A 922,746-nucleotide genomic window follows, 5' to 3' on the forward strand; every position below is an offset into this window, starting at 1 on the left:
CAGCGTCTGATCGGGGAGATCATCGAGATGCACGGTGATGAGGCGTCCATTCAGGTATATGAGGAGACATCCGGACTTGGACCGGGAGAACCGGTAGAGTCCACAGGAGCTCCAATGGCGGTTGAGCTTGGACCAGGTCTGATCGCAAGCATCTATGACGGAATCCAGAGACCGCTTGACGATATTATGAAGATTTCAGGAAACAACCTGCAAAGAGGAGTTGAGGTTGCAGCCCTGAAAAGAGATAAGAAATGGGAATTTGTTCCGGTTGCAAAGGTCGGAGATGAAGTGGAAGCAGGCGATGTGCTGGGAACTGTTCAGGAGACAGCCATCGTACAGCAGAAGATCATGGTTCCCTACGGTGTGGAAGGAACAGTAAAAGAAATCAAGTCCGGAGAATTTACGGTAGAAGAGACCATTGCAGTAGTGGAGACAAAGGACGGAGACAAAGAGCTGACCATGATGCAGAAATGGCCGGTAAGGCGCGGACGTCCGTATGTAAAGAAACTGCCGCTGGATGTACCTCTTGTAACCGGACAGCGTGTAGTCGATACCTTCTTCCCGATTGCAAAAGGCGGTGTTGCTGCAGTACCGGGACCATTCGGAAGCGGTAAGACAGTTATTCAGCACCAGCTGGCAAAATGGGCAGAAGCGGACATTGTGGTATATATCGGATGCGGCGAGCGTGGAAATGAGATGACGGACGTTCTGAATGAATTTCCGGAACTGAAGGATCCAAAGACAGGACGCTCCCTAATGGAAAGAACGGTTCTGATCGCAAATACATCGGATATGCCTTTCGCAGCCCGTGAAGCGTCTATTTACACAGGAATTACCATTGCAGAATATTTCCGCGATATGGGATATTCCGTTGCGTTGATGGCAGACTCCACTTCACGGTGGGCGGAGGCGCTCCGTGAAATGTCGGGACGTCTGGAAGAAATGCCCGGTGAGGAAGGTTACCCGGCATACTTAGGTTCCCGTCTTGCAGAATTTTACGAAAGAGCAGGTCATGTGATCTCTCTTGGAAAAGAAGGAAGAGAAGGATCTCTGTCCGTTATCGGAGCCGTATCTCCTCCGGGCGGTGACACTTCAGAGCCGGTATCACAGGCAACCCTGCGTATCGTTAAAGTATTCTGGGGCCTGGATTCCAACCTGGCATACAAGAGACATTTCCCGGCTATCAACTGGCTGACCAGCTATTCTCTGTATCTGGATAATGTCAGTGACTGGTTCAATAATACAGTGGCACCTGACTGGATGGAAGACCGCCAGAAGATGATGAGCCTTCTGCAGGAAGAAGCAGAGCTGGAAGAGATCGTACAGATGGTAGGTATGGATGCACTTTCACCGGTGGACCGCCTGAAGATGGAAGCGGCAAGATCCATCCGTGAGGACTTCCTGCATCAGAACTCTTTCCACGAAGTAGACACCTACACACCGCTTCGGAAACAGTATCTGATGATGAAGCTGGTGCTGGCATTCTATGAGCAGTCTATGGAGGCTCTGAATAAAGGGGCGTCAATGAATGCTCTTTTGGGAATGGCTGTCAGAGAAAAAATCGGACGTTACAAATATACAACCACAGAAAATGTGGAGACAGAGTACGAAAAAATATTAGAGGAATTAAAAGAAGAGATCGCAGGTGCGTTCGGAAAGGAGGACTTCTAAACTATGCCAAAAGAATATAGAACCATACAGGAAGTTGCCGGACCACTTATGATGGTAAAAGGTGTAGAGGGAGTCACATATGACGAACTCGGAGAAATTGAACTTGCAAATGGAGAAAAACGCCGCTGCAAGGTGCTTGAGGTTGACGGAAGCAATGTAGTTGTACAGCTCTATGAAAATGCTGCAGGAATTAACCTTAGCAACAGCAAGGTGCGGTTCCTTGGACGAAGCATGGAGCTTGGCGTGTCAGGCGATATGCTGGGACGTGTATTCGACGGTCTGGGACGTCCGATTGACGACGGCCCGGAAATCCTGCCGGATGAAAGAAGAGATATCAATGGTCTGCCTATGAACCCGGCGGCCCGCGTATACCCGGAAGAGTTTATCCAGACAGGCGTATCTGCCATTGACGGACTGAACACTCTTGTCCGCGGACAGAAACTTCCGATCTTCTCCTGTTCCGGTCTGCCTCATTCACAGTTGGCAGCCCAGATCGCGAGACAGGCAAAGGTGCGGGGAACAGACGAGAATTTCGCCGTTGTATTCGCTGCTATGGGTATTACATTTGAGGAGTCTAACTTCTTCGTAGAATCCTTCAAGGAGACAGGAGCCATCGACAGAACTGTTCTGTTTGTCAATCTGGCAAATGACCCTGCAGTTGAGCGTATTTCCACACCGCGTATGGCGCTGACTGCGGCAGAATACCTTGCGTTTGAAAAGGATATGCATGTCCTTGTTATTCTGACCGATATCACAAACTATGCGGATGCTCTCCGTGAGATCTCCGCAGCGAAAAAAGAAGTTCCCGGACGCCGCGGCTACCCCGGATATATGTACACAGACCTTGCACAGATGTATGAGCGTGCAGGACGTCAGAGAGGAAAAAGCGGAAGTATCACGATGATCCCGATCCTGACCATGCCGGAAGATGACAAGACCCATCCGATCCCGGACCTTACCGGATATATCACAGAGGGTCAGGTAATCTTAAGCCGTGATCTGTATCGGAAAGGCGTTCAGCCGCCCATCGATGTACTGCCGTCCCTGTCCCGTCTGAAAGATAAAGGTATCGGCGAGGGTAAGACAAGAGCAGATCATTCTAATACAATGAACCAGCTCTTTGCCGCATATTCCCGCGGAAAAGACGCGAAAGAGCTCATGACGATCCTTGGTGAAGCAGCTCTGACAGAGATCGATTTGATCTATGCAAAATTTGCAGACGAATTTGAAAAAGAATACGTATCCCAGGGATACAACACAGACAGATCTATAGAAGAGACACTGGATATTGGCTGGAAACTGCTGTCCATACTTCCAAGATCCGAATTGAAACGAATCGACGATAAGTATCTGGATATGTACTATGGTAAACAATAAGCCATGCGCAGATGTGCAGAATCAGTTGTGCAGATTTATCTGCTGACAACTGATTCTGTGCAGATGCATAGGGCGTACGCCCTCCAGCGAGAAGGAGCGGAGCGGAATCGAGCTGGGGCATGGCGGGAAAGGAAGAACGCATAGGGCGCACGCCCTCCAGCGAGAAGGAGCAAAGCGGAATCGAGCTGGGGCATGGCGGGGGGACGGCATGCACGTCCTCATGAGAAAATTAAAGGAGGCAGCAAAATGGCATCTACACAGATCACTCCAACCCGTATGGAGCTGACCAGAACGAAGAAAAAACTTGCCACAGCCAGAAGAGGCCACAAGCTTCTGAAGGATAAGCGTGACGAGTTGATGCGGCAGTTTCTGGATCTGGCAAGGGAAAATATGGAGCTTCGTCAGAAGGTGGAAGCCGGAATCCTCTCTGCAAATAAAAATTTTGTCATAGCAAGGGCCGGAATGGATGCGGCCACATTAAATACAGCTTTAATGGCGCCAAAACAGGAAGTGAACCTGGAGGTCGGCAAGAAAAATGTCATGAGCGTTAACATTCCGGTGTTTGAGTCAAAGACAAGGACAGCGGATGCCAATGACATTTACTCATATGGTTTCGCATTTACATCCAGCGATCTGGACGGAGCGGTGAAATCATTGGCAGATATTTTGCCGGATATGCTGAAGCTTGCGGAGACGGAAAAAGCATGCCAGCTTATGGCGGCTGAGATTGAAAAGACAAGACGCCGTGTAAATGCTTTGGAGCATGTGATTATTCCGGAAGCACAGGAAACAATCAAATACATCACGATGAAGCTGGATGAGAACGAGAGAAGTTCCCAGATCCGTCTGATGAAGGTAAAAGATATGATGCTCGAAGATGCACATCATTACAGTGAACGGGCATAAATGATCCGATCCCCCGAAACCGGAGTGTGTTCTGGTTTTTGGGGGATTTTCTGTTTGGCAGAAAACGCCATTCCCCGCTAAATAAAATGTTCTGTGGGATGCGCCCTATGTAACAAACAGCCGATTTTGGAATATACTATTTCCAGATAACTCTTTTTCAGGAGGGCGTAAGACGAATGGAAAGGAAATTACCGTATTACATGGCATATCCCATGCCGCTTTTATATGACGATGAGAGACTGGAAAGAAGAGATTTTGAATACATGAAGAGTATGTATCCGGAAACTGCAAAAAGAGCGCTGCCCTTCGTGGAGGAAGAGTGCGACCGCATGGAATATGAAGGCAGCATGTTATATGATGAATACCCGGATAAACTGCAGCTTAGACTGATGTGCAGCCGTATTTATAATAAGATGGAAGACCGGGAAGAAAACCCGGGAGAATGGCTTGGAGAACTTCTGGAAGTTATGCTGTACCAGGAGATTTATAAAAGACGCTGTGACCACAGAAAATACAGAAGAAAGTATTATTGATATTCTGTCAGGCTTCCTTCTGTTTTTCTTGCCGACTATATGACCGGATAGTTCAAAATGTGTGGTAAGCAGTTTTAAAAATATGTAAATGGACAAATAAATAGAAAATGTGATACAATAGCAAAAATAGTTTCGGTTTGGGAGAAGATTTTGCCTGCAGGTGGTCAAGGCAAAGTGGGGAGAACAAAAGATAGGGAGAAGGAGTATGAATAATATTATTTTTATCGGAATGCCGGCCTCCGGAAAGAGTACCATAGGGGTTGTTGCAGCAAAGCGGCTGGGATACGGATTTATTGATCCGGATATCCTGATACAGGAACAGGAAAAACGTTTGCTGCATGAGATTATTAGAGAAGAGGGGCTGGATAGATTCCGGGAAATTGAGGACGAGGTGAATGCCCGGATAGAGGCAGAGCACACTGTGATCTCTCCGGGCGGAAGTATTGTATACTGCAGGAATGCTATGGAGCATTTTAAAAAGATCGGAAAAATCGTATATCTTCAGGCATCGTATGAAACGATAAGAGACAGGATCGGTGATCCTCACAAACGGGGCGTTACACTTCGGGAAGGACAGTCGCTTCGGGAACTTTATGAGGAGAGGAAAGTTCTGTTCGAAAGATATGCAGATATCACAATCAGCGAAGATGGGTTGACATTGGAGCAGACAATTGGTAAAGTTTTAGAGGCATTAGAAAATTAACATTTTTTGACTTGGTAAAATGTTACAGAATTTTTACACAAGTATAAAAAATGTTTTACAACCGGCTGATATATGATATAATGTCATCGGACATTATATCTGCGCATATCGGTTTTGGCGGAACCGCCAAAAGCCGAGCGCTAAAAATCTGCCGAGGATATTATACCCGCAAAGATTTGGGACGGCAGGATATCAATGCCATGAATTTCGAAGAAAATTTACGATATAATAATGATTATAAACGGGCAAAAAAAGCTTCAAGATCTGTCGAAAGAAGACAGAGAATGAGAGTGTGATCGAGGTGCAGTATGGAACAATATATTATTAAAGGCGGCAATCCGCTTGTCGGTGAAGTGGAGATAGGCGGAGCAAAAAATGCAGCCCTTGCTATTCTTGCGGCTGCAATTATGAGTGATGAAACAGTTATGATTGACAATCTTCCGGATGTCAATGACATTAATGTACTGCTGGATGCTATTTCCGGGATCGGAGCGTCTGTGCACCGTGTGGACCGCCACACCGTAAAGATTAACGGGCGGGGCGTATCCAGTTTTGATATTGAATATGACTATATTAAGAAGATAAGAGCATCTTATTATCTGCTGGGAGCTCTTCTTGGGAAATATAAAAGAGCAGAGGTGGCGCTTCCGGGAGGATGCAACATTGGAAGCCGTCCCATTGACCAGCATTTGAAAGGATTCCGCGCGCTTGGTGCGGATGTGGACATTGAACACGGCAAGATTATCGCCGAGGCAACAAGGCTGGTAGGAAAACACATTTATTTTGATGTTGTCAGTGTGGGCGCTACCATTAATGTTATGATGGCGGCAGCCATGGCAGAGGGGCTTACCATTCTTGAAAATGTTGCGAAAGAACCGCATGTTGTAGATGTTGCCAACTTCCTCAACAGTATGGGAGCAAATATCAGGGGAGCAGGAACGGATGTGATCAAGATCCGCGGAGTTTCTCATCTGCATCGTACAGAGTATTCTGTTATTCCGGATCAGATCGAGGCTGGAACTTTCATGTTTGCAGCGGCAGCTACCAAAGGAGATGTAACGGTTCTGAATGTGATTCCGAAACATCTGGAGGCAACAATTGCAAAGCTTGTGGAAATCGGATGTGAGGTAGAGGAATTTGACGATGCGGTGCGCGTCGTGTCCAAGGGAAGCTTGAGCTGCACACATGTAAAAACCCTTCCTTATCCGGGATTTCCTACAGATATGCAGCCGCAGATCGGCGTGACACTTGCTCTTTGTAAAGGGACAAGTATCATCACGGAAAGTATTTTCGAGAACAGATTTAAATATTTGGATGAGCTGGCACGTATGGGAGCCAATGTAAAGGTAGAAGGAAATTCCGCTACCATTGAAGGTGTGGAAAGATTTTCAGCTGCACGGGTGAGCGCGCCGGATCTTCGGGCAGGAGCGGCGCTGTGTATCGCGGGGCTGGCTGCTGACGGTATTACGATCGTGGATGATATCGTTTATATCCAGAGAGGCTATGAGCGTTTCGACGAGAAGCTAAGAAGCCTGGGGGCTGTGATCGAAAAAGTTTCCACAGAAAAAGAAATCCGTAAGTTTATGCTGAAGGTGGGCTAGATTTTCGGAAATATCTATTGACTTATGCAAAGAAAGCATATAAAGTATTATTTGTATCATTTGCGATACAGAGGAACAATTCAATAACAGAAACGTGTATTTCTCTTATTCAGAGCAGTGGAGGTACAAAGGACCTGTGAAGCTGCGGCAACCCCGATAGAACGGAAGGTGCCAACCTGAGCGAGTGATCGAACAATAAGAGGATTGGTTTGGTTTATAACAGTCCGCTTATTTTTAATAAGCGGACTTTTTACTGCCAGCTGGACAAGAGAAAGGAAAAGGAGCAGATATGGAAAAAAGATTATTTACATCCGAATCAGTAACAGAAGGACATCCGGATAAGATGTGCGACCAGATATCAGATGCGATCCTGGACGCGCTGATGGAGCAGGACCCCATGAGCCGTGTGGCATGTGAGACTTGTACGACAACAGGTCTTGTGCTGGTTATGGGTGAGATTACAACAAACGCGTACGTAGATATCCAGAAAATTGTAAGAGATACTGTCCGGGAGATCGGTTATACAAGAGGCAAGTATGGATTTGACGCTGATACATGCGGCGTGATCACAGCGATTGACGAACAGTCCTCGGATATTGCCATGGGTGTTGATAAAGCGCTGGAGGCAAAGGAAAATAAAATGTCAGAGGAAGAGCTGGATGCTATCGGAGCCGGAGATCAGGGAATGATGTTCGGCTATGCCACAGATGAGACGGAAGAGATGCTGCCGTATCCGGCAGCGCTGGCACACAAGCTTGCGAGAAGACTTGCGGAAGTAAGAAAGGACGGAACTCTTTCATATTTGAGACCGGACGGAAAGACACAGGTAACTGTAGAGTATGATGAAGAGGGAGTTCCCTGCAGACTGGACGCAGTTGTTCTCTCCACACAGCATGATCCGGATGTGACACAGGAACAGATCCATGAGGATATCCGCAAATATGTGTTTGACGCCATTATCCCGGAAGGAATGACGGATGAAAATACGAAATATTTTATTAACCCTACCGGACGTTTTGTGATAGGAGGACCCCACGGTGACAGCGGACTGACAGGAAGGAAGATCATTGTAGATTCTTATGGCGGAATGGCCCGTCACGGAGGCGGAGCGTTTTCCGGAAAGGACTGCACGAAAGTGGATCGTTCTGCCGCGTATGCAGCGCGGTATGTTGCAAAAAATATCGTTGCAGCAGGACTGGCTAAGAAATGTGAGATTCAGCTTTCCTATGCCATAGGAGTTGCACACCCGACTTCAGTTATGGTAGATACCTTTGGAACCGGAAAAGTAAGCGATGAAAAGCTTGTGGAGATCATCAGAGATAACTTTGACCTTCGCCCGGCGGGCATTATTAAAATGCTGGATCTTAGAAGGCCTATCTACAAACAGACTGCAGCATACGGCCATTTTGGGCGCACAGACCTGGATCTTCCCTGGGAAAAGACAGATCGGGCAGAAGATCTGAAAAAGTATTTATAAAAAGTTTATAAAAATTTATGAGCGCTTTTTAAGGAAAGCGCTCTTTTTGTGCTAAAATAAAAACGGAGGTCTGTGCGTATGAAATTTAAAACTCGTTTGATCATTGCTTTTCTGGCAGTGATCATGGTGCCGGTACTTTTAACCAGCCTTTTTATTATGCTGATCGGTCAGTACCAGTTAAGTGCAATTGAAAAAACATATGGAATCTCCGGGACGACTTTTGATGCTCTGTCGAATCCTCTTCAGGTGATGGGCAGACTGACAGAAAATTCTTACCACGAGCTGCAGGCGACAGTCAGAGAAGACCCTTCTAAGCTGATCGATGCAACATATCTCAATGATTTTAATTCGGCGCTGAACAAAAAGAAATCCTATCTGATCGTCAGAGGAGAGGGAACGATTCTTTACATTGGTATTGATACAGAAGAGGCAGACAGTGTAATAGATCAGCTGCCCGGTTATGGGGAATCGGAGACTACATCTGAGAACGGGATCTACCTGGGAGGAGCAGCGCAGGCTCTTGTAAGGCAGGTGGATTTTCAGTTTGATGACGGGGCAACAGCCAGTGCGTTTATTGTTACCGATGTAGGAAATGCAATTCCGGAGCTGGAGGATTTTGCTGTTGATGTTCTGGCAGCGGTTGCGCTTATTTTGATCTTTACGGCGTTTATTCTTGTATTCTGGATTTATCATACAGTCATGGGGCCTTTGAGGAAGGTGCAGAAGGCAGCACAGAGTATCAAAGAAGGCAACCTTGACTTTGAGATGAAATGGAAGACGGATGACGAATTGGGACGGCTGTGCCAGGATTTTGAGGAAATGAGAAAGAGACTGAAAGCCAATGCGGAAGAAAAGCTTTCTTTTGACAATGAAAACAAAGAGTTGATCAGCAACATTTCCCATGATCTGAAGACGCCTGTGACAGCCATCAAAGGCTATGCGGAAGGAATTATAGACGGAGTGGCAGACACGCCGGAGAAGATGGATAAATATGTCCGGACGATCTACAATAAAGCCAGTGAGATGGATACTCTGATCAACGAACTGACTTTATATTCCAAGATCGATACAAACCGGATTCCCTATAATTTCAAGATTATTTCCGTCAACGATTATTTCAACGACTGCTCCGAGGAGCTTTCCCTTGAGCTGGAGTCCAGAAATGTGGAGTTTGGCTATTTTAACTATGTGGAAGAAGATGTGAAAGTGATTGCCGATGCGGAGCAGATTAAGAGGGTGATCAACAATATTATCAACAATTCACTGAAGTACATGGATAAGCAGAAGGGAAAAATCAATCTGCGAGTGAAAGACGTAGGAGATTTTGTGCAAATTGAGCTGGAAGACAATGGAAGAGGGATCGCGACAAAAGATCTCACCAATATATTTGAACGGTTTTACAGAACAGATGCTTCCCGAAATTCTTCCAAAGGAGGAAGCGGGATTGGTCTGTCCATTGTAAAGAAAATTATAGAAGAACACGGAGGCAAGATCTGGGCAACCAGTCGGGAAGGAACAGGAACAACAATGTATTTTGTGCTCCGTAAATATCAGGAGGTACCGATCAATGAGTAAAATTTTGATAGTAGAGGATGAAGAGGCGATTGCTGACCTGGAAAAAGATTATCTGGAACTTTCCGGATTTACAGTGGAGGTGGCAAACGATGGGGAGAGCGGACTGGAGATGGCTCTTGGAAATGATTACAATCTGCTGATCCTGGATCTGATGCTGCCTGGTGTAGACGGATTTGAGATATGCCGTCAGGTGCGGGATAAGAAAAACACACCGATCATTATGGTTTCCGCTAAAAAGGATGATATTGATAAGATCCGGGGACTGGGACTCGGAGCTGACGATTATATGACGAAACCTTTCAGCCCCAGTGAACTTGTGGCAAGGGTAAAGGCACATCTTGCCCGGTATGAGCGGTTGATCGGAAGTGCGGCTGAGGCCAATAAGATCATCGAGATCCGTGGGCTTAAGATTGACACGACAGCCCGCAGAGTGTGGGTCAACGGAGTGGAGAAGAACTTTACCACCAAGGAATTTGATTTGCTGACTTTTCTTGCAAGTCATCCCAATCATGTGTATACTAAGGATGAATTATTCAGCGAAATATGGGACATGGAATCCATTGGAGATATTGCCACTGTCACAGTGCATATCAAAAAGATCCGTGAAAAGATAGAGGTGGATACGGCTAATCCTCAGTATATTGAGACAATATGGGGAGTGGGCTACCGCTTCAGAATGTAGAAAAAACATGTCCTTTGCACAAAATGTGGAGGCTGTAGCATGAAAAAGAATATCAGATGGAACACAATGAAGATACTGGCAGCAGGCTTTCTGGGAGTGATCCTTGCAGGGGGAGTACTGTTATGGCTTCCTGCCTGCAATACCCGCCCGATTGCTTTTATGGACGCATTGTTTACATCGACATCGGCTGTCTGCGTAACTGGTCTTGTAACAGTGACCCCGGAAGCGCAGTTCACCCTGCTTGGACAGGTGATACTCCTGATCCTGATCCAGGTGGGAGGACTGGGGGTGATCGCATGTGTGACAGCCTTTTTTCTTATTTTACGGAAAAAGATTACGGTAAAAGAAAGGATTGTTATCCAGGAGACCTATAACATGGATTCGCCGGGCGGCATGGTGAAATTTATCTTAAGAATCCTGAAAGGAACCTTTATTGTAGAGGGAGTGGGGGCGCTGCTGTATGCTTTCCAGTTTATTCCGGAATATGGAGTAATAAAAGGAATCTGGTACTCTGTATTTCATGCGGTCTCTGCGTTCTGTAACGCCGGGATCGATATCCTGGGAAGCAGCAGTTTTATAAAATACGTAAATAACCCTCTCATAAATGTGACGACGATGCTGCTGATCATCCTGGGAGGCCTGGGATTCATTGTCTGGTATGATCTGCTGGCCGGCATCCGAAGAGCGTGGAAAAAGGAAAATCCGGGAAGATGGTGGTTTACAAGGCTTTCCCTTCATTCTAAGGTAGTGCTGACAGTAACAGCCGGAATGATATGCGCCGGAGCTTTGAATTTCTTCCTGGCAGAGTACAGCAATCCGGATACTTTGGGAAATCTTCCGATTGGAAGTAAGGTCATGGCATCCTTTTTCCAGTCTGTTACTACAAGAACAGCGGGGTTTGCAACCATTCCGCAGGCAGCTCTGACAACGGAATCCCAGATGGTGAGCTGTGTGCTGATGTTTATCGGCGGATCTCCCGGCGGAACAGCCGGAGGTATCAAAACAACAACCATCGGTCTCATTGTGATCTGCTGTATGGCTGTAGTGAAAGGAAGAGACGACGCAGAGTGTTTTGGCAGAAAAGTGGCAGAACGGAACATTCGTATGGGATCGGCTGTCATTACACTGGCAGTGATCGCGCTGTTTACCGGGACAGCTATTGTGGCAGGAATTGAGAAGGATGTATCCTTTATCCGGGTTCTCTATGAGACCTGCTCGGCAATCGGAACCGTGGGACTGACCGCTGACCTGACGCCGGATCTTGCAAGGGGCAGTCAGGCGGTTATTATGGTATTGATGTATATTGGCCGGATCGGACCGATGACACTGGCGCTTTTGTTTGGCGGACGGGCAAAACAAAAAGGACTGGAGCGAGAACTGCCCACACAGAGAGTTATGGTAGGTTAGGAAACAGCAGGAGAGAAGAAAAAAGATAGAACAGGCGAGGAGATCAGTATGAAGAAACAGTATGCAGTCTTAGGGCTTGGAAATTTTGGAGTGAGCGTGGCGCTTTCTTTGCAGCAGCTGGGCTGTGAGGTAATCGCTGTAGATGAGGATATGGAAAAGGTGCAGGAGATTTCCGATCATGTCTCCTATGCCATGCGGGCAGATATCGGTGAACCATCTTTGATGAAATCACTGGGTGCCAGAAATCTGGATGGCCTTATTGTGGCGATCTCAGAGAATATGGAAGCCAATATCATGGCGACACTTCTGGCAAAAGAGGAGGGAGTTCCCTATGTGCTGGCAAAGGCGCAGCACGAACATCATGCCGCTATCCTAAGGAAGATCGGCGCGGATGCGGTGGTGCATCCGGAGTGGGAAATGGGTTCCCGGGTAGCCAAAAATCTCGTGTCTGCAGATTTTGCGGATTGGATCACTCTGTCGGCGGATTACAGCATGGTAGAAGTGGAAGTGCCCCGCAAATGGGTCGGCAGGACACTGGAGGAATTGGATATACGAAAAAAGTACGGCATCAATGTAGTGGGCATCATGCGGGGAGAAGAGGTAGAGGTGAATCCGGATCCTTTCCGGCCCCTGCAGGATGACGGGATATTGATCCTGATCGGAAGAAATCAGGATCTGCAACGATTCAGGAAAGAGTGAGAAAAGTATGATTACAAGTACAGCCAATCCCAGAATAAAAAGACTTGCGGGACTTCAGAAAAAACGGAGGATGAGAGAGGAAGAGCAGGTGTTTCTGACAGAAGGACTTAGGATGTTTCGGGAAGCGCCGCCGGAAATGTTAAGAGAACTGTATGTCTCGGAAAGCTTTGCAAAGAAAGAAAAAGAACTGATCTGCCGGAAGGAGCAGGAGGCCCGCATTCAGGCAGAAATTCTTGCGGATCATGTATTTTCCCACGTTTCAGATACAAAGACGCCCCAGGGCGTCCTGTGTGTGATGGCACGAAGAAAGGAGCCGTCTGCAGAGGAGATGTTTGATCTGCAGACAGGCGGGAAGCCGCCTCTTCTTATGGTGCTGGATAATCTGCAGGATCCGGGAAATCTGGGTACTATCCTTCGAACCGGCGAGGGAGCCGGCGTGACCGGAGTTGTTATGAGCAGCGATTGTGTGGATCTTTATAATCCCAAGACTGTCCGATCTACAATGGGATCCGTATACCGGGTTCCCTGCAGGCGTGAGGATGACATGGAAAGATTTCTTCACAAGATGAAAGAAGCCGGGATCCGGATTTATGCGGCCCATCTGAAAGGGACGGCAGATTATGACGAGGAAGATTATACAGGCGGCAGTGCCTTCCTGATCGGGAATGAAGGAAATGGACTTAAGGAAGAAACGGCCCGGATGGCAGACACCTATATCCGCATCCCCATGGAAGGGGAAGTGGAATCGCTGAATGCAGCCATTGCCGCTACAATCCTGATGTTTGAGGCGGGGAGACAGCGAAGAAGGAAATGAGGAGAAAAAAATGGATCCTGGCAGTTCTGGCAGCGGCGGTAATGGCAGCAGCGGTGGCTAAGGCCTGGTTTGTTGAGCCGATTGCAAGGATAGAGCCTTTAAAAGAAGTGACAGATTTAAGTGAAGAGTGGATAGTAAAAAGTGGAAGTCTCCCGAGTGAGGGGGAAATGGAGTATCACTACCGGATTCCGAAGGATGATCCAAAGGATCTGGTCTTTGCCGTAGAAAACTGCGGGGAGCCTTTTCGTGTATATCTGGATGGAGAACCTATTTTCCAATATAATGACAAATACAGGGAAAAAGGGCTGATGCTCCAATGGATCCCTCTTTCTGCCGATGCAGGTGGAAAGGAACTGACACTTTGTATAGGAGAAGAGGTCGGAGAGGGGCTGCTTGCCGGTAAATATGCCTCATGGATCGGTCCGCAGGATGCTGTGTTTTTGAAAGTAGTGGAAGAAAATCTGTATATGGCTTTTCTCGGATGCTTTACTATTATTCTGGGAATTGCCGTGACGGTTATGAGTTTTGCTTTTACAGGCAGGAGTCCTGTCACAGTGAAAAAAAGTTTCCGGTATCTGGGGATTTTTATTTTTCTGACAGGTGTCTGGGAGATCACAGATTCAAGTATTCTGCAGATCGTCACGGGAAAAACAGCAGTAATCACTCTGTTTTCCTTTTTCTCTTTTATGATGATGCCCTGCTTTTTTGTCTGCTTTATGAAAACGATGATGACAGAAGGCAAAAAAGCCCTGTCAATATTGGAGTTTTTATATCTGACCAATGCCGTATTTACAAGCGGTTCCTATTTATTTCGTATTTTCAACCTGTATGAAACGCTGTCGATCCAGCATATTCTGATCGTCGTTTCTGTGATCACTGTGCTGTTTTATGGTATTCGAGAGGTGCGGCAGAAGGAAAACAGGAAAATCAGGAAGACGATCATAGGACTTGGATTTCTGGCTTTGTCCGGAATGATTTCTCTGGGTGTTTTTTATACGGGATTTTTCCGGTTATATCCGGTTTTTTACAGTACGGGACTTTTTATTTTTATCGGCTGCCTTGCCAGTACGGCAGTAGACGAACTCTATTACCATTTGGAAGCCAGTGCCAGTACCAAGGTATACCGGAGCCTTGCTTATACGGATGTGATGACGAGGATGAACAACCGATCAGCCTTTATTGAAGAGCAGGAAAGACGGGAGGTAAAGACAGGAGAAGGCTGTATTGTAATGGATATCAATAACCTGAAGCAGATCAATGATCAGTATGGACATCTGGAGGGAGACAGCCTGATCCGGGATGCGGCGGAATGTATTCGTCAAGTGTTTGAAGGAATTGGAATATGCTATCGCATGGGCGGAGATGAATTTGTCGTTATACTGGAAAATACGACGGAAGAAGATTTGAAAAAAAATATTCAGAACCTGGAGCGGCAGCTGGAATACAAAAACAGAGACAGAAAATTTCCGATTGTAATTGCCAGCGGTTATGAGATTGCAGGAGAGGAAGGGAGTTTGATGCGGGATCTTCTGGACGGCGCCGATGCAGGAATGTACCGTAAAAAACAGGCTATGAAGGAAAAACACCAAAAGATATAATATTGAAGAAACGCGGAAACAGTGGTATTATGGAAAGAAATCAGGCGGTCCGGATACAGCCGTGTGCCGACAAGACCAAAAGAAGAGAGGAACGAGTGATATGAATTTAAAAGGACGTAGTTTTTTGAAGTTAAGAGACTTTACTGCAGAGGAGATTTTATACCTGGTAGATCTTGCAGAGGAGCTGAAAGAAAAACGAAAAAAAGGAATCAAAGGACACAGCCTGCAGGGAAAGAATATTGCCCTGATCTTTGAAAAACCTTCTACAAGAACGAGATGTGCTTTTACTATCGGGGCGCAGGACGAGGGTGCAACTGCGACATATCTGGCAGGGTCCGAACTGCAGCTCGGCGAAAAGGAGAGTATTGAAGATACGGCGCGTGTTCTGGGACGTATGTTTGACGGAATTGAATACAGAGGATTTGACCACGAATTTGTAGAAGCTCTTGCACAGTACAGCGGCGTTCCGGTATGGAACGGTCTGACAGATCAGTGGCATCCCACACAGTGTCTGGCAACTCTGCTTACACTGAAGGAAAATTTCGGACATATTAAAGGACTGAAAATTGTTTATCTGGGAGACGGACGCAACAACGTGGCAAACAGCCTTCTGATGGGATGCAGTAAGGTTGGAGTGAATATTGCTATTGCAGCTCCAAAACGTCTGTGGCCGGATGCAGATCTTGTAGAGGAATGCAGAGGTTATGCAAAAGAGGCAGGTTCTGTAGTGGAAGTATCGGATGAACTGGATGTGGTAGAAGGAGCGGATATGCTCTATACGGACGTATGGTTCTCCATGGGCGAGGAGAAGAAAGAACAGGAGAGAACAAAGCTTGCCCTTCCGTATCAGGTAAATGCAGAGCTGATGAAGCGCACCGGCAAGGATACCACACTGTTCTCACACTGTCTGCCTGCAAATAAAGGAAAAGAAGTAACAGAGGACGTATTTGAAAGCGAGAAATCAGTTGTGTTTGACGAGGCGGAGAATCGTCTGCACACTATCAAGGCCATAATGGTTGCAACGCTTGGAGAATAATCACGAAATGAAAACAGAAATTTTATCCATGCTTCGGGCAGCAGATGGATATGTATCAGGGCAGCAGATCTGTGACAGGTTTCATGTGTCCAGAACTGCTGTCTGGAAAGTAATAGAACAGCTAAAAGAAGAAGGGTATGAAATAGAGGCAGTCCGCAGGAGAGGTTATCACCTGACCGGAAGTCCCGATGTGATGTCAAAAGCTGAAATTGAGAGCCGGATCGAGACAAAATGGGCAGGGCGGAATGTCTTTTATTATGAAGAAACAGATTCTACCAATACACGGGCAAAGGCCCTGGGAGAAGAAGGGGCGCCCCACGGCACTTTAGCGGCGGCGGATGCACAGAGTGCAGGGAAAGGGCGGCGCGGCAGAGGATGGGAGTCGGCGCCCGGAAAGGATATCTATATGAGTATCCTTTTAAAACCGCAGATCTCACCTGTGCAGGCGCCTATGCTGACATTGGTCATGGCTCTTAGCGCCGTAGAGGCGGTGAAGGAAGAGACCGGACTTGATGCCGGAATCAAATGGCCCAATGATCTTGTGATAAATAAGAAAAAAATATGCGGCATTTTGACGGAAATGAGTCTGGAAGAAGAACAGATCAGTTATGTGGTGATCGGAGTGGGGATTAATGTGAACCATGATGAGTTTCCGGAAGAATTGGCAGGGAGGGCTACTTCCCTGAAACTGGAATCCGGCAAAGAGTGGACCCGGGCTAAGCTTGTTGCACAGGTGATGGAAAAATTTGAAAAGAATTATGAGATCTTTCTGAAGGATGGGAGTCTTGCAGGGCTTAAAGAGCGCTACAACGGGCTTCTTTTAAATAAGGAAAGAGAAGTGCGCGTGCTCGATCCAAAGGGAGAGTATACGGCATTTGCTTTGGGGATCAATGAAAAAGGAGAGCTTCTTGTGGAGCGGGAGGACGGCAGACGCGAGGCTGTGTTTTCCGGGGAAGTCTCTGTACGAGGAATATATGGATATGTATAAGGATAAAATTGTGCTCTGCGGGGCAAATTCATATGAGGAAAAATATTATCTCAATCCGGACTTTGAACAGCTTCCGGATCATGTAAAGGATGAGCTGAAGATCATGTGTGTGCTCTATGTACATGATGTGGGAGGAATCCTGACACTGGCTTATGAGGAAGATGGAACGCTGTGTTTCGAGGTGTCTTCTGTAGAAGGAGACGCCATGTTTGATGAGATCGGAAGCCAGCTTAAGATCAAGCAGCTGCAAAGGGAAAAAGAAGAACTTCTGGAGGCTCTTCAGCTGTACTATCAGGTATTTTTCCTGGGACAGGAAGAACAGAAAAAGGGGGACTGACGAATGCTGCTTGTAATGGATGTAGGCAACACAAATATTACAATGGGGCTGTATCGGGAGAGCGAGCTTCTGGCAAAATTCCGAATGACAACAAAACAGCCGAGAACTTCAGATGAATATGGAATAGCGATCCGGGAAATGATCCGGAACCAGGGAGAAAATCCGGAAGAAGTAGACGACATTATCATTGCGTCTGTCGTGCCGGACATTATGCATTCTCTGGGCAGCTGCATTATTAAATATTTTAACCGGAAGCCGATCATCGTCTCTGCAGGGATCAAGACCGGAATCCGGGTGGCAACAGAAAATCCGCGCCAGACAGGACCGGATAAGATCGTGGATGCAGTGGCAGCCTATTATCTGTATGGAGGGCCGGTTATTGTCATTGATTTTGGTACAGCGACTACTTATGATCTGGTAGAGCCGGACGGTACATTTGCAGTGGGAGTCATTGCGCCGGGGATCCGCACATCAGCAAGAGCGCTGTGGGGAGATGCAGCCATGCTTCCGGAGATTGAAATACGGAAACCGGATACTATTCTGGCCAGAGAGACAGTGTCCAGTATGCAGGCCGGACTGGTGTACGGCTATATCGGTCAGACAGAATATATTATTGACCGGATGAAAAAGGAATCCGGATATCTGGATGCGAAAGTAGTGGCAACAGGAGGACTTGGAAACATCCTTGCGGCAGCAACGGAAAGTATTGATATCTATGATCCGATCCTGACTCTGGAAGGTCTGCGCCTTATATATGAAAGGAATCGTTTCCGGGGAAAGAAGAAGGAGCAGGAAACGGAAAGGACATCTGACAGATGAAAATAGGAAATCTTACAATCGAGCACCCGTATGTGCTGGCACCGATGGCAGGCGTAACAGACCTGCCATTCCGTTTGCTCTGCAAAGAGCAGGGTGCCGGCCTTTTATGTATGGAAATGGTAAGCGCAAAAGCGCTTCAGTATGAAAATCGTAATACCAGGGAACTTCTGAAGATCCATCCCGAAGAGTATCCGGTATCCCTCCAGTTGTTTGGCTCGGATCCTGATGTCATCAGCGAGCAGGCCAAAAAGATAGAAGAACTTCCTTTTCAGATTTTAGACATCAATATGGGGTGTCCGGTTCCTAAAGTAGTGAAAAATGGAGAAGGGTCTGCTTTGATGAAGCAGCCGGATCTGGTCTATGAGATCGTATCCAAAACGGTCAAAGCAATTCAGAAACCTGTGACGGTAAAAATCCGTAAAGGCTTTGACGATTCCAGTATAAATGCTGTGGAAATCGCAAAGATTATTGAGGAAGCCGGCGGGGCGGCAGTGGCGGTTCACGGAAGGACGAGAGAGCAGTATTATTCCGGGGAAGCGGACTGGGATATTATCCGGCAGGTCAAAGAAGCGGTTGGCATCCCTGTTATCGGTAATGGAGATGTGACTTCTGTAAAAAAAGCAATGGACATGATGAAACAGACCGGGTGCGACGGGGTGATGATTGCCCGGGGAGCACAGGGGAATCCATGGATCTTCCGGGAATTGAAGCACTACGATGAGACAGGAGACATTCTGCCCAGACCTTCCAATACAGAGATCAGGGATATGATGCTCCGGCATGCGGCGCTTCAGATCAAATATAAAGGAGAGTATCAGGGAATCCGTCAGATGCGCAGTCATGTGGCCTGGTATACCAAAGGGATGACGGGTTCTGCCAGGCTTCGGGAGGCCATCAATCAGGTGGAAAGTTATGAAGAATTAAAGGCACTTCTGGAGGCGAAAATCTATTGACATTATAAAGTCTGTTATGTATAATATTGAAATTGCGAAAGTAGATTTATATAAGGGAAAGGCCCTGACAGATATACAGAAATAAAGCAAGAAAGAGGAGAGGATAGTCATGGAAGAAAAGAAGAGAATTCTTACCTACACCGGTCTGAAGAAGCTGGAAGAAGAGCTGGAAAATCTGAAAGTCGTAAAGCGTAAAGAAGTTGCTGATAAAATTAAAGAAGCAAGAGAACAGGGAGACCTTTCAGAAAATGCAGAGTACGATGCAGCAAAAGATGAACAGCGCGACATCGAAGCACGGATCGAAGAGTTGGAGAAGATCCTGAAGAATGCGGAAGTCGTTGTGGAGGATGAAGTCAATCTTGATAAGATCAGCATTGGATGCATCGTTACCGTGTATGACGAAGAATTTGAAGAAGAGATAGAATTTAAGATTGTCGGATCTACAGAGGCCAACAGCCTGCAGGGAAAAATTTCCAATGAGTCACCGGTAGGAAGAGCCCTTCTTGGACATGAAGTCGGAGACAGCGTAAAAGTAGAGACGCAGGCAGGAGAACTGGAGTACAAAGTTTTGAAGATCGACCGTTCCCTCTAAAACAGGGCGGTATCTGATAATAAGGATAAAAGAGAAGAGGAGTGAAGATCAGTGTCTAATCAGCAGAAGAATGCCCAGGAACCAGATTTAAACCAGCTTAGAAAGGTACGCCGCGAGAAGCTGGCGGAGCTTCAGGCAAACGGAAAAGACCCCTATCAGGTTATGCGTTATGATGTGACATGCCATACATCTGATATTAAGGATCATTATGAGGAGATGGAAGGAAAGCACGTGACGGTTGCAGGCCGTGTGATGCAGAAACGTGTGATGGGAAAGGCATCCTTCTGTAATGTTCTTGATCAGAGCGGAAATATCCAGTGCTATGTTGCAAGAGATGGCATAGGAGAAGAAGAATACAAAGATTTCAAGAAGCTGGATATCGGTGATATTGTAGGTGTGGAAGGAGAAGTCTTTAAGACAAAGACAGGAGAGATTTCCATTCATGCCTCTGCAGTAAAGCTTCTGTCTAAGAGCCTGCAGATCCTTCCGGAGAAATTCCACGGACTGACAAACACAGATATGCGTTATCGTCAGAGATATGTGGATCTCATTATGAATCCGGAAGTGCGGGATACATTTATCAAACGTTCTCATATTATCAGTTCCATCCGGAGATACCTGGACGGACAGGGATTCCTTGAGGTAGAGACCCCTATGCTTGTAAGCAATGCCGGAGGAGCTGCAGCAAGACCCTTTGAGACACATTTTAATGCTCTGGGAGAGGACTTTAAACTCCGCATTTCTCTGGAGCTGTATCTGAAACGTCTGATCGTCGGCGGGCTGGAAAGAGTGTATGAGATCGGGCGTGTATTCAGAAATGAAGGTCTGGATACAAGGCACAACCCGGAATTTACTCTGATGGAGCTGTATCAGGCATATACAGATTACAACGGAATGATGGATCTGACAGAGAATCTTTACCGTCATGTAGCGCAGGAAGTTCTGGGAACTACTAAAATCGTATACAACGGCGTAGAAATGGATCTTGGAAAGCCGTTTGAGCGTATCACTATGGTAGATGCAGTGAAGAAATATGCCGGTGTGGACTGGAACGAGGTAGAGACAACTGAGGATGCCAAGAAACTTGCGGACGAGCATCACGTAGAATACGAGGCGCATCACAAGAAGGGCGATATCTTAAGCCTCTTCTTTGAAGAGTTTGCAGAGGAACACCTGATCCAGCCTACTTTTGTTACAGATCATCCGATTGAGATTTCTCCGCTTACAAAGAAAAAACCGGAAAATCCGGAATATGTAGAGCGGTTTGAGTTCTTTATGAACGGCTGGGAAATGGCGAACGCTTACTCCGAGCTGAACGATCCTATTGATCAGAAAGAACGGTTCAAAGCACAGGAAGAGCTGCTTGCTATGGGCGATGAGGAGGCAAACACGACAGATGAAGACTTCCTCAATGCTCTGGAGATCGGTATGCCGCCGACAGGAGGAATCGGCTTTGGTATTGACAGAATGTGTATGCTTCTGACAGATTCTGCGGCAATCCGTGACGTGCTTTTGTTCCCCACAATGAAGTCACAGGGAGCGGCAAAGAATGCTGCGAACAATGAAAGTCAGGCGGCGCCGGCAGCTGCAAAGGCAGAAAAACCGGCAGCGAAGATCGACTTTTCCAACGTGAAGATCGAGCCCCTCTTTGAAGAGATGGTAGATTTTGAGACATTTGCAAAATCCGATTACCGTGCTGTGAAGATCCTGGCATGTGAGGCTGTGCCCAAGAGCAAAAAGCTTTTGAAATTTACTCTGGATGACGGCGTTCGCAAGGACCGCGTGATCTTAAGCGGTATTCACGAGTATTACGAGCCGGAAGAACTGGTTGGAAAGACAGCGATTGCTATCGTAAACCTGCCGCCGAGAAAGATGATGGGAATTGACTCTGAGGGTATGCTGATCTCAGCAGTACATGAGGAGGACGGCCATGAAGGACTGAATCTTCTGATGGTGGATGACAGGATCCCGGCAGGAGCGAAGCTCTACTAGAAAATATTTGAATAAATATCGGATCAAATGGAATCCCTCTTTTTGCCTTTGGCTGAAAGAGGGATTTTCTGAAAAAGAAATGAAATAAGGAGAGATAAGTATGAAACGTTACATGAACATGGCTTTGTTGTATGCTGTTTTGGCAATGGTTGGAGGAGTGTTTTATCGGGAGTTTACCAAGATAAACGGATTTACTGTTAAAACGACGCTTGCAGTGGTACATACCCATTATTTCCTTCTCGGTGTGGTATTCTTCCTTTTGCTAGTGATTGTGCCATTTTAGACTGCTATGGAAAGTTGCTTTTAGATACCTGTAAAAATGGATTTGATGAAGCAACAAAGCAGAAAATACACGGCTATCTGCAAGAGTCGGAATCAGAGGCAGAGAAGAAGAATCTGAAAATAAGGCTGGAACATTATCAGAAATTTTATGAGAATGGAACGTATGAACAGAGCTGGAAATCCGGAACAGAAGCTAATTATGATATGGTAGATGGACAGGTAAATAACCAGAGCAGAAAGACGGCGGAGAATATTCCTGAGAAACTAAAGAAAATCAGTCTAAAAGACTGCGACAGAAACAGATAGCAATTGCCGTAAGATCAGGGAAACCTATGCCGAAATATTTGGATTGGCAGATAGAGAGAAATGGAAAATAAAAGTGTTTTTTCTGAAATGGATAATAAAGCTTGGGATAATATATCCTAGGCTTTCTTTTTATGCTGAAAAAGCGTAATGTATGAAATTAATAGTAGAATCAATTTTGGATTGATATTCTGGTGATAATGGGCTGAAAAGCATAGCAGCTATTTATATGCTGATTTTGTATGAAAAGCTAGATAAAAGTGAGCATCTATAGTCAATCACAGAAAGAGGGAGTATAATCGAGATATGAAAATAAGATTGCTTATGGGACAGTAAAAGACTGAAGATACGGGAACTTTAGGATGAATGCCGTTTAAATAACAGATATTATATTTGTGTGCTCTTTTTTGGTACGGTTTGTTTGAAAAGAATAGTAAACGGAGGATTGTGTTATGTGTAAAAAGGAAAATGAAAATGTTACTGTGGGAGTTTGCGATGAATTAGCTGTTGAAAAATCAAGTAGTGCTGATTCATATATTACTGAGTACATTCAAATTGATGAATTGCTTTCTGATAATGTTGAAATGTCTGCTTCGTATAGTATAGGCATTATTATTGTGTTTGGGAAAAAGAAAGCGTTTATATCAGATATTTATTTTGATAAAAAATATTTCTCCAATCTTGAAATAAATTCTAAAAAAAATATTATGTTTTCGACAAAATACGCAACAATAATCCCCGAAGATATAAAAATACAAACATTTGAAAATGTATATCTAGTACGGTTTGTATTGGGAGGTAAAGAAATAAATGAAAAAACAGGATTTGAACAGCTTACAATCAATCATCAGTATCCTATAGAGATACTTCGTACTTATTCCAAAAAGCAATGTGTAATGATGAAAGTATCAGAGAAAAATGTTTGTATAAAAACACTTAAGGAAGTTCCAAAGGATAAGTTGACTGATGAATTAAGGGAAGCAGTTGAGGAAGAATTGATTCGTGAGATACAAACAGATGCTATTTTTTTCCCTTCATCATTTCCTAAATTGTTGAAAAAAGTTGGAATAGAAAACTATAGAAGATATGCTGATAGTATAGAAGAATTTGTGAATTTATATTTGACTCCGAAGTTTTGCTTTCGCAAAAACATTGTAATTGGAGGAGTAAGGTATCCTAGCATTATTTTACTAGATAACGGGCGGGATACGGATGAAGTTTTATTGGAACTGGTTTCTTCTAAGAAGATTAGCAATATCACATTGGATTCAGAAATTAAAGAAAAAATACAGAGGGAATTGTTAGATTTTTTGGATGAAAATGGTGTAATATATGCTGCAAATTTTCCTAAAGTGTTACAGAAGATGGGAGTTGCCGATTACAAGAAATATGCAAGTACAGTCGCAGGATTTGTAAAGAATTTCCTAGCTCCTAAATTTCGTTTTGAAAAAAATTATATTATCAATGGGAAAAAACACACAGGTGTAATTTTGATAAACAATGAATCCGGAAATACTGATTCAAATTTTAAAACAATATTGGAGAATATACGCAAAAAAATAGAGGTGACTTTAGCAAAAAACATGTTTATTCAAGCATCCTTGTTCCCGGATATTACAAAAACATGTGGTATGATTAATTTTAGAGATTACGCAGGAAGTGTGGAACTATTTATAAATACCTATTTGCCAGAGTATGAACTTAAAAAAAATGTTATTATCAGTGGTACGAAATATCCTGGATTAATAATTCGCCGTGGAGGTGAAATAGTAATAGATTATGAAAATGAGAATGGGGAAGTTAATAAGGAAAACGATAGCTCTACTGTAAATTACTACTTATTAGATCAATTATATGACGAGGGAAAGTATTATGAATATCTTTCGTCTGAAAGTATGGAAAAAATTAATTTTTGTGAATTGCCAATAGACTACATGGAGAAAACATTGTTTTGTGCTACACAATTATTATATCCAGATAAAAAAAATACTATTGTGCTTACCCCTTTTCATAAGGAACTCTTTAAGATAACCACATCACCTGAATTTGCGAAGAAATGGAAAGGTGATTCAGGATTTTCAAGTGAAATGATAGAACAATGTGTTGATACTATGCTATTTTCCATCGAACTTCCTGTTGGAAATGCTATTGTTGTAGAAATGCTCAATAACATTGGATATTCTAGAACTCGTAATGATAATTATGCAGGATTAACTAAACGATTTTCTTTATGCTATAATAATCTGACACCGCAGTTGTTTTTTATTAGGAGTTGTATTCATAAGGGTCAACCTGCTGTTGAAAAGGCTATTAGTGAATACATACAAATGGGAAAAGAGGCGTTGCAGTTAACCCATATTCCATTGGAAAACAAGAAAAACCTCTTGTGTTCTTTTACTAATTTTTTAGTAGCTGTAGATAAATATATTTTTAAACTTGTTAATTTACCGGGACTTATGAAAACCAACATTATGTCGGTATATATCGATGCTGGAGAATTGAAAGAACTTTTGAAAGTCACTGTTCTTTTGGAAGAAGATGAAGAGTCGGTGAATAACAAATTAATTAAATTATATTTCAGTTATGAAACATGTTGCGAAGAAGAAATTATTGAGTTGCTTGATAAAAAGGTAAGTTTACAACTCTTTCAGAAGATTATCTCCCTAATTTGGGAAAAGTTTGCAAATGAGAAAGAATTGCCTATTCAAATGCTTAATATTCTCTGCTGGGTATGTTTGAATGATAACGCTACGTCAATAGATGAAATATTACGTTTTCATATTATTAATAATAAATTCACCAAATTGCATAAGCAAAAACAATTACTAAATTCGTTAGAGATTATTTATTCATTGACACAAGAAGATATATCAATGTATGTACTGTTATCCTATATTACGACTATTGTTGCTCCAAATATGGATGAAGCTAGAATTTCTGAGGATAATTTCATAGCTATATCTAAGTGGAAGGAATACTCAAAAACAGTGGTTGATAAGATTTTCAGTGAATATGATAAGATTACTATTGAAAGAGAAAAAGACTTTGTTCAGTTGTTTAAAATTTTTAAATTAGATATTACGAATCAATTGAAGTTACAGAAACATTATGCTGAATGGTATTTGAACAAATTGACGCTAACAGAATATAATGTAAACGAGATTAGGAAACTTCTTGATAATCTGTTTATGAAAAGAGCATATGAAGCATTCTCTGATGTTTATTTATTAGTTGAGAATATGTTCATCAATGAAGAAAGTTCAGAAATTATAATTCATGAATATATTTTATCATTAGTTGAACTTCAACGATATGTGGAGGCGATAACATATATCCAACAGAGTAATCGTATTACAAAAAATTTAAAAGAACAGTTATTGATTAATGTTATTATTGAAAACTTTAGAAATAATGGGATAAGTGCAAAAGCATTTGTTATTTTTGGGGATTCGTTTTCTATAGATTATGCAATTGAGTTATTGTTGGATAATATTCTGACAAATCGTTATTACATCATTACTGGTTTAATAGCATTATATTGTAATCAGCAAGAATATATGAAGGTGTTATATCTATATCACATTTTTCAGTCAAAAACTGAAAATGGATTTACTCGTTTGTATGCTCAGATTCGTAAGAAAATTAAGGATATAAATGGAAAATTAAGTAATCACTATGATGTTATAGAGTTGGCATTTTCAACATTATATTATGATGAATTAATGGATTTCCTCAAATGGACACAATTAATCAAAATTCCTAATTTCAAAGGATATAGGCCTACACATGCTTTTGCATTTTTTTATAATAAAATTGTAGAAAATCCAACGGATGAAAAAACATGGACTTTGTTTTTAAGTCATTTATCAAAGCGTGTAGATATCAACGCATGGGCAATTGTGGTCTGTGAAACAGTTTTATCAAAAAAAATTGGGTATAGTGGAAACTTAAATTCAAAATTTGCAATAAGAAATATTATTAATTTAACAAATCCACAAGAGTTGCCGTTTAACTTTTTGCCATATGTTTATGTATATTTACGTAGTACTAATGATCTGGAGATAGCTAGGGACGTTGGTTTGTTGCTGAAAAAGAAAGGTGCAACAGAACATTTAATTCAAGAGAATATTTGGAATCAAAGATATGCAAAAGTTATGGCAGAATTTAAAGGATTTTGCATTGAGCAATATAATAAGACAGGAGATGTATCTTATTATATTATGATAGAAGCATTGGGGAGAGATTTAGAAATATCTGATTTGAAAAGCTTGGTTCGTATTTCCGGAGATAAAGCATATGTATATAGACAAATATGTCATAATTATTTGATCTCAAAAAATACTGCTCAAACGATGGAATTATTAAATAGTTCAGAATGGAATGATATGACTTCTAGGGATTCTGCCGTATTAAGTATTCTAAAAAAGGTATATACAGATAACGATGAGTTAATGTCATTAGAGCCTTTGCTTTGGGATGAAAGAAGTGTGGACAGATTTAAATATGATTGTGCGAAAATATTAAGTACATATCCGGAAAAAGATCAATTGTTTGCATTCGACAGTTCTTGTACTAATTTAAAATATAAGTTATTGGTGTACTCGTATATATTCAGCGTCTTATATGATGAAGATATTTATGATCGGTATGAAATGGAATATAAAGAGATATGTCAAGATGCACAATTATATAAAACCTATTTGAGATTTTTGACAAGTTCGTTCTATGCCCAACTTGATTGGAATGTAGGATACTATTTCTTTTATAAAAAGTGGAGATATCTAAAATTATTCTTAGCCGGTGTTCTATATTCTAAGGAAAATTTTGACGATGGATTAATTGTATCTATCATGGAAAGAAAAGGGCATTACAATGATGTGTATAATGAAGCTTACATACCATTTGTTAAAAATGTTAAAGATTTTATGGCATTTACCGATATTGAAGTCCAGGATAAAGAATACTTTCTATTCGCCTTAATGGAGGGGAAGCTGGGTACATTTTTGAAAGAGAAAATTGGTATTCTAAAACAGTTCTCTGAAGATGAAAAAGAGGTGACTCGAAAGTTAATTGAACAAATTGATTATAGAGAAGCCAATCGGTCCTTATATTTTTTGGTAAAGGAAGATATTGAAAGACACAATTATTCAAGTGCAATTAGTGTAGCCAAAGCGGTTTCACAGTACGCTTATGATACAATTACGGCATTAATGGAAGATCTTAGTCTATCAGAAATAAGTCCATTGTTTGATGATATCGCATCGCAAGAAAAACCGAGCGAGGTTGTAAAAATGGTATTAGAACTTGATACGCAAGTATTTAATAGACATGCAGCTGTTTTAATTCCTCTTATGTGTTCGCGACAATTTACATCACAAATATATGGAAATATACGACGTACAATTATACAACATAGTAAAACAGCTCCGCTTGTTCAATTGGGAAAATTAACAGAATATTTATCACGCTTTAACCATCAAGAAGCAATGGCAATTTTTAATTATATGTCCGCATTAAGAGCATGTATAGAGGAGGATCGAAACAATGCTAATGAGATCGCAACAAGTTGCGATATAAAGCAAGGAATTCCTATAGTATGGAAACAAGAAGCAGATAATATTATTAGTTATGCATTAGGTAATGTACAAAAATTCAGGCCGGATCGAACCGTCCTTGATAGTAGTCAGGGAGCTTCAGCTGAAAAAAGAGATTTTTCTTTTATCAAGAAGTTGAAGGAAATGTTTGAGGTTGAGGACAAAATTCTTTCCTCAGAGAATGCACAGATGCTTGCTGAAAAATACACGAATACATCTCTAACTTTAGAAGAAAGGCTTCAAGCAGCGGTAGAATTATTATGTAACTATCCCCAAATTAACGGGGAAAGAAATGATGGTACTAAGTTGCCTGCAAAAAATAGTTTGGTTCTGATGATTGGTTTGGATGCTATTTCTCCTGAAATAAGTCTTACGATTGAAGATCAACTGGAAATACTCAGTAATCTTTATAGTAACCGGACTTTATTTTCCGAGCGGGGTGATTCTGCCAATTTAGTAAAATTAAATGAATGTTATGCTCAGTGTTTGAAGCGAAACATTTCTTTACAAGGATGGATTAATTATGCATCTGTAATTAGTGAATTTTTAAAGGATAATCATACAGGAACTGATTTTGAAGAATTAAGAAATAGAATTTTACGACCAGCGGAAGCTTTACTTGACAGGAAAGTATCTTATGAAGAACGTTATGCAGGGTTTCGTAAATTAAAGACGATGTCACAAGACTTCGAAGAGTCTGTTTATACTCGAAATGTGTTCGATTCAATTCAAACTGAGTGCAATAAGATAGAGGAAGGCGTCCAATTAAAGATAGATATTGTTAATTATAAGGATAAAATAACAGACGGTTATGTGTATTTTCTAATTGAAAATGTTGGAAAATGTACAGTAGATTTTCAGACAAAAGCTATTGAGGTGATATTAAAACAAGATAATCATCTTGGAAAGAAAATAGAAATTAATAATATATGTAATTTGCAGAGCGGATTTATTACGGGTGGAAAGGAACAATTAATTTTAAATGGATCGGAAAAATCGTTAAACGTAAACATATCGATTATCAAAAAGGATAAAAGAGATAATTGGGATATTATCTGCTCAGCTGATAAGCCGCTGACAATTACAAACCCAGATAAGCGAATAGTTGTCAAAACACAGAATCGATATGAAGTAAAAAAGGCAGTAACTGATTCGGAAATGCTTTTTGGGAGGCAGGATCGGCAGGAAGTTTTAAGTGATACTATTCCAACTGGTATTACGGTAATATATGGTCCATCTAGAATAGGAAAGACTTCTCTTATGAACTGGATTATGAATGATCTGGTTAAATCAAGAGGAAATGTTATGAGCATTATCTATGGTGGAGAAGGAGTCAGGGATGAAGAAAAGTATTATGAAAATAATTTTATTTCCCCATATTATCCAGTTCCTTATGATGATAATGAAAAAATCTCGGAATATTTGCTGGTTAGCACTATAATTAAGAGTTTTACAGGAATAAGAAGATTAAGAAAGCCTGAGAAAAAAATGATTTCAGAGGAGGTTCTTCATAGAATTGTTCAAGTGTTGTCTGATGATAGTTTATCTATAATTGACCGGTATGATGAAATGAATGAGTTACTTGTTGCTCAGGAGATCGAATTATGGATTTTACTTGATGAATTCCAACAAGTAGTAGAAAGATGGAAAAAAGTGGATTTATCTTGTGAATTTGTCAAGATATGTAAGATGCTTTCGTATGATAGCCAGAATATGAACATAAAATTGATTGTTTGTGGATCCGACGATTTACTTCGACATATGATTCTTGAAGATAAATCTGTCTGGAGACAGGCATTTCCTTCGGATGCTCGAGTTGCGGTGGAACCGCTTCAAGAAAAGCCATTTATGAATATGATAAAGAACAGTAAAAACATTAGAGGAACAAACTTAATTTATTCAGATTCAGCACTGCAAGCATTATATGCTTATACGGGTGGAGTTGCACTGTATGGGAAAGAAATCTGTAATGTTATTATAGAGGACATTATAGCAAATCCAGACAAATATGCGAAACGAAAGGTTATATATGCTTCTGATGTAGCAGAGGCAACTCAGCGACTTATTGAACAACAAGAATCAAAATTAGCGGAACGATCAAGAATTCGCGAGATTTATGAGGCAGTGACAAAAAATTTAAGACGGGATTCAGACATGCAGTATCTTTGGTACATAGCGCAGTGGTTACATACGAATACTCATCAAGATGGTTTCTCGGTAGATGAGTTTTCAAAGAAGGGAATTCTTCGAGATGAAAAAGAGATGCATGATTCTCTAGAAATTGCAGTTGCAAGAGGTATTTTGAGGGAAAAAGATTCTAAAAAAGATGGTCATATACGTTATGTTTTTAGGACTATTTTCTATTATTTTGCATTTCTTGGAAGCGCAGATGATAATTTTGATGAAAAGAAAATTTACCAAGAGGAGCAAGTAAGTCAACAATCCGAATTTGACAATAAAGAAGGATTATCCGTTGACCAAAAATTATTGGTTTATTTTTCTAAACAAAATGCTTTGAGGCAAGCTCAATTGTTGGGTGGTCTGTTGCCGATAATTCATGATGACGCCAAAGCAAATATACGAAAAATTGTTGGTGATTGGTTCGGTGGTGATAAGTACCATAATGAGGTGCATATTAATGTTCAAAATATTACTAATACTTTGAGACAAATTGTATTGAATAATCCAGTTCCTTTACAGAATGGGAAATTGCTTCCTTCTTTGGAGGAGTATATTCCAGAATGTATTTCGGAAGAAAACCAAAAGAGAATAAATGATTTACGCGCTGAAATTGATGAGTTATCAGATGACCCCGATGCACAATCGGAGATTCGAGAAAAAGAGCAAGAATTGGAAGAACTTATGCTTCCGGCGGAAAAAGAATATACAAATGATTGTAGTAAGGCTGTTCTTGATGTTGCTTTAGAAGAAGACATTTCAGATATTCAGGATAATTACAGTATTATCAATTTGACAAAAGAAATGGTATTATCGATAAAAGAATGTCTTCCGGAAAAATTTCATTTACAATATGAGTTTACAATATTGTTACATAAATTATTATATAAGTATAAAGAAGATAATGGAAAAGAGATTGATTTTTGTCCTGTAGCATTAATGTATTGTAAACTAATAGAAGGGTTGTTAAAAGAGTATCATGCCCGGATTTATTCTCTTCGATTATCAGATAAGGCAAAAAATCCGATTACTATTGGAGATAAGAGATACTTTTGGAACGAATTTTTAGATGATAATGGAGAATTTGACTCGGAAAAATTTAGAAGGCTTAATTCGACAATGGGTAATTTTACATTTCATATTGGATATTTTAATGACAAATCTGATCTTAGCAAAGGGATTGGAAGAAAAAAACCTAATATTAGACTTTTATCTACCCCTGTAGGCAATCAGAACCCAGAAGAAGAACTTAAAAAACAGTGGGAAGAACATACGGATGCAATAATGTATATTTATTTTTATCGAAATAATCTTGCCCATAATCTCGACCCTATAACAAGTAAAGAAATGGATGAGATCACAAAAATATTGTTTAATCAAGGAGAATTCGAACGTATTATCAACTTAGGTCGTTGATTCATAAATGTATACTGGTGATATACAATATTAGCTGGATATTAGCTGGTATATGTGTCGAATCTTGAAAAATTGTGAGTGATATGTTACCATTTAGGTACAACTAAACAGGGTTCTATCATACAATCTTACGGATGCTTTTATTTTTTATCTCGTGATTCAATGGATATGCGGGAACTACAAAAGTCAAGGAGAAAGAAAGTATGATGAAAACTACAAAAAAACAGAAGGTAGAAGTAACCCGTAAAATAGTTGGAGAGCGCCTCGGAAAACTGCGATGTGTTAACAATCTCACCCAAGAAAGGCTTGCAGAGATCATGGATGTAAGTCGTTTGACGATTTACAAGTGGGAAAGCGGTAAAAACTGGCCCACACCACCACATTTTGCCAAGCTTGCCGAGCTATATGAGTGCTCGATGGATTATCTGGTCCTCGGAATCGAAGATCGTGGACGCGATAACGAAGAGGACCAGATAGGTCTTTCACTGTTAAACAGAATATCGAATATTATTAAAGGGTATGTGCTTTATGCACATACCCTTTTTGTATACTCATGGTTAATGTCCATATTATAAAGGCTATAGTAAAATTTGAACATAAACAAAAGCGAGGAGGAATTATCATGAAGAACAAGATTACTATAAAAAAAAGCAACAATTATATTCATTTCTATTTACATTGCGATACGGGACAAGCATATCTATTCAGCGAAAAATATCATAAAGGGGTGTATGACTACTTTCGTAACGGTCGCTCAGAAACTGAATTGCGAAAATATCACAGTTATAATAGCAATCCCAGACGCGATCACACAATTGCCAAGTGCTTGATGAAATCATATAGGCGTTCTGCATTGGAAGAACTTGGAGCGGCGTAAAAGGGGGGGAAGCATTATGAGTAAGAAAAATGTAAATTTTGTAACAGATATTGTTGGAAAGAATGAAAAGATTTTTCCTAAGGAACTTAAACCTCACGGTCTTGCTACACCTAAATTTTTTGTTGGTTGTTTTGGTTTTTTTGATGCAAATATTTGGCGAGATGTATGTATAGATGATGAAACGGGAGGTGTTAGATCAAAATACACTGCACGGCAGATGGCGAACTATAAGAGTTATTGCAAACGAATGGTTGGAGTATTAGGAAATTATCTAGCACCTGCGAGGATCAAAGCAGAACAGCTCATTAAAGAAGATATGAGACTCTGTGATGAGATAAAAAAATGTATATGCAGTGATGATGCTACAGCGAGAGAGCGCGAAGCTACTGGGAAGAAATTAAATACACTATATCAGAACCACACGGAAATTCTTAGTAAGTTGATTGAACTTGAAAAATCAATAAAAACGTGTGAATACACTCTAAAGAAGGAACTTGAAGCCGTAGCAGAGGAGTTTAAGACACGTTTTGCCACTTATAGTCATGGTATGCGTCTTAAGGCTGTATCTGTGGAGCAGTTTCCAGAAATGTCTTATTCTAATGTATTAGATGATTATAAACAGACATATGGAAATGACGATGTAATGTTAACAAATTACATAAAGGAGGGTAAGAAGTATGTTTAAGAAGAAAAGAAGTTCTACAAAATTGTTGCAGGAGGAATTTGTTGACACACAGCTTCCCGTTTTATCAAATTCCATTGGTTATATAGCTCATGGCTATAAATATAATGATCCAGAGTATACAGAAAATCTTTGTAAAAAAACAATGAAGACTTTTGAACCTTTGGTGAAGTCTATGGATAAACACAACTCTGGGACAGAGGCATATGGCTACATTGATGCTGAGATTTTGAATCCCATCAAAGCTGATTTTGAGAATGACTGTGCTTGGGCCGATTATCAGAGTACTCGTATTCAGAATGTAACAAATACTCGTCTTGGTAAAGTAGAACGTGTTATTGAGAAGCTTAAAACAAGATTGGAGAAGATAGAAGAAGAGCTCGAACCTCTGAAGGAATATAAGGCACATAACGAAATACAGGTGTTCGGTAAACATAAACATATTTCTATGGGCTTTCTTATTAACATTTTTGCAATTGTCTCGGACGTCCTCGTTACATTTCCTTATCTTCAAAGTATTGTGACGATGGGAGGATTGTTTCTTTTCGTAAGTGTTCTTGCAATGGCGATTACGTCAAATTGTAGTATGTCAGCTCTTGGAAATATTTGGTCAACGACTGATGAATCCTTTATGAGCAAAAGAACCCGTATTATTTTGTCAGTTTCGTATCTGTTGGCATTTGGTTTGAGTGTTGTTGCTGGCCCAATGATTAAATTTGGCTCTATGGATCAACAGTTTGGCACAATTTCTGCGTCGGGCCAGTTTATTGCGAGAGAAGGCGGTTACACGATGGCGGAGTACGGTATCACCTTGATTACTTCGTTTCTGACTGCATTTACTGGCTTGTTATGCTTCCATTTTAACCATAACCGCAATAGAGACAAAGTGTTGGAAAAAAGGAAGTTAGAGAAAGAGAAATCTATCCTCGAACTTGACTTAGAGAATGCCCTAACGGAGAGAGAGGCGATTTTAGGTGAACATCAAGCAGCTATGAGACTTGATCAAGAAAAACGTAAGGCGGCTATAAACCAAATATCTATACTTCCAGAAAAGTTAAAGGCACAGTTCACACGTACTTGGGCCGAGACTATCGGAACAGCTGAAACAGTCGAAAAGGCAGCAAAAACAGTAGAAAATATGCTGGAAGAAAGTGAATCTTCTGGTGCCCATCGAGAAGATAAGAGAGATAACATTAACAAAATTCACAAAATGGCGGTTTAGGAGGAGATAAGATGAAGAAGATTGCAAAAAGAATCACAGTATTGGGAATCGTGATGATGCTTACTTTGGCATGTGTAGGATGTGGCAAAGATCCAGAAGTGATCGAAGCATCAAATGTGAGTGTTATCGTTGGGAACTGTAATAATAATCCTGTTATGGATTGCAGTATTGATGAATTGGCATATCTTATGAAAGCAGCAGGTAGTCCCTATACTATTATTGGCGCTGATGGAAAGCCATCTCTTATTTATGAGGGAGTAGTGCCATCATTTGAGGATAAGGGATACACACAGGCTATGCTTACGAGAATTCAAAATTCGATGCAAGCTGACCTAGAGAGTAAGATTAAGGAAGCTACTCCATCTGCACCTGAAACGGACATGGCTGCAGCATTGACTTTAGGGATAAGAGCTATCAGAGCAAGAGAAACCGATGATTTGTCGAATACACTTGTGATCTGCCATACGGGAATTAGCACGATAGGCGAAATTAATATGATTGATTGCCCAATTTCGACAATGGATATTGAGCAAAGTGTTGCAACTCTTGTAGATAAATTAAATTTAGACATGTCAGGGATTCGAGTAGTATTTTACTATCTTTCTGACGTCCGGGGAGACCAGACAGAACTATCTTCAGAGGAAGCGGAAAAGTTAAAGACTTTCTATGATGAGCTATTTAAAGGATTGGGAGCTGAATCTGTTACATTTAAGAAGCGACTTGCATTGGATGAAACCTATAATTTTCCAGATCAGCCAGTATCATGCATGCCGACAGAGGGAGTGACCTCTCAACTTGTAAAAGTTGTTTCAGCAGAAAATGTGTCTGATGAAGATGAGGTGGATTCTATTTTCAATGAAGGTGAAGGAATTACCTTTAACGAGAAACAGATTGCATTCCAACCAGGTACAGCAGAATTTCTGGATAAAAATGCAGCAAAAGAAGCACTTTCATATGTGATTGAGTTTATGTCCAAGAATAAGGAGTTTGAATTGCTTATTTGTGGAGGATGTGCCGGCGATGAGGGCATAGATGTGGAAAGTAACTATGTGGGACCTCTGAGTGAAGAAAGAGGAGAGGCAGTTAAGTCCATTATTTGTGATGAATTGGGAAGTGACGGTGCGAACATAACCGTAAAAGGGCTTGGATCTTCGGGACCTTTTCACCAGGCAGGCAGGGGACTTGGCGAGGATGGTTCTGTTAACAGAACTGTAACTTTCCTTTCAAGTGATAGTGATCAGGGCAAGCAAATTCTTGCAGAATATTAGGAGGTATTAGTATGAGAAAAGGAACTAGTTTATTAAAAATAGTGCTTTTTCTGGGTCTGGTTTTAGCAATTATTCAGAAGATTACTGGCTCATCGGCATTTACATCAAGTGTGCTTGAAATATTTCAAGCAATAATTGTCACAGCAATGCCAGCAGTAATTATGATTGCCGGTATTTATATACTAATACGATGTTTGTTTCGATAGTAAGAGGAATAGTTATGACAAGAGAAGAATATGAAGCTTTGAGAGAGAGAACTCTTGCAGAACATAATTTGAATACAGTGGGCGTTTCAAAAATGTCAGAAGCAGAAATTTTGGAACAGTTCCAGGCTTTGTCGGATAAAATTGCTGTTCAAAATCATATGATTCCTGCAGAAGTTCTTTCTCAACAGCTTGAGGCAAACGAATATGGCTACCAACAGGGTAACACAATAGTTTTAAATTCCGATTTAATTAAACCGGATACGCTTAAAGAACCCAACAATTTACGAGAGATGAATGATACAGTATTTCATGAAAATTCCCATTTAAGAGATTTTCAAGCTTCATTTTTGAGTGAAGTAAGACAAGGTATGACACCGGAAGAGTTAGCAAGTTTGGAAGAACGGCTTTCGGAAGTAGAAACAGATTCTTGGGAGTCCTATTATAATCATCCTGGAGAAATTGCGGCACGAGAGGCAGGTCGCATAGGAACCGAGAAAATGGCTCATGACCAACAGCTGATAGCTGATGTAGATTCGGCAGTGAACGGTGGTCGTAATCAGATTCTTGCAACTTTTGATTTTGCGGTAGCGAATGGTAAAGTTATATATGAAGATACATTTGAAATGTCCAATGTTTTGGAAGCACAGACAATGGATACTTCCAGTATGCAGACATTAGAAGAAAATGATGCGATGATAGGAGTGGATGAAAATTCAGTGGATATAGATACAATGAGTGCAATGGATGATTACAGCTTTTCTTCGGATGAAGATGATGCATAGGAGGAATAAAAATGTATTTTGAGAGGGATGTTGAAAAAAAGATAATTCCATCTTGGTCCGTTGGCGGCGGTATTCCAGCTTATATACTGCCTGGATATAAACCTATAGGAATTCCGATTCAAAAAACAAACTATTTTATTACCGGAGGAATTGGTACAGGAAAAACAGAATTTGTCAAAAAGATAGTTAGATATCGCTTAGAAGAAGAACCGGATCTTCGGTTAGTGATTCTTCAGATAAAACCACATGATTTTGATGAAGTTATAGGGAATAGGGGACTGTTTATTTGTCAGAATTCTAATGGATATCCTAAAGAGCGAGTGTTCAGATGGAATGCTATGAAGGAATTTCGTTCTGCAGGGGAAGAAAATTACTTCCAGAGTATACAGGAATTTACTTCAATTGCTGCTTCGGAGTTCCACAAAAGTGCAGGAGCAAATCTTTACTTTGTGGATACAGCTGAAGAAACAGTAGATCGATATTTTTGGGCATTACTTCATTCAACAAGTGAAAACATTACTAATGATAGAACTTTTGGTTTCCTTGAGAATGAAGAACCAGAAAAGATTTTGAGGATAATTGCAAATTATCCACCTAACCATAATTTTCTTAAGATAAACTTCGATTATGATTCCCAAAACCAGAATGCGTATAAGTTGACTAAACGTGCTCATGACATTTTTATTTTTATTTCAAAGATTGCGAGAGGGGTAAGAGGATTTTTCACAGAACCAGGGGAAGATTCCATTTGGGATTTCCTTCATAGTAGCGGGAAAAATGATGTTACTCGGATTTGCATTTGTCACGAAGAAGGAAGTAAGTCCTCCTATATAATGGAGCAGTTCTTTTTGAAAAAAATAACAAATTTGATGCTTGGAAGTGAGACATCTATAAGTGGGGATTTACTGATGGTGTTGGACGAAGTAGACAAGACTCGTGCCAGAGAGTTCCCGTTGGCAAAACTTGCGACATTAGGACGGGATGTGAATGGAAAAAGAACCCAATTATTGCTGTCTACTCAAAGTTTTGAATGTCTGTTTACCGTAGCAGAAGAAGAAAACGAACACGATATTCGATCTTTATTAGCTGGTTTTCCGGTAATAGCCAGTTTTAATCCGGGTATGGATGCTACAACACGGGATCTCTTAAAGGCTGCCTACGGAAATCATCTTGTTCAGAAAATAATAACACCGATATCGAGGTATGATCGTCCGATAGTGGAAATGACAGAAGAACCTTGGGTAAAAGATCAGGATTTTGCTAGCTTATCAGTTGGTCAAATGTATATAAAAATACAATCGGAGCACCCCTACCGAGTTCAGATTAGAGAATAGGAGGGTCACGGGAATGAATTATTTATCTTATATTGAACATGCAATAAGACAAACAAAAAGACCAATACAGTTTCTTGTCTCAGGAGAAACACAGGCTCAAGAGGTGTTATTGAAACAGATTATTCGTAAGGCATACTCAGAAAATCATACATTGCTGGTTATAGATGATACAAAAGATTCTATTGGTGTAGTAGAAAAGTTAACGTCTGAAGGATACAGTGTGATAAATGGGCTTTCTGGTATGTTTATTTTCAATCCGTTTAACATTACTACTTTTACGAATACTTCGAAACTGCGGGAGTTACTGGGAACTTTTCAAATGACGGAAAAGGGACAACAGAAAGTGGTGGCTTATCTTAGTTTCATTCAACATATGCAGTTATTGAAGGGAGAGTCTACAAATCTTACATTATCTGTTCTTGCTAAAGAATATAGCACTTATGAATCTGTTGTAAGAAAACTAGACGACATGGTAAGGGGAGGAATAATCAATAACGATGAGATGTATTTTCTTTTAAGTAAATACAGTGAACTTTCTTCCATAGGGGCAGATCTGGAAGATATATTTCCGTTACTTCAACCATTTGTTGAGGAAATTTCCATGAAACCGATCGAGAAGGAACTTCAAAAGTCCGCTGTTGTCTTGCAGACAGGAAAATTAGGCCGAGATCAGAATTTAAAACAGATGGTAATACAACTTTTGAAGTTTGGGATAGATGAGGATAGTAAGTTTAATACCGTGATTTATATTGATAGTGGAAATGGTAGAAGAGAAGAACTACATTATCTTTGCACGGAGTTTTGTTCAAGTGTAACTTTAAATATTTTATCAAAAGACATATTTACCGCACCAAGTTCGATGTTGCCAGAAATATTAAACCGTTCGGAAATAAAGATATATGGCAGGCACAATATGTCCAGTGCAGGCCTATTGGAAAATGAGTTGGGAGAAGTTTATGTTCAAAAAAGTACATATAACGAAACATTAGATCGAAGAATTGCAAGTAACAAACCGTGGGATGTACTTTTGGGTCGAAATAAAACGCAAGGATATCAGACTCTTGCCCCTGTAAAGGAGGCGCTGTATTCTAAAGAACTACTATCAACATTAAAGTCGAATCAGATTATTTTGGACATGTATGGAAGAAAGATAATGACTACATTGTAAATCGTATGAGGGGAGTGAGTGATCATGAGGAAAATATTTGGCTTAGCTAGAGCGTGTGCCTTATTGACAATTAATTTATTTGTATTTTCTTCTGTATTCAAAGCAGAATGGGCGATAGGAATTACAGCAATTATTGCGATTATTGCGTATTTGGGAGAATATGCAAGCCTTGCAAAAGATCGAGCCATACCAGTTCGAGATTTGGATATTTATTATAAATCCAAACTTGAGAGCGCATATCAGTTACTTTGTGAACAGGGAAATAGTGCAGGAATAGATCTGGAATATCTTCGGTTGTATATGGTACCTGATGAACGAATAAATGCATATTCTTATGGCCGAAGCCATATTGGAGTGACAAGAGGATTGCTTGCTCTAGATGAAGCCAGTATTTCTGGTGTCCTCGCACATGAAAGTGGGCATTGCATTATTGGAGATGCTTTTATCAAGCGGATTCTTTTTTGCGATATAACTATTATTATCCTTGGTTTGAGCATAATGGGATTTCTGAGCACAGGTTTTCTTTGGATTGTTTTTGCTTTACTGTGTTTTTTCGGTATAGGTGGTGGATTTTTATCTTTCTTTATTACTGGATTTTTGAGTAGGATGATTCGATGGGTTTTTACAGGATTTCAGCATATATTTTTGTTTATATATCAGATAACAGTCGGAATGATCAGTCGAAACATGGAGTATAGTGCGGATCATTTTGCAGCAAAAATGAATTTTGGGAATGAACTTGCATTCTTTTTAAGCAGGTTTTCATTGGAAGATGGTGCACCAAAAACACTTCGTGACATTATGTATGCTAGCCATCCGACATCTAACAAGAGGATAAAAAAAATTGAAGAATATTGTTATACAACATTGTCACGGGAGGTGGATTAGCATGAATGAAAAGAAAAGAGTATTATTTATGATTTTAAATCGATTAGGAATAACGTATCAATATAAACATATAGGCATATACGATGTCTATTTTTGTCGATATGCTGGAGTTGAATTTAGTATTTCCGGAAACGGCAATAGGGTAAATATGAATAAGTACATAGGAGCTTATCCTATAGATTTACAGAATGGTATTCTTTGCTTAGGAGAACACGCTAAGAAAAAAGGGTATGATGTTGTATTTGTAGATGATAATGGAGAAAAACATATTGGACTAAATATGATTTGCTCTTCTTATACAGATAAACAACAACTTTTTTTTAATATTTGTTATTTCCTTCAGATTATTTCTGTTGGTAAGTTCCTTCAGACAAAATCGATGGTGGCATAGGAGGGCGAATATGAAAGAGTTTAATTTAGTTTTAACCCCGGGAGTTGAAGATAACGACAAAATTGTATTAGAGTTTATTAATGAAAAATATGGGGAAATATCATGGTCTTTTTACTCCTTACCATATGTACCCCCCTATCAAGAAAATTGGGAAGGAATTATAAACTATGAAAAAGTCTGTCGATATCACCCATTTTCAGATGAATCTCAGGAAAAAACGGTTGTCATAGATTTGAAAGAGTGGATTTTGGAAGATCGAATCCACGAAGATTTTCTTAATATTTTTTTTATGTATCTTCATGATCAACATTCATATTTTAACCTAAGATATGTTTTTACGGTTGGAGCATATGGGGAGGGGGACGTAAGAGAATTAATCATTCTACTTTCTAAGTATTTTGAAAAAGGTTGTATAACGGTTAATCGAGTTTTTCAAAATACAGAAGAACTAGAACATTACATAAGTACGAAACATAAACGTATTTCCAAAGAGCTGATAGCGAAGATGGCAGGTATGATTATTGAAGCTAAAGAAAAAGTTGGCGGCATATCACAGTTAGATTCACTGCTTGCAGGATTAGAAAATTCCATTTCTAGAACAAGTACATGGATTGATGAACAACTATTAATTCAGAGCGCAAAAGAGGTAAGGACAACGGGATTTTATATGCTTTATGACGAAGAAATGGAAAAAATATTGAGAGGGTATGAAAAAAGTAGTAAAGAACATAAAGATTCTATTGGAAAGGGGAGAATCGTTTGATTATGAGTAAAAACAGAAACTATGATTATGAATCTATTTGGAGACAATATGCAAATCAAGAGGAAAATCAGCGTTTTTTATCTAATCGACCAGAAGATCTTTTAAAGATATGTGATGTGTATGATTTCAAAGCTAAGGAACATCCGCATATAGCAGCAGGAATACCAGTTCATTACGATCTAATTCAGCATAAACTTTACTGCCTTCGATACGGACCACATGTACGTATCAGTGGTGAATCTGGAAACAAAAAATCACGCTGTGTTGTTCGACCGAAAATATTAAGTTGTGTATTAAATGATAGATGTTCCTTTGTAGTAAACGATCCTAAGGGAGAACTCTATGCTGATCCTGCAATCATTCATTTGTTACAAACAAATGGATATGAAGTCCATTGTATCAATCTACGTAACTTTAGCGGTGATGGATTAAATGTTTTGGCTCCTGTAATTACATTTTTGAAAGCGGGAGAAAAAACTAAGGCAAATATTTATCTTGAAAAATTTCTCGGAAATCTTTTAAAAAATAACCCAGCAAAAGATCCTTTTTGGCCAAAAGAAGGACAACGCCTTAATCGTTTGATTATAGATATCTTAAAAATGTTACTTATAAATACAACCGGTGAGGAAGAAAAGTTTAACTTAGCATCTGTCAAATCTTTTATTCGTATGGATTTTGCTTACATAAAGCAGATTGCGGAGATGTTATTGGAGATTATGCCAAAGAATGTACCTTATAACCCAGTACGAGAGCTGTTGAATATTCTTGGTGCTGCAGAAAATACGGTGCGCTCTGTTATTATTTCCGCTAGTGCCTTGATTGAGGAATTTGCAGTATGTGAGGCTTTGTTGAAACAGATATCAATTTCGACTTTTGAACCAAGAGATATGTATAAAAAACCGATGGCGCTTTTTTTTATCATTCCCGATGAGACAACAGGAATGGACTGCGTGGCATCATATTTGATGGATGTAGTGTATCAAGAATTAATCGATGAATATACGAATCGATATAGAGACAAGCCTGAGGGGGCACCGAAAGACGTTCACTTTATCATAGATGAGTGTTCTAATACTTTTGTCCCCAATTTGGGAAGTAAGGTTAGCATCAGTAGATCACGTCAAATTTACTTTAGTATAGTGTATCAAAGTGATGATGGTATGGTGGCAACATATGAAAAGGATTGGTTAAATATTAAATACAATATGAAAGCTCATATTTTTCTGGGAAACAGCAGTGTAGATGTGTTAAAGCAGATTTCTGAAGAAGCCGGTAATATTGCTTTATCAAAAGAGCAGAAAACCGTTCCAGCAGTTTCAATTGATGATCTTAGACATATGAAAAAGACAAGAACATACAAAGATGCATTAGTTATAGTTGGAGATTATTTATATGCAGCAAAATTACCAGATTATGAAGTCTATCCGATGCTTGCTGAAACGAACGAATTTGAACCGTGGCATGATAATTTAGAAGATTTTGATTTTAGTGTTTTCACGCCGGAAAACTTATTTTCACAGCTTATATCAGGAGAAATTTCATTTGAAGAGGCAGAGATACAAGAAGTGAAAAAAAATTCAAAGTCAGATAAAAAGGAGAAGAATACTAAGAAGACAACAAATGAAGAAGAAATCACTGAAGATGATGTAGAGGAAAAACTTTCAGAATTATATGATGAATTGTTCGGAGGTACAGAAGATGATTCCTAATATGAAACGCATTACAAAATCTGGAATTGAAGAGATGGATCTTTTTACATATGACTTTCAAGAAAATAGAACAATATACTTGTTCGATGAAATCAACTCAACAACTGCAAAAGAGATTATCTGTCAGCTCAGATACCTAGATGTTGTTGGAAATTGGAAGGATATAACACTTATAATCAATTCTCCGGGTGGTTCTGTGAAAGATGGTCTTGCGATACTCGACTGCATGAATTCTTTAAAATCAGATATCAAAGTTGTTGCGACAGGGGTGGCAGCATCTATGGGAGCGTTCTTATTAGCTTGCGGGACAAAAGGGAAAAGATATGCTACTTCAAATACAGAAATAATGATCCATCAACCGTTAGGAGAAACCCGAGGTCAGGCAATAGAGATAGAACTTGCTGCTAAGCATATCTTACGAACAAAGGAACGGTTGTATACAATTTTGGCAAACCAAACCGGAAAAACCAAGGATGTAATAGAAAAAGATTCAGATAGAGATTATTGGATGACTGCACAAGAAGCCTTGGAGTATGGATTGATAGATGACATTAAATAAGCTGTGAACTCCCAGTATATGTTTCTTTGACAAATTTTAGGTTATGGTGAAGATAGATGTAAGTTAATATATTGGAGGTAGCAAAGATGAGCAGGATAATTGTGGTTTCGGGATTTTCGGGAAGTGGAAAAGGTTCTATAATTGAAAAGTTGTTGGAAAATAATGTTGATATCTGGTTGAGCGTATCGGATACAGATCGGGAAAGGAGAAATGCTACAGATAGATATACTTTTATTACTTCAGACGAGTTTCAGTCAAATCTGAAAAAAGGAAGTTATATTGAATATAATCGTTATGGAAATCATTTTTATGGAAGTCCTAGAAAACCTATTTTAGAGAAAATAAAATCCGGCTATACAGTACTTCTTGAAATCGATATATGGGGGAAACGCCAAATTGAGCAAGATTTGGATTTGAAACGACTGGAAGTGGAAATTATTTCAGTATTTGTTGCTATCGATGCAAATACTTTAAAATCCAGACTTCTTGGTAGAGGTGATTGTGAAAATGAAATTCAGAAAAGAATGCAGATTGCAAGAGAGGAAGCAAGATGTATAGGAGAATATGATTATGTGCTTATTAATTATGAACTATCAGATACAGTGAGGCGTCTTGAGAGCATGATATGTGGCAAATCAATCAGTAGTGATGATTTTGATTCAGACCTATTCAGAGAAGAGATAGTAGCATTGCTCGGAAACGATGGAAAAGAGTGACCAGCATAACTGATAATGTTGAAAGAAGGCATAATTCATGATGAATAGAAATACATACGGATGTTGTGAATATATCGGAGAAACTTTGTTTTACACGTTTATGGGGTTTGTTTGCTACGGAAACATTCTTTTTCGGTGTATCAATGGTATGAGTTATGCTCAGTCTAGAATTATACTGATTACTCTAATTATTACTTTGGAGCTGTTTGGTGTTCTGATTAATTTAGGGAGAGGCAGAAACGTAAGAAGTTTATTTGCTAATATAGCATTTCCCTTTGGAATATATGCAACTATAACTTACATATCCCTGAATAAATTGCTTTTTTCTGTAGTTCTTATTAGTTCTAGTATGCTTTCTATTATATGTGCTGGTATTACTCTATGCAGAAAAATAAAGAATAAAAAGAAAGTAAAATATATCATAGTGAATAGAATCCGAAATACCATATCTTGTACACAGTTTTTCTTCGCATTAGGATTGACTTGTGCAATGATTTTTATAGGAACTAAGGTGCTGTTTGGTTTCAGTATGATTCAATCAACTGTTGTAGCAACGTCATCTAAAGAATTAGAGGAGCAAACAATAGAGAACAACATTGATTCCATACTTCTTTTACAGGAAAAATTGTGGAAGAAATTATCGGCCCAAGAGAGATTGGCTGTGTTACAAACAGTGTCAAACATCGAGCGTCAATTTTTAGGGATACCACATGAATTAAATGTTGGAGTGGAAAATTTAGGCGAGTATACTTTAGGACATTATGTTGAGGGTACACATGAGATTATTATTAATCTAGATCATTTAATGAATGATGATGCATCAAAAGTATTAGAATCTGTTTGTCATGAAGCATTTCATGCATATGAACATTGTCTCGTTTCAGTATTAGAAAATTCACCCGAGGATGCTAAAAATCTGAGATTATTGAAAGATGCTAAAAGTTATGCTGAAGAATTCAGTGATTATAAAGAAGGTGCTAGTGATTATTATGACTATTATTATCAAAAGTGTGAAATTGACGCAAGAGAATACGCCGAGGAAGCTGTGGCAGATTATTATCAGCGTATAGAAGAGTATTTGACCGAGAAGGCAGATGGTTAAAAATTTTGAGATAATATGACTCTTATATAGAAATTCCAGACTGTTCATATTTTTATATAAGAAGATGGAGAAATGTGAGATGAATTTAAAAAGGTATATTATAAAGAATAAAGCTGCATCTACATGGGAAAAGATGTATTCAAAGAAAAAATATGTATAATACTTGTTGCCTTTGTTTTGGGATTGGCATAGATTATGGATGCTGGTAATGTTCAACAGAACAGGTTTCAATGTTTGAGACAAGGATATGAGGACATGGAAAATAAACAGTATTCAGATGCAATAGAAAAATTTGGAAAATATCTTAAAGTTGATTCGAATTTATATTGGTATCTGTTAGAGCTTTTCAATGATGATACTTATAGTCGTCAGGAAGTTATGGCAGCTAAAGAGATTTGTCTGCAGCATATGCAAGATTAAAAGAATAGTAAATAAGAGCAGGCGACAGGATTTCGATGTGCTACCCGTCAAGTAGACAATGAAAAAAATATAAAATTTTTGTGTTGCCCGGCTCGTGCCGGGCAATATTTATGCGGCTAATAACCGTTCATGAAATTCAAACGGTGTTAATACATCAAGGCACCTTTGCGGGCGGTCATTTATGTAATAGTTTATATATGACGTTATCGCTTGTACAAGCTCTTTTCTGGTATGATACTTCTTCCCATAATACATTTCGCGTTTTAGTATCCCCCAGAATCCCTCCATAGGTCCATTATCCGTACAGTGCGCTACCCGGGACATGCTCTGTGTCATCCCCGCATCTACTAGCTTTTGGTGAAATACACGGGAGGTATATTGGAATTCCCGGTCACTATGAAAGATCGGATGAGCTCCCGGATTGTTCTTTACTGCCAGATCGAAAGTATCAAATACGAGTTGATTGTTATTGTGATCACTTAACACATATGCAACGGGACGATGATCGCATAAGTCCAGAATCACACTCAGGTAAAGCTTATGGATGTGGTCAAATGAAGTGCCATATTTAAACGCTGTTACATCTGTTACCCATTTCTTGTTCAGGCTATCTGCATGAAAGTCTCTGTTTAAAACATTCTCTGCTATAAAAGCTGGCTTTTTCGATGGCCGGGTGCAACCGTCATAACGATATTTCAAGTTTGATCTTATCTGCTGTTTTCTGCATATGCGCAGGATCCTCTTATCATTTACTTTTATGCCGTTATCGTGACGGAGTTTGTCATTCAATCTCCGATATCCCATGTCTGGATGTTCTTGATGGATTGCTTCCAGTTGGCCGGAAATCTGTTTGTTCAGCCGGTCATTTGCTGTTTCTATACGGTTCAGCCATTTGTAGTAAGCCGCTCTTGTAATGTTGCCAAGCTGACATAGGGACCGGATCGGGTAATGGTGTTCTTCATGCTCCTCTTTGATCACCTGATAAATGTGTTTGTTCCTTTGCCGGCTCAGCCCCGCCTCCTTTCGATTTCTGCAAGTTTTTTTAGGAAATCCGCCTCCATTTGTGCGTGTTCTTTTTCTGCGCGTAAGATCCGGTTTTCTGCCCGCAGCTTTTCGAGTTCTGACATTTCTGCTTCTGGTTTTCGTTTTCCGCGTCTGTCACGAGGAGCCTCCACTCCCTGGTTCTCGTATTTTATTGTATAATTACGTGCCTGTTGGTAAGAAATCCCAAACTGTTCTGCTGTCTTGGCATAATTATGATCATGGGCGATGCAGTATTGTACGATTTCAACCCGTTCATCGAAGGCGGTTTTTCTTCCTTTGGTCATGATAGCAATTCCTCCCGTTCCAGAAGCTTTCAGCTTCTCATGTCCATTATACTTCAAAACCCACTGTCTGATTGTAATTTCGGAAGGAATGTTATAGGTGACTGCCAGTTTCCTGTAAGATCCTTCTCCGTTTAGATACGCTTCAACAACACATTTTTTAAAGGAGGCTGAATAAGATTGATTGTGTCCTGTTCTGATGAAAGCGGATTCTCCGGATGCTTTGTACTTGTTAATCCATCTTCTAAAAACGCTTTCATCCACTCCAAGTTCATTGGCATGTGATAGATAGGATCCGTTTCCTGAAATATAATCTTTTACGGCCTGCAGCTTCACTTCTGGTAATATTCCTCTAGGCATAATAAAACTCCCCTCCAGATAAACAGTTCTATTATTTCAACTGTCTACCTAAAGGGGAGCATATCATTTCTGTCGCCCTGCTCTTATTAAAAAGTATTCTCCGGTACTTCCGAAGGATCCTTTGTCTCTGGATTTTCCTAAATCCAACACAAAATCAGTAATCAATATCGGTGTAATGACCAGTTGGCCCACCCGGGTATCCTTATGTAGTGTTTGTGGTGTGGAGCTTACATTGCTGATGATGGCATGGATTTCGCCTCTGTAACCTGAATCAATAGGTGGAAGTTCACATACAAGACCTTTTGCAGCCATGCTGCTTCGTGGAAATACATATCCGGCGAAACCATCAGGAATTACCAGTCCAAACCCCAGAGGAATTCTGGCAATTTCTCCCGGTTCTAAGGTACAGTCATAGGGCATGAATACATCCGCGCCGGCATCATTTTCATGTGGTCAGAATGGATGGTGATCAGCTTTAAGACCAAAATCAATAAGTTTAATCTTCATGCATGTGCCTCCTTTCCAAAAGAATTGGATAATCTTCTTTTAAGATATCAGCTGGGATCCATAATTTAGGGATAGACCGCTTACAGGACATTTTTCCTTCTTTACATTCGCCTCTTTGACAAAACGGACCGGTGAGATCTGGAGCAAATAACGCAGGGCTGAGATTGTACAGCTTTTGCCAGATATTTAGCATAACGATTCTAGTCTCGTCTGTATTTCTCCGGCAGGTACGTTGCCCAATCATATGTTTCCATTGGTAAGGAGTGGCACTGATAACTAAAACATTTCTTAGTCCTTGTGGAGTAGCATATGCGGCAGCATCATGGCTGATTCCTGTGTTACAGAGCTGTTCATAACAACTTAGATCAGACTGACAGCTTTTCATATATAAATCTTGGATTTCTTTTCCGGCAGTCAGAATTTCATATGGAACTGCGAACATTGCCTTTCCGGAATAATTACTGTACTGTAAAGAAGCACTCATACATTTTACTTCATTTTGGTGTCTGGTTATCTGTGTAAGAAAACGTCTGCTGGCACCTACTACAGCAACCGTGATCACAGTAAATTTCTGTACTGTAGGATGCGGAAGGTTCGCAATGTTTTTCAGCGTTTCATTACTGAATGATTTCTGATAGAGATTCAACAGGTCTTTCATGTCACGAATGGTATGTCCATGCTGCGTTAGTGTTGCAGTAAAGACCATATTCTGTTCTGCTTTCCGGACGGCAATGCAGTTCAGGATTTCTGTTTCAATGTGATCCATAAGCCTGTTCCTCCTTTACCAATGCTTTCAGCAGTATCAGGTAGTTGATACAGTCTGTGATTTTCTCGTCCCACTGTTCCTGATCAAAACGGAGCAGACTGGAATAGCACATATCATAGAGAGAGACGATGTGCTTCGACATCATTCCTGCGAGTGCTGCCTTTCTTGAACAGTTTTGGAGAGATGCGGCAATTTTAAACGCGCATCACCGATCTGTGCGGTCACCGGTATATTCCTTCTTTTTATGTGCCAGAATATCAGCACAATGTCTTATCTGTTGTTCAAATACAACGTTAAATTCATTTTGTGTCATAAGTCCTCCTTTATCTCTTATCGTTCTTGATGGTATGTTCTTTGTGCTTTTGGAATCTGCATCCGAAGAATCGCATCTACGTTTTTATCTGCAGTTTCCAGCTCTTTTTGTTTTTCCTTTAAAGACTGAATGGAGATTTTTTGAGACTGGATCTTGTCCAGTAATTTTTTTCTGAGATTTCATAACATTCATGGAATGCATTTTTCCATCCGGATAAAAAGATTTCAGCCAGTCTCTTGCATCTTCATATGCCTGAATGTCTGCGGAATGCTCTTTACGGAATTTCCATTTATTCTTGCTTTTTAAAATTGGGAATACAGTTTCTTGTTTGTAAAGTATTGACCGGTATAGCGGATCTGAAGGTTTACGGTTTCTAATTCTGCTGTATATTGTCTGAGCAGATTTTCCATTTCTCCAAGTTTGTTGGTTATTTTGGAAAGATGTTTTTTCAGATCATGCTGCGTGTTATATCCATGCTCCTGAATATAGATGATAGTATTTGCCATCTGTTGCAGATTGGTAATCTTTACACGATGGGCATAAGCTGGACTTTGCATTGCTTTTACATTTGTCTGGAGATCTACAACCAGCCGTAGAGGAGATTGGATATGGAAAATCAGGAAAGGATCCCTATGCAAAAAGATCTGTTCCAGTCGTTCTTTTCCATAACGGGTTCCAAGAGAACGCTCCGTAATCCTTTTATCACGATCTGGATGGAGATAACTGTATCGACCCCTTTGTTCAACCACAGAAATATGATACTGCTCCAAAAGTCTGGCTTGGAATTCTTCAAAGTTATTAGAGTGTGCAGCACAGTCCTCAATGGCAGTCCGTAATTCTTGTTTTTGCGTCTGGAAAACGGATGACAATGGTTCCAGTCCATCTGTGAGAATTTTCTTATTTATCTTTTCCAGTTTTTTCTGTCCGGACTGTTGAGCCATATATTCTTTCAGCGTGATCTTTTTCTCTGCAGGTGAGAGCAGATCAATCTGATGCAGACCTTCCTGAAGACACATATCCATAACTCCTTTTTTGAAATACTCCAAAAACTTGTCGGTGGAACGGTGTTCATATCCGGCTTCATGGTCATGAGGCTGCGTCATATAAGATTCCCGTTCAGCAGAATATTTCCGGACACTGTTTATTACGATGTGTGTATGAATGTTTCCGGATTGATTGTGTCCATCTATGTGAGTAACTATAAGAGCCTGATAGCCAGGAAATATTTTTTTGGCAAGTTCCAAACATAAGAATTGTGCTTTTTCTCCGGTCAGTCTACATTCTGTCACATCGGCAGGATCAAAACTGATAATGTAGTGATGGCTTTTGATTTCAGAACTTTTTTGGTTTTTATAGAATTTTGAATTTGTCATTTCACATTCTTTATCAAAAGACATGGGATCACAGTTGATGCCACTCATATAAAAGTGTTCTCTAAGAATACTTCTGCCCAACTCATCCCAGATTTTTTCTCCTGTTTTTTCATCGTGCTGAAAGAGCAGATACTCAATTGCATCTGAGTAATTCGCATTTCGGCTTTTAATATGTTTCAGGATTGCCATTTGTTTCACCTGCCATTTTTAACACTTTTTTTCTTAGGAGAAAAAGATCGGAAATACATTGATGAATTTCTTCTTCGACAGCACGAGAGCGGTCTCCGCCACTGTTAAAATACCGGGCAATCTGATTCAGATTAGAACCAATCTTGCCATATTCGCTGACTAGCTTGCGAAGTATTTTTATATCTGCAACAATTTCTATACGATTACAAATTTCTTTTTCTATTAATAGTTTGCGAAGATACTCTGACCGAGAGACACCCAAAATGGAAGCGTTCTGATCTAAGAGTTCTATTTCAATATCTGATAATCGTACAGCCACAAAATGTGGATGAAGTAGTTCTAATTGCTTTTTACTTGTTTTCATATTCCTCCTTTCGCATTGATTTTCCATCACATAGTGATGTCACTAATGAGTATCGGCTGTCCCTTCCGATATTTGAATTAGTGATGCGTACACCATTTGGTGGAAGCCGGTTGACGTAGAATACGTCTGATATCGAGGGTATGGGGAAAACGAAATCCCCATCAAGATAAAACTCAGAAGGTAAACAGATGCCTGAAAAGGCTATACTGTTTAACATGAGTGGATCTTGCTCTTGAAGATTCAAACCCTCTCACTTATAGAATTCGTAGGGTTATGAAATACAAGATAAGATAGGAAAAATAAAAAATTATTGTGCAGCGCTTTTCAGAATTTTATAATATTGATATGGATTATTATTACAGGTAAATAAGTGTAACAGGAGAGATGCAGAATTGGAACGAGATGAATTGTTTTGCTGGGTAAAAGAAGTCTATGGAACGAAGCCAGATTATCCGTGGAAGGATTGGAATGCAGTATTGCGTCATTCAGAGAATCAAAAATGGTATGCTGTCATTCTGGAAGTGAATACAAAAAAATTGAGGTTGCCTGATGAAAGAATGACAGATGTTGTGAATGTGAAATGTGATCCGGCGTTAATCGGTTCATTGAGAAATAGGACAGGATATTTTCCAGCTTATCATATGAATAAAGAAAATTGGATTAGTATCCTTCTAGATGGATCGGTGCCGAGGGATGAGATTCAGAAACTCATAACATTAAGTTATGAGCTTACATCAACTGGAAAAAATAGTAAATTATCAAAAAGAACAAGTGACTAGAAGTGTGTTATTTTACATGGATGGTACGTTTGTGACATTCTAGATTATATTATACAATTCTCCGGGGGATGCAATATTTAGGGCATTGGAGAGAGAAAGGATCTGAGGAGGTTATGACAGAGTTATTGTCGACTATGTTGGAGAACTTAATATATGATATTACTACTTCCGCCATAAAGAAGCGGCTAGACAGGTATCGCTTGAAACGTTTTATCAAGATGCTTAGAAAAGATATTAGTGCGTTTTGCGAGAAAAATGAGAGCATATATATTGATTCGAGTGCTTTTGATTACTTCATTCGTAATACAGATTTTTTGAACAAGGTGATCGAGCGGTCGATTGCAACCAAACTTGAAAAGGGAAATAAAGAATTCCTTAGAGATGAGATTAAAAAAGCGAGAGAAATAGCAGTCGCAGAAGGTGTTACGTTTGCAAACAGTGAAGAGCGTGTGATAAAAGACTTATATCACTTAATAATGGATAGGGTAGGTACTTATTATCGTAATAGTCTGTCTGTTGAACAGCGACATATGGTGTCTATATGCATGAATCAATTTGCGGAATTAGAAGAAGCAGTAAATGCTAATCATAAAGAAGATTGCAAAGAGCATAGAGAAATTCTTAATGCAATAAAAGAGGGGGGAAAACTTAGCAATACAAAAGCGGCATTGATAGCCGATTTGTTATCGAAGGAGCTGTACGAAGGACGGATTCAGGAATTTGATGATCTTGCAATTGCGGTAAAAGATAAATCTGATGATTTGTCGGTTTTCTACGACTGTTTGTCACAAATCCTACGTTCAGAGAGATGTGCAGACGCGGTCAAAAGAATAGCTGATATTTCTGATGTGAGAATTAGGGATAACGCAGTTAGAACAGTGCTTCCTTTACTTCTGTTTAGAGACGAAGCTATAGATGGACTGATGGAAGCCATAACTGTGGAATCACTGCGGAATATTGTAGATAGTTTGATAAGTGGCAATAATGAAAGAATCTTTTCAGAAGAGATTACTCTTGATGGCGGTCTTGAAATTCACAATTTTACGCTCAATAAAAAGTTGGTCTATGAGGAAGAAAGACTAATAAAGTTGATTGTCATTTTATCTTTATATGAGAAGCGGATAAGAAATATTCATTTTGCCATGGAAGAGGTAGGAAAAGGAAAGGGAACTTGGTTCACGGATATCTTAACAGCGGATAAGAGGATAGAGGATTTAATAATCGATAATGCAGATGATAATTCGCAAGAATTAACCACTGTAATAACTCAAATACTGCAGTATAAGGAGATCTATGACGGATTATGCAAAAAAATCCGAAGCTTTTACTATTCTGTGTTAATAAAAGCATATTTGTTAATGGATAAAATTGACGTAGCAGAAAAGTATGTTCCCAAGGATTTGATGCAGGAACGTCCCCTTTCTGATTATGTTTATGCCATAAAAATCGAGAAAAGGGAAGTAGGGTTAAATGAGATTTACGATTATTCGGTACGAAATGAAGCATATTGGTTGCTAAACAATTATTTTGTATCAAGTAAAAATGAGAAGGAAATAATAGACTTTTGTAGGGAACATGAGGAAATCTTTGAAAAAGATTGGTCGCTGTTTTTCGTGTATCAAGGTGCGTTGAAGGTTTTGGGGCTGAATGATGAACGTGAATTTCAATTAAAAAAACATAGCGATGAATTAAGTAATGTATATGAATATTGGAATGAACTGTTGAATTTGTCAGATTTAGAGGAAAATCAGAAGGCGTTTGTTGAAGCATGTCGTGATGGTAAAATGACAAGCTTATTTAGCCATTCAGCTTATCTTATAATTGAGCGTTTACTCAATTTTCATGAATATGATCTTGCTGAATTGTATGTGAAAAAACATGAAAAAATAGGTGAAAAAGGTTTTAAAATAAAAAAATATAAAGCGATTATTCTTCAAGGTAAAAAGAATGATGTAGAAGCTTTGAAGTGGTATAGAGCAGCGTTTGAAGATAATAGCACCGATGAATTTGTTATAGATTCATTGATAACATTATCACTGGTGAACAAGCGAAAAGTCAGTAAAGAGGTATTAAATGCAGCAATAAAGGTAGATACATCACGACTACATATGCTTGCGGCTGCCTGCTATTTGAATGAGGGCGATATATCAAGAGCGAAGAGTGAAAATATACGTGCTATTTTAATGTCCAGAGAAAGCTACAATCCTGCGTTTGGACAATATATAGAAATTTCGACATCCATACACAGTAATGAAGCAATAACAATAACAGGAATCGAGGCCGATACTGCGGCATGCTGTAAAAAAAATAATGGTAGTCAACGCTGGTTATGTGTATATAAGGATTGTATTCTCCCAACTTCTCCATATGTTTGGAATAATGATTATCATGTGCATATTGATGATGCTGCTAGGCTAGGCTTTTTAAGAAAGCATACCGGTAATCAAATTACTATAGATAATGATTTATATGTAATTACAGACATAGTGCCGTTAGATTGTTACTTATTTAGAACATGTATAGCGAAAATGACTCAGAATGGATTTGCTAAGGAACTATCTATTCCGGTACAGAATGGAAAAATGGATTCTTCTGCTTTTACAGAAATGATTTCTCAAATCACTCCTGATGAAAGACAGTCAGTTGATTGGCTTGAACAGTATAATAACATTCAAGAGGTTCCGTTACCACTGTATACGTATAAAAGATTTACACATCTTACATATTTTCAGTTTGTAGATGTGATTCTTTCATCTCATGACTATTTTGTTAGGCAGATGGTTCATGCATCTAAACCAGCAGAGAAATATGTAATTTCTTTTTCGGCGTTAGTTGCTTTGTATAAAGCGGGATATCCGGCAGATAAAATAGGTGAATCCGGCGGAACCATTATGGAATCCACATTGGTACAAGCTGATTCAGATGTTGCAGAGGTCATTAAAGAATATAATAGAGATACTGTAGCTTTTTTAGGGGTTATGGACGAGAAGCTTTTTATTAATCAAGTAGACGAGGGCGGTAAAGATTATTGGCTAAAAGAAGCCGGAGGTTTTAAAAAGTATTGTGAGGCTATACCTACCGTCAAGAGTGATCAGGATCTGTCCGGAGAGTTTTTTGGGAAATTTGATAGCAAGGAATTATTCGGGATTTGTGATTATGATGCTATAGCATTTGTTCAACATAATGAAGAGTATTCTTTGGTAATAATTGAAGCAATATTAGCATCTTTATCACAAAATGAGTTAGTCAATCTAAATGTTATTTCAGTTTCAGATTGGTTGGTTAGACAGAAAGTGGATGATACGAGATTAATTGGGTACTTGCAATCTTTACTGGATGAAGGTTGCTTAATGTCTGTTACAAAAGATGTGATCGATTACATGTCATTAGAAGCATCAAAGAAAGATAGTGTTTCTAAACAGAGAATGTATTTGATGTGGGATGATTTATTAAGTAGAGTTGATAACTTTCCAGATAAACAAAAGGAGGTATTTATTCAAGCTGTGTCGGAGATTGTTGCTTCATTTGAGGATGAGGTAAGAAATATTGATAAAGGTATTCTTCATGTATTGACTACAAATATACTTTTATTTCGAAAACAGAAAATTGAAATGTTTATTGATGCAGCAGGGCGCTTATCCTTTTCGGTTGTAAACATAGAGTCGGAGGAACAAATGGTGGAAGTTGAGGACAAGTAATAGCCAGTTATCGTAGTTGTTTTTTTCCTCTCCAATGTTATTTTATGGGGCCACATACAACAAAAAGTAGATAATTTTACATAAAAGCTGAAAAATAAAGAACGGACGTTGTAAAGAAAGCCTTTTTCTTTTGGATATATAAAGGATATTACTTCCTTTTAATCTGAAGAAAGGGGCTTTTTAATTATGGGTTTTGCAAGGAAAGATGTGGAAGCTACAAAACGCTTTGAAAAGAAGTTTGTAAGATACCAAGAAGGAGCAGAAAAATATAGTTTGGGTTTGACAAAATTCCAGGCACTGGCAAAAGAAGCCAAGGCGGTCTATAAGATTGATAAGGTTGTCTTGGTGAATTGTGAGATCTTTGAAAAGTATCTTGAAACATTTAGAGAATACTGATTTAGCAGTATGAAAGAGACTCTGATATGATTATATGCCTGTTGACATTTTGTCATACGAAAAGTATAATGTGTAGTATAGGAGGTATGAAAGTTGCTATGACTAAGATGGGAAGACCAAAATCCGATAATGTAAAAAAGAAAGTTATAAGCATTCGTGTGTCTGATCAATTATATTCACAGCTGCTTGCATACGCCGAAAAACATAATTTGACGACTACAGATGTGGTTTTACGTGGAGTGGAGACTTATATCTCCAAGAAGGAATAATCAGTGAGTCCTTCTTTCATATTGGAAGGAGGAATACAGCATGGCAAAGACAAGGAAAGACCTGCGTGGAAGGGTATTGAGAAAAGGAGAGGTGCAAAGATCGTCAGATAAGCGGTATATGTACACTTATACGGATCCGCTTGGAAGACGAAAATTCATATATGCAAATGATTTAGCGGAACTTCGGGAAAAAGAAGAAAAACTTCTGAAAGATCAATTGGATGGATTAGATTTATATGTTGCTGGAAAAGCCAGTCTGAATGATACGTTTGACCGATATATATCAACGAAACATAATCTGAGGGAATCAACCAAAAGCTCGTACACCTATACATACGATCATTATGTACGTGGAACATTTGGTCAGAAACGGATTGCGGAAATAAAGTATTCAGATGTTCTTCAATTTTATTATTATCTTCTTAATCAGAAGAATATTTCGTTAGGAACGCTGGATACGGTACACTGTCTGTTACATCCTACATTTCAGCTGGCGGTAAGAGATGAAATAATCCGTAAGAATCCGACAGATGGTGTGATGAAAGAGATTAGCCGTGAATCTGGAAAAAACAGAGGTGCACGTCATGCTCTGACGGTTGACCAGCAGAGGAAATTCATGGAGTATATTGCGAATCATCCGATTTATTTTCACTGGTGGCCGATGTTCACAGTTTTGTTAGGAACCGGATGCAGAATAGGAGAAGCATTAGGACTTCGCTGGCAGGATCTGGATTTTGACAATAGAGTGATAAGTATCAACCACAGCATTGTCTACTATCCGATGAATGGAAGCAATAAAAGTGTTTTGAGAGTAGCATTACCGAAAACAGATGCAGGTATCAGGACAATTCCGATGCTTGATATCGTAAAGGATGCCTTTGAAATGCTTTATGAAGAACAGCAGGAAACTGGTTTTAATGAAACAGAGATAGACGGAATGTCCGGTTTTATCTTTTGTAACCGGTTTGGTTCAGTGCCGAATCCGCAGACTGTGAATCACACAATCAAGCGCATTGCAAATAATTATAATGCAGAAGAAGTTGTGCAGGCCAAAAAAGAGAACCGAGATCCAGTGATTCTTCCAAATTTTTCGTGTCATCATTTGCGACATACATTTTGTACCAGACTTTGTGAAAATGAAACAAATTTAAAAGTCATCCAGTCCATTATGGGGCATAAGAATATTGAAACCACACTGGACATTTATGCGGAAGCAACAGAGAAAAAGAAACAGGAATCATTTGAGAATTTGGCTGCCAAATTAGATATCTTTTAAGAAGGGCGCACAAATTCGAGAGTGACAACAAAATTCAAAAATGACAGCAAAATGACAACAAAATGAATTGAATAATGAATGATAACGAAGGATTGTGAGTAATATCCATATTCAGTTGCAAGTCGGAATAAGTGATCACGAAGAGATCATAAAATATTTCCCGACAATGAAGTCACAGGGCGCAGCAAAGCACGCTGCAAATAATGAAAGCCAGGCAGCACCGGCAGCGAAGATCGACTTCTCCAACGTGAAGATCGAGCCCCTCTTTGAAGAGATGGTAGATTTTGAGACATTTGCAAAATCCGATTACCGTGCTGTGAAGATCCTGGCATGTGAGGCTGTGCCCAAGAGCAAAAAGCTTTTGAAATTTACTCTGGATGACGGCGTTCGCAAGGACCGCGTGATCTTAAGCGGTATTCACGAGTATTACGAGCCGGAAGAACTGGTTGGAAAGACAGCGATTGCTATCGTAAACCTGCCGCCGAGAAAGATGATGGGAATTGACTCTGAGGGGATGCTGATCTCAGCTGTACATGAGGAGGACGGCCATGAAGGACTGAATCTTCTGATGGTGGATGACAGGATCCCGGCAGGAGCGAAGCTCTACTAGAAAATATTTGAATAAATATCGGATCAAATTGAATCCCTCTTTTTGCCTTTGGCTGAAAGAGGGATTTTCTGAAAAAGAAATGAAATAAGGAGAGATAAGTATGAAACGTTACATGAACATGGCTTTGTTGTATGCTGTTTTGGCAATGGTTGGAGGAGTGTTTTATCGGGAGTTTACCAAGATAAACGGATTTACTGCTAAAACGACACTTGCAGTGGTACATACCCATTATTTCCTTCTCGGCATGGTATTCTTCCTTTTGCTGGTTCTTCTGGAAAAGAGTTTTTCCTTTACCGGACCAAAGACCGGACGAGTATTGGCTGTCTATCATATCGGGTTGAATCTGACTGTTGTTATGTTTGTTGTGCGAGGGATAGTTCAGGTACTGGGGACTGCGCTTTCCGCAGGTATGGACGCGGCAATTTCCGGTATTGCAGGAATCGGACACATCCTGCTGGGGATCAGTATGGTACTTCTGTTGATGCAGATCAGGCGGAGTGTTGCCGGGAAGGATGAACTTAAATTAGGGGAAATCCATAACTTCAGAGAATGGGCGCGCGTCTGTGTCTGAATGGTATAATGATAAAAAATTTTTCAAAATAGCAAAATATAATGGGAAAAATGATAAAAAATTTATCGAAATGTTGAAAAAATCGATATTATCATATATGATAATTAATAGAACTGACAACGCAGGCATCTTAACTGTGCTCCGGTCAGGATGCCTCATTTGTAACCTGCATCAGGAAAAAGGAAAGGAAATTCTATGCATAAAAAAGAAGAACTGCTAAAGAGATGTACAGAAATATTAAGCAAGGAATTGCCTGTATTGAGAAAAATAAACAATTTAACGCAAAAGGATCTGGGAGATATTATCGGGGTGAGCCGGCAGACGGTTACCAATATCGAGAGTGGAAAAAGTGAGATGAAATGGACCACCTTTCTGGCGATTATGTTTGTTTTCTCATTAGATCACAGTTCAGTCGAATATTTAAGGAGATTAGATATTCCTTATGCGGAAATAAAGCAATGGCTGGCTGAAAAGAGGGGAGAAAAATAGTTTATGGACTTTTCGATTGTCGTTCCAACATGGAACAGGTCAAAATTAGTGGATGCCTTATTGGAATCGCTGTATGAAGAACGAAAAAATTATGATCTGGGAGAGACAGAAGTACTCATAGTAGACAGCAGTAAAGGAGAAGAAAAGGCGGCCATTATGGCATCGTGTGAAAAATATGATGCACAGTATATAGAAGGGGATGACAGTGTCCGAAAGAAAAGAAACAAAGGAATTGACCTGGCCGGGTATGAGTACATATTGTTTATCGATTCCGATGTTACGGTAGGGCCGGGGCTTTTGAAAAGCCACGCGGCTACACTGAAGGAAGGTGAATCGAATCCGAAGATTACAGGTTCTTTCGGACTGACGGAGTTTGTCGGAAAAAAGAAATTCTGGTGGCATGTAATAGAACATACCTCCTTTCTGGATTCTTTCGGTTTTGCAAAGTTTATGCCGTTTGTGTCATGGACGATCGGAAATAATGTTGCTTTCCGCAGGGATGAATTAATTAAGATAGGAAAATTTGAAGAGAATTTTCCATTCAAGCTTGGCGGAGACGATCTTGATATGACTTACCGTTATACAAAAGCCGGTAATCTGATCAAAACAACGCCCGGGGCGGTCACTTATCATTCAAGGGAAACATGGAATACACGCAAAGCGGTAAATGACAGAGCAAAACGCTGGGGGACGATGGAATATCATATTTTGAAACGATATCCGGAACTGGTTCACAGGAGGCTGCCGATGACAGGCGATGTGGCAGCGCTTGTGACAGGCGTACTGGGAATCATGGCGCTTATCAAAGGATCCTGTGTGCCGATCCTGTTTCTGCTGGCGTGGTATCTGCTTTTATATTTTATGATGTATAGACATTATGTGTCCTGCAATGGGAAGGCAAATATTTTTTTCTGGACAATTGCCATGTTCCAGCAGGGGAAATACAGATTTTGGAGAATGGTAAATTCCATCAGGCATCTGGATTTTTCTCTTGCTTTCAAAGGGCAGTATTTTGGAATATATCATATAAAATCAGATTATCAGAACAGCGTAAAGAAAATATGGCTTTATTATGACTCGATTTTTATTCTTATCATTGCCATGATCTTTTACCGTTTTATTGTGTAGTAGTGAAAGGATATAGAAGAAGATGGATCGTATAAGTTTCAGTATTGTTGTGGCGACAAAAAGCAGAGTCCGGTTACTGACGGAGCTGATAGAGAGTATAGATGTCGCAAGGAAAAACTATTCCGGAGACTGTGAAGTACTGATCGTTGACGACAGCATTCCGGAAGAAAGCGAAGCAGTTCAGGCCGTATGCAGGGAGCATGACTGTAAATACATTTTTTATGAGAACAGTGTTTCTGCAAAAAGAAATTACGGAGTTTTGCAGGCTAAGAATGATGTTGTACTGTTTCTGGATTCGGACTGTATTTGTACAGAACATATCATAGAAAGATATGCGGAAAAATATACAGATGAAAAAATTGCTGCAGTTGCAGGCCCATTAGAGTTCGTAGGGGAAGACACCTGGTTTTGGAAGGCGATTGAAGCAACACCTTTTTTAACCTGTTTCTATCTGCCCAGGTTTCTTCCGAAAGTGGAATGGGGTGTGACTGCAAATTTTTCTGTCCGCAGACAGGTTTTCCTGGAAGTAGAGGGATTTGATGAGACATTTAAAAGACCGGCAGGAGAAGACGTGGATCTGGGTATGAAGATCTGTGAAAAAGGATATGAGATCAACGCGGCGGCGGAAGCGCTTGTCTATCACAGCAAAAAGACCTGGATTCCGGTGAAAGCCATGTTCCGCCGGCTTAACTTCTACGGGACAGCAGACTGTGATCTGATCCATAAGCACCCGGACAGAGGGGACGTGGTCCTGCCGAAAAGAAGTATGCTGTATATCATATATGCTCTCTTCCTTGTGCTGGCAGCCATTGCCTCCGGGAAATGGTGGGTATTGGCAGGAATCCCGCTGGTTTTCCTCGTGGAAAATATCGTGATGTCTCATCTGGTGAACCGCCTTTCCAGGGAGAAGAAGGCGACTTTATGCCAGCAGTTTGTAGCGCAGATGTTAATTCATGACAGCGATTTTGCCTATTTAAAAAGATGTGCGGTAACCGGACAGTTTTCGGATATCCGGAAACAGATGATCTACTATATGGGACAGTACAACGGTATGCTGGAAATAGGCTCTTACAATACATGGCTGCAGCTGCTGCTGTTGATGGGCATCGCAGCCCTCATAGTCTTCTTATTATAGAAAATTTGTGCGGAAAAAGCAGGGGGGAAATTTCTATGTATGAAAAAGAAATGAAAAAGTTGATGAAACTGTACCAGGACGGCATTTTCTCGCAGCCGTTTTACGCAGACAAGATTGCCGGGGCGCAGGATTTTGAAAGTTATGAAAATTTTTCAAAAATTCCGTTTATGTACAAGGATGATCTGAGAAACACAAAGCCATTCGATAGAACGTCGGCAACGACAAAAGACGTCTACGGCATTTTCTCAAGCAGCGGCACAACAGGCAGCAAAACTTTTTATGTATATAGTAAGAAGGATAAAAAAGTTTACAATGAATTTGTGAAAGCATTCTACAGTGAGCTCGGGGTAAATGAAAGGGACCTCGGAGGAGTATTTGCTCCGGTTGATACGGGAGTTATGGCTCACTCAATGATGTGGCAGTTTACGACCATGGGAAGCGGATATGTGAATTGTCCGGAGCCCTCTCCGGATAATATGATCGATTTTGTAGAAGCTCTGCCGATTACAATTATTGCAACAAGGCCAAGTGTGGTGTGTTCGATCGCAGACAATCCGCAGTACGTGAAAAGCGCCGGGGAATCCAATGTGAGAATGCTGCTTCTGGGCGGCGGGTTTCTGACGGAAGGGCGCAGGAAGTTTATTGAAAAAATGTGGGGAGCCAGCTGTTACAGTATGTTTGGCATGAGCGAAGTATTTGGGCCCATGGCCGGGGAATGCCGCTATCAGGACGGGCTGCACTATCTGGACAAATATCTGCTGATCGAAGTTCTGGATCCGGTTACCCATATGCCTGTAGAGCCGGGAGAGTATGGAGTTGCAGTGTATACGACCCTGTGGGATAAGGGCTTCCCGATCCTTCGGTATTGGACAGATGATTACATTGCAGTGGATACATCTCCGTGCCGCTGCGGCAGAGATCTTCCAAGATTCCGCTATAAAGGAAGGCTGGCGGACTGTCTGGAGATCAAGGGGCAGTATGTTTTCCCACGTATGCTGGAAGAATGTCTGTTCAAGTATGGTTTTGAAGGAGAATACCGTGCCCTGCAGGAAAAAGGAAACCGGATCAAAGTGGTACTTGAGAAGAGGGATGGTTACAGCGTTTCGCCGGGGATGAAGAAAGAAATAGATGAATTGTTCATGAATGAGGTGGCAATAGAGTTTGTCCCGAAAGAAAAGCTTGCGTATGATGGGCATGCGATAAGGTTTATAAAAGAAAATGGTTAAGATATGAGGAGAAAAGTATGAGGATCTCAGTTGTAATTCCTGTTTATAATGAGGAAAAATGTATCGGACGGTGTTTGAAGGCATTGGCAGATGGAACAGAAAAGCCTTACGAAATTATTGTCTCAGATGGGATGTCCACGGACCGTACAGAGCAGATTGCAAAAAAATACGGTGCAATTGTAGTTGAAAATAAAAAAAGACATGCTGCCGGCGGGAGAAATGCAGGGATAAAAAGAGCGAAAGGAGATATTATTGCCTTTATTGATGCGGACTGCATTCCCGATAAAGACTGGTTAAAAGAGATACGAAAAGCATTTGAAGAGGATGACATTGACGGACTGGGCACTTACATCAGACCCGCTAAGTCGGATAATAAATACGAGGAATTTTGGGGACGTCTATCCCTTCAGATTTTGATGTCATATGGAGACGAGCCTTATTATGTGCAGGATAAAACATTGAATACAGCGTTTATTACAGCAAGCTGTGCATACAGACGTTCTCTCCTGTGCCGGATAAAAGGATTCAACAACTTTTTTGCCAACAATGCAGAAGATATAGATATATGCTGGAGAGCATTGGAGCAAGGGGCAAAACTGAAATATGTGCCTTCGGCAAAGATTACGGCACACTCTCCGAGAACTCTGAAAGGAATCTGTAAGAAGAGCTTCAGAAACGGTATTTCAAGTTCCAAACTTCAAAAAGTATATTCAAATAATAGAGTCAGTATAGACAAAACTTTATATAAAGCCCTGGTTTCTAATATAAAGGGAATTTTTAAAGGTGAAACATACAGCTGGCTTTTTGTCGTTGAAATCATATGCCATTTGGCAGGGAAATATTACGGAAGCGTGAAGTGTGGTGTGATCAACATATGAGGCGGAAAAAAGTATTGTTTATCTCGGCGGGTATTTTTCCGATACCGGCGAACAAAGGCGGAGCCGTTGAAGAATTGATCGATACATTTACGGAAAATAATGCGAAAGAAGACAGATATGAGATTTCTGTTGCGAGCTGTGTGTTTAAGGGAAGGGAAATAAAAGCAAAAACGAAGGGCGTGAAATATTATTACTTCAGGACGCCGTTTTATCTTTCCCTTGCAGATAAGATGTATTATCTCTATGTTGACAGAATAGAGAAGGACTGGAGAAGTATGTTTCGGCAGTACTGTTTCCGGAACAGACATTATATAAAGAAGATTACGGAAACGCTGGATTTAAAAGCATATGATGCGGTGATCGTGGAAAACAACATGTCCCTGCTTGAAAAACTGTCTGAAGTAATGGGGGAAGAGTTTGAGCGCAAATGTATGTATCACATGCACAGCAATCTGGTGGATAATGAGGAGATGATCCCTTATCTTGCCCGCTGCAGGAAGATACTGGCAGTCAGTGATTATGTGAAAGACCATCTGTACCAGACTGTTCCCCAATTGCGGAATACGGAAATTGTAAAGGTCACAAATGGTATAAGAGGGTGGACGTACTCGACAGAAGAACGGCAGAGCCTTCGGGAACAAATGCGTGACAGATACCATGTTGGTGAGGAAGAGACGATATATCTGTTTGCGGGGCGTGTAAGTCCGGAAAAGGGAGTGCTGGAAATGACCAGGGCATTTCGCGCTGTATTGCCGCGCCTTCGGCATAAATCCCGCCTGTTTATTGTCGGATCAGCCAGTTCGGGATCGGATAAAGAGTCTTATTATTACAGGGCGGTCAAAAAGGAGGCGGCACAGTCTCCGGAGAGTATCATCCTGACAGGATATATTAACCATGAGGATGTTGCAAAGTATCATGTGATGGCAGACGCACAGATCGTACCGTCTATTATGGATGATCCGGCTCCGCTTACTGTACTGGAAGGAATGTCAATGGGAAATTTCCTTTTGTTGTCAAAAGCAGGAGGGATTCCGGAATATTCTGCAAATTACAGCAACAAAATATTTTTTGAGCGGGGAGATTCCTTTGAAAAAAATATCCGGGACGCGTTTCTTTCTTATGACCAGGATAAGGCTCCCCATCGTTATGAAAACAGCGCGAACCATTTTGGAGAGGAACGGTATTACCGTGAACTTGCGGAGGCAGTAGATGTTTCGTAAAAAATTCAGATATATTGCGCCACGTTTCGGGCGATTTCGATATTATAACCGAATAAGGATCTTTGGCTTTGACAGAGAACGAAGGATAAGGCGTACTTTTGGAGAAAAGGCAAACATCATATTAAATTCCGATTCCAGGATCGTTCTGCCCTTTACTGATATAGATATTACGACATTTTGTAATCTGAGGTGCAGGCGCTGTGCAAAATGCATTCCGTATTTCCGTCAGAGAAGGCATTTTACTGCAGAAGAAATCCGTGAAAATCTGGAAGCACTGACAACATATATAGATCGGATTTATGTGGCAAATATCATTGGCGGTGAGCCTTTTCTCAACCCGGAACTGAAAGAGATTGTTCGGATATGTGCAGAAAACCCCAAAATAGAAACGCTGGAACTGACGACCAACGCCACCATTGTTCCGGATGACGGGGTGATCCGCGCTATAAAAGACAGCGGTGTGACTGTTCATATTTCCAATTATCCCAATCTCGATCAAAGGTATATGGAGAATAAAAGACGGCTGATCGAAAAACTGAAGGAATATGGTGTGCCTTATGAATATCAGTTCCATGAAATCTGGCTGGATTTTGGAGAGATTGAAAAACACAATTACTCCGGTAAGGAATTGGCAGGGATGTTCCTTCGCTGTCCGATGAACAGCTGCACTGTATTTCATGGCAGAACACTGTACCGGTGCGGAAAGGCAAGTTATCTTGCGCAGCATGGCATGGAGAGAGGGGCTGACGATATCATTTCTCTGGAAGAAATTCATAGTAAAAAGGAAATGGCGGCGAAAATAAAAAAATTCTTTTCAGTGAAATATCTTCCGGCCTGCAGGTACTGCCATTTACATCCGAAGGCAATTGCAGCTGCTGAACAATTGGAGGGGGATTCGTTCCTATGATGTACGATTATATCATTGTGGGCGCAGGTCCGGCAGGCTGTGTCTGCGCGGGGGAATTAAAAAGGAAAAATTATTCCGTGTGCGTGTTGGAAAAACAGCCTGAGCATTATAGAAAAGTATGCGGAGACGGTATCAGTTACGTCTGTGTCCAGGCCCTTAGAAGCATAGATTTTCCGATAGAATCTCTTATGGATGCCGGCGCTGTGAAAATTCAGAGATATATTCATTATGTAAATGGAAAGATGTATGAGGACAGGATCGGAGATTACGGGAAAGAAGCATATGGCCTGGCAAGAGATAAGACAGACGCTGCTTTCAGGCAATATTTTATCAAAGACAGAGACATACCTCTTTATTATAACAGGAACGCCGGGGAAATAAGAAGTGTGGATCAGGGATATGAAGTATGCGGCATCAAAGCAAAAAGGCTCGTACTTGCAGCAGGAGCTTTGGCAAAAATAAATCTTGACGGCAAAGCGCTGCTTCGCCCTGATGCAGGAAGCCCTGTTGGAATATCTGCCATACTTCAGGCAGATGCTGCCGGGAGTCCTTTTTTCCTGTTTGATTACAGGGCAGAATATGAGGGGACATACGGTTGGATCTTCCGTGTGGGTGAAAGAGAATATAATGTCGGATTATGGCTGAAAAGAGAGAAAAATCTGCTTGCAGCAAGATTTCAGCAATTTCTGGAAACGCGGGTGGAGGAATACTTAGGGCGCGATTATCAGTGGAGGAGAAAGCCGCGGGGCGCCATTATGGGAATCGGAAACAGAAGAGTACATACAGATGATTCCATTGTTTATCTTGGAGATGCATCAAATACTTCCAATCCGGAAGACGGAGAGGGAATTTCACTGGCAGTAAAAGATGCCCTGGATTTCACCGGCGGGCTGAAATAGCAGGCGTCCATTGGGGGAAGGGCGGCGAAAAAAGGATGATAGAGATAAAAAAAGCAGTATTGAAAGTACGGCGTCAAAAGACAGGAGAGCTGGAACTGGCACAGGAGAAACCTGTCCGGGAAGGAGAAAGGGAAGGATGGCTGTTTGAAGACGGGAAAGAAGTCACAGGAGGGTTTGTTCTTGGGAAAATCCCGGATGGACAGACCGGATGGCTTACCTTTACGATTTCCAATACAGCAGTGGAGGAAAATGCCAACCTCAGGATGGAGACACCGGTGATTCTGGATCTGTATATTTCGGAAAAACCGGAGAAGATCACGGTCATGTATTTATTCAGCGACTGGTGGACCAGACCTGCGTTTCTTAACAGTTTTGCTGAAATTCCGCCGGGAACTCAGGTGGCTTTCCTGAAATATGCAGATCATTACGCCTGCCTGATCCCGGGCGTGGGGGAAAGTTATAAAACTACCCTGGCGCCGGGAGGAGAGATGTTGATTTCTCTGGAAATGACCGCCTTCATGGGAGGGATGAGCCAGGTAGATGAGCCGGTATTGCTTTACGTGGAAGACAGAAATATTTACCGGGCAGTGGAAAAGGCGTTTGCCTGTCTGGCCGCTTCTAAAGGGATCAAAAAAAGGGAGGACAGAAGGTTCCCTGAAATATTCCGCTATTTGGGATGGTGTACCTGGAATGCATTTTACCAGGAAGCGGACGAAGAGAAAATAAGAGAAAAGGCCCGGGAATTTAAGGAAAAACGAGTGCCGGTGCGCTGGATCCTGCTGGATGACGGCTGGCTTTCCGCAAAGGGGAGCAGATTGTATGATTTTGAACCTGATAAAAAGAAATTCCCGGAAGGATTTCTGAAAATGAAGGCAGAAATCTGCAGGCCGAAGGAGATTTCCTGGCTTGGCGTATGGCATGCGCTGGGCGGATACTGGGGCGGCATTCTTCCCGGAAGTATCCTGGAGAGGGAAGAAAGGGAGCATTTGTGCCGCACGGCAAACGGCAGGTATCTTCCGAAGCCGCAGGCAGACGCCGCTTTTGCATTCTACAGAAGCTGGTATAAAATCTTGAGAAAAGAAGGGGTTGATTTTCTCAAGGTGGACGGGCAGAGCGCGGTAAAGAATTATTTTGAGAATACAGCTCCTGTGTGCCGTGCGGCAAGGGAGATTCAGGAAGGCCTGGAGGGAGCTGCCGCCTGTTTTGACGGGGCGGTTATCAATTGCATGGGTATGTCTATGGAACAGATATTGGCGAGGCCATCTTCTGCTGTATCCCGAAGCAGTGATGACTTTTTCCCGGACCGGGAAAGCGGATTCCCGGAACATCTTTTACAAAACGCTTACAATACACTGTATCAGGATATGTTGTATTACTGTGATTGGGATATGTTCTGGACGGACCATAAAGACAGTGTGAAACACAGCCTTTTGCGGGGAATCAGCGGCGGGCCGGTTTATATCAGTGATAAAATCGGCAGAACGATCCCTGAAGTATTAAAACCGCTCATCTATCTGGACGGGGAAATCCTCATGATGGACAGGGGAGCCAGGCCGGCGGCAGACTGTATTTTCACAGATCCCCGAGAATCAAAAGTGCTGAAGCTGACCAATGTGGCCGCTTATGGGGAAGGGAAAAAGGGAGGCGGAGTTGCCGTATTTAACTTTTCGAGCCAGAGGCGGTGTGTCGTTTTTTCTCCGTCTGATGTATGGGATATTTCCCATTACGATCAATACTGGGTCTATGATTATTTTAACCAGACCGCCCGTATATGCGGAAAGGATGAGCGCATAGAAGAGGAGATCGGGGGAGACGGATTTGCCTGGTATGAGATACTTGGCGCCGAAAGTCCGGGGACCTTCCTGGGATTAAAAGAAAAATATGCAGGATTTACGGCGGTGGAGGACGTATACAGGTCAAAAGACAGAATGACGGCTCTCATGAAAGAGCAGGGAAAGACAGGCATTCTCTCGGTCAAAGAGCCGGAGGCTGTGTACTGCAATGGGACAGATGTTTCGGAATGTGTTGAAAAAAAGGGATTTTTCTATACGGTAAATTTGGAAGAAAAAAGCAGGAAAGCCATGATAGAAGTTGTCTGGAGGGATCAGATATGATGACATCTGCAGAGGGAAATCTGGAACAGGATATGTTAAGATACAGACCTTTCATAGAGGAATGTTTTGGAGGAAAAAGGTATACGCTGGAAGAAGTGCCGGGAGGCCGCTCTTTTGATATAAAAGCAAAAGCCCATTGTGATGGGAAAGATTATATGGTCAAAGTGATCGAAGGACGCCTGGATGGGGAGGAGAGGAACAAAAACAGAATAGCCTGGTATCAGGCGCTGTGGCGGATCCGCCATGAAAATCCCTGCGTTCTTGGACCGCTCTTTTACGGCATGGCGGCCGGCCGTGTTGTTACGATAACAGAATGGATAGAAGGAGAGCAGTTGAATGAGGCGTTCGATAAAAGACCGGACAGCATGGTCCTCTTTGGAAAGAAAGCAGGCCGGCTGCTGTATGAGCTCCACCATCAGGAGTTTGTAAGGAGGGCGGCGAAAAGCGGGGGCGTCAGTATCGCCGAAAAGACCGCGAGGGCAGTATCAGAGCTGGAGCAGGAAATAGGACGATGCGGAATTGATTTCAGGGGAATGGATCGGGCAATGGATTATTTGAAAAGCAACAGAGCGATTCTGTCAGAAGAAAGAGCAGGGATTGTACATAATGATATCCGGCCGGAAAACTTCATATCTGCAGGCGGGAAATTATATATTTATGATTTCGACTCAGGGACGATCCAGGATTGTTTTGCAGATTTTACATATCTTTCTGCAATTTCTCAGGAAAAGTACAGGCCATTTTCCTATGCGGCCATCATGTCATATTTTGATCTTGATATACCGGAGGAATTCTGGAAGGTGAATTTATATTTCAGTATTATAAAATTGCTGGATTATGCAATTTATAAGTACCATAAAAGCGGAAAAAGGATCGTAAACCAGGCAGATAATTTTGTGCAGTTATTTCATAACTATGAAAACCCTGTCCCGGACTGGTGGGGACAGATAGATGAACAGTATCGGGATAAATTATAAGAAAATGGAAAAGGAAAGAGAAATGGACGAATTAATACTTGTAAATGCAGAGGATGAGGAAATCGGATATGGAGAAAAGGCCTATGTGCATGAGAAGGGTCTGCTGCATCGGGCGTTTTCTGTTTTTATCGTAAATGACGGAAAGATGCTGATCCAAAAGAGAAACCGGAATAAGTATCATTCCGGAGGACTATGGACGAATGCATGCTGTTCCCATCCGAGAAAAGGGGAGTCTCTTAAAGAGGCGGTCCACAGGAGGCTGGAAGAAGAGCTGGGAATAGACTGCGATGTGGAAGAATTGTTTGACTTTATGTATCGGACCGTATTTGCCGAAAATCTGTATGAGTATGAATTTGACCATGTATTTCTGGCGGACTACTCTGGAAGCATTGAATTAAACCGGGAAGAAGCCTCGGAAATAAAATGGATCGATCTGCAGGAATTAAAAGAAGATATTGTCCGTCGACCGGAAAAGTACACAAGCTGGTTTTTGATTGCGGTAAATAAAGTCATAAAAGTTGCGGAGGAAAAGAAGGAATGGAAGCAGTAATAAAATATCTCCGGGTCGATGAGTGGATGAGTTCCAAAGTGACGATGATGCTTGGAATACAGGCGTATTTTATCTGCCTTGACCAGACGGACGCTCTTGCCGCCTGCAAAGAGCTGCTCGTCTATTTTCTGTTCCTTTCCATGTTCCTGGCAGTCAGCTATGTGGCAAATGATTTCTCGGATCTGGAGATTGACAAAATGGCCGGGAAGAAAAAGGTAATAGGGAATTTGCCGCGGTGGGCTGTCTGGCTGTCCTTTCTTCTCATGGCTTTAGCAGGCGATGTACCCATCCTTCTTTATGCGGACAATAAGATTTTCGCCGTAGCTGCAGTTTTTCTTACTACATTTCTGGGGGTGGCCTACTCCGTTCCGGGCATCCGCTTTAAGGAAAGAGGTATCTGGGGGCTTATCGAGTGTTCTTTTGCCCAGCATTGTATGCCGCTTGTTGTTTTGCTTCTGTTTCTTAACTGGAACAGGCTCAATATATTTTTGTGGATCGTCTGGTTCTGTCTTTCATTTTTTGACGGTTTAAGATATATTCTGATCCATCAGTTTATCGACAGGGAAAATGACAGAGCGACAGGTACTCATACGTTTGTCTCCGATCGGCAGATGAATATAAGAAAATGGATTTTATATTTATGTATGGCGGAAGGAGTGTGCTGTATCTTTTTGCTGGTTCCTTTATTTGCCAGGTACAGTGTTATTATCATTTCCGGGCTGGCCTTTAATTTTATATTAGAGTTCTGCATTTACGAAGTGCTCAATGTTTATGCCAAAAAAGACTGGCTGGTGTCCTATGATTCTGTTCCGCTGGAAGCGCTTCTCAATATCATCATGCCGGTTATGTTTGGACTGTGTATGGCGAAGAGAAATGTGTGGGCAGGGCTTTTTTGTATATTTATCCTGGTCTGCTGCTTCAAATCGCTGAAAATAAAACTGGGAATTGCAAATGTGTTCCTGAAGTCGAAATTCTCATAATGGAGAAAAGGGGGGATTCTTTTATGAAAGCAACCGTGTATTGTCTGGAAGATCATAAGATGGAAATCAGGGAAGCTGTAAGCGTATCTTTCCCGGATGCAGAGGTGAAATTTGCCGCATATGAAGATCTGACAGAGGGAGGAGAACTTTTAGCTGTTGATCACGAACTGGTACATCTGCTGAAAAAGGATGAAACAGCAGGTTACCCGTCTGTATATGTATATTTCAAAAAACGCCTGTTTGCTGTATCCCGGGCGGATCTGCTGGAAGAAGAAAGAGAGACATATGTAAAGAAAGAGGACTGGGACAGTGCAAAGGACATCAACGAAGTGTTGTGCGATATTGATTTCCTCTGCAAAAACACAGTAAATCGATCTTATCCGGATTTTTTCCAAATTGAATCAACGGACTATTGCAACAGCAAATGTATCATGTGCGAACATTATTTTACTCATAATAAACAAGCGGAGATCCTCAGTATGGAAACGCTGGAGCATATGAGAGATGCGATACAGCTAAGCAGACGTATTAATCTCAACGGGATGGGAGAGCCGTTCATCAGTAAACTGGTAAAACAGCAGATCGATCTGTATGTCGGATACGGGAATAAGATAGTTGCCAACACAAACCTGTCTGTGCTGGATGACGAACTGATAGAGCGGATAGGGAAAGATTTTGAGTGGCTTGCGATCTCTATTGACGGCGCAAGCAAAGAAACCTACGAATCCATTCGGATCGGCATGTCCTATGAAACACTGATCAGCAATCTGTACAAATTAAAAGAGAGAGTGCCCCATGTGAAGAAGATCATATCCATGGTCATGATGCGCCAGAACGTCTGCGAAATGCCGCAGATGGTGGAACTGGCTCATAAGGCGGGGGCGGACCAGGTGGTCTTTTTGAACCTGAATCCTAACCTGATCATCGGAAATGCCGGGGATGTCATGCTCCATTACCCTAAAGTGACCGAATATTATTCCGTGAAAGCACTGGAGAAGGGAGAAGAACTGGGAATCCATGTCGTAGTGGCAAATGCCGGGGGATTAAACCGTGCAATTACATTTGATGAAATTCAGGACGAACTTACTCAAATGAGAAGGATACCTATGTGGAAAACGAAAGAAGAAGAGCAGAAAATGCTGGAGACAGCCGAAATTGTGAATCGTTACATTGAGACACATGATCAGGAGCAAAATACAACGGTACCGACAGAGGTGAGATGTTCCGGAGTCTGCGACTGGCTGCTGAAAAACTGCTATACAAATCTGCACGGCGATATCTCCATGTGCTGCAGAAATTTAATATACCGCGCCGGAAACGTATCGAAGGAAGGGGAGTTCCTCTCTGTATGGAACGCTCCTTTGATGCAGAAAAGCAGAGAGATCTTCTATTCGGGCTATGTTCCGGAGGCGTGCCTGAAATGCGGCATGATCGAAGGAGGAGAGCTGAAATATCTGACAGTAGATATCAGCCCGGATTTTTATCAGGATACCAGGCTGAAAAAAAAGCAGAAACAGGAACTGAAAACACTGCTGGGAGAATAAAAATATGTTTGAGAAGGAAAAGCAGGAAAACAGGGATCAAATCCTGGAATTTGAAGAAGGAAAACAAATACCGGACAGGGACTGGGACGGGTCCGTTTCCTTTTATCCCAGATATCTTCAGATTGAACATACGACCCGCTGCAACGCAAAGTGCATTATGTGCAACCATCTGTATACCGGAAACAGAGGGGCGAAAGATATTGACCTGGATGTGCTCTATGCCCTGGAAGATATCCTGAAATACGCGGAAACCGTGATGCTGAACGGAGATGGAGAGCCTTTTCTCTATAGGGATATCGACAAGTCTCTTGCCCTTTTTGGAAAATATGAAGTAAAGGTTGGCATGAACACGAATTTTACAGTAGTTCCGGAGCAGCTGTGGAATGATATGGGACATGCATTTTCCTTTCTTAACATATCATGCGACGGGGCCGAAAAGGACTTGTATGAATCCATAAGAAAAGGGCTGTGTTTTGAGGATTTTAAGGCTAATCTTGAAAAGCTGAACAAGGTTGCCCCCCATTTGAAAAAGAATATGGACTGTGTGCTGATGCGCCAGAATATAGGAGATATGGAAAATCTGGTCCGTTTTGCGGCGGATTATGGATTTTCATCTGTTCGTTTTCACTCGCTGGGAATAAACCCCATCATAGGCAATGAAAAAGATGCGCCGGATCTCTATCCCCATTATCTGATGGAGCAGGCCCAAAAAGCGGCAAATGCAGCCAGGGAGCGGGGGATCAGGATACAGCTGCCCCGGGTTCAGTCTCCGGAAGGAGGAGACGCGGCGCAGGATTTGGAAAAAATACACGGCGAGGAAAAAGAGGCAGAAAAAAGGATCCGAAAAGCAGAAGCTTATCATGAGGTATTGTCCCGGCAGTATCTGGGCAGCTCCGTAAGGGAGGAAGATTTTACGCGGGAATTATTTGATTACGGCGATCTGTGCAGATGGGCAGTGGAACGGTGCTATATTGATCTTAACGGGAATCTGACGACATGCTGCTATGATGTGAGCCACCGCTATGGCAGTCTGAAAGAACAAACTTTTGAGGAAATATGGAACGGACCTTTTTATAAAAAGCTCCGCCTTAAGATGAGAGAAGGGAAGCTGCCGAAATGGTGCGGGGAGTGCCAGTGGCTGAAAAACCCGGAATTTTAAGGAAAGAAACGATATCAGGGACAAAGAAGGTAGAGGAAAATGACAATTTATGATTCGGTAAATGATATAAAAGAAATGCTATTCGGGGAAAAGGGAACCGGCTTTGATGAAGTGCGCTCTGCCATCCGAAAAGAAATAGAAGCGGAAAAGGTCAGTATGCCCCCACAGTATATGATGATGAAAATAACAAATTACTGCAATTCGGATTGCGTTTACTGCAATCATGCAAAAAGCAGGATCCAAAATGAAGTGAAGCAGGAAATTTCCCTGGAACGCCTGCAGTCCATCATTGGAGAGGCCATACAGATGGGCGTAAAGGCAATCAGCATAAGCGGTGGAGAACCGCTGGTGCGAAAAGATGTGGAGACGATTGTCAGACAGATCGCCGACAGCAATGTGGTTCCTGTCCTTCTGACAAACGGCTGCCTTTTAAAGGAGAGAGCCGAAAGCCTCTACGAAAGCGGACTGCGATATTTCATCATCTCCCTGGACTCCTTAGATGCAGAAGACTACCTTGCACAGCGGGGAGTAGATATCGGCCCTGTACTGGAGGGGATTGAAACAGTAAGAGGACTCATGCAGAAGGATGAAACTGTCAAGTTACATATTACACCGGTGATCACGGCCAAAAATATAGGGCAGATGCCGGAAATGGTCCGGTACTATTCAAAAAAAGGCGTTTCCCTGCAATTCAGCCCCTACCACAGATTTGTTTTTAATATGAGGGATGAACTGGCGGAATTTGACGCCAGGGAGGTTGACACCGTTATGGATCAACTGTTACAGATGAAGAAAGAGGGATATCTGATCGCCAATTCCATTACTTTTCTGCGGCACTTTAAAGCTTTTATGTGCGAGAATAAAATACTGCCTGACGGATACCGGTGTCTGGCAGGATATTCCACAGTCTATGTAGATACCTATGAAAATGTGCTTCCCTGCTGGAGCGGCGGATTCGGGCCGGTCGATAATCTTCAAAATCATACGTTGTCAGATATCTGGTACGGTGAGAAATACATGGAGCTGCGCAAAAAGATGGAAAAGTGTCAGTGCGCCGGCTGCTGGCTTCTGTGCACCGGGGAGCTTACAGTTCTTATTAATGGGGAAGAGTAGTTTTATAAGATTAAGAGGAAACAGGCAATATGCAGATAAAGAGAGAGGATCTTACGAAAGAATACAGTAATATATTTTTTCACTTTGATTTCAGCCAAAGGATGGAACTGGAATACGATCATAAAAGCTATGAACTGACTGATCACACACAGCTGCCGGAATTGATCGAACATTCTAAAGCAAAAGGAGATTATCAGATCAGTAAGATCGCAAATAATATTCTGGCTGTATATGAAACGGAACATCAGATGGAGACATACAGCCATACTCCGGTGATGATTCATATGGAACTTTCCAGCTTCTGCGACTGTGAATGTATGATGTGCAAACATTGCTATGAGAAAAACAGCGATGCACAATACCTGTCCCGCGATAAATTCCATGAACTTAAGCAGTATTTTGCAGCCTGCAGGATCGTTATGATCAACGGATATGGGGAACCCTTTATTCATCCGCAGATTTCAGAGATCATTTCCATTTTTGAAACATATCAGGTAAAGATTTTCACTACGACAAATCTGCAGCATCTTCCAATGGACAGCCTGCCTAAGATCAATAAAGTTTTTGCGAGAATGAACGTTTCCTGTGACGGGGCCTGTGCAGAAACGTACGAATCCATAAGAAGAGGAGCTTCTTTTGCCAAATTTATCAAAAATTTGACTATACTGCGTGAAAACTGTCCGGATGTGCAGCTTTTTATGTCAGTCGTGGCTATGAGACAAAATATTGAGGAAGCAGTCAGTCTCGTGCGCATGGCAAAAGAATTAGGATTTGAAGAAATAAGATTTGGGAGATTGGGGTCTAATCTTTTTCTGGGAAATGAAAAAGACGAGCTGATTTATTATCCTAATTTTGCCGGCAGGGAACTGGAGAGGGCGAAGCAGGAAGGGGAAAGGATCGGGATACGCGTAGTAACGCCTGTTATCATGCAGAACAATGTCATTGACTGTAAGAAGGCGGAGCGGGAAAGGGAACAGATCCATGAGGAGCCGTTTTATAAAGGCGATAAATATTATGAAGGATTGGCAGAAAAATATAAAGAATTAAAAGAGTCCCATTTGTTTGAACCTCATCTGTACTCTACGGAAGGAGCAATTTCCTGTGAAGGGCTCTGTCACTGGATCGGATTCGGGCTGTACGTAAACTCATCCGGCAAAGTGAGGCCATGCTCTGAAATTCCCTATAACAGAGGACAGGAAAAAAGAGAAGAAAGGATTGATCATAATTATGAGGAACTGAAAACATTTCGGAAGAAATTTATTTCAGGAGAAGTGCCTAGGGTATGTATGGACTGCGCGTTCATTATGAGCGATGAGATCGGCTGCCTGAAGGTAAATCTTCGGGAGTATAAAAATTATTTTCTGGAAAAGGCGGGGGCGGGAAGAGAAGAATGAACTTTTTATTAGAAACAGGCAGTACCGGTTCTGTGAGATTTCTGTATACAGAAGGGGAAGAGATTACAGACCGTGACGGGAAGCAGGTGTATGTATATGGAAATAAAGAGATGTTTACCGCTGTTGAAAATCCGGAAGGGCCGGGTTCCTGCCGGGTCATTCGGAGCACAATGGGAGGAAATAAGACTGTCTTTTATCTGAAACATAACGGCAGGTATTATATTTTCACTTCACTGAAACTGCTGTCTGCCATTTCTTATCAATGCCGTTTCCAGGATGATCCGGAACTGATCAGTGAATTTATATACAACGGATTTATCCGGACAAAGGACACGCTGGTACGTGATGTTTATAAGCTGCTTCCGGAAGAATACCTGGAAATAGAAGCAGGAGAGCTTAACATACATCGACTGGAAAGGACAAAAGCGAACAGGCAGAAGGTCAGCCTGGATCAGATGTATGAAAGAGAAAGAGCAATCATCAATTCCTATATCGATCTGGCGTTGTCAAAAAAGGGGCAGGTCAATCTGGCAATCTCGGGAGGATTTGATTCCAATCTCATCCTGCATTTTCTGAAGGAAAGAGGGATACCATCATGTGGATTTTCCGTCGGTGCGGCCCGGGGATTGGACGAGACAGGTGTGGCGGCAAACTTGTGTGCTCATGCCGGGAATGTCAGCCTTCGGAAAGGAAGCGTGGGGCCTAAGATACGGGAGCACCTGGAAGAAATTGTTGAGACGCTGGAGGGGAATCTTTATGAACGGGGGATTTTCCTTCAATATGCGCTGGCAAAGCTTCTGAAAGAGGAGCATGTCCGATATATTTTGCTGGGCGAAGGAGCGGATCAGGTATTTAACCGGAATTTTTATGACCGTAAGGCGCCCCCATATCTGACAAATTACAATGATAATCCATATGAACTGGGGGCCATGGTCGTACTGAAAAAGAGTGTGCTGATGCTGGAGGCATTTGGGATTACAGGGCTATATCCATTTATCAGCAGAAAAATGCAGGATCTTGGGGCTGAAATAATGGAGGAAAACGGCGTTTCCAAAATAAGACAGAAGGAAATGTGCCGAAAATACTTTGATGACGAAACAAACAGCCTTGTAGGAAAGAACCCCGGCAGCACTTCCCTGTGCGCATTGTTCCGGGATTCTGAAGACGAGGAGGCGTTTATTGCCAAAGTAAAGGAAACAAACGAGTTTTATGATCCTTCCTTCCGGATCTCTTATAAATACGGGCCGGGGGAGTCAGAGCTGGATTATTATTTATGCCTGGAGTACCTTAGGATATTTAAGAAAATATTTTGCAGCGGATAAAAGAGGTGTGCAATATGAAGAGAGTAGAGTGTGAAATACTTGCACCGGCGGGAAGGGCGGCAGATATAGCTCCTTTACTGAAAAACGGTGCGGATGCTGTTTATGTCGGGCTTGCCGGGTACAGTGCAAGACCGGAATCTTCAGACTTTTCAGCGGAAGAGATATGGGAAGCGCTGCCGTCAGTTCATGAAGAGGGAAAAAAACTGTTTGCGGCGATAAATGCCAATGTTCCCGGAGAGAAAATAGAAGAGCTATGCGGGCTGATAGAAGAGCTGGATGAAAAGGGGATTGACGCTCTGATCCTGTCAGATTACGGGCTGATGAACCGCGTTTCCAAAGTAGTCAGACATGCTCAGCTTCATGCAAGCACACTCACGGGGGTCTATAATCACGAAGACGTCCGCATGCTGCAGGAAATGGGAGTAAGCCGCATTATTTTGTCTTCCGACTTATTTGTAGACGAGATTGTGGATCTGACGGACAAAGTTCCGGATATGGATTATGAGATCGTGGCCGATGGCGGGATCTGTTTCAATTCCAACCGCCAGTGCCTGCTTCCTCATTTCGGGCAAAAGGAAGGATACAGTGTGTACTGTCAGAAAGAATATGAACTTTTGAAAGACGGGACATTCCTTGGGCCTGCAAAACGGATCGGAAATCCCCCGGGGAAAATACACCGTACGATGGGTATTTACCTTGGAATGGGCATACGCTCCTTTAAAGTGGAAGGAAGAACAAACCATCTGGACTACATTCTGCAGAGAGTGAAGGATATGGCGGAAAGCAAGAAGTTTTATCTGGAGCATTTGTCTGAAATCCCGGGGATGATGCATTATATAAGACGAAGCAACTGGTATGAGGTGTGAAAATGAGGGAATATTTTGCAGGCCGAGAGACCTATGATCTTGGGAGAATAGAAGAACTGATTGAAAAAAGCGAAGTAAAGGGGATCATTTTAGGAGATCTGTTTTGTCAGAAACGTATGTTTCAAAATGGAATTGCGGATCTGATCCTTTTGATGGACCGTGTTCTTGCCTCTAAGAAGGAGGCGGTTTACCAGGCGCCGTTGTATGTTACCGGGAGAAACTTAGAAGAAGTAACAGCCATCCTACGCCTGATGGACGGATATAAAAAGGAATCCTGCGTGATCGTCCAGGACTTCGGGACTGCCAGGATGGCTGCCGGAGCGTATAAGAATATACGGCTGGTCTGGGGACAGATGGGGAGAGTGCGGGAGCGGAGGTACTCAGATGAGTTTCTTCAGTTCCTGAAGGAAAGAGGATTTACCGGCATGGAGACAGGGGATCAGGAACTTGCGGGCAGGCTGTATTCATTTGGGCTTGTACCGTTTTTTGACAACGCACTCCTTCAATACCAGACGCTGGGAAGGATCTGTTATCTGGAATACGAGACAGGACGGTGCGAGCCGGAGCTGTGCCGCCAAGGATGTTACAGCTTAAGGGCCGGGGGAGAAGAATATGAGATGACGATAGACGGATATATGCTTGGGAAAAAGTACCGGATGATACCGGAAAACATACTGGAAACTGTTCATAAGAAATATGGGGCTGAATTGATTTTCAGGAAAAAATAAAAAGGAAACCGGAGAGAAAAAAGATGAAGAGAATATTAGTAACAGGCGGAGCCGGATTTATAGGCTCTCATTTGTGCCGGAGGCTGCTGGACGCCGGAAATAAAGTAATCTGTATTGACAATATGTTTACGGGAACGTATGACAATATAGGAGAGTTGTATTCCAATCCTGATTTTGAGTTTGTGAATGCAGATATTATCCACCCGATGCATCTTGATATTGATGAAATCTATAATCTGGCCTGTCCTGCAAGTCCGGTTCAATATCAGTACGATCCGATCATGACGACCAAGATCAGTTTTCTGGGAGCGCTTAATGTACTTGAAATGGCCAGAAAAATGAATGCGAAAGTCCTGCAGGCAAGTACAAGCGAAATTTATGGAGATCCTCTGATTCATCCGCAGAAGGAAGGCTACAGAGGCAATGTAAATACCACCGGGCCAAGGGCGTGTTATGACGAGGGAAAGAGGGTGGCGGAAACTCTGTTTTCCGATTATCGGAGATTATATGGAACGGACACGAAGATCATAAGGATATTTAACACATACGGACCGCATATGCTGGAAAACGACGGGCGGGTCGTCTCCAACTTTATCATGCAGGCCATACACAACAAGGATATCACCATATATGGAAGCGGAACTCAGACGAGAAGTTTCTGCTATGTGGACGACCTGGTGACCGGCATGATCGCGGTCATGGAGAAAAAGAATTTTCCGGGGCCGGTCAATCTGGGGAATCCCCATGAGATGACCATCCTGGAGCTGGCAGATATGATCATAAGAAAGACCGGTTCCAGCTCCAGGATCGTGCATCAGCCGCTTCCGGAGGATGACCCTGTGAAAAGACGGCCGGATATTTCCTATGCGAAAAGAGAACTGGGCTGGGAACCGACTGTTGATATCGAGCAGGGGATCGAGAGGACGATCGCCTATTTTAAAAAGAAATATTAAAGGGAAAATTATCGGTATAGTGTAAAGAACTACGATTGCTTTTCAAATTTGCGGAGAAACTGCTGTAAGCGCTGTGTCTTTGGGGCGGAAAAAATTTCTTCGGAGGTTCCCTCTTCGGCGATTTCCCCTTCGTCCAGAAATACCACATGATCGGCAATGTGTCTGGCAAATGCCATTTCATGGGTGGCGATGATCATAGTGGTATTTTCCTTTGCCAGTTTATATAAAAGGTTCAATACTTCCCCTACCAGTTCCGGATCCAGTGAAGAAGTAGGCTCGTCGATCAGCATTACTTTTGGGTTTACTGCCATAGCCCGTCCGATTCCGATCCGCTGCTGCTGTCCGCCCGACAGCTGGGACGGATAAGAATCGGCCTTTTCTGTCAGACCGATTGCTTCCAGGATTTCCCGTGCTTGACCTTCTGCTTCTTTTTTAGGGATCTTTTGTACTGCCGTTAGAGGTTCCATGATATTTTCCAGTGCGGTCTTATTTTTGAACAGGCTGTAATTCTGGAAGACCATGGCCGTCCTGGCGCGAAGTTCATATTCTTCGTTTTTCTTATGGTTTTTGGCGTCTACTGAAAACTGGTCAATTGTTATGATGCCGGAATCAGGCTTTTCCAGATAATTGATACAGCGAAGCAGGGTAGACTTTCCGGTACCCGACGGCCCGATCAGGACTAATACTTTTCTTTCTTCCAGACGGATAGAGATATCTTTTAAAACATGCAGCGATCCAAAACTTTTATTTAAATTGTCAATACGAATCATAGTTTTGCCTCTTTCATTTCATATTAATAAATTCTGTTCAGACGTTTTTCCATTCTGCTCTGGAGCAGATTCAACGCGGAAATAATGATCCAGTAGATGACGACTGTTGCCAGATATCCTTCCAGGAAGCGGTAGGTTCTGGAGGTTTCCATGCTGACCGCTGCCATCATATCTTTGAAGCCGATCATAAATCCGATAGATGTTGATTTGAAAAGGTTGATAAAATTATTGGAAAGTCCCGGCACGGCGATTCTTGCAGCCTGCGGAATAATAATTTTGGTAACAACTTTTAGCGGACGCATCCCGATGGAAAGTCCTGCTTCATACTGATCTTTTGTGACGGAATTTAAAGCGGCCCGGATGTCTTCGGACATAAAGGCACAATAATTAGCACTTAGACAAATAACAACAGCTGTAAATGCGCTCATGTTCCGTATCGTCTCGCTGACCTGGGCAAACCCATAATAAAAAAGAAACAACTGTGCGATAAATGGTGTCCCTCTGAAGAAAGAAACATAGACTGTACTCAAAGAGAACAGTCCTCTGATCCGGTACTGGCGAATGACTGCCAGTATGATACCCAGTAGCAGGGAAAGGATCAGGGAGAGAAACGCGACGATGACTGTCGCCGGGAGCAGCTTTAGTATTTTGGGAATAATTTCAATAAAATAGTCGATTCTAAATGTATCCATTTTTTTCTCCAAGGTTTCAAAAGAAGGGGCTTATCACATGAGAACTAAATTCCTCATGTGACGGCCCCTTTTGGTTAGTTAGTTGTAATCTTATTCTTCCATAGGATCAAATCCAAACCACTTCACTGACGTATCATGAAGGAATCCTTCTTCTTTCAGATCGCTGATCACAGCGTTTACTTCATCACACAGGGCTTTGCCTTCCTCTGTTTTCTGGAACGGATATCCGGCATTTTCTGTATATACTGCCTCACCTACGCCCTTGATTTCAAGTCCGGATTCCTGTTTTACAGATTCAATATGAAGAGCTGACATCAAAGTGGCGTCAATCCTTCCAAGCGCTACGTCTGTCGGTACTGCTGTGCTGTCGTCGTAATTTACATACTTGATCTGTCCATCCGGATCCAGTTCATCAAAATAGTCATAGGCAATATCATCGCTGAGAAGTCCAAGGGTCCTTCCGTATAAGTCTTCCACACTGTTGATATCATTGGTGCTCTCTGCTACAACAATCTTATATGGCACATAGAAATAGGTATCTGTAAAATAGTATTTTTCCTTTCTTTCATCTGTGATACCGATCTGGTCAGCCACAGTATCTACGCGTCCGCTGTCAAGCAGTTCAATGACGCCCGGGAACCCGGCGGTTTCCCACTCGATCTCATAATTCAGACGGTCCGCAATTTCATTCCATACATCAATTTCAAATCCCTGAAGCTCGCCGTCCTCATTTGTTTCTGAAAAAAATGCATGCTCCCCTGTGGTGGAAATGCGGATTGTTTTCTTTTCTTCCTTGCTTTCTTCGGAGCCTTCTGATGAGCTGTCTGAGCCGCATCCAGTCAACATTGCGCCGGTGATTGCCGCCACCAGCAGAGCGGAAACAAATCTTTTCTTTTTCATTTTTTCCCTCCTGTAAAAAGTAAAACCATTTATTCATCATTCCATATTGTCGCACAGAAAAAAACAATTTACCAATCACTTATTTCGATATATGTAGAACACATATCGGGATTTTCAATATGTTGTCATATACTTTACATGAATCTGCAAATATTTTTATAAAAAGTTCTTTTCCGATTTCAGGGCTGTGATATAATTACGAAGGAAATAGTTAAATTTACATGGGAAAGACAGAAATGGGAAAGGAACATATGGCAGATTATGTTGATGTAAACGGAAGGAAAATAAGGATCAGGACTCCGGAAGTCTCGGAAATTGATGAAAACGGCTATTTTCGCCGGCAGTCAAACGCATTTACCGGACATTTGGGAAGCAAAGAGCATCCGGTGGAAAAAGGAAGATATATTCTTTTTTGGTCAACCGGATGTGCCTGGTCTAATCGGGCTGTGATTGTGATCGACCTTCTGGGACTGTCGGAAGCTGTGAAAACAGAAGCGGTAGACTGGACGGACCGTCCGGAAGATCTTGGATGGGAATTTGTCCATTCTCCGGGTCATATTAATCCGGAAACGGGAGCACAGTTTTTAAGCGAACTTTATTACAATACGGATGGGGACTACAAGGGAAGGACAACCGTGCCGGCTTTGGTGGATTATCGGACAAAGACAGTTGTGAATAATGATTTCCAGATGCTGACTGTTTTGCTGGAGACGGAATTTTCTCCTCTGCATCATCCGGAGGCGCCGGATTTGTATCCGGTTCGGCAGAAGGATAAGATCGACAGGCTTAACAGCTGGCTGTATCAAAATGTCAATGATGCGATATACCGTGCATGTTTTGCCAGATCCGTGGAGGCTTATTATGAAGGATACCATACATTTTTTGACAGTTTATCTGTGCTGAACACATGTCTGGAAAAACAGCGGTTCCTGCTTGGCGATTATATTACGGACAGTGATATTCGCCTGTTTACAACGCTGGCCAGACTGGATATCAATTATTCACGGCATCTTGGGCCCTGCCCCGGCCTTTCGGACTATCCGAATTTGTGGGACTATGCAAGAGATCTGTATCAGGTTCCGGCTTTTCGCAGACACACACATTTTCAGGAATTTGCAGCCAGGCAGGATTCAGACAGAAGAGGGCAGAATTTTCGCTTTCATCCCTATTATGATATGGTAGTGCCCGGTACAGATTTTCCAGAACTATGGTCAGTGCCTGCCGCAAGGGAGAAACTTAGTTCGGATCCTCCCCATAGATTTATGATAAAGTAAAAGGAGAGCGCGGAATGTCTGTTTATATAAAAACAACAAAAGAAGATATCGATTATGAGGCGGTTGCCGCCCTCTTAAATTCCTTCGGAATGAGCGGGCGGAATGCGGATGAACAGGAGAAAATTTTCAAAAGCAGCTATGCGGTGTCATTTCTATATGACGGTGACAAACTGATCGGCTGTGCCCGCGCGCTGTCAGACGGCGTCTGTGAAGCAGCTCTTTACAATATTGCCCTTGCCAGAGAGTATCACGGCCGGAAATTAGGCCGCATGTTGATAGAATCTATCTTAGAGCAGGTCAGGGGATGCAACATTATCTTATATACCCATCCCAGGACAGTGGCTATGTATGAAAAATTCGGATTCCGTCGGCAGAAAACAGGGATGGCCATCTATCAGGGGAATGCGGATGATCTGAAACGTATGGAAAAGACTGGATTTCTTTTGCCGGAAGGGTATCGTTTTTCGGATAATGAATTAGGAAGGCCAGTAGGAGGAAATGATGAAAAAACTGAAATTTAGAGAAACTGTTTTTGTAGCCAGCATGTTATTTGGCATGTTTTTTGGAGCAGGAAATCTGATCTTCCCCGTATCTATGGGGCAGATGGCGGGGAGACATGTGTGGCAGGCGGCAGCAGGCTTCCTTATTACGGGAGTGGGGCTGCCGCTTCTCGGCGTGGCGGCGCTTGGGATCAGCCGCAAAAGCGGACTTTTGGGACTTGGAACCCAGGTGGGCAGGAAATATGGGATTTTGTTTACCTGTGCCCTTTACCTGACGATCGGTCCTTTTTTTGCCATACCAAGATGCGCTACGGTATCTTATACAGTAGGAATAGAGGGACTGATCTCCGGAGAGGGAGGCAAGCTGTTTTTAGCCGTGTTTTCCCTTGCCTTTTTTGCAGTGGTATTGTTTTTCTCTCTGCGGCCGGGCGAGATCATGACATGGATCGGAAAAGTGATGAATCCTTTGTTCCTCGCTTTTCTTGCTGTCCTTGTCATAAGGGCGCTCAGCAGCCCTCTGGGAAAAGTAGGTGAGATAGAACCTACAGGCGCTTATGCGGAAGGGGCGTTTTTTACAGGTCTTCTGGAAGGATATAATACAATGGATGCCCTGGCAGGGCTGGCTTTTGGTATCGTGGTGGTTGATGTGATCAGAAGGCTTGGCGTAAAGGAACCGGAAGAAGTGGCGGGAAGTACTGTCCGCGCCGGATTGTTCAGCGCTATTTTGATGGCAGTCATCTATCTGCTGGTGGCTGTGATGGGCGCCCAGAGTGCAGGCGGCCTGGAAGTGAGCAGTAACGGGGGAGAAGCATTGTCGCAGATTGCAGAATATTATTTCGGAAGAGCCGGAGCGTTGATTCTGGCTGTCATCGTGACAATGGCCTGCCTGAAAACGGCAATAGGACTCATCACAAGCTGCGGAGAAGCATTTGTGCAGATTTTTCCGAAGGGACCTTCCTATCATAAGTGGGCAGTTATGTTCTGCATTCTTTCGTTTTTGATCGCAAATCTGGGATTGGATGCGATCATTGCATATTCCCAGCCGGTGCTTATGTTTCTTTACCCTCTTGCAGTTGTGCTGATTATTTTGACGCTGTTTGGAAAATATTTCGCAAATGACAGGACGGTATTCCAGTGGGGCATTGGTTTTACGGCAGTATCAGCGCTGGCGGACGGACTTCGAGCATTGCCGGAAGGCACCAGAGCTTTACTGCACATAGATGTAGTGACAGATCTGGCAGGGAGAATACTGCCCCTGTCTGACAAGGGATTCGGCTGGCTGTGTCCGGCTGTTGCAGGAATTGTGATCGGAGTGATCAGATACCGCATGAAAAGGAAGAGGGAGACAGAATAAATGAACGATATCTGTATGAGATTTGAATTTAGAGAGATCCGGCAGGACGAAGCAGAGTATGCCGCGCAGATAGAAGAGATCTGCTTTCCGCCTAACGAGGCGTGTTCCAGGAAAATGATGCTTGAGAGGGTTAAGACGGCGCCGGAATTGTTTCTGGTAGCAGTAGAGAAGCACACAGGGGAAATCGCCGGATTTTTAAATGGCCTCTCTACGGATGAGGAGAAATTCCGGGACGAATTTTTTACGGACGCCGGTCTTTATGATCCGAAAGGGAAAAATGTGCTGCTGCTGGGGCTTGATGTCCTTCCAGGGTACCGGAGGCAAGGACTTGCAAGAGAGATTGTGAGCCAGTATATCTGCCGGGAGAAGGCCAGAGGAAGAGAGAAGCTTTTGCTCACCTGCCTTGAGGCTAAGGTGGAAATGTATAAAAAATTCGGGTTTCATGATGAAGGGATTTCTGATTCCTCCTGGGGAGGAGAACAGTGGCATGAAATGACCTGTTCTCTGCAGTAAGGGCAGTATCCCAAGGCACAGGAGAGTGGTTGAATGGCGGAAGTGTATTGACTCTTGAATGGTATGGATTTATAATACCATTAAGAAACGGTATGATAGACAAAAGGAAGAAGGAGAAGAGGCTATGAAATTGACATTGGAAGGGTTAAAAGACCGTCAGTCGTGGGAGAAGGCAGGAATTACCTTGCCGTCCTATGACGCTGCAGCAGTTGCCGAGGCGACCAGACGAGATCCGGTATGGGTACATATGGGAATCGGAAATATTTTCCGTATTTTTATCGGAGGAATTGCAGACCAACTGCTTGAGGAAGGCCTGATGGACCGGGGGATCACATGCGTTGAAACATTTGACTATGATGTGGTGGATAAGATTTACGATCTGTTTGACAATCTGGCTTTGAGTGTGACGCTTCACGGCGATGGAACAACAGACCGCAAAGTGCTGGGTTCTCTCACAGAAGCCATCAAAGCACAGTCTTCTGATGAGAAACAATGGGAGAGAATGAAAGAAATTTTCCAAAATCCCGGACTTCAGCTTGTGTCTTTTACCATTACGGAAAAAGGATATGCGCTGAGAAATGCAGAGGGAGCTTATTTTAGTTTTGTAGAATCGGACATTGAGAACGGACCGGACAAGGCGGTGAGCGCTATGGCAGTTGTAACAGCGATGCTTCTGGAACGATATAAAAGTGGAAAAGCACCTCTGGCCCTTGTTTCCATGGATAACTGCTCCAAGAATGGATCCCGGCTTCGCGGCTCTGTTCTGGAAATGGCGGAAGAATGGAAAAAGAGAGGATTTGTAGAGGAAGATTTTATTGCATATGTCAGTGATGAAACAAAAGTCTCCTTCCCGTGGACGATGATCGATAAGATTACGCCGCGCCCCAGCGAAAAAATTGCAGAGGAGCTGGAGGAGGCCGGTGTGGAAAACATGCAGCCGGTCATCACATCGAAAAAGACCTATATTGCTCCGTTCATTAATGCAGAAGGACCGCAGTACCTTGTTGTGGAGGACAGCTTTCCTAACGGACGTCCGGCGCTGGAGAAGGCCGGAGTATATGTGACAGACCGCGATACAGTGAATAAATCGGAACGAATGAAAGTAACAGTGTGTCTGAATCCGATCCATACGGCGCTTGGACCATACGGATGCATGCTGGGATATGAACTCTTTGCCGATGAAATGAAAGATCCGGATATGCTGGAGCTGGCAAGACAGGTGGGCTATGTAGAGGGGATGGCAGTTGTTCCTGATCCTGTGATCCTGTCTCCGAAAGCTTTCCTTGATGAATTGATGGAAGAAAGATTCCCCAATCCGTATCTGGGAGATACCACGCAGAGACTGGCGGTAGATGTTTCACAGGGGATCGGTATCCGTTTCGGTGAAACGATCAAATCTTATATGGAGAAGTACGGGGATGCGAAAATGCTGAAAGCCATTCCGGTAGCCATTGCCGGATGGGTGAGATATCTGCTGGCTCTGGACGACGAAGGCAAATCGATCGAGCTGGCTCCGGATCCGATGGTACCGGAACTTAGAGAGCAGATGTCCACCATCGTATATGGTGAGCCGGAAAGCCTGAAAGATCAGCTGAAAGGAATCTTATCCAATGAAGTGATCTTCGGCGTGAATCTGTATGAGGCGGGAATCGGCGAGAAGATCGAGCAGATCATCCGGGAGGAGATCGCCGGACCGGGATCCATCAGAAAAACGGTGCAGAAATATTTGGCGTAACTTAAACCGGGCACGGGGGTTTTTGAAAAACCCCCGTTTTCTTTTGACAGCTTCCCGGTTATCAGGTATAGTGAAATTATATACAATTCAGGGGTAAATTGAAAAATAAGTGAGGAAAGGTGAAATGAAAAAGAAAAAAATATTCCGGGCACTGCCACTAATGATGGCAGGGATATTGTGTGCGTCAACCGCGTTACCGGTCTCAGCGGATGAAGGAGAGGACGCCGTCAGACTTTTTAGGGAGGACAATGATTTCGGACGGGCGCCTCTAAGTGAAGAGCAGGAAAGGATGTTTCAATATCCGGAGCTTCCGGCAGTGAGTACGAATGCGCTCTTTCCGGAGAAATTTGATCTTCGGGAAGAGGGGGATGTTACGCCGGTCAGGGATCAGGGAATCTGGAATACCTGCTGGACATTCGGCATCCTGTCGGCAGCGGAGGGAAATCTTCTCCGGGAATATGATATAGAAACGGATCTGTCCGAGCATCATCTGGCATGGTTCACCTGGCAGCCGGAAACTTCCGGTTCCCAGGCGGGTGAGGGCATCAGCGTGACAGGTCATCCTCTGATGTACGGAGGGCATATGTATTATTCGACAGCAACGCTGTCTGCATGGAAAGGAGCGGCGCTGGAGGAAGATATCCCCTATACGGACAGTGATGGAGAAGCCTATAATCCTGATGGGGATTGGTCTGTGGATGAGAGCAGGCGGTATGATTCGTCTTATCAGTTGAGAAATATAAATTTCCTTCCGAATCCGACGGTGATAACAGACACCGGGGAATATCTCTACCGCCCGCAGGCGACAGAGATCATAAAAAGCGCTTTGATGGAGACCGGAGTATTGGATGCAGGATACTATATGGACGGAAGCCGTCCTGAATATGCAACGGAAGATTATTTTAATTATGATACGGGAGCGCAATACGCAGATCAGCATAAAGAAGCAAATCATGAGGTCAGCATTGTAGGATGGGATGATACGTATCCGGCTGAGAATTTCAAGATCCGGCCGGAAGGCGACGGCGCCTGGATCGTAAAAAATTCCTGGGGAACCGGGTGGGGAAGCGGAGTTGGCGGCAATTGGGGCGGAGAGGGCTATTTTTATATGTCCTATTATGACAGAAGCCTCTGTGATGTCAATCAGGTCAGTGTTGTGCCGGAAGAGCAGGGGAATGATCATAATTATCAGTATGATTACCTGGGGACTGCCAGTTGGTGGAATTTTTATAACGACGACGGTTCCCTGCGCCGGGAGGCAAATATATTTGAGGTGCAGGGCAATGAACAGATAAGCGCTGTTTCAGCGGCAACAAATGAGGCGAATATGACGGTGACAGTGGATATCTATAAGCTGGGACCGGAGGCGGACAGTCCGGAAGACGGACAGAAGGCTGCCAGCCAGGAAGTGTTTTTCCCGTATACAGGCTATCATGTGATCGAACTGGAAGAACCGGTAATGTTAAGGGCCGGAGAGAAATTTGCAGTTGTTCTGACAAAAACAGGTACAGATGGACTTACGTGGACAAGTGTGGAAGCTGGATATGAATATAGTGTAGCAGGCATGACGTACACGTCAAAGATAAATGAAGGTGAAAGTTATATTTTCTTAAATGGGAAATGGGAGGATATGATCACGGCCAAAGAGTCCATGGAAAAAGAAATGGAGGAATCTTTTGGGCGGCAAGTAGAGGTGGGAAATGTTCTGATCAAGGCATTTACGGATGAAATCCCGGCAGCGGAACTGACTTCCTTAAAGATAGAAGGATTTGATGCCAACGGACAGCCGGCAGGCGAAGGATTGGAAGTGGGTCCGTCGGAAACACAGATTACCATTCCGGCGGACATGGAGTATGTTTCTTTTGAGGCGGCTGTGCAGCCGGATGGCGGAACAGCGGAAATAAAAGTGGGCGACAGAGTGATACAGCCCGGAGAAAAAATTTCCCGGATGGAACTGAAAGGGGCAGAAATAACAGTTACCACTGCAGTTCCGGGAGGGATCGGAAACACTTATACTTTTACAGTTGACGTATCCGATACAGCTCCGTCCGGAGGAAACGGGGAAGATGGAAAGGACGATGGACAGGCTTCCGGCAGCCCCAATGGAGAGAATACGCCGGTTCAAAATACAAACACAGTGCAGCATGTAAAGACTGCGCCAAAGACAGGAGACAGTCAGGGAATGATGACTGCGGTATATGCAGCAGCGCTGCTCAGCAGCGCCTTTGCTGCAGCGGCAGCAATACGCAGAAAAAGGAGATAGCAATGAAACGGTTATTGATTTTGGGAGCCGGCGGTTTCGGCCATATGATACAGGAAACAGCTCTTATGCTGGGGTATGAAGAGGCGGTATTTTTAGACGACGCCGTAAGAGATAAGGATGTTGTGGGGAAATGCTGCGATTACGAGAGCTTTCTGGGGAAATACGACATGGCGGTAGCGGCTCTTGGAGATAACAATATGCGTCTTTACTGGACAGAAAAGCTGATGGAGGCCGGATATGAAGTTCCGGCTGTGATCCATCCGTCTGCCGTAGTAAGCCCCAGCGCCGTGATCGGAAAAGGAAGCTTTATTATGCAGAGAGCCGTTGTGAATACCCATACCGTGATCGAGCACGGCGTGCTGGTAAACAGCGGAGCTGTGATCGATCATGATTCCTATGTGGGATGCGGGGCGCACATCGGCCTTGGCAGCGTGGTAAAGGCAAACTGTACGATCGGTTCCAGAGAGAAGGTGGAAGCCGGGGAAGTGATCTTTTCTACAAGAAGAAAGATTGACGGCGTAGATGACCGGAATCTGGAGGATGCAGTCTATGCCTTTGGTTTCGGAAACAGATGCAGCTACGTAAAACCGTTTGGCGCCGGGCATATCAATGAGACATATGCAGTATATATGCCGGGGGAAGATGGAGATGAGCTTTCCTATGTCCTTCAAAGGATCAACAGCAATGTATTCAAGGATCCTCAGGGCGTGATGGAAAATATTTTCGGCGTGACAGAATATTTGAGAAATGTGATACGCCAGGAGGGAGGAGATCCGGACCGGGAAACTTTATCCTACATTAAGACAAAAAGCGGATGCAATTATTTTGAGGACAGTACAGGACAGCCATGGCGGTGCTATAACTTCATCCCGGATTCCGAATGCTATCAGCTGGTGGAGGAACCGGAGCAGTTCTATCAGTCCGGCAGCAGCTTCGGACATTTTCTGAAACAGCTTGGAAATTACCCTGCCGACCGGTTGAATGAGACGATCCCGGATTTCCACAATACAGTGAAACGGTTCCGGGCTTTTGAGACAGCTCTTCAAAGAGATCTGAAAGACAGAGCGGCTTCCTGCCGGCCGGAGATCCGGTTTATTTTGGAAAGGGAGAAGGACTGTGAGGTTCTGGTAAAGAAACAGGAAGAAGGCGTTCTTCCGCTTCGTGTGACCCACAATGACACAAAGCTTAACAATATTTTGTTTGACAGCAAGACAGGAAGGGGATTGTGTATTATCGATCTTGATACCATCATGCCGGGACTTGCGGCAAATGATTTCGGGGATTCCATCCGCTTTGGGGCAGCCACGGCAGAAGAAGATGAGAAGAACCTGGATCTGGTACATTTTGACCTGGAGCTTTACGAACTGTATGTCAAAGGGTATCTGAAAGAGACAAGAGATGTTCTTACAGAGGAGGAGATCAGAAGCCTTCCCTGGGGGGCAAGATTGATGACATTGGAATGCGGCATCCGTTTTCTGACTGATTACCTGCAGGGAGATACTTATTTTAAAACCGATTACCCGGAACATAATCTGGTGAGGGCAAGAACACAGTTCCGGCTGGTAGATGAAATGGAACAGCACTTTGACGAGATGGAAAAGATCATACAAAAATATGCAGCAGGAGAGTAAGAATGAATCATATAGAAAGAAGAAATGCACAGCTTCCTTATATTTCCGATGATTCAGTCATGGAGGAACAGAAAGTATGCAGAAGAATCCTTCAGAAACTGAATTTTGCAGATCGGTCAGATTTTGATACGCTGGCAGAGATTGTAAAAGAGCTGCTGGGAAAATCCGAGAATGCGTTTATTAATCCGCCCTTTTACTGTGATTATGGGAAAAACATAGAAGTAGGGAAAAATTTCTTTGCCAATTACAACTGTACCATCATTGATGTGGCAAAGGTGAAGATTGGAGATAACTGTCAGTTCGCACCTAATGTTTCCATATATACTGCAGGACATCCACTGCATCCCGTGGCGAGAAATTCCTTATATGAATATGGAATTGAGGTGACTGTGGGAGATAATGTGTGGATCGGCGGAAATACTGTGATCATGCCGGGAGTGCATATTGGGAGCAATACCGTGATCGGTGCGGGAAGCGTGGTGACGAAAGATATTCCCGACTGGGTCGTGGCGGCAGGAAATCCCTGCAGAGTCATACGGGAGATTACAGAAGAAGATTTTGAATATTATTACAAGGACAGAAAGTTTGATGAGGCGGCTATGGAAGAAATCCGCCGCTATCGGGAGGAGACAGAAGCCTGCCGTCACTATGAGAAATAGTGGCGGCTTATTTTTTTTACGGTGGTATTTCTGATTTTTTGCTTGACATCTGAAAATTGCGGGCGTATAATTCAACACATAAAAGCTTCAACGCGGTAAAGTTTAAAACTTTGGTGCAAGAAAGCGAAAGGGAGGTAAGAGACTATGAAAAGGAAAAAGGCAGCAGCAATACTTATGGTTATGGCAATGACAGCATCTCTGGCAGCCTGCGGAAGCGATTCTTCTTCTGGCAGTACATCATCGGACAGCCAAAGTGCGGATTCAGGGAGCGATGAAACATATACGATCGGTATCTGTCAGCAGATGGAGCATGACGCTCTGGATCAGGCAACCTTAGGATTCCAGGATGCATGTAAGGAAAAATTCGGAGAAGACAAGGTGGAATTTGATGTGCAGAATGCCCAGGGTGAGCAGGCTATGTGCAGTACCATTGTAAATGGTTTTGTCTCTTCTGATGTGGATCTGATTCTTGCAAATGCAACATTGCCGCTTCAGACGGCGGCGCAGGCAACCAGTGACATTCCGATCCTGGGAACTTCTGTTACTGACTATGCAACAGCATTGGGAATTGAAGATTGGACGGGAGCGACAGGAGTTAATATTTCCGGTACCTGTGACCTGGCTCCGATCAGTGAACAGGAAGACATGCTGACAGAGCTTTTCCCGGATGCAAAGACAGTGGGAATTTTATACTGTTCCGCTGAATCTAATTCCAAATATCAGGCAGAGCTTTTTGAGAAGGAGCTGGAGGCAGACGGGATAGAATACAAAGAATATACAGCGGCGGACTCTAATGAGATCCAGTCTGTGACACAGAGTGCGGCAGAGGAATGTGATGTTATTTATGTGCCGACAGATAATACAATGGCGGCAAATACTCAGATTATCAATAATATCTGCCTGCCCGCAAAAGTTCCGGTCATTGCCGGAGAACAGGGAATCTGTTCCGGATGCGGTGTGGCAACCCTGTCCATCAGCTACTATGATATCGGATACAGAGCCGGTGAAATGGCATATGAGATTCTTGCAGAGGGTGCAGATATTACTGCAATGGAAATTGAATCTGCTCCGGAAGTAACAAAGATGTACAATGCGCAGATCTGTGAAGAACTGGGCGTTGCCGTTCCGGATGACTATGAGGCCATCGAGACAGAATAGGATGGCGGAGCAGTCAGAAATGGCAGAATAAAAATGACGGACGAAAAGAGAGGTAAAAGACAATGATACTGGATTATTTTCTTTCCCTGGATCCCATGGCGTTTTTTCGGGCGATGCCAGGGACAGCAGCACAGGGGATCATATGGGGAATTATGGCGCTTGGCGTATATATTACCTTCCGCATTCTGGATTTTCCGGATCTTACGGTAGATGGTTCTCTGGCTACAGGCGCCGCTGTAGCGGTCATGCTCATACAGGGAGGAATGCATCCGGCTGCAGCATTGCTCTTTTCTGTCCTGGCGGGAATGGCAGCCGGGCTTGCAACAGGAGTTTTGCACACGGTTCTTGGGATTCCCGGCATCCTCGCCAGCATTTTGACCCAGGTATCCCTGTATTCGGTGAATCTTGGCATTATGGGAAAATCCAACCAGGGGATCGGCCTGACACAGCAGAATCTTGTAGCCTCTTCCCGGTATGTGACAGGAGAGGACAGTTGGATTTTCTTTGTAAAACTTATTGTAGGCTGCCTTGTACTGGTGGCAGTGATCTATTGGCTCTTTGGCACGGAAATGGGCGCTTCCATCCGGGCTACGGGATGTAATCCACAGATGGCGAGGGCGCAGGGGATCAATACGAATTTTATGAAGGTGCTGGCTTTGATGATCTCCAACGGGCTGGTAGGACTCTGCGGCGGTATACTGGCTCAATATCAGGGGGCGGCAGATGTCAACATGGGTCGTGGAGCGATTGTCATAGGCCTTGCAGCTGTTATTATCAGTGAGGTTATTTTCGGAAAACTGTGTGCGGGCAAAAAGATTGCCTTTGCCTATACGCTGACAGCGGTTTTTGTAGGTGCGATCCTGTATTACGTGGCATATGCACTTGTATTGTGGCTGAAGATGCCTTCGGATTATATGAAGCTTTTCTCCGCTTTGGTGGTGGCCGCATTCCTGGCAGTACCATATCTGAAAGAAAAACGCTCAGTGAAGAGGAGGGCTTAAAACTATGGGATACATGCTGGAGATCAAAGAAATTTATAAGACATTTAATAAAGGGACAATAAATGAAAAAGCGGCGCTCACAGGAACAAGCCTGAATCTGAATCCCGGAGATTTTGTGACGATCATCGGAGGAAATGGAGCCGGCAAGTCTACTATGCTCAATGCGATAGCGGGTGTGTGGAATGTGGACTCCGGAAATATTATTGTAGACGGTACGGACATTACACGGCTTCCGGAGCATAAAAGAGCGGTGTATCTTGGAAGAGTATTTCAGGATCCGATGACGGGGACTGCCGCTACGATGTCCATTGAAGAAAATATGGCTATTGCGGCTCGCCGGGGAGCAAGAAGGGGGCTGCGATGGGGAATCTCAAGAAAAGAAAGGGAAAACTATAAAGAGCAGCTGAAAGAACTGGATCTTGGACTGGAAGAGAGACTTAGCACCAAAGTGGGACTTCTCTCGGGCGGCCAGAGGCAGGCGGTAACTCTCTTAATGGCAGCTATGAAAAAGCCGAAGCTGCTTCTTCTTGATGAACATACCGCAGCGCTGGATCCGAAGACAGCAGCCAAGGTGCTGGACATTTCCGATAAAATAATAGAGGAACATCAGTTGACAGCGCTTATGGTGACCCATAACATGAAGGACGCCATTGCGCATGGCAACCGTCTGATCATGATGCATGAGGGACGGATTATATATGATGTGTCCGGAGAGGAGAAAAGGAATCTTCACGTATCGGATCTTCTGGCAAAATTTGAGGAAGTGAGCGGCGATGAGTTTGCCAATGACAGGATGATGCTGTCTTAAGGAAACTCTTTCACATTTTTATAAAAATTTGTTATACTGTACCTACAGTGTTACTATTCACAGCAGAAGGAGTACATTATGACAAATCTGTCCGGTAAAAAGCGTCAGCAGATGCTGGAATTTTTAGAAAAAATCAAAGAGGGACTTTCGGATGAGACTTCACTGTCTACAGTTCGCGATATTGAAGAAGAACTGACGACAAGGAAGTACGGACTGGTCTGGGAAAAGCATGAGGAGCGGATCGACCAGGAAATGCAGACGAAAGTTCCTGTTTTTACTGAGATTAAAGAGCGAAGGATCAGTATGGCCGGGCGGGAGGACGGATACCATTACCTTTTGGAGGGAGATAATCTGCACAGCCTAAGGCTCCTTGGAGAAACATGCAGGAAAAAAGTGGACTGCATTTATATTGATCCGCCCTACAATACAGGAAACAAAGATTTTATTTATGATGACGCTATTGTGGATGAAAAGGACGGCTTCCGGCACAGTAAGTGGCTTTCTTTTATGTCAGAAAGACTGGAAGCGGCAAAAGAGCTGCTCGCCGACAATGGTGTAATCTTTATCAGCATCGATGACAACGAAGTATATGCTCTGAAACTGCTCTGCGACGAGATCATGGGAGAGCAGAATTTTGTTACAAATATTATATGGCAGAAAAAAACAGGTGCGTCTGATGCAAGGGGGATTGCCACCATTACAGAATATATCCTGGTCTATGTAAAGGATATCCGGAGGGCAGACCAGATTTTCGATAAAAATTACCAGGCCTATGACAGGAAGCGTTACCGTTTTACAGATGAATACGAGGAGGAGAGAGGGCCTTTTTACTATGACTCACTGGATCGGGGAAGCGTAAGATACAGCGACGCTTTGAATTATGCCATCGAAGCTCCCGACGGCACACCTGTTTATCCCAACGGGCGTACAGAGTTCGCGCGGGATGGATGGACGTGGAAATGGAGCAGGGAGAAAGTGAAATGGGCCAGGGAAAACGGATTTCTGGAAATTATGCCTTCTTCAAGAAAGGAAAATGGCTGGGCAGTCCGCTATAAAATTTATCTCAACGTGGATAATGAAGGAAATCCCGTGGAGAAATGCGCGCCCTACAAAAATGTGATCCAGACTGTGCTCAACGCAAATGCCGCAGCGGATATCAAGCGTATTTTTCAGGGGGAAACGGTATTTAAATATTCCAAACCGGTAGAACTGATAAAAATACTTTTGCGGTATCTGAAAAAGAAGGACGCCCTTGTACTGGATTTCTTTGCAGGAAGCGGAACTACAGGACAGGCAGTTCTGGAACAGAACCGCCAGGATGGCGGAAAGCGCCATTTCATTTTGTGTACGAACAATGAAAATCACATCTGTGAAGAGATTACTTATATAAGATTAAAGAGAGTGATAGAAGGATACAGGATGAAGGATGGCGGGAAGGTAGAAGGCATTCCCGCCAATCTGAAATATTTCCGTACAGATTTTGAAGAAAAATGATAAATGAGGAGAAGGATCAGTCTCCCGGGCTGCAGTCAATAAAAGACTCTATCAGAGAATGTAAAGAGGGAAGGTTTTCCTCTTTTGCAGAGACAGGCAGGGGAGAGAAAAAGCGGGAGCAGGTAAGATAGTCGCCATGTACCCCGCGATGTCCTTCTGCCTGAAGACGGCGAAGGCGTTCTGCCTCCGTCTCATTTATACCCCGGATATCCCAGAAAGACACCTGTCCTGCTTCTGTGACAGGGTTCCCCTCATGCTGGAGAAGCCAGAAACAGGCTTTCAGACTGTGGGCAAAGGCAAGCTGATTCCGGTAATTGTTTTCATCGTCAATATAGGGACGCCACTTGGGGATGGGCGGATTGGAAGAACGTTTGATCTCGATCAGAGAACAGTTTGTTCCGCTTTTGTCAAAGAGGATTCCATCACAGTCCTGCTTGCGGATATGGGCGGATAAAAAGCAGCGGCTCCAGTAATGAAAATAATCGTGAATGCTTTTATTTTTTTCCTTTCCGGTGCCCTGATCCTGGAAATTTACATCCAGAATAGAATAAATCTCGTTCTTCAGCTCTTTGCCCGTCAAAAATTTTGTTTTGGATTCTTTCAAATTCCAAACATAAAAACGAACATCTTCCAAAGGATATGCTTCCTGTGTCTTTTCCCACTGATCATCCCTGTATTCAGGAAGCGTCGGATATGCAATAAAAATACAGGGAAGATCCGCGCGGTATGAAAGCAGCCGGAAGATCCTGAAAAAGGCGGCAAAAGGAGAGTTCCCGTCAAAATCCGCATAACTTTGATTCAGAGTGTCGGTGATCATTCCTTTTGTAAGATTCGGATTAGGAGAGAGGGGATCATAATCCACTCCCACATTCAAAGAAAGAAAGCCGGGAATGATCTGTGAATCCCGGGTTGTTCCCCACATAAGGATGTCCCCGCTTCCGGAGCCGGGGATATAATAAGGAGAGTATTTCTGTGTAAGATATTGGTTTAACTGATCCATGATCTGTCAGCCTCTCTTTCCAAATTTGTATGTATATCCAGTTAGATAGATGTATTATAACAGAAAAAACAGCAGAAAAATATCCCCACCGGAATATAATTAGGATTCCGGCGGGGATATTTTCAGATTTTATCATCTCTTCGGATATATCCCGGAGATGCAGGATCAGCGATGATCTCCTTTACATGGGTAATCTGTGCGTGTTTGTCCGCAACAATATTTTCTATATGAGCTCCTTCGCCCACTAAAACATCAGGAAGGATAACGCTGTTCTTGACAACGGCGCCTTTCTTGATGACGCATCCGCGTCCGATAATGGAATTTTCGATCGTTCCTTCAATCAGGCATCCGTTGGATACAACGGAGTTCTTTACGTCTGCACCTTCAAAATACTGAGTCGGGCAGGAATCATTTGTGCGGGTGTAGATCGGCCACTGGTCATCAAACAGGCTGAGTGCTGTCTTGAAATCGATCAGAGAGATATTTGCATCATAATAGCTCTTGAAATCGGTAATGGCTGCAAAATATCCGCGGTGGGAAACGCCGCGCACATCCAGTTCTTCACAGGAAGCGTTGACAATGTCTGCCAGACTGTACATGGAAGAGGTCTTATGCGCTTTGTTTATCAGCTCAATGAACAATTCCTTTTTCATAATATAAGTATCCATGAAAATGTGGCGGTTTTTGGCAGTTCCGCGGTTCATTTCCAGAGAAAGGACACCTTTCTGCTTGTTCAGGTTCACAGTGTTGCAGTTCAGGAATTTTTCCTTGGCGTCATCAGTAGAATGATAGAGCAGCGTGATGTCAGCGCCGGAATCAATGTGAGTCTGAAGCAGTGTACTGAAATCCTGGGCGTAGATCATATAACTGGGTGCAATGACAACGTAGGGGCAGTGTACCTGCTCAATGCATTCCATATTTTCCTGGAATGCTGCAATGTCGTTGTTGTAAATGTCATGATCCAAACCGGTCTCCGAAAACAAAATGTGGAGTCTTCCGCGCTTGGAATTAATATTATAGTGACGACCTGTGCCAAGATGCTCGGTCAGAGAGCGGGGCTTGCGGCGAATGTATACCTGAATCTGGTCAATACCGCTGTTGCTCATGTTTGAGATCGGAAAATCAATGACACGGTATCTTCCGAGAAAGGAAAAAGCGCCGACGGGGCGATAAGGCTGCAGACCTTCTACCCAGATATGGTTTCCGGAAAAGTTTACAATACCAAATGCTTTATTCATACTATTCAACCCCCTTTACACGTTTGGCTACAAGCTCGATGTGTTCGCTGTCAGCGCTTCCCACAACGGCTTCCCTGCCGATCTTTACATTGTCAGCAACCAGTGCGCGCTGTACAACCGCGCCCTCTGCCACCTCTACTCCGGGCATCAGAACGCTGTCGATGATCTTTGCGCCGGCGCCTACTCGTGCTCCGGTGAACAATACAGAATTCTGCACCATTCCTTCAATGATGCATCCCTGGTTAATGAAGGCCTCTTTGATCTCGGCATCCGGTCCGATATACTGAGGAAGCGTTGTGGCGTCTTCTGTATAGATCTTCCAGGTGGGATCGTTAAGATCCAGCTCGTTGTTCTTGTCCAGCAGATCCATATTTGCTTCCCAGAGAGAATCAATCGTTCCAACATCTTTCCAGTAGCCTTTAAACTTATAGGCGTACAGGTTTTTCCCTTCTTTTAACAGAGTAGGGATGATGTCCTTGCCGAAATCGTGACTGGAATCAGGATTTTTCATGTCGGAGATAAGCATTTTGCGAAGCAGTTTCCAGTCAAAAATATAGATTCCCATAGATGCAAGGTTGCTCTTAGGCTCTGCCGGTTTTTCCTGAAATTCAACGATACGTCCGTTTTCATCGGTATTCATGATTCCGAAACGGCTCGCTTCTTTCATCGGAACTTCAATGACGGCGATCGTAGCATCGGCACCACATTCCTTGTGGTACTGAAGCATTTTTGCATAATTCATTTTGTAAATGTGATCTCCGGAAAGAATCAGAAGATAGTCCGGAGAGAAGGTATCTACAAAATCAATATTCTGCGAGATCGCATCGGCAGTACCCCGGTACACATCCAGATTTGCGTCCGCCTTTTCACGGGGCGGAAGAACATAGACGCCGCTGTTTTTTGCATCCAGTCCCCAGCGTCTTCCGGCAGCTACATAGCTGTTGAGCAGAATGGATTCATACTGTGTAAGAACTCCTACAACATCGATTCCACTGTTGGCACAATTACTGATTGGAAAATCAATGATTTTGTATTTACCACCATACGAAACGGCAGGCTTTGCAACTTTGTTGGTTAGCTCGTGCAGTCTTGTACCACGGCCGCCGGCTAAGATCATGGCTAACATATTATCTTGTTTCATATATGCGCCCTCCTCCTTTGTGTGATACTTCTATTATATATTCCAGAGCGGTTACTTTCCATAATTTTGTGCGAAAAAATCTGAGAAATTTCTAAAATAATCTCAAAAATATTAAGAAATAGAAGAATATAAAAATAATGCTTGACATATTTTTAACAAAAATAGTATAATAAAATTATATCTTTTGTATAAAATGTACAAAGAGGTTGCAAAGGAGGGAATTTTATGAGTGCAGCAACGATATTACTTATTATTATGTGGGTATTCGCAGCGGTATTTTTTGTAGTGCTGGTGAAGGATGTGGTAGCCCACAAGGATGAACTTGACAAGAGCAAAATGGGGTACAATGTGATTGTCAGTATGATCGCTAACTTTTTCGATACGCTTGGAATTGGAAGTTATGCGATTGCTACATCAGCATGGAAGTTCAACAAGGCTGTTGATGATGACCTGATTCCAGGTACGTTAAATGTAGCATTCGGTATTCCTATCTGTGTGGAAGCCACTATCTTTATCCAGAGGATTGATATGGATCCGTTGACTCTGGTTCTTATGATTGCAGCATCTATTGTCGGCTCAGTGATCGGAGCCAGAATTATTTCCCGGCTTGACATTATGAAAATTCGTGTTGTGATGGGTGTCGCACTTATTTTGGTGGCAGCTATTACTCTTTGCAAGATCAACGAAGTAGGACCTTTCGGTATCCTTGGAACAGCAAGAGGACTGACAGGCGGACTGCTGGCAGTGGGTGTCATTGCTAATTTCATTCTTGGTATTCTTATGACAGCAGGGATCGGACTCTATGCACCATGTATGGCTATCGTTCTTCTGCTCGGTATGAGCGCTGATGTGGCATTTCCTGTTATGATGGGATCCTGCGCATACCTTTGTCCGGCATGTGGTATTACGTTCATCAAGGAAGGCAAATACAACCGTGCGTCCACGATACCTATGATCATAAGCGGCGCGATCGGCGTATTGATCGCCGGATTTATCGTTACATCGCTTCCGCTGACAGTACTGACATATCTGGTCTGCGTTGTCATGGTAATCTGTGCAGTAATGTTCTTCCACGATGCGAAGAAGAGAGGTTAAGATACCGCTTCGGTTCTGTCCGGAGCCGGCAGGATATCACAGAAAATGTAAGAGATAAATATGAGAGTTTCGCCTGCGGAGTTCCGCAGGCGGAACTCTTTTCTTTGGACAAAAAATTTCACTCCCTATCGAATAAAACGCTCTGAGGGATGCGCACTCGCGCGAAATAGAAATTTGCATACAGGCGGTTGAAAAAATAAAAAAACTGCAGAAATGATTTTGGGGAAATGAAAAAGGAAGTTGCAATTTACAGAAAATTAGTATATTCTATTTAGGACTAAGACAAAAGATTGTCTTAAAATTAACAAAGAAATGGAGAAGAGTATGGAGAAGAGATACAAAAAAGCGGTCAGTTTGGAGGCCTTCATTTTCCTGGTGATCTTTCTGCTGATATTTGGCGGCATTGCCATGAAAATGGGCGGGGCAAACATGATGCAGACATTGATGGCTACCGCATACGAGCTTTTGATAGACACAGTATTTAATATCATGGCGATTGCGGTTATTGCAGGAGCTTTGTCTGGAGTATTGTCTGAATTTGGAGTTATTGCCCTTTTGAATAAAGCGATCACTCCGCTGATGAAGCCTTTGTACAACCTGCCGGGAGCGGCTTCTGTTGGAGTCATGACAACATATCTGTCCGATAATCCGGCGATTCTGGGTCTTGCAGAAGACAGAAACTTCCGGCGTTATTTTAAAAAGTTCCAGCTGCCGGCGTTGACGAATCTTGGGACAGCCTTTGGTATGGGGCTGATCGTCACAACATTTATGCTTGGAATCAATGCGCCGGGAGAAAATCTCGGACTGGCTGTTTTGATCGGAAATCTTGGGGCGATTATAGGAAGTATCGTCAGCGTAAGGATCATGATGATCTTTACCAAGAAAGAATTTGGAGTTACAGAATATTGTATTCCGGCTAAAGAAGGAGAATCTCTTGACGATTTCCTGAACCAGCGCGAAGTGCGGGGCGGAAGTGTAGGAGGACGACTTCTGGAGTCTCTGCTGGACGGAGGTAAAAATGGCGTTAATGTGGGTATGGCTATCATTCCGGGAGTGCTTGTAATCTGTACCATCGTAATGATGCTGACAAACGGTCCTTCTGCAGACGGAACATACACCGGAGCCGCATATGAAGGAGTAGCGCTGCTTCCATGGATCGGTGAGAAGATTGACTTCATTTTGAAACCTTTGTTTGGTTTTACTTCTGCTTCTGCAGTGGCAGTTCCGATCACGGCTCTTGGAGCTGCCGGAGCGGCAATTGGCCTTGTGCCGGAGATGGTAAGCACAGGCATTGCCCACGCAAACGATATTGCTGTATTTACGGCAATGTGTATGTGCTGGAGCGGATATTTAAGCACACATGTCGGCATGATGTCTGCCCTGAACTGTCCGCATATGACAGGAAAAGCTATCATCAGCCATACGATCGGCGGTCTGTGCGCCGGAGTTGCAGCAAACTTTATTTTTCAGCTTGTCGGCATGATCATGTAACTGTGTGACGAATGCAAAAATTTTACAGAGTAAAACAGCGGGCTGCTGTGCCAGTGATGGCGCGGCAGCCCGCTGTTTCTTATTCAACAGAACTCTTTGTTTTTCAACAGGAAACTTTGTCCCAAATTTCTTACGGCAGATTTTACAGAAACCATGTTGACAATTTTGTGAAAAGTTCATATACTACTATATTGTTAGCTACCAAATTGTTAGCTACAGAACAATTATGAAGGAAAGGAACGGAAGGAAAATGGGAGAAGATGCGGGAAAGTGGATCAGCCGTGTTTCCCATCAGCTGAAAAGACAGATGTCCTATGAAGAGGACGCGGAGGAAGAAAGAGAACTGACTAATATGCAGAAACATATTCTGCATTTTATTCTGTTAGAAGGTCTGAACAGGGATCTTTTTCAGAGGGATCTGGAAAAGGAATTTAAAGTAAGAAGATCCACGGCAACAGGAGCGCTGCAGCTTCTGGAAAAGAAGGGATATCTATACCGTGAACCAGTGAAGGAAGACGCCAGGCTGAAACGAATTGTGCCGACAGAAAAGGCCCTTCAGCTGCGATCAAAGCTTCTTAAGAATATCAGAAGGAGGGAAGCACAGATCAGAGAGGGGATTCCGGCCGATGATATGGAAGTTTTTATCCGGGTTCTGAAGCAGATATCCGAAAACCTTTCTTCGGGGGAAAGGGCGAAAGAAAACGATATGATATATAGAAAGGAAGAGTCAGATGAATAGGAAATTACTGAAATCTGTGCGGGAATATAAGAAACAGTCATTTATCACTCCGGTTCTGGTGGCGCTGGAAGTTCTGATGGAAGTTCTGATTCCGCTTTTAATGGCTAACATCATCGACATTGGAATTATGGAAGGAAACATGCCATACATTATCAAAATGGGGATTCTTCTTGTTGTGATGGCAATGCTGGCTTTGCTGTTCGGAGCGTTGGCAGGGAAAATGGGGGCAATTGCATCCGCGGGATATGCAAAAAACTTGCGTCACGATATTTTTTATAAAATCCAGGAGTTTTCCTTCGGAAATATTGATCATTTTTCAACCTCAAGTCTCGTGACCAGACTGACGACAGATATTACAAATGTGCAGATGGCATATATGTTTACAATCCGTCTTTTGGCCAGAGCACCGATCATGGTTGTTTTGTCGTGGATCATGACTGCGACCATTAATCTGAAGATTGCATTTTGTCTACTTGTTACAATACCGGTTCTTGGAGGAGTTTTGATTTCTATCGCAAAAAAAGCGCATCCTCATTTTATTCAGGTGTTTGATGAGTATGATGTGCTGAATAATACCGTGCAGGAAAATGTAAACGCTGCAAGGGTCGTGAAAGCTTATGTAAGAGAAGAACACGAAAATGAGAAGTTCCATAAAATTTCCCTCAAGGTATTTGACCTGTTTACAAAGGCGGAGAAGATTGTCGCATGGAACTCTCCGGTTATGCAGTTTGTTATGTATACGGTTGTTCTGCTGCTTGTTTTAATTGGAGGAGAAAATATTGTAACCGGAAATATGCAGACAGGAGAGCTGACGAGTATCATGGTATATGCCATGCAGATCCTGATGTCGCTTATGATGGTATCCTTTGTATTTGTTATGATCATGATTGCGGAGGCATCTTCGGATCGTATCAAAGAGGTATTGGAAGAAGTTCCGGAAATGCGGGATAAAGAAGATGCTCTGACAACTGTGGAAAATGGAGATATCGACTTCGAACATGTGAATTTCAGTTATGCCGGTGAAGATGGAAATTTATCTTTGAAGGATGTTAACCTGCATATTAAGAGCGGGCAGATCGTCGGCATCATCGGCGGTACCGGAAGCGCGAAGTCTACTCTGGTGCAGCTGATTCCCAGACTTTATGATGTGACGAGTGGTTGTGTGAAAGTGGGCGGACAGGATGTGCGACGATATAATCTGGAGAAACTCCGTGATCAGGTATCCATGGTGCTCCAGAAAAATGTGCTTTTTACAGGAAGTATTTATGAAAATATCAGGTGGGGCGATGAAAATGCCAGTGATGAAGAAGTACAGAGAGTTTGCAGGCTGGCACAGGCAGATGGCTTTATCAATGAATTTCCGGCTAAATACAATACAATGATCGTGGAGGGCGGAAATAACGTTTCCGGAGGACAGAAGCAGAGACTTTGTATTGCAAGAGCTCTTTTGAAAAAACCGAAGATCCTAATCCTGGATGACTCTACCAGTGCGGTTGATACAAGGACAGACGCATTGATCCGCCAGGCATTCCGGGAGGAAATTCCGGATACTACCAAAATTATTATTGCACAGAGAATCTCTTCTGTGGAAGATGCGGATGTGATCATTGTTATGGATAATGGAGAGATCAATGGTATCGGAACATCAGAAGAATTGCTGAAGAACAATGCGATTTACAGAGAAGTATACGAATCACAGGTGAAAGGAGGAGAGGAAAATGAGTAATAGAGGCGGAAAACCGACGGTGACCAAAAATACATTAAAAACAGCAAAAAGACTTCTCGGCTATGTGACGAGTACGTATAAAGTACAGTTTGTACTGGTGCTGATCTGTATTTTGATCAGCTCTATTGCCAGCATTTCCGTATCCCTGTCACTGAAATTTTTGCTGGATGATTACATTATCCCGTTGATAGGAAATCAAAATCCTGATTTTACGGAGCTGTATACAGCTCTTGGCGTACTGGCGACGATTTTTGCCTTTGGCGTACTGGCTTCCTTCCTGTATACAAGGCTGATGGTTGTCATAGGGCAGGGCGTGCTGAAACGAGTGAGAGACGAGATGTTTGAGCATATGCAGACATTGCCGATCCGATATTTTGATCAGAATACAAACGGATCTATCATGAGTCTTTATACAAATGATACGGATACTCTGCGCCAGATGATCAATCAGTCGATTCCACAGGTTCTGATGTCGGCGCTTATGATCGTTGTTACATTTATTGCTATGCTGGTATTGAGTCCGATTCTGACAATTCTGGCGGTTATTATTATTGTACTGATGATTGCCGTTTCCAATAAGATCGGAGGAAACAGCGGAAAGTATTTTATCCGGCAGCAGCTGGATCTTGCCAACATTACCGGATTTGTGGAAGAACGCATGAATGGACAGCGTGTAGTAAAAGTGTTTAATCATGAGAAAAAATCAGAAGAAGAATTTGATGTTTTAAATGAGAAGTTGTTTGAGAGCGCATCCAATGCACATACCTTTGCCAGTATCATGGGGCCGATCATCGGAAATATCGGAAATCTTCAGTTTGTGCTGACAGCGGTGCTGGGAGGTTTCCTTTCCATTATGGGAATCGGAAATATTACACTGGGCGTGATGGCTTCCTATCTGCAGTTCACAAAGAGTTTTACACAGCCTTTCATGCAGGTGGCACAGCAGTTCAACTCTATTATCATGGCGCTGGCAGGAGCAGAGCGTATCTTTAATATGATGGATGAGGAGCCGGAGGTTGATGAAGGATATGTAACTTTAGTCAATGCAAGAAAGAACGAAGACGGCACCATTGAAGAGTGCGAAGAGCGTACCGGAATGTGGGCGTGGAAACATCCCCATCAGGCAGATGGAACCGTTACTTATACGGAATTGAAGGGTGATGTACGGTTCTTTGATATGTCCTTTGGATATGAGCCGGATCATATGGTTCTTCATGATCTGACCCTTTATGCGAAACCGGGACAGAAGCTTGCGTTCGTAGGTTCAACCGGCGCAGGAAAAACAACGATCACTAACCTGATCAACCGTTTTTACGATGTACAGGATGGAAAGATCCGGTACGACGGCATTAATATTAATAAGATCAAAAAAGCCGACCTGCGTCATTCCCTTGGAATCGTACTCCAGGATACCCATCTGTTTACCGGAACAATTATGGAGAATATCCGTTACGGAAAGCTGGATGCTACAGACGAAGAAGTATACAACGCTGCAAAACTGGCCCATGCAGATCAGTTTATCAAAATGCTTCCTCAAGGATATGATACCATGCTTACCAGCGATGGCGAAGAACTGTCACAGGGACAAAGACAGCTTCTGGCAATTGCCCGGGCGGCAATTGCAGATCCTCCGGTATTGATCCTGGATGAAGCGACCTCCAGTATCGATACACGTACCGAGAGCATTGTGCAGAAAGGTATGGATAACCTGATGAAGGGAAGAACTGTATTCGTTATCGCCCACAGACTGTCCACCATCCGCAACAGCAACGCGATCATGGTACTGGAACATGGCCGTATCATCGAAAGAGGGGACCATGAGGAACTGATCGCACAGAAAGGGACCTATTACCAGTTGTACACCGGTAAGCTGGAGTTGTCGTAAACAGTTTAGCCCGGGGTGTTTTGCAGTTTTACACAGGGTATATGTCAATTTGGGACGTAACACTTTTTAAGTTTGTTACGTCCCAAATTGCAGAAAGGACTCCATATGAACAATATTATTTTCCTGGGAGACAGTATCACGGATGCGTTCCACAATATGGATGGAGCAAATTCGTTGGGGAGAGGCTATGTCAGGCGGATTGCGGACAGGCTGTATGATGATGGATACAAAGGGGAAATCCGTAATGCAGGACACGACGGCTTCACAACAGCCAGAGTGCTGCGGATGCTGGAGTATGACTGCCTCCGGCATCAGCCGGATCTGGTTTCCGTATTGGTTGGATGCAATGATGCAGGCATATGCATGAATACAGGAAAAACTCTGAAAGAGCAGGGATTTCAGCAAAATTATGAAGAATTGCTTCGGAGGCTGACATACGAAACAAAAGCTTCTGTAGTCTGTATGGGACCTTTTATCTTTCCGTTTCCGGAAGAGTATGCCAATTGGATTCCTACAATCAGGGAAGCAGAAAACATTGAGCGAAGAGCCGCGGAGAAATATGGGGCTGTCTTCCTGCCTCTTCATGACAGACTAAATGAGGTGGCCAGGGAAATAGGATATTATGCCGTTACGACAGATGGCATCCATCTGACAGAACGTGGTGCACATATTGTAGCTGACGAATGGATACACTGCATCGACTTCTTGCCCTGTCAGCCGCATGGCTAAGAGAATGAACTTTCTGCCATGCAGCTCGGATTCACAGCTTGCGCTGTTTTTTCGCCGCATACGCGGCTAAATCCTCGCTTATGGCTAAACGCCATATGTCTGCCAGGGCATAAAATTCGCTGCAAGTAAACTTGCATCGACTTCTTGCCCTGTCAGCCGCATGGCTAAATAGTTGCGTTAAAATGAGGATAAGGCTTGACTTCCGGCGCTGCACTATGGTATAGTAGTCTGGCGATGGAAGTAGGTCTTTTTTTTATGCCTAAAATTCGGGCAGCTGTCGCGGGCTGCCGGTAACACGTCAACATTATGAAATGAAGCGAGGTGGAAGTTGTGCGTACAAGAATTACATTAGAATGTACAGAATGCAAGCAGCGGAACTACAACATGACAAAGGATAAGAAAACACATCCGGAGCGCATGGAAACAAAGAAGTACTGCAGATTCTGCAAATCACACACAGTGCACAAAGAAACAAAATAGTCGCTGGCAGAAGGAGTGGTCGTCATGAGTGGAGAGAAAACTCAGAAAAAAGGCTGGTTTAAGGGTCTTAAAGCAGAATTTAAGAAAATTATCTGGCCGGATAAGTTAACACTTGCAAAGCAGACAGTAGCGGTTGTTTCGGTCACTGTTGTTCTGGGAGTCATCATAGCAGTTGTTGACTTTCTTGCCCAGAATGGCGTAGATATGCTGGTTGGATAATCGTAGACTGTAAGCGAGAAAGGTGATTTTATGTCAGAGGCAAAATGGTATGTTGTTCATACTTATTCCGGGTATGAAAACAAAGTAAAGGCCAACATTGATAAAACGATCGAAAACAGACACCTGGAAGATCAGATCCTTGAAGTGCGCGTACCGATGGAAGATGTCGTGGAGATGAAAAACGGGGTGCAGAAAGCTACCCAGAAAAAGATGTTTCCAGGGTATGTCCTGATTCATATGGTTATGAATGATGACACATGGTATGTAGTGCGGAATACAAGAGGAGTAACCGGATTTGTCGGTCCCGGATCCAAGCCGGTTCCATTGACGGATGCAGAAATGGCCCCTCTTGGAATCAAGAGAGAAAACATTGTTGTGGATTATGAAATCGGTGACAATGTTCAGGTGATCGCGGGAGCCTGGGCGGATACAGTGGGTGTGGTTCAGGCCATTAATATGGCAAAAGGAAGCCTCACCATCAATGTTGAGCTGTTTGGCCGCGAAACGCCAGTAGAGATAAGTTTCGCTGAAGTGAAAAAAATGTAGTCAATAGTGGGAGGGGATTTCAAATTCCCGCCAATACCACAAGGAGGTAATGAAAATGGCAAAAAAAGTAGAAGGTTATATTAAATTACAGATTCCTGCTGGAAAGGCAACACCGGCTCCTCCGGTTGGACCTGCACTTGGACAGCATGGTGTAAACATCGTTGAATTTACAAAGCAGTTTAATGCTAGAACAGCTGATCAGGGAGATCTGATCATTCCTGTAGTTATCACAGTTTACAACGACAGAAGCTTCAGCTTCGTGACAAAGACACCTCCGGCAGCAGTTTTGATTAAGAAAGCATGCAAGATCAAATCTGGTTCAGGCGTGCCGAACAAGAAAAAGGTTGCTACAATTACAAAAGCACAGCTGCAGGAAATTGCAGAGACAAAGATGCCAGACCTTAACGCTGCAAGCGTTGAAGCAGCAATGAGCATGATTGCCGGTACCTGCAGAAGTATGGGTGTAACAGTAGAAGAATAAGCACTTTCTTTATAAAGTTAATTGTAATAAGAGTGGGAGGGTTATCCCGACATTACCACAAGGAGGTATTTTTTAATGAAAAGAGGAAAAAAATATACAGAAGCTGCAAAAGTAATCGAAAGAGGAACACTTTACGATAAGGATGAGGCAGTTTCTTTAGTGAAAAAGACAGCAGTAGCTAAATTTGACGAAACAATCGAAGCTCATATCAGAACAGGATGTGACGGACGTCATGCTGATCAGCAGATCCGTGGTGCAGTTGTACTTCCTCACGGAACTGGAAAGAAAGTCCGCATTCTTGTGTTTGCAAAAGATGCAAAAGCTGAAGAAGCAAAAGCAGCAGGAGCAGATTTTGTAGGCGGAGATGAGCTGATTCCAAAGATCCAGAATGAGAACTGGTTTGAATTTGACGTAGTAGTTGCTACACCGGATATGATGGGTATCGTTGGACGTCTCGGACGTGTACTTGGACCAAAAGGTCTTATGCCGAACCCGAAAGCCGGAACAGTTACTATGGATGTTACAAAGGCAATCCAGGATATCAAAGCTGGTAAGATTGAATACAGACTTGATAAGACAAATATTATCCATGTGCCGATCGGTAAAGCATCCTTTACTGAGGAGCAGCTTGCAGACAACTTCCAGACGCTTATTGATGCAGTAAACAAAGCCAGACCGGCAGCTGTAAAAGGTCAGTTCCTTAAGAGCGTGACACTTACATCTACAATGGGACCTGGTGTGAAAGTTAATCCGGCTAAACTGGTTTAATTTGAAATGCATATATGAAAAAACGCCCTTCGGCTTTTGCCGAAGGGCGTTTTTTGTGAAAGTTTCAAAAATGCCCGGGGTGTTACGCAGTTTTACCCAGGGTATACTGCAATTTGACACGTAACACTTTTAAACTTTGTTACGTGTCATATATTTATATGCCAAGCAGAGCCAACTTGTCGAGCACACCTGCTGGCACATATTGCGGATAATAGACTGTTAAGGCATAATAGACATTGCGGCTACTATTTTGGGGAGATCATAAGTGGAGTCTCCCGGAGGAAATGTAAGGAAAAAGTTTTAAAGGAGTCGAGAGCAGTGCAGAAGATTTTAGCGTTCTGTAAAGAGGGGAAAGATCCGGAAGGTATAGAACATAAGGTGGAAGAATATCTCAAAGAACTTCAGGAAAATGAAAAATGGTTTATCATCCTTCCGTGCAGGAAAAATGAGATTGTACTGGAAGAAGGAGAAATCAGCTTTATAGAGCGGGATAAGCGTGTGACGCGGATCCATACAGAGCAGGGCGATGTTATTACAACTATGAAGGTTTCGGAAGTCTATACACATCTCGATCATACGAGATTTGTTCTCTGTCATAACAGTTTCATTGTAAATATGGAAAAAATAAGAATTTTCAACAGATCAGAGATTACATTAAGAAGCGGTGAAGTCATTCCGATCAGCCGCTCCCACTGGAAAAATACGAAAGAAACTTTTGACAACTGGGCAGGAAGATACATGAAGAGATTCCGCCAGGCAAAGAAGCCGTCAGAGGAGGAGCAGACAGGGAGCGAAGAGGAATAAGCTATAGAGAGGAAATATAGGGGCGGAGTATAAATGGCCGCCCCTAATCTGGCATCTCCTTTAATATCTGGATCTGCTTTTGAATGATCTGCCTGGTTTCTTCGCGGCTGTAGGCGATGGAAGAGTTTTCCAGGCTGGAGAAATAATCAAAGAAGGCCTGACCGATATAGCTTTCTGATATATAGAAGCCAAGGAATTTATTTTGGCTGTCCAGAAAGCATAGGAAAATAGAATAGTCGGAAAACGCCTCATAATATGCCCGGTCAGTAAGAAGCGGACTTGGTTTCAGCATGGTATATTCTCCTGTTTCCAGGCTTGTCTCCAGGAAGTATTCCAGCATTTTTTGACGTACCAAAGGCGAAAATTCTACCGGGATACAGGCGTATGGCCCGGCGAAACGCCCTGTCTGGCAGAAACGCTCAAGGCCGCTTAGCGTGAAATAGTTGTGAAAAGTATAGGGCGCCGGAAACCGGTTTTTAAAGCTGTCTTTCAGCATTTTCGGATCGATGAAATCCGTGTTTTCCGGAGAGGATGCCCACACATCCGGATCGTAGAGCATGGAAAACACACAGGGCTGTGACTCCAGCACACGGGAAGAGGTCTGTTTGGCCATAGTGATCTCTCCGTAGAAATTTAAAATTTCTTCCGGCTCGCGGCGCATAAAAAGGAAAGGCGCAGCGGACTGAAATTGTTTTTCTGCTTCCCGGAGATATTGTTCTACGACATCCGCCTTGTCCAGTAAAATGGATGATTTTAAATCAGCTGTCAGCAGAAGGACACTGCTTTCTGTTACCAAATAATAGGGATATAGAAGCGCACTTGTATCAATGTGCGCTTCTTTGCTGTAATAAAAAAACGGCTGGTAAGGATAGCGGGTCAGAGCAAAAGCCAAAGTACATTGTAAAAGTTCCAGGTTGGAATTAACATTTTCGGATTTTTCCGGATTCTGACAAAGGCAGAATAAATGTTTCAGATCAAATTTCCGGCCGAGTTTTTCCGAAAGATGAAGAATGATCCGAAAAAAAGAAATACAGTCAGGCGGAAAATTCGTCAGCAAAACAGGCGCGTTTTCAGAACGAAGTAAAGAGTGTTCCAAAAAGTGCTGAAGTTTTTCCTCGATGGCAAAGGAAAGTTGTATCTGATGTTTCGCTGAAATAACCGGAGAGTAAGAGAGGGCGGAAAAATCCGGCGCGGCCAGATTCTCCAGAATATTTTGTATATACTTCCGGTTATAATAAGCTGGTTTCCCGATACGCTCTAATTCGTAGAGTTCTATGAGTTCCTGCCTTTGCTGCGGATTGATGCGCAGATAGAGACAGAATTGAGAAATAAATTCCGGCCCGGGAAGGCGCTTCCCCGTCACCATTCGCTGCAGTGAAGTACGATCCAGACCGGATATTTTGGAAAGCTGATAAATATTTGTTCCGGTATCTTCTATATATTGGCGACATTTTTCGCTGAAATCTGACATAATAAATCCCCCTTCAAATAAAATACACTTATTATGTGATATTTTCTTAAATGATACAGAAAAACAGAAAAATTTACAAGACAGGCTGCACAAATAGCCCGTCTTGTGCAAAAAGAGGAAAAAAAGGCTGCACAGAAGAGAGCGCTGAAGTGAAAAGTTTATTTCCACTTTGAAAGACGGGAAAAGAAAAGTGGCAATTACTCTTACAAAAATGAGTGATTGCTGCTTTTTCTGTTTTATTAAGTAGAAATAAGTGTTACACTAAATGAAGCAAACAACAGGCTGCTTGAAAAAGACAGGATTTTTAGACATGACAAAAAAGCGGACTTTAGTCGGTATTTTTAAGGGTGTAGGACTAAATTCCACTTGTCGGGGATGGTATTTCCTTTCTTTGACAGCCGCCTGTTGTTTTTGATCAGGTAGTTTTCCTTACTTGTTTCTCTGCTTGAGCAGGTATGGTTTTAAAATGATCTGATCCTTTTCGATTGGATGGATGCCGAAAGCCAGCAGCTTTTCGTACAGATCCTGATACATAAATTCCGTCAGTTCCAACGGACTTTTATTGCCAAGCAGCTCGCAAGGGGAGGAGTTTACGTGGCTGAGGACCAGATTCAGCCTGGACTGGCCGGTCAGCCCGAGTTCCCTCAGATCCGTTCCTTTTGGAAGGATGTAACGGAGTTCTATATGTTTATTCTCCAACGTGCCTTTTTGTCCTGACTGCATGGGATCGCAGTAAAACACCCTTGTCCGTCTTGTGCCATCGTGAGATGCCTCCATGGCTTCGGCGGCAGAAAACTCCGTCCCACGATCAGTTAGTAAAACATGGACATATTTGCGGAACAATTCTGTGCCAAGAATGGATTCCAGTATGTCAATACCTTCCTTCATGGAAGCGGAGGTTTTTTCGTTGCGATATAAAGCGAGAAGGATGCCGGCTCTCACAAATTTAAATGTCTGAAGGAAAGGACCGTTTGTCTCATCGTTATAGACCGTATCCATTTGGACAACAAAGACCTCGGGATGATCGGAGAGATAGGATTGATAATCTTTGTAGGTTCTGCCTTGGAGATACTTTCTGTCGGTGCGTTTCTTATAAGTTTTTGCCTTTTTCTTCGGCAGTTTACGTGATACCTGCCTCCGCAGATCCATGACAGTGATTCCCGCAATCTCGTGGAAAACACCGTTTTCGATATAGTTGTAAAGCGTTTTTTCTGAAATGCCGAGTTCCGGATGGTTTGTAACGATCTGATAGGGAGACTGGCCCTGCTTCAGGAGCGGAGCGATAATAGCAGCCATCTGTTTTGCTTCCTGTACTGTAAGATTGACACCTTCCCGGGAGTCGATCAGAGTAGTGCGGTAATCCATATGGGCATCTTCCGGAGAGTACTGGTATTTATCAAAACGGCAGCGTGACCAGTTGGAACAGCCGTTGCAGGCACCAGGGGAGCGGTCGCGCCTTGAGCAGCGGAAAGGACTGTACTCCGGACAGTCAGGTGTACACTGACGGCCATAGACACATTTTTTATAGTGAGTGCACTCCAGGGGCATCTTACACTTATGGGTAAGAGTCCTGTGAAGTTTGATCTCTTTGCCAACAGTAGACTTATCCTTGCCGATGGTCTGGGCGATGGCCGTTTTCGCGGAGCCGTTCGTAATGCCGGCGAGAATGATACGCCGTTCCTCTAAAGTTAAATGAGAAAAAGAGTTTTGAGTTTTCATAATAGACACCAACCTTTCCGGCGACTGCCTAGCATGAAAAGTGTAAGACTAAATGCTGCATATGGGGAAGTGGAAATGAGTGAAAGACTAAAATCTACTTTTACCTATTCAAAGTGGAAATAAACTTTTCACTTCAGGCACAGAAGAGAGCACATATTGCCTGTCACAGCGAAGCGGGAGTATATTTAGAATATGGGGATTTTTCGGTATTATGGAAGGAGTATGTTCGGGAAGAATCCCGAAAGGAGATAAAGAGCAGCGGTTATGCTGCAAAAGGAGGAGATGGAAAGTATGAGAAAGAGGATCAAAAGAGGAGGTGCGCTTCTTCTGGCTCTGGCTCTTGCTTTTACGCCTGTGACGCTTCAGGCAGAAGAGGGCGCTGCAGAGCAGACAGAAACAGAAGCGCCGTCTGTAAAGCAGGAGCAGCCCTCTGTAAATCCGGAGACAGACACAGAAGATACAAAGGAATCTGTGTCGGAAAATACAAAGGAATCAGTGCTGGAAAAGACAGGGGATGGACAGTATGACATTACGAAGCCTGTAATTGAAAAAGTTGAATTTCCACAGAACGGTCAGACCCTGGCATCAGACAGTACTCTGGAGATTTTTGTGTATGCACAGGATATGGAGAGCGGGATCAACCGTGTGGAAGCCAGAGCTTATTTTAATGACGGAGAGGAAACTTACTCATCTTATCCGATGAACGATACCTATGACGCAGAGAGAGGATGCTATGTGCTGACCTGTTCTTTGAAGAGCATCCGTGCAGTAAGTGGTCATATCGACAGTATCAGGGTGGTAGACAACAGTGAAAATTATGCAGACTGGACCGTATCGGACAGTACGGGTTATCTTTATACGTTTGATATTACCCCGAGGGAAGATCCGGTCATCCAGGCAAAGAATGTTCAGTTTACTCCAAATCAGCAGACGCTGAAGGAGGGGGACAAGGTTACCTGCACGTTTGAGGCGGATATACCGGACAGCATTACAGATGCACGTTCCATCACAGTTGAGATTAAAAATGAGACGGAAAGATATTATTGGTCTGCATATGCAGATTTGAACGATACCGGAGAATATTCTGTCAGCTTTGATATTACTTCTTATATGGCAAATGGAAAATGGATGTTGTCAGAGATAGAGCTTTCCACTGACAGCGGAAATATTCCTCTCGTAACAGAAGGGCAGGAGAACCTTTGGTTTGAAGTAACTGGCAACGATGTTGTGGATGAAGATACAGAAGCGCCGAAGATCACATCCATTGAAATAGATAAGAATGGTGAGATCCTTGAGGCGGGTGACTCTGCAGCAATCCGTATCAAGGCGGAGGATAATGTGGAGCTTGACACTTCTAACGCCGGCATAAGTATGTACGCAGCGGCTGACATTGCAGAGGGAAGCAGATACATTGAGCTGACGTGGAACGAAGAAGCACAGGTATTTGAAGGCGTATTTGAAGTGACAGAGGATACCTATCCATGCGAATGGTATATCGGTGAAGTGGACATTTCCGATATGTCCGGCAACAGAGCGTCTGTAAATGAAATCGGTCCGAATTCTGGCGCTACTTATCCCTGGTATGTTCAGGTAATGAACGGGTCTACCTTTGTGAATCCGACCTATACGGTCAATATCAGCTTTATGACATTAGACGCTGATGGAAAATGGCAGGAGGCGGGACGAGTTACCAAAGAAAATGTGGAGAGACGTACTACGTTGGCGGAGGCCGGGATCACCCTGCCGGAGTACTCAAGCCAATATGATGGCATCCAGCAGATCGGATGGCAGATGTCCACGGGCGGAGAAATAACTGCCGATACGCAGGTTATGGGAAATATGGGCTATATGTATGTCTATGCCAAATATGACAAGCTCCCGGTTTACATTTCTTACCGTTATGTAGGCGCGGATGGAGATGAGAAATATAAAGAAACAAAAGAACCCGTATTTATGCCTGGTGATGCTACCTATGGTGATGTAGAAACTTATCTGCAGAATGTTTCGGCGCCGGAAGAAAGTTTTGGGGATCTTGTATTCCAGAAGTGGGAGCTTGCTTCTTATCAGGATGCAGACGATCCGCTGATAACTTCGAATTTTGTATCTGTCAGCGCTTCATATGATAAGAATCTGGGTATTGTTTCCTTCGGCTACCTGGACAGCAAAGGAGAATGGAAACACGCCACAAAGATTTACCCTGTAGAAAAGGGATCGACCTACGGGGATGTGATAGAACAGGCAGAAACATTCCGCCCGGATGATCTCTCTGACGAGATAGAGCTGACTGGCTGGACTGCAGGCGAATATGAGGAATCTATGAAAGATGAAGCGCTGGACAATTACAGCTACATCAATCTGGAAGGAGAATATGGCGACAAGTATGTTGTGACAGGATGCAGGTTCTATTACACGAAAGACGGGTACCAGGCAGAGGATTCGGATATCTATATTGTAGATAAAGGCGCGAAATATTCAGAGGTTTATGAAATGCTTGAAAATCTGGATATGCCGGAGATGTATCCGGGACTCGACCTTGAACGCTGGGGGAAAGATTATGATGACAGCACAGAGATAAAGAACAGTGGAGAGGTAATTAGTATTTATGCGGTATACAAGCAGGCGATGATCCGTATGCTTATTGATCCGAAGTTTGAGAAACTGGACGGAGCAGGAGCAGGACCGGAAGAAGAGGTCGAGTTCATCAAATGTTTCGTTGTGGACAGAGGGGATGAGATCACTCTGCCATCCAGTTTTGAGGGATATGAAAATGTTACCTGGCTCAACTATCCGGAAGGCGGAAAAGTAACAGGAGATTACGACAGAACAGTATATGGTTACGTGGCAGGAGGAAGCTCACAGCCGGAGGACCCGGACGAGCCGTCCGTACCGGAAGATCCGGAACAGCCGACAGATCCGTCTGTACCTGGAGAAGAGGAGGGAACAAAACTTCCTGACAGCGCAGTATCGGATATTATTGAAGTGATCGAAAGCGCAGAACCTGGAGAAGATGTCAGTGTAGATATGGGCAGTGCAACAGTCATTTCCAAAGAGGTTCTTGAGGCTGCCAAGGGCAAAGATGTTGATCTTAAGCTTAATATGGGCAGCTATACATGGACGGTCAACGGACAGGATATCAAGGCTTCTGATCTGAAGGATATCAACCTGAAGGTAGATGTAAACACAAATGCGGTTCCAAGCAGTGTTGTGAAGAAACTGGCAGGAGATAATCCGACAATGCAGCTGTCTTTGGCGCATGAAGGAGAATTTGGATTCCTGGCTACTTTGACTTTAAATGTAGGAAGCCAGTATGCCGGAGAATATGGAAATCTGTTCTATTATGACAGCGATGGAAAAATGGTATATATTGACGCCGGTCTGGTGACACCGGAAGGGAACCTGTCGCTGACTTTCAGTCACGCTTCGGATTATGTTGTTGTCTTCAACGAAAAACAGATGTCTCAAAGTGATGTGCCGAATGATCTGCAGCCATTATCAGGCGGTGGAGCAGGCAATGCAGCGCAGGCGGGCAACGCGGCCAGAACAGGCGACACGGCTCCTATAGGAATGCTTATCGTTTTAATGTTGGCAGCTTTGGCATCAGTATCTGTGGTTGTGCTGAAGAGAAGAACCTCGGAGAAATAAAAAGATAAAATAAGGTGTTTACATGGAGATAGGGATAAAACCCCTATCTCCTTTTTTGCTCAGTGGGAAATGGAAAATTTTCCGTAAAAAAATATAAATGTGCAAAAGCGGAAAACTTTCCAAAAAGGCATTGAAACTATAATGCAAATGTGCTAACCTGAGTCCAACAAAAGTGACATACATTAAATAAAATAAGCGCTTAATTTAGTGAATGTTTACAAAAAAGGAAGTGGAGGACTAGGCAAGGTGGTTAAGACAAAGGAAGAGCTGATCAAGGGTTTATATGATTTGTTAGAAGAAACACAGATCAATCTTGAAGAAGAAGATCTGTATGAAGCATCTGCTGACAGATATAAGAAGTATGCAAAAGCCAAGAAGGTTTTGAACGTACCGGCTCCGGCAGCAATTGTTTATCCTTATACAGCAGAGGAAGTACAGAAACTTCTGGTTTACTGTAATGAAAATCAGATCAATGTCATTCCAAGAAGCGGCAAGACTGCGACAGAGGGAGGACTTGAAAACTGGAAAGAACTTACAATCGTAATTGATGCAAAAAATTTAAACAAAATTATCAAGATTGATACATATAACATGCAGGCAACTGTTCAGGCTGGTGTACAGCTTCAGGTACTGGAAGATGAACTTAGGAAACTGGGCTACACGACAGGACATTCTCCGCAGTCCAAACCGGTAGCAGAATACGGCGGACTGGTTGCTACAAGAAGTATCGGACAGTTTTCTACACTGTACGGCGGCATTGAAGACATGGTAGTCGGATTGGAATGTGTATTTCCAAACGGACATATTTCCAGAATTAAAAATGTTCCGAGAAGGTCAGGCGGGCCTGACATCAGACACATTCCGATCGGAAACGAAGGAACGCTGTGCTACATAACAGAAGTTACAGTGAAAATCTTCAAATATTATCCGGACAACAATAAGTTCTACGGATACCTGATCGATGATGTGGACACCGGAATTAAAATTCTCCGGGAAGTTGTAACAGAAGGTTTCCGTCCGTCCGTTGCAAGAACTTATTCCGAAGAAGATGCAAGACAGCATTTCTATCATTTTTATAAAGGAAAATGTGTTTTGATCTTCATGGCAGAAGGACCGAAAGGATTAGTAAAAGCAACATGCGACGCCATTGAGGAAGCTGTTGAGAAATTCAAAGACGGCGTATGTGAGCAGGTGGACAGCCAGCTGATCCAGGATTGGTTTGAACATCTCAACTGGTCACAGCAGGATTTGGATGATGAGCGCCAGGGAATGATCGACAATGACCGCCATGACGGATATACAACAGAAATTTCAGCGGATTGGGAGCACATTACACAGATTTACTACAATGTAATAAACAGAATCCGCAACGAATATGAAATGGCAGACGATCTGACAATGTTGGGAGGACATTCTTCTCACAGTTATATTAATGGAACTAACATGTACTTTGTGTACAACTACAATATCAACTGTGCTCCGGAAGACGAGCTTCGTGTTTACCATCATCCGATACAGAGGATTATTGTAGAAGAAACTTTGAAACTGGGCGGTTCTATGTGTCACCATCACGGAATCGGAAAATACCGTAATGAATGGACGAAAGAAGAGCATGGCTCCGCTTATTATATGCTTGAAACTCTGAAAAAGGCCTTTGATCCTAACGGAATCATGAACTTTGGAACGATTTTCCCGGAGGAAGAAGGCAAAAAGTATCAGCAGTAGTAAGGAGGGAAAAAAGTGAATAAAGAAACTATAAAACGATATATACAGCTTGCGCTTGTAGTTTCATCAGCCGGCGTAATATATCCGATCGCTTATCTGAAAAACAATTACCAGGAAACACTGCTTAGTGTATATAATATCAGTCTTCAGGAGCTGAATACTATTTTCCTTGCTCTGGGAATCATATCGGTCATAACGTATTTCCCAAGCGGAATACTTTGTGATAAATTTTCCTGCAAAAAACTTCTGGTAATCTCATTGATCGGAACGGCTGCAGCCGGCTTCTGGTTTGCAACCGTTCCGGAGTTTACCGGTATCGTCCTTATTTATATGCTATGGGGAATATTCTCGATTCTGACCTTCTGGTCAGCGCATATGAAGCTGATCAAGCTTCTGGCAAGGCCGGAAGAGCAGGGAAGGTTCTTCGGAATCCTGGATGGCGGACGAGGACTGATCGAAGCAGTTCTTGGTGTAATCGCAGTAGCAATCTTTGCAGCGCTGATGGGATCTGATCCTGGTCCAAAAGAGCAGCGCGAGGCAATGGTAGCTCTGGTTTACCTGTACACGGCTGCTATTGTAGTTGTTACGATCCTTATCATCATCTTCATGGATGACGACAAGAACCCGAACAGTATGTTCCGCCAAGGTTCTGAAGTAAAACAAGAGAAATTCAAAGTCAGCGAAGTGAAAGAGCTGCTGAAAAATAAAACAGTTTTTGTACTGTCAGGCATTATCTTTACAGCCTATGCGCTGACATGGACATTGTACTATTTCAGCGGATTCCTTGAAACAAACATTGGAATCGACGCTGTAACCGTCGGAGTTGTTATGACAGTTGTTCTGTGGCTGCGACCGGTGGGCGGATTTGTCGGCGGATTCCTGGGAGATAAATTAGGAAGGCCAAAGACAATCCTTACCGTACTCCTGTGTTCCTCCATTCTGTTGGTTGTTGTATCCGTTCTGCCGGCAACATCCGGACAGACACTGTTTATTGCGCTGATCCTGGTTCTGTCCTTCTTCATCTATGCAGTAAGAGGAACCTACTGGTCACTTATGGATGACTGTAAGGTAAATCCGGCTATCATCGGAACGGCAATGGGATTCACCGCTTTGCTTGGATATCTGCCGGATATCGTAGTACCGCTCTTCAATACCGCATGCTTTAATACATTTGGTCCTACAGGCGGATACTATGCTTTCTTTGTTGGAAGTGCAATTCTTGGAGTGATCGGAGTTATCCTTATTGCGATCTTTATCATGATGATCAAGAAGAGAGATAGAGGAGAAGCAAAATAGAGCATATGAGCAAAAAAATTGCCTGTCTGGTTAAGGTGATTCCGGATGTGGATCATTTTGCATACGATTATGAAAAAAACATTCTTGTCAGAGAGAATCAAAGATCGGTTCTGAATCCAGACGATGCATGTGCAGCGGCGGCGGCCCTGGAGCTGAAGAAAAAGACAGACGCTCAGGTGACAGCAGTTACCATGGGGCCGGAGTCAAGCCGCAAATATATGGAAGACTTGCTCCGAAGAGGAGCAGACAGAGCGGTTCTGATCACGGATCCGGCATACAGGGGAAGCGACACTTATGTGACGGCGAAGATCCTTGCCGGATATCTGGAAAAAGAAGGATTTGACCTGATCTTCTGCGGAACCCGCACGCTGGATGGAGATACCTCTCATATCCCGTCCCAGGTAGCAGAGTTTTTAAATATGAATGTGATGAATCATGTGGTGAAAGTGGCGGAAAGCCAGCAGAGTGAGGAAGAAGTGACAGTAAAAGTAAAAGCTGAGACAGAGTCTTTGCTGTTTGTCATTGATCTTCCGGCTGTGATCGCCCTTTCCTCTGACAGCAAATACAAGCTTCCCTTCGTAAAATATGAGGACAGGAAAAAAGACGTATCCGACAGGCTGACGATCATTACAAATGACGATCTTCATATGGCCCCGGAAGAGACAGGGCTGGAGGGATCGAAAACAAAGGTTGTCCGTACATATCCAAAACACTGCGAATATAAAGAAAAAAAGGTCGTTCAAAATGACGAGCAGGGGATTGAATATGTTTACGAGTATTTAAAAGAAAAAGGATTTTTATAGTATGACAAGAGGATTGGTTTATCTTGACCGTAAAGATATCAGGCGTTCTGCACAGCTTTTGGAGGTTGTGCGAAGTCTGTACCCGGAGGCTTTTGTAGACGCGGTGATTTTCGGAGAAGGAAACTGGGAAATAGAAGGTTTCTTCGACGAGGTACATCATTTCCTGGTGGAAGAGGATTTGCTGTATGATGTGCGCAGGATTGCGAAACACATACAGGATCTTCAGGAGGAAAAACAGTATGACTGTATTGTGATCCCGGCAACCCGTGAGGGACGGATGATGGCGCCGGCGCTGGCAATGAAGCTGCAGACAGGTCTTGTGGCGGATGTGGTGGAAGTGTCCAGAGAAAACGAAGAAATCTGTATGATGCGCCCGGCCTTTGACGGAAAGCTGATGGCCTGCATTACGAATCAGTCGAAGGGACCTGTCATGATGACGGTCAGACCCGGAGCCTTTCGCATGGCGGAGAAGCACATTCCTGAAAGGAAGGAATCTGCAAAAGTTATCATACACCGCTGTGAAAAGGAGGCTGCTCCTGGAATCCGCCTGCTGGAGAAGCAGGAGGCAGGGGAGAGCAAAGATATCCGGGAAGCGAGGGTGCTTGTATCTGGAGGAGGCGGAGTGGGAGAGCGTTTTCCGCAGCTTGAAAAGCTGGCAGATCTCCTTCACGGAATGGTTTCCTCCAGCAGAAGGCTTGTGGATGCAGGGATTACGCCCAGAAGTATACAGGTAGGTCAGTCCGGTAAGATTGTAAGCCCCAGATTATATGTTGCGCTCGGGATTTACGGATCTTTGCAGCATATGGAAGGACTTAGCAAAGTCGGGGATATTATAGCGGTCAATACGAATAAAAATGCGCCGATCTGCAGCCTTGCCTCTGTTGTGGTAGAAGGCGATGCGATCGAATTTGTGGATAAATTATCGAAAAAAATTATAAAAGAAAAGGAGAAATAAATTATGAAACAGATTACAGATTTCAACATGAACTATTTTTCACTGAAAGGGAAAAATGCAATCGTAACAGGAGGAAATACCGGACTTGGACAGGCGTTTTCACTGGCCCTTGCAAAAGCCGGAGCAAACATTTTCATGCCAAGCGTTATGCCGGATGATCCGGAGTTTAATAAGCTGATCGAAGCAGAAGGCGGAAAAGCTTATTACATGGAAGCAGATCTGACAAAAGACGGTATGGCAAAGGTTGTTACAGACACTGCTCTGGAAAAAATGGGATCCATTGATATCCTCGTAAACTGTGCGGGAATCTGCCCTTGTGAAGAGTGGGAAAATTTCGGAAGAGATCTGTGGGATAAAGGAACAGCAATCAACCTGACAGCAGCTTTTGAAATGACTACAGAATGCGGAAAGGTTATGAAAGAACAAAGAAGCGGAAAGATCATCAACATCTGCTCCTTGTTCTCTTTCCTGGGATGCCAGCTGTCTCCGGTATATGTTGCTACAAAACACGGTATTGCAGGTCTTACAAAGGCTTACTGTGATGAACTTGGACAGTACAATATCCAGGTAAACGGAATCGCTCCGGGATACTTTAAGACAAAAGCTGCAGAATATTCTGCAAACGATCCGGTAAGAAGCCAGAGAATCGTAGATCATACACCTGCAAACAGATGGGGAGAAGTTCATGACCTGATGGGAACGGTTGTATTCCTTGCAAGCGAAGCGTCCCAGTTTGTAAACGGACATATTCTGGCTGTAGACGGAGGCTATCTCGTTCGTTAATTTAGATTAAATTTCAGGAGAAAGACATGGAAAAGAAATATATTGTAGGCATCGATGTAGGTTCCCAGAGTGCGAAGGTGCTGATCTATGATCTCAAAGGCCACATTGCTGCAAAAGGGAAGAAAAAACTGGCGCCGATGCATCTGGCAGAGCCGGGAATCGTAGAGCATCCGGGAGATGACCTGTGGGAATCTTTGAGTGAGGCCTGCCGCCTGGCGCTGGAAGACTTCAAGGAAGATTACAGCACAATTATCGGCGTTGGTATCGGAGGTATCCGCTGCTGCAGAGTACTTCTCAAAAAAGACGGTACTTTGGCGCAGCCGGTGATCAGCTGGATGGATGCAAGAACAGCAGTGCCATATGAACACACAAATCCGGAGGTCGCTTATGTGACTTCCACCACAGGATATCTGTCCTGCCGTCTGACGGGAGAATTTAAAGACTGTATCGGAAATGCTTTCGGCGAGTGGCCGGTGGACATGGAGACATGGAACTGGAGCGAAGATGAGGAAGTGATCCGCAAATATCAGATCCCGAGGGAAATGTTATTCGAGGCAGTAGGGCCGGGAGAAATCCTCGGACATGTGACAAAGGCGGCCTCTGAAAAAACAGGATTGCCGGAAGGGCTTCCGGTAGTCAGCGTGACCAATGACAAGGCAGTAGAGGGCCTGGGAGCCGGACTGGTGAACGATCAGACGGCAGTGATTTCCCTTGGAACATACATTACTCTTATGATCCAGGGTAAGGAACTTCCAAAGGATCCAAAGGCGCTTTGGGCAATCATCTCATCTGTGCCGGGAAAATATCTGTACGAAAGCTACGGTATCCGCCGTGGAATGTGGACAGTAAGCTGGTTCCGCGATCTCTTTGGAGACGGGCTCATGCAGGAAGCGGCAAAACAGGGATTGTCCCCGGAAGAGCTGCTGAATAAGAAAGCAGAGAAGGTTCCGGCAGGATCGGACGGACTGATGACGGTTCTTGACTGGCTGGCAAATCCGTGGGAGCCGTACAAAAAGGGAATCATGATCGGCTTTGGCGCTCACATGGATGAAGCATATATGTACCGGTCTATTCTGGAAGGTATTGCTTATACAATGAAGAACAACTGCGATGCTATGTGTGAAGAGCTGGGCAAGCCTCTGAAAGAGATCGTGATCTCGGGAGGCGGTTCCAACAGCGACCTGTTTATGCAGATTTTTGCGGATATTTTCAATGTGCCTGCAAAGAGAAATGTAGTAAACGAATCAGCAAGTCTGGGCGCTGTTATCAACACTGCAGTTGCGCTGGGAGAATATGAAAGCTACGAAAAAGCTGTAGAAGAGATGGTAGAGATAAAAGATGTATTTATGCCGATCGAAAAGAATGCACAGCTGTATCAGAAGCTGAACCAGCGGGCATATAAGAACATGGCAAATTATACAGATGGCGTACTGAAAGAAATTTACAACGTCTATAATGAAGATGTGTAAAAGGTCTACCACCTGATGCCTTTGGGGAAGTTACGCCCGTTCTTTGACATAGCGGGCGATAACTTCCTCGATAAATATAAAGAAAATGATTCTGGATTTTTCATAGGCAATCGGAGAGAGCGTCTGGAACGTATCGGTGAGAAAGATGATCTGTCCGTAATCCGGGATGATGGAGGTGTTGTATTCTTCCACCAGCAGAAGAAGCTGGGCTCCCTTTTCTTTTGCCACTCTCTTATAATTGCGGAAGGAATCATAAGTGCCGGTGGCGGAGAAGATTACCACGATCGTGTCGGAATCTATAACGGAAGCCGCAGCAAGTTCATCCTCGCTTACGATGATGGTCTGGCTGCTGAAGAGCTGCAGTTTAAACTGGAAATACTGGGCGCAGTACTTGGAAGGACCGTAGCCTACCAGGACAATCTTTTTATACTGACGTATTTCGCTGATGAACCGATCGATGAGAGACTGGTCAAAAGTGTCCAGGAAGTGACGGATACGAGCAAATTCATCAGAAAAAGTTTTGGTGACTGGCTGGCGTTTGCAAATATAGTCCCGGTACTGTTTGTAGTTCTGGAAGCCAAGTTTTTTGACGAATTTTGATATCTTGGACGGAGAACAATGGCAGATTTCGGAAGCTTCCACGATCGTCAGTTTTTCATTTTTCTGGCATTCTTCTGTGAGGATTTTATGAATCTCTGTGTCCAGAGCGTTTAGTTGTCCGCTCATATCAATTTCTAACATGTTAAAGTCTCCTCCTGTTTTGGCCCGATAGTTTCGGGACTATCCGTATATTTGAAATAGTGAGATGTTCTTTAGTAAATATTTTATATGATTAAAAAAGAGATGTAAAGAAACAAAATTTTTAGATAACCATAAAATGACTGACGAAATATACAAAAATAATCGTGAAAAATCTGCGTTTTTCACAAAAATGACAAAAGGGGATTGACGAAAACAAGTGCATTTGCTATGGTTAAAGCAAGTTAAAACTGAATAGAGCGAAGAATCGTTAGAAGATAAAATGCAGAAAGACGATCAGATATATTGTTGTAACAGCAACAGATTATATTTGATGCGTCTTTTTTTATTTGCCGGAAACGTTCACTCTATTCTGACGGCGCAAAAGAGAAAACTACAAAAACAAAAGGAAAGGAAGATGAGGTTTTATGCATCAAATTAACGATTTTCACATGGGATTATTTTCTCTGGAGGGGAAAAATGCAGTAGTAACAGGAGGAAACTCCGGACTTGGACAGGCGTTTTCACTTGCTCTTGCAAAAGGCGGAGCAAATGTGTTGGCAGCCAGTATCGTAGATGATGACGGGGAGACAAAAGAGCTGATCGAAGGATGCGGCAAAGAATATCGGTTTGTAAAAGCAGATATTACGGCAGATGGAGAATGTAAAAGAGTAGTAGACGAATGTGTGAACACATGGGGAAGTATTGATATCCTTGTGAACTGTGCAGGACTTAGCATTAATATCGAAGATGTTACACAGTACACCAGAGAGCCCTGGGACAAGATGGTAGCTGTTAACCTGACAGCGGCATTTGAGATGACACACGAGGCGTTAAAATACATGATCCCGCAGAACAGCGGAAAGATCATCAACATCGGATCTCTTTATACATTCCTTGGCGGACAGTGGTCCCCGGCTTATGCGGCAACAAAGCATGGTATTGCAGGACTTGCCAAAGCAATGTGCGACGAACTTGCACAGTTTAATATCCAGGTAAATACCATTGCTCCCGGATATTTTGCAACAAAACTGACAGAGAAGACAAGAAGTGATCCGAAGAGAAACGCAGAGATCCTTGCCCATATTCCGGCAAACAGATGGGGCGATCTGTATGACCTTATGGGAGCATGCGTATTCCTTGCAAGCAATGCTTCCGACTACGTAAACGGACATATTCTTACAGTAGACGGCGGATTTTTGATGAGATAACGAAGAACGGAAACTAAGTGACGGATAAAATCAGGAATGGAGAATAAGAATGGGACAGACAGCGAAGAAAAGAAATAAATGGGTGACTTTTATAATTGTTTGTATGACAACAGGTGTTATCACCGAGCTTCCATATTTGAGGTGGCAGCTATATGAACCGTTAAGAGAAGCGCTGGGACAGACGAATACGGAATTTGGCCTGTCAATGAGCTTGTTTGGAGTTCTGGCAGCAATTCTGTACATACCGGGCGGATGGCTTGCAGACAGAATTTCACACCGGAAGCTGTTTACGGCTTCGGCGATCGGATGCGGAATCCTGGGACTGTGGCTTTCTACGATGCCTTCTTTTACAGCAACCATGATCATTCATGCACTGTGGGCAGTGACAAACATCGGAATGTTCTGGCCGGCAATGACAAAAGCGATTTCTCTTCTGGAAGAAAGTGAAGGCCAGGGAAAGATATTCGGACTCTTTGAAGGAGTCAGAGGAGTATTCGTTCTGGTTATGTGGCTGGGATTGATGCAGGTGTTTGAAAAGCTGGGCGGTATCCAGGCGGTTATCCTGGCTTTGTCTATCCTGTCCATTATCACAGGAGTGATCAGTTTCTTCTTCATGGCAGATAATACAGGAGAGGCAACGACGAGCAGCCAGTCTGTTATGAAAGATATGGCGACCGCATTAAAAACCCCGTCCGTATGGGTTGTGGCAATCGTTATCTTTACGATTTACGCTACATATTCCGCTTCTTCCTATATGCAGCCCTATTGTGAGACAGTTCTTGGAATGTCCGCGGTGGCAGCAGGCTATGTAGGAATCTTGAGAAAAGATGCGATCCGTCTTCTGGGCGCTCCTATCAGTGGATTTATTTCAGAGAAAATGGGCGGAAGATGTGCTCTTCTGATCGGAATCTTTGATATCCTGTTCATCATTTCTCTGGCAATCCTTCTGGTGCTTCCTGTAGGCGCACAGTATACAGTTGTTACAGTTGTTATCCTGGTAGCGACATCCTTTGCTATTTACGGTATGCGCGGTATGTATTATGCTATTATTGATGAGATCGGAACACCGAAGAAAATATACGGAGCAGTAGCTGGTTTTGCGATGTTTATCGGCTTCCTTCCGGACGCTTTTAACTCCACACTGTGCGGATACTGGCTGGATGCGTATCCGGGTGCACAGGGATATCGGAATATCTTCATTTATATGCTGGTGCTGATCATTGTAAATGTTATACTGATAGGAATACTTCTGCGCTACATCAGTAAAAACAAAGAGCAGATCAGGAAAAATCAGCAGGAACTGAAAGGAGAAGTTGCAGAATGAAATATGTGATCGGGATTGACGGAGGAACCCAGAGTACCAAGGTTGGGATTTACGACCTGAAGGGAAATCTGGTATGCGAAGAAAAAGTTTCACTTCGCCCGCTGTATGTGCCGGATGCAGATACAGCAGAGCACCCGGACGATGATCTGTGGGATTCCCTGATTACTGCAAGCAGAAGACTGATGCAGAAATTCGAGGGAGGAAAGGAAAATATTATAGGAATTGGCCTGGGAAGTATCCGGTGCTGCAGAACGTATCTGAAAAAAGACGGAACTCTTGCCTATCCGGTGATCAACTGGATGGATAAGCGTCTGGCGAAACCTTATCAGAAGGATATTCCTGAAATGGCATATCTTTCTACGACCACAGGTTATCTGACAGTCAGGATGACGGGTGAGTTTAAGGATACGGCGGCAAATTATGAAGGAGTGTATGGGCCGTTTGACAAAAAGAAATGGGATTGGAGCGACAATCCGGCAGATTATGAGCCTTACAATATTACCCGCGAAAATCTGTTTGACCTTGTTATGCCGGGAGATATTCTTGGTTATGTGACAAAAGAGGCCAGTGAAGCTACATTGCTTCCGGAAGGCTGCCCGGTGATCGCTACTGCCAATGACAAGGCGGCGGAAGGTCTGGGAGCCGGAATCCGGGACGACGGTTCCTGCCTGGTATCACTTGGAACTTACATCGGAGGTATGGTACGCGGGAAAGAGTATACAGACACTTCCGTAGATTACTGGTCCAACCTGTCGGCGATCCCTCACGAATATTTATATGAAACAAGTGTCGGCATCCGCAGAGGTATGTGGAGCGTATCATGGTTCAAGGAACTTCTGGGAGAACCTATGGAAGAGAAAGCGGCGTCTCTCGGAGTCAGTGTGGAAGAGCTTTTGGAGGAAGAGGCAAAGCAGGTTACTCCCGGAAGCGAAGGCCTGATCACAGTGGGAGAATTTCTGGCGCCAAACAATATGCCATACCGCAAAGCAATGTTTATCGGTTTTGACGGACGCCACAAAAGAGCGCATATGTACCGGTCCATCCTGGAAGCGATCGCAATGACAATGAAGATAAATGTGGACGCTATGTGCAATGAGCTTCAAATGAAGCCGAGCCAGGTGATCGTATCAGGAGGAGGATCCAACAGTCCTTTGTTCATGCAGATTTTTGCCGATGTATTTGGAATCAGAAGTGTCAGAAATGTCATAAACAATGCAGCGGGCCTGGGAGCAGCCATCAATGCGGCTGTAGGTGTGGGAGAATATCCGGATTATGAGACTGCAATAGATAACATGGTTCGGATCCGTGACGGATTTGAGCCAAATCTGGAGCACACGAAAGTTTATGACGATATTATCAACAATATATATAGAAACATTAAAGACTATTCAGATCCTATCAATCAGAAAATTTATGATATGTTCGGCTAGTTATTGAGGCCAGAATATATAAGAAAGATCATATCAGCAGGAGGAAAATCATGAGTTTATCAAGAGAAAAAATTGTGGAAGAGTTAGTGAAAATTTGCGGGGAGGAAGCTGTCGTTACTGACATTGAAGTACTGCAGGAAAGTTCTTATGACAGATTCCGGAAATATGAAGGGTACAATAAGGTGTTTACCAACCCTCTTCCGGCAGCAGTGGTTTTTGTAAAAGATAAATACCAGGTGTCAGAAGTTCTGCGCTTTGCCAATGCATATGGAATTAATGTAGTGCCAAGAACAGGACATTCTGCGACAGAAGGCGGCCTGGAGACGATCGTAGAAAACTCCATTGTACTGGACGGCTCCCAGATGAAGAAAATCATCAACGTAGATACATATAATATGCAGGCAACCTGTGAATGCGGTGTTGTGCTGGAAGATCTTGAAAATCATGTAAGAGAACTGGGATATACAACAGGACATTCTCCGCAGTCAAAACCTCTGGCACAGATGGGCGGACTTGTAGCAACAAGAAGTATCGGACAGTTTTCCACACTTTACGGCGGTATTGAGGATATGCTTGCAGGAGTGGAAGCGGTATTTCCGGACGGTACAATTACAAATATCAAGGCAGTTCCGAGAAGATCAGCAGGTCCGGATATCCGTCACGTAGTACTGGGAAATGAAGGAACACTTTGCTTTATTACAGAAGTAACAGTGAAGCTGTTCCGCTATTATCCGGAATACAACGTATGCCAGGGATATACATTAGATGATATGATCACAGGACTTCGGATCATGCATGATGTTATGGCGGCAGGATACAAACCGGCAGTGGCAAGACTCTATGATGAAGAAGACGGAAAAGAGCATTTCTCCCATTTCGCACCTGGAAAATGTGTGCTTCTGTTTGTGACAGAGGGTCCGGAAAAGGTGTCCAAGGCAAATGCAGAGGGAATCAGAGAAATCATTTCCCAGCATCCGGAATGCGAAGAGGTTGATCACAAACTGATCGAAACATGGTTTGCAAATCTGAACTGGGATGCAGCCAGAATTGAAGAAGAAAGAAAAGAAGTGCTGGAAACAAAGAATGTATGCTGTACAACAGAGATTTCCGCAAGCTGGAGCGCGGTAGAAGATATTTACCGCATCTGCAAGGAAAGAGTAGTGAATGAAATTCCGGATATCACTGTATTCGGTGCACATGCATCACACTGCTATTCTAACGGAATCAACCTCTATTTCGTATACTGGTACAATGTAGTTGACTGTGCTCCGGAAGATGAGATCAACAAATATCACCTTCCGATCAAGAAGATCATCTGCGAGGAAACGATCAAGGCCGGAGGATCCATGTGCCATCACCATGGTGTAGGCAAACATCGTGTACACTGGATCGATAAAGAACACGGATCAGCGCTGTATATCGTAAAACGTCTGAAAGCAGCGTTCGACCCCAATGGAATCATGAATATCGGAACCATTCTGCCATATAAGAAATAATGAAGATACTGGTAACATTTAAGGTGATTCCGGACCTTGACCAGATGTCGGCGGGCGATTACTGTGCGGATGAAAGGATGATGGTGGACACTTCCTTTGTCCGTACAATACTCAACTGCTTTGATGAAAGCGGATTGGAATTTGGATTAAGACTTTCTGATGAGGCAGAAAGTCTTAATCTGGTTGTAGAAACGACTGCCCTTACTGTTGCAGAAAAGCAGGCAGAACTTTATCTGAAAACACTGGCAGCCCTGAAATACAGCCACACAGTCTGCGTAAACGCCGAGGGAAGGGATATTAGATTTGAGCCGGAATCAGTTGCGGAGTCTGTTTACAGATACTGCAAAGAACATCCGCAGGACTATATTATTATGGGAAATCAGGCGGCGCCTGGAAATAATGGTCTGACTCCGAAAATCCTGGCGGAAAAGCTGGGAGTTTTGCTGTTGGAAAATGTGATCGATCTTCATGTGAAAGAAGATGGGGAGCTGGAGGTCACTACAGAGGAAGAAGACGGAGTCTATGTACAGGAGATATCTGCGCCGGCAATTCTTTCTATTGGCAACGCGGTGATCAGTAAGCTTAGAGTTCCTACTTTGAAAGCCAGGATGGCGTCCAAAGAAAAAGAAAGTGAATTTTTGAAAATGCCGGAGCAATCAGAGCGAAGGAAAAAGACTCTTGTATCGTTAAAGTACGTGAACCGGGAACGTGCAGGAGAAATTCTGGAGGGTGATGAAGGACTTCGCATATTTGCTGAAAAATATGAAAAAAATAAGAGGGAATAAATGGTTATGAAAAAATGGCTGATTATTTTGTGCGGGGCCAAATGGCAGCGTTTGGAGAAGCAGGAAGCGCAAAGCCTCCGGATTGCTAAGCTGTGCAAAGACCAGGGCATAGAGACAGAAATAGTAGTATATCGTTATCAGGCCCAAGGGGCGGAAGTTATAGACTATATGGTCGGTCAGGTCCTTTCCCGGCATCAGGTGGAGCAATATGACGGGTTTGTTTTTACAAGCCACTTTTATGCAGGAAGAGCAGCCGGGAAGCTGGCAGCTGTTTTGGGGTGTGATTGTGTGACTGACGCCAGGCGGCTGGAATTTTCCGGATATTATCCGGTGTTTTACAAAATGGCTTATAACTGCAATGTAGAGGCGGGATTTTGTCTGAAAGGGCAATTTGCAGTGAGTCTGGATGTCTGGAGGGAAGAGGACACGGAAGATAGAGAAGGCGGCGACGGTATTTCCCGAAAAGAAATGGAGATTGAAGCAGCGGCCTCTCCTTATTTGAAGAATCGCCGGAGAATACAGGAGAAAGGAATGCAGGAAGAATCTGCAGTCCTGATTGCGGTGGGAAAAGGAGTGGGATCCAAAGAGATGGTAGAGCAGTTCCGGAATTATGCGAAAAGCCGGAAGTTTCTTTTTGGAGTCAGCAGACCGGTGGCAATGAACGGATGGGCGAAGATTGACGAGATCATCGGCGTGTCCGGACATATTTACCAGCCGAAAGTCTGTATTGCGGTGGGGGTATCAGGATCGGCGGCTTTTTATGCAGGAATTGAAGGAAGCGGCTGGATTGTATCCATAAATTCAGATCCCAAGGCGCCGATCATTAAAATGTCGGATGCATCCTTTACGGATGATTATAAAAATATCTGGCCTCGGATGGAACAGATTTTGTAGAGCAAAAAATTAAAATCAACATTACGTTTTGAAAAAAACATTGTGCAGAGCCTTGCGAGTGGATTGACAGGAGGCTCTGCACAATTTAACATGTATATATAATATAGGAAGCTGTTTTGGATGAGGCCGGCCTTTTGAAAAGGCTACAAGGAGGAAGGCGATCTCATGAAGGACTTAATGGAAGTAATGGAAGAAAACCCTGTAATACTCGGGCTGAGCAAAGACGAGGACATACCGATCGTTCTGGAAAACGAGGCCAAAGTTGTATTTGTTCTATACGGAGACCTTGTCAGGATCGGGGACATTGTCCATACGTTAAAAGAAGGCGGGAAACTGGTTTTTGTAAATATCGATATGGTGGACGGATTCGCAGGACGGACGTCGGTAGTGAAGTTTATCAAGAAAAATACAGAGGCGGATGGAATTATCAGTTCTAAAGCATCTCTCGTCCGGGCGGCAAAGGAAGAAGGGCTGTATACAGTACATCGATTTTTTATCCTGGATGCTCTGGCTTACCGCAATATCGGGAAACAGTTGGAAATCAGCCGGCCGGATATGATCAATAATGAGGTGTGATAGCGATAGCGGCAAAAAGCTAATAAAATCAATGGTTTTGCGGACAGCGGATAGACAGGGAATGTGTTAAAAACTGAATACGCACACAAACGGCGTTACCTTAACCCCTTTGGGGGAGAAAGTAACGCCGTTTTTTTATGCCCGCAGGAAAGGAGGTGCAGCCGGAATGTATTTCACAAAGGGCAAGCAGCGGGCGTTTGAATTGCTCATGCAGCAGAAGCCGGGATTTGACCGCTATCAATCCGGTTGTGCCGGAGATGATGAAGATTGCGGCACTTGCCGTTTCTACCGCCCCGGGTGGAAATATGAGTTTTGCGTTTTCAAAGAGTGTCCCTATTGCCCCGGCAAAAGGACGCGGAAAACGCACGCCAGCATGGACAAATAGACGGGCAAAAGCCCTTGTGCCATGCGGCTTTGCAGACGCGAAAACGGCAAAGGGCATATTGCAATACCAAAACAGCCGAAAACGGCTTTCTAATTGTCCACGCATACCAAGAGAGGAAGTGAGGAAATATGGCAGTTTTCAGAGTGGAGCGAAATACGGGATATACCGTTATGAGCAACCACCACTTGCGAAACAAGGAATTGTCCTTAAAGGCAAAGGGCTTGTTGTCGCAAATGCTTTCGCTGCCCGAAGATTGGGATTATACCCTTGCGGGCTTATCCCATATCAACCGGGAGAAGATCGACGCAATCCGCGAAGCGGTAAAGGAACTCGAAAAAGCCGGATATATCGTGCGCAGCCGGGAGCGCGACGAAAAGGGACGCTTGCGGGGCGCAGATTACGTCATATACGAGCAGCCGCAGCCGCGAGAGCCGGAAGCAGCTACCAGCGGCGGACAGCCGCCTATATTGGATTTACCTACATTGGAAAATCCAACATTGGATAATCCAACGTTGGAAAAACCTACGCAGGAAAAACCTACGTTGGAAAATCCAACGCAATTAAATAAAGATATATTAAGTAAAGAACAATCAATTACTGATTTATCAAGTACCGATTCCATTCCTTTCCATTCCCTAAACCCCTTGCCCTTTGCGCATGGCGAAGCGGCTACGCCGCCGGAAAGGAAAAGAACGGAAGCGAAAAGCAATAGCGCAGTAGAGATTTACAGGGAGATTATCAAGGACAATATCGAATACGACCATCTCATTCAAAACTGCAAAATTGACAAAGACCGTTTGGACGAGATTGTTGACCTTATGCTGGAAACCGTCTGCACAGCCCGAAAGACAATCCGTATTGCCGGGGACGACTACCCCGCCGAATTGGTGAAATCCAAGTTTTTGAAGCTGAACAGCAGCCATATTGAGTTTGTTTTGGATTGCATGAGGGAGAACACAACCAAAGTGCGCAACATCAAGCAGTATCTAAAAGCGGTGCTGTTCAACGCGCCGAGTACCATTGACAGCTACTATACCGCCCTTGTCAATCACGACTTATACGGCGGCGAATGAGCATAGCCGCACTTTACCGGGAAAGGAGTTGATACCTTGCAGGAGGAAGTAACCCAAAAAACGATTGCCCTATACGTCAAAGTGGGAAAAGGCGCGGCGCGGCTTACCGAACAGGCGTTACAGAAAGCAATCCAAAAGTTTTTGGAGCAGAAAAGCAAACCCGCGCATGGGAAACAGACCATGCGGCAGCTTATGAAGCAGAACGCGGGTGTTTCCAACATCGAGATCACCGACAGCAATATTAAAGCCTTTGAGAGTACGGCGAAGAAATACAACATAGATTTTTCGCTAAAAAAGGTTAAGGGCGAGCAGACCCGTTACCTTGTGTTTTTCAAAGGCCGGGACGCGGACGTTATGACCGCAGCGTTTCAAGAGTTTTCCGCAAAGAAGCTGAACCGGGAGAAAAAGCCCTCTATCCGCAAAGCCCTTGCCGCTGCAAAGGACAAGGCGAAGCAGCTTAACGCCGCCCGCGACAAGGTAAAGAAAATGGACAGGGGGCGCGAGATATGAAGCAGATCAACTACAAAAAGCTGATACTTCCGAATATCCCCTATGTGTTCTTTGTCTATCTCTTTGATAAAGTCGGACAGGCGGTGCGGCTTGCCCCCGGCGCGGATATTTCTGCAAAGATACTGAATATCACACAAGGATTTTCCGCAGCCTTTGAAAACGCCTTGCCGAGCGTTTACCCGTTGGATTTGCTTGTCGGCATTGTCGGTGCGGTGATTATCCGCTTGATAGTCTATGTCAAAGGGAAAAACGCGAAGAAATACCGCAAGGGCGCGGAGTACGGCTCTGCCCGATGGAGTGCATAATCTTAAGTGTAAAGGAACTCTACATGGACGCACAGGAGGATATGCACATGAATGATTACAACAAAATCACAGCCCTTTACTCCCGTCTTTCCGTAGGGGACGAGGACAGGGACGGCGGCGAGAGCAACAGCATACAGAACCAGAAAATCTTTTTGGAGAACTACGCCAGAGGGCAGCGGCTGACGAATATCCGGCACTACATCGACGACGATGAAAGCGGCAGATTTTTTGACCGTTCTGCCTACTCCCGCATGATGGAGGACGTTGAAAACGGGAAAATCGGCGTTTGCATTATGAAAGACCTTACCCGCTGGGGGCGCGACTATCTCCAAGTCGGCAACGCTATGGAGATATTCAGACGGAACAACGTGCGTTTTATCGCGGTCAACAACGGCATTGACAGCGAGAAGCCCGACACATTGGAGTTTGCGCCCTTTATCAACATCATGTCGGAGTGGTACGCAAAGGACATCAGCAAGAAAGTGAAAACGGGCATTAAGACCAAAGGCATGAGCGGAAAGCCGATTGCCACCGAAGCCCCCTACGGCTATGTCAAAGACCCGGACAACAAGGATTTTTGGATAATCGACGAGGAAGCCGCCGAGGTTGTGCGCCTTATTTTCCGTTTGTTTATCGGCGGGAAGAACCGCAACCAAATCGCCGTATATCTGAAAAACGAGCAAATCCCTACCCCCACTTTCTACATGAAAGACCGGGGACGGGGAACGTGTAAAAACAAGGCGCTCAATGAGGATAACCGCTACAAGTGGAACAAAGCCACCTTGACCCATATCCTTACGCGGCAGGAGTATTGCGGCGATGTAGTCAACTTCAAGACTACAAAGCATTTCCGGGACAAGCGGAACCACTATGTAGACCGGAGCCAATGGCAGATAACCGAAAATGTGCATGAGCCGATTATTGACCGCGCCGACTTTGAAACCGCACAGCGGATTTTGGAAAACGCGCCCGTCAGACGCCCCAACGGGGACGGGGAAATCCACCCTTTGTCGGGCTTGCTTTTCTGTAAGGATTGCGGCGCAAAAATGCACATCCGCATAGATTACAGAAACGGCGGCAAGCGGCACGTTGCCTATTGCAGCGAGTACCACAAGGGGAAAGCCAAAAACCCCAAGTGCCATTCCCCACACATCATTGACGCTGACTTGCTTATGCAGACCGTCGCGGAAGTGCTGAAGAAAATCGAGGACTACTCTATCAGCAACCGGGCGGAGTTTGAAGCCTTAGTGAAAAAGAGCCTTGCCATGCAGCAGACCGACCAGACCAAGAAACAGCAGAAACGTATCCCGCAAATCACGACACGCCTTGAACAGATTGACAAGGTGCTGAATAAGCTCTATGAGGACAACGCCCTCGGCACTATCCCGCAAGACCGCTATGAGCAAATGTCGCAGAAGTATTCGGAAGAATACTACACACTGAAAACGGAGCTTGCGGGACTCCAAGAGCAGCTATCCGCTTATGAGAACGCGGGAGGGCGGGCGCAGAAGTTTTTGAAGCTGACGGAACGCCATGCCGCCTTTACCGACCTCACCCCCGCCATTCTCAACGAGTTTATCAGCAGGATTGAAGTGCATGAGCGCGACCAGAAAAGGGCGAGATACGCAATCCAGCACATCAGCATATATTTCAACTATATCGGCAGGTTTGAGAACGAAGTAACGCAGCTTGCAGAGCCGACCGAGCAGGAAATCCGGCAAATGCGGGAGGAAATCGAAGAAGCCAAAAAGAAAAAGAGCCGCGCCTACCACCGGCAGTATTCAAGGGAGTACCGGGCGCGAAACCTTGAAAAGCAGCGGGAGTATGACCGTATCAAGGCGCGGGAATACCGGGCAAAGAAAAAGGCACAGGAAGCCGCCGCAGCACCCGCACAGTAAAACCGAATACTGACAACCAAGAGGGATTTTCCGGGCTACGGGAAATCCCTCTTTTGCACCCAGAGAAAGGAGCCGCCTATGGCAGAACAGAACGGGACACCTCAATCCCCCGACAGTGTTATCACGACACAGAGGGACGGACAGACCATCGTTGCGGAGTTGTTTTTCAACCACAGCGGCACAGAAACATTCCGCGACAAGCTGCTCAAAGTGATACTTGCCGACAGCTTGCAGGACGGTCAAGAGCCGGAAAAAACGAAAATCACGCGATAGGAACCGCCCGGACGAAGAATGGTTCGCCGGGGCGGTTTCTATTTGAAAATCCCCATTTTCCCCAAGTCAAGAGCCGGGAAAATTCCCTCAAAAATGCCCCTCTCTCCAAACGAGGGCGCAGAAAGGAGAGTTTATGCGAACAGGGCTTCCCAAGCAAAAAAAGGTCACAGACATCTGGTTTGATGAGAAAGACCCGTTGATCCATATCCGTACCCACAACACCGACTTGAAGAAGCGGCTTGCCGCCTATGCCGAGCAGCACCCCGATGTGTGCCGCCAGACCGACGCAGACCCGGAAACGGGCTGCATGGAGTTTGACATTGAGAAAGGCCGCTTCTCTTTCCGTCTGACCGCCCCATACAGCGAGGAACGGCGGGAAGCGGCGCGGCGGTATGCCAGAGAGAGCAACGTCGCCGACAGGCTGAAATAGAGTTGAAATGTTCATAGTTTTGTGCTATACTTTTTCTAAAAGCAGAGTAATACTGCGGAATTGATTGGAGGACAACACAATGGTTACATTTATGAGATTAAGATAAAACCGCGAGTTATGTTGCGGTTATCCGTATTGCATAACTCGCTTATTGAAGCAGAGATGTAATTACGGAGGAAAAACAAATGAATAATAATTTATCACGCTTTGCAGACAGCAAGGTTTATTTTCAATGCCCAATTTGCACAAAATCAATGGATATACAAGGCAATAGCCTAATTTGTAGACATGGACATTGCTTTGATATTTCAAGATATGGGTATGTAAATTTGTTGTTAAAATCATCGCCCAAAACCAACTACAGCAAGCGGTCTTTTGACAACCGGCACCAAATTTTGGAGTATGGCATGTATGATGTTGTGTTGGAGAAAATCATACAGTTTATTTCTGATACGCCATCTATAAGAAACATTTTAGATGTTGGTTGCGGCGAGGGTTTCTATGCAAGGCAGATACAGCAAAGAACAGAACGAAACATCTTTGCCTTTGACTTGTCAAGGGAGGCAATACAGATTGCATCAAAAAAAGACAAGCGCAAAGCAGTGAAGTGGTTTGTTACTGACTTATCAAAAATCCCTTTGAAAGACGGAAGTATGGATTGTATTTTAGACATATTTTCGCCTGCACACTACAAAGAATTTCAGCGATTGCTATCTCCTAACGGATATGTTGTGAAAGTAATTCCTACGAAAAATCATTTGAGGGAAATCAGGACTAAAGTGCAAGCACACTTGAAAAATCCAGATTATTCAAATGAGTCTGTCGTTGAATATTTTGAGAAATATCTTAAAACCATTTCAAGAGAAACGGTTTCAGCCACCGTACAGTTGTCATCAGAACAAAGAATGTCGTTTATTGAAATGACGCCGCTTCTCTTTTGCGTTGAAAAAGATTGCGTTGATTGGCGTACTCTCACACATTTGACAATCGAAGCTGATGTTTTAATAGGAATGTATTAAAGGGCGTATTGATATTTAATATTCCCATTTATTGAGCAGAACGGAGTAAACCAAACACCCTAATCAAAAGGACAGCCGAGGAAATCGACTGTCCTTTTTCTGTGCCGACAGGTAGAAAGGAGTGACCACCCATGACGAAACCGAGAGAAAAAAACGCGAGGAATTGCAAGCCGAGATTGAGGACGGGAAGAAGAAAATCCGGCAGCTTGAAAATCGGGAAAAGGTGTTGCGGCAAAAGTTATCCCAAGAGGAACGCAGGACGCGCAGCCATCGGCTGATCGTCCGGGGTGCGGTCTTTGAGAGCATTGTGCCAGAAGCAAAGACCATGACCGACGAAGAAGCCGCCGCCTTTCTCCGGCTTGCCCTGACGAGCGAGGAAGCGCGGGGCTATCTGAAAAAACGCACCGAGGGCGGGAAAAGCGAATAATCCCTTTGGTACAAAGGGCGCACTTATACACCCTTACGGGTGCGTGCGCTCTGCCGAGGGCTTGTCGGCACAGAGAGAAAGCCGCTTGCTTCCCTCTCTGACCGACATTGGCGGCTTTGCCGCAACAAGGGGCTGCACCCCTTGCGCCGCTTACGCGGCTATCCCTGCACACCCACAAAAACAGTATACCCGCCTTTGGCGTCTGTACCATTTTTGCGGGTTTTCATTTTATCCGGGAGGTGATACCCATAGCCATCTATCATTGTAATATCAGCATTGTCAGCCGGGGCAAGGGCAAATCAGCCGTTGCCGCAGCCGCCTACCGAAGCGGCGAAAAGCTGACAAATGAGTGGGACGGAATGACACACGACTACACCCGCAAAGGCGGTGTTGTCCATACGGAAATTATGCTGCCACCCCACGCCCCGCCCTCTTTCTCTGACCGTTCAACCTTGTGGAACAGCGTGGAGCTTTACGAGAAAGCCGGGAACGCCCAGCTTGCCAGAGAGATTGACGCGGCGCTCCCCATAGAGTTATCCAGAGAGGAACAGATCCGGCTTGTCCGGGAATACTGTTCCTCTCAATTTGTTTCCAGAGGAATGTGCGTTGATTATGCCATTCACGACACCGGCAAGGGCAATCCCCATTGTCACATCATGCTTACCATGCGCCCCCTTGACGAGCGCGGCGCATGGGCGGCAAAGTCCCAAAAGGAATATGACCTTGATGAAAACGGCGAGCGTATCCGCTTGCCAAGCGGCAGATACAAGACGCACAAAGTTGACCTGACCGGCTGGAACGACAAGGGCAACGCCCTCTTGTGGCGTAAGGCATGGGCGGATATTTCAAACGCCTACCTTGAACGAGCCGGAAGCCCGGAGCGTATCGACCACCGCAGCAACGCCGAGCGCGGCATTGGCGAGATACCCACCGTCCACATGGGCGTGGCGGCTTGCCAGATGGAGAAGAAAGGTATTGCCACCGAGAAAGGCGAACTGAACCGGAATATCCAAAAGGCAAACCGCCTTATACGGGAAATCCGAGCGCAGATTGGAAAGCTCAAAGAATGGATTGCCGACCTGTTCAAAGCGTGGGAAACCGCCCCGGAACAGCCGCAACAATCCCCCGGCCTTGCAAATCTGCTGATGAAGTATTTGAGCGTTCAGAGAGAAAAGAGCCGGAAGTATTCGCAAAGTTGGCAAAGGCAGCACGCCGCCGATGAACTGAAAACCGTTGCAAAGGCAGTAGGCTATCTTTCCGAGCATGGCATTTCCACCCTTGCGGAGCTGGACGCTACCCTTTCCTCTGTCAGCGACCAAGCCGACGCTATCCGGGCGGGCATGAAAACCGCCGAGAAGCGCATGAAAGAATTACAAAAGCTGATTGAATACGGGAAGAACTACACCGAGTACAAGCCCATTCACGACGAGCTGAAAAAGCTGAAAAATGGCTGGACGAGCAAGCGCGACAAGTACGAGGAAGCCCACCGCGCCGAGCTTACGCTATGGAACGCAGCGAGCCGCTATCTCCATGCAAATCTGCCGAAAGGGACAAAGAGCTTGCCTATCGCTGAATGATATTGTCAAGATTAGTTGACACATTTATTTCAAGGATATTACTGACTATGCTACCAGTTCCAAATCCTCATAATACTGTCTGCGTTTTATCATGGGAGGAAGCCCGCCATTGGCAGAGCAGATCCTCCGGTTATTCCAGTAGCTGAGGAAGTATCTCCAAATGAGCGCCTTTAATTCCTCTACCATCATCTGCCTTGTGTCATAGCGGTCATAAAGGAGCTCTGTCTTCATTCTGGCCCACATACTCTCACAGCGTGCATTATCATGGCAGCGTCCTCCTGCACTGTTCATGCTTTGGTGGATGTGGTGCTCCCGGATGGTCTGGCGGTAAGACTCACTGGTATACTGTGTCCCACGGTCACTGTGGATGATCGCTCCTTCCAATGCGGGATATGCAGTCAGGGCATTTTCCAGTGTTTGGATACACAGATCTGCTTTCATGTTTGTCCCCATTGACAGACCGAGGACGCTAAGATCAAAGCAGTCGAAAATCGCAGATACATACAGTTTCCCATTGCGCGCCGGGATCTCCGTGATATCTGTAATACATTTTTCTAATGGGGCATCTGAATGGAAATCCCGCTTCAACAGATCATCCGATTTCATGGCTTCCCGGTCTGCCTTTGTAAGTCCATTCGGCTTTCTCTTTGGCCGATGGCTCAGGCCGATCTGATCCATAACCCGGTATACGGTCCGTTCACTGGGTATATGTACGCCCTCCGGCTGCTTCAGCAACAGCGCCTGATACATCCGGATCCGTCCATAAGTATCGTTACATTCATCCTCACTGATGATTTCTTTCATGGCATCCGCCAGATCCTGGTACTTCCATGGACGGTCTTTGTTTGCGAGATATTTATAGAAGCCCTGCCGGCTGATACCAAGCATCCGGCAATAAAATGAAATTTTTCCGGTAATCCTGCCGTCCTCTGTTTTCAAAGCGAGAAAGATCATTCTCTGGTTTTTGCTGACTTCCGACGGCTGGCGGCGAAAAAAGCGCTGGCTTCCTCCAGAAATTCATTTTCTTCCTTCAGGCGGCGGATTTCTTTATCCTGCTCCTTCACCCGCTTACGCAGCATGGTAATTTCTTCTGACAGGCTCATTGCACTGGCAGGGGTATGGGAACCTTCCCCAACATCCAGCTTACCAGCTCTTACAGCTTTCAGCCATGTATGGATGGTTCCTTCAGGGATTCCTAATTCTTTAGCAGCCTTAGCGCCGCCGATTTCTTTGGCAAGTTTCACTGCCTGTACTTTGTATTCATGGTCATATTTACGTGCCACTTTGAATACCTCCTTATTCTCTTGGTTTTATTATGAAATCCTTGAGAATAAGCTGTCAACTTTTTTTATACCACACCAGAATGGGAAAAAGAGTACGCCACCCTCAGCGGGCAGAGAACAGCGGAATATACCAAGCTGAAAGAAACCCGCGCCGAGGTTGCCGAGCTGCACAATATCCGCAAGTGCGTTGATATTGCGCTGAAAGCCGACCAGCCGGAGCAGACCCGCACCAAGCAGCACGACTTAGAACGATGAAAGGAGTTGAGATTTTTGTACTACACCCAAGAACAGATAAACCGGGCGAACCAAGCCGACCTTGTTTCTTTCCTGCAATCACAGGGCGAGCAGCTTACCCGCGCCGGGAATGAATACCGCTGGAAACGGCACGACAGCTTGACCGTCCGGGGCAACAAGTGGTATCGCCACAGCCAGAGCAAGGGCGGCGGCCCCATTGATTTTGTCATGGAGTTTTTCGGCAAGAGCTTCACCGAAGCCGTGGAACTTCTCACAGGAGAAAAGGGAGCCGCACCGCCGCCGGACAGACCTTGCCCCACGTCCCTTTCCGACTTTCGGCTACCACCCCCAAACAGCGACAACCGAACAGCGAGGAACTACCTTACAGCAGCCCGCCGCATTGATGAAGATGTGACGGGCTTTTTCTTTGCCCGCGGCGATATTTATGAGGACGCAGCCCACCACAACGCCGTATTTGTGGGGCGGGACGAGGACGAAATACCGCGCTACGCCCACAGCAAGGGAACGGCGGGAAACTTCCGGCTTGATGTGAAAGGCAGCGACAAAGCCTTTAATTTCTGCTACCGAGGCGAGGGTGACAGGCTTTTTGTCTTTGAAGCCCCCGTTGACCTGCTCTCTTTCCTCTGCCTGTTCAAAAAGGCGTGGCAGAAGCAGAGCTATTTGTCATTGGGCGGCGTGGGAGAAAAAGCCCTGTTGCGTTTCCTCTCTGACCGCCCGAACATCAAGACCGTTTACCTCTGCCTTGACAGCGACCAAGCCGGAAACGACGCTTGCAGCCGCCTTGCGGAGCTTGTGCCGGAGGGCTTGACCGTCCACCGCCTTGTGCCGCTTTACAAGGACTGGAACGAGGTATTGCAGCACCGGGCAGAAATCACAGACGGGAAGTATATCCGGGAAGCGGTTTACGGATTGAAAGAACCGCCGCAGGAAGAAACCGTCGAGATTATCCGCATGAGCGAGGTTGACACACAGACCGTTGAATGGCTATGGGAGCCGTATATCCCTTTTGGGAAAGTAACCATTGTGCAAGGCAACCCCGGCGAGGGCAAGACCACCTTTGCCCTACGCCTTGCCGCCGCCTGCACCACCGGGGGAACGCTGCCGGGAATGAAGCCCTTGCCGCCATTCCAAGTGATTTACCAGACCGCCGAGGACGGGCTGGGCGATACCGTCAAGCCCCGCTTGATAGAAGCCGAAGCCGACCTTGACCGCGTGCTTGTGATTGATGAAGCCAAACGGGAGCTTACCCTCTCCGACGAGCGCATAGAAAAGGCAATCACGCAGAACGGGGCGCGGTTGATTATCCTTGACCCCATACAGGCGTACATGGGCGAAAAGACCGACATGAACAGGGCAAACGAAGTGCGCCCCATGTTCCGCCGCCTTGCCGATGTTGCCGAGCGTACCGGGTGCGCCGTTATCCTTATCGGACACTTGAACAAAGCCGCCGGAGGACAGAGCGCATACCGGGGCTTAGGTTCTATTGACTTCCGCGCCGCAGCAAGGAGCGTCCTGCTGATCGGGCGCGTGAAGCGGGAGCCGAATGTGCGCGTTATCGTCCATGACAAATCTTCCCTTGCGCCGGAGGGCAAGCCCGTTGCCTTTTGCCTTGACCCGGAAACAGGCTTTTCATGGATAGGCGAATATGACATAACCGCCGACGAGCTGCTATCCGGCGCGGGCGGGAACACCGCCACCAAGACCGAGCAAGCCGAGAAGCTGATACTTGACCTGCTTGCAGACGGGAAAGAACTTGCCAGCGAGGACATTGTAAAGGCCGCAGCCGAAGCCGGAATATCCGAGAGGACGGTACAGAACGCCAAGCGCAACATGGGCGGTATTTTAGGCGCAAGGCGTGTCGGCGGTCAATGGTATAACTTCATCAAGAAGAAGCAGCCACCCGAACCCGCAAGCTGAAAGTGCAAAACGCAGACCCTTTGCACTTTGCACTTTCGCACTTTCACAAGAATTTGCGTCAATAACTCAAAAAAGCACTTGACAAAACGCTTCATGGGGAAACGCCGAAGATATAAAGCCCTACATAGACCCGGATTTCCAAAACAACATCATTTTGACGCAGACGGAACGGCTTACCATGAACAGCCGCCCGAAGCAGCCGAAGTACGCGAGAAATAAGAACGTCGTCGTGATCGGCGGCAGCGGCAGCGGAAAAACAAGATTTTTTGTCAAACCTAATCTAATGCAGCTTCATTCCTCTTACGTCTTAACCGACCCGAAAGGTACGGTTTTGATTGAGTGCGGGAAGCTGCTGCAACGGGCGGGCTACCGCATTAAGGTACTGAATACGATTAACTTCAAAAAATCTATGCACTACAACCCCTTTGTGTATATCCGCAGCGAGAAAGATATTTTGAAGCTGGTAAATACGTTGATAGCGAATACCAAAGGTGAGGGAGAAAAAAGCGCGGAGGATTTTTGGGTAAAGGCAGAACGGCTTTTGTATTGCGCGTTGGTGGGCTACATCTGGTACGAAGCCCCCGCCGAGGAAATGAACTTTATTACCCTGTTGGAACTTATCACCGCCAGCGAAGCCCGCGAGGACGACGAGGAATATCAAAGCCCCGTCGATTTGCTGTTTGCCGACTTGGAAGAACGCGACCCCGACCATTTCGCGGTGAAGCAGTACCGAAAATATAAATTGGCGGCGGGCAAAACCGCAAAATCAATCCTCATTTCTTGCGGTGCGAGGCTCGCTCCTTTTGATATAAAGGAATTGCGCGATCTTATGTCCTACGACGAATTAGAACTTGACACGTTAGGCGACAGAAAAACAGCTTTGTTTTTGATTATGAGCGATACGGACAGCACGTTTAATTTTGTTATCGCTATGCTGCAATCGCAGTTATTTAATCTCTTGTGCGACAAGGCCGACGACGAATACGGCGGCAAGCTGCCGGTTCATGTTCGCTGCCTGTTAGACGAGTTTGCAAACATTGGACAAATCCCGCAGTTTGAAAAATTGATTGCCACAATCCGCAGCCGGGAAATCTCGGCTTCTATCATTCTGCAATCGCAGAGCCAGCTAAAAGCCATTTACAAGGACGCGGCAGAAATCATACTTGACAATGCCGACAGCACCTTGTTTTTGGGAGGGCGCGGGAAAAATGCAAAGGATATTTCGGAGAACTTGGGACGTGAAACAATCGACAGTTTCAACACTTCCGAAAATCGCGGCACGCAGGTTTCTCATGGCCTCAATTATCAGAAATTGGGAAAGGAGTTGATGACACAGGACGAAATCGCAGTTATGGACGGAGGAAAATGTATTTTGCAGTTGCGCGGCGTGCGCCCCTTTTTCAGCGATAAGTACGATATAACGCAGCACCCGAACTACAAATACCTTTCCGACTTCGACAAGAAAAACGCTTTTGACGTTGAACGGTATATGTCCACCCGTCCGGCAATCGTAAAGCCCGACGAACCCTTTGACATATACGAAATAGATTTGTCCGACGAGGACGCAGCCGCCGAATAAAAACGGCGGCATTTTTATTTCCAACAACATTTTTTGAGCCGTTTTAGCGGCAGAAAGCGAGGTTTATATGGATTTTTTCAACAGCGCAGTTGACGTATTGCAGACTTTGGTAATCGCGCTTGGCGCAGGACTTGGCATTTGGGGCGGCATTAACCTCATGGAGGGGTACGGCAACGATAACCCCGGCGCGAATGCTCATGTGCCATAAAGTAACAAATAAGAATTGATAGACAGTAGGCCTACTATTCCATATTTTTGAGCAAGCAGTAGAAGTCTACGGAGCGTGGATTGTCATCGTAGACTTTTCTGGTTATACTTTATTTTGAGGTGAGAATAATGGACGCTAAGAGAAAAAAAGACCTTTTATTGCAGTGGAAAAACCGCCGCCCGGAAATGGGGTTGATTTCGATTACCTGCAAATCAACCGGCGAAATGTTTGTAGATATTTCCACAGATACGCAGTTCGCTTTTAACAGTCATCGATTTAAGCTGTCAGCAAATTTTCATCCGAATAAAAGGCTTCAGCAATTATGGCAGCAATACGGTGAAAATGGATTCGACTATGCTGTTGTAAAGATTCTCAAATATGAGAACAAGGACGATGACCAAACTGAGAAATTGAAATTGCTTCTGGAAGAATACCTGGCACAGACGGCGCAGGCACGGAGGATTTCAAAATGAATGAAAAGATCGTATTGACTGCACAGGGCTATGACCGTGTGGACGGGAGAAACGCCTATCAGTCCACGGTAAAAAAACTGACATTAGGTGCTCCCGTTAATGAGGAAAATAAAAAGATGCAGATTGCGGCGCAACTCTGGAAAGAAAACAAGGACGGCGAGTTGGCAATTAGCATGGAGCTTCCGATCCATCAGATCTTTGATTTGATGATCTTTTTAAGCCGTACCTTGCTGTACTTCAAGGAGGCTTACCGTTTCCCACTGCTCTACAATCCAGACAATCCCACTGTGGAGCGGATTGGCGTACAGGGTGGCGTTCTTCCGGTGGAAATCTGCGTAGATAACCCAAACATCAACGAGGATATTCAAACCTTTTCTCAGTCGTTAAGTGATTTGGGAGAATTGACTGGGGAGCGGTTGCGGACACTGACCCATATTATCGAGGAATTGGAGTTGTATTAGAAATGGGACATTGGTATTTGTCCCCGAACAGACGATTGACAGAAGAAGAGCAGGCATTGGTTTGGCAGAAACCCGCTTCTCATGTAGAGAGTGATGCAGAGCGCAGGATCTGCGATGCCGTCAAACGCAACTGGAACCGGGGCGAGATGAAAATTACAAACATTCTGCTGGAAGGTGACGCAGGTTCCGGAAAGACACAGCTTGCCAAAGCTCTTTCTGCCGACTTCGGCTTACCATACACAAAAATCACCTGCTTTGCAGATATGGATAAATCGGACATTCTAGGGTCGATTCTTCCTGTGGCAGGTCGTGAAAACGAAGCGGTACAATATCAGTATTACCCCTCTGAAATTGTCCGGGCCTATGAAAACGGTTGGTTGCTGGAAATACAAGAGCCTACAGTAATTCGGGATGCGGCTGTTCTAATGGCGTTAAACTCAGCGCTAGAGCCGGATGGAAGCATCAACCTTCCTACCCGTATCGTCCACCGGCACCCGGATTTTATTGCGGTGATAACAACCAATCGGGGCTATAACGGCTGTCGGCCATTGAATGAGGCGCTCCGTGATCGTGTCCAGCATGCAGAAAAAATGGATCTGCCGTCTCTCAAAGTCATGGTGGAGCGCGCCGGCTGTAAAACAGGGTGTTCGGATACAGAATTGCTTCAAACCTTTGCCCGTATTATCATACTGCTGGACAAAACCGCAAAGGCGAACGCCATCAAGGGCGTGGCTGGTATGCGTTCCTATTTTTATTGGGTGGACGCAGTTTTGCAGGGAGTAGCACCGGTAGATGCCCTCTATCATAAAGTCATTTATAAGATGACAACGGACGAGGAAGAAATTGCCTTGTTGGAACAGGCGCTGAAGCAGCAAAATCAAATTTCAGCATTAGAAGAATTGTGTGTTCTTCCGAAATCCAATACAAACGGAGAGGAACTGGAGCTGCGTGCAGATGGCAGTTCCAAGGCGGAACCGTTTGAACCAAAGGAGGATCTGCCGCCTTCTGCGGCATTGAAGCGACGGGCCGATAGCGAGGGGCATTCTGATTTGCCATCGGAAACGACGGTTCAGACAGAGCAAGTGCAAACTGGCGAGGATGGAACACCTATTTATCACGAATTAAGTCCAGAAGATGCAAAACAGCTTCAAGAGGAAAAGCTCTCTTTCCGAAAGCATCTGAACAGTGAAGCCAGAGAAGCGGTCAAAGGTTCGATCCATGAAAAAGTGGGTATGATCGTTCACCGCCCGGAAGCCACAGAACCGCAGAGAGAGGCATACAGAGAAACCGCACAAAAACTTCGCCCTGTGATTCTGGAACTCTCCAGAAAAACGCAGCCTCTTTTAGAGCATGAGGTATCCGCGACATTTTCTGGAAACCGGACTTATGGTACGGTTTTTCATGCAGAGAAAACGGCTTCACCGGACTTTCGGTATTTCTCCAGAAAAAATCCGCCGGAAGAAAATCCTTCATTGGCGGTGGCATTGCGAATTGACCAGTCGGCGTCCATGAACGCTTTTGGGCGATTGGAGGCAGCAAAGCAGGCGGCGGTAGCGGTCTATGAATTCTGCAAATATTGTAAAATTCCCGTTTTGATTTATGGGGATACCGCTGACCGTTCTCCAAGAGAAAAAATGTCATTGTATTCCTACATTGACTGGGAAAAACCGAAACTGAATGAAGAAGCTGCATTGATGGGTATTGAAAGCATCAGCAACAACCGGGATGGAATGGCCTTACGGATTTTAGCTGAAAAACTGATGAAAGCGTCGCAGAACACAAAACTACTAATCAGTATCAGCGATGGACAGCCCAAAGCAATGCCGGATTATACCGGCGAACTGGCAAATAATGATATGAAACAGGTCATACAGGAGTATGGCCGAAAAGGTGTTCTGTTTTTGGCTGCTGCCATTGGACAGGATAAGGAAACCATTTGTGATATTTACGGACCGGAACGATTTTTGGATATAACAGACCTTCGGCAACTTCCTGTTCGGTTGGTTCAGATTATTGCAAGATATTTGTAAATCGGTAGGCTGAAAGGAAGTGATTGAATGGATAATATAAAAGTCGGACAGCTGATTTTGCAGCTCCGAAAAGAAAAAGGGCTAACACAACAGCAGCTTGCAGATCGATTGAATATCAGTAATAAAGCGATCTCGAAGTGGGAATGTGGAGTTTCCCAAACAAAAGGATATTAAGGAATAACCTGTGTTTACCTGCTTGCGAATAAAAAAATATTGTCACTAAACCAGAGATACTACATAAGTGTGTTGGTATCTCTTTTTCGTTGTCTTGAAACAACGGACTATTTCATCTCTGCTTGATTATCCTAAACTTATCGGGCTATGATTTGTCAAGGGCTTGTTGCGTAAGCAATGCTAAGCACCCTTTACAAATTATGGACGGATAAGTAGCTTTTCAAAAGCAGAAAAAATAGTAATCTTAAGATTTTGAAGCATTGTTGCAGGTATTGGAAAATGGTATAATGTAGATACAGAGAAACATATAAATTAGAATTTATTAAAAAGTTTGGAGAAGAAAATGATTAAAAGAATATGGACATTTAAAAGAATTATATTAGCAATAATTATATTTATGTGTACTATAATTTTTGCAATCTCATTGCAAAAAAGTATTATGGGAACAGATAAATTACAAAGAGATTTTGGAGTCGCATTTTTTTTCATTGTTGTGCTTATTTGTTTCCTTTACCTTTTATATAAACTATTAATACCTAAAAGTTTTAGGTGTATGACAGTAGTAAAAAAATATTTATCTTTCAGAGAATTGAAAAATCGAATTAATAATGAATCGTTTTCAAAAGTCGTTATTGACGAGAAGAAATCTGGAAAGATTGAAATATATTATTCCTCTAAATGGATTTATGCTGATGAAGTTTATATACCAAGAAAATTAGTTTTGGATTTGATAGAAGAACGCAAATCTTTATATTCATCATTTGAAAAATTATCAATAGCAACAAAAAATGGAGAAAATATTGTATTTGCCATAATTGATATTGAAGAAGCAGAAAAAATCATAAATTCTTTGCAAGAAATTTTTGAAGAGTTTACATTGGATTTTAATAATATGAGAAAAATTCAAAATAGAATTTTAAGAAAAGAAATAAAGCAAGAATTTTATAAACGGGTTATAAATAAAGAAGACTTTTTGAAAGAAAGCGGTTTGTAGAGCATGTTAAAATAGGAGTTTCATAGTGAATTTTAAAATTATGACTATTAAATTTTGTAACAATGCTTTATAGATAAATTTGAATTTGAGGAGAATTGTGACTATGATAGAGTTGAATACATTCAAAAAATTATTGGAAGAAAATGAAGAATGTTTGCCATTACTAACGCTTGATGAATTTTTCAATGGAAATACAGAGGAAGATTCTATTGCTCCGAACCAATGGGGATTTGGGCGACCGACGCTTTCTGAAATATGGGATATGCTACAAAAGATTGAGTTAATGCCTAACATAGCGTGGGTGCGTGTTGCTCTGCACGATGATACAGAAATCGGAGAAAACAATGGGGCAGAAGAATTAGCTCTTGCAGGAGATACAATCGTGATTTGCACAACCATTTTACCTACGGAATTAGAAAAATTAGTAAATTGCGAATGGCTATGCTCTGACGGAGTAATCACAATAAAGGTGTCTGAATTAAATAATTATTCGTGTGTACCACCAATTCCAGAAAACTTTAATTGTTTGGAAATCGTGTGGGACTAATCTACAACTTACAGTTTATGCAGTAAATAGATTTAAAATCTCACAAACCGACAGAGTGATCCAGACACGGTGGCGGAAGTCCCCAGACTTTCCGTCGCTGTGGCTGGTTCACTTTGGCGGTTGGGCGAGCTTTAGCGAGCCTTATAAGCCCCCGTTATCTAACAAGGGGGGCACAAAAAACAAGAGTCAATATACATTAACAAGCGGAAAACGCTGTATTTACAAGGCGAAACCGCATTTTACATGGTGTGATATAAATTATGCCATTATCACTTGGAAAAATTGAATAAGACATAGGACAGACAGTTGATTTCAAACAAGAAGTTGATTGTCTTTTTCTTTTGCAGAAATGTAAGTATTGGCAATTATCAATATACAGTAGTAGTTGCCTTAATTGCTGTAGCTCAGTGTTCAACGCTGATGGTGTGAAAGATTTACGGTTGGAGATGTTCAATAAGATTATTGGTGCTTAATTATTTTTATTGTGGTGCTGATATGAGAATGTTATAATGTGGATATGAAAAAAACAAAAAATTAGAAGTTGTTATAAGAGAGGATAAACTTAAATGTTGATTTTAGGAATTATTATCATTATTGTCAGTTTATACTTGTTGTATCTAAAATATAGAGTTGTTTTTACTGGCGAAAAATGTAAAGGAAAAATAATAGGTATTGTAGACCAAAACGCTGGGTATACAGTTGGTGGAGTTTTTGTAAAAAAGCACGCTTATATTATAAAAATTAAGAATAAAAAGTATTATACGGCACACGGTTGTATCCTTTTATCACTAGGAAAAAGAAAAATTGGAAAAGAAATATTTGTATTTAAGAATGAAAAGTATGGAAAAGAGGTTTTTAAGTGTTTTGATTTTCGTATAGAAATTGTAACTTTTTTGACGTTTTTATCAGGTGTGTTTCTGATTTATGAGAGCTTGCAATAAAGGTAAACAACTTCATATCCGTACGCACAAGCAGTTAGTCTTAGGATTGACTGCTTTTTCTATACAGATTTTTATTAACAGGCAATTATCAGTAAATGGTGGTTGCCTTTTTTGATTGGAGGAATTTAAAAATGAATGATAAAAAATTTATTGAAGAATTAAGACAAAAGCGTGAGGAATACGGAGTACCACAAACAAGGCTTGCCGTTGCTTGTGGTATCAGCCGTGAATATTACAACCGCATTGAAAAAGGAAAACAGCCATTGAATGATGAATTAAAAGAAGTCATAGAAAAACAGATTGAGCGTTTCAATCCACAAGAACCACTATTCCTGTTGATTGATTACTTTCGTGTCCGCTTTCCTACTACGGACGCATTGGCAATTATCCGTGATGTATTACAACTAAAAGCCGATTATATGCTTTATGAAGATTTTGGAAAATACGGATATGAAAGTAAATATGTTTTAGGCGACATCAATATCATGTGTTCCATGCAAGAGCATTTAGGTGTTTTATTGGAACTGAAAGGCAGAGGTTGTCGTCAAATGGAAAGTTATCTATTGGCACAAGAACGTTCATGGTATGATTTCATGCTTGATTGTTTAACGGCAGGTGGTAAGATGAAACGTCTTGATTTAGCAATCAATGATAAAGCAGGAATATTAGATATTCCAAAATTAAAGGAAAAATACAAGGCTGGCGAATGTATCTCCTACTTCCGTAAGCAGAAAGATTACAGCGGTACGGAAAAATGTGGTAACGATCTACCAAAGAACACAGGCGAAACCTTATATCTCGGTTCAACAAGCAGTGAATTATATATGTGTGCTTATCAGAAGAATTATGAGCAGCATGTCAAGAATTGCATAGAAGTTGAAGATACGGAGATTAAGAACCGTTTTGAAATACGCATGAAAAATGAACGAGCCTATTATGCAGTTGTAGATTTACTGACCTATCGGGACGCTGAACGCACCGCTTTCTCTATCATCAATCATTATGTCCGCTTTGTTGACAGAGAGGACGACAAGCCAAAAAGTCAATGGAAAACAAATGATGATTGGGCGTGGTTTGTAGGGGAAAACAGAGAACCGATACGATTAACTACAAAGCCAGAACCTTACACGTTGCAGAAAGCATTGCATTGGTTACAAAGACAGGTTGCACCAACGATAAAAATGGTACAGGCATTGGACAAAGAAAATCATACAACGATACTGAAAGATATGATTGAGCAGGCAGAACTCAAAGACAAGCATAAACATTTATTGCAGTTAGAAAAATCAACCATAGAAGAACGCATAGATATTGCTGTTCCAAATAGCGTTGATGTTTAATTCATTTTTTACCTTAAATATAAAGTGTTGTTTAGATGAAGTCAGATTGCTATATTCCCTATTTATTCGAAAGACAATTTACATTTTGTATGTTATAATAATAAAAATTTCAAATACAAAGGAGATATATATGAAAAAAATATATGCTAAAGGATATCTTAAGCTTTCAGTACTGGGATTATGTGTTGGAATGTTTATTATGCTATATGGAATTTATGGTATTATAAATTATACGAAGGGAGCCGAATTGCTTTGCATATTTAGTAGTGGGCTGATAATTCTAATCTTATACAAAGTACTAAAAATTTTTCCTAATACTTGGATAAAATATAATACAGATATAATTACTATTAGTCAAATTTTCAAAGAACATGAAAATGGTAAAATGCAAAAGAAAGAGAAGACATTGAATGTGAAAAACATCAACAAATATGGTTTTTCTTTTGAATTGTTACAAAAAAATATAGAGTATACACATTGTAAAGATGGTGCACTTGGAATTGATTTGGAAATAGTTATTTTAATGAAAAATAATGAAAAATTTTCAGTAGACTTAATGTATTACACAAAAAAGCAAAGTAAATTACTACTCCAACATATATACACAAATACAGGTATATTTCCAACTGGTAGTTTAAATAACTACTTATAATACGTAAATATACATAGACAGTTAATCTTTAATAGATTAACTGTTTTTTTTACCGCTATTCCACAAGAGAATGACGGTATTTTTTAATTTCTTTGAAAAATCTGCAACAAAACATTAACTAGCGTGCAGATATGGTGCAAGAAAAGGAAATCTAACTTTTTTTCAAAACTACTCATTAAATCGAGGGTTGCTGTCCCTATATGGAGTGAAAGAAGATTTTAGAAATCTGCAACAAAACAAGGTGTTTATTCCCTATATGGAGTGGAAGTCGAGAAAATCTAAAAAATCTTTTCATTCTCAACTTAACATTTGGCAGTTGCTGTTCCCTATATGGAGCAAAGAAAATCTTTCATTCCATAGTTGGCAATAACGGTGTTGCATGGGTAGTTAGGGTGTGAAAAGAAATTTTTTCATCAGCAACTTAGCAGAATGACACTTTCTTTCCCTATATGGTACAGGAAAAGAAAAAAGTTTTGAATATTGGTTACGCTTCGGCTCTTTTCCAACGCGGTATATAGGAAAGACGATTTTCTTCTTTCATGTTCTTTGACAACTGAATAAAGCAATTCAATACGTTTGACAGACAGCAAGCTGTTGAAACAGATACGCCATGACCTTTTCCCTGCAAAAGCGAGCGACAACTTATTTGTGTTCCTGTAAAAGACTTGTCCTCTTTTATCGCCATGACCTGTTCTGTCTGATAATGATACTCCCGTACAGCCACAGCTTGAGCGTTAAGAGCGTCGCACGCAATGGGTACGGCTACATAAGAACTATGCAGAGGTGGAACTCCTGTGGGCTATGACAAAAGCCGTTGAATTGCTTACATAAGATTTTTACAGAAAGGGGGGTATGTGTTATTGATAATGCTGTAAAAACAATTCAAAAGAAAAATGGCAAGTGTGGCATTGGCAACAGAGGAAAGACAAAGATTGTAGTAAAAGAGCATTTTTCCGAAAAGGGAAAGACAATGGAAGAACTTTTAACTGATGTCATGCTGGAAAAAGCAAAGCAGACAATCGCATAAAATCAGTGCAGTTGTAAGAAATAGATTGAATGGCAAAAAGTACCCGTGTTATACTTTACTTGCAAGCAGGTATTGTAAACACGGGTTAGTTATAAAGGAGGATAACTGGCAATGAAACAACAGATTTACAATACTGCACTTTATCTTAGGTTAAGCCGAGATGATGAATTACAGGGCGAAAGTTCCAGCATTACCACACAAAGAAGTATGTTGCGTCTATATGCAAAAGAACATCATTTGAATGTCATTGATGAATATATTGATGACGGCTGGTCGGGAACAAATTTTGACAGACCGAGTTTTCAAAGAATGATTGAGGATATAGAGGTAGGAAAAATCAACTGTGTTGTAACAAAAGACTTATCACGACTTGATATTGTCAAGATTAGTTGACACATTTATTTCAAGGATATTACTGACTATGCTACCAGTTCCAAATCCTCATAATACTGTCTGCGTTTTATCATGGGAGGAAGCCCGCCATTGGCAGAGCAGATCCTCCGGTTATTCCAGTAGCTGAGGAAGTATCTCCAAATGAGCGCCTTTAATTCCTCTACCATCATCTGCCTTGTGTCATAGCGGTCATAAAGGAGCTCTGTCTTCATTCTGGCCCACATACTCTCACAGCGTGCATTATCATGGCAGCGTCCTCCTGCACTGTTCATGCTTTGGTGGATGTGGTGCTCCCGGATGGTCTGGCGGTAAGACTCACTGGTATACTGTGTCCCACGGTCACTGTGGATGATCGCTCCTTCCAATGCGGGATATGCAGTCAGGGCATTTTCCAGTGTTTGGATACACAGATCTGCTTTCATGTTTGTCCCCATTGACAGACCGAGGACGCTAAGATCAAAGCAGTCGAAAATCGCAGATACATACAGTTTCCCATTGCGCGCCGGGATCTCCGTGATATCTGTAATACATTTTTCTAATGGGGCATCTGAATGGAAATCCCGCTTCAACAGATCATCCGATTTCATGGCTTCCCGGTCTGCCTTTGTAAGTCCATTCGGCTTTCTCTTTGGCCGATGGCTCAGGCCGATCTGATCCATAACCCGGTATACGGTCCGTTCACTGGGTATATGTACGCCCTCCGGCTGCTTCAGCAACAGCGCCTGATACATCCGGATCCGTCCATAAGTATCGTTACATTCATCCTCACTGATGATTTCTTTCATGGCATCCGCCAGATCCTGGTACTTCCATGGACGGTCTTTGTTTGCGAGATATTTATAGAAGCCCTGCCGGCTGATACCAAGCATCCGGCAATAAAATGAAATTTTTCCGGTAATCCTGCCGTCCTCTGTTTTCAAAGCGAGAAAGATCATTCTCTGGTTTTTGCTGACTTCCGACGGCTGGCGGCGAAAAAAGCGCTGGCTTCCTCCAGAAATTCATTTTCTTCCTTCAGGCGGCGGATTTCTTTATCCTGCTCCTTCACCCGCTTACGCAGCATGGTAATTTCTTCTGACAGGCTCATTGCACTGGCAGGGGTATGGGAACCTTCCCCAACATCCAGCTTACCAGCTCTTACAGCTTTCAGCCATGTATGGATGGTTCCTTCAGGGATTCCTAATTCTTTAGCAGCCTTAGCGCCGCCGATTTCTTTGGCAAGTTTCACTGCCTGTACTTTGTATTCATGGTCATATTTACGTGCCACTTTGAATACCTCCTTATTCTCTTGGTTTTATTATGAAATCCTTGAGAATAAGCTGTCAACTTTTTTTATACCACACCAACTTGGCAGAAATTATATTATGACAGGACAATATACAGAATTGTATTTTCCCAGCCATAATGTCCGTTACATAGCGATTGATGACGGTGTAGACAGCGAAAAGGGCGAAAGTGAGATTGCACCATTTAAGAACATCATCAATGAATGGGTGGCAAGAGATACGAGCCGTAAAGTGAAATCAGCCTTTAAGACAAAATTTGCAGAGGGTGCGTATTATGGGGCTTATGCTCCGTTAGGATATAAGAAACACCCCGACATCAAAGGGAAACTGTTGGTTGATGAGGAAACAAAATGGATTGTTGAAAAAATCTTCTCTCTAGCCTATCAAGGTTACGGTAGTGCAAAAATCACAAAGATACTGCGAGAAGAAAAAGTCCCGACAGCGTCTTGGCTGAATTTTACAAGGTATGGTACTTTTGCACATATCTTTGAGGGAGAGCCCGAAAGCAAGCGTTATGAGTGGACGATCGCTCATGTTAAAGCAATATTAAAAAGTGAAGTCTATATAGGAAACAGCGTTCATAATCGACAATCAACCGTTTCTTTCAAAAGCAAGAAGAAAGTACGAAAACCCGAAAGTGAATGGTTTCGAGTAGAAAACACGCATGAACCGATTATTGACAAGGAAGTGTTCTATCGTGTGCAGGAACAGATAAAATCAAGGCGTAGACAGACAAAGGAAAAGGCAACGCCGATATTTGCAGGGCTTGTCAAGTGTGCGGATTGTGGCTGGTCTATGAGGTTTGCGACAAATAAGGCGAATAAAACACCGTATAGTTATTATTCTTGCAGTTTCTACGGACAGTTTGGCAAAGGCTATTGTTCTATGCACTATATTCGCTATGATGTGCTGTATCAAGCTGTATTGGAGCGATTGCAGTATTGGGCTAAGGCAGTACAGCAGGACGAAGAAAAGGTGTTGAACAAAATACAGAAAGTCGGCAATGCAGAGCGAATACGGGAAAAGAAGAAAAAGGCAAATGCCTTGAGGAAAGCCGAGAACCGACAAAATGAGATTGACCGTTTGTTTGCGAAAATGTATGAAGATAGAGCTTGTGAGAAGATAACAGAACGAAACTTCATTATGCTGTCGGGGAAATATCAAAAGGAACAGATAGAACTGGAACAGCAGATAACCAACCTAAGAGAAGAATTAAGTAAAATGGAACAGGATATGATAGGTGCTGAAAAGTGGATTGAGTTAATCAAGGAGTATTCCGTACCAAAGGAACTGACAGCACCGTTATTAAACGCAATGATAGAAAAAATCCTCATTCACGAAGCAACAACGAATGAGGAGAACGAAAGAATACAGGAAATAGAGATATACTACCGATTTATTGGAAAAGTAGACTGATAATGAGGGTTCATATCTTTAACTAAGGGAAAGCGGGCATGGCGCCCCCGATATATCCCTCTGGGAAGAACTCTCGGCTGTATTGGGGGCTGATATTCTTAAACTCTTGCAGGGAGAATTGCATCCTAACCGACCTGATGTTGGAAAGATCGATAAGATACGCTTCTATGTCTGCCCTGTCTGTGGAAACATTTTAACCAGCACGGGAAAAGCAAATATTTCCTGCTGTGGGCGTCACCTTTCGCTTTTATCACCCGTGTCGGGTGACTGTGAACATGAAATCTTCATAGAGGAAATGGATACAGATTATTATATAAGTATCCGGCATGAGATGAGCAAGACCCACTATATTTCTTTTGCAGCCTACGTGCATGATAGTTACATCTGGTTTCAGCGGCTCTATCCAGAACAAAGTCCGGCTTTCCGTATGCCGATTGTGCGAAGCGATGGGAATTTGTATCTATACTGTGTAAAACATGGATTATTCAAATATCCGTTCAAATTGGTTCATTAGGTAAAAAAATAGCAAAGCCAGCCGAGCCAGTAAACGGTCAAGATGAACGGGCTGCGCCCGCCGTTGACAGCCCCGCCTGTCTTTGCTGGTGAGCAGACAAGGGGCGACAGCAAGGGGTGCTGCCGCCCCGCACTATTATTCAGAGAGGGGGAATTTCCATGACCGAGATTGAAGCATATCAAGAATATATCCGGCGCAGGCACAATGCCTTTTGTAAAGCCGTCATTCGATATGCCGCCATCGGGAAAATCATACGGCTGCGGCAGAAATGGGATCGGGAAATTTCCCTTGACTATTTGACAAATGAGAAGTTTGTCCAGCTTGCCGAGCCGGAGCCGGACGAAGAATACCCCTTTATCGTCTGCGGCCAGACCGTCCTATTGAGCAACACCGCCCTTGCCGACGCAATCTCTGTTTTGCCAGAGCAGGCGCGGGAAGAAATACTGTGCTATTACTTTCTACGGCAGCCGCAGCGCGTGATCGGCGCGCACATTGGCCGGTCACGCAGCACAGCGGGGCGGCATATCCAGCTTGCCTTAAAACGGCTGCGCGAGGAAATGGAGGTGCGCCGGTATGAGTAAACTTCTCCCCTATGAAACAATCCTCAAAGCCCGTGAGGGCGACCCGGAAGCCGTGAACGTTGTCCTGCTCCATTACGCCGGATATATCCGCTATTTCTCCAAAGTAGACGGACAGGTCAATGCCGAGGTGGAGGACTATGTGAAACAGCGGTTAATTGACTGTCAATTCAAGTTCCGGCTTGACTATCCGCCGGACGAGCCGTAAAAACTGAATACCAGCCGCCCACCGTAGCGGCCAGCGAAAGCAGTAAGTCTGAAAAAGATTTGCTGCTTTTTTTGTTGCTCCGGCTCCATTTCCGGCCATTTTGCCCTGTTCAGATTGTAGTAGTAAGTGAGAGGGAAATTTTCCCACTCCGGCGTTTGGCATTTTGGATTTTTGTCCGTAGTAGAGAGTAGGAGGAAATTTCCCGTTCCGTTTGGCAAATTTCAAAACGCGGTGTTGTAGGGAGTGAAAGGGAAAAAATTCTCTGCCCCACCGGTTGCCAAAATTCACTTTCCCGCATTACAGAAGTGAAAGAAATTTTGAAAAATCCCCGTCCAGCGGGTAGCTGGCGGCCTTTGAAATGTATCTTTAGCGGAAAGGAAAAAAGACCGCTCACAGCGGGCCGCAAGTCCTGTTCTGTCCGTTCTATGTACGGAAAAACCGGACAGGGGCAGTCTGCGGCAGTTACAGAGCAAGTTTCTACCACGGTGCCAAAATCCGCAATTCTGCGGTTTTGCCCCTCGCGGGAAACTTGTTGGGGAGTGCCTTCCCCAAACCCTGCTTTGCGGCTTGCGCCGCTTATCCCCGCCGCGCTCATGCGGCAAGAAAGGAGGTCACGACCATGCGAAAGAAATACAACACACCCCACCGCAGCCGCGTTGTGAAAACCCGGCTGTCCGAAGATGAATACGCCGACTTCACAGCGCGGCTTGCGCCCTATGGTATCAGCCAGTCGGAATTTCTCCGGCAGGCGATACGGCGCACCACCATACGCCCCGTTATCCATGTGTCAGCGGTCAATGACGAACTGCTCTCCGCTGTCGGGAAGCTGACCGCCGAGTACGGCAGGATCGGCGGCAACCTCAATCAGATTGCCCGGTATCTGAATGAGTACGGCGCACCCTATAACGCCCTCTCCGGCGAGGTACGCGCCGCCATAGCCGACCTTGCCGCCCTCAAGTATGAAGTCTTACAGAAAGTAGGTGACGCAGTTGGCAACACTCAAGCATATCAACTCTAAAAATGCCGACTACGGAGCCGCCGAACAATACCTGCTTTTCGAGCATGACGAGTTTACCATGAAGCCCGTCCTTGATGAAACCGGCAGGCTTATCCCCCGCGAGGACTACCGGCTGTCCACGCTGAACTGCGGCGGGGAGGATTTTGCCGTTGCCTGTATGCGGGCAAATCTCCGCTATGGGAAGAACCAGCGGCGGGAAGATGTGAAAAGCCACCACTATATCATCAGCTTTGACCCACGGGACGGCCCGGACAACGGCTTGACCGTAGACCGGGCGCAGGCATTGGGCGAGAAGTTTTGCGCCGAGCATTTCCCCGGCCACCAAGCCCTTGTATGTACCCACCCGGACGGGCATAACCACAGCGGCAATATCCATGTGCATATCGTCATTAACAGCCTGCGGATAGAGGAAGTCCCGTTCCTGCCCTACATGGACAGGCCAGCCGACACGAAAGCCGGTTGCAAGCACCGCTGTACCGACGCTGCCTTGCGCTACTTCAAGTCCGAAGTCATGGAGATGTGCCACCGGGAGGGGCTTTACCAAATCGACCTCTTGAACGGCAGCAAGAACCGCGTCACAGACCAGGAGTATTGGGCGCAGAAAAAGGGACAGGCTGCGCTGGACAAGCAGAACGCCCCCATGATTGCAGGCGGTATCACGCCCCGGCAGACCAAGTTTGAAACGAACAAGGAGAAGCTGCGGCAGACCATACGGAAAGCCCTTGCCACCGCCACCAGCTTTGACGAGTTTTCCTCTCTGCTGCTGCGGGAGAGCGTGACCGTCAAGGAGAGCCGGGGGCGGCTGTCCTACCTCACGCCGGACAGGACAAAGCCCATTACCGCCCGGAAGCTGGGCGACGACTTTGACCGCGCCGCCGTCCTTGCCGTTTTGGAGCAGAACGCCGCCAGAGCCACAGAAAAGGCCGCGGCCATACCCGAATACCCCCGGCGTGGGAAAACCGGCATACAGCCCACAAAAGTCCCACAAACCGCCCCGAAACAGGACGGTGTGCAGCGGCTTGTGGACATTGAGCAGAAAATGGCCGAGGGCAAAGGCCGGGGCTATGAACGCTGGGCGACCATGCACAACCTCAAACAAATGGCCGCGACGCTGAATGTGTATCAGGAATACGGCTTCACTTCCCCGGAGCAGTTAGAAGCCGCCGTTGATACCGCCTATCAGGAAATGCGCCAGACCAGCGGCAAGTTGAAAACGCTGGAAACAAAGCTACAAGGGAAAAAGGAGTTGCAGCAACAGGTACTTGCCTATGCCAAGACCAAGCCCGCCCGCGACGGGCTGAAAGCGCAGAAATCCGAGAAAGCCCGCGCCGCCTACCGGCAGGCAAATGAGAGCGATTTTATCATAGCCGAAGCCGCCGCCCGGTATTTCAAGGCGCATGGCATTACCAAGCTGCCCGCCCGGAAAGCGTTGCAGGCCGAGATCGAGCAGCTTATCTCCGAGAAAGACGGCCTGTATAACACCTATCACGAACAGAAACAGCGGTTCAAGGAGTTGCAGACCGTCAAGCGGAACATCGACCAGATTTTGCGCCGGGAGGAACCCCACCGCAGAAAGGAGCAGAGCCATGAGCGATAACCTGCCCCGTATGGACTACCGCCAGCACCGGCGGGCGCGGCGGCTGGTGCATGAGTGCTGTAACTACGACGGGGGAAACTGCCTGCTGTTAGACGACGGGGAGCCTTGCGTGTGCGTCCAGAGCATTTCCCTTTCCCTCATGTGCCGCTGGTTCCGTGTGGCTGTCCTGCCCCTTGACGGGGAGCTGGCCGCAGCCCTCTTGTACCGGGGAAGCCGGAAACGGTGTGCGGTCTGCGGCGCGGCATTTGTCCCCAAATCCAACCGGGGAAAATACTGCCCCGGCTGCGCCGGACGCATGAAGAAACTCAAAGCCGCCGAGAGAAAGCGGAAACAAAGGCAGAAATGTCACGCTTTAGAGCCTTTCAAACCCGCATAAATCAAGGCTTTTTTCGTGGGTGTCAAAGGGTGTGCGATATATTTATCCTTTTCCCCCGGAAACGGCGTTCTAAATGCGTACAAACGCCCTAAATCCACCCAAAGGAGGAACCATGTCAGACAACCGAAAATACTATTACCTCAAGCTGAAAGAGAATTACTTTGACGAGGACGCTATCGTGCTGCTGGAAAGCATGCAGGACGGCATCCTCTATTCCAACATTCTCTTGAAACTGTACCTGAAATCGCTGAAAAACGGCGGGAAGTTGCAGCTTGATGAAAATATCCCCTACACCGCGCAGATGATTGCCACCATTACCCGCCAGCAAGTCGGCACCGTAGAGCGAGCCTTGCAGATTTTTATGAAGCTGGGGCTTGTAGAGCCGCTGCCAAGCGGTGCGCTGTATATGAGCAACATTGAACTGCTGATCGGCCAATCCTCTACCGAGGGGGAGCGAAAGCGGCGGGCAAGGCTGGCTTTGCAGGAGCAAAAAGCATTGCCAAAGGCCGGGGCGGACAAATGTCCACCATATCAAGCGGACATTTGTCCACCAGAGATAGAGATAGAGAAAGAGATAGAGATAGAGATAGAAAAAGAGAGAGAGCGAGAGTTAGATAAGGGACAGCCCGCCCGCGCCGCCTATGGCCGGTATGAAAATGTCTTTCTTTCGCAATCAGAACTGGACGGGCTGAAAGCAGACCTGCCCGGCAAATGGAACTACTACATTGACCGGCTATCCTGCCATATCGCGTCCAGCGGCAAGCGATACCGCAGCCATGCCGCCACGATCTACAAATGGGCGCAGGAGGACGCAGCCAAGAAAGCCCCGAAAAAGGGCATACCAGACTACTCATGCAAGGAGGGCGAGAGTTTATGAAGAACGAAATCAACGCTGTTTTGGAGAATATGACGACTGCCACCCCGGAGCCGGAGGACTACACCGGCGAGGACGGTTTACTGTACTGCGGCAAGTGCCGCAAGCCGAAAGAAGCCTATTTTGCGCCGAATAAGGCCGCTATCTTTGGCCGTGACCGTCACCCGGCAGAGTGCGACTGCCAGAGAGCCGCCCGCGAGGAACGGGAGGCCGCCGAGAAACGGCGCAGGCACCTTGACACCGTGGAGGAACTGAAACGCCGGGGCTTTACCGACCCCACCATGCGGGACTGGACTTTTGAGAACGACAACGGCAGGAACCCGCAGGCCGGGATTGCCCGCCGGTATGTGGAGCATTGGGAGGATATGCGAACCGACAATATCGGCTGCCTGTTCTGGGGCGGCGTGGGAACCGGGAAAAGCTACCTTGCGGGCTGTATCGCAAACGCCCTCATGGAGAAAGAAATCCCCGTCCACATGACGAATTTTGCCCTTATCCTCAACGACCTTGCCGCCAGCTTTGAGAACCGCAACGAGTACATTTCCCGCCTTTGCCGCTATCCGCTGCTTATCCTTGACGACTTCGGCATGGAGCGCGGCACCGAGTACGGGCTGGAACAGGTTTTCAATGTGATTGACAGCCGTTACCGCAGCGGCAAGCCGCTGATCGTCACGACCAACCTCACGCTGGACGACCTGCACAACCCGGAGGACACCGCCCATTCCCGGATTTATGACCGCCTGCTTTCCATGTGCGTCCCGGTACGCTTTACCGGCGACAACTTCCGGCAGGAAACCGCGCAGCGGAAAATGGAGAGCATGAAGAAACTGATTACCGACTGAAAGGAGTATTGCCTATGGCAGATAACAAGCAGCACGACACCCGCACCACCCGCCGCCCCGACTGCGTGACGGAAATCCGCATGGGCAATTCCGTCCTTGTCGTGTCCGGCTATTTCAAGAAAGACACTACCACCACCGCCGCCGACAAAATGGCGCGGGTACTGGAAGCGGAAGCCGCTGCTACACAAAAACCGGCAATTTGACAAACCATAAAGAAGCAGATTTTACACTTTTGCCGCTATACAGCCCCCGCTATTCCGTGGTACAATAAAGCTACGGAATAGTGGGGCTGGCTGTCGGAAACGGAGGATTTTATGTTAAGACAAGCCACCCAAAACCTCATTACCGCCCTTTATCCGAGATTGTCCCATGAGGACGAGTTGCAAGGCGAGAGCAATTCCATATCGAACCAAAAGCGGATTTTGGAAACCTACGCCAAGCAGAACGGCTTTACCAATCTGCGCTGGTACACCGACGACGGCTTTTCCGGCGCAAACTTCCAGCGCCCCGGTTTTCAAGCCATGCTTGCAGACATTGAAGCCGGGAAAGTGGGTACGGTCATCGTCAAGGACATGAGCCGGTTAGGGCGAAACTACTTGCAGGTGGGATTTTACACGGAAATGCTGTTCCCCCAAAAGGGAGTGCGTTTTATCGCTGTCAACGACAATGTGGACAGCGCAAACGGCGGCATGGACAACGATTTTACCCCTCTGCGAAATCTGTTCAACGAATGGCTGGTGAGAGATACGAGCAAGAAAATCAAGGCAGTAAAACGAGCAAAAGGCATGAGCGGCAAGCCTGTTACCAGCAAGCCGGTCTATGGCTATCTCATGGACGAGGACGAGAACTATCTCGTTGACGAGGAAACCGCGCCGGTTGTCCAGCAGATATACCAGCTTTGCCTTGCCGGGAATGGCCCGACCAAGATTGCCCGTATGCTTACGGAGCAGCAAATCCCCACGCCGGGGACGCTGGAATACCGCAGGACGGGTAGCACCCGCCGCTACCACCCCGGCTATGAGTGCAAGTGGGCGACGAACACCGTCGTGCATATCCTCGAAAACCGGGAGTACACCGGCTGTCTGGTAAACTTCAAGACGGAGAAGCCCTCTTACAAGGTCAAGCGCAGTGTAGAGAACCCTGTGGAGAAACAGGCTGTTTTTGAGAACCACCATGAGCCGATTATCGACACGGAAACATGGGAGCGTGTGCAGGAGTTACGCAAGCAGCGCAAACGCCCGAACCGCTATGATGAAGTGGGGCTGTTCTCCGGTATGCTGTTCTGCGCCGACTGCGGCCATGTGATGTACCAGCAGCGGTATCAGAACAAGAACCGTAAGCAGGACTGTTACATCTGCGGCAGCTACAAGAAGCGCACCCGCAACTGTACGGCACACTTTATCCGCACCGACCTGTTGACCGCCGGTGTCCTCTCCAATCTCCGGCAAGTGACGGAATACGCCGCCAAGCATGAGAGCCGCTTTGTGAAGCTGCTTATCCAGCAGAACGAGATCGGCGGCAAGAGAAAGACCGCCGCAGCCACCAAGCAGCTTGAACAGGCGCAGGAGCGTATTGCCGAAGTGAGCCGCATTATCAAGCGGCTGTATGAGGACAATGTGAACGGCAAAATCAGCGACGAGCGTTTCATGGAACTGTCGGCAGACTATGAGCAGGAGCAGCGGGAACTGAAAGACCGCGCCGCCGCTTTGCAGGCCGAACTGGACAAGTCGCAGGCCGCCACCGTCAACGCGGAAAAGTTTATGGGTATCGTCCGAAAGCACCTTGCCTTTGAGGAATTGACCCCCACCCTCTTGCGGGAAATGATTGAGAAAATCGTCGTGCATGAGTGCAGCTATGACGAGAACGGCACCCGCAGGCAGGACATTGAGATTTATTACAGCTTTGTCGGCAAGATTGATTTGCCCGAAGCCTAACGCCCGACCTATCCGACACAATGGCCAAGTGCCGGATAGGAACGGCAAAATTTTTTACACTTCTATTGCTTCTTTATCGCACATCAATAAAGTCGCAGGGCATGAAACAGCTCATGGCTAAGTAGATGTAATCAAGAGAAGAAAGGAAAAGCACAATCCAGACGGAACCGGCGGTTGTATCAAGAAATGTTTGTGGAATAGCAAGAACTTTGATATAATAGGAGCAGGAACCCCGGAACCGGGAGAAAGGCAGGAGGATAAATGCACATAAGCTATAAACCCCTCTGGCATACGCTGGTTGAGCGCAATATGAGAAAAGAGGACTTGCGGATTGCCGCCGGTCTTACCACAAATATGATTGCTAATATGGGAAAAGGGAAAAATATCAGCATGGAAACGCTGGTTCGTATCTGCGAATCCTTGAATTGTGGCATTCTGGATGTGATTGAATTAGAAAATGATGAAATCGAAAAACCCCAAAAATAAAACAATGTGCTGAAATGGAGAAAAATAAAAGTGAAGAAAAAAATCAGAATCATTCTTATAATGTGCTTATTAGCTATCTTTTGTGAAATTAAAAAAATTATAAATATGTTGAGTAGAAGCAAAAGATTTGGCTTGGAATTTTTACAGCAGTGAATCGATAAAAGGAGCATGCTTGATGGTAGATAATATTATTAAATCAGTAGCAGAGAAATTATCCTCTCTGTCTTATATAGAAGGTATTGTTTTAGGTGGTTCACGTGCAAGGGGCACCCATACAGAGGATTCGGATATAGATATCGGCATCTATTACAATTCAGAATCATTTGACATAAATACTATTAATCAATTCGCTACAAAGCTGGATGATGAGCATAGAAATAACCTTGTTGTACCTCCCGGAGCATGGGGTGATTGGATTAATGGCGGCGGATGGTTAGTCATAAACGGGTATCATGTGGATTTAATTTTACGTGATATTAAACGTGTGGAACAAATAATGAAAGATACAGAGCACGGAATTGTTACTGCCAATTATCAGACTGGGCATCCCCATGGTTATATTAGTGCAATGTATCGAGGAGAATTAGCGATTAGCAAAATACTATATGCTAAGAATGAAAGCTTATGCGAATTAAAAAAACAGGCAGAAACTTATCCCAATGCTTTGCAGAAAAGTTTAGTTAACTTTTTTATGTTTGAAGCAGGGTTCTCTTTAATGTTTGTAAAAGCAAATTCGGGAACAGACGATAAATATTATATTGCGGGTCATGTTTTTCGTATAGTTTCATGTTTAAATCAAGTGTTATTTGCATGTAATAATGCTTATTGTATCAACGAAAAGAAAGCTATAAAACTGCTTGAAACTTTTGAACATAAACCTGAAAAATATACCGAGAAGGTAAATCATATTTTTGAAGTACTCGGTATCTCACTTTTTGAATGCTACGACATGACCGAGAAGCTTTATAATGAAGTGAATGAAATTGTATCGGAGATAAATAACTTTTTAAACGAGGAGAGTTCAGATGAAAGAAAACAAATATGATGATAATATATTTTTTCAAAAATACAGTCAAATGAGTCGCTCGCAGAAAGGACTGGCTGGTGCGGGAGAATGGGAGACTTTGAAAAAGATGCTACCTGATTTTAAGGGTAAGCGTGTGCTTGATTTAGGATGCGGCTATGGATGGCACTGTATATATGCGATGGAAAACGGTGCTTCCTCTGTAGTAGGTGTTGATATTTCTCATAAAATGCTCGAAGTAGCAAAAGGAAAAACCCATTTTCCACAGATTGAATATGAATGCTGTGCCATAGAAGATGTGGATTTCCCAGAGGAGAGCTTTGATGTAATACTAAGTTCGCTTGCGTTTCATTATGTAGCAGACTATGAGAATTTAATAAAAAAGATATATAGGATGCTGAAGGCTGGTGGCAATTTAGTTTTTACAGTTGAACATCCTGTTTTTACTGCTCATGGAACACAAGACTGGTATTATAACGAAAAAGGAGAAATACTGCATTTCCCGGTGGACAATTATTATTATGAGGGCAAACGGACAGCTATGTTTTTGGAAGAAAAGGTTACAAAATATCATAGAACACTGACCACATATCTAAATACACTGCTTTCAAATAGTTTTATAATAAATCAGATTGTGGAGCCACAGCCGCCAGAGAACATGATGGATATTCCGGGGATGGCGGATGAAATGCGACGCCCAATGATGCTGATTGTATCGGCAAAAAAGAAGATGTAATAATATAGAAAAAATAAACGAGGAGTATGTAAATGAGATCAGAAAAAGAAATGATGGATTTAGTACTTTCTTTAGCAGAACAGGATGAACGTATTCGAATTGTGACCCTTGAGGGGTCACGCGCAAATATTAATATACCTAAGGACGAATTCCAGGATTATGATGTCACATACTTCGTAACAGATGTGGAATCCTTTACTTTAAAGGATGAATGGCTTAAAAGCTTCGGGAATATTATAATGATGCAAAAACCGGAGGATATGGAACTATTCCCGGCTGAAGAGAAAGGCTACTCCTATATAATACTTTTTGATGATTATAATAAAATAGACCTTACCTTATTGCCCCTGGAAGAGTTGGGAAACTACCTGAATGACGATAAATTGATAAAGATTATTCTGGATAAGGATGGAAGGATTCAGCAAGCTGTAGTTCCGACCGACATGGATTATCATATAAGAAAACCCAGTGCCCGGGAATACGATGACTGCTGCAATGAATTCTGGAACACCACTACCTATGTGGTTAAGGGACTGTGCCGTAAGGAAATTTTATTTGCTATTGATCATTTTAATCAGATTGTTCGCCATGAGCTGCTGAGAATGATATCATGGAAGGTCGGCATCGAAACAGGCTTTAAATTAAGTGTAGGCAAGAACTATAAGTTTATTGAAAGGTATATATCCGAGGATTTGTGGGAGAAACTTTTGTCCACCTACCGGATGGATTCCTATGAAAACATATGGGAAGCATTATTTCTATGCCATCAATTGTTCAGGGCGGTATCCGGTGAGGTGGCGGAAAGGCTTCATTATGCCTATCCGGAGTATGATAGGAATATAACAAAATATACCAGGGACATGTATAAAAAATACACTGGTAAAACCGGCTGCCTGGATAGCACATATGCCGCTGATATAGAAGAGAGGCGGGAACAGTGATTACAGAAATGAAAGCAGGGCACCTGAAAGATATCGATAAACCCAGCGAACCATTTGAGGTGATAGGTAAGATTATACCGAGGTATGAAAACGAGAATTGGACCTTTACAGAATTACTCTATGAAGCGCCATATTTAAAAAGCTACCAAGACGAAGAGGATGAAGAGGATGAGGAGGCAGATTGCCTTGAATATATTGACAATACTGATAAGATAATATATCTTTACTACCAAGACGATAAATGCGTCGGAAAAGTTAAACTGCGAAAAAATTGGAACCGGTACGCTTATATAGAAGATATCGCCGTATGTAAGGATTTCAGGGGGCAAGGCATAGGCAGCGCGCTTATCAATATATCTATAGAATGGGCAAAGCATAAAAACTTGCATGGACTAATGCTTGAAACCCAGGACAATAACCTTATAGCTTGTAAATTCTATCATAATTGTGGTTTCAAAATCGGCTCCGTCGATACTATGTTATACGCCAACTTTGAAAACAACTTTGAAAAAGCTGTTTTCTGGTATTTAAGGTTTTAGAATGCAAGGAACAGTGAATTGGAGTTCGTCTTGTTATAATTAGCTTCTTGGGGTATCTTTAAATACTGTAGAAAAGAGGAAGGAAATAATAAATGGCTAAAATGAGAATATCACCGGAATTGAAAAAACTGATCGAAAAATACCGCTGCGTAAAAGATACGGAAGGAATGTCTCCTGCTAAGGTATATAAGCTGGTGGGAGAAAATGAAAACCTATATTTAAAAATGACGGACAGCCGGTATAAAGGGACCACCTATGATGTGGAACGGGAAAAGGACATGATGCTATGGCTGGAAGGAAAGCTGCCTGTTCCAAAGGTCCTGCACTTTGAACGGCATGATGGCTGGAGCAATCTGCTCATGAGTGAGGCCGATGGCGTCCTTTGCTCGGAAGAGTATGAAGATGAACAAAGCCCTGAAAAGATTATCGAGCTGTATGCGGAGTGCATCAGGCTCTTTCACTCCATCGACATATCGGATTGTCCCTATACGAATAGCTTAGACAGCCGCTTAGCCGAATTGGATTACTTACTGAATAACGATCTGGCCGATGTGGATTGCGAAAACTGGGAAGAAGACACTCCATTTAAAGATCCGCGCGAGCTGTATGATTTTTTAAAGACGGAAAAGCCCGAAGAGGAACTTGTCTTTTCCCACGGCGACCTGGGAGACAGCAACATCTTTGTGAAAGATGGCAAAGTAAGTGGCTTTATTGATCTTGGGAGAAGCGGCAGGGCGGACAAGTGGTATGACATTGCCTTCTGCGTCCGGTCGATCAGGGAGGATATCGGGGAAGAACAGTATGTCGAGCTATTTTTTGACTTACTGGGGATCAAGCCTGATTGGGAGAAAATAAAATATTATATTTTACTGGATGAATTGTTTTAGTACCTAGATTTAGATGTCTAAAAAGCTTTAACTACAAGCTTTTTAGACATCTAATCTTTTCTGAAGTACATCCGCAACTGTCCATACTCTGATGTTTTATATCTTTTCTAAAAGTTCGCTAGATAGAGTTCTATATTAGAGATGTAAAGAGTTTTGGTGAAGAGGTTTGTGAGTATGGCTTTTATAACCAGGGTGCAATGAGAAGCACTAACAGCAGCTAGCTTAAGAACGCATAGGATATACTTTTTATGGAAGTCACAGAGGAGGAATAAAATTTGAACAGGATTAACAGAGTAACCTCTATTCTTATTCAGCTGCAATCAAAAAAAATAATTCCTGCCAAAGAAATTGCACAGCGATTTAATATAAGCTTAAGGACAGTTTACAGAGATATCCGGACACTTGAAGAAGCCGGAATACCAATTGGATCTGAGGCCGGAAAAGGATATTTTCTTGTAGAGGGCTTCCTACTTCCGCCGGTAATGTTTACAGCGGCGGAAGTGGGTGCATTGATTACAGCAGGGAAATTTTTAAATTGCCATGGAGATGAATCATTTATAAAGGATTTTGATTCAGCTATGTATAAAATCACACGACTTCATCACTCAAATGTAATTCTTCTATCGGCGTGTTTTCATATTTCCGATTGTTGGTAAGGCCGAGCAGATAGTCAACGGACACCTGATAGAAGTCTGCCAGCTTCAACAGGCTGCCGTGATTGATTTCCTTGTATTCATCGTTGTCGTTTTCATAGCTGCCGAGGGCTGATTTTGAAATGCCGGTTTTCTGCGCCAATTCTTCCAGATTTAAGCCCTGTTCCACCCGTAAATCTTTCAGGCGTTCCTGTACGGAAATGCGGGTTTTCATAGATACATCGCTCCTTCCTGCGGCTGGCTGCCGCCGTCAATTTCATTATACCATACCCGTTCCGCAATCGTGGAAATTTTCGATTTTGGGGCGGTTTTCCTACTTTGTGGATATACGGGAGAAGGCTCAAAAATGTGCCATAATGGGCTTAGTTCATCGATGGATTATTCCAATCGAATGACCGGCCTGTATGGGATATGCTCCCCGGCGATGTAGCGCAACGACTTGCGGCAGGGAAATGGAGGAACCATGACCGCAACGAGCGTACCAAAGGGAGCGAAACGCCGTTGTGAGAGCCAGGGGCAGGAACGACATCAGGGAGAACCGGCGAAAATGAACACCGAATTGATACCGAAACACAACAATCCGATAGGGCATAGTCTACCCTATCCATAATACTACGGGGGATTTCCGGGCGGCTCTATGGCCGCTTTTTCCTTGAAAATCGCCCCGAAACACGACACTAAAATCTGCTATCCGTCTATTGCGGCTGTTACGGCTGAAATGGGCGGATTTTTGTTTAAGGAGGCACCATGCCGAGAATGCCGAAAAAGAGGAAGCTGGAACTGTCTTTCTTCCTCAATGAACGGGGGCGGGTAACGTACAACGACCTTTGCCGGAAATGCCAGCGCACTTGCAAGCAGAGTTTCCGGGCGGTCATTGTGGACTGCCCCTATTATCTTTCCAAACGCTCAAAACGAAAAGTAAAGGAGGACACCGATTGAATGGAAGTTGAATTTATGACCGCAGACACCGCCCTACCGCCCTGTATGCCGCTGCCGAGAGCCATGCTGCGGCTCCCGATCAGCAGCACCGCAAAGGTCATGTACGCCCGGATGTTGGATATTGTTTTCTTGTCAGGTATAGAGGACGCCAACGGGATTTTGTTTATCCATTTCCCTATCGTGGAACTGGCGGCGGCACTTGCCCGCAGCACCATGACCGTGAAGCGTTCCCTGAATGAATTGGAGGACGCCGGACTGATACTGCGAGTGCGTCAGGGCTTCGGGGAACCCAACAAAATATATGTACTCATTCCGAAGAAGGAGGCCAGCCGCCGATGAATGAAAAGCTGGAAAAACTCAATCAGGAGATAGAGAAAACGGAAAAGAAGCTGCGCTGGGCGCAACAGGAGGAAAAGCGTCTGACCCATCAGGCTAAGGCGCTGACCCGGAAGGAACGGACGCACCGGCTTTGCACCAGAGCCGCCATGCTGGAAAGCTACCTTCCCCACCCGGAAGCCATCACGGATGAACAGGTCAGTTTGTTCTTGAAGCTGCTGTTCCGGAAGGACAGCACCCGGCAGCTTATGGAAAAAGTGTTCGCCGGAAACGGCACAGAGAAGGAGGGCGCAGAATGAAGATGGATTTTTCAAAAGACGAGTTGGCTATGGTCTATCAGTACGCCGCCGGTACGAAGGAAGAAACTCTTGCGGGGCTGAAAGAAATCGTGCCGGTTATCCGTGACCGGCAGACAAGGGAGATTGTGGAGAATACCATCCGAAAGCTGGACGCCATCCCGGAGCCGGAGTGCCGCCGCTTTATCGCTGATACGAAGCAGCGGTTTATCCAGAAGCGGGACAATTCCATCCGGCGCAGGCTTGCCGAAGCCAAGGCACAGGCGAGGGCGGAAAAGCCACATCCCAAGAGAAAACAGCCAGACCGGGAACGGTCATAATTGCTTCCAGAGCCGCAGCCCGTGGACTGCCCCTCTGAAAGAGGGCGCAACTATACACCACCTGAAGGTAGTGTGTTGCGCCCTGCCGGGGGCTTCCTGCGGAAAGCGGATGATTGCCCGCAGCGTTCCGGCTCCTGTCAATCATCACAGAGGAAGCTACACTTCCCCTGCGCTGGCTGACGCCAGCTACCCCTTTGTGTACTTGCCGCCCGGGAACACCTTGCACTGCAAGCTGTTCCCGTCCAGCAAGTTTTACAATAGGCCGCTATACTTTTCTGAAACGATGAGGTATAATGAAGTCAACGACAAATTGGAATTTGGAGGGGATATAGCAATATGAAAAACAATAGATACTTAACTGTTGGCTTATTAACAGGATTTATTGTTGGTGGTTGCATAGGTGTGTTGGCATGGGCGTTTTTGCAAAATCTTTTTGCCATTCCTATTTGTGCAAGTATCGGAATGTTGATTGGAATTGTTATAGGCACGGTGATTGATTATGAAAAAACATCAAAAGAAATAGATAAAATAGATGATTCCTTAAAGGGAAAATCCTAATTTATCGGGCCACCCTGATCCGAACTTTCAAAACTGAATACCAGCCACCCACCGGCGGCACCACCGAGCAGGAAATCTTGAAACAGGTTCCCTGCTCTTTTTATGCCCGGACACCGGGAGAAAGGAGGACGTGACTTGCCATGCCCGCACTTTGATGTGAAAATCATCCAGCGCAGCAAGCGCCAGTCAGCCGTTGCGTCTGCCGCCTACCAGAGCGGGGAACGGCTGTTTTCCGAATACGACCAGAAACAGAAATACTATTCCCATAAAAGCGAAATCGTCCACACCGAAATCATGCTGCCGCCCCATGCCCCGCCGGAATACGCAGACCGGAATACCTTGTGGAACGCCGCCGAAGCCATCGAGAAGCAATGGAACTCCCAGCTTGCCCGGAGGTTTGTGCTTGCCATTCCGAGGGAACTTCCCCGGTCACAGTACGCCGACCTTATCCGGGACTACTGCCGGGAGTTTTTTGTTTCCAAGGGCATGATTGCCGACTTTGCCATCCATGACAAGGGGGACGGAAATCCCCACGCCCACATCCTGCTTACCATGCGGGCAATGGACGAACAAGGCAAGTGGCTCCCAAAGAGCCGGAAGGTTTATGACCTTGACGAGAACGGCGAGCGTATCCGGCTTGCGTCCGGCAGATGGAAAAGCCACAAGGAGGACACCGTGGACTGGAACGACCAGAAGTACGCCGAGATATGGCGGCAGGGCTGGGCTGACACGGCGAACCGCTATCTGGAAGCCATCGGCAGCCCGGAGCGCCTTGACCTTCGTTCCTATGCCCGACAGGGGATTGATAAAATCCCCACCGTCCACATGGGGCCAGCGGTCAGCCAGTTGGAGAAGAAAGGCATACAGACCAACATCGGCAACCTGAACCGGGACATCAAAGCCGCCAATTCCCTCATGCAGTCTATCCGGCAGATGGTACGCAGCTTAAAGGGCTGGCTGTCCGGCCTGAAAGAGAAAAAGGCAGCGCTGCTGGAAGTGCTGGAACAGGCAAAGGAGCCGACCATCCCCGAACTGCTTTCCCGGTATCTGGATATGCGGAGCGAGGAACGCACCGGCTGGACTTCCAAGGGGAAGCTGAAAGGCACTGTTGGCGATTTCAACAAGGTCATGGAAGCCCTTGACTTCCTGCGGCAGAAAGAGATCTCCACCGTGGAGAGCCTTGACGCCTATCTGGATAAGGTCAGCGGGGAGATACTTTCTGCCAAAACCGACATCCGAAAATCGGAACGCCGGATAAAGGCCATCGACACCACCCTTTCCCATATCGCCAACCACGGAGCCTACAAAGAGGTTTACAAGAAATACGCTTCCATCGGCTGGAAAACCCGAAAGGAGAAGTTTGCCGCCGAACACCGGGAGGAACTGGACGCCTACCTTGCCGCAAAGCGTTTCTTCAAAGCCCATCAGGAGGAATTGCCCTTCGATGCGAAAGAGTTAAAGAAAGAACGGGCGCAGCTTTCCGAGGAACTGTCTAAAAAAAATGAGGGATTGCAGGCGGTTCAGGCGGATATGAAGCTGCTGCGGGATGTGCGCTACTGGATAAACCATGTGCTGCCGCCCGACCAGCGCCGTGTTGTGCCGGAGCCGGGAAAGAAGCCGTCCATCAACGAACAATTAAGCTGGAAGATTGAGGGCGCAAAACAGCGGGAAGAACAGAAACGCCAGCAGCCCCGCCGCCAGCAAAAACAGGATATGGAACTTTAACCAATCAGGCGCTTGCCTTTTCTTTGTGAGAATGGCAGGCGCTTTTTCTATTTTCAGGAGGATTTGCCTATTGAACGTATTTGAAGCCGTGAAGCAGTCTGTTTCCACCCGGCAGGCCGCCGAGCATTACGGTATCCGGGTAGGGAGAAACGGGATGTGCGTCTGCCCTTTCCATGACGATAAAAACCCCAGCATGAAGGTTGACCGGCGTTTCCATTGCTTCGGCTGTCAGGCAGACGGGGATGTGATTGACTTTGTTTCCCGTCTGGAAAACGTCAGCCCCAAAGAAGCCGCCCTCATGCTGGCGCAGGACTTCTCCATCCCCTATGAGGACAGGGAGCCGCCAAGCAGGAGCCGCCCGAAGCGGAAGCCACGTCAGGAAAGCCCGGAACATCAATTTAAGCGCATGGAGCGCCACTGTTTCCGGGTACTGTCCGACTATCACAATCTGCTGCGCTGCTGGAAGCGGGACTATGCCCCAAAGACGCCGGAGGAAGAATGGCACCCGCTTTTCGTGGAAGCCTTGCAGAAACAATCCCATGTGGAATATCTGCTGGATGTGCTGCTGTTCTCCGACATAGGGGAACGGGCTGCCCTGATTGCCAGCTACGGAAAGGAAGTGAGGAACCTTGAGCGGAGAATGGCAGACCTTGCCGCCAGAACTGCGGCAGGCCGTGACGGACACCATCGAAGCCGCACCCCCGCCCCGGAGCGTTGAGGAAGTGAAAGCCATGCTGGAGGGCACCGAGAAAGGCGGCGTGCGGAACAGTATCCACAACTGCCTGACCGTGTTCCAGTATGACCCCATTCTTTCCGGGGCGGTTGCAAAAAATCTCCTGACCGAGCGTATTGACCTTCTAAAGCCCATCGGCAGGAAACGCAGAACCGGCAGCAAGGCCATGACCGACACGGACATGAAATATATCCGGCTGTATCTGGAAGATACCTACGGCCTGACAAGCGAGAAAAAGATAGCAGACGCCGCTGATCTGGCCGCAGACGCCAACAGCTACCATCCCATCCGGGACTACCTGAACGGCCTTGTCTGGGACGGGAAAGAGCGTATCCGCTACTGCCTGCGTCACTTTCTGGGAGCCGACACAGACAACTTCACTTACCATTCCCTGCGGCTGTTCCTGCTGGGAGCCATCCACCGGGCATTCTGCCCCGGCTGTAAGTTTGAGGTCATGCTCTGTCTGGTTGGCGGTCAGGGAGCCGGGAAATCCACCTTCTTCCGGCTGCTGGCCGTAAAAGACGAGTGGTTTTCCGATGATTTGCGGAAGTTGGACGATGATAACGTGTACCGCAAGCTACAAGGCCACTGGATAATTGAAATGTCGGAGATGATTGCCACCGCAAACGCCAAGAGCATAGAGGAAATCAAGTCATTTTTAAGCCGCCAGAAGGAGGTCTATAAAATCCCCTACGAAACCCACCCGGAGGACAGGCTGCGGCAATGCGTGTTCGGCGGGACTTCCAATGCGCTGGACTTCCTGCCCCTTGACCGTTCCGGGAACCGGCGCTTCCTGCCGGTCATGGTCTACCCCGGACAGGCCGAGGTACACATTTTGGACGATGAAGCCGCTTCCAGAGCCTATCTGGAACAGGTATGGGCGGAAGCCATGACAACCTACAAAAGCGGCGATTTTAAGCTGTCTTTTACACCCGAAATGATACAGTACCTCAAAGAACACCAGCGGGATTTCATGCCGGAGGACACCAAGGCCGGGATGATACAGGCGTACCTTGACCGCTACACTGGCAGCGCCGTATGCTCTAAGCAGCTTTTCAAGGAAGCCCTGAACCACCCCTTTGACGAGCCGAAGCAATGGGAAATCCGGGAAGTCAACGACATCATGAACCACTGTATCACGGGATGGAAGTATTTCTCCAATCCCCGGATATTTGAAGGGTACGGCAGGCAAAAGGGCTGGGAACGAGAAGCCCCGGCAACGGGCGCTGACAACGGGCGTGAAAAAACGCCGGACGGATTTGTGGAAGTCACGGAGCAGATGGAACTTCCCTTCTGAATAATCCGGAGAAATCACAGCCGGTTGCCGACCCCGTTGCTATCCCGTTGCCGAGCCGGTTGCCGGGAAAAAGACCGTAACTGCGGGCTTTTCTCCCCTCTGACAACCAAAGCAACAGAAAAATAAAAGAAAAAGTAAATAAACAGTAACCCGCCAGACAGAGATTGTTTTCGAGGTTTTTTGAAGACCGTTGCCGGACTTCGTTGCCGACCTTCTCCTGTCTGGCTTATTTTATTTATGGAGGTAACTGCCTATGGCAAAAAGCAAAACTGAAATCCATGTCACAACGGTATTTGACGGCGAACTGGACGCTACGGATGTTTTCGTGAGCCTGATTGCACAGAAATACAGCCAGAGAAATAATAAAGAATATCTTGCGAAAAAGCAAGATTTAGAGTATAATAAAGACAAGGTTCAGAGTGACCGTGTTCCGTCTGGATTGTGCGGGTAAACGGTTATGATGAACGGAATGGAATATACAGGCATGGACGCAATACTGGCGGGCAGCTTCCGGGCGGCTATCTATTGCAGGCTTTCCAAGGACGATGACCTTGACGGGGAGAGCGCCAGCATTGCAAACCAGCGGGATATGCTGGAAACCTACTGCGAGAAGCAGGGATGGGAGGTTGTTGCAGTCTATCAGGACGATGGCTACACGGGGCTGAACATGGAGCGCCCCGACCTGAAACGGATGTTGAAAGCCATCGAGCGCAGGCAGATAAACCTTGTGGTCACGAAAGACCTATCCAGACTGGGTAGGAATTACTTGCAGACCGGCTTCCTGATTGAAGATTTCTTCCCCCGCCACGGCGTCCGGTATATCGCCATGAATGACGGTATCGACACCATGCGGGACAACAACGACATTGCGCCGTTCAAGAACATCCTCAACGAGATGTACAGCAAGGACATTTCCAAGAAGGTTCATTCCTCTTATCTGCTGAAAGCGCAGAAAGGCCAGTTTACCGGCTGCCTTGCCCCCTTCGGGTATCGGAAAGACCCGGAGGACAAAAACCATCTGCTGATTGATGAGGAAACGGCCCCCATTGTCCGGCGTCTGTTTGCGTGGGCGCTGGAAGGACACGGCCCCAACTACATCCGGCGCAGGCTGGAAGAAGAAAAAATCCCATGCCCGACCTACTGGAACCGGGTGCGGGGCTTTCGGAACGTGTCAACCAAGTGGGAAAAGAAAGACCCGGTAAACGGGCGGTATATGTGGGATTTCTCCGTGATTAAGGACATCCTGATGAACCCCGTCTACACCGGCGCTATCGCTTCCCAGAAGAAGGAATACCGCTTCAAAATCGGCACCATCGGGGAGAAGAAGCCGGAGGACTGGATTGTGGTGGAGAACCAGCATGAGCCGCTTGTTGACCGCAAGACCTTTGACATCGTGCAGCGCAAGCTGAAATCCCGGCAGCGCCCCCGCCAGACCGGGGAAATCAGCCTGTTTGCGGGGCTTATCAAGTGCGGCGAGTGCGGGAAGTCGCTGACGATCCGCTACACCAACGACAAGCACCCGAAGCAGATTTATTCCTGTAAGACCTACAACGCCTACGGGAAACAGCACTGTACCCAGCACCGGGTTGAGTACGACACCCTTTACAGCCTTGTACTGAACAAAATCCGGGAGTGCGCCAGAGCCGCCCTGATGGACGGGGAAGCCGTTGCCGGGAAGCTGACCGATACCTGCGAAGCAGAGCAGAAAGGCCAGCGGGAAGCATTGGAGCGTTCCCTTACCAAAGACGAGGAACGGATTGACGTTCTGGAAAAGATGGTGCTGCGGCTGTATGAGGACATGGTTGCCGGACGTATCAGCGAAGCGAACTTCAATCTGCTGATGGAAAAGACGCAGGCGGAACAGGCCGAGTTGAAGGCAAGGGTTGAGGAAGGCCGGAAAAAGCTGGCCGATGAAATCCGGCTTGCGTGTGACGCCCGCCAATGGGTGGAAGCCATTCAGGAATACGCCGACATCACGGAACTGGACGCCGCCACCTTAAACCGCCTGATTAAAGAAATCGTTGTCCATGAGAGTATAGACAGCGATAAGACAAGACACATTTCTATCGAAATTCATTTCAATCTCAAACCCATCCCGGAAGTGGAGCAGGTCACGGCCTGACCTGCCCCCGCCGGGGCGGTTCTTAAAAACTCCATAGATATTTCTTGACACGCCGCCGCCCGCCATCGAGCCGTTTTCCTACACCTATTTGGGGATAAAACAGTTGATGGCGGGCGGCGGCGTTGCCCTTATCGGCCTTACCCTTGTCCCGCTGCTCTCCGGCCTGTTTGGATAATGCCACAAACTAACACTACCCGCCGCGCTCTCCCGCTTCACGCGGGAGGGCGCGGGAAAGGAGGGATTAGCTTTTGATATGGCAGATGATTGAAGATTGGTTTCGCGGCATTTTGACAGACGGAATACTCTCTAATCTCTCCGGGCTGTTCGACAGCGTAAATACAGAGGTTGGAGAAATCGCAACGCAAGTCGGCACAACCCCCGCCGGGTGGAACGCGGGCATATTCAATATGATACGCAGCCTATCGGAAAACGTCATTGTGCCGATTGCGGGCGTTATCATTACCTTTGTCATGTGCTACGAACTAATCCAGCTTGTAATTGAGAAAAACAATCTGCACGATCTCGACACTTGGATTTTCTTCAAGTGGATTTTCAAAACCTTTGTTGCGGTGCTGCTGGTAACAAATACTTGGAACATCGTCATGGGCGTATTTGACATTACACAGAGCGTCGTCAACGACAGCGCGGGCGTTATCATATCCGACACAAGCATAGATATTGCAACCGTTATCACCGATATAGAAGCAAAGCTGGACGCTATGAGCGTCGGCGGGCTTTTGGGGCTATGGTTTCAATCACTCTTTGTGGGGCTTACCATGAAAGCGTTGTCTATCTGTATCATGCTGGTGGTGTACGGGCGCATGATTGAAATATACCTTGTAACGAGTATCGCCCCTATCCCCGTTGCGACAATGGTAAATCGTGAATGGGGCGGCATGGGACAGAACTACTTAAAATCCTTGCTTGCCCTCGGTTTTCAGGCTTTTCTAATTCTTGTGTGCGTCGGTATTTATGCGGTTTTGATACAGACAATCGCAGCAACCGATGACATATCCGGCGCGATCTGGTCTTGCATGGGCTATACCGTCCTCTTGTGTTTTACGCTTTTCAAAACGGGAAGCCTTGCAAAATCCGTATTCAGCGCGCATTAAGGGGGTGCAGATGAAGAAATACAAAATCATTTACGCCGATCCCCCTTGGAGATACGCGAGAAGCAAGGTACAGGGCGCAGCGGAAAAGCACTATCCCACTATGAGTATTGAGGAACTTTGCGCTTTACCCGTCAAAGAAATTGCGGATAAGGACTGTATTTTATTCCTATGGGCGACGTTCCCGCAGCTTAAAGAAGCGTTGCAGTTAATCAAGGCTTGGGGATTTACCTATAAATCCGTTGCCTTTGTATGGTTAAAGCAAAATCGGAAATCGCCCACTTGGTTTTATGGCTTGGGCTTTTGGACGCGAGGAAATGCGGAAATCTGCTTGCTTGCTACCAAAGGACACCCGAAGCGACAATCAAACAAGGTACATCAATTTATTATTTCCCCTGTTGAGCAGCACAGCAAAAAGCCGGATATAACGCGGGAAAAGATACTTGCCCTTATGGGCGACCTACCGCGTATTGAACTGTTTGCAAGGCAGCATACCCCTGGTTGGGACGTATGGGGAAATGAAATCAAAAGCGACATACGGTTTGCCGGAAAGGAGGTTTGAAATGGCGTATGTAACCGTCCCAAAGGATTTAACCAAAATCAAGAGCAAGGTAATGTTCAACCTTACCAAAAGACAATTACTCTGTTTCGGCGCGGCGGTGGCTATCGGGCTACCGCTATTCTTTTTGACAAAGGACAGCGCGGGAACGACAACGGCGGCTTTGTGCATGGTGCTTGCCATGCTGCCCATGTTCCTACTCGCTATGTACGAGAAGAACGGGCAACCGCTGGAAGTGATTATACGGCAATTTGTGGAAGTGAAGTTTCTTCGCCCCAAAGAGCGACCTTATCAGACCAACAATTTTTATACCGCCCTTGCGCGGCAGGAGCGATTAGATAAGGAGGTACGGGCGATTGTCAAAGGAAAAGGGAAAGACCCAAAACAAAAAGCGTAAACTTACGCGGCAGGAAAAGAAACAGATCGACGCGCTTATCCGGCAGTCAAAGGGCGACGGGAAGCCCCATACGGCGCAGGACAGCATACCGTTTGAACGAATGTATAAGGACGGGATTTGCCGCCTTGCAAACGGGCGGTATTCCAAGTGCATTGAGTTTGAAGATATTAACTATCAGCTTGCGCAGCCGGACGACAAGACCGCCATTTTTGAAGCCCTTTGCGATATGTATAACTCTTTTGACGCTTCTATCAGTGTGCAGCTTTCCTTAATCAGCCGCCATGCGAACAAGGAGGATTTCAAGAGCAGTATCACGATTGCCCCACAGAATGACGACTTTGACAGTATCAGAGCCGAATACACCGAAATGCTGCAAACACAGCTTGAACGCGGCAACAACGGGCTTATCAAGACAAAGTTTCTCACCTTTACCATTGAAGCAAAAGATATTAAATCGGCGCGGGCGCGGCTTGCCCGTATCGAAACGGACACCCTCAACCATTTTAAGGTGATCGGCGCGGCGGCGCGGGTATTGGACGGGAAGCAGCGGCTTGAAGTGCTGCATGGGCTTTTCCACCCGGACGGGGAACGCTTCAACTTTGCGTGGGAATGGCTACCCGTAAGCGGCCTTTCCGTCAAAGACTTTATTGCCCCGTCCTCTTTCCGTTTTGGCGACGGGCGAATGTTTCAAATGGGCGGGAAGTTTGGCGCGGTTTCCTTTTTGCAGATTGCCGCGCCGGAACTTTCAGACCGTATGCTTGCCGACTTCATGGAAGCGGAAAACGGGATTGTCGTCAATCTGCACATTCAGAGTATCGACCACAACGAAGCGATCAAGACGATCAAGCGGAAAATCACCGACCTTGACCGTATGAAAATCGAGGAACAGAAAAAGGCAATCCGCAGCGGCTACGATATGGATATAATTCCGTCCGACCTTGCCACCTACGGCGGCGAAGCGAAAAACCTTTTGCGGGATTTGCAGAGCCGGAACGAGCGAATGTTTTTGCTTACGCTGTTAGTTTTGAATGTGGCAGACACAAAGCAGAAATTGGACAACGACGTATTTCAGGCCGCAAGTATCGCACAGAAATACAACTGTATGCTCACCCGCCTTGACTACCGGCAGGAACAGGGGCTTATGTCCTCTATCCCATTGGGCGAAAACCTAATCCAAATCCAGCGGGGCTTGACGACTTCCAGCACCGCCATTTTCGTCCCCTTTACGGTACAAGAGCTGTTCCAAAGCGGCGAAGCGTTGTATTACGGCTTAAACGCATTATCGAATAACATGATTTTGTGCGACAGGAAAAGGCTGAAGAACCCTAACGGCTTGATACTCGGCACACCCGGCAGCGGCAAGAGTTTTTCGGCAAAGCGCGAGATCACCAACGCTTTTCTCATTACCGCAGACGATATTATCATTTGCGACCCGGAAGCGGAATATTACCCCCTTGTGGAACGGCTGAAAGGGCAGGTTATCAAGGTTTCGCAGAACAGCACGCAGTACATTAACCCGATGGATATAAACCTCAATTACAGCGAGGGCGACACGCCCATAGCCTTAAAGAGCGATTTTATCCTTTCCTTTTGCGAGTTGATTATGGGCGGCAAAAACGGGCTGGAAGCGGTTGAAAAGACTTTGATTGACCGCGCCGTTATCAGCGTGTACCGCAGCTACCTTGCAGACCCGAAGCCGGAGAATATGCCGATTTTGGGCGACCTCTACAATGAAATCAAGAAGCAGCCGGAAAAGGAAGCGCAGCGTATCGCGTCGGCATTGGAACTCTATGTAAATGGCAGTTTGAACGTGTTTAACCACCAAACAAACGTTGACATTCACAACCGCCTTGTCTGCTTTGATATTAAAGAACTCGGCACCCAGCTACGAAAACTCGGTATGCTCATTGTCCAAGATCAAGTTTGGAACAGAGTTACCATAAACCGCAGCGAAGGCAAGGCGACGCGGTACTATATCGACGAGTTTCATTTGCTGCTCAAAGAGGAACAGACCGCAGCGTACAGCGTTGAGATTTGGAAGCGTTTTAGAAAATGGGGCGGTATTCCGACAGGTATCACCCAAAACGTGAAAGATTTGTTATCGTCCCGCGAGGTGGAGAACATTTTTGAAAACAGCGATTTTGTGTATATGCTCAACCAAGCCCAGGGCGACAGGGAAATCCTTGCAAAGCAGCTTAACATTTCGCAGCAGCAAATGACCTATGTAACCCATTCCGACGCGGGCGAGGGGCTTATCTTCTATGGCAACGTGATTTTGCCCTTTATTGACCGTTTCCCGCAAGATACGGAACTCTATCGTGTAATGACGACCAAACCCGGCGAGGTGTCGGCATGAGGATAGAAATGGACAAAATCTATTGCGGCGACAGCTTGCAGGTGCTTCAAACCTTGCCGGAAAATGCAGTTGATTGTTGCGTAACGTCCCCACCCTACTATGCCTTGCGGGACTACGGCGCAGACGGGCAGATCGGACGGGAAGCAACGCCGGAGGAATATGTTTCCCGTATTACGGCGGTATTCCATGAGGTAAAGCGGGTGCTTACGCCGGAGGGTACTTGTTGGCTGAATATCGCGGACACTTATTGCGGCACAGGCAGCAAAGCCGACCACCAAGACCCCAAATACCCCAAAGGCAGGAACGGGCAGCAAGTGGCGTTTAACCACCGCGCCCCCGGCTGCAAGCCCAAAGATTTAATTGGTATTCCGTGGCTTGTAGCCCTCGCCTTGCGGGGCGACGGTTGGTATTTGCGCAGTTCTATCATTTGGCACAAAACAAACCCCATGCCGGAAAGCACGCGGGACAGGCCGACCCGCTGCTATGAATATGTGTTTCTGCTTACCAAGTCAAAGAAGTATTATTACGATTGGCAAGCAGTAGCCGAGCCGATAGCCCCCACAACGGCGGGGCGGCTGAAAAGCGGAGTTAGCAAAGGAAATAAGTATAACGTTACTGTTCCGGGGCAAAACCAACCGCAGAAAATCAACCGCCCCCGCGAAAAGGGCGCATACGCCGACGAGTTGATTTCTCCCGTCCGCAGCCGCCGCAACGTTTGGCAGATTAACAATGTCGGCTATCATGGCGGGCATTTCGCAGCGTTCCCGCCGAAACTTGCGGAAACGTGCATTTTGGCGGGCTGTCCCATCGGCGGGATTGTCCTTGACCCCTTTTTCGGCAGCGGCACGACGGGCATGGTAGCAAAACGGCTTAACCGCCGCTATATCGGCATTGAGTTAAACCCCGACTATTGCGAACTTGCAAAACAGCGGATTGGAGGTGATGAAGATTGAGCAAGGAACTGAAAGCCCCCGACAAGGTAACGCAAAAAATGACCCGCGACGGTGCGGTTGCGGAAAACCTCACGACGGGCGAAACGTCCAGTATCAGCGAAAGGCCGCAGGAAGAAAACTATTCAGCCCCCGCAGGGGTGGCAGCGGAAAAGGTTGTGCAGCATATCGGCGCAGAGATTGAGCGACACGCAGCAAAAGGCGCGGAGAAAAAAGCCCTTGACGCGACGCAGCCTAAAACCCATTCTTCCCGCTTGCAGTTTTCCGAAGCGGAACGGGCAACGCCGGAACTTCAAAAAGCGATCAAGAAATCGGATAAGGCGGCAGACTGTTTAGACGCAGCGCGGGCGGCTATCCCCAAGCAGACCAAAATCAAGAAAGAGCGCGTTTTTGACGAAGCGAAAGGCAAGGCAAAGACGCGCCTTTCCTTTGAAAAGACGGATAAGCCCCCAAACGGCAAGTTGCGGCATAACCCCTTATCCCGTCCGGCACAGGAGTTAAACAGTACCGTACATGGGAAAATCTACGAGGTAGAGAAAGAAAACGTCGGTGTGGAAAGCGGGCACCGGGTAGAACTTGCCGGAGAGAAAGCGGGCGGCATGGCGGCGCGGGCAGTTAAGGGCGGCATACGCCGCCATAAGCTGAAACCCTACCGGGCAGCGGCGGCAGCGGAAAAACAAGCGGTAAAGGCAAACGCAGATTTTCTCTATCAAAAGGCGTTGCACGATAACCCCGCGCTTGCGCACTCCAACCCCATTTCCCGTTTTTGGCAGAAGCAGCGCATTAAAAAGCAGTATGCAAAAACGCTGAAAGCGGGCGGCAAAGCGAAAAAAACCGCTGAAGCCACCGCAAAGGCGGCGAAGAAAACCGCGCAGGAAACCAAACGGGCGACGTTCTTTGTTGTCCGGCATTGGAAAGGCTGCTTGATTGTGGGCGGGATTGCCTTTATCGTGCTGCTGCTTTTCGGCGGGCTGTCCTCTTGCTCCCTCTTTGGCGGCAACAGCGGCAGCGGCTTGATTGCGTCGTCCTATCTCTCCGAGGACGCGGATATAACGGGCGCGGAAAGCGCGTATGCCGCTATGGAAGCCGAGTTACAAGATATGCTGGACAATATCGAAAGCGAATACCCCGGCTATGACGAATACCGGGTAAACGCGGACGAGATCGAGCATGACCCCTATGTGCTAATTTCTATCCTTTCCGCGTGGCATGAGGGCGTGTTTACACTCGATGAAGTGCAAAGCACCCTTGAAATGCTCTTTGAGAAACAGTATATCTTGACGGTCGAGGAAGAAGTACAGGTACGCTACCGCACCGAAACAAGGACGGACAGCGAGGGCAACCCCTATACGGTTGAAGTCCCCTATAACTATTACATTCTTCATGTGGATTTGGAAAACTTCAACCTCTCCCATGTCCCCGTTTACATCATGGGCGAAGAACAGCTATCCATGTACGCTATGTATATGTCGTCGCTGGGAAACAGACCCGACCTTTTCCCGCAATCCGGCTATGTGTCTAAATACTATGAAAACCCGCCCGCCGATTATGAAGTACCCGCCGCGCTGCTGGGTTCCGATGAAAAGTTTGCGCGGCTCATGGAGGAAGCAGATAAATACGTCGGTTTTCCCTATGTGTGGGGCGGCAGCACCCCGGAAACCTCTTTTGATTGCAGCGGCTTTGTGAGTTATGTGTTGACGAACAGCGGCCTATACAATACGGGCAGACTTGGGGCGCAAGGGCTTTACAACATCTCAACCCCTGTTTCTAACCCGCAGCCGGGGGATTTGGTGTTCTTTACGGGTACATACGACACCCCCGGCGTTTCCCATGTGGGGATTTATGTGGGCGAGGACGGGGACGGAAGCCCCGTCATGCTGCATTGTGGCGACCCTATCCAGTATTCAAAGCTGGACACCAGCTATTGGCAATCCCACTTTTACGCCTACGGGCGGTTAAATTACAATTAAAAGGAGTTGAAAAATGAATATTGTATCTTTTGGCGGCGGCACGAATAGTGCCGCCTTACTTATTGGCCTATACAAGCACAAAATCCCGATTGACCTTATCACCTTTGCCGATACGGGCGCGGAACACCCGCATACCTATCAATTTATCGAGATAATCAATCAATGGCTTGCGGAACACGGTATGCCGCAGATTACCGTTGTGCAGTATGTTGACCGCTACGGCAACCGCCTATCTCTTGAAACCGAGTGCTTGCGCTCTCATACGCTCCCGTCGATTGCCTACGGGCATAAGCGTTGTTCGCAGAAACACAAAATCGCACCGCAGGAAAAGTTTTGCAACCACTATGCGCCTTGCCGCGAAGTATGGCAGCGCGGCGAGAAAGTCAACCGCTATATCGGCTATGACGCGGGAGAAGTGAAACGGTATGAACATTCCCGCAAGTACAACGAAGCCGACAAAAAATATCATAACCGCTACCCCCTCATTGAAGAATGGGGCTGGAACAGGGACGATTGTATCCGGGAAATCAAAGCGGCAGGATTGCCGCAGCCGGGTAAATCGTCCTGTTTCTTTTGTCCGAGCATGAAGAAACAAGAGATTTTATATCTCAAAGAACACTATCCCGATCTATTTAACCGGGCGGCGACTTTGGAAGAAAACGCTATGCCCTATCTTAAAACCGTTAAGGGATTGGGGCGCAGCTATTCATGGAAAGAACAGTTTGGAAAGGAGTAAATGACTATGGCGAACACGAAACTTGACCGTATCGAAAGGGATATTGAGAAAACGAGGGCAAAAATCCTTGAACAGCAAAAGAAGCTGAAAGACCTTGAAGCGCAGAAAGTCGAGGAAGAAAACGCGCAGATCGTGCAAATGGTAAAGGCGGTACACCTTGACGGGACGCAGCTTGCCGCGTTCCTCTCCGCTTACGCCAGCGGCGAAATCACCTTGCCGCAGCCGGAAGCCACTTACCCCGCCGAACAGGAGGACAACGACAATGAAGAATAAAAAGATAATCCGAAAGTTTACCGTATTGCTTGCCGCACTGGTTATCATGTGCGGCTTTTCTGTTACCGCTTATGCGGGCGGTGGCGATGAAAGCGACGACACGCCTACCCCCGTAACCGAGGAAACCCCCGCGCCGGAAACCGAGCCGGAAGAAACGACGGGCGGCTATGAGCCGCAGCCCCTTACCCCGGACGGGAATATGTCCCTTGTGGACGATATAACGGGTGAAGCGTCCGGCGACAAGCAGTTTATCACCGTCGTTACCAAAAGTGGCAACTATTTTTACATCATCATTGACCGCGCCGAGGACGGGGAAAATACCGTCCATTTCCTTAACCAAGTGGACGAAGCGGATTTAACCGCCCTTATGGAGGACGGGCAGACCGAAGCCCCCGTTTGTAGCTGCACCGATAAATGCGTTGCCGGAAGCGTCAACACCGCTTGCCCGGTTTGCAGCGTCAACATGAGCGAGTGCGCGGGTGTGGAAGCCGAGCCGGAGCCGGAAGAAACCGAGCAGCCGCCGGAAGAAGAAAAAGGCGGCGGCATGGGTATTCTGCTTGTCGTGCTGCTTGTTGCCGCAGCGGGCGGCGGCGCGTTCTACTACTTTAAGATTTTGAAGCCCAAAAAGGACGCGGCGAAAGGCAGCAGCAGCCTTGACGACCTTGATTTTGACGAGGACGACGAGGAAACGGAAGTAGTCGAAACCGAACAGACCGAGCAGGAGGACGATAATCTATGAAACTTGTAATTGCAGAAAAACCGAGCGTCGGGGCGGCGATTGCCGCCGTTATGGGCGCGAATGAAAAGCGCAGCGGATATTTTGAGGGCGGCGGCTACCTTGTGTCGTGGTGTATCGGGCATTTGATTAGCCTTGCAGACGCGGCGACCTACAATGAACAATTCCGTAAATGGAAGTACGACGATCTTCCCATTGTCCCGCAGGAGTGGCAGTTTATTGTTGCCAGCGGCAAGGAGCAGCAGTTTTCCATTCTCAAAGACCTTATGCACCGCAGCGACGTTACCGAGATTATCAATGCTTGCGACAGCGGGCGCGAGGGGGAACTCATTTTCCGCTTTGTCTATGAACAGGCGAATTGCAAAAAGCCCTTTTCCCGCCTTTGGATTAGCAGCATGGAAGCAAGTGCAATCCGCGAGGGCTTTTCAAATCTCAAAGACGGGCGCGGCTATGACAACCTCTATCAATCCGCGCTTTGCAGAGCAAAGGCCGATTGGCTCATTGGCATTAACGCGACCCGCCTTTTCTCTATCCTCTACCATAAAACATTGAATGTCGGCAGAGTGCAAACGCCCACCCTTGCTATGCTGGTAAACCGCGACTATGCAATCAGCAGCTTTAAGAAAGAGAAATATCATGTCGTCCGGCTGGACGTTGGCGGCGTTGCCGCCCTTTCCGAAAGGCAGGACGACGAAGCGGCGGCGCGGCAGATGAAAGCGGCTTGCGAGAAATCGCAGGCCGTTTGTACTTCCCTTAAAAAAGAGAAAAAGACCGCAGCCCCGCCGAAACTGTTTGACCTCACCGCCTTGCAGCGGGAAGCAAACCGTTTGTATGGGTTTACGGCGAAACAGACCCTTGACTATGCGCAAGCCCTTTATGAAAAACGGCTTTTGACCTATCCCCGCACCGACAGCAAATATATCACTTCCGATATGGAGGGCAGCACAAAGGAACTTATCACCGGCCTTTGCGCTGCTCTCCCCTTTATGCAGGGCGTGAAGCTGCAAGCCGACCTTGCGAGGATTTGCGACAACAGCAAAGTAACCGACCATCACGCCATTTTGCCGACAGCGGAGTTTGTGAAAACGGGCTTTTCTTCCCTTGCCGAAAGTGAGAAAAAGCTAATGACCCTTGTGTGCGCAAAACTGCTTTGCGCCGTTGCCGCGCCCTATGAGTATGAAGCGGTTACGGCGGTTTTCACTTGCGGCGGCTATACCTTTACCGCAAAGGGCAGGACGACGCTTTGCGAGGGTTGGCGCGAGATTGAAAGACTATCCCGCGCCGCGTCCGGGGAACAGGACGAGGACGCAGAGCCGGAAGCGGTTTTACCCCCGCTTGCCGAGGGGCAGACCTTTGACAATCCGGCAGCGGAGATCTCCGAACGTTACACGCAGCCCCCAAAGGCATTTACCGAAGATACGTTACTTTCGGCTATGGAGAGTGCGGGAAAGGAGGACACGCCGGAGGACGCGGAGCGCAAAGGGTTAGGCACCACCGCGACGCGGGCGGGTATCATTGAAAAACTCATTAGCGCGGGCTTTGCCGAGCGCAAGGGCAAAAAGCTAATCCCCACAAAGGACGGGTATAACCTTGTCGCTATTCTGCCCGACAGCCTTACGTCCCCGCAGCTTACGGCAGAATGGGAAACGCGCCTTACCGGGATTGCAAAGGGCAGCGACAGCCCCGCCGACTTCATGCGCGGGATTGAGGAAATGACAGCGGGGCTTGTCAAGACCTATTCCGCGATTTCCGAGGATAAAGCGAAGCTGTTTACCCCACAGCGGGAAGCAATCGGCACTTGCCCCCGTTGCGGCGCGGCGGTTTACGAGGGCAAGAAAAACTTTTACTGCTCCGACAGGGCTTGCAGCTTTGTGATGTGGAAGAATGACCGCTTTTTTGAGCAGCGCAAAAAGGCTTTCACAAAGGCGATTGCCGCCGCCCTTTTGAAAGACGGAAAGGTAAAAATCAAAGGTATGTACTCGACCAAGACGGGAAAGACCTTTGACGGAGTTGTGCTGCTTGCCGACACAGGCGGCAAGTATGTAAACTTCCGCGTCGAGCAGAACCGAAAATGATAAGGCTTGATGAAAAGCAATACCGCGCCGTAAAGAAAATGACCCGCGCCGCTTGTGCAAACAACGATTGCGGGAATTGTCTGCTGCTGGACGACGGGGAAACTTGCGTTTGTGTGCAGAGTATCAGCTATTCGCTGCTATGCCGCTATTTCCGCGAAGCGGTATTACCCGCCGACAGGCAGCTTTGCGAACAGATCACCCGCAGCGGGGAAACCGATTTGAAGCGTTGCGCGGTATGCGGCAGCACGTTTGCGGCGGGCAGCAACCGGGCGAAATACTGCCCCGATTGCGCGGCAAAGATACGCCGCAGACAGAAAGCCCAAAGCGAGAGAAACAGGCGTTTACGGATAAAAACAACTACATAGCAAGCACAGCAAACGAGTACCCGTTTGCGAGAAATGCCCGCGCTTCCCATAGAGAGCGCGGGCATTTTGCTTGTTGGGATAGTCCCAAACCCTTATATGACCGAGAAAGGACGTGATGAAAGAATATGCCGTATTCCTCATACGACCATGACAAATTAGAAGCCGCCGAAACCATGCGGATAGAACGCCGGATATATTTTGAAGCAAAGGACAGGGAGATTGCCCCTTATGCTTCCTTGCCGATTGCGCAGCTACTTTCCATGCGCAGCGAAAGCGCGGCGGCAGAACAGGCGATTTTTGACGACCTTAAAGAACGCGCCGCCGCATGGGAAGAACAGGCGGGAAGAACGCTTTTGCTGGATAAAACACTTGAATATGTGAGAACGCCGCACGTCCAGCACACCGCTAACGAGTGGCAGACCACCGAGCATAACCGCCATATTCGCAGCAACCGGGTATATCAGATGAATTACTACATTTACGAGAATACCCGCTACGACAAAGAAGCGCAGAAATCTATCCCGTATTCATGGACGCTTACATGGAGCGTGCGCACCAACAGCCCAAGCAGAACCCAAGCGAAGATTGCCGGACAAGATAGAAAGGTTTTCACCGACAAGGCAGCTATGGAAAAGTATCTGAATGGGCGTATCAAAGCGTATGACCGCTTGTTTACGGAAATCTCCCCGCCTATCCCGCAGGAGTACGCCGACTATTTCAAAGTAAACGGTATGCTCATGCCGGACTACACCATAGAGGGCGAAGAACCCCCGCAGCAGCAACAGGCGGCAGCTATCCCCGAAAATACCGGGCAGGAAAAGGAGCGTGAACACATGAGCGAACAGTTTTCTATTATGATAGGCAACCGCAGCCGCTTTGACGCGGGCGACCCCGGCGGCTATTGGTTGGATATGCCCGCCACAAAGGAGCAGTTGCACGAAGCTATGCGGAACGTCGGCATTACCGCCGACAACCCGCAGGATTTTTCCATTCGCGGCTATTCCGACGACCCGGAGAAACATATTGCCTTGCCTTATGAAATGGTATGCGCCGCCGACGTGGACGAACTCAATTTTCTTGCGGCGCGGCTCGAACAGCTTGACCCCGCCGAGGTTGGCAAGCTGAACGCAGCTTTGCAGCAGAAAAACGGGCTTGCAAATATTGGACAGGTAATTGACTTCACCTACAACGTGGATTTTTACGTCCATATCCCCGAAGTACATAACTACCACGATTTGGGCGACTATTACTTAAATCAATCCGGCATGGTACAAATGCCCGAAGAATGGAAAGGCGGCATTGACCTTTCTACTTTTGGCAGGAACGCTGCCGCGCAGGAAAAAGGCGCGTTTACCGAGTACGGCTATATCGTGGAAAGCGGCGACGAGTGGGAACGGCAGTTTGAGGGGCGCGAAGTGCCGGAAGAATACCGCATTATGAGTTACCCGCAGCCGGAGCGCGGCGAACAGGACAAAGCCTATATGGACGCAGCCGAAACGCAGCAAGCAGACGCACAGGCCGCAGAGCCGCAGCAGCCCCGCCCCGTCGTCCCCATTATCCTTACTTCCGAAAAGCCCGCCGAAAAGGTAAAGGAGATCACCGCGCGTTTGGAACAGGGCGTACAGGCGATTTTTGACAGCGACCGCTACAAAGAGTTTCTAACCGCTATGTCAAAGTTCCATGATTATAGTTTGAATAACACTATCCTAATTGCTATGCAGGGCGGCAATTTGGTAATGGGCTTCCGTCAATGGGAAAAGGAGTTTGACCGCCATGTAAAGAAAGGCGAGAAAGGCATTAAAATCTTTGCCCCCGCGCCCTACAAGGTGAAAAAGCTGGTTGATAAAATCGACCCCGAAACGAGAAAGCCCATGCTTGACCGCGAGGGAAAAGTGGTAAAGGAAGAAAAGGAAATCACCGTCCCCGCCTTTAAGGTTATAACCGTCTTTGATATTTCGCAGACCGAGGGCAAGGAGTTTCCCGACCTTTCCGTTAAACCGCTGCTTGCCGATGTGGAGCAGTACGAGGATTTTTTCGCCGCCCTTGAAAAAGCGTCCCCCGTCCCGATTGCATTTGAGCAGATCACAAACGGCGCAAATGGGTATTTCAGTTTGACCGACAAGCGTATTGCAATCAAAGAGGGCGTGAGTGAATTACAGGCGGTAAAGACCGCCATTCACGAAATCGCCCATGCGAAGCTGCACGACGTAGACTTAAACGCCCCGCCGGAGCAGCAAAACCGCGTTGACCGCCATACCTGCGAGGTAGAAGCGGAAAGCGTCGCTTATACGGTTTGCCAGCATTTCGGCCTTGATACTTCCGATTACTCTTTCGGCTATGTGGCTGGTTGGAGCAGCGGCAAGGAAATGACCGAGTTAAAAGCGTCCCTTGAAACAATACAGACCACCGCAAAGGAACTCATTACCGAGATTGAGGGGCATTTTACCGAGTTGCAGCAGCAGCGGCAAGCCGAGCAGGAGCAGGGCGATACCTTTTCCATTTATCAGTTAAAGCGCGGGGACGAAACAAGGGACTTGCGCTTTGAGCCTTATGACCGTCTGCAAGCGGCTGGACTTACCATTGACCGGGTAAATTATGAACTCGTCTATACTGCACCGCTTACAAAGGATATGACGCTGGGCGACATTTGGGAAAGGTTTAATATCGACCACCCCGCCGACTTTAAGGGGCATAGCCTTTCCGTTTCCGACATTGTTGTGCTTCATCAGAACGACGAGGACACCGCCCACTATGTAGACAGTATCGGTTTTCAGCAAGTGCCGGAGTTTTTGCAGGAGCAGCAGACCCCCGTATTTGACAAGCTGCCGCCCGAACAGCAGCAAGCCTTGTCCGACACCGTACAAGACACTTTGCAAATGCTGGTTGACGCAGACAAGCGGATTTATGGCGACGTTACGGGCAAGACCCTTGAAGCAATCGCGGCGCAAGGATATTCCTACAAGGACGGGCAGCTTGAAAAGCAGCAGCCGGAAGCGACCCCCGACAGCCTTTTGACGGGTGAAACCGTTAGAACGCCGAGGGGCAATTTTCATATTACCGATATGAGCCGTGAACAGATCGAAGCGGCGGGATTTGGTTTTCACCATGCGTCGGAGGACGGGAAGTATCTCATTATGGGGAATGGCACACAGGCTTATGCCATAGCCGCCGAGCAGCCGCAGCGGGATAATCCCTTAAAGCACGTCGAGGACACCATAGAGCAGAACGACAACAATTTTGACGGGCTTATCAACAATACGCCGCAAACGCCCACCGTTGCAGATTTTGAGCAGCGGGCAAAGGCGGGGGAAGCGATTTCCGTTACCGACCTTGCAAAAGCGGTAAAAGCCGAGAAACGGGAACAGCCGCAGAAAAAACCGTCCATTTTGAAGAAGCTGGACGAATACAAGAAACAGGCGGCGCAGCAGCCGAAAGATAAACAGAAAGAGCATAAAAAGGATTTGGAGGTTTGATAGCATGAATACCCGCTTTACCATTGAGGAAGAAAACATTGTTGCGATCTACGCCGAGGACAGCCGGGAAACAACGCTTGAAAATATCCTTGCCGCCATGCCCTACATGGACGAGGATATGCGCCAGCTTGCCGCCGCAGCGGTGAACAAGCTGCAAGCCATGACGGACAGCGAGTTTTCCGAAAGGGAGTTTATCTTGACCGACGAGGAATAGCCCATAGAGAACAGGGGCGCGGTTGCCGATTTCCGGCACCGCGCCCCTGTTCTTTTTTTGCTTTATAGGAAATTCCGATTTTTGGATAAGGGGGAAAAAGCCCTACTGATCGAACATATGTTAAATCAACAGGGGAGTGGGCATGACAATAGGACGATGGTTAGATTTAGAAGATATAAAAACCTTCTTCTCCAAACAAATCGTCAAAAGGGTCGTCTTCATTCAGAAAATAATCCATATCCAGAAGGTCATCCTCGCTCATATGGCGAATGTCCTCGGATGTCATTCCTTCGGGTGGATTCTCTATGTACTTTTTGCGCAGTTCCTCAATATCTGGTTTCATGGTAAGCAACCTCCTTTGAGAGGATTATATCACAACGGTTCTACGCGGAGGAACGCTTTCCACGAGATTTGGACATTACTTTCTCGTACATTTCTTCGAGAGGTACGCGCTTGTGGTTGTAATAAAGTTCCAAGAACTCCATTTTATGATTACACTCGGAACAATACAGGGGGTCATATCCGAAGGAGAGAAAAAGAGATGTTCTCCATTGAGTGAAGCTGCGGTATATCCTATGCTTTTCTTTTGAGATGACACGGTGCAGTTTTGAATCAATCTTGCGGTGCCTTGCATACAGACCGCCATAGCGGATCATTTTAAAATGTTTTTCCGGGATGTGTCGGATGAGACGTTTTATGAAATCCATAACAGGCAAAGTTTCTTCCACATACTGTTCATCTTCGTGACGGTTATAGTGGAAAGTAACGATATCTCCGTCATACCGGTCAATCCTGGAAGTGGCAATTACTGGCCTGCCAAGATAGCGGCCGATGTATTTAGCCACTACTTTCGGATCGCAGAGATTCGGTTTAGCATAGACATAGAAGCCCTGCTTATGCTGAGTGTAACATTTCGCTTTCACTTTTTTGAAAGAAGGTCCAATCCGGTCTTCCAGTTCATTGAGAAGAGCCGTGCGGAAAGCATTGCGCAGATAGTTGTAGTTAAAGTGTTTTACATGGCGCCAGAAGCCGTCATTACTGTAGCCACCTTCGGAAAGGAGGCAGTGAATGTGGGGATTCCATTTGAGATCGCGGCCAAAAGTATGAAGGACCATGATATAGCCGGGAGTAAAATTTTGGGCATGGTTTAGATTGAAAAACATCCTTGATATTACACTGGAGACGGAATGGAAGAGACAGTTCAGAAGAGATCGGTCCTGAAGGAAGAAGCTGCGGAGATTTTCATCAATAGTAAAAACGCAATGGCGGTGTTGGACGCTAACGAGTTTGAAAGACATACTGGTGGTGCGTTCCATAGAATATTTGTTGCCACATGAAGGGCAAAAACGGCTGTGACAGCGGAAAGGAACGAATTTGAAGTTCCCGCAGTGCGGACAATTGTACATGGCACCGCCAAAAGAAGGATCACCACAGTTGATCATCTTATTGATATTTTCCATCTCAGTCTCTCTGGGATGAAGAGTATATTTAATTTCTTCATAATGGTCTGCAAAGATTCTTTGTAAGATGTTCATAAGTCTATTATGCAAGAAAAAGTAACAAAAGAAAACCCCCTATCCCCTCATGATTGAGGGGTAGGGGAGTTGAATAGGCGAAGCCTATTTTTTATCCTTGCGTGGACAATTAGAAAGCCGTTTTTGCGGGTTTGAATATACTTTATCGTCTATGTCGTTTTCATGCGCTGGAAGCCGCAGAAACACAGGCGTTTTCAGCCCTTAACATTCCACTTGCCACCCCATGTTTTGCGCCTTATCGCTCCTGCTCCCGCGCCCTGCTTTGGGACGGGTAAAGAATACTATCGACGTTCTTTTTGACAACGCCGTATTCCTGCATTTGCTTCTTGGCTTGCCGATAATCTTCATACAATTTGGTTTTCCTGTCGTTTAAGCTTCTATACTCCTTGCGCAGCGCGGCGAGATCGGGCAGCTTCTTTATCTGCATTTCCTTTAATGCCCTTGCCGCAGCTTCAAACAGGATAATTTCGCTTTCATGCCCCCGCAGATACTTTTCCTTGTCCGGCGATTTTCGGTATTCATCGTAAATCGGTTTTAACTGTCGGTATGTGGTGGTGTGCTTGATAAGCAGCGACAAATCAGACATACGCTGTTCCACTTCCTTAACCGCCTTTGCCGCCGCGTCATGAGCGGTCATAATATCGGCTATCTTGCTTTCAAGTTCGCTATAATACTCAATCTTGTTTTCGGTTAGGAAGTTCATGCTTTTAGCAGCCTGTTTCAGATTATGGATTTTTGCCCACCGTTCATAGCCCGCCGACTGTTGGGCTTTGATACTGTTTTCAAGATCGACGATAAGCCGGATTTTCTTATCTTCCCGCAGCGTTTTTGTTTTGGCAACATACACGCCCTTGATACGCTCCTTTATCGCTTCTTCCGTATAGGCCGCGCCGAGCGTCTTTGTGCGGGTAAACCGTTCCTGTCCGGCAGCGCGAAAGGAAATGTATTTGCCCTGTTTGATTTCATACCCCATTTCCTGCAAGCGGCGCAGCAGTTCGTCAAAATCTTTCACTTGGGGAATGAGAGTATCTATCGCCGTTTTCAGCTTTGCTTTGTAGCTTGTCCCTTGCTTTTCGGCGGTGTATTCTGCATAGCTTTTTCCCTTGTCCTGTCCCGGTACGACGACGGATAGCCCATGCTCTTTACATATCCTGTCGCTGGTGCGCCGGATAAAGTGATAGCTTTGCTTGTTGGAATGGTACTTTTTGTAGTCAACGAAGCTAACCGCGTTGAAAATCAAGTGATTATGCAGATGGTCTTTATCGACGTGAGTTGTCAAAACAAACTCATACTTGCCGCCTAATACCGCCCCGGCAAGTTCCATGCCGATTTTGTGCGCTTCTTCCGGTGTGGTTTCTCCCACCGCAAAGGATTGTATCAAGTGCCGCCCTAAATGTGTGCCGCGATCTCCGGCAGCTTCCCGCGTCCATGCAAACTCAATATCGGCGGTTTCCAGCCCGCAGCCGAAAGAGGACGCAAGCAGCTTCCCGTCTGTCTTTTCGGGATTTAAGATATAGTCTATCGCAGCCTTTAAGGTTGATTTAATAGGGTGCGTCTTTGTAACCGCCATATCTCGTCCACCGCCTTTTTAATGTCCTCTATATCCTGCCTGTAAACCGTCCCCGTCGCATTGGCGCGTTTTGCAATTTGGTTGATGTTCCGGCTCACCGCTTGCAGTTCCCGGATATATGCTTTTGTGTCGCTTCGGTCAACGACAAGAATATACCCGTCTATCGCCATTTTACGGAAGTATGCCCCATACTGCTTTATGGGAAGCTGCTTCATCTTCTCGTCGATCAGCCGCTTTTCTTCTTCCGTAACGTAAAACTTCATCTGTATATTTCTCTTTCGGTTTTCCATTTCCGCACCGCCTTTCGGTATAAGGGTTTGGGATTATCCCAACAAGCATTTTCCGCAAACGGGTACTCGTTTGCTGTGCTTGCTATCTACTCCATACCCCCACCGAAAGGCGGTATTTGTTGCGCGTTCCTTTGATTTTGGACGCAAAAAAAGATTGCAGCCGCCATGCGCTGCAATCTCCCGATTTCTCATATTGTGAGGTTAATCCTCTGCTTTTTCGACTTCCGTTATCTCCCTTGCTGTTGCGGTTACAATCCGTATGCCTTTATCGCTCATACCGTCCAGCAGCGCGTCAAGCTGCCGCCGCCCGGTGGATTTCTCCGCATTGCTGTTCGGGAAGAAAAATTGATCTACCGAAATATGATACCGGGTTACAAGGTCATAGAATACCTGTAAACTCGGCTGTTGTCCCTTGTTCTCGATATTCGCAAGGTAGCGCGGGGAAATATATAACTCGTCGCTTACCTTTTTGCGGCTCTCGCCGTATTCATTTCTCGCGGCTTTTATAGCTGCCCCGAAAGCCTTAAAGTCGTACAATGGTACGGGCCTTTTTGCCATTTTCATTCACCCTGTTACATTTTACAGTTCACCTTTCTTTTTGGATATGTCCACACAATTCATATCATTAGGTTAAATACTTCCTGTTGTGTATTGACAGTAGACTGATTTTCTGATAAAATAAAATTTATGTAAAAGGAGGCGGCGTTTATGTTGCATAGCATGCGTATTAGATAAGCATTGAAAAAAAGGATTTTCCCATTTTCAACATGGGCTTTTTTGTCATGCTTATTTTGCGGATGCTATACAAAAAACTAACGACGTATAGATATAGTATAGACATAGTGCAAGCTATGCCTTAGTTTTGTTGTACTGCTCTGTGCATTATAAATGCAGGTCAATGCTCATGTTGAGGATTGACCTGCATTTTTTTGTGTAAAAAGGACGAGTGAAATATAATGCTTAAAAAATATTGGATAAAATGTCCGATTTGTAACGGAAAGACGAGAGTTCAAGTATTTCATAATACTGTATTAAAAGATTTTCCTCTTTTCTGCCCTAAATGCAAATTGACGCATATCATTGATGTAGAAAAATTAGAGATTGTAATCAAAAATACAGAAAAACAAACTTTTATTATTTAGAAGAAAGGATATAAAAATGAAACGTTTACCTAAATATACGCCTGCGGAAGTACGGAATGATCCATACGGATTTACTTACAAAGAAATGTCGGAAGTTATTGGCGAGAATGAAGCAAAAGCCTTATATGAAGAATTATATAAGCAATTACCACGCAAAAAAAATCTATCAATGTTGGTAAAAAATATTTGCAAAAGCAGTGATACTGAAAAGTATGTTTACGAACTGAAAGACAACAAATACATTGAAACGGTTTTTATCAAGCGGCGAGATGGTGGAACTGTTTGCGTGAGCACACAAGTCGGTTGTCCTGTTGGTTGTATTTTTTGTGAGTCCGGGCGAAATGGCTTTGTTCGTAATCTAACATCGTCAGAAATCGTACAACAGATTATATTGTTGCGTCGAAAAGTAAACCGTATCGTTTTTATGGGTATGGGAGAGCCTTTATTCAATTATGACAACTTGATAAAAGCAATCCATATTCTCCGAGATAGATATGGGCTCAACTTTCCAACCGACGGCATTACCATATCAACAGTTGGTCCGGTCGATCAATTAAAAAAATTGCGCGAGGAACATCTTAAAATTCAGTTGACAATATCTTTACACGCAGCAACACAATCTGCAAGAAATCGTATTATTCCTCACATGCGCATATATGCTATTGAAGATGTTGTTAAGCAAGCCTTATCCTATTCTGAAAGGCATAATCGCAAAATTGTCTTTGCGTATTTGCTTTTACCGGGTATAAATGACCGGCCCTCAGATGTAAGACAACTTGCAAAATGGTTTCGGGGCAAAAAAGTTATGATTAACGTGTTACAATACAACCCAACAAGCAATTCAAGAATTAAAGCACCACAGAAACGGGAAATAGTTGCATTCAAACATCAATTAGAGCAAGCAGGACTTGAAGTTACTATGAGAGTTTCTCATGGCAGAGAGATTAACGCGGCTTGTGGACAGTTAGCTAACACATATAATAAATTCAAAAAAAAATGATTAAAAGTGCCAGACGCATAGACGCAGAGCCGATAACGCATTAGGTCAAAAAACCTATGTGTTATCGGCTTTTTTATTTAATATTGCGCAAAAGCCGCTGTTCCCTATTATAGAATGGATTGCGGGTAGTGTATTAAAGTCGCCCTTTTTTAAGGATACGGCGGTATCGGGGAGGTATCGCCGTGTCCATTTTTATTTACTGTAACCCGCCTAATGCTTTGCGGTCAAAAAAAGCTATGCTCCGCAAGCGGGATATTCCGGCTATGAGTATGAACTGTCAATACATCTAAATACTTCTTACATTTCCTTTGCGCTCGTCCGCGTCTTGCGGACGGGCGCATTTTGCTTTTTTCAACTTTTTTCTGAAAAACGCACTCAAGAGCCATCTCCCGAACGGGTACGGAGCGAAAGGGGCAGAGAGGACAAGCCCTTAACTCCCGTCCTCTACTCCACGCGGGAAGGAGGTGAACTCTATGGAGCTATCTTCTTCCGACAAGGAAAGAATACAACATCAGTACGACGCATTAGCAAAGAAAACTTTGGTTGGCGAAGCGAAAAGCCACCGCCGCACTCTTGCGAAACGCGCAGCACGCGAAGTACCTTTTTCGGATTTGAGCGAAAGCGAACTCGCGCAGCTTTTCACAACGGACGAATACAAAAGCGATTATTTCCGTTTTCAAGTGTCCGGCTTTGATGTACTCGTCAAAAATGAACTGCTTGCCGAAGCCCTTAACGCTTTGCCCGAAAGGAAACGCGACATTATCCTTTTGTCCTACTTCTTGGACATGAGCGACGCGGAAATTGCTGAACTGCTGAATGTTGTACGCACGACGGTTTTCCGGCACAGGAAATCCGCGCTTGCGAAAATCAAACAGTATTTGGAGGGAAAAGCAGATGATGAATACCGTTAGGAAATCTGAAAATCTGTTGCCGTTCCCTGTCATTTCCGCAGCGGCAAACGGCGACACAACCGCCATGTGCGCGATCTTGAAGCATTACGAGGGTTACATAGCGAAACTTTGTACCCGCACGCTGAAAGACGACGCGGGCAATACCTATTCCTATGTGGACGAGGAAATGCGTAACAGGCTGCAAGTGCGCCTTATTACCCGCACCCTTGCTTTTCATGTAGGATAATCTTTTAGCCCATGCGGGGAGCGTGTCCCCTTTCCACGCTTCCCGTTATGGGCTATTTGTCGTTCCGTAACAGCACATCGGAAACGGTGTACTGTTACAGGCCGACAAAGCCTATTGTTCCTTGACAAAGAAAGCGGCCTTTGGTGCGCAGCATAACAGGCAACGGGTACATTCCGTCTGTACCGAGCCGGGCGGCGGGTACGCCATGACCGCTTTTCCCCGTTGGGGAAAAGTCGAGCGAGAACTACCGCGCCGTAAAACAAGTTTAGCAGCTTGTGGGCGACGACATACAAGGCGGCACAATGATACTCCCGCGTTGAACACCCTCAAAGTATTGCGCGGCGCACCCATAAGCATGGGCCGGGGTGAAACTCCCGTGAGGTTGCAGCTAACAACCGCCCGTTTTGCCTTTTGACGAATATAGTTTATCCATACAGGAAAAGGAGGTTTTTCTAATGGATAAAAAACAGACAATTACAACCGAACGCAAAATAGGGAAAATCACCTATCTTGTTCAAGCGTTGCCGAGTGAAAAGGCAACCGATACAATCCATAAAAAGATTGAAAAACTCATTGTAAAGGATTTGCAGAAAAAGCCCGGAAATCCGGGCTTTTTAGCGTCCGAGTAGTGCATTAGGCGGCGGGATATGGTATAATGATAGCAACACATTATACCTGTTTATTCGGCTGTCGGAAAGGAGGACTAATGTTACAGTCGAATAAAATCACCGCCCTTTACTGCCGTTTAAGTCAAGAGGATATGCAGGCCGGAGAAAGCGGAAGCATACAGCACCAAAAAATGATACTTCAACGCTATGCGGACGAACACCATTTTTTGAACACAAAGTTTTTTGTGGACGACGGATTTTCCGGCGTGAGTTTTGAGCGCGAGGGGCTGCAAGCGATGTTGCAGGAAGTGGAAGCCGGACGAGTGGCGACGGTTATTACCAAAGACCTCTCCCGTCTTGGCAGAAACTATCTGAAAACGGGCGAACTCATAGAGATTGTATTTCCCGAAAACGGAGTGCGCTATATCGCGATTAACGACGGAGTTGACACAGCGCGGGAGGATAACGAGTTTACCCCCTTGCGGAACTGGTTTAACGAGTTTTACGCCCGCGATACAAGCAAGAAAATCCGTGCAGTTAAACAGGCACAGGCGCAAAAAGGCGAGCGTGTCAACGGGGAATATCCATACGGCTATATCCCAGACCCGAACAACCGCCACCACCTTATACCCGACCCGGAAACCGCGCCGATTGTCAAACAGGTTTTCGCTATGTTTGTTAGCGGCGTGCGTATGTGCGAAATCCAAAAATGGCTTGCGGAAAACAAAGTCTTGACGATTGGAGCGTTGCGCTATCAGCGCACAGGACAGGCGCGGTATCAGCGGGCAATGATCGCCCCCTATACTTGGCCGGACAAAACGCTCTATGACATATTAGCAAGGCAGGAATATTTAGGGCATACCATAACCGCGAAAACTCACAAGGTATCCTACAAGTCGAAAAAGACCCGGAAGAACGAAGAAGAACAACGCTATTTCTTCCCAAACACCCATGAGCCGCTTGTTGACGAGGAAACCTTTGAACTTGCGCAAAAGCGGATTGCTACCCGCCACCGCCCGACAAAAGCAGCGGAGATTGATATTTTTTCCGGCTTGCTGTTTTGCGCTGGTTGCGGACATAAGATGTATTACCAACAGGGCGTAAATATCGAGCCGCGCAGGTTTTCCTATTCTTGCGGCGCATGGCGCAACAGGGCAAGGACAGGCAGCGAGTGTACCTCTCATTATATCCGCAAAAACGTACTTCTTGATTTAGTGCTGGAAGATATGCGGCGGGTTTTGCAGTATGTTAAGGAACACGAACAGGACTTTATCTGTAAAGCTACCGAGTACGGCGACATGGAAGCGAGAAAGGCATTAGCGCAGCAGCAAAAGGAACTTTCCAAAGCACAGGCGCGTATGACCGAACTTGACACGCTTTTCCGCAAGCTGTACGAGGACAACGCATTAGGCAGACTGACAGATGAACGGTTTGTGTTTCTAACTTCCGGCTACGAGGACGAAAAGAAATCCCTTGCCGCAAGGATAGACGAGTTACAACAGCAGATCGCAACCGTTACCGAGCGAAAAAGGGATATATCAAGGTTTATTCAGATTGTCGGGAAATACAGCGACATACAGGAATTGACCTATGAAAACGTCCATGAGTTTATCGACCGTATTTTGATACATGAATTAGACCGGGAAACCAACACCCGGAAAATCGAAATCCATTACAGCTTTGTCGGACAGGTTGATACCGAGCAGGAGCCGACGCAAGTTGTCAACCATGACCGCCGTAACATGGTAGATGTAAAAAGTATCGCTATCTAACCCCAGCAAATATTGTTCCGGGATGGCCGATGGTAGTACAATGGGCAGTAGAGGAGCATGACGGGCCTGTCATTGCAGCAGGACTTGTATGTGACAGGCAGCTGGTGATAGAGAATCTGAAAGCAGGAGCAATTGCTATCTGCAGCACGAATCATACGGTGTGGGATATGTAATATACGGTTACGATTCACAGTCTCGTTTCAGACCTGAAAGCAAGTGCTTTTGTGCAAGCACAACGCGCATGCTTCCGGGTCTGAAACAGCTGTGAATCGTAACCGTATATACTAATACAAATAAAAGCTTGACATTTTTGGTATAATGTGCTAAAGTACCATCGTAACTGCCGAAGACAGTAGGTGCTGCAAAGCGTAAGGATAAAAACGCCTACCGAGGAAGATTGGATTTAGTACGTAACGTATGAATTTATAATCCCTCTGTGTCTTTGGGCACGGAGGTTTTTTACTGTAATAGGAATTAAATCCATCGGCGGTGCAAAAACCAAAATCTAATAAGGAGGTGCACCATTCGTGGCAAAAGTTGAATTAAAACAACCTGTCGTACAGGCTATCGTAGACGATATCCAGGGCGCAGAGTCAGTTGTACTTGTTGATTACCGTGGACTGACTGTTGCACAGGATACAGAGCTTCGTAAACAGATGAGAGAAGCTGGCGTGATCTACAAAGTCTGCAAGAACACAATGATGAAGAGAGCTTTTGAAGGAACAGAGTTTGCAGCTCTGGAGGAGCATCTGGAAGGACCAAGCGCTATTGCTATTTCCAAAGATGATGCGACAGCTCCGGCAAGAATCCTTTGCAAATTTGCAAAAGATGCCAAAGCTCTTGAACTGAAAGGTGGAGTTGTAGAAGGTACTGTATATGACGTTGCAGGACTTACAGAGCTTGCAAAGATTCCTTCAAGAGAAGAACTGCTCTCCAAGCTGCTTGGAAGCTTACAGTCACCTATTACAAACTTTGCTCGTGTTATTAAGCAGATTGCAGAGAACGGCGGAGAGGCCGCTCCAGCAGAAGAGGCAGCTGAAGCTCCTGCAGAGGCAGAGGCTCCGGCAGCAGAAGAAGCTCCGGCTGAGGAGTAATCAATTTTAAGAACGAAAAAGAAATTAAATGGAGGACAAAGAAATGGCTAAAATGACAACAGCTGAAATGATCGAAGCGATCAAAGAATTATCAGTATTAGAATTAAATGAATTAGTTAAAGCATGTGAAGAAGAATTTGGCGTATCTGCAGCAGCAGGCGTTGTAGTTGCAGCAGCAGCTGGAGATGGAGCTGCAGCAGCAGAAGAGAAAGATGAGTTCGATGTAGAATTAGTTTCTGCAGGAGCTTCCAAAGTTAAAGTAATCAAAGTAGTTCGTGAGCTTACAGGACTTGGACTGAAAGAAGCAAAAGAATTAGTTGACGGAGCACCGAAGGTAGTAAAAGAAGGTGTTTCCAAGGCTGAGGCTGAAGAAATCAAGGCTAAACTGGAAGGCGAAGGAGCAGAAGTTAACCTTAAATAATTTCACTTCTACGAAGAACAGACCGCGGAAGAGCGAAAGCTTGGAAGCGGTCTTTTTCAGTTTTGACCGGGGTATATTGCAATCTGACACGTAACACTTTTAAACTTTGTTACGTCCCCGATTAAAAAATCCTTGACACCCCTTCGCTATTTGTAGTATCATATATGGTGCACTTATTGTGGAAACGTCTGCATGCAGATGGGGCCATATGTGCGGAAATGTAGTAAAAATCGGGGTTTCTCGGCAAAACCTCACGAAAAAATAAACGAGGAGTGAAACGTCATATGGAGAAAAACAGAATTCGTCCTATCAAAAGCGGAAAAAGTTCACGCATGAGCTATTCCAGACAAAAAGAAGTGCTTCAGATGCCAAACCTGATCGAAGTCCAGAAGGATTCCTATCAGTGGTTCCTTGACGAAGGATTAAAAGAAGTATTTGATGACATTTCTCCAATTTCTGACTATAGTGGTCATTTGAGCCTGGAATTTGTGGATTTCACCTTATGCGAGAAAGACGTGAAGTACACAATCGAAGAGTGTAAAGAACGTGACGCCACATATGCTGCTCCGCTGAAGGTGCGGGTACGGCTTCACAACAAAGAAACAGACGAAATCAATGAACATGAAATCTTTATGGGTGATCTGCCGCTTATGACAGCAACCGGTACTTTTGTGATCAATGGTGCAGAGCGTGTTATCGTAAGTCAGCTTGTGCGTTCGCCCGGTATTTATTATGCCATTGCGCATGATAAGCTTGGTAAAAGACTGTTTTCCTCTACCGTCATTCCAAACCGTGGAGCATGGCTGGAATATGAGACAGATTCCAATGACGTTTTCTATGTGCGTGTTGACCGGACAAGAAAAGTACCGATTACAGTACTGATCCGTGCGCTGGGAATCGGGACAAATCCGGAAATTATCGAACTGTTTGGCGAAGAACCGAAGATCCTTGCAAGTTTTGAAAAGGACGCGGCTACAAATTATCAGGAAGGACTTCTGGAACTTTACAAGAAGATCCGTCCGGGCGAGCCGCTTGCAGTGGACAGTGCGGAAAGCCTGATCACAAGCATGTTCTTTGATCCGAGACGTTATGATCTTGCAAAGGTCGGCCGTTATAAATTTAATAAGAAGCTTCTGCTCCGCAACCGTATCGCAGGGCATACTTTGGCGGAAGATGTGGTAAGCCCGCTGACAGGGGAAGTGATCGCAGAAGCAGGAACCCTTGTGACGAGAGAAATGGCAGACGATATTCAGAATGCCGCTGTTCCATATGTATGGATCGAGCATTCTGAAGATGAGCGCAAAATCAAGGTTCTCTCCAACATGATGGTAGATCTGAAATCAATCGTGGATATTGATCCCCAGGAAGTCGGCGTGACCGAGCTGGTATATTATCCGGTACTTTCCGGACTTCTGGAAGAGACGGCGGGAGATATTGAAGAGCTGAAAAGCGCTATCCGCAGAGATATCCATGATCTGATTCCAAAGCATATTACAAAGGAAGATATTTTGGCTTCCATTAACTATAATATTCATCTGGAATACGGACTTGGAAACGATGACGACATTGACCACCTTGGCAACCGTCGTATCCGTGCGGTAGGCGAACTTCTGCAGAACCAGTACCGTATCGGACTTTCCCGTCTGGAAAGAGTTGTTCGTGAAAGAATGACAACACAGGACCTGGAAGGAATTTCTCCGCAGTCACTGATCAACATTAAGCCGGTTACAGCAGCGGTAAAAGAGTTCTTCGGATCCTCACAGCTGTCACAGTTCATGGATCAGAACAACCCGCTTGGAGAGCTGACACACAAGAGACGTCTCTCCGCCCTGGGACCTGGCGGTCTTTCCAGAGACCGCGCCGGATTTGAGGTGCGTGACGTTCACTATTCCCACTACGGAAGAATGTGCCCGATCGAGACTCCTGAAGGTCCGAATATCGGTTTGATCAACTCTCTTGCAACCTATGCAAGGATTAATCAGTATGGTTTTGTAGAGGCTCCGTACCGTAAGGTAGATAAATCTGACCCGAAGAATCCGAGAGTCACAGACGAAGTTGTCTATATGACGGCGGATGAAGAGGATAATTATCATGTGGCACAGGCGAATGAGCCGCTTGATGAAGAAGGCCATTTTATCCGTAAAAATGTATCCGGACGTTATCGTGATGAGACACAGGAATATGAAAGAACCATGTTTGATTATATGGACGTATCTCCGAAGATGGTGTTCTCTGTGGCGACAGCCCTGATCCCGTTCCTGGAAAACGATGATGCGAACCGTGCGCTGATGGGATCCAACATGCAGCGTCAGGCAGTACCGCTTCTTATGACAGAAGCGCCGGTTGTAGGAACAGGTATGGAAGAAAAAGCAGCCGTGGACTCCGGTGTGTGTGTGGTTGCAGAAGAAGGCGGAGTGGTAGAACGTTCTACTTCTACAGAGATCACAGTACGTCAGGACGACAATGTGCTGAAAAAATATAAACTGACTAAATTCTTAAGAAGTAACCAGAGCAACTGTTACAATCAGAGACCGATCGTCTTTAAAGGCGACAGAGTAGAGAAAGGTCAGGTAATCGCTGACGGTCCTTCTACATCCAACGGCGAGATGGCTCTGGGTAAAAACCCGCTGATCGGATTTATGACCTGGGAAGGTTATAACTACGAGGACGCGGTACTGTTAAGTGAAAGACTGGTACAGGATGATGTTTACACATCCGTACACATTGAAGAATATGAAGCAGAAGCCCGTGATACCAAACTGGGGCCGGAAGAGATCACAAGAGATATTCCTGGTGTGGGCGATGACGCTCTGAAGAATCTGGACGAAAGAGGTATCATCCGCATCGGTGCGGAAGTACGTGCAGGAGATATCCTGGTTGGTAAAGTGACTCCGAAGGGAGAGACAGAGCTGACTGCAGAAGAACGACTGCTTCGCGCCATCTTCGGTGAAAAGGCCCGTGAAGTAAGAGATACTTCTTTGAAAGTGCCTCACGGAGAATACGGTATCGTTGTAGATGCCAAGGTGTTTACAAGAGAACACGGCGACGAGCTGTCTCCTGGCGTAAATCAGGCAGTGCGCATTTACATCGCACAGAAGAGAAAAATCTCTGTCGGTGATAAAATGGCCGGACGTCACGGTAACAAGGGTGTCGTTTCCCGTGTGCTTCCAGTGGAAGACATGCCGTTCCTGCCTAACGGACGTCCCTTGGATATCGTGCTGAACCCGCTGGGCGTGCCTTCCCGTATGAACATCGGACAGGTATTGGAGATCCATCTGTCTCTGGCGGCTAAGGCTCTTGGCTTTAACATTGCAACACCGGTATTTGACGGCGCGGATGAAAATGACATCATGGATACACTTGACCTGGCAAATGATTACGTAAACTTAAGCTGGGAAGAGTTTGAAGCAAAGCATAAAGAAGAACTGCTTCCGGAAGTAATGCAGTATCTGTATGATAACAGAGATCACAGAAAACTGTGGAAAGGAGTGCCTATTTCCAGAGATGGTAAAGTGCGTCTCCGCGACGGACGTACCGGAGAATTTTTCGACAGTCCGGTTACCATCGGACACATGCACTATCTGAAACTGCATCACCTGGTAGACGATAAGATCCATGCAAGATCTACCGGTCCGTACTCTCTGGTAACACAGCAGCCTCTTGGAGGAAAAGCGCAGTTCGGCGGACAGCGTTTCGGAGAAATGGAGGTTTGGGCGCTGGAAGCTTACGGCGCATCTTACACACTGCAGGAAATCCTTACAGTGAAATCTGACGATGTGGTGGGACGTGTCAAGACTTATGAAGCCATCATCAAAGGGGAGAATATTCCTGAACCGGGTATTCCGGAATCCTTCAAGGTATTGCTCAAAGAGCTGCAGTCCCTCGGTCTGGATGTCCGCGTTCTGCGCGATGACAACACAGAAGTTGAGATCATGGAGACTGTGGATATGGGAGAAACAGATTTCCGCTCACTGATGAATGAGGACAGAAAGTACCAGGATGACGGAGAAAATCTGGGAGAACACGGATACACTGCGCAGGAATTTCAGGGTGAAGAACTCGTGGATGTAGAAGAACCGGAGGAAGATTTTGACGATAGTGATTTCGCAATTGATTTTGACGAAGTGTCAGACGATGAATTTTAGGAAGGGGTGCCAGTATGCCGGAAACAAATAATGATAAAAATTATCAGCCGATGACTTTTGATGCGATCAGAATAGGGTTGGCATCACCTGAAAAAGTGCTGGAATGGTCCAGGGGAGAGGTTACAAAACCGGAGACCATTAACTATAGAACGCTGAAACCGGAGAAGGACGGATTATTCTGCGAGAGAATTTTCGGACCAAGCAAGGACTGGGAATGCCACTGCGGTAAATACAAAAAAATCCGTTACAAAGGTGTAGTCTGCGACCGATGCGGCGTAGAGGTCACCAAAGCAAGCGTGCGCCGCGAGCGTATGGGACACATCGCGCTGGCGGCTCCGGTATCCCATATCTGGTATTTCAAGGGAATCCCCAGCCGTATGGGACTGATCCTGGATCTTTCTCCGCGAACACTGGAGAAGGTTCTGTACTTCGCTTCTTATATTGTACTGGACAAAGGAGAGACAGACCTGATGTATAAACAGGTTCTCTCCGAGCAGGAGTACCAGGAAGCAAGAGAAAAATGGGGAAGCGCATTCCGTGTGGGAATGGGCGCTGAATCCATCAAAGAACTTCTGGAAGCGATCGACCTGGATAAGGAATATGAGGAACTTCAGGCAGGACTTGAAGGCGCTACCGGACAGAAACGTGCAAGGATCGTGAAACGTCTGGAAGTTGTGGAAGCATTCCGTGAATCCGGAAATAAGCCGGAGTGGATGATCATGACTGCAATTCCGGTCATTCCGCCGGATCTTCGTCCGATGGTACAGCTGGACGGCGGACGTTTTGCAACCAGCGACCTCAATGATCTCTACAGAAGAATCATCAACAGAAATAACCGTCTGAAACGCCTGCTTGAACTGGGTGCACCGGACATTATCGTAAGAAACGAAAAGAGAATGCTGCAGGAGGCGGTAGACGCCCTCATTGACAATGGAAGAAGAGGCCGTCCGGTAACCGGACCTGGAAACCGCGCCCTGAAATCTCTTTCCGATATGCTGAAAGGAAAATCCGGACGTTTCCGTCAGAACCTTCTGGGAAAACGTGTAGACTATTCCGGACGTTCCGTTATCGTTGTAGGACCGGAACTGAAGATTTATCAGTGCGGTCTGCCCAAAGAAATGGCAATTGAGCTGTTCAAGCCTTTTGTCATGAAAGAGCTGGTTCAGAACGGAACAGCGCACAATATCAAAAATGCAAAGAAAATGGTAGAAAGGCTGCAGCCAGAGGTTTGGGATGTGCTGGAAGATGTCATCAAAGAGCACCCGGTTATGCTGAACCGTGCCCCTACCCTGCACAGGCTTGGTATCCAGGCGTTTGAGCCGATCCTTGTTGAAGGTAAAGCGATCAAGCTGCATCCGCTTGTATGTACTGCCTACAACGCTGACTTCGACGGAGACCAGATGGCTGTCCATCTTCCCCTTTCTGTGGAAGCGCAGGCAGAGTGCCGTTTCCTCCTGCTTTCACCAAACAACCTTCTGAAGCCTTCAGACGGTGGACCGGTGGCAGTTCCTTCACAGGATATGGTGCTTGGTATCTACTATCTGACACAGGAAAGACCGGGAGCACTGGGAGAAGGGAAGGTATTCAAGAGTGTAAATGAGGCGATCCTTGCCTATGAAAACGAGGCCATCACCCTTCATTCCAAGATCAAAGTCCGCGTGACAAAGACAATGCCGAACGGAACGGTGAAATCGGGAACAGTGGAATCTACCCTGGGAAGATTCCTCTTTAATGAGATCATTCCGCAGGATCTTGGGTTCGTAGATCGTGAGATCGAAGGAAACGAGCTGCTTCCGGAGATTGATTTCCATGTAGGAAAGAAACAGCTCAAACAGATCCTGGAGAAAGTAATTAATACCCATGGAGCAACCGCGACAGCGGAAGTTCTGGACAATGTAAAGGCGATCGGATACAAATATTCTACAAGAGCAGCTATGACTGTATCTATTTCCGATATGACAGTACCTCCGCAGAAGCCGCAGATGATCGAAGAGGCACAGGAAACGGTAGACAGGATTACCAAGAACTACAAACGTGGTCTGATCACGGAAGAAGAACGTTACAAAGAAGTTGTTGAGACATGGAAAGCAACAGACGATGCTCTGACAGAGGCGCTTCTTTCCGGTCTGGATAAATACAATAACATCTTTATGATGGCTGATTCAGGAGCCCGTGGTTCCGACAAGCAGATCAAACAGCTTGCAGGTATGCGTGGTCTGATGGCAGATACAACAGGACGTACCATCGAGCTGCCTATCAAGTCCAACTTCCGTGAAGGTCTTGACGTACTGGAATATTTTATGTCTGCTCACGGAGCGCGTAAAGGTCTGTCCGATACCGCTCTTCGTACGGCCGACTCAGGTTACCTGACAAGACGTCTGGTTGACGTTTCACAGGAACTGATCATTCATGAAGTAGACTGCCGTCCGGAAGGCGGAGAGATCCCGGGAATGTATGTAAAAGCATTCATGGACGGAAATGAAGAGATCGAAAGCCTGCAGGAGCGTATTACAGGACGCTACCTGTGCGAAAGCATTAAAGATAAAGACGGCAATGTGCTCGTAAAGGCAAACCATATGGTAACGCCGAAGAGAGCGGAGCTGATCATGAAAAAAGGTGTGGATGAGAACGGAGAACCTCTTAAGAAGATTAAGATCCGTACAATCCTTACATGTAAATCCCATATGGGCGTATGTGCAAAATGCTATGGCGCAAACATGGCTACAGGTGAACCGGTACAGGTTGGCGAAGCGGTGGGAATCATTGCCGCACAGTCTATCGGTGAACCGGGTACACAGCTTACCATGCGTACGTTCCATACCGGTGGTGTTGCCGGCGATGACATCACACAGGGTCTTCCCCGTGTCGAAGAGCTCTTTGAGGCCAGAAAGCCGAAGGGTCTTGCAATCATCACAGAGTTCGGCGGCAAGGCTGTCATCAACGATACAAAGAAAAAACGCGAGATCATCGTTACAAATGAAGAGACTGGCGAGTCCAAGGCTTATCTCATTCCTTACGGCTCCAGAATCAAGATTCAGGACGGAGCAGAGCTTGAAGCCGGCGATGAGCTGACAGAAGGTAGCGTAAATCCGCATGATATCCTGAAGATCAAAGGACTTCGCGCCGTACAGGATTACATGATCCAGGAAGTGCAGAGAGTATACCGTCTCCAGGGTGTTGAGATCAATGATAAGCACATCGAGGTCATTGTCCGCCAGATGCTGAAGAAAGTTCGTGTGGAAGAGAGCGGAGATTCCGATTTCCTTCCGGGAACGATGGTTGACGCACTGGAATTTGAAGATAAGAACATTGAGCTGGAAGCAGAAGGAAAAGAACCTGCAACAGGCGAACAGATCATGCTTGGTATCACAAAAGCATCTCTGGCAACCAATTCCTTCCTGTCCGCAGCATCCTTCCAGGAGACGACAAAGGTACTGACAGAAGCAGCTATCAAAGGAAAGATCGATCCGCTGGTAGGTCTGAAGGAAAATGTTATTATCGGTAAACACATTCCGGCAGGTACAGGAATGAGAAAATACCGCGATGTAAAACTGGATACAGAATTAGAAAAGGAAGAATTTCCGGAGGAGGACGACATTTTTGCAGAAGATGCGGAAATGACGGCAGAAACTTCAGAAGATCTGATTCTGGAATAAGAAACGAAATGAAAAGGACAGCGCTCATATGGGCGCTGTCCTTTTAAAAAGCATATTGTGCGTTGAAAAGACAGTAAGAAATAATAGAAAAAGCCTAACAGGAAAAAAGAAACAGTGTCCATATTCCGTGAAATATGGTAAAATAAACAGGATATAGAAGAAAGACAGGAGGAATTAGAAATGAACCGAGAACAGGCACATGAAATTTTACTGAAATATATGAAGGGGGAGAATTATATTACTCATTCGTATGCAGTAGAAGCCATCATGAGGGGACTGGCTAAAAGGCTGGCGCCGGACCAGGTAGAATACTGGGGAATCGCAGGCCTTCTGCATGACCTTGATGAAGAACAGTGTGACTGGCAGCATGACATGAGTGTTCACGGTCCTACATCTGTAGAAATTCTGAAAAAAGAAGGAATTGAAGACCCGGTTCTTTTTGACGCGATCAAGGCTCACAATCCAAAATGCGGAATGAAAGCCAAGACGAATATCCAGTATGCTTTGCTGGCAGCGGATCCTATGAGCGGATTTGTCAAAGCTGTTGCCCAGATCTATCCGGATAAAAAAATTGCCAGTGTAAAGCATAAATCCGTTATGAAGCGTTTTAATGAGCTTCGTTTTGCAAAAGGGGCAAACCGGGATTATATGGAAATGATCGAATTTACAGGCCTTTCATTAGATGATCTGATCGATGTTGCGCTGGAAGAGATGGGGGCTATTGCAGATCAGATCGGTTTATAGAAGGAAATTCGCCATTTTTTTACAAAAATCCTGTTATTCATGCAGGAATATACAAAAATTAACACCTTTATGATATGATTATTAATTGATTATGGCAGAAAACTGGAGTATAATGATTGGGCAAAAACGGATATCTTAGAACAAAGCAGGAGAGGGCAGAAATGGACAGGTTTATTGATATGCATTGCCATATACTTCCAGGTGTGGATGACGGTGCCCAGAGTATGGAAGATACCATACGCATGCTGCAGATCGCACATGACGAAGGGATACGCTATATCATTGCAACACCGCACCATCACCCGAAAAGAGGAAAGGAAGCGCCGGAGATACTGCGGGAGCAGATTAAAAAGGTCAGACTGGAAGCCCGGAAGATCGATGAGAAAATGAAGATTTTTCTGGGGACTGAAATTTACTTTGGACAGGATGTTCCTGCAAAACTGAAGGAACGGAAGATTTTGACAATGAACGGAAGCGGAACCGTGCTGGTGGAATTTTCTCCTATGGATACATTCGAATATATCCAGCAGGGGATCCAGCAGATACAAATGAAGGGGTTCACTGTAATTCTGGCGCATATTGAAAGATATAACTGTATCAGGGAAGATATCACTCTTGCAGATCATCTTGCTGACATGGGCGTGCTGATCCAGGTAAATGCAGGAAGCATTGCAGGAGACGGCGGGCGCAAAGTGAAGAAATTTGTCAAGGAACTCTTAGCAGATGAGATGGTGTTCTGTGTGGGAACAGATGCGCATAGTCCGAGGCATCGCGCGCCTCGTATGAAAAAAGCAGCAGAGTATGTACGGAAAAAATACGGAGAAGAATATATGAGGAGGATATTTTTCAGCAATGCGGCTGACATGCTGAAGAAAAAGAAGAAGAATGAGTCAAGATAAAACAACAAACCGCGATTTTGAAAATGAAGAAATAACCATTGATCTTACGGAATTGTTTCTGGCTTTGTGGAATAAGATCCATCTGATCATCCTTGCAGGGATCCTGATGGCGCTGGTTGCCTTTGTGGGGACCAAACTCTTTATGACACCGATGTATACTTCCACAACCAGCATGTATGTCCTTTCCAGAACAGAAGGAAATGCCAGCGTCACCTACAATGATCTGCAGACAAGTACCCAGCTGACGCAGGACTATATGGAACTGGTAAGCAGCCGGCCGGTGCTGGAGCAGGTGATCGCTGTCCTTAATCTGGATATGACCACAGAAGAGCTGAAAAATTCCATTACAACAGAAAATACAGCAGAGAGCCGTATTCTGACGATCGGCGTGGAAAATGAAGATCCCAAGATGGCAAAAGAGATTGCAGATGCATTAAGAGATTCTGTCAGCATTCAGATTACTGAGATCATGGAAGCGGACGCCGTAAATACAATAGAGGAAGCCAATCTTCCTACAGAACCTTCTTCACCAAGCGTAATGAAGAATATTGCTATTGGCGGACTTTTGGGCATTTTGATCGCAGCCGGAATTATCATACTGATCTTTGTCCTGGACGATACGATTAAAACACCAGACGATGTGGAATACTATCTGGGATTAAATACCCTGACTTCTATCCCGATCCAGGAGGGTGTGAAGAAATCCAAGAAAGTAAAGGGATTATCTTCCAGAAAACTGGAAAAACAAATGAGGAGATAAGGAGGGATAGACGATGCAGGAGATTACATTAAAAAATATAGCGAAAGATTACCGAAGCAACGAAGCTTACAAAACACTTCGGACCAATATAGAGTTTTCCGGTGCGGACAATAAGGTTATCGTTCTGACAAGCTGTACTCCCAATGAAGGAAAGAGTACCGTTTCCCTGGGACTGTCCATGTCACTGGCGGAAAGCGGCAAGAAAGTTCTCTTTATTGACGCTGACCTTAGGAAATCTGTTCTGGTAGGACGTCACAGAGTGACAGAAGAGGTAAAGGGCTTAAGCCATTTCCTGTCCGGACAGGCAGAAGTGGAAGAAGTGATGTACAAGACCCAGGAGCCGGGACTTGTTGTCATGTTTGCAGGAGTTGTTCCGCCCAATCCGGCAGAGCTCCTTGGACAAAAGCGATTCGAGGCACTGATCTCAAGCGCCAGAAAAGTATACGACTACATTATTATTGATGCGCCTCCTCTTGGAAGCGTCATTGACAGCGCCATCATTGCAAGAGTGTGTGATGCTTCTGTGCTGGTCATCTCGGCACATACGATCAGTTATAAATTTGCAAGGACAGTAAAGGAGCAGCTGGAAAAAGCAGGATGCCCGATCCTTGGAGTTGTGCTGAATAAAGTAAATATGAAGCAGAACAAATATTACGGAAAATACTATGGACAGTATTACGGAGATTACGGAAAGAAATAGAGGATAAAGAAATGAAGCAGCGTGTCATATGGATGATGATGGCGGCAGCCTGTGTGATTCTTGGTGCGGTATCTGTTTTTATCTATATCAGCAAGGATCATACACCGCCCGAGATCAGCATAGAAAAGCGAGATATCACCTATACAGAGGGAGATTCCTATGAGGGTCTGATGGAAGGCGTGACCGCCACGGACAATATAGACGGAGATCTGACAGATCAGGTGTTTGTGGATCGTATTATTGTTACAGGAGAAGACACCGCTGTCGTTTATTACGGCGTTACAGACAAGGAACAAAATGTAGCGACAAAAGGAAGAAAAATTACATATCATTCCGGTGAAAGCAGCGCAGATGATGCTGCACAGGAAGCAGAGGAAGAAGAACAGCAGGCGGAGGAAGAAGCTAAAAAGGCAGAAGAGGAGGCGGCGCAGCAGGAAGCTGCCGCACAGGAGCAGGCAGAAGAGCAGCAGACAGAACTCACTCCGGATGGAGCGAATCCTGCAATTGCTCTGACAAGTGATTCTGCAACCATCACAGCAGGCACAACATTTGATCCTATGAGTGTTGTGCAGGGAATGGTAGATGATAAAGATAATGTTGATGTGTTATCCAGACAGGTAATGGTGGATGGAGCATATGATACCTCTGTTCCGGGAAGCTATGCGTTAAGCTTTTCTGTGAAAGACAGTGACGGAAATGTTTCAGCGCCTGTAGCATTTACATTAGTTGTACAGTAAAGGAGAAAAGTAGTTATGGAAAAGCACAGCAGACATTCCCGGTCACAGGGAAGTCATCACAGACATTCACATTCTACGGAAAAGCGTCCGAAACATCTGGCAGGGAAACTTCTGGCGCTCCTGCAGCTGCTTTTGTCTGCAGCATTGATCGTAGTAGCGTGGAACAGCGGCATGGTCCCCATGAAATATATGATAGTGCTGATCGTAGTACTCATCATATTGTTTGGGCTGACCTTCGGACTTCAGTATGTCAAAAATAAAATATTTATTTTAGGAATTGTCTTAAGTATTTTGATCAGTATTGGTCTGGCTTTTGGAGTGGTATATCTTTCTAAGGCAAATCAGCTTTTGAAAGATGTAGGAGGAGCCACATACAAGACGGATAATATGATCGTCGTAGTGAAAAAGGACGATCCGGCAGAAAATCTTCTGGATGCTCAGGATTACCGGTTTGGATTCCAGACTGCAGCTGACCAGGATAATAATGAGAAAATGAAGGAAGACATTCAGTCAGCAGTGGGAAGAGAACTGAAGGTTGTAGAGTTTGACACCGTTCAGGACGAGGCACAGGGACTTCTGGATGGGAAAATCGAAGCTGCTGTTTATAATGAGGCCTTTGCGGGAATTATTGAAGAAACCATAGAGGATTATGCAGATCAGGTGAGGGTTCTCTATCAGTACGGCATTGATACACCGATCGAGCAGGAAGAGACAAATATCGAAGAGCCGTTCAATGTGTATATCAGCGGTATTGACGTATCCGGTCCGATTACGACCAACAGCCGAAGCGATGTGAATATCATTATGACAGTAAATCCCAACACAAAGAAGATTTTACTGACTACAACACCCCGTGATTATTATGTGACTATTCCAAATGTTTCCGGCGAACAGCGAGATAAATTGACCCATGCGGGAATTTACGGCGTAGATGTATCTATGGCAACACTGGAAAATGTCTATGGTATTGACCTTACTTATTATGCGAGAGTAAACTTTACTTCACTGATCACGATCGTAGATGCGCTGGGCGGCGTGGATGTCAATTCAGAATATGATTTTGAGGCCGGCGGATATCAGTTCCACAAAGGAATCAATACGCTGAACGGAGAGCAGGCGCTTGCATTCTCAAGAGAACGTTACAGCTTCCAGGCCGGCGATAATCAGAGAGGAAAGAACCAGGAGGCGGTTCTGACCGGAATCCTGCAGAAAGCCATGTCACCGGCAATTCTGACAAATGCAAATCAGATCATTGCAAGTGTCAGCGACAGTGTAGAGACAAATATGACGCAGCAGGATATGGCGAAATTTATTAATATGCAGCTTTCCGACGGAGCAAGCTGGACCATTGAATCCGTAGCGGCAACAGGAACCGGAGACACTCAGGCATGTTATTCATCAGGAAGCCAGCCATTATATGTAATGTGGCCGGATGATGCAGTTGTTTCTTCTATTAAAGAAAAGATGAATCAGGTATTAAGCGGACAATAAAGTACACCTAAAGAGTGTCAAAAAGAACCGTATAATGGCTGATTGTGACGAACAAGTTGTTTTTTGGAAATATCTTGGTAGAATAGATTCCAGAGAAAAACAAAGGGGATGAGAAAAAATGCTGGCGACAGTAGATCCGACAATGGCGGTAATAGCGGCTGTAATAGCAGGAATAGCGGGAATTGTTTTATTTCTGAAAAGGAATATATTTGAAGCTGACTGAAAAGCCGGTTAAAAGAAGTGTCTCAGAAAAGAAAGGCGGCCATAAGTGACCAACATGATTTTTTGAGACTCTTTCTTCGCTCAAAGCATAAAATCAGAGGGAAAAGAAAATGGGAGAACAAAAGAAACGAAAACTGGATCATGTATGGGTGAAAAGGGCAATTGCGCTGGCCTTTATTGATGCGCTGTCTGTTTTGGCAGCCTATTTGGCAGCTTTGTTTCTGCGATTTGACTTTATTTTTTCGGCGATTCCCAGGGAATATCTTGACGGATATGTGTGGTCCATGCCCTACTGGGTCATTATAACAATTGTAGTATTTTACGGCTTTCGTCTGTATCACAGTATCTGGCGGTTTGCAGGAATGGCAGAATTTAAAGCCATGGTACAGGCCTATATGGTACTTCTTGTACTGTATATCGCCGGAATGCTGTTTATGAAGCTGCATATGCCGAAGTCCTACTATTTTATGGGATATATGATCAGTATCATGCTGACAGCAGGTTCCAGATTTGCCTACCGGCTGCTTCGCTCTTACTTTAACAGAGAACGTCAGAATGAAGGAGAGCCGGCAGACCGTGTAATGGTGATCGGGGGAGGTCAGGCAGGACAGACCCTAATCAAGGAAATGATGACCAGCAATCATCTGAATACCAAGGTGTGCTGTATTATCGATGATAACCCCAACAAAAAAGGAAGGGTTCTGGAAGGCGTACCCATTGTAGGAAACCGATATGATATTGTAGATAAAGTAAAAGAATACAAAATTACACGTATCATTTATGCGATTCCGGCAACGACCGGGGCAAACCGGAAAGCAATCCTGAATCTCTGCAAAGATACAGGATGTAAAATGCAGACCATTCCGGGTGTGTACCAGCTTCTGAATGAAGAAGTCAGTGTCACAAAACTGCGCGATGTGGAAATTACAGACCTTCTGGGACGTGCGCAGGTAAAGGTCAATAATGATGAAATCCTCCACGTCCTGAAGAACCAGGTAGTCATGGTAACAGGAGGAGGAGGTTCCATTGGAAGCGAGCTTTGCCGTCAGATCGCGAAAGCAGAGCCAAGGACACTTATCATTTTCGATATTTACGAAAATAACGCTTATGATATCCAGCAGGAACTGAGGAGAAAATATCCGGAGCTTCACCTGGAGACTCTGATCGGATCTGTAAGAAACACAAGGCGTGTCAACTCCGTGATAGAGAAATACAGACCGGCAGTTATTTTCCATGCTGCAGCCCACAAACATGTGCCGCTGATGGAGGACAGCCCTAACGAGGCGATCAAGAATAATGTGGAAGGTACATATAAAGTAGCACAGGCAGCTGCCAAATACGGCGTGAAAAAGTTTGTACTGATCTCCACAGATAAGGCAGTAAATCCTACAAACATCATGGGGGCATCCAAGCGTCTCTGTGAAATGGTGGTGCAGATGATGAACCGCCAGTCCGACACCGACTTTGTAGCCGTCCGTTTCGGAAATGTACTTGGCAGCAACGGAAGCGTGATTCCGCTGTTTAAGAAACAGATCGCCGAGGGCGGACCGGTAACTGTAACAGATAAACGGATTATCCGTTATTTTATGACGATTCCGGAAGCCGTGTCTTTAGTACTCCAGGCAGCGTATTATGCCCATGGAGGAGAGATTTTCGTTCTGGATATGGGTGAGCCGGTCAAGATTGACGATATGGCAAGAAACCTGATCCGCCTCTCCGGCTATGTTCCGGATGAGGATATCAAGATAGAATACACCGGACTTCGTCCGGGCGAGAAGCTCTATGAAGAGCTCCTTATGGATGAAGAAGGCATGACAGAAACAGAAAACGAATTGATTTTTATCGGAAAGCCTATTGAGATGGATGACGAGGATTTCAGAGAAAAACTGAAGCTTTTAGATGAGGCCAGCAGGATGGAATCCGATAAGATCAAAGAGATCGTTTCAGAGATCGTGCCGACTTACCAGTATAAGAAGAAGGAATTGACAAATTTCAGCAATTGATACATAATAATTTGAGATTATGACAAAACTTTAAAGTTCCAAATCGTCGCTTTGCCGCGTTTGGGACCGTGAAGGGTGATAAAGGTATGTTTTGCATTTTGGGCATGGCATAACCTTCCGCTTGATGTGCGGGCAGCAAAAGCTGCATCTGCACAAATGAACAATCAGGCAGAGGTTTATGCGATGGTCAAAATGGCGAAGCATACCTTTTTTTATTTCATAGGAAACTTCGTTCCCTTATGAAATAAAACGCTCCGCGGGGTGCGCACCCGCACAAAGCGGAAATTTGCCGCTAAGGCGGCCGCGCCCGGCGCGGGAGTTCCAATTGCGGAACTCTTTATTCTCCACAGGCAAAGCAGGAAGGAAAGCAATGTGGTATGTAATCCAGGTGAAAACCGGGAACGAAGAAGAAATCAGCACACAGTGCAGCCGGATCGTTGACCCGGCTGTCCTTGAAAAAAGTTTTATTCCCTACTGTGAGCAGATGAAGAAATATCATGGTGAGTGGCACAAGGAAAAGAAAGTGCTGTTTCCCGGCTATGTGTTCCTTGTTAGCGGGGATAAAGACAGACTTTTCCTGGAACTTAAAAAAGTAACAGGACTTACAAAACTGCTTGGGACAGGACAGGAGGTCGTTCCGCTGACTTTGCCGGAGATTGAATTTTTACAGCGGTTCGGCAAAGAGGATCAGATCGTGGAGATGTCCAGGGGAATCATTGAAAATGACAAAGTTATCATCACAAGCGGCCCTCTCAAAGGCAACGAAGCTCTTATTAAAAAGATCGACCGTCACAAACGCCGGGCTTATCTGGAGATTGAAATGTTTGGACGGAAGGTAGAGACACAGGTGGGAGTGGAGATTGTAAAGAAGAGGGAATGAGAAGGATAGGACTTTGCCATACGGATAGTAATTGATACTTAATAATAGGAAGAAACAAGAAAGAATTTCAGGTCTTTGGATCGTCGCTTTGCCGCGGCCAGGGGGCTGGAAGGATATAGAGGATGTGCGATTTTGGCATGGCGAAGGCTGTGCCGGAAGGCATGTCCTTTTTTTGTGGGGGAATAGTAGAAAGATGGAGTGGGAATAAGCAATGGAAAAAAGAAATATTTTATTTAGTCCTCCCGATATTACGGAATTGGAAATAGAAGAAGTGGCTAATGCAATGCAATCTGGTTGGATTACTACTGGACCAAGAACAAAGATATTGGAAAATCGAATAGCAGATTTTATTGGAGTAAATAAAACGGTATGTCTTAATTCAGCTACGGCTTCGGAAGAACTAAATTTAAGAATTTTAGGAATCGGAGAAGGAGACGAGGTTATTGTCCCTGCCTATACATATACAAGTTCAGCCGCCGCTGCAATTCATGTGGGAGCTAAAGTAGTTTTTATAGATTCTCAACCAGGATCTGTAGAAATGGACTATGATGCAATGGAAGCTGCTATCAATAAAAAAACAAAAGCTATCATTCCTGTAGATATTGGAGGAGTGGTATGTGATTATCAAAGAATTTTTGAAGCAGTAGAAAATAAAAAATCTCTTTTTAAGCCTTCGGGTAATACAGAACTTGGACAACGCATTCAAACAGCGCTTGGAAGAATAGCAGTGGTAGCTGACTGCGCTCATGCCTTGGGGGCAAAACGGTATGGAAAAAAAGCAGGAGCAATTGCAGATATGTCCAGTTTTAGTTTTCATGCAGTGAAGAATTTTACTACGGCAGAAGGCGGAGCAAGCAGTTGGAAAACAATACCCGGCATTGATGATGATGAAATTTATAAATGGTTTCAGCTTTATTCTTTGCATGGACAGAGTAAAGATGCATTAGCAAAAACGCAACTAGGAGCATGGGAATACGATATTGTGGCACCGCTCTATAAGTGCAATATGACAGATATCATGGCGGCTATTGGTTTAAAACAATTGGATCGGTATCCAGCGTTGCTAGAGAGAAGAAGAGAGATAATAGAAAAATATAATGTAGCTATGGACCAAATGGGAGTAGAGTATTTAAAGCATTATGATGAAGATGCGGAAAGTAGTGGTCACTTGTATCTCATTCGTGTTCCAGGGATTACAGAAAAAAAGCGTAATGAAATTATTAGAGAAATGGCAGTACAGGGAGTAGCAACTAATGTTCATTATAAGCCCTTGCCAATGATGACAGCTTATAAAGCGTTGGGGTGGGATATAAAAGACTTTCCTAATGCTTATGACTATTATCATAATCTGATTACGTTACCTCTTCATACGAAACTGACTGATGAGGATGTAGATTATGTAATAGACAAACTGACAAAGATATTGAAAACAATTTAAATCATATGAGGGGAAAATAAATGTTTTTGAGAAAGTGGAATGAACTTCCGGAAGACATGAAAACACCAGAAGTAAAAAAATATTATGATATTTTAGCAAAACATAGAATAAGCCTTTTTCTAAAAAGAATTTTTGATATTATACTATCTTTCATTATGCTACTTATTTTAGCATTTCCAATGGCATTAATTTCACTTTTAATTGTTTTTGACTCTCCGGGAGGAGTGTTTTATAGGCAAGTGCGTATCACGGCATATGGAGAAAAATTTCGTATCCATAAATTCCGCACAATGATAAAAGATGCAGACAAAGTAGGGAGCTTAGTAACTGTTGTGGAAGATAAAAGAATTACTAAAATTGGCAAGTTTTTGCGTAAATACAGATTAGATGAAATGCCACAGTTGTTTGATGTTTTATTTGGAAAGATGTCTTTTGTGGGAACCAGACCAGAAGTTCCAAAGTATGTAAAAAAGTATACAAATGAAATGAAGGCAACGTTACTCCTTCCAGCAGGAATCACATCTGAAGCCAGTATTCGATATAAAGATGAAGCGAAATTACTAGATGAAACTGATGATATAGATGGTGTATATGTAGAGAAAGTTTTAAAAGAAAAAATGAGATATAATCTTAAAGCGGTTGAAAGGTTTAGCCTTGCTAAAGATATGATGACGATGATACGAACTGTATTTGTGGTGTTGGGAAGGAAATATAAATAAAATGGTAAAGAATACGGGAGGAAAAAGAAAATGATTGATGGATTAGTTTCAATTATTATGCCTTCTTGGAATACTGGGAGATTTATTGGTGAATCCATTCAGTCTGTAATTAATCAGAGTTATAAGCAGTGGGAACTCCTGATTATAGATGATGGTTCTACCGATGATACTGATAAAGTAGTTGCTTTATTTGAAGATAAAAGGATTAAATATTTCAAAAATATAGAGAATTGTGGAGCGGCATTATCTAGAAATAGGGCATTGCGTGAAGCACAGGGAGAGTGGATTGCATTTTTAGATTCAGATGATTTATGGGATCCTGAAAAATTGGAACATCAGATTAAATTTATGAAAAAGAATAATTTTATTTTTTCTTATCATGACTATGTAAAAATTGATGAAGAATCCAATCCTTTAAATATTTATGTTACAGGCCCAGATGTTGTTACTAAGAAAAGGATGTATGACTATGGGTATCCAGGCTGTTTAACCTTTATGTATAGTTCAAAAGTTATGGGAGTTATTCAAATTAAGGATATCAAGAAGAATAATGATTATGCAATCTTATTAAAACTTTGTAAAAAAGCAAATTGCTATTTACTAAAAGAAAACCTTGCACAGTACAGAATTAGAAAGCAGTCTATATCTCATGATAAATTGGGTAAAAAATTGAAAAGTCATTATGATTTATTTCATTATTGTGATGAGAGAAAAGCCATAGTTGCACTTTGGTATGCCTGCTGGAATATGTTTTATGGCGTGCTGAAGAAGAAAAAGTATGAAAAGAAAATAATTTAGAAAGAGAACAGAAAATGAAAGTACTATTGATCAATCCTTGGGGAATACGCAATGACCAATATTATACATCAGGTTTTATAAGTTCTATGAATAGGTTAATTAATTTGGATTATGTATCTAATTATTATTATAAGGGCGTTAATCCAAATGGAAAATTATTTCGCATATTTTTTAAAAACACAGAAAATATGTCTGAATCTGTTAGAAGAACCATACTTCGAGGAATTGAATATATTGTTGCATGGAACAAAATCATAAAGATTATAAATGCCAACGAATATGATATTATTCATATTCATTGGTTGTTATTCTATAAAGCGGATATTGTTTTTTTGGAAAAATTGAGAAAAATAATGGGGACAAAAAAAATAATTTTAACAGCTCATAATGTGATTCCGCATATAAATGGAGAAAGGAAAATAGAAATTTTGAAAAAAGTATATAGTTATTTTGATTATATACTTGTACATGGAGAGGCGATAAGAGATGAATTTGTTGAAATTTTTCCGGAATTTAGAAATAAAATTAAAGTTCAATATCATGGGGTATATTTAGGACAAGGAACCTCAATTAGATTATCAATATACAATGATAAAAAGAGTGAAATAGATAGGTTAAGAATGAAATATAATAAAATTTTTATTATGTACGGATATCATTATTTTAACAAAGGAACAGATAGATTGATAAGAATATGGAAAGAAAATTACTTGGATAAAGATGCGCTTTTATTAGTGGTAGGAAAGAAAGATTCTGTATATTTAGAGTTGGAGGAAATAGTGCAACAAATAAAAAGTACGGATAATATTATATATATACAAGGTTATTTAGAGGAAGATATATTAAATTATTATATTAACATTTCAGATTGTGTAATTGTACCATATAGGCATGCCTCTATGAGTGGGGTGGTTTTTACAGCAGCGACATTCAAAAAGATGGTAATTTGTACAAAAGCAGGCGCTATTTCAGAATATATAGAAGATCAAAAGGATGGATTAGTATGTGGGATAGAAAACGAGGAACTAAATATGGCTATAGGTAAAGCTATGGAAATGTCGAATGTAGAAATGAAAATGATGGGGGAAAATTTATTTAAAAATATTTATTCTAAATTCTCCTGGCAAGTGATATCAAATAATGTTGTAAAAAATATATATTGTTAACGAAAAAGTAGTGGATTGGAGGAACTATGATTTTTTATAACATAGTATTTGGGATATTAGCCTTTTTATCTTTTGTAGAGTTATTTAGTTATATCTCAGGAAGAAGTAAAAAGATTATAATAAAAATTACAGTAGTTATATTAATTATTTTTTCAGGCTTTTATTCTGGACCTATGGGGGATTATACAACATATAAAGCCTATTTTGAGAATATCACTAATTCCCATTTGACTAATTTTCAGGATAATAGATTTGAATACTTATATGAGCTTATAAATGTAATTATACATTGGTTTACTACTAAATACTATATTTTAAGGCTTGTAATGGCCTTAATTGTGATGGGTCTTTGGTACAAAATTTATACATATTGGCAAGACGAAAACAATAAAAGATATGCACTTACTACTCTATTTATATTATGGTCACTGAATTTTGGAAACATATTTATTATTAGAAGTACAGTAGCGGTTTCTATATGTGTATATAGTATTAGATATATAGAGGGAAAAAATCTAAAAAAATTTCTCTTATCGGTGATTATCGCGATGGGATTTCATACTATGAGTATAATATGGGCGGGAGCATATTTTATATTTAGAAAATCTGCATGGAAAAAATTTTATTATATAATATTGGGACTAGTAGTATTATTCTCTAATTATATGGCAAAGTTTGTTCTTGAAATTGCCTCATATTTAGGGGAGAGAATTTATAATAGTATTTACAGTTATATTATGTATGGAGCTAATCAAACTTTTTCTGTGACATATGACAATAGGTTTACTACATTTAAGGCACTCTTAAATATAGTGTTCTTATTAATTCTTTTTATATATGTAGTACGAAGAAAAGAAAAAATGTGTACTTTGCAAAATGAAGACAGGTATTTAAATCTTTATTTAATCGGTTCAATTGTTTATGTAATTGCGCTAAACAGTTCGAATGCTCTAACAAGAGCAGCTTTAACATATAATTCTGCACAATATTTCTTATTGCCTAGGATGTTTGATTTACCGGAAATACGGCGTAATATAACAATTAAATTTATGACGTTTATGCTGTTTGTTACCTATTTATATATGAGAATGTATATGAATATAAATTCAAATGCATACGTGCCATTTACTTTAATTTAAAATAGAAAGCGAACAATAGAAGATGAAAGTATTAGAAATAACTTTTGTGCCACCAGATAAAAAATCTGGTGGTGGGCTAGGAGTGTATCAGTCTATTAAATCTTTAGCTGGAAATTGTGAAGTGGATTATATAGGTCCTGCATATGAAATTGAATTATTTTCAGATACTATAAATAAAGTTCATATACATACGATATTAAAATCTAAAAAAGAAAGTAAGTTATTAGGTATAATTCGATTTTTTACGAAAAAAGTTAGTACTTCTTTTTATTATTCATGGATGAATTGTAAGAACCACATTAATTGGGAACAATATGATTTTGTTCATATAGAATTTAGTCGATATTCTTTTTTGATTAATGAATGTCATAAATATGGGAAAAAGTGCATGATACGAATACACAATATAGAGAAGGATTATGCATATAATATTTATCGAATGAGCAGAACCATGGCGAATAAGATGCGTTACTACTCATTTTGGATTAATGAAAAAAAGGTAATGAAAGACGGAGATATGTTTATATTTCTTACTAATGAGGATATCAAGAGAGCAATTGAATTATATAATCTGGAAACAGAAAAAATAACTAAGAATCCTGTCTGCATAGACGAAAAAGGTCAATTCCTCAAATGCAAAAAAATAAATGAAAAGAAAAATATATTAATAACAGGAAGTTTGAGTTATGCGCCCAATATAGAGGGCGTTCTTTGGTTTTTAAATAATGTTTGGGAAAAATTAAGTACTGAAGATATTATTGATAATGCATTTCTTACTATTGCAGGGGCACATCCAAATGAAAGCATAAAAGAAGCGATAAAAAAATATCCAAATGTTAGGCTAATTGATACTCCAAATGAAATGGAATCATTATTTCGAAACGCAGATATTTATATTGCAGCAGTATTCGATGGAGCTGGGATGAAAGTAAAAGTAGCAGAAGCATTTTCTTATGGCTTACCTATTATAGGAACAAAGCATGCTTTTATTGGTTATGAAGATTTGCATTTTGGAAAATATATTGCTGATTCGGAAAGTGATTTTATAAGACAAATAAAAGATATTTGTTGCAATAGGACGCTACTTGAGTCACGAGAAAAAATTTATCATTTATTTTGTATAAATATCAGTATGAGAAGCAGCATTCAAAGATATAAAGAATATATTTCTAAAATAGGAGAAAAGTAATGATAATAACAAAAACACCATTCCGAATGTCGTTTTTTGGCGGTGGAACAGATATAGAGGAGTACTTTAGGGAAAATAGCGGGGCAGTACTTTCAACAACATTTGATAAATACTGTTATGTAAATGTGCGGCATTTGCCGCGCTTTTTTGATTATAGTACAGAAATTGCATATTCAAAAATGGAGAGGGTAACAAAAGTAGATGATATTAAACACCCGGCGATAAGAGAGGCGATGAAATTGCTTGATATGCATGAGATTCGTCTTACATATGAAGCCGATCTTCCAGCGCGATCTGGTTTAGGGACCTCTTCTTCTTTTGCGGTAGGAATGCTTAATGCGTTTCACGCTTTAAAGGGAAAATATGTGGATAAAAAAAAGTTGGCCGATGAGGCTATTTATCTTGAGAGAGTATTGTGTAATGAAGCGGGGGGATGGCAGGATCAAATAGCGGCTTCTTTTGGAGGTTTAAATCGAATAAATTTTGGACCGGATGGATATGAAGTTTTGCCAGTCATCATTTCTCCCGATAGAAAAAGTCAACTAAATAATAATTTATTAATGTTTTTCACGGGATTTACAAGATTTTCATCTGATATTCAGAGAGTAAATGCAATTTCTAAGAATGAAAAGAAGGCACAATTAAAAGAAATGTATTCTTTGGTTGATGAGGCAGAAAAAGTGCTCGTGGATAAAGAAAAAAACATAGATGATTTTGGAATATTACTCAATCAAACGTGGAAATTGAAAAGACAAACAGGAGTTGCTATATCAACAAATAGTATTGATGAGTTGTATCTTAAAGGAATAGAAGCAGGTGCACTTGGTGGCAAACTGTTAGGAGCAGGCGGGGGAGGTTTTTTGATATTTTATGTATGTCCTGAAAATCAAGAGGCAGTAAAAAGAGCTATGAAAGAATTGCTATATATTCCCTTCAGATTTGAAAACGGAGGTACGAGAGTAATACATTATACTCCGGAGCTCTATGAACCTAGAAAGGAAAGTAAGTGACAATGGGATTATTAGATAAAAAGATAGAAAAGCATGTAGAGTTATTAATGGAGAGATATCCAAAGTTAATGAGTGTTAGAGAAGATATTATTAATGGATATATTGTTTTAGAAAATTGTTACAGGACTGGAGGGAAACTTTTGATAGCCGGAAATGGTGGATCTGCAAGTGATTCGGAACATATTGCTGGTGAATTAATGAAATGTTTTAAAATACCGCGCCCGGTTAGTAAGGAATATGCAAAGAAATTAATTTCGATTGATTCAAAAAGAGGTCCAGTGTTAGCACAGAATTTGGAACAAACACTTATGGCAATTCCGTTAGTAGCGCATGAAGCATTGACAACGGCATATATCAATGATGTAGATGGGGTGGGGGTATTTGCACAACAGTTGTTCGGTTTTGGAAAAAAAGGAGATGTTTTTCTTGGAATTTCAACATCAGGAAATAGTAAAAATATTATGAATGCAACTGTAGTTGCCAGGGCTTCAGGGATGAAAATTCTTAGTTTGACTGGAGCAGAGGGTGGGGAATTGGCATTAGTATCAGATGTTGCAGTTAAGGTGCCTGAAAATGAAACATACATGATACAGGAGTTACATCTTCCTGTATATCATTGTTGGTGTTTAATGTTGGAAGATAAATTTTTTGGAAAATAAAGTTGTGAGTAGTATGAAAATGATACCCATAGTTATTGTAGACTATAATACTGTAGAAAGAACAGAAAAATACATAGATGATGCTGAAAAGAACATTTTTCCGTTAAAAAAAACATATATAGTTGTAGAAACTGGGATGGACAATGAGTTATGTAGATTTGAAAAAATGTATTATAAGCTAGGTGAAATAAAAAATATAGATTACAGAATTAAATTTATAAAGAAATATAGAACAGAAAAAGAAAACGCAATTTATTTTATTGGTTTGAAAGAGAATTACGGTTTTGCCATAGCAAATAATATAGGAGCCTGTTTTGCTAAAAAAGTTTTAAAGGAGAAGATGGATATATTATTGTTTAGTAATAGCGATATCTGTTTTATAGAACCTATTGATTTAACATATTATAGTAAACTATTTGTTGATAATGATTCCGTTGCTGTAATAGGTCCACGAGTAATAGGAATAGACGGAAAGGAGCAGTCGCCATATAGATATATTGGATTGATAAAAAGATGGATGTTGCATTTTTGTATATGGCCTTTAGACTCAGTTTTACATTTTTTGTTTACATCTTCAGATAAAATAAGAGTAGATAATACTGCTGCTGTTTATAGAGTAATTGGTGCATTTATGCTAATACGGAGTGAGTATTTTTTTGAAGTTAACATGTTTGATGAAAATACTTTTTTATATTGTGAAGAAAATATTTTGTCGGAAAGATTTATGTCGAAAGGATATATAACGTTATATGACCCAACATTTGTAATAATACATGAGGAGGGTAATGCAACAAAGCAAATCTATAATAATGATAAAAGAAGTGCCCAGCAATTAAAATCTGAATTATATTATTATAGAAAATATAAACGATATAATAAGTCCTTAATAAAGCTAACAGAGCAAATGAGTTATATGTATTTTTGGAAAAGAAAAATGTTATTCAGGTTATTAAGAAAGGAATAGTAATAATATGAATTATATAATTTCAGGCGGGTGGGGATATGGAAATTGGGGAGATGAAGCCATACTATATTGTAGCATAAAAATGATAGAATTGTACAAAGGTACTGGAGAGTTAACTATTCTTTCATATAATAGTAGTAATATAGACAGGTATAGAGAAAAATATCAATGTAACTTATCATTGCATAGGCTTGTGAAGGATGGGATGGTAAGTTATAAAAATATGTTGGAATGGGCCAAAGGAAAGGATGTATGTCTATCGTCAAATGAAAAAAAATATGTAAATATGTTTTCTGAAAACGATATATTTATTATGTGTGGGGGTGGATATTTTAATGAAGAGTGGGAAGAATCATTTAGAATTAGAGTTTTAGAAATACTTTTAGCTAAAAGAAAAAAGAGTAAAATTTATATACATGGACAAACAATTGGGCCAATTGGAAAAGAAAAAAATAAAAAAATATTATATTATGCCTTAAATATGGTAAATAAAATTTATGTAAGAGATAAAGGAAGTTACAACTTAATGAAGAGCATTAAGTTGCATGAAAAAACAGAGATTATACCCGATGTAGTTAATTGTGTCCCGGATTTTCACAGTGTTTTTCATACAACTGAAGAATATGTAGTGGTAATGTTTTGCTCATATAGATATCATAGGTCGGAGAAATATAAATATCGGGGTAAGACTTTGCTTTGGCTAGGACAAAAATTTAAAACGATCTTGGGATTACGAAAAAAGTATAATAAAAAAATTAAAACAGTTCTTCGCTCATTAATAGAAGAAGGACAAAATATAAAATATATTGTCAGTACAGAGTGGGATTATCAATATGCATGTGAAATTGCTGCAAAATTAGGGGATAATATTGAAATAGTGAAAAGTAGTTCTGTATTTGAATACCTAAATCTTCTATCGGGGGCACAAATTATCATCAGTACAAATATGCATCCAATAGTTATAGGACATGCATATAATGTTCCTGTAGTTGCTATTTCATACGGATTTAAAACGGATAACTATATGGAGGAAATAGGACTTTCCGAGGCATTATTTAATATAGATTACTTTGATGAAAAGAAAGTTATAGAATGTATAAAGAATAAGAAATTTCTATATGGAAAAAAAGTTGATAAAAATTTAGTATATACATCTGTTGAAAAGATGTTTATAAAGGAAATGTAATGGGGAAAAGTATAAGAAGTACAGGTTTAGTAAAAAATACAGTAATACTAGGAATTGGTTCAATAGGTACAAAGTTTATTAGTGTAATCATGCTTCCGTTTTATACATCATGGTTATCGGTTAATGATTATGGATCTATAGATGTATTTAACGCTTTAGTTGCAGCATTAGTTCCTGTTTTAAGTTTGCAAATTGAACAAGCTGTTTTTAGATTTTTGATAGATGCAAAAGAAAAAAAAAGAAAAAGCACCATATTGAAAACAGGCATTTTGACAATAGTATTTATTTTGAGCATAATCAATATATTAGCGATAATGTTATTTCCTTTTATCGATTATAAATTGAAATACTATTTTTTATTTGCTATAGATTTTAATGTACTAATTACAGTGTTGTTACAAATTATTCGAGGTCTTGGGAAAAACTATGCATATACAGTGAATAGTATTTTGGTGTGTTTTATTAATCTATTGTTTAGCATAATATATGTAAGATATGAGAATATAGGGGTAATTGGTATATTACGCGCCAATATTATTGCAAATATAGTAGGAATAGTGTATCTACTAGTTGTTATTTGGAAAGAAAGGATTTGGAAAAGTGGTTCGTTTGAAAAAACACTTTTAAAAACATTTGTGGGATATTCTATTCCTATGATTTTAAATAATGTTTCGTGGTGGATCTTAAATTTATCAGATAAGTTGATAGTAAATCAATTTTTAAATACCACTTATAATGGTATATATGCCGCTGCCGGGAAACTATCATATATTATTATTTCTCTATATTCTGTTTTTTCATTAGCATGGCAGGAATCAGCTTCAAGAGCTTATGCAAGTGTTGAATATGAAGAGTATTGCAATAAAATTCATAAAATTATATTAGATATTTGTATACATATGGTTGCAATTACTCTTGTAATTTCTCCTATAATATTTGACATTTTAATTAATGAAAAATTTTCGCAAGCTTACATACATAATTTAATTCTTATAGTAGCAACTTTTTTTTGGTGTATGTCATCTTTTTATGGTGGAATTTTTGTGGGGGTAAAGAATACCGATAATCTAGGAATAACGTCAATGATAGCTGCTATAACAAACATAGGAATTAACATAGTACTTATTAATATTATAGGGTTGTATGCTGCAAGTATATCAACATTGATATCTTATTTTGTTTTGTTCTTAATACGTTATTTCAAACTGCAAAAATGTATTTCAATTAGAATTGACATGTATCATATCTTTTCGATGATACTAGCATTTGGAATAGGATTTTATATTTCTATAGTGGATAATAAAATTATTAGCTTAATTATAGGAACATTATACGCTATGGCGTATACGATATGTTCTATTAAAGAAATAAAATTATTATTAAAAATGTAAAAACATTGAAAACATATGAAAGACTAACTATTAAAAGTCAAGTTTAAAATGAAAATTTTTGAATGAATTGCAGAAATGCATTTTAGATAAAGATGTACCTAAAAAACTGCATGACAAGCAGAGTGTTATTTCAAAAGGGGATATTTACAGAATAAGTTAAGCTGTTGGTACGTATGATTGCTTTGATTTTCCATTGCGAATATTAACCATACAAGTTTCTTTGCGGTATGAGACAATGCAACGTTATAGTGCTTGCCTCCAGAGAGTTTCTTGCGGCTTTGCGAAAGATGACAGCAGTATCTTTTCCATATCTGCCTTTGGAATTTTCGGAGAGCAGATTAGAAAGCCTTGTGAGGTGTGCTGATGCGATAACATTAGCACGCGGAAATTCAGAAAGCATAAATGGAAACCATATGAAGCGTAGAAAGGAATTTTCCAGCTCTGGGAAAAGAATACACACAAGTCTAGAAACAGAAATTTTCAGCTTTGCCCGTTCTTTGACTTTATCAAAACGGTAACGGGTTAGTGACTTTAATTCCTCATTGTGGTAAGACGTGTTTAAGTTTATGTCAGATATCATCATAGTGGCGATAGTACGGGACTCCACCTTATCCGTTTTAGTCTTTCTAAGGCTAAGACTTTTTCTATAAAGGTTTGTGTGGAGCGGATTGATGATAAAGGTGCGGCAGCCTTTATGAAGAAGAAGTCCCAGAAGATTGTAACTGTAGTGTCCGGTGGCTTCCAGTCCTAATTTTACTTTATTTAAATCATTTGATATGGATATGATTCTTTGAAATAAGGTTTCAAAATGCAAACAGCCACTTTCTGCGGACAGCAGGGCCGCATTTCCCGGACAGTCAGGGCCATATTAAACGGACAGCCTGGGTTATCAGCAGGGCAGAGGGTACTCCGCCCCACTGATCAGTATTGATCGGTGTTCCAGAAGAAAGCTATGCTTTCTCAATAAGTACAGTAAATCCTGTCGTTAGTCTGCGTCTGATCCCGTCAAGCTTACCGTAGCATTCCTTTTCGTCACTCAGCTGATTTCCCCACTCATCTGGAGAATACTGACAGCTGAAGAGTGTGGAGGTGCCAAGGTCATCCCGAAGTTTTATGAGATGATACAGAATCTTGATCCCTTCTTCTGAATACCTGCTTATGGCAAAATCATCAATGAACAGCAGCTGGATCCGTGCATAGTATCTGATCCTCTTACGATACTTGTTTAGGTCTTCCTGGCGGTTGAGGACGATCAGTTCGTCCAGCAGGTCACTATAGTCTACGAACTTACAACGGTAATTACGTCTGCATGCTTCCACACAACAGGCAGACAGGAAATAAGACTTGCCGGCACCGGTGACTCCATAGATCCCGACGTTCTGCCGGTTCTCAGCGAAATGAAATTTCAGGATCTGTTCAACGGTGGCATCATTGTAGATGCGTCCGTTGCCGGTTTTCAGATTCTCGGCCAAAGCACCTTTATTGATCAGGCTGCTGAGCCGCAGATTTGTTTCAAACCTGTTGTTGAGTGTTTCTATGTACTGAGGTTCCAGAACCTCACGGATAAACTGCAAAGCGGTATAGCTGCCGAATTCAGGGCTTTTAGACAGTTCTGCGAAACGCTGGGCGGCTACCGGCAGGGATAGTGTGTCCAACATCTCATAGATATCAGTAGTCTTATTCTTCATTGCCTGCCTCCGTTTCCTGACGCTTCAGCAGGTTCTTAAGGGAATACTTGCTGTCATCATCTTTGTAGGCGCCGGATACGGCTGTTGCAGCATCTTCGTTGGGACTGCTCTGTGGCATTGTACTTTGCAGCGGCTCTTTATGGTAAGTTGAGATTGTGTTACAGATATAGGAATAGTTGCATCTCCCAGCTAAAACGGCGTCTTTACAGCAGCGTTCCAGGGCTTCCGGCGAGTACTTCTCCGCATACCGCAGAATACCAAAGCAGCTTCGGAATGACTGCACCGGATAAGCGTATTTTCGAATGACTGCATCGATCAAAGCACGGGTGCTGGGTCCGATAGCAGATGCTTTCTGTTGAAAATAAGGCACCGTCCAATAGCCATAGTCTTTGTATCCGGCAGGCATATCCGAGGGGATGATCACCCAGTCTTTCGGTGTGTAGCTCCGCTTATGCGTCCGGATGAAGTCGCCGTGTTTGTTATAGACATAGATTTCTTTTTCCCCTGCCCGGATCTCAAGTTCCTGTCGCAGATATTTCCGGGGCATGCTATAATGGACTTTGTCGAAGGTGAAGGAGAAATCTTGTGCTACTTTAACAGTCTTTCGTTCAAGATATTCAAAACGGCTGGGCGGAAGAGGCAGGAGAGTCTCCTTCTCTTCTGTTGTAAAGAGATCATACCGGGAATAGGTGAGCCCCTCAAAAGGCTTCCGGTTCTCGGCATCCACCTTTTCCATCAGGACACGGTTTAAATCATCCAGCGAATAAAAGACCATGTCTTCCATATCCATGAGGATGTGCATGGTAATGATCTTTACGTGGCCTTCCACAACTGGTTTCCAGCGGGGGGATTTCACTTTGGCAGGGGTTAAAACCGTATTGTTATGTTCTGCCCATGCCTGGAAATCTTTATTCAAGACAGGGCTGATCCAGTCTTTGTTCCGGGCAACTGCTACTTTGCAATTATCCGGGGTGATTGTCGGCGTCACGCCGCCAAAATAGGACAGAGCATTATTGTTGACCCGGATCCAGTTCCGGATATCGCATTCGGTCATTCCCTCAGCGTAAAAATAATCACTGTAGGTGAGGGCAGCGATAAAGATCGTGACCTTTGTGGTCTCATCCGGGTTCTGGTGATTATGCAGATAGAGCTGCTTCCCCGCATAGTCCAGTTCAAGATTGACACCGGGATAACGCTGGATGTGGAAGGTCAGCTGTTTGGAATCAGCCCATTCGCTGTAACGCCTGCAGTACTGGCGATAGCTCATTGGCTTCTTTCCATCTACGACACCTATGGCATTGTATTTCTGCCACAGATGCTTCAGGGTCTCTCCTTTGCGGGCCAGAGCCTTGTAGACAGCTTCCTTGTTAAAATCCCGGTAGAGGAGCTGATCCGCCGATACACCAGGCTTTTTATAAAGCATGTTTCCGATGTATTCATTCGTGACATCTGCCGGTAAAGGGTATGAAAGCTCCGGATTCTCCCTGAAGCGTTTCAGGAACTCGTTGACAGTTGTTTTGCTGCAGTCGCCGCAGCTTTCGGCAATCTCACGGCAGCTAAGATGGTTCACAAAGTGAAGCCGTAGTACTTTTTTGTAATCCATAGTAGGACCTCCAGATATAATATTTCTCCATTTTAAGGAGATGCGCTTATTATATCTGAAGATCTATTGTCCGGTTAATGTGTCCCTACTTGTCCGCTAATTATGTCTCAGACTGTCCGCCGAATATGGCACAGGTGTCCGTTTAGGCTGGCAATCTGCACAAAATCGTCACGATTGTTAGGGATAATGAAAGGTTTAAATAGTACCTCACCATCTGAGTTTGTAATAAAGCAGTCATGCTTATCTTTTGCGACGTCAATTCCAACGTAAATTTTAAAGAATCTCTTTTGAATAAATTTGATACTGTTTAGAACCACAGGTACTCCTCGCGATTGTGACCTCGTTCTAAATAAACCCTCATGCGGTATCTAACTGATTAACAACTATACAAAGAGACTGTGGATGGAGCCTTTCGTAAACTATCAAGTAGTAGGAGAAATGAACCAATACACAGTATCTTAAAATAGCATAGTCTAACCTGTAGAAAAGGTAAAGAATGACTATGACAATACTAATAGTAGGATAAAAACAAGAGATGGAGAGGAACATGAAATGAAAGTGATAATTATGGCAGGTGGACAAGGAACAAGGATTAGATCTGTTGTGTCTGGGATACCTAAACCTATGATACCAATAAACGGAATACCTATTCTTGAACATGAAATTATTTCTTTGAGAAATCAGGGCTTTAAAGATTTAATTATTACAGTGTCGTATTTAGGCGATGCTATTATGAACTATTTTGGAAATGGAGAAAAATGGGGAGTAAGAATTGAGTATTATAATGAAAAAAAGCCGTTAGGCAATGCGGGAGCATTATTTAAGATAAAAGATAAACTTAACACAGATTTTTTGCTTTTAAATGGAGATTGTTTATTTGATATAGATTTTAATAGATTTATAAAATTCCATAAATCTCATAAAAGTTTGGCTACGATATTTACACATCCTAATGACCATCCTTATGATAGCGGTCTAATAATTGCTAATACAGATGGAAGCGTTAGAAACTGGCTAGGTGAAGAAGAGACAAGACCAGAATTTTATCATAATAGAGTAAATGCAGGACTTCATATAATATCTCCTAGAGTTTTAGATATAATAGATGGAAGTGAGGTGGGAAGAGTAAATGAAAATGGGGAAATAGTTAAAATTGATCTTGATAGACAAATACTTAAGCCATTAGTTAGAACTGGGAAGATATTTTGCTATGATTCTCCAGAGTATGTGAAAGATATGGGGACACCTCAACGTTTAAATCAAGTTAGGAAAGATTTTGAATCAGGGAAAGTAAAAGAGAAAAATTTGTTAAATAGACAAAGAGCCGTGTTCTTGGATAGAGATGGGACTATTAATGTATATAAAGGATTTTTGCGCGATGCTAATGAGTTTGAATTAATTGATGGTGTTGCGGAGGCTATTAGAGAGATTAATTTATCTGGTTACCTTTGTGTTGTTATTACGAATCAGCCAGTAATTGCAAGAGGAGAAGTGACTTGGAATGAATTAGAAGAAATCCATAAGAAGATGGAGACGCTACTTGGGAGAAAAGGTGCTTATCTTGATGGTATTTACTTTTGTCCGCACCATCCGCATAGCGGATTCAAGGGAGAAATTGAAGCGTTGAAATTTGATTGTGATTGTAGAAAGCCTAAACCAGGATTATTGTTAAAGGCATCAGAAGATATTAATATAGATTTGACAAAGAGCTGGATGATAGGTGATAGTGGAAATGATGTTAAAGCAGGAAAAGCGGCTGGATGTAAAACTGTACTGGTTAAGAAAGATTCATCTAAAAATAGTCTGGAAGATTATGGACAAGACCATACCTTTGAATCTTTAAATCAATTTGTGGATTGGTTCTTGAGCTTAGAGGATTATTAATTGCCTTAGAATTATTAAAATGACGTATGAAGAACAATACGGCGAGAAAGTATTTATACTATATATTAGACATATAAAGATGCAGAGTTTGCAATTATTGCTGCACCTACCAATTATGACAGTAAAAAGAACTATTTCGATACCAGTGCAGTGGAATCAGTGATTGAATTGGTGATGAAGGTCAATCCAGAGGCGATTATGGTTATTAAATCCACAATTCCTGTAGGATATACCAGGTCCGTGAGGGAGAAATTTGGAAGCAGCAATATTATTTTCAGCCCGGAGTTTTTAAGAGAATCAAAGGCTTTATATGATAATCTTTATCCCAGTCGTATTATCGTAAGTTGTGATGAGAAAACGGAGGCTGCTGCCCATACTTTTGCAGGAAGGAGCCTTAAAAGAGAATATTGATACTTTGTTTATGGGATTTACCGAAGCAGAGGCTGTAAAGTTATTTGCAAATACATACCTGGCACTTCGAGTATCCTATTTTAATGAACTGGATACTTATGCAGAAGTGAAAGGGTTAAACACTCAGGATATCATCAAAGGAGTATGTCTTGATCCTAGGATTGGAGATCAATGTAATAATCCATCATTTGGATACGGTGGATATTGTCTGCCTAAAGACACTAAACAGTTACTTGCAAATTATCAGGACGTACCGGAAAATCTGATTGAGGCAATTGTGGAGAGTAACCGCACAAGAAAGGATTTTATTGCAGACCGTGTCCTGGAGTTGGCAGGAGCCTATGGAAATTCAGAGAGTTACTCGGCTGATAAAGAACATGAGGTAGTAGTAGGTGTCTATCGTCTGACAATGAAATCTAATTCCGATAATTTCCGTCAGAGCAGCATACAGGGAGGTTCTTCTAAATAACCTGGTGACAAAGAGGCGCGAAGCCTTGTAAATACTGAAAGAGTGAGGATTTTAAGATGGATAGTTCCTAAAAATAGGTATAGCAAACAGACCTGACAGGAGATACTTTCAAAAATCAGGCAAAAACAGGACTATTAATAATTGCATAAATAATCAATGACGATCAAGAGAGGCTTTTAACAGGCCTTTTTTCGTGGATTTTTTTATGTATCACCTCCAGAGTTAAGACTACAGTGATTCAGATCAGAGCAGGCCATGCTCTTTCAGGATACGTTCGTAGTCTGCAAATGTCAACCACTTTTTTACATTGTTAGGTAAGATGTTTTTTACACCGTATGGTAAGGAGTTTTTTACATCCCTTAGTAAGCAGATTTTTACATCGTAAGGTAAGCACTTTTTTACTTTACCCGGTAAGCAGTTTTTTACATCCCTGTTTCTCCCTGTGGGTAAAGGTCAGGGTGCTTCAGCCGGTACGATTCCCCGCGGAAAGAGTAACACTTGGCATGGTGCAGGATCCGATCCAGCATTGCAGTGGTAAGTACCGGATCCCCCATCATCTCAGCCCAGTCAACGATCTCTTTGTTGGTGGTAAAGATGATAGAACTGGTTTCATAGGTATCACTGATAAATGTGAAAAATCTGTTTGCCTGTCCGCGGCTGATCGGTGTGTAGCCGATCTCATCAATTATGACAAGCTGTGCTTTCTTGATATTTTTGAGCCGGAATCCGGCTGCACGCTCTGTCTCTGCGGTATCAAGGATCTTGATCAGACTGGTCATCTTCTCAAAACATACAGTATAGCCGCTGTTGACAGCCTGCAGACCAAGGCCACAGGCAACCATGGTCTTGCCGAGGCCCGGAGGCCCCGCAAAGACAAGGTTTCCGCAGTTGTCCAGCCAGGACAGTTCTTTCAAAACGGAGAGCTGTGCGTGGGTGATACCTGACTCCAGCTCTTCCGGATCAAACTCTTCCAGCGGCCGGATATTTGGTGGAAAATGCGCCGCGGAATAGTTACGCTTCCGACGCCGTTCATTCCGCCCTTTGACTTCGGTCTCAAGAACGGCCAGAAGAAATTCCCTGCAGGAGGAGTCCTGCAGATCCGCAGTTTCCAGAAGATCCGGAAGCATGCGCGCCGCGTGCTTTAAGGTAAATGTTTCGAGCAACGCTGTGAGCCGCTGTACAGGGATATGGCCGGTATCCATACTTTTTAAGATTTCACGGTTCATCGAGCAGCAGCCTCCTTCCTTTCTGTGCGTTCCTGAAAGGCTTTTGCATAAACAGAAAGATCCGTGTAGCTGACACTGCCGGATGGAACCTGGGCACGGCAGTCGTCTGTGGTCAGTTCCCGGCCGGCTTTTGCAAGACTGTAAACAACTTTAAACTGTGAGAACTGATACCGGTATTTCTGGCAGCATTCCTTCATCACCTGCGCTACCAGGGATTTATCCGGATTCTCAGAATCAAGGAACTGTTCAATTGCCCGAAGCTGTTTGGAGATATGCCGTGGATTTTCCTTTTTCACACCATTGATGAAGTGCTGGAAGTCATAGCAGTTCCATTTCCCACGGAGACGCTCCATGATCTCGATCCAGTCTCCGGAGTCCTGTTTCCGGTGTTCCGGGAGCTGATTAACACTTCCCTTCCTCTCGCTGAGATTATGGGAACAGATATAGTTCAGCTGGTCATCATAAATGTGGATCTTCCCACTGACAACTTTGAACTGTACCGTTTTGAAAGCATAATCACGTGGAACCGAATACCTGCATGATTTATACAGGACGTAAGGTATTGCCGCGATTTCATAAGTGCGGAATGTATTCGGAGATGTTTCATACACGGATGGAAGAAGAGGCCGCATGGCTGACCTTTCAATGCTGTCGTAGACTGCTTTTGGGACCCGTAAGGTAGAACGGTGGATCCGCTGGTTCTTGCGTTCCAGCCATCCGGGCAGGGAACGCCATACATCATCGATACAGGTGACCTTCCGCGCACTGAAGAAGTTTTTCTTCACGAACCCGACAGAGTTTTCGATAGGTCCCTTGCTTTCCGGATCCGCTTTATTACACACCCAGAGCCGGATATCCTGTTCAGTACAGAAATCTTCAAAGGTCCTGGTCTTGATGACTTCACCATAGGTTTCACTGGCGACAAACACGGCGTCCTGGTCAATGACCAGTTCTTTAGGACGCCCTCCAAGCCTGCAGAAACTACGGTAGATCGCCTTACAGGCCTCTTCCGAGTTATACTTGTGATCCTGTGCATAGACGCATAAAAAACGGCTATAACGCAGCAAAAGGCACATGAAATGGATATGCGTTGTTTTTGAGAGAGTCTCCTCACCGAAGTCAATCAGCATCTGTTCTCCGGGCGGGGTGTCAAAAACATAATCATAGATACGGCGGTGCTCAGGCTCCCTGTTGATCTGTCCGGAATCCTCAAGATAATGGATGTAGTTCCGGAGCGTCTGTTGGTTCCCGGGAAGTTTCTCATAGTCTCCGTTTTCGATGAATTTTTCTTCCAGAACATCGTAAACTGATGACATACAGAACGTTTTTCCGCTGTTTGTTTCAAGGATCCTGATAATCGTACTGCGGAAAGGTTCCGCATCAAAGGTTTTCGGTTTTGCGAGCTTAGCGCCGGGATCATCCGGGAGCACATCCATGTCATAATACTTGCTGATTGTGGGCCGGCTGGGAGGCTTGCGTCCCTGCGCTTCATAGTATCTGATAATATCAGCTTTTGTGTAACCTTGCAGTTTTAAATCCTGTATTTCCTGCATTTTTGTTTTTGTCAGCATAAAGGTCTCCTCTCTTGTGTACTGCTTACAGTATACAAAATCGGATGAACTGCTGACTCCTCCTGTGATAAAACTCGCCGCAGAGGATGTAAAAAAGTTCTTACCGGACGGTGTAAAGAACTTCTTACCAACTCATGTAAAAAACTCCTTACCGCGTCATGTAAAAAACTCCTTACCCTGTGGCTGTAAAATCACCTTACCACGCACATCGTAGTCATCGCACAGGCCTTGGAGGTAACTGATATCTACCCGGAGATCTGTGATAAGGTCTTTCAGGTCATCATAGCGCTCTTTTAAGCGTGTGATTGGATCCGGAATCGTGACATCCAGTCTGCCGTAGGCAAAGGACTGGCAGTACATACAGACCATATCCTCCAGTATGGAGGCTGTATTGAAGTTTTCATAAGGCTCATCCTCGAAGTGGACGAGAAGCCAGTCCTCCAGTTCACGGGGAAGTTCAAGGTTATTTTTCTGTGCGCAGCGGCGCAGGAAAATTCTGTCGGGGATCATAAGCGTATCTCCTTTCCGTTCCTGGCATCCTCAAGGACGGACAGAGGGTCCTTGGAAAGCCTGAGTTTACCACAGGTAAGAAGGATCCGTTTGCGGAAGCTTTCGAAGCTGTGCAGGCCAAAGGCCACCCGCTTCAGGACTTTGACCTTGTTGTTCAGACCTTCGCTGAGGCCGTTGGATTTGCCGTACTTCCAGCTGTTCTGGATGTAGCCCCGCCAGTGGCGGATAGTGCAGGCGGCAGAGTGGATCTCCTCTACATCGGAGGCGGTATACTGTTTGATCCATTCTGTCAGCTCCTCATACTGGACAGAGTAGGGCCAGGAAGCAAGGATATCGTGGAAGAACTGAAGGGAATCATAGGCTTCCAAAAGATCCGGAGCCACTTCAAAGGCATCCTGGAACTGGCGCTGCTTATTTTCGTGAAAACGAGCGCCCCAGTATTTTACCTGGTTATCTTCTCTGGTTTTCAGGAGGCGGATGATACCTTTTAGTTTTTTCAGGCTCTCCGTGTCGCCGGCATCCTGGAACTGGCGCTGATAGCGGAGCCGCACATCGTCCACCATTTCATTGAGTCGCTTGACGACGTGGAAGGGGTCGATACAGATCCTGGCGTCAGGGAAGTTCTTTCTGGAGACAGAGACAAAGCCGTTGCTCATGTCACAGCAGAAGTATTTCACCCGTTTCCTCTGCTCTAAAGAGAACTGGTGGAAGTACTTGTTCAGATAGACGCCAGAGATCTGATCCAGGACGTCGATGACGGAATGGGAGTCACTGTCAGAGATGCTGCAGTGGTATTTATTGCGATACCAGCGGTGAGACTTTGGACTCCATACACCGCTGTTGCCTTTGAATTCGTCAATACAGATAGTCTCGGGGAGCTTTGCAGGAAGGCCGAAATGGATGAACTGAAAGACAGACTGCACAGCGCTTTGTGGAACGTGGTTGCGTCTTGCAATCTCGGAGAAGGAGAGAGGTTGGATCAGATCCAGGAGAATGGAGTCATAGAGAGCCTGTGTCATGCGCAGGAAGGGATGGATCCAGTAGGGAGTCTCATAGAAAGAGGAGTGACAGTCTTTGCACAGGAGCCTGCGCTTGTGGAAAGAAACAACGGTACCGCGATGGTTACAGGGGATGTGCCTGACAGTCTGTATGGTACCGGAGTCCTTGATAACACAGTCGTCAGAGCCGCAGTGAGGACAGAGTCTCTGACTGGCTGTAGGTACATCAAGAGAGATGAGATCGTAGTCCTTGAAGACCTGGATGCTTTTAATGGTTGCTTCCTGTGGCAGTTTTGCCAGATAGTTGGATGTTTTCATAGTTGTTCTAAACCTCCTTTAAATTGATAAATTTTTGTTTCAAACCAATCATAACACTGGAAGTTTGGAACAACTATGGAAGCATCTAACATGGGAAAAAAGTTATGGGAAGCTTCAAAGATAACTGGTGAAGCTTTAAGAAGATCTGGTGACAGGAATCAGGAACACCAGAAAAAGGCGAAGAGCCATATTTGGGAACATTATAAGCGATAGGTTTTCGCAAAATCGTTGATATCGTAATTTCGCTAAATTGAAATTTTAAATTCCAGTGCAGGGGTAAATTCCACCATACTTTATTTTTTGCTGATTTTGCAGGAAATTTTTGAGCGAAATCTCCTGTTTTCTGCTATAATTAGCTAAACTCATCGAAAATTACTTGATTTCTGGGTATGGGAAACGGACCGCTGAAAAACAGTGTGCGAGACTGAATTCCACCGGCCACATCTAAAAAATGTGAAACGTTTACTTCCAGTCTGACAGCAGATTTCGATCAGTTGATTAGTGGTTAAAGCGGATCAGCTTAGGTGTCAGATTTACCTCATCCGGGGCAATCGGCCTAAGCTGAAATGCGTTTAAGACCTCTTCTCCAAGTGTTTCCAAGGCAACGCTGTATGGCGTCCTTCCACCCAGGCTTTCCCTCGGTGTGGAATTGATATGGTTTACGATCAGGTTTATGTCCCATTGTGTAAGGAACTCAAAACAGGTTCCTTTTGGCAGAATCATCCGGAGCATCGTATGTGCCTGTTCCAGTCCGCCCTTCTGCCCGCTCTGCATCGGGTCACAGTAATAAATGCTGGAACGCTGTATTCCGTTTACGCCGGTTTCCAAAGCATCCGGATCACCAAATTCAGAACCCCGGTCCGTCAGGATATATTCAAACACGGAAGTAAATTCATAGGTTCCCATGCGCTTTTCCAGACGGTCAAAAACAAGACGGACAGCACCTTTCGTGCAGCGGTTCATCAGAAAAGCAAGGAAGAGTTTTTCTTTGGTGAAAAACATGGTCAGCAGGGTCTTTTTTGATTCCCTGGAAGAATGGACAGTATCCATCTGGACATAGTCTGTAAGGGCAAGGGAGCAGAAGTCATGATATAATCGGTTGCTAAAGACTGCTCTGTCCGTGATTTGTGTTTTATGGCACTTTCTTGGTTTGAAATGAACTTTCCGTTTCAGATCTATGTTCCTTGCCGTAAAGAGTCCCTGGTCAAGATACGAATACAGGGTACGGACGGACATATCCAGCTCCGGATGGTTTGTCAGGATATGATAGGGAGACTGTCCCTGTTCGATCAGAGGGGAAATGATCTGATCCTTTTTGTGAAGCTCCCGTTTGGTCATGTTGATCCCTGTTCTGGAATCCCGGAGTTTTTCCCGGTATTTCCTGTCAGCGAATCTGGCGTTATAAGAGTATTTGTGTGCAATGGTGCAGTGATTGATTTTTTTCGTACAGCCGTTGCAGACATAAGGAGCCCGGTCAAGTCTTACGCAGCGCTCTTTCTCAAAGTCTCTGCAAGTTTGGTTGCAGGTAGGACAGGATGCGCATTTGATCCCGCACAGGACAATCTTTCCACAGGCGTTCGTCTTCTTGCAGTGATAGCGGTGAATACAGAAATTTTTGGCGTTATAGAAAGAACCTTTGTGATACCAATCTGAGAGACGGTGAGCCCTGACTTCTTTAGAGATTGTGGTAGGATCCTTGCACAAGAACCTGGCAATATCCTTAAAGGAAGTGCTCTTATTTAGTTCGTTTTCGATATAGATACGGTTTTCAAGGGTAAGATGTTTTTGGTTACCAGGAATATATTTACTCATGATTAGCCTCCTTCTACTGCTGTCAGAAGGAGAGATAACCATACCATGGATGTATGAAAGAGTAAATATCAACTGTGCAGGAGTAAAAGCTACTGCTCCTAGGGGAGGCGGAATTTAAAATTTCATTTTTTGATATCGTAATTTCCATAAATTAGGTCTTTACTTTCTTTGAACTTGGATGTATAATCAAGATTAACATAACACTATGTGAAGGTGTTAGTTGTGTGAAAATTGCTACGGATTTTGTCTTATCTATTGACAAGAAAATCCCTATAAGATATCATAATAAATTATTAAATATTGATAATATAGTTATTATCAATAGGAAAAGAGGTATATGGATATATGTATAAAGTGAAAGGAGGAGGCTCCAGAATCGCCGATAATTTTGAGGGACGGCATTTGACGGCTGATATGGAACCTATGTATTATGAAACATTAGAGTATTATGTATATAATAAAGAGAGCTCTGAGTCTTATGAGAGAACAGCAGCCGGCAGCAACAATAAACGACATAGATTACCGAACTAAGAAAAAGGAGCATATCAATGCTTCTTTTTTTTTACCCTGACGGCGGGAAAGATAAAATTGCATGGTTATCTAAAATAAAATGCAGGAGGGAATACGGGATGGCTACAAGTCTGGATAGGGAGAAGAAATGCGAATTGCGTTATGTTTATTTATACAGGACGGATGAGGAGAGGAAAGTAGAGTTTACGGAGGAAGAAACAGCGTTAAAGGAGCATACAAGGCAGGCGTTCTATGGAACAGACTATTTCAATCAAATGATTGTTGTAGAAGGAGATATCGAAAAAGACAGTATGTCAAGTGCGTGGGGAATCTGGCCGGGAAGCCATAATGGCAGTGAAAATGTAGCGGCGCAGAGCTACACTCTTTATGGAAATGAATCGACAGGAGAGGCATACGGGAAAGACGATAAATCCCCTTTTGATTGTAAAGACAAAAGATATTTGAGTATTATTCAGATACATATTGCGCCGGAAATTTTTGCTAGATTAGGAGTAGATAAGGAGAAGAGCAATCTGGAAAACTTAAAACCCTTGGTATCAGAGTTGCAGAATATTCTGGAAAAGTTTTGCTCTGAGCAGGGAAAGGATACGGTGTGTAAGATATACTATATGCTGTCAAGCGGAGACTTTGCAATTGTGACAGCCAGCAATGATGTGACCGCCTCATACAGGCTCTCAACAATGATTAGATGTAGGAAAATTTCTGAAACAATAAATGGAAAAGATACAGAATGGATCCTGTTTAAAACATATACGCTTCTTGTTGTGAGATGTGAAACAGAAGAAAAAGGCTGGCCAAAAGATGAGACAAAAGTAGTTATCAGAGGTTGCTATTCTAATCTTTATTGGAGAGATTACCGCCAATGTGGAGCTGAATTGATGAGTCGGAAAATAGGAATAAATCCGGGTACAGCACTGAATGGGCGATACGATTTTTCTGTTGAAATGACACTGGAGGAATATGATGGATTTTTGCAATGTTTAGAAAAAAACAAGGAACCAGATGATGAGGATAAAGAAACGATCAGGTGGCTGTACTATTTAAAAAAGAAGCATTATGTATCTTATATCAATAGGAGAATACTTATTCAAAACGCTGAAGCCAAGAAAATGGTAAACTATATAAATCATCAGGGGGATATGGAACTCGTATCTGAAAAAATTGTTCTGAATACTAGCGGAAAAACGATGCTTCGGGAGAAAATTGACGGACATATCGGTACTGTATTGAAATATTATAAAGAAGCACTTTCTTTAGTGAATGAAATCCCGGGATATCGTAAGAATCTGCGGCACAATCTTCACTTGCTTCAGAAACTAATTCTTTCCTGTCGATCTATTAACGATGTATCGGATACACGAATCTATGCGGTTGTGTTGCTGAAGCAGATATTGGTTGTTCTTAAATCGTTTAAAGAGTTTACGAAAATTTATATGCAGTCTGGGACTGATAAAAATATTTTGGATGAGATGGATGGATACCTACAGGAATCTCTCCGGTCTATTAACGTATATGCTGAATATATACGCAATAATAATCTGCAGACGCTTCAGATGCCTAACTACAATGTAGAAACCAGTAGCAGTGTTGAGAAATTATTGATCGGTTACAGTGAATTTGTGCGCATGATCTATGAGGGAATTAAAAATACAGAGTTTTTGTCTATAGAATCCGCAGTGCCCATTGTAGTTCCGGCGCTGGATGCGGATGTAGTGTCGGTAGAGGTTATGTTTGCTGATGGGACGGGACAAGACTGGGAAGCGGAGAAATCGATTCATCAATCTAAGGAAAAACTGGTTATTTTGAAGAGCCCAACTCAGACGGAGCTTTCCTATATGTCCACAATGGCCTTTTCTCTGCTTCATGAAATTGCACATCAGCTGAGATATGAAACTAGGGTAGAAAGAAACAAAGCAGTTGCAGCAATTTGTGTAGGAAGACTTGCGCATATCATAGCTGAAAATATCAGCGGAATGTTTCAAAGAATTACCAGTGAAAGAGATATAGGATATGAAGCCAGTGTTTTACTAGAGTCATGTGTGAAGAAGGCTTATCTTGATATCTTTTGGGGTGAAAGCGCAGATGATGATTTCAATACTCCTTTAGCATTCTTTAAAAAGCAGCTCGTTGCATACTGGACTAATTTTTTCCTGGCATACGGACAGCCTGCGCAGCTGGAAGAGGATGCGAAAGCATATCTTCAAGAAACAATTCAATATTTTGATTACAGCAACGAGTGCTTAAAAAAGGATATTCTGGATATATATGAAAAGATCAGAGAGGTAGAAGGGGATACAGAGGATGAGAAAATCGTAGACAAATTACAATCCTTGGTCGCGGCGATTGCTGATTATGGCGATAAAATAGGAAGACAGTGTAAAGATAAAGAGAAAAAAGCCAGATTAGCAGGGATTTGTCAAGCACTTCAGGTGAGAATTATAACACAGGGAGAAAGATATTTTTGTGACAGGAAGTTAAAGAAAAAGGTAGAAGATGACTTATATGAGGGGCTATGTGAGAAATGGGAAGAGAAATATAAAGAAAAAAAGGCAGCTGGACAAGATTTGAAAAGTTGGAATGTTTTTGGGAGATGGATGGGAATCGATGTAAAAGGAAGCGCATATAATAAAAAAGTTTTTATAAAAATAATAGAGGGAGTAAGTGAAAGCGCCTGGAAGGGACTGGAAAATCTGTTTAGCATGTGTATTGGGCAATACCGGGAAGAAACAGCGGATATTTTTATGTGTAAAACAGGGAATCTGTCCGCCGAGGATTATATTACCTTAATATTGACGAATGTAAGCGCAGACCCAGAAATAGAAAATAAATTGATCAAGCGGATTTTAAGAGTAATGGCGGTAGTATATTGTGGAGAAATGGATGAAGACACGACATTGAAATTACTGGAACAGCTTATAGAAATTATAAAAGCCGCAGAAGACAGAATGAAGGATGCAATTGAGTTGGGAAATGCTGCGCAAGTGCCATGTGAAAATCTTAAAATAGCACAGGAGAATGCAAAGGCAAGGCTCGATGCATTAATAGGGACAGAAGAGTCTTTAGTGCAGGCAGGTCGTATGAAAGGGGAAAACGGGGTAGTAAACGAGTATCAGGATAAGCTTGAAGCATTAAAACAAGCATTAAGAGAGCTGGTCGAGGAGGCGGAAAAATACAGCGACAAATGTAAGGGGGGAATTCTGTCAAAAGACCCGCGCCTTATCCATAAAAATTTAAAGAAAATACGTCATTATATAAAAATGGCAGCAGTAATGAGTCAATTGATAGGAAAAGCGAGCAGAGAGGTTACAGTATTTAAATTTCAAGAACATGAATATTATACCGATCTTGTAAAGGGCGCAAGCGCATATGAACGCAAAAAGTATTTGGATGAGAACTCTAAACTGAGTAAATTTTCTTTTGAAAAGTTGATGCCGATATATCCAAAGGAGGAGGAAAGTGGAAAGAGCAGAGGAGAGTATAATCGGTTCTGCATTGAAACATTACTGGACTTATTTTATACGCAGAAAATAAAATATGCTCAAAATCCGGACATTGAATAAGGAGATTGGAAAATTATTGCATTGGGAGGAACTATGATAAAATATTTTTATGCGGATTCACTGAAAGCATATTTTGAGTGTATCAGGGAGATTGAAGAAGTCGTGATAGGGAGGAAAAATGTATCTGGGAATTATTTTTCTGTTGAGAAACCTCCAATTTTATGGTACAGAGGCTTATCCCATGTTACACATTCGCTTACGCCAAGTTTATATCGTGGAAAAGAGAATGGGAAGGGGACAGAAAAATATTCCAGTCTTCATAATGCGGAAGAGATAAGGACACAGCATTACATAGCCAAAAATTATCATTATTTTAACCTGAAGCCTTCATCCCGAATTGAATGGCTGGAGGTGATGCAGCATCATGGAATGAAGACAAGAGTACTGGATTGGTCTGAATCCAGCGTGCATTCTTTGATTTTTGCATTGGGAGCTTTTTTTGAGCTGATTGATTGTATTGCAAATGACAAGCAGACAAGTATGCCATGTGTATGGGTTATGGATCCGGGTGGATTAAACAAAGAAATTTTTAAGGAGATAGCCAACGAGATCACAGCAGAACATCCGTTATTTTGGACGTTAGATTTGAAATATAGAGAGAAGAAGAGAATAAATAATATCCTCAATGAACTGAAAAGAGTTTTGGATAAGGAAGAAAACTTCTTTGAAGAGAAGGATGTGACACATTTAAATTATATTTTAAATTTGAGTGCTATCCATGACGAATATATACAGAATCTTCCACAGATAAAAGCGTTGCTGTTACAGGGGGAAGTCGTACCCATCATCTACTATATTTTGCTTCGCATTTACTCAGAAGGGTATATCCAGGAGAAAAAAGCGCTTCCACCTTTGTCAATTGTAAATCCGTATCATTCTGAAAGGATAAAGGCACAAAAAGGAGTATTCAGTGTATTTCCTTTTTATAAGGAAGAGGAAATAGATAAGAAACTTCGCAAGATGGGCATTGTGCCAGAAGGGATGGAAAACAATAAAGTAGCGCAAGATTATCTTTATAAAATTGTTTTACTGAAACCGCAGCGCATTGTAGAAGAGATGATTGCAAATGGCATGGACGGCGGATGGCTTTATCCTGAACTTCCTACTATGGCGAAGCTTATAGAAAATCATAAAGTAGAATAAACAGGATAAGAAGGAAAGTAAACCTGGATTTTAATTTCCATAAATCAGGTCTTTACTTTCCTTCTTTTTTATCCTATAATGAAATTATGTAAATAAAATATCTTTATTTATTCTTCTGTGACAGAGAGGACAAGAATGATGTTGAGAACATAAAAACGATTCTGTGAATGTCAGATTTACGTATGAAAGAAAATGAAAAGCAAAGCCGAATTCTGGAGCGAGAAAAGCTCATAGAGGAAGTGAAGAAACTGACGCTTTTTGATGATGTTTTTATGTCTGCTGTTCTGGAAGATATTCCTGCATGTCAACATGTATTGCGGATTCTGACAGGAATTTCTGATTTAAGTATACGTACAGTAAAAAGCCAATATCATATAACAAAGCTTGTTTCCAAACGTTCAAGGTTGGATATTTTTGCAGAAAGTACGGATAATCAGATTTATATTATTGAAGTTCAGAAAGAAGATAAAGAGAATCACTCAAAAAGGGTCCGGTATTACCGTGCTATGGCAGATAGTGAACTGCTGCGCCGAGGCGAAGGTTATGAGAAACTTCCGGAGTGTTCTCTTTTTTACATCAGTCAAACAGATATATGGAACAGAGGAAGCACAATTTATCCTGTATATAAATATCTGGGAAATACCGGAGAAGAATATGAGGATGGGCAGCACATTATTTTTGTCAATGCAGAAGTAGACGATTATACTGAAATTGCAGAGCTGATGAAATACTTTAAGACAGCGGACCCGGAAGATGACAGTCAGGGGGCTTTGTCGAAGCGTGTTAAGTTTTTGAAAGGTGAAAAGAAAGGACTGGATATCATGAGTAATTTTGGAGAACGAATGGAGAAAAGGGGAGAGGAAAGGGGAGAGAAAAGAGCAGAGAGAAGATTGATTTTGGGCTTATTGAAAGCTGGGGCAGAAATCAGTCTTATTAAAGAAGCTAGCGGATTGAGCGAAGAGGAAATCGAAGAAATAAGCAAGAAATCAGAGCTCCAGGAAATATGAGAAAAGGCGGGACGTTATGAGTAATTTTGCAGAACGAATGGAGAAAAGGGGAGAGAAAAGAGCAGAAAGAAGATTGATTTTGGGCTTATTGAAAGCTGGGGCAGAAATCAGCCTTATTAAAGAAGCCAGTGGACTGAGTGAAGAGGAAATTGAAGAAATACGTAAAGGAGCGGAAGTTTAAAGGTGCTTCTGTAACACCAAGGATATGAATTATGACAGACAGTGACAGAATATCTGAAGGACTGGAAAAAGAGAGTAGAGCGGCTGGAGATTGTCCGGGCTATGATCCGCTGCCAATAGAAGATGAAAAGATAAGGCCGGAATGTCGCCATGACTTCTCGGAGGAACAGAAAGAGAGGTTAGCGGCGTATTTTCGTGCATTGAAGCAGATAAGAAGAAAGTAACGAAACGCCTCTGTGCCATTCAAGAGCACAGAGGCGTTTCGTTATTTTTCTTCCCGGCGATGATCCTCCCATATTTTTTCCAGTGCACCGGGCGTTTCTATGAGAAGCTTTGTGCCTTCTGCCATGCATCTGGCAGCGTACAGCATCCCTTTGTGACCAATGCTCATGCCGGCCTGGCGGGCAGCAGCCCAGTGATGAAGAGGGGTTCCCTTGCACATGGTGGCAGCGCTGATGGTGATCATAGGGACAACGTGGCTGACTTCGGAGGCATCCGTTCCGATGGCAATGGGAACGGGTTCATCTTCCAGCGGCTCCAGCCCTGTGAAATAAATGCCGTGATTGTTAAGCCCGGCTTCCCTGCTGATTTCGGCGGCAAAGTCCAGTTCTTCCTGTGTGTAAGTGGGAGTGTCGATTTTTGTCATGGCTTCGTAGTAAAGCTCGGTCAGTGCGCGGTTTATTTTCATTTCCCGACAGCTTTTTACCAGTTCGATGTCCACAGACGTTCCGGTCATGAGTGCAGCGCCCCGGGCGCAGTCATCCACCCTCCGGCTTGCCTCCTCTGTGCGGGATCTTAGGGAAGCGCGGATAAAGTAGTTCGTTTTTGCGGTATCGGGAACTACATTGGCGGGGATGTGATTATCGATATAGGCATAATGCATCCTCACGTCGCCCGGTACATGTTCACGAAGATAATTGACGCCGATATTCATGAGCTCTGCAGCGTCCAGCGCGCTTCGGCCCTCTTCGGGGGATCGGGAAGCATGGGCGCTGACACCGTGAAATGTGTAGTTTTTTACGTCCTGTGCCTGCCAGATATCATTGCTGATCCGGTTCCGGTCAAATGGATGCCACATGACGGCAACGTCCAGATCGTCAAATACGCCTGCTTTTGTCATGACGATCTTTCCAGACATGATTTCTTCAGCAGGGCAGCCGTAGACAAGGATAGTGCCGGGAGTTTTGGAAGTTTCCATATCATTTTTCAGAGCACAGGCAGCAGCGCATACGCCTGTGCCGAGAAGGTTATGCCCGCAGGCATGGCCGATTTCCGGAAAGGCGTCATACTCTGCCAGAAAGCCGAGGCGAGGAGAGCCATTTCCCCAGGTGGCGGTAAAAGCGGTGTCAATGCCGGCTGTTTTCCATGTTATTTGAAAGCCCTGATTTTCCAGGAAGGATGCAAGGCGCTTGGAAGAATAGGTTTCTTCATAAGCAAGCTCCGGGTGACAGAAAATATCATGGGATATATCCGTTAATTCTGCTTCGTGGGAAGCAATCCAGTCTGCAATTCTATTCATATACGTTTTTCCTCATTGTTTTGATTGGAAGAAGAGCTAAAAAACTCTTCGATTTAGTATAATAAAGTGACGAGTAAAGTATACAACAGATAATGGGAAAAAGAAAGTCAGGGGAGGTTTTGGGATAAACAAAATAGGAAAATCTTAAGGAAATCTTCTGTAAATTTTGATTGCTTTTCCTGTTACATGGGGATATTATAAATACTACAATTGCGAAAGCAGAGGTGAAAGAAGAATGTTGCAGGAATTTATCGCGAAAGCGATTTGGTTTTTAAAGATATATTATGTGGAGAATCAGCTTCTGGTGCAGTTCCTTTTGCTTTTTGTGATTACGTATATGCTTCTTATGTACTGGCTGAACCCGAGGCTGTCTCCTGTTTTGAGAAAAGTACTGGCGATTTTCTGTCTGCTTGTAGAGCTGGCAGGCATCGCTTATTTCACATTGGGATTCCGGGAGATTGGCACATCTCATCGATATGAGCTGGAAATGTTCTGGTCCTATAAAGAGTGGATTTTTGGCGGAAATGTGGAACTTGGAATGGAAGTGATCAATAATATCGCTCTGTTTTTCCCGTTGGGATTCCTTTTGAATGATGCGCTGAAAAAGGCGTCTTTCTGGAAAGTGCTGATGCTGTCGATGTTTTTAAGCATTGCGGTAGAGAGTACTCAGCTTGTTTATAAGATCGGGCTGTTCGAACTGGATGATATCTTTAATAATACGATGGGAGCAATGGCGGGATGGTGTCTCTTCCATATCCTGCGCTCTCCGGTGAGAAACCAGTGCCGGGTGCCGAAAAGAAGGAGACGGTATGCACAGGCGCGTTTGTAAATTGTCGGCTTATCCTTTTTCTCCTGGATCACGAGCGTGCTCTGAAAAAGAAGGAATAATAAAAGAAAAGGCACGTTAACTGACTGTATTCTGCGTGAAGCCGTACGCAGTTTCGCGGTGATTTCCTTATATAATCTATAGAAACTATAGAAAAAGGAGGTCACACGTGATGGTGAACGAAAACATGGAATTTGAGGTGATTGTCCGGCAGTGGCTGGATAATGTAAGGCTTCGCGTTAAAGAATCTTCCTATGTAAAGTATAATAATCTGGTGCGCAACCACATTTTGCCTCAGCTTGGCAGTGTGAAAGCGGGACAGATGACAACCGCTGTCGTAGAAGCGTTTGTACAGGATAAGCTGTCCGGAGGAAATTTGCGGGGAGAGGCCTTGTCGGGGAAAACAGTCAAGGATATTTTGACGCTGCTCAAGGAAATCTGCCGTTATGCATCTTATTGGGATGTGGAATTTCCCTGCCATTTCGAACTGATACGGCTGAAAAACTGTGACAGTCAGATCCATATCCTGGAGAGGCAGGAGCAGAGGAAGCTGGAGCGATTCCTGATGAGTGATGAAAGCCTGACTAAGACGGGAGTTCTTTTGAGTCTGTATATGGGGCTTAGGCTGGGAGAAGTCTGTGCGCTGAAAAAGGAAAACATTATTAATAAGGAAGAACTTCTGCAGGTGCGTTTTACTATGCAGAGAATACAGGATGTAAAAATGAGCGGGGGAAGGAAGACCAAGATCATTGTGACAGAGCCGAAGAGCAGCTGTTCGAGAAGGGATATTCCGATCCCCTTCTTTTTGCAGGAAAGATTGAAAACTCTGGAGAAATCTCCGGAAAATGCATATGTCCTTACGGGTACGGCAGATAAATTTATTGAGCCGAGAACCATGGAAAATATTTTTAAGCGGTATCTTAGGGAATGCCGGATGAATGAGATCAATTACCATGCGCTTCGCCACACGTTTGCCACCAGATGCATTGAAGAGGGGTTCGATATTAAATCTTTAAGTGAAATTCTGGGACATGCCAATGTAAATATTACGCTGAACCGGTATGTGCATTCTTCTATGGAACAAAAAAGAAAGCATATGGACCGGTTGTGTGTCAGTCCTTGACATGGGAAAGAGAATCGCTATAATAATCAGAAGAAAAGCAGCGGAAGGAATGGAAATGAATTGAAACGAAAAGTATTGACAGCGGCGGTCTTTTTCTGGATGTGTCTGATCTTCTGGTTTTCGGCACAGCCGGCGGATGAATCCAGCAATATGAGTCTTTCGGTTGGGAAAATAGTAGGAGAGATTTTCGTGCCTGATTATGATAAATGGACAGAAAAGGAACAGGAAGCATTTGCCGAGCGAATAGATTATCCGGTGAGAAAGGCGGCCCATGCCACAGAATACGCCTGTTTTGCAGTTCTCCTTATGGGAATGTACCAAAGTTATGGGCTGGCAGGCAGAAGACAGATCATTGCCAGTTTTTTGTCGGCGGCGGCTTATGCGGCAACTGATGAATTTCATCAGCTCTTTGTGCCGGGCAGAGGATGCAGAGTTACAGATGTGCTGATCGACAGTCTTGGGGCGGCGGCAGGTATATTGCTCTTTCTTGCAGTGAGTTTTCTGCTTGCCCGGCCGGCGCATTGCAGGAAAGAAGCAGAAAATGTAGTATCGGGAACAGAAAAAACCACATAATATAGTAAATTTCCAGCTTATTACACTTTTAACGCACAGGCTTTTGTGGTATAATAACGGCAGCGCGGTTATTATACCTGCGCATAGGGCAGTTTTTGTGGAACCGCAGAAATCCACTGCGCATCCGTCGGGCATATTATGGCGGCAACCAAGTGTTTTGGGACGGGAAAAGCCAAGGGAGTATTAAGCATAGAAAACGCCGTCAGGCGAAAGAAAAATGCAGGGCAGGAAGCCCTGTATTTTCTTTATGGTGGCTGGCGTCGTACATTTCTTAATGGGTTTGAAAAAAGAGATTGGTTTATGATAAAATAGAGAAGCATAAGTTTTCTTTTGGTAGAAATACTAATTGGAGGAGCATCCATGACAAGTAGAGAGGTTAGCTTTGTGGTAACAGAGGATTATAGAGCTTGGATAGAGAACATAAAACAAAAAATCAGGCAGAGCCAAATTAAGGCATCTGTGAAAGTGAATTATGCTATGCTGGATTTGTATTGGGATATAGGCAGAGACATTGTGATAAAACAGAAAACTGCTAAATGGGGAGATGCTTTTCTGCCTGCTATGAGCAAAGATTTGAAAAAAACATTTCCGAATATGTCGGGTTTTTCTGTTCAGAATTTAAAAAGTATTCGTTATTGGTATAAATTCTATAACATTGATGAAAATGGTTTACAAGCTGTAAGCCAAACGGACATGATAGAAAAAATGGTAAAAAGCATTCCGTGGGGCCATAATCAGCGAATTGTTTATAAATGCCAAAGCATTCCGGAAGCATTATTCTATGTGCAGAAAACAATGGACAACGGGTGGAGCAGATCAGTATTAGAACATCAGATTGATAGCGGACTCTATGATAGGCAGGGGAAAGCAATTACTAATTTTTCTGTAAAACTTCCAGAGCCTCAATCAGACTTGGCAGTGCAGACTTTGAAAAATCCATATAATTTTGATTTCCTCACACTCCGAGAAGAATACGATGAAAAAGAATTAGAAGATGCCCTTGTTAACCAAATTACGCAATTTTTACTGGAGCTTGGCACAGGATTTTCCTATATGGGCAGACAAGTCCATATTCGTGTTGGAGAAAGCGATTTTTATATTGATTTGCTTTTCTACCATGCCCGTCTGCATTGTTATGTGGTGGTAGAATTGAAAACTGAAAAGTTTAAGCCGGAGTTTGCGGGAAAATTAAATTTTTATGTAACTGCTGTTAATAAACAGATGAAGGCATTCCAGGATAATCCGACTATTGGAATACTCATTTGTAAAGATAAAGACGATGTTGTCGCAGAATATGCTCTTGACGATATATCACAGCCTATCGGGATTGCAGAATATGAATTGACAAAGGTACTGCGTGAGGAGTTTAAAAGTAGTCTGCCGACAGTAGAAGAAATTGAAAACGAGCTGTCTGAGTAAATTGGCTTACAACTTGTAAGCCAATTTGTCAAAATTAAAATTGCATATTTTTTTAACATAGCTGAGAGGTGTTCATTGTGAAAACCCTTCAGCTTTTCTATTTAAAGGGAAAGTCCCATTTTTTCAGGAATTTTGGGCTATCCCCTTGACTTTTCGGTTTAGACATAATAGAATAATCTAGCGCGTATAAAAATGTGCAGTATTTTTTTGCGCGTTTTAAACGGAATGACGTTTAAAAACCCGTAACTTATTTTTATCGTAGGAGGTGAAAAGAAATGCCAACATTTAACCAGTTAGTAAGAAAAGGACGTCAGACATCTGTAAAGAAGTCAACAGCACCGGCACTTCAGAAAGGATACAACTCCCTGAAGAAGAGAGCGACAGACGCATCTGCACCGCAGAAGAGAGGCGTTTGTACAGCTGTTAAGACAGCGACACCTAAGAAACCTAACTCAGCTCTTAGAAAGATCGCCAGAGTTCGTCTGTCTAACGGAATCGAAGTAACAAGCTATATTCCGGGAGAAGGACATAACCTTCAGGAGCATAGTGTTGTTCTGATCCGTGGAGGGCGTGTTAAGGACCTTCCAGGTACAAGATACCACATCGTAAGAGGAACACTTGATACAGCAGGTGTTGCCAAGAGAAGACAGGCTCGTTCCAAATACGGAGCAAAGAGACCGAAAGACGCAAAGAAATAAGCTCTTAGTAAATGTAAGAGAAAATTGTAGTCACAAACAGAACTATGATGAAGTAAGTTACAGGTATTACGGATAGAAGAAAGCGTTTCTTCCTGCCGTATGGCCTGTGCACTACACTGTATCATTAGAAAGACACATGTGAGTACCGATGAATTAATCAATTGTTTAAGGAGGGAAGGACCGTGCCACGTAAAGGACATACTCAGAAAAGAGACGTATTAGCAGATCCATTGTACAACAACAAAGTGGTTACGAAACTTATCAATAACATTATGTTAGATGGTAAGAAGGGAATCGCACAGAAGATTGTATATGGAGCGTTTGACAGAGTTGCAGAAAAGACCGATAAGCCGGCTATCGAAGTGTTTGAAGAGGCAATGAACAATATCATGCCAGTACTTGAGGTAAAGGCAAGACGTATCGGTGGTGCAACATACCAGGTGCCAATCGAAGTAAGAGCTGACAGAAGACAGGCTCTGGCGCTTCGCTGGCTGACCAACTTCTCCCGCGCAAGAGGCGAGAAGACAATGGAAGAAAGACTGGCAAATGAGATCATGGATGCTGCAAACAACACAGGTGCAGCAGTTAAGAGAAAAGAAGACATGCACAAGATGGCAGAAGCAAACAAAGCATTTGCTCACTATCGATTCTAATAGGAGGAAGAGACCTTGGCTGGAAGAGAATATCCATTGGAGAGAACCAGAAATATTGGTATTATGGCTCATATCGATGCTGGTAAGACAACATTGACAGAGCGTATTCTGTATTACACTGGTGTTAACTACAAAATTGGTGATACTCATGAAGGTACTGCTACCATGGACTGGATGGAGCAGGAGCAGGAAAGAGGTATTACAATTACTTCAGCCGCTACTACATGTCACTGGACTCTGGAAGAAAAGACAAAGCCGAAAAAAGGTGCTTTGGAACATCGTATCAATATCATTGATACCCCGGGCCACGTTGACTTTACAGTAGAGGTTGAGCGTTCACTTCGCGTACTTGACGGTGCGGTGGGCGTATTCTGTGCTAAAGGCGGTGTAGAACCTCAGTCAGAAAACGTATGGCGTCAGGCTGACACATACAATGTACCACGTATGGCCTTCATCAATAAAATGGACATCCTGGGTGCTGACTTTTACAACGCAGTAGAGCAGATTAAGACAAGATTAGGTAAAAATGCAATCTGTCTTCAGCTGCCAATTGGCAAAGAAGATGATTTCAAGGGAATTATCGACCTGATGGAAATGCAGGCTTATATCTACAATGATGATAAAGGTGATGACATTTCCGTTACAGATATCCCGGATGATATGAAAGACGATGCAGAACTGTATCATACAGAACTTGTAGAGAAGATCTGCGAGCTGGATGATGACCTGATGATGGAGTATCTGGAAGGTGAAGAGCCGTCCGTTGATGCACTGAAAGCAGTTCTCCGCAAAGCTACATGCGAATGTACAGCTGTTCCTGTATGCTGTGGATCTGCATACAGAAACAAAGGTGTTCAGAAACTTCTGGATGCTGTTCTTGAATACATGCCGGCTCCGACTGATATCCCTGCTATCAAGGGTCAGGACGAAGACGGAAATGAAGTTGAGAGACATTCTTCTGATGAAGAGCCGTTCTCCGCTCTCGTATTCAAGATTATGACAGACCCGTTCGTAGGTAAGCTGGCATATTTCAGAGTTTATTCAGGAACTGTAAATTCCGGTTCCTATGTATTAAACGCAACAAAAGGCAAGAAGGAACGTGTAGGACGTATCCTTCAGATGCACGCAAATAAGAGACAGGAGCTGGATAAGGTTTACTCCGGAGATATCGCTGCAGCGATCGGATTTAAGTTCTCTACAACAGGTGATACAATCTGTGATGAGCAGCATCCGGTAATCCTGGAGTCCATGGAGTTCCCGGAACCTGTTATCGAGCTTGCTATCGAGCCTAAGACAAAGGCTTCCCAGGGTAAACTTGGTGAGTCTCTTGCAAAACTTGCAGAAGAAGACCCGACATTCCGTGCTCATACAGATCAGGAAACAGGTCAGACAATCATCGCTGGTATGGGTGAGCTCCACCTGGAGATCATCGTAGACCGTCTGCTTCGTGAATTTAAGGTAGAAGCTAATGTAGGTGCACCACAGGTTGCTTACAAAGAGGCGTTTACTAAAGCAGTTGATGTAGACAGCAAGTATGCAAAACAGTCTGGTGGACGTGGACAGTACGGACATTGTAAAGTAAAATTCGAGCCAATGGATGTCAACGGTGAGGAGACATACAAGTTCGAGTCTACTGTAGTCGGAGGAGCAATTCCGAAGGAATACATCCCGGCAGTAGGCGAAGGTATCGAAGAAGCAATGAAATCCGGTATCCTCGGCGGATTCCCGGTAGTCGGACTGCACGCTACTGTTTATGATGGTTCTTACCATGAAGTCGACTCCAGTGAAATGGCATTCCACATTGCCGGATCCCTGGCATTCAAGGATGCGATGAAGAAAGCTGCTCCTGTACTTCTTGAGCCTATTATGAAGGTAGAAGTAACTATGCCGGAAGAATACATGGGAGATATCATCGGTGATATCAACTCACGCCGTGGACAGATCGAAGGTATGGATGATCTGGGCGGAGGAAAGATCGTACGTGCACACGTACCGCTTTCCGAAATGTTTGGCTATTCCACAGACTTACGTTCCAGAACACAGGGACGTGGTAACTACTCTATGTTCTTCGAGAGTTACAAACCGGTTCCGAAATCTGTTCAGGAAAAAGTTCTGTCAGGAAAAAATGAATAATTCCCGCGTATTTTCTTTGAAAAAGTGCGAAAAAGGCTTGAAAATCAAGGGGATATGAAATATAATCAGAAATAGCCGAGTAAACTGAAAAATCATGAAAAATGCCCGAAAGGGCGGTTGAATAAGGAGGACATTCAAAATGGCAAAAGCTAAATTTGAAAGAACAAAACCACATTGTAATATTGGTACCATCGGCCACGTTGACCATGGTAAAACAACTCTTACAGCAGCTATCACAAAAGTTCTTTCCCACAGAGTATCTGGTAACGCAGAGGTTGCATTCGACAACATCGATAAAGCTCCGGAAGAAAGAGAACGTGGTATCACAATTTCTACAGCTCACGTTGAGTATGAGACAGAGAAACGTCACTACGCTCACGTAGACTGCCCGGGACATGCTGACTACGTTAAGAACATGATCACAGGTGCTGCTCAGATGGATGGAGCTATCCTGGTTGTTGCTGCTACAGACGGTGTTATGGCTCAGACAAGAGAGCACATCCTTCTGTCTCGTCAGGTAGGTGTACCTTACATCGTTGTATTCATGAACAAATGTGATATGGTAGATGACGAAGAACTTCTTGAATTAGTAGAGATGGAAATTCGTGAACTGCTTGATGAATATGAATTCCCGGGAGATGACACACCGATCATCCAGGGATCCGCTCTGAAAGCTCTGGAAGATCCAGACGGAGAGTGGGGAGATAAGATCATGGAGCTGATGGATGCAGTTGATTCTTATATTCCAGATCCACAGCGTGCTACAGATCAGCCGTTCCTGATGCCTGTAGAGGACGTATTCTCTATCACAGGACGTGGAACAGTTGCTACAGGTAGAGTAGAGCGTGGTACACTGCATGTATCCGACGAAGTTGAAATCGTTGGTATCCATGAAGAGAAACAGAAAACAGTTGTAACAGGTGTTGAGATGTTCCGTAAGCTGCTTGATGAGGCACAGGCTGGTGACAACATCGGTGCTCTGCTTCGTGGTGTTCAGAGAACAGACATCGAAAGAGGTCAGGTTCTTGTTAAACCAGGTTCTGTAACATGCCATACAAAGTTTACAGCACAGGTTTACGTTCTGACAAAAGATGAAGGTGGACGTCATACTCCATTCTTCAACAACTATCGTCCACAGTTCTACTTCAGAACAACAGACGTAACAGGTGTTTGCAACCTGCCGGACGGTGTTGAAATGTGCATGCCTGGTGACAACGTAGAAATGTCAATCGAACTGATTCACCCAGTTGCTATGGAGCAGGGACTTCGTTTCGCTATCCGTGAAGGCGGACGTACAGTAGGATCAGGACGTGTTGCTACAATCATTGAGTAATCATTGATAGGAGTAATATAAAAATTCACCCTCAGAAAGTTATGCTTTCTGAGGGTTTTTGAATTTGCAGCGCTGGCTAAAAGGAGGGATTTCCATGAAAATCGCACAGATACAGTCCCGTGTTTATAATGATAAGAAGAAAAATGCAGAACAACTGAAGCTGTATCTCGAAAAAATAAAATCGGAGAGACCGGATCTTGTAATGCTGGGGGAAATGTTTAACTGTCCCTATGAGACAAAGCAGTTTCCGCTTTATGCAGAGGAAGAAGGCGGGGAAACATGGAAGATGTTAAGTCATCTTGCAAAGGAATACGGGATTTACCTTGCAGCAGGCTCTGTCCCGGAAATTGCAGAGGGGAAGATATACAATACTGCTTATGTCTTTGACAGAAATGGGAAGCAGATCGCGAAGCACAGGAAAGCGCATCTCTTTGACATTCAGGTCGAGGGCGGTCAGCATTTTAAGGAATCAGAAATATTGACGGCGGGGGATAAGTGTACGGTATTTTCCACAGAATTTGGAAAAATCGGACTCTGTATCTGTTTTGACTTCCGTTTTCCGGAGCTGGCAAGGATGATGGTACTTAGGGGAGCGAAAATGATTCTGGTTCCGGCGGCATTTAACATGACCACAGGACCGGCGCATTGGGATGTAATGTTCCGCGGCCGGGCTGTGGACAACCAGTGTTTTGTGGCAGGTACTTCCAGTGCAAGAGATACAGGAGCCTCTTATGTTGCCTGGGGGCATACCCTTCTGGTATCTCCATGGGGAGATGTCATTGAAGAGATGGAGGGAGAAGAAGGATACATTATCCATGACGTTGATCTGAAAGAAGCAGATAGTATCCGCAGGCAGCTGCCGCTTCTTTCGGCGCGCCGGACGGATATATACCAGAGCGAAAATGGAGCAGAATTTTAATGATAAAAAATTAACGAAAAAATCGAAAATATAAACTGCATATTTGGATAGTTTTCATCTTGCTTTTTGAATAAAAAGTTCTATAATAAAATTAAATTGATAAATAATTAACAATAAAAATTGTAGGAGGGTGTTACTATGGCAAGATTAAGACTGATGCGTGCTCCGCAGAAATATGTGCAGGGAAAAGATTCTCTTTTGAGTTTCTATGAAGAGATGAAAGAGCTGGGAAACAAATGGCTGTTTATTTGTTCAAAAAGTGGACATAAAATGTGCCATGACAAGATTGAAAAAAGTTTCGGCACTGCAGATGACAGCAGGTGCTATGAAATCTTTGGCGGTGTTTCCAGTGTCGGTGAAATTGAAAAAATGAGAGCGATTGTCCGTGAGAAGGGGATCAATGTTGTAGTTGGCGTGGGCGGAGGTTCTGCAATAGATACGGCCAAGGCAACTGCTTACTATGAAAAGCTTCCGGTTGTCATTGTTCCTACTGTTGTGGCAACAGATGCCCCCTGTACCGGCCTTTCTGTTATTTATAATGACGATGAGACTTTTAACAGTTATCTGTTTTATCCGAAAAATCCGGAGGCAGTTATTGTGGATAGTGATATCATTGCCAAGGCGCCCGTGAGATTCCTGGTTGCCGGAATGGGAGATGCTCTGGGCACTTATTTTGAGGCCAGGGCCTGCCAGAGGACAGATGCCCCCAGTCTGGAATTTGGAGGAATTACAAGATCGGCTATGGCTCTTTGCGGTCTGTGTTATGAAACATTGAAAGAATACGGGGCAGCGGCAAAACATGCCTGCGAAAATCAGGTTGTTACTCCTGCTCTGGATGCGATTATCGAAGCGAATGTATATCTGTCCGGTGTCGGTGCAGATAACGGCGGTCTGGCTGTAGCTCATTCCTTCTACAATGGACTGACAGCTCTTGGCGGACACAGCGCTCCGCATGGAAATTGTGTGGCATATGGCACTTTGGTACAGCTTGTTCTGGAAGGAGCATCCAAAGAAGAATTTAAAGAAGTGCAGGATTTCTGCATGGAAGTAGGGCTTCCGATTACTCTGGAAGAGCTTGGAGTTACAAAGAAAGAAGAAATTGAGGTAATTGCGAAGAATGCATGTGCAGAGGGAGAATCCATCCATAACATGGTAGCGGATGTAACGCCGGAGCAGTTATATGATGCGATTGTTGCGGCAGATTCTCTTGGAAGAGCCAGAAAATAAAGGAAATAAAATTCCGGCTGTCAGGAAGACGGCCGGAACTGTATACGGGGAATGTACTGTGGAAGGAGTTTCCGGCGCAGTGCATTCCTTTTTATATTTGTGCCAATAAACACACCTTGAGATTTGCCGGATGATTCGAAACCAGTGAGACTGTAGCGCATATCCACGGTATCAAAACGAAGATGGCACTGTCCTGTATTAAGGATCCCTTTTGACCGGCAGATGTCTCCAAATTCTCCCCGGACAAGCTGCTCTAAAAAGAGAAGAAGAGCAGAGCTGTTTTCCAGAGAAATGCCGGATAGAGTGAAGCTGTCAAAATCAGACTTGGCCTCTCCTTTGTTTTCTATTATATTTCCGCTGAAGTCCGTTTCCAGAAGACTTTCCCACCAGGAAGAGTCAAGATAAGAATAACGCTGGACCTGTATCCTGGCATCCGGTGCTGTCTTTTGAACTTTTTGGACAAATTCGGCGGTCTCTTCAGGTATATGGAAGTTTCGTTTGGATATTACAATGGTTCCGGCAGATTTCAATTGATCTTGAAAAATTTCCTCATAGTCATGCATATAGCGGTCAAAGCAGTTGGCATCCAGAATAGTCACGGGGCGAAGCAGAGTGATACGCTCATATTCGATCTGCCGGATATTCTGGATGACATTGCTTAACATACCGACGCCTGTAGGTTCCACAATGAGATACTCCGGATCCAGAGTGTTGGCAATGGTCAGGATGGAAGATGCGAAATCTGCTTTCATGGTGCAGCAGATACATCCTTCTGTCATTTCCCAGATATTCAGTTTTTCGTTATCCTGGAGAAAGGTTTCATCCATATTTGTCTCGCCGTATTCGTTTTCCATGACAACAAAATCACGGTCCAGTTTGCGGGACATCTCTTTTATAAAGGTGGTCTTTCCGGCGCCAAGAAATCCGGATACGATCAGTATCTTCATGTGTTATAATCCTCCATGGGGCAGTTAATCTTCGATTTTTACAACTGGTTTGATCAGATCCTTCGGTTTGTCACGCATCATGAACAGAGCTTCTTCCAGATGTTCCCAGCCTTCAAATACATGAGATACAAGAGGATGCACATCAAGTTTTCCGGCAGAGACAAGTGCGCCCAGTTTTTCCATACGGAGACGTCCGCCCGGCATCAGTCCGCCGTTGATCTGTTTGTGTCCCATGCCGACGCCCCACTCGGCGCGGGGGATGTTTACATAGGTTCCGCTTCCGAGATAATTTACATTTCCGATTTTTCCGCCTGGTTTCAGGGCTTTAACGGCTGATTCAAAGGTTTCGCATCCGCCTCCGGCAACGATCACTTTATCTACGCCTTTTCCTCCTGTCATGGCAAGAACCTGATCTTCGATGCTTCCATCTTTATAACTGATAAAATCAACAGCGCCGTATCCTTTGGCTGCTTCTACACATGCCGGGCGTGTGCCGACTGCAATGATCCTGGATGCGCCTCTTAAATTTGCTCCGGCAACTGCCATAAGGCCGACCGGGCCGATTCCGATTACAAGAACGGTATCTCCAAACTGTACGTCTGCCAGTTCTACGCCGTGGAATCCGGTAGGAACCATATCAGACAACATACATGCGTCTACCGGAGTAATGTTGTCAGGCAAAAGTGCGAGATTGCCGTCGGCATCGTTTACATGGAAATATTCGGAAAATACGCCGTCTTTAAAGTTGGAGAATTTCCATCCTGCAAGCATTCCGCCGGAGTGCATGGAGTATCCTGCCTGGGCTTCCAGAGAGTTCCAGTCAGGTGTAATGGCCGGAACAAGAACACGGTCTCCGGGTTTGAAATCCTTTACAAGAGAGCCTACTTCTACAACTTCAGCACAGCATTCATGCCCAAGTATCATATTGTGACGTTCTCCGATGGCGCCTTCCCAGAGAGTGTGAACATCGGATGTACAGATGGCAACTGCCAGTGGTTTGCAAATGGCATCCAGTGGTCCAAAGTCAGGTTTTTCTTTTTCGATCCAACCGGATTCCCCGATTTTAAGCATTGCATAGCCTTTCATATCGTTCCCTCCTTTTACTTTTTGAAATTGATAATTTATCTCATTATAACAGGACGCCTATGAAAAGTAAATAAAAAACAGAAAATTAACAATAATTTATTAAGTTTGTAGAAAATATATCAAATACAATCTAATATTTTGAATATATAAAGAAAAATGTGACAGATAATCCAGCATATAAGGGAGAATCCGACTGTAAGATAGAAGAGTATTCCAGCCAAAAGAGTATAGAGATTCAGACAAGTAAGGATAACTGGAAGAAGGCAGATAAATATCATGAGCATGGAATAAGGAAGCCGCCCGAAGGAAAGAAGAAAAGAATTTTTTATAACAGCAGACAAAGAGAGAGTATAGCGGGCAATCAAAGCATAAGCATAAAGGCTTATAGATATGACAAAAAATTCTATAATGAAGAGAAAAACAAAAAGGATATTGCCAAGAAACGCAAGACCCATTTGCCGGATGATCAGAAAATCAGCGGTCAGGATCAGCTGAAGAAAAAGAGAACCAAACCAGAGAGCAGTTCCCTGTTTGAAATTGTTTTTAAAAGCATAAAAAAACTCCCGGGCAATATAACTTTCATTTTTTTGAATGAGTTTAAACATAACAGAATAGAGGGCGGCAGTAGAGGCGCCCATAGTAAACAGCGGAATGGAAAAAATAATCCAAAGTATATTGAGAAGAAAAAAATCGGTTATGCGGGAAAGAAAACGAAAAATAATGTGATCTGTTATGTTTTTCAAAATATACACCTCTCAGTTCTTGCAGTAGTTCCCTGGGATTTTATGGGTGACGTTATGATGTCGGCGGCTTGCTCAGCGCTGTGCACTTCCAAAATCCTGTCCTGACATCGTATATATTATATCATAAGTAAATAAAACTTGCACAACTTGTTTTAAGACGTTATAATATGAATGAGTAGGAGGTGGGAAGATGGAAATTATGAATAGTGGGAGCAGTCAGCCCTTATATTTACAGTTAAAGGAACATTTGAAAAGACAAATAGATACCGGAGAGCTGAAGCCGGGAGACAGGATATTGTCAGAGGCGGGTTTGGTAAAAAAGTATAATTTGAGCAGAGTGACTGTAAGAAGGGCGATTGAAGAGCTTGTGAAAGCAGGATATTTGATCAAAATACAGGGAAAGGGGACGTTCGTTTCCCAAGTAGCAGAATTTGAAGCTGTAAAGAACATCCGCAGTTTTACAAAAATATGCCAGATGCAGGGACATGATACTATTGCGGATGTGAGGCGTGCGGAATTAACTGAGGGAACAGAGGAGTTGTGCAGCTTTTTAAATCTGTCTCCGGGATCACAGGTTATGCTGATAGAGAGAGTACGAAAAGTGGACGGTGTTCCGGTTGTTCTGGAAAAAAATTACTTTCATCCCTTTTGTGAGTTCTTAAAAATGGAGGATCTGACAGGTTCGCTTTATGAAATTCTCATTGAAAAATATCATATATTTCCTTCCAAAAAAGGATTGAATAAGGTAGAAATTGCCAATGTCAATAAAGAGGAAGCAAAACTTTTGAAGATTACAGAAGGAATGGCTGTTATTAAAAATCATGTCCATGTATATGATGAAAATGACAATCCTGTCCATGTAGTAGAAGAACTGGTCAGAGTAGACCAGCCGGAAATTTTCAAGTACTATTTATAGAGAAAAGAAGAAACCAGCAGAGAAGCGCTTGTATGGGCGCTTCTTTTTTGTTCTGATCGAAGATAAATAGAAAGGAAATAAAAAAGAAGTGGTATTATTTTTCTGAAAATTTATTGACAGAATGGTATTGGGTGATATTATATAAAATAAAAGACGTCTTAATACATATTAAAGGAGGAGGAACAGTGAACATTCCAGAAATTGTAAGTGACTTGAAGAAGAGAAGCGAAAAGAAAGATACCCCTATCAGAAATGTTTATTTCATTGCCTGCGGAGGATCCCTGGCTGGAATCTATGCAGGGAAGTATCTGCTGGAGAGGGAATCTAAAATTTTCAATGTAGAGCTTTATAATGCCAGTGAATTTTTACTGACAACACCAAAGGCATTTGATGAAAACTGCCTGTGCATATGCAGTACATTGAAAGGGACACCGGAAGTAGAAGAAGCAATTCGTTTCTGCAAGGAAAAGGGTGCTTACACAATCGCAATATGTGGAGAGGGTAATGAGGAGACAACAAAATATGCAGACTATGTGATACGTTTTGAATCCATTGGAGAAGTGACGACACCTATGATGAAAACGAATGTGACTTTATCACTCTGGGTATCCTTTGAATTGCTGAAACAGTTTGAAGACTATGCATATTATGATGAGGCGATGAAGGCCTTTGATGTCCTGGAAGATCTGGCAGAGAGAATCCGAAAATATGTAAACAATGGAAGAACGGAAGAATTTGCAAAAAAGCACAGAAAGGAGGATGTGATTTATGTAATGGGTGGAGCGCCGGCCATGGGAGTTGCTTATGCCACCTCTATCTGCAGTCTGATGGAGATTCAGTGGATTCATTCGCCGACTGTAAATTCAGCAGAATTTTTCCATGGTCCGTTCGAGACTTTGGATAAAAATCTTCCGATGGTTCATTTGATCAGTGATGGAAGAAGCCGGGAGGAAGACTTAAGATGCCAGAGATTTATGGAAAAATTCGGAGAAAAGATTACGGTGATCGATGCCAAAGAGTTAGGAATTGACATTCTGGGAGACAATGTAAAAGAGTACTTCAATCATGTACTTCTGGACTGTGCCTGGAGAGAATATCTGACAGCCCTGGCGATTGAACGTAAGCATCCGAAAGAGACGAGAAGGTATATGTGGAAGATGAAATATTAGTTTTTCAGGGAAGACAGGGGAAGATATATGCCAAAACTGTTGGGAATCGGAATTAATACAATGGATATTTACCGCCATGAAAAAAGAATGTATCCTGGCGGGAATGAATTTAATATTGCATATCATGCCGCAAAGAATGGTACACAGGCTGCATTTATGGGAGTTTTCACCAGGGAGGATCCTTTGAGCCTGATTTTGTATCATACACTAGAAGAGGCAGGTGTGGATTTATCTCATTCTCACTTCCAAAAGGGGACAAGCGGATTTGCTATCGTGGATCTGGTAAAAGGCGACCGGGTGTTTGTTGACTGGAACAAAAAAGGAGTTACTGATCTTTATCCATTTGTGTTCACACCGGAAGAAATAAGCTATATTAACACATTTGATATTGTATGTCTGAGCAGATGTGCCCGGGTAGACAATCAGAAAGTAGTCAAGCTTGCCCAGAGTGGAGCTGCAATATCTTATGATTTCTGTGATGATTATACAAAGGAAGACATAATCTGCCTGTCTCCCTATTTAAAATTTGCCTTTTTATCGGGAAGTCACCTAAGCGAGACGGAGGTCAAAGATCTGTTAAGGGAGATAACAGCCCGAGGAACGGAAACGGCAGTTGCTACAAGAGGAGAGAAACCTGCCATCGCATTCGACGGGAAGGAATTTTACTATCAAAAACCTATGGAAGTAAAGGCTGTTGATACGATGGGAGCGGGAGATTCTTTTATCAGCAGATTTCTGACGGCATATCTGGATGTCGGGAAGAACGGGGAAAATGCAGATAAAGGCGCAAAGATAAAGAATGCGCTTTCAAAAGCGGCGTCTTTTGCGGCAGAGATTGTACAGAAACGCGGAAGCCTGGGAGTTGGATACGAAATGACAGAGGAACAAACAGAACGTATACTACAGACGCTTAAAGGAGGAAAAGTATGAAGAAGAGATATGTATCACTTTTTTTAGTTGGAGCAATGACTCTGGGACTGCTGGCAGGATGCGGAAGCTCTGAAGAAGATAGTGGAGATAAAATTACGATCAATTTTTTGAACAAATATCCGGAAGAAGAATATGTCAAATATTTTGAAGAGGCAGTGGCGGATTATGAAGAGGCAAATCCGGATGTAGATATTGTCATGGAGAATGTCAGCGACCAGGCGATTAAGGATAAATTAAGTACAATGGCAGCAGGTGGAGAAATGCCGGATGTATTCTTCTCCTGGTCGGGCGAATATTGTAAGAAATTTGCCCGTTCAGAACTGGCTTTAGATCTTACATCTTATCTGGAAAATGATACCGAGTGGAAAGACGGCTTTCTTCCGGCCTTTTTGAATAATAGTACATTTGATGGAAAGACATATGGTATCCCATTCAGAAGTTCTGTCATGTATATGATTTACGATAAAGAGATTTTTGAACAGTACAATTTGGAAGTACCGGAAACTTATGATGAATTTTTAAATGTATGCCAGACTCTGCAGGATAATGGCGTGACTCCGATCGGATTTGGAAATTCACAGACATGGTATTCTGCCTGGTGGATTGGAACATTTAACGCACAGATGGTAGATCCGGAGACCTTGAATGCCGACTACAATCCGGAAACCGGACAGTTTACTGATACAAGGTATCAGGAGGCCATTCAGATGCTTCTGGATTTAAACGATAACGGATATTTTGGCAGCAATGTAAATTCCAAGGATTATTATCAGGTTCGTGAGGAGTTCTGCGCGGGACAGGTTGGAATGATCATGGACGCTACAGCACAGTTTTCTATTTATGAAGAAGCAATGGGCGATAATATGGGATATTTCAAATTCCCAACGGTTACTGAAGGAGATGGTGATCCGGGAACGACAACAGGTGGAGCGGAAGTTTACTGTGTATCCGCGAAATCAGAACACCCGGATGAAGCGGTGGACTTTATCAAATTTATGACAAGCAAAGAACAGGCGATCAAGCAGACAGAGGAGTCCGGACTTCCGAACTGCGTTATCGGAGGAATTACGGAAGAAAATGCCAGCGCTAATCTTGTGGAGGCCTATGAGACAGCAGAAAGTCTGACTAATATTGCAGACTGGCTGGATACAGCAGTGGAAGCAAAGGTGGCAGACCAGTATATGACATCTGTACAGGAAGGTTTCAGTGGAAAATCGGCAGCGGATATTATGGCGGATGTACAGAAAGTAGCTGCAGAGGTTGCAGAAGAGAACTAAATGTAATCAGAAAACCCGCAAACAAAGAGGGGAGGTGCTCATTTGACAAAAAACCAGAAAAAGACATTGATGATTTATCTGGGACCGGCAGTCCTGATCATTGTTATTTTTCTGTATTTGCCAATTATCCTTAATTTTATTAACAGCCTCTACTCGTGGGGAGCAATCAACACGGAGAAAGTGTTTGTGGGATTGGAAAACTATACGCGCTTATTTGAAGACGAAGTTTTCTATACAGCATTGAAAAATAATTTTCTGTTTGCAATATTTTCAGTTATTTTTCAGATCGGGGTATCTTTTCTGATAGCCAGTGTGCTGGAAAGTAAACTGATCCGAAAGCACCAGACGTTTTTCAGAACAATTTATTTTATTCCCTCCCTTTTAATGGTGACTGTAACGGGAATTTTGTTTAAGATGCTGTTTAATCCCACATTGGGGCTTGTCAATCCGCTTCTGGATCTTTTGGGAATTAATTCGGCCAATGTGGATCTTCTGGGTAATTCTGACACGGCTATTTATGCGGTTATAGCAATGTCGCAGTGGCAGTATATCGGATATACAGTGATCCTGTTTATTGTTGCAATGCAGAATATACCGGAAGATCTTTATGAGGCGGCGGAAATTGATGGGGCAAATGCAGTGCAGAGACTGCTTCGTATTACGCTCCCGCAGATGAAAGATACTATTATGATCAACATGATCATTGTGGTAAGTGGAAGTATAAGGGTGTTTGATGAAGTATATGTTATGACATCAGGCGGACCGGGGACATCCACAGAGACTTTGGCGACATATTTATACCGAACCGGATTTAATAATGATGAGATGGGCTACGCTTCAGCAATTGGCGCGGTCATCTTTCTCATCACCTTTATCCTGGGAATATTCCAGTTAAAAGGATATAGTCTGGATGAGGATTAGGAGGACTGTCATGAAGAAGAAAGCAGAAAAAATAGTGATATATACACTTCTGATCCTATTTGCCATTGTGATTATCGCACCACTCATATGGGTTGTTATTACGGGATTTAAGACAAATCAGGAACTGTTTCTGGAGACATGGAGTCTCCCTGAAGAGTGGAAAATTGAAAATTATATAGATGCATGGGAGTCTGGAATAGGTACCTATCTGAAAAATTCAGTAATCGTAACAGTAGGAGGGACAGTGCTGGCTACATTTTTAAGTTGTCTGGCGGCTTATCCACTGTCCCGGCTGCATTTTACTACAAAACGGCTTTTTGTTCTTCTGATTATGGGCGGGCTTATGCTGGCGCCCCAGTCCTCTGTCATTTCGCTTTACAGAATGGCAAGAGAAATGCACCTGTACGATACATTGACCGGACTGATACTCATAAATGCCGCTTTCAGGATTCCTTTTTCTACATTTCTGATCATGACATTTTATAAAGGAATCAGTAAAAGCCTTGATGAGTCGGCAATCATTGATGGGGCGAAAACGAGGCAGATTTTTTGGAAAATCATGATGCCGCTGTCAAAGCCTATTATTGCATCATCGGCCATTGTATGTGTACGTGCTATTTGGAACGAATTGATGTTTGCAAATGTTATGCTTACAAGCAGTGCTAAAAAAACTATTCCAGTGGGCCTGGTTAATATGCAGGGAATGACAACGACAAACTGGACAGTGCTGATGGCCGGGATGGTGATCGCTTCAGTTCCGCTTATCGTGATCTTCCTTGTTTTGCAGAAACAGTTTATACGAGGACTGACGGCAGGAAGTGTAAAGGGGTAGAGATGTTTAAATATATATCTATGAAGCAGATTGCAGCAGGAAACTATACCTATCCTTTGTATACGTTTGAATATTTTCTGGAATCCATGCTTCGGCTGGGAGTGGAGAATATTGAGTTGTGGGCAGCAGGACCGCATTTCTATCTGGGTGATTTCGATACGCCAATGCTGAAAGAACTGAAAAGGAAAATACAGGTCAGGGGCTTGCATACGATATGCCTTACGCCGGAGCAATGTGCTTATCCTGTCAATATAGGAGCAAAGGAAGGATATATACGAAAAAGAAGCATGAAATATTTTTACAGGGCGATAGAAGCTGCTGATGTCATGGAAATTCCGGCTGTACTTGTGACACCCGGGGATGGATATCGGAATGAATGTAAAGAAGATACATGGAAGTATACTGTGGAAAATCTGCAGATTTTATCCGATTATGGAGCAAAGTACGGGAAGATCCTGTATCTGGAACATCTTACGGAACAGACCACAAACATAGCAGTGTATGCCAGCGAACTTGCGGCTCTTGCATCGGAGGTGGATAGAGACAATCTGATCTGTATGGCGGATACGGATATGATGGGGCGCTGCGGTGAGACGTTGGAGGATTACTTTAAGGCAACAGATGGGAGATTGGGACATGTTCATTTTGTAGATGGAATGCCGGGCGGACATTTGGCTTTGGGAGACGGGAAACTTCCTCTTGCTAAATTCCTGGAAGAATTAGAGAGGGCTTCCTATAAGGGTTATATTACTTTGGAAATAACAAATGAAATCTATTATCTGGATCCGGAAAAGGCAATCGGCAAGAGCTTGAGATGGTTAAAGCAATATATAAGCTAAGGAGGAAAGAGATATGGAAACTCGTCGGATTATTGAGGAAATTTCAGGTCAGCTGAAAGAAAAAGGCGGGATTAGAAACGTTGTGTGGATAGCGGCCGGAGGCTCTAATGGAGGAAATTATCCGGCTCACTATTTCATGCAGCATGAGGCGGAGAAAATACAGTCACAGATGTTTACCAGTAATGAGTTTGTACTGGATCCGCCGAAATTTGTAGATGAAAATACAGTGGCAGTCGTTACATCCATGCGCGGGACGCCGGAGACATGTACGGCGGCGCAGAAGGCCAAAGAACTGGGAGCGGTTACGATCGGGCTCTATGTTCAGGAATCCTTTCTGACAGAAGTTTGTGATTATAAAATGCAGTATGACAGTATTATGTTTGATGAATCAGACCAGAGCAAAACCAATGCGGCGATCGGTATGAGAATTGCCATGGATATTGTGGATGTGGAAGAAGGATATAAAGACTATGCAGACGCCATGGAGGCATATGATATTCTGGACAAAGTTTATCAGGACGCAAAAGCATACTGCATGCCATTGGCACAGAAATGGGCCGAAGACAATAAGAACCAACGGATTATTTCTGTAATGGCAAGTGGGCCTTCTTACGCGGCAGGATATATTTTCTCAATCTGTAATATTATGGAGATGCTGCAGATCCAGTCACCCACAGTCAATAGCTGTGAATTTTTCCATGGCCCCTTTGAAGTGCTTGACAAAAATCAGTCGTTTTTCCTGCTGGTTTCTGAAGGAAAGACAAGAGCGGCTGATGAGAGGGCAAAGAAATTTCTGAAAGAATACGGAGGAGACAAGGTTTATATCCTGGACGCCAAAGAACTGGGAATTAATCGGTTTAAAGATAGTGTATGTGGATATTTCAATCATATGCTCTTCTCACCGATTCTCAATAATACTTATATGAAAGCCCTGTCGGAAACGACGAAGGTTGATTATCTGACAAGACGCTACATGTGGAAAGTAGAGTATTAGTAAAAAAGAGACTGCAAATGGGCAGTCTCTTTTTTCCCTGCGGAGTCCTCCTATATGGTATAATAACCACATCGTGGTTATTATATCTGCGTGATTCACGGCCTGAAAAGTAAAAATTGATTACGAGGAGGATGAGAGAAATGGAAAGTGGAAAAATTATACAAGTGGAGGAAAAAGTGCCATTTCGGCTTTTGGTTCCGCTTAGTATTCAGCACATGTTTGCTATGTTTGGGGCGTCGGTCCTTGTACCCTTTATGTTTGGAATCAGCCCGGCAGTTGTATTGTTTATGAACGGTGTGGGCACACTTTTATTTATCGCTATCACAAAGGGAAAGGCGCCTGCCTATCTGGGGTCGAGTTTTGCATTCCTTGCTCCGGCTGGGCTGGTGATCGATAAAATGGGATATGAGTATGCGCTGGGCGGATTTGTGGCAGTCGGATTCTGCGGCTGCGTTCTGGCGCTGATCATTTATAAATTTGGATGTGATTGGATTGACGTTGTACTGCCTCCGGCTGCTATGGGTCCGGTGGTGGCTTTGATCGGCCTGGAGCTTTCCGGTTCTGCAGCAAGCAATGCGGGACTTTTGGATGAAAAGATCAGCACCAGCAATATCATTGTATTTGGAGTAACATTGGGAGTTGCTGTATTTGGCTCCATCCTATTTAGGAAATTCCTTTCTGTTATTCCGATTCTGATTGCTGTCATTGCCGGATATATCGCCGCTATTTTATGCGGGATTGTAGACTTTACCGCCGTTTCAGAGGCATCTTTATTTGCACTGCCTAATTTTATGCTTCCGAAATTCAGTGCAGAAGCTATTATTACAATCTTGCCGGTTATTCTTGTGATCACATCTGAGCATATCGGGCATCAGGTTGTTACCAGCAAGATCGTGGGAAGAGATCTTCTGCGGGATCCGGGGCTTCACCGCTCTTTGCTGGGGGATAATTTATCTACAATGCTTTCCGGTCTGATTGGCGCGGTCCCGACTACAACATACGGAGAAAATATCGGAGTCATGGCAGTAACCAAGGTGTACAGTGTAAGAGTCATTGCCGGCGCCGCGGTTCTGTCTATTATCTGCTCCTTTGTCGGCAAACTTTCCATGCTGATCCAGACAATTCCGGGACCGGTTATCGGAGGGATATCCTTCCTTCTTTACGGAATGATCGGAGCATCCGGTATCAGAATCCTTGTAGATTCCAGGGTGGATTACGGGCGGTCCAGGAATCTGACACTGACCAGTATTGTATTTGTGACAGGCTTGTCCGGAATTGCGGTAAATATCGGAAATATCCAGCTTACCGGCATGGTTCTGGCATGTATTGTAGGTATGATATTAAGCCTTATTTTCCACCTGCTGGATAAACTGAATCTGACAAATGACAGGGAATAGCGGTGTTAAATAAATCCGGCTATTTATGCCGGAAAAAAGAATAAAACAAGAATAAAAATTTCTCCGGCTGCAGAACCTGTAAAGAGAAACAGTACAGACAGGAGGCTTTTCATATGCTGGAGGAATTGAAAAAAGAAGTTTATGAGGCAAATATGCTCCTTTTACAGTACGATCTCGTGACATTTACCTGGGGAAACGTAAGCGGGATCGATCGGGAAAAGGGGCTTTTTGTTATTAAACCAAGCGGAGTAGAGTATGGACAACTTGCTCCGTCAGATATGACAGTTGTGGATCTGGAGGGAAACAGAATAGAGGGAAGATACCGGCCTTCTTCAGATACGGCAACCCATGCGGCGCTGTACCGGCGATTTCCGGAAATAGGAGGCGTGGCTCATACCCATTCTGTCTGGGCAACCAGCTGGGCACAGGCGGGCCGGGACATTCCATGCTATGGGACGACTCACGCAGATTATATTTACGGGGAAGTGCCTTGCGTGAGAGAACTGACTCCAAAAGAAATTGATGAAGATTACGAAAAAAATACCGGACTTCTGATTGCGGATGAATTTTCTCTCCGTAATATAGGCTACCTGGCAACCCCGGCAGTGCTGTGCAGAAATCATGGACCGTTTACCTGGGGGAAAAATGCCGGAGAGGCTGTATATCATGCGGCGGTTCTGGAAAAAGTTGCCAAGATGGCGGCTCTTTGTGAATGGATCAATCCCGGAAATGATCCGGCGTCTCAAAATCTGCAGGACAAACATTATTACAGAAAGCACGGCGAAGAAGCATATTACGGACAAAGAGAATGAAGGATGGAAAAGAGAAAGGAGCGGCAGGGGGATTAAAGATCCACGCCTGCCGCAATATCTTCCAATACCTCTTCTACGGAATCTGTTACATAGGTGGAATAGTATGCAATGCCGGGAGCAGCGCTTGACATAGAATAACTTGTACCCGCCAGCTGCAGCATTTCCACATCGTTATACTGATCTCCGAAGGCGATGCATTCCTCCGGTTTTATGTGCAGATGATCCATAAGAACCTGAAGGGCGATGCCTTTGTTTGTGCCTGGCGCGATAAAGTCCACCCATCTGTTTCCGGAAGTGACAATCTTTATTTCGGAAGAAAACAGTTGTTTCATATAAGCTTCGCAGTCAATACTTTTCTCAAAATGAAGAACGGCTATTTTCAGAAAAGGCTCAGGCACATCTGTTTTAAGGTTTTCTACCTGCATAACATCGAATTTCATCTCATCCAGAAGATAATGTATGAATCTGGGATCGGAAGAATCTGTATAGAGAGTTTCCACTCCTGATACAATACAGTTGCAGCCCGGATAATTGTGGACAGCATCGATGATGCGCATGGAAAGGTCGTGATCTATGGATGACCGGGAAAGCATCTGGCCGTTGTGGATACACAGAGAGCCGTTTTCTGCAATATAGGAAATGCGATCGGCAAAAGGTGCAAAAAGCCTCCTTAAGTTGTTGTACTGTCTTCCGCTGGCAGCAGTAAAATGGATGCCATTGTCGAGAAGTTTTTCGATCAGCTCTATCGCCTGCCGGCTTACTGTCTGTGCACCTTTTTGAAGCAGAGTTCCGTCAAGATCGCTGGCTATTAATTTTATCATAGTTCTGTTACACTCCTTTAAGATAGACATTGCTATTCATACAGCAAGACATTATAATGAAGTTGGGATCAAAAGCCCCAACCACTTTTGAGCAAGCTCATGTGGGCCGGGACCTTTTGAGCCTGGGATCATTATAATATAAGAGCAGAAATTTTTAAAGCAAAGATTGGAGACGAGGACATGAAAATAGGAATAGGAAACGATCATTCAGCAGTAGACATGAAAAATGAAATCGTGAAGTTTTTACAGGATCTTGGCTATGAAGTAGTAAATTATGGGACAGACTCCACCGAGAGCTGTCATTACCCGGTATATGGAGAAAAAGTTGCAAGGGCTGTGGTATCCAAAGAAGTGGATCTTGGAATTTTAATATGCGGTACAGGTGTCGGAATATCTCTTGCAGCCAATAAGGTGAAAGGCGTAAGAGCAGTTGTATGCAGTGAGCCGTACACAGCAAGATTATCAAAACAGCACAATAATACCAACATTCTTGCTTTTGGCGCAAGAGTCATCGGCATTGAGCTTGCGAAGATGATCATAGAGGAGTGGCTGAATGCAGAGTTTGAGGGCGGCCGGCATCAGGAGCGTATCGATATGATCACGGCGATTGAAGAGAGGGAAAGATAAAAAATAGAAGCAGAAACAGTAAAAGTAAAAGGAAGCAGACCACATGGTGATTTGCTTCCTTATTTTATTCTTGGGAAAAACCCCGCTTAACACAGTGCTCCATCACCGATTCCATCTGGGGGGATACCCATTTGTTCCGATGGTACAGGAGCTGTTTCCACACTTCGATTTCCAGGTCTTCCGCGGGAAGAAGAACCAGCTTTCCCTCGGCAACTTTTTTTGCGGTTACATAATCCGGAAGAAGAGAAATTCCAAGGTTTTGTTCCAGTAAAGCACAGATAAGATCTGTGCTTCCGATTTCCAGAATAGGATGAATTTCCAGAGACATCTCTGCCAGCCGCTCATCCAGAAGGCGGCGGTAGCTCATTCCCTTTTCTGTCAGGATAAAAGGATGGCTGCAAAGATCCCGGACAGAAAGCTTTGCTCCGAGGGGAAGGGGATACCCGGCGCCGGCTGCAAAGTGTACGCCTACTCGTTCTTCTTTTACGATCACATATTCTGTATTGTAGATATGGCTGTCCAGGGTGAGAACAAGATCTGCCTCGTTGTGGTCTACGAGCGTCAACATTTCACCGGTTCCGGCGGTGATAATTTTCAGTGCGATCTCAGGATAATTTTTTTTAAAAGAAGCATAATTTTTGCTGAAAATGGAACTGCACAGAGAATCTGCCATTGCCAATCTTACATGACCGCGGATGGTTCCTGTTTCCTGCATGTTTTCCTGAAGTTCCAAAGTCAGTTTGTTGACTTTGTGAGCGTAATCCAGGACTTCCCGGCCTTTTTCAGTTAAAGCTATGGTGTGATTGACACGTTCGAATAACTGGGAATTTAATTCACGCTCCAGCTGTCTGATCTGAAAGGAGACAGTGGACTGAGAAAATCCCAGCTTTTCGGCTGCTTTTGTAAAACTGTTCAGTTCGGCTACATAGATAAAAGTTGTCAGATTTTTGATATCCATTCTGTTACCGCCTTTACCATCTAATTTTTAGATTCATATCATCATAATTATTAATTTTACAGATGTTCCTTTCTATTATATACTATGGGGAAGAGAAAAACAAATACAGTGTCATTCAATAATGGCGAGAGAGAGAAAGGATACATATAATGGAGATTTTAAACGCGGCCGGTCAGGCGGTTGTGCGATTTTTTGAAACAATTTATGCGATGTTATGGGGAGATATTGTAACTATCCCTCTCCCGGGAGGAAGCAGTCTGGGATTATCGCTGCTGGTTATTATCCTCGTTCCGGCAGGCATATATTTTACAGTACGTACTAAGTTCCTGCCGTTTCGACTTTTTCCGGAAATGATCAGGGTTACGGTGGAAAACAGGACTTCTGCAGAACAACATGGAATTTCCGGTGTGCAGGCGCTGATCGTATCTACGGCTACCCGGGTAGGAATGGGGAATCTGGTAGGAGTTGTTGCGGCTATATCAGCAGGAGGCGCCGGAGCGGTATTTTGGATGTGGGTTATTGCCCTTCTTGGATCGTCTACAGCATTTGCAGAAGCGACTCTGGCCCAGATATATAAAGAAAAAGATCCTCTCTATGGAGGATATAGGGGAGGGCCGGCTTACTATATTCATGCTTTGTTTATTACAAATAGGGGGAGCAAAAGAAAGAAATCTGTGATAGCAGTTCTGTTTGCTCTTTCCGGTCTTCTTTGCTGGTGCGGAATCAGTCAGGTCATCGGAAATTCGGTTTCGTCTGCATTTGACAATGCATTCCATATCCCGCCTCTTTACTCTACCGTTGTACTGGTAGTTTTGGCGGCTGTGATCGTTCTTCGGAAAAATGCGACAGTAAAGGTACTGGATATCATGGTGCCTGTTATGGCAGCTTTGTATTTTATTATTACTATTTTTATCATTGTCATAAATATCCCGCAGCTGCCGGCTGTGTTTGCCAGAATTTTTGAGGAAGCGTTCGGGATCCGTCAGGTGGCGGCAGGAGGGTTTGGCGCAGTTTTGATGAACGGAGTGAAAAGAGGGCTTTTCTCCAATGAAGCAGGATCCGGATCAGCTCCTTGTGCAGCGGCGGCAGCGGATATCAGCCATCCGGCGAAAGAGGGGCTTCTGCAGGCTCTTGGAGTATTCATTGATACTCTGGTGATCTGCACCTGTACTGCAATGATCATGCTTCTGACTCCGGAGGAATTGACAAATGGTCTGCAAGGAATGGATCTTCTGCAGACGGCCATGAGTTATCATCTTGGAGAATTTGGAGTCATATTTATTGCTGTGATTTTGTGGCTGTTCAGTTTTTCTACCTTTATTGGGATTCTGTTCTATGCCCGTTCCAATGTAGCCTACCTGTTTGGAGATAACTGGAGATCACAGACATTGTACAAGATTCTGGCGCTTGTTATGTTGTTTATCGGCGGGCTTGCGGCATATACTTTTGTATGGGATCTGGGAGATACAGGCATCGGACTGATGACAATATTCAATATGATCGCTCTTGTTCCGCTGGCGAAAGAAGCGGTAGGATCATTGAAAGATTATGAGAGGAAGAAAAAAGAATCCCGGTAATAACTAAAAGGCGGGTATATCGCATTTTGCGATATACCCGCTTTGTTGCGTAAGCCGTTTTTTTAAAGTCCTGCCAAATGCAGCAGAATGCCTGAGATAACTGCAGCAGCGTAGAGAAGTACAACAAATTTGAGACATTCTTTTTTACTGCCGTTTACCTTAAAAAGAACGATCAGTCCGATTCCGGCGTTGGTACAAAGGCCTGCTATCACAGAAGCAAAGGAGAGAGCGCCTCCCAGATAAAGTTCTGTTAAAAGGACAGAAGCGGCGCAGTTGGGGATAAAACCAAGGAGCGCTGCCAGGAACGGCTGAAAGATGCTGCCCTGTAAAAGGAAGGAGGAAACGGACTCCAGACCGGCAGCCTCAATGACAAAAGTGAGGATTCCGGTAAAAACAAAAATATAGGCAAACAGCTTTACAGTATGATTCAGAGCCGGGCGGATAATGCCGTGATGATCATGGCAGCCGCAGTGGTGGCACAGATCACCGATTTCCTTTTTTGTACAGATGAAACGGGCAAAGAAAATATCGGCCAGATATCCTGCAATAACCGCGATAATTACCTTTACAATGAGAAGAAAGAAAATATCCCTCTCATAGCCGGGATGGGCCATGAGGATAAGAAGCGCTTCGTCTGATGTGGCAAGAAATACAGCCAGGAGTGTGCCAAGAGAAACGACTCCGCCTGCATAAAGGTTGGCTGCCATGACAGAGAAGCCGCATTGAGGTATACAGCCGAACAGAGCGCCTACAATGGGACCTGCCTTTTCCAGTTTGATAAGGGTCTGCCGGATCCATGAGCTGGAGTAGTGCTCCAGCGCTTCCAGGAGAAGGAAGGCGACAAACAGGAACGGCAGCATACGGATCGTATCATTTACAGTGTGTATAAAAACGTGTTCCAGTAATTCCATGTAAACTCCTTTTGAATCAAAACTCACGATATCTTGAAAATATTAGCAAGTTTCATGGGAAATGTCAAATAAAAGTTAGATGAAACGAACTATATTTTTCTGGTATATCCGGCCAGCCATTGTTTCTCTTCTGATGTCAGATAAGGAGAAAGTGTCTCATAAACTTTCTTATGGTAGGAGTTAAGGATTTGCCGTTCAAAATCGCTGATGAGCGAAGGATCCAGGGCGTCCAGATCTATGGGGGCCAGAGTGAGAGGCTCAAAGCACAGGAAAGTTCCATAGTCTGTCCTTTCTTTTTCCAGACACAGCAGTTCGTTTTCCAGACGGATCCCATGTTTGCCGGAGATGTAGACGCCGGGTTCATCGGTGGTGATCATGCCGGCACGTACCGGTACAGGGTCTGCGCCGCTTCGCATTCTCCAATTGAAGCTGTTTGGTCCTTCGTGTACGTTTAATAAATGCCCCACTCCATGTCCGGTGCCGTGGAGATAGTCAAGACCCTGCTGCCACAGAGGAGTTCTTGCCAGAGCATCCAGGTTCTGAAAGCAGACTCCTTCCGGAAATACTGCAGACATAAGGCTTAGCATACAGCGAAGAACCAGGGCGAAATGCTCTTTTTCCTCAGTGGTAAGGGGACCGAGGGCAAAGGTGCGGGTAATGTCAGTAGTTCCTTCGATATAGTGTCCGCCGGAATCTACAAGATAAAGGCCCTGGGCTTTCAGAGGAATATCGGTTTCTTTTGTGACCGCATAGTGGACAATAGCTCCATGAGGGCCATACCCGCTGATAGTCTCAAAACTAAGCCCCAGGTTCCCGGGAGCGGCTTTTCTTAGTCCATCCAGATAGGCTGCAGCGCTGGCTTCGGTGAGGGAATGTCCATTTTGAATTTGTTCTTTCAGCCATTTCATGAAACGAACCATGATAACGCCGTCTTTGATATGAACCTTTTTACTCCAGGAAATCTCAGTTTCGTTTTTCACAGCCTTGAAACCAGTAACCGGATCCGGACCGCACAAAATAGAAGCGCCTCCCTCTTTCAGAATATGAAAAAGAGTATAATTAAGCTGGGATTTTGAAAGCAGTACGCTGCTGTTGCTATAGCGTCTGATGAAATCATAAACGGAATCATAGGGAAGGATCTGAACGTCCTGCCTTTCGATATACCGGCAAGTGTCCGCATCCAGTTTTTCCATGTCTGTAAAAAGAAACGCCTTCTCTTTTTCAATGACTGCATAAGATAAAAAGACAGGATTATAGTCCACATCGCTGCCTCTTAAGTTAAAGAGCCATGCAATCTCATCCAGTGCGCATATGATATGGGTGTCTGCGCCTCTTTTCACCATTTCCTGGCGAAGAGCCGACAACTTGGAGGAGACGGACTGCCCCGCATAAGTTTCTTCATAAATCCAGATTTTTTCTTTGGACATAGACGGCCGATTTTCCCAGATAGTGGATGCCAGGTCAAGAGAAGCATCCAGGCGGATCTGCTTTTTTGCCAGTGTCTCAGCCAGTTCCTCACCGGCAGAGGCGGAAAGGGTCCGTCCGTCAAAGCCGACACAGCTTCCGGCGCTTAAGCGGGAAGTCAGAAATTCTTCGACGGAAGGGACTCCCGGCATCTGCATTTTATAGAGTGTGATACCGGTGCCTTTAAGCTGCTGCTCTGCCTGAAGAAAATAGCGCCCGTCTGTCCAAAGACCTGCCTCATCGGGCAGGACCACAAGGGTTCCAGCCGATCCTGTAAATCCGGACAGCCATGCGCGGAATTTAAAATGCTCTCCTACATATTCAGAGAGATGATAGTCGGCGGTGGGAATGTAATATGCAGATAATTGCTTTTCTGCCATGACGCTGCGAAGCAGAGCCAGGCGCTGATTGATGATCGTATTCATTAAGAGGCCTCCATTTCTTTGCTGTCATTTTCACCTATAAATAGACCATAACACCGGATAAGAGGAAAAGTCAAGGGAGCGGACAGCCTGTGATTAAGCTGTCCGCTCCCTTGCAAATTGCATGGTGAGTTTTATGTAGTTTTATGCCTGGAGGCGTTTCAGCAGTTCTTTATGCTGGATCGCACCCTGGTGGTCTGCCTGCATCTGAAGCACCATATCCAGCATGCCGGAAGCGGTGCTGTAATGTTTCAGACCGATCTCGCCAAGAGCTATAAGGTAGCGGCAGTATATGGTATTCCTCATCTGGATGTTATTGGGGAATACTTCCAGTTCCGGCAGGGAGACAGCAAAGTAATCATAGGATACTTTGTCAAAGATATGTTTTTCTCCGAAGGCTTTCAGCTGGTGGTAATCCCGCTTTGCTTTGTCGGTCTGCCCCAGAGCGTCTTTGGCAAGCCCCTGATAGAGAATGGTGTCCGAGGGCTGGTCATTGTAGTACAGTGCAACGGAAGGCTCGGAAAGGCCCTCGGATGCACGGATAAAGTATTCTTTGGCCTTTTCCTGTTCGTCCATCGCTTCGTAGCAGCGGCCGATGTAGTATTCTGCCATATTATCCTGTACATTCGGCAGCTTCCCTTCGCCCAGATTATCCGGATAAGTAAAGGTGTCAGTAAGAAGCCGGATTGCGTCCTGGTAGTTTCCGGCATCCATTTCCTGAAGGGCTTTTTCTGTGAGGGCATAGCGGTACTGACCGCTTACTTTGCCTTCTCCGCCTTCCCATGGATGGAAGATATGTCCTTTCAGGCAGGTGAGCGCTTTGTCATACTGTCCGGTTTTGTTCAGCAGTGTAATGTATTCCAGATAGAGGACATCTCTTTCTTCCAGAAGATGCGGATACTGTTCAAGGACGGACAGCCGCTCTTTGACAGAGACATTATTTTTGGCAAGGAGCTGGTCGTACTCCTGAAGGAAACGGGGATAAGACGGATCCAGTTCCAGCGCTTTCTTCATGACATCCAACGCTTTAGCGGGATCTTTTTCTTTATTATAGTAAGCAATGGCAAGATTGCGGTAAGGCATTGCGTAAGTTCCGTCTTCCTGAACGGAAGTTTCCCACTGGGCAGCTGCAGCTGCGTACTGCTTTTTGTCATAGAATAAAAGTCCAAGATAGTAGTGTGCATACGGAGCAGTGCCAAGAACCTTTACTGCATGCTGAAGAATGACGATTTCCTCTGCTTTATTTGGGAAACAGTAGTCAGGGTTCGCTTTTTCAGCCTTCATAAAAGCGGTAGCAGCCTTCTCATTATCCTGCATTTCTGTAAATACAAAGCCCTGGTAGTAGAAAGTCATAGGTGTTTTTTCCGGTGAGGCTTCCAGAATATCTGCAGCGTCCTGGTAGAATCCCGCCTTCATATAAAGAAGGGAGAGTTCCAGGTAATTGTGAGAAGGAGAGCGCATTACATTTACCCAGGCATCCATGTCATTTTCTGCTTTTGCATTTTCGTAGAGACAGCCCATGGAAAGCGGATCGATCTCAAGGCTTTCCGCCAGGAAGCTCTTTGTGTCTCTTTCAAGAGCACGAAGAATAGCAGCTTTCAATGTGCGGGCGTTCATGTTGTGCCAGTTGTAAATGAGAGATTTGTCAATAAACTCCAGTGCCTGGCTGTAGAGGCGCTTCTTACAGCTTAAGGCAGCCAGCTGATAAAATCCTCCGCTCTGTGTTTCCATGCTCCAGGTGGATTTATAGAAAGCATCAAAGGCTTTTTCATCTTCGCCTAAAAATCTGAGGGCAAGCCCGAGATTAAAGTAGCTCTCTCCGTAGTAAGGATTGGGATTTTTCCAGGTCTGTTTTTCGATGGCTTTTTCAAAATGTTCTTTGGCTTTTTCAAAATGGCCTCTCTTGAGAAGAAGCAGACCATAGCCGTTGTTCAGGCGGATATCGGTAGGATCACGGCGGAGTCCTTCTTCATAATAGTCTGCCGGCTCATAGGTTGCATGGCGGTACTGCTCCAGATGCTGTGCCCCTAAGAAAAGTTCCTCTGTGGATTTCAGTTCTTCGGGAGCAGCCAGCGGAACTGCCGGATCCGGGGTGGGTTCCAGTTCTTCTTTTATGGCCTGATAGCTTACTAGGATTTCGTTCTGCTCGGTTGTCACAGTTACTTCACAGCCGTCAGCGCTTGTAAGGTCTGTGGCAAAGGAATCTTCAAAATATTCACAGGGGTCAGCGTTCAGTGTTGTTTCATAGAGCAGTGCTCCGTTTCTGGAAACAGTCAGACGAAGATTGTCAAAGCATCCGGATGTATAGAGGAGAAGATTGGCGGTTCCATCCTCTACGGTAAAGTTGATCATGGCATCCTTGGTTGCATTTTTCACTCTTCCCACGCCTTTGTAGGGCATGAAATATTGTACAAATGTTTTTTCCTCATAAGGCTTCAGCCACGTAAAGTCCGGCTGGTTGTCGGCAAAAACGCCGGTCATCAGTTCGATATACGGCCCGTCAGCGTCAGTGAGGTTGCGGTCCCAGGCACGTCCGAAATCAGCATTTCCCCATGTCCACTGTTTTTTGCCGGGAGAGATGTGGTGGTCTGCCACATGGAGAAGACCTGCTTTTTTCTCTTCGTCATAGTTTCCGATAAAGTCAAAGTCAGAATGGGCTGCCATATAGGAAGTAGGAACTTTGATATTTTTATACATGGAAATATCGATTCCTGCGGAGTAATCATATTTATAGTATTCTCCCGTTGCAATAGGGAAGGTAGATACGGCGCGTTTTCCGTGATCCATTACCGCGTGCACATCCGGCGGAAAGACAGAGTAGGTATGGTCATTTACCGGAACGGCCGGATTTGCCCACCACAGAAATGTCTGGGGAGTATCTGTGCCGTTGAACAGACGCCCCTTGATCTCTATGTAAGCTTTATCGGGATACAGGGTAAAGGAAGCCATTCCTTTTGTGCCGTACATTTTATCGGTCTCGCTGACAAAAACAGTGGCGGAGCCATCTTCGTTTTTGCAGAAGGAATAGTCTACAGGAGAATAAGTGCTGGGGCGATGGTGCTGGGGCCAGTTAAACTCGATTCCCCCGGAGATCCAGGGGCCGGTAAGTCCCACAAGAGCCGGTTTAATCACGTGATTGTAATAGACAAAATCATAGCCGTTAGTTTTGTCATAGGCTCGCTGGATCCTTCCGCCAAGTTCCGGGAACACCATGACTTTCAGAAAATCATTTTCCAGAAAAACAGCATGATAGCTTACATCCTCTTTTTCATCCGAAATCTTCTCCGTGACAGGGAGGGGGTATACTTTTCCGCTGCTTCCCTGATATGCGCGGTTCTCAATAAACAGAGGCCCTTTTTCCGGCGGATAAACTTTATAAGTGGGGATAACGACATTTTCTTCCCAGACATTTACTGATGCGTTCATAATATTCACTCCTTATTTGTTGTGATTGATCTGTTGTCATTAAAGTATCATATCTGTCTTTTGGGAAAAATATCATATCGTTTGTAATGATGGACAATATTCCATAAAGTTGCTATTATCATAACATGATGGAAAAAAACGAGAAAAAGAAAAAAGACGGTTTTGTGGATGAGCAGTATTTTATCATTCCTACAGAGTCCTTTGGAAACTATGCAGGGCATCCGCTGATAAAGGGGATGTACCTGACGGATATCGGATTTTTCCCCAGGGCGCGCCACCACTACAGAGAAAGGGAGGAGGGGACACCGGAATATATTCTGATCTATTGTGTGGAGGGTGAAGGCTATATCCATGTGGGAGAGGAAAAATACGTGCTTCATGAACGGGAGGCGTTCTGCATTCCGGGAGGCCAGGGACACAGGTACTATGCAGATGAAAAGAATCCATGGAGTATTTTCTGGATGCATTTTAAAGGGGAGAATGTGGGATATTTCCCGTTAGAGGAAAAGAAAGTGACAAAGATCAATTCCCGACATGCCCAGAGCCGGATCATTACGCTGTTTGATCTGTTGTTTCAGGTGCTGGAGCGCAACTATACGCTGGGAAATTTTATCTACATTTCCCAGGTGCTCATGCTGATCCTTTCAGAAATTTATTTTCGGGAAAAGGCAGATGAGGCCAGCGAACAGAACCGGCATGTCACAGCAGCGGTGAGATATATGTACAAACACCTGCATGAGAATCTGAAACTGCAGGATATTGCCGATGAACTGAAGCTGTCGAAGAGTTATATCAATGCCGCTTTTAAGAAATATACCGGCCGTGCTCCGGTGGATTTTTTTATTAATCTGAAGATGCAGGAGGCCTGCAAGCTTTTGAAATCCACCAATCTTTATATTGTGGATATCGGACAAAGACTCGGCTATAATGACCCTTACTATTTTTCGCGGATCTTCAAAAAGATGGTAGGCGTTTCTCCGAAGGAATATCGGGAAAAAGAGCTGATCCAGCCATAAGAAGTTCATTTCAGAAGGTACAGTCATAAGAAACGAAAAAATCACCCTTCTGTATGAACGTTTGCCCCGCGATGATGAGTTACAGGGCGAGAGCATCTCCATATCGAATACTCTTTTTGCACACAGAAAACCGCCGTACAGGCTTTCCTATACGGCGGCAGACAAGTTTATTTGCCGAACAAGTCGCTGTGTGTCCCGGTGCGGGTCAGCGTCAGCACCAGCACATCATCCTCGATACGGTAAATGAGTAGCCAGTCTGGGAGAATGTGACATTCCCGATGGCCTATCCAATCGCCGGACAGATCGTGGTCGCGGTTTTTATTCGGCAGCGGTTTTCCCATCGACAGCAGCTCCACGACCTGTTCCAGCAATTCAATTTTCAGGCCTCGCCTGATTGCCCGCTTGTAGTCTTTTTTGAAAATGGTCGTATACTTGACATTGTACTTTGTTTTCTTCATTTTTTGAGGTCGGCAAACAACTCATCAAGGTCATTGTATCCCTTTATAGACGGGTCTTTTGCAATCCTTTCCGCTTCCATCATGGCAGCAATTGTTTCCTTGTTGGGCTGTTCCAGCTTCACTTCAAAGGGAATACCGCCTTCACGAAGAGACTGGCGCACAAAGATATTGAACGCCGTAGTTAGGTTCATGCCCAGCTCATTGAAAAGAGCATCGGCCTGTGCTTTCAGATCCGCGTCCATGCGGATACTGATGTTTGTGGTATTTCCAGCCATATCATCAACCCCTTTCTATCAGTACTTTTAGTATATGACGTTTGCACGAAGAAAACAATACTTTGCACGAATATTTAACTGCAAATTCATAGAAGGGAGTCGGAGTCGCAGCTAAATCCTCGCTTATGGCTAAACGCCATATGTCTATCTTCGCCATTCACCCTTTTACAAGTAAACTTGTACGGGTGTCTGGCTTGATAGACGCATGGCTGAATAAATAGTAATATAGTCCATCAATTTGAAGGATAATTAATTTTGGATGTGATCTGAAAGTATTAAGATATGGGTAAGAAATCATTCAGTGATTCGCGGAAGTTCTTTGTTTGGGAACCCGCATTCTTAAGTATTCATTTAAGGAGGAGAACGGATATGAGTTATGAAGTGCCAAAAAAAATGATCGGTATGAAACTGCCGGGAGGCGACCGGGTAGAGCAGGTGGAACAGGATGTGCCGAAGCCGGGATACGGACAGGTGCTTTTGAAAATGAAGGCAGCAAGCCTGTGCGGAAGTGACCTTAAATTTATTTATCATGAACATACGGATAAGACCGGGGGAGCAAGATATGACAACGTGATCGCAGGACACGAGCCCAGCGGCCAGGTAGTACAGGTAGGAGAAGGCGTCCTGGATTTTAAGGAAGGCGACAGGGTAGTTGTATACCATATCCAGGGATGCGGATACTGTGACGAGTGCCGGAAGGGATTTTTCATCAACTGTCAGCAGCCGGAGAGACGGGCTTACGGATGGCAGAGAGACGGCGCGCTTGCAGAGTATATGGTAGCGGATGTGTCGACCTGCATTCATCTGCCGGAATTTCTTACTTATGAAGACGGTGCCATGATCGCCTGCGGATTCGGAACAGCATATCAGGGACTTTTGAGGGCGAATGTATCAGGACGCGACCGTGTTCTTGTTATGGGACTTGGCCCCGTAGGACAGGCGGCCCTGATCCTGGCAAAGGCTATGGGAGCCGAGACGATCGGCGTTGATATTGCCAAGGAGCGCCTTGAGATGGCAAGACAGATCGGAGCAGATCAGGTATTTATGGGTGATGACGATGCAGTGAAAAATGTGATGGAATATACAGGCGGCAAGGGAGTGGAAGTTGCCATTGACTGCTCCGGAAGCGCTATCGGACGGCACAGATGTCTGGAGGCTGCAAGAATGTGGGGGCAGGTTGTGTTCCTTGGAGAACAGGGCACGGTATCTTTTGAACCAAGTCCGCTTCTGCTTCACAAAAATCTGACTCTTCACGGATCCTGGGTAACATCCGTGGCAAACATGGAGCGCCTGGTTGAATTCCTTGACCGCAAGAAGATCCATCCAAGCCAGATCATTACACATCGGTATCCTCTTAGCCGGACAGAAGAAGCATATCGTGTATTTGCCACAGGAAAGACGGGAAAAGTGTGTGTAAATATGGAGATGGAATAGAAAATGAGCAATTTAGAGAAAATTGTAAAGTGGCTGGGAACGACTTCTTATGAAGGCGTCGTTCTCGGAAGAAGAGATAATTTCAAATGGATCACAGAAGAGAACGCAAATGCAGTAGTGACCAATGGGGAAGTCGGTATTGCATTTCTTGTGATCGAAAAATCCGGGAAAGTGAAGATGATCGCTGACAGCAGCGACTGCCCGAGAATGAGTGAAGAGCAGAATGCTCTGGGGGCAGAGTGTATTCTTGCCCCGTGGTATGAGACTCTTGACGGCTTTCTTGCAGACTGCTGCAGGGGAAAGAAGTATGCTTCCGATACAGGTATTTCCGATACTGTATATGTCCAGGGAGAGCTTGTGGATCTTCGGATGCAGCTTAGCCAAAAAGAGTTGGAGCGGTATCGGGAAATCGGACAGGAATGTGCCCGGATCGTAGAGAGAGTAGCGAAAGATGCGCGTCCCGGACAGACGGAAAATGAAGTGGCAGCTATGCTGAAGTGCCGGTGTATTGAAAAGGGCGTCAGCCCGGACTGTGTCCTGGTGGGAAGCGACGACCGGATTTTGAAATACCGCCATCCCGTTCCTACAGATAAGAAAATAGAAAAATCTTTAATGGTAGTTCTGGGAGGAGAAAAATACGGACTGAACATCAGTATGACAAGGATTGTCAGTTATGGAAAGCCAGATAAAGAGATTGCAGCGAGAATGAAAAAGACCCAGTATATTTTTGCATCTATGCAGAATATGATGGAAGATGGAATGGCATACAGTGAATATTTCCGGAAGGTGCAAAAGCTTTATGATGAGGCCGGGTGGCCTGACGAGTGGAAAATGCACCATCAGGGAGGACCTACCGGATACGGCTGCAGAGAATTTGTGGTCACGCCGGATACAAAAGGCGCTCTCCGGGAGGGGCAGGCTTATGCATGGAACCCGACAATCCTGGGGACAAAATGTGAGGAGACAACCTATCTGAAAGATGGACGGGTTGAGATCCTGACAAGGACTAAGGACTGGCCGTGCACTGTTGTGGAGACAGAGTACGGAAGCCTGGATGTGGCAGATATCCTGATAGTGTCTTAAAATCAATGTGTCTGAAATAGCATCTTGTTTGAGGGCTATAGAATCAGCCTATAAGTATATACGGAAAAACAATTGGCTTTTGTCCGATAAGCTTACTATACTTAGTGATAGAGAAAATGTTCTTTGCAAAAGAAGAATTAGGAGGTAAAGAATTATGTCTATTACAGCTGAAACAGCCAAACAACATGCAAATGATCCAGCAGTATTGTGCTGCAGAGCGGAGGCAGGGATTACAATTGAAGCAGCAAATCTGGAAGATCCGGCCATCTTTGACGAACTGGTGGATTCAGGGCTCCTGTCATTGGAAGGATGTCTGAAGATTGGACAGGTATTGGGAGCAAAGCTTACAAAAACGAGTGATTCTCTTTCACCTTTGACCCCTGATAATGTAGAAGGGTTCAAAGATACGGTAGAATCAGAAGAAGAGACTAAAGAAGAGCAGGCGGAAGCGCCGGCAGCTGTGGAAGCGGCAGCAAGCGTTCAGGGAGCGGTTGCAACAGTAAAGGGAGGAAAAGTTGTAATTTCCATCAAAGAAGGAAAGGATATTTACCTGGAACTTCCTGTTTAGAGAACATATGACGGCAAAATGGCAGAGGATGTCCTGAAAATATAATTCAGCGGCATCCTTTTTTGAGTGTTCTGATTTTGTTTTGCCGGTGGATGTAAGAATTTAGAGGAAGTTGAACAAATAGAAAAGAAAATGGAGGAGGAAATTATTGAATCTGTACAAATATAGTGCATATAATAAATATGCCTTTAACAATGGAGAAACGGTGAAAAAAGAGAAATGAAAGGGAATGCAAGTAATATCCAAGTTAAACAGTTGAACAGAAACCGAGTGTTTCGCTATATTAACAGCAGAGAAAAGACGAGCATGCCGGAGATTGCAATGGCGCTGCATATCAGTACGCCTACCGTGCTTTCTATTGTAAATGAGCTGGAAAAAAGACAGATGGTAGAGGTAAACGGCGAGTTTGAATCTACCGGAGGAAGAAAAGCCAAGATCCTTACTGCTGTAAGGAACAGCCGATATGCGGTGGGGCTGGATATTACGGCAAACCATGTGAGCATTACATACACAGATCTTTCCGGTCGTGCATTGAATCACAGAAGGATTCGCAAACCCTTTGTCTATTCGGATGATTATTTTGCGGAGTTAGCCCGCCTGACAGAAGAGTTTGTGAAAGAATGGGATGTGCCTCCGGAGAAAATCGAGGGAATGGGAATTTCCATGCCGGCTATTATTAACAGCAGGGAGCAGATCATTACTAATTCTCATGCGCTGGGAGTCTATAATGTATCCTGCAGGAGCTGGACCGAGAAAATGCCCTATCGGTGTGATCTTGTCAATGATGCCAATGCAGCGGCGGTGACGGAGATCAGTGGCAGGAGAATACCGGGAAATATGGTATATTTCTCTTTGAGCAATACGGTCGGAGGAGCAGCTCTTTTTCGTGATGATCTGGGAAGGATCAAATTCTGGTCGCCATGGCAGGGAGATACTTACAGTCTTTATGAGGGAGACAATTGGAGGAGCTGTGAATTTGGTCATATGGTGATCCATCCGGGAGGAGAAAGGTGTTACTGCGGAAAAGAAGGATGTGTAGACGCCTACTGTTCCGCTTTGAAACTGGCAGACAGGACAGAGGGAAATCTGGAGAGATTTTTCCTGGAAATGGAAGCGGGCAATGAGGAGTTTCAGAAGGTATGGGAAGAATATCTTCAGAATCTGGCAATTGCTGTTGATAATCTCAGGATGTGTTTTGACTGCCGGGTCGTTCTGGGAGGATATGTGGGAAGCAACATTTCCCCTTATATAGACAGGATCCGCAGGCTGGCAGCGGAAAAAAATATTTTTGAAAAAGACGGAAGTTATATTGACGCATGCAGGTATCAGAAGGAGGCTTCGGCTCTCGGAGCAGCCATCCTGCAGATAGAGAGGTATATAGACACGATATAAAAGTGTCTTTTCCTTTCGACACTTTATTAAATACATTATTAAAGTATAAAATAAAAATCAGGAGGACATTGTGATGGAAGGAAATATGAAAGTTGCTGTGATGAACGGAATTGGAAAGATGGGATATACCGAAAGACCAATTCCTGTTCCGAAGGATGACGAGGTGTTGGTAAAACTGGAATATGTCGGAATCTGCGGCAGCGACATGCATTATTACGAGATGGGAAGGATAGGAGACTATGTGGTAGAGCCTCCGTTTGTTCTTGGACATGAGCCGGGAGGCACTGTTGTGGAAGTCGGAAAAAATGTGACTCATTTGAAAGTGGGCGACCGTGTTGCCCTGGAGCCGGGAAAAACATGCGGCAAGTGCAAATTTTGCAGAGAAGGCAAATATAATCTCTGTCCGGATGTTGTCTTTTTTGCTACTCCGCCGGTAGACGGAGTGTTCCAGGAGTATGTGGCTCATGAGGCTGCTCTTTGCTTTAAACTTCCCGATAATGTGAGCACACTGGAGGGAGCTCTGATCGAGCCTCTGGCAGTTGGTTTTCATGCGGCGAATCAGGGAGGCGCTCATATCGGACAGAAAGCAGTTGTATTTGGAGCGGGATGTATCGGCCTTGTATCTATGATGGCTTTAAAAGCAAGCGGAGTATCAGAAGTATATGTGGTTGATATTATGCAGAAGCGGCTGGACAAGGCTATGGAACTTGGCGCGGACGGCGTGATCAACAGCAAGGATGTGGATGTGCTGGAGAAAGCAAAAGAACTGACAGACGGAGAAGGTTTTGACCTTGCCATTGAGACTGCCGGAACTGAGATTACCACAAATCAGGCCATTCAGGTCGTAAGGAAAGGATCCAATATAGTTCTTGTCGGTTATGGAAAGACAGGCATGATGAATATGATGATGAGTCTGGCTCTGGATAAAGAGATTACTTTTAAGACGGTATTCCGCTACCGCCACATTTACCCGATGGCAATTGATGCGGTGGCACAGGGAAAAGTAAATTTGAAAGGAATTGCAACACATATTTTTGACTTTGATGACATCCAGAATGCCATGGATCGAAGCATAAATGAAAAAGCAGAGATTGTGAAGGCTGTTGTGAAAATTGCTAAATAATACCCAGATTGCTAAATAAATAACATTATGCAATTTGTATAAAATGTTAAAAAAATAATTGTGAAATATTGCATCTTGTACAAAGAAAAAGAGTTGTATATAATTAAATGCATAAAATAGATTTGTAAAACCATTTTATTAAAGAAATAAATAAAACTAATTTCTTTAATAGGAAAGGCTGAAAGGAGCAAAGAAAATGGGAATTATTGAAAGCATGAGACTTGATGGAAAAGCAATCTATGTAACAGGAGGCGCAAGCGGAATCGGAAGATGTGCGGCAATGGCTTTTGCAGAGGCAGGAGCTGATGTGGCGATCGTAGATATCAATCTGGAAGGAGCTGAAAAAGTAGCAAAAGAAATTGCAGATGCTACAGGCTCAAAGACAATTGCGATCCAGGCGGATGTAACCAACCAGGAACAGGTTGAAGCTATGGTTGCAAAGGTTGTTGAGACATACGGAAAGCTGGATGCTGCTTTTAATAACGCCGGAATTTGTATCAATGTTCCAGCAGAAGAAATGACATATGAGCAGTGGAGAAAAGTAACCGATATCAATTTGAACGGAGTATTCCTGTGTGCAACAGCAGCAGGAAGACAGATGATGAAACAGGGATACGGTTCCATTATCAATACAGCTTCCATGTCAGGACATATCGTAAATGTACCGCAGCCACAGTGTGCATACAATGCATCTAAGGCAGGCGTGATCCTTCTGACAAAATCTCTTGCTGTTGAATGGGCGAAAAAAGGCGTCCGCGTAAACTGCATCAGCCCGGGATATATCGGAACAGAGCTGATCCTTGAGGCAGAACACCTGAAACCTCTGATGGCACAGTGGAATGAGATGGCTCCGATGGGAAGAGTTGGAAAACCGGAAGAACTTCAGTCAATTCTGGTATATCTGGCAGGAGATACAAGTACATTTACAACAGGATCGGACATTGTTGTGGACGGAGCATTTACCTGCTTCTAAAAACTTCTAAAGGCCAGAGGTTATTTATTGCGATAGCTATTAGCAGAGGCTATAAAATTATTTATTTTCAAGGAGGAAAATGTATGAAGAAGAAAGTTGTAAGTATTTTGCTGTGTGCGGCTATGGTTTCAGCAATGGCGATGGGTTGCTCATCAGAAGCGCCGGCAAGCGACAGCGGAAGCGAAGACAGCGGTTCTGAGGAAGGCGGGGATGGTTCTCTGACGATAGGAATTACGATCCAGTCCCTTAAGAACGACTACTGGGCAGGCGTTATGTCCAAGCTGGAAGAACTCATGAAAGACAAAGGATATGAGTATACTCTGATCGACTGTGAAGACAACGCTGCAACACAGGTTGGACAGATTGAGAACTTTGTTACAACAGGTGTGGACGTAATCATGGTTCATCCATCCGATCCGGACGCTATTGAAACGGCTTGTAAGGAAGCCCTTGACGCCGGTGTAAAAGTAATGTGCTGGGATGATGAGATGGAAAACACCACAGCCAACTGGGTACTTGACAATACAGCCCTCGGTGAAGAGATCGGAAAGCTGGCTGCTGAATTTATCAACGAAAACTTTACAGCAGATGATAAAGCAGAAGTATGCGTTATCGGATATCCTTCTACAAAGGTTCTGTTAGAGAGACAGCAGGGTATTGAATCCGGACTGGAAAAATACTGTGAAGATAACTATGAGATCGTAGCAACAACAGAAGGTCTGGAAGCTCCGGAATCTCAGACAAACGTTGAGACAGTTCTTCAGGCGCATCCTGACTGCCAGGTATTCGTTGGAACAGGTGCAGGCCCGATGAACGGCGCAAACCAGGCACTTCTTCAGCACTACGGCGGAGCTGGAAAAATTCCGGCAAATGTTGGAGTATTTACAACTGACGTTACAATGCAGCAGTTAGACTCCATCAAAGCTGGCGATGAAGCAGCAAAAGGTATCGTAGGATTTGAAGGTTCCAATACAGATACAGCATCTGCTTGTCTGGAAATGATTGAGAAAGTTGCAGCAGCAGGCGATGATGATTTCCAGGGAGAAGATCACAATACATTCAGACCGACATCTGTTATCAACATGGATAACATTGATGATATCCTCGCAGGAATGTAATAACAACCTTCGGTAACAGGAAGACAAGATAGAGGCGGTGTATTCCGCCTCTAAATAATATAAGCCACAGGGGGACGAACATGAGTGAAGAATATGTATTGCAGTTACAGCATATAAGAAAAGAATACCCGGGTGTTGTTGCGCTGAAGGATGTTACATTGGAGTTGAAACCGGGAGAGATACTGGCCCTTATCGGCGAAAACGGAGCCGGAAAATCTACCCTGATCAAATGTTGTTCCGGAGCAGTTATCCCCACCTCCGGGAAGATTATAGTCAATGGAAAAGAATTTACAAGCATGACACCGCAGCTGGCAGCAGAGAATGGAATTGCGATTATTTACCAGGAATTTAATAACGTAAAGGAACTGTCGGCAGCAGAAAACTTATTTTTGGGAAGGCCTATTAAAAAAGGAATTGTTATCGACAAGGCGGCTATGGAGAGAGAGGCTGCCAAAGCGTTTGAACAGTTGCATATTAAAATTGACCCGAAGGCTCTGATGAAGAATCTGACCGTCGGATATCAGCAGATGGTGGAAATTGCCAAGGCAATCCAGCAGAATGCGAAGATACTGATTATGGATGAACCTTCCGCACCTTTGACAAGCGCGGAAGTTGAAAGTATGTTTGAAGTGGTGGAAAGACTTCGGAAAGAGGGAGTTTCAATTATTTATATTTCTCATCGTCTGGAAGAAATCTACCGTCTGTCAGACAGAATTGTTGTTCTTCGTGACGGCGAATACATCAAGACTCTTATTACAAAAGAGAGTCATGTCCAGGAGCTGATCAAGCTTATGGTAGGACGTGAGCTGACACAGACCTATCCGCCGAGAGGAGACTGCATAGACGAAAATGAAGTAATACTGGAATTGAAAGATGTGACCGGAAACGGTGATAAAAATATCAGTCTGAAGGTACATAAAGGTGAGATTCTCGGTCTTGGAGGCCTGGTTGGAGCGGGACGTACAGAACTGGCGCAGATGATTTTCGGCGCAGTAAAAAAACAGTCCGGAGAGATATATTTTAAAGGCAAGGAAATTAATCCCAAGAGTCCGAGAGAAGCAATTGATATCGGAATTGCCCTTGTACCTGAGGACAGAAAGCGTCATGGCGCACTTTTGGGAGTGTCTATTAAAAACAATATCAATATGCCGATCTATCAGAGAAACTCGACTTTAAGCGTGATCAATTCCAAAGTTGAGAGAGAAACTGCAGAGAAATATGAAAAGAGTATGGCGATCAAGACTCCGTCGCTGCAGCAGCTTGTCAAGAATTTAAGTGGTGGTAATCAGCAGAAGGTTATTCTGGCGAAATGGCTGGCTGCTGATGCAGAACTGATTATTGTTGACGAGCCTACAAGAGGTATTGACGTAGGCGCGAAGTATGAAATCTATAAGCTGATGAACGAGCTGGTAGAAAAAGAAGGAAAGGCGATCATCATGATCTCTTCCGAAATGGAGGAGCTTATGGGTATGTCTGACCGTATTGTTGTTCTTTCAGAAGGAAATATGACCGGTTCTCTGGAGAAGAGTGAGTTCAGCCAGGAAACGATCATGGCATATGCATCCGCAGCGAGAATGGAGGAGGGTTAAACCATATGAAGAGTAATGTAGGATCTAAATTAAAAGAACATGCCATCTGGATTGTATTAGTAGTCCTTGTTATTGGATTTACGGTGGCAAACCCAAGATTTGTAAACCCAAGCAATATATTTACACTGCTTCGTCAGGTGGCTGTATTTGGTATTGCTTCCATCGGTATGACATTTGTTATTTTGCTGGCTGACATCGACCTTTCTATCGGTTCGATCATGTCTTTTGTAAATGTTGTCTGTGCTTACCTGATGGTAAATGCCGGAGTAAACTGGATTCTGGCAACACTGATTACTTTAGTACTCTCTACTTTGGTAGGTGTACTGAACGGTTTTATGGTATCCACTATCGGCATCCCGGCCCTGATTGCGACCTTTGCGACACAGACCGCCTTTTCGGGATTGACGTATATCATTTGTGATGGTATGCCGATCTATGGATTTACAGAATCTTTCAATGTATTTGGCCAGTGGTATGTAGGACCTGTTCCGGTTCCTGTTATTATCATGATTATCTGCTTCATAGTAGGAGCTTTTATCCTGAACAAGACCTATTTCGGCCGTTATTTCTATGCGGTTGGAGGTAACCCGGAGGCAGCGAAGCTTTCCGGTATCCGTGTAGGAAGAGTAAAATATCTTGTATTTGCACTTTCCGGATTTTTCTCAGGACTGGCAGGTATCGTGCTTCTGTCCCGTACAGCTTCCGGTGCCCCGAATGCAGGAACAGGCTATGAATTTAAAGTAATCACCTGTGTTGTACTTGGTGGTGTGTCCGTAGCCGGTGGTTCCGGTAGAATGTCAGGCGTTGTGGCCGGTACATTTATCATCGGAGCGCTCCAGAACGGTATGGTTCTTATGAACATCGACAGCTATACACAGAACATCGTTATGGGTATTGTGCTGGCACTTGCAGTTGGATTTGACTGTATCCAGAATAAAAAGCAAGCAAACTAAATTCCATATAGGCCAAGAAAATCCCGGCAATGTTATATTGCTGGGATTTTCTGACAATATGATGTTTTTGCCGGAGGAGTTGCTTTCTCCAGAGGAACAAAAGTTGACTTTTAGTGTGCAGAATAGTAGTATTAAATTGTATATTTTTGAACATTGAGAGGTTAAAATTTTGAAAAAGAGTCAGTTGATATATCATTATATAAGGGAGCAGCAAGCTGTCTCGAAACAGGACATTGTTGTGGGGCTGAAGCTCAGCCTTCCTACAATTACCCATAATCTTCAATATCTTGAAGAGTTGCATCTGATTGATACATCCGATAAAATCCGAAATACCGGCGGAAGGAATGCAACAGCTTACTCTTACGTGAAAAATGCAAGGGCAGCTATTGGTCTCTATTTGACAGCGCATCATATTAATTGTGTATCAGTGGATCTCTCGGGGGATGTGATCCAGATGATTCGGAGGAAGCGTGATTTTAATCTGGATGATGATGGATATTTGCAGGAAATCGGCGTGATCGTCGAGGAGGTAAAAAGAAAATCTAAAATAAAAGACAAAGATTTTCTGGGGGTTGGCATATCAGTTCCCGGCCTGGTCTCGCAGGATGGAGAAATTGTCACGTATGGAATGACCCTGAATTTCGGCGGAAGAACAAGGGAAGGAATTGCCAAATATATTCCCTACAGAAATAAGCTGTTTCACGATTCGATTGCAGCAGGGTATGCAGAGGTGTGGAAAGAGCAGGATATACAGAATGCCTTCTACTTAAGTCTCAGTAACAGTGTGGGAGGAGCAGCGCTGTTTGACAAAAAGATTTATGAAGGAAACAGCCAGAAGGGCGGAGAAGTGGGCCATATGACAGTTGTGCCGGAAGGAGGGGAACAGTGTTACTGTGGCCGTAAGGGGTGTTTCGATACCGTGTGTCGTTCTACGCTTCTGGATCAGTATACAGATGGAAACCTGGAACGGTTCTTTGGACTTCTGGATGCCGGAGATGCAGAGGCAGTTAGATTGTGGGATAAATATTTGGACAATTTGTCGTTGGGAATCCACAATCTTCGGATGTTGTTTGACTCTGATATTATTCTGGGCGGATATGTAGGAGCTTATATTGAGAAATATATGGAAGATCTCTGCGACAGGATAGATACGAGAAATCCGTTCGGGGATCCGGCCAGGGAATATCTTGTTCCTTGCAAATATAAAGTGGAAGCGGCAGCTGCCGGAGCAGCGATCCATTTTATTGATGAATTTTTTGAAAGTATTTGATAAAAAATTAACTGGGGACGTAACAAAGTTTAACTTTGTTACGTCCCCAGTTGCGTTTATCCCCGGGTAAAATTGCAGACACCCCCGGGCAAAACTGCGCTTTGCCAAAATTGCGTTGACAACAAATTGGTATTATAATACAATACCAATAGGAAGAGGAGGTCGGATTATGAGCTATTATATGGGAGTTGATATCGGAACATCCAGCGTGAAGTCCATGTTGATCAGTGGTGATGGGAATGTGGCCGGAACGGAGCAGGTTGGATACAATATCATAAAGGAGAGGCTTTCCTGGGCGGAACAGGACATGGAAGAACTTTGGCAGGCTGCACGCCAGACGATTGCAGCTTTGGTGAAACGTTTTCCCGGGGAAGCGGCACAGATTAGCTGTATCAGCTATTCGGGACAGATGCATGGCCTGGTTATGGTAGATGACAGGGGAAAACTGATCCGCAATGCAATTATCTGGGCGGATCAAAGATCAGGAGATGAAATCTCTGAAATTTATAAAGTGATCGGAAAAGATAATTACAGAAATGTTATCTTAAATTCGTTAAGTACAGGGTTCCTTGCCTCCTCCCTTATGTGGGTGAAAGAGCATGAGCCGGAAAATTACGAAAAAACCAGATATGTAATGTTTCCCAAAGATTATATCCGTTATCGGATGTGCGGCGAGATCGGAACGGAAATGTCTGACGCTTCCAGCGGAGCAATTTTTGATACAAAAAAGCGTCAGTGGGCCTGGGACCTTATTGAGAAGCTGGGACTGAAAAAAGAGATTTTCCCGGAAAGTCATGAATCCTGTGATATTGCAGGGCAGGTATCCGGGGAATGCGAGGAACAGACAGGATTGAAAGCAGGGACGCTGATCGCATATGGCGGCGGCGATACTTTGATGATGGGCGTTGGAAACGGAATCATTGTTCCGGGAATCCTGGCTTCCAATATCGGCACGGCCTGTCAGATATCCGGCGCTTTTGACCATCCGGTCTATGATCCTAAGTTTCGCACGAATACATTTTGTCATGTAAAAAAAGATCTGTGGCTTTTGATGGGGGCGCACCTAAGCGGCGGGGTTGCTTTGAAATGGCTGATGAATCAGATGCTGGAAATGAAATCTTACGATGATATGACCGCTTTAGCCGGAACGGTCCCAGCGGGAAGCGAAGGTCTTGTGTTTCTTCCGTATTTGAGTGGAGAAAGAACACCTTATAATGATCCGGAGGCAAAAGGAATTTATTTTGGTATGACTTTGAAGCATACAAAGGCTCATATGATAAGAAGTACAATGGAAGGGATTGTGTTCGGACTTCGCAGTTCATTGGAAATTTTTAAAGGCCTCGGTATTTCGTACCAAAAAATTATTGCGTCAGGAGGGGGAGCGAGAAGCCGTCTCTTTCTTCAGATGCAGGCGGATATTCTGAATGGGCCGATCTTTACCAATGAAAATAATGAACAGGCCTGTGTGGGAGCCGCCATTACAGCGGCTGTGGCAGCAGGAGAATATCGAAGCTGTGAAGAAGCCTGCAGCCGTCTGGTGAAGTTGAGCGAAACGACGGTAGAGCCAGACCGGGAGAATCAGAAATATTATGAGGAGCAGTTTGCCATTTACCGGGAGTTATACGGACATAATCAGGATCTGTTCCACAAAAATGTGAGAGGATAAGCCATGAAAATTTTTCAGAAAGGGTTTAATTATTCCCAGGATGGCGACGGGAACAGGCTTGTTTACCATCTGCAGGGCTGCAATATGAAATGTCCCTGGTGCGCCAATCCGGAGGGGATGAAGGTAGAAGGCGTGATCGTGTCAGATGAGGAATGGCTTCTTGAATCTATTTGCCCTCACCATGCCATTAACGGAAAGACGGTAGACAGGACCATTTGCCAAAGCTGCAGCCGGAAGGAATGTGTGACAGAGCACAATACAAAAGGAATGTATCTTTCCTATGAAGAGGAAACAGTAGGGGAAATCCTGGAGGAAGCAAGAAATAACGCTATGATGTTCTATGATGGCGGCGGGGTGACATTTACAGGAGGAGAGGCCACCGTACAGTTTGAAGAGCTGAAAGAAGCGCTTACAGGATTGAAAGAGTCAGGAATACACACGGCATTGGAGACAAATGGAGCACATCCGAGGCTGGAAGAGCTGCTGGGATGTGTCGGTCAGCTTATTATGGACTGCAAGCTCTGTGATCCTAAGAAGCACAAAGAATATACCGGGCTTTCCAATGAGACTGTCCTTGCCAATATAAGGAAAGCAGCGAAGATCCATCCAAGCCTGCATGTGAGAGTACCGCTGATCGGAGGGGTCAATGACGGCCAGGAAGACCAGGAGGCATTTCTTTCATTTTTCCGTGAGATAGGCGGCAGCAATGTGACATTTGAAGTGCTGGCCTATCATGAATTTGGAAAAAAGAAATGGGAAGAATGCGGATGGAAATACCAGATGACAGAAAAAGCCAGAGTGAATGAAAATACCCTGAGGCAGTTCCGGGAACGGATCAAAGAAGCAGAATGTAATTATAAGCGTACATAATTTTTTGAATTGAAAGAAATTGATGGTGGAAAAAGCGGCAGAAAGGAGTGGTTGAAATGAAAATTGAAACCATATTAAATGCAGAGGAAATTACAAAGCTGGCAAAAGAAAGATTTCAGGAAGAAAGAGCAACGGATCATCTGGAAGGATGGTTTCTTGCCAAAGAAATTATGCGGGAATGTGATGAGAGATTTTCAGGAGAAGAAGATTGCATCCGCATTGCGAAAACCCTGGTGGAAGTAGCGGAAAGGCTTCCGCTCTGGATCAGTGATTACCATGTGTTTGCGGGAACTCAGGATGATGCCTTTGCCAGGTCCTACGCCCTTATCAATCCGGCGTTTTCGGTGGATTCCTTCAGCGGCTACTGCGATCCGGTGGCGGTTTTCGGGGATATTGATCCCATCGGAGATATTACGCAGGAGAGGATCGACGATCTGAAGCAATATAATGAAAAGACGAAGTTTGCAAAAGCGCTGTGCAGCGCCTATGATATTGCAGGTGACAATACAAGCGAGGCGATTTATTTTATCGAACAGGTAACAGGACATCTCATTCCGGATATGAGAGACGTCCTGAAGGATGGTGTGAAAGGACTGAAAGAGAGGATCGGGGTTCAAAGGGAAGCGGAACAGAATCCAAAGAAACGCTCCTACTATGAGGCGATGGATATTTCTCTGGACGCCGTTCTTGTAATTGCCCGAAGATATGCAGATCTGGCAGAAGAGAAAGCGGCAGCGAGTGAAGGAAAGGATAAAGAACGGTTTCGGCTTATGGCGGATACGCTGCGCAAAGTGCCTGAAAACGGAGCGGAAAATCTCTATGAGGCTATTCAGTCATTTATTTTGATGTGGCAGGTAATGTGTCTGGAGCAAACCCCCAATCCCTACGCATTTTCTGTAGGAAATGCAGACCGGATTTTTGAACCGTACCGTAAGATGGAAGATACGGACCGGGATATGGCGGCGGCCCTTTTAAAACACCTTCTCGTATTCTATAATGTGGCAGACCGAAGCTGGGCGATTTCCCAGAATCTGATCATCGGAGGAAAATCAGGCGCGGGTGAAGATATGACAAATCCAACTTCCTATGCCCTTTTGGATGCCTACTATGACATGAATCTTCCGCAGCCTATCCTGTCTGTAAAGCTCCATAAAAATACACCGAAGGAGCTGTATGAAAGTCTGGGAAGATTCCTGTTTACGCCGGGCTGCCTGACCCCCTCCTTCTTTAATGACGATTCTGTATTTGAGATATTAAAAAATAGAAACCATGTGGACCCCGCAGATCTGGAAGACTATTCTGTAGCCGGATGCCAGGAACCTTTGATCATGGGGAAGGATAACGGAAACACAACAAACAGCTGGCTGAATATGGCTAAAGTGCTGGAGTTGTCTTTGAATGACGGCGTTTCCACGATATCCGGCAAAAAGTTCGGAAAAGGCCGGGAGGAATTCGGATATCATACCGACCAGGAAGTACTGGAAAATATTCGTGAAATCTTTTATAATAACCTTCAGGAATATACCGATGAGATGGTAAAATGCGCAAACGCAGCTTCGGAGGCAATTTCTATTCTGCAAGTTCCCTTTCTCTCCACTTTGATGGGCGGTATTGAAACGGGCGTGGATGTCCGTGATACAAAAGAGCAGGGAACAAAATATAATGGAAGCGGATGTCTGATCCACGGTCTTTCTGTTGCGGCGGATTCCTTTATCGCTATTGATACTTTGCTTCGGGAAAGACCACAGGATGCCGGGAGAATGTTGGAGGCTCTTCGGACCAATTTTGAGAATGACCCGGAGATGCATCAGTATCTGATGAAAGCAAAAAAATATGGAAACAATATCGGCATTGTAGATGATGAGGCGGCGGATATTGCTTCCAGAGTCAGCGATATGGTGACAGCCGAAAAAAATTATCTGGGCAATCCTTTCCGGGCAGACTGGGCTTCCCCGTCCACACATCTTCTGTATGGATACTGGGTGGGCGCAACGCCGGACGGCAGAAAGGCAAGGGAACAGCTGGGATACGGCATTGATCCGCTGTACGGAGAGGCTCATTCCGGCCTTGGATTCCGGGTAATGTCCAACATGAAGCTTCCGTTTGAGAAGATGAACGGAGGATGCGCTTCTCACCTGGGGATTAATCCAGGCTACTTCCAAGCGGAAACTTTTGAGGAAAAAGGTGTGGAATTTCAGAAGAAGATCATGAATCCATTGTTTTACAATCCACAGAAGGAAGGCGTTTCACCATTCTATCTCTATGTCAATGTGACAACGCCGGAAATGCTGCGAAAAGTATTAGCCGAGCCGAAAAAATATGCGCCAAGCGGCGTTTATATTATGAGGATCCATGGAACTTTTGTAAATTTCCTTGATCTGTCTCCGGATATTCAGGAAGATATCATCAAGAGGCTGGATATGGAGTCCACCCGTTTATAGAAAAGGATATGATATATTATGGACAGCGAAAATCTCTATCAGAAAGTGAAAAATAAAATATGTGATGAAATATTTGCCGGCCACTATAAAGATGGAGATATGCTTCCGTCAGAACGTGAATTGGAGAAGGTTCTGGATGTCAGCCGGGTCACAGTGCGAAGATCCCTGCAGATGCTGGAGGAAGATCGCCTTATTGTCCGGGAAGTGGGAAGGGGAACAAAAGTGACTTTCCATAACAGCGGCAACCCGGCGGATCTGGATATGATCGTCCTGGTGGCTCCGGCCAGAAATCCCTTTTTCTCGGAATTTATCGGACGATTTCAAGCATATGCTGAGACAAAAGGTACTCTGGTGCTCTATGTAGAGAAGCCAAAAAGCGAAGGTCTGGAAAAAAGCCTTTACCGGCTTTATAAAAGAGGACTTCGTAATGCGGTAGTCTGGCTGGAAGATTTGCAAGTAGATCGCAAGAAGCTTCAAAGGCTCCGTGCCATTGGCATGAATCTTGTGTTTTTTGATTCTGACAGAGGACTTCCTTATGCGGACTGTGTGGCTCTCAACAACGAACGTGCAGTAAGTACATTGTACCAGGCTCTTAAAGAAGCGGGATATAAGAGGATTATATATGTAGGATGGGATATGACAGAGATATACAGTATTCGGATGCGTGAGGAAGCCTATCGGACATATGCCGGAGAGCATGGAATCGTATTAAGGATCCCATGGAAGAAAGAAGAAGAAGGACGGAAGATCATTGAAAGCGCTCTGAAGGGCAGTATCGGAGAGAGGGAGGGAAAAGAAACGGCAGTGCTCTGCTGTGACAGGGAATGCGGTATCCTTGTTACAGAGATCGCTGCAGGAGAAAAGCCGGAGCTTGCAGTGGCTTCCGTGGATAAACTGCCGTCTCCGCCTTTGGGAACGATCATGTACCGCCAGGATATGAAAAAGACAGTAGAACAGATTTTTACATCTCTTGAGAGGCAGTGTGCCCCCGGAGGCACATGGGAGCCTGCCATGTATCTGGTAGAAGGGCAGATGATACAGGAAATATAGGAGATGCCGGATAGATCATATTGGCAGAAACAAAAAGAGGATTCCTCATATGTATGGAGAATCCTCTTTTTGCAGGTACGCCCGGCGGCGCACAGTTTTTATAACCCTTTTTTATAACGCTTTCCCAATTCATGGGCGGTCTTAACTACTGCCTTTACTTTTGCGGCATCCATATAGAATGGTTCTCTGGTCCATTCGGTTTCCTGCGGGTTGGCGCTGATGATATCAAAATTTTCTTCTGTAGGTGCAATTCCCATATCATCCAGAGTGACAGGAAGCCCTACACTTAAATTGAACCGGATGACTTCTTCTATCAGTTTCATATCTTCATTTTCTGCAAGCAGCTGACAGATGACGCCGAAGGCAACTTTTTCTCCGTGGAGCGCCTTATCTCCGCCGGGAACAGCTGTGATTCCATTGCACACAACATGGGAAGCGGCACAGCCCACATTCTCAAACCCGAGTCCGCTCATCAGAGTGTTTGCCTCGATGACTGCATCCAGAGCATCCGTAACAACATGAAGTTCATTGGCAATCTTAGCCCTGACGCCAAATTCGCGGATGGTACGATAACACTCCTCGGCAATGGCGGCGGCAGTCCGGGTACGCATGTAAGAGCCGGATTCTCCACAGATATAGTTGGGCTGATTGGTGCGGATACTTGTGCGCCCTTCAAAGACGGTAGCCAGGGCATCACCCATACCGGATACAAGGAAACGTACCGGGGCGTCTGCAATGATCTGGCTGTCTACAAGTACAAGATCCGGATTTTTGATGTAATAGTAGACATCATCGTGTTCATGTGCGTCATTGTAGATGATGGACATGGCGCTTGTGGGCGCGTCTGTAGAAGCGCTTGTAGGGATAATCACAAGGGGAAGGGACAGCCTGGAAGCTACGGCTTTGGCGGTATCCAGTGCTTTTCCTCCGCCGATTCCGATGATGACATCCGGGGAAAAGCCACTGGCCTCGTCAGATGCTTTTTCAATAAGCTCTTTTGTAATCTCGGTCTGATACAAAAAACTCAAGAAAGCCCCTCCGGCATTCTCGTAGAGAGTGTTCAGCCTTTCTGTAAATGATTTGTAGAAAAATTCATCAATGACAGCAAAAGCCCTTTTTCCGAATTTTTCTGTGTGGATTGCCAGGCGGTCAAGTTCTCCGGCTCCCTGGATATAGCGGCCTGGTGAACCCCAGGCATAAGAAGTAAGCGGCAGCATAAGCAGACCCTCCTTTTAGAAAAAATAGTTTTCTGTTGAATAAAAAAAGATGTCCGAATACAAGCTCCGAACATCTTTTTTATTGAAATTAAGCATTCTCTGGCAGTTTATCCTTTGCAACTTTAGAAAGAATGAAAGTAAAGACTACACAGAGGAGTGCCATTACAATGGCATAGATCCAAGTCATGTTGAATCCGGTATGTCCATAGCTGTCCATCCAGCCGCCGACGATTGTGTACATGAATACGTCCGGCAGGTATCCAAGTGCAGATGCGATACCGGAAACACGTCCGCTTAAACGAAGCGGGATACCGGCATCATCATGGATAGCAAAGTACTGGCTTCTTACGGCATAGATGAAGAACAGGCCGAAGAAGAAGTTGAAAATGATCAGTCCCAGAAGTCCTTCCTGAACCGGGATTAAAATGTAGAACAGGAAGGAAAGAGCCATACCAATAGATCCGATGATAACAACTTTGCCTCGGGAAAGTTTATCAGCAGCAAAACCTGCCACGATACCGCCAACACCCTGGATCAGGTAACGAACACCGCCGAGAGTTGCAGCTGTTGCAGCAGACATTCCGAAGAACTGCTGTGCATATGTAGTAGCGTAGCTTACAAGACCATATACGCTGTAAGCAGTGAAAACGATAGCAACCAGCACCCATACTCGAGGAAGGAGAAGAGTTTTGAACATTTCTTTTACAACTGTTCCTACAGGCTCGGATTGTTCTTCACGTTTTGTATCTTCGATAAAGATAAAGTTTAAAATACCAATGATGATATCAACGATAGCGCACACTTTGATTGCTGCAGAAGCGCCTGCGATCTCATCTGTAAACTGTGCAAATACCCATGCCATTCCAAATACAACGGCGGCATTCAAAATACCTCTAAGTCCTTCCTGAAGACCGAACAGACGTCCCTGTTCTTCCTCTCCGCCCAGCATACGAGTCGCTTTAATGCAGGCTGACCAGTATGTAATAATAGAAGTGATTCCCATCAGGACGAAGATCAGACGTCCGATTGCAAAGCTTGGGAAGGTAGAGAACCAAAGTCCCAGAGCTCCGGTAGCGATAAAGGAAAATGTAAGCAGCTTTCTTGCTGAAAACTTATCTGCGATCATACCGCCGATAAAATAAGATAAAGTTGCCATTGTTGCATATCCCGAAGACAGAAGACCCATCTGGGCATTGCTAAGTCCCATAGCGTTCTGAATCGGTACATAGAAAGTTTCACGAATGTAAGGAAGCTGGAAGATGATACCAGCTCCGGCCGCCAGAAGAAGCAGCGTGCCGTATTTTTTGATAAAAGCCTTGTCCATAAGTATTCCTCCAAAAAACTATACAATTAATAATAATGAAACAGCGCCAGTTCCCGTGCTGCAGTCACAGGTTCTGACAGAAAAGAAACAAAAAAGAGAAAAGTAATGCCTTGCAGCGTTACTTCTCTCTTCACTCTTGTAACTATCCTAAAGCATAAAAGATTTGTGTAAAAATGTCAATCGCAAAAGGAAATAAAAAAGAAAATTAGGTATAATTCATAAAAAAGGGAGTCCAAAAATATGTAATATGTACAATTGACAACCTGTAGATCAGGATTTATACTAAAGGCAGTTACCAGAAGAGCTTAGGAGAGAACAGTAACAGGAAAGGCGGATATACCGCTTTTATACTAGTTGCTTTTCTCTTTTTTTATTATGCTGTTGTGCGCAGACAGCGCTCTTTTGGTCAAAAAAGAAAAACTCTCATATTTAAAGACAGACGAAAAGAAAAAGTAGTTAAGAAATAGGAGGAAGAAACATCATGGCTATTATTTCAAGGGAGAAAATTGTAGAGGGATTAGTAGAAATCCTCGGTAAAGAGCGTGTCATTACTGACGAACAGGTATTAAAAGAAAGCAGTCTCGACAGATACAGAAAGTATGAGCAGGTATTCGAAGTATATACACAGCCGATTCCGGCAGCAGTTGTATATGTAACAAGCACAGAGGAAGTTTCCAAAGTTCTTTCATTTGCAAATGACAATGAGATCAACATTGTGCCGAGAACCGGACATTCCGCTATCGAGGGAGGATTAGAGACAGCTCTTAAAGACTCCGTTGTTGTAGATGGTTCTATGATGAATAAAGTACTGAAAGTAGATACATACAACATGCAGGTAACATGCCAGTGTGGTGTTCCGCTTCAGGATCTGGACGATATGCTTCGTGAGCAGGGATACACAACAGGACATTCTCCGCAGTCCAAACCTCTTGCACAGATCGGCGGTCTTGTTGCAACAAGAAGTATCGGACAGTTCTCTACACTTTATGGCGGAATCGAAGATATGATCGTTGGTATGGAAGCTGTGTTCCCGAATGGAAAGATCTGCAGAATCAAAAACGTTCCAAGACGTGCGGCAGGTCCGGATATCAGACATATCATCTGTGGAAACGAAGGAGCTCTTTGCTTTATCACAGAAGTAACACTGAAGCTCTTCAAATGGCAGCCGGAAAACAACAGATACATTGCATACAAGCTGGATGATGAGCAGATGAAGCTTGGATTTGACTGCCTGCGTGAAGTTATGGTAGCAGGTTACAAACCTTCTTTTGCACGTCTGTACGATGCAGCAGATGCACAGCAGCACTTCAGCGCATGGCTGGAAGAAGGAAAAGCAATCCTTATCTGGATGGCAGAAGGACCGGAAAATATTACACCGGCTATTGAAGCGGGTATCCGTGATCTGATGAGCAAACATCCGGAACTGGAAGAAGTAGATCCTAAGCTTATTGAAAAATGGTACGGTGGACTGAACTGGGGACCAGAGCAGATTGCTGAAGAAAAAGAAGAAATCAAAGCAACAAAGAACATTGGTATTACAACAGAGGTTTCCGGAAGCTGGGATAATATCTATGATATTTACAAAACAGCATGTGACAGAATCCTTGCAGAAGTTCCGGATATGACTTTGATGGGAGGACATTCTTCACATAGCTATATCAACGGAACAAATATGTACTTTGTATACTACTACAACGTTGTAGACTGTGCTCCGGAAGAAGAGATCAACAAATATCATGACAGAATCAATCAGATCATCTGCGAGCAGGTTATCAAATACGGCGGATCCATTGTTCATCACCATGGACTTGGAAAAGCAAGAGCTCACTATGTAACTGAAGAATACGGATCATCTTACTATATGCTGAAGACACTGAAGCAGGCATTTGATCCAAATGGTATTATGAACATGGGAACACTGATTCCTTTAAGAAAATAAGATTAAGATTATGAAAATATTGGGTTGCTTTAAAGTGGTTCCCGATCTGGATCTGGTGGCAGAGGAAGATTGGGAGTTAGAAGGACAGCTCCATGTGGATACTAGCTATGTCAAGCCAATATGGAACTGTTTTGATGAGAGCGCTCTGGAAATGATGTTAAAGCTTTCTGATTTGTCAGGAAGCTTTAACATCGTTTTTGAATTAAGTGCGCTGACAATTGGAAAAGAGAAAGACGAGTCGTTTTTGAAGACGCTTTATGCTCTGGGGTATGCCCATGCAGTGCGTATTATGCAGGAAGAGCCGGAAAATTTTGCCCCTGAAAGTCTTGCGGGAGCGATTGCGGGATATCTCAAAAAATACGCCATGCAGGATGTGGTTGTTATGGGTGGACAAAGTTCAGTAGGGAGCAATATGAAGACGCCATATCTTCTGGCAGAGCTGCTTGGATGGCCTTGTTTTACTCAAGTTACCTCTATGGAGCCGGTAGATGATAACTGTCTTAAGATTACCTGTAAAACAGACGGCGGAAGCGTTATCCGTACGGTAAAAACTCCCTGTGTACTTGTTGTGGGAAATGCAGAGAATACCTATCTTCGTGTACCGACTCTGAAGGATAAAATGAAGCTTGGCAAAAAGCCGATCGAGAGGCTGACTATAGAGGAAGTAAATGAAGAAATTCCGATGGAATCAGCGAAGCTTGTCTCACTGGAAAATGTGGAAAGAAAAAGAGATACAAAATGGATCGAAGGAGCGACTCCCCAGGAGAAGGCGGAGAAGCTTTTTGAATCATATCTGAAGGAAAGGCTGGAAAAACTATGAGATATCATCTGGTTATCAACGGATTCCTGTCAGAAATACAGGCGCAGATGGAAGAAATGTGCGGCTTTGCAAAAGGGCTTCCCGATGAAATAGAAGAAGGGGAAGCTTTGGTTATATTAAAAACAGGTGAAAAAATATTGGATGGCATACCGGCGTCAGAGGCCAGGGTGCTTTATATGGAAACATATACGCCGGTAAATGCTTTGGATGTTTTGTGCGGGTGGATGACGTCAGAAGATCTGTATATCTTTGGAAGCGATCCATCGGATATTGAATTGGCAGTGCGGTGCGGAGCAAGGAAAAAAGGGAGCTCCCTTGCAGCAGTGGGAAAGATCACAGTCGCTGACGGAGGCCTTCAGGCTTCCAAGATGGTGTATGCCAATCATCTGAAAGCGGCCTTTTTGATGCAGACCGGCCCCTACTGCATTTCTCTTGAGAGAGGAATGGATAAGGCGAAGAAGGATTCAGGAGACATCGCAGTTACAGAAGAAGCGAATGTCGGAAAGCCGGATTTTATCCTGGAAGAAGAATTTATTCCGGAAGAAAAGGAAAAGGGACTGGAGCAGGCAAAGGTTGTGATCGCCGCAGGAAGAGGATGCGGAAGCAAAGAAAATGTAAAAAGGCTGGAACAGACGGCAGAGAGTCTGGGAGGAGTTCTGGGAGTGAGCAGACCGGCTGCCATGAATGCCTGGGAGCCTATGGACAGGCTTATCGGCGTATCCGGAGCCATGCTTGCACCGGAGATCTGTTTTGCGGTAGGGGCATCCGGTGCGGCGGCATTTTATGCAGGCATTGAAAAGAGTAAATTTATTGTTGCTGTAAACCGGGACGAAAGAGCGCCGATCATGAAGCAGGCTGATGTGGCGATCGCGGATGACTTTCTTCCGGTCATGAAACGGATAGAAGAACTTTCAGAAAATTTGAAAAGACAGTAAAATAGGAGGAAAAGATGAGCGTCACAATTTTTCCTATGGAGGAACAGTATAAAGAATATCTGATTGACGAGTCCAAATTCACAGGAAACGCCGACAGCATTTCTTTTCCGGAAACGGAAAGCGAGATACGGGAAGTGCTGGAACATTTGGGCAAAGATGTGAAAATTACGATTCAGGGGGGGAAGACCGGAATCACCGGAGCGGCAGTTCCGGAAGAAGGCCATATCCTGAATTTGTCCCACATGAACAAGGTAAAGGATGGAGAGGTACATTCGGATGGCACGGCTTCTGTGACCGTAGAACCTGGGATTACCCTCATGGATCTGAAAAAAGAAATAGACAGCATGTTCCGCAAGACACCGGTATTCTGGCCGCCGGATCCAACAGAGACTTCGGCGACAGTCGGCGGTGTGGCGGCGGAAAATGCAGAAGGAATCTGCAGGATTTTATATGGACCGGCAAGAGACTACATTGAAAAAATCCGTGTCCTTTATCCGGACGGTACTGTTCAGGAGATAGGATGGGGCGAAAAAATCGTGCTGGCATCCGGAAAAGAAATGGAAAAGATGGATACGGTTCTTGGCAAAGAAGGAATTACAGGGATTATTACGGAACTGACTTTAAAACTTCTTCCCAAACCGGAAAGTCTGTGGGGAATTGCATTTTTCTTCCGTGATACCGGAGAAGCCGGGCAGTTTGTGGACAGCCTTAAGGAGGAGCTTCCGTCTTGTGAAACTGCAGCTGTGGCGGCGGTAGAATACATTGATCGTAAGACCATGGACCTGATCGAGGAGAGAAAGCCTTCCATGTCAAAGATCAAGGAACTGCCGGATATTGAACAGGAGATCACAGATATGGTCTATCTGGAGATCCAGGGGCAGGAGGAAGGCATTGAAGAGATTGCGGAATGCCTGATGGAAAAAGCGGCAGAATGCGGAAGCGATCCTGATGAAGCCTGGGCAGTGTCCGGTGAGGCAGAGATCGAGAAAATGCATGCGTTTCGCCATGCGGCGGCCGAGACAGCCAATCTTTTCATTGAAGGGGTCAGACGAACAAATAAAGAGATTACGAAGCTGGGCACGGATATGGCGGTGGCAGACGCCGGTTTTTCGGAAATTCTGAAAAAGAGCAGGGAGGATATCGCGAAAAGCGGTCTTTCAGCCTGTATTTTCGGACATGCCATGGAAAATCATCTGCACATTAATCTTCTTCCGGAAAATAAGGAAGAGTATGAAGAGGGGATCCGTCTTTTGTCCCGGTGGGCAAAGGAGACGAGCACCCATGGTAAAGTGATCGGGGAACATGGAATCGGGAAATTGAAAAAGAAAATATTGGGAGATTCAGTTCCGGGAGATTATCTTGAAGTCTGCCGGGAGCTGAAACAACAATATGACAGTGTATACAGACTGAATCCGGGAAATATCATTGAAACAGAGGAGTAAAAGCGTTGAAGATAGCAGTGTGTATGAAACAGGTTCCCAGGACGACAGAAGGGAACATGGATAAAAAGACAGGTGTGCTGATCCGCGCCGGGCTGGAAGCGGTAGTAAATGTCTATGACCTGGCGGCGTTGGAAGCAGCACTTCAAATACGGGAGCAAAGCGGCGGAGAGATCCATGTTTATACGATGGGTCCTGCTAAAGCGGAGGAGGCCATAAGAACGGCCTTTGCCATGGGAGCAGACGAGGGATTCCTCATCACTGACAGCGCTTTTGCAGGCGCGGATGTCCTGGCAACTTCCTACACGCTGATGCAGGCAATACAAAAAGAGGGCGGTTACGATCTGATCTTATGCGGAAAGCAGACAACAGACGGCGATACGGCGCAGGTCAGCGGAGCCCTTGCGAAATGGTTGGATCTTGTCCATTTAAATTGGGTGACAGAGATCCATACAGATGGAAGCAGCGATCTGAAAGTGACATATCTTATGGAAGGAAGAGACATTGAGGCCAGAACAAAACTGCCATGTCTTTTATCAGTGGAGAAGGACAGCTTTATTCCCAGGATGCCTTCTTTAAAACTGAAGATCAGCGGAAGAAAAAAAGAAATCCATCACCTTGCTCTTGCAGATTTTGCAGATCAGGACACATCCCATTATGGTCTGAACGGATCGGCTACACGAGTGAAGCGGATTTTCCCGCCGGCAAGAACGAAGCGGCAGGAGCTTCAGATCATGGAAAAAGAACAGGCAGTCGGATATATTATGGACATTATAGACGGCTGGGATTGGAGGGGACAGTCATGATGCTGAGGAAAAGCCTTAAGGAGGAACAGAACCAGTGGACGGGGATTCTCGTCTATGTGGAATGTTATAAGGGAAAAGTAATGCCGGTCAGCCTGGAGCTTATCGGTGAGGCCAGACGACTTGCTGCAAAAGCCGGAGGAAAAGTTTACGGAGTGGCAATTGGGGAGAAGCCGGAAGAAATAAGGGAAGAGCTGAAGGACAGTTTTCTGGATGAGGCTTATCTCTGGGAGGCGTCCGATGAGTATCTTCCGATCGCCTATGAGCGGATCATGACAGAGTGTATCAATACTATTCGCCCATCGGTTGTATTGATCGGGGGAACCAGGGAAGGAAGGGCGCTTGCGCCGCGGATCGCCGTGGAGTTTCGGACAGGGCTCACTGCGGACTGTACTTCTCTTGAAATAGATGACGATGGAAATCTCATGCAGACAAGGCCGGCATTTGGTGGCAATATTATGGCAGAGATCCTTACAAAAGACCGCCGCCCGCAGCTTGCTACAGTGAGACCGGGAGTCATGCCGAAAAGACCGGGAATACCGGGAAAGCATACCGTATTTTATATGAAAAAGTGGGACGGGCCGGATGAGACTGTGACAATAGAGGCAGTAAAAGAACAGAGTCAGGATGATAGTATTGCAGGTCAGAAAATATTGGTAGCGGCAGGGCGAGGAGTAAAAAAGAAAGAAGATCTGGAAATGCTCCGTGAGCTGGCACATCTTCTGGGAGGTGAGCTTGCCTGCAGCAGGGCTCTGGTAGAAAAGGGATGGATGAGCCCCTCCAGACAGATCGGACTTTCGGGAAGCACTGTTTCCCCGGATTATCTCATTACATGCGGTGTGTCGGGAACGGTTCAGTTTATGGCCGGTATGAAAACTGCAAAAAATATCATTGCCATCAATTCGGATCCGGACGCAAGAATCTTTGAAATCGCTCATTATCCGGTGTGTGCCGACCTGTATGAGGTAGTGCCGGATCTGATCGAGCGTTTGAAAGAAGGGAGATGACAGATCTGAAATTTCGATATCGGTTAAGTGAGGAGGACTGGATAGAAGCGCTGCTCTGTCTGGATTACAGGCGGTCGGGGAAATTTCGCCAGATTAACATATGGATATTGAGCATTTTGGGAGCAGCAGCGCTGATCGCTTATATAAGGTCTCCGGACAGATTCTTTTTGTTTTTGTTTCTTGCAGTCATCATTCTTCTTGATTTTTATATGGCATATGGAATGGATTTCCTGAGAAACCGGAAAGCCAGGAAATTGGCTTCCATGCAAGGGGAATATGAAATAGAAATCAGTGACAGGCAGATCGTATATAGAGAGGGACAAGCAAAGATTAAATATTCCGGTGCGAAAATAAAATGGTTCCGGTCAGATCATGTCTATGTTTTAAAGATAGAAAGAGAGCTTTTTGTACTCCCAAGAAGGATTCTGGGAACACAGCAGGCGGAGCGTCTGGAAACCATTTTTAAAAATACAAACGTACCCATGATAGAGATACGAGTGGAAAGGAGAGAGAGCATATGGGAACGGAAGAAAAAACAGTAAAAACAGTTGACTTGAAATTAAGAAAAGGGGTCTTTTTTCCGCCATGGATTTTACTGGCCGCTATGGTCGTAGTCAGCCTGACAAACGGAGACGCATTTCTTGCAGGCCTTAATGCGGTAACAAGCTGGGTTCTGGATAATTTTGCCTGGGCATTTAACCTGACGGCGCTTGGCAGTGTAATTACTGTGATCGTTATCTGGTTTTCTCCTCTTGGCAAGGTAAGGATCGGAGGCAGCAAAGCCAGACCGATGATGAAGTACATGGATCTTGTGTGGATCACCCTGTGTACGATCATTGCAGCCGGAATCCTGTTCTGGGCATGTGCGGAGCCGATGTATCACTTATATACACCGGCAGTAGCGGCAGGTGTGGAATCCGGAAGCGCAGACGCGGCAGTATTTGCCATGGAAACTATGTATCTGGAATGGACGATTACGCCCTGTGCTATTTATGTTATTGCAACACTTACGTTTGCCTTTGTATATTATAATATGAACCAGTCCTTCTCCCTTGGATCGGCATTGGTTCCGGCATTTGGGGTGAAGGCAAAGAAATTCGGCGGCATTGTGGATGTTATCTGTCTTTTTTCACTTGTTGCCGGTATGGCGGCGTCTATCGGGACAAGCGTTATGTCTATTGGCGGCGGAGTGGAAAGCGTTTTCGGGATAGAAAGCGGTCCGGCTTCCTGGCTGGTGATCGCCGCATTGATTATGATCACTTTTATTATTTCCAGTGTATCAGGTATCATGAACGGAATCCGTATCCTGTCATCCCTTAACGCGAAAGTGTACTTTGTATTCCTGATCATCATTTTCCTGTTTGGGCCGACGGCATATATGCTGAATGTATCCGTAGAGTCCCTGGGAGCCTTCCTGAAAGATTTTGTTCATCTGAACCTGATGAACGGAGCGGTACATGGAGACAGCTGGGCAAAGAGCTGGCCGGTATTCTACTGGTGTAACTGGCTTGCATGGACCCCTATCACAGGAGTGTTCCTTGGAAAAATCTTAAGGGGATATACCGTCCGCGACGCGATCAAGTGTAACTTTGTTATTCCGGCTGCGTTCAGCATGATCTGGATAGCGCTGTTTTCCTCCGCTTCCCTTTACTATGAGTTCAGCGGACAGGGATTAAATGAAACCATGCTGGAGAGTGGACCGGAGTCTGTTGTGTACAGCGTATTTTCACAGCTTCCGTTGTCAGTAATTATCGCTGTGTTCTACGTGTTCATCATTTTTATTTCTATTGTAACAGGCTCGGATACCAATACGAATGCCATGGCAGGACTGTGTACGCATGGTATCACTCCGGATCAGGAAGAGGCGCCGTCCTGGCTGAAAATCGTCTGGGGAGTTACTCTTGGAGCGGTAACCTACATCCTGATTGCCTTTGCAGGAATTGATGGTATCAAGGCGGCCTCCAACCTGGGAGGATTTCCTAATATGTTCCTTGTGCTCATCATGATATTCGGGCTTTTGAAGATCAGCGTAAATCCGAAGAAGTATGATGTACATAAGGAAGACTATGACAGCAACGGCAGACCGATCGAATCACCCAGGCTGCCTGTGGAGGAAAAAGAAGAGGGATAGATATGGCATTGACGACAGAAGAATTTATGGAACTGACAGCAGACTGCCCGGTGATACCGGCGGCAAAGAACGACGAATGGCTGGAGGCATGTCTGGCTTCAGAGAGCAAACTTGTCTATGTACTTTACGGCGATATCTGCAACATTGCAGATATCGTCAAGAAACTGAAAGAAAAAGATAAAAAGGTGATCGTCCACATTGATCTGATCGAAGGGCTGACATCAAAAGAAATCTGTGTGGATTTTATAAAGAAATATACCATGGCAGACGGGATCATCAGCCTGAAGCCCACTATGATCAAGAGAGCCAAAGATCTCGGCATTTTTACGATTCAGCGTTTCTATATGATGGACGGAAGAAGTTATACCAATATTGTCAAGCATGTGCGTCATACGAATCCGGAAGTGGTGGAGTTTATGCCGGCAGGGCTTACCAAGCTGATTCCTTATCTTGTCCATGAAGTGGACAAACCGGTAGTTGCCAGCGGCCTGATCCAGGACAAAGAAGATGTCATGGGAGCGCTGAAGGCAGGGGCTATGGCGGTGTCCAGTACAAATAGAGAAGTATGGGATTGTTAGCGCCGCGCAAATACAGGGCGACGCAGTATAAGGAGAGACTATGAAAGCAGATGTAGAATGTTTGGACTGTTGTGTAAATAAGGTGTCCGGACTTTTGGACCAATACCAGGCTGACGACAGCATACGGGAGGCTGTTCTCGAAAAAGTGAGAGAAATCCTGAAACAGGCAGACAAGGATGTGTCCGCTCCTGTTCTGATGCAGCAGACTGTTGATGTGCTGGAGGACTATTTTGAGATAGACGATGCCTATACGGTGCCAAAAGAGAAGTATAACCGGTATCTTATGGAAAGAGAAGAACAGATCCGGCAGACAATCCGTATGTCCCGTGATCCTTTCCTTACGGGACTGCAATATGCTGTAACCGGGAATTACATTGATTTTGGAGCAATGTCGGATGTGAATGAAGAGAAGCTTGCACAGCTTCTTGCAGACTATGATAAGCTGCCCCTTGATACGGAGGAGATCGAACGTCTGCGAGGGGAAGTTTCCCGGGCAAAGAGCCTGGTTTATATCACGGATAATGCAGGGGAAATTGTATTGGATAAACTGTTTATCGAGGCAATGAAAGGGCTGCATCCCGGTCTGAAAGTGACAGTGCTTGTCAGAGGATTTCCCACATTGAATGACGCTACAAAAGAGGATGCTGCTTTTATTGGTATGCCTGAAATTGCAGAGGTTTTGACTAACGGGATAAAAATCCCCGGCACTCCCCTGGATCGGATCAGCAAAGAGGCGCTGGATCGGATCAAAAGGGCTGATCTTTGTATTGCCAAAGGTCAGGGGAACTTCGAGACACTGCGGGGATGCGGAGAAAATATTTATTATCTGTTCCTGTGCAAGTGTACATTGTTCGTGAAGAAGTTCCAGGTGGCAAGATTTACCCCGGTTCTTGGAAATGAAAAGAGAATTGTGCAATATGCATAAAAATAGGGTATCGTTTTTTAATATTATCACGATATTGACAAAATGAAGTAATCGCTGTACTATGTACGTAGTTACTAAAAGAGCGAAAGAGAAAGTAACTTTTACCCGTGTAGTGCGGGTAGAAGTTACTTTTTTCATTTTCTCTATTGTGCGCAGGTAGAGGAAGAGTTCTTTTACGGGACAAAAGAATTGAAGGTTTTTGGAGGTATAACAATGAGCTTAAATATCAATGATTTTTCTATGGATTTCTTTTCACTGAAGGGGAAAAATGCAATCGTAACAGGAGGATGCAGCGGATTGGGACAGGCATTCGCACTGGCGCTTGCAAAAGCCGGAGCAAATATTTTCTGCTTTGCAGCAGTAAATGACGACGGAACAACACAGAAACTGATTGAGGATTGCGGCGTAAAATATACATTCATGCTGGGAGATATTACAGAGGATGGAATCTGTGATAAAGTTGCAGAGAAGTGCGTAGAGACATACGGATCCATTGATATCCTTGTAAACTGTGCAGGAATCTGCAAGATTGCTGATGTACTTGACTTCGGCAGAGCAGAATGGGATCCGATGATCGCGATCAACCTGACAGGTGCTTTTGATTTAAGCCATGCAGTAGCAAAATACATGATCCCACAGAAGAGCGGAAAGATCATTAACATCTGTTCTCTGTTCTCTTTCCTTGGCGGACTTGGATCACCGGCATATGCTGCAATGAAAGCAGGACTTATGGGACTGACAAAAGCGTATGCAGATGAACTTGGAAAATATGGAATCTGTGTAAATGGTATTGCTCCTGGATACTTCCAGACAAGCATGACAAGCGGAACAGGAAGCGCAAACGATGAGAAGTACATCAAGATCAAAGAGCATGTTCCGGCTGATCGTTGGGGAGAGAGACAGGATCTGATGGGAACTGTTGTTTATCTGGCAAGCCGTGCATCTGACTATGTAAACGGAACTCTGGCAGTTGTAGACGGAGGATACCTTGTAAGATAATTGTGCCGATATCGCTGTGTGAGATAGCAGCGCCGATATCGTTGTCAAAATACAAACGGCGGTGTACAAAAGAGGGCGTTTCTTTGTGCACCGCCGTAAAAAGCAGAAAAAGAAACAACAATTAGGAAGAGGATTTTGATATGAGTGAGAAATATATTATCGGTATTGATGAAGGTTCCCAGAGTGCCAAAATTTTGATTTTTGACACAAAAGGAAATATTGTATGCGAGGGAAAACATCCATTAAAACCATACAACCTCCCGGGACCGGAGCTTGTAGAGCATCCGGACGATGACTGGTGGGATGCGATCTGCCAGGCAGGAAAAAAATGTATGGCTAACTTTAAAGGAAATAAAGAAGACATCGTGGGAATCGGACTTTGTACGATCCGTTACTGCAGAGCTTATCTGAAGGAAGACGGAATGCTTGCACAGCCGGCTCTTAGCTGGATGGATATCCGTGTATCCAAGCCATATGATTTCTCTAATCCGGATGCAAAATATGTAGTAGCATCTTCCGGATACATTACATACAGACTGACAGGTGAACACAAGGATACGATCGGAAACTATGAAGGCGTATGGCCGATCGATATCGACAACTGGAAATGGTCTGATGATCCGGAAGCATACAAAAATACAGGAATGCCAAGAGAAATGCTGTTTGACCTTGTAATGCCGGGTGATATCCTGGGCTATGTGACAAAGGAAGCTGCAGAAGCAACAGGATTTCCGGAAGGAGTACCGGTTGTGGCAACATCCAATGACAAAGCAGTAGAAGGTCTTGGAACAGGATGTATGGGTGAGACAACTGCATGTATTTCCCTCGGAACATACACAGCAGGTATGATGGAAGGAAAAGAAAACCTGAAGGGTACAACCGCTACATGGCCGAAATTCTCCTGCGTGCCAAACAAGTATCTGTATGATACAAACGGTATCAGAAGAGGAATGTGGACAGTAAGCTGGTTCAGAGATATTCTGGGAGACGGATACAAGAAAGAAGCAGAAGCACAGGGGATGTCTGCAGAAGAGCTTTTGAGCAAAGAAGCGGAGGCAGTTCCGGCAGGTTCCAACGGTCTGATGACAGTGCTTGACTGGCTGGCACCTGTAGATGCGCTTTACAAAAAAGGTGTTATGATCGGATTTGACGGAAGACATAAAAGAGGACATATCTACCGTTCTATCCTGGAAGCTGTAGCACTTACCATGAAAAAGCATGTTACGGATATGACAAACGAGATCGGTGTAAAGCTTGATAAGATCATCATCACCGGAGGCGGTTCCAACAGCGATCTTTTCATGCAGATCTTTGCAGATGTATTTAACATCCCGATGGTGCGCAACGAGGTAAACGGAGCAGCAGGACTTGGATCTGCAATCTGCGCGGCAGTTGCTGCAGGTGTATATAAGAGCTTTGATGAGGCGGTAGAAAATATGGTTCGTATCAAAGACACCTTTACACCGAATCCGGAAGCAGTTGCATTTTATGAGAAGATGTACCCGGTTTATACAAACATCACAAAACATACAGATGAAGTATTAAAAGAGGCGTATGAACTTTTCAACTAAAAGAGAAAGACCATTCATTCTTTTGACAAATGATGACGGAATAGAATCTCCCGGTATACGGGCAGCAGCGGAAGCGGTACTGGATCTGGGCGACCTGATCATAGCGGCGCCTGCAAAGCAGCAGTCCGGTATGGGGAGAGCTTTTCCGAGACTGGAGGATACAGGGATCATAGAGACTTCCTGCATACGGATTAACGGGCAGGAGATTCCGGCTTATGGAGTCCACGGTTCACCGGCTCTTGCAGTGGCCCATGGAATATTGGAGATTGCGGATCGGAAGCCGGATCTTTGTATCAGCGGAATCAATTATGGAGAAAATCTGGGACAGACAGTGACCTGCAGCGGAACGTTGGGGGCCGCTATTGAGGCGGCCAGCCAGGGGATACCCGCGATTGCTGTTTCTCTGGAGGCGGATCTTTCCATCCAGCGTCTGGAGCAGCTTCCGGGTGCCCGGCTTGATACGTCCGGGGAGATTCTGCGTGCCGCGGCACAGCGTATTCTCGCAAAGGAGAATGTGATGCAGGCAGATATATGGAATATCAACGTTCCGGCGGAAGCAGAGGATCCGAAAGATTATCGGATCACGACACAGAGCAGACAGAATTATTTTTGTTTCCAGAAGCCGCAGAAAAGGGATTTTTCCCGTCCTTTCCGACTTACTTCAAAAATCAGCATTGATATGGATACCCTGGAGAGGGACAGTGATATCTATGCGGTATATGTAGACAGAAAAATTTCCGTGACCCCGCTTACGATAGACATGACAGCAGGACGCACAGGAATATAAGAAAAATCTCCGGAGGACTTCTTTTTGTTCACACATGTTGTGCAACAAAGGAAATCTTCCGGAGATTTTTGTATGTATTTAGGCAATTGATACGCGGATTCCCTGACTTAAGAGAAAATCCTGCTCCTCTTTAGGAAGCCCTTCGTCGGTGATGACTTCATAGACATCCTGAAGAGGAAGAAAAGAGATGCCTCCCGGATGGGAAAATTTCCCGGAATCTGTCAGAATATATACATGGTCTGCGCATTCAGTCATGGCGGATAAAGTATCACAGCGGGCCAGATCATCGCCTGTGAATCCGAAATCCCGGGAATATCCGTCCGTTCCGGCAAAAAGCTTATCTACATGAAAGGAGGCGGCTGAATTTTTTGTGAGAAGCCCTACAAGAGATTGGCTGTGGGGCTGCAGCGTTCCTCCAAGAAGGATAAGCTCAATGTTGGGATAGCCTTTGACATAGTCGGCAAGAAAAACAGAATTTGTAATAATGGTTACATTTTTCTTTGTTTTAGCCAGCTGTTCGGCGAACAGGGCACAGGTGGAGCCTGATTCGATCATCAGCATTTCGCCGTCCTGAATACAGTCTGCTGCGCGCCGTGCAATCTTCTGCTTTTGCGCAATGTGGAACGCTATCCGATAGTGAATGTCCCCGGCGTCGTTGGGCAGGGCATATCCCCGCTCCCTTTTCAACATTCCTTTTTCAGACAGGTATTCCAGATCTTTCCGGATTGTTACCTGGGAGGTTCCCAGTATATCGGCGAGCAAAGAAACCTCTGTTTTTCCATGTTCTGCAATATATTCAAGAAGTGCGGTATGACGTTCTTTCATAAGTACTGCCTCCTGTGACGGTGTGTTTCGGTTAATTATATGGTAACATTATAAATTGTGTATGTCAATAATATAAGTTTCGTACGAAAGAAAATATATTTCGTAAGTTTACAATTATAGGCTCTTGTGCTATACTGAAACAAGAAAACGGGAAAAAGAAGGAGGCGGATCATGGGAGATTACTATCTGGCTGTGGACATCGGTGCATCCAGCGGACGGCATATCCTGGGCAGCCTTCAGGGCGGAAAGCTGGTCTTGGAGGAGATCTACCGCTTTGAAAACGGTATGGTCAAAAGGAACGGTCATCTGTGCTGGGATTATGAAAAGCTGTTCGGACATATTAAAGCAGGGATCAGAAAATGTGCACAGATTGGGAAAATACCAAAAAGTATGGGAATTGATACATGGGGCGTAGACTATGTTCTTCTTGATGACAGGGATGAGATTATAGGGGAGACATATGGATACCGAGACAGGCGTACTGACGGTATAGATGAAGAGGTAGCCAGGATCATCGGGGAGAGAGAGCTGTATCAAAGAACCGGGATTGAGAAAATGACATTCAATACGCTTTACCAGCTGATGGCTTTAAAAAAAGAACATCCGGAAGAACTGGAACAGGCAAAAGCGCTTTTGTTTGTCCCGGATTATTTTCATTTTCTTTTAACGGGAAAGAAAGTAAATGAATATACGGAAGCAAGCACTTCGCAGTTGATGAACGCGGCGGGAAAATGCTGGGATGAGGATCTCCTTGCGCGTCTGGAATTACCTGGCGGGATATTTCAAAGGATTGCAATGCCCGGTGAAAGTCTGGGAAAGATCAGGAAGGAGCTGGCGGAAGAATTTGGATTCGATATGGAAGTAGTCCTTCCGTGTACCCATGACACAGCTTCTGCAATTCTGGCAATACCAGCCGATGGTGAGGATTATGTGTTTATCAGTTCCGGCACATGGTCTTTGCTGGGAATCGAAAGAGATGAGCCGGACTGCAGCGAGGTAAGCCGTCAGAATCATTTTACGAACGAAGGCGGATTTGATTCCCGTATCTGTTATCACAGAAATATCATGGGCCTTTGGATGATCCAGTCGGTGCGTCATGAACTGGGAGATAGCTGCAGTTTTGCGCAGATATGTGAGGAGGCGGAGAAGGAGAAAGAATTTTCTTCCCGTGTAGATGTTACAGATCAAAGTTTTATGGCACCGGACAATATGACAGAAGCCATCAAAGATTACTGCAAAAAGACAGGGCAGCAGGTTCCGGAAACTTTGGGAGAGATAGCTTCCTGTATTTATGCAAGTCTTGCAAAATGTTATGCCGATACTATACGTGGTATAGAAGTCTCCACAGGACGGACCTACACAAGGATACATATTGTGGGAGGAGGCGGAAAGGCCGGTTATCTGAACAAATTGACAGCTGAGGCAACCGGAAAAGAAGTTCATGCGGGACCGACGGAAGGGACAGCTCTTGGAAACATCACAGCACAGATGATAAGAAGCGGAGAATTTACTGATAAAACAGAGGCGAGAAATGTAATTTACCGTTCTTTTGATATAAAGGTTTATCGTTAAAAGGATGTAGTGTAAAAATAAAAACATAAAGGAGAGATGAAAATGAAATATGGAATTTATTATGCGTACTGGGAGCAGGAATGGGCAGCGGATTACAAAAAGTATGTAGAAAAAGTAAGCAAACTGGGATTTGATATCCTGGAAGTGGGAGCGGCTCCTCTGCCGGACTATACAGACCAGGAAATCAGTGAGCTGAGAAAATGCGCCCAGGACAATGGCGTGATCCTGACAGCCGGATATGGTCCTACTTATGAGCATAACATCGGCGCCGTGGAACCGGAGGTACGTGCAGGCGCTATGGAATGGTATAAGAGACTGTTTGAGGTGATGGGCAAGCTGGATATTCATAAGATAGGCGGTGCCATTTATTCCTACTGGCCGGTAGATTTTTCCAAGGCTGATAAAGAGGAAGACTGGAAACGCAGTGCAGAGGGGATCCGGATTCTTGCCGAAGAGGCGAAGCAGTACGATATCATGCTGGGAATGGAAGTTTTGAACCGTTTTGAAAGCCATATTCTGAATACGGCTGCAGAGGGCGTAACGTTTGTAAAAGAAGTGGGAATGGACAATGTAAAAGTAATGCTGGATACGTTCCATATGAATATTGAAGAAGTCAGCATGGGTGCAGCCATCCGTGAGGCGGGAAACCTTCTCGGACATTTCCATACAGGAGAATGCAATCGTATGGTTCCCGGAAAAGGCAGAATGCCCTGGAGAGAGATCGGAGAGGCGCTTCGTGACATTCACTATGACGGAACAGTTGTCATGGAACCGTTTGTACGCATGGGAGGGCAGGTAGGCTCTGATATCAAGGTATGGAGAGATATCAGCAGAGGCGCTTCGGAAGCGCAGCTTGATAAAGATGCGGCAGATGCTGTTACGTTTGAGAGATACATGTTTGAAGGATAAAAATCTATTGACAAAACTCCTGTTATATCTTATTCTGTAAATAAGTTTTATAAAATCACTTTATATAATGAACAGGAGGAAAAGTGATGCAGTATTTATTGGGAACAGACATTGGTACGTCAGGGACAAAAACAATTTTGATGGATACCACCGGAAAGCTGATCTCACAGGATTTGGAGGAATATGATGTGTTGACTCCAAAGCCGCTGTGGGCAGAACAGTGGCCGGATGTGTGGTATGAGGCGACGAAAGAGTCCATCCGCCGTACAGTGGAGGAAGCTGTAAAACAGGGAATAAAGAAAGAGGATATTAAAGGCATCGCTATCAGCGGCCTTTACGGAGGTTCAGGTATTCCGCTGGATGAGAATATGAATCCTGTCCGCCCCTGCATGATCTGGATGGACAGACGTGCAAAAGACGAAACAGAGTGGGTGCTGGAACACATCGGAGAAGAGAAACTTCTTGAAATTACCCACAATGGAGCAGATCCATACTATGGATACACAAAGATTTTATGGATGAAAAATCACGAACCGGAAAATTGGGCGCGTACAAAACTTTTTCTTCCTCCAAATGATTACGTTATCTATAAAATGACAGGAGAGATTGCCATTGATTATTCTTCGGCAGGAAATATCGGCGGTATCTTTGATATGAATACCCGTACCTGGTCGGAGGAGCTTTTGAATGCCATGGGAATCCCGATGTTCATGATGCCTCAGAGAATTGTGGAATCCACAGATATTGTCGGCGGGCTGACGAAAGAAATTGCTGACGAGCTGGGATTGTGCGAGGGAATGCCGGTGATCGCAAGCGGTATTGACTGCGGTGCGGCAAACATAGGACTCGGTGTATTTGAATCCGGTGTCTATGCAGCTGCTATTGGAACATCCATGTGTGCAGCTTTGATTTCAGACAAACCGGTAAAAGGAAAAGGACTGATCATCTGGCCTTACCTCTATGATGCAAAAAAACTGTCTTACTACTTCGCCGGAGGTAATACAGCAGGCGCCATTGTAAAATGGTTCCGCAATACCCTGTGTCAGTGGGAGATTGAAAATCAGAAGAACGGTGGGCCAAGCGTATACGACGTCCTTAACGGCGAAGCAGAAAAAATTCCGGCAGGAAGCGAAGGGCTGGTCGTACTTCCGTACTTTATGGGCGAGAGAAGCCCGGTCTGGGATTCTGATGCAAAAGGAACCATCGTTGGATTGTCACTGACCCATACCAAAGGTCACCTTTACCGGGCATTCCTTGAGGCAGTAGCATATTGCCTGCGGGATGCGATGGAAGCAACCGGCGAAGACTTAGGAGAATATATCCTGATCGCCGGAGGCGTAACAAAATCCAAAGTATGGCGTCAGATTTTTGCAGATGTAACAGGATATCCGGTTGTATGCCCTATTTACGATGTAGAAGCAAACATGGGGGATGTTATGCTGGCCGGAATCGGAACAGGAGTTCTTACATACGAAGAAGTAAAGAAATGGCAGGTTTTGGATGAAAAGATCATGCCTGACGAAAAAAATCACAAGAAATATAATGAATATTTCCGTCTGTACAAGAGTATTTACAATCATTTGAAAGAAGATATGAAAGACCTTACAAAAGCAGCGGAATAGTCAATTTGGGACGTAACACTTTTTAAAAGTGTTACGTCCCAAATTGCATTATACCCCGGGTATTTTTGTAAAAAAGTCAAAAAAACAACACAAAACAACACATAAAACATTTGATTTACGAGGGATTATGTGATAATATCAAATCAGAACATACAAAAAACCAAAAAAGGAGGCGATAATAGTGCAGAGTGAAATGGATATAAAAAAAGAGATGTGCGAGATTGGGAAAAGAGTGTACAACCGGGGAATGGTTGCGGCCAATGACGGCAACTTTTCTGTGAAATTGAGCGATAATGAGTTTTTATGTACGCCGACCGGAGTGAGCAAGGGATTTATGACGCCGGAGTATATCTGCAAGGTGGATGCCAAGGGGAATATACTCGAAGCAAATGGAGAGTTCAGGCCTTCTTCTGAAATAAAAATGCATATGAGAGTTTATGAGGAGAGGGAAGATGTAAAAGCGGTGGTACACGCCCATCCCATGTATGCCACTACATTTGCGGTATGCGGCATGCCGCTGAAAAAGCCGATCATGCCGGAGGCGGTGCTGGGACTTGGAGAGGTTCCGCTTGCAAAATACGGAACGCCGTCCACTATGGAAATTCCGGACGCTGTATCGGAGTATCTCCCTTATTATGACGCAGTGCTTCTGGAAAATCATGGAGCGTTGACCTATGGGGACAGTCTTCTTGGCGCATATCATAAAATGGAATCTCTGGAGTTTTACGCAAGGCTTCTTTATCAGTCCATGATGCTGGGAGGTCCCAAGGTGCTGGATAAAGAGCAGGTAAAGAGACTTTACGGAATGCGTAAAGACTATGGGCTGACAGGCAGACATCCGGCAGACTGGATGAATCTGGATTGATCTTCAGGCAGCAGAGCTAAAGCAAAGATCAAAGCAAAATCAAAAAAGATAAAAAAAGTGAAGAGGAAAGAAATGCTTGCAATAGAGAGAAGAAATGACATACTGGAAAGACTTCAGGAAGAAAAAAGGGTTGTAGTCAGCGAGCTGAGCGCTGCATATAACGTGTCGGAGGAAACGATACGCCGTGATCTGGAAAAGCTGGAAAACGACGGACTTGTTGTGAAAAGTTACGGAGGAGCGGTCCTCAAGGAACAAAGCTTTTTTGACCTTCCTTTTAATATCAGAAAAAAGCAGAGGGTGGCGGAGAAGCAAAAAATCGCAAGACTGATCGCTGATATGGTAAGAGACGGGGAAGCCCTGATGCTGGACGCCAGCTCTACAGACGTATACATTGCCCGTGCACTGAAGGAGAAGAAAAAACTGACAGTGATCACAAATTCTGTGGAGGTGATCGTAGAGCTTTTTGATGTTCCGGAGTGGACCGTGATTTCTACAGGAGGCGTTTCCAGAGAGAAATCCTTCGCCCTTGTAGGTCCGCGCACCGATGAGGTGCTCTCTTCCTATCATGTGGATAAAGCGATCATTTCCTGTAAGGGAGTGGATCTGGAAAATGGTTTTACCGATTCGGATGAACAGGATGCCAGCAGTAAACGCATGATGCTTTACGCTGCAAAAGAGCGGATTTTAGCTGCCGATCACAGTAAGTTTGGCAATACCGCTTTTACGAAAGTGGCAGAGTGGGCTGACATCACTAAGTTTGTAACAGATCAGAAGCCGGAAGAGAAATGGCTTCAGAAATTAAAAGAGCACCGGATAGACTGTGTCTTTCCAAAATAAATAATAAAAGAGAAAAGGAGAAAAAAACAATGCCATTAGTAACATCTGAAAAAATGCTGACAGACGCCAGAGAGGGCGGATATGCCGTTGGGGCATTCAATGTAGAAAACATGGAGATGGTAAAAGCAGTGATCGCAGCAGCGGAGGAAGTGAAAGCGCCGGTTATGCTGCAGACCACTCCTTCAACTGTAAAATACGGTACACTGGAAACCTATTTTGCAATGGTGTCGGCGGAAGCGAAAAAAGCCTCCGTTCCGGTCTGCCTCCATTTGGATCACGGCAGCAGTTTTGAGCTGGCTGTACAGGCCATCAAGGCAGGATATACTTCTGTTATGATCGATGGCTCCCATGAAGATTTTGAACACAATGTAGAGTTGACCAAAAAGGTCGTAGATGTAGCGAAGGCCTGCGGCATTCCGGTAGAGGCAGAGCTTGGAAAAGTAGGCGGAAAAGAAGACGACCTGGAGGCGGAAGAGGACGGAAACACAGATCCCCAGGAAGCAAAAGAATTTGTAGATCGCACCGGGGTTTCTTCTCTTGCAATTGCGATCGGAACAGCTCATGGATTCTATGCGGGAACCCCTGTACTGGATAAAGAGCGGGTATCGGAAGTAAAAGAACTGGTGTCTGTACCTCTGGTCCTTCACGGTGCTTCCGGCCTTAGTGATGAGGATGTAAAAGAATGTGTCAGAAGAGGAATGTGTAAAGTTAATTTTGCAACAGAACTGCGTGTGGCTTATACAGAGGCAGGAAAGAAACTTCTTCAGGAAAAACCGGAGACATTTGATCCGAAAAAGCTTGGTATAGCCGGCATGGAAGCAGTAAAGGAACTGGTAAAAGAACGCATGTGCGTATGCGGTTGCAACGGCAAAGCATAAAGAGAAAGAATGAGTGGTGCTATGGGACAGTATTTATTAGGAATTGATATCGGAACAAGCGCCTGCAAGATCGCCGTATTTGATGAGGAAGGACAGGTAAAAGCAAGTGCAAGCGGAGCATATCAGGTCTATTATCCTCATGCCGGATGGGCGGAACAAAATCCTGACGAGTGGTGGCAGGCGGTGTCTTCGGCTATTAAAGCGGCCCTGGAAAAAGGGAAGATCCGTCCGTCAGAAATCGCCGGAATCGGAATCGACGGACAGAGTTGGTCGGCTATTCCGATTGACAGAGAAGGAAACGTTCTGACCAATACTCCGATCTGGATGGATACAAGGGCAGCTGACATCTGTGAGAGAGTAGGAAAGCAGGTGGGAGAGGAACGTATTTTTGAAGTGTGCGGCAATCCATTTAAGCCCTCTTACACGACTCCCAAAATTCTCTGGTACAAAGAGAATCTTCCGGAAGTATACAAACATACCTACAAAGTGCTTCAGTCCAACAGCTATATAGGTTTTCGCCTGACAGGAAAAGTCAGCCAGGAGCTGACGCAAGGGTATGGGCTTCACTGTTTCCGGATGAGAACCGGAGAGTGGGACATGGATATGTGCAAGGAGCTGGGAGTGGATCCTTCCTTCCTGCCGGATATCTATGCCAGCCATGATATTATTGGGACAGTGACGGAAAAGGCGGCAGCAGAATGCGGCCTGACAGCAGGAATCCCCGTTGTGGCGGGGGCGCTGGATGCCGCCTGCGGAACGCTGGGAGCAGGAGTGATCCACCCGGGAGAGACACAGGAGCAGGGCGGTCAGGCAGGAGGCATGAGCATCTGCATGGATACATACAAGGCGGATGAAAGGCTGATCTTAAGCTACCATGCAGCGCCGAATCAGTGGATCCTCCAGGGAGGAACCGTCGGCGGAGGCGGTGTTATGCGCTGGATGGAACAGGAGTTTGCAGATTACGAAAGGCTGATCGGAAAAGAGATCGGAAAGAGTTCGCTCCAGATTTTTAATGAAATCGCAGAAAAGGTCCCGGCAGGAAGTGACGGAATGGTCTTTCTTCCGTATATGTCAGGTGAGAGATCGCCAATCTGGGATCCCCATGCAAAAGGCGTCTTTTACGGACTGGATTTCAGTAAGACAAAAGGGCATTTCGTAAGGGCAGCCATGGAGGGAGTTGCATTTTCCCTGCGCCATAATCTGGAGGCGGCCGAAGAAGCAGGCGCCGTGGCCAGTGAGCTTCGGGCTATGGGCGGTTCCGCAAATTCTCTTCTGTGGACACAGATCAAGGCTGATGTAACGGGCAAGGAAATCATTGTGCCGTCCTCCGATACGGCGACGACACTGGGAGCCGTTATCCTGGCAGGTGTGGGAGTCGGCATGTATAAAGACTTTGAGGAGGCAGTGAAAAAGACAGTTGTTATTAAACGGCGTCATACGCCAAATCCGGAAGTGCGGGAAGCTTATGACAAGAACTATAAGCTTTACCTGGAATTATATGAAGATTTAAAAGAAACAATGAAAAGAAAGGGAGAGGAATAAGATGAAAGCAGCTGTTGTATGTGCAAATGAAGATGTACGTTATATGGATTATGAGGAACCGCAGGTTACGCCGGGGACAGTGAAGATCAAGGTAAAGGCTTCCGGCATATGCGGATCGGATATTCCCCGTGTACTCCATAATGGTGTGCATTTTTATCCCATTGTTCTGGGACATGAGTTTTCAGGAGATGTGGTGGAAGTAGGAGAAGGAGTGACAAAAGTAAAAGTAGGCGACAGAGTTTCCGGAGCGCCCCTTCTTCCCTGTATGAAATGTGATGACTGCCAGAATGGAAATTTTTCTCTCTGCAAGCATTACAGTTTCATTGGTTCCAGGCAGCAGGGGAGCAATGCAGATTATGTTGTGATTCCGGAACAGAATGCAGTTGTATTTGACAAATCCATTCCCTATGAGCAGGGTGCCATGTTTGAGCCGTCTACGGTTGCCCTTCACGGCGTTATCCAGAACGATTATAAAGGTGGAGAATATGTGGCAATCCTGGGAGGCGGAACCATCGGAATGTTTACGATGCAGTGGACGAAAATATTCGGTTCCAAAAAAGTAGTAGTTTTTGATATCAGCGATGAGAGGCTGGAGCTTGCAAAACGCCTTGGCGCTGACGACGTCATTAATACAACGGAAGAGAACTTCATGGAAAAAGCGATGGCAATTACAGGTGGAAAAGGATATGGATTTGTCTTCGAGACGGCAGGCCAGGAACCTACTTTGAAAATGGCTTTTGAGGTTGCGGCAAACAAAGCCAATGTCTGCTGTATCGGGACACCCCATAAGGAGATTACCTTTACGCCGGCGTTGTGGGAAAAAATGAACCGAAAAGAATTTCATCTGACAGGTTCATGGATGTCCTACAGCGCACCTTTCCCGGGAAGAGAATGGGAACTTACCGCACATTATTTTGCAACAGGACAGTTAAAATTTGACCCCGGATTTATCTACAAAAAAATGCCCATGAGTCAGGCCCAGGAGGCATTCCAGATGTACAAGACTCCGGGACTTGTGCAGGGAAAGATTCTGCTGATGAACGAAGAGTAGGAGGAAGCCATGATTCTGACAGTTACGCTGAATGCGGCGATTGATAAACGGTATGTAGTAGAAGAATTTCGTATCGGAGAGGTAAACCGGATGAAGGAATGCGCCTACACTCCGGGAGGAAAAGGGCTGAATGTGTCCAAACCGGCGGCTATTGCCGGGGCGGAAGTAGTGGCGACCGGATTTGTAGGCGGTCATGCGGGACAATACATTGAGGAGTCCCTGAAAGATTTCCGCATTAAGAGCGCTTTTTATCATCTGGCAGCAGAAAGCCGCTCCTGTATTAATATCTGGGATGAAAAAAATAAAGTGCAGACAGAATTTCTGGAGCCGGGCTTCACAGTGAAAGAGGAAGAGTTCCGGGGATTTGTGGAGAAATTCGCGCAGCTTGTAAAGGAAGCAGATGTGGTGGCAATGTCAGGCAGCGTGCCCCGCGGTCTGGATGAAAAGGCTTATCCGATTCTGGTGGAAACGGTGAAAAAGGCAGGAAAAAAAGTCATTCTTGACACCAGCGGAAAGCTGCTGGAAGAAGGAATAAAAGCCTGCCCGACTATGATCAAGCCCAATATTGATGAGATTCGTATGTTGACAAATAAACCGTGTCATGATATACAGGAGATAATCCGGGCCGCAAAAGAAATCCATGAAAGAGGCATTGAAGTTGTTGTGGTTTCACTGGGAAGTGATGGATCTTTGTGTGTATGCAACGACGGCGTGTACCGGGCCGTTGTGCCGAAGATCAACGCCGTGAACACGGTGGGCTGCGGCGACTCTATGATCGCAGGATTTGCCCTTGGTTTTGAGGCGGGGCAGACGCCTGTAGAGGCTCTTAGAAAGGCAAGCGCTATCTCGGCGGCAGCGGCTATGAGAGAAGAGACCGGATTTTTTGTAAAGGAAGATATGGAGACAATTTATCCGCAGATTACAATAGAAAAGATCGGATAACATCAGGAAGGATACAAAGAGGGAGCGGCATGATTAAAGGCGTAATATTCGATATGGACGGAACGATGTTTGATACGGAACGTCTTTCGGCGATCAGTTGGAAAAAGGCAGGAGAGAAGCTTCATCTTGATATACAGGATGAGCTGATCGATAAGATTCAGGGAAGAAATCCCGCAGCGATCCGAAAAGTTTTTATGGGGAGATTCGGAGAAGATCTGGATTATGACGGAGCCCGCAGAGTGAAGCACGAATTTTTTGAGGAAATGACAAAAGAGGGAATCCCTGTAAAAAAAGGATTGAAGGAATTGTTGGAATACCTGAAAGAAAGCGGGATTCCGGCAGTGGTGGCGACTTCCACGGAACGTATACGGGCAGAGGCGTTTATAAAGCGGGCAGGCGTCTATGATTATTTTACAGACTGTGTCTATGGCGATCTGATCCAGGCAAGCAAACCGGCGCCGGATATTTTTCTGGAAGCTGCCGCAAAGATTGGACAGGATCCCGGAGACTGCGTGGTTCTTGAGGACAGTTCGGTGGGGCTGCAGGCCGCTGTGGCAGCAGGAAGCTACGCGATTTATATTCCGGATGTTGCGAAAGTGCCGGATGAAATTCAAAGAAAAGCAGACGCAAAGCTTGCTGATCTTTCACAGGTAATCGGCTGGATCAAAGAGAAGGAGAAAAGATAAGACATACATGCAGATTGAGAATTTGACTTTATTTCATGGCCTGTCTGAAGAAGAAACAAAACGGAGTATGGTCTGTTCCAGTGCAAAGATAGAGACGTATGAGCAGGATGCTTACATCTTCAGACAGGAGGATCAGCCTTCCAGACTGTATTTTATTTTGTCCGGAACCGTACTGCTGGGACAGATCAATGCCCTGGGCAGGCAGAATTTTATAGAATATCTTGGCGAAGGGCAGGGATTTGGAGAGATCGACCTCTTTCTGGAACATGATATTTATGACTATTTTGCCTTTGCAAAGACAGAGGTAAAACTTTTAAGCGTATCCAGACATTTTTTTTATGGAACTTGTGTAAAGAACTGTGCGCATCACAGCAGAATTATTTTCAACATGCTTCGGATATTTGCAGGGGAAGCAGATAAGAATCTAAGAAAAATATATCTTCTGACAAGCGGAAATCTGCGTCAGAGGATTGCCGGCTATCTTCTGGAGGAAAGCCAGGGGAAAGCTGAAGTTGTGACTCCAATGAAAAGAGAGGAGCTTGCCGTTTATCTGAATACGACAAGACCCTCTCTTTCCAGGGAGTTATCCTGGATGCAGGAGAACGGCATTATTGAACGAAACGGCCGCCAGAGCATCCGCATCCTTTCTTTTGAAATGCTCCAGAATATACTGGAAGGGGAGGAGTAGAGATTACTCCTCCTCTGCAAATACTTCTTTTCCCATACCGCAGATCGGGCATACCCAGTCTTCCGGAAGATCTTCAAATGCGGTTCCAGGTGCAATTCCGTTGTCCGGATCGCCTACTTCAGGGTCATATACATATCCACATGGTTCACAAACATATTTTTTCATTTTGTTTCCTCCTTTAGCAGCGTATGATACGCTGGTTATTTATCACATACTTTATTATAAATTATTCTGCAGATTTTTTCCACAGTCCGTGCAAATTGCAGTATTCATATGCTGCAATAAACTCATCTCCCTCGGCAAGAACAAAGGATGCAGACGGAGCTTCTCCGGGATGAAGTGTGCGGAACTGTCCGCCTAATCTGGTTTCAATATAAATTCCTGCAATATAGTGTTCTTCCAGCATAGGATGAGGAACGGAACCAACAGTAACCTCTACTTTGTTTCCCTCGATTGCCACGCACGGTACATGCTTTTCCGTTGCGGCATCTGTGGAATTGGCGTTGAGTTTGCTAAGATCCGGTGCTCCTTCCTGACCGGCAAAAGCAATAAAGTTTTGAAAAATGTTATTTGTGTTTTTGTCTTTATAAAATTCAGCCATGATAAACCCTCCTTTTGTGTCACGTCTGACTTTTTGATTTCATTTACTTGTCTATATTCTAGTACAGTAAAATCCAGATTTCCGTAACAAATGTTACCAAAAAGTATTTTTCCTGAAAAATTACCGTAATATACTTAAATAAAGAAAAAAGAGAACAGGATTGCCTGTATTTCTACTTATAAATCAATGCTGCACTTGAAATATGTTCTCATTTGTGACAAAATATTTTCATGAGCGAAAAAGCATAAAAAGAAAAGTGTAAGAATAGGAGTGGTAAAAATGACAAAAATAGATATCATATCAGGCTTTTTGGGAGCAGGGAAGACGACGCTGATCCAGAAACTTCTCAAAGAGGCGTTTGCAGGAGAGCAGGTGGTGCTGATCGAAAATGAATTTGGAGAGATCGGTATTGACGGAGGCTTTCTGAAAGAGGCGGGAATTGAGATCCGGGAAATGAACTCCGGATGCATCTGCTGTTCTCTGGTGGGGGATTTCGGCGCTTCTTTAAGAGAAGTGATCGACACATATCATCCGGATCGCATTCTGATCGAACCATCCGGCGTAGGAAAGCTGTCCGATGTGAAGCGGGCGGTAGAAGGAGTAAAGGAAGATGCAGACATTGTGCTCAACAGCGCCACCACAGTTGTCGATGTAAAGAAGTGTAAGATGTATCTGAAAAACTTTGGAGAATTTTACACTAATCAGGTAGAGTCTGCAGGAGCGATTATTTTGAGCCGTACGGATATTGCCGATGACGCAAAGGTGGAGCAGACGGTAGAGATGTTGAGAGAGCTGAACAGCGAAGCTCCGATCATCACGACGCCGGCGGAGAAGATAGATGGAAAGAAGCTGTTTGAAATTATGGAGAAACACGCTCCATCACTGGAAAAAGAAATGCTGGAGGAAAGCGTGTGCGAAGTGTGCGGCGGTCACCATGGCCCGGGACATCACCATGAGCACGACCATGACCACCATCACGATCACGAGCATCACCACGAGCATGAGCATCGTCACGACCATGAACACGAATGCGGCCACGAGCATCACCACGGCCATGAATGCAGCCATGATCACCATCATGACCACGACCATGGACATCATCACCACCACCATGCGGATGAGGTCTTCGGAAGCTGGGGCATGGAGACTGTGAAAAAGTTCAATGAAAATGAACTGAAGGTGAAATTGGAAGCCCTTGGAAGAGAAGAGACATATGGAATGGTTTTAAGAGCCAAAGGAATGGTCGAAGGCGACCGGGGAGAATGGATCTATTTTGACATGGTACCCGGTGAAATCGAGATCCGCCATGGACAGCCGGATTATACCGGAAGAATCTGTGTGATCGGCTCTGGTCTTAAGGAAGAAGCTCTTGGCGAGCTGTTCCGTATGTAAAAATGAAGAAAGAAAAGTGCAGGTGACAAAAAATGCAGATGGTAGATAATGCCAGAGTAGTTGTATATCTGATGACAGGTTTTCTGGAAAGCGGGAAAACACAGTTTTTAAGATACACTCTGGGACAGGAATATTTTGAGATTGACGGAAACACGGTTCTGATCCTGTGTGAAGAGGGAGAGGAAGAATACGGAGAGGATCTGCTGAAGCGGTCCCGTACCACTTTGCTGACTGTAGATGATCCGGAGGACATTACCCTGGAATGGCTGGAAGAAGTCGAGCAGAAGTATAAGCCGGAGAGAGTGATCTTTGAATGCAACGGTATGTATCCGGTGAGCAAAATGGAAGCACTGGAAGTTCCTAAGGGATGGGGACTTGTGCAGAAGCTGACGATGGTAGACGCCTCTACTTTCGGTACTTATATTGCCAATATGAAGCCTCTTTTTATGGATATGGTAAGAAATGCAGAGCTGGTTATGTTTAATCGCTGCACAAAAGATATGCCTCTTGCTTCCTATCGGAGAAGTGTAAAGGTAGTGAACCAGAGCGCCCAGATTATTTTTGAAGATGAGGAAGGCGAGATCGACAACATCTTTGAGGATTCCATGCCCTATGATCTGGATGCTCCGGTCGTGCAGATTGACGATATGGATTACGGAATCTGGTACGTGGATATGATGGATCACCCGGAACGCTATCTGAATAAAACCGTGGAATATAAGGCGAAAGTCCTGAAACCGAGAGGATTTGGGGCAAAAGAATTTGTGGCAGGGCGAATGGCAATGACCTGCTGCGCAGACGACACGACTTTTCTCGGTTATATCTGCAGGAGCGCCTACGCGCCTAAACTTTCGCCCGGACAGTGGGTGAAGGTAAAAGGGACAGTAGGTTATGAGTATACGAAAGCTTACCGCCGGAAGGGGCCTGTTATCAAAGCAGAATTTGTAGAGGCGTCCGAGGCTCCGGAAGATGAAATGGTATATTTTAACTAAAACGGAAAGGAAGGAAAAAGATTGCATACAATACCTGATATCAATACAGTAATTGGGATTCTGATCCCCTTTGCCGGGACAACGCTGGGAGCAGCCTGTGTGTTCTTAATGAGGGATACCATTCGGCCCCTTGTGCAGAAAGGTCTGCTGGGATTTGCATCCGGCGTTATGGTAGCGGCTTCGGTATGGTCTCTTCTGATCCCGGCGATGGAAATGACAGAACATATGGGAAAACTGGCCTTCCTCCCGGCGGCAGTGGGATTTATATGCGGGATGGGATTTCTGCTGCTTCTGGATAAAGTGGTCCCCCATCAGCATATGGATCACGATGAGCCGGAAGGCCCCAAAAAAGGATGGCGCCGCTCTACCATGCTTGTTATGGCTGTGACCCTTCATAATATCCCGGAAGGGATGGCTGTCGGCGTTGTCTTTGCCGGAATGCTGGCAGAAAATACTGAGATTACGCTGATGGGGGCCTTTGCTCTGTCTCTTGGAATTGCCATACAGAATTTCCCGGAAGGGGCGATCATTTCCATGCCGCTGAAAAGCCAGGACGGCCTTGGCAGAGGCAAAGCGTTTCTCTACGGAACACTGTCAGGAGTGGTAGAACCGGCGGCAGCGCTGATCACGATACTGCTGTCTAAATTTTTTGTTCCGGTGCTTCCCTATCTTCTTGCTTTTGCGGCAGGCGCCATGCTCTATGTGGTGGTGGAAGAACTGATCCCGGAGGCAAATGAGGGAGAACACAGCAATATTGGAACCATCGGCTTTGCAGCCGGATTTGTACTGATGATGATACTGGATGTGGCACTTGGATAGTGTCTGCAGACAGGGACGATGCAGAAGGCATTGTCCCTGTCTTGTTGTTGCAGATTGGCATTGCAATGATTTAAGAAAATTTAAGAGAACCTTTATAGAAATCACAAAAATCCGGGTATATAATAAGATGGATATAAAGGAGAAATGAATTACATGAGACGAAGAAAGAGGCAGTATGCCCGGGAAACAGAAGAAATACAAAGGGAACGCATTCCCACGACCCGTTATGATCCGGATTATCGGGAGGGACTTACGGAAAACCAGGTGCAGGAGCACAGACTCCACGGCTGGACGAATGTGGCGGTGGATCCTCCGGCTAAGACTACAAAAGAGATCATTCATGAAAATGTATTCACTTATTTCAACCTCATTTTTATAGTACTGGGCATACTTCTATGTCTGGTAGGTTCTTTCCGGAATCTGACCTTCCTTCCGGTTGTTATTTTAAATACATTAATTGGAATCGTACAGGAAGTACGGGCAAAAAATGTACTGGAAAAGATGAGTATGCTCAATGCGCCCCATGCCAGGGTGGTGAGAGATGGAAAGATATCCCAGGTTAATTCGGAAGATCTGGTAATCGACGATATTGTGATCTTCAGCGCCGGAAATCAGATCTGTGCCGACGCAGTGGTTGCGGCCGGGGAGGTTCAGGTAAATGAATCTCTTCTTACCGGGGAATCCGATGAGATCACAAAGCGGAAAGGAGACCACCTTATGTCCGGAAGTTTTGTGGTTTCCGGGCAGTGTCACGCAAGACTTGACAAGGTGGGAGCGGATTCCTATATTTCCAGGCTGACAATAGAAGCAAAAGCCATGGATGACCAGGAACAGTCGGAAATGATCCGTTCTTTGAATAAGCTGGTAAAATGGGTGGGAATCATCATCATTCCCATCGGTCTGGTCCTGTTTTCACAGAGCTTTTTCTTTAATGACGAAGGATTTCGTCAAAGTGTTACTTCCATGGTTGCGGCAGTCATTGGTATGATACCGGAAGGTTTATATCTTCTGGCAAGTGTCGCCCTTGCTGTCAGCGCTATGAGACTTGCAGGGCAAAAAGTTCTTCTCCATGATATGAAAAGTATTGAAACTCTGGCCCGGGTGAATGTGCTCTGTGTGGATAAGACCGGAACCATCACAGAAAATACCATGACAGTCAATAAGGCGGAGCCCACACTGGATTACCGGGAAAAAGAAGAAGAATATCCGCCTCTTGAGAAAATGATCGGAGATTTTGCGGCAGCCATGAGTGAAGATAATATCACTATGGCGGCTTTAAAGGAGCATTTTCGCGAGAATACAGGGAAAAAGCCGGTCAGTAAGACGTCCTTTTCCTCGGCGGTAAAATACAGCAGTGTGACCTACAAAGACGGCGCATATGTCCTGGGCGCTCCTGAGATGGTATTAAGGGATGATTACGTACTCTATGAGGCGGAAATTGAGCAGTATACAAAGAAGGGATACAGGGTTCTTGTATTCGGAAAATACGAGGGAGAAATTGACGGAAAGGCTCTGAAAGAAAAGGTAATCCCTCTGGGTTATATCATGCTCTCCAATCCGATCCGGGAAAACGCTCCGGAGACATTTCAATATTTTGCCCAGCAGGGTGTGGATATTAAAGTCATATCCGGAGACAATCCTATGACTGTGTCGGAGGTGGCACAGCAGGCAGGGATCAAAGGAGCAGAAAACTACGTGGATGCGGCTTCTCTTAAGACAGACCATGAAGTGGCAGAAGCAATGGAGAAATATACGGTGTTTGGAAGGGTAACACCCAATCAGAAACGGCAGTTTGTCCAGGTTTTGAAAGAACAGGGCAACACAGTTGCCATGACAGGGGATGGTGTAAACGACATTCTGGCCTTGAAAGATGCGGACTGCAGCATTGCTATGGCCTCCGGAAGCGAAGCGGCTTCACAGGCAGCCCAGGTGGTTCTTCTGGAGTCCGATTTTTCCAAGATGCCTTCCGTAGTGCTGGAAGGGCGAAGAGTCGTAAATAATATCCAGCGCTCTGCCAGTCTCTTTTTGGTAAAAAATATTTTTTCCCTGCTGCTGTCTCTCTTTTCTGCAGTGTTTATGATCACTTATCCATTGGAACCTTCACAGGTTTCTTTGATCAGTATGTTTACCATCGGCGTTCCGGCTTTCTTCCTGGCGCTGGAGCCCAACAAGAGCCGTATAGAAGGACATTTCCTGTCAAATGTATTTTTGAAAGCCCTTCCGGGCGGATTGACAGATGTATTGATCGTGGGAGCGCTGGTGATTTTCGGGCAGACTTTTGAAGTGGGAAGCAGAGATATCTCCACGGCGGCAACCATTCTTCTGGCTATCGTCGGTTTTATGGTGCTTTACAAGATCAGTCAGCCCATGAATCCTATGCGTATGATTGTTTTAATAGGCTGCGGAATTGCCCTGATCTTTTCCAGTATTTATCTGGATGATCTGTTTGCAATGTCGGGTATGTCCACAAAATGTATTATGCTGTTTATTGTATTTTCTATAGCAGCGGAGCCGGTATTCCGGTACTTGAGTTTCGTTGTGGAAGAACTTGGAAAGTTAGGGAAAAAGCTGATTGGAAAGAAAAGTTCCGAAAAAAACGGGTAAGAGAAAAACAGACAAACGGGGAAAGGAATCTTTGCATTCTTTCCCCGTTTGTCTGTCTATGCCGCCTGTAGTGTTTCTGCCGCTTCTTCAATAGCTTCTCTCATCTTGCCAATAAGACGGTCCACATCTTTTCTGGAAGCGATCAGCGGCGGGATCATACGGTTAATGCTGTCTCCGATGGCTGTGATCAATGCCCGGCGGCGGAAAGTTCCCCATTTTACTTCCATGGCAATAGGCAGATCATATTCCACTCCGACCAGAAGCCCGCGGCCTCTCACCTCTTTTACATGAGGCAGGGTTCTGAGCTGGTCCATCAGATAATTGCCAACTTCTTCCGCATTTTCAGACAGGTGATGATCCAGGATTTCGGAGATGGATGCCAGAGCAGAAGCACATGCAATAGGACTTCCGCCATAGGTGGAGCCATGGGTTCCGCTTCCCAGAGCTTCTGCAACTTTCTTCCTGGCGCAGCAGGCTCCGATAGGCATGCCTCCTCCCATTGCTTTTGCCATAGATACTGCATCCGGCATGACTCCGTATCCCATATAAGCCATAGGAGCTCCGGTTCTGCCCCATCCGGTCTGTACTTCATCAAGAAGGAGGAGAAGATGATTGTCATCACACAGCTTTCTTAAGCCTTCCATAAATTCCTGAGTAGCCGGATGTACGCCGCCTTCCCCCTGAACGGGTTCGATCATAATAGCAATGGTATTTTTGGTAATTTTAGAAGCAAAATCTTCCAGATCATTGAATTTTGCATAAACAAATCCGGGAACCATAGAACCGAAACCCTGCTGGATGGTTGTATCCGGCTGTCCGGTTGCTGCCATGGAACCAAAAGTCCGGCCATGGAATCCATGTTCTGCCGTGATGATCTGATACTTTTCAGGCCCAAAATGATCAGTTCCGTATTTCCTTGCCATCTTGATCATGCATTCATTGGCTTCTGTGCCAGAGTTCTGATAAAAAATTTTATCCATTCCGATGGTGTCACAGATTTTCTTTGCCAGCAGAGCCTGCGGGATTGTATAGGGATAATTAAAAGTGTGGAGAATATCATCTGCCTGATCTTTGATGGCAGCCACTACTTTTTCATTTCTGTTTCCGGGGCTGTTTACGGCCACACCTCCGTAGAAATCCAGGTAGGCATTTCCTTTTTCATCATACAGATACATCCCCTCAGCGCTTTCGGCAATGAAATCAAACCTTGGATATGTCTCCACCATATATTTTCTTACGATTGCCTTCAGTTCTTTTCCTGTCAGTCCAGTATCTTTCAGTTTCATATATAACGCCTTCCTTTCTATAAATACAAATAAAAAGAGACCGTACACTTGTACGGCCTCTTTGCCTTGATGATATTAAAGTATATGCTTAAAAATTTTTTCTGTCAAGAATCCCGCTTGTCTTTTTTTCTGTACAATATGAGAAAGAACTGCTGTTCAATAATAAACGGCGAACTTTACAAATTGTCATTTCTGATCTACAGGTCTTGCAGAGCAGATACAATCTCAGAAAAGTGCATACTGTTGGAGGCTTTGACAAGAATATTGTCACCGTCCTGAATAAGATCCTTAAGAAGGGGAATCAGTTCTTCGTTTGAAGCAAACCATCGGGCACAGCGCTTTGGAGCCAGTTCCTGGAAGCCGTCTGTGATGGAGCGGGCCAGATCTCCGACTGCAAATACAGCATCTACGCCGGTCTGTGCCAGATAGGCGCCTACTTCCCGGTGCAGATTGCCGGCGTTTTCACCAAGCTCTCCCATACTTCCTACAATCGCTACCCGTCGGCCGATTCCGAGATTAAGCACATCAATGGCAGCTTTCATAGACACAGGATTCGCATTGTAGCAGTCGTCCAGAATAATGATTTTCTCTGTCTGGATAATATTGTTTCGTCCCGGCAGGAAGGAAAGGTGTTCAATTCCAGCCTTTATTTCTTCGCACGAAAGTCCCATGACATAGCCTACGGCAGCGCCTGCAAGGGCGTTGGATACCATGTGCATGCCGGGAGTTGGAACGGTACAGTCAAATTCTCCTATAGGTGTGTGGATTCTGCAGGACGTTCCCCGAAGCCCCATAGGCACAATGCCGGATGCAGAAACAGAACATCCGGAAGAAGTTCCGTAAAAGATAGGCTGAACTCCTTTTACAGGTCCCAGCTCGGCAAGGAGCGGATCATCGCCGTTGACAATGATGGAACCTCCGTTTTTCATATCCTGGAACATCTGTGTTTTCTCATGCAGGATTCCTTCCTGTGTTTTGAGAAATTCCAGATGAGCCACTCCAATATTGGTGATTACACAGATATCCGGACTTGCCACTGTGGAAAGCTTGCGCATTTCTCCAAAATGATTGATTCCCATTTCCAGAACAGAAACCTCGTGTTCTTCCCGAAGGTCAAAGACAGTAAGGGGAAGTCCCGATTCACTGTTTAAGTTTCCCTGTGTCTTATGCACATTGAATTTCTGTGAAAGCACAGAAGCAATCATTTCTTTTGTACTGGTTTTTCCGACACTGCCGCTGATGCCCACCACTTTAATGTCAAAAGAATCCCGATACAGCTTTGCAATATCAAGAAGAGCCTGGGCTGTAGAATCTACAAGAATATAAGGATCAGAAGTCTCTCCAAGATCTTCTTCAGAAACGGCGCACAGTGCACCCTGTCGGATAACATCAGGAATAAACTTGTGACCGTTGACCCTTTCGCCGTGTATTGCCACAAACAGGCAGTCATCTGCAAGGCGGCGGCTGTCTATGGTAACCATGCTTACCTCCTTTGCAAGGAGGGAAGGATCGCCGTGATAAGTACCGCCACAGGCGTTAGTTATATTTTCTATCGTCAGATTTTTCATGATAATCTCCCTTTTGTTTTTGACAATGAATCAGCTACTGATATCTCGCTTCCAGAGATTTTTGTATGATAAGCTCGCAAAATTCCCCATATTCATATCCTGCTGCTTTTGCTGCTTTGGGAAGAAGGCTTGCGGATGTCATACCCGGAAGAGAGTTTACTTCCAGACAGTAAAATTCCTCCGTTTCTTTATCTACAATAAAATCAGCTCTTGCATATACATCCAGACGCAGAGCCTTGTAGGCTTTTTCGCCGGCTTCCTGGATCATAGCTGTTGTTTTTGCGTCTACAGAAGTGGCAGGACAGATTTCTGACGCACCGCCCTGCTGATATTTGTGCGCATAATCAAAAAATCCGTCTGATGGAACAATTTCTACCAGAGGAAGCGCCTTTCCGTCAAAAATACCACATGCATATTCTCTTCCGTTGATAAAAGGCTCAATTACAACCTCATCCTCTTTCAGGAAAGACTGGCGCATCGCTTCACGGTATTCTTCATCCGTATGCACGATGTGTACGCCAAGGCTGGATCCTCCGGAGCAGGGCTTCACTACAACGGGAAGAGAGAAGCCAAGATCGGAAAGAGGAAGATCTTTTTGGGAGTGGGGTACATGAAGCCCTACCGGAGTAGGAACTCCCTGCATCTGGAAAATTTCTTTGGTAACTCCTTTGTTCATTGATAAAGCACAGCCCAGAGAATTAGGCCCTGTATAGCGGATTCCAAGTGTATCAAAGGTTGCCTGTATTTTCCCGTTTTCGCCAAAGCCGCCGTGAAGAGCCATAAATGTGATGTCCGCCATGCGGCACAGCTCCAGAACATTGGGGCCCAGATAGCTTGCTGAATCACCGGGGCGTGAAGCTTTTAATGCTTCCAGATCAGGTTCGGTTACCTGAATGCAGGAAGCGATCTCAAGTCCGCCGCCCGGGAGAGTAAAGACTTCTTCCAGATTGTCAGGTGCTGTGGGGAGGCCAAGGAAAGCATCCAGAAGATAGGCGTTGTGGCCCCGTTCTCTCAAAGCTTTGCAAATGCTTCCTCCGGAACTTAAAGAAACATCTCTTTCGTTGCTGTAGCCTCCTGCAAGTACAATAATATTCATAAAATTAACACTCCTTAATATTCTAGTCCATACCCATCTGGTCAAGAAGGGATTTTTTTACCTGATATAAGCTTTCAGAAAGGTCAACATATACCTGATGTGGATAGAAAAGACGCTTTGTCTCATCCCACAGTGTTTTCTTTTCCTGTTTGCAGTATTCTGCGATTTCCATAACGGAAGGAGACTGATACACACATTCTCCTTTGCGGAAAACAGGTACTAAAATTTCGCGCATAGTATAAGATCCGCCGGGCAGCTTTGTCTTTTTCCAGGTTTCGATCGGATCAAAGAGAAGAAGATCTTCGCTTGGATCAAAAATTTCATCTGCAAAGCAGATCAGATCAGCGCGGACTTTGCCGGTGGTCTTATCATAAATCCGGAAAATGGTTTTGTTTCCGGGATTTGTGATTTTTTCCGTATTTTCGGAAATTTTTATTTTAGGAATAAAGGCACCTGATTCATCCTGAATAGCTGCCAGTTTGTAAACACCGCCAAAGGACGGGCAGTCTTTAGAGGTGATCAGATTTGTTCCTACGCCCCAGGAAGTGATGGCCGCCTGCTGCATTTTTAAATCATGAAGCAGGTATTCATCCAGATCGTTGGAAGCGGCAATGACTGCATCTTTAAATCCGGCTTCATCCAGCATTTTCCGCGCTTCCTTGGAGAGATAGGCGAGATCCCCGCTGTCCAGACGTATGCCATACCGCTTCAGAGGATTTCCGCTGTCTTTCATTTCCTGGAATACCCGGATTGCATTTGGAACACCCGATTTCAGGGTATCATAGGTGTCTACAAGAAGGGTGCAGTTGTCAGGATAAAGATCTGCATAAGCGCGAAAAGCAGTATATTCATCCGGAAAACTCATAATCCAGCTGTGCGCATGGGTACCAAGTACCGGTACATCAAAAAGCTGGCCTGCCAGAACATTGGAAGTTCCAACACAGCCGCCGATCATTGCGGCGCGGGCGCCGTAAAGGCCGGCATCGGGTCCTTGGGCACGGCGGAGTCCAAACTCCATTACACCGTCCCCGTTAGCGGCAAAGACGACACGGGAAGCCTTTGTGGCGATCAGGGACTGATGATTAATGATATTCAGGATCGCTGTCTCTACGAGCTGTGCTTCCATAATAGGGGCAATGATCTTAATGAGCGGTTCTTTTGGAAAGACTACCGTTCCTTCGGGAATAGCATAAATATCTCCCGTAAAGTGGAAGCCTCCGAGATAGTGCAGGAAATCTTCGCTGAAGATCCCCAGACTCCGGAGATAATCTACATCCTCATAAGTGAAATTCAAATTTTTTACATATTCAATTATCTGATCCAGTCCGGCGCAGATAGAATATCCGCCTCCGCTTGGATTTTGGCGGAAGAATACGTCAAAGATGACGGTTTCATTCTGCCCCTTTTCGTAGTATCCCTGCATCATAGTAAGTTCATAGAAGTCAGTAAGCAGGGTAAGGTCGTGTCTGTTCATTGTTCCTTTTAAACTCCTTTTAGTACCTTTTTATTACATGTCTGCGTCAGCAGACATGGTGTCTCTGGCAGTTAACATTCGCCATGCAAGCTCGCCCCCTTCGGGACCTCGCTCGCGGGCCTCGTCCCCGCAAAGCGGTATTTATGCCTTAACAGAACATTCGCCATGCAAGCTCGCCCCCTTCGGGACCTCGCTCGCGGGCTTTCACCTTATAGAAATGCAAGACGTCCAAATTGCATGCAAGCATGCATTTGTCCCTCTTGTATTTCTGCATGGCTCATTGCTTACGCGGACATTATACCACGTGCGCAGAAAAGGAAGCACCGCGGAGCGGTATTTACTTTTCAAGCCGTGGATTGCCAGGTATAATCCCCGCAAAGCGGGGCAAGCTGATTTATCAGCTTGAATTGCACATGGTGCAATTATTATACCACGTTTTTTTTACAGTTGTAAAAAGAATGTAAAAAAACTATACCAGGGACTGATTTTTTGTGATTGTTTCCTGGATGATATTCTGGCAGTATGCGCCCAGATGCCTTTTGGTTTCTTTGTCCAGTTTGTCCGGATAAATGGGGGTTCCATATTCCAGTACCACGTGGGCTTTTCTGACAAAAGGCAGATGTTTTTCAAAGATTGCCTGTGTATTGTTCATGGACATGGGGATGATAGGACATCCTGTCTTTTCAGCAATCTTCAGCGCACCGTCCTTAAATGGCAGCATAGAAAGTTCTTCGCCTGTATTTCTTGTTCCCTCCGGGAAGATGCAGATAGAAATTCCACTTCTGATATATTCTATAGCAGTCAGAATGGTTTTGAGTCCCTCCTTCGGCGTGCTTCTGTCGAGGAAGAGACAGTAAAGGTTTTTCATCCAGTCACGGAGAAGAGGATAGCGGAGCATTTCTTTTTTGGCAACATAGCCTGTCAGGCGCCGGCACCTGGAATAGGTCAGCAGAATATCGAAATAGCTTCTGTGATTTCCTATATAAAGGACCGGTTCATCCGGGATGTTTTCTTCTCCGATCACAGTTACGCTCACTCCGGCAATTTTCAGCATGAGCCGGAACGTCCACTGCACCATCCGGAGACAGGAATAGTCTTTTGCTCTTTTGCTGACAAGGCCAACTACGTTTTCTATGAGGAGAACGGGAATGCCGATGACCAGGTACAGAAACAGAACAATTACGATACAAATAAATCTTATCATATTACTGCAGCCTTTCTTTTTTATACTTTCAGATATTTCTCAGACATCTTACCACATCTTACCATAAAACTGTCATTTTTCAAAGGGGTGGCGTGTATGATGATAAAGAGAAATAACTGTATGGTACAAAGATATGAAAGAACAAAGGAGGCTGCTTTGCACGCTTTGCATTGTTTTGCTGATTTTTGTTTCGCCATCTGCAGGCTGCAGTGTGGTAAAAGAGAACAAAGAAAAAACCGGCGATATCGAATATACAGTAGTAAAGGAAGAAGAGCTGCCAAAAGAGCTGCAAAAGCAGATTGAACAGAAAAAGGAGGACCCCATGAAGATTTCCTACGGAGATCAGGGGATGCTTTATATTGTGAGAGGATACGGAGAAAAGGACACGGAAGGATATCAGGCAGAAGTCAGGGAACTTTATGAGACAAAGAATGCCATTTACATACGGACTTATTTGAAAGGTCCGGAATCAGAGGAGGAAGCTAAAGAAAAAAAGACCTGCCCTTATGTGGCGGTAAAGATGCCGTATAGTGCAAAAAAAATCCGATTTGATGAGTGAAAAAGGAGGAAATAAAAGTGGAAGAAGTCAGAAAGGCAGTTCACTGTATACAGACAGGAGAAAAGGTGACGGATCAGTTTTATGTGGATGAGGATGTCAATGTGCCGGATGTCAGAGAAGATGTGGCGAAAGTCATTCTGGCAGGAGGCCGCGTGCGGGTAGAGGACATTAAGATGACGGAAAATTATGCCAGGATCACAGGAAAGATTACCTATCAGATCCTGTATGAAACAGAAAATGAGATCCAGAAGGTATCGGCGCTTCAGGGGAAACTGTCTTTTGAAGAGATGGTGTATATGGAAGATGAACCAGTGGGAAAACTATATGTCAGATCATCTTTCGCAGAGCTGAATGTAACCGTTATTCATTCCAGAAAATTGAATATCCGGGTGGCAGTTGACCTTGAAGTCAGCTCAGAGGGAGAGAGTGAGGAAATCCTGACAACAGATGTGGAGACTTCTGAACCGGTCTATAAACGCTTCCGGACAGAGGAAATACTGAAGCTGCATTCGATGAAAAAAGACATATACCGGATCAAGGAAGAGATGAAGATTCCGGCTTCAAAAGAAAATATAGGTACACTCCTCTATGGAGAGGCGAACTTAAGAAAGCTGGATACCCGACTTGGAACAGATGAGCTGCTACTTAGAGGAGAGATTCAGCTGTTTTGTCTTTATGAGTCACAGGAGCAGAAGATGGAATGGGTGGAGCAAAATATTCCCTTTGAGGGAAAGTTAGAATGTTACGGGGCAGAAGATACTATGTACCATGACATTCAGGCTTCGCTTACAGATGAAAATATAGACATTCGAATGGATGAGGACGGGGAGATGAGGATTTTCGGACTGGAGGCCTCTCTGGAAGTAAGGTGCAGTGTCTATGAAGAGGAAAAAACAGAAATTCTGGATGATCTTTATTCCCTGACAAAAGAGCTTATTCCTGCCCGGGAGGAAAAGGCTCTGGAAAGACTGGTTATGCAGAACCACTCCAGGTGCAAGGCAGCGGAGCAGCTGAACCTTCCAGAGCTGAAGGACGGAATGCTTCAGATCTGCCACTGCAGCGGCAGGCTCCAGATGGAATATACGAAAATCGTTCCGGAAGGGATTCAGGTAGAAGGTGTGATTCATATAGGAATGCTCTACATAAAGGCAGACGATGAAGTACCTTTTGATGTATGGCAGGGGATGATCCCCTATTCTCATATCATTGAGTGCCCGAAAGCAGAGGAAACGATGCGCTATGATATCAGCGGCACGGTGGAACAGTTAAGTGTCAGCCTTCTTGGAGGCGGTGAAGCAGAAGTCAAAGCAGTGCTTGGATTCCAGATCCTTCTTAGGGAGGCTGTCATGGTAGAGAATATCGAACAGATAGAGGAAAGAGAGATGGATGAAAAAGAAGCGGAGAATGCTCCCGGAATTGTGGGATATATTGTAAAGGAAGGCGATGATCTGTGGAATCTTGCCAAACGGTATCACACCACAGAGGAAGGAATACAGGAAGTGAATGAGATGGACGGCAGGCAGATAAAAGCAGGAGATCGTATATTGATTTTTAAAGAAAATATGAGTATACTATAAGAACACTGTATACAAGATACAAGGAGAAAACAATGGATAAATTAGAATTGAAAGCACTGGGAAAGATAAATCTTGGACTGGATATTCTCGGACGGAGAGAAAACGGCTACCATGATGTGCGCATGGTGATGCAGACTGTTTATTTATATGACAGAGTAATTATGGAAAAGATGCGGGAACCGGGGATAGAGATTCGCACAAATCTTGGCTTTTTGCCGGTCAATGAAAACAATATTGCCTATAAGGCGGCAGATCTTATGATCCGGGAATTTGATATCCGGGAGGGAATGCGTATTACCCTGGAAAAGCATATTCCGGTGGCGGCGGGTATGGCAGGAGGAAGCTCCAACGCCGCAGCGGTGCTTTTTGGAATGAACCGTATGTTTTCTCTGGGACTTTCTGAAGAGGAATTAAAGAAAAGGGGAGTGATTCTGGGGGCGGATGTTCCCTACTGTATTATGCGGGGAACTGTTCTGGCGGAAGGGATCGGAGAGATCCTGACGCCGCTTCCGGCTATGCCGAAATGTTATGTGCTGATTGCAAAGCCGCCGCTTTCTGCGTCTACGAAAACCGTATATGAAAAAATTGACCAGGAAGGGATCAGCCGGCATCCGGATATCGACGGTATACTTGCGGGACTGGATGCCGGGGATCTGAAAAAGATAGCCGGAAGCATGGGAAATGTGCTGGAGCAGGTGATGCTGAAGGAACATCCGGTTCTTGGTCAGATCAAGGAAACAATGAAAGAAGCAGGTGCCCTGAATGCTATGATGAGCGGCAGCGGTCCCACAGTGTTCGGGATTTATGAGAACAGGAGGACGGCAAAGGCAGCGGCAGAAAAGCTGAAACATACCGGCCTGGTGAAGCAGGCTTATGTGACCAATGTACACAATGTAAGGAGGAAATAAATGAAGGAACCGAATTTTGAAGTCAGCATGAATGAGTATCTTCCCCTTAGGGATGTTGTTTTTAATACTTTGCGTCAGGCAATTTTAAGAGGGGAACTGAAACCGGGAGAAAGGCTGATGGAAATACAGCTGGCAAATAAACTGGGCGTCAGCAGGACGCCTATCCGGGAGGCAATCCGCAAGCTGGAGCTGGAAGGACTCGTTCTGATGATTCCCAGAAAAGGTGCCGAGGTGGCAGAGATCACGGAAAAAAGCCTAAGAGATGTGCTGGAAGTAAGGCGGGCTTTAGAGGAGCTGGCTGTGCGCCTGGCATGCGATAAGATCAGCGAAGAAAAGATTCAGGAACTGAAAGAAGCAGCCGAGTATTTCCAATCCACCTTAAAAAGCGGAGATATCACGAAAATTGCGGAAGCTGACGTCAAATTCCATGATGTGATCTATCTTGCAACAGATAACCAGAAGCTGATCCAGCTTCTCAGTAACCTTGGAGAACAGATGTACCGTTACCGGGTGGAATATTTAAAACGGTCAGATTTCCATCAGCAGTTGATCGATGAACACGAGGAGATCATTCAGACTATTGAGACAGGACAAAAAGACAAGGCTGCCAAGGTAGTGTGTCAGCATGTGGATAATCAGGTAGAGGCAGTGATCGATACCATCCGGACAAAAAAATAATTGCAGTTTCGAGCCCGCTTTTGTATAAAGGGGCAAAAGGGCGGCAAAACTCCTGATAGATTCAAAGAAATAAAAAGAAGAGATCAGGAGGTACATACAATATGGAAACGGGAAATCGCAGGGAAAGAAAAAGGCAGGTCTTTTGCCTGGCAGCAGCGCTTATAGCAGCGGCAGTCATTACAGGTTTCCTTGTCTGGCAGAGAGGAATGCTGGTGGAGGCAAGAAGCCGGGAAGCACAGGAAGAGCTGGCGGAAACGGTGCTGCGTTTTCATGTACTGGCTGACAGCGATTCGGATCGGGATCAGAAGTTGAAAATGGCTGTAAAAGAAGTCCTTCTTTCCTATATGAAAAAGAATATGCCGGAAACGGATGATCTGGAAGAAACCATAGAGTGGATGGGCAGTCATCTTAGTGATATGGAAAAGACCGGCGAGATGGTTCTTCGGAATGAGGGATGTACGGATGAGGTCAGCGCAGAGGTCGTGAAGGATTATTTTCCGGAAAAAAACTATGGAGATGTGACATTTCCGGCGGGAGAATATACAGCTCTCAGGGTAAAGATCGGAAGCGGGCAGGGGCATAACTGGTGGTGCTGCCTGTATCCCAACCTTTGTTTTACAGATGCTGTCCGGTGTGTTGTGCCGGAAGAGGGAAAGGAAAAAATGGGACATGTGTTAAGTGAAGATGCGTACGATATGGTTACGGCATTTTCGGACTTTAAGATAAGATGGTTTTTCTTCGGGGATGGTGCATCCGGGAAATAACCAGGTAAGGCGGAGGCAGAAACGTTATGACAGAATTTTTAGTCAGGCATTTTATAAAAGATTATCACAAGACAGAGGAACTGAATGTGCGGACGCAGTACGGCACGCTGGCAGGGGTTGTGGGCATTATCTGTAATGCCCTCCTTTTTGCTGTAAAGGCGGCAGTGGGGATTGCCATGCACAGTATTTCTGTTACGGCAGATGCATTTAACAATCTGTCGGATGCAGCTTCTTCTGTGATCGGTCTTGTGGGGGTGAAGCTGGCGGGAAAGCCGGCAGACAAAGAACATCCCTTCGGACACGGAAGAATGGAATATATTACGGCGCTTGTGGTTTCCTTTCTTGTTATTGAAGTAGGACTTACTTTTTTTAAGGATGCATTTTCCAGAATATGGAATCCACAGAAACTGGAATTTCAGTTTATATCGGTTCTGATTCTGGTCTTATCCATTGGAGTAAAACTGTGGATGAGCCTTTTTAACCGGAAATTGGGAAAAAGGATTGATTCTAAGGTAATGCTGGCGACAGCGGCAGATGCCGTGGGTGACGTGATCACCACTTCTGCCACCGTGATCTCCCTGTTGTTTTTCTATTTTACAGGAATCAATATTGACGGAGTTATCGGTGTTTGTGTATCATTGGTAGTCATATGGGCGGGGATTGGAATCGCAAAGGATACATTGAAGCCGCTTCTGGGAGAGCCTACTTCTTCTGCAGATTATGAGAAGATTACCAGATTTGTGGAGAGTTATGACGGAATTATCGGAAGCCATGACCTGATCGTGCATAATTATGGACCGGGCCGCAATATGGCATCTATACATGCGGAAGTGCCCAATGATGTGGATATTGAGGAATCTCACGAGATTATTGACAGGATCGAGCGGGACGCTATTTCGCAGATTGGAGTTTTTCTTGTTATACATATGGATCCGGTGGAGACAAAAAATGAAAGAATACTGGAAATCAGGAAACAGGTGGAGGCGAGCATAAATGAGATCGATCCGGATGTAACGATCCACGATCTGCGCGTAGTGGAAGGTAAGGAAAGGATCAATCTTATATTTGATATGGTAGTTCCCTTTGCTTATTCCAGAGAAGAGCAAAAGGAGCTGGAGCGGAAAGTAAGGAGTTACTTATCAGAACGGGACTCCAGATATCAATGTGTGATCACAGTAGAACAAAGTTTTGTGGCACAGGGAGAGGAAGGATAAAGATGTACACATATGAAAGCAGGGTAAGATTCAGTGAAGTAGATCATTATGAGACAATGACGCTTCCGTCTATTATTAATTATTTTCAGGACGGGAGTATTTTCCAGTCAGAGGATATCGGTCTGGGTGTAGATTATCTGAAGGAAAAGAAAAGAGCGTGGGTGCTGTCTTCCTGGCAGGTTGTTATCGAGCGGTATCCGCGCATCGGAGAGAAAATCCGGATCGGTACGTGGGCCACAGGCTTCCAGGGACTTTACGGCTACCGGAATTTCTGCATGTGGGATGAAAAAGGGGAAAAGGCTGCGTATGCCAATTCTATCTGGGTTTACATGGATCTGGAGAAACAGCGTCCTGCAAGACCGCCGAAGGAAGAAGTGGAAAAGTACGGGACAGAAGAGGCGCTGGAGATGGAATATGCACCCAGAAAAATCTCTTTGCCGCAAGATGCTTTGTCAGGAGAGATCTTCCCGGTGCGAAAATACCATATTGATACGAATGAGCATGTAAATAACTGCCAGTATGTCCAGATGGCATTGGAGGCTGCCGGGGAAGAACTGATGGTAAGACAGATGAGGGCGGAATATAAAAAGTCTGCTTTATTGCATGACAAAATACTGCCAAAAGTGGCGAAAGAAGGAGAAAGGACAGTGGTGGAACTGTGTGAGCCCGACGGAGGAGTTTACGCAGTGGTGGAGCTGACAGGAGAAAAAAGATGTTAGAAAAAGGTTTGGGAAAAAAGCAGGTACTTAAGGTTGTAAAAAAGACAGATTTCGGAATATATCTTGGAACGGAGGAGGAGAGAGTGCTTCTGCCGGGCAGACAGGTACCGGAGGGGACGAAGATCGGAGATGAGCTGGAAGTGTTTCTCTATCGCGATTCCAGAGACAGGCTGATCGCCACTACGCATGAACCCAAAATACAGCTTGGTGAACTTCACGTTCTGACAGTGGCAGATACAGGGAAAATAGGAGCGTTTCTTGATTGGGGGCTGGAAAAGGATCTTCTGCTTCCTTTTAAGGAGCAGACCGCAAAAGTGAAAAAAGGAGATTCCTGTCTGGTAAGTCTGTATGTGGATAAGAGTGGCAGACTTTGCGCTACTATGAAAATCTATGAAAAGCTCAGAACAGATTCTCCTTATAAGAAAGATGATAAGGTTACAGGAATCATCTATGAAAAGAGCAGCAATTTCGGACTTTTTGTAGCGGTTGATAACTGCTATTGTGCGCTGATCCCTAAAAGGGAAGCGCCCGGAGGATATAAAGTGGGTGATGTGGTAACAGCCCGCGTCGCAGAAGTGAAGCCTGACGGAAAGCTGGATCTTAGTGTGCGGGAGAAGGCATTTATCCAGATGGATGCAGATGCGCTGATCATTCTGGAGCGTCTCAAGGAACATGGAGGAGAGCTTCCGTTTACCGATAAAGCCGATCCGGACCGGATCCGGGAAGAGTTCGGATTCAGTAAAAATGCTTTTAAGCGGGCAGTGGGCAGACTCTTAAAAGAAGGGAAAATAGAAATACGGGAAAAAAGCATTGCAATTCGGTAAAAATTGGTTATAATGAGGGTGTGTAGTGAAATAAGTATGGAAAGTGAGGAATGACAGGACAATGAAAGTACAGAATATAACAGACATTGACAGGTTTTTTAAAGTAGTAGACGAATGTAAAGGAAGAGTGGAACTGGTGACAGGAGAAGGGGACAGACTGAATCTGAAATCCAAGTTATCACAGTATGTATCCATGGCAAACATTTTCTCCAACGGAGAAATTCCGGAGCTGGAAATTATTGCTTACGAAAAAGAAGATATTGACAGACTCGTATCCTTTATGGTGAACGGCTAATTGAAATGAATCCGGAACAGGCGGGCATGTTGTCGATAAGGGGCAGCATTCCCGCCGTTTTAGCATATAGGAAACTTCGTTTTTTGTTTAGAGAGAGGGAAAGACATGAGTTTTGCACATCTGCACGTCCATACGGAATACAGCCTTCTGGACGGTTCAAACAAAATAAAAGAATGTGTGTCAAGGGTAAAAGAGTTGGGGATGAACAGCGTTGCCATCACCGACCATGGCGTTATGTACGGCGTCATTGATTTTTACCGCGCGGCAAAGGCAGAAGGGATCAAACCTATCATCGGCTGTGAAGTCTATGTGGCGCCGGGGTCCAGATTTGACAGAGAGGCCAGAGGAAGTGATGAGAGCAGGTATTATCATCTTGTGCTTCTGGCGGAGAATGACCAGGGCTATCATAATCTGATGAAGCTGGTTTCCAGGGGATTTACGGAAGGGTATTATTATAAACCCCGTGTGGATATGGAGCTTTTGGAACGCTATCATGAAGGGCTGATTGCCTTGAGCGCCTGCCTGGCAGGAGAAGTTTCAAGAAATATTCTCAGGGGCATGTATGAGGAGGGCAAGGAAGCTGCCCTTCGCTATGAGAAAATTTTCGGCAAAGGCAACTTCTTCCTGGAGCTTCAGGATCATGGGATTGCCCAGCAGACCATGGTAAATCAGGCTCTGTTGCGGATGAGTCAGGAGACAGGGATCGGCCTTGTGGCGACAAATGATATCCACTATACTTATGCGGATGACGTAAAGCCGCATGATATCCTTCTGTGTCTTCAGACCGGCAAGAAACTGGCAGATGAGGACCGGATGCGATATGAGGGCGGACAGTACTACATCAAATCCGAAGAAGAGATGAAGGAGCTGTTCCCCTATGCGCTGGAAGCGCTGGAAAATACACAGAAAATCGCTGACAGATGCAACGTGGAAATTGAGTTCGGGGTGACGAAACTTCCGAAATACGACGTCCCGGACGGCTATACTTCCTGGGAATATCTGAACAAGCTCTGCTTTGAAGGACTGGAAGAAAGATATGGTGTGAAAGGCGGAGAGCACAAAGGAGAGGTGGATCAGGAGCTTAAGGATCGTCTGACCTATGAGCTGTCCATCATTCACGATATGGGATACGTGGATTATTTTCTGATCGTCTGGGATTTTATTAAGTATGCAAGAGATCACAAGATCATGGTGGGGCCGGGGCGTGGATCGGCAGCGGGAAGTATCGTTTCCTATTGCCTTGGAATTACCAGCATCGACCCTATTAAGTATCAGCTGCTGTTTGAGCGTTTCCTTAACCCGGAGCGAGTGTCTATGCCGGATATTGATGTGGATTTCTGTTTCGAGAGACGTCAGGAAGTCATCGACTATGTGGTAAGAAAATACGGCTCCGACCGGGTGGTGCAGATTGTTACTTTTGGTACGATGGCTGCAAGAGGAGTCATTCGGGATGTAGGGCGTGTGATGGATCTGCCCTATGCGTTTGTGGACAGTATTGCGAAAATGATTCCGAAGGAATTGAACATTACTCTGGATAAATCTCTGTCTATGAATCCGGAATTAAAGAAACTGTACGAGGAGGACGGGCAGGTACGGGAGCTGATCGATATGTCAAAAAGGCTGGAAGGTCTTCCGAGACATACATCCATGCATGCCGCGGGCGTGGTGATCAGCCAGAAAGAAGTGGATGAGTATGTGCCTCTCTCTCTTGGTTCAGACGGTTCGGTAACCACACAGTTTACGATGACGACCCTGGAAGAGCTGGGACTCCTTAAAATGGATTTCCTCGGTCTTCGGACGCTGACTGTAATCCAGAATGCAGTGGATCTGGCGGAAAAGAGTACCGGAACACAGATTGATATTAATGCAATTGATTTTAATGACCAGGAAGTGCTGGAGTCTATCGGAAGCGGTCGGACAGACGGTGTGTTCCAGCTTGAAAGCGCGGGGATGAAAAGCTTCATGAAGGAGCTGAAGCCAAAGAGCCTGGAAGATATTATCGCTGGAATTTCTCTTTATCGTCCGGGACCGATGGATTTTATTCCCCAGTATATCAAAGGGAAGAACAGCACAGGAGAGATTACCTATGACTGCCCGCAGCTTGAGCCGATCCTGGCGCCCACATACGGATGTATTGTTTATCAGGAACAGGTTATGCAGATTGTGCGTGATCTGGCCGGTTACACTCTTGGAAGAAGCGACCTTTTGAGAAGAGCTATGTCCAAGAAAAAGGGCGATGTGATGCAGAAAGAGCGCCAGAACTTTGTGTATGGGAATCCTGATGAAGGGGTGCCCGGATGCGTCAACAATGGAATCGACGAAAAAACAGCCAACAAAATTTATGATGAGATGATTGATTTTGCAAAATATGCCTTCAATAAGTCTCATGCGGCGGCATATGCTGTTGTTTCTTATCAGACTGCCTATCTGAAATATTATTATCCGGTAGAATTTATGGCGGCTCTTATGACATCCGTGATTGAAAATCCGCCGAAAGTGGCAGAATATATTTACAGCTGCCGGCAGATGGGAATTGAAATCCTTCCGCCGGATATCAACAGAGGAGAAGGGAATTTCTCTGTGGATGAAGGAAATATCCGGTATGGGCTGGCGGCGATCAAGAGCATCGGACGTCCGGTGATCCAGGAAATTATTGAGGAGAGGGAAATCGGCGGAGAATTTAAGAGCCTGAAAGATTTTATTGAACGAATGTCCGGAAAGGATGTCAATAAACGCAGTATAGAAAACTTTATCAAGGCAGGTGCATTTGACGGACTTGGCGGAACCCGGAAGCAGTTTATGAGTATCTACATCCAGATTCTGGATCAGGTAAACCAGGAGAGAAAAACTTCCATGGCAGGGCAGATGTCTCTTTTTGATCTTGTGGGGGAAGAGCAGAAAAGCGAATTTGATATTCCTCTTCCTGATGTGGGAGAATATGATAAAGAAACGAAGCTTGATTTCGAAAAAGAAGTGATCGGGGTATATCTGACAGGACATCCACTGGAGGATTATGAAGAAAAATGGCGGAAAAATATTTCCAAGACTACACTGGATTTCCAGATTGACGATTCCACCGGGCGGGCGAGAGTGTATGATGGTGCCAAGGAAACGGTGGGCGGTATGATCACTGCCAAAACCATAAAACATACAAAGAACAATAAGATGATGGCTTTTCTGACTCTGGAAGATCTGGTGGGAAATGTGGAGATTGTCGTTTTCCCAAGGGATTATGAAAAGAATCAGCGTCTTTTAAACGAGGAAAGCAAGGTATTCATCCGGGGAAGAGTATCGGAAGAAGACGATGCTCCCAGTAAGCTGATCTGTGAGACGGTTATTCCCTTTGAACAGACAAAGAGGGAGCTGTGGATCCAATATCCGGACAAGGCGGCCTATATGGAAGATGAATCCCATCTTTTTGAACTGCTGAAGGCCTCTGACGGCGACGATACAGTCGTGATATACTGCAGGGCAGAAAAAGCAGTGAAAAGACTTCCGGCGGGGCGGAACATCTATATTGAACCCGGGATTCTAAGCAGATTGACGAATTATTTCGGAGAATCTTGTGTAAAAGTTGTAGAAAAGCCCATTGAAAGCATAAGATAGATAGGGTAGAATAGGAAGCAAAGCGAAAATTAAGAAGTATGAAAATATAGTTACAGATGGAGGAAAGATATGGCAGCAGAAAAAGTGATTCGTACAATTGGAGTTTTGACCAGCGGAGGCGATGCGCCCGGAATGAATGCAGCGATTCGTGCCGTTGTTCGTACAGCATTGGGAAAAGGCGTAAAGGTAAGAGGAATCCGTAAAGGATATCAGGGCCTTCTGGATGAGGAGATTATCGATCTGACTGCAAGAGATGTATCTGATACAATTCAAAGAGGAGGAACAATCCTTCAGACAGCACGCTGTGAAGAAATGCGTACAGAAGAAGGACAGCAGAAAGCAGCAGCTATCTGCAAAAAGTATGGAATCGACGGACTGGTAGTCATCGGAGGGGACGGTTCCTTTGCAGGAGCACAGAAACTGGCAAATCTGGGAATCAATACCATCGGTCTTCCGGGAACCATTGACCTTGATATTGCATGTACCGAATATACCATTGGATTTGATACAGCTGTAAATACGGCAATGGAAGCAATCGATAAAGTCAGAGATACATCCACTTCTCATGAGAGATGTTCTATTATTGAAGTTATGGGCCGTGATGCAGGTTATCTTGCTCTGTGGTGCGGTATTGCAAACGGAGCAGAGCGTATCCTTCTTCCGGAGGAGCACGACTTTAACGAAGAAGCGATCATCGCAGATATTCAGGAATGCCGGAAGCGTGGAAAGAAGAATTACATTATCATTAATGCAGAAGGTATCGGCGGTTCCATTGAGATGGCAAAGAGAATTGAGGAAGCAACAGGAATGGAAACAAGAGCAACCATTCTGGGACACATGCAGCGCGGCGGAAGCCCTACATGTAAAGACCGTGTATATGCTTCCATTATGGGCGCAAAGGCAGTGGAGCTTCTTCTGGAAGGAAAGAGCAACCGTGTAGTAGGCTACAGACATGGTGAGTATGTAGACTTTGATATTGATGAAGCGCTGAATATGCAGAAGGGCATTCCGGCGTACCAGTATGAAATTGCAAGAGAGTTGGCGCTGTAAATGACAAAAGATGTATTGATCAGTATTTCCGGTCTCCATTTTGATATGGAAGGAGACAATGGGAACGGTGAGCCGGTAGAGATCATAACTCCGGCTTCCTACTATCTGAAGAACGGAAAGCATTATGTGCTGTACGATGAGGTAGTAGAGGGAGTTCCCGGAAAAATAAAAAATACAATTAAAATTACAGACAGCGATATGTTTGAAATCCGGAAATCCGGCATTGCAAATACCCACATGGTGTTTGAACGGGGAAAAATGAATATGACATCTTATGAAACTCCATTTGGAGAGATGATGGTAGGAATCCACACAAGAAATATTACAACAGAGGTGGAGCAGGAAAAAATAGATGTGCATATCACCTATGCCCTGGATGTCAATAACGAACCGTTGGCCGACTGTGAGATTGATGTGAAGATCTGTCCGATCCGCAGAGAGGATGGGGCAGTAGTAGGTTCTTGATCTTTATAGAGAGAAAGTGCAATGAAAGAATAAAAACAAACCCGCGGGCTTTGAAAAGCTGCGGGTTTTGCTTTTGTCATTCCTATGTCTGTTAAGCTCTGTTTCGAAGTCTTGCCAGAAAGCCTTTTTTCTTGGTCGGTGTTTCCAAAGGACCTCTAAGTCCCTTTACTGCAGTGATGTAAATTCCGCTGACAGTAGCTTTCACTTCTTTCTTTACCGGAATTACATTATAAATATTGGAATCACACATCAATGTCATGATCTTCGGACCGATCTTTGCCTTTACGATCGGCACCTTGGAACGGCGGAGATATTTCGGTGTATTCTCAATGACAATAGAAGGAAGACCGGATTCTTTCAGTTTCATTTTCTTTTTGTCAATGATCAGCATAGATACAGTCTGTGCGGCCGCATCCAGTTTTTCCTGCTGTTCAGCCTGGCGTTTCTCGGCTCTTTTTCCAAGGAAATATAATACAATACAAGCAATGATCAATACGACCAGTATGACCAAGAGAACAATCGTCAATGTATTCACGGGGAACCTCCTCAATCTTAAGTATTTTCGCAAATTTTATTGTAGCATTGTTTCAGAAAGAGCGCAAGTGAAAAAGATGTCATAAAGTGAAAAGATGTCATAAAGTGAAAAGTCCATAAAGCGAAAAGAGCTTGTAAACAAAAAGAGTTCTGATTATAATAGAGGAATCACAGGAGGAAGTAAATTTTGCTTCCGGTATTTATTATAGTTATGTAAGGAGAGGAGAAAAATGCTGGAACTTATTGGGGACGGAGCGCAGATGGGTTTCTGGTGGATTATGGACCATCTGCTTTTTATCAATATATTTCTTTCTATCCTGATCATATTTTTTCAGAGAAAAAATCCGATGACAGTGTGGGCGTGGCTTCTGATCCTGTATTTTATTCCGGTTCTGGGCTTCGGTCTGTATTTGCTTCTGGGACAGAACTTCCGAAAAGACAGAATGTTTAAGATGAAGGAGATCGAAGGGGAAGTAAAATATACGATCCGAAGGCAGGAAGAGTCAATCTATCGAAAGAAACTAAGGCTTAGAGATCCGGAGCAGGAACGATTCAAACATCTGATCCTTTACAATCTGAACGAGGCGGAGGCAGTGCTTACCGACAATAATGATATACAGATCTATACAGATGGAAAGGAAAAATTTCAGGCACTTTTAAATGAGATGGAACATGCCAGAAATTATATCCATCTGCAGTACTATATCATTAAGAATGATGAACTTTGGCAGGAAATAGAAGAAGTGCTGATAAGGAAAGCGAGACAGGGTGTGGAAGTGCGCGTTCTCTTTGACAGCATGGGATGCCGAACTATGCGCAACAGCGACTGGGTAAGACTGGAAAACGCCGGCATACAGGTGGCAGAGTTTTTCCCGGCTATCCTGGGAAATCTGCAGCTTAGGATCAATTACCGGAACCACAGGAAGATTGTGGTGATCGATGGGCGGATCGGATTTGTAGGCGGTTTTAATATCGGAAGAGAGTACATTGGAAAGGATAAGAAATTCGGCTACTGGAGGGATACGCATATTTGTATAGAAGGATCGGCAGTCACCTCGCTGGCTGTGAGATTTGTTCTGGACTGGAATTACGCGGCCCGGGAAAATCTGTTTCTGGAAGACCGGATTTTTGAAATCCCCACTTATATACGCAGCGGGCGGGATCCGGTGCAGATCATATCCAGCGGTCCGGACTCCAAAAGCCAGGTTATCCGGAACAATTACCTTAGATTGATCCATCTGGCAAAGAAGAGCATTTATATTCAAACGCCCTATTTCATTCCGGATGACGCTATTCTGGAATCCCTGAAGATTGCGGCCAAATCCGGTATTGATGTAAGGATCATGATCCCCTGTAAACCGGACCATCCTTTTGTTTATTGGGCGACTTATTCCTATATGGGGGATATGGTGGAAGCGGGGGCCAGATGCTATACCTACGACAGAGGATTTCTGCATTCCAAATGTATGTGCGTAGATGGACTTGTTACCTGCATGGGGACTGCAAATATGGACATCCGCAGCTTCAGTCTGAACTTTGAAGTAAATGCCACGATATACAGCGCCAGGACAACAATAAAACTGCAGGAAGCTTTTGAAAATGATATTCCTTACTGTACGCTGATCACAAGAAAGAAATACAAGGCAAGAAGCCTTTATATACGATTCAAGGAACAGTTCTGCCGTCTTCTGTCACCGCTTTTATAGAAAAAGCGGATTTGGAAATGCAGAAAAAAGGGAGTCAAAAAAGAGAGTTGGGGAAAAGGGTTTTCTTTCATGGACAGATGTGCTATGATGAAAAAACAGGCGAAATTATGAGATAAAACAGAGGTGTGAATATGAAAAAGAAAGCAGTTGTATTATTTGCCGGACTTCTTGCATGTTCTGCAATGCTGGGAGGCTGCGGCGGAAATCAGGCGTCCAATGATTATGTAAAAGTGGGCGGATATAAAGGAATTGAAGTGGACAAGGTAGAAGACAAGCAGGAAGTAAGCGACGAGGATGTAGACAACTATATTCAGGCTGTGCGTCAGCAGAATATGGCAGAAGCAGAAGGCGCTGCAGCAGAAGACGGAGATACTGTCAATATTGATTTTGTAGGAAAAATGGATGGCCAGGAGTTTGACGGAGGTTCTGCCCAGGGTCAGGAAGTTACCATCGGATCAGGAAGTTTTATTGATGGATTCGAAGACAGTATCATCGGCCATAAAGCAGGGGAAACTTACGACTGGAACGGTCAGTTCCCGGATCCCTATGAGAATAAGCCGGAATATGCCAGAAAACCGGTTACATTTACGATCACAGTCAATTCTGTTATGCGTATGCCGGAATTGACAGATGAGTTTGTACAAACTGTTTCGGAAGAGTCCAAGACAGTAGATGAATACAAAGAAGAAGTAAAGAAACTCCTGGAGGACAGCGCGGAAGATAACTACCAGTATGACCTGGAGAGTGAAGCCTGGGAGACAGTGGTTGAAAAGGCTGAGGTGATAAGCTATCCGGAAGATGAGGTCAAGGAGGCAGAAGAGCAGATCATCAATAATTACAAGAGTCTTGCAGAAGCATACGGCATGGAATATGAAGATTATATTACCAGCCAGGGTGAGGAAGTAGAAGATTTTGAAAAACAGGTCAATGAAGTAGCAAAGAACAGTGTAAAACAGAAATATCTTGCACAGGCTATTGCAGAGAAAGAAAAACTGACGCTGACAGACAAAGAATATGAAGAGGAATTTAAGAAGCTGGCAGAAGAATACGGATATCCGGATGTTGATACCATGAAGGAATCAGCCAGCGAGGATGAACTGAAGAACATTGTGCTTCAGAATAAAGTAAAAGAATGGCTGGCCGACAACTGTATACAGGTTGTCAATGAATCAGCCGAGTAAGAAGCAGGAGAAGGCGGACGTATTGTGAAAAGCGATGCGTCCGTTTTTTGCGGATACGTCCGGAGGGCGACCGCCGTGTTTGTCCGATCAGAAAGAAAAGATAAATCATAATTTAGTGTCTTTTTTTGTCGATTCTATTGTATACTGTCTGTAGCGTCGGTGTACAAGGGAACGCTATGCGAAGGGATAGTCGAAATGACAAAATAATACAATATTTGTCCGGATGGATAAAAGGAATCAATGAGACGGACGAAGGATAAAGGAGAGAGTAAAGTGATAAAGAAAATGACAAACAGTAATATGAAGAAAATAGCGATGGTGCTTGTGATATTAGTGGTGCTGCTCCTTTCGATGACCGTTATTTCAAAAGCGGCAAGTGATCCGGCGAACCACACGGAAACGCTGGAACCATTAGATGAAAAGAAAGAAGACGTTCTGAAACTGACGGCAACATCGGCGGCAGCATCAACGGCTCTTGCGGCAATTCCGGGGGATGCGACCACGCCGGTGGCGAACAAACTGGCAGACTTAACATCATATTTTTTAATTATTCTTATGGTTATCTTTCTGGAAAAATATCTGGTTACCCTTACCGGATATGCTGCGTTTTCCATACTGATTCCAGCGGCGTGCGCCCTGTTAATAGCGGGGATATGCGCAAATAAGAATTTCTTAAAAGTATTGGCGGCTAAGATAGCGGTGTTCGGCCTGGTTATATACCTGATCATTCCGTTCAGCATGAATGTTTCTTCCGTCATAGAAAAGACGTATGAGTCATCAGTGGAAACGACTATAAAGGAGGCGCAGGATATTACAGATGAGATAGACGAAAGCTCGGATTCCGAAGGGAATATACTGGACCAGGCTATATCAAAGATTAAGGGCGGAATATCAGGATTGCTGGAAAAGGGGGAAGAGCTTTTGAATCGTTTTATCGAAGCAATTGCTGTCATGATGGTAACTTCCTGCCTGATACCAATTGTTGTACTGCTATTTGCGTTTTGGATCATTCGTATGTTGTTTGGAATACAGATCAATGCGCCCAAGGACCTGCCGAAACGGATTTCCTCTAAAATGCCGGGAGGCAAAAAAAGATCCGTGGAATTACAGAAAAAAGGAGAAAATGTATGAAATCACGGGGAAAAAGTATAAATTTATTTTTGATGGATGGAGAAGCAACCGGAAGGATTAAATGTACACTTGCGAACTGGACAGGAGTTGCCTATAAAATTCCAAGGACAGAACTTGAAAAATGTAAGGACAGGGAAGACCTGAAGCAAAGCGGCGTTTACTTCCTTTTTGGAATATCTGATGATTCCGGGAAGGACATGGTGTATATAGGACAGGCCGGCTCAAGAAAGAATGGAGAAGGTATTTTAAACCGCCTGCAGGAACATAAACGGAATCCCGAAAAAGATTACTGGACAGAAGCGATTGTTTTCACCACATCAAATAATTCATTTGGTCCGACGGAAATCAGCTATCTTGAGAATAGATTTTGTAATTTAGCGCTTGCCGCAAACCGGTATGAGGTTAAAAACGGTAATGATCCTACTCATGGCAATATTACAGAAGAAAAAGAATGCGAAATGGAAGAGTTTATCGACAATGCCAAGGTTGTGATGGGTACGCTTGGACATAAATTATTTGAACCTCTGAGAAAACCCGCGTCAGAACAGGAAGGAGAAATATCTGAAAAAGCGGATAGCGATGTCAGACTTCATTTAGAGCGCAATATAAAAAATGTGGGAAAAGTGGAAGCAAACGGCATGCAGACATCAGAGGGTTTTGTAGTTTTACAGGGCAGCCATATTTCACCGTCAGACGACGATACAATTCCGGCAGTTATAAAAGAACGCCGCCGGAAAGCACGTGTAGATGAATCATTTGTTTTGCAGGAAGATGTTCTTTTTAACAGTCCGTCTTACGCGGCCATGTTTGTTATCGGAAAAAGTGCAAATGGACTGACCAGCTGGAAAAATGAAGCTGGAATCACATTGAAAGCGATGGAGAGAAATGGAGATTTAGAATAGAGGGGAGATGACATGAAATCATATCAGATTAAAGTAATTTTAAAAAATTCCAAGCCACCAGTATGGAGACGCTGTTTGATTCCGGCCGGGATCACGTTTGCACAGCTTGCGCTGATTCTGCAGAAAATTATAGAAACGCAATGGACACCGAATTATGAATATGAGTTCTATCATTCAGGTGTCCGCGTGCACGAATGGATGGAGGAGGAGTCGCATCTTACGGCGTACTATTATGGATATATGTGTGCTTCAGATACATTTATCGATACTCTGGTGGAACAAGATACCTGGTTTACTTTTCGTCCCGGAGATAGAAGTCAGTACAGAGTTGAGATTGAAAAAAGGTTGCCGGATAAGTGTTCATGGCCGTCCGTCATAAAACAGAAAGATTCCACAGAGTTTCGGGAATGGTCAACTATGAACGATGTAAATGAAAAATTGAAAAAGTACTTTCCTATCACCTATGGAGCAGCAGATTACAGAAGCTATGAAGATCTGAGGAGGGAGCTGATCAGATGGAAATATGGGTTTACTGGTACTGAAAATCCGATTGACAGGACAGGCAGGCAGAAGAAATCGTCTGAATCTATTCTGCAGGAAATAGCAGACAGTATCATGCAGCTTCATAAGAAGAAAAAGGAAGAGGAAAAATCAAGGCAGCCAGATATCAAAGAGTTTCTTCTCGGGACAACGAAAAAGGAGCTGCTTGAAATAGCAGATGACTTGGGACTTTCATGTTATAAATCCTTAAATAAAAGCGAGCTGTCAGAGAAAATCAGAGATGAAATATTGAAACCAGATGTTATGGCAAGACGAATGATGCTACTTAGCGACTCTGAAATTCAGGCGTTTGAGCAGGCGCTTTCAAAAGAAAATGGATTTTTCCCAGGTTTTTCAGAAATGGAGAAATTAGAGAAGCTATATGATCTTATGTATGTGATGTTCTATTGTGATGATTATGTAGAAGTTCCCAGAGAAGCAGCGAGAGTATATGAGTTGATCAATACGCCGGAATATCAGGAAAAACGCCGGGGAACATATTGGACGTATCACTGTCTGTTGATGACTGAAATGATATATATATGTGCGCCTGTAAATGTTGTCTGTAAAATGCTGGAGAAATGCCTGAAACACAAAGTTGGAAGGAATGAGTTTGAAGAGTTTTTTTTCAATATACCGCGGGAAGTACAGCGTTATGTATTGAAACATAACCGTATTATTCCTGAAGAAGTTTTTAGAGATGACTTATATTTGGACATTGAAAAAGCCCAGGGTAAAAAAGAATTTTATATTCCCGGAGCCGAAGAAGTTTGGGAATATACAGAAAATGGATACCCTGTTTCAGATCCCTACTATTGCCGTCTGAAGCAAGTCTTAATCCGGGAACTGGAGATTGATTCGGATGATATGGAATCTCTTATGGCGGTGATATGGAATAAGATCAGCATGGGAGAAAGTTTGTCAGATATTATGGAAATTTTCGATGAAGAAGAAATGACATTTCGGACAGAAGAGTCTGTGAAAGAATTTGTTTCTATTATGGCGGATGTAAATAATCATACAAGAATGCCCATCAATAGAGGATGGACACCTGACGAAATGATAAAACGTATGCCAAGGCGACTGCATGAAGGACAGCGTACGAAGATTGTGCCTATGAGCAGCAGCGCCGCAGAAATTCTTGAAAGCGAAGCGGAAAGAGTAAAGGAGATGGGACTGGATATTGATCTGGAATCCAATGCAGATGAGATTACGACTGTGTCTATGCCGGAAGGACCAGGAGGAAAAACTGTACTTGGGAAGAAAAAAATATATCCCAATGATCCATGTCCATGTGGGAGCGGAAAGAAATATAAGAAATGTTGTGGAAGAAAGAGTAAGCCATGATGACGTATTCCGAAACGTGAGGAACGTGATCTATAGTAAGTAAAATACAGACGTGACGTAAATCAAAGTATTTAAAAAATTATAGATATTTACATTCGTTTCTACGAATTGTAGATATCTATTTTTTTATGAGGAAATTTCGTTCCTTGTTAATCAAAAGTCCCGCCAGCGGCGCTCTTGGTTCTATAAAAACAGTTCTCGCGAAAAAAACATTTCCTTTTATGGAGGGCCGGAAGATGCAGCCGGTTTTCTCTAATAAAAGTCTTTGACTGTGCGTTGCGTGCAGTTATAGGCTAGAAAAGGAAGGTAGGAATGTTATGAAACTGCGGGAAATTTGTGAAACACTGGATATATCCAGAAGAGCCCTGCAAGGGTATGAAAAGGCCGGATTGGTCTCTGCAACAGGTCGGAATAAATATGGGCATTTACTCTATGATGAAACTGCAAAATTAAGAATTGAAAAAATAAAGTTTTATCAACAGCTGGGATTTTCGCTTAAAGAGATTTCATCCCTTATTGATGCGCCCAATATCGTAGTAAAAGAAGCTCTCGAAAAGCAGGTGGAAAAACTAAAAAACGAAAGGACAGAAAAAGATAAATTAATTGAAAAAGCAAATCAAATGATCGCTGCACTGGTAAATGAAAATAATCATAAATAAAGGAGAGGGAACGAATGAAAGACAGGAAAAAAGCAACTATAACGGTAATCTTAGCGGGTGTTGTATTAATCATTGCAGGAATAGTGATTTACACATGTTACCACAGGTGGAATGATGCAACGTGTACAGAACCGAGAACTTGCAGTATTTGTGGAAAAACAGAAGGAGAACCATTGGGACATAAATGGAACAGCGCTACATGTGTAAAGCCGCAGATTTGTAAAGTATGCAAGGAGACAAAAGGAAAAGCATTAGGGCATGATCCGGAAACATGGTTGACGGTAACGGAACCCACATGTACTGCGGAAGGAGAAAAAGAAGCAACTTGTAAGAGGTGCGGTGAAAATCTCACAGAAAAGATACCGATGACAGATCATACACCGGGGGAGTGGACGGTAGTAAAAGATTATAAAGTAAATCGCGATGGTACAGTAACACCTGGAACCCAGTCGGTGTGCTGTTCTGTATGCAAAAAGGAATTGGAGACAAAGGAATACACCATAGAATTAACCAACAGCCAAAAGAATGCAGTTATTCGGGCATATGAAGAAGAAAATTTCTGGCATGTATCGCGCGATTATTTGATTTACGATGTATTGGTAGGGTTTGATTATTTCAGTGTGGAAGATGCCACATTTGCCGTTGACCATATGGAAGTGGATTTCGATGAACAGGCAGTACTATTTGTAAAAGAAAATTCTTCGGGACAGTCCAGAGGCGGGATCGTGGAGATGATGCGCTATTATGGATACACAGAAGAACAGATTAATAATGCACTTGAACAGGCTGGATTTTAGGCATATGACTTGAGGTAGAGGCTGTAGATGAGGAGTTTATTTAAAAACGGAGGCAATGTTTGATGAATGAGAAACAAAAGAGTAACAGATTGATTTCCTATCTGAAAAAAGAACATCTTTTAGGAAAAGTCTTAGCAGGATTATTGATTCTGGCGGCGATTGTGGCTGTAATTATTGGAATAAAGAAAGTTGCATTTTCAGAAAATCAGACTACGAAAATCGGTTTTGAAAATATTGGGGAACTGGCAACACAATCCTCTTACTGTACACAAGTGAATGTTACAGATTCTTCAAAGAAACTCTTTGGTGCCAGCATTCCATTTACAAATAGTAAATACATATACAGTTATGGGATTACTATTAAAGCCGGATATGACTTTAACGAGATAGACTGGAACGAGAAGGGGAATATTATTGAAGTTAAGCTGCCGGAGGTAAAAATATTAAGTTCCGAAATTGATCAGGATTCCTTCAAAGTATATCATGAAGATGAGAGTGTATTTAATCAGGTTACTTTGGAAGAGAATAACGAGGCGCTTACTAAACTGAAGGAGCAGGCACAGACGGATGCTATAGAAAGCGGTTTGTTTGAAAACGCCCGTGATAATGCGGAAACAATACTTACAAGTTTTTTTGGAAATGTATATGACTTGAATGAGTATGAAATTGTTTTTAAAGATAAATAGAATAGCTTTCCATAGGAGGGGGCCGGGGTGACACGATAAGTAGTGGGAATGACTTGCAAATCTCCTGCATACATTGTAAAAACGATGAATGCAGGGGATTTTTATGAAAGAATATATTGAAGAAAGGGCGGTAGAAATCGCATGTTATATCATTGAACATAAGGCGACCGTGCGCCAGGCAGCCGGGAAATTCGGAGTTAGTAAATCAACTATACATAAAGACGTAACAGAGCGTCTGATCCAAATCAATCCATCTCTGGCAATGCAGGCCCGCAAGGTGCTGGACATGAATAAATCCGAACGCCATATACGGGGAGGACTTGCTACCCGGGAAAAATATAAGGGAAAACATTTGCATTGTTGACTTGAAAGGTGTAAATTTACCCGATATAATTTAAGAAGAAAGCAGGGTACTTGTTGACTGGAGCAGGCTTCAGGGAGGAAGATAGAATATGGATGCAAAAGAAAAAGAGATACTGATGGATGCCGGAATCGATGTAGACGGCGGAATAGAGCGCTGTATGGGGAATGAGGCGCTGTATAAGAAGCTTATAAAACGCATCTGGCAGGATACCAATTATCAGGAGGTTCTGTCAGGAATGGAAGCAGGCAGCATGGATCAGGTGCTGAAGGCAGCGCATACTTTAAAAGGAATCAGCGGAAATTTAGGATTTACCCGGTTATATGAAATAACAGAAGAGATCGTAAAGCAGATCCGGGAAGAACATTATGAGGAAATAGGAGATAAAATAGCGGAGCTGACAGAAAACTATGAGAAAGTAATGTCCGCTCTTGATAAGACAGGCAACCATTAAGATAAAATTATAATAATATGGAAAAGGAAATCATGCGCTGCAGGCTTTGAAGAAAATCTGCAGCGCAAGTTATTGTATTCCCGGAGACATTGGGATATGATAGACGTTGTGAGAATACAAAGGAGGAAAAATATGCGTTATCCGATCAATAACGAATGGTACTTTACAGAACATTATAGAGGAAGCCTTAATAGTATGCCGTCCGAAAGACTGGAGGAATTGGAAAAAATAAGAGTTCCCCATACTGTGAAACATCTGCCGGCCCGCTACTTAGATGAGAAAGAGTATCAGATGATCAGCGGCTATGTAAAGGAATTGAATATTCCGGCGGAATGGTCGGGGAAATCGGTTGTCCTGGTTATGGAAGGAGCCGCACATCAGGCAGAGCTGTACTGCAATGGGCAGAGTGTAGGTATTCATAGCTGCGGATATACTGCGTTCAAAGCAGACTTGTCTTCCTTTTTGAAATATGGCGCTGTCAACCGGATCGTGGTGAGACTGGACAGCAGGGAGAGCTTGGATATTCCGCCTTTTGGATATGTGATCGACTACCTTACATATGGAGGAATTTACCGGCCGGTCTATCTGGATGTCAGGGAAAAGATTCATTTTAAAGATGTCTTTGTACAGGCTGACGATAAGAAACATGCCAGAATACAGGTGGAAGCGGAAGTGACAGACAATTGCACGATCCGCGCGTGGGTCATGAATAGTCAGGGCGAGATTTTCGCAAGGATGGAAGAACAGAAATTCCAGGAAAATTTCCATATGCATGTGCCCCGGGCCGGGCTGTGGGATACAGAACATCCCCAGCTTTATATCCTTCATCTGGAAATTTTGAAATACGGGCAGGTGATGGACAGTGAAGAGGTGCGCTTTGGATTCCGCAGTATTGAAATGAAAACAGATGGGTGTTATCTCAACGGCAGCAGGATCGAAATAAGAGGATTAAACAGACACCAGAGCTGGCCTTATTTCGGATATGCTGCGCCCAGGAGAGCCCAGAGGCTGGATGCGGAAATTTTAAAATATGAACTTGGGTGTAATGCGGTGCGTACAAGTCACTACCCTCAGAGCCATGATTTTATAGACCGCTGCGACGAACTTGGCCTTTTGGTTTTTACAGAGATACCGGGCTGGCAGCATATCGGTGGGATTCAGTGGAAAACCCAGGCAGTTAAAAATACAGAAGAAATGGTCCGTCAGTACAGAAATCATCCCAGTATTTTTATGTGGGGCGTCCGGATCAATGAAAGCCAGGATGATGATGCGTTTTACCAGGAGACAAACGAAACGGCCCACCGTCTGGATCCTACCAGGCCGACGGGCGGAGTCCGTGCGATAAAAAACAGTCATTTGCTGGAAGATGTCTACACCTACAATGATTTTGTGCATAATGGGAAAAATCAGGGCTGCGAACCAAGGAATGCAGTGACCGAAAATGCAGAGAAAGCCTACTTGATTTCCGAATTTAACGGGCATATGTTTCCAACAAAAAGCTGGGACAGTGAGGCCCATCGGAGGGAACATGCGATCCGTCATGCCAGAGTTCTGAATGCAGCGGCAGCAGGAGAAAATATCAGCGGCTGCTTTGGATGGTGTATGTTTGATTATAATACACATAAGGAGTTTGGAAGCGGAGACAGGATCTGTTATCACGGCGTACTGGATATGTTCCGGAATCCCAAACTGGCGGCTGCTGTGTACGCATCCCAGCAGGATGCCAAGCCTGTACTGGAGATAAGCAGCACGATGAATATCGGAGAACAGCCGGGCGGCTATATAGGCGGAGTTGTTGTGCTGACAAATGGAGACAGCGTGCGCCTGTACAAAAATAATGAGCTGATCAGGCAGTATTTCCCGGCGCCGTCCTATGGGCATCTTATGCATCCGCCGATAGTGATCACAGATTTTGTGGGAGAGAGCCTGGAGAAGAAGGAAGGCTTCGATGAGAAAACCGCTGACCTTATAAAACAATGGCTGAAGTGGAAAGAAAGTAATCCTAAAGACCCATTTCCTTTTAAGATGAGGATGGCATATGCGCGCCTTAAGTGGTTTAAAGGGATCGGAGAAAAGAAGATGCAGGAGCTGTTTGACAAATACATGGGAGGATGGGGAGACGAAACGACTGTCTGGCGTTTTGAGGCTATTCAGGGAGACAGAGTGATAAAAACAGTGACGGTTTCTCCGGCAGAAAAGCTTCATCTGGAAATAAAGGCAGATATGAAAATCTTTGACGGAGCAGACATTTGCCAGATGTATGAAGACGAGACGTGGGATATGGTTACTCTGCGGATCCGTGCCCTGGATCAGAATGAAAATCTGGCGCCTTACTGCAATGATGTGCTCCACTTCGAAGCAGAAGGGGCAGTCTGTATCAACGGTCCTTCCAGTATAGCGATGGAGGGCGGCATGGCCGGATGTTATGTATGTACAAAAGGAGAGGAAGGCGAAGGAAAGCTGCATATATATCGCGGAGAACAGAAAGTGGAAACGAGAATTTTCCAGGTAAAATTATGTAAGAGGGAGGAAGAACATCCATAAAGAAAGGATGGAAAGATAAATGAGGGGAAACCTAAGTACAGATAAGAAAAATTATTTATTTGACAATAAAGCGCTGGCAGCTTTGATCATTCCGCTGATCGTGGAGCAGCTGCTCGCTGTTTTGGTGGGAATGGCGGACAGTATTATGGTGGCAAGCGTCGGAGAAGCGGCTGTATCCGGCGTATCATTGGTGGACAACATTATGGTCCTTTTGATCAACGCTTTTTCTGCTCTTGCAACAGGCGGCGCGGTCGTGGCAGGTCAGTATCTTGGACAGGGTAGCAAAAAAGGAGCCTGCAAATCTGCTACACAGCTCGTCTGGTTTATTACGATATGCGCCCTTGTCATTACCATATTGATCTATGTGTTTAAATATTGGATCCTGCACGGCGTTTTCGGACGGATTGAACCGGATGTGATGAATCATGCCAATACTTATCTTATGATCGTGACGGCGTCTATTCCATTTATTGCACTTTATAACGGGGGCGCCGCTATTTTCCGGACAATGGGAAATTCCGAAATTTCCATGCGGGTATCTATTGTAATGAATATAATCAACGTCTCCGGAAATGCCATATTGATCTACGGATTCCACAGAGGAACAGAAGGCGTAGCCATCCCTACATTAGTTTCCAGAATTACAGCGGCGGTACTGATCATTGTACTTTTGTGTAATCAGAAACGATCTGTGTGCATTGAGCCGACATGGCGGTATCATGCCGACTGGTCTATGATCCGTAAAATTCTGAATATCGGTGTGCCGAACGGGCTGGAGAACAGTATGTTCCAGCTTGGAAAAATTATTGTTCTAAGTCTCGTATCCACATTCGGTACATATGCCATTGCGGCCAATGCGGTGGCTAATGCAGTGGCTCTCTTCCAGATTCTTCCGGGAATGGCGATTTCCCTTGCAATCACAACAGTCATTGCAAGATGTGTGGGAGCAGGGGACTATGCACAGGTCAAATATTACACAAAAAAACTGATTGCAGTGACCTATGTATGCGTGTGGATCATCAATGGGCTGATCTTCCTCTTGATGTCGCTTATTTTAAAGGCCTATCAGCTCTCTGATGTGACAGCTGGGGCAGCAAGACAGATCATGATTTTTCACGCTGTTTCCTGTATGCTTGTGTGGCCGGTCGCATTCAGCCTTCCGGCAACTTTCCGGGCAGCCGGAGATGCAAAGATGTGTATGATCATCTCTGTAATTTCCATGTGGATCTTCCGGATCATTTTCAGTTATATTTTGGGAAAATATGTGGGAATGGGCGTGCTCGGCGTATGGGTTGCCATGGTCATTGACTGGATCGTAAGAGCGATCTGTTTTGTAATACGCTACTTTAGCGGAAGGTGGAAACACCAGGCTCTGGCCGGATAGGAATACCTGAAAAAGAATTAGGAATTTTGATTGCCAATATAAGGAGGCTACATTATAATAGAACTAACGTATCGGCATATCCGAGGATATGCCGGTCAACATGTGAGGAAACATAAGGAGGAACACAGGTGAAAAGAGAATTAGTTATTGTATTGGACTTTGGTGGTCAGTACAATCAGCTCGTGGCAAGACGTGTCCGCGAGAGCAACGTGTACTGTGAAATTTACTCTTACAAAACTGATATTGAGACCATTAAAAAGATGAATCCAAAAGGAATTATTTTAACTGGCGGCCCTAACAGCTGCTATCTGGAGGATTCACCGACATACAGCCGCGAACTGTTTGAAATGGGCATTCCGGTTCTTGGACTTTGCTATGGAGCACAGCTTATGATGCATGTGCTGGGTGGAAAAGTAGAACGTGCGTCTGTCCGCGAATATGGAAAAACTGAGGTAATGGTGGATAAAACGTCCCCATTATTTGAAAACGTATCTGAAAAAACAATCTGCTGGATGAGCCATTTTGACTATATTTCAAAAATCGCTCCGGGATTCCGCATTACAGCACATACAGCAGACTGCCCGGTGGCAGCAGCAGAAAATGCAGAACAAAAGCTGTACGCAATACAGTTCCATCCGGAAGTACTTCATACGCAGGAAGGAACAAAAATGCTCTATAATTTCGTGAGGGGTGTCTGCGGATGCTCAGGAGACTGGAGAATGGATTCCTTTGTGGAGACATCTATCCAGGCGATCCGCGAAAAAGTAGGAGACGGAAAAGTATTGTGCGCGCTGTCCGGCGGCGTAGACTCTTCCGTGGCAGCAGTTATGCTCTCCAAAGCCATTGGAAATCAGCTGACATGTGTTTTTGTAGATCATGGTCTTCTCCGTAAAAACGAAGGAGATGAAGTAGAGGCAGTGTTTGGCCCTGACGGACCTTATGACCTGAACTTTATCCGCGTTAATGCCCAGGAGCGTTTCTACAGCAAGCTGGCAGGCGTGGAAGAGCCGGAAAAGAAGAGAAAAATCATCGGAGAAGAATTTATCCGTGTATTTGAAGAAGAAGCAAAGAAGATCGGGGCAGTCGATTTCCTTGTACAGGGAACGATTTACCCGGACGTTGTGGAAAGCGGACTTGGCGGAGAATCTGCCGTCATCAAATCCCATCACAACGTGGGGGGACTTCCTGACTATGTAGATTTTAAAGAAATCATAGAGCCCTTGCGCGACCTGTTCAAAGACGAAGTCCGCAAAGCAGGTCTTGAAATGGGCATTCCGGAATACCTTGTATTCCGTCAGCCATTCCCGGGACCGGGACTTGGAATCCGGATCATCGGTGAAGTAACTGCAGAAAAGGTACGTATGGTACAGGATGCAGATGCGATCTACCGGGAAGAAATCGCAAACGCAGGTCTCGACCGCAGCATCGGCCAGTATTTTGCAGGTCTTACGAATATGCGCAGCGTCGGCGTTATGGGAGATGAGAGAACCTATGACTATGCGGTAGCGCTTAGAGCTGTTAACACAGTAGACTTTATGACTGCAGAGGCAGCGGAGATTCCGTTTGAAGTGCTCAATAAGGTGATGAGCCGGATTATTAACGAAGTGCGGGGGGTCAATAGGGTTATGTATGATCTGACCAGTAAACCGCCGGGAACGATAGAGTTCGAGTGATGAAATGGACTTTGAGAACCCGGTATTTATGCGGGTTGCAAGCAAATTTGTTTAGGAACTGGCAACGATTTGGCAACATTTTCAACATCACGCACTAAATAATTACATCATTAGCATAAGAAAACCTTGCTGATTTTCAGATATGGAAACTGAATATCGGCAAGGTCTTTTTATGCTTATTTCTGCTTTTTCTTTTTAGCTGTTTTCTTTTCTTCTTTTTCGATTTTCTGAAATTCTTCCATAAGCATATCACTGACCGCCTGTGAGGGGACTTTCGCCCAATGCTTTGAGGTGTCCAGTTCTGGGTACTTGTACCGCCACTGGTCGTATTCTTCTCTGCTTATTTCGCCCTGTTCCAACTTGGCGGCTTGCTCCTGCCATGCGTGGAACATATCGAACATGGACGTATAAGTGGAATAGTCGGACTTATCAAGGCGCAGGCAGATTTCTCCGTCAATCTCCCCGATTTTCAGCCCGTACATATCTTCCAACGCAAAGAGCGTGTGCATAAGCCCAATAAAGGTATCAATATCCGGCACGGTGAGGGCGTGGGTGCTTACATCAAAGATATTCGCCATTTCTTTTACAAGGTCGTGCTTTGGTGTCCTTGCTTCGGTTTCATACTGTGCCATGCGGACATCAGAGGTCTTTCCGAGAAAGCCGAGGATTTCGCCTAGCTGTTTCTGTGTCATGCCTTTTCGGTTGCGGAAAAAGCGGATACGTTTGCCGATTGCCATAATAAAACCTCCGTTATAGTGATAGTGGTACAGCCTTGCATGACTGCACTTAAACAAATCTGTTGAAGTTAGTATAACATGGTGCAATAGGAATAGCAAGAATAACTTAAATAAAAAAAGTTAATATTTTCTTGAAAACCACTTGACTTAACGGAATTTATTTAGTATTCTATATGCAACACTTAAACAAAAACAGTTAAACATTGAAAGGAGAGGATATCTGAATGACAGAAAAATCTTTTATGACAGTGGAGGAAGTGGCAACGGAACTGCGTGTGTCAAAGTCAAAAGCCTATCAGATTGTAAGGGAACTGAACGCAGAAATGCAGAAACAGGGCTATCTGACGGTGGCAGGGCGTGTGAACGCTACATTTTTTCATAAAAAAGTATGTTATCAGCAAAGCATATAGGGATTTTATAAGGCATCAAAAGACGATGCCTAACAAAATCCATTCTATATGCGGAAGGGAGATGATGAAATGGCTGTATACAAGGACAACGCTACGGGGACGTGGCGGGTTATCTACCGCTTTACCAACTGGAAAGGGGAGAGGAAACAGACACAAAAAAGGGGATTTGCAACCAAAAGGGAAGCGCAGGCGTGGGAGCATGAAGCCATGTTAAAGCAGGGCGCAAAACTGGATATGACGTTCGGCAGTTTCTTTGAAGTGTACGAAGCCGACAAGAAGCAGCGCGTCAAGGAAAGCACTTGGGAGTCCAAAAGCCATGTGATACGGACAAAGATTTTACCGTACTTTGAAAACCGCAAAATCGCAGAGATTGAAGCAAAGGACGTGATTGCGTGGCAGAATGAGTTGATGGCATACCGGGACGAGAAAGGCAAGCCCTATTCCGCAGATTATTTGAGGACAATTCACGCACAACTTACGGCAATATTCAACCATGCGGTAAATTTCTATAATCTTCCCTACAATCCGGCAAGGCGGGCGGGGACGATTGGGAGTGAAGCCGTCAAGGAAATGGACTTTTGGACGAAAGAGGAATATCTGAAATTCTCCGAAGCCATGATGGATAAGCCCCGTTCCTATTATGCGTTTGAAATGCTCTACTGGTGCGGTATGCGTTCCGGCGAACTGCTTGCGCTCACGCCTGCTGATATTGATTTTGAGAAGCAGACAGTCACAATCAGCAAGACTTTCCACCGTTCCAAAGGGCGGGACATTATCACAAGCCCTAAGACGAAAAAGAGCAACCGCACAATCAAAATGCCGCCGTTTCTCTGTGAGGAAATGCAGGAGTACATCAAAATGCTTTATGACATCAAGCCGGACGAGCGTTTATTTACGGTTACAAAATCCTACCTCAATCACGAAATGGAGCGAGGGGCGAAGCAGGCAGGCGTTAAGAAAATCCGTGTCCACGATATTCGCCATAGTGCGGTTTCGCTGTTAATCAACATGGGATTTTCGGTACTGGCGATTGGGGAGCGCATGGGGCATGAAGCAGAGAAAATCACTTACCGTTACGCCCACCTGTTCCCTACGGTGCAGACGGAAATGGCGGAGAAATTGGAAATGGAGAGAATGACAAAGGAGGACTAAGAACATGGAAAAATCACTGGATTACAAGGGAAGATGGCGCAATCATACGGTGGCGTTCCGGGTATCTGATGAAGAAGCAAGGCTGTTGAATGATTTGGTGGCATTGTCGGGACTGACAAAGCAGGATTACATCACAAGGCGGCTCTTATGCCAGGACGTTGTGGTGCAGGGCAATCCGAGGGTGTATAAAGCATTGAAAAATCAGATGACGGCAATCCATGAGGAATTGAAACGTATGGAAAGCATAAGCTCGGATAATGACGAACTGCTCTACACGTTACAGGTAATCGCAATCACATTAGACGGATTGAAAGGGGAAGATGAATGACAGAAAAAAAGAAATCGACTGCTCCTGTATCATCTGTTGGCGCAGATGGGGAACAGCCGAAAACAAAAAATCACACTGAAATTATAGCAAATGAAATAGCACAAATCAATCTGCAAGCCACAAATTGCCCGGAGAAATCCGGGCAGGGCGGCGGGCTTCAAACGGTTTCCATGACAGAACTGTATGATACGGTTTACCCGCCGAGAACGCCTGTTGTGGACGGCTTCCTGTATGGCGGCACTTACCTCTTTGTGGGTGCGCCGAAAGTGGGGAAATCGTTCTTCATGGGACAGCTTGCCTACCATGTGGCAATGGGGCTTCCGCTGTGGAATTATCCCGTCCGAAAAGGGACGGTATTATACCTTGCACTGGAAGATGATTATGCAAGGCTTCAGCGGCGGCTGTCCGTCATGTTCGGCGTGGAGTGTGCGGACAATTTATTTTTTGCAACGCAGGCAAAGACATTGAACGAGGGACTGGACGGGGAGTTAGAGGGCTTCATCAAAGAGCATAAGGACGCAAGGCTGATTATCATTGACACGCTCCAAAAGGTGCGTGAGGTCGGCGGGGACAGATACAGCTATTCCAGTGACTATGAGATTGTGACAAAGTTAAAATCATTCAGCGATAAATACGGTGTCTGCCTGTTGGTGGTTCATCATACCCGCAAGTTGGAGTCCGAGGACAGCTTCGATATGATTTCCGGCACAAACGGGCTTCTCGGTGCGGCAGACGGGGCGTTTATCATGCACAAGAAAAAGCGCACGGACAACACGGCGGTCATGGATATTGTGGGGCGTGACCAGCCCGATCAAGAACTGACGATAGAGTTTGACCGGGAACAATGTATTTGGAAATTTCAGAAAGCGGAAACGGAATTGTGGAAACAGCCGCCCAATCCATTACTTGAAGCAATCAACGAATTTCTGACAGAGGAGATGCAGGAGTGGGAGGGGACTGCAACGGAACTTCTGAAACAGTTGCCGGATATGCAGTTGTCGGCGAATGTGCTTTCTCGGAAATTAAATGTAGTCAACAGCCAGTTGCTTAATGAGTATGGCATTTTCTACGACAATAAGCGGGGGCATGAGAGAAAAATCATTCTGAAACGGCTAGAGCAAAAATCGTAAAGTGCGACGATATGCGTCGGTTGCGACGGTATTTTTGATAGCGGGGCGGTATAGAAAATATCGACGCTATCGACGCAAACCGACGCATGGGGGAGCAGTAAAGCGGCGAAAAGCCGTCCACCGTCCGCAGGACGGAAAGCCCCCGGCAGGGCGCAAAGGCACTTTTGATAGAGCGTAGCCTGTCGAAAGTGCTTTTGCGTTACTTTCGGGAAAGTAACAAAGCCGAAGCGAAGAAACTTCGCTTTGCGCCTTAGTCGGCGCAGTAAAATCAGTATATAGAATGTGGAGGATATGCCTATTGGAAAGAACGATTAGCGGTATGATGGGGAAAGGTTCAGTCAATCACAATACAAGAGCCTTTACAGCTAAAAATGTAGATAAGGAACGTAGCCGGGATAACGTGGAATTTTGCCACTCGGATATAAAAGAAGTTTACCACAATCTTTTTGATGATGCACTGGAACGCTACAACGCAAAGCAGAAACGGAGTGACCGAAAGATTGACGATTACTATGAGAAGATACGCCGGGGAAAGCAGGAGAAATTATTTTATGAGGTAATCTTCCAAATCGGCAACAAGGACGATATGAACGTACAGAGCAATGAGGGACAGTTGGCGAAAGAAATTTTATGTGAGTTTATGGAGCAGTTTCAGAAAAGAAATCCGAACTTATATGTTTTTTCAAGTCACTTGCACATGGACGAACAGACACCGCATATTCACATTGATTTTGTTCCTTTTATCCGTAACAGTAAGCGTGGACTTGATACGAGAGTTTCCCTCAAAGGCGCACTGTCAGAGCAGGGCTTTAAAGGCGGCACAAGGGGAATGACGGAATGGAATGAATGGATTGAAGTGGAGAAGCAGGAACTTTCAAAAGTCATGGGGCGGCATGGCGTACAGTGGAAACAGTTAGGCACACATAACAAGCATTTGTCCGTACTCGATTTTGAGAAGCAGGAACGGCAAAAAGAGGTTGCAGAACTGGAACAGACAATCTTCGGCAGTAAAGAGGAATTATCCGATATTCTTCATCAGCAGATAGCGGCAGGACAGGAAACGGAACAGATACGGAAAGAGGGTGAAGCAATCCGACAGGAAGTATCTGAACTTACCGCAACAAATCATCTGTTGAAAGAGCAGACGGAAACGCTGACTGGGGATAAAGAAAAGCTGTTATCCGAAAATGAAAAATTGGAGAAACAGCAGAAAAAGTTACAGCAGGAACTTAACAAAATGGTACAGTCAAAAGAAGTCATGGAGAGAAATATACACGCCTATGACGAAGATGTGAAATGGCAGTTGGCAGAGCCGGGGGCATTGATGAGCGCAAAGGCATACCGGGATAAAAAGGCTTTACCGATTGTGGAGAAATTGAAAGAAGTGGTAAAAAATCTGACTATCAAATGCGTACAGCTTGCAGAACAAAGCAAGAAGCTGACCGTCAAAGTGGACGGACAACAGAAACAGATTAGTCGATTGACGGATAAGGTCATGGAGCAGAGCGACACCATAGACCGATTGCAGGAGAAAGCGTCTGATTTTGGGCGTTTGGAGCGTCATTTCGGCAGGGAACAAGTGCAGTCGATAGTGGAACGGTCTAAGGTATTAGAACAGGCAGAAAAGGCAAATAAACGCCCAAAACGTGCCTTTGAAATGAGCCGATAGGAAAGGGGGATTGGTAGATATGACCGATATGGAAAAGAAAGTTATGATACGGCTGTGTGCTAAAATTGTGGCAGATACAGACCTTTATGAAACAGACAAGGAAGTGCAAAATCTGATAGACTGGGTATGTTTGTCGGAGCAGATAAAGGAAAACAATAATACAATCCGTAATCTGACCGGGGAATATAAAAAGATAGAGCCGGATTGTCGGGAGGGAGTGCGGGCGCAGTTGGAACGCATGAAAGAACTGTGCAAAGAGCGCAATAATCTGTATGAGAAGCAGAATGACTTGAAAGGGCAGAAGTGGAAGATTGAGAAATCCTTGGAACGATAAGAAATGTGGGGCGTGGCGGTTGCTATGCCCTATATTTTTGTGGAAAATAAAAGAAACAGGTGATATAATCAAAATGTTAAATGATAAATTGCAGAAAGGGAGAATTAAAAGAATGTTAGACCGGAATTGTTGGAGGCTATTATGAAACTTACTAACAAACAACCATTATTCATTGTCACCGGGGCTTCCTGTGTTGGAAAATCAACGCTTTGTAATGAAATGTTGATTAACGAAAAAGAGTATATTGTAATGGAAAGTGACTTATTGTGGAATGACATCTACAATACACCAGAGGATGATTATTTCGAGTATAATCGTTTATGGTTAAGGGTATGCGGCAATATCGCACAAGCTGGAAAACCTGTTGTGCTATGTGGCTGCAGAGTGCCCAAACAACTTGAAAATTTACCGGAAAGAGAATTGTTTACCCATACTTATTATCTTGCCGTTGTCTGTGATGATGTTGTTTTGGTTGAAAGAATGCGTAAAGGACGCGGGGTAAGTGATGATGAGTGGATTAGAAACTCTATGGATTTTAATAAATGGCTGAAGCAACAGGCAAGCGAAAATGCTCCATATCCTATAACATTACTGGATACTTCTGACATTTCGCCTATACAGGCAGCCTTAAGGGTTAATAATTGGGTTATGGAAAAAATCCTATGATTGATTTATGGAGAATGGGGGAAAGAAAAATGCAGGAAGCAAAAGTATTCACTAAAAACAACATATTTCAAAAATTCGAGGTGCTGAAAACAAATCGAAATAAACGTTACAGATACCATGAATTTTTTGTTGAAGGTGTCCGCAGCCTTAACGAGGCAGTGAGGAATAACTGGAAAATCAAATCATTTGTTTATGATAAAAACAATCTTTCCGATTGGGCGAAGGATATGATAAATAAGGTAAATACAGACATGAATTATTGTCTGACGCCGGAGCTTATGAAAGAATTGAGTGGAAAAGAGGACACTTCAGAGTTGATGGCGGTAATCGAAATGCGGGAGGATGAACTTGAGCAGGTCACGCTTTCCGAGAAGCCTTTTATTGTCTTATTTGACCGCCCTTCAAACAGGGGAAATCTTGGCACTATGATACGATCTTGTGATGCGCTTGGGGTGGACATGCTCATCATCACGGGTCATGCGGTAGATTTATATGATACGGACGTGGTGGTCTCGGCCATGGGGTCGTTTTTTAAACTGCCTGTTATCAGAATTTCCGATAACAAGGCATTATTTGAATATATTGATAAATTGAAAAAAAGATATACTGATTTTACTACAATAGGAACTACGGCTCATAATGAAGATCCTGTTTACTCCATAAATCTGACTTCTCCGCTTATGTTGATGATGGGAAATGAAACCATGGGATTAAACAAAACGCTAAAGGAGTATTGTGATTTGCTCTGTACGATACCGATGTCCGAGAACTCATACGCCACATCATTTAATGTAAGCTGCGCCGCTTCGATACTGATGTATGAAATAACAAGGCAGAGAGGAATAAAAATCAAAGGGACTCTTTAGAAGCTATCATGTTACATCTGCTCCATAGCTCGTCTTTATAAGCAAATGCGTTCTTGATTAATTAGTGGCAGAATGCGTTATTAAGACTTTATAATTAAAATGGCGGGGAGTGACAAGTTGACTGTTTATGATATATACATACATGGTGCTAGCACCATGTAATAAGGTGATTAAGGAAAAATTTTGCTTTTGGTGCGTGTGCAAAATTTCAAAAAATGGATTGCTAATTTGTAGGGATTTGCTATAATAAATGCGTGGCAACATTTTGGCAACAGAAAATCAGCAAGCCATAATAAATGATGTAATTGATGTAAAAATGGGCGTGTATTTGCATAAAACTTAAACAAATATAGTTAAAAACAACAAAGAACACGCCGAGTTCGAATAGTAAACAGGGAGCCGGGAGACCGCATAAACACTGGGTTTCCCGGCTTATCATATGCTCCGTGGTACTATTTTGGAACTAAAATTGCAATGAGTAAAAATGAATAAAGAGATAGAAATGTGCAGAAAGCCGTTTGTTCTTTTAACTGAGAGCAGGCGGCTTTTTGGCGTTCTATAAATATATGGCTGCCTGCCAAAAGAGAAAGAGAGGAATTATTTATGAAAAAAATGAGAAAATCCGCTAGTAATGTGAACAATGCTGTTAATCTGATCTCCGGAGCCTATACCTTGCCCCTGATCGACAAACTGTTTTCCAACAGCCAGAGGATTGAGAATATGGATGATGTTTATTTCGCCATAACTGCATTGGTGGATACAGACAGAATCAGCGAGGCGTTCCATATGATAAGAGGATTGTTTGGAATTTCCGGTATGGAATATCCGCAGGAGATTGCACAGTTGGAAAAATCGGAAGAACTGCAGGAATCTTTTGTGTCGGAATTTATTTTTGATTTTTATGATGTGATAGAGGATAAGAGGATAGAAACAGAAGAACAGGAAATTCCCGTTTAAAATGCGGGAATATTACATAGACATATCACTTTTAAAGGTTGAGACAACGTGTTTATCTAAAAGTTTTAATGAGAACATGTTTCATGATTATGGAAGTAGTATATTGCTTGATGAAAAGAGATAATCTATAATAGTTTCAATACAAAAGTTAGAACGAGTATTTAATATTATTTTACTGAGGGTAAAGATATAAAAATTGGTGTTGTAGAATATATCAGACTAATTATTTATGCAAAGTTAATTTGGACTCGAATATATTATATATTTATAAATGAAGAAAGGATACTAAAATGATTTTTGTTAGTTACTCATGGATAAACGAAAAGCCAGATAAGAAGGTCCTTCAATTGGTTGCAAAAATGAGAGAAAACGGATATGAGGCGGAATGTGATGTGATGAAGATTCAAGAACATGCTTCTATTAATTTTGTTGAAATGATGACTAGAAATTTGCAGGAAGCGGAAAAAGTGATTGTAGTTTTATCTGAATCATATAAAAAGAAAGCAGATTCCTTTGTCGGTGGTGTTGGAGCAGAATACCGTTATATTATTAGTCATATATCGGAAGAAACACAAAAATATATTTTGGTATCATTTGATAGAAATTTGGCGAAAGTACAACCGAATTTTTTAAGTCAGCGCCAAGTGATTTTTTTGGATAATGATAGTGGTTTTGAACAACTATTGTATAAGTTAAATGATATAGGAGAATATTCATTCCCTAAAGTTAATCCGAATAAAACAGTGCCACCAATTCAACAAATTAGTTCAAAAGAATACAAAAATAAAGAGAGTAATTTATTCACAGGCAATAGATATAATTTATTTGTATCAGCAGATAAAAATGCTTGGGAAGGAGATTCATATTTATTAGAGAGGGAGAGATGTTTAACATCATATACTCCTCAGGAAATCAAAGAGTTGTATGATGGATTCGGAGAGAAGCAAATTGAGGAAATAGAGTCATATCCTTGTATTTTTGCTTATGAGGATCAGATAAAGAAAGATGCATATATAGGCTATATTAAAGATATAATAGTTAGAAGTAGAGCTATAAAGTTTTACTTTCAAAAACAAGGTGTATTAACATTTGATGATTTGCACAAGTATGCATTTGAATTTGATATAGAACTTTCAGGAGGTATTACAGAACTAATGCATACACATTGGACTATAAAAAATGTTAATTTAGGAGAAGAGATTAGAAAAAGAGATATTTTAGTGATACCGTATAACGTTAGTGATTCTCATAAAGAAATTGTGCCATCAAATTCAATAGAACTATTGAAGATATTACTTTTAGAAGATAATCCAGTAGATTATATGGGAAAACTTTTCAAAATAGCAGATGATAAGATGGATAGCAGATTGCGAGCTATGCTGCGTGATCTAAGAGAAAAGGGGTACTTAACATCATATTGGGCAGATAATGTACCGTATAAAATTACATTTAATGAAAGTGCATATTTATTACAAAGTAAGTAGATGTCAAAAACAGATTGCATTAAGGAATTACATAATCAATGAGTAGACTAATGTTTTAAGAAGCAATAATAGATCTGGACATAGAACAGAGAGACAGAACTATTTATACATAGCCGGAAGGTTTTCAATGAACGAAAATCCTCCGGCTTTTTTCATGCCCATTTTTATACATAGCCATTTCCTCACACGGGAAGATGGCTATTAAATTTTTAGGAAAGGAGGGAACCGTGATGGTAAATTGCAAAGTAATTGCGATTGCCAACCAGAAAGGCGGAACGGGGAAAACCACTACAACCGTCAACTTAGGAATCGGGCTTGCCAGAGAAGGGAAGAAGGTTCTTCTGGTGGACGCTGATCCACAGGGCGATCTGACAACCTCACTAGGATGGCCAGAGCAGGATAACCTTTCTGTGACACTTGCCACACAGTTAGAGGGGATTGTGGCTGACCGGGAAATGGATAGCCACGCCGGAATTTTACACCATGAGGAAGGCGTTGATCTGATCCCGTCCAATATTGAACTGGCAGGATTGGAAGTTATGCTTGTCAATGCCATGAGCCGGGAACTTACTTTGAAAAATTATTTGAATGAAGTGAAAAGCGGGTATGACTATGTGTTGATTGACTGTATGCCAAGTTTAGGTATGCTTACGATCAATGCACTTGCGGCGTCTGATAGTGTGATTGTTCCGGTGCAGGCCCAGTATCTTCCGGCAAAGGGAATGACACAGCTAATGAAAACAATCGGGAAGGTGCAAAGGCAGATTAATCCGGCGCTGAAGGTGGACGGTGTACTTTTGACACTTGCAGATATGCGGACAAATCTGGCCCGTGTGACCGCAGAAAGTATCCGTCAGAATTATGGGAGAATGGTTAAGGTTTACCAGACTGTCATTCCAGTTGGCGTGAAAGCAGCGGAAACAAGTGCCGCAGGACAGAGCATTTACCGCTATGACAAAAACAGTACGGTGGCAAAAGCCTATGCGTCATTTACAAAGGAGGTGATACGGGATGGCGAAAGGCAGAGAAATAAAATTGCCCCTTCCCGCAGCCGCTGATCTGTTTAGCACACAGGAGGAACGTGACGAGGCAAAGCGGGAGTTTATAGCAGACATTCCTCTGGAAGAGATCAGCGACTTTCCCGATCATCCGTACAAAGTAAAGCAAGATGAAAGTATGTTGGAACTGGCAGCAAGTATCCGGGAGAAAGGTGTGGTCAATCCTGCTCTGGTGCGCCCGAAACCGGAAGGCGGTTATGAAATGGTGGCAGGACACCGTAGAAAATTCGCTAGTGAGCTTGCCGGGAAAACGGTCATGCCCTGTATTGTGCGAAATCTGACAGATGATGAAGCCACAATTATCATGGTGGACTCTAACCTGCAAAGGGAGAAAGTCTTACCGTCAGAAAAAGCCTTTGCTTATAAAATGAAGTTGGAGGCCATGAACAGACAAGCAGGACGCCCTAGTAAAAATATGACACCAGTGGTGTCAAATTCTTTTGGAGTAAGAACAAATGAGGTTCTGGCAAAAGAAGTGGGCGAAAGCAGAGAGACAATCCGCCGCTATATCCGTCTTACCGAACTTATCACACCTATTCTGGATATGGTGGATGAGGGAAAGATTGCCATGCGCCCGGCAGTAGAACTGTCTTACCTGCCGAAAGAGCAACAGCAGGTGCTTTTGGACACAATGGAGCAGGAAGACTGTACTCCAAGCCATGCACAGGCGATTAAAATGCGGAAATTTGCGGAGGCGGGAAAGCTGAATGAGGACGTGATCCTGTCGATCATGACCGAAGAGAAACCGAACCAGGTGGAGCAGTTTAAAATCCCGAAAAAGAGGATTGACAAATATTTTTCTCCGGGAACCACGCCAAAGCAAATGGAAGAGACGATCATTAAGGCACTGGAACTGTACCGCAGACGGGAGAGAGGACGGGAAAGATAAGAGGACACCTGGGGGAAAGTGGGTTCCTTTGGTGTTTTCCTTTTTCCGGGTTTTCCGGTTTCCCCTCCCCACACCCTACCCCTTCCGGATTACCAGCAGTTTACCAGCCGAAAAGAAGAATAAGGAGCCGGTGGCTATCCACATTCCACCGGATCAGTACCCAGCCCTGCCAGCAAGCAGGGATTTTTTTATGTGGGCCGAAAGGCTCGGAAATGGAGGAGAATGAAGTGAAGAAAATCAAACAGTTATTCAGGAAAGGAGTCGCATTGGCACTGGCGGCGGTCACGACACTGTCCGTCCTTCCGGCGGCCACGGTATCGGCTGCGTCCCAGCGGGCAACGATCACATTCGCTTACTGCTATGACGGGAACGGGAATACCATCCGTTATCAGCAGACGGCGTCTCATAACGGAATTACGTTCAGCCATGCGGGGGAGGCCAGAACCCGGATCTATGCAGACGGGGATAATGCCTACTGTATCGAGCCGGGAATCTCCCTGCATACCGGGAACACGCTGGAGAAGGACGCTTCTGTTGTGTGGAACAACTTAGGAAAGGCAAAACAGGACGCTGTGAATTTGGCGCTTCTGTATGGCGCACAGGGAAGTATGGGCAGCATGTCCGGTACAGAGGATGAAAAAGTCCTTGCCACACAGATGGTCATCTGGGAGATTGTGACCGGGTGCAGGAATGCGTCTGCGCCTTATGCCCAGACAGACGCCAAATTTTATAACAGCCTTTGCGTAGGCGGGGTGAACAGCGGGATAGCGGCGGCCTATCAGCAGATTATTTCCGGCATGGTCAGCCACGGGACTATCCCCAGCTTTGCGTCCGGAAGTACAGACAGCACTCCCCAGGAACTGAAATGGGACGGCAAACAGTATGTATTGAAACTGACAGACAGCAACGGCGTTCTGTCAAAATTCAATTTCACATCATCCAACAGTGATGTGAAAGTCAGCAAATCCGGAAATACACTGACCATCACGTCCAGCAAAGCGATTGCCGGGAACGTGCAGTTATCCGCAACCAAGAAGATCCCTACCGTGAGCAGCAGCGCCAAGCTGATTGCTTACGGAGATCCGTCTTTGCAGGATATTGTCACAGGTGTGGAGAATACCGCAGCCGTGAAAGCATATCTGAATGTGAAAATCCCTTATGGGCACATCCAGATCGTGAAAACTTCCGAGGACGGCGTGGTGGCCGGATTGAAATTCCAGATCACTGGCAACGGGATTGACCAGACTGTTACCACCGGGGAGGATGGAACGATCAAGGTGGAGAACCTTCAGCCGGGAACCTACACGGTAACGGAGCTGACGGAGAACCGGTATGAACCGCAGAAAGCGCAGACGGTGGAGGTCAAAGGCGGGGAAATCGCTGCGGTGGATTTTTCCAATATCCTCAAGCGTGGAGATTTGAAAGTGACCAAAACTTCCGAGGACGGTCTGGTGGAAGGCATGAAGTTCCATCTCTACGGAACTTCTCTTTCCGGTATTCCGGTGGATGAATATGCGGTTACGGACAGTACAGGTGTTGCCACGTTTTCTGATATTCTGATCTCCGGCGATACGCCTTATACGTTGGAAGAAGTGGAGACCGCAGACCGCTATGTGGTCCCGGCGGCCCAGAGCGTGACCATCAACTGGAACGAAGTGACCAATGCCACGGTTCATAACGTACTGAAGAAATTCCGGGTAACCGTCACAAAGACAGACCGGGAGACAGGAATCCCGCAGGGAGACGCTACGCTGGCAGGAGCAGTGTATGGGATCTATGACGGGGAAACTCTGATCGATACCTATACCACGGACAGCAACGGCAGCTTTACCACGAAATATTATGTATGTGGAGACAACTGGACAATCCGGGAGATCAGCCCGTCCGAAGGGTATCTGTTGGACGATACTTCCTACCATGTGGGAGCGGAGGCTGTTCTGTATACGGTAGAACTGAACGATACTTCCAATGATGTGACGGAACAGGTCATCAAGGGAAGAATCTCTATCATCAAGCATACCGATGACGGAAGTACGCAGATTGAGACACCGGAGGAAGGCGCAGAGTTCCAGGTGTATTTAAAGAGCGCAGGCAGCTATGACAGCGCAAAGGACAGCGAGCGGGATACGCTGGTGTGTGATGAGAATGGATATGCCGAGACGAAAGACCTGCCTTATGGCATTTATACGGTACACCAGACAAAAGGCTGGGAAGGCCGGGAGATGATCGGAGACTTTGATGTGTATATCAGCAGTGACGGAGAAGTTTACCGCTACCTCATTAACAACCGCCTGTTTGAATCCTATATCAAAGTAGTCAAGAAAGACGCAGAAACTGGAAACACCATCCCTCTTGCGGGAGCCGGGTTCCAGATCTATGACGAAGCCGGAAACCTTGTGACCATGCAGTATACCTATCCGGAGGTAACGGAACTGGATACTTTCTATACCGGAAGTGACGGTTATCTGATTACGCCGGAGGTTCTGCCTTATGGAAATTACACATTGGTAGAGGTACAGGCTCCTTACGGGTATGTACTGGACAGTACGCCGGTTCCATTCACAGTATCTGAGGAACAGTCCGGGGAGGACAGCGGAGTGACCGTGATCACGGTGGAAAAAGAGGATATGCCGCAGAAAGGTAAGATCCTTGTGACAAAAACCGGCGAGGAGTTTTCCTCTGTGCAGGTGTCCGAAGACGGTGTGGCAGACAAAGACGGGAACCTTGCGGAAGGCGAGAACCTTTATACACCTGTTTACGCAGTAACCGGGCAGGCCGGGGCGGTATATGAAGTAATCGCCGCCGGGGACATTGTGACGCCGGACGGAACTGTGCGGGCAAACGCCGGGGATGTAGTGGATACCATTACCACAGATGAGGAAGGCAAGGCAGAGACAAAAGAACTGTATCTGGGGAAATACCAGATCGTGGAAAAGACAGCGCCGGAAGGTCTGGTGCTGAATACAGAAACCCATGAGGTGGAGCTGACGTATGCCGGACAGGAAGCATCTGTTACGGAGGCGGACACTGCTTTCTATAATGAGCGTCAGAAAGTGACGGTTGACCTTACAAAGACACTGGAGCAGGAGGAGATCTTTGGGATCGGAAGTGAGGGAGAGATCCAGAACGTGGCCTTTGGCCTGTATGCCGCAGAGGATCTGACAGCAGCGGACGGTTCTGTGATCCCGGCGGACGGTCTGATCGAGATCGTGTTCTGCAGTACAGAGGGAACCGCCGCATTTCAGACGGATCTGCCTTTTGGCAAGTATTATGTGAAAGAAGCTGCCACTGACCAGCATTACCTTCTGTCAGAGGAAACCTATCCTGTGGACTTTACCTACCAGGGACAGGATACCGCTGTTGTCCATATTTCCGCAAATGAGGGAAATGCCATTGAAAATGAGCTGATCCGGGGAAAGATTTCCGGACGAAAAGTAGACACAGACGGGGAGGCACTGGAGGGCGCAATGATTGGCCTGTTTTCCGCAGGTGCAGAAGAATTTACGGAAGATACTGCCTTAATGGTAACTACTTCTGATGAGGACGGAGCCTTTGCCTTTGAGGATGTACCTTTTGGCAGGTGGATCGTCCGGGAGATTGCAAGCCCGGAAGGTTATGTGCTGAATGAGGCGCTCCACTATGTATCGGTTACGGAAGATGAGGAAGTGATCGAGGTGGAGCTGATCAATAAACTGATTGAGGGCAGTGTCCGTCTGACAAAAGTGGACGCAGAATATCCGGCGAACAAGCTGACGGGTGCTGTATTTGAGTTGTATGCGGATACGGACAAAGACCAGAAACTGACGGACAAAGATGAACTTGTGGGAGAAATCCCGGAAATCTCAGAAGGCATTTATCAGACGGACGGCCTGCTCTACGGAGGATATTTCGTGAAAGAAAAGACCGCTCCGGAAAGTTTCAAGTTGGATAAGAACGCCTATTATTTTGAGATCAGCGAGGACGGAAAGATCGTTGATGTGGAAAATGAGGCAGGCGTAGGCTTTATCAATCAGCCGATTACCGGGAAACTGGAACTGACCAAGACTGACGTTGCGGATGGGAAACCTCTTCCAAACGCCGGGTTCCGAATCAAAGACGAGGACGGCAATATCGTTGCTACCGGTGTGACGGATGAGAACGGAATTGCAGTCTTTACTCTGCGGTATGGAAAATACACCTATCAGGAATACAATGCTCCGGAAGGCTATGAGATCGATGAATCTGAATACGCTTTTGAGATCAAGGAGGACGGTCAGATCGTAAAGGCCGCTATGACCAATGAAAAAATCCCGGAAGAAGTGATCACGACACCGAAGACCGGGGATGACAGCAGGCCGGGCCTGTGGATAGCCTTATCCGCTCTGTCCGGTGCGGGAGCGGCAGCTTTTGGTATTCTGACAGCAATGAAAATGAGAAAAAAGAAAGGGGAAGATGAGGTATGAGCGCAAAGATGTGGATCACAGTCCTCTTAGTGGCGTTTATCGCAGGAGCCCTGATCTGGCTGAACCTGCGGAACCGGAAGAAATAGACAGAACATGACAGGAGGCGGCGGTATGCCGCCTCTTACATAGATAGGAAAGGAGACAAAGTATGTACGAGCAGCAACAAACAACGAAAAAGGAAAACAAAGGAGAGGTGGATTTTTTTCAGTTAAAAGAGATGATGGAAACGATGGAGGAAGGAACCATGCTGGTCATTCGATTTGACAGAAAGGAGGGGACGGGAAATGAGTGAGCTGCAGATCGTTAATATCAGGCTGGTAAGGGAACCGTCTATTTATAGTGAAAGACAGTTAGATTCCCCTCAAGCGGTATTAGAGCTGATGTCGAAAGAACTGGCACAATACGACCGGGAGATATTCTGTATCCTGAATATGAAAAGCAATGGGCAGGTGATCAATATGAATATGGTAAGTATGGGAACACTGGATGCCGCATTAGTCAGTCCAAGAGAAGTTTTCAAAAGCAGTATCCTTTCAAATGCCAGCGGAATCATAGCTATTCATAATCATCCAAGCGGAAATATCATGCCCTCAAAGGAAGATGTTCTGCTTACAAAAAGGCTTAGAAAATGCGGCAGTCTGATGGGAATAGAACTGCTTGATCATGTGATTATCGGAGGGACAAGCGGGGAAATGTTTAGTTTTAAAGAGAAAAATATGCTGGATGAAATGATCCGGACATCCGAAAGGGAAAGGTAGGTGTGAAAGTTGGCGCAGATCAACCACAAGGCTGTACGTACTCTCTCAAAGCTGGTGGAGGCGGGATTTGACAGTGAAAAAGCAGTTTTAAACATGACAATGGATGATATTTTGTCTCTGCCGGGAATCACGGTGGCAGAAATCGGGATGATCAATGAGATCCAGAAAGCAGTAAAAGCCGGAAAGTTCATTACCTTTTTGGGAGGCGGGATGTATGGCAAAGAAGAAATATGATCTGATCACAGACCTCTATGTAGAGACTGTAAAAGAAGTAACTGCCAGTCCGGAAAACTGGCTTTCTTTTTTGCGTTCTGCCTGCCGGAACTTCCGTCTGCCCTTTGATGAACAGGTTTTGGTTTACGCACAGCGTCCGGAGGCGTCCGCAGTGCTGCCCATGAAAGTTTGGAATGAGAAATTTGGGCGGTGGGTAAAGCGGGATTCCAAAGGGATTGCAGTTTTTGATAAAGACAGCCCGAAACTGAGGTTGAAATATTACTATGATGTTTCAGATACACAGGAAGGGCGTTACCGCCGATTGCTCCGGCCAGTGCCATTGTGGGAAGTGCCGGAAGAATATCAGCCGGATGTGCGGGAAACCCTTGCAAATGCCTTTGGTGTGGATGAGTCCGTTACAGGATTTGCGGAAACCATACTGGAGGCTGCAAAGATTGCGGCAGAAGATAATCTTGCGGACTATCTCCCGGATCTGATCTCTGGACGAAAAAACAGTTATCTGGAAGAGGTGGATGAGTACAACGTGGAGGTAGAGGCCCGCCAGCTTTTATCGGCCAGTGTTGCTTACATGGTTATGATACGGTGCGGCGTGGATACCGGGCTGTATCTGGACAAAGAAGACTTCCGGAATATCACGGATTTTAATACACCGGAAATGGTCAACCTGTTTGGCGTTGCGGCCAGTGATGTGTCGGAAATGGCATTAGCCGAGATTTCCGATACGGTCAATAAGCTGAGAAGAGAAGAGAGAAAGAAAAATCGTATGTTTGCCGGGAGAGGGGCAGGCAGATATAATGAAGACGAAAACGGAGAACAGAGTGCAGAAAGGGGCGTTACACATGAGAGCGATCACATACAGCAGACAGGGCGATTATTTACTTCCGGATCTGACCGTGCCGGACGAACCGGAAGTACACCGTGGGAAGTACGCTTCCCTCCGTCAGTCTTATCTGAAAAATTACCGGTACGGGATGTATCTGAACCTGCTGACAAAAGGAGAACTGAACCGTCATCTGAACGAAGTGCAGAGAGAAGCACAGGAGAGGATGGAAGTTCTGACCGGGCAGATGAAAGCAGCCTGGGGCGTGACAGAGGAATTGAAAGCGAAAGACCAGATGGCGTGGGTACAGCAGATGAACAACATCCGGCAGGCAGCGGAAGAAATCGTAATGAAGGAGCTGATCTACAGTTAACCGGACAGGAATCACAGCCGAAAGATGAAGCGCATGAACCGATTGCAGAGCCACAGCCAACGGTGGCAGAACAACAGTCATTATTAGAAGAACTGGCAGGAGAGGGATCTCCTGCTTTTTCTATGCCGCAGGGGATCATTGATCATGCTCTGCAGACCGGTTCTTCCTTTGAACATGGAAAATACAGAATTTACTCCTATTTCCTGCAAGGACACAGCAATAAGGAAAAAGCAGAATTTTTAAAGCAGGAATATGGCATGGGAGGATCTGTAACTGATTATTTAGGAGAAAGATTTCACCAGGATACAAATGCGAAAGGTTATACCATCCAGTGGAAGAATTATGAGACTACTCTGAAATGGACGGCGGTTGCAAAGAGGATTGATGAGCTGATCGCTGTCGGACGGTATATGACAGAGAAGGAACTGGAGTATATTCCGGAGTATGAAAAAACTACTTTGACAGGTAACATTTACGACTTTTTTTATAATCAGCCGGAAACGTTTTTACGTCCTTATCCGTATGGCTCAGATTATCATAGTGCGATAGACCAGATCCGTCCGCAGCTTGATGATCCAAAACAGGTAAAAGAAATCCTTTCCATGATGGAAGAGGTTCTTGCGGGAACCGCAGATTATGATCAGCGATACCCGTCCATGCAGCAGGCGTACCAAGACCTTACGGATTACCGGGACGGAGTATTCAGTTTGTTTACTTCTATACCAGCCGAAAGAGAAAACACGCAGGCTCCCCTGGAGCCTGTTCCGGCACAGAGCCGGGAGAAAATGCCACAGCAGGCAGAAACCTCACAGCCTTATGACCTGCAGGTGGATACGATTGTTACGATAGGGACAAAGGATTATTCCATTGATTTCATATCCGATGAGATGGTGGTTCTACGTGATCAGATGTATCCGCTTTTTACTGAGAAAATGCAGCGGGAGGTGTTTGACCGCCGGATACGGGAAAATCCTGCTAACGATCATTTGAAGGCAGATAAAAAAATTTCAGAGGAACCTGCCGAAAAGAACAAAGAGGAACTGGATCTACCAAAGGAAACCGTGCAGGAGGGCGAATTTACCAGAGTTATACCGGAAGAAAATCCCTTTGAAAAGAAGCCGGAAGAACTTCTGGAGGATCTGGCTCCGGCATGGACACAGAAGAAACCTGTCGGGAGGGTAAGAGGAATTGATCTGCACCCGGAGATCCCGCAGGAGAGCCGCAACCAGTATCAGATCAAGGATGAGCATTTAGGGGAGGGAACAGCAAAAGAAAAGTTCCGTGCAAACCTCATGGCAATCCAGTTATTAAAGAAGTGTGAGGAAGAGAATTGCTTTGCCACGCCGGAGGAACAGGAAATCCTTGCCGGATATGTGGGGTGGGGCGGACTCTCTGACGCTTTTGACGAGACGAAATCTTCCTGGTCAACGGAATATCTGGAATTAAAGACCGTTCTGACGGAAGAAGAATACACCGCTGCGAGACAGTCTACGCTGACCGCCTTTTATACGCCGCCGGTGGTCATCAGTTCCATGTATCAGGCTTTGGAGAACATGGGGCTGAAATCCGGGAACATTCTGGAGCCAAGCTGTGGAATAGGAAATTTTATCGGACGGAAGCCGGAGAGCCTGTCCGACTGCAGGGTTTATGGTGTGGAGATCGACAGCATTTCCGCCCGGATCGCACAGCAGCTTTACCAGAAATCCACCATCGCAGTCCAGGGATTTGAGGACGCAGATCTTCCGGACAGCTTTTTTGATGTAGTCATAGGAAATGTGCCTTTTGGAAGTTATAAGGTACTGGATAGGAAATACGATAAATACAACTTTCTGATCCACGATTATTTTATCGCCAAATCAATCGATAAGACGAGGCCGAAGGGCGTGCTTGCGCTGATCACGTCCAACAGGATCAGCGGCGGGACAATGGATAAGCGGGATGACCGGGTGCGTCGGCATATTGCTCAGCGGTGCGATCTGTTGGGAGCGATCCGACTGCCGAACAACGCTTTTCTGCAGAACGCCGGAACAGAAATCAATACGGACATTCTCTTTTTTCAGAAAAGGGAGACACCGAGAGATTTGAGCGTGGATCTGCCGGAATGGGTGGAAGTAGAGCGTCTTTACGAGAATGACCATGTGAATGAACAGGGCGAGAGCCGGCACCGGGTGGTCAGCATAAATCCTTATTTTCAGCAGCACCCGGAGATGGTACTGGGAGAGCAGGAAATTGTATCCGGGCCTTATGGCCCGCAGCTTATATGCAAACCCTATCCGGACAGGGAATTAAAGGAACTTCTTGAACAGGCAGTAGAAAACCTAGAGGCTGAGATCACGGATTATGAGGTGGAAGAACTGGTGGAGGAAGAGGATTATTCGATCCCGGCTGATCCGTCTGTGGCGAACTTTTCCTATACGGTTTATGACGGTAAGATCTATTACCGGGAAAACAGTCGCATGAAACCGGTGGAACTGTCCGTGACAGCACAAAACCGTGTGAAGGGGATGATCGCCATCCGGGACTGCACCAGAGAACTGATCGCTTACCAGGCGGAAGGGTATCCCGATGAAGAGATTGAAGGACAGCAGAAAAAGCTGAATCATCTGTATGATCTGTTCCAGAGAAAATATGGCCTGCTGAACTCCAGGGCGAACAGTATAGCATTTTCTGACGACGGCAGTTATCCCCTTCTCTGTTCCCTTGAGATTGTGGCGGAGGATGGAACACTGGAGCGGAAAGCAGATATGTTTACCAAACGTACGATAAAGCCTCATGAGACGGTAACGAAAGTGGATACCGCAAGTGAGGCTTTATCTCTGTCCCTTTCTGAGAAAGCCTGCGTGGACATGGACTATCTTTGTTCCTTGACTGGGAAAAGCGCAGAGGAAGTGGAGCAGGAACTAAAAGGTGTGATCTTCCGCCTTCCGGAATATGAGGGGATGGAACAGCCCCGGTTTGTGTCGGAGGATGAGTATCTGTCCGGCAACGTGCGTAAGAAACTGCGGGCGGCAAAACTTGCGGCTGAGATATCCGAGGTCTATCAAAGTAATGTAGAGGCATTGGAAAAAGTACAGCCGAAAGATCTGACTGCCTCAGAAATCAGTGTGCGTCTTGGTGCTACATGGATACCAGAGGAAGATATAGCAGAGTTCATGTTTGAACTCTTGCAGACGCCAAACTATTCCCAGTGGAAGATTAAAGTTCATTTTTCCCGGCATACCGGAGATTGGAATGTCGAGGGAAAAAGTGTAGACAGGGGAAATCCACGTGCAAATAATACCTATGGTACGAACCGGGTAAACGCCTACAAAATCATCGAGGATAGTCTGAATTTGCGTGATACCCGTGTGTATGACTATGTGGAAGATGAAGAAGGCAGGCGCAAGCCGATCCTCAATCAAAAGGAAACCGCCATCGCACAGGGAAAACAGGACTTGATCAAACAGGCATTCCAGGAGTGGATCTGGAAAGATCCAGAGCGCAGACAGCGTCTTACCAGAGATTATAACGAGCGTTTCAATGCCATCCGGCCACGGGAATATGACGGGAGCCACCTGCATTTCTATGGCATGAATCCGGAGATTTCCCTGCGGAAACACCAGAAGGACGGAGTGGCACGGATCATCTATGGCGGGAATACCCTGTTGGCTTATGTTGTGGGCGCAGGAAAAACCTATACGATGGTGGCGGCGGCTATGGAATGCAAGCGGCTTGGATTGTGTAATAAATCTATGGTAGTGGTGCCGAACCATATCATCGAGCAATTTGCCGCTGAGTGGCTCCAGCTTTATCCGGCAGCTAATATTCTGGTGGCAACAAAGAAGGATTTTGAGAAGAAAAACAGGAAAAAGTTCTGCGGCAGGATCGCTACCAGCGATATAGACGCTGTGATCATCGGGCATTCCCAGTTTGAGAAGATCCCCTTAAGTGTGGAGCGACAGGAGAGTATGCTGGAGGCGGAGATTGATGAGATTGTGGAAGGAATTGCCGAGGCGAAGCGGATCCAGGGAAGCCGCTTTACGGTCAAGCAGATGGAACGGACGAAGAAGTCACTGGAAACACGTCTGAAAAGGCTCCATGACCAGAGCCGGAAAGATGATATGATTATCTTTGAAGAGCTGGGCGTTGACCGCCTGTTTGTGGATGAAGCGGACAACTATAAGAACCTCTACCTGACTACCAAGATGAGAAATGTGGGAGGGATTGCGCAGACGGAGGCACAGAAATCGTCTGACATGTATATGAAGTGCCGCTATCTGGATGAGGTTACTGGGGGAAAAGGAGTGATCTTCTCCACGGGAACCCCAGTAAGCAATTCAATGGTGGTGCGCCCGTAAGGGGCTGTAATAATCTTACCTTGAGCAAGTAATAGGGCAAGGTATCAAAGCGGAATAATCCGCACCCTATCGTCACCCGACTTATCCAAAAGGGGAAACCCGATGGGGAGTGTAGCATGTCGGAGGGCACGAAACACGGAAACTTCCAAAGTGTTTGCGTGGTAGTGGCGAAAAGTTATGAATAAGGATGAAAGCTAAACTGCCTGAATGACAGTCGGAGATTGGGCAAAATGTTGCTCCATGCGTAAGGAAGTTATACTCGCATGTACTCTGGTGGATATGAGTCGGCCATGCGTATCCACAAGATACCCAGAGTAAATCAGCCATAGGATAATGGAAAACGACGAACGTCACATCCGAAATCATAACAGGCTTATGTTATTACAGTTCTAAACGGGGATTGCCTAAGGTAAAATGCCGAAAATCGGCTATGAGTGCTATGAGAAAAGTGACTCTGAATATTTACTATGGCAACAGAGTCTCCGTAGTAGTCCGAGGACGGGAAAGCCGTCCACATGGCGAAGGGAGACAGTCTTTCTTCAATACAAATAATAAGGAAAGGTGCGTGAGGCATTATGAGAAGTCCCGAAAATGTATTGAAAAGTTTAAGTGAAAAAGCAAAAAACAAAGAGTACAGGTACGAGAGATTATACCGTAACCTGTACAACCCAGAGTTCTATCTGCTTGCATACCAGAATATTGCGACCTCTCAGGGGAGCATGACGGCAGGTGCAGACGGATTCACTCTTGACGGTATGAGCATGGAGCGCATTGAAAAGCTCATTCAGAAGCTGAGAGACCACTCATACCAGCCGAACCCTGCAAGGCGTGTTTATATTGCGAAGAAAAACAGCAGTAAAAAGCGCCCATTGGGGATTCCGTCAACGGACGATAAACTGTTACAGGAAGTTGTCCGTATGATACTTGAAGCAATCTATGAGCCGACATTCTCTGATAATTCACATGGTTTCAGACCGAAAAGAAGTTGCCACACAGCGTTAAAAGAAATCGTAACGCTGTTCACTGGTGCAAAGTGGATAATCGAAGGAGACATTAAGGCTTGTTTTGACAGCTTCGACCACCATATCACAATACAGCTTTTGAGAAAGCGCATAAAAGATGAAGCGTTCATATCGCTGATGTGGAAGTTTCTAAGGGCAGGATATATGGAACAGTGGACATACCATGAAACGTACTCCGGCAGTCCACAAGGCTCCGGTGTCAGTCCGATACTTGCCAACATCTATCTGAATGAACTTGATGAGTTCATGGCAAGGATGAAAAAGAGTTTTGACAAAGGCGATACAAGAAGCCGTAAAGTCCACAAAGACCATGATAAGGTACGCTGGGCTTATCGGAAAGCGCAGAAAAATCTGGAAATAGAGCGCACAGAAGCAAACCTAGCAGCATTTAAAGAAGCAAGGAAAGTGATGTTGTCCACACCACATTTAGACGAGATGGATGAGAATTACAAAAGACTTCAATACAACCGTTACGCTGACGATTTCCTGATTTCAATAACAGGTTCAAAGCAGGATGCTGAAAATATCAAGGAACAGGTAAAGATATTTCTAAAAGACAAGCTAAATCTCACAATGTCGGAGGAGAAAACTCACGTTACCCATTCCTCTGAAAAGGTGCGGTATCTTGGATACGACATAAGAATATCAAGAAGTCAGGACACAAAGCGGACGAAAAAAGGTCTGCAACGGGTGTGGTATGGAAAAGTGCAGTTATATATGCCGAAAGAAAAATGGATTGCGAAACTGCACGAATACGGTGCGTTTAAAATCAAAAAAGACGAAAACGGCAAAGAGATTTGGAAGCCACTCCACAGAGGGGCGCTTATGCCATTAGACGATGTGGCAATCATCAGTAAATATAATTCTGAAATCAGAGGATTGTACAATTATTACAGGTTAGCAATCAATGTATGCAATCTGGGGAAATTTCATTCTATCATGCGTGGAAGCTGTTTAAAGACGTTGGCGGCAAAATATAATTCTTCTGTTATGAAGATGTATAAGAAATACCGTAGCGTAAAGGGCGACTTTGGCGCAGATTACAAAACCAAGAGTGGAACAAAGCGGTGTGAGTTTTACAATGAAGGATTTAGGCGTAATAACAATATCGCACCTGAATTTGTAGACATTATGCCGAAATACAGAGGGCAGATAAAACCGAATAGTCTTGCAGGACGTTTAAAAAGCGGACAATGCGAGATGTGCGGAGCAAACCCCGTGAAAGTGTATATGCACCATGTAAAGCGCTTAAAAGATTTGAACGCTGATAATGAATTTGATGAACTGATGTTACTGAAAAGGCGGAAGTCATTGGCTCTCTGCCCGAAATGCTACGAAGAAGCAAAGACAAAATCACTTAAACTATGAAAGATGGCGAGCCGTGTACATCGAGAGGTGTAAGCACGGTTCTGGAGGGGGTTACGCCAAGACCACGGACGAAAGGAAGTATGGCGTGGCGTTTCCTACCTTATGAACTTTACACCATGCAGCGCTATCTACAGTATGGTACTCTGGTAGAGAAGAATTTACAGCACTTTGACGCATGGGCGTCCACCTTTGGAGAGACTGTGACCGCACTGGAGATTGCGCCGGAGGGGAATGGATACCGCCTAAAGACACGGTTTGCCCGGTTCTATAACCTGCCGGAGCTTCTGCAGATGTTCCGGGAAGTAGCGGACATCCAGACAGCAGATATGTTGAATCTTCCCGTGCCAGAGGCGGAATATCGCGTAGTAAAGGTGGAGGCTACCGATTTACAGCGGGATATGGTGGAGGAACTGGGAAACCGGGCGGAAAAGGTACGGAACCATCAAGTGAATCCTAGAGAAGATAATATGCTCAAGATTACCAATGACGGAAGGAAACTGGCTCTTGATCAGAGACTTGCGAATCCACTTCTGCCGGATGATCCGGGGAGTAAAACCAATGCCTGTGTGGAGGAGATTTATCGTCACTGGGAAGAGGGAACGGATAAAAAGCTGACGCAGTTGGTATTCTGTGATCAGTCCACACCGAAAACAGACGGTACATTCAGTGTGTATAACGACATCCGGGATAAGCTGATTGCGAGGGGAATCCCACCGGAGGAGATTGCCTTTATCCATGACGCCAATACGGATGTGCGAAAGAAAGAACTGTTCTCAAAAGTCCGGAGAGGAGCTGTCCGTATCCTTATGGGCAGTACCTTTAAGATGGGAGCCGGAACGAATGTGCAGGATCGGATCATAGCCAGCCACGATCTGGACTGCCCCTGGCGGCCCCGTGACCTGGAGCAGAGGGCAGGAAGAACCATCCGGCAGGGCAACCAGAACCCGAAAGTGGAGATTATCCGGTATGTAACAGAGGGAACTTTTGATGCTTATCTCTATCAGAATATTGAGAATAAGCAGAAATATATCAGCCAGATCATGACATCCAAGAACCCGGCCCGAAGCGTGGAGGATATAGATGAAGTGGCTTTGTCTTATGCGGAGATCAAGGCTCTGGCCACAGGAAATCCTTATATTAAGGAAAAGATGGAACTGGACATACAGGTATCCAGGCTGCAGCTTTTAAAGCAGAGTTTTCTGAACCAGAAATATGAGATGGAGGATCAGGTGGCAAAACATCTTCCGGCACGGATCAGAGAGCAGGAAACATGGATTGCCCAGTATGAGGCAGACATTGCCCAGGTTAAGGCGCACACACCGCCGGATCGGGAAACTTTTCCGGTCATGCAGATCGGGGCTCACTCTTATACGGAGAAAAAGGAGGCAGGACAGGCGATCATTGACGCCTGCAAAGCCATGAAATCTCCGGAACCCGTGCCACTGGGGGATTATCGTGGACTTTCGATGGAGCTGTCCTATTCCTCTGCCAGCAAGGAATTTGTCATTGCTTTACATGGAAAAGGCACCTATAAAGTACCACTGGGAACGGATATTCATGGAAATATCACAAGACTCGATAATAAGCTCAATGAGCTGCCGGACAATCTTTCCCGCTGCCGGGAAGTTCTTGAAACCGTAAAATCCCAGTTAGAAAATGCAAGGGTGGAGGCACGAAAAGAGTTCCCGCAGGAAAAGGAACTGGCAGAAAAGGTGGCAAGACTGGGGGAGCTGAACGCTCTTTTGGATATGGACAAGAAAGACCATATCGTTATGGAAGAGGAACCGGAAGAAGAGGAAATCGAACCGGAAAGGGAAAAAGCCGTCTGGGTGCGGTAAGAAATGCGGTATCGGGGAACTGATACCGTGGTACATAGCCTTAAAAAGTGTGGAAACAGAGAAAACGCACAATCGTCTGCGCCTGGATCATCTGATATAGTGGGTGGAAGAGGAGGAAGAAAAGGCTATGAAGATAGAAGATATTGATATTTATAATCTGCCGATCTGGGCCTGCGCTATAGTGGACGAGATCAGTGAAAAATGTAAAAAGGAACTGAAAAACTCTCCGGAATACAGTCGGATTCTGAAGGAAAGCGATGAACTGCTGTTTAAATATCCGTTTATTTCAGCACTGATTGATCGGGATGAAATTGAAGAGCCTATGAAACTTTCCGTAAAAAAAGCAAGGGCGCTCTCTCGATTCCTTGCACTGGACGCTGACCGTGAAGATTATGAGCGGATACAGCTTTATCTTATGGGGTGTCGGCATACATTGGAAATGTTGCTGTTATTGGAGATCTTATAGAAAGCAGCGTTCTGAATTGTAGAAAATGCCAGGAGTGGATATAGTAATGTATAAAGCAGGAAATGTATTATCAGAGAGGATGATTGATTTGAATAAGACAGACTTTTGTGATCTTGTGGAGCGGATCAAAGACAGCTTCATGGAGATTGACAGCGATATTATGGTAGATCTGAAAAAACAGGATATAGAATATGCCGATATGTGCCAGAAACTGGGAGAGATGGAAAGCAGGTATCCGTTTATTCTAGAAGTGACAGAAGGGAGCGGAGCCATCAGTCTTACTGCCGAGGAACATGAGATTGTGAGAAAATATATGAGCAGGATGTTTGAAAAAGAGACGATAGAACGCTGCCAGATCTATTTCCGGGGGCATACGGATGGGTATGTGTATTTGAAAAAGATTGGGGTAGTGTAATATATACGATGAAAAAGGACATGACATTCTCAATCTGACATGATAAAATGAAATCGAAAAGAACAGAGAGTGTGCCATTGAAAGGATGGATATTATGTATAAAGTAGAAATTATTTTTAACTCGAAAGATTTGACACAGAGCGATATGGATCAGATTTGCGAAGAAACGGATCAGATTTTTGAAAGAGAAGAATTAAGTTGTGCAGACAGGCAACCGGGAAAAAGAGTATATCTTGACCGTGGACGAAAACAGGATTATGGTAGATTTTGGGCGGCAATCTTTGCAATGAAAAACTCCAGAAAGATTACAGATCATTTACAGGAATGTTTCTGGTATAACGGAAATGAAAAAGAGAATCTTATTACCGAGTTCATAAGGAATTAGCCAAATGGACAGTACACAGAGAAAAGGGATCAATTTTGATCTAGATACAGAGGCACTGCAGCAGCATTATCCTAAAGGAGACTGGCATAATGCGTACTATGATGTACGGGCTTACTTTGAAAAGAATGGTTTTGAACATATTCAGGGTTCCGGGTATCATTCCATTGAGGCTATGTCAGAAGCAAAGGCAATGTCTGTTATTTATAAAATGACAAAGGAATTTCCGTGGCTGAATTATTGTGTGAGTATTTGTACTATTTCTGATGTGCCGGAATTGTATGATATTTCTCATGTATTTGTGAGAGAAGCACAACGCTTGCATGAAGAAGAGCAATAAAATATTTTACAAAGTACATAGCCGGATGGTTTTCAAGAAAAGAAGATCATCCGGCTTTTTTAATGCCCAGATATGAGAAATGAATTGTGTAATATCCAATCACGGGCAGGAAAGGAGATGATATTTATGCCTTATGTTGCGCCGGAAGTGGTGCAGAGAGTCAAGCAGATCGACCTTCTGACCTATCTAAAGAACTATGAACCTTATGAGCTGGTGCATTTCTCCGGGAATGTTTATACCACCAGATCCCACGACAGTTTGAAGATCTCTAACGGAAAATGGATGTGGTGGAGCCGGGGGATTGGGGGCAGGAGCGCACTTGATTATCTGATCAAAGTGAGAGGATATGACTTTGTGCAGGCGGTACAGATGATAGCGGAACAGGCGGCAATACAGCCGCCTGTTTCCATACCAGCCGAAAAGAAAACAGAGAAAAAGCTGATCCTGCCAAAGCCTTATCGCTATCAGACGTATGCAGTTTCATATCTGCAGAACCGTGGGATTGATATGGAGATTATTCGATTCTGTTTGAAAACCCATCGACTTTATGAAAGTGAGAATTACCACAACGTGGTTTTTGTGGGAATGGATGAGAGCGGAACACCTCGTTATGCGGCTCTGCGTGGAATCAGTTCAGATTTTCTTGGAGAGGCGTCCGGAAGTGACAAAAACTATTCTTTCTGTATTCCAGCAGAGGAAAAATGCCGGGCAGTCCATCTGTTTGAGTCAGCCATTGACCTGTTATCTTACGCCACAGAACGAAAGCTGGACGGAAAAAACTGGCGAGAGGAACATCTGTTATCCCTTGCAGGTGTGTATCAGCCGGCCAAAGAAATCGAGAAAAGCAAAGTTCCGGCAGCGCTGACTCGCTTTCTGAAAGAACATCCGGAGGTGGATAGGGTGGTGTTTCATCTGGATAATGACCGGACGGGAAGGCTTGCGACACAGGCCATCCGGACGGTACTTCCGAAGAAATACCAGACAAGAGATGAGCCGCCAAAGCAGGGGAATGACTGCAACGATAGCCTTTGTATCCGGCTGGGAATCCGGCAGACAAAGCGGGAAAAAAGACACAGAGGGAGAGACTTTGAACGGTAGAAAGAGAGGACTTTATGAAGACAGTTCAGTATGATTTGAGGATCGTTCACAGGAAAAAGGTTGCGATAGGAGCCATTAACCGGAAAGAAATTGATCGGATTCTGCGGGATATGATCACGTCCGGAGAGGCTCTGAACATGGAGGGAGGAGAAATAGTTGGCATTATGGTTGAAGAAAAAGGGGAGCGGGATTGTCCGGGAAACTGTGATCACTGCTCATATCTTTGCCCGGAAAGTGGAGAATGCATGATGGACGATCTGGAAGACCGGTGCCGGTCCTGTGAGTATGGCTGTGAGAAATGCGGCCTTTGCAGTCTGATTGACTATGGTGTCTGCGGAGATGAGGAGTGTGAAAACTGTCATTGGCGCTGCCCGGAGTGTGGTGGATGTACCCATCCGGAGGGAGAAAAACAGCCATGACAGCTTTTGTTGTCGGCAGGTAATGAACCGCCGGAGGCGGGAACGGAGCGCAGGCGGAGTGGGATACACAATACCAGCAAGCAACGCCTTTGGATTGCCAGAGCTTTTCTGGCAACCCTCCGGCAGCTTGTCAGGGAAAAATCCCTGAAACCCTTTTACAAGAAACGGAGGTAAGAGTGAACATGATCCAGTTTATTTGCGGAACAATGGTTGGCGGTATGATCGGTGTGGCTATGATGTGCCTTATGCAGATCAACCGTCTTTACAGACATGACCGGGAGGTGGACGAATGATACGGATGGAGATCCTTTTAAAAAAGGAGACAGAAAAAAAGCGTTTGGAGAAATATCAGCAGATATTAACAGGAAAGGGGGATGGACAGCATGAACAGCACGGTAGCAGTGAGAGCCTTCGCCGAGGGTGTGACACAGCAGATTAAAGATTATCTGCCGGAGGATTATCAAAACATGCAATGTGAAGTTTCAGAACAGCAGAAGAATAATGGCGTAGTGATGACGGGAATTGTTCTAAATATGCCAGGACAGAAGATTGCTCCGGTTGTCTATATGGAGCCATTCTATGATCAGATCCGAAAAGGGGAGCCAATGGATCAGATCATGAACCGTATTGCCGATGTGTGCAGACAGTCGCTATCTGTACGGGAACTGCCGGAAAGTCTGGATTTTGCGGATTATGATTCTGTGAAAGATTATCTGACCGTACAGGTTATTAACACAAAAACCAACCAACGGATGTTGTCCGGGGTTCCCCATAAGGAAATGGAAGATCTGTCTGTGATCTGCCGGATTGAATTCCCTTCGCCGACCGGCGAAGGAACGGGCAGTATCAAAGTAACCCATGAACTGATGAGCCAGTGGGAAGTACGGCCACAGGAGGTCTATCAGCAGGCATTGGAAAATGCAGTGAAGAACTGCCCGCCTGTACTGATGAGCATGGATGATGTGCTGATGGAACTGTCAGGGCTTCCTTTTGAGACAAAAAATCTGCTGCAGATGGAAGAAGGAGAAGAAATTCCAAAAGAGGGCATGTATGTTCTGAGTAATCAGACAAAACTGAACGGTGCTTCTGTCCTTGCCTATCCTAATCTGCAGGAGCAGTTGGAATCGGTATTCCCGCAAGGGTGTTATCTTCTCCCATCGTCTCTGCATGAGATGATCGTTGTTCCGAAAGAAATGACGGTATCGCCAAAGGAGCTGGGAGAAATGGTGCGGGAGGTCAACAAGACAGAAGTTGCAAGAGATGAAATCCTGTCGGACAGAGTATATGAGTTTGATAAAGAAAAACGACGGCTTCGCCAGGTGCCGGAATCCATAGAAAAGGCAAAGGAGATGGAGCGATGAGAAAACGAAATGTGGCGATCCTGTTCCGTCTGAACCGGAAAGAGGCGGAGGCACTGGATAAAAAAGTAAAGAAGAGCGGCCTGAGCAGGGAGGCATATCTCCGCCATCTGATCAGCGGTGTGGTTCCAAGAGACGCCCCGCCGCCGGACTACTATTCCATGATGCGAGAACTCCACCGGATTGGGAATAACCTAAACCAGATTGCACAGAAAGCCCACACATTAAATGTGATTGATGTGCAGCGGTATGATCGGGATATGCGGTTATTTGAGAATACCGTAAAAAAGATCACAGAGGCAGTTATTCTGCCGGAACCGATGAAAGATGAAAATCGGAGGGGAGTGTGACGTGGCTACCACATCCATCTGGAGTGTGAAAGGGTGGCTGGGGAAAGTCGTGATCTATGTGGAGAATCCGGAAAAGACTACCGCTCCGGAGATCGCAAAACTTCCGGAATATAAAAAAGAAGAGGCGGTACAAACTGAAGAGAAAATGCAGAGTCTCTCCGATGTGATTGCCTATGCGGTCAATGAGGAAAAGACCAGATCAAAAGGAAGAAAAGGTGAGGAGGAGATTGTCAGTGAGACGGAGCAGATTATGCAGCAGTATGTTTCCGGTATTAACTGTACGCCCGCCACCGCCCGCAGTGAAATGATGGCGGTCAAAAAACGGTATGGAAAGGATGAGGGAATTGTGGCATTTCATGGGTATCAGTCCTTTGCACCGGGAGAGTGTACTCCGGCATTGGCCCATGAGGTCGGTATCCGACTGGCACAGGAATTGTGGGGAGATCGTTTTCAGGTACTGGTAGCAACCCATCTGGACAAAGCCCATCATCTTCATAATCATTTTGTGGTCAACTCTGTTTCCTACACAGATGGAAAACGGTATCACAGAACCAATCAGGACTATCGGGATATGCGTGCCGTCTCTGACCGCCTTTGTCAGGAGTATGGTCTGTCCGTAATCGAACATCCGCAGCCGGGAAAGTCCAAATCTTATGGCGAGTGGCGGGCGGAGCAGGAAGGCAGGCCAACCTACCACAGTATTGTCCGGGAGGATGTGGATGAGGCAATCTTGCAGGCAAGGACAGAAAAACAGTTTTTCCATTTTCTAAAGGAGAAAGGCTATTCTATCAAGTTTGGGAAAGATCTTACGATACGCCCGGAAGGACGGGAACGTGGGCTGAAACTGAAACGGAACTTTGGAGAGGAGTATTCTCTGGAGTCGATCCGAAGGAGGATACTGGAGGAAGATCCGCCTGCCATTTTGCAGGAAGAACGACAGCCGGAGAAAAAACGGTATGTGGCATATGTGCGGGGAAACCTGCCGAAGAAAAGGATCGGAGGACTGCGGGGATTGTATCTGCACTACTGTTTTCTCTTAGGTATCCTGCCAAAGAACCGCCCGCCCGTATCTTCAAAACAACTTCATTTCCTTTTGCGGGAGGATCTGGCGAAACTGGAACAGATCTCAAGAGAGACAAGGCTGCTCTGCCGCTGTCACATTGACACGGACGAGCAGCTTTTTTCTTATAAGGAATCGCTGCAGGAACAGATGACACAGCTATCGAAAGAACGTCAGAAGCTGCGGTATCAGTGCCGCAGCATTCGGGAAGAAAATCGACTGGCGGAAGTAAAAACAGAAATTTCCAGATTGACTGCCCGGATCGGAGAAATGAGAGAGGAAGTGATGCTTTGTGATGGGATTGCTGCACGTTCTGGCCTGATCCGGCAAAAGATACAGATCGTGCGGCAGGAAAAGAAACAGGGAAAGGAGGAGATTAACCATGAACACATCAGGTGAGGCCGCTGACCAGGTGGTGCGCATGTCGCTGGAAGTCGGTGAGGCAGCCCTAAAGATCACAGGAGCCGGGGCAAAACAGCTTGCGGTGCTTCTGTATGCAGTACTGAAAGAGCAGAAAAAGACCAAGGGACGGGCGAGACTGGAAACCCTTGTCCGCTCCGGAAAACCACTGACCGTCTATTCTGTGAAAGAGAGTGATTTGAAGCAATTTGTCACAGAGGCAAAGCGGTATGGGATCTTATACTGTGCAGTGCGGAACCCGAAAGGGAGCATAGACGGGATGGTCGATGTGGTGGTCAAGGAAGAAGACGCTCCCCGGATCAACCGGATCGTGGAGCGGTTCAAGTTTGCTTCTGTTACAGAAGCGGCGCAGATCAAGACAGAGATAGAAAAGAGCCGGGAGGAAAAATCCCACGGGAAGAGCCGGGAGACATCCTCTGGAAAGGCGGAGCCGGATACCGGAAAGGAAAAGCAGAGGGCGGAACAGCCATCGGATCGGAGAAAAACATCCGGAAAAGCACCGGCAGCCCCACAGCAGGTGCACCCGGAAAAATCACAGGAGGACCGGCTCATGGACGAACTGCTGGGAGAACCGGTAAAGAAAGAGGGAAAACAGCAAAACCCCTCATTGGCAAAGACAGAGAAATCCCGTCTGTCCGAGCCTATCTCCGTAAGGCCAGACAAAACCGCCGAGGGTACTTCTAAGCTGTATGCTCCGTCCGTACCGAAAAAGCCGTCCGTGCGGAAAGAGCTTAAGGAGATCCAGGCAGCGAGGAAGAAAGAGGCAGAAAGCAAGGGAAAGGAACCGATTTCAAAAGAAAAACCCGGCAGGACAAGGCAGACGCAGCATACGCAGCCGCAGAACCGGAAAAAACCAAGAAAATCGAAAGAGAGGTAGAGAGTATGGAGAATAACTTTGATTCCATGTTGAATGTATCGGCAGTGCCGCAGGACGATAAAAAAGCCGCTTTTATTGCGAAGAGCAAAAACAATCGGAACCGCTGTTATGAGCTGTCCGAGCAGATCACGAATGAAGTGGCTGCGGACAGTGGGAAATTTCAGCAGTATCTGGACGTACAGGCACGGTTTGACCGCTATACTGCCAATAATGCCCTGCTGATCCTGGCACAGAGACCGGACGCAGAGCGGCTGGGAGATAAAGGGTATTGGAGAGTTACTATGGAGTTCAAAGACGTTCTAAACCGATATATGGAGCGGACCGGATGCTCCGCCAGGGATCTGGCGGAACGCTCCGGCCTGTCCACAGCTACAATTAGCCGATATCGCTCTGGAGACCGTGTGCCGGAAGCAGATTCCAGGCAATTGGAGAATTTAGCCAAGGGGATTGCGGCGATAGCAGCCGAAAAGAAAATTCGGGAGATGGAAGAGGAAGCGGTTCGGCAGGCGCTCTCCGAGCAGGCACAGGGGCCTGGTATCGAGATAGAAAAACTCAGATTGAATTTTGATACCCTGCTGAAGACATTGTCCGTCAGCGTATCCGATCTTGCGCGTTTTTTGAGCTACGATCCTTCGTACCTGTCCCGTATCCGAAAGGGGCAGCGCAAGCTGTCCGATCCTCAAAAATTTACGGCGGATGCCTTTTTAAAGCTTGATGCAAAAACAGAAGGTACAAGGCGGTCAATCCTGTCATCCCTGCCGCTCTACACGGCCGACGATGAGCTTGTCTTTCAGGTTTTGAGGGACAATCGTGTTTCGGAGAAAAACCAGATCAGGATCATGGAACATATTGCTTTTCAAAGGGAATTGACGGAAGAAATTCTATCCCACGACTCCATCTTTGAAGCGTATCCCAACTTTTTAAAAAAAGAGTTTGCCCAATACCCCATGACGCTATCCTTGGCTGGCGCTTTTTATGAAGAGGATATCGTCTACACCTATGAGCAATATCGGGAACATCTGGAGATGATGAAGCGCTTTTCTCAGATGCATAAAAACTACCATATTGAGGAAAACAAATCTCCTGCGTTCCGCCATATCCAAATTCTTATCCATGAGGGAAGCTGGGCGATCGTGTCCAAGGAAAAAACGCCGGCGATTCATTTTGTTATCCGGCACCCCAAAATGCGAGAAGCCATGGAAAACATCACAATGCCCATTGTGGAAGGGGAAGAGTATAAATGAGGCTAAATCCGAGTCCCTTGCGTTTGAAAAATGGGTATAAATAAACCAGGCATTCCCTGCTTGCACAGCCTTAGCTGGATACAAGTAAGGAATGCCTGGTTTTGCGATGTGCCTTTTTTACTCCATCGCTTCCCTGTACTCTGGATATGTTTCTTGGATTTTCCGCGCCAGATCCCAAATCTCCTCGTCGCCGGAAAGCACATAGGATGTTCCGCCGGCGCCATGGAACCGGTTTTCATCAAACCAGAAGAGGCAGGTATCCCCATCCGCTGTCTCAAACTCCAGGATCCGGCTGTCTGTAGAGCCGCTGAAAGCTTTGGATACAATGGTCGTTTCCCGTAATGCCTGCAGGATTTCGGAGATGATTTCTTCATCCGTCGTTTCGTAGCGTCCTAGGATGTTATCGTTGTGATGATAGGTAAGCGCGACCGGCAGCTCTTCCAGCGACTGATCCAGAAATTCCTGCTGGCTTTCGGTGCAATAGGCCCGAAGCGATGTGTCTTTTGGGGAACACCCCGCCAGTACGCACAATAAAATCAGCAAAACGGTAATTTTAATCCTCTTCATCCGAATCCCTTTCTGACTGTCATAGCCTGCGCTGTTTTTCTATGTAGAGCTGGTACAATCCCATGCGTGATTTTACACCCGCTTTCTCATAGATCGCCGCGATATGCCGCTGACAGGTTCGCCGGGATAGATACAGTCCATCTGCGATCTCCTGAATACTTTCCTCTGAATTGACCAGCTTGTCAAATACTTCGGTTTCCTTGGGCGTAAGGATAAACAGCTCCGACAAAAGACGGAACGCTTCCTGAGGGTCCAGGTCTGTCGGGATATCCTTGGGGGTGCCGGATGAAACCGGCATCCAGGCTGTATAAAGATAGATGACTACGCTGACGGCCACAAACAGGACCAGTGCCAGAATGATGGATGCCATGCCATTGCTGTCAGAAACAAGCAACGCTACAGAGGCGTTGGTAAGCAAAGCGGCGCTCACGTTATTCATGGCGCGCCCCATACCGGCCCACAGCGCTGGCGTGGGCATATGGCGGGCAAAATCCAGAAAGCTGGTGGTGAAGAATACCACAAAAAATCCAGCCGAAAGATAAAATACGATCAGGCCGATCAAAAACGGGCCGCCCAGCTTGAGTACTACCAAACAGATGACGGACATCAGCATGACGCAGTACATCATCATGGCCATAAATTTCCGCTTTCGGATATCAAAAAGAAAGCCGGCAGAAAGGCCGCTTACCGCCAGCAAAAGCCGCGGCCATTGCCCGATGTCAGTGCCTGCTGCATGATGCATGGTGACCGCGTTGTCCAGCGTACTGAAGATACATGCCATCAGGATGACAAGCAGTGCAAGGAGTCCGCCGGCGGCGATCTTCTTTCGGGTTCCCTTCCCATCATCCTCTATGGCGGGGGACTGGAGTTCTTCCGCTTCTGCGTTTTCCTGGCGGCAAAGCCTTTCTGCCTTCAGCAACAGCGCTAACGCTACAAGGGCAAAGAGTGAAAGTATCAAGGCTTCCGCAGTTTCCAGATCCACAAGATTGTTATTTAGAAACTGCAGGAAGATCCCAAGGGCATAGGAGACACCAACCATACGCGCCAGATGGGTGCGATCCCTCGCCAGTTTGAAAAACAGGTAGTGGGCCGCGCTTCCCAATATCCCCAGAAACAGGAACAATGTCATTCCGGAGAGCAGAGTGGACGAATAAGAAACATGTTTTTGAACCAAAAAATTGCATACTGCCGCTGCTAGTGCAAGGATAAAAAGTCCAACGATTTGTACCCGCCTTTTCAAAAAGCGATGAAACAGCGGATAGAGCAAAAAACCGACAGCGCTTATTCCTAACGCGTAGTTTTGCGCAATCACCGGTTTTTCATCCCCTGCCGTAAGCGAGATCATATTCACATATAGGTACTCGGCGCCAAGAAATAGAAAAGTAAAAATACCAAGCAGCAGAATCGCATAAATGGATTTTGGATTTGTGAAGCTTTTCTTTATTATTATCATACGTCCCATTCCACCCCCTTTCTCCGCAATGGTACAATTATAGATTATTATACTATAAACGGCATGGATTTTCAACGATTTCGGTCGGTTAGAGACTTTTTTTCGCTGACGTTTTTGCGGAATATACAATCCTTCCTGTTTGACCTAAACCAGGGATTCTCCTGGATAAAACCGTATATTTTTGGAGCTACGTTCCGCATCCGGGAACTACCGGTTTTTTGCGCCCGCACATGCCATTTTACCGCAGCCACACGGTGCAGCCGCGGTAAACAAGGAAATATCCTGAATGAGAGAAGCTGTCTAGTAGGTGATATTGTGGACGTAAAAATAAATCAGCAGGGCACCCAGCCCAGCGCCGCTTATCAGGCTTGCCCACGTCCAGAATAAAGACAGCAGAAGCCCCAGGAAAATAAACACGCAGAACACCACGACAAAAGCGTCTCTCTGGAAGAGCATGATGAATTTGATACAGGCGATCACAACCCCTGCCATCATAACGAGAGCCCCAAGAAGAGCCAGAACAAAAACGTACACCCCCGCCATCTGGAGAATTGAGATCAAGATATTAAAGCCAAGACCTATCCCCGCGATCAGGCTGCCTACTTTGATGAGGCTGTCACGGGTAGCGCTGAACGCGCCAAAGAAATAGGTTGCGATTAACCCGTTGGAGCCAATGAGCAGCATGTTTACAATAATGACCCATTCTGCGCTTATGTAGTACGATGTGGAAACTGCCAAGCTAATAATGGCGGTGAGGGCAGTGAGGAACCCACCGATGGCGCCAATGAGATGGTACGGCCTGAACCTTGCATACATACGATATATCCTCTTTCTGATCCTGCGTTCCGAAAAGGCCAGCTGAAGCTTTTTAGACATTCTGTGTCCTGGCCGGTCTTCCATCATGTGAACTTTTAGTTTTTTATCATAGCAGGAAGCTGGTGTTTCTAACAGGCCGCTTTAGCGCCAAACTAAAAAAACACTGTGGCGCACCTGCGCCATTTTGAGAAACGAAGCTTTGAGCGGAAAATTGAGGCCATCCACCCTGTACAGAGTGTAATACCTCTTAAGTTTACAGGACGTAGCAGGCCGCCTGTCATGATCGGCAATCCCTTTTGCACAATCAAGGTGTTTTGGAATTTTCACACAAAAAATAGATTGGCGCAGGTGCGCCATGCGTTTTTTGATAAATTGGCGCGAAAGCAGCCTGCACAGATCCTTAAAAAACGATACAGTAAAACCATAAAAGGACAAAAAAAGAGTTTGGATCGCCTTTGGCGTTACAGGCCGAGCAGCAAAGCGATTCATGAGACCAGGACAGAAGAAAGGAGGCACGAATGAAAAAAAGAGGGGCAGCGGCACTTCTGGCAGCCATCTGTTTGCTGGCGGGGTGTGCAGCATCAGATCCTGCGCTTCCGGCAGAGACTCCGACCCCGACAGAGACTTCGTCCCCGGCATACCAAGGGGACTCCCTTTTTGCTTACTGCACCGAAAAGCAGCGGGAGCTTTTGGAGCTGCCCCATGAGGAACTGCCGGTGGAACTGATCTTTCACCATTGGACAGAGACGGCGGCGGACTACGAGACAAGGGACGAAACGGTGATCGCCGGGGTCTTGCAGGCACTGCGGGATGTGTCGGTGGAATCCGAGTCACCCATCGTCTCTACAGATACCCGGGGGCTTACATTTGTGACGGCGCAAGGGGATACCTACAGTTTCTGGTTTGATAAACGCCGGTTCGAAGGGGTGGATGGCAGGTGCTATGTCCTTTCCGAAGATGAAAAGCTTTGGGAACTGGCGTGGGGGATTCGGACAACAGACCCAGAATATCAGGATCTAATGAGATAAGCGGTATTTCCCCATGATTTCCGCGAAAGATGTGGATTGGCGCAGGTGCGCCACATAATTTTTGGGAAATTGGCGCTAAAGCGACCTGCACAAATCCCGAAAAAGGCGCTACAGTAAGTCTTGTTTGACAAGGAGGAGAAACCAAATGCAAGCAAAAAGGAAACTGACGGCGCTGCTGCTTTCCCTGTGTATGCTGCTGGGGATGCTGCCAATGACCGCTTTTGCGGCGGGTGTACCGGCTGCGCCAACAAATCTGAAGCTGGAAGTGACAGCGGACGGCTTAAAGGTCAGCTGGGATAAGCCGGCATCCACCGGCGGGCTGGATATCTTTGAGTATGAAGTGACCCTTTACGGACACTTTGACGGCATTGCCGGAGGAAAGACAAAGGTAGAGACAAAGACGGTTCAGCGGGAGACCACCTGCACCTTTACAAACACAGGAAATGCAGAAGGCGTTATCAATCCTAACTACGAGGTAGAGGTAAAAGCGAGAGAGGGCGTCTCCGGCACCGGCGATCCGGACAATCTGGGGAACTACCAGGTGACGGACTGGACCGATTGGAGCAACGCGAGTACAGTGTCGTTAGATTGGAATGAAGTTACCTTCAATACGACCATCAATAATTATTATACGGGAGTGGTCGATGTGGGGCTGCCTGACAGCGAGAATAAGCTGTACAAGGAAGGCATAACGGCCACAGGGAATCCGGATGTCACATATCCTGATGGTACCACGAGTGATTCTGAGGAACGGGCAGTAACGGAACTGCTCTATCAGTATTTCGAGGAGAATAAGCAAACAGTTCCTGATCTGGAGAATGTCACCGTGAATGATTTGACGGTCGAAGCGGTGCTTGACGGATTTGAGTCATCGCAAGAAGGTGATGGTAATAGCTGGACGCCAACGATCAATGCGACGGTAAATAGGTATTACACGCTCAGACTGGTATACAATCCGGAAACGGAAATCGTACAGCCGGATACAAGGGAGATCGTGAATGCCGTCAATCTGGTGAACGTCAGCTGGAATGTGGGAATGGGATTGACGCCTGCATTCACAGCGACGGTGGACGAGGCGGATCAGGACAAATACGAGGTTTATCTGGAGCAGTGGATCGGCAGCGACGGCAAGAGTATCACCAGCGAGGAGTCTTTCAACAGCGAGATATCGGAAGATGAGAAAATCACGACTTTTGAAGAGGGCGTGACTTACTACTACTCCGTATGGGTGAAGGCGAAGGAGGGATACGCCATCTCTGAGGAGGCATCCGTCTATCTGGACGGTCGTCCCGCCGATAATGGTTATACCCTGGCGAATAACGATGAGCCAAAGAGACCGGACGGCAGCTTTTTAAGCGGCACCTTCAATAGCCTTTTTGTGATGGAGTGTGTCTTTGACCCGCTTAAGGTCAATGGCATAGAAGTGACTTCGGCAAACAAGGACGATATTCTGGGCGATGCCGACGGTTTGGGCGCTACGGTGTCCTATGACCCGGATACCAACACCCTGACGTTGAATAACGCAACGCTGACGGTGAGCGAAGACTTTGCCGCCATACATGCGCTTATTCCGGACCTTACCATTGTGCTGAAAGGCGAAAACCAGATTAACGGCAGCGGCAGCACCGAAAACGGGATTTATTCCAACGGGGACCTGACCATTACGGGGAGCGGAAGACTGCAGATAAGAGGCACCGGTTTCGGGCTTTACGGCAACAGTGCCATTACGCTTACCGGCGGCGCAGACGTGGATATTATCGTTGACTTTTCCAGCGACGGGGCGCCTCAGCCGTATTCGGCGGTACGTGCCCTCGGCGGACTGACGGTGGACGGCGCGACGCTGAATGCGAAGAACAATGCAACTCAGGATGCCGGTTTCGGCACTCCGGGCATTAATACTGACCTTACGGCGATTAACGGAGCGAAGGTGAATATTTCTTCCGTAAACGATCACGGCATCTGCGGTGATGTCATCGTCAGCGGAGCCGGAACCGTAGTAAATGCCTCTTCTGCAAGTGGCGAGCACTATGGTATCTTTGCTGGCCAGGAAGATATCTTTGGTGAATTGGGCGGCGATCAGAAGGGGATCTTCACCATCTCCGACGGAGCGGTTGTCACTGCCAGCGGCGGAAAGGGCGCCATGCGCTGGAAACCTGACTTATCTGGCTACACCGATCCTGTTGTAGCGGCCGGTGATTCTGCTGCGGCTGAGGAAATTATTGGCGATCCTGCCGGCACAGAGTATCAGAACGAAAAATATGTGCAGGTTCGTTCCTCTTTGGAGCCGGTTGAACCCACTGAGCCAACGGATCCTACTGACCCGACCACTCCTACCGACCCGACTGAGCCAACCGATCCAGCCAAGCCCGAACAGCAGGGCAAGCCTTCTGGGCAAACAGAAAGCCCACAGACCGGGGACAGCAGCGATATGGCGCTGTGGCTCGGCCTGATGCTGGCTTCCTGCGGCGGCGTGCTGGGAATGCTGCTCTACAGGCGGAAAAAGGCGGCGGCCGAGAAATAAGGCTGAGAGATAAAACAAAACCGGCAAAAGCGCCTGCGGGCGGGCTTCGTGCAAAAACCACAGCCCGCCCCGGCGCAGCCGGTATCTTTTTCAAGAAGGGATATCCCTTCTATCCTTTGATATCTACCAAAGGATAAGCAATCTTATTTGACAAGGAGGAGAAACCAAATGCAAGCAAAAAAGAAACTGACGGCGTTGCTGCTTTCCCTGTGCATGGTGTTGGGAATGCTGCCCATGACCGTGTTTGCGGCGGGAGGCACCACAACCAGTGGTCTGACCTATGAAGACAACGGCGACAGTGTGACCATAACGGGCTCCGCATGGGAGAGCGCAAATCTCACAATCGGGTTCAAAATAGACGGCAAGCCGGTCACTGCTATCGGTGAGAGGGCGTTCTCTCATAATAATACCTTGACGAGCGTAGCGATTCTAGACAGCGTAACCTCTATCGGAGAATTTGCCTTCTACAATTGCAAAAGCCTGAGCAGCGTGACCTTTGAGGAGGGAAGCCAGCTTTCTTCAATCGGGGAAAGCGCATTTCAGTGGTGTACGGGATTGACTGACATAACGATTCCGGATGGGGTAACCTCCATTAGAAGTAGAGCGTTTAATGGATGTGAAAAGTTAGGCAGCATAACCTTTACGGGTAATACGGCCCCCGAGCTGGAGGCAGATAACGTATTCGACGAGTGCGCCGCCCTCACCGCCATTCATGTGCCTTGCGGAGCTGACGGCTACACGGCGGCAAACGGCTGGCCTGAGGATAAGGTGCAACACGAGCATGTCTGGGCGGAAGACTGGACCAGCGACGGCACACATCACTGGAAAGCCTGCACGGCAGAGGGCTGCGCCGAAAAAGACCAGTACGGAGTGCATCAGATAGCAAACGGGGTTTGTACGGTGTGCAAGGCTGAAGTAGAAACATCCGGGGTACAGACGTATGCGGTAAAGGTGAACGGCATCACCGTCACCAGCGCCAACGCCAGCGACATTCTGGGTGATGCCGACGGTGACGGCGCCACGGCGTACTATGATCCGGCGGCCAACACCTTGACACTGGATAACGCCCAGCTGACATCCAGCGGCTACGGCGCTGTATGGGCGCAGGAAGAGAACTTTACCCTTGTGCTGAAAGGTGAGAATCAGATTACCGGAGAAGGGGACTTCCCTCACTCCGCGGTTTATTCCCACGGGGCTATGACGGTCAAAGGAAACGGAAGCCTGACCACCAGCGGCACCTATTTCGGCCTGTTTGGCAACAATACCATTACCATTGAAGACGGGGCGTCTGTAGATCTTACCGTTGACTTTTCCAGCGACGAGCAGGATCAGCCATATGCCGCAGTCAGAGCAATCGGCGGACTGACGGTGGACGGCGCGACGCTGAATGCGAAGAACAATGCAACTCAGGATGCCAGTTTCGGCACTCCGGGCATTAATACTGACCTTACGGCGATTAACGGAGCGAAGGTGAATATTTCTTCCGTAAACGATCACGGCATCTGCGGTGATGTCATCGTCAGCGGAGCCGGAACCGTAGTAAATGCCTCTTCTGCAAGCGGCGAGCACTATGGTATCTTTGCTGGCCAGGAAGATATCTTTGGTGAATTGGGCGGCGATCAGAAGGGGATCTTCACCATCTCCGACGGAGCGGTTGTCACTGCCAGCGGCGGAAAGGGCGCCATGCGCTGGAAACCTGACTTATCTGGCTACACCGATCCTGTTGTAGCGGCCGGTGATTCTGCTGCGGCTGAGGAAATTATTGGCGATCCTGCCGGCACAGAGTATCAGAACGAAAAATATGTGCAGGTTCGTTCCTCTTTGGAGCCGGTTGAACCCACTGAGCCAACGGATCCTACTGACCCGACCACTCCTACCGACCCGACTGAGCCAACGGATCCTACTGACCCGACCACTCCTACCGACCCGACTGAGCCAACCGATCCAGCCAAGCCCGAACAGCAGGGCAAGCCTTCTGGGCAAACAGAAAGCCCACAGACCGGGGACAGCAGCGATATGGCGCTGTGGCTCGGCCTGATGCTGGCTTCCTGCGGCGGCGTGCTGGGAATGCTGTTCTACAGGCGGAAAAAGGCGGCGGCCGGGAAATAAGACTGAGAGATAAAACAAAACCGGCAAAAGCGCCTGCGGGCGGGCTTCGTGCAAAAACCACAGCCCGCCCCGGCGCAGCCGGTATCTTTTTCAAGAAGGGATATCCCTTCTATCCTTTGGTATGCACCAAAGGATAAGTGACTCTGTTTGACAAGAAGGTATTCACCGGCTGGTACAGGGATAAAGCCTGCACCGCCGGCCCGGTAACAGGGCTTAAAATCCTTGAAGAGCTGAAAGAGCGCCCTGTCAGGGAAGCGCCCTATGCGCCGATGGATCTCTACGCCAAATGGGAGACGCAGGAAAGCTGAAAACGCAGAAGGGATATCCCTTCTTTATGCTTTGGTATTCACCAAAGCATAAAGAACTTTAACTGCGGCAAAGAAGGTTATTCGTTCCGCCCTGGCTGCCTGAACCGGCGCACCGGGGAACGGATGGCATAGAACACCGAGAAAAAGGGGGGGTGACACACCAAAAAGAATGATCAAACCCGTGTATTCACATAAATGTTATCTTGAAAGGAGAAAAATCAATCATGAAACTAAAGCGCAAACTTCTTGCAGGACTGCTGACGCTTTGTATGGCTGTTGGAATGGCTGTGCCGGCATTTGCGGAGAACGGCCCCTCGTTCGGGGACATGAGCTCCGCATGGGTGCAGCTGTATGATAGCAGGGGCAGCTATTTTGGTGATGTACTTTATAGCAACGGCGGCGAGGCTGACACGGTGGAGGGCGCTGTCTATGACAAGGCTACCAACACCATCACCCTGACAAACTACAACCACCCGGAAATGACCCTTGCCACCAACGAGATGGGCGACGATTTGAAGCTTCATCTGGTGGGTGACAATCATATCGCCGAACTGGTTGTATGGGGCTTCGGCTGGGGCGGCAATCTGGAAATTACCGGAGACGGCTCCCTGACCATCAATGAAAACAAAACGTCTCAGACTGCGGCGATCCGCTTTATGGCCGAGGGAACACCGGGTCTGCTCAAGGTCGGCTCAAACGCTTCTGTGACAGCGTATAAGAGCGCAGGTGAAAACACTTATTCTGCGGCCTTTGTATCGACAACATCCTCAACCCTTCCCTTCACAGGTAATCTGGAAACAGAGCTTGCCCTGACCGCCAATTCCGGCATCGAGGGGGAGACCACCGAAAGGGAAAATGTCATATATGAAAGTAACTATGTTGCTAAAGACTGGAAGGTTCTCACCAAGGGCGAGGACGGAAAGAAATACGGCGTTAGTTACGGAACAATCTTAACCGGCAGCGATTTAACAAACGGCAAGCCTGTGGGCTATATCCACGAGCTGGTGAAGGTGGAAGGACTTCCTAGCCAAAAAGAATATCTTGCCGTTCAAATTGCTACCGTTGACGGACTTGAAAAGGACGCTCTGCCTGAGGGATATACCGACTCAGGGGAAACCATCAGCGCCAAAACAGGCGATATCAACTCTATGACAGTGCTGATCAAGGACGGGCAGAGGTTTTATTGGGGAGTAGACCCGAATCAATCCCAGTGGTTGGTCTATCAGACCGCCGTTGATGACGTAACTGCGGAGGATTGGGGTCAGACAACCCTGACAAAAATTGTAGTGCCTGTGGCTGGAGAAGGCGTCAGCGGTGCGACCGAAGAAGATATTCCGGCAGGCTATACCACCAACGTGGTAAAGACCGGCATGTATAGCTACTACTGCACCAATGATGTGATCAAAGTATCCCCGTCCGGGACTTCTACCGATCCGGGCACTGATCCTGGAACAAAACCTGGTGAGGATACTGGCGCCAAAGATCTGACTGCTTCCGAAACCGGTGTTTCCATCTCCCTGACCGATGGAGTGCCAGAGGGTGCAGAGCTTTATGCCGACACCATTGCACAGGAAAGCGTGCTGGGAAGCCGTCCGGAACTGAAAGAGGAGCTGCCGGGCCTGCTGTCCATTTACGAGATCAGCGTTAGAAAAGACGGTAAAGCTCTGGAAATCAAGGATAACCCCATGACGGTCAAAATCCCGATGAACGACCACCTGAAGGGCTACAAATACTACCAGGCGGTATATCTGGGTGACCCGCTGGAACGCTTTGATGCAGTGGTGGAAGGTGACTTCCTGGTGTTTGAGACTACCCATCTGAGCCAGTATGCTATCCTTGGCTCCAACACACCGTTTGAAACCAGCGAAAAGCCCACCGACCCCACTACTCCTACAGACCCTACAGACCCAGCCAAGCCCGAACAGCCTGACAAGCCTTCTGAGAAAACAGAAAGCCCCCAGACCGGCGATAACAGCAATATGTTCCTGTTGGTCGCTCTGCTGTTTGCCAGCGGTGGTGTTCTGACCGTGTTGGGTGTTACAGACAAGAGAAAAAAGAAAGGGATCACTAAATAACATTGACAAACCCGAAATAGCATTATGATAAGCGGGCAGTGACCGAAAGACTGTCACTGCCCGTTTTCAAAAAACTCGATGTGAATATATGCTGGAAGTGAACATTTCTCGCTTTCGCAAAAAGCAGTCACGCAAACTGATTGAAAATTGAAAGGTTAAAGATAAAGGTCGGTGACGGTAAATATGTCTCCTGAAAAAAGAATAGACAACCGGAGTCACTCTCCAGCATGATTTTAAGACGCTCAGCAAGAAATTACTTGCTGAGCGTTTTTCTTTACTCTCTCGACAAAATGCCGTTCCTTTCAGCGCGAAAACAGGCAGTTCGCCAAAAAATTTACTTAAAGGCATTAGAAATCCGAAAATGCCGTCGTTCTTATTTTATAGAAAACCATCTTGAACAGGAGGTGAACCCGATGTACCTTGCGTCGTTGCTTGAAAACATAAAATATGGGATTTTGCCGTAAGAAACGGCGTTTCCGCCGTCCTTCGGTGACAAGGTAGGAAATGAGAAATAACACAGGAAAGATACAGGTGTTGAAATAGCAAAGACTGTCTTTGCGCAGACACACAGACACCTATATTTTTTTGACCTTCCCGGTCGACAGAATTCAAAACAATATCCGAGAAGCGCCAATAAAAGCACCGAAAAAACGGGAATTTTACTTGGCTTGACTTTTTGCGGCCTTTACGCCTTAAAACAGCGGCAATCCGGCAGCTCTGTCGGCTGCCGCAGCCCTCCGTATCAATCGTTTTTGAAACCAACCAAAAACGATTGAACGGAGGCACATAACCTTGAAAAAACAACCCAAAGCGGTTTATATCATAGAAAACGGCGGGTACACGGAATTGACCTATGAGGAATTCTGTCGCCGTGAGCAAATCTGCCCGTTATATGCGGACAAGCTGTTCCTGCCTCTCTACGGCAGGCTTATGGAGGTATCCAAAGAGGATTACGCAGAATTCTACCGAGCAAAGCGTCGACAGAAATATCTGGACGAACGCTCTGCGGACAACGGCGACTTCTCTTACGATATGCTGACCACCGATGAATTCAGCGGCGAGGACATCCTCATCGCCGAGCAGTAAAGGTCATGGAAGGAGAAGAGACGCCTTATTATTACAAGGGAGACGGAACTATGGAGGCTTTCGTCCGGATAGGGAATGAAACCGTTACTGCAAATGCGGCTGAATTAAAAAGACTTGTACTCAGGGGAAGAAATTCATCTTACGATTCACTTATTTCATCATATAATTTCAAGGACTATTCTTTCTCTAAATTACGGGAACGTTACTATGAATGGAATAGCAGTAGCATGGAGGAGAAAAATTTTGAATCGTTTGGTATTGTCGACGGTAATGGAAAATTGACAAATGCTGGAGCTCTTTTGGCTGATAACTGTCCAATTCGCCATTCAAGGCTATTTTGTACCAGATGGAATGGGCTGGATAAAAGTGGAGGGCGGATTGACGCTTTGGACAGTGCGGAGTTTACTGGAAGTCTGATTATACTTCTGAATGAAGGATTTAGCTTCGTAAAAAGGAATATGAAAACAGCGTGGAAAAAGACAGCTAACTCAAGGATTGAATTGCCGGACTATTGTGAGAGAAGTGTTTTTGAAAGTATTGTCAATGCCCTTATTCATCGAGATTACCTGATCAATGGAAGTGAAGTTCATATAGATATATTTGATGATCGGCTTGTAGTATATTCTCCGGGTGGAATGCCGGACGGTACGAAAATCCAGGAACGGAATATTGATACTGTTCCATCCACAAGGCGTAATCCGGTATTGGCAGATATATTTAGCCGACTGGGATATATGGAAAGACAGGGCAGTGGGTTGAATAAAATAAGAAATGCTTATCGGAGTGCAGAGAACTACACACCAGATAAGGAGCCGGTGTTCTATTCTGACCGGGTGGAGTTTACTGTTACATTGAAAAATCTGAATTTTTCAGCCTCAGAAAATGAAGCTAAAAGTGAGGCAAAAAATGAAGCTGAAAATTACAGACTGACAGAATTAGAAGAAAGGCTGTGTAACCTGCTTTTAGAGTATCCTGAACTGACGCAGTCGGAGATTAGAGAAAGATTGGATTTATCAAGAAGTAAGGTCCAAAGAATGATGAGGAAATTAACAGAAGATGGTATAATTATACGAGAAGGATCACGGAGAAAAGGATATTGGACGATCCATCTTTAAAGCTGATTGCTTTATAATAACGAAAGTTAAAGTTGTAGGAGGAGATCAGTATGGCCTATACTGTTAAATCTTCTGAACGTTTGCGACCATCGGCAGCGGACACGGAAACTAAAGCACTACTATATCTTATGAATTTCAGGGACGATAGCGATGAAATATTCTTCTTTGTTGTGGACTTTTTTAATGATCTGACTGGAATGAATAAGATGGGTGATAAACTATGGGATTTGCAATCTAAGGGAGATAAACAGCCATCACCGTATATTATAGGAACGGAGTTAGTGACTTTATATAAAAATTTTGTAAGCGAATTTGAGTTTGCATATTACATAATTTTTTTGGGTGGCGTTAGTAGTTCGTTAAGAATAGATGATACACTTACACGCTTTGGAATTGATAATATAAAATCAACAGCAAAACCAAAACTAATAAATGGACTCAGAGATGAATGTAAGAAAAAGACATATATAGACGATAATGATATAGATGATACGAAGATTGATCAATTTCTCAAAAAGGTTTATTTTGTTATTGATGATCAGAGCAAAAGCGAATATGTAAAGAAGATTATAAAACTGAATCCAACCATTATTCCATCAGAAGATACATTAGTCGCTATTTTTAATGAAATTCGAGATGCTCAGTCGGGAAAGAAAAATGCAAGTGTTGTTGAGGGAGTGACATTAGTTGCACCTGATGAGGCATTAAATTATGGTAGGCACCTAACTACTACAGAAATCCGGTTATTGGTTTTGAATCGAATTTTAAACCAGGACGTTATAGGCGCTAAAGTGCCTCATTCTTTTATAGATATTTATGTTCAATTTCCAGAGGAAAAAAGAAAAAACTTATTGGAAGACTGCCAGCTAGATTTATCAAGGGCGCTTTTTAATACAAACTGCCAAGAAGATTTTTGGAAATTATTTGAAAATATATATCAAACGATTTTAGAAAATCCTACGGATAAAGTTGAAGAACTGTATAGGAAATTAGATAAGCTAATCATTGGGCGTTGCTTAGATTTTGATGTACTATCACTTAAATATTTTGTTTCAGTTATAAAGGATGGTATTAGTCTATGATTATAAGAGCTGTATACATTGGGAATTCTGAAGAAGCATATATAAATAAGGAATTTAAAGAAGGCTTGAACATTATTTCTAGTGATGACAATAATAAAGGAAAAACTATAGTTATTCAGGCAATTATGTATTGCTTGGGAAACATTCCAGCTTTCCCGTCAGCTTTTGATTATGAAAATTATTATTTCATTCTCTACATAGAACAAGATGATAAGCTAATTAAAATCTGTAGAAAGAATAAGAATTTTGTCATAAGAAAAGATGAAGAGTATACTGTCTTCGATAATACTGCTGAGTTTAAACGGTATTGGAATAAAAACATACAGAAATTACCTATTATAAAAAAAGAAAATATTTATAAAATTGTTGATCCTGAGCTGTTAGTACAAATATTTTTTGTGGGACAAGATAAAAAAGTAACATATGATATCGTAAATAAAGGATTTTATAAAAAAGAAGATTTTTATAAATTAATTTATTCGATGGCAGGTATTAATGGGGATGCAGCACCTATAGAAGATATAGAAAAGGCAAAGAAAAAAATAAAAGAACTTAAAAATGAAAGAGATATTTTATTGAAGGAAAATAAAATTTTAAAAAAGAATTTAGCACTTGAGTTTTTAAGCTCTACAAATGATAGGGCTGCATTGGAGGGAATGCTAAAGGAAGTTGAAAGAATTAAGAATAAGCTGGTCAATTTGAAAAAAGAAAGAAGTAATGCAGTTTCACGAAGAACAAAAAATGAAATAGCATTGAAAGAGTTACGCTCTTTAAACAGAACAATGAAGACGGGACAAATTTCATGTATGGATTGTGGATCGACACATATAGCATATGAGAGTGCTGACTCAGAATTTTCATTTGATATTTCAACTTCAAAAATGCGTACTCAAATATTGAATTCCGTACAAGAAAAAATAGATATTTATAATGAAGAAATTACACGATTAACTAATGAAATTTCATTATGCCAAAAAGAATTGGACGCTTGTATGGAAACCGAAGATATTCCAATCGAGGCTTTATTAGTAATTAGACAGGAAATGGAAGGCGCAAGAAATGCAGATGATCGCATAAAAGAGATTGACACGGAAGTACAAGAACTTTCAGGACAGTTAGAAATGAAAAGTGCTATATCAGAAGATATAGAGAAAAAGATAAAAAATCTTTTAAATGGTATAATAAATACTATGAATGGATTTTATTCCAAAGTTGATTCGGCAGGTACAGAACCATATGCTGATATTTTTACAACGAGAGATAAAATTTATTCTGGAAGTGAAGCAACAGAATTTCATTTGGCGAGAATGTATGCATTTGGAAAAATTTTAAAACATGATTATCCCATAATTGTGGATTCTTTTAGAGCAGAAGATTTATCAACGGAACGAGAAAACAAGGTACTTAATGAATTTAAAGAATTAGATAATCAGATTATTTTTACTACAACACTAAAGGCTGAAGAAGGAGAAAAATATGCTTTTGATAGTTCTTTGAACAACATTAGCTTTAGCGGTCATGTGACTAATAAAATGCTGTCAAATGCTTATGTTGATGAATTTAGGAAAGTGGCTGAGGAGATGTTAATAACAATCAATAGTTAATATTAAAAGGAATTGTGGAACTATTATGGTACTAAAACCTGTGGGTACTCAAAATACCCCTAAAAAACAGTATAATATGGATACGAGAATTGCAAAAAATCCGTCAGAAATACCACAATCGCACAATGACTTTGGGGAGTTCGAATAACTTAGGAGTTTAATTAATCTACGTCAAACTGCCATAACAAAAATATTCATAATGAAAAATTCTTTTGCGAAAGCTGTAAAAATCTACGTTGAATTTTACAGCTTTTTGCGTATAATATAAGTAGCAGAGATAATATGAGATTAAGGAAGGGGCTGAAAGAATATGGCAAATATTTTACCAGTATCTGATTTGAGAAATTATAATGAAGTCCTGAAGAACTGCCGCAAAGGGGAACCGGTGTATTTGACCAAGAATGGCAGAGGGCGTTTTGTAGTTATGGATATTGAAGATTATGAACGTGATCGTGCAGAGAAAAAACTTCTGATAAAACTGCAAGAAGCTGAAGAAGCGGTGAAAGATGGCGAAGGTTGGCTGGAGCTGGATGAATTGAAAGCACTTGTGGGGGAATAAGATGTTAAAACTGCGGATCAATCCGATTGTTGCAAAGGATCTAAAAAATATCCGGGATTACATTGCTGAAGATAATGAGGAATATGCTGCAAAGACCATAAAGGAAATTTACGGTAAATTTGAAAATCTCCAGATGTTCCCGGGCATGGGGTCAGACCTTTCTAAGAGAGTCAGCTTTCGGACAGATTATAAATATGCGATATGGGAAGATTATGTGATTATTTACAAGGTAAGCAATGATTATTTAGAGATTTATCGTGTGGTCAACCGATATCAAGATATTACAAGAATTTTTGAGTGATAACACAAACATGATAACAAATTGATAACATCGTTCAGTACAGTCTATGTACTAGGGACAGTGGAACACATATAAAACCAGATAGAACTACAATTCCCATACAAAAAAGTATAGTAATAGGATTTTGTTTGCGAGCAAGATTAAACCATACACCTTTACCTTATTTGCTAAAAAGTATGGAGAAGAGAAGCTCTTGGACTGTTTGGAGAGAAATGAGAAAAATGGAGTTGTATATCATCGAGAAGGTATAAATGGAGATTATGATGATTTTGATGATGTCGACCAGTTAATGAATTTTATTTTGACAGGAGTACGATAAATCCTAATTTACTTAATAGTGTGATAACAAATTCTTGACAACAGATTGATAACACTAGCAGAAACAGGTCAGAGAGATATGACAGTTGGAAATAAATAAAATTAAATAGAACCAAATCTCCTATACAAAACTGTATAGAACTAAATTTGATTTTGCGAGTTCGAAACGTGACGTATATTTGTATAGTGTTTATACAATATTGATGACAACTGAAGCATAAAGAAAGTCAAAAAGATTTTCGTAAGAATATGACGCCAATGCGAATAAATAAGGAATATATTAATGGAAGAAGAGCAAACAAAAGCTAGTACAAATAAAACTACGCAAAAAGAACAGAAAAAATCAGAAAAAGATAAAAATGGGATAATAGGTGGACTTGTATTTGGGGCAATGGCAGTCTTTGCTACTTACCAAATATATGATAAATTTTTTGAGTTTGCGATTGGAAAAATACTAGTATATATTTTTGGGGTTTTAGCATTTATTTGCTTTGCAGTATCTATAAGTAGTTTTTTTGATTTCAAAGAATCAAAAAAACTGGAAAAACTAGATGAAGATGTTCGCAGAGAAGAAAAAGAATTTTCAGAAATAAATCCTGAAAAGAGAGCTTTAAGAGCAGAAAAAATGTTTAGAATGAACCAAAAGGAGTTAATGAGATATTATGATATGAATTTGGCCCAGACAAAATTTTTATCTGGTCTTGGTATTATGATGATTTTATTTGGTATATTGATAGTAGTAGCAAGTTTATATATGTATATGTCTTTGGATACAGATAAAATTTTGCTATTTGTAGGTAGTTTTAGTGGAATAATTGTAGATTTTATAGGAGCTATTTTTATTAAGATGTATACCAAAAATATTGAAGCAGCAGTTAAGTTTCATGCAAAATTTGCGGAGAGTAATAATCTTTTACTTGCCAATTCAATTGCTAATAAGATAGAGGATGAGAGACTTAGGGAAGACACCTTATCAGAAATATCTAAAAGGATTATTTCGGTTGAAAAAGATATGAAGGATTAGTGGTAATCTAATATAGGAGAATCTAAATCACTTTATGTGGGAACATCTGCTAGGAATGCTCCGTTACCTTGCAATGGCTAATTAGAAAAATAGCAGAGTTATAGTTTGGAGTTGGTTGGAGAGGTAGAATTATTCCAATTGATGATATTAGATGGCTTGGGTTTATATCACATAAGCACTGTACCTATCATCTTGGTTAATGAATAAAAGAACGTTAAAAAATGTAATCAATGTCCAAGATTTCCGCGTTAAAAATAAAGGATATGTTTAAGCTACCTAATGAATATGATAAAAACATAGAGAAGTCTACATAATAGATGAAGAATACCAGAAGTGCTAAAATAACACAAGAATACCTTGTATTGACCATTATAGTGGGAGTGGAGTTATCCTAAATAAATTGTAGAAATTTTACATGGGAAAAGTTAAATGTTCAGTTTTGGATTGAAGTTATGATTCTTGCATTAGCACTTACTTAAATAACAAATGAAATTTGTTTATTGATAAAAGGCAAAGTTTTTCCTATTTGATATACCTTATTTCTTGTTAATGATTAAAAATTATATTTTATATCAATACTAAAGGTGATAACAAGCGAAAAATATTTGACAAAGCAATTTGTTTTGTAGGTTTGTCAAACATATGTTACACCGTACTGAATAAATTCGTCCAAAACAGTCTGAGGAGATTTCCAGCCTAAGGGTCGCATTGGGAATTGGTTATAATCCCTGCGATTATAAACCTTCAGCTGCTTGGAGAAGTCCTCAAAGGGATAAAACGTATGGGATGCATAAAACCGTTCATTATCCTTACGGTGACTTCGCTCCACCTTCCCGTTGTGCCTGGGTGTAAAAGGCCGGATCAGTTTATGACGAATTCCATGACTCTCCAAAACCCGCTGGAACCGCGTTGGCGTGGTGTCTTTCGGGGAAGTAAAGCGTTTGGTGAATTCCGTTCCGTTATCTGTCTGCACACACTCTATGGGCATAGGAAAACGCTGCAGGAGATGGCCTAAAAAGACTGCGGAAGAATAAGTGCTCTGTTCCTGGAAAGTCTCCACGTAACGCCAGCGAGAGTATTCGTCAATGGCGGTATACTGATAGAATTTCTGACCTTTGTCCTCGTTTACCAGGCAGGAAGAAGGAACAACCTTCACATCAATCTGTACCCGCTGTCCAGGATAGGACATCTGTTCATAAGGCTTAGGGATATACTTGGGATGGGGGAGTTTTTCGGGAGTCATCCCCTGCCTTTTGAGGAGGCGGTATAATCCAGTAATGGAACGGGTATAACCGCGCTGCCGGAGTTTAACCCAAAAGACCACCAGTCCGGTGTGAGGATTTCTGCGGCGCATGTTGCGAATGAGTTTGATTTCTGCATCCGTATGCTGATTGGGATGGGAATGGGGGCGCCTGGAGCGATCTCTCAGAGAGTCCCAGGATCCATCATACCGGTTTTTCCAGCGGTAGATATACTGGCGGTTGGTTTTGTATTTACGTGCAGCTTTGGAAACGCCGTATTTGTCAGCATATTGAATCAGTGATAGACGGAATCTCATATCTTGTGATATACTAGCCATGCGGAAATACATCCTTTCTTGTTTGTTTTTTGTGTGGTAGCTAAAAATATAACACAGAAAAGGTATTTCCGCTTTTTCATTATTCAGTTGTAACACATGTATTGTAATCCTACAAAAATATTTGACAAAGCAATTTGTTTTATGGAAGGATGGACAGATAAACAATTTTATGAGACAATAACAAATAAGAAACATGTATAAATAATAGAGGGATAAAGTTGGACGAAAAACAAACTAAACGGATAGAAAAAATATTTCCAGATTACTTCGATAGATTTGAAATGCCTGCTGGTGCAAGGGAGGAAAATATAAAAGTGTACAGAGCTTGTAGAAGTGGTAAGTGTGATAGAGATTCATTTTTACCATCTTTTGAAGAGAATGGATTTACATTGAATCCACTTGCTGATCCAACAGATCCGGGGCAGTATTCTCTATCAACATTTGAGAAACCTACACATGTTAAAAGATTTGCGGGCGCTATTTCTGATATGGAAGTTCCTTATCAGATAGCAATTGGAATGACAAACCCAAAGCATGGAGTGGTACAAAGGACAAGGGAGAGAAAGAAAAAAAGTGGTTCACATGTAGATTGGTGGCTTTATGAAAATGCAACACCGTACGATGAATTTGAAATAATTGTAGATTTTGAAAAACATCTTCAAAATTATATTCGAGAAAGAGATGAGAAAAATGCAGGAATTTGTTAATACAGAAAAATATGGAAAACTTTATATTGATAGAATACTTTTCGAATCAAACTTTCCAATTATTTTTACTTGTAAAAATGATGCAGATGAGATATTTATATGTGTGTGTTGTCAAAATAATATCAAAGGATGTAAGTGGTTAGTTGGAAAAACAGATGCTATAAATATTATACGAATGCTTAAAGATGAGTTAACACTTCGTGAATTAGTTCGAGGATATTCTTCCGGTAGAATATCAGTCGATTATATTGATGGAGAATATAGAGTGGAATATAATAATTCTGATTGGAATGAAGACAGCATATATTTACCTAAAGAAGATTCTTATATGTTTGCCGATGAAGGTGAATTTGCCGATGATATTTCTTATTATTCTACGTTAATTAAAGTTTGTTATGATGAAAATTATTATAAAAATATTTCCAAGAAATTGGAAACAATAAATCAAGGATTTGAATCTATAACGGATAAATTTAATGAGTTCGTGTCTTTGTTTGGAAATATATCTATTTCAAGTAAAGTAGTGAGTACGTTAAATGTGGCTGGCACACTGTCAGTAAACACGGAAGAGTATAAAAATCAAAGAGATTATAAGGTTACATCAGATAGTTGTTTTGATACATTGTTGAATGATAATATTAGTATTGAAGTTGATTTCAATGATTGTAGTTTTATAGATGCAGCGTAAAGGAGAGACGATGAAAAATTATAATAGTTTATTGACTTTACAGAAACTGGTGTTTGATAAAATTGAATTTGATAGAAAGGGATTTAAAAACAAAAATGAATTAACCTTTGAATTACAAGTTCAAATTGGAATTGGTGAGGACAGTGTGCACAGAGTAACGCTTGTATTGAAAGGAGAAAAAAAAGAAGAATATAATCTGATCATTAGTTTATCAGGTTTCTTTAAAGTTGAAAAGGAAGATTCAGTGAACGATGAAATGGTTCACAATTTAATAAATAAAAATGCAGTTGCAATTATGATGCCGTATCTGAGAAGTGAATTGACATTACTAACAGCACAGCCAGATACAGATAGTGTTGTTCTTCCGCCTTTTAATATAAATGCAATGTTGGAAAAGTAAGTTTAATAGTTGGGTAATAGTCTGCTTATCAAAATGGTAGTATATTATACTGATAACAATTTTTTGATAACAGATTGATAACACTAGCAGAAAAAGACCGTAGAGACATGAAAGTTGGAAACAAATAAAATCAAATAGAACCAAATCTCCTATACAAAACTGTATAGAACTAGATTTTGTTTTGCGAGTTCGAATAATTTTGTATAAACAGTATATAATTTTAATGGATAGTTCTATTGACTTTCCGCTTTGTGCTTAGCAGTATATTAGTACAAATAAAGTTTACCACTGACCGATATGTGGTATATAAATGGTTGAGTTGTAAGTTTAGTCCTTCGCCGAAAGGCGAGGGACTTTTTTCATGTTTCGGTAGAGAGGATGGAACGAATGAGGAAAACAGGATTCTATACCATAAAGGACAGATTTTTTGAAGATATGCCTGATCCGTATATCAAGGGAAATAAGGCAGGCAATAGACCACATTATTATTGTTTTGAGGATACTACTACGGGAATTTATTGGATGATAGATAGTGTCAATAGTTTTTCGCAAAATCAAAACCTAGCCGTTTAGCAGCCGGTAGTCAGCCGGCTATGATATCAGACAGCAGATTCTCTTCTGGTTTGAAAAGATGATCCATATTCATATAGCGTCTAGCTCCCCAGCTGGTTGCTGCTACATGACGCAGTCTGGCACATACGAGCATCAAGGCACTCTGTCCATCGGGAAAAGCACCGATGGCTTTTGTACGGCGTTTAATTTCACGATTGAGATGTGCGTGGTAAGGTGATTTTACAGCCACAGGGTAAGGAGTTTTTTACATGACGCGGTAAGGAGTTTTTTACATGAGTTGGTAAGAAGTTCTTTACACCGTCCGGTAAGAACTTTTTTACATCCTCTGCGGCGAGTTTTATCACAGGAGGAGTCAGCAGTTCATCCGATTTTGTATACTGTAAGCAGTACACAAGAGAGGAGACCTTTATGCTGACAAAAACAAAAATGCAGGAAATACAGGATTTAAAACTGCAAGGTTACACAAAAGCTGATATTATCAGATACTATGAAGCGCAGGGACGCAAGCCTCCCAGCCGGCCCACAATCAGCAAGTATTATGACATGGATGTGCTCCCGGATGATCCCGGCGCTAAGCTCGCAAAACCGAAAACCTTTGATGCGGAACCTTTCCGCAGTACGATTATCAGGATCCTTGAAACAAACAGCGGAAAAACGTTCTGTATGTCATCAGTTTACGATGTTCTGGAAGAAAAATTCATCGAAAACGGAGACTATGAGAAACTTCCCGGGAACCAACAGACGCTCCGGAACTACATCCATTATCTTGAGGATTCCGGACAGATCAACAGGGAGCCTGAGCACCGCCGTATCTATGATTATGTTTTTGACACCCCGCCCGGAGAACAGATGCTGATTGACTTCGGTGAGGAGACTCTCTCAAAAACAACGCATATCCATTTCATGTGCCTTTTGCTGCGTTATAGCCGTTTTTTATGCGTCTATGCACAGGATCACAAGTATAACTCGGAAGAGGCCTGTAAGGCGATCTACCGTAGTTTCTGCAGGCTTGGAGGGCGTCCTAAAGAACTGGTCATTGACCAGGACGCCGTGTTTGTCGCCAGTGAAACCTATGGTGAAGTCATCAAGACCAGGACCTTTGAAGATTTCTGTACTGAACAGGATATCCGGCTCTGGGTGTGTAATAAAGCGGATCCGGAAAGCAAGGGACCTATCGAAAACTCTGTCGGGTTCGTGAAGAAAAACTTCTTCAGTGCGCGGAAGGTCACCTGTATCGATGATGTATGGCGTTCCCTGCCCGGATGGCTGGAACGCAAGAACCAGCGGATCCACCGTTCTACCTTACGGGTCCCAAAAGCAGTCTACGACAGCATTGAAAGGTCAGCCATGCGGCCTCTTCTTCCATCCGTGTATGAAACATCTCCGAATACATTCCGCACTTATGAAATCGCGGCAATACCTTACGTCCTGTATAAATCATGCAGGTATTCGGTTCCACGTGATTATGCTTTCAAAACGGTACAGTTCAAAGTTGTCAGTGGGAAGATCCACATTTATGATGACCAGCTGAACTATATCTGTTCCCATAATCTCAGCGAGAGGAAGGGAAGTGTTAATCAGCTCCCGGAACACCGGAAACAGGACTCCGGAGACTGGATCGAGATCATGGAGCGTCTCCGTGGGAAATGGAACTGCTATGACTTCCAGCACTTCATCAATGGTGTGAAAAAGGAAAATCCACGGCATATCTCCAAACAGCTTCGGGCAATTGAACAGTTCCTTGATTCTGAGAATCCGGATAAATCCCTGGTAGCGCAGGTGATGAAGGAATGCTGCCAGAAATACCGGTATCAGTTCTCACAGTTTAAAGTTGTTTACAGTCTTGCAAAAGCCGGCCGGGAACTGACCACAGACGACTGCCGTGCCCAGGTTCCATCCGGCAGTGTCAGCTACACGGATCTTTCTGTTTATGCAAAAGCCTTTCAGGAACGCACAGAAAGGAAGGAGGCTGCTGCTCGATGAACCGTGAAATCTTAAAAAGTATGGATACCGGCCATATCCCTGTACAGCGGCTCACAGCGTTGCTCGAAACATTTACCTTAAAGCACGCGGCGCGCATGCTTCCGGATCTTCTGGAAACTGCGGATCTGCAGGACTCCTCCTGCAGGGAATTTCTTCTGGCCGTTCTTGAGACCGAAGTCAAAGGGCGGAATGAACGGCGTCGGAAGCGTAACTATTCCGCGGCGCATTTTCCACCAAATATCCGGCCGCTGGAAGAGTTTGATCCGGAAGAGCTGGAGTCAGGTATCACCCACGCACAGCTCTCCGTTTTGAAAGAACTGTCCTGGCTGGACAACTGCGGAAACCTTGTCTTTGCGGGGCCTCCGGGCCTCGGCAAGACCATGGTTGCCTGTGGCCTTGGTCTGCAGGCTGTCAACAGCGGCTATACTGTATGTTTTGAGAAGATGACCAGTCTGATCAAGATCCTTGATACCGCAGAGACAGAGCGTGCAGCCGGATTCCGGCTCAAAAATATCAAGAAAGCACAGCTTGTCATAATTGATGAGATCGGCTACACACCGATCAGCCGCGGACAGGCAAACAGATTTTTCACATTTATCAGTGATACCTATGAAACCAGTTCTATCATCTTTACCACCAACAAAGAGATCGTTGACTGGGCTGAGATGATGGGGGATCCGGTACTTACCACTGCAATGCTGGATCGGATCCTGCACCATGCCAAGTGTTACTCTTTCCGCGGGGAATCGTACCGGCTGAAGCACCCTGACCTTTACCCACAGGGAGAAACAGGGATGTAAAAAACTGCTTACCGGGTAAAGTAAAAAAGTGCTTACCTTACGATGTAAAAATCTGCTTACTAAGGGATGTAAAAAACTCCTTACCATACGGTGTAAAAAACATCTTACCTAACAATGTAAAAAAGTGGTTGACATTTGCAGATTGAGACGCTCAATCGTGTTATTGGTCCGAATCCGGCTCCAATGCTGTGTGGGAAAATCCATATAGGTCAAGGTTTCCTCAATTCCATCCTCCACCTTTTTGGCGGCTTTGGCAAGCTTCATAGACTGGAGTTTTTCCGATATCTGGAGCGCTTTTTCACGAGCAGCTTCTTTACTCTCCTGTGCATGGATTGCCTTGAGCATAAGAGCTACCGCTTTCATCTTGTTACGAGGTGTGACAGAAAATATATTTCTGTAAAAATGAACCGTACAACGTTGATATCTGGCATCTGGAAAGACTTCCGGAATGGTTTCAAGCATGCCAAGATTTTTATCGCCAATGATCAAACGTACACCAGTAAGCCCGCGTTCTTTCAGCCACACGAAGAAAGAACGCCAGCTTTCACGATCCTCTTTCATACCTTCCGCAGCGCCAAGGATTTCACGGCAGCCATCCTGACTGACTCCAATAGCAACGAGGATGGAAACATTCTGGATTTCACCGCCCCAGCTGCGTTTCAAGTAGACACCATCTACGTAAACATAGGGGTAGTCCCCGGAAAGCGGACGGGTACGCCAGGTTTCGATATGCTCATAAGCCTTTTTATTCAGGTTACTGATGGTGCCAGGAGAGACTTTCGTTCCCCATAAGGCTTCGGTGATATCCTCCACACGGCGGACGGAAACACCTGCCAGATACATTTCGATCAGAGCTTCTTCCACGGAGGATTCTCTGCGGCGATATCTTTCAATGATTGCAGTTTCAAAAGGAATGCCTTTGAGTTTTGGAACTTTCAGCTCCACTTCCCCAGCGGTAGTATGGAGATTCCGCTTATAATGACCGGAACGATATCCCTGACGATTAGAGGAACGCTCATACTTTTCAGCGTTGACTAATTCGTCAGCTTCCTTATCGAGCAGGGCGTTTAAAGTTTCTTCGACACTGTTACGGACAAGATCCTTTAAATCGTGCTTTATTAAGTCCTCATTTAGTTGTATAATCTTATCAGACATGGTTCGATAGCCTCCTTTGATAGATTTGGTTGTGGTGACTTAATTTTACCAAACGGCTATAGACCATGTCTATTTTTATGAAATTGATTTTGCGAAATTAATTATACGTTATCCTTTGTATATCCGTGCATTAAATAGTTCAGATGAAACAATCCGAATTAGGGCTGCCGATCTGTTAGTTGGATTTTATATGAGAAAAAGACAGTATGATAAAGCAGAGAAATATTTGGAATATTTTTCTGTTCAGAATCCAGAAAGAAAAAGAAAACAGGCACAGATTTATGCTGAAACAGGTCGAATCAGGGAAGCGTATAAAGCGTATGAGGAACTTCTGTTTTCTGATTTTCAGAGATCAAGCATGGAATTGCATGGAATGTATATGCTTGCGCTACAGGATAATAACAGAAAAAAAGCGCGTTGGTTAGCAGATAAGCAAAAGGAGCTGGCCAGATGCTTTGAAATGGGAAAATACTATGAAATATCGAGTGAACTTGAAATTGCAACGATTGAAAAAGATGCTGATTCTGTTATCTATGTGATGGAAGAAATGCTTTCAAGTGTAGAACAAATAGGAGATTTCAGAAAATCGATTTTATATGAACATCTGGACTTTAAAGAGGTAAAAGAAGATTTCATTTCAAATTTGAAAGAAAATCTCAAGAAATGTTTTCAGGATGAAGAAAACTACGGATTTTTAAAAGATAATAAGAGGTGGCAGAAGTTAGTCAATCAGTAATAACATAAATTTATTTGTGAATATTTCGTCCTTCATCAAGCGGTGAAGGACTTTTTTATATTCAAAATAAGGCTTTTAGAATTGTTTAGAATTCATTTAGGAACCATTAAGATATGACTGCCATAATGAACCTATCAAAAGAAAACAGCTTTTGAAATTTGCAAAAAGGAGCAGACAAATGATGAATGATTTACAGAAAAAAACATGGAAGGGAATTATTAAGAAAGGAGTTGTGTTTTGTACAATTGGTGTAATGGCCATGGGTATGGTAGCATGCCAGGGAAAAGATAAGAAAGCGGATTCTCCCGCTTCAAAAACAGAGCAGTCAACGGATAAGAAGACGGATACAAAGGACAATAAAAGTACTAACAAGAGTTCTTCTTCCAAATCCAAAAAGAAAGAGAAGACAGATGCAGCTAAGAAACAGAATTCCGCCGAAAAGGATCAGAAAAAGACAACGGATTCTGATAAAAAAGACAGCACAGATAAAAAAGATACTACAGAAAAGAAGGCCGAGAAGAAGAATACTACCAAAAAGGATACTACGAAGAAGAGCACAAAGAATAATAACAGTACACAAAATTCCAAAAAAACAGTTCAGTAACAAAAGACAAAAAGAATAATTACTTATAAATGGGCTGTATGAAGACGTGCAGTCCATTTTTCTGAAAGGATTATAATATGTGGAATATTCTGGAATATTTAGAAAAAACGGAAATGATGTATCCCCATCATACGGCAGTCGATGATGGAAAGTTTGTATTTACGTGGAGGGAACTGGGGGAAATATCCCGAAAAATGGGTACAGCATTTGCAAAAAGGATCTCCCCAGGGAAACCGGTGGCTATTCTGGCGGAGAAAAGAGCCATTACACTGGCGGCTATGTTTGGAAGTATATATGCAGGAGGGTTTTATGTAGTGATCGATCCTTCGCAGCCGGCAAAGAGAATACAAGAAATTTTAAACGTACTGGAACCGGAGCTTATTGTAATCAATGAAACAACCGAAGAAATATTAAAGCAGACAGATTATAAGGGAGATACTTATCGGATAGAAATTGGTATGTTGGAGAGGGAAGACTGGGAATTACTGCGGGGAATACGGGAACGTAGTAAAGATACGGATATATTGTATGGAATCTTTACTTCTGGTTCTACCGGAACTCCGAAAGGGATTGTGGTAAGCCACCGGGCGGCTATAGATTTTATTTCCCATTTTGTACGGATATTTGATTTTACAGTATATGACAAAATTGGCAATCAGGCGCCATTTGACTTTGATGTTTCGGTAAAAGACATTTATACGAGTATGTTTACTGGAGCAACATTAGTTCTCCTTCCAAAGGAAATATTTTCTACCCCTCCGGTTTTACTGGATTATCTGTGTGAAAAAGAAGTGACTGTCCTTATATGGGCGGTATCGGCGCTTAGCCTTGTAGCGGTATTAAAAGGACTTTCTTATAAAATTCCCCATACAGTAAAGAAGATACTTTTCAGTGGCGAGGTTATGCCGGTGAAGCAGCTTCGAATGTGGCAGTCGGCCCTGCCTTGGGCAGAATTTGTTAATCTGTATGGTCCTACAGAAGTTACCTGTAATTGCACATACTATCGAGTGGAAGAAATGATTCCGGATGGAGAGAAAATTCCTATCGGCAGAGCATTTCCAGGCAGAAAAGTATTTCTTTTGGATGGAAATGAAAAAGAAATCACGGCTTTTGGGGAAACCGGGGAAATTTGTGTTTCCGGTGAATCCTTGTCAGAAGGATATTACCATAATGCAGAGGAAACAAAGAAAAAGTTTATACTCTATCCAAAGAATGAAGAAGGGCAGAGCCGATGCTATAAAACCGGCGATTTGGGTTATTACGGGAAAGATGGGGAACTTTATTTTTCCGGACGAAAAGACTTCCAGATCAAACATATGGGACATAGGATCGAGTTGGAAGAGATTGAATGTGTAATGGAACAAATCAGCGGACTGGACAGAGCAGTATGCTTAATGGATGAAAAAAGAAACCGGCTGGTAGCATTTTATCTGGGGAACATCAATACGGATGAGATCAAAGAGAAGATGAAGCACAAACTTCCGGTCTATATGATTCCCCATAAAATTGTAAAAACGGATTCAATGCCGCTAAACAAAAACGGGAAAACGGATCGGAGCTTTTTCCGGCAGAAATTGGGGGAATGAAATGGACAAAAAAATATTAGAACAAGGAATTGCCAAATATGGTACGCCGCTTTATGTATTTAATATAGATGAAATGCAAGAATCGGCAGAGCTTTTTCGACAAAAACTGCAGGGGAGTGCCGATATCTGTTTTGCTATGAAAGCGAATCCGTTTCTGACAAAGCAAATGGCAGAAGTAGTTGACAGGATTGAAGTTTGTTCTATGGGAGAATTTGAAATTTGCCGGAAACTAGGAATCGATGCTAAGAAAATACTGATATCAGGTGTACTGAAGAAAAAAGAAGATATTCTTGAAATTCTTACTTATTATCGGGGCGGTTGTTTTTATACCGTTGAATCACCGGATCAATTTCAGATATTTAAGGAATGGTGCAAGGAAAACAAAGAAGAAATCCAAGTATATCTTAGACTGACAAGTGGGAATCAGTTTGGAATGGATGAAAAGGGGATATGGAAGATGATTTCTATAAGGCACCAATGTCCATTCCTTAGAATCAGGGGAATTCATTATTTTTCAGGGACGCAGAAAAAGACCATGGAGAAGGTGAAGAAGGAATTGGAATATCTGGACAGCTTCTTAAGAGAGGTGGAAGCATCCGGATTGCCGATAGAAGAGTTGGAATATGGTCCCGGAATTTCTGTCTCATACTTTCAGGGTCATAAGGACATGTTAGGAGAAGATATCAGCATAATGGCAGACGCCATCCGGAATATGAAATGGCGTGGAAATATTGTGTTGGAAATGGGACGTGCCCTTGCAGCAAAATGCGGGTATTATCTGACCAGCGTAAAAGATATAAAGCAAAATAATGGGAAGAATTATTGCATCGTGGACGGCGGAATCCATCAGATTAATTATGACGGACAGATCAAAGGAATGTATTGCCCCAATTTTCAGGTAAGTCCAGGGGACGAAGGCGGCTCTAAGCAGGAATACATTGTATGCGGGTCTTTATGTACGATAAATGACATATTGATGCAAAAAGCAGAAATTGCAGGGCTGCAAGTGGGAAGTGTATTGATTTTTGAGCGGGCTGGTGCCTATGCAATGACGGAGGGCATGGCCCTTTTCTTAAGTCATGAATTGCCGCAGATTGCACTTTATAGCAGGGAAACGGGATGGAAATTGGTAAGGACCAAATATGAAACATACGAGTGGAATATGGAAAAGGAGAGTTATAATGGAAACTTTAATGAATATTTTAATGGAAATTGATGACAGTATTGATTGGAAAAATGAAAGCGCATTGATTGATAGCAAGATTCTGGATTCATTTGGTGTTATTTCTCTTATATCAGAACTGGAAGATGCATTTGATATTGAAATAGAAGCTTCAGAGATGCGTCCTGAAAATCTTAATTCGGTAAATGCTATATGGGATATGGTGCAGAGATTGAAGGAGAATTGATATGGCATATCATACGTCAATATATTTATTCCTCTTTCTTCCAGCGGTACTTCTTGCTTATCAACTGACGCCGGAAAAGGTACGGTGGGTAACTTTGGTACTTTCCGGTTATATATTTTTCTGGAGCATCAGTGGAAAATTGGTTCTCTATCTAATAGGAACAACATTAGTTACCCACTATATAGGCGTATGGATATCTTCAGTAAAACTTGAATGTAAAATAGCTGTATCAGAAGCGCCGGGAGAAGAGCGTAATCAGATAAAGAAACAGTATAAAAGGCGGGAGAAAATGATACTGGCAGGAGGTATTATCCTGCTGTTATCGGCGTTGCTTTATCTCAAATATTATAATTTCTTTGCACAAAATGTGAATCGTGTGCTTGAGACAGCAGGAAGTGAGTTCGCACTGCAGGCAAAAGTGCTCATTCTTCCAATAGGGATTTCCTTTTATACATTACAGGCCATTGGATATATGGTAGATGTTTATTGGGGGAAAATCAATGGCTTGGAGCAGCCTCCGGGGAAAATTGCTTTGTTTCTGGGGTTCTTTCCGCAGATTATGGAAGGTCCGATCAGTATGTATTCCCAGACGGCAGATAGGCTATGGGAAGGAAATCCTCTTAAAGGAGAGAACCTGTCCAAAGGAAGTGTCAGGATTTTGTGGGGACTGTTTAAGAAGATGATCATTGCTGACCGGCTCTTTATATTGGTACAGGCGGTTTTTGAGCATTATGAAAACTATCATGGCGTTATGATTGCAGTTGCGGCAGTAGCTTATACAGTGCAGCTCTATATGGAATTTTCGGGCTGTATGGATATCATCATTGGGAGCGGCAGGATGTTTGGAGTGGTTCTTCCGGAAAATTTTTGTCAGCCTTTTGCTTCCAGAAATGCGGCGGAGTTTTGGCGGAGATGGCACATTACACTGGGAGTGTGGTTCAAAACTTACATTTTTTATCCAGTGTCCGTATCGGTGCTTGTAAAGAAATGGAATAAATTTGGAAAAGCCCATTTAGGTAAATACATAACAAAACTGGGTGTTTCAGCCTTTTGTCTGTTTCCGGTTTGGCTGTGTAACGGCCTATGGCATGGTGCTAAATGGAGTTACATTTTTTATGGAATGTACTATTTTACTATTCTTCTTGCAGGAATTGCATTGGAACCGGTACGAATGAAAACAGTGAGGCTATTGCATCTTAATGAACAGGCTTTTTATTATCGAACGATGCAGATCATGAAAACATGGGTCATCATTTTTACCGGGGAATTATTTTTCAGGGCAAATGGTCTGCGTGCAGGAGTTCGGATGTTTCGAAGCATGTTCCAGAATTTTGAGGTACAGAGATTATGGGATGGGACATTGTTGAATTTAGGGCTGGATAAGGCAGATTATATGGCCATCCTGATAGGTTGCATAGTTGTAGCTGTAGTTGGAATCATAAAAGAAAAGAATTTGCTGGAGGAAGGAATGGGGAAATTACATCTTCCAGTCAGATGGGCGATTTATTACGCGCTTATTTTGGCTATTATAATTTTTGGAGCTTATGGAATTGGATATCAGCAGGTGGATATGATTTATGCAGGATTTTAAAAGCATTGGAAAAAGAGTGGCAAAAACCATTGTGTTTTTTGCAATTTTAATTGGGATTTTAATGGGCGTATCAGAAAAAATAGAACAGGCATTTATTGAAAATGATAATCTCGTACATAGCAGAAATAAAAGTATTTTTCGGATTTTGAGGGAACCAAGAGACAGTATTGATGTGATTGTAGTGGGGGACAGCCTAAGTTATTCAGCCATATCTCCACTGGAACTATGGAAGGATCAAGGGATTACAGCTTATGTATGTGGGCAGCCAGGGCAGAGGATACAGGAAACGTACCATGTTCTTGAAACTGCTTTTGCATCACAGTCCCCTAAACTGGTTATTCTGGAAACTAATACCATGTTTCGGGGAGCCATGGAAAATGGCCTGACGAACCTGAAAGAAAACCTGGAAGAGTGGGGGACTCATTATATTTCGGTTTTTAGAGGACATGATATCTGGAAATCTTTCGTAATAGATAAAGAGTATCCGGAAGAAAATTATAAAGGATTTGCTTTCCGATGTGCTGTACAGCCATATGAAAAAGGTGCATATATGTTTGAAACAGAACAGAAAGTGCAGATGCCGGATGCAGTAATAGAATATATGGAAAGTATTATAAAATTGTGCGAGAAAAACAGGACAAAATTGCTCCTTGTCAGTACACCATCACCATTGAACTACAATTATTCAAGACATAACAGTATTGCGGCTTATGCGAAAGAACATGATTTGGAATATCTGGATATGAATTTAAAACTTGAAGAAGTAGGAACAGATTGGGCAACCGACAGTTTAGATAAGGGGGATCACTTGAATTTGTCAGGTGCAAAGAAAGTGTCACAATATCTTGGAGAATATTTAAGTACACGGTATGATCTTCCTGATCGGAGGAATGAAAAAAGATATGTGGGATGGCAGAAGGCAGAAAAAGATTATATAGAAAAATCAGAAGCGCATTTGAAAGAGATGAATATAAATGAGAAGAAAGCGAATTGAAGAATGGGGAAAAGGCATGACAGGAATGCTTCTTCTCATATGTTTAGTGCTTTGTGCATTGCTGTTTAAAGCATATCTGGACGGAAAGTTCCATTCAGTAGAAACTCTACGTGAGTATGTAGCCGGGTTTGGCATAATGGCGCCGCTGGTACTGACAGCCATTCAGGCAGCACAGGTAGTACTGCCTGTACTTCCGGGATTTTTCGGATGCATTGTGGGAGCAGTTATGTTTGGATGGATGGGAGGATTTTGGTGCAACTACATTGGAATCAGTTTAGGCTCTCTTGCTGCATTTTTATTGGCGCGGAGATATGGACAAGGGCTGGTTACTCATTTGTTTCCAGGAGAACGCTATCAGAAGTGGGCAAACTGGGCGGCTAAAAGTAAATCCTATACCACCATTCTGTTGCTTGGTATGATATTACCCTTGTTTCCGGATGATTATTTTTGCTATTTTACTGGAGTTACAAATATGAGCACCAGAAAATTTACAACAATTATTATTTTGGGAAAACCCTGGTGCATATTAGCTTATAGCCTTATATTTTCTGGCGTCATTACTATTTAAAAGAAAAGAGGTATTGAAAGCTGACGGGAAAGGATAAAAAGAGATGGAAGAAAGAAAAAAGATATGCGGGTACTATGATTATACGGTTATCCTCACCTATATAGGCATATTTATAGGCTTTACAGGAATTGTGTTCATTATGGAAGGAAAATACAGAGAGGCATCCATCTGTCTGATGATTTCAGGAATGTGTGATATGTTTGATGGGACCGTTGCATCAACAAAGCAAAGAAATAGACGAGAAAAACGATTTGGGATCCAGATCGATTCCCTTAGTGATCTGATCTGTTTTGGGGTACTTCCTGCATTGTTCGTGTATAGCATCAGCGGCAAGAATTACATGGCTTTTTTTGTATCCGGTTTTTATGTATTATCTGCACTGATTCGGTTGGCATATTTTAATGTAATGGAAGAGGAAAGGCAGGAAATAGAAGGAGGAAAGCGGACATGGTATCTGGGACTTCCAGTGACTGCCGCTGCAATTTTTATTCCAGCTTGTTATGTGATACAAAGTGAACTGGACTGCACGGCAGTGATGCAGATAGCGCTTATTATGATGGCTGTGGCATTTGTACTGCCTTTTAAAATAAAAAAGCCATATATGGCGGGGAAAATAGGGATTTTATTTACGGGAATCATAGAATTTGCTATTTTATTATTAGGATTGGGATTAGACGTATGAATAGAGATACCTTACTGATCCGATTTTTATACCACACAGTTCCGGGAAGAAGTATTTTAAAAATAGTGGTACAGCCACGGGTGTCGAAGAAAGTAGGAGTATTTCTCAATTCCCGGATTTCCAGGTGGCTTATCCCTTTGTTTGTAAGGAGAAACCGGATTAATTTACAGGAATATGAAAAAAAGAGATACGAGTCTTTCAATGATTTTTTTATACGTAAGCGATGCGTAGAGCAAATCGATATTACACCAGGACATTTGATTAGTCCATGTGATGGATTTTTAAGTATATATCCTGTTGACAAGGATAGTATTTATCGAATAAAGCATATAGAATATAATTTGATACAATTGCTTAAAGACAAGGAATTAGCAGAACATTTCAAAGGAGGCAAGTGCTTGATATTTCGGCTGACCCCTAAACATTATCATAGATACTGCTATATTTGTAATGGTTCAAGAAAAAGAGTTAGGAAGATAGAAGGGAAGCTCCATTGCGTGCGTCCAGTTGCTTATACATCCGTTCCAGTTTTTTTGGAAAATAGCCGGGAGCATACAGAAATACAAGCAGACTATTTTGGACGTGTGGTACAAATGGAGATTGGAGCGCTTCTCGTTGGGAAAATTCATAACTATCCAGGAGAAACTAAAATAGTACAAGGACAAGAAAAAGGTTATTTTGAGTTTGGGGGATCTACGATTGTGGTATTGTTAGAGAAAAACCGAATAGAAATTGAAAAAATAATACAGGATCAGTTCCGTCGAAAACAAGAAATAGAAGTTCATATGGGAGAAAAGATAGGAAGTTTTCTAGAAGAAGGGGGGAAGCCAGGAAATGAATAAAGAGCGAGTATTGATAGTGGAAGATGATGCGGATATTCGAGAAGGGATTCGTATTTTATTAGAGAGTGAAAATTATAAAGTCATAGAGGCAGAAAATGGAAGAAAAGGACTGGAACTCCTGGATGAGAATATAGATCTGGTGATATTAGATATTATGATGCCAGGTATGTCCGGATTAAGGACTTGTGAAGAAATTCGTAAGATTTCCAATGTTCCTGTATTGTTTCTTACAGCAAAAGCACAGGAATCAGACAAATTGATTGGTTTAATAGCAGGTGGAGATGACTATTTGCCAAAACCATTTTCCTATGCCGAGCTTCTAGGAAGGGTAAAGGCACTGATGAGACGTTACAACATTTATATGGGAAGGAATGGGGGAAAGACAGAAAAAGAGGAGCCTTATCTGGAAATCCAAGGTATTCGGATACATGAATCATTTAATGAGGTGTATGTGAATGGTGTGGAAAAAGAGATGTCAGATATTGAATATAATATGCTTCTTCTTATGATGCGTCATCCAAAAAAAATATTTTCTGCACAGAATATTTATGAAAATGTGTGGAATGAGCCATATTTTTATTCCTGTAACAGTACTGTTATGGTACATATTCGAAAACTTAGGGTAAAGGTAGAAGAGGATCCAAAGTTTCCAAAGTACATTAAAACCGTATGGGGAAAGGGGTATAAGTTTGACGTGGGAAACGAATAGGAGAAATTCAATTTATACACAGCTTTTACGTTTATTGCTTATTGCAACATTTGGGGCAGTAGTTATATTTTTTGTTTTTGATTTTACCGGAGAGTATGTGATTGAACGTTATTTACAAGAGACAGATTATATTGAAAAGAAAAATCAAGAATATGTAGACGATCTTCAGGAATATGTAAATCAAGAGCAGATTGCTACCAGAGACACACACAAATTAAATGAATGGGTAAAAAAACAGCAGTTATTGTTTATTCAGGTATATAAAGACGATATACAGGTATATAACTCTGAATATCCGGGCGAGGAAATATGGGAAGAAGAGATTACAGTAGAAGGCTATGCATGGGAAAGCTACTATCAGGTTAATTTTGCAGATGGAACAGCAGAAGTTACGATTACGGGAGCTTACACCTATCAGCTTTATAATTATGTTATAATAGGAGAGCTGGGTATCTCATTTATATTTTTTCTTGTATTTGTTCTTCTGGGAATTCGAAAAAAAATAGATTATATACGAAAACTTAGTGAAGAGATTGAGCTTTTAGAGGGAGGAAGTCTGGAATATAAGATTACGATAAAGGGAAAAGATGAGCTGACCGCATTAGCGGAGGGATTGGACAGTATGAGGATTTCTTTTCGAAATCTTATTCGGCAAGAAGCCGAAATGACACAAGAAAATCAGAGAATCGTAACGGAAATGTCTCATGATTTAAGAACTCCTGTAACATCCATAATGTTGTATACAGAAATTTTAAAACAAGGGAAATACAAAAGTAAAGAGCAGCTTTTTGCATATCTAAATAAGATAGAACAAAAAGCCAAACGAATGAAGCAGTTGACAGATCACCTTTTTGAGTATTCCATAATTGCCGGGGAGAGAGAAATTGAACTGGAGGAGTTGGAGCAGTATGAAGTTTTATTTTATGATCTGTTTTCTGATACTTGTAGTTATTTGGAACAGCAAGGGTTTCGGGTCATATTTCAGGTTAAATGGATAGATGGTCTGCTGCGGATTTCAACAGATTATATTATGCGAATTTTGGATAATGTGACATCGAATATTGAAAAATATGCGGATCGTTCTGAACCAGTGAAAATTTGTTCAGTGGAAGAAGGAAGTATGGCTGGATTTTTCTTTGAAAACAAGATTCGGAATTTGGAAGAAAAACCAGAGAGCACTGGCATTGGAATACAGAATATAAAAAACATGATGCAAAAAATGGGGGGTAAATGTATTGTAGAAGAAAAGGAAGGATACTTTCGATTAATTTTATTGTTCCCTTGTGTAGAAAAGTAAATCGGAATATTTTTTGCTTGACAATTTTTTTCAAAATAATATATGATAGATATTGAAAATAATTTGAATTCTAATAATTTGAATTCAAATTATTTTTTACGTTTTTTAAATAGTAGAAAGGAGAGAATCGTATATGGATTTTTCATTCCATTATCTTGTTATGGCACAACATTCTATGTTCCAAAAAGAACTTTTAATAAAACTAAAAGGATTGGGACTGACCATCGGGCAGCCTAAAATTCTGGACTATCTGCAGACTCATGATGGGGCAGGGCAGAAAGATATTGCATGTGGATGCCATATTGAACCTGGGACACTGACTACTTTGTTAAACCGTATGGAAGAAAATGGTTTGGTGGAACGGCGCATGATGAATGGAAACCGGAGGAGTTATTATGTTTTTATGACTGATAAAGGGAAAAAGCAGGCCCACGCTGTTGCGGAAGCTTTTATGGAACTGGAGGAACAGGCTTTCTGTGGACTTTCAGATGAAGAACGTACAATCCTTATGGAACTTTTCATAAAAATTTATCATAATACAATGGTTGGAAAGGAAGCATAATCATGGAAAAACTCAAGCGTTATACTGTATTTTTGATCGGACTGTTTATTAATTCATTGGGTGTCAGCCTGATTACGAAAGCGAATCTGGGTACATCCCCCATTTCGTCAATCCCATATGTGCTTAGCTTAAATTTCCCGTTTACTTTGGGACAGTTTACAATTGCTTTTAGTTTATTACTGATCTTGCTGCAGTTTTTAATATTGCGCTGCAATTTTAAGGCAGAGCACCTGCTCCAAATTCCGATTTCCATTTTGTTTGGATATTTTATTGACTTGACAATGGTGATGCTCTTCTTTGTGGAACCAAGTAACTATATCTCCTGTATTCTGTATCTTCTTATTGGCTGTCTGATTTTAGGATTTGGTGTATATACAGAAGTGCTGGCTAATGTAGCTATGCTTCCAGGAGAATCCTTTGTTCGGGCTGTCTCTTCCACATGGAAAACAGAATTTGGGACTACGAAAGTTGCATTTGATGTATCCCTTACCGTTATAGCGGCAGGACTTTCTTTTTTATTTGCCCATCGTCTAGACGGAGTCAGAGAAGGTACGATCATAGCTGCTCTTCTTGTAGGTTTTATTGCCCGTTTGTTTGGGAGAAAGTTATCGTTCCTTGAAGAGATGTTATTTGGAAAATCTCAAAAACAAGTCGAAAGTAGTGATGGGGAAAAGGCGATGCAGCAGAGCTTCCGGTTATTGTTATTGGCCGCCAATTTGGAAGTGGGGGACATGATATCGGAAAAGCACTTGCAGAGAAATTGGGATATCACTTTTATGACAATGAAATTATCCAGATGGCAGCCGGTTCTACCGGATATGATCCGGAATTTATTCGGAATAAAGAGGAAAATATGAGCAATAGCTTTTTGTATGATCTGATGAATCAGATGTACATTTATTCGGATACGAAAGAATCCCCGCGAGATGAAATTTTTGAATCTGAGGGAAAGGTAATCCGTGATCTTGCAGCAAAAGGGCGTTGTGTTATTATTGGCCGCTGTGCAGACTATGTACTTCGTAACCGCCCCAATACATTGAAAGTTTTTTTGCATGCCCCTGAAGAAGTGCGTAAAAAGCGCATCATGAAATTAGAGAACCTTACAGAAGAGGAGGCACTTCGAAAGATACATAAAATGGACAGGCGCCGTTCTGATAATTATGCTTATTATACACATCGCATATGGGGGCACGCACAAAATTATGATCTTACCCTGGATTCTTCAATTGGGGAAGCATACGCTATTACAGTTATAACAGAGATGATGAATATAAAGCATATGAATTCGTAAATGTAGAAGGCACATAAAAAAGCTAAAAAATTTTTGGGAAAATGAAAGGATTAGTTTTTTAGGATCGTATTATTAGTGAACGCGTAATTGTATACCGATGCTAGGCGGAGGTTTGTATGAAATCAAAAATTTGGTTGGATGTTTTACAAAGACCAGTTAGGAGAGAAATATGCGGAGCGAACAGGAAGTAAATCAAGCCATTGATCTGTATGCGGATACCGTAAAGAGAATTTGTGTATTGCATTTAAAGAATAGCTCTGATACTGAGGATAATCTTTCAGGAGGTCTTTTTGAAATATGCCCTTAGTTCCATTTTATTTGAAAGTAAGGAACATGAAAAGGCGTGGATGATCCGGGTAACGATAAATCAATGTAAAGATTTTATGAAAAGCATTTTTCGAAGGAAAACGATATCACTTGAAGAAGTTGTTTCACTTTCGGATGAACAGAAAGAGGATTATAGAGAGGTACTGGAAGCAGTTCTGACTTTGCCGCAGAAATATAAAGATGTAGTATATTTGTACTATTACGAAGGGTATTCAGCGGTAGAGATTGGTGAAATGCTTGGGAAGAATGTTAACACCATATATACGTTGCTGGCACGTAGCAGAGAAAAACTGAAAGAAAAGTTGGGAGGCTATGAAATTGGATAACAAAGTTAAAGCGGCGTTTGAACAGATTCATGCCGACGATTCTCTAAAAGAAAATACTAGAACTGCAATTTATCATCATATGGAAAGTTTTGGGAAAACAAGACAAAGAAGTGTGCGCAGGTTTGCTACAGCGGCAGCTTGTATATTAACCTTAGTGTTGGCGGCTGGAGGATATTTTTCTTATACAATACCGGCAGCGGCAATTAGCATTGATGTCAATCCATCTGTTGAACTGCAGGTTAATATATATGGAAAAGTGATTGATGTGAAAGGCTATAATGCTGACGGTGTCGCACTTGCAGATGAATTGTCTGTCAATCATTCGAATTATGCAGATGCAGTGAATAGTATATTGGATAATGAGCAAATAAAATCCTGTATTGCTTCAGATGAACTTCTGGAGATTACAGTGACAAGTGGTTGGGAAAAGAATGCAGAGAAAATGAGAGAATGTATCTCTGATGAAACGGGTATAGATATAGAAAATATTTATTGCATGGTGGATCAAGCAGAGGTTGAAGAGGCACATTTAGCCGGAATTTCTTTTGGAAAATATCGTGCATACCTTGAATTGCATGAAATGAATCCAGAAATTACAGTAGATGATATACGTGATCTTACTATGAGAGAAATCAGAGATATGATTGAGGAGCAGTCTGGCGCGAATTCTAGTTCTGCTGACTATGGAAAAGGGCAAGGAAATGGGAAAGGAAGCGGACGAGAAAACGGGCAAGGAAACGGACAGAAAAATGGACAGGGAAACGCCAATGAGAATGGAACCGCTAAAGGGCAGAAGAATAGGAAGCAGTAGTTGCAGGGCAGGTATTTGAGGTACCTGCCTTTTTATGTGAAGATTTTTATAAGCAATGATAGATAAAAACAAGAGGGATTCTTTATGGTTCCAGGACAATTCAGCAGCAGTAAATATGATAGTGTCAATAGTTTTTCGCAAAATCAAAACCTAGCCGTTTAGCAGCCGGTAGTCAGCCGGCTATGATATCAGACAGCAGATTCTCTTCTGGTTTGAAAAGATGATCCATATTCATATAGCGTCTAGCTCCCCAGCTGGTTGCTGCTACATGACGCAGTCTGGCACATACGAGCATCAAGGCACTCTGTCCATCGGGAAAAGCACCGATGGCTTTTGTACGGCGTTTAATTTCACGATTGAGACGCTCAATCGTGTTATTGGTCCGAATCCGGCTCCAATGCTGTGTGGGAAAATCCATATAGGTCAAGGTTTCCTCGATTCCATCCTCCACCTTTTTGGCGGCTTTGGCAAGCTTCATAGACTGGAGTTTTTCCGATATCTGGAGCGCTTTTTCACGAGCAGCTTCTTTACTCTCCTGTGCATGGATTGCCTTGAGCATAAGAGCTACCGCTTTCATCTTGTTACGAGGTGTGACAGAAAATATATTTCTGTAAAAATGAACCGTACAACGTTGATATCTGGCATCTGGAAAGACTTCCGGAATGGTTTCAAGCATGCCAAGATTTTTATCGCCAATGATCAAACGTACACCAGTAAGCCCGCGTTCTTTCAGCCACACGAAGAAAGAACGCCAGCTTTCACGATCCTCTTTCATACCTTCCGCAGCGCCAAGGATTTCACGGCAGCCATCCTGACTGACTCCAATAGCAACGAGGATGGAAACATTCTGGATTTCACCGCCCCAGCTGCGTTTCAAGTAGACACCATCTACGTAAACATAGGGGTAGTCCCCGGAAAGCGGACGGGTACGCCAGGTTTCGATATGCTCATAAGCCTTTTTATTCAGGTTACTGATGGTGCCAGGAGAGATTTTCGTTCCCCATAAGGCTTCGGTGATATCCTCCACACGGCGGACGGAAACACCTGCCAGATACATTTCGATCAGAGCTTCTTCCACGGAGGATTCTCTGCGGCGATATCTTTCAATGATTGCAGTTTCAAAAGGAATGCCTTTGAGTTTTGGAACTTTCAGCTCCACTTCCCCAGCGGTAGTATGGAGATTCCGCTTATAATGACCGGAACGATATCCCTGACGATTAGAGGAACGCTCATACTTTTAGCGTTGACTAATTCGTCAGCTTCCTTATCGAGCAGGGCGTTTAAAGTTTCTTCGACACTGTTACGGACAAGATCCTTTAAATCGTGCTTTATTAAGTCCTCATTTAGTTGTATAATCTTATCAGACATGGTTCGATAGCCTCCTTTGATAGATTTGGTTGTGGTGACTTAATTTTACCAAACGGCTATAGACCATGTCTATTTTTATGAAATTGATTTTGCGAAATTAATTATACGTTATCAAGGCTGTTCCATTCAATTATGGTAAATATATATCAAATTATAAAGGAAATGATTTTGATGAAAAATTAGAGAAAATGATTGTAGATATTATTAAGGTTGTTGCGGATTCATATCAGATGGCATATAAGAATAAACTGACTACAAGTGTAAGTAATTATTTAAAGACAGACACAAAATACTATGATGAAATAGTACCTAAATTTGTTGATGCATTATCAATGCTTATAGGGCAAGATTTGAAATACACAATGGATATTTTTAAGTGGTAATAGAAATGTGTAAATGAGTAAAAAACAAATAGTGAGAATCGCATCTTTGGGCTGCATGTATTTTGAGTATAATCTTTCGGGTAATCCAAGCTGCTTAACGAAATGGTAACCTGGATTACCTAAGAAAAGGTATAATGCTATAGCATCATTTCCAATGTGCTAACTGTGAAAGAAAAGAATCAAATTGGCTCCGTCTGGTTTCGCTATCCAAATGATCAGGATTTGGCATATGGCTGACTAAATAATCCAGTAAAGATTCTTTTGATTCATATGCAAATTTGCCGTCTGCATAACACCATTTGCAATAATCTTCATTATAGCTTCCATCAGATTCACGGCTGATCAAATCATCTTCATTTAACGGCATTCCGCAGCATTGACAGATAAGCTGTCTTGGCGAGCCAAGAAGCGTATTGATTGAGACATTAAACTCTCGTGATAACAATTTTAAGGTTTCTGTATTCGGCAGTGTATCGCCTGTTTCCCAACGACTGACAGCTTGTCTGGTGACATGTATGCGTGTTGCCATTTCTTCTTGTGTAAGATGATTTTTCTCGCGCAGATTTTTAAGAATATCCTGTGTTTCCATGTAACTTCCTCCTGAAATTGTACTGTTTACAGTATAGACTTATGTTGTAGTTCCTGCAAGCAACTCGCAGTTGCTGCAAAATGGCAAAGAAATCCATTGCATATGTACAGGTATCTATCAACCAAAACATGAGCAACCGTTAATTTTTTTGAATATTACTTAACAGAGGTTCAGTTGTGGACGTTACCCATGTTTGATATGATGGAATCAGCAAAGGCCGATGCAAATCAAAACAAGGGAGATGTTCATATGTCATTAGGAAAAGTGATCAGGAAATACAGAAAGATCAGAAATCTGACACAGGAAGAAATGGCAGGGCGGTTGGGAGTGACAGCACCGGCAGTCAATAAGTGGGAGAATGAAAATTCTTATCCGGATATTACCCTCCTGGCGCCCATCGCCAGACTGCTGGGAATCTCGCTGGATACATTGCTGTCCTTCCGTGAAGAATTGACCGCAGAGGAGATAACAGGAATGATTCGTGAAGCAGATCAAAAATTAAAAAATGAACCATATGAGGAAGTACTTCAGTGGGCAAAGAAAAAACTGGAAGAATATCCAAATTGTGAGGAGTTAATTCTGAATTTTGCAGTGATCTTTGATGCACAGCGCCTTGTACGGGAAATTCCGAAAGAAGCGGAATATGATGACTATTTCTGCTCTTTGTATACTCGTGTGTTAAACAGCGCTGATGAAACAATCCGGATCAGGGCGGCGGATGCGCTGGTAGGATTTTACATGCGGAAAAAGCAGTATGATATGGCGGAAAAATATCTGGAGTATTTTTCGATTCAAAATCCGGAACGGAAAAGGAAACAGGCACAGATTTATGCTGAAACGGATCGGATAGAAGAAGCTTATAAAGCATATGAGGAACTTTTATTTTCAGATTTTCAAAGAGCCAGTATGGAGCTGCATGGAATGTATATGCTTGCAATACAGGACGATGACAAAAAAAGAGCGCATATGCTGGTAGAGAAGCAAAGGGAATTGGCAAAATGTTTTGAAATGGGGAAATATTATGAGGTTTCAAGCGGCCTTGATCTTGCGGTATTGGAAAAAGATGCAGACACGGTGATAGATATAATGGAACAAATCCTTTCCTGTGTGGAACAAATAGGAAGTTTCAGAAAAGCCCCTCTTTATGAGCATATGAAATTTAAGGAAGTAGAAGAAGATTTTATTGTAGAAATGAAGAAAAATCTATTGAAATCTTTCCGGGATGAGGAAAGTTATGGATTTTTAAAAGATGATGAAAGATGGCAGAGACTGGTAAAACAGTAACCGGATATTTACAGTATTTTGTACAGAGAGGATAATGTAAAAACAGACCTTAAAAGATTCGTCCTTTGAGGTCTGTTTTTTATCCAATAGGAAAATCTACAAAGCCAGTCCGCATTCAAAAGCCAGGACCATGTATTTTTCCGCATTGGTAAGGCCATACAGATTAAGATCCCGGATTTCCCATTTATCAGAACTAAGATTGTCCGCTCCATATAAAAACTGGATAAATGGGATCTGCCGGTATTTTGAGACTGCCAGCATGGAAGCGCATTCCATTTCCGCTGCAAGACAGCCTTCCCTACGGCGCTCCTGAATGGTGGGAATCGTTTCTCTGTAAATGGCATCTGAAGTCCATGTTTTGCCTTTTACATAGGGGTAACCGCAGTTTTTCAGGACGTTTTCTAATATCTGAATGGAATGGGAATCAGCTTCAATTTCCGGAGAAGGAGCCACATAGTGATAGCTTGTTCCTTCATCACGAACGGCGGAAACGGGAACGATGATCCGATCCTTCACTTTGTCGTCATCCAATACGCCGCAGGAGCCAAACAGAACAAATTTTTTTGCGCCCATGGCAACAACTTCTTCAAAACCAACGACGCATGCAGGCGCGCCGACTCTGGACAGATAAAAAGCAATCTCTGTATCCTTATAGCGGATTTTGTAGACCGGGATCATGCCGTTTGCGGTATAAAGTTCAGCTATTTTTACAGCAGTATTTAAGGAAGAAAATTTTTGAATGATTGCTTCAGAAAATGTGGAGACACATATTTCGGGAAAATTTTCTATCCTTTTTGTGGTATCGGACGGGCTGAATAAAGCTGGTTCAGAAATTTCGGTTTTTTCAAATACAGTGACAGTTTTTTTCGTGTGTTCCATTTCTTATTCCCCCTTAGATAGTATAAAATCAGATAGATACAGTTACCTTTTCTTGCGAAGCTTTAAGGATATATCTTCCCGTGCTGCAGACTGCATTTTGCTATGGCACAGGTCTGGTTACCATCTTCGCAGCCACAGCCGGAACAATAATGGTTCAGATTCATAGGGCATAAGCCGCAGTTTAGTCCACAGAGGGAAAATAATAAATTTTTCCGGTGAAAATTTTTCATGGACAGACCTCCCATATATTCTTCCTCCAATCGGACAGACCGGTAAATCATAGCTATGTCTGTATTCTACCACATTTATGACAGTGCACAAGCAAAACCGTAAACACGGATCAAAGATGTTATAAGCTGGAAATCGTTATAGATTGACGACCAATATTATGGTAAACTCAGGATACAAAGATAAAAACGCAACGCAGGAGAATTTCTCCTGCAGAGCCGGTAGGTAGCCCGGCCGCATCGTAAGGTGTAAGTAACCCTCCCTCCTTAGGGTCGTCCGTTCTTTGTGTATCACAATTATTTAAGGAGGATTTGTCATGGACAAAGTATCAGACAGGCTGACCGTATTTTTTGAGGAACCATTTTGGGTAGGTGTTTTGAGCGAAGCTCAGAGGGAAAACTATCGGCGTGTAAGGTTACGTTTGGAGCGGAGCCGAGAGATTATGAGATCTACGAGTTTGTTCTGAAAAATTATGTTCATCTGCGATTTAGTCCGGCTGTGGCAACTGATGTAAGAAAAGCCGGCCGTAATCCGAAACGGTTGCAGCGAGAGGTGCGAAAAGAGATGCAGAATGAAGGAATAGGCACAAAATCGCAGCAGGCTTTGAAATTACAGCAGGAGCAGTTGAAAACGGAACGTAAGACTGTGAGCAGGGAAAGGCGGGAAGCAGAGAAAGTACGTAAGTTTGAACTGAAACAGCAGAAAAAGAAAGAAAAGCACAGGGGCAGATGATGTCTGTCCCTGTGCTTCTTTTGGTATCTATGCCGAATAAATACCTTCTACTGTAATCTGTTTGAAAAATCTGGAGAGCCCTAATCTGACGGTTTCGTCTGCCTGCATCGGGGTTCGGCGGATCAGGACTTCTCCAAATTCGTGAGGGAAGCTGAGGAAGTTTTGCTCTTTCAGAGCATCTGTCTGTTTTGAATCGACAAACCTTGCCGATATGCTTAAGCGGGGGCCGCCTCATGTGCGGCACATGGACGGGGTGATCAGGATGTTCTGGCGGTCGTTTTGTTTCATATGTTCAACTAATCGTTCGTTAAGATGAAATTTCATAGTGGATTCCTCCTTTTCTTTTGGTATCTACATTATTGCAGATTGATGCGTAAAGTTCTGTGACGAAGTTACGAAGACAAACGAAACCTAATTATTCTTTGGACGAATTATGAAAGAGCACACTTTGTTCCTTCAGGCGGCTTTTCCGGCAGGGGAGCGGGAGTGCAGAAACAAGGCCAGTTGGTACCGGGAAGAATTTGAAAAAATACTGTGGCAGACAGTGCGGCTTTCAGACGGAATGGCAGGAAAAGATGTGCTGTGTTCCGGAGAAGTTTTCACAGAATTTACAATGAGAGCGGAACAGCAGACAGAGCGGCTCACGCAGATTCCTATTGATTCACGGATCACACAGGCAGAGGAGAAACTGCGCCCTGGCTGTCCCGGCGACATAGATGAAAGAATGATATGGCAGATATGCCAGCTGAATCAGCGTGTTCTGCAGCTGTTGAGCGGCCTCATTATGTTTAAAAAGCAGATACTGAGGGAGGTGACTTCCTGCAGGATGTATGCCGCTGGATAATATCCGGGAGACGGAACTGTTCTGGAATCAGATCATGATGGAGCATGCCCTGTTTATACGCGTCCTTCTTGACCCTACAGAGTGCGAACTTTTGGAAATGGCAGATACGTTTGCGGGGGATTACTGCCGGCTTCTGGGGAAGCTTTCGTGTGCTGAAGCAGTCTATTAGGTGCAGATGCAGGGAAATGTGCGGAAGGATCTTTAAAGGCAGAAGGTAGTTATCGTTTTATTATTTTTTCTTTCTTCCATTATCACATATAGATAAAACATATAAGAGTATAAAAAATATCAATTTGATTTTTTTTGCTCTGTCAGATAACATAAATGACACATGATAAAAATGTATGTTAAAGGAGGAAACACATGAAAAAGCAAAGAAAAATGTGGTCAAGAGCTGCAGCGTTGACTATGAGCATGGCTCTTCTCTTGTCCGGATGCGGCGGATCAGGCTCTGATGGGGAAGATGCAGGGGAAAGCGCATCTGGAGCAAAGAAGGAGGAGCTGCATATAGCGATTTCTGCCAATCCGCCTTCTCTGGATCCACAGTCTATTAACTCTAACATTGTAGGAGGCATTGGAGCCCATGTATATGAGCCATTATTTGCAATGAATGCAGATTTTGAACCTACACCGGTGCTGGCAGAATCCTATGAGATGAGTGAGGATGGTATGGTCTACACCATTAAGCTCCGTGAAGGAGTAAAATTCCATAATGGGGAAGAGATGACCGCGGATGATGTTGTGGCTTCTATGAACCGTTGGCTGGAGGTATCTGCCAAAGCAAATACATTAATTGGAGGATCCAGCTTTGAGAAAGTAGACGATTACACGGTTGACTTGAATGTAAATCAGGCTTCATCAGACATTATTATGATTCTGGCAAGTCCGATTCAGGCAGCGGCAATTTATCCGGCTGAAGTTGTGGAGACTGCAACAGCAGAGGGCATTGATGAGTATATCGGTACAGGTCCCTATAAGGTTTCCGAGTGGAAACAAGATCAATATGTAAAGCTGGAGGCTTATGAGGATTATCAGCCGTCAGAGGGTGAGGGAAGCGGACTTGCAGGAGAAAAGCAGGCGGCTACAGGCACACTTTATTTTGACGTGGTGACAGACGCTTCCACTCGTATTGCAGGTGTGCAGAGCGGTGAATATGATATTGCAGAGGAAATCCCTGTTGACAATTATGAAGAACTGTCTGCTGACAGCAATCTGACCCTGAATGTAGATAAGGGAGGTACCTTGAATCTTTTCCTTGATACGACAGAGGGGGTAATGGCAAATCAGACGTTGCGGCAGGCAATCCTGGCAGCGCTGAACTGTGATGATATTATGATGGCAGCTTACGGTAATGCTGATCTCTATGAGATTAATGCAGGATGGTCCGATCCGGCAGATACACAGTGGGGAACAGATGCAGGCAGTGAATATTACAATCAGAATAATATAGAAAAGGCGAAAGAACTTCTTGAGGAAGCCGGATATAATAACGAAAAACTTGTTCTTGTGACAACACAGGATTATCCGGAGATGTACAACGCTACACTTGTCGTACAGGAAAATCTGAAGCAGGCAGGTATTAATGCGGAAGTGGAGACATATGATTTCAGCACTTTTATGGAGCACCGTGCAGACCCGAATCAGTTTGATATGTTTATTACAAGCAACTCCTACAATATGCTTCCGATCCAGCTCTCTGTTCTTGACAGCGGATGGGCAGGTTTGAATGCTCCGGAAGTAGCAGAAGGGATTCAGAAAATTCGCTCTGCAGCGTCAGATGAAGAGGCGGCATCAGCATGGGCAGATCTGCAGACATTCCTCTATGAGTATGGGGCTGCTACAGTACTTGGACATTACACAGGTGTAATTGCGATGAACAAAGATGTGACAGGATATAATTATCTTCGTTTCCCAATTTACTGGGGAGTAACAGCTACAGAATAGCAAATATAAAAATAGCAGGCAGCGGGGTGCGTTTACGCAGTCCGCTGCTGTTGGTGTATTCAGGAGGATACACACTCTGAAAAAAGCTGCGGCAGATAGGTGAAAGAAGCCGGCGGCGGAAAGGAGCAGCGGATATGCTGTCTTATATTTTGAAAAGAATTTTATCACTGATCCCGGTATTGTTTGTCGTTTCCTGTGTGATTTTTCTTGTAGTATATATGATACCGGGAGGTCCGGCAACGGCTCTTCTTGGGATGGAGGCAACGCCGGATCAGATTAATGAATTGAATGCAGAGCTGGGGTTTGACAGGCCCTTTCTTGTGCAGTATATCGATTGGTTTACAAATGTTTTAAGAGGAGACTGGGGGACATCTTATTTTCTCCACCAGTCAGTGACGGAGGCAATCGGCGAATATTTTCTGCCGACCCTTAGCCTGGCTGTACTGGCGCAGATCATTGCCCTGATTTTATCTGTTCCTCTTGGTATCTTGGCGGCATACAAAAGAGGAACGGCCCTTGATGTGACCTGCGTATCGGCATCCCTTCTTGGGGCGGCCCTTCCGGGGTTCCTGCTTAGTATGTTTCTAATGCTGTTTTTCGGTGTTTATCTGCAATGGTTTCCGGTCGCCGGGTATGCGGCGCTTTCTGAAGGGCTTGGAGAACATTTAAGGTATATTTTTCTTCCGGCTCTTTCGCTTGGAATCGTTCAGGCGGCATATCTGACAAGAATGACCCGCTCTTCGATTTTGGAAGTGCTGTATAGAAATTATATTCAGACTGCAAGAGCAAAGGGACTAAAAGAGAGCCGTGTGGTTTTGCGCTATGCACTGAAGAACGGGGCTCCGGTGATCCTTACAGCGGTAGGGCAGTCCTTTGGCAGTCTGATTACAGGGACCATAGTAACGGAGACTCTTTTTAACATTCCCGGCCTTGGAATGCTGACGCTGACCTCTATTAACAGAAGGGATGTTTTTGTTATCCAGGGGGTTGTTCTTTTTGTAACTTTGCTGTATGTGCTGGTGAATCTGATTGTGGATATTCTTTACGGTTTTGTGGATCCGCGGCTCCAGCCCGGCCGGAAGTAGGAGGGGAAAGAATGATATTGACAAGAAAAAGTATATCCAAAGCCAGTGAGGCTATTTTGAGAGAACAGCGCCAGCTTAGGAAGGAGAGACTTTTGGCCAGTCCGGCTCTCATTATCGGAGCCTGCGGCTTTGTCATAATTCTTCTTCTGGCAATTTTGGTTCCCTTTTTTCATCCGGTAGATCCGGACGCTATGGATGTGGTTAATAGGCTGAAGCCTCCAGGGGGAGAGTATCTGCTTGGGACAGATGAATTTGGAAGGGATCTTTTTATACGAGTGATGTATGGTGCCAGAGTGTCGTTGTGGGTAGGGGGCTGTGTGGCAGTTTTTTCCTGTGTGCTGGGCATTATTATTGGAATTTATGCCAGCTATTTTAAAGTGCTGGATCAGATACTCATGAGGATCTGTGATGGGCTGATAGCGATCCCGGGCATTCTTTTGGCAATTGCTCTGATCGCGGCATTGGGTACCTCAAGCTGGAATGTCATTGTAGCGCTCACGGTTGTTTACAGTCCCAGTGTGGCGAGAACTGTGAGGGCAAGCGCTCTTGTCATAAAAGAGCAGACCTATGTGGAAGCAGCAAAAGTGCAGGGCTATTCCAGTTTCCGCATTTTGTGGAAGATGATTTTACCGGGAGTGATTTCACCTCTTACTGTGCAGGCGTCATTCATTTTTGCACAGGCAATTATTTCAGAAGCTTCTTTGAGTTTCCTTGGGGCAGGAATCCCCGCCCCGGCAGCCAGTTGGGGAAATATGCTGGAGGCAAGTAAAATGGTATTTTCCAGAGCGCCCTGGACGATGATCTGCCCGGGAGCGGCAGTCATACTATGTGTGCTTAGTCTCAATCTTCTCGGAGACGGCCTGCGAGATTTCCTCGATCCGAGAGTGAAAGGAGGAAAGAAGAAGTGATGGAACAAAAGAAAACAGACAAGAAAAAAAGAATACTTGAAATACGTAATCTGCGCGTTCTGTTTCCGGTACACAAAAGATGGCTTCCGGCTGTAGATGGAGTATCCCTTTGTATCAATCCCGGCGAGATTACCGGAGTGGTTGGAGAGTCAGGGTCTGGAAAGAGTGTTATGTCGCAGTCAGTTCTTCGTCTGCGGGATCACGACACAGCAGTGCGCTATGAAGGAGAAATCCTTTTCCATGAGGAAGATCTGTTAAAAAAGCCTCTAAGAGAAATGCAGGATATCAGAGGAAACAGTATTTCTGTTATTTTCCAGGATCCGCTTAATTCCTTAAGTCCTGTGCACACAGTAGGAAGTCAGCTTGAGGAAGTGCTTCTTCTTCATAAAAAGATAAGCAGGGAGGAAGCCAGGAAGAAAGCCGTTCAGATGCTGGGGCTGACAGGGATACCTGATCCTGCGACCAATATGAAAAAGTATCCGTTTGAGCTATCCGGAGGAATGCAGCAGCGTGTTATGATTGCTATGGCGCTGGCCTGTGAGCCGGAACTTCTGATTGCAGATGAACCGACGACAGCGCTGGATGTGACAATTCAGGAACAAATTCTTCATCTGATCAAAGAACTGAATGACAGGCTGGGAATGTCTGTCCTGTTTATTACTCATGATATGGGAGCAGTATCCAGGCTCTGTCATAGTGTGAAAGTGATGTATTTGGGACAGGTTGTGGAAGACATAAGGACAGAAGAGTTGTTTCGGAATCCTCTTCATCCTTATACACAGGGGTTGCTTGCCTGTATCCCTCATCTTCATGTGAAGCGGGGGATAAAGCTGCCAACTATACAGGGGACGGTTCCATCTCTTTCCAACATTCCGGAGGGATGTCATTTCTGCACCAGATGTGCATATGCGGATGAAAAGTGCCGAAAATTAGCGCCTCCGCCTGTAGAAGCAGCACCCGGACATATAGTCCGATGCTGGAAATATACCGAAAAAGAGAGGAGGGCATGAAAATGAATCCACATTTTCTGGAAATAAAAGATTTGAAAAAGACCTATCCTCTGCGGGGAAAAAAGACAAAGCTGTTTGCAGCAAAAGAACGCATGTGTGCGGTAGATCATTTGTCTTTGTACATGGAAGAAGGGGAGACCTATGGACTGGTAGGTGAGTCTGGATGCGGAAAATCTACGATTGGTCGTACGATCGTGGGACTTGAAAAAGCAGACAGTGGATCCATCCTGTGTGAAGGGAAGGAATTATGTGGTCTAAGTGAGCGGGAGTTCCGCCCTTACAGAAAAGACCTTCAGATGGTATTTCAAAATTCTCTTTCAGCTATGAATCCCAGGAGCCGCGTAGGAGATATATTAGATGAGATTCTTGCAGTTCATGGAGAAAAAGACAATGGGAAAAGGCGGGAGAAGGTGCTGTCGATCCTGCAAAAAGTAGGACTTTCGGAGGAACATTACTTTCGGTTTCCCCATGAATTATCCGGAGGCCAGGTCCAGCGGCTTGGAATAGCCGGAGCTCTTATAACACAGCCCAGGTTGATTGTTTGTGATGAACCGGTTTCGGCTTTGGATGTATCTATCCAGGCCCAGATTTTAAACATGCTCGTGGAACTGAAAAAAGAGCTTCATTTGAGTCTGCTGTTCATTTCGCATGATATTGGTGTCATTCGGTTTATTTCAGACCGGATCGGAGTTATGTATTTGGGGAGACTGGTGGAGGAAACAACAGCAGAACGGCTGTTTGAACATCCGCTTCATCCCTATACAAAGACACTTCTTGCGGCGGTGCCGGACCCCTATATTACAGGGAGAAAGTTTCAGGCTCTTGATGGGGAACAGCCGGTGCGGACCGAAGGGTTTCAGGGATGTGCATTCCGTAGCAGATGTCCCTATGCCACAAAGAAGTGTGCAGAAGAGGCACCGCAGTTTTGTGAAGTGGAGTCAGGGCATAAGGCAGCCTGCCACTATATAAAAGAATAAATGACAGCGCCGGCTTACAGAGAAGCGCTTTTTGCGCCCTCTGCAGACCGGTGCATTTTTATGCCAGCAGTTCTCCCAGCATCTTTTCGTCAAAGACGACTTCAGATACATGATCCACTTCGATCTGATATAATGCATTTGCAGCCAGATGTTCTGCGGTCTGTTCCAGATCACGGATGCCGGAGGTCGTTACATATTTATTGACAAGGGCGTCAAGAGCCTCTTCAGTTATGGTGCACTCGTGTTCCGCTAGGCCCATACGTTTCAGAACCTTTGGAAGGGCGTACCTGGAGAAGATGATCTTCTTTTCCTCCGGAGTATAGTCCGGTATGTCAATGACAGCGAAACGGGACATGAGAGGCGCGCTGATCTGACTTTTATCATTTGCAGTAGCGATGGGATACACTCCTACTGTCGGGATCATACATTCAATGTAGTTGTCGGTAAATCCAAGGTTATCAAGAAGGGTAAGGAGCACATCGGCAGGATTTCCGTTCCCTTTCCCGGACGCCGCCTTATCCAGCTCATTGATAATAAAAACAAGATTGGACTCCCTCGCAGCAGAGAAAGCCTCCATGATGATTCCCGGTTTTGCGTTGGCGTAGATACGGGAACTTCCGGTCAGCTGTTCCGGGTCATTGATGGAACTCATGTCCAGTGTTGTCCACGGTAATTTTAAAATACGTGCAACTGCGTAGGCGATCTGGGATTTCCCTGTACCTGCCGGTCCTACCAGCAAAAGGCCGTAGGCCGGAAGCGTATGAGTGCGGTTGATCTGTATGATCGTTTCAATAATTCTTTGTTTTACGCGCTCCATTCCGTAGAGTTCTTCATCCAGGATCCGGCGGGCCTCCACCGGGTCAATGGACTCAAAATAATTGGTTTTCCATTTGATATTTAAAACAATAGAAAGGGCTCTTTGAGCATGGCGGCGTTCCTCCAGAGTAACCTCATGGGAACGGGCGACGGCAAGATTTCTTCTGGCCCACAAAAGGATAGTGTCCGGCAGCGTTTTGCCGGCACAGGTCATAAAATCCGTAATGCTCTGCAGGCTTGTCAGTTTCATGTCATCGCCGGTTTCATCCGGCTCTTCCTCTGCACCGTCTTCTTCGGGTTCCGGTGCGTCGCTGGAGAGCAGTCTTTCAATAATAAACTGAAGAAATCCATCCTCAGCGGAAAGTTTGGTTCCTTTTCCGAAAGCGATCTCGCGGATCTTATAGACAGCATATCCGTCTGCCAGATTTTTCCCGGAGAGCCTTACGTGGATGCGGTTTTCTCCCAGCCAACGGAGGAGGGGGACAAAACGGGCGTCTATTTTTAAAATGTTGGCGCTGGCGGTTCCGTCCTCTTCGTCAAATTCAAATGCGGTGCGCTTGTCCGGATTAGTGAAAACGCCGCAGGAGTGATGTTTCCAGTCCTTCTGCCGGTTGTCCAGTATAAGAATAGGAGCTTCAGGCGTAGGCAGCGATTCGCTGGAATAAAATATGGAGTAGGTACATTCGGAAATGTCTGCACCCTGGGGTTCGTTGCGAAAATCAAATACAGGCATACTTGTATCTCCTTTAGATGATAGTTTTTCTGACTGCTATCTTAACACATTTCCGCCTGTTCGTAAATTGACAGTGTTATAAAACAAAGGTGAGATAACAAACAAAAAGGCAAATAAAAAAATAAATCGAAAAAGACAGAAAAATGTGATAAACTTTAAATAGATTCGCAATTTGGCAAACAGCAATTCAATAAAAAGTAGAAAGGAAGAGAAAAATGGAAAAGAACGTATTAGATTATGTAGTAGAGAAAACAAAGGAACTGATCGCAGCTCCATCCTGCAGCCAAGAGGCAAAGGAAGCAGCCCAGGCGTGGCTGGATGCGGTAGGGACAGAAAAAGAGGCGGAAGAAACAAAAAAATATATCGCAGAATTAGAAGAAGATATTGTGACAGTAGATGGTCTGATCGCTTTTGCACAGTCAGAGGCCGGAGCTAAAGTATTCGGCGGAGAGGAAGCGGCAAAAGGGGTGGCTGCTCATGGACAGGATCTGAAAAAAGCAGGGGCAAAATACTGCGACTGTCCGGCATGTGCGGCGGTGGAAGCAATTCTGGCGAAGAAAGACAGGATTCTTTTATAGAAAACACGAATGATCTGAAAAGGGGGGGAAAGGAGTGAAGAAAAAGGCGACGGCATCAGTTTTAGCAGCGGTACTGGCAATTTCTGTGATTCCGGTGACAGCCCCGGCAAAGGAAGTATCGGCTGAGAATACGGAACAGAGGGAATACGGAGTGCCGGGAGAAGACTATGTGGATGGGCAGGTAATCGTACGCCTGCGGGAAGAGCCGGAGGCAATGAAGAGGGAAAAGAGAAGTGGAAGTGTTCTGGAACAGTATGAGACAGAATCCCTCATTGACCTGGAAAACATCACAGCTTCTCGTCAGACATCAGCGTCAGCTTCGGCAAGGAGCCGGACTGGCATATCAGCAGATGAGATCGTGCTGGTAACAGGCGACAATACAGAAGAAATGATCCGGGAGCTGGAAGAGGATCCCAGGGTAGTATATGCAGAGCCTAATTACATTATGGAGCCTTATGATGTTCCGTCAGACCCGGGCTATGAATATCAGTGGGGACTTAAAAATACATTGAATGATGCGTCCCATGCAACAGACATTCCGGCGGTGGATATGAATGTCGAAGAGGCATGGTCAAATGCCGGAAGCAGTTCTGATACGCCTGTTGTTGCTGTGATAGACAGCGGTGTAGACTACAATCATCCTGATCTGAAGGACGTAATGTGGAAGGACGGATTGAACTATCCGGAGCTGACAGCTCTTGGAGGAGGGGCGTATGGTGTAAATTATTCAGGTGCAGGACCGACGGATGATCCAATGGATTTTCTGATGGGGCATGGAACACACTGTGCTTCAATAATCGCTGCCCAATGGAATAACGGCCAGGGAACGGCGGGAGTAAGCTCTTCAGCCCGGATCATGGCGCTCGATTTCCTTACAGGAAACTCTGCTACCAGCAATGCGATTCTGTGTTACCGCTATCTGATCACAGCAAAGAAAGCCGGGGTTAATGTAGCGGTTGTAAATAATTCCTGGGGGCCCGGCACTTATGACGGATATATGCTCCAGAGTGTTTCTGATGTGGTGACGGAAGCAGGAATGGAAGGGATTTTATCCTGTTTTGCAGCCGGAAATAACTATGCAGATAATGACAGAAATACAGGGAGCATAATAAACAGTCCCTATGTTGTAACGGTAGGAGCGATGGACAGTGAGGGATACCGGGCCGGTTTTTCTAATTACGGAAGGCAGACCGTAGATGTGTTTGCGCCAGGTACACAGATTTTAGCTTCTACAACTACAGATACCTCCATGTATTCAATGGAAAACCATGAAATGCCTGTACAATATCTGCCATGGATACAGGACAGGGAAGACAGCTATTTTTATGAAGATTTTGAGGATGCGGATGACAGAGTAGAATTAAGACTTTTGGATGAAGGAGAGAAAGAAGCCGAAAGAGCAGTTCCGTCCCGGGGATATTCCAGCAGCAGAGGGCTGGAAGTTTCTTTGGACAGCATTGAAGAAGGGGAGGAGTTTACGCTGGAAATTGAATTTTCAGCAGAAGACCTTGCGGCTGTTGATCCATTAAAGGAATTGCATCTGGCGTTTGCAGGATCTTTTGACGGAGCAATGAAAGAAGAGGTTGTACGGTTTGCGCAAAATACCGGGGAAAAATGGGATCTCCTGTACTCGACTCAAACAGTAAACGGGGGATTCTATCCGGCTTACTTGGCGGTGAGGGACAGTAACTGGAATATTTCCAGTACCTGCCTTTCCAGCAGAGAGTTTTTGACAGATGCGGATGGAGATGGGAGCATTGCGATCAGAATGAGGGGGACCATGACCGGAAAAACAGAGGGGGCGGCGTTTCACCTTGATAATGTGGGATTTGGAAAAAAGGCCAGCGACTATTATTATTCGGACGGGACTTCCATGGCAGCGCCGGCAGTATCGGGAGTAGCGGCTTTGGCAGCGATGGTATATGGTGCAGATAACGGTGACGATGCAGGAGAGATTCGAGCGCGCATAATCGGTGCAGTGAACCGGGAGGATGGAATAGATTTAGAGGACAAGTCAGTGTCCGGAGGTTTTCTGGATGCAGGGGCCGTTTTCGATGATTCCAGACTTGTTCCGGTAGTGAATGAGCTGAAGCAGCAGGATAAGACAGCGGAACTTTGCGGCTATTTCTTTGGAGAGGAGCCGGGGACAGTGACGGTAGGAGGCGTGCAGGCTGAGGTGACGTCATGGTCACCGGAGAGTATTACAATTGTCTTACCGGATGGATCAGCAGGAAATCAGCAGATTGTTGTTTATACGGCAGGTGGAAAATACGGACAGAATTTTTTGGATATTGGAGCGACATCTGTAGGATTTCAGGAGCTTGCAGCTCCGGATTTGGATTACGGAGAACTAAGTGGCGTTGATCTTACAAGTCGCAATGGGCTATGGCTGCATATGGCAGGGGCAGGCGGCAAGATCCTCTGCCTTGCAGCAATGGAGGAAACGGGCAGCATTTATATGGAACAATATAGTATTCAAGATAATACATGGAAAAAAGTCAGTCTTCCGAAAGATGATATCATAGTGTCCCCCTATAAGGAATATTATTCCATGGCTGCAGGAAAAGATAAAATTTATATGATATATTTCAATGCTCAGGGTCAGATGGAACTTGGGACTTATGACACAAAGACAGAAACATGGGATGTTGCAGCGGTAGATATGAGTACTGGTTTTGGGCAGCTGGCAGTCTATCAGGATCAGCTTCTTGTCATAGGAGGTGAAGGAGAGAATTGTGAAAATACTGCAGTAATTTATGCTCTTGATCCGGTGACAGGAAAAGTATCGGATTCTGAAATTCCAGATCTTCCGGAAGGGAGAAGTGGAGCTATGGTTTCCGTATCCGGTAATAATCTGATCGTATGTGGAGGATATGATTCTTTTGTAGAATATATACAGGGTCAAAATGAGACTGTATATGGGAATATAATGATTTATGACGGAAAGAGATGGAAGGTAAGCGGGGCGGATTTTTTCCGCGATGCAAACGGGCAGTTTGATTCTCTTCAAACACTGGATTTTGCTTTGTCAGCTACTGATGACGGTATGATCGTGACAGGGCCGGTATCTGGTCTTGGGACAGAGCAGATGAGGGATACATGGAAATATGATCCTGATGCAGATGTTTGGAGCAGTGACGGTAATCTTCGTTTTCATGGGACGAAGACAACGGAAAACGTCGGCACAGCGGTAGACGGTCTGTTTTATGTACTGGCAAGAACGGATTCAGGGGCTCTGGTGTTCCGGTCAACTCCGGTGAACTATACAGGAGCAGCAGCAAATCCGGGAGAAAAGCCCCAGGAAGAACCCGGAGGGAACCCGGGAGACAAGCCGGGTGAGAATCCGGAAGATCCGTCTGGAACCGGAGAACAGGATCAGACAGATCCCGATAAAAATGCAGAAGAGAAAATAGAAAAGACAAAGGCTGAAAAAGCAGTAAAAACAGGAGATGAAACACAGGCAGCCATTTGGCTGTTATGTGTTCTGGCTTCCGGTACTGTGATCATCCTGCAAAGAAGAAAAAAATGCAATAGAAAGTAAAGAAATATGAAGAAAGAATATATATTTCGCGGAATATTTTATATTGCCGGTCTGGTGGTACTGGCTCTCGGACTTGTCCTGAATACAGAGACAGGTCTGGGGGCCTCGCCGATTGTCTCCGTGTCCTACAGTGTCTCTGTTTCCTTTGAACAAAACTTTGGCGATATGACCTTTATTTTGTACTCTCTTTTTGTTCTGGTGGAAATGGTTCTGCATACATACAGGATAAAAAGAGAAGGAGGAAATCTGAAAAAGATTCTTTTTATGGATTTTTTGCAGATTCCGTTAAGTTTGATTTTTACACGCTTTATGAATCTTTTTACGGCTCTGATTCCGGATCTTTATACAGAAGGAAAAAGTTCTCCGGGAGAATTTACTGTCCGTATCCTGTTGTTGATCCTTGCGGTTATCCTGACCGGGATCGGAGCGGCCATGTCTCTTAATATGCGTTTGATCCCCAATTCAGGGGATGGGATCGTTCAGGCGATCGCTGACCATGTACACAAAGGGGTAGGGTTGGTAAAAAACTGTTTTGATCTCGGATGTGTCACAGTTACTGTGTGCATTAGTCTGATTTTTTCCGGACATCTGATCGGCCTTGGTATCGGCACTGTTCTGGCAATGATCGGTGTGGGAAGGACGATGGCGGTATTTAATTATTTTCTCTATGAGAAAATGAACCGGATTGCCGGAATGCAGGATACAATATAGAACTAAAATCTTGTGTGGATTTTTCTGGTCTTATGACTATTTTTCGCCACACGGCTGTGAAAATGCAGCTGTGTGGCATTTTCCTTGATACAGGATTTTATGATATATACTTTAGAATAGGAGAGGAAATGATGAATGAGACTTTTATGAAAGAAAGGCCGGTTCTGCCTTTGATTTTTTCCATGGCTCTCCCCATGGTCGTTTCTATGCTGGTAAATTCTCTTTATAATATTGTAGACAGTTTTTTTGTGGCGCAGATCAGTGAAGATGCGATGACTGCGCTGTCTCTTGTATTCCCTGTGCAGAATTTCATCAATGCGGTCGCCATCGGATTCGGGGTGGGGATCAATGCAGCCATTGCTTTTCATCTGGGAGCGCAGGATAAGGAAAAGGCGGACAGGGCGGGCACCAGAGGTATGCTTCTGGCCGGAGTGCACGGCGTGATCATGACTGTAGTGTGCATCGCGGCAATCCGTCCGTTCCTTCGGATGTTTACCGAGGCAGAGCAGGTTGTGGAGCTTGGAGTCAGATATGCAGTCATCGCCTTTTCCTTTGCGGTGATTATTGCGGAAAGCCTGGCATTTGAAAAAATTTTTCAGGCAGTGGGAAGAATGAAAGTTACGATGCTCAGCCTTTTGTGCGGCTGCATTGCTAATATTATTCTGGATCCGATTTTAATCTTTGGTCTGGGCCCCTTCCCGGAGATGGGGATGGAAGGAGCGGCATTAGCTACAGGGATCGGTCAGGTTCTGCCACTGGCGATCTACATTGCAGTATATTTTATTTCGCCGATTCCGGTTAAAATCAGGAGAAGTGCCATGAAAGCTGATCGGAAGATAGACCGGCAGCTTTATACGGTAGGGATACCGGCAATCCTGAATATAGCATTGCCTTCTTTGATGATTTCCGCATTAAATACGATTTTATCCGTCTATTCTCAGAGTTACATTGTCATTTTGGGCATTTACTATAAACTGCAGACCTTTCTTTATCTTCCGGCCAACGGGATCATTCAGGGAATGCGTCCGGTGATCGGTTATAATTACGGAGCCGGAGAGGGAGAAAGAGTGTCGAAGATTTACAAAGTTACATTGGGAATGACGGCGGTGATCATGGCAGTGGGAATGGTAATCTGCCTTATGGTGCCGGAGGGGCTGATAGGAATGTTTACAGAAAACAGCCAGACTGTGGAAGCGGGCGGAAGGGCGCTGCGGATCATCAGCGCCGGTTTCGTCATTTCTGCTGTTTCTGTTACGTCTTCAGGAGCGCTGGAAGGTATTGGAAAAGGCATTCCGTCCCTTGTAATTTCTGTTTTCCGCTATGTGGCAGTTATTATTCCGGTAGCATTTCTCCTTAGCCGAAGTATGGGAGCGGACGGCGTGTGGCATGCGTTCTGGATAACAGAAGTGCTCACAGCGGCAGCGGCTTTTACTGTTTTCCGTAAATCAGCAGCTGAAGTTTGTATTCCAGGAAGAAAGTGACAACAGCTTTTACGGTTTATTTTTCTTCCTGTACACTGTGGAAAATATCAGTTAAAATAAAATAAGTACAAAAAAAGGAGTGGTTCAAAATGAGTCGATGGAACAATGACTATAATCATGGGGCGCATCCGGCTGTTCTGGAGGCGTTTATAAAAACAAACCAGGAAAGCTATGGCGGGTATGGGCTGGACGAATGGTGCGAAAGGGCGGCAGAGAAGATCAAGACTCATCTGGGAAGTACTGACGCTGACATTCATTTTATGGTAGGAGGAACGCAGGTAAACTATACCGTTATTGCGGCAGCTCTTCGTCCCTATCAGGGAGTGATCAGTGCGGACAGCGGACATATCCACGTCCACGAGACAGGGGCGGTGGAGCATACAGGACACAAGATCCATGTTGTAAAAGGAGAAAACGGAAAGCTGTCGGCAGCGTCTGTTGAAGCAGAAGCGGAAAATTACAGGACAAGCGGAGTGAAGGAACATATTACACAGCCTAAGATGGTATATATTTCCTTCCCTACAGAGTACGGCACCCTTTATTCCAAAAAAGAGCTTGAGGAAATATCTGCTGTCTGCAGAAAGTACGGTCTGTATCTCATGATAGATGGAGCGAGAATGGGTTACGGGCTTGGAGCCAAGGTAAATGACCTGAAGCTTTCTGATCTTGCGGCGCTTGCCGATGTCTTCTACATAGGGGGTACGAAATGCGGAGCTATGATGGGAGAAGCAGTAGTTATTACAAACAATGAGCTCAAAGATAATTTCCGCAGCTATATGAAGCAGAACGGAGGAATGCTGGCAAAAGGCTGGACGCTGGGCCTGCAGTTCTATACGCTCTTTGAGAACGATCTGTATTTTGAAATTACAGGCCGGGCGGACAAGTACGCCATGGAGATCCGGGAAGCTTTTGAGAAAAAAGGGATTGATTTCTATATTGACAGTCCGACGAATCAGCAGTTTGTTCTGTTAAGTGAAGAGCAGATGAGGAAACTGGAGAAAAAGCATATTTTTGAATACCAGTTTCCGGAGGGGGACAGACACTGCGTGCGGTTTTGCACAAGCTGGAGTACAAAGCCGGAAGATGTAGAGGAACTGAAAGCAGATATTCTGGCGCTGTAGACAAAAGAAGAGAGGACTGATATGAAGATTATAATTTCTCCGGCGAAGAAAATGAATACAAATCCGGACCTTGCAGAGTTTCATGATCTCCCGGCATTTATCGAGGATGCCGGGAGCATTCTTGAATGGGTGAGATCCCTCACCTATGAGGAAGCAAAGAAACTGTGGAAGTGCAATGATAAAATTGCATCATTGAACTACGATAGAATGAAACATATGGATCTGAAGAAAAACCTGACTCCTGCTGTCCTTTCCTATGAAGGAATCCAGTATCAGTATATGGCTCCGGCAGTTTTCGAAGAAAACGCCATGCAGTATATACAGGACCACCTTAGGATACTGTCCGGATTTTATGGAGTACTTTGCCCCTTTGACGGTGTGACGCCATACCGACTTGAGATGCAGGCGGCGGCAAAAGTGGAGGGAACAGAAAATCTCTATGAGTTCTGGAATAATAAGCTGTACAGAGAGGTTATGGATGAGGACAGGACGATCCTGAATCTTGCCTCGAAGGAATATTCCCGGTGTATTGAAGTATACCTTCGCCCCGGTGACAGATTTCTCACCTGTGTGTTCGGGGAATGGAACGACGGAAAAGTGAAACAGAAAGGAACCCTTGCCAAGATGGCCAGAGGAGAGATGGTACGCTATATGGCAGAACACAATATTTCAGATCTGAAGGAAATCCGCTGGTTTGACAGGCTGGGATATAAGTTCAGTGAAGAGCTGTCCACGGAAGAGCAATACATATTTCTGAAATAAGAGACATAGCTTTTGGGGACTCGGGTACAAAAAGAAAAAACAAACTTGTGTTCGCGTGTGCGGTATGGTAAAGTAAAACACAGTAAAAGAAACGGATGGCGCCGGTTATGGAGGTTGCCGACGAAAAAGTTACAGGAGTGCAGGCATGAGGAAAAAAGCAGAGCAAAAGACAGATATGAGTAAAGTAATAAACAGGCTTTTTGAGGGGGACTGTCTGGAATATATGGAGAAGATCCCTGACGGGAGCGTGGATATGATCCTGTGTGATCTTCCTTACGGGATGACACAGAATCAGTGGGACTGCTATATTCCTCTTGAGGAACTCTGGAAGCAGTACAAACGGGTCATCAAGCAGAACGGGGCGATCGTGCTCACTTCAAACGGTGTATTTACAGCAAAGCTGATCTTAAGCCAGCCTGGTATTTTCAAATATAAATGGGTGTGGGAGAAGTCAAAGCCCACCAATTTTTTAAATGCAAAAAAACAGCCTCTGCGCAAGTACGAGGATGTCTGTGTCTTTTATAAAAAGCAGCCGACTTATCATCCGCAGATGACGCCCGGCGAACCTTATGACAAAGGGGTGAGAAAGGATCAGCTGTGCGGAAATTACGGAGACTTTGATCCGGTCCATGTGGCAAGCAAAGGGGAGAGGTATCCTACAGATATTATTTATATAAAAACGGCAGAAAGTGAAGGTGCAGTTTACCATCCTACCCAGAAACCGGTAGAGCTTGGCAGATATATGGTTCGGACCTACACCAATCCGGGGGATGTCGTACTGGACAATACGTTCGGCAGCGGTTCTTTCCTTGTGGCGGCTCTGATGGAGGGCCGGAATTTTATTGGAATAGAGAAAAATGAGAATGTAGCTCTCTTTAAGAGAGAAGAAATAGACTATATCGAGGTGGCAAAAAAAAGGCTGAAGGAAGCGTGGGACGGCCTGGATAAAAAAAGCAGGAAACATATAGAAGTGGAGAATCTGATCAAAGAGTTCGAAGAAAGGTAAGTGATGCCATGGGAACAGTTGTAAGGCGCAATGAAAGAAGCTGGGCAATTGAGATTATCTCCCAGATCAACGGAATGCTGAAGAGGCTCAATATCCGCATCCGCAAGGCAGGCGGAGAAAGCACGCTGTCTGTCAATAAAAAAAGTATGTTCCCTGATGTGCTTCTGTACGCTGATGAGGCACAGATGAAGATCCTACAGGGCTGGGAGCTGAAAATGCCGGATGTACTTATTACAGATGAAGCGTTTATCAAAGATGCGGCCCGAAAGGCGGAAGCGCTTGGCCTTAACAGTTTCGTACTCTGGAATTTTACCTACGGGAAACTTTATACACGAGATGAAGATGGAGAATTTACGGAAAAAAAGACCTGGGATGCCACAAGTTATATCCGGACAAGGGAGGATGTCTACACTTTCCGGCAGGAATGGCTTTTCGTGCTGGAGGAGATCATCCTGACGGTAAACGAGTACCTTGTAAGCGGGGATATTTCGGCGGTATCCATTACAGAAGTCCTTTCCGATAATCTGATCACCCGTCTGATCCGGAGAAACAAAGCCATGACGGCGGAGTATATGGAGGACAGCGCCCGGCGCGATATGAAGATGGAAGTTCAGCTGAAGCTGTGGTGGAACGCCTTCCGGGAAGAGTATGACAACGATGAGAAGGATATGTACCAGGCGTATGCCAAGACAGTCCTTCTGAACTGGGCAAACCGTATTCTCTTTGCCAATCTGATCCGGCGGTATCACAACTGTGCTGATCTGATCGGCAGTATCGACGAGACTTCTGTTCCGGAGGAAGGAAATGCGATTATTCGAAGCATTACGGAGCAGGGAGATTTTTATAATGTATTCCGCCAGATGGAATACAATGACCGGATTCCGGAGGATACATGGATCGATCTTGTGGACTATAATCAGTTTCTTTACACCAACCGGATCGAGCGCATTGACCAGAGCGTCCTTCAGAACGTGCTGGAGCACACGGTCCATGTGGCAAAAAGGGAGATAAGAGGACAGTATGCAACTCCTTATTCATTGGCGGATCTTCTGTGTCAGATCACGGTGCGTAACTGGATGGCGCCGTGCGCCGATCTGTGCGCGGGGACGGGAACCATTGCAAAAGCTGTCATTCAAAATAAACTGAAAAGGAATCCTGATCCGAAAGTAGCGCTGGATACTACATGGATTTCGGATAAATATGCCTATCCGCTGCAGATTGCCAATATAGCCCTCACCAGCATTGAAATGCTGGATACGCCCATTAATCTGTTTCAGAAAAATGTATTTGAACTTAAGACAGGCGATGATGTCGTGCTGAAAAGTCCGACGGACGGGTCTGACATTATAAGGCAGCTCCCTCCTTTTCATGCGGTTGTGTCGAACCTGCCTTTTGTAAAATACAATAAGCGTGCGCTGGATGAAGAGGAATATATTCAGAAGATACGGCAGTCCGTGTGGAATCATACAGGGATCACCTTTACGTCAGGAAAGGAAGATCTGTATATTTATATGCCCTTCCAGTTGTATGGACTTCTGGAGCAAAACGGGCGTCTGGGAATTATTTTATCTAATTCCTGGCTGGGGACAGACGTAGGAAACCGGTTTTTTCACGCGCTGCTCCATTATTACCATATGGAAACAGTGGTGCTTAGCAACAGCGGAAAGTGGTTTGAAAATGCAGAGGTAGTCGCCACGATGGTTGTGCTGCAAAAGAAAGAGATCGCGCCGCCTTCTTCTGATGAGAGGATCCGCTTCTGTCTTCTTAACAGGGAGGTCCGAAAGCTTAGCGCGGAAGAGATGGAAACGGTTGTGGCAAGTATTGTTGTAGGGCGTGAACTGGAAAAGAATCTTCTGAGTATGACAGAATACGGTCTGGAAGAGATCGAGATGATCCAGAGCAGCGGGATTACCTTAAACGCTCTGTTCCATCAGCTGACATGGCTTGGAGAACTCCGCAGGCATCTGATCCCGGTAAAAGAACTTCTGGAAGTGAAAAGAGGAGAGCGCCGGGGATGGAATGACCTGTTTTATCCGAAAGATATTGAGAAAGTGGAAGAAGAATACCGAAGACCGGTATTGAAAAGGCCGGCTTCTTTAAAGTCTTATATGGCATATGCAGATACCGGGGCCTTTTGCTGTCACAGGTCCAAAGAAGAGTTAAGGCAGATGGGGCACAGTGGAGCTCTCAAGTGGATAGAAAAATTTGAAAATATCAGAAACGGCACAGGAAAGCTGCTTCCTGATGCACTGAAGCGGCCCGGCGGGTTCTGGTATGAAATGGAAGATGATACGAAGGCGGAGTTTGTAACAGCTCTTAATCCGGATAAAAGGCTGTTTGTAGCCAGGTTCCCGGAGGAAACCTTCGTGGACCAGCGTTTTACAAGGATGATCCGCCGAAGGGAAGGGGTGTCGGCAGATCTGATCCATGCCCTGCTGAATTCGGTGTACGGTATGTTTGCCATAGAGGCGATCGGATTCGGCAGAGGACTTGGTGTGCTGGATGCAAGCAGCACAAGGCTGAAACAGATGTATATGATAGATCCGGCGGATATAAGCGCGGAAGACGAGAAGGAGATCATCCGGCTTTTTGAGCGGATCCGTGACAGAGATGTGCTGGATACAAAAGAAGAGCTGCAGGACCCCGGACGCAGGGAATTTGACAGGAAGGTACTGGAGTCCATCGGATGCGGACATCTCTATGACAAGATCAGAGAGTCCCTTTTGTCCATGCAGAGAACCCGTCATACAGTGTTGTAAAGAGGTATGAAAGCAAGATGAAGATAAAGTGTATTGCCCTTGATCTGGACGGTACGGTTCTGGATGGAAGGGGCGAGCTAAGTCAGGGGAATAAAGAGGCGCTGGAAGAGGCAGCGGCCCGGGGAATAGAGGTCGTCGTCGCAAGCGGCAGGTCCCTTCATTCTCTTCCGGAAGAGATCACGGCGCTTTTGCAGATCCGATATGCAATCACATCCAATGGCGCTGCCGTTTATGATCTGAAGACAGGGGAATGTCTTAAGAAATGCTATTTGACGCCGGAGTCTGTGGAAAGGATCCTTCGCTGTACGGAAGGGGAGCCGGTTGTGTTTGAGGCATTTATCGATGGGAAGCCCTATGCACAGAGAGAATACACGGAAGAGCCGATGCGCTTCGGCGCTTCCAGCCATGCAGTTTCTTATATACAGAGGACACGGATCCCTGTGGAGGATATGCGGGCGTTTTTAAAAGAGCATGAAACCAAGCTGGAGAGTATTGATATTGTTGTCCGGGAAAAGGCCCTGAAACATCAAATGTGGAAAATGCTGGAGGAGAAGGTGGAAAATGTGTATATTACTTCGTCCGTTCCTCAGCTTCTTGAGATTTCCCACCTGGATTCCGGAAAGGAGAAGGCGGCCGGCTTTCTCCTGGAATATCTGGGCCTTAAAAGAGAGGAGCTTGCCGCTTTTGGAGACGGGGATAACGACAGTGCTCTCCTGGAATTTGCCGGTGTTGGAATTGCCATGGCAAATGCTTCCGAAACATGCCGGGAAAAGGCGGACCGGCTTACGTTGTCTAATGATGAGGATGGAGTGGCGGTGGGAATCCGCAGAATTTTTTCTTCTGGTTTTGATTTTTATGAAAGAGCCGGGATTGTCTGCAGAAGTATCCCTTATGGAAAAGCAGCGACTTATGGCCAGATCGCTCTCCTTTGCGGGAAGCCGGGAAACGCCCGGCAGGTTGGTTATGCCCTGAACAAAGGCAGGCTGGGGGAGGATATTCCGGCTCACCGGGTAGTAAACAGCAAAGGGATACTAAGCGGTGCGGCGGCTTTTGATACTTTTGACATGCAGAAGATGCTTCTTCAGGGAGAAGGAGTAAAAGTCGAAAGAACAGAAGACGGCTGGAAGATCGATCTGAAAAAGTACGGCTGGAAAACGACGCTGGAGGATGCAAAGCGGTTTCGGCAGATATTTGAGGAGAAGGGAATCTGATTTGAGAAAATCAGATTTTTTTCTTGCATTTAAAAGGGAAATATGTTAACTTATTAGTCACAGAAAGCAGTTCTGCTGTTCTAAATGATCATTTTTATTTTCAGTCAGGCGTTTCGCCAAATGATACCAGATGTGAGAGAAATTTTGAGACAGGATCTTAGAAAAAGGAGGAAAGATATTGTCAGGGAAAGGGAAAAGAATATTGTTTTTGGGAGCGCTGGCTATGGCGGCGCTTCTGTTTCCGGCTGTGACCGATACAGTCCCCGAAATGCAGGCGGCCGGTATGGGAGACACTTATACAGTGACTGCCAGTGATTTCCGCTATAATACCAGGGAAATGCCGGTGGGATATTTTGAACTCAGCAATGGGAAAATGGCGTTCTGCGCCTGTCATGAGGCGAAACCGCCTTCCAAGGGAACAGCGATGACTGTGACCGCTGTTTATACTGCCGAAAACAAAGGAAATGAGCTTTTGAGAAAGGTTTATTACTATGGATTTAAAGGCCCCGGCGACGTGGGAGCATCCTATGGCGAGACTTCGCTTGCAGGCTCTGTGGCTAACGGACACATGGATGTGGACGATACCGGCGAGAGCGATGTGGGACATGGAAAGGCGTTCATCAGCCGGATTTCCAATTTAAGTCCGGCGCCCAAAGGTTTTAATGTGTACAAGATCAGCACGGGAAACAGCGCTTATCAGGATCTGACCTTCTGGGATTACCGTCCGGAAGGGAAACTGACTTTGATGAAAACATCAGGCAACAGGGGAATTTCCGGGACGGGAAGCGCCTACAGTCTGAAAGGCGCAGTATACGGAGTCTATACAGATGAGGCCTGTACCAAAAAGGCAGGAGAGCTGCAGACAGATGAGGAAGGAAAGAGCAATACACTGACGCTGGCTGCAGGGACATATTATGTGAAAGAACTGAAAGCGTCTCCGGGCTATGGACTGGATAAGCGTATCTATAAGGTTCAGGTGACATCTCAGGGAAACGAATCCCTGCAGGTGGAAGAACAGCCCCAGTACCAGAAGATGGATCTTCTGGCGGTAAAATACGACAGTGAAAAGGAGCTGGAAAAAGAAGGAGGCTGGGAAATCGGCACGCCCCAGGGGGCAGCAAGCCTTGGCGGAGCGGAATTTACCTGCAGATTTTACGGCGGATTTTATGATACGCTGCAGGAGCTGCAGGGGAAAAGTCCGCTGAAAACCTGGGTATTTCGAAGCGGGGAGGACGGCAGAGTTTATTTCAGGGAAGAAGATCTGATAAGAGGAGACTCCTTCTGGAGCGATGCAAAGGGGAACCCCATCCTGCCTCTTGGAACAGTGACAATTGAGGAAACGGCGGCGCCGGAAGGATATAACAGAAACGAGGAGATTTTTATACGGAAGATCACATCGGAAGGAAGCGGGGAAACCGTGCAGACATACCAAAGAACGGAAGTGCCGGAAGACATCATAAGGGGCGACCTGGAACTGATCAAGGTATATCAGCCGGAAGATGAAAAGGAAGACACCCTGCAGGGAATTGAAGGAGTGGTCTTTTCTATCACATCAAAAACAACGGGAAAAGAGGTTATGCGCATCCGGACAGATGAAAAGGGCCGGGCAGATACAAAAAGCAAAGACCACCCCAGAGGAGGACTTGTCTATGATACCTATATTGTGAAAGAAGTGAAAACGCCGGAAGGATATAATGCAGTCAGGCCTTTTGAAGTGACGATACAGCAGGAAAATACGGTGGTTGGCGGTGTCTATAAACAGGATACCCTGATCAGCAGCGCTATACAGGTTCAGAAGATCGACAGAGGAACAGGAAAGGTTATACCAAGAGCCGGAGCTAAGTTTCAGCTGCTGGATGAAAAGAAACAGAAAATTACCATGACGACCTATTATCCTTCAGTGCGGGAATATGATACCTTTACTACGGATGAGGACGGAAGATTTACATTTCCGTCAAAGCTGGGTTATGGTACTTACTATCTGAGAGAAGTGAAAGCGCCGGAAGGCTATCTTCTGAACAAAGAGGATATAAAATTTACTGTTTCAGAGGATCTGGACTGGGGAAAACCTCTTATCATCTCCTGTGCAGATGACAACGCCATGGGAAGGATCAGTCTGAAAAAATACGAGAAAGATACGAAAGAATATTTGGAGGGAGCGGTATATGAAGTGAGAGCGGCGGAGGATATCGCGACGCCTGACGGGACCAGACGCTTCCAAAAAGGAGAACTGGCAGATACCATTACCACATCAAAAGAGGGTCCTGTGTTCAGTAAAAATCTCTGGCTGGGCGAGTATATTTTAAAGGAGATAAAGCAGCCGGAGGGCTATGTGCTGGATCCCAAGGAATATAAGGTCAGCCTGAAATACAAAGATCAGGAAACGGCGGTAGTTACAGAAGAAAAAACGGTGTACGATGTCCCGTCCACATTGATCATAGAAAAATATAAAAAAGGGGAGGAAGATATAAAGCTTCCGGAAGTAAGCTTCCAGATATGGCCTGAAAATAGGCCCCAGGAGAAGGCAACTTATACGACGGATCAGGAAGGCAGGATCACCGTAAAATATATGATGCCGGATACGGTATATTGCATTCAGGAGATAAAGCCGCTGCCGGGATATCTTCCGGATGAGAAGATCCATACGGTAAAAACGGACAGGAAAGGGCAGGTGGAAGGAGGAGAGATTTATACGCTCCGTCTGGAAAATGACTGTACAAAATACAAGATCAGCAAGCAGGACATTACTACCGGGCAGGAGATCAAAGGAGCGAAAATGACCCTCTATCTGCTGGAGGAGGACGGAAGCCGGACAGAAACTGAAAGCTGGACTTCCGGGGATGAACCATATTATATTGAGGAACTGATCGTGGGCCGGACATATGTATTGGAGGAAACGGTGGCGCCGGACGGGTATCTCCAGGCACAGGAGATCACATTTACGGTTCCTGAAAGCGGCGAGATACAGACAGTAATTATGAAAGATGAAAATGCTATGGGAAAAATCTCCATCAGTAAGCTGGAGGCAGGAGAAGAAGAGATTTTCCTGTCGGACACCGTTTTTGAGATCCGGGCAGCAGAGGACATTATAACACCGGAAGGAACGGTACGGCTGAAGGAAGGCGAGCTTGCGGATACCATTACAACGGAAGGAGAAGCGGCGCAGTCCAGGGAATTATTTCTGGGAAAATATACGGTAAAGGAAGTAAAGCAGACGCCGGGCTATGTGCTGGATGACAGGGAATATGAAGCCAGCCTTACATACAAAGACCAGCATACGGCCCTTGTGACGGAAAACCTGGAAATTTTCAATGAGCCGACGAAGCTCCATATCTGTAAAAAAGATGCCGGCAGCGGAAAAATGCTGGAAGGCGCCAGACTTAAGCTGGAAAAGAGAAAGGAGGATGGAAGCCGAAGCACAATTGCACAGTGGATATCCGGAAAGGTGCCACAGGAATTTGAACGGCTGGTTCCGGGACAGTATATTCTGACGGAAGAGGAGGCGCCGAACGGATATGAAATTGCCGAAGAAATTGTCTTTACTCTGGAAGAAACCGCAGAAGTACAGACTGTGGATATGCTGGATCAAAAGCGGGCAGAGACAGTCAAGACAGGAGATAATTCTCTGATCGTAAGCAGGGCTTTGCTGCTTGCGTTGGCGGCGCTGCTGGCAGGCTGGGTGCTGTGGAGAAGAGACAGAGAGGAAGAGTAAAAAGAAAGATCGACGGTGAAAAAGGGAGGACTCTGATACAAAGAGTTCTCTCTTTTTGTGCGATACACCCGGATGGTGACCGCTGTCCCTGACCGATCGGAGGGGAATATAACAAAAACAAACAAAATATGAAAATAGATACATTGCGAAGAAAAAACAGGGAGAATAAAATCAGGATAACATGACATCATGATGTCGCAAAACTTGAAAGTAAGGAGCAGAGCCTTGGGAAGAGAGAAGCCATATTATCAGCAGGTGAGAGATGATATCAGAGAAAAAATTAAACAGGGCCATTACCGGCAGGGGCAATATCTTCCCTGTGAACAGAAGCTGGAAAAGGAGTACGGAGTCAGCAGGACAACAGTGAGAAGCGCCATCAGCGAGTTGGTGCAGGACGGTTATTTGTATATTGTCAGAGGGAAGGGGACCAAGGTGGCATATTCCAAACTGATGGACAATAACCCCAGTCTCCTAAGTTTTACTGAGATTTTGAAAAGTCACGGGTACGAGTCGCAGATGATAGAAAGAACAATAGATGTCATAAAAGCGGATGACAATCTTTCCGGGAAACTGGGGCTGCAGCAGGGGGAAGAGATTATCCATATCTATCGTGTGAGAGGGACAGACAATGAACCGATTTCTGTTAACCACTCTTATTTTCCTAAAAAACTGTTCCGGGGAAAAGAGATTCCGCTGCTTCTTGAAGGGGATTCCATGTATGAAAATCTGCAAAAATATTTCCACATTGTTATTACAGAGATTCGTGAGGAAATATGGGCTATATCGGCAGGAAAAAAGTACGCGGAAATACTGGATGTAAGCAGGCAGGCTCCGCTGCTTGCTTTTGAGAGAGAATCCTTTGACCAGGAAGGAAATCTGATAGAGTACAGTGAGGTGGTGTATCGGTCTGACAGATACAAACATGCAGTCGCAATGAGAAAAAAATAAAGAAAAAATAATGAAAGGCGAGGAGTGAAGATGTATGAAAAAGGCAAAAAGAGCGGTTGTCATAGGAGATGTCTTTGTCGATATGATTTCCGAAATTGAGGGGTTTCCAGAGCGGGGCGGAAGGACATATGGAGTTCCCTTTGGAAGAAGCGAAGGCGGAACGGCAGGGAATATAGCCGCCGGGCTGTCAGCTCTTGGAATGGATACGGCAATTATAGCCGGTATAGGGGAAGACGAGTCGGGAGAATTTCTCTTAAAGGGCCTGGAACAAATCGGAGTAGATGTAAGCTGGATCCGGCCAAAATCGGGACTGCATTCAGGGACTACTGCGATTTTTACGGACCTTCAGGGTGAAAGGGATATTTATATGCTGGTAAGAGGATCGGCATTTGAAAAACTGGAGACAGAAGATTTTGCCTGTCTGGAAGAAATACAGCCGGATATCCTGTGCCTGACAGGAGTTCTTGCGGGAATCTGTCCGGCACAGGAGGCTGTTGTGGAAGCAGCACGGAAATGGAAGGGAAAAGCAGAACTGTACTTTGATCCCAACTTATGCTATCCGGCAGACAAGGTTCCTCCAAAAGTAAAAGAAGGCACCTGTCAGATAGCGGATCTGTGCGATGTTGTACTGACTGGTGAAACGGAAATGAAAGCACTTGGCCTGACCCCGAAAGAAGGACAGTCTTATGTGATCAAATGCGGAGGACAAGGCTCCAGGCTGATGAACGACCGGCAGGAAATCGTTTTTCAAATTCCGGCAACACGTCATAGACCGGTGGATACAACAGGAGCGGGAGATACTTATATGGCTGCTTTCGTGGCGGCGCGGGCACAGGGGAAAACTATGGAAGACGCTATGAAATATGCATCGGTAGCAGCAGGAATCTCTGTAACAAAAAAAGGAGCCAGAAATATGCCTTCGTTATCTGAGATTGAAAAGGGTATAGAGGAATATAAGTAATCAGGAAAAACATGCAGCAGACAAAGGAGGAAGAATTATGAAAGACTGGAACACCTATTTTTTCCCGCAGGAGGTAATGGAACAGGCGGAAGCGATCAGAAACTGTACAGAGGAGCTGAAAGGACAGATTGAGCATATTGCAGACATCTGTCGGAATGTACGGAAGATCCATATTGTGGGATCCGGGGACTGTTATTTTATCAGCCTGGCGGCTGCAGAGGCGTTTCGCCAGCTGACCGGGACAGAAGCTATGGGATATGAGGCCTATGACTATTTTCTGGAAAAACCCGAGGTAAATCCCGAGACGATGGTGATCTTATTCAGTTCTTCGGGGAAATCGCTCTATGTACGCAAGGCACTGGATTATGTAAAAGAATGTCAGGGAATCTCAGTAGGAGTAACAAATCATAAGGAAAGTCCGCTGGGAATGGAAAGCAGTGAGGTACTTCTTACAGCAGCGATCGGAGTGTCCAGAACATTTCCTACCAAAACAACAACAAGCTCTCTTGCGCTGATGTATTCCCTGGCTTTTGAGCTGGCAAAAGAAAAGGGAAAGATTACGGAGGAGGAAAGGGCGAACCTGCAAAGGGAGATCAGAGAAGCAGTGCCCCGGATGATAGAAAGAATATACACAGAAGAGAAAGAGAAAATACAACAATCTGCTCAGAGTTTTCTGGAAGCACGGTGTTATACTTATGTAGGGAGCGGTCCTGCCAGAAGCACTGCCATGATCGGGGCAGCCAAAATCGTGGAGACTTCCAGAGGTCATGTGACATTCTGCAATGCAGAGGAATATATGCATCTCCATGGATTTTCGGTCAAAAGTCCGGATGCGGTTATTGTGATCGGAAACAATATTCTTGATCACAGAGAAAGACAGGTTGTGGAATATGCCTGCGACCAGAAGGCGAGAGTTCTGATCGTGGGGGCGGTTGCCAAAGAACAGAATTCTGAAAATGCGGTATATCTTGCGCCGTGGCTGGGAGAATTATCTCCATGGGGAGGCAGTATATGCGCAATGACGGTCCTTCATTTATTTGCCTGCGAGTTGTCGCGGCTTTCCTATAAGGATCCGGATCAGCCCCATGATGTAAATCTGAAAAAGGTAATCGACCTGTTGTACACAGGGCCGGTAGCCGGATGGCAGGCAGAGGAATAAGCATTTTGAAAAAGTCTGCAAATAAAGAGTCAAGCAGAAATTGATGAACTTTGAAAATTTTATACAGGTTGAAAAAAGAGTATCACAACAAGACCACCGCAGTGCGCTGGCCTGGAACAAAGTATGGGATTGAAATCAGCTTTCTTTGGATTCTTCCAGAGAAGCAAGGTATTCCCTTACCCGTCCGTAATAAATGCGGAGAAACTTATTGGCTCCGGCAGTCATATAGACGTAATAAGGCTTGCCTTCGGATCGTTTTTTATCCATGAAGGCATAGACCGGATCATCTATCGGAGAGCGTTTGATCAAGCCGTCCATGATCTGAAACAGTGTTTTGCGCAGGCTTGGAGAGCCTTTCTTTGAAGTGCGTACACTTTTCTGGTTACGTTTGCCGGAATCGTTCTTACCCGGATCGACACCGGCGAAAGCGGTAAGCGCTTCTCTGTGAGTGAAACGGGTAACGTCTCCAATCTCAGCCATAAGCTGGGGGCCAAGTGAGGGACCGACACCGTTCATTGCCATAATAACCGGATATTCCGGGAGCGTGGCGGCAGTCTGATCCATCTTAAGGCGGAGAGCCTCCACTGTCTGAGAAGCCGTGTTCAGCATCGTGACAGCCTGCCGTATCAGCGTTTTTGTGCTGTCATCTTTCGGAAATACGGCGATCAGGTCAGAAGAGCTCTGATAGATCTTTTCTGCCTTTGAGGCACTGAAGTTATAACCGTTGCGTTTGCACCACTTCTGGTAATGCTCCGTAAAGGCTTGCAGAGACTTGCAGCGTACACAATCCACATGCCAGTAGGTGTAGACAAAGTCCACCCATTTCTGGGAGCCGTCACTGCGGGCAGGGCTGTCAAAGAAGTCATTGGCACCGGGATAGGTTTGATCCAGAAGGGAAATGAGATTGTTTTTCATAGCAGTTTTCTGGTCTATATAAAAACCAAACTGCCGATTCATTGTTTTGAGTTGATTGCGTGTTTTATCCATACTTCCATATTGCTTCAGTTTTGCCCAGCGGTCAAGAGCATAACGGGCGATTTTTTTAGAATCCGCTTTGTCTGTCTTTGGAGCACGGAGAGAGTCATCCCCGAAATCCCTGATCAGGATGGGATTGACAGTGCTGACAAAGATGCCTGCGTCAGAGAGCCAGTTAGCGACCGGTTCATAGTATCTTCCGGTGTGTTCCATGCAGGCTTTGGTTTCGCCATCAAGGTTTTTGATCTGCTCAATAAGAGCGTTGATAGCGGACTGGGTGTGTGGAATATCGCAGGGTGGCATAAGGACCACATCTCCGGGCCTGCGGATGGTGACAGTACTTTTACCTTTGGAAACATCGATACCAACAGCGTTCATGATAAAGACTCCTTTGAAATGAATTAGCAATGGTCAATACCAGATTTACTCATTGCCCATTCAATCTACTGGGGATATCACACGAACGAGAAAGTTCAACCTGCGTAAAACGAATGCTGCGAATGAGTGCTGGTTGGCTGACTTTTTTACGGACGTTAAGTCCTAGGAGGTAGTGGCCAGACCCATTGCCATACTCATTCTAACAGCTTAAGCAACAAGATGGATAATTCCTTACTGGATGTAAGGGGTATTAACCATAAATATATTGTAGTAGGAGGAAGAAATGTTTCGAAAAATATTTCAAAATAAAAAACCGGTAATCGGAATGGTGCATTTAAAGGCACTGCCGGGAACTCCGGCCTGCAGTCTAAGCTGGGAGAAGATTCTGGATCTGGCGCTGCATGATGTAGAAGAGCTGTGTGCGGGAGGAGTGGACGGAATACAGGTTGAGAATCAATTTGACCGGCCGTTTCTGAAACCAGAGGATATGGGGCCGGAGACAGCAGCGTTTCTTACAGCGGCAGGATGCGCTATCAGGCAGCGTTTTCCCGAGATTCCTATGGGGATGAATGTTCATTTAAACGGTGGCATGCATGCGTTGGCGGCAGCGAAAGCATCAGGAGCCTCCTGGGTCAGAGTCTTTAATCTGGCCAACGGTTATATTTCAAACAGCGGTTATGTGGATGCGGCAGGACCGAAGATCATGCGTTACCGGCGTCTGATCGATGCACAGGATATTATGATATTCGGAGATTTTCAGGTGAAACACGGAAGCCATGCGATTACTTCGGACCGTACACTGGAAGAAAAGGCGAAAGATATAGAAGAAAGCATGGCGGATGCCGCGGTGATCACAGGAAGCAGGACCGGAAAAGCGCCGGATAAAGAGAGCATTCTGCAGGTAAAGCGGACAATTCATATTCCGCTTTTGGCAGGAAGTGGATTAAATGTCAAAAATGTAGCTGAACTTTGGGGGATGCTGGACGGTGCAATTGTTGGAAGCAGTTTTAAAAAGGACGGTGATCTGTCAGCTCCTGTGGAACGGGAACTGGTAGAAGAATTTGTCAAAGAAATCCCGTCTTGACAAGAAAGACATAAAACATCAAAAGGGGCGAAAAACGATGAAAAAAATACCGGTTATGATTGTGGATGATGAGAAATTGGTATTGGAAGACTTAAGGACACTGGTTGATTGGGACGCCCTGGGATTTGAGATTATTGCCACGGCGTTTAATGGCAAGCAGGCATGGGTGAAATATAATCAATATCATCCAAGAGTTATATTTACAGATGTCAAAATGCCTTTTATGAATGGTCTTGAATTGATCAGGAAACTGCGAGAGACAGACAACGAAGTGTATATTTTTTTGCTGACGGCATACGAAGATTTTTCTTATGCGAAAACAGCCATTCAGTATGGGGTAAGAGACTATGTGATAAAGAGTACTCTGGATGAAAAGACATTTACAGAACTTCTGAAAAAGCTGTATCGGACGATAGAGGATCAGGGAAAATGGAAGGATATTGTAAAAGAAAAAGCGATATCCGAGTTTTTGGAAGTGCCTGATCTTCAGGAAGCGGATCTTCCTAAGGTTCTCAAAGGAAAGGCGTATGGATATCTGCTGGTAGAGCAGGATATGCCGATCCGTCTGCCGGGGGATCCATTGGAAGACAGCCTTATGTGTTCCCGAAAAGAGATTGCCTCTGCCATCCTCAAAGAAGAAACAGCAGAGTATGAGCTGATCGTCAGCTATTCACCGGATAACCGGATTCTGGCTGTTATGGATATTCCGGCTCTGTCACAGAAAAATGTGACAGAAATACTTTATAAATATGCAAAACAGATTCAGGACAGGCTGAAGGAAACGTTTCACTGCTCCTTTACGATTTACGTAGTGGATTATAAAATGAGCCTTCCTGAATTAAAAAGATGTGAAGAAAAATATCAGTCTGTGTTCCGGAAAAAATATTTTACAGGATGCGGGCAGATTATTCATCTGACAGATACAAAGGTGCGGACAAATGAAAAAACGATGCCTGTGATCGTAGAAACCGAATATTTTCAGGATATGATCAACAGAAGGAATGCAGAAGAGGTGAGGAAATATCTACAGGAGATTTTCCGGAAAATCTGTGAGGCAGAAGACGATAGAAGCCTAAAAAGTGTTTCGAGAGATTTCTATGAAATCCTGAGAAGAAATAACAGGCAGCTTCCGGACTACATGGAACGTCAGGACATAGGAACAGAGAAAAACTGGGACAGATGGCTGGACGGCATACGTCTGGAAGAGTGGTTTGAAGTTTCCTTCCTTCTGCTTATCCACGCAAGAGAAAAGGTTCACTTCAATGAATATTCCCGTCCGGTAGTGAAGGTAATGGAATACATTTCAAAATACTACGGGAAACATGATCTGACGATACGGGAAATTGCAGAAACAGTACATTTGAGTTCCGGTCATTTATGCAGTCTTTTTAAAAGAGAAACCGGGAAAACTCTGAACAGTTACATTACGGAAATAAGGATTGAAAAGGCAAAGAGACTATTGGAGGAAGGAGACATGAGAGTGTATGAAGTATCGGCAGCAGTAGGATATCAGTCCAGTCAATATTTCAGCCAGATTTTTTTCAAACTTGTAGGTACTTATCCGACAAACTATCAAAAGGAAAAAGGGAGGCTGTCATAGGTGGAGAAAACAATCAGAGAAAAGATTTCCAATAGAATTATTGTGATCGGAATTGCGATGGGAGTTCTCTCCTGTGTAGTTTTTTATGCTTTATTTGTCCCGGGGCTGGAACAGGATGCGATCGAACGTGCGGAAAATACGAATACAGAAGTAATTTCACAAGTAGATACTCTTGTCTCCTTTGTCCAGGATTATACGGAAAATCTTGCTCTTTCGGTAGCGCAGAATGAGGAAATTCTGCGCTATTTTTCTGACCCGGAAGAGCAGAATCGAAATATTGCTTCACTGAATTTAAACAATCTGATCAGTTATGAGGGGTCTATCCGATGTGTTATGATTTCCAGCCAGAATGTACCGGTACTGGATTCTTTAAGTGAAGTAGATGAAGCGGACAGAGAACTGATTGAGACAAGCTGGTATAAAAATCTGGAAAAAGCGGAATATGGAAGAGGTGTTTCGGGAGTATACAAAGTAACAATTAATAATGCGGAAAAATATACAGCAGCATATCTGAAAAATTTTTATCATGGGAATCAGAAATATACCTACGTTGTTTTTATGGAGCTGAATGACCTGATACGAACGTTTCGTGTGCTGACAGATCACACACTGGACTATGCGGAACTGGTGGATGGAAACGGAGATGTCATTTGCTCCCAGGGAAACGAAAGATGGCAGGAAAAAGCACATGAAAATGTAGAGGGAAATCAGCAGACTGTCAGTGAAAAAGGAAACAATGGGATTCAGTTTATTGACACATCCCTGACCAGCAAATGGCAGGTGGCGTCCTATGTGGCTGACCGGACTATTTTTATGACGTTTGCCTATTATATCATTGGAGCTATGGTTGTCTTGTGCCTGTTTGTACTCGTGACTCTGGCAGTGCTTTCTAAAGTGATCGGGAAAATTATTGAGCCTATCAGTATATTATCAGCAGGAATGAAGGAAGTGGCGAAGGGAAATCTGGACTGTAGGATAGAAGAGATCCCGGATGATGAAATCGGCCTTTTGAGTGATTCTTTTAATAAAATGGCAGAGGAATTAAAAGATAGTCTCGATGTGATCGCCAGGAAGGAAAAAGAAGAGCAGCAGACAAGATTCAGCCTGCTGATCAGTCAGATCGATCCCCACTTCATCTATAATACCATCAACAGTATTAATTATCTGGCGAGGCGGGAAAGATGCAAAGATATCATTAAAGTTAATTCCGCTTTGATTTTTATTCTTCAGGACAGACTGCGGATCAATAATATAGAGTTTACAGATACCATTGAAAATGAAAAAAAGGTCATTGAGCAGTATATTGTGATCGAGCGCTATATGTACGATGGAAATCTGGAACTTATCTGGGAAATAGAAGAGGGTCTTTCCCAGGAGCAGATTCCAAAAAACATGCTCCAGCCTCTGGTGGAAAACGCTTTGTTCCATGGCTTGATCGATGAAGAAAGCGGAGAGCTGAATGGTAAAATTGTTATTCATATATCTAAAAAGGAAGAAGAGATCATTGCCAAGGTGGAGGATAACGGCATGGGAATGGATGAAGAACAGTTAAGTAAAGTGAGGCGGGAATTATACGGAAAAGCAGAAAGAGGAAAGAGCATCGGGCTTTCCAATATCAGAAAAAGACTGGAATATCTGTATGGAAGTACAGAAAGTATCAAAATTGAAAGTGAAAAGGGAAAAGGAACGTGCATTACGCTGATTTTTAAAAGCAGATACTTCATCTGAAAATAAAAAATGCATAATAAAATCTCTGAAATGCCCAAAAAAGTATACAAAATATTCAAATATCAAACAAAAAATGAAATTTGTATTAGTGTGCAATTTTTTCTGATTTCCTATAATAGAGGCATCAAAAAGAAGAGGTGTAAGAGACGGGTATGAAAAACGATTATTTATTTAAAGGAGAAGATATCTGCAAATCTTTTGGAAGCACCCAGGCTTTAAAGAATGTAACAATTACGATCAGCAGAGGAGAGATCCATGGATTAATCGGTGAGAACGGGTCTGGAAAATCTACATTTTCTTCTATCTGTGCCGGTATACAGAAGGCTGACAGTGGGAAATTGTATTTAGATGGAAAAGAATACATTCCATCCGGGACAGTAGATGCCATGGATAAAGGAGTAAGTATGGTGGTCCAGGAGCAGGGCACAGTAGGAAAGATCAGTGCCTCTGCCAATATATTTTTCGGAAAAGAGGCGATGTTTGTAAAAGGCGGAGTGCTGAATGTCCGGAAAATGAATCAGGAAGCTTCCAGAGTACTAAATGATATGGGGATTACTCATATTGATCCTCAGGTAATGATTGATACGCTTACATTTGAGGACAGAAAACTGATCGAGCTTGCCAGAGCACTTTATACTTCCCCGAAACTCTGGATTGTAGACGAGACAACAACCGCACTGACTGTAAATGGGCGTGATATCCTTTACAGTCTCATGAACAGGATAAAGGAGGAGGGCGGCTCCGTACTGTTTATTTCTCATGATATTGACGAGATCATGAATATGTGCGACGCGCTTACGATCTTAAGAGACGGTGTCATGACAGCGACATTGGAAAAAAGTGAGTTTGAAGAAGACAAGATCAAACAGCTGATGATCGGAAGAGAGATGTCAGGCCATTATTACAGGGAGGACACCGAGGAAAGTATCGGGGAAGAGGTGGTTCTGGAAGCACAGAATATTACAGGCGGAGTACTGAAAAACGTGTCCGTGTCTCTGCACCGGGGAGAAATCCTGGGGGTAGGAGGCTTAAGCGACTGCGGAATGCATGACCTTGGAAGAGTCATGTTTGGTCTGACAAAGCCGGATATCGGAAAGGTGCAGAAAGGAAAAGGAGAAAAAGTAAAAAATGCGAAATGGGCTGTCGAGCATGGCATTGCCTATATTTCCAAAAACCGGGACAGAGAGGCAATGATGACTTTATGCGGCATTAAAGATAATATTTGTCTGCCGTCATTAAAACAGCTGGCAAAAGGTGGATTCATTCTGAAGAAAAGTGAAAGAAACCTTTCGTCTAAGTGGGCAGAAAATATGGAGGTAAAGGCAAATTCTGTAGAGCAGTTCTGCAATACCTTAAGCGGTGGAAACAAGCAGAAAGTCGTACTGGCTAAATGGCTTGCAAAAGGCTCCGATATTATGATCATGGACTGCCCTACCAGAGGGATCGATATTGGTACAAAGGCATCGATCTATCAGCTGATCGAACAGCTGAAGAAAGAAGGAAAATCAATCCTGCTTATTTCGGAAGAACTGCCGGAACTGATTGGTATGAGTGACAGAATCGTGATCCTGAAAGACGGTGTACTCTCGGGAGAGTTTTACCGGTCAGAGGGACTCACAGAAGCAAAGCTGATTCAGAAAATGATTTAGGGGAAGGCAGAGGATTATGAAAAGTATAAGTGCAAAAATGCAGGGAAAAGATTTTATTCGTAACTATTTTTCGTTTATCGGACTGATACTGGTTGTAATAGTTTTTCATGTGCTGACAGAGGGAAGCCTGATCAGTTCGAGAAATATGATGAACATTTTTAATAATTTCTTCAGCATCGGTCTTGGAGCCATCGGTGTCATGTTCCTTATGTCCCTTGGAGAGCTGGATTTATCAGTGGGGGCAATTATGGGATTTGCTTCGGCCATGGGAGCATTTTCAGCCCAGGTTCATGTGGCGCTTATCATTCCTGTGTGTCTTTTGACAGGACTGGCGATCGGAGCGCTGAATGGAGTTATGATTTCCAGGCTGAAGGTAGAATCTTTTATCGGAACGCTGGCGATGTCTTTTATTGCAAGGGGACTGACTACATATTTTTTGAACGGAACAGTGGGAATCCCTCTGACACAGCGCATGTTCGATCAAAGCTATGTGAAGATCGCTGTATTTCTTGTTGTGGCAATTGTATTCTATCTGTTGTTTGAATACAGGGCTTACGGAAAACAGTGCAGGGCGATCGGAGCATCGGCGGAAGCGGCAAGACAGTCCGGCGTCAATGTAGAACGGGTCAGATTTCTGGCATTTGCAATATCCGGATTACTGTGTGGGCTGGCAGGATTTTTCAGCCTGGTCAGAACCTGTACCGCTTCTTCCAGTACGGGAGAGGCCTTCGAATTTGAAGTGCTGCTGGCAGTACTTTTCGGAGGAATGCCATTGTCCGGAGGATGGTCTGTAAAATTCCGGGCAGCTATTGTGGGAAGTATCGCAATGGCAGTTATGCAGAACGGAATGTCATTGATGGGCATTGACGGACTGACACAGCAGATCGTGGAAGGCGTTATTCTGATCATCGTTGTAGTGATTTCCTTTGACAGGAGAAATACAGTTGTTATTAAGTAAAGCAGATGAATTTTACAGGGGCGCTTCCCCTGTGAAAATAAAAAAAGAAAAGGAGAGAAAGATATGAAAAAGTTACTATCCGTGAAAAAAGTAGTATCCATGCTTCTTGTCCTTGTTATGGTTATGGGACTGGCAGTTGGATGCGGCAGCAGCTCATCAGAGAGTGAGGAGGACACAAGTTCCGGAGGCGGAGACAATCCGGAAGCATTTACGATTGGTTTTCCGTGGCAGACCTCTTCTACAGACCCCACATTTGTATCAATTGAAAATAATGTAAAGGCTGCAGTTGAGGCAGCAGGCGGGGAGCTAGTAGTTGTAGAAAGCGATCTGACAGCAGATGATCTGATTAATAATGTTTCTGACCTTATCAGCCGGGGCGTGGACGGAATTATTTTCATGCCTGCCTCAGACTCTATGCTGGCGACGGTAAATCAGATGTGTACAGAGGCACAGGTATATTATGCTACCATGTTCCGTACCATTAATGATGAGTCCATCAAGGAAGAAGTTTACTCCTCTGACTATTTTGCAGGAGGCTGCAATGAGGAAGATGAGACGGCGGCTTATGACATTGTAAATTCTATGGTAGAGCAGGGTGTAGAAAATCTCTGCGTTATCAACATTGCAAAAGGTGACACTTCTTCTGACCTTCGTGATCAGGGCGTGGAAAAAGCAGTAGAAGAAACAGGCATCAATCTTTTGAATACAACATATAACATTACTGCTCAGACTGATATGACAAAGACAATAGAAAGCTATATTGCCGCATATCCGGAGCTGGATGGCATTCTGCTGGCAGGAACATACTGTGATGCAGCACTTCCGACAATTGAAAAAGCGCTTTCCGATCATGGAATGGATGGAGAAATTATTGTAGGGCGTATTGACTTTGACTTTACAATGGGTGAATATCTGGAAGCTGGTTCATTCCACGTATCTTACGGCGGACAGCAGCAGATCGATCCACTGCTGTCAACAGTGATCCTTGTAAACAAAGTTATCGGTACACCGATCGTAGAGGATGGACCTTTTGTTCAGGTTTGCAACTATCTGGAGCTGACATCCAGTGAAGAAGCACAGGAATATCTGACCTATTTCCTGGGGGACAATGCAGTATTTACACCAGATGAAATTAAAGAAAGCATGATCAAATTCTATGATGACAGCATTAATGCAGATACTTATCAGGAAATCGTAGACAACTTCTCTGTAGCAGATGTGGCACAGAGACACGAAGGCATGGAGAGCGAGGAATAAGCAGAGACAACTATGAAAAAGTGGATAAAGAAAATCGGAATGACACTGGCTCTTCCGGTGATCGTATATGGAATTTTTCTGATCATATGTTTTGACCGGTTCAGTAATCTGAACTGTGTATCAACAATTTTTCTTCAGTCTATTGTATCTGTTATTACAGCTTATGCTTATGCGTTTATTTACATGAGCGGACTGTTTGACTTTACGATAGGATCCAGAATTATTATAAGCGGACTGGTAGGAGGCATAGCCTCCTCCCAGTTCGGTATGGCAGGGCTCCTGCTTGGTTCGTTAATTGCAAGCGTGGCTGTGGCAGCACTTACAGGAGCCCTGAATTGGATCTGTAAGATACCGTCCCTGATCCTGACAATGGCTCTGACGATGGTATTTGAGATCGAGGGGAAAAATATTGCCGGAAGATTCAGTTTTGTAAGCATTGACTATCAATATGCAGTATTGGGATCTGTTCCGTGGATTGTGGTTGTGTTGATCGCCTGTGGACTTTTGTTTTACTTTATTTTCAATTTTACGAAATTCAGCTACCATATGAGAGCGATTGGAAGTAATGAGGCAGTATCAAAGAATGCAGGTATTCGTGTACAGTGGATAAAATTCCTCTGCTTCGTGGTAGGAAGCATTTTTGCTGCTGTGGCAGCGGTACTGACGATCAGCCAGTCAGGCTCTATGGGGGCACAGACGAATCTGGGAAGTGCAACGCTCCTTTTCCAGCCATTGATGGCAATTATTATTGCAGTTGTACTTCAGCCGGCATGCAATATGGCTATTGGAATTTTTGTAAGCCAGTTTACATTGAATACAATTTTTATTGGTCTGATCGCGGCAGGATTTCCGGATACTTTCCAGAACATTTTCCTGGGAGTCTTCCTTCTCATTGTTATGATCATTACAAACAATGTAGAAACTTTGAAAGAATATCTGCATAAACGCCGGCTTGCTGCAAAAGTAGCTTAAAATGAGAAATACAAAGAACGAGAAAAGGAGGAAGAATCATGAATTTTCCTAAAATTTCAGAAGAGGAGAGAAGAAAGATGCTGGCACCTCCGGCAGGAAAGGTGAGGATGGTGCTGGATACAGATACATACAACGAAATAGATGACCAGTTTGCCCTTTCCTATGCACTGATGTCTCCGGAGCGCCTTCAGGTGGAAGCAGTTTATGCCGCTCCTTTTTCTTCCGGATTTTTTGACAGGCTGCTTGCCAAAAAGACGGATCAGGTAACCGTCCCAATGACAAGTGATCTGAAAGAAGGATTGGAGCAGAGTTATCAGGAGATCATTAAAATCTTTGGCATGCTGGAAATGGATCCGGCGGGAAAAGTATTCCGCGGATCAGAACATTATATGACAGAAAAGGATGTACCGGTAGAGTCTGACGCTGCGAGAGATCTTATCAAACGCGTGAAAGAAAGCGATGAAACTTTGTATGTCGTAGCGATCGGAGAGATTACAAATATTGCGTCGGCTATTTTGATGGAACCGGAGATCATAAAAAAGATCGTTATTGTATGGCTGGGCGGCCAGCCTCTGTACTGGCCTCATACATTGGAATTTAATCTGGGACAGGACATATTGGCTTCGCAGGTCATTTTTGACAGCGGTGTCCCGCTGGTACTGGTTCCGTGTATGACAGTGGCGTCCCATCTGACGACAACAGAGGCAGAACTGGCGGCAAAGCTGAAGGGAAAAAGTAAGGTTGGAACCTATCTGGCGGATATGGTGATCAGCCAGTTAAGCCCGGAAGCGGCAGATAATATGCTTTCTTTATTCCGGCTTACCTATTTACAGGAAGTAGATGACTATGATAAATTTATGAAAGAGGATATTCCATTTCACGGAATGGCTCCTTCCAGAATTATCTGGGACATATCAACGATAGGATATATGATCAATCCCCATTGGTGTCCATCTACTCTTGTAGAAGCGCCTTATCTCACAGATGATGTGAGGTGGAAAGCAGGTGAAAAGAGGCATTCGATACGGGTATGCAACTTTGTTTACCGGGATGGCATTTTCGGTGATATGTTTGAGAAGTTGGGGCGTGCGCCTAAATAAAGGTATAAAAAGCGCCGGAGTGGAAACAGATTTTCTGCTCCGGCGTTTTGTGATAAGGAGGCATACAGGTGAAAGTTTTAAATTTTGGATCACTGAACATTGATTATACGTATCAGGTGGAGCACATTGTAAATCCCAAGGAAACGATTTCCTCTCTTGGGCTGGAAGTTTTCCCGGGAGGAAAGGGGCTTAATCAGTCCATTGCTCTTGCAAAGGCAGGAGCGGAAGTATATCATGCAGGCCTGATCGGCGAGGACGGCCTGTTCTTGAAAGAAGTGTGCAGCAGCAATCATGTGCACACAGATTATATAAAAGAATCAGATACGCGGACCGGAAATGCGATCATTCAGGTGAGCAGCGCCGGAGAAAACAGCATTATCTTGTTTCCCGGGGCAAACCGGCAGAATACGAAGGCATATGTGGATGAGGTGCTGGGACATTTTGAGGAAGGAGATATTCTGCTTCTGCAAAATGAGATAAATGAAGTGGATTATCTGATCGAAAAAGGAAAAGAAAAGGGCATGACCGTTGCCTTTAACCCTTCTCCTTTTGACGATTATGTAAGAAAATGCGATCTGACAAAGGTAGATCTGTTTTTTGTCAATGAAGTAGAAGGAGAGCAGATTACAGGGGAAAAGCTGCCGGAAAACATCATTGCATGTATGAGAGAACAGTTCCCGGAGGCGGAAATTGTTTTGACCCTGGGTGAAAACGGCGCCATCTGGAGTGGAAAAAACGAGAATATTGCAGTGCCTGCAGTCCCGGCGGAAGCAGTGGATACTACTGCGGCTGGAGATACATTCACCGGATATTTTCTTGCAGCTGTCATAGAGGGACGAAACAAGAGACAGGCATTGGAAAGGGCGGCTATGGCATCGGCAATGGCAGTTGCCAAAAAGGGAGCGTCCATTTCTATTCCATGGAAGGAAGAAGTAGATCAAAAAATAGGGAGTGAATAAGATGAACGTATATGAGGGAAGACCGGAGGATTTTGAGTGCCGGAAGGAAAAGGAACAGAAAGTATATGAAATTTTGGACAGCCTTGGTATCAGATATCAGCGGGTAGACCACGAACCGGTAGCTACTATTGAAGCCTGCCGGGAAGTGGATGAGGCTCTCGGGATTGAAATATGCAAAAATCTGTTCCTGTGTAACAGGCAGAAAACAAAATACTATCTGCTTGTAATGCCGGGAAGCAAGAACCTGCAGACAAAGGAGCTTTCGCCCCAGATTCCGTCCTCCAGACTTTCCTTTGCATCCGGGGAGGATATGGAGAGGCTGCTGAATGTGTCGCCGGGATCGGCAACGATCATGAGCTTGATTTATGATTGTGACAATCAGGTGCAGCTTCTTGTTGACGAGGAAGTGCTCGCCGAGGAAACATTCGGATGCCATCCCTGTGTCAATACATCCAGTATGAAACTTCAGGCAGCGGATGTATTCGGGCCTTTCCTGAAGGCAGTTCATCATGATTATATTAAAGTAAAACTTAGTTAAAATAATAACGGGGGACGTAACAAAATGCAGGTTTACTACGTGTCCCGTTATTTTTTTAACTTATAGCGTATAAACCTTTTCCATTTTGCATAAACTAATGAAAGCCCGGAAAATCCACAATCAGAAGGAGCATGAATGCAGTGAAAAGCATGGAAAGGTATAGCATGAAAGTTCCAGGGAAACAGGAGCGGTGCATCATTTGCGGACAAGTGACAGATATGGAGAAGGACTGGCCTGTTGCAATGCGAAAGCATTATGTGGAGGGGGCCGGTCAGCTTTGCAGAAAGTGTTATCTTGAAATTTATTCCGATGGAAATTAGCAGTAAGGGACAGGAATTTTGCCGTTTCAGGCGGTGAAAATCCTGTCCCTTATTGACATGTAAAAGGATGGATGCTATTATAATGATATCAAAATGATATCAATTTAAAACGAAGGGGGAAAGAAAGATGAGTAAGGAAAAAATTCAGGAAGAAAAGATTCTTCACCCGGCAAGCGGATATGCTATGATGTTTATAGGAATTGTGGGAATGCTTCTGGGTATTGCCCTTATGGTTTTAGGACCGATATTTGGAAGTTTGTCCGGAAGCGGTTTTTTGATCGGCGTCGGTATTACACTTGGCATTATCGTTGAGACAGCAGCGATCATTCTGCTCTGTGGGCTTAAGGTACTCAATCCTAATGAAGCTTATGTGTTTACTGTTTTCGGAAAGTATTACGGCACATTGAAGAAACCTGGATTTTTCTGGGTAAATCCTTTCTGCAGCGCTATTAATCCTATTATAAAAGGGGCGCCGATTGTCACATCTAATGGAGGCCGTAATGTATCTATTTCTACAGGGGGAAGAGAAAAGAAAGTTTCTTTGAAGGCCATGACGCTTGACAATAAGCTTCAGAAAGTTAATGATCAGCTTGGAAATCCCGTAGAGATCGGTGCAGTGGTAATCTGGCGGGTAGTAAACCCTACAAAAGCAGTGATCAATGTGGAAAACTATAAGAATTATCTTTCCATTCAGTGCGACTCTATTATTCGGAATACGGCAAGACAGTATCCTTACGATACAAGCGAGGACGGAGATGAGAAGTCTCTCCGCGGCAGCAGTCAGGAAATTGCAGACATCATGGGACGTGAACTGCAGCAGAAAGTAGAAGAAGCAGGCATTAAAATACAGGAAGTGCGCATCACTCATCTTGCCTATGCTCCGGAAATCGCATCCGCTATGCTTCAGAGGCAGCAGGCAGCCGCTATCATTGATGCCAGACAGAAGATCGTAGAGGGAGCTGTCGGCATGGTGGAAATGGCGCTTAATAAGCTCAATGAAAATGACATTGTGGAGCTGGATGAGGAGAGAAAGGCAGCCATGGTGAGCAATCTGCTTGTTGTCCTGTGCGGAAATAAGGATGCACAGCCGATCGTTAACAGCGGAAGCCTTTATTAAAACTGCTTTTTATTAAATTGTTGAAAAGGCAGGAACGGGAGGGGGAAAGCTTTTGGAAAAAGAAAAGAAAGCATCGGACAAAACCAAAGCGAAGAAACAGGTTCCCCTTCGGCTGTCTCCCAAATTATATGAGGAGATTGCACAGTGGGCGGAAGATGATTTCCGGTCAATGAATGGGCAGATAGAATATCTTTTGACAGAGTGTGTGAAACGCCGGAAAGGAAAGAAGGATACCATATAGAGGGAAAACAGAAGGCAGGAGGAAACTCGGGCAACCCGTTTCCTCCTGCCTTTGGTTGTGCTTTTTGGCCTTTCATATTATAATAAGTGGCAGAGCAAAAGCGGAAAGAAGGAATCTTTATGTACATAGCAGATCTGCACATCCACTCCAGATATTCCCGCGCTACCAGCAAAGACTGCACGCCGGAATATCTGAATCTGTGGGCGAGAAGAAAAGGAATCCATATTGTAGGGACAGGGGATTTTACTCACCCGGCCTGGAGAGAAGAGCTGAAGGAAAAGCTGGAACCGGCAGAGGGCGGCCTGTATGTATTGAAAAAGGAATATCGGATTCCTGATCCGGCCGGAGAAGGGGCAGCAGATCCACGGTTTGTTGTCACGGGAGAAATCAGCTCCATTTATAAAAAGGGCGGAAAGGTACGAAAAGTCCACAGTCTGATCCTTCTTCCGGGCCTGGAGGAAGCGGAAAATATTGCGCGCCGGCTGGAGGCAATTGGAAATATACATTCCGACGGGAGACCTATTCTGGGAGTGCCCTGCCGGGATCTTCTGGAGATCGTTCTGGAAGCCGCCCCGGAGGGTATCTATGTACCGGCTCATATCTGGACTCCTCACTTTTCCCTGTTTGGAGCATTTTCGGGATTTGATACGGCAGAAGAGTGCTTTGAAGATCTGACGCCCTACATCCATGCCGTAGAGACGGGGCTTTCTTCTGATCCGACTATGAACTGGAGAGTGTCAGCTCTGGACCGCTTTCATCTGATTTCCAATTCCGACGCCCATTCCCCTGCAAAGCTTGGGCGGGAGGCTAACCTTCTGGATATAGAGTTGTCCTATCAGGGGATCTATCGGGCGATCCAGGAAGGAAAAGGACTGAAAGGAACCATTGAGTTTTTCCCGGAAGAAGGGAAATATCACATGGACGGACATAGAAAATGCGGCCTTTGTCTGACGCCGGAAGAAACGAACAAATTTGACGGCATTTGTCCGGTGTGCGGCAAAAAGATTACTATAGGAGTATCTCACCGGGTAGAGGAACTGGCAGACCGGGCGGAAGGATACCGGCCGGAGAAGGCGGCGGACTTTGAAAGTCTTGTTCCCCTTCCGGAGGTGATCGGATCCGCATACGGATGTTCGGCTGCCAGCAAGAAAGTGGTCAGAGAATATGAAAGTATGCTGCAGCGCCTTGGACCGGAATTTGAGATACTAAGAAAGATTCCTCTGGAAGAAATACAAGCGGTATCAGGTCATCGGATGGCGGAAGGGATAGCGAGACTCCGGGAGGGGAAAGCAGAAAGGATCCCGGGCTTTGACGGTGAATATGGAACGATCCGGCTTTTCCGTCCGGAAGAGGTCCGCGAAACAGAAGGGCAGCTGGATTTCTTTGCTCTTCTTGGAAGGACGGAAACCGGAAATCAGGACGGGTTACGGTGTAAAAATCAGGAAGAGCTTTTAAAAGAAAAAGAGATTTCGAGTGAAAAAGAGAACGGGCAGCAGGAGAGAAAAGAAGAGCTGAATCCGCAGCAGCTTCAGGCTGTACAGTGTGCGGGAAGGATTGTGGCTGTTCTTGCAGGTCCGGGAACCGGCAAAACAAAGACGCTGATCGCGAAGATTTTGTATCTGATGGAACACCGGAAAATAAAAGCCGGTGATATCATGGCAGTGACATTTACCAACCAGGCTGCCAGGGAGATGACGGAACGTCTGGAATCGGCTCTTGGCGGGAAAAGGCGTCTTGCAAAAATCCGGATCGGGACATTCCATGCCCTTTGTCTGTCCTTTTTAAAGGGACAGGGAAGGGAAGTCATGCTGACAGCGGAGCTGGAGCGAAAAGAGATGGCGGAACAGGCAGTGGATGAGAGCCGGATCGCCATGAAGACAGAGGAATTTCTGGAAGAATTGTCACGGCAGAAGGCAGGAATGGAGCCGCCGGAGCGTACGGAAGAGGAAAAGAGGCTCTGGGAAGAAGCGGTACAAAAGTATGAAGAAGAGAAAAGGAACAATTCTTTGTTAGATTTTGATGATCTTCTTCTGGAGACTTTGGAACTTTTAGAAAACGGCGCGAAAGGGAAAAACTTCGGAACCCCTTCCTACATTCTGGTAGATGAGTTCCAGGATATTAATCCGCTTCAGTACCGTCTGATCCAGGCGTGGAACAGGGAGGCAAAAGAATTGTTTGTCATTGGCGACGCCGATCAGTCCATCTACGGATTCCGAGGCGCGTCCGCTGCATGTTTTGAATCCCTGAAAGCAGATATACCGGATCTGGAAATCATCCGGCTGACGGAAAATTACCGTTCTTCCCCGCAGATCCTGCAGGCGGCGGAAACGGTTTTGGATGGAGCACTTGGCTCAAGGCTCCACCCCAATTGCCCGGATCAGGATCCGGTGCGGCTTTATCAGGCAGGGAGCAGGATGGGAGAAGCGATCTTTATTGCCAAAGAGATCGGGAGGATGGCAGGTGGAATCGGTATGCTGGAAGCCCAGGCTCTTTCCGGGAAGGAGTATGACAGAAAAGTCCGCTCTTTTGATGAGATTGCCGTACTTTGCCGTACCCACAGGCAGGCGGCGCTGCTGGAGAAGTGCTTCAGGCAGGAAGGGATTCCCTATGTGACAGCAGGAAGGGAGAGCTTCCTGGAGGAAGAAAAAGTGCAGGGAAGCTTCTGCTTTTTCCGCTGCCTTGAACATACCGATGATATGTCCGCAAAGAGGCAGAGTGCAAAGATTTTGTGGAAACTTTCCTGGAATCCGGTAACAGAGCAGATCCTGGATGAACAGATACAGAAATATCAGCCCCTTTACCGGAAGAAAAAGCCGCTGGATTTTCTGAAGATCTGGCTTGAAGATATGCAGCTTCAGGAAAACGAAGCAATGAAAATGCTGGTTTCATCTTCTGTATTTTATAAGGCGATGCCGGAGTTTCTCCGGAACTTTGAGCTGGGCGTGGAAAGCGATCTGAGGCGATGCGGGGATAGAAACTATACAGCAGGGGCAGTCAGGATCATGACGCTCCATGGTTCCAAAGGGCTGGAATTTCCTGTTGTGATGATCTGCGGAACAGAGAAAGGGTGCATCCCGCTGGAGAGCGAGAGCTATTCTGTTGATATCAGTGAAGAAAAACGTCTTTTGTATGTGGGAATGACACGTGCCAAAGAAGAGCTGATCCTGACGTTTTCAGGAGAGGAATCGCCTTTTCTTGCAGAGATCGGAGAGTCTGTGATTCAAAGAGAACAGGGACGGATCCGCAGCAGAGAAGAGAATTACCATCAGATGACCTTATTTGAAGAAGGATTATAGATAGATACCATAGTGGAGAGTGTGAAAATTTATGATAAGAAATATAGAACTTTCGGAGATTTCCGACGGCAGCCTTTACACATCGGCAGACATGGCAAAAGCCGACTGCCGGGGCTGTGAAGGATGCTTTGCCTGCTGCCGCGGCATGGGAAGATCCATTGTCCTGGATCCCTGGGATATTGCACAGATGACGGAAGGAACAGAAAGAACTTTTGCAGAATTGATGGAAGGGGTCATTGAGCTGAATGTGGTGGACGGTATGATTCTGCCGAATCTTCGTATGGATGAAAAGACAGAGAAATGCACATTTCTTGATCAGGAAGGCCGTTGCAGCATTCACAGATTCCGTCCGGGAATCTGCAGGATGTTTCCGCTGGGAAGATATTATGAAGAAAACGGATTCCGATATTTTCTGCAGATACATGAGTGCCAAAAGAAGGACAGGAGCAAAGTTAAGATCAAGAAGTGGCTGGACATTGCAAACTTAAAAGCATACGAAGCTTATATCTGGGACTGGCACCAGTTTCTTGCACTTTGCCGGAGAGAGTCAGCCCAGCTTGAAGAGGCGCAGATAAAGATACTGCAGACATATCTGCTTCGCACATTTTATCAGACGCCCTACGGTTCTGAAGATTTTTACAAAACATTTTATGAACGTATGGCAGCGGTAAAGGAGACACTTGGATTATGCTAGAACATTACGAAGAGAGGAAAAAATTTCTTCCCGGTCTGGGAAAAGATATGCCGGAGACTTACGGAAAGCTGGCGGAGATTTTCCAGTACCAGGTTTTTGAACTTTACGAAGAGGTGATCGGGCCAAGAAACAGCAGTTATTATATTCCCTATATGATGAACGATGCTCTGGAATGTTATCTTGTACTGAAGGATGCCAGAATAACAGGAGAATACTTGCAGCTGGATCCGGAGGAATTTCCCCTGCAGGCCCAGATTGCACAAAGAGACGGACAGACGGCTCTGATCGTCAAGCAGGGGAGCGAGAACATTTTTACGATCTGGTTCCGGGAAATAGAGGAATCGTTCCAGTGCTATCAATATCACAGGATCGGACATTTCTGGGTGGAAGGGCAGGAACACTGGCGTCAGCTGGTGTATATGACAGGAACGATTTATGATAAGTATGAATATATGAAGGAAAAGGCATGCAGCGATCTGGAGATGGAGCTTATGCACCTGGTCGAGTTTCCGCCTTTTCGCTTTTGGTCGCCGGTGGAGGAATCTCTGGAGGAAAGATATCCATCAAGTCCCAGGGGGGCGGCATGTATGAAAAAGTTTGCCAAAGAAGCCGGGGATGGGATGTACGCTTTTTTGACCGGAATTTATGAAAAATTTCCGGCAGAATTTTTGGAAAAGAGGCTGGCGTCCATGCTTTGCAGTCCTGCAAGGGAACCTTTGTATGAAATGATTTACGAAAAAATCCGAAAGGCGTCTCTTGCATACCCGAAGAGGGATTACGGAGAACCCTTAAATACAGAGATTCTGAAAAAGAGAAAGGCTGTAAACCGCCGGCTGAAAAAGGCAGGATTTGAAGGGAGATATCCTTTTTACAGGAAAGACGACCTTCAGATCGTTGCAACAGAGGAACATCCCTTTACCTGCATGGAATCAAGGGACTTTGTTTTCCGCATACAGTTTATGGTGTCAAAATGCCGGAAAGCATGCGGGAGAAACGGAGGTTTTTTCAGGTCGAGGGACAGGAAAAGCTGGATTTTGGAAGATCTGGATCCTGTTTTGTCCGGAGGTCTTGAGAGGAAGAGCACAGGTTAAAGAAACACATAAAAAAGTATAAAATAAAAAGTACAAAGAGAGGAAGGAAAAATGACAAAAAAGCAGCTGGCATTAGAAGTGATCGAAAGATTGAAAAGAGAATATCCGGATGCAGGATGTACCCTGGATTACGATCAGGCCTGGAAGCTTCTTGTAAGTGTGCGTCTGGCAGCACAGTGTACAGATGAAAGAGTCAATAAGATTGTAGAAGTTCTATATGACAAATATCCGGATGTAAATGCTCTTGCAGAGGCGGATGTAGAAGATATTGAAAATATTGTCAGACCCTGCGGGCTTGGCAAGAGCAAAGCGAGAGATATCAGCGCATGTATGAAGATATTGAAGGAGGAATATGACGGGAAGGTTCCGGATGATTTCGACGCTCTCTTAAAGCTTCCGGGAGTGGGGAGAAAGAGCGCTAATCTGATCATGGGGGATGTGTTTGGCAAGCCTGCCATTGTCACCGATACCCATTGTATCAGGCTGACAAACCGGATCGGTCTGGTGGATGGCATCAAGGAACCAAAGAAAGTAGAGATGGCTCTTTGGAAGATCATTCCTCCGGAAGAAGGAAGTGATTTCTGTCACCGCCTTGTCTACCATGGCCGGGATGTGTGTACAGCAAGGACAAAACCGTATTGCGATAAATGCTGCCTTAATGATATCTGTAAGAAAAAAGGAATATAGATAAAAGAAGGGCGGTCCCGGTAAGGGGCCGCCCGAAAGCGAGGGGGAGAAAGTTTATCCTTCAATTGCAATATAGCTCTTATTTTCTACTGCTTTAGCATCCTTTTTCGGAATAGCAAGTTTCAGGATTCCATCTTCATATTTTGCCTTGATATCTTCCTGTGTAACGGCATCGCCTACATAGAAGCTTCGGCTCATAGCACCGGCATAACGCTCCTTGCGGATGTATTTGCCTTTTTTATCTTTCTCATCTTTGTCAAGGCCTTTGGCAGCGGAAATGGTAAGATATCCGTTTTCAAGCTTTGCATTGATCTCATCTTTCTTAAAACCTGGGAGATCAATGTCTACTTCATAGCTGCTGTCAGTTTCTTTTACATCGGTTTTCATCATATTTTTTGCATGTTTTCCGTATAACGGATTTTTCTTTCCAAAGAAATATTTGTCAAAATCATCATTGAATGGGAAGTCCATCCAGTCATCAAATAAGTTTTCTCCAAAAATACTAGGCATCATCATAAGTCATATCTCCTTTCAAAAGATATATATTAAATTGTTTTTAGCACTGTCGGAGAAATCCGAGGTGTAGAGTTTCGGGAACATGGAAGAGAAAGCTCTTTTTTGTATCTCTTCCTTTGTTCTAGTTGTAATATAACACTTATTATTAGAGCTGTCAATAGTTGAGTGCTAATTTTTTTGAAAAATTTTTTATCCCGTTAATTGAAAAAGTTATTTCTGATTTTTTTCCTTTTTTGCTTCTCTATAAATCAGGGGTGGATTTTACCTTTGCAATCGTGTTATCCTGTACTCCCCGGAGCGGATTGGAGGTCATCATGGCAACTCATCATATTGGTAACTTTAAGCATCTTACTCTTTCTGATCGTGCAGAGATTGAAATCATGATCGAAAAAGGCTTCTCTTTTTCTCAAATGGCCAGGGCTCTTTCCAAAGACTCCTCTACCATCTCTAAAGAAATCCGGCGGCATCGTTTCCTTGTTCCACACTATCGGGACGAGAACAGCCGCAGACGCTCGGAATGCGCTCATTTTTCTTCCTGTACCAGGCAGCACCTGTGCGGACGCACTTCCTGTCTCTCCCTTTGCTCCAAATGCCGCAGCAAGCGCTGTTCTTTTTACTGTCCGGACTTTTCTCCCTTGATCTGTCCACGGCTCTTAAAGCCTCCTTACGTTTGCAACAGCTGTCCTAAACTGCGTACTTGTTCCCATGACTTCTATTTTTATCGGGCAAAATACGCAGAAGATTCCTATCAGGAGGTCAAATCTTCTTCCAGATCCGGGATCAATCAGTCTCCGGAATCCCTGGAAAAACTGGACAAGCTCATCTCTCCTCTTTTGAAGCAAGGGCAGCCTCTGTCCCATATTTATCTCACCCACAGGGAGGAGATCAACTGTTCCCAGCGGACTCTTTACAACTATATCGATCTCCGTTGTTTCTCTGCAGTAAATCTGGATCTCCCCAGAAAAGTTTCTTATAAACCCAGGAAAAAACGGCGGTCTGAACCAGAAATTCCCGGCTATCGTATGGGGCGCACATATCTGGACTTTGAGCAGTACATAGCCGCTCATCCAGACTGTTCCATTGTGGAAATGGATGTGGTGGAAGGCGCCGGCGGCAAAAGCTCTCCTGTCCTCCTTACTCTTTTCTTTCGCAGCTGTTCCTTTATGCTCCTTTTTCTCATGGAGAGCGACTGCAGAGCTTCTGTCAGGGATGTTTTTGACTTCCTATATGCCTCCCTGGGACCTGCCCGGTATTCTAGGCTTTTTTCCGTGATCCTGACGGATAATGGTTCCTCTTTTAAAGATCCTTCCGTCTTTGAACGAAATAATGGCCATGGTTCTCATACTCTCATTTTCTACTGTGACCCGATGGCTTCCTGGCAAAAGGGAAGGTTGGAAAAGAACCATGAATTTATCCGCTATGTTCTTCCCAAGGGAAAAACTTTCTCCGGGTTGACACAGGCACAGGCCACGCTCATAGCTAATCATATCAATAGTACGGCAAGAGCCAGTCTAAACGGCTGCACCCCGTTTGAACTGGCTCTTCTCCTATTGGACAGAAAACTGCTGGAGCTCTGCCATATGGCATGGATCCCGGCTGATCAGGTCACACTGAAACCTACGCTTTTAAAGTAAATTTTTTCAACAACCTAAAATACAGAAAGCTCCGGGCCAATGACAGGATTTCATACAAACCATACAGAAAAACCGGTGGAAGTTAGTTTTTCAAAAACACTTCCTGCGGTCTTTTTTGAATGTCATAAAATACACATCCAGCTGCTTTTCTCCTTTTCATTATAAAGAAAATGTCTCTTAAAATCTATGGAAATCCAGAAATAAGTTTTTCTAAAATCCTTTATTTATCGATAAGATCCGATGGTGGAAATTAGTTTTTCATTTAACCAAAATTTTTTATCGGGTTTTTATTTTTGCATAAATATTTCTCAATCAATCACTCCTATCTTAAATATAAGTATAGAAAAAGCGGTTGATCTCCAAAGGAGTAACCGCTTTGTGTGGGATATGAAATTGTTTATTGCTTTGTATGGACGCTTAACTGTTCTTCAATGTTGCGTCCGCTGTACATAACACGAAGAATTGTTACCACCTGTTCTTCCGCATCTGGAAGATAAAACACGATATAGTTATCTACCGCAACAAAACGTAAACCTCGGCTATGCCACGGTTCTTTCCCATATCTCGGAAAGCGTTCCGGCATTTCATTTAAACTTAATATCTGTTTTTCCAAACGTTCCAGTTGCTTTCCTGCATTTTCTGGTGACAAAAGTTCAAAAGCGATATACTCAAATATCCCTCGAAAATCTTCCTCAGCCTGCATTGACGTGACTACGTTAAAAATCATAAGCCATAATCTTTGCGAATATCAGCAAAAACCGTCTTTGCATCTTTGGTTCGACCTGCTTTCATATCCGCATATCCTTTCTCCAGCTCTGCGTGCAGTTCTTCTGTTCCCAGCATACTTATATCTGTAGGCGTTCTGTCTGGGATTTTTACTTCAAAGGGAAGTCCTCGATGTAAGATAATCTGTTTATAAAACATATTGATAGCATTAGAAGCAGGAATACCCAGTGTGGAGAGGATTTTTTCAGCCTGCTCTTTGATTTCAGGCTCTATTCTCGCATATAAATTTGCTGACTTTGCCATAATAACAACGCTCCTTTCTCGTGCATATCTTTTTCTTTATCATACACAAATGTCCGTACAATAGCAATACATTATTACTTGCATTCCACTGATACGGTTGAACAGATTTAACGTTCTGTCCGAAATGGTTCGTTTTTCGCGTCTCCGTCTCTCTTTTTTTATTCAGGCGCATTCAACCATTTCTGCGTATAAGGGCAAACAGCAAAACAAAGGCCGCACAGATCAGCTTCAATGCCAGTGGATTCTTTCATACGCTGAAGCTGTGTGCTGTAACAGATTTCCCGGTGGAAGAGCTCTTCCCGTTTTGTTTCGGGGTTCCATAAATGCCCGGTCAGAGCCTTTGCCGGACAGCTTTTCACACAGATGTCGCAGGTGCCGCATTGACTCTTGGTGACTGGAAAATCAAAAGGAAGAGGAGCGTCCGTAACGAGGCTGGACAGCCGGATAGCACTTCCATATTCTTTTGTGACAAGCAGACAGCTTTTTCCGATCCAGCCAAGTCCTGCTCTGGTTGCTACGGTTTTGTGGGGGAGCGGCGTCCGCCATTCCTCATTTTGTTTTACTGTTTTTGTTGTATTGGCATATGCGTTAAAACCATTTTTTATCAGAAATTCGGCTCCGCATGAAACAATTTCATCCAATCTGGCGTTCAGGGAATGATAGGCATCATAATATTCCTTTGTAGGAGCTGTTTTCAGATCCTGAACAATGTGTCTTGGTACGGGGACAGCTACAGAAACGCCTGTTTTCATATTCCCATCAACGACTCCGGATAAATCGGCGACTCCTGTCAGTTTTGCCCCTTTTTCTTTCAGAAGAGTAAATAATTCCTTTTTTAGTAAAGAGATGTCACTCATGTTGCGTCCCCCTTTTTGTTAATGTCAAAATTATAGTTATATTATATCAGAAATTTATCTATATTTAAAAGAAAATACAGATAAAATATTGACTAATATCTAAAATGGAACTACAATTATTCATATAATAAAGAAGAAAGGAGTGCTGTATTATGACGGCAGAAGTATTATCTATTTTAGTATTTGCGGTTGTTCTGGTTGTTGTTTGCTGGATGTTTGCAGAATACTGGATTAGCGTCAGAAGCAGAGGAACCGGAGAGGACGTTGGTAAACTTCGTTTTGGAAGCCGTACAGCGTTTGCGCTGACCCATTTCTGGAAAGCGGTGGATGATGCAGGAGACATTCCTAAGGAGAAGTTAAGAAAAGAAATGAGTCTTGTAAATCAGCCGGGGGCAGACCGCAGTTTCAGAGAAGTGCAATGCAGCACAGGACGCATGGCCGATACGAAAGAAGTGGAAGTGACAAGGAAGAAATACAAAATGAAGGAGAATATGTAATTCATGGAAAAAGGAATATCCAGATCCGGACGATGAATGCGGTCATTCTGATCAAAAAGGAATGACCGCATTTGCTTTCCGAAACTGGACAAGGCAGACGTTGTGGATTAAAATAAATATATAGAAACAGCCTGGCTGCCGCCGGACTTGGCGGTCAGAACAATGAGGAGGGAATTGTTATGACAGAAGAACTGATCAGAGAATTAAAACATGTAAAAAATGCTCTTGTAAATAAAGAATTATCGGGTGACGAATGGGAAGAAAAGCAGGAAATGGTAAAAAAACTGGAGGATGTGACTTCGTATTTAAAAGATGCCCTGGGGCAGGGGATTGAGTTTTAGAAAGGATACCTGGAGACGTTAATAAATGATAGAGACATTGATTTTTGACATGGATGGCCTTTTGTTTGATTCAGAGCGGGTAGTGCAAAGGTCTTGGAATATAGCAGGCAATGAGTTGGGATTCGGATTGGTTGGCGAGAATATTTACAATACGCTGGGAATGAATCTGAAAAGCCGGACAGACTATTTCAAAAGAGTCTATGGTGCGGACTTTCCGATGGATCGTTTTGCAGAAAGAACAAGAGAAATTTACTATGAAATAGCCAGGGAGGAGGGAGTTCCTCTGAAACCGGGAGTAAGAGCTCTTCTGGAGTATGGAAAACAGCATGGATACAAGATGGGGGTTGCTACATCATCCCGCCAGGAGCATGCAGTAAATGCAATGAAGGAAAAAGGAATATACGACTATTTTAATAATTGTGTATTTGGGGATATGGTTGAAAACGCCAAGCCGGATCCTGAAATTTATGAAACAGCATGTAAAAGGCTTGGAACCGAGCCTGAAAATGCAATGGCCCTGGAGGATGCGCCTAATGGAATATACTCTGCCAGCCGGGCTGGAATGTATGCGGTGATGATACCGGACCTGGTACAGCCGGACGAGGTTATGAAAAGGACAGCCTATCGGATATGCAGGGATTTGTATGAAGTGATAGACTTGTTGGAACATATGAAATGATAAAAAATAGCGGGAGCCGCAGCAAACTTACATTTTGCTGCGGCTCCCGTTGTTTTTTTAATCAATCTTGGATAATGCTGCTTCGTCAGCTACCAGTGTTACATCCGGATGAAGCTGAAGGATGGATGCCGGTACCTTTGGAGTGATCGGTCCGAAAAATGCTTCCTTTACAGTATCCGCCTTGTCGGCGCCGCTGACCACAATAAGGATTTTTTTTGCCCTCATAATGGTACCGATCCCCATAGTGTAAGCCTGACGGGGAACTTCGTCGGCGGATGCGAAGAATCGTTTGTTTGCTTCGATCGTGCGTTCCTGCAGATTGACACAGTGAGTATCATCAGGGAAGATATCATCTGGTTCATTGAACCCGATGTGTCCATTGTGTCCCAGACCAAGAAGCTGCAGATCTACTCCGCCAAGAGACTGGATCAGCTCTTCATACTGTCTGCATTCCTGATCGCTGTCCTCTTTTGTACCGTCCGGCAGATGTGTACGGCCGTCTGGAATGTTGACATGATCAAAAAGATGATGGTGCATAAAGTAATAGTAGCTCTGGTCATTGTCCCGTGGAAGCCCTTTGTATTCGTCCAGGTTCACTGTTGTGATTCCGGAAAAATCCAAATCTCCATCTTCATACCACTTCACCAGATTTTCATAGGTTCCGATCGGCGTGGAGCCGGTGGCAAGACCGAGAACGCTGTCAGGTTTTAAAGTAACCTGTGCAGAGATGATGTGCGCCGCTTTACGGCTCATTTCTTCGTAATTTTTTGTTTTGTAGATTTTCATAGAAATATATCCTCCTGATACAAATTATTCCAATATTGCAGAAGCAAAATATTCCGGCAGATGGAAAGACGGAGTGGAAGAAAGAATCGGTGCATACGCTGCATAATGTTCCACGTCTTTTGTCTCGGAAATTTTGTAAAAGTTGCAGGAGATGGTATCTCCGGCTTTGAATGAAAGTGCCCCGTAAATGTGCTCCAGTACGGAGAGGGGAATGCGGATAGAAGCAGTCCACCGGTCTTCCTCGATTTCGGTCCGGCACTGGAACATTGCCATGTCCTCTTTGGAAAAATAGGAACGGTACACTCTGGATGGGCCGTAAGCGGCAAGGAGGGCGCCGTTGGCGTTCACTTCGAAATTAAGATAGACTTCCTGTTCCGGAATGAACTGAAAAAACGCTTCCATGGCACTGTCCCGGTAAACGGGGTCAAAATCTTCCGTGTAGGTGCGTAAGGGGTCCTTTTCTTCGCATACCATACGCACATAAAATCCATCCTCTGGAATAAAACCAATATAAAAGTAAGTACGGGGGATGGATTTTGTACCCCACAGGAGATGAGTGATTTCCAGTGGGGCAAGATTATTTAATTCGTCTTTGTTTTTCAGTATTTTAATTTTCATCATAAGTTCAATTTACCAGACAAAAGAGGGAAATACAATACGGAGAAGCATAATAGCAAAGAATGTACAAAAAAAAGCATAAATTGTGCTTATCCGGACTATTTTTCCCATCTTCCGGATGCTCCGCAGGGGAGATAAAGGCCTGTACTGGTAACCGGAAGGGCAATCTCCTGAGATTCTACATGTCCGTGGTATTTTTTCAGCTCTGTACTGAGCATATAAGTAAGGACGGCAGGCGCCAGTCCGGTTGTATAAGAGTTTACAAGGAAGAACAGGGGATCATCCGACAAAATCTTTGTACACAGATGAATAAAGGGATGTATGGATTCTTCGATTTTCCAGATTTCCCCTTTGGGGCCTCTTCCGTATGACGGAGGGTCCATGATAATGGCGTCATAATGATTTCCCCGGCGTATCTCCCGTTCCACGAATTTGACGCAGTCATCTACAAGCCAGCGGATGGGTGCCTCTTTCAGTCCCGATGAAACGGCGTTTTCCTTGGCCCATGTCACCATTCCCTTGGAAGCGTCCACATGGGTAACGGAAGCTCCCGCGGCAGCGGCGGCAAGAGTAGCGCCACCTGTGTAGGCGAAAAGGTTCAGAACTTTAACCGGCCGCCCGGCGTTTTTAATTTTTTCGGAAAACCAGTCCCAGTTAGCGGCCTGTTCGGGAAACAGTCCTGTGTGCTTGAAATTAAAGGGCTTCAGGTTAAAAGTCAGATCCCGGTAATGGATGGACCATTGCTGCGGGAGATCGAAAAATTCCCATTCGCCGCCGCCTTTTTTGCTTCGGTGATAATGGGCGTTTCTTGACTTCCATCCGGGGAGTTTTCTGGGAGTATTCCAGATGACCTGAGGGTCCGGGCGGACCAGAAGGTATTTGCCCCAGCGTTCCAGCTTTTCTCCGTTGCTGCAGTCCAGTACTTCATAATCTTTCCATTTATCTGCAATCCACATAATCTGTAAAATCCTCTCTATAATAAATAATATTCATAGTCGCTGACATTATTTTAGCCCGTGACGAGCGCGAAATCAATATTTTTCTTTACCTTTTGCATTATCAGTGATAGACTGAATCTATAAGTGGATAAAGAGCCACAAATCCGTAAAAAGGGGGAAGAAAAATGAAATCAGATGTAAGACTGACAACATTAAGCAAAACATCCGGATGAGCGGCTAAAATTGGTCCGGAGACCCTTGCTCAGGTTCTGGGCAAGCTGCCGAAATTCCAGGATGATAATCTGCTGGTTGGAATCGAGACTTCCGACGATGCAGCAATATATAAGGTAACAGACGATATAGCTATGATTCAGACAGTAGACTTTTTTACGCCGATTGTAGATGATCCTTATATGTTCGGACAGATTGCAGCGGCCAATTCTTTGAGCGATGTGTGGGCCATGGGAGGAGAACCGGCAGTTGCGCTGAATATTGTCGGATTTCCTAATTGTCTGGACCCGGCGATCCTGGGAGATATCCTTGCAGGGGGCGCAGACAAAGTAAAAGAAGCAGGTGCGGTCCTTGTAGGAGGGCATTCCGTGCAGGATGACGAGCCGAAATACGGGCTGTGTGTGTCCGGTTTTGTACATCCGGATAAGATTTTCAAAAATTACGGATGCAGGCCGGGAGATGTGCTGGTATTGACAAAGCAGATCGGAAGCGGCGTCATTAATACTGCCATCAAGGCAGAGATGGCTTCTCCGTCCGCAGTGAAAGAAGCGCAGATGGTTATGGCATCCTTGAACAGGATTGCAAAGCGGGTGACAGAACGGTATCATGTATCCGCATGTACCGACATTACCGGTTTTGGTCTTCTCGGCCATTGTGTGGAGATGGCTGAGGCAAGCGATGTAACCTTTGAGCTTAAAGTAAAGGATATTGCCTATATGGCAGATGCCATTGATTATGCCAAAATGGGACTTGTCCCGGCAGGGACTTATAAAAACAGGGGATACTCCATTGGCAAGGTGGAGACAGGATCTATTGAAGAGTGTTATGTAGATCTTCTGTATGATCCGCAGACATCCGGAGGACTGCTGCTGAGCGTTTCCCCGGATGATGTAGAGGGAATGATGCGTGACTTTGAACATGCCGGTATGGAGACAACTGTATCCATAATCGGAAAAGTGGCGCCAAAAAGCGACAAACTGATCCGCTTATTCTAAATCCCTCTGTAAGATCAGAAATGCTGACAAAAATGTCAGCGGCAACGAGAGGAAAGAAAAATGGATAAAAAAAGTTTATACCGCAGCATACCCAAAGTGGATGTGCTGCTTGCAGATGAGCAGATACAGGGACTGATTGAAACTTACAGCCGTGATACAGTCATGGAGGCAGTGCGTACCCAGACAGACCGTCTGCGCGCCTTTATCGGGACATGCACAGACGAGGGAGAGGCACTCGGTAAGATCAATGCTCTTAAAGATGATGTGGCCCGGGCTGTGAAGTCTCTTCACACGCCCAATATGCGCAAGGTGATAAACGGAACCGGAACGGTTCTTCACACCAATCTGGGAAGGGCGCCGATCTGCGAAGAACATATGAAAAAAGCAGCGGAACTTGTAACAGGATATTCCAATCTGGAATACAATCTGGAAGAAGGGAAGAGGGGAGAGAGATATTCTCATTTTGAAGAGCTTCTCTGCCGTCTGACCGGAGCGGAAGCAGCTATGGCTGTCAACAATAATGCGGCGGCGGTTATGCTGATCTTAAGTTCTCTGGCAAAGGGAGGCGAAGTGATCGTCTCCAGAGGAGAGCTGGTAGAGATTGGCGGAAAATTCCGGATTCCGGATGTGATGGAACAAAGCGGGGCGTCTCTTGTAGAGGTGGGAACAACAAACAAGACGCACTACAGTGACTATGAAGAAGCTGTGACTGAGGAAACAAAAGCTCTTCTGAAAGTTCATACAAGCAATTACCGGATTGTGGGATTTACGGATTCTGTCACTATGGAAGAGCTGCTGCCTTTAGCTAAAGAGCATCATATCCCGCTCATTGAAGATTTGGGAAGCGGCGTTCTGATCGATTTAAGCAAATACGGGCTCACCTATGAGCCTACTGTACAGGATTCCATCGCAAAAGGAGCAGATGTGGTCTGCTTCAGCGGGGACAAGCTTCTTGGAGGCCCGCAGGCAGGCATTATCATCGGGAAAAAGGAATATATCAGCAAGATGAAAAAAAATCAGCTGACAAGAGCGCTTCGGATCGATAAATTTACAGCTGCAGCCCTGGAACTTGTGCTGCAGGAATATTTGTCCGAAGAAAAAGCGCTGCAGCATATCCCGGTGCTGTCCATGATCACACGGAAGCCGGAAGAAGTGAAAAAGGATGCCTCTGCTTTGGTGCGGAAACTGAAAAGGGCACATCTTCCTGCCAGGGTGGAGCTCATATCCTGTCAGTCACAGATCGGGGGAGGTTCTCTTCCGATGGAGAGACTTTCAAGCTATGGGGCAGCGATCCACCCGGAGAAGATCAGTGTGCCGGTATTGGAAGAGAGGATGAGGCATCTGGAAGTTCCGATCATTCCACGGGTTGTAAATGATACCATTCTCATTGACGCCAGAACACTTCAGAAAGGCGACGGTGACCTTCTTGTCCGTCAGCTGAAGGAACAGGAGGTGTTGGAACCGTGAAGCACATTATCATAGGAACAGCCGGACATATCGATCACGGGAAAACGACTCTGATCAAGGCTCTGACCGGAAGAAACACAGACCGGTGGGAAGAAGAGCAGAGACGGGGAATCACCATAGACCTGGGATTTACATGGTTTGACCTGCCGGGAGGAGACCGGGCGGGAATTATTGATGTGCCCGGACATGAACGGTTCATCAACAACATGGTTGCCGGTGTTGTGGGGATGGATATGGTTCTCCTTGTAGTTGCGGCAGATGAAGGGATCATGCCCCAGACAAGAGAACACATGGATATCCTAAGTCTTCTTGGCATTGAAAAAAGTATTATTGTTCTGAATAAATGCGACCTTGTAGACGAAGAGTGGACAGAGCTGGTGGAAGAAGAAATTCGGGAAGAACTGGCAGGAAGCTTTTTGGAAAAAGCGCCGATTGTCCGGGTTTCAGCCGCTACGGGAGCAGGTTTAAAAGAGCTGGTGGATATCATTGAAAAAATAGCGGAGGAAGAGGTGGTGGAAAAGGATACGGCTACCATTCCCCGCCTTCCCATAGACAGGGCTTTTTCCCTGTCCGGTTTCGGGACAATTATCACCGGAACTCTTCTGTCCGGAACGATCACAAAAGAAGATGTCTTGGAAATGTATCCCATCGGGAAGACAAGCAAGATACGAAGCATTCAGGTGCACGGTCAGGATGTGGACAAATGCTATGCCGGTCAGCGGGTTGCCATCAACCTTTCCAATATCAAAAAAAGAGAAATCGGAAGGGGCTGTGTCCTGGCGCCTCCGGGAAGTATGAAAAATACAGACCTTCTGGATGTGAAGATGAATATTCTGGATTCTTCTATGCGGGTGCTGACAAACCATACCAGACTGCATCTTTTTACCGGAACAAGTGAGATCCTTTGTCGTGCCGTCCTTCTGGACAAGGAAGAAATCGGACCGGGCGAGAGCGGCTATGTGCAGCTTAGGCTGGAAGAGGAAATCGCCCTTCGGCGCGGAGATAAGTTTGTTGTACGTTTTTATTCTCCTATGGAAACAATCGGCGGAGGAGTGGTTCTTGAGCCTAATCCTTCCATTCACAGGCGCTTCCAGGAGCCGGTGATCGAAGATCTCAAAAGAAAGGAATCCGGATCCACTGCAGACGTCATTGAAATGCATGTGAAGAATTATAAAGACACGATGATAACCCTGTCAGATCTGGCACGCCTGACAGCTCTCTCCCCGGAAGAAGTGGAGCAGGATATTGAAGAACTGAAAGAACAGGGGCTTATCCGGACATATGCTTTGAAAAAAGATACTTATGTATGGCATGCAGGAGCGGCAAAGGAAGCAGAAGAGATACTTCTGAATGCGCTGAAAAAGTATGAGGCGTCGTATCCTTACCGCTATGGCATGAAAAAGGCGGAGATACATACAAATTATTTCCGCAAGATCAAGCCTAATGTGTTCGATCTCTATATCGGAAGCCTGACGGAAGAAGGGATTCTTGAGAGGGTGGATGAATTTTTATGTACGCCCGGTTATCAGGTAAGAAAAGACACTCTTTATGACAGGGTATCCGCAGCCCTTATGGGCGCCATGGAGAAGGCCGGATTTGACTTTGTGCGTTACAGCGAGATCCCTGTGGGTAGCGTGGATCCTGATGTGGAAGATGATATCCGTAATATTCTGCTGGAAGAGGGCAAGATCGTAAAAGTAACGGATGAGATGTACACCCTTTCTTCTTATATGGAAGAAGCAAAGGAAAAAATCCAGGAAAAACTGAAAGAAGACCCTGTTATCACCATTGCACAGGTGCGTGACATGTTCCAGACCAGCCGTAAAAGCGCAAAACCGATCCTGGAGTATATGGACAGTATTAAAGTTACGAAAAAAACAGGCGGAGAAAGTGAGAGGGTGGCATACTGATGAATTTAAAACAATTAGAGGCATTTGTGGAAGTGGCGGAATCGGAGAGCTTTTCTAAAGCAGCCAAAAAGCTGTTTCTGACCCAGCCTACTGTCAGCGCTCATATTTCTTCACTGGAAAAAGAGCTGGATGTCCGTGTTTTTGTGCGGAATACAAAAGAAGTAGCTCTCTCGGAAGAAGGGCAGAAACTGTATCGGTATGCAAGACAGATACTGGATCTTACAGATGAGATCCGGGAAGAATTTGGGCGGGAGCGCGAAAATGATAAGAAATGTATTGTTATCGCAGCATCTACCATCCCATCTCAGTATCTCCTTCCGGAGATTCTTGCGAAGTTTAATGAGAAGTACCCGGGAGAGCAGATTAAGCTCTCCGAAATGGACAGCGCTCAAGTGGCGGAACAGGTTGCAGCAGGAAAGGCGGATATCGGTTTTACCGGAACTGTGTTGGAAAAGAAACACTGCCAGTACATCCCGTTTTATAAGGACCACCTGGTGATCACTACGCCGGATTTACCGAAATACAGAGAATTGCAGAAAAGAGAAGAAGAGATTTTCTGGATCCAGGATGAAAAAATGATCATGCGTGAGGAAGGATCCGGGACAAGAAAAGAAGCAGAAAAGCAGCTTAGGCATCTGGGAATCCGAACGGAAAGACTGAATATCATTGCGAGTATTGCGAATCAGGAAACGATCAAGAAATCCGTTATGCAGGGAATGGGCATTTCCATTCTTTCCAGCCTGGCAGCTAAAGATGAAGTGGAAGAAGGGCAGATGCTTGCATTTCCGATTCCACAGGCGGATGAGGGAAGAGATATCAACCTGGTGTATAATAAAAACCGGACTCTTTCCAAATCTGCAGAAAGATTTATTAAGGTGGTAAAGTCTATTTATCACATTAAAAAATAGCAGAAGGCAGGGAACAAAGAGATTGCATTTTCCTGCCGGCAGAGAAAGGCAGTATACACACAAATCCAGAATAGAGTATTTATAGAAATTTTCTATAAGGATAGTGTGTGTATTGCTTTTTTTGATTAGACGGAAGAAAATGCAGACGATATAATAAATACGGTATTATGAAAAGGGGAAAGAAAGTTGGTGGCAATCAAGTGATTTATTTAGATAATGCGGCTACAACGATGCAAAAGCCGGAAGAAGTGATTGAAGCGGTTGTACAGGCCATGCATTCTATGGGAAATGCGGGAAGGGGAGCACACAGCGCATCTTTGGAGGCCTCCAGAACTATTTATGATACAAGGGAACTGCTCTGTCGTTTCTTTGGCGGGACAGATCCAAGAAGACTGGTTTTTACAAGTAATTCTACGGAAAGCCTTAATATAGCGATCAAAGGACTTTTTGAGCCGGGAGATCATGTGATCACAACAATGCTGGAACACAATTCGGTTCTGCGGCCTCTGTATGAAATGGAGAAAAGAGGGGTGGAGCTGACGATTATTCCGGCGGACAAAAAAGGTGTGATCGATTACAACGACATAGAAAAGGCAATACGCCCGAATACAAAGGCGGTTGTCTGCACTCATGGATCCAATCTGACAGGAAATCTGGTGGACATTGAAAGGATCGGAAAGATTACCCGTAAGAATGGACTTCTGCTGGTGGTAGATGCGTCGCAGACTGCCGGCGTCTTTCCTATTGATGTGGAAAAAATGCAGATCGATGTTCTTTGTTTTACCGGACATAAGGGGCTTCTTGGTCCCCAGGGTACAGGAGGAATGTATGTGAAAGAGGGCATACAGATAAGACCGCTCAAAAGCGGGGGAAGCGGTGTGCAGACTTACAGTAAAAGCCACCCGGCGGAAATGCCCACAGCGCTGGAGGCGGGAACCATGAACGGCCATGGCATCGCAGGCCTTCATGCAGCTGTAGAATATATCCAAAGAACAGGGATCGATCAGATCAGAAAACGTGAGCAGGAGTGTATGAAGCGGTTCTATGAGGGGGTTATTCAGGTTCCCGGAGTTAAGGTGTACGGGGATTTTGATGATATGAACCGCTGCGCGATTGTATCTTTGAATATCGGAGATTACGATTCTTCAGAAGTCAGTGATGAGCTTCTTACAGAGTATAGAATATCTACAAGACCCGGAGCGCACTGTGCGCCTCTTATGCATGAAGCATTGGGAACAGTAGAACAGGGGGCAGTGAGATTCAGTTTCTCACATTTTACGACTGATGAAGAAGTGGATACGGCTATAAAGGCTATCCGCGAACTGGCAGAAGAATGATCTTTTGATCATTTGCGAAGGAAGAGAGTAAAGGAGGAACACACAATGAATTTGTCAGATTCAAAGAAAAAGCTGGCGCTTGCCGGCGTGGTGTGCGGACTTGTAGCAGCATGTCTGGCGTACTTTGGAAATCCGGCTAATATGGCAATCTGTATTGCCTGCTTTGTCCGGGATACCGCTGGCGCATTGGGAATGCACCAGGCAGAGGTGGTGCAGTATGCACGGCCTGAAATTATAGGAATTGTATTAGGAGCGTTTATCATTTCCGTAGCAACAAAGGAGTATCGCTCTACAGCAGGATCTTCTCCAATGATCCGTTTTGTGTTGGGGATTGTTATTATGATCGGTTCCCTGATCTTTTTAGGGTGTCCGCTTCGTATGGTTATCCGTATGTCTGCAGGCGATTTAAATGCCTGGGTGGCTCTGATCGGTTTTATACTGGGCGTTTCTACCGGAGCGTTTGCCCTGAAGAAAGGATTCAGCCTTGGGCGCGCTCATGAGACACAGAAATCAAGCGGTGTTGTAATGCCGGCTATCATGGTTGGTATCCTGCTTCTTGCAGTGTGCACAACCCTTCTGAAGTCCAGCACAAGCGGACCGGGAAGCATGCATGCGCCTATCATTATTTCTCTGATCGGAGGTCTGATCTTCGGCGCGTTTGCACAGAAATCAAGAATGTGTTTTGCGGGAAGTATAAGAGACGTAGTTCTGATGAAGAATTTTGATCTGCTGACAGTGATCATCGGTTTATTTGTTGTTATGCTTATCTATAATGTGGCTACAGGAAATTTCGTACCTGCATTTGACACACCGGGAATCGTGGCTCATTCAGAGCATATCTGGAATATTCTGGGAATGTATGCGGTGGGATTTGCAGCAGTTCTTGCAGGAGGCTGCCCGCTTCGCCAGCTGATTCTTGCAGGCCAGGGATCATCAGATGCGGCCGTAACTGTACTGGGTCTTTTCTTCGGAGCGGCTCTTTGCCATAATCTTGGACTTGCTTCCAGTGGAACCGCTCTCAATGCAGAAACGAACGAGATCGTTGCAGGTGCCGTAACACCGGCAGGAAAAGTAGCATGTATTATCTGTATTGTAATATGTTTTGTGATTGCTTTTACAAATAAACGTGAGGCCGGAAAATAGTTGGAAAAGTATAAAAAATATGATATTCTGAAAAGGAAGGTAAAAAAATGAAGGAAGTAGATGCAAGAGGTCTTTCCTGTCCGGAACCTTTGATGCTGACAGCAGAAGCGCTGAAAAATGCGTCAGGCCCTGTGAAAGTCCTGGTGTCAGAACCACATCAGAAAATGAATGTGGAAAAGTTTGCAAAGGATCACGGGAAAAAAGCGGTATCCACAGAGAAGGACGGATGCTTTGAAGTAGTGATTGAATAAGATGAGAAAAAAAGAATTAAAGCTAATTGTAACATTTCATACAACAGCAGATGCTATGGCAATGGAAAAAGCATGTAAAGATTCCGGCGCTCCCGGACGCCTGATTCCGGTTCCAAGAGCCATATCGGCCGGGTGCGGTCTGTCATGGTGTGCGGCACTTGAAGACAGAGAAGAGATTCGTTCTGTCATGAAGGCGGCAGGGATAGAAGAAGAAGAACTGCATGAATGTATGGTGTAAACAAAAGAGCTGACAGGAAGGCTGCAGTTTTGCAGTGCCCTCCTGTCAGCTCTTTTGTTTACTGACCGTGATCGTCCGTGCGCATTGACGTTATATTCCGGTTTTGAAATTGTCGAGTACATGAGGCAAAAGACGGTCGCTGTATTTGGTCAGGGAAAATTTCCCTTTGAAAAGAGACCAGTCATACAGCAAAGCCCGCTCATACATGGCATAGATATTCATCAGCTCTTCGGCAGTAGAATTGGGGGCAAACTCCTTATTGTCCAGACCTTCCTGAATGATTTCGGTTACCCATCGGAAATAAAACCGTTTTTTGTCGGACAGAGATTTCTTGTCCTTTGTGATCAGCTGCGAAGAATACAAATAGGCCAGGAGATGAATATCTACACTTGTTTCGATCATGTAAAACAGTTCGTGGTTTAGAAAGAGAAGCTTATCATATGCGGACAAATCAGGATCTATCACGTTGGAAAGCTCTTCGTATTTCTGGTCAAAAAGATTGGACAGAGTATTCAAAAGGGCTTCTTTTCCTTTGAAATAGTGGTAGAAAGTCCCTTTTGAAGTTTTTGACGCATTGATGATTTCCTCTACAGTAGTATTGTCATAGCCGTTTTTGTAAAAAAGGTTCCACGCTGCTTTTACAATACGGCTTTTTGTTGACTGTCTTTTTTTGGCCACTTTTTTCATTCCCTTCAACATGACGGCAGAATACATAAATCTGCTCCGCGAGTGTACTGTTGGTTACATTTTAGATGAATAAAAAAGAGCGGTGATGAACCGCTCTTTTTTAACTTTCCAATAAAGCCGGAAGTAATTATCCAACCTGGAAGCCGTATTTCAACGGATCTGTTGGGTCGATCAGGTATGTAGCAACACCTGTCAGGTATGCGCTTCCTGTGATCATTGGGATAACAGCATCGAAATCGCCAACTTTTGTTGTTTCTTTGATGCGTCCTTTGAAGAGGCTTCCCATAAAGCTTTCGTAAACGAACTCTTCTCCGACTTTGATCTCTCCCCAGTGATGAAGAGTAGCAAGTTTAGCACTTGTACCTGTTCCACATGGTGAACGGTCAGCCATAGCATCACCGAAGATAACAACGTTTCTCAAGTTTGCTTTGTCCGGATTTGGTGTCGGACCATAAAATTCAACAAGGTCTACTGTGTCGATGTCAAGCTCTGGGTGCTTAACAGGGATTGTTTTGTTGATTTCATCCAACATTTTCATTCCGAGAGCTGTGTATGCCGGAACGGATTTTGCATTGATTTCCCCAATATCAAGTTTTGTTGTGTCAACCAGTGCGAAGAAGCTTCCGCCGAAGGAAATTGTAAATTCGATCTCTTTTCCGTCGATGGTAACTTTCTGGTTTTCTTTGTAAACGAAAGCCGGTACGTTTGTAAGTGTAACACTTTCAACTTTTCCGTCTTTTACAACTGCAGTTGTACGGATCAGTCCTGCAGGAGCTTCCAGAACAACTTCGTTTTCGCCTTCGTGAGATTCAACGAATCCAGCCTCGATAGCTACTGTTACAGCACCGATTGTACAATGTCCGCACATGTTCAGGTATCCGCCTGTATCCATGAACATAACGCCGAAGGAAGCTTCCGGATTTACAGGTTTGCACAGGAAAGCTCCGAACATATCATGATGTCCTCTTGGCTCAAACATAAGAGCAGTACGAACATCGTCATAATTTTTCTCCATCCATTTTTTCTTTTCAATCATTGTGTTGCCTTCCGGCTCCGGGAAACCACCATATACGATACGGCAGAACTCTCCCTCTGTGTGGGCATCAACAACCTGAAGCTGGCCCTCGAAGCGATCGAAGTTAACGTTAGCTTTTAACTCCATATCTAATACCTCCTTAAAATATAAATGTTTTTCTTCTTATAGAGAGAATCTATAAGTTTTTATAAAAACACGCCGGAAATCCCCATGTTCCCGTTGTGTCTTATACAGAAAAAGACATAAAAATGACATAAAATTAACGATTAGACCGTATTCTAGTCCCTCGTCTAGTATGCCGTTCAGTTTATATTAACTATTATGGAGTAAAAGCCTTGAAAAGTCAATGTTTTTTTGATAATATAAAAGTGTTCAAAAAAGGCTTGAATTATAGAGAAACCTGTGCTATTGTTAAGTGGCGCGAAAGTGAATATGGGGGTAGTTGGGTGACTGGTGTGCCCCCTGGTCTTCAAAACCAGTGTTGGGCGTTAGGAGCGTCCTGGGTGGGTTCGATTCCCACATGCCTCCGCCAGAAAAATAACAATATTCTGTTAAAAATATCGCAGAATTTTGATTTGAGAATTTATAGATAAAAACTATCAGTTTCTGCTTTTTGAAATGAAAAGGTAAGTAAATAGAATTGGTGGAATCCAATCTGTTTTTGCTTAAAAAAGAAAAAAGGAGAAGAATGTCATGGGAAACGTACAGATTTTATTGCGTCAGCATGTAGGAGCACCTTGTGAAGCAATCGTAAAAGCTGGGGACAAGGTGGAAAAAGGTACTCTCATCGCTACTCCGACTGGACTTGGGGCAAACATTTTTTCCAGTGTTTACGGTGTGGTAGAAGAAGTGACAGCTGACAGCATCATCATCAAACCAGATGATGAGCAGAAAGATGAATTTGTTCCTATCAAGGAAGGAACAAAACTGGAAATGGTAAAAGAGGCCGGAATTGTGGGAATGGGCGGAGCTGGATTCCCGACAGGCGTAAAACTGAACATTAACCTGGCAGAAACACCGATGGCTGAACTGGATCCGGAGATCAATCCGGAGCTTCCGGCAGATTTTAAACTGGAGCACAGCTATATTTTGGTAAATGCTGCAGAGTGTGAGCCGGGACTGGAACATAATATCCAGCAGCTGGAACAGCAGACGGACAAAGTGATCCGCGGCGTAAAATACTGTATGGAGATTACACATGCAGATAAAGCAATCTTTGCAATTAAGAAGAAACACCACAACGCGATCAAGATTTTGGATGCAGCTTTAAAGAGCGAACCGGATATTTCCATTCATATGCTTGCAGACATCTACCCAATGGGAGAGGAACGTGCAGTTGTAAGAGAGTGCCTTGGCGTAAACTTAACAACAACACAGCTTCCTTCCGCTGCAAGATCTGTTGTTGTAAATCTTGAAACAGCAGCAAAGGTTGCAGAGGCTATTGATGAAAGAAAACCTTGCATCAGCAAGAATATGACAGTACGTGGAAAACTGAACGGCGGAAATGGAGCTCATGTATTCATGGATGTGCCGATCGGTGTCAGCGTAGGAGAGATGATCGAAAAAGCCGGCGGTATTGACGGTGTATATGGAGAGATCATTATGGGAGGAGCATTCACAGGTAAATCTACAGATCTGGATGCACCTACTACAAAGACAACAGGAGGAATCCTGGTAACAGGAGAATTTCCGGATCTTCACGGTGCAAATGTGGGAATCCTTGTCTGTGCATGCGGCGGAAGCGAAGAGCGTATGCGTGAGATCGCTGCCAAGATGAACGGAAACGTTGTATCTGTATGCAAATGTAAACAGGCAATTGAAAACAAACCGGGTGCACCGCTGAAGTGCTTAAGACCAGGCAACTGTCCTGGACAGGTAAAGAACAACCTGCAGTTTAAAAAGGATAATTGTGAATATATTATTATTGGTAACTGCTCTGACTGTTCCAACACCGTTATGGCGTCAGCACCTAAGATGGGTCTGAAAGTATTCCATCAGACTGACCATGTAATGAGAACAATCGGACATCCTCTTTACAGAACCCTGAAGATTTCCAAAGAGGTAAGCCAGGAGATTGATTTTTAAAGATTTTTAAGAAGTACAGGTATTACTGCCGCGGGCAGGGTCTGTGGAAGACCCCCGATTCTTTCACAGGCTTATGAAAAGATTGAGAGGTATTTTCTCTGCCGGCGGTTGTATATATACACCTTTGTCCGTGCAATGCGCGGATGGAACAATCTGGATTATTCTCTGAATTTAAAAGAGAGATTCAGAAGTAACAAAAACAAGGAGGGAAAACAATATGTCAATCACAGCTGAAACAGCTAAAGAACATGCTCATGATCCTGCGGTATTGTGTTGCAGAGCCGAAGGCGGCATTACAATCGAACCAGCTAATCTGGAAGATCCGGCAATCTTTGACGATCTTGTAGATTCAGGATTATTGAACCTGGATGGTTGCCTGACCATCGAAGAAGTTTTAGGTGCAAAATTGAAAGAAACATGCGATTCTCTTTGCCCACTTACTGCTGATAAGGTAGAGGGAGCAAAAGCTCCGACAGCACCGGCAGCAGAGGAAGAACCAGAAGAGGAAGCAGCAGCACCTGCACCTGCAGCACCAGTTGCAGCAGCACCGGTAGCAGGAGGAACATTAAAAATCCATATCGGAGAAGGAAAAGACATTGATCTTGAGATCCCGGTAGGAGCTCTTGGAGCAGGCGGAGCAGCAGCTGTACCGGTACCGGCAGGCGCAGAAGCAGCAGTTGCAGGCGCAGCACCGGCAGCAGCTGAAGAAGAGAAGGTTGTTAGAAGCCTGACAAGAAAACATTACACAATCACAGAGGTTAAGAGAGGACCGGAGACAAAGATCGAAGGAACAACTCTTTACATCCGTGAAGGAATCGAAGCAGATGTTATCGCAGATCAGGAACTTGTAAAAGATTTCCATCTGGAGATCATTACTCCTGACAAATATCACACATATTCTGAGACAATTATGGATGTTCAGCCGATCGCTACAAAAGAAGGCGATTCTGACCTTGGAACAGGTGTGACAAGAGTTCTGGACGGCGTTGTTATGATGCTGACAGGTACAGATGAAGGCGGAGTTCAGATCGGTGAATTCGGATCATCTGAAGGATACCTGGATGAGAACATTATGTGGAATCGTCCAAGCTGCCCGGATAAAGGCGAGATCTTTATCAAAGGTAACATCGTAATTCAGGAAAAGACAAACATGGAGCGCCGTGGACCTATGGCTGCACATACAGCTTTTGATATCATCACACAGGAAATCCGTGAAGTCATGAAAGAACTGGATGACAGCCTTGTTGCAGATACAGAAGAACTGAAACAGGTTCGCCGTCCTGGAAAGAAGAAAGTTGTTATCGTTAAAGAGATCATGGGACAGGGAGCTATGCATGACAACTTCATCCTTCCGGTAGAGCCGGTTGGTGTTCTTGGAGCAAGAGCTAACGTTGACTTAGGAAACGTACCTGTTTGTGTATCTCCATTGGAAGTTCTTGATGGATGTATCCACGCACTGACATGTATCGGACCTGCATCTAAAGAGATGTCCAGACATTACTGGAGAGAGCCATTGGTTCTTGAGGCTCTTCATGATCCGGAAGTTGACCTTTGCGGCGTTGTATTCGTAGGAAGCCCACAGATCAATGCTGAAAAATTCTATGTATCCAAACGTGTTGGACACACAGTAGAGATGATGGATGCTGACGGAGCTTTCGTTACAACAGAAGGTTTCGGAAACAACCACATCGACTTTGCAAGCCATATCGAGCAGATCGGTATGAGAGGAATCCCGGTAGTAGGTATGTCCTACTGTGCAGTACAGGGTGCTCTCGTTGTTGGTAACAAGTACATGAACTACATGGTTGACAACAACAAATCAGAGTCCGGTATTGAGAACGAGGTTCTTGGATGCAATACTCTTTGTGAAGAGGATGCAATCCGTGCACTTGCAATGCTGAAGACAGCTATGGCTGGCGAAGAAGTGAAAGCTGCAGAGAAGAAGTGGAATCCGAACGTTAAATCTACAAACGTAGAGCTGATCGAAGCTGCATACGGCAAGAAAGTAGATCTCGTTGAAAACGAGCAGTCTCTGCCGATGAGCCAGAAACGTAAGGAAAAATACGACTAATCTGAGGCGGTTCAATGAATAACGAACGTTTGCATTATGGTGACAAGATCATTTACATGGAGGGTGTCGTTGTTGATGTTGATGATTGCAGCATCAGCGTAGACCTGAAAGGAAGGCTTGGTTTCTTAAAAGCCCCGAAGCGGATGTTTATCTGCGACACTGAACCCAAAGTAGGACAGGAAGTCGGATGGAACATGAGCTTCCCGGAGCAGCTGGGCCCGGAAATAAATGAGAAATATGTCAGCAATATAGAAAAAGAACGGCGCAAACAAGAAGAAATGCGCGGGCAAATGGATAATAAGGAGGTTTCAAAATGAGTTTAACGGTTGTTAAAGGTTTACAATCTGAAATTTTCGTTCCTATTACTCCTCCGGCTGTATGGACTCCTGTAACAAAAGAGCTGAAAGATATGTCTATCGCTCTTGCAACAGCTGCTGGTGTTCATAAGAAAGATCAGGAAAGATTCAATCTTGCTGGTGACTTCACATGGAGAAAAATAGAGAACACAACACCATCCAGTGAGCTGATGGTTTCACACGGTGGATACGACAACAGTGATGTTAACAAAGACATCAACTGTATGTTCCCGATCGACAGAATCCACGAATTAGCTGCAGAAGGATTTATCAGAGCTTGTGCTCCGGTTCATGCAGGATTCATGGGCGGCGGCGGAAACCAGGAAAAATTCAAAGGTGAAACTGGTCCGGCCATCGCACAGATGTTCAAAGAAGAGGACGTAGATGCAGTTGTCCTCACAGCTGGATGAGGTACCTGCCACCGCTCTGCAGTATTGGTGCAGAGAGCGATTGAAGAAGCTGGAATCCCAACAATTATTATTGCAGCTCTTCCTCCGGTTGTTCGTCAGACCGGTACACCTCGTGCGGTAGCTCCGTTGGTACCTATGGGTGCTAATGCGGGTGGTCCTCACAACGTAGAACAGCAGACACAGATTGTGAAAGCTACACTTGAGCAGTTAGTAAAGATTTCCACACCTGGAACAATCGTACCGCTGCCATACGAATATGTTGCTAAGATCTAATATCGGTCTGATATTAATGACAGGCACAATATAATATTCAATATGTGGGCAGATGTATTTATACATCTGCCCTTTTTAAAAATAGCGTCAGGCCTATAATCGGCGCTGCTATTGGAGGTGAAACGATGGTAGGAAATGAGACAGACTTAAGACGCCTGGTGATCAAGGCATTCCATATGACAGATGTGGAATGGGGCGAGCATAATGACATTAATGTAGATGGACATATGACTGTCAGTAAAGAGATGATCGATCAGCTTGTAGCTGAAGAGGAACATATTGAGAAGATCGATATCCAGATCATCAAACCGGGCGACCACGACAGATGGACGAATACGATCATGGATATCATTCCGATTTCTACAAAAGTTTTAGGGAAGATCGGAGAAGGTATTACACATACAATTACGGGAGTCTATGTGATGCTGACAGGGGTTGATACTGTCGGAAAGCAGACTCATGAGTTCGGTTCTTCAGAAGGAAATCTGAAGGAGCAGCTTTATCTGAATCGTGCAGGTACACCGGGAGATAATGATTACATTATTTCTTTCGACGTTACATTGAAAGAGGGTATGGGACAGGAACGTCCGGGCCCGACGGCAGCACACAGAGCATGTGATAAATTTATCCAGTCTTATCGTGATAAGCTGAAAAAATTCAAGGGCGACAAGTGTACGGAGCGTCACGAATATCATGATGTAGTAAGACCTGGGAAAAAGAGAGTACTTATTGTAAAACAGGTAGCCGGACAGGGAGCAATGTATGATACTCATTTGTTTGCAAAAGAACCTTCCGGAGTAGAAGGCGGACGTTCTATTATTGATATGGGCAATATGCCGATACTTGTTACGCCAAATGAGTACCGGGACGGAATTATCCGTTCCATGCAGTAGGAGGTGAATGGTATGGGTATTGGACCGTCAACAAAAGAAACATCTCTTCATCATTTCAGGGATCCACTGCTGGACGTTGTATCCAGTGACACTGATCTTGACCTGATGGGAATCATTATTGTAGGGACACCGGACGACAATGAGGACAAGATGCTGGTGGGAACAAGAACTGCTGTCTGGGCAGAAGCGATGCGTGCCGATGGCGTTATCATTTCCTCTGATGGCTGGGGAAACAGCGATGTTGATTTTACAAATACATGTGAGCAGCTGGGGACCCGCGGGATTGCAGTGACAGGACTGAATTTCAGCGGAACGGTAGCACAGTTTGTTGTAACAAATGACTATCTGGATGGAATTGTGGATATTAACAAGAGCGCAGATGGAACTGAGACAAATGTAGTTGGAGAAAATAATGTAGTAGAACTTGACTGCAGGAAGGCAACAGCGCTCCTTAAGCTGAAAATGCGAAAAATGGAAGAAAAGAGATAGCTGTGATTTTTATTATCGTGCAGCTTGAAGAATAAATCTTCATAAAAGAAAAGGCACGACATAAACTTATGTCGTGCCCTTTCTTTTTGGTATGTCATTGAGAGGTTTTTCCTCGTTGCATTGCAGTTTTGTATATATACAAAGCTGGGGAAGATCTCCTGTTGGAGAAAAGTATATATAAATTGTAGTTACCCGGGCAGGAACGCTCTTGGGGAAAACGTTCGGCCCTGGATTAACTGCAATAGCAACCATTGCTATCATCTTAAACAGCCCTACTTTAAAAATATAGCAGTCTCATCCCTTTGGGAGACCGCCTTTGCTCTCGTTGTTGTTTAAGATGGTTATAATATAGCACCAGTTTTTTTGTGTGTCAAGATTAAAAAGTGTGATTTTGCATAATTTTGCAAAAAAGTATATAAAAATAAATCCACTGCAGGACAAACTTCTTGTAATGCAGTGGATTTTTGATTTTAAAACGGAGAAAAACCGTTACTTATTAAAGGCTGGAGCAATGGGAACCTGCTCGATTTCGGGATGTACATTTAACATCCATTCTTTAAAGCTGTCGGCATTGCCTTCAGTGAAACATTCCTTGTCCAGCATAACACCCTCCACACCGTCGGGTGATGTCAGCTTGAAATAGGTTTTGGCCTCTTCCAGTTTTTTGATGTCGGACCATTCTACCCGGTTGTTCAGTTTCCCGTTGATATGAAGAGAAATATCCTTGTCTCTGACAATGACTTTGCATAACCAGTCTTTCTCATTAAAATATTTCTGCCTGGTGAGACGGAATGTTTTGTCGGCGTGCATCCAATGGAAAAAAACGCCCCGGTAAACGGCAACAAAAATCAGGAAAGCGCCGATTGTCTGCCATCTTGCGGAAACGTTTACTTTATCGAAATAGATCCACCCGAATACTCCGGCAGCAAAGAGGACGAGATACAGATAGAAAGTGCGCAGCCTCCAGAATTTTGGAGTGGCCCACTTATCATAACGTTTTCTGTCCATTGTATACTCATTGATAAACATAATTTATTCTCCGTATTTTGTAAGTCCTATTTTTATAATACATTTTCATAGTCTTTCTTTGCAAAAGCGGTATCTTTTTACAAAGAAAGAGCACAGATTTTTAGTATATAAATGGCCGTCCCTGGGGATGGCCATTTATAAAGATCATATGTAGAATTTCTTCTTGTTCTATCTGTCTTATTTAAGCAACTCCCGCTTTTTTGTCCTTTACAGCTGCACTGATCAGTGTATAGGAAGTCCACAGAAGAACAACACAAACCAGGTTGATCAGCCAGAACATCGGAAGAGATGTAACAAGTTTCCATGCAATGAATACACCGATACATCCGCCGATTGCGTTACCAACTGTGTGAGGAACATCGTAACGTTTGGTCTTGATAAACTCGATAGAGCAAGCCGGCATCAGACATGCACAGGATCCCATGAATACTGGGAAAGCTGCAGTTGCATCAACACCGAGCAGAAGGCAGGTAGCCATACAAGGTGCATACAGACCGAAACCGATATCCATCAGAGCGCCCCACAGGATGTTAAGACCTGCAGCTACGATCAACTGCCAGCCAGTCAGTGTTGTAGCAGTTCCTACAATACCGAACGGTCCCCATCCGGTGTTTTTGCAAAGCATGATGATTGCAAGTGGAATCATTATAACTCCAAGAGCCCAGCGGATCTTGTTACGAGGCCATTTTGTAACGATTGTTGCGAATCCAAAGGAACCAACAGCAGCACATACATACATGATCAAAAGGAACATAGGATCAACATCTACAGAAGCTGTGAAAATGAATGCCTCGAAGATAACCGGGAAGGTATCACCAACATTCAGAGTTCCAGGGATGTTGATATCATCAATCTGGTTAAATAATTTATACATGAATGTGGATGGTGCATAGGAACCACATCCAAGAGTGTCAAGGAAGTTAGCGATAATACCTACAGCGAAACCGGATGCCCACTGTTTGCCGGTAGCGTTCTTGAGTTCATCCATACGGTTCTTTCCGATATCGACGATAAGTCCGATACCTGTTCCGGCTGCCAGAACGCCGAATAAAATCTGAAGAAACAGTAACATAAAATTTTCCTCCAATCTCTAGATAAATAAATACTATAACTTTTACAGAGATGCCACCCCGATTTGACATCTCCATGTAAACTTAATTTACCATTTTGACAAAAAAAAGTCAATACTTTAAGCATAGAAAGAGAGAAATCATTGTAGAAAATGAACAATGATTTCTCTGTGGTTCCATGTTTATTTGATAAATCCGAAAACAGTAAGGAGAATGACGATCATGAAGATAGGTACGACGGCAACGGTCAATATCTTATTGTAAAGAGTGACGCGGCCGAATTTTCCGTCATTCGTTACTTCTTTTTCGTAGTTTTTAAATCCCCAGACTTTAGCGATAAATACACATACCAGAATACAGCCGATCGGCATCAGGAGATATGCGGTGAAGGTGTCCAGCCAGTCATAGATTCCCAGCATTCCCAGGCCGTTAGCGTCCAACCATGGAAGTTTTACATTGCTTAAAAGACCAAATCCCAGGGAAACAAAGACGTTCCCGATCGCGATGATAACAGCTGTCAGGATTGTTGCGTTGCGGCGTCCCATTTTCCGGTTGTCCTCAAAGGTGCGGATCGAAATTTCGAAGAAGCTGAACAGAGAGGAAATTACCGCAAAAAGGATGGCCAGGAAGAAACATACGCCGATGATCCTGCCGCCAGGCAGCTTTTCAAAAATATCAGTCATTACATTAAATACAAGGCTCGGACCTGCGGATTCGATATCCACGCCGCCGGAAAAGGCAGAGGGGACAACGACAAATCCTGCCAGGATCGCTGCGGCGGTATCAAAAGTGGAAACCATGATCGCGTCGCTTTTCAGGTTGTTCTCTTTTGGAATGTTGGCGCCAAGGGTTACATACAGTCCCCAGCCGATTCCGACTGAGAAGAGAACTTGTGTAGCCGCCTGGGCGAAGGTAGTAAAGCTGAATTTGCTGAAATCAGGAAGAAGATAATATTTTACTCCTTCGATAGCATTTTCATTTACAGCCAGTGCCCATATGCTGCAGATGATCAGTAAGGCGAAAAGTACAGGCATCATAACTTTGGCGATTTTTTCCACTGTATTTGTGATCCCGAAATACAGCATAATGGACACAAATAAAAGGATAAGCGCAGCCCAGATCAAAGGTTCGATAGTAGAGGAAGTGAAAGTGTCAAAATAAACCTGTTTGTCGGAACCGAAATCTCCGCTGACTATGTATTGGAAAGCGTATTTTGCCACCCAGCCGCCGACAACGACATAATACATATTTATCATAAGGGTACAGACATTGGCGATCCAGCCGGCGATTCCCCACTTTTTGTTGATGCGCTGGAAAGCGGTAACGGCATCTTTGCCGGTATGGCGCCCTATGGCAGTCTCCATCTCTACCATGGGGTGCCCCATCAGTGCTACAACGATGATGTAGACTACTAAGAAAACACCGCCGCCTCCCTGATAGGCAAGGTACGGAAATCTCCAAATATTTCCCAGGCCGATAGCCGCGCCGGCGGCTACCATGAGATAACCGAAGCGGGAGCCCCATTGACGAGTTTCAGAGTTTGTTTGATTGCTCATAAATACGCATCCTTTCCTACGGGGTGTTTTTCTAATGAGTATATCGATATTGTCCGCCCCTTGATATGAGAAGATTTAAAAGCAGGAAAGCGCTCGTCACAAACAGTGAGAGCGCCTTCATTAGTTTAATCCTCTTCTTTAGTATATCGATACCGGGAGTATAAGTCAATAAAAAGCATTAAAAAAACTAATGGAAACATTAAAAAATATAATGAAAAATAGTTTTTATATGCTGGATTGCGTAAATCAGTCATCCAGCAGAAAATCTTTTGCATATTCTAAAAATGCCCTGCAGGCCGGCGAAAGGTCATCGGGAGAAGAGTAAGCCAGTCCCAGCTGCCGGGAAACGGCCGGGGTGATATGCCGGGTTACAAAGTTCCCGTTTTGGCCACGCAGCAAGAGTCCTGGAAGGATCGTGATACCGAGATTTTGCTCTACCATAGAAAGAACAGAGAATTCGTTGATAGAGACAAAACGAATGTCAGGTCTGATGTTGTGTTCTTTCAGGACGCGGTGCACATCACTTCCGGGGGCATACTCTGTGATGACAAAGGGAGCTCCGTTCAGCTTTTCTATAGGAAGCGGATCGTAAGCGGACAGGGGATGACCGGAGGGCAGAACAGCCAGCAGCTCGTCATCCAGAGCAGGGAGAAAATGGTAATGGTGACCGGGCTGATAACTGAGAAAGCCGATGTCAACGCGGCGTTCTTGGATCCAGTCGGCCAGCTCTCCTTCCAGGCCTTCTGTAATTTTGAACAATATATCGGGATGGCTGCGCTGGAAAGCCTGTATGATCCGTGGGATCCAGTGGATAGAGCAGCTCAGATAAGTCCCGATCGTAATGGTGCCGGTCTGGGCACCTTTCAAAGATGCGATTTCCTGGCGTACGACTTCGTCGGCATTTAAAAGAGCGCGTACGGCTGGAATGAGTGACTGTGCTTCCCGGGTGAGGGCAGTCCCGCTTTTATCCTTGATAAAAAGAGACAATCCCACTTCCTTTTCCAATGCTTTCATCATCTGGGTTATGCCGGACTGTGTATAGCCAAGCACCTCGCCTGCCCTTGTAAAACTGCCGTAATCATCTACGGCCAGCATAACCTTCCATCTTTTGATATTCATAAAATTCCTCATTTCTGTTGCTTCATATTATATATAGTGTAAAATATAAAGGTGTTTGCTTTCTATGATAATAAATAGTAACGGACACCGAGAAAAAATACAAGGAAAATAAAAAAAATACTTGAAAACCGGAAATATATCATATATAATGAAAAAGCTGTGACATGATAGCTGTGAAGCGTGAGGTTGCTGCCGAAGCAAAAACATAAGCCAGGCAGGTTTTCCGTGGAGCGAATGTCAAGTTAGGAAACTGGCGACAAGTCACTGTACGAAACTACTATAACAGCTGCTGAAATGCAGTAACAACGTGTGAGTTTCTCACGACACACACGGGAGAGTGTACAGTCACCGCTTGTCGTACTGAAGTGAAAAAGTACGAAAAGGAGGCGACTTTTTTTATGGCAAGTCAAGTAATGAGAATCACATTGAAAGCGTATGATCATCAGCTTGTTGATGCATCCGCAAAGAAAATCATCGAAACTGTAAAGAAAAATGGAGCGAAGGTGAGCGGACCTGTACCGCTTCCGACAAAGAAGGAAGTAGTGACAATCCTTAGAGCTGTTCACAAATACAAAGACTCCAGAGAACAGTTTGAGCAGAGAACTCATAAAAGACTGATTGATATCATTACGCCGACCCAGAAGACAGTAGATGCTCTGTCAAGACTGGAAATGCCGGCTGGTGTTTATATTGATATCAAAATGAAAAACAAATAAGCAGTATTCCTAAAATTTAGGATGAACGTCAAAAAAAGGCGTTCCGCTGTAAATCACAGGAGGTATTTATAATGAAGAAAGCTATTTTGGCTACAAAAGTTGGAATGACACAGATCTTCAATGAAGACGGCGTTCTGACACCGGTAACTGTGCTTCAGGCTGGACCATGCGTGGTAACACAGGTTAAGACAGTGGAAAACGATGGATACAGCGCAGTGCAGGTTGGATTCATGGATAAGAAAGATAAGATCATCAACAAGGACAAGAGCGGTAAGAAAGAAATCGTTCATCGCCATGGTGTGACAAAAGCAGAGCAGGGACATTTTGCAAAAGCTGGTGTTTCCGGCAAGAGATTTGTAAGAGAGTTCAAGTTTGAGAACGCTGAAGAATATACACTGGCACAGGAAATCAAGGCTGATATCTTTGAGGTTGGTGATAAAGTAGATGCTACAGCAATCTCCAAAGGTAAAGGATTCCAGGGTGCTATCAAGAGACATGGACAGCACAGAGGACCTATGACACACGGTTCCAAATTCCATCGTCATGCAGGTTCCAATGGTGCGGCTTCTGATCCGAGCAAGGTGTTTAAAGGAAAGAAAATGCCTGGACAGATGGGAAACAAGAAGATCACGATCCAGAATCTGGAAGTTGTACGCGTAGATGCTGATAAGAACCTTCTTTTAGTAAAAGGTTCTGTACCGGGACCAAAGAAATCTCTGGTCACAATTAAAGAGACAGTAAAAGCTAACTAGGTTTTACGAGGAAGGAGGAACACTTAGATGGCAAACGTATCTGTTTACAATATCGAAGGTAAAGAAGTTGGTACGATCGATCTGAACGATGCTGTATTTGGTGTGGAAGTAAACGAGCACCTGGTACACATGGCGGTTGTAAGCCAGCTTGCAAATAAACGTCAGGGAACACAGAAAGCAAAGACACGTTCCGAAGTTTCCGGCGGCGGAAGAAAACCATGGAGACAGAAAGGAACCGGTCATGCAAGACAGGGATCCACAAGAGCTCCACAGTGGACAGGAGGCGGAGTTGTATTCGCACCGGTACCGAGAGATTATTCATTCAAAATGAATAAAAAAGAAAAGAGAGCGGCTCTGAAATCTGCTCTGTCTGCAAAAGTTGCAGAGAACAAATTCATTGTGATCGATGAGATCGCTTTTGAAAACTTTAAGACAAAGAATTTTGCAAACGTATTGAAGAACCTGGATGTAAACAAGGCATTAGTCGTATTGGAAGATGGAAATGTAAATGCAGAGATCTCTGCAAGAAATATTGCTGATGTAAAAACTGCAAAGACAAATACAATTAATGTGTACGACATCCTGAAATACAACACAGTGATCACAACAAAGGCTGCTGTTGCTGCAATCGAGGAGGTGTACGCATAATGGCTGATATCAAATATTATGATGTAATCCTTAAACCGGTAATTACAGAAAAGAGCATGGAGCTGATGGGCGAGAAGAAATATACATTCCTTGTTCATACAGATGCTACAAAAAATCAGATTAAAGAAGCTGTTGAGAAAATGTTCGCCGGAACAAAAGTAGAAAGCGTAAACACAATGAACAACGGCGGAAAGAAAAAGAGAGTGCGCGGAACCATGCAGTTCGGTACAACCGCTAAGACAAAGAAAGCGATTGTTCAGCTGACAGAAGAAAGCGCAGATATTGAATTGTTTGAGGGACTGTAAAATTTGCTGAAAGCAAAAACAGTACAGGCGTCCATTCCCCGCCGGGGAAGGGACAAAGCATACGGACAGAAACCGTGATAATAAACAGTATTGAAAGGAGAAGCAATCATGGGAATCAAAACCTATAACCCATATACGCCTTCCAGAAGACAGATGACTGGATCTGATTTCTCTGAAATCACAAAAACAACTCCAGAAAAGTCTCTGCTTGTTTCCAAAAGCAGCCAGGCAGGACGTAATAACCAGGGAAAAATTACAGTAAGACACCGCGGAGGCGGAGTTAAGAAAAAATATAGAATCATCGACTTCAAGAGAAGAAAAGATGGTGTTGCAGCAACAGTATTAGGAATCGAGTATGATCCGAACAGATCTGCAAATATCGCTCTGATCTGCTACGAGGATGGAGAAAAAGCATACATCCTGGCACCGCAGGGATTGACAGACGGTATGAAAGTCATGAACGGACCGGAAGCAGAGGTAAGAGTAGGAAACTGCCTGCCGCTTTCAGAAATTCCGGTTGGTACACAGATTCACAACATTGAGCTGTATCCTGGAAAAGGCGGACAGTTGGTACGTTCCGCTGGAAACAGTGCACAGCTGATGGCAAAAGAAGGAAAATACGCAACTTTAAGACTTCCATCTGGTGAAATGAGAATGGTTCCGATCATCTGCCGTGCATCTATCGGTGTGGTAGGAAACGGAGATCACAACCTGATCAACATCGGTAAAGCAGGACGTAAGCGTCACATGGGTATCCGCCCGACAGTACGTGGTTCTGTTATGAACCCGAACGACCATCCGCACGGTGGTGGTGAAGGTAAGACTGGTATCGGACGTCCGGGTCCGTGTACACCTTGGGGCAAACCTGCTCTTGGACTTAAGACCCGCAAGAAGAACAAACAGTCTAACAAGCTGATCGTAAGAAGACGTGACGGTAAAGGAATCAAATAAATAGTTTCACAAGGAGGTAGAACTAATGGCTCGTTCACTTAAAAAAGGACCATTCGCAGACGCAAGCCTGCTGAAGAAGATTGATGCAATGAACGCATCCGGAGACAAGGCCGTTGTTAAGACATGGTCTCGCCGTTCTACAATCTTCCCGAGCATGGTTGGCCATACAATCGCTGTACATGACGGAAGAAAGCATGTGCCGGTATATGTAACGGAAGATATGGTTGGACACAAACTGGGAGAGTTTGTTGCAACAAGAACATACAGAGGACACGGAAAAGACGATAAGAAATCTAAAGTCAGATAAATAAAGACGTATTTGAAAGGAGGGTTCATCCATGGCAAAAGGACATAGATCCCAAATCAAGAGAGAGAGAAATGCTAACAAGGACACAAGACCTTCAGCAAAGTTGTCTTACGCAAGGGTTTCTGTTCAGAAAGCATGTTTCGTATTAGATGCCATCAGAGGTAAGGATGTAACAACAGCACTTGGTATTTTGACATACAATCCAAGATATGCTTCAAGCTTAATAAAGAAATTATTAGAGTCAGCAATCGCAAACGCTGAGAACAACAACGGAATGAATGCTGAAAACCTTTATATTGCAGAGGCTTATGCAAATAAAGGACCAACAATGAAGAGAATCAGACCTAGAGCACAGGGAAGGGCATACAGGATCGAAAAGAGAATGAGCCATATTACACTTGTGCTTGATGAAAGATAAGGAGGGCATTATGGGACAGAAAGTAAATCCTCATGGCTTGAGAGTCGGCATTATCAAAGATTGGGACTCTAAATGGTATGCTGAAAAAGATTTCGCTGACTACCTTGTAGAAGACCATGAAATCAGAACATTTCTGAAGAAGAGATTATACAGCGCAGGAATTTCCAGAATCGAGATCGAAAGAGCATCTGACCGTGTGAAGATTATCGTTTACACTGCAAAGCCGGGTGTTGTGATCGGTAAGGGCGGTTCCGAGATCGAAAAGGTAAAAGCAGAACTTGCTAAGTTTACAGATAAGAAACTGGTTGTAGATATCAAAGAAGTTAAGAGACCGGACAAAGATGCACAGCTGGTAGCAGAGAATATCGCACAGCAGCTTGAGAACCGTATCTCCTTCAGACGTGCAATGAAATCCTGCATGTCCAGAACAATGAAGGCCGGAGCTCTTGGAGTTAAGACTTCCGTATCCGGACGTCTTGGCGGAGCAGATATGGCTCGTACAGAATTCTACAGCGAGGGAACTATTCCTCTTCAGACACTGAGAGCAGACATTGACTACGGATTCGCCGAAGCTGATACCACATACGGAAAAGTTGGTGTGAAGGTATGGGTATACAAAGGTGAAGTTCTTCCGGAAAAGGCAGCAAAGGAAGGGAGCGATAAATAATGTTAATGCCAAAAAGAGTAAAACGTCGTAAACAGTTCCGTGGCTCCATGAAAGGAAAAGCACTTCGTGGAAACACACTTTCATATGGTGAATATGGTATCGTTGCAACAGAGCCTTGCTGGATCAGATCAAACCAGATCGAGGCTGCCCGTATCGCTATGACACGTTATATCAAGCGTGGCGGTAAAGTTTGGATCAAAATATTCCCAGATAAACCAGTAACTACGAAACCAGCTGAAACACGTATGGGTTCCGGTAAAGGTACCTTAGAATACTGGGTAGCAGTTGTAAAACCAGGACGCGTAATGTTCGAGATCGCAGGCGTTCCGGAAGAAGTGGCAAGAGAAGCTCTTCGTCTTGCAACACACAAGTTACCTTGTAAATGTAAAGTCGTTTCTCGCGCAGACTTAGAAGGCGGTGATAACAGTGAAAATTAATGCATTTGTAGAAGATTTAAGAACAAAATCAGCTGCAGAGCTGAACGAAGAATTAGTAGCTGCTAAAAAGGAGCTCTTCAATTTAAGATTCCAGAACGCAACAAACCAGTTGGATAACACAAGCAGAATCAAAGAAGTAAGAAAAAATATTGCAAGAATCCAGACTGTAATTACAGAAAAGAGCAATGCCTAGCTTTTTGAGCAAAATGCAGAGAAAGGAGTAACACCGTGGAAAGAAATCTTAGAAAAACACGTGTTGGTAAAGTAATCAGCAATAAGATGGATAAAACGATCGTAGTTGCTGTAGAAGATAATGTAAAACATCCGCTTTACAACAAAATCGTAAAGAGAACTTATAAATTAAAAGCCCACGATGAAGCAAATGAATGCAACATCGGTGACAAGGTAAGAGTTATGGAGACAAGACCGTTATCAAAAGATAAGAGATGGAGACTTGTCGAAGTTATGGAAAAAGTAAAATAGTATAAGGAGGGAAACCTGCATGATACAGCAAGAAAGCAGACTGAAAGTAGCAGACAATACAGGTGCGAAAGAGTTACTTTGTATCCGCGTGCTTGGAGGTTCCACAAGAAGATATGCAAGCATCGGAGACGTGGTAGTTGCAACTGTTAAAGATGCAACACCAGGCGGCGTTGTAAAAAAAGGTGACGTCGTAAAAGCTGTAGTTGTACGTACTGTAAAAGGTACTCGCCGTAAAGACGGTTCTTATATCCGCTTCGACGAAAATGCTGCTGTTATTATTAAAGATGATAAAAATCCAAGAGGAACCCGTATCTTCGGGCCAGTAGCAAGGGAGCTCCGTGATAAACAGTTTATGAAAATTGTTTCCCTGGCTCCGGAAGTACTTTAAGGAGGTGCGAGAATAAGATGTCAACTATGAAGATCAAAAAAGGCGACATGGTTAAAGTGATTGCCGGTAAAGATAAAGACAAAGAAGGCAAGGTCATCGCTGTAAATCAGAAAGACGGTACAGTTCTCGTTGAAGGTGTCAACATGCTGACAAAGCACACAAAACCAAGTGTTGCAAATCAGAATGGCGGTATCGTTCATCAGGAAGGACCTATTGATATATCCAACGTAATGTACATCCATAAAGGAAAAGCTACAAGAGTAGGGTTCAAGATGGATGGAGACAAGAAAGTGCGTGTTGCAAAATCAACAGGCGAAGTGATTGATTAATTTGAGGAAGGAGGTCCAGTGCTTTGAGCAGACTGAAAGAACAGTACCAGAACGAGATCGTTGATGCAATGATCAAAAAGTTTGGTTATAAAAATATTATGGAAGTGCCGAAACTTGACAAAGTTGTTGTCAATATGGGTGTCGGCGAAGCAAAAGATAATGCAAAAGTTTTAGAGTCAGCAATCGCTGATATGGAAAAGATCACAGGACAGAAAGCAGTCGTTTGTAAAGCAAAGAAATCCGTGGCTAACTTCAAAGTAAGAGAAGGAATGCCGATCGGCTGCAAGGTTACATTAAGAGGAGAAAAGATGTACGAGTTCGTTGACCGTCTTGTAAATCTTGCTCTGCCTCGTGTACGTGACTTCAGAGGTGTAAATCCAAACGCATTTGACGGAAGAGGAAACTATGCTCTTGGTATCAAAGAGCAGCTCATTTTCCCTGAAATTGAGTACGATAAGGTTGACAAAGTCAGAGGTATGGATGTCATTTTTGTTACAACGGCTAAGACAGACGAAGAGGCTCGCGAGCTGTTAAAACAGTTCAACATGCCGTTTACAAAATAAGGAGGTAAATTATGGCTAAGACAGCAATGAAAATTAAACAGCAGCGTAAGCAGAAATTTTCTACAAGAGAATACAGCCGCTGCAGAATCTGCGGTCGTCCGCATGCATATTTAAGAAAATATGGAATCTGCCGTGTTTGCTTCCGCGAACTGGCATACAAAGGACAGATCCCAGGTGTGAAGAAGGCAAGTTGGTAAAGGAGGAAGCAATCCATGACAATGAGTGATCCAATTGCAGATATGCTTACAAGAATCCGTAATGCAAATACTGCGAAACATGATACAGTAGATATTCCTGCATCAAAGATGAAAATTGCTATTGCTGACATTCTGGTGAATGAAGGATATATCACAAAATATGACATTGTAGAAGACGGAGCATTTAAGACAATCCGTGTGACACTGAAATACGGTGCAGATAAGAACGAGAAAGTAATTTCCGGTCTGAAGAGAATTTCCAAACCAGGACTTCGTGTTTATGCAAGCAGCGAAGAACTTCCGAAGGTTCTCGGAGGACTTGGAACAGCGATCATTTCCACAAATCAGGGAGTGATCACAGACAAAGAAGCAAGAAAACTCGGCGTAGGCGGAGAAGTTCTGGCTTTCGTATGGTAAAATTTTGAGACAATTTGCGGGACAGAGGATACACCACAGCCACTAGGCTCGTGAAGGGCCTCGCCAAGTGGGCTGGGTGCACTTTCGCACTAAGCTCGTGAGGATCTCGCTAAGTGCTCAATGTGACTGAAAACAGAGCAGACAAAGCATCTGCTCCGAAAATTTAAGTTAAGGAGGATATGGTATGTCACGTATAGGAAGACTGCCAATTACAGTTCCAGCAGGGGTTACTGTTGAAATTGCAGAGAACAACAAAGTGACTGTAAAAGGTCCGAAGGGAACTCTTGAAAAAGAGCTTCCGGTAGAAATGGAAATCAAGCAGGAGGGAGATCAGATCGTCGTAACAAGACCGAACGATCTGAAGAAAATGAAATCTCTCCATGGTCTGACAAGAACACTGATCAACAACATGGTTGTCGGTGTAACAGAAGGATACAAAAAGGTTCTGGAAGTCAACGGTGTTGGTTACAGAGCTGCAAAAGCCGGAAATAAGCTGACACTTAGCTTAGGATACTCTCATCCGGTAGAGATGATTGACCCAGAGGGAGTTGAGACTGTTCTGGAAGGACAGAACAAGATCACTGTTCAGGGAATTGACAAAGAAAAAGTTGGCCAGTATGCGGCTGAGATCAGAGACAAGAGAAGACCGGAGCCATATAAGGGCAAAGGTATCAAGTATGCTGATGAAGTGATCAGACGTAAAGTTGGTAAGACTGGTAAGAAATAAATAAGGAGAGTGTGAAAATGGTTAGCAAGAAATCAAGAACAGAAGTACGTGTTAAAAAACACAGAAAAATCCGTAACCGTTTCAGCGGTACACCTGAATGCCCACGTTTAGCCGTATTCAGAAGTAATAATCATATGTATGCACAGATTATTGACGATGTGGCAGGGAACACTCTGGTTGCAGCTTCCACTCTTCAGAAAGACGTGAAAGCGAACCTGGAAAAGACAAACAACGTTGATGCAGCTGCATATCTTGGAAAAGTAATTGCTGAGAAGGCACTTGAAAAAGGCATCAAGGAAGTTGTATTTGACAGAGGCGGCTTCATTTACCATGGTAAGGTTCAGGCATTGGCAGATGCAGCTCGTGAAGCTGGACTGGAATTTTAGGAAGGGAGAACACAGATGAGACAGGAACGCATTGATGCTAGTCAGTTTGAATTAGCAGAAAAAGTGGTAGCAATTAAGCGTGTTACCAAAGTTGTTAAAGGTGGTCGTAACTTCAAATTCACAGCTTTAGTAGTTGTAGGTGATGGAAACGGCCATGTTGGAGCAGGATTAGGAAAGGCTACCGAAATTCCGGAAGCAATTCGTAAAGGAAAAGAAGATGCAGCAAAGAATTTGATCTCTGTTGCACTGGATGATCATGGAAGTATTACACATGATCAGATCGGTAAATTCGGAAGTGCATCCGTACTTCTGAAGACAGCGCCCGAAGGTACTGGAGTTATTGCCGGAGGTCCGGCACGTGCCGTTATCGAGATGGCAGGTATCAAGAACATCCGTACAAAATCTCTTGGTTCCAACAATAAGCAGAATGTAGTACTTGCTACGATCGAAGGATTGAGAGAAGTAAAAACTCCGGAAAAAGTATCTAAGCTTCGTGGAAAATCCATCGAAGAGATCGTAGGCTAAGGAGGTAGATGAAAGTGGCAGATTTAAAAATCACATTAGTAAAATCTACAATCGGTGCCGTACCGAAGCATAAGAAGACAGTAGAAGCTTTAGGACTGAAAAAAGTAAACAAGACTGTTGTTTTGCCGGACAATGCAGCAACAAGAGGTATGGTAAAACAGGTACAGCATTTAGTAAAAGTAGAGGAAGTTTAATTTAGACTATAGAGTAAGGAGGTGTCATAATGGACTTATCAAACTTAAGACCAGCTGACGGAGCTAAGCACAGTGATAATTTCAGAAGAGGACGCGGACATGGTTCTGGAAATGGTAAGACTGCCGGAAAGGGACACAAAGGACAGAAAGCTCGTTCAGGCGGCACAAGACCGGGATTTGAAGGCGGACAGATGCCATTATACAGAAGAATACCGAAGAGAGGATTCACTAACAGAAATACAAAGACTATCGTTGGAATTAATGTGAGCGCTCTGGAAGTATTTGATAATGACGCTGTTGTTTCTGTAGAAACATTAAAAGAAGCAGGCATCGTGAAAAACGCAAAAGACGGTGTAAAAATTCTTGGAAATGGAGAATTAACTAAGAAACTTACAGTGCAGGCCAACGCTTTCAGCGCAGGCGCTGCAGCTAAGATTGAGGCTCTTGGTGGAAAAGCAGAGGTGATCTAATGTTTAAAACAGTGCGACGGGCATTTCAGATAGAGGATATTCGCAGGAAGATCCTGTACACATTCATGATGCTGATCGTAATCAGAATCGGATCTGAACTGCCGACACCTGGCGTAGATCCTGACTTTATAAAAGACTTTTTTGCACAAAACACTGGTGAGGCATTTAACTTCTTTAATGCCATCACCGGTGGTTCATTTGAGCAGATGTCCGTTTTCGCCCTCAGTATTACACCATATATTACATCCTCGATCATTATGCAGCTTCTGACTATTGCAATTCCCAAACTGGAAGAAATGCATAAAGACGGGGAGGATGGCCGTAAAAAGATTGCAGCGATCACACGGTATCTTACCATTGGACTCTCTTTGATCCAATCTACTGCCATGGCTGTAGGATTCGGACGTCAGGGACTTTTGGTAGAGTTTAATTTTGTTAATGCTGCAATCGTGGTTTTGACATTGACGGCGGGAAGTGCTTTCCTTATGTGGATTGGCGAGAGGATCACGGAAAAAGGCGTTGGAAATGGTATTTCCATTGTACTTGTCATTAACATTATTTCTCGTATTCCAAACGATATGTATACGTTGTTTGAGCAGTTCGTTAAAGGGAAAAGCCTTGCATCAGGCGGACTTGCGGCTTTGATCATTATTGCGATCATTCTGGCCCTTGTTGTCTTTGTCATTTTCCTTCAGGATGGACAGAGAAGAATTGCAGTACAGTATTCACAGAAAGTCCAGGGAAGAAGAACATTTGGCGGACAGTCTACCTACATTCCGATGAAGGTCAACACAGCCGGTGTAATTCCGATTATCTTTTCTTCATCGCTGATGCAGACACCAATTCTGATCGCGTCATTTCTGGGAAAAGGTGATGGAAACGGCATCGGAAGTGAGATTCTCCGCGGATTGAATCAGGCGAATTGGTGCAATCCACAGAATATCAAATATACGTGGGGGTTGCTTGTTTACATTTTATTGACTGTATTTTTTGCTTATTTTTATACATCCATTACATTTAACCCAATGGAGATTGCGAACAATATGAAAAAGAGCGGCGGTTTCATTCCGGGCATCCGTCCGGGAAGACCAACTGTGGAGTATCTGACAAAAATATTGAACTATATTATTTTTGTAGGTGCTTGCGGTTTGATCGTCGTACAGGTTGTTCCGATTATCTTTAATGGATGGCTGGGAGCAAATGTTTCATTCGGCGGTACATCACTGATCATTATTGTCAGTGTAATTCTGGAAACGATCAAACAGATCGAATCACAGATGATGGTCCGCAACTATAAGGGATTTTTAAATAACTAGATACCCTAAGAGGGACTCTGGCGGTTGGTCTGGAATATTGAATTTCAGGTCAGATCCGCCGGGGTATATTTGCTTTTAAACTCGCGGAAGAAATATATTTTCGCGGGTTAAAATGCTATAAGGAGGAGATAAGCCTATGAAGATCATTATGTTAGGTGCGCCTGGTGCCGGAAAAGGGACACAGGCAAAAAAAATTGCAGCTAAGTATAATATTCCCCACATTTCCACAGGAGATATTTTCCGTGCAAATATTAAAAACGGTACGGAGCTTGGAAAAAAAGCTAAGACTTATATGGATCAGGGACTCCTTGTGCCGGATGATCTTGTTGTAGATCTTGTTGTGGACAGAGTAGGTCAGGATGACTGTGAAAGAGGATATGTTCTGGATGGATTTCCAAGAACGATCCCGCAGGCGGAAGCGCTTACCAAGGCACTTGCCGATATGGGACAGAAAGTAGACTATGCTATCGATGTGGATGTACCGGATGAGAATATTGTGCGCCGTATGTCGGGAAGAAGAGCATGTGTGGGATGCGGAGCTACATATCATGTTGTATATGCACCGACGAAAAAAGAAGGTATCTGTGATACCTGCGGCGGTGAACTGATTCTTAGGGATGATGACAAGCCGGAGACTGTACAGAAGAGACTGAATGTATACCATGAGCAGACACAGCCGCTGATTGATTATTATACAGAAGCCGGAATTTTAAAGACAGTAGACGGAACTGTGGACATTGATGATGTATTTCAGTCAATTGTAGATATTTTAGGAGCGTAAATCTATGTCAATTACGATAAAATCTTCCAGAGAAATTGAGCTGATGACAGAAGCAGGAAGAATTTTGGAAATTGTTCATAACGAACTTGCAAAAGCACTGCATCCGGGTATGAGCACTCTTGATATTGACAAACTTGGGGAAGAGGTGATACGCAGCTACGACTGTATCCCCTCCTTCCTGAATTATAACGGGTATCCGGCATCCATCTGCGTATCAGTAAATGATGAAGTTGTGCACGGGATTCCCAGCCCCCACCGAATCATTCAGGATGGCGATATTGTCAGCCTGGATGCCGGTGTGATCTATAAGGGGTATCACTCTGACGCTGCGAGAACTCATGCAGTCGGAGAGATAAGTAAAGACGCGGCAAAGCTGATCGAAGTCACGAAACAATCCTTTTTTGAAGGTATAAAGTATGCAAAAGAAGGCAATCATCTATTTGATATATCTTCTGCCATAGGCCGGTATGCGGAAAGCTTTGGATATGGAGTTGTCAGAGATCTGTGCGGACATGGCATCGGTACCAGTCTGCATGAAGCTCCGGAAATACCGAACTATGTACAGAAGAGGAAAGGCGTACTGCTGAAAGCAGGCATGACCCTTGCTATTGAGCCAATGATCAACGCCGGAACATGGGAAGTGAACTGGATGGATGATGACTGGACAGTCGTGACAAAGGATCATTCCTTATCGGCGCATTATGAAAATACTGTGCTGATCACAGAGGGTGAGCCGCAGATACTGACTTTGACGGAATAAGTAAAAGGAGCGGCTGATGGAAAGATATAAGGCGGGAATGCTTGCCAGATCACTGGCAGGACATGACGAAGGACAGATATATGTAATAATTGAAAGCGAAGCTTCATATATATATTTAGTGAATGGGAAAAACAGAACGCTGGATAGGCCGAAGAAAAAGAAAGCGAAGCATGTCCGCCTGATTCGGGAAGAACACGATATTGCCGGAATAAATGATGCTGGAATACGGAAAATCATAAAAGAGTTTGTGAAAGAAGGAAAACAGGAGGAATAGAGAAAATGTCAAAAGCTGACGTAATTGAAATTGAAGGAACTGTAGTAGAAAAACTGCCGAACGCAATGTTTCAGGTAGAGCTTGAAAACGGACATCAGGTATTGGCCCACATCAGCGGAAAACTGCGTATGAATTTCATTAAAATCCTTCCGGGTGATAAGGTGACACTGGAGCTGTCTCCGTACGACCTTTCAAAGGGAAGAATCATTTGGAGAGATAAGTAATATTTTTGAGATTTTAAATAAGAAATCTATTGACTTTGCTTGATGCGTAGTGCTATACTATATAAGCGCGTTTCTGGGTATTTCTATGCCTTGTTACGGGATGCCCGGAAAATCAGTGCAGGAACAAGCAGGCAATGGATGAAAGGAGGATTTGACGTGAAGGTTAGATCATCAGTAAAACCAATTTGCGAAAAATGCAAAGTTATCAAAAGAAAAGGAAGCGTTCGCATTATCTGCGAAAATCCAAAGCATAAACAGCGTCAGGGCTAATACTGAACACTTAGTGAATGCAAGCGGCTACGCGCAGCATAAATTTAGTGAGAAGATTCGTCCCAAGCGTTAGTGAACGCAAGTCGTCAGACGCAGCGTGAGCTTAGGCGCACGGACGTGTAGATCTATGTTAGCAGATTGATAGTTTATGCATTAATTTAGGCGGCTGATAGCATGACACACCAGGGTGTGTGTGGAGTGGTCGTGCTATTTAATATACATGAAACACCGACAAGGGCAGTGGTTTCTGCAAGGTGGCTTCTAGTATATTGCTTACAATACCGGCGGTCATTGGCCGATTTGAGATCGGTTGCCGGAAAGGGCGTGAATACCGACACGCCTGGGCTGGGATATCGGATAAGATATGAGTTGTCTTTCTTTATGGAAAGAACGGCTTCACAGAATTCCGGTAGGGTGACAAGAGAAAGAGGTCTGCCCGCAGCCTCAATTTAGGACAATATTAATTTAAAGAATCAATGGAGGGAAAATCACATGGCTCGTATTGCAGGTGTAGACTTACCAAGAGACAAACGTGTTGAAATCGGACTGACATATATTTATGGTATCGGAAGACCGAGCGCAACTCGTATTTTGAAGGAAGCAGGAGTAGATCCTGATATCCGCTGCAGAGATCTGACAGATGAAGATGTTAAAAAGATCAGTGCAGTAATCGATGAAACACAGATGGTAGAGGGTGATCTTAGAAGAGAGATCGCTTTAAATATTAAGAGACTGCAGGAAATCGGATGCTACAGAGGTATCCGTCACAGAAAAGGACTCCCGGTTCGCGGTCAGAAGACAAAGACTAACGCAAGAACAAGAAAAGGTCCAAAGAGAACAGTTGCAAATAAGAAGAAATAATTTAGTGTTTGAGTGAAACAATACAAAAATTAAGAAAGTAGGTTAGTTTAAATGGCAAAGAAAGTTACAAAGAAAGTGACAAAAAGACGTGTCAAGAAAAACGTTGAACACGGACAAGCACATATCCAGTCATCTTTTAACAATACAATCGTAACATTAACAGATGCACAGGGAAATGCTCTGTCATGGGCAAGTGCTGGCGGTCTGGGATTTAGAGGTTCAAGGAAATCTACTCCATATGCAGCTCAGATGGCAGCAGAGACAGCTGCTAAAGCAGCATTGATTCATGGACTGAAGACAGTAGATGTTATGGTAAAAGGACCGGGTTCAGGAAGAGAAGCGGCAATCCGTGCTCTTCAGGCATGTGGAATTGACGTTACAAGCATCAAAGACGTTACTCCGGTACCGCATAATGGATGCCGTCCACCGAAACGCAGAAGAGTCTAATTAGGAGGTAAATGAAAAATGGCAGTAAATAGAGTTCCGGTTCTTAAAAGATGCCGTTCACTTGGCATGGATCCAGTTTATCTTGGAATTGATAAAAAGTCTAACAGACAGCTCAAAAGAGCAAACAGAAAAATGAGCGAGTATGGTCTTCAGCTTCGCGAAAAACAGAAAGCAAAATTCATCTACGGTGTATTGGAAAAGCCGTTCAGAAATTACTATAAAAAAGCAAAACAGCAGAAGGGTATGACAGGTACAAACCTGATGGTTCTTCTGGAGTCAAGACTTGACAATGTAGTATTCCGTATGGGATTTGCAAGAACACGCCGTGAAGCAAGACAGATCGTAGACCACAAACATGTTCTTGTAAATGGAAAACAGGTAAACATTCCGTCTTATCTTGTGAAGGCCGGAGATGTAATTGAGATCAAAGAAAAATGCAAAGGTTCTCAGAGATATAAAGACATCCTTGAGGTAACAGGCGGACGTCTTGTGCCGGGATGGATCGAAGTAGATCAGGAAGCTTTGAAAGGTACAGTAAAAGAACTGCCGACTCGTGATGAGATCGATGTTCCGGTAGATGAAATGCTGATCGTCGAGCTGTATTCTAAATAATTAACTTAGAGAATTACCCTTCGGTAATCCGAACAACCCACAAGGAGGGACCGCATAGTGTTTGATTTTAATAAACCAAATATTGAAATTACAGAAATATCAGAAGATAAGAGATATGGAAGATTTGTAGTAGAACCTCTGGAAAGAGGATATGGTACAACACTTGGTAATTCTCTTAGAAGGATCATGCTTTCTTCTCTTCCTGGAGCTGCAATCAGCCAGGTGAAGATCGACGGAGTGCTGCATGAGTTCAGTTCTATCCCGGGTGTAAAAGAAGATGTTACTGAGATCATCATGAATCTGAAATCACTGGCAATCAAGAATACGTCCGAGACCGATGAGCCTAAGACTGCATATATTGAGTTTGAAGGCGAAGGAGTCGTAACCGGAGCTGATATTCAGGTGGATTCTGACATTGAGATCATGAATCCGGAGACTGTCATTGCTACATTAAATGGCGGCGCTGACAGTAAGCTCTATATGGAGCTGACGATCACAAAAGGACGCGGCTATGTAAGTTCTGACAAAAATAAGAGCGAGGAGCTTCCGATTGCAGTGATTCCGATCGACTCTATCTATACACCGGTTGAACGTGTCAACCTGTCTGTAGAAAATACTCGTGTCGGACAGATCACTGATTTCGATAAACTGACATTAGATGTCTGGACAAACGGAACACTTTTTCCGGATGAAGCTGTAAGTCTTGCGGCAAAAGTACTTAGCGAACATTTGAAACTCTTTATCGATCTGTCTGAAGTAGCGCAGGCTGCAGAAGTAATGATCGAGAAAGAAGATGACGAAAAAGAGAAAGTACTGGAAATGAGCATTGATGAGCTGGAACTTTCCGTACGTTCTTACAATTGCCTGAAGAGAGCAGGAATCAATACAGTAGAAGAGCTGACAAACCGTACTCCGGAGGATATGATGAAAGTCCGCAACCTGGGACGCAAATCCCTGGAGGAAGTATTAGCAAAATTAAAAGAACTTGGCTTGGAACTGAGCCAAGGAGAGGAGTAGAGAGGGCGAAGCCCTCGATGCCGATTGAACTGCTAATGTTCAAGCGGCTTCCACACTTATTGCCCTGTCTGTCAGTAAGCCCGAAGCGCATGGCAGCGGCATTTGGCTAGTAAGCCCGAAGATGCATAACCAGATGTGAAAATGGAGGATATGAAAAATGGCAAAATATAGAAAACTTGGCAGAACATCAAGCCAGAGAAAAGCGTTACTTAGAAACCAGGTAACAGCATTGTTGAATAACGGAAAAATCAGAACAACTGAGGCAAAGGCAAAAGAGATCCGTAAAATGGCAGAAGGTCTGATCGCACTTGCAGTAAAAGAGAAAGATAACTTTGAAGAAGTTACTGTAAAGGCAAAGGTTGCACGTAAAGACAAAGACGGCAAGAGAGTAAAAGAAGTAGTAGACGGTAAGAAAGTTACAGTATACGACGAAGTTGAGAAGAAGATCAAAAAAGATATGCCGTCCAGACTTCATGCAAGACGTCAGATGCTGAAAGTTCTTTATCCTGTAAAAGAAGTTCCGAAGACTCCTGCAGGAAGAAAGAAAAACACAAAAGAAATCGACATGGTTGCAAAACTTTTTGATGAGATCGCACCAAAATATGCAGATCGCAACGGTGGCTACACAAGAATCATCAAGATCGGTCAGCGTAAAGGTGACGCAGCTATGGAAGTTCTGATCGAGCTGGTATAATCTGTTCGTGAAAAAGGTGAAATATTACTTGCGCTAAGCAAGGGAGAAAACAGGATGAAATCCGAAAACAGAAGGATTTCGTCCTGTTTTTATTTAGCAGGAAATCTTTTGGAAGAGAAAGATAAATATTTAACGAAAAATTATCGAATAAAATTAAAAAAATCTTTTGTGATTCATTGAGGCATAGAGGCAAGGGAGGTTTTAGAGAAAAAAATAAGTAATAATACACAAAAAAGCTCATATAAGCAATGGAAAGTAAGTGTAATGTGCATAAAAACAAGAAAATGATAAAAAAATAACAATTTTATATTGACAAATAATTAACGATTAGGTATACTAAACCCATCGAAAAGAAAAGCAAGAAAGACTATTTACACGGAGGATATGAAAATGGCTAAAAAGAAAGAAGAAGCGGTGGTACCAGAAATCGTAGACAGCGTAGAGAGCCTTGAAGCAAAGATGAAAGCAATGCGCGAGGCACAGAAGATTTTTGCAACCTATACGCAGGAGCAGGTAGATAAGATTTTCTTTGAAGCGGCAATGGCTGCAAACAAAATGCGTATTCCCCTTGCAAAACAGGCAGTGGAAGAAACAGGGAGAGGCGTTGTAGAAGATAAGGTTATCAAAAATCATTACGCAGCAGAATATATTTACAATGCATACAAAAATACAAAAACATGCGGCGTGATCGAGGAAGATAAAGCATACGGAATCAAGAAAATTGCAGAGCCGATCGGACTTGTCGCTGCAGTTATTCCTACAACGAATCCGACATCAACAGCAATCTTTAAAACATTGATCTGTCTGAAAACAAGAAATGCGATCATTATCAGTCCTCATCCGGCAGCAAAAGCTTGTACGATTGCAGCGGCAAAGGTTGTTTTAGAGGCAGCTGTAAAGGCAGGCGCTCCGGAAGGGATTATCGGATGGATTGATACTCCTTCGCTGGAACTTACAAACACTGTTATGAGGGATGCGGATATCATCCTGGCAACAGGCGGACCGGGAATGGTAAAATCGGCCTACTCCTCCGGAAAGCCGGCATTAGGTGTAGGCGCCGGAAATACACCAGTCATTATTGATGATACAGCAGATATCAGAAATGCAGTAAACTCTATCATCCATTCCAAAACATTTGACAATGGTATGATCTGTGCTTCGGAACAGTCAGTAACTGTACTGGAGAGTGTATATGAAGAAGTGAAGAAAGAATTTGCATACCGCGGATGCTACTTCCTGAAACCAGGGGAAGAACTGGATAAGGTACGCAAGACTATCATTATCAACGGTGCGCTGAATAATAAAATTCCTGGAAAAAGCGCTTATGAGATTGCACAGCTGGCAGGTGTTGATGTGCCGGAAAATACAAAAATTCTGATCGGTGAAGTAGAATCTGTTGATATTTCTGAGGAATTTGCACATGAAAAACTTTCGCCGGTACTTGCAATGTACAAGGCTAAAACATTTGATGAAGCACTTTCAAAGGCAGAAAGACTTGTTGCAGACGGTGGATACGGACATACAGCAGCCCTTTACGTACATCCGGCAGAGACTGAAAAAATTGCAAAACATGCAGCAGCAATGAAAACATGCCGTATTTTGATCAATACACCTTCTTCACAGGGTGGCATTGGTGATCTTTATAACTTTAAACTGGCGCCTTCTCTTACTCTTGGATGCGGTTCCTGGGGCGGAAACTCCGTATCAGAGAATGTTGGAGTAAAACATCTGATCAACATTAAGACAGTTGCCGAGAGGAGAGAAAATATGCTTTGGTTCAGAACACCGGAAAAGGTTTACTTTAAGAAAGGATGTATGCCGGTTGCATTAGATGAGCTGGGAACAGTAATGCACAAGAAAAAGGCATTCATCGTTACAGATACATTCCTTTATAAGAATGGCTATGTTGCTCCGATCGAAGAAAAATTAGATGAGATGGGAATCCAGCATACATGCTTCTACGAAGTTGCACCGGACCCGACACTGCAGTGTGCACGCAGAGGTACAGAGCAGATGAGACAGTTTGAGCCGGATACAATCATCGCTTTAGGAGGCGGTTCCGCAATGGACGCTGCCAAGATCATGTGGGTAATGTATGAACATCCGGAAGCAAACTTTGAAGATATGGCAATGGATTTCATGGATATCCGTAAGAGAGTATATACCTTCCCGAAGATGGGAGAAAAAGCTTACTTTGTAGCGATTCCGACATCTTCCGGTACCGGATCTGAGGTGACGCCGTTTGCAATCATTACAGATGCAGATACAGGCGTAAAATGGCCTATCGCTGATTATGAATTACTGCCTAATATGGCGATTGTAGACGTAGATAATATGATGACACAGCCAAAGGGACTGACAAGCGCATCCGGTATTGATGTTATGACTCATGCGATTGAAGCGTATGTTTCTATTATGGCAACAGACTATACAGACGGAATTGCGATGAAGGCAGTTAAGATGGTATTTGATAATCTGCCGTCAGCATATGAAAATGGAGCGAATGATCCTCATGCCCGTGAAATGATGGCAAACGCTTCCTGTATGGCAGGTATGGCATTTGCAAATGCTTTCCTGGGACTGAACCATTCTATGGCTCATAAACTTGGTGCATTCCATCATCTGCCGCATGGAGTCGCAAATGCAGTGCTGCTGACAGAAGTTATGCGCTACAATGCAGCGGAAGCTCCGACCAGAATGGGAACATTCTCACAGTATCAGTATCCTCACGCGCTGGCAAGATATGCAGAGCTTGGACGTTTTGCAGGATGTCAGGGCAAGACAGATCAGGAAGTCTTCGAGAACCTTCTTGCAAAACTGGAAGATCTGAAAGAAAAGATCGGTATTAAGAAATCGATTAAAGAATATGGCATCGATGAAAAGTATTTCCTGGATACGCTGGATGAAATGGTAGAACAGGCATTCAATGACCAGTGTACCGCAGCAAATCCAAGATATCCATTGATGAAAGAAATGAAAGACATTTATCTTAAATGCTATTATGGCAAATAGTTTTTCTCATAAGTTTTTCTCACAGAAAGAGGTGTGCCCGGCTGGGTGCACCTCTTTCTATGGTGTTCGTGTATATGCCGGTTCTTGTAGAAAAAGGAAATAGCACATATTTGAAAATGTTAATTAAATAACAATAAAAATAAAAAGAAAAAATAAGTTAAAAAAATATCAAAATGTATTTAAAAATAAAAAAGGCAGGAGTATAATATAGATAACAGGAAAACGGAACACTTATAAAGGAGGTAAGCTTATGGATATGGGAAAATGCCCGTGTGGAAGAATGTGGGCTGGATATACCTAAGCTACAGAAGGTAGAAAATATAGACGGAAAATGGGCACTGTTTTTTGAATACAGAGAAGGGAAGACTCTGGAGGAAATGATGAAAGTAGATCCGCAGAATCTGGATAAATATATGGAGGATTTTGTGGATCTTCAGGTGAAAGTACATTCTAAGAAGGCGCCTATGTTATCCAATATTAAAGATAAACTGCGCCGGCAGATCAACAGCATCAAAGAACTGGATGCAAGCCAGAGATATGAACTGCTTACCCGTCTTGAAAGCATGCCAAGGCATGATAAGCTTTGCCACGGGGACTTTAATCCAAGTAATATTATTGTAGGCAAAAATGGAAAGATGTCAATTGTAGACTGGGCTCATGCAACGATCGGAAATGCCAGCGCTGACGCGGCAATGAGTTATCTGCTTTTTGCCCTGAAGGATCAAAAGGCAGCAGACCTGTATCTTAAGATGTTCTGCAGAAAGTCAGATATAGCAGTTCAGTATGTGCAGCAGTGGCTGCCTATTGTCGCAGCTGCACAGCTTACAAAAGACAATGAGCTGGAAAAGGATTTTCTGATGCAGTGGATCGATGTTATGGATTATCAATAAATTGCTGATAGGGGAAAGCCAAACGCTATAAAAGAGTAAAAAGGATGCGTGTCAATTGCGGGACACGCATCCTTTTTCTGAACGGTTTAGTTTGCACGATAAACCTCGGCATAATATACACCATATGCAAGAGCAGTGGCATGGTCACTGACAAAGATATCGATTTTGTTTCCTTTAATCGCACCGCCGGTATCTTCTGCCGTATAGACATGTCCATTGATGATGACCTGTGAACCGAGAGGAATTACACTTGGATCTACTGCAATTGTACGACCGGCTGTGGGAACCGTACCGCTTGCTGTATGAGAACCGCCCCAGGAACCGGTACAGTAAAAGCAGGAGCAGTAGTGCGTGATCTTAAAGCGCCCCAGGCTCTGCTTTCCATCGGTGGAAACGTTGGAGCCTCCTGATCCTGATCCGGAAGAGCCCTGCTGGGCATCCTGAGCTGCATTCTGCTGCGCCTGACGCGCGGCTTCTTCAGCGGCTTTCTGCTGTGCAAGAAGGGCTTCGGCTTCTTTTGCTGCCTGCAGCTGATCCTTATATTTTTCCAATTCACTGGATTTGGAAGAAATTTCATTTTCAAGTTCAGTGCGGGTAGCATTTACCTGTTCCTGCATATCAGCCAGTTCTTCCTGCTGTTTCTTTAAGGTGTCACCTTCTTTTTTGATTTCGTTCTGGGTATCCTCCAGTTCCTGGAGCATTTCCCGGTCATATTCGCTGACATTTTGAATGAAGTCAGTCTTATTCAGGAAATCAGCCATATCTTCTGCTGAACAAAGCAGTTCAATAAAACTTGTATTTCCCGCCTCGTACATATATTTGATCCGAAGCTTCATTGCTTCATATTGTTCCTCGCCTCTTGCCTGTGCCTCTTCCATTTTTTCCTGTGTAACTTTCATTGCGGAGCTGGTTTCCTCCATCTTTGAGGAAATATCTTCCAGTTCGCCGTTAAGAGTATTCAATTTTTTGTTCAGATTATTTAATTCGTTCTCTAATCCATCTGTTTGTTTTTCTAATTCTTCCCTAGAAGGGTCTGCGTATACCAGAATGCTCGTACACCCCATGACTGTTATGCATCCGGCAAGCAGGCCGACGCGCAGCATGCGTTTTAATCTTGTACTAATCATATACATATCCTTTCTTTCGGCGAGTGCGTATCTATTATACAACAAATTGCTTTATTACGCAAATTTTGTTATGATAAAACATGAAAAATTTATTATACCGGAGGGGAAACAGATGAAGAAATATGAAGAAGAACATTATCTTATGGAAAATATAAAAGACAAAATTTATCCATGGGTAAAGTATGAACTAAGAGACAGCCATGCGCTGAACGGGAAAAACATTTCCCAAAAGGATACGCCGCTGATCGCCTTTGCAGGAGAGCTGACGGTTTTGCTGGTTATACAGAGAGGGGAAGATGCATATGAAATCATTAAGGACAATATGCTTCCTCCTGACTTCGATATAGAACAGCTTTACTATACAGCCTGTGAAAACCTTGCAAGAGATATAGAATTTGTAGTGTCAAATACATGGTACGGAGGGTTTGGCATTGTAGCCGACGGCCATCATGAAGCAAGCTCTCTGTGTCTGCAGCACATCTGGAATGTGTGTGCCGAGAAGCTGGACGATGATCTTGTGCTCATGGTGCCTTCCAAGGATCTGGTTTTGTTTGCCCCGGCAAAACAGGAGGAAGTAGTAGGCAAGATGATCGACTTTGGAAAAGAGGCATATGAAAGAAGTCAGGACAGAATCAGTACAGAACTTTTGATTTTTACAAAAGACGGAAAGGAACTGCTCGTATATGATAAAATGCAGCACTGACAGAAAGAAAATGGGGAAAAAGATCAGGATGATCGCACTCGACCTGGATGGTACTTTGCTTACCAGCGATAAAGTCCTGACGGATCGTACAAAGGATGTTTTAAGGAGAGCGATCGAACAGGGCATTGTTGTTCTGCCTGCAACAGGGCGTCCCCTCTCCGGCATTCCAAAAGAGGTTATGGAATTTCCGGGAGTGAGGTATGCAGTTACTGCAAATGGTGCCCGGATCGTGGACAGTTTGGAGGGACGTATTCTTTATGAGGATCAGGTATCCTATGAAAACGGGAAAAAGGTATTGGAAATATGCGGAAAGTATGACGCACTCCTGGAGGTGTACTATAATGGAGTGGGATATACGGAAGAAAGCGCTCTTAATAGGCTGGGGGACTTTGTACCAAGAGTTCCCATGGCTGCATACATACTGAATACGCGTCGGCCCGTTGAAAATGTAACAGAGCTTTTTAACAGGAAGAGGCTGCCTACCGATAAAGTACAGGCCATTTTTTCTTCGGAGGAGGATTGTAAAAAAGCCTGGAAAGAAGTAGAAGATCATATTCTGGATATTGAGATTACAGGAGCGCTGTGCAATAATATAGAAGTAAATGCCAAAGGAGTAAATAAAGGCAAAGGGATTTTGATGCTGGGAAAAATTCTTGGCATTGAACGGGAAGAGATCATGGCCTTTGGAGACGGACGGAACGATACGGCTATGCTGCAGGAAGCCGGATTGGGTATCGCAATGAGCAATGCAGTAGAAGAGGCTAAGGCAGCAGCAGATGAAGTGACTCTGTCAAATGATGAGGAAGGCGTGGCCGCCGCCATCGAGAAATATGTGCTGGATGGGGATGTGTGATGCCGGAAAATGACAAAATGAAAGAGGAGAGCGAAAATGTTAGATGTGATTAAGGTAATTATCCTTGGGATTGTGGAAGGTATTACAGAGTGGCTTCCGGTCAGCAGTACCGGCCATCTGATTCTGGTGGGAGATATTCTTAAGCCGGATTTAAGTGATGCTTTTATGGAAATGTTTAATGTTGTCATTCAGCTGGGGGCAATTATGGCAGTTGTAGTTTTGTATTTCCATAAGCTGAATCCATTTTCTCCGAGAAAGACACAGAAACAGAAAATGCTGACATGGCAGATGTGGATCAAAGTGCTGATCGCTTCTGTCCCGGCAGGAATTGTGGGTGTGCTTTTTAATGACTACCTGGATGCTGTTTTCTATAAGCCGCTTCCTGTGGCAGTGATGCTGATCGTATATGGTGTTCTGTTTATTGTTGTGGAAAATAGAAATAAGCATCAGAGACCAAAAGTAACTAAAATATCCGAGTTATCTGTGCAGATGCTGCTTTGGATCGGTGTATTTCAGATGCTTGCCCTTATTCCGGGAACATCCAGATCAGGAGCTACTATCGTAGGGGCATTGATGATTGGAATTTCAAGAAGTACGGCAGCGGAATTTACCTTTTTCCTTGCAATTCCGGCTATGTTTGGTGCAAGTCTTTTGAAACTGGTGAATTTTGGTCTGTCCTTTACAGCGAAAGAAGCGGGAATGCTTGCTTTGGGATGTCTTGTGTCCTTTGGATTGTCTGTTGTTGCAATTAAATTTTTGATGGGTTATATCAAGCAGCATGATTTCAAAATATTCGGTTATTACCGGATAGCGCTGGGTGCTATTATCATTATCGTGTCACTGGTTCAGCTGATAATTGCATAAGAATCCAAAAAGATACTTGTTTTTTCTTGGTTTCGTGTTAGAATATGTACTAGACTTGAATTTTTATACGCATAAATGATTAAAATAAATGGGAATAATCAGGAGGAAAAGGAATATGAAATGGAAAAAAGTAATCAGTGTAATGTTGGCAGCAGCATGTGTGGCCGGTCTTGCAGCATGCGGCAGCAGTGATTCATCATCAGAGGGCGGAGACAGCACAGAGGAAAAGGATACTCTTGTTATGGCAACAAATGCGGAATTTCCGCCTTATGAATATTATGAAGGACAGGACATCGTAGGAATCGATGTGGATATTGCCAATGCAATTGCAGATGAGCTGGGTATGGAGCTGAAGATCGAGGATATGGCATTTGACTCTATCATTGCTGCTGTAACAAGCGGAAAAGCTGATTTCGGAGCAGCAGGTATGACGGTGGATCCGGATCGTGAGAAGGAAGTCAACTTTACAGATACTTATGCGGAAGCGACACAGGTAATCATTGTAAATGAGGACAGTACGATTGCCGGACCGGACGATCTGGTAGGAAAGAAGATCGGTGTTCAGCTGGGAACAACAGGAGATATGTATGTATCTGATATCGAAGATGCTACAGTAGAAAGATACAACAAAGGATTTGAGGCAGTGCAGGCTCTGACACAGGATAAGATCGATGCAGTTGTGATCGACGGTGAGCCGGCTAAGAAGTTTGTTGAGTCCGCAGAAGGAACAAAGATCCTGGACGAGGCATATACACAGGAAGAGTACGCAATTGTTGTGGCAAAGGATAACGAAGAGCTGCTTGAGCAGATCAACGGAGCGATCGCAGATCTGAAAGAATCCGGAAAACTGGATGAGATCGTTGCAAAATATATTACTTCAGATGAAGAGTAATTCATGATCGGACCAATAGATAAGGTGTAAATTATGTTGCAGGAATGGCAAGAGAAATTTTATTTAAACTTTATAAAAGATGAGCGGTGGAGATTTATATGGGATGGCCTGAAAGTAACGCTTCAGGTAACTTTTCTGGCCGTGCTTATCGGTATTGTTCTGGGACTTCTTGTGGCCATCGTGCGTTCTACGTATGATAAGACAGGTAAGCTTCGTATTCTCAATCTGCTCTGCAAGCTGTATCTGACTGTGATCAGGGGAACGCCTGTTGTTGTACAGCTGCTGATCATATATTTCGTCATCTTTGCCAGTGTTTCAGTTGATAAGATTATTGTGGCGGTGATGGCATTTGGATTTAATTCAGGGGCCTATGTGGCGGAAATATTCCGATCGGGTATCATGTCCATTGACAACGGACAGATGGAGGCAGGAAGAAGCCTTGGATTCACATACAGTCAGACAATGTTTTATATTGTAATGCCGCAGGCTTTTAAAAACGTCCTGCCGGCGCTTGGAAATGAGTTTATCGTACTTTTAAAAGAGACTTCTGTATCGGGATATATTGCCCTGCAGGATCTCACCAAGGGCGGAGATATTATCCGAAGCCAGACATACAGTGCGTTTATGCCTCTGTTTGCAGTCGCACTTATTTACCTTGTTATGGTGCTTATTTTTACTAAGCTGGTAAATATGCTGGAAAGGAGGCTGAGGAACAGTGACCACTAAGGAAGATGTATTGATCCGCATTGAGGATGTGCATAAGATATTTGGTGAGCTTCATGCCCTGAATGGTATTTCCGGAGAAATTAAAAGAGGGGAAGTTGTGGTGATCATCGGTCCTTCCGGTTCCGGCAAATCAACGCTTTTGAGATCTCTGAATCTTTTGGAGGTTCCATCTAAAGGACATATATATTTTGACGGAGTCGATATTACAGATAAAAAAGTCGATATCAACAAACATCGTCAGAAGATGGGAATGGTGTTCCAGCATTTCAATTTATTCCCTCATAAGACGATTCTTCAGAATATTACACTTGCACCTGTTAAGCTTCTGAAAAAAGACAAAAAAGAAGCGGAAGAAGAAGCAATGAAACTTCTGGAGCGAGTAGGGCTGGAAGGAAAGGCAAATGCTTATCCGTCACAGCTGTCCGGAGGACAGAAGCAGAGAATTGCTATTGTGCGTTCTCTGGCTATGAAACCGGATGTGATGCTTTTTGATGAGCCTACCTCTGCACTTGATCCGGAGATGGTCGGAGAGGTTTTAGATCTCATGAAGCAGCTGGCAAAAGAGGGAATGACAATGGTTGTTGTTACCCATGAGATGGGATTTGCCCGTGAAGTCGGCACGAGAGTCGTTTTTATGGATGAAGGTCAGATCAAGGAAGAGGGAGAACCGGAGGAGTTTTTCACAAGGCCAAAGGAGCCCAGACTTCAGGAATTTTTATCCAAGATTCTATAAAAAATTTGATCAAAAAAGAGGCAGAGCCGAAAGCGGCGCTGAAGTATACAGGGCAGGGGAATACCCCCTGCCCTTTTTGTGGTTTTTCTGTTATAATCGGAAAAGAAAAGGAGAAGATCATGAAATACGAACGAATCTATGAGGGAACGTTTCTGGAGCGGCCCAATCGGTTTATTGCATATATTGATATAGATGGGAAGAAAGAAACGGTTCATGTAAAGAATACAGGAAGGTGCGCCGAACTTCTTATACCCGGAACAAAAGTCTACGTACAGAAAGCAGAAAATCCGGAAAGAAAGACAAAGTGGGATCTGATCGCAGTTCTGAAAAAGGACCGCCTGATCAACATGGACTCCCAGGTGCCGAATGCCGCTGCAAAAGAGTGGATAGAAGGAGGGGGACTGTTTCGGGAACCGGCGCTGATACGCCGGGAATATACTTACGGGAAGTCACGGATCGATCTGTATGTGGAGGCGGAAAACAAAAAAATCCTGATCGAGGTAAAGGGAGTGACGCTGGAAGAGGATGGTGTCGTCCGTTTTCCCGACGCGCCCAGCGACCGGGCAGTGAAGCATGTGGAAGAGCTGGCCGGGGCTGTGAAAGAAGGTTATGAGTGTTATGTGCTTTTTGTCGTGCAGATGGAGGGCGTAAAGTTCTTTACTCCCAACCGGGATACCCATCCGGCTTTTTGCAAAGCGCTGAAGGAAGCGGAAAAGGCCGGAGTGAAGGTGATGGCGGTAGATTGCCATGTGGAAAAGGATAAAATAGAAGTCAAAGGACAGGTTCCGGTTATTCTGGAAGATCCCAGGCTGTATGAAATGAGAGATTCACTTATCTCCTGGTATCGGGAGAACAGAAGGAAGCTTCCGTGGAGAGAAGATCCAACCCCCTATCATGTATGGATCTCAGAGATTATGCTGCAGCAGACGAGGGTGGAGGCTGTAAAGCCTTATTACGCAAGATTCCTAAAAGCGCTTCCCACAGTGAAAGATCTGGCGGAAGCAGGAGAGGATACGCTCCTTAAGCTGTGGGAAGGACTTGGGTATTATAACCGCGTGAGGAATATGCAGAAGGCGGCGCAGCAGATCATGATGGATTTTGACGGGCAATTTCCGGATCACTATGAAGCAATACTTTCTTTGAAAGGAATCGGAAGCTATACAGCGGGAGCTATCAGTGCTTTTGCATACGGTCTTCCCAAGGCTGCAGTGGATGGGAATGTGCTGCGGGTCTTATCCAGGATCCTTGGAAGCAGAGAGGATATTATGAAGACTTCTGTCAAAAAACAGATGGAGGAGAAGCTGGAGAAGGTAATCCCGCCTAAGGAAGCCAGTGATTTTGGGCAGGGACTGATAGAACTTGGAGCCCTGATCTGTCTGCCAAACGGAGAACCGAAATGCCGGGAATGTCCCCTGCAGAAATGGTGCAGCGCATACAGGGAAGGACTGCAGAGCGAGATTCCGGTGCGCAGAAAACCAAAAGAGAGAAAGAAGGAGAAAAAGACGGTTTTCATTTTCCGGGACGGAGAGAAAGCGGCGATCCGTAAAAGACCGAAAAAAGGGCTTCTGGCAGGCTTATATGAGCTTCCAAATGAAAAGGGGCACCTTTCCATGGAGGAAGCGGTTGCCTACAGTAAGAAGATCGGTCTTACACCTGTACGGGTAAAGGCACTTGGAGAGGCAAAACATATTTTCAGTCATGTGGAGTGGGAGATGACCGGATATTTTATCTGGGTGGACGAACTGGAGAAGTCCTGCCGGGAACCTATGCTGTTTGTGAGGCCGGAGGAAGTGGAGAAGGAATATCCTATTCCGTCCGCTTTCGAGAAATATGTGGGCTATCTTAATATCCGTCTGGGAAATGACAGATATTCGGAAGAATAAAAAAGAGTTCCGCATTGGAACTCTTTTCCTTATTTTCTGTTTCTTTTGTCTCGGGCTTTACGGGCCTTTATAAACGTTCGTTGTTTTCACGCATGAATTTGTATTCGGCAACAGAGCGGTCAAAGCCTTCAATGTGCACATAAAGCCATTCAACTACTTTTTCCTGTACTTTTGCAACAAAAGCAGGAGAAGGACCTTCCTCTTCAACTAACATGTCCTGAAGATCAGCGATTGTCTGTTTAAAGATTTCATGCTGCTCTTTATGTTTCAGGAAACCGGGATACTCAATTTCTCTCTGAAGCTGCTCTTCAGCAGAAAAATGAAAGTTTGTATACTCTTCCAGATAATCCAGAGTTCTTACCGCAACTGCTTTATCGTTGCTCTGCTCACAGCTTCTTAACACCTCGTTGATTTTTTCGATCAGTTCTTTGTGCTGGGAATCGATCAATTCATTTCCGGTTACCAGGTTATCACTAAATTCTGCATACATTGTATTTTTCCTCCTTGTATAAAAAGATAAAATTTATAGCAAAGGTTCCCCCTTGTATTTTATGATCAAATGGGCTGATGTGAAAGTTTGGGCGCTTTTCTGCGTGCAGGCACATACACAAAAGGATAAATGATCCCAGCCATTACCATTGCGGCAAAGACATCCGTTACGGAATGTTGCTTTAAAAACATTGTTGAAAGAATGATGAGTGTGCCAAAAATGTAAATAAAACCTTTCAGGCGTTTGCGGTTTTTCATTCCTTCGTCGTGGGCAACAGCAAAAATAACGGACAAAGTATTGAACACATGAATACTGGGCAGAACATTTGTCGGTGTATCCGCTGCATATACAAGGCGTACCAGATCCGTAAAAATATTGTCCCGCGTCAAGGTATCAGGTCTTAGATCAAGTCCATTGGGAAAGACGGTGCATACAATAAGAAAAATTGTCATTCCCGTAAACATGAAAGCGCACAGGCGATAAAAGCCCTTTTTATTTGTAAAGAAAAAGTATCCTACTATTACTGCGATAAAGACAAACCAAAGCAGATAGGGTACAATGAAATATTCAATAAACGGAATATAGTCATCCAGCGGAGAATGGATCAGGTAATAATCTTTTGATACGTGATTTTCCAGATAGAGAAACCATGGCATGTAGATCAGCCCGTACAAAAAGACCCATGCGTGGCTGTATTTCTTCAGAAAGCCGGTGATTTTCATTATAATACTTCCCTTCAGCAATATTATTACAGTTTTTTATTACAGTTTGCATAGAAATTATATTTTTAATTCACTGGAATTATAACACGAAAAAGTTTAATCAACAAGGCGGTTCACCGTTTCTTAATAAAATTCCGCTTCTTTTTCGAAAATCTGCATATCATAGTGAAGAGAGCCCAGTGTGCGGGCTTTTTCTGTGCGCAAAGTCCATACGGCAACCGGAGTCTGAAAGACCCGGCGGCAGATCCATACACTGATCTCCGGCAGATCTTTCAGCTTATAAGAAATAAAGTCCGGCCTTCCCAGAAAATTAAAAAGAAGATGTTTTGCCATGAACTTGAGAATATAGGGTTCCCTTGTGGGACTGGCAGTCAGGTTGGAGGAAAGCTGGCCGCGCAGTATGTGAGGGGCGTGAAGGCGAAACCAGTGAAGTCCCATTGTATTGAAAGACTGGATCAGAAAAGGGCCGTTGTAAGTTTTCAGGATTTCATAAGTCTTTTCGCAGATCCGGACAGAACGTCCGGGTATCTTCAGTTCAATGAGAAGAGGCACCCTCCCGTCAATGAAGGAGAGAACCTCAGATAACAGAGGGATCTTCTCGGATGTATGCAGCAGAAAAAACTGCTGCAGTTCACTGTATGTATAGGACTCGATCCGGCCTGTAACACCACAGAGCCGGTCCAGCGTATCGTCATGGAAAACAGCGACCTGACCGTCCTTTGTCAGGTGGACATCAAGCTCAATTCCATAGTGGAGGCGGGCAGCAGCCTTGAAGGCAGCAATAGAATTTTCAGGAATGAGATGACTGGAAGAATGATATCCCCGATGGGCAAATTTTATATTCTGGTATTGTTCCATTTCTTTTTTCCTGGAAGTTCTTGGAAGTATGGAAAAAAGATAGAGTCCGATCGCAAGGCATGCGATCAGGATAACGACAGCAGCTGCAAACAAAGGCTTTGGAACAAATACAATAAATGATGGCATAAATTTCACATCCTTTCCTATCCGGTAATGACACGGAGTTTTTCCGGTTCAAGGCAGGCGCGGATCGAGTGCTGTAAAAAGACAGGTTCTCCGTCGGTATGGACCGGGAGAGCAATATCGCCTTCAATCTGCACCTCTTTGCATGTATAAGTATAAACTCCGTGGAAGCGGGTATGCCATCCTTTGAAGGCAAAGGGCAGCAAAAGAAGCGCTTTGATTCTGGAAATGCCGGAGATTACCATGACATTTAAAAGACCGTCACAGGGATCCGCCTCCGGACAGAAACGAAAACCGCCTCCCTCATAGGGGTGGTTCATTGCAACGGTAAAGAAAACCTTTGAAAAGGAAAGGGTTTTTTTGCCGTCCAGCGTTACCTGCATAGATGCCGGGCGCAGGTGGATCAGCCGGTGAAAGGCGATGGCAGCATAAGTCAGTTTGCCAAGACCGAGCCGGTTGAGTATGACTTTCATCCGGGAGATAACAGCCTGATGGCAGATGGCGGCGTCAAACCCCAGTCCGGCGCTTACTGCAAAGCGTTTTGTTCTGTTTTTATAAAAGAGAAGCCCTACGTTCATGTAGGAATAGGAGGCGGGAGAGAGGATTGCTGCAAGGGCTTTTTGTGGATCACGGGGAAGCGCGAAAGCGCGGGCAAAATCATTGCTTGAGCCGATGGGAATATACCCCACAGTGACGAGGGAGAGATTTTTTATTCCTCCGATCACCTCATTGATAGTTCCGTCTCCTCCAAGAACAATGATGGTGTGTTCCTGACCGTCAGAAGTCAGCTTTCGGGTCATGGCAGTAGCGTGGCGCTGATATTTTGTAAAAAACGCCCGGTATGGAACGGAAGATTCTTTCAGTTTTGGTTCCAACTGTTCCCATACCCTGCCGCCAAGTCCGGAACGGGCGTTGGGATTTATGATAAATGTATACATAGATGTTCTCCCTTCAGATAATATAAAATTATACCGCGGATGTGCCTGTGAGACAACAAGAGAGATTGCTATTTTAATGACAAGATGTTATATTTAAGGAAGATTCAGATAAAAGACAACTCCTTACACTGCAGAAGGCAGGCAGCGAATGAGAGCGGGTCTTTGATTAAGGAGGAAGAATAGAATGATGAAACTGGGATTTATTGGAACAGGAAATATGGCGACTGCCATGATGGGAGGTATCCTTGCAAATGGTCTTGCAAAGGCGGATGAGGTGATCGGGGCTGATCCGTCTGAAGCAGGCAGAAACAGAGTTCAGGAGAAGTACGGTATCCATGTGACAGATGACAATAAAACGGCGGCAGGACAGGCTGATATTCTTGTCCTTTCTGTAAAACCACAGTTTTATGCAGATGTGATCGAGGGGATCAAAGATGTGATCACAGACAGACATCTCATCATTACCATTGCTCCCGGAAAAACCCTTGCCTGGGTAGAGGAACAGTTTGGAAAGCCGGTAAAGATCATACGTACAATGCCAAATACTCCCGCAATGGTTGGAGAGGGAATGACAGCAGTATGCAAAAATAAATATGTAACAGAAGAAGAAATGGAAGAGGCATTGAAAATTCTCGGAAGCTTTGGAAAAGCAGAAGTGATCCCGGAGTGTCTGATGGATGCAGTGGTCTCTGTAAGCGGAAGTTCACCGGCTTATGTGTTTGTTTTGATCGAGGCAATGGCGGATGCGGCGGTATCCGGAGGAATGCCAAGAGCACAGGCTTATAAATTTGCGGCCCAGGCGGTAATGGGAAGCGCAAAAATGGTTCTGGAAACAGGAAAACATCCGGCGGAGCTGAAGGATATGGTGTGTTCGCCGGCAGGTACAACCATCGAAGCAGTGCGGGTGCTGGAGGAGAGAGGATTTCGCAGTGCAGTGATAGAAGCAATGAAAATATGTGAAGAAATTTCGAAAAGTCTGTAACCCGTATATCAAATAAAGGAGATTAAAAGACAGAATGGAAAAAAGACAACTGAAGCCGTGGATGGCGGTCATATTTGTACCTGTATTTTGGATAGATATTTTTATCTTGAGCGGATGGTTTGGCCGCTGGTTCGGCGTGTGGGGGGCACTGATCGGAGAGCTTCTGCTGATCGTTCTTGCAGTGGGAATTGCCGTAGTATTCGGGGCAGATCTTAGGCGGGTCTTCCCTCTGAAGAGGCCGGAAGCAGCCAAGACGGGAGGCACTATTGTGCTCTGGTTCGGGACGTTCCTGGCAGCTATGGGTATTGTGGGTGTCCTCAGCTATTTCTTTCCACAGCAGATGATGGGAGCAGGAGAGGATTTGGGAAGCGTAGTGATGACGCTTCCGGCCTGGTTTTCCCTTTTCCTTGTTGCTCTGACCCCTGCTGTGTGCGAGGAGGTGGCGTTCCGCGGAGCTTTTCTTGGATGCTTTCGGGGCATAAGAAATAAATGGATCGGTATTCTGCTTGTCTCGGTGGTATTCGGATTGTTCCACGGAAGTGTCTGGAGAGCCATCCCTACAGCGCTTCTTGGAATTGCAATGGGATATCTTCTGACAGAGACAGATAATATGTTCTATAATATGCTGTTTCATCTTATCAATAATGCAGTGCCTATTTTTCTGCTGCTGTTTCTTTCTATGATGCCGTCAGCCGCTGTGGATCAGAGACAGATGGCAGAAGTACAGCAGCAGATGGCAGGGGGTGTTTCTTTGATGGTAATGGCAGTCTATCTGATGTATTCATCCGGCGCGCCGCTTTTGATCTATATAGGGAATTATCTGATTCACAGAGGACAGCCGGGGTATACAAAAGGCATATTCCCCAAAGAAAAGAGATGGCAGCTGATTCTTCTGATCATTATCAGTCTTTACCTCCTTCTTATGGGGATACTGCTGATGTTTCTTTCAACAATTGTTGCTCTGGCGTAGCGCGTTTGGTCACAGTGAAAATGGCTGCAGACAGCGGGGAAGGATTCCGTTCATATGTGCAATAGCCGTGCCGTAATTGGTGATAGGGATGCCGGCGTCTTCCGCGCAGGAGAGCCTGTATTTCATTTCTCTTTCGTTGAGGGTGCATCCGCCGCAGTGGACGATCATGGAAAAGCCGCTTAAATCAGCGGGAAATTCTGTGCCGCTTGTGAAGGAGAACGTAAGGTCCTTGCATCCGGTGTGCTTCCGAATGAGATTCGGAAGCTTGACTGTTCCGATATCCTCGCATTGTCTGTGATGGGTACAGCCTTCTGAGATTAAAATGGTATCATCCTCCTTTAAGGAGTCCAAAGCTCTGGCACCGTCTGCCAGAGTTTTTAAATTTCCTTTGTATCTGGCAAATAAAATAGAAAAAGAGGTGAGAGGAATCTCTTCTGGAACAATTTCGGCGACGTAGGGAAATACCTGGCTGTCTGTAATGACAAGATCGGGAGTCCTTCCAATAGAAGAAAGTGCGGCAGCAAGTTCTGTTTCACGGACAGTCAGGGCATAAGCGCCGGAATCAAGAATATCGCGGATGGTCTGCTGCTGCGGCAGGATGAGGCGTCCCTTTGGCGCTGCTTTGTCAATGGGGATGACAAGTATCACCAGACTGGAGGGATGGATCAGATCTCCTACAATGCGTCTTCCTTTGTCTTCCACAGGAAGGCTGGCGGCAAGCATTTCCTTCAATTCAAAGATCCCCTGCCCATTTCTGGCGCTGATACGGATAGTATGGATGCTGTCCGGCAAAGAATCTGTCAGAGGGACAGGAGAGTCGAACGAGGAGAGCAGATCACATTTATTTATGGCAAGAATACAGGGAATCTGCTTCTTTTGTATCTTTTCCAGAATTTTTCCGTCTTCCGGCGTGATACCTTCCAGTGCGTCAATGACAAGGACGGCAATGTCGCAGCGGTTCAGAGCCTGGTGGGCCTTTTGGATGCGCATAAGGCCAAGCTCTCCGCTGTCATCAAGTCCGGGGGTGTCAATGAGGACGACCGGACCCAGGGGGAGAAGTTCCATGGCTTTCATGACAGGATCTGTGGTAGTGCCTTTGATATCGGAAACAATGGCAAGATTTTGGGAAGTTACAGCGTTGATAAGGCTGGATTTTCCGGCGTTGCGCTTTCCGAAAATGCCGATATGAACGCGCTCGGAGCTGGGGGTGTTGTTTAAGCTCATAAAAGTCTCCTTTCGTTAGAGCGGCCGGAGCTTTGTGCAGGCCCCGGCCCGGATTCAAAAAGGTGTTTCTGATTTTTATTAAAAACGGAAATCACGGCGGTTGTTTTCACGGATCAGGCGGAGATTTTCTTCCACAACAGCCCGTGCCTTAAGATTCGGTACGTTGAGAATTTCCCGATCGATCAGTTTATCGCCGATGGCTTTTGTTTCAGGGGACGCATAATCCATCAGATATTCTTCCAGAGTCATCAGCGCATTTGGATGGCAGCAGTTTTGGATCTGCCCGCTTTTGCAAAGAGACATGAAACGGTCTCCTGTCCGTCCCTCCCGATAACAGGCAGTGCAGAAGCTGGGAATGTAATCCATTTCCATCAGCCAGCGGACAACTTCATCCAGTGTGCGGGTATCGCTGACATCGAACTGCTCTGAGCGTTCATCTTCCGGCTCCGGTTCACAGTATCCGCCTACGCTGGTACGGGAACCGCCGCTGATCTGTGAGATGCCAAGATGAAGGACTCTCTCCCGGCACTTCTGGTTTTCGCGGGTGGAGATGATCATACCGGTGTAGGGAACCGCGATTCGGATACAGGCTACAATCTTGGCGAAGGTATCGTCATCAATCCCGTTATCAAAGGCATCAGCGTCGATATCGTCTGCATGACGAAGGCGTGGGACGCTGATCGTATGAGGACCGACACCGAAAGCAGCTTCCAGATGTTCCGCATGCATAAGAAGTCCTGTAAATTCATAACGGTATTTGTCCAATCCAAAAAGAACGCCGATTCCCACATCGTCGATGCCGCCCTCCATGGCTCTGTCCATTGCGGTAGTGTGGTAATCGTAGTCATGTTTCGGACCGGTAGGGTGGAGCTCCAGATAACTTTTTTTATGGTAAGTTTCCTGGAACAGGATATAAGTGCCGATGCCGGCTTCCTTCAGAAGGCGGTAATTATCTACCGTTGTAGCGGCAATGTTGATATTGACGCGCCGGATGGCCCCGTTCTTATGCTTGATGCTGTAAATGGTATTAATACTGTCCAGATAATAATCCATGGTATTGTGCACCGGATCCTCGCCTGCTTCCAGAGCCAGACGTTTGTGCCCCATATCCTGCAGCGCAATGACTTCCCGCCGGATTTCTTCCTGGGTCAGTTTTTTCCTTGCAATATGTTTATTCTTCATATGATAAGGGCAGTAGGTACATCCGTTAATGCAGTAGTTGGATAAGTACAAGGGGGCAAACATAACAATACGGTTGCCGTAAAAATCTTTTTTGATCTGTTCGGCCAGCTTGTAAATTTCCTGATTTTTTTCTTCAATATCGCAGTCCAGAAGAACCGCTGCCTCGCGGTGGGACAGTCCTTTACGCTTTTTGGCCTTTTCGATAATGGAATCGATCAGTGCCTCATTGTGCTTGTTTTCTTCAGCGTAGGCAAGCGTGGTGAGGATTTCCTCGTGGTTGATAAAATCATCTGGACATTTTGAGTTTACGTCATACATTTTTCTTTCCTCCGTTATCGCAAGTTTTATACACCGCATTGATCAGGAAATGTTCAAAGAATCTCCGCGGTGTGTCAGAATATGATAACCGACTGCCTCCATACGCTTTTCCAGCTTTTCTTTTCCCTCTGCAGCCTCCTCGCCGTCAGACAGTTTATTGTCGTAAAGGGAATAATCTTTTCGGTGGGTTTTCGGAGAGAGATTGGGCATAACAACATTTGCACCGGCCAGGATTCCAAGTTCTCTTCCGTTCTCCTGGATTGTACCAAGAGCGGTGGTGGCAGGAAGAAGAACCTTTGGGAGCATCAGGCGGAGAAGTCCCAGCATAAACAGGGTCAGCTCCAGGGTGCCGGCAGGTTCCTTGGCAAATACGGTATCCCGGTGAGGGATAAAAGGCCCGATCCCTACCATATGAGGATTCAGCTTCTTGATAAACAGCATGTCATCGGCCAGATTTTCCACGCTCTGGAAAGGAGAACCTACCATAAAACCAGTGCCTACCTGATATCCGATGGCCTTCAGGTCCCACAGGCAGGCCTGCCGGGATGAAGAGCTAAGACAGGCCGGATGAAGCCGGGCATAGTGACCGGCGTCAAAGGTCTCATGACGGAGAAGATAGCGGTCTGCTCCTGCGTCAAAAAAGGCCTGATAGGAATGATGGGCCTTCTCTCCGATAGAGAGGGTCACGGCACAGTCCGGCCACAGGTCTTTGATCTGAGAAATCAGATGTACCATGCGGTCATCTGTGAACCAGCCGTCCTCACCCCCCTGGAGTACGAAAGTGCGGAACCCCAGGGAATAGCCTTCCCGGCAGCAGGAGAGTATCTCCTCTTCAGTGAGACGGTAGCGGTACACATTGCGGTTGCTTTTTTGAATGCCGCAGTAATAACAGTCGTTTTTACAGTAGTTTGTAAATTCGATCAGGCCGCGGATATAGACGCTGTGTCCGTAATGGTGATGCCGCACTTCTCTTGACAGGGCAAAAAGATAAGAGGCATCCTCTGTGGTTCGGTTTGTGATCAGATGGATCCACTCGTCCCTGGACAGAGTATGAGTCTGATGCAGTTTGTCGATCAGCAGGCGATTGGTCTGTTTCATCTGTGCGTTTAACCTCCTAAAAAAACCTGCACCGATGGCGCAGGCAAAAGGCGGGAGATTCCATCTCCCTTCTTGATTCATGCTGGAAGCGCCTTTTTACTTAGGTGTTACCCTTTGTAATCAGTACGGTATTTCTGATATTGTATCATGTAAGGAGGAAAATGGGAATACTTTACAGAAACTTTACAAGATATGCGCAGTAGAATTGACAAACCCCATTTATACTGGAGTATAATAGTTAAAGTGCGCTGTAATTTAATTGCGAAAAGGAAAATGCCCGACAGGGCAGGGAAAAGGAGAAAACAATGAAACAAAAACAAAAATATACCTCTCTGGAAAAAGCCTGGATTTTGTATGATGTTGGAAACTCGGCGTTTGTACTTCTGGTTTCAACGATCATTCCTATCTATTTCAATTACTTGTCAGAATCTGCAGGCCTTTCTTCTGTGACTTATCTTGCATACTGGGGTTATGCGGCCTCTGTCGCCACTTTGGCAGTTGCTTTTATCGGGCCTGTTTTTGGTGCAGTGGCCGACACTAAAAACTATAAAAAGAAAATTTTTCTTGTTACTGTGCTGGTGGGCGTGATCGGCTGTATTGCCATGGGGATCGCTGCCACATGGCTGGGATTTCTGGTGATCTTTGTGATCGCCAAGATCGGCTATTCTGCAAGTCTTGTGTTTTATGATTCTATGCTTCACGATGTGACAACGCCGGAAAGACTGGATGAGGTTTCTTCCCAGGGATATGCCTGGGGATATATCGGAAGCTGTATTCCCTTTATCATCAGTCTTGGGATTGTGCTGGGAGCAGAACCTCTCGGCCTTTCCATGCAGACGGCGATGGGGATTTCTTTTGCCGTAGTGGCGGTGTGGTGGATTGTTTCGTCTCTTCCGCTGCTGAAAAACTACCGCCAGATCCATTATGTGGAAAATACGCCCGGACTTGTGGGGAAAAGTTTTCGGAGACTTTGGGAGACATTAAAAGGCATGAAAGATGACCGGAAGATTCTACTGTATCTTCTCGCGTATTTCTTTTATATTGACGGCGTTTACACGATCATAGAGATGGCTACCGCATATGGAACGGCATTGGGACTGGATACCACAGGGCTTCTTCTGGCGCTTCTTGTCACTCAGATCGTGGCCTTTCCATCGGCGATTGCCTTTGGAAAGTTTACGGAAAAATACCCGTCCGAAAATCTGATCACCATCTGTATCCTGGCCTATACGGCCATTGCGGTATATGCACTGTTTTTAAACAGCCAGCTGCAGTTCTGGATTTTGGCAGTATGTGTGGGATTGTTCCAGGGAGGCATACAGGCGCTGTCCCGCTCCCATTTTGCAAAATTAATTCCGCCCCAGAAATCAGGGGAATATTTTGGGATTATGGATATCTGCGGAAAAGGAGCTTCCTTTATCGGAACTGCCCTGGTAGGATTTGTTTCACAGGTCACGGGCAGCACAAACCAGGGCGTTGCCGTTCTGGCGGTGGTTTTTGTAGTGGGATTGGTTTTATTCCGCGTTTCTGTACGAATAAAAAAATAGTAATCTCTACCTGCCTGTGATAGAATAAAATAAAAGCAGGAGATGAGAGATATGATAATACAAGGATTGCAGAAATTAACATTGCTGGACTATCCCGGAAAGGTTGCCTGCACCATATTTACGGCAGGATGTAATTTCAGGTGTCCGTTTTGCCACAATGCCTCCCTTGTGATCGATACATCAGCGAATGAGACTATACCGGAAGAGGAGATTTTCCGATTTCTCACCAAACGCCAGGGGATCCTTGACGGCGTGTGCATCAGCGGCGGAGAGCCATTGATACAGGACGGGATCGAAGAATTTATCCGGCAGATCAAAGAGATGGGATATGATGTGAAACTGGACACCAACGGGAGCTTTCCGGATAAGCTGATCCGGCTTGTGGAAGCTGGACTGATCGATTATGTGGCTATGGATATTAAAAATTCCCAGGAGCATTATGGGAGAACTATCGGGATAGAAGATTATGATATCAGAGATGTACATAGAAGTGTCAAATATCTGATGTCAGGAAAAGTGCCGTATGAATTTCGAACGACTGTTGTGCGGGAATTTCACCAAAGGTCGGATTTCGCTTCCATTGGGCGGTGGATCCGGGGAGCCAGGGAGTATTATCTTCAGCAGTTTGTAGATTCCGGCGATCTGATCCGCCCCGGACTGCACGGCTATAATAAAGAAATTATGGAGCAGGCCCTGGAGGTTGTGAAAAAGGATGTAGAATCCGCAAAACTGCGCGGTTTATAGAAAATATGAGGGAACATAATAACAACATGTTGTGAAGAAGACGAAAAGTGTGCACAACATGTTGTTATTTTATATTGACTCTTACGGAGATAAGGTGGTATGATAGAAGAACCAGCACAAAAGAAAAATAAAAGGGGAGGTCATTTCATGTATCAGGTAGTAAAAAGAGACGGACAGATCGCGGAATTTGATATTGCCAAGATCAGTATCGCCATCACAAAAGCGTTTGAAGCACAGAACAGGCAGTATCATCCGTCCATCATAGATATGCTGTCGCTGAAGGTGACGGCGGACTTTGAGCCGAAGATCAAAAAGGATCTGATCCAGGTAGAGGACATTCAGGACAGTGTAGAGCAGGTGCTTGTCCAGGCAGGTTACGGCGATGTGGCAAAAGGATATATCCTGTATCGTAAAAATCGGGAAAAAATCCGTAATCTCAAATCGACCATGTTGGATTATAAGGAAATTGTTGATAATTATGTTAATGTTTCCGACTGGCGTGTGAAAGAAAATTCTACAGTAACTTATTCTGTGGGAGGTCTGATCTTAAGCAATTCGGGAGCGATCACGGCAAATTACTGGCTGTCGGAAATCTATGATGAGGAGATCGGGCAGGCTCACAGAAATGCGGATATTCATCTTCATGACCTTTCCATGTTGACCGGATACTGTGCAGGATGGTCGCTGAAGCAGCTGATCCAGGAAGGGTTGGGAGGAATACCGGGAAAAATTTCCTCTTCTCCTGCAAAGCATTTGAGCGTTCTTTGCAACCAGATGGTAAACTTCCTGGGAATCATGCAGAATGAATGGGCCGGCGCGCAGGCATTCTCTTCTTTCGATACTTATCTGGCACCGTTTGTCAAAGTAGATAATTTAAGCTATGACAGTGTGAAAAAGTGTATAGAATCGTTTATTTACGGAGTAAATACGCCGTCCAGATGGGGTACGCAGGCACCGTTTTCCAATATTACTCTGGACTGGACTGTTCCGAATGACCTTGCCAATCTTCCGGCGATTGTGGGCGGCAAGGACATGGATTTTACATACGGAGACTGTAAGAAAGAGATGGATATGATCAATAAGGCGTTCATTGAGATCATGATCGAGGGAGATGCTCACGGACGCGGATTCCAGTATCCGATCCCGACTTACTCCATCACCAGTGATTTTGACTGGTCTGATACGGAAAATAACCGTCTTCTCTTTGAGATGACAGCAAAATACGGAACACCATACTTCTCTAACTACATTAACAGTGATATGGAGCCGAGCGATGTAAGAAGCATGTGCTGCCGTCTGCGTCTTGATCTTCGTGAGCTTCGCAAGAAGTCAGGCGGATTTTTCGGAAGCGGAGAAAGTACGGGATCCATTGGAGTTGTGACCATCAACATGCCAAGGATCGCTTACCAGTCTGAAAACGAAGAAGAGTTTATGAGCCGTCTGGACCGGCTGATGGATATTTCTGCCCGCTCTTTGCATGTAAAGAGACAGGTTATTACCCAGCTTCTGGAAGGCGGACTGTATCCGTATACAAAACGTTATCTTGGAACATTTGACAATCATTTCTCCACGATCGGACTTGTGGGAATGAATGAAGCCGGACTCAACGCAAAATGGATCGGCAAGGACATGACTCATAAGGAAACACAGGAATTTTCAAAGAGAGTTCTTAATCATATGAGAGAAAGACTGTCAGGATATCAGGAAGAATACGGCGATCTTTATAATCTGGAAGCAACACCGGCAGAGTCAACCGCTTACCGGTTTGCGAAACATGATGTGGAGCAGTTCCCGGATATCATTACAGCGGCAGAGGACTGCGGCACGCCATATTACACCAACAGTTCTCATCTGCCTGTGGGATATACAGAAGATATTTTTGACGCTCTGGACATTCAGGATGATCTGCAGACACTGTACACATCAGGAACCGTGTTCCATGCGTTCCTGGGAGAGAAGCTTCCTTCCTGGAAGTCAGCCGCTTCTCTGGTACGTAAGATAGCAGAAAATTACAAACTGCCTTATTATACAATGTCACCGACTTACTCTATCTGTAAGGATCACGGTTATATTTCGGGCGAGCACTATACTTGTCCGGAGTGCGGCAATGTAACAGAAGTTTACAGCCGTATTACAGGATACTACCGTCCGGTTCAGAACTGGAATGACGGAAAGGCACAGGAATTTAAGGATCGTAAAGTATATGACTTGAGTCATTCTCACTTCCATGTAAAATCCAAGGCAGGAGAAAAGATCGATGAGGTCATGAAGGCAGAGGCGGATGCACCGAGAAAGCTTCTGTTTACAACAAAGACCTGTCCTAACTGCAAGATAGCCAAGAATGCACTGGAAGAGGCCCATGTGGATTATGAGGTGATCGATGCGGAGGAAAATAAAGATCTGGCAAAGAAATATGGGATCATGTCTGCGCCGACCCTTGTGCTTGTAGGAAAAGACGGTGTGCAGAAGCTTACAAACGCATCCAATATTAAGAAATATACGGAAGAAAACGAATAGATTGACGTTTCGTATGGAAGTGTAAAAAGCGCCCGGCTATGAAAAGTAGCCGGGCGTATTCGTTTTATACAATTTTTTAAAATTTCTGCCATTAGGATAACTTATCCTTGATCATCTGATAATAGGGCAGTTCTTCATATCCGAGCCGCTCATACAGAGAAATTGCTCTGGTGTTCTCGTGGGTTACTTCCAGACGGATACGCCGTGCCTGCGGATATTCTTTTTCCAGCCACTGAAAAACTTCAGTGCCGTATCCCTTTCCCCTGGCATTACTTTTGAAAAAAAGTTCATCAAACCATACCTGGATGCCGCCTGCTTCGTTGTTCCAGGTGATAGCCAGATTAGCATATCCGGTAATCCTTTCTGCCGACGACTGATCTGTCTCTTCCAGAACAAGGATCCTTGCGAGAGGACTTTTCTCTATTGCCGCTGTGATGGTCCGGTGAAAATTTTCTTCAGGGACTGTGTGAAGGCAGGCAGGACTTCCGTAAAATTCTTTCATCATTGCGACAACTTCTTCCCTGTCAGCCTCGGTAATGTCTCTGATCATCAGCATTGATAAACCCTCCTTTTGCTTTGTGGGTTCATCATATCATGAGAAGCAAAGGAAAGCAACCTGTATAACCCCATCTACATAAGCCCATCGAGATAAGTTGTCAGAAGACGCCGTATATTTCCCTCAAAATCAGCATCTCCATTCTTCAGGCACCACTCGAATACATTGCCGATTACGATAATACGGATATCCGTGGTGACTTCCTCCAGAGGGTGCTTTAAGTGGAGAATACCAGCGTCGATCGCCCTCTGCAGATAGTGCTGGACAGTAACGATAGGATAGGGACGCTCTGTTCGGATATCAGGATTTAAAGACTGATTTTTTGGTGTGTAATAGTTTGATACAAAATCAAGGCCAAGCTCGCGGCAGTAGTGGGCATAATTTAAATAAACATGGATAATGGCCGTCTTGGCTTCTTCGGCGTTGGCAGGAAGCTCAAGACAATCGGGATCGATACTTGGCTGTTCTTCAATATAGTAAGATAAAAGATCATCCTTTGTTTTAAAATGGTGATAGAAACTACCGTTGGAAACGCCTGCTTCTTCACATATATTTTTTATAGACAAGCCTTCATATCCCTTTTTTCTAAGGATTGTTTTGGCAGCCTGAAAGATTCGGTCTTTTGTTTCTTTTGATTTTAACTGCTGTTTGGATAACTCCTCTGTTTTTACCATAGCGATACATCCCCTTTATCTGTTTATAAAAGCGATTATACCATATTTCCATAGGGGCTTCAAGAAAACAGAGTGAACTCGGTATTTTCCTTTGATGATTCCTTTCATTGCATAACCGGATGTTTTCCAGTATAATAATCCTGCAGATAAGCACCACAAAGAAAGGATTGTAACATATGGATATTAATCAGAGAATTACGGAGGAATTGGGAGTAAAAAGATGGCAGGTAGATGCAGCCATCAAGCTGATTGATGAAGGCAATACCATTCCGTTTATCGCAAGATACAGAAAAGAAGCAACAGGGACGCTTGATGATGAACAGCTTCGCCGGCTGCACGAAAGGCTGCAGTACCTTAGGGGATTGGAAGAGAAAAAGGAGCAGGTGCTCTCCAGTATTGAGGAACAGGGAAAACTGACGGAAGAACTGAAAAAGCAGATTCTTGAGGCAGAGACAATGGTGGTGGTAGAGGATTTATATCGTCCTTACCGCCCTAAGAGAAGGACAAGGGCAACCATTGCCAAAGAAAAAGGCCTGGAAGGCCTGGCTGCCCTTATTACACTTCAGAATCTGAATATGTCTCTTGAGGAGGCAGCGCAGGAATATGTAAATCCGGAAAAGGAAGTAAAGAATGCAGAGGAAGCTATTGCCGGAGCAAAGGATATTATTGCGGAAAATATTTCGGACGAAGCAGATTTCAGAAGTCATATCCGTAAGATCACCATGCAGAAAGGGAAGCTGATTTCCAAGGCAAAGGACGAAAATGCGCAGTCTGTATATGAAATGTATTATGATTTTGAGGAACCTGTAACAAGACTTGCGGGACACCGGATTCTGGCTTTGAACCGGGGAGAAAAAGAAAAATACATTACGGTTAAGATTGAGGCTCCGGAGGAAGATATTCTGCGCTACCTTGAGAAAAAGGTGATCCATAAACAGAATCCAAATACTTCTCCGGCTCTGAAAGAAGCGGTCGATGACAGCTATAAAAGGCTGATCGCGCCTGCCATCGAGCGGGAGATCAGGAACAGCCTGACGGAAAAGGCAGAGGACGGAGCTATCAGTGTATTTGGAAAAAATCTGGAGCAGCTTCTTATGCAGCCGCCGATTACCGGACAGACTGTTCTGGGATGGGATCCGGCCTTTCGGACAGGATGTAAGCTGGCAGTGGTAGACCCGACAGGAAAAGTGATCGGAACAACAGTAATTTATCCTACAGCGCCCACCACTCCACAGAAGATCCAGGCATCCAAAGATCTTCTGAAAAAGATCATACCAAAGTATAATATTACGTTGATTTCCCTTGGAAACGGAACGGCGTCCAGGGAATCGGAGATGTTTATTGTGGAACTTTTAAAAGAAATTCCGCAGAAAGTGCAGTATGTGATCGTCAGTGAAGCGGGGGCATCCGTGTACTCCGCAAGTAAGCTTGCGTCGGAAGAGTTCCCGAAATTTGACGTTGGTCAAAGAAGCGCCGCTTCTATTGCAAGGCGACTGCAGGATCCTCTGGCGGAACTGGTGAAAATAGATCCTAAGTCTATAGGAGTAGGGCAGTACCAGCATGATATGAACCAGAAAAAATTAAGCGATACGCTGTCCGGAGTTGTGGAAGACTGTGTCAATAAGGTAGGGGTGGATCTCAATACTGCATCTGCGCCGCTTCTTTCCTATATATCCGGCATCAGTACAGCGATTGCAAAAAATATTGTTGCCTATCGGGAAGAAAATGGAGAATTTACTGACAGAAAGCAGCTCTTAAAAGTGGCAAAACTGGGTCCAAAGGCCTATGAACAGTGTGCAGGATTTATGAGGATCGCAGGCGGCGATAATCCGCTGGATGCAACCAGCGTTCATCCGGAGTCCTATGAGGCGGCGAAAAAACTCCTGGAAAAACAGGGATTTACGCTGGAAGATGTTGCAAAAGGACGGTTAGCAGGATTGTCTCTTACCATTAAAGATTATAAAAAGTTGTCAGAAGAGCTTGGAATCGGTGATATTACATTGCGGGATATTGTAAAAGAACTGGAAAAGCCCGGACGTGATCCGAGAGAAGAGATGCCCAAGCCAATCCTTCGCACCGATGTGCTGGAAATGAAAGACTTAAAAGAAGGTATGATTCTCAAAGGAACAGTAAGAAATGTAATTGATTTTGGAGTCTTTGTGGACATCGGAGTTCATCAGGACGGACTGGTGCATATTTCAGAGATCACAGATAAGAAGTTTATTAAACACCCGCTGGAAGCAGTGAGTGTGGGAGATATCGTAGATGTGAAGGTCATGAGTGTGGATCTGAAAAGAAAACGGATCCAGCTTACCATGAAAGGGATTTCCTAGATATTCTTTCTTGGATACAGAACTTGAAATCAGGTTTCAGGTTCTGTTTTTTTGCACAAAAGTTTGAAAATCGCCAGTGAAGAAACATCCGTTGTCAATGCAGACAAAAGGAACTGCCGCAATAGCGGCGGGAATCACAAACCAGATACTGTGAGTTCCCCAGACCACACACAGAATATAAGAAACGGCAACTCCCAGATGATAAGAAAGAAGTGTACAGCCAAAGAATCTTGCTTTCAGACAGAAAGAAGAATCCCTGTTAAAAATAATTTCTGTTACAGCAGTAGTAAACTGCCGAAGGTTGTTAGTGGAAAAAATGGTAGAGCTTGTGAATCCATAAGCGCCTTTAAAGCTTCCCCACTGGAATGCGGTGGCGAAGAAAAACGGATAGAGGGCCAGTACCGGATCCATCCCGGCAGGAAGGAAACCAACCACAAAGGCAGCTGCACCGTCCAGAAGTACACTTGCAAGCGGGAGGCTGATGCGGGAATGTTTGGGGAGGTAGGCAGTCAGGCCAAGAGCCAGCATATAGACTGCCACGCCGCCCAGACGGATAAGGGCGCTGCTGAAATTATGACCGAGAAGATTAGTAATCAGATAAATCATGTTTGCAGTCTGTGCATTGCCGAAAAAATCACAAAAATTTAAAATGGAGTATACACCGAAAAAGCCGCCGATAAATGACATCAGATAATGAATAGGAGCTTCATACTTTTTTTCCATGATAATTAACCTCAAATTTTATAATAGTAAGTAATATGACAGCTCGGCTCCAAGAGGCCTCGCTCACGGGCGTTCGCCCTATAGAAATACAAGACACTAAAAGTCCCTGCAAGCGGGCCTTTTGATTTCTTGTATTTCTGCACGGCTCATTGCCTGCGTGCACATTATATCATATTGTAATTCTATATAAAAATACATATAATATATAAATAACCATATCAAAAAAGTATAGATAATGAGGTGCGGAAAATGGATATAAAATCATTGAGGTATTTTCTGGCAGTAACAGAAGAAGGGAATATTACGAAAGCGGCGAAAAGGCTGTGTATTGCCCAGCCCCCTTTAAGCCGACAGCTCCAGCTTCTGGAGGAGGAATTGGGAGTTGTTCTTTTTCAGAGAGGAAAAAGGAGGATCCAGCTGACGGAAGAAGGCTATTATTTAAAGAGGCAGGCGGAGGAGATCCTGGCACTTGTGGAAAAGACAAGAAGTCAGCTGGGACAAATGGGAAACAGTTTGTGCGGGCAGGTGTCGATCGGGGTAGTGGAGACATGCGGGGGAAGTATTCTTCCTGATTTGGCGGAAGGATTTCACAGTCAGTACCCGGATGTCTCTTTTCAGATCTGGTCAGGCAATGGAGATGAAGTTACAGATAAACTGAACCGCAGCCTTGTGGATATGGCCATTTTAAGAGAACCTTTCTATATAGAACAATGTGAAAGCATATTCCTTAGGCAGGAACCGTGGGTTGCTGTCATGAGCAGGGATCACCCTCTTGCAGGAGGAGCGGACGAAATTGAATTGTCTGCCCTGGGACAGGAACCTTTGATGATTTCTGTGCGTCCTTCTCTTCAGGACGAGATTCTCAATTGGTTTAACGAAATATCTGAAGAGAGAAAGATCTTCTGCTATTATAATTCGGTAGCCTCTGTGATTCCCATGGTGGAACATGGTACCGGAATCGCTATCAGTCCGGAGTCGGTAAAGAGTTTTACAAGCGGACGAAATCTGGTTTATAAAAAAATTATACATCCTCAGCATGACTCCAGACTTTATCTTGTACGTCGCCGCTATCAGCTGCCACCGGCGGCAGCAGGGGCATTCTGGGATTATACGAAGAAAAAATATTGCGATAAAGATTAAAAAAAGGTATAATAAATCGTTATGCGTATTCATAACATAAGAATATTTATGCAAAGAAGGTAAAAAAATGAAGGTAGGAATTTTAAAGGACATTAAAGTAGGAGAGAACCGAGTGATTGCTACTCCTGTTGAAATTTCCAGTCTGACTGCAGATGGCCATGAGGTCCTTGTGCAAAAAGGAGCAGGAGCAAGGGCGGGATTTCCGGATGAAAAGTATGCTCTGGCAGGAGCAAAACTTGTAGATACGGCAAAAGAGATTTATGATACCTGCGATTTTGTTGCGAAAGTAAAAGAATTTGAGCCGTCAGAATATGACATGCTCCGTGAGGATCAGATTGTGTTCACCTGTATCCATCCGGCAGCTCATCCGGAAGAAGTACAGGCGCTTCTGGACAAAAAGGTGATCGCATTTACAGCTGAGGACAGCCACAGATATGGTTCTCCCAACTGTGAAGCAGCGGGAAAACAGGGAGCCTTAATGGGGCTGGAATCTATGCTTACGATCAATGGCGGAAAAGGAAAATTTGTCAGCGGACTGGGGGCCGCTCCGGGAATGAAGGTATTGATCCTTGGAGGGGGAACAGTGGGACAGGCAGCGCTGTCAGTTCTGCATGCTCTTGGAGCGTGGGTCACAGTGGCAGATATCAATATCGGACTTTTGCGGACTTTACAGAGTCAGTATAACCAGACCATCAACACGATGATCTCCAGCAGGGAAAATATTGCCGCTGTTCTTCCGGAAACAGATATGATATTGAATTGTGTAAAGTGGCCAAAAGGGAATAAGGAATATCTGGTGACGAGAGAGATGATAAGAACTATGGAGCCAGGATCAGTTCTTGTAGATATCAGTAACGATGAACAGGGAGCGATTGAGACGTTTCACGAGACAACTCATGAGAACCCAAGATATGTGGAGGAAGGAGTTGTGCACTATTGTGTAAGCAATATTCCGGGAGCTATTGCCAACTCCACATCTGTTGCTTATGCGGCGTCTGTTCTTCCGCATTTCCGCAGCATTTTAAACAATGGAGTTGCCAAGGCATGTGAGCGGGACGGATTTTTAAGAAGAAGCCTCACCACATACAAAGGTTATTTGACTCATGAAGAGACAAGCGCTCTTCAGAACCGTCCGTGGATCCGTCCGGAGGATATCCTGGGGATTGCAGACAGGCAGCTGGATCCGGCGCCTCCGGCCACAGTGACACGGTCAGAAAATTATATTAAATTATAATGATTTACAGGCGGAACGACACGGAAAGTATTCTATGGCGTTCCGCTATCTGAAGAACGAATGAGAAAGGGAAAATCAAATGGAAACAATGGGATTTATTTCAGTTATTCCGGCAATACTTGCTATCGTATTGTCTTTCATTACTAGAAACACGGTTGTGTCCCTGGCGGTGGCGTGTATCGTAGGGACACTGTGCGCGGGACAGGGAATTTTCGGCTTCCCGACTCTTTTGCAGAACAGCCTTGGAACAACAAGTTTTTCCTGGGTAATGCTGCTGAATACTTTTATAGGAATCCTGGTGGCTTATTTCCAGAAGACCGGAGCAATCCAGGGATTTTCACAGAAAGTGCATGAAAAGAATCTGAGTAGAAAAGGTGCACAGCTTATGGCTTGGATTCTTGGAATCTTTATTTACTTCAGTGATTCTTTCAGCCCGCTTTTTGTAGGATCGGTTATGAGAAGTATCACGGATAAGGCGAAGGTTTCCAGAGAAAAGCTGGCTTACATTGCGGATTCTACTTCCGCTCCGGTCAGCGTTCTTATGCCGATCACCGGCTGGGCGGCATATCTGATGGGACTTGCCCTTGGAGTGGGATGTATTGAAACCACGGAAGATGCGGCTTCCTTATTCCTGCATGCCATTCCGTTTAATTTTTATCCTATTTTCGCTGTACTCTTTGTAGGTTTGATTGCAACTGGAATCGTAAAAGACTTCGGCCCCATGAAGAAAGCAGAGAAACGTGCGGTAGAGGAAGGAAAGGTTATCCGGGATGGAGCAACGCCTCTGATTGGGAAAGAGCTGACAGAGATGCAGCCGTATCCGGGAATCCGGCAAAGAGTTTTTCTGAATTTTATTCTTCCGGTTCTTGTTATTATCAGCATTGCGCTTGGAACATATATTGCTTTTGACTCTGCAAAGACAATGGAAGCGTTTTTGTTTGTAGTTATTATTATGACGATCAGTATGATGATCCAGGGAATCCCATTTAAAGAAGTGATGAACACTCTGACTGATGGTGTAAAGGGAGCGATTCCGGCAGTTATGCTTCTTGCCCTTGCTTATGCAGTGAATGAGCTGAGCAGCGAAATGGGAACTGCAAATTATATCATTTCCCTGACGGAGAACTTCCTGACTCCACATATGCTGCCGGCTATTATTTTCTTAGTAGCATCCATTATGGCTTTTGCTACAGGATCGTCCTGGGGAACATTTGCCATCTGTATGCCGATCGCTCTTCCGCTTGCCTTCAGCTTTACAGATAATCAAATGAGTCTTTTGATCGTTGCAAGTTTTGCGGCAGTTGCAGGAGGCGGAGTTTTTGGAGATCACTGTTCACCGCTTTCGGATACGACGGTGCTTTCATCAACAGGTGCGGCATCTGATCATATTGACCATGTAAAGACACAGCTGCCGTATGCTCTTGTGTGCGGAGGTCTTGCGTTAGCGGCTTACTTCATAATTGGAATTCTCTTTATTTAAAAATCAGGAAGTTTCTTCAGCACAAAATTAAGTCTTGCAATGTCTGGAATATCGTTCTATAATAGAACACGGAAAAGAATAAATCTTCGGGGTCGGGTGAAAGTCCCAACCGGCGGTTACAGTCCGCGACCCGGAATCTGCCAGGAGCAGAGGAAGGCTGATTTGGTGAAATTCCAAAACCGACAGTAAAGTCTGGATGAGAGAAGAATTATGTAGTAGATAGAAAATAGGCAAGCGATTCTATGACTCCGATATTTTTAATATCGGGGTTTTTTTATTTGTTTCGGGAAATTTTCTTTCCTGTCAAATAGAAATATTTCACAAACTTGCTCAATACGCTGCATATCTCTGTGAAGATTTTCTTTCCTGGATTTACAAAAGCGCCGGAGTGGCGCATCGGTATACAGAAGTAAAAAACTGTATACAGATACCATATTTCAACAAAAAGGAGAGAAAGAAAATGAGTACACAAGTAATGGACAACAGAACAAGAGAAAAATCAAGAGTAAAGATCCGCACGATCGCACAGATTGGAATGCTTTCGGCAATTGCAGTTGTATTAATGCTTTTTGAAATACCGCTGCCGTTCGCGCCGGCCTTCTATGAAATAGACTTCAGCGAAGTGCCTGTACTGGTTGGATGTTTTGCAATGGGACCGCTTGCGGGAGCTGTTATCGAGCTTATCAAGATTATACTTAATCTTGCTATTAACGGAACCATGACGGCAGGAGTAGGAGAGGTGGCTAACTTCCTGATCGGTTGTTCATTGGTTGTTCCGGCGGGACTTATTTATCGGAAAATGAAAACAAGAAAAGGCGCCATCATCGGAATGGTGACAGGAACGCTGTTTATGACTCTTGTAGGATGTGTGCTTAACGCCTATATACTTCTGCCGGCATACGGAGCAGCTTTTCAGATGCCGATAGAAGGACTGGTACAGATGGGAACAGCGGTCAACAGCAATATTACCAACCTCTTTACCTTTGTGGCATTTGCTGTGGCGCCGTTTAATCTTTTGAAGGGTGTTCTTGTTTCAGCGATCGTATTTGTGATTTATAAGAAAATAAGTCCGGTACTTCATATGAATCGGTAAAGTGATATATAGATGAAGCCCTCAGCTGCCAGCTGGGGGCTTCATTTATTGAGATTACATTTCTGTTTCATCCAGAGGATATATAGGATGTTTGATGTGTTTTAAAGGAAGCTGATGAAGATTACCGCTGCTGATTCCGGGTGGATCTACAGAAATGATATGATCTGCTAAGTGTTTAAAGTAGGCTTTGAAATGCTGTGCTGATTTTACAGCTACGATATTGTACTGCCGTACATCAATGCCTAAAAGAGTGAATACGCCATCATCCATAGTCTGAAATCCCTGTGAACCGACGATAATATCAATATTTCCCTTTTGCAATCGTACTGTAGTTCCGTAGTTGACGGGCTGTCCATGTGTCATAGGACTTAACAGATTATATTTTCCATCACAGATCGATTTTACATAGACATTTTCAAGTTCAATTGGTTTGCCATGATATTCATCCGTCTTCCCGCCCAGTTTAAGAGAAATATAGGAGCCTGCTCCGGCCTTAGACGCTAAAGCCGCTGTTTCAGGATCGATTAATACTCCAGCACAGGTTCCTGGAAGGTTTCGATTTAATAGTTCGCGAAGAAGGTATGTTCCGTCACCAGGAGTTCCGGCGCCCGGATTGTCGGAGATTTCATTCATGACAATGAGTTTCGCTCCTTTGTTAATAAGTTCCTGTGCTTTGTCTACACCTTGCTGTACAGTCAGTCCATCAGAGATAAAATCTTTCCGGCGCTGGAAAATCCAATCAGCAAGTTGCTGTGATAAAGTTTCTGCAAGTTCCGTATCTCCATCCGTAATTACTACAACGGAAGCACCGCATTCCTCTATGTCGCTGTAAGGGAAACCTTGGGCGAAAGAACAATAGAGGACTCCGGGTGTATTTTCACATTCCAGACATTTTTTCAAAACTTCTTCCATAGGAAATTCTTCCGTACATCCTTTGTTTAATGGAATCAATAGAGGCAGTTTTTTCACTTTCATTACAGGATTAATATCTCCTGTCAATATCTGTTGCATTAGGCAGGAGGCTTTTTGTCCGGTTTCATAAGTGTCAGTATGAGGATATAATTTGGAAGGAAGCAGTAAATCGGCGTTTTGAATCATTTTAGAGGTTATGTTGGCGTGTGGATCCAATGTCACTATAATTGGCAAGTTGCTGCCATATCGATGCCGGATTTCTTCCAAAAGATTTCCTTCTACATCCGGATCTGCCTCAGAAACACCAGCACCATGGAGAGCCAGGCAAAAGCCGTCAATTGGAACAGATTCATCTATATTAGAGAAGAATTTTTGTTTTAATGTGTCAAAACATTTAGCAGATATTTTCCCGGAGGGAGAAGCAAAGGTACAGAAGCAAGGGGAAATATCCAATTGAAGTTCTTGGCCTTTTTCCATGATTCCAGTCAAAAAGTCTCTCATTCCAATTGTAGAAAGATCAAAAACATTTTTGCCTTCGAACCAGATAAGAGTTTGGCGAAAATTTGATTCTAATGTAGGAGTTCTGGAAAGAGAACTACTTTCATGCATAATTTGCCCAACGATAATGCGTTTCATATTTTTTAGTTACCTCCTTAAAATTTAATCCAACCAGAAATTGGCTTGTTCAATATTTTTCTGGGAAAAAGATTTTTCCTGTTTCGTCATCTATTGGTTTTCCAAATTTATTTCCAATTATAAAGCATATAAAAGCAACGGTAATGCCAATGACAATATTGTGAAAAGAACCAATTTTGATATTTAGAGCCATGGTAATGGAGTAGGCGCCTAAGCCTCCTATTACACTTGCTAATGCGCCTGTTTTATTGGCAGATTTCCAAAATAAACCAAACAGCATAGTCCAGAAAAATACAGTCTGTAATCCACCAAAAGCAAACATATTAATCCACAAAATTAAGTCTGGTGGATTGACAGAGATTATGATTGACAATATTCCCATAATTGCTGTTACAGCAATAGAAATTTTTGCGACTAGTTTTTCATTGGCTTTTTCCTTTCTTACTGTTTTATAGTGTAAATACATATCTTTTACAATTGCGGAGGAGCCTGCAATTAGAAGAGAAGAAACTGTGGACATGGCTGCTGCTAAAGGGCCAATGACTGCTACGCCTCCAAGAACAGGAAGCATGTAATTTACAATTACGATTGGAATAACAGTATCCGTTGTTCCATCAATGGTAGTAAAAAGTCCGCGAGACCATGTTCCGATTAAGTGAATACCAATCATCATGATTCCAACTACTACAGTTCCGTACATCATTGCTTTATGGACAGATTTTGTATCTTTATATCCAAGGCATCTTACTTGGGACTGTGGAAGGCCGATTGTAGTAAAACCGCATAGGAGCCATTGAGATAGAAAGAGTTGAAATGGAATTTGTCCACTGGCTCGCGGATCTAGAAGATTTACCCCTTCGCCAGATGCGACAGCTTTTGCAGATTCAGCAGATATATTTGCCATAATAGAATCTAGACCACCACCTCGTTGAATTACTGCAATACCTAGAAAAATTGTTCCTGCAACCATGACGATAGCGCAGGCTGTATCTGTGATAGCTACAGCTGTAAATCCGCCAATTGTAGTGTAAATGACAACCACAAGTGCAAAAATAAATAATCCTATTGTATAATCAAATCCTGTACACGCTGCAAAGAGCTGTGCCCCTCCTATAAACTGACTTACCATTTGTGTAGTAAAAAATATAAGAATGACAACTGCACAAATATTTGCTAAAATATCAGATTTAAAACGTGCTCTTAAAACATCAATTACAGTTACGGCATCTGTTTTACGACCTACTACAGCCATTTTTTTGCCTAGTATACCTAAAATAAGAAAGGCAGCTACTACATTAGACGTGGCATAATATACCCAACCAAAACCAGTTTCCCATGCTTTCCCAGCGCCACTCAAAAAAGAGCTAACAGAACCATAAGTAGCTACCAATGTCATGGCAAGAACAAAGCCACCAAGACTTCTACCGCCTATAAAATATTCCTTTGAAAAATTTTCTGCTTTTGCATCAGCGGATTTTTTTTGCACCCACACACCAATTCCCATTAATCCTACAAAAAAGATAATGACAGGAATTAATCTTAATAAAGAATCATTCATTACAATCCCCCTCATCTTCGTCAAAATCAAAGTCTTTGAAAACAAATTTTAATAGATATGCAACACCTATAATACCTGTGAACCAACAACCGAAACTTCCTAGTACGAACCATGCGGGCATTCCTAAAATTGTCCAAGTGTTTCCTACTAGAAGGTAAACTCCAAATCCACCTGCTAACCATACAATGAAAGAAATTGCCCCCACAATCCAAGTTGCTTTTGCTTCTTTATTCATTTGTATAAATTTTTCTTTGTAGCTAAGGTGTTCTTTTTCTTTTTTTTTCTTCATCCATTAGTTCCCTCCATTCATAACCAATCAATCATGCGCATGTCTGATTCAGTATTTTTATTTAGTGTGTTTCTGTCTGTAATTACAATACCATAAAATAAATATACAGAAGTAATATAAAAAAAAGATATAATATCTGTTTTTTTGATGGATTAAGATAAATATTGGAGTAATCTGTTTGATTCTAGACCAAAATATTATATAATATTTTGTAAAAAGCAGGACAGGCAGGGATGAGAATGAAAATAGAACAATTAATACAGGTAGTTGAGATTGCCAAAACAAGCTCCATTACCTTTGCAGCCAAGAATTTATTTATGTCGCAGTCAAATTTAAGCACATCCATTAAAGAACTGGAAAAAGAAATGGGACGGAAAATTTTTACCAGGTCTAATAATGGTACTCAGCTTACACCTTTTGGAGAAGAGTTTTTAGAACAGGCCAGGATGGCTGTAAAGCAATTTGAATATATCAAAAATATGTCTTCTGTTCATGGGGATAAAGTAAAGGATTTTAGAGTGGCTTCTCATTATTTCCTTTTTTCAGGTCAATTGAAAAATTAGTTGCAACATAGGTCGTTGCAGTTAGAATTATAAGGCATATGGGCCATGGAGTTGCAGTTGTAACTTCATGGTTTCTTTTTGCCTTTTTTCCAGTATACTATCCTTGTCCTGCCTTCGGATTGGAGGTAACCATGAGTAATAAACACCTTACATATGATGACAGGCTTGCCATCCAGGCAGGTCTGCAGCAGGGATTGAAGGTCGCACAGATCGCCAAAAACATTGGAAAGGATCGGTCTACTGTCGGCAGAGAGATTAAAGCACACAGGAGGCTGGTCTCCACTTCCAAAGGCAACAACTGTATCCATCATCGTACCTGCACCAGAATCCCGAACTGTCGTCTAGGCTGCTTTCGTGGGAAGAAGCAGTGCCAGACAGCCTGTGGACGATGTCAGGAAGGGTGCCCTGATTATCAGGAAGAGTTCTGTATAGACTATGAAAAGTCGCCGTTTGTATGCAATGTATGTGACCACCGGCTTCGTTGCCGTCTGCGCAGGATGCTTTACGACGCCAGGTATGCTCAGCAACAGTATGAACAGATGCTCTCTGAATCACGGAAAGGCATCTCTCTCTCGGAGCAGGAATTAAATCGGATCAATGATACGATCACACCGCTGTTAAAAAAAGGACAGTCACTCCCGATTATCTGTGAACGTCACAGAGATGAACTGCCAGTATCGGAACGGACAATCTATTCCTATATTGATGCAGGTCTTCTGGATGCCAGAAATATAGACTTGAGAAGGAAACTGCGCAGGCCGGAACGGAAAAAGAGCGGCCCGGTTCTCCGGGTAGACCGGAAATGCCATATCGGACGCAGTTATGAAGAATACGAGGAATATATGCACCAGAATCCAGATGCCATGGTCAGCCAGATGGACAGTGTGGTCATACACAAAGGAGGCCAGACACTGCTGACAATCCTGTTTACCAACTGTGACTTGCAGCTCATGTTTCTGAGAGAACGCAATACAGCAGGATCTGTAACGGAAATATTCTGTCGGCTGAGGAAAGCACTTGGAGACGAAAAGTTTCGGATACTTTTCCAGGTTATTATTACCGATCGGGGAAGTGAATTTAGCGATCCCCAAAAAATCGAAGCAGATATGGAGACCGGGGAAATTCAATGCCGCGTATTCTATTGTGATCCGATGAATACAAATCAGAAGAGCAACTGTGAAAGGAACCATGAACTGATCCGCTATATCATACCTAAGAAACATGGAAAGGATGAATATACGGAGGAAGAGATTAGGAAAATGATGAACCATATCAATTCCTATCCGCGAAAAAAATGGAACGGACAGGCTCCAATCGATCTTTTTGTCAAGATCTACGGTCAGGAAACTGCGAACCTCCTGGGCCTTGAGAAAATCCCGTCCAATTCCATAACCCTTACACCGGCTTTGTTTAAGAAGTAAACCGGAATTTTAGAGAAGGCAGGACACGATAAAAAAGAGAACACAAACGGGGTGCATTTACAACTTCTGCGAAAAGTAAAAAATGCAGTCTGTGTTTTGTGATGCCTTCCTTTAAGAAATTTTACAAGGAAAATCGAAAAAAAGCAATCCAAAGCTAGAAAAACAGATTAAAACTGTTGCAGTTACTCATGACAGCGTGCAGTTACAACTTCATAAAGTTTTCAATGTGCAGTTACAACTTCAATGTTGCAGTAAGGATTTCAATCAACCTTTCCTTTTTTCAGTATATATATTTTCGGAAATATTTAATGAAAGTAAGACGAAAGATATTGCTTTTTGCCTGAAAGATTGTGCAAGGAGCGAAGTGCTTAAAGCTGTTGCGGAAAAGGAAGCAGAACTGGGGATATTAAGTGTTCCAACATTTTTAAAAGAAAAGTGTAAAGAGTGGATAGATAGTAAAAATATGGAATATCATTGTATTTCCAGAGAAAAAGTCCATATTCTTGTAGGAGAAGGCTCACCGTTCTGTAGACAGGAAATGAAACAAATTTATATGAAAGACCTTCGTGGGCATTCGTTTGTAGATTTTATTGAGACAGATGAGAGGCTGACAGATATGAAAAAAGAGTATATAGATTTACTGCGGCCTAAGCATAGAGTGTATGTATCTGATAGGGGAAGTATGATTAATTTTTTGCAGAATACAGACTGCTATCATATAGCCACGAAAAATACAAAAGCTTATCAGGAGTATGCTTTTCATGAACATATAAAGGCAATTCCGCTAGTAGACTGTCCGTTTGATTTGGAGATTGTGTGGATAAAGACAAAAGACAGCTATCTTTCAATACTGGCAAAAGAATTTTTGATAAAAGTTCAGGAAATGCTGATTTTGGAAAGTGCTGAACAAATAAAAGCATAAAAAGAAGATTGCCCTGCTTATGCAGGGCAGATCTCCAGCCAGTAACCGTCGGGATCAGAAATAAAATAAATTCCCATTGCTTCATTTTCAAAGCAGATACAGCCCATTTCTTTATGGAAGGCATGGGCTTTTTCAAAGTCATCAGTATGAAAAGCAAGATGAAACTCATTATCGCCAAGATTATAAGGTCTGTCCATATCTCTAAGCCATGTCAGCTCAAGAAGGTGGGGCGTAGTATTATCTCCCAGGTAAACCAGTTTGAAGCTTCCATCCTCGGCATTTTTTTCTTCTGTTACATGAAGTCCGAGGGCCTTTTGATAAAAATCAAGTGATTTTTCCAAATCATATACGTTAATATTGTTGTGATAAAATGTAAAATTCATAAAATAATCCTCCTATTTGCAGCACTGTTATATTGAAGAAGATCTTCGGAACACAGACCTGGTATTTTATGAAAGTATAACATGTATAGCCGAAGAAAAAAAGATGTGGTATAATGTTCGCGTAGGCAATGAGCCGTGCAGAAATACAAGAGAGCAAAAGACCTGCTTGCGGGGACTTTTGGTATCTTGTATTTCTATAGGGCGAAAGCCCGCGAGCGAGGACCGTCAGGTGCGAGCGTGCACGGCGGCGGACTGTCGAAATCTGGTGCGCATCCGTCGAGGGCGAAAGCCCGCGAGCGAGGGCCGTTAGGTGCGAGCGTGCACGGCGGCGGACTGTCGAAATCTGGTGCGCATCCGTCGAGGGCGAAAGCCCGCGAGCGAGGACCGCCAGGTGCGAACGTGCACGGGGAAGGGAGACCTATATATAAAGAGGAGGAGATCAGTATGCCGGTAGAAGTGAAGGTTACTCTTGATGTGGAAAGTATGTCAGAATTTATGATTTATCATATTTATACAAGCAGGGTGGGAGCCTTCCTGCTTGCATTAGGTGCGCTGAATGTGGGCCTTGCAGTAGCGTTTGCCTTGCATGGTGAGGCAATGCTTACGCTTGTGTTTGCGGTGTTTGCAATATTGGTATTTTTCGGGATGCCTGCTTCTATAAAAAGCCGGGTGGCATCTATGAAGGATTCCCGGCGTATGACAGAATCTGTAACTTATGAATTTAGCGAGGAAGGAATAAAGACAACAACATCGGAGAAGACGGGAAAAGCATCCTGGGGGAAATTTCAAAAAGCGATATCAAGAAAACATATACTGATTTTGTATGACGATAAGAAAAATGCAATTATCCTCCCTATTGCGCAGCTTGGGGAAAAATATCAGAAAATTATAGATATTATCACAGCCCAAATGCCAGAAAATGCCGTGCGTATTAAAAGAAAGTAAAACAGGAGCAAAACAGAACGTATGATAATAGAATCAAAATGTGAAAAGGATACATTTGAGTTGGGGAAGAAAATCGGACGGGAAGCAGCGCCGGGGGACGTTTATACGCTTGTGGGAGACCTGGGCGTGGGGAAAACTGTTTTTACAAAAGGGGTGGCAGCAGGCCTTGGGATTTTGGAACCGGTCAGCAGTCCTACTTTTACGATTGTCCAGGTTTATGAAGAAGGCAGACTGCCGTTTTACCATTTTGATGTATACCGGATTGGCGATATAGAAGAAATGGAAGAAATTGGATTTGAGGATTATATTTACGGAGAAGGTGTAAGCCTGATTGAGTGGGCTAATCTGATTGAGGAGCTTCTCCCGGAGCGGTATACACAGATCACAATAGAGAAGGATCTGGAAAAAGGATTTGATTATAGAAAAATTACAGTGGAAAATATTTAGAAAGATAAGGAAGAAAATATGCGTATATTGGCTTTAGACAGTTCTGGACTGGTTGCATCTGTGGCAGTAGTAGAAGATGAACAGACAGTGGCAGAATATACAGTAAATTATAAAAAGACGCATTCGCAGACATTACTGCCTATGTTGGATGAAGTGGCAAAAATGATCGAATTGGATCTGAAGGAAGTAGATGCAATAGCGGTAGCAGGAGGACCGGGATCCTTTACCGGGCTTCGGATCGGCTCGGCAACAGCAAAAGGGCTGGGCCTGGCGCTTCATAAGCCGTTGGTTCATGTGCCGACCCTGGAAGGATTGGCCTATAATTTATATGGAGTTTCCGGTTTGGTATGTCCGATCATGGATGCCAGAAGAAAGCAGGTTTATACAGGGATTTATTCTTTTGATACCGGATTCCATGTAATAAGAGATCAGATGGCAATTGCAGTAAAAGAACTTGCACAGCTGCTGAACACTATGGAGGGGCCTGTTACATTTCTGGGAGATGGGGTGCCGGTGTACAAAGAAATACTGGAAGAGGAGTTGACGGTTACACATTTTTATGCTCCGGCGAATATGAACCGGCAGAGGGCTGCATCTGTAGGACTGCTCGGAATGCAATATTATAAAGAGGGGAAGGCGGAAACAGCAGCAGACCACAAGCCTGATTATCTGCGGGTATCACAGGCAGAACGTGAGCGGCAGGAAAGAAAACAGGAAGGAGGACAATAATGCTGACAATACGACGAATGAAAGAGTCTGATATTCCGGAAGTCGCCAGACTGGAGAAAGAAATCTTTCCGGATCCATGGAGTGAAGGGGCGATAAGCGAAACATTCGAGCAGGAGCAGACCCTTTTGCTGGTAGCCTATGAGGATAGAAAGCTGATAGGATATCTGATTTTGTATTTTGTCCTCGAAGAAGGAGAAATTGCAAGAATTGCAGTAATCCCTGAATGCAGACGTCAAGGGGTGGGAGCCAGAATGCTCCTGGAGTTGGAAGACTTGTGTGAAGACAATGGCATTACAAAGCTGCTTCTTGATGTGAGGGAAAGCAATGAGACGGCAATCTCATTTTATACAAGCTATGGTTTTGTTCAGGACGGAGTTCGTCGTAATTTCTATAGTGATCCACAGGAAGATGGGATTTTGATGAGCCGCGAAATTGGAAAATGATTGTCTAAGAAGGAAGCAGTTTCCACTAGGATCTGCCGTCAAAGACAGATATAATAGAGGCGTAACAAAAGGACTAAAAGAAAAGATACCTTCAGGGAGGAATTGTATGCGCCAGTATCAGTTGAAAGAGACAAAAGAGATTCAAAAAACAATAAAAAAGATAGTTTGTAATAAATGTGGAAGGGAAATCCCCTTTGACAAAAGCGGGCCGCAGGAAGATTTTCTTTCAGTGGAGAAACGTTGGGGATATTTTTCAGATAAAGATAATCAGGTGGATTGTTTTGACCTGTGTGAAAAATGCTATGACGAGTTTGTTTCCACATTTGTTATTCCGATAGGAGAATAGAATGTTAGATGTATGTTTGCTTGGAACGGGAGGGATGATGCCCCTCCCTTATCGCTGGCTGACAGCGTTGATGGTTCGCTACAACGGCAGCAGTCTTTTGATTGACTGCGGCGAAGGAACACAGATTGCCGTGAAAGAAAAAGGTTGGAGCTTTAAACCGATTGATGTCATCTGTTTTACGCACTACCATGGAGACCACATCAGCGGACTGCCGGGACTTTTGCTGACAATGGGAAATGCAGACCGGACAGATCCGTTGACTTTGGTAGGACCCAAAGGGTTGGAAAGAGTTGTAAATTCGTTGAGAGTGATTGCGCCGGAACTTCCATTTAAACTGATATTTATTGAGATCACGGAGCCGGAGCAGACGCTGGAAATGAACGGATACCGGCTGAAAGCATTCCGCGTGAACCATAATGTCATTTGTTACGGTTACACATTGGAAATAGACCGGGCAGGAAAATTTGATGTAGACCGTGCACAGAGTGCAGGCATCCCTAAAAAGTACTGGGGGATACTGCAAAGAGGAGAAACGATAGAGGAGGATGGAAATATCCTGACTCCGGATATGGTTCTCGGACCGGCGAGAAAAGGGCTGAAAGTGACATACTGTACAGATACGCGCCCCACAGATTCTATCCGGGTAAATGCGAGAAAATCTGATCTTTTTATATGCGAGGGAATGTACGGAGAAAAGGATAAGCTGAAAAAGGCAAAAGAATATAAACACATGACGTTTTATGAAGCCGCCCGTCTTGCAAAAGAGGCGGAGGTAAAAGAAATGTGGCTCACTCACTACAGTCCGTCGCTGAATCATCCCGAAGAATTTATGGATGAAGTCAGAGAGATTTTCCCAAACTCGATAGCGGCAAAGGATAAAAGGACGCTGGAGCTTACATTTTCAGATGATGAATAAATACAGGCGGCCGCCGGGAGATTCCGGGGTGTATTGGCATAAATCGGAGGTTAAAAGCAATAAATGAATGAAAAGAAAGACACCTTAATTCTTGCGATCGAAAGCTCCTGTGATGAGACAGCAGCGTCGGTTGTGAAAAATGGAAGAGAAATCCTTTCCAATATTATTTCTTCGCAGATTGCCCTTCACACGCTGTATGGAGGAGTAGTTCCGGAGATTGCTTCCAGAAAGCATATTGAAAAAATCAATCAGGTAATTGAGGAAGCATTAAAACAGGCCCAGGTTACCCTGGAAGATATCGATGCAGTGGGAGTGACTTACGGTCCCGGATTGGTAGGGGCTCTTCTTGTGGGAGTAGCTGAGGCGAAAGCCATTGCTTATGCGGCAAAAAAGCCTTTGGTAGGAGTGCATCATATAGAAGGACATATAGCGGCAAACTATATAGAGCATCCGGATTTGGAACCGCCGTTCCTCTGCCTTGTAGTTTCGGGAGGGCATACTCATCTTGTACATGTGGAGGATTATGGAAAATTTAAAATCATCGGGCGTACAAGGGATGACGCGGCCGGGGAAGCTTTTGACAAAGTGGCCCGCGCCATTGGTCTCGGATATCCGGGTGGACCCAAGATAGATAAGGTATCCAGAGAAGGGAATCCGGAAGCTATTGTATTTCCAAGAGCACATATAGAAGAAGCGCCTTATGATTTCAGTTTCAGTGGAGTGAAATCTGCCGTGCTGAATTATATTAACGGATGCAAAATGAAAGGCGAAGAGTACAGTCAGGCGGATATCGCAGCGTCTTTTCAGAAAGCGGTCACAGATGTGCTGGTGGGGAATGCTATGCATGCGGTGGAAGAATATGGAGACAGAAAATTTGCGATCGCCGGAGGTGTTGCATCCAACAGTGCCCTTAGAGCAGCGATGGCAGAGGCCTGCAAAGAAAAAGGCGTGGAATTTTATTATCCCTCTCCGATATACTGCACCGACAATGCAGCGATGATCGGTGTTGCAGCATATTATGAATTTATGAATGGGACAAGGCATGGGTGGGATTTGAACGCTGTGCCGAACCTGAAGCTGGGAGAAAGAGTATAGTGTTTTCCGGCCGGGAGGAAAAGGAAATGAGAGAGAGAAGATGTACCGCAATTGTGCTGGCTGGCGGTCAGGGCAAGCGGATGGGAACGAAAACCAGCAAGCAGTATCTGGATATTCTGGGAAAGCCGGTTTTATATTATTCCCTGTATGCGTTTGAACAGTCGGAAATTATTGATGACATTATTTTGGTTGTAGGAAGCGGTCAGGTGGAATATGTCAAAAATGAGTTTCTGAATAAATGGGATTTTCAGAAGATTCGCAAGGTTGTGGAAGGCGGCCGGGAGAGATATCATTCTGTGTGGGAAGGACTGAAGGCAATACGGGAGGAGAATCGGACAGAAGGAAATTATGTTTACATCCACGACAGCGCCAGACCGTTCATAACAGAAGAGATAATAAAAAGAGCGCAGCATGATGTGGAGAAGTATGGGGCCTGTGTTGTAGGAATGCCCAGCAAAGATACGATCAAAATAGCAGATGAAGAAGGGTTTGCCAGCGAAACTCCCCCAAGAGACCGAATGTGGATCGTGCAGACTCCGCAGGTTTTTGAAGCTTCTATTATTATAGAAGCCTACAGCCGCATGATGGAAAAAGAACAGATCACAGCCACAGATGATGCAATGGCAGTGGAACAGGAACTGCATCTTCCTGTGCGGATGACAGAGGGGAGTTATGAGAATATAAAGATTACGACACCGGAAGATCTGGAGATTGCAGAAGTTTTTGCCAGACGTTGTTTTGACGCTGAAAAGCAGTAACATAGGTGAGAAAAGGATAAAATAGACAAAAAGGTAAAAAAACTTAAATTTTATATTGACGCTAATTTCTTTGTGTGATAAAATAACATTCGTCGCTGATGAGCGGAAAATGATAAAAATTGTGGAGAGGTATCGAAGTGGTCATAACGAGGCGGTCTTGAAAACCGTTTGTCCGCAAGGGCGCGTGGGTTCGAATCCCACCCTCTCCGCTCATAAAGAAATAGTCTAGGACAATTTGGAGAAGTACCCAAGCTGGCCGAAGGGGCTCCCCTGGAAAGGGAGTAGGTCGTTAATAGCGGCGCGAGGGTTCAAATCCCTCCTTCTCCGTTAATATAATAGCTGAAAATTTTGAATCGGATCGGATGAAAAGAAGGTTCGAAAAAAATGAAAAAAGTGCTTGACACTACAAAGTAAAAATGCTATTATATTTGAGCTGACTCGTTGAGGCAGCAAACAGCAGAAAGCACCTTGATAACTGAACAATAGACAACGACCCTGAAAATTTCTAAGAGAAATATTCAGAACGGAAATCAGGCAGAAATCGAGAGATAGAAGCCTGGTGCCAACAGTAAATAACGGGATAGGAAAGCTAGTAGTTTTCCTGACCGAGAGAGAACTTTTTAACGAGAGTTTGATCCTGGCTCAGGATGAACGCTGGCGGCGTGCTTAACACATGCAAGTCGAGCGAAGCACCTACTTTGGATTTCTTCGGAATGACGAGGTTTGTGACTGAGCGGCGGACGGGTGAGTAACGCGTGGGCAACCTGCCTCACACAGGGGGATAACAGTTAGAAATGACTGCTAATACCGCATAAGACCACGAAACCGCATGGTTTTGAGGTAAAAACTCCGGTGGTGTGAGATGGGCCCGCGTCTGATTAGGTAGTTGGTGCGGTAACGGCGCACCAAGCCGACGATCAGTAGCCGACCTGAGAGGGTGACCGGCCACATTGGGACTGAGACACGGCCCAAACTCCTACGGGAGGCAGCAGTGGGGAATATTGCACAATGGGGGAAACCCTGATGCAGCGACGCCGCGTGAAGGATGAAGTATTTCGGTATGTAAACTTCTATCAGCAGGGAAGAAAATGACGGTACCTGACTAAGAAGCCCCGGCTAACTACGTGCCAGCAGCCGCGGTAATACGTAGGGGGCAAGCGTTATCCGGATTTACTGGGTGTAAAGGGAGCGTAGACGGCATTGCAAGTCTGGAGTGAAAACCCGGGGCTCAACCCCGGGATTGCTTTGGAAACTGTGGAGCTGGAGTACCGGAGAGGCAAGTGGAATTCCTAGTGTAGCGGTGAAATGCGTAGATATTAGGAGGAACACCAGTGGCGAAGGCGGCTTGCTGGACGGTAACTGACGTTGAGGCTCGAAAGCGTGGGGAGCAAACAGGATTAGATACCCTGGTAGTCCACGCCGTAAACGATGACTACTAGGTGTCGGTAAGCAAAGCTTATCGGTGCCGCAGCTAACGCAATAAGTAGTCCACCTGGGGAGTACGTTCGCAAGAATGAAACTCAAAGGAATTGACGGGGACCCGCACAAGCGGTGGAGCATGTGGTTTAATTCGAAGCAACGCGAAGAACCTTACCTGGCCTTGACATCCGAGTGACCGGTGAGTAATGTCACCTTCCCTTCGGGGCAATCGAGACAGGTGGTGCATGGTTGTCGTCAGCTCGTGTCGTGAGATGTTGGGTTAAGTCCCGCAACGAGCGCAACCCTTACCTTCAGTAGCCAGCAAGTAAAGTTGGGGACTCTGGAGGGACTGCCAGGGACAACCTGGAGGAAGGTGGGGATGACGTCAAATCATCATGCCCCTTATGGCCAGGGCTACACACGTGCTACAATGGCGTAAACAAAGAGAGGCGAGGCTGTGAAGCGGAGCAAATCTCAAAAATAACGTCTCAGTTCGGATTGTAGTCTGCAACTCGACTACATGAAGCTGGAATCGCTAGTAATCGCGAATCAGAATGTCGCGGTGAATACGTTCCCGGGTCTTGTACACACCGCCCGTCACACCATGGGAGTTGGTAACGCCCGAAGTCAGTGACCCAACCTTTTAGGAGGGAGCTGCCGAAGGCGGGACCAGTAACTGGGGTGAAGTCGTAACAAGGTAGCCGTATCGGAAGGTGCGGCTGGATCACCTCCTTTCTAGGGAAAAGAAGTAGGGAGTTGTTGTCTATTGTTGAGTGATCAAGCTGTCAAAAGCTGATGACTTGATTCTGGTGGCGATGCGCCTGGGGGAAACACCCGTACCCATCCCGAACACGATGGTTAAGACCCGGGCGGCCGATGGTACTGCACTGGAGACGGTGTGGGAGAGTAGGTGGCCGCCAGATTAAAAAAGAAAAGAAGTGGCGGAAGCCCTTTGGAAAAGATGGGCTTATAGCTCAGCCGGTTAGAGCGCACGCCTGATAAGCGTGAGGTCGGTGGTTCGAGTCCACTTAAGCCCATTGGCGAAAGCCTTCAGATAAAAGAGGTAAAACCCACTTAAGCCCATACGGGGGATTAGCTCAGTTGGGAGAGCGCCTGCCTTGCAAGCAGGAGGTCACGAGTTCGAATCTCGTATTCTCCACTGTGCTTCAGGAATGAGGCACGATATGTACCTTGAAAACCGCATATAAGAAATAGATAAGATGAAATATCTTAACAAGACATCCGAGGTAATTGTTATGAACAGGAAACTGTTGTGATGATTACAACACTTTGAAGAAAACAAAGTAAAAAAATTGGCCGAAAGAACCAACACATGTAACGCTATACATGTGAGCCGTAGTATTGAAAGCCCCTCGAGAATTAAAATTCTCTCGGTGACATTTGCTTTGCAAATATCACTGCCGAAACAGGATCTTTCTTTAGAAAGCAAGCTTTCCCGAAAGATCAGTCCCGTCAGGATGCTTTCGAAACTATTTGGCAAGTTGGTTATGCAGAAAAGAGCACAGGGTGGATGCCTTGGCACTAAGAGCCGATGAAAGACGTGATAAGCTGCGAAAAGCTTCGGGGAGGAGCAAATATCCAATGATCCGGAGATATCTGAATGGGGAAACCCGGCGGAGAAAAGCTCCGTCAGCGTATGGTGAATCCATAGCCATGCGTGGGGAACCCGGTGAACTGAAACATCTAAGTAGCCGGAGGAAGAGAAAGAAACATCGATTTCCAAAGTAGCGGCGAGCGAAATGGAAAGAGCCCAAACCAGCGTGCGTGCATGCTGGGGTTCGGACCGCACAATTGATTCAACAAGTCTAGCAGAATGGTTTTGGGAAAGCCAGCCAGAGAGGGTGAAAGCCCCGTAAGCGAAAGATAAGTTGACAAGGCGGGATCCAGAGTACTACGAGACACGTGGAACCTTGTAGGAAGGAGCGGGGACCACCCCGTAAGGCTAAATACTCCTTAGTGACCGATAGCGCATAGTACTGTGAAGGAAAGGTGAAAAGGACCCCGGGAGGGGAGTGAAAGAGAACCTGAAACCCTGTGTTTACAAGCTGTGGAAGGACTATATAGGTCCGACCGCGTACTTTTTGTAGAACGGTCCGGCGAGTTACGCTGGCTGGCGAGGTTAAGTCCTTAAGGGATGGAGCCGAAGGGAAACCAAGTCTTAATAGGGCGATGAGTCAGTCGGAGTAGACCCGAAACCGGGTGATCTATCCATGTCCAGGTTGAAGTTGCCGTAAAAGGCAATGGAGGACCGAACCCACATCCGTTGAAAAGGGTGGGGATGAGGTGTGGATAGGGGAGAAATTCCAATCGAACCCGGAGATAGCTGGTTCTCCTCGAAATAGCTTTAGGGCTAGCCTCACACAAGTCTTACGGAGGTAGAGCACTGAATTTCCTAGGGGGCGTCAAAGCTTACCGAAGAATATCAAACTCCGAATGCCGTGTAGATGGTGTGTGGGAGTCAGACTGTACGAGATAAGTTGGACAGTCGAAAGGGAAAGAGCCCAGACCTGCAGCTAAGGTCCCAAAGTGTGTGTTAAGTGGAAAAGGATGTGGGATTTCAAAGACAACCAGGATGTTGGCTTAGAAGCAGCCATACATTAAAAGAGTGCGTAATAGCTCACTGGTCGAGAGGTCCTGCGCCGAAAATGTCCGGGGCTGAAACACACCACCGAAGCTCGGGAATTGATCTGATCAATTGGTAGAGGAGCATTGCATACGGGAAGAAGCAGTACCGGAAGGAGCTGTGGACTGTATGGAAGAGAGAATGCCGGAATGAGTAGCGAGAGGAAGGTGAGAATCCTTCCGGCCGAATATCCAAGGTTTCCAGAGTAAAGCTGATCTGCTCTGGGTAAGTCGGGACCTAAGGCGAGGCCGAGAGGCGTAGCCGATGGACAACAGGTTGAGATTCCTGTACTACGATATGACAGAACTGTGGGGACGCAGAAAGAGAGCACTACCGGGAATGGAGAGACCGGGGCAAGCGAGGTAGGAGGCAGGTAGGCAAATCCGCCTGCCAATCTGAAGACGTGATGCATACCGAACTAAGAGTAGGGAAATGTGTGAGCTGGCTGCCAAGAAAAGCCGCTATTGTTCATATCGTACCCGTACCGTAAACCGACACAGGTAGATGAGGAGAGAATCCTAAGGCCGACGGGAGAAGCATTGTTAAGGAACTCGGCAAAATGACTCCGTAACTTCGGGAGAAGGAGTGCCTGGGAGACCAGGCCGCAGAGAATTGGCCCAAGCAACTGTTTAGCAAAAACACAGGTCTATGCGAAACCGAAAGGTGAGGTATATGGGCTGACGCCTGCCCGGTGCTGGAAGGTTAAGGGGAGAGGTTAGCGCAAGCGAAGCTTTGAACTTAAGCCCCAGTAAACGGCGGCCGTAACTATAACGGTCCTAAGGTAGCGAAATTCCTTGTCGGGTAAGTTCCGACCCGCACGAAAGGCGTAATGATTTGGGCACTGTCTCGACAATGCACCCGGTGAAATTGAAATACCAGTGAAGATGCTGGTTACCTGCGCCAGGACGGAAAGACCCCATGGAGCTTTACTCCAGCTTGATACTGGGATTCGGTATTGCATGTACAGGATAGGTGGGAGGCTAGGAAGAGAAGACGCCAGTCTTTTTGGAGCCGCTGTTGGGATACCACCCTTGCAGTGCTGGGTTTCTAACCTGCAGCCGTGATCCGGCTGGGGGACAATGTCAGGTGGGGAGTTTGACTGGGGCGGTCGCCTCCGAAAGGGTATCGGAGGCGCTCAAAGGTTCCCTCAGAATGGTCGGAAACCATTCGAAGAGTGCAAAGGCAGAAGGGAGCTTGACTGCGACACCGACGGGTGGAGCAGGTACGAAAGTAGGACTTAGTGATCCGGTGGTATAAAGTGGGATTGCCATCGCTCAACGGATAAAAGCTACCCTGGGGATAACAGGCTTATCACTCCCAAGAGTTCACATCGACGGAGTGGTTTGGCACCTCGATGTCGGCTCATCGCATCCTGGGGCTGAAGTAGGTCCCAAGGGTTGGGCTGTTCGCCCATTAAAGCGGTACGCGAGCTGGGTTCAGAACGTCGTGAGACAGTTCGGTCCCTATCCGGCGTGGGCGTAGGATATTTGAGAGGAGCTGTCCTTAGTACGAGAGGACCGGGATGGACTGGCCGCTGGTGTATCTGTTGGCTTACCAAGGCCATGGCAGAGTAGCCAAGCCGGGAAGGGATAAACGCTGAAGGCATCTAAGCGTGAAGCCCCCCTCAAGATGAGATATCCCTACGATAAGTAGTAAGACCCCTTGAAGACGACGAGGTAGATAGGGCAGAGGTGGAAGTGTGGTAACACATGGAGCTGACTGTTACTAATCGGTCGAGGGCATAACCAAGGAAGGTTCGGAAGGTGAGAAGATGGATAGATTTCTTGTATGTGGTTTTGAAGGTACATAATAATTGATTAATTAAATATTCCTCCTTAGCTCAGTCGGTAGAGCACTCGGCTGTTAACCGAGTTGTCGTTGGTTCGAGTCCAACAGGGGGAGCTGAAAACTCACAAACATCAGTTTGTGAGTTTTTTATTGTATATACGATTAGTACTCAAAGAAAAGATTAAAGGCATATCTCACATAAAAACTTGTGCTTCCTATGAAAATATAGTAATATTATACATAACTGTAAATCGTTTTGATACTTTATGAAAAAGGAGGGGAAACATGAAGAAAATAAAGACCATGTTAGCATGTCTTTTGGTATTAAGTCTTTTTATGGGAATGCAGGTGAGTGCACAGGAAGGGACAAAAGCACCGGAACTGTCTGCATCCTTGACCAGTGAGTTGAAAGATGGGAAGGCTGAAGTGGGAGATGTTCTACAGTTTACGATCAAGCTGAATATACCTGAAGCCAATGCAAATCTGGGTGGGGCATTTCTTCGTTTCATTGTAAGCGACACAGAAGATATGAACAGCAGAACGGGGATGCCGGAGATGAAGGTCAATGAAGACCAGAAGATTTTGTCAGACATAGGTAAAGTAAACGGAATGGCAACAGCCAGGATTTCAGCTGGATCTGTTGGTACAGTAGAAGCGACAGTGAGCCTTACCGTTACGGAAGATATGAAAGGGAAAGCCTTGTTTTACCAGACAGATATCCGGACAGACGGAGGCACGGAATCGGAAACTTTGGCAAAGACTGCAGTACAGCAGTTTACAGTTGCGGAAAATGAGTCTCAGGAGACCATTGCTAATGTGGCGCTCGCTGCAGATATAGAAGCAGAGGATATGGATAATCTTCCGCGGAATGAGGCGACTTCTGTAAAACTTACGATTACCAACATAGGAACTTCAAATGTATCGCATATGTATGTGATGGGCGGATATAATGGGACCGGATGGAATGATCCGGATCAGGTTCAGCCATTTGGAAGTTTTGTCAATTTGCCGGATGGCGTGACGCAGCCGGAGAATGGAACACTGTATATAGAGGAATTTGTACCGGGAAGTACATTTACGATAACACTTCAGGGAACAATTCCGGAAAATTATGCTAAGAAAGACATTGCATTTTGTTTTGCTGCAGTGTCTTATGGCAAAGCGGATTTCGATCCGGAAACTGATACGCCGATCATGGCTGCAGCAACCAGCATAAGCGGTAAGGTGGCGGATAAGGTAACTGAGAATCCGGAACCGGGTACTCCTGGAAAGGATGACCCTTCTCAGACAGATCCGGATACACAAAAGCCGGCCGGCACAGATACTAATAAAGGGACAGCAGATCAGACAAAGCCGCAGGCAACAGTACAAAAGACTGTGAATAAAAAAGCAGCGCCTAAGACAGGAGACGAAAGCTCGGCAATGGCGATGATCATGATAATGGCAGCGGCAGGAGCAACCGCGGTAATTGCCAGAAAAAAATCCAGAGCATAGTGTAAGAAAATAAGTGAAATGAAAAAACAGGTTATCCGGCTAAATCAGCCGGACAACCTGTTCTATTGTCTGACGAATATTTTCTTTTGCTGTGTCCGGATCCATCGCTTCTTCCAGCGTTGTGATTCCGCGGACAACAGGGAAGAAAGCATCGATTCCGGCAGCGTTGCAGGCGCGTGCCTCCTTGGTAACACTTCCGGCAATTGCGATCACCTTTGCATGATATTTGTGAGCAAGCTTGGCAACTCCTACAGGTGCTTTTCCCATGGCAGTCTGATGATCCAGTCTGCCTTCTCCGGTAATGACGATATCAGCGTCTTTTAATTCCTCTTCAAGCCCTACTGCATCAAGAATGAGGTCAATTCCGGGAGAAAGCTGTGCATTCAGGAATGAAAGGAATGCAAAACCAAGGCCTCCGGCAGCCCCGGCTCCGGGATAGTTTATATAATCGCATTTCAGAGAAGAAGAAACGACAGCGGCAAAATGAGCCATGTCTTTATCCAGTCCTTCTTTCATCTCATCGGTCACACCTTTTTGCGGTCCGTAAATATAGGTAGCCCCGTTTTCTCCGCATAAAGGATTTGTGACGTCACATGCGATCTGAAAATGACATCCCTCTAAAAGAGGGTTCTTGTTTTCAGTGCGGATAGAAGCAACCTTGGCAAGAGCCTGTCCGCCTTCACCGGCATCCATACCGTTTTCATCCCAAAACTCAAATCCAAGAGCTTTCAGCATACCGATTCCGCAATCATTTGTGAGACTTCCTCCGATACCGATAATAAAATTGCGGCATCCTTTTCCTATTGCATGCAAGATCATTTCCCCGACGCCGTAGGTTGTCGCCAGCATAGGATTGCGTTCTTCTCTGCTTACAAGAGTGATTCCGGCTGCAGAGGCCATTTCAATAATTGCAGTATTGGAATCTGCCAGATAGCCGTAATAACAGGATTGAGGCTTTCTCATAGGTCCGGTAACGGTGAGGTCAATTCTCTGTCCATTCATACCTTCGATCAGTGCATCGGTAGTTCCTTCGCCCCCGTCGGCAAGCGGCTTTACAACGACTTCAGCTTCCGGATCAGCAAGAAGGATTCCCTCTTTTGCGGCAGTTCCGGCTTCCATGGAAGACAAACTTCCTTTAAATGAATCAATGGCAGTTACAATTTTCATAAAGTCTCCTCCGTTTTTCATATTCTTTTATACAAGTTTAGCATGAAGGAACGGGCAAAAAAATATATTTTATAACAAAAAAAGAAAAAAATATGTTATAAGTAACAAAAAATGAAATATAAGATGTATGTCATAGAAGAATAGTATCGTTATGCAGGGGTGTATCATCAAAGGGCTCTTCCCCGGGAATGTCAAGAAGCTTTACCGCGAGATAGAGAATCACGGAATCATGAAAATTCCGGGGATTCAGGCCGCATAAGCGATGGATCCGGTTCAGCTTATACTGCAGCGTATTTTTGTGGAGAAAGAGCTTTTGGCATGTGTGAAGCAGAGAACAGTTTTCCTGAAAGTATGTCCGGAGAAGCTGAATATCCTCTGGAGAAAGATTCTGAAGAGCTTTTTTGAGAAAACTGCTTCTGTGTACCTCATCAATATCTGCCAGAAGGATCTCCAGATTTAATTCATCAAATAAAGCAATCTGATGATCGGAGAAGCGAAGGGTGTTTAAAGCCGTTTTTGCAGTGTAGAGAGAAGAGCCTAGTTTCGGGAGCTCTTCGGCGCTTCCGATGCCGACTTTAAGATTTTCTTTTCTGGAAGACACAAAGGAAGAAAGTCTGTCTTTTATCTCTTTTAAGTCCGGGGAGTCAAACAGAACTGTGAAAGTATGGGGATATTGGTAGCTGTACAGACACTGCGGGAGCGTTTCCAGAAAATGATAAATATCAGTCTCCAAAGAAGAAATACTTTCCGGAGCTGAAGAAGCTTTGAACTCCATAAGAAAAATCCGCTTTGGCGTCCTGGGATTAATATGGAAAGCTTTGAGCTCTTCTGACAGGCGAGCTGTCAGTTCCCGGTCATTGGAGAGCAGAAGCTGAAGAAGATGATTTTTTTTCTCGGCAAGTGTCCGTGAAGCGGCGTTTAGTTCCTGCTCACGGATGAGCAGCAGAGTAATACGCTCCGCTAAGTGAGCATAAATCCTTACCTCCTGTGGATTTCCGCTGATTCCGATTACAGCAGCTAAAGAACCTTTGTGATATACAGGGATATTCACTCCTTTTTGGGTTCCAAGAAGGGTATCGGATTCAAAAACTTCCAGAGTAGTGCCAGCGGAGATTACTTTTTGTCCTCCTTCATGGAAAGTTCCGATCCGGGAGGGATTTGTGCTGGCAAGAATAAGCCCCTTTTCATTAATAAAGTTAATATCATGTCCGCAGACATCTTTGACAGTGTCTACAATCTGCTGTGCGGTTGTTTTATTGATCATATTAAATATACTCCTGCTATATAGAATTATGTTATATGTAACATGATTATGGGGGAATGTCAATGTTATTAAGGTGTGAAAGAACGAAAAGCAAGTATTCATATAGTAGAGGAAAAAGAAAGGTCTATGACTAAAAAATGGAATTTAAATTTTCATTCAAAGTTTTCGAAAAAAAGCTTGCCAAACAGGTTCGTATATGATATTATATTACTCGGTCAACTGATGTTCCGCATTTAAAGAACAGAAGAGACTGGATATGGCTCCATGGTCAAGCGGTTAAGACATCGCCCTTTCACGGCGGTAACCCGGGTTCGATTCCCGGTGGAGTCACTTACCAATATCAGACAAATTGATATGGTGTAATTTCCAAGATAATGCCGATGTGGCTCAATTGGCAGAGCAGCTGATTTGTAATCAGCAGGTTATCGGTTCGAGTCCGATCATCGGCTTTAGTCCTCAAAGGGACTGATAATTTGGACCTTTAGCTCAGTTGGTTAGAGCAACCGGCTCATAACCGGTCGGTCCTGGGTTCGAGTCCCCGAAGGTCCATTGCATGAAGTACCTGAAAATGGTACGGAATGTTTATAATAATATTATAGTAATAAGGCCCAGTGGCTCAGTTGGTTAGAGCGCCGCCCTGTCACGGCGGAGGTCGAGAGTTCGAGTCTCTTCTGGGTCGTCTGTGGGATCTTAGCTCAGCTGGGAGAGCATCTGCCTTACAAGCAGAGGGTCATAGGTTCGAGCCCTATAGGTCCCACTTATCTCATTATTGAGATATGCCGCAGTGGCGGAACTGGCAGACGCACAGGACTTAAAATCCTGCGGGACTAACCTCCCGTACCGGTTCGATTCCGGTCTGCGGCATGTGGATAAGAGTAGGAGAAATGTTGGATTTGCAGCGTTTCTCTTATTTTTTTGCATTAAAAAGTTTTATTTATCATAGTTCTAATGTAAGGTCAGCGTCAGAGAGAATTATATTCAAGGTTCCATGATCGCAGACAATTGATTCCCTGCTTTAAACTCGATATAATAAGGACAGAGTAACTTTTTGACAGGAGGGAAGAGCATGGCATATTTTGAAAAGGTGAAAAAGAATTTCGGTTTTGGATGTATGCGCCTGCCGATGAAGGGCGATGAAGTGCTATGAGGTCTGTGTCCGCCATAATAAGCCGGTCATTGTTATGGAGCCGGTCAAAGGCGGTAACCTGGTTAACCTGCCGAAGGAAGCGGGGAGAGTTCTGGATGATCTGAAGGGAGGGTCCCACGCCAGCTATGCGATCCGGTTCGCAGCCGGCTTTGACGGGATCATGATGGTGTTATCCGGTATGGGTACAATGGAACAGCTTGAGGATAATATCAGCTATATGAAAGATTTTCAGCCCCTCGATGAAAGGGAACTGGCTGCAGTTCAAAAAGTTCAGGAAATTTTCCGCAGAATGAATCTGATTCCCTGTACAGCCTGCCGCTACTGTATTTCCGGATGTCCGATGGGAATCCCGATCCCGGAGATGTTTGCTGCAATGAACACGCAGAAAATTTATCAGGATTGGAACAGCAGTTGGTATTATGAAATACATACAAAGGACAGGGCAAAAGCTTCCGACTGTATTAAATGCGGAAAATGTGAGGAGGTCTGTCCGCAGCATTTGAAGATCAGAGAGCTGCTGGAGATGGTATCTGACCAATTTGAGAACAGACAGTAAAAAAGGAGAGCGAGTATATTGAACTACTGTGAGGAATGCGGAGGAAGACTGACTATGAAGGAATGCGGGACAGATGGAATGATTCCATACTGTGACGCGTGTCAAACATTCAGGTTTCCTATGTTTAACAGCGCCATATCGGCGATTATATTTAACCCGGATAAAACGAAGATTCTTCTGATTCAGCAGTATGGAAAAAAAGATAATATTCTGGTTGCCGGGTATATCAGCAAAGGAGAAAATGCAAAGCAGGCGCTGCTTCGGGAGATAGAAGAAGAGGTCAATCTTAAAATTTCCAGTTATATCTATAATGATAATGAATATTTTGAAAAGACCAATACATTAATACATAATTATGCAGTGACAGCAGAAAGTGAAGATTTTTCTCTGACGGATGAAGTGGATCGGGCACAGTGGTTTGCGGTAGAAGAAGTATTGGAAGCAGTGAAGCCGGATTCTCTTGCGAAATCCTTTGTCGAAAGATATCTTAAGAAGATCGGAAAGGGAAAGACGGATGAGCGAAAGACCGGGCAGGAAGAAGTCCGTAAGATCCTGGAAGAGGCTGTGCATAAGCTGTATGAAAAGGACCGATATTTGATACTTGACAGACCGGAAACAGAGGAAGAAGGACGTCATGTGGCAGAGAGGAGTATTGTTTTTCGTTTTGGACATTATCTTCAGGAGATTCTGGAGCGCAGTCAGATTCTGACGGATTTATCTGTGGACTGTGAATACAACCGAAGAGGATATGAGCCCAAAATGCTTTCACGGATCGGAAGCAGTGTAAGTCCGGATCTGATCGTCCATCACAGAGGGGATCACAGCAATAATTTTCTTGTGATGGAATTTAAAACATGGTGGAATAGAGATCAGAAGTATGATGAGGCTAAAATAGATGGATTTATGGATCCGGATGGCGGATATGCCTATCAATACGGAATTGCGCTCTGTATCGAAAAGGAGGAAAAAGATACTCTAAGGCAGATCCGGGAAAACCTTTTGTACAGGGGAAAAAGTTTTGTATAGAAAAATGATAAAAAACGTGTTTCTTTTAATGTTCTTTTAATTTTTCACTGTTATATTGATTACAACAAAGAAAAAGAAAGACGGAGGAATAAAATAATGAAGAAAATATCAAAAAAGACAATTGGAATTATTATAGGAGTTGTAGCGGCAGTAATTATTATAGCGGTCATCGCTATTATGGCATTTCGGATAGATATTGCAGAGGCACAGCAGATCGCACTGAATCAGGCAGGCGGCGGAGAGATCGTGGAAAGCGAAGTAAGCAGCGAAGGGCTGTGGAATGAATACAGCTACACAGTAGTAAATGGAGATACATGGTATCAGGTTGATATTTCCGGATTTGGAACGGTAGAGGAATTAGAGACAGGAAGCGGAGATACCTGGAAAAACTAAGGCAGAACAGTAAAAATTTAAGATAGCATTTAGAAAGTACTGATACAAAAGGGAGGCGGAAATATTTCTGCCTCCACTTTTATTTGAAGGATAAAATTATGATTTCCAGGCGCCTGCCTCCACAGTATAGCGCCCGTCCTCCAGACAGCAGATAGAACTTTCATAAAAGGTTCGGACAGCACGGATCAGATAGTCAGTGTCTTTCGCTCCCGCTGTCTCATATGGAGAGTGCATAGATAACTGTGAAAGGCCGATGTCCACAGTATTTAAGGCAACCTGTGTATTGGAGATATTGCCGAGTGTGGAACCGCCTGCCATATCTGAACGATTCAGGAAGGTCTGATATGGTACATCTGCAATCTGACAGATTGATTTAAAGACGGCAGCGGAAACCCCGTCTGTCGTATATTTTTGATTTGCGTTGTATTTGATGACAATTCCCTGATTCATGGCAGGACGGTTAGTGGGATCCGCCTTTTCAGGCAGATTTGGATGAACAGCGTGTGCATTGTCAGCCGAGAGCATAAAGCTGGATGCCAGCATAGCGTAATAGTCCTGCTGCGTTTTCCCAAGGCAAATACAGATCCGTGTCAGGGTATCCTTTAAAAAGGAAGAGGCGGCGCCCTGCTTTGTGCTGCTTCCTACTTCCTCATTATCCAACATACAATGGACGGCGATACCGGAATGAACATCAGCAGACAATAGCCCCATAAGAGAAGCATAGGCGCACTGCAGATCATCCAGCCTTCCGCAGGAAATAAATTGGCGGTCAGCTCCCCAGATGGTGCCCGGGGTACGGCTGTAAAGGAAGAGATCATGTCCGATGATCTGTTCCGGATCGACGCCGGTTGCTTCAGCGATCTGTTGAAAGAAGGTATTTTTATCAGAAAGATCACCGTATAGAGGAAGCATATCTTTCTGCGGATCATAGCGGAGACCATTATTGGCATCCCGGTTCATATGTATGGCAAGATTGGGGATCAGAAGGAGATCCCGGTCAATGTTAACTAATTTGGTGACAATAGTATTCTCGTTGCAAATAAGGACGCGCCCTGCTACGGAAAGGGGACGGTCCATCCAGGGAGCCATCAGCATGCCGCCGTATTTTTCCACATTCAGCCGTACATACATGTCGCCGGAAGGCAGTTCAGGATTCTCCTTAATCTTGAAGGAGGGAGAGTCACTGTGACTTGCCGTAATATGAAAATTGCCAGGATCATTTTGAGGCAGGCAAAAGGCAATGACAGAGGAAAGATTGCGGGTTACGAAATAGCGTCCGCCGGGCGTGAGAGTCCAGGGCGTATTTTCCTGAAGCATCTGAAAACCATTAGCCTCAAGCATTTCTTTTGTTGTCTGGGCAGCGTGGTAGCTGGTAGGACTCTTTTTTATAAATGAAAATAACTGTTCGATTGTATTCTTTTTATTATTCATGTGATAGAAACCTCCTGATAAACTGAAGCAGGGAAGAATAATCCCCCTGGGGATAGCTGCTGATATCTGCATTTTTTGTATTGATCAGGCAGTCAGTGAGCAGAAAGACTTGGATCCCCAGCGTTGCTGCCGGCATATCTTCGCTTACGTCATTTCCAACCATGAGGCATTCTTCCGGTTTCAGATGGCGCTTGGTCAGAATCTCCTGGTAGTATTCCGGGGAGGGCTTGCAGCGGGAAGAATTTTCATAAGTTGTAATATAAGAGAAATCTGAGGGATCAAGGCCCGCCCAGCGCACACGGCTGCAAGTTGCAATAGCCGGGAACAGAGGAGTGGTGGCAAGGATGGTGTCAAGTCCATGTTCGTGGCAGAAGTGAACAGCTTTTTTGGCATCAGGAGTGAAACCGCAGACATTTTGCACTGCTTGAAATTCCACGCGGTAGAATTCTTCGAAAATGTCTTTGAGTTTTGAAGATTCTTCCTTTTTATAGGCAGTGCTAAGAGACTCCCAAAAGATTTCTTCATTAAGGCGGGAACTCTTATTTGTATGAATGGCGTGTATCCCCTTTCCTATATTGTCTAAAACGGCATTTCCATCATATCCGCAAAGATTCATTTTTTGGGATAGTCTCTGGAAATAGTCTTTCATAAAAAGTTCCAGCTCCATAGGAAGCAATGTCCCGTCTAAATCGAATAAAACAGTGGTTATTTTCTGTGTGTGTTCCAATGTGATTTCCTCCAGTTTTGATCGTCAATAATATTTTAATATTTGTACATTAACGCTATTATAATGCGAAATTCAAAATGAGACAATGCCGGAATAAAAATTTCCCAGGGGCTGGAAGAAGCCTACCAGACTTTGGTGTGGGCAGAAGAAAATGTGAAGAATTATGGAGGAGACAAAGAAAATATTCATGTCTGCGGAGACAGCTCGGGCGGCAATTTTGCGGCAGCTGTGGCAGCTATGTCGGCAGACAGAAACGGACCAGGTATACAGAGCCAAAATCTTGTATATCCTCTGGTGAAAAATTGGGAAGAGGAAAAGAAAGATCCTCTGGCATCTCCGCTTTTGAAAGAAGATATCGGCAGAATGCCTCGCACTTGTATCATTGCAGCGGAGTGTGATCCTCTTGTGGATCAGGGTCTTATGTATGCAGCAAAATTGCAGGATGCAGGTGTAGAGGTGGAATATCATATGATGAAAGGAATGATACATGGATTTTTAAACTGGACTTACAGAAGCAGTTTTGAGGCCATGGATCGGATTATTGAAAACGTGAACAGATAATATGGGAAAAAACGAAACAGCCCTCCTGCAGGGCTGTTTTTTGTGATGCGGAAAAAAAGAAACTTTTTTGTGAATAATATGGTTGTGAATTGAAAGAAAATCACCTATACTCTTATCATACGGGTAATTTTATTATTGTGCGGGGGGGCGTACATAATTAAAAGGGAGATGAAGGCATGCTTAAAATTCAACATATCCGTAAAGAATACAGAACCGGGAATCTGGTTCAGAAAGCCCTGGACGATGTCAGCCTGAATTTGAGAGATAATGAATTTGTGGCGATTTTAGGACCAAGCGGATCGGGGAAAACAACACTTCTTAATATTATCGGCGGGCTGGACCGCTATGACAGCGGCGACCTGATCATTAACGGCATTTCCACAAAAAAATATAAAGATAAAGACTGGGATTCCTACCGGAATCATACGATTGGATTTGTATTTCAGAGTTATAATCTTATTCCTCACCAGAGCGTACTTTCCAATGTGGAGCTGGCATTGACAATTTCAGGAGTAGGTCCCGCAGAGCGAAAAGAAAGAGCAAGAAAAGCATTGGAACAGGTAGGGCTTGGAGAGCAGCTTCACAAAAAGCCCAGTCAGATGTCAGGCGGGCAGATGCAGAGGGTTGCTATTGCAAGAGCCCTGGTGAACGATCCGGATATTCTTCTGGCAGATGAACCTACAGGGGCGCTGGACAGTGAAACCAGTATTCAGGTTATGGAACTTCTCCAGGAGGTGGCAAAAGATCGACTGGTGGTTATGGTTACTCATAATCCGGAACTGGCAGATGAATATGCTACGAGAATCGTGAAATTAAAGGATGGACAGATCAGGGCGGATTCCGATCCTTTTGAGCCGGAAACGGAGCCGGAAGAACCACGGCATGAGAACATGGGAAAGGCATCCATGTCTTTTCTGACGGCTCTTTCTCTAAGTTTTAACAATCTTAAGACAAAAAAGGCCCGCACGATTCTGACGGCGTTTGCAGGCTCCATCGGAATCATTGGAATTGCTCTGATCCTGTCATTGTCAAATGGAGTGAATGATTATATCCAAAGCGTGGAAGAAGAAACCTTGTCGGAATATCCGCTTCAGATATTGAGCACAGGTTTAGATCTTAGTTCCATGGTAGAAGATGGATCCGGCGGCGCGGACAGTTCCGGACAGACAGAAGAAAAAGCCGGGGATATAGAAGTTATTGATGTGCTTACCAATATGTTTTCCACTATGGATACGAATGATCTGCAATCCCTGAAAACCTATCTGGACAGTGGGGAGAGCAATATTGACCAGTATGTAAATGCCATTGAATATTCCTACAATACAACACCTCAGATTTATCGGCAGGACGGAGAGGACATCCGGCAGGTAAATCCTGATCAATCCTTTGCTTCTCTGGGGCTGGGATCCTCATCAGCTTCAAACAGCATGATGTCTTCTATGATGAGTACAGATGTATTTTATGAAATGCCGGAGGATACAGATCTCTATGAACCACAGTATGAAGTAAAGGCTGGAAGATGGCCTGAAAGATATGATGAATGCGTGCTTGTCCTTACCTCTGGCGGCGGTATCAGTGATTTTATGCTGTATTCCATGGGTCTTAGAGATTCCATGGAGCTGGATGAGATGATCCGCCAGTTTGCCAATGAGGAGGATGTGGAGACTCCTTCAGATATGGGCTCCTATACGTATGAGGACATTCTGGGAGTGACATTTAAGTTGGTAAACAGCTCCGATTATTACGAGTATGACAGTCAGTACAAGGTATGGAGAGATAAGACAGATAACGAAGAATACATGAAAAACCTGGTAGATAAGGGTGAGGACTTAAAGATTGTAGGAGTGGTACAGCCGGCAGAGGATGCCAAAGGAACACTTCTTATGACCGGGATCGGATATATGCCGGATCTGACAAAACACGTTGCACAGAAGGCCGAGGACAGTGAGATTGTTAAGAATCAGTTAAGCAATAAAAACATTAATGTCTTTACGAATGAACCTTTCGGGGAAGAAAGCGGCGAGGATCAGTTTGATATGGATTCTCTTGTTTCGGTCAATGCAGATGTACTTCAGGATGCTTTTGCCTTCAATGAGGATGCCTTTAGCGAAGGGCTTCAGGGAGCGTTTGACCTTTCGGAAATGCCGGCGGGCAGCAGCCTGGATCTGTCAAATATGATTGATCTGAAAAATATTAAACTGGATATGCCCGATGCCCCGCAGCTTGGACTGGATGAACTGATGGGAAGTATCAAGCTGGATATGTCGGCAGAAGAGTTGGGACAGATAGTAACAGGACTGCTTTCTGGTTACCAGGAGTATGCGGCTTCGCATCCGGAGGCGGATTATTCTACTCTGGGAGAGGATTTTCTTGCCTACCTTAATACAAGTGAAGCACAGGAAATCCTGATCCGGAATATACAGGATATCATTCAGACAAATGGAAATATTACTGCAGTGCCGGATCAGATAAGAAGCATGTTTCAGGAAATTCTCCAGGGATATCAAAGTTACGCTGAAGCACAAGGGTACACAGATCCTGACAAATTTGATGAATATCTTTTAGAGTATCTTGGAACATCTGAGGCACAAAGCATTTTGTCAAAATGGGGTTCTGAAATTTTCAAGATCAGCGGAGATATCAGTATAACTTCAGATCAGATTGCAAAACTGGCAGAAGAGCTGGGGAACGGATATCAGACTTATGCGGCGGCAAACGGTCTTGCAGATCCCAGTAAGATGGGAGAACATTTTATGGCGTATCTGGGGACAGATGGGGCGCAGAACCAATTGACTGAGGCTATACTTAGTATGGTGGATGCCGATAGACTGGAGCAGCAGATTTCCGGTTCTCTTGAAGCATATATGCAGCAGGCAATGGCTTCCTATGGCGGAACCGTTGCGCAGTCTCTCCAGACACAGATCGGATCTGCTATGGAACAGATCATGGCCCAGATCAGCACCGGTATGACAGACGCTATGAGTCAGGCGGCGGCAAGAATAGGAACAAATATACAAAATGCACTTACGATTGATGCAGATGCATTTGCCAATGCGTTCACTATGAATATGAGCGGACAGGAATTTGCAGAGCTGATGATGTCCATGAGTTCTGCAGAAAGTGCTTCTTATGAAGGAAATCTTCGGGATTTGGGGTATGTGGACTTTAATGTGCCAAGCCAAATTGACATATACCCGAAAGATTTTGAGAGCAAAGGAGGAGTTGTAAAAATTCTGGATCATTATAACGCTGACATGGAGAAGGAGGGCAAAGAAGAACAGGTAATCACCTACACTGATATGGTAGGTGCATTGATGTCTTCTGTAACAGATATTATTGATATTATCAGCTATGTACTGATTGCTTTTGTAGCGATTTCGCTCGTTGTTTCATCGATAATGATCGGAGTCATTACTTACATCAGCGTGCTTGAGAGAAGAAAAGAAATCGGGATCCTGCGGGCGATCGGAGCATCAAAGGGAAATATTTCCCAAGTATTCAATGCGGAAACTTTCATTATCGGCCTTTGCGCCGGTGTATTGGGGATTGTGATCACACTCCTTTTGCTGATTCCGGGTAATGCGCTGATCCATTATCTGGCGGGGACAACGGATGTCAGCGCAGTACTTCCTGTAGGGGCGGCATTTATTTTGATCACATTGAGTGTTGTACTGACTTTGCTGGGCGGACTGATTCCGTCTAAAAAGGCTGCCAAGAGCGATCCGGTGGCGGCGCTTCGGGCAGAGTAGATCAAAAATACACAGGGTATAACTTAATTTGACACGTAGTATTTTTTAACTTTACTACGTGTCAAACTGCATTTTACCCCGTGTATTTTTGTAATTTTTACCTCAATATCTGGTCCAAAGCGTAAAGGGCAGCGCCGGCGGCGCCTACAATTTCAGGCTCCGGACAGATATAAAGCCTGGACTGGATCTTTTCTTCTACTGCTCTGACAACGCCGGGGTTCTTGGCAACGCCGCCTGTCATCATAAATTCTTCTTCCATGCCGACACGCTTCAGGAGGGAATAGGATTTGTTGGCAATAGCATGACAGACACCGTTGGCAATATCTGATTTTTCCTTATTATTGGCGATCAGGGAAATAACCTCGGACTCTGCAAATACAGAGCACATGCTGGTGATTTCAATGTCCTCTGTGGATTTCAGGGCAATTGGTCCAAGTTCGTCTACATCGATTTCCAGTGTCCGGGCGATCATTTCCAGGAAACGACCGGTTCCGGCGGCACACTTGTCATTCATGACAAAGTCGGCAACTTCTCCGGCTTCATTTAAACGAATTGCCTTGCTGTCCTGACCGCCGATATCCAGGATAGTCCTTACCTTTGGATTAAAATAATGAGCGCCCCGCCCGTGACAGCTGATTTCTGTTACATTTTCATCTGCAAAGGGAATGCTCACCCGCCCGTACCCGGTGGATACGATCCAGGAGATATCCTCCCTGCTGCATCCTGCTTTCTGCAGAATTTCATTTAATATTTTCTGCGCGCTCTCACCTGATTTAGCCCCGGTCCGTACAACTGCCGAGGCGACAATTTCCCGGTTTTCATTCATGATTACCGCATTGGTGGAGGTGGAGCCGCTGTCGATTCCCATGACATACATAGTTTCAGTGATATCCTTTCTTTTCGGTGATTTTGAAGGTCCTGTCGGTGTCAGTGATTCCAGGAATGCCTCAATCCTTGTCAGAACCTGTCCGTAGCTTTGTTTGGTGTAGTCGGTTTCCAATTGGAGCATGGGGCGGTTCAGTACGTTTTTCAGCCAGGCATACTCATAGGAATAATTGTCACAGAACTGGACAGTGTGGTAAATGATACCATCTGCGCTTTGTGCATACCGGGAAATAAGCTCGTCTCTGCCGGCAGCAGCTTCCATGCGCATACAGGGGAACTGGCTTAACAGCCCTCTTGTATATCCGGTAAGTATCTGGCCCGGTTCCAGAATATATTTTCGCATCAGTCCGGTGCAGGTAAGATCGAAAGCAACATTGGCGCCTTTCTCATTTAAAATGTGCAGGATTGCTTCGTTTGCCCGCGCTCCTGCAATTCCGATATTCTTTTTGCCCGGCTTTAACTGAATGCTCTGGGCTTCCTTGTGTTGTTTCAGGAGCTCGCCGAGAGCCTCTTCCTGAAATGTTTTGCCGGAAAAAGTTTCATAGGCCTGTATCATTTTGCGGATACGGTTTTCATAGAGCGTGATTCCGGCTTCTTTTGTGATGCGTGGCGTATCCAGAATATAGATGAATTTATCCGGAAGCTCGGCTTTCAGCACATCATAGAGCCTTCGGATGCTGTCGCAGCAGGTGGTGAGGATAACACCTTCATAATCATTTGCCAGGACATCCTCCAGAACTCCTTTTGCAAAGCTGCATATATTGGGATGCATTTTCATGTCTGCCTGCGTAAAATTCGTGACAGAAGGTTCGATTCGTTTCATTTCCGTTCCCATAGAAAGAAAGACTTCTATGGGCGCGTATTTACAGATATATCCTAACATGTGGTCTTTTCTCCTGTTCCGATCAATTCTAGAAATGCTTCCAGCCGGGTCTTGATCTGGCCATCGTGGCTGTTTCTTTTGTCAATTCCGTCACCGTCAAGAATGAGCATAGGAATATTCATTTTCTGCATTTTTTCCTTCAGAAGGATACTTCCGCCGGAGGCCTGTTTGCATCCCCAGTGGCAGAAGTGGATGACGGCATCCGGTTTCAGCCGGTCTGCAAGCTGGCCGATCATTTCTGCTTTGTGGGCGTAGGAGCCGTTGTACAGATTCTTAATGATCTTTCCGGCGAGAGCCTCAAAGGGATGTTCGGTATCCAGTTCATCCATGAAATCCAGAATGATATCACTGGCAATGATCTGATAGTCTCTGTTGCTGTTGAAATATTCCTTCAGACTTTCCTGATAAAAAGGAAGGAGATGAATCCACAGGATCTTTTTCCCGGTAAAAGGTTCTCCCTGCTGAATTTCTTCATTCATAAAGCGGATGAGATCAAGAAATTCCTCTGTGCCGATGAGAAGATGCATTCCCATCATCATATAGAGATGGCTGATCAGTTCGCCGGGATAATAATAGTTCTTTTGATATTCGAAAAATTTCTTCAGTTCCCGGCGCGTCTCGTTTTCCGTACGGAGTATTTTTTGCAGTTTTTCCTCCTGGAATGTTTTGCCGGTACGCTCTTCCAGAACTTTGGTAAATGCTCTAAGCTGGTCGGCCAGATAGGCGATGGATTCTTTGTCATCAGAATACGGGACGTCCAGAAAGGTAAAAGGCACATGGGCCTTTTTTTCCAGATAGCGGAAGGTATTTAAATTGCCGTCGCAGGACAGAGAAGTAGTCACAGCATATTCCGGCTTCTTTACAACTTTGCTTTCCACTCCGCCTACAAAAGTTTTGTGATAGGAACATAGAGTGGGGGCAATTCCGATATTCTGTGCATAGTCGATAAAATAGTCTTCCAGATGGTAACCGCTCATATAACAGGAGAGGCATTCAATGGAAAGGGTGTGAAGGTCAAAGCACTGCATCAGCTCGCAGGGAGCAAAAATATTCCCCCATACATAGCTGCCCTCCCGGCTTAAAGAATCAGCTACAAGGCTCATCATCATTGTTTCCAGCTTCTGATAACCTCTCGAAAGATTCCGGTTAGGCAGAAGCTTCATGCGCCATTTATTTGCCCGGAAGCCGAGAAGGATCTTATCCCAGCTTTTCTCCGGGCGGTTGATGGCTTCTTCTTTTACGTGATCAATATATTTATCCACAACATACATATTTCGTTCTCCCCTTTCTGTTGTGTCTAAGAAGTTGTTATCACATTTGACGTATCGGATAACCTTCCCTCTTTTCAGTCTGTTTTAGGGTTTCCGGCGGTTTCCAAGAAACCGCTTTATGTGCGTCTATAATAACCACAATGGGGTTATTATATCACATTTTGCGGGAAAGGAAAGATAGAAAAAGCAGATAGAAATAGCAGAAAGGCAGGGATAGGATTATGAAGAAAATGAAACTTGGTATTCTGCTGGTCGCTCTTGCGGCAGCGTTAAGCGGATGCAGCGATGCAGGGACTGAAAATAAAGAAGATCAGGAGCAAATGCCGGAGACAGAGACAGTACAGGATGAGGAGATCGGGGGACAGGACTCTGTGACAGAGGGGACACAGGAATACCGCGGATTTATTCTGGATAATGTTCTTCATTCAGAAAGCGAAGGGGATATCCATTACAATCTGTATGTTCCGGACAGTTATGACGGAAGCAGGCCCTATGGGCTGTTTCTTACCCTGCCGGGATATGAGGGTCTGTATTTTCAGGGAGTAGGTCAAAATCTGTACAGTGAAGAGTTTGGATTTGAGGCGCAAAAGTATGTGCAGGATATGATCGTCGTAGCGCCGCAGCTCTCTGGCTGGGATGAGACATCGGCAGACCAGACCATTGCTCTTACAGAGTATTTCCTTGCAAACTATAATATCGATGAGTCAAAAGTGTACGGGGAGGGATACTCGGGAGGAGGCGAGACGATGTCCCTTGTGATGGGGAAACGTCCGGAATTATTTACGGCTTATCTTCAGTGCAGCTCCCAGTGGGACGGAGACTATGCTCCCGTGATAAAAAATAAAACGCCAGTATATTTTGTGATTGGAGAAGATGATGAGTATTATGGATCTGAACCGACCCGCGAAGCCTATGAGACGCTGCATGATATGTATATGGAAGAAGGACTGACAGAAGAAGAGATAAATGAACTGTTGGTTTTGGATATAAAAGATGCCGATTATTTTGCAGGGTTATCATATCAGCATGGAGGAGGAAATCTTTTTGCGGCAGATGAAGAGATTATGGGGTGGCTTTTCAGTAAGTAATGTTGACAGATTCCAGCCGGCGGCATTATAGTTTTACTATGGCAGCCGGAAGGAAAAGGACAGGAGTTTTACACAGAACCGGCTCTAAGACAGATGGCAGACATATAAGAGAGGAGACGGGTCTATGTATAATTTGCAGCTTGAAACATTTATCGTTGTAGCGGATTTAGGAAGCTTTAATAAGGCAGCGGAAGCTCTGTATATTACTCCGCCGGCAGTTACGAAACAGATCAATCTCCTGGAAAAGGATCTGGAAGTTCAGCTGTTTGTAAGGACACACAGAGGACTGATTCTGACAGAAGCCGGGAAATCTTTGTACAAAGATGCGAAATATATCATTCAGTACTGCAAAGACTCTGTGGAGCGGGCAAAGAGAGCTATGGAAGAAAAAGATACTGTGATCCGTATCGGCACATCTCCAATGACGCCGGCCGCCCCGGTAATACAGATGTGGGCGAAAGTCCGTAAAGATTATCCGGATATCAGACTGCAGATGATCCCTTATATGAACAGTCAGGAGAGTGCACGGGAAATTTTAAAAAATCTGGGAACGAATATAGATATCGTGGGAGGCATTTTTGATGAGACAATGCTGAAGCTTAGGCAATGTCAGGGAATGGAAATTTCGAGACAGAGGATCTGCTGTGCAGTATCACTTAATCATCGCCTTGCCTCAAAAGAAATGCTGACCTTTCAGGATCTGTACGGAGAGAATTTTCTTATGATGCACCGGGGCTGGAGCAACTATGTAGATGAGCTTCGGGATGATATCTGGAAAAATCATCCCCAGATCCGAGTGGTTGACTTTGATATCTACAGTATGGAGATTTTTAATCGGTGTGAGAACAGCAATGAAATTTTGATGGCTGTTGAAAATTGGAAAGACGCTCACCCTCTGTTGAAAATTATTCCTGTGGAATGGAAATATACGATCCCATACGGCATTCTGTATTCTACAGAACCGTCGGAGCTTGTAAAAAGATTTCTCAAAGCGGTGAAAAAAGCAGAGTAGATCATCAGAACTATGCCAGGAGAGCATGATATTGTATTCAGACAAAGTATTAGACTTTTTTTGCTGCAGTATTAACATATAAGTGTAAGGTCTGACAGCAGCGGTGTATGAGCAGTATATACCGACGCTGACATTCACATAAAGCAGAATAGGAGGAATCAGAAATGACCGAGAAGGCAAAAAGTTATTGTGAAAAATTTTTTGGAGCAAAAGGGTTGGGACTGGCGGAAACAGATCCGGAATTTTCGGATTTTTTCCAGAACTTTGCGTTTGATGAGGTGGTAAACAATGATGACCTTGATGACCGTACACGTATGATGGCGGTTCTTGCAGCTCTGATTGGGTGTCAGGGACTCGATACGTTCGAAATTGTGCTGCCGGCAGCTCTGAATGCCGGTGTGACTCCGGTTGAGATAAAGGAAATTGTCTATCAGGCTGTGGCTTATCTGGGGATCGGGCGCGTCCTTCCGTTTATCAATAAGACCAATGAAATATTCGAAGAGAGGGGAATTGAGCTTCCGCTTCCGGGGCAGGCTACTACAGGCAGAGAAGACCGCCTGGAGAAGGGCGAACAGACACAGGTGGATATTTTCGGAGACGGTATGAAGGGATTTGCAAATTCAGGACCGGAAGAATCCAGACACATCAATCGGTGGCTGTCGGATAACTGTTTTGGAGATTATTATACAAGGACAGGACTGGACAACAGGCAGCGGGAAATGATCACATTTTGTTTCCTTCTGGCACAGGGCGGCTGTGAGCCACAGCTTACCAGCCATGCGGCAGGAAATATGATGGTGGGAAATGATAAAGGATTTCTGATTCAGATCATTTCACAGTGTCTCCCGTATCTTGGTTATCCAAGGAGCCTCAATGGACTTCGCTGTGTCAATGAAGCAGCTAAAAACTAAACTTATCAGGCTGAGAGTGTTGGGACTATCATCAAAAAAGTACCCAACACGATCAGCAAAAGGCCCGGGCCGGACTTCTTTGACAGTTTTTCTTTGAACACGATATAAGAAAAGGCAATGGTTACCAATATGCTTAATTTATCAATCGGAACGACAACACTTGCAGGTCCGTCCTGCAATGCCCGATAATAGCAGAGCCACGCGCCGCCGGTAGCGATTCCGGATAAGCATATAAATAATAGTTCCCGTTTTGGGATTTTATGAAGTTTATCAGATTTTCCTGTAACAAAGACAATGATCCAGGCCATGATAAGAACGACTGCGGTACGGATTGCCGTGCCTAAATTTGATTCTACATTTTCTATTCCGATCTTTCCCAGGATCGAAGTCAAACTGGCAAATACAGCAGACAGAACAGCATAAACCAGCCATCCTTTTCCGCTGATATGTTCTTCTGCAGCAACATCTCTTTTTTCAATCATTAACATTGTCCCAACTGCGATCAATATGACCGCTGTGCCGCTTAGCCATGTAAAACCTTCGTGGAAAAAGACAAATGCAAGCAGCATAGTCAGGATCGTACTTGATTTATCAATAGGAACTACTTTGTTGACATTTCCGATCTGTAATGCCCTGAAATAGCAGAGCCAGGAGGCGCCTGTAGATAAACCGGAAAGGATTAAAAAGATCCATGTCTTTACGGACAAATTTGTTATAGTATCCTGTGAGCCGACAATAAAAACCATGATCCATGAAAAAATTAAGACGATAATTGTCCGCACTGCGGTTGCTGCAGTTGAATCTGTTTTTTGAATCCCGCATTTTGCAAGAATAGCAGTTAATCCTGAAAAGAAGGCGGAACCAAAGGCAAATAAAATCCACATACAAAATACACACCTCTTTTTTGTGTTTTTGCCTTTCTGACGGCATATATATCTATTTGGATGATACAGCGTCTGTTTTTATGTGTCAACGGATTTGGGTAGCGTCGGTGTACAAGGGGTATTGCCCCTTGTACACCGACGCTACCCTTTTATCTGCATGAAAAAGGAGGGAAGTGTTAATCTGTCGGGAATGGGAAATTGCCGAAAAAACAGATTGTCAAGCATGATATTTTCTCCTATAATAGTGTTTAAAACCAAAAAGATGCAAAAGAGGAATGATGATGAATTTTTTAGAGGAACGTATAGTAAAAGATGGAATTATCAAAGAAGGGAATGTGTTGAAGGTAGACAGCTTTTTGAATCATCAGATGGACATTCAGCTGTTTGATCAGATTGGAGCAGAGTTTAAAAGAAGATTTGCACAAAAACCAATCAATAAAATCCTGACGATCGAGGCTTCCGGTATAGGGATTGCCTGTGTGGCAGCCCAGCATTTTCAGGTGCCTGTCGTATTTGCAAAGAAAACCCAGAGTATTAATCTGGAAGGAGAAATGTATGTAGCGGAAGTAGAGTCCTTTACTCACAAGTGTAAAAATCAGGTGATCGTATCACAGAAATTTTTAAATGAAGAGGACCATGTTCTGATCATAGATGATTTCCTTGCCAACGGATGTGCGCTTCAGGGACTGATCCAGATTGTACAGATGGCCGGAGCTACAGTGGAAGGAATCGGCATTGTCATAGAAAAAGGATTCCAGGCAGGGGGAAGCATTATCCGGAATCTCGGATATCAGCTGGAGTCACTGGCGATTGTAGATGCAATGGATGAAAAAACAGGAACCATCCAATTCAGAGAGCAGGGAGTGTAATATGAATACATCGGTACAGTTAGAGCAGCAGCTTATGAATATACATCGGAAAAGTTATCCGGCATATAAAAGTCTTGCAGGAAGCTGGCAGTTTCCGGGGTACATCCTCCACATCGACCATGTCCAGGGAGACCCTTTTGCCGGTCCCTCCAAACTGAGTGTGGAGATCGCTTCAAAGACAGCAGGCTTTCCGGAGGAGCTGTACAACAGAAAAGATAAAAGAATTGCTCTTCAGGATTATCTGACGAGAGAATTTGGACGGCAGATTTCTGCCTATATGTTTCAGGCTAAAGGATCCGGAAAGAGCGGTCTGATCAGTATCAGCAGATGTGGGCAGCAGGTGCTGGAGCGCACGGCGCTTGAAATGAATGAAAGACGGATCCTGGTGCGCTTTGAGGTAGGCTTCCCTGCCAACGGAAGAACCATCAATGCACCGGAGCTGAAGAAGATTTTATTTGATTACATTCCGCAGTGTGTGAAAAAAGCGCTGTATTATAAAAGTCTGAACAGTCAGACTGTTCGGAAGGTGACAGAGCTGGCGCAGGATCAGACTTACATCCGGGAAGAGCTGAAAAAAAGGAATCTTGCAGCGTTTGTGGCAAATGGTTCCATTCTTCCGAGGGAAAGCGGCGTTTCAGACAAACCTATGAAAAAGGCAGTTGTATTTGAAAGCCCTGAAAGCATGGAGATAGAACTGGACCTTCCCTACAGAGGGAAAGTACGCGGCATGGGTATCCCAAGAGGGATTACGCTGATCGTGGGCGGCGGCTACCATGGAAAATCTACGCTCTTAAAGGCGCTGGAGTTAGGTGTGTATAATCATATTGCCGGCGACGGAAGAGAGTATGTTATTACGGATGATACGGCAATGAAAATCCGTGCGGAGGATGGAAGAGCAGTCTCTCATGTGAATATTTCACCTTTTATCAATCACCTTCCAAACGGGAAAGATACGGTAGACTTCTCGACAGAAGACGCCAGCGGTTCCACCTCGCAGGCTGCAAATGTAGTAGAGGCAGTGGAAGCGGGAGCAGGAGCGCTTCTTATTGATGAAGATACTTCTGCTACGAATTTCATGGTGAGAGATGCGCTGATGCAGTCTGTGATCGCCAGAGAGCAGGAGCCGATCACCCCATTTATTGAGCAGGCAAGAAAGCTCTATGAAGAAAAAGGAATCTCTGTCATTCTGGTGGCCGGAAGTTCGGGGGCTTATTTTTACATTGCTGATAAGATCATTCAGATGGATACCTATCGGGCCAAGGATATTACAGAACAGGTTCGTACAATCTGCAGCCAAAATGCCAAAGAGCAAAGTTTTATGGAAATGCACCGCAAAGAAACGGAAAATACTTTGAAATGGGAAAAAATGTCCAGACATCCAAGGCTTGGAAAGATTGAGAAAAAGCACGGACAGATTAAGATAAAACAGTTTGGGAAAGACAGCTTTTCCCTTGGAAAAGATACAGTAGAGCTGAAATATGTGGAGCAGATCACAGACGGCGAGCAGACAGCGGCCCTAAGTTATGCTCTGAAAAATGTGATAGATAAAATGGAAACAGGAAATAAGAAAAGCCTGGAAGAGCTGGCAGAAGAACTTTGGAGTGAGATGGAAAAGAAGGGCCTGGTAAGTCTGGTGAAAGGTTCTTATGTTCCTGTATCGCTTGCCATGGCAAGGAAGCAGGAGCTGTATGCCTGCTTAAATCGATATAGAGGATTTCATTAGTTCAAAAAGGGACAGAGTTTTTACTCTGTCCTTTGTTTTCAAGAAGGTGCAAGCATAGACAGGTATTTTTCATAATTGACACCGTCGTTGCGAGGCACCTGTTCTTTGATGGAATCAGCAATGGCCAGGCTGATAAATTCGCCAGCCAGCTCTGCTGCCGTTTCCGGTGTATCTCCTCTGGCAATGCCGGCGGCAATGCAGGAGGCAAACAGATCGCCTGTGCCGGAATAGCTTCCTCCGATATACGGAAAGGGGATCAGCTTCTGATCCTTTTCGGACAGAAAGAGGTTTCCCATCTGATCAACACCGTCTTCATCTGTATAACGGATCCCTGTGACAAGAACCTGATGGAGACGTTCCTGAAAAAGCGATCTGCCAAGTTCAGCAACCACCTCCATGAGGAGAAAAGGTGTCCCGATCTGTGAAAGCTCTTCATAATCCGCTCCGGTGAGCAGACAAAGCTCAGTCAGATTGGGAGTGATAATATCTGCCCTGAAACAGAGCTCCTTCATTTTTTCAAGAAGCCGGGGCGTAAAAAGGGAGTGAGGCTTTCCGTCGTCGCCCAGCACGGGATCTACCAGGAGAAAAGTATGTTCTTTCAGAAAGCTTTCAAGAAACATATATATCTGATTCACCTGCCGCTCATCGGCGAGAAAGCCAGTATAGATACCGTCAAAAGCTACGCCCATCTTTTCCCATTCCGCCCGTATCAGAGGCATTTTATCTGTATAACTGTCACAATAATAATTGTCATATCCGGTCTGTGCGCTTAAGATTGCAGTCGGAAGCGGACAGGGCTGTACTCCCATAGCGGAGATAACTGAAATAGCCGCGGTGAGGGAACAACGTCCAAACCCTGATAGATCGTTGATTACAGCAATTTTTTTTGTCAATCGATTTCACCGTCCTTTATCAATATATAACAGAATTTATTATACTGCCTTAGCCTGCATTTTGGTAGCGTTTTTTCGCACAAAAAAAGGTCAGAGCGGGGAACTCTGACCGGAGGGGGAAATTATGAAAAAGAAAATTTATATTGTCAAAGGTTTTATCCTTTGAACAATTATAATATACCGCGTATTTGTGTTTAAAATGTGAATGTAATATTAAATATATGTGAAAAAAGGGAAAGCATTTTGTGAATGTTAAAAAGAAAAAGCACTGTAGTTTCTACAGTGCTTTAGGCGCGTGGGCGAGAGGATTCGAACCCCCGACCTTTTGGTCCGTAGCCAAACGCTCTATCCAGCTGAGCTACGCCCACATCTTTGCTGTAATCTCTCACAGCAAAAATAATTATATTATAAGATTACAGTAATGTCAACCGTTAATTTTGAAAAAATCTTTCTTTACGTATCTGCCGCAAACTGGCTGTTGTAGAGCTTCGCGTAGAAGCCGCCCTTTTCAAGAAGCTCCTGGTGAGTGCCCTGCTCCACAATATGTCCCTGATCCATGACGAGGATCACATCTGCGCTTTGGATGGTAGAGAGGCGGTGAGCTACAATGAAGCTGGTGCGCCCTTTCATCAAAGTTTCAAAAGCGCGCTGGATCCGGATTTCTGTCATCGTATCGATGGAAGAAGTCGCCTCATCTAAGATCAGCATTGGCGGCAGACAGAGCATGATACGCGCAATGCAAAGCAGCTGCTTCTGCCCCTGAGAAAGATTTTCTCCTCCTTCGCTGATGACCGTATCATATCCTTCCGGCATACGCATGATAAAGCTGTGGGCATGTGCCTTTTTGGCAGCGGCAATGATTTCTTCCATGGAGGCGTCAGGCTTTCCGTAGGCAATGTTGTCCCGGATGGAAGCGGATTTCAGCCACGTTTCCTGAAGCACCATTCCATAACTTGTCCGAAGGGAATGGCGGGTGAGCCGGCGGATATCATGCCCGTCTACCTCGATGGATCCCGACTGCACATCATAGAAGCGCATCAGAAGATTGATGACAGTTGTCTTTCCGCATCCGGTAGGTCCTACGATCGCAATACGCTGACCGGGACGCACGGAAAGGTTCAGGTCCCGTATCAGAGGTTTTTCCGGTACGTAGGAGAAATCCACGTGACTGATTTTAATCTCACCTTTAGGATCATGAAGTGCGGCAGCGTCTTCCGGTTCTTTCGGCGCATCCGGCTCGTCTATCAGCTCAAAGACACGACCGGCTGAGGCGAGAGAATTTTGAAATTCTGTCATAACGCTTGTGATGTCATTAAAGGGTTTTGTGTACTGGTTTGTGTAACTTAAAAAGCTGGACAGCTGTCCAGCAGTCAGCATGCCGTGAATCGTTCCGAAACATCCGGCAATGGTGACGCCCGCATAGATGCAGGAGTACATAAACCGGGTGGCCGGATTGGTAATAGAGGAGAAGAAAGTGGCTTTCAGCGAATAGCCGGAAAGCCGTTCATTGATCTCATCAAATGTTTTCTGTGCCTCATCCTGGTGGCCGAAAGCCTGGACAACCTTGATCCCGCCCAGCATTTCATTGGTAAATCCGGTCAGCTCTCCGCGGGTCTGGGACTGTTTTTGGAACATGGCAAAAGATTTCCTGGATATGAAATTTGCCAGCAGGAAGGACAGGGGGCTTAGAACGATCACCACAAGCGCAATGAAAGGATTGATGGCAAGCATAAAGCAGATGGTTCCCGCAATGGTTGCAACCCCTGTAAAAAGCTGGGTAAATCCAAGCAAAAGACCGTCAGAAAACTGATCGATATCTGTAATAATACGGCTGATCAGATCTCCGGAAGAATGGCGGTCCACATAGGAAAGAGGCAGTTTTTGCAGCTTTTCAAATGCCTGCACGCGCAGGTCTTTTACAATATGATAGGTAATTTTGTTGTTGATGTGATTCATGATCCACTGACCGGCGCTGGTAAGGATAACGGAAATCATGATAGAAGAAATGACGGCCAGGAGGGCGTCAAAATCCACAGCTCCTTTTCCGGCAATGGCGTCCACGCCCCGCCCCGTAAGAATGGGGACATAGAGAGTCAAAGCAACGGTAAAAGCGGAAAGCAGCAAAGACAGGATAACATATCCCAGGTAAGGGCGGATATGGCGGAGGATCCGCTTCAGCGTCTGTCTGTTTTTCGATTTTTGGTCCGGAGCGTTGTCCGTAGATGAAATTTTTTCAGACATTGGCACCTGCCTCCTTTCCGGAAAGCTGTGAAGCACAGATTTCCTGATAAATTTCATTGGAATCCAAAAGTTCCCGGTGTGTGCCGCATCCGGCGATCCGGCCGTCATCCATAACCAGAATGCGGTCCGCATTTTTAACAGCAGATACTCGCTGGGAAATAATAAATACAGTGGTATTTCCGGTATTTTCCCGGATTGCTTTCCGAAGCCTTGCATCTGTGGCAAAATCAAGAGCGGAAGCGCTGTCGTCCAGAATAAGGATTGAAGGAGCTCCCACCAGTGCCCGGGCGATGGTAAGGCGCTGCTTCTGACCGCCGGATAAGTTGCTCCCCTGCTGCTGGATCATAAGATCCAGTCCTTCCTTTTTGGCATCCACAAACTCCCGGGCCTGGGCGATGGTAAGAGCCTGATAGATTTCTGTATCAGAGGCATCTTTTTTTCCCCACTGCATGTTTTCTCTTAAGGAGCCGGAGAATACGGCAGCCTTCTGGGGAACAATTCCGATATGTTTTCGGATGGAGGCCGGGGCGAAGGAGCGGATGTCTTGTCCAAAAAGGCGGATCGTCCCTGCGGAACATTCATAAAATCGCGGGATCAGACTGGCAAGTGTGGACTTGCCGGAACCTGTTCCGCCGATAATGCCGATGGTTTCCCCGGGCATGGCCTGGAAACTTAGATCTTTCAAAGCTGCACTTTTCGATCCGGCATAGGAGAAGCTCACATGTTCAAATTCTACAGCAGCGCAGTTTGCCCCAGCACAGTTTACCCCGGGGTCGGGTGCGAAAACTTCTCCTTCTTTTGGAATGGAGGTCTGTACGTCAAACAGGGCGTTTACACGGCCAAGACTTGCCAGAGATCTGGACAAAAGAATGATCAGATTAGCAAGCTTAATGAGTTCGGTTAAGATTTGTGACATATAGTTGATGAGGGCAATAACCTGTCCCTGGGTAAGGCTTCCTTCGTTTACCTGTATGCCTCCAAAGTAAAGGACAGCAATAATCCCCAAATTAATAATGACATAAGTAAGAGGATTTAAAAGCGCTGATATTTTTCCTACAAAGATCTGTTTTCCGTACAGCTGGTCTGTCTCCTGGCGGAAATGTTCCATTTCTTCTTTTTGTCTGCCGAATGCGCGGACCACCCGGATGCCAAGGAGATTTTCTCTGGTGGACAAAAGAACCCGGTCCAGCTGTTTCTGTACCGCTTTATAAAGGGGCATGCTTGCCAGCAAAATGATAAATACAACGATCAAAAGAGCCGGAATGGTAACAGCGAAAGGGCGGGCCGCTTTTACGTCTACTGTAAACGCCATCACCATTGCTCCCAGTACTACAAAAGGAGAGCGCAGAAAAAGCCGGAGAAACATGTTGACGCCGTTTTGCACCTGATTGACATCGCCTGTCATCCGGTTGATCAAGGTAGAAGTGCCGATGGCGTCAATTTCCTGGTAGGACAAGGTATTAATATGAGCGAAAAGGTCACTGCGCATAGCCATTCCGGCGCTGATAGCGGATTTGGCAGCAAAATACTGGGCTGTCAGGGAAAAGGAGAACCCGATGATTCCAAGGAGGATCAAAAGACCGCCCATTTTCCACAGATATGCCCCATTATTTCCGGCAATTCCTACGTCAATCATCTGTGCCACAACAAGAGGGACGAACAATTCAAACGTAGCTTCCAGCATTTTGAAAAGAGGTGCCAGTATTGTGATCACAGGATGTTTTTTCAGATAACCCAGCAGCCGTTTCATTTTGTTCCCGCCTTTCCATCTTTATGGCAGATTTCACCCAGCTGTCCGTACATGCGCTCGGATACCGGAGCCGGGATATGAAGCCGTTTTGATTCTTTTACAATATAGCCGCTGAAGGTTTCAAGCTCTGTCTGGCGGCCTGCATTTACATCTCTTTGCAGAGAGCTGGTGGCATTATCAGCCAGTTCATAATAGAAGCGGTGAAGGATCGCATCCCGGTGTTTGGGTTCTACATGTATTCCCTTTGCAAGAGCCACCTGGTAGGCTTCCTCTACCAGAGCTTCATATTCGGCCGCTTTTTTCGGATCGGATCTGAGCTGTCCGATGGTATTGTCATAGAGGGCCGTTTCTACATTGTAAGCGCAGTTCAGGATATATTTTTTCCAGATTTCAGCCTGGATATCCCGATCAGCTTCGCAGTCAATGCCGGCGCCGTTTAAAAGCCTGGAAACGGAAAGGATGATCTCCCACTGTGCTTCAGAGGCATTTTGAATCCCCACATGGAGATTGGCAAACTGATCCTGCTGAGTGACGGAGAAATCCGCATTGGCAAATGCGACAATGTAAATGAGAGAATCGATCACCGTTCCATGAGATAAATATCCTCTGACCCTGTCTGCCGGGTCAGCCCCGTTCATTACGGGGACAATGACTGTGTGATCGCCGACGCAGTTTTTCATGGAAAGACAGGCGTCCTGCAGGGAATAATTTTTGACACAGATGAAAATGTAATCCTGTATCTCCAGATCTTCAGCAGATTCCACTGTTTTTTCCGGATGAACGATACGCTCTCCACGGTAATCACTGTGGAGGATTAGACCATGTTCATCAATGGCCTTCTTCCGTGCGCCTCTGGCAACAAAGGAGACATGGGGATAAGTATCGGCAAGCAGAGCGCCTATGTAGCCGCCCACTCCGCCAAGACCGACCACGGCAATTTTTTTATTCTCGAATAAACTCATATAGATTCCTTCTTTCTCCAGATTTTCCGGACAAGAGGCTTCTATATATGATATAGACCCTTCGTCCGGAGATTTATATGACAAAATTATAGCATACTGACAAATGATGGCAACCGGAAAATCATAGCTGTATCGGCTCTTTCCTGCTTTCAAAGCCTGAAACATTTATATGAAATGTCTCCATTGAATCAGGAAGAGCCATGACAGTCCGTAATAAGTGACGACGGCTACCAGATCATTGACGGTTGTAATGAGCGGGCCTGACGCTATTGCAGGATCCACTTTGATTTTATGAAAAAACAGCGGAATCAGCGTTCCGACCAGGCTTGATATGGCCATAGACACCAATAATGCCGTACCGACACATCCGGATATCATCAATGCATGAAAAAAGCGGTAATTCTTAAAGAAATAAATATATATTCCAAGGAAAAATAAAGACAGAAATCCAAGCAGGATACCATTCCCCAATCCGATTTTTAATTCCTTTATAACAAGGGAAAGCTTATCCTTTCCGTCCATTTCCTCATCCATAAGAACCCTTATCGTTACTGCCAGAGACTGTGTTCCCACATTCCCGGCCATATCTAAAATTAATGATTGGAAACAAATAATAATGGGCAGTACCGCAACAATATTTTCAAAAACTCCGACCACTGTAGAAACGCCCATACCCAAAAACAATAGGATAATGAGCCATGGAAGGCGCTTTTTCATACTTTCTTTTGTTGTCTCTTTTAAATCTTCTTCTTTCGTTAAGCCGCCAAGTTTTGCATAGTCGTCGCTCATTTCATCATCTATAACTTCGAGCATATCCCGAGATGTTAAGATGCCGAGTATTTTTCCTTCACTGGTTAATACGGGAAGAGAATCTTGTCCATAATCTTTGATCTTTTCTATATTCTCCGATATATTTTCATGATCGAGAAGATAAGGGTAGGATCGGGTGATAATGTTGTCCAGAGAATCGTATTTTCTGGCAGCAATCAGATCTTTCAGATCAATCGCACCATAAAATCGGTCGTTTTGATCGACTACATAGATGGTTGAAATATTATCATGCTTCCCTGCCTCTTTGATCAGTTCCCGCATTGCCTGGCGGACAGACAATTCCCGGGATATTTTAATATAATTTGTTGTAATCAGGCTGCCGATTTCTTCGATGTTGTAAGAATTGATTGAGCGAATGTCCGTTAAGATATTTTTTCTTTTCAAATTAAGCCTCCTATCTCCCAAAAAAGGGCATAAAAAATCCATCACAGCTAAATGCTGCACAAACACATATGGTTGTGAGATTCTCTGACGATGGAAAAGGCTTAAATATATTACAAAAGGGCATAAATACAGACACTTGAAATATAATTCAAGTCGTTCCCATCGCTGTATGCACGTTGACCTTGATTATCACAACTGTCCATATATTTTGCCTCCTTTACCGTAAAAGTTTGTTTATTATAGCATTTAAAAGCCTTAATGTAAAGTTTTTATAACGCATCTTCGGCCTATCCATATATGGCCAGTCAATGCGCCGGTTGACTTTCCTGGTGGGAAGTGGCACAATTGCTATCGTAATATTAACTCGGAGAGAAGACCTCAAAAGCAGAGGATTTTGAGGAGTGGACATGAAAGGAGAAGTCGCGGAAATGGAGCGTATTCTTATCATAGATGACGATACAAATATTAACAATCTTCTGAAAGAAGCACTGGAAAAGGCAGGGTATGAGTGCAGCCAGGCATTTTCCGGAACAGAGGCCCGTCTTCTTATGAAAATGGAAGACTATGATCTGGTGCTACTGGATCTGATGCTGCCCGGTATTCCGGGGGAGAAGGTGCTTGAAGAGATCAGGGGGAAGGGAGACACTCCCGTGATTGTTCTCACCGCAAGGGATATGCTGGATGATAAGATCGATCTGCTTAAAAGCGGGGCGGATGATTACATTACAAAGCCTTTTGAAATCCGTGAAGTTCTGGCCCGCATAGAAGTGCAGCTTCGGAGAAAAGGACCAAAGGAAGGGGCGGAGGAACGGAAGATCGTCTATAAAGACATGACCCTTGACAAGGATACCTTTACGGTGACAGCGGGAGGATGTGAGCTTCCCCGCCTTACCAGACAGGAGTTTGCTATTTTAGAGCTGCTTCTTTCTCATCCGAAGAAGGTGTACAGTAAGGAGGAAATTTTTGAATATGCATGGCAGGAGCCCTATGTGGGTGAGACAAAGACATTGGATGTCCATATCAGCAATATACGCAAAAAACTGAAAGGCGTGTCTGATACAGAGTACATTGAGACGATCTGGGGGATCGGATACCGCATTTGCCAGTAATCTTTACCTTTTCTTTAGTATTTATTTGCGAAGGATTAAAGGAAGAAGTTTAGACTGTAGCCTGTAAATAAAAAAGAAAAGGAGTGAAAGAGACGGTGAGTGAATTGTTACTTAGCACCAGCGCCCTGACAAAGCAGTTCGGAAGGCATAAGGCGGTCGATCAGGTGAGCATGCATATAAAGCGAGGAGCTATTTACGGATTTATCGGAAGGAACGGAGCCGGAAAGACAACGACTCTTAGAATGATCGGCGGACTTGCTTCACCGACGGCAGGAGAGATCGAGATGTTCGGCTGCAGAGGAAGGGAGCTGAAACAGATCCGTTCCAGAGTGGGATGTCTGATCGAGGGTCCGGGACTTTATGGAAATATGACAGCCCGGGATAATATGAAAATGAAATGCCTTCTCCTGGGAGTACAGAAGAAGGGATATATTGAAGAGCTTCTTGAGGTTGTGGGACTGAAGGATGTAGGGAAAAAACATGTGAAGAGGTATTCGCTTGGTATGAAGCAGAGGCTTGGGATTGCTATGGCTCTCATCGGCGAGCCGGATCTTCTGGTGCTGGATGAGCCCATCAACGGTCTGGATCCCCAGGGGATTGCGGAGGTAAGAGAAACTATCCTGCGGCTGAACAAAGAGAGAAATATGACGATCCTCATATCCAGTCATATTTTGGAGGAATTGTCCAAGATCGCCACGGATTACGGGATCATTCATCAGGGAACCCTTCTGCAGGAGATCACAGATGAGGAGCTGCGGGAAAGATGCAGCGAGCGGCTGGAGATTACTCTCTCGTCACCGGAACTTGCCATTCCGGTACTGGACCGGCTGGGGATACGCCGGTACCAGGTGATGGACAAAGAGCATATATACGTGTTTGAGCGGCTGGATGAGAGCGCCCGGCTTAACATGGAATTTGCAAAAGCAGGCATTCCCGTGAAAGGACTTGCTGTGACAAATGAAGAGCTGGAAACCTATTTTCTCAATCTGACAGGAGGGAATGCACATGCTTAATATGATAAAAATGGAAGTATACCGGATGTTTCACACAAAGAGCGCTTATATCATCATGCTTGTGATGGTGTTTTGTGTGCTGTTTACCAATTATATGAGTTTTGATGAATACAATGCAGAGACAGAGGCCATGAAGACAGCGCCGGTAAATGCAGAGGTCAGCTACACAGATTCCCAAGGAGGGGAGAACGAGACGCCGAATCTTGGGCTGACGGTGACTCTTCCCACAACGCCTGGAGAAAGGGTAACAGTATATGATCTGTTTTTTGCTAACGTGCAGGGGAAATTTATTGCGCTTTTTATTGCGATCTTTACTGTTATTTTTTCCAATGCAGACTTAAACAGCGGATTTGTAAAGAATACAGCCGGTCAGGTAAGGAACCGGTTCGGGCTTGTGGCGGCCAAGACAGTGGCAGTCGTCCTCTATACCATACTGACTCTGGTTATTTTTACAATACTGGAAGTGATAAGTGCAAGAGTGCTTTTCGGATATCTGGAATGGGGAAATGTGGGAGAGTTCCTTTCTTACTTTGGCATTCAGGCAGTTCTCCACTGTGCATTTATGATCGTTCTGACAGCAGTCAGCGTGATCTTAAGAAGCAATGTGCTCAGTATGCTGCTGGGTGTATGTCTGTGCATGAATCTTACCATGATGCTTTACGGAATGGTGAACCTTCTGATCCAAAAGCTGGGATTTGAAAGTTTTGACTTTATGGCTCACACGGTAACCGGGAAGATCAGTATGATCCCTATGGAAATGAGCGGCGCGGATGTACGTTCGGCACTTATCATAGCAGCGGCCTTCACAGTGTGCGCCCTTGCTCTTGCAGGCACAGTATTTCAGAAAAGAGACGTTTAGGAGCTTGAAGGGTTTTTTAAGAGCATCCCGTCAGGCGGAAGGAGAAAAAGATGATCGTTATAATCGTTATTGTCCTGCTTATTATACTTATCATGATCCTGGCAGGTATGCTCTGGAAATATCAGCGGCAGATGAAAGACATCTGCCGCCAGATCGCGTTTTTGAGAGAACATGACAGCAACATGATGGTAACGACGCAGATCCGTTTCGGCGGGATAGAGGAGCTGGCGGAAAAGCTGAATGAGCTGCTCCTGGAAAGGCGGGAGAGGAAGAAGGAATCGGATAAAAAGGAGGAAGAGATTGCTGAAGTATATACCAGTCTGTCCCATGATATCCGTACTCCGCTGACTTCACTGGACGGTTATTTCCAGCTTTTGGAGGAGAGTAAAGACGAGGAAGAGAAGCAGAGATATCTTCAGGTCATACAGGAGAGGATCAGGAGCCTGAAAGATATGCTGGAAGAGCTTTTTACTTATACGAAGCTGCAAAGCGGAGGATACCAGATGGAGCTGGAGCGGTGCCGCCTGGGCCGCATATTAAAAGAAACGATTTTTTCCTATTATGAAGAGTGGATGGCATTGGGTATACAGCCGGAGATCTACATCACGGAAGAAGAGCTGGAAATGGAAGGAAATGTTCCGGCGCTGAAACGGGTGATCCAGAATCTGATAAAAAACGGTCTGGATCATGGGCGTAATAAAATCCGTATCCGCCTGGAACGCCGTCAGGAAAGTGCGGTCCTTTCTTTTGAAAATATGGTGGATGGAGCGGAAAAAATAGAGGTTGAACATGTTTTTGACCGCTTTTATAAAGCAGATGAGGCAAGGAGCCGCAGCTCTACCGGGCTCGGTCTTTCCATTGCAAAGGAACTGACAGAACGAATGGGAGGAACCATAGAGGCAGGAATCCAGGATGGATGGTTTATTGTAGAAATCCGTTTTCCGATCCAGGAGAGCAGGAGCTTCTGACTTCGCACATTTGCCAGGCTGGGTATTGACATTGGAGAAGGAAAGTTTTAATATAAAACATGTGAAAACGGGGAGCTTGTATACAGGCTGAGAGGAAGCGGAGAAGCTTCGACCCGAAACCTGATTTGGATAATGCCAACGTAGGGAAATACATTGTTTCAGTGCGGGAAAGGGCAAAGATCCATTTCCCGTTTTTTTATTCAACTAGGAAACTTTGATTCCTGTCACAAAATAATATTGCCAGACATAGAGTGAGCCAAAGGTTCATGAAGGGGTGCACCACCGCGGGTGTATTCTTTCGTGAACCTTTTTTTATTTAGCAGGGAACTTCGTTCCCCATTAAATAAACGCTCCGCGGGATGCGCACTCGCGCGAAGTGGAAATTTGTTCCTTGTATAGGAACAGTTTCTCCTCTATATCGAGGCAGGAAAGGAGAAGGAGAATGATTCGGATAAATGGCCAAGAAGAGCTGCATTTGGAAGGAAAGACGCTCAAGGAATATCTGGAAGAGAAAGGATACCGCATGGAGCGCATTGCAGTAGAACGAAACGGAGAGATCATCCCCAAGACTTCCTATCAGGACATTATCCTACAGGATGGAGATGTGCTGGAAGTCGTAAGTTTTGTAGGAGGGGGCTAAATTTACAGGAAAGGAAATCCGCAGGATGATAACAAAGCAAGAAATAGAAAAGGCCCTGGAGGAAAGGCACAGCTCCGGAATCCAGGAGAGTTTGAGAAAAGCCAGGGTGGCGGTCGCAGGGCTTGGAGGGCTTGGCTCTAATATTGCAGTCAGTCTTGCCCGGATCGGTGTAGGACATCTGCACCTGATCGATTTTGACCGTGTGGACATTACCAACTTAAATCGGCAGCAGTATTTTATCAGCCAGATCGGAATGTACAAAACGGACGCCATAAGAGAAAATCTGCAGAGGATCAATCCATATCTTGATATCCGTACAGAATGTATCAAAATACAGGAGGAAAATGTCCGGGAATTGTTTCAGGAGGATGATTATATCTGTGAGGCTTTTGATGTGCCGGAATATAAAGCGATGCTTGTCAATTCTGCGCTGGAATATTTTCCGGGGAAATATCTGGTGGCGGCAAGCGGCATGGCAGGATTTGGGGACAGCAATAAAATACGCACCAGAAGAATTACGGACCATTTTTATCTGTGCGGCGACGAGACATCCACGGCAGAGGAGGTGCCGGGACTGATGGCGCCCCGGGTGGCGCTGTGTGCGGCTCATCAGGCAAATATGATCGTGAGGCTGATCCTGGAAAAATCATAAGGGAAAAGTATACCGTATATGTTCTTGTACACCGACGCTAACGAAAGGAAATAGAAAAAATAAGAATAACAGCAGGGAGGAAAGAAAGATGAATACAGAAAAAGATACATGGAAGTTGGGGGATCACGAATTTACATCCAGATTTATTTTAGGATCCGGAAAGTATTCTCTGGATCTGATACAGGCGGCTGTGGAAAACGCCGGAGCGCAGATCGTGACCATGGCTCTTCGGAGAGCAAATGAGGGCGGACTTGCCAATATTTTAGATTATATACCGGAAGGAATAACTATACTGCCAAATACTTCGGGGGCAAGGAACGCCGAGGAGGCAGTGAGGATCGCCAGGCTGGCCCGGGAAGTCTGCGGCAGTGAATTTGTGAAGATTGAGATCATGCGCGACAGCAAATATCTGCTGCCGGATAATTACGAGACAGTCCGGGCAACGGAAATTCTGGCAAAAGAAGGATTTGTGGTGATGCCTTATATGTATCCGGATCTCAATGCGGCCAGAGATATGGCGGATGCGGGAGCAGCCTGCATTATGCCTCTGGGAGCGCCTATCGGCTCCAATAAAGGGCTTTGCACAAAGGAATTTATCCAGATTCTTATTGATGAGATCGACCTGCCTGTTATCGTAGACGCAGGGATCGGAAGGCCGTCCCAGGCATGTGAGGCCATGGAGATGGGAGCAGCGGCTGTCATGGCAAATACGGCCATCGCATCTTCCGGCGATGTAAAGGCAATGGCGGGAGCTATGGGGCTTGCCGTGCAGGCAGGACGGGCCGCTTATCTTGCGGGAATGGGACAGACCATGGCAAGGGGCGGAAGCGCTTCTTCCCCGCTGACAGGATATTTGAGAGACTAGGAGGGGAAAGAGATGGAAAAGATCAACGAAAGTATTTTAAGTGACGAGATCAAAGAGCACCAAAAAGAACATCGGATCGATCATATGACTTATCTGCCGGATATGGAACAGATTCCGTCGGATATGCTGGAGCAGGTGCTGGCGGAAACGAAAGCCTATGACTATGATTCTTTTACAGAAAGTGACGTCAGAAACGCCCTCGCAAAGGAAAGAAGGACGCTTAAGGATTTTCAGGCGCTTCTTTCTCCGGCGGCCCTTCCCCTTCTGGAGGAGATGGCAAGGAAGGCCCAGGCAGAGACACAGAAATATTTCGGAAATTCTGTCAGTATGTTTACTCCGGTCTATATAGCAAACTACTGTGAAAATTACTGTATTTACTGCGGCTTTAACTGCCATAATCATATTCGCAGGGCACAGCTGAATGAAGAAGAGATCCGCCGGGAATTTGCGGCCATTGCAAAGACCGGACTTCAGGAGATCCTGATCCTTACCGGGGAGAGCCGGAAAAAATCCACAGTAGAATACATTGGAAAAGCAGTGGAAATGGCAAGAGAATATTTTAAAGTCATCGGGCTGGAAATCTATCCTGTGAATACGGACGAATACGCTTATCTGCACAAGTGCGGAGCGGACTATGTGACAGTTTTTCAGGAGACTTACAATCCGGATAAATATGAAACGCTTCATCTGGCCGGACATAAGCGAATTTTCCCATATCGGTTTTATGCTCAGGAAAGAGCGCTGATGGGAGGAATGCGAGGAGTGGGACTCTCAGCGCTGCTGGGGTTGGACGACTTCAGGAAGGACGCTTTTGCCACGGGAATGCACGCTTATCTTTTACAGAAAAAATATCCCCATGCAGAGATTGCGTTCTCATGTCCGAGACTTCGCCCGATCATCAACAATGACAGGATCAATCCTATGGATGTTCACGAAAGACAGCTCCTTCAGGTGATCTGCGCCTACAGGCTGTTTATGCCTTTTGCAGGGATTACCGTGTCCAGCCGGGAGTGCGCGAGAGTGAGGGATAATCTGATGCAGATCGCAGCCACTAAAATTTCTGCCGGGGTGAGTACCGGAATCGGAGAACACGGGGAGGAAGTCCAGGATAAAGGGGATGAGCAGTTCGAGATTTCCGACGACCGGTCTGTGGAGGAAATCTATGGAGCTTTGCGGGAACATCACCTGCAGCCCGTTATGGCGGACGCCATTTATGTGTAGGAGGCAGCCCATGTGCAGAAAGACAGAGAGGGAAAACTGGGAACATGTGATCGCAGTGACAAACCGGAAACTGACCGCGCGCCCCTACATGGAGCAGATAGAAAGAATCTGTCTGAAAAGACCGGAAGCAGTGCTCGTCCGGGAAAAAGATCTAAGCGAGGAGGAATACGGACGGCTGGCGTCAGAAGTTTATGCTATATGCAAAAGGTATGAGGTCCCCTGCATTTACCATACGTTTGTACAGGCAGCCAGGGAAGCAGGGGCGGCAGCAATCCATCTTCCGCTGCCTCTTCTAAGAAAACATGGCGGAAAGAAAGGACTGCCGGAATTTCCGGTCATTGGCGCATCTGTCCACTCTTTGGAGGAGGCAAAAGAAGCAGAACTGCTGGGCGTTTCCTATCTGACCGCAGGGCATATTTACCAGACGGACTGTAAAAAGGATTTAAAGCCCAGGGGGCTGGGATTTTTAAGAGAAGTGTGCCAGTCTGTCAGCGTACCTGTCTATGCCATCGGAGGAATACACATGGGAAGCGGGCAGATGGAGGAAGTGATGCAGGCCGGCGCGGCAGGCGGGTGTGTTATGTCCGGGGCAATGCGGGTGTAAAGCAAAGCGTCTTTGGACAGTGAGAATCTTTTAATAGTGTGGACCGCTTTTGGGCAGTGATACTTGCCAGACATACGAAAAAGAATTAAAATGAAGAGCAGAAGACAATTCGGAGGGAAAACGGTATGGCAGAGGTGCGTAAAAGGATTCATTTTCAGGGATTAGTACAGGGTGTGGGCTTCCGATATAAGGCGAAATATCTGGCAAAATCCATGGGACTTACCGGCTGGGTAAGAAATGAGATGGATGGGACTGTTACTCTGGAAATACAGGGGCGTCCCCAACTGGTAGATAAGCTTTTATACGGACTAAGCCATGACAGCTTTATCCGGATCGACTGGATGGATACCAAAGATCTTCCACTGGAAGAAGATGAGAAAAGTTTCCGGGTACGGATGTAGGAAATATGCAAAAAAACCCACCGTAAAACGCAGTTTGACCCACCGTTTCATGCAATCTGACACGTAACACTTTTTAACTTTACTACGTGTCGAATAGAAGAAGGGAGAAGCTATGGCGAAGTATGTAATGGCACTGGATGCGGGCACAACGAGCAACCGCTGTATTTTATTTGAAAAAGAGGGCAGGATCTGCAGCATGGCCCAAAAGGAGTTTACCCAGTATTTTCCGAAGCCCGGCTGGGTGGAGCATGATGCAGACGAGATCTGGTCCAGCCAGCTTGGAGTAGCAGTGGAAGCCATGAGCAAGATCGGAGCGGAGGCTTCGGACATTGCGGTGATCGGAATTACGAACCAGCGGGAAACAGTGATCGTATGGGACAAGATAACAGGAGAACCCATATGCCGGGCCATTGTCTGGCAGTGCAGACGGACAGCAAAGTTCTGCGATAAGCTGATCGCGGACGGCTGGGAGGAAAAGATCCGGCAGAAAACGGGATTGAAGATTGATGCTTATTTTTCCGCCACCAAGATCAAATGGATCCTGGATCATGTGGAAGGAGCCAGGGAAAAAGCGGAAAAAGGCCGGCTTTTATTCGGAACAGTAGAGACGTGGCTGATCTGGAAGCTGACAAAGGGGAAGATCCATGTCACCGATTATTCCAATGCTTCCAGAACCATGCTTTTTAATATCAACACCCTGCAGTGGGATGAAGAGATTTTGGCTCTTCTGGACATTCCGGCATCCATGCTGCCTAAGGTGAAACCGTCAAGCTATATTTACGGGGAGACAGATCCTTCTTATTTCGGAGGACGTATCCTCATTGGAGGTGCAGCCGGAGACCAGCAGTCGGCTCTGTTCGGACAGACCTGTTTTCAGCCGGGAGAGGCCAAAAATACATATGGGACGGGCGGGTTCCTTTTAATGAATACAGGAGAAAGCCCGGTATTTTCCGACAATGGACTTTTGACAACCATTGCCTGGGGGCTGGATGGAAGAATAAACTATGCCCTGGAAGGCTCGATCTTTGTGGCGGGCGCAGCGATCCAGTGGCTGCGGGATGAGATGAGGCTCATTGATTCAGCTGAGGATTCGGAGTATATGGCCGGAAAAGTGGAGGACACAAACGGATGTTATGTTGTGCCGGCCTTTACAGGACTGGGGGCGCCTCACTGGGATCCGTACGCAAGGGGAACCATTGTGGGAATTACAAGAGGCGTCAATAAATACCACATTATCCGTGCAACTTTGGAATCCCTTGCCTATCAGGTCAATGATGTGCTGAAAGCCATGGAGGCAGATTCCGGCATTACCTTAAGCGCTCTGAAAGTAGACGGCGGAGCCAGTGCAAATAACTTCCTTATGCAGGTGCAGGCAGACTTAAGCGGGGCGCCGGTAAACAGGCCGAAATGCGTAGAGACAACAGCGATGGGAGCAGCCTACCTGGCAGGGCTGGCAGCAGGCTTTTGGAGCAGTCAGGAGGAAATCCGGGAAAAATGGGCGTCAGACCGGGTATTTACTCCTCAGATTTCTGCAGAGCAAAGAGAAGAAAAACTGAAAGGCTGGAAAAGAGCAGTGCGGTATTCTTATGGCTGGGCAAAAGAGGATTGATTGTTAAAATACACAAATATAAATTGTTTTTGTGGACAAATATGTTGAAATATACTAAAATAGGTTTATTGAGGTATAGGACGGAGGTAAAATTATGAGACGAAATGTAATCGTAGGACAATCAGGAGGACCTACAGCGGCAATCAATTCCAGTCTTGCAGGAGTATATCGTACAGCGAAAGACAGAGGAGCCAACAAAGTGTACGGCATGCTCCACGGTGTACAGGGACTCCTTCAGGAGAGATATCTGGATCTTTCCGAATATATTACGACAGAACTTGACGCAGAGCTTTTAAAGAGGACACCGGCAGCGTTCCTTGGATCCTGCAGATATAAACTCCCGGAGATCCATGAAGACAGAGCGGTATATGAAAAAATCTTTGGAATATTGGATAAGCTGGATATCGAAGCCTTTATTTATATCGGAGGAAACGACTCCATGGATACGATCAAAAAGCTGTCCGATTATGCTATTGTGACAGGACATCCGACCCGTTTCATCGGCTGCCCGAAAACAATTGACAATGACCTTGCCCTGACAGACCATACGCCGGGTTACGGAAGTGCGGCAAAATATATTGGCACTTCTGTAAAAGAGATCATCCGGGACAGTTTCTGTCTGGAATATAGTAAAGGGCTGGTAAGTATTGTAGAAATTATGGGAAGAAATGCAGGCTGGCTGACTGGAGCGGCGGCGCTTTCCAAAGGAGAGGACTGCGAGGGACCGGATCTGATCTATCTGCCGGAGCTTCCTTTTGACCTGCAGTCATTCAGCGCAAAGGTAAAAGAGCTGCTTTCCCAGAAACCGTCTGTTGTAGTTGCAGTTTCAGAAGGAATCCGCACCGAAGACGGAACTTATGTATGTGAGCTTGGAAACAGTGTTGACTTTGTAGATGCGTTTGGTCATAAGCAGCTGTCCGGAACAGCGTCCTATCTTGCCAACTTTATTGCCGGTGAGATCGGATGTAAGACAAGGGCAATTGAACTTAGCACGCTTCAGCGTTCTGCTTCCCACGCAGCGTCCAGAGTGGATATCCTGGAAGCATATCAGGTGGGTGGTGCTGCAGTAAAGGCTGCAGATGAAGGAGATTCAGGAAAAATGGTAGTGCTCCAGAGACTGTCTGATGATCCGTACCAGTGCGGAACAGAAGTAAAGGATGTTCATAAGATTGCCAACGATGAAAAACTCGTTCCAAGAGAATGGGTAAATGCAGAGGGAACAGGCGTGACAGATGAGTTTGTCGCTTATGTTCGTCCGCTGATCCAGGGTGATGTATCACCGGTTATGGTAGACGGAATCCCAAGACATTTGTTCCGGCCATATAATCTGTAAAATAGAAAGACCAATGAGAGTTCCGCTTGCGGAACTCTTTTTGTCCCTTTACAAATATTCGGAAAAAGGGATATAATAGCGTCGATACGATGAGGGAGAAGGAGGAGACGGATCATGAAAATGAAAAAAGCAGCAGCGGCCTTTCTGGCATTGACAATGACGGCCAGTATGCTGGCAGGCTGTGGAAATAATACAGAGGCCACACAGACAACAGAGGAAACGAAGCAGGAGACGGAAGCCGAACCGGTAGATGTCAATGTTACGGCTCTGAAAGGTCCCACTGCCATGGGAATGGTAAGGATGATGGACGAGTCTGACAAAGGAGAGATTGATACAGAAAACTATCATTTTAATATTGCCGCATCCATTGATGAGGTGACTCCTGCAATTTCACAGGGGAAAACCGATATTGCCGCAGTCCCGGCGAATGTAGCATCTGTGCTTTATAACAAAACGGAAGGCGATGTAAAGGTGCTTGCGATCAATACGCTGGGCGTTCTTTATATTGTAGAAAATGGAGATTCGATTCAATCTGCGGCAGATCTGAAAGGAAAGACGATCTATGCCAGCGGAAAGGGAGCCACTCCCGAATATGCGCTGAATTATATTCTGGAACAAAATGGAATTGATCCTGCGGCAGATGTGACGATTGAGTGGAAAAGCGAACATTCCGAATGTGTGGCAGCTCTTGCCCAGGATGCAGCAGGGATCGCAATGCTTCCACAGCCCTTTGTCACGACAGCTATGGCCAAGAATCCGAATCTGAAGGTGGCATTAGATCTGACAGAAGAGTGGGATAAACTTCAGGGAGAAGAAGAGGAGCAAAGTGCACTTCTTACCGGAGTCGTTGTGGTGCGCAGCGAGTTTGCCAAGGAGCATCCGGAAGCTGTTGCTGATTTTATGGAGCGTTATGAGACTTCCGTAGAGTATGTAAATGAAAATACAAAGGAAGCAGCACAGCTTGTAGGACAGTATGAGATTGTAACTGCTGATGTGGCCGAAAAAGCGCTTCCTGAATGTAATATCACTTATATAGACGGAGATGAAATGAAGGAGAAACTCTCCGGATATCTGTCCGTTTTACTGGAACAGAATCCGGAGTCTGTAGGAGGAAAACTGCCGAACGATGACTTCTACTACACAGAAGAATAAGAATAAAGGAAAAATAAAAATATGGGCAGTAGCCGTATGGCTTGTAATCTGGCAGGCCGTGAGTATGTGGATCGGACAGGAGATACTTCTGGTGTCTCCTGTCACTGTTCTGTCTGCCCTTGTAAAACTGGCGGCAAAAAGTGAATTTTGGCTGTCCATTGCATCCTCGCTGCTTCGGATCATGGGCGGATTTCTGCTGGCGGTTGTGACAGGGACCGGTCTGGCAGCCCTTGCAGCAGTGTCACGGAGAGTCCGGGAATTTCTGGAACCGTTTATTGTGACAGTGAAATCTATCCCGGTAGCTTCATTTGTGATTCTTGTGCTGATCTGGGTATCTTCGCGCAATCTTTCTGTTGTCATTTCCTTTTTAATGGTATTTCCTATTATTTATACCAATGTTCTGGACGGGATCAGCCACATGGATGTTCAGCTGAAAGAAATGGCAGATGTATTTCAGATTCCTGCCATGCAAAGAGTGCGGTGGATCTATCTTTCACAGATCATGCCCTTTTTCCGGACAGGGTGCTCTCTGGGGCTGGGACTATGCTGGAAGGCAGGAGTGGCGGCGGAAGTGATCGGTATTCCCCAAAACTCCATCGGAGAGAATCTGTATAACGCAAAAATCTATCTGGATACAGCGGAACTCTTTGCATGGACTATAGTGATCATCTGTATCAGTGTGTTCTTTGAAAAGGGGTTTTTAAAACTGATCGATGTCCTTGTGAAATATTTGAACAGTATGGATAAAAGGTAATCCGTATGCAGAAGGAGAAAACAAAGCAGATGAAAAAAACAGCAGTAAAAGTGACAGGACTTGGAAAACGTTATGGAAGCAATCAGGTGCTGAAGGAATTTTCCATGGAAGCAGAGCGGGGAAAAATAACCTGCATTATGGGAAGATCAGGCTGCGGAAAAACAACCCTCCTTAGGATCATGATGGGATTAGAGACAGCAGACGAGGGAGAATGCCGGGGGATGGGAGGTTTAAGAAAAAGCGCTGTCTTTCAGGAGGACAGGCTGTGTGAAAATTTAAGTGTGCTGGCAAATATTCGCCTTGTCTGTCCGGAAAAGACGAGAGAAGAAATCCTGCGGGAAATGAGGGCAGTAGATCTAACCGGAAGTGAAGATCAGATGGTCAGCCAGCTGTCGGGAGGAATGAAACGAAGGGTGGCAATCCTGCGTGCCCTTCTTGCGCCCTATGACATCCTGTTTCTGGATGAGCCTTTTAGGGGACTGGATAAGGAGACAGAGCAGAAAGTAATAGAATATACAAAAGAGAAATGTACAGGACGAACGGTGATCTTTGTGACTCATAAAGAGGAGGAAGCCCGGAGGATCGGAGCTGTACAGATTATAAAAATGAAAGAATAAAGATAAGGAATGAGACAATGACAAAACAAGAGAACCCATTGGGATACGAAAAAATATCAAAACTTCTAAGAGGATTTGCGATTCCAAGCATTATCGCCATGGTAGTGAGTTCGCTTTACAATATCGTGGATCAGATCTTTATCGGGCAGGGGGTCGGATATCTCGGAAACGCGGCAACAAATGTTTCCTACCCTCTTACGACCATTTGTCTTGCCATTGCCCTTTTGATCGGAATTGGAAGTGCATCCCGCTTTTCCCTTCATCTGGGAGCCGGAGAGAAGGAAGACGCAGCTCGGGTGGTAGGGAACGGAATCAGTATGATGGTTGTTTTTGGCATCATATATGCTATAGTAATTGAGATTTTTCTGGATCCTCTCCTGACTGTGTTTGGAGCCACCGCGGAGATTATGCCCTATGCGAAAGAATATACGCGGATTATCGCACTTGGCATGCCTTTTTTGATCGTGACGAATGGCATGAGCAATTTGGCAAGGGCTGACGGAAGTCCCAAATATTCCATGACGTGTATGCTGATCGGTGCGGTTATCAATACGATCCTTGACCCGATCTTTATTTTTGTTTTTCATCTGGGAGTTGCAGGGGCAGCCTGGGCGACGATCATCGGCCAGTTCTGTTCATTTATTGCAGCAGTTTTGTATATCCGGAAATTCAAAAGTGTGGAAATCAAAGGAAAAGACATACGGCTGATTCCGAAGGAGTGTGGAAAAACAGCATCTCTTGGAATGAGCAACAGTTTAAATCAGCTGGCTATTACTTTTGTTCAGATTGTGCTGAATAATTCTCTGACCTTCTATGGGGCAGATTCGGCTTACGGCATGGAAATTCCTTTGGCTGCCTGTGGGATTGTAATGAAGACAAACGCGATCCTTCTTGCTTTTGTGATCGGAATCTCTCAGGGGTCGCAGCCCATTATCGGTTTCAATTATGGGGCGAAACAGTACGACAGGGTGCGGCAGACATACAAGCTGGCGATCGGAGCCAATCTGGCCATATCAGCAGTTGGATTTATCCTGTTTCAATTCTTCCCCTATCAGATCATTTCTCTTTTTGGAACGGGAGATCAATTGTATTTTGAATTTGCAGTGCGGTTTATGAGGATTTTCCTTTTTATGGTAATTGCCAATGGAGTCCAGGTTATTTCATCTAATTTCTTTTCAGCCATTGGGAAACCGGTAAAAGGTCTTGTACTGTCTATGACAAGGCAGGTCATTTTTCTGATTCCTTTCATTCTGATCCTTCCGCTGTTTATGGGGCTTGACGGAATCCTGTATGCCGGACCGGCAGCAGATACCATTGCTTTTATTACAACTGTTATACTGATCCGGCGGGAAATGCAACAGATGAAAAAACTTCAGCAGCAGAATCTTGAAACGGATCATTAGAAAAATGAAAAAAATGCTTGCATCCGAACAACAAATAAGTTAACATATAATAAAAATTATGTAAATAGGAGGTGAACGGATGCAGGAACAGACAGAATATGAAGTGTGGAAGCTTGTGGAAAATCAGGGGCGGTGCTACGCCAGTACGGACTGCGTTGGGGGAGTGACCCTTGCAGCGTATTTGAAACACCACCCTGTTGTGCCACAGGAGCTTCTTCTTCGCTGGATGAAAGAGATTCCGAGAGAACTGGAGAAATTCCATCGATGCCGGGGGAATCCCTGTTTTCAGTATGTGAACCCTTTCAGCATTATTATCGGTTCCGAAGGAACGGTACATCTTCTTAATCTGGAAAGCGGAAAGCAAAAAGAGCTTTTGAAAAAGATGAGAAGGCGGGAAGTGCGGGAAAGTTTCCAGAGAGAAGATAACAAGCATTACCAAAGAATCAGTATGTCAGATGATATTTATAGTCTGGGAAGAACTTATCAGTATGTTTTTGCGGCAGCAGATACCGCGCCTCCCATATGCAGGAGGGACAGACGGAGACTTCAAAGGATCATTGCCGTATGTTTAAGTCAGGATCCCGGTCGGGAGACTGAAAGAAAATTCAAAAAACAGTATCATAATTTTCAAGAAATATCAGATCAATTTTCCAAAATACAAAGTGAGAATAAAAGAATATCAAAGAAAAAGCTGCTCTTTCCAATATTGGCAGCAGTGTTGCTGATCCTTTTTTTCGGCGTGGGGAGAAGTGTATTGGACGGCAAAGGCAGAATGAAAAAACAGCTGGAAAGAGAAGCGCAAAATCAGACAGAGGATCGGGAAAGTGAGAAACCGAGGCAGGTAGAAGATACTTTAGACAGACAGGAGGAGACAAAACTTAGATTTGACCTGGGATTTCTGTATTTTCTCGATCTGGAAGACTATGAAAAAAGCAGAGAAATTTTTGCCGGGGCAGCAAAGACGGAACCTCTCGGCGCATGCTATGAAAAACTTTCCGCCTATCTGGCTTCCGGGGAGGAAATGGAAGAAAAAGAGCTGGCAGATCTCCTGGGGCAGATAGAAGAGCAGATACCGGACAGGGAAGACTTTCGTTATTATTACAGTCTGCTTAGGGGATACAGGCATCTGACAGCAGAAAGTGCCAAAAGGCGGGTGATAGAGATCGGAACACATTGTCTGGAACTGGAAGGATGGAAGGAGAAAGACGAAGAAGGCCGGAAACAGAAAGAGATTTTAAGAGAGCTGGCAGCGGCGTATGAACAGACAGAGGAAATCGCGAATGCTGCCGGAGTATATGAAGAGCTTCTGGATATGGAGGAAAGTTCAGAGCAAAGGGAACAGATCTATGAAAAGCTGGTGCTTCTATATGAAAAGAACAACGATCAGGAAAAAGCGTGGGAGGTCTGCAGTCAGGGCATAGAAGAGTTAAAGGATTCCGGGACGCTTCGGATACAGTTTATCCGTATGCAGTGTCAGAACAGCGGCACGGATCGGCAGATATGTGCGCAGACCATACAGAAATATCTGAAGGAGGTTCCCGGAATTGCTTCAGACGAAGAATTTAAGAAGCTGAAGGCAATCTATGATATAAAAGTGGAAGGAGAGAATGTATGGGTAGGAAGATAGCAGGGCAGCTTCTGGTACTTATTCTGCTTTTGGCGGTTTTGTACCGGCAGCAGGACATTTTTGCCCAGGATCCGGACAGCCGGGATGTCCGGGAGATTGGGGAGGAGCAGGAGAATGGGGAAGAGGAAGAAGGGGAGGAAGCCGAGCCGGATCCCCTTGTCCTCTACCGGGTAGAGTATGAGAAGCCGGAAGGAGAGACTTTGTATTATACGGCGCCTCCAACTGTAAAGATCACACATCCGGGGAAAAGAGGGGAGACAGTATTTTCTCTCCAGTCCGGAGACAGAAAAAAGGAAGGACGTCTGAAGGAAGGGGGAAGCGTTGCGGTGATCTCTCCGGAGGAATTTCAGGAAGGGACCAGTATTCTGGAAATATGGATGGAAGATGAAGGGAAAAAGATCCGGCATCAGCAAATTGAATTTAAAGTTGATACAACAGCACCAATAATGGCGGTGCAGCTTCCGGATACAGCCTGGCAGCAGTACGAAGCCTGTGCGAAGGTGACAGCAGAAGACGGAGCCTTGGGAAGTGGGGTAAAAAACATTGTATGCTATGTAAATGGACAGAAAACAGAAAATATTGATGGAGTAAATGCGGCAGAAGAGAAGGCGGAATTTCGGATCCGAGAGCATTCCAGCGGCGGCAAGGCAGTTGCTATCCGCATAGTGGCCTGGGATTATGCCGGAAATGCCGCAAGCTGGGAGGGCAGGGTCTTTATTGACCGTGCTTTCCCTATTGCTGAAATAAAGGGCGTGGCAGATTATACGGTTACGGGGAAGGATACAGAAGTTGTTTTTACGGTTTCCGATGATAATCTGTTAAAGACAGCAGATGTGCGTATTGTGAGAAGCGATCCGGAAGGAAAAGAAACATTAAGCAAAAACAAAGGCTGGTCTGACGAGAAAGGAAAGAAGGTTTATCGTCAGAAGCTGACAGAGGAAGGAAAATATCAGCTGGAACTTCAGGCAGAGGATATGGCGGGATTTGCAGCCGGGGCAAAGGCACAGATTGTCATTGACAAAAAGGCACCTGTAATCTCAAAAGTCAGTGAAATGGATGGAAGGTATCTTAAAGAATTTTGTTGGAATTATCCAGAGACAGAATATATACAGGACTTTACCAGTTGCTCCTGCACTATGACGGTAGATGGCAGATTTTATTTTCCGGGACAGTCTCTGACAAAAGAAGGCAGGCATCAGATGAAGGTAGAAGCCGTAGATCAGGCAGGTAACCGGTCGGAAGCGAGGGCTGATTTTACCATCGATCACACAGCTCCGGATATTTTGATCCGGGGAATCACAGACGGGAAATCGTATGAGACAGAAGCCAATGCCGATATTCGTATCCGAGGAGAGAAAGACTGGCTTACGGCAGTTAAGGTAAATGGAAAGAGAGAAGTGCTGGCGGAAAAGAGCCGGAGCCATTCTGTGAATGTGAGAGGTGCCGGTATTTACGAGATCGAAGTCCAGGCGGAAGATGAAGCGAAGAATCAGGCAGTGGAGACAGTGATGATCGAAATTGTGCCGGAAGAGACGGCGGTTCAAAAACTTTTAGGACCGGTTCAAAAGGCACTCGGACTGGAGAGGGAAGTATTTGGAAAGGATGAACAAAAGAAAGAAAAAGACAGCAGCAATGCAGCAGATCCGGTGACTTTTTTCCTTGCGCTGCCGGCAGCGGCAGGCATTGGAATCGGAGTAAGACATTTGCTAAGGAAAAAGAAGAAACTGTGAGAGTTGCGGTATGTGGAATATCAGCAAATAATAAAAGGCATCAAAAAATGGAGTATACGGGACTTGAACCCGTGACCTTCACACTGCCAGTGTGACGCGCTCCCAACTGCGCTAATACCCCATAAGAAAAGTATAGCATGACTGTGAGAAAAATCAAGGCTGAATGATTATGAAAATCTTACGGGAAAAAGGAATAGAAGTTGCAATTTTACATGAAAAATAATATAATTCTCTTATATTTCAACAGTTATTCCAACAGTGAAAAATACGTGGAAATTCAAAGGAGACACATATATGAAGAAACGAGTTGTAGTTGCCCTGGGACATCGGGCGCTGGGAACCACATTGCCAGAACAAAAAGAGGCGGTAAAGCATACTGCCAAAGCAATTGCCGGACTGGTGGAGGAAGGATATCAGGTTGCGATCACGCACAGCAATGCCCCGCAGGTGGGGATGATCCATACTGCAATGAACGAATTTGGAAAGGTGCATCAGGATTATACTCCGGCTCCAATGTCTGTCTGCTCAGCCATGAGCCAGGGGTATATTGGGTACGACTTACAAAATGCCATCCGGGAAGAGTTGTTGAACCGGGGGATTTATCGCACAGTCAGCACAATCCTTACACAGGTGATTGTTGATCCCTATGATGAAGCGTTCTATACTCCTACAAAAGTACTGGGGCGTTATATGACGAAAGAAGAAGCGGAAGAGGAGAAAAAGAAAGGAAACTATGTGGTGGAAGAGCCGGGCAAAGGTTTCCGCCGGGTCGTTTCAGCACCCAACCCGGTAAAGATCGTAGAGATTGATGCAATAAAAACATTAATTGATGCCGGACAGTTGGTCATTGCATGCGGCGGAGGCGGAATCCCTGTAATGCAGCTGGATCATCGTCTGAAAGGAGCAAGTGCCGTCATTGAAAAAGACCTGGCAGCAGGCAAGTTGGCAGAAGAGATTGACGCGGATGAGCTGATCATTCTCACAAGTGTAGAGAAAGTAAGAATTAATCTTGATACGCCAAATGAGTCAGAGATCGGATGCATTTCCGTGGCAGAAGCAAAACAATATATGGCAGAAGGGCATTTTGGCAAACATAATATGCTGCCGAAATTCCGGGCTTCTGTGGAATTTATTGAAAAGCGGGAAGGAAGGATCGCCCTGATTACTTCTCTGGAAAAACTGAAAGACGGACTGCGGGGAAGAACAGGAACGATCATAAAATAAGAGTACCTGGTTTGAGAAAATAAAAAACAAAAGAAAACACCCTGTCAGAATGCGGAAATTGCAGATGGCAGAGTGTTTTTTTATTAACAGAATACATTTTTCTATTGACAAATTTCTCGGGGGAGGGTATATACTTGTATTAAGTCAGTGACACAATAGAGGGAGGAGAGCAGACATGGTTGAGATTAAGAATCTGACAAAAATTTATAAGCTGAACAAGAAACAGATGGCGGAATCTCATACAAAAGATCCGTATAAAAGAGCGGTGGACGGTTTAAGTCTCACTGCAAAGCCGGGAGAAATATATGGTCTCCTGGGTCCGAATGGGGCAGGGAAAACGACAACCCTGCGTTGTATTTCAACGATCATTAAACCCACAGAGGGGCAGATTTATGTAGATGGGCATGAGGTTCAGGAGGAGCCGGAGGAGGTACAGAGGCGTATCGGTTTCCTGACAAGTGATATTAAACTGGACGAGCAGTTTGACCCGGATTATATGTTCCGGTTTTTCGGAAGACTCCATAAGGTGCCGGAAGACATGCTGGAAAAGAGAAGACAGGAACTTTTCTCTTATTTTGGAATTGAAGAGTTTGCTCATAAGAGGATCAAAGAGCTGTCCACCGGTATGAAACAGAAAGCTGCCATTGCAGTAAGTCTGGTACATGATCCGGATATCGTTATTTTTGACGAGCCTACAAACGGTCTTGATATTGTGACTGCCAGAGGCGTGACAGATTATCTGAAGAAATTGAAGGAAGAAGGAAAATTAGTGATCATTTCTACGCATATTATGTCAGAAGCAGAAAAGCTTTGTGACCGCATCGGCATGATCATTGATGGAAAGAAAGAAGCGGAGGGGACGCTTCATGAACTCCTTTCCTGCACGGGAGCCCATGATCTTGAAGACGCGTTCTTTCAATTGTATACAGCAGCAGGGAAGGGGGAGATGTAGATGAACGGCATAAAACAGATTTTCGGAAAAGAGATGGCGAGAATTTTTAAAGACCGGAAAATGGTATTTTCTGTCTTTCTGCTGCCGGTTCTTATCATGGTAGTGATTCTTACGATCATCAGTAATCTTGCAGAGAATATGGAAGAGGATCTGGAAGAACATCAGGAAATTGTCTATATTCAGAATCAGCCGGAAACTTTTCAGGTGTTTTTAGAGTCAGGCGAGTATGATTACGATCTGAAAGAGGTGAAAAATGACGGACAAAGAAAGCAGGCAGAAGATGAAATCCTGCAGGGAACGGCCGATCTAATTATTGAATTTCCGGAAAATTTTGATTCTGCGATCAGTCAGTACGAGTCGGGAGATGAGATTCCACAGATCAAGACTTACTATAATCCATCAGAAGATTATTCCGCACAGGCTTACCAGGAGATTTCAGGAGGAACTCTGGAAGCTTACCGTCAGGTGCTTCTGGCAGGAAGAATGGGAAATGCGGAGGCAACTATAGTATTCACCGTAAATTCAGACAATGACAGGATGGAAATACAGGATGAGGATAAAGCAAGCGGAAAAGCCCTTGGGCTGATGCTTCCTTACTTTATTACAATACTGCTGTTTGCAGGAGCTATGGGAATCGGTGCAGATATGATTGCCGGTGAAAAAGAGCGGGGAACTATGGCGAGCCTTTTGGTCGCTCCTATCAAGCGGACTTCTATTGTACTTGGAAAAGTATTTGCCCTTATGGTAATATCGGGGATTTCTTCCCTGATCTATGTAGCAGTAATGGTTATCTGCATGCCGCTGATGATGAGATCCATGACAGGAACAAGCGGCGGAAGCCTGAATCTGCAGATGGATGTGGAACAGACGGTTATGCTGGCTCTTCTCCTTGTTGCAATCGCATTTTTATATGCAGCTATTGTAGCGCTTATTTCCGTATTTGCGAAGACAACAAAAGAGGCAACCAGCTATATTACGCCGGTTTATATGCTTGTCCTTGTAATCGGACTTCTCACTATGTTCCAGACCGGAACGCCGGATCCTTCCAGGTATTACATTCCGATCTACAACAGTGCACTGGCGCTGCAGGGAATCCTGGCAAAAGACATTACGGTGATGCAGTATATAGTAACGCTGGCGGAAACACTGGTTGTAGGAGGAGTACTTACAGCTTGTATTGCCCGTGCCTTTAAAAGTGAAAAAGTGATGGCGCCTTAACACCTATTTGCCTTTTTTGCATAAAATAGCAGAAGAGGTGATAAAATGCGGCTTTGCGACTTTCAGCAAAAGGAAGTGATCAATGCATGCGACTGCAGAAAGTTAGGGTATGTGGCGGATCTTGTCTTTGATGAATGCAGCGGATGTATAGAATCCATTATTGTCCCCAAAGGGGGGAAATTGTGCGGATGGTTTGGAGACGGCGGGGAATATGTAATTCCGTTTTGCTGCATCCAGAAAATCGGTCCGGATATTATTCTGGTAGAAGTACATGAAGAAAAACACCACAGACAAAAGTAAAAAAATTGACAATTTCTATTCGGGGGTTATATACTGGAGATATAATCAGAAGAAAGGACGTAAGCCAAGATGAAATGCCCATATTGCAGCCATCCGGATACCAGAGTGATCGATTCCAGACCGGCGGAGGACGGAAATTCCATTCGCAGAAGACGTTCCTGCGACGTCTGCGGAAAACGGTTCACTACATATGAAAAAGTCGAAACGATCCCTCTGATCATCATTAAGAAGGATAATAACAGAGAGCAGTATAACCGCGGGAAAATAGAATCGGGAGTACTTCGTGCCTGCTATAAACGGCCGGTTTCAGCAGAAGAGATACAGAAATGTATCGATCACATTGAAACAGAAATTTTCAGCCTTGAGGAAAAAGAAATTCCCAGCAGCACGATTGGAGAGATCGTAATGGATGAGCTGAAAAAACTGGATGAAGTGGCCTATGTCAGATTCGCTTCCGTATATCGTGAATTTAAAGATGTCAACACATTCATGGATGAAATAAAGAAAATTCTGGATCGGGGAAATGCTTAAGAAATGAATTGCGTATCCCCGGGGAAAGTGATAAGATAAAAGAAGAAGCATGAAATGGCTTCTTCTTTTGTTATAAAAATTTCAATGGAAATTCAGATAGATTGGGTGAGTGATATGAGAAACTATAAGCTGACGATTGCCTATGACGGCAGCCGTTACCAGGGATGGCAGCGGCAGGCGACCACAGACAATACGATCCAGTATATCATAGAGTGGAGCCTTGGAAAAATTGTGGGATACCGGGTTCAGGTGGACGGATCCGGGAGGACAGACAGCGGCGTACACGCCAGAGGACAGGTGGCCAGTGTAAAGTTGTCAGGACTCTACGATCCGGAAGAATTGAAGGAATCTCTGAATCGCTATCTGCCGGAAGATATCCGTATCTTGAAAGTAGAGCTGGTGAAAAACAATTTCCACGCCCGAAAAAGCGCAAAGGGAAAAAAGTATGAATACTATATTGACTGCAGGGAGAAGCCGGATGTATTTTCCCGCAGATATTGTTATCATTATCCCGAAAAACTGGATATAGAGGCAATGAGAGATGCGACAAAATATCTGATCGGTGTCAAGAATTTTGTCAGTTTTACAGATAATAAAGATACAAATGATACCGTACGTAAAATTTATAATATCAAGATCGTACGTTCCGGAGAAAAGGTGCGGATTACCTACTATGGTTCGGGATTTTTGTATCATATGGTGCGGATCCTGACAGGAACGCTGCTGGAAGTGGGGACAGGCAGGAGAGATGCATCCAAGCTTCCGGTAGTGATCGCAGCGGAGGACAGAAGTCTTGCCGGATTCCTTGCTCCGGCCAGGGGATTGTTTTTAAGAAAAGTATATTATTAACTGCCGCCTGCCACAGGCAGATACGACAGAAGGGAGAACAAAAGATGAAATTTGTTTCATGGAATGTAAATGGGATCCGCGCGTGTGTGCAGAAAGGCTTCATGGATTTTTTTAAAGAAGCGGACGCAGATATTTTCTGTATACAGGAGACAAAAATGCAGGAGGGACAGCTTGTCCTTGAAACACCGGGATATCACCAGTATTGGAACTATGCGGTGAAGAAGGGGTATTCCGGCACAGCGGTATTTACCAGGGAGGAACCCATTTCTGTATCCTATGGAATCGGAATAGAAGAGCACGATCAGGAAGGCCGGGTAATCACTCTGGAGTTTCCTGACTACTATTTTATTACGGTATATACTCCCAATTCACAGAATGAGCTGGCCAGGCTGCCGTATCGGATGCATTGGGAAGAAGATTTCCTGGCTTATCTGAAGAAGCTGGAAGAGAAAAAGCCGGTTGTTTTCTGTGGAGATCTGAATGTGGCTCATAAGGAGATCGATCTGAAAAATCCTAAGACAAACCGAAAGAATGCAGGTTTTACTGACGAGGAGAGGGAGAAATTTACCGCCCTTCTGGATGCAGGATTCATTGATACCTTCCGTTATTTTTATCCGGATCAGGAGGGTATTTATTCCTGGTGGTCCTACCGGTTTAAAGCAAGAGAGAAGAATGCAGGGTGGCGCATTGACTATTTCTGTGTGTCTGCATGCCTGGAAAACCGTTTGAAAAGTGCGGAAATATTGACGGATATCATGGGCTCGGATCACTGCCCGGTTGTATTGGAGATGGAGTAGATATGAAAATAGAACGCGAACATACAGCAGCAATTGTAATTGATTACCAGGAAAAACTGGTTCCGGCAATGTCGGGAAAAGAAGGTCTCATCGAAAATTCATCGATCCTTCTTGCAGGACTTTGCACTTTGGATGTGCCTGTATTTCTGACCCAGCAGTATACCAGGGGGCTGGGTACGACTGTAAAGGAGATCAGGGAGGCTGCCCGGACAGAGGAATTTGTGGAGAAGATCCGCTTCAGCGCTTATGAAGATGTTCTAAAAGAATGTCCGTCCATACAGGAGAAGAAATATATTATCCTGTGCGGAATAGAGGCCCATATTTGTGTGCTGCAGACTTTGATCGATCTGCGCGCGCACGGATATATTCCGGTTCTTGTGACAGACTGCATTTCCAGCAGAAAAGATACAGACAAAGAGATGGCGATTCTGCGCGCACAGGAGGAAGGAGCTGTGCTGACAACATATGAAGCCCTGCTTTTTGAGCTTCTCGGTGCTGCAGGCACAGAGGAGAGTAAAAAGATCCAGAGGCTGGTAAAATAAAGAGAAGAAAAGGGAGGGTATATCATCAGATATACCCTCCGTCTATTCCTATGATCTGTCCGGTGAGATAATCGGGAGCTTGGGAAAGATCCCAGACAAGCCGGGCGACTTCTTCAGGGCGGCCGAATCTGCCGGAAGGGATATCTTCTTCCAGCGCCTGCCGTTCCCTGGCGTCCAACTGGCTGTTCATGGCAGTATCAATGACGCCGCATGCGACAGCGTTTACCTGAATGTTGCTGGGGGCCAGCTCTTTTGCCAGCGCCCGTGTCAGACCGTGCACTCCTGATTTGGAAGCGGAATAGGCAGCTTCGCAGGAAGCGCCGCTGGTTCCCCACATGGAAGAAATATTGATGATCCGACCCTGTTTTCTTGTTATCATAGGGGGAACGGCACTGCGGCAGCAATAAAATACAGAAGAAAGATTTGTGTTGATAATATCCTGCCACTGCTGATCAGTCATATCCGTGAGAAGCCCGATGTGGGCGATGCCGGCGTTGTTGATGAGAACATCCAGGCAGGGACATATCTGATAAATTGCATCAAAAATCTGCCGCACATCTTCGGGGTTCCCCACATCACCGGGGAGAATCGTGCAGCTTCCGGGAGTTTCGCTTTGGATCTTCTTTTCTACTTCCTGAAGCTCCAGGAAAGAGCGGCGGCAGTTGAGAAAAATATGCCATCCCATACGGGCAAAAAGAAGGGCGCATGCTCTTCCGATGCCGCGGGAAGCCCCGGTAATCAACACAAAATGTTCGGCAGAAGAAGTGTATGTTTTCATATGACAGCTCCTTTTTGAAAAAATCAGAAGGGCAGCAGAAGGATCTGCTGTCCAATATATAACATAGTAACACATTTTGACGGGAAATTCATCTGATTGCAGGTCATTTATGCGTTGCTATTTATCAGTACAGGTGCTATGATGTAGGCATGTAAAGTGGATTCAGAGGATGAAAAAGAGGTATGAATATGATAGAGCGGGCAATTCAATTTGCGACAAAGGCGCATGAGGGACAGCTAAGGAAAGGCACAAGACGTCCTTATATCGTCCATCCGATTGAAGTGGGAGAAATCGTGGCAGGAATGACGAAGGATGAAGAAATTATCAGCGCTGCAGTGCTGCATGATACCATAGAGGATTGTGAGGGGGTCACGGCAGATGTCCTGGCGCTGGAATTTTCCCCCAGAGTAGCCGGTATGGTGCTGGGGGAGAGCGAAGATAAATCAAAGACATGGATGGAAAGGAAAAGCGCAACCATCCATTCAATCGGACAGGCCCCAAGAGAGGTGCAGATGATCGCTCTGGCAGATAAACTGTCAAATATGAGAGACATTGACAGGGATTACCCTAAAGTCGGGGAAGACCTTTGGAACCGTTTTCGCATGAAAGATAAAAAGATGATCGGCTGGTATTACAAAGGAATAAGAGATGCGCTCCAGTCTGTGTTTGCGGAGGAAGCTGCATTTCAGGAATACTGTGCGTTGATTGAAAAGAATTTTGAATGATTTTAAGGGAACATGGCAGTGTGCAAAGAAGTGATGCGGTTTAGGCTGCGTCTTTCTTTGCGTATTGATGTGAAAGGCAAGATATGCCGGGAAGGGAGAGTATTTTTTTGAAACAGAACATAGTTACGAGAGACAGAATCCTGATTTTGATTTCGGGATTTTTTTATTTTGCAAGTCCTATGCTTGTGACGCCTCTTATTACAGGATTTTCGGAAAATTTGGGCGCAAGTGCGGCCTTGATGGGAGTGATCGGAGGACTCATGAATATTTGTTCCCTTTTTTGCCGCCCTTTTGTTGGAAATCTTACTGATAAAATCAGTAAATATAAGCTGTCTTTTATTGGTGCAGTATTAATGACAGCGGCCAGTGTGGGATACGCAGCCGCACAGTCGCCTCTTTTTATTGTGGCAGCCAGAATTGTAAATGGAATAGGTTTTTCCCTTTGCTCTGTCTGTATTTCCACCTGGATGTACACGCTGCTCCCGAAAGAAAAGATTGGTTCCGGAATGGGAATTTACGGCGCTATGAACGCACTGGCGATGGCGGCGGCTTTTATGGCGGGCGGTTATGGGATGATGTGTTCAGCCTGTCAGTCAAAGGCCATTCTTCTTGCCGGAGAAGGAAAAAGAGGGCTGGCAAACAGTACGTATTATATTGGACTGGATCTGGGAATGTCTCTTGGGCCTATGCTTGGAGGAGTGCTGTATGGAAAAGTGAGCATTCAGATGTTTTATCCGGTGCTTGCCCTGACGGTACCTCTGGGACTTGCTGTTTACCGGATCAATCGCCGAAGTCTTTCTCCATAAGATAATTTGTAAGTGAAACACCCATGCGCATCACCGTCTGCTCCTTTACCACGCGGTAACCACGTTTTTCAAAAAAAGGACGGGCGGTGATGGAAGCGTGGGTCGTAATAAGGGGTACCTGGACGGCAGATTCCAGAGCATCACAGATAGTGGAGGCAATGCCACGGCGCTGGAAATCTTTGTGGATATACAGTCTGTCCAGGTACCCCTTTTTATCTATGTCTCCGAATCCGATAATGGTACCGCCTTCAGCAGCCACAAATGTTTTATGCTCCAAAAGAGAAGTATTCCAGGCTTCGAAAGAAGCAGTGCCGCCTGTCCAGGCATCCAGCTGCTGCGGAGTATAGTCTTTGGCATTTACAGAGTGAACGGTATGATAAAACAATTCTAAAATTTCTTTTAAATCAGAAGGCTGATATTCTCTTAAAATCATGGATCAAATCTCCTTATCAATAAAAACGGTACCGGTGTACACTGACGCTGCTATTATATAGGCTTTGTTTTCTTTCTGCAAGGGAGGAAAGAAAAATGTGCCGGGATTCTGGAAAAATGAAAATTATGTGATAGAATGTCGTTAGGCAGGATGGCAAATTTTCAGAGGAAGGGAGGATGAAATATGCAGGATCAATATGGCAGAGAGATCAATTATTTGAGGATATCTATTACGGACAGATGCAATCTGCGCTGCCGGTACTGTATGCCGGAAGGAATTAAGACGGTTTCCATGGCTGAAATCCTCACTTATGAAGAAATTATAATGGTTGTTCAGTGTGCGGCCAGGCTGGGAATCCGGCACATTAAAGTGACAGGCGGCGAACCCCTCGTAAGAAAAGGCTGTGCCGGACTTATCAGACGTCTTAAGGAAGTTCCCGGTATTGAGACTGTGACGCTGACAACAAACGGGATCCTTCTTGCCGAACATCTGGAGGCTTTGAAAGAAGCCGGAGTGGACGGAATCAATATCAGCATGGACACAAGGGACAGAGAGCTTTTTCGCATGATCACCGGCGGCGGAGAGATAAAAACGGTGCTTCAGGCGGTGGAGAAAGCGCTGCATATCGGGGTGAAAGTTAAGATAAATGCAGTTTCTTTGGATTGGGAGAAAATGGCGGAAGAAGGCGGATTTCCAAAACCGGATCAGAGCGCCGGATGGATCGGGATGACAAAGCTTGCAAAAGAGATGCCGGTGGATGTACGTTTCATAGAAATGATGCCCATCGGCCTTGGAAAGAGTATCCAGTCCATGAGTCATAAGGAGCTGCTGGAGCAGATGAAGAAACGGTATCCCGATATGGAGGAAAGCCCCGGGGTTCACGGATGCGGCCCGGCCAGATATTATCATATTCCCGGATTTCTTGGAGATATCGGATTTATCAGTGCCATTCACGGGAAGTTTTGCCAGGATTGCAACAGGGTGAGGCTGACGGCACAGGGATATTTGAAAACCTGTCTTTGCTATGAAGACGGAATAGATCTGAAACATATTCTGCGCTCTTTGGATGAGGCGGCGTGCAGGGAAGAAAACATAGAAGAAGCAATCAGAAATGCGGTGTGGGAAAAGGCGTGTGCTCATTGCTTTGAGAAACCGTCAGATATGACAGAAGAAAATCCCATGTCATCAATAGGAGGATAACAGACAATGGAACAATTGAAGGGAACAGTAAAGGCAATCTGTATCAGTACGGTACGCGGCGTGGAAAAAAAGGCAGTCTCATCTGCCCGCTTTATAAAAGATTTTGGAATAGAAGGGGATGCCCATGCAGGAAAGTGGCACCGCCAGGTGAGCCTTTTGTCCTATGACCGGGTAAAAGAGTTTAATCAAAGAGGAGCGGGAGTAGAGGACGGAGCTTTTGGAGAAAATCTTGTAGTAGAAGGGCTGGATTTTGCGGCGCTTCCGGTAGGAACTATGCTCTACTGTGGCCCGGTGGAATTGAAGATCACTCAGATTGGAAAGGAATGCCATTCCCATTGCGCTATTTATCAGAGAATGGGTGAATGTATCATGCCTACCCAGGGAGTGTTTGCAGAAGTGATAAAAGGCGGAGAGCTTCGCCCGGGAGAAGAAATGCAGGCAAAGCTTCCGCAGCAGATCAGTTAAGTTCATTAAGAATACCAGGCAGAAATCAGAAGAGTGTTTCACGCTCACCTTCTATCAGCAAAGCCTGATGGTCAGTGAGAAGTTTTAAGTTTAAAGAGTGAGAGAACTCTTCTTCGATGTTCTGTGCTTCCTTTCCAAGAAAGGAACCTTTGTAGTGGGGAACCACATAGAAAGGAACAAGGCCAAGGCCGGAATGATCCGTTAACCGGGGAGCTGCTTCAGGTGCATCCATGGCGGCGGAATAGCCGATATCCGGCGAGGTGATAATAGCGCCGGCGGACTCTCCGATATACAGCTTTCCCTTTTCCACTTCACGGATCAGGAGTTTGTCTGTTCCGGTCCTTTTCATTTCCTGCAAAAGGAAGAAGGTATTTCCGCCGGAGACAAACAGAAAGTCACTTTCAGACAGAGTGCGGTCGATCACTTCATAGGGAGCAGAAGAAATTTCCAGCTTGACAGGGATCAGCCCCATATTGGACAAAGTAAGCATTTCAGCCTGGATCATATCGCCGCTGTTTTCGACAAGAGCGGCGGTGGGGATATAGGCAATGGTCTTTCCCTTTAGCTTTGGCTCTGCCTTTTTTAGAATATGAGTGACGTTTTGAAACAGGGATACAAGAAGTAATTTTTTCATACAGTCTCCTCTCTTTCTTTACTAAACCTATCATAGCGCAGGAAAAAAGGATATGCAAACTTTTGTTGGTCGGGGGAAAAGGGATGTGATATAATTTATATAAATTATGTACTTTTTAGTGGTTTGTTTACTTTTATCGGCAGAAAGTGAGAGGACATATGATTATCAGTGCAAGCAGAAGGACAGATATTCCGGCGCTGTATCCGCAGTGGTTTATGAACCGTTTGCTGGCGGAAGAAATTCTGGTGCCAAGTCCTTATAACAGAAAAAAAGTAAGCCGTATTCGTCTGTCTCCGCAGACAGTGGACTGCTTTGTGTTCTGGACCAAAAATCCGGAACCTATGCTGCCGTATCTGCGGATGATCGATCAGCTGGGATATTCCTATTACTTTGAAATGACAGTGACGGATTATGAAAAGGAGATTGAACCGGGACTGCCGACGACAGAGGACTCCATTGCCACCTTTATTCTGTTAAGTGAAAGGCTGGGGAAAAAGCGCGTGGATTTCCGCTTTGATCCTATTCTCCTGACAGAGAAATATTCGCTATCCTATCATATTGAAAAGTTTGATATGCTCTGTGAATGGCTTCACAAATATACTACGCGCTGTATTTTCAGTTTTGTGGATTCATATAAGGGATGTCCTTTTCAGGAAATGGAGGAGGAAGAGAAAATAGAAGTGGCGCAGGGACTTGCAAAAATAGCGGCGAAATACAATCTGCCATTATATACCTGTGCTGAAAAGATGAATCTGGAATCATTAGGAATCAGGCATGCCGCCTGCATTGACCGGAAGAAAGCGGAGGAAGTTGCAGGATATAAGCTGGACTTAAAGAAGGACAAGGGTCAGCGGCCGGAGTGCGGATGTTGTGAAAGTATTGATATAGGCATGTATGATACCTGCGTCCATGGATGCAGATACTGTTATGCGACGGCCAGTCTTTTCAGTGCGAAAAATAAAAAGAAGGAACATGATCCGGAATCTCCCATTTTAATAGGGAATCTCCGGGGAGATGAAACGATCACAGACCGGGAAATGAGATCCAGCCGCGACAATCAGCTGTCATTGTTTGATTTTATGTAGTAGGAAAAGAAAGGACAGGAAGAAGAATGACACATTCAGAAAAAGTATCATGGCTCATCCAACAGCTCATCAAAGAAAATCCAGGATATCATGCAGTCGGTGAACCCGTAGATGAGAGGGGAAAACGAAGGCTGCTAAGAAGTCTGATGAATGTCCGGTGGCCGAAGGAAGCGGATGAAGAAGTTCTGAAGATCCAGGATGAACTGCTTCAGGAGGAGCTTCAGGAAAAGGGTATTATTTATATAGAAGAGATTCCTGTTATTGCAAAGCTATACCCCTGCAGCAGCGTAAAAAACGGGGACCGTATTTCCCTTTGGCAGGGAGATATTACAAGGCTTGCGGCGGACGCCATAGTCAATGCGGCAAATTCACAGCTGCTGGGATGTTTTGTGCCCTGCCATGGCTGTATTGACAATGCTATTCACTCGGCAGCAGGTATTCAGCTTAGAAATGAATGCGCCAGGCTGATGGAAGAGCAGGGACACGATGAGCCCACCGGAAAAGCGAAGATCACTTTGGGATACAATCTTCCGGCAAAGCATGTGATCCATACGGTAGGACCGATCGTTGGGGTGAAAGTGACAAAACAGCAGGAAGAAGAGCTGAAATCCTGCTATCTTAGCTGCCTTCGGACTGCCGAAAAAAATCATCTTGATTCGATCGCGTTTTGCTGTATTTCTACCGGAGAGTTCCATTTTCCAAATAAATTGGCGGCGCAGATCGCAGTAGAGACAGTTGATAAATATTTATCCGGCTCTGGTATGAAAAGAGTAATATTTAACGTGTTTAAAGATGAGGATTTGCATATTTATCAGAAATTATTTCGATAAAAACGGATAAAGAGAACTGCTTCTTTCTGAAGTTCTTAAGAGTTTGTGAAAATTCGGTGAATATCTTGACAAAAAAGGCCTGGCTGGCTATGATTATCAATAGCTTATGAAGAGAAAGGCTGTGAAGAAGAGGAGTACACAGGAGAAGCCGTCCGAAAAGAGAGAACTGTCCTCAGGCTGAAAGACAGTTTGGAAGAGGAACTGTGGAAGGTAGCTTTGGAGCCGGACAGCTGAACCGATAGGAGATCAGATTATATGAGAGAAGTAAGCTGTCACGAAGTCGTTCCCGTTAAAGAACATGATGAGAAATGCAGAAGCATAAAGTTTTCTGTATAATAAATGAAGGTGGTACCGCGGAGAATGATTCGCCCTTTGCTGTAAGTGAGGGGTGATTTTTTATTCAATAGGAAACTCTGATTGTAAGACACAGGCTAAGTAAGCCGGCCTCTCATGGAACTGAAACAGACAGTCTGTAGTATCTGAAATTTGCACAGACCACATTATGAGGAGGAAACACATGAGCCAGAATCTGGAAAAAACCTACAATCCAAAAGAGATTGAACCAAAACTTTATGACAAATGGTGTGAGAACAAATATTTTCATGCAGAAGTAGACAGAAGCAGAAAACCGTTTACAACCGTAATGCCCCCTCCGAATATAACCGGAAAGCTTCATATGGGGCACGCGCTGGACAATACACTGCAGGATATCCTGATCCGCTATAAGAGAATGCAGGGATATAATACCCTCTGGATCCCGGGAACGGACCATGCAGCAATTTCTACCGAGGTGAAGGTTACGAATCAGCTGAAGGAAGAGGGAATTGACAAAAAAGAGCTGGGAAGAGAAAAATTCCTGGAGAGAACCTGGCAGTGGAAAGAAGAATATGCAGGAACGATCGAAGGGCAGTTGAAGAAACTGGGCGTATCCTGCGACTGGGACAGAGAGCGTTTTACCATGGATGAAGGATGTTCCAAAGCAGTAGAGGAAGTATTTATCAGCCTGTATGAGAAAGGCTATATCTATAAAGGATCCAGGATCATTAACTGGTGTCCGGTATGTAAAACTTCTCTTTCTGATGCGGAAGTAGAGCATGAGGAACAGGACGGACATTTCTGGCATATCAAATATCCGATCATCGGCACAGATGATTATCTGGAAATTGCAACCACACGTCCGGAGACAATGCTGGGAGATACTGCTATCGCTGTACATCCGGATGACGACCGTTACAAAGATATTGTAGGAAAGAAATGTCTCCTGCCGCTGACAGACCGGGAAATCCCGATTGTTGCGGATTCCTATGTAGACCGGGAGTTCGGTACAGGTGCAGTGAAGATCACGCCGGCCCATGACCCTAACGACTTTGAAGTTGGAAAGCGCCATAATCTGCCGGAGATCAACATTATGAATGATGACGCCACCATCAATGAGCAGTACGGCGGAAAATATGCCGGAATGGATCGGTATGAAGCAAGAAAGGCTATGGTGAAAGACCTGGAGGAGCAGGGATATCTTGTAAAAGTAGAGCCTCATTCTCACAATGTCGGAACTCATGACCGCTGTCATACAACGGTAGAGCCGCTTATCAAGCAGCAGTGGTTTGTTAAGATGGATGAACTTGCAAAACCGGCCATCGAGGCAGTAAAAAACGGAGATCTGAAATTTGTGCCGGAGCGGTTTGACAAGATTTATCTTCACTGGCTGGAGAATATCCGCGACTGGTGTATTTCCCGGCAGATCTGGTGGGGACACAGGATTCCGGCGTACTACTGCGACGAGTGCGGCGAAGTAGTCGTATCAAGAGGAATGCCGGATAAATGTCCGAAGTGCGGATGCACTCACTTTACTCAGGATGAGGATACACTGGATACCTGGTTCAGCTCTGCGCTGTGGCCCTTCTCTACACTGGGGTGGCCCGAAAAGAACGAGGATCTTGATTATTTCTATCCTACAGATGTGCTGGTAACGGGATATGATATCATTTTCTTCTGGGTGATCCGCATGGTATTTTCCGGATATGCCCATACCGGAAAATCTCCGTTCCATACTGTATTTATTCATGGCTTGGTACGGGATTCCCAGGGACGTAAGATGAGTAAATCTTTAGGAAACGGTATCGATCCGCTGGAAATTATCGATCAGTATGGAGCTGATGCTCTCCGTATGACTCTGGTAACAGGAAACGCGCCTGGAAACGACATGCGTTTTTACAATGAGAGAGTAGAGGCAAGCCGTAATTTTGCCAATAAAGTATGGAATGCATCCAGATTCATTCTTATGAATATGGAAGGGAAAGAGATTCAAAAGCCAGATCAGGAAAGTCTGATGCCGGCCGATTGCTGGATCATGTCAAAATGCAACAAGCTGATCCATGATGTGACAGAGAATATGGACAAATTCGAGCTTGGGATCGCACTTCAGAAAGTCTATGATTTTATCTGGGATGAATTTTGCGACTGGTACATTGAATTTGTAAAACAGAGAATGTACGATGCCAAGGAGAATCCGAAGTCTGCAGGGGCTGCTCTCTGGGTGCTTCGCGAGGTGCTGAAAAATGCGTTGAAGCTTCTGCATCCGTTCATGCCTTTTGTGACAGAAGAAATTTACAGCAAACTGATTCCGGAAGAAGAATCTCTTATGATGTCCAAATGGCCGGAATACAGAGAAGACTGGGATTTCCCGCAGGCAGAAAATATTGTGGAACATCTCAAGAGACTGGCAACCGGTGTGCGTAACGTTCGTGCGGAAATGAATGTGCCGGCCGGAAGGAAGATCAAGATCTATGTTGTCAGTGAAGATCAGAAGCTGCGGGAAGGCTTTGAACTTTTAAAAGATGCAGTGCTTCGTCTGGCAAATGCAAGTGAATTTATTGTACAGAAGGACAAAGACGGAATTGCAGAGGACGCTATGTCTGTAGTGATTCCGGATGCAACAGCATACCTTCCTCTTGAAGATATGATTGATTTTGAACAGGAGCTGGAGCGTCTTACAAAAGAAGAAGAGCGCCTTAAAAAGGAGATTGCCCGTTCCAACGGTATGCTGAATAATGAAAAATTTGTCAGCAAAGCGCCGGAGGCAAAGGTGCAGGAAGAGCGGGACAAACTGGAGAAATATGAGCAGATGATGGCGCAGGTGCAGGAAAGACTTACAGGTTTAAAGGCTAAAATGTCCTAACAGTTTTACAAAAGGACCAGATATATTATAAAAAAGGCAAGGGATGACAATGAAAAAAATTCATTTGAAAAAGCCGGATATCAAAGGCACTTTTTCGAAATTGAGACATTTAAAAAAGGAAGATATAAAGGAATGGCACCGGAAGAAGAAAGAACGCCGGGAGCGGATACTGGAAGAGCGGCGGAACGGCCCTTTTGCCCGGAAGATGCAGCCAATCTATGCTTTTATGAACAGAATTTCATTGTTGCTTCATGCCTTTTGGGCGTGTGTGATCAATTTCATCATAGAGGCCATTTCAAGGCATTCTGTCTTTGAGGCCTGGGATTATATGGTGGGATCGCCGCTGGTATTTCTTTACAATGCCTTTATGATCTTTATGACCTTCACTGTGGTCTATCTGGTGCGAAGAAGGGTCTTTGCCAGAATCATCATCAGCGTACTCTGGCTTGTGCTGGGAGTCGCCAACGGCTATATGCTGATCAAGAGGGTAACGCCCTTTAACGCCCAGGATCTGAAAGTAGCAGGAGATGCAGTGTCTCTTATCAATAATTATTTTGACCCCATCGAGCTGATCGTGCTTGTCATAGGTATTGTGGCGGTTGTTCTCTGGGTTGTTTCCATGTGGCGCCGGGGCGGACAATATGAAGGCAAAATGCATCGTATTGCAGCTCTTATAGGTATTGCAGCTTGTTTCGGACTTTATACTTTTGTTTCGCAGGCGGCGCTTGATAAACGGGTTGTATCCAACTATTTTGGAAATATTGCTTTTGCCTATGAAGATTATGGTCTTCCCTACTGTTTTATGGCGAGTCTGTTTAATACCGGAATTGACGAACCTAACGGATACAGTGAAGAGACAATTGCGGAAATCAGCAATAACGGAGAACTTACAAAAAGTGAGACAGGCCGCTCGGATGAAGAGCTTCCCAATATCATTTTTATCCAGCTGGAATCTTATTTTGATGTAGATGAGGCGGAATTTTTCACTACATCTGAGGATGCCTCTCCGAATCTTCACGCCATGTTTAAAGAATATTCGTCTGGATATTTCAAGGTGCCATCCGTGGGAGCAGGGACAGCCAACACGGAATTTGAGGTGCTGACAGGAATGAATATGCGTTATTTCGGACCTGGAGAATATCCTTATAAGACGATTGTAAAATATCAGCCGACAGAGAGTGCGGCGTCTGCCCTTTCTGCCCTTGGCTACGGCACACATGCACTTCACAATAACGGAGGTAATTTTTACAGCCGTGCAGAGGTATATAATCAGATGGGATTCGATTCCTTCACCAGCAAGGAGTTTATGAATATCCTTCAGACAACAGAAAACGGCTGGGCGAAAGACGATGTGCTGATCGATCATATTCTGGAAGCAATGGACACGACAGAGCAGCAGGATTTTGTTTTTGGTGTCAGTGTTCAGGGCCATGGAGATTATCCGGAAGAGCAAATAATTGAAAATCCGAAGATCAAAGTAGAAGGGATCGAGGATGAGGCGACAAAAAATAAATGGGAATACTATGTAAATCAGGTATATGAGATGGATGCCTTTGCCGGCAAACTGGTTCAGAAAATTGAGGAGAGAGGGGAGCCGACAGTTGTTGTCTTTTATGGTGACCATCTTCCGACTATGGGGCTGGAGGCAGAGGATCTGAAGAGTCGATACCTGTACAATACAAATTATGTGATCTGGGATAATATCGGTCTGGAAAAAGAAGACCGTAATATTCCTTCCTATCAGATCGTAGCGGATGTTCTGGAAAGACTGGATATCCATTCAGGAACAGTTTTTAATTATCATCAGGAACGCCGCCAGACAAAAAATTACCTCGCTGACCTGGAGCTGCTTCAGTATGATATTATGTACGGAGAGCAATATGTCTATAACGGCAATCCGCCTATCACGGAAGGACATATGCAGATGGGCGTTAAAGATGTGGAACTTACCGATCTTGTACCGAAGCTGGATGAAGGGTACAGTCTGTACGGACAGAATTTTACAAAGAACAGCAGAGTATATGTCAATGGGGAACGGCAGCAGAGCAAATTTTTAAATAACACGAGAATAGAGCTTTCAGAGACAACGCTGGAAAACGGAGATATCATTACTGTCAGCCAGGTGGGATCCAGCAATACTGTTTTCCGCACATCCTGTGAATATGAATACCAGGATGGCAAACTGATCGAAAGACCGGGCACCGGAAGTGCAGATAAAGGCGTTTCATGGATAGAAGCGACCGGAGGAAGGGGAACAGGAAAATGACATATGAAGAAGCAGCTGCATATATAGCGGAAATTCCTAAATTTACGGAAAAGCATGAGCTTGCCCATACAAGAGAATTTTTGAGAAGACTGGGAAATCCCGGTATAGACCGGAAGGTCATTCATGTGGCCGGCACAAACGGAAAAGGGTCCGTATGCGCATATATGCAGGCGATTCTTCTCGCAATGAAAAAAAGGACCGGCTTTTTTACTTCTCCTCATTTGATCGTGATAAATGAGAGGATCCGGATCAATAATATTCAGATAGGAAACGAAAAATTTCTGGAGATATTTCAGAAGGTGAAAAAGACAGTGGATGGGATGGCAGCAGATGGCATTGCCCATCCTTCCTATTTTGAATTTCTTTTTGGAATGGCGATGCTGGCTTTTGAAGAGGCTGATGTGGAATACATTATTCTGGAGACCGGCCTTGGAGGACGGCTGGATGCTACCAACGCAGTGGAGCATCCGATTCTTACCATCATTACATCTATCAGTCTGGATCACACCCAGTATCTGGGAAATACAGTCAGGGAAATTGCAAAAGAGAAGGCGGGAATTATAAAAGAAGGAGTTCCGATCATTTTCGACGGCACAGATGAGGAAGCGTCAGAAGTAATCATAAAGCGTGCGCTTGAGGCTCATGCCAGGTGTAGAAAACTTACGAAAAATGCGTACGAAATCCGGGAAATCACTAAGAAACATATTGCTTTTTCAAGAAGCAGTGCGTATGATAAAGATGTCCTTTGGAGTATAAACGGATGCGGAATTTACCAGCCTATGAATGTATCCCTTGCATTGGAGGCAATGGAATGTGTCCTGGATGACAGGGAAAAGGATTACGAAATGTGGCAGAAAGCGGTGGCGTCTGTTACATGGGAAGGGAGAATGGAAGAAATCCTTCCGGGAATTTTTCTGGACGGAGCCCATAATCCCGGGGCGATCCGTGTCTTTGCAGATACGCTGCAAGCTTTGGAGGAAACGGAAGCAGTTATTTTGTTTTCTGCTGTGGCAGATAAAGAATACGGGACAATGATCGAGATCCTTTGCCGGGAAGTTCCGGCAAAACAGTATATTATCACAGAAATAGAAGATGGAAGAAAAGTTTCTGCCCGGGAATTGGCAGAAGTTTTTCATCGGTATACAAGCCGGGAAGTCTGTATATGTCCGGATGTGAAGAAGGCGTTTCTTACAGCTGCCGCTAAAAAGGGAAACGGAAAGCTGTTCTGTGTCGGGTCATTGTATCTGATCGGAGAGATACGCCGGATGATAAAAGAAAAAGAAGTGGAAATGAATTGACACCTGCCAGCTTAAAGGAGGTATGAAAATGCTGAATTATGAAGAAGAGCTGAAGAAATTTCAGCCAAGTGTAGAAGTAGAGGATATTGAAGATGCCGTATATCAGGAAGACCTTACTGATATGACAGACATTCTTCGGGAAATGATTGAACAGACGAACAAATAGGAAGAATACGGGGATCATATGGAGTATACAAAGAAATTAGTATATCAGTCCAATTACTGGTATAATGATGGCCTTAAACGGGCTCGTATCAGAGATATGTCGGGAGCGATAGGATCTCTGAAGAAGAGCCTTCAGTATAATAGTGAAAACATTGCGGCAAGAAATTTGCTGGGACTGGTTTATTATGGCCGGGGCGAAGTGGGAGAAGCTCTGGTGGAATGGATCTTAAGCAAAAATTTCCAGTCTCATGAAAACATTGCCAATTATTATATAAAAAAATTACAGGAGAATCCGACAGAGCTGGAGAAGGTAAATCAGGCAATACGAAAATTTAATCAGAGTCTGGATTACTGTTATCAGGATGGGGAAGATCTGGCAATTATTCAGCTGAAAAAAGTAGTGGATGCCCATCCGACTTTTCTAAAGGCATATCAGCTGCTGTCTCTTTTGTATATACACACACAGCAGTATGGAAAAGCAAAGCATACTTTAAAGGCAGCACATAAACTGGATACTACAAACGACATCACACTGCGGTATATGCATGAGATGAATGAGCTGCGCCGTAAAAGGGCCATAAAGCAGGCAGAAAAGAAGGAAGAAAAACCTCAGACTGTCACATACAACATCGGCAATGAGACGATCATTCAGCCGGCGTCCAGCGGAGTCAAAGAAAATGCCGGACTGATGACAGTGATCAATATTATCATCGGTATTGTAGTGGGGGTTGCGGTCATGTGGTTTTTGATCATGCCGGCAGTGAACCGTTCCACCGCAGACAGGACAAACAAACAGGTGCGGGAGTTCAGCGATCAGATTGCAGAACAGGAGGCGCAGATCAGCGCACTGCAGACAGAGCTGGAAAGTTACCGCGCTACAAGTGAGGAGACAGAAAATGCCCAGCAGACAGCCAAGTCCACACTGGACAGTTATGAGATCGTTCTTAGTATGTACGATCATTATCTGAATCAGGACATGAGTGATTCTGCCATGGTGGAAGAGCTTTTAAAAGTGAACGCGGATTCTCTGGGAACTCTGGGACGGGAGCAGTTTGATACCATGACAGGGGACATTTACAGTCGTTACAGTGAGGTGCTGTACAGTACGGCGCAGGAAAACTTCCAGGTAGCTAATTACGCGGATGCCATTACAAATTTAAGTACAGTCATGCAGATGAACGAAGGCTATGACGATGGACAGGCAATGTGGCTTCTGGCCCAGGCCTATGAAGCTTCCGGGGATACGGAAAATGCCAATACCTGGAAACAGAAAGTGGAAGAGAATTACCCCGACATTGACACATCGGGACAGACAGAAGATACCGGGGAAGAACAATAGAACAGTGGTGATACGAAAGAAAAGGATATGTAATAAAAGTTACATATCCTTTTGTCATAGATAGACTATTTTTGAGGAGGAATACGATATGAAGTATCAGGTACAGGAAAATTGTCTTACGATTTTTCTGCCCAGCGATGTGGATCATCACAATGCAGAAGAGATTAAAAAGGAGGCGGATCATCTCATTGACAGAGAACACATCCGCTACATTATCTTTGACTTTGCAGACACCAGTTTTATGGACAGTTCCGGAATCGGGGTAATTATGGGACGCTATAAGAAAGTATACATGATGGGTGGCGAGGTATGGGCAGTGCATACCAGCGAGCGGATGAAGAAAATACTGACAATGTCAGGAGTAATGAAGATCATGCAGCTATATGAGGAGGAAAAATAAAATGGAACATATCGGGGAAGTATACAATGAAATGGAAGTGAGTTTCGACAGTCATTCATCCAATGAAGCATTTGCAAGAGTCACAGTGGCGGCATTTATGACTCAGCTCAACCCTACAGTGGAAGAGGTGTCTGATGTCAAGACGGCTGTGTCGGAAGCGGTGACAAATGCCATTATCCATGGCTATAACAGTACGCTTAATAAAGTACATATTAAGGCGTGGATACAGGGAAAATCAATTTATCTTGAAATTTCGGATCAGGGAGTGGGGATCACTGATGTGAAAAAGGCTATGGAGCCGCTGTTTACTACAAAACCGGATCTGGAACGATCCGGAATGGGATTTTCTTTTATGGAGGCTTTTATGGATGAACTGGAGGTGGAATCAGCGCCCGGGAAAGGGACAACGGTAAAAATGAAAAAGGAAATCGGCAAAGGAAGGGAATTATGGACCACACAATCGCTTTGATTCAGAAATCTCACCAAGGGGATGAAGAGGCAAAAGCACAGATTGTGGAGGAAAACACCGGGCTGATATGGTGTGTGGTAAAACGATTTTATAACCGTGGGGCGGAAGCAGAAGACCTGTTCCAGATCGGAAGTATCGGGCTTTTAAAAGCGATAGACAAATTTGATCTGTCCTATGATGTGAAATTTTCCACCTATGCGGTTCCTATGATCTCCGGAGAAATCAAACGATTTCTTCGGGATGACGGTATGATCAAAGTAAGCCGCTCGCTCAAAGAGATGGCTTACAAAGCTCATTGCTGCAGAGAAAAACTGCAGGGTGAAAACGGGGATGAACCGTCCCTTGGAGAAATTGCAAAGACGATGCAGGTTGATAAAGAAGAACTTGTACTTGCCCTTGAGGCGGGGGCAGAGATAGAGTCGCTTCATAAGACAATCTATCAGAAGGACGGCCACGAGATACAGCTTTTGGATAAGCTGGAGGAAAAGGAGGAAAGAGAGGAAGCGGTTTTAAACCGTATGCTGCTTAGCCAGCTTTTGGAACAGCTCCGGCCGGAGGAAAGACAGCTTATTTATTTGAGATATTTTGCAAATAAAACCCAGACAGAAGTAGGAAAAATACTCGGCATATCACAGGTCCAGGTATCGAGAATGGAAAAAAGGATTCTGGAAGAAATGAGAGAGAAGATTTAAAAGGCATACCCAATGTATATTTTTTACTGGCTGAAACCATACTAAACATCAAGGTTATACGAAAAGGAGAGAAACGTATGGAGAAAGCCAGGAAAAAAATAAGGGTATGCCTTATCTTTGTGGTGACATTAGCTGTTGCTGTAGGAGTAATCTATTATTTTCGGGATGTCAGAGGCAGCGAACAGGTTACAGACGGTACACTGGTGAGGATAGAACAGGAGGTGCCAGAAAGTGTCTCAGGTGAAAGCGACAATTTATATAAAATCAGACAGGAATGTAGAAGTTACCAAACCGGATGTGACGTTAGGGGATATTTTTCAGGTAGAATGCAGCAATCCGGTTATCCTTGCTAAAGTAAAAACTCTGAAGCTTTTTCGTTTTCATTCTGCGGATAAAAAGGTCAGCCGGACAGTTCTCTCTGTTTTGAAGGTGATCGAGCTGATCCACAAAGAATTTCCGGAGGCAGAGGTACAGAATCTTGCAGAGCCGGATGTCATCATTACTCTGGCAGATAAAAGATCAGGAAGCAAAGCGGTCCACATCGCCAAGACAGCCGGAGTAGTGTTTTTAACATTTGCCGGGACGGCGTTTTCTATTATGGCTTTTAACAATGATGTGGATACAGCAAAACTCTTTCGGCAGATTTATACGCTTCTGACCGGAAAAGTATCCGACGGATTTACAGTTCTGGAGTTTACTTACTGTATCGGTCTGATTATGGGGATCCTTGTATTCTTCAATCATTTCGGAAAAAAGCGGTTTTCGGCAGATCCGACTCCCATTGAGGTGGAAATGAGAACTTATGAAAATGAAATACAGAGTACTCTGATTGAGGCTTATTCCAGAAAGGAGAAGGAAATTGATGTGGGGACAACAGATCATACAGCAGGTCATTCTGGGCCTCATAGGACTTAGCGCCGGAATCACAGTGGCAGGCGGTCTGTTTTCCTTTATTATCGAACTGGGGATTTTATCAGATTTTGCCGACAGGACCCATACGGGAGAGCACATTCTGCTTTATGAGGATGCGGCTGCATTAGGAGGCATATTGGGAAATATATTTTTTGTTTTTCAGATATCTATTCCGGGAGGAACATGGATCCTGCCGCTTTTCGGGATCCTGGCAGGCATGTTTGCCGGATGCTGGGCAATGGCGCTGGCAGAGGTTCTGAATGTATTTCCTGTATTCATCAGAAGGATTAAGATTTCAAGATGTATACCGTGGGCAATTCTGGGGATGGCTGTGGGAAAATGTGTCGGAGGACTGCTGTTTTTCTGGAATCGCTGGGGAGGATTTTAAAAGGCCGTGCCAATGAAATTTTAAAGAGGAAGGGTGGATCAAACGTGGGCAATTTAACAGAAAAAGAAAAGAAAGCTTATGAAGAATATGTGAAGAAAAAGACACCGGTCCATAATCTTCCGCTTAATATGCTGAAAGCATTTATTACAGGCGGGATCATTTGTATGATTGGTGAATTTATACTGAATTATTGTGAAAAATGCGGATTGGATAAAAATATGAGCGGAAGCTGGAATTCGGTTATTCTGGTATTGATCAGTGCTGTTTTAACAGGACTGAATCTTTATCCCAAAATTGCAAAATGGGGAGGAGCCGGGGCCCTGGTTCCGATCACCGGATTTGCCAATTCTGTGGCGGCACCGGCTATTGAGTATAAAAAAGAAGGACAGGTTATGGGAATCGGCTGTAAGATTTTTACCATTGCCGGGCCGGTCATTTTATATGGAATCTTCACAAGCTGGCTTCTGGGATTTATTTACTGGCTGGCAGGAAAGGCAGGTGTCTTGGGATGATCCAGAAAACAAAAGGAGCTCAGAGTCTTTCTTTCACAGAGACACCGTATCTGATCAGCAGCGGGTCTGTTGTAGGCAAAAAAGAGGGAGAGGGACCGCTGGGAAATTTGTTTGACATGGTAGGAGATAATCTGTTTGGAGCAAAGACGTGGGAAGAGGCAGAAGGTACGATGCAAAGTGAAGCCTGTATCCTGACACTGGGAAAGGCACATGTGTCAGCAGAGCAGGTCCGCTATCTGTACGGAGGAGACCTGCTGCGCCAGGGAATTGCCACATCCATGGGCGTGGAAAAGCTTCAGATTCCCATGTTTGGTCTGTTCGGCGCATGCTCTACTTCAGGGGAAGCCTTGGCGCTTGCCTCTATGGCAGTGGCGGCCGGTTACGGGGAATATATGCTGGCTGTGACATCCAGCCATTTCGGGACTGCGGAAAAAGAATTTCGCTTCCCTTTAAGCTACGCGAATCAACGGCCGCTTTCGGCCCACTGGACTGTAACAGGAAGCGCTGCCTTCCTGGTGGGGAGGAAGAAAAGTCCGGTAAAGATCACCGGCGTGACCGTGGGGAAAATTGTAGATTACGGACTGAAAGATTCCCAGAATATGGGTGCATGTATGGCGCCGGCGGCAGCAGATACCATTATGCAGAATCTGGAAGATTTCGGAAGAAGCATAGAGGAATATGACCGGGTTGTTACAGGGGATCTGGGGTATGTAGGAAAAAGTATTTTAGTAGATCTGATGCGGGAAAAAGGGGTGGATATAGAAAAGAATCATATAGACTGCGGAATGACAATCTTCGACCAGAAAACACAGGATACCCATTCCGGAGGAAGCGGATGCGGGTGCGCGGCAGTGACGTTGTCCTCTTATATTTTACCGAAGATAGCGGGCGGTGAATGGAAGAAAGTGCTCTTTGTCCCTACAGGGGCGCTGATGTCGACGGTAAGCTATAATGAGGGATCCAGCGTACCCGGAATCGCCCATGGGATTGTGCTGGAAACAGCGTAAGGAGGTGTGAGTGTGATATGGAATATTTCAATGCGTTTTGGGTCGGCGGCATTATCTGCGCCCTGGTCCAGATTCTGCTGGACCGGACAAAGCTGATGCCGGGCCGCATTATGGTGCTGCTGGTGTGCAGCGGGGCAGTGCTTGGCTTTTTTCATATTTATCCGCCCTTTGTGGAATTTGCCGGGGCGGGGGCTACCGTTCCACTGCTCGGTTTTGGAAATACTCTGTGGAGCGGAGTGCAAAAAGCAATTGAGGAGAACGGATTTATCGGTATTTTCCTGGGAGGATTTCAGGCGAGTGCAGCCGGAATTTCATCAGCTCTGATCTTCGGATATCTTGCTTCTCTGATCTTTGAACCGAAAATGAAAAAATAAAGAATCTTAAGACAATATTAAAGAAAAACCTAAGGTTATATTAGGAATTGTATGATACGCTCTTCCTGCATACGTTACAGAAATGCATTTCCATGCAGGAGCAGTATTCTGACATTGATTATCTGAATGCAGGGATACTGTCCTGTACGGAAAAGGCAGTATGAAATAAGCCAAGAGAGGATATACAGAGCATGCAAAAAGTCATTGAGGTGAACGATCTCTACAAATTGTACCGTGTAGGGGATGAAGCGGTGCGGGCTCTGAACGGGGTCAGCTTTCAGATCTATAAGGGAGAATTCTGTGCAATTGTAGGGACGTCCGGATCAGGTAAATCTACTCTTCTTAATATGCTGGCCGGTCTGGAAAAACCCACAAAGGGAGAAGTTGTAATCAGTGGACGGCATATAGAGAAGATGAATGAGGAGCAGCTTGTCAAATTCAGAAGGGAGCATGTAGGCTTTATTTTTCAGTCTTTTCATTTGATCGGAACGCTGGATGCCGTAGAAAATGTTGCGCTTCCCTTAAGTTTCCGCGGGGTAAAAAGAAGTGTAAGAATGAAAAAGGCAGATCAGATGCTGGATCTTGTCAAATTGGGAAAACATAAGAAGCATCTTCCGAATCAGATGTCGGGAGGACAGCAGCAAAGGGTAGGCGTAGCAAGAGCGCTTGTTATGGAACCGGATATTATCTTTGCTGATGAGCCTACGGGAAATCTGGATTCCCACACATCCAAAGAGGTCATGCATCTTATGCAGACGGTTGTGAGAGAGCAGAAGCGCACACTTGTCATGGTGACTCATGATCTGCAGCTTGCGTCTTATGCAGACCGGATTTTTCATATTATAGACGGAAAGATTGTAAAAGTAGAAGAAAAACAGAGAGAAAAGGAGAGGGAAATATGAAGCAGGTAAAAAAAATAGCAGCGGCGGTTCTGATGATGACGGTGATCTGGGGGATAGTAAGTCCGACGCCGCTTAAAGCAGCAGCCAGTCAATTAGAAGTCAGTGTTCCGGATAATAAGGTTCTTACATACAAACAAGGCGATAAAAAGGAGTTCAAAGTATGTATCGCTAATACGGGCGAAAGTGACCTGACAAAAATCACAGTTGTCCCCAAACTTAGAAACAGTGGAGATAAGTGGCCGTTTCAGACGGAATACCAAAGCTACAGTCAGACAATAGAAACGCTGGAGGCAGGAAAAAGCGGGGAAGTGTCGTTTGATTTTACAGCAAGGAAGAACGCAGATGCGGGACGATACACTTTAAGCTTCGATATATCTGCCTTTGGAGAAGAAGGAGAAGAGGTGTTAAATACAAGTTCCTTCTATGTCAATATTGCAGCAAAAGAGCAGCAGAAACCACAGACGGGAGGAGATAAAAAGCCCGCTTCCCCACAGGGATCAGATCAGATGGGGGCAGGATCCGGAAACTCTGGAAGTGCCGGAAACTCTGGAAGTACAGACGGATTTTTAGATGGAAACAGTTCACAGCTTCTGGCAGCTGCAGGAGGTTTTGACAATGGAGCTGTGACAGGAGGAGGCGGAGAAGGAAATACTTCCGGATCTGTTCCGCGAGTGATCGTGACAGGATTCGACACAAATCCGGCTGAAGTAAAAGCAGGAAGCAATTTTACGCTTACAATACATTTGAAAAACACATCTAAGGCAACGAGAGTTTCCAATATGCTTTTTGATCTGGAGGCACCGTCAGAAGGATCCGATGAGCAGACGACATCACCGGCATTTCTTCCTTCATCAGGCTCCAGCTCCATTTATCTGGATGGGATCAAAGCAGGGGGAACAGCAGATATTTCCATTCAGCTGAATGCGAAAGCAGATTTAGTACAAAAGCCATACAGTATTAATCTGTCTATGAAATATGAAGACGGAAATGCAGCACAGGTAGAGGCTGCCTCCAGCTTGTCCATTCCTGTAAAACAGGATGCAAGGTTTGAAATGAGCGATTTTGAGATCACTCCAGCTACGATTGCGGCAGGGGAGGAAGCCAACATTACCAGCAGTCTCTATAATCTGGGAAGAGTAAAGCTTTATAATGTAAAAGCAGTGTTTGAAGGTGAAGGAATCAAAAAAGAAGAGATATTTTTAGGAAATGTGGAACCTGGTGCAAGTACGGATATCGATGCAATGCTGGAGGGGACAGAACCTACATCAGGCATGAAAGACATGAAGATGACTTTAAGTTATGAAGACGAGGCAGGACAGGTAGCTACAGCAGAGAAAACCTTTCAGTTGGAAATCACAGAGATGGAAGATACCGCAGCTATGACTGACTTTTCCAATACGGAGGAAGAAAAGGGATTTCCAGTGATTCCTGTAGCAGTGGCGGCAGTCATATTGGCAGCGGCGGCAGCTGTCATTGTTGTAAGAAAGGGAAAGAAGAAGAAAATGGACGCTCTGGAAGAGGAGGGATTGCTGGATGAACTGGATCGATCTTCTGAGAATGAGTAGTGGAAACTTAAAGCGCAGAAAACTTCGGACATTTCTGACTGTCCTGGGTGTGATCATTGGGACAACCTCTATTGTTGTCATGATTTCTCTGGGTCTTGGGATGCAGCAGATGATTTATCAGGAGATTGAGCAGTCGGGAGGCCTTAACACGATCACGGTCAGCAGCGGAAGCACGGGAAACGGTATGACGTCCTACAGCAGCGGTGGAGCCGGCGAAGAGGAAAAAGAAAAATGGATTACAGATTCTGTTGTAGAACAGTTTTCACAGATTGAGCATGTAGTGTCAGCGCAGCCTGTGTACAGGATGTCGGTTATGCTTCTGAAAGGAGGATATCAGAGTTGGACGGAGCTGATAGCAATGACGCCGGAAGGACTGGCATCGCAGAATATTGACCTGGCTCCGGGAGGAAGGCTGCCGCAGACAGGGACAGGACAGTTGGAGCTGCTTTATGGAAATGGGATTATTACATCTTTTGCAGATAAAAAAGGTAATAATAGTTATTACGAAACGGGAGAACTTCCGGATATCGATCTGGCACATGATTCTATGTTCCTCGTTTTGGATGAAGCAGGATATCAGGCAGGACAGGATCCTTCAGCGATGTCCGCAGGCACAGGTGATCAGACTGACGGAGAAGGGACAGGGCAAAATCCGACAAAAGCGGCTAAAAAACATGCAGTGCATGCAAGCGGAGTAGTGGCTGGTGATGTGGATTTCTATAATAGTCACTACTATAATGTTTATTGTGATCTGGATACATTAAAACCGATGCTGAAGAAAGAATTTTCCGGCAGGGCGATTCCCGGACAGCCGGTTACAAAATCCGGAAAGCCATATAAAGAGTTCAGTTATACACAGGCGCAGGTAAAAGTGGACGACATTCATGCGGTTGACGAGACAGCGGCTATGATCCGGCAGATGGGATTTCAGGCAGACACTAATGTGGAATATCTGGAAAGCGCCAAAGGGCAGCTTAAAATCATACAGGCTGTTCTTGGCGGGATCGGAGCAGTTTCCCTTCTTGTGGCAGCGATCGGAATTGCCAATACTATGATGATGTCTATCTATGAGAGGACGAAGGAGATCGGAGTTATTAAAGTGCTGGGATGCAGTCTGAGAAATATAAAAGAAATGTTTTTGATGGAAGCGGCATTTATCGGGCTGCTGGGGGGAGCCATAGGGAGTATTCTAAGTTATATCATTTCGACTGTTATTAATGTTATTGTATCGTCCAGTAAGGCTATGGGAATAGAAGGGGAAATTTCCTATATTCCATTGTGGCTTATCATGGCAGCAGTTGTATTTGCTGTATTTGTAGGAATGGCGGCCGGCTATTTTCCGGCGCTTAGAGCTATGAGGCTAAGCCCTCTGGCGGCGATACGAAATGACTAAAAAGAAGGAGGCTGAATATTCAGTCTCCTTCTTCTATAACCTGGATTTCCAGATAATCAAAATCAATAGAATCCACAAAATTGTCCTGATAGAAACGCGCTTTGCTGTGCCGTTTAAATTCCTGAATAGTAGAATCCAGCCAGATCGGCTTGCTAAGATCAAATTCGTAGCAGACGGAATCGAGGGCGCGGAATATTTTGTGAGTTCTTGTATCCATGCTTTCCTCGCATATGACTGTGTCGCGGATCATTCGATTATCTTTAAATTCTTTTGCCCACAATCGGAACATACCGTTCATCCTTTCTGTTATTTGGTCTTTATTGGCAGTATAGCATTGCGGCAGGAGGTTGTAAACAGGAAAAGGAGCAGCTTGGTTAGGCTGCTCCTGAAAAAAGGAAATAAGAGAAAAAAGGTAAATCTATCTAAAAAAAGTTAAATGTCTTTAGGCGAAGCTGGCAGAAATCCAAGACTTTTTTCTATGTACTTCCGTCAACTTCATTTATTTGATGGTTTTAGTATATAAGATAAATATGTCTAATCTGTGACACTCATCTAAAGAAAAAATGAAGATATCATAAGGAAGATCTAAACATTCTGAAGAAAGTCTAAATCAGGAATATTGCATGTCGGTCATTGAAAATTTTAAGGGAATGTTGTACGCTTGACAAAAGAAAAGATAGGAGGAAATATACCTATGAAAAAACTTCTGATCGTAGTAGATATGCAAAATGATTTCGTGACAGGTGCGTTAGGGACGAAAGAGGCAGAAAAGATTGTTCCCAATGTAAAAGCAAGAATTGAAAGAGCAGAAAAGGAAGGATGGGATATTTGGTTTACAAAGGATACTCACGGGGAAGATTATCTTAAAACTCAGGAAGGGGCAAAATTGCCGGTAGAGCATTGTATCCGCGGGACAAAAGGATGGGAGATTATTGATGAGCTAAAGGGATATGCTGAACATGTGGCAGAGAAACCTTCTTTTGGAAGTGTGGATCTGGCAGAGGCAGTAAAGACCGGCGGATATGAAGAGGCAGAGCTGATCGGGCTTTGCACGGATATCTGTGTGGTGTCCAATGCTCTTCTTATCAAGGCAGTTTCTCCGGAACTTCCTGTGGCTGTTTCAAAGAACTGCTGTGCAGGGGTTACAGTCAAGACACATGAAGCGGCTATTCAGACTATGGAAATGTGTCAGATAGAAATTCGTTGACTTCCCCTTCGCCTTGTGATACACTTTCCAAGTGACAAGACACATGTAAAAACATAAGTGTATTCAGAAGGATAAGGGAGAAGGTATTATGGAAAAATTAAAAAAAGTATTGGACCGCATTTTCATTGACGGTTTAAGCGGAATGGCACAGGGGCTTTTTGCTACGCTTATCATAGGAACGATCGTGCAGCAGATCGGAACTCTTATCGGCGGAAGCGTGGGAGATATGATCTTTGCCATCGGAAAGGTGGCAGCGTCCCTGACAGGAGCGGGGATCGGCGTCGGTGTGGCGGCAAAATTTAAGGAAGGCCAGCTCGTGACTGTATCTGCCGGTGTGGCAGGAATGGCAGGAGCATTTGCAAGCAATCTTCTTGCAGGGACAGTGCTTGTGGACGGAACGATGGTATATTCAGGCCCGGGGGAACCTCTTGGAGCCTTTATTGCTGCCTATGTCGGCATCGTATTCGGACATATGGTATCCGGAAAGACAAAAGTAGAGATTTTGGTAACACCTATCGTGACGATTGGAACAGGATCAGCAGTAGGTCTGCTTCTCGGCCCTCCGATCTCTCAGTTTATGACAGGCCTTGGCGCTATTATTAACTGGGGAACAGAGCAGCAGCCATTTTTAATGGGAATTATTGTATCTGTTCTGATGGGAATGATCCTTACCCTCCCTATCAGTTCAGCGGCCCTTGGGATTATCCTCAATTTATCCGGGCTGGCAGCCGGAGCCGCAACGGTTGGATGTTGCTGCAATATGGTGGGATTTGCTGTGGCGAGCTACAGAGAAAATAAAGTTGGCGGACTTTTGGCCCAGGGAATCGGCACATCTATGCTTCAGGTGCCCAATATTGTAAGAAAACCGGTCATATGGCTTCCGGCAATCCTTTCCAGCGCAATCCTTGGGCCTGTTGGAACAGTTGTGCTCCATATGACAAGCAATGCGACAGGGTCAGGAATGGGAACAGCAGGTCTGGTAGGACAGATCATGACCTGGCAGACTATGATCCAGACAGAACCGGCCAGTATAGTACTGATCAAGATCCTTTTGATCCAGATTCTTCTTCCGGCCGTGGTGACTCTGGCTATTTCAGAATTTATGCGCAGGCGGCAGTGGATCAAATTCGGAGATATGCAGCTTGACTTCTAGCATAAGAACCCCTACAATATGTTAATAGATGAGAGGAGCCGGCGTGGCCGGAAACTACAGTATGACAAAATGTCAGGGGGTATACATATGACAGGAACTGGAATGATACATATTTATTATGGAGATGGAAAAGGAAAGACTACCGCGGCTATGGGGCAGGCAGTCCGGGCAGCGGGCAGCGGTCTGAAGGTTCTGGTATTCCAGTTTATGAAAGACAACAATTCTAATGAGAGAAAAGTGTTGGAACAGCTTCCCAATGTTACATGCCTGCCGGGAAAAAGACATGTCAAATTTTATAATCAGATGAACAGCAATGAAAAGGCCGAATATCGGCATTATAATACAAAGGCGCTGGATGAGATTGCCAAATTCTGTATCAATTTTGATGTTTTGATACTGGACGAAGCAGTGTGCGCGGCTGATCTTGGACTGTTAAGTGAAAAGAAACTGATCCATTTCCTTCAGCATAAACCGCGCGGCCTGGAGGTAGTTATGACCGGACATCACGTATCAGATGAGCTTCTCCAGATAGCCAATTATGTAACGGAGATGACAAAGATCAAACATCCATACGATGAAGGGCGAACGGCAAGGGAAGGAATAGAATTTTAATAATATTGGAAATGTGGCTTCTGCAATGAACTCTTTCTTAAATAAGTATGAACTCTATGACAATGCTCTGAAATTATGATATAATATTCAGGTAGGCAATGAGCCATGCAGGAAAACAAAGATTTTGCGCTGACATGGCGGGTGAAGGAGTACGGAAACAACATGGGAGCAACATTTAAGTATTATGAGGATGTGGACAGCTGGAAAACCATCATGTTTTTATATACGTCTGCCTTGAAGGAGGTAGGAACAAAGCTGGAAATCTTAAATGATGAGTTTCAGCATGTCCATCAGTATAATCCGATCGAACATATCAAGACAAGAATTAAAACGCCGGAAAGCATTGTAAAGAAATTAAAGCGTAACGGACATGAGACTTCCATTGAAAATATGGTAAAGTATGTGAATGACATTGCAGGCGTGCGTCTGATATGCTCTTTTACATCAGATATTTATAAACTGGCAGAAATGATAGGAAATCAAAGCGATCTGAAAGTCCTTTCTATTAAGGATTACATTAAAAATCCGAAGGAGAGCGGATATAAAAGCTATCATATGCTGGTATCTGTTCCGATTTTTCTATCCGACAGTGTGGTAGATACCAAGGTGGAAATTCAGATCCGTACCATTGCTATGGATTTCTGGGCGAGTCTGGAGCATAAGATATATTATAAATTTGAGGGAAATGCTCCGGAATATATCAGCCGGGATCTGAGGGAATGTGCAGAGATGGTGTCAACGCTGGATGAAAAGATGCTTTCGTTAAACGAAGCAATTCAGGCTTGTCTGGAAGAACAGTCAGGGACTTAGGCAGTAGGCTTAGGTCCCTTTTATTTGAGTAGATGCAGGAAGGAAGAGGAGAAGAGGGAAAATGCTGAATGAAATAAGTGAGAAGAAAAAAGAGGTGCTGGTGCAGGGAATAGATGCTGTGGCCGGCAGTTTTATATTCGCCTTGGGAGTTAATGTGCTGATCACGCCCCTTGGTTTGTACAATGGAGGATTCATGGGAATCGCTCAGCTGCTCCGTACTTTTGTTGTACAGGTGATGCATGTGCCGGTGCCGGGCGGTTTGGATCTTTCCGGTCTTATTTACTTTATTATGAATATTCCGTTGTTTTATCTGGGATACCGGGTGTTGGGAAGGCAGTTTGCGGTAAAGACACTTATTACAGTTGCTATTCAGAGTATTTTCCTGATGATTATTCCCATTCCGGCGACTCCGGTAATTGACGATTATCTGACATCGTGTATCATTGGAGGCATCGTTGCCGGAACAGGAACCGGACTTGTCCTTAGAGGAAGAAGTTCAGGCGGAGGACAGGACATTATCGGACTTTGCTGTACAAAAAAGTATCCGGGCTTCAGTGTGGGGCGTATTAATATTCTTATGAATATATTTGTATATATGATCTGTCTTTTTATGTTTAATATTGAAATCGTTATTTATTCACTGATCTATACAACGATATTGTCCATAGCAATTGACAGGGTTCATATTCAAAATATCAATATGAGTGTTATGATCTTTACTAAAAAGACAGGCATCTCGAAAGCAGTTATGGAACAGCTCGGGAGAGGCGTGACGAATTGGGACGGTGAGGGAGCATATACGAATAAGACTTCCTATATTTTATTTGTAATGATATCCAAATATGAAGTGGGACAGATCAAGAGAATCGTACATAGTATTGATCCGGACGCATTTATGATCTTTACAGAAGGATGTGCAGTAGACGGAAACTTTGAAAAAAGGCTTTAGCGGCAGCTAAGGTCTTTTTTACTTAACAGGAAATTTGCCGCTAAAGCGGCTGCACTCGGCATGAGAGTTGAGAGTTCCGAAAGCGGAACTCATTGCCCGCAGTGTATATTTTTTTCACCAGAGGGTATAATTTCTACAGGATAAATAATTTTACGTAGATTTAACATTCGGCTGGTTTCAGATTTAACATTGGTCTTATATGATAGCTACTGTCAAGGAAATACATACAAAATATTGCAGGAAACAAAAGGAGATTAAAAACTATGAAAATGAAAAAGTTTATGGCAGTATTAGCAGTAGCAGGAATGATGACAGGAATGCTTGCAGGATGCGGAAGTTCTGATTCAAGCGAAGATACAAGCTCTGACAGCGGAAGCACAGAAAGCACTTCTGAATGGGATGCAGCAAACGATATTACGATCGTATCCCGTGAAGACGGATCCGGTACAAGAGGAGCTTTCACAGAGCTGTTTGGTATTGTGGAAGAAGTAGACGGCGAAGAAGTTGATATGACAACTGCAGATGCACAGATTACAAACAATACTTCTGTTATGATGACAACTGTTGCAGAGAATGAATATGCTATCGGATATATTTCTCTTGGATCTCTTGATGACAGTGTAAAGGCTCTGAAGATTGACGGAGCAGAAGCAACAGCAGACAATGTTGTAAGCGGTGACTACAAAGTATCCAGACCATTTAACATTGCAGTAGCAAAAGATCTGAACAACGAAGTGGCAACTGACTTCATGAACTATATCATGAGCACAGAAGGACAGGCAGTAGTAGAGGAAGAAGGATATATTCCGGTTGCAGATGTGGCAGCTTTTGAAGGAACACAGCCATCCGGAGATGCAGTAGTAGGCGGATCTTCTTCTGTATCACCTGTAATGGAAAAACTGATCGAGGCATACAAAGAAGTAAATCCGAATGCAAATATTGAGCTTCAGACATCTGATTCTACAACGGGTATGACAAACACAATTGAAGGAAGCTATGACATCGGTATGGCATCCAGAGAGCTGAAAGAAGATGAAGCTTCCCAGCTTGATGCTACAGTAATGGCAACTGACGGAATTGCTGTAATCGTAAACAACAACAATCCTACAGAAGATATGACATCTGATCAGGTAAAATCTATTTACACAGGTGAAGTTTACTCCTGGGATGAAATTGCAGAATAATCTTACAGTAGGATAAGAGGAAAAAGAGAAAATGAAATCGAAAGCATGGACTGAAAAATTCATGCAGGGAGTGTTCTTAGTTGCCGCCTGCGCTTCGGTGCTGGCGGTAGCTCTCATTTGTATCTTCTTGTTCGCAAATGGCGTCCCTGCAATTCAAGAAATAGGATTTGTAAAATTTATAACAGGCGATATCTGGCGTCCCAATAATAATCTGTTCGGAATTCTGCCCATGATTGTCGGCAGTCTCTATGTAACAGCCGGAGCTATTATCTTTGGTGTCCCGATTGGGATTCTGACTTCTGTATTTATGGCAATGTACTGCCCGAAACAGATTTACAGACCGCTTAAAGCGGCGACAGAGCTGCTGGCAGGTATCCCTTCTGTTGTGTATGGCTTTTTCGGCCTGGTAGTTGTTGTACCGCTGATCCGTGACTTCGGACAGGTACTTAAAAGAGCGGGCCTGGTAGACCGCTCGGGAGATGGAAACAGTATCCTGACAACATCTCTGATTCTTGGCATGATGATCCTTCCGACGATTATTGGAACCACAGAAAGCGCTATGCGGGCAGTGCCGGAGCACTATTATGAAGGATCTCTTGCTCTTGGCGCAACAAAGGAAAGAAGTATCTTCCGTGTGATCATTCCGGCGGCAAAGTCAGGTGTGGTTGCAGGCATCGTATTGGGGATCGGACGCGCCATCGGTGAGACTATGGCGGTTATTATGATTGTTGGAAATCAGCCGAGATTTGCAGAAAGTATCCTTCAGGGTATCCGTACTCTGACCGGAAATATCGTACTGGAGATGGGATATGCAACAGATCTTCACAGAGAGGCACTAATTGCCACAGGAGTGGTACTGTTTGTGTTTATCCTTATCATCAACTTCAGCGTTGCATTACTGAAGAGGGGGGCCGATCATGAGTAATAAGACAACCATAGGCGATAAATTAAAAACATATATGAAACATCCGGGCTCTTTTGTTGTGTTGCTGCTGGTGCTGTTGGGAGCTTTCATTACCTTTGCTGTTTTACTTTTCTTAATCGCATATATTTTGCTCAATGGTCTGCCGCACATTACACCGTCTCTGTTTTCACTTCATTATACATCGGAAAATGCTTCGGTTGTGCCGGCTTTGATCAATACCGTTATTATGACACTGCTCTCCCTGCTGATTGCGGTTCCTTTCGGAATTTTCTCGGCAATCTTTCTTGTTGAGTATGCAGGAAGAGGAAACAAATTTGTAGAAATTATTCGTCTTACTACAGAGACACTTTCCGGTATTCCTTCTATCGTATATGGTCTGTTCGGTATGCTGTTCTTTGTTAATACGCTCGGGTGGGGATTTTCCCTTTTGGCAGGAGCATTTACATTGTCCATCATGATTCTTCCTCTGATCATGCGTACCACGGAAGAAGCGCTTAAAGCGGTGCCGGACTCTTATCGTGAAGGAAGCTTCGGGCTTGGGGCAGGAAAACTGCGTACCGTCTTCCGTATTGTGCTTCCGTCAGCGATTCCCGGAATCCTGGCAGGAGTTATCCTGGCAATCGGACGTATCGTGGGCGAGACAGCAGCATTGATCTATACAGCAGGAACCGTTGCCCAGATTCCTTCCAGTGTGTTCGGATCCGGGCGTACCCTTGCAGTTCATATGTATAATTTGTCCAGCGAAGGTCTTTACATGGATCAGGCATACGCTACGGCGGTTATACTGCTGGTTCTTGTAGTGGGTATTAATGCGTTATCGAGCGTGATTGCGCGAAAACTGACAAAAGCATAGAAAGGGAATGGAAATGGGAAAGATAAGTATTAAAAATGTCGATCTGCATTACGGGGATTTTAAAGCCCTCAAAAATATAAATCTGGAAATTGAAGCCAATAAGATCACTGCATTTATCGGGCCTTCCGGCTGTGGTAAATCTACGTTGCTGAAATCCATCAACCGTATGAACGACCTGGTAGAGGGATGCCGTATTGACGGAGAAATCCTTTTGGACGGACAGAATATTTTTAAAGGGATGGATGTGAACCTTTTGAGAAAGCGTGTGGGAATGGTATTCCAGAAGCCGAATCCCTTCCCCATGAGCATCTATGACAATATTGCTTTTGGCCCCAGAACACATGGGATACATTCCAAGGCGAAACTGGATGATATTGTAGAAAAATCTCTGCGCAATGCCGCAATCTGGGAAGAATGTAAAGACAGACTGAAAAAGAGTGCATTGGGAATGTCGGGAGGCCAGCAGCAGAGACTTTGCATTGCAAGAGCTCTTGCAGTGGAACCGGAGGTGCTTCTGATGGATGAGCCGACTTCCGCTCTGGATCCGATTTCTACATCTAAAATAGAAGATCTTGCGATGGAACTGAAAAAGGATTATACTATTGTTATGGTAACTCACAATATGCAGCAGGCAGTACGTGTATCGGATAATACTGCATTCTTCCTGCTGGGTGAAGTCATTGAATACAATGATACAGAGAAATTGTTCTCAATTCCTTCTGATAAGAGAACAGAAGACTATATCACAGGGAGGTTTGGATAGGATATGCGTAATAAATTTGATATGCAGCTTGAGATTCTTAATGAACAGCTTACTCACATGGGAGAGCTGTGCGAGCTTGCCATCAACAGGGTAACAAAAGCGTTGGTGGAAGGCAGCGTAGAACAGGCAAAAAAGATTATGAGTGCCGATGAGAGCATCGATCAGATGGAAAAGGATATAGAGCGCCTCTGCCTGAAGCTTCTTCTGCAGCAGCAGCCGGTGGCAAGAGATCTTCGTCAGATTTCTGCAGCCCTTAAAATGATCACAGACATGGAACGTATTGGAGACCAGACAGCTGATATCGCAGAAATCATCATTTCTGCCGGAATGTCCGAGGCGGGAGATGTTAAGAAAATCGAGGAGATGTCTGCAGGCGTGGCTAAGATGGTGAATGACAGCGTATCTGCATATGTAGACCGTGATCTGGAGCTGGCAAGAAAGGTAATGGACGCAGATGACAGGATTGATGCACTGTTTGATGAAATTCGCACAAAAGTCATTAACCTGATCGCTGAAGGAAACCGCGGAGAGCAGGGAGTAGATCTGATCATGATCGCAAAATATCTGGAGCGTATCGGTGATCATGCGACCAACATTGCAGAGTGGGTTGAATTTTCCATTACCGGTATTCACAAAGGAATGCAGACTGTTGAGTCATAAATAGAGGAGAAAACGGATGATTTTTTGCGTAGAGGATGACAATAATATCCGTGAGCTTGTAGTATATACTCTGGAGACAACAGGGTTCAAAGCTCGCGGCTTTGAAGATGGAAGCCGATTTCTTGAGGCTCTGGCGCTGGATACGCCAGAGCTTATTCTTCTTGATATTATGCTGCCGGGAGAGGATGGGATTTCTCTTTTGAAGCAATTGAAGGCTTCCGTAAAGACACGGGATATCCCCGTGATCATGATGACGGCAAAAGGGACAGAGTATGACAAAGTAAAGGGACTGGATCTGGGAGCAGATGATTATGTGACGAAACCTTTCGGTATGATGGAGCTTGTATCCAGAGTAAAGGCAGTTCTTAGACGCAGCAGAAAAAGTGCGGTAAATGCGGAGGATAAGATCGCCCTCGGTCATATTATCATGGATGTGAAAAAGCACGAGGTTTCTTCCGACGGGAAGGTTGTTACTCTGACTTTAAAAGAATTTGAGCTTCTGAAACGTATGATGAAAAATCCTGATATCGTACTTACAAGGGATCAGCTTCTGGAAGATATATGGGGCTATGATTTTGACGGTGAAACCCGTACCGTTGACGTACATGTGCGTACACTGCGTCAGAAGCTTGGAGATGCGGGAGAGCAGATCCAGACGGTGCGCGGAGTCGGATACCGCATCAGTGAATAAAAGTTTTGAACAGGAGTTTTTATGAGACGTAAAATACAAAGGAGTATGATGCTGGTTATCACAACCACACTGCTTATCTCCTATACGATTGTGACTTTGCTTGTATATCGGCAGACGGTTGATGTTGTAGAAGGCGAGATACAGCAGGAAGCAGACTATATCATCCGTGCCATCGAAATTTCCGGATATGAATATCTGGATCAGATGGATGCAGTCCGGGAAAATACAAGAGTTACCTGGATTGACGGAAACGGAGAGGTTTTGTATGATTCCGGCCAGGATGATCCGGAATTGGAGAATCATGCAGACCGCCCGGAGGTGAAGGAAGCATTCAAAACCGGAGAAGGGCAGGATATCAGACAGTCCGATACGAAAGGAAGCGAAATGTTTTATTATGCGAAAAAGCTTTCAGATGGGACTGTGCTCCGTGTATCAAAAACGATAAATAATGCGTTCCATTCGGCTTTGACTATATTGCCTGCTATGGCGGCAATTGCCATTATCATGATGATTTTTGCCTGGCTTCTGGCAAAATGGCAGGTTGCAAGGCTGATTGAACCGATCAACAAACTGAATCTGGAAAACCCGCTGGAAAATGATGTGTATGAGGAATTGACGCCGTTGTTAGAAAGTATGGATAAGCAGAACAAAGAAAAAGAAGCAATTGCTAATATGAGAAAAGAATTTTCGGCAAATGTATCCCATGAGCTGAAAACACCGCTGACTTCCATTTCCGGATATGCAGAAATTATGATGAACGGCTTGGTAAGACCGGAAGATGTGAAGGGATTTTCAGAGAGGATTTATAATGAGGCAAGCCGCCTGATCGTATTAATAGAAGATATCATACGCCTTTCCAAGCTGGATGAAGGACGAGTGGACATGGAGAAAGAAGAAGTGGAGCTGTACACTCTGACAAGAGAGATATGCAGCAGACTTTCTCACCAGGCGGAAAAGCGGAATGTTCATGTAGAAATGAGCGGAGAACAGGTAACTATCCTGGGAATAAGGCAAGTATTGAGCGAGATGATCTATAACATCTGTGAAAATGCGATCAAGTATAATCGTCCCGGAGGGCGGGTTGATGTGTGGGTCGGAAACACGCTTAAAGGAGTCAAGGTAATCGTCACGGATACCGGGATCGGTATTCCGGAGGATCAAAAAGAGCGTATTTTTGAGCGCTTCTACCGGGTAGATAAGAGCCATTCCAAGGAAACAGGGGGGACAGGCCTGGGACTTTCCATCGTAAAGCATGGAGCGCTGCTTCACAATGCACATATACAGGTGGAAAGTGAATTAAATAAAGGGACAAAAATGGAACTGACATTTGAAAAATAGACCAAAGAGGAAGGATATGAATGGAAAAAGCATACCTTCCTTTTTGCGTATAAGAGGCTTTTCGATTCCGAAATCGGGCAAAATGCCGGGAAAGCAGGCGAAATTCCATGAAAATTCGGCATACAACAGTAAATAAGTATGGTATAATGATTGCACGAAGTGCAATCCGGACCGATTTCATCGGTCTGCCCCGCTTTGCGGGGATTATAATTGACAGTTCATTATTAGGACAATAGGCATAGATGATCAGGAGGTAAAAGTAGATATGCAGATTACAAGAAAAGTAACAGATGATATCGTTTGGGTAGGATGCAATGACAGAAGACTGTCCCGTTTCGAAAATTTATTTCCCATACCGCGAGGAGTGTCATACAATTCGTATCTGATCCTGGATGAGAAGACGGTGCTGATGGATACAGTAGATGGGAGTGTAACTCAGCAGTTTTTGGAAAATATAGCTTATGCGCTGGGTGGACGAAGCCTGGATTATCTGATCGTACAGCATATGGAACCGGATCACTGTGCGAACATTGAGGAATTGCTGTATCGGTATCCTAAGCTGACGATAGTGGGAAGTGCAAAAGCTCTGCAGATGATCGGACAGTTTTATGATATGGATATAGAAGGGAAGACGATGGCCGTCAAAGAAGGGGATGTGCTGAATACAGGAAGTCATACCCTGCGTTTTGCCATGGCGCCTATGGTACATTGGCCGGAAGTCATGGTTACTTATGATGAAAAGGACAAAGTACTGTTTTCCGCAGACGCATTCGGCACATTCGGAGCATTGAATGGAAAGCTGTTCAGCGACGAAATGGATTTTGACGGGGAGTGGATGGCGGACGCAAGACGCTATTACTCTAATATCGTGGGAAAATACGGGATGCAGGTGCAGGGGCTTTTGAAAAAGGCAGCAGCTCTGGACATTCAGGTGATCTGTCCGCTTCATGGACCGGTATGGAGAGAAAATCTGGAACACTTTGTGGACAAGTATGATAAATGGAGCAGATATGAGCCGGAAGATAAAGCAGTTGTTATTATTTACGGATCTATTTACGGGAATACAGAGGCAGCAGCCGATGCAGTAGCATGCAGACTGACAGAAGCAGGCATAAAAGATGTAAAAATGTATGATGTTTCGGATGTGCATGTATCAGAGTTGATCTCTGAAATTTTCCGCTGTAGTCATATTGTGCTGGCATGCTCTACCTATAATGGCGGAATCTATCCTCCGATGGAAAATCTCCTTGCGGACATGAAGGCCCTGTCAGTGCAGAAGCGTACCGTTGCGCTGGTGGAAAACGGCACATGGGCGGCAGCTTCCGGACGTTTGATCACCAAGGAGCTTGAAGAGATGAAAGAAATGCAGATTTTAGATAAGAAGCTTTCCTTAAAATCTGTTCTTAAACAGGGTCAGGAAGAAGAGCTGGAAGCATTTGTTTCCCAGATTGTGGAGGCAATGTAATGGAAGAGAGCAGAGTGACAGTTGTCAGTATTATTGTTAAGGACGAAGAAGCTTCGGAGGCTGTAAATAAGCTGCTTCATGAATACCGTCAGTATATTGTGGGCAGAATGGGGATCCCTTACCGCCAGAGGCAGATGTCGATCATCAGCGTGGTGATGGACGCGCCGGGAGAGGTGACAAGCGCACTTTCCGGGAAGCTGGGCATGCAGCCCGGTGTGACGGCGAAGACACTGACAGCAAAGGTGTAGGCTTTACTTCTAAAACCGACGGCAGGATCGTAAATATTTGGTAGAACAAAAAAATGCCGTAAAGGGAAGAAGTATGAAATTTTCAAAGATGCATGGGATTGGCAATGATTATATTTACGTAAACTGTCTGGAAGAGACAGTTTACGAACCGGAACGATTGGCTAAAAAGATCAGTGACCGGCACTTCGGCGTAGGAGCAGACGGATTGATTCTGATCTGTCCTTCCATGAAAGCGGATTTTGCCATGGAAATGTACAATGCAGATGGTTCTCCTGGGGAGATGTGCGGAAACGGTATCCGCTGTCTTGGAAAGTATGTGTATGAACGGAGGATAACTGCAAAAAAAGAGTTGGATATTGAAACAAAGGCAGGAATCCGCCATCTTCGCCTTTTTGCGAATCCGAAAGAAAAGGGGCGGATCAGTATGGTAGAGGTAGACATGGGAAGTCCTGTTCTGGAAGCAGATCAGGTGCCGGTGATATGTGAGCATACGCTGGCAATTGATGAGCCGATCACAGTGAATGGTGTGGAATACAGGATGACCGGAGTTTCTATGGGAAATCCCCATGCGGTAGTTTTTACAAACCATGTAAGGGGACTGGAGCTGGAATGGCTTGGCCCGGCATTTGAGTATCATGGAAGATTTCCAAGAAGAGTTAATGTGGAGTTTGCGGAGGTCATAGATTCTGCAACTTTGAAAGTGCGGGTTTGGGAGCGGGGAAGCGGCGAAACCCTTGCCTGCGGAACAGGAGCCTGCGCAGCAGTGGTGGCCGGAGTGCTGAACCATTTGACAGAACGGGAAGTGACAGTAAAATTATCCGGCGGAGAACTTTTTGTCAACTGGCAGAAGGATACAGACAAAATTCTGCTGACAGGACCGGCGGCTCATGTATTTGACGGAGAATATATGATTTCTTAAAAAGAAGTACAATGTAAAAAGAGATAAAGTTATTTACTTTTTCACTTATAAAACAAAAAGATAAGGAGAGGACAGCTAGGATGTTTAAAGTAAACGAAGATTATTTGAAATTACCAGGAAGTTATCTTTTCTCTACGATCGGGAAAAAAGTAGCAGCATATCAGGAGGCAAATCCGGATAAATCCATTATACGCCTGGGGATCGGAGATGTAACACAGCCTTTGGCACCGGCCATTATAGAGGCCCTGCACGGAGCCGTAGAAGAGATGGCACATGCAGAGACATTTCACGGCTATGCGCCGGATCTCGGATATGAATTTTTGAGAAGCGCTATGGCAAAAAATGATTATCAGGCAAGAGGATGCGATATTCAGGCTGACGAAATTTTCATTTCTGACGGTGCAAAATGTGATTCCGGAAATATTCAGGAAATTTTTGCTAAAGATAATAAGATTGCAGTGTGCGACCCCGTTTATCCGGTGTATGTAGATACCAATGTTATGGCAGGACGGACCGGTACTTATGATCCGGCTACAGAAACATGGAGCGATGTCATTTATATGCCATGTACAAAGGAAACAAATTTTGCGCCGGAACTTCCAAAAGAACGGCCGGATATTATTTACCTGTGCTTCCCAAATAATCCGACAGGTTCCACTATTACAAAAGATGAACTGCAGAAATGGGTTGACTATGCCAATAAAGAGGGTGCTGTCATTATTTATGACGCTGCATATGAGGCATATATTTCCGAAGAAAATGTTCCGCACACTATTTATGAATGCGAAGGAGCAAGAACCTGTGCGATTGAGCTGCGAAGCTTCTCCAAGAATGCAGGATTTACCGGAGTGCGCCTGGGAGCGACCGTTATTCCAAAAGATATTAAATCAAAAGATGTGACACTTCATTCCCTGTGGGCAAGACGTCACGGAACAAAATATAACGGAGCGCCCTACATTGTGCAGAAAGCAGGTGAGGCCGTATACTCTGAGGCAGGAAAAGTACAGCTGAAAGAGCAGGTGGCTTATTACATGAACAATGCCAAAGTGATCTATCAGGGACTGAAAGAGGCAGGATATAACGTATCAGGCGGTGTGAACGCCCCATACATCTGGCTGGAGACACCGAAAGGAATGACATCCTGGCAGTTCTTTGATCATTTGCTGGAGAACGCAGGAGTTGTGGGAACACCGGGATCCGGATTCGGTCCAAGCGGAGAGGGATATTTCCGCCTGACAGCATTTGGCTCATATGAAAATACAGTTGCCGCAATTGACAGGATTAAGAAAATGTAAAATTTGGGACGTAACACTTTTTAAAAGTGTTACGTCCCAAATTAACAATAGCCCCGGGTATTATTGTAATTGCATGTGAAACTGACATTTTTTCGTGACAATTGCCTTGAAACATAGTGGAAAAACAAAAAATGAAAAAAATGAAAAAAAGTACTTGATTTTTTGGAAAAGCCTGCTATAATAATATTTGTTCGCTGAACAAAACAGATAAGAAAAACAGACAGTGCGGATTGGTGTAATGGCAGCACAGCAGACTCTGACTCTGTTAGTAGAGGTTCGAGTCCTCTATCCGTAGTTCCTTGGCAGGGGCGCTGGAACTTCTGTAAAAGAAGTTCCGGTCAATATCATCGGAGTGTGGCTCAGCTTGGTAGAGCGCTACGTTCGGGACGTAGAGGTCGCAGGTTCAAATCCTGTCACTCCGATTTTTAAGTGAGATCCACAAAGTTTATTTCAGACTTTGTGGATTTATTTTTTGCTTTTTATGATTTAAACCTAAAGAGAACTCTCTGAAAGATATTTCCAGAGAGTTCTCTTTATATCGCTATATTTCAATATCTCCATCTCCGCCCAGATAACTCTGGGTATAAAGGATCACTGTGTCGTTTTCCCTTAAGATCATATTCCCGTTGGGGATCATAACTTTCCGGTTCCTTCGGATCAAAACAATAATGGAATGTCTGGAAATCTCCAGACTTCGGATGGTCTTGCCGATCCAGGGATGATTTTTCTGCAGAAGAAATTCTTTGAGTTTAATGTGTTCTTTGTCATCCTGGTAGGACTCGGCTCCCAACACCATGATGTCATCTGATCGGAGGATCATATTTCCCCGTGGAACAAGGATGCGGTCTCCCCGTTTTACTACAGCGACGATAACACTGTCCGGCAGATGGAGCTGCGAGATTGTGTGATCGATCCAGGGATCCCGGTCAGTCAAATGGATTTTGATAAAATTGATGGCGGACTGTGGCCCGTATTCTGTCATCCTTTTGATGCGGGAATACTGGTCGACGAATCCGGCGGAAATAATACCGGTAGGGATAGCTACAATCCCCACACCCAGGAAGGCAATGAAGATACCGAACATCTTTCCCAGTGTTGTGATAGGATAAATGTCACCGTAACCTACTGTGAGCAGAGTGGAAGCTGCCCACCAGATGCCGGAAAAAGCGTTGGAAAATACATCCGGCTGCGCCTGGTGCTCCAAACTGTACATACAGAGACTGGAGGCAAACATAAGCATCAGAATAATAAAGACAGAGGAGAAAAGCTGCTGTTTTTTTCCGACAATGACTTCTGTAATGACGTTGAGGGCGTCATAGTAGGCGTTGATCCGAAACAGCCGAAAAATCCGGATGATCCGAAACATGCGGAAAGCAATGGCGCCTGAAGGGAAAAAGATTGGGAGATACTGAGGCAGGAAGGATAAAAGATCCACAATACCGGTAAAGGAAAACATATACTTTAAAGTCGCCCTCCATACAGGAAGATCCGGATACAAATACCCTGCTGTCCATATCCGGAGGATGTAATCCATCAGAAAAAGAGCAACAGTAAGCTCTTCCAATGTCAGAAGAAGAGTGCCGTACTGTGCCCGGTATTCCTCGAAGGTATATAACATGCTGACTGCCAGATTCACAATAATGCAGAAGGCGTTGAAAAAATCATAGATCCGGCTTGCATAATCGTATTTTGTGCCAACCTCAATGATCTCAAAAATTCTTCTTTTATATTTCCCCAGTTTCTTGAACATCGCTTTACGTTCTCCTTGTCTGTTTTTCCTGTTGTCTGCTGATCTCATCAGACAGCTTTTTCAACATCTTTTCCCTGTCATCGGGAAGAGCGCCCCGAACACGAACGGAAATAAGATCATGAAAACCGTCGTACAGAATTTCCCGGCTGCCCGGGGAGGAAGATGGATGAAAGAGTTTCAGAAAATGCCGTTCTTCCTTCAGATTTTCCAATTCGGATGCCGGAGAAAAGAGGCCTTCCTCGATTTTCCGCCAAAGGGGAACCGTGCGGTCGAGAAACAGAGAAAAATTTACAATATGCGTCGGCTGTGTCCGATCAAAAAATTCCGCCAGAGCTTCGGCGTTTTCCAGTCCCCGGCCTTTTCCGGCGATGCCGGTCATAATGTGGGCGTCAAAAATAAGCCCGGCTTCCTTCAGCTTATATACGGCGGCATAGGCCTGTTCCAGGTTGTGTTCTTTTCTCATAAAAAGCAGAACGTCGTTCAGCCCGGTTTCAATTCCGATATAGAGATGCCTGACGCCGTGTTCCCATAAAGATTTCAGTTCTCCCGCGGATTTGGCGAGAATGGAAGAAACGGTGGCATCCATATTGACGCTGCTGCAGCCAGGGAAATAGGCATGTATCATGTTAAGGATTTCAAGAAGGCGGGAAGTATCAAGGCAGAAGGCGTTTCCATCTCCTAAGAATACCCGGCTGGGATTTCCGCCGGCTTCTTTTACGCGCTTCAGTTCCGCCTCAATTTGTTCAAGAGGAAGAACCCGATAGTTCAGGTGGCGGAATAAATTGCAAAAGAAACATCTGTTATAACTGCAGCCTACCATGACAGGCAGCATAAAAGAGCCCCGTTCCATAGGGGAGCGGCAGATCTGGCCTTCATATTCCATAATTATCACTTCCTTATAAAAATTTCAGCAGAAAAAGTCCAACTCCGCTTGCAACCCCGGCCAGAATGAAGGAAAGTTCAATTCCGGCAATATCCAGAAGATAAGGACATAAAATAGAGATCAGTCCGTATCCGATCATAACTGCACCATAGTTGATCCCCTGATATTTTGTGCCGAAATGGTCGGAGACAACCACAGGGAATAAACTGACAACCCCGCCGTATACCAGACAGACAGCGGAAATAAGTACAATGAAAAGCAGCCCGCCTGCAGCGGAAACTCCGATAACAGAGACTGTGCAGAGAAGATAGATCATGCGAAGGATCTTTTTTCTCCCTGCCAGGTCGGAAAGCCAGGGCAGAGCAAACCGTCCGACAATGTTGGCGATAGATGCAGCCATCACGCCGGCAAGAGCCTGGCTGTTTGTGAGTCCCCGGGCCATTCCCAGAGATTTCATCAGCGGATTGACGAGAACATAGGCGGGAACAGCCAGAGCCATGATCGTACTGATGATCAGATAGGATCTGGTGCGCATCATTTCCCCCACTGTAAACTGCTTCTTTGAAGATTCGGAATCTCCCTGCAGGGCAGATGAGCCTTGAGAAAGTGCTGCCTGATCAGAGGCAGAGGGCTCCCGAACCCAGAAAGCGCCCAGACACAAAACGGCATAGATTACCGTCACCATGAGCATGGCAGTGCGGTAACCCCAGCGGGACAGCACATAGTCGCACAGCGGATTCATAAGAATACCGGAGATTCCGACCATACCGATGGTAATACCGGAAACCATGCCTCTTTGCCGGGGGAACCATTCCTGGGGAACGGCAGTCAGCATACTGAATGCACATCCCGATCCGAAACCGCCGAGGGCGCCGTATCCCAGCGAGATCAGCCAGGGCATGTTGTGGGGAGCCATGGCTGCCAGAAAGAAACCGCCGCACATGACAGCGCTTCCGAAAAAGATCGTTGCCCTTGCGCCGATCTTGTGCTGAAGAAAGCCGCCCAGCATATTTCCGGCTGCGAAAATGCCGATGATAATGGTAAAAGGCTGGCTGGAGGCCGCCAGGGAAAGCCCGTATTCCTCTTGTACATAAGGCTGAAATACAGTCCAGATATAAGGATTGCCGTGCACAAAATTTACAATGGATGCTGCCGCCAGAATTACATAACGATTGGGTTGACGTTTCTGCCTCATTCCCTGCCCTCCTTCCCGAAATAGGGATACGTAATCATACTTTCATTATAGGCGATTGGAGACAATTGGCAAGAGGAAAAGCTTTCTTTTACAGCAATCCTGTCTCTGTGTTATGATAAAGGAAATGACAAGGAGGGCTGATCATGGAGGATTCCTATGTACTTCAGATGAAGAACCGCAAATTTTCCGATTTCTATTTATGTTTCTGCGGCTATGCCAAATGCAGTCCGCTTCACAGCTTCGGACCGGCAGTCAGACCCAACTATATTCTGCATTATATTGTGGATGGGAAAGGGAAATTTCTGGTAAATGGCGAAGAGTACAACCTTCAAAAGGGGCAGGGATTTCTGATCGAGCCGGAAGTACAGACCTTTTATCAGGCAGATGAGGAAGTGCCATGGACATATCTGTGGATCGGATTTGGAGGAAAGAAGGCAGAGGATTATTTAAGAGATCTTGGACTGAATAAAAAGCAGCTTATCTTTCAGTGCGGCTGCGGGGAGGAATTAAAGCAGATTGTATATTCCATGTTAAAACATAGAAAATATACAGCCGCAAATGAGTACTTTCTGGAAGGTCTTTTATATACATTTTTTGGCACCCTGAAAGAAAATATGGAAATCGCGGGAAATGCCGGGGAAAAGGATGGCAACCTTTATGTCCGCAAGGCGGTGGAATTTATCCAGAATAATTATGCGGATCCTGTCAGAGTAAAAGATATTGCCGATTATGTGGGGGTGAACCGAAGCTACCTTTACACGCTTTTCCAGGATAATCTGCAGTTATCGCCCAAAGAATATCTTACAAATTTCCGTCTTACCCGGGCAGCAGAGCTTCTGCAGCTTACAGATCTGTCAGTTGAGACAGTTGCTATGTCCTGCGGCTATCAGGATGCGCTGGGATTTTCCAAGATATTCAAGGCAAAAATGGGGATCACTCCGTCTGCATACAGGAAGGAGAATGCGGCCTGGCAGGAAACAAAGAGGAAAGAAGAAATTGATCTAACATTTTGACTCATTTTTCTAACGAATGCTCCTAGGCGCCGGTTACGGTTTTATATATAATTGGCGTAGCGTCAGTGCACAAGGGTACACCGACGCCAGCATTGGAGGAGAAGAAAATGAGTATAATTGTTAATGAAAAAAATAAAACATTTCACCTGTATAATAATCAGATCAGCTATCTTATGTCTGTCTTGCCAAACGGTCACATAGGACAGCTGTATTTTGGGAAAAGGATCCACCACAGAGAGGACTTTTCTTATTTGCTGGAGAGAATGTCCCGCCCGATGGCATCCTGTATTTTTGAAGAGAGTAAAGATTTTTCACTGGAACATCTGAAACAGGAATACGGAGTCTATGGGAGCGGGGATTACCGCATGCCTGCGGCAGACGTTTTGCAGGAAAACGGCAGCAGGATCTTGGATCTGTGCTATGAAGGCTATGAGGTTCAGGAAGGAAAGCCGTCTCTTCCGGGGCTTCCGGCAATTTATACGGAAAATGAAAAAGAGGCGGAAACATTGATTCTTTGCCTTGGGGATAAAGTTACGGGGCTGAAGGTACGGCTGATGTACACCATATTTGCGGCGGAGGGAATTATTGCAAGGAGTGTTTCTTTTGCCAACAATGGAAATCAGGCTCTTCACCTGGCAACCGCTATGAGCCTTTGCATGGATCTGCCGGATCATGACTATGAGTGGATGCAGTTTTCGGGAGCGTGGGCAAGAGAGAGACATTTGCGGACAAGACATCTGGAATATGGGATCCAGTCTGTTGGGAGCCTTAGGGGACATTCCTCTCACGAGCACAATCCTTTTGTCATTCTGAAGCGTCCGTCGGCGGATGAATTTCAAGGGGAGGCAATCGGTTTCAGCCTTGTGTACAGCGGTAATTTCCTGGCTCAGGCCGAGGTGGATACCCATGATACTACAAGGGTTCTTCTGGGAATCCATCCGGAAGGATTTGACTGGAAGCTGGAACCGGGCGAGACATTCCAAACCCCGGAGGCGGTTATGGTCTATACAGATCAGGGACTGAACCATTTAAGCCAGATCTATCACCGGCTTTATCAGAAGAGACTGGCCAGGGGATACTGGAGAGACAGGGTTCGACCGATCCTGATCAACAACTGGGAGGCGACATATTTTGATTTTGATGAGGAGCGGCTTCTGGAGATTGCCGCAAAGGCAAAGGAAACAGGGGTAGAACTCTTTGTTCTTGACGACGGATGGTTCGGGGGCCGGTGCAGCGAACATGCCGGGCTTGGAGACTGGGTCGCCAATACAGACCGGCTGCCGGAAGGGATCCGGGGACTTGCACAGAAGATAGAGGACATGGGAATGAAGTTCGGATTGTGGTTTGAGCCGGAAATGGTAAACAAGGATTCCGACCTTTTCCGTGCCCATCCGGACTGGATCCTTCAGGCTCCGGGACGGAAATCCTGCCACGGGCGCTACCAGTATGTATTGGATTTTTCCAGAAAAGAAGTGGTGGACTGTATTTACGAAATGATGGATAAGATCCTGTCCGGGGCAAAAGTTTCTTATATAAAATGGGATATGAACCGGAGTATTACAGAATGCTGGTCGTCAGCTCTTCCGCCGGACAGACAGGGAGAAGTGTTCCATCGTTATATTCTTGGCGTATATGATCTCTATGAAAGACTGACTTCCAAATTCCCTCATATTTTATTTGAGTCCTGCGCAAGCGGCGGCGCCAGGTTTGATCCGGGAATGCTTTACTATGCTCCCCAGGCGTGGACCAGTGATGATACGGATGCGGCGGAACGGCTGAAAATCCAGTATGGAACCTCCTACTGCTATCCGGTGAGCAGTATGGGAAGCCATGTTTCGACGGCGCCGAACCATCAAACAGGCAGAAACACCCCTCTTCATACAAGGGCGAATGTGGCCTGCTTCGGTACGTTTGGATATGAACTGGATTTAAACACATTGACAGGGAAGGAGCAGGAGGAAGTAAAAGAGCAGATCGCCTTTATGAAACAGTACCGGCATCTTCTGCAGTTCGGAACATTTTACCGTTTGTCCAGTCCTTTTGAAGAGAATGTGACTGCCTGGATGGTAGTCAGCGATGATAAGAAAGAGGCAATTGTGGGATGGTACCGTGTGCTGAGCGGAGCAAATCTGCCGTTTGGAAGGCTGCGTCTTAAGGGGCTGGAGGAAGGAACGGAATATAAAGTTACAAAACGGAGGATCCGCGAGAAAGGGCAGGGAACCTATTATGGCGATGAACTGATGTATGCCGGACTTGTAACTACAGACGGCGCTTCCGGTGAAACTTCCCTGGAAGAAGAAAAGACCTATGATTTCGATTCCAGTCTGTTCATTCTCAAGGCAGAGGATGAAAAGGAATAAGAAAAGAAAAAACAGGGCGGAGAAATTTAATTTTCTTCGCCCTGATGTTCGTATCTCCATGCTCTTGGAGAGACTCCGTAAGTATTTTTAAATGCTCTTGAGAAGTGGAGCTGATTTGAGTATCCGACGGCATTTCCGATATCTCCGATAGACAGGGAGGTGAGTTTCAAAAGCTCGCCGGCCTTGGACATGCGGTAGGAGATCAAAAATTCCTGGGGAGATTTTCCTACGGTATCATGAAAGATTTTCCCGAAATAGCTGCGGTTCAGTCCGCAGAATGCGGCGATATCTTCCACAGAAATATCATTTTGGAAATTTTGCTCAATAAAACTTAAAGCTTCCTTAATATAGAAATCTCTCATTCGATTTCCCTGCTTTACAATCGGAGAGGAATGAGAGCGCGTCAGGTAGTCCAGAAACAGAAATAAATGCCCGATCAGATGAAAAGGAGATTCCTGGGAATGCTGAGTGATGTAGAGCATTTCATTTACCATCTGCTGAGAAATGTCTTTATATCTCGGTTTATAGATGGGAGAATCCTGGGATATTCCGGCCATCTCCATGATCTCTTTGGCTTTCAGTCCGTCAAATTCAATCCATGCGTATTCCCAGGGCAGATCCGGATCAGCGGTATAAGTGCAGATCTGATGAGGGAAGATCATAAAGCCCTGTCCGCTTTTTACATGGTATTCTACAGATTCCTTTTTGGAATTTTGGGCGATCAGCGTTCCGGTACCCGAAATAACATAGTGAAAAAGATAGTGAGTGCGGGCAGCGGGACCGAAGGAATGAGCGGGATCGCATTGTTCCCAGCCATATTGGTAAAGCCCCAGGTCGATAAAGTTCTCGCTGGGGAAAATAGAAAATAAAACGTTGCTCATGCTGTTCCTCCTGATGAAAGTTTCGCCTGTGGAGTACTTTTTTTCATTATATATCAAAATGCTTGGTGATATCAATATATAGCATAAAAACAAGCATAAAGATATAAAACAAAAAAAACACCGGTATTTATAGACGTATATTGATATGTTAAAATAATATCACTAGGAGAAAAGCAAGAAAGAAGCAGAAAGGAGATATGAAAATGAGAGGAAAAAGGACAAGATGTGTCAGTGCCTTTCTGGTAGTTGCCATGGCAGGCGGATTGATGCTGCAGGGATGTTCCGGCAACAGCGATTCCAGTGGGAAGACAGAAATTGAGATCCTGCAGTATAAGCCGGAGGCAGCTACCTACTTTGATCAGGTGGAAGAACAGTTCAATGCAACTCATGATGATATCCATCTGACCATTGACTCGCCGAATGATGCATCTACGATCATGAGAACGAGGTTTATCCGCGAAGATTATCCGGATATCATCGGTATCGGCGGCGATATCAATTATTCTTATTATGTAGATGCGGAGATCCTTGCAGATGTGTCCGAATATGAGGGGATGGAAAATATCAAAGATTCCTATGTGGACATAGCAGAGGCGCTGGAGATCGTCCCAACTGACGGGACCTACATTGTACCTTACATGGCTAATGCGGCCGGTATTTTGTATAACAGAGATATGTTTGAGGAACATGGCTGGGAAATTCCTACAACATGGGATGAGCTGATGAGCCTGTGCGAGGAGATTCAGGCAGAAGGAATCCTGCCGTTTTATTTTGGATTCCGTGACACGTGGACCTGTCTGGCGCCATGGAATGGAATCGCAGTAGATCTGGCACCTGCTGATCTGTGCAAACAGGTAAACAGAGGAGAGGCAACCTTTACAGAAGGATATAAAGAAGCGGCAGAAAAGTATATCCAGCTGATGGAATACGGGCCGGCTGATCCGGTAGCGTACGGTTATAACGATGCATGTACGGCGTTTGCAAGAGGGGAATCTGCAATGTATCCTATCGGAAGCTATGCAGTGCCTCAGATCCTTTCCGTAAATCCGGATATGAATATTGACTCCTTTGTTATGCCGGCAAATGATGAGGCAGATGGCAATACATTAAACTCCGGTATTGACCTTGGCTTTTGCGTAACGGCTGCGTGCGAGAACAAGGAGGCCGCATATGAGGTGCTTGATTTCCTCCTTGAAGACGAGAATATTCAGGCCTATATTGACGACCAGAATGCAATTCCATGTAAAGAAGGAGAATTTGAGCTGGCTCCCTATGTGGACGGCATGACAGAGTATATCGAGTCCGGCAACATGACAGACTACCAGGATCATTACTATCCGTCAGAGATGGCTGCAGATGCTATCCTGCAGACCTATGTGATCGACAAGGATACAGATGCATTCCTTGCAAGGTTTGACAAAGACTGGCAGCGTTACAACCGCGATATCATCCGTGAGGTTCAGGCATACGAAGAAGAGAACGGAAGCGCGGAATAGGAAAGGAGTGGGGATAGAATGAAAAATGAAAGAAAACGTACCTTCCTGTTAATAACGATACCGATTCTGGCATTGTTTGTCTGCTTCAATACGATACCTTTGATTCGGGGTGTTATTTACAGTTTTACCAACTTTAAAGGCTTTGGAACTTATGATTGGGTCGGCCTTAGGAATTACATGGATCTGTTCACAGATCCCCGCGTGGGAGGATCCTATCTGTTTACATTCAAGCTGGCGATCTGCGCAACAATCGTAACGAATGTGATCAGCCTGATCCTTGCCCTGGGACTGAACAGTAAGATCCGCGCCAAAGGATTTTTCCGTGCGGCATATTTCCTGCCCAATGTACTTGGCGCACTGGTAGTAGGTTATGTGTTCCAGTATCTGTTCACATACATTCTTCCGGCAGTGGGAGAAATGATAGGAAGCGAAGCGTTGAGCTCCAGTATGCTTTCTAATGAAAATACTGCATGGATCGCGATCATGATCGTATGCTGCTGGCAGAATATTGCCATGAATACGATTATTTATATTTCCGGTCTTCAGACCGTTCCGGAGGATGTGTATGAAGCAGGCTCTCTGGACGGAGCAACAGGATGGAAAAAATTCAGACACCTGACTTTCCCTCTGATCATTCCCTTCTTTACCATCAATATGGTTTTGTGTGTAAAGAACTTCCTCATGGTATTTGATCAGGTTATGGCTATGACACAGGGAGGACCTGCACAGAGTACGGAATCCATTTCTTTCCTGATCTACAACAATGGTATGAAGGGCGGAAGCTTCGGTTATCAGAGTGCTAACGCTGTTATCTTCTTCATTGTGATCGTAGCAATTTCTGCAGCACAGATGAGCATCTCCAGCAGGAAGGAGGAGCAGTTATAATGAGTAAAAAAATAGATAAAGTAAAAACAAACTGGCCGGTTATGGTCCTTTTGATCATGGGGCTTAGCACAATTGCTTTTCCGTTGTATATGGCGATTGTGATCGCGTTTAAACAGCCCTCCGAGATGACAAACAGCATTTCCGGAATCCTGTCCCTTCCTTCTGAATGGAGTCTTTCCAATTTTGCCCAGGCTATGGAAGTTACAGATTTCTGGAGATCGCTTGGGAACAGTGTTCTGATCACAGTAGTGACAGTGGTGCTTTCCATTGTACTCCACTCCATGATGGGATATGCTATCGGACGGAACCGCGGACACAGCAAATTCTATAAATTTGTATATCTGTTTATTGTAAGCGGTATGTTTGTTCCTTTTGCAATCCTGATGATGCCGCTGGCAAAACAGACGGCGGAGCTGGGACTTGCAAACTGGGCTGGCGTTATCATTTTGTATGTGGTATTCTATATGCCGATGAATGTGCTGTTGTATTCCGGTTACCTTGTCAATATCCCGATCGCACTTGAAGAGGCGGCAAGAGTGGACGGCGCAAATACATGGCGGACTTACTGGAAGGTTATCTTCCCGATTATGAAGCCTATGCATGCGACAGTTGCCATCATCACAGCGCTGGCCGTATGGAATGACGTTATGACACCTCTTGTTATTATGTCAGGTACAGGGCAGAATACGCTGCCTTTGGCACAGCTCAATTTCCAGACGCAGTTCGGTACAAACTACAACCTGGCATTTGCTTCGTACCTTCTGGCATTGATACCGATCCTTATTTTCTACATTATCTGCCAGAAACAGATTATAAACGGTGTAGTCAATGGAGCTGTAAAATAGAATTTGATATGAAAATGAAAACCCCGCCTTAGCCTTTAAGGCGGGGCTGATTGAGTTTTAACGGCCGAAATTTATGAAACTTAAAAGGAGAACGACCAAATGGCAATTATCTTTCAGGAAGAGAAGAAAATATTTACACTTCACACAAAACAGACAACTTATCAGTTTAAGGTGGACTGCTATGGATTTTTGATCCATCTGTATTACGGAAAGAAAATACAGGGAGAGATGGATTATCTTCTCACTTTTGCAGACCGCGGATTTTCCGGCAACCCTTATGATACCGGACTTGACCGGACTTATTCTATGGATGCGCTGCCCCAGGAGTACCCGTGTATGGGAAACGGTGATTACAGAAGCAGTGCTCTGGTAGTCCAGAACGAGAACGGGACATACAGCTGCGATCTTCGATATAAAGGATACAAAATTGTGGATGGGAAATATGCTCTTCCCGGTCTCCCGGCAGTTTATGCGGCAGCAAAGGAGGCGCAGACTCTGGAAATTTATCTGGAGGATCCTGTAACTAAGATACGGGCAGTGCTGCTTTACGGTATCCTTCCGGAAGACGATATTATTACAAGGAGCGTCCGGATCGAAAATGCCGGATCACAGAAAATATATGTCAGAAAGGCGGCTTCTGCAGTTTTGGATTTCCTCTATGGAAATTATGATATGATCAGCTTCTATGGAAGACATGCCATGGAACGGAATTTTCAGAGAGTTCCGGTAGCTCACGGATCCCAGATGATCGGAAGCCGACGTGGAACATCCAGTCATCAGTACAATCCGGCAGTGATCTTTGCAGAGGAAAATGCCACAGAAGAATCCGGAAGCTGTTATGGAATGGTGTTTGTGTACAGTGGGGGATTTCAGGCAGAGGCTGAGAAAGATCAGTTTAACCAGACAAGAGTTGTCATGGGAATGGAGAGCGGAACCTTCTGCTATCCCCTGGAAGAAGGGGAAACTCTTGTTGTCCCGGAGACAGTGCTCACTTATTCTGCAAAAGGACTGGAAAAACTTTCCCACAATTATCACAGATGCTTCCGGCGTCACCTGTGCCGGGGAAAATATCGGGATGAGGTAAGACCGGTACTCATTAACAGCTGGGAAGCGGCATATTTCGATTTTACAGGAGAAACAATCCTTAAGCTTGCTGACGAGGCTGCTAAGCTTGGGATAGAAATGGTCGTGCTGGATGATGGCTGGTTCGGAAAGAGAGATGACGATAACAGCGGGCTGGGCGACTGGTATGTGAACGAGGAGAAACTTGGATGTTCTCTGGGAGAGCTGGCCCGGAAAGTAAACGAAAAGGGACTGAAGTTCGGCCTCTGGATCGAACCGGAGATGATATCGGAAGACAGTGATCTTTACCGCAGTCATCCGGACTGGGTATTTCAGATCCCGGGACGTTCCCCGGTACGTGCGAGAAACCAGCTGGTACTGGATTTTTCCAGAAAAGAAGTCCGTGATGAAGTTTTTGAACAGATCAGCAAAGTGCTGGATCATGCAAATGTAGAGTATATTAAGTGGGATATGAACCGGAGCATTTCAGATGTTTACTCTATAGCCGCCAGGGAACAGGGGATGGTTCTTTACAATTATGTGTTGGGCGTGTATGAATTTCTGGAAAAACTGATGAACCGGTATCCGGACATCCTTATTGAAGGATGCAGCGGCGGCGGCGGAAGATTTGATGCAGGAATGCTGTATTATACGCCGCAGATCTGGTGCAGTGACAATACAGACGCTGTTGACCGGACAGAAATACAGTACGGAACTTCTTTTATTTATCCTGTTTCTGCTGTGGGATCCCATGTGTCGGCGTGTCCGAACCACCAGACAGGAAGAACGGTATCCCTTCATACCAGAGGCGTAACTGCTATGGCAGGAACCTTCGGCTATGAGCTGGATCCCGGCACATTGACAGAAGCAGAAAAAGAAGAAGTAAAAGAGCAGGTTAGAACCTATCATACATATGGAAAGCTGATACAGACAGGGGATTACTACCGGCTTTCCAATCCGGCGAAGGATGAAACAGCAGCCTGGGCGTTTGTGTCGGAAGATAAGAGAGAAGCCCTTCTAAATGCGGTCATGCTGAAGGTGCATGGAAATATGACTGTAAATTATATCAGAATGAGAGGGCTGGATCCGGAGGCGTTTTATAGAGAGGAAAAAACTGGAAAATGCTACAGCGGAGGTGCGCTTATGGAGGCCGGATATCCTCTTCCTGTGGAAAGCGGAGAGTATCTGGCATACCAGATTCATTTTATCCAGGAGTAATGCGCAAGGAAGGAGGAAATAGCATGGCAAAAGAGTCGGATTTTGAAAAAAGGCTGAAGAAACATCACGATGAACTGAAATGGCTGTATATGGAGCTGTACGGAAATGACGACATGTTTTTTGAACTGTGCAGCCGCATGCAGCAGTTTTATGAGGAAAGAAGCAATGCCCTGAAAACAAGAGACAGGGAAAAAGAGACAGATCCTGAATGGTTCAGGAAAAAAGAAATGCTGGGGATGATGCTCTATATCGATAACTTTGCAGGGACCATCCGCGGCGTGGAAAAGAAGCTGGATTATATTCAGGACTGCAATGTAAACTGTATTCATCTGATGCCGTTTTTAGATGTAACAAAAGGAAAATCTGACGGAGGTTATGCGGTAAAGGACTTCCGTAAGGTAAGAGAGGATCTTGGAACCATGGAAGATCTGGAGACTTTGACAAAGAAGTGCCACGAAAAGGGTATGAATGTCTGCATGGACTTTGTCATGAACCATACTTCCGAAGATCATGAGTGGGCGGTAAAGGCAAGAAAAGGTGAAGGTGAATATATGAGCCGCTACTTTTTCTTCGACAATCCGGTCATTCCCGAGCGGTACGAACAGACAGTGCCCCAGGTCTTTCCTACCACAGCCCCCGGGAACTTTACTTATCTGCCGGAGCTAGATCATTATGTGATGACAACTTTTTATCCTTACCAGTGGGATCTGAATTACGGAAATCCAAGGGTATTCAATGAGATGATGTACAACTTCCTTTATTTTGCTAATATCGGAATGGACATTATCCGTATTGATGCCGTTCCATATATATGGAAGGAAATGGGAACGCCATGCCGGAATCTGAAACAGGTGCATACCATTGTACGCATGATGCGTATGATAGGAGAGATTGTATGTCCGGCGACCATTCTTCTGGGTGAGGTGGTCATGGAGCCGGAAAAGGTGGCGCCTTATTTTGGTACGGTAGAAAAACCGGAGTGCCATATGCTCTACAACGTAACAACTATGGCGACAATCTGGCATTCTCTGGCAGCGCAGGATACCTCTCTTTTGAAGAAACAGCTGGATACGGTGTGTGAGCTTCCCGGAGAGTATACCTTCCTTAATTATCTTCGCTGTCATGATGATATCGGATGGGGTCTTGACTTTGATTTCCTGAAAGGACAGGGGATGGAAGAAATTCCCCATAAGAGATATCTCAATGATTATTATACAGGTAAGTTTCCGGGCAGCGTCAGCAGGGGAGAACTTTACAATGACGATCCGGTGACCCAGGATGCCAGATTCTGCGGTACGACTGCTTCCATGTGCGGTATTGAGAGCGCCGGATTTGAACAGGATGAAGAGAAAATGGAGGCAGCTATCCGGCTTGATATTATGCTTCATGCATATATGCTGATGCAGTCGGGGATTCCCATGCTCTACAGCGGAGATGAGATCGGGCAGGTAAACGACTATACTTACAAGGAGGATCCGGATAAATGTGCGGATTCCCGCTATATCCACAGAGGAGCTTTCCGCTGGGATCTTGCAAAGAAACGGAAAAATAAAGGAACCGTGGAGGGACAGATTTTCCAGTCCCTGGGCTACCTGGAAAAACTGAGGAAGCAGGAAAAGGTATTCGATGCAGATGCAAAAGTTTATACCTATGAGACCTGGCAGCAGGGAATTATCTGTGTGGTGAGGGAAAAGGCCGGGACAAAAATGATCGGCGTATTTAACTTTGCAAAAGAGCCAAGAACAGTGTCCGTCTATCCGGAAGAGAGCGGAAAGGATATGATCAGCGGCAGCGCAGTGGAGATGGATCAGATCCTCGCAGGAGGGCATGATTTCCGCTGGGTGAAGCTGGGATAACAGTGGCGTTTTTTGCAAGCCAGGGTTCCGCAGGTCAAACAGAATAAAAGTATTGCAGAAAAGTATTGTTTGTATTAGTGTATATATAAATATAGACAATACTTTTTTTGCGTAGAAATTGTCTGTAATAATTCTGGTGGAAGAGAGGGAAGGAAAATGGAAGTAGCTCTGTTTTTTATTTTTCTGATCACAAATCTTTTTGTTGTACTGATCTGCCAGTATTCCTATGGGAAGCGGGACCGGTATGAGGATGGAATGCTCATGGGTGTCCACATTCCGGCATATGCGCTGGAGCAGGAAGAAGTCAGGAAGCTTTGCACCAAAAGTAAGAGGGAATGGAAGATTTTTAACAGGGGGAATCTGATCGTCAGTATTTTGATCAATTTCCTGTGTTTCTTTGATATCACTGTTTTTCTGGTGGTCTATGTAATATGGATGGCAGAGTATATGTGCGGGCTTTGGTGTCTTGTCATCTTTCCCCACAGAAAAATGTATCAGATGAAGATGGAACATCAGTGGATCGACGAAAGGAGCAAAAAGGTTGTGCCCATGGATACGGAAGTGTCCGATTTTGCGGATAAAAGGCCATGGAGCCTTAAGTGGCATTTACCGATTTTGTTTCTGCTTGTACTGTCAGGATTTTGGTACAGCGAAATCTGGGGAGGCGGACCGGAATTTTTCGGAGACCGGATTTTGTTTTTCTCCACCCTTGGAATCTCTGTCCTGTTTCTGCTGTTTCATATCGGTATCCAGAGAAGGAAGGATGATGTCTGCAGCGGCAATGCGGACATCAACCTGGCGGCAAACAGACTTTTCCGGCGCTCCTGGACCATCGGCCTTGTGACGGCATCCTGGATTAACGGATCGGCATGGCTGTTTCTGGCTTTTGAGAGCAGGGGAAAAGACTGGGTGGATCCGGGCGTTTATACTGCCTATGGATTTTTGACAGCAGCTGCGGCGGCCGGACTTCTCGTTCCGGTTATGTGGGGAATCCAAAAACGAAAAAGGATCCTTTCGGCAGTGACGGAGCCCTACAGTGTGGATGATGACGAATACTGGAGGAAAGGCTGGTACAATAATCCCAAAGATCCCCATCTGCTTATCCAGGACCGTCTGAACAGCATGAACATGTCCCTTAATTACGGCCGGCCGGCAGCCCGGATCATTATGGGAGTAACCGGTGTGCTTACTGCGGCGCTTGTTATCTGGGTGATTGTCATTATCCTCCGATTTGAAAATGTTGACATACATTTTGAGCAGACGGGAGATACTTTTCTGGTAGAGGCTGCAGGATATGAGTGTGAATTTACAAAGGAAGAGATTGTGGAAGTCACATTGCTTGACAGGATGCCGGAGGACAAGTTCATCCGGACAAACGGCGGCAGTACGGAAGATTATGATATCGGTCACTTTAAGGGGAAGGAGACAGGAAAATGTATGCTGTTTCTTGACAAAGAGAGCGGCCCTGTTTTGGAGATCCAGTTAAAAGATGAGAAAATTTTTGTTGCCGGAAATGAGGAGGAAGATACAAAAAGCTGGTATCAGATGCTGTCCTTATAAAATCCTTATACTTATGGCTTACACTGTAAAAGAAAACAAAACAGTGTTTAGTGATAAGGAGGATTTTATATGGAAACGGTTATTTTAGAAACGAAATCGTTGACAAAGACATATTTGAGAGGACAGGAAAAGGCGCTTGACCGTGTTTCGATCCAGATTCCCCAGGGGTGTGTCTATGGGCTTCTGGGACCAAACGGTGCCGGGAAGTCTACTTTGTTAAAGGTTATTTCCGGCATGATAAGACCGGATTCGGGAGAAGTTAGATTTTGTCAGAAGAAGTGGACGAGGGGAAGCATAAAAGAGATCGGAGCGCTGATTGAGACGCCGCCAGTTTATCCCAATCTGACGGCCAGAGAGAATCTGCGCGTAAGAGCGGCTGCTTTTGGTATACCCGAAGAGCGCATAGAAGAAGCTCTGGAGATCGCGGAAATTCAAAACACAGGAAGAAAGAAAGCAGGGCAGTTTTCACTGGGAATGAAGCAAAGGCTTGGAATCGCGGCAGCGCTTTTGAATCATCCGAAGCTTTTGATCCTGGATGAACCCACAAACGGTCTGGACCCCATCGGCATACAAAAGCTTCGGGAAATGCTCCGGGGATTTACAAAGAAGGGGATCACGGTGCTGGTGTCCAGCCATATCCTGGATGAAGTAAACAAGACGGCGGATTATATCGGTATCCTGTCAGGAGGGATGCTGAAATATCAGGGCGGTATGCCGGAAAAAGACCAGCTGGAGGAGCTGTTTATGAAAGTGGCGGCAGGCGGCCAGGTGATGACAGCAGGCGGTCAGCTGATGGAAGGAGGCGAGGCATAATGGAACAGGTCTTCCTTCTGTATCGTGCGGAAAAACTAAAATACCGCCACAGTCTGTCCGGGAAGCTCTGGATCTTGTTTCCCTGTCTGACGCTTCTGATGGCTTATGGGCTGGCAGCCAATTATGGAATGGTCGACAGCTATAACTGGTGGTATATCGGGATCCTGCCCGGATTTCTGACGCTTTACTGCTGTATGTCCCAGGAGAAAGAGAAGAAGATCAGGAACCAGGCGGTGCTTTTAACAGCAGAAGATTTAAAGAAGGCGTGGGACGCCAAGACCCTCAATGCTGTAAAGTATGTGGCCGCCGCCAATGTGCTGCTGGTATCCTGTTCATTTTTGCTGGGAAATATTGTGATGCCTCTTTTGCAGCAGGAACAGGTTATCTATGTGTCGGCGGGACAAAATGTCCTTGCGGCTTTAGTGATGATTCTTGCCAGCCTGTGGCAGATCCCCCTCTGCCTTTGGATGGATCGGAAGATAGGAATGTTTCCAACGCTGGCAGTCAATATGGCGCTGAACACATCAGGATGCCTCACGGCTGTCACCGGCCTTTGGATGCTGAATCCATGGGGGATTCTTCCAAGGATCATGTGTCCGGTTATCGGAATCCTGCCAAACGGTCTTACGGCACATCCGGGAAATACAGGCTATATTCCGGGGATTACGGATCCGGCCAGCCTGTTTATTGGAAGTTTCATCTGCCTTGCTCTTTTTGTTATCCTGTGGGCTGCAACAAGAGTCTGGTATGACAGAAAGGGGGCGGAAGCACTGTGAGAATGTTTGCGGGCCTCTTAAAGGCAGAATGGAAGAAACTTGCCCATACGCCGGTTTTCTGGATTCATGTGATCCTGCCGGTTTTAGGGGCGGCGGTTTTTCTGATCTATGATTTTTTTGCCGGATGGAATGCAAGAAGTGAGGTCCAGATGTATCTGGAAGTGCTCTCCGGAGTCTTTCCTTTCCTTGCCGGGATCATATGCGGGCAGGCGGCGGAAATGGAGCTGCAGAGCGGATATCAGAACTTTTTGTGTCTGCCCTGCCCAAGGCCGGTGGGACTTTTGGCAAAATGGACAGTCCTGATGGCAGGCGCCCTTTTTTCTTCCCTGGTGGCAGTGCTTGGATTTGGCCTGGTATACCGCCTCTTTCCGGAGGGGGATGTCTGTTCCCTTTCAAGCTACCTGGCAGTTGCCCTTGTCATGTGGGCGGGACAGGGGATCGTCTATCTTCTGCATCTGTTTCTTGGATTTCAGTTTGGAAACGCGGCCTCTGTCAGTGTCGGCGTTGTAGGAACGATCGCTGCTTTCCTTATGATGACAGGACTCGGCCAAGGGCGCTGGATGTTCTTTCCCCACGCATGGAGTGAAAAGTGGTGTGATTTTATGCTGGCATTGATTTTTGCCGGGAATACAGGCGCAATTTCTATCCTGAAAAGCGGGGCATGGCAGCATTTGCTTTTGATCTGTACGATTATTTTTGTTGGTCTTGGAACGGCTGTTCTTCTGTGGGTTACATTTTTTGAAGGGAGAAAAAAGGAATGACAGTAAAGGTTTTGGCTATTGACGATGAGGAGGGGATCTTAAAAGTGATCCGGCGCGCGCTGGAACGGGAAGGATATGAGGTGGATACTCTTTCTGATCCGTTAAAGGCAGACTTAAGCAGCCTGGGGAATTACAACCTTATTCTCCTGGATGTCATGATGCCGGGGATGGATGGTTTTGAATTTCTAAGAAAGATCCGGGAGAAGGCGGACTGTCCGATCCTCTTTCTCACTGCCCGGACAGGGGAGGAGGACGTTATGACGGGACTTGGTTTGGGAGCGGACGATTACATCCGCAAACCCTTTGGAATCGGAGAGTTAAGAGCAAGAGTAGAGGCGCATATCCGAAGGGAAAACAGACAGAAGCATCACGCAGTGGCAATTGGAGAGACAAAGTTTTATCTCAAAGAAAAGAGGCTGCTTTGCAAAGAGCAGGAGATTTTTCTTACAAAAAGCGAATATGAAATCTGTGAATATCTGGCCCTTCATCAGGGACAGGTATTTTCAAGAGAAAGGATTTATGAGTATGTCTTTGGATTTGACGGGGAGGCGGACAGCTCCGCCATCACAGAACATGTGAAAAATATCAGGGCAAAATTTCGGATGACAGGCCTGGAACCGATAGAAACAGTATGGGGGATCGGATATAGATGGAAAGGATAAAAAGAAAGAAAAAAAGATTGTATGCTATGTTTATTTCCTTTTTGTTCCGCTTTGGGATCCTTGCGATCGGACTGGCAGGACTTACAGCGGTCATCTATATGGTTACGGTCCATGCAGGGGTGGTACGCCTGCCAAGCTATGAGCTGGATAAGATTACAAGAGCAGAAGGGGAGATCAGGTCAGGGGGCCAAGTGGAAGAAAAGCTTTTGCCCGACACATGCAGATATGGCGTTTTTGAAAAAGACGGGACCTATGTTTATGGAAATCTCTCTAAGGAGGAGCAGGAAGGACTGTGGAAAAGTCAGATGCAGTCATCCCCTGCTCTGATCTATGGTTCCTATTGGAAGGTGATCGAGAAAGAAAACGGGCTGACTGCCCTTGTGGAGTATCAGGTGATAGCCAAATTCTCTAATCCGTTCCTTCGTTCCGTCTTTCCAAATGCAGAACTTTTATTTGTCGGCGCCTATTTCCTTATGTTTTTTGGGACGGCAGTGGCGCTGGCGAAAAGGCAGGGAAAATATCTTCAGAAGAGGCTGAATGTATTGAAAGAAACAGCGGAGCGGGTAGAGAGAGAAGATCTGGATTTTGAGCGGGAATACTCGGATATTCAGGAAGTCGATCATGTACTTGGGGCCCTTTATCAGATGAAGGAGGCGCTTCAGAAGTCTTTGAAGGAACAGTGGGATATCAAGAGACAGAAGGAGGATCAGATTGCTTCCCTTGCCCATGATATCAAAACGCCCCTTACGATCATCCGGGGAAATACAGAGCTTTTGCTGGAAGAAGAAACAGAGGAAGAAAAAAGAGAGTGGGATCAGGAAATTCTGGACAATGTCAGGGAGATTGAAAGATATTTGCAGATTCTGCAAAGAACGATCCGACAATTTGACGGTGAGCTAAACAGAGGATCCAAAGACGGACAGGAAGAGAAGAAGGAAGAGGAGAAAAACTTCCCGGCTTCTTCCTGGATACAGGAGATCTGCGAGAGGGCACAGGCCCTGGGAAGAATGAAAAAACTGCAGATCTGCTGCAAGGCTGCGGATACAGATAAGATGGTATATGGGAGAAAAGAAGAGTGCAGCCGGGCACTCTGGAATATTGTATCTAACGGAGTGGATTTTTCTCCTTTGGGAGGGGAACTGCTTATTGAGATAAAGGAGAGCGGAGAATTTCTTGCAGTCACTGTGACTGACGACGGACCAGGATTTACAAAAGAAGGCCTTGCTCATGCTACGGAACAGTTTTATCAGGCCGATAAGAGCAGAACCCGGAAAGATCATTACGGCATGGGACTTTACATTGCTTCCGAAATTATGAAAGAATACAAAGGATTCCTCCAATTGGAGAACGCGGAGGGAAGAGGAGGAAAGGTCAGCCTCTATTTCCGGTGTGTATAGGAGACATTTGGCGCTGGATTTGTGACAAAGTCACGGAAAAGATCTGCAAAACAGGATATACTATCCACAGAAATGAAAGAGGAGGATACAAGATGAAACTGTTTACAAAAGTACCGGAGAAATCTATACAGGAATATATAAAAGAAGAAAAAGAAAAGGAGGGGAGCATTTTTCTGGATGTACGTACGCCGGAAGAGTACGAGGAAGGGCATCTGGAAAACAGTTTGAATCTTCCGCTGCATGAACTGAAAAAGATCGATACTCTCATTCCGGATAAAGACGCACATGTGTACATTTACTGCTTAAGCGGCGCCCGCAGTAAAAGGTCTGCAGCTCTCATGGGACACATGGGATATACTCATGTAACAGATATGGGAGGGATCATGGGCACAGATGTGCAGCTGGTTCATTGATTCGCAGGACTCCATGCCGGGAAAATAAAATATCTGTAAAAAATGTGACCCGGTTACAGAAAAAAACTTTATATGGTGTATAATAAAGAAAAAAATAAAATTGAGATATAAAATTTGTTCCCGCAAATTTGAGCGGAGCATACAGCAGAAAGGAAGGATAGATATGGCAGCATTACATTTCACAAAGGACAATTTTGAACAGGAAGTTTTAAAATCCGACGTACCGGTACTGGTGGATTTCTGGGCAACCTGGTGCGGACCGTGCCAGATGGTACTGCCCATCATCGAGGAGCTGGCAGATGAACTTCAGGGAGTAAAGATCGGAAAAGTCAATGTAGATGAAGAGATGGAACTGGCAAAACAGTACCGTGTTATGTCCATTCCCACACTGATCGTCTTTAAAAACGGAGAAAAGGCGGAGATGTCAGTGGGAGCCAAGTCAAAAGAAGAGATCAAGGCTATGCTTGGCGTATAAACAAAGCGGAAAAATGTAGCCGGGGATTTTGTAAGGAATCCCCGGCGTTTTTCGATGGAAAGGAAAGACCGTTCCTTGCCTAAAAAGGCAGAAAAAGGATTTATGGTGACAGAAGGAGGAGAGTTTATGACAGACATTGCAGGAATGTTAGATGAATTGCAAAGACGTGCACATAAAGAGCCGCACCTGAAAAGAAAGCTTCTCGCCACGAGAAAGGAGAAGGATCCGGTTTCCGCATTTTGCAGAACATGCAGGGAACTGGGGTATGAGATTTACGAGATGGAGCTGATCTGTGCAGGGGAAGAGTTCTATGCTTCCATGAAGAGAAGCACCAACGGCGGCGGAGAAAATTCTCCCATGCTGGATGGGGAAGATGATTTTTATGAATTGTTTTTTTCAGGACTGGAGCCATAACAGCACATCTTTGAATAAAGACCCGGGACAGAACATCCTGCCCTGGGTCCGGATTAGAGAAATAAAGAAAAAAGCACGGTCATTATACCGCATACGCCGATGGAAAGACCGCTCATGGCCCCTTCCGTTTCTCCGATTTCAATTGCCTTGGAGGTTCCCACCGCATGACTGCAGGCTCCGATGCTGACTCCGGCAGTCATAGCGTCTGTGACATGAAAGAACCGGATAAAGAAGGGAGCAAGAATACTTCCAAGAGTTCCGGTGATAATAACAGCTACGACAGTGACGGGGATCACGCCGGAAAACTGCTGGGAAATACTGACAGCAATAGGGGTTGTCACAGACTTTGGAATAAGGGCGTAGGTAATCTTATCATCCAGACCCCACAGGCGGCACATCAGATAGATACTTCCCATGGAGGCAAAGGAGCCGCAGGCGCATCCGATGACAATAGGAAGCCAGTTTTCTTTTAAAAGCTGTATTTTTGTATAGATAGAGACAGCCAGACATGCTGTGGCAGGAGCCAGAAACATGTTGATAATCTGACCTCCGGCGTCATATGCCTCATAGGGAATATCGAAAAGCAGAAGGATGCAGATGATCAGCACCATGGATATGATCAGAGGACTGCAGATGGGATTCCCTGTCTTTTTCTGCAGTTTTTCACCGATCCAGAATGTGAGGATGCTGATGGAAATACCGAAAAAGGGAGATGAAAATACATCGTTCATTTTTGTTTCCTCCTGTTTAAAAGTTTTAATGCCAGCTTCATACTGTAGGCTGTTGCAGCAAAGGTGATGAAAGTGGAGATCACACTGATAACGATCAGCGGGATCAGGTTTTGAGCAAGAATATCCAGATAGTTGATCATGCCGACTCCGGCGGGGATAAAGAAAAATGCCATATTAGACAAAAGAAAATCCGATTTTTCCTGGATATGGTGTATTTTCAGTACGCCGGTGATCAGACAGAGAAGAAGAAGGATCATCCCAATGACACTTGCCGGAAAGGAAAACGGCAGCAGTGCTTCGATCACTGTGCTGATCCAGCAAATGGCAAAGATAATACCGATTTGTTTTATAATTTTCATAAGTACAGCCTCTCTTTCAGCGTCAGCGCAGATGTTTTTTACGCTGCCGCAGTATTGCTTTTCAATTATACGGGATAAAAATTCAGATGACAAGACGAAGGTTAAGAAGGAGGAACTATATGCGATTTTTTCATTTGTCAGACCTTCATATCGGCAGACATTTTCATTATTACAATATGAAGGAAGATCAGATATATATTTTAAATCAGGTAGTACAGGCGGCAAAGGAAGAGAAACCGGATGCGGTTGTGATCGCAGGTGATGTCTATGATAAATCTGTGCCGTCAGCGGAGGCGGTTACGGTATTTAATCATTTTCTGACAGAGCTTTCGGCGCTGGAGCCTCCCATTCCCGTGCTGATAGTGAGCGGGAATCATGATTCGGCAGAACGGCTGGAATTTGCCAGTGAGATCCTTGACCGGCAGAAGATTTATATTGCAGGGGTTCCGCCCATGGATCAGGAAGAGAAAATGAAGCAGGTAGAATTTGAAGATGAATTTGGCAAAATCGTATTTTATCTTCTTCCTTTTGTAAAGCCGGGCTATGTGCGGAAAGTCTTTGGGGAAGGAGAGGAGAAGGATACATACGACGGCGCTGTAAGAGGACTGATCGAGAGGGAAGAAATCAATCCAGGGGTCCGCAATGTGCTGGTGAGTCATCAGTTTTACACTTCCGGCGGGCAGGAACCGATCCGAAGCGATTCCGAAACAGTCAGTGTGGGAGGGCTGGAACAGGTGGACGTATCCTGTCTGGATGTCTTTGATTACGCAGCCCTCGGACATATCCACAGGCGGCAGAAGATTGGAGAGAAACATGCATGGTACTGCGGTACGCTGCTGAAATATTCTGTCTCAGAGAGCAGAGATGAAAAAGTGCTGACCCTTGTAGAGCTTCGGGAAAAAGACCGGGATCCTCTGATACAGACTATAGTCCTTTCTCCTCTTAGAGATGTACGAAAGGAAGAGGGAACACTGGAAGAAATATTAAAAAGAGCCGGACAGGAAGAGGGGAAAAGCAGAATGGATGATTATGTCAGTGTGACCCTGACAGATGAAAAAGAGCTGTATCAGCCAAGAGAACAGCTGGAACAGGCATTTCCATTTCTTTTGGAAGTAAAGATTGATAATGCAAGAATGCGCCGGCAGATCCGGGAAGAGGAAGAAGTCTTTGATCTGTCCGATCCTTTCAAGGTGTTTGCACAGTTTTTTGAGGAAATGCAGGGACGCTCCATGGATGCAGGAGAAGAAGCTGTACTGAAAAATATTTTGGAGGAGGAGATATTATGATTCCGGTAAAGCTTATTTTGTCTGCATTTGGATCTTATGCAGGAAGAGAAGAAATCGATTTTGAGAAGGCAGGAGCCGGAATCTTTCTTGTGAGCGGGGATACCGGGGCGGGTAAGACGACAGTCTTTGACGCCATTACTTATGCGCTCTATGATCAGACCAGCGGGGGGAAACGTGACGGAAATATGATGAGGAGTCAGTATGCCGGTCTGGATACGCCTACTTTTGTAGATTTTACCTTCCGGTATCGGGAGCAGCTTTACCGGATTGTGAGAAGTCCGGAATATGAAAGGCCAAGCAGACGAAAAGGAAAGGATGGGAAACCGGGAACGACGGTGGAAAAAGCGAAGGTTTCCCTTTATCTTCCTGACGGCAGTGAGTTTATGGGAAAGAAAGGGGAGGTCAACCGAAAAATCGTAGAGATTATCGGACTGGATGCAGGGCAGTTTACTCAGACAGTTATGCTGGCCCAGGGAGATTTCCTGAAACTTCTTTATGCCAGATCAGACGAGCGGAAAGAAATATTTTCCCGCATTTTTCAGACAGATATATTTGCACAGATCCAGAGGAAACTCAGGGAGAAGGCGCGGGCTTTATACGGGCAGATCCAGGATGCAAAGAAGTCGGAGGAACAGGAGGTTTCCCATATTTTTTATCCGGATGAAGGCGAATATAAAGAGCGGATCCGGGAGGCAGTTCTGCCGCAGGACAGACAGGAGATCTTAAAAGAAATTCTGAAAGAAGGGACAGGAAGAGAAAAGGGCATTCTAAAAGAAGCAAAAAAGATACAGGAAGCGTTGGAGCAGCTGAACGAAGACCTGGCAAAGGCAGAACAGTTAAATGAAAATTTCCGAAGATACGCGGAGGCAGAGAAAGAAGTAAGAGATCTGCAGGCTCAGGAAGACCGGATGGAGGAAGTAAAGAAGCAGCTGGAGCGGTGCGGGCAGGCAGAAAAGGTACAGGGTGTATACCGCCTTTTTGAGGAAAGCTCCCGACGGGAAAAAGAGCTGGAAGAATCGATCCGTCAGCTGGAGATGATAAGAGAGGAAAAGAATCGGGAGGGCAAAGAAGAGACGGAGAGGAAAAGTAAGACAGAACAGAAGTTAGAAGAAGGCAGGCAGACTTATGAAAAGTTCCGGCAGCAGGCAGCTGCCCTGACAGAAGAGCTGGAAAAGCGAAAAGACGACAAGGTCCGTCTTACTCTTAGCAGAACAAGAGAACAGGAAGCGCAGGAAAAAATCCGCCAGATCCGGGTGATCTTAGAGCGTTTTCCGGATCTTCGCAAGCTGGAAAAAAAGAAACAAAAGACCTGGAATGACCTGGAAGAGGGCAAAGGCATTTATGAAGAAGCCATGAAAGAGTATTTTCTGAAAAATGAAAGATTTCTCAAAGAGCAGGCAGGGATTTTGGCGGGCGGACTGGAAGAGGGAACGCCCTGCCCGGTGTGCGGTTCCCTTCATCATCCTTCGCCGGCGGTACTTACCGGTGAACCCATTTCGCAGGAAGATGTAAGGGAAGCAAGGAAAAAGCGGGATCTGGCGGAATGTAAGAAGGATGAATACCAGCAGAAATTTCTGGAAGCCGGTCAGGCTTACAGCGCCGCTGTCAAAGTTGTGACAGAAGAAGGCAAAAAGGTGACTCCTGACCTCCCGGAAGAGGCGGCTCTTATGGAAGCTTTTCTGGAAAAGGAGACAGTAAGGAAAGAAGAAATTCTCGAAGAGAGACGGAAAGAGAGGGAAGAGGCAGAAGAAGCGGTCAAAAGGCGGGAAGAACTGGAGGAGAAACAGAAGGGCCTGGTAAAATGTCAGGAAGATGTCTACATGCAGATGGAAGAGTATCGTCTCAAAATTCAGGAAACAGATCATTGTCTAAGGAGTCTGGAACAGGAAAGAAGCCGTCTTGAAGGAGAAAAAGAAGCGCGCATCAAGGAGCTTGAACGGGCGGCAAAAGAAAAGGAAGCGCTGCGCTGTAAGTTCCGGGAGACGCTGGAAGAGGAGGGATTTTCGGACGAAGAGGCATATATCGAAAGCCTTCTGGATGAAGAGAGCAAAACAAGGCTGCAGAAAGAGTACGATGATTACGGTCAGAGATGCATTGAGGCAAAGAGCCGGCAAGATACGTGGCAGAGAGCGCTGGAAGGAAAGACGGAGCAGGATACAACAGAAATGAAAGAACGGAAGCGTTCCATGGAAGATAAAAAAGAAGAGCTGGAAAAAGAGCAGAAAATCTGGTACAGCCGGAACGAAAATAACAGGATCGTCCGGGAGCATTTAAAGAAGATCTGTGAAAAACTCGAAAAGCTTCAGGAGGACTATACCTGTCTTGGCACTCTGGATCAGACTGCAAACGGCAATCTTTCCGGAGCGGTAAAAATAGATTTTGAATCCTATGTGCAAAGACAGTATTTCAGACAGATCATTGGATTTGCAAATCAGAGACTGAATATCATGACAGGAGGGGCATTCCTTTTGAAATGCCGTGCCCTGGAAGATCTGGGAATGCGGGGCAATGCCGGCCTTGACCTGGATGTTTACAGCATGGAAACCGGAAAAGTCAGAGATGTACGTACTTTATCAGGCGGAGAATCTTTTATGGCCGCGCTTTCCATGGCGCTGGGCATGTCGGATGCTATTTCAAGAAGCGCCGGAGGTATCCAGATGAAGACTATGTTTGTGGACGAAGGCTTCGGCTCTCTGGATGATTATTCCAGGGAGCAGGCAATTGGAACTTTGAGGAACCTGGCAGGTGAGGATCGGATGATCGGTATTATTTCCCATGTTACGGAATTGAAGGAGAGCATTGACAAGCAGCTTATTGTGACAAAGACAAAAAAGGGAAGTCATGTACGCTGGAGTCTGTGACATTATTGCCGGAAGAGACAGCGATTCCCCTTGTATATTGTCTGTAAGGTGAAGTATAATAAAGGCAAGAAAATAAATAGAAAAGGAGCTGATTCATATGACGGAGAATACCATCATTACCATTGGACGGCAGTTTGGAAGCGGCGGGCATGAGATCGGGAATATGCTTGCCCAGAGACTGAATATCCCTCTTTATGATAAGAATTTAATCCATATGGCAGCCCAGGAAATCGGAATTAGCAATGAAGCAGCTGAAAACCTTAATGAGACAGTTTTGGGAAGATTTTTGTCTGCCTATGTTGTAAATTTGGGTGATTATACCACATTTATGAGCGGGGAAGATACAGAACCACTAAGTGATCGTATGTACCGGGTACAGACAGAACTTGTGAAGAAACTGGCTGACCGCAGCTCCTGCGTTATTGTTGGAAGATGTGCGGATTATATACTGGGTGATTACAGCAGCTGTATCCACGTGTTTATCCATGCATTCAAAGAGGACCGGATCCGGAGAATCTCACGCATATACAAGCTGACGGAAAAGCAGGCGTGGGACAAGATCAAACGGACGGATCGGGAGAGGAAACTTTATTACGAAGCACATACAGGAAGAGACTGGGGGAGCATAGAATCTCATCAGATCCTGTTCAATGCCAGTCTCATGGGAGTAGAGGGAATCGTGGACGCTCTGGAGGCAATTTACAGATCAAAGGAGAAAGGAGTATAGCATGCTATTTATTGAATACCCGAAATGCACTACTTGCAAGCGTGCAAAAAAATATTTAGAGGAACACAAAGTGACATTTGAGGACCGTCATATTGTAGAGGACAATCCGACAAAAGAAGAGCTGACAGAATGGATCAAAAGGAGCGGATATCCGATCCGAAAATTTTTCAATACCAGCGGAATGAAATATCGGGAACTGGGACTGAAAGATAAGCTGGACACCATGAGCGATGAGGAGAAAATAGAGCTTCTGGCAAGCGACGGAATGTTGGTAAAACGTCCTCTTCTGATCGATGATAACAGGATTTTAGTAGGATTTCGGGAAAAAGAGTGGACATTTTAAATGAAAAAGATACTATTGCTGGAAGATGACAAAAATCTGAATTATGGAATTACACTGAAATTGCAAAAAGAGGGATATGAAGTATCTTCTGCCTTCTCCCTGAAGGAGGCAGAAGAACTTTTTGTACCCGGCAGGATCGATCTTGTCATATGCGATGTCAACCTCCCTGACGGGAGCGGTCTGGATTTCTGCACCAGAATCCGCAAAAAAAGCAATGTATTTATTTTGTTCCTCACTGCGCTTGATTCGGAGATCGATATGGTAAATGCTTATGATCTGGGGGCGGACGATTATATGACAAAGCCTTTCAGTCTTATGGTGCTGGTCTCCAAGGTTCATGCGTTTATGAGACGTCTGGGCAGTGATGGCGCGCTGATCCGGTCAGGGGAAATTTCCGTGAATTACAGTGAGATGAAGGCATACAAAAATAAGGAACCTGTTTCCTTGAGTAAAAAAGAGCTGCAGCTTTTGCTGTTCCTTCTGGAAAATGCAGGGCAGATTGTATCAAAAGAACAGATCCTTGAGAAAGTATGGGATCTGGACGGGCAGTTTGTGGATGAAAATACAGTTCCGGTTAATATCAGCAGGCTGAAGTCGAAGATCGGGAATGACTATATTCGGAATGTGAGGGGGCTCGGATATATATGGACAGAAGAAAGTCTCAAAGAGTAGCTCTGATAGCAGGGCTGCTTTTTCTTGTTCTGCTGGCAGAAGGAATCCTATTCATTGCGGCGGGAAATGCCGTGCAAAAGGAAGAAGAGAGGAAACTTGGGGCCCTTGTATCTCTGGATCCCGGCCGCGAAGCGGAGTATGTGGAGATCTTTCAAGGAGAAGCGTCCGAAGGAGAGGCGTCCGCCGGACAGGAAATATTGGAACGGTATGGCTACCGTGCAGCGGATATACGGTTTTTTCAGACAATCGGAGGATATGCAGCAGTCATGGGAGGTGTTTTTCTCCTTGGCTCCTTAGGGGTGGCGCTGATCGGAGTGGGAAGTGCAAAGCAGCGCCAGCGGGAGACAGAAGAAAAACAGCGCCTGGAAGAAGAGCTGAAAGAGCTGAAAATGAGCTTTGACCGGACAGAAGAAAGACTGCGAAGAGAAGAACAGGAAACAAAAAGTCTGATCACCGACATTTCTCATCAGCTGAAGACTCCTATGGCTGCTTTGAAAATGAGCTATGAATTGACACAGTCTACAGAGCTGACGGAAGAAGAGAAAGATGAATTTACTGCCAGGGAGGCAGAGGAAGTGGCAAAACTGGAAACTCTTCTTGATTCCTTTGTTCACCTTTCCCGGCTGGAAGCGGATATGATCCGTATTTCTCCTGTGAGAGCCAGTCTTCGAAGCACTTTGACCCAGGCGGTCAGCAGCGTTTATATGAAAGCGTACCGCCGGAACATAGATATTTCCATGGAGGAATTTGAGGATCGCCAGATCCTGCATGATCCGAAGTGGACCGGTGAGGCGTTTGTCAATATTCTGGACAATGCAGTGAAATATTCCGGAGAAGGTACGAAGATCACAATAAAAGTAACGGAACTGGTTTCCTATATTATGATCGAGGTGGAGGATGAGGGAATCGGAATCCCTTCCGGCGAGATGCACAAGATTTTTCAGCGATTTTTCCGAGGAGAGAGTGAGAAGGTTAAGGCGATGGACGGTTCAGGAGTAGGTCTCTACCTTTCCAGGAAAATACTGGAAGATCAGGGAGGAACGATCAGTGTCAGAAAAGGACAGCGGAGCGGGAGCAATTTTATTGTGACTCTTCCTTTATAAAGATAAGCCGCGGGACAGAGCTTCATAAGTCTGTCCCTTTTTCTTACAAATTTGTTATGGTTTCTGTAAGTGTCCTGTAAGTCTGGAAAGATATAATGATGCCAGAACCGAAGAAGGAGGCATATTACATGAAGGCAATATTAGAAACAGTAGATTTGGTAAAGTATTACGGGACAGGGGATAACCTTGTCAAGGCTATAGATCATACCGATCTTCAGATCATCCCGGGAGAGTTTGCAGCCATCGTCGGGAGAAGCGGTTCCGGGAAAAGTACGCTTCTTCATATGCTGGGAGGGCTGGACCGGCCGGATTCCGGAAAAGTGCTGATCGAGGGCAGAGATATTTTCAAGCTGAAAGATGAAAAGCTGGCAGTATTTCGCAGGAGGAAGATCGGTTTTGTCTTCCAAAGCTATAATCTGGTTCCATCTCTGAATGTGTGGGAAAACATTGTTCTCCCCATTGGACTGGACGGGAGAAAGGTAGATCAGGATTTTGTGATGAGTATTGTCCGCCGTATTGGAATAGAGGATAAACTCCATGCGCTGCCGAGCACTCTGTCCGGCGGTCAGCAGCAGAGAGTTGCTATTGCCCGCGCGCTTGCTTCACGTCCGGCTATTATCCTGGCAGACGAACCGACAGGAAATCTGGATTCCAAAAATGAGATTGAAGTAGTCAGTCTCCTGAAGAGCTGTGTGACAGAATATGGACAGACGCTTGTAATGATCACCCACGATGAGACGATCGCGCAGATGGCAGATCGGATGATCCTGATCGAGGACGGTAAGGTGGTGAGAGCATGAAGACAGTAACAAGGACGGCATTTGCCAATTTAAAACTGAACCGTACGAGAAATATCATAAGCGGCGTGGCCATTTTACTGACCACACTTCTGATCTTCTCGGTTCTGTCGATAGGATTTGGAGCAATATCTGTGGAATTTGCGGCAGTCAATGAATACTATCCCACTTACCATGTTATGTACCGGCAGGTTTCCGAAGAAAATGTAAAGAAGCTGAAAGCCCATAATCTGATTGAAGATATGGGAATCCGGGAGGATTTTGCCTATGGCGTGGATGACGATTCAGATATTTTGTTTCTTGCCATGGACAGTTTGGGGATCAGCTACAATAAGATAGAGCTGGAAGAGGGAACCTTCCCGTCTGGAGAGAAAGATATTGCGCTGCCCAGGCAGATGCTGGAAGAATATGGTCTGGAGGACGCACGGGTGGGAGATGAGATTACTCTTCCTTTCCAGCTGGTAGAGGATGGAGGCCTGGGTTATCAGACAGAAGATACTTTTCAGATCAGCGGTTTTTTAAAGGCAGATATTAACGAAGAGAAGAAATCCTATGCAGCCCTCTTTTCTCTGGATTACATGAGAAGTGTGATACCGGCAGAAGAGAGAGAATATCGTGTCATGTTCCGTCTGCAGAATGTGTCGGGAAGCATTGAAACAACAGACGCCATCGAGGAAGAGGCAAAGAATATTGCGGAAGATTTCGATGTCTCTGAAGACAATGTTGTTATGAATAATTCCTATCTGCTGGCAAATTATGTGGATCCTGCTTCCTATGCAGGGATAGCGTGTATCATTTTGGTGGTGGTGGCAGCAGGCATTTTGACTATCTACAGCATTTACTACATTACGATTACTCCCAAAGTACAGGAATACGGGCGTCTGAAAGCGATCGGGGCAACGAAGCGCCAGATCCGGCAGATGGTATTCCGGGAAGGGGTTTTTGTAACGGTTATTGCGCTGCCGCTTGGCCTTTTGATCGGAAGTTTTACTGCAAGGCCCATTGTAGAGACCATGTTTGAGATTTCTACCGGTATTGAGACAAGATACAGTGAACCGGGATTCAATCAGCTCTGTATCGACCTGCTGAAAAGCGGCGATGTGCAACTCCTTCACTGGTGGCTGTATCTCATTACGATCGCTGCTGTGGTAGTTACGGTGTATTTATCTCTTGTAAAACCGATGAATCTGGCGGCAAAGATCTCGCCGGTGGAGGCTATGCGTTACAACGGAGAAAAGCCGGGGAAAAAGAAGGAGAGGAAAGGTTTTACAGAACTTAGCCTTTCACGCTTGACAAGAGCGAACTTAAGCAGAAACAGAAAGCGTACTGTACTTACGGTTGTTGCAATGGGAGTGATCGGGATCCTCTTTATGGTAGTGGCAACAGTGATCCACTGTGCAGATCCAAAGGAGATTGCCAAGGAAGAATTTGAAGGCGATTACGAAATTTACGTGGACAGCTGGGAGAATGATAAGATGAATCCGGACCGCTCCTGGAAGAACCTGATGCAGAATAATCCCTTAAGCGATGAATTTATCAGCCGGATCCGGCAGATTTCCGGTGTGGAAGAGGTGAAGGTCAAGACGATGATCTACGGTACCCTTACAGAGCTTGATCCTGAAGGGGAAATATTAACGCCCGGTATCCAGGGGTTTGATCCATCCTATGCCTCTGTGATCGAGGACGGACTTATAGAGGGGGATGTAACCTATGAAGAGCTGGAAAAGGGAGACAAGATTGTGATGGATGATAATGTGGCGCACTGGTTCCCGGAGCTTGGAGTGGGGGATTCATTGGATATCTCCATAATCACCGATCAGGGTACGGTAGAGAAGACATTTGAAATTGCGGGAATTACGGAGCTTCCCAGCGGTATATTAAGCAGCAGATTCCTTTTGCCGGACAGCGTGCTGGCGGAGTATACTTCCGCAAATTTAAATGATACCTGTGTTATTACAGTGGATCCTGATCAGAAAGAAGAAGCTTTCAGGCAGCTCGATGCGATGGCTTCCACCAGTCCTTATCTGGAAACAGACACCTATGATGAACATCTGAATACATGGAGAAGCGGAATGCAGATCATAAGTCTGCTGGGATATGCGTTTCTTGCCATCCTCGGCGGGATCGGGGTGATGAATCTGATCAACACGATGATCAACAGCATCTACACAAGAAAAAGAGAACTGGGCATGATACAGGCCATTGGCCTTTCTGAAAAGCAGCTGATCCGTATGCTGCAGATGGAGGGAGCTTTCTATACGGCAGGTACGCTGCTTGTTGCGCTGGGAATCGGAAGCGCGGCAGGGTATGGCGTGTTCCATTATATGGAAGTGAATAATCTGATGAATGTAACGTCCTACCATTACCCGATTCTTCCGGCAGTGATACTTGCTGCAGCGGTAGCGCTCATTCAGCTTATTCTCACTTACGTAATTTCCAGGAATTTCCGAAGGATGAGCCTAATTGACCGCATACGCTATTCCGAATAAAAGACGCAATTGCAGCAGTATGGAAAAGACTGAATATTCTTTCTGATAGATAAGCAGGCAGTTGTGTGGTATACTGTTGTGAAGAGAAAGAATCAAAAATGCAAGGGTGTCTCTTTTACCCGAGACCGCCATTTATTTTATATTGGGAGGCAGATATCATGCCATTATTTGACAACGAAAATCGGATCTTACAAATTGAAGCAGAAAAAGAAGAAATTTTTCAGCATTTGGAAAACCCACTGATCAGTCAGCCGTTTACGGAAGATTTTGCCAGGAGATTTTCATGGAGTACGAATGCAATTGAGGGGAATACTCTGTCACTGGAAGAAACGATCGCTGTGATTGATTATGATGAAGTAAGATCGAACCATACCTATGCTGAATATACAGATGCAAAAAATGCTTACTATGCAATTCAGAAAATGCTGCTTCCATTTGTAAAAAAAACCATTGATGAAGAGTGGATCAGGCAGGCGAATGGCTATATCAGACATATGCAGGGAGAATATAGAGAAACCACAGTTTACATTGGAAATCTGTCTGAAGCCGTATACTACCCGCCGGATCCGCAGGATGTTCCGGCGCTCATGAAAGAATGGATCAGGGAGACAAATACAGAGGCGACGACTGTGAAAGAGATTTTTGAAAGGATTGCAGCCAGTCATGTCCGTTTTGAACGGATCCATCCTTTTTTAGATGGGAATGGCAGGACCGGGAGGATGATCATAAATCAGCAGTTGATCAACAGCGGTTTCCTGCCGGTCTCAATCCCGCCGACCGTAAAGTACAGAGAAGCATTCAGAAGGTATGACAAAAGAGAAGATCTCTCAGAAATGGTCTATGTTTTGTTGAAAAGCGAACAGGAATCTTTTGAAAGAGTCCGCAGTCTGGCTTTGAAACTTTCCAAAGATCGGGAGAAACAGAGAAAAGAAATGAAACATATACAAAACAGATAGAATAAGAAGCACAGAAAGATGAGGACGTGTCCAAAGGCGGATGCGTCCTTTTTCTATGCTTAAAAGAGAGGATGAGCCTAATTGACCGCATACGCTATTCCGAATAAAAGACACAATTGAAGAAGGAAGATGGCAGGGATGCCGATCATAAAGCGGGGATGTTTTGTTTTGTGGCGGAAACAGAGCATCCCCGCTTCGGCGCCTATGCTTCCCCCTATAAAAGCCAGGAAGAACAGCTGCTTTTCGGGAATACGCCATTTGTTTTTCCGGGCTTTGTGTTTGTCCAGGCCATAGATGAAAAAGGTAAGGATATTAATAAAAATGAGGTAAATGATAAATGGTTTCATTCAGTCTCCTCCTGATATATAAAATGATTGCTCCATGCATGCGGGGAAATCTTTTTGAAATATAATAGCATAAATAAAGAGAGATTTCTAATGTACATACCGGACTTTGACAGGCTCCTCTGAATGTAATAAAATATGTAGAAAAGTACGAAAGAAGTTATGAGGAGAAGATTGTTTATGTACGAGATAATGAGCTCTGACGAGGCAATCCGCCTGATCCGGGACGGCGATTGTATCTGCGTCAATTCTTTTGTGGGAATCGAGAATCCGGTGGAACTTCACGAGGCCCTTTATAGAAGATATCAGAGGATGCGGTCCCCCAGTCATCTGACTATGATCTCCAGCGCCGGTTTTGGCCTGTGGGATGAGAACCGGAATGCGGAAGGGTACATTCGGGAAGGAGCAGTAGACCGGCTGATCTGCGGCCATTTCGGAGCGATGCTAAGTACCAAGAAGCTGGTGATGGAGGACCGTTTTGAAGCATATAACCTGCCGCTGGGGTGTATTTCCCATGCCATCCGGGCACAGGCAGGCGGGCTGCCTGGTGCTCTTTCCAAGGTGGGGCTTGATATTTTCGTGGATCCCAGAAGGGAAGGTCCGGGGATCAACCGGCTCTCCGTTGATGATTCTCTTGTAAAATATGTGGAGGTAGATGGGGAGGAGTTCCTCTATTATAAGCTGCCTAAGATTACGGTTGCTCTTATAAAGGGGACAGCGGCAGACCGAAAGGGAAATATTTCTTTTGACGATATGTTCATGTCCGGCGATGCCCTGTCCATCTGTCAGGCAGTAAAGTCCAATCACGGACGGGTGATTGTCCAGGTAGACCGTTTGGTGGATACGCCATCCAGGCCCAGGAATGCTATTATTCCAGGCTGCCTGGTGGACGCTATTGTGGTGGCGGAACCGGAAGAACGGAATGAGGCTTATACTGCTCTTACGGGAAGCTTTGAGATTCCTTATGAGGACTGGAATACCTGGAGCGAGAAGATTGATACGGTCTCCGCTAAAAAATCCGGCAGCGCTGCTGCAGGCAATATCATCGGCCGCCGGGCAGCCAAGGAACTTCGGGTAGATGATATTGTTAATATCGGGATCGGCATTCCGGAAATGGTGGCCAGGCACGCACGTAAAAACGGAATACTGGATATGGTGACGCTGACGGTAGAGTCTGGCGGGATCGGAGGTTTTCCGGTGTCTGGAGAGGCCTTTGGAGCTATGATCGGCGCTGCTTCCGTTTACGATATGGCGAACCAGTTTGATCTTTACAACAGCGGAGGGCTGGACATCTGTTTCATGGGAGCTTTGGAGGTGGACTGTCAGGGAAATGTAAATGCGCACAGAGGACCGGGGGCATTTGCGGGAATAGGAGGTTTTGCCAATATCACGGCCAAGACCCCTACGGTAGTGTTTTGTCTGACTTTTGACACAAAAGGGCTGGAGGTTTCGCAGAAAAAGGGGATTGTGACTATTGAAAAGGAAGGTACGATTCCCAAATTTGTGAAGAAAGTATCCGCTGTGAGCTTTTCGGCAAAGAGAGCTATCGCCAATGGGCAAAAAGTTCTGTATGTGACGGAACGCTGTGTGTTTCGCTTAACGCCCAAAGGTCTGAAACTTATCGAAGCGTACCCTGGCATAGATGTGCAGAGGGATGTGCTGGATCATCTTCCATTTGACGTAGAGATTTGAAATATTTTGTAAGGGAAGCAGAGTTGTCTTTTGATTGTGTGATTGACAGAAGTTGGAGTAAAAAAATAGTCAGTTGATAAAAAATAAATGAAAAGAGTATTGGTTCCTTGAGGTATAATGATTTCGACGAAAAAAACAAAAACCGAAAGGAGTCCAATACTCATGGATATTATAACATTAATCAATACTCTTGTCAGCGGATTACTCAATGCGGAGGAGAAATTTCTGGAACACCTGGATTCATTTACTATGTTCGAGGAAACGGTCAGCAGCTTGAGCAATCAACTGGCGGCAGATTTTATCGGGCTGGTACTGACGAATGCGGACCAGCTGATCCGTGACAGCGGGATACGCAAAGGCCGTTATACTGTACAGCGGAGCAGACAGAGGACCTTGATCTCCATTGTGGGAGATATTACCTTTACGCATACCCTGTATAAAGATCAGGCGGGAAAGAACCGATGCCTTCTGGATGAACTGATACGTCTGCCGGACAGAGAAAGATTTACAGCCGCGGCAGAAGCAAAACTGTTAAATGAAGCGGAAGTCCATTCTTATCAGCATGCTGCGGAGTCTATAAAGACAAATGGACAAACGATCACAAAGACAACGGTAATGAACAAAGTCCACTCCATCGAAAAACAGATCCCGGAGATGGAAGAGGCGCCAAAGGAAAAGAAAGCCTGCGAATACCTCTATATTGAAGCAGATGAGGATCATATCCACCGACAGAAAGATGGAAAAGAACAGGGATGTTTTATCGGCAAGCTGGTCTATCTCTTTGAAGGGAAGGAAGAGATCTGCAATGGCAGGAGAAAGCTGGTCTCACCGTTCTATTTTGGAGGGCTTTATGCGGGATCAGAACAGAATGCCGCCCTGTGGGAATCTGTAGATGCTTATATCCGGCAGCACTATGATCTGGATGTACTGAAATGCGTGTATATCAACAGCGATGGAGGGAGCTGGATCCGAGCAGCCGCCGGCTATGTAAGTAAAAGCAGACTTGTAGCAGACCGGTTCCATCTGATGAAATACATTAACCGGGTAGCCCGGTATACGCTGGAAGAAGAAGGAATCACAAAAGGCCGGTTCTATAAGTATATTTATAAAAATAAGCTCTTGGCAGCCAAAAAGCTTCTGACCCGGATCCAGAACCACTGTGAAGGGAGCGACCGTGCGGTAGAAGACTGCAGGACATATCTTGTTGGAAACTGGGAGTATATCGAGAGGGCATTTCATGATAAGTACGTACTGGGGTGCAGCGCGGAAGGACATGTGAGCAGCGTTTTATCTGAACGCATGAGCTCAAGGCCAATGGGCTGGAGTGAAACAGGCTCAGACCGGATGTGCAAGCTGCGTTGTTTTATCCGTAATTATGGCCGGGAAAAAGTGATCGATCTGGTGAATTACCGGAGGGATCGGGAACTGGAAACCTGCGTGGCAACAGGAACAGACGGCTTGATAGATGAGCGGCAGAAGAAAAAGTATACGGCGAAGCAGAGGGAGGCCCAGCGGTACGCAGAGGCTTTACATGGAACTCTGGCAGGAAATTCCACAGTGCGGAAGATCCTTGCCATCCGAGAACAGATTGGAAATATATAAACTTGAAAAAAAGAAAAGCCGGTTGTATGATTAAGAAAATAGGTCTGAAGTCATATCTTCTTGGACGTAGTCTTTTTCATATCAACTGACAATTCGTTTACTTCATCTTGACAGAATAAAGACGGGATAGTATTCTAAAATCAGAATACAATTATTATGAGGAGGAAAAAGCATGAAATATCAAATTCAGGGCGAAACACTTCCGGTAGTTATCTGTGAACTGGAGGGCGGAGAGAAAATTGTGACTGAAGGCGGAGGAATGGCCTGGATGTCACCGAATATGAAAATGGAAACATCTACTAACGGCGGGGTTGGCAAAGCATTCGGAAGGATGTTTTCCGGTGAAGCGATCTTCCAGAATATTTATACATCAGAAGGAGGACCGGGAATGATCGCGTTTGCCTCCAGTTTTCCGGGATCTGTCAAAGCCTTTGAAATTTCACCGGGTAACGAGATGATTCTGCAGAAAAATGCATTTCTTGCAGGGGAGGCAGGCGTAGAGCTGTCCATCTTTTTTAATAAAAAACTTGGCGCCGGCCTGTTTGGTGGTGAAGGCTTTATTATGCAGAGAATCAGCGGACAGGGTATTGTATTTGCAGAATTTGACGGACATGTGGTGGAATATGAGCTGCAGATGGGACAGCAGATTGTTGTAGATACCGGACATCTGGCGGCAATGACGGCAAGCTGCAGTATGGAGATCAAATCCGTTCCGGGAGTGAAAAATATGGTATTTGGCGGAGAAGGAATTTTCAATACGATTATCAGCGGGCCGGGTAAGATTTGGCTTCAGTCTATGCCGATCAGCAATGTAGCAGGAGTGCTGCGTAAATATATCACTACAGGGAAGTAGGCTTTGTCGGCAGAAACACTAAGAGTTTGATGGGAAAAGTCTGAAAAATGAGCAGTTTTCACAGCAGTAGTCAGGAGAGATTGCAATTTTGAAATAGTGTGATATAATATTGACGACTAAACGAGATCAGGCAGAAATAGAAAATGTATTATGGAAGCAAAAAGATCTAGGAGGAATTGAAATGGCTACAAAATCTACAGCAAAAACGAAAACTGCCGTAAAAGAAACGAAACAGGTACCGGTTAATGTTCTGGCTGACACTGTAAAAAAGGCAGAGACAGTTGATGCAAAAACAAAAGAAGCCGAAACAAAAAAAGACACAGTGAAAAAAACATCTGCAGCAAAAGAGACAGTAAAGGAAACTGTCAAAAAAGCAACGGAGAAAAAGGCACCAGCCAAGAAAGAACCAGCTAAAAAATCTGCTGCCAAGAAGGAAATTAAGATAAAAACTTATGTACAGTACATGGGAAGACAGGTAGAAGAAAAGGATATGATCGCTGCCGTTAAGAAAGCATGGACAAAGGAAAATAAAAAGAAAGTCGGAGATATCAAAGATATTGCGCTGTACATTAAGCCGGAGGACGGGGCTGTTTACTATGTAGTAAACGGAACAGACACTGGTTCTGTTCAGTATTAAATGAAAGTCGGCATCAGAAGCCGGATTCAGGTTATTTATATTATGGACGAATAATATATGCTTCAGGCACTTTTACGGATCAGAAGATTTTGCAGATCTGTGGGATTGTCTGAAGCATTTTTGATGAAAACGTTGATCGGGAAAAGAAACAGGAAAGAGAGAAGAGAAACCTTAGTCAGGAGATCAGACCGGCGATGGATTTCTCCGCCGCTACAAATGTATTTGTTGGAGGAAATATTTAAAATTTTCAGAAAATTAATACAAATATAAAACTGAAAAAAGAAAATTAATATTTTTTTGAAAAATATATTGACAAAATCAAGATCCAATGGTAATATAATGTCATAAATAATAAACAAAGGAAAAAAACATAAAAGCAGTGCTAAATGTTTTGAGTAGGTTTATTATTTCGGTAGTTTAAGAAAAGGAGGTACGGACCACCAAAAAATTAAGCTATTTGTACTGATGCTTTATAAATGAAATCCAAAAAGGTTGATATTGAAAGTCAGAGTATTGAGAAAGTATTTGGAAGAATATTAGTATGAAGAAGGTTATGATGGACAGTAAAGACCATACGATGAAAGGAATAAAGATCAGTATAAAAAACAAAAATCATTTTTTACTACATATGTAGAGAAAGGAAAAAAGAATGATTGAACCACAGAAGTAGAGATGGGTGTTGATTGAAAATACAATTGATGCCCATCTCTATTAATGATTAAAAATATAGGAGGGGGATCTTTCCAGATGCATTTACAGGGTTAACAGAAATGCAAAAAAGTGTTATAATACTCTCGCAGATAATTAATAAAGGGACAAAGGAGAATTTTATGAACGAATTAATATCTATCATAAACCAGGTGTCCGGTGGGGAGCCGGAAGAGATTATTTATGATTTGCAGTCTGTTATACAGAATAGTACCGCTTCCATGATTGCCGGGATAGTAATCGGACTTCTCATCTGCTTTTTTGGATTGAAATTGATACGAGTCCTGGCTGCATTGGCAGGAGCGCTTGCAGGAGCGGTTATTGGCCTGGCAGCAGGAATTATGTTTGGTCTGGAAGGTACTGTCATGCTTATTGCGGCAGGAGCGCTTGCGGTAATTTTGGCATGTCTGTCGGCGATTTTGTACAGAGTAGGAGCGTTTGTATGGCTGTTGATGCTGGGGGTAGGAGCGGCTTTGATAACGTTTACGCCTGATTCTTTACTGACGGCTTTTATCTGTCTGGGAGCGGGTTTGATCCTTGGTATTATCACAGCGATTTTTTTGGATCCTATTATCATTATTATTTCAGCGGTCGCAGGCGGATTTATTGCCGGTATTTCAGCAGCAGAACTGACAGGGCTTGCTGGAAGCTTCCTTATTACAGTCCTGGCCAGTCTTGTGCTGGCTGTGATCGGTCTTGTTATACAGTTTATGATGAAATCACGGGAGGTCGGCAAGAAGGAAAGACTGTATTCTGAGAGTTTCCGTGAGAAGGAATCTATGGAAACAGAAGTTGAGAGAGCCAGAATGCTTCTGGACGATGAGGATGGAGAAAAAAAGAGTTCGCCAGATGACGAGGATCCTGTCAGGGAAAGTGAAGATGATGAGGACGACGATGACATAACCTTTATAGAATAGAACGGAAAAATTTGAAAATATAAAAGCAAGTACATTTTATTGCACACCTCTTTTGCTATAGTCAGTTTATAGGAAGAGAGGTGTTTGCTATGTATAGGATAAGCAGAATTTTGTTACTGATAATTGGATTGGTTTTATCTACAGGTGCGGCGATTTTATTTGGATTTACAGAAACGGAACTTTCCTGGAGTGTATGCATGGCGGTGTGGATGGCCGGTTTTGGAATGATCCGCTTTTCGTCCAGGAAATATACCGGAGAAAGAAGAGTATAGGTTTTTTTGCCTCTTTGTGCTATAATAAAATCAGTTTTAAGGGATATATTAAACGGAAAGAGCAAAGGAGGCTTACTTATGAAATTGGATATGCATTGTCATGTGAAGGAAGGATCTATTGACAGTAAAGTAAGCTTGGATGATTATATTAGCAAACTGAAAGCTGAAGGTTTCGACGGAATGCTGATCACAGATCATGACACATATAAAGGCTACAGGCACTGGAAATACGAAATGAAGGGAAAGAAACACGAAGATTTTGTAGTTCTGAAAGGTATTGAGTATGATACATGCGATGCCGGACATATTATCTGTGTAATGCCTGAAGGGGTTAAGATGCGTTTGCTGGAGCTGAAAGGAATGCCGGTGAACATGCTGATCGACTTTGTCCACCGGCACGGGGGAATATTGGGACCGGCACATCCCTGCGGAGAAAAATATTTAAGTTTTACGAATACGAAAAAGTATTTCCGCTCCCCGGAAACGATAAAAAGATTTGATTTTATCGAAGCTTTTAATGCCTGCGAATCGGAAGAATCCAATGAAAAAGCGGCCAGATTGGCGATGAAATATCAGAAGCCGGGTATTGGAGGGAGTGATTCTCACAAAATAGAGTGTGTCGGCATGGGATATACGATTTTGCCGCGGCATGTTACGTGTGAGACAGAGCTGATTTCCCTTATAAGGGAAAAAGTTCCGGTGGAGGTTGGAGGAAGCCTCTACGGAAAAACAACAAAGGATAAGCTTGGAAAAATGAATAAACTGCTTGTATATTCTTTTTGGTTTTACAATAAGGGAGGAGAGCTTTTGAAACGGCGTAAGAGGAAGGAAAAGGGAAAAGTCGAAAACCCTGTAAATCCGATTGATCCGATTGAAATTCCTTACCTTGAAAAAGTAAACAAACAGTGAGCAGTGAGGACAGGTTTTGATAAAGGGCCTGTCCTTGCCTTATGCTTCGAAAATACAAAGGATATTTTGGGACTGCCAAGGTGCAGCAGGAGGCGGGGTAAGGCGGAATGAAATGAGGGAAAGAAAGGAAAAGAAAAAATGTACAGATTATGGTGTCGCATCTATCAGAAAATTATGAAATTTGCAATGGATCATGTTCCGTTTTGGCGTAAGCCAAAATTGATTACAGGACGGGACAGCTTAAAGAAACTTCCGGATATGCTAAAAAGGAAAGGATTCCGAAATGTTATGCTGGTAACAGATCCGGGAATTGCGTCTCTGGGACTTCATGAGCCTTTGGTGCAGTGGATACGCGAAGAAGGGATACAATGCGTTGTTTATGATAAAACTACGGCAAATCCGACCATTGCCAACGTGGAAGAGGCGCTGCAGCTTTACAAGGAAAACGGGTGCCATGCACTGATTGCTTTCGGAGGAGGTTCTCCGATGGACTGTGCCAAAGGAGTAGGTGCAAGAGTGGCAAGGCCTCTCAAAAAAATTCAATCTATGCGGGGTGAACTGAAAATCTGGAAACCGATCCCTCTTCTTGTGGCGATTCCTACTACATCAGGGACCGGAAGCGAAACGACCCTTGCAGCTGTGCTGACTGACGAGAAAACTCATGAAAAATACGCGCTGAATGATTTTGTACTGATTCCCAAATATGCAGTGCTGGATCCGGTGCTTACGAGAGGTCTTCCGCCGCATATTACCGCTACAACAGGTATGGATGCTCTGACCCATGCAGTGGAGGCTTACATAGGAAAAAGTAATACGAAAGAGACAATCGAAGACAGTGTTTCGGCAGTGAAGCTTATTTTTAAGAATCTGGAAAAGGCTTATCAAAACGGGGAAGACATGGAAGCAAGAGAGAATATGCAGAAAGCCTCGTTTCTGGCAGGAGCGGCTTTTACAAGAGCGTACGTCGGATATGTTCATGCTATTGCCCACAGTCTGGGAGGAGAGTATGGGATTCCCCACGGACTTGCCAATGCGGTAATCCTCCCATATGTGCTGGAAGCATATGGAAGTTCTGTGTACATATCGCTGGCAGAATTGGCTGATATTGTGAAGATAGGACAGAATCTGGAATCAGATCAGGAAAAGGCCAATGCCTTTATTGCAGAGATCAAAGCGATGAATCAGAGGATGGGTATTCCGGACAAGTTGGACGGCATATTGGAAGACGATATTGATATGCTGGCAAAACGGGCGGCTAAAGAGGCAAATCCGCTTTATCCGGTACCGAAGATTATGAAAAAAGATCAGTTGAAGGAGATTTATTATCAAATTCGCAGGTAGGAGGAAGAAAATGAGCAATAATTATAAAGAGATTTTAAATCGCCAGAAAGAATATTTCCGTACGGGAGAAACGAAAAATGTTGCCTTCCGCCTGGCGCAGCTGGAGCGGATGCAGGATTGGATCGGCAAAAATGAGGAAGCGATCATGGAGGCGCTGCATAAAGATCTTCATAAAGCACCCTTTGAAGCTTATGCAACGGAAATCGGTATTGTGAAAGAAGAGATCAGATATACATTGAAACATTTGCGGGGCTGGGCGAAACCGAAGAGAGTTCCAACTCCTATCACACAGTTTCCCTCCCGGTCTTTCATCTATTCAGAACCATATGGGATTGTACTTATCATGTCGCCCTGGAACTATCCGTTTCAGCTTACCATTGCGCCCCTGGTAGGAGCGTTAAGTGCGGGAAACTGTGCAGTGGTTAAGCCTTCCGCTTATTCTTCCGCGACATCGGCTCTGATTGCAAGAATGATAAAAGAGCTATTCCCGCAAAAATATGTTACTGTAATTGAGGGCGGAAGAAAGGAAAATGAAGCGCTGTTAAGTGAAAAGTTTGACTATATTTTCTTTACGGGGAGTGTAAATGTAGGGAAATATGTCATGGAGAAGGCTTCCAGGCACTTAACTCCTGTCAGCCTGGAGTTGGGAGGAAAGAGTCCCTGTATTGTAGATGAAACAGCTGATATTGCTTTGGCGGCAAAGAGAATCGTATGGGGAAAATTTTTAAACAGCGGACAGACCTGTGTGGCGCCGGATTATATTTTTGTCCATAAAAGTGTGAAGGATAAACTGCTGAAGCAGATGACCAAACAGATCCGCAGGATGTTCGGGACAGATCCCTGCAGGAATGAAGAGTACCCTAAGATGATCAACGAGAAACATTATGAGCGTGTCCTTGGCCTGACGAAAGATGCTCATGTCGTATGCGGCGGAGGCAGCAGAAAAGAAACGCTTCAGATTGAGCCTACTATTCTGGATCAGGTAAGCTGGGATCATCCGGTGATGCAGGAAGAAATTTTCGGACCGGTACTGCCTGTTTTGACTTTCTATGATCTGGAAGAAGTAGTGGCGCAGGTGACAGCAAGACCTAAACCGCTTGCCCTTTATCTTTTTACCGGAAGAAAGGAAAGAGAGGCTTATATTCTGAAGCATATTTCCTATGGGGGAGGATGTATCAATGACACGGTAGTTCATCTTGCTACATCCCATATGCCTTTTGGAGGAGTGGGAAACAGCGGAATGGGAGGATACCACGGAAAGGCCAGCTTCGATACTTTTACCCATCAGAAGAGTATCATGAAAAAGTCGGTGCATATTGATATTCCGGTGCGTTATGCACCGTATAAGAAAAAGCTGAATCTTTTGAAAAAGATACAGTAGATACAAATTGACACGTAACAAACTTTAAAAGTGTTACGTGTCAATTTGCGTTATACCCTGTGTAAAATTGCAGAATACCCTGTGTAAAACTGCAGTTTTTAAAAAAGAAGACCGATATGATAGACGATAAAGCTCATAACCCATGCAACAGCAAACTGGAAGAAGACAAAGCAGGCGGTGATCCGTCTGCTTTCCGTTTCCCGGCGGATCGTTGCAATAGTTGCGGTACACGGAATATACAGAAGACAGAATACCATGAGGGAGTAGGCGTTGACAGCGCCGAATCCCATAGTGCCCAAAGTGGCAGCCATAGCGGACATTCCGTGAGCTGTTGTAATATTCTGGATGCCGAACAGGACGCCGCAGCTGGATACGACCACTTCTTTTGCGGCGATTCCGGCGATCAAAGCTACAACAATCTGCCAGTAGCCAAGCCCAAGAGGAGTGAAGATGGGAACAATGGCCTTGCCGATATAGGAGCCAAAACTTAAACTGATATCGGTCACGTATCCTGACGGTCCAAAATTCAGAAGTATCCACATGATCACTGAGGCAATGAAAATAACAGTTCCGGCCTTGGTGAGATAATCTTTTATCTTTTCCCATACATAGATGGCAATGGTGCGGGCATTTGGCGTTTTATATTCCGGCAGTTCGATCAGCAGATTGTGTTCTGCTTTGCTGCCGTCAAATTTGGAAATGACAAAAGCAGCAGTTATAGCGACCAGGATTCCCAGAAGATACATGGAATAACAGACGATCATAGCGTTGCCTCCGAAAAACATAGAGGAGAACAGCACGTAGATCGGAAGTCTTGCACTGCAGGACATAAATGGAGTAATTAAAATGGTTTTCAGCCGGTCTTTTCTGTGTTCCAGAGCCCGGGAAGCCATAACGGCGGGAACGGAACAGCCAAAGCCGAGAAGAAGCGGAATAAAAGCTCTTCCCGACAACCCCAGATGTCCCATAATGTCGTCCATGACAAAGGCGACTCTGGACATATATCCGCTGTCCTCCAAAAAAGCAAGAGCCAGGAATAAAATAAAAATATTGGGCAGGAACGTGAGGATGCCTCCGACTCCTGAAATGATTCCGTCCACGATCAGGGAAATGAGCATGGCATTGACATGGAGAGAGACAAGTCCTTCTTCGGCAAAAGAAGACAGGCTGTCAAGTCCGATCTCAAAATAGCCCTTCAGAAAATCTCCGATCGTAAAAGTCAGGAAAAATACCAGAGCCATGATGGCAAGAAAAATCGGCAGACCAAGCCATTTGCTGGTGAGATAGCGGTCAATATGGTCTGTGCGGGCTTCGTTCTTTTTTTTGTTGACGAGAACCTCATCTACAATTTCTTCTATAAAATTGTATTTCTGATTAATAATATCTTTTTCGTAATCACGGTCTATAATATCCTCAAATTCAAGAGGATGAGAATTGATAACGTTTTTGTCCTTTTCGAGATATTTCAGGGCATACCAGCGCTTGTCCTCCAGATCGGGATAAATGCAGCAGATCCGGTCTATGAGCAGATCGATCTTGTCTTCGATATAATCCTGATAGACCATGGCGTATTCCTGATGGTGGTCATGTTTGTGGTGAGAGGACTCTCCATGGTGGTGATGGATGAACGGGCTTTGCTGCGGATGCTCCTTATGATGCATGACTGCATGAAGCAAAATGGACAGCCCGCTTTTTTTTCTTGCCGATACCGGAACAACCGGGATTCCCAACATTTCAGGAAGTCGGTGAAGATCGATCTCCATTCCCCGTTCCTCTACGATATCCATCATATTTAAAGCAAGAATGACAGGTTTTCCAAGTTCAATAAGCTGCAGAGTCAGGTAGAGATTTCGTTCCAGACAGGAGGCATCTGCCACATCTACAATGACATCCACTTCATCACTCATGATGCATTCACGGGAAACAGTTTCTTCCATAGTATAGGAAGTCAGACTGTAAATTCCGGGAAGGTCGATCAGCTGAAATTCCTGTCCCTGGTAGACGGTGCGGCCTTCCTTTTTTTCAACTGTAACACCGGGCCAGTTGGCAACCTTCAGATTAGCGCCTGTGTATGCGTTAAATAAAGTGGTTTTTCCACAGTTTGGGTTGCCGATAAATCCTACGCGGATAGGGTTGGACATGACGGACCCACCTCCTCCACTTCAATGTGTTCGGCAATATGTCTGCCGACTGCAAAACGGGTTCCCCGGAATTTAACAGTAAGGGCCCCCTTTTTGTTATTGTTTAATATTGTAACGAAAGCTCCTTCGGTAAGACCAAGAGCCTCCAGACGGCGTTCCAGCGCATGTTCTGTGTTGATGGCACAAACTTTGTAAGTATGATCATTTCTCCCTTGCTTAAGTATCATTTGTACATCTCCTTTAATTGAGAAAAATTATCTTTTGCTACAAAATTATACCACTATTTGACGCAGCTGACAACGTAAGGTATACTCTATGCCATAGTAAAAAGTAAAGGAGATTACATATGGAGGCTTACAGACTGATTGCTTATTTCTTTATATATGGGTTCGCAGGCTGGTGTGTCGAGGTGGCTTTTGCAAGTGTAAAAGAAAGAAGATTTGTAAACAGAGGATTTTTGAACGGACCAATTTGTCCGGTGTATGGAGTCGGGGTGGGAGCTGTCGTCACCCTGCTGGAACCATGGAAAGATCACCTTGTCTTACTTTATGTGGCTTCGGTTATTTTAGTCACGTTTATTGAATGGCTGACCGGATATGCCATGGATAAGATATTTCATCACAAATGGTGGGATTATTCGGAAATGCCATTAAATATAGGAGGATATGTCTGTCTCCTGTTTTCTCTTGTGTGGGGAGCAGCCTGTGTGGTGATCATGAAAATAGTTCATCCGATGACTGAAAAACTGACGGAACTGGTGCCGTTCCCTTTGGGACTTACACTTTGCGTTCTGTTTATTATAGTGTTGGCTGTGGACATTGCAGTGACGTCGGCAGGCATACTCAAGCTGAACAAACGTCTGGAGGCAATGGAGAAGATTGCGATGGAGCTTCATGAAATTTCTGACAAAATGGGAATCAATATTCATGAAAACGTGATGGACGCTGTGGAGAAACTGGAGAGATTGGAGGACAGGAAAGAAGAATTTCTGGAGAAATACGGGGAGTTCTCTGATTTGAAGGAAGATTTGAAAGAAGATATCAGAGGGGATATGCGTATGCGCCGTGAAGAGCTGAAGAAACGGTACGAGGAACTGGCAGCGGCAAGTACTCATGTCAGCCGCCGTTTGGCAAAGGCTTTCCCTAAGATGGAATCCAGAAAGCACAGAGAAATTTTAAATGAGCTGCGGGAAAGAATGGAGAAGAGAAAAACATTGTAGAAATAGTAGCTGTGGATGAAAGAGGAAAAAGAGTGTCCTTGTCAATCAGGGGCACGCCGTGTTAAAATACAATTTAAGACAGAAACAGAGGAAGAAGGAGGCATACGATTATGGGTATGACAATGACGCAGAAGATCCTGGCTGCACACGCAGGATTGGATCATGTGGAGGCGGGGCAGCTGATCGAAGCAAAACTGGATGTAGTCATGGCGAATGATATTACAGGACCAATGGCGATTCCGGTGTTTAAGCAGATGGCGGAAAAAGTATTTGACAAGGATAAAGTAGTCCTTGTGCCGGATCATTTTACTCCAAATAAAGATATCAAATCAGCACAGAATTCAAAATCCCTCCGGGAATTTGCAAGAGAGCAGGAACTGTCTCACTATTATGAAGTGGGTCAAATGGGAATCGAACATGCAATTCTTCCGGAAAAAGGAATTACAGTGGCGGGAGAATGCATTATAGGTGCTGATTCACATACTTGTACATACGGGGCTTTGGGGGCGTTTTCTACCGGTGTGGGAACAACGGATATTGCCACCGGAATGGCAACAGGAGAACTGTGGTTTAAAGTTCCTTTCGCGATCAAGTTTGTCCTGACAGGGAAACCGTCCAGATATGTCAGCGGGAAAGATATTATTATCCATATTATCGGAAGAATCGGAGTGGACGGCGCTCTGTACAAATCTATGGAATTTACCGGGGACGGGATTGCCAATCTGACAATGGACGATCGGTTTACTATGGCAAACATGGCGATTGAAGCCGGGGCGAAAAATGGGATATTCCCGGTAGATAAACTGGCAGAGGACTATATCAGGGAACATTCTGATAAGGAATATAAGATTTACGAAGCAGATGAAGATGCCTGTTATGATGAAGTGGTAGAGGTGGATCTCTCTAAAGTGCGTCCGACTGTGGCATTTCCTCATCTTCCAGGCAACGCAAAGACCATTGATGAGATTGAGGCAATGGAACCTATTAAGATCGACCAGGTTGTGATCGGATCCTGTACAAACGGAAGGATGGAGGATATGCGCCGGGCAGCAGCTATTTTAAAGGGGCATAAGGTACATCCGGATGTGCGTGTCATGGTAATACCGGGTACACAGAAAATCTACAAAGAATGTATCAAAGAAGGGCTGGTAGATATCTTTATCGATGCAGGATGCGCTTTCAACACTCCAAGCTGTGGTCCCTGCATGGGAGGACATATGGGAGTCCTTGCGGCGGGAGAGAAATGTGTATCTACAACGAACCGGAATTTTGTCGGAAGAATGGGGCATGTGGACTCCCTGATCTATCTGGCATCACCGGAAACAGCGGCAGCGAGCGCGATTGCAGGATATATTGCAAATCCAGAGAAAGCAGGTGACAGATAATGAAAGCATTGGGAAAAGTATTCAAATATGGCGATAATGTAGATACGGACGTGATCATTCCGGCGAGATATTTAAATTCCTTTGATCCACAGGAACTGGCAAGTCATGCTATGGCAGATATAGATCCGGAATTTGCGGAAAAAGTACAGCCGGGAGATCTGATCGTGGCAAATAAAAACTTTGGATGTGGATCTTCCAGAGAGCACGCACCGCTCTGTCTGAAAACAGCGGGCGTAAGCTGTGTGATCGCAGAGACATTCGCAAGGATTTTCTACAGAAATGCCATCAATATCGGTCTTCCGATCATTGAGTGTTCTGAGGCGGCAAGAGGAATCGAAGCCGGGGATGAAGTGGAAGTGGATTTTGACAGTGGAAAGATCTACAACCGGACAAAAGGTACAGAGTTCCAGGGACAGGCGTTCCCGGAATTTATGCAGAAGCTGATCGCAGCAGGCGGTCTTGTAAATTATACAAATAACAAAAGGAAATAGTTATGGAACAAAAAAAAGGAAGAGCAATAGCACTTCTGCCTATAGGAGTGTTTCTGGTGATTTTTTTGGGGTTTGGTATTGTGACGAAAGACTTTTATGCAATGCCGACTATTGTGGCGTTTCTGATTGCCTTAGGCGTGGCTTTCTGTCAAAATAAAAGCCTTAGCTTTGATGAAAAGATCACTGTGATAGCAAAGGGAGTAGGCGATGACAATATTATTACAATGAGTCTTATTTTCCTTTGCGCGGGGGGATTTTCCGGTGCTGTGACAGCAGCAGGCGGAGTGGAAAGTACTGTGAATCTGGGGTTGTCCGTTCTTCCGTCACAGATTGCTGTAGTGGGACTTTTTGTGATCGGATGTTTTATTTCTGTATCTATGGGGACATCTATGGGAACCATTGCGGCTCTGGCGCCGATTGCAGTGGGAATCAGTGAAAAGACAGGATTCGCAATGCCGATCTGTATTGGAGCTGTTGTGTGTGGTGCTATGTTTGGAGACAATCTCTCTATGATATCAGATACAACGATTGCAGCGGTGAAGACACAGGGATGTGAAATGAAGGACAAATTTCGGGAAAATTTCCTGATCGTACTTCCGGCGGCGATCCTTACAATTATTCTGTTTTTCCTGATCACCAGAAACGGCGATTTTAAGATGGCGGAAGATTTAAGTTATAATATATGGAAAGTTGTGCCTTATATTGTGGTGCTGGTGGGAGCGCTGATCGGAATTAATGTGTTTGTAGTGCTGATCGGCGGTACGGTTCTCTCTCTTATTGTGGGAGTTGCAACGGGCAGTATTGAACTTGGACAGATTTTTCTTGCCGTTGGAGGCGGAGAGATAAATGGAACGGCTATAGGCGGCGTAACCGGTATGTACGATATTACGGTTATTTCCATTATAGTGGCATGTATTGTATCGCTGATGAAAGAGTACGGCGGAATCCATTTTATTCTGGGATGGATCCACAAACGGATACGGGGCGAGAAAGGTGCAGAGTTTGGAATTGCTTCTCTTGCACTTTTAGTAGATGCATGTACAGCAAACAATACAGTAGCTATTGTAATGGCGGGACCGATCGCTAAAGAGATCAGTGAGGAGTATCATGTTTCGTCCAGGCGTTCCGCTTCGCTTCTGGATATTTTTACTTCTGTGGGGCAGGGACTGATTCCTTACGGCGCACAGCTTTTGTCGGCAGCCAGCCTTACAGCGTTGACTCCATTTGAGATCATACCGTACCTCTATTATCCGATCCTCATGGCAGTGAGCGCAGTCTTGTTTATTCTGTTCAGGAACAGAAAGGAAGCGTAAACAGATGGAACTCTGGCGGAAACAGTCAGGGACAGAAAGGTGAAACATATGAATTTGCAGTATAAAAGTACGAGAAATCCCAGTGTGGAAGTGACAGCGTCACAGGCAATTTTAAAAGGACTTGCAGATGACGGAGGACTGTTTGTGCCGGAGAAGATTCCGGCGCTCGCACTTTCGTTGGAAGAACTGAAGGGTCTGAGTTATCAGGAAACTGCGTTTGCAGTGATGAAAGAATTTTTGACGGATTTTACAGAGGAAGAGCTGAAAGAATGTATCAGAAAAGCATATGACAGCAAATTTGACACAGAGGAGATCGCTCCTCTCGTGAAAGTGGACGACACTTATTATCTGGAGTTATTCCATGGTGCTACGATTGCTTTTAAAGATATGGCCCTTTCCATTTTGCCGCATCTCATGACAACGGCGGCAAAGAAAAATCATGTTGATAAGGAAATTGTGATTCTGGCCGCCACATCAGGTGATACCGGAAAGGCAGCGATGGCTGGATTTGCAGATGTGGAAGGAACAAGGATCATTGTTTTTTATCCCAAGGGAGGCGTCAGCAAGGTACAGGAGCTGCAGATGGTGACGCAGAGAGGAAAAAACGTGGATGTTGTGGCAATTCACGGGAATTTTGACGATGCCCAAAGGGGAGTAAAAGAAATGTTTGGCAGCCAGGCTTTAAAAGAAGAGCTGGCAGCGGACGGTTATCAGTTTTCTTCTGCAAATTCCATTAATATTGGAAGACTTGTGCCGCAGATAGTCTATTATGTCTATGCTTACGGAAAGCTTTTGGAAAATGGTGAGATTGAGTCGGGCGAAAATATAAACGTTGTTGTGCCTACAGGAAATTTCGGAAATATTCTTGCCGCATGTTACGCTAAGCAGATGGGGATTCCCATTCACAAGCTGATCTGTGCGTCCAACGAAAATAAAGTATTGTTTGATTTCTTCCGTACAGGAACATACGATAAAAACCGCGAATTTTTGCTTACAACCTCTCCTTCTATGGATATTCTTGTGTCCAGTAATCTGGAGCGTCTCATTTATCAGATTTCTGATTGTGACTGTGAAAAAGACGCAGAGCTGATGGGGCTTTTGAAGCAGAAAGGGAAATATACTATCACTCCGGCGATGAGAGACCATTTGCAGGATTTTGATGCCGGTTATGCATCAGAGCAGGAAACGGCCGATATGATCCGGAAGATTTATGACAGAACAGGATATGTGATCGACACCCATACAGCTGTGGCGGCTTATGTGTGTGAGGACTATAAAACAAGAACAAAAGATGAGACAAAATGTGTGATCGCATCTACGGCCAGCCCATATAAGTTTGTAAAGAGTGTCATGCAGGCTATCGGGCAGGCTGACGGGGAAAAAGACGAGCTGGAGCTTCTTGGCAATCTGGAAAAAGTGTCCAAAGTAGAGATGCCGAAAGCCATTTGCGATATTCTCGATGCGGAAGTACTGCATACAAGAGAATGCGATGCCGATAAAATGGAGGAGGAAGTAAAGAAGATCCTTGGTTTATAAAGAGATTTGGGAATCCCCGGAAGAAAGAGGCGGATGTATGGAAGAGTTGGATGAGAAGAAATTGTGGGAGCTGGCTGTGGCAGCAAGGGAATATTCCTACAGCCCTTATTCTGGTTTCAAAGTGGGAGCTGCACTTTTGAGCCGGGGCGGAAAGGTGTTTCGGGGATGCAACATTGAAAATGCAGCTTACAGCCCGACGAATTGCGCAGAGAGGAGCGCCTTCTTTTCGGCGATATCCCAGGGAGAACGTGATTTTGAAGCGATTGCCATCGCCGGAGGAAAGGATGAGCTTATAAGCTGTTACCCGTGCGGAGTGTGCCGCCAGGTAATGGCGGAATTTTGCGATCCCTGCACTTTCCGGATTATATGTGGAAAAAGCAGGGAATCTCTGGAAGTCATGACCCTGGATGAACTTCTCCCAAAAGGATTTAAAATGCAGGATTGATGCGTCAATCCTGCATTTGTTATAAGATTAACGCTTTTGGAGTTGATTTTTTGATTATTATCCTGTATAATGGACTATAATGGATGTCCTATCGAAATGATAGGAAATATGCCGGTCTTCCGATCTCATTTTTAGATTGATTTTCCGGTCCATAATATTAGAGAAAGAAAGAGGTTGAGCGTAACATGGCAAATATCGATTTAACAAAGTATGGTATCACCGGAACAACAGAGATTGTTCACAATCCTTCCTTTGAGATGCTGTTTGAAGAGGAAACAAATCCGAATCTGGAAGGTTTTGACAAAGGACAGGTCAGCGAGCTTGGCGCAGTTAATGTTATGACTGGTATCTACACAGGCCGTTCTCCAAAAGATAAATACATTGTTATGGATGAAAATTCCAAAGACACTGTATGGTGGACATCAGACGAATATAAAAACGACAACCATCCGGCAAGCCAGGAGGCATGGGATGAGGTAAAGAAAATTGCATTAAATGAGCTTTCCAGCAAGAGACTGTTTGTTGTAGACGCATTCTGCGGCGCAAACAAAGACACACGCATGGCAATCCGTTTCATTATGGAAGTGGCATGGCAGGCTCATTTCGTTACAAATATGTTCATCCGTCCTACAGCAGAAGAGTTGGAAAACTTTGAGCCGGATTTTGTTGTTTACAATGCATCCAAGGCAAAAGTTGAAAACTACAAAGAGCTGGGACTTGGATCAGAGACAGCGGTTATGTTCAACATCACAAGCCGCGAGCAGGTTATCGTAAACACATGGTACGGCGGAGAGATGAAAAAAGGTATGTTCTCTATGATGAACTACTACCTGCCTCTGAAGGGAATCGCTTCCATGCACTGCTCTGCAAACACAGATATGAACGGCGAGAACACAGCAATCTTCTTCGGACTTTCCGGAACAGGAAAGACAACACTTTCCACAGATCCGAAGAGACTCCTTATTGGTGATGACGAGCACGGCTGGGATGACAATGGTATCTTCAACTTCGAGGGCGGATGCTACGCAAAAGTTATTGACCTTGACAAAGATTCCGAGCCGGACATCTACAATGCGATCAAACGCAATGCTCTTCTTGAGAACGTTACACTGGACAAAGACGGAAAGATCGATTTCACAGATAAGAGCGTGACAGAAAACACACGTGTATCTTACCCGATCGATCATATTGAAAAAATCGTTCGTCCGGTTTCTGCAGCTCCTGCAGCAAAGAATGTAATCTTCCTGTCAGCAGACGCTTTCGGAGTACTTCCTCCGGTATCTGTTCTGACACCAGAGCAGACAGAGTACTACTTCCTGTCCGGATTTACAGCAAAACTTGCAGGAACAGAGCGTGGAATCACAGAGCCTACACCGACTTTCTCTGCATGCTTCGGTCAGGCATTCCTGGAACTGCATCCTACAAAATATGCAGAAGAGCTTGTTAAGAGAATGAAAGCAAGCGGAGCAAAAGCTTACCTTGTAAATACAGGATGGAACGGAACAGGAAAACGTATCTCCATCAAAGATACTCGCGGTATCATCGATGCGATCCTTGATGGCTCTATCCTGACAGCGCCAACTAAGAAGATTCCGTACTTCAACTTTGAAGTTCCGACAGAGCTTCCAGGTGTAGATCCTGCAATTCTTGACCCACGCGACACATATGCAGATGCAGCAGAGTGGGAAGAGAAAGCAAAAGATCTTGCACAGCGCTTCAACAAGAACTTCGCAAAATACGAAGGCAACGAGATCGGAAAAGCACTGGTTGCTGCTGGTCCGCAGATATAAGAATAAAGAAGATGGACTTCCCGGCAAACAGCCGGGAAGTTTTTTGTTGGTTAGGCCAAGGGCCTGTTTTCTGACACGGAGTTTTTCGTGTTCCGAAAAATGTAGGGTTAGAAAACCAAAAAACCACTTGCTATGCAAGTGGACAGGGGTGCTTCAGCTTACAGAAAACCTCCAATGTTATAATTAGTGCAGGTTCGCCAACCGCATTAAAAACAAAGGAGGTATCCATTATGGACAGTAATAGTTTATCACATACGAGATGGAATTGTAAGTATCATATAGTTTTTGCGCCGAAGTATAGAAGAAAAGTAGCATATGGGAAAATAAAACAGGATATAGCCAATATCCTAAGTATGTTATGCAAGAGGAAAAGTGTAAAAATTATAGAAGCGGAGATATGTCCAGATCACGTACATATGCTGGTAGAAATTCCGCCAAGCATGAGTGTATCGTATTTTGTAGGATATCTGAAAGGGAAAAGTACACTTATGATATTTGAGCGGCATGCCAATTTGAAATATAAATATGGGAACCGACATTTCTGGTGCAGAGGATACTACGTAGATACGGTAGGGAAAAATGCGAAGAAAATAGAGGAATATATAGCGAACCAGCTACAGGAAGATTTGGAATACGATCAAATGACATTGAAAGAGTATATAGACCCGTTCACGGGTGAGCCAGTAAAGCAAAACAGATAAGAAGAGCCCTTTAGGGCTTAAGTAAGAAAATGATGTTGCGATTGGCGAACCAAATCGATGAGTCTTTAGACTCCAGTGCCGGTAAAAGACCCTTATAGGGTCAAAGCAAGCCACCGGCTTAGCCGGTGGTCTTGACTACCAGAATGGAAACAGGCGAAACTATTGGACATGTAAAAAGATGGAAGAGTAGATTGGAATGACGCAGGAGGAAAACCAGTGAGTTTGATTGCAGTAATTGATGATGACGAATATATCGGCAGCATGCTGGAACGGGCGCTTAAGGAGGAGGGGTATCAGGTGATACGTGCCTATTCGGGGACAGAAGCCCTTCTTCTTTTTGAGAAAAGAAGTCCGGATCTGGTTCTTTTGGACCTGATGCTGCCGGGTCTTGCGGGAGAGAAGGTGCTGGAAAAGATTCAGGGAATACCAGTGATCGTTGTCAGCGCAAAAGCAGAAATTGATCATAAAGTGGATCTGCTGCTGGGCGGAGCGGCAGATTATGTGACAAAGCCTTTCGATATAAGGGAACTGATGGCAAGGATCGCAGTGCAGCTGCGCGGATCTGGCGGAAGCAAGGGAAGAGGCATTCTTACATTTGAAGAGATTACTATAGATTTAGATACTTTCGAAGCATATGTGGGGGAAGCTAAGATCCATCTGACTCCCACAGAATTTGCAGTTTTAAAGCAGCTGATAAAAAACCCGTCTCAGGTTGTGACAAAAGCAAGGATACTGGATGCCATCAGTGAAGACACGCCGGACTGCACGGAAAGCTCTCTGAAAATCCACATCAGCAATCTTAGAAAGAAACTGAAAAGTGAATCAGGGAAAGATTATATAGAGTCTGTTTGGGGGATCGGATTTAAAATGCGCCAGGACGCTACTTGCTGACCCGGCGCAGTAAAATAGCGCATATGATAACAGCAGCGGCAAAAAGGAAGAGAAGAGGCAGAAATAACTCAAAATGAAAGACCTGTTCTGTCATGCAGCGATATCCCCATGATGCCGGGAAAAATTTTCCGGCAGTTTCAAGAGAGCCGGGAAGGAGATTTACTGGAAACATAATCCCGGAAAGCATGATAGAAGGCAGGAAAATAAGGATGGAAAACATAGAGGTTTTTGTCGGATCCTTTACAGCCAGACCGATGATGCTTGCAATGGCAAGGGATGCAGCAGTGAAAACAGCCAGTCCTGCAAGATACAGCCCTGAATTTTCCGGAATCCCGGCGTCGAACGCAAGCGGCGCGGCAATGCAGATAATGGCGCTCATGATCCACAGATGAAGAAAAGCGGAAATATTTATTGAGACAATGCCAAGATACAGGGGGACGCCATTGGCCCTGTAAATTTTTTTGACATCACTTCTGTAAATTTCCGCAAGAGAGGGAGGGACGCCGATCAGTGCGCCCATTGTGACGCCGAATATGGTCATGGACTGGATCAGAGTTTCTTTTGAATCCGGCATGACAGAGGTAAAGATACTGCCCATTACTCCGAAGAATAAAAGAGGAACAATGTAGCAGGTGATGAGAAGAGTCTTACTACGTATGTCTAATTTCCACTGTAATGCGATTCCGTATAAAAAAGCTTTCATAGATCATCCCTCCTTTGCGATTTTCATAAAATGCTGTTCTAAAGAGCCCCGATTCACTTGAATATCCAAGATGGCCTCGCTTTTTTCTCTATGCTTTATAAGCAGTTCAAACAGGGTATTCTCGATGGAATCTGACTCATATCTTTCTGTTCCGGCATTTGTCCGGATCGTAATGTTGTAATGTTTCCCCATCCTTTTTTGAAGCTGCTCCACTGTGCCTGTAAAGGCAATCCTGCCTCCTGATAAAATAGCAATCCGGTCGCATAAGTTTTCTACTTCCGTCATGTCGTGGCTTGCCAGAACGATTGTCTTTCCCATAGCGTTCAGCTGCCTTATCTGTTGGTGGAGAAGCAATCTGCCTTCCACGTCAAGACCGGCGGTAGGTTCATCAAGAAAGAGAATGTCCGGATCTCTGATAAGGGAAAGGGCAAGATGAAGCCGTCTTTTTTGTCCGGTTGACAATTGGAAGTATTGCTTTTGAGAAAATTCATAAATACCGAGGGCATGGAGGGTTTCCTCGGGAAGCGGGGAACGGTTCCATTGGGAGAATAATCGGATGGCCTCCATTGTTTTTATGTGTTCGGGCAAAGAGGAGGACTGGAGCTGGATCCCTGTTCTTCCGATAACAGTTATGCTGCCGCTGTCATATTTTTTTAAATCTTCAATGCATTCAAGAGCAGTGGTTTTGCCGGCGCCGTTTACGCCAAGCAGGGCAAAAATTTCACCTTTTCTCACGTGAAGATCAATGCCTTTTAAGACTTGATGTTCTCCATAAGTTTTTGTCAGAGCGCTTACTTCTATGGCATGTGTCATTGGTTTTCCTCCTGAAACGGATCTGTGCCCAAATTACTGAAATAGACGTTTAAGGCCTGCTCTACATAGGTATTGGCCTGTATCTGCCATTCTTTCCACTGGGGGTCTGCGTTCTCGAATTGCCCGATTTCCACCAGTTTGGAAAGCATTCCCATATCCTGACCGGTAAATTCTGTTATCATGTCCCAGTAGGTTTTGGCAAATTGCTGTCCCTCCTCACTGTCGGCAGGGATGCCTGCATTTTGAAGCTGTATTGCTTCGTTTTGGAGTTTGAGGAATCTCTCCATGAACGCCTTTCCGCTTTCTTTGTCAAAGCGGCCGCGGATATGATCAAGGGTCTGGTCATCAAAGTGTTTGATCAGCCAGTAAAAATCATTTTTCATCTGCAAATTTACAATAATGTCCGCATATTTTTTGAAATTGACAGTCTGCATCTGAAGGACCTCTTCCCTCAAGGCTTCCAGTTCTTTCAGAGATTGGGAGAGATTTTCGATTTTCTGGCGGACGGCGTCTGCCTGTGCTGCAAGGATACTGGCCACTTCAGCCGGAGTGTCGAGGGGAGAAAGTCGGTTCTTAATATCGTCCAGGGAGAATCCCAAATGCTTGAAAGATAAAATCTGATGGAGTTTTATAATGTCTTTGTCAGTATACAGCCGGCGGCCGCCTTCGCTTACTGCAGAGGGGCGCAGCAGGCCCTCCCGGTCGTAATGCTGCAGTGTCCGCACAGTGACATCCATCTTTTTTGCCACTTCTCCCACAGTCATATATCCTTTTGGTATCGCTCTGTGTTTTTCCATAGTGCTGTCACCTCCTGACTATAGTATATCTTATGACGCAGCGTCATAAGCAAGGGATTTTTGGAAAATTTAGAAGAGGATATGCTTCTTTTGCAGCGGCGGTTCATAGAATATTATGAGAAGGCATCAGACCGATGAAATGCTGCCGGTTCTGAAAGTGCCAATGGAAAATTGGGGGATAATATGGACCAGATATTAAACTATGTAAAACCGGAGCTGCTTATTGTAGCGGTGGTATTGTATTTTATCGGCGCAGGATTAAAGAAAGCGCAGACCTTTAAAGATAAGTACATCCCTTTGATCCTGGGAGTGATCGGGATCGTGCTGTGCGCTATCTGGGTGCTGGGCACCTGTCCGACAGAAGATAAGCAGGACATAGCAATGGCGGTGTTTACAGCGGTTGTCCAGGGAATCCTGGTGGCCGGACTGTCTACTTATGTCGATCAGGTTGTAAAGCAAGTCGGAAAAAGAGAATGATGCAGAGAAAATAAAAACTGAGAAAAAATTTTTCTTAACTGCTTCTTAACTGTTTTATTAACCGGATGTTTAAGAACAGTATGCTATTATCATGTTAGAAACTTGAAAGAAGTTAGGAAGTTTCTGAAATGACAGATGACACTGATGTACAAGGAGTGGGATATTCCAAAATGCTGTGTTCTTTGTACATCGGTGCAGAGCAAGGAGGCATGAAGATGGAATATGTACTGACAACAGAGAATCTGACAAAGCAGTACCGGAATTTTAAGGCGTTGAGCGGTCTTTCCATGCATGTGGAGAAAGGAGCGATCTACGGATTTGTGGGAAGAAACGGAGCGGGAAAAACGACGTTGATCCGCCTGATCTGCGGTCTGCAGACCCCTACGTCGGGAAGTTATACTCTGTATGGGCAAAAGAACACTCAAGGGAATATGGAAAAGATAAGAAGGCGCATCGGAGCAGTAGTGGAAACGCCCTCAATTTATCTGAATATGACAGCCACGGACAATCTGAAAGAGCAGTACCGTGTGCTGGGACGCCCTTCCTTTGAAGGGGTAGAAGAACTTTTGGAACTGGTAGGGCTTGAAAATACAGGGAAGAAAAAAGCGAAGAATTTTTCTCTTGGTATGAAGCAGCGCCTTGGGATTGCGGTGGCTCTTGCGGGAGATCCGGACTTCCTGGTGCTGGACGAGCCGGTAAACGGGCTGGATCCCCAGGGAATTATAGAGATCAGAGAGCTGATCTTAAAGCTGAACCGGGAACGGAAAATTACCTTCCTCATCTCCAGTCATATTTTGGACGAGTTATCCCGTCTTGCCACTCATTACGGCTTTATTGACAGTGGAAGGATCGTGCGGGAGGTCAGTGCGAAAGAACTGGAAGAGGCAAGCCGGAGGGGGATGCACCTGGAAGTGACAGATCTGTCTGCCCTTGTCCGGGTTTTGGAGGCAAGAGGTATGGAGTATGCGGTTACATCCGCTTTCGGAGCAGATGTGTTTGGAAGCTGGGATGTGACAGAGTTGGTTCTTGCTCTGGAAAAAGAAGGATGCAAGATAAAGCAGATGGCAGAAAAGGATGAAAGCCTGGAGAGTTATTACATCAACCTGATGGGAGGTGAGAGCCATGCGTAGACTGCTGCGTGCAAATTTTGCAAGACTTTGGAAGGATCGGGTGTTATGGATCACGACAGCGGTGGTGTGTCTGTTTGGGGTGATCGTCTGTATCAGTCAATACAATGCGATGATAAACTATGATGTGGATATGTCGGGGGAATTTCCGAGGATCTTTTTAAACTCCTACCTGATGCTGCCTATGGCGCTGGCGGCATTCACCAACCTGTTCCTGGGAACAGAGTACAGCGACGGCACCATAAGAAATAAGCTGGTAACAGGATGTACAAGGAATGATATCTATCTGTCCGGCTATGTGACTTGTGCGGCGGCGGGGATTTTTATGCAGGCCTGCTATTCCCTTGTTGTAAGTGTGATCGCAATCCCAATGTTTGGATTTAAGGCGGAATTTTTAAAGATCATGGGGATTGGTTCCTGTGTGGGCGCGCTCCTGATCTGCAGTGAGGTGGCTATGTATACCTGCGTTTCCATGCTCTGCCAGAACAAGGCGGCAGTGGCGGTGCTCTGCCAGGTGGGAACCTTTGCTCTTCTTATGCTTGGAAGCTATCTTGCCAATATGCTGACGATGCCGGAATTTTACGATGCGGCGAAGAAGATGGCTGATGGAACCATTGTGATGGAACAGGTGAGAAACGAGCGGTATCTCACTGGAAGCGCAAGGCAGTGGTATCAGTTCTGGCTTGATTTTATCCCCCAGGGTCAGGGCTACACCATAGGAGGGGGAATGGGGACAGACCATCCGGCTCTGCTTGGAGTGTATTCTCTGATCGTCATAGCGGGAGCCAATCTGGCAGGATTGCTAGGCTTTCGCAGAAAAGATCTGAAATAAAATGCACGGACTGTGGACAAGAGTATCGGTACAGGACGGCGCTTTGGAGGAAAGAAAATGATGTTAGTTGGCAGTATCTGCATTGTGCTGATCTGTATCTGTGCAGCACTTGGAATCAAAATTTTTCTTATGCGTAAGGCGGCGGATGAAATCCGCTGCCAGATGAAAGAAAGGCTGACAGAAGACACAAATGTGGGAATAGATATCAGCAGCGGCGATAAAAAAATGCGTGCTCTGGCGGAAGATCTTGACCGCCAGGTGAAATATTTACGAAAGGAGAGGCTGCGCTATGAGTTGGGAGATACGGAACTGAAAACTGCCGTTACCAATATTTCCCACGATCTTCGCACACCCCTGACAGCTTTGAGCGGATATATGCAGTTCCTGGACCGGGAAGAAGTATCGCCGGAAGTCAGAGAAGCGCTTGATATTATGAAAAATCGGATCAGGGCAATGACGAAGCTGACAGAAGAGCTGTTTCAGTACTCGGTGATCGTTTCTGCTGAAAAATATCAGGAGAGGGAGAAAGTAGACATCGGAGAAGTGCTGGCTGAAAGCCTGGCGGGATTTTATGCAGTCTTAAAGGAAAAAGAGATAGAACCTTTCATAAGCATGCCGGAAGAAGCGGTCGTTAAGATAGCCAACCGGGATGCCCTTCTTCGTGTTTTCGGGAATATTATCAATAATGCAGTAAAATACAGCGACGGAGATCTTCGGATCGTCCTGCACAAGGACGGGAACCTGCAATTTGCAAATCATGCTTCAAAGCTTGATGAAGTGGAGGCGGGCAAGCTGTTTGAGCGGTTTTATACGGTGGAAAACGGCCGGGAATCCACCGGCCTTGGTCTTTCCATTGCAAAAACATTGTGCGAGCGTATGGGGATTTCCATTCATGCCAAAAAAGAAAAGGAATGGTTTATCATAGAAATGGAGTGGCGTATATTTGGGTTGAAAACCGGGGAATAATAGAGTATAATATCTTTTAGGAAACCTGGGATGCACGATAATTCCTGTAATTTTGAACCTACAAAACTTTAAACGGGACTCTTATTATCTCTGTAATATGTCATGCCCCCATTTTAGGAGGGGAAGGCAGAAAAGCAGATGCGGACACCCACCTGGCTGCGGCTAGGAGTCAAAATACAGGAACCGGCATTTTGGGGATGTACAAAAGATAAAGGGCAGCAGCGCATATGCGGCTGCCTTTTTTCATACATTTAGAGAAAAGAAACGGACAAGAGGGAACAGATTGAAAAGAAAAGTTTATGGAAGATATATCATTGCCATTTTTATATGGATACTGCTAGTGACAGGAATGGTAAGAATCCTTTCCGATCAGAAAGGGGGAGCCGGAGGAAGCAAAACAGAAAGTGAACTTGCTCTGGAAAATGAGGAGAAAAATCAGACGGTTTCAGGGGGCGATACTATCAGAGTCCTTATTATGACAGACGGGTATCAGTCGGAAATCCATTCAGAAGTGCGGGTTTCTTCTCCATATGGACTGCGGATCAGCTGCGGCGGAGAATCCATCGAATGGAACAAAGAGGAAGTTTGTCAGATTTTGCCGGATGATGCCAGATTTCAGAAGGGAAATATCAGAATTGAACCTTTGAACAAGGAGGGAAAAGTGACTTTAGAAAGTATATCCAGAGGTTACGGTACGCCCTCCTATGATGGAATACTGGAAATTCGGGCGGTATCCGGAGGAATCGCAGTGATCAATGAACTTTCCATGGAGTCCTATCTGTGCGGAGTTGTTCCAAGTGAAATGCCGGCTTCCTATGAACTGGAAGCACTGAAAGCGCAGGCGGTATGTGCAAGAAGTTATGCAAGAAGACAGATGGAAAGTTACGGCTATCCGGAATATGAAGCCCATGTAAATGACAGTACGGATTTTCAGGTATATAATAACAGCCAGCCACAGGAAAGATCTTCCCAGGCGGTGCGTGAGACGGAAGGGGAAGTTGTAAAATATAAAGGGACAATTGCTACTACATATTACTATTCTACCTCCAGCGGGCAAACGACAAACATGGAGGCCTGGGGAAATGCGCCAGGCGAGGGGAACGGTTATCTTCAGAGCGTCTCGGTCTGCGATGACAGCGGGCAGGATTATGAGAAAAATCTGCCCTGGTATCGGTGGGAGGCTGTCATTCCCATTGATACGCTGTCACGGCTGATCTCGCAAAATACAGGGACAGATGTAGGAACTTTAAGTCAGGTGGAAGTGACAAAGAGAGGGGCTGGAGATGTAGCAGTGGAACTTACTGCTGTCGGTGACAAAAATACAGTGACAGTTCAGACGGAAAATAAAATCCGCAGTGCCCTTGGCGGAGGCGGATATCAGATTACGAAGAATGATGGTTCACAGAGTGAGGGCAGTGCATTATTGCCAAGCGCATTTTTTACTATTGAAAAACAGGACGGTGTCTTTGTTATTCGCGGAGGCGGATTCGGACATGGAATCGGAATGAGCCAGAATGGAGCGAATGAAATGGCGAAACAGGGGAAGAATTATCAAGAGATATTAAAGCTTTTCTATCAGGGTATAGAAATAGAATAGCTTGAATAAAGTACGGACTGATGGTATGATTGCACTAGAAAAACGGCGGGGGAAAGAGATGTTAAAAAAGATTTTCCAGAAAGCAGCAACAGTATCCGAAGATGTGACAAAAGCGCATGTCGGCGCATATGCAGCGCAGTCAGCATATTTTTTCATGCTCTGTATGATCCCGATCATCCTTCTTTTACTGACTTTGGTGCAGTATACGCCTGTGACAAAAGCGGATGTGATGACGGCGGTAATGCAGGTGTTCCCTTCTTCTGTGGATTCGCTGATGATATCTATTGTTAATCAGGTTTATAATCAGTCCATGGGTATCATTCCTGTGACTATTATTGTGGCTCTGTGGTCGGCGGGGAAAGGTGTTCTGGCAATGACTTCCGGACTGAACTGTATCTATGAATGTCCGGAGACAAGAAGTTATATTTTCCTTCGGATCCGCTCTACTATTTATACAGTGCTTTTTATTATCGTAATTCTGCTGCTTCTGGTTGTGTCGGTTTTCGGTAATTCACTTAATATTTTCATTTCTACTCATGCGGAATTTTTGGAACCTCTGGCAGACTGGATGATTGATAAGAGAGCGTTGATCACCCCGGTGGTTCTGATGGGATTTTCTCTTCTGATCTATAAATTCCTGCCCAACAGAAAGGACCGGTTTGTAAAGCAGCTTCCGGGCTCTGTATTTGCAGCAATCGGATGGATGGTGATTTCGTGGGTTTTCTCGGTATATGTAGATATTTTTCAGGGATTTTCCAGTATGTACGGAAGCCTGACTACTATCGTCCTTATTATGCTCTGGCTGTATTTCTGTATGTACAGTATTTTACTGGGAGGAGAATTTAATAAGCTTCTGGGAGATAAAATCTTCCAAAAGGCATAGGTTTTTGGCTTGACATCCGGGAAGCTTGTGTTACAATGGATAAAGTAATTCAAATTATAAAAGCTTTGACCGTGTAAGTAGTGACCCGTTTTCCGGCAGAGAGAGGAAATCAAAGGGCTGAAAGTTTCCTCAGGTTCAGACGGCGAATGAATTTCCCACGCGAGCTGCATGTCTGAACAGGATGGCTTTTGAGCCTGTAAGAAGTAGGATGTGCCGTTCATGCACGTTACGCATATATGAGAGTCTGCCGGCAAAAGCTGTGCAGGAATCAGGGTGGTACCGCGGGTTAGCCTCGTCCCTTTTGAGGGAGGAGGTTTTTTTGTTGTGCGAAAGCTTTATTTCCTCTGTAAAAACAGGACTCCCTCTATATAAAATCTGATATTTTATTATTTTTTATCATGAAAAGGAGAAGAAGGATGAAAGAGAAATTACAAAGCATCAAAGAAGAAGCCATTCGTCAGATTGAAGCTTCCGACATGCCGGAAAAGCTCAATGAGGTGCGTGTACGTTTCCTTGGAAAAAAAGGAGAGTTGACGGCAGTTCTTAAGAGTATGAAGGATGTTGCTCCGGAAGAAAGACCAAAAGTAGGACAGCTTGTAAATGAGACAAGAGCTTCTATTGAAGAACTCTTGGAAGAAACCAAGCAGAAAATGGAAAGAAAGATCCGGGAAGAAAAGTTGAGCCAGGAGGTGATTGACGTCACACTTCCGGCTAAGAAAAATATGGTGGGACACCGTCATCCAAATACAACGGTCCTGGAAGAAGTAGAACGTATTTTCATCGGAATGGGATATGAAGTTGTAGAAGGACCGGAAGTAGAGTATGACCTGTACAATTTCGAGAAACTGAACATTCCGGCAGACCATCCGGCAAAAGACGAGCAGGATACATTCTATATAAATAAGGACATTGTCCTTCGTACCCAGACGTCTCCGGTTCAGGCGCGCGTTATGGAAGAAGGCAAGCTGCCGATCCGTATGATCGCTCCCGGAAGAGTATTCCGTTCTGATGAGGTGGATGCAACACATTCTCCGTCCTTCCACCAGATTGAAGGTCTCGTAGTAGACAAAAACATTTCTTTTGCTGATCTCAAGGGAACGTTGGAGGTGTTTGCCAAGGAATTGTTCGGACCTGAGACAAAAACAAAATTCAGACCTCATCACTTCCCGTTCACAGAACCCAGCGCTGAGGTAGACGTTACCTGCTTTAAATGCGGCGGAAAAGGCTGCCGTTTCTGTAAAGGATCCGGCTGGATCGAGATTTTAGGATGCGGTATGGTACATCCTCATGTACTGGAAATGTGCGGCATTGACCCGGAAGAATACACAGGATTCGCATTCGGAGTAGGACTGGAGCGAATCACGCTTCTGAAGTACGAGATCGACGATATGAGGCTGCTGTATGAGAATGATATCCGGTTTTTGAAACAGTTTTAGTCAGTTTTACACAGGGTATATATCAATTTTACACAGGGTATATATTAATTCGACACGTAGTAAACTTAAAGTTTGTTACGTCCCCTGTCAAAAAAATAACGAAAAGGAGAACACAATGAATACATCATTATCATGGATAAAAGCGTATGTTCCGGATCTTGACGTTACCGCACAGGAGTATACAGATGCGATGACACTTTCCGGGACAAAGGTAGAAGGATATGAAATCATGGATGCGGACCTGGACAAAATTGTGATCGGGCAGATCGATAAGATTGAGAAGCATCCGGATGCAGACAAACTGATCATCTGTCAGGTGAATATCGGTACAGAAACCATCCAGATCGTAACCGGTGCGCCGAATGTAAAAGAAGGAGATAAGGTTCCGGTGGTACTGGCCGGCGGACGCGTGGCAGGAGGCCATGAACCGGGCAGCCGCGTAGCAGGAGGAATTAAGATCAAGAAAGGAAAGCTCCGCGGAGTGGAAAGTGATGGAATGATGTGCTCCATCGAAGAGCTTGGTTCCAGTAAGGATATGTATCCGAATGCTCCCGAGAGCGGAATTTATATTATGCCGGAAGATGCCGAAGTGGGAGCAGATGCAGTGAAAGCACTGGGCCTTGATGATGTGGTGTTTGAATATGAGATCACTTCAAACCGAGTAGACTGCTTCAGCGTAGTGGGCATTGCCCGGGAAGCGGCAGCTACCTTCCGCAAAGAGTTCCATCCGCCGGTTGTCACTCCTACCGGAAACAGCGAGGATGTGAATGACTATATTAAAGTGACGGTTAAGGATGAAGAGCTCTGCCCGAGATACTGTGCAAGAGTGGTGAAAAATATCAAGATCGGCCCTTCACCGGAATGGATGCAGAGAAGACTTGCATCTGTGGGAATCCGTCCTATCAATAATGTAGTTGATATCACAAACTATGTGATGGAGGAATACGGTCAGCCCATGCATGCTTATGATCTGGACACCATTGCAGGTCATGAGATTATTGTCAGAAGAGCAGAAAACGGAGAGAAATTTACAACTCTGGACGGCCAGGAAAGACAGCTGGATGATTCCATTTTGATGATCTGTGACGGAGAAAAATCTGTTGGTATTGCCGGAATCATGGGCGGCGAAAATTCCATGATCACAGATAATGTACAGACCATGCTTTTTGAGGCTGCATGTTTCGATGGGACAAATATCCGTAAATCAAGCAAAAAAGTAGGGCTTCGTACGGATGCTTCCGGAAAATTTGAAAAGGGTCTTGATCCCAATAATGCACAGGCAGCTATCGACCGCGCCTGCCAGCTGGTGGAAGAACTGGGAGCCGGAGAAGTAGTGGGCGGCATGGTTGACGTCTATGGAACGAAGAGAGAGCCGGTGAGAGTTCCTTTTGATGCCGACGCTATCAATGAACTGCTTGGGACAGATATCCCGAAAGAAGACATGCTTTCCTATTTCAAGATGATCGATCTGGAGTATGACGAGAATACAAACGAAGTGATCGCTCCTACGTTCCGTCAGGATCTTTTGAGACTTGCAGATCTTGCAGAAGAAGTTGCGAGATTTTACGGATATGACAATATCCCGACTACACTTCCAAAAGGAGAGGCTACAACAGGAAAACTGTCCTTCAAGCTTCGGATTGAAGAAGTAGCCCGCAATATTGCAGAGTTCTGCGGCTTCAGCCAGGCTATGACCTATTCCTTTGAAAGTCCGAAGGTATTTGACAAGCTGCTGCTTCCGGAGGATTCAGAGCTTAGAAAAGCAGTGGAGATCATGAATCCCCTTGGCGAGGACTACAGCATTATGCGGACAACATCCTTAAATGGAATGCTTACTTCACTTGCCACTAATTACAACCGCAGAAATAAGAATGTGCGTCTCTATGAGCTGGGAAATATTTATCTTCCTAAAACTCTGCCTCTTACAGAGCTTCCGGAGGAGAGAATGCAGTTTACACTTGGAATGTATGGAAAAGGCGATTTCTTCCATATGAAAGGTGTTGTGGAAGAATTTTTTGAAAAGGCCGGACTGCATAAGAAAGAGATCTATCGTCCGGATTCCGGGAAACCGTATCTGCATCCGGGACGCCAGGCAAATATTGTGTATGACGGAGTGGTCGTAGGATATCTCGGCGAGGTACATCCGGATGTAGCTGACACATACGGAATCGGAGAGAGAGCCTACATTGCAGTTATTGATATGCCGGAAATCGTATCCCGTGCAGGCTTTGACCGGAAATATGAAGGAATCGCAAAATTCCCGGCTGTTACACGAGACATCAGTATGGTTGTACCAAAAGAGATCATGGTAGGACAGATTGAGGAAGTGATCGAGCAAAAAGGCGGAAGCTATCTGGAAAGCTACAAGCTGTTTGACCTTTATGAGGGAGCACAGATCAAAGCAGGATATAAGTCAATTGCTTATTCTATCGTGTTCCGTGCAAAGGACAAGACGCTGGAGGATGCTGATGTGACAAAAGCAATGGGCCATATTCTGAAAGAGCTGGAGGGTATGGGCATTGAACTCCGGAAATAAGGGAGAAAGAAAAATGGAAATGAAACGACAGGATTTCAGCTTTGAGCTTCCACAGGAGCTGATCGCCCAGGATCCCTTAAAGGACCGGTCCTCGTCCCGGCTTCTTGTCCTTGACAAGGAGACGGGGGAAGTGTCCCACCATGTATTCCGGGACATTATAGATTATCTGAATCCGGGAGACTGTCTGGTGATCAATGACACAAAAGTCATTCCCGCCCGCCTGATCGGATCCAAGGTAGGAACAGATGCAAAAATAGAGATCCTGCTGCTGAAACGGAAATCGGATCAGGTGTGGGAGACGCTGGTGAAGCCTGGGAAAAAGGCAAAGCCGGGAGCTAAGATCAGTTTTGGAGAAGGACTTCTTGTAGGGGAGGTCATTGATATTGTGGAAGAGGGGAACCGTCTGGTGAAATTCAGTTATGAAGGAATTTTTGAAGAAATTCTGGATCAGCTGGGCCAGATGCCTCTGCCGCCTTATATTACGCATCAGCTGGAAGATAAAAACCGTTATCAGACTGTATATGCAAAGAACAGCGGGTCAGCAGCAGCGCCTACAGCGGGGCTTCATTTCACCCCCGAACTTCTGGAACAGATCAAGGAGAAGGGGGTGGATGTTGCCAGCGTCACTCTCCATGTGGGGCTTGGCACTTTCCGCCCGGTAAAAGCGGAAAATATTCTGGATCATCACATGCATTCCGAATTTTATCGAATTGAAGAAGAAGAGGCTGCGAAGATCAACCGGGCAAAAGAAAAGGGAGGAAGGATCATCTGCGTGGGAACGACAAGCTGTAGAACAGTAGAGTCGGCGGCAGATGAAAATGGAAGAGTGAAGGCAGGAAGCGGATGGACGGATATTTTCATCTATCCGGGATACTGGTTTAAAATACTGGACTGCCTGATCACAAATTTCCATCTGCCGGAATCTACTCTGCTGATGCTGGTGTCAGCGTTAGCCGGGCGGGAACATATTTTGGCGGCATATGAAGAGGCTGTGAAGGAAAAATACAGATTCTTTTCCTTCGGGGATGCTATGTTCATTCAATAGGCCCTATATTCTTTGAAATCTTAGCTGTGAAGGGCTTGACGAACCATAGCAAAACCTTTAAAATATTATGTGCAAATTACTAGAAAGAAAAATTTTTTAGGAGGTCATTGGAACATGGCAACAAAATGGGTTTATATGTTCACAGAAGGTAACGCAACTATGAGAAACCTTCTGGGTGGCAAAGGTGCAAACCTGGCAGAGATGACAGGCCTTGGACTGCCGGTACCACAGGGATTTACGGTTACGACAGAGGCTTGTACTCAGTACTATGAAGATGGCAGAAAGATCAATGATGAAATCATGGGACAGATCATGGACGCCATGGCTAAACTGGAAGAGATCACAGGAAAGAAATTCGGGGACAAGCAGAATCCGCTTCTCGTTTCCGTGCGTTCCGGTGCAAGAGCTTCCATGCCAGGTATGATGGATACAATCCTGAACCTTGGTCTTAATGAGGAAGTTGTTGAGACTCTGGCAGAAGCTTCCGGCAATCCACGCTGGGCTTGGGACTGCTACAGAAGATTCATCCAGATGTATTCTGACGTCGTAATGGAAGTTGGAAAGAAATATTTTGAAGAGCTCATCGATAAGATGAAAGAAGAAAAAGGCGTAACTCAGGACGTAGAGCTGACAGCAGAGGATCTGAAGACTCTTGCAGGACAGTTCAAAGCTGAGTACAAAGAGAAGATCGGTTCAGATTTCCCGGCAGATGCAAAAGAGCAGCTGATGGGTGCTGTAAAAGCCGTGTTCCGTTCCTGGGACAACCCGAGAGCAAACGTATACCGTCGTGACAACGACATTCCGTACTCATGGGGAACAGCTGTCAACGTACAGATGATGGCATTCGGTAACATGGGTGATGACTGTGGTACAGGTGTTGCATTTACACGTGACCCTGCTACAGGAGAGAACGGACTCTTCGGTGAGTTCCTTACAAATGCACAGGGAGAGGACGTTGTTGCTGGTGTTCGTACTCCTATGCACATTTCCGAAATGGAAGAGAAATTCCCGGAAGCTTTCGCACAGTTCAAAGAAGTGTGCAAGACTCTGGAAACACACTACAGAGATATGCAGGATATGGAGTTTACTGTAGAGCATGGTAAACTGTATATGCTTCAGACACGTAACGGAAAGAGAACAGCAAAAGCTGCTCTGAAGATCGCTTGTGACCTTGTTGATGAGGGAATGAGATCAGAAGAAGAAGCAGTTGCTATGATCGATCCGAGAAACCTTGACTCTCTGCTTCATCCGCAGTTCGACGCTGCTGCTCTTAAGGCAGCTACACCGATGGCAAAAGCACTTGGAGCATCTCCGGGAGCTGCATGCGGTAAGATCGTATTTACAGCAGATGACGCTGTAGAATGGGCTGCAAGAGGAGAGAAAGTTGTACTTGTACGTCTTGAGACATCACCGGAAGATATCACAGGTATGAAATCTGCACAGGGTATCCTGACAGTTCGTGGTGGTATGACATCTCACGCTGCCGTTGTTGCACGTGGAATGGGTACATGCTGTGTATCCGGATGCGGTGACATCGTAATGGATGAGGCAAACAAGAAATTTACACTTGCAGGAAAAGAGTTCCACGAGGGAGATGCAATCTCACTTGACGGATCCACAGGTAATATCTATGACGGAATCATCCCGACAGTAGATGCAACAATCGCTGGAGAGTTCGGAAGAATCATGGGATGGGCTGACAAATACAGAACAATGAAGGTTCGTACAAATGCAGATACACCTGCAGACGCTAAGAAAGCACGCGAACTTGGAGCAGAAGGTATCGGACTTTGCCGTACAGAGCATATGTTCTTCGAAGGTAACAGAATCGATGCATTCCGTGAAATGATCTGCGCTGAGACAGTAGAAGAAAGAGAAGCTGCACTGGAGAAGATCCTTCCGGAACAGCAGGGAGACTTCGAGAAACTGTATGAGGCTCTGGAAGGAAACCCGGTAACGATCCGTTTCCTTGACCCACCGCTTCATGAGTTCGTTCCGACAGAGGAAGAAGACATCAAAAAACTGGCTGATGCACAGGGCAAGACAGTTGAGCAGATCAAAGCTGTTATCGACAGCCTGCATGAGTTCAACCCAATGATGGGACATCGTGGATGCCGTCTGGCAGTGACATATCCGGAAATCGCAAAGATGCAGACAAAAGCTGTTATCCGTGCAGCTATCAATGTACAGAAAGCTCATCCGGAATGGAAAGTACAGCCGGAGATCATGATCCCGCTTGTTGGAGATATCAAAGAGCTGAAATATGTGAAGAAATTCGTTGTTGAGACAGCAGATGCTGAAATCGCAGCAGCAGGAAGCGATCTGAAGTACGAAGTTGGTACAATGATCGAGATCCCAAGAGCTGCTCTGACAGCTGATGAGATTGCAAAAGAAGCTGACTTCTTCTGCTTCGGTACAAACGACCTGACACAGATGACATACGGCTTCTCACGTGATGACGCTGGAAAATTCCTGGATGCTTACTATGACGCTAAGATCTTCGAGAACGATCCATTTGCAAAACTGGATCAGGATGGCGTTGGCAAGCTGATGAAGATGGCAATCGACTTAGGAAAGCCAGTTAACGAAAAACTGCACGTAGGTATCTGTGGAGAGCACGGTGGAGATCCAAGCTCTGTAGAGTTCTGCCATAGCCTTGGACTTGACTATGTATCCTGCTCACCGTTCCGTGTACCGATCGCACGTCTGGCAGCAGCACAGGCAGCAATCGCACAGAAATAGGCGAAAACGGTCAGAGTTTCTAGTTAAAATGATTATAAGCGTACCATTAGAAATAGTGGTACGCTTATTTTTCTGCGGCAGACATCTTGAAGGCATATTGCCTCCATCTTCATTCGGTGTTATGATGGAAACAGATGCGAAATTCGGAGGAAGTCACATATGAAATTAAAGAAAATAACAGCAATTGAGCCGGTATCTCTCCTGGATGAAACGAAAAGAGAAGTAGAGAAATATTTTGAGGAGGCTGTCTTTTATGACACATTTCCCGAAAATGAGGAGGAGATCATAAAACGGATCGGTGATTCGGATGCAATCTTTGTGAGCTACCGGTACCCTATCGGAGAAGCAGTGCTGAAAGAGTGCAAAAATCTGAAATATATCGGTATGTGCTGCAGCCTTTATTCCGAGGCCAGTTCTAATGTAGATATCCGCTATGCGAGGGAGCAGAGAATCTGTGTGAAAGGAGTCCGTGATTACGGGGATCAGGGAGTAGCGGAATATGTGATCGGAGAAGTGATCCATATGCTTCAGGGAACAGGAGGACATCCGCCTTTTCTTGGCGTAGAATCGGAAGTTTCCGGGATCCGCGCAGGTATCCTGGGAATGGGGGCAAGCGCCCAGGCTGTTGCTGCCGCTCTGTCAGCTTTTGGCGCTGACGTCAGCTATTACAGCAGGACAAGGAAAAGAGAGCTGGAAGAGAGGCACGGATACCATTATCTGGAACTGGATGAGCTTCTTGCTTCCTGCAATGTGATCTGCAGCTGCCTTAGCAAAAATGTGGTCCTTCTCCATGAAAGAGAAATGGATATTATGGGAGACAATACCATTCTTTTCAATACTGCCTTAAGCCCCTGTTTTGATGCAGAAGCCATGAAGAAGTGGCTGCAAAAAGAAAATACCTGGTATTTTTGCGATACACTGATGGGACTTGGGGAGGAGGAATTGCTGCAGTATGATCATGTTTCCTGTCTGAAAAAATCTTCGGGCATGACAAGTCAGGCTGTTGCAAGGCTGAATGAAAAAGTGCTTGTGAATCTGAAAGAGTTTTTGGAGGAAACCGGCTATGACCATTAAGGAAATTGCCCGTCTTGCCGGGGTATCAAGCGCAGCAGTGTCAAGATATCTCAATGGAGGATATGTCAGCGAGGAAAAGAAGGAAAAGATCCGTGAGATTATTGAAAAGACCGGATATAGGCCTTCTATCCAGGCAAGGAACCTTCGTACCAGACAGACGAGGCTTGTGGGAGTGGTGGTTCCGAAAATCAGTTCTGAAACCATCAGCAGAGTGACAGACGGCATTGGAAAGATACTGCAGGAAAAGGGATACCAGATGCTTCTTGCCACAACAGACAATAATCCGGAGAAAGAGCTGGAATATATGGAGCTGTTTGAAAATTATCCGGTAGACGGAGTGATCCTGATTGCGACTATCCTGACAAGAAAGCACAGAAAGCATATCCGTGAGACAAAAATACCTATTGTCGTTATCGGGCAGCACTTGGAAGGCGAGAACTGTGTCTATCACGACGATTACGGCGCAGCGAAAGAAATGGGAATATATGTAGGAAAGTCCGGCAAGCAGAAGATCGCATATATTGGCGTAACAAGGGAGGACAAAGCGGTCGGAACAGGAAGAGAGGACGGTTTCCTATCCGGTCTTGCCAAATGTGGAATGAAAATGAAGGACGGACTTCGGAAGGAAGCAAAGTTTACCATGGAGTCCGGCTATGAAAAGGCTTTCGAACTGCTTCGGGATAATAGTGATATCGATATCATATCGTGTGCTACGGATACCATAGCAGCCGGAGCGTTGGAAGCGATTCAGAAAGATTTTCCGGAAAGAAAAGGGAGTATACAGATTACAGGATTCGGTGATAACCAGTTTCTGAAAGCAGTAACAGGGGGAATCCCCACTGTCCATTTCGGATATAAGACAAGCGGGGTTAAAGGTGCGGAGCTTCTTATTGACATTATAGAAAACGGCCAGGATATTTCCGTGCAGATGAAGTTGGGATATGAGATAAAAAATCTGCAGAGTGAAAAAAAGAGAGAATAATTTTGATATACCGGATGTGAATGGAAAGTTGTAAATTTTCACAAAAAGAGAATAGAAAAATCAGTAAAAATGCCATCTTTACAAATGGCATTTTTTTATTTATGATAAATTCGAAAAATATGAAATCGATTACATATAAAGGAGTGAAAAGAGGGTTATGGCAATGGATTATCAAAAGACCGCCCGGGAAATACTGGATCTTGTAGGCGGAAGTCAGAACATTATCTCGGCGGCACACTGTGCGACGAGACTTAGGCTGGTTATTTCAGACAATTCGAAAGCAGACAGAGAAGCATTGGAAAACGTAGATGGAGTAAAAGGAGTCTTTGAGGCCTCGGGCCAGCTCCAGATCATCCTCGGAACAGGGACTGTCAATAAAGTATTTGATGAATTTGTAAGCCTGGGCGGCATCACTGCCAGCACAAAGGCGGAAGCCAAAGAAGCGGCGGCACAGAAGCAAAATGTCTTTATGAGAGCGATCAAGCTTCTGGGGGATATTTTTGTTCCCATTATTCCGGCTATTGTTGCCAGCGGTTTTCTTATGGGAATCATGAATTCTCTGGATTTTATGAACAATAATGGCTTTTTGCATATTGATACGTCCAGTTCTATTTATGTTTTTGCCAATCTTTTCAGCAACATTGCGTATTCTTTCCTGCAGATACTGATTGGATTTTCAGCGGCAAAGGCTTTTGGGGCAAACCCTTATCTGGGGGCGGTTATCGGTATGATCATGATCCATCCGAGTCTTCAGAATGCCTATACAGTAGCAGAGCAGGGAGTTCAGGCGACACAGTCTGTTTTCTTCGGACTGTATGATATTGATATGGTAGGTTATCAGGGACATGTCATCCCGGTAGTAATTGCAGTGTGGCTTATGTCTGTGCTGGAGAAGAAGCTGCATAAGGTTGTGCCGGAAGTTCTGGATCTTTTTGTAACCCCTCTTGTCAGTGTGTTTGTGACAGGATATCTTACTTTGGCAGCCATCGGCCCTGTATTTGTGTGGGCGGAAAATGCGGTTCTGGATGCGATTCAGTGGCTGCTTACTCTTCCGCTGGGTCTTGGAAGCCTCGTGATGGGAGCGCTGTATGCGCCTACAGTGGTGACAGGCATTCATCAGATGTATACAGCGATTGATCTTGGACAGCTTGCCCAGTATGGCGTGACCTACTGGCTGCCTCTTGCAAGCGCGGCAAATGTAGCACAGGGTGCGGCAGCGCTGGCAGTTGGGCTGAAGTCCAGAGATAAAAAAATAAAATCCCTTGCGCTTCCTTCTTCTTTAAGTGCATTTATGGGAATTACGGAACCGGCAATCTTCGGTGTGAATTTAAGGTTTTTTAAACCATTTATTGCAGGATGTATCGGCGGCGGATGCGGTGCTCTGTATGCGTCCATTGTACATCTGGGAGCGAAGGGAACCGGCGTGACAGGTATTTTCGGAGTCTTGCTCTGTCTGGAGCAGCCGATTCAATATATCATTGAAATGGCAATTGCGGTAGGTGTTGCATTCGTGATTTCTTTTATGATCTATAAAGATACAAAGCCGGCGGGACAACTGACGGAGAAATCGATAGAGAAATCAGTAGAGCCAAGCAGCGCAGCTATAGAGAAAAGGGAAACAGAAGAGTTCCTTTTCAGTCCTGTACAGGGTGAAATGATTCCTCTTTCACAGGTGTCAGATGAGACATTTGCAGCGGAAATTTTGGGGGCAACAACGGCAATCATTCCGGAGGACGGCAAAATTACAGCGCCCTGCGATGGAGAAATTTCCAGTATTTACGATACGGGACATGCGGTCTGCCTTACTACAAAAGCCGGGGGAGAGCTTTTGATCCATATTGGGATTGATACGGTGAAAATGGAGGGAAAAGGTTTTGTAAAGAAAGTATCAGATGGAGATCAGGTACAGGCAGGAGATGTACTGATCGAGGCGGATTTAGATGAGATCCGCAAAGCGGGCTATGAAACGGTCACAATGATGATCCTGACAAATGCCGATGATTTTGCCGCTGTAACAAAGGCGGATCCGGCGCAGGTAGGGCATGAGAGTGTTGTAATGACAATAAAAAAGGAATAGGCGGCAGGAGAAGATCAATATGAATGCGTTGACCAGAGATTTAAAACATATGACAGATATGGTGGAACAAACGGCGGATCCGGGGAGCCGTTTCCGGCAGAAACTGCACTTAATGCCTCCGGTAGGATGGCTGAATGATCCCAATGGGCTGTGTCAGTTTCAGGGGATTTACCATGCGTTTTTTCAATATTCGCCTTTTGATGTCAACGGCGGAGTGAAAATGTGGGGGCATGCAGTAAGCAAAGATATGATCCGGTGGGAGTATAAAGATACAGCTCTTTATCCTGATCAGCCCTTTGACTGCCATGGCGTGTACTCAGGCTGTGCGCTCATTGACGAAGGGAAGATGTATCTTTATTACACCGGAAATGTAAAGCTGGAAGATAAAGAATATGATTACATTTTAGAGGGAAGGGAAGGCAACACTATTCTTGCAGAGAGCAGAGATGGCCTGAACTTCGGTCCGAAAAAGCTTTTGATGAGAAACGGGGACTATCCTTCGGATTTAAGCTGCCATGTACGGGATCCGAAAGTGTGGAAAGAAAAAGGCCGCTATTATATGGTTCAGGGAGTCAGAACGAAAGATAATGCGGGGCAGGTACAGATTTTTGAATCCGACGACAGGATAAACTGGAAACCTAAGAAACGGATTTCTACATCAAGCCCCTTTGGGTATATGTGGGAATGTCCCGATTACTTTACTGTAGATGGACAGAATATTTTATCCGCATCTGTACAGGGGCTGACAGGCGGTATCTGGGAAGAGAGAAATGTTTATCAGTCCGGCTATTTTTTCGTAGAAGGGGACATTATGACAGACAGTTATCTGTCGGAGTATCAGTTGTGGGATTACGGATTTGATTTTTATGCGCCTCAAAGCTTTCAGGCAGAAGACGGACGTATCATTTTGCTGGCGTGGATGGGAATGCCGGACTGTGAAGAATATGGAAATATCTCCACGATTCGGGAGGGATGGCAGCATTGTTTTACTTTCCCAAGAGAATTGTACAAAAAAGACGGTAAAATCTGTCAAAGGCCGGTTCGGGAACTGGAACAGTGGAAAAAAGCGGAAAGAGAAGAGAGGGACTACCTTTCGGCAGAAGGTGCGAAAGTGTATGACATTCGTGTTTCCGGGATAAAAGCCAATCGTTTCCGGGCGGTTTTAGGAGAGGAACTTCTATTGGAATATAAAGAAGGATATTTCAGAATGGAATTTGAAAACCGGGATAAAGAAGGAACATCGGGAGGACGCGGCGTACGGCGGTCAGAAGTAGCGGTCCTCCGTCAGGTAGAAATACTGGCGGATGTTTCTTCGGTAGAAGTTTTCATCAACGACGGAGAACTGGTATTTTCTACAAGATATTATCCCCGGCATTATTCTATGGAAATCTGTTGTAAAGGCGCCAGTATCATAGAGACCGTTTTTTAAAAATCTGATCTGACAAGAGGAGACTTACGTATAGCATTATCCTGAAAACTGAAGTAATCCGGACGGTGGCGGGACTGTGTAAATTCAAACATTACGCCGTCGCCGTTGTAGGTGCGGCTGGTGATGACCGCCATGCAGTTGTAGTCATTGGCATCCAGCTCCAGATATTTCTCGTCGATCTGTGTGATCTTTTCAACGGTCATGATCCTCTGGCTGTTTACGATGGTCATGTGTAGAATATTTTCCAAATATTCATAGATGGAATCCTCGGCAATCTCGGGAGTCAGTCCTTCAGCTGCACTTTTAAGAAAATAGTTGTGATTCAGGATCAGCGGTTTTTCATCCAGATAATGAAGCCGCTGCAGATAGTAAAGCTCGCTTCCTTTCTCAAATCCGGTACGGAGAGAAATTTTTTCATCGGCGATCAGTTCCATAAACTGTAAAACTCTTGTCCTGCCTTTTTTATGATTGCGCTGTGATGATTCCTTAAAAGATTCAATTCCTCCGATGGTAAAGGCGGCCTGAGCTACCGGACGAAAAATATTGCGTACGCCTTTTCCCTGAAGAGTCTGGACATACCCGTCAGATACAAGCTCGGAAATAGCGCGGCGTACGGTGTTTCGGGAACAGCCGTATGTCTGGATAAGGGAATGCTCTGAAGGGAGCAATTCCTGGGAGGCAAAGTCTCCCTCCTCTATTTTCTGTTTCAGATCCCGATAAATGGCTTCATATTTACTTTTTGGCATTTTTTCACATCCAGTCTTCCTTTTTACTAATTCATATTATAAGTGGGCAAAATAGGAGAAGTCAAGGAATATTCTTGACATGTTTAAACAAGTGTGATATTTTATACTTGTTCAAACAAGTTGGAACGGAAGGAGAGAAAACGATGGCAAAGTATGAAAATGATGTCAGACAGCTTCTGACTCTGATCGGAGGGAAGGAAAATATCCAGGCTGTCTCACACTGTATGACCCGGATGCGATTTGTACTTGTAGATCCTGAAAAAGCAGATGAAAAAGGAATCGAGAAGATTCCCAGTGTAAAGGGAACCTTTACTCAGGCAGGGCAGTATCAGGTTATTATAGGGAACGATGTGGCTGTATTTTATAATGAATTTACTGCATATGCAGGAATCGAAGGAGTCAGTAAAGACGCCGTAAAGGCAGCGGCAAAAGCGAACCAGAATCCTCTGCAGAAAATAATGGGAGCGCTGGGAGAGATTTTTGCTCCGTTGATACCGGCTCTGATCTGCGGCGGTCTTATTCTGGGTTTTCGAAATGTCATCGGTGAAATTAATTTCTTTCATAACGGAACAGAAAGTCTTGCAGATATTTCACAGTTCTGGGCAGGAACATATCAGTTCCTGTGGCTTATTGGAGAAGCGGTATTTCATTTGCTGCCGGTAGGTATCGTGTGGTCTATTACAAAGAAAATGGGAACGACACAGATTCTCGGTATTATTCTCGGACTGACGCTGGTATCCTCACAGCTTCTCAATGGCTTTAGTGTGGCTGATACTCCGGCAGGAGAGATTCCGGTATGGGATTTTGGATTCGCTAAGGTAGAGATGATCGGCTATCAGGGCCAGGTGATCGCAGCTATGCTGGCCGGTTTCGTGCTGGTGTATCTGGAGAAATTTTTTAAGAAGCACTGTCCGGAAGTGATCAGCATGATCGTGGTGCCTTTCTGTTCCCTTGTACCGTCAGTCATCATCGCACATACCATTGTAGGGCCGATCGGCTGGAAGATCGGAGACGCTATTGCAAATGTGGTTTACAATGGCCTGATGTCTCCGTTTGGGGTAGTATTTGCAGGTGTATTCGGACTTTTATATGCACCGATCGTTATGACAGGACTGCATCATATGACAAATGCAATCGACTCACAGCTTACAAATTTATATGACGGAACAATCCTGTGGCCTATGATCGCCCTTTCTAATATTGCCCAGGGATCTGCAGTTCTTGCAATGTCTGTGCTGCAGAAGAAAAATGAACGTGCACAGCAGGTTAATATTCCGGCATGTATTTCCTGTTACCTTGGCGTTACAGAACCGGCCCTTTTCGGTGTGAATTTGAAGTATGGATTTCCGCTGATCTGCGGCATGGCGGGATCCTGTATTGCAGCTATGATTTCAGTAGGCAGCGGCGTTCAGGCATTCAGTATCGGTGTAGGAGGGCTCCCGGGAATCCTTTCTATTAAGCCGGAATTTTACCTTTACTTCCTGCTGGCCATGGCGGTGGCGATTGTGGTGCCGTTTCTTCTGACATTGATTGTTGGAAAGAAGAAGCTGTCAAACACAGATTTCCTGGGTGAGGATATAGAAATGACGGCTGCAGATACAGAAAAGTCAGAAGCAGATACAGCAAAGTCAGAAGCAGATACAGCAAAGGAAGGGGCTGACGAAGGAATTGCAACAGCGCCAAAAGAGGAGGCTTTGACAGAACTGAAAGCAGGGCTTTCCGGAAAAGTAATCCCACTGGATGATGTGCCGGACAATGTATTTTCACAGCATGTTATGGGAGATGGAATTGCCATTGAGCCATCCAGTGATACAGTCGTGGCGCCGGCTGATTCAACAGTCAATGCAGTCATGGCGGATACAGGCCACGCATGTGGGCTGACATTTGCCAATGGCATGGAGCTTTTGATCCATGTCGGGGTAGATACCGTTGACATGAATGGAGAAGGATTTGCCCTTCTTGTGGAAGAAGGACAGAAAGTGAGAGCAGGAGAAGGACTCATCCGATTTGATAAGGAAAAGATCCACGCAGCGGGGCACCCTTCTGTAACAGTCTTTATTGTAACAGAGGAGGGAAGCGCAAAGAATATCGAATATCTGTCCGGAATGGAAGCAGAAGCGGGAGAGACACCAGTGATTCGTTTTGAATAACAGGAGGAAAAAAGGATGGCAGATTTTAAGAAAAGTGTCGTATATCAGATTTATCCAAAGTCATTTTACGATACAGATGGGGATGGTCTTGGTGATCTGAAAGGAGTTACTGCGAAACTGGATTATATAAAAGATCTGGGAGTGGATTATATCTGGATGACGCCCTTCTTCGTATCACCTCAAAATGACAATGGATATGATGTGGAAGATTACTATAACATTGACCCGCGGTACGGAACAATGGAGGATTTTGAGGAACTGTCAAGAGAGGCTAAAAAAAGAGGAATCAAATTGATGCTGGATATGGTGTTCAATCATACTTCCAGCCGCCATGAATGGTTTCAAAAGGCGCTTGCAGGCGACCCGAAATACAAGGATTTTTACATTTTCAAAAGGGGAAAGGCAAATGGAGAGCCGCCCACTAACTGGGAGAGTAAATTCGGCGGGAATGCATGGGAGTATGTAGAAAAGTTTGATGAATATTACCTTCATCTTTTCGATGTGACCCAGCCGGATCTGAACTGGGATAATGAAGAAGTAAGAAAAGAAATCCAGAAGATTGTAAAATTTTGGATGGCTAAAGGAGTAGAGGGCTTCCGTTTTGACGTGGTCAATCTGATCAGCAAAGGAGAGTTCAAGGACGACTATGAGGGGGATGGAAGGCGTTTTTATACAGACGGCCCTAATATACACAAATACCTGCAGGAGCTGAATGAAACAACATTTGGTACAGATGCCGAAATTATTACAGTAGGAGAAATGTCCAGCACTTCCATGGAAAACTGTTACCGCTATGCAAATGAGGACGGTAAAGAGCTTTCAATGGTGTTTAGTTTCCATCATCTGAAAGTGGATTTTATGGGAAATGAAAAGTGGGTTATTGTGCCCTTTGACTTCCAGAAACTGAAGAATATCCTGTTTGACTGGCAGACTCATATGGCGGAAAATCACGCGTGGAATGCAGTGTTTTGGTGCAATCATGATCAGCCGAGAGTGGTCTCCAGGTTTGGCAATACTGAGAAATACTGGAAGGAATCGGCGAAAATGCTGGCGGCAGCTATTCACTGTCTGCGCGGAACACCCTACATTTATCAGGGAGAAGAACTGGGCATGACAAATGCAGGATTTACGGATATTTCCCAATATAAAGATGTGGAAAGTCTGAATCATTTCCGGATTTTGCAGGAGAAGGGGTTGTCGAAAGAGAATGCCTATCAGATTCTTCAGATCCATTCCAGGGACAACAGCAGGACGCCTATGCAGTGGAGTGATGGAATAAACGGAGGATTTACAGAAGGGAATCCATGGATTCAGGTTAATGAAAACACCCGTTTTATCAACGCTGAAACGGAGCTTCAGGATCCGGATTCTGTGTTTATATTTTATAAAAAGCTGATTCGGCTCCGCAAAGAGTATGATATTATTGCATATGGAGATTTTGAGCAAAAAGCAGAAAAACACCTTTCCATTTTTGCTTATAAGCGGTATTATAAAGGGAAAGAGCTTCTGGTAATCAACAATTTTTACGGAAATCAGGTCCGCTGGGATGCAGGAGAGGATTTGGAGCTGTATGAATGTCTGCTTGGCAACTATGAGAAGCAGGATATAAATGGAACAGAAGTAATTTTGAAACCATATGAGACAATGATTTTATATAAGTAAGAGAGGAGAAGATAACTATGAAAACATTTCAGTACACTATTCAGGATGAACTTGGTATTCACGCAAGACCGGCAGGACTTCTTGTAAAAGAAGCAAAGAAATTCCAGTCTGCCATTACGCTGGAAGGAAACGGAAAGAAAGCGGAAGCCGGAAAGCTTCTGGCTATTATGGGAATGGGCTTAAAACAGGGAGCAGAGATTACCATTACTGCAGAGGGAGCGGATGAAGACGCCGCCATCGCTGCAATGGAAGAGTTTATGAAAGCAAATTTATAAAAGAGGTGCGCCATGAAAATTTATCAGGGGAAATCAATTCTGAAAGGAATTACTATAGGTAAGATCCTCTATTATTCCAAAGAAGAACAGATGGTGCAAAGAAGGAGCATTACGGATACAGAGGCGGAATGGACACGCTATGAAGAAGCGAAAGAACAGGCGTCGAAACAGTTGAATGCCCTTTATGAAAAAGCGCTGAAAGAAGTAGGAGAGACAGGCGCCGCTATTTTTGAAGTACATGGAATGATGCTGGAGGACGATGATTTTAACGATTCCATCAAAAACATGATTGAAGCACAGAAAGTCAATGCGGAATATGCGGTTGCTTCCACGGGAGATAATTTTTCGCTGATGTTTTCACAGATGGATGATGAATATTTTCAGGCAAGATCTGCAGATATCAAGGATATTGCGGAGCGTGTCGTAAGGATCCTTCAGGGGAAGAATGCAGACGGAGAACTGGGCGATGAGCCTGTGATCCTGGCGGCAAAGGATCTGGCGCCCAGCGAGACTGTTCAGATGGACAAATCCAAACTGCTTGGATTTGTGACAGAGCTTGGTTCTTCTAATTCCCATACGGCTATTCTGGCACGTACAATGAATATTCCCGCCTTGATCGGTATTCCGGTCAGTGAAGAAATGAATGGGAAGATGGCAGTGATTGACGGGGTAAAGGGTGAATTGATCGTAGAGCCTGACGAGGAACTCCTTGCTTCTTATCAGGAGAAGAAAAGAGAGGAAGAACGGCAAAGAGAACTGCTTCTTCAGCTGAAGGGTAAAGAAGACGTCACCCTTGATGGAAAGAAAATCCGGCTTTACGCCAATATCGGCAGTGTGGGCGATGTGGCAAGAGTGCTTGCCAATGATGCGGACGGCATAGGGCTTTTTCGGAGTGAATTTTTGTATCTGGAAAAAGATACCTTCCCGACAGAAGAAGAACAGTTCCAGGCATACCGCACGGTGGCAGAGACCATGGCAGGCAAGAAGGTGATCATCCGTACGCTGGATATCGGGGCCGATAAACAGGCAGATTATTTTAATCTGGATCATGAAGAAAATCCGGCAATGGGATATCGGGCGATCCGCATCTGTCTTGACCGCCCGGAGATTTTTAAGACACAGCTCCGCGCGCTGCTTCGTGCCAGCGCATATGGAAACATTGGCATCATGTATCCCATGATCATCTCTGTAAATGAAGTGCTCCAGGCAAAGAAATATGTGGAAGAGATCAAGGCAGAGCTGGATGAAAAGGGCATTCCATACGGGGATGTGGAACAGGGCGTTATGATTGAAACGCCGGCGGCGGTTATGATCAGCGCACAGCTTGCCAGGGAAGTGGATTTCTTCAGTCTTGGAACAAATGATCTGACCCAGTATACTCTGGCGATTGACCGTCAGAATGCAAAGCTGGATAACATTTATGATTCTCATCATCCGGCAGTCTTGGAAATGATTCGTATGACAGTGGAAAACGGTCATAAAGAAAACTGCTGGGTAGGCATCTGCGGGGAGCTTGGCGCAGATACAACTTTGACGGAAACATTCCTGAAAATGGGCGTGGACGAATTGTCGGTATCACCGGGAAGCGTGCTGCCGATCCGGGAGATTATCAGAAAGACGAAAATAGGGGACGGAGGTTTTTAAAAACTTCCGTCCCTTATTTGTGTCCTTGATTCCGGGGAGCATTCTATTGTATGATGAGAGAAAAGGAGGAGATTCATTATGCATGAACTTTCACAGATGATAAAGGATGATATGAAGCCGGCGCTTGGGGTAACAGAGCCGGGAGCGATTGCTTTTGCGGTGGCGAAAGCAAAAAGCTATACAAAGGGGACAGTAGAGAAGGTTACAGTATCCATGAACAGCGGAATGTACAAGAACGCCTTCACATGTGGGATCCCCGGAACAACTGAAGTGGGGAGTGCCTTTGCGGCCGCTCTTGGAGCAGTGGCTGCCGACCCGGATAAGGGACTGGAATCTCTGGCGGATGTAAAGGATGCAGATGTACAGGAAGCAAGAAAAATGCTGGAAGAAGGAAAGATAACAGCCAGACTGGAGGGGATTACGAGCCGGATTTTTATTAAAGCGGAGGTGGAAACAGCAGAAGATGCAGCATGTGTGACGATTCGGGACTCTCACACCAACATTACAGAAATTACTGTAAATGGAAAGGAAGTCTTTGGAACGGAGCCGAAGGACAGTTACCCGGTACAGGAAGAAGAGGAGACAGTACACCCGATTCATCGCTATACATTAAAGGAGCTTTATGAATATGCTGATTCCGTGCCGATTGAGGAGATTTCCTTTATAGAAGAAGCATATCAAACAAATCTGGCGCTGTTCCATGAAGGGCTGGAAAGTCCAAGAACTACATTTGCCCGTCGGCTTCTTAACATGAACGATGGAAAAGAAATTTCCAAAGATGAGCAGGCGACAGCTTCGCTTTTGTGTAATGCGGCGATTGAGGCAAGAGTAATAGGTCTGGATAAGCCCGCTATGAGTATTACCGGGTCAGGCGCCCACGGAATTATTGCGACAATGCCTTTATATGGAGCGTATAAGGTAAACGGATATACGAAAGAACAGCTCTTGAGGGCAACGGCTCTTAGCTATCTTGTCTGTATGTATATTAAGGAATACTCGGGAAAATTGTCCGCATTCTGCGGCTGTGCCATTGCAGCAGGATCAGGCATGGCATGCGCTCTCGTATATTTAAGGGGAGGCACAGTGGAAATGATGGCCCATACCCTAAACAATATGGCCAGCAGTATTACAGGAATGATCTGTGACGGGGGAAATCAGGGGTGTACGATGAAGGGAATCGCAGCAGTGGATGCGGCATATAAATCCGTAGATTTTGCAATGCATGGAATCTATATTGACGATGTACACGGAATTAACGGAAAAACACCGGAGGAGACAATGCGAAATATGGGGCTGATCGCTTCGCCTGGCATGACAGGAACAGAAAAGACAATTGTGGAGATATTTGAAGGCAAACGAAGATTTTTCTCTTAAAATCTGCTATAATGATTATACAATTTGTTTCCGGGAGGAAAAACTATATGGAAAAGCCCAAAAAGGATCCCATTTACAAAAGTTTTGGTTATGCATTTGAGGGAATATTTGCAGTCATAAAAAAAGAGAGAAATATGAAGATTCACTGCTGCATGATGATCCTGGTTATTGCAGCCGGTATTTTTTTTCAGATTTCCGTGATAAAATGGTGCCTGTGTTTTAGTTTGTTTGGACTCATCATGGCGCTGGAAATGGTGAATACAGCAGTGGAAGCAGTGGTAGATCTTGTGACGGAGGAGAGAAGACCGCTGGCAAAGCTGGCAAAGGATGCTGCCGCCGGGGCAGTCCTGATCGCCTCTATTATGGCTGCAGTGGCAGGAGTTATGATCTTTGTTCCGGAATTTTTGCGGTTTGCGGATCAGATTTTCATATAGGAAACCGGAATATATCAGATTGGGTAGAAAGGAGACTGGACAATGGAAAATTTTGGAGATGGCATGAAAAAGATACTGCTGGCAGGGATTGGAGCAGTGGCAGTAACGACAGAAAAGTCAAAAGAAGTGCTGGATGAAATGGTAAAAAAAGGGGAATTGACTGTAGAGCAGGGAAAAGCCCTTAATGAAGAATTGAAGCATAATATCAAAAAAACGATGAAAGATAAGGTCAATGTCTCTGTCAAAGCTTCCTCTCCGGAGGAGTTGGACGAGCTGTTGGATAAAATGACGCCGGAGCAGATACAGGCTTTGAAGGACCGTATTCTTGCAAAAGAGGCTGAGGAATCCGATGAGTAAAAAAGAATCCGGAGAATATAAAAGCCGGCTTCGGGAAATGGTGGATATCCTTCGAAAGTATGAGATCACCAGAGGGCTGACTCCGGAAAAATTAAGGCTGATCCTGGAAGATCTGGGACCGACTTATATCAAGATCGGACAGATCATGTCCATGCATTCTGATATTCTTCCAAAAAAATACTGCGATGAGCTGATGAAATTAAGATCAGATGTAAAACCGATGCCTTTTTCAGAAGTTTCTGATGTGATAGAAGATTCTTATGGCTGTGCCTGGGGGACTATTTTTAAGGAAATCAGTGAAAAGCCTCTCGGTTCTGCCTCTATCGCACAGGTGCACCGGGCTGTATTAAAGGACGGATCTCCCGTTGTGATTAAAGTGCAGCGAAGGGGAATTTATGAGATGATGGCCCGGGACATTGCGTTGCTTAGAAAAGCGGCAAAGCTGATTCCGTCTGCCACTATCAAGGGCATGGTGGATATTGACATGGTTTTAAATGAGCTTTGGGATGTGACCCGTGAGGAAATGAACTTTCTTACAGAAGCGGCCAACATGGAAGAGTTTGCCAAGAAAAATGAAGGAATTTCCTTTGTGGGGACTCCCGTTCTTTATCAGGAATATACGACCCTTCATGTCCTTGTTATGGAATATATTGATGGATTTGAGGTTGATGATAAGACAGCGCTTCTGGAGAACGGCTATGATCTGAAAGAGATTGGAAGTAAACTTGCAGATAATTATATGAAGCAGATCATTGAGGACGGCTTTTTTCATGCGGATCCCCATCCCGGTAACTTAAGAATCCGTGACGGCAAGATCATATGGATTGACATGGGGATGATGGGACGGCTTACAGAGAGAGACAGGGAGCAGATTGCAAAGGCTGTGCGCGGTGTGGCTGCAAATGACATTGGAATGATTCAGGATGCAGTTATGATTCTGGGCGAGTTCAAGGAACCGCCGGATCCCAGCCGTCTGTATGAGGATATCAACAACCTTTTATCCAAATATGGAAGAGTGGATATGGGGAATATTGATGTCGCTGCCATCACTATGGATCTCATGGATGTCATGAAGGAAAATGGAATTATTATGCCTCATGGCCTTACGATGCTTGCAAGAGGTCTGACACACATGGAAGGGGTGCTGGCAGAAATTTCACCGGAGATCAATATGGTTGAGATTGCTGCCGGAAGGATCAAGGAAAGTCTGCTGAAAAATTTTGATTGGAAGAAGGAGCTGAAAAGCAGCGGAAAAAGTTTTTACCGGGCTTTTCACAGAGCGCTTGATATTCCGACCCTTGTAGCCGATGCCGTACAGGGATATCTGAAGGGTCAGACGCGCGTTAATCTGGATCTCCATGCTTCCACAGAACTTTCACGGCTTCTAAGAAGAATGGTGCAGAATATTGTAATGGGACTGTGGGTAATGGCGCTTCTTATCAGTTCCAGTATTATCTGTACAACAGATATGAAGCCAAAGATATGGGGAATCCCGGCACTGGGAGCGCTGGGATATCTTATCGCTTTTGGAATTGTTATGTATGTATTTATCAAACATCTTTTTTCAAAAAAATAAAGCTGAGACAGTTTATGAACACTGTCTCGGCTTTTTATATTGTCATTAAAAAATTTAAGGATCCGGTCGGATTTTCTGTCCCTTTTTCAAGAAGAGAGACAAGGCCGGCAATGGTATCTTCTATTTCCTCACGTGTAGATGGAATCAGTGTGTTATCCAATTTTACGGTCAAAACAATCAAGACAATTTCGGCCAGGGCTTCCGAATGGTCGAAATGGATTTCTCCTCTCTCAATTCCCTGACGTATGATCGCTGCCAGCTCCGGCTTTAGTTCGGAAATCAGATGATTTAAATATTTTTGATGCAGAAAGGCCTTTTCCTGAGCGCCGGATGCAGTCGTTCCTTCGGATTTCAAAAATTCAGAAGAAGAATTGCGGCATGCCTGGAAGATCATTGCCATGCGTGTAAAAGGAGAAATATCCGGCTGGCTTGTAAGACTGCGGGCAGTTTGTATGGGCTTTTCGTAATTTCTTTGGATCAGTGCATCCAGGATCGCATTTTTGGACGGAAAGTAATAGTAGATACTGCCTTTCCCGATACCGGCAGTCTGCGCAATTTCGCTGACGGATATTGTCTGTATGCTGCGGTCTTCCAGAAGAGTCTGAAGTGCATCCAAAATTTTTTCGTATTTTGCCTGATTGGCCATCTGCCTCGCCTTTTCCTTTCTGCTGCTGTCATTTTGATTTACAGCTTAGTATAGCACAGATGTATCAGAAAAGCCAATGAAAATCCTTACAAAAATGACGGAAAATCTCCACGGTATTTTAGCGTAATCACTATTGACCGATAGTCGAAAAGATGGTATTTTAACAGCATAAAATATACGACCGACGGTCGAAAAAAGGAGGAAAATGTAGAATGACTTATGCAGATATGTTTGCAGAGGTAAAAGGAATGTTCATGGAGGCGGATGTAAGCGATATAACCGAGCACCTGGCCTATCAGTTTAATATTACAGGGGAGGCAGAAGGAATTTTTTATGTGGAAGTAAAAGAAGGGAAATTGTATGTAGAGCCTTATGAATATTTTGACAGGGATGCCATGTTTATCTGTACAGCAGAGACTTTGATGAAGATAGCAGCCGGGAAGCAGGATCCGATCCTGGCGGTAACCCTTGGAAAACTGAAAGTAGAAGGAAATATAGAGAAAGCTTTAAAACTGAAACAGTTTATTGACAGCAGGAAAAAGAAATAGAAAAAGGTAAAACAGGAAAAGGATCGGTGAAGAAATGAAACGAGTGATCAAAACAGCGGCAGCAGCGCTTCTTAGCCTGACATCTGCCGGAATAGGAGGAACCGCCTATTTCTACCGACGCACTATGAAGAGGTCAGAGGCAAAGACCGAGCGTACGATCAAGATGTCAGGCACGGACTGGCATCAGTATGAACCTTTTATGAAAGCGAGAAAAAAGTGGATGCTGTCTCAGCCGCACAAAGATGTATATATAAAATCTAAAGACGGTTTAAAGCTCCATGGGACTTACTTTAAAGGAGAAGAAGGAAATAAGGCAGTAATCTGTTTCCACGGATATACGAGCCAGGGAATGAGCGACTATATCGGACTTTCAAAATACTATCTGGAAAAAGGATTTCGCATGCTTCTGGCAGATGAACGCGCCCATGGGCAGAGTGAAGGGGAATACATAGGATTTGGATGTGCGGATCGGTGGGATGCGCTGGAATGGATCCGGTGGATGATAGACGAGGCAGGGGAAGAGGTACAGATCCTTCTTCATGGTACATCCATGGGAGGAGCGACTGTCTTGATGACGGCAGGGCTTGAGCTTCCTGAACAGGTAAAGGGAATCGTATCCGACTGCGCCTTTACTTCACCGAAATATGTATTTACTCATGTGCTGAAAACGATGTACCATCTTCCTGCTTTTCCCATGATCCCCATTGCAGACCGGGTAAACAAACGCCGGGCAGGATACGGCCTGGACGAATGCAATGCAGCCCGGGAAGTAAGAAAGGCCAAAGTTCCAGCTCTTTTGATCCATGGAGAGAAGGACAGATTTGTCCCCTGCTCTATGTGTGAAGAGATTTATGAGAATTACGGGGCTCTAAAATCAAAGTTGATCGTGCCGGGAGCCGGACATGCAGAAAGCTATTATAAAGAGAGAGAAATGTATGAAGAAGCCCTCAATGCATTTATAGGAGGAATTATAAAATGATGAGAAAACGAAAAGGATATCCGGTATATCCGCTGACTGCCGCACAGAAATTTCATTTCTTTTATCAGGAAAAATGCCCGAAAAAGGAAGTTCTGAATATCGGAACCAGTCTGACTATTGAAACAGATATTGACTGGGATGTGCTGCGACAGGCTATTTATAAGGCTTATGAGCGGAGTGAAGGAATGCGGGTACGTTTTGCAAAAGATAAAGACGGGAGCATTTATCAGTACATTGTGGATCAAGAAGAAAGGGAAATAGAATTTGTAGATTTTTCCGGACGAACCATGGAAGAAGCAGAAGAAGAGATGAAGTCCTGGACCAAGGTACCCTTCAGACTTCAAGATTCTCCCATGAACCGGATTGTTATGATCCGCATGCCGGATGGCTATAACGGTATATATCTTCTCGGAGATCATAGGACATTGGACGCCCAGTCTTTGATCGCTTTTCTGAAAGATATTATTGAGCTGTACTGCAACGCTAAATATGAGGGGGTTCCGTATCCTAAGGACATGGCTTCCTATGTGGAGCAGATTCAAAGAGATCTTGCCTATGAGGCGGGAAGCAGAGCGCAGCAAAAAGACAGGGAATTCTTTGAGAAGATGATTGAAGAGTCAGAGCCTATATACAACGGGCTGAGAGGACCGGAAAAACTTGAAGAGGCCAGAAAAAACTATAATGATCCCACATTAAGGGCAGCTTTTAATACGTCAGATTCCGTAGATTCCGCCATTGATATTTTCCATCTGGAGGAAGAACCGACCAGGAGACTTATGGCATTCTGCGAAGAGAACCATGTCTCTTTGGCTTGTCTGCTCATGATGGGACTTCGGACTTATTTTCAGAAAATGAATGGAAATGACGATGTGTCCATCAATATGGCAATTGCAAGAAGAGCAACGCTGAAAGAAAAAAAGTCGGGAGGTACGAGGATCCATTCTTTTCCGTTCCGGACCATCATATCTGGGGAGAAGAGCTTTCTGGAGGGGATTTATGAGATCCGGGATAAACAAAATGAATATTTCCGCCATGCAAATTATGATCCGGTTGAATATTTTGCGCATCGGGCAATGGTATATCCTCATGAACCGGGCCTTACTTATGAGCCGATGTCGCTGACCTATCAGCCTATGACACTGAAAGAAAAGGGGCTGGAGCAGCTGGGGGATATTAAATATAAGACAAAATGGTATCCCAACGGAGCCACAACGCAGGCGATGTATCTGACGGTCATGCACAGACCGGAAGATAACGGACTGGATTTTAATTTTGAACATCAGGTGAAAGCAGTATCAAGAGAAGACCTGGAATACCTGTACTATTATCTCTGCAAGATCATGTTCAAAGGTGTGGAAAATCCAAATCTTAAGATTGGAGAAATTATTAAGTTGATTTAGTCATAAATTTATGAAAAGAGGAAAAGGAAATGTTTGAAAAACTGACAGAAATTATTTGTGAATATGTGGAAGTGGAACAGGAAAATATACATCCGGACTCCCGTTTTATAGAAGATCTTGGATTCACGTCTTTTGATTTTATGAGTATGCTGGGCGAACTTGAGGAAGAATTTGATGTGGAGATCGAGCAGACGGAGGCAGCTGATATCCGCACTGTACAGGAAGCGGCAGACTATCTGGAGAAGCTGACAGCAGAAAAGTAAGGGAAGGGATCAGGAAAATGATTTGTACTACAATTCGTGAGATATTGACACGTACAGAAGAAAAATATGGTTCAGAGGATGCAGTGAGGTATAAAGCCGGGAAAAATGAAATTGTGTCCAGGACATATACTCAGCTGAAAGAGGACAGTGAAGCATTTTCACGTACCCTTGAAAGCCTGGGACAAAAGGGGAACCATGTGGCTGTGATCGGAAAGACATCTTATGAATGGTTGACTGCCTACTTTGGAACTGTAAACAGCGGAAGTGTAGCGGTGCCGCTGGATGTCTCGCTTCCGGCAGACGAAGTCTGTGAATTAATAAATCGCGCAGATGTTACGGTGCTGGTGGCGGACGACTGCCGCAGAGATGTGCAGGAAATGGCGGAGAAAGTCTGTCCGAAATTGAAGGATATTATTTCCATGCAAAAGGAACAAGTCGGAAGAAGAGAAAGCGATAAGGTTCTGTCCTTTTCAGGTCTTTTGGAAGAAAACAGGGGCAGTTTCCAGGAAATGCCGGATCCGGATCAGCTCTGTACCATCATGTTTACGTCCGGAACGACGGGAAAGAGCAAAGGCGTCATGCTGACACACAGAAACATGGCAGAAAACGCTACCTGCCTGGATATGAAGATTCCGGAGAAAACGGTGCTTTTATCTGTCCTTCCCATCCATCACGCTTATTGTCTGAGTATGGATATCCTAAAGGGAATGTCTCTGGGAGCGGTGGTATGCATCAACGACTCCCTTATGAGAGTTGCCAAAAATATCAAGCTGTTTCAGCCGGAAATGATTTTAATGGTTCCGCTTATGATTGAAACACTGGCAAGGAAGCTGGAGGATGCATCCCTGATCCCGCCGGCTATTGTGAAGGCAAAAGTATTTGGAAAGCAGCTTCACACAATCTGCAGCGGAGGCGCTTATCTGAATCCGGATTATATTGATCTTTTTAAACGCTATGGGATCACAATTCTGCAAGGATACGGAATGACGGAATGTGCGCCGGTTATCAGTAATAATGTAAGCTGGAACATGAAAAAAGAAAGCGTAGGACAGCTTCTTCCGAATTGCAGGGCAAAGACTGTGGACGGCGAACTTTGGGTAAAAGGAAGCAGCGTCATGCAGGGATATTATAAGATGCCGGATGAAACGAAGGAAACACTGTCAGATGGCTGGCTGAAGACAGGGGATCTGGGGTATGTGGATGAAGAGGGTTTTGTATTCCTGACAGGAAGAAAGAAAAATCTGATCATTACAAAAAACGGGGAAAACGTATCGCCGGAAGAGTTGGAAAATAAATTGGGTGAAAGCCGTCTCGTACAGGAAGTTCTGGTGAGAGAATGTGATGGAGTGATTGAAGCGGAAATATTTCCGAGCGAAGAATATGTGAAAAAGAAACATATAAAAGATATAAAATCAGCACTTCAGAAACTAATTGATGACTATAATCAAAGTGCGCCTTTGCATAAAAGGATATATAGATTAAAGGTACGAGAGCAAGAGTTTGAAAAAACCACCTCCCGCAAAATAAAAAGACAGCAGTAAAAAAATACTTTCCAATCTGAATATCTGTCAGTTGGAAAGTATCTTTTTTTTCAGGATAAGAAGCCGTCTGGCTGTGATGGAAGCCAGAATACATAAAAGATAATCGCCGGCAGCCGTAAGGAAAAAGCAGTTTATGAGAACAAGTTTCCAGGAAACCGGAACATGGATAACATAGTTGCTGACAAAATAAAAATATAAGTTTCCGGAAAGATACATCACTGCAAATCCGGCAGTTGAAATGAAAAGGTATCCCCATATTTTTTGAGGAGGAAACTTTTCAGACAGCCATCCGGTAACACCGGCGGCAAAGACAAATCCTAAGAGAAAGCCGAAGGTTGGCTTCAGGAGATAGGAAGGGCCTCCGCCTGATGCAAATACAGGTACTCCGCATAAGCCGATGAGAAGATAGATTCCCACGCTTAAAGCGCCAAGTCTGCCGCCAAGTACAAACCCGGCGAGCAGTGAAAAGAAAAACTGCAGAGTAAAATGCATGGGAAAGGGCTCCACAGGAATACTGATCTGAATAAAGGCGCCGATAGCAGTCAGCGCGGTAAAAAGACCGCACAAAGTAAGCTGCTGCACTTTCCGTTCCGGCTTTTGCATAGTTTTTTCTTTAGAGTATTCTTTCAAGATGATACACCTGCTTATGTGAAAGTATGCATTTTGGCATACGATTGAACTGTAACGAATTATATTATAAAAGTGGCATGTAAACTTGTCAAGAAAGCGAAGGTTTCATTTCTCCATGGTTTCATTTCTCCATGGTTTCATAAAAAGGAACAATGTGATATAATTCTTTAGAGATGGAGGTAACAAAAAGATGACTGGTTCAGAGCGAAGAGAAAATATCATCCGGCAGATACGAAACAGCAAAGTTCCGGTTGCCGGAAAACAGCTTGCAGAAGACTATCAGGTAAGCCGTCAGGTTATCGTGCAGGACATTGCACTGATCCGGGCTTCGGGATACGATATTATTTCTACAAACAGAGGGTATATTCTAAATGGTCCGGCGGAAGTAAGCAGGGTCTTTAAAGTACAGCACACAGACGAACAGCTGGAAGAAGAACTGTGCGCGATCGTAGACCTGGGAGGATGCGCAGAAAATGTTATGGTTAATCACAGAGTCTACGGACATCTGGAAGCGCCGCTTCATGTCAGCTCCAGACGTAAGGTGGCTGAATTTATGGAAGATATACACAGCGGGAAATCAAGTCCTCTGAAAAATATTACGTCCAACTATCATTATCATAAGGTGACTGCCGACAGTGAAGAGACATTAGATATGATCGAAAGTGAATTGAAAAAGAGAGGATTCCTGGTAGAATAAATAGAGAAGGTGCACAGATGTCTGTGCACCTTTTTTGCGACAATGGAAAGGATAAATTTACAAAGTGAGTGACGGAGCAGTGTATGTTCTTCCGCCCAATTCCTGATCCAGCATATAGAGGCTCTTGGCGTCGTCTCCGAAAAGCTCCATTTTTTTGATCAGGTCGCTGGCATTTGTTTCTTCCTCACCCTGTTCTTTTACAAACCAGTCAAGGAACTGCATGGTACGGAAATCTTTTGCTTCATAAGCAGCTTCATAAATGGTATGGATCAGTCCTGTCACATATTGTTCGTGCTCATAGCCTGCTTTCAGAGGATCCATTTTCTCGGAAAGTACAGCGTCCGGTTTGTCTATGGATTCAAAGGTAACAGGAATATCGTTATTCTGCATGTACTGGATAAAGAGCATAGCGTGGTCTCTTTCTTCCTGTGCCTGGATCTGGTACCAGTTTGCAAAACCGTCCAGCCCCTGTTCTTTATAGAAGTTTGAAAAACTCAAGTAAAGATAGGCGGAATAAAACTCTTTATTTACCTGTGTGTTTAATAACTGTGAAACTTTTTCACTCAACATGATCAAACAACTCCTTTATCATAATTATGAAATATTTTGCAATATCAGTATACCTCCGGAATATAGAAAAAACAATCCTGTATTTACAAATGGCAGCGAGGGATTTAAGATGGAAATACAACAGGAGGAAAAGGATATGAGTATGGCATTAGTGACATTAAAAAAAGGCGAGGGACGTTCCTTAAAAGCAGGAGGAGCATGGATTTTTGACAATGAGATTGGGACAACCGTGGGAAGTTTTGAAGATGGGGATATTGTAATGGTGCATGACTTTGACGGTTATCCCATGGGGAAAGGATATATCAACAGCCATTCCAAAATAAGAGTCCGTATGCTTACAAGAGATAAAGATCAGGATATCAACGAGGAATTTTTTCGAAAGAGGCTTGCAGATGCATGGGATTATCGAAAGAAAACAGTGGATACTTCCAGCTGCCGTGTTGTGTTCGGGGAGGCGGATTTCCTGCCGGGGCTGGTTGTAGACAAATTCTCGGATGTTCTGGTATTTCAGGCACTGTCTCTTGGGATGGACCGAAGGAAAGAAAGGGTCATGGGACTTTTAAAAGAGGTGCTGGAAGAAGATGGAATCTGCATCCGGGGCATTTATGAGAGAAGCGATGCGAAAGAAAGAGAAAAAGAGGGATTGAAAAAAACAAAAGGATTTTTCGGTCCTGAATTTGATACCTTTGTGCCCATAGTGGAAAATGGCGTGAAATATATTGTGGATGTAAAAGATGGACAAAAAACAGGATTTTTTCTGGATCAGAAATATAATCGTCTTGCAATCCAGAAACTGTGCAGGGGAGCAAAAGTTTTGGACTGCTTTACCCATACCGGTTCCTTTGCGCTGAATGCAGGTGCAGCCGGCGCCAGAAGTGTCCTTGGAGTGGACGCTTCAGAACTGGCAGTCCGTCAGGCAGAAGAGAATGCAAAATTGAATCATCTGGAAGAAAAAGTCAAATTTATTGCGGAAGATGTGTTTGAGTTGCTTCCAAAGCTGGTAGAGCAAAAAGAAGAATACGATTTGGTTATCCTGGATCCGCCTGCATTTACAAAGTCAAGAAATTCCATAAAAAATGCAGTTAAGGGATATCGAGAGATCAATATCCGGGGAATGAAACTTGTCAAAGACGGAGGATATCTGGCAACTTGTTCCTGTTCTCATTTTATGGATTTTGAACTTTTTACAAAAACCATACGCCAGGCGGCGGCAGGAGCACATGTGCGGTTGAGGCAGGTGGAGTTCCGGACGCAGGCCGCTGATCATCCGATTCTGTGGGCGGCAGATGAGTCTTATTATTTGAAATTCTACATTTTCCAGGTGTGCCGGGAATAATACTCCAAAAGGTACTTTCGGCAGATCGGTTACAGGAATATAACATAATCCGGCTTCCCTTGCCAGGGGAATATCCGGGTACAGAGTATAGCCGATCTGTGCCTTTGCCAGTGTAAAGGCGCTTTCAATATTCTCGGTCAGATAGTGTTGCTCCGGGGGAAGCTTTGTAAGAATCTGACTGTGAGCCGCAAAAACAGAACTGGATGTCTGCCTGGGAGAACAGGCAATAAAATTTCCGGAAAGCCGGCTTAGTGTCAGGGTTTTATATTGGGCCAGCGGATGTTCCGGCGAACAGATACAAGCAATGGAAGCGCTGCCGATTAAATATTTTGATACACATGCCCACGGAGATATTATGTCTGTCTATACGAATGATGTAGATACTTTGAGACAGCTGCTAAGTCAGAGCGTTCCCCAGATCATTAACTCAGTGATTACCATGACAGCCACGTTGGTTACCATGCTGATTTTGAATCCGGTGCTGACGGTGATCTCAATTTTGACAGCTGCAGTCATGCTTTTTGTCACTTCCAAATTATCCGGATTGTCCGGAAAATACTTTATCCGGCAGCAGATTGACCTGGGAGCAGTAGACGGGTTCATTGAAGAAATGCTGGATGGCCAGAAGGTAGTGAAAGTCTTCTGCCATGAGCAGGCCGCCATAGAAGAGTTTCACAAAGTAAATGAAAAGTTAAGAGACAGTGCAGATAAGGCAAACACCTATGCCAATCTGCTGATGCCGGTCAACGCCAATATCGGCTGGATCAGTTATGCGCTTGTGGCGATTATGGGAGCTATCCTGGGGGTAAATGGACTTGCCGGAGTTACGATCGGAACAGTCATTGCATTTGTGGGACTGAATAAAAGCTTTACCAATCCGATTACGCAGGTGAGCCAGCAGCTGAATTTTGTTGTCAATGCGGCAGCAGGTGCGCAGAGAGTCTTTGATCTGATGGATCAGGAACCGGAGGAAGATGACGGATATGTGGAATTGGTCAACGCAAAAGAAGATGAGAACGGCCAGCTTACAGAATCAGCCGTCCGCACAAATCTGTGGGCGTGGAAACATCCCCATAAGGCGGACGGGACAGTTACGTACACAAAACAGGAAGGAAAAGTTGTCTTTGATGATGTGGATTTCGGATATACGGATGATAAAATCGTACTGCACAACATCAGTCTCTGGGCAAAACCAGGCCAGAAGATTGCCTTTGTAGGAGCTACCGGAGCGGGTAAGACTACAATCACCAATCTGATCAACCGCTTCTATGATATTGCAGATGGTAAAATTCGTTATGACGGTATTAATATCAATAAAATCAAAAAGCAGGATCTAAGAAGATCACTGGGAATGGTGCTGCAGGATACCCATTTATTTACCGGAACGGTTATGGATAATATTCGCTACGGTAAGCTGGATGCAACAGATGAAGAATGTATCCGCGCTGCAAAGCTGGCAAATGCCGATGGCTTTATCAGGCGCCTGCCGGAAGGGTATCAGACACAGCTTACCGGAGACGGCGCTAATTTGAGTCAGGGACAGAGACAGCTTCTGGCGATTGCCCGTGCTGCTGTGGCTGATCCGCCGGCGCTGATTCTGGATGAGGCTACTTCCTCCATTGATACCCGTACGGAAAAACTGGTGCAGGATGGAATGGATGCTCTGATGAAGGGAAGGACAACATTTGTCATTGCCCACCGTCTGTCTACAGTCAAAAACTCGGACTGCATTATGGTAATGGAACAGGGACGCATCATCGAAAAGGGCACTCATGATGAGCTGATTGCAGCAAAAGGAAAATATTATCAGCTATATACAGGGAACTTTGCAGCTTAAGAAAAATGCTGCAGTATCAATCTGTTAATCAGACGTTGCAGGGGCAGGACAGGTGCATTATAATTGAGGCAGAACAAAAAACAGGAGGATCTGCATGGAAATTCGTGCCTTACAATATTTTCTGGCAGTTGTCAGAGAAGAAAATATAACGCGGGCAGCAGAGGTTCTGCACATTACACAGCCCACCCTCAGCCGTCAGATGGCGCAGCTGGAGGAAGAAATCGGAGTGCAGCTTTTTGTCCGGGGCAAACATCTGCAGCTTACCGATGCAGGCGTCATGCTGCGCCGGCGTGCGGAAGAGGTCGTAACTTTGATGAATAAAATTGAAAGTGAATTTGAAGAGCAGGCCGACATAGAGGGCGTGATTTCTATAGGAAGCGGCGGGCTGCTTACCATGCGCTTTCTTGGACTGGCAATGGACAGTTTTCGGAAGAAATATCCGAAAGTGCAGTATCAGCTTTATACAAACAGCGCTGAATATGTAAAGGAACGATTGGAGCAGGGGCTTCTTGATTTCGGATTTTTGCTGGAGCCTATCGATGTGACAAAGTTTGATTATATCCGCATGAAGGAAAAGAAGATCTGTTTGATATCCCCCTTATTACCACGGACCGTGTCTCCCTGCAGAAAGAGCTGGAGAACTGGATGGGAGAGAAGCTTTCCCGACTGAACATTTTTGCTACTCATAATATCATAACCAATGTTGTAATGCTGGTAGCCGATGGAATTGCCTCTGCACTGACAGTAGAGGGAGCTGTCAATTTATTTGAAAACAGCAGGATGGTATTCAGACCTCTTTATCCGGAGCTGTCTATGACGACAGTTCTTGCATGGAAGAAGTTTCAGCCGAACTTTGGAGCTGCCGGTAAATTTTTAGAGCACATAAAAAGTATGTGTTAATTGCATATATCTGTATAAAACATAGGCATTGGACATATGAAAAGAACAGGAATACAATATAGGTGTCGCCGGAAAAGAGAAGATCAATCCGGGGGCACCTGTTTTTGTGCATATAAATAATTAGGAAATAGAAAGGATGATGGAAGAAAATGAACAGGCCACATATTATCTGTCATATGATGACAGCTGTTGATGGACGAATTGACTGCGGAATGACGGCAAAGCTGGAGGGAGTAAAAGAGTATTATGAAACACTCCATGCCCTGAATACGCCGACTTCCTTAAGTGGACGGGTGACAGCGCAGCTGGAAATGGCGGAAGAAGGGACATTTACACCTGAACAGCAGGATATTTTCGGACAGGAAGGTTTTTCAAAAAAGGCGGACGCTGCGGGCTACAGCGTCGTAACAGACACAAAAGGAACCCTGCTTTGGCCGGAGCAAGATGGCAGTGAAACTCCGCTTCTTATTCTTACAAGCGAGCAGGTCACAAAAGAATATCTTGCCTATCTGGATGCAAGAAATATTTCCTGGATCGCCTGCGGAAAAGAAAGAATCAATCTTGAACGGGCAGTGGAAATTCTTGCTGATGAATTTGGCGTTGAGAGGATGTCCGTTGTAGGAGGAGGGGCCATCAACGCAGGCTTTCTTGCGGCAGGACTTTTAGATGAAGTGAGCATCCTGCTGGCTCCGGGAATCGATGGAAGAAAAGGAATGGCAGCTGCATTTGACGGGCTTCCTATGGAGACGGAACCTTTCCATTTGAAGCTTTCCAGTGTGGAGTCTTACGACGATGGAGCCGTCTGGCTGCGGTACCAGGTGGAAAATAAGAAATAGTATCAATAAAAATAGTGGAGGATAAAAATGAGATATTTGAACGAGACAGATTTTGAACAGGCAAACGTATTTGGAAAAGGGGAGGCAAATGTTAACTTTGCACAGTACTTTATCGGCGAATCGTTTCTGAATCCTTTGACAGATCCGGGACGGTGTCCGCTGATGATCTCCAATGTAACTTTTGAGCCGGGATGCCGCAACAACTGGCATATCCATCACGCTGCCAAGGGCGGCGGACAGATCCTTTTGTGTACGGCCGGAGAGGGCTGGTACCAGGAAGAAGGAAAGGATCCGATCAGCTTGGAGCCGGGCAGCGTCATCTATATTCCGGCGGGTGTGAAGCACTGGCATGGGGCAAAGAAAGATTCCTGGTTCAGCCATATTGCATTTGAGGCTCCGGGAGAAGATACCTCAAATGAGTGGTGCGAACCTGTTACAGATGATGAGTACGGAAATCTGGAATAAAATCAGGCAGGTACGGCTTTCGCCATGTACCTGCCCATTGAAAAGGTTACATCATTTCATATACAACACTGGAAGTGCGGATAATAAACTGTCTGGCAGTATATGCGTCAGACAGATTCTGTGACATGACGCACAGTACATAGGTGCCGCTGTCTGCATATACGATGGCGGCATCATTTTCCACATCAGAAAGCTCCCCGGTTTTATTTCCGGAGGAAACACCGGCAGGAAGACCAGAGGGGATTTTGCCGCGGCGTTCCTGCTGATTCATGTAATCCAGGATAGTGGAGGCTCCCTCCAGCTGGCCGGCATTCGCCATTTTGAGAAAGTTGCAGCAGTCTTTGACAGATGTATAATTGTCATCTATATCGTTGGGATGAAGCATCAGCCGTCCCATATGCGTATCAGAAAAGCCATGGGCGGCACAGTACTGATTTACCAGTGCCATACCGTTCTGATCTACACCGTCTCCCAATCGGTTTACCAGTGTATTGCAGGATGTATTGTCGCTGACAGTGATCATAGATTTAATAAGGGTTTCTGTCTCACCGCCGTAAGAATCATAGGCGGTGACTTTTTCATAATTCTCATATACACAGCCGGCGACATAGAGCTTGATCAGGCTGGCAGCCTGCATGGGACTGCTGTTTACTGAGGCCAGATCATTCTCATCCACTCGTCCTGTGCATATAGCGACGCTGCCTCCGGCATTGTATTCTGTATTGACCAGTTGTTCCAGCCGGCTTTGGATCTCAGACGCCTTGCTTGAGGAAGATGTCTCTGCCGGAGGCGGTGACGGTTCCTCCGGTTGCTGAGGCTTTTCTTCTTTTTTAAGCTCTTCCTCCGGTTCTGTTGGTTTCTCCGGGGTCTCGATCTTAATAGGATCAGCAGTTTTCTCTTTTTTGTCTGCAACTGCCTGGTTATACAGAATAAAGATACCGGCAGAGGTCCCGATGATTACAAGAAGGACGAGCAGCAGAATGATAACTTTCTTTTTCATGCCTTATTTCCTCAAATATTCACTGTTTACATATCCGTACTGATTCAGACTTGGCACATATACATACCAGTAGGTTCCGGAGGAGGTGTCTACGACTTCCACCGGCTGTCCGTTGGCAATTTTGCCAATTTCATTGGAAGCATCGTAAGCAGTATCATTTCGCAGTGCCAGATAACCGGAAGAAACGCTTGCGTAATAGGTGGATCCGCTGCTGGAAGAAATCTTTCCTTGAGATGAGGAACGAAGGTAAGTGGCATTTGTATATCCATAGCTGCCCAAAGTTGGAGAATAGACATACCAGTATTCACCATCATTCCGAAGTGCATATACAGACTCCCCATTATACATTTTTCCGATTTCATTGGATGCGTCATAGCTCTTGGCATTGCGGAGAGCCAGGTATCCTTTCTGCACATTTACATAGTATACACCCAGATTACTGGATGGCGGATTGCCGGGACCGAATACATCGCCGGTACTCTGTGCCTGGTTGGATGCAGCAGCATCTGTAGTTTCTTTTTCTTCCGCTGGTTCCTCGTCAGACAGTTTTGACTGGTCAACATAGCCGAATGTCTTGACTTCCGGAGCGTAAATATAAGCATAGGTATCTCCGGGCGTTGCCATCACTGTGATTTCATCGCCTCTCTCAAGAATGCCGATAGAAGTAGCATCCTCTTCTGTAGTGCTTAAGATGGTCAGCTGCTCGTCGCCGGATACATTTACATACTTTTCAATAGGTTCCATTGCAGCGTCCCGTTCGTTGGTCAGATAGTGATAATCCAGATATCCCGTAAGGTCTTCGGCCTCTACGTAAACTTTCCAGGAGTCATTTTCTGTTCGTTCCACTAAAGATACCTTTTCCCCATTATCTAATTTCGTCAGGATCTTGCTGTCCTCATCCTCAGTTTCCCGAAGTTTGAGTACTTCCTTACATCCGGTCACATAGTAATCTCCGAAGGTTTCTATTTCCTCACTGTCGTTGCCCACAACGTTCCAGATGATAAAGCCGGCTGCAGCGGCAACTGCGATACCGCCTACAATAGCGGGGATCAGGAATTTTTTCTTTTTGCGTTCAGGAGAAGCCTGCCTGTTGTTTGTATCGTCCGGATCATACATTCCCGGCTGGCCGTAACCGGTAGTAGACTGAGTATGGGTATAGGTCGGCTGCGTATGAGTGTAGGTCGGCTGAGTATAAGTAGGGTTATTCTGCGAAAAATATGTCTGATCAGCAAACATGGTGGCGTCAGAATCTTCCGCTTCATTTCCGGTTGTCTCAGGGGTACTGCCCTGCATAAGTCGAAGCAATTCATCCATGCTCTGGCAGCGATCCTTCGCATGCAAAGCCAAGCCGCACATGATGGCATTTTCAAATTCAGGAGAAATCCTTACTCCCAACTCGGATGGACGCTTCAGACTGTCATAGGCCATACGATCAATGGCATCAGCCGGAGTCGTTCCTGTAATGCATTTATATATGGTGGCGCACAATCCGTAGACATCTGTCCAGGGGCCCTGATTTCCGGTGCTGGTATACTGTTCCTCCGGTGTATAGCCTCTCTTGACGGTACTGGTAAGCTCCTGATCCTGCTGCATAAAGTAACGGGCGGAACCAAAGTCCATTAGTTTGCAGATGCCTTGATTCAGGTACATGATATTGTCCGGGCTGATATCCCGATGAATGACGCCCAGCTTATGTATTTTTGACAATGCTTCTGCAAGCGGAAGCATGAGTACCCGTACTTTTTCAGCGTCCATGGGACCGCACTCTTTGATATGGGCAGCCAGCGTCTTTCCCTCAAGATATTCCATTATAATGTAGGCTGTCTCGTTTTCTTCAAAAAAATCCTTTACATTTACAATACCAGGTTCTGATGAAAACTGCGCAATATTTCTTGCCTCAGCAAGAAACCGATCCCTGCCTTTTCGGATAAAATCTCTCTGCTCTTCAGTAGAGATCGTTAAGTTACTGGAAACTTCATTATTTCTATTAATGCGTCCAACAGGATAAAATTCCTTAATTGCAACCTTGGTTTCCAATACGGTATCACACCCGATGTAGGTGATTCCGAATCCTCCTTCACCAATTACATTTCCAACCAGGTATTTTCCATTCAGTATCGTTCCCGGCTTCAGCTGATGAGGCACAGTCTCTGGAATTTTTTTGCCTACACAGTCTGCACAGAGCGTACCTGTAGTAATTTCACGCATACAATTCAAACAATACTTTTTCATCTTTTGTTCCTCCCTCGTTTCTTAGGCTGTAATGTATATTTTTGAATGTAATAGTCTGCTCTTCCTTTGCCACCTTCATAAGTGGGATTGATTTCCAACATAATATCCTGAAGACGCTTTACCTGGAAAAACTCCAGCGCCTCCGGGACCGTTCCATAGAAAGCCATTTGACCGCACTGTTCTTTTGTGCTTTTGGCGATGACAAGTACTTTTGTAAACAGGCTTTCCCCTGTTACACTGTTGACGGCGTCGTCCGGTTCATGGGAAATTACCATGACGATCTTCCCGTTATCAGCGATCTCCTTTAAAATTTCCATCTGCTGCATGCGGGATGCTGCATCCAGTCCGGAGTCAGGCTCATCACAGATAAATACTTTCTGGAAGCCGATAAGCTGTGCGGCTACCGATACTTTCTTTTTCTGTCCGCCGCTTAGCTGGCTGATGAGGTGTTCACTTAGGTTTTGGACACCGACCTTTTCCATAGTATCCTGCACGCGCCTAAGCTTGTCCTGATGAGAATAATCCTGCTTGGGTAATTTGATTTCCGCTACATCCATCAGGGTTTCCCTTACTTTGTCATTCAGACGGAGATTTAAAAACTGAGGCACCAGACCGATTTTTGTTTTCATATATTTAAAATTTCGATATAGGTTCTGACCGTCCAGCAAGATTTCTCCGTCTGCCTTTTTTTCTCCGAGAATCGTATTGATCAGCGTTGTTTTACCGGCACCGGATCCGCCAAGGATAAGGACAAAGTCTGTATTTTCCGCTTCAAACTCAATATCCTTGATGAGGGTCTTTCGCCCGAAATTCACCGCCATTTTCCGGATGTTCACAGAGAGCTGGCCTTCTTCTTTAGTGAAGATATTGTAAATGATCGTGTCGGCCCACAAAATGAGAATGGTATTACCGATCCGAACAACATCGTGCTCATACAGAAGCTGGCTTTTTTCTATTTCTCTGCCGTTGACCCGCACGCCGTTTTGACTGTGGATATCCTCGATCCAGCATTGACCGTTTTCCTTCCGGATTACAGCGTGGGTACGTGAGATCAGAAGATCATCCAGAACAATGGTATTTTTTTCATCCCGTCCGATCCGAATCTCTGCCAGTCCCTTTATAGATCGTACGGTCCATCTGGAGCCCAGGGTATAGCTCCATGTAAAAATCATAAGAACTGCTTCCGGATGAGGATCATCCAGCCGGGAATGGTCAATTCTTAGAACGTCTCCTTCCTGGAGCTTATATGGGGCAGATGTTCCACCATCCTGTGAGGTCAGTTTGTTCCCGTTTATATAAGTGCCGTTCACACTGTTATTGTCAATGTAGTAGTAGTCCTGATATACATCACTGTAAACAAATTCACCGTGCCGGCGTCCTGTGATCCTGGACTGTACACGAATATCACAGTTTGATTTGTCGTAATCTCTTCCGAGAGTCATATTGCCCTGTAAAGGTACCACTACCGGTCGGTTTCTCATGTCTAAAATAATCAGCGTCGCGGTTTTTCCTCTCTGTTCCTCCGGGACAAAGGCAATTGTTCTTTCGCTGTCCATCATGTATTTTCTCCCATTCTCTTATGTATTGCTATTTTTTATATAAAGATATTAAGAATCTCTGTTTTTAATTTTCAGACTCAGTATGCTGATCACAGCAAAGCACAGGATCAATCCGATGCACCATCCCCAGGCAGTGAGAAGGTTGCTGGCTACACAATCATAGCAGGCTTCTGTTTCCAGACGTTCTACCATGGGATAGGCTTCACTGATCTTCAGAGGATATTTTGCGTTATTCAGGTCTGCAATACTTCCAAAAGCGGACATTCCCCATTTACTGAAGGTAATGTACGCAATTTTTTCACTGGTGCCGCTTAATTCAAACAGTACACCGCTCATGATCAGCTGCAGGATCAGTACAAAAGGCATGATCGTCATAGCGGTGGTAGGATTGCCGGCGATAGAAGATAACATAATACCCATAACAGCAGACCCAAAAGTCAGCAGAAAAATGGTAATAAAATATTCCACATAGGCACTGGTAATAATTCCGTCGGAATTAAAGTCGATAAACACATTGCACACGGCAAAAATCACCACACTCTGCACCAGACAGAGAAGCATCTGCCAGAAAATATTGGCAGAAATATATGCAGAAAGTTTCATTCCCTGGCGGTACTCGGCGCGGATGATTTCGTGTTCTTTACAGATTGATTGAACGGAATTGAAGATTCCGATCCAGATGCAGGCTGAGGCGATCGTGAAAAATCCGGATTTGGTGCTTTCATAGGTAGTAAACATATCGTCGCCTACGATAGCAGCAACCAAAGTCGCGATAATTACAGCAAAGATCATGAATTTCCATACCCGCTCCCGGAAGGCAATCCTTGCGATTTTTTTAAAATAGATGGATGTCTGTTTGGTCGAAAACATTTTCTGTAAATTCCCCCTCCAATTAAAGCTGCTCCTATATATTGCCATGGAGCGCACAAACATTTATTCTATTATATCACTTTGCTAAATTGAAATTTTAAATTCCGGTGAAGAGGTAAATTCCACCATACTTTATTTTTCGCGGATTTTACAGGGGATTTTTAAGCAAAATCTCCAGTTTTCTGTTATAATTAGCTAAACTCATCGAAAAATACTTGATTTCTGGGCATGGGAAACGGACCGCTGGAATACGGTGTGCGGGACTGAATTCCACCGGCCACATCTAAAAAATGTGAAACGTTTACTTCCAGTCTGACAGCAGATTTCGATCAGTTGATTAGTGATTAAAGCGGATCAGCTTAGGCGTCAGATTTACCTCATCCGGGGCAATCGGTCTAAGCTGAAATGCGTTTAAGACCTCTTCTCCAAGTGCTTCCAACGCGACGCTGTATGGCGTCCTCCCACCCAGGCTTTCCCTCGGTGTGGAATTGATATGGTTCACAATCAGGTTTACGTCCCATTGTGTAAGGAATTCAAAACTGGTTCCTTTTGGGAGGATCATCCGCAGCATCGTGTGTGCTTGTTCCAATCCGCCCTTCTGCCCACTCTGCATCGGGTCACAGTAATAAATGCTGGAACGCTGTATTCCGTTTACGCCGGTTTCCAAAGCATCCGGATCACCAAATTCAGAGCCCCGGTCCGTGAGGATATATTCAAACACGGAAGTAAATTCATAGGTTCCCATACGCTTTTCCAGACGGTCAAAAACAAGACGGACAGCGCCTTTGGTGCAGCGGTTCATCAGAAAAGCAAGGAAGAGTTTTTCTTTGGTGAAAAACATGGTCAGCAAGGTCTTTTTTGATTCCCTGGAAGAATGGACAGTATCCATCTGGACATAGCCTGTAAGGGCAAGGGAACAGAAGTCATGATATAATCGGTTGCTAAAGACTGCTCTGTCCGTGATCTGTGTTTTATGGCACCTTCTTGGTTTGAAATGAACTTTCCGTTTCAGATCTATGTTCCTTGCCGTAAAGAGTCCCTGGTCAAGATACGAATACAGGGTACGGACGGACATATCCAGCTCCGGATGGTTTGTCAGGATATGATAGGGAGACTGTCCCTGTTCGATCAGAGGGGAAATGATCTGATCCTTTTTGTGAAGCTCCCGTTTGGTCATGTTAATACCTGTTCTAGAATCCCGGAGTTTTTCCCGGTATTTCCTGTCAGCGAACCTGGCGTTATAAGAGTATTTGTGGGCAAGCGTGCAGTGATTGATTTTTTTCGTACAGCCGTTGCAGACATAGGGAGCCCGGTCAAGCCTTACGCAATGCTCTTTTTCAAAGTTTCTGCAGGTTTGGTTGCAGGTAGGACAGGATGCGCATTTGATTCCGCACAGGACAATCTTTCCACAGGCGTTCGTTTTCTTACAGTGATAGCGGTGAATACAGAAGTTTTTGGCATTATAGAAAGTCCCTTTGTGATACCAGTCTGAGAGACGGTGAGCCCTGACTTCTTTAGAGATTGTAGTAGGATCCTTACACAGGAACCTGGCAATATCCTTAAAGGAAGTGCCCTTATTTAGTTCGTTTTCGATATAGATACGGTTTTCAAGGGTAAGATGTTTTTGGTTACCAGGAATATATTTACTCATGATGAGCCTCCTTCTACTGCTGTCAGAAGGAGAGATAACCATACCATGGATGTATGAAAGAGTAAATATCAACTGTGCAGAAGTAAACGCTACTACCCGTAGGAGAGGTGGAATTTAAAATTTCATTTTTGGATTATATCACTTTTATTTATTGAGAGGGAACTATTTGAGAATAATTATGATATAATTTTTTATGAAAAATGGCACGAAGGGAAGGTCAGAATGAATATTATTAAAATAATGGAACAGAGGCACAGTGTACGTCAGTATGAAGATAAAAAAATCGAAGCCAAAAAGAGAAACATTCTGCTGAAAGAGATTGAAGCGGTCAATAAAGAAAGCGGGCTTCATATACAGATCTTTTTTGATGAACCGAAATGTTTTGATTCCATGATGGCACACTACGGTAAATTTGCAGGAGTGCATAATTATATCGCACTTGTAGGGCCTAAAGGAGCCGATCTTGACGAAAAGAGCGGTTACTATGGAGAAAAACTGGTTCTTCTTGCACAGTCTCTGGGATTAAATACCTGCTGGGTGGCAATGACCCATGGTAAAAGCGCCGCTGAAATTGGAAGAGGAGAGAAACAGGTATGCCTGATATCATTAGGTTATGGAAAAAATCAGGGCGCTCCACATAAAAACAGGTTGCTTTCAGATGTAACAAAGGTAAGTGGAGCAGCGCCTGACTGGTTTAAAAAAGGAATGGACGCTGTTATGCTCGCTCCTACTGCAATGAATCAGCAGAAATTCCTTTTTGAGCTAAATGGAGATAAAGTATCCGCAAAGGTATCCGGTTTTGGGTTTTATACAAAGATTGATCTTGGAATTGTCAAATACCATTTTGAAGCAGCAACCGGAAAAAATCTTTGATGATCAGCATAAAGTTTTGAGGTGATATTTAATGTTTTTAAGGAGACCGATCTCAACATTTACAGGAGATTACTTGGAAAAAATTGAAAAGTTAAAACAGGAAATCGAAACAGCCGATGCCATTGTGATCGGTGCAGGTGCAGGGCTGTCCGCTTCTGCAGGAATGTCCTACAGCGGGGAGAGGTTTGAGAAGAACTTTGCGGATTTTCAAGAAAAGTATGGAATACAGGATATGTATTCCGGCGGATTTTATCCATATGATACCCTGGAGGAATACTGGGCCTGGTGGAGCCGTCATATTCTGATCAACCGCTATGAAGTCGGCGTGGGAAAGCCTTACCGCGATCTGCTGGAACTGGTAAAGAAGAAAGATTATTTTGTCCTTACAACAAATGTAGACCATCAGTTTCAGATGGCCGGGTTTGATAAAGAACGGTTATTTTACACCCAAGGAGATTATGGTTTGTGGCAATGCTCTAAGCCTTGTCATCAGAAGACCTATGACAACGAGAAAACGGTGCGGCAGATGGTTTTACAGCAAAAGGAAATGAAAATCCCTACGGAATTGATCCCCAAATGCCCGGTATGCGGTGCTCCTATGACAATGAACCTGCGGGTGGATGGGACTTTTGTGGAAGATGAAGGATGGCATGCGGCAGCAGGCTGTTATAACGAGTTTATTCGTCAGCACAAAGGGGAGAAAGTACTGTTTTTGGAACTTGGGGTGGGCGCTAACACTCCGGTGATCATTAAGTATCCCTTCTGGAGGATGACAGTGGAAAATCCGAAAGCTGTCTATGCCTGCGTAAACTATGGGGAAGCTTTCTGCCCAGGAGAAATCGAGGAGCGATCTATTTGTCTGAATATGGATATACAAAAATTCCTGGAAGATATTTTATAGAAGTTTGGTTAGCGTCGGTGTACAAGGGGCAACACGGCTTGGAGCGTATTGTCCCCTTGTACACCGACGCTAAAAAGGTTATTGAATAAAAACGAACATTCGATTATAATATAGCCATGAGAATGAAAGATGACAACAAAAAGAATGCGATTACTAAAGCGGTAATCAGTCTGTCTAATGAGATTGGCTTTTCTAATGTGTCCATGAGCAAGATTGCTAAAAGAGCAGGTGTGTCCTCGTCCACTTTGTACGTCTATTATGAAAACAAAGACGATATGTTCAATAAGGTATATGCTGATGTGAAAATCCAAATGCACAAGGAATGTGCAAAAGGACTTGAAATGAACGAGACAGTAGAAAACTCTGTGAAGAAAATTTGCAAAAATGTTTTGCGCTATATACAAGAGTACACAGAGGAATTTCTTTTTATCGAGCAATCCTGCAACTCTCCCTTTGCTACAGAGGAGGTGTTGAATGAAATAGAACAGCATAGCAAAGAGATTGTCGGAATTTTTGAACGGGGCATTAAAGAAGGTGTGTTGAAACAGACGTCCCCTATCTTATTGATTAGTTTCTGTTATTATCCTATTCAACAGATTTTTAAGGAATACAGAAAGCCAAATTCAATGTTGCCCGATACAGATTTTAACATGGTCTTTCAAATGTGTTGGGATGCGATCAAACGTTAAAAGACTGCACCATAAAGGTGCTTTCTTTTTTGCATCTAAAATAAACGAACATTTGATTATAAATAAAGGAGCTGATACCATTGAAAATATTTTATTTTACAGGAACAGGAAACAGTCTTGCAGTAGCAAAAAGACTTAACGGAGAATTAGTTTCAATTCCACAGGTGATGAAAGAAAAAAGCTTCATATTTGAAGATGAAGCAATCGGAATTATTTTTCCTCTTTACTGCCTCAACCCACCTAAAATGGTTCGGGAATTTCTAAGCAAGGCGAAATTTCAAACAGAATATCTTTTTGCTGTTGCTACTTACGGAAATTTAGCAGGAGCTTCCATGCAGGAACTTCAAAAATCGGTCAGGTCATACGGCTATCAATTCAAAACCGACGCAAACAGATACAGACCTTTCCGCTATATGCGTGCTACTTATGGAGCAGCAGGATAAAGGAGAAAATGCAAAAGCATTTTTAGTAAATAGTGCCTGTATCCGCTGTGGTATCTGTGTGAAAGTCTGTCCGGCAAATAATATAACGCTTGAGAAACAGATCAAATTCCATGATAAATGGAACATTTGCGCTGGAAAAATCTTGGCCATGTGCTTGCAGGAGGCAATATGAACGTGGGAGATATTAACGATAAACCTGAAATCCAGCAGGCATATGAACTTGGAAAATCGATTCAGTAAATAGAGGTATTCATATAAAATTATGAGGGCAGGGGAAATAATATCCACTGCCCTCAAATAGTTTGACAATGTTAGAAGAATGAAAATATTGTGGAGGTGTGGAAATGTTTGTTTCAGAATATTTTCCCAAAGCGGAGACATCGTTGCCGTCATTTTGAAACAGAGTTATAATCATAGGTGCAACTTGAACTTTACATTTAGAAACGGAAAGATGGTGGGCATTTCCGCGGAATATGAGTATAATCATACTACAGTTTGATTAAGCGGGAGGTCGGTTACGTTATGACATTAGGAGAAAAAATATCAAAATTTCGCAAGGAGAACAATATCACGTAAGAACAGCTGGCATCTGTGTTTGGGGTATCAAGGCAGGCCATTAGCAAGTGGGAAAGCGATATAGCATATCCTGAGACGGATAAACTGTTAAAGATGAGCGAGGTGTTTAAGTGCTCGTTGGATTATCTGTTAAGAGATTGTGAAGCTGTTCAAATCCCGCAGGATAAAGCGTCGGTGGTTCAGAGCATTGATTACAGCCGTTTTATTGGAGCGTGGTGCAATATTGATTTAAAGAACTGGGATAGCGGTTATTATATGGCTGCTATTATCGGACAATCAATATATTTGTTTTTACCAGACAGATAGAAGTAAAAGCCTGAAATATGGGATAGTATTAAAACAACATATTGATACTGTTACTAAACTTGACTTAGGAAGGAGAAAGCAAAATTCGCTTCCGGTGCTTCCTGCCACCATAACACCTATTTGTGATCCGTTCAAGCCCCTGCTTGGTAAGATTTGTACCATACAAATGCATTCGTCAAATCTTGCAACATTTATACTTTCTACAGATGGGTATCAAGAAGTTATGGTAACATCCATCACTGCTGATAGTATACAAATCAAGGAGAATAACTCGGTTGTTATTCTCAAAAAAAGAGATATTGTAGGGATTGTGGAAAGATAATTCAAGCCGTGTGCCGCACAATGATAAAAAACGTTGTTTCGGCGGCTGGGTATTTGTATTGAATGAGTTGATATATAGATAATTGACATTGCAGTATACATCTGTTACACATGATGCAATAGAGGGCTGAAAGAGAACACATATTCTTTTATGTAAAAAGAAATCTTGTGTTGGGGTACAATAGATAGGTAACAAAATAAGAACAAGGATTCACCTTGATGTGATATATTGGAATTGTCGAGAAACCAATAGTCAGATCGAAAGGAGAATCCTTGTATGTCGAGTTTATCACACCCGAAATATCAGCGTCAACGTATTGTTAAATATGCGCAAAAACATTCTGTAACAGAAACGGCAATCCGATATAAAGTGAGCCGAAAAACAGTATATAAATGGCTTTCCCGATATGATGGGACGGCATCCAGTCTGGAGGATCGTAGCCACAGACCTAAAACATCGCCAAGAAGTCATACAGAACAGGAACTCCGTCAGATCCGTCGACGATTAAAGAAATATAAATGGTCGGACTTACTCCTGGCGTATCAGGAACTGGTAGAAATAGACGGTTATACACGCAGCTATGGAGGATTTAAACGAATCGCAGCCCGGTTAAAGGATTTGAAACCACCGAAAAAGAAGAAAAAGAAACGAAAGTTGAAGCCGTATCGGCGGGCAGATTATCCAGGACAGAAAATACAGATTGATGTGAAATATGTGCCTTCGTATTGCATAGCAGACGGGAGAAAATATTATCAATATACTGCAGTGGATGAATGCAGCAGATGGACATACAGAGAGTTGTATGATGAACATAGCACCTATAGTTCCAGAGATTTTCTGGAAAAACTGATTCGTCATGCGCCGTTTCCGGTCAGGGAGGTGCAGACGGATAACGGGACAGAGTTTACCAACCGCCTGCTAGTGATCAAGAGTAAACATCTGACTCTGTTTGAAAAGGCCCTGGAGGAGCTGGGGATCGTGTATCACCGGATACAGATAGCAACGCCGAGACATAACGGGAAAGTAGAACGCCAGCACCGGACAGATGAAGCGAGATTTTATAAGCAGATGCGGATGTATAGCCTGGAAGACGGCCGGAAACAGCTGGAAGTGTACCAGAGGAGATCGAATAACTACATCAAGACGTGTCTGGGGATGAAAAGTCCGAATACGATCGTAAAAATGTATCAAGGAGTCATGTTTTAAAGTAGATAAGGACGGCAGGATTATATCACAAAGAGAATGTCAGAGTCAGGTGGTATTCCCCCAAGGAGCCTCCATCTCCCTTGACATTTCTTTCAGGGTGAAGTGTTACCAATCATTGACACCTATACAATTCTTTTATGTAAAAAGAAATCTTGACAGTTGTAATAAAAACGTTATAATAATATTAACAGAACCCACCACGCCTCTGATTTTCATGCGCAACCCGGTGGGACTTTTTCATTTATGGGGTGTTTTATGTATCAATATCCAAAACGAATATTAACAATTGAACAGCAGATGCAATCTTACATTGACGCTGGAATGGAGATAACATCTCGGAAAAATGTAGAGAAGGCATTGAAATCTGTAGGTTTTTACCGCCTACGCGGATATTCGTTTCATTTATACGATAATTCGGCAAAAAAGTATATTCCTGGAACTAAGTTTGATGATGTTTTTCAGTTGTATCAATTTGATCGGGAATTATCAGCTCTGATTTTCTCAATGATTTCCAAAATTGAAATAGCATTAAGAGTCCGATTAGTGGAAGCATTACTGATACATGGAGATGCTTTAATCTTACAGGATTCATCAATTTTTAAAGAGAAAAAAATGTACTGGCAGAATATGTCCACAATAGCATCAGAGATTGCCCGTTCTAATGACGTGTTCATCAAACATAATTTTGATAATCATGAAGGTGAGGTGCCGGTATGGGCAGTTGTGGAAGTTCTTTCCTTTGGAACATTATCAAAGATAATTAAAAATTTGAAAACAGGTACAGGCAGTACTTATTCGATTTTGGCATCTAATTATAAGTATACCTCTGAAAAAGGAAATTTGGTGAATCCATCACAGAAAATGTTTGCTTCATGGGTACAAGCTGTTTCTATATTGAGAAATATGTGTGCTCATAATTCCAGAATATATAATCGAACAATACATACCACGCCGGAAATTCTGAATGCTGATAAAGTAACACCTGCACCAGCACATAACGGGTTATATCAGATTTTGCTGGCAATGAAATATCTGAGATCGTCAGATGAAGAATGGATGTTATTTGTTAATGAATTGGATAAGCTGCTTCAGAATAATGGCAGTGTGCTCAGTTTTACAGCAATGAACATGCCGACAGATTGGAAAGCACATTTGAGTGTTTAAATTCAGTTAAATTGCATAAAATATTAAAGCAGACCTAATCAAGCATATTATGCTCAAACCGATTAGGCTTTCGGCGAAGTGTTACGATAAGCACTTCGCTATTTTATTAGAGTTATTGTTCTTAACTATAATAAAATATGAACATAAAAACGAATGAAGTCTGCGTGATTTTTAATAATCGAAAATTAGTAAATAAACACGTGAATAATAGGACGCTGGCAAAACAAGCAATGACATGTTTGGACAATTGAAATTTCCGAAAACGGCAAAAATATATTGAACAACGCAGGAATTCTTTGGATTTATTGCCGATAATGTGGTATACTATAATATAAATTCGTATAGTATTAGATTCGATTGATAACGGAGGAAAGCAGATGCAATACCTTTCAGTTGCTGAAATAGCAAAAAAATGGAATATATCGGATCGCAGTGTGAGAAATTATTGTGCTCACGGGCGTGTGCAGGGTGCTTTTCTTACCGGAAAGACCTGGAATATTCCAGAGAACGCCGAAAAACCAGAGCGTTCCAACAAAAGGAAAGAACATTCACCTACATTGCTGGATATTTTGCAGGAACAAAAAGCAAGTAAATATTTCGGAGGTATTTACCATAAAACACAAATTGATTTAACGTATAACTCAAATCATATTGAGGGAAGTCGTCTGACCCATGATCAGACCAGATATATTTTTGAAACCAATACCATCGGCATAGAGAATGAAGTTCTCAATGTAGACGATGTGATTGAAACCGCAAGTCATTTTCGATGTATTGATATGATCATCGACCATGCAAAATCTGCTTTAACTGAGAAGTTTATCAAGGAGCTTCATTTGACTTTAAAAAGCGGAACCAGCGATTCCAGAAAAGACTGGTTTGCAGTGGGGGATTATAAGAAAATGCCTAATGAGGTGGGCGGCATGGATACTGCCCTGCCCGAAGAAGTTGCCGGTAAGATGAAAGCATTGCTGACAGCGTATAACGCAAAAGAAGAAAAGACCTTTGAAGAGATTCTGGATTTCCATGTAAAGTTTGAGCGAATCCATCCGTTTCAGGACGGTAATGGTCGTGTGGGCAGGCTGATTATGTTCAAGGAATGTTTGAAATATAATATCGTTCCATTCATTATTGAGGATAACCTGAAGATGTTCTACTATAGAGGATTGAAGGAGTGGGGTAATGAAAAAGGCTATCTGACAGATACCTGCCTGACTGCACAGGACCGATATAAGGCGTATTTGGATTATTTTAGAATCCAGTATTAAAATAAGGAAACGGGATGAAGCTATGTCAGAAGATAAGAACTCAAAGTGGCAACACCAAAATTCTTAAGTTTCAATTTGGTACTTTGGGAGAACCAGCGGTCTTGGAATTGATCTTTAAGAATCTGTCAATTAAACAAAAAGAATTGGTGACAGAAACTGACAAATCATTCAGCATCATAAAGCGAATCATGGAATCTTTGCAGGAAAAGGAGTATATCCTCAGAGTGGACGAAAAGCGATACGGTAAATGGGAAGTGTTAGTATCAAATCAGCACGGATTGATATTTTAAAAGCTACTGAAAGAAAAGAACTATAGACTTATGGAGGGATATAGAGATTATGATAAAAATACTTTTCATATGCCACGGAAGGAGTTGCCGTTTCTTATAAATTTCCTTATTTTATGCGGGTTTCCATATACTAAAGAAATATTTTACAACGTGTTTACAACTTTTAGATGTTTCGATATGATTTTTGATAGAGTAAAATAGGTATTTAAAGCTCAGCTTTATTTATATTATGCAATGTGTAATATGCGGCAATATTTTGTAAAATACTGCCACATATTATATTGTAACGCAAAATTATTTTTTGAAAATACGAACGAGGATAGCGACATTTAATACTAACCATAAAAAAATGCTACAATTATTAATTGAAATATATGGGATGTTTTGAGGAATAAAAGTAAAGAAATCCCTTAATAATTTTAAGGTGTCATATATGGATGGTAACCCCCAAAAAATCGCTAATAGTAGCCCTCCAATAGCGATAAAATTTTGAAAGTTATTATTCTGTTCTTGACGTTTATTGTTTAATATATTATCTATTGCGGAAAGCTTGGTATCTATAATTTTTTGTTTAGTGTAATAAGGCATCATATTTTCAAAAATAGAAATTTGTTCACTTACGCTTCCATAACAGCCCTCTTGTAATTGACAAATAAATTTAATGTTTTCCCAGTATTCATTTTGAATTTTTGTTAATTTTTGGGGAGCGTTAATTTTTTGGATAATTGTATTATGGTTATTTGCTTTTTTGAGAATAATAATCAGTAAAGCTAATTCTGCATTGTTTTGTAAATCACGTGATATTTGATTACAAATATAAAAATAGTCACTCTCAGTTAACACGTTGGTTCTATATTTATCCTTAAATTTTTCGCAAGCATAGTCTAATAGAGCTTGATCAACAAATGAGAGACAGCCGCCAGTGGCTTTTAAAACATATTTCATGTTGTGATTTCCCCAAGAATGGTTTCGTAAATATTCTTTGGCATCGTTTCTATATGATGTACAAGACCTTTCAGATACAGGAGCGCAAATAATACGAAATATGTCTTCTTGAAGAATATCCGGAAGATTATTTATTTGTGACGGAACTCCATCAAAGTCCGCTAAAATGATATGATTTATAGTATCATTATATTGCCAAATGCTAATTTTAAGATTTTTGTAAAGAGTATTAACATAGAACTTTGAAATTTCATCTAAAGTATTAACTGAACTAAAATCATCTTTCCATGTGCAATGTGTTTTTGAAATAAACTGATTAACCTCATTATTTTTTAAGGGTTTAGAGTCAACATTTATTAAAGGAAGTTCTAATTTTAGTACTCCCATTTTATTTGAGAAAACATATAATATAGCGAAAAGCCAGACATTTTCTTTGCTATTAAGTTCGATCTTCAATGGAAGTAAAAGAAACCGTTCATGTGAATTCACAAAATATTGTCCATAATACTGAGAAGAGTGTTCATATTCATCTTGTATACGTCTAATACGATTTTCTAATGCTTCAAGTTCTGTATTAATTACTGCAATTTTTAAAGAATTTCCAGTATCATCAAGTTCAATTCGTAATTCTTGATTTTTTATATCAAGAGGGGAGGAAGTAGTTGATTTGTACTTTTCAAAATCTTGTATTTTAAGGTATACGGAGTCGCTAGAAGAATAATTTTGATTGAATTCTTCTATAGTCTGAGCTAGCGACACGCCTAAAGCATGAAGGATTTTTTCACTATATTCCTCTTTAAAAATAAAGGAACTTTCTGCAATAGCAGTACATAGATTTTCAAAGGACAAATCGGTATCGAATTTTAAAGGATAATAGGTGTGAAATTCCCCGTATTTAATAACATTTATTCCTATAGTATCTTTTTTCATTTACTAAACCTCTCTAAATCCTGCGGTGCGTTGTTTTTTGCAATATCTATATACGCATTATATAGCGAATAAGGGGTTAGGTAAACATTTTGTTAATCTCGCCGCACAATAAAACAGCATAGACAGCCATTGTAAAAAGAGAGATACCACAATTAAGGCGGTGTGAAACTTTTTCTGTAAATATGTCATCAAAGGTTCTTCTATGATAAAATCTAATTCATAGGAGGGCCTTTTATTATGGCAAAACAGAAGAAACCTGTCCATCGAGTACAAATGACAGAAGGGAAACGTAACATTATCCATCAGCTACTGGAAGAATACGATATTCAGACAGCCGAAGATATTCAGGATGCTCTCAAGGATTTACTTGGCGGAACAATCAAAGAAATGATGGAAGCAGAAATGGAGGATCATCTTGGGTACGAAAAATCTGAGCGTTCAGATAATGATGATTACCGGAATGGTTACAAACGTAAACGTATAAACAGCAGCTATGGCTCTATGGAGATTGAGGTTCCACAGGACCGCAAATCAACTTTCCAGCCACAGGTGGTCAAAAAGCGCCAGAAAGATATCTCTGATATCGATCAGAAGATCATATCCATGTATGCCAAAGGAATGACAACCAGACAGATTTCTGAAACCATAGAGGATATTTATGGTTTTGAAACTTCAGAGGGTTTTATCTCTGATGTGACGGATAAAATCCTTCCACAGATAGAGGACTGGCAGAACCGCCCTCTGGATGAAGTATATCCAATCCTCTTTATCGATGCGATCCACTATTCAGTCCGGGATAATGGAGTGATCCGCAAACTGGCGGCATATGTGATCTTAGGGATCAATACGGAAGGAAAGAAGGAAGTTCTTACCATTCAGGTTGGAGATAACGAAAGCTCTAAATACTGGCTGTCCGTTCTGAATGAGCTGAAAAACCGCGGTGTAAAAGATATCTTGATTCTCTGTGCTGATGGTCTGACCGGGATCAAAGAAGCCATTGCAGCCTCCTTTCCGAAAACAGAGTATCAACGCTGTATTGTCCATCAGGTAAGAAACACCCTGAAGTATGTTCCGGATAAAGACAGGAAAGCCTTCGCAACGGATTTGAAAACCATCTATCAGGCGGCCGACGAAAAGAAAGCCCTGGCAGCCCTTGACCGGGTAACAGAGAAATGGACGCCAAAATACCCGAATTCCATGAAGCGCTGGAAGGATAACTGGGATGCGATTTCTCCGATTTTCAAGTTTTCAGCAGCTGTCCGGAAGGTCATATATACGACAAATGCGATAGAATCGTTAAACTCCACCTATCGGAGACTGAACCAGCAGAGAAGCGTTTTTCCGAGCGATACGGCGCTGCTGAAAGCCCTATATCTCGCTACCTTCGAAGCCACCAAAAGATGGACTACTACCATCCGGAACTGGGGCCAGGTATATGGCGAGCTGAGTATCATGTATGAAGGCAGGCTGCCGGACTAAAAATATTCAGGTTAACGAAGGCGGAAAAGCCGCCTGTTATTGACACGCCATCGGCCAGATGGTATATATAAAACAAAGGTGAAAAGCTTATTTTTTAAGCCTTTCACCCATTCTTATCATAGAAGAATCTTATTTACAGACTTTTCTTCACAGTCTCACAATTAAGTGTATCTCCCTTTTAATATTTAGGTTACTTTTTAATCTTGAGCTCACAAATTTCAACATAGCCTTTACCATAGCGGTCTGGATCTCGCCTTTCCATTCTTCATCTACCTGCATGCTGACATTGTCGTTTTCGTGATAAAACGGGCGTAAGCACAGCTTGGAGATATAAGCGGCATAAAAATTTAGAATTTCCTTGATGGATGTTTCATCCCCACTTGACGCTTTACAGATAAGGTCAAAAGAGGGATAACCATAATCTTTTGTCATTTACAATATTTCCTTTTTACTTAACATCATTTTCAATTTTTCTAAGCCTTTGTTCCGTGTATAGCCAACAGCAGAACGTGATACATGGTACAGCTTGGCAATTTCTTTATCGCTCATATCATGGAAATAGTAGAGCAGAATAAACGCTCTTTGTTTCTCTGATAATTTGTTCAACGCTGTACTGATTTTTTCATCAGATATTTGAACAGTGAAATGTAACACCGGGAATGTCGTTGTATCGCAAGAATACTTATCAACATTACCTTGCTCATTCAGCTTTGCTTCACCCATTTCACAAAATAACACTTCCTGCTTGAAACGTCTGGCAAGCAACTTTCTCTTTTGCTTCAACGTGCCTTTTATGGTTATCATCATTAAAGCGTTGAATTGTAGTCTGATGACTTCTTTAAAAGAAGATGTCTTCATTCTCTCTGTTGTCCTTTATTTCTTTAAATGAAAATATTCTGAAAAACAAGAGGATGTATTATTGATAAGGTGATTAAAACTTCCTCTTTCTCTAATGTGACCATTTTCCATATAAAAGATTTCATCGTACTTATCCAATAAATTTTGTTCTAAATGATGAGTAATTGTTATGAGTGTTAAATTTTCCATTTTTAATAATCTGTTTTCAATATCGTATGCTGTCTGCATATCAATAGCAGATGTACCCTCGTCTAATATGAGAATAGGTTTGTTTCTGATCAAAGCACGTGCAACTGCAATTCTTTGTTTTTGTCCACCAGATAGATTAGAGCCATTTTCTCCGACCCGATATTGCAAGCCGGTTGGAAGCTCAGATATAAATTCGGTCAATCCGCTGTCCTCTATAACTTTTTCAACTTGTTCCTCTGGATAATGTTCATGCAAACAGATATTGTCATATATAGTTTCGTCAAACATATAGATATTCTGATGAATGATTGATGACAGCTGAACCACACTATCCTTATCCAGCGTATGAAATTCCGTATCATCATATAAAATTTTGCCTTTGTATGTGGAGTAATAGCCGGATAAAAGTTTGATCAGTGTACTTTTTCCGCAACCGCTTTTCCCAACAATAACGTATTTCTTACCTTTTTCAATAAGGCAGTCTATTCCGCTTACTATATCTGTTGTTCCATCATAGGAAAAGGACAAATCTTTTGCATTTATATGAGATTGATATGTGGCTATACTTTCTTTTTGGGGCAGAGATATGGAATGTTTCGATATAATTTCCAGCTTTTCTGCAATAGGGTGGACGCTTTTCATCTTAGGAATATTTGTAAATATCATAATAAGTGGATTTGCCAGATTACTGCTCACTTGTACCATTCCTAATAAAGTTCCCACAGTTATACGTCCTGCAATAATAAAGTAAGCAGATAAAAATAGAACCACAATTTGAACCATAAGGGCCAGGAAAGCAGAAAGCCCTTCGTTTAGTGCAAGTAATCTGTCAACGCTATATTTAGATTTGATCGTTTCGGTATTTGCCTTATCAAATCGTTGTATTACGGTTTTTGACATAGAATATGATTTAATGATTTCAAAACCAGACAGAATATCTTTTAAACTGACTGTGAAGTCTGCCAGCTTTGAAGAAAACTGATTCTGTCTTTTCTCCAGTGTTCCACCCAGCAGACTTGGTACAAGGAACATAACTGCAATCGCTGCTATTACGCAAACTGTAACAATGATGTCAAAATAAATCATCAATATGAAAGATGATATAAAGATAACGGTGTATTGGACTACTTCAAACAATGGGAGTAAAAAATTGTCCTCCAGCATTTTCACATCATTTGTAACGACAGATATATAATCAGCGGTATTCTTCTTTTCAAAATCTTCTATACTGTGATTGATTGTTCCTAGAAAAACATCTGAACGGATTTGAAGCATAATCTTACAAATCACTTTTTTGCTCAGTAACGATTGGAGATAAAGAGAAAATCCCAACACTACAAAATAGATAATCGAAAATATAACCATTCTTATAAATTGCTGGATATTTTTATCCATAGCGATATCCAATAGTTGCTGAAGCAGGACAGCCATAAAAACATACCCCAGAGAAGAGACTACGCTGGTTAAAATCGTTAAGATAAATAAGAACTTGCTTTTCTTAATATAGATACTCATAATTTCCTCCTTTTTATACATGTTACATGTATGTATATTATTAAAAATAAAATTGCCTTTCGACAATCTTATTTTCATGTGCAGCGCTAAGCGTTTTCTTTGCATAGCTTGACAATTTCATCATCAATTACCGGAAGTCCCAGATTATCCATGATCGATTTGATCATTAAAAATTTCTGCCATGCTTCATCATCAGTCATGGGATATATCGTAGGTATCGACCAGAAATTCGTTAAAAGAACAAATAAATCTGCTAATAATTTTGGCTGTGCTGATTTAATAGAACCGTCCTGTATTCCTTCCTCGATCAGTTCTTGATACATAGGTGCCAGTTCCTGATTACTTTCAATCAGCTTTTTTAGAAAAGCTGGACTTCCCATAAGCTGCATGGATGCCATACTTAACTGATGATGCTCTGTTTTATCAAAAGCTGTTTTTAATACGAACTTCAACTTTTCTAATCCGTTCAGTTCTTTGTGGTTTTTTGCTTTCTCAAAGGGGTTACTCTCATAAAAAAGTTTTTCGCATAAAGCATCAAATACTTCTTCCTTTGATTTGAAATGATGATAAAAAGCTCCTCTCGTCAGTCCGCCCATTTCGCTTATAATATCTAATACAGTTGTTTCTTCATACCCTTTTTCTAAAAATAATTTTAAAGAAGCGTCCAATATTTTTTGAACTGTTTCTTCTGGATACTTATTACGCGGCAAAAGCTCACCCCCATACATACACTTTGCACGTATATAGTATCATGCAATCTGCATGTATGTCAATGAGGTTGTTTTTTGAAAATAGATTATTTTCATTGAAAAAGTTATTGACAAACTGGAAGACATACAAAACCGAACCATGGCGTTTTATAGATTTGGCTATGGCAGAGCAGCGCCGGATATGCTATACTTCAAACGTTATATCAAGACTACTTAAAGTGGAAAGAATTGAATCGTAATACAAAGTTAACATTATCAAGAAAGAGGACTTAAGGAGAAACGCGAACATGATAAAAATACTATTCATCTGCCACGGAAAGTGACGTAAATAGTGCTGAAAACCTTTGAAAATCAAGGATTTTTTCGAAATCCGACCTGAATTTACGACACTTTTACGACAGATGAAGTCAAGCTATGATAAATACGTTGTGAAAGAGGTCAAATACGATGGAAGAAAGAATTACGAAGAATGGAATTGATTATGTGCTGATTGGAGATTATTACATACCGGATTTGATGTTGCCGGAGGAGGAACGTCCTATCGGGAAATATGGGCGTATGCACAGAGAATATCTGAGAGAGAATAAGCCGATGTTATTTAATGATTTAGTGCTGAGTTGCCAGCTCTGGACTTACCTTGCGGATATAGACGAGCAGGCACAGGACAAATTGCAGGTCATCATTAGTCAGATGCAAAAAGCTGAGTCTGTAACGGAGAAATTGAAAGTGGATAACCAATGGGAATGGATTCAGAGAATGGGCAGCATCCACAATCGTGCAGAAGAAATTATATTGAATGAAATGATATATGTCTGATTAAAAACGGGGTAGGCAACTACTCCGTTTTTACATTGTATGAATTAAAAAAAGGCAGTATAATTGTCATAAAGAATACTGTAAATATATGATGTGGAGATAAGAATATGATTAACAAAATACATATAGAGAACGTTGCGACTTATGTTTCTGGCGTGGAATTCTATCCTAAAAAGATTAGTTTTATTTACGGAGCAAATGGGACTGGCAAATCTACGCTGTCAAAAGTGTTAAATAATGAGATATCTTCTCCTATGTGTAGTGTCACATGGGATTCTGACACGAAAGAAGATATCGTTGTATATAACAGAGATTTTGTTGAAAAGAATTTCCAGACTGACACAAAATTAAAGGGGATTTTTTCTTTGGGTGAAGAGTCTATCGAAGTTCAAAAGGAAATCGAGGAAAAACGAAAAAAGATAGATGAAGTTGAAGATGAAAAGATCAAGGCACAAAATAGCATAAATAGAATCAATAGTGAGCAAGCTGATTTGAGGAATGCAATTGAACAGAAATGCTGGAATGTACAAAAAATGTATGGTGCAGAATTTGCGGATGCGTTGATTGGTTTTCGTAATAAAACAAAATCATTTTGTGATCAGTGTATAAAATGTTCAAGTACACTGGTAAAAGAAAATGTACTGTCGCTTGAAGAGTTAAGAATTATGTATCAAGCCGCTTTTTCAAAAGAGGCATCAAAAGATGATAAATACAAGAGCTTGCCGATTTCTGAAATAAATGCATTGGACACAAATGAGCTGTTAGGTACAGTCATTGTTGGAAAAAGTGACACGCCTATAGGAACTTTTATTGAATATTTAAAAGCAAGTGATTGGGTAAAAACAGGTGTTGGGTATGCAAGGAAAGTTCCAGGAAAATGTCCATATTGTCAGCAAAGTTTACCACAGAACATACAAGAGGACATAGAGGCATATTTTGATAAAAAATATGAAGATAATAAGGCTGATTTAGACGGTTATGAGAAGGCGTATAGTTCAATGGTGCTTAAAGTAAAAACAGTCATTCAAGAAATTGAAAGTAAAAGATATGCCTATGTTGATTATGCAGAATTTGATGAAAAAAAGACTGTTCTCATATCAAAACTTGAGAAAAACCAGCAGATTATTCAATCTAAAGTAAAATTCTTGTCAGAGGTTGTTGAGATAGAATCGGTTATTTCTATAGCCTCTGAGCTGGTAGAATTGATTGACCAATTTAATGCAAAGATTGAAAAGAATAATGAACTGGTTGAAAATCAGGGACGGGCAAGGAATGAATGTAAGGACAGATTATGGGATTTTTTAACACTCCAATGTATCGAAGATATTGAAAAATTTCTTAAAGAATTTGGAGGGAGAGAAAAAGGAAAGAAACGTATTCTTGAGCAGAAAAAGCAGCGAGAAGATCTAATAAAGAGTTTAAAAGCTGAGATTGAGACTAAAGAAGCATCTCTTACAAGCGTTAGACCTACTGTTGATGCAATAAATCATTTGCTTAAAGAATTTGGGTTTAATGGTTTTCTGCTTGAAGTCAATGAAGAAAAAACAGGTACTTACAAAATTGTACGTCCATCTGGAGAAGATGCCAGCAAAACACTGAGCGAAGGAGAGAACAATTTTATTTCCTTTTTATATTTCTATCATCTTTGTTTTGGAAGTCAAAAAAAGACAGGGTTAACATCAAAGAAAATCTTAGTAATCGATGATCCGATTTCAAGCATGGATAGTAATGTATTGTTTATTGTTTCTACACTGGTTAAGAATGTAATTAAAAATTGTAAGGAAAATGAGAAAGGAATAAATCAAGTCATCATTTTAACCCATAATGTTTATTTTCATAAAGAAATTACATTCTGGGGAAATAAGGATGCATTACCTTCTACGCAGACTCGATACTATATTTTGAGAAAAGTAGCAGAAGAAACAACGATTCAAGAATATGAAACCAATCCGATAAAAACTTCGTATGAATTATTGTGGAAAGAATTGAAAAATGCGAATGTCGGGTCGGCTAATATGCTTATGAATGTTATGCGACGCATTTTAGAACATTATTTCATGATTATCGGTGGGATTGATTACGAGAAATGTATCAATCAAATTGAAGGTACAGATAAAATAATTTGTAAGGCGTTGGTTTCTTTTATAAATGATGGTTCACATTCTGTGTTTGAAGATTTAATTTTTACTCCGGACGATGGAGATATAGAAAATTATAAAAGAGTATTTAAATTGGTATTTGAAAAATTAGGTCATATCGACCATTACAATATGATGATGAATAAAATTTAAATTGGCAATTTATTCGATAACATAGTGGCATGATTCGCTTAGACAAAGATGAATAGGAAGAGGTAATGAAAGCTACGAAATGATTGACACTGCAGTACATACCTGTTACACTTCGTGTAACAGGTATGTACTGCAAGAAATAGTGGGAGCTTGTATTCTTTTTTGAAAAAGGAATCTTGACAGCCGCAATAAAAGTTGTATAATGATAGTAACAGAACCCACCACGCCTCTGATTTTCATGCGCAACCCGGTGGGACTTTTTCATTTATGGGGTGTTTTATGTATCAATATCCAAAACAAATATTAACAATGGCACAGCAGGTGCAATCATATATTGATGCGGGAATGGTAATTACTTCTCGTGCGGACGTAGAAAAGGCATTAAAGTCAGTTGGATTTTATCGTTTGCGTGGATATTCGTTCCATTTATATGATAATGCTTCAAAGAAGTATGTTCCGGGAACAAAGTTTGAAGATATTTTAAAGTTGTATCAATTTGATCAGGAATTATCTGCATTGATTTTTTCAATGATTTCCAAGATTGAAGTGGCTTTGAGAGTGCGATTGGTGGAAGCGTTGCTTATACACGGAGAACCACTTGTTTTGCAGGATTCATCGATTTTTAAAGAGAAAAAACTGTATTGGCAGAATATGTCTACAGTAGCGTCAGAAATTGCTCGCTCTAATGATGTGTTTATCAAACATAATTTTGACAATCATGATGGAGAGGTGCCTGTATGGGCAGCTGTTGAAGTTCTTTCATTTGGTACGCTATCGAAAATAATTAAGAATTTGAAAACAGGTACTGGAAGTTCGTATTCTATATTAGCGGCTAATTACCAATATAAATCGAAAAAAGGAAATTTGGTAAATCCATCACAGAAAATGCTTGCTTCATGGATACAGGGAGTTTCAGTATTGCGTAATATGTGTGCTCATAATTCCAGAATTTACAATCGCACAATACATACGACACCGGAAATTCTGGATGCAGATAAAATCTCACCACCGCCGGCACATAACGGTTTGTATCAAATTCTATTGGCGATGAAGTATTTGCGTTCATCCGATGAGGAGTGGACAGTATTTGTAGATGCTTTCGATAAGCTGATTCAAAATAATATCAGTGTGGTCAGTCTTACAGCAATGAATCTTCCAGCGGATTGGAAAGTACATTTAAGTGTATAAATGAAGTAGAGCTGCATAAAATAGTAAAGCAGACCTAACCAAGCATTGTTATGCTCAAACCGGTTAGGCTTTCGGCGGAGTGTTACGATAAGCACTTCGCCACTTTTATTTTGTGGAAATTAAATGGAATTTGGGCTTCGTCTGTTTGTAATATTTATTTTGCTGAATAATCTGATATAATATTCGTAGATAAATTGTGCTATAGAAGGAGCAGATACATGAGAAGAAGTGATGGACGAGAAACTTGGCATAGATTATTAGAATGGGATAAAGGACAAGCACCGGCAGAACGCTTGGCTGCGGTAGTGCTATTTAGTGATGGATTTAGAAATGTTGATCCGTCTCATCCATTAGGTGGCAGAGATGGGCTGAAAGATATGATTTTAACTAATAATGGAACTAAGTGGATAGGAGCAGTTTATTTTCCAAGAGGACAGCAGAGTTTTTCTGATATTAAATCAAAATTCGAACACGATTTACAAGGAGTGAAACAGAACGAGGCAAATGGCATTGTGTTTGTTACAAATCAGGAGTTAAGATTATCGGAACGAAAAGAATTAACGGAAATCGATGATGATATAGATGTACAAATCTATCATTTGGAGAGACTCGCAACTTTGTTGAATTCACCGGCAAATTATGGGGTTCGTATGGAATTTCTGGAAATTGAAATGAACAAAGAGGAACAGTTGGCCTTTTTTGCAAATCAGAATCAGAAAATATCTAATATTGAAGCCACATTAGAAAAATTGACCATAGGCTTAGAAGAATATAAATTAAGTAAGAGACTTCCAGAAGCAAAACAGGTAGAAAATCTTTTTGAAAGTGAGGAAGAAGAATTTTATGAAGAAGATGAACCACGTAGCATAGATGAAATAGTTGATGCTGTGGGGGGGTTTCTTGATAAGATATGGTTTGATAGGCATTTGTCTTTGAGATATCGAATCGAAACGGGGATGGAAGCCGTTGATCCGGAAATATGGAAAGGTGCGTTAAATTCTGCCCAGAAAGTAATCGATAAATACGGAGAAGAAAATCTTGGACCGTATAGTGATTTTGAATGGGGCATGCTTAATGGTAAACTTTCTGCTCTCAGATGGGTTTTAGGCGACGACTGGGATATGTTAGATACATAATAAGTGAAAAGGGGTGAACGTATGGGATTTCCAACAAGTGTTGCAGATGACGTACTGGTTCGTTGTGGCAGACATTGCTGTTTGTGTGGAAAGTATGTAGGTCAAAAAATTGAATTGCATCACATAAAGCAAGTTGCTGATGGCGGAGAAGATACTGCGGATAATTGTATTCCTCTGTGCTTTGATTGTCATGCAGAGGTAAAGGCTTATAATCCGCATCATCCAAAAGGGAGAAAATTTACCGAAAAAGAGTTAAAGGGACATAGAGATAAGTGCTATGAAAGATATTCGTTAAAAAATAATGATAGTTCAGCATTAAATTCTGAAAAGCCGAAAAGTATATTTCCACCTCCTGAGAATACGTCATTGATACGTTGGGGTTACCCAGAGCAGGATAAATTGTGTCCTGTTTTTCCGGGTAATATAGTATTGGTAGCTGGTTGTACCGGTACGAAGAAAAGTACATATTTGCACCATGTTGTCAATCAGAATATTATATCTGGTCATAGAGTAGTATATTGCTGTATGAAGGACAAACCTTTTGATGTAAGCATTGAAATAATTAGTGAAAATGCACATGTAAATGTGGAGTATATAAAGCGTGGAATGGTTACAGAAGAAGATTGGGAAAAATTAACAAGTAGCCAAGTGGCTTCGAATAGTGAAAATTTGGCACTGATTCCGTATAATGAGATTTCTGAAAGCAATAAGATTTTGGATATTGTTGAAAATTCAGGAGCGGAAATAGTTGTAATTGACGATTTCAATGGTATTATGTTGGATGATGCTGATTCAGTTGAGCGTTTTCTTTATAAATTAAAGAATATTGCTGCACAAAGCCAAACTGTTGTATTTGTAATTTATAACCTTAGTATACCGAAACAAAGGATTGATATGAGACCGATGCTGAGAGATTTTCCATCCGATAGCTATTACCGCCTCTTCGATATTATTCAGTTATTGTATAAACCGGATTTGTTTTTTTATGATGAAGATGATAAGGAAAGATTAGAGATTATTATTGTAAAAGGAGCTTTGAAGGTTCCTTACACAATAAAGTTATTAGTTCCAGATAAAATTACAGGAGTTTTTTCGTTGGCTGAGTAAATAAGAGCGCCTTTGTTTCCAGATTGTAGTGGGAACAAAGGCGTTTTTTCTATTTCTTACCTTTTTTACGATTCGGCAGAGCCTTTAACAGCTTTGACCTTTTAAACACATCCTTCATAACCTTATGTTCATCTACAGAAAGGTGGTCAAATGGAATCTGCATTTCGTCACAGAAGAAATGCCAGAATTCCTCGATAGGGTTGCTTTTGAATTTGAGGGTCTGCAAGAAACGCTGCACCTTTTTGTCGTTGGACATAGGCCTTTCGATTGGTGTGGATTCGGCAGCGTGTTCGTGATTTTCACGGATAGTGCGGATAATATTGTCCCAATCGCTGTGAATGGTATGGAAGAAGTATTCTTCCTCCTGGATATGCGAGCTTTCCAGAACTTTTAGATACAGGTCATTGGCATCCGGATTCTTCTGTTGAATGATTTGTAGGCGGACAGCATCCAGCCAGTCATTCATATTTTTAATCTGCATGGTAGCAATGCCGTCAACATAAATTTCGGTATCAGTCATCAACTTTATAAAATCTGGATGTTTGATGATTTCGCATAAGAGCCTGTTATTGAAATGTCCACTTTTCAAGAGGTCTATAGTTTCATCATCCAACATCAACTCATCTATTTCGGTGGATGTGGATTCTCTAACTTCGGTGTTTCCAACAAGCCATTCCAAAGAGACACCATAATAGTCAGCCAGACTGTTCAGTATAGCAATATTATATTCCTTATTTTCTTTGTTTTCATACTTACTTAATGTAGAACCGGTTATTCCAACAGCAGCCGCAACAATATCTTGGGTCAGTTTGCGTTCTTTTCTTAAATCTTCTAATTTTTCTTGTATTGATAATTGAGTTTTCATAGGTATCCTCCTGATGCAGATATTCTACCATATTTCAGCATAAATTTACAATGTGCCTCGGGTTTTCCAATCGGAAAAAACGGGGCATTTTTGCGGGAATTTTCGACCATGGAAATAATCCGGGAATTTTGATTTTTCGGTGTATGATGTAGCCAGTTCAGAGATGAACGAAAAATTGAATGACCGTCCGAGATGAGATAAACCGCCATGATCATAAAGGGAGCGCTTCCGTAAGGGAGACTGGACAGCACCGCACAGGGGATATGCCTCCAAGGAAACATCAAGGGTAGAACGGCAGAATCCTGTTTGTGGAATTGCAAGTACTATTGCATTTCCACATTACATAGAGATTTGACAATCTCTAAACAAAAAATAAGAAGGAGAAAACAGATGAGATTATCTAAGTATGAGAAAGAAACTATTATTTTGACCAGTGAGGGTGATGACACTGTCCAGATTTACACTTTCAACGCATCGTTGAAACGTAGGCTTGCGGAATATGCAGAAAAGTATCCGCATCTGGCAAGGTTGGATAAATGGACAGCCGAAGGCAGCGTGACCTATGTTTTGGATAAATCCAGAGTGTCTATTCGTTTGCTGTCGCCACTTTCAGAGGAAAGACGGAAAGTTTTCAGTGAGTGTGGTAAAAAATACGGCATGAATGCCAGCAGAAGATTATTGGAACAAGTTGCAACTTAATGTTGTTTTACAGGCGATATTCATTCAAAATGCCAGTTTCAGAGCTGGTATTTTGTAATGCTTATATAACAGCAAGGTAAAATATCAGGTGTAATTCGACAATTCAAATAGTGCGGTCTGGAAGTGGCAGATTGCCTATACGAAGGAGGAACAATGGGAAATGTATATGGCTATGTTCGTGTCAGTACCAAGGATCAGAACGAAGACAGACAGCTTATCGCATTACAAGAAATGTCTATCCCTGAGAAAAATATCTTTGTAGATAAGCAATCCGGTAAGGACTTCAAACGTCCGATGTACAAACGAATGTTAAGAAAAATAAAAAAAGACGATTTGCTTTATGTGAAAAGTATAGATCGACTTGGAAGAAATTATGCTGAAATTTTGGAACAATGGCGAATACTCACGAAAGAAAAAGGAATTGATATCGTGGTTCTGGATATGCCCCTTTTGGACACACGCCGAGGAAAAGACCTTATGGGAACTTTCCTGAGTGATATTGTATTGCAGGTATTGTCTTTTGTTGCGGAAAATGAACGAACAAATATCAGACAGAGACAGGCAGAGGGGATTGCTGCTGCAAAGATGAGAGGTGTTCGCTTCGGAAGACCGCCAAGTCCATTGCCAGAGAACTTCCATGAAATATATCAGCAATGGAAAAATGGAAAAATTACCGGTCTGGCAGCTGCAAAAGCGTGTGGGATGCCAATGTCCACATTTCGCTATCGAGCGGAAATTTACGAAAAAGCCAAGTTGTTGTAAACAGGTATTTTTACAGGAATGTGTACCTTTTCGACACCGGAAAAATACGATTTGATGCTCCCCAGAAAGCCTTTAAATATCTGGAAAAACGCTTATTTTTGTGGTATGATTTAAGTTAATGAAAAAAACAGGCATTTTACAGAAAGGTACACATTTTGGAAAGTGCCGTTCGAGATAACACAGGAGGAAACATCATGGTTCACACAGATTTAAAATTTTTTACGAATGAGCCGGAAAGAGACTTATACAGCCGCTTTGCAGCCATTCTGAAAAGTAATACGCAATTCTTTGATGTTCTGGTTGGTTATTTCAGAGCCAGCGGTTTTTTCAAAATGTACGAAGCTCTGGAACAAGTAGAGAAAATCAGAATATTGGTTGGTCTGAATGTCGATAGATATACGGTTAAAATCATAGACCGTGTAAATGATGAAGCCAAATATGCTGCTATTTCAACTGCTGATGGCAAAGAGATTATTGCAGAAGAAATTGAAAAAGAGTTTGAAACAGCAGCAAGCTCTGCGCAGGTGGAAAAAGGTGTCCGAGTTTTTATGGATTGGCTGAAATCCGGAAAACTGGAAATGCGTATGTATACCGAAGCACCAATTCATGCAAAGGTTTATATCATGCGTAAAGATCAGGAGAAAGTACCGGACACATTTGGAAGTGTAATTACTGGTTCCAGTAACTTTTCTGAAGCTGGTTTGGTAAATAATCTTGAATTTAACGTGGAACTAAAAGATTATGCAGATGTCAAATTTGCATTAGATAAATTTGAGGAACTGTGGGCACAGGGTACAGATATTCGTGACACTTATATTGAAGCTGTGGAACAGCACACATGGATGAGGGATGATATTACTCCTTATCAGCTGTATTTGAAGACACTGTATGAATTCTTTAAAGAAGAAATCAATGCAGATAAAGAGAATTTTGAAACGCTGCTCCCGGAAGGATATATGCGTTTGCAGTATCAGATAGATGCGGTAACACAGGCAAGACAGAAGCTGGATGCGTATAACGGTGTATTTATTTCAGACGTTGTAGGTCTTGGTAAAACATATATCTGTGCCATGCTTGCCAATAGCTTTAACAGAAATGCATACAAGTTAATTGTATGTCCTCCGGTATTGGTTGATTACTGGAGAAGCGTTTTGCAGGAATTTGACGTTGCTCGCTGTGATGTGGAATCCCTTGGTAAGTTGGACAAGATTATTGCCAGAGGAACTGATAAGTACTCCTATGTATTTGTTGATGAAGCACATCGTTTCCGTAACAGCGGCACCGAAGCCTTTACAGAATTGCATCAGATTTGCCGTGATAAAAAGGTAATTCTGATTTCTGCGACACCAATCAACAACTATACCAGTGACGTAGAAAATCAGATCTATCTGTTTCAGGCAAAGCAGAGCGGCACAATCAATGGCATTAAAAATATCGAAGGATTTTTCCGTGGGCTGAATGCAAAACTTGCGAAGAAACCAAAAGGTTCAGCAGCATATATGGAGCAACTTCGAGAAAACTCGGAAATTATCCGTGACAAGCTGATTCGAGAAGTTATGATTCGTCGTACCAGAAGTGAAATTCAGCAATACTACGCAGAGGACCTTGCAAAACAGGGATTGACTTTCCCGAAAGCAGGTAGCCCGGAGAAAATTATTTATTCCTTTGATGAAGAGACAGATGATGCATTCTCTCAAACTATCAATATCATCAAGGACTTCAAGTATGCCCGTTATACCCCGTTGCTTTATCTGAAAGATAAAAAGAAGTATGCAACCATGCTTGCAGCACAACGCAACATGGGCGGATTTATGAAAGGTATCCTTGTGAAACGTCTGGAAAGCAGTTTTTATGCGTTCCGTAAGACTTTGGAGCGTTTCATTGAATCCTATGAGAAATTTATTGAAATGACCAAGACTGGAAAAATCTATATCAGCAAGAAAGTAAATGTGTATGACCTTTTGGATGATGGAAATACACAGAAGCTGATGTATCTGATTGAACAGCAGGATGTCATGGAATTTGAAACAAAAGAATTTTCTTCACAGTTCTTTCGTGATTTGCAAGCAGATTTGGCACAACTGAAATCCATGCAGTTTATCTGGTCATTGATTGGCAATGATCCAAAACTGAATGAGTTTAAGCGAAATCTTACAACAAATCCGTTGATGAAAGGCAAAAAGGCGATAGTCTTTACTGAATCTACGGAAACTGCACAGTATCTGTATGAAGAATTAAAAGAAATCTACGGAGAAAGAATTATTTATTTCAGCGGTCAGAGCAGTGCTGCATTGAAAGTTGAAATTGAAGATAGTTTCAATCCGAAATTTAAGAATAAAAACAACGATAAATATGACCTTCTTATCACTACGGACGTATTGGCAGAAGGTATCAACCTGCATCGTGCGAATGTTCTTGTGAACTATGATCTTCCTTGGAACCCAACCCGCATCATGCAGCGTGTAGGTCGTATCAATCGTGTTGGTACAGAGTACGACCGCATTTATGTATTTAACTTCTTCCCAACTGCACAGAGCAAGAAACAGATGCCATTAGAAGAACGTATTTTGGAAAAATTACAGGCTTTCCACGATACGCTTGGCGAAGACTTCAAATATCTGTCTGATGATGAAGAAGTATCTTCCAAAAAGCTGTTCTCGGATTTGACCTCTGATTTGGATGGTGAGGAAGAAAGTACTAATCCTGAATTGGCTTATCTGGCTATTATCCGCCAGATTCGTGACAATGACCCGAAACTGTTTTCGATGATTAAGCGTTTGCCGAAAAAAGCAAAGGCAGGAAAGGCTTCTGAAAAGGTATCAGAAGATTCTACAGTTACTTTTATCCGTCAGGGCGCATTAAAAACATTTTTTATCAGCTCTGAAGCTGAAACTAAACAGCTGTCCTTTATGCAGGCGATTGATTTGATTAAGGCAGAACCGGATGATGCAAAAGTCAGTGTCTCAAGTAAGTTTTATGAACACTTCGACAGTAACAGCACCGCTTTTGACCAGATGCTTGTGGCAGAGGAAGAAGTTTCTACGGAAAAAGTAATGGTTGCCGGAAATGATGCGAAAATCATTCGTTTGCTGAAAGCAATGAAAACGGAACCACGCCTTACCGATGATCAGGAGCAGACGATTGAAAAATTGATTATGCTCTGGGAAAACGGCGAGATTCCGGCAAAGGTTTCGAAGGATGTCATGAAAAAGAGCAAAGTTGTTGGAGATGTTCTGGAACTTTACTATGAAATCCTGAAATTAGTACCTCCAACTTACTTTGAGGAACGCAAGAGCCAGAAAACACAGGTGGATGGAGAAAAGCAGATTGTTCTCTCCTGCTATCTGAAAACGGGAGGTACACGATAAATGAATGCTGTTGTTAAAAAGATAGAAACAATTCTGAAAAGTCCGTATGATACAAAGAATTATGTGGATTTGATTCGAGAAATATTCCCGAAGGTCAGCATGGTGTCACCGGACAAGTTCAGAAAAGAATTTACGAATTTTTCATCCCATATTGAAGGTTCTATTCATGTGGGCAATTATAAAACGCCAGACAAAAAGAATATCATTATCATGGCAGTGCAGCTGAAAAATGCAGGGTACGTTGAAAATTCCAGAAGTACTCAGCGTAGCTATGCCAAAAAACTGATTGAAAATGCTAATGCAGACGCTGCGTTCATTGCTTTCTATACAGAAGGTGAGCCGAAATGGAGATTGTCTTTTGTTCGTCTCGATTATGAAATGAAAATCGAGAACGGACGTCTGAAGACAACAGAAAATCTGACTCCGGCAAAAAGATATTCTTATCTGGTAGGCGAAAATGAACCTTGCCATACAGCAATCAGTCGATTTGAACGATTTATCATTGACAGCATGGCAGACCCGGAACACCCTACACTGGATGATCTGGAAAATGCGTTCAGTGTTGAAAAGGTTACAGATGAGTTTTTCAAACTGTATTGCGAGAAATTCCATCAGCTGCGTGAAAAACTGGAAGAAAATGAAGATTTCCGTATCGAAGCGCAGCAGCACAATTTCACTTCTGCACAGTTTGCCAAAAAACTGATGGGACAGATTGTATTCCTGTATTTCTTACAGAAAAAAGGTTGGCTGGGCGTAGGCGCATGGCCTAACACTTTGAACGAAAAAGAATACAAGAATGCTTATTATGCCCGTGGAGCAAAATCCAGAGAACTGATTCCGATGGTATATCGCCCTGTTGGGGATGGTACATATCGTATTTCCAGTGCTGGACTAAACAGCATCAGTGATGAGGACGAAGCCGTTCTTGCTATGTGTGTAAAGGGTAAGCCTTGGGGCAGTGGCCCTCACAATTTCATGCGCAAATTGTTTGAAATTGCAGAAAAGAAGAACCAGAATTTCTTTGATGAATTACTGGAACCATTATTCTATGATGCATTGAATGTAAACCGTGGAGAACAGGGGTATTGTCCGGCTCTGCATTGCAGAATTCCATTCCTGTCCGGCGGTCTGTTTGAACCAATTGACGGATATGATTGGGAACACAATAATTTCAATATTCCGAATGAAGTGTTTTCCAATGCTGCGACCAAAGGTCGTGAAGCAGATGGTATTCTGGATATTTTCGACAGATATAACTTTACCATGAGCGAAGATGAACCGATGGAACGTGAAGTTGCTATCGACCCTGAAATGTTGGGTAAAGTATTTGAAAACTTGCTGGAAGTAAACGATAGAAAATCCAAAGGTGCTTTCTACACACCTCGTGAAATCGTGCATTATATGTGTCAGGAAAGCTTGATAAACTATCTGACCAATACTTTGCAGATTGAAGAAGAAGCAATCCGTGAGTTTATTCTGTACGGTGACTTTATGAAAGATGAAGATACTGTAAAAGAGAAACGTCAGGGTAATGGCGGTATGTATATTTCCGAAAGCCTGTTCAAGCTGGATGCAGACGGAAAAGTTGTTGTAGACAGACTGAAAGATGTGGATGAAGCATTGAAGAATGTCCGTGTTGCTGATCCGGCGGTAGGTTCTGGAGCATTCCCGCTTGGTATGTTGAATGAGATTGTCCGTGCAAGACAGAATATTTCTGCTTATATGGCAATTACAATGAATGCATATGATACCAGACTGATGTATCAGATGGAGCGTTCACCGCACAATCTGAAATATGAAACTATCAAGAATTGTATTTTCGCAGCAGATATTGTACCATCTGCGGTAGATATTGCACAGCTTCGTTTGTGGCTGTCGCTGGTAATTGATGATGAGATCAATCCAAATGCACAGAGTGCGTTGGATGGTCATAAAAATCCATTGCCACTTCCAAACTTGGAAAGCAATATCCTCTGCGGTAACAGTTTGATTGATGAGTTTGAGGGAACCAGACTGATTAAAGAAAGTGAATTATTTGGGGACAGCACTTATCAGCTGGATATGAACCATTCCCGTTTTGAATCTATTGTCAGTGCATTGATTGATAAACAGAATGAGTTGTTCCATTGTGAAGATACAGAAAAGAAAAAGCAACTGAAAGATGAAATCGAATCTCTGCGAGATATGGTTATCCTTTCACAGTTGGAGGGATGTGGTTCTGATAAAATCCAGAGATACCACGAGAGCAAACGAAGGGCGTCTAAGCCGTATGTACTCTGGCAGTTAGATTTTGCAAGAGTATTCCGTGAAAAAGGTGGTTTTGATATTGTAATTGGAAATCCACCGTATGTTGATTCAGAAGAAATGACACGAAGCATGCCAGAACAACGTGAAATTTACACTAAAAAGTATTCTTGCGCAAAAGGTAACTGGGATTTGTTTGTTTTGTTCATAGAAAAAGGAATGGATTTATTGGCAGAAAACAAAACAATATCTTATATCGTACCAAATAAGTTGATATCTGCTCCATATACAGAAGCATTGAGAAAAAAGATGGCAAAAAATCGAGTTATTGAGATTCGAGATTATTCCAATGTAAATGTTTTCAAAGAAGCTGCGGTATATCCAGTTGTGTTCCGTGTAGAAATTAGTAATAACAGAACACCTGTTAAGATGGATGTTATGGATGGAATGGAAATGGTTGGAAATCAGAATACTATATCGCCAGAGAAGTTTTATGCAGATATAAACTGGGATAAATATTTTAATACCTCTGCAGAAGCATTGAGCATTGTTGATAAAATGGCAAAATTTCCAATATTGAGTTCCATTGCTGATGTAAATGGTGCAGCAACTGTTGGTGAAGCCTATCTTGTAAAAGAGTTTATGTATGACGATGATGGGAATGATGATTCTGTTATGAAATTTATCAATACAGGTGGAATTGATAAATATAAATCGTTTTATGGTATTGAATATATACGTTATCTCAAAGGTAAATATATGTATCCCGTAGTAAAAGTTGCTGACCTTAAGAATATGTCAGTTAAGCGTTTTAACGAAAGTCAAAGTGAAAAAATAATCATTGGTGGAATGAATAAAGTTTTGGAATGCTTTTATGATGATGGTAATTATTTGGCAGGAAAATCTACTACTATAGTTTATAATAATCCATACTTGAAAGTTATTACAGCTATATTAAATAGTACATTGATGTCCTTCTATTATGCTACATTCTATAACTCAATGTCTCTTGCGGGTGGTTTTTACAGAATTGGTGCACCACAAATCAAAGCATTGCCTATAGCGTTACCAGATGATGATGTTACCATTGGAACTCTTGAAAATTTAGTGGACAAAGTACAAAAATTATTAAAATCATTACAAGAATCTGATAGAGAAGTCCAAAATGTTTTGAAACAAATAGATAACATTGTTTATAAACTCTATGGGCTGACTGATAGCGAGATTTCATGTGTAGAAAATTAACAGAGGTGAACGGATGGAGATTGAAGTAATTGCAAAAGGAAGAAATATGTGTTATGATGCCGTAGGCATCTACGATGGAAAGGGGCTTACTGTATTAAAAGGAAGTAGAATATCAGCCACTGTGGCGAATAAAATGAATCCAGTTGCTGTGAAATTAAGAGAGAGCAAAGATACAGTCGATGATGATTTTGTATTGAAAAGAGATGTGACATTTAGAAGTTCTTCTACAGCAGCGTCATTTGTTACTGGAAGTATAGCCAATGGTATGAGAGTCTGGAAATTAAAAGACGGAAAGCCATTGGGCAGTATACAGGAAAAATAAGATACATAAATGACCAGGTCAAAGGCGATCAACCGTAAAAAGTTGGTCGCTTTTGTTTTGCTCATTTGCAAAATTAAATTGCCGTGGCAATTTACAAATCTCGTATGAAGGTACCGGCATACGAGAACAGGCGGTGATAGTTCACGATGTATGTGAATGGTCATCGTCTGAAATTTTCTAAGAAGGCTCCAGTGGAGCGTTCTTAGAAAACGGAGAAACTGTGAGAACCAACTGGCCAGTGGTTTGAAACAGATTATCCGGCAGGAGTACAGAGGGCGCAGCTCTTTGTGCAAGGGTACAGGGAATGCAGTATCCCTGTGCGGGTCAAGGGCGGCAGCCTTGCCCAGTCAGTGGCGTTTCGCCACTTAGTACTGGGTATTACCTGCGCATAAATGAAGCAGGACAGCAGCAGAGCTGCTTCGATTTCCTTGACAACACTCAAAAAGAAATGGAGGAAAAGCCTTTGAGGTTGACACGACACAATGGTCGTTCCGGTAAAAATGGTGCTTACAATCCGAAGCATAATGACCGTAGGTTTGATTTGGAAAACAGTGAACACATTGATGCGGAACGAGCGAAAAGAAATATTTATTGGGACTGTTATCGTGGAATCACAACTTCCGATAATCGTAATGCAGATGCCGAACAGGATTTTTCTTTTGAAAAAGTTGAGCAGATGTATTACACCGCCCAATATGGCGATTTCATTTTCTTTCAAAATGAGAGAAATATAAAGAACAGACATCCGGAGAGGAACAGAACCGTGGAGGACTTGCTGAAAAATAAAAAGACCTGTCCAGAAGAAACCATTTATCAGATTGGCACAGTAGAAGAATCCGTATCACCGGAAATTCTGTTGCAGATTGCAAATGATTTCTTTGGAGAAATGGAAAGCAGGTTTGGCACTCATGTTCACATTCTGAACTGGGCATTGCACTTGGATGAGGGTACTCCCCACATTCAGGAACGTCATGTATTTGATTGTGAAAATCAATATGGCGAGCTTTGTCCCCAACAGGAAAAGGCATTGGAGGAACTGGGAATACCGCTTCCCAATCCGACTAAGCCGAAGGGCAGACACAATAATCGCAAGCAGACATTCGATGCCATGTGCAGAGAATTGTTATTTGAAATTTGCGAGCGTTATGGTTTGCATCTGGATCGTGAGCCAATCTACGGTGGAAAAGCTTATCTGGAGAAAAATGATTATATCATCGAAAAGCAAAAGCAGGTCATAGCAGAAAAGGAACAGGCACTTTCAGAAATCACAATGAAACTGGAGGATGCAGAATCTTTGGTGGAAGAAATTGCGGATACTGCCTATGAGAAAGCCTGTGAGGTAATTGTGGAAACGGTTTTTGCAGAAACACAGAAACAAGATTTGGAGACTGTAGCGAATTATCAGAAGTGGATCACAGAAGAAAGTACTGTTCCGGCTGATAAAAAATCGGCTATCAGTAAATCCCTGGATGCCCTGCAAAACAAAATGAAGAAAACGGCGGACAAGCTTCTGAATAAAGTTTTGACTGCATTGAAGCTTCCGACAGTCAAAGAAAAGAACAAGGCTGTGGTAAAGGAAAAAGCAAAAGAATCGTTACTTGCGAAGTTGCAGCGTAATAAAGAACTTGTGAAAAAGGATGGTGATTCGGATAAGAAGATCAAACAAAAGAATATGGAACGCTAACAGGCACTTGTCATTTTTATCAGAAATGTCAGGTGCTTTTTCTATGAGAGGACTTAGCCATGAATGTATTTGATGCAGTTAAGCAATCTGTCACAACCAGACAGGCTGCGGAAATGTACGGATTAAGAATCCGTAGAAATAACATGGCATCTTGTCCCTTTCACAATGACAGAACTCCCAGCATGAAAGTGGACAAGCGTTTTCATTGTTTCGGGTGCGGAGCTGATGGCGATGTGATTGATTTTGTATCAAGGCTTTATGGTATCTCAAGTCTGAAAGCGGCACAAAAGACAGCTTCAGACTTTGGAATTTCTTATGACAGTAAGCCTGTAAAAACAAAACCAAAGAAAGCGGTATGCAAAAAATCAGATGTGCAGATCTATGCAGAAGCCGAGCAGCGTTGCTTTAAAGTTCTGTCAGACTACTATCATCTTCTGAAAAAGCGGGAAAAAGATTATGCTCCCAACATGGAAGATGAAATATGGCACCCGCTGTTTGTGGAAGCCTTACAGAAAAAATCGCATCTGGAATATCTCTTGGATATTCTGGTGTTTGGAGAAATAGAGGAAAAAGCATTGCTTGTGATGGAATATGGGAAGGAGGTGGCATCACTTGAACAGCGAATTTCAGAATTTATCTGTCGAGAAGCAAAAACAGGTATTGGAAACAGCCAGTGATATGGAAAAGCCGTGTAGTCCTTCCGAGGTTAGGGAACGCTTAGACCGAACAGAGAATGGCGGTGTGAAGAACAGCATCAAAAACTGTCTTACGGTATTTCGTCTGGATGAGGTACTGCACCAAAGCATCCGCTACAATCTGTTCACGGAAAAAACGGATATTGTGAAGCCGTTATGGTGGCATAAGCGAAGTCCGGTGATGAATGAAACGGATGTGAATTATTTGATGCTTTATCTGGAAGAAACGTATGGGCTGAGTGTTGAAACAAAAATAACAAAGGCAATTTCAATCATTGCAGACAAAAATAAATACCATCCGATTCAAGAAAAGTTGAAAAGTCTGGTATGGGATGGCGTAAAACGCATTGAAAATGCACTGCCTCACTTCCTTGGAGTCGAGAAGAATGAATACACTTGTGCAGCAATGCAGCTGTTTATGCTGGGAGCCATTCACCGAGCATTTCAGCCTGGATGCAAATTTGAAATGATGCTCTGTCTTGTGGGCGGTCAAGGTGCCGGCAAGTCTACGTTTTTTCGATTTCTTGCAATAAAGGACGAATGGTTCACGGATGATTTGAAAAAGCTGGATGATGATAATGTGTTCAGAAAGATGCAGGGGCATTGGATTGTGGAGATGTCGGAGATGATTGCCACAGCCAATGCAAAAAGCATTGAGGATATAAAATCGTTCCTCAGCCGTCAGAAGGAAACCTATAAGATACCTTATGATAAACAGCCGGATGACAGGCTTCGCCAGTGTGTGTTTGGCGGCACTTCCAACACATTGGATTTTCTGCCACTTGACCGTACCGGAAACCGAAGATTTCTTCCTATTATGGTTTATCCGGAGAAGTCAGAGGTACACATCATGGCAGATGAAAAGGCATCCAGAGCCTATATCGAACAGATGTGGGCAGAAGCAATGGTAATTTACCGAAGCAAAAAGTATAAGCTTTCCCTTTCCAAAGAAATGGAACAGTATCTGAAAGAATTTCAGAAGCAATTCATGCCGGAAGATACGAAAGCGGGCATGATTCAGGGATTCTTGGATAGCTACAAAGGAAATATGGTCTGTTCCAAGATGCTTTATAAAGAAGCCTTGAATCATCCCTTTGATGGGCCGAAGCAATGGGAAATCCGTGAAATCAACGATATTATGAATAACTCCATTGTGGGATGGAAACAGTTCACAAATCCAAGACATTTTGCCGGATATGGCAGGCAGAAAGGCTGGGAGCGTGACAACAAGCCTGTGGCAACTGGAACGAATCCTTTGGATGGTTTTGTGGAACTGACGGAGGAAGAAGCCAAACAGATGGAGCTGCCTTTTGTAAATATGGGGTAAATTGTCAGTTAAAATGTCATCGGGTTGTCGATTTGGTTGTCTGGAAAAATCTTTATTTTCCAAGGAGTTTTCTAATCTGACAACCAAAACAACCTATAATTATAAAAAGAATAGAATTAGAATAGCAGAGCTTTGTGTTGAGATTTGACAGTTTGTTAAGGTCGGTTGTCGAACTTTGTTGTCATTTCTCCTTGCAAGGCTCTTTTTACGGAGGTAAGTGAAAATGAACGTGCGAAATGAAGTGAGATCACATCTTGTGTGCGAGGGAGTGACCATGCAGGATGTGTTAAAAAAATTGGAACAGCAGTATGGATGGAGCAGGAGCATTTCCAATCTGTCAGGGAAGCTCCATCGAGAAACGCTGCGATATAAGGAAGCCGTGGAGCTGGCAGATGTGCTGGGTTACGAGATTGTTTGGAAAAAGAGGGGGTAAGTGCCTATGGTGAAAGAACAGAATCAGAATGTAGATAAGTATGATATTCCTGTCTGGAGAAAATACACTTTGAGTGTACAGAAAGCGGCAAAATATTTTCACATCGGAGATAAAAAGCTGCGAAAGCTGATTGACGAGAATCCAGATGCAGAGTTCATTCTGTGGAATGGGTCAAGACCTCAGATCAAGCGCAGAGTGTTTGAACAATATGTAGATGAAAAATTATCTGCCATATAAAAACGGCAAATACACGATAGATTCGGAGCCAAGTTTGTGATATTATAGGTATATCATAGCTTGGCTCTTTTCTATGACAGTTAGGTTGATAGAAAGGAGAAACTGAATGTCAGAAGTAAGACGAGACAATAAAGGTCGCAAGTTATTTAATGGAGAGAGCCAGCGCAAAGACGGGAAATATGAATACAAGTATCAGGATGCATGGGGCAAGAGAAAGACGGTGTACAGTTGGAAGCTGACACCGACTGACCGAGTTCCTGCAGGAAAACGTGATGATATTTCCCTGCGAGAAAAGATTAAGCAGATTCAAAAGGATTTAAACAGCAATATCACACCGGATGGCGGTAATTTTTCAGTTCTTGAACTGGTAGAAAAATATATTTCACAGAAAACCGGTGTCCGTCACAACACAAGGTCAAATTATAACTTTGTGGTCAATGTGATTAAGAAAGAAGCCTTTGGGCAGAAGCGCATTGATAAGATTAAGGTGTCCGATGCCAAAGAATGGCTGATTAAGATGCAGCAGATTGATGGGCGAGGTTACAGTTCTATTCACACAATCCGTGGTGTGGTAAGACCTGCCTTTCAGATGGCGGTGGATGATGATTTGCTGGTAAAGAATCCATTTGAATTTCAGCTGAACACCGTTGTCGTAAATGATAGCGTCACAAGAGAAGCTATCACACGACAGCAGGAAAGAGATTTCTTGGAGTTTGTGAAGAACGACAAGCATTTCTGCAAGTACTATGACGGTATCTATATCCTGTTCAAGACAGGACTTCGTATCTCAGAGTTTGTTGGGCTGACGAAGAAAAACCTTGATTTTGAGAACAACAGAATCATCGTGGATCATCAGCTTCAGAGAACCAGAGATATGAAATATATCATTGAAGATACCAAGACAGAGAGTGGCGAACGTATGGTGCCGATGACACCGGAAGTGAAGGAAGCCTTTCAGCGTATCCTTGCCAACAGAAAAAATCCAAAGGTTGAGCCTATGGTAGATGGGTACAGCGGATTTTTGTATCTGGACAAGAATGGCAGACCGATGGTGGCGCTTCACTGGGAGAAATATTTTCAGCATATCCGTGAGAAGTACAACAAGATTTACAGAAGCCAGATGCCGAAAGTAACTCCTCATGTTTGCAGACACACTTTCTGTTCCAATATGGCGAAGTCCGGAATGAATCCGAAGACGCTTCAATATATTATGGGTCATAGTGACATCAGCGTAACGCTGAACACCTATACGCATCTGAACTATGATGATGCAGAGGAAGAAATGCAGAAAGTAGTAGGTATAGCTTCTAAGAAATCGACAACGCACCGCAAAAGGTGCGTGTCGTAAATCTTTTGAATTTACGACAGAATTTACGACAAATGATGGCAAAAACAAGCCAAAATAAGCGTAGTTATACCAAGTTACGGTTGTTAAGCCTCTGTCGTAGAAATGCCGAAAAGTGGCGTAAAATCAAGGAAAATCAGCATTTTCAAGGAGTTTTAAATATATGATTAAAGTACTTTTCATCTGCCACGGCAACATCTGCCGATCTCCCATGGCCGAATTTATATTCCGGGACATGGTACAAAAGCAGGGGCTGGGAGATCATTTCCACATTGCCTCGGCGGCTACCAGCCGGGAAGAGCTGGGAAATCCGGTTCACCGGGGAACACGGGAGAAATTAAGGCAGCATGGCATTGAAACAACAGGGAAATACTCTGTGCAGATGACAAAGAAAGATTATCAAAATTATGACTATCTTATCGGGATGGATGACTGGAATATCCGTAATATTATGAGGATCATCGGAAAGGATCCGGACCATAAGGTGCATAAACTTCTGGAATTTGCTCAAAGTTCCGATGATATTGCGGATCCTTGGTATACCGGGAATTTTGACCGGACATATGAGGATGTAGTGAAGGGATGCAGGGGATTGCTGAAAAAACTTGTGGAAGAGAAGCGGGAAGCTATGGTATAATTCAAACTAATAAATCATCTAAATAAATGACAGAATAATTTTTGTACAGCAAAAGACGCATGCCGCGGATTGAAAATGAAAGGTCCCCGGGGTGTGCTTTTCTGTTGCAGAGAAAAAGAAAAACAAATAAAAAGAAAAAAGCAAAGGAGAAAAGGTGTGTTAACGATCAAGCAGTATGTAAAGGCGTCCAGCCTGGAGGAAGCGTATGAGCTGAACCAGAAGAAAAGCAATGTGGTTCTCGGCGGTATGCTGTGGCTGAAGATGCAGAGGAAAAATGTGGGAACCGCCATTGATCTGTCTGGTCTGGGATTAGATACGATAGAAGAGGATGAAAAGGAGTACCGTATTGGGGCGATGGCAACGCTCCGTCAGCTGGAGCAGCATGCGGGCTTAAATGCCTGGACAGGGAATGCGCTGCAGGAGAGCGTGAAGCACATCGTGGGCGTGCAGTTCCGAAATATGGCGACTGTAGGCGGCAGTATTTTCGGACGGTACGGATTTTCCGATGTGCTGACGGTGATGATGGCCCTTGATGCACAGGTGGAGCTGTATAAGCGGGGACGGATTTCTGTGGAAGAATTTGCCGCTCTTCCTTACGACAGGGATATTCTGACCGGGATCGTGATCCCGAAAAAGCCGGTCAAAGCAGTGTACCTTTCACAGAGAAATACAAAAACAGATTTTCCGGTGCTGACCTGTTGTGTATCCCAGATAGAAGATGAGATTCGCTGTGTGATCGGCGCGCGGCCTATGAAGGCAGTCTGCTTAAGAGATGAAAAGGGAATCCTCTCCCAGGGGATCAATAAAGAGAGCGCCGAAAAGTTCGGAAGCTATGTTTCCGAGACTGTGGAGACAGGGACAAATCTTAGGGGAAGTGCGCAGTACAGAAAGCTGATTGCAGGTGTGCTGGCAAAACGTGCGCTTCTTGCTCTGTAAGAAAGTTTATTTTCTATATGGCAGGACTGACTCGCCAGGCAAGGTAAACCAGTAATTTGATGTGAGGATGAAAGAATGCAGATTCAATTATGGATAAATGAAAAAGAGGTGAATGCGGAAATTTCCGCTGATATGCTGCTGATTGATTTTTTGAGGGAGCAGGGATGCTACAGTGTGAAACGGGGCTGTGAGACATCCAACTGCGGTCTGTGCACGGTTTTTCTGGATGATAAGCCGATTTTATCATGCAGCCTTTTAGCTGCCAGAGCAGACGGACATAAGGTGACTACTTTGGAAGGACTTCAGGAGGAGGCCAAAGGATTTGGCGCTTATATTGCGGATCAGGGGGCGGAACAGTGCGGCTTCTGCAATCCGGGATTTATGATGAATGGAATTGCCATGTTCCGGGAGAACCCGGATCCGACAGACGAGGAGATCAAAGAATATCTGGCAGGGAATCTTTGCAGATGTTCCGGATATGAGGGACAGCTTCGGGGAATCCGCGCCTATATTGAATATAAGAAGCAAAATGCAAGTCAGGAGAAGGGAGGGGAAGCATAATGCCGGATAAAGTGCCAGGAATGAATTGCCGCTATGTAAATAAGCCGGTGCGAAAGAAAGACGCTATGGCTCTTGTGACAGGTCAGCCGGTTTATACCGACGACATTACTCCCAGAGACTGCCTTGTAGTAAAGATACTGCACAGTCCCTATGCTCATGCCCTTATTGAGGAAATTAATACGGATATTGCCATGAAGGTTCCGGGAATTGAGGTGATCTATACTTACAAAGATGTGCCCAATAAGAGATTTACAATGGCCGGACAGACCTATCCGGAGCCAAGCCCCTATGACAGGCTGATCCTGGATCAGAGAATGCGCTTTGTGGGAGATGCGGCTGCAATTGTAGCTGGTCAAGATGAGAAAGCAGTGGACAAGGCCCTGCGCCTGATCAAAGTAAAATATAAAGTACTGGAGCCGGTATTGGATTTCCGTACGGCAAAAGACAATAAAGTGCTTGTGCATCCGGAGGATAACTGGAAAGCTCTGTGTCCGGTGGGGGCAGATAACACCCGCAACCTTTGCGCTTCAGCAAAGGATGGACACGGGGATGTGGATAAGGTAATGGATGAGTGCGATGTGGTTCTGGAGCATAAATATCACACGAAAGCCGACAGTCAGGCTATGATGGAAACGTTCCGCACTTATACCTGCATGGATCCCTATGGACGGCTTCATGTAACCAGCTCCACGCAGATTATTTTCCATGTGCGCCGTATTCTGGCAAACGCCCTTGATATTCCAAAATCCAAAATCCGTGTGTCTAAACCACGGATCGGAGGAGGTTTCGGGGCGAAGCAGTCCTGTGTAACAGAAGTATTTCCTGCTTTTGTCACATGGAAGACAGGTAAGCCTGCTAAACTGATCTACACAAGGCAGGAGAGTCAGATCGCCGGTTCGCCGCGCCATGAGATGGAAGTTAAGGTGCGGATCGGAGCGATGAATGACGGAACGATCCGGGCTTTGGACGTCTATACCCTTTCCAACACAGGGGCATATGGCGAACACGGGCCGACGACAGTAGGACTTAGCGGACATAAATCCATTCCGCTTTACAATAGTAATATGGAAGCTTACCGTTTCTGCTATGACGTTGTCTACACCAATGTGCAGGCAGCGGGAGCATACCGGGGCTATGGAGCGACTCAGGGAATCTTTGCAGTGGAAAGTATCGTCAATGAGCTGGCGGATAAGCTTCATATGGATCCGGTGGCAATCCGTGAGAAGAACATGGTAAGAGAAGGTCAGACAGCCATGGCCTATTACAATGAAAAAATGACAGCCTGTGCACTGGACCGCTGCATGGCAAGAGCAAAAGAGATTACCCACTGGGATGAGAAGCCTCTTTCCTGGGATGCCGGCAATGGAAAAATCCGTGCGAAAGGCGTTGCCATGTCAATGCAGGGCTCTGGAATTTCCGGTGTGGATGTAGGTTCTGCTACGATCAAGCTCAACGATGAAGGCTTTTACATCCTTTCCATTGGAGCGGCGGATATGGGAACGGGATGTGACACTACATTGGCACAGGTGGCAGCAGAATGTCTGGAATGCAGCCTGGACAATATTATTGTTTATGGCGCTGACACAGATTCTTCTCCCTATGATTCCGGTTCTTATGCATCCAGTACAATGTATGTAACGGGAAAAGCAGTAGAGAAAGCCTGCAAGGAATTAAAAGAAAAGATCTGTCATATTGCAGCGGATTTAATGGAGTGCGCTGTGGAAGATGTCGTGTTTGAGGCAGACCATGTAAGAATGGCAGACGGTTCCGCAAGCGTTTCCCTTGGACAGGTTGCTACGAAATCCATGAGCGGTAACCGGGAAGCGGTTCAGGTGACGGTTACTCATTCTTCGCCTGTTTCTCCTCCGCCTGTCATGGTAGGTATGGCAGAGCTGGAGATTGACAAGGAGACAGGAGCAGTGGAGATCCTTGACTATACAGCTGTTGTGGACTGTGGAACTCCTGTCAATCCGAACCTTACCAGAGTGCAGACAGAAGGCGGTCTGGCCCAGGGGATCGGAATGGCGCTCTATGAAGATATTACTTATAATAAAAACGGAAAAATATTAGAAGATTCTCTTATGCAGTATAAGATTCCAAGCCGTTTGGATGTGGGACGGCTCCATGTTGAATTTGAAAGCAGCTATGAAGAGACAGGACCATTCGGAGCAAAATCAATTGGAGAGGTTGTTATTAACACCCCGGCTCCTGCAATTGCTCATGCAGTCTTTAATGCAACTGGCATCTGGCATCGTGAACTTCCGATCACACCGGAGAAAATACTGATGGGGATTCTTGAAAAAGAACAATAGAGCTCAATAACAAGAAAATAGCTTCAGGCGGCGAAACCTGAAGCTGTTTTCCGTTTTAAAGGATTCTATTGTATGAAAAAAGGTTTTGATTCTTGCACAGCAGTTTTATCGGACATGACCGCTGTGAGAATACTGCGTACCTGGGACGCTGTGAAGAATATGTAGAAAGAAGCGATTGTTAAAAATATATCTATCTTCTTTCTGCATGTATCATATCATGTCAGCAGAAAATAGTAAATATCAATAGGTCACAAAGTTTTCACAGAAAAACCGGAAAAAATTGTGAATAATATAACAAGGCTGTTTTGTAACAAAAAATGGCAAGGTTGACTTGTGGACAGGCAGCAGGTAAAATAGTACAGGAAATAAAGAAAAGCGGCGCCGATGCCGCAGACAATAGGAAAAGGAATAAGATCAATGGGCTTAAGAAAAATAGCGGCCATATGGGCTGCAAAGACAGCAGAAAAGTTAAGTGTCCATATTTTTCACCGACAGGGAGTGACCTGGGCCGGGAAAATTGCACTGAAGATATATCCGCAGATTCTGGAGGATCTGGCATCCCAGGTGAGGAAAGATATTTTTGTCGTGTGCGGAACAAATGGAAAAACGACGACCAACAATATGCTCTGCGCAGCGCTGGAAGCAGAAGGAAATAAGGTTGTGTGCAATCATACCGGCTCCAATATGCTCAATGGAGTGGCAGCTGCATTTGTGCTGGCATCCGGTCTTACAGGCAGGCTGGATGCAGATTATGCTTGTATAGAGGTCGATGAAGCATCCACCCGAAGAGTATTTCCGCACTTCAAACCGGACTACATGGTGCTTACCAATCTGTTCCGGGATCAGCTGGACCGGTACGGCGAGATTGATATTACCATGAATCTTTTAAAAGAAGTGATGCAAAGCGCGCCGAAGATGAAGCTGATCGTAAACGGGGATGACGCCCTTTCGGCTTTCCTTGCCATGGATGCGGGAAATGAGTACATTACTTACGGAATCAATGAAAAAGTACTGGACGACAGCGATTCCAATGAAATCCGGGAAGGACGGTTCTGCAAGAAATGCGGAGCTGCCTTGGAGTACGAGTTTTATCATTACAGCCAGCTTGGAATTTATAAGTGCAGCCAGTGTGATTTCAAAAGACCGGATATTGACTATACAGCTTCTGGTATTGAGATCAGAAACGCCCTTTCTTTCCAGGTGGAAGGAAGGAATCTGACTGCCAATTACCGGGGATTTTACAACATATACAATATTCTTGCGGCCTATGCAGCCGGGCGGACAGCCGGACTTGACCTTGCTCACTTCCAGTCGATGCTGGAGCATTTTAATCCGGAGAACGGCCGTATGGAGCAGTTCCAGATCAAAGATACCAAGGTTGTGCTTAACCTTGCCAAGAATCCGGCTGGTTTTAATCAGAATATTTCTGCGGTGATGCAGGACGAGTCTTTGAAAGATCTGATCATTGTCATCAATGACAATGCCCAGGACGGTATTGATGTGTCCTGGCTGTGGGATGTGGATTTTGACCGGTTTAAAAAGACGGCAGTAGGTTCCATCACCGTGAGCGGCATCCGCTGCCAGGATATGCGCCTTCGCCTGAAGTATGTGGATATTCCGTCCATGCTGGAAGAGGATGTGGAAAAGGCCATTCTGGAACGGGTGGAAAACGGGTGCGGCAACCTTTATGTACTGGTAAATTATACAGCGCTTTTCAGTACAAGAAATGTGCTTAAGAAATTGGAGGGACAGAAGTAATGGAAGGGAATGAACAAAGAAAAATCACCATCGGACATCTGTATCCGGATCTTCTGAACCTCTACGGGGACAGAGGAAATATCGCCTGCCTGATGCAGCGCTGTAAATGGCGCGGTATCGAGGCGGAAACAATAGAGTTTGAGTTAAACGATGAAATTGATTTTACAAAACTGGATATTGTGCTTTTGGGAGGAGGGTCTGACAGAGAGCAGATGATCGTATGCCAGAAGCTGAAATCTATTCAGAAAGATTTTAAAGACTATGTAGAAGACGGCGGCGTGGTAATTGCTGTGTGCGGAGGCTACCAGCTTCTTGGAAAATATTACCGCACGGAAGATGGTATAATAGAAGGCCTCGATCTGGTAGACTTATATACAGAGCAGGAAGAGGGCAGACTGATCGACAACATTGTGCTGAAAAGCGACCTTTTTGACTTGCCAGTGGTGGGATTTGAGAACCATGGGGGAAGAACGTATATTAATGGAAACAAGCCTTTTGGGAAAGTGCTGTATGGGTCGGGAAACGACGGAAAAAGCGGATATGAAGGAGTTGTATATAAAAATGTGATCGGCACCTATCTGCACGGACCGTTGCTTCCGAAAAACCCGCAGGTAAGTGATTACCTGATCGCACGGGCCCTGGAACGCAAGTATGGAGATGACAGTTTGATTCCCCTGGATGACAGTCAGGAAATTTCGGCCAATCAATATATTTACGACAGATTTGTAAAGAAAGCAGACGCGGACAGCTAATCCTGGTTCTTTTCCCAGAGTTCGAGAAGCTGAAGATAACGCAGAGTTTCCTCCTTAGAATGAAGGGAAAGCTGACGATACAGCTTCATGACTTTGTCATCCAGGAGACGCTCATGCTGTGTCTGCAGTACAGAAGAAGATAAAAGGGGATTATCGGTATCTTCCAGGAGATAGTCCACAGTTACACCGAAAATGGAAGCCATGTCTGCCAGCTTTTCGTGAGAAGGCTGGCGGTTTTTCGTTTCGTATCCTGTGATCGTGGTTCGGGCAAGGTTCATGCGTGATGCCAGTTCCTTCTGAGTCATATGGTGTTCGGCGCGTAGTGTTTTTAGTCTGGTTGCAAATGACATACCGTATCCTCCTTTGTAGTGATACCATATTTTACCAGTTTCGATTTTCCAGTTGGAGAAAGGTGGCAATATTCAACAAAATGTTGCACAAATGACGCGAAAAGAGAAAATAGAAAAATGAGGTGTCTAAACCAGTGAAAGGATATCCCGTTGACAGGGGAGAGAAAACAAAATATAATTTTAAGAAAGGGGTTTCATTAAAAAATGAAATCTGAGAGGACTGAGGAAATATGTTAATAGCAAACAATAATGAAGCGGAAAGAAGCAGATTATGGAGAATTGTGATGACAGTCAGCTCTATTGTGATTATTCTGATCGCAATTTTCTTCCTGGTACGTATGTTTACTTCCAATCCTCTGGAGGGGACATGGAAAAGTGAAGATAATGATCTGGTTCTTGAGATAAATGGAAAAGATTCCCTGACGGCAAATATTCCGGAGGTTGGAGAGGCCGGCAATGTACAGGTAGAATTGGGATGTTCCATTGACAAAGAAGAAAAGACAATTGCTATCAGGGCAGATGCAGAGGAACTTACCCGGGCGGCAGAGGCATCCGGAGGAACATATACGGAAGAAAACCTTCAGAATGCTTTGACAAATCTGACGACTACCTTTTCTTACAGTGTAGATCAGCAGCAGCTTACACTGACAGAGAGAGAGTATGGAGAACAGATGATATTCGAGAAACAGTAGAGCAGGTGTATAAAGAAAAGCCCTTTATGTCATACCGGAGCATATGTCTTACGGGAAGGCAGGAGGGCTTTTAGTGGCAAAGGGCCAGATGAAAGGAAAGAAGGAAAATGTTATGACAAGGAACGAGACAAAACAGATCAGAATCGGAGACGTCTGGATCGGCGGCGGAAACAAAGTTGCCATTCAGTCCATGACAAATACAAAGACAGAAGATGTGAAAAGTACGGTGGATCAGATACATCGTCTGGAAAAGGCCGGATGTGAGATCATCCGCTGTGCAGTTCCGACGATGGAGGCTGCACAGGCACTTAAAGAGATCAAGAGACAGATTCATATTCCTCTGGTGGCGGATATTCATTTTGATTATCGCCTGGCCATTGCAGCCATTGAAAACGGGGCGGATAAGATTCGGATCAATCCGGGAAATATTGGTTCTAAAGACAGGGTGCAGGCAGTGATTGACAAGGCGAAGGAATTTCAGATTCCCATCCGTGTGGGAGTAAACAGCGGTTCTTTGGAGAAACCTCTTGTAGAAAAGTACGGAGGAGTTACGGCAGAGGGGATCGTGGAGAGCGCCATGGACAAGGTACATATGATCGAGGAGATGGGTTATGACAATCTGGTAGTCAGTATCAAATCTTCCGATGTTCTGATGTGCGTAAAAGCCCATGAGGAAATTGCGAAGGTATGTCCGTATCCTCTTCATGTGGGAATTACCGAGTCAGGGACGTTACTCTCCGGAAATATTAAGTCTGCAGTTGGTCTTGGCATTATTCTCAACCAGGGGATCGGGGATACCATTCGCGTATCTCTTACCGGAGACCCGGCAGAAGAGATCAAAAGCGCGAAGCTGATCCTTCGCACGCTGGGCCTGCGAAAGGGAGGAATAGAAGTTGTATCCTGCCCCACATGCGGAAGAACCAAGATCGATCTGATCGGACTTGCCAATCAGGTGGAAAATATGGTGGCAGATATTCCTCTGGATCTGAAGGTGGCTGTTATGGGCTGTGTGGTAAACGGGCCCGGAGAGGCCAGGGAAGCAGACATCGGTATTGCGGGAGGAATCGGTGAGGGCCTTCTGATCAAAAAAGGTCAGGTTGTGAAAAAAGTAAAAGAAGAGGAACTTTTAGACACACTTAGATGGGAGCTTATGCACTGGAATGACTAAAACGTTTTTTGAAGTATTTCCTACTTTAAAAGTAAATGAAGAGATCAGAATGATGTTTGAAGGAGTGGAGGTGACAAAAGTCGCCTCCAATTCCACGCGGGATTTTATACGTGTCTACATTTTCAGCCGTCACCTTATACAGAAAAAACGGATCTATGAAGTGGAGACGATGATAAAAGAGCAGCTCTTTGCCCGAACAAAGATCCGCATTGAAGTAAGAGAACAGTATGAGTTGTCTGCGCAGTATACTCCGGAAAATCTGATGCGGGAATATTTTGACAGTCTGCTTCTGGAGGCGGAGAGAAAAAGCGTGGTGGAAAAAAATATGCTGCAAAGTTCCACCTACTCTTTTGAAAACGGAAATATCCTTTGCCTGAAAATGGAAGATACAGTCATTGCTGAAGGCAAAAAAGATTCAGTCGTCCAGCTTCTTCAGACGGTATTCAACGACCGTTTTCACGTACCGGTTGAAGTGCGCGTGATATATGAAAAGCCCAAGGAAAGCAAGCTGAAATACAATGAGCTGAAACTTCAAAAAGAAGTGGAGGCTATTGTAGAGAAAAATCAGTCCCTTCGAAAAGAGCGGCTTCTTAGGCAGCAAAAAGCCGGGGAAGAAAAGGAAGAAAAGAAGGAAGAACAGGCAAAATCCAAGGAGCCGCGGAGCAAGGCGGGACAGGAGAACCCACGCAAAAGCGGAGGTTTCCAAAAAGGCGGCGGCTTTCCCAAACGGGAGTTTTCTTCCTTCCGGAAATCAGACGACCCGAATATCATATACGGACGGGAGTTTGACGATGAGGCCATTGAGCTGGAGAACGTGGTCGGCGAGATGGGCGAGATTACCATTCGGGGAAAAGTCATCAGCTTTGACACACGGGAAATCCGCAATGAAAAGACTATCCTTATGTATGCAGTGACAGATTTTACAGATACTATTATGGTAAAAATGTTTGTGCGCAACGAACAGCTGCCGGATATGCTGGGAGAGATAAAACCGGGGGCTTTTCTGAAGATCAAGGGTGTCACTACTATTGATAAATTTGACGGGGAGCTTACCATCGGCTCTGTGACCGGCATACGCAAGATTCCGGATTTTACTGTATCCAAGAAAGATACAGCGCCGGAGAAGCGTGTGGAGCTCCACTGTCATACGAAGATGAGCGATATGGACGGAGTGTCCGAGGTGAAGGATATCGTGAAGCGCGCCCACGACTGGGGGCATAAGGCAATTGCTATCACCGACCATGGAGTTGTCCAGGGATTCCCTGACGCAAACCATTACATAGAGACTTTGGATAAGGATGACCCTTTTAAGGTTATTTACGGAGTAGAGGCCTATCTTGTGGACGATCTGACCGATGTGGCTGTCCATGAAAAAGGACAGAATGTAAAGGATACGTATGTAGTATTCGATATTGAAACAACAGGGTTCAGCCCTGTTTCAGACAAAATTATAGAGATCGGTGCAGTGAAAGTGGAAAAAGGGAAAATTACAGACAGATTCAGTACCTTTGTAAACCCCAGAGTGCCGATTCCCTTCAGGATCACTCAGCTTACCAGTATCACTGATGCCATGGTTATTGATGCACCGGGGATTGAAGAGGCTTTGCCGGCGTTCCTCGCCTTTGTGGGGGACGCAGCTTTGGTAGCTCATAACGCATCTTTTGATGTCAGTTTTATTGAGGAGAACTGCCGCTGTCAGGGAATCCAGCCGGATTTCACTTCTGTGGATACGGTGGCGATGGCCCGGATCCTTCTGCCGACTCTGGCCCGGTTCAAACTGAATATTGTGGCAAAGGCCCTGAATATTTCTCTGGAAAATCATCACCGGGCAGTGGACGATGCAGGAGCTACAGCGGAAATATTTGTAAAATTTGTGGAAATGCTGGAGGAAAGAGGGATCCATACTTTAAAAGCCCTGAACGAATTCGGCGCCAACAATGCAGATGCCGTGAAGAAGCTGCCCTCTTATCATGCCATCATTCTTGCAAGAAACGACATTGGACGGACAAACCTTTATACACTGATCTCCAAATCTCATCTGGAATACTTTGCGCGGCATCCCCGGATTCCCAAGAGTGAATTTTCCAAATACCGGGAAGGTCTGATCCTGGGAAGCGCCTGTGAAGCGGGAGAACTCTATCAGGCTATTTTAGATGATAAATCAGAGGAGCGGATCGCAGGGATTGTAAATTACTATGATTATCTGGAAATCCAGCCGCTTGGAAACAATGCCTTTATGATCGACAGCGAGAAGATCAGCAAAGTACAGTCCAAGGAGGATCTTAAGGAGATCAACCGTCAGATCATACGCCTGGGTGAGAAGTTCAATAAGCCGGTGGTTGCCACCTGCGACGTGCATTTTCTGGATCCGGAAAATGAGGTTTACCGGAGGATCATCATGGCCGGAAAAGGATTCTCCGACGCTGATGACCAGGCGCCGCTTTACCTCCGGACGACCGATGAAATGCTGGAAGAATTTGAATATCTTGGTTCTGCCAAGGCGAGAGAAGTTGTCATTGACAATCCCAATATGATCGCTGACTGGGTGGAGAAGATATCGCCTGTGCGTCCGGATAAATGTCCGCCGGTCATCCCAAACTCCGATCAGATGTTAAGAGATATCTGTTACAACAAGGCCCACGAAATGTACGGTGAGGACTTGCCGGAAGTAGTAACGGAACGGTTGGAGAGAGAGCTTAATTCCATTATTTCCAATGGGTTTGCCGTGATGTATATTATTGCTCAGAAGCTGGTATGGAAGTCGGTGGAAGACGGTTATCTGGTAGGTTCCCGTGGATCGGTCGGCTCTTCTTTTGTAGCCACCATGGCCGGAATCACAGAGGTAAACCCGTTAAGTCCCCACTACTACTGCAGCCATTGTCACTACAGCGACTTTGATTCAGAAGAAGTGCGGAAATATGCCGGCGGCTGCGGGATGGACATGCCGGATAAGAAATGTCCGGTGTGCGGCGAAATGCTTAAGAAGGACGGATTTGATATCCCCTTTGAGACATTTCTCGGATTTAAGGGAAATAAAGAGCCGGATATCGACCTTAACTTCTCCGGCGACTACCAGAGCAATGCGCATAAGTACACGGAGGTTATTTTCGGAGACGGGCAGACATACCGTGCAGGAACCATCGGAACCCTGGCGGATAAAACCGCCTTCGGTTTTGTAAAGAATTATTTTGAAGAGAGAGGGGCAAGAAAGCGGATCTGCGAGATTGATCGTATCGTTCAGGGATGTACCGGAATCCGGAGAAGTACCGGACAGCATCCGGGAGGAATTATAGTCCTTCCTTTGGGGGAGAATATCAACTCCTTTACTCCGGTCCAGCATCCGGCCAACGATATGGGGACAGATATCGTAACCACTCACTTTGATTACCACTCCATTGACCACAACCTTTTGAAACTGGATATTCTGGGACACGATGATCCGACTATGATCAAGACGCTGGAGGAATTTATCAGTTCCCCGGCTATGGAAAATGAATACAATGAGACGGACAACCGTTTTGACGCTACGAAGATCCCTCTGGACGATCCGGGAGTAATGAGCCTGTTCCAGGGGACAGAGGTTCTTGGCATTAAGCCGTCAGATATTGGGGGCTGCCCGGTAGGATGTCTTGGAATACCGGAGTTCGGTACGGATTTCGTTATTCAGATGGTGGTGGACACCAAACCCCAGACATTGTCAGATCTGATCCGTATTTCCGGTCTGTCCCACGGGACGGACGTATGGCTGAATAACGCCCAGGATCTGATCTTAAGCGGCAAGGCTACGATTTCTACGGCGATCTGTACCCGTGATGACATTATGACGTACCTGATCAACAAAGGGATGGACAGTGAGGAATCCTTTACGATCATGGAGAGAGTGCGTAAAGGGGCGGTGGCCAAAGGAAAATGTAAGGAATGGCCGGATTTTAAAAAGGATATGACGGAGCACGGCGTTCCCGACTGGTATATCTGGTCCTGTGAACAGATCAAGTATATGTTCCCCAAGGCTCACGCGGCGGCCTATGTTATGATGGCATACCGTATCGCTTACTGCAAGATCAATTATCCGCTGGCATATTATGCGGCGTATTTCGGTATCCGTGCAGACGCCTTTTCCTATGAGTTAATGTGCCAGGGAAAGGAGCAGCTGAATTTCTATATCAACGACTACATGAGACGGAAGGATTCCCTGAGCAAAAAAGAGCAGGATACCCTGAAAGATATGCGCATTGTACAGGAAATGTACGCGAGAGGATTTGAGTTCGTGCCAATTGATATTTACAAGGCTAAGGCGTCCCGTTTTCAGATCGTGGACGGCAAACTGATGCCGCCTCTCTCCAGCATTGAAGGAATGGGAGATAAGGCGGCAGAAGCAGTGGAAGCTGCTTCCGAGCAGGGACCGTATTTAAGCCGGGATGATTTCCGGCAGAGAACCAAGGTAAGTAAAACAGTGATCGATCTGATGAACGATCTGGGACTTTTCGGGGATATACCGGAGAGCAACCAGTTATCACTCTTTGACTTTTAGTGTTTCTTTTCGCCATGTCCGAAAAAGAGACAGGAGAGTAAGAGACACAGAATGAAAATAGAGGCAGCAGCCGGTATCCATGGCAGAAGGTCAATCTTTTGCGCGGTATCACCGGCCAGCTGCCCATATTTTTGCGTAATTACGTAAAAAGGATAGCAGGTCGGGTACAGAAACCATACTTTTGTGTTGATGAAAAGGACGCTGGGAACCATGGTGGCAAGCCCCAGGACCATAGAAAAGACGGGAGTCTTGAGGATTACGGCCAGCATCCAGTACAGAGCCGTCATAGGAAGAGCGGACAAAAATACGGAAACTGCAAGTGGAAGAGCTGTCCTTAAGGGACTGGTCAGGTCGGCGCCGGTGTATACGGAGGCGATCCGGGAACAGAGAAGGTAACACCCTGTCATAAGGGCACACTGCAGTGCGGTAAGAGACAACAGCACACTGAATTTGGATAAGGAAAGGGCGGACGGATGAAGGGGGAGAGCCAGCATTTTGAGGATTCCCCGATTTGTCCGTTCCATTTGCTGCAGCATGACTGTACATACAATAATGCTGGCTGGCAGAATGAACCATACGTATCCCATAAAACTCTGGATGAGAAAATTATTTGCCGGAGAAATTCCTTCCATGACAGGTTCTGCACTCATGTGCGCGTTTATCACATTGGGAAGCCACAAAATGATGAGAGGAACCGTCAGAAGCAGCAGGATTTTAGAACGTTTGATCTTATAAAATTCCATTGTGGTAAGGGAAAGAATATTCATATGGTGTACCTCCTTCTACGAGTAAAAATAACAGCGGTTATCCCCAGGATGAGGATTTCGGCAGCAGCGCCGCCGATGTAGGAAAGAGCTTCTCCTTCTGTCTGAACCAGTGTCTGAAAGGGTGTGATGAAGGGACAGAGTCTGAGAAGAAATGGCCCTTCTGTCAGGGAGGATGCCAGAGAAAGGAAAATGACGCCGGTTCCCAGGGACACCCACATATTCTGGCAGGCAGAAGCGATCAGCAGCATGAGCAGGATACTGGGGAGAGAAAGAAACGCGCTGTAGAGTGCATTTTTTAAAAGTAATATCCAAAAATCCTCTGTGATGGTGAACCAGTGTGCCGTGCAGAAAACAAGGGCGCTGCTCTCCAGGATCAGCAGAAAGAGAAGACCAAGAATCAGAATCACGGCTTTTTGCAGGTAAAGACTTTCCGGCGTTATAGGCAGGGAAAGCATTTTGCGCAGGGCATGTTCGGAATATTCCGTGTGGTACAGGATACAGGAACCGCAGATCATTAAGATCAGATTGAGCATGATCATCATCTGGCTGTTGGCATCCAGAAGAACGACAAGGGGAGAATCAGGCAAAGAGGTAAAAAGCTCCGTGCGAAACCAGGTGTTCAGAACAGGGAGCAGCGCCGCTGCCATACCTCCGGTCAGGATGGCCAAAATCAATCCGGTGGATTTTAATTTTTTAAGTTCGATGGAAAGTTTCATTGCATATGCCTCCGTTTCCTGTTGTCCTCATCGACGAGAGCGAGAAAAGTTTCTTCCAGATTGTCAGAAGGGAATCCCTTCATCGCAGCTTCCTCTCTTAATTTTTCCATACTTCCTTCAAACAGCAGTCTGCCCCGGTTCAGGATCCCCACATCATCTGCCATCAGTTCGATTTCCGGAAGAAGGTGGGATGATACCAGTACGGTACAGCCCAGTTTCTCCGGAAGGGAACGGATCAGAGAGCGGATCTCGTGGATGCCTACCGGATCCAGACCGTTGGTAGGTTCATCCAGAATGAGAAGGGGCGGTCTTCCCAAGAGGGCGCCGGCAAGACCGAGGCGCTGCTTCATGCCCAGGGAATATTTTTTTGCCGGACGGTTGGAAAACTGGGTCAGGCCGGTAAGCTCCAGGGCGTCGTCCACGGAATTTTTTGGAAGCTTCAGGATCCGCCGGATAATTTCCAGATTTTCCCGGCCGCTTAAATTCCCGTAAAAGGCAGGTTCCTCGATCAACGATCCCACATTTTTGAGAATTGTCATCCGGTCTTTTGGATACTGCAGCCCATTGATCAGAAATCCTCCGGCTGTAGGACGGGTAAGGCCGAGAAACATTTTCATAGTTGTGGACTTTCCAGCGCCGTTAGGGCCAAGAAAACCGTAGACAGTTCCCTTCTTTATATGGAGGTTCAGGTGGTGAACCGCTGTGAAACTTCCGTATGTCTTTGTGAGATTGTGTGTTTCAATGATATTCATATATGATGCCTCCTTTTCTTTTGATAATCTGAGTATAGGGCTCCATCCTTACAGCATCATTTCCCCTGCCTTACATTTACCTTACATTTGCCGCATCTCTTCGCAATCGTGCCGGATATGGTATATAATTGGGAAAGAAAAACAGGAAAGGAAGACTTTAAAGTATGGGTCAGGAATATTTGAAGAGGAAACGGATCCTCCTTGTGGATGACGAGAAGGAACTTTTAGATATGGTATATTCTATTTTAAAGGAGGAGGGCTATAGCAGTATCCGCACTGCTTCCACCCAGAAGGAGGCGGTGGAGACGGCCCGTTCCTTCCATCCGGAGCTGGCTGTTCTGGATGTGATGCTGCCGGATGGAAATGGCTTTTCTCTCTTTGAAAAGTTAAGAGAGATGGAAGACTATCCGGTTCTCTTTCTCACTGCATGCGGGGAGGATGAAGATAAGTTCAAGGGACTGGGACTTGGGGCGGATGACTATCTGGTAAAGCCTTTTCTACCCAGGGAACTGACTTTGAGGATAGGAGCTATCCTTCGACGGAGCTATAGAAATGAGAATCCCCTTGTCGAGCTGAAAGGATGTCAGATTGATTTTGACCGGGCAGAAGTTGTAAAGGATGGGGAGAAGGTTGCTCTTACCGCAAAGGAGTTTGAAATCCTCGGGGCCCTGTATCGGAATGCAGGCAGGATCGTGACCATTGACGCTTTGTGTGAGGCGGCCTGGGGTGAGAATACTTATGGTTATGAAAATTCTCTGATGGCCCATATCCGGCGTATCCGTGAAAAGATTGAGGCAGATCCGTCTCATCCGGCATCATTGATCACAGTGAAGGGGCTGGGATATAAACTGATGACGGAGGATGGGCAGAGGGGAGCGGTAAGATGAAAAACGTATTAAAATTAGCTCGAAGGCTTGTTTTGACTTTGCTTTGTGTATTTGGGCTTCTGCCGATCTTAAATCTTGTTGTTCTGTTTAGTGTAACATACGGCTTTCAGTCTAATGGCCGTCCTTACAGTACGGCAGAAGAGGTGGCGGCAGGGCTTACGAAGACTGCAGACGGATATCGCTTGCCGGAGGAGATAGAGAACAGGCTGAAAGAGGAACATGTGTGGGCTTTTTTCGCTGAAGATGCAACGGGGAAAGTGCTGTGGCATACCGACAATCTTCCGGAAGAGATGCCGCTGACCTGTACTCCTTCCATGGCAGCAGAACTGACAAGGGGCTACTTCCAGGACAGCCCCACTTTCCCGGCAGCAGCAGATGGAGGGCTTGTGATTATCGGATACCCAAAGCAGACATTTTGGAAACATCTTTATCCCGCCTGGGATTATAATATGGTCAAATATGCCGTTCCATTTGCTGTTATCATGATCGCTGTGAATATCGGAATTGTAATATTTATTTATCTTTTTACAGATATGAAGCTTTTGAAATCTGTGGGGCCTATTGTGGAAGGGGTAGAGAATCTGGCAAAGGGCAGATCAGCCTATATTCCCAAGAAAGGGCTGCTTTCTGATATTGCAGGCAGTTTGAATCAGGCTTCTGAGATTCTTCAGTCCAGGAACAGGGAACTGCGGAAAAAAGAAACGGCAAGGGCAAACTGGATTGCCGGGGTATCCCATGATATCAGAACGCCGCTTTCCATGATCATGGGATATGCGGGACATCTTCTGGGAGATGCCAATCTTACGGACCGACAGAAAAAAGAGCTGGATGTGATCTGCCGCCAGAGCCAGAGGATGAAAAATCTTGTCAATGACCTGAATCTTGCCTCTAAGCTGGAATACAATATGCAGCCTACTGATTTGGAGGAAATAAATATTGTTGCGGTTGTGAGACAGACGGTAGTGGATTTTATCAATACAGATCCGGAGGAGAAATATCCGATACAATGGCTGACAGAGGATTCCCTTGGCATCTGTCTGGTGGAGGCTGACAAGGGGCTGATCGGGCGGGCAGCCGGGAATCTGCTTCAGAATAGCATCAATCATAACCCGGAGGGATGTTCCATTTATGTAACGGTAGAGAAAGACAAGGACCGGTGCCGGATCCGGGTGGAAGACGACGGTCAGGGAATTACAGAAGAACAGCTGGAGAAACTGAACCATGAGCCCCATTATATGATGTGCGATGAAAACGTGACGGGACAGCGTCATGGACTGGGCCTTCTGATCGTCCGGCAGATTGCACAGGTGCATGGAGGAACCATGCAGATCGGACACAGCAGATATGGAGGATTTGAAGTCATCATTGATCTGCCCTGCAGGACGGAAACTTCGGAACAAAGAGTTTCCTATTGAATAAAAAAGAGCTGCCGCATTGAAGCGGTAGCTCTTGGCACAGCTGGAAATAGAGAAAAATTTTTTAACCTAATTGTCTGTATGTAATGAGCTTATCCAGGTTGTTTAAAAATAAAGAAGCCTGGCTGGTGATTTTCCGTTTTTCCAAAGCAGATTTACATTGTTCCAGATAGCTGTCATACATAGAATAAAGAAGCGCATAAGGAAGATCCCTGTTCTGGCTCCACTGGAACAGCAGCCAGTTCATAGCGTGAGAGAACCAGTATTGCCGGGGAATTTCACCCTGTTCCAGAACCTGTATGTGGGGATAAGCCTCACCGGCAATAGCCGTCAGCCGTTCCTCATCCGGCTCCTGTCTGCCAAAACGTTTCGGTTTCAAAAGAAGAGCGCTTTCGGTCACCAGGCCGTTCAGCTTGTTGCCGGCTTCCCAGTAAGGAGCAAAATTAGGGGACAGAGGTCTGCTTTGCTCCTCAGCTCTTTCGGCCGCTGTCTCTCTTCGGATTGGATTTCTGATGCGGCGGTCGTAAATCCGCCGGCTGTTAGGATCGCTTAAAATCCGATAAGCAGTCAGCACATTTTGTATATAAGAAGTCGTATCAAAGCTGCAATTTACATTGGCATCCGGATGCATTTTTTTCACTAAAAAATTCTTGGCGTCTGCGATTTCTTTTTCGTCTGCATCCATAGGAACACCAAGAAGATCATAATAAGTACAGTCTTTCATATACATCTCCCCTTGAAAAATCCATCTATATACTCCCACTTATTATAATACGTCACGGAAGAAGGGAAATCAACCGCAGATTTGGAAAATGGCTGGTATTTCCAAAGGGGTTGGGGTATTCTTATAGAAGAGTTGCAGTGAAAGGAAGAAGAATATGACAGAGAATCGATGTGAAAATTTTTCCCGGATTACAGATTGGTGTCATGCTCTGATCCGGTCTTTGGCACCGCGGGAGGGAAACTATATTGATGCGACTATGGGAAAAGGGAATGATACCCTCCTTCTTGCAAGGTTGGCGGGAGAACAGGGGCAGGTTCTTGCTTTTGATATTCAAAAGGAGGCGCTGGATATGACAAAGGCGCTTTTGAAAGAAAATGGTGTGGAGGACCGGGCAAAACTGATCCTGGATGGACATGAACAGATGGATCGGTATGCAAAGAAAGAGAGTATGGATGTCATCTGTTTTAATTTCGGATATCTGCCCGGAGGAGATCACAATATTGCTACCGCCGCCAAAACAAGCGTTGCAGCTGTTCAAAAAGGACTTGAGATATTGAAACATGGAGGTTTTATGAGTCTTTGCATTTACAGTGGCGGAGATACGGGATTTGAAGAAAAAGAAACCTTACTTGCTTTTTTAAAGGAGCTTTCTCCCGGAGAATATACGGTAATCCTTCAGGAATACTATAACAGGAAAAATCATCCTCCTCTGCCTGTGCTTATATTTAAAAAGTGATCTGCGGCCCTCTTGTAAGAGGAAGAAAGGGATAGTATAATAGCACTGACAATTTTTTTTGGAGGATAGGATATGCAGAGAAGAAATATTGGGCTATGTGTGGTGTTTGCCATCATCACATGCGGCATTTATATGTTTTACTGGATGTATCAGATCAATGAGACAGCCAGGAGAATCAATCCCCAGAGGTGGAATACAGACGGAGGAATGGTCATTCTCTTTACAATTATTACATGCGGCATTTACGGGTATTACTGGAATTACCAGATGGGAAAAGCGTTTCAGGTATTTCCGGATGTAACGGATAACAGTATTCTGTATCTGATCTTAAGCATTCTTAATCTGGATATTGTAAACTATTGTCTGATCCAGAATGATATTAACCGTTATACGCCGGAATAGGAGGGGAAAACATGAGAAGACCAAAACGTGAGATCAAAGATTTAAAAGATATTCAGGAGATTATAAAGGAATGTAAGGTGTGTCGGATCGGTATGCAAAGCCAGGGGAAGATTTATATTGTTCCCATGAATTTCGGCTGTGAATATGAGGACGGCCAACCGGTATTCTATTTTCACAGCGCAAAGGTGGGACGCAAGATTGAAACCCTTCGGGAGGAGCCGGAAGTTTGCGTGGAGCTTGATTGCCGCCATGGCTTGATGGAAGCGGAAAAGCCCTGTGATCACAGTTATTATTTTGCCAGCCTGATCGGAACCGGGAAAGCAAGAATGATGCAGACACCGGAGGAAAAACTGTACGGTCTGAAAGTAATTATGCGTCACCAGACGGGAAAGGACTTTGATAACTTTGATGAAAAGTGGATCAATGCGGTGGAAGTGATCAAGGTTAAGTTGGAAGAATATGCCTGTAAGCATCATGACGGGACGAACTGATTTTGTGAAACGGATATGAGAGGGAAAGCCGCTGGCTTTCTCTTTTGTGGTTGAAAGGAAATTTTAAAACAATCCTGTTCTGGAAAATTTTACAGCTGATATATATTAGCACTATTACAAAAAATTTTATTTTTCGCAAATTAATGCTTTAACTCGCGAAAGTAATGTGCTATAATATCCGCGTAGGCAATGAGCCGTGCAGAAATACAAGAAGACAAAACGCCTGCTTGCAGGCGGAGTTGGCGTCTTGTATTTCTATAGGGCGAAGCCCGTGAACGAGAACTCGAAGAGTTCGAGGGGCAGGGCGAATGGTAAAAAACCATGAAGGCGAAGCCCGCGAACGAGAACTCGGAGAGTTCGAGGGGCAAGGCGAATGGTAAAAAACCATGAAGGCGAAGCCCGCGAACGAGAACTCGGAGAGTTCGAGGGGCAGGGCGAATGGTAAAAAACTATGAAGGCGAAGCCCGCGAACGAGAACTCGGAGAGTTCGAGGGGCAGGGCAAAGTACTACAAAAGGATCAAGATTCTCAAAAAAGGAGGAACAGTCATGATTTGGGCAAAGGAAGAGACTCTGCCAAGAAATGAAATAGAAGCAATCCAGTTAAAAAAATTGAAAGAGACAGTTCATTATATTTATGAGAAGGTTGCTCCTTATCGAAAAAAGATGGATGAAGCAGGGGTGAAGCCGGAGGATATCCGTACTTTGGAAGATCTGACGAAACTGCCCTTTACATATAAAGCGGATTTCAGAGACAATTATCCGATGGGACTTTTTGCAGTGGACAAAAAAGATCTTGTACGATTCCACGCAAGTTCCGGGACAACAGGAAAGCCGACCGTTGTAGGTTACACAAGGCATGATCTGGATGTATGGCTGAATAATGTTGCACGTATTGCCTGTATGGGAGGGGCGTCGCCGGACGATGTGGCACAGATTTCTTTCGGCTATGGAACATTTACCGGAGCGCTGGGTCTGCATGGCGGACTGGAGAAGATAGGCGCATCAGTGATTCCCATGTCATCAGGAAATACAAAAAAGCAGATCATGTTTATGCAGGATATGGAAGTAACACTGCTTGTGGCAACACCGTCCTATGCATTGCATTTAGGAGAGGAAATCCGGGCAAGAGGAATAGACCCCGCAAAGGATCTTAACGTACATATTGGTCTGTTTGGCGGAGAAGGAATGACGGAACCTATGCGGGATGAAATGCACAAGGTATGGGGAGAACAGTTCCTGTGCACGCAGAATTACGGTATGAGCGAGCTGTGCGGGCCGGGAGTGGCCGGAGAATGTGAGCAGCTTGCGGGAATGCATGTCAATGAGGATTGGTTTATTCCGGAAATTGTTGATCCAAAAACCGGAGAAGTTCTGCCCCCGGGAGAGAAGGGGGAACTGGTTGTTACCTGTCTTGGGAAGGAGGCTCTTCCGCTTGTGAGATACCGTACCGGGGATCTTACAAGGCTGATGTATGAACCATGTAAATGCGGAAGAACAACGGTCCGCATGGAAAATCTTTCCGGACGTGCAGATGATATGCTTGTCATCAGAGGAGTCAATGTATTCCCGACGCAAATAGAGGAAGTACTTTTCCAGATTCCGGAGATCGGACCTCATTATGAAATCCTTGTGGAGAGAAAGAACCGACTGGATGTTATGACGATCACAGTAGAGCTTGTAGATGACAGACTGCTTGACAGCTACTCCATGTTAAGCGAGCTGGAGGCAAGAATAAAGAAAGGGCTGAAAGCCCAGCTGGGACTTGCCACTCAGATTAAGCTGGTAGCGCCTTATTCGCTTCAGAGATTTGAGGGAAAGGCAAAGAGAGTAACAGATTTGAGAAAGGATGGACTATAAAATGTCAGAGTCAAAGAAAGTAATTATGCTCGGCAACGAGGCGATTGCCAGGGGAGCATACGAAGCGGGAGTGAAGGTGTCAGCTGCTTATCCCGGAACACCGAGCACAGAAATCAGTGAATATCTGGTACAGTACAAAGACGATCTGTACTGTGAATGGTCACCTAACGAAAAGGTGGCAACCGAGGTGGCGATTGGAGCTTCTGTTGCCGGGACAAGAGCTATGTCCTGTATGAAGCATGTAGGATTTAATGTAGCAGCAGATCCGGCCTATACAGTTTCTTATATGGGAGTTAACGGAGGGCTGGTTATTATTGTGGCAGACGATCCGGGACTTTACAGTTCCCAGAATGAACAGGATACCCGTATGGTGGCAAGAGCAGCGCAGCTTCCTGTTCTGGAGCCGTCCGACAGTTCGGAAGCAAAAGAATTTATGAAGATGGCCTTTGATTTAAGTGAAAAATTTGACCGTCCTTTTGTTTTCCGTACGACAACAAGGCTGGCACATTCCCAGGGAATCGTAGAGCTTCATGAAAGAGAAGAAATCCCGGATAAACCCTATGAGAGGAATATCGCAAAAAATGTTATGATGCCCGGCAACGCAAAGGGACGTCATGTGGAAATTGAAAAGAGAAACAATGAACTTGCGGAAGAAGCAAATAGATTGCCAATTAACCGAGTGGAGATGGGAGATACCAAAATCGGCGTTATTACCAGCGGGATTCCTTACCAGTATGTAAAAGAAGCTTTGCCGGAAGCGTCTGTTCTGAAACTTGGTATGGTGAATCCGCTTCCAAGAAAGATGATCGAGGAATTTGCTTCCAAGGTTGAGAAACTCTATATTGTAGAAGAATTGGATCCGGTTATCGAGGAACAGGTGAAATCCTGGGGAATCCAGGCAGTGGGAAAAGAGATTTTCACTGTTCAGGGCGAATACAGTGCCAATATGATCCGGGAGGCAATTCTGCATGAAAATCTGGAGCTTTCTGCTCCTGCAGCAGTGCCGGGACGTCCGCCGATCCTCTGTCCGGGATGTCCTCACAGAAGTGTATACTATGTGCTGAATAAGTTGAAAATCCATGCGGCGGGAGATATCGGATGCTATACGCTGGGAGCAGTGGCGCCCCTTAGTGTTGTGGATACCACTGTCTGTATGGGAGCCAGCATTTCCACCCTTCATGGTATGGAGAAGGCAAAGGGGAAAGAATACATTAAGAACTGGGTGGCAGTGATCGGCGATTCCACATTTTTACATACAGGAGTTAATTCCCTGATGAATATGATGTACAACAAGGCGACAGGAACTGTCATTATCCTGGATAATTCCACAACGGGAATGACGGGGCATCAGGATCATGCCGCAACAGGGAAAACGCTTCAGGGAGATCCTACTTATGCTATCGATATTCCGGGACTTTGCCGCGCCCTCGGCGTAAAACATGTCCAGGAGATCAATGCGTTTGATATTGAAACACTGGAAAAGGCAATTAAGGAAGAGGTAGCACGGGATGAAGTTTCCGTTATTATCACAAAGACACCGTGCGTTCTCCTTTCAAAGGAGAAGAAACCTCTGTATATTGCACATCCGGATAAATGTAAGAAGTGCGGGATGTGTATGAAACCGGGATGTCCGGCTATGACAAAGAATGAAGATGGAACCATCCATATTGACGATACGATGTGCACCGGATGCGGACTGTGCGATTCTCTGTGCAAGTTTGGTGCGATTGAATTAGTAAAGGAAGGTGACAGATAATGGCAGTAAAAAATATTATGATCGTAGGCGTCGGAGGCCAGGGAACTCTTCTTACCAGCAGAGTTCTGGGAGGACTTGCCATTGCAGGGGGATATGACGTAAAGCTGTCAGAGGTACATGGAATGGCCCAAAGAGGCGGAAGTGTTGTGACCTTTGTGCGCTATGGAGAAAAAGTGGCAGAGCCTATTGTAGAAGAAGGCCAGGCGGATGTCATTATCGCTTTTGAAAGATTAGAGGCAATGCGGTATGCTCATTTCCTGAAAAAGGACGGAGCACTTGTTATCAATGACTGGAGGATCGATCCCATGCCGGTGGTGATCGGAGCAGCCAAATATCCGGAAGGTATTCTGGAAGAGCTGAAAAAAGACCATAAGGTTTATGCGGTGAATGCTACAGAAGAATCTAAAAAACTGGGCAATCCGAAAGTGTTTAATATGATCGTACTGGGTGTGGCGGCACAGCATATGGATTTCTCAAAGGAAGACTGGTACAAGGTAATTGAAAGTACTGTACCACCAAAGACCATTGAGATCAACAAAGCCGCATTCGATGTGGGATATCACCTTGTTTCAAGATGATATAGAATTAAAGGAACCAAGAAGGAGGTGTCACATGCTAAAGCAACTATCAGTATTCGTGGAGAATAAGCCGGGCAGCCTTATGGAAGTTACATCCAGGCTTACAGAAGCTCATGTAAATATCCGGGCGGTCGCGTCTTTTGATACTCCGGAGTTTGGTATCCTTCGTCTCATAGTCGATAAGCCAGCAGAGGCGAAGGGTTATCTTACTGAACGGGGATTTGTTGTAAGAGTCAGCGACGTGATCGGCGTAGAGCTGGAAGATAAAAAAGGCAATCTCAATCAGATGTTGGCAATACTTGCAGAGAATCACATCAATGTAAGTTACATCTACTCATTTGTAATCCGCGAAGGACGCGCTCCGGTTCTGGTATTTAATACAGACGATTATCAAAAAGCAGCTTCCATTCTTAAGAGTGCAAATGTGAAGACAGTAGATGAATCCGATCTTTAGAACTGGTTTTATACCAGAAGAAATTAAGAATAGGAGTAAAATAAATATGGCAGGAGTATCATTAGAAAATTGGCAGGAAAGGATCAGAGATCCGAAAATTGAGTGTATGAGCAGGGATGAAATGTCAGCCCTGCAGAGTAAAAAACTGGTAGATCTGGTGCACAGAGTATACAATAATGTGGAATTTTACCGAAAGAAAATGGATGACCTCGGTATAGAGCCAGGGGATATCAAGGGAATTGAAGATATTGGAAAACTTCCCTTCACAACAAAGGAAGATCTGCGAGACAACTATCCATTTGGACTTCTTGCAGTTCCGCAAAAGCAGATTGCCCGTGTTCAGGGAACTTCCGGAACAACAGGTAAGCTGACCCTTGCTTCCTATACCCAGAAAGATGTCGAGGTGTGGGGAGAATGTGTAGCAAGAGCGCTGACTATGGCGGGTCTTACAGCAGAAGACCGTATCCATGTTTGCTACGGCTATGGACTTTTCACAGGAGGAATGGGACTGGACCTGGGTGCACAGGCTTTGGGAGCAATGGCAATTCCAATGTCGGCAGGAAACACACAGCGTCAGATGATGTGTATGGAAGATTTCGGCGCTACAGCATTTGCCTGCACGCCGTCCTATGCTGTTTATCTTGCAGAGTCTATTCAGGAGGCAGGCCTTGTAGATCATATGCAGTTGAAAGCTGGTATTCACGGCGCTGAGCCATGGACAGAAGAGATGAGAAAAAAGATAGAGGATATTCTCCATATCAACTGCTTTGATATTTATGGCCTGTGTGAGATTACCGGACCGGGTGTTGCGCTGGATTGCATCCACCATGAAGGTCTTCATGTATATGAGGATCATTTCTATCCGGAAATACTCAATCCGTCAACTCAAGAACCATGTGCAGATGGAGAGACAGGGGAACTTGTATTTACAACACTTTCCAAAGAAGGAATGCCTCTGCTTCGGTACCGCACGAAAGATCTTACAAGTATTGATCACAGTACCTGCAAATGCGGCAGAACACTGCCGAGGATCAGCAAGTTTACAGGACGTACTGATGATATGAAAGTTATCCGCGGTGTCAACGTATTCCCGACTCAGGTTGAAACGGCACTTCTGTCTATGGGCGGCGGAGTAGCTCCTCACTATCTGATGATCGTTGACCGGGAAAATAATATGGATGTTCTGACTGTCATGGTAGAGGTAGATGAACGGTACTTCTCCGATGAGATCCGGAAGCTGGATGAACTGAAAAATAAAGTCGGCGCAGTTTTGAAGCAGGCGCTGGGAGTGTCTGTACGGGTGAAACTGGTTGAACCTAAGACGATCCAGAGAAGCGAAGGCAAAGCCAAACGTGTGATTGACAACAGGCAGATGTAAGAAGGAGGGGAATATCATGGGTATTAGTAATACAGTACAACAGTTATCAGTATTTCTGGAGAACAGAGAAGGGCGTCTGGACGAAGTGCTTGACACACTGGCAAAAGGCGGTGTCAATATTGTGGCCTTAAGTCTTGCAGACACTTCTGAATATGGTATGCTCCGTATGATCGTATCAGAACCTCATAAAGGAAGAGCAGTTCTGAAAGAAGCAGGCATTACAGCAATGCTTACAGATGTGGTTGCTCTTAGAGTACCGCATGCAACAGGCTCTTTGAGCAGGGCAATGCATCAGCTGGTCGATGGCGAAGTCAATATTGAGTATATGTATGCCTTCGCAAATGGAAGTGATGCGGCTGCAGTTTTAAAAAGCGATGATCCGGGAAGAGTGATAGATATTTTGAAAGGCAGCGGATTTGATGTATATACTGCCGATGAGGCTTACCGGGCAAATGTTTAGTAAAAGAATCGAAAAATAATCAGTAAATGAGACTGTGTATATGCACAGTCTCATTTTATCTGTGAAGGATACTTTGAGGGGACTGGAGAGTGATAAAAGGGAGGCCTGATGTTAAGATTGTGCGAAGAATGAGGTGAGCGGTTTGACGGCAAGTGTAAAATCCGATATAATTACTAACATGGTTAGTAAAATGAAAGGTGATTTTGTATGTGTTTTGACAAATTGGCAGAGGAATTTATTGATACAGAAATGGTATTGTGTCATATTCCGGAAAATCAGCAGCTGATTAAAGCAATACATGGGGAAATGTTTGTACTGGGATATCTGTCTGAGCATGGAAAACGCGCCTATCCTAAGGAGTTAAGTAAAGCGCTGGATGTCAGTACAGCAAGAATTGCCAGGATGCTGAACCATATGGAGGAGAAAGGACTTATTGTACGCCAGGTGGACGGACAGGATATGAGACAGAAGATCGTCATTCTTACAGAGAAGGGAGATTCTTTGAGTGTGATACAACATAAGGAAGCAGTCGAGGCGGCCAGAAGGATTCTGGAAAGACTTGGCTTTGAGGATGCCTGCGAATTTCTCCGGATACAACGAAAAATGATTGACAGCATTGCGTGGGAAGTAACGCAGATGCAGCAATAAAGTAGAAAGGGGCAGTTTTTTGAGCAAAAGCAATCTATCACACACAGAAGCAAAGTTTCACAGGATAGAATTGAAACAAAATTTGAAAGAGAAATGTAAAGAAGCAGTAAGTGCAGTTGTGCCAATTATGGTTATCGTGCTGTTACTGTGCTTTTCAATCGCGCCTATGTCACCCAGTATTATGCTGGAGTACATAATAGGGGCAGTGATGCTGGTCATCGGAATGATGTTCTTTACACTGGGGGCAGAGATGGCGATGACCCCCATGGGGGAGCGGGTCGGCAGCAGTATGACCAGATCAAAAAAGCTTTGGATCATGGTGGTTCTGGGATTTGTTCTGGGCTTTATTATTACGATATCCGAACCGGATCTTCAGGTTTTGGCAGAGCAGGTACCATCGGTGCCGAACATGGTCATTGTCATAGCAGTAGCAGTTGGAGTGGGGATTTTTCTTGTGGTAGCTCTGCTGCGTATTTTGTTTTCTGTTCCGCTGCCGCCTCTTCTGGTGGTATTCTATGCGGTAGTTTTCGGGCTTGCACTTTTTACTCCAAAGGAATTTCTTGCAGTGGCTTTTGATTCCGGAGGTGTAACCACGGGACCAATGACAGTCCCGTTTATTATGGCCCTTGGTATCGGTATTTCTTCTATACGAAGCGATAAGCATGCGGCAGACGACAGCTTTGGGTTGGTGGCTCTTTGTTCTATCGGCCCTATTCTTGCGGTTCTTCTTTTAGGTATGATTTACCAGTCTGACGGAGGATATTACACAGCCAGCAGAATTACGGAGGTAGGGGATTCTGTGAAATTGGGTCAGTTATTTCTCCATGCTTTGCCGGAGTATTTTCAGGAAATTGCAGTTTCCTTACTTCCTATAGTAGTATTTTTTGGGCTTTTTCAAATTTTTTCTCTGCGACTCAAAAAAAGATCGCTCATTAAAATTCTTGTAGGTCTTTTTTATACTTATATTGGCCTTGTACTATTTCTTACAGGAGTAAATGTAGGATTTATGCCGGCCGGAAATTATTTGGGACAGCTTATAGCGCAGCTTCCATATCGCTGGATCATTATCCCCATTGGTATGTTGATCGGATATTTCATTGTTATTGCTGAGCCGGCCGTCTATGTACTGACGAAACAGGTAGAGGAGCTGACGGACGGGGCAATATCGGGAAATGCGATGAAGACAGGGCTTTCTATTAGTGTTGCGGTTTCTGTAGGGCTTGCCATGCTGAGAGTTCTCACGGGAATCTCTATCTTCTATCTCCTTGTACCCGGTTATGCGGCGGCGATTTTGTTATCTTTCTTTGTCCCGAAAATTTTTACAGCTATTGCTTTTGACTCGGGTGGTGTGGCATCAGGCCCTATGACAGCGACGTTTTTGCTGCCCTTTGCTATCGGGGCATGTACATCTGTAGGCGGGGATGTGGTAACAGATGCATTTGGTGTAGTTGCTATGGTGGCTATGACACCATTGATTACTATACAGGTAATGGGGTTGATCTATAAGCTGCAGGGAAAGAGTACGGAAGGATTGTCAGAGATGGAGCCTGCGCTTGGTCTGGATGCCCTTCCGGATGATGCAATCATCGAATTATAGATGAAAAATGGCAAAGGGAGATATGTGTATGAGTGAAGTATTTATGATGGTAACGATTACAGATCGAAAGCGGGCACCGGAATTTCTGGAATTTTATAAAGAAAATAAGGCAGAGGTCAGTATTGTTACCTTAGGAAAAGGTACGGCCAATGATGAGGTGCTGGATTATCTGGGACTGGAAGTGGCAGAAAAAACCGTGATTTTAAGTATAGTGACGGACAGTGTATGGAAAATGCTGAAAAGAGGTCTGCAAAGAGAACTTCAGATTGATGTGCCGGGAGTAGGGATTGCATTTATTGTTCCGGTAAGCAGTATTGGCGGAAAACGAGAACTGATGTTTTTAACAGAGAATCAGGATTTTGAGAAAGGTGAGGAGACAATATTGAAAGAGACCACACATGAATTGCTTGTTGTGATTGCAAATCAGGGATATAACGAGATGGTAATGGATGCGGCGAGAAAAGCGGGGGCGGCAGGAGGCACTGTGCTTCATGCCAAAGGCGTAGGCATGAAGCGGGCAGAAAAGTTTCTGGGAGTTTCTCTGGTATCGGAGAAGGAGCTTGTTCTGATTGTTACAAAGACAGAACAAAAAAATGAAATTATGAGGGCGATTATGAAAGAGGCAGGAATGGAGACAAAAGCTAAATCACTTGTTTTCTCGCTGCCTGTAACGAGCACAGCAGGGTTAAGACTGATAGAGGAAGAGGAAGAATAGAAATATAAAAATACCGGGACAGTATGCTGTCCCGGTGCCTTTTTAATCGCATTCGCATGTATTGCTTTTAAATATCTAAATCGGAATTGCTATTTATAATAAATAAAAGGTACATCTTACTCTCGATTAATTTTTAACCACTAAAGCTTTACTACATTGACAGCCTGTGGTCCTTTTGCGCCTTCGGTCACCTCAAATTCTACCGCCTGGCCTTCTTCCAATGATTTAAAACCATCCATGACAAGTCCGGAATAATGAACGAATACGTCATTTCCTGATTCATCGGAGATAAATCCATAGCCCTTCTGGTTGTTAAACCATTTCACAGTACCTTTGTTCATTGTACTACCTCCATAAAATAATAAAAAAATAAATTGGAATATGTGCAATCTACAGAATTGTCTGGAAATTGTACTCTCTAACACTAACATATATCAGAGGAAAAGTCAATGGAGACAGGCCGGAGTTTCCAAAGATTTTACCTTGTCTATACGAAAATTATCCTTTATAATAGACACGTATTTACAGGAGAACTGATTTTTATAATAAGGAGGCAGAAAATCACATGGGCGGTTTTTTTGGTGTTGCATCAAAGAAAGATTGTATATTGGAATTGTTTTACGGAGTGGATTACCATTCACATTTGGGAACAAGACGCGGAGGAATGGCGGCTCACGGAGAGGGGGGCTTTTGCAGAGCGATACATAATATTGAAAATTCTCCATTTCGTACAAAGTTTGAGCGGGATGTGGAAGAGATGGAAGGAAATCTGGGAATAGGCTGTATTTCAGATTATGAGCCGCAGCCGCTTCTGATCCAGTCCCATCTTGGAAGTTTTGCCATCACTACGGTAGGAAAGATCAACAATCTGGACGAGCTTTTGAGAAAGGCTTATGAGGACGGACATTCTCATTTTCAGGAAATGAGCGGAGGGCAGATCAACGCTACAGAACTGGTGGCCTCTCTGATCTGCAGGAAGGCTTCCTTTGTGGAAGGAATACGGTACGCACAGGATATGATAGACGGGTCCCTTACGCTTATGCTGATGACAAAAGACGGCCTGTATGCGGCAAGAGACAAATATGGAAGAACGCCTGTTGTGGTAGGAAAGAAAGAAGATGGATACTGTGTGTCCTTTGAAAGCTTTGCTTATATTAACCTTGGATATACAGATTACAAGGAACTGGGACCGGCGGAAATTGTTTATATTACGCCGGAGCATGTGGAGACAGTGGCGCAGCCCGGAGAAAAAATGAGGATTTGTTCTTTCTTGTGGGTATACTACGGCTATCCGACTTCTTCCTATGAGGGAGTCAATGTGGAAGCGATGCGTTACAAGTGCGGAAGCATGTTGGCAAAACGCGACGGAGACAGTGTGCATCCGGATATTGTTGCGGGAGTGCCGGATTCCGGCATTGCTCATGCAGTTGGATATTCCAACGAATCGGGAATCCCTTATGCAAGGCCTTTTATTAAATATACCCCCACATGGCCGAGATCTTTCATGCCCCAGAATCAGAGCCAGAGAAATCTGATCGCCCGCATGAAACTGATTCCGGTAAAGGAGCTGATCGTGGATAAGAAACTGCTTTTGATCGACGATTCCATTGTACGCGGTACCCAGTTAAGAGAAACTACAGAATTTCTTTATAAGAGTGGGGCAAAGGAAGTGCATGTCCGCCCTGCATGTCCGCCGCTTGTGTACGGGTGTAAATATCTGAATTTCTCCCGTTCCAAATCAGATATGGAACTGATCACAAGAAGGATGATCCGGGATATGGAGGGAGAGGACTGTTCCGATCAGGTGTTGGAAGAGTATACAGATCCGGACAGCTGCCGCTATGCAAAAATGATTGAGGCAATACGGAAGCAGCAGAATTTTACAACACTTCGCTATCATAGGCTGGATGATCTGATTGCTTCTATTGGAATAGAACCCTGCAAACTCTGTACCTATTGCTTTAATGGGAAAGAATAGTCTATGAAGATATCTACAAAAGGAATTTATGCACTGGAGATCGTGGCGGATCTGGCAGTGCATACCGGCAATGGAAAGCTGGAGAGTCTGGGAAATGTTGCGCAGAGGAGAGCACTGTCGGAAAAGTACCTGGAACGGATTGTAAAGTCTCTGAAGGCTGCAGGAATTGTGGAAAGCACACGGGGAGCACATGGGGGATATGCCCTTAAGTGCTCCCCGGATCAAATTTATGTAAAAGACGTGCTGAATGCTGTGGAAGGATCTCTGGCACCGGTCGAATGTCTGACCCGCCCGGCAGACTGCCAGATAGATTGTGATGTCTGTCCTACAAGGGGGACATGGCAGCAGATATGGGACTGCATCCTGGACGTGACTGCAAAAGTGCGTATTTCAGATATTATGAAAGAAATGGAAAAGATGAAAAAAGATATTGACAGTCAGGAAAAAGCATAGTATAACTTAAAACATATAATATATATAAGTTTAGTAGGAATAAAAGGCGAAAGATATAAGGAGCAAAAGAAATATGAAAGTTTCAACAAAGGGAAGATACGGTCTTCGCGCTCTTGTAGACCTGACTGTCAGTACGATAGATGCGCCTATTCCTCTGGCGGATATTGCCGGGAGACAGAATATTTCCCTCAATTATCTGGAGCAGGTATTTGGCCAGCTAAGAAGGGCAGGAATCGTAAGAAGCATCAAAGGATCAGGCGGAGGATATCGGTTGGCGAAAGATGCCCGACAAATTACAGTAAAAGAAGTTTTGGAAGCTTTGGAAGGCCCTTTTTCTATTGCGGAAGATTCCGGGAATCCGGCAGACCCTCTGCAAAGAGCGATACGTCATCTTGTATGGGATGAGATCGATCGGCAGGTCAACAGCCTTTTGGAAGAAAAGACTCTGGATGATCTGGCAAAAGAATATGAGAAGTCCCGGCAGGACGGAATGATGTATTATATTTGAAATTTTTATTTACGTATAAATCCTACTAAATTGATATAATATGTTATAAATACAGTGGTCCGAAAATTTGTATCAGACACAGACAAAAGGAGAAGACAACATGAGAAAAGACTATCGTTTTGAAACATTGCAGCTTCATGCAGGACAGGAACAGCCGGATCCCGCCAGTGACGCGAGAGCAGTACCTATTTACCAGACAACTTCCTATGTGTTTCGCAGCTGTCAGCATGCGGAGGATCGGTTTGCTCTGAAAGAACCTGGAAACATTTATGGAAGACTGACGAACTCGACACAGGACGTGTTTGAACAGAGAATGGCGGCTCTGGAAGGGGGAACAGCAGCCCTGGCGACGGCGTCAGGCGCGGCCGCAGTTACCTATACCTTTCAGAATCTGACCAGAGCAGGGGATCACATTGTAGCCAGCAAATACATATATGGAGGAACCTACAATCTTCTGGAACATACACTTCCTTCCCAGGGAGTGACGGCAACTTTTGTAGATCCCGATGAAGAAAGATCCTGGGAGGCAGCCATCCGGGAAAATACGAAGGCGCTTTTTGTGGAAACAATTGGAAATCCCAATGCGAATCTGGTGGATATGGAAAAGATTGCCGAGATCGCTCACAGACACGGGATCGTGCTTGTGGTGGACAGTACCTTTGCCACCCCCTATCTCTATCGCCCTTTTGAACACGGAGCAGATATCGTGATACATTCTGCGACAAAGTTTATTGGAGGACATGGGACAGCAATTGGCGGAGTGATCATAGAAGGAGGCAGATTTGACTGGAAAGCGTCCGGAAAGTATCCTGCACTGACCCAGCCGGATCCAAGCTATCACGGAGTTATATTTGCAGACGCTGCAAAAAATGCGCCTTTTGTTACAAGGATCCGGGCGGTTCTTTTAAGAGATACCGGAGCAACGGTAGCCCCTCTTCATGCATTTTTATTTTTGCAGGGACTGGAAACATTGTCTCTTAGAGTGGAAAGACATGTGGAAAACACCCGTAAGGTGGTAGAGTATTTAAGCAGCCATCCGCAGATTGAAAGAGTCAATCATCCTTCTCTTCCGGACAATCCCTATCATGAACTTTATAAAAGAGATTTTCCAAGAGGGGGAGCGTCTATTTTTACCTTTGAAGTAAAAGGAAGCGAGGAGGAAACCCGGCAGTTTATCGACAGTCTGGAGATCTTTTCCCTTCTTGCCAATGTGGCGGATGTGAAATCTTTAGTGATCCACCCGGCAAGCACCACTCATTCACAGATGACGGAAGAAGAGCTGAAAAATTCAGGAATTAAAAGAAATACTGTCCGTGTCTCCATTGGAACAGAGCATATTGATGACATTTTGGATGACTTGGGACAGGCGCTTCGTATATTAAGCAAATAAGAATAGATAATATGAACAATGAAGAAAGGAGAGCGCCGGATTTAGGCGGCGCAGACAAAGTTATGGGAAAAATATATACAAGTATGGAAGAAATGATCGGAAAAACACCTCTTATGGAAATACAGAGGATAGAGAAAGAGGAAAATTTAAAAGCCAGGATTCTGGTAAAACTGGAGCTGTTTAACCCGGCAGGGAGTATTAAGGACAGGGCAGCTCTTTCCATGCTGCTGGATGCGGAAAAAAGGGGATTGATCAAACCGGGAGATACCATTATAGAGCCTACCAGCGGGAATACCGGCATCGGGCTGGCTGCTGCGGCTGCCTCAAGAGGGTATAAAGCAATCTTTACTATGCCGGAGACAATGAGTGTGGAGAGACGGAAGCTTCTTGCGGGATACGGAGCCAGGATCGTGTTGACAGAAGGCGCAAAGGGAATGAGAGGAGCCATTGAAAAAGCAGATGAGCTTGCCAGCACTATGGAAGGCGCAATTGTACTTGGACAGTTTGTAAATCCGGCCAATCCCAAGGCACACATGGAAACGACGGGACCGGAAATCTGGGAGGATACAGATGGAAAAATTGATATCCTGGTGGCAGGCGTCGGAACCGGAGGAACTATCACCGGGACGGGAGCTTATCTGAAAGGGAAAAATCCGGATGTCCGTATTGTGGCGGTAGAACCGTCAGATTCTCCGGTACTTTCCGGCGGTATGCCGGGACCTCACGGTCTGCAGGGAATCGGAGCGGGATTTGTTCCGGATATACTGGATACAGAAATCTATGATGAAATTGTGAAAGTAGAAACGCCGGATGCCTATGCAGCGTCCAGAAAACTGGCGTTTTCACAGGGGATTTTGACAGGCATCAGCTCCGGTGCAGCCCTTCACGCTGCCATGGTTCTTGCAAAACGGCAGGAAAATCAGGGAAAGACTATTGTGGCGGTGCTTCCTGACACGGGAGAGAGATATCTGTCCACTCCGCTTTTTGAGGAATCATCAGGAGTTTAATATCTTGATCAATGGCTTGACTCATCAATTTTTGAGGACTTGACTGGAAGGGCACCAGCGTGTAAAGTAAAAGTAATGTAATATACAAGTTTAGAAAAGCAGGAGAAAAGAATGATTACTTTAACAGGAAAAAGAGTGTCTGAAGGAATTGTCATAGGGCGTCTTGTATTTTTTAACAGGGGTGAAAGAGAGATCCGTAAAATTTATGTAGAGGATGCGGAAAAAGAGCTGGTCCGGTTCCAGAAAGCGCGAAAAAGAGCAGCGTCAGAGCTGCAGGAGCTTTACGATGAGTCGGCGGGCGAGTTGGGTGAGGCCAATGCGATGATATTTGAAATGCAGCAGATGGTCCTGGAGGACGAGGAGTTTATCAATCCTGTGATCCGCACGATTACAGAACAGAAACTGAATGCGGAGTATGCGGTTAAAGTTTCCATAGAAAATTTTCTTAAGGTCTTTTCTTCCAGAGCAGAAAGTTATGTTCGCGGTCATGAAGCGGATATTCATGATGTTGCCGCCAGAGTGTTAAGGATTCTGTCAAGAAGCCGAAAAGACAGAATGTTTATGGATGAACCATTTATCATGGCGGCCAGAGACCTCTACCCCAGTGAGGCTGTGAGGCTGGATAAATCGAAGGTTCTGGGATTTGTTACCATGTATGGTTCTATTAATTCTCATACGGCAGTGCTTGCCAGGACAAAGGGGATTCCATCTGTGATCGGAATCGGAGAAGCCCTGAAAAAGGACTATGAAGGAAAGATGGTCATTATTGACGGGTTTGACGGAAAGCTGTATATCGAGCCGGATCAGACAACAATGGAGAAGATGAAAGAAAAGAAAAAGCAGAATCTTCAGAAAGTAGAAACGCTGGAACGGCTGAAGGGGAAGGAAAATATTACACAGAGCGGTCAGAAAATAGACGTATGTGCCAATATCGGAAACCGTGAGGATATCGAAAAAGTATTGAGAAATGATGCCAATGGAATCGGGCTGTTCCGAAGTGAATTTCTTTACATGGAGTCAGGAGGACGTATGCCTACAGAGGAACAGCAGTTTCAGACATATAAGCTGGCAGCAGAAGCTATGGGAATGAAAAAAGTCATTATACGGACAGCTGATCTGGGAGGGGACAAACAGGCAGAAAGTCTGGATCTTTCCGGAGAGGGCAATCCGATGATGGGATACAGAGGCATAAGAATTTCTCTCGATAAGGAAGAAATGTTTAAAACTCAGCTTCGTGCTATTCTTCGTGCGTCAGCTTTTGGCAATCTTGGCATTATGTTTCCGATGATCACATCTCTTGAGGAAGTGATAGCTGCCAAGAAAGTGTTGCAAAAGGCAAAGGATGAATTAAAGGAAGAAAAAACCGCTTACGACCAAAATATTAAAGTAGGTGTTATGATTGAAACACCGGCAGCCGTCATGATCAGCGGTGAACTGGCAAGAGAGGTGGATTTTTTCAGCATAGGTACAAATGATCTGACTCAGCATACTCTGGCCATGGACAGGACAAACCGGCGTCTGGCTGGATATTATAATCCGTACCATCCGGCTCTGATCAAGATGATACGTATCGTCACTAATAATGTACATCTTGAAGGAAAGCACATCAGTATATGCGGAGATCTTGCAGCAGACACTTCTATGACGGAAACCTTTATTCAGATGGGAGTGGATGAGCTTTCGGTGTCTCCGGGTAAGGTTCTTCCGCTCAGGAAAAAGATCCGGGAGATCCGGTAATAAATATTGATTATTATTTTTAACAGATGGGTCCGTTTACTTTACGGACCCTTTTTGTTACACTAAAGAGGTCAAATCTCTGAAGCAGACAACAGTTTACTTTGTGATTTGTGTGATACTAAAGGAAGAAAGAGAAGGAGGAGAAATATGTTAGAGAAGTTATTTAAGCTTCAGGAAAATGGAACAGATGTAAAAACAGAAATTCTTGCCGGTATTACGACATTTATGACAATGGCATATATTCTTGCCGTAAATCCCAGTATTCTGGCGGCAGCCGGAATGGATCAGGGGGCAGTATTTACAGCCACAGCGTTGGCGGCGTTGATCGGAACCCTTTTGATGGCAGTCTTTGCCAATTACCCCTTTGCGCTTGCACCGGGAATGGGGCTGAATGCTTATTTTGCCTATACGGTTGTTCTGGGAATGGGGTATACGTGGCAGGTTGCTCTGACAGCCGTTTTTGTAGAGGGAATTATTTTTATCATTCTGTCCCTGACCAGTGTGCGGGAGGCGATTTTTAATGCGATTCCGCAGAATTTAAAAGCAGCTGTCAGCGTGGGAATCGGACTTTTTATTGCCTTTATCGGCCTGCAGAATGCTAATATTGTAGTAGGCGGCTCTACGCTGCTGGAACTGTATTCCCTGGACGGATACAATGCAGCCAACGGGGCGGAGGCGACGTTTCATGATGTGGGGATTACAGTGATCCTTGCCATTGTGGGCATCATTATTACAGGTATACTCGTGATCAGAAATATCAAAGGAAATATTCTCTGGGGAATACTTATTACCTGGATTTTGGGAATCATCTGTCAGATGACAGGAATTTATGTTCCAAATCCGGAAGCAGGATTTTACGGACTTCTCCCGGATTTCAGCAGCGGACTTTCCGTGCCGAGTCTGTCTCCGATTTTTGCAAAGATGGAATTTGAGGGTGTTTTTTCTCTGAATTTCCTTGTTGTTATTTTTGCATTCCTGTTTGTAGATATGTTTGATACTATTGGAACTTTGATCGGTGTATCTTCCAAGGCAAATATGCTGGATGAAAACGGAAGGCTGCCCCGCATTAAAGGAGCGCTGCTGGCAGATGCGGTGGCAACGACAGCAGGAGCTGTTCTTGGTACTTCTACAACAACAACCTTTGTAGAGAGCGCTTCCGGTGTAACAGAAGGAGGAAGAACAGGGCTTACCGCCTTTACAACAGCTATTTTGTTTGGGCTTGCCTTATTCCTTTCGCCGATCTTTCTTGCCATTCCATCGTTTGCTACAGCTCCGGCTCTTGTAGTGGTAGGATTTTATATGCTGACTAATGTAGTCAATATTGATTTCAATGATCTAAGCGAAGCAATTCCCTGCTATATCTGTATTGGAGCAATGCCGTTTTTCTACAGTATATCAGAAGGGATTTCCATGGGAGTTATCTCTTATGTGGCGCTGAATCTCCTTTCCGGAAAAGTGAAGGAAAAGAAACTTAGCATATTAATGTACGTTCTTTCGGTTCTGTTTATTTTAAAATATATTTTCCTGTAGGAGAGAAATGTTATCATGAGGTATATGAAACCATCTTACTATGACAGTTTTCACTGTCTTGCAGATCAGTGCCCTGCTTCCTGCTGTGAGGGCTGGCAGATTATGATTGACGAAAAGTCCCTTAAGAGATACTGGAATTGGGACGGAAAACTTAGAGGGCGGCTTATCAACTCTATTGACTGGGAAGAAGGAGCTTTTTTGCAGTATGACAGGAAATGTGCCTTTTTAAATGAACAATTTTTGTGTGATCTCCAGGCAGAAGCAGGAGAAGAAGCACTGTGCAGCACATGCAGAGAGTATCCGAGACATGTGGAGGAATTTGAGGGAGTAAGAGAATACTCCCTCTCTTTGTCTTGTCCGGAGGCGGCGCGGATCATGCTGACTGAAAAAGGGAAAAGTTCCTTTGTCCAGTGGGAGGACGAGAAGGAGGATGAGTTTGAGGAGGACTTTGATTTTCTCCTTTATACGAGACTTTTAGAGGCAAGAGAAATTCTGTTTTCTGTGATGGAAAAAGAAGAGGTCCCCTTCTCTGTGCGTATGGAAGAATGTCTGTTTTTTGCCGAAAGACTGCAGAAACTCCTGGAGGAGGGGGATTTTGCCGCTCTGGAAGAATGGACGGAAGGGTTTGCCTTTGACTGTAACAGAGGGAAAAATAGCATGGAAAAAAGGAAAGCGAAGCGGTTTGAGAATATGCAAAAAGGCTGGCAGATCCTTATGGAACTGGAACATCTGGAAATTTCCTGGGAGAAAAGGCTGCAGGATGTACAAAAGAGCTTATACCGGGAAGGAAAAGAGAGCTACGATGCATGTTATGGAAGCTTTGGCAAGGCAAGAGAGCAGGAAGACTTCGGAAGCCGTGAATGGGATAGGATGATGGAAAAAATTGTGATTTTTTTCATTTATACCTATTTCTGCGGAGCTGTCTACGACGATGCAGTATATTCCAAGGTACTTCTGGCAGCCTTTTCGGCAGCGTGGATCGAGGAGTGTCTGATGGCAGAGTATAAAGAAAAAGGTAGGCTGCCAAAAGAGGAGGTCATTCGTATGGCTTATCAGTATGCCCGGGAGATCGAACACTCCGATCAAAATTTAAATGCGCTGGAAGACTGGTTCTGGCAAATTTCCCACTAATTATTTTAGATGGATAGTTTTTCTGGAAAAAGACAACTTTTTTGGGGAAATGTATGATAAAATAAAGTTGTCAGAAAAATGGAGAATGGAGGAAGTGCTGGAATGGAAAAAGAGTATATGAAATTGCCGGTTGTGCAGGAACTTGCAGCAGCCAAACAGACTGCATGGATCAATCCGAAGCTGCAGCCCTTTTCTGAAGTACGTCAAGAGATAGGCATGGCTGAAATTGACGATGCGAAAAGCAGGCTGGACAGGTTTGCTCCCTTTATCAGGAAATGCTTTCCGGAAACAGAAAAAGACGGGGGAATTATTGAATCTGCCTTAAGACCGATTCCGGAAATGCAGGAATACCTGGAGCATACCTTTCATACTTCTATTCCGGGACGGCTTTTGTTAAAGCAGGACAGCCATCTGGCCGTTGCAGGTTCTGTAAAAGCCAGGGGAGGTATATATGAAGTGCTGAAGCACACAGAAGATCTGGCGCTTCAGGCAGGAATTCTAAGACCTGGTGATGATTACGGAAAGCTGACAGAGCCGGAAGCAAGGGAATTTTTCTCGCAATATAAAGTTCAGGTGGGATCTACTGGAAATCTGGGACTTAGCATTGGAATGGCCAGTGCAGCCATCGGCTATCAAGTGATTGTTCATATGTCCGCAGATGCAAAACAGTGGAAGAAAGATATGTTAAGATCTCATGGCGTGACGGTTATGGAGTATGAGTCAGATTACAGTGAAGCGGTAAAAAACGGCAGACGTCAGTCGGATAAGGATCCCAAAAGTTATTTTATAGATGACGAAAATTCAGTAGATCTTTTTATGGGATATGCTGTGGCAGCTAAAAGGTTAAAGGGACAGCTGGAACAGCTGAATGTAGTTGTGGATGAGGATCATCCGTTGTTTGTATATATTCCCTGCGGTGTGGGAGGAGCGCCTGGCGGTGTTTCCTTTGGAATGAAGCAACTGTGGAAGGATAATGTGCATTGCTTTTTCGTGGAGCCTGTTCAGGCACCTTGCATGCTTCTTGGAATGGCGACAGGGCTTCATAATAAGATCAGTGTCCAGGATATCGGTCTTACGGGGCTGACCCATGCAGACGGACTGGCAGTGGGACGTCCTTCCGGATTTGTGGGACGGGTTATGGCTCCTCTGCTTGGCGGTGAATTTACAGTGGATGACAAATGGCTGTATGAATACATGAGAGGACTTTTAAATACAGAAGGAATCTTTTTGGAACCGAGTGCATGTGCATCTTTTGAGGGACCGATCCAGTTATTAAAATATGAAGAAACAAAAAAATATCTAAAAGAACATAATCTTGAAGGTAAGTTGGAAGATGCGGCGCATATTGTATGGGCTACCGGAGGCCGGCTTGTGCCGGAAGAAGAGAGAGAAAAGTATAAAAATACTTATCTGTAGTGAGTTGTAAAAGAAAAGATTGAGGAAAAACAGAAGAGAGCATCCTGGTTGCAGGACGCTCTCTTCTGTTCAGTGAGAGTTCTATGGATGGAACTCTTTTAACGGGAAAAAATTCTTCTTAAAATGCAGCTGATGATTCCGGCGATGCACAAAGGAATCAAAGTGGCAGACAGGCTTCCGAAGATTTCCACAGCTCCGCTAAGTCCCGTGAGAGGTGCAGGAGAAGCCGGAATCAGTCCGGCAGTCATTCGCGCCAGATAAGAACCGGCGCCAGTGAGGATGAAGACAGACATGCCTCGGCCTGTATCTGCCTGATAACTTCTTCCATTTTTGGAGGAGACCCGGGGACCGCTTAGGGACCAGAAAAAAGATAGAATTTCAAACAGCAGTACAAATACAGCAAAGGCGGCATAAGCTGCCATGACGTAGTTCTTTTCAGAAATTGCTGTGGAAGGGTTTCCATAGCTGGTAAGTCCTTCAAAGAAATGTGTTGCCAGTATATAGATGATCACAGCCAGTATAACAAGAGAGGCAATTTTGCAGATCATCCGGATGATGCTGGATACGGCTTTTGCTCCTGTTTGTACTGTCTTTTTAACAGGAGAAACGACATTAGGCCGGCGCCGGGATTTTTTCTTTTCCCTGGAGTCTTCCTGTTTCCGGTTGTTTTTGGAGCTTTTTTTCTTTTTGCTGTTACTGCTTTCTGTATCATCATCCCAGCCATCCTCTGTATCATCATCCCAAGTGCTGTCGTAATCATCCGCCCATTTGTCTGTTATGTCATCCCGTTCATTATCCAGAGAGCCGGTATCCTTTTCGGGAAAAGTATCATTAGGACGGATTGGGGGAAGTTCTTCTTCATAAACGACTTCAAAATCGTCTCCAAAAAGGTCATCGTATGTTTTATGGGAAGGATTTTCATATCTGTTTCTACTCATCGATAAAGCCTCCTGTATTGTCCTTTTTATTCCATATATTTTATCGGCTTTTCAAAAGGGAATCAAGTCGGGAAGAAAAGCTTTAGAAAGATATAAGAAATTCTTTAGAGTTAGAACATGACTGTAATCTGAAGCAAAAGAATGTCCGCAAAAAAGAGTACTTCAATCTATTTGAAGCACTCTTTGTGTGTTTTCTGAAGCAGTCTTGTCCAAAATAAAATGCGTCCCGCCTTTTATTTATTAATTCTTTCAAATACCATATCGTATCCGTCATTTCCATAATTCAACGAACGGTTTACTCTGCTGATCGTTGCAGTAGACGCACCTGTCTTTTCAGCAATTTCCAGGTAAGTTTTCTGATCTCTCAGCATTTTGGCAACCTCAAATCTCTGGGACAATGAAAGAAGTTCATTGATAGTGCAGATGTCTTCGAAGAAAGTATAGCATTCTTCCTTATCTTTCAAACTTAATATAGCGCTAAACAGATAGTCAACAGCTTCTGTTCTGATTTTTTTATTCATATAATCTCTCCTCCGAACAAGAAATCATTTCCTATACATTTTAGCACACTAAATTCATAAAGTCCATAGCTGATAAGGAATATTTCCTGGTTTCTCATGATGCGGAATATTTCTGGTTTCCTACCGATTTCTTTTCAGGATCCTGAGTAATTTTTCAAGAGAAGTGTTGGCGATCAGTTCCACAGGGAAATCAGCAGCCTTTAGTACCTTGTCGGAATATTCGGTATTTGCAATATCTACGTCAATATGAGCATCACTTCCGAGGGTAACCATGGTCCCATATTTTTTGCAGTATTTTAAAATTTCCAGGGCATTTTCCTGTGTGTTTGTGCGGTAACCACCCGGTCTTAGGGAAGAATTATTAATTTCCAGCAAAGTACCGGTCTCTTTGGCTGTTTTTGCCAGGATTTCATAATCAGCAGGAAATCTTCCATCATCAGGATGACCTATGATATCGATATAATCCTTATGCATGGCATTGACATAGGCTGCAGTATTTTGCTGAAGGCCGGCATCTTTGCCATAACATGGCGGGTGGATACTTGCGATTGTAATGTCGAGAGATTTTATTGTGCTTATTGGAAGGTCTACGTTTCCATGCTCATCCATAATATTTAATTCTGCTCCCAGCAAAAGTGGAATTTCATAGCGTTTCCGGGGAACAACTTTCAGATTTTGAAAATAATAAAGACAGCAGCTTCCCGGCATTTCCGGAGCGTGTTCCGTGATCGCAAGAGCTTCCAGCCCTTTTTCCAATGCTGTCTCCGCCATTTCCCTCATGGTGTTGTAGGCATGCCCGCTGGCAAGAGTGTGGGTGTGAGTATCTACTTTTATCTGCATTTCTTTTCTCCTTTATGAAAATTAGAATATGTTAAAATATGTAATGAATAATATATGGAAATTTTTTCAGTTTTTATTATGCATGAATTTTTTGGGGTATGTCAAGATTACAAGATGAGAAAACAGTCCCTAAAAGCCTGCATTTATGGTCTGTTTTCTCACTTTATGTATATTTTCCGGCAGCAGGGAAAAGATGATAACAGAGAAATTATAAGAATACAGGAGAAATGGCATATGATAGAACATGAACAGAAAATGAATGCAAAAGAACAGGCAAAGAAACAAGATGTTTCCGGCAGGTGCTTAGAGGATCGGAAGAAAAAAGAAGAGCAGCGCCGGAATCGCCGGATCATTGATTCGTATGACTATTTGAGCAGCGCAGCATCGGCGCAGGACTGTACAGGACTGATCCCGGCAGAACCAGAGACAGAGGCGGAGAGGGAGTCTTATCAGGATCTCTATGAATATCAGTATCTGCCGCCTAAATTTCCACCGGAAAAGAAGGTATTTTAAATCCGGCTGCGACAGACACATTCCACTTTTTTATGCATATAGTAAGGAAAAAAGGAATGTGATTATTATGGCGCAACAGACCCTTGTCCCGATCAGCGGGATCATTCAGCGTATAACCCCTATTTCCCAGGACTGCTGTTCCTGGCAGGTATCCATTGTGAACAATAACGGAATTACAAATTTTGTAGTCAGTCCTGTTACGTATGTCATTCAGGAGGTGCGGCTGCGCCCCGGTATGCAGGTGACAGCATTTTATGACAGCAATCTGGCAATTCCTCTCATCTATCCGCCGGAATATCAGGCAGTGATCATTGGAAGAAGAAATGCAAATGAGACGATCTACGCAGGATATTTTGATGACAATCTGGTAGCGGAAGATCAGTCACTGAAACTCAATATAGCACCGAGTACAGAAATTATGACGTCCAATGGACAGAGATTCACCTGCAGCCTGGGCGGACAGCTGCTGGTAGTTTACTATTCTGCTACGACGAGGAGTATCCCGCCGCAGACTACACCAAGGCGGATTATAGTGATGTGTTGACAGTTTAGGACGTAACACTTTTTAAAAGTGTTACGTCCTAAATTGCATTAAACCCTGTGCAAAACTGCAAAAAACGGTGGGGAAAAATGACATTTCTTCTATTTGTATCTATACAAACTGTCGTAAAGATTTTATATTAGATATAAGGAGGAATGTCATGAGGGAAAAAGCAGGAAAGATTTTGTTATATACTTTGGCTGTTGTATTTGCAGCACAGATCAGTATGACTGTGTTTATTGTGGATTTCCAGATTTCGATAGGAGTTATTCTGCTTGCAGCCTTCTTTTTTCTTGTAGATGGATTTCCTGTTCTGACGGTGACGTTACTTTCTTCCGGAGGTGTCTTTGCGGCACGTATTATCATATATTGGCTGCAAAATGGAGATGTTGCCGGCCGGATGAATGCTTTTATGCCAGAAATCGTTTTTTATATAAGTTACGGGCTTTTGCTGTATTTGTATGGATTAGTTTTAAAAAATCCAATTTTGAAAAGTAATTTATATATTTTCCCTCTGGTCATCATAGATTATGGAGCCAATTTTTTGGAACTGTCTGTAAGACTTGGAGAAAATGTTTTTGATTTTGAAACACAGTCGGGGATTTTCGTTGTAGCGTGCCTTCGGGTCGTTATAAGTTGGGGAATTGTAGCACTTTTTCGGCAATATCATCTTATTTTACTGAAAAAGGATCATGAAGACCGCTATCGTCGCCTTCTTATCATGATCTCTAAGCTGAATGAAGAAGTAATCTGGATGAGAAAAAACAGCGCGTTGATTGAGGAAACTATGGCTACGTCCTATCATCTTTTTGAAAAATTAAAAGAAGATGATAGGAGGAAGGATCTTTCCGAGTCAGCCCTATCTATTGCAAAAGATGTTCATGAGATTAAGAAGGAATATTTTCTGATTATGCGGGGACTGACAGAGGCCCTGGATAAAGAGATGAAAAATGATAAACTTCCTTTTGCGGATTTGCTGGCGATTCTGAAAAATGCAGCTTTGAAAACTGCAGGAGAATATGAAAAGAAACTCGAATTGGAGATAGAGACTCAGGATGATTTCTATACAGACAAGCATTATTTTTTAATGTCTATTTTCCGCAATCTTTTTCTAAATGCTATAGAGGCGGAGAAGGGAAATTATGTTAAAATAATATTTTCAGAAAAGAAGGAAAATGATTTTTATATTTTTCGTATAACAGATCAGGGACCGGGAATCAACAAGGAGGATATAGAATACGTTTTTGATGCAGGGTTCTCCACAAAAATAAATTATGAAACGGGGATTGTAAGCAGAGGATTGGGGTTAAATCTTGTGCAGGATCTTGTAGAAAAGCAGTTTTCCGGAACCATTTCTGTAGTCTCCGTGCCGGGAAACACGACATTTACGATATCTATTCCCTGTGAGGAAATGACAGTATAGGGCAGCAGATGAAAGTTAGAGGAGAAAAAATGAAATTTTATCTTATTGATGATGACAGAAATATTTTGAATGTACTGAAACGGATTATTACGGACCGGGGGCTTGGAACAATATGCGGATGCGCGCAAAATGGACGAGACGGTCTGGAAGATTTTGAAAGAGAAAAACCGGACATCGTGATTGTGGATGTGCTGATGCCGGAGATGGATGGGATTTCTCTTGTGCAAAAAGCAAAGCCATTGCTCCCGAATACGGCATTTATTATGCTTTCTCAGGTGTCCTCTAAAGATATGATTGCTTCCGCCTATGAAGCAGGGGCAGAGTTTTTTATACAGAAACCTGTCAACAGTGTGGAGGTGGAAAATGTGATCCGGAAAGTTCAGGATTCTTTAAATATGCAGCGGACCATGCAGAAAGTACAGAATATTTTTATGACAGATATGAATGCGCCTATGGGAGAAAACTTGGCAGCAACAGGAAACGATTTGATCAGCCAGGAAGCGGTAGCTTCTATTAAAACGATTCTTCAGAGGCTGGGAATTATTGGAGATACCGGGAGTAAAGATATTTTGGCGATAACGGAATATCTTATCTCCCACCATGAACAGATGGAGGAGACTACTCTGAGTGAATTATGTGGAAAATTCAGCAGCTCTCCAAAATCAATGGAGCAGCGTATACGGCGTGCGGCAAATGCAGGTCTGGTAAATCTGGCCCATCTTGGAATTGAAGATTATGGAAATGATATTTTTGTAGAATATTCTAATACTTTATATAATTTTGAACAGGTTCGCAGAGAGATGGATTTTATACGAGGTAAAGGGGAAAAACATGGAAATGTAAAAATTAAAAACTTCTTAAATGCTCTGGTTTCTTATAGTATGGAAAGACGAGAATATCTTTTATAAAAGAAGGAAGATATTTTGGTAAAAATAAACAGTATTACTATTTGTATTTTGTGAAAACTCACATTTTTTACAAAGGTAATGCTGTTTTTTTTATGGAATTTGTTACGGTTTGTAACTTTTTGAAACTTCACATATAAAATATTCCTATCAATAACAGCTGTAAATAGAAAAAGAAAATAAACAGGAGGAAGAAATATGCTTACGATTGTATCAGGAGTTGGGTTACTGTTAATTACTTTGGCGGGATTTTCATTGTTCAGTTTAAAAGCGCCAAAAGGACAGGCTGCAATGTCAGGAATGGCAAATGCGGCAATTGCAACATTTCTTGTGGAAGCCATACATAAGTATATTACCGGAGATCTCATCGGTTTGGAATTTTTCCGTGAAGTTGGTGAGACTGCAGGAGGACTTGGAGGCGTTGCGGCAGGAATTATGGTTCCGATTGCCATGGGAGCAAATCCGGTTCTTGCAGTGGTAACAGGAGTTGCAGTAGGAGCTAACTATATAAAAATCAAGTAGTTTTTTTAACATTGAATTTTAGTTAGTAAAAGTATGTACTTTGAAAATATGTGAATAATTATGGATTTTGTGGCACAACAAACAGACCTTCCCAAGAAGGCTCATTGTAATAAGCTGGGTTGTAATTATAGCTATATCAGTAACGTAGAATCAAAACTCTGTCCGGTACTTAGAAGATGATAGATGACTCTTAAAAGTTTTCTGATACAGTGACCCTGAGCACATCTGTGACCTTTGCCTTCGGCTATCTTTTTGTTGTAATAAGAAGTGAAGACCCTGTTGTGATTGATGACCGGCAAGATAATCTGATACAGTGTTTTTCTCAGATACCGGGAACCTTTCTTGGTGATTGCAGTATGCCGGGCGATAAACTGACTGGATTCATAGTGATATGGGGCGACACCGGCAAATTTAATGATTTGAGACGCTTTTGTATAGTTGCAAACATCTCCTAATTCCGCTAAAATAGAAGTACCAGAGAAGTGTGAAATTCCTGGTATGGAGAGGATAGGAGAGTTGTTTTGCAGGGAAAACTCTTCTATCTTTTTGTCTATTTCAGAAAGTTGTTCTTCTATCATTTCAATTTGACTTACAAGGTGTCTGATCTGGATTTCTTCAGCAACAGAAGAGATGCCGACAGAAGCTTTGGCTGCTGTTTTAAGCTGTTCGGCAGAAAGTTGAATCCGTTTTCCGCGCCCCTCATATTCAAAACATTTCCGGATGGTCCGGATATCAGAGTTTGCAATCTTTTCAGCAGAAGCAAACGATTTTAAAACATTCATGTAAACAATGCCATACTTTGAACGGAATAAGGAATTAAATTCAGGGAATACGATATCAATACATTTCTGAAGCCGGTTTTTGTAGAGGTTTAATTCCTCTTTCAGGTTGTGGTGATGGCGTGTCAGCTGCTTTTGTTCATAAAGGTCGAAACGGTTTACTTTTGTAATGCGATAAGGCTTTTTACGCTGATTTGAGCCGATGACATCACAAATGGTAAGAGAATCCAGGGGATCGTTTTTGGTAATGCCGCCCTGAAGTTTTCTGGTAAGGTCAGTAGTGGTTGGGTTGATCAGAGCAACAGTATAGTGCCTGTTAAGAAGATATTTGAGTAAGGCAAAATGATAATGCCCGGTATCTTCCATGCCAATAAGAAGCTGTGATTTGGCATAGCAGCTTAGTTTTCCGATGAGTAACAAAAAGCCATCTTGATTGTTATGAAAAACAGAAGGATTAGAAAGTATTTCACCGGATTGTTTGTCAATGATGGAGAAGATGTGTTGATGTTTACCAATGTCAATTCCGACTAAAATCATGATAATACATTCCTTTCGTAAAAAATATGCAATGTGTTATCCACAGCACTTACTTCGTAAAACCTGGTACAAGATAGGAATTCAAGACTCATCTAACTAATCATTATTTAGAAATAAGGTGTGGTGAGAACCTCCTACAAGTAGTCAAAGCCACAGGATAAAAAAATACAAATCCACATCACATATTTACATCATACAAATGTACAATACCGTAATCAACCACGGACTAAAAGGTTGATAGAAAGGAGACGGTATATTTGTAAGTGACCGTTAGATGAGTCAATTACAATATACCAGGATATGGAATCCTTCCAGGATTTATTGCAGGATATGTAGCAGGCTTTCTTTCACCGGTCATTGAAAAGAAGCTTCCGGAGGGCGTGAATATTATCGGGGGAGCAATTTTGATGGCGCCGCTTGCACGGCTTGTCGCATTTGCTGCTGATCCAGTAGTAAATAGTACTCTGGCACACATCGGAGAAACCATTTCCGCAGCAGCAGAGCAGTCACCGATTGTAATGGGATTTTTACTGGGTGGAATTATCAAAATGATCTGTACGTCACCACTAAGTTCTATGGCCCTTACCGCTATGCTTGGACTGAATGGACTTGCTATGGGAATCGCTGCTATTGCATGTTTTGGCGGTTCTTTTACAAATGGCATTATCTTTGCAAGATTGAAATTTGGAGATCGAAGCAATGTGATTGCTGTTATGCTGGAACCACTAACTCAGGCAGATATTATTACAACTCATCCGATACCTATTTATTGTTCTAATTTCTTTGGAGGCGGTCTGGCAGGAATTTCTGCAGCAGTTTTCCATATTGTGAATAATGCTCCGGGAACGGCATCCCCGATTCCGGGACTTTTGGCTCCGTTCGCATTTAATCCGCCGCTCCAAGTTGTGATGGCACTGTTTTTTGCAATGCTGGGCGGATGTACCGCCGGGCTGGTAGGCAGTACGATATTTAAGAAAAGAGCAAAAGTCAAAGAAACTTCGGCTCCAGTGGAAATGGAATTGGAGTATTAATTAAAATGGGACGTAACACTTTTTAAAAGTGTTACGTCCCATTTTGCATGAATCGGTGGGTCAAACTGCGAAAAGTGGTGGGTAAAATTGAAGATAATATCACTCTTATTCTTTTCGGCATATACTATAGCATTAGAGTGAAAAGGAGGAACTTATGAAAAAGCGTTTGATTTCTGTATTTCTTTGTGTAGTTATGATGATGGCCCTTGTAGCCGGATGTTCGTCCGATAAGGAAGAGGCTGTACCAACAGATTCCAAGAAACAGACAGAAGAGAAGGCAAATCCGATGAAGGTTGTGTTGAATGAGGTTGCGCACTCTATTTTTTATGCGCCCATGTATGTAGCAATTGAGGAAGGGTATTTTGCGGAAGAAGGAATAGAATTAGACTTGGTAACAGGATTTGGGGTTCACCAGTTAGTACAAGACACTCTATAAAAAATCCACGGATTTTACAGAGAAATCTTCATCCAGGTGAATCTCTTTTATGGTCGATCTCCAGAACGAGCGGCGATTCTCCGGAGTCAGTTGTGCATAGATCGTTCTAAAGTCGGCCTGCAGGATTTCCTCCAGATAAGAAAAGTCTCTTTGCGGTTCTGGACGGATCTGCTGCAGCTCATGCAGTTCGTTTTCAATCCTGTCATACTCTTCACTGTAATAGTCCCATTCAATTCTCCCTTTTTGAAATAGGAGATTGAGACGTTCCAGCTCCTTCTGCAGTTTTTCCAGCGTGCGCGTCTCCCGGATCTTTGCTTTCTGCTCCTCGATTTTTTCACAGCGAATATGGAATTTTTCATATTCTGTTTCCAGGTTATCCAGCAGATAGGCTTCAATCAAATTTTGGCTTACCCGGTGCGTATTTGTGCATATCCGGTCAAGTAATGCATGGTTGCACCGATAATAGCAGTAGGTGCGCTTTTCTTTCGTTTTGCGGTTAATGATGGAAGAGCAGCCGGTCCCGGAAAGCTTCTGGCTGCAGATCGGGCAGCGTATAAGTCCTGAAAACAGATAAACTCTGCCGGATGGAGTATGTTTGACATTTCTTCCATTGATCTTTTGCAGGCGCATCCAGCGCTCTTCAGACAGGTATGCGGGGCAATAGGGAATCCCTCGGTATGTTCCTTTGTAGAACTCGCTGGACAGCATAGTGCGAAGGACACTGTATGAAAACTCCGGATCGTAATTACGCTGCATATAGCGGAGCGTTCCCTGCTTACTCTGGTGTCTCTCAAAATAATCAAAGAAAGCATTTACCATTTCTTCCTCATCTGGATTCTTTACCATACACTTTTTGCCATCTACGCTTCCGACTTTATACCCGCGCGGCATATTGCCATCTCCGAAGATCACCTTCCCTTGCCGGATAGAAGCTTCATTTACAAACTTGATACGTTCCGATGTAGTGTCCACTTCATTTTGACCGATTGACAGCACTACATTGAGCTGTAGCCGGCCGTCCCGTGTCTCCATATTGAGTCCAGGCTCTGATGCTGATATCCAATAGACTCCGTATTCATCCAAGATGTCCTGGACCTTATAGAAGTCGGACATGTTACGAAACCAGCGATCCAGACGCCAGAAGAGGATAACATCAATTTTCCCGGCTTTGACATCTTCAAGCAGGGCATGGATTGCCTTGCGTTTTTTGAGTTCCTTTCGGGCTGTCTTTCCTTCATCAGCATAGACACCAACCGGGATCATCCCATGATCCTTTGCATAGCTTGCGAGGTATTCTTTCTGGGCTTCCAGAGACTTTCCGTGCATTAGCTGCTCCGCTGTGGAAACTCTTATGTAGAGTGCACACCTCTTGATTTTTTCAGACATGCGATCATCTCCCTTTTGTATTATATTGAAAGATAGGTACAAAAATAACAGCCAGCGAACTTTTGTTCTCTTGCGGTGGCTGCCCGAAGATGATACAATATTTCTTGCTACAGATGTGCATATCTTCGGATATGTATTGCCGTCCTGGTGTTGGCACACTGGGGCGGTTGACTTTTAAAGCATATTTGCTATAATATACTTAACAAGACAGCCGATACGATAGAGCAAACCTATCCGTTTCCGGCAAAGTTATCAGTAACTAGAAATAGCACCTCAAAAGCTTGTCCAGAGCGGGGGTGCTATTTTCTATGGGTATAATTGAGAATTGCTACAATCAACAGACCAACGGTCAATATAATCATGAACTCTTCATATGTACTCATATCAACCACTCCTTCCGCAAGACTCGGAAACGGTGGTATGCACCCTATCGGCTGCCTGGGTAAATATATTATTTTATTGTATGCCCCGGCAGCTCTGAAGAGCGCCAGGGAGATACTGTTGCTAATATATCTTCAATTTGTTATTATTGTATTAGGAATTTAGAACTGCATTTATTATAGAATTTTTATTCCATCCTATCATAATATCAGCATAATCAGATACTATTTTAGGAGTACGCTCTTGTCCCCAGGGTTTTACCCCGACGATATACTTTCCATAATCGACCGATTTTAGGATTTCATATTCTATCCAATCACTATGCGCTGCATACATTCCAGAGAGGACAAGAACAATAGAGGCAGGGGCAATTTGATTATCTATTTCACCTTGTAATTTTTTCTTTCCAACTGCCGAATTTGGATCCACTAAAGGGTCGTGTACGGGAACGGAATAATTACTCCAGGTAAGCAGACCATCTTCTTGGGCTTCATTAAGCCAATCTACTACTTTGTAGTAGTGGGAAGAGTATCGCCATGCGTGACTAATAAAAATATGATAACGTTTCATTTTATTCTCCTTTCTTTGCGAGGTGTCATTATGAGTAAAGTTACATTGAAATTTCAAAAAAAGCCGGTTATTGTAGAAGCTTATCAGACAGATGTTGAAATTATAATTTCAACTTTAGAAGGAGATATGAAAGCTTCTCCGGGAGATTGGATTATAACCGGGGTTGATGGAGAGCAGTATCCATGCAAACCAGATATTTTTGAAAGAACATATCAGAGAGTTAATTAGCTTCCTCACTGTCATTGGCATTTTCCCTAATAGTATTGATATTTTTCCACTGATTGTTTTCAGAGGAAATTATGTTTTCAATATTGCGGACAAAAATGTTTTCGATAGTTTCATCTTGGTTATTATAAGGGGCGGATCCAGTAAGATATAAATGTTTTTGATATCTTAACATTTCGCATGTAGAGCGGTATTGAATCCAATTTTCGTGATACTTATTCAATTTGGATATTGATTCAATTACTGCAATAATAGCACCGAATAAACCTACAATGAAAGCTATATATTTGTGAGAAGCTACATAACCTGATAGTAGCGGTATAAGTGATGCAAGTATAATTTCAGCTTTTTGCAAGCGCTTATACCATTTTTGTGCGTCTTTTGATTTTTGATCGTACCAATTGATTTGGTCATCGACTCGTTTTTCTAGATATTCTTTAATATCCAAAACATCCCTCTCTTTCGTTACATACCCTTACATTGAGAAATCTAAATAATCACCAGGTCATATTCCCTTTATAATATATATCCACTGATAATTTGACAGATCTGCACGATATTGCTCTGGCCTGTAAATTCAAACTTTACCTTCCCCAATCCACTGAAGTACATTTCAAGCTCACTGTCCAGATCGAGAATGCCTGCAGTCTCTATTGAATAAGCGCTGACTTTTGAATACGGAAGAGAAGTAAAGTCTTTCTTTTTTCCAGTCATTCCCTGCACATTTACCGCAATGACACGTTTGTTTGTAAATACACAGTAATCTCTCATGGCCTTGTAGGCTCCAATGACCTGCTCACCATTAATCAAGATTGGCTGGATGTCTCCCAGAACAGTATTGGGATCTACCTGTTTCATTTTCACATAAGCACTGTTTGTAAAATCAATCATCGTTTTTTCCTCGCTTTCTTCCTTGATGTTGAGAAGTCGTCTATATAAGCCTTGCGTTTTTTATTGCTGTAAAGATTCTAAAGAGTTCATTAAATCTTCGGTACTCATACCAGATGTAGAGTTTGTATAGGCATCGGTAATCTGTGCAGCATATTCCATATAAACATCCTGTAACTTTCCAGCCCATTCTTCGTATGTTTCATATTCATCTCCATTTTTTGTCATGAGTTCTGCCATTTCTTCTACACCAGTGTTACAGATTTCTGCTAGTTTTTCGACCTTGCTGTTAGAAAGTTCTGCTAAAGCATTGAGGTCATTGGCTTTATCTGCAGATTCTGCATTGTACTCTTCAATGAGCCCTGGAGTTGCATCCTGAATTTGCTTTGTATAGTCATCTAAAATAGTCTGATATGTAACTTCAGATTGTGTTTCCTCGGTAGATTCTGTTTTAGTAGTATCGCCCGAAGAACTATCAGATTCCCCTCCACAAGCAATAAGCGACAAGGATAATGTTCCTGCAATTAATAAGGTTGCAATTTTCTTTTTCATAGTGTTTCCTCTCTTTCCTTTTCCTTTGTATGAGAAGCCGTCTATATTATCTTGCCAACCTGTAGGTTGGGGATAAACATGATATAATAGTCACCTACCGTAACGCATGGCCCATATTTGTCTCTGTAACATTCGATACATTCGTGTAGGTATTCGTCTGTTACTTCTAAATATTCCGCCAGCTCAAATCGGTCGTGACATCCATGTTCATATGCACTGATTAAGCGCCCAAGACCAATGAGCTTATCATAACCCCATAATCTGGCCTGTCGTTCCTGCTTACGGTTTCCGGTATCAGACATGTCCAAAATATTACCAATACCGGTATAGTGGTGCCCAAGTTCTTCAGCCAGGACACATTTCTTTGCTGTAGAATCCATATCCTTTCGCAAATATATATTATTCCCGCGTATCCGTCCGTCATATGTTCTGAACGGACGCTCTTTTATCTCAAGACCTTCGGCATCGGCATCATCTAATAAGACCTCAAAATCCATTGTCAACACCTCCAGTACAATTCTATTATATATGCTGTACAATAAAACCGACTTAGTCTAACATATCCTCATCTTCCTGGCGTTCTTCATTCGTGAAGTCACCACGGGTGTGATGTGCCGCATTGACTTCTAAATGAGATGGCATGTTAACAATGTTGTTTCCGTTCTGCTCTTCCAAAGCCTTTGAACGTTCGTATTCCTTTTCAAGGGTGAAATCTACCATTTCTCTGCCGTGGGCGTCAAGATCACGGTACTTTTTTATGATTTTTAATTCTGTTATAGAAACCTCATCTTCTGGCAAGGTTGGTTGTAGGAAGAAAGAAGCATTTACATGAAGAATACCGCAAATATATGAGAGTGTGTCTAAATCTGGTTTGCTTACATTATTCTCCCAATTACTAATAGTATTTCCCGTTGTGTTTAATTGCCTTGCCAGCTCCGTTTGTTTCAATCCAGCTTCAGTTCTTGCTATTTTTAATTTTTCACCAAATGTCATTATCCTCGCCTCACTTTCTTTATATTGGTAATAGTACAACAATATTTAGAAAATGTAAATCATTAATCACAAAAATCTTGAGATTATTTTAGAAATCCTATTGACATCCCAATTTAATTGGGATAATATAATTTTAAACACAAGATTATTGTGAAAGGAGGAAAGAAATTGCAAACTAACTTGGAGATTAAAAAGTACCTTGAGGAAAATGGTATTACTCAAGCTTTTATTTCTAGAAAGACAGGTATTGAACCGTCTAAATTGAGTCTTGCTCTGAATGGCGAGAGAAAACTGACTTTTGACGAATATTCTGTAATTTGTGGTGTGCTTGGAGTAAATACTGATAAGTTTCTTAAACCTAGGTTACCAAACGAGAAAGGAGAGTGATAGAGAATGGATGCAAGAAATCTTGACAGTGTATCGAGAGAAGAGCAGAAGGCGATCTTAAGTAACACTATTTCTAGGTGCATGATTGAAAATCATATGACACTGGAAAATCTGGATGAAGCATGTGAGAGCGTGAGGGAAATTTACAGAAAGAACGCCACAATAAAAGGCTGACTAAAGCCAGCCCTTATTATCCCCTATGGCATTCGCGACAACAGAAGTAGCAGCCATCGAATTTTTTGTTAGGGTACTTTCGCATCGCTTCCAGCTTTGCAGATTGACATGAACTGAAATATCCAATGTATTCCCTATTCAGCAAGGAGGGAAGAAAAGAACAATCATCAGTATGGATTTCATGGTATCCATTTATGTCAGCGTAAATGTTGAAATAGTAGTGTTTCAAGATAGTCACCACCTTCCTATTAGAATTTCGAAGCTTCTAATAATATGGTAGACCACAATATATAGAAAGTCAAGAAAAATATGTGGAAAAATACAATATATATTTACAAAAAAGAAATATAAACACAATATATTGTGAAAAATATTTATCACAATAGGAAAGATTTTTATCTATTTATGAAAAATATTTCTGGAGAAAAGAAAAAATGGTTGTAAATGATATTACTCAAAAAATTGGGAAATTTCTAAAAGATTCAAATGTAAATTTATCAGAGCTGTCACGAAAGGCGGGGATTCCGTACAATTTGCTCTATGCAAGTGTATGGGATAAGAATCGGGAAAGAGACCTAAGGGCAAACGAGCTGATGAGCATTTGTGTAGTTTTCGAAATCAATCCTATGGATTTCATTGATAATTCAGACAGCGGAGAGGAGGGATAAAGATTAGTAATGACATAGGGATGAAGATATGTTTTTGGATTTATATGCTCACAGGAATATTCACTGCTTTTATCATGCTGGATGTTATAAAAATGACTTTAAAAGACTGGCGAACAAAATGCGCATTTTTAATTATTATTGTCTTAATCTTTTTAGGAATGTGTATTGTAAGCGTAGTTTCTTTTACGGCTATTATCTTTTGTTAAGAACAGGCATCACCAAAGATGGTTCCATCATCTTTGTATGAAAAATCTTGAAAATTGTAGGCATCTAAATTCATGCTGATTTCAAAAATTTTTCTGGAAGTGCGAATTTTCAGTGTGATGTCTTGGTTGCAAAGAATGCGAGCATCCTGCCGACCAGCATGAAAAGCTACATAGCCAGAAAAAGCGGAAAATGGAGCAATTGTTACCGGTAAAGGAGAAGATGTGGAACTGCATATATTTACATCGGAATCAGAACATACGGGAACAGATACATTTAAAGCTGTTCCACCCATTCCGTTCTTGGCATCGGTCACTGTTTCCATATTTGGAAAGAAAACCTTTAAGTCTAGGATGGAAATAGGAAGAGATGATTCGTTGGAAAAGGCAAGCTTAAGAAAGAAAATCTCTTCTTTACAATTGGATAATCTGTCCTTTGGAGTAATTGAAAGATTAACTTCTTCAAGAATATTTTTTTGTTTTTCTGCTTTGATTAATTTAGCGATTGATATTGCTGAAATTATAGTAGCACCAGCAGTGCAAATGGCAGTAACAAAATTAAAAATAGTATTCCACATGATTAAATTCCTCCGAGATATTTGTGAAAGAATTTTATCATAATATGAAAGAATTTTCAATTATTCAGACAGGTGGAAAGGAGGACGCATGAACGAATTAATCAAAGTCAACTATGACACAGAACAGCCGACAGTATCGGCAAGAGGATTACATAGGGCCCTGGAGATTGAAAAGCGCTTTAGTGCATGGTTTGAGACTAATAGTCAAGGCTTTGTTGAGGGGGAAGATTTTACAAGTGTACTTTCGGGTACGGTTGTAAATAACGGGGCACACAGAGAATTACAAGACTACGCATTATCTGTGGATATGGCAAAACATATCTGCCTTATGAGTCGGACAGAGAAAGGGAAACAGTGCCGCCAGTACTTCATTGATCTGGAGAAGGCCTGGAATACACCGGAGCAGATCATGGCAAGAGCATTAAGGATGGCAGATCAGACTATTGAAAGCCTTAAAGAAAGATGTGCATTTCTCGGTGGACAAGTAGAAGAGCAACAACAGGTTATTGAGGAACTTCAGCCGAAAGCCACATATTATGATCTCATACTCCAGTGTCCTGATTTGGTTTCCACAACAGAAATTGCAAAGGACTATGGAATGAGTGCCAAGAAGTTCAACGCTCTTCTGCATGACCTGAAAATCCAGTTTAAGCAGTCCGGAGTATGGTTTTTGTATCAGAAGTATGCGGGCTTTGGCTACACGAAGAGCAAAACTCATAACTATTCCGACGAAGACGGTATACAGCACTCCAGGCAACATATGTACTGGACGCAGAAGGGACGGCTTTTCCTTTACGAGCATCTGAAGGGAATGGATATTGTACCCTTGATTGAACAGGCGGCGTAGGAAATCAACTGGTATTTATCGTAAGGCATGAGGTGTGCAATAAAAATGACAGGGAGGTGAAAGAGGTGCAGAAAAGAGTAGTAAATACTTCCGGTGTTATTAAGAATGAGGATATTTTGAACATGATTATTGATTTTATTCAGGTACATGGATATCCGCCAACGGTAGAAGAAATAGGAGACATTGCAGGGCTCAAAAGTAAAAATTCAACATGGTACCATTTGAAGCAAATGCTTTCCGCTGGAATGCTTGAGACAGATCATCCGGGATGTGCGAGAGCAATAAGAGTACCGGGATATATTTTTGTAAAAGGGTAAAGGCTATTCCACTCGCGAAATAGAATAGCCCCTTACCAATTATTTTACTCGGATTGTTTTGTGCGTGGTCCGGGTAGAATGTCCGTTACTTACCGAAGTACGGACATGGATGCTTTTGCCATTGCTTGAGGGTCTGGCTGTAGAGCGAACCGTAATGCGTCTAGCCATATTAACACCACCTTTCAATAAAGTATAAAACAATTGTTCTATTAATAGGATATGCCATGAACATTTGTTTTGTCAAATTATTGATACCATATAAAGTATTAAGAAATTCTTAAATTACAATATGTTGTGGGAAGTGTTGATAATGTGGATAACTACTTTGGAGTATCGATTGAGCAGTTCAGCAGAGTGGGTGTGCAATAAAAATGACAGGGAGGATATTTATTTGATTCAAAGAAAGGAGAGTGATAGCGAATAATGTTTAGTCTTATGCTTGCGTTGATTAATATGACCTCCATCTTTATTTTGGCAAGGTCAATAAAAAAGATGGAGGACTTTGCGAAACAAAAACTTAGAGAAGAGCTTAAAAAAGAGAATCCTAATAAAGAAGTTGATTTACGAAAATGTCTACTGGATTAAATGTGCTTTTGATACAAGATTCAAGTTCGGATAATTGTGAATCGTTTTGCCCGGGTGGCACAAAAGTAAATGGTAAATATTGGGGATCAGGTTGCATGAACAGATAAAGTTTTCCGCTTAAATCTGGTAACAAAAAAAGCCGACCATTGTAGTAGCTCATGAAATAACCAGCATTACTATTAATTTCGTTTATAGTAGAAAAATATTTGGATGAAAATTTGTTTGAATCGGTATTTACATCATATTTTTCCCACTTAATAATGAAGGATCGAGTTTTTTCAATTATTTTTTTAATAAGTAAGGTTGTATTATATGCCGTCATGATGCTACCTCCTAACATTGGGCTTTGTTGTTATTTCATTCAATAAATAACGGTATCTTGCTAATTGCTCACTAGAGTCGAGATTTAATGAACTGATCAAATCTATCATTTCATTGATTTGGGAAAGTTCTTGCTCGGAAAAAAGGGGTTCATATTTTTTCCTGTATTCAATTAAATCTCGTTGGAATTCTGGTAATAATTCAGCGTTTGAAAATTCATTACGAACTGCATTTTTACCAGAAGAAAGAAGATTTAAAAGGATATCATCTCTATTAATATTAAATTCTTCGGCGGTGTGAGAATATTCAATTTGCTGTTTTATGCTTCCGGTTCTTATTGCGATTCCTATAGAAAAAAATAACCCTATAATGCTCGCAATGCCAGCTATTACGTTAAAAATATCCAATAAAACACATCCTCTCTAAAATATTCCGAATTCGATAATTAAAGTATAGGAGAGGCAAAACGAAAAAGCAAGCTATTTGATTATTTATTAGAAAATCCTGGAAATCTGAAAGAGGAAGGAGATAAAACTATGAAGGAAAACAAGAAAAATAAGAAGAAGGACAATATCACTGTGAAAAAAAGATATACAGGAGATATCGAACCTCAAGGGCAAAAAGGAATGGAAGGACCTAAAGGACCATGCGGGGCACCGGGGTATATCGGCTACAGTAAAAAAGACATCAAAGCCATGAAAAAGGCGGCGAAACGCAAGGAAAAAGAGCAAAAGAAGCGCAAAAAGATGAAAAATAAGCTGAATGAGATCCTAGAGTGGTGTGAGCAGGAAAATTACAGCGTACATGATGTGGAATGGCTGGCAAAAGAACTGGAAAAGGCAATTAGATCCCAGAAGATTAAGGCAAGAAAAATAAAAGTAAAAAATCTATATACGATTTTCTAAATGTTATAAAAAAGAGCATTTATATATAGGAAACACAGCAACCCGGACAATCCGTAAGGAATACATTTTAGAGAGGTGGTGCATGTGAATCCAGATATGAAAAAGATTATGCAAGTGATGATTTCATTATTGGAGGAACAAGAAAAAGCAAAAATAACATACGAATTGGAGAAAACCGCTTAAGGCGGTAAACGATGGACAAGCAGAAAGGAGGCAGCTGGATGAGAAAAGTAAAAAGGATCGCTTATGAAGCAGCGGTAATCGCATGGGACATTTACATCGGACTTGCTCCATTCACACTTGCAGTTACGTTGATCTTGTTTACAGGTTGGGCCTGGAAGCTGCTGGGATGGTGAAGGAGGTGAGGAAAGATGAAGAATCAGATAACATGGCTAAAAGCACAGGAAGAAATTATATTGAATAGAATTTCTTACCGAAAGCAATCTTTGCACAAGCTGGAAGAAGATTTAAAAGTCGTTAGAGAGCTTCTTGAAAAAGTGGAGCAGTCAAAGAAACTGCCCCAAGAAACTAATGCTGATTAAGGTAAGTAAGAATTTCAGCTTTAAAGGAGCGAAAAGCCTTTACTGTAGCGTCATGGCTGGCTTTTAAGGCTTCTCCAACACTGTCATCATAACAATATGAACAGGCTTTTCCAGCATTTGTTTCATAATCTTTGATGATTTCCTCAAGATTATTATTCAAATCATCAATCGTCATGAGGATGCTCCTTTCATCCTGTATTCCGGAATAATCCGGTAATTATAATATAAGGAAGGTTGGATTGATTGGCAAGTAATTAGGAGGTGAGGAAAGATGAAGGAGATCAAACAGTGTAAGGATTGCGGGAATTGCCTTCCAATCAGAGAAGGAGATTTTACTTGCAGCGAACATCCGGGAAGTGTCGTTTTAGAAGACTATGGTCCGGGAGAAGATTTTCTGATATGTAACGGGAAAGACTTCACAGAAAAATAAGAAGAGCGCCCACATGAGCCGGCAAGCTCGGGCACTCTGAAAATTAACCAATTTTATTTTAAGCGAAAGAGAGGAAATTGTAAATGAATTTTGAAGATAAAATTAGCATTCCTGCACAGGAATATAGTACACTTTGTCGAATGGCCGGGAAGATGGAATCGATCATCGAGTACACAATGACAAGGAAGGACTCTGATTTTTTAGATAAAAATATTATAAAAGCGATCGTAGGTGAAAGGCACTTCCATAGAGTTGGGGAAGGTGAGGATAATGTATGACTATAAATGCTCCATTTGCGGATGTTCTTTGGATCCAACAGAGAAATGTGATTGTCAAATGACACATGAACGCAATCTTCAGATGGTAGATGATCTATTGGTGGAAGAGGCAGACGGACAGATGAAATTAAAGGAGGCTGCAAATTATGGAACATATCCCTGGTTACGATGACTGGAAAACAACTCCTCCTGACGATCCGGAGCCAGTAGCATACTGTGATGATTGCGGTCATCCGCTTTTTGAAGGAGACGGAATTACAGATATCTTTGGATATCACTGGTGTGATGAATGTTTGGCAGATAAGAGGAGGATATTGTAGATGTTAAAAAGTTACGAAGAGCTTAGAAATATAGATGTGAAAAGGTTCTGCAAGAAACGTGATGGGCTAGATTATCTTCCGTGGGCTATGTGTGTAAAGCTTTTGCATGACAACGGGGCGGAAGTTGTAAGATGGGAGCCTATTCCAGATCCATCTACAGGTTCTAGTTTGATTATGTCGAATCAGACATTCACAGATAGTAAGGGAAATACAAATCGGTGCTATGAAACCAGAATCCGTGTGACGATAGATGATAAAGAATATGAGATGCAGACACCCGTCATGAATGGTGCAAATCCGGTGAAAGACAATAGCATGAGCCAACAAAGGGTATGGAATAGCATGTGCAGAGCTTTTGTGAAATGCGTTGCTCTTAACACAGGATTAGGGTTTGATCTGTGGCTGAAAGAGGAGGACGGCGAAAATCCTGACATTCCACGCAATTTAGATATGCCAGCTTCAGAGCCAAAGATAAAATCCTTGAAAAATAAGTGTGCATCCTATGACGTCAATTTAGAAGAATGGCTTAATAAAAGGAATTGGAAGATAGAAACGTTGACAGAGGGACAGGCTGCATGGATGCTATCAGTTCTACAAAAACAACTTGGTGATGAATAATGAGATTCACAGGTAAGTTGAAAGAGCCGATCGTGGATTATCTCACTGGCCGTCTTACTATCCTGTTTGAGCCGTGTGAGGATTTCCGGCAGGCCTACGAAGAATTAAGAGGCTGTGAGAAATTAAGTCTTGAAATCAAAAAATATAGACGAAAAAGAAGTTTAGACGCGAATGCTTATCATTGGGTATTAGTAGGAAAACTGGCTAGAGTTCTGGGACTAAGTAATGCAGAGATTCATAACATGGCTTTAAGGCAGTACGGCCAGCCAGAAATCTATGAAGAAAAGGGAGTCTATATGACGATTCCGGACACAGATGAAGCAAGGCATAAAGTAGACAATGCGATGGATTATCATTTGCTGCCTACTTCACAAGTCAGAGAAGGGAAAGACAGAGTCATGTATAGGACCTATAAGCTTTTACGTGGCTCCCATACTTACAATACAGAAGAAATGTCCCGGCTCATAGATGGAATGATAACTATGTGTAAAGAAGCTGGGATCCCGGATGCAGAGATAGCAACACCAGACGAAAAAAGATTGTTGAAAGAGAAGTACGGGGTAGAGATATGAAGAGACTTTGGAGTATTTTTACTGACGATATGGATCATTGTATGTATACAGGAATGTATGGAGTAGAAAGGCACCATGTATTCAGCCACACACCGGGAGAAAGAAAGCTCTGTGAAAAGTACGGTTTCATTGCGCCACTTCATCCGAAACTGCATCCAAACGGTGTACATGCTGGTACCCAGGCTAAGGAAATTGACAGAGATCTTCGTTTCCGCTGCAGAGAGTATTACATAGCACACTATGGAACAGAGGAGGACTTCCGAAGGGAGTTTTTCTATACAACAGCTAACCAATATATCACAAAGTAACTCGTAAACGATACGCATAACGAAGTGGATGCCTGCCGGAGTAATCCGGCAGGGGAAAGGAGAAGCGTGACATCAAAAGCTAAAGCAGAAGAATATTTTAACCGGATATCGGATGGACATAGACATGCAATCAAAAGGCCTTGGGATTCCAATACAGACAGATGTTTACGTGCAATGATTGAAAAGGCAAATAAAAATGGAGATTGCATTATCAATGTAGGGGATGGGATTTACAGGCCAATTCCCGGAGATCCGGTAGATGAAAAAGAGTACCGGGAATATCTTGCAAAAGACAGAAGCCGTGCGAAAGAAATACTGTTAAAGGTTTCTTGCATGGAGCAAACATTTGAGGGTTGGAAACATGAAGCATTATATGCTAATCATCAACGGTAAGCTAAATAATCTGAACGATTATATTACAGCCTGCCGGACAAATCCGTATAAAGGAGCCAAGGTAAAGGCTCATAATGAGAATATTGTGAAAGCGTGTATTTATGAACAGCTCGGCAGACTCCGGATTCAAGGCCCTGTGTATATGAAATACAGATGGTTTGAACCGGATAGGCGGCGAGATCTTGATAATATCTCATCCTTTGGCAGGAAAGTGATACAGGATGCTCTGGTAGAAACACATGTCTTGCGAAATGATGGATGGACGGAGATCACAGGATTTCGTGATGATTTTTATATAGACAGAAAGAATCCAAGGATTGAAGTGGAAATCGAGGAGGTGGGATGATGTGCCGAATAGGATCATAAAAGATTCAATAAATGAAAGTAAGGGACTATCCGAGGTGAGCTTTTTTGCAGAAGATTTGTATAAACGTCTTATAACTTATGCCGACGACTACGGAAGATTTAATGCAGACTGTCAAATCATGCGTGCAAGACTTTATCCAAGGGAGATAGAGATTGTAAGTGAATCAGATATTGAAGATGCATTAATTGAACTATCCGGGGTAGGAAAAGTGGCGTTTTATACATCTTATGCGAGAAAAGAAATTTACGGATGTCTTCCAAAATGGTCTGAACACCAGAGGATAAGAGACAGTAAGAACAAGTGTCCAGACCCAGATGATACATATGTAAATGACTGGTATCTTCGCAGGTTTGTGCCTATAAAAATGAAGATGGATATCATAGAAAGAGATGGATTTAAGTGCCAGATATGTGGAAGGTATATTTCAGCAGCAGATAATGCCTATGCAGTTGTAAAAATGGGATCAGGATTGTTTCACATAGATCACATTGTACCTGTTTCACAAGGGGGCAGAGCCACAATGGAAAACTTGAGACTGACATGCCCAAAATGCAATCAATCAAGAAAAAAGAAGTTTACGTTTGATGAAATTCTTAAGATGACACGTGATTTGCAGAAAGATGCGGCGAGATGCGGCGAGTTGCCGAAAAAATCTGCCTTAATCCAATCCGAATCCAAATCCGAATCCGAATCCAAATCCTACACGGGCGACGTGCGCCTTGATGGTGCGATTTTAGATTTTATTGAGCACAGGAGAAAGATGCGGAAACCTATGACGGACAGAGCGATTGAGCTGATGATAACCAAGCTCAAAAAGCTCGGTAAGGATACGGATGAGCAGATAGATATCATCAACCAGTCCATTGAACGCGGCTGGCAGGGGGTTTTTCCGTTGGAAGCTGTAAACAATAAGCAGAAAAGTAGCTTTAACAACTTCAAAGGCCGCGACTACAGCGGTCAGATAGATGACCTGACAAAAGCCCTGATTGAAGGGGGAAAATAAACGGACATACCGATTTCGTAGACGTCCGGGGAAGCACATGGTAAACCGGATATGTGAGAAAAATACAGAAATAGAAAGGAGCCAGTTGTACCTTGACAATTGAATATTGATGGTTGAAGTAGTATAATTTTTATATCAGTCAAAAAAGGGGGATTATTTCTGTGAGAAAAGGTTTTAGTGGTGAAAATGAATGCTTTGTGTGCGGAGAAACAATATCGTGGGAAAAGGTTCCGGATATTCTTCCAGGGCAAATTGCTGTGTATGAACGACCTGATGTTATGGCAGATGCTTTTGCTGTAGGAAGAAACGAAGATGAAACTGTGAAATTTGAAGTTTCATGTATTTGCCCAAAGTGCAGGACTAAAAATAAGTTTTATAAAGATGTTAAAGTGAAATGATTTTCCTGATTTCTACCAACCATCAATATTCGGTGGTTGGTTTTTTATTGTCTAAAATAGGCTTTTAGCAAAGGAGTAACACCGAGAATTAATCTGTCGGTGGGTATATTGTAAAGAAGATGAACGAAGAGCAGGAAAGGAACGCGGAAGAATGAATCAAGGAGAGCGTTTAATCTTAAGGAAATGCCCAATATGCGGTATGTCAAAGCGAGAAGAAGAGTTCCGTTTTATGAAAAACAAAAAACGGAGATATGCGTATTGCCGAGAATGTGAAAAATGGTATATGAGAAATTACATGAGATCTTATAGGGAAATAAAAAGAGGTGTGACACAATGAGAGAAATATTATTCCGTGCGAAGCGGATAGATAACGGAGAGTGGGTGGAAGGAAACCTTATCACAAATGAAAGGAACGAACATAAAAAATATATTGGTTACATATTTGACGAACGAAATGGAGTGATCGAGGATTTTGATATTGTAGAGGTTATACCGAATACGATTTGTCAGTACACTGGACTGAAAGACAAGAACGAAGAAAAGGTATTTATTGGAGATATCATCAGATGTACTAAAGGATGTCCGCATGAGGTAATCTGGATGAAAGAATATGCCGGAACATTTATTGGTGGGATGCCAGCTGTATACTTATCTGGTTTAGATAAAGGATACGCATGGACTGGTGAAGAGGAGATAGTCGGAAATATCTTTGATAGTCCAGAGCGGTTGAAAGGCGGTGGCAGCAATGAAAAAACTAACTAGAATCTTCTTTGTCCTCTTCACCGTCATAACATTAGCCGGCTGTGCTGCAGAACAAACAAAGCCGGCGCCGGAACCGATTGAAATCCAAATCCCGGAACCCTGCCGTTATGGTTTTGTCATGATCCGGACTCCGGAAGGGAACCAGACTATGTACTCCAGCAGCATAGACATCCAGAACGATGGCAGGGACGGGAAAGCGATCTATATAGTGCTGGACAAAGGGGTGATACAGCAGTGAGAAGGCGAGGAAGAACCCGGAAGGAACAGAAGAATCCTAAAGCTGGAGAAGCAGCGAGAAAATATATTCATAAAGCCTATACCAGTTATGATGTGGCTGGATATATGGCGAAGAAATATAACATCAAAGAGGAGGTCAAGCCATGAGACATATATACTGTGCAGCCTGTGGGAAAGAGGTCCACTATTCCCAGGCAGTACATATGAGGGCGCATGAGCGTACGGACGTGTACAAGTTCCGGACACAACCAATGGATTATTTTGATATGTGCCGGAAGTGTTATGAGAACATGAGGGGAGGCGGTGCCGGTGGACAAAAAGGTTTTAAGTGATTATATCGACGCTTGTGAGTTTATCAAAGAGACAGAGGAAGAAATCAAGAAACTGGAAAAGAAACGCCGGATCGTACAGGATAAAGTAAAGGGAAGCAACCCGGATTTCCCTTATGAGCAGCGGTCTTTCAACCTAGGTGGCACGATTGAGACTTTGGCAGAAGCGGGATTGCTTGCTAGAGAGCGGCAGATCCTGGAGACACAGAAGAGGGAAGCGGAAGAATTAAAGCTGCAGGTGGAAGAGTGGATGCAGGAGATCCCCTTCCGGATGCAGCGGATTATCCGGTATAAGTTCTTTAAGGAGCTGACTTGGGAAGAGGTGGCTACGTTGATGAAATGTAAAGGTGGAGGAGAGACTATCAGAAAAGAAGTACAGAGGTTTATGCAAAAAAATTAAAATTTGTCCGGATTGTCCCGGATTGTCCGGTTTTAAAGTGCTATAGTATAAGCTGAAAGAAGTGGATAATCCATTTGTAGTTCCTTTCTTGTAACCCCCTCACAGGACGCTTTGCTTCGGCAGGGCGTCTTTTCTGTTGAAATTTGTCAGAATATGGAATATTATAGAAGTGGGTTCCAATGTGAGGAGAGGGAGGAAAAATGTCTGTACAACAAGCAATAGTAACTTTGATCGGAGCAATTATTTCTGGAGTATTAGCTACATGTATTACTATTTTCATAAACCACAGAACAGAAAAAATAAAGTTGAAGCAACAATTGGTAGATGATATCTTTGGATATAAATATCAATTAACAAATTCATCCACTCGTAGCGGTATTGATGTCAATGCGAATGGGTTTGTTAGGGCTATGAACAGGATTCCCGTTGTTTTTAATGACGAAGAAAGTATATTGCAGGCATATGACAAATTTTATGACAAAGCTCTTATAGCAGATACGAAAGAACGTTCGGAAAAAATGAATGAAGCACTAATGGATTTGTTGAAACTTATGTGTCATTCAGCGCATATAAAGTGCGATAATTGGAATGATAGTAGGTTCAAACGCACGTTTAATGTATAGTCTATTTTAAGAAGGCACCCTTCTGGGTGCTTTTCTAATGCATAAAATTCGGAAACAGAGGTGAGGTGATTGCCGAAGCAGAGAAGCCCAGATTCTTACAAAGCCGAAGAAATGTATAAGCAGGGTATGAAGTTAGTTGAGATTGCAAGTCAACTAAACGTATCCGAGGGCACTGTAAGAAGTTGGAAAAACAGATACAACTTTGATGGGAAATCTACTGCAACGTTGCAAAAGAATAATCGCAACGTTGCGAAACGAAAACCCGGCGCACCCAAAGGCAATAAGAACGCTGTAGGGCATGGCGCTCCGAAAGGGAACCAGAACGCCACGAAGCACGGACTCTTCTCCCGGTATCTTCCAGAGGATACCCGGGAGATTTTCTTTTCCCTAGATTCTGAAGATCCATTGGATCTGCTGTGGGACCAGATCAAACTGGCATACACGGCGATCATGAGGGCACAGCAGATAATGCATGTCAAAGATCAGGAGGACATGACAAAAGAAACGATAGGTAGTTTTGATACTGGATATACCTACAACGTACAGCAGGCCTGGGATAAGCAGGCTTCCTTCCTGCAGGCACAGGCCAAGGCGCAAAGGGAGTTGACAAGCATGATCCGGCAGTATGAAGAGCTACTGCATAAGAACTGGAAGCTGGCAACGAAGGAACAAAAGGTAAGGATTGAGCAGCTTAAGGCCAATACAGAAAAACTCAAGCGAGACGGAAACAATAATAAGGAATATGGAGGAGTTGAGATTATTAATGACGCACCAGAAGAAAAGAGTGAGGATATCCGAACTGATAATTCCGAAGTATCTGCCTCTATTTAATGACCGACAGCATAAGCATATTATATTGACTTCTGGTCGTGCCGGAACGAAATCCAGCTTCGCGGCTATTCGAGGGGATTATCAAATCGTATCGGATCCTTATGGTTCTGTTGTAGTGCTTCGTAAGCATCATAATAAATTGCGTAAAACGGTATATAAAGAAATGCTCCGAGGGATTAATCGTTTGGAGATTCCTAAAAATAAATTTTATATTACACGTTCACCAATGGAGATTACGTATCAGAAATATGGGACCACAATGTATTTTTCCGGATCAGACGGAGTGGATGATACGAAAGGTATCATCGATGAGAGCAAACCGATCAAGTTAGTTATTGTTGATGAGCTGACAGAGTTCTTCGACGATGGCGAGGGTGAGGAGGAGTTGGCAAATATCGAGGCAACGTTCGTCCGCGGTAATAGTTCAGGGTTTCAAATGATTTATTTATATAACCCTCCCAAGAATCCCAATGCCCCAATTAATGTGTGGTGTAAAAAGATGGAACAACGGGATGATTGTATACATATACACACAGATTATCGGGATGTTCCAGATAGCTGGCTTGGACAAGATTTGATTAATACAGCTTTGGAGATGGAGAAGCATGATACAAAGATGTATAGATGGGTGTGGTTGGGAGAATCTACAGGTGTTGATGATCTGATCTACTACATGTTTAACGATAATCACCGGCATGAACCGGAATCCGAGCATTATAAACTGATTGGAATTGGCGTGGATTATGGACAGCAAAATGCAACAACCTACCAAGCAGGGGGAATCAATATTAATAAGCGGAAATTGGAAGGTCTTGGTGAGTTTTATCACTCTGGAAGGGATTCTGGAAAGCAGAAAAGCCCGTCTGATTATGCAAAGGAACTGATAAAATTTGCGGACGAATTGCATGAGATATATTCTTGCCGTGCCTTTTATGTATATATTGACCCATCTGCAAAGGGGCTTGCTGAAGAAATTAAACGCTTAGCCATGCAGACAAGGAATTATGGGATTGTGATAAAAGATGCGGATAATGATGTGGCTGTCGGTATTCAGCGGGTGCAGAAATGTCTGACATACCAAATTATGACGATTTCTGAAAGACAAGAGAATCTGATCCGGGAGTTAGGAACGTATGAATATGATCCCAAGTCAATTGAGGCAGGAAAAGAAAAACCTATAAAGATTGACGATCATTGTTGTGATGCCTGGAGATATCTGACAATGGGATTATGGGATAAACTGAAATATTTTCTTCCGGTAGGAGAAAGGGATGTATGAGATGGACATTAAGAAATATTTGAATAAAGCAGGGTATGATACGGTGGACGCTTCGTTTTATTCCCTCATCCGCACATGGAAAAGCTGGTACGTCGGCGATGTGAATAAATTCCATAGATACAAGATGTACAACGGCAAGGAACACATTTCATGTCGGAGACTTGGCCTTGGAATGGCAAAAAAACTGTCCGAAGATATTGCGGATCTGCTGCTGAATGAGCGGGTACAGATTACCATTCAGGATAAAGAGACGAACGAATTTGTCATGAACGTCCTGGATAACAATAATTTCTGGGTAATCGGGAACGATTATCAGGAAAGAAAAGCCTATACAGGAACCGTGGCCTATGTGCCATATCTTGATGATATTGAGGTGAGTGAGAACGGCGCTGTTATTCCAGGAGATACAGGAAAAGTAAAAATTAATTATGTTTCTGCAGCAAATATATATCCGCTTTCGTGGTGCAATGGGTATATATCAGAGTGCGCCTTTGTTTTTCCGAAGGTTATTGGGACAGAGAAGTATGCACACATACAGCTTCATATTTTGGAAGATGGAATGTATGTGATAGAAAATCATGTTGTAGAATGCACCGCGGGGGCAGGAAAGGAGATACATACAGAAAATTGGCGTGAGTTGCATGGATTTGAAACAATGTCGGAAAAAATTTATACCGGATCACCAGAACGGCAATTTGTGATTGACCGCTTGAATATTGCAAATAATTCGGATATTGACAATCCAATGGGAGTTGCTATTTTTGCGAATAGTATCGATGTTCTAAGGGGGATTGACACGGTATACGATTCGTATATTAACGAATTTCTTCTTGGAAAGAAGAGAATATTTGCGGCGCCGGAATTGATGGGCGAAGATATCCTTGGGAATCCGGTGTTTGATCCAAATGATGTTGTGTTTTATCAGCTGCCTGAAGGCTATTTGAAAGATGGCGGAAAACCAATTGAAACAGTCGATATGGAAATCCGTGCAGAGGCCCATGAAAAAGCAATTAACGATAATCTAAACATGTTATCTATGAAATGTGGCTTTGGACAAAATCATTATAAATTTGAAAATGGAAGTGTCCAAACAGCGACACAAGTAATATCCGAAAACAGTGATATGTACCGGGCTATCAGTAAACATGAACTGATTTTGGAAGATGTATTGGATGAATTGATTCGGATTATTGCCCGCCTTGGAAGTGTCCTTGGTGTTAAAACAAATCCTGAAACAGAGATTGTTATTAATTTTGATGATTCAATTATCGAAGATAAAACGGCTGAAAGACAGCAGGATCGTCAGGATGTCAGCATGGGAGTGATGAGCCATGCTGAATATCGAGCCAAGTGGTACGGCGAAACGCTGAAAGAAGCTCAATCAAAACTGCCGGAGCAGAACCGGGTAATGGAGTGATCGCATGAACCAGGAGTATAAAGAAAAGCTTTCCCGGCAGATTGAAGGGCAGTTTTCGGATCTGGAAATGCGGATCATGAAAGACATCGTTCGTCGCATTAAGATGACTGGAGAGATTCCTAGCACAGCAGACTGGCAGATCAACAGGCTTCGGATCCTTGGAAATTCTTCTGAAGATATTGAGAAGATGTTGAAAGAAGCACTGGATGCATCATATCCGCAGGTGTTTGAATTGTATGATAAGGTCATCAACTGGGAATATGTCCGAAACAAGGATATATATGAGCAGATCAATGCACAGTACATACCTTTTGAGGAAAATGGGCAGATTCAGCAGCTTACCAATGCGCTGATCCAGCAGACAAACACAGATCTTCAGAACATCACACAGTCTCTTGGCTTATATCTGGACTATGGTAACGGTCGAAGAGTACTGACGCCGCTGGCGCAGGTCTATCAGGGATATCTGGATGCCGCCTGCCTGGATATAGTATCTGGTGCATTTGATTATAACAGCGTACTCCGGCGAGTAGTAACGCAGCTTACGAACAGCGGCTTGCGTCAGATTGATTATGCTTCTGGATATGCAAATCGGGTGGATGTAGCTGCAAGGCGTGCAGTCATGACCGGGATAACACAGCTGACTGGACATATATCAGATTTTAATGCTGAAACTATGGGGACTGAATATTTTGAAGTGGCTTGGCATTCCGGGGCACGTCCCACGCACCAGGTATGGCAGGGTAAAGTGTGGAGTAGGGAACAGCTTGTGACGGTGTGCGGTCTTGGATCAGTGACTGGACTGGAGGGCATTAACTGTTATCATGAGCGGTATCCTTTCTTTCCCGGAATATCCGAACGTCAGTGGTCTGATGAATGGTTGGAAGCTAAGAACCTGGAGGAGAATACTCCAAGAGAGTTCAACGGGAAACAATATACCTTGTACGAAGCAAAGCAGAGGCAGCGCCAGATGGAAACAGCGATGCGGGCACAGCGAGAGAAAGTACAGCTTTTGCAGGCTGGGGATGCTGACCCGGGCGAGATCATGCTTGCAAGGGCAAAGTACCAAGGACAGTTGGATGAGTATTCCAGATTCAGCCGGAAGATGAATCTCAAACAGGAACGTGAGCGTGTTTACTATGATATGCGGGGAAGAGTTGCTCCAAATAAAGCGCAGATGAATAGGATTACGAAAATGTCTTCAACAGACAATTTGTTTGAGAAGTCCAAATTGTCCAGGGTAATGGGAATTGATACAGATAAAATAGATTTTGGAGAAATAGATGAAAAATCAAAGAAGTCAGTGTACAATGGTGTAAAGAAAGTATTTGATAAATTTCCACAGTTAAAAGGGCATACACGCAGAATAATTTACGATCCGAATTTAGGTGCTATTGCGTCAAGTGACTCCCTTGGCGGTGTTCTGAAGCTTTCGAAAAGGTTTTGCGATTTTAAGCAATTAACAAAAGAGTATGAGCGCCAAATTAAGTTTGAATGGAATCCCAAAGGGACCACGGCAGATAGCATTATCGTGCATGAGTTAGGACATCAACTGGATGGTTTCTTGACGTTAAAGGGGGTTTTAGGAGGACAAATTGGTAGATATGGAACCATTAGAACTAGTGCCGCTGTCAAACGTGAAGTTTTGCAAAGGTTGGGGTATTATGATTATATCAGAGCAGAGAGAACAAATTGGCGACAAATGGGTTATAAGGGGCGAGAGCTTAATGAAGCTGTAGAGTTCTCCGGAAAAGAATTTATTACAAAGCATATATCAGAATACGCCTATAAAAATGAACGAGAGTTTTTTGCAGAATGTTTTTCTGAATATATGACAAGCAATAGACCGAGAGAGGCGGCAAAAATATTCGGAGAAGTATTGGAAGAGATCATGGAGGGATTGAAATGACAATGTTTTCGACTGCTACACCAGACATAGACAAAAAAATACAAGAAATTGAGGATGAAGATCTGCGCAATTGCATGGAAGGTCAGGGCTGCTCTGATGCTGAAATTGAGGTTGCTATCAGAAATATGCATTTACTGGATGAAATAAGACGATTAGAAGATATTTTATGCGAACCTGAAGAGATATTAAACATCTTGCTAGAAAAAGGTTGGAAGAAAGAAGAAATAGAAAAAGCTTTTGCACATAATGCTTTGTGAAACTGTAAATAGTACAATTGTTAAAACCATTCATTCTTCGGAGTGAGTGGTATTTTTATACTCTTTTTTAGGAGGTGATAAAGGAATGATCCAGGTGAGTGTTAGGAAAAACAGCATAGAGATGTACGGACATGCAGGGCACATGGACTTGAGCGGAGTTGATCGTGTATGTTCAGCCGTGTCTGCTCTTACTTGTACATTAATCAATGCGCTTACTGATCTGTCTGGCGATCGGATAAGGGCAGACACAGGAAGCGGAATGACTGTAATTGAATGGGAGGATTTGACAGACGGAGGGAAACTGCTGGTAGATGCATGGTTTCTTGGTTTGGTCGATATCGACCGTGAATATAACTGTATAGAATTTCGGTAGAGGAGCACCCGGTTAGGGTGCTTTTTCATATGCCCAAAACGTGAAGGCTTAAAAAGCTCGGGAGCCTGTCGAGGCAAAACGGAGGTAAAAGAAAGATGAAAAAAAGAAGAATGATATTACAGATGTTTGAAGATGGTGCTGGAAGCGGGGCTGCAGGCGGGCAGGTCGGAGGCACCGGGGCTGGCGACGGCGGCCAGAACGGAAATGCCGGGAGTGCTGCCGGGGCACATAGATCCGGGACATATACGTTTGAACAGGCAGAGGAAATCGCATCTGCAAGGGCGAGTAAAGCAGAGCGCAGTGCACTCGCAAATTATTTTCGTAGCCAGGGAATGACAGAACAAGAAGTGACACAGGCAATTCATGATTTTAAAGAGCAGAAAGCAAAACGGCAGCCAAACACAGAACAGATGCAGCATGATCTTGATGAAGCTTTGAAAGAAAATGCAAGGATGAAAAATGAGAAGATTCTTGCAGAAAAAGGCGTGAGATCAGAAGACCTGGACTATGTCATGTTCAAAGTAGAGAAGATGGTCGACGATAAGACCGACTTTAATAAAGCAGCAGAAAAATATCTAAAAGAAAACCCCAGATTTACCGGAGTAGGACGTGGAGCAGGTACTTACCGGGTGAGTACCGGAGCACAATCTAGCGGAAACGGTGGAGATGGGAACCCGAATGATAGTATTAACGCCGCTATTAGAAGGGCGGCAGGAAGGACGGTATAAAATGAATAAAAGAAGAATGAATTTAAAAATGTTCGAGACAGATGCTTCGATCATCGATCGTACCGGTGCGGAATCTCTGATCCCGGAAGAGAGGGCTAGAGAGATTATTCAGGGCGTGGTAACGCAGTCCGCTGTACTCTCACAGGGACGTAAGCTTCCAAATATGTCCAGCAGGACTTATCGCATGCCGGTTCTGGACATGCTTCCGCTGGCATATTTCGTGAATGGAGATACCGGTCAGAAAAAGACTACAAAAATCGCGTGGGATAAAAAGATTATCACAGCAGAGGAAATAGCGGTTATTGTGCCTATTCCAGAGGCTGTCCTGGACGATTCAGAGTATGATATCTGGGCGGAAGTCAGACCAAGAGTTGAGGAAGCGTTTGGAAAAGTCATTGACGGCGCGATTCTCTTTGATGTAAATAAACCGGATTCTTGGCGAGATGGCATTGTTACGACAGCCACAAAAGCAACCAGCGTAGTGACACTTGGTGAAACAGATGATCTTTATGACAAAGTTATGGGCGAGGATGGTGTAATCGCAAAAGTAGAGGAGTCTGGATTCTTTGTAACAGGACATATGGCAGATATTACTATGCGGGCAAAACTCCGAGGATTAAAAGACAGTACCGGGAACCCGATTTTTAAGTCAGATATGCAGAATGAAACAAGGTATTCCCTGGATGGCTCTACAATGAATTTCCCGAACAATGGTGCTTTCGATAAGTCTAAGGCATTGATGATTTCCGGTGATTTTTCACAGCTGGTATATTCCATCAGACAGGATATTACATTTAAGTTGTTTACCGAGGGCGTTGTCCAGAATACTGATGGGACAATTGCATACAACTTAATGCAGCAGGATATGGTTGCTTTGAGGGCTGTTATGAGACTTGGATGGGAAATCCCTAATCCAATTAATGCTCTGAAGACGGACAAGGCCAAAAGATGTCCGTTTGCGATCCTGAAATCTGGATCATAATGGGAGGTGTGTTATATGCAGATTGTAGATGCTATTAAAAATCTGACAATTGCAATGAAGGGTAGTGGATCCGTGGAAGATATTACCACGGATCAGATTGCCGGCGCTATTCAGTATATGGCAGATAATTGGGAAGCGATTTCAGCAGGGATAGGCGGTGGCGGAGAAGCTGTGTCGGTAGACACTCTAAGTGGAGCTACAGATACGGGAAAATCACTGATGAAAGCCGCCAACCAGCAAGCGGCCAGGGAAGCGATAGGTGCAGGAACACCGTATACATTACCGGCTGCTAAAGCGGATAGCCTTGGCGGTGTAAAACTGGCGTCAGCAGTAAATGTAGTATCTGCGGCTGACGCTACAGCTGCCGGTGAAGCTTACGATCAGACTGTGGCACAAAGTACAGTAACACTTGCTAATGCAAACAAAGCAGCGATCAATGTAATCATTACAAACCTTAAAACTGCCGGTATTATGGCATAGGAGGCGATTCTATGAAGGTAGAATATTCCTTTTATACAACTACTTATGGGGGCAGCAAGATTCCCGAAGCAGATTGGAGTAGACTTTCCCAGAAAGCGGAGCAGCGCTTGAATGCGTTTACGTTTGG

The 922,746-nt window shown here is 44.2% G+C and carries 868 protein-coding genes, 16 tRNA genes, 3 rRNA genes, 1 other RNA gene, 34 pseudogenes, 3 riboswitches and 3 other annotated features (2 of these 928 cut by a window edge); of the genes and pseudogenes, 757 read left to right on the plus strand and 165 right to left on the minus strand.

The annotated features are described in order from the left end of the window. The 40 genes from R2J37_RS01335 to R2J37_RS01530 all read left to right on the plus strand — a co-directional run. On the plus strand, positions 1-1,671 hold the 3' portion of the coding sequence (locus tag R2J37_RS01335; protein ID WP_230107324.1) for a V-type ATP synthase subunit A. 96 nt of this gene lie to the left of the window's left edge; the window shows 1,671 of its 1,767 coding nt (coding positions 97-1,767); its start codon lies beyond the left edge, outside the window; the stop codon is at positions 1,669-1,671. A 3-nt stretch (positions 1,672-1,674) separates the two neighbouring features. Further along, a complete protein-coding gene (locus R2J37_RS01340) occupies positions 1,675-3,048 on the plus strand; it encodes a V-type ATP synthase subunit B (protein WP_230107323.1) in 1,374 nt (457 codons plus the stop codon). A gap of 246 nt (positions 3,049-3,294) precedes the next feature. After that, on the plus strand, positions 3,295-3,954 hold the full coding sequence (locus R2J37_RS01345) for a V-type ATP synthase subunit D (protein WP_230107322.1): 660 nt from the start codon (positions 3,295-3,297) through the stop codon (positions 3,952-3,954). A 176-nt stretch (positions 3,955-4,130) separates the two neighbouring features. Next, positions 4,131-4,487, plus strand: coding sequence for a hypothetical protein (locus tag R2J37_RS01350; RefSeq protein WP_230107321.1), 357 nt, complete (start codon positions 4,131-4,133; stop codon positions 4,485-4,487). A gap of 205 nt (positions 4,488-4,692) precedes the next feature. Then, positions 4,693-5,190, plus strand: a complete 498-nt coding sequence (locus tag R2J37_RS01355) for a shikimate kinase (RefSeq protein WP_230107320.1) — start codon at positions 4,693-4,695, stop codon at positions 5,188-5,190. A 308-nt stretch (positions 5,191-5,498) separates the two neighbouring features. Then, positions 5,499-6,791 carry a UDP-N-acetylglucosamine 1-carboxyvinyltransferase gene (locus R2J37_RS01360; RefSeq protein WP_316266039.1) on the plus strand — a complete coding sequence of 431 codons (1,293 nt, stop codon included), beginning with the start codon at positions 5,499-5,501 and terminating at the stop codon, positions 6,789-6,791. Positions 6,792-6,893: 102 nt separating this feature from the next. Then, positions 6,894-6,993: riboswitch (SAM riboswitch) on the plus strand. Between the two features lie 87 nt (positions 6,994-7,080). Further along, positions 7,081-8,268: a methionine adenosyltransferase gene (gene metK / locus R2J37_RS01365; RefSeq protein ID WP_256193451.1), complete on the plus strand. Its 1,188-nt coding sequence runs from the start codon at positions 7,081-7,083 to the stop codon at positions 8,266-8,268. 78 nt (positions 8,269-8,346) lie between these two features. Then, positions 8,347-9,843, plus strand: coding sequence for a sensor histidine kinase (locus tag R2J37_RS01370; RefSeq protein ID WP_256193452.1), 1,497 nt, complete (start codon positions 8,347-8,349; stop codon positions 9,841-9,843). Then, positions 9,836-10,525 (plus strand): response regulator transcription factor, encoded by a 690-nt coding sequence (locus R2J37_RS01375; RefSeq protein WP_256193453.1) that lies wholly within the window; start codon positions 9,836-9,838, stop codon positions 10,523-10,525. Before R2J37_RS01370 ends, R2J37_RS01375 begins: the two co-directional genes overlap by 8 nt. Before the next feature lie 39 nt (positions 10,526-10,564). Continuing rightward, positions 10,565-11,932 (plus strand): TrkH family potassium uptake protein, encoded by a 1,368-nt coding sequence (locus R2J37_RS01380; protein ID WP_316266040.1) that lies wholly within the window; start codon positions 10,565-10,567, stop codon positions 11,930-11,932. Between the two features lie 48 nt (positions 11,933-11,980). Further along, a complete protein-coding gene (locus tag R2J37_RS01385; RefSeq protein ID WP_230107314.1) occupies positions 11,981-12,631 on the plus strand; it encodes a potassium channel family protein in 651 nt (216 codons plus the stop codon). 7 nt (positions 12,632-12,638) lie between these two features. Next, positions 12,639-13,445 carry a TrmH family RNA methyltransferase gene (locus tag R2J37_RS01390; protein ID WP_316266041.1) on the plus strand — a complete coding sequence of 269 codons (807 nt, stop codon included), beginning with the start codon at positions 12,639-12,641 and terminating at the stop codon, positions 13,443-13,445. After that, on the plus strand, positions 13,442-15,043 hold the full coding sequence (locus R2J37_RS01395) for a sensor domain-containing diguanylate cyclase (protein ID WP_316266042.1): 1,602 nt from the start codon (positions 13,442-13,444) through the stop codon (positions 15,041-15,043). The genes R2J37_RS01390 and R2J37_RS01395 overlap by 4 nt, the downstream gene beginning before the upstream one ends. A 100-nt stretch (positions 15,044-15,143) precedes the next feature. Further along, the gene (gene argF / locus R2J37_RS01400) at positions 15,144-16,079 is read left to right on the plus strand and encodes an ornithine carbamoyltransferase (RefSeq protein ID WP_256193455.1); all 936 of its coding nucleotides are present in this window, start codon (positions 15,144-15,146) and stop codon (positions 16,077-16,079) included. 7 nt (positions 16,080-16,086) lie between these two features. Next, entirely contained in the window at positions 16,087-17,067 is a 981-nt protein-coding gene (locus R2J37_RS01405) for a biotin--[acetyl-CoA-carboxylase] ligase (protein ID WP_316266043.1), read from the plus strand. Next, complete coding sequence (locus tag R2J37_RS01410) at positions 17,060-17,404, plus strand: DUF6145 family protein (protein WP_230107310.1); 345 nt, start codon at positions 17,060-17,062, stop codon at positions 17,402-17,404. The genes R2J37_RS01405 and R2J37_RS01410 overlap by 8 nt, the downstream gene beginning before the upstream one ends. A gap of 3 nt (positions 17,405-17,407) precedes the next feature. Then, positions 17,408-18,223, plus strand: coding sequence for a type III pantothenate kinase (locus R2J37_RS01415; protein ID WP_230107309.1), 816 nt, complete (start codon positions 17,408-17,410; stop codon positions 18,221-18,223). Then, positions 18,220-19,176, plus strand: coding sequence for a tRNA dihydrouridine synthase DusB (gene dusB, locus R2J37_RS01420; RefSeq protein WP_230107308.1), 957 nt, complete (start codon positions 18,220-18,222; stop codon positions 19,174-19,176). The genes R2J37_RS01415 and dusB overlap by 4 nt, the downstream gene beginning before the upstream one ends. A 109-nt stretch (positions 19,177-19,285) precedes the next feature. Further along, positions 19,286-19,768, plus strand: coding sequence for a transcription elongation factor GreA (gene greA / locus R2J37_RS01425; RefSeq protein WP_230107307.1), 483 nt, complete (start codon positions 19,286-19,288; stop codon positions 19,766-19,768). Between the two features lie 51 nt (positions 19,769-19,819). Further along, positions 19,820-21,760, plus strand: coding sequence for a lysine--tRNA ligase (gene lysS / locus R2J37_RS01430; RefSeq protein ID WP_316266044.1), 1,941 nt, complete (start codon positions 19,820-19,822; stop codon positions 21,758-21,760). A gap of 100 nt (positions 21,761-21,860) precedes the next feature. Next, positions 21,861-22,043, plus strand: coding sequence for a DUF2871 family protein (locus tag R2J37_RS01435; RefSeq protein ID WP_331490124.1), 183 nt, complete (start codon positions 21,861-21,863; stop codon positions 22,041-22,043). Between the two features lie 14 nt (positions 22,044-22,057). Further along, positions 22,058-22,348, plus strand: coding sequence for a DUF4316 domain-containing protein (locus R2J37_RS01440; RefSeq protein WP_316266045.1), 291 nt, complete (start codon positions 22,058-22,060; stop codon positions 22,346-22,348). A gap of 449 nt (positions 22,349-22,797) precedes the next feature. Then, positions 22,798-31,533: an ATP-binding protein gene (locus R2J37_RS01445; RefSeq protein WP_316266046.1), complete on the plus strand. Its 8,736-nt coding sequence runs from the start codon at positions 22,798-22,800 to the stop codon at positions 31,531-31,533. 203 nt (positions 31,534-31,736) lie between these two features. Beyond that, on the plus strand, positions 31,737-32,108 hold the full coding sequence (locus tag R2J37_RS01450; RefSeq protein ID WP_316266047.1) for a helix-turn-helix domain-containing protein: 372 nt from the start codon (positions 31,737-31,739) through the stop codon (positions 32,106-32,108). Positions 32,109-32,155: 47 nt separating this feature from the next. Further along, the gene (locus R2J37_RS01455) at positions 32,156-32,410 is read left to right on the plus strand and encodes a hypothetical protein (RefSeq protein WP_316266048.1); all 255 of its coding nucleotides are present in this window, start codon (positions 32,156-32,158) and stop codon (positions 32,408-32,410) included. A gap of 16 nt (positions 32,411-32,426) precedes the next feature. Continuing rightward, positions 32,427-33,095: a hypothetical protein gene (locus R2J37_RS01460; RefSeq protein WP_316266049.1), complete on the plus strand. Its 669-nt coding sequence runs from the start codon at positions 32,427-32,429 to the stop codon at positions 33,093-33,095. Further along, positions 33,088-34,314 (plus strand): hypothetical protein, encoded by a 1,227-nt coding sequence (locus R2J37_RS01465; protein ID WP_316266050.1) that lies wholly within the window; start codon positions 33,088-33,090, stop codon positions 34,312-34,314. Before R2J37_RS01460 ends, R2J37_RS01465 begins: the two co-directional genes overlap by 8 nt. An 11-nt stretch (positions 34,315-34,325) precedes the next feature. Then, on the plus strand, positions 34,326-35,582 hold the full coding sequence (locus tag R2J37_RS01470) for an OmpA family protein (protein ID WP_316266051.1): 1,257 nt from the start codon (positions 34,326-34,328) through the stop codon (positions 35,580-35,582). An 11-nt stretch (positions 35,583-35,593) separates the two neighbouring features. Beyond that, positions 35,594-35,788 (plus strand): hypothetical protein, encoded by a 195-nt coding sequence (locus tag R2J37_RS01475; RefSeq protein ID WP_316266052.1) that lies wholly within the window; start codon positions 35,594-35,596, stop codon positions 35,786-35,788. Positions 35,789-35,802: 14 nt separating this feature from the next. Further along, positions 35,803-36,570 (plus strand): hypothetical protein, encoded by a 768-nt coding sequence (locus R2J37_RS01480; RefSeq protein WP_316266053.1) that lies wholly within the window; start codon positions 35,803-35,805, stop codon positions 36,568-36,570. Positions 36,571-36,581: 11 nt separating this feature from the next. Beyond that, the gene (locus tag R2J37_RS01485) at positions 36,582-37,904 is read left to right on the plus strand and encodes a type IV secretory system conjugative DNA transfer family protein (protein ID WP_316266054.1); all 1,323 of its coding nucleotides are present in this window, start codon (positions 36,582-36,584) and stop codon (positions 37,902-37,904) included. A 13-nt stretch (positions 37,905-37,917) separates the two neighbouring features. Next, positions 37,918-39,072, plus strand: coding sequence for a hypothetical protein (locus tag R2J37_RS01490; protein WP_316266055.1), 1,155 nt, complete (start codon positions 37,918-37,920; stop codon positions 39,070-39,072). Between the two features lie 24 nt (positions 39,073-39,096). After that, positions 39,097-39,960 (plus strand): M48 family metalloprotease, encoded by an 864-nt coding sequence (locus R2J37_RS01495; RefSeq protein ID WP_316266056.1) that lies wholly within the window; start codon positions 39,097-39,099, stop codon positions 39,958-39,960. A gap of 1 nt (position 39,961) precedes the next feature. Then, positions 39,962-40,351, plus strand: coding sequence for a hypothetical protein (locus R2J37_RS01500; RefSeq protein ID WP_316266057.1), 390 nt, complete (start codon positions 39,962-39,964; stop codon positions 40,349-40,351). A gap of 10 nt (positions 40,352-40,361) precedes the next feature. Then, positions 40,362-41,114, plus strand: coding sequence for a hypothetical protein (locus tag R2J37_RS01505; RefSeq protein ID WP_316266058.1), 753 nt, complete (start codon positions 40,362-40,364; stop codon positions 41,112-41,114). Between the two features lie 2 nt (positions 41,115-41,116). Next, entirely contained in the window at positions 41,117-42,823 is a 1,707-nt protein-coding gene (locus tag R2J37_RS01510; protein ID WP_316266059.1) for a type IV secretory system conjugative DNA transfer family protein, read from the plus strand. Continuing rightward, complete coding sequence (locus R2J37_RS01515; RefSeq protein WP_316266060.1) at positions 42,813-43,382, plus strand: ClpP family protease; 570 nt, start codon at positions 42,813-42,815, stop codon at positions 43,380-43,382. The genes R2J37_RS01510 and R2J37_RS01515 overlap by 11 nt, the downstream gene beginning before the upstream one ends. An 86-nt stretch (positions 43,383-43,468) precedes the next feature. Next, a complete protein-coding gene (locus R2J37_RS01520) occupies positions 43,469-44,098 on the plus strand; it encodes a guanylate kinase (protein ID WP_316266061.1) in 630 nt (209 codons plus the stop codon). A gap of 37 nt (positions 44,099-44,135) precedes the next feature. Continuing rightward, complete coding sequence (locus tag R2J37_RS01525; RefSeq protein ID WP_316266062.1) at positions 44,136-45,200, plus strand: hypothetical protein; 1,065 nt, start codon at positions 44,136-44,138, stop codon at positions 45,198-45,200. A gap of 255 nt (positions 45,201-45,455) precedes the next feature. Next, the gene (locus R2J37_RS01530) at positions 45,456-45,620 is read left to right on the plus strand and encodes a hypothetical protein (protein WP_316266063.1); all 165 of its coding nucleotides are present in this window, start codon (positions 45,456-45,458) and stop codon (positions 45,618-45,620) included. A 108-nt stretch (positions 45,621-45,728) separates the two neighbouring features. Here the strand turns inward: R2J37_RS01530 and R2J37_RS01535 are convergent, their stop codons facing one another. The 7 genes and pseudogenes from R2J37_RS01535 to R2J37_RS01565 all read right to left on the minus strand — a co-directional run bounded on the left by R2J37_RS01535 (position 45,729) and on the right by R2J37_RS01565 (position 50,817). Then, positions 45,729-46,598, minus strand: coding sequence for an IS3 family transposase (locus R2J37_RS01535; protein WP_316266064.1), 870 nt, complete (start codon positions 46,596-46,598; stop codon positions 45,729-45,731). A 29-nt stretch (positions 46,599-46,627) separates the two neighbouring features. After that, positions 46,628-47,305 carry a helix-turn-helix domain-containing protein gene (locus R2J37_RS01540; RefSeq protein WP_316266065.1) on the minus strand — a complete coding sequence of 226 codons (678 nt, stop codon included), beginning with the start codon at positions 47,303-47,305 and terminating at the stop codon, positions 46,628-46,630. Positions 47,306-47,368: 63 nt separating this feature from the next. Beyond that, on the minus strand, positions 47,369-47,725 hold the full coding sequence (locus tag R2J37_RS01545; protein ID WP_331490125.1) for a dUTP diphosphatase: 357 nt from the start codon (positions 47,723-47,725) through the stop codon (positions 47,369-47,371). A gap of 76 nt (positions 47,726-47,801) precedes the next feature. Beyond that, positions 47,802-48,578: an FAD-dependent thymidylate synthase gene (locus tag R2J37_RS01550; RefSeq protein ID WP_316266066.1), complete on the minus strand. Its 777-nt coding sequence runs from the start codon at positions 48,576-48,578 to the stop codon at positions 47,802-47,804. Then, positions 48,565-48,891: pseudogene (locus R2J37_RS15150) on the minus strand (hypothetical protein). Before R2J37_RS15150 ends, R2J37_RS01550 begins: the two are co-directional and overlap by 14 nt. A gap of 17 nt (positions 48,892-48,908) precedes the next feature. Beyond that, positions 48,909-50,453 (minus strand): annotated as a pseudogene (locus R2J37_RS01560) (relaxase/mobilization nuclease domain-containing protein). After that, positions 50,431-50,817, minus strand: a complete 387-nt coding sequence (locus R2J37_RS01565; RefSeq protein WP_316266067.1) for a plasmid mobilization protein — start codon at positions 50,815-50,817, stop codon at positions 50,431-50,433. Before R2J37_RS01565 ends, R2J37_RS01560 begins: the two are co-directional and overlap by 23 nt. 392 nt (positions 50,818-51,209) lie before the next feature. Here R2J37_RS01565 and R2J37_RS01570 point away from each other — a divergent pair, with 392 nt between their 5' ends. The 27 genes and pseudogenes from R2J37_RS01570 to R2J37_RS01700 all read left to right on the plus strand — a co-directional run bounded on the left by R2J37_RS01570 (position 51,210) and on the right by R2J37_RS01700 (position 79,998). Beyond that, positions 51,210-51,596, plus strand: a complete 387-nt coding sequence (locus R2J37_RS01570) for an MmcQ/YjbR family DNA-binding protein (RefSeq protein ID WP_316266068.1) — start codon at positions 51,210-51,212, stop codon at positions 51,594-51,596. A 113-nt stretch (positions 51,597-51,709) separates the two neighbouring features. After that, entirely contained in the window at positions 51,710-55,294 is a 3,585-nt protein-coding gene (locus R2J37_RS01575) for a hypothetical protein (protein ID WP_316266069.1), read from the plus strand. A gap of 186 nt (positions 55,295-55,480) precedes the next feature. Continuing rightward, a complete protein-coding gene (locus R2J37_RS01580; protein WP_316266070.1) occupies positions 55,481-55,690 on the plus strand; it encodes a DUF6462 family protein in 210 nt (69 codons plus the stop codon). Between the two features lie 86 nt (positions 55,691-55,776). After that, positions 55,777-55,959, plus strand: a complete 183-nt coding sequence (locus R2J37_RS01585; RefSeq protein ID WP_316267071.1) for a hypothetical protein — start codon at positions 55,777-55,779, stop codon at positions 55,957-55,959. A gap of 40 nt (positions 55,960-55,999) precedes the next feature. After that, positions 56,000-57,235, plus strand: coding sequence for a site-specific integrase (locus tag R2J37_RS01590; protein WP_316266071.1), 1,236 nt, complete (start codon positions 56,000-56,002; stop codon positions 57,233-57,235). A gap of 157 nt (positions 57,236-57,392) precedes the next feature. Next, positions 57,393-57,845 (plus strand): annotated as a pseudogene (locus tag R2J37_RS01595) (lysine--tRNA ligase); the annotation flags it as partial. A 100-nt stretch (positions 57,846-57,945) separates the two neighbouring features. Next, positions 57,946-58,416, plus strand: a complete 471-nt coding sequence (locus R2J37_RS01600; protein ID WP_316266072.1) for a DUF2871 domain-containing protein — start codon at positions 57,946-57,948, stop codon at positions 58,414-58,416. Between the two features lie 195 nt (positions 58,417-58,611). Next, complete coding sequence (locus R2J37_RS01605; protein ID WP_230107301.1) at positions 58,612-58,905, plus strand: helix-turn-helix transcriptional regulator; 294 nt, start codon at positions 58,612-58,614, stop codon at positions 58,903-58,905. A gap of 3 nt (positions 58,906-58,908) precedes the next feature. Then, positions 58,909-60,033 (plus strand): glycosyltransferase family 2 protein, encoded by a 1,125-nt coding sequence (locus R2J37_RS01610; protein WP_230107300.1) that lies wholly within the window; start codon positions 58,909-58,911, stop codon positions 60,031-60,033. 22 nt (positions 60,034-60,055) lie between these two features. Continuing rightward, positions 60,056-61,168, plus strand: a complete 1,113-nt coding sequence (locus R2J37_RS01615; protein WP_230107299.1) for a glycosyltransferase family 2 protein — start codon at positions 60,056-60,058, stop codon at positions 61,166-61,168. A 35-nt stretch (positions 61,169-61,203) separates the two neighbouring features. Further along, complete coding sequence (locus R2J37_RS01620) at positions 61,204-62,394, plus strand: phenylacetate--CoA ligase family protein (RefSeq protein WP_316266073.1); 1,191 nt, start codon at positions 61,204-61,206, stop codon at positions 62,392-62,394. Positions 62,395-62,411: 17 nt separating this feature from the next. Then, positions 62,412-63,272, plus strand: a complete 861-nt coding sequence (locus tag R2J37_RS01625) for a glycosyltransferase family 2 protein (RefSeq protein ID WP_256193461.1) — start codon at positions 62,412-62,414, stop codon at positions 63,270-63,272. Then, complete coding sequence (locus R2J37_RS01630; protein ID WP_230107296.1) at positions 63,269-64,492, plus strand: glycosyltransferase family 4 protein; 1,224 nt, start codon at positions 63,269-63,271, stop codon at positions 64,490-64,492. The genes R2J37_RS01625 and R2J37_RS01630 overlap by 4 nt, the downstream gene beginning before the upstream one ends. Beyond that, positions 64,482-65,399, plus strand: coding sequence for a radical SAM protein (locus tag R2J37_RS01635; RefSeq protein ID WP_316266074.1), 918 nt, complete (start codon positions 64,482-64,484; stop codon positions 65,397-65,399). Before R2J37_RS01630 ends, R2J37_RS01635 begins: the two co-directional genes overlap by 11 nt. Further along, positions 65,396-66,298: an FAD-dependent monooxygenase gene (locus R2J37_RS01640; protein WP_316266075.1), complete on the plus strand. Its 903-nt coding sequence runs from the start codon at positions 65,396-65,398 to the stop codon at positions 66,296-66,298. Before R2J37_RS01635 ends, R2J37_RS01640 begins: the two co-directional genes overlap by 4 nt. Positions 66,299-66,333: 35 nt before the next feature. Beyond that, positions 66,334-68,412: a Sip1-related alpha-galactosidase gene (locus tag R2J37_RS01645; RefSeq protein ID WP_316266076.1), complete on the plus strand. Its 2,079-nt coding sequence runs from the start codon at positions 66,334-66,336 to the stop codon at positions 68,410-68,412. Beyond that, positions 68,409-69,389, plus strand: a complete 981-nt coding sequence (locus R2J37_RS01650) for a phosphotransferase family protein (protein ID WP_316266077.1) — start codon at positions 68,409-68,411, stop codon at positions 69,387-69,389. The genes R2J37_RS01645 and R2J37_RS01650 overlap by 4 nt, the downstream gene beginning before the upstream one ends. Positions 69,390-69,411: 22 nt before the next feature. Further along, on the plus strand, positions 69,412-69,939 hold the full coding sequence (gene idi, locus R2J37_RS01655) for an isopentenyl-diphosphate Delta-isomerase (protein WP_230107291.1): 528 nt from the start codon (positions 69,412-69,414) through the stop codon (positions 69,937-69,939). Next, positions 69,927-70,919 carry a UbiA family prenyltransferase gene (locus R2J37_RS01660; protein WP_230107290.1) on the plus strand — a complete coding sequence of 331 codons (993 nt, stop codon included), beginning with the start codon at positions 69,927-69,929 and terminating at the stop codon, positions 70,917-70,919. Before idi ends, R2J37_RS01660 begins: the two co-directional genes overlap by 13 nt. Positions 70,920-70,942: 23 nt before the next feature. Next, complete coding sequence (locus R2J37_RS01665; RefSeq protein ID WP_316266078.1) at positions 70,943-72,463, plus strand: radical SAM/SPASM domain-containing protein; 1,521 nt, start codon at positions 70,943-70,945, stop codon at positions 72,461-72,463. Between the two features lie 4 nt (positions 72,464-72,467). Then, a complete protein-coding gene (locus R2J37_RS01670) occupies positions 72,468-73,622 on the plus strand; it encodes a radical SAM protein (RefSeq protein ID WP_316266079.1) in 1,155 nt (384 codons plus the stop codon). A 39-nt stretch (positions 73,623-73,661) separates the two neighbouring features. Beyond that, positions 73,662-74,735 carry a radical SAM protein gene (locus tag R2J37_RS01675; protein WP_316266080.1) on the plus strand — a complete coding sequence of 358 codons (1,074 nt, stop codon included), beginning with the start codon at positions 73,662-73,664 and terminating at the stop codon, positions 74,733-74,735. 29 nt (positions 74,736-74,764) lie between these two features. Further along, on the plus strand, positions 74,765-76,129 hold the full coding sequence (locus R2J37_RS01680) for a radical SAM protein (RefSeq protein WP_316266081.1): 1,365 nt from the start codon (positions 74,765-74,767) through the stop codon (positions 76,127-76,129). Continuing rightward, positions 76,126-77,451 (plus strand): asparagine synthase-related protein, encoded by a 1,326-nt coding sequence (locus R2J37_RS01685; protein WP_316266082.1) that lies wholly within the window; start codon positions 76,126-76,128, stop codon positions 77,449-77,451. Before R2J37_RS01680 ends, R2J37_RS01685 begins: the two co-directional genes overlap by 4 nt. A 14-nt stretch (positions 77,452-77,465) precedes the next feature. Then, positions 77,466-78,317: a peptidase U32 family protein gene (locus tag R2J37_RS01690; RefSeq protein WP_316266083.1), complete on the plus strand. Its 852-nt coding sequence runs from the start codon at positions 77,466-77,468 to the stop codon at positions 78,315-78,317. A 2-nt stretch (positions 78,318-78,319) separates the two neighbouring features. Continuing rightward, positions 78,320-79,045, plus strand: a complete 726-nt coding sequence (locus tag R2J37_RS01695; protein ID WP_256193474.1) for a hypothetical protein — start codon at positions 78,320-78,322, stop codon at positions 79,043-79,045. 23 nt (positions 79,046-79,068) lie between these two features. After that, the gene (locus R2J37_RS01700) at positions 79,069-79,998 is read left to right on the plus strand and encodes a UDP-glucuronic acid decarboxylase family protein (protein WP_256193475.1); all 930 of its coding nucleotides are present in this window, start codon (positions 79,069-79,071) and stop codon (positions 79,996-79,998) included. Between the two features lie 29 nt (positions 79,999-80,027). On the opposite strand, the gene R2J37_RS01705 is transcribed toward R2J37_RS01700, so the two are convergent. From R2J37_RS01705 to R2J37_RS01715, 3 genes are all read right to left on the minus strand, one after another. Then, positions 80,028-80,768 (minus strand): amino acid ABC transporter ATP-binding protein, encoded by a 741-nt coding sequence (locus tag R2J37_RS01705; RefSeq protein WP_316266084.1) that lies wholly within the window; start codon positions 80,766-80,768, stop codon positions 80,028-80,030. A gap of 23 nt (positions 80,769-80,791) precedes the next feature. After that, complete coding sequence (locus R2J37_RS01710; RefSeq protein WP_316266085.1) at positions 80,792-81,460, minus strand: amino acid ABC transporter permease; 669 nt, start codon at positions 81,458-81,460, stop codon at positions 80,792-80,794. A gap of 90 nt (positions 81,461-81,550) precedes the next feature. Next, positions 81,551-82,360, minus strand: coding sequence for a transporter substrate-binding domain-containing protein (locus tag R2J37_RS01715; RefSeq protein ID WP_316266086.1), 810 nt, complete (start codon positions 82,358-82,360; stop codon positions 81,551-81,553). 221 nt (positions 82,361-82,581) lie between these two features. Between R2J37_RS01715 and R2J37_RS01720 the strand changes: the two genes are divergently transcribed. The 12 genes from R2J37_RS01720 to R2J37_RS01775 all read left to right on the plus strand — a co-directional run bounded on the left by R2J37_RS01720 (position 82,582) and on the right by R2J37_RS01775 (position 96,750). Further along, positions 82,582-83,634, plus strand: coding sequence for a glutathione S-transferase C-terminal domain-containing protein (locus R2J37_RS01720; RefSeq protein ID WP_316266087.1), 1,053 nt, complete (start codon positions 82,582-82,584; stop codon positions 83,632-83,634). Between the two features lie 14 nt (positions 83,635-83,648). Then, a complete protein-coding gene (locus R2J37_RS01725; RefSeq protein ID WP_316266088.1) occupies positions 83,649-84,155 on the plus strand; it encodes a GNAT family N-acetyltransferase in 507 nt (168 codons plus the stop codon). Beyond that, the gene (gene brnQ, locus R2J37_RS01730; protein ID WP_316266089.1) at positions 84,136-85,488 is read left to right on the plus strand and encodes a branched-chain amino acid transport system II carrier protein; all 1,353 of its coding nucleotides are present in this window, start codon (positions 84,136-84,138) and stop codon (positions 85,486-85,488) included. The genes R2J37_RS01725 and brnQ overlap by 20 nt, the downstream gene beginning before the upstream one ends. Further along, a complete protein-coding gene (locus tag R2J37_RS01735; RefSeq protein ID WP_316266090.1) occupies positions 85,489-86,001 on the plus strand; it encodes a GNAT family N-acetyltransferase in 513 nt (170 codons plus the stop codon). It abuts the gene before it with no gap. 124 nt (positions 86,002-86,125) lie between these two features. Beyond that, positions 86,126-87,736: a mannitol dehydrogenase family protein gene (locus tag R2J37_RS01740; protein ID WP_316266091.1), complete on the plus strand. Its 1,611-nt coding sequence runs from the start codon at positions 86,126-86,128 to the stop codon at positions 87,734-87,736. 124 nt (positions 87,737-87,860) lie between these two features. Next, positions 87,861-89,999, plus strand: coding sequence for a C1 family peptidase (locus tag R2J37_RS01745; protein ID WP_230107273.1), 2,139 nt, complete (start codon positions 87,861-87,863; stop codon positions 89,997-89,999). Between the two features lie 2 nt (positions 90,000-90,001). Next, positions 90,002-91,630 carry a phosphotransferase gene (locus tag R2J37_RS01750; protein WP_230107272.1) on the plus strand — a complete coding sequence of 543 codons (1,629 nt, stop codon included), beginning with the start codon at positions 90,002-90,004 and terminating at the stop codon, positions 91,628-91,630. Between the two features lie 2 nt (positions 91,631-91,632). Next, positions 91,633-92,289, plus strand: a complete 657-nt coding sequence (locus tag R2J37_RS01755; RefSeq protein WP_256193480.1) for a sugar O-acetyltransferase — start codon at positions 91,633-91,635, stop codon at positions 92,287-92,289. Positions 92,290-92,433: 144 nt separating this feature from the next. Then, positions 92,434-93,447 (plus strand): ABC transporter substrate-binding protein, encoded by a 1,014-nt coding sequence (locus tag R2J37_RS01760; RefSeq protein ID WP_230107270.1) that lies wholly within the window; start codon positions 92,434-92,436, stop codon positions 93,445-93,447. A 62-nt stretch (positions 93,448-93,509) separates the two neighbouring features. After that, entirely contained in the window at positions 93,510-94,448 is a 939-nt protein-coding gene (locus R2J37_RS01765) for an ABC transporter permease (protein WP_230107269.1), read from the plus strand. A 13-nt stretch (positions 94,449-94,461) separates the two neighbouring features. Next, on the plus strand, positions 94,462-95,256 hold the full coding sequence (locus R2J37_RS01770) for an ABC transporter ATP-binding protein (RefSeq protein WP_230107560.1): 795 nt from the start codon (positions 94,462-94,464) through the stop codon (positions 95,254-95,256). 78 nt (positions 95,257-95,334) lie between these two features. After that, complete coding sequence (locus R2J37_RS01775; RefSeq protein ID WP_230107268.1) at positions 95,335-96,750, plus strand: site-specific DNA-methyltransferase; 1,416 nt, start codon at positions 95,335-95,337, stop codon at positions 96,748-96,750. A 16-nt stretch (positions 96,751-96,766) separates the two neighbouring features. Here the strand turns inward: R2J37_RS01775 and R2J37_RS01780 are convergent, their stop codons facing one another. The 3 genes from R2J37_RS01780 to R2J37_RS01790 all read right to left on the minus strand — a co-directional run bounded on the left by R2J37_RS01780 (position 96,767) and on the right by R2J37_RS01790 (position 100,129). Next, positions 96,767-97,750: a hypothetical protein gene (locus R2J37_RS01780; protein WP_316266092.1), complete on the minus strand. Its 984-nt coding sequence runs from the start codon at positions 97,748-97,750 to the stop codon at positions 96,767-96,769. Between the two features lie 122 nt (positions 97,751-97,872). Next, a complete protein-coding gene (glgD, locus tag R2J37_RS01785) occupies positions 97,873-98,988 on the minus strand; it encodes a glucose-1-phosphate adenylyltransferase subunit GlgD (protein ID WP_316266093.1) in 1,116 nt (371 codons plus the stop codon). A gap of 1 nt (position 98,989) precedes the next feature. Continuing rightward, positions 98,990-100,129 (minus strand): glucose-1-phosphate adenylyltransferase, encoded by a 1,140-nt coding sequence (locus R2J37_RS01790; protein WP_316266094.1) that lies wholly within the window; start codon positions 100,127-100,129, stop codon positions 98,990-98,992. A 225-nt stretch (positions 100,130-100,354) separates the two neighbouring features. Between R2J37_RS01790 and R2J37_RS01795 the strand changes: the two genes are divergently transcribed. The 12 genes from R2J37_RS01795 to R2J37_RS01850 all read left to right on the plus strand — a co-directional run bounded on the left by R2J37_RS01795 (position 100,355) and on the right by R2J37_RS01850 (position 111,092). Further along, on the plus strand, positions 100,355-101,224 hold the full coding sequence (locus tag R2J37_RS01795; protein ID WP_230107264.1) for a sulfite exporter TauE/SafE family protein: 870 nt from the start codon (positions 100,355-100,357) through the stop codon (positions 101,222-101,224). 324 nt (positions 101,225-101,548) lie between these two features. Beyond that, on the plus strand, positions 101,549-102,715 hold the full coding sequence (locus R2J37_RS01800) for a CD0519/CD1768 family membrane protein (RefSeq protein WP_230107263.1): 1,167 nt from the start codon (positions 101,549-101,551) through the stop codon (positions 102,713-102,715). Between the two features lie 250 nt (positions 102,716-102,965). Continuing rightward, positions 102,966-103,454, plus strand: coding sequence for a MarR family winged helix-turn-helix transcriptional regulator (locus R2J37_RS01805; RefSeq protein ID WP_230107262.1), 489 nt, complete (start codon positions 102,966-102,968; stop codon positions 103,452-103,454). After that, positions 103,447-105,180: an ABC transporter ATP-binding protein gene (locus R2J37_RS01810; RefSeq protein ID WP_316266095.1), complete on the plus strand. Its 1,734-nt coding sequence runs from the start codon at positions 103,447-103,449 to the stop codon at positions 105,178-105,180. The genes R2J37_RS01805 and R2J37_RS01810 overlap by 8 nt, the downstream gene beginning before the upstream one ends. Further along, a complete protein-coding gene (locus R2J37_RS01815) occupies positions 105,173-107,065 on the plus strand; it encodes an ABC transporter ATP-binding protein (RefSeq protein ID WP_230107260.1) in 1,893 nt (630 codons plus the stop codon). The genes R2J37_RS01810 and R2J37_RS01815 overlap by 8 nt, the downstream gene beginning before the upstream one ends. Positions 107,066-107,170: 105 nt before the next feature. Beyond that, positions 107,171-107,794, plus strand: coding sequence for an SGNH/GDSL hydrolase family protein (locus tag R2J37_RS01820; RefSeq protein WP_316266096.1), 624 nt, complete (start codon positions 107,171-107,173; stop codon positions 107,792-107,794). 330 nt (positions 107,795-108,124) lie between these two features. After that, the gene (gene rpmG, locus R2J37_RS01825) at positions 108,125-108,274 is read left to right on the plus strand and encodes a 50S ribosomal protein L33 (protein ID WP_230107258.1); all 150 of its coding nucleotides are present in this window, start codon (positions 108,125-108,127) and stop codon (positions 108,272-108,274) included. A 24-nt stretch (positions 108,275-108,298) separates the two neighbouring features. Next, positions 108,299-108,493 carry a preprotein translocase subunit SecE gene (gene secE, locus R2J37_RS01830; RefSeq protein ID WP_230107257.1) on the plus strand — a complete coding sequence of 65 codons (195 nt, stop codon included), beginning with the start codon at positions 108,299-108,301 and terminating at the stop codon, positions 108,491-108,493. A gap of 30 nt (positions 108,494-108,523) precedes the next feature. Continuing rightward, positions 108,524-109,039, plus strand: coding sequence for a transcription termination/antitermination protein NusG (gene nusG / locus R2J37_RS01835; RefSeq protein ID WP_230107256.1), 516 nt, complete (start codon positions 108,524-108,526; stop codon positions 109,037-109,039). A gap of 55 nt (positions 109,040-109,094) precedes the next feature. Continuing rightward, positions 109,095-109,520 carry a 50S ribosomal protein L11 gene (gene rplK / locus R2J37_RS01840; protein ID WP_230107255.1) on the plus strand — a complete coding sequence of 142 codons (426 nt, stop codon included), beginning with the start codon at positions 109,095-109,097 and terminating at the stop codon, positions 109,518-109,520. Positions 109,521-109,595: 75 nt separating this feature from the next. Next, positions 109,596-110,288, plus strand: coding sequence for a 50S ribosomal protein L1 (rplA, locus tag R2J37_RS01845; protein ID WP_230107254.1), 693 nt, complete (start codon positions 109,596-109,598; stop codon positions 110,286-110,288). 318 nt (positions 110,289-110,606) lie between these two features. After that, a complete protein-coding gene (locus R2J37_RS01850; RefSeq protein ID WP_316266097.1) occupies positions 110,607-111,092 on the plus strand; it encodes a LytR/AlgR family response regulator transcription factor in 486 nt (161 codons plus the stop codon). A 43-nt stretch (positions 111,093-111,135) separates the two neighbouring features. On the opposite strand, the gene R2J37_RS01855 is transcribed toward R2J37_RS01850, so the two are convergent. Both R2J37_RS01855 and R2J37_RS01860 read right to left on the minus strand, forming a co-directional pair. Next, positions 111,136-112,563 carry a hypothetical protein gene (locus tag R2J37_RS01855; protein WP_316266098.1) on the minus strand — a complete coding sequence of 476 codons (1,428 nt, stop codon included), beginning with the start codon at positions 112,561-112,563 and terminating at the stop codon, positions 111,136-111,138. 429 nt (positions 112,564-112,992) lie between these two features. Then, positions 112,993-114,282: an IS30 family transposase gene (locus tag R2J37_RS01860; RefSeq protein WP_316265635.1), complete on the minus strand. Its 1,290-nt coding sequence runs from the start codon at positions 114,280-114,282 to the stop codon at positions 112,993-112,995. A gap of 291 nt (positions 114,283-114,573) precedes the next feature. Here R2J37_RS01860 and R2J37_RS01865 point away from each other — a divergent pair, with 291 nt between their 5' ends. The 7 genes from R2J37_RS01865 (at position 114,574) to R2J37_RS01895 (ending at position 124,955) form a co-directional block, all read left to right on the plus strand. Next, the gene (locus tag R2J37_RS01865; protein WP_316266099.1) at positions 114,574-117,924 is read left to right on the plus strand and encodes a hypothetical protein; all 3,351 of its coding nucleotides are present in this window, start codon (positions 114,574-114,576) and stop codon (positions 117,922-117,924) included. 246 nt (positions 117,925-118,170) lie between these two features. Then, complete coding sequence (locus tag R2J37_RS01870; RefSeq protein WP_316266100.1) at positions 118,171-119,649, plus strand: FAD-binding oxidoreductase; 1,479 nt, start codon at positions 118,171-118,173, stop codon at positions 119,647-119,649. 15 nt (positions 119,650-119,664) lie between these two features. Then, positions 119,665-120,945, plus strand: a complete 1,281-nt coding sequence (locus R2J37_RS01875) for an MFS transporter (RefSeq protein WP_316266101.1) — start codon at positions 119,665-119,667, stop codon at positions 120,943-120,945. A 5-nt stretch (positions 120,946-120,950) separates the two neighbouring features. Next, entirely contained in the window at positions 120,951-121,748 is a 798-nt protein-coding gene (locus R2J37_RS01880) for an electron transfer flavoprotein subunit beta/FixA family protein (RefSeq protein ID WP_316266102.1), read from the plus strand. Between the two features lies 1 nt (position 121,749). Continuing rightward, a complete protein-coding gene (locus R2J37_RS01885; RefSeq protein ID WP_316266103.1) occupies positions 121,750-122,703 on the plus strand; it encodes an electron transfer flavoprotein subunit alpha/FixB family protein in 954 nt (317 codons plus the stop codon). Between the two features lie 3 nt (positions 122,704-122,706). After that, positions 122,707-123,486, plus strand: a complete 780-nt coding sequence (locus R2J37_RS01890) for an SDR family oxidoreductase (RefSeq protein ID WP_316266104.1) — start codon at positions 122,707-122,709, stop codon at positions 123,484-123,486. Positions 123,487-123,512: 26 nt separating this feature from the next. Beyond that, the gene (locus tag R2J37_RS01895; protein ID WP_316266105.1) at positions 123,513-124,955 is read left to right on the plus strand and encodes an FGGY-family carbohydrate kinase; all 1,443 of its coding nucleotides are present in this window, start codon (positions 123,513-123,515) and stop codon (positions 124,953-124,955) included. Positions 124,956-124,985: 30 nt separating this feature from the next. Here R2J37_RS01895 and R2J37_RS01900 read toward each other — a convergent pair whose 3' ends face one another. Beyond that, a complete protein-coding gene (locus R2J37_RS01900; RefSeq protein ID WP_230107250.1) occupies positions 124,986-125,696 on the minus strand; it encodes a MurR/RpiR family transcriptional regulator in 711 nt (236 codons plus the stop codon). 425 nt (positions 125,697-126,121) lie between these two features. Between R2J37_RS01900 and R2J37_RS01905 the strand changes: the two genes are divergently transcribed. The 17 genes and pseudogenes from R2J37_RS01905 (at position 126,122) to mobQ (R2J37_RS01985) (ending at position 141,306) form a co-directional block, all read left to right on the plus strand. Next, complete coding sequence (locus R2J37_RS01905; RefSeq protein WP_230107249.1) at positions 126,122-126,904, plus strand: SDR family oxidoreductase; 783 nt, start codon at positions 126,122-126,124, stop codon at positions 126,902-126,904. Positions 126,905-126,953: 49 nt separating this feature from the next. Then, a complete protein-coding gene (locus tag R2J37_RS01910) occupies positions 126,954-128,228 on the plus strand; it encodes an MFS transporter (RefSeq protein ID WP_230107248.1) in 1,275 nt (424 codons plus the stop codon). Further along, the gene (locus R2J37_RS01915) at positions 128,225-129,658 is read left to right on the plus strand and encodes an FGGY-family carbohydrate kinase (protein ID WP_316266106.1); all 1,434 of its coding nucleotides are present in this window, start codon (positions 128,225-128,227) and stop codon (positions 129,656-129,658) included. The genes R2J37_RS01910 and R2J37_RS01915 overlap by 4 nt, the downstream gene beginning before the upstream one ends. A gap of 50 nt (positions 129,659-129,708) precedes the next feature. After that, positions 129,709-131,154 carry an FAD-binding oxidoreductase gene (locus tag R2J37_RS01920; RefSeq protein WP_230107246.1) on the plus strand — a complete coding sequence of 482 codons (1,446 nt, stop codon included), beginning with the start codon at positions 129,709-129,711 and terminating at the stop codon, positions 131,152-131,154. Next, positions 131,154-131,939 (plus strand): electron transfer flavoprotein subunit beta/FixA family protein, encoded by a 786-nt coding sequence (locus R2J37_RS01925; protein WP_316266107.1) that lies wholly within the window; start codon positions 131,154-131,156, stop codon positions 131,937-131,939. The genes R2J37_RS01920 and R2J37_RS01925 overlap by 1 nt, the downstream gene beginning before the upstream one ends. Beyond that, positions 131,940-132,833: an FAD-binding protein gene (locus R2J37_RS01930; RefSeq protein WP_316266108.1), complete on the plus strand. Its 894-nt coding sequence runs from the start codon at positions 131,940-131,942 to the stop codon at positions 132,831-132,833. Positions 132,834-132,998: 165 nt separating this feature from the next. Then, a complete protein-coding gene (locus R2J37_RS01935; protein ID WP_316266109.1) occupies positions 132,999-133,409 on the plus strand; it encodes a glycerol-3-phosphate responsive antiterminator in 411 nt (136 codons plus the stop codon). A gap of 166 nt (positions 133,410-133,575) precedes the next feature. After that, on the plus strand, positions 133,576-133,794 hold the full coding sequence (locus R2J37_RS01940) for a hypothetical protein (RefSeq protein WP_002604486.1): 219 nt from the start codon (positions 133,576-133,578) through the stop codon (positions 133,792-133,794). Positions 133,795-133,922: 128 nt separating this feature from the next. Beyond that, positions 133,923-134,867 (plus strand): DUF6017 domain-containing protein, encoded by a 945-nt coding sequence (locus R2J37_RS01945; protein ID WP_002604485.1) that lies wholly within the window; start codon positions 133,923-133,925, stop codon positions 134,865-134,867. A gap of 36 nt (positions 134,868-134,903) precedes the next feature. Then, positions 134,904-135,377, plus strand: coding sequence for a PcfB family protein (locus R2J37_RS01950; protein ID WP_002604484.1), 474 nt, complete (start codon positions 134,904-134,906; stop codon positions 135,375-135,377). Then, positions 135,374-135,673, plus strand: a pseudogene (locus tag R2J37_RS01955) (recombinase); the annotation flags it as partial. The gene R2J37_RS01950 and the pseudogene R2J37_RS01955, both read left to right, overlap by 4 nt. 56 nt (positions 135,674-135,729) lie before the next feature. Continuing rightward, positions 135,730-137,580, plus strand: a complete 1,851-nt coding sequence (locus R2J37_RS01960) for a recombinase family protein (RefSeq protein WP_331490132.1) — start codon at positions 135,730-135,732, stop codon at positions 137,578-137,580. A gap of 78 nt (positions 137,581-137,658) precedes the next feature. Further along, the gene (locus tag R2J37_RS01965) at positions 137,659-137,853 is read left to right on the plus strand and encodes a transposon-encoded TnpW family protein (RefSeq protein ID WP_022030172.1); all 195 of its coding nucleotides are present in this window, start codon (positions 137,659-137,661) and stop codon (positions 137,851-137,853) included. Between the two features lie 133 nt (positions 137,854-137,986). Further along, a complete protein-coding gene (locus R2J37_RS01970; RefSeq protein WP_070087571.1) occupies positions 137,987-138,283 on the plus strand; it encodes a P-loop NTPase family protein in 297 nt (98 codons plus the stop codon). Positions 138,284-138,468: 185 nt separating this feature from the next. Next, positions 138,469-139,302: a methyltransferase domain-containing protein gene (locus R2J37_RS01975; protein WP_002584969.1), complete on the plus strand. Its 834-nt coding sequence runs from the start codon at positions 138,469-138,471 to the stop codon at positions 139,300-139,302. Positions 139,303-139,423: 121 nt separating this feature from the next. Beyond that, positions 139,424-139,729, plus strand: a complete 306-nt coding sequence (locus tag R2J37_RS01980) for a DUF3847 domain-containing protein (protein WP_002584968.1) — start codon at positions 139,424-139,426, stop codon at positions 139,727-139,729. Positions 139,730-139,845: 116 nt separating this feature from the next. Next, positions 139,846-141,306, plus strand: a complete 1,461-nt coding sequence (mobQ, locus tag R2J37_RS01985) for a MobQ family relaxase (protein WP_331490133.1) — start codon at positions 139,846-139,848, stop codon at positions 141,304-141,306. Between the two features lie 45 nt (positions 141,307-141,351). Here mobQ (R2J37_RS01985) and R2J37_RS01990 read toward each other — a convergent pair whose 3' ends face one another. Both R2J37_RS01990 and R2J37_RS01995 read right to left on the minus strand, forming a co-directional pair. Next, positions 141,352-142,260: an IS3 family transposase gene (locus tag R2J37_RS01990; RefSeq protein ID WP_316264409.1), complete on the minus strand. Its 909-nt coding sequence runs from the start codon at positions 142,258-142,260 to the stop codon at positions 141,352-141,354. Continuing rightward, a complete protein-coding gene (locus tag R2J37_RS01995; RefSeq protein WP_072524275.1) occupies positions 142,257-142,589 on the minus strand; it encodes a transposase in 333 nt (110 codons plus the stop codon). The genes R2J37_RS01990 and R2J37_RS01995 overlap by 4 nt, the downstream gene beginning before the upstream one ends. Positions 142,590-142,859: 270 nt before the next feature. Between R2J37_RS01995 and R2J37_RS02005 the strand changes: the two genes are divergently transcribed. From R2J37_RS02005 to R2J37_RS02070, 14 genes and pseudogenes are all read left to right on the plus strand, one after another. Further along, the gene (locus R2J37_RS02005; RefSeq protein WP_227708474.1) at positions 142,860-144,761 is read left to right on the plus strand and encodes an AAA family ATPase; all 1,902 of its coding nucleotides are present in this window, start codon (positions 142,860-142,862) and stop codon (positions 144,759-144,761) included. An 85-nt stretch (positions 144,762-144,846) separates the two neighbouring features. Continuing rightward, positions 144,847-146,340: pseudogene (locus R2J37_RS02010) on the plus strand (VirD4-like conjugal transfer protein, CD1115 family); the annotation flags it as partial. Between the two features lie 67 nt (positions 146,341-146,407). After that, positions 146,408-146,548, plus strand: coding sequence for a Maff2 family mobile element protein (locus R2J37_RS02015; protein WP_015574377.1), 141 nt, complete (start codon positions 146,408-146,410; stop codon positions 146,546-146,548). A 128-nt stretch (positions 146,549-146,676) separates the two neighbouring features. Then, positions 146,677-147,021 (plus strand): GIY-YIG nuclease family protein, encoded by a 345-nt coding sequence (locus R2J37_RS02020; RefSeq protein WP_316266111.1) that lies wholly within the window; start codon positions 146,677-146,679, stop codon positions 147,019-147,021. After that, positions 147,018-147,482, plus strand: coding sequence for a DUF6530 family protein (locus R2J37_RS02025; protein ID WP_316266112.1), 465 nt, complete (start codon positions 147,018-147,020; stop codon positions 147,480-147,482). The genes R2J37_RS02020 and R2J37_RS02025 overlap by 4 nt, the downstream gene beginning before the upstream one ends. A gap of 2 nt (positions 147,483-147,484) precedes the next feature. Further along, positions 147,485-149,512 (plus strand): AAA family ATPase, encoded by a 2,028-nt coding sequence (locus R2J37_RS02030; protein WP_316266113.1) that lies wholly within the window; start codon positions 147,485-147,487, stop codon positions 149,510-149,512. A 27-nt stretch (positions 149,513-149,539) separates the two neighbouring features. Beyond that, a pseudogene (locus R2J37_RS02035) lies at positions 149,540-149,665 on the plus strand (helix-turn-helix domain-containing protein); the annotation flags it as partial. Between the two features lie 364 nt (positions 149,666-150,029). Continuing rightward, a complete protein-coding gene (locus R2J37_RS02040; protein ID WP_009274511.1) occupies positions 150,030-150,680 on the plus strand; it encodes a hypothetical protein in 651 nt (216 codons plus the stop codon). Between the two features lie 103 nt (positions 150,681-150,783). Beyond that, positions 150,784-151,227, plus strand: coding sequence for a YfbO family protein (locus R2J37_RS02045; RefSeq protein ID WP_009274512.1), 444 nt, complete (start codon positions 150,784-150,786; stop codon positions 151,225-151,227). A 566-nt stretch (positions 151,228-151,793) separates the two neighbouring features. Then, positions 151,794-152,168: a hypothetical protein gene (locus R2J37_RS02050; RefSeq protein ID WP_104792150.1), complete on the plus strand. Its 375-nt coding sequence runs from the start codon at positions 151,794-151,796 to the stop codon at positions 152,166-152,168. A gap of 131 nt (positions 152,169-152,299) precedes the next feature. Beyond that, positions 152,300-153,508, plus strand: coding sequence for a replication initiation factor domain-containing protein (locus R2J37_RS02055; RefSeq protein WP_009274513.1), 1,209 nt, complete (start codon positions 152,300-152,302; stop codon positions 153,506-153,508). Between the two features lie 130 nt (positions 153,509-153,638). Beyond that, a complete protein-coding gene (locus R2J37_RS02060) occupies positions 153,639-154,160 on the plus strand; it encodes a hypothetical protein (RefSeq protein ID WP_009274514.1) in 522 nt (173 codons plus the stop codon). An 814-nt stretch (positions 154,161-154,974) separates the two neighbouring features. Continuing rightward, positions 154,975-155,187 (plus strand): hypothetical protein, encoded by a 213-nt coding sequence (locus tag R2J37_RS02065; protein ID WP_009274516.1) that lies wholly within the window; start codon positions 154,975-154,977, stop codon positions 155,185-155,187. A gap of 111 nt (positions 155,188-155,298) precedes the next feature. Beyond that, positions 155,299-155,559: pseudogene (locus R2J37_RS02070) on the plus strand (recombinase family protein); the annotation flags it as partial. A 47-nt stretch (positions 155,560-155,606) separates the two neighbouring features. On the opposite strand, the gene R2J37_RS02075 reads toward R2J37_RS02070, so the two are convergent. Then, entirely contained in the window at positions 155,607-156,515 is a 909-nt protein-coding gene (locus R2J37_RS02075) for an IS3 family transposase (RefSeq protein WP_316264409.1), read from the minus strand. Further along, positions 156,512-156,844, minus strand: a complete 333-nt coding sequence (locus R2J37_RS02080; protein WP_072524275.1) for a transposase — start codon at positions 156,842-156,844, stop codon at positions 156,512-156,514. The genes R2J37_RS02075 and R2J37_RS02080 overlap by 4 nt, the downstream gene beginning before the upstream one ends. A 76-nt stretch (positions 156,845-156,920) precedes the next feature. Between R2J37_RS02080 and R2J37_RS02085 the strand changes: the two are divergent. The 18 genes and pseudogenes from R2J37_RS02085 to R2J37_RS02165 form a co-directional block, all read left to right on the plus strand. Then, positions 156,921-158,279: pseudogene (locus tag R2J37_RS02085) on the plus strand (recombinase family protein); the annotation flags it as partial. 672 nt (positions 158,280-158,951) lie between these two features. Continuing rightward, positions 158,952-159,374: a sigma factor-like helix-turn-helix DNA-binding protein gene (locus R2J37_RS02090; protein WP_316266114.1), complete on the plus strand. Its 423-nt coding sequence runs from the start codon at positions 158,952-158,954 to the stop codon at positions 159,372-159,374. Then, positions 159,367-159,579 carry a helix-turn-helix domain-containing protein gene (locus R2J37_RS02095; protein ID WP_316266115.1) on the plus strand — a complete coding sequence of 71 codons (213 nt, stop codon included), beginning with the start codon at positions 159,367-159,369 and terminating at the stop codon, positions 159,577-159,579. Before R2J37_RS02090 ends, R2J37_RS02095 begins: the two co-directional genes overlap by 8 nt. Positions 159,580-160,198: 619 nt before the next feature. Continuing rightward, positions 160,199-160,597, plus strand: a complete 399-nt coding sequence (locus R2J37_RS02100; protein WP_044960461.1) for a plasmid mobilization protein — start codon at positions 160,199-160,201, stop codon at positions 160,595-160,597. Further along, positions 160,569-162,194: a relaxase/mobilization nuclease domain-containing protein gene (locus R2J37_RS02105; protein WP_316266116.1), complete on the plus strand. Its 1,626-nt coding sequence runs from the start codon at positions 160,569-160,571 to the stop codon at positions 162,192-162,194. The genes R2J37_RS02100 and R2J37_RS02105 overlap by 29 nt, the downstream gene beginning before the upstream one ends. Further along, positions 162,184-162,570: a cysteine-rich VLP domain-containing protein gene (locus R2J37_RS02110; RefSeq protein ID WP_316266117.1), complete on the plus strand. Its 387-nt coding sequence runs from the start codon at positions 162,184-162,186 to the stop codon at positions 162,568-162,570. The genes R2J37_RS02105 and R2J37_RS02110 overlap by 11 nt, the downstream gene beginning before the upstream one ends. A 112-nt stretch (positions 162,571-162,682) precedes the next feature. Further along, positions 162,683-163,447, plus strand: coding sequence for a phage replisome organizer N-terminal domain-containing protein (locus tag R2J37_RS02115; RefSeq protein WP_316266118.1), 765 nt, complete (start codon positions 162,683-162,685; stop codon positions 163,445-163,447). Beyond that, positions 163,444-164,286, plus strand: coding sequence for an ATP-binding protein (locus R2J37_RS02120; protein WP_316266119.1), 843 nt, complete (start codon positions 163,444-163,446; stop codon positions 164,284-164,286). Before R2J37_RS02115 ends, R2J37_RS02120 begins: the two co-directional genes overlap by 4 nt. A gap of 14 nt (positions 164,287-164,300) precedes the next feature. Then, the gene (locus R2J37_RS02125) at positions 164,301-164,489 is read left to right on the plus strand and encodes a transposon-encoded TnpW family protein (RefSeq protein WP_033509555.1); all 189 of its coding nucleotides are present in this window, start codon (positions 164,301-164,303) and stop codon (positions 164,487-164,489) included. 111 nt (positions 164,490-164,600) lie between these two features. Continuing rightward, positions 164,601-166,220, plus strand: coding sequence for a recombinase family protein (locus R2J37_RS02130; RefSeq protein WP_316266120.1), 1,620 nt, complete (start codon positions 164,601-164,603; stop codon positions 166,218-166,220). A 20-nt stretch (positions 166,221-166,240) separates the two neighbouring features. Next, a pseudogene (locus tag R2J37_RS15300) lies at positions 166,241-166,339 on the plus strand (Maff2 family mobile element protein); the annotation flags it as partial. 142 nt (positions 166,340-166,481) lie between these two features. Then, complete coding sequence (locus tag R2J37_RS02135; protein WP_033126275.1) at positions 166,482-166,706, plus strand: helix-turn-helix domain-containing protein; 225 nt, start codon at positions 166,482-166,484, stop codon at positions 166,704-166,706. Positions 166,707-166,881: 175 nt separating this feature from the next. Further along, the gene (locus tag R2J37_RS02140; protein ID WP_000228166.1) at positions 166,882-167,751 is read left to right on the plus strand and encodes a nucleotidyltransferase domain-containing protein; all 870 of its coding nucleotides are present in this window, start codon (positions 166,882-166,884) and stop codon (positions 167,749-167,751) included. Next, complete coding sequence (locus R2J37_RS02145) at positions 167,732-168,466, plus strand: class I SAM-dependent methyltransferase (protein ID WP_000662263.1); 735 nt, start codon at positions 167,732-167,734, stop codon at positions 168,464-168,466. Before R2J37_RS02140 ends, R2J37_RS02145 begins: the two co-directional genes overlap by 20 nt. Positions 168,467-168,498: 32 nt before the next feature. Next, positions 168,499-169,407, plus strand: coding sequence for an aminoglycoside 6-adenylyltransferase (ant(6), locus tag R2J37_RS02150; protein WP_024400881.1), 909 nt, complete (start codon positions 168,499-168,501; stop codon positions 169,405-169,407). Then, the gene (sat4, locus tag R2J37_RS02155; protein WP_000627290.1) at positions 169,404-169,946 is read left to right on the plus strand and encodes a streptothricin N-acetyltransferase Sat4; all 543 of its coding nucleotides are present in this window, start codon (positions 169,404-169,406) and stop codon (positions 169,944-169,946) included. Before ant(6) ends, sat4 begins: the two co-directional genes overlap by 4 nt. Before the next feature lie 92 nt (positions 169,947-170,038). After that, a complete protein-coding gene (aph(3')-IIIa, locus tag R2J37_RS02160) occupies positions 170,039-170,833 on the plus strand; it encodes an aminoglycoside O-phosphotransferase APH(3')-IIIa (RefSeq protein WP_001096887.1) in 795 nt (264 codons plus the stop codon). Between the two features lie 275 nt (positions 170,834-171,108). Next, positions 171,109-171,489, plus strand: coding sequence for a helix-turn-helix transcriptional regulator (locus tag R2J37_RS02165; RefSeq protein ID WP_434800617.1), 381 nt, complete (start codon positions 171,109-171,111; stop codon positions 171,487-171,489). On the opposite strand, the pseudogene R2J37_RS02170 reads toward R2J37_RS02165, so the two are convergent. Continuing rightward, positions 171,425-171,700, minus strand: a pseudogene (locus R2J37_RS02170) (helix-turn-helix domain-containing protein); the annotation flags it as partial. The gene R2J37_RS02165 and the pseudogene R2J37_RS02170 overlap by 65 nt on opposite strands. Before the next feature lie 533 nt (positions 171,701-172,233). Here R2J37_RS02170 and R2J37_RS02175 point away from each other — a divergent pair. The 24 genes and pseudogenes from R2J37_RS02175 to R2J37_RS02290 all read left to right on the plus strand — a co-directional run bounded on the left by R2J37_RS02175 (position 172,234) and on the right by R2J37_RS02290 (position 195,025). Then, positions 172,234-172,425 (plus strand): hypothetical protein, encoded by a 192-nt coding sequence (locus R2J37_RS02175; RefSeq protein ID WP_171031583.1) that lies wholly within the window; start codon positions 172,234-172,236, stop codon positions 172,423-172,425. Beyond that, the gene (locus R2J37_RS02180) at positions 172,426-172,764 is read left to right on the plus strand and encodes a replication initiator protein A (protein ID WP_033126276.1); all 339 of its coding nucleotides are present in this window, start codon (positions 172,426-172,428) and stop codon (positions 172,762-172,764) included. Next, positions 172,761-173,060 carry a DUF3847 domain-containing protein gene (locus R2J37_RS02185; protein WP_033126277.1) on the plus strand — a complete coding sequence of 100 codons (300 nt, stop codon included), beginning with the start codon at positions 172,761-172,763 and terminating at the stop codon, positions 173,058-173,060. Before R2J37_RS02180 ends, R2J37_RS02185 begins: the two co-directional genes overlap by 4 nt. A gap of 2 nt (positions 173,061-173,062) precedes the next feature. Beyond that, positions 173,063-173,326, plus strand: a pseudogene (locus R2J37_RS02190) (transposon-transfer assisting family protein); the annotation flags it as partial. Between the two features lie 387 nt (positions 173,327-173,713). After that, positions 173,714-173,935: a hypothetical protein gene (locus tag R2J37_RS02195; RefSeq protein WP_033126279.1), complete on the plus strand. Its 222-nt coding sequence runs from the start codon at positions 173,714-173,716 to the stop codon at positions 173,933-173,935. Positions 173,936-174,070: 135 nt separating this feature from the next. Then, complete coding sequence (gene mobQ / locus R2J37_RS02200) at positions 174,071-175,660, plus strand: MobQ family relaxase (RefSeq protein WP_033126280.1); 1,590 nt, start codon at positions 174,071-174,073, stop codon at positions 175,658-175,660. 70 nt (positions 175,661-175,730) lie between these two features. Beyond that, the gene (locus R2J37_RS02205) at positions 175,731-176,378 is read left to right on the plus strand and encodes a CHC2 zinc finger domain-containing protein (RefSeq protein ID WP_173015420.1); all 648 of its coding nucleotides are present in this window, start codon (positions 175,731-175,733) and stop codon (positions 176,376-176,378) included. 13 nt (positions 176,379-176,391) lie between these two features. Next, positions 176,392-177,690 carry a virulence-associated E family protein gene (locus R2J37_RS02210; RefSeq protein WP_033126282.1) on the plus strand — a complete coding sequence of 433 codons (1,299 nt, stop codon included), beginning with the start codon at positions 176,392-176,394 and terminating at the stop codon, positions 177,688-177,690. A 253-nt stretch (positions 177,691-177,943) separates the two neighbouring features. After that, positions 177,944-178,141 (plus strand): hypothetical protein, encoded by a 198-nt coding sequence (locus R2J37_RS02215; protein ID WP_033126283.1) that lies wholly within the window; start codon positions 177,944-177,946, stop codon positions 178,139-178,141. Between the two features lie 6 nt (positions 178,142-178,147). Beyond that, positions 178,148-179,812 carry a recombinase family protein gene (locus tag R2J37_RS02220; RefSeq protein ID WP_033126284.1) on the plus strand — a complete coding sequence of 555 codons (1,665 nt, stop codon included), beginning with the start codon at positions 178,148-178,150 and terminating at the stop codon, positions 179,810-179,812. A 91-nt stretch (positions 179,813-179,903) separates the two neighbouring features. After that, positions 179,904-179,987: pseudogene (locus R2J37_RS02225) on the plus strand (Maff2 family mobile element protein); the annotation flags it as partial. 85 nt (positions 179,988-180,072) lie between these two features. Beyond that, positions 180,073-180,924, plus strand: a complete 852-nt coding sequence (locus tag R2J37_RS02230; protein WP_003502113.1) for a VirB6/TrbL-like conjugal transfer protein, CD1112 family — start codon at positions 180,073-180,075, stop codon at positions 180,922-180,924. A 10-nt stretch (positions 180,925-180,934) separates the two neighbouring features. Further along, on the plus strand, positions 180,935-181,483 hold the full coding sequence (locus R2J37_RS02235) for an MT-A70 family methyltransferase (RefSeq protein WP_002604480.1): 549 nt from the start codon (positions 180,935-180,937) through the stop codon (positions 181,481-181,483). Position 181,484: 1 nt separating this feature from the next. Continuing rightward, positions 181,485-181,877, plus strand: coding sequence for a PrgI family protein (locus R2J37_RS02240; protein WP_002604479.1), 393 nt, complete (start codon positions 181,485-181,487; stop codon positions 181,875-181,877). After that, the gene (locus R2J37_RS02245) at positions 181,837-184,233 is read left to right on the plus strand and encodes a VirB4-like conjugal transfer ATPase, CD1110 family (RefSeq protein WP_002604478.1); all 2,397 of its coding nucleotides are present in this window, start codon (positions 181,837-181,839) and stop codon (positions 184,231-184,233) included. Before R2J37_RS02240 ends, R2J37_RS02245 begins: the two co-directional genes overlap by 41 nt. After that, positions 184,230-185,186, plus strand: a complete 957-nt coding sequence (locus tag R2J37_RS02250) for a DNA-methyltransferase (protein ID WP_002604477.1) — start codon at positions 184,230-184,232, stop codon at positions 185,184-185,186. Before R2J37_RS02245 ends, R2J37_RS02250 begins: the two co-directional genes overlap by 4 nt. Beyond that, positions 185,183-187,153, plus strand: a complete 1,971-nt coding sequence (locus tag R2J37_RS02255) for a C40 family peptidase (protein WP_002604476.1) — start codon at positions 185,183-185,185, stop codon at positions 187,151-187,153. The genes R2J37_RS02250 and R2J37_RS02255 overlap by 4 nt, the downstream gene beginning before the upstream one ends. Before the next feature lie 13 nt (positions 187,154-187,166). Next, complete coding sequence (locus R2J37_RS02260) at positions 187,167-187,889, plus strand: phosphoadenosine phosphosulfate reductase domain-containing protein (RefSeq protein WP_002604475.1); 723 nt, start codon at positions 187,167-187,169, stop codon at positions 187,887-187,889. A gap of 6 nt (positions 187,890-187,895) precedes the next feature. Beyond that, positions 187,896-188,162 (plus strand): DUF4315 family protein, encoded by a 267-nt coding sequence (locus R2J37_RS02265; RefSeq protein ID WP_002584965.1) that lies wholly within the window; start codon positions 187,896-187,898, stop codon positions 188,160-188,162. Then, on the plus strand, positions 188,152-188,901 hold the full coding sequence (locus R2J37_RS02270; RefSeq protein WP_002584964.1) for a DUF4366 domain-containing protein: 750 nt from the start codon (positions 188,152-188,154) through the stop codon (positions 188,899-188,901). Before R2J37_RS02265 ends, R2J37_RS02270 begins: the two co-directional genes overlap by 11 nt. Next, a complete protein-coding gene (locus R2J37_RS02275; protein ID WP_002584963.1) occupies positions 188,898-190,973 on the plus strand; it encodes a type IA DNA topoisomerase in 2,076 nt (691 codons plus the stop codon). Before R2J37_RS02270 ends, R2J37_RS02275 begins: the two co-directional genes overlap by 4 nt. After that, a complete protein-coding gene (locus tag R2J37_RS02280; RefSeq protein ID WP_002584962.1) occupies positions 190,970-191,338 on the plus strand; it encodes a cysteine-rich VLP domain-containing protein in 369 nt (122 codons plus the stop codon). The genes R2J37_RS02275 and R2J37_RS02280 overlap by 4 nt, the downstream gene beginning before the upstream one ends. Positions 191,339-191,463: 125 nt before the next feature. After that, positions 191,464-194,811 carry a YodL domain-containing protein gene (locus R2J37_RS02285; RefSeq protein WP_002584961.1) on the plus strand — a complete coding sequence of 1,116 codons (3,348 nt, stop codon included), beginning with the start codon at positions 191,464-191,466 and terminating at the stop codon, positions 194,809-194,811. A 4-nt stretch (positions 194,812-194,815) separates the two neighbouring features. Then, positions 194,816-195,025 carry a transposon-transfer assisting family protein gene (locus R2J37_RS02290; protein WP_002584960.1) on the plus strand — a complete coding sequence of 70 codons (210 nt, stop codon included), beginning with the start codon at positions 194,816-194,818 and terminating at the stop codon, positions 195,023-195,025. Positions 195,026-195,191: 166 nt separating this feature from the next. Here the strand turns inward: R2J37_RS02290 and R2J37_RS02295 are convergent, their stop codons facing one another. The 5 genes from R2J37_RS02295 to R2J37_RS02325 all read right to left on the minus strand — a co-directional run bounded on the left by R2J37_RS02295 (position 195,192) and on the right by R2J37_RS02325 (position 198,978). After that, positions 195,192-195,368, minus strand: a complete 177-nt coding sequence (locus tag R2J37_RS02295; protein WP_164488446.1) for a hypothetical protein — start codon at positions 195,366-195,368, stop codon at positions 195,192-195,194. Between the two features lie 40 nt (positions 195,369-195,408). Then, a complete protein-coding gene (locus R2J37_RS02300) occupies positions 195,409-196,560 on the minus strand; it encodes an IS91 family transposase (protein WP_463510212.1) in 1,152 nt (383 codons plus the stop codon). Positions 196,561-196,795: 235 nt separating this feature from the next. Continuing rightward, entirely contained in the window at positions 196,796-198,130 is a 1,335-nt protein-coding gene (locus R2J37_RS02315; RefSeq protein ID WP_174095811.1) for a relaxase/mobilization nuclease domain-containing protein, read from the minus strand. Beyond that, the gene (locus R2J37_RS02320) at positions 198,091-198,420 is read right to left on the minus strand and encodes a plasmid mobilization protein (RefSeq protein ID WP_002584958.1); all 330 of its coding nucleotides are present in this window, start codon (positions 198,418-198,420) and stop codon (positions 198,091-198,093) included. Before R2J37_RS02320 ends, R2J37_RS02315 begins: the two co-directional genes overlap by 40 nt. Before the next feature lie 201 nt (positions 198,421-198,621). After that, a complete protein-coding gene (locus R2J37_RS02325; protein ID WP_002584957.1) occupies positions 198,622-198,978 on the minus strand; it encodes a helix-turn-helix transcriptional regulator in 357 nt (118 codons plus the stop codon). Between the two features lie 398 nt (positions 198,979-199,376). Here R2J37_RS02325 and R2J37_RS02330 point away from each other — a divergent pair, with 398 nt between their 5' ends. The 30 genes from R2J37_RS02330 (at position 199,377) to R2J37_RS02475 (ending at position 233,490) form a co-directional block, all read left to right on the plus strand. Then, on the plus strand, positions 199,377-199,562 hold the full coding sequence (locus R2J37_RS02330) for a cysteine-rich KTR domain-containing protein (RefSeq protein ID WP_003431289.1): 186 nt from the start codon (positions 199,377-199,379) through the stop codon (positions 199,560-199,562). Positions 199,563-199,578: 16 nt separating this feature from the next. After that, on the plus strand, positions 199,579-200,562 hold the full coding sequence (gene rlmN / locus R2J37_RS02335) for a 23S rRNA (adenine(2503)-C(2))-methyltransferase RlmN (RefSeq protein ID WP_002584956.1): 984 nt from the start codon (positions 199,579-199,581) through the stop codon (positions 200,560-200,562). Between the two features lie 473 nt (positions 200,563-201,035). Beyond that, on the plus strand, positions 201,036-201,473 hold the full coding sequence (locus tag R2J37_RS02340) for a sigma-70 family RNA polymerase sigma factor (protein ID WP_003502131.1): 438 nt from the start codon (positions 201,036-201,038) through the stop codon (positions 201,471-201,473). Continuing rightward, complete coding sequence (locus R2J37_RS02345; RefSeq protein ID WP_002604473.1) at positions 201,457-201,699, plus strand: helix-turn-helix domain-containing protein; 243 nt, start codon at positions 201,457-201,459, stop codon at positions 201,697-201,699. Before R2J37_RS02340 ends, R2J37_RS02345 begins: the two co-directional genes overlap by 17 nt. A gap of 455 nt (positions 201,700-202,154) precedes the next feature. Beyond that, the gene (locus tag R2J37_RS02350) at positions 202,155-202,328 is read left to right on the plus strand and encodes a transposon-encoded TnpW family protein (protein ID WP_002604472.1); all 174 of its coding nucleotides are present in this window, start codon (positions 202,155-202,157) and stop codon (positions 202,326-202,328) included. 77 nt (positions 202,329-202,405) lie between these two features. Beyond that, on the plus strand, positions 202,406-204,079 hold the full coding sequence (locus tag R2J37_RS02355; RefSeq protein ID WP_069989194.1) for a recombinase family protein: 1,674 nt from the start codon (positions 202,406-202,408) through the stop codon (positions 204,077-204,079). Between the two features lie 29 nt (positions 204,080-204,108). Next, a complete protein-coding gene (locus R2J37_RS02360; protein WP_316266121.1) occupies positions 204,109-204,252 on the plus strand; it encodes a glycerol-3-phosphate responsive antiterminator in 144 nt (47 codons plus the stop codon). Between the two features lie 152 nt (positions 204,253-204,404). Beyond that, positions 204,405-204,549, plus strand: a sequence feature (ribosomal protein L10 leader region). Positions 204,550-204,606: 57 nt separating this feature from the next. After that, positions 204,607-205,173 carry a 50S ribosomal protein L10 gene (gene rplJ, locus R2J37_RS02365; RefSeq protein WP_316266122.1) on the plus strand — a complete coding sequence of 189 codons (567 nt, stop codon included), beginning with the start codon at positions 204,607-204,609 and terminating at the stop codon, positions 205,171-205,173. A gap of 43 nt (positions 205,174-205,216) precedes the next feature. Further along, positions 205,217-205,594: a 50S ribosomal protein L7/L12 gene (rplL, locus tag R2J37_RS02370; RefSeq protein ID WP_230107241.1), complete on the plus strand. Its 378-nt coding sequence runs from the start codon at positions 205,217-205,219 to the stop codon at positions 205,592-205,594. A 284-nt stretch (positions 205,595-205,878) separates the two neighbouring features. Next, positions 205,879-209,739, plus strand: coding sequence for a DNA-directed RNA polymerase subunit beta (rpoB, locus tag R2J37_RS02375; RefSeq protein ID WP_256193496.1), 3,861 nt, complete (start codon positions 205,879-205,881; stop codon positions 209,737-209,739). Between the two features lie 14 nt (positions 209,740-209,753). Beyond that, positions 209,754-213,395 carry a DNA-directed RNA polymerase subunit beta' gene (gene rpoC, locus R2J37_RS02380; protein WP_316266123.1) on the plus strand — a complete coding sequence of 1,214 codons (3,642 nt, stop codon included), beginning with the start codon at positions 209,754-209,756 and terminating at the stop codon, positions 213,393-213,395. 180 nt (positions 213,396-213,575) lie between these two features. Beyond that, positions 213,576-214,139, plus strand: a complete 564-nt coding sequence (locus R2J37_RS02385; RefSeq protein ID WP_316266124.1) for an HD domain-containing protein — start codon at positions 213,576-213,578, stop codon at positions 214,137-214,139. A 161-nt stretch (positions 214,140-214,300) separates the two neighbouring features. After that, positions 214,301-215,038 carry a CpsB/CapC family capsule biosynthesis tyrosine phosphatase gene (locus R2J37_RS02390; RefSeq protein ID WP_230107237.1) on the plus strand — a complete coding sequence of 246 codons (738 nt, stop codon included), beginning with the start codon at positions 214,301-214,303 and terminating at the stop codon, positions 215,036-215,038. Then, positions 215,025-215,798: a YveK family protein gene (locus R2J37_RS02395; protein ID WP_316266125.1), complete on the plus strand. Its 774-nt coding sequence runs from the start codon at positions 215,025-215,027 to the stop codon at positions 215,796-215,798. The genes R2J37_RS02390 and R2J37_RS02395 overlap by 14 nt, the downstream gene beginning before the upstream one ends. A 13-nt stretch (positions 215,799-215,811) precedes the next feature. Next, positions 215,812-216,498 (plus strand): polysaccharide biosynthesis tyrosine autokinase, encoded by a 687-nt coding sequence (locus R2J37_RS02400; protein ID WP_316266126.1) that lies wholly within the window; start codon positions 215,812-215,814, stop codon positions 216,496-216,498. 11 nt (positions 216,499-216,509) lie between these two features. Next, the gene (locus R2J37_RS02405; protein ID WP_230107234.1) at positions 216,510-217,235 is read left to right on the plus strand and encodes an immunoglobulin-like domain-containing protein; all 726 of its coding nucleotides are present in this window, start codon (positions 216,510-216,512) and stop codon (positions 217,233-217,235) included. Positions 217,236-217,250: 15 nt separating this feature from the next. Then, positions 217,251-218,726 carry an LCP family protein gene (locus R2J37_RS02410; protein WP_316266127.1) on the plus strand — a complete coding sequence of 492 codons (1,476 nt, stop codon included), beginning with the start codon at positions 217,251-217,253 and terminating at the stop codon, positions 218,724-218,726. Positions 218,727-219,058: 332 nt separating this feature from the next. Next, complete coding sequence (locus tag R2J37_RS02415; protein ID WP_230107232.1) at positions 219,059-220,951, plus strand: polysaccharide biosynthesis protein; 1,893 nt, start codon at positions 219,059-219,061, stop codon at positions 220,949-220,951. Between the two features lie 370 nt (positions 220,952-221,321). Then, on the plus strand, positions 221,322-221,831 hold the full coding sequence (gene loaP, locus R2J37_RS02420) for an antiterminator LoaP (protein WP_316266128.1): 510 nt from the start codon (positions 221,322-221,324) through the stop codon (positions 221,829-221,831). A 211-nt stretch (positions 221,832-222,042) separates the two neighbouring features. Then, entirely contained in the window at positions 222,043-223,269 is a 1,227-nt protein-coding gene (locus R2J37_RS02425) for a DegT/DnrJ/EryC1/StrS family aminotransferase (protein WP_316266129.1), read from the plus strand. A gap of 20 nt (positions 223,270-223,289) precedes the next feature. Further along, entirely contained in the window at positions 223,290-223,988 is a 699-nt protein-coding gene (locus R2J37_RS02430) for a sugar transferase (RefSeq protein ID WP_316266130.1), read from the plus strand. A gap of 30 nt (positions 223,989-224,018) precedes the next feature. After that, positions 224,019-224,786 (plus strand): glycosyltransferase family 2 protein, encoded by a 768-nt coding sequence (locus tag R2J37_RS02435; RefSeq protein ID WP_316266131.1) that lies wholly within the window; start codon positions 224,019-224,021, stop codon positions 224,784-224,786. 14 nt (positions 224,787-224,800) lie between these two features. Further along, positions 224,801-225,952 carry a glycosyltransferase family 4 protein gene (locus R2J37_RS02440; protein WP_316266132.1) on the plus strand — a complete coding sequence of 384 codons (1,152 nt, stop codon included), beginning with the start codon at positions 224,801-224,803 and terminating at the stop codon, positions 225,950-225,952. A gap of 26 nt (positions 225,953-225,978) precedes the next feature. After that, on the plus strand, positions 225,979-227,091 hold the full coding sequence (locus tag R2J37_RS02445) for an EpsG family protein (protein ID WP_316266133.1): 1,113 nt from the start codon (positions 225,979-225,981) through the stop codon (positions 227,089-227,091). A gap of 22 nt (positions 227,092-227,113) precedes the next feature. Next, complete coding sequence (locus R2J37_RS02450) at positions 227,114-228,280, plus strand: glycosyltransferase (RefSeq protein WP_316266134.1); 1,167 nt, start codon at positions 227,114-227,116, stop codon at positions 228,278-228,280. Next, positions 228,280-229,290: a GHMP family kinase ATP-binding protein gene (locus tag R2J37_RS02455; RefSeq protein WP_316266135.1), complete on the plus strand. Its 1,011-nt coding sequence runs from the start codon at positions 228,280-228,282 to the stop codon at positions 229,288-229,290. The genes R2J37_RS02450 and R2J37_RS02455 overlap by 1 nt, the downstream gene beginning before the upstream one ends. 2 nt (positions 229,291-229,292) lie before the next feature. Beyond that, positions 229,293-229,949, plus strand: coding sequence for a D-sedoheptulose-7-phosphate isomerase (locus R2J37_RS02460; protein ID WP_316266136.1), 657 nt, complete (start codon positions 229,293-229,295; stop codon positions 229,947-229,949). After that, positions 229,939-230,913, plus strand: coding sequence for a glycosyltransferase family protein (locus R2J37_RS02465; RefSeq protein ID WP_316266137.1), 975 nt, complete (start codon positions 229,939-229,941; stop codon positions 230,911-230,913). Before R2J37_RS02460 ends, R2J37_RS02465 begins: the two co-directional genes overlap by 11 nt. A 7-nt stretch (positions 230,914-230,920) precedes the next feature. Continuing rightward, positions 230,921-232,099 carry a polysaccharide pyruvyl transferase family protein gene (locus R2J37_RS02470; protein ID WP_316266138.1) on the plus strand — a complete coding sequence of 393 codons (1,179 nt, stop codon included), beginning with the start codon at positions 230,921-230,923 and terminating at the stop codon, positions 232,097-232,099. Continuing rightward, positions 232,099-233,490, plus strand: coding sequence for an oligosaccharide flippase family protein (locus tag R2J37_RS02475; RefSeq protein WP_316266139.1), 1,392 nt, complete (start codon positions 232,099-232,101; stop codon positions 233,488-233,490). Before R2J37_RS02470 ends, R2J37_RS02475 begins: the two co-directional genes overlap by 1 nt. Before the next feature lie 259 nt (positions 233,491-233,749). Here R2J37_RS02475 and R2J37_RS02480 read toward each other — a convergent pair. The 4 genes and pseudogenes from R2J37_RS02480 to R2J37_RS15160 form a co-directional block, all read right to left on the minus strand. Beyond that, a pseudogene (locus R2J37_RS02480) lies at positions 233,750-234,298 on the minus strand (IS110 family transposase); the annotation flags it as partial. A gap of 142 nt (positions 234,299-234,440) precedes the next feature. Next, positions 234,441-235,178 (minus strand): ATP-binding protein, encoded by a 738-nt coding sequence (locus R2J37_RS02485; protein WP_087150789.1) that lies wholly within the window; start codon positions 235,176-235,178, stop codon positions 234,441-234,443. After that, positions 235,168-236,781, minus strand: a complete 1,614-nt coding sequence (gene istA, locus R2J37_RS02490; protein WP_316264359.1) for an IS21 family transposase — start codon at positions 236,779-236,781, stop codon at positions 235,168-235,170. Before istA ends, R2J37_RS02485 begins: the two co-directional genes overlap by 11 nt. Positions 236,782-236,942: 161 nt before the next feature. Then, a pseudogene (locus tag R2J37_RS15160) lies at positions 236,943-237,053 on the minus strand (IS110 family transposase); the annotation flags it as partial. Positions 237,054-237,333: 280 nt separating this feature from the next. On the opposite strand from R2J37_RS15160, the gene gmhB reads away from it, so the two are divergent. Next, entirely contained in the window at positions 237,334-238,665 is a 1,332-nt protein-coding gene (gmhB, locus tag R2J37_RS02500) for a D-glycero-beta-D-manno-heptose 1,7-bisphosphate 7-phosphatase (RefSeq protein WP_316266140.1), read from the plus strand. Between the two features lie 72 nt (positions 238,666-238,737). Next, positions 238,738-239,530: pseudogene (locus tag R2J37_RS02505) on the plus strand (nucleotide sugar dehydrogenase); the annotation flags it as partial. A 437-nt stretch (positions 239,531-239,967) separates the two neighbouring features. Here R2J37_RS02505 and istB (R2J37_RS02510) read toward each other — a convergent pair. The 5 genes from istB (R2J37_RS02510) to R2J37_RS02530 form a co-directional block, all read right to left on the minus strand. Continuing rightward, positions 239,968-240,771, minus strand: coding sequence for an IS21-like element helper ATPase IstB (gene istB / locus R2J37_RS02510; protein ID WP_316264353.1), 804 nt, complete (start codon positions 240,769-240,771; stop codon positions 239,968-239,970). Then, positions 240,768-242,342: a Mu transposase domain-containing protein gene (locus tag R2J37_RS02515; RefSeq protein WP_316264354.1), complete on the minus strand. Its 1,575-nt coding sequence runs from the start codon at positions 242,340-242,342 to the stop codon at positions 240,768-240,770. The genes istB (R2J37_RS02510) and R2J37_RS02515 overlap by 4 nt, the downstream gene beginning before the upstream one ends. A 156-nt stretch (positions 242,343-242,498) precedes the next feature. Next, positions 242,499-242,852: a hypothetical protein gene (locus tag R2J37_RS02520; protein WP_316266141.1), complete on the minus strand. Its 354-nt coding sequence runs from the start codon at positions 242,850-242,852 to the stop codon at positions 242,499-242,501. Next, positions 242,849-244,168 carry an ISL3 family transposase gene (locus R2J37_RS02525; RefSeq protein ID WP_316266142.1) on the minus strand — a complete coding sequence of 440 codons (1,320 nt, stop codon included), beginning with the start codon at positions 244,166-244,168 and terminating at the stop codon, positions 242,849-242,851. Before R2J37_RS02525 ends, R2J37_RS02520 begins: the two co-directional genes overlap by 4 nt. A 498-nt stretch (positions 244,169-244,666) precedes the next feature. Next, entirely contained in the window at positions 244,667-245,980 is a 1,314-nt protein-coding gene (locus tag R2J37_RS02530; RefSeq protein ID WP_316266143.1) for an IS30 family transposase, read from the minus strand. Between the two features lie 345 nt (positions 245,981-246,325). On the opposite strand from R2J37_RS02530, the gene R2J37_RS02535 reads away from it, so the two are divergent. From R2J37_RS02535 to R2J37_RS02560, 6 genes are all read left to right on the plus strand, one after another. Beyond that, positions 246,326-246,511 carry a hypothetical protein gene (locus R2J37_RS02535; protein ID WP_316266144.1) on the plus strand — a complete coding sequence of 62 codons (186 nt, stop codon included), beginning with the start codon at positions 246,326-246,328 and terminating at the stop codon, positions 246,509-246,511. Between the two features lie 98 nt (positions 246,512-246,609). Next, entirely contained in the window at positions 246,610-250,071 is a 3,462-nt protein-coding gene (locus R2J37_RS02540; RefSeq protein WP_316266145.1) for a hypothetical protein, read from the plus strand. 33 nt (positions 250,072-250,104) lie between these two features. Continuing rightward, positions 250,105-251,214, plus strand: coding sequence for an FRG domain-containing protein (locus tag R2J37_RS02545; RefSeq protein WP_316266146.1), 1,110 nt, complete (start codon positions 250,105-250,107; stop codon positions 251,212-251,214). Between the two features lie 182 nt (positions 251,215-251,396). Next, positions 251,397-252,221 carry an Rpn family recombination-promoting nuclease/putative transposase gene (locus R2J37_RS02550; protein WP_316266147.1) on the plus strand — a complete coding sequence of 275 codons (825 nt, stop codon included), beginning with the start codon at positions 251,397-251,399 and terminating at the stop codon, positions 252,219-252,221. 16 nt (positions 252,222-252,237) lie between these two features. After that, positions 252,238-252,402, plus strand: a complete 165-nt coding sequence (locus tag R2J37_RS02555) for a hypothetical protein (protein WP_256196217.1) — start codon at positions 252,238-252,240, stop codon at positions 252,400-252,402. A gap of 31 nt (positions 252,403-252,433) precedes the next feature. Continuing rightward, positions 252,434-252,625, plus strand: coding sequence for a hypothetical protein (locus R2J37_RS02560; RefSeq protein WP_316266148.1), 192 nt, complete (start codon positions 252,434-252,436; stop codon positions 252,623-252,625). A 41-nt stretch (positions 252,626-252,666) separates the two neighbouring features. Here the strand turns inward: R2J37_RS02560 and R2J37_RS02565 are convergent, their stop codons facing one another. Then, the gene (locus R2J37_RS02565; protein WP_316266149.1) at positions 252,667-253,920 is read right to left on the minus strand and encodes an amidohydrolase; all 1,254 of its coding nucleotides are present in this window, start codon (positions 253,918-253,920) and stop codon (positions 252,667-252,669) included. A gap of 235 nt (positions 253,921-254,155) precedes the next feature. On the opposite strand from R2J37_RS02565, the gene R2J37_RS02570 reads away from it, so the two are divergent. From R2J37_RS02570 to R2J37_RS02615, 10 genes are all read left to right on the plus strand, one after another. Further along, positions 254,156-254,749 (plus strand): VanZ family protein, encoded by a 594-nt coding sequence (locus R2J37_RS02570; RefSeq protein WP_316266150.1) that lies wholly within the window; start codon positions 254,156-254,158, stop codon positions 254,747-254,749. A gap of 169 nt (positions 254,750-254,918) precedes the next feature. Continuing rightward, positions 254,919-255,869, plus strand: a complete 951-nt coding sequence (locus tag R2J37_RS02575) for a tyrosine-type recombinase/integrase (protein ID WP_256196226.1) — start codon at positions 254,919-254,921, stop codon at positions 255,867-255,869. Positions 255,870-255,929: 60 nt separating this feature from the next. Beyond that, on the plus strand, positions 255,930-256,442 hold the full coding sequence (locus R2J37_RS02580) for a VanZ family protein (RefSeq protein ID WP_316266151.1): 513 nt from the start codon (positions 255,930-255,932) through the stop codon (positions 256,440-256,442). 360 nt (positions 256,443-256,802) lie between these two features. Beyond that, positions 256,803-257,861: a PDDEXK nuclease domain-containing protein gene (locus tag R2J37_RS02585; protein WP_316266152.1), complete on the plus strand. Its 1,059-nt coding sequence runs from the start codon at positions 256,803-256,805 to the stop codon at positions 257,859-257,861. A 275-nt stretch (positions 257,862-258,136) separates the two neighbouring features. After that, a complete protein-coding gene (rpsL, locus tag R2J37_RS02590) occupies positions 258,137-258,559 on the plus strand; it encodes a 30S ribosomal protein S12 (RefSeq protein ID WP_230107210.1) in 423 nt (140 codons plus the stop codon). Between the two features lie 182 nt (positions 258,560-258,741). Next, a complete protein-coding gene (rpsG, locus tag R2J37_RS02595; RefSeq protein ID WP_070088498.1) occupies positions 258,742-259,212 on the plus strand; it encodes a 30S ribosomal protein S7 in 471 nt (156 codons plus the stop codon). A 15-nt stretch (positions 259,213-259,227) separates the two neighbouring features. Then, on the plus strand, positions 259,228-261,345 hold the full coding sequence (gene fusA, locus R2J37_RS02600; RefSeq protein ID WP_256194074.1) for an elongation factor G: 2,118 nt from the start codon (positions 259,228-259,230) through the stop codon (positions 261,343-261,345). Positions 261,346-261,484: 139 nt separating this feature from the next. Beyond that, complete coding sequence (gene tuf, locus R2J37_RS02605) at positions 261,485-262,678, plus strand: elongation factor Tu (protein WP_316266153.1); 1,194 nt, start codon at positions 261,485-261,487, stop codon at positions 262,676-262,678. Between the two features lie 94 nt (positions 262,679-262,772). Then, positions 262,773-263,597 (plus strand): carbon-nitrogen hydrolase family protein, encoded by an 825-nt coding sequence (locus R2J37_RS02610; protein WP_316266154.1) that lies wholly within the window; start codon positions 262,773-262,775, stop codon positions 263,595-263,597. Positions 263,598-263,735: 138 nt separating this feature from the next. Next, positions 263,736-264,824 (plus strand): glycerol dehydrogenase, encoded by a 1,089-nt coding sequence (locus R2J37_RS02615; protein WP_230107206.1) that lies wholly within the window; start codon positions 263,736-263,738, stop codon positions 264,822-264,824. A 20-nt stretch (positions 264,825-264,844) separates the two neighbouring features. On the opposite strand, the gene R2J37_RS02620 is transcribed toward R2J37_RS02615, so the two are convergent. The 3 genes from R2J37_RS02620 to R2J37_RS15265 all read right to left on the minus strand — a co-directional run bounded on the left by R2J37_RS02620 (position 264,845) and on the right by R2J37_RS15265 (position 267,495). Continuing rightward, positions 264,845-265,771 (minus strand): GTP-binding protein, encoded by a 927-nt coding sequence (locus tag R2J37_RS02620; protein WP_316266155.1) that lies wholly within the window; start codon positions 265,769-265,771, stop codon positions 264,845-264,847. Between the two features lie 24 nt (positions 265,772-265,795). Beyond that, positions 265,796-266,857, minus strand: a complete 1,062-nt coding sequence (locus R2J37_RS02625; RefSeq protein ID WP_316266156.1) for an NAD(P)-dependent alcohol dehydrogenase — start codon at positions 266,855-266,857, stop codon at positions 265,796-265,798. 119 nt (positions 266,858-266,976) lie between these two features. Then, positions 266,977-267,495, minus strand: a complete 519-nt coding sequence (locus R2J37_RS15265) for a DUF624 domain-containing protein (RefSeq protein ID WP_416387399.1) — start codon at positions 267,493-267,495, stop codon at positions 266,977-266,979. Between the two features lie 295 nt (positions 267,496-267,790). Here R2J37_RS15265 and R2J37_RS02635 point away from each other — a divergent pair, with 295 nt between their 5' ends. The 10 genes from R2J37_RS02635 (at position 267,791) to R2J37_RS02680 (ending at position 277,687) form a co-directional block, all read left to right on the plus strand. Beyond that, complete coding sequence (locus R2J37_RS02635) at positions 267,791-268,516, plus strand: GntR family transcriptional regulator (RefSeq protein WP_256194086.1); 726 nt, start codon at positions 267,791-267,793, stop codon at positions 268,514-268,516. 185 nt (positions 268,517-268,701) lie between these two features. Then, positions 268,702-269,685 (plus strand): SIS domain-containing protein, encoded by a 984-nt coding sequence (locus tag R2J37_RS02640; RefSeq protein ID WP_256194088.1) that lies wholly within the window; start codon positions 268,702-268,704, stop codon positions 269,683-269,685. 27 nt (positions 269,686-269,712) lie between these two features. Then, on the plus strand, positions 269,713-270,615 hold the full coding sequence (locus tag R2J37_RS02645) for a PfkB family carbohydrate kinase (protein ID WP_256194089.1): 903 nt from the start codon (positions 269,713-269,715) through the stop codon (positions 270,613-270,615). Next, positions 270,612-271,892, plus strand: coding sequence for an ABC transporter substrate-binding protein (locus R2J37_RS02650; RefSeq protein WP_316266158.1), 1,281 nt, complete (start codon positions 270,612-270,614; stop codon positions 271,890-271,892). The genes R2J37_RS02645 and R2J37_RS02650 overlap by 4 nt, the downstream gene beginning before the upstream one ends. 42 nt (positions 271,893-271,934) lie before the next feature. Beyond that, positions 271,935-272,813 carry a carbohydrate ABC transporter permease gene (locus R2J37_RS02655; RefSeq protein ID WP_256194091.1) on the plus strand — a complete coding sequence of 293 codons (879 nt, stop codon included), beginning with the start codon at positions 271,935-271,937 and terminating at the stop codon, positions 272,811-272,813. 10 nt (positions 272,814-272,823) lie between these two features. Next, positions 272,824-273,645 (plus strand): carbohydrate ABC transporter permease, encoded by an 822-nt coding sequence (locus R2J37_RS02660; protein WP_256194093.1) that lies wholly within the window; start codon positions 272,824-272,826, stop codon positions 273,643-273,645. A 2-nt stretch (positions 273,646-273,647) separates the two neighbouring features. Continuing rightward, positions 273,648-274,484, plus strand: a complete 837-nt coding sequence (locus R2J37_RS02665) for a sugar phosphate isomerase/epimerase family protein (protein WP_256194095.1) — start codon at positions 273,648-273,650, stop codon at positions 274,482-274,484. Between the two features lie 13 nt (positions 274,485-274,497). After that, positions 274,498-275,478, plus strand: a complete 981-nt coding sequence (locus R2J37_RS02670) for a sugar isomerase (RefSeq protein WP_256194097.1) — start codon at positions 274,498-274,500, stop codon at positions 275,476-275,478. Between the two features lie 140 nt (positions 275,479-275,618). Beyond that, a complete protein-coding gene (gene uraA / locus R2J37_RS02675) occupies positions 275,619-276,875 on the plus strand; it encodes a uracil permease (RefSeq protein WP_230107198.1) in 1,257 nt (418 codons plus the stop codon). A 113-nt stretch (positions 276,876-276,988) separates the two neighbouring features. Beyond that, positions 276,989-277,687, plus strand: coding sequence for an L-ribulose-5-phosphate 4-epimerase (locus tag R2J37_RS02680; protein ID WP_316266159.1), 699 nt, complete (start codon positions 276,989-276,991; stop codon positions 277,685-277,687). Between the two features lie 32 nt (positions 277,688-277,719). Here R2J37_RS02680 and R2J37_RS02685 read toward each other — a convergent pair whose 3' ends face one another. Beyond that, complete coding sequence (locus R2J37_RS02685) at positions 277,720-278,508, minus strand: HAD family hydrolase (protein WP_316266160.1); 789 nt, start codon at positions 278,506-278,508, stop codon at positions 277,720-277,722. A gap of 180 nt (positions 278,509-278,688) precedes the next feature. Between R2J37_RS02685 and rpiB the strand changes: the two genes are divergently transcribed. Then, the gene (gene rpiB / locus R2J37_RS02690) at positions 278,689-279,135 is read left to right on the plus strand and encodes a ribose 5-phosphate isomerase B (protein ID WP_230107196.1); all 447 of its coding nucleotides are present in this window, start codon (positions 278,689-278,691) and stop codon (positions 279,133-279,135) included. A gap of 64 nt (positions 279,136-279,199) precedes the next feature. Here rpiB and R2J37_RS02695 read toward each other — a convergent pair whose 3' ends face one another. Next, the gene (locus R2J37_RS02695; protein WP_316266161.1) at positions 279,200-280,093 is read right to left on the minus strand and encodes a LysR family transcriptional regulator; all 894 of its coding nucleotides are present in this window, start codon (positions 280,091-280,093) and stop codon (positions 279,200-279,202) included. Positions 280,094-280,242: 149 nt separating this feature from the next. Here R2J37_RS02695 and R2J37_RS02700 point away from each other — a divergent pair, with 149 nt between their 5' ends. Then, positions 280,243-281,670 carry an alanine/glycine:cation symporter family protein gene (locus R2J37_RS02700; protein WP_316266162.1) on the plus strand — a complete coding sequence of 476 codons (1,428 nt, stop codon included), beginning with the start codon at positions 280,243-280,245 and terminating at the stop codon, positions 281,668-281,670. A 62-nt stretch (positions 281,671-281,732) separates the two neighbouring features. Here the strand turns inward: R2J37_RS02700 and R2J37_RS02705 are convergent, their stop codons facing one another. The 3 genes from R2J37_RS02705 to R2J37_RS02715 form a co-directional block, all read right to left on the minus strand. Then, on the minus strand, positions 281,733-282,581 hold the full coding sequence (locus R2J37_RS02705; protein WP_230107192.1) for a putative manganese transporter: 849 nt from the start codon (positions 282,579-282,581) through the stop codon (positions 281,733-281,735). Between the two features lie 89 nt (positions 282,582-282,670). After that, positions 282,671-284,470 (minus strand): aminopeptidase P family protein, encoded by a 1,800-nt coding sequence (locus R2J37_RS02710; RefSeq protein ID WP_316266163.1) that lies wholly within the window; start codon positions 284,468-284,470, stop codon positions 282,671-282,673. 141 nt (positions 284,471-284,611) lie between these two features. Further along, on the minus strand, positions 284,612-287,893 hold the full coding sequence (locus R2J37_RS02715) for a DUF5107 domain-containing protein (protein WP_316266164.1): 3,282 nt from the start codon (positions 287,891-287,893) through the stop codon (positions 284,612-284,614). Between the two features lie 125 nt (positions 287,894-288,018). On the opposite strand from R2J37_RS02715, the gene R2J37_RS02720 reads away from it, so the two are divergent. Both R2J37_RS02720 and R2J37_RS15305 read left to right on the plus strand, forming a co-directional pair. Further along, a complete protein-coding gene (locus R2J37_RS02720; protein ID WP_316266165.1) occupies positions 288,019-288,909 on the plus strand; it encodes a helix-turn-helix domain-containing protein in 891 nt (296 codons plus the stop codon). 25 nt (positions 288,910-288,934) lie between these two features. Next, positions 288,935-289,018 (plus strand): annotated as a pseudogene (locus tag R2J37_RS15305) (recombinase family protein); the annotation flags it as partial. A 58-nt stretch (positions 289,019-289,076) separates the two neighbouring features. Here the strand turns inward: R2J37_RS15305 and R2J37_RS02725 are convergent. Beyond that, complete coding sequence (locus R2J37_RS02725; RefSeq protein ID WP_256194111.1) at positions 289,077-289,367, minus strand: type II toxin-antitoxin system YafQ family toxin; 291 nt, start codon at positions 289,365-289,367, stop codon at positions 289,077-289,079. Then, on the minus strand, positions 289,364-289,642 hold the full coding sequence (locus R2J37_RS02730) for a type II toxin-antitoxin system RelB/DinJ family antitoxin (RefSeq protein WP_256194113.1): 279 nt from the start codon (positions 289,640-289,642) through the stop codon (positions 289,364-289,366). The genes R2J37_RS02725 and R2J37_RS02730 overlap by 4 nt, the downstream gene beginning before the upstream one ends. A gap of 369 nt (positions 289,643-290,011) precedes the next feature. On the opposite strand from R2J37_RS02730, the gene R2J37_RS02735 reads away from it, so the two are divergent. From R2J37_RS02735 to R2J37_RS02800, 14 genes and pseudogenes are all read left to right on the plus strand, one after another. Then, the gene (locus tag R2J37_RS02735; RefSeq protein ID WP_316266166.1) at positions 290,012-291,076 is read left to right on the plus strand and encodes a zinc-dependent alcohol dehydrogenase family protein; all 1,065 of its coding nucleotides are present in this window, start codon (positions 290,012-290,014) and stop codon (positions 291,074-291,076) included. 3 nt (positions 291,077-291,079) lie between these two features. Continuing rightward, positions 291,080-292,159 (plus strand): M24 family metallopeptidase, encoded by a 1,080-nt coding sequence (locus R2J37_RS02740; RefSeq protein WP_316266167.1) that lies wholly within the window; start codon positions 291,080-291,082, stop codon positions 292,157-292,159. 154 nt (positions 292,160-292,313) lie between these two features. Beyond that, positions 292,314-292,724 (plus strand): annotated as a pseudogene (locus R2J37_RS02745) (D-proline reductase (dithiol) proprotein PrdA); the annotation flags it as partial. Positions 292,725-292,946: 222 nt separating this feature from the next. Next, positions 292,947-294,119, plus strand: a complete 1,173-nt coding sequence (locus R2J37_RS02750) for an ROK family transcriptional regulator (RefSeq protein WP_230107186.1) — start codon at positions 292,947-292,949, stop codon at positions 294,117-294,119. A gap of 73 nt (positions 294,120-294,192) precedes the next feature. Further along, positions 294,193-295,242 carry an NAD(P)-dependent alcohol dehydrogenase gene (locus R2J37_RS02755; protein WP_230107185.1) on the plus strand — a complete coding sequence of 350 codons (1,050 nt, stop codon included), beginning with the start codon at positions 294,193-294,195 and terminating at the stop codon, positions 295,240-295,242. A 196-nt stretch (positions 295,243-295,438) separates the two neighbouring features. Continuing rightward, entirely contained in the window at positions 295,439-296,215 is a 777-nt protein-coding gene (locus R2J37_RS02760; protein WP_316266168.1) for an SDR family oxidoreductase, read from the plus strand. 83 nt (positions 296,216-296,298) lie between these two features. Beyond that, positions 296,299-297,333 carry a sugar ABC transporter substrate-binding protein gene (locus tag R2J37_RS02765; protein WP_316266169.1) on the plus strand — a complete coding sequence of 345 codons (1,035 nt, stop codon included), beginning with the start codon at positions 296,299-296,301 and terminating at the stop codon, positions 297,331-297,333. A gap of 80 nt (positions 297,334-297,413) precedes the next feature. Beyond that, entirely contained in the window at positions 297,414-298,922 is a 1,509-nt protein-coding gene (locus tag R2J37_RS02770; protein ID WP_230107182.1) for a sugar ABC transporter ATP-binding protein, read from the plus strand. Positions 298,923-298,927: 5 nt separating this feature from the next. After that, positions 298,928-299,875, plus strand: coding sequence for an ABC transporter permease (locus R2J37_RS02775; protein ID WP_230107181.1), 948 nt, complete (start codon positions 298,928-298,930; stop codon positions 299,873-299,875). 169 nt (positions 299,876-300,044) lie between these two features. Further along, positions 300,045-301,145, plus strand: a complete 1,101-nt coding sequence (locus tag R2J37_RS02780) for an ROK family protein (protein WP_256194122.1) — start codon at positions 300,045-300,047, stop codon at positions 301,143-301,145. 169 nt (positions 301,146-301,314) lie between these two features. Then, complete coding sequence (xylB, locus tag R2J37_RS02785) at positions 301,315-302,811, plus strand: xylulokinase (RefSeq protein WP_230107179.1); 1,497 nt, start codon at positions 301,315-301,317, stop codon at positions 302,809-302,811. A 3-nt stretch (positions 302,812-302,814) separates the two neighbouring features. Further along, on the plus strand, positions 302,815-303,681 hold the full coding sequence (locus R2J37_RS02790) for a glycyl-radical enzyme activating protein (protein ID WP_316266170.1): 867 nt from the start codon (positions 302,815-302,817) through the stop codon (positions 303,679-303,681). A gap of 56 nt (positions 303,682-303,737) precedes the next feature. Continuing rightward, positions 303,738-306,122 carry a pyruvate formate lyase family protein gene (locus R2J37_RS02795; protein ID WP_316266171.1) on the plus strand — a complete coding sequence of 795 codons (2,385 nt, stop codon included), beginning with the start codon at positions 303,738-303,740 and terminating at the stop codon, positions 306,120-306,122. Positions 306,123-306,140: 18 nt separating this feature from the next. Next, entirely contained in the window at positions 306,141-307,172 is a 1,032-nt protein-coding gene (locus tag R2J37_RS02800; RefSeq protein WP_230107176.1) for a GntR family transcriptional regulator, read from the plus strand. Between the two features lie 98 nt (positions 307,173-307,270). Here the strand turns inward: R2J37_RS02800 and R2J37_RS02805 are convergent, their stop codons facing one another. After that, a complete protein-coding gene (locus R2J37_RS02805; protein ID WP_316266172.1) occupies positions 307,271-308,389 on the minus strand; it encodes a glycerol dehydrogenase in 1,119 nt (372 codons plus the stop codon). A gap of 88 nt (positions 308,390-308,477) precedes the next feature. Beyond that, positions 308,478-309,713, minus strand: a complete 1,236-nt coding sequence (locus R2J37_RS02810) for an MFS transporter (RefSeq protein WP_256194134.1) — start codon at positions 309,711-309,713, stop codon at positions 308,478-308,480. A gap of 481 nt (positions 309,714-310,194) precedes the next feature. Between R2J37_RS02810 and R2J37_RS02815 the strand changes: the two genes are divergently transcribed. The 13 genes from R2J37_RS02815 (at position 310,195) to surE (ending at position 323,647) form a co-directional block, all read left to right on the plus strand. Next, positions 310,195-311,652, plus strand: coding sequence for an FAD-binding oxidoreductase (locus R2J37_RS02815; protein ID WP_256194136.1), 1,458 nt, complete (start codon positions 310,195-310,197; stop codon positions 311,650-311,652). Positions 311,653-311,662: 10 nt separating this feature from the next. Next, the gene (locus R2J37_RS02820; protein ID WP_256194138.1) at positions 311,663-312,472 is read left to right on the plus strand and encodes an electron transfer flavoprotein subunit beta/FixA family protein; all 810 of its coding nucleotides are present in this window, start codon (positions 311,663-311,665) and stop codon (positions 312,470-312,472) included. After that, the gene (locus tag R2J37_RS02825; protein WP_256194140.1) at positions 312,469-313,407 is read left to right on the plus strand and encodes an electron transfer flavoprotein subunit alpha/FixB family protein; all 939 of its coding nucleotides are present in this window, start codon (positions 312,469-312,471) and stop codon (positions 313,405-313,407) included. Before R2J37_RS02820 ends, R2J37_RS02825 begins: the two co-directional genes overlap by 4 nt. A gap of 14 nt (positions 313,408-313,421) precedes the next feature. Further along, positions 313,422-314,849 carry an FAD-binding oxidoreductase gene (locus R2J37_RS02830; protein ID WP_316266173.1) on the plus strand — a complete coding sequence of 476 codons (1,428 nt, stop codon included), beginning with the start codon at positions 313,422-313,424 and terminating at the stop codon, positions 314,847-314,849. A 5-nt stretch (positions 314,850-314,854) separates the two neighbouring features. Next, positions 314,855-315,652, plus strand: coding sequence for an electron transfer flavoprotein subunit beta/FixA family protein (locus tag R2J37_RS02835; protein WP_256194153.1), 798 nt, complete (start codon positions 314,855-314,857; stop codon positions 315,650-315,652). After that, positions 315,649-316,656 carry an electron transfer flavoprotein subunit alpha/FixB family protein gene (locus tag R2J37_RS02840; protein WP_316266174.1) on the plus strand — a complete coding sequence of 336 codons (1,008 nt, stop codon included), beginning with the start codon at positions 315,649-315,651 and terminating at the stop codon, positions 316,654-316,656. The genes R2J37_RS02835 and R2J37_RS02840 overlap by 4 nt, the downstream gene beginning before the upstream one ends. Next, the gene (locus R2J37_RS02845; RefSeq protein WP_316266175.1) at positions 316,653-317,198 is read left to right on the plus strand and encodes a hypothetical protein; all 546 of its coding nucleotides are present in this window, start codon (positions 316,653-316,655) and stop codon (positions 317,196-317,198) included. The genes R2J37_RS02840 and R2J37_RS02845 overlap by 4 nt, the downstream gene beginning before the upstream one ends. After that, complete coding sequence (locus tag R2J37_RS02850) at positions 317,174-318,787, plus strand: BCCT family transporter (RefSeq protein WP_316266176.1); 1,614 nt, start codon at positions 317,174-317,176, stop codon at positions 318,785-318,787. Before R2J37_RS02845 ends, R2J37_RS02850 begins: the two co-directional genes overlap by 25 nt. Positions 318,788-318,789: 2 nt before the next feature. Then, entirely contained in the window at positions 318,790-319,365 is a 576-nt protein-coding gene (locus R2J37_RS02855; protein WP_316266177.1) for a glycerol-3-phosphate responsive antiterminator, read from the plus strand. A 40-nt stretch (positions 319,366-319,405) separates the two neighbouring features. Beyond that, positions 319,406-320,290, plus strand: coding sequence for a damage-control phosphatase ARMT1 family protein (locus tag R2J37_RS02860; RefSeq protein WP_316266178.1), 885 nt, complete (start codon positions 319,406-319,408; stop codon positions 320,288-320,290). 213 nt (positions 320,291-320,503) lie between these two features. Then, complete coding sequence (locus R2J37_RS02865; RefSeq protein ID WP_230107164.1) at positions 320,504-321,289, plus strand: SDR family oxidoreductase; 786 nt, start codon at positions 320,504-320,506, stop codon at positions 321,287-321,289. A gap of 140 nt (positions 321,290-321,429) precedes the next feature. Next, entirely contained in the window at positions 321,430-322,860 is a 1,431-nt protein-coding gene (locus R2J37_RS02870) for an FGGY-family carbohydrate kinase (RefSeq protein WP_256194164.1), read from the plus strand. Beyond that, positions 322,844-323,647, plus strand: a complete 804-nt coding sequence (gene surE / locus R2J37_RS02875) for a 5'/3'-nucleotidase SurE (protein ID WP_316266179.1) — start codon at positions 322,844-322,846, stop codon at positions 323,645-323,647. The genes R2J37_RS02870 and surE overlap by 17 nt, the downstream gene beginning before the upstream one ends. 78 nt (positions 323,648-323,725) lie before the next feature. On the opposite strand, the gene R2J37_RS02880 is transcribed toward surE, so the two are convergent. After that, positions 323,726-324,472, minus strand: coding sequence for a DeoR/GlpR family DNA-binding transcription regulator (locus R2J37_RS02880; protein WP_316266180.1), 747 nt, complete (start codon positions 324,470-324,472; stop codon positions 323,726-323,728). 171 nt (positions 324,473-324,643) lie between these two features. Here R2J37_RS02880 and rhaB point away from each other — a divergent pair, with 171 nt between their 5' ends. From rhaB to R2J37_RS02935, 11 genes are all read left to right on the plus strand, one after another. Further along, positions 324,644-326,044, plus strand: a complete 1,401-nt coding sequence (gene rhaB / locus R2J37_RS02885; RefSeq protein ID WP_316266181.1) for a rhamnulokinase — start codon at positions 324,644-324,646, stop codon at positions 326,042-326,044. Positions 326,045-326,086: 42 nt separating this feature from the next. Further along, entirely contained in the window at positions 326,087-326,953 is an 867-nt protein-coding gene (locus R2J37_RS02890) for a D-psicose 3-epimerase (protein ID WP_256194173.1), read from the plus strand. Positions 326,954-327,039: 86 nt separating this feature from the next. Then, positions 327,040-328,575, plus strand: coding sequence for an FGGY-family carbohydrate kinase (locus R2J37_RS02895; RefSeq protein ID WP_316266182.1), 1,536 nt, complete (start codon positions 327,040-327,042; stop codon positions 328,573-328,575). A gap of 181 nt (positions 328,576-328,756) precedes the next feature. Further along, positions 328,757-329,440 carry a class II aldolase/adducin family protein gene (locus R2J37_RS02900; RefSeq protein ID WP_316266183.1) on the plus strand — a complete coding sequence of 228 codons (684 nt, stop codon included), beginning with the start codon at positions 328,757-328,759 and terminating at the stop codon, positions 329,438-329,440. 72 nt (positions 329,441-329,512) lie between these two features. Then, entirely contained in the window at positions 329,513-330,277 is a 765-nt protein-coding gene (locus R2J37_RS02905) for a DeoR/GlpR family DNA-binding transcription regulator (RefSeq protein ID WP_256194177.1), read from the plus strand. A 29-nt stretch (positions 330,278-330,306) separates the two neighbouring features. Continuing rightward, positions 330,307-331,155: a class II fructose-bisphosphate aldolase gene (locus tag R2J37_RS02910; RefSeq protein WP_256194178.1), complete on the plus strand. Its 849-nt coding sequence runs from the start codon at positions 330,307-330,309 to the stop codon at positions 331,153-331,155. Positions 331,156-331,176: 21 nt separating this feature from the next. Next, complete coding sequence (gene xylB / locus R2J37_RS02915) at positions 331,177-332,697, plus strand: xylulokinase (RefSeq protein ID WP_334306042.1); 1,521 nt, start codon at positions 331,177-331,179, stop codon at positions 332,695-332,697. 1 nt (position 332,698) lies between these two features. Next, entirely contained in the window at positions 332,699-333,748 is a 1,050-nt protein-coding gene (locus R2J37_RS02920; RefSeq protein WP_230107153.1) for a galactitol-1-phosphate 5-dehydrogenase, read from the plus strand. 9 nt (positions 333,749-333,757) lie between these two features. After that, positions 333,758-334,690, plus strand: a complete 933-nt coding sequence (gene pfkB / locus R2J37_RS02925; protein ID WP_316266185.1) for a 1-phosphofructokinase — start codon at positions 333,758-333,760, stop codon at positions 334,688-334,690. Positions 334,691-334,719: 29 nt separating this feature from the next. After that, positions 334,720-335,376, plus strand: coding sequence for an HAD family hydrolase (locus R2J37_RS02930; RefSeq protein ID WP_230107151.1), 657 nt, complete (start codon positions 334,720-334,722; stop codon positions 335,374-335,376). A 7-nt stretch (positions 335,377-335,383) separates the two neighbouring features. Beyond that, complete coding sequence (locus R2J37_RS02935) at positions 335,384-336,064, plus strand: Crp/Fnr family transcriptional regulator (protein ID WP_256194184.1); 681 nt, start codon at positions 335,384-335,386, stop codon at positions 336,062-336,064. Positions 336,065-336,067: 3 nt separating this feature from the next. Here the strand turns inward: R2J37_RS02935 and rd are convergent, their stop codons facing one another. Continuing rightward, complete coding sequence (gene rd, locus R2J37_RS02940; protein ID WP_230107149.1) at positions 336,068-336,229, minus strand: rubredoxin; 162 nt, start codon at positions 336,227-336,229, stop codon at positions 336,068-336,070. 61 nt (positions 336,230-336,290) lie between these two features. Next, complete coding sequence (locus tag R2J37_RS02945; RefSeq protein ID WP_230107148.1) at positions 336,291-336,665, minus strand: desulfoferrodoxin family protein; 375 nt, start codon at positions 336,663-336,665, stop codon at positions 336,291-336,293. 279 nt (positions 336,666-336,944) lie between these two features. On the opposite strand from R2J37_RS02945, the gene R2J37_RS02950 reads away from it, so the two are divergent. The 4 genes from R2J37_RS02950 to R2J37_RS02965 all read left to right on the plus strand — a co-directional run bounded on the left by R2J37_RS02950 (position 336,945) and on the right by R2J37_RS02965 (position 342,472). Beyond that, complete coding sequence (locus R2J37_RS02950) at positions 336,945-338,057, plus strand: CobW family GTP-binding protein (protein WP_316266186.1); 1,113 nt, start codon at positions 336,945-336,947, stop codon at positions 338,055-338,057. Between the two features lie 32 nt (positions 338,058-338,089). Beyond that, positions 338,090-339,049: a TIGR03943 family putative permease subunit gene (locus R2J37_RS02955; RefSeq protein WP_230107146.1), complete on the plus strand. Its 960-nt coding sequence runs from the start codon at positions 338,090-338,092 to the stop codon at positions 339,047-339,049. A gap of 39 nt (positions 339,050-339,088) precedes the next feature. Further along, a complete protein-coding gene (locus tag R2J37_RS02960; RefSeq protein WP_230107555.1) occupies positions 339,089-339,868 on the plus strand; it encodes a ZIP family metal transporter in 780 nt (259 codons plus the stop codon). A gap of 153 nt (positions 339,869-340,021) precedes the next feature. Beyond that, complete coding sequence (locus R2J37_RS02965; protein ID WP_316266187.1) at positions 340,022-342,472, plus strand: cation-translocating P-type ATPase; 2,451 nt, start codon at positions 340,022-340,024, stop codon at positions 342,470-342,472. A gap of 56 nt (positions 342,473-342,528) precedes the next feature. On the opposite strand, the gene R2J37_RS02970 is transcribed toward R2J37_RS02965, so the two are convergent. From R2J37_RS02970 to R2J37_RS02990, 5 genes are all read right to left on the minus strand, one after another. Further along, positions 342,529-343,758: an aspartate aminotransferase family protein gene (locus tag R2J37_RS02970; protein WP_316266188.1), complete on the minus strand. Its 1,230-nt coding sequence runs from the start codon at positions 343,756-343,758 to the stop codon at positions 342,529-342,531. A gap of 197 nt (positions 343,759-343,955) precedes the next feature. Then, positions 343,956-345,326, minus strand: coding sequence for a UDP-N-acetylmuramoyl-tripeptide--D-alanyl-D-alanine ligase (locus R2J37_RS02975; RefSeq protein WP_316266189.1), 1,371 nt, complete (start codon positions 345,324-345,326; stop codon positions 343,956-343,958). Between the two features lie 34 nt (positions 345,327-345,360). Next, positions 345,361-346,422 (minus strand): D-alanine--D-alanine ligase family protein, encoded by a 1,062-nt coding sequence (locus tag R2J37_RS02980; protein WP_316266190.1) that lies wholly within the window; start codon positions 346,420-346,422, stop codon positions 345,361-345,363. A 22-nt stretch (positions 346,423-346,444) separates the two neighbouring features. After that, entirely contained in the window at positions 346,445-347,896 is a 1,452-nt protein-coding gene (locus tag R2J37_RS02985; RefSeq protein WP_316266191.1) for a nicotinate phosphoribosyltransferase, read from the minus strand. Between the two features lie 469 nt (positions 347,897-348,365). Then, on the minus strand, positions 348,366-349,100 hold the full coding sequence (locus R2J37_RS02990) for a lysophospholipid acyltransferase family protein (RefSeq protein ID WP_316266192.1): 735 nt from the start codon (positions 349,098-349,100) through the stop codon (positions 348,366-348,368). Positions 349,101-349,233: 133 nt separating this feature from the next. Here R2J37_RS02990 and R2J37_RS02995 point away from each other — a divergent pair, with 133 nt between their 5' ends. The 12 genes from R2J37_RS02995 (at position 349,234) to R2J37_RS03050 (ending at position 361,759) form a co-directional block, all read left to right on the plus strand. Continuing rightward, a complete protein-coding gene (locus R2J37_RS02995; protein ID WP_316266193.1) occupies positions 349,234-349,659 on the plus strand; it encodes a protease complex subunit PrcB family protein in 426 nt (141 codons plus the stop codon). Positions 349,660-349,676: 17 nt separating this feature from the next. Next, complete coding sequence (locus tag R2J37_RS03000; RefSeq protein WP_316266194.1) at positions 349,677-351,236, plus strand: DUF3794 and LysM peptidoglycan-binding domain-containing protein; 1,560 nt, start codon at positions 349,677-349,679, stop codon at positions 351,234-351,236. Positions 351,237-351,268: 32 nt separating this feature from the next. Next, positions 351,269-352,144, plus strand: a complete 876-nt coding sequence (gene ispE, locus R2J37_RS03005) for a 4-(cytidine 5'-diphospho)-2-C-methyl-D-erythritol kinase (RefSeq protein ID WP_316266195.1) — start codon at positions 351,269-351,271, stop codon at positions 352,142-352,144. Beyond that, complete coding sequence (locus tag R2J37_RS03010) at positions 352,145-352,822, plus strand: GntR family transcriptional regulator (RefSeq protein ID WP_230107136.1); 678 nt, start codon at positions 352,145-352,147, stop codon at positions 352,820-352,822. It abuts the gene before it with no gap. A gap of 101 nt (positions 352,823-352,923) precedes the next feature. After that, on the plus strand, positions 352,924-353,586 hold the full coding sequence (gene spoIIR / locus R2J37_RS03015; RefSeq protein WP_316266196.1) for a stage II sporulation protein R: 663 nt from the start codon (positions 352,924-352,926) through the stop codon (positions 353,584-353,586). 26 nt (positions 353,587-353,612) lie between these two features. Further along, on the plus strand, positions 353,613-354,800 hold the full coding sequence (locus R2J37_RS03020) for a cation diffusion facilitator family transporter (protein WP_230107134.1): 1,188 nt from the start codon (positions 353,613-353,615) through the stop codon (positions 354,798-354,800). A 2-nt stretch (positions 354,801-354,802) separates the two neighbouring features. Then, positions 354,803-355,519, plus strand: coding sequence for an acyl-[acyl-carrier-protein] thioesterase (locus R2J37_RS03025; RefSeq protein WP_230107133.1), 717 nt, complete (start codon positions 354,803-354,805; stop codon positions 355,517-355,519). Next, positions 355,513-356,343 carry a CvfB family protein gene (locus tag R2J37_RS03030; RefSeq protein WP_316266197.1) on the plus strand — a complete coding sequence of 277 codons (831 nt, stop codon included), beginning with the start codon at positions 355,513-355,515 and terminating at the stop codon, positions 356,341-356,343. Before R2J37_RS03025 ends, R2J37_RS03030 begins: the two co-directional genes overlap by 7 nt. Before the next feature lie 61 nt (positions 356,344-356,404). Further along, entirely contained in the window at positions 356,405-356,638 is a 234-nt protein-coding gene (locus tag R2J37_RS03035) for a polya polymerase (protein ID WP_230107131.1), read from the plus strand. Between the two features lie 105 nt (positions 356,639-356,743). Next, complete coding sequence (locus R2J37_RS03040) at positions 356,744-360,244, plus strand: DNA polymerase III subunit alpha (protein ID WP_256194214.1); 3,501 nt, start codon at positions 356,744-356,746, stop codon at positions 360,242-360,244. A gap of 69 nt (positions 360,245-360,313) precedes the next feature. Further along, positions 360,314-361,294 carry a 6-phosphofructokinase gene (gene pfkA, locus R2J37_RS03045; RefSeq protein WP_230107129.1) on the plus strand — a complete coding sequence of 327 codons (981 nt, stop codon included), beginning with the start codon at positions 360,314-360,316 and terminating at the stop codon, positions 361,292-361,294. Next, the gene (locus tag R2J37_RS03050) at positions 361,295-361,759 is read left to right on the plus strand and encodes a YwiB family protein (protein WP_230107128.1); all 465 of its coding nucleotides are present in this window, start codon (positions 361,295-361,297) and stop codon (positions 361,757-361,759) included. It abuts the gene before it with no gap. A 91-nt stretch (positions 361,760-361,850) separates the two neighbouring features. Here the strand turns inward: R2J37_RS03050 and R2J37_RS03055 are convergent, their stop codons facing one another. Then, positions 361,851-362,294 carry a hypothetical protein gene (locus tag R2J37_RS03055; protein WP_230107127.1) on the minus strand — a complete coding sequence of 148 codons (444 nt, stop codon included), beginning with the start codon at positions 362,292-362,294 and terminating at the stop codon, positions 361,851-361,853. Positions 362,295-362,523: 229 nt separating this feature from the next. Between R2J37_RS03055 and cls the strand changes: the two genes are divergently transcribed. The 13 genes from cls to guaA all read left to right on the plus strand — a co-directional run bounded on the left by cls (position 362,524) and on the right by guaA (position 377,658). Then, entirely contained in the window at positions 362,524-363,999 is a 1,476-nt protein-coding gene (cls, locus tag R2J37_RS03060; protein WP_230107126.1) for a cardiolipin synthase, read from the plus strand. A gap of 131 nt (positions 364,000-364,130) precedes the next feature. Further along, complete coding sequence (gene tig, locus R2J37_RS03065) at positions 364,131-365,180, plus strand: trigger factor (protein WP_316266198.1); 1,050 nt, start codon at positions 364,131-364,133, stop codon at positions 365,178-365,180. A 273-nt stretch (positions 365,181-365,453) separates the two neighbouring features. Beyond that, positions 365,454-366,311, plus strand: a complete 858-nt coding sequence (locus R2J37_RS03070; RefSeq protein ID WP_316266199.1) for a hypothetical protein — start codon at positions 365,454-365,456, stop codon at positions 366,309-366,311. Next, a complete protein-coding gene (locus R2J37_RS03075) occupies positions 366,308-367,213 on the plus strand; it encodes a GIY-YIG nuclease family protein (protein WP_316266200.1) in 906 nt (301 codons plus the stop codon). The genes R2J37_RS03070 and R2J37_RS03075 overlap by 4 nt, the downstream gene beginning before the upstream one ends. A 12-nt stretch (positions 367,214-367,225) precedes the next feature. Next, the gene (locus tag R2J37_RS03080; RefSeq protein ID WP_316266201.1) at positions 367,226-369,100 is read left to right on the plus strand and encodes an IS1096 element passenger TnpR family protein; all 1,875 of its coding nucleotides are present in this window, start codon (positions 367,226-367,228) and stop codon (positions 369,098-369,100) included. A 317-nt stretch (positions 369,101-369,417) separates the two neighbouring features. Continuing rightward, positions 369,418-369,759, plus strand: coding sequence for a MerR family transcriptional regulator (locus R2J37_RS03085; protein WP_230107119.1), 342 nt, complete (start codon positions 369,418-369,420; stop codon positions 369,757-369,759). Between the two features lie 14 nt (positions 369,760-369,773). Continuing rightward, positions 369,774-370,556 (plus strand): hypothetical protein, encoded by a 783-nt coding sequence (locus R2J37_RS03090; RefSeq protein ID WP_316266202.1) that lies wholly within the window; start codon positions 369,774-369,776, stop codon positions 370,554-370,556. A 62-nt stretch (positions 370,557-370,618) separates the two neighbouring features. Further along, the gene (locus R2J37_RS03095) at positions 370,619-371,242 is read left to right on the plus strand and encodes a DUF4230 domain-containing protein (protein WP_256194227.1); all 624 of its coding nucleotides are present in this window, start codon (positions 370,619-370,621) and stop codon (positions 371,240-371,242) included. 103 nt (positions 371,243-371,345) lie between these two features. Continuing rightward, positions 371,346-371,606 (plus strand): sporulation transcriptional regulator SpoIIID, encoded by a 261-nt coding sequence (spoIIID, locus tag R2J37_RS03100; RefSeq protein ID WP_230107116.1) that lies wholly within the window; start codon positions 371,346-371,348, stop codon positions 371,604-371,606. Between the two features lie 88 nt (positions 371,607-371,694). Beyond that, positions 371,695-372,057, plus strand: a complete 363-nt coding sequence (locus tag R2J37_RS03105) for an Hpt domain-containing protein (protein WP_230107115.1) — start codon at positions 371,695-371,697, stop codon at positions 372,055-372,057. Positions 372,058-372,189: 132 nt separating this feature from the next. After that, entirely contained in the window at positions 372,190-374,601 is a 2,412-nt protein-coding gene (locus R2J37_RS03110) for a glycoside hydrolase family 2 protein (protein WP_316266203.1), read from the plus strand. Between the two features lie 19 nt (positions 374,602-374,620). After that, positions 374,621-375,985, plus strand: a complete 1,365-nt coding sequence (locus R2J37_RS03115; RefSeq protein ID WP_316266204.1) for an MATE family efflux transporter — start codon at positions 374,621-374,623, stop codon at positions 375,983-375,985. Positions 375,986-376,113: 128 nt separating this feature from the next. Continuing rightward, complete coding sequence (gene guaA, locus R2J37_RS03120; RefSeq protein WP_230107112.1) at positions 376,114-377,658, plus strand: glutamine-hydrolyzing GMP synthase; 1,545 nt, start codon at positions 376,114-376,116, stop codon at positions 377,656-377,658. A 176-nt stretch (positions 377,659-377,834) separates the two neighbouring features. Here the strand turns inward: guaA and R2J37_RS03125 are convergent, their stop codons facing one another. Further along, the gene (locus R2J37_RS03125) at positions 377,835-378,395 is read right to left on the minus strand and encodes a helix-turn-helix domain-containing protein (protein WP_316266205.1); all 561 of its coding nucleotides are present in this window, start codon (positions 378,393-378,395) and stop codon (positions 377,835-377,837) included. A gap of 224 nt (positions 378,396-378,619) precedes the next feature. Between R2J37_RS03125 and R2J37_RS03130 the strand changes: the two genes are divergently transcribed. From R2J37_RS03130 to R2J37_RS03290, 32 genes and pseudogenes are all read left to right on the plus strand, one after another. Further along, positions 378,620-378,805 (plus strand): helix-turn-helix domain-containing protein, encoded by a 186-nt coding sequence (locus R2J37_RS03130; RefSeq protein ID WP_316266206.1) that lies wholly within the window; start codon positions 378,620-378,622, stop codon positions 378,803-378,805. 69 nt (positions 378,806-378,874) lie between these two features. After that, positions 378,875-379,957 (plus strand): site-specific integrase, encoded by a 1,083-nt coding sequence (locus tag R2J37_RS03135; RefSeq protein WP_016302463.1) that lies wholly within the window; start codon positions 378,875-378,877, stop codon positions 379,955-379,957. Positions 379,958-379,961: 4 nt separating this feature from the next. After that, positions 379,962-380,285, plus strand: coding sequence for a plasmid mobilization protein (locus R2J37_RS03140; RefSeq protein WP_316266207.1), 324 nt, complete (start codon positions 379,962-379,964; stop codon positions 380,283-380,285). After that, a complete protein-coding gene (locus R2J37_RS03145; RefSeq protein ID WP_316266208.1) occupies positions 380,282-381,415 on the plus strand; it encodes an AAA family ATPase in 1,134 nt (377 codons plus the stop codon). The genes R2J37_RS03140 and R2J37_RS03145 overlap by 4 nt, the downstream gene beginning before the upstream one ends. A 319-nt stretch (positions 381,416-381,734) precedes the next feature. Continuing rightward, entirely contained in the window at positions 381,735-383,084 is a 1,350-nt protein-coding gene (locus tag R2J37_RS03150; RefSeq protein ID WP_316266975.1) for a plasmid recombination protein, read from the plus strand. 19 nt (positions 383,085-383,103) lie between these two features. Next, the gene (locus R2J37_RS03155; RefSeq protein ID WP_173829266.1) at positions 383,104-383,418 is read left to right on the plus strand and encodes a hypothetical protein; all 315 of its coding nucleotides are present in this window, start codon (positions 383,104-383,106) and stop codon (positions 383,416-383,418) included. 141 nt (positions 383,419-383,559) lie between these two features. Further along, positions 383,560-384,084 (plus strand): DEAD/DEAH box helicase family protein, encoded by a 525-nt coding sequence (locus tag R2J37_RS03160; protein ID WP_083262859.1) that lies wholly within the window; start codon positions 383,560-383,562, stop codon positions 384,082-384,084. Then, positions 384,081-384,950 (plus strand): TrmH family RNA methyltransferase, encoded by an 870-nt coding sequence (locus R2J37_RS03165; RefSeq protein ID WP_083262860.1) that lies wholly within the window; start codon positions 384,081-384,083, stop codon positions 384,948-384,950. Before R2J37_RS03160 ends, R2J37_RS03165 begins: the two co-directional genes overlap by 4 nt. A 603-nt stretch (positions 384,951-385,553) precedes the next feature. Beyond that, positions 385,554-385,907: a hypothetical protein gene (locus tag R2J37_RS03170; protein ID WP_076779364.1), complete on the plus strand. Its 354-nt coding sequence runs from the start codon at positions 385,554-385,556 to the stop codon at positions 385,905-385,907. A 290-nt stretch (positions 385,908-386,197) separates the two neighbouring features. Continuing rightward, entirely contained in the window at positions 386,198-387,391 is a 1,194-nt protein-coding gene (locus R2J37_RS03175; protein WP_316266209.1) for a toll/interleukin-1 receptor domain-containing protein, read from the plus strand. Between the two features lie 230 nt (positions 387,392-387,621). After that, positions 387,622-388,449 carry a ParA family protein gene (locus tag R2J37_RS03180; RefSeq protein ID WP_316266210.1) on the plus strand — a complete coding sequence of 276 codons (828 nt, stop codon included), beginning with the start codon at positions 387,622-387,624 and terminating at the stop codon, positions 388,447-388,449. Next, on the plus strand, positions 388,403-389,338 hold the full coding sequence (locus tag R2J37_RS03185; RefSeq protein WP_316266211.1) for a ParB/RepB/Spo0J family partition protein: 936 nt from the start codon (positions 388,403-388,405) through the stop codon (positions 389,336-389,338). Before R2J37_RS03180 ends, R2J37_RS03185 begins: the two co-directional genes overlap by 47 nt. 227 nt (positions 389,339-389,565) lie before the next feature. After that, on the plus strand, positions 389,566-393,780 hold the full coding sequence (locus R2J37_RS03190) for a SpaA isopeptide-forming pilin-related protein (RefSeq protein ID WP_316266212.1): 4,215 nt from the start codon (positions 389,566-389,568) through the stop codon (positions 393,778-393,780). A gap of 148 nt (positions 393,781-393,928) precedes the next feature. After that, positions 393,929-394,072: a hypothetical protein gene (locus R2J37_RS03195; RefSeq protein ID WP_230107107.1), complete on the plus strand. Its 144-nt coding sequence runs from the start codon at positions 393,929-393,931 to the stop codon at positions 394,070-394,072. After that, positions 394,065-394,538 (plus strand): JAB domain-containing protein, encoded by a 474-nt coding sequence (locus R2J37_RS03200; protein ID WP_230107106.1) that lies wholly within the window; start codon positions 394,065-394,067, stop codon positions 394,536-394,538. The genes R2J37_RS03195 and R2J37_RS03200 overlap by 8 nt, the downstream gene beginning before the upstream one ends. Positions 394,539-394,547: 9 nt before the next feature. Further along, positions 394,548-394,772, plus strand: coding sequence for a hypothetical protein (locus R2J37_RS03205; RefSeq protein WP_230107105.1), 225 nt, complete (start codon positions 394,548-394,550; stop codon positions 394,770-394,772). An 839-nt stretch (positions 394,773-395,611) separates the two neighbouring features. Then, positions 395,612-395,965 (plus strand): TnpV protein, encoded by a 354-nt coding sequence (locus R2J37_RS03210; protein ID WP_230107554.1) that lies wholly within the window; start codon positions 395,612-395,614, stop codon positions 395,963-395,965. A gap of 713 nt (positions 395,966-396,678) precedes the next feature. Further along, a pseudogene (locus tag R2J37_RS15165) lies at positions 396,679-400,290 on the plus strand (Eco57I restriction-modification methylase domain-containing protein); the annotation flags it as partial. 587 nt (positions 400,291-400,877) lie between these two features. Next, positions 400,878-402,692, plus strand: coding sequence for a reverse transcriptase/maturase family protein (locus R2J37_RS03220; protein ID WP_002576337.1), 1,815 nt, complete (start codon positions 400,878-400,880; stop codon positions 402,690-402,692). 104 nt (positions 402,693-402,796) lie between these two features. Continuing rightward, a pseudogene (locus R2J37_RS03225) lies at positions 402,797-404,530 on the plus strand (helicase); the annotation flags it as partial. Positions 404,531-404,657: 127 nt separating this feature from the next. Continuing rightward, a complete protein-coding gene (locus R2J37_RS03230) occupies positions 404,658-404,996 on the plus strand; it encodes a DUF6664 family protein (RefSeq protein WP_230107103.1) in 339 nt (112 codons plus the stop codon). A 46-nt stretch (positions 404,997-405,042) separates the two neighbouring features. Beyond that, positions 405,043-405,411, plus strand: a complete 369-nt coding sequence (locus tag R2J37_RS03235; RefSeq protein WP_230107102.1) for a DUF6664 family protein — start codon at positions 405,043-405,045, stop codon at positions 405,409-405,411. Between the two features lie 94 nt (positions 405,412-405,505). Further along, the gene (locus R2J37_RS03240; protein ID WP_204932154.1) at positions 405,506-405,796 is read left to right on the plus strand and encodes a hypothetical protein; all 291 of its coding nucleotides are present in this window, start codon (positions 405,506-405,508) and stop codon (positions 405,794-405,796) included. A gap of 4 nt (positions 405,797-405,800) precedes the next feature. Further along, positions 405,801-406,133, plus strand: coding sequence for a VapD family protein (vapD, locus tag R2J37_RS03245; protein WP_204932156.1), 333 nt, complete (start codon positions 405,801-405,803; stop codon positions 406,131-406,133). A gap of 126 nt (positions 406,134-406,259) precedes the next feature. Further along, positions 406,260-407,231, plus strand: a complete 972-nt coding sequence (locus tag R2J37_RS03250; protein ID WP_316266213.1) for a DUF3991 domain-containing protein — start codon at positions 406,260-406,262, stop codon at positions 407,229-407,231. A 14-nt stretch (positions 407,232-407,245) separates the two neighbouring features. After that, complete coding sequence (locus tag R2J37_RS03255) at positions 407,246-407,650, plus strand: hypothetical protein (protein ID WP_230107100.1); 405 nt, start codon at positions 407,246-407,248, stop codon at positions 407,648-407,650. A 182-nt stretch (positions 407,651-407,832) separates the two neighbouring features. Next, entirely contained in the window at positions 407,833-407,943 is a 111-nt protein-coding gene (locus R2J37_RS03260; RefSeq protein ID WP_243128528.1) for a DUF3789 domain-containing protein, read from the plus strand. Positions 407,944-408,033: 90 nt separating this feature from the next. Then, positions 408,034-409,011 carry a DUF5688 family protein gene (locus R2J37_RS03265; RefSeq protein ID WP_230107098.1) on the plus strand — a complete coding sequence of 326 codons (978 nt, stop codon included), beginning with the start codon at positions 408,034-408,036 and terminating at the stop codon, positions 409,009-409,011. Beyond that, positions 409,008-409,358, plus strand: a complete 351-nt coding sequence (locus R2J37_RS03270) for a plasmid mobilization protein (protein WP_230107097.1) — start codon at positions 409,008-409,010, stop codon at positions 409,356-409,358. Before R2J37_RS03265 ends, R2J37_RS03270 begins: the two co-directional genes overlap by 4 nt. Beyond that, on the plus strand, positions 409,336-410,817 hold the full coding sequence (locus R2J37_RS03275; RefSeq protein WP_230107096.1) for a relaxase/mobilization nuclease domain-containing protein: 1,482 nt from the start codon (positions 409,336-409,338) through the stop codon (positions 410,815-410,817). The genes R2J37_RS03270 and R2J37_RS03275 overlap by 23 nt, the downstream gene beginning before the upstream one ends. After that, positions 410,801-411,715: a PcfB family protein gene (locus tag R2J37_RS03280; RefSeq protein WP_230107095.1), complete on the plus strand. Its 915-nt coding sequence runs from the start codon at positions 410,801-410,803 to the stop codon at positions 411,713-411,715. The genes R2J37_RS03275 and R2J37_RS03280 overlap by 17 nt, the downstream gene beginning before the upstream one ends. Before the next feature lie 5 nt (positions 411,716-411,720). Continuing rightward, positions 411,721-412,959 carry a helix-turn-helix domain-containing protein gene (locus R2J37_RS03290; RefSeq protein ID WP_331490142.1) on the plus strand — a complete coding sequence of 413 codons (1,239 nt, stop codon included), beginning with the start codon at positions 411,721-411,723 and terminating at the stop codon, positions 412,957-412,959. Positions 412,960-413,076: 117 nt separating this feature from the next. Here the strand turns inward: R2J37_RS03290 and R2J37_RS03295 are convergent, their stop codons facing one another. The 3 genes from R2J37_RS03295 to R2J37_RS03305 all read right to left on the minus strand — a co-directional run bounded on the left by R2J37_RS03295 (position 413,077) and on the right by R2J37_RS03305 (position 415,855). Next, positions 413,077-413,526, minus strand: coding sequence for a hypothetical protein (locus tag R2J37_RS03295; RefSeq protein ID WP_076779351.1), 450 nt, complete (start codon positions 413,524-413,526; stop codon positions 413,077-413,079). A gap of 19 nt (positions 413,527-413,545) precedes the next feature. Continuing rightward, positions 413,546-414,988 (minus strand): response regulator transcription factor, encoded by a 1,443-nt coding sequence (locus R2J37_RS03300; RefSeq protein ID WP_204559471.1) that lies wholly within the window; start codon positions 414,986-414,988, stop codon positions 413,546-413,548. A 291-nt stretch (positions 414,989-415,279) separates the two neighbouring features. Continuing rightward, the gene (locus R2J37_RS03305; RefSeq protein ID WP_204550137.1) at positions 415,280-415,855 is read right to left on the minus strand and encodes a hypothetical protein; all 576 of its coding nucleotides are present in this window, start codon (positions 415,853-415,855) and stop codon (positions 415,280-415,282) included. 458 nt (positions 415,856-416,313) lie between these two features. Here R2J37_RS03305 and R2J37_RS03310 point away from each other — a divergent pair, with 458 nt between their 5' ends. The 13 genes and pseudogenes from R2J37_RS03310 (at position 416,314) to R2J37_RS03370 (ending at position 430,925) form a co-directional block, all read left to right on the plus strand. Beyond that, positions 416,314-416,823, plus strand: coding sequence for a hypothetical protein (locus tag R2J37_RS03310; RefSeq protein WP_230107091.1), 510 nt, complete (start codon positions 416,314-416,316; stop codon positions 416,821-416,823). Positions 416,824-416,968: 145 nt separating this feature from the next. After that, complete coding sequence (locus tag R2J37_RS03315; protein ID WP_316266214.1) at positions 416,969-419,344, plus strand: LPXTG cell wall anchor domain-containing protein; 2,376 nt, start codon at positions 416,969-416,971, stop codon at positions 419,342-419,344. Between the two features lie 168 nt (positions 419,345-419,512). Beyond that, on the plus strand, positions 419,513-421,453 hold the full coding sequence (locus R2J37_RS03320) for a leucine-rich repeat protein (protein WP_316266215.1): 1,941 nt from the start codon (positions 419,513-419,515) through the stop codon (positions 421,451-421,453). Between the two features lie 137 nt (positions 421,454-421,590). Beyond that, positions 421,591-421,761, plus strand: a complete 171-nt coding sequence (locus tag R2J37_RS03325) for a hypothetical protein (RefSeq protein ID WP_157888449.1) — start codon at positions 421,591-421,593, stop codon at positions 421,759-421,761. A gap of 224 nt (positions 421,762-421,985) precedes the next feature. Next, the gene (locus tag R2J37_RS03330; RefSeq protein ID WP_316266216.1) at positions 421,986-423,836 is read left to right on the plus strand and encodes an LPXTG cell wall anchor domain-containing protein; all 1,851 of its coding nucleotides are present in this window, start codon (positions 421,986-421,988) and stop codon (positions 423,834-423,836) included. Between the two features lie 792 nt (positions 423,837-424,628). Next, positions 424,629-424,922, plus strand: a complete 294-nt coding sequence (locus tag R2J37_RS03335; protein WP_106789746.1) for a hypothetical protein — start codon at positions 424,629-424,631, stop codon at positions 424,920-424,922. A gap of 5 nt (positions 424,923-424,927) precedes the next feature. Further along, the gene (locus R2J37_RS03340) at positions 424,928-426,037 is read left to right on the plus strand and encodes an ATP-binding protein (RefSeq protein WP_157949587.1); all 1,110 of its coding nucleotides are present in this window, start codon (positions 424,928-424,930) and stop codon (positions 426,035-426,037) included. A gap of 50 nt (positions 426,038-426,087) precedes the next feature. Then, positions 426,088-427,119: a hypothetical protein gene (locus R2J37_RS03345; protein ID WP_076779332.1), complete on the plus strand. Its 1,032-nt coding sequence runs from the start codon at positions 426,088-426,090 to the stop codon at positions 427,117-427,119. After that, on the plus strand, positions 427,116-428,723 hold the full coding sequence (locus R2J37_RS03350; protein ID WP_076779329.1) for a hypothetical protein: 1,608 nt from the start codon (positions 427,116-427,118) through the stop codon (positions 428,721-428,723). The genes R2J37_RS03345 and R2J37_RS03350 overlap by 4 nt, the downstream gene beginning before the upstream one ends. Positions 428,724-429,033: 310 nt before the next feature. Next, positions 429,034-429,282 carry a type II toxin-antitoxin system prevent-host-death family antitoxin gene (locus R2J37_RS03355; RefSeq protein ID WP_316266217.1) on the plus strand — a complete coding sequence of 83 codons (249 nt, stop codon included), beginning with the start codon at positions 429,034-429,036 and terminating at the stop codon, positions 429,280-429,282. A 1-nt stretch (position 429,283) separates the two neighbouring features. Then, positions 429,284-429,583, plus strand: coding sequence for a type II toxin-antitoxin system RelE/ParE family toxin (locus R2J37_RS03360; RefSeq protein WP_316266218.1), 300 nt, complete (start codon positions 429,284-429,286; stop codon positions 429,581-429,583). Between the two features lie 133 nt (positions 429,584-429,716). Then, positions 429,717-429,902, plus strand: a pseudogene (locus tag R2J37_RS15170) (DUF3795 domain-containing protein); the annotation flags it as partial. Positions 429,903-430,184: 282 nt separating this feature from the next. Next, a complete protein-coding gene (locus R2J37_RS03370; protein ID WP_316266219.1) occupies positions 430,185-430,925 on the plus strand; it encodes a hypothetical protein in 741 nt (246 codons plus the stop codon). A 634-nt stretch (positions 430,926-431,559) separates the two neighbouring features. On the opposite strand, the gene R2J37_RS03375 is transcribed toward R2J37_RS03370, so the two are convergent. Beyond that, positions 431,560-432,504, minus strand: a complete 945-nt coding sequence (locus R2J37_RS03375; RefSeq protein WP_316266220.1) for a DDE-type integrase/transposase/recombinase — start codon at positions 432,502-432,504, stop codon at positions 431,560-431,562. 218 nt (positions 432,505-432,722) lie between these two features. On the opposite strand from R2J37_RS03375, the gene R2J37_RS03380 reads away from it, so the two are divergent. Genes R2J37_RS03380 through R2J37_RS03390 form a run of 3 tightly spaced genes read left to right on the plus strand, consistent with a single transcriptional unit; the run spans position 432,723 to position 434,299 of the window. After that, positions 432,723-433,211: a hypothetical protein gene (locus tag R2J37_RS03380; RefSeq protein WP_316266221.1), complete on the plus strand. Its 489-nt coding sequence runs from the start codon at positions 432,723-432,725 to the stop codon at positions 433,209-433,211. Further along, positions 433,195-433,899 carry a hypothetical protein gene (locus R2J37_RS03385; protein WP_316266222.1) on the plus strand — a complete coding sequence of 235 codons (705 nt, stop codon included), beginning with the start codon at positions 433,195-433,197 and terminating at the stop codon, positions 433,897-433,899. Before R2J37_RS03380 ends, R2J37_RS03385 begins: the two co-directional genes overlap by 17 nt. Before the next feature lie 10 nt (positions 433,900-433,909). Beyond that, positions 433,910-434,299, plus strand: a complete 390-nt coding sequence (locus R2J37_RS03390; RefSeq protein WP_316266223.1) for a Preprotein translocase subunit SecB — start codon at positions 433,910-433,912, stop codon at positions 434,297-434,299. 583 nt (positions 434,300-434,882) lie between these two features. On the opposite strand, the pseudogene R2J37_RS03395 reads toward R2J37_RS03390, so the two are convergent. Beyond that, positions 434,883-435,071 (minus strand): annotated as a pseudogene (locus R2J37_RS03395) (transposase); the annotation flags it as partial. 209 nt (positions 435,072-435,280) lie between these two features. Here R2J37_RS03395 and R2J37_RS03400 point away from each other — a divergent pair. Further along, positions 435,281-436,855 carry a Mu transposase domain-containing protein gene (locus tag R2J37_RS03400; protein ID WP_316264354.1) on the plus strand — a complete coding sequence of 525 codons (1,575 nt, stop codon included), beginning with the start codon at positions 435,281-435,283 and terminating at the stop codon, positions 436,853-436,855. Then, on the plus strand, positions 436,852-437,655 hold the full coding sequence (gene istB / locus R2J37_RS03405; RefSeq protein WP_316264353.1) for an IS21-like element helper ATPase IstB: 804 nt from the start codon (positions 436,852-436,854) through the stop codon (positions 437,653-437,655). The genes R2J37_RS03400 and istB (R2J37_RS03405) overlap by 4 nt, the downstream gene beginning before the upstream one ends. A gap of 132 nt (positions 437,656-437,787) precedes the next feature. Here istB (R2J37_RS03405) and R2J37_RS03410 read toward each other — a convergent pair. Beyond that, positions 437,788-438,810 (minus strand): annotated as a pseudogene (locus R2J37_RS03410) (IS256 family transposase); the annotation flags it as partial. A gap of 190 nt (positions 438,811-439,000) precedes the next feature. On the opposite strand from R2J37_RS03410, the gene R2J37_RS03415 reads away from it, so the two are divergent. The 17 genes and pseudogenes from R2J37_RS03415 to R2J37_RS03495 all read left to right on the plus strand — a co-directional run bounded on the left by R2J37_RS03415 (position 439,001) and on the right by R2J37_RS03495 (position 453,145). Beyond that, positions 439,001-439,546 (plus strand): hypothetical protein, encoded by a 546-nt coding sequence (locus tag R2J37_RS03415; protein ID WP_316266224.1) that lies wholly within the window; start codon positions 439,001-439,003, stop codon positions 439,544-439,546. 178 nt (positions 439,547-439,724) lie between these two features. Beyond that, positions 439,725-440,150 carry a hypothetical protein gene (locus R2J37_RS03420; RefSeq protein WP_316266225.1) on the plus strand — a complete coding sequence of 142 codons (426 nt, stop codon included), beginning with the start codon at positions 439,725-439,727 and terminating at the stop codon, positions 440,148-440,150. A gap of 77 nt (positions 440,151-440,227) precedes the next feature. After that, entirely contained in the window at positions 440,228-441,736 is a 1,509-nt protein-coding gene (locus tag R2J37_RS03425; RefSeq protein ID WP_316266226.1) for an amino acid adenylation domain-containing protein, read from the plus strand. Position 441,737: 1 nt separating this feature from the next. Further along, positions 441,738-442,952, plus strand: a complete 1,215-nt coding sequence (locus R2J37_RS03430; protein ID WP_316266227.1) for a diaminopimelate decarboxylase family protein — start codon at positions 441,738-441,740, stop codon at positions 442,950-442,952. Next, positions 442,918-443,145, plus strand: coding sequence for an acyl carrier protein (locus R2J37_RS03435; protein ID WP_230107080.1), 228 nt, complete (start codon positions 442,918-442,920; stop codon positions 443,143-443,145). Before R2J37_RS03430 ends, R2J37_RS03435 begins: the two co-directional genes overlap by 35 nt. 1 nt (position 443,146) lies before the next feature. After that, the gene (locus tag R2J37_RS03440) at positions 443,147-444,736 is read left to right on the plus strand and encodes an MBOAT family O-acyltransferase (RefSeq protein ID WP_316266228.1); all 1,590 of its coding nucleotides are present in this window, start codon (positions 443,147-443,149) and stop codon (positions 444,734-444,736) included. After that, on the plus strand, positions 444,723-445,730 hold the full coding sequence (locus R2J37_RS03445) for an SGNH/GDSL hydrolase family protein (RefSeq protein ID WP_230107078.1): 1,008 nt from the start codon (positions 444,723-444,725) through the stop codon (positions 445,728-445,730). The genes R2J37_RS03440 and R2J37_RS03445 overlap by 14 nt, the downstream gene beginning before the upstream one ends. Continuing rightward, positions 445,711-446,298 carry a TVP38/TMEM64 family protein gene (locus tag R2J37_RS03450; protein ID WP_230107077.1) on the plus strand — a complete coding sequence of 196 codons (588 nt, stop codon included), beginning with the start codon at positions 445,711-445,713 and terminating at the stop codon, positions 446,296-446,298. Before R2J37_RS03445 ends, R2J37_RS03450 begins: the two co-directional genes overlap by 20 nt. 43 nt (positions 446,299-446,341) lie before the next feature. Beyond that, positions 446,342-446,980: a CDP-alcohol phosphatidyltransferase family protein gene (locus R2J37_RS03455; protein WP_230107076.1), complete on the plus strand. Its 639-nt coding sequence runs from the start codon at positions 446,342-446,344 to the stop codon at positions 446,978-446,980. A gap of 137 nt (positions 446,981-447,117) precedes the next feature. Next, positions 447,118-447,822, plus strand: a complete 705-nt coding sequence (locus tag R2J37_RS03460) for a phosphatidylserine decarboxylase (RefSeq protein ID WP_230107075.1) — start codon at positions 447,118-447,120, stop codon at positions 447,820-447,822. Further along, positions 447,815-448,531: a response regulator transcription factor gene (locus R2J37_RS03465; protein ID WP_230107074.1), complete on the plus strand. Its 717-nt coding sequence runs from the start codon at positions 447,815-447,817 to the stop codon at positions 448,529-448,531. The genes R2J37_RS03460 and R2J37_RS03465 overlap by 8 nt, the downstream gene beginning before the upstream one ends. 97 nt (positions 448,532-448,628) lie before the next feature. Continuing rightward, complete coding sequence (locus tag R2J37_RS03470) at positions 448,629-449,828, plus strand: ATP-binding protein (protein WP_230107073.1); 1,200 nt, start codon at positions 448,629-448,631, stop codon at positions 449,826-449,828. 133 nt (positions 449,829-449,961) lie between these two features. Next, positions 449,962-450,390, plus strand: coding sequence for a MarR family transcriptional regulator (locus R2J37_RS03475; protein ID WP_230107072.1), 429 nt, complete (start codon positions 449,962-449,964; stop codon positions 450,388-450,390). Positions 450,391-450,392: 2 nt separating this feature from the next. Next, positions 450,393-450,926: pseudogene (locus R2J37_RS03480) on the plus strand (YczE/YyaS/YitT family protein); the annotation flags it as partial. A 200-nt stretch (positions 450,927-451,126) separates the two neighbouring features. Next, positions 451,127-451,681, plus strand: coding sequence for a cytidylate kinase-like family protein (locus R2J37_RS03485; RefSeq protein WP_230107553.1), 555 nt, complete (start codon positions 451,127-451,129; stop codon positions 451,679-451,681). 169 nt (positions 451,682-451,850) lie between these two features. Further along, a pseudogene (locus tag R2J37_RS03490) lies at positions 451,851-452,334 on the plus strand (RNA polymerase sigma factor). Further along, positions 452,321-453,145 (plus strand): anti-sigma-I factor RsgI family protein, encoded by an 825-nt coding sequence (locus tag R2J37_RS03495; protein ID WP_316266229.1) that lies wholly within the window; start codon positions 452,321-452,323, stop codon positions 453,143-453,145. The pseudogene R2J37_RS03490 and the gene R2J37_RS03495 overlap by 14 nt, the downstream one beginning before the upstream one ends. Before the next feature lie 172 nt (positions 453,146-453,317). On the opposite strand, the pseudogene R2J37_RS03500 reads toward R2J37_RS03495, so the two are convergent. Then, positions 453,318-454,513 (minus strand): annotated as a pseudogene (locus R2J37_RS03500) (IS256 family transposase). 188 nt (positions 454,514-454,701) lie between these two features. On the opposite strand from R2J37_RS03500, the gene R2J37_RS03505 reads away from it, so the two are divergent. Further along, positions 454,702-454,896, plus strand: coding sequence for a hypothetical protein (locus tag R2J37_RS03505; RefSeq protein WP_316266230.1), 195 nt, complete (start codon positions 454,702-454,704; stop codon positions 454,894-454,896). A gap of 145 nt (positions 454,897-455,041) precedes the next feature. Here the strand turns inward: R2J37_RS03505 and R2J37_RS03510 are convergent, their stop codons facing one another. Beyond that, on the minus strand, positions 455,042-455,485 hold the full coding sequence (locus R2J37_RS03510) for a zinc ribbon domain-containing protein (protein ID WP_316266231.1): 444 nt from the start codon (positions 455,483-455,485) through the stop codon (positions 455,042-455,044). 249 nt (positions 455,486-455,734) lie between these two features. On the opposite strand from R2J37_RS03510, the gene R2J37_RS03515 reads away from it, so the two are divergent. Beyond that, entirely contained in the window at positions 455,735-456,769 is a 1,035-nt protein-coding gene (locus R2J37_RS03515; protein ID WP_316266232.1) for a helix-turn-helix domain-containing protein, read from the plus strand. A 96-nt stretch (positions 456,770-456,865) separates the two neighbouring features. Here R2J37_RS03515 and R2J37_RS03520 read toward each other — a convergent pair whose 3' ends face one another. Then, entirely contained in the window at positions 456,866-457,648 is a 783-nt protein-coding gene (locus tag R2J37_RS03520; RefSeq protein ID WP_256195969.1) for a nucleoside phosphorylase, read from the minus strand. A 71-nt stretch (positions 457,649-457,719) separates the two neighbouring features. Next, positions 457,720-457,878 (minus strand): annotated as a pseudogene (locus R2J37_RS15175) (DUF3795 domain-containing protein); the annotation flags it as partial. 314 nt (positions 457,879-458,192) lie between these two features. Between R2J37_RS15175 and R2J37_RS03530 the strand changes: the two are divergent. From R2J37_RS03530 to R2J37_RS03565, 8 genes and pseudogenes are all read left to right on the plus strand, one after another. Continuing rightward, a pseudogene (locus R2J37_RS03530) lies at positions 458,193-458,608 on the plus strand (YjdF family protein). Between the two features lie 433 nt (positions 458,609-459,041). Beyond that, on the plus strand, positions 459,042-459,452 hold the full coding sequence (locus R2J37_RS03535; RefSeq protein WP_316266233.1) for a DUF2935 domain-containing protein: 411 nt from the start codon (positions 459,042-459,044) through the stop codon (positions 459,450-459,452). After that, on the plus strand, positions 459,439-459,621 hold the full coding sequence (locus R2J37_RS03540; protein ID WP_316266234.1) for a DUF2935 domain-containing protein: 183 nt from the start codon (positions 459,439-459,441) through the stop codon (positions 459,619-459,621). The genes R2J37_RS03535 and R2J37_RS03540 overlap by 14 nt, the downstream gene beginning before the upstream one ends. 194 nt (positions 459,622-459,815) lie before the next feature. Then, on the plus strand, positions 459,816-461,396 hold the full coding sequence (locus tag R2J37_RS03545; protein WP_230107065.1) for an ABC transporter substrate-binding protein: 1,581 nt from the start codon (positions 459,816-459,818) through the stop codon (positions 461,394-461,396). A 134-nt stretch (positions 461,397-461,530) separates the two neighbouring features. Then, complete coding sequence (locus R2J37_RS03550) at positions 461,531-462,481, plus strand: ABC transporter permease (protein WP_230107064.1); 951 nt, start codon at positions 461,531-461,533, stop codon at positions 462,479-462,481. Positions 462,482-462,492: 11 nt separating this feature from the next. Next, positions 462,493-463,389 (plus strand): ABC transporter permease, encoded by an 897-nt coding sequence (locus tag R2J37_RS03555; protein ID WP_230107063.1) that lies wholly within the window; start codon positions 462,493-462,495, stop codon positions 463,387-463,389. Then, on the plus strand, positions 463,389-464,399 hold the full coding sequence (locus R2J37_RS03560; RefSeq protein WP_316266979.1) for an ABC transporter ATP-binding protein: 1,011 nt from the start codon (positions 463,389-463,391) through the stop codon (positions 464,397-464,399). The genes R2J37_RS03555 and R2J37_RS03560 overlap by 1 nt, the downstream gene beginning before the upstream one ends. 2 nt (positions 464,400-464,401) lie before the next feature. After that, complete coding sequence (locus R2J37_RS03565; RefSeq protein WP_230107061.1) at positions 464,402-465,376, plus strand: ABC transporter ATP-binding protein; 975 nt, start codon at positions 464,402-464,404, stop codon at positions 465,374-465,376. Between the two features lie 58 nt (positions 465,377-465,434). Here R2J37_RS03565 and R2J37_RS03570 read toward each other — a convergent pair whose 3' ends face one another. Further along, entirely contained in the window at positions 465,435-466,925 is a 1,491-nt protein-coding gene (locus tag R2J37_RS03570) for an AAA family ATPase (RefSeq protein ID WP_316266235.1), read from the minus strand. Positions 466,926-467,140: 215 nt separating this feature from the next. Here R2J37_RS03570 and R2J37_RS03575 point away from each other — a divergent pair, with 215 nt between their 5' ends. The 14 genes and pseudogenes from R2J37_RS03575 to R2J37_RS03640 all read left to right on the plus strand — a co-directional run bounded on the left by R2J37_RS03575 (position 467,141) and on the right by R2J37_RS03640 (position 486,875). Further along, positions 467,141-467,503: a molecular chaperone Hsp90 gene (locus tag R2J37_RS03575; protein WP_256195978.1), complete on the plus strand. Its 363-nt coding sequence runs from the start codon at positions 467,141-467,143 to the stop codon at positions 467,501-467,503. A gap of 34 nt (positions 467,504-467,537) precedes the next feature. Then, complete coding sequence (locus R2J37_RS03580) at positions 467,538-471,044, plus strand: S8 family serine peptidase (protein ID WP_316266236.1); 3,507 nt, start codon at positions 467,538-467,540, stop codon at positions 471,042-471,044. Positions 471,045-471,050: 6 nt separating this feature from the next. Further along, positions 471,051-471,755 (plus strand): DUF6198 family protein, encoded by a 705-nt coding sequence (locus R2J37_RS03585; protein WP_230107057.1) that lies wholly within the window; start codon positions 471,051-471,053, stop codon positions 471,753-471,755. A gap of 131 nt (positions 471,756-471,886) precedes the next feature. Then, complete coding sequence (locus R2J37_RS03590) at positions 471,887-473,236, plus strand: MATE family efflux transporter (RefSeq protein ID WP_316266981.1); 1,350 nt, start codon at positions 471,887-471,889, stop codon at positions 473,234-473,236. 89 nt (positions 473,237-473,325) lie between these two features. Further along, a complete protein-coding gene (locus tag R2J37_RS03595; protein WP_230107056.1) occupies positions 473,326-474,357 on the plus strand; it encodes a threonine aldolase family protein in 1,032 nt (343 codons plus the stop codon). A gap of 21 nt (positions 474,358-474,378) precedes the next feature. Continuing rightward, a complete protein-coding gene (gene yaaA / locus R2J37_RS03600) occupies positions 474,379-475,119 on the plus strand; it encodes a peroxide stress protein YaaA (RefSeq protein WP_316266237.1) in 741 nt (246 codons plus the stop codon). A gap of 145 nt (positions 475,120-475,264) precedes the next feature. Then, positions 475,265-476,125: a DNA-methyltransferase gene (locus tag R2J37_RS03605; protein WP_230107054.1), complete on the plus strand. Its 861-nt coding sequence runs from the start codon at positions 475,265-475,267 to the stop codon at positions 476,123-476,125. Between the two features lie 8 nt (positions 476,126-476,133). After that, the gene (locus R2J37_RS03610; protein WP_316266238.1) at positions 476,134-478,884 is read left to right on the plus strand and encodes an N-6 DNA methylase; all 2,751 of its coding nucleotides are present in this window, start codon (positions 476,134-476,136) and stop codon (positions 478,882-478,884) included. A gap of 17 nt (positions 478,885-478,901) precedes the next feature. Continuing rightward, a pseudogene (locus R2J37_RS15180) lies at positions 478,902-479,642 on the plus strand (Cof-type HAD-IIB family hydrolase); the annotation flags it as partial. A 72-nt stretch (positions 479,643-479,714) separates the two neighbouring features. Further along, positions 479,715-480,095 carry an MGMT family protein gene (locus tag R2J37_RS15185; RefSeq protein ID WP_230107551.1) on the plus strand — a complete coding sequence of 127 codons (381 nt, stop codon included), beginning with the start codon at positions 479,715-479,717 and terminating at the stop codon, positions 480,093-480,095. A 178-nt stretch (positions 480,096-480,273) separates the two neighbouring features. Further along, positions 480,274-483,807 (plus strand): SpaA isopeptide-forming pilin-related protein, encoded by a 3,534-nt coding sequence (locus tag R2J37_RS03625; protein ID WP_316266239.1) that lies wholly within the window; start codon positions 480,274-480,276, stop codon positions 483,805-483,807. Positions 483,808-484,032: 225 nt separating this feature from the next. After that, on the plus strand, positions 484,033-484,755 hold the full coding sequence (locus R2J37_RS03630) for a GntR family transcriptional regulator (RefSeq protein WP_316266240.1): 723 nt from the start codon (positions 484,033-484,035) through the stop codon (positions 484,753-484,755). Between the two features lie 34 nt (positions 484,756-484,789). Then, complete coding sequence (locus R2J37_RS03635) at positions 484,790-485,716, plus strand: carbohydrate kinase family protein (protein WP_316266241.1); 927 nt, start codon at positions 484,790-484,792, stop codon at positions 485,714-485,716. Between the two features lie 37 nt (positions 485,717-485,753). Continuing rightward, positions 485,754-486,875 (plus strand): SIS domain-containing protein, encoded by a 1,122-nt coding sequence (locus R2J37_RS03640; RefSeq protein WP_316266242.1) that lies wholly within the window; start codon positions 485,754-485,756, stop codon positions 486,873-486,875. Positions 486,876-487,010: 135 nt separating this feature from the next. On the opposite strand, the gene R2J37_RS03645 is transcribed toward R2J37_RS03640, so the two are convergent. Beyond that, the gene (locus R2J37_RS03645; protein WP_230105378.1) at positions 487,011-488,228 is read right to left on the minus strand and encodes an IS110 family RNA-guided transposase; all 1,218 of its coding nucleotides are present in this window, start codon (positions 488,226-488,228) and stop codon (positions 487,011-487,013) included. A 283-nt stretch (positions 488,229-488,511) separates the two neighbouring features. Between R2J37_RS03645 and R2J37_RS03650 the strand changes: the two genes are divergently transcribed. From R2J37_RS03650 to R2J37_RS03730, 17 genes are all read left to right on the plus strand, one after another. Continuing rightward, positions 488,512-489,312, plus strand: a complete 801-nt coding sequence (locus R2J37_RS03650) for a BtpA/SgcQ family protein (RefSeq protein ID WP_316266243.1) — start codon at positions 488,512-488,514, stop codon at positions 489,310-489,312. Between the two features lie 37 nt (positions 489,313-489,349). After that, complete coding sequence (locus tag R2J37_RS03655; protein WP_316266244.1) at positions 489,350-490,912, plus strand: response regulator transcription factor; 1,563 nt, start codon at positions 489,350-489,352, stop codon at positions 490,910-490,912. Then, positions 490,913-492,640, plus strand: coding sequence for a sensor histidine kinase (locus R2J37_RS03660; RefSeq protein ID WP_316266245.1), 1,728 nt, complete (start codon positions 490,913-490,915; stop codon positions 492,638-492,640). Between the two features lie 152 nt (positions 492,641-492,792). Beyond that, on the plus strand, positions 492,793-494,289 hold the full coding sequence (locus R2J37_RS03665; RefSeq protein ID WP_316266246.1) for a sugar ABC transporter ATP-binding protein: 1,497 nt from the start codon (positions 492,793-492,795) through the stop codon (positions 494,287-494,289). Between the two features lie 16 nt (positions 494,290-494,305). After that, entirely contained in the window at positions 494,306-495,247 is a 942-nt protein-coding gene (locus R2J37_RS03670; protein ID WP_316266247.1) for an ABC transporter permease, read from the plus strand. A 63-nt stretch (positions 495,248-495,310) separates the two neighbouring features. After that, complete coding sequence (locus R2J37_RS03675; protein ID WP_316266248.1) at positions 495,311-496,504, plus strand: sugar ABC transporter substrate-binding protein; 1,194 nt, start codon at positions 495,311-495,313, stop codon at positions 496,502-496,504. Between the two features lie 12 nt (positions 496,505-496,516). Beyond that, a complete protein-coding gene (locus R2J37_RS03680; protein WP_316266249.1) occupies positions 496,517-497,476 on the plus strand; it encodes an ABC transporter permease in 960 nt (319 codons plus the stop codon). Positions 497,477-497,514: 38 nt separating this feature from the next. Beyond that, positions 497,515-498,576, plus strand: coding sequence for a nucleoside hydrolase (locus R2J37_RS03685; protein WP_316266250.1), 1,062 nt, complete (start codon positions 497,515-497,517; stop codon positions 498,574-498,576). 68 nt (positions 498,577-498,644) lie between these two features. Next, positions 498,645-499,535 carry a ribokinase gene (locus tag R2J37_RS03690; RefSeq protein WP_256195918.1) on the plus strand — a complete coding sequence of 297 codons (891 nt, stop codon included), beginning with the start codon at positions 498,645-498,647 and terminating at the stop codon, positions 499,533-499,535. A gap of 1 nt (position 499,536) precedes the next feature. Next, positions 499,537-500,073: a prolyl-tRNA synthetase associated domain-containing protein gene (locus R2J37_RS03695; RefSeq protein ID WP_316266251.1), complete on the plus strand. Its 537-nt coding sequence runs from the start codon at positions 499,537-499,539 to the stop codon at positions 500,071-500,073. Positions 500,074-500,237: 164 nt separating this feature from the next. Then, complete coding sequence (locus R2J37_RS03700) at positions 500,238-500,393, plus strand: hypothetical protein (protein WP_230107048.1); 156 nt, start codon at positions 500,238-500,240, stop codon at positions 500,391-500,393. Positions 500,394-500,520: 127 nt separating this feature from the next. Continuing rightward, on the plus strand, positions 500,521-501,510 hold the full coding sequence (locus R2J37_RS03705) for an SPFH domain-containing protein (protein WP_230107047.1): 990 nt from the start codon (positions 500,521-500,523) through the stop codon (positions 501,508-501,510). Positions 501,511-501,562: 52 nt separating this feature from the next. Beyond that, positions 501,563-501,751 (plus strand): type II toxin-antitoxin system antitoxin, encoded by a 189-nt coding sequence (locus tag R2J37_RS03710; protein ID WP_230107046.1) that lies wholly within the window; start codon positions 501,563-501,565, stop codon positions 501,749-501,751. Positions 501,752-501,870: 119 nt separating this feature from the next. Beyond that, a complete protein-coding gene (locus R2J37_RS03715) occupies positions 501,871-505,047 on the plus strand; it encodes a UvrD-helicase domain-containing protein (protein WP_316266252.1) in 3,177 nt (1,058 codons plus the stop codon). Between the two features lie 31 nt (positions 505,048-505,078). Then, on the plus strand, positions 505,079-505,741 hold the full coding sequence (locus R2J37_RS03720; protein ID WP_316266253.1) for a YkgJ family cysteine cluster protein: 663 nt from the start codon (positions 505,079-505,081) through the stop codon (positions 505,739-505,741). Further along, positions 505,735-506,832: a DUF3878 family protein gene (locus R2J37_RS03725; RefSeq protein WP_316266254.1), complete on the plus strand. Its 1,098-nt coding sequence runs from the start codon at positions 505,735-505,737 to the stop codon at positions 506,830-506,832. The genes R2J37_RS03720 and R2J37_RS03725 overlap by 7 nt, the downstream gene beginning before the upstream one ends. Positions 506,833-506,883: 51 nt before the next feature. Beyond that, positions 506,884-507,519 carry an endonuclease III domain-containing protein gene (locus R2J37_RS03730; RefSeq protein WP_256195903.1) on the plus strand — a complete coding sequence of 212 codons (636 nt, stop codon included), beginning with the start codon at positions 506,884-506,886 and terminating at the stop codon, positions 507,517-507,519. 54 nt (positions 507,520-507,573) lie between these two features. Here the strand turns inward: R2J37_RS03730 and R2J37_RS03735 are convergent, their stop codons facing one another. After that, positions 507,574-508,035, minus strand: coding sequence for an Hsp20/alpha crystallin family protein (locus R2J37_RS03735; protein WP_230107032.1), 462 nt, complete (start codon positions 508,033-508,035; stop codon positions 507,574-507,576). A 314-nt stretch (positions 508,036-508,349) separates the two neighbouring features. On the opposite strand from R2J37_RS03735, the gene R2J37_RS03740 reads away from it, so the two are divergent. Beyond that, on the plus strand, positions 508,350-509,669 hold the full coding sequence (locus tag R2J37_RS03740) for an IS30 family transposase (RefSeq protein ID WP_316265264.1): 1,320 nt from the start codon (positions 508,350-508,352) through the stop codon (positions 509,667-509,669). 397 nt (positions 509,670-510,066) lie between these two features. Here the strand turns inward: R2J37_RS03740 and R2J37_RS03745 are convergent, their stop codons facing one another. The 3 genes from R2J37_RS03745 to R2J37_RS03755 all read right to left on the minus strand — a co-directional run bounded on the left by R2J37_RS03745 (position 510,067) and on the right by R2J37_RS03755 (position 511,555). Continuing rightward, the gene (locus R2J37_RS03745) at positions 510,067-510,396 is read right to left on the minus strand and encodes a type II toxin-antitoxin system RelE/ParE family toxin (protein ID WP_316266255.1); all 330 of its coding nucleotides are present in this window, start codon (positions 510,394-510,396) and stop codon (positions 510,067-510,069) included. After that, positions 510,393-510,701, minus strand: coding sequence for a type II toxin-antitoxin system RelB/DinJ family antitoxin (locus tag R2J37_RS03750; protein ID WP_256194928.1), 309 nt, complete (start codon positions 510,699-510,701; stop codon positions 510,393-510,395). Before R2J37_RS03750 ends, R2J37_RS03745 begins: the two co-directional genes overlap by 4 nt. A 155-nt stretch (positions 510,702-510,856) precedes the next feature. Continuing rightward, a complete protein-coding gene (locus R2J37_RS03755) occupies positions 510,857-511,555 on the minus strand; it encodes a 4Fe-4S double cluster binding domain-containing protein (protein ID WP_316266256.1) in 699 nt (232 codons plus the stop codon). A 152-nt stretch (positions 511,556-511,707) separates the two neighbouring features. Between R2J37_RS03755 and R2J37_RS03760 the strand changes: the two genes are divergently transcribed. The 3 genes from R2J37_RS03760 to R2J37_RS03770 all read left to right on the plus strand — a co-directional run bounded on the left by R2J37_RS03760 (position 511,708) and on the right by R2J37_RS03770 (position 513,072). Continuing rightward, positions 511,708-512,052 carry a hypothetical protein gene (locus R2J37_RS03760; protein ID WP_256194837.1) on the plus strand — a complete coding sequence of 115 codons (345 nt, stop codon included), beginning with the start codon at positions 511,708-511,710 and terminating at the stop codon, positions 512,050-512,052. A gap of 179 nt (positions 512,053-512,231) precedes the next feature. After that, positions 512,232-512,393, plus strand: a complete 162-nt coding sequence (locus R2J37_RS03765) for a hypothetical protein (protein WP_230107028.1) — start codon at positions 512,232-512,234, stop codon at positions 512,391-512,393. A gap of 25 nt (positions 512,394-512,418) precedes the next feature. Continuing rightward, the gene (locus tag R2J37_RS03770) at positions 512,419-513,072 is read left to right on the plus strand and encodes an HAD family hydrolase (protein WP_256194839.1); all 654 of its coding nucleotides are present in this window, start codon (positions 512,419-512,421) and stop codon (positions 513,070-513,072) included. A 57-nt stretch (positions 513,073-513,129) separates the two neighbouring features. On the opposite strand, the gene nagB is transcribed toward R2J37_RS03770, so the two are convergent. The 3 genes from nagB to R2J37_RS03785 all read right to left on the minus strand — a co-directional run bounded on the left by nagB (position 513,130) and on the right by R2J37_RS03785 (position 515,432). After that, positions 513,130-513,858, minus strand: coding sequence for a glucosamine-6-phosphate deaminase (gene nagB, locus R2J37_RS03775; protein WP_316266257.1), 729 nt, complete (start codon positions 513,856-513,858; stop codon positions 513,130-513,132). A gap of 24 nt (positions 513,859-513,882) precedes the next feature. Beyond that, the gene (locus tag R2J37_RS03780) at positions 513,883-514,479 is read right to left on the minus strand and encodes a carbohydrate-binding family 9-like protein (protein WP_316266258.1); all 597 of its coding nucleotides are present in this window, start codon (positions 514,477-514,479) and stop codon (positions 513,883-513,885) included. Positions 514,480-514,574: 95 nt separating this feature from the next. Then, a complete protein-coding gene (locus R2J37_RS03785; RefSeq protein ID WP_230107024.1) occupies positions 514,575-515,432 on the minus strand; it encodes a class I SAM-dependent methyltransferase in 858 nt (285 codons plus the stop codon). A gap of 167 nt (positions 515,433-515,599) precedes the next feature. Here R2J37_RS03785 and selD point away from each other — a divergent pair, with 167 nt between their 5' ends. From selD to R2J37_RS03825, 8 genes are all read left to right on the plus strand, one after another. Further along, the gene (gene selD / locus R2J37_RS03790; RefSeq protein WP_230107023.1) at positions 515,600-516,640 is read left to right on the plus strand and encodes a selenide, water dikinase SelD; all 1,041 of its coding nucleotides are present in this window, start codon (positions 515,600-515,602) and stop codon (positions 516,638-516,640) included. Between the two features lie 60 nt (positions 516,641-516,700). Further along, positions 516,701-518,107: an L-seryl-tRNA(Sec) selenium transferase gene (gene selA, locus R2J37_RS03795; protein WP_316266259.1), complete on the plus strand. Its 1,407-nt coding sequence runs from the start codon at positions 516,701-516,703 to the stop codon at positions 518,105-518,107. Continuing rightward, positions 518,104-520,017 carry a selenocysteine-specific translation elongation factor gene (selB, locus tag R2J37_RS03800; protein ID WP_316266260.1) on the plus strand — a complete coding sequence of 638 codons (1,914 nt, stop codon included), beginning with the start codon at positions 518,104-518,106 and terminating at the stop codon, positions 520,015-520,017. Before selA ends, selB begins: the two co-directional genes overlap by 4 nt. Further along, entirely contained in the window at positions 520,017-520,925 is a 909-nt protein-coding gene (locus tag R2J37_RS03805) for a selenium metabolism-associated LysR family transcriptional regulator (RefSeq protein WP_256194848.1), read from the plus strand. The genes selB and R2J37_RS03805 overlap by 1 nt, the downstream gene beginning before the upstream one ends. 200 nt (positions 520,926-521,125) lie before the next feature. After that, positions 521,126-522,262, plus strand: a complete 1,137-nt coding sequence (locus tag R2J37_RS03810; RefSeq protein ID WP_316266261.1) for an aminotransferase class V-fold PLP-dependent enzyme — start codon at positions 521,126-521,128, stop codon at positions 522,260-522,262. A 45-nt stretch (positions 522,263-522,307) separates the two neighbouring features. Continuing rightward, the gene (gene yedE / locus R2J37_RS03815; RefSeq protein WP_256194852.1) at positions 522,308-523,405 is read left to right on the plus strand and encodes a YedE family putative selenium transporter; all 1,098 of its coding nucleotides are present in this window, start codon (positions 522,308-522,310) and stop codon (positions 523,403-523,405) included. Positions 523,406-523,452: 47 nt separating this feature from the next. Beyond that, a complete protein-coding gene (locus tag R2J37_RS03820; RefSeq protein WP_230107017.1) occupies positions 523,453-523,656 on the plus strand; it encodes a sulfurtransferase TusA family protein in 204 nt (67 codons plus the stop codon). A gap of 1 nt (position 523,657) precedes the next feature. Beyond that, on the plus strand, positions 523,658-523,894 hold the full coding sequence (locus tag R2J37_RS03825; protein WP_230107016.1) for a putative Se/S carrier protein: 237 nt from the start codon (positions 523,658-523,660) through the stop codon (positions 523,892-523,894). Positions 523,895-523,984: 90 nt separating this feature from the next. Here R2J37_RS03825 and R2J37_RS03830 read toward each other — a convergent pair whose 3' ends face one another. Both R2J37_RS03830 and R2J37_RS03835 read right to left on the minus strand, forming a co-directional pair. Next, positions 523,985-524,572: a TetR/AcrR family transcriptional regulator gene (locus R2J37_RS03830; protein ID WP_230107015.1), complete on the minus strand. Its 588-nt coding sequence runs from the start codon at positions 524,570-524,572 to the stop codon at positions 523,985-523,987. Between the two features lie 136 nt (positions 524,573-524,708). After that, positions 524,709-525,743 carry a proline racemase family protein gene (locus tag R2J37_RS03835; protein WP_316266262.1) on the minus strand — a complete coding sequence of 345 codons (1,035 nt, stop codon included), beginning with the start codon at positions 525,741-525,743 and terminating at the stop codon, positions 524,709-524,711. A gap of 308 nt (positions 525,744-526,051) precedes the next feature. Between R2J37_RS03835 and R2J37_RS03840 the strand changes: the two genes are divergently transcribed. The 8 genes from R2J37_RS03840 (at position 526,052) to R2J37_RS03870 (ending at position 532,194) form a co-directional block, all read left to right on the plus strand. Further along, positions 526,052-526,149 (plus strand) — tRNA-Sec (locus R2J37_RS03840). A gap of 161 nt (positions 526,150-526,310) precedes the next feature. After that, positions 526,311-527,702, plus strand: a complete 1,392-nt coding sequence (gene prdC, locus R2J37_RS03845; protein ID WP_316266263.1) for a proline reductase-associated electron transfer protein PrdC — start codon at positions 526,311-526,313, stop codon at positions 527,700-527,702. A 217-nt stretch (positions 527,703-527,919) separates the two neighbouring features. Beyond that, positions 527,920-529,773 carry a D-proline reductase (dithiol) proprotein PrdA gene (prdA, locus tag R2J37_RS03850; RefSeq protein WP_316266264.1) on the plus strand — a complete coding sequence of 618 codons (1,854 nt, stop codon included), beginning with the start codon at positions 527,920-527,922 and terminating at the stop codon, positions 529,771-529,773. A gap of 14 nt (positions 529,774-529,787) precedes the next feature. Further along, the gene (locus R2J37_RS03855; protein ID WP_230107011.1) at positions 529,788-530,090 is read left to right on the plus strand and encodes a CBO2463/CBO2479 domain-containing protein; all 303 of its coding nucleotides are present in this window, start codon (positions 529,788-529,790) and stop codon (positions 530,088-530,090) included. Continuing rightward, positions 530,087-530,539, plus strand: coding sequence for a glycine/sarcosine/betaine reductase selenoprotein B family protein (locus R2J37_RS15310; protein ID WP_465221517.1), 453 nt, complete (start codon positions 530,087-530,089; stop codon positions 530,537-530,539). Before R2J37_RS03855 ends, R2J37_RS15310 begins: the two co-directional genes overlap by 4 nt. Before the next feature lie 27 nt (positions 530,540-530,566). Further along, positions 530,567-530,812 carry a hypothetical protein gene (locus tag R2J37_RS15315; RefSeq protein WP_465220971.1) on the plus strand — a complete coding sequence of 82 codons (246 nt, stop codon included), beginning with the start codon at positions 530,567-530,569 and terminating at the stop codon, positions 530,810-530,812. A gap of 125 nt (positions 530,813-530,937) precedes the next feature. Beyond that, positions 530,938-531,705, plus strand: a complete 768-nt coding sequence (gene prdD, locus R2J37_RS03865) for a proline reductase cluster protein PrdD (RefSeq protein ID WP_230107009.1) — start codon at positions 530,938-530,940, stop codon at positions 531,703-531,705. Between the two features lie 12 nt (positions 531,706-531,717). Next, the gene (locus R2J37_RS03870; protein WP_230107008.1) at positions 531,718-532,194 is read left to right on the plus strand and encodes a glycine/sarcosine/betaine reductase component B subunit; all 477 of its coding nucleotides are present in this window, start codon (positions 531,718-531,720) and stop codon (positions 532,192-532,194) included. Between the two features lie 489 nt (positions 532,195-532,683). Here R2J37_RS03870 and R2J37_RS03875 read toward each other — a convergent pair whose 3' ends face one another. From R2J37_RS03875 to R2J37_RS03890, 4 genes are all read right to left on the minus strand, one after another. Further along, a complete protein-coding gene (locus tag R2J37_RS03875) occupies positions 532,684-533,223 on the minus strand; it encodes a YcxB family protein (RefSeq protein ID WP_230107007.1) in 540 nt (179 codons plus the stop codon). Between the two features lie 181 nt (positions 533,224-533,404). After that, entirely contained in the window at positions 533,405-534,295 is an 891-nt protein-coding gene (locus R2J37_RS03880) for a permease (protein ID WP_316266265.1), read from the minus strand. Positions 534,296-534,475: 180 nt separating this feature from the next. After that, positions 534,476-535,849, minus strand: a complete 1,374-nt coding sequence (locus tag R2J37_RS03885) for a sodium-dependent transporter (protein WP_316266266.1) — start codon at positions 535,847-535,849, stop codon at positions 534,476-534,478. A 246-nt stretch (positions 535,850-536,095) separates the two neighbouring features. Further along, complete coding sequence (locus R2J37_RS03890; RefSeq protein ID WP_230107004.1) at positions 536,096-536,968, minus strand: LysR family transcriptional regulator; 873 nt, start codon at positions 536,966-536,968, stop codon at positions 536,096-536,098. Positions 536,969-537,366: 398 nt separating this feature from the next. Between R2J37_RS03890 and rpsJ the strand changes: the two genes are divergently transcribed. The 34 genes and pseudogenes from rpsJ to R2J37_RS04060 form a co-directional block, all read left to right on the plus strand. Beyond that, positions 537,367-537,684, plus strand: a complete 318-nt coding sequence (rpsJ, locus tag R2J37_RS03895) for a 30S ribosomal protein S10 (protein ID WP_033124771.1) — start codon at positions 537,367-537,369, stop codon at positions 537,682-537,684. A 71-nt stretch (positions 537,685-537,755) separates the two neighbouring features. Continuing rightward, a complete protein-coding gene (gene rplC, locus R2J37_RS03900) occupies positions 537,756-538,436 on the plus strand; it encodes a 50S ribosomal protein L3 (RefSeq protein ID WP_230107003.1) in 681 nt (226 codons plus the stop codon). Between the two features lie 27 nt (positions 538,437-538,463). Further along, complete coding sequence (gene rplD, locus R2J37_RS03905) at positions 538,464-539,084, plus strand: 50S ribosomal protein L4 (protein ID WP_230107002.1); 621 nt, start codon at positions 538,464-538,466, stop codon at positions 539,082-539,084. Further along, positions 539,084-539,389, plus strand: coding sequence for a 50S ribosomal protein L23 (rplW, locus tag R2J37_RS03910; protein WP_230107001.1), 306 nt, complete (start codon positions 539,084-539,086; stop codon positions 539,387-539,389). The genes rplD and rplW overlap by 1 nt, the downstream gene beginning before the upstream one ends. A gap of 108 nt (positions 539,390-539,497) precedes the next feature. Further along, entirely contained in the window at positions 539,498-540,340 is an 843-nt protein-coding gene (gene rplB, locus R2J37_RS03915; protein WP_230107000.1) for a 50S ribosomal protein L2, read from the plus strand. 25 nt (positions 540,341-540,365) lie between these two features. Further along, positions 540,366-540,647, plus strand: coding sequence for a 30S ribosomal protein S19 (gene rpsS, locus R2J37_RS03920; protein WP_230106999.1), 282 nt, complete (start codon positions 540,366-540,368; stop codon positions 540,645-540,647). 31 nt (positions 540,648-540,678) lie between these two features. Next, the gene (gene rplV / locus R2J37_RS03925) at positions 540,679-541,065 is read left to right on the plus strand and encodes a 50S ribosomal protein L22 (RefSeq protein ID WP_004607294.1); all 387 of its coding nucleotides are present in this window, start codon (positions 540,679-540,681) and stop codon (positions 541,063-541,065) included. 10 nt (positions 541,066-541,075) lie between these two features. Continuing rightward, on the plus strand, positions 541,076-541,732 hold the full coding sequence (rpsC, locus tag R2J37_RS03930; RefSeq protein ID WP_230106998.1) for a 30S ribosomal protein S3: 657 nt from the start codon (positions 541,076-541,078) through the stop codon (positions 541,730-541,732). Then, positions 541,732-542,169 carry a 50S ribosomal protein L16 gene (gene rplP, locus R2J37_RS03935; protein ID WP_087174182.1) on the plus strand — a complete coding sequence of 146 codons (438 nt, stop codon included), beginning with the start codon at positions 541,732-541,734 and terminating at the stop codon, positions 542,167-542,169. Before rpsC ends, rplP begins: the two co-directional genes overlap by 1 nt. Then, positions 542,159-542,362, plus strand: coding sequence for a 50S ribosomal protein L29 (gene rpmC, locus R2J37_RS03940; RefSeq protein WP_076780560.1), 204 nt, complete (start codon positions 542,159-542,161; stop codon positions 542,360-542,362). Before rplP ends, rpmC begins: the two co-directional genes overlap by 11 nt. Positions 542,363-542,448: 86 nt before the next feature. Beyond that, positions 542,449-542,652, plus strand: coding sequence for a 30S ribosomal protein S17 (rpsQ, locus tag R2J37_RS03945; RefSeq protein WP_230107549.1), 204 nt, complete (start codon positions 542,449-542,451; stop codon positions 542,650-542,652). A gap of 19 nt (positions 542,653-542,671) precedes the next feature. After that, entirely contained in the window at positions 542,672-543,040 is a 369-nt protein-coding gene (rplN, locus tag R2J37_RS03950; RefSeq protein WP_230106997.1) for a 50S ribosomal protein L14, read from the plus strand. Between the two features lie 17 nt (positions 543,041-543,057). After that, positions 543,058-543,369 (plus strand): 50S ribosomal protein L24, encoded by a 312-nt coding sequence (gene rplX, locus R2J37_RS03955; protein WP_230106996.1) that lies wholly within the window; start codon positions 543,058-543,060, stop codon positions 543,367-543,369. A gap of 23 nt (positions 543,370-543,392) precedes the next feature. Beyond that, positions 543,393-543,932 carry a 50S ribosomal protein L5 gene (rplE, locus tag R2J37_RS03960; protein WP_230106995.1) on the plus strand — a complete coding sequence of 180 codons (540 nt, stop codon included), beginning with the start codon at positions 543,393-543,395 and terminating at the stop codon, positions 543,930-543,932. A gap of 11 nt (positions 543,933-543,943) precedes the next feature. Continuing rightward, on the plus strand, positions 543,944-544,129 hold the full coding sequence (locus tag R2J37_RS03965) for a type Z 30S ribosomal protein S14 (RefSeq protein ID WP_154476718.1): 186 nt from the start codon (positions 543,944-543,946) through the stop codon (positions 544,127-544,129). Positions 544,130-544,144: 15 nt separating this feature from the next. Next, the gene (gene rpsH, locus R2J37_RS03970; RefSeq protein ID WP_230106994.1) at positions 544,145-544,546 is read left to right on the plus strand and encodes a 30S ribosomal protein S8; all 402 of its coding nucleotides are present in this window, start codon (positions 544,145-544,147) and stop codon (positions 544,544-544,546) included. A gap of 184 nt (positions 544,547-544,730) precedes the next feature. Beyond that, entirely contained in the window at positions 544,731-545,273 is a 543-nt protein-coding gene (rplF, locus tag R2J37_RS03975) for a 50S ribosomal protein L6 (RefSeq protein WP_230106993.1), read from the plus strand. A gap of 17 nt (positions 545,274-545,290) precedes the next feature. Beyond that, a complete protein-coding gene (gene rplR, locus R2J37_RS03980) occupies positions 545,291-545,659 on the plus strand; it encodes a 50S ribosomal protein L18 (protein ID WP_230106992.1) in 369 nt (122 codons plus the stop codon). A gap of 15 nt (positions 545,660-545,674) precedes the next feature. Continuing rightward, the gene (gene rpsE / locus R2J37_RS03985) at positions 545,675-546,184 is read left to right on the plus strand and encodes a 30S ribosomal protein S5 (protein WP_230106991.1); all 510 of its coding nucleotides are present in this window, start codon (positions 545,675-545,677) and stop codon (positions 546,182-546,184) included. A gap of 14 nt (positions 546,185-546,198) precedes the next feature. Further along, positions 546,199-546,378: a 50S ribosomal protein L30 gene (rpmD, locus tag R2J37_RS03990; RefSeq protein ID WP_230106990.1), complete on the plus strand. Its 180-nt coding sequence runs from the start codon at positions 546,199-546,201 to the stop codon at positions 546,376-546,378. A gap of 29 nt (positions 546,379-546,407) precedes the next feature. Then, positions 546,408-546,848 (plus strand): 50S ribosomal protein L15, encoded by a 441-nt coding sequence (gene rplO, locus R2J37_RS03995; RefSeq protein WP_230106989.1) that lies wholly within the window; start codon positions 546,408-546,410, stop codon positions 546,846-546,848. Continuing rightward, on the plus strand, positions 546,848-548,164 hold the full coding sequence (gene secY, locus R2J37_RS04000) for a preprotein translocase subunit SecY (protein WP_230106988.1): 1,317 nt from the start codon (positions 546,848-546,850) through the stop codon (positions 548,162-548,164). Before rplO ends, secY begins: the two co-directional genes overlap by 1 nt. A gap of 136 nt (positions 548,165-548,300) precedes the next feature. Continuing rightward, on the plus strand, positions 548,301-548,945 hold the full coding sequence (locus R2J37_RS04005; protein ID WP_230106987.1) for an adenylate kinase: 645 nt from the start codon (positions 548,301-548,303) through the stop codon (positions 548,943-548,945). A gap of 4 nt (positions 548,946-548,949) precedes the next feature. Next, positions 548,950-549,705, plus strand: coding sequence for a type I methionyl aminopeptidase (gene map, locus R2J37_RS04010; RefSeq protein WP_316266267.1), 756 nt, complete (start codon positions 548,950-548,952; stop codon positions 549,703-549,705). A 16-nt stretch (positions 549,706-549,721) separates the two neighbouring features. Next, a complete protein-coding gene (locus R2J37_RS04015) occupies positions 549,722-549,979 on the plus strand; it encodes a KOW domain-containing RNA-binding protein (RefSeq protein ID WP_230106985.1) in 258 nt (85 codons plus the stop codon). A 5-nt stretch (positions 549,980-549,984) separates the two neighbouring features. After that, positions 549,985-550,203, plus strand: coding sequence for a translation initiation factor IF-1 (infA, locus tag R2J37_RS04020; RefSeq protein ID WP_004607275.1), 219 nt, complete (start codon positions 549,985-549,987; stop codon positions 550,201-550,203). A 156-nt stretch (positions 550,204-550,359) separates the two neighbouring features. Further along, positions 550,360-550,473 (plus strand): 50S ribosomal protein L36, encoded by a 114-nt coding sequence (gene rpmJ, locus R2J37_RS04025; protein WP_005339020.1) that lies wholly within the window; start codon positions 550,360-550,362, stop codon positions 550,471-550,473. Between the two features lie 492 nt (positions 550,474-550,965). Then, complete coding sequence (gene rpsM / locus R2J37_RS04030; RefSeq protein ID WP_076780581.1) at positions 550,966-551,334, plus strand: 30S ribosomal protein S13; 369 nt, start codon at positions 550,966-550,968, stop codon at positions 551,332-551,334. Between the two features lie 51 nt (positions 551,335-551,385). Continuing rightward, the gene (rpsK, locus tag R2J37_RS04035) at positions 551,386-551,781 is read left to right on the plus strand and encodes a 30S ribosomal protein S11 (RefSeq protein WP_230106984.1); all 396 of its coding nucleotides are present in this window, start codon (positions 551,386-551,388) and stop codon (positions 551,779-551,781) included. Positions 551,782-551,799: 18 nt separating this feature from the next. Continuing rightward, positions 551,800-552,393, plus strand: a complete 594-nt coding sequence (gene rpsD / locus R2J37_RS04040) for a 30S ribosomal protein S4 (RefSeq protein ID WP_230106983.1) — start codon at positions 551,800-551,802, stop codon at positions 552,391-552,393. 57 nt (positions 552,394-552,450) lie between these two features. Continuing rightward, positions 552,451-553,410 (plus strand): DNA-directed RNA polymerase subunit alpha, encoded by a 960-nt coding sequence (locus tag R2J37_RS04045; protein ID WP_316266268.1) that lies wholly within the window; start codon positions 552,451-552,453, stop codon positions 553,408-553,410. A gap of 157 nt (positions 553,411-553,567) precedes the next feature. After that, complete coding sequence (locus tag R2J37_RS04050; RefSeq protein WP_230106981.1) at positions 553,568-554,104, plus strand: bL17 family ribosomal protein; 537 nt, start codon at positions 553,568-553,570, stop codon at positions 554,102-554,104. Positions 554,105-554,494: 390 nt separating this feature from the next. Beyond that, positions 554,495-557,116 carry a bifunctional acetaldehyde-CoA/alcohol dehydrogenase gene (gene adhE, locus R2J37_RS04055; protein ID WP_230106980.1) on the plus strand — a complete coding sequence of 874 codons (2,622 nt, stop codon included), beginning with the start codon at positions 554,495-554,497 and terminating at the stop codon, positions 557,114-557,116. Between the two features lie 266 nt (positions 557,117-557,382). Beyond that, a pseudogene (locus tag R2J37_RS04060) lies at positions 557,383-558,006 on the plus strand (phosphotransferase family protein); the annotation flags it as partial. A gap of 86 nt (positions 558,007-558,092) precedes the next feature. Here the strand turns inward: R2J37_RS04060 and R2J37_RS04065 are convergent. After that, on the minus strand, positions 558,093-559,133 hold the full coding sequence (locus tag R2J37_RS04065) for a 3D domain-containing protein (protein WP_316266269.1): 1,041 nt from the start codon (positions 559,131-559,133) through the stop codon (positions 558,093-558,095). A 112-nt stretch (positions 559,134-559,245) separates the two neighbouring features. Here R2J37_RS04065 and R2J37_RS04070 point away from each other — a divergent pair, with 112 nt between their 5' ends. The 7 genes from R2J37_RS04070 to mutY all read left to right on the plus strand — a co-directional run bounded on the left by R2J37_RS04070 (position 559,246) and on the right by mutY (position 565,787). Continuing rightward, entirely contained in the window at positions 559,246-559,836 is a 591-nt protein-coding gene (locus R2J37_RS04070; RefSeq protein WP_230106977.1) for a DUF1444 domain-containing protein, read from the plus strand. Positions 559,837-559,846: 10 nt separating this feature from the next. Beyond that, positions 559,847-560,689: a Cof-type HAD-IIB family hydrolase gene (locus R2J37_RS04075; RefSeq protein ID WP_316266984.1), complete on the plus strand. Its 843-nt coding sequence runs from the start codon at positions 559,847-559,849 to the stop codon at positions 560,687-560,689. 36 nt (positions 560,690-560,725) lie between these two features. Continuing rightward, a complete protein-coding gene (locus R2J37_RS04080) occupies positions 560,726-561,553 on the plus strand; it encodes an undecaprenyl-diphosphate phosphatase (protein WP_230106975.1) in 828 nt (275 codons plus the stop codon). Positions 561,554-561,668: 115 nt separating this feature from the next. Then, positions 561,669-562,445 (plus strand): basic amino acid ABC transporter substrate-binding protein, encoded by a 777-nt coding sequence (locus tag R2J37_RS04085; RefSeq protein WP_230106974.1) that lies wholly within the window; start codon positions 561,669-561,671, stop codon positions 562,443-562,445. Positions 562,446-562,478: 33 nt separating this feature from the next. After that, on the plus strand, positions 562,479-563,171 hold the full coding sequence (locus R2J37_RS04090) for an amino acid ABC transporter permease (RefSeq protein ID WP_230106973.1): 693 nt from the start codon (positions 562,479-562,481) through the stop codon (positions 563,169-563,171). Further along, a complete protein-coding gene (locus tag R2J37_RS04095; RefSeq protein ID WP_304999998.1) occupies positions 563,161-563,904 on the plus strand; it encodes an amino acid ABC transporter ATP-binding protein in 744 nt (247 codons plus the stop codon). The genes R2J37_RS04090 and R2J37_RS04095 overlap by 11 nt, the downstream gene beginning before the upstream one ends. Before the next feature lie 119 nt (positions 563,905-564,023). After that, a complete protein-coding gene (mutY, locus tag R2J37_RS04100) occupies positions 564,024-565,787 on the plus strand; it encodes an A/G-specific adenine glycosylase (RefSeq protein ID WP_316266270.1) in 1,764 nt (587 codons plus the stop codon). 67 nt (positions 565,788-565,854) lie between these two features. On the opposite strand, the gene R2J37_RS04105 is transcribed toward mutY, so the two are convergent. The 4 genes from R2J37_RS04105 to R2J37_RS04120 all read right to left on the minus strand — a co-directional run bounded on the left by R2J37_RS04105 (position 565,855) and on the right by R2J37_RS04120 (position 568,918). Next, the gene (locus R2J37_RS04105; RefSeq protein WP_316266271.1) at positions 565,855-566,277 is read right to left on the minus strand and encodes a bacteriohemerythrin; all 423 of its coding nucleotides are present in this window, start codon (positions 566,275-566,277) and stop codon (positions 565,855-565,857) included. Between the two features lie 65 nt (positions 566,278-566,342). Further along, positions 566,343-566,999: a phosphatase PAP2 family protein gene (locus tag R2J37_RS04110; RefSeq protein WP_230106970.1), complete on the minus strand. Its 657-nt coding sequence runs from the start codon at positions 566,997-566,999 to the stop codon at positions 566,343-566,345. 123 nt (positions 567,000-567,122) lie between these two features. Then, positions 567,123-567,983, minus strand: a complete 861-nt coding sequence (locus R2J37_RS04115) for a glycerophosphodiester phosphodiesterase (RefSeq protein ID WP_230106969.1) — start codon at positions 567,981-567,983, stop codon at positions 567,123-567,125. 17 nt (positions 567,984-568,000) lie between these two features. Then, a complete protein-coding gene (locus tag R2J37_RS04120) occupies positions 568,001-568,918 on the minus strand; it encodes a diacylglycerol/lipid kinase family protein (RefSeq protein WP_230106968.1) in 918 nt (305 codons plus the stop codon). 187 nt (positions 568,919-569,105) lie between these two features. On the opposite strand from R2J37_RS04120, the gene proC reads away from it, so the two are divergent. Together proC and R2J37_RS04130 are read left to right on the plus strand one after the other, a co-directional pair. Then, positions 569,106-569,900, plus strand: a complete 795-nt coding sequence (gene proC, locus R2J37_RS04125) for a pyrroline-5-carboxylate reductase (protein WP_316266985.1) — start codon at positions 569,106-569,108, stop codon at positions 569,898-569,900. A 34-nt stretch (positions 569,901-569,934) separates the two neighbouring features. Beyond that, complete coding sequence (locus tag R2J37_RS04130) at positions 569,935-570,870, plus strand: type II CAAX endopeptidase family protein (RefSeq protein WP_316266272.1); 936 nt, start codon at positions 569,935-569,937, stop codon at positions 570,868-570,870. 9 nt (positions 570,871-570,879) lie between these two features. On the opposite strand, the gene hydF is transcribed toward R2J37_RS04130, so the two are convergent. From hydF to hydE, 3 genes are all read right to left on the minus strand, one after another. Further along, positions 570,880-572,094, minus strand: a complete 1,215-nt coding sequence (hydF, locus tag R2J37_RS04135; RefSeq protein WP_316266273.1) for a [FeFe] hydrogenase H-cluster maturation GTPase HydF — start codon at positions 572,092-572,094, stop codon at positions 570,880-570,882. 78 nt (positions 572,095-572,172) lie between these two features. Continuing rightward, positions 572,173-573,594 carry a [FeFe] hydrogenase H-cluster radical SAM maturase HydG gene (hydG, locus tag R2J37_RS04140; RefSeq protein ID WP_230106965.1) on the minus strand — a complete coding sequence of 474 codons (1,422 nt, stop codon included), beginning with the start codon at positions 573,592-573,594 and terminating at the stop codon, positions 572,173-572,175. Between the two features lie 42 nt (positions 573,595-573,636). Continuing rightward, complete coding sequence (hydE, locus tag R2J37_RS04145; RefSeq protein WP_256194905.1) at positions 573,637-574,692, minus strand: [FeFe] hydrogenase H-cluster radical SAM maturase HydE; 1,056 nt, start codon at positions 574,690-574,692, stop codon at positions 573,637-573,639. A gap of 305 nt (positions 574,693-574,997) precedes the next feature. Here hydE and R2J37_RS04150 point away from each other — a divergent pair, with 305 nt between their 5' ends. The 3 genes from R2J37_RS04150 (at position 574,998) to R2J37_RS04160 (ending at position 579,500) form a co-directional block, all read left to right on the plus strand. Further along, entirely contained in the window at positions 574,998-576,239 is a 1,242-nt protein-coding gene (locus tag R2J37_RS04150; RefSeq protein ID WP_230106963.1) for an MFS transporter, read from the plus strand. A gap of 51 nt (positions 576,240-576,290) precedes the next feature. Then, positions 576,291-576,983: an anaerobic ribonucleoside-triphosphate reductase activating protein gene (locus tag R2J37_RS04155; RefSeq protein ID WP_230106962.1), complete on the plus strand. Its 693-nt coding sequence runs from the start codon at positions 576,291-576,293 to the stop codon at positions 576,981-576,983. Positions 576,984-577,130: 147 nt separating this feature from the next. Continuing rightward, positions 577,131-579,500 (plus strand): ribonucleoside triphosphate reductase, encoded by a 2,370-nt coding sequence (locus R2J37_RS04160; RefSeq protein WP_230107546.1) that lies wholly within the window; start codon positions 577,131-577,133, stop codon positions 579,498-579,500. A 91-nt stretch (positions 579,501-579,591) separates the two neighbouring features. Here R2J37_RS04160 and R2J37_RS04165 read toward each other — a convergent pair whose 3' ends face one another. Next, positions 579,592-580,056, minus strand: coding sequence for a GNAT family N-acetyltransferase (locus R2J37_RS04165; RefSeq protein ID WP_230106961.1), 465 nt, complete (start codon positions 580,054-580,056; stop codon positions 579,592-579,594). Between the two features lie 74 nt (positions 580,057-580,130). Continuing rightward, complete coding sequence (locus R2J37_RS04170) at positions 580,131-580,730, minus strand: TetR/AcrR family transcriptional regulator (RefSeq protein ID WP_230106960.1); 600 nt, start codon at positions 580,728-580,730, stop codon at positions 580,131-580,133. A 176-nt stretch (positions 580,731-580,906) separates the two neighbouring features. On the opposite strand from R2J37_RS04170, the gene R2J37_RS04175 reads away from it, so the two are divergent. Next, complete coding sequence (locus R2J37_RS04175; RefSeq protein WP_230106959.1) at positions 580,907-583,063, plus strand: Tex family protein; 2,157 nt, start codon at positions 580,907-580,909, stop codon at positions 583,061-583,063. Between the two features lie 36 nt (positions 583,064-583,099). Here R2J37_RS04175 and R2J37_RS04180 read toward each other — a convergent pair whose 3' ends face one another. Further along, on the minus strand, positions 583,100-583,786 hold the full coding sequence (locus R2J37_RS04180; protein WP_316266274.1) for a YoaK family protein: 687 nt from the start codon (positions 583,784-583,786) through the stop codon (positions 583,100-583,102). Positions 583,787-584,035: 249 nt separating this feature from the next. On the opposite strand from R2J37_RS04180, the gene R2J37_RS04185 reads away from it, so the two are divergent. The 4 genes from R2J37_RS04185 to R2J37_RS04200 all read left to right on the plus strand — a co-directional run bounded on the left by R2J37_RS04185 (position 584,036) and on the right by R2J37_RS04200 (position 588,733). Then, complete coding sequence (locus R2J37_RS04185) at positions 584,036-584,926, plus strand: LysR family transcriptional regulator (protein WP_230106957.1); 891 nt, start codon at positions 584,036-584,038, stop codon at positions 584,924-584,926. Positions 584,927-584,993: 67 nt separating this feature from the next. Beyond that, a complete protein-coding gene (locus tag R2J37_RS04190; protein WP_256194914.1) occupies positions 584,994-586,160 on the plus strand; it encodes an alanine dehydrogenase in 1,167 nt (388 codons plus the stop codon). A gap of 79 nt (positions 586,161-586,239) precedes the next feature. Beyond that, positions 586,240-587,640: a Na+/H+ antiporter NhaC family protein gene (locus tag R2J37_RS04195; protein ID WP_316266275.1), complete on the plus strand. Its 1,401-nt coding sequence runs from the start codon at positions 586,240-586,242 to the stop codon at positions 587,638-587,640. Positions 587,641-587,718: 78 nt separating this feature from the next. After that, positions 587,719-587,852, plus strand: a riboswitch (FMN riboswitch). A 248-nt stretch (positions 587,853-588,100) separates the two neighbouring features. Continuing rightward, positions 588,101-588,733 (plus strand): ECF transporter S component, encoded by a 633-nt coding sequence (locus R2J37_RS04200; protein ID WP_230106954.1) that lies wholly within the window; start codon positions 588,101-588,103, stop codon positions 588,731-588,733. A gap of 54 nt (positions 588,734-588,787) precedes the next feature. Here the strand turns inward: R2J37_RS04200 and R2J37_RS04205 are convergent, their stop codons facing one another. Genes R2J37_RS04205 through R2J37_RS04215 form a run of 3 tightly spaced genes read right to left on the minus strand, consistent with a single transcriptional unit; the run spans position 588,788 to position 592,128 of the window. Further along, positions 588,788-590,281, minus strand: a complete 1,494-nt coding sequence (locus R2J37_RS04205) for a M81 family metallopeptidase (RefSeq protein WP_230106953.1) — start codon at positions 590,279-590,281, stop codon at positions 588,788-588,790. 49 nt (positions 590,282-590,330) lie between these two features. Then, the gene (gene panF, locus R2J37_RS04210) at positions 590,331-591,839 is read right to left on the minus strand and encodes a sodium/pantothenate symporter (protein ID WP_230106952.1); all 1,509 of its coding nucleotides are present in this window, start codon (positions 591,837-591,839) and stop codon (positions 590,331-590,333) included. Next, entirely contained in the window at positions 591,832-592,128 is a 297-nt protein-coding gene (locus R2J37_RS04215; RefSeq protein WP_230106951.1) for a YhdT family protein, read from the minus strand. The genes panF and R2J37_RS04215 overlap by 8 nt, the downstream gene beginning before the upstream one ends. Positions 592,129-592,367: 239 nt before the next feature. Between R2J37_RS04215 and R2J37_RS04220 the strand changes: the two genes are divergently transcribed. The 3 genes from R2J37_RS04220 to R2J37_RS04230 all read left to right on the plus strand — a co-directional run bounded on the left by R2J37_RS04220 (position 592,368) and on the right by R2J37_RS04230 (position 595,034). After that, positions 592,368-592,691, plus strand: a complete 324-nt coding sequence (locus R2J37_RS04220; protein WP_316266276.1) for a LysR family transcriptional regulator — start codon at positions 592,368-592,370, stop codon at positions 592,689-592,691. Between the two features lie 131 nt (positions 592,692-592,822). After that, positions 592,823-594,112 (plus strand): IS30 family transposase, encoded by a 1,290-nt coding sequence (locus R2J37_RS04225; RefSeq protein ID WP_230105002.1) that lies wholly within the window; start codon positions 592,823-592,825, stop codon positions 594,110-594,112. Between the two features lie 364 nt (positions 594,113-594,476). Next, entirely contained in the window at positions 594,477-595,034 is a 558-nt protein-coding gene (locus R2J37_RS04230; protein ID WP_316266277.1) for a LysR family transcriptional regulator substrate-binding protein, read from the plus strand. Positions 595,035-595,051: 17 nt separating this feature from the next. Here R2J37_RS04230 and R2J37_RS04235 read toward each other — a convergent pair whose 3' ends face one another. Continuing rightward, the gene (locus R2J37_RS04235) at positions 595,052-595,417 is read right to left on the minus strand and encodes a VOC family protein (RefSeq protein WP_230106949.1); all 366 of its coding nucleotides are present in this window, start codon (positions 595,415-595,417) and stop codon (positions 595,052-595,054) included. A 444-nt stretch (positions 595,418-595,861) separates the two neighbouring features. Between R2J37_RS04235 and R2J37_RS04240 the strand changes: the two genes are divergently transcribed. From R2J37_RS04240 to R2J37_RS04320, 17 genes are all read left to right on the plus strand, one after another. After that, positions 595,862-596,362: a YcxB family protein gene (locus R2J37_RS04240; RefSeq protein ID WP_316266278.1), complete on the plus strand. Its 501-nt coding sequence runs from the start codon at positions 595,862-595,864 to the stop codon at positions 596,360-596,362. A gap of 21 nt (positions 596,363-596,383) precedes the next feature. Next, the gene (tsaE, locus tag R2J37_RS04245; protein ID WP_230106947.1) at positions 596,384-596,809 is read left to right on the plus strand and encodes a tRNA (adenosine(37)-N6)-threonylcarbamoyltransferase complex ATPase subunit type 1 TsaE; all 426 of its coding nucleotides are present in this window, start codon (positions 596,384-596,386) and stop codon (positions 596,807-596,809) included. 18 nt (positions 596,810-596,827) lie between these two features. Next, the gene (gene tsaB / locus R2J37_RS04250; protein ID WP_316266279.1) at positions 596,828-597,538 is read left to right on the plus strand and encodes a tRNA (adenosine(37)-N6)-threonylcarbamoyltransferase complex dimerization subunit type 1 TsaB; all 711 of its coding nucleotides are present in this window, start codon (positions 596,828-596,830) and stop codon (positions 597,536-597,538) included. After that, positions 597,538-597,981, plus strand: a complete 444-nt coding sequence (rimI, locus tag R2J37_RS04255) for a ribosomal protein S18-alanine N-acetyltransferase (protein ID WP_316266280.1) — start codon at positions 597,538-597,540, stop codon at positions 597,979-597,981. Before tsaB ends, rimI begins: the two co-directional genes overlap by 1 nt. Positions 597,982-598,087: 106 nt before the next feature. Next, positions 598,088-598,327 carry a hypothetical protein gene (locus R2J37_RS04260; protein ID WP_230106944.1) on the plus strand — a complete coding sequence of 80 codons (240 nt, stop codon included), beginning with the start codon at positions 598,088-598,090 and terminating at the stop codon, positions 598,325-598,327. 1 nt (position 598,328) lies between these two features. Beyond that, complete coding sequence (locus R2J37_RS04265) at positions 598,329-599,243, plus strand: ribonuclease Z (protein WP_316266281.1); 915 nt, start codon at positions 598,329-598,331, stop codon at positions 599,241-599,243. 63 nt (positions 599,244-599,306) lie between these two features. Then, positions 599,307-600,338, plus strand: coding sequence for a tRNA (adenosine(37)-N6)-threonylcarbamoyltransferase complex transferase subunit TsaD (tsaD, locus tag R2J37_RS04270; RefSeq protein ID WP_230106942.1), 1,032 nt, complete (start codon positions 599,307-599,309; stop codon positions 600,336-600,338). 26 nt (positions 600,339-600,364) lie between these two features. Further along, positions 600,365-601,096, plus strand: coding sequence for a 2-C-methyl-D-erythritol 4-phosphate cytidylyltransferase (ispD, locus tag R2J37_RS04275; RefSeq protein WP_316266282.1), 732 nt, complete (start codon positions 600,365-600,367; stop codon positions 601,094-601,096). A 123-nt stretch (positions 601,097-601,219) separates the two neighbouring features. After that, positions 601,220-601,305: transfer RNA gene (locus tag R2J37_RS04280), tRNA-Ser, on the plus strand. A gap of 28 nt (positions 601,306-601,333) precedes the next feature. Then, positions 601,334-601,423: transfer RNA gene (locus R2J37_RS04285), tRNA-Ser, on the plus strand. A 292-nt stretch (positions 601,424-601,715) separates the two neighbouring features. Further along, a 16S ribosomal RNA gene (locus R2J37_RS04290) occupies positions 601,716-603,250 on the plus strand. A gap of 70 nt (positions 603,251-603,320) precedes the next feature. Further along, positions 603,321-603,438: ribosomal RNA gene (gene rrf, locus R2J37_RS04295) — 5S ribosomal RNA — on the plus strand. 40 nt (positions 603,439-603,478) lie between these two features. Continuing rightward, positions 603,479-603,552 (plus strand) — tRNA-Ile (locus R2J37_RS04300). 49 nt (positions 603,553-603,601) lie between these two features. Beyond that, positions 603,602-603,674 (plus strand) — tRNA-Ala (locus R2J37_RS04305). 345 nt (positions 603,675-604,019) lie between these two features. Beyond that, positions 604,020-606,908, plus strand: a 23S ribosomal RNA gene (locus tag R2J37_RS04310). Together the 16S, 23S and 5S rRNA genes with 5 tRNA genes alongside form the textbook arrangement of a ribosomal RNA operon. Before the next feature lie 80 nt (positions 606,909-606,988). After that, positions 606,989-607,061, plus strand: a tRNA-Asn gene (locus R2J37_RS04315). Positions 607,062-607,232: 171 nt separating this feature from the next. Then, positions 607,233-608,441, plus strand: coding sequence for an LPXTG cell wall anchor domain-containing protein (locus R2J37_RS04320; protein WP_316266283.1), 1,209 nt, complete (start codon positions 607,233-607,235; stop codon positions 608,439-608,441). Positions 608,442-608,480: 39 nt separating this feature from the next. On the opposite strand, the gene R2J37_RS04325 is transcribed toward R2J37_RS04320, so the two are convergent. Then, positions 608,481-609,608 (minus strand): glycerate kinase family protein, encoded by a 1,128-nt coding sequence (locus R2J37_RS04325; protein ID WP_316266284.1) that lies wholly within the window; start codon positions 609,606-609,608, stop codon positions 608,481-608,483. A gap of 130 nt (positions 609,609-609,738) precedes the next feature. Further along, positions 609,739-610,872 carry a CdaR family transcriptional regulator gene (locus R2J37_RS04330; RefSeq protein ID WP_316266285.1) on the minus strand — a complete coding sequence of 378 codons (1,134 nt, stop codon included), beginning with the start codon at positions 610,870-610,872 and terminating at the stop codon, positions 609,739-609,741. A 258-nt stretch (positions 610,873-611,130) separates the two neighbouring features. Between R2J37_RS04330 and R2J37_RS04335 the strand changes: the two genes are divergently transcribed. The 9 genes from R2J37_RS04335 (at position 611,131) to R2J37_RS04375 (ending at position 613,994) form a co-directional block, all read left to right on the plus strand. Beyond that, positions 611,131-611,202 (plus strand) — tRNA-Glu (locus tag R2J37_RS04335). Positions 611,203-611,248: 46 nt separating this feature from the next. Further along, positions 611,249-611,321 (plus strand) — tRNA-Thr (locus tag R2J37_RS04340). A 26-nt stretch (positions 611,322-611,347) separates the two neighbouring features. Next, positions 611,348-611,421: transfer RNA gene (locus R2J37_RS04345), tRNA-Ile, on the plus strand. Positions 611,422-611,477: 56 nt separating this feature from the next. After that, positions 611,478-611,551: transfer RNA gene (locus R2J37_RS04350), tRNA-Asp, on the plus strand. A gap of 5 nt (positions 611,552-611,556) precedes the next feature. After that, a tRNA-Val gene (locus tag R2J37_RS04355) sits at positions 611,557-611,629 on the plus strand. 21 nt (positions 611,630-611,650) lie between these two features. Continuing rightward, positions 611,651-611,736: transfer RNA gene (locus R2J37_RS04360), tRNA-Leu, on the plus strand. 269 nt (positions 611,737-612,005) lie between these two features. Beyond that, a complete protein-coding gene (locus tag R2J37_RS04365) occupies positions 612,006-612,575 on the plus strand; it encodes an aldo/keto reductase (protein WP_316266286.1) in 570 nt (189 codons plus the stop codon). An 18-nt stretch (positions 612,576-612,593) separates the two neighbouring features. Continuing rightward, positions 612,594-613,601 (plus strand): NUDIX domain-containing protein, encoded by a 1,008-nt coding sequence (locus tag R2J37_RS04370; protein WP_230106936.1) that lies wholly within the window; start codon positions 612,594-612,596, stop codon positions 613,599-613,601. Between the two features lie 96 nt (positions 613,602-613,697). Beyond that, positions 613,698-613,994 (plus strand): hypothetical protein, encoded by a 297-nt coding sequence (locus R2J37_RS04375; RefSeq protein WP_230106935.1) that lies wholly within the window; start codon positions 613,698-613,700, stop codon positions 613,992-613,994. Between the two features lie 96 nt (positions 613,995-614,090). Here the strand turns inward: R2J37_RS04375 and R2J37_RS04380 are convergent, their stop codons facing one another. Continuing rightward, complete coding sequence (locus R2J37_RS04380) at positions 614,091-615,425, minus strand: M18 family aminopeptidase (RefSeq protein WP_316266287.1); 1,335 nt, start codon at positions 615,423-615,425, stop codon at positions 614,091-614,093. Continuing rightward, complete coding sequence (locus R2J37_RS04385; protein ID WP_316266288.1) at positions 615,418-616,152, minus strand: HAD family hydrolase; 735 nt, start codon at positions 616,150-616,152, stop codon at positions 615,418-615,420. Before R2J37_RS04385 ends, R2J37_RS04380 begins: the two co-directional genes overlap by 8 nt. Positions 616,153-616,305: 153 nt before the next feature. Between R2J37_RS04385 and R2J37_RS04390 the strand changes: the two genes are divergently transcribed. Further along, positions 616,306-616,713 (plus strand): alpha/beta hydrolase, encoded by a 408-nt coding sequence (locus tag R2J37_RS04390; protein WP_316266289.1) that lies wholly within the window; start codon positions 616,306-616,308, stop codon positions 616,711-616,713. Positions 616,714-616,889: 176 nt separating this feature from the next. Beyond that, the gene (locus R2J37_RS04395; RefSeq protein ID WP_316266290.1) at positions 616,890-620,462 is read left to right on the plus strand and encodes an ABC transporter ATP-binding protein/permease; all 3,573 of its coding nucleotides are present in this window, start codon (positions 616,890-616,892) and stop codon (positions 620,460-620,462) included. A gap of 97 nt (positions 620,463-620,559) precedes the next feature. On the opposite strand, the gene R2J37_RS04400 is transcribed toward R2J37_RS04395, so the two are convergent. After that, positions 620,560-622,230 (minus strand): acyl-CoA dehydratase activase, encoded by a 1,671-nt coding sequence (locus tag R2J37_RS04400; protein WP_316266291.1) that lies wholly within the window; start codon positions 622,228-622,230, stop codon positions 620,560-620,562. After that, the gene (locus R2J37_RS04405; protein ID WP_316266292.1) at positions 622,224-623,501 is read right to left on the minus strand and encodes a 2-hydroxyacyl-CoA dehydratase subunit D; all 1,278 of its coding nucleotides are present in this window, start codon (positions 623,499-623,501) and stop codon (positions 622,224-622,226) included. The genes R2J37_RS04400 and R2J37_RS04405 overlap by 7 nt, the downstream gene beginning before the upstream one ends. A 221-nt stretch (positions 623,502-623,722) precedes the next feature. Here R2J37_RS04405 and R2J37_RS04410 point away from each other — a divergent pair, with 221 nt between their 5' ends. The 3 genes from R2J37_RS04410 to R2J37_RS04420 all read left to right on the plus strand — a co-directional run bounded on the left by R2J37_RS04410 (position 623,723) and on the right by R2J37_RS04420 (position 626,512). Beyond that, a complete protein-coding gene (locus R2J37_RS04410; RefSeq protein WP_230106928.1) occupies positions 623,723-624,589 on the plus strand; it encodes a prolyl oligopeptidase family serine peptidase in 867 nt (288 codons plus the stop codon). Between the two features lie 124 nt (positions 624,590-624,713). Continuing rightward, the gene (locus R2J37_RS04415; protein WP_316266293.1) at positions 624,714-625,601 is read left to right on the plus strand and encodes a LysR family transcriptional regulator; all 888 of its coding nucleotides are present in this window, start codon (positions 624,714-624,716) and stop codon (positions 625,599-625,601) included. A 164-nt stretch (positions 625,602-625,765) separates the two neighbouring features. Continuing rightward, on the plus strand, positions 625,766-626,512 hold the full coding sequence (locus tag R2J37_RS04420; RefSeq protein ID WP_230106926.1) for a carboxymuconolactone decarboxylase family protein: 747 nt from the start codon (positions 625,766-625,768) through the stop codon (positions 626,510-626,512). Positions 626,513-626,517: 5 nt separating this feature from the next. On the opposite strand, the gene R2J37_RS04425 is transcribed toward R2J37_RS04420, so the two are convergent. Continuing rightward, positions 626,518-627,396 (minus strand): EamA family transporter, encoded by an 879-nt coding sequence (locus R2J37_RS04425; RefSeq protein WP_230106925.1) that lies wholly within the window; start codon positions 627,394-627,396, stop codon positions 626,518-626,520. Between the two features lie 281 nt (positions 627,397-627,677). On the opposite strand from R2J37_RS04425, the gene R2J37_RS04430 reads away from it, so the two are divergent. Both R2J37_RS04430 and R2J37_RS04435 read left to right on the plus strand, forming a co-directional pair. Next, positions 627,678-628,265 carry a xanthine phosphoribosyltransferase gene (locus R2J37_RS04430; RefSeq protein WP_230106924.1) on the plus strand — a complete coding sequence of 196 codons (588 nt, stop codon included), beginning with the start codon at positions 627,678-627,680 and terminating at the stop codon, positions 628,263-628,265. Position 628,266: 1 nt separating this feature from the next. After that, a complete protein-coding gene (locus tag R2J37_RS04435) occupies positions 628,267-629,988 on the plus strand; it encodes an ABC-ATPase domain-containing protein (protein ID WP_256193364.1) in 1,722 nt (573 codons plus the stop codon). 38 nt (positions 629,989-630,026) lie between these two features. On the opposite strand, the gene R2J37_RS04440 is transcribed toward R2J37_RS04435, so the two are convergent. From R2J37_RS04440 to R2J37_RS04465, 6 genes and pseudogenes are all read right to left on the minus strand, one after another. Beyond that, on the minus strand, positions 630,027-630,881 hold the full coding sequence (locus tag R2J37_RS04440) for a pyridoxamine kinase (RefSeq protein WP_316266294.1): 855 nt from the start codon (positions 630,879-630,881) through the stop codon (positions 630,027-630,029). Between the two features lie 294 nt (positions 630,882-631,175). Beyond that, positions 631,176-631,249 (minus strand) — tRNA-Arg (locus R2J37_RS04445). Between the two features lie 85 nt (positions 631,250-631,334). Further along, on the minus strand, positions 631,335-633,122 hold the full coding sequence (locus R2J37_RS04450; protein WP_316266295.1) for an ABC transporter ATP-binding protein: 1,788 nt from the start codon (positions 633,120-633,122) through the stop codon (positions 631,335-631,337). Further along, positions 633,115-634,872 carry an ABC transporter ATP-binding protein gene (locus tag R2J37_RS04455; RefSeq protein ID WP_316266296.1) on the minus strand — a complete coding sequence of 586 codons (1,758 nt, stop codon included), beginning with the start codon at positions 634,870-634,872 and terminating at the stop codon, positions 633,115-633,117. Before R2J37_RS04455 ends, R2J37_RS04450 begins: the two co-directional genes overlap by 8 nt. Next, on the minus strand, positions 634,869-635,999 hold the full coding sequence (locus tag R2J37_RS04460) for a ketopantoate reductase family protein (RefSeq protein ID WP_316266297.1): 1,131 nt from the start codon (positions 635,997-635,999) through the stop codon (positions 634,869-634,871). The genes R2J37_RS04455 and R2J37_RS04460 overlap by 4 nt, the downstream gene beginning before the upstream one ends. Then, positions 636,000-637,025 (minus strand): annotated as a pseudogene (locus R2J37_RS04465) (magnesium transporter); the annotation flags it as partial. It abuts the gene before it with no gap. Positions 637,026-637,477: 452 nt separating this feature from the next. On the opposite strand from R2J37_RS04465, the gene R2J37_RS04470 reads away from it, so the two are divergent. The 18 genes from R2J37_RS04470 to R2J37_RS04555 all read left to right on the plus strand — a co-directional run bounded on the left by R2J37_RS04470 (position 637,478) and on the right by R2J37_RS04555 (position 655,606). Beyond that, entirely contained in the window at positions 637,478-638,158 is a 681-nt protein-coding gene (locus tag R2J37_RS04470; protein WP_316266987.1) for a response regulator transcription factor, read from the plus strand. Between the two features lie 95 nt (positions 638,159-638,253). Continuing rightward, positions 638,254-639,171, plus strand: coding sequence for an ABC transporter ATP-binding protein (locus R2J37_RS04475; RefSeq protein ID WP_230106917.1), 918 nt, complete (start codon positions 638,254-638,256; stop codon positions 639,169-639,171). Further along, positions 639,164-640,030, plus strand: a complete 867-nt coding sequence (locus R2J37_RS04480; protein WP_230106916.1) for an ABC transporter permease — start codon at positions 639,164-639,166, stop codon at positions 640,028-640,030. The genes R2J37_RS04475 and R2J37_RS04480 overlap by 8 nt, the downstream gene beginning before the upstream one ends. Before the next feature lie 50 nt (positions 640,031-640,080). Then, complete coding sequence (locus R2J37_RS04485; protein WP_230106915.1) at positions 640,081-640,998, plus strand: sensor histidine kinase; 918 nt, start codon at positions 640,081-640,083, stop codon at positions 640,996-640,998. A 58-nt stretch (positions 640,999-641,056) separates the two neighbouring features. After that, positions 641,057-641,162, plus strand: a riboswitch (TPP riboswitch). Between the two features lie 278 nt (positions 641,163-641,440). Then, positions 641,441-641,638, plus strand: coding sequence for a sulfur carrier protein ThiS (gene thiS, locus R2J37_RS04490; protein ID WP_316266298.1), 198 nt, complete (start codon positions 641,441-641,443; stop codon positions 641,636-641,638). A 25-nt stretch (positions 641,639-641,663) separates the two neighbouring features. Further along, a complete protein-coding gene (thiF, locus tag R2J37_RS04495) occupies positions 641,664-642,290 on the plus strand; it encodes a sulfur carrier protein ThiS adenylyltransferase ThiF (RefSeq protein ID WP_316266299.1) in 627 nt (208 codons plus the stop codon). An 88-nt stretch (positions 642,291-642,378) separates the two neighbouring features. Then, entirely contained in the window at positions 642,379-643,155 is a 777-nt protein-coding gene (locus tag R2J37_RS04500) for a thiazole synthase (protein ID WP_256193357.1), read from the plus strand. A gap of 12 nt (positions 643,156-643,167) precedes the next feature. Next, entirely contained in the window at positions 643,168-644,376 is a 1,209-nt protein-coding gene (gene thiH, locus R2J37_RS04505; protein WP_230106911.1) for a 2-iminoacetate synthase ThiH, read from the plus strand. Between the two features lie 10 nt (positions 644,377-644,386). Then, positions 644,387-644,980 (plus strand): thiamine phosphate synthase, encoded by a 594-nt coding sequence (locus tag R2J37_RS04510; protein ID WP_230106910.1) that lies wholly within the window; start codon positions 644,387-644,389, stop codon positions 644,978-644,980. A gap of 125 nt (positions 644,981-645,105) precedes the next feature. After that, positions 645,106-645,381, plus strand: coding sequence for an acylphosphatase (locus tag R2J37_RS04515; protein WP_230106909.1), 276 nt, complete (start codon positions 645,106-645,108; stop codon positions 645,379-645,381). A 112-nt stretch (positions 645,382-645,493) separates the two neighbouring features. After that, a complete protein-coding gene (gene glpK / locus R2J37_RS04520; RefSeq protein WP_316266300.1) occupies positions 645,494-646,990 on the plus strand; it encodes a glycerol kinase GlpK in 1,497 nt (498 codons plus the stop codon). 94 nt (positions 646,991-647,084) lie between these two features. Further along, a complete protein-coding gene (locus tag R2J37_RS04525; RefSeq protein ID WP_256193353.1) occupies positions 647,085-648,323 on the plus strand; it encodes a 6-phosphofructokinase in 1,239 nt (412 codons plus the stop codon). Between the two features lie 120 nt (positions 648,324-648,443). Continuing rightward, on the plus strand, positions 648,444-649,475 hold the full coding sequence (locus tag R2J37_RS04530) for an ABC transporter substrate-binding protein (protein ID WP_256193392.1): 1,032 nt from the start codon (positions 648,444-648,446) through the stop codon (positions 649,473-649,475). Beyond that, on the plus strand, positions 649,450-650,229 hold the full coding sequence (locus tag R2J37_RS04535; RefSeq protein ID WP_316266301.1) for an ABC transporter permease: 780 nt from the start codon (positions 649,450-649,452) through the stop codon (positions 650,227-650,229). The genes R2J37_RS04530 and R2J37_RS04535 overlap by 26 nt, the downstream gene beginning before the upstream one ends. Positions 650,230-650,258: 29 nt before the next feature. Continuing rightward, complete coding sequence (locus R2J37_RS04540) at positions 650,259-650,846, plus strand: ATP-binding cassette domain-containing protein (RefSeq protein WP_316266302.1); 588 nt, start codon at positions 650,259-650,261, stop codon at positions 650,844-650,846. A 17-nt stretch (positions 650,847-650,863) separates the two neighbouring features. After that, the gene (locus R2J37_RS04545; protein WP_316266303.1) at positions 650,864-652,249 is read left to right on the plus strand and encodes an MATE family efflux transporter; all 1,386 of its coding nucleotides are present in this window, start codon (positions 650,864-650,866) and stop codon (positions 652,247-652,249) included. A 79-nt stretch (positions 652,250-652,328) separates the two neighbouring features. Next, on the plus strand, positions 652,329-653,876 hold the full coding sequence (locus R2J37_RS04550) for a tetratricopeptide repeat protein (protein WP_316266304.1): 1,548 nt from the start codon (positions 652,329-652,331) through the stop codon (positions 653,874-653,876). After that, positions 653,861-655,606 (plus strand): hypothetical protein, encoded by a 1,746-nt coding sequence (locus R2J37_RS04555; RefSeq protein WP_316266305.1) that lies wholly within the window; start codon positions 653,861-653,863, stop codon positions 655,604-655,606. The genes R2J37_RS04550 and R2J37_RS04555 overlap by 16 nt, the downstream gene beginning before the upstream one ends. A gap of 48 nt (positions 655,607-655,654) precedes the next feature. Here the strand turns inward: R2J37_RS04555 and R2J37_RS04560 are convergent. Continuing rightward, positions 655,655-655,727 (minus strand) — tRNA-Ala (locus tag R2J37_RS04560). Positions 655,728-655,900: 173 nt separating this feature from the next. Here R2J37_RS04560 and arcC point away from each other — a divergent pair. The 8 genes from arcC to R2J37_RS04600 all read left to right on the plus strand — a co-directional run bounded on the left by arcC (position 655,901) and on the right by R2J37_RS04600 (position 662,019). Continuing rightward, positions 655,901-656,830: a carbamate kinase gene (arcC, locus tag R2J37_RS04565; protein WP_230106901.1), complete on the plus strand. Its 930-nt coding sequence runs from the start codon at positions 655,901-655,903 to the stop codon at positions 656,828-656,830. Positions 656,831-657,005: 175 nt separating this feature from the next. Continuing rightward, on the plus strand, positions 657,006-657,782 hold the full coding sequence (locus tag R2J37_RS04570; RefSeq protein ID WP_230106900.1) for an ABC transporter ATP-binding protein: 777 nt from the start codon (positions 657,006-657,008) through the stop codon (positions 657,780-657,782). After that, positions 657,783-659,000, plus strand: a complete 1,218-nt coding sequence (locus R2J37_RS04575) for an ABC transporter permease (protein ID WP_316266306.1) — start codon at positions 657,783-657,785, stop codon at positions 658,998-659,000. A gap of 45 nt (positions 659,001-659,045) precedes the next feature. Next, the gene (locus R2J37_RS04580) at positions 659,046-659,300 is read left to right on the plus strand and encodes a PRC-barrel domain-containing protein (protein ID WP_230106898.1); all 255 of its coding nucleotides are present in this window, start codon (positions 659,046-659,048) and stop codon (positions 659,298-659,300) included. A 69-nt stretch (positions 659,301-659,369) separates the two neighbouring features. Beyond that, a complete protein-coding gene (gene nrdR / locus R2J37_RS04585) occupies positions 659,370-659,831 on the plus strand; it encodes a transcriptional regulator NrdR (RefSeq protein ID WP_230106897.1) in 462 nt (153 codons plus the stop codon). A 114-nt stretch (positions 659,832-659,945) separates the two neighbouring features. Then, complete coding sequence (gene truA / locus R2J37_RS04590) at positions 659,946-660,680, plus strand: tRNA pseudouridine(38-40) synthase TruA (RefSeq protein ID WP_230106896.1); 735 nt, start codon at positions 659,946-659,948, stop codon at positions 660,678-660,680. 44 nt (positions 660,681-660,724) lie between these two features. Next, positions 660,725-661,477, plus strand: coding sequence for an exodeoxyribonuclease III (gene xth, locus R2J37_RS04595; RefSeq protein ID WP_316266307.1), 753 nt, complete (start codon positions 660,725-660,727; stop codon positions 661,475-661,477). A 2-nt stretch (positions 661,478-661,479) separates the two neighbouring features. Then, complete coding sequence (locus R2J37_RS04600; protein WP_316266308.1) at positions 661,480-662,019, plus strand: isochorismatase family protein; 540 nt, start codon at positions 661,480-661,482, stop codon at positions 662,017-662,019. A 25-nt stretch (positions 662,020-662,044) separates the two neighbouring features. On the opposite strand, the gene ymfI is transcribed toward R2J37_RS04600, so the two are convergent. Then, positions 662,045-662,797, minus strand: coding sequence for an elongation factor P 5-aminopentanone reductase (gene ymfI, locus R2J37_RS04605; RefSeq protein WP_316266309.1), 753 nt, complete (start codon positions 662,795-662,797; stop codon positions 662,045-662,047). A gap of 188 nt (positions 662,798-662,985) precedes the next feature. Between ymfI and R2J37_RS04610 the strand changes: the two genes are divergently transcribed. Both R2J37_RS04610 and R2J37_RS04615 read left to right on the plus strand, forming a co-directional pair. Continuing rightward, complete coding sequence (locus R2J37_RS04610) at positions 662,986-663,522, plus strand: HD domain-containing protein (protein WP_230107544.1); 537 nt, start codon at positions 662,986-662,988, stop codon at positions 663,520-663,522. A 107-nt stretch (positions 663,523-663,629) separates the two neighbouring features. Next, entirely contained in the window at positions 663,630-664,328 is a 699-nt protein-coding gene (locus tag R2J37_RS04615; RefSeq protein WP_316266310.1) for an MFS transporter, read from the plus strand. Here R2J37_RS04615 and R2J37_RS04620 read toward each other — a convergent pair. Continuing rightward, complete coding sequence (locus tag R2J37_RS04620; protein ID WP_316266311.1) at positions 664,303-664,761, minus strand: GNAT family N-acetyltransferase; 459 nt, start codon at positions 664,759-664,761, stop codon at positions 664,303-664,305. The genes R2J37_RS04615 and R2J37_RS04620 overlap by 26 nt on opposite strands. 183 nt (positions 664,762-664,944) lie before the next feature. On the opposite strand from R2J37_RS04620, the gene moaA reads away from it, so the two are divergent. Together moaA and R2J37_RS04630 are read left to right on the plus strand one after the other, a co-directional pair. After that, on the plus strand, positions 664,945-665,961 hold the full coding sequence (gene moaA / locus R2J37_RS04625) for a GTP 3',8-cyclase MoaA (protein WP_316266312.1): 1,017 nt from the start codon (positions 664,945-664,947) through the stop codon (positions 665,959-665,961). 6 nt (positions 665,962-665,967) lie between these two features. Then, positions 665,968-666,426 carry an MOSC domain-containing protein gene (locus R2J37_RS04630; RefSeq protein WP_230106880.1) on the plus strand — a complete coding sequence of 153 codons (459 nt, stop codon included), beginning with the start codon at positions 665,968-665,970 and terminating at the stop codon, positions 666,424-666,426. 25 nt (positions 666,427-666,451) lie between these two features. On the opposite strand, the gene R2J37_RS04635 is transcribed toward R2J37_RS04630, so the two are convergent. After that, positions 666,452-667,060 (minus strand): Type 1 glutamine amidotransferase-like domain-containing protein, encoded by a 609-nt coding sequence (locus R2J37_RS04635; protein WP_316266313.1) that lies wholly within the window; start codon positions 667,058-667,060, stop codon positions 666,452-666,454. Between the two features lie 158 nt (positions 667,061-667,218). Here R2J37_RS04635 and R2J37_RS04640 point away from each other — a divergent pair, with 158 nt between their 5' ends. The 18 genes from R2J37_RS04640 to R2J37_RS04725 all read left to right on the plus strand — a co-directional run bounded on the left by R2J37_RS04640 (position 667,219) and on the right by R2J37_RS04725 (position 685,835). Beyond that, positions 667,219-668,145, plus strand: coding sequence for a DUF1848 domain-containing protein (locus R2J37_RS04640; protein ID WP_256193339.1), 927 nt, complete (start codon positions 667,219-667,221; stop codon positions 668,143-668,145). Between the two features lie 26 nt (positions 668,146-668,171). Next, entirely contained in the window at positions 668,172-668,975 is an 804-nt protein-coding gene (locus R2J37_RS04645; RefSeq protein WP_230106877.1) for a protein-ADP-ribose hydrolase, read from the plus strand. A 112-nt stretch (positions 668,976-669,087) separates the two neighbouring features. After that, positions 669,088-669,351 (plus strand) — a binding site (T-box leader). 141 nt (positions 669,352-669,492) lie between these two features. Beyond that, positions 669,493-672,153 (plus strand): valine--tRNA ligase, encoded by a 2,661-nt coding sequence (locus R2J37_RS04650; RefSeq protein WP_230106876.1) that lies wholly within the window; start codon positions 669,493-669,495, stop codon positions 672,151-672,153. Positions 672,154-672,202: 49 nt separating this feature from the next. Then, the gene (locus R2J37_RS04655) at positions 672,203-674,419 is read left to right on the plus strand and encodes an LTA synthase family protein (protein ID WP_230107543.1); all 2,217 of its coding nucleotides are present in this window, start codon (positions 672,203-672,205) and stop codon (positions 674,417-674,419) included. Beyond that, positions 674,416-675,717, plus strand: a complete 1,302-nt coding sequence (locus tag R2J37_RS04660; RefSeq protein WP_316266314.1) for a bifunctional folylpolyglutamate synthase/dihydrofolate synthase — start codon at positions 674,416-674,418, stop codon at positions 675,715-675,717. Before R2J37_RS04655 ends, R2J37_RS04660 begins: the two co-directional genes overlap by 4 nt. A gap of 28 nt (positions 675,718-675,745) precedes the next feature. Further along, positions 675,746-675,883 carry a hypothetical protein gene (locus R2J37_RS04665; protein ID WP_230106874.1) on the plus strand — a complete coding sequence of 46 codons (138 nt, stop codon included), beginning with the start codon at positions 675,746-675,748 and terminating at the stop codon, positions 675,881-675,883. A gap of 18 nt (positions 675,884-675,901) precedes the next feature. Next, positions 675,902-677,221 (plus strand): tetratricopeptide repeat protein, encoded by a 1,320-nt coding sequence (locus tag R2J37_RS04670; protein ID WP_230106873.1) that lies wholly within the window; start codon positions 675,902-675,904, stop codon positions 677,219-677,221. Between the two features lie 88 nt (positions 677,222-677,309). Beyond that, the gene (locus R2J37_RS04675; RefSeq protein WP_230106872.1) at positions 677,310-677,621 is read left to right on the plus strand and encodes an STAS domain-containing protein; all 312 of its coding nucleotides are present in this window, start codon (positions 677,310-677,312) and stop codon (positions 677,619-677,621) included. A gap of 1 nt (position 677,622) precedes the next feature. Then, positions 677,623-678,090, plus strand: coding sequence for an anti-sigma F factor (spoIIAB, locus tag R2J37_RS04680; RefSeq protein ID WP_230106871.1), 468 nt, complete (start codon positions 677,623-677,625; stop codon positions 678,088-678,090). Then, positions 678,069-678,782: an RNA polymerase sporulation sigma factor SigF gene (gene sigF, locus R2J37_RS04685; RefSeq protein WP_230106870.1), complete on the plus strand. Its 714-nt coding sequence runs from the start codon at positions 678,069-678,071 to the stop codon at positions 678,780-678,782. The genes spoIIAB and sigF overlap by 22 nt, the downstream gene beginning before the upstream one ends. Positions 678,783-679,013: 231 nt before the next feature. Beyond that, positions 679,014-679,697, plus strand: coding sequence for a stage V sporulation protein AA (locus R2J37_RS04690; RefSeq protein ID WP_316266315.1), 684 nt, complete (start codon positions 679,014-679,016; stop codon positions 679,695-679,697). After that, positions 679,645-680,082 carry a stage V sporulation protein AB gene (locus tag R2J37_RS04695; RefSeq protein ID WP_230106868.1) on the plus strand — a complete coding sequence of 146 codons (438 nt, stop codon included), beginning with the start codon at positions 679,645-679,647 and terminating at the stop codon, positions 680,080-680,082. Before R2J37_RS04690 ends, R2J37_RS04695 begins: the two co-directional genes overlap by 53 nt. A 44-nt stretch (positions 680,083-680,126) precedes the next feature. Beyond that, a complete protein-coding gene (locus R2J37_RS04700; protein ID WP_230106867.1) occupies positions 680,127-680,594 on the plus strand; it encodes a SpoVA/SpoVAEb family sporulation membrane protein in 468 nt (155 codons plus the stop codon). Beyond that, complete coding sequence (locus R2J37_RS04705; protein WP_276535489.1) at positions 680,591-681,601, plus strand: stage V sporulation protein AD; 1,011 nt, start codon at positions 680,591-680,593, stop codon at positions 681,599-681,601. The genes R2J37_RS04700 and R2J37_RS04705 overlap by 4 nt, the downstream gene beginning before the upstream one ends. A gap of 17 nt (positions 681,602-681,618) precedes the next feature. Next, positions 681,619-681,975 carry a stage V sporulation protein AE gene (gene spoVAE / locus R2J37_RS04710; RefSeq protein ID WP_230106866.1) on the plus strand — a complete coding sequence of 119 codons (357 nt, stop codon included), beginning with the start codon at positions 681,619-681,621 and terminating at the stop codon, positions 681,973-681,975. A gap of 191 nt (positions 681,976-682,166) precedes the next feature. After that, complete coding sequence (locus R2J37_RS04715) at positions 682,167-682,877, plus strand: ABC transporter ATP-binding protein (protein ID WP_230106865.1); 711 nt, start codon at positions 682,167-682,169, stop codon at positions 682,875-682,877. Next, positions 682,874-684,442 (plus strand): COG1361 S-layer family protein, encoded by a 1,569-nt coding sequence (locus tag R2J37_RS04720; RefSeq protein WP_316266316.1) that lies wholly within the window; start codon positions 682,874-682,876, stop codon positions 684,440-684,442. Before R2J37_RS04715 ends, R2J37_RS04720 begins: the two co-directional genes overlap by 4 nt. Next, positions 684,411-685,835, plus strand: coding sequence for an ABC transporter permease (locus tag R2J37_RS04725; protein ID WP_230106863.1), 1,425 nt, complete (start codon positions 684,411-684,413; stop codon positions 685,833-685,835). Before R2J37_RS04720 ends, R2J37_RS04725 begins: the two co-directional genes overlap by 32 nt. Before the next feature lie 19 nt (positions 685,836-685,854). On the opposite strand, the gene R2J37_RS04730 is transcribed toward R2J37_RS04725, so the two are convergent. Continuing rightward, positions 685,855-686,124 carry a hypothetical protein gene (locus R2J37_RS04730; protein WP_230106862.1) on the minus strand — a complete coding sequence of 90 codons (270 nt, stop codon included), beginning with the start codon at positions 686,122-686,124 and terminating at the stop codon, positions 685,855-685,857. A gap of 405 nt (positions 686,125-686,529) precedes the next feature. Here R2J37_RS04730 and R2J37_RS04735 point away from each other — a divergent pair, with 405 nt between their 5' ends. The 18 genes from R2J37_RS04735 (at position 686,530) to R2J37_RS04820 (ending at position 701,329) form a co-directional block, all read left to right on the plus strand. Next, positions 686,530-687,042 carry a cysteine hydrolase family protein gene (locus R2J37_RS04735; protein ID WP_230106861.1) on the plus strand — a complete coding sequence of 171 codons (513 nt, stop codon included), beginning with the start codon at positions 686,530-686,532 and terminating at the stop codon, positions 687,040-687,042. Between the two features lie 88 nt (positions 687,043-687,130). Beyond that, positions 687,131-688,195 carry a PTS sugar transporter subunit IIC gene (locus R2J37_RS04740; RefSeq protein WP_316266317.1) on the plus strand — a complete coding sequence of 355 codons (1,065 nt, stop codon included), beginning with the start codon at positions 687,131-687,133 and terminating at the stop codon, positions 688,193-688,195. Between the two features lie 87 nt (positions 688,196-688,282). Further along, positions 688,283-688,807 carry a cob(I)yrinic acid a,c-diamide adenosyltransferase gene (locus R2J37_RS04745; protein WP_230106859.1) on the plus strand — a complete coding sequence of 175 codons (525 nt, stop codon included), beginning with the start codon at positions 688,283-688,285 and terminating at the stop codon, positions 688,805-688,807. 162 nt (positions 688,808-688,969) lie between these two features. Then, positions 688,970-689,617, plus strand: a complete 648-nt coding sequence (locus R2J37_RS04750) for a GTP pyrophosphokinase (protein ID WP_230107541.1) — start codon at positions 688,970-688,972, stop codon at positions 689,615-689,617. 61 nt (positions 689,618-689,678) lie between these two features. Beyond that, positions 689,679-690,566, plus strand: coding sequence for a YitT family protein (locus R2J37_RS04755; protein ID WP_316266318.1), 888 nt, complete (start codon positions 689,679-689,681; stop codon positions 690,564-690,566). Positions 690,567-690,829: 263 nt separating this feature from the next. After that, positions 690,830-691,750 (plus strand): substrate-binding domain-containing protein, encoded by a 921-nt coding sequence (locus R2J37_RS04760; protein ID WP_230106857.1) that lies wholly within the window; start codon positions 690,830-690,832, stop codon positions 691,748-691,750. A 31-nt stretch (positions 691,751-691,781) separates the two neighbouring features. Further along, on the plus strand, positions 691,782-692,675 hold the full coding sequence (gene pstC / locus R2J37_RS04765; RefSeq protein WP_230106856.1) for a phosphate ABC transporter permease subunit PstC: 894 nt from the start codon (positions 691,782-691,784) through the stop codon (positions 692,673-692,675). After that, the gene (gene pstA / locus R2J37_RS04770; protein ID WP_230106855.1) at positions 692,668-693,528 is read left to right on the plus strand and encodes a phosphate ABC transporter permease PstA; all 861 of its coding nucleotides are present in this window, start codon (positions 692,668-692,670) and stop codon (positions 693,526-693,528) included. Before pstC ends, pstA begins: the two co-directional genes overlap by 8 nt. 13 nt (positions 693,529-693,541) lie before the next feature. Further along, positions 693,542-694,291, plus strand: a complete 750-nt coding sequence (gene pstB / locus R2J37_RS04775) for a phosphate ABC transporter ATP-binding protein PstB (RefSeq protein WP_230106854.1) — start codon at positions 693,542-693,544, stop codon at positions 694,289-694,291. Between the two features lie 3 nt (positions 694,292-694,294). Continuing rightward, a complete protein-coding gene (gene phoU / locus R2J37_RS04780; protein ID WP_256193322.1) occupies positions 694,295-694,951 on the plus strand; it encodes a phosphate signaling complex protein PhoU in 657 nt (218 codons plus the stop codon). A gap of 16 nt (positions 694,952-694,967) precedes the next feature. Further along, entirely contained in the window at positions 694,968-695,642 is a 675-nt protein-coding gene (locus R2J37_RS04785; RefSeq protein ID WP_230106852.1) for a winged helix-turn-helix domain-containing protein, read from the plus strand. Positions 695,643-695,663: 21 nt separating this feature from the next. Next, positions 695,664-696,980 carry a sensor histidine kinase gene (locus R2J37_RS04790; protein WP_256193316.1) on the plus strand — a complete coding sequence of 439 codons (1,317 nt, stop codon included), beginning with the start codon at positions 695,664-695,666 and terminating at the stop codon, positions 696,978-696,980. A 265-nt stretch (positions 696,981-697,245) separates the two neighbouring features. Further along, complete coding sequence (locus tag R2J37_RS04795; protein WP_256193313.1) at positions 697,246-698,445, plus strand: FprA family A-type flavoprotein; 1,200 nt, start codon at positions 697,246-697,248, stop codon at positions 698,443-698,445. Continuing rightward, positions 698,445-698,693 carry a TM1266 family iron-only hydrogenase system putative regulator gene (locus tag R2J37_RS04800; protein ID WP_230106849.1) on the plus strand — a complete coding sequence of 83 codons (249 nt, stop codon included), beginning with the start codon at positions 698,445-698,447 and terminating at the stop codon, positions 698,691-698,693. The genes R2J37_RS04795 and R2J37_RS04800 overlap by 1 nt, the downstream gene beginning before the upstream one ends. Positions 698,694-698,766: 73 nt before the next feature. Further along, a complete protein-coding gene (dapF, locus tag R2J37_RS04805; RefSeq protein ID WP_256193308.1) occupies positions 698,767-699,612 on the plus strand; it encodes a diaminopimelate epimerase in 846 nt (281 codons plus the stop codon). A gap of 80 nt (positions 699,613-699,692) precedes the next feature. Then, positions 699,693-700,907, plus strand: coding sequence for an LL-diaminopimelate aminotransferase (locus tag R2J37_RS04810; RefSeq protein WP_230106847.1), 1,215 nt, complete (start codon positions 699,693-699,695; stop codon positions 700,905-700,907). Positions 700,908-701,131: 224 nt separating this feature from the next. After that, positions 701,132-701,202: transfer RNA gene (locus tag R2J37_RS04815), tRNA-Gln, on the plus strand. 53 nt (positions 701,203-701,255) lie between these two features. Then, positions 701,256-701,329: transfer RNA gene (locus tag R2J37_RS04820), tRNA-Pro, on the plus strand. A gap of 119 nt (positions 701,330-701,448) precedes the next feature. On the opposite strand, the gene R2J37_RS04825 is transcribed toward R2J37_RS04820, so the two are convergent. The 3 genes from R2J37_RS04825 to R2J37_RS04835 are packed head-to-tail and all read right to left on the minus strand — an operon-like array spanning position 701,449 to position 704,735. Next, positions 701,449-702,657: an ion transporter gene (locus R2J37_RS04825; protein WP_316266320.1), complete on the minus strand. Its 1,209-nt coding sequence runs from the start codon at positions 702,655-702,657 to the stop codon at positions 701,449-701,451. Positions 702,658-702,661: 4 nt separating this feature from the next. Continuing rightward, positions 702,662-703,540, minus strand: coding sequence for a radical SAM protein (locus R2J37_RS04830; RefSeq protein WP_316266322.1), 879 nt, complete (start codon positions 703,538-703,540; stop codon positions 702,662-702,664). A gap of 13 nt (positions 703,541-703,553) precedes the next feature. Beyond that, complete coding sequence (locus R2J37_RS04835; protein ID WP_316266324.1) at positions 703,554-704,735, minus strand: MFS transporter; 1,182 nt, start codon at positions 704,733-704,735, stop codon at positions 703,554-703,556. Positions 704,736-704,878: 143 nt separating this feature from the next. Between R2J37_RS04835 and R2J37_RS04840 the strand changes: the two genes are divergently transcribed. Both R2J37_RS04840 and R2J37_RS04845 read left to right on the plus strand, forming a co-directional pair. Further along, complete coding sequence (locus R2J37_RS04840) at positions 704,879-705,748, plus strand: AraC family transcriptional regulator (protein WP_316266325.1); 870 nt, start codon at positions 704,879-704,881, stop codon at positions 705,746-705,748. 107 nt (positions 705,749-705,855) lie between these two features. Further along, complete coding sequence (locus R2J37_RS04845) at positions 705,856-708,108, plus strand: alpha-galactosidase (protein ID WP_316266327.1); 2,253 nt, start codon at positions 705,856-705,858, stop codon at positions 708,106-708,108. A gap of 26 nt (positions 708,109-708,134) precedes the next feature. Here R2J37_RS04845 and R2J37_RS04850 read toward each other — a convergent pair whose 3' ends face one another. After that, a complete protein-coding gene (locus R2J37_RS04850; protein WP_316266329.1) occupies positions 708,135-708,989 on the minus strand; it encodes an AraC family transcriptional regulator in 855 nt (284 codons plus the stop codon). Between the two features lie 203 nt (positions 708,990-709,192). Between R2J37_RS04850 and R2J37_RS04855 the strand changes: the two genes are divergently transcribed. The 14 genes from R2J37_RS04855 to R2J37_RS04920 all read left to right on the plus strand — a co-directional run bounded on the left by R2J37_RS04855 (position 709,193) and on the right by R2J37_RS04920 (position 723,622). Next, positions 709,193-710,485, plus strand: a complete 1,293-nt coding sequence (locus R2J37_RS04855) for an ABC transporter substrate-binding protein (RefSeq protein ID WP_316266331.1) — start codon at positions 709,193-709,195, stop codon at positions 710,483-710,485. A gap of 18 nt (positions 710,486-710,503) precedes the next feature. Beyond that, positions 710,504-711,370, plus strand: a complete 867-nt coding sequence (locus R2J37_RS04860) for a carbohydrate ABC transporter permease (protein ID WP_316266333.1) — start codon at positions 710,504-710,506, stop codon at positions 711,368-711,370. Continuing rightward, the gene (locus R2J37_RS04865; RefSeq protein ID WP_316266335.1) at positions 711,370-712,215 is read left to right on the plus strand and encodes a carbohydrate ABC transporter permease; all 846 of its coding nucleotides are present in this window, start codon (positions 711,370-711,372) and stop codon (positions 712,213-712,215) included. The genes R2J37_RS04860 and R2J37_RS04865 overlap by 1 nt, the downstream gene beginning before the upstream one ends. A gap of 99 nt (positions 712,216-712,314) precedes the next feature. Then, positions 712,315-714,495 carry an alpha-galactosidase gene (locus tag R2J37_RS04870; RefSeq protein WP_316266337.1) on the plus strand — a complete coding sequence of 727 codons (2,181 nt, stop codon included), beginning with the start codon at positions 712,315-712,317 and terminating at the stop codon, positions 714,493-714,495. 23 nt (positions 714,496-714,518) lie between these two features. Next, positions 714,519-716,351 (plus strand): alpha-amylase family protein, encoded by a 1,833-nt coding sequence (locus R2J37_RS04875; RefSeq protein ID WP_316266339.1) that lies wholly within the window; start codon positions 714,519-714,521, stop codon positions 716,349-716,351. Between the two features lie 156 nt (positions 716,352-716,507). Beyond that, positions 716,508-717,911 (plus strand): hypothetical protein, encoded by a 1,404-nt coding sequence (locus R2J37_RS04880; RefSeq protein WP_316266340.1) that lies wholly within the window; start codon positions 716,508-716,510, stop codon positions 717,909-717,911. Positions 717,912-717,980: 69 nt separating this feature from the next. Then, positions 717,981-718,724: a lantibiotic protection ABC transporter ATP-binding protein gene (locus R2J37_RS04885; protein ID WP_316266342.1), complete on the plus strand. Its 744-nt coding sequence runs from the start codon at positions 717,981-717,983 to the stop codon at positions 718,722-718,724. Then, positions 718,724-719,500 (plus strand): lantibiotic immunity ABC transporter MutE/EpiE family permease subunit, encoded by a 777-nt coding sequence (locus R2J37_RS04890; protein WP_316266344.1) that lies wholly within the window; start codon positions 718,724-718,726, stop codon positions 719,498-719,500. The genes R2J37_RS04885 and R2J37_RS04890 overlap by 1 nt, the downstream gene beginning before the upstream one ends. Before the next feature lie 2 nt (positions 719,501-719,502). Then, positions 719,503-720,261, plus strand: a complete 759-nt coding sequence (locus tag R2J37_RS04895; protein WP_316266992.1) for a lantibiotic immunity ABC transporter MutG family permease subunit — start codon at positions 719,503-719,505, stop codon at positions 720,259-720,261. Further along, entirely contained in the window at positions 720,258-720,923 is a 666-nt protein-coding gene (locus R2J37_RS04900) for a response regulator transcription factor (RefSeq protein WP_316266346.1), read from the plus strand. Before R2J37_RS04895 ends, R2J37_RS04900 begins: the two co-directional genes overlap by 4 nt. Further along, the gene (locus R2J37_RS04905) at positions 720,911-722,320 is read left to right on the plus strand and encodes a HAMP domain-containing sensor histidine kinase (RefSeq protein WP_316266348.1); all 1,410 of its coding nucleotides are present in this window, start codon (positions 720,911-720,913) and stop codon (positions 722,318-722,320) included. Before R2J37_RS04900 ends, R2J37_RS04905 begins: the two co-directional genes overlap by 13 nt. Positions 722,321-722,412: 92 nt before the next feature. Then, entirely contained in the window at positions 722,413-722,733 is a 321-nt protein-coding gene (locus R2J37_RS04910) for a rhodanese-like domain-containing protein (protein WP_316266349.1), read from the plus strand. 163 nt (positions 722,734-722,896) lie between these two features. Beyond that, entirely contained in the window at positions 722,897-723,208 is a 312-nt protein-coding gene (gene trxA / locus R2J37_RS04915; RefSeq protein WP_230106829.1) for a thioredoxin, read from the plus strand. Between the two features lie 126 nt (positions 723,209-723,334). Then, positions 723,335-723,622, plus strand: a complete 288-nt coding sequence (locus R2J37_RS04920; protein ID WP_316266994.1) for a hypothetical protein — start codon at positions 723,335-723,337, stop codon at positions 723,620-723,622. 53 nt (positions 723,623-723,675) lie between these two features. On the opposite strand, the gene R2J37_RS04925 is transcribed toward R2J37_RS04920, so the two are convergent. Then, a complete protein-coding gene (locus R2J37_RS04925) occupies positions 723,676-724,353 on the minus strand; it encodes an LrgB family protein (RefSeq protein ID WP_316266351.1) in 678 nt (225 codons plus the stop codon). Next, positions 724,350-724,712, minus strand: a complete 363-nt coding sequence (locus R2J37_RS04930) for a CidA/LrgA family protein (protein WP_316266353.1) — start codon at positions 724,710-724,712, stop codon at positions 724,350-724,352. The genes R2J37_RS04925 and R2J37_RS04930 overlap by 4 nt, the downstream gene beginning before the upstream one ends. 119 nt (positions 724,713-724,831) lie before the next feature. Between R2J37_RS04930 and R2J37_RS04935 the strand changes: the two genes are divergently transcribed. From R2J37_RS04935 to R2J37_RS04975, 9 genes are all read left to right on the plus strand, one after another. Further along, the gene (locus tag R2J37_RS04935; protein ID WP_316266355.1) at positions 724,832-725,998 is read left to right on the plus strand and encodes an exonuclease SbcCD subunit D; all 1,167 of its coding nucleotides are present in this window, start codon (positions 724,832-724,834) and stop codon (positions 725,996-725,998) included. Beyond that, a complete protein-coding gene (locus tag R2J37_RS04940; protein ID WP_316266357.1) occupies positions 725,995-728,859 on the plus strand; it encodes an SbcC/MukB-like Walker B domain-containing protein in 2,865 nt (954 codons plus the stop codon). Before R2J37_RS04935 ends, R2J37_RS04940 begins: the two co-directional genes overlap by 4 nt. Before the next feature lie 97 nt (positions 728,860-728,956). After that, entirely contained in the window at positions 728,957-729,586 is a 630-nt protein-coding gene (locus R2J37_RS04945) for a cytidylate kinase-like family protein (RefSeq protein ID WP_230106817.1), read from the plus strand. A 1-nt stretch (position 729,587) separates the two neighbouring features. Then, the gene (locus tag R2J37_RS04950; RefSeq protein ID WP_230106816.1) at positions 729,588-729,929 is read left to right on the plus strand and encodes an arsenate reductase family protein; all 342 of its coding nucleotides are present in this window, start codon (positions 729,588-729,590) and stop codon (positions 729,927-729,929) included. Continuing rightward, positions 729,930-730,601, plus strand: a complete 672-nt coding sequence (locus tag R2J37_RS04955) for a response regulator transcription factor (protein ID WP_316266360.1) — start codon at positions 729,930-729,932, stop codon at positions 730,599-730,601. Beyond that, positions 730,574-731,704, plus strand: coding sequence for a sensor histidine kinase (locus tag R2J37_RS04960; protein WP_316266362.1), 1,131 nt, complete (start codon positions 730,574-730,576; stop codon positions 731,702-731,704). The genes R2J37_RS04955 and R2J37_RS04960 overlap by 28 nt, the downstream gene beginning before the upstream one ends. Before the next feature lie 128 nt (positions 731,705-731,832). Further along, a complete protein-coding gene (locus R2J37_RS04965; protein WP_230106813.1) occupies positions 731,833-732,504 on the plus strand; it encodes an ABC transporter ATP-binding protein in 672 nt (223 codons plus the stop codon). Then, the gene (locus R2J37_RS04970) at positions 732,501-734,990 is read left to right on the plus strand and encodes an ABC transporter permease (protein ID WP_316266364.1); all 2,490 of its coding nucleotides are present in this window, start codon (positions 732,501-732,503) and stop codon (positions 734,988-734,990) included. The genes R2J37_RS04965 and R2J37_RS04970 overlap by 4 nt, the downstream gene beginning before the upstream one ends. A 158-nt stretch (positions 734,991-735,148) precedes the next feature. Further along, complete coding sequence (locus R2J37_RS04975; RefSeq protein ID WP_316266366.1) at positions 735,149-735,946, plus strand: Fic family protein; 798 nt, start codon at positions 735,149-735,151, stop codon at positions 735,944-735,946. A gap of 77 nt (positions 735,947-736,023) precedes the next feature. On the opposite strand, the gene R2J37_RS04980 is transcribed toward R2J37_RS04975, so the two are convergent. Then, on the minus strand, positions 736,024-736,293 hold the full coding sequence (locus R2J37_RS04980; RefSeq protein WP_230106810.1) for a DUF1294 domain-containing protein: 270 nt from the start codon (positions 736,291-736,293) through the stop codon (positions 736,024-736,026). 177 nt (positions 736,294-736,470) lie between these two features. Here R2J37_RS04980 and R2J37_RS04985 point away from each other — a divergent pair, with 177 nt between their 5' ends. From R2J37_RS04985 to R2J37_RS05025, 9 genes are all read left to right on the plus strand, one after another. Continuing rightward, positions 736,471-737,982, plus strand: a complete 1,512-nt coding sequence (locus R2J37_RS04985; protein ID WP_316266368.1) for a CoA-transferase — start codon at positions 736,471-736,473, stop codon at positions 737,980-737,982. Positions 737,983-738,144: 162 nt separating this feature from the next. Continuing rightward, positions 738,145-739,584 carry an ISLre2 family transposase gene (locus tag R2J37_RS04990; RefSeq protein WP_316265616.1) on the plus strand — a complete coding sequence of 480 codons (1,440 nt, stop codon included), beginning with the start codon at positions 738,145-738,147 and terminating at the stop codon, positions 739,582-739,584. A gap of 172 nt (positions 739,585-739,756) precedes the next feature. Continuing rightward, positions 739,757-740,437 carry a TIGR00266 family protein gene (locus R2J37_RS04995; RefSeq protein ID WP_230106804.1) on the plus strand — a complete coding sequence of 227 codons (681 nt, stop codon included), beginning with the start codon at positions 739,757-739,759 and terminating at the stop codon, positions 740,435-740,437. Between the two features lie 181 nt (positions 740,438-740,618). Beyond that, complete coding sequence (locus R2J37_RS05000) at positions 740,619-741,074, plus strand: DUF6465 family protein (RefSeq protein WP_230106803.1); 456 nt, start codon at positions 740,619-740,621, stop codon at positions 741,072-741,074. 830 nt (positions 741,075-741,904) lie between these two features. Then, positions 741,905-742,699 carry a hypothetical protein gene (locus tag R2J37_RS05005; protein ID WP_316266371.1) on the plus strand — a complete coding sequence of 265 codons (795 nt, stop codon included), beginning with the start codon at positions 741,905-741,907 and terminating at the stop codon, positions 742,697-742,699. 110 nt (positions 742,700-742,809) lie between these two features. Further along, positions 742,810-742,971 carry a hypothetical protein gene (locus R2J37_RS05010; protein WP_316266373.1) on the plus strand — a complete coding sequence of 54 codons (162 nt, stop codon included), beginning with the start codon at positions 742,810-742,812 and terminating at the stop codon, positions 742,969-742,971. 78 nt (positions 742,972-743,049) lie between these two features. Then, positions 743,050-743,880, plus strand: coding sequence for a PHP domain-containing protein (locus R2J37_RS05015; protein WP_230106800.1), 831 nt, complete (start codon positions 743,050-743,052; stop codon positions 743,878-743,880). A 138-nt stretch (positions 743,881-744,018) separates the two neighbouring features. After that, entirely contained in the window at positions 744,019-745,221 is a 1,203-nt protein-coding gene (locus R2J37_RS05020; RefSeq protein WP_316266375.1) for an iron-containing alcohol dehydrogenase, read from the plus strand. A gap of 10 nt (positions 745,222-745,231) precedes the next feature. Then, positions 745,232-746,602, plus strand: a complete 1,371-nt coding sequence (locus R2J37_RS05025) for an aldehyde dehydrogenase (RefSeq protein WP_256193230.1) — start codon at positions 745,232-745,234, stop codon at positions 746,600-746,602. Between the two features lie 98 nt (positions 746,603-746,700). On the opposite strand, the gene feoB is transcribed toward R2J37_RS05025, so the two are convergent. Together feoB and R2J37_RS05035 are read right to left on the minus strand one after the other, a co-directional pair. After that, complete coding sequence (gene feoB / locus R2J37_RS05030) at positions 746,701-748,743, minus strand: ferrous iron transport protein B (RefSeq protein WP_230106797.1); 2,043 nt, start codon at positions 748,741-748,743, stop codon at positions 746,701-746,703. Next, the gene (locus R2J37_RS05035) at positions 748,722-748,970 is read right to left on the minus strand and encodes a FeoA family protein (protein ID WP_230106796.1); all 249 of its coding nucleotides are present in this window, start codon (positions 748,968-748,970) and stop codon (positions 748,722-748,724) included. Before R2J37_RS05035 ends, feoB begins: the two co-directional genes overlap by 22 nt. 119 nt (positions 748,971-749,089) lie before the next feature. Here R2J37_RS05035 and R2J37_RS05040 point away from each other — a divergent pair, with 119 nt between their 5' ends. From R2J37_RS05040 to R2J37_RS05080, 9 genes are all read left to right on the plus strand, one after another. Then, positions 749,090-749,962: a putative ABC transporter permease gene (locus R2J37_RS05040; protein ID WP_316266378.1), complete on the plus strand. Its 873-nt coding sequence runs from the start codon at positions 749,090-749,092 to the stop codon at positions 749,960-749,962. A 110-nt stretch (positions 749,963-750,072) separates the two neighbouring features. Further along, a complete protein-coding gene (leuC, locus tag R2J37_RS05045; RefSeq protein WP_316266380.1) occupies positions 750,073-751,347 on the plus strand; it encodes a 3-isopropylmalate dehydratase large subunit in 1,275 nt (424 codons plus the stop codon). Then, positions 751,347-751,838 carry a 3-isopropylmalate dehydratase small subunit gene (leuD, locus tag R2J37_RS05050; protein WP_316266381.1) on the plus strand — a complete coding sequence of 164 codons (492 nt, stop codon included), beginning with the start codon at positions 751,347-751,349 and terminating at the stop codon, positions 751,836-751,838. The genes leuC and leuD overlap by 1 nt, the downstream gene beginning before the upstream one ends. Before the next feature lie 2 nt (positions 751,839-751,840). Then, the gene (locus R2J37_RS05055) at positions 751,841-753,151 is read left to right on the plus strand and encodes a Na+/H+ antiporter NhaC family protein (RefSeq protein ID WP_230106792.1); all 1,311 of its coding nucleotides are present in this window, start codon (positions 751,841-751,843) and stop codon (positions 753,149-753,151) included. Positions 753,152-753,199: 48 nt separating this feature from the next. Continuing rightward, complete coding sequence (gene thrC, locus R2J37_RS05060; protein WP_316266383.1) at positions 753,200-754,687, plus strand: threonine synthase; 1,488 nt, start codon at positions 753,200-753,202, stop codon at positions 754,685-754,687. Between the two features lie 37 nt (positions 754,688-754,724). Beyond that, a complete protein-coding gene (gene cdd, locus R2J37_RS05065; protein ID WP_256193219.1) occupies positions 754,725-755,132 on the plus strand; it encodes a cytidine deaminase in 408 nt (135 codons plus the stop codon). A 185-nt stretch (positions 755,133-755,317) separates the two neighbouring features. Further along, a complete protein-coding gene (gene pckA / locus R2J37_RS05070; protein WP_230106789.1) occupies positions 755,318-756,922 on the plus strand; it encodes a phosphoenolpyruvate carboxykinase (ATP) in 1,605 nt (534 codons plus the stop codon). 230 nt (positions 756,923-757,152) lie between these two features. Beyond that, entirely contained in the window at positions 757,153-757,623 is a 471-nt protein-coding gene (tnpA, locus tag R2J37_RS05075) for an IS200/IS605-like element ISEnfa200 family transposase (protein ID WP_316266386.1), read from the plus strand. Between the two features lie 216 nt (positions 757,624-757,839). Continuing rightward, positions 757,840-758,514: a response regulator transcription factor gene (locus R2J37_RS05080; protein WP_256193217.1), complete on the plus strand. Its 675-nt coding sequence runs from the start codon at positions 757,840-757,842 to the stop codon at positions 758,512-758,514. Here R2J37_RS05080 and R2J37_RS05085 read toward each other — a convergent pair. From R2J37_RS05085 to R2J37_RS05095, 3 genes are read right to left on the minus strand one after another with little or no spacing between them, the layout of a single operon-like run. Then, complete coding sequence (locus R2J37_RS05085) at positions 758,504-759,217, minus strand: ABC transporter permease (RefSeq protein ID WP_316266389.1); 714 nt, start codon at positions 759,215-759,217, stop codon at positions 758,504-758,506. The genes R2J37_RS05080 and R2J37_RS05085 overlap by 11 nt on opposite strands. A 3-nt stretch (positions 759,218-759,220) precedes the next feature. Next, entirely contained in the window at positions 759,221-760,030 is an 810-nt protein-coding gene (locus R2J37_RS05090) for an ABC transporter ATP-binding protein (protein WP_316266390.1), read from the minus strand. After that, a complete protein-coding gene (locus tag R2J37_RS05095) occupies positions 760,027-760,827 on the minus strand; it encodes a MerR family transcriptional regulator (RefSeq protein WP_256193214.1) in 801 nt (266 codons plus the stop codon). Before R2J37_RS05095 ends, R2J37_RS05090 begins: the two co-directional genes overlap by 4 nt. A gap of 183 nt (positions 760,828-761,010) precedes the next feature. Between R2J37_RS05095 and R2J37_RS05100 the strand changes: the two genes are divergently transcribed. The 15 genes from R2J37_RS05100 to R2J37_RS05170 all read left to right on the plus strand — a co-directional run bounded on the left by R2J37_RS05100 (position 761,011) and on the right by R2J37_RS05170 (position 780,030). Beyond that, positions 761,011-761,304, plus strand: a complete 294-nt coding sequence (locus R2J37_RS05100) for a phage holin family protein (protein ID WP_316266392.1) — start codon at positions 761,011-761,013, stop codon at positions 761,302-761,304. 215 nt (positions 761,305-761,519) lie between these two features. Continuing rightward, positions 761,520-762,434 carry an ATP-binding cassette domain-containing protein gene (locus R2J37_RS05105; RefSeq protein ID WP_316266996.1) on the plus strand — a complete coding sequence of 305 codons (915 nt, stop codon included), beginning with the start codon at positions 761,520-761,522 and terminating at the stop codon, positions 762,432-762,434. Then, on the plus strand, positions 762,427-763,263 hold the full coding sequence (locus R2J37_RS05110; protein ID WP_230106782.1) for an ABC transporter permease: 837 nt from the start codon (positions 762,427-762,429) through the stop codon (positions 763,261-763,263). The genes R2J37_RS05105 and R2J37_RS05110 overlap by 8 nt, the downstream gene beginning before the upstream one ends. A 57-nt stretch (positions 763,264-763,320) precedes the next feature. Beyond that, positions 763,321-764,229 carry a sensor histidine kinase gene (locus R2J37_RS05115; protein WP_316266394.1) on the plus strand — a complete coding sequence of 303 codons (909 nt, stop codon included), beginning with the start codon at positions 763,321-763,323 and terminating at the stop codon, positions 764,227-764,229. A gap of 19 nt (positions 764,230-764,248) precedes the next feature. Then, a non-coding RNA gene (ssrS, locus tag R2J37_RS05120) (6S RNA) lies at positions 764,249-764,431 on the plus strand. Between the two features lie 81 nt (positions 764,432-764,512). Then, positions 764,513-765,826, plus strand: coding sequence for a SpoIID/LytB domain-containing protein (locus R2J37_RS05125; RefSeq protein ID WP_316266396.1), 1,314 nt, complete (start codon positions 764,513-764,515; stop codon positions 765,824-765,826). 58 nt (positions 765,827-765,884) lie between these two features. Continuing rightward, on the plus strand, positions 765,885-766,709 hold the full coding sequence (locus tag R2J37_RS05130; protein ID WP_230106780.1) for a YihY/virulence factor BrkB family protein: 825 nt from the start codon (positions 765,885-765,887) through the stop codon (positions 766,707-766,709). A gap of 56 nt (positions 766,710-766,765) precedes the next feature. Beyond that, positions 766,766-767,012, plus strand: a binding site (T-box leader). Positions 767,013-767,125: 113 nt separating this feature from the next. After that, positions 767,126-768,145 carry a phenylalanine--tRNA ligase subunit alpha gene (gene pheS, locus R2J37_RS05135; protein WP_230106779.1) on the plus strand — a complete coding sequence of 340 codons (1,020 nt, stop codon included), beginning with the start codon at positions 767,126-767,128 and terminating at the stop codon, positions 768,143-768,145. Between the two features lie 115 nt (positions 768,146-768,260). Continuing rightward, positions 768,261-770,681, plus strand: a complete 2,421-nt coding sequence (gene pheT / locus R2J37_RS05140; RefSeq protein ID WP_316266399.1) for a phenylalanine--tRNA ligase subunit beta — start codon at positions 768,261-768,263, stop codon at positions 770,679-770,681. Between the two features lie 19 nt (positions 770,682-770,700). Further along, on the plus strand, positions 770,701-771,726 hold the full coding sequence (gene queA, locus R2J37_RS05145; protein ID WP_316266997.1) for a tRNA preQ1(34) S-adenosylmethionine ribosyltransferase-isomerase QueA: 1,026 nt from the start codon (positions 770,701-770,703) through the stop codon (positions 771,724-771,726). Positions 771,727-771,840: 114 nt separating this feature from the next. Next, positions 771,841-774,468 carry a pyruvate, phosphate dikinase gene (gene ppdK, locus R2J37_RS05150; protein WP_230106777.1) on the plus strand — a complete coding sequence of 876 codons (2,628 nt, stop codon included), beginning with the start codon at positions 771,841-771,843 and terminating at the stop codon, positions 774,466-774,468. 159 nt (positions 774,469-774,627) lie between these two features. After that, positions 774,628-775,542 carry an NAD(P)-dependent oxidoreductase gene (locus R2J37_RS05155; RefSeq protein ID WP_316266401.1) on the plus strand — a complete coding sequence of 305 codons (915 nt, stop codon included), beginning with the start codon at positions 774,628-774,630 and terminating at the stop codon, positions 775,540-775,542. Beyond that, positions 775,532-776,524 carry a LacI family DNA-binding transcriptional regulator gene (locus tag R2J37_RS05160; protein WP_316266403.1) on the plus strand — a complete coding sequence of 331 codons (993 nt, stop codon included), beginning with the start codon at positions 775,532-775,534 and terminating at the stop codon, positions 776,522-776,524. Before R2J37_RS05155 ends, R2J37_RS05160 begins: the two co-directional genes overlap by 11 nt. Positions 776,525-776,687: 163 nt before the next feature. After that, complete coding sequence (locus tag R2J37_RS05165; RefSeq protein ID WP_230106774.1) at positions 776,688-778,601, plus strand: PTS sucrose transporter subunit IIABC; 1,914 nt, start codon at positions 776,688-776,690, stop codon at positions 778,599-778,601. A gap of 19 nt (positions 778,602-778,620) precedes the next feature. After that, complete coding sequence (locus tag R2J37_RS05170; protein ID WP_316266405.1) at positions 778,621-780,030, plus strand: glycoside hydrolase family 32 protein; 1,410 nt, start codon at positions 778,621-778,623, stop codon at positions 780,028-780,030. On the opposite strand, the gene R2J37_RS05175 is transcribed toward R2J37_RS05170, so the two are convergent. Continuing rightward, complete coding sequence (locus R2J37_RS05175; RefSeq protein WP_316266407.1) at positions 780,027-780,776, minus strand: UTRA domain-containing protein; 750 nt, start codon at positions 780,774-780,776, stop codon at positions 780,027-780,029. The genes R2J37_RS05170 and R2J37_RS05175 overlap by 4 nt on opposite strands. Positions 780,777-780,919: 143 nt before the next feature. Here R2J37_RS05175 and treP point away from each other — a divergent pair, with 143 nt between their 5' ends. From treP to R2J37_RS05215, 8 genes are all read left to right on the plus strand, one after another. Next, a complete protein-coding gene (treP, locus tag R2J37_RS05180) occupies positions 780,920-782,926 on the plus strand; it encodes a PTS system trehalose-specific EIIBC component (protein WP_316266409.1) in 2,007 nt (668 codons plus the stop codon). A 15-nt stretch (positions 782,927-782,941) separates the two neighbouring features. After that, the gene (treC, locus tag R2J37_RS05185) at positions 782,942-784,588 is read left to right on the plus strand and encodes an alpha,alpha-phosphotrehalase (protein ID WP_316266411.1); all 1,647 of its coding nucleotides are present in this window, start codon (positions 782,942-782,944) and stop codon (positions 784,586-784,588) included. A gap of 17 nt (positions 784,589-784,605) precedes the next feature. Continuing rightward, positions 784,606-784,863, plus strand: a complete 258-nt coding sequence (locus R2J37_RS05190; RefSeq protein ID WP_316266413.1) for an HPr family phosphocarrier protein — start codon at positions 784,606-784,608, stop codon at positions 784,861-784,863. Positions 784,864-784,875: 12 nt separating this feature from the next. Then, complete coding sequence (ptsP, locus tag R2J37_RS05195) at positions 784,876-786,507, plus strand: phosphoenolpyruvate--protein phosphotransferase (protein ID WP_316266415.1); 1,632 nt, start codon at positions 784,876-784,878, stop codon at positions 786,505-786,507. 78 nt (positions 786,508-786,585) lie between these two features. Then, positions 786,586-787,881 (plus strand): L-cysteine desulfidase family protein, encoded by a 1,296-nt coding sequence (locus tag R2J37_RS05200; RefSeq protein WP_316266417.1) that lies wholly within the window; start codon positions 786,586-786,588, stop codon positions 787,879-787,881. A 47-nt stretch (positions 787,882-787,928) separates the two neighbouring features. After that, a complete protein-coding gene (locus R2J37_RS05205) occupies positions 787,929-788,315 on the plus strand; it encodes a diacylglycerol kinase family protein (protein WP_230106766.1) in 387 nt (128 codons plus the stop codon). Positions 788,316-788,357: 42 nt separating this feature from the next. Further along, complete coding sequence (locus R2J37_RS05210; protein WP_230106765.1) at positions 788,358-788,672, plus strand: phasin family protein; 315 nt, start codon at positions 788,358-788,360, stop codon at positions 788,670-788,672. Then, complete coding sequence (locus tag R2J37_RS05215; RefSeq protein WP_230106764.1) at positions 788,665-790,248, plus strand: ABC1 kinase family protein; 1,584 nt, start codon at positions 788,665-788,667, stop codon at positions 790,246-790,248. Before R2J37_RS05210 ends, R2J37_RS05215 begins: the two co-directional genes overlap by 8 nt. 34 nt (positions 790,249-790,282) lie before the next feature. Here the strand turns inward: R2J37_RS05215 and R2J37_RS05220 are convergent, their stop codons facing one another. Further along, a complete protein-coding gene (locus tag R2J37_RS05220; protein WP_316266420.1) occupies positions 790,283-790,894 on the minus strand; it encodes a TetR/AcrR family transcriptional regulator in 612 nt (203 codons plus the stop codon). A gap of 212 nt (positions 790,895-791,106) precedes the next feature. Between R2J37_RS05220 and R2J37_RS05225 the strand changes: the two genes are divergently transcribed. The 5 genes from R2J37_RS05225 to R2J37_RS05245 are packed head-to-tail and all read left to right on the plus strand — an operon-like array spanning position 791,107 to position 795,625. Further along, a complete protein-coding gene (locus R2J37_RS05225; RefSeq protein WP_316266422.1) occupies positions 791,107-791,442 on the plus strand; it encodes an SCP2 sterol-binding domain-containing protein in 336 nt (111 codons plus the stop codon). 34 nt (positions 791,443-791,476) lie between these two features. After that, complete coding sequence (locus R2J37_RS05230) at positions 791,477-792,421, plus strand: alpha/beta hydrolase (RefSeq protein WP_230106761.1); 945 nt, start codon at positions 791,477-791,479, stop codon at positions 792,419-792,421. Continuing rightward, positions 792,421-793,821: a condensation domain-containing protein gene (locus R2J37_RS05235; RefSeq protein ID WP_316266998.1), complete on the plus strand. Its 1,401-nt coding sequence runs from the start codon at positions 792,421-792,423 to the stop codon at positions 793,819-793,821. The genes R2J37_RS05230 and R2J37_RS05235 overlap by 1 nt, the downstream gene beginning before the upstream one ends. 29 nt (positions 793,822-793,850) lie before the next feature. Then, a complete protein-coding gene (locus R2J37_RS05240; RefSeq protein ID WP_230106760.1) occupies positions 793,851-794,084 on the plus strand; it encodes an acyl carrier protein in 234 nt (77 codons plus the stop codon). 17 nt (positions 794,085-794,101) lie between these two features. Next, positions 794,102-795,625: an AMP-binding protein gene (locus R2J37_RS05245; protein WP_316266425.1), complete on the plus strand. Its 1,524-nt coding sequence runs from the start codon at positions 794,102-794,104 to the stop codon at positions 795,623-795,625. 27 nt (positions 795,626-795,652) lie between these two features. Here R2J37_RS05245 and R2J37_RS05250 read toward each other — a convergent pair whose 3' ends face one another. Next, complete coding sequence (locus tag R2J37_RS05250) at positions 795,653-796,228, minus strand: biotin transporter BioY (protein ID WP_230107534.1); 576 nt, start codon at positions 796,226-796,228, stop codon at positions 795,653-795,655. 217 nt (positions 796,229-796,445) lie between these two features. Between R2J37_RS05250 and R2J37_RS05255 the strand changes: the two genes are divergently transcribed. Beyond that, positions 796,446-796,952, plus strand: coding sequence for a transcription repressor NadR (locus R2J37_RS05255; protein WP_230106758.1), 507 nt, complete (start codon positions 796,446-796,448; stop codon positions 796,950-796,952). Positions 796,953-797,009: 57 nt separating this feature from the next. On the opposite strand, the gene R2J37_RS05260 is transcribed toward R2J37_RS05255, so the two are convergent. Continuing rightward, complete coding sequence (locus R2J37_RS05260) at positions 797,010-797,522, minus strand: ferritin (protein WP_316266427.1); 513 nt, start codon at positions 797,520-797,522, stop codon at positions 797,010-797,012. A gap of 136 nt (positions 797,523-797,658) precedes the next feature. Here R2J37_RS05260 and R2J37_RS05265 point away from each other — a divergent pair, with 136 nt between their 5' ends. After that, a complete protein-coding gene (locus R2J37_RS05265) occupies positions 797,659-798,858 on the plus strand; it encodes a class I SAM-dependent rRNA methyltransferase (RefSeq protein ID WP_316266429.1) in 1,200 nt (399 codons plus the stop codon). 48 nt (positions 798,859-798,906) lie between these two features. On the opposite strand, the pseudogene R2J37_RS15270 reads toward R2J37_RS05265, so the two are convergent. Continuing rightward, positions 798,907-799,215 (minus strand): annotated as a pseudogene (locus tag R2J37_RS15270) (LysR substrate-binding domain-containing protein); the annotation flags it as partial. Between R2J37_RS15270 and R2J37_RS05270 the strand changes: the two are divergent. From R2J37_RS05270 to R2J37_RS05285, 4 genes and pseudogenes are all read left to right on the plus strand, one after another. Then, positions 799,163-800,695 carry an ABC transporter ATP-binding protein gene (locus tag R2J37_RS05270; protein WP_316266431.1) on the plus strand — a complete coding sequence of 511 codons (1,533 nt, stop codon included), beginning with the start codon at positions 799,163-799,165 and terminating at the stop codon, positions 800,693-800,695. The pseudogene R2J37_RS15270 and the gene R2J37_RS05270 sit on opposite strands and share 53 nt — an antisense overlap. 94 nt (positions 800,696-800,789) lie before the next feature. After that, positions 800,790-801,595, plus strand: a pseudogene (locus R2J37_RS05275) (LysR family transcriptional regulator). A gap of 149 nt (positions 801,596-801,744) precedes the next feature. Then, entirely contained in the window at positions 801,745-802,431 is a 687-nt protein-coding gene (locus tag R2J37_RS05280; protein WP_316266432.1) for a RibD family protein, read from the plus strand. 27 nt (positions 802,432-802,458) lie between these two features. Then, positions 802,459-802,896, plus strand: coding sequence for a cupin domain-containing protein (locus tag R2J37_RS05285; RefSeq protein WP_316266434.1), 438 nt, complete (start codon positions 802,459-802,461; stop codon positions 802,894-802,896). A 46-nt stretch (positions 802,897-802,942) separates the two neighbouring features. On the opposite strand, the gene R2J37_RS05290 is transcribed toward R2J37_RS05285, so the two are convergent. From R2J37_RS05290 to R2J37_RS05310, 5 genes are all read right to left on the minus strand, one after another. Beyond that, positions 802,943-803,896 carry a serine hydrolase gene (locus R2J37_RS05290; protein WP_316266435.1) on the minus strand — a complete coding sequence of 318 codons (954 nt, stop codon included), beginning with the start codon at positions 803,894-803,896 and terminating at the stop codon, positions 802,943-802,945. A gap of 3 nt (positions 803,897-803,899) precedes the next feature. After that, positions 803,900-806,128 carry a serine/threonine protein kinase gene (locus tag R2J37_RS05295; protein WP_316266437.1) on the minus strand — a complete coding sequence of 743 codons (2,229 nt, stop codon included), beginning with the start codon at positions 806,126-806,128 and terminating at the stop codon, positions 803,900-803,902. Next, the gene (locus tag R2J37_RS05300) at positions 806,125-807,687 is read right to left on the minus strand and encodes an FHA domain-containing protein (RefSeq protein WP_316266439.1); all 1,563 of its coding nucleotides are present in this window, start codon (positions 807,685-807,687) and stop codon (positions 806,125-806,127) included. The genes R2J37_RS05295 and R2J37_RS05300 overlap by 4 nt, the downstream gene beginning before the upstream one ends. A gap of 48 nt (positions 807,688-807,735) precedes the next feature. Beyond that, positions 807,736-808,557, minus strand: coding sequence for an ABC transporter permease (locus tag R2J37_RS05305; RefSeq protein WP_316266441.1), 822 nt, complete (start codon positions 808,555-808,557; stop codon positions 807,736-807,738). A gap of 337 nt (positions 808,558-808,894) precedes the next feature. Further along, positions 808,895-810,208: an IS30 family transposase gene (locus R2J37_RS05310; RefSeq protein ID WP_316264893.1), complete on the minus strand. Its 1,314-nt coding sequence runs from the start codon at positions 810,206-810,208 to the stop codon at positions 808,895-808,897. Between the two features lie 222 nt (positions 810,209-810,430). On the opposite strand from R2J37_RS05310, the gene R2J37_RS05315 reads away from it, so the two are divergent. From R2J37_RS05315 to R2J37_RS05345, 9 genes are all read left to right on the plus strand, one after another. Continuing rightward, positions 810,431-811,081 (plus strand): nitroreductase family protein, encoded by a 651-nt coding sequence (locus R2J37_RS05315; RefSeq protein WP_316266443.1) that lies wholly within the window; start codon positions 810,431-810,433, stop codon positions 811,079-811,081. 31 nt (positions 811,082-811,112) lie between these two features. Further along, entirely contained in the window at positions 811,113-811,982 is an 870-nt protein-coding gene (locus R2J37_RS05320) for an SIR2 family NAD-dependent protein deacylase (protein WP_256193152.1), read from the plus strand. Positions 811,983-812,104: 122 nt separating this feature from the next. Further along, on the plus strand, positions 812,105-812,671 hold the full coding sequence (locus tag R2J37_RS05325; RefSeq protein WP_256193151.1) for a TetR/AcrR family transcriptional regulator: 567 nt from the start codon (positions 812,105-812,107) through the stop codon (positions 812,669-812,671). 80 nt (positions 812,672-812,751) lie between these two features. Then, the gene (locus R2J37_RS05330; RefSeq protein ID WP_316266446.1) at positions 812,752-813,114 is read left to right on the plus strand and encodes an EFR1 family ferrodoxin; all 363 of its coding nucleotides are present in this window, start codon (positions 812,752-812,754) and stop codon (positions 813,112-813,114) included. After that, entirely contained in the window at positions 813,098-813,286 is a 189-nt protein-coding gene (locus R2J37_RS15275) for a 4Fe-4S binding protein (protein WP_416387395.1), read from the plus strand. Before R2J37_RS05330 ends, R2J37_RS15275 begins: the two co-directional genes overlap by 17 nt. A gap of 419 nt (positions 813,287-813,705) precedes the next feature. Further along, positions 813,706-813,996 (plus strand): helix-turn-helix domain-containing protein, encoded by a 291-nt coding sequence (locus tag R2J37_RS15280; RefSeq protein ID WP_416387396.1) that lies wholly within the window; start codon positions 813,706-813,708, stop codon positions 813,994-813,996. A gap of 598 nt (positions 813,997-814,594) precedes the next feature. Continuing rightward, on the plus strand, positions 814,595-815,524 hold the full coding sequence (locus R2J37_RS05335) for a DDE-type integrase/transposase/recombinase (RefSeq protein ID WP_230106683.1): 930 nt from the start codon (positions 814,595-814,597) through the stop codon (positions 815,522-815,524). A 255-nt stretch (positions 815,525-815,779) separates the two neighbouring features. Further along, complete coding sequence (locus R2J37_RS05340; RefSeq protein WP_316266448.1) at positions 815,780-816,688, plus strand: Abi family protein; 909 nt, start codon at positions 815,780-815,782, stop codon at positions 816,686-816,688. Between the two features lie 377 nt (positions 816,689-817,065). Further along, positions 817,066-817,956 carry a Fic family protein gene (locus R2J37_RS05345; protein ID WP_316266450.1) on the plus strand — a complete coding sequence of 297 codons (891 nt, stop codon included), beginning with the start codon at positions 817,066-817,068 and terminating at the stop codon, positions 817,954-817,956. Between the two features lie 584 nt (positions 817,957-818,540). On the opposite strand, the gene R2J37_RS05350 is transcribed toward R2J37_RS05345, so the two are convergent. Then, the gene (locus R2J37_RS05350; protein WP_316266452.1) at positions 818,541-820,121 is read right to left on the minus strand and encodes a hypothetical protein; all 1,581 of its coding nucleotides are present in this window, start codon (positions 820,119-820,121) and stop codon (positions 818,541-818,543) included. A 237-nt stretch (positions 820,122-820,358) separates the two neighbouring features. On the opposite strand from R2J37_RS05350, the gene R2J37_RS05355 reads away from it, so the two are divergent. Then, positions 820,359-821,600 (plus strand): IS256 family transposase, encoded by a 1,242-nt coding sequence (locus R2J37_RS05355; RefSeq protein ID WP_256194440.1) that lies wholly within the window; start codon positions 820,359-820,361, stop codon positions 821,598-821,600. A 147-nt stretch (positions 821,601-821,747) separates the two neighbouring features. Here the strand turns inward: R2J37_RS05355 and R2J37_RS05360 are convergent, their stop codons facing one another. From R2J37_RS05360 to R2J37_RS05375, 4 genes are all read right to left on the minus strand, one after another. Continuing rightward, the gene (locus R2J37_RS05360; protein WP_316266454.1) at positions 821,748-822,032 is read right to left on the minus strand and encodes a helix-turn-helix domain-containing protein; all 285 of its coding nucleotides are present in this window, start codon (positions 822,030-822,032) and stop codon (positions 821,748-821,750) included. Then, positions 822,033-822,458: an RNA polymerase sigma factor gene (locus tag R2J37_RS05365; RefSeq protein ID WP_316266456.1), complete on the minus strand. Its 426-nt coding sequence runs from the start codon at positions 822,456-822,458 to the stop codon at positions 822,033-822,035. It abuts the gene before it with no gap. Positions 822,459-822,473: 15 nt separating this feature from the next. Beyond that, on the minus strand, positions 822,474-824,162 hold the full coding sequence (locus R2J37_RS05370; protein WP_316266458.1) for an ABC transporter ATP-binding protein: 1,689 nt from the start codon (positions 824,160-824,162) through the stop codon (positions 822,474-822,476). Between the two features lie 86 nt (positions 824,163-824,248). Continuing rightward, the gene (locus R2J37_RS05375; protein WP_316266460.1) at positions 824,249-824,872 is read right to left on the minus strand and encodes a TetR/AcrR family transcriptional regulator; all 624 of its coding nucleotides are present in this window, start codon (positions 824,870-824,872) and stop codon (positions 824,249-824,251) included. Positions 824,873-825,319: 447 nt separating this feature from the next. Here R2J37_RS05375 and R2J37_RS05380 point away from each other — a divergent pair, with 447 nt between their 5' ends. The 5 genes from R2J37_RS05380 to R2J37_RS05400 all read left to right on the plus strand — a co-directional run bounded on the left by R2J37_RS05380 (position 825,320) and on the right by R2J37_RS05400 (position 831,410). Further along, the gene (locus tag R2J37_RS05380; RefSeq protein WP_316266462.1) at positions 825,320-825,688 is read left to right on the plus strand and encodes a TnpV protein; all 369 of its coding nucleotides are present in this window, start codon (positions 825,320-825,322) and stop codon (positions 825,686-825,688) included. Between the two features lie 107 nt (positions 825,689-825,795). Beyond that, the gene (locus R2J37_RS05385) at positions 825,796-827,979 is read left to right on the plus strand and encodes an AAA family ATPase (protein WP_316266464.1); all 2,184 of its coding nucleotides are present in this window, start codon (positions 825,796-825,798) and stop codon (positions 827,977-827,979) included. 279 nt (positions 827,980-828,258) lie between these two features. Further along, positions 828,259-829,167, plus strand: a complete 909-nt coding sequence (locus R2J37_RS05390) for an Abi family protein (protein ID WP_316266467.1) — start codon at positions 828,259-828,261, stop codon at positions 829,165-829,167. A 218-nt stretch (positions 829,168-829,385) separates the two neighbouring features. After that, the gene (locus R2J37_RS05395; RefSeq protein ID WP_316266469.1) at positions 829,386-830,303 is read left to right on the plus strand and encodes a hypothetical protein; all 918 of its coding nucleotides are present in this window, start codon (positions 829,386-829,388) and stop codon (positions 830,301-830,303) included. Between the two features lie 21 nt (positions 830,304-830,324). After that, the gene (locus tag R2J37_RS05400) at positions 830,325-831,410 is read left to right on the plus strand and encodes a DnaB-like helicase C-terminal domain-containing protein (RefSeq protein WP_316266471.1); all 1,086 of its coding nucleotides are present in this window, start codon (positions 830,325-830,327) and stop codon (positions 831,408-831,410) included. A gap of 49 nt (positions 831,411-831,459) precedes the next feature. On the opposite strand, the gene R2J37_RS05405 is transcribed toward R2J37_RS05400, so the two are convergent. Beyond that, the gene (locus R2J37_RS05405) at positions 831,460-832,275 is read right to left on the minus strand and encodes a helix-turn-helix domain-containing protein (protein ID WP_316266473.1); all 816 of its coding nucleotides are present in this window, start codon (positions 832,273-832,275) and stop codon (positions 831,460-831,462) included. Positions 832,276-832,665: 390 nt separating this feature from the next. Between R2J37_RS05405 and R2J37_RS05410 the strand changes: the two genes are divergently transcribed. The 17 genes from R2J37_RS05410 to R2J37_RS05490 all read left to right on the plus strand — a co-directional run bounded on the left by R2J37_RS05410 (position 832,666) and on the right by R2J37_RS05490 (position 853,592). Further along, the gene (locus tag R2J37_RS05410; protein WP_316266474.1) at positions 832,666-832,974 is read left to right on the plus strand and encodes a molecular chaperone; all 309 of its coding nucleotides are present in this window, start codon (positions 832,666-832,668) and stop codon (positions 832,972-832,974) included. A 153-nt stretch (positions 832,975-833,127) separates the two neighbouring features. Beyond that, positions 833,128-833,736, plus strand: coding sequence for a recombinase family protein (locus R2J37_RS05415; RefSeq protein ID WP_316266476.1), 609 nt, complete (start codon positions 833,128-833,130; stop codon positions 833,734-833,736). A gap of 194 nt (positions 833,737-833,930) precedes the next feature. Further along, the gene (locus R2J37_RS05420; RefSeq protein WP_316266478.1) at positions 833,931-837,104 is read left to right on the plus strand and encodes a helicase-related protein; all 3,174 of its coding nucleotides are present in this window, start codon (positions 833,931-833,933) and stop codon (positions 837,102-837,104) included. After that, positions 837,105-840,593: an Eco57I restriction-modification methylase domain-containing protein gene (locus R2J37_RS05425; RefSeq protein ID WP_316266480.1), complete on the plus strand. Its 3,489-nt coding sequence runs from the start codon at positions 837,105-837,107 to the stop codon at positions 840,591-840,593. Positions 840,594-840,606: 13 nt separating this feature from the next. Continuing rightward, entirely contained in the window at positions 840,607-840,915 is a 309-nt protein-coding gene (locus R2J37_RS05430) for a DUF4357 domain-containing protein (RefSeq protein ID WP_316266482.1), read from the plus strand. Positions 840,916-841,378: 463 nt separating this feature from the next. Then, positions 841,379-842,599, plus strand: a complete 1,221-nt coding sequence (locus tag R2J37_RS05435; protein WP_316266484.1) for a plasmid recombination protein — start codon at positions 841,379-841,381, stop codon at positions 842,597-842,599. Between the two features lie 59 nt (positions 842,600-842,658). Further along, on the plus strand, positions 842,659-843,276 hold the full coding sequence (locus R2J37_RS05440; protein ID WP_316266486.1) for a CHC2 zinc finger domain-containing protein: 618 nt from the start codon (positions 842,659-842,661) through the stop codon (positions 843,274-843,276). Between the two features lies 1 nt (position 843,277). Beyond that, entirely contained in the window at positions 843,278-844,621 is a 1,344-nt protein-coding gene (locus R2J37_RS05445) for a virulence-associated E family protein (RefSeq protein WP_316266999.1), read from the plus strand. 223 nt (positions 844,622-844,844) lie between these two features. After that, complete coding sequence (locus R2J37_RS05450) at positions 844,845-845,054, plus strand: LLM class flavin-dependent oxidoreductase (RefSeq protein ID WP_316266487.1); 210 nt, start codon at positions 844,845-844,847, stop codon at positions 845,052-845,054. Between the two features lie 6 nt (positions 845,055-845,060). Further along, positions 845,061-845,291 carry an excisionase gene (locus R2J37_RS05455; protein ID WP_316266489.1) on the plus strand — a complete coding sequence of 77 codons (231 nt, stop codon included), beginning with the start codon at positions 845,061-845,063 and terminating at the stop codon, positions 845,289-845,291. Between the two features lie 106 nt (positions 845,292-845,397). Continuing rightward, positions 845,398-846,639, plus strand: coding sequence for a site-specific integrase (locus tag R2J37_RS05460; protein ID WP_316266491.1), 1,242 nt, complete (start codon positions 845,398-845,400; stop codon positions 846,637-846,639). 160 nt (positions 846,640-846,799) lie between these two features. Then, the gene (locus R2J37_RS05465; protein WP_316266493.1) at positions 846,800-847,273 is read left to right on the plus strand and encodes a low molecular weight protein-tyrosine-phosphatase; all 474 of its coding nucleotides are present in this window, start codon (positions 846,800-846,802) and stop codon (positions 847,271-847,273) included. 156 nt (positions 847,274-847,429) lie between these two features. Beyond that, the gene (locus R2J37_RS05470) at positions 847,430-848,209 is read left to right on the plus strand and encodes an FAD binding domain-containing protein (protein WP_316266495.1); all 780 of its coding nucleotides are present in this window, start codon (positions 847,430-847,432) and stop codon (positions 848,207-848,209) included. 75 nt (positions 848,210-848,284) lie between these two features. After that, positions 848,285-848,770 (plus strand): (2Fe-2S)-binding protein, encoded by a 486-nt coding sequence (locus R2J37_RS05475; protein WP_316266497.1) that lies wholly within the window; start codon positions 848,285-848,287, stop codon positions 848,768-848,770. After that, positions 848,770-851,082: a xanthine dehydrogenase family protein molybdopterin-binding subunit gene (locus tag R2J37_RS05480; RefSeq protein WP_316266498.1), complete on the plus strand. Its 2,313-nt coding sequence runs from the start codon at positions 848,770-848,772 to the stop codon at positions 851,080-851,082. The genes R2J37_RS05475 and R2J37_RS05480 overlap by 1 nt, the downstream gene beginning before the upstream one ends. Before the next feature lie 417 nt (positions 851,083-851,499). After that, positions 851,500-852,840, plus strand: a complete 1,341-nt coding sequence (locus R2J37_RS05485; RefSeq protein WP_230106724.1) for a Mur ligase family protein — start codon at positions 851,500-851,502, stop codon at positions 852,838-852,840. Next, positions 852,840-853,592: a type 1 glutamine amidotransferase gene (locus tag R2J37_RS05490; protein WP_230106723.1), complete on the plus strand. Its 753-nt coding sequence runs from the start codon at positions 852,840-852,842 to the stop codon at positions 853,590-853,592. The genes R2J37_RS05485 and R2J37_RS05490 overlap by 1 nt, the downstream gene beginning before the upstream one ends. Here R2J37_RS05490 and R2J37_RS05495 read toward each other — a convergent pair. Beyond that, positions 853,589-853,942, minus strand: coding sequence for a helix-turn-helix domain-containing protein (locus R2J37_RS05495; RefSeq protein WP_256193124.1), 354 nt, complete (start codon positions 853,940-853,942; stop codon positions 853,589-853,591). The genes R2J37_RS05490 and R2J37_RS05495 overlap by 4 nt on opposite strands. Positions 853,943-854,172: 230 nt before the next feature. Here R2J37_RS05495 and R2J37_RS05500 point away from each other — a divergent pair, with 230 nt between their 5' ends. The 3 genes from R2J37_RS05500 (at position 854,173) to R2J37_RS05510 (ending at position 860,333) form a co-directional block, all read left to right on the plus strand. After that, complete coding sequence (locus R2J37_RS05500; RefSeq protein WP_230106721.1) at positions 854,173-854,634, plus strand: hypothetical protein; 462 nt, start codon at positions 854,173-854,175, stop codon at positions 854,632-854,634. A gap of 112 nt (positions 854,635-854,746) precedes the next feature. After that, on the plus strand, positions 854,747-855,802 hold the full coding sequence (gene ispG, locus R2J37_RS05505) for a flavodoxin-dependent (E)-4-hydroxy-3-methylbut-2-enyl-diphosphate synthase (protein ID WP_230107533.1): 1,056 nt from the start codon (positions 854,747-854,749) through the stop codon (positions 855,800-855,802). Then, on the plus strand, positions 855,795-860,333 hold the full coding sequence (locus tag R2J37_RS05510; protein ID WP_316266502.1) for a PolC-type DNA polymerase III: 4,539 nt from the start codon (positions 855,795-855,797) through the stop codon (positions 860,331-860,333). The genes ispG and R2J37_RS05510 overlap by 8 nt, the downstream gene beginning before the upstream one ends. On the opposite strand, the gene R2J37_RS05515 is transcribed toward R2J37_RS05510, so the two are convergent. Genes R2J37_RS05515 through R2J37_RS05525 form a run of 3 tightly spaced genes read right to left on the minus strand, consistent with a single transcriptional unit; the run spans position 860,330 to position 862,568 of the window. Next, on the minus strand, positions 860,330-861,100 hold the full coding sequence (locus R2J37_RS05515; RefSeq protein WP_316266504.1) for an ABC transporter permease: 771 nt from the start codon (positions 861,098-861,100) through the stop codon (positions 860,330-860,332). The genes R2J37_RS05510 and R2J37_RS05515 overlap by 4 nt on opposite strands. Further along, positions 861,097-861,816, minus strand: a complete 720-nt coding sequence (locus R2J37_RS05520; RefSeq protein WP_316266506.1) for an ABC transporter permease — start codon at positions 861,814-861,816, stop codon at positions 861,097-861,099. Before R2J37_RS05520 ends, R2J37_RS05515 begins: the two co-directional genes overlap by 4 nt. Next, positions 861,813-862,568, minus strand: coding sequence for an ABC transporter ATP-binding protein (locus tag R2J37_RS05525; protein WP_316266507.1), 756 nt, complete (start codon positions 862,566-862,568; stop codon positions 861,813-861,815). The genes R2J37_RS05520 and R2J37_RS05525 overlap by 4 nt, the downstream gene beginning before the upstream one ends. A gap of 164 nt (positions 862,569-862,732) precedes the next feature. On the opposite strand from R2J37_RS05525, the gene R2J37_RS05530 reads away from it, so the two are divergent. After that, the gene (locus R2J37_RS05530; RefSeq protein ID WP_256193120.1) at positions 862,733-863,455 is read left to right on the plus strand and encodes a response regulator transcription factor; all 723 of its coding nucleotides are present in this window, start codon (positions 862,733-862,735) and stop codon (positions 863,453-863,455) included. Next, positions 863,452-864,870, plus strand: coding sequence for a sensor histidine kinase (locus R2J37_RS05535; RefSeq protein ID WP_316266510.1), 1,419 nt, complete (start codon positions 863,452-863,454; stop codon positions 864,868-864,870). Before R2J37_RS05530 ends, R2J37_RS05535 begins: the two co-directional genes overlap by 4 nt. Before the next feature lie 64 nt (positions 864,871-864,934). Here R2J37_RS05535 and R2J37_RS05540 read toward each other — a convergent pair whose 3' ends face one another. Next, on the minus strand, positions 864,935-865,594 hold the full coding sequence (locus R2J37_RS05540; RefSeq protein ID WP_316266511.1) for a J domain-containing protein: 660 nt from the start codon (positions 865,592-865,594) through the stop codon (positions 864,935-864,937). Positions 865,595-865,748: 154 nt separating this feature from the next. On the opposite strand from R2J37_RS05540, the gene mnmM reads away from it, so the two are divergent. The 12 genes from mnmM (at position 865,749) to R2J37_RS05600 (ending at position 876,667) form a co-directional block, all read left to right on the plus strand. Next, the gene (gene mnmM, locus R2J37_RS05545) at positions 865,749-866,330 is read left to right on the plus strand and encodes a tRNA 5-(aminomethyl)-2-thiouridylate-methyltransferase MnmM (protein WP_230106713.1); all 582 of its coding nucleotides are present in this window, start codon (positions 865,749-865,751) and stop codon (positions 866,328-866,330) included. A gap of 72 nt (positions 866,331-866,402) precedes the next feature. After that, a complete protein-coding gene (locus R2J37_RS05550; RefSeq protein WP_230106712.1) occupies positions 866,403-866,732 on the plus strand; it encodes a DUF4234 domain-containing protein in 330 nt (109 codons plus the stop codon). Positions 866,733-866,743: 11 nt separating this feature from the next. After that, positions 866,744-867,223: a pyridoxamine 5'-phosphate oxidase family protein gene (locus R2J37_RS05555; RefSeq protein WP_256193117.1), complete on the plus strand. Its 480-nt coding sequence runs from the start codon at positions 866,744-866,746 to the stop codon at positions 867,221-867,223. A gap of 547 nt (positions 867,224-867,770) precedes the next feature. Next, positions 867,771-869,081 carry a phenylacetate--CoA ligase family protein gene (locus R2J37_RS05560; RefSeq protein ID WP_316266513.1) on the plus strand — a complete coding sequence of 437 codons (1,311 nt, stop codon included), beginning with the start codon at positions 867,771-867,773 and terminating at the stop codon, positions 869,079-869,081. A 1-nt stretch (position 869,082) separates the two neighbouring features. Then, complete coding sequence (iorA, locus tag R2J37_RS05565) at positions 869,083-870,837, plus strand: indolepyruvate ferredoxin oxidoreductase subunit alpha (RefSeq protein WP_316266515.1); 1,755 nt, start codon at positions 869,083-869,085, stop codon at positions 870,835-870,837. Further along, positions 870,837-871,415, plus strand: a complete 579-nt coding sequence (locus R2J37_RS05570) for an indolepyruvate oxidoreductase subunit beta (protein WP_230106708.1) — start codon at positions 870,837-870,839, stop codon at positions 871,413-871,415. The genes iorA and R2J37_RS05570 overlap by 1 nt, the downstream gene beginning before the upstream one ends. Positions 871,416-871,449: 34 nt before the next feature. Then, positions 871,450-871,869 (plus strand): ACT domain-containing protein, encoded by a 420-nt coding sequence (locus R2J37_RS05575; protein WP_230106707.1) that lies wholly within the window; start codon positions 871,450-871,452, stop codon positions 871,867-871,869. Positions 871,870-871,915: 46 nt separating this feature from the next. Continuing rightward, a complete protein-coding gene (locus tag R2J37_RS05580; protein WP_230106706.1) occupies positions 871,916-873,247 on the plus strand; it encodes a phenylacetate--CoA ligase family protein in 1,332 nt (443 codons plus the stop codon). 16 nt (positions 873,248-873,263) lie between these two features. After that, complete coding sequence (locus R2J37_RS05585; protein ID WP_230106705.1) at positions 873,264-873,707, plus strand: ACT domain-containing protein; 444 nt, start codon at positions 873,264-873,266, stop codon at positions 873,705-873,707. 207 nt (positions 873,708-873,914) lie between these two features. Further along, entirely contained in the window at positions 873,915-874,355 is a 441-nt protein-coding gene (locus tag R2J37_RS05590; RefSeq protein WP_230106704.1) for a MarR family winged helix-turn-helix transcriptional regulator, read from the plus strand. A 127-nt stretch (positions 874,356-874,482) separates the two neighbouring features. Then, complete coding sequence (locus tag R2J37_RS05595) at positions 874,483-875,952, plus strand: DUF1538 domain-containing protein (RefSeq protein ID WP_334306043.1); 1,470 nt, start codon at positions 874,483-874,485, stop codon at positions 875,950-875,952. Between the two features lie 28 nt (positions 875,953-875,980). Further along, entirely contained in the window at positions 875,981-876,667 is a 687-nt protein-coding gene (locus R2J37_RS05600; protein WP_230106703.1) for a P-II family nitrogen regulator, read from the plus strand. 140 nt (positions 876,668-876,807) lie between these two features. Here the strand turns inward: R2J37_RS05600 and R2J37_RS05605 are convergent, their stop codons facing one another. Then, positions 876,808-877,008, minus strand: a complete 201-nt coding sequence (locus R2J37_RS05605; protein ID WP_230106702.1) for a cold-shock protein — start codon at positions 877,006-877,008, stop codon at positions 876,808-876,810. 224 nt (positions 877,009-877,232) lie between these two features. Between R2J37_RS05605 and R2J37_RS05610 the strand changes: the two genes are divergently transcribed. From R2J37_RS05610 to dsdA, 9 genes are all read left to right on the plus strand, one after another. Then, the gene (locus tag R2J37_RS05610; protein ID WP_316266518.1) at positions 877,233-878,645 is read left to right on the plus strand and encodes an amidophosphoribosyltransferase; all 1,413 of its coding nucleotides are present in this window, start codon (positions 877,233-877,235) and stop codon (positions 878,643-878,645) included. 3 nt (positions 878,646-878,648) lie between these two features. Continuing rightward, a complete protein-coding gene (locus tag R2J37_RS05615) occupies positions 878,649-879,098 on the plus strand; it encodes an RrF2 family transcriptional regulator (RefSeq protein ID WP_230106700.1) in 450 nt (149 codons plus the stop codon). A gap of 73 nt (positions 879,099-879,171) precedes the next feature. After that, positions 879,172-879,606 (plus strand): RrF2 family transcriptional regulator, encoded by a 435-nt coding sequence (locus tag R2J37_RS05620; protein WP_316266520.1) that lies wholly within the window; start codon positions 879,172-879,174, stop codon positions 879,604-879,606. 100 nt (positions 879,607-879,706) lie between these two features. After that, positions 879,707-880,996, plus strand: a complete 1,290-nt coding sequence (locus R2J37_RS05625) for an O-acetylhomoserine aminocarboxypropyltransferase/cysteine synthase family protein (protein WP_316266522.1) — start codon at positions 879,707-879,709, stop codon at positions 880,994-880,996. Positions 880,997-881,058: 62 nt separating this feature from the next. Beyond that, complete coding sequence (gene cysK, locus R2J37_RS05630; RefSeq protein WP_316267003.1) at positions 881,059-882,003, plus strand: cysteine synthase A; 945 nt, start codon at positions 881,059-881,061, stop codon at positions 882,001-882,003. Between the two features lie 111 nt (positions 882,004-882,114). Continuing rightward, positions 882,115-883,740 carry a phosphoenolpyruvate--protein phosphotransferase gene (ptsP, locus tag R2J37_RS05635; RefSeq protein WP_230106697.1) on the plus strand — a complete coding sequence of 542 codons (1,626 nt, stop codon included), beginning with the start codon at positions 882,115-882,117 and terminating at the stop codon, positions 883,738-883,740. 147 nt (positions 883,741-883,887) lie between these two features. Further along, positions 883,888-885,270 (plus strand): NCS2 family permease, encoded by a 1,383-nt coding sequence (locus R2J37_RS05640; protein WP_230106696.1) that lies wholly within the window; start codon positions 883,888-883,890, stop codon positions 885,268-885,270. A gap of 15 nt (positions 885,271-885,285) precedes the next feature. After that, a complete protein-coding gene (gene fliB / locus R2J37_RS05645) occupies positions 885,286-886,401 on the plus strand; it encodes a flagellin lysine-N-methylase (protein ID WP_316266524.1) in 1,116 nt (371 codons plus the stop codon). 102 nt (positions 886,402-886,503) lie between these two features. Further along, on the plus strand, positions 886,504-887,817 hold the full coding sequence (gene dsdA, locus R2J37_RS05650; RefSeq protein WP_316266526.1) for a D-serine ammonia-lyase: 1,314 nt from the start codon (positions 886,504-886,506) through the stop codon (positions 887,815-887,817). 98 nt (positions 887,818-887,915) lie between these two features. Here the strand turns inward: dsdA and R2J37_RS05655 are convergent, their stop codons facing one another. From R2J37_RS05655 to R2J37_RS05665, 3 genes are all read right to left on the minus strand, one after another. Beyond that, positions 887,916-888,755 carry a hypothetical protein gene (locus tag R2J37_RS05655; protein ID WP_316266527.1) on the minus strand — a complete coding sequence of 280 codons (840 nt, stop codon included), beginning with the start codon at positions 888,753-888,755 and terminating at the stop codon, positions 887,916-887,918. Positions 888,756-888,988: 233 nt separating this feature from the next. After that, on the minus strand, positions 888,989-889,276 hold the full coding sequence (locus tag R2J37_RS05660) for a YerC/YecD family TrpR-related protein (protein ID WP_230106692.1): 288 nt from the start codon (positions 889,274-889,276) through the stop codon (positions 888,989-888,991). 120 nt (positions 889,277-889,396) lie between these two features. Beyond that, positions 889,397-890,116 (minus strand): phosphatase, encoded by a 720-nt coding sequence (locus R2J37_RS05665; protein WP_230106691.1) that lies wholly within the window; start codon positions 890,114-890,116, stop codon positions 889,397-889,399. A gap of 234 nt (positions 890,117-890,350) precedes the next feature. Between R2J37_RS05665 and R2J37_RS05670 the strand changes: the two genes are divergently transcribed. From R2J37_RS05670 to R2J37_RS05690, 5 genes and pseudogenes are all read left to right on the plus strand, one after another. Then, entirely contained in the window at positions 890,351-890,629 is a 279-nt protein-coding gene (locus R2J37_RS05670) for a hypothetical protein (protein WP_230106690.1), read from the plus strand. 67 nt (positions 890,630-890,696) lie between these two features. Next, a complete protein-coding gene (locus R2J37_RS05675) occupies positions 890,697-891,173 on the plus strand; it encodes a hypothetical protein (protein WP_316266529.1) in 477 nt (158 codons plus the stop codon). Positions 891,174-891,330: 157 nt separating this feature from the next. Continuing rightward, positions 891,331-892,593: an ATP-binding protein gene (locus tag R2J37_RS05680; protein ID WP_256195757.1), complete on the plus strand. Its 1,263-nt coding sequence runs from the start codon at positions 891,331-891,333 to the stop codon at positions 892,591-892,593. A gap of 29 nt (positions 892,594-892,622) precedes the next feature. After that, on the plus strand, positions 892,623-893,501 hold the full coding sequence (locus tag R2J37_RS05685) for a response regulator (RefSeq protein WP_230106687.1): 879 nt from the start codon (positions 892,623-892,625) through the stop codon (positions 893,499-893,501). Between the two features lie 195 nt (positions 893,502-893,696). Then, a pseudogene (locus R2J37_RS05690) lies at positions 893,697-893,996 on the plus strand (PTS sugar transporter subunit IIC); the annotation flags it as partial. Positions 893,997-894,151: 155 nt separating this feature from the next. On the opposite strand, the gene R2J37_RS05695 reads toward R2J37_RS05690, so the two are convergent. Continuing rightward, complete coding sequence (locus tag R2J37_RS05695) at positions 894,152-895,336, minus strand: IS110 family RNA-guided transposase (RefSeq protein WP_316264811.1); 1,185 nt, start codon at positions 895,334-895,336, stop codon at positions 894,152-894,154. A gap of 296 nt (positions 895,337-895,632) precedes the next feature. On the opposite strand from R2J37_RS05695, the pseudogene R2J37_RS05700 reads away from it, so the two are divergent. Beyond that, positions 895,633-896,367: pseudogene (locus R2J37_RS05700) on the plus strand (PTS sugar transporter subunit IIC); the annotation flags it as partial. A gap of 154 nt (positions 896,368-896,521) precedes the next feature. Further along, positions 896,522-896,803 (plus strand): ABC transporter substrate-binding protein, encoded by a 282-nt coding sequence (locus tag R2J37_RS05705; RefSeq protein WP_230106685.1) that lies wholly within the window; start codon positions 896,522-896,524, stop codon positions 896,801-896,803. Here the strand turns inward: R2J37_RS05705 and R2J37_RS05710 are convergent. Continuing rightward, a complete protein-coding gene (locus tag R2J37_RS05710; protein ID WP_316266531.1) occupies positions 896,798-898,189 on the minus strand; it encodes a recombinase family protein in 1,392 nt (463 codons plus the stop codon). The two genes, R2J37_RS05705 and R2J37_RS05710, sit on opposite strands and share 6 nt — an antisense overlap. A 534-nt stretch (positions 898,190-898,723) precedes the next feature. Continuing rightward, positions 898,724-899,140 carry a TIR domain-containing protein gene (locus R2J37_RS05715; protein WP_256195741.1) on the minus strand — a complete coding sequence of 139 codons (417 nt, stop codon included), beginning with the start codon at positions 899,138-899,140 and terminating at the stop codon, positions 898,724-898,726. Between the two features lie 30 nt (positions 899,141-899,170). Between R2J37_RS05715 and R2J37_RS05720 the strand changes: the two genes are divergently transcribed. Continuing rightward, on the plus strand, positions 899,171-899,368 hold the full coding sequence (locus R2J37_RS05720; RefSeq protein ID WP_256195739.1) for a PGDYG domain-containing protein: 198 nt from the start codon (positions 899,171-899,173) through the stop codon (positions 899,366-899,368). Here R2J37_RS05720 and R2J37_RS05725 read toward each other — a convergent pair. The 5 genes from R2J37_RS05725 to R2J37_RS05745 form a co-directional block, all read right to left on the minus strand. Next, positions 899,361-899,813, minus strand: a complete 453-nt coding sequence (locus tag R2J37_RS05725; RefSeq protein WP_256195737.1) for a DUF4231 domain-containing protein — start codon at positions 899,811-899,813, stop codon at positions 899,361-899,363. The two genes, R2J37_RS05720 and R2J37_RS05725, sit on opposite strands and share 8 nt — an antisense overlap. A gap of 68 nt (positions 899,814-899,881) precedes the next feature. After that, complete coding sequence (locus R2J37_RS05730) at positions 899,882-900,256, minus strand: PH domain-containing protein (RefSeq protein WP_230106680.1); 375 nt, start codon at positions 900,254-900,256, stop codon at positions 899,882-899,884. 60 nt (positions 900,257-900,316) lie between these two features. Continuing rightward, positions 900,317-900,805: a hypothetical protein gene (locus R2J37_RS05735; protein ID WP_316266536.1), complete on the minus strand. Its 489-nt coding sequence runs from the start codon at positions 900,803-900,805 to the stop codon at positions 900,317-900,319. A gap of 41 nt (positions 900,806-900,846) precedes the next feature. Further along, positions 900,847-901,302 (minus strand): ImmA/IrrE family metallo-endopeptidase, encoded by a 456-nt coding sequence (locus R2J37_RS05740; RefSeq protein WP_316266538.1) that lies wholly within the window; start codon positions 901,300-901,302, stop codon positions 900,847-900,849. Between the two features lie 52 nt (positions 901,303-901,354). Next, entirely contained in the window at positions 901,355-901,798 is a 444-nt protein-coding gene (locus R2J37_RS05745; protein ID WP_316266539.1) for a helix-turn-helix domain-containing protein, read from the minus strand. 168 nt (positions 901,799-901,966) lie between these two features. Here R2J37_RS05745 and R2J37_RS05750 point away from each other — a divergent pair, with 168 nt between their 5' ends. The 3 genes from R2J37_RS05750 (at position 901,967) to R2J37_RS05760 (ending at position 903,027) form a co-directional block, all read left to right on the plus strand. Beyond that, positions 901,967-902,185, plus strand: coding sequence for a helix-turn-helix domain-containing protein (locus R2J37_RS05750; protein WP_316266541.1), 219 nt, complete (start codon positions 901,967-901,969; stop codon positions 902,183-902,185). 6 nt (positions 902,186-902,191) lie between these two features. Then, positions 902,192-902,359 carry a hypothetical protein gene (locus R2J37_RS05755; protein WP_316266543.1) on the plus strand — a complete coding sequence of 56 codons (168 nt, stop codon included), beginning with the start codon at positions 902,192-902,194 and terminating at the stop codon, positions 902,357-902,359. A gap of 434 nt (positions 902,360-902,793) precedes the next feature. Next, on the plus strand, positions 902,794-903,027 hold the full coding sequence (locus tag R2J37_RS05760) for a helix-turn-helix domain-containing protein (RefSeq protein ID WP_316266545.1): 234 nt from the start codon (positions 902,794-902,796) through the stop codon (positions 903,025-903,027). A gap of 202 nt (positions 903,028-903,229) precedes the next feature. Here the strand turns inward: R2J37_RS05760 and R2J37_RS05765 are convergent, their stop codons facing one another. Beyond that, positions 903,230-903,808, minus strand: a complete 579-nt coding sequence (locus tag R2J37_RS05765) for a hypothetical protein (protein ID WP_316266546.1) — start codon at positions 903,806-903,808, stop codon at positions 903,230-903,232. Positions 903,809-903,896: 88 nt separating this feature from the next. Here R2J37_RS05765 and R2J37_RS05770 point away from each other — a divergent pair, with 88 nt between their 5' ends. Together R2J37_RS05770 and R2J37_RS05775 are read left to right on the plus strand one after the other, a co-directional pair. Beyond that, complete coding sequence (locus R2J37_RS05770) at positions 903,897-904,655, plus strand: phage antirepressor KilAC domain-containing protein (RefSeq protein ID WP_316266547.1); 759 nt, start codon at positions 903,897-903,899, stop codon at positions 904,653-904,655. Between the two features lie 65 nt (positions 904,656-904,720). Further along, the gene (locus tag R2J37_RS05775; RefSeq protein WP_316266549.1) at positions 904,721-904,972 is read left to right on the plus strand and encodes a LexA family protein; all 252 of its coding nucleotides are present in this window, start codon (positions 904,721-904,723) and stop codon (positions 904,970-904,972) included. Between the two features lie 544 nt (positions 904,973-905,516). On the opposite strand, the gene R2J37_RS05780 is transcribed toward R2J37_RS05775, so the two are convergent. Continuing rightward, positions 905,517-905,879 carry a hypothetical protein gene (locus R2J37_RS05780; protein ID WP_316266551.1) on the minus strand — a complete coding sequence of 121 codons (363 nt, stop codon included), beginning with the start codon at positions 905,877-905,879 and terminating at the stop codon, positions 905,517-905,519. 4 nt (positions 905,880-905,883) lie between these two features. Continuing rightward, on the minus strand, positions 905,884-906,285 hold the full coding sequence (locus tag R2J37_RS05785; RefSeq protein WP_316266553.1) for a hypothetical protein: 402 nt from the start codon (positions 906,283-906,285) through the stop codon (positions 905,884-905,886). Between the two features lie 129 nt (positions 906,286-906,414). Between R2J37_RS05785 and R2J37_RS05790 the strand changes: the two genes are divergently transcribed. The 3 genes from R2J37_RS05790 (at position 906,415) to R2J37_RS05800 (ending at position 907,325) form a co-directional block, all read left to right on the plus strand. Further along, entirely contained in the window at positions 906,415-906,783 is a 369-nt protein-coding gene (locus R2J37_RS05790; RefSeq protein ID WP_316266554.1) for a hypothetical protein, read from the plus strand. Between the two features lie 221 nt (positions 906,784-907,004). Further along, complete coding sequence (locus tag R2J37_RS05795) at positions 907,005-907,139, plus strand: hypothetical protein (protein WP_316266556.1); 135 nt, start codon at positions 907,005-907,007, stop codon at positions 907,137-907,139. A 15-nt stretch (positions 907,140-907,154) separates the two neighbouring features. Then, positions 907,155-907,325 carry a hypothetical protein gene (locus R2J37_RS05800; RefSeq protein WP_316266557.1) on the plus strand — a complete coding sequence of 57 codons (171 nt, stop codon included), beginning with the start codon at positions 907,155-907,157 and terminating at the stop codon, positions 907,323-907,325. Here R2J37_RS05800 and R2J37_RS05805 read toward each other — a convergent pair. Beyond that, positions 907,312-907,500 carry a hypothetical protein gene (locus R2J37_RS05805; RefSeq protein ID WP_316266558.1) on the minus strand — a complete coding sequence of 63 codons (189 nt, stop codon included), beginning with the start codon at positions 907,498-907,500 and terminating at the stop codon, positions 907,312-907,314. The two genes, R2J37_RS05800 and R2J37_RS05805, sit on opposite strands and share 14 nt — an antisense overlap. 96 nt (positions 907,501-907,596) lie before the next feature. Here R2J37_RS05805 and R2J37_RS05810 point away from each other — a divergent pair, with 96 nt between their 5' ends. From R2J37_RS05810 to R2J37_RS05930, 25 genes are all read left to right on the plus strand, one after another. Beyond that, complete coding sequence (locus R2J37_RS05810) at positions 907,597-907,755, plus strand: hypothetical protein (protein ID WP_316266560.1); 159 nt, start codon at positions 907,597-907,599, stop codon at positions 907,753-907,755. 83 nt (positions 907,756-907,838) lie between these two features. Then, positions 907,839-908,033 carry a hypothetical protein gene (locus R2J37_RS05815; RefSeq protein WP_230106667.1) on the plus strand — a complete coding sequence of 65 codons (195 nt, stop codon included), beginning with the start codon at positions 907,839-907,841 and terminating at the stop codon, positions 908,031-908,033. Between the two features lie 146 nt (positions 908,034-908,179). Further along, positions 908,180-908,353 (plus strand): hypothetical protein, encoded by a 174-nt coding sequence (locus tag R2J37_RS05820; RefSeq protein WP_230106666.1) that lies wholly within the window; start codon positions 908,180-908,182, stop codon positions 908,351-908,353. Next, complete coding sequence (locus tag R2J37_RS05825; RefSeq protein ID WP_316266563.1) at positions 908,354-908,971, plus strand: Sak single strand annealing protein; 618 nt, start codon at positions 908,354-908,356, stop codon at positions 908,969-908,971. Next, positions 908,971-909,543, plus strand: coding sequence for a hypothetical protein (locus R2J37_RS05830; RefSeq protein WP_316266565.1), 573 nt, complete (start codon positions 908,971-908,973; stop codon positions 909,541-909,543). The genes R2J37_RS05825 and R2J37_RS05830 overlap by 1 nt, the downstream gene beginning before the upstream one ends. Next, positions 909,540-909,851 carry a phosphoenolpyruvate carboxykinase gene (locus R2J37_RS05835; RefSeq protein ID WP_316266567.1) on the plus strand — a complete coding sequence of 104 codons (312 nt, stop codon included), beginning with the start codon at positions 909,540-909,542 and terminating at the stop codon, positions 909,849-909,851. The genes R2J37_RS05830 and R2J37_RS05835 overlap by 4 nt, the downstream gene beginning before the upstream one ends. Positions 909,852-909,917: 66 nt before the next feature. Continuing rightward, positions 909,918-910,244, plus strand: a complete 327-nt coding sequence (locus R2J37_RS05840) for a hypothetical protein (RefSeq protein ID WP_316266569.1) — start codon at positions 909,918-909,920, stop codon at positions 910,242-910,244. Continuing rightward, positions 910,213-910,590: a RusA family crossover junction endodeoxyribonuclease gene (locus R2J37_RS05845; RefSeq protein ID WP_316266571.1), complete on the plus strand. Its 378-nt coding sequence runs from the start codon at positions 910,213-910,215 to the stop codon at positions 910,588-910,590. Before R2J37_RS05840 ends, R2J37_RS05845 begins: the two co-directional genes overlap by 32 nt. A gap of 1 nt (position 910,591) precedes the next feature. Beyond that, complete coding sequence (locus tag R2J37_RS05850; RefSeq protein WP_316266573.1) at positions 910,592-911,614, plus strand: HNH endonuclease; 1,023 nt, start codon at positions 910,592-910,594, stop codon at positions 911,612-911,614. 161 nt (positions 911,615-911,775) lie between these two features. Beyond that, on the plus strand, positions 911,776-912,012 hold the full coding sequence (locus R2J37_RS05855) for a hypothetical protein (RefSeq protein ID WP_316266575.1): 237 nt from the start codon (positions 911,776-911,778) through the stop codon (positions 912,010-912,012). Positions 912,013-912,345: 333 nt separating this feature from the next. After that, complete coding sequence (locus R2J37_RS05860; protein ID WP_316266577.1) at positions 912,346-912,774, plus strand: YopX family protein; 429 nt, start codon at positions 912,346-912,348, stop codon at positions 912,772-912,774. Next, complete coding sequence (locus R2J37_RS05865; protein WP_316266579.1) at positions 912,758-913,012, plus strand: hypothetical protein; 255 nt, start codon at positions 912,758-912,760, stop codon at positions 913,010-913,012. The genes R2J37_RS05860 and R2J37_RS05865 overlap by 17 nt, the downstream gene beginning before the upstream one ends. A gap of 142 nt (positions 913,013-913,154) precedes the next feature. After that, complete coding sequence (locus tag R2J37_RS05870) at positions 913,155-913,343, plus strand: hypothetical protein (protein WP_316266581.1); 189 nt, start codon at positions 913,155-913,157, stop codon at positions 913,341-913,343. Continuing rightward, entirely contained in the window at positions 913,321-913,740 is a 420-nt protein-coding gene (locus R2J37_RS05875) for an RNA polymerase subunit sigma-70 (RefSeq protein WP_316266583.1), read from the plus strand. The genes R2J37_RS05870 and R2J37_RS05875 overlap by 23 nt, the downstream gene beginning before the upstream one ends. Positions 913,741-913,940: 200 nt before the next feature. Next, positions 913,941-914,363, plus strand: coding sequence for a DUF6680 family protein (locus R2J37_RS05880; RefSeq protein ID WP_316266585.1), 423 nt, complete (start codon positions 913,941-913,943; stop codon positions 914,361-914,363). Between the two features lie 126 nt (positions 914,364-914,489). Further along, positions 914,490-915,194, plus strand: a complete 705-nt coding sequence (terS, locus tag R2J37_RS05885; RefSeq protein WP_316266587.1) for a phage terminase small subunit — start codon at positions 914,490-914,492, stop codon at positions 915,192-915,194. Next, the gene (locus R2J37_RS05890) at positions 915,127-916,473 is read left to right on the plus strand and encodes a PBSX family phage terminase large subunit (protein WP_316266588.1); all 1,347 of its coding nucleotides are present in this window, start codon (positions 915,127-915,129) and stop codon (positions 916,471-916,473) included. Before terS ends, R2J37_RS05890 begins: the two co-directional genes overlap by 68 nt. After that, positions 916,466-917,890 (plus strand): phage portal protein, encoded by a 1,425-nt coding sequence (locus R2J37_RS05895; RefSeq protein WP_316266589.1) that lies wholly within the window; start codon positions 916,466-916,468, stop codon positions 917,888-917,890. The genes R2J37_RS05890 and R2J37_RS05895 overlap by 8 nt, the downstream gene beginning before the upstream one ends. Positions 917,891-917,894: 4 nt before the next feature. After that, positions 917,895-919,799 carry a phage minor capsid protein gene (locus R2J37_RS05900; protein WP_316266591.1) on the plus strand — a complete coding sequence of 635 codons (1,905 nt, stop codon included), beginning with the start codon at positions 917,895-917,897 and terminating at the stop codon, positions 919,797-919,799. After that, positions 919,796-920,056: a hypothetical protein gene (locus R2J37_RS05905; RefSeq protein ID WP_316266593.1), complete on the plus strand. Its 261-nt coding sequence runs from the start codon at positions 919,796-919,798 to the stop codon at positions 920,054-920,056. The genes R2J37_RS05900 and R2J37_RS05905 overlap by 4 nt, the downstream gene beginning before the upstream one ends. 85 nt (positions 920,057-920,141) lie before the next feature. Next, the gene (locus R2J37_RS05910) at positions 920,142-920,429 is read left to right on the plus strand and encodes a ribosomal-processing cysteine protease Prp (protein WP_316266594.1); all 288 of its coding nucleotides are present in this window, start codon (positions 920,142-920,144) and stop codon (positions 920,427-920,429) included. A gap of 95 nt (positions 920,430-920,524) precedes the next feature. Continuing rightward, positions 920,525-921,157 (plus strand): hypothetical protein, encoded by a 633-nt coding sequence (locus R2J37_RS05915; RefSeq protein WP_316266596.1) that lies wholly within the window; start codon positions 920,525-920,527, stop codon positions 921,155-921,157. A gap of 1 nt (position 921,158) precedes the next feature. Then, complete coding sequence (locus R2J37_RS05920) at positions 921,159-922,139, plus strand: phage major capsid protein (protein WP_316266598.1); 981 nt, start codon at positions 921,159-921,161, stop codon at positions 922,137-922,139. A 15-nt stretch (positions 922,140-922,154) separates the two neighbouring features. Beyond that, the gene (locus R2J37_RS05925) at positions 922,155-922,619 is read left to right on the plus strand and encodes a head fiber protein (RefSeq protein WP_316266600.1); all 465 of its coding nucleotides are present in this window, start codon (positions 922,155-922,157) and stop codon (positions 922,617-922,619) included. Between the two features lie 11 nt (positions 922,620-922,630). Then, positions 922,631-922,746, plus strand: the beginning of a protein-coding gene (locus R2J37_RS05930; RefSeq protein ID WP_316266602.1) for a head-tail connector protein. Its footprint extends 250 nt past the window's final position; the window shows 116 of its 366 coding nt (coding positions 1-116); its start codon is at positions 922,631-922,633; the stop codon falls past the right edge of the window.

Source organism: Claveliimonas bilis (assembly GCF_030296775.1).
GTDB classification, from domain to species: Bacteria; Bacillota; Clostridia; order Lachnospirales; family Lachnospiraceae; genus Claveliimonas; species Claveliimonas bilis.

Coding starts and splice junctions, on each gene's coding strand:
- R2J37_RS05900 (WP_316266591.1), top strand. CDS start 917,895: ATGAACCAGGAGTATAAAGAAAAGCTTTCCCGGCAGATTGAAGGGCAG.
- R2J37_RS03145 (WP_316266208.1), top strand. CDS start 380,282: ATGACAGAAAAAAAGAAATCGACTGCTCCTGTATCATCTGTTGGCGCA.
- R2J37_RS02880 (WP_316266180.1), bottom strand. CDS start 324,472: ATGAAAGAACGTCATACCGCACTTCTTGAATATATTGCAGAACATGGA.
- spoVAE (WP_230106866.1), top strand. CDS start 681,619: ATGGAATATTTCAATGCGTTTTGGGTCGGCGGCATTATCTGCGCCCTG.
- R2J37_RS04650 (WP_230106876.1), top strand. CDS start 669,493: ATGAGCCAGAATCTGGAAAAAACCTACAATCCAAAAGAGATTGAACCA.
- R2J37_RS03505 (WP_316266230.1), top strand. CDS start 454,702: ATGATTGTAGATATTATTAAGGTTGTTGCGGATTCATATCAGATGGCA.
- R2J37_RS04120 (WP_230106968.1), bottom strand. CDS start 568,918: ATGTATACATTTATCATAAATCCCAACGCCCGTTCCGGACTTGGCGGC.
- R2J37_RS05055 (WP_230106792.1), top strand. CDS start 751,841: ATGGAACAAAAAAAAGGAAGAGCAATAGCACTTCTGCCTATAGGAGTG.
- R2J37_RS04435 (WP_256193364.1), top strand. CDS start 628,267: ATGAATACATCGGTACAGTTAGAGCAGCAGCTTATGAATATACATCGG.
- R2J37_RS04375 (WP_230106935.1), top strand. CDS start 613,698: ATGAAGAAAATATCAAAAAAGACAATTGGAATTATTATAGGAGTTGTA.
- rplV (WP_004607294.1), top strand. CDS start 540,679: ATGGCAAAAGGACATAGATCCCAAATCAAGAGAGAGAGAAATGCTAAC.
- R2J37_RS01990 (WP_316264409.1), bottom strand. CDS start 142,260: ATGATCTTTCTCGCTTTGAAAACAGAGGACGGCAGGATTACCGGAAAA.
- R2J37_RS02635 (WP_256194086.1), top strand. CDS start 267,791: ATGGAAATTATGAATAGTGGGAGCAGTCAGCCCTTATATTTACAGTTA.
- R2J37_RS04750 (WP_230107541.1), top strand. CDS start 688,970: ATGGGAGCAACATTTAAGTATTATGAGGATGTGGACAGCTGGAAAACC.
- R2J37_RS05450 (WP_316266487.1), top strand. CDS start 844,845: ATGAACGTGCGAAATGAAGTGAGATCACATCTTGTGTGCGAGGGAGTG.
- R2J37_RS05085 (WP_316266389.1), bottom strand. CDS start 759,217: ATGAAAGCTTTTTTATACGGAATCGCATTACAGTGGAAATTAGACATA.
- R2J37_RS04540 (WP_316266302.1), top strand. CDS start 650,259: ATGAAAAAAACAGCAGTAAAAGTGACAGGACTTGGAAAACGTTATGGA.
- R2J37_RS01805 (WP_230107262.1), top strand. CDS start 102,966: ATGGGAGAAGATGCGGGAAAGTGGATCAGCCGTGTTTCCCATCAGCTG.
- R2J37_RS04150 (WP_230106963.1), top strand. CDS start 574,998: ATGAAACAAAAACAAAAATATACCTCTCTGGAAAAAGCCTGGATTTTG.
- loaP (WP_316266128.1), top strand. CDS start 221,322: ATGTGGTATGTAATCCAGGTGAAAACCGGGAACGAAGAAGAAATCAGC.
- R2J37_RS01575 (WP_316266069.1), top strand. CDS start 51,710: ATGACAGAGTTATTGTCGACTATGTTGGAGAACTTAATATATGATATT.
- R2J37_RS05490 (WP_230106723.1), top strand. CDS start 852,840: ATGGAAGGGAATGAACAAAGAAAAATCACCATCGGACATCTGTATCCG.
- R2J37_RS01540 (WP_316266065.1), bottom strand. CDS start 47,305: ATGCCTAGAGGAATATTACCAGAAGTGAAGCTGCAGGCCGTAAAAGAT.
- R2J37_RS05480 (WP_316266498.1), top strand. CDS start 848,770: ATGCCGGATAAAGTGCCAGGAATGAATTGCCGCTATGTAAATAAGCCG.
- R2J37_RS02455 (WP_316266135.1), top strand. CDS start 228,280: ATGATAATAACAAAAACACCATTCCGAATGTCGTTTTTTGGCGGTGGA.
- R2J37_RS03655 (WP_316266244.1), top strand. CDS start 489,350: ATGAAAAAAATACCGGTTATGATTGTGGATGATGAGAAATTGGTATTG.
- R2J37_RS04180 (WP_316266274.1), bottom strand. CDS start 583,786: ATGGAAAAAAAGTATGAAGCTCCTATTCATTATCTGATGTCATTTATC.
- rplW (WP_230107001.1), top strand. CDS start 539,084: ATGGCTGATATCAAATATTATGATGTAATCCTTAAACCGGTAATTACA.
- adhE (WP_230106980.1), top strand. CDS start 554,495: ATGGCTAAAAAGAAAGAAGAAGCGGTGGTACCAGAAATCGTAGACAGC.
- R2J37_RS04265 (WP_316266281.1), top strand. CDS start 598,329: ATGTTAGATGTATGTTTGCTTGGAACGGGAGGGATGATGCCCCTCCCT.
- R2J37_RS02830 (WP_316266173.1), top strand. CDS start 313,422: ATGAGCGTCACAATTTTTCCTATGGAGGAACAGTATAAAGAATATCTG.
- R2J37_RS15275 (WP_416387395.1), top strand. CDS start 813,098: ATGGAGCAGCAGGATAAAGGAGAAAATGCAAAAGCATTTTTAGTAAAT.
- R2J37_RS02405 (WP_230107234.1), top strand. CDS start 216,510: ATGAAGCAGCGTGTCATATGGATGATGATGGCGGCAGCCTGTGTGATT.
- leuD (WP_316266381.1), top strand. CDS start 751,347: ATGAAAGCATTGGGAAAAGTATTCAAATATGGCGATAATGTAGATACG.
- R2J37_RS05770 (WP_316266547.1), top strand. CDS start 903,897: ATGAACGAATTAATCAAAGTCAACTATGACACAGAACAGCCGACAGTA.
- R2J37_RS05870 (WP_316266581.1), top strand. CDS start 913,155: ATGAGACATATATACTGTGCAGCCTGTGGGAAAGAGGTCCACTATTCC.
- R2J37_RS05740 (WP_316266538.1), bottom strand. CDS start 901,302: ATGGATTTTGAGGTCTTATTAGATGATGCCGATGCCGAAGGTCTTGAG.
- R2J37_RS01600 (WP_316266072.1), top strand. CDS start 57,946: ATGAAACGTTACATGAACATGGCTTTGTTGTATGCTGTTTTGGCAATG.
- R2J37_RS01640 (WP_316266075.1), top strand. CDS start 65,396: ATGATGTACGATTATATCATTGTGGGCGCAGGTCCGGCAGGCTGTGTC.
- R2J37_RS04630 (WP_230106880.1), top strand. CDS start 665,968: ATGGAACAATTGAAGGGAACAGTAAAGGCAATCTGTATCAGTACGGTA.
- R2J37_RS03820 (WP_230107017.1), top strand. CDS start 523,453: ATGAAGGAAGTAGATGCAAGAGGTCTTTCCTGTCCGGAACCTTTGATG.
- dsdA (WP_316266526.1), top strand. CDS start 886,504: ATGGAAAAAGAGTATATGAAATTGCCGGTTGTGCAGGAACTTGCAGCA.
- R2J37_RS03635 (WP_316266241.1), top strand. CDS start 484,790: ATGAAAAAGGCAAAAAGAGCGGTTGTCATAGGAGATGTCTTTGTCGAT.
- R2J37_RS03290 (WP_331490142.1), top strand. CDS start 411,721: ATGGAGAATAACTTTGATTCCATGTTGAATGTATCGGCAGTGCCGCAG.
- R2J37_RS03050 (WP_230107128.1), top strand. CDS start 361,295: ATGACAAAAGATGTATTGATCAGTATTTCCGGTCTCCATTTTGATATG.
- R2J37_RS03140 (WP_316266207.1), top strand. CDS start 379,962: ATGGAAAAATCACTGGATTACAAGGGAAGATGGCGCAATCATACGGTG.
- rpsL (WP_230107210.1), top strand. CDS start 258,137: ATGCCAACATTTAACCAGTTAGTAAGAAAAGGACGTCAGACATCTGTA.
- R2J37_RS05440 (WP_316266486.1), top strand. CDS start 842,659: ATGAATGTATTTGATGCAGTTAAGCAATCTGTCACAACCAGACAGGCT.
- hydF (WP_316266273.1), bottom strand. CDS start 572,094: ATGAGCTTAAACAACACCCCCAGCTCCGAGCGCGTTCATATCGGCATT.
- R2J37_RS04670 (WP_230106873.1), top strand. CDS start 675,902: ATGGAGTATACAAAGAAATTAGTATATCAGTCCAATTACTGGTATAAT.
- R2J37_RS02215 (WP_033126283.1), top strand. CDS start 177,944: ATGGCAAAAAGCAAAACTGAAATCCATGTCACAACGGTATTTGACGGC.
- xylB (WP_230107179.1), top strand. CDS start 301,315: ATGAGCTATTATATGGGAGTTGATATCGGAACATCCAGCGTGAAGTCC.
- R2J37_RS03560 (WP_316266979.1), top strand. CDS start 463,389: ATGGAACAAAAGAAAACAGACAAGAAAAAAAGAATACTTGAAATACGT.
- R2J37_RS04725 (WP_230106863.1), top strand. CDS start 684,411: ATGAACTGGATCGATCTTCTGAGAATGAGTAGTGGAAACTTAAAGCGC.
- R2J37_RS04530 (WP_256193392.1), top strand. CDS start 648,444: ATGAAAAAAGCAGCAGCGGCCTTTCTGGCATTGACAATGACGGCCAGT.
- R2J37_RS03700 (WP_230107048.1), top strand. CDS start 500,238: ATGAAAGTTCCAGGGAAACAGGAGCGGTGCATCATTTGCGGACAAGTG.
- R2J37_RS04460 (WP_316266297.1), bottom strand. CDS start 635,999: ATGTTTCAGGCTTTGAAAGCAGGAAAGAGCCGATACAGCTATGATTTT.
- R2J37_RS04875 (WP_316266339.1), top strand. CDS start 714,519: ATGGCAAAAGAGTCGGATTTTGAAAAAAGGCTGAAGAAACATCACGAT.
- R2J37_RS05800 (WP_316266557.1), top strand. CDS start 907,155: ATGAAGAATCAGATAACATGGCTAAAAGCACAGGAAGAAATTATATTG.
- R2J37_RS01900 (WP_230107250.1), bottom strand. CDS start 125,696: ATGTTAGAAATTGATATGAGCGGACAACTAAACGCTCTGGACACAGAG.
- rplF (WP_230106993.1), top strand. CDS start 544,731: ATGTCACGTATAGGAAGACTGCCAATTACAGTTCCAGCAGGGGTTACT.
- R2J37_RS05485 (WP_230106724.1), top strand. CDS start 851,500: ATGGGCTTAAGAAAAATAGCGGCCATATGGGCTGCAAAGACAGCAGAA.
- R2J37_RS04555 (WP_316266305.1), top strand. CDS start 653,861: ATGGGTAGGAAGATAGCAGGGCAGCTTCTGGTACTTATTCTGCTTTTG.
- R2J37_RS05345 (WP_316266450.1), top strand. CDS start 817,066: ATGCAATACCTTTCAGTTGCTGAAATAGCAAAAAAATGGAATATATCG.
- R2J37_RS03590 (WP_316266981.1), top strand. CDS start 471,887: ATGAATGAGACTTTTATGAAAGAAAGGCCGGTTCTGCCTTTGATTTTT.
- R2J37_RS01960 (WP_331490132.1), top strand. CDS start 135,730: ATGAATGATTACAACAAAATCACAGCCCTTTACTCCCGTCTTTCCGTA.
- R2J37_RS01625 (WP_256193461.1), top strand. CDS start 62,412: ATGAGGATCTCAGTTGTAATTCCTGTTTATAATGAGGAAAAATGTATC.
- R2J37_RS03200 (WP_230107106.1), top strand. CDS start 394,065: ATGAGTGAGCTGCAGATCGTTAATATCAGGCTGGTAAGGGAACCGTCT.
- R2J37_RS05315 (WP_316266443.1), top strand. CDS start 810,431: ATGAATATTATTAAAATAATGGAACAGAGGCACAGTGTACGTCAGTAT.
- R2J37_RS04110 (WP_230106970.1), bottom strand. CDS start 566,999: ATGAAAATCACCGGCTTTCTGAAGAAATACAGCCACGCATGGGTCTTT.
- R2J37_RS04425 (WP_230106925.1), bottom strand. CDS start 627,396: ATGTGGATTTTATTTGCCTTTGGTTCCGCCTTCTTTTCAGGATTAACT.
- R2J37_RS05110 (WP_230106782.1), top strand. CDS start 762,427: ATGCGTAGACTGCTGCGTGCAAATTTTGCAAGACTTTGGAAGGATCGG.
- R2J37_RS01970 (WP_070087571.1), top strand. CDS start 137,987: ATGCGAACAGGGCTTCCCAAGCAAAAAAAGGTCACAGACATCTGGTTT.
- pstC (WP_230106856.1), top strand. CDS start 691,782: ATGAAATCGAAAGCATGGACTGAAAAATTCATGCAGGGAGTGTTCTTA.
- R2J37_RS04535 (WP_316266301.1), top strand. CDS start 649,450: ATGACTTCTACTACACAGAAGAATAAGAATAAAGGAAAAATAAAAATA.
- R2J37_RS05355 (WP_256194440.1), top strand. CDS start 820,359: ATGGCAAAACAGAAGAAACCTGTCCATCGAGTACAAATGACAGAAGGG.
- R2J37_RS03605 (WP_230107054.1), top strand. CDS start 475,265: ATGAGGAAAAAAGCAGAGCAAAAGACAGATATGAGTAAAGTAATAAAC.
- R2J37_RS02440 (WP_316266132.1), top strand. CDS start 224,801: ATGAAAGTACTATTGATCAATCCTTGGGGAATACGCAATGACCAATAT.
- R2J37_RS05510 (WP_316266502.1), top strand. CDS start 855,795: ATGACTAAAACGTTTTTTGAAGTATTTCCTACTTTAAAAGTAAATGAA.
- R2J37_RS02725 (WP_256194111.1), bottom strand. CDS start 289,367: ATGAAGAAAACAAAGTACAATGTCAAGTATACGACCATTTTCAAAAAA.
- R2J37_RS02430 (WP_316266130.1), top strand. CDS start 223,290: ATGTTTTTGAGAAAGTGGAATGAACTTCCGGAAGACATGAAAACACCA.
- R2J37_RS04400 (WP_316266291.1), bottom strand. CDS start 622,230: ATGTTAGGATATATCTGTAAATACGCGCCCATAGAAGTCTTTCTTTCT.
- R2J37_RS05035 (WP_230106796.1), bottom strand. CDS start 748,970: ATGATACTTAAGCAAGGGAGAAATGATCATACTTACAAAGTTTGTGCC.
- thrC (WP_316266383.1), top strand. CDS start 753,200: ATGAATTTGCAGTATAAAAGTACGAGAAATCCCAGTGTGGAAGTGACA.
- R2J37_RS04155 (WP_230106962.1), top strand. CDS start 576,291: ATGATAATACAAGGATTGCAGAAATTAACATTGCTGGACTATCCCGGA.
- R2J37_RS05025 (WP_256193230.1), top strand. CDS start 745,232: ATGAGCAATAATTATAAAGAGATTTTAAATCGCCAGAAAGAATATTTC.
- R2J37_RS03855 (WP_230107011.1), top strand. CDS start 529,788: ATGAATAACGAACGTTTGCATTATGGTGACAAGATCATTTACATGGAG.
- R2J37_RS05590 (WP_230106704.1), top strand. CDS start 873,915: ATGTGTTTTGACAAATTGGCAGAGGAATTTATTGATACAGAAATGGTA.
- R2J37_RS02685 (WP_316266160.1), bottom strand. CDS start 278,508: ATGATAAAATTAATAGCCAGCGATCTTGACGGAACTCTGCTTCAAAAA.
- R2J37_RS02860 (WP_316266178.1), top strand. CDS start 319,406: ATGAAAGCAGATGTAGAATGTTTGGACTGTTGTGTAAATAAGGTGTCC.
- R2J37_RS04830 (WP_316266322.1), bottom strand. CDS start 703,540: ATGGAATATGAAGGCCAGATCTGCCGCTCCCCTATGGAACGGGGCTCT.
- R2J37_RS03585 (WP_230107057.1), top strand. CDS start 471,051: ATGAAGAAAGAATATATATTTCGCGGAATATTTTATATTGCCGGTCTG.
- R2J37_RS02845 (WP_316266175.1), top strand. CDS start 316,653: ATGACAGATCTGAAATTTCGATATCGGTTAAGTGAGGAGGACTGGATA.
- R2J37_RS04995 (WP_230106804.1), top strand. CDS start 739,757: ATGAAATATCAAATTCAGGGCGAAACACTTCCGGTAGTTATCTGTGAA.
- R2J37_RS02715 (WP_316266164.1), bottom strand. CDS start 287,893: ATGAACGCATCAGTAAATGTCTGGGAAGAAAATGTCGTTATCCCCACT.
- R2J37_RS05515 (WP_316266504.1), bottom strand. CDS start 861,100: ATGAATATTCTTTCCCTTACCACAATGGAATTTTATAAGATCAAACGT.
- R2J37_RS03735 (WP_230107032.1), bottom strand. CDS start 508,035: ATGATGATGCCTAGTATTTTTGGAGAAAACTTATTTGATGACTGGATG.
- R2J37_RS02475 (WP_316266139.1), top strand. CDS start 232,099: ATGGGGAAAAGTATAAGAAGTACAGGTTTAGTAAAAAATACAGTAATA.
- R2J37_RS01470 (WP_316266051.1), top strand. CDS start 34,326: ATGAAGAAGATTGCAAAAAGAATCACAGTATTGGGAATCGTGATGATG.
- R2J37_RS04920 (WP_316266994.1), top strand. CDS start 723,335: ATGACAGACATTGCAGGAATGTTAGATGAATTGCAAAGACGTGCACAT.
- R2J37_RS03370 (WP_316266219.1), top strand. CDS start 430,185: ATGGAAGAAGAGCAAACAAAAGCTAGTACAAATAAAACTACGCAAAAA.
- R2J37_RS03415 (WP_316266224.1), top strand. CDS start 439,001: ATGAGAAAAAGACAGTATGATAAAGCAGAGAAATATTTGGAATATTTT.
- R2J37_RS02665 (WP_256194095.1), top strand. CDS start 273,648: ATGTTTAAATATATATCTATGAAGCAGATTGCAGCAGGAAACTATACC.
- R2J37_RS02930 (WP_230107151.1), top strand. CDS start 334,720: ATGATTAAAGGCGTAATATTCGATATGGACGGAACGATGTTTGATACG.
- hydE (WP_256194905.1), bottom strand. CDS start 574,692: ATGAAACAGACCAATCGCCTGCTGATCGACAAACTGCATCAGACTCAT.
- R2J37_RS02175 (WP_171031583.1), top strand. CDS start 172,234: ATGCCGAGAATGCCGAAAAAGAGGAAGCTGGAACTGTCTTTCTTCCTC.
- R2J37_RS01885 (WP_316266103.1), top strand. CDS start 121,750: ATGACAAGAGGATTGGTTTATCTTGACCGTAAAGATATCAGGCGTTCT.
- R2J37_RS01345 (WP_230107322.1), top strand. CDS start 3,295: ATGGCATCTACACAGATCACTCCAACCCGTATGGAGCTGACCAGAACG.
- R2J37_RS02125 (WP_033509555.1), top strand. CDS start 164,301: ATGGCAGATAACAAGCAGCACGACACCCGCACCACCCGCCGCCCCGAC.
- R2J37_RS05780 (WP_316266551.1), bottom strand. CDS start 905,879: ATGACGGCATATAATACAACCTTACTTATTAAAAAAATAATTGAAAAA.
- R2J37_RS03160 (WP_083262859.1), top strand. CDS start 383,560: ATGAAACTTACTAACAAACAACCATTATTCATTGTCACCGGGGCTTCC.
- R2J37_RS02870 (WP_256194164.1), top strand. CDS start 321,430: ATGAGTGAGAAATATATTATCGGTATTGATGAAGGTTCCCAGAGTGCC.
- R2J37_RS03400 (WP_316264354.1), top strand. CDS start 435,281: ATGCTGACAAAAACAAAAATGCAGGAAATACAGGATTTAAAACTGCAA.
- nusG (WP_230107256.1), top strand. CDS start 108,524: ATGTCAGAGGCAAAATGGTATGTTGTTCATACTTATTCCGGGTATGAA.
- R2J37_RS03510 (WP_316266231.1), bottom strand. CDS start 455,485: ATGGAAACACAGGATATTCTTAAAAATCTGCGCGAGAAAAATCATCTT.
- R2J37_RS01945 (WP_002604485.1), top strand. CDS start 133,923: ATGGCAGTTTTCAGAGTGGAGCGAAATACGGGATATACCGTTATGAGC.
- R2J37_RS02015 (WP_015574377.1), top strand. CDS start 146,408: ATGGATTTTTTCAACAGCGCAGTTGACGTATTGCAGACTTTGGTAATC.
- R2J37_RS03280 (WP_230107095.1), top strand. CDS start 410,801: ATGAACACATCAGGTGAGGCCGCTGACCAGGTGGTGCGCATGTCGCTG.
- R2J37_RS03340 (WP_157949587.1), top strand. CDS start 424,928: ATGGAAGGAGAAGAGACGCCTTATTATTACAAGGGAGACGGAACTATG.
- R2J37_RS04745 (WP_230106859.1), top strand. CDS start 688,283: ATGACAGGAACTGGAATGATACATATTTATTATGGAGATGGAAAAGGA.
- pheT (WP_316266399.1), top strand. CDS start 768,261: ATGAATACATCATTATCATGGATAAAAGCGTATGTTCCGGATCTTGAC.
- R2J37_RS01675 (WP_316266080.1), top strand. CDS start 73,662: ATGACAATTTATGATTCGGTAAATGATATAAAAGAAATGCTATTCGGG.
- R2J37_RS02470 (WP_316266138.1), top strand. CDS start 230,921: ATGAATTATATAATTTCAGGCGGGTGGGGATATGGAAATTGGGGAGAT.
- R2J37_RS04640 (WP_256193339.1), top strand. CDS start 667,219: ATGATTATCAGTGCAAGCAGAAGGACAGATATTCCGGCGCTGTATCCG.
- R2J37_RS03310 (WP_230107091.1), top strand. CDS start 416,314: ATGAAAAAAAGAGGGGCAGCGGCACTTCTGGCAGCCATCTGTTTGCTG.
- R2J37_RS04005 (WP_230106987.1), top strand. CDS start 548,301: ATGAAGATCATTATGTTAGGTGCGCCTGGTGCCGGAAAAGGGACACAG.
- R2J37_RS04955 (WP_316266360.1), top strand. CDS start 729,930: ATGAAAAAGATACTATTGCTGGAAGATGACAAAAATCTGAATTATGGA.
- R2J37_RS04105 (WP_316266271.1), bottom strand. CDS start 566,277: ATGTATGCAGAATTTAGTGATAACCTGGTAACCGGAAATGAATTGATC.
- R2J37_RS05915 (WP_316266596.1), top strand. CDS start 920,525: ATGAAAAAAAGAAGAATGATATTACAGATGTTTGAAGATGGTGCTGGA.
- R2J37_RS04090 (WP_230106973.1), top strand. CDS start 562,479: ATGTTGCAGGAATGGCAAGAGAAATTTTATTTAAACTTTATAAAAGAT.
- R2J37_RS04160 (WP_230107546.1), top strand. CDS start 577,131: ATGTATCAGGTAGTAAAAAGAGACGGACAGATCGCGGAATTTGATATT.
- R2J37_RS03475 (WP_230107072.1), top strand. CDS start 449,962: ATGGATTTTTCATTCCATTATCTTGTTATGGCACAACATTCTATGTTC.
- R2J37_RS01650 (WP_316266077.1), top strand. CDS start 68,409: ATGATGACATCTGCAGAGGGAAATCTGGAACAGGATATGTTAAGATAC.
- R2J37_RS04470 (WP_316266987.1), top strand. CDS start 637,478: ATGGAGCGTATTCTTATCATAGATGACGATACAAATATTAACAATCTT.
- R2J37_RS02385 (WP_316266124.1), top strand. CDS start 213,576: ATGAACCGAGAACAGGCACATGAAATTTTACTGAAATATATGAAGGGG.
- R2J37_RS01500 (WP_316266057.1), top strand. CDS start 39,962: ATGAATGAAAAGAAAAGAGTATTATTTATGATTTTAAATCGATTAGGA.
- dapF (WP_256193308.1), top strand. CDS start 698,767: ATGAAATTTTCAAAGATGCATGGGATTGGCAATGATTATATTTACGTA.
- R2J37_RS04175 (WP_230106959.1), top strand. CDS start 580,907: ATGGATATTAATCAGAGAATTACGGAGGAATTGGGAGTAAAAAGATGG.
- R2J37_RS05280 (WP_316266432.1), top strand. CDS start 801,745: ATGAACAGGCCACATATTATCTGTCATATGATGACAGCTGTTGATGGA.
- istA (WP_316264359.1), bottom strand. CDS start 236,781: ATGGATTACAAAAAAGTACTACGGCTTCACTTTGTGAACCATCTTAGC.
- R2J37_RS03730 (WP_256195903.1), top strand. CDS start 506,884: ATGACAAAAAAGCAGCTGGCATTAGAAGTGATCGAAAGATTGAAAAGA.
- R2J37_RS05825 (WP_316266563.1), top strand. CDS start 908,354: ATGTTAAAAAGTTACGAAGAGCTTAGAAATATAGATGTGAAAAGGTTC.
- R2J37_RS05090 (WP_316266390.1), bottom strand. CDS start 760,030: ATGACACATGCCATAGAAGTAAGCGCTCTGACAAAAACTTATGGAGAA.
- ispG (WP_230107533.1), top strand. CDS start 854,747: ATGACAAGGAACGAGACAAAACAGATCAGAATCGGAGACGTCTGGATC.
- R2J37_RS01495 (WP_316266056.1), top strand. CDS start 39,097: ATGAGGAAAATATTTGGCTTAGCTAGAGCGTGTGCCTTATTGACAATT.
- R2J37_RS02955 (WP_230107146.1), top strand. CDS start 338,090: ATGCAGATGGTAGATAATGCCAGAGTAGTTGTATATCTGATGACAGGT.
- R2J37_RS02525 (WP_316266142.1), bottom strand. CDS start 244,168: ATGAAAACATCCAACTATCTGGCAAAACTGCCACAGGAAGCAACCATT.
- R2J37_RS01695 (WP_256193474.1), top strand. CDS start 78,320: ATGAGGGAATATTTTGCAGGCCGAGAGACCTATGATCTTGGGAGAATA.
- xylB (WP_334306042.1), top strand. CDS start 331,177: ATGGGACAGTATTTATTAGGAATTGATATCGGAACAAGCGCCTGCAAG.
- R2J37_RS02670 (WP_256194097.1), top strand. CDS start 274,498: ATGGAAACTCGTCGGATTATTGAGGAAATTTCAGGTCAGCTGAAAGAA.
- R2J37_RS05835 (WP_316266567.1), top strand. CDS start 909,540: ATGAAGAGACTTTGGAGTATTTTTACTGACGATATGGATCATTGTATG.
- R2J37_RS02515 (WP_316264354.1), bottom strand. CDS start 242,342: ATGCTGACAAAAACAAAAATGCAGGAAATACAGGATTTAAAACTGCAA.
- R2J37_RS03020 (WP_230107134.1), top strand. CDS start 353,613: ATGACAGAATTTTTAGTCAGGCATTTTATAAAAGATTATCACAAGACA.
- R2J37_RS01975 (WP_002584969.1), top strand. CDS start 138,469: ATGAATAATAATTTATCACGCTTTGCAGACAGCAAGGTTTATTTTCAA.
- R2J37_RS02390 (WP_230107237.1), top strand. CDS start 214,301: ATGGACAGGTTTATTGATATGCATTGCCATATACTTCCAGGTGTGGAT.
- R2J37_RS04525 (WP_256193353.1), top strand. CDS start 647,085: ATGAGACGAAATGTAATCGTAGGACAATCAGGAGGACCTACAGCGGCA.
- R2J37_RS03645 (WP_230105378.1), bottom strand. CDS start 488,228: ATGAACGCTGTTGGTATCGATGTTTCCAAAGGTAAAAGTACTGTCACC.
- R2J37_RS01920 (WP_230107246.1), top strand. CDS start 129,709: ATGAGTTTATCAAGAGAAAAAATTGTGGAAGAGTTAGTGAAAATTTGC.
- R2J37_RS02720 (WP_316266165.1), top strand. CDS start 288,019: ATGATGGAAAAAAACGAGAAAAAGAAAAAAGACGGTTTTGTGGATGAG.
- R2J37_RS01755 (WP_256193480.1), top strand. CDS start 91,633: ATGAATCATATAGAAAGAAGAAATGCACAGCTTCCTTATATTTCCGAT.
- R2J37_RS04715 (WP_230106865.1), top strand. CDS start 682,167: ATGCAAAAAGTCATTGAGGTGAACGATCTCTACAAATTGTACCGTGTA.
- R2J37_RS05365 (WP_316266456.1), bottom strand. CDS start 822,458: ATGAAGACATCTTCTTTTAAAGAAGTCATCAGACTACAATTCAACGCT.
- R2J37_RS01765 (WP_230107269.1), top strand. CDS start 93,510: ATGATACTGGATTATTTTCTTTCCCTGGATCCCATGGCGTTTTTTCGG.
- R2J37_RS03875 (WP_230107007.1), bottom strand. CDS start 533,223: ATGTTTATCAATGAGTATACAATGGACAGAAAACGTTATGATAAGTGG.
- R2J37_RS05360 (WP_316266454.1), bottom strand. CDS start 822,032: ATGACAAAAGATTATGGTTATCCCTCTTTTGACCTTATCTGTAAAGCG.
- R2J37_RS05155 (WP_316266401.1), top strand. CDS start 774,628: ATGAAATTAAAGAAAATAACAGCAATTGAGCCGGTATCTCTCCTGGAT.
- R2J37_RS03230 (WP_230107103.1), top strand. CDS start 404,658: ATGAAGATAGAAGATATTGATATTTATAATCTGCCGATCTGGGCCTGC.
- R2J37_RS05500 (WP_230106721.1), top strand. CDS start 854,173: ATGTTAATAGCAAACAATAATGAAGCGGAAAGAAGCAGATTATGGAGA.
- R2J37_RS01350 (WP_230107321.1), top strand. CDS start 4,131: ATGGAAAGGAAATTACCGTATTACATGGCATATCCCATGCCGCTTTTA.
- R2J37_RS04885 (WP_316266342.1), top strand. CDS start 717,981: ATGGAAACGGTTATTTTAGAAACGAAATCGTTGACAAAGACATATTTG.
- R2J37_RS03665 (WP_316266246.1), top strand. CDS start 492,793: ATGAAAAACGATTATTTATTTAAAGGAGAAGATATCTGCAAATCTTTT.
- R2J37_RS03250 (WP_316266213.1), top strand. CDS start 406,260: ATGCCTTATGTTGCGCCGGAAGTGGTGCAGAGAGTCAAGCAGATCGAC.
- ymfI (WP_316266309.1), bottom strand. CDS start 662,797: ATGAAAACATACACTTCTTCTGCCGAACATTTTGTGTTGATTACCGGG.
- R2J37_RS05245 (WP_316266425.1), top strand. CDS start 794,102: ATGATTTGTACTACAATTCGTGAGATATTGACACGTACAGAAGAAAAA.
- R2J37_RS01455 (WP_316266048.1), top strand. CDS start 32,156: ATGAAGAACAAGATTACTATAAAAAAAAGCAACAATTATATTCATTTC.
- R2J37_RS04795 (WP_256193313.1), top strand. CDS start 697,246: ATGCAGATTACAAGAAAAGTAACAGATGATATCGTTTGGGTAGGATGC.
- R2J37_RS05220 (WP_316266420.1), bottom strand. CDS start 790,894: ATGGCCAATCAGGCAAAATACGAAAAAATTTTGGATGCACTTCAGACT.
- R2J37_RS02290 (WP_002584960.1), top strand. CDS start 194,816: ATGAATACCCGCTTTACCATTGAGGAAGAAAACATTGTTGCGATCTAC.
- R2J37_RS03835 (WP_316266262.1), bottom strand. CDS start 525,743: ATGGAGTTAAAAGCTAACGTTAACTTCGATCGCTTCGAGGGCCAGCTT.
- R2J37_RS02415 (WP_230107232.1), top strand. CDS start 219,059: ATGGGAGAACAAAAGAAACGAAAACTGGATCATGTATGGGTGAAAAGG.
- R2J37_RS02115 (WP_316266118.1), top strand. CDS start 162,683: ATGTCAGACAACCGAAAATACTATTACCTCAAGCTGAAAGAGAATTAC.
- rpsH (WP_230106994.1), top strand. CDS start 544,145: ATGACAATGAGTGATCCAATTGCAGATATGCTTACAAGAATCCGTAAT.
- R2J37_RS01760 (WP_230107270.1), top strand. CDS start 92,434: ATGAAAAGGAAAAAGGCAGCAGCAATACTTATGGTTATGGCAATGACA.
- R2J37_RS01780 (WP_316266092.1), bottom strand. CDS start 97,750: ATGGATCAGTTAAACCAATATCTTACACAGAAATACTCTCCTTATTAT.
- R2J37_RS02790 (WP_316266170.1), top strand. CDS start 302,815: ATGAAAATTTTTCAGAAAGGGTTTAATTATTCCCAGGATGGCGACGGG.
- R2J37_RS02095 (WP_316266115.1), top strand. CDS start 159,367: ATGAGTAAACTTCTCCCCTATGAAACAATCCTCAAAGCCCGTGAGGGC.
- R2J37_RS04935 (WP_316266355.1), top strand. CDS start 724,832: ATGCGATTTTTTCATTTGTCAGACCTTCATATCGGCAGACATTTTCAT.
- R2J37_RS03770 (WP_256194839.1), top strand. CDS start 512,419: ATGATAGAGACATTGATTTTTGACATGGATGGCCTTTTGTTTGATTCA.
- R2J37_RS05865 (WP_316266579.1), top strand. CDS start 912,758: ATGAAAAAACTAACTAGAATCTTCTTTGTCCTCTTCACCGTCATAACA.
- R2J37_RS01800 (WP_230107263.1), top strand. CDS start 101,549: ATGGAGAAGAGATACAAAAAAGCGGTCAGTTTGGAGGCCTTCATTTTC.
- R2J37_RS05880 (WP_316266585.1), top strand. CDS start 913,941: ATGTCTGTACAACAAGCAATAGTAACTTTGATCGGAGCAATTATTTCT.
- R2J37_RS02565 (WP_316266149.1), bottom strand. CDS start 253,920: ATGAATAGAATTGCAGACTGGATTGCTTCCCACGAAGCAGAATTAACG.
- R2J37_RS04130 (WP_316266272.1), top strand. CDS start 569,935: ATGGAAAAAAGACAACTGAAGCCGTGGATGGCGGTCATATTTGTACCT.
- R2J37_RS01915 (WP_316266106.1), top strand. CDS start 128,225: ATGAAATATGTGATCGGGATTGACGGAGGAACCCAGAGTACCAAGGTT.
- R2J37_RS05735 (WP_316266536.1), bottom strand. CDS start 900,805: ATGAAAAAGAAAATTGCAACCTTATTAATTGCAGGAACATTATCCTTG.
- R2J37_RS01685 (WP_316266082.1), top strand. CDS start 76,126: ATGAACTTTTTATTAGAAACAGGCAGTACCGGTTCTGTGAGATTTCTG.
- R2J37_RS02445 (WP_316266133.1), top strand. CDS start 225,979: ATGATTTTTTATAACATAGTATTTGGGATATTAGCCTTTTTATCTTTT.
- R2J37_RS02810 (WP_256194134.1), bottom strand. CDS start 309,713: ATGGACAAGGCTTTTATCAAAAAATACGGCACGCTGCTTCTTCTGGCG.
- spoIIAB (WP_230106871.1), top strand. CDS start 677,623: ATGGAACATATCGGGGAAGTATACAATGAAATGGAAGTGAGTTTCGAC.
- R2J37_RS04845 (WP_316266327.1), top strand. CDS start 705,856: ATGAGTATAATTGTTAATGAAAAAAATAAAACATTTCACCTGTATAAT.
- spoIIR (WP_316266196.1), top strand. CDS start 352,924: ATGGAAACGGGAAATCGCAGGGAAAGAAAAAGGCAGGTCTTTTGCCTG.
- R2J37_RS02325 (WP_002584957.1), bottom strand. CDS start 198,978: ATGGCAAAAAGGCCCGTACCATTGTACGACTTTAAGGCTTTCGGGGCA.
- R2J37_RS03220 (WP_002576337.1), top strand. CDS start 400,878: ATGAGAAGTCCCGAAAATGTATTGAAAAGTTTAAGTGAAAAAGCAAAA.
- R2J37_RS05130 (WP_230106780.1), top strand. CDS start 765,885: ATGTTAAAAAAGATTTTCCAGAAAGCAGCAACAGTATCCGAAGATGTG.
- R2J37_RS03125 (WP_316266205.1), bottom strand. CDS start 378,395: ATGGCAATCGGCAAACGTATCCGCTTTTTCCGCAACCGAAAAGGCATG.
- R2J37_RS03725 (WP_316266254.1), top strand. CDS start 505,735: ATGCTAGAACATTACGAAGAGAGGAAAAAATTTCTTCCCGGTCTGGGA.
- R2J37_RS04485 (WP_230106915.1), top strand. CDS start 640,081: ATGATCGTTATAATCGTTATTGTCCTGCTTATTATACTTATCATGATC.
- R2J37_RS03025 (WP_230107133.1), top strand. CDS start 354,803: ATGTACACATATGAAAGCAGGGTAAGATTCAGTGAAGTAGATCATTAT.
- cysK (WP_316267003.1), top strand. CDS start 881,059: ATGGGAAAAATATATACAAGTATGGAAGAAATGATCGGAAAAACACCT.
- R2J37_RS01410 (WP_230107310.1), top strand. CDS start 17,060: ATGTATAAGGATAAAATTGTGCTCTGCGGGGCAAATTCATATGAGGAA.
- R2J37_RS04930 (WP_316266353.1), bottom strand. CDS start 724,712: ATGAAAATTATAAAACAAATCGGTATTATCTTTGCCATTTGCTGGATC.
- R2J37_RS02555 (WP_256196217.1), top strand. CDS start 252,238: ATGAGTAATTTTGCAGAACGAATGGAGAAAAGGGGAGAGAAAAGAGCA.
- queA (WP_316266997.1), top strand. CDS start 770,701: ATGAAACGACAGGATTTCAGCTTTGAGCTTCCACAGGAGCTGATCGCC.
- R2J37_RS05665 (WP_230106691.1), bottom strand. CDS start 890,116: ATGCAGATAAAAGTAGATACTCACACCCACACTCTTGCCAGCGGGCAT.
- R2J37_RS05745 (WP_316266539.1), bottom strand. CDS start 901,798: ATGACATTTGGTGAAAAATTAAAAATAGCAAGAACTGAAGCTGGATTG.
- R2J37_RS02130 (WP_316266120.1), top strand. CDS start 164,601: ATGTTAAGACAAGCCACCCAAAACCTCATTACCGCCCTTTATCCGAGA.
- R2J37_RS05395 (WP_316266469.1), top strand. CDS start 829,386: ATGAGAAGAAGTGATGGACGAGAAACTTGGCATAGATTATTAGAATGG.
- brnQ (WP_316266089.1), top strand. CDS start 84,136: ATGAAAAAACTGAAATTTAGAGAAACTGTTTTTGTAGCCAGCATGTTA.
- R2J37_RS02235 (WP_002604480.1), top strand. CDS start 180,935: ATGAAGAAATACAAAATCATTTACGCCGATCCCCCTTGGAGATACGCG.
- mutY (WP_316266270.1), top strand. CDS start 564,024: ATGAAATACGAACGAATCTATGAGGGAACGTTTCTGGAGCGGCCCAAT.
- R2J37_RS02575 (WP_256196226.1), top strand. CDS start 254,919: ATGGTGAACGAAAACATGGAATTTGAGGTGATTGTCCGGCAGTGGCTG.
- R2J37_RS04900 (WP_316266346.1), top strand. CDS start 720,258: ATGACAGTAAAGGTTTTGGCTATTGACGATGAGGAGGGGATCTTAAAA.
- R2J37_RS05610 (WP_316266518.1), top strand. CDS start 877,233: ATGGGCGGTTTTTTTGGTGTTGCATCAAAGAAAGATTGTATATTGGAA.
- R2J37_RS04320 (WP_316266283.1), top strand. CDS start 607,233: ATGAAGAAAATAAAGACCATGTTAGCATGTCTTTTGGTATTAAGTCTT.
- R2J37_RS05300 (WP_316266439.1), bottom strand. CDS start 807,687: ATGATGGACAGCGAAAGAACAATTGCCTTTGTCCCGGAGGAACAGAGA.
- R2J37_RS01580 (WP_316266070.1), top strand. CDS start 55,481: ATGGGTTTTGCAAGGAAAGATGTGGAAGCTACAAAACGCTTTGAAAAG.
- R2J37_RS02865 (WP_230107164.1), top strand. CDS start 320,504: ATGAGCTTAAATATCAATGATTTTTCTATGGATTTCTTTTCACTGAAG.
- R2J37_RS01475 (WP_316266052.1), top strand. CDS start 35,594: ATGAGAAAAGGAACTAGTTTATTAAAAATAGTGCTTTTTCTGGGTCTG.
- R2J37_RS03235 (WP_230107102.1), top strand. CDS start 405,043: ATGTATAAAGCAGGAAATGTATTATCAGAGAGGATGATTGATTTGAAT.
- R2J37_RS03570 (WP_316266235.1), bottom strand. CDS start 466,925: ATGCCTGTATTTGATTTTCGCAACGAACCCCAGGGTGCAGACATTTCC.
- R2J37_RS04240 (WP_316266278.1), top strand. CDS start 595,862: ATGCCGGTAGAAGTGAAGGTTACTCTTGATGTGGAAAGTATGTCAGAA.
- R2J37_RS04840 (WP_316266325.1), top strand. CDS start 704,879: ATGGAGGATTCCTATGTACTTCAGATGAAGAACCGCAAATTTTCCGAT.
- ispD (WP_316266282.1), top strand. CDS start 600,365: ATGAGAGAGAGAAGATGTACCGCAATTGTGCTGGCTGGCGGTCAGGGC.
- R2J37_RS03440 (WP_316266228.1), top strand. CDS start 443,147: ATGGCATATCATACGTCAATATATTTATTCCTCTTTCTTCCAGCGGTA.
- R2J37_RS03755 (WP_316266256.1), bottom strand. CDS start 511,555: ATGAGTGACATCTCTTTACTAAAAAAGGAATTATTTACTCTTCTGAAA.
- R2J37_RS01390 (WP_316266041.1), top strand. CDS start 12,639: ATGATTACAAGTACAGCCAATCCCAGAATAAAAAGACTTGCGGGACTT.
- R2J37_RS05600 (WP_230106703.1), top strand. CDS start 875,981: ATGAGTGAAGTATTTATGATGGTAACGATTACAGATCGAAAGCGGGCA.
- R2J37_RS03275 (WP_230107096.1), top strand. CDS start 409,336: ATGAAAATCGGAGGGGAGTGTGACGTGGCTACCACATCCATCTGGAGT.
- R2J37_RS02855 (WP_316266177.1), top strand. CDS start 318,790: ATGGCATTGACGACAGAAGAATTTATGGAACTGACAGCAGACTGCCCG.
- R2J37_RS05335 (WP_230106683.1), top strand. CDS start 814,595: ATGTCGAGTTTATCACACCCGAAATATCAGCGTCAACGTATTGTTAAA.
- R2J37_RS03745 (WP_316266255.1), bottom strand. CDS start 510,396: ATGATTTTTAACGTAGTCACGTCAATGCAGGCTGAGGAAGATTTTCGA.
- R2J37_RS03110 (WP_316266203.1), top strand. CDS start 372,190: ATGCGTTATCCGATCAATAACGAATGGTACTTTACAGAACATTATAGA.
- R2J37_RS01855 (WP_316266098.1), bottom strand. CDS start 112,563: ATGTCAGATTTCAGCGAAAAATGTCGCCAATATATAGAAGATACCGGA.
- R2J37_RS04420 (WP_230106926.1), top strand. CDS start 625,766: ATGACCGAGAAGGCAAAAAGTTATTGTGAAAAATTTTTTGGAGCAAAA.
- R2J37_RS01775 (WP_230107268.1), top strand. CDS start 95,335: ATGACAAATCTGTCCGGTAAAAAGCGTCAGCAGATGCTGGAATTTTTA.
- R2J37_RS05475 (WP_316266497.1), top strand. CDS start 848,285: ATGCAGATTCAATTATGGATAAATGAAAAAGAGGTGAATGCGGAAATT.
- R2J37_RS04075 (WP_316266984.1), top strand. CDS start 559,847: ATGGGGAAAAAGATCAGGATGATCGCACTCGACCTGGATGGTACTTTG.
- R2J37_RS01735 (WP_316266090.1), top strand. CDS start 85,489: ATGAACGATATCTGTATGAGATTTGAATTTAGAGAGATCCGGCAGGAC.
- R2J37_RS02795 (WP_316266171.1), top strand. CDS start 303,738: ATGAAAATTGAAACCATATTAAATGCAGAGGAAATTACAAAGCTGGCA.
- tnpA (WP_316266386.1), top strand. CDS start 757,153: ATGGACAGTAATAGTTTATCACATACGAGATGGAATTGTAAGTATCAT.
- R2J37_RS03170 (WP_076779364.1), top strand. CDS start 385,554: ATGAAAAAAATGAGAAAATCCGCTAGTAATGTGAACAATGCTGTTAAT.
- rplX (WP_230106996.1), top strand. CDS start 543,058: ATGTCAACTATGAAGATCAAAAAAGGCGACATGGTTAAAGTGATTGCC.
- terS (WP_316266587.1), top strand. CDS start 914,490: ATGAAGTTAGTTGAGATTGCAAGTCAACTAAACGTATCCGAGGGCACT.
- R2J37_RS01405 (WP_316266043.1), top strand. CDS start 16,087: ATGAAAACAGAAATTTTATCCATGCTTCGGGCAGCAGATGGATATGTA.
- R2J37_RS03420 (WP_316266225.1), top strand. CDS start 439,725: ATGATGAATGATTTACAGAAAAAAACATGGAAGGGAATTATTAAGAAA.
- R2J37_RS01905 (WP_230107249.1), top strand. CDS start 126,122: ATGCATCAAATTAACGATTTTCACATGGGATTATTTTCTCTGGAGGGG.
- R2J37_RS03085 (WP_230107119.1), top strand. CDS start 369,418: ATGAAACTGCGGGAAATTTGTGAAACACTGGATATATCCAGAAGAGCC.
- rplK (WP_230107255.1), top strand. CDS start 109,095: ATGGCAAAAAAAGTAGAAGGTTATATTAAATTACAGATTCCTGCTGGA.
- R2J37_RS02560 (WP_316266148.1), top strand. CDS start 252,434: ATGACAGACAGTGACAGAATATCTGAAGGACTGGAAAAAGAGAGTAGA.
- R2J37_RS05615 (WP_230106700.1), top strand. CDS start 878,649: ATGAAGATATCTACAAAAGGAATTTATGCACTGGAGATCGTGGCGGAT.
- R2J37_RS05230 (WP_230106761.1), top strand. CDS start 791,477: ATGAAACGAGTGATCAAAACAGCGGCAGCAGCGCTTCTTAGCCTGACA.
- R2J37_RS04950 (WP_230106816.1), top strand. CDS start 729,588: ATGCTATTTATTGAATACCCGAAATGCACTACTTGCAAGCGTGCAAAA.
- R2J37_RS04190 (WP_256194914.1), top strand. CDS start 584,994: ATGAAGGTAGGAATTTTAAAGGACATTAAAGTAGGAGAGAACCGAGTG.
- R2J37_RS02540 (WP_316266145.1), top strand. CDS start 246,610: ATGGCTACAAGTCTGGATAGGGAGAAGAAATGCGAATTGCGTTATGTT.
- R2J37_RS04580 (WP_230106898.1), top strand. CDS start 659,046: ATGCGGCTTTGCGACTTTCAGCAAAAGGAAGTGATCAATGCATGCGAC.
- R2J37_RS02850 (WP_316266176.1), top strand. CDS start 317,174: ATGGGAACGGAAGAAAAAACAGTAAAAACAGTTGACTTGAAATTAAGA.
- R2J37_RS05225 (WP_316266422.1), top strand. CDS start 791,107: ATGACTTATGCAGATATGTTTGCAGAGGTAAAAGGAATGTTCATGGAG.
- R2J37_RS05925 (WP_316266600.1), top strand. CDS start 922,155: ATGCAGATTGTAGATGCTATTAAAAATCTGACAATTGCAATGAAGGGT.
- leuC (WP_316266380.1), top strand. CDS start 750,073: ATGGGTATGACAATGACGCAGAAGATCCTGGCTGCACACGCAGGATTG.
- R2J37_RS04015 (WP_230106985.1), top strand. CDS start 549,722: ATGGAAAGATATAAGGCGGGAATGCTTGCCAGATCACTGGCAGGACAT.
- R2J37_RS02610 (WP_316266154.1), top strand. CDS start 262,773: ATGAAAATCGCACAGATACAGTCCCGTGTTTATAATGATAAGAAGAAA.
- R2J37_RS01880 (WP_316266102.1), top strand. CDS start 120,951: ATGAGCAAAAAAATTGCCTGTCTGGTTAAGGTGATTCCGGATGTGGAT.
- R2J37_RS01375 (WP_256193453.1), top strand. CDS start 9,836: ATGAGTAAAATTTTGATAGTAGAGGATGAAGAGGCGATTGCTGACCTG.
- R2J37_RS02355 (WP_069989194.1), top strand. CDS start 202,406: ATGTTACAGTCGAATAAAATCACCGCCCTTTACTGCCGTTTAAGTCAA.
- dusB (WP_230107308.1), top strand. CDS start 18,220: ATGAAAATAGGAAATCTTACAATCGAGCACCCGTATGTGCTGGCACCG.
- R2J37_RS03030 (WP_316266197.1), top strand. CDS start 355,513: ATGTTAGAAAAAGGTTTGGGAAAAAAGCAGGTACTTAAGGTTGTAAAA.
- R2J37_RS01630 (WP_230107296.1), top strand. CDS start 63,269: ATGAGGCGGAAAAAAGTATTGTTTATCTCGGCGGGTATTTTTCCGATA.
- R2J37_RS03035 (WP_230107131.1), top strand. CDS start 356,405: ATGAAAGTACAGAATATAACAGACATTGACAGGTTTTTTAAAGTAGTA.
- R2J37_RS04755 (WP_316266318.1), top strand. CDS start 689,679: ATGCTGAATGAAATAAGTGAGAAGAAAAAAGAGGTGCTGGTGCAGGGA.
- R2J37_RS05400 (WP_316266471.1), top strand. CDS start 830,325: ATGGGATTTCCAACAAGTGTTGCAGATGACGTACTGGTTCGTTGTGGC.
- R2J37_RS05585 (WP_230106705.1), top strand. CDS start 873,264: ATGGGTATTAGTAATACAGTACAACAGTTATCAGTATTTCTGGAGAAC.
- R2J37_RS01865 (WP_316266099.1), top strand. CDS start 114,574: ATGAGAAAGAGGATCAAAAGAGGAGGTGCGCTTCTTCTGGCTCTGGCT.
- trxA (WP_230106829.1), top strand. CDS start 722,897: ATGGCAGCATTACATTTCACAAAGGACAATTTTGAACAGGAAGTTTTA.
- R2J37_RS04910 (WP_316266349.1), top strand. CDS start 722,413: ATGAAACTGTTTACAAAAGTACCGGAGAAATCTATACAGGAATATATA.
- R2J37_RS01480 (WP_316266053.1), top strand. CDS start 35,803: ATGACAAGAGAAGAATATGAAGCTTTGAGAGAGAGAACTCTTGCAGAA.
- R2J37_RS03270 (WP_230107097.1), top strand. CDS start 409,008: ATGAGAAAACGAAATGTGGCGATCCTGTTCCGTCTGAACCGGAAAGAG.
- R2J37_RS02410 (WP_316266127.1), top strand. CDS start 217,251: ATGGAAAAGCACAGCAGACATTCCCGGTCACAGGGAAGTCATCACAGA.
- thiF (WP_316266299.1), top strand. CDS start 641,664: ATGATAACAAAGCAAGAAATAGAAAAGGCCCTGGAGGAAAGGCACAGC.
- R2J37_RS03300 (WP_204559471.1), bottom strand. CDS start 414,988: ATGGGACGTATGATAATAATAAAGAAAAGCTTCACAAATCCAAAATCC.
- R2J37_RS02950 (WP_316266186.1), top strand. CDS start 336,945: ATGACAAAAATAGATATCATATCAGGCTTTTTGGGAGCAGGGAAGACG.
- R2J37_RS05675 (WP_316266529.1), top strand. CDS start 890,697: ATGGCGCAACAGACCCTTGTCCCGATCAGCGGGATCATTCAGCGTATA.
- mnmM (WP_230106713.1), top strand. CDS start 865,749: ATGACAGAGAATCGATGTGAAAATTTTTCCCGGATTACAGATTGGTGT.
- R2J37_RS04790 (WP_256193316.1), top strand. CDS start 695,664: ATGAGACGTAAAATACAAAGGAGTATGATGCTGGTTATCACAACCACA.
- R2J37_RS03890 (WP_230107004.1), bottom strand. CDS start 536,968: ATGAATATCAAAAGATGGAAGGTTATGCTGGCCGTAGATGATTACGGC.
- R2J37_RS02395 (WP_316266125.1), top strand. CDS start 215,025: ATGAGTCAAGATAAAACAACAAACCGCGATTTTGAAAATGAAGAAATA.
- R2J37_RS04050 (WP_230106981.1), top strand. CDS start 553,568: ATGGCAAAATATAGAAAACTTGGCAGAACATCAAGCCAGAGAAAAGCG.
- R2J37_RS05255 (WP_230106758.1), top strand. CDS start 796,446: ATGACTGGTTCAGAGCGAAGAGAAAATATCATCCGGCAGATACGAAAC.
- R2J37_RS03650 (WP_316266243.1), top strand. CDS start 488,512: ATGTTTCGAAAAATATTTCAAAATAAAAAACCGGTAATCGGAATGGTG.
- R2J37_RS01660 (WP_230107290.1), top strand. CDS start 69,927: ATGGAAGCAGTAATAAAATATCTCCGGGTCGATGAGTGGATGAGTTCC.
- R2J37_RS03720 (WP_316266253.1), top strand. CDS start 505,079: ATGATAAGAAATATAGAACTTTCGGAGATTTCCGACGGCAGCCTTTAC.
- R2J37_RS05895 (WP_316266589.1), top strand. CDS start 916,466: ATGTATGAGATGGACATTAAGAAATATTTGAATAAAGCAGGGTATGAT.
- rpsK (WP_230106984.1), top strand. CDS start 551,386: ATGGCAAAGAAAGTTACAAAGAAAGTGACAAAAAGACGTGTCAAGAAA.
- R2J37_RS04660 (WP_316266314.1), top strand. CDS start 674,416: ATGACATATGAAGAAGCAGCTGCATATATAGCGGAAATTCCTAAATTT.
- R2J37_RS02350 (WP_002604472.1), top strand. CDS start 202,155: ATGGATAAAAAACAGACAATTACAACCGAACGCAAAATAGGGAAAATC.
- R2J37_RS04800 (WP_230106849.1), top strand. CDS start 698,445: ATGGAAGAGAGCAGAGTGACAGTTGTCAGTATTATTGTTAAGGACGAA.
- rpsC (WP_230106998.1), top strand. CDS start 541,076: ATGGGACAGAAAGTAAATCCTCATGGCTTGAGAGTCGGCATTATCAAA.
- R2J37_RS02695 (WP_316266161.1), bottom strand. CDS start 280,093: ATGGATATCAAAAATCTGACAACTTTTATCTATGTAGCCGAACTGAAC.
- R2J37_RS02620 (WP_316266155.1), bottom strand. CDS start 265,771: ATGAAGATACTGATCGTATCCGGATTTCTTGGCGCCGGAAAGACCACC.
- R2J37_RS03305 (WP_204550137.1), bottom strand. CDS start 415,855: ATGTCTAAAAAGCTTCAGCTGGCCTTTTCGGAACGCAGGATCAGAAAG.
- R2J37_RS03320 (WP_316266215.1), top strand. CDS start 419,513: ATGCAAGCAAAAAAGAAACTGACGGCGTTGCTGCTTTCCCTGTGCATG.
- R2J37_RS02050 (WP_104792150.1), top strand. CDS start 151,794: ATGTTGATTTTAGGAATTATTATCATTATTGTCAGTTTATACTTGTTG.
- R2J37_RS02920 (WP_230107153.1), top strand. CDS start 332,699: ATGAAAGCAGCTGTTGTATGTGCAAATGAAGATGTACGTTATATGGAT.
- phoU (WP_256193322.1), top strand. CDS start 694,295: ATGCGTAATAAATTTGATATGCAGCTTGAGATTCTTAATGAACAGCTT.
- R2J37_RS05845 (WP_316266571.1), top strand. CDS start 910,213: ATGAAGCATTATATGCTAATCATCAACGGTAAGCTAAATAATCTGAAC.
- R2J37_RS02025 (WP_316266112.1), top strand. CDS start 147,018: ATGAATGAAAAGATCGTATTGACTGCACAGGGCTATGACCGTGTGGAC.
- R2J37_RS05830 (WP_316266565.1), top strand. CDS start 908,971: ATGAGATTCACAGGTAAGTTGAAAGAGCCGATCGTGGATTATCTCACT.
- R2J37_RS01710 (WP_316266085.1), bottom strand. CDS start 81,460: ATGGATACATTTAGAATCGACTATTTTATTGAAATTATTCCCAAAATA.
- glgD (WP_316266093.1), bottom strand. CDS start 98,988: ATGAATAAAGCATTTGGTATTGTAAACTTTTCCGGAAACCATATCTGG.
- R2J37_RS03165 (WP_083262860.1), top strand. CDS start 384,081: ATGATTGATTTATGGAGAATGGGGGAAAGAAAAATGCAGGAAGCAAAA.
- R2J37_RS04455 (WP_316266296.1), bottom strand. CDS start 634,872: ATGAAACGGCTGCTGGGTTATCTGAAAAAACATCCTGTGATCACAATA.
- R2J37_RS02570 (WP_316266150.1), top strand. CDS start 254,156: ATGTTGCAGGAATTTATCGCGAAAGCGATTTGGTTTTTAAAGATATAT.
- R2J37_RS04065 (WP_316266269.1), bottom strand. CDS start 559,133: ATGATTAGTACAAGATTAAAACGCATGCTGCGCGTCGGCCTGCTTGCC.
- R2J37_RS01505 (WP_316266058.1), top strand. CDS start 40,362: ATGAAAGAGTTTAATTTAGTTTTAACCCCGGGAGTTGAAGATAACGAC.
- R2J37_RS04220 (WP_316266276.1), top strand. CDS start 592,368: ATGAAAATAGAACAATTAATACAGGTAGTTGAGATTGCCAAAACAAGC.
- R2J37_RS02120 (WP_316266119.1), top strand. CDS start 163,444: ATGAAGAACGAAATCAACGCTGTTTTGGAGAATATGACGACTGCCACC.
- rplR (WP_230106992.1), top strand. CDS start 545,291: ATGGTTAGCAAGAAATCAAGAACAGAAGTACGTGTTAAAAAACACAGA.
- R2J37_RS01750 (WP_230107272.1), top strand. CDS start 90,002: ATGAAACGGTTATTGATTTTGGGAGCCGGCGGTTTCGGCCATATGATA.
- R2J37_RS05605 (WP_230106702.1), bottom strand. CDS start 877,008: ATGAACAAAGGTACTGTGAAATGGTTTAACAACCAGAAGGGCTATGGA.
- R2J37_RS01635 (WP_316266074.1), top strand. CDS start 64,482: ATGTTTCGTAAAAAATTCAGATATATTGCGCCACGTTTCGGGCGATTT.
- cls (WP_230107126.1), top strand. CDS start 362,524: ATGCTGGAACTTATTGGGGACGGAGCGCAGATGGGTTTCTGGTGGATT.
- R2J37_RS02735 (WP_316266166.1), top strand. CDS start 290,012: ATGAGTTATGAAGTGCCAAAAAAAATGATCGGTATGAAACTGCCGGGA.
- R2J37_RS02110 (WP_316266117.1), top strand. CDS start 162,184: ATGAGCGATAACCTGCCCCGTATGGACTACCGCCAGCACCGGCGGGCG.
- R2J37_RS03885 (WP_316266266.1), bottom strand. CDS start 535,849: ATGAGCAATCAAACAAACTCTGAAACTCGTCAATGGGGCTCCCGCTTC.
- R2J37_RS03515 (WP_316266232.1), top strand. CDS start 455,735: ATGTCATTAGGAAAAGTGATCAGGAAATACAGAAAGATCAGAAATCTG.
- R2J37_RS02520 (WP_316266141.1), bottom strand. CDS start 242,852: ATGATCCCCGACAGAATTTTCCTGCGCCGCTGCGCACAGAAAAATAAC.
- R2J37_RS05755 (WP_316266543.1), top strand. CDS start 902,192: ATGGATGCAAGAAATCTTGACAGTGTATCGAGAGAAGAGCAGAAGGCG.
- R2J37_RS04785 (WP_230106852.1), top strand. CDS start 694,968: ATGATTTTTTGCGTAGAGGATGACAATAATATCCGTGAGCTTGTAGTA.
- R2J37_RS02295 (WP_164488446.1), bottom strand. CDS start 195,368: ATGAAACCAGATATTGAGGAACTGCGCAAAAAGTACATAGAGAATCCA.
- R2J37_RS05235 (WP_316266998.1), top strand. CDS start 792,421: ATGAGAAAACGAAAAGGATATCCGGTATATCCGCTGACTGCCGCACAG.
- tsaE (WP_230106947.1), top strand. CDS start 596,384: ATGATAATAGAATCAAAATGTGAAAAGGATACATTTGAGTTGGGGAAG.
- gmhB (WP_316266140.1), top strand. CDS start 237,334: ATGAAAGTGATAATTATGGCAGGTGGACAAGGAACAAGGATTAGATCT.
- R2J37_RS04515 (WP_230106909.1), top strand. CDS start 645,106: ATGGCAGAGGTGCGTAAAAGGATTCATTTTCAGGGATTAGTACAGGGT.
- R2J37_RS01395 (WP_316266042.1), top strand. CDS start 13,442: ATGAGGAGAAAAAAATGGATCCTGGCAGTTCTGGCAGCGGCGGTAATG.
- R2J37_RS05410 (WP_316266474.1), top strand. CDS start 832,666: ATGAGATTATCTAAGTATGAGAAAGAAACTATTATTTTGACCAGTGAG.
- R2J37_RS05270 (WP_316266431.1), top strand. CDS start 799,163: ATGGAAGCGCTGCCGATTAAATATTTTGATACACATGCCCACGGAGAT.
- R2J37_RS05535 (WP_316266510.1), top strand. CDS start 863,452: ATGAAAAACGTATTAAAATTAGCTCGAAGGCTTGTTTTGACTTTGCTT.
- R2J37_RS05765 (WP_316266546.1), bottom strand. CDS start 903,808: ATGTGGAATACTATTTTTAATTTTGTTACTGCCATTTGCACTGCTGGT.
- R2J37_RS05660 (WP_230106692.1), bottom strand. CDS start 889,276: ATGAATAAAAAAATCAGAACAGAAGCTGTTGACTATCTGTTTAGCGCT.
- R2J37_RS02995 (WP_316266193.1), top strand. CDS start 349,234: ATGAAAGAACAAAGGAGGCTGCTTTGCACGCTTTGCATTGTTTTGCTG.
- R2J37_RS04260 (WP_230106944.1), top strand. CDS start 598,088: ATGCGCCAGTATCAGTTGAAAGAGACAAAAGAGATTCAAAAAACAATA.
- R2J37_RS03765 (WP_230107028.1), top strand. CDS start 512,232: ATGACAGAAGAACTGATCAGAGAATTAAAACATGTAAAAAATGCTCTT.
- R2J37_RS05495 (WP_256193124.1), bottom strand. CDS start 853,942: ATGTCATTTGCAACCAGACTAAAAACACTACGCGCCGAACACCATATG.
- R2J37_RS03075 (WP_316266200.1), top strand. CDS start 366,308: ATGAAATCACGGGGAAAAAGTATAAATTTATTTTTGATGGATGGAGAA.
- R2J37_RS02055 (WP_009274513.1), top strand. CDS start 152,300: ATGAATGATAAAAAATTTATTGAAGAATTAAGACAAAAGCGTGAGGAA.
- R2J37_RS02100 (WP_044960461.1), top strand. CDS start 160,199: ATGCGAAAGAAATACAACACACCCCACCGCAGCCGCGTTGTGAAAACC.
- R2J37_RS02625 (WP_316266156.1), bottom strand. CDS start 266,857: ATGAAAGGCTATGCAATGCTTAAAATCGGGGAATCCGGTTGGATCGAA.
- xth (WP_316266307.1), top strand. CDS start 660,725: ATGAAATTTGTTTCATGGAATGTAAATGGGATCCGCGCGTGTGTGCAG.
- R2J37_RS05100 (WP_316266392.1), top strand. CDS start 761,011: ATGGACCAGATATTAAACTATGTAAAACCGGAGCTGCTTATTGTAGCG.
- R2J37_RS04835 (WP_316266324.1), bottom strand. CDS start 704,735: ATGAGGCAGAAACGTCAACCCAATCGTTATGTAATTCTGGCGGCAGCA.
- metK (WP_256193451.1), top strand. CDS start 7,081: ATGGAAAAAAGATTATTTACATCCGAATCAGTAACAGAAGGACATCCG.
- R2J37_RS04570 (WP_230106900.1), top strand. CDS start 657,006: ATGGTTGAGATTAAGAATCTGACAAAAATTTATAAGCTGAACAAGAAA.
- tig (WP_316266198.1), top strand. CDS start 364,131: ATGAAAAAGAAAGCAGTTGTATTATTTGCCGGACTTCTTGCATGTTCT.
- R2J37_RS05625 (WP_316266522.1), top strand. CDS start 879,707: ATGAGAAAAGACTATCGTTTTGAAACATTGCAGCTTCATGCAGGACAG.
- R2J37_RS02360 (WP_316266121.1), top strand. CDS start 204,109: ATGGTAGTACAATGGGCAGTAGAGGAGCATGACGGGCCTGTCATTGCA.
- rpsJ (WP_033124771.1), top strand. CDS start 537,367: ATGGCAAGTCAAGTAATGAGAATCACATTGAAAGCGTATGATCATCAG.
- R2J37_RS03360 (WP_316266218.1), top strand. CDS start 429,284: ATGTTAAAACTGCGGATCAATCCGATTGTTGCAAAGGATCTAAAAAAT.
- R2J37_RS05810 (WP_316266560.1), top strand. CDS start 907,597: ATGAAGGAGATCAAACAGTGTAAGGATTGCGGGAATTGCCTTCCAATC.
- R2J37_RS02820 (WP_256194138.1), top strand. CDS start 311,663: ATGAAAATATTGGGTTGCTTTAAAGTGGTTCCCGATCTGGATCTGGTG.
- R2J37_RS04185 (WP_230106957.1), top strand. CDS start 584,036: ATGGATATAAAATCATTGAGGTATTTTCTGGCAGTAACAGAAGAAGGG.
- R2J37_RS04325 (WP_316266284.1), bottom strand. CDS start 609,608: ATGAAAATTGTAACTGCCATTGATTCATTTAAAGGAAGTTTGTCTTCC.
- prdA (WP_316266264.1), top strand. CDS start 527,920: ATGTCAATCACAGCTGAAACAGCTAAAGAACATGCTCATGATCCTGCG.
- R2J37_RS02825 (WP_256194140.1), top strand. CDS start 312,469: ATGAGATATCATCTGGTTATCAACGGATTCCTGTCAGAAATACAGGCG.
- ppdK (WP_230106777.1), top strand. CDS start 771,841: ATGGCAACAAAATGGGTTTATATGTTCACAGAAGGTAACGCAACTATG.
- R2J37_RS05620 (WP_316266520.1), top strand. CDS start 879,172: ATGAAAGTTTCAACAAAGGGAAGATACGGTCTTCGCGCTCTTGTAGAC.
- R2J37_RS02770 (WP_230107182.1), top strand. CDS start 297,414: ATGAGTGAAGAATATGTATTGCAGTTACAGCATATAAGAAAAGAATAC.
- R2J37_RS03260 (WP_243128528.1), top strand. CDS start 407,833: ATGATCCAGTTTATTTGCGGAACAATGGTTGGCGGTATGATCGGTGTG.
- R2J37_RS04740 (WP_316266317.1), top strand. CDS start 687,131: ATGGAAAAATTAAAAAAAGTATTGGACCGCATTTTCATTGACGGTTTA.
- R2J37_RS02705 (WP_230107192.1), bottom strand. CDS start 282,581: ATGGAATTACTGGAACACGTTTTTATACACACTGTAAATGATACGATC.
- R2J37_RS03760 (WP_256194837.1), top strand. CDS start 511,708: ATGACGGCAGAAGTATTATCTATTTTAGTATTTGCGGTTGTTCTGGTT.
- R2J37_RS05285 (WP_316266434.1), top strand. CDS start 802,459: ATGAGATATTTGAACGAGACAGATTTTGAACAGGCAAACGTATTTGGA.
- R2J37_RS05560 (WP_316266513.1), top strand. CDS start 867,771: ATGATTTGGGCAAAGGAAGAGACTCTGCCAAGAAATGAAATAGAAGCA.
- R2J37_RS03740 (WP_316265264.1), top strand. CDS start 508,350: ATGGCAACTCATCATATTGGTAACTTTAAGCATCTTACTCTTTCTGAT.
- R2J37_RS01705 (WP_316266084.1), bottom strand. CDS start 80,768: ATGATTCGTATTGACAATTTAAATAAAAGTTTTGGATCGCTGCATGTT.
- R2J37_RS05710 (WP_316266531.1), bottom strand. CDS start 898,189: ATGTCTGAAAAAATCAAGAGGTGTGCACTCTACATAAGAGTTTCCACA.
- pstB (WP_230106854.1), top strand. CDS start 693,542: ATGGGAAAGATAAGTATTAAAAATGTCGATCTGCATTACGGGGATTTT.
- R2J37_RS01485 (WP_316266054.1), top strand. CDS start 36,582: ATGTATTTTGAGAGGGATGTTGAAAAAAAGATAATTCCATCTTGGTCC.
- R2J37_RS03695 (WP_316266251.1), top strand. CDS start 499,537: ATGAACGTATATGAGGGAAGACCGGAGGATTTTGAGTGCCGGAAGGAA.
- R2J37_RS04975 (WP_316266366.1), top strand. CDS start 735,149: ATGCCATTATTTGACAACGAAAATCGGATCTTACAAATTGAAGCAGAA.
- R2J37_RS05165 (WP_230106774.1), top strand. CDS start 776,688: ATGGATTATCAAAAGACCGCCCGGGAAATACTGGATCTTGTAGGCGGA.
- R2J37_RS03095 (WP_256194227.1), top strand. CDS start 370,619: ATGAATGAGAAACAAAAGAGTAACAGATTGATTTCCTATCTGAAAAAA.
- R2J37_RS03545 (WP_230107065.1), top strand. CDS start 459,816: ATGAAAAAGCAAAGAAAAATGTGGTCAAGAGCTGCAGCGTTGACTATG.
- rpsS (WP_230106999.1), top strand. CDS start 540,366: ATGGCTCGTTCACTTAAAAAAGGACCATTCGCAGACGCAAGCCTGCTG.
- R2J37_RS04500 (WP_256193357.1), top strand. CDS start 642,379: ATGAATACAGAAAAAGATACATGGAAGTTGGGGGATCACGAATTTACA.
- argF (WP_256193455.1), top strand. CDS start 15,144: ATGAATTTAAAAGGACGTAGTTTTTTGAAGTTAAGAGACTTTACTGCA.
- istB (WP_316264353.1), top strand. CDS start 436,852: ATGAACCGTGAAATCTTAAAAAGTATGGATACCGGCCATATCCCTGTA.
- R2J37_RS03555 (WP_230107063.1), top strand. CDS start 462,493: ATGATATTGACAAGAAAAAGTATATCCAAAGCCAGTGAGGCTATTTTG.
- thiH (WP_230106911.1), top strand. CDS start 643,168: ATGGAAAAGATCAACGAAAGTATTTTAAGTGACGAGATCAAAGAGCAC.
- moaA (WP_316266312.1), top strand. CDS start 664,945: ATGCAGGATCAATATGGCAGAGAGATCAATTATTTGAGGATATCTATT.
- R2J37_RS01460 (WP_316266049.1), top strand. CDS start 32,427: ATGAGTAAGAAAAATGTAAATTTTGTAACAGATATTGTTGGAAAGAAT.
- R2J37_RS02550 (WP_316266147.1), top strand. CDS start 251,397: ATGAAAGAAAATGAAAAGCAAAGCCGAATTCTGGAGCGAGAAAAGCTC.
- R2J37_RS01380 (WP_316266040.1), top strand. CDS start 10,565: ATGAAAAAGAATATCAGATGGAACACAATGAAGATACTGGCAGCAGGC.
- R2J37_RS03390 (WP_316266223.1), top strand. CDS start 433,910: ATGAAAAATTATAATAGTTTATTGACTTTACAGAAACTGGTGTTTGAT.
- R2J37_RS04645 (WP_230106877.1), top strand. CDS start 668,172: ATGACACATTCAGAAAAAGTATCATGGCTCATCCAACAGCTCATCAAA.
- sigF (WP_230106870.1), top strand. CDS start 678,069: ATGGACCACACAATCGCTTTGATTCAGAAATCTCACCAAGGGGATGAA.
- R2J37_RS01770 (WP_230107560.1), top strand. CDS start 94,462: ATGCTGGAGATCAAAGAAATTTATAAGACATTTAATAAAGGGACAATA.
- R2J37_RS02260 (WP_002604475.1), top strand. CDS start 187,167: ATGAATATTGTATCTTTTGGCGGCGGCACGAATAGTGCCGCCTTACTT.
- R2J37_RS05655 (WP_316266527.1), bottom strand. CDS start 888,755: ATGAGTAGAAACAGATATGAAAATCCTTCCCATAAAACATACGATGAC.
- R2J37_RS01385 (WP_230107314.1), top strand. CDS start 11,981: ATGAAGAAACAGTATGCAGTCTTAGGGCTTGGAAATTTTGGAGTGAGC.
- R2J37_RS02895 (WP_316266182.1), top strand. CDS start 327,040: ATGCAGTATTTATTGGGAACAGACATTGGTACGTCAGGGACAAAAACA.
- R2J37_RS01820 (WP_316266096.1), top strand. CDS start 107,171: ATGAACAATATTATTTTCCTGGGAGACAGTATCACGGATGCGTTCCAC.
- R2J37_RS02240 (WP_002604479.1), top strand. CDS start 181,485: ATGGCGTATGTAACCGTCCCAAAGGATTTAACCAAAATCAAGAGCAAG.
- R2J37_RS01465 (WP_316266050.1), top strand. CDS start 33,088: ATGTTTAAGAAGAAAAGAAGTTCTACAAAATTGTTGCAGGAGGAATTT.
- R2J37_RS04225 (WP_230105002.1), top strand. CDS start 592,823: ATGAGTAATAAACACCTTACATATGATGACAGGCTTGCCATCCAGGCA.
- R2J37_RS04760 (WP_230106857.1), top strand. CDS start 690,830: ATGAAAATGAAAAAGTTTATGGCAGTATTAGCAGTAGCAGGAATGATG.
- R2J37_RS01445 (WP_316266046.1), top strand. CDS start 22,798: ATGTGTAAAAAGGAAAATGAAAATGTTACTGTGGGAGTTTGCGATGAA.
- R2J37_RS01490 (WP_316266055.1), top strand. CDS start 37,918: ATGAATTATTTATCTTATATTGAACATGCAATAAGACAAACAAAAAGA.
- R2J37_RS02090 (WP_316266114.1), top strand. CDS start 158,952: ATGACCGAGATTGAAGCATATCAAGAATATATCCGGCGCAGGCACAAT.
- R2J37_RS01615 (WP_230107299.1), top strand. CDS start 60,056: ATGGATCGTATAAGTTTCAGTATTGTTGTGGCGACAAAAAGCAGAGTC.
- R2J37_RS03520 (WP_256195969.1), bottom strand. CDS start 457,648: ATGGAACACACGAAAAAAACTGTCACTGTATTTGAAAAAACCGAAATT.
- rhaB (WP_316266181.1), top strand. CDS start 324,644: ATGGGAGATTACTATCTGGCTGTGGACATCGGTGCATCCAGCGGACGG.
- R2J37_RS05295 (WP_316266437.1), bottom strand. CDS start 806,128: ATGAAAAAGTATTGTTTGAATTGTATGCGTGAAATTACTACAGGTACG.
- R2J37_RS05420 (WP_316266478.1), top strand. CDS start 833,931: ATGGTTCACACAGATTTAAAATTTTTTACGAATGAGCCGGAAAGAGAC.
- R2J37_RS02435 (WP_316266131.1), top strand. CDS start 224,019: ATGATTGATGGATTAGTTTCAATTATTATGCCTTCTTGGAATACTGGG.
- R2J37_RS04380 (WP_316266287.1), bottom strand. CDS start 615,425: ATGAATAATAAAAAGAATACAATCGAACAGTTATTTTCATTTATAAAA.
- R2J37_RS02970 (WP_316266188.1), bottom strand. CDS start 343,758: ATGAAACTGAAAGATACTGGACTGACAGGAAAAGAACTGAAGGCAATC.
- R2J37_RS03455 (WP_230107076.1), top strand. CDS start 446,342: ATGGAAGAAAGAAAAAAGATATGCGGGTACTATGATTATACGGTTATC.
- R2J37_RS03330 (WP_316266216.1), top strand. CDS start 421,986: ATGAAACTAAAGCGCAAACTTCTTGCAGGACTGCTGACGCTTTGTATG.
- R2J37_RS05385 (WP_316266464.1), top strand. CDS start 825,796: ATGATTAACAAAATACATATAGAGAACGTTGCGACTTATGTTTCTGGC.
- R2J37_RS01550 (WP_316266066.1), bottom strand. CDS start 48,578: ATGGATCACATTGAAACAGAAATCCTGAACTGCATTGCCGTCCGGAAA.
- rplP (WP_087174182.1), top strand. CDS start 541,732: ATGTTAATGCCAAAAAGAGTAAAACGTCGTAAACAGTTCCGTGGCTCC.
- R2J37_RS05265 (WP_316266429.1), top strand. CDS start 797,659: ATGAGTATGGCATTAGTGACATTAAAAAAAGGCGAGGGACGTTCCTTA.
- surE (WP_316266179.1), top strand. CDS start 322,844: ATGAACTTTTCAACTAAAAGAGAAAGACCATTCATTCTTTTGACAAAT.
- R2J37_RS04550 (WP_316266304.1), top strand. CDS start 652,329: ATGCAGGAACAGACAGAATATGAAGTGTGGAAGCTTGTGGAAAATCAG.
- R2J37_RS02210 (WP_033126282.1), top strand. CDS start 176,392: ATGCTGGAGGGCACCGAGAAAGGCGGCGTGCGGAACAGTATCCACAAC.
- R2J37_RS04205 (WP_230106953.1), bottom strand. CDS start 590,281: ATGAAACGCATTATCGTTGGGCAAATTATGCATGAAAGTAGTTCTCTT.
- truA (WP_230106896.1), top strand. CDS start 659,946: ATGAGAAACTATAAGCTGACGATTGCCTATGACGGCAGCCGTTACCAG.
- R2J37_RS04960 (WP_316266362.1), top strand. CDS start 730,574: ATGGACAGAAGAAAGTCTCAAAGAGTAGCTCTGATAGCAGGGCTGCTT.
- R2J37_RS03425 (WP_316266226.1), top strand. CDS start 440,228: ATGTGGAATATTCTGGAATATTTAGAAAAAACGGAAATGATGTATCCC.
- R2J37_RS03685 (WP_316266250.1), top strand. CDS start 497,515: ATGAATTTTCCTAAAATTTCAGAAGAGGAGAGAAGAAAGATGCTGGCA.
- R2J37_RS05260 (WP_316266427.1), bottom strand. CDS start 797,522: ATGTTGAGTGAAAAAGTTTCACAGTTATTAAACACACAGGTAAATAAA.
- R2J37_RS04940 (WP_316266357.1), top strand. CDS start 725,995: ATGATTCCGGTAAAGCTTATTTTGTCTGCATTTGGATCTTATGCAGGA.
- fliB (WP_316266524.1), top strand. CDS start 885,286: ATGAGGTATATGAAACCATCTTACTATGACAGTTTTCACTGTCTTGCA.
- R2J37_RS02585 (WP_316266152.1), top strand. CDS start 256,803: ATGACAAGTAGAGAGGTTAGCTTTGTGGTAACAGAGGATTATAGAGCT.
- R2J37_RS05115 (WP_316266394.1), top strand. CDS start 763,321: ATGATGTTAGTTGGCAGTATCTGCATTGTGCTGATCTGTATCTGTGCA.
- R2J37_RS02300 (WP_463510212.1), bottom strand. CDS start 196,560: ATGAACATCTTACAAAGAATCTTTGCAGACCATTATGAAGAAATTAAA.
- R2J37_RS05760 (WP_316266545.1), top strand. CDS start 902,794: ATGGTTGTAAATGATATTACTCAAAAAATTGGGAAATTTCTAAAAGAT.
- R2J37_RS01725 (WP_316266088.1), top strand. CDS start 83,649: ATGTCTGTTTATATAAAAACAACAAAAGAAGATATCGATTATGAGGCG.
- R2J37_RS01745 (WP_230107273.1), top strand. CDS start 87,861: ATGAAAAAGAAAAAAATATTCCGGGCACTGCCACTAATGATGGCAGGG.
- R2J37_RS01670 (WP_316266079.1), top strand. CDS start 72,468: ATGTTTGAGAAGGAAAAGCAGGAAAACAGGGATCAAATCCTGGAATTT.
- R2J37_RS05000 (WP_230106803.1), top strand. CDS start 740,619: ATGGCTACAAAATCTACAGCAAAAACGAAAACTGCCGTAAAAGAAACG.
- R2J37_RS04215 (WP_230106951.1), bottom strand. CDS start 592,128: ATGAAGAAAAAAAAAGAAAAAGAACACCTTAGCTACAAAGAAAAATTT.
- R2J37_RS02535 (WP_316266144.1), top strand. CDS start 246,326: ATGTATAAAGTGAAAGGAGGAGGCTCCAGAATCGCCGATAATTTTGAG.
- istB (WP_316264353.1), bottom strand. CDS start 240,771: ATGAACCGTGAAATCTTAAAAAGTATGGATACCGGCCATATCCCTGTA.
- R2J37_RS02250 (WP_002604477.1), top strand. CDS start 184,230: ATGAGGATAGAAATGGACAAAATCTATTGCGGCGACAGCTTGCAGGTG.
- tuf (WP_316266153.1), top strand. CDS start 261,485: ATGGCAAAAGCTAAATTTGAAAGAACAAAACCACATTGTAATATTGGT.
- R2J37_RS05815 (WP_230106667.1), top strand. CDS start 907,839: ATGAATTTTGAAGATAAAATTAGCATTCCTGCACAGGAATATAGTACA.
- R2J37_RS02280 (WP_002584962.1), top strand. CDS start 190,970: ATGATAAGGCTTGATGAAAAGCAATACCGCGCCGTAAAGAAAATGACC.
- R2J37_RS03345 (WP_076779332.1), top strand. CDS start 426,088: ATGGCCTATACTGTTAAATCTTCTGAACGTTTGCGACCATCGGCAGCG.
- R2J37_RS03705 (WP_230107047.1), top strand. CDS start 500,521: ATGAGTAAGGAAAAAATTCAGGAAGAAAAGATTCTTCACCCGGCAAGC.
- R2J37_RS04415 (WP_316266293.1), top strand. CDS start 624,714: ATGTATAATTTGCAGCTTGAAACATTTATCGTTGTAGCGGATTTAGGA.
- R2J37_RS03780 (WP_316266258.1), bottom strand. CDS start 514,479: ATGATGAAAATTAAAATACTGAAAAACAAAGACGAATTAAATAATCTT.
- R2J37_RS04480 (WP_230106916.1), top strand. CDS start 639,164: ATGCTTAATATGATAAAAATGGAAGTATACCGGATGTTTCACACAAAG.
- R2J37_RS02485 (WP_087150789.1), bottom strand. CDS start 235,178: ATGAAGAATAAGACTACTGATATCTATGAGATGTTGGACACACTATCC.
- R2J37_RS04990 (WP_316265616.1), top strand. CDS start 738,145: ATGGATATTATAACATTAATCAATACTCTTGTCAGCGGATTACTCAAT.
- R2J37_RS01510 (WP_316266059.1), top strand. CDS start 41,117: ATGAGTAAAAACAGAAACTATGATTATGAATCTATTTGGAGACAATAT.
- R2J37_RS01790 (WP_316266094.1), bottom strand. CDS start 100,129: ATGAAACAAGATAATATGTTAGCCATGATCTTAGCCGGCGGCCGTGGT.
- R2J37_RS05405 (WP_316266473.1), bottom strand. CDS start 832,275: ATGAAAACTCAATTATCAATACAAGAAAAATTAGAAGATTTAAGAAAA.
- R2J37_RS02775 (WP_230107181.1), top strand. CDS start 298,928: ATGAAGAGTAATGTAGGATCTAAATTAAAAGAACATGCCATCTGGATT.
- R2J37_RS02650 (WP_316266158.1), top strand. CDS start 270,612: ATGAAGAAGAGATATGTATCACTTTTTTTAGTTGGAGCAATGACTCTG.
- R2J37_RS05020 (WP_316266375.1), top strand. CDS start 744,019: ATGTACAGATTATGGTGTCGCATCTATCAGAAAATTATGAAATTTGCA.
- rimI (WP_316266280.1), top strand. CDS start 597,538: ATGCTGACAATACGACGAATGAAAGAGTCTGATATTCCGGAAGTCGCC.
- R2J37_RS04695 (WP_230106868.1), top strand. CDS start 679,645: ATGTGGGGACAACAGATCATACAGCAGGTCATTCTGGGCCTCATAGGA.
- R2J37_RS04970 (WP_316266364.1), top strand. CDS start 732,501: ATGAAGACAGTAACAAGGACGGCATTTGCCAATTTAAAACTGAACCGT.
- R2J37_RS01620 (WP_316266073.1), top strand. CDS start 61,204: ATGTATGAAAAAGAAATGAAAAAGTTGATGAAACTGTACCAGGACGGC.
- rpsQ (WP_230107549.1), top strand. CDS start 542,449: ATGGATAAAACGATCGTAGTTGCTGTAGAAGATAATGTAAAACATCCG.
- R2J37_RS01925 (WP_316266107.1), top strand. CDS start 131,154: ATGAAGATACTGGTAACATTTAAGGTGATTCCGGACCTTGACCAGATG.
- R2J37_RS02800 (WP_230107176.1), top strand. CDS start 306,141: ATGGACAGCGAAAATCTCTATCAGAAAGTGAAAAATAAAATATGTGAT.
- R2J37_RS01680 (WP_316266081.1), top strand. CDS start 74,765: ATGCAGATAAAGAGAGAGGATCTTACGAAAGAATACAGTAATATATTT.
- R2J37_RS02265 (WP_002584965.1), top strand. CDS start 187,896: ATGGCGAACACGAAACTTGACCGTATCGAAAGGGATATTGAGAAAACG.
- R2J37_RS05910 (WP_316266594.1), top strand. CDS start 920,142: ATGATCCAGGTGAGTGTTAGGAAAAACAGCATAGAGATGTACGGACAT.
- R2J37_RS01715 (WP_316266086.1), bottom strand. CDS start 82,360: ATGAAAAAGAAAAGATTTGTTTCCGCTCTGCTGGTGGCGGCAATCACC.
- rpoB (WP_256193496.1), top strand. CDS start 205,879: ATGGAGAAAAACAGAATTCGTCCTATCAAAAGCGGAAAAAGTTCACGC.
- R2J37_RS03870 (WP_230107008.1), top strand. CDS start 531,718: ATGGGTATTGGACCGTCAACAAAAGAAACATCTCTTCATCATTTCAGG.
- R2J37_RS03080 (WP_316266201.1), top strand. CDS start 367,226: ATGAAATCATATCAGATTAAAGTAATTTTAAAAAATTCCAAGCCACCA.
- R2J37_RS05685 (WP_230106687.1), top strand. CDS start 892,623: ATGAAATTTTATCTTATTGATGATGACAGAAATATTTTGAATGTACTG.
- R2J37_RS05215 (WP_230106764.1), top strand. CDS start 788,665: ATGAGTAAAAAAGAATCCGGAGAATATAAAAGCCGGCTTCGGGAAATG.
- nrdR (WP_230106897.1), top strand. CDS start 659,370: ATGAAATGCCCATATTGCAGCCATCCGGATACCAGAGTGATCGATTCC.
- rpiB (WP_230107196.1), top strand. CDS start 278,689: ATGAAAATAGGAATAGGAAACGATCATTCAGCAGTAGACATGAAAAAT.
- vapD (WP_204932156.1), top strand. CDS start 405,801: ATGGACAGTACACAGAGAAAAGGGATCAATTTTGATCTAGATACAGAG.
- R2J37_RS04860 (WP_316266333.1), top strand. CDS start 710,504: ATGAAAAATGAAAGAAAACGTACCTTCCTGTTAATAACGATACCGATT.
- R2J37_RS04870 (WP_316266337.1), top strand. CDS start 712,315: ATGGCAATTATCTTTCAGGAAGAGAAGAAAATATTTACACTTCACACA.
- R2J37_RS01525 (WP_316266062.1), top strand. CDS start 44,136: ATGATGAATAGAAATACATACGGATGTTGTGAATATATCGGAGAAACT.
- rplB (WP_230107000.1), top strand. CDS start 539,498: ATGGGAATCAAAACCTATAACCCATATACGCCTTCCAGAAGACAGATG.
- R2J37_RS04890 (WP_316266344.1), top strand. CDS start 718,724: ATGGAACAGGTCTTCCTTCTGTATCGTGCGGAAAAACTAAAATACCGC.
- R2J37_RS03315 (WP_316266214.1), top strand. CDS start 416,969: ATGCAAGCAAAAAGGAAACTGACGGCGCTGCTGCTTTCCCTGTGTATG.
- pstA (WP_230106855.1), top strand. CDS start 692,668: ATGAGTAATAAGACAACCATAGGCGATAAATTAAAAACATATATGAAA.
- R2J37_RS02805 (WP_316266172.1), bottom strand. CDS start 308,389: ATGCTGCCGCTTACTTCTTATGCCTGGGGTTCACCAGGCCGCTATATC.
- R2J37_RS02195 (WP_033126279.1), top strand. CDS start 173,714: ATGAAAAACAATAGATACTTAACTGTTGGCTTATTAACAGGATTTATT.
- rplO (WP_230106989.1), top strand. CDS start 546,408: ATGGACTTATCAAACTTAAGACCAGCTGACGGAGCTAAGCACAGTGAT.
- feoB (WP_230106797.1), bottom strand. CDS start 748,743: ATGTCCAACCCTATCCGCGTAGGATTTATCGGCAACCCAAACTGTGGA.
- R2J37_RS04665 (WP_230106874.1), top strand. CDS start 675,746: ATGCTGAATTATGAAGAAGAGCTGAAGAAATTTCAGCCAAGTGTAGAA.
- hydG (WP_230106965.1), bottom strand. CDS start 573,594: ATGTATGACGTAAACTCAAAATGTCCAGATGATTTTATCAACCACGAG.
- R2J37_RS05205 (WP_230106766.1), top strand. CDS start 787,929: ATGGAAAAGCCCAAAAAGGATCCCATTTACAAAAGTTTTGGTTATGCA.
- idi (WP_230107291.1), top strand. CDS start 69,412: ATGGACGAATTAATACTTGTAAATGCAGAGGATGAGGAAATCGGATAT.
- R2J37_RS02320 (WP_002584958.1), bottom strand. CDS start 198,420: ATGGAAAACCGAAAGAGAAATATACAGATGAAGTTTTACGTTACGGAA.
- R2J37_RS02750 (WP_230107186.1), top strand. CDS start 292,947: ATGAAAGGGAATGCAAGTAATATCCAAGTTAAACAGTTGAACAGAAAC.
- R2J37_RS15265 (WP_416387399.1), bottom strand. CDS start 267,495: ATGGGCGCCTCTACTGCCGCCCTCTATTCTGTTATGTTTAAACTCATT.
- R2J37_RS02230 (WP_003502113.1), top strand. CDS start 180,073: ATGATTGAAGATTGGTTTCGCGGCATTTTGACAGACGGAATACTCTCT.
- R2J37_RS02285 (WP_002584961.1), top strand. CDS start 191,464: ATGCCGTATTCCTCATACGACCATGACAAATTAGAAGCCGCCGAAACC.
- R2J37_RS05175 (WP_316266407.1), bottom strand. CDS start 780,776: ATGCCAAAAAGTAAATATGAAGCCATTTATCGGGATCTGAAACAGAAA.
- R2J37_RS05005 (WP_316266371.1), top strand. CDS start 741,905: ATGAACGAATTAATATCTATCATAAACCAGGTGTCCGGTGGGGAGCCG.
- R2J37_RS05860 (WP_316266577.1), top strand. CDS start 912,346: ATGAGAGAAATATTATTCCGTGCGAAGCGGATAGATAACGGAGAGTGG.
- R2J37_RS01665 (WP_316266078.1), top strand. CDS start 70,943: ATGAAAGCAACCGTGTATTGTCTGGAAGATCATAAGATGGAAATCAGG.
- R2J37_RS02045 (WP_009274512.1), top strand. CDS start 150,784: ATGATAGAGTTGAATACATTCAAAAAATTATTGGAAGAAAATGAAGAA.
- selA (WP_316266259.1), top strand. CDS start 516,701: ATGGATAAAAAAAGTTTATACCGCAGCATACCCAAAGTGGATGTGCTG.
- R2J37_RS05015 (WP_230106800.1), top strand. CDS start 743,050: ATGAAATTGGATATGCATTGTCATGTGAAGGAAGGATCTATTGACAGT.
- R2J37_RS05240 (WP_230106760.1), top strand. CDS start 793,851: ATGTTTGAAAAACTGACAGAAATTATTTGTGAATATGTGGAAGTGGAA.
- R2J37_RS01645 (WP_316266076.1), top strand. CDS start 66,334: ATGATAGAGATAAAAAAAGCAGTATTGAAAGTACGGCGTCAAAAGACA.
- R2J37_RS05455 (WP_316266489.1), top strand. CDS start 845,061: ATGGTGAAAGAACAGAATCAGAATGTAGATAAGTATGATATTCCTGTC.
- R2J37_RS03185 (WP_316266211.1), top strand. CDS start 388,403: ATGGCGAAAGGCAGAGAAATAAAATTGCCCCTTCCCGCAGCCGCTGAT.
- R2J37_RS03255 (WP_230107100.1), top strand. CDS start 407,246: ATGAAGACAGTTCAGTATGATTTGAGGATCGTTCACAGGAAAAAGGTT.
- R2J37_RS04510 (WP_230106910.1), top strand. CDS start 644,387: ATGTGCAGAAAGACAGAGAGGGAAAACTGGGAACATGTGATCGCAGTG.
- R2J37_RS05460 (WP_316266491.1), top strand. CDS start 845,398: ATGTCAGAAGTAAGACGAGACAATAAAGGTCGCAAGTTATTTAATGGA.
- R2J37_RS04855 (WP_316266331.1), top strand. CDS start 709,193: ATGAGAGGAAAAAGGACAAGATGTGTCAGTGCCTTTCTGGTAGTTGCC.
- rlmN (WP_002584956.1), top strand. CDS start 199,579: ATGAAACGTTTACCTAAATATACGCCTGCGGAAGTACGGAATGATCCA.
- R2J37_RS04720 (WP_316266316.1), top strand. CDS start 682,874: ATGAAGCAGGTAAAAAAAATAGCAGCGGCGGTTCTGATGATGACGGTG.
- R2J37_RS01935 (WP_316266109.1), top strand. CDS start 132,999: ATGAAGGACTTAATGGAAGTAATGGAAGAAAACCCTGTAATACTCGGG.
- R2J37_RS15310 (WP_465221517.1), top strand. CDS start 530,087: ATGAGTTTAACGGTTGTTAAAGGTTTACAATCTGAAATTTTCGTTCCT.
- R2J37_RS04880 (WP_316266340.1), top strand. CDS start 716,508: ATGGAAGTAGCTCTGTTTTTTATTTTTCTGATCACAAATCTTTTTGTT.
- R2J37_RS02345 (WP_002604473.1), top strand. CDS start 201,457: ATGATGAATACCGTTAGGAAATCTGAAAATCTGTTGCCGTTCCCTGTC.
- R2J37_RS01810 (WP_316266095.1), top strand. CDS start 103,447: ATGAATAGGAAATTACTGAAATCTGTGCGGGAATATAAGAAACAGTCA.
- map (WP_316266267.1), top strand. CDS start 548,950: ATGTCAATTACGATAAAATCTTCCAGAGAAATTGAGCTGATGACAGAA.
- R2J37_RS04600 (WP_316266308.1), top strand. CDS start 661,480: ATGAAAATAGAACGCGAACATACAGCAGCAATTGTAATTGATTACCAG.
- R2J37_RS05160 (WP_316266403.1), top strand. CDS start 775,532: ATGACCATTAAGGAAATTGCCCGTCTTGCCGGGGTATCAAGCGCAGCA.
- R2J37_RS03445 (WP_230107078.1), top strand. CDS start 444,723: ATGCAGGATTTTAAAAGCATTGGAAAAAGAGTGGCAAAAACCATTGTG.
- rpoC (WP_316266123.1), top strand. CDS start 209,754: ATGCCGGAAACAAATAATGATAAAAATTATCAGCCGATGACTTTTGAT.
- R2J37_RS01360 (WP_316266039.1), top strand. CDS start 5,499: ATGGAACAATATATTATTAAAGGCGGCAATCCGCTTGTCGGTGAAGTG.
- R2J37_RS02985 (WP_316266191.1), bottom strand. CDS start 347,896: ATGAACAGACACGACCTTACCCTGCTTACTGACTTCTATGAACTTACT.
- R2J37_RS03540 (WP_316266234.1), top strand. CDS start 459,439: ATGCCGCTGGATAATATCCGGGAGACGGAACTGTTCTGGAATCAGATC.
- R2J37_RS01930 (WP_316266108.1), top strand. CDS start 131,940: ATGGTTATGAAAAAATGGCTGATTATTTTGTGCGGGGCCAAATGGCAG.
- R2J37_RS02040 (WP_009274511.1), top strand. CDS start 150,030: ATGATTAAAAGAATATGGACATTTAAAAGAATTATATTAGCAATAATT.
- R2J37_RS02020 (WP_316266111.1), top strand. CDS start 146,677: ATGGACGCTAAGAGAAAAAAAGACCTTTTATTGCAGTGGAAAAACCGC.
- R2J37_RS01910 (WP_230107248.1), top strand. CDS start 126,954: ATGGGACAGACAGCGAAGAAAAGAAATAAATGGGTGACTTTTATAATT.
- R2J37_RS02740 (WP_316266167.1), top strand. CDS start 291,080: ATGAGCAATTTAGAGAAAATTGTAAAGTGGCTGGGAACGACTTCTTAT.
- R2J37_RS02270 (WP_002584964.1), top strand. CDS start 188,152: ATGAAGAATAAAAAGATAATCCGAAAGTTTACCGTATTGCTTGCCGCA.
- R2J37_RS02060 (WP_009274514.1), top strand. CDS start 153,639: ATGAAAAAAATATATGCTAAAGGATATCTTAAGCTTTCAGTACTGGGA.
- R2J37_RS05380 (WP_316266462.1), top strand. CDS start 825,320: ATGGAAGAAAGAATTACGAAGAATGGAATTGATTATGTGCTGATTGGA.
- R2J37_RS02910 (WP_256194178.1), top strand. CDS start 330,307: ATGCCATTAGTAACATCTGAAAAAATGCTGACAGACGCCAGAGAGGGC.
- R2J37_RS04165 (WP_230106961.1), bottom strand. CDS start 580,056: ATGCTGATGATCAGAGACATTACCGAGGCTGACAGGGAAGAAGTTGTC.
- R2J37_RS05320 (WP_256193152.1), top strand. CDS start 811,113: ATGTTTTTAAGGAGACCGATCTCAACATTTACAGGAGATTACTTGGAA.
- R2J37_RS05520 (WP_316266506.1), bottom strand. CDS start 861,816: ATGAAACTTTCCATCGAACTTAAAAAATTAAAATCCACCGGATTGATT.
- R2J37_RS04825 (WP_316266320.1), bottom strand. CDS start 702,657: ATGTTCAAGAAACTGGGGAAATATAAAAGAAGAATTTTTGAGATCATT.
- R2J37_RS05720 (WP_256195739.1), top strand. CDS start 899,171: ATGAGTAAAGTTACATTGAAATTTCAAAAAAAGCCGGTTATTGTAGAA.
- R2J37_RS03430 (WP_316266227.1), top strand. CDS start 441,738: ATGGACAAAAAAATATTAGAACAAGGAATTGCCAAATATGGTACGCCG.
- R2J37_RS04115 (WP_230106969.1), bottom strand. CDS start 567,983: ATGCCATCATTTATTGTATTTGTTCCAAAGCCTTTGTTTGCAGCTGCT.
- R2J37_RS02460 (WP_316266136.1), top strand. CDS start 229,293: ATGGGATTATTAGATAAAAAGATAGAAAAGCATGTAGAGTTATTAATG.
- R2J37_RS04170 (WP_230106960.1), bottom strand. CDS start 580,730: ATGGTAAAAACAGAGGAGTTATCCAAACAGCAGTTAAAATCAAAAGAA.
- R2J37_RS03040 (WP_256194214.1), top strand. CDS start 356,744: ATGAGTTTTGCACATCTGCACGTCCATACGGAATACAGCCTTCTGGAC.
- R2J37_RS02185 (WP_033126277.1), top strand. CDS start 172,761: ATGAATGAAAAGCTGGAAAAACTCAATCAGGAGATAGAGAAAACGGAA.
- panF (WP_230106952.1), bottom strand. CDS start 591,839: ATGAATGATTCTTTATTAAGATTAATTCCTGTCATTATCTTTTTTGTA.
- R2J37_RS04365 (WP_316266286.1), top strand. CDS start 612,006: ATGAAGTGCTATGAGGTCTGTGTCCGCCATAATAAGCCGGTCATTGTT.
- R2J37_RS05370 (WP_316266458.1), bottom strand. CDS start 824,162: ATGAGTATCTATATTAAGAAAAGCAAGTTCTTATTTATCTTAACGATT.
- R2J37_RS01690 (WP_316266083.1), top strand. CDS start 77,466: ATGAAGAGAGTAGAGTGTGAAATACTTGCACCGGCGGGAAGGGCGGCA.
- R2J37_RS03265 (WP_230107098.1), top strand. CDS start 408,034: ATGAACAGCACGGTAGCAGTGAGAGCCTTCGCCGAGGGTGTGACACAG.
- R2J37_RS02220 (WP_033126284.1), top strand. CDS start 178,148: ATGATGAACGGAATGGAATATACAGGCATGGACGCAATACTGGCGGGC.
- R2J37_RS04945 (WP_230106817.1), top strand. CDS start 728,957: ATGACGGAGAATACCATCATTACCATTGGACGGCAGTTTGGAAGCGGC.
- yedE (WP_256194852.1), top strand. CDS start 522,308: ATGAATTTGTCAGATTCAAAGAAAAAGCTGGCGCTTGCCGGCGTGGTG.
- R2J37_RS04905 (WP_316266348.1), top strand. CDS start 720,911: ATGGAAAGGATAAAAAGAAAGAAAAAAAGATTGTATGCTATGTTTATT.
- R2J37_RS04235 (WP_230106949.1), bottom strand. CDS start 595,417: ATGAATTTTACATTTTATCACAACAATATTAACGTATATGATTTGGAA.
- R2J37_RS01520 (WP_316266061.1), top strand. CDS start 43,469: ATGAGCAGGATAATTGTGGTTTCGGGATTTTCGGGAAGTGGAAAAGGT.
- R2J37_RS02180 (WP_033126276.1), top strand. CDS start 172,426: ATGGAAGTTGAATTTATGACCGCAGACACCGCCCTACCGCCCTGTATG.
- R2J37_RS05465 (WP_316266493.1), top strand. CDS start 846,800: ATGATTAAAGTACTTTTCATCTGCCACGGCAACATCTGCCGATCTCCC.
- R2J37_RS01415 (WP_230107309.1), top strand. CDS start 17,408: ATGCTGCTTGTAATGGATGTAGGCAACACAAATATTACAATGGGGCTG.
- R2J37_RS03675 (WP_316266248.1), top strand. CDS start 495,311: ATGAAAAAGTTACTATCCGTGAAAAAAGTAGTATCCATGCTTCTTGTC.
- R2J37_RS03355 (WP_316266217.1), top strand. CDS start 429,034: ATGGCAAATATTTTACCAGTATCTGATTTGAGAAATTATAATGAAGTC.
- R2J37_RS02135 (WP_033126275.1), top strand. CDS start 166,482: ATGCACATAAGCTATAAACCCCTCTGGCATACGCTGGTTGAGCGCAAT.
- thiS (WP_316266298.1), top strand. CDS start 641,441: ATGATTCGGATAAATGGCCAAGAAGAGCTGCATTTGGAAGGAAAGACG.
- R2J37_RS01435 (WP_331490124.1), top strand. CDS start 21,861: ATGAAACGTTACATGAACATGGCTTTGTTGTATGCTGTTTTGGCAATG.
- R2J37_RS03575 (WP_256195978.1), top strand. CDS start 467,141: ATGGAAAAGAACGTATTAGATTATGTAGTAGAGAAAACAAAGGAACTG.
- R2J37_RS01605 (WP_230107301.1), top strand. CDS start 58,612: ATGCATAAAAAAGAAGAACTGCTAAAGAGATGTACAGAAATATTAAGC.
- R2J37_RS02840 (WP_316266174.1), top strand. CDS start 315,649: ATGATGCTGAGGAAAAGCCTTAAGGAGGAACAGAACCAGTGGACGGGG.
- R2J37_RS02530 (WP_316266143.1), bottom strand. CDS start 245,980: ATGAGTAAATATATTCCTGGTAACCAAAAACATCTTACCCTTGAAAAC.
- R2J37_RS02815 (WP_256194136.1), top strand. CDS start 310,195: ATGGCTATTATTTCAAGGGAGAAAATTGTAGAGGGATTAGTAGAAATC.
- R2J37_RS03115 (WP_316266204.1), top strand. CDS start 374,621: ATGAGGGGAAACCTAAGTACAGATAAGAAAAATTATTTATTTGACAAT.
- R2J37_RS05340 (WP_316266448.1), top strand. CDS start 815,780: ATGTATCAATATCCAAAACGAATATTAACAATTGAACAGCAGATGCAA.
- R2J37_RS03010 (WP_230107136.1), top strand. CDS start 352,145: ATGAAGGAACCGAATTTTGAAGTCAGCATGAATGAGTATCTTCCCCTT.
- R2J37_RS02965 (WP_316266187.1), top strand. CDS start 340,022: ATGAGACGAAGAAAGAGGCAGTATGCCCGGGAAACAGAAGAAATACAA.
- R2J37_RS02450 (WP_316266134.1), top strand. CDS start 227,114: ATGAAAGTATTAGAAATAACTTTTGTGCCACCAGATAAAAAATCTGGT.
- R2J37_RS04730 (WP_230106862.1), bottom strand. CDS start 686,124: ATGTTCCGATTGTGGGCAAAAGAATTTAAAGATAATCGAATGATCCGC.
- R2J37_RS02730 (WP_256194113.1), bottom strand. CDS start 289,642: ATGGCTGGAAATACCACAAACATCAGTATCCGCATGGACGCGGATCTG.
- R2J37_RS05595 (WP_334306043.1), top strand. CDS start 874,483: ATGGTTATCGTGCTGTTACTGTGCTTTTCAATCGCGCCTATGTCACCC.
- R2J37_RS04655 (WP_230107543.1), top strand. CDS start 672,203: ATGAAAAAAATTCATTTGAAAAAGCCGGATATCAAAGGCACTTTTTCG.
- R2J37_RS04865 (WP_316266335.1), top strand. CDS start 711,370: ATGAGTAAAAAAATAGATAAAGTAAAAACAAACTGGCCGGTTATGGTC.
- R2J37_RS02975 (WP_316266189.1), bottom strand. CDS start 345,326: ATGAAAAATCTGACGATAGAAAATATAACTAACGCCTGTGGCGGTACT.
- R2J37_RS02340 (WP_003502131.1), top strand. CDS start 201,036: ATGGAGCTATCTTCTTCCGACAAGGAAAGAATACAACATCAGTACGAC.
- R2J37_RS01370 (WP_256193452.1), top strand. CDS start 8,347: ATGAAATTTAAAACTCGTTTGATCATTGCTTTTCTGGCAGTGATCATG.
- pheS (WP_230106779.1), top strand. CDS start 767,126: ATGAAAGAGAAATTACAAAGCATCAAAGAAGAAGCCATTCGTCAGATT.
- R2J37_RS04735 (WP_230106861.1), top strand. CDS start 686,530: ATGAAAAAACTTCTGATCGTAGTAGATATGCAAAATGATTTCGTGACA.
- R2J37_RS03385 (WP_316266222.1), top strand. CDS start 433,195: ATGCAGGAATTTGTTAATACAGAAAAATATGGAAAACTTTATATTGAT.
- R2J37_RS01590 (WP_316266071.1), top strand. CDS start 56,000: ATGGCAAAGACAAGGAAAGACCTGCGTGGAAGGGTATTGAGAAAAGGA.
- R2J37_RS04405 (WP_316266292.1), bottom strand. CDS start 623,501: ATGTATGTTGTGGATAAATATATTGATCACGTAAAAGAAGAAGCCATC.
- R2J37_RS03195 (WP_230107107.1), top strand. CDS start 393,929: ATGTACGAGCAGCAACAAACAACGAAAAAGGAAAACAAAGGAGAGGTG.
- R2J37_RS04395 (WP_316266290.1), top strand. CDS start 616,890: ATGCTTAAAATTCAACATATCCGTAAAGAATACAGAACCGGGAATCTG.
- greA (WP_230107307.1), top strand. CDS start 19,286: ATGGAAGAAAAGAAGAGAATTCTTACCTACACCGGTCTGAAGAAGCTG.
- arcC (WP_230106901.1), top strand. CDS start 655,901: ATGAAGAAACGAGTTGTAGTTGCCCTGGGACATCGGGCGCTGGGAACC.
- R2J37_RS05350 (WP_316266452.1), bottom strand. CDS start 820,121: ATGAAAAAAGATACTATAGGAATAAATGTTATTAAATACGGGGAATTT.
- R2J37_RS01565 (WP_316266067.1), bottom strand. CDS start 50,817: ATGAAAACAAGTAAAAAGCAATTAGAACTACTTCATCCACATTTTGTG.
- R2J37_RS04985 (WP_316266368.1), top strand. CDS start 736,471: ATGTACGAGATAATGAGCTCTGACGAGGCAATCCGCCTGATCCGGGAC.
- R2J37_RS02425 (WP_316266129.1), top strand. CDS start 222,043: ATGGAAAAAAGAAATATTTTATTTAGTCCTCCCGATATTACGGAATTG.
- R2J37_RS05415 (WP_316266476.1), top strand. CDS start 833,128: ATGGGAAATGTATATGGCTATGTTCGTGTCAGTACCAAGGATCAGAAC.
- R2J37_RS03130 (WP_316266206.1), top strand. CDS start 378,620: ATGACAGAAAAATCTTTTATGACAGTGGAGGAAGTGGCAACGGAACTG.
- secE (WP_230107257.1), top strand. CDS start 108,299: ATGAGTGGAGAGAAAACTCAGAAAAAAGGCTGGTTTAAGGGTCTTAAA.
- R2J37_RS02330 (WP_003431289.1), top strand. CDS start 199,377: ATGCTTAAAAAATATTGGATAAAATGTCCGATTTGTAACGGAAAGACG.
- R2J37_RS03715 (WP_316266252.1), top strand. CDS start 501,871: ATGTACATAGCAGATCTGCACATCCACTCCAGATATTCCCGCGCTACC.
- R2J37_RS05305 (WP_316266441.1), bottom strand. CDS start 808,557: ATGTTTTCGACCAAACAGACATCCATCTATTTTAAAAAAATCGCAAGG.
- R2J37_RS02905 (WP_256194177.1), top strand. CDS start 329,513: ATGCTTGCAATAGAGAGAAGAAATGACATACTGGAAAGACTTCAGGAA.
- R2J37_RS04635 (WP_316266313.1), bottom strand. CDS start 667,060: ATGAAAAAATTACTTCTTGTATCCCTGTTTCAAAACGTCACTCATATT.
- R2J37_RS02710 (WP_316266163.1), bottom strand. CDS start 284,470: ATGAATACGATCATCAATCAGCGCCTGGCTCTGCTTCGCAGCGTCATG.
- R2J37_RS03785 (WP_230107024.1), bottom strand. CDS start 515,432: ATGTGGATTGCAGATAAATGGAAAGATTATGAAGTACTGGACTGCAGC.
- R2J37_RS03450 (WP_230107077.1), top strand. CDS start 445,711: ATGAGAAGAAAGCGAATTGAAGAATGGGGAAAAGGCATGACAGGAATG.
- rplA (WP_230107254.1), top strand. CDS start 109,596: ATGAAAAGAGGAAAAAAATATACAGAAGCTGCAAAAGTAATCGAAAGA.
- R2J37_RS04895 (WP_316266992.1), top strand. CDS start 719,503: ATGTTTGCGGGCCTCTTAAAGGCAGAATGGAAGAAACTTGCCCATACG.
- R2J37_RS05920 (WP_316266598.1), top strand. CDS start 921,159: ATGAATAAAAGAAGAATGAATTTAAAAATGTTCGAGACAGATGCTTCG.
- R2J37_RS02945 (WP_230107148.1), bottom strand. CDS start 336,665: ATGGCTGAATTTTATAAAGACAAAAACACAAATAACATTTTTCAAAAC.
- rplL (WP_230107241.1), top strand. CDS start 205,217: ATGGCTAAAATGACAACAGCTGAAATGATCGAAGCGATCAAAGAATTA.
- R2J37_RS04965 (WP_230106813.1), top strand. CDS start 731,833: ATGAAGGCAATATTAGAAACAGTAGATTTGGTAAAGTATTACGGGACA.
- R2J37_RS03640 (WP_316266242.1), top strand. CDS start 485,754: ATGAAAGACTGGAACACCTATTTTTTCCCGCAGGAGGTAATGGAACAG.
- R2J37_RS05580 (WP_230106706.1), top strand. CDS start 871,916: ATGGCAGGAGTATCATTAGAAAATTGGCAGGAAAGGATCAGAGATCCG.
- R2J37_RS03550 (WP_230107064.1), top strand. CDS start 461,531: ATGCTGTCTTATATTTTGAAAAGAATTTTATCACTGATCCCGGTATTG.
- R2J37_RS02275 (WP_002584963.1), top strand. CDS start 188,898: ATGAAACTTGTAATTGCAGAAAAACCGAGCGTCGGGGCGGCGATTGCC.
- R2J37_RS03465 (WP_230107074.1), top strand. CDS start 447,815: ATGAATAAAGAGCGAGTATTGATAGTGGAAGATGATGCGGATATTCGA.
- rpsD (WP_230106983.1), top strand. CDS start 551,800: ATGGCAGTAAATAGAGTTCCGGTTCTTAAAAGATGCCGTTCACTTGGC.
- R2J37_RS01515 (WP_316266060.1), top strand. CDS start 42,813: ATGATTCCTAATATGAAACGCATTACAAAATCTGGAATTGAAGAGATG.
- R2J37_RS01355 (WP_230107320.1), top strand. CDS start 4,693: ATGAATAATATTATTTTTATCGGAATGCCGGCCTCCGGAAAGAGTACC.
- R2J37_RS04925 (WP_316266351.1), bottom strand. CDS start 724,353: ATGAACGATGTATTTTCATCTCCCTTTTTCGGTATTTCCATCAGCATC.
- R2J37_RS03565 (WP_230107061.1), top strand. CDS start 464,402: ATGAATCCACATTTTCTGGAAATAAAAGATTTGAAAAAGACCTATCCT.
- R2J37_RS05730 (WP_230106680.1), bottom strand. CDS start 900,256: ATGATTGATTTTACAAACAGTGCTTATGTGAAAATGAAACAGGTAGAT.
- R2J37_RS04195 (WP_316266275.1), top strand. CDS start 586,240: ATGGAAACAATGGGATTTATTTCAGTTATTCCGGCAATACTTGCTATC.
- spoIIID (WP_230107116.1), top strand. CDS start 371,346: ATGAAAGAATATATTGAAGAAAGGGCGGTAGAAATCGCATGTTATATC.
- R2J37_RS03495 (WP_316266229.1), top strand. CDS start 452,321: ATGAAATTGGATAACAAAGTTAAAGCGGCGTTTGAACAGATTCATGCC.
- R2J37_RS01860 (WP_316265635.1), bottom strand. CDS start 114,282: ATGAAAACTCAAAACTCTTTTTCTCATTTAACTTTAGAGGAACGGCGT.
- R2J37_RS05820 (WP_230106666.1), top strand. CDS start 908,180: ATGGAACATATCCCTGGTTACGATGACTGGAAAACAACTCCTCCTGAC.
- R2J37_RS04980 (WP_230106810.1), bottom strand. CDS start 736,293: ATGAAACCATTTATCATTTACCTCATTTTTATTAATATCCTTACCTTT.
- R2J37_RS05640 (WP_230106696.1), top strand. CDS start 883,888: ATGTTAGAGAAGTTATTTAAGCTTCAGGAAAATGGAACAGATGTAAAA.
- ptsP (WP_230106697.1), top strand. CDS start 882,115: ATGATTACTTTAACAGGAAAAAGAGTGTCTGAAGGAATTGTCATAGGG.
- R2J37_RS02935 (WP_256194184.1), top strand. CDS start 335,384: ATGCAGATTGAGAATTTGACTTTATTTCATGGCCTGTCTGAAGAAGAA.
- R2J37_RS02760 (WP_316266168.1), top strand. CDS start 295,439: ATGGGAATTATTGAAAGCATGAGACTTGATGGAAAAGCAATCTATGTA.
- R2J37_RS04070 (WP_230106977.1), top strand. CDS start 559,246: ATGAAGAAATATGAAGAAGAACATTATCTTATGGAAAATATAAAAGAC.
- R2J37_RS01795 (WP_230107264.1), top strand. CDS start 100,355: ATGAGTGCAGCAACGATATTACTTATTATTATGTGGGTATTCGCAGCG.
- R2J37_RS02400 (WP_316266126.1), top strand. CDS start 215,812: ATGCAGGAGATTACATTAAAAAATATAGCGAAAGATTACCGAAGCAAC.
- R2J37_RS05525 (WP_316266507.1), bottom strand. CDS start 862,568: ATGAATATCATTGAAACACACAATCTCACAAAGACATACGGAAGTTTC.
- R2J37_RS02990 (WP_316266192.1), bottom strand. CDS start 349,100: ATGATAAGATTTATTTGTATCGTAATTGTTCTGTTTCTGTACCTGGTC.
- uraA (WP_230107198.1), top strand. CDS start 275,619: ATGGAAAGTGGAAAAATTATACAAGTGGAGGAAAAAGTGCCATTTCGG.
- R2J37_RS03350 (WP_076779329.1), top strand. CDS start 427,116: ATGATTATAAGAGCTGTATACATTGGGAATTCTGAAGAAGCATATATA.
- R2J37_RS04430 (WP_230106924.1), top strand. CDS start 627,678: ATGAATTTTTTAGAGGAACGTATAGTAAAAGATGGAATTATCAAAGAA.
- ptsP (WP_316266415.1), top strand. CDS start 784,876: ATGAAAATTTATCAGGGGAAATCAATTCTGAAAGGAATTACTATAGGT.
- R2J37_RS05680 (WP_256195757.1), top strand. CDS start 891,331: ATGAGGGAAAAAGCAGGAAAGATTTTGTTATATACTTTGGCTGTTGTA.
- R2J37_RS05695 (WP_316264811.1), bottom strand. CDS start 895,336: ATGATTTTAGTCGGAATTGACATTGGTAAACATCAACACATCTTCTCC.
- glpK (WP_316266300.1), top strand. CDS start 645,494: ATGGCGAAGTATGTAATGGCACTGGATGCGGGCACAACGAGCAACCGC.
- R2J37_RS05430 (WP_316266482.1), top strand. CDS start 840,607: ATGGAGATTGAAGTAATTGCAAAAGGAAGAAATATGTGTTATGATGCC.
- R2J37_RS03535 (WP_316266233.1), top strand. CDS start 459,042: ATGAAAGAGCACACTTTGTTCCTTCAGGCGGCTTTTCCGGCAGGGGAG.
- R2J37_RS05200 (WP_316266417.1), top strand. CDS start 786,586: ATGCATGAACTTTCACAGATGATAAAGGATGATATGAAGCCGGCGCTT.
- R2J37_RS01965 (WP_022030172.1), top strand. CDS start 137,659: ATGGCAGAACAGAACGGGACACCTCAATCCCCCGACAGTGTTATCACG.
- R2J37_RS02890 (WP_256194173.1), top strand. CDS start 326,087: ATGAAATATGGAATTTATTATGCGTACTGGGAGCAGGAATGGGCAGCG.
- R2J37_RS03155 (WP_173829266.1), top strand. CDS start 383,104: ATGACCGATATGGAAAAGAAAGTTATGATACGGCTGTGTGCTAAAATT.
- R2J37_RS04810 (WP_230106847.1), top strand. CDS start 699,693: ATGTTTAAAGTAAACGAAGATTATTTGAAATTACCAGGAAGTTATCTT.
- R2J37_RS03090 (WP_316266202.1), top strand. CDS start 369,774: ATGAAAGACAGGAAAAAAGCAACTATAACGGTAATCTTAGCGGGTGTT.
- R2J37_RS02755 (WP_230107185.1), top strand. CDS start 294,193: ATGGAAGGAAATATGAAAGTTGCTGTGATGAACGGAATTGGAAAGATG.
- R2J37_RS02660 (WP_256194093.1), top strand. CDS start 272,824: ATGAAGAAGAAAGCAGAAAAAATAGTGATATATACACTTCTGATCCTA.
- R2J37_RS04610 (WP_230107544.1), top strand. CDS start 662,986: ATGATAGAGCGGGCAATTCAATTTGCGACAAAGGCGCATGAGGGACAG.
- R2J37_RS05790 (WP_316266554.1), top strand. CDS start 906,415: ATGAAGGAAAACAAGAAAAATAAGAAGAAGGACAATATCACTGTGAAA.
- infA (WP_004607275.1), top strand. CDS start 549,985: ATGTCAAAAGCTGACGTAATTGAAATTGAAGGAACTGTAGTAGAAAAA.
- treC (WP_316266411.1), top strand. CDS start 782,942: ATGGCAGATTTTAAGAAAAGTGTCGTATATCAGATTTATCCAAAGTCA.
- R2J37_RS05715 (WP_256195741.1), bottom strand. CDS start 899,140: ATGAAACGTTATCATATTTTTATTAGTCACGCATGGCGATACTCTTCC.
- nagB (WP_316266257.1), bottom strand. CDS start 513,858: ATGAAAATCTACAAAACAAAAAATTACGAAGAAATGAGCCGTAAAGCG.
- rplN (WP_230106997.1), top strand. CDS start 542,672: ATGATACAGCAAGAAAGCAGACTGAAAGTAGCAGACAATACAGGTGCG.
- R2J37_RS02315 (WP_174095811.1), bottom strand. CDS start 198,130: ATGGCGGTTACAAAGACGCACCCTATTAAATCAACCTTAAAGGCTGCG.
- R2J37_RS03295 (WP_076779351.1), bottom strand. CDS start 413,526: ATGAAGAGGATTAAAATTACCGTTTTGCTGATTTTATTGTGCGTACTG.
- R2J37_RS01895 (WP_316266105.1), top strand. CDS start 123,513: ATGGAAAAGAAATATATTGTAGGCATCGATGTAGGTTCCCAGAGTGCG.
- R2J37_RS05290 (WP_316266435.1), bottom strand. CDS start 803,896: ATGAAAAAGAAAGTTATCATTCTGCTGCTCGTCCTTCTTGTAATCATC.
- secY (WP_230106988.1), top strand. CDS start 546,848: ATGTTTAAAACAGTGCGACGGGCATTTCAGATAGAGGATATTCGCAGG.
- rpsE (WP_230106991.1), top strand. CDS start 545,675: ATGAGACAGGAACGCATTGATGCTAGTCAGTTTGAATTAGCAGAAAAA.
- R2J37_RS02545 (WP_316266146.1), top strand. CDS start 250,105: ATGATAAAATATTTTTATGCGGATTCACTGAAAGCATATTTTGAGTGT.
- pfkA (WP_230107129.1), top strand. CDS start 360,314: ATGGCAGCAGAAAAAGTGATTCGTACAATTGGAGTTTTGACCAGCGGA.
- R2J37_RS01720 (WP_316266087.1), top strand. CDS start 82,582: ATGGGAAAGACAGAAATGGGAAAGGAACATATGGCAGATTATGTTGAT.
- tsaB (WP_316266279.1), top strand. CDS start 596,828: ATGCGTATATTGGCTTTAGACAGTTCTGGACTGGTTGCATCTGTGGCA.
- R2J37_RS01340 (WP_230107323.1), top strand. CDS start 1,675: ATGCCAAAAGAATATAGAACCATACAGGAAGTTGCCGGACCACTTATG.
- proC (WP_316266985.1), top strand. CDS start 569,106: ATGAAACTGGGATTTATTGGAACAGGAAATATGGCGACTGCCATGATG.
- prdD (WP_230107009.1), top strand. CDS start 530,938: ATGGTAGGAAATGAGACAGACTTAAGACGCCTGGTGATCAAGGCATTC.
- R2J37_RS05705 (WP_230106685.1), top strand. CDS start 896,522: ATGAAAAAGCGTTTGATTTCTGTATTTCTTTGTGTAGTTATGATGATG.
- R2J37_RS03180 (WP_316266210.1), top strand. CDS start 387,622: ATGGTAAATTGCAAAGTAATTGCGATTGCCAACCAGAAAGGCGGAACG.
- R2J37_RS03150 (WP_316266975.1), top strand. CDS start 381,735: ATGATGGGGAAAGGTTCAGTCAATCACAATACAAGAGCCTTTACAGCT.
- R2J37_RS05570 (WP_230106708.1), top strand. CDS start 870,837: ATGGCAGTAAAAAATATTATGATCGTAGGCGTCGGAGGCCAGGGAACT.
- cdd (WP_256193219.1), top strand. CDS start 754,725: ATGGAAGAGTTGGATGAGAAGAAATTGTGGGAGCTGGCTGTGGCAGCA.
- rpsM (WP_076780581.1), top strand. CDS start 550,966: ATGGCTCGTATTGCAGGTGTAGACTTACCAAGAGACAAACGTGTTGAA.
- R2J37_RS03670 (WP_316266247.1), top strand. CDS start 494,306: ATGAAAAGTATAAGTGCAAAAATGCAGGGAAAAGATTTTATTCGTAAC.
- tsaD (WP_230106942.1), top strand. CDS start 599,307: ATGAATGAAAAGAAAGACACCTTAATTCTTGCGATCGAAAGCTCCTGT.
- R2J37_RS04575 (WP_316266306.1), top strand. CDS start 657,783: ATGAACGGCATAAAACAGATTTTCGGAAAAGAGATGGCGAGAATTTTT.
- prdC (WP_316266263.1), top strand. CDS start 526,311: ATGGGAAACGTACAGATTTTATTGCGTCAGCATGTAGGAGCACCTTGT.
- R2J37_RS01585 (WP_316267071.1), top strand. CDS start 55,777: ATGAAAGTTGCTATGACTAAGATGGGAAGACCAAAATCCGATAATGTA.
- rd (WP_230107149.1), bottom strand. CDS start 336,229: ATGAAAAAATATGTTTGTGAACCATGTGGATATGTATATGACCCTGAA.
- R2J37_RS05250 (WP_230107534.1), bottom strand. CDS start 796,228: ATGCAAAAGCCGGAACGGAAAGTGCAGCAGCTTACTTTGTGCGGTCTT.
- yaaA (WP_316266237.1), top strand. CDS start 474,379: ATGAAGATTATAATTTCTCCGGCGAAGAAAATGAATACAAATCCGGAC.
- R2J37_RS02980 (WP_316266190.1), bottom strand. CDS start 346,422: ATGAATATTATTGTACTTGCAGGAGGCTACAGCAACGAAAGAGATGTT.
- R2J37_RS05540 (WP_316266511.1), bottom strand. CDS start 865,594: ATGAAAGACTGTACTTATTATGATCTTCTTGGTGTTCCTATGGATGCA.
- R2J37_RS04330 (WP_316266285.1), bottom strand. CDS start 610,872: ATGATCAATAAAACAACCGCACAGCAGATTGTAGACACTGTCAAAGAT.
- R2J37_RS02680 (WP_316266159.1), top strand. CDS start 276,989: ATGCTGGAGGAATTGAAAAAAGAAGTTTATGAGGCAAATATGCTCCTT.
- R2J37_RS03210 (WP_230107554.1), top strand. CDS start 395,612: ATGAGAGCGATCACATACAGCAGACAGGGCGATTATTTACTTCCGGAT.
- R2J37_RS04080 (WP_230106975.1), top strand. CDS start 560,726: ATGTTAGATGTGATTAAGGTAATTATCCTTGGGATTGTGGAAGGTATT.
- R2J37_RS04620 (WP_316266311.1), bottom strand. CDS start 664,761: ATGATTTTAAGAGAATATCAGCCTTCTGATTTAAAAGAAATTTTAGAA.
- R2J37_RS03175 (WP_316266209.1), top strand. CDS start 386,198: ATGATTTTTGTTAGTTACTCATGGATAAACGAAAAGCCAGATAAGAAG.
- pfkB (WP_316266185.1), top strand. CDS start 333,758: ATGATTCTGACAGTTACGCTGAATGCGGCGATTGATAAACGGTATGTA.
- R2J37_RS04545 (WP_316266303.1), top strand. CDS start 650,864: ATGACAAAACAAGAGAACCCATTGGGATACGAAAAAATATCAAAACTT.
- R2J37_RS05095 (WP_256193214.1), bottom strand. CDS start 760,827: ATGGAAAAACACAGAGCGATACCAAAAGGATATATGACTGTGGGAGAA.
- R2J37_RS03375 (WP_316266220.1), bottom strand. CDS start 432,504: ATGGCTAGTATATCACAAGATATGAGATTCCGTCTATCACTGATTCAA.
- R2J37_RS03105 (WP_230107115.1), top strand. CDS start 371,695: ATGGATGCAAAAGAAAAAGAGATACTGATGGATGCCGGAATCGATGTA.
- R2J37_RS01815 (WP_230107260.1), top strand. CDS start 105,173: ATGAGTAATAGAGGCGGAAAACCGACGGTGACCAAAAATACATTAAAA.
- R2J37_RS02765 (WP_316266169.1), top strand. CDS start 296,299: ATGAAGAAGAAAGTTGTAAGTATTTTGCTGTGTGCGGCTATGGTTTCA.
- R2J37_RS02075 (WP_316264409.1), bottom strand. CDS start 156,515: ATGATCTTTCTCGCTTTGAAAACAGAGGACGGCAGGATTACCGGAAAA.
- R2J37_RS05555 (WP_256193117.1), top strand. CDS start 866,744: ATGAGAAGACCAAAACGTGAGATCAAAGATTTAAAAGATATTCAGGAG.
- R2J37_RS05325 (WP_256193151.1), top strand. CDS start 812,105: ATGAAAGATGACAACAAAAAGAATGCGATTACTAAAGCGGTAATCAGT.
- R2J37_RS02615 (WP_230107206.1), top strand. CDS start 263,736: ATGGCAAGATTAAGACTGATGCGTGCTCCGCAGAAATATGTGCAGGGA.
- R2J37_RS05040 (WP_316266378.1), top strand. CDS start 749,090: ATGGAGGCTTACAGACTGATTGCTTATTTCTTTATATATGGGTTCGCA.
- iorA (WP_316266515.1), top strand. CDS start 869,083: ATGTCAGAGTCAAAGAAAGTAATTATGCTCGGCAACGAGGCGATTGCC.
- R2J37_RS01450 (WP_316266047.1), top strand. CDS start 31,737: ATGATGAAAACTACAAAAAAACAGAAGGTAGAAGTAACCCGTAAAATA.
- R2J37_RS01610 (WP_230107300.1), top strand. CDS start 58,909: ATGGACTTTTCGATTGTCGTTCCAACATGGAACAGGTCAAAATTAGTG.
- R2J37_RS05575 (WP_230106707.1), top strand. CDS start 871,450: ATGCTAAAGCAACTATCAGTATTCGTGGAGAATAAGCCGGGCAGCCTT.
- R2J37_RS02030 (WP_316266113.1), top strand. CDS start 147,485: ATGGGACATTGGTATTTGTCCCCGAACAGACGATTGACAGAAGAAGAG.
- R2J37_RS05795 (WP_316266556.1), top strand. CDS start 907,005: ATGAGAAAAGTAAAAAGGATCGCTTATGAAGCAGCGGTAATCGCATGG.
- R2J37_RS04705 (WP_276535489.1), top strand. CDS start 680,591: ATGATCCAGAAAACAAAAGGAGCTCAGAGTCTTTCTTTCACAGAGACA.
- R2J37_RS01530 (WP_316266063.1), top strand. CDS start 45,456: ATGGAAAATAAACAGTATTCAGATGCAATAGAAAAATTTGGAAAATAT.
- R2J37_RS03240 (WP_204932154.1), top strand. CDS start 405,506: ATGTATAAAGTAGAAATTATTTTTAACTCGAAAGATTTGACACAGAGC.
- R2J37_RS03610 (WP_316266238.1), top strand. CDS start 476,134: ATGGGAACAGTTGTAAGGCGCAATGAAAGAAGCTGGGCAATTGAGATT.
- R2J37_RS05445 (WP_316266999.1), top strand. CDS start 843,278: ATGGAAAAGCCGTGTAGTCCTTCCGAGGTTAGGGAACGCTTAGACCGA.
- R2J37_RS05890 (WP_316266588.1), top strand. CDS start 915,127: ATGACGCACCAGAAGAAAAGAGTGAGGATATCCGAACTGATAATTCCG.
- R2J37_RS04850 (WP_316266329.1), bottom strand. CDS start 708,989: ATGAGCAACGTTTTATTTTCTATTTTCCCCAGCGAGAACTTTATCGAC.
- R2J37_RS03965 (WP_154476718.1), top strand. CDS start 543,944: ATGGCTAAGACAGCAATGAAAATTAAACAGCAGCGTAAGCAGAAATTT.
- R2J37_RS05105 (WP_316266996.1), top strand. CDS start 761,520: ATGGAATATGTACTGACAACAGAGAATCTGACAAAGCAGTACCGGAAT.
- R2J37_RS02645 (WP_256194089.1), top strand. CDS start 269,713: ATGCCAAAACTGTTGGGAATCGGAATTAATACAATGGATATTTACCGC.
- R2J37_RS04675 (WP_230106872.1), top strand. CDS start 677,310: ATGAAGTATCAGGTACAGGAAAATTGTCTTACGATTTTTCTGCCCAGC.
- rplD (WP_230107002.1), top strand. CDS start 538,464: ATGGCAAACGTATCTGTTTACAATATCGAAGGTAAAGAAGTTGGTACG.
- R2J37_RS01890 (WP_316266104.1), top strand. CDS start 122,707: ATGAAACAGATTACAGATTTCAACATGAACTATTTTTCACTGAAAGGG.
- R2J37_RS05210 (WP_230106765.1), top strand. CDS start 788,358: ATGGAAAATTTTGGAGATGGCATGAAAAAGATACTGCTGGCAGGGATT.
- R2J37_RS05530 (WP_256193120.1), top strand. CDS start 862,733: ATGGGTCAGGAATATTTGAAGAGGAAACGGATCCTCCTTGTGGATGAC.
- treP (WP_316266409.1), top strand. CDS start 780,920: ATGGCAAAGTATGAAAATGATGTCAGACAGCTTCTGACTCTGATCGGA.
- pckA (WP_230106789.1), top strand. CDS start 755,318: ATGGCAAATATCGATTTAACAAAGTATGGTATCACCGGAACAACAGAG.
- R2J37_RS03435 (WP_230107080.1), top strand. CDS start 442,918: ATGGAAACTTTAATGAATATTTTAATGGAAATTGATGACAGTATTGAT.
- R2J37_RS02140 (WP_000228166.1), top strand. CDS start 166,882: ATGGTAGATAATATTATTAAATCAGTAGCAGAGAAATTATCCTCTCTG.
- R2J37_RS04410 (WP_230106928.1), top strand. CDS start 623,723: ATGAAGAAAATGAAACTTGGTATTCTGCTGGTCGCTCTTGCGGCAGCG.
- R2J37_RS05805 (WP_316266558.1), bottom strand. CDS start 907,500: ATGACGATTGATGATTTGAATAATAATCTTGAGGAAATCATCAAAGAT.
- R2J37_RS01740 (WP_316266091.1), top strand. CDS start 86,126: ATGAAATTGACATTGGAAGGGTTAAAAGACCGTCAGTCGTGGGAGAAG.
- R2J37_RS02700 (WP_316266162.1), top strand. CDS start 280,243: ATGGAGATTTTAAACGCGGCCGGTCAGGCGGTTGTGCGATTTTTTGAA.
- R2J37_RS03595 (WP_230107056.1), top strand. CDS start 473,326: ATGAGTCGATGGAACAATGACTATAATCATGGGGCGCATCCGGCTGTT.
- R2J37_RS05170 (WP_316266405.1), top strand. CDS start 778,621: ATGAATGCGTTGACCAGAGATTTAAAACATATGACAGATATGGTGGAA.
- R2J37_RS02145 (WP_000662263.1), top strand. CDS start 167,732: ATGAAAGAAAACAAATATGATGATAATATATTTTTTCAAAAATACAGT.
- R2J37_RS03825 (WP_230107016.1), top strand. CDS start 523,658: ATGAGAAAAAAAGAATTAAAGCTAATTGTAACATTTCATACAACAGCA.
- rplC (WP_230107003.1), top strand. CDS start 537,756: ATGAAGAAAGCTATTTTGGCTACAAAAGTTGGAATGACACAGATCTTC.
- R2J37_RS05550 (WP_230106712.1), top strand. CDS start 866,403: ATGCAGAGAAGAAATATTGGGCTATGTGTGGTGTTTGCCATCATCACA.
- ispE (WP_316266195.1), top strand. CDS start 351,269: ATGGATAAATTAGAATTGAAAGCACTGGGAAAGATAAATCTTGGACTG.
- R2J37_RS03805 (WP_256194848.1), top strand. CDS start 520,017: ATGAATTTAAAACAATTAGAGGCATTTGTGGAAGTGGCGGAATCGGAG.
- R2J37_RS01940 (WP_002604486.1), top strand. CDS start 133,576: ATGTATTTCACAAAGGGCAAGCAGCGGGCGTTTGAATTGCTCATGCAG.
- R2J37_RS01700 (WP_256193475.1), top strand. CDS start 79,069: ATGAAGAGAATATTAGTAACAGGCGGAGCCGGATTTATAGGCTCTCAT.
- R2J37_RS04200 (WP_230106954.1), top strand. CDS start 588,101: ATGAGTACACAAGTAATGGACAACAGAACAAGAGAAAAATCAAGAGTA.
- R2J37_RS01545 (WP_331490125.1), bottom strand. CDS start 47,725: ATGCCCTATGACTGTACCTTAGAACCGGGAGAAATTGCCAGAATTCCT.
- R2J37_RS05190 (WP_316266413.1), top strand. CDS start 784,606: ATGAAAACATTTCAGTACACTATTCAGGATGAACTTGGTATTCACGCA.
- R2J37_RS05670 (WP_230106690.1), top strand. CDS start 890,351: ATGATAGAACATGAACAGAAAATGAATGCAAAAGAACAGGCAAAGAAA.
- R2J37_RS04085 (WP_230106974.1), top strand. CDS start 561,669: ATGAAATGGAAAAAAGTAATCAGTGTAATGTTGGCAGCAGCATGTGTG.
- R2J37_RS05905 (WP_316266593.1), top strand. CDS start 919,796: ATGACAATGTTTTCGACTGCTACACCAGACATAGACAAAAAAATACAA.
- R2J37_RS03680 (WP_316266249.1), top strand. CDS start 496,517: ATGAAAAAGTGGATAAAGAAAATCGGAATGACACTGGCTCTTCCGGTG.
- R2J37_RS05310 (WP_316264893.1), bottom strand. CDS start 810,208: ATGAGTAAATATATTCCTGGTAACCAAAAACATCTTACCCTTGAAAAC.
- R2J37_RS03880 (WP_316266265.1), bottom strand. CDS start 534,295: ATGTTACTGTTTCTTCAGATTTTATTCGGCGTTCTGGCAGCCGGAACA.
- R2J37_RS05425 (WP_316266480.1), top strand. CDS start 837,105: ATGAATGCTGTTGTTAAAAAGATAGAAACAATTCTGAAAAGTCCGTAT.
- R2J37_RS04450 (WP_316266295.1), bottom strand. CDS start 633,122: ATGTCTGAAAAAATTTCATCTACGGACAACGCTCCGGACCAAAAATCG.
- R2J37_RS05390 (WP_316266467.1), top strand. CDS start 828,259: ATGTATCAATATCCAAAACAAATATTAACAATGGCACAGCAGGTGCAA.
- R2J37_RS03135 (WP_016302463.1), top strand. CDS start 378,875: ATGGCTGTATACAAGGACAACGCTACGGGGACGTGGCGGGTTATCTAC.